Origin of the sequence: Aeromicrobium ginsengisoli, assembly GCF_004134905.2 — a bacterium.
In the GTDB taxonomy this organism is placed as follows: Bacteria; Actinomycetota; Actinomycetes; order Propionibacteriales; family Nocardioidaceae; genus Aeromicrobium; species Aeromicrobium ginsengisoli.
Window position 1 is genome coordinate 169,769 of sequence record NZ_SDPQ02000002.1, and the last position, 897,926, is coordinate 1,067,694.

General features: G+C 68.1%; 887 protein-coding genes, 6 tRNA genes and 2 pseudogenes (2 of these 895 running past the window's edge). 536 read left to right on the forward strand and 359 right to left on the reverse strand.

The window, feature by feature from the left end:
* The 3 genes from ESP70_RS07570 to ESP70_RS07580 form a co-directional block, all read right to left on the reverse strand.
* Window positions 1-663, reverse strand: the 5' portion of a protein-coding gene (locus ESP70_RS07570) for an anti-sigma factor (protein ID WP_149688730.1). Its footprint begins 39 nt before the window's first position; 663 of the gene's 702 nt are visible here — the first part of the coding sequence; the start codon lies at window positions 661-663; its stop codon lies beyond the left edge, outside the window.
* Window positions 660-1,256 carry an ECF RNA polymerase sigma factor SigK gene (sigK, locus tag ESP70_RS07575; RefSeq protein ID WP_149688731.1) on the reverse strand — a complete coding sequence of 199 codons (597 nt, stop codon included), beginning with the start codon at window positions 1,254-1,256 and terminating at the stop codon, window positions 660-662. Before sigK (ESP70_RS07575) ends, ESP70_RS07570 begins: the two co-directional genes overlap by 4 nt.
* A 191-nt stretch (window positions 1,257-1,447) precedes the next feature.
* Window positions 1,448-2,119, reverse strand: a complete 672-nt coding sequence (locus ESP70_RS07580) for a hypothetical protein (protein ID WP_149688732.1) — start codon at window positions 2,117-2,119, stop codon at window positions 1,448-1,450.
* Window positions 2,120-2,294: 175 nt separating this feature from the next.
* Here ESP70_RS07580 and ESP70_RS07585 point away from each other — a divergent pair, with 175 nt between their 5' ends.
* On the forward strand, window positions 2,295-3,098 hold the full coding sequence (locus tag ESP70_RS07585; RefSeq protein WP_149688733.1) for an S-methyl-5'-thioadenosine phosphorylase: 804 nt from the start codon (window positions 2,295-2,297) through the stop codon (window positions 3,096-3,098).
* Window positions 3,095-4,135, forward strand: a complete 1,041-nt coding sequence (locus tag ESP70_RS07590; RefSeq protein ID WP_149688734.1) for an NAD-dependent epimerase/dehydratase family protein — start codon at window positions 3,095-3,097, stop codon at window positions 4,133-4,135. The genes ESP70_RS07585 and ESP70_RS07590 overlap by 4 nt, the downstream gene beginning before the upstream one ends.
* 13 nt (window positions 4,136-4,148) lie before the next feature.
* Here the strand turns inward: ESP70_RS07590 and ESP70_RS07595 are convergent, their stop codons facing one another.
* The 3 genes from ESP70_RS07595 to ESP70_RS07605 form a co-directional block, all read right to left on the reverse strand.
* Entirely contained in the window at window positions 4,149-5,153 is a 1,005-nt protein-coding gene (locus ESP70_RS07595) for a sensor histidine kinase (RefSeq protein ID WP_149688735.1), read from the reverse strand.
* A 79-nt stretch (window positions 5,154-5,232) separates the two neighbouring features.
* On the reverse strand, window positions 5,233-5,940 hold the full coding sequence (locus tag ESP70_RS07600) for a response regulator transcription factor (RefSeq protein WP_149688736.1): 708 nt from the start codon (window positions 5,938-5,940) through the stop codon (window positions 5,233-5,235).
* A 2-nt stretch (window positions 5,941-5,942) separates the two neighbouring features.
* Entirely contained in the window at window positions 5,943-7,241 is a 1,299-nt protein-coding gene (locus tag ESP70_RS07605) for a hypothetical protein (RefSeq protein ID WP_246161961.1), read from the reverse strand.
* 120 nt (window positions 7,242-7,361) lie between these two features.
* Between ESP70_RS07605 and ESP70_RS07610 the strand changes: the two genes are divergently transcribed.
* The 17 genes from ESP70_RS07610 to ESP70_RS07690 all read left to right on the forward strand — a co-directional run bounded on the left by ESP70_RS07610 (window position 7,362) and on the right by ESP70_RS07690 (window position 25,173).
* Entirely contained in the window at window positions 7,362-8,018 is a 657-nt protein-coding gene (locus tag ESP70_RS07610; RefSeq protein WP_246161962.1) for a glycosyltransferase family 2 protein, read from the forward strand.
* Window positions 8,015-8,659, forward strand: a complete 645-nt coding sequence (locus ESP70_RS07615) for a TIGR04282 family arsenosugar biosynthesis glycosyltransferase (protein ID WP_149688738.1) — start codon at window positions 8,015-8,017, stop codon at window positions 8,657-8,659. The genes ESP70_RS07610 and ESP70_RS07615 overlap by 4 nt, the downstream gene beginning before the upstream one ends.
* The gene (locus tag ESP70_RS07620) at window positions 8,656-9,294 is read left to right on the forward strand and encodes a class I SAM-dependent methyltransferase (RefSeq protein ID WP_223148659.1); all 639 of its coding nucleotides are present in this window, start codon (window positions 8,656-8,658) and stop codon (window positions 9,292-9,294) included. The genes ESP70_RS07615 and ESP70_RS07620 overlap by 4 nt, the downstream gene beginning before the upstream one ends.
* Window positions 9,291-10,457 carry a molybdopterin-dependent oxidoreductase gene (locus tag ESP70_RS07625; RefSeq protein ID WP_149688739.1) on the forward strand — a complete coding sequence of 389 codons (1,167 nt, stop codon included), beginning with the start codon at window positions 9,291-9,293 and terminating at the stop codon, window positions 10,455-10,457. Before ESP70_RS07620 ends, ESP70_RS07625 begins: the two co-directional genes overlap by 4 nt.
* On the forward strand, window positions 10,454-10,873 hold the full coding sequence (locus ESP70_RS07630) for a hypothetical protein (protein ID WP_149688740.1): 420 nt from the start codon (window positions 10,454-10,456) through the stop codon (window positions 10,871-10,873). The genes ESP70_RS07625 and ESP70_RS07630 overlap by 4 nt, the downstream gene beginning before the upstream one ends.
* An 88-nt stretch (window positions 10,874-10,961) precedes the next feature.
* On the forward strand, window positions 10,962-11,888 hold the full coding sequence (locus tag ESP70_RS07635; RefSeq protein ID WP_149688741.1) for an ATP-binding cassette domain-containing protein: 927 nt from the start codon (window positions 10,962-10,964) through the stop codon (window positions 11,886-11,888).
* Window positions 11,885-12,559 carry an ABC transporter ATP-binding protein gene (locus tag ESP70_RS07640; RefSeq protein WP_246161963.1) on the forward strand — a complete coding sequence of 225 codons (675 nt, stop codon included), beginning with the start codon at window positions 11,885-11,887 and terminating at the stop codon, window positions 12,557-12,559. Before ESP70_RS07635 ends, ESP70_RS07640 begins: the two co-directional genes overlap by 4 nt.
* A 19-nt stretch (window positions 12,560-12,578) precedes the next feature.
* Window positions 12,579-15,707, forward strand: coding sequence for a permease (locus tag ESP70_RS07645; RefSeq protein WP_149688742.1), 3,129 nt, complete (start codon window positions 12,579-12,581; stop codon window positions 15,705-15,707).
* Between the two features lie 23 nt (window positions 15,708-15,730).
* A complete protein-coding gene (locus tag ESP70_RS07650; RefSeq protein WP_149688743.1) occupies window positions 15,731-18,388 on the forward strand; it encodes an FtsX-like permease family protein in 2,658 nt (885 codons plus the stop codon).
* Window positions 18,389-18,462: 74 nt separating this feature from the next.
* Window positions 18,463-19,338, forward strand: a complete 876-nt coding sequence (locus ESP70_RS07655; protein WP_149688744.1) for an ABC transporter substrate-binding protein — start codon at window positions 18,463-18,465, stop codon at window positions 19,336-19,338.
* Window positions 19,335-20,174 (forward strand): amino acid ABC transporter permease, encoded by an 840-nt coding sequence (locus ESP70_RS07660; RefSeq protein WP_149688745.1) that lies wholly within the window; start codon window positions 19,335-19,337, stop codon window positions 20,172-20,174. The genes ESP70_RS07655 and ESP70_RS07660 overlap by 4 nt, the downstream gene beginning before the upstream one ends.
* Window positions 20,171-20,908, forward strand: coding sequence for an amino acid ABC transporter ATP-binding protein (locus ESP70_RS07665; protein ID WP_149688746.1), 738 nt, complete (start codon window positions 20,171-20,173; stop codon window positions 20,906-20,908). The genes ESP70_RS07660 and ESP70_RS07665 overlap by 4 nt, the downstream gene beginning before the upstream one ends.
* Window positions 20,909-21,034: 126 nt before the next feature.
* Complete coding sequence (sigK, locus tag ESP70_RS07670; RefSeq protein ID WP_246161964.1) at window positions 21,035-21,631, forward strand: ECF RNA polymerase sigma factor SigK; 597 nt, start codon at window positions 21,035-21,037, stop codon at window positions 21,629-21,631.
* The gene (locus ESP70_RS07675) at window positions 21,628-22,329 is read left to right on the forward strand and encodes an anti-sigma factor (protein ID WP_149689707.1); all 702 of its coding nucleotides are present in this window, start codon (window positions 21,628-21,630) and stop codon (window positions 22,327-22,329) included. Before sigK (ESP70_RS07670) ends, ESP70_RS07675 begins: the two co-directional genes overlap by 4 nt.
* A 74-nt stretch (window positions 22,330-22,403) precedes the next feature.
* Window positions 22,404-23,666 (forward strand): NAD(P)/FAD-dependent oxidoreductase, encoded by a 1,263-nt coding sequence (locus ESP70_RS07680; RefSeq protein ID WP_149688748.1) that lies wholly within the window; start codon window positions 22,404-22,406, stop codon window positions 23,664-23,666.
* The gene (locus tag ESP70_RS07685) at window positions 23,663-24,391 is read left to right on the forward strand and encodes a DUF1365 domain-containing protein (protein ID WP_149688749.1); all 729 of its coding nucleotides are present in this window, start codon (window positions 23,663-23,665) and stop codon (window positions 24,389-24,391) included. The genes ESP70_RS07680 and ESP70_RS07685 overlap by 4 nt, the downstream gene beginning before the upstream one ends.
* Window positions 24,388-25,173, forward strand: coding sequence for a DUF1295 domain-containing protein (locus tag ESP70_RS07690; protein WP_149688750.1), 786 nt, complete (start codon window positions 24,388-24,390; stop codon window positions 25,171-25,173). The genes ESP70_RS07685 and ESP70_RS07690 overlap by 4 nt, the downstream gene beginning before the upstream one ends.
* Window positions 25,174-25,239: 66 nt before the next feature.
* On the opposite strand, the gene ESP70_RS07695 is transcribed toward ESP70_RS07690, so the two are convergent.
* From ESP70_RS07695 to ESP70_RS07710, 4 genes are all read right to left on the reverse strand, one after another.
* On the reverse strand, window positions 25,240-25,884 hold the full coding sequence (locus ESP70_RS07695; protein WP_149688751.1) for a fasciclin domain-containing protein: 645 nt from the start codon (window positions 25,882-25,884) through the stop codon (window positions 25,240-25,242).
* A gap of 32 nt (window positions 25,885-25,916) precedes the next feature.
* Window positions 25,917-27,458: a molybdopterin-dependent oxidoreductase gene (locus tag ESP70_RS07700; protein ID WP_149688752.1), complete on the reverse strand. Its 1,542-nt coding sequence runs from the start codon at window positions 27,456-27,458 to the stop codon at window positions 25,917-25,919.
* A gap of 119 nt (window positions 27,459-27,577) precedes the next feature.
* A complete protein-coding gene (locus ESP70_RS07705; protein WP_149688753.1) occupies window positions 27,578-27,874 on the reverse strand; it encodes a hypothetical protein in 297 nt (98 codons plus the stop codon).
* Between the two features lie 9 nt (window positions 27,875-27,883).
* On the reverse strand, window positions 27,884-28,255 hold the full coding sequence (locus ESP70_RS07710) for a hypothetical protein (RefSeq protein WP_149688754.1): 372 nt from the start codon (window positions 28,253-28,255) through the stop codon (window positions 27,884-27,886).
* 152 nt (window positions 28,256-28,407) lie between these two features.
* Between ESP70_RS07710 and ESP70_RS07715 the strand changes: the two genes are divergently transcribed.
* Window positions 28,408-29,064: a response regulator gene (locus ESP70_RS07715; protein ID WP_246161965.1), complete on the forward strand. Its 657-nt coding sequence runs from the start codon at window positions 28,408-28,410 to the stop codon at window positions 29,062-29,064.
* Window positions 29,061-30,818, forward strand: coding sequence for a sensor histidine kinase (locus tag ESP70_RS07720; RefSeq protein WP_149688755.1), 1,758 nt, complete (start codon window positions 29,061-29,063; stop codon window positions 30,816-30,818). Before ESP70_RS07715 ends, ESP70_RS07720 begins: the two co-directional genes overlap by 4 nt.
* Window positions 30,819-30,821: 3 nt before the next feature.
* Here the strand turns inward: ESP70_RS07720 and ESP70_RS07725 are convergent, their stop codons facing one another.
* The gene (locus tag ESP70_RS07725; RefSeq protein WP_149688756.1) at window positions 30,822-31,139 is read right to left on the reverse strand and encodes a hypothetical protein; all 318 of its coding nucleotides are present in this window, start codon (window positions 31,137-31,139) and stop codon (window positions 30,822-30,824) included.
* A 61-nt stretch (window positions 31,140-31,200) separates the two neighbouring features.
* The gene (locus tag ESP70_RS07730) at window positions 31,201-31,746 is read right to left on the reverse strand and encodes a hypothetical protein (RefSeq protein ID WP_149688757.1); all 546 of its coding nucleotides are present in this window, start codon (window positions 31,744-31,746) and stop codon (window positions 31,201-31,203) included.
* A gap of 152 nt (window positions 31,747-31,898) precedes the next feature.
* On the opposite strand from ESP70_RS07730, the gene ESP70_RS07735 reads away from it, so the two are divergent.
* From ESP70_RS07735 to ESP70_RS07765, 7 genes are all read left to right on the forward strand, one after another.
* Window positions 31,899-32,582, forward strand: coding sequence for a response regulator transcription factor (locus tag ESP70_RS07735; RefSeq protein ID WP_246161966.1), 684 nt, complete (start codon window positions 31,899-31,901; stop codon window positions 32,580-32,582).
* Window positions 32,579-33,919, forward strand: a complete 1,341-nt coding sequence (locus ESP70_RS07740) for a sensor histidine kinase (protein WP_149688759.1) — start codon at window positions 32,579-32,581, stop codon at window positions 33,917-33,919. Before ESP70_RS07735 ends, ESP70_RS07740 begins: the two co-directional genes overlap by 4 nt.
* Before the next feature lie 4 nt (window positions 33,920-33,923).
* Window positions 33,924-34,961 carry a quinone-dependent dihydroorotate dehydrogenase gene (locus ESP70_RS07745; protein WP_149688760.1) on the forward strand — a complete coding sequence of 346 codons (1,038 nt, stop codon included), beginning with the start codon at window positions 33,924-33,926 and terminating at the stop codon, window positions 34,959-34,961.
* A gap of 217 nt (window positions 34,962-35,178) precedes the next feature.
* Window positions 35,179-35,251: transfer RNA gene (locus ESP70_RS07750), tRNA-Thr, on the forward strand.
* 52 nt (window positions 35,252-35,303) lie between these two features.
* Window positions 35,304-35,377, forward strand: a tRNA-Met gene (locus tag ESP70_RS07755).
* A gap of 56 nt (window positions 35,378-35,433) precedes the next feature.
* Window positions 35,434-35,604, forward strand: a complete 171-nt coding sequence (rpmG, locus tag ESP70_RS07760; RefSeq protein WP_055964149.1) for a 50S ribosomal protein L33 — start codon at window positions 35,434-35,436, stop codon at window positions 35,602-35,604.
* Window positions 35,568-36,707 (forward strand): UDP-N-acetylmuramate dehydrogenase, encoded by a 1,140-nt coding sequence (locus tag ESP70_RS07765; protein ID WP_281287307.1) that lies wholly within the window; start codon window positions 35,568-35,570, stop codon window positions 36,705-36,707. The genes rpmG and ESP70_RS07765 overlap by 37 nt, the downstream gene beginning before the upstream one ends.
* A 4-nt stretch (window positions 36,708-36,711) precedes the next feature.
* Here ESP70_RS07765 and ESP70_RS07770 read toward each other — a convergent pair whose 3' ends face one another.
* From ESP70_RS07770 to ESP70_RS07790, 5 genes are read right to left on the reverse strand one after another with little or no spacing between them, the layout of a single operon-like run.
* Window positions 36,712-37,194, reverse strand: a complete 483-nt coding sequence (locus tag ESP70_RS07770; protein WP_149688762.1) for a DUF4190 domain-containing protein — start codon at window positions 37,192-37,194, stop codon at window positions 36,712-36,714.
* 39 nt (window positions 37,195-37,233) lie between these two features.
* Window positions 37,234-37,533, reverse strand: a complete 300-nt coding sequence (locus ESP70_RS07775) for a DUF4190 domain-containing protein (RefSeq protein WP_149688763.1) — start codon at window positions 37,531-37,533, stop codon at window positions 37,234-37,236.
* Between the two features lie 28 nt (window positions 37,534-37,561).
* Entirely contained in the window at window positions 37,562-37,921 is a 360-nt protein-coding gene (locus tag ESP70_RS07780) for a hypothetical protein (RefSeq protein WP_149688764.1), read from the reverse strand.
* Window positions 37,918-39,009, reverse strand: a complete 1,092-nt coding sequence (locus ESP70_RS07785; protein ID WP_281287308.1) for an adenosine deaminase — start codon at window positions 39,007-39,009, stop codon at window positions 37,918-37,920. Before ESP70_RS07785 ends, ESP70_RS07780 begins: the two co-directional genes overlap by 4 nt.
* A gap of 39 nt (window positions 39,010-39,048) precedes the next feature.
* Window positions 39,049-40,449, reverse strand: coding sequence for an NAD-dependent malic enzyme (locus tag ESP70_RS07790; RefSeq protein ID WP_149688766.1), 1,401 nt, complete (start codon window positions 40,447-40,449; stop codon window positions 39,049-39,051).
* 158 nt (window positions 40,450-40,607) lie between these two features.
* Here ESP70_RS07790 and ESP70_RS07795 point away from each other — a divergent pair.
* The 21 genes from ESP70_RS07795 to ESP70_RS07900 all read left to right on the forward strand — a co-directional run bounded on the left by ESP70_RS07795 (window position 40,608) and on the right by ESP70_RS07900 (window position 64,583).
* Window positions 40,608-40,680 (forward strand) — tRNA-Trp (locus ESP70_RS07795).
* A 35-nt stretch (window positions 40,681-40,715) separates the two neighbouring features.
* Complete coding sequence (gene secE / locus ESP70_RS07800; RefSeq protein ID WP_056209538.1) at window positions 40,716-40,937, forward strand: preprotein translocase subunit SecE; 222 nt, start codon at window positions 40,716-40,718, stop codon at window positions 40,935-40,937.
* Between the two features lie 16 nt (window positions 40,938-40,953).
* Window positions 40,954-41,826 (forward strand): transcription termination/antitermination protein NusG, encoded by an 873-nt coding sequence (nusG, locus tag ESP70_RS07805; RefSeq protein WP_246161967.1) that lies wholly within the window; start codon window positions 40,954-40,956, stop codon window positions 41,824-41,826.
* A 51-nt stretch (window positions 41,827-41,877) separates the two neighbouring features.
* Window positions 41,878-42,306, forward strand: coding sequence for a 50S ribosomal protein L11 (gene rplK, locus ESP70_RS07810; protein ID WP_056209536.1), 429 nt, complete (start codon window positions 41,878-41,880; stop codon window positions 42,304-42,306).
* A gap of 83 nt (window positions 42,307-42,389) precedes the next feature.
* On the forward strand, window positions 42,390-43,103 hold the full coding sequence (gene rplA / locus ESP70_RS07815) for a 50S ribosomal protein L1 (RefSeq protein WP_149688767.1): 714 nt from the start codon (window positions 42,390-42,392) through the stop codon (window positions 43,101-43,103).
* 117 nt (window positions 43,104-43,220) lie between these two features.
* On the forward strand, window positions 43,221-44,036 hold the full coding sequence (locus ESP70_RS07820) for an SCO4651 family lipoprotein (RefSeq protein WP_149688768.1): 816 nt from the start codon (window positions 43,221-43,223) through the stop codon (window positions 44,034-44,036).
* 357 nt (window positions 44,037-44,393) lie between these two features.
* Window positions 44,394-45,059: a 50S ribosomal protein L10 gene (gene rplJ / locus ESP70_RS07825; protein WP_149688769.1), complete on the forward strand. Its 666-nt coding sequence runs from the start codon at window positions 44,394-44,396 to the stop codon at window positions 45,057-45,059.
* Window positions 45,060-45,113: 54 nt separating this feature from the next.
* Complete coding sequence (rplL, locus tag ESP70_RS07830) at window positions 45,114-45,506, forward strand: 50S ribosomal protein L7/L12 (RefSeq protein WP_056209524.1); 393 nt, start codon at window positions 45,114-45,116, stop codon at window positions 45,504-45,506.
* Between the two features lie 275 nt (window positions 45,507-45,781).
* Window positions 45,782-46,741 carry an ABC transporter ATP-binding protein gene (locus ESP70_RS07840; protein WP_149688770.1) on the forward strand — a complete coding sequence of 320 codons (960 nt, stop codon included), beginning with the start codon at window positions 45,782-45,784 and terminating at the stop codon, window positions 46,739-46,741.
* A gap of 53 nt (window positions 46,742-46,794) precedes the next feature.
* The gene (locus ESP70_RS07845; RefSeq protein WP_056215250.1) at window positions 46,795-47,514 is read left to right on the forward strand and encodes an MlaE family ABC transporter permease; all 720 of its coding nucleotides are present in this window, start codon (window positions 46,795-46,797) and stop codon (window positions 47,512-47,514) included.
* Between the two features lie 2 nt (window positions 47,515-47,516).
* On the forward strand, window positions 47,517-48,362 hold the full coding sequence (locus tag ESP70_RS07850) for an MlaE family ABC transporter permease (protein ID WP_149688771.1): 846 nt from the start codon (window positions 47,517-47,519) through the stop codon (window positions 48,360-48,362).
* 3 nt (window positions 48,363-48,365) lie between these two features.
* Window positions 48,366-49,799, forward strand: coding sequence for an MCE family protein (locus ESP70_RS07855; RefSeq protein ID WP_149688772.1), 1,434 nt, complete (start codon window positions 48,366-48,368; stop codon window positions 49,797-49,799).
* A complete protein-coding gene (locus ESP70_RS07860) occupies window positions 49,796-50,884 on the forward strand; it encodes an MCE family protein (protein WP_149688773.1) in 1,089 nt (362 codons plus the stop codon). Before ESP70_RS07855 ends, ESP70_RS07860 begins: the two co-directional genes overlap by 4 nt.
* A complete protein-coding gene (locus ESP70_RS07865; RefSeq protein ID WP_149688774.1) occupies window positions 50,881-51,876 on the forward strand; it encodes an MCE family protein in 996 nt (331 codons plus the stop codon). Before ESP70_RS07860 ends, ESP70_RS07865 begins: the two co-directional genes overlap by 4 nt.
* Window positions 51,876-53,039 carry an MCE family protein gene (locus ESP70_RS07870; RefSeq protein ID WP_188110546.1) on the forward strand — a complete coding sequence of 388 codons (1,164 nt, stop codon included), beginning with the start codon at window positions 51,876-51,878 and terminating at the stop codon, window positions 53,037-53,039. The genes ESP70_RS07865 and ESP70_RS07870 overlap by 1 nt, the downstream gene beginning before the upstream one ends.
* 1 nt (window position 53,040) lies before the next feature.
* Window positions 53,041-54,384: an MCE family protein gene (locus tag ESP70_RS07875; RefSeq protein WP_149688776.1), complete on the forward strand. Its 1,344-nt coding sequence runs from the start codon at window positions 53,041-53,043 to the stop codon at window positions 54,382-54,384.
* Entirely contained in the window at window positions 54,381-55,604 is a 1,224-nt protein-coding gene (locus ESP70_RS07880; protein WP_149688777.1) for an MCE family protein, read from the forward strand. The genes ESP70_RS07875 and ESP70_RS07880 overlap by 4 nt, the downstream gene beginning before the upstream one ends.
* 38 nt (window positions 55,605-55,642) lie before the next feature.
* Entirely contained in the window at window positions 55,643-56,158 is a 516-nt protein-coding gene (locus ESP70_RS07885; RefSeq protein WP_149688778.1) for a hypothetical protein, read from the forward strand.
* Window positions 56,155-56,883 (forward strand): hypothetical protein, encoded by a 729-nt coding sequence (locus ESP70_RS20075; protein WP_188110547.1) that lies wholly within the window; start codon window positions 56,155-56,157, stop codon window positions 56,881-56,883. The genes ESP70_RS07885 and ESP70_RS20075 overlap by 4 nt, the downstream gene beginning before the upstream one ends.
* A gap of 347 nt (window positions 56,884-57,230) precedes the next feature.
* A complete protein-coding gene (gene rpoB, locus ESP70_RS07895; protein WP_188110548.1) occupies window positions 57,231-60,695 on the forward strand; it encodes a DNA-directed RNA polymerase subunit beta in 3,465 nt (1,154 codons plus the stop codon).
* Between the two features lie 69 nt (window positions 60,696-60,764).
* Window positions 60,765-64,583 (forward strand): DNA-directed RNA polymerase subunit beta', encoded by a 3,819-nt coding sequence (locus tag ESP70_RS07900; RefSeq protein ID WP_149688780.1) that lies wholly within the window; start codon window positions 60,765-60,767, stop codon window positions 64,581-64,583.
* Window positions 64,584-64,637: 54 nt separating this feature from the next.
* Here the strand turns inward: ESP70_RS07900 and ESP70_RS07905 are convergent, their stop codons facing one another.
* Entirely contained in the window at window positions 64,638-65,414 is a 777-nt protein-coding gene (locus ESP70_RS07905) for a cutinase family protein (protein WP_149688781.1), read from the reverse strand.
* Entirely contained in the window at window positions 65,411-66,508 is a 1,098-nt protein-coding gene (locus ESP70_RS07910; RefSeq protein WP_149688782.1) for an acyltransferase family protein, read from the reverse strand. Before ESP70_RS07910 ends, ESP70_RS07905 begins: the two co-directional genes overlap by 4 nt.
* A gap of 61 nt (window positions 66,509-66,569) precedes the next feature.
* Here ESP70_RS07910 and ESP70_RS07915 point away from each other — a divergent pair, with 61 nt between their 5' ends.
* Complete coding sequence (locus ESP70_RS07915; protein WP_188110549.1) at window positions 66,570-67,031, forward strand: NUDIX hydrolase; 462 nt, start codon at window positions 66,570-66,572, stop codon at window positions 67,029-67,031.
* Here the strand turns inward: ESP70_RS07915 and ESP70_RS07920 are convergent.
* A complete protein-coding gene (locus ESP70_RS07920; protein ID WP_188110550.1) occupies window positions 67,010-68,140 on the reverse strand; it encodes a hypothetical protein in 1,131 nt (376 codons plus the stop codon). The genes ESP70_RS07915 and ESP70_RS07920 overlap by 22 nt on opposite strands.
* 154 nt (window positions 68,141-68,294) lie before the next feature.
* Between ESP70_RS07920 and ESP70_RS07925 the strand changes: the two genes are divergently transcribed.
* From ESP70_RS07925 to ESP70_RS08090, 34 genes are all read left to right on the forward strand, one after another.
* Window positions 68,295-69,026, forward strand: a complete 732-nt coding sequence (locus ESP70_RS07925) for a GntR family transcriptional regulator (RefSeq protein ID WP_188110551.1) — start codon at window positions 68,295-68,297, stop codon at window positions 69,024-69,026.
* A gap of 42 nt (window positions 69,027-69,068) precedes the next feature.
* A complete protein-coding gene (locus tag ESP70_RS07930) occupies window positions 69,069-70,358 on the forward strand; it encodes a hydroxyacid-oxoacid transhydrogenase (RefSeq protein WP_149688786.1) in 1,290 nt (429 codons plus the stop codon).
* Window positions 70,355-73,171, forward strand: a complete 2,817-nt coding sequence (locus ESP70_RS07935) for an FAD-binding and (Fe-S)-binding domain-containing protein (protein WP_246161970.1) — start codon at window positions 70,355-70,357, stop codon at window positions 73,169-73,171. Before ESP70_RS07930 ends, ESP70_RS07935 begins: the two co-directional genes overlap by 4 nt.
* Before the next feature lie 15 nt (window positions 73,172-73,186).
* The gene (locus ESP70_RS07940; RefSeq protein ID WP_149688788.1) at window positions 73,187-73,912 is read left to right on the forward strand and encodes a maleylpyruvate isomerase family mycothiol-dependent enzyme; all 726 of its coding nucleotides are present in this window, start codon (window positions 73,187-73,189) and stop codon (window positions 73,910-73,912) included.
* A 302-nt stretch (window positions 73,913-74,214) separates the two neighbouring features.
* Complete coding sequence (rpsL, locus tag ESP70_RS07945) at window positions 74,215-74,589, forward strand: 30S ribosomal protein S12 (RefSeq protein WP_056209459.1); 375 nt, start codon at window positions 74,215-74,217, stop codon at window positions 74,587-74,589.
* A complete protein-coding gene (rpsG, locus tag ESP70_RS07950) occupies window positions 74,589-75,059 on the forward strand; it encodes a 30S ribosomal protein S7 (protein ID WP_056209454.1) in 471 nt (156 codons plus the stop codon). The genes rpsL and rpsG overlap by 1 nt, the downstream gene beginning before the upstream one ends.
* 68 nt (window positions 75,060-75,127) lie before the next feature.
* Entirely contained in the window at window positions 75,128-77,239 is a 2,112-nt protein-coding gene (gene fusA / locus ESP70_RS07955) for an elongation factor G (RefSeq protein WP_149688789.1), read from the forward strand.
* Between the two features lie 90 nt (window positions 77,240-77,329).
* Window positions 77,330-78,523, forward strand: a complete 1,194-nt coding sequence (tuf, locus tag ESP70_RS07960) for an elongation factor Tu (protein ID WP_056209450.1) — start codon at window positions 77,330-77,332, stop codon at window positions 78,521-78,523.
* Window positions 78,524-78,675: 152 nt separating this feature from the next.
* Window positions 78,676-79,590, forward strand: coding sequence for a cation diffusion facilitator family transporter (locus ESP70_RS07965; protein WP_149688790.1), 915 nt, complete (start codon window positions 78,676-78,678; stop codon window positions 79,588-79,590).
* A 315-nt stretch (window positions 79,591-79,905) separates the two neighbouring features.
* Window positions 79,906-80,214: a 30S ribosomal protein S10 gene (rpsJ, locus tag ESP70_RS07970; RefSeq protein ID WP_012923688.1), complete on the forward strand. Its 309-nt coding sequence runs from the start codon at window positions 79,906-79,908 to the stop codon at window positions 80,212-80,214.
* A gap of 14 nt (window positions 80,215-80,228) precedes the next feature.
* Window positions 80,229-80,885: a 50S ribosomal protein L3 gene (gene rplC / locus ESP70_RS07975; protein WP_056399266.1), complete on the forward strand. Its 657-nt coding sequence runs from the start codon at window positions 80,229-80,231 to the stop codon at window positions 80,883-80,885.
* A 2-nt stretch (window positions 80,886-80,887) separates the two neighbouring features.
* Window positions 80,888-81,850, forward strand: a complete 963-nt coding sequence (gene rplD, locus ESP70_RS20620; RefSeq protein WP_149688791.1) for a 50S ribosomal protein L4 — start codon at window positions 80,888-80,890, stop codon at window positions 81,848-81,850.
* Window positions 81,847-82,152 (forward strand): 50S ribosomal protein L23, encoded by a 306-nt coding sequence (gene rplW / locus ESP70_RS07985; RefSeq protein WP_056209441.1) that lies wholly within the window; start codon window positions 81,847-81,849, stop codon window positions 82,150-82,152. Before rplD ends, rplW begins: the two co-directional genes overlap by 4 nt.
* Window positions 82,153-82,165: 13 nt before the next feature.
* A complete protein-coding gene (rplB, locus tag ESP70_RS07990) occupies window positions 82,166-82,993 on the forward strand; it encodes a 50S ribosomal protein L2 (RefSeq protein ID WP_056399264.1) in 828 nt (275 codons plus the stop codon).
* A gap of 17 nt (window positions 82,994-83,010) precedes the next feature.
* Window positions 83,011-83,292, forward strand: a complete 282-nt coding sequence (gene rpsS / locus ESP70_RS07995; RefSeq protein WP_056209436.1) for a 30S ribosomal protein S19 — start codon at window positions 83,011-83,013, stop codon at window positions 83,290-83,292.
* On the forward strand, window positions 83,289-83,747 hold the full coding sequence (gene rplV, locus ESP70_RS08000; protein WP_082530428.1) for a 50S ribosomal protein L22: 459 nt from the start codon (window positions 83,289-83,291) through the stop codon (window positions 83,745-83,747). The genes rpsS and rplV overlap by 4 nt, the downstream gene beginning before the upstream one ends.
* Window positions 83,747-84,595 carry a 30S ribosomal protein S3 gene (gene rpsC, locus ESP70_RS08005; protein WP_056209433.1) on the forward strand — a complete coding sequence of 283 codons (849 nt, stop codon included), beginning with the start codon at window positions 83,747-83,749 and terminating at the stop codon, window positions 84,593-84,595. Before rplV ends, rpsC begins: the two co-directional genes overlap by 1 nt.
* Window positions 84,595-85,014, forward strand: a complete 420-nt coding sequence (rplP, locus tag ESP70_RS08010; RefSeq protein WP_056209431.1) for a 50S ribosomal protein L16 — start codon at window positions 84,595-84,597, stop codon at window positions 85,012-85,014. Before rpsC ends, rplP begins: the two co-directional genes overlap by 1 nt.
* On the forward strand, window positions 85,014-85,238 hold the full coding sequence (gene rpmC / locus ESP70_RS08015) for a 50S ribosomal protein L29 (RefSeq protein ID WP_056209429.1): 225 nt from the start codon (window positions 85,014-85,016) through the stop codon (window positions 85,236-85,238). Before rplP ends, rpmC begins: the two co-directional genes overlap by 1 nt.
* Window positions 85,235-85,522: a 30S ribosomal protein S17 gene (gene rpsQ, locus ESP70_RS08020; protein ID WP_056209425.1), complete on the forward strand. Its 288-nt coding sequence runs from the start codon at window positions 85,235-85,237 to the stop codon at window positions 85,520-85,522. Before rpmC ends, rpsQ begins: the two co-directional genes overlap by 4 nt.
* Before the next feature lie 10 nt (window positions 85,523-85,532).
* Window positions 85,533-85,901: a 50S ribosomal protein L14 gene (rplN, locus tag ESP70_RS08025; protein ID WP_056209423.1), complete on the forward strand. Its 369-nt coding sequence runs from the start codon at window positions 85,533-85,535 to the stop codon at window positions 85,899-85,901.
* A 1-nt stretch (window position 85,902) separates the two neighbouring features.
* Window positions 85,903-86,265: a 50S ribosomal protein L24 gene (gene rplX / locus ESP70_RS08030; protein WP_056209420.1), complete on the forward strand. Its 363-nt coding sequence runs from the start codon at window positions 85,903-85,905 to the stop codon at window positions 86,263-86,265.
* Between the two features lie 2 nt (window positions 86,266-86,267).
* Window positions 86,268-86,825, forward strand: a complete 558-nt coding sequence (gene rplE, locus ESP70_RS08035) for a 50S ribosomal protein L5 (RefSeq protein ID WP_056399255.1) — start codon at window positions 86,268-86,270, stop codon at window positions 86,823-86,825.
* Window position 86,826: 1 nt separating this feature from the next.
* Window positions 86,827-87,012 (forward strand): type Z 30S ribosomal protein S14, encoded by a 186-nt coding sequence (locus ESP70_RS08040; protein WP_056209415.1) that lies wholly within the window; start codon window positions 86,827-86,829, stop codon window positions 87,010-87,012.
* Between the two features lie 78 nt (window positions 87,013-87,090).
* Entirely contained in the window at window positions 87,091-87,498 is a 408-nt protein-coding gene (rpsH, locus tag ESP70_RS08045; protein WP_056209411.1) for a 30S ribosomal protein S8, read from the forward strand.
* 15 nt (window positions 87,499-87,513) lie between these two features.
* Window positions 87,514-88,056, forward strand: coding sequence for a 50S ribosomal protein L6 (gene rplF, locus ESP70_RS08050; RefSeq protein ID WP_149688792.1), 543 nt, complete (start codon window positions 87,514-87,516; stop codon window positions 88,054-88,056).
* Between the two features lie 2 nt (window positions 88,057-88,058).
* Complete coding sequence (rplR, locus tag ESP70_RS08055; protein ID WP_149688793.1) at window positions 88,059-88,442, forward strand: 50S ribosomal protein L18; 384 nt, start codon at window positions 88,059-88,061, stop codon at window positions 88,440-88,442.
* Window positions 88,442-89,059, forward strand: a complete 618-nt coding sequence (gene rpsE, locus ESP70_RS08060; protein WP_149688794.1) for a 30S ribosomal protein S5 — start codon at window positions 88,442-88,444, stop codon at window positions 89,057-89,059. The genes rplR and rpsE overlap by 1 nt, the downstream gene beginning before the upstream one ends.
* Window positions 89,059-89,241 (forward strand): 50S ribosomal protein L30, encoded by a 183-nt coding sequence (gene rpmD, locus ESP70_RS08065; RefSeq protein WP_056209399.1) that lies wholly within the window; start codon window positions 89,059-89,061, stop codon window positions 89,239-89,241. The genes rpsE and rpmD overlap by 1 nt, the downstream gene beginning before the upstream one ends.
* A 1-nt stretch (window position 89,242) precedes the next feature.
* The gene (gene rplO, locus ESP70_RS08070) at window positions 89,243-89,686 is read left to right on the forward strand and encodes a 50S ribosomal protein L15 (RefSeq protein WP_149688795.1); all 444 of its coding nucleotides are present in this window, start codon (window positions 89,243-89,245) and stop codon (window positions 89,684-89,686) included.
* 140 nt (window positions 89,687-89,826) lie between these two features.
* Window positions 89,827-91,131 (forward strand): preprotein translocase subunit SecY, encoded by a 1,305-nt coding sequence (secY, locus tag ESP70_RS08075; RefSeq protein ID WP_149688796.1) that lies wholly within the window; start codon window positions 89,827-89,829, stop codon window positions 91,129-91,131.
* Window positions 91,131-91,694: an adenylate kinase gene (locus tag ESP70_RS08080; protein ID WP_149688797.1), complete on the forward strand. Its 564-nt coding sequence runs from the start codon at window positions 91,131-91,133 to the stop codon at window positions 91,692-91,694. Before secY ends, ESP70_RS08080 begins: the two co-directional genes overlap by 1 nt.
* 16 nt (window positions 91,695-91,710) lie before the next feature.
* On the forward strand, window positions 91,711-92,523 hold the full coding sequence (map, locus tag ESP70_RS08085) for a type I methionyl aminopeptidase (protein WP_149688798.1): 813 nt from the start codon (window positions 91,711-91,713) through the stop codon (window positions 92,521-92,523).
* 4 nt (window positions 92,524-92,527) lie between these two features.
* On the forward strand, window positions 92,528-92,950 hold the full coding sequence (locus tag ESP70_RS08090) for a hypothetical protein (protein ID WP_149688799.1): 423 nt from the start codon (window positions 92,528-92,530) through the stop codon (window positions 92,948-92,950).
* Window positions 92,951-92,955: 5 nt separating this feature from the next.
* Here the strand turns inward: ESP70_RS08090 and ESP70_RS08095 are convergent, their stop codons facing one another.
* Both ESP70_RS08095 and ddaH read right to left on the reverse strand, forming a co-directional pair.
* On the reverse strand, window positions 92,956-95,076 hold the full coding sequence (locus tag ESP70_RS08095) for a CHAP domain-containing protein (RefSeq protein ID WP_149688800.1): 2,121 nt from the start codon (window positions 95,074-95,076) through the stop codon (window positions 92,956-92,958).
* Window positions 95,077-95,154: 78 nt separating this feature from the next.
* On the reverse strand, window positions 95,155-96,024 hold the full coding sequence (gene ddaH / locus ESP70_RS08100) for a dimethylargininase (protein ID WP_223148660.1): 870 nt from the start codon (window positions 96,022-96,024) through the stop codon (window positions 95,155-95,157).
* Between the two features lie 145 nt (window positions 96,025-96,169).
* Here ddaH and ESP70_RS08105 point away from each other — a divergent pair, with 145 nt between their 5' ends.
* The 11 genes from ESP70_RS08105 to ESP70_RS08155 all read left to right on the forward strand — a co-directional run bounded on the left by ESP70_RS08105 (window position 96,170) and on the right by ESP70_RS08155 (window position 104,045).
* Window positions 96,170-96,637 (forward strand): Lrp/AsnC family transcriptional regulator, encoded by a 468-nt coding sequence (locus ESP70_RS08105; RefSeq protein ID WP_149688801.1) that lies wholly within the window; start codon window positions 96,170-96,172, stop codon window positions 96,635-96,637.
* A 110-nt stretch (window positions 96,638-96,747) separates the two neighbouring features.
* Window positions 96,748-97,617 (forward strand): serine hydrolase, encoded by an 870-nt coding sequence (locus ESP70_RS08110; protein WP_223148661.1) that lies wholly within the window; start codon window positions 96,748-96,750, stop codon window positions 97,615-97,617.
* Window positions 97,618-97,789: 172 nt separating this feature from the next.
* The gene (gene infA / locus ESP70_RS08115; RefSeq protein WP_007078610.1) at window positions 97,790-98,011 is read left to right on the forward strand and encodes a translation initiation factor IF-1; all 222 of its coding nucleotides are present in this window, start codon (window positions 97,790-97,792) and stop codon (window positions 98,009-98,011) included.
* Window positions 98,012-98,046: 35 nt separating this feature from the next.
* Window positions 98,047-98,160, forward strand: coding sequence for a 50S ribosomal protein L36 (gene rpmJ, locus ESP70_RS08120; RefSeq protein WP_007540807.1), 114 nt, complete (start codon window positions 98,047-98,049; stop codon window positions 98,158-98,160).
* Window positions 98,161-98,336: 176 nt separating this feature from the next.
* Window positions 98,337-98,705: a 30S ribosomal protein S13 gene (gene rpsM, locus ESP70_RS08125; protein ID WP_056399217.1), complete on the forward strand. Its 369-nt coding sequence runs from the start codon at window positions 98,337-98,339 to the stop codon at window positions 98,703-98,705.
* A gap of 6 nt (window positions 98,706-98,711) precedes the next feature.
* The gene (gene rpsK, locus ESP70_RS08130) at window positions 98,712-99,107 is read left to right on the forward strand and encodes a 30S ribosomal protein S11 (RefSeq protein ID WP_056209373.1); all 396 of its coding nucleotides are present in this window, start codon (window positions 98,712-98,714) and stop codon (window positions 99,105-99,107) included.
* Between the two features lie 49 nt (window positions 99,108-99,156).
* A complete protein-coding gene (gene rpsD / locus ESP70_RS08135; protein WP_056209369.1) occupies window positions 99,157-99,765 on the forward strand; it encodes a 30S ribosomal protein S4 in 609 nt (202 codons plus the stop codon).
* 71 nt (window positions 99,766-99,836) lie between these two features.
* On the forward strand, window positions 99,837-100,850 hold the full coding sequence (locus ESP70_RS08140; protein WP_149688803.1) for a DNA-directed RNA polymerase subunit alpha: 1,014 nt from the start codon (window positions 99,837-99,839) through the stop codon (window positions 100,848-100,850).
* A gap of 50 nt (window positions 100,851-100,900) precedes the next feature.
* On the forward strand, window positions 100,901-101,503 hold the full coding sequence (gene rplQ, locus ESP70_RS08145; protein WP_149688804.1) for a 50S ribosomal protein L17: 603 nt from the start codon (window positions 100,901-100,903) through the stop codon (window positions 101,501-101,503).
* 152 nt (window positions 101,504-101,655) lie between these two features.
* Window positions 101,656-102,168 carry a hypothetical protein gene (locus ESP70_RS08150; protein WP_149688805.1) on the forward strand — a complete coding sequence of 171 codons (513 nt, stop codon included), beginning with the start codon at window positions 101,656-101,658 and terminating at the stop codon, window positions 102,166-102,168.
* Complete coding sequence (locus ESP70_RS08155; protein ID WP_149688806.1) at window positions 102,060-104,045, forward strand: S8 family serine peptidase; 1,986 nt, start codon at window positions 102,060-102,062, stop codon at window positions 104,043-104,045. Before ESP70_RS08150 ends, ESP70_RS08155 begins: the two co-directional genes overlap by 109 nt.
* Here ESP70_RS08155 and ESP70_RS08160 read toward each other — a convergent pair.
* Window positions 104,042-104,626: a class I SAM-dependent methyltransferase gene (locus tag ESP70_RS08160; protein WP_149688807.1), complete on the reverse strand. Its 585-nt coding sequence runs from the start codon at window positions 104,624-104,626 to the stop codon at window positions 104,042-104,044. The genes ESP70_RS08155 and ESP70_RS08160 overlap by 4 nt on opposite strands.
* Window positions 104,627-104,746: 120 nt before the next feature.
* Here ESP70_RS08160 and ESP70_RS08165 point away from each other — a divergent pair, with 120 nt between their 5' ends.
* From ESP70_RS08165 to ESP70_RS08175, 3 genes are read left to right on the forward strand one after another with little or no spacing between them, the layout of a single operon-like run.
* On the forward strand, window positions 104,747-105,622 hold the full coding sequence (locus ESP70_RS08165; protein ID WP_188110552.1) for a DUF4394 domain-containing protein: 876 nt from the start codon (window positions 104,747-104,749) through the stop codon (window positions 105,620-105,622).
* Between the two features lie 46 nt (window positions 105,623-105,668).
* Window positions 105,669-106,220, forward strand: a complete 552-nt coding sequence (locus ESP70_RS08170) for an RNA polymerase sigma factor (protein WP_149688809.1) — start codon at window positions 105,669-105,671, stop codon at window positions 106,218-106,220.
* Window positions 106,217-106,876 carry an anti-sigma factor family protein gene (locus ESP70_RS08175; protein WP_149688810.1) on the forward strand — a complete coding sequence of 220 codons (660 nt, stop codon included), beginning with the start codon at window positions 106,217-106,219 and terminating at the stop codon, window positions 106,874-106,876. The genes ESP70_RS08170 and ESP70_RS08175 overlap by 4 nt, the downstream gene beginning before the upstream one ends.
* Before the next feature lie 17 nt (window positions 106,877-106,893).
* Here the strand turns inward: ESP70_RS08175 and ESP70_RS08180 are convergent, their stop codons facing one another.
* The 6 genes from ESP70_RS08180 to ESP70_RS08205 all read right to left on the reverse strand — a co-directional run bounded on the left by ESP70_RS08180 (window position 106,894) and on the right by ESP70_RS08205 (window position 111,249).
* Window positions 106,894-107,658, reverse strand: a complete 765-nt coding sequence (locus ESP70_RS08180) for an endo alpha-1,4 polygalactosaminidase (protein WP_223148662.1) — start codon at window positions 107,656-107,658, stop codon at window positions 106,894-106,896.
* Entirely contained in the window at window positions 107,655-107,996 is a 342-nt protein-coding gene (locus ESP70_RS08185) for an MmcQ/YjbR family DNA-binding protein (RefSeq protein WP_149688812.1), read from the reverse strand. The genes ESP70_RS08180 and ESP70_RS08185 overlap by 4 nt, the downstream gene beginning before the upstream one ends.
* A gap of 13 nt (window positions 107,997-108,009) precedes the next feature.
* Window positions 108,010-108,513 (reverse strand): GNAT family N-acetyltransferase, encoded by a 504-nt coding sequence (locus ESP70_RS08190; RefSeq protein WP_149688813.1) that lies wholly within the window; start codon window positions 108,511-108,513, stop codon window positions 108,010-108,012.
* Window positions 108,510-109,301 (reverse strand): tRNA pseudouridine(38-40) synthase TruA, encoded by a 792-nt coding sequence (truA, locus tag ESP70_RS08195; RefSeq protein ID WP_149688814.1) that lies wholly within the window; start codon window positions 109,299-109,301, stop codon window positions 108,510-108,512. The genes ESP70_RS08190 and truA overlap by 4 nt, the downstream gene beginning before the upstream one ends.
* A gap of 21 nt (window positions 109,302-109,322) precedes the next feature.
* Window positions 109,323-109,880, reverse strand: a complete 558-nt coding sequence (locus ESP70_RS08200; protein WP_149688815.1) for a hypothetical protein — start codon at window positions 109,878-109,880, stop codon at window positions 109,323-109,325.
* A gap of 73 nt (window positions 109,881-109,953) precedes the next feature.
* Complete coding sequence (locus tag ESP70_RS08205) at window positions 109,954-111,249, reverse strand: citrate synthase (protein WP_149688816.1); 1,296 nt, start codon at window positions 111,247-111,249, stop codon at window positions 109,954-109,956.
* A 248-nt stretch (window positions 111,250-111,497) separates the two neighbouring features.
* Here ESP70_RS08205 and rplM point away from each other — a divergent pair, with 248 nt between their 5' ends.
* From rplM to ESP70_RS08235, 6 genes are all read left to right on the forward strand, one after another.
* Window positions 111,498-111,941 carry a 50S ribosomal protein L13 gene (rplM, locus tag ESP70_RS08210; protein WP_056209342.1) on the forward strand — a complete coding sequence of 148 codons (444 nt, stop codon included), beginning with the start codon at window positions 111,498-111,500 and terminating at the stop codon, window positions 111,939-111,941.
* 11 nt (window positions 111,942-111,952) lie between these two features.
* Entirely contained in the window at window positions 111,953-112,450 is a 498-nt protein-coding gene (gene rpsI / locus ESP70_RS08215; RefSeq protein ID WP_056209340.1) for a 30S ribosomal protein S9, read from the forward strand.
* Window positions 112,451-112,456: 6 nt separating this feature from the next.
* The gene (glmM, locus tag ESP70_RS08220; RefSeq protein ID WP_149688818.1) at window positions 112,457-113,803 is read left to right on the forward strand and encodes a phosphoglucosamine mutase; all 1,347 of its coding nucleotides are present in this window, start codon (window positions 112,457-112,459) and stop codon (window positions 113,801-113,803) included.
* A gap of 97 nt (window positions 113,804-113,900) precedes the next feature.
* Window positions 113,901-114,587 carry a hypothetical protein gene (locus tag ESP70_RS08225; protein WP_149688819.1) on the forward strand — a complete coding sequence of 229 codons (687 nt, stop codon included), beginning with the start codon at window positions 113,901-113,903 and terminating at the stop codon, window positions 114,585-114,587.
* 138 nt (window positions 114,588-114,725) lie between these two features.
* Complete coding sequence (locus tag ESP70_RS08230; protein ID WP_149688820.1) at window positions 114,726-115,388, forward strand: hypothetical protein; 663 nt, start codon at window positions 114,726-114,728, stop codon at window positions 115,386-115,388.
* Between the two features lie 34 nt (window positions 115,389-115,422).
* The gene (locus ESP70_RS08235) at window positions 115,423-116,397 is read left to right on the forward strand and encodes a GNAT family N-acetyltransferase (RefSeq protein WP_188110553.1); all 975 of its coding nucleotides are present in this window, start codon (window positions 115,423-115,425) and stop codon (window positions 116,395-116,397) included.
* A gap of 231 nt (window positions 116,398-116,628) precedes the next feature.
* On the opposite strand, the gene coaA is transcribed toward ESP70_RS08235, so the two are convergent.
* Window positions 116,629-117,570, reverse strand: coding sequence for a type I pantothenate kinase (coaA, locus tag ESP70_RS08240; protein ID WP_056209324.1), 942 nt, complete (start codon window positions 117,568-117,570; stop codon window positions 116,629-116,631).
* A gap of 102 nt (window positions 117,571-117,672) precedes the next feature.
* Between coaA and glmS the strand changes: the two genes are divergently transcribed.
* The 11 genes from glmS (at window position 117,673) to ESP70_RS08295 (ending at window position 127,263) form a co-directional block, all read left to right on the forward strand.
* Window positions 117,673-119,517: a glutamine--fructose-6-phosphate transaminase (isomerizing) gene (gene glmS, locus ESP70_RS08245; protein WP_149688822.1), complete on the forward strand. Its 1,845-nt coding sequence runs from the start codon at window positions 117,673-117,675 to the stop codon at window positions 119,515-119,517.
* A gap of 80 nt (window positions 119,518-119,597) precedes the next feature.
* Window positions 119,598-119,951 carry a holo-ACP synthase gene (locus ESP70_RS08250; RefSeq protein ID WP_056399174.1) on the forward strand — a complete coding sequence of 118 codons (354 nt, stop codon included), beginning with the start codon at window positions 119,598-119,600 and terminating at the stop codon, window positions 119,949-119,951.
* The gene (locus ESP70_RS08255; protein WP_149688823.1) at window positions 119,945-121,342 is read left to right on the forward strand and encodes a bifunctional ADP-dependent NAD(P)H-hydrate dehydratase/NAD(P)H-hydrate epimerase; all 1,398 of its coding nucleotides are present in this window, start codon (window positions 119,945-119,947) and stop codon (window positions 121,340-121,342) included. Before ESP70_RS08250 ends, ESP70_RS08255 begins: the two co-directional genes overlap by 7 nt.
* Window positions 121,339-122,463, forward strand: coding sequence for an alanine racemase (gene alr, locus ESP70_RS08260; RefSeq protein ID WP_149688824.1), 1,125 nt, complete (start codon window positions 121,339-121,341; stop codon window positions 122,461-122,463). The genes ESP70_RS08255 and alr overlap by 4 nt, the downstream gene beginning before the upstream one ends.
* Complete coding sequence (locus ESP70_RS08265; RefSeq protein WP_149688825.1) at window positions 122,460-123,437, forward strand: alpha/beta fold hydrolase; 978 nt, start codon at window positions 122,460-122,462, stop codon at window positions 123,435-123,437. The genes alr and ESP70_RS08265 overlap by 4 nt, the downstream gene beginning before the upstream one ends.
* Window positions 123,434-124,402, forward strand: coding sequence for a tRNA (adenosine(37)-N6)-threonylcarbamoyltransferase complex ATPase subunit type 1 TsaE (gene tsaE / locus ESP70_RS08270; RefSeq protein ID WP_149688826.1), 969 nt, complete (start codon window positions 123,434-123,436; stop codon window positions 124,400-124,402). The genes ESP70_RS08265 and tsaE overlap by 4 nt, the downstream gene beginning before the upstream one ends.
* Window positions 124,403-124,550: 148 nt before the next feature.
* Window positions 124,551-125,186 (forward strand): tRNA (adenosine(37)-N6)-threonylcarbamoyltransferase complex dimerization subunit type 1 TsaB, encoded by a 636-nt coding sequence (gene tsaB / locus ESP70_RS08275; RefSeq protein ID WP_149688827.1) that lies wholly within the window; start codon window positions 124,551-124,553, stop codon window positions 125,184-125,186.
* Complete coding sequence (locus tag ESP70_RS08280) at window positions 125,183-125,614, forward strand: GNAT family N-acetyltransferase (protein WP_149688828.1); 432 nt, start codon at window positions 125,183-125,185, stop codon at window positions 125,612-125,614. Before tsaB ends, ESP70_RS08280 begins: the two co-directional genes overlap by 4 nt.
* On the forward strand, window positions 125,611-126,021 hold the full coding sequence (locus ESP70_RS08285) for a RidA family protein (protein WP_149688829.1): 411 nt from the start codon (window positions 125,611-125,613) through the stop codon (window positions 126,019-126,021). Before ESP70_RS08280 ends, ESP70_RS08285 begins: the two co-directional genes overlap by 4 nt.
* Window positions 126,018-126,413 carry a DUF5709 domain-containing protein gene (locus ESP70_RS08290; protein ID WP_223148663.1) on the forward strand — a complete coding sequence of 132 codons (396 nt, stop codon included), beginning with the start codon at window positions 126,018-126,020 and terminating at the stop codon, window positions 126,411-126,413. The genes ESP70_RS08285 and ESP70_RS08290 overlap by 4 nt, the downstream gene beginning before the upstream one ends.
* Before the next feature lie 88 nt (window positions 126,414-126,501).
* Window positions 126,502-127,263: a lysophospholipid acyltransferase family protein gene (locus ESP70_RS08295; RefSeq protein WP_149688830.1), complete on the forward strand. Its 762-nt coding sequence runs from the start codon at window positions 126,502-126,504 to the stop codon at window positions 127,261-127,263.
* A 10-nt stretch (window positions 127,264-127,273) separates the two neighbouring features.
* On the opposite strand, the gene ESP70_RS08300 is transcribed toward ESP70_RS08295, so the two are convergent.
* Window positions 127,274-127,786 (reverse strand): DinB family protein, encoded by a 513-nt coding sequence (locus tag ESP70_RS08300; RefSeq protein WP_149688831.1) that lies wholly within the window; start codon window positions 127,784-127,786, stop codon window positions 127,274-127,276.
* A 38-nt stretch (window positions 127,787-127,824) separates the two neighbouring features.
* Here ESP70_RS08300 and tsaD point away from each other — a divergent pair, with 38 nt between their 5' ends.
* Entirely contained in the window at window positions 127,825-128,871 is a 1,047-nt protein-coding gene (tsaD, locus tag ESP70_RS08305) for a tRNA (adenosine(37)-N6)-threonylcarbamoyltransferase complex transferase subunit TsaD (RefSeq protein ID WP_246161971.1), read from the forward strand.
* Here tsaD and ESP70_RS08310 read toward each other — a convergent pair.
* From ESP70_RS08310 to ESP70_RS08325, 4 genes are all read right to left on the reverse strand, one after another.
* Window positions 128,868-129,719, reverse strand: coding sequence for a 5-oxoprolinase subunit C family protein (locus ESP70_RS08310; protein ID WP_149688832.1), 852 nt, complete (start codon window positions 129,717-129,719; stop codon window positions 128,868-128,870). The genes tsaD and ESP70_RS08310 overlap by 4 nt on opposite strands.
* Window positions 129,716-130,297: a 5-oxoprolinase subunit B family protein gene (locus ESP70_RS08315; RefSeq protein WP_149688833.1), complete on the reverse strand. Its 582-nt coding sequence runs from the start codon at window positions 130,295-130,297 to the stop codon at window positions 129,716-129,718. The genes ESP70_RS08310 and ESP70_RS08315 overlap by 4 nt, the downstream gene beginning before the upstream one ends.
* A complete protein-coding gene (locus ESP70_RS08320; protein ID WP_149688834.1) occupies window positions 130,294-131,010 on the reverse strand; it encodes a LamB/YcsF family protein in 717 nt (238 codons plus the stop codon). The genes ESP70_RS08315 and ESP70_RS08320 overlap by 4 nt, the downstream gene beginning before the upstream one ends.
* A gap of 85 nt (window positions 131,011-131,095) precedes the next feature.
* Window positions 131,096-132,250 carry a class I SAM-dependent methyltransferase gene (locus ESP70_RS08325; protein ID WP_149688835.1) on the reverse strand — a complete coding sequence of 385 codons (1,155 nt, stop codon included), beginning with the start codon at window positions 132,248-132,250 and terminating at the stop codon, window positions 131,096-131,098.
* A 276-nt stretch (window positions 132,251-132,526) separates the two neighbouring features.
* Here ESP70_RS08325 and groES point away from each other — a divergent pair, with 276 nt between their 5' ends.
* From groES to ESP70_RS08350, 5 genes are all read left to right on the forward strand, one after another.
* A complete protein-coding gene (groES, locus tag ESP70_RS08330) occupies window positions 132,527-132,820 on the forward strand; it encodes a co-chaperone GroES (protein ID WP_056209271.1) in 294 nt (97 codons plus the stop codon).
* An 83-nt stretch (window positions 132,821-132,903) separates the two neighbouring features.
* The gene (gene groL / locus ESP70_RS08335; RefSeq protein ID WP_149688836.1) at window positions 132,904-134,508 is read left to right on the forward strand and encodes a chaperonin GroEL; all 1,605 of its coding nucleotides are present in this window, start codon (window positions 132,904-132,906) and stop codon (window positions 134,506-134,508) included.
* Window positions 134,509-134,709: 201 nt separating this feature from the next.
* Window positions 134,710-136,122 (forward strand): RNB domain-containing ribonuclease, encoded by a 1,413-nt coding sequence (locus ESP70_RS08340; protein ID WP_149688837.1) that lies wholly within the window; start codon window positions 134,710-134,712, stop codon window positions 136,120-136,122.
* A 26-nt stretch (window positions 136,123-136,148) separates the two neighbouring features.
* Entirely contained in the window at window positions 136,149-137,123 is a 975-nt protein-coding gene (locus ESP70_RS08345; protein WP_149688838.1) for an ABC transporter substrate-binding protein, read from the forward strand.
* Window positions 137,120-138,106 (forward strand): ABC transporter substrate-binding protein, encoded by a 987-nt coding sequence (locus ESP70_RS08350; RefSeq protein WP_149688839.1) that lies wholly within the window; start codon window positions 137,120-137,122, stop codon window positions 138,104-138,106. Before ESP70_RS08345 ends, ESP70_RS08350 begins: the two co-directional genes overlap by 4 nt.
* On the opposite strand, the gene ESP70_RS08355 is transcribed toward ESP70_RS08350, so the two are convergent.
* Complete coding sequence (locus tag ESP70_RS08355; RefSeq protein WP_149688840.1) at window positions 138,103-138,705, reverse strand: TetR/AcrR family transcriptional regulator; 603 nt, start codon at window positions 138,703-138,705, stop codon at window positions 138,103-138,105. The two genes, ESP70_RS08350 and ESP70_RS08355, sit on opposite strands and share 4 nt — an antisense overlap.
* Window positions 138,706-138,814: 109 nt before the next feature.
* Here ESP70_RS08355 and guaB point away from each other — a divergent pair, with 109 nt between their 5' ends.
* The 7 genes from guaB to efeB all read left to right on the forward strand — a co-directional run bounded on the left by guaB (window position 138,815) and on the right by efeB (window position 146,606).
* On the forward strand, window positions 138,815-140,326 hold the full coding sequence (gene guaB, locus ESP70_RS08360) for an IMP dehydrogenase (protein ID WP_149688841.1): 1,512 nt from the start codon (window positions 138,815-138,817) through the stop codon (window positions 140,324-140,326).
* A 19-nt stretch (window positions 140,327-140,345) separates the two neighbouring features.
* Window positions 140,346-141,485: an NYN domain-containing protein gene (locus ESP70_RS08365; RefSeq protein WP_149688842.1), complete on the forward strand. Its 1,140-nt coding sequence runs from the start codon at window positions 140,346-140,348 to the stop codon at window positions 141,483-141,485.
* 198 nt (window positions 141,486-141,683) lie between these two features.
* On the forward strand, window positions 141,684-142,790 hold the full coding sequence (locus ESP70_RS08370; RefSeq protein WP_056209247.1) for a GuaB3 family IMP dehydrogenase-related protein: 1,107 nt from the start codon (window positions 141,684-141,686) through the stop codon (window positions 142,788-142,790).
* Window positions 142,791-142,809: 19 nt separating this feature from the next.
* Window positions 142,810-143,250 carry a GNAT family N-acetyltransferase gene (locus ESP70_RS08375; RefSeq protein WP_188110554.1) on the forward strand — a complete coding sequence of 147 codons (441 nt, stop codon included), beginning with the start codon at window positions 142,810-142,812 and terminating at the stop codon, window positions 143,248-143,250.
* Window positions 143,250-144,056, forward strand: coding sequence for an MOSC domain-containing protein (locus ESP70_RS08380; RefSeq protein WP_149688844.1), 807 nt, complete (start codon window positions 143,250-143,252; stop codon window positions 144,054-144,056). Before ESP70_RS08375 ends, ESP70_RS08380 begins: the two co-directional genes overlap by 1 nt.
* 117 nt (window positions 144,057-144,173) lie before the next feature.
* The gene (gene efeO / locus ESP70_RS08385; RefSeq protein ID WP_149688845.1) at window positions 144,174-145,298 is read left to right on the forward strand and encodes an iron uptake system protein EfeO; all 1,125 of its coding nucleotides are present in this window, start codon (window positions 144,174-144,176) and stop codon (window positions 145,296-145,298) included.
* 9 nt (window positions 145,299-145,307) lie between these two features.
* Entirely contained in the window at window positions 145,308-146,606 is a 1,299-nt protein-coding gene (efeB, locus tag ESP70_RS08390) for an iron uptake transporter deferrochelatase/peroxidase subunit (RefSeq protein ID WP_149688846.1), read from the forward strand.
* 31 nt (window positions 146,607-146,637) lie between these two features.
* Here efeB and ESP70_RS08395 read toward each other — a convergent pair whose 3' ends face one another.
* The 6 genes from ESP70_RS08395 to ESP70_RS08420 all read right to left on the reverse strand — a co-directional run bounded on the left by ESP70_RS08395 (window position 146,638) and on the right by ESP70_RS08420 (window position 152,432).
* Window positions 146,638-148,053, reverse strand: coding sequence for a PepSY-associated TM helix domain-containing protein (locus ESP70_RS08395; RefSeq protein ID WP_149688847.1), 1,416 nt, complete (start codon window positions 148,051-148,053; stop codon window positions 146,638-146,640).
* On the reverse strand, window positions 148,043-148,693 hold the full coding sequence (locus tag ESP70_RS08400) for a cupredoxin domain-containing protein (protein WP_223148665.1): 651 nt from the start codon (window positions 148,691-148,693) through the stop codon (window positions 148,043-148,045). The genes ESP70_RS08395 and ESP70_RS08400 overlap by 11 nt, the downstream gene beginning before the upstream one ends.
* Window positions 148,694-148,788: 95 nt before the next feature.
* Window positions 148,789-149,730: a cupredoxin domain-containing protein gene (locus ESP70_RS08405; protein ID WP_188110555.1), complete on the reverse strand. Its 942-nt coding sequence runs from the start codon at window positions 149,728-149,730 to the stop codon at window positions 148,789-148,791.
* 103 nt (window positions 149,731-149,833) lie between these two features.
* The gene (locus tag ESP70_RS08410; RefSeq protein WP_149688849.1) at window positions 149,834-150,535 is read right to left on the reverse strand and encodes a hypothetical protein; all 702 of its coding nucleotides are present in this window, start codon (window positions 150,533-150,535) and stop codon (window positions 149,834-149,836) included.
* A gap of 41 nt (window positions 150,536-150,576) precedes the next feature.
* A complete protein-coding gene (locus tag ESP70_RS08415; RefSeq protein WP_149688850.1) occupies window positions 150,577-151,875 on the reverse strand; it encodes a copper resistance CopC/CopD family protein in 1,299 nt (432 codons plus the stop codon).
* A complete protein-coding gene (locus ESP70_RS08420) occupies window positions 151,872-152,432 on the reverse strand; it encodes a hypothetical protein (RefSeq protein ID WP_149688851.1) in 561 nt (186 codons plus the stop codon). The genes ESP70_RS08415 and ESP70_RS08420 overlap by 4 nt, the downstream gene beginning before the upstream one ends.
* Before the next feature lie 256 nt (window positions 152,433-152,688).
* Here ESP70_RS08420 and ESP70_RS08425 point away from each other — a divergent pair, with 256 nt between their 5' ends.
* The 6 genes from ESP70_RS08425 (at window position 152,689) to ESP70_RS08450 (ending at window position 160,576) form a co-directional block, all read left to right on the forward strand.
* The gene (locus ESP70_RS08425; protein WP_188110556.1) at window positions 152,689-154,260 is read left to right on the forward strand and encodes a succinic semialdehyde dehydrogenase; all 1,572 of its coding nucleotides are present in this window, start codon (window positions 152,689-152,691) and stop codon (window positions 154,258-154,260) included.
* A complete protein-coding gene (locus tag ESP70_RS08430) occupies window positions 154,253-155,971 on the forward strand; it encodes a GMC oxidoreductase (RefSeq protein WP_149688852.1) in 1,719 nt (572 codons plus the stop codon). The genes ESP70_RS08425 and ESP70_RS08430 overlap by 8 nt, the downstream gene beginning before the upstream one ends.
* 63 nt (window positions 155,972-156,034) lie before the next feature.
* Window positions 156,035-156,835 (forward strand): hypothetical protein, encoded by an 801-nt coding sequence (locus tag ESP70_RS08435; RefSeq protein WP_149688853.1) that lies wholly within the window; start codon window positions 156,035-156,037, stop codon window positions 156,833-156,835.
* 213 nt (window positions 156,836-157,048) lie between these two features.
* Complete coding sequence (gene guaA / locus ESP70_RS08440; protein WP_149688854.1) at window positions 157,049-158,617, forward strand: glutamine-hydrolyzing GMP synthase; 1,569 nt, start codon at window positions 157,049-157,051, stop codon at window positions 158,615-158,617.
* Between the two features lie 49 nt (window positions 158,618-158,666).
* Complete coding sequence (locus ESP70_RS08445; protein ID WP_149688855.1) at window positions 158,667-159,308, forward strand: hypothetical protein; 642 nt, start codon at window positions 158,667-158,669, stop codon at window positions 159,306-159,308.
* 80 nt (window positions 159,309-159,388) lie between these two features.
* Window positions 159,389-160,576, forward strand: coding sequence for an NAD(P)/FAD-dependent oxidoreductase (locus ESP70_RS08450; protein ID WP_149688856.1), 1,188 nt, complete (start codon window positions 159,389-159,391; stop codon window positions 160,574-160,576).
* A 12-nt stretch (window positions 160,577-160,588) separates the two neighbouring features.
* Here the strand turns inward: ESP70_RS08450 and ESP70_RS08455 are convergent, their stop codons facing one another.
* Entirely contained in the window at window positions 160,589-161,689 is a 1,101-nt protein-coding gene (locus ESP70_RS08455; RefSeq protein WP_149688857.1) for a carboxylate-amine ligase, read from the reverse strand.
* A complete protein-coding gene (locus ESP70_RS08460; protein WP_149688858.1) occupies window positions 161,686-162,237 on the reverse strand; it encodes a hemerythrin domain-containing protein in 552 nt (183 codons plus the stop codon). Before ESP70_RS08460 ends, ESP70_RS08455 begins: the two co-directional genes overlap by 4 nt.
* A 128-nt stretch (window positions 162,238-162,365) precedes the next feature.
* Between ESP70_RS08460 and ESP70_RS08465 the strand changes: the two genes are divergently transcribed.
* Window positions 162,366-162,842, forward strand: a complete 477-nt coding sequence (locus tag ESP70_RS08465; RefSeq protein ID WP_149688859.1) for an SRPBCC family protein — start codon at window positions 162,366-162,368, stop codon at window positions 162,840-162,842.
* A gap of 19 nt (window positions 162,843-162,861) precedes the next feature.
* Here ESP70_RS08465 and ESP70_RS08470 read toward each other — a convergent pair whose 3' ends face one another.
* Window positions 162,862-163,692, reverse strand: coding sequence for a hypothetical protein (locus ESP70_RS08470; protein WP_149688860.1), 831 nt, complete (start codon window positions 163,690-163,692; stop codon window positions 162,862-162,864).
* Window positions 163,693-163,762: 70 nt separating this feature from the next.
* Here ESP70_RS08470 and ESP70_RS08475 point away from each other — a divergent pair, with 70 nt between their 5' ends.
* Complete coding sequence (locus ESP70_RS08475; protein ID WP_149688861.1) at window positions 163,763-165,241, forward strand: FAD-dependent oxidoreductase; 1,479 nt, start codon at window positions 163,763-163,765, stop codon at window positions 165,239-165,241.
* On the opposite strand, the gene ESP70_RS08480 is transcribed toward ESP70_RS08475, so the two are convergent.
* From ESP70_RS08480 to nhaA, 3 genes are all read right to left on the reverse strand, one after another.
* Entirely contained in the window at window positions 165,238-165,447 is a 210-nt protein-coding gene (locus tag ESP70_RS08480) for a CDGSH iron-sulfur domain-containing protein (protein ID WP_149688862.1), read from the reverse strand. The two genes, ESP70_RS08475 and ESP70_RS08480, sit on opposite strands and share 4 nt — an antisense overlap.
* Window positions 165,444-166,388 carry an iron-containing redox enzyme family protein gene (locus ESP70_RS08485; RefSeq protein ID WP_149688863.1) on the reverse strand — a complete coding sequence of 315 codons (945 nt, stop codon included), beginning with the start codon at window positions 166,386-166,388 and terminating at the stop codon, window positions 165,444-165,446. Before ESP70_RS08485 ends, ESP70_RS08480 begins: the two co-directional genes overlap by 4 nt.
* Before the next feature lie 340 nt (window positions 166,389-166,728).
* The gene (gene nhaA / locus ESP70_RS08490) at window positions 166,729-167,988 is read right to left on the reverse strand and encodes a Na+/H+ antiporter NhaA (protein ID WP_149688864.1); all 1,260 of its coding nucleotides are present in this window, start codon (window positions 167,986-167,988) and stop codon (window positions 166,729-166,731) included.
* A gap of 123 nt (window positions 167,989-168,111) precedes the next feature.
* Here nhaA and ESP70_RS08495 point away from each other — a divergent pair, with 123 nt between their 5' ends.
* Both ESP70_RS08495 and ESP70_RS08500 read left to right on the forward strand, forming a co-directional pair.
* Window positions 168,112-169,611, forward strand: coding sequence for a gamma-glutamyltransferase (locus ESP70_RS08495; protein WP_149688865.1), 1,500 nt, complete (start codon window positions 168,112-168,114; stop codon window positions 169,609-169,611).
* Between the two features lie 7 nt (window positions 169,612-169,618).
* Window positions 169,619-170,632 (forward strand): glycerophosphodiester phosphodiesterase, encoded by a 1,014-nt coding sequence (locus ESP70_RS08500; protein WP_149688866.1) that lies wholly within the window; start codon window positions 169,619-169,621, stop codon window positions 170,630-170,632.
* Here the strand turns inward: ESP70_RS08500 and ESP70_RS08505 are convergent.
* The 3 genes from ESP70_RS08505 to ESP70_RS08515 are packed head-to-tail and all read right to left on the reverse strand — an operon-like array spanning window position 170,583 to window position 172,295.
* On the reverse strand, window positions 170,583-170,846 hold the full coding sequence (locus ESP70_RS08505) for a PspC domain-containing protein (protein ID WP_149688867.1): 264 nt from the start codon (window positions 170,844-170,846) through the stop codon (window positions 170,583-170,585). The two genes, ESP70_RS08500 and ESP70_RS08505, sit on opposite strands and share 50 nt — an antisense overlap.
* Window positions 170,821-171,126 carry a hypothetical protein gene (locus ESP70_RS08510; RefSeq protein ID WP_149688868.1) on the reverse strand — a complete coding sequence of 102 codons (306 nt, stop codon included), beginning with the start codon at window positions 171,124-171,126 and terminating at the stop codon, window positions 170,821-170,823. Before ESP70_RS08510 ends, ESP70_RS08505 begins: the two co-directional genes overlap by 26 nt.
* On the reverse strand, window positions 171,123-172,295 hold the full coding sequence (locus tag ESP70_RS08515) for a PspC domain-containing protein (RefSeq protein ID WP_188110558.1): 1,173 nt from the start codon (window positions 172,293-172,295) through the stop codon (window positions 171,123-171,125). The genes ESP70_RS08510 and ESP70_RS08515 overlap by 4 nt, the downstream gene beginning before the upstream one ends.
* A gap of 130 nt (window positions 172,296-172,425) precedes the next feature.
* On the opposite strand from ESP70_RS08515, the gene ESP70_RS08520 reads away from it, so the two are divergent.
* Entirely contained in the window at window positions 172,426-173,691 is a 1,266-nt protein-coding gene (locus ESP70_RS08520) for an ATP-binding protein (RefSeq protein WP_149688870.1), read from the forward strand.
* Entirely contained in the window at window positions 173,688-174,329 is a 642-nt protein-coding gene (locus ESP70_RS08525) for a response regulator (protein ID WP_149688871.1), read from the forward strand. The genes ESP70_RS08520 and ESP70_RS08525 overlap by 4 nt, the downstream gene beginning before the upstream one ends.
* Here ESP70_RS08525 and ESP70_RS08530 read toward each other — a convergent pair.
* The 4 genes from ESP70_RS08530 to ESP70_RS08545 are packed head-to-tail and all read right to left on the reverse strand — an operon-like array spanning window position 174,322 to window position 178,451.
* Window positions 174,322-175,341, reverse strand: a complete 1,020-nt coding sequence (locus tag ESP70_RS08530; RefSeq protein WP_149688872.1) for a methylenetetrahydrofolate reductase C-terminal domain-containing protein — start codon at window positions 175,339-175,341, stop codon at window positions 174,322-174,324. The two genes, ESP70_RS08525 and ESP70_RS08530, sit on opposite strands and share 8 nt — an antisense overlap.
* Window positions 175,325-175,897 carry a pyridoxine/pyridoxamine 5'-phosphate oxidase gene (locus tag ESP70_RS08535; RefSeq protein WP_188110559.1) on the reverse strand — a complete coding sequence of 191 codons (573 nt, stop codon included), beginning with the start codon at window positions 175,895-175,897 and terminating at the stop codon, window positions 175,325-175,327. Before ESP70_RS08535 ends, ESP70_RS08530 begins: the two co-directional genes overlap by 17 nt.
* Entirely contained in the window at window positions 175,894-177,231 is a 1,338-nt protein-coding gene (locus tag ESP70_RS08540; RefSeq protein ID WP_149688874.1) for an FAD-binding oxidoreductase, read from the reverse strand. The genes ESP70_RS08535 and ESP70_RS08540 overlap by 4 nt, the downstream gene beginning before the upstream one ends.
* Entirely contained in the window at window positions 177,228-178,451 is a 1,224-nt protein-coding gene (locus ESP70_RS08545; RefSeq protein ID WP_149688875.1) for an amidohydrolase family protein, read from the reverse strand. The genes ESP70_RS08540 and ESP70_RS08545 overlap by 4 nt, the downstream gene beginning before the upstream one ends.
* A gap of 140 nt (window positions 178,452-178,591) precedes the next feature.
* On the opposite strand from ESP70_RS08545, the gene ESP70_RS08550 reads away from it, so the two are divergent.
* The 6 genes from ESP70_RS08550 to ESP70_RS08575 all read left to right on the forward strand — a co-directional run bounded on the left by ESP70_RS08550 (window position 178,592) and on the right by ESP70_RS08575 (window position 184,818).
* Window positions 178,592-179,536, forward strand: coding sequence for a PDR/VanB family oxidoreductase (locus tag ESP70_RS08550; protein ID WP_149688876.1), 945 nt, complete (start codon window positions 178,592-178,594; stop codon window positions 179,534-179,536).
* Between the two features lie 16 nt (window positions 179,537-179,552).
* Window positions 179,553-180,926, forward strand: a complete 1,374-nt coding sequence (locus tag ESP70_RS08555) for an amidohydrolase family protein (RefSeq protein WP_149688877.1) — start codon at window positions 179,553-179,555, stop codon at window positions 180,924-180,926.
* 141 nt (window positions 180,927-181,067) lie between these two features.
* Complete coding sequence (locus tag ESP70_RS08560; RefSeq protein WP_246161972.1) at window positions 181,068-181,847, forward strand: ABC transporter ATP-binding protein; 780 nt, start codon at window positions 181,068-181,070, stop codon at window positions 181,845-181,847.
* Window positions 181,844-182,713 carry an ABC transporter permease gene (locus tag ESP70_RS08565; protein WP_149688878.1) on the forward strand — a complete coding sequence of 290 codons (870 nt, stop codon included), beginning with the start codon at window positions 181,844-181,846 and terminating at the stop codon, window positions 182,711-182,713. The genes ESP70_RS08560 and ESP70_RS08565 overlap by 4 nt, the downstream gene beginning before the upstream one ends.
* A gap of 53 nt (window positions 182,714-182,766) precedes the next feature.
* Window positions 182,767-183,945: an ABC transporter substrate-binding protein gene (locus tag ESP70_RS08570; RefSeq protein ID WP_149688879.1), complete on the forward strand. Its 1,179-nt coding sequence runs from the start codon at window positions 182,767-182,769 to the stop codon at window positions 183,943-183,945.
* A gap of 72 nt (window positions 183,946-184,017) precedes the next feature.
* A complete protein-coding gene (locus ESP70_RS08575) occupies window positions 184,018-184,818 on the forward strand; it encodes a creatininase family protein (RefSeq protein WP_149688880.1) in 801 nt (266 codons plus the stop codon).
* Here ESP70_RS08575 and ESP70_RS08580 read toward each other — a convergent pair.
* From ESP70_RS08580 to ESP70_RS08590, 3 genes are all read right to left on the reverse strand, one after another.
* Window positions 184,781-186,073, reverse strand: coding sequence for an amidohydrolase family protein (locus ESP70_RS08580; protein ID WP_246161973.1), 1,293 nt, complete (start codon window positions 186,071-186,073; stop codon window positions 184,781-184,783). The genes ESP70_RS08575 and ESP70_RS08580 overlap by 38 nt on opposite strands.
* Window positions 186,070-186,810 carry an SDR family NAD(P)-dependent oxidoreductase gene (locus tag ESP70_RS08585; protein WP_149688881.1) on the reverse strand — a complete coding sequence of 247 codons (741 nt, stop codon included), beginning with the start codon at window positions 186,808-186,810 and terminating at the stop codon, window positions 186,070-186,072. The genes ESP70_RS08580 and ESP70_RS08585 overlap by 4 nt, the downstream gene beginning before the upstream one ends.
* A gap of 88 nt (window positions 186,811-186,898) precedes the next feature.
* Window positions 186,899-187,327, reverse strand: coding sequence for a DUF2000 domain-containing protein (locus ESP70_RS08590; protein WP_223148668.1), 429 nt, complete (start codon window positions 187,325-187,327; stop codon window positions 186,899-186,901).
* A 49-nt stretch (window positions 187,328-187,376) separates the two neighbouring features.
* Between ESP70_RS08590 and ESP70_RS08595 the strand changes: the two genes are divergently transcribed.
* Together ESP70_RS08595 and ESP70_RS08600 are read left to right on the forward strand one after the other, a co-directional pair.
* Window positions 187,377-188,174 carry a helix-turn-helix transcriptional regulator gene (locus ESP70_RS08595; RefSeq protein WP_149688883.1) on the forward strand — a complete coding sequence of 266 codons (798 nt, stop codon included), beginning with the start codon at window positions 187,377-187,379 and terminating at the stop codon, window positions 188,172-188,174.
* A 45-nt stretch (window positions 188,175-188,219) separates the two neighbouring features.
* Complete coding sequence (locus tag ESP70_RS08600; RefSeq protein WP_188110560.1) at window positions 188,220-191,318, forward strand: AfsR/SARP family transcriptional regulator; 3,099 nt, start codon at window positions 188,220-188,222, stop codon at window positions 191,316-191,318.
* 126 nt (window positions 191,319-191,444) lie between these two features.
* Here the strand turns inward: ESP70_RS08600 and ESP70_RS08605 are convergent, their stop codons facing one another.
* Both ESP70_RS08605 and ESP70_RS08610 read right to left on the reverse strand, forming a co-directional pair.
* The gene (locus ESP70_RS08605) at window positions 191,445-192,254 is read right to left on the reverse strand and encodes an ABC transporter permease (protein ID WP_149688885.1); all 810 of its coding nucleotides are present in this window, start codon (window positions 192,252-192,254) and stop codon (window positions 191,445-191,447) included.
* Window positions 192,251-193,228 (reverse strand): ATP-binding cassette domain-containing protein, encoded by a 978-nt coding sequence (locus ESP70_RS08610; RefSeq protein WP_149688886.1) that lies wholly within the window; start codon window positions 193,226-193,228, stop codon window positions 192,251-192,253. Before ESP70_RS08610 ends, ESP70_RS08605 begins: the two co-directional genes overlap by 4 nt.
* Window positions 193,229-193,341: 113 nt before the next feature.
* Here ESP70_RS08610 and zwf point away from each other — a divergent pair, with 113 nt between their 5' ends.
* On the forward strand, window positions 193,342-194,778 hold the full coding sequence (gene zwf / locus ESP70_RS08615) for a glucose-6-phosphate dehydrogenase (protein WP_149688887.1): 1,437 nt from the start codon (window positions 193,342-193,344) through the stop codon (window positions 194,776-194,778).
* Here the strand turns inward: zwf and ESP70_RS20080 are convergent, their stop codons facing one another.
* The 3 genes from ESP70_RS20080 to ESP70_RS08625 are packed head-to-tail and all read right to left on the reverse strand — an operon-like array spanning window position 194,779 to window position 195,789.
* Complete coding sequence (locus ESP70_RS20080) at window positions 194,779-194,943, reverse strand: hypothetical protein (RefSeq protein ID WP_188110561.1); 165 nt, start codon at window positions 194,941-194,943, stop codon at window positions 194,779-194,781.
* Window positions 194,944-194,986: 43 nt separating this feature from the next.
* Window positions 194,987-195,343, reverse strand: a complete 357-nt coding sequence (locus ESP70_RS08620) for a GntR family transcriptional regulator (protein WP_149688888.1) — start codon at window positions 195,341-195,343, stop codon at window positions 194,987-194,989.
* The gene (locus ESP70_RS08625; protein ID WP_149688889.1) at window positions 195,340-195,789 is read right to left on the reverse strand and encodes a GNAT family N-acetyltransferase; all 450 of its coding nucleotides are present in this window, start codon (window positions 195,787-195,789) and stop codon (window positions 195,340-195,342) included. Before ESP70_RS08625 ends, ESP70_RS08620 begins: the two co-directional genes overlap by 4 nt.
* 73 nt (window positions 195,790-195,862) lie before the next feature.
* Between ESP70_RS08625 and pcrA the strand changes: the two genes are divergently transcribed.
* On the forward strand, window positions 195,863-198,217 hold the full coding sequence (pcrA, locus tag ESP70_RS08630) for a DNA helicase PcrA (RefSeq protein ID WP_149688890.1): 2,355 nt from the start codon (window positions 195,863-195,865) through the stop codon (window positions 198,215-198,217).
* Between the two features lie 81 nt (window positions 198,218-198,298).
* Here pcrA and ESP70_RS08635 read toward each other — a convergent pair whose 3' ends face one another.
* Window positions 198,299-199,093: a M23 family metallopeptidase gene (locus tag ESP70_RS08635; RefSeq protein ID WP_149688891.1), complete on the reverse strand. Its 795-nt coding sequence runs from the start codon at window positions 199,091-199,093 to the stop codon at window positions 198,299-198,301.
* 161 nt (window positions 199,094-199,254) lie between these two features.
* Between ESP70_RS08635 and ESP70_RS08640 the strand changes: the two genes are divergently transcribed.
* Window positions 199,255-199,539, forward strand: coding sequence for a hypothetical protein (locus tag ESP70_RS08640; RefSeq protein ID WP_149688892.1), 285 nt, complete (start codon window positions 199,255-199,257; stop codon window positions 199,537-199,539).
* Here ESP70_RS08640 and ESP70_RS08645 read toward each other — a convergent pair.
* A complete protein-coding gene (locus ESP70_RS08645) occupies window positions 199,496-200,386 on the reverse strand; it encodes an alpha/beta fold hydrolase (RefSeq protein WP_149688893.1) in 891 nt (296 codons plus the stop codon). The genes ESP70_RS08640 and ESP70_RS08645 overlap by 44 nt on opposite strands.
* A 141-nt stretch (window positions 200,387-200,527) precedes the next feature.
* On the opposite strand from ESP70_RS08645, the gene sucC reads away from it, so the two are divergent.
* Window positions 200,528-201,709, forward strand: a complete 1,182-nt coding sequence (sucC, locus tag ESP70_RS08650) for an ADP-forming succinate--CoA ligase subunit beta (RefSeq protein ID WP_149688894.1) — start codon at window positions 200,528-200,530, stop codon at window positions 201,707-201,709.
* Window position 201,710: 1 nt separating this feature from the next.
* Window positions 201,711-202,607 (forward strand): succinate--CoA ligase subunit alpha, encoded by an 897-nt coding sequence (sucD, locus tag ESP70_RS08655; protein ID WP_149688895.1) that lies wholly within the window; start codon window positions 201,711-201,713, stop codon window positions 202,605-202,607.
* A 102-nt stretch (window positions 202,608-202,709) separates the two neighbouring features.
* Here the strand turns inward: sucD and ESP70_RS08660 are convergent, their stop codons facing one another.
* Window positions 202,710-204,521 (reverse strand): RNA polymerase sigma factor, encoded by a 1,812-nt coding sequence (locus tag ESP70_RS08660; RefSeq protein WP_149688896.1) that lies wholly within the window; start codon window positions 204,519-204,521, stop codon window positions 202,710-202,712.
* Between the two features lie 67 nt (window positions 204,522-204,588).
* Between ESP70_RS08660 and ESP70_RS08665 the strand changes: the two genes are divergently transcribed.
* From ESP70_RS08665 to ESP70_RS08680, 4 genes are read left to right on the forward strand one after another with little or no spacing between them, the layout of a single operon-like run.
* Window positions 204,589-205,803, forward strand: coding sequence for a cell division protein PerM (locus tag ESP70_RS08665; RefSeq protein ID WP_149688897.1), 1,215 nt, complete (start codon window positions 204,589-204,591; stop codon window positions 205,801-205,803).
* On the forward strand, window positions 205,706-206,344 hold the full coding sequence (purN, locus tag ESP70_RS08670) for a phosphoribosylglycinamide formyltransferase (RefSeq protein ID WP_223148669.1): 639 nt from the start codon (window positions 205,706-205,708) through the stop codon (window positions 206,342-206,344). Before ESP70_RS08665 ends, purN begins: the two co-directional genes overlap by 98 nt.
* A complete protein-coding gene (purH, locus tag ESP70_RS08675) occupies window positions 206,337-207,890 on the forward strand; it encodes a bifunctional phosphoribosylaminoimidazolecarboxamide formyltransferase/IMP cyclohydrolase (protein WP_149688898.1) in 1,554 nt (517 codons plus the stop codon). The genes purN and purH overlap by 8 nt, the downstream gene beginning before the upstream one ends.
* Before the next feature lie 41 nt (window positions 207,891-207,931).
* The gene (locus tag ESP70_RS08680; RefSeq protein ID WP_149688899.1) at window positions 207,932-208,270 is read left to right on the forward strand and encodes a hypothetical protein; all 339 of its coding nucleotides are present in this window, start codon (window positions 207,932-207,934) and stop codon (window positions 208,268-208,270) included.
* On the opposite strand, the gene ESP70_RS08685 is transcribed toward ESP70_RS08680, so the two are convergent.
* Window positions 208,247-208,786 (reverse strand): YbaK/EbsC family protein, encoded by a 540-nt coding sequence (locus ESP70_RS08685; RefSeq protein WP_149688900.1) that lies wholly within the window; start codon window positions 208,784-208,786, stop codon window positions 208,247-208,249. The two genes, ESP70_RS08680 and ESP70_RS08685, sit on opposite strands and share 24 nt — an antisense overlap.
* Window positions 208,783-209,430 (reverse strand): TetR/AcrR family transcriptional regulator, encoded by a 648-nt coding sequence (locus tag ESP70_RS08690; RefSeq protein ID WP_149688901.1) that lies wholly within the window; start codon window positions 209,428-209,430, stop codon window positions 208,783-208,785. Before ESP70_RS08690 ends, ESP70_RS08685 begins: the two co-directional genes overlap by 4 nt.
* A 63-nt stretch (window positions 209,431-209,493) precedes the next feature.
* Here ESP70_RS08690 and ESP70_RS08695 point away from each other — a divergent pair, with 63 nt between their 5' ends.
* The gene (locus ESP70_RS08695) at window positions 209,494-210,345 is read left to right on the forward strand and encodes a bifunctional methylenetetrahydrofolate dehydrogenase/methenyltetrahydrofolate cyclohydrolase (RefSeq protein ID WP_149688902.1); all 852 of its coding nucleotides are present in this window, start codon (window positions 209,494-209,496) and stop codon (window positions 210,343-210,345) included.
* Window positions 210,342-210,617 (forward strand): DUF3017 domain-containing protein, encoded by a 276-nt coding sequence (locus tag ESP70_RS08700; RefSeq protein WP_188110562.1) that lies wholly within the window; start codon window positions 210,342-210,344, stop codon window positions 210,615-210,617. Before ESP70_RS08695 ends, ESP70_RS08700 begins: the two co-directional genes overlap by 4 nt.
* Window positions 210,618-210,699: 82 nt before the next feature.
* Here ESP70_RS08700 and ESP70_RS08705 read toward each other — a convergent pair whose 3' ends face one another.
* Window positions 210,700-211,689, reverse strand: coding sequence for a malate dehydrogenase (locus tag ESP70_RS08705; RefSeq protein ID WP_149688904.1), 990 nt, complete (start codon window positions 211,687-211,689; stop codon window positions 210,700-210,702).
* Between the two features lie 137 nt (window positions 211,690-211,826).
* Between ESP70_RS08705 and ESP70_RS08710 the strand changes: the two genes are divergently transcribed.
* Both ESP70_RS08710 and katG read left to right on the forward strand, forming a co-directional pair.
* Window positions 211,827-212,294 carry a Fur family transcriptional regulator gene (locus ESP70_RS08710; RefSeq protein ID WP_149688905.1) on the forward strand — a complete coding sequence of 156 codons (468 nt, stop codon included), beginning with the start codon at window positions 211,827-211,829 and terminating at the stop codon, window positions 212,292-212,294.
* Window positions 212,287-214,530 (forward strand): catalase/peroxidase HPI, encoded by a 2,244-nt coding sequence (gene katG / locus ESP70_RS08715; RefSeq protein ID WP_246161974.1) that lies wholly within the window; start codon window positions 212,287-212,289, stop codon window positions 214,528-214,530. Before ESP70_RS08710 ends, katG begins: the two co-directional genes overlap by 8 nt.
* A 58-nt stretch (window positions 214,531-214,588) precedes the next feature.
* On the opposite strand, the gene aqpZ is transcribed toward katG, so the two are convergent.
* A complete protein-coding gene (gene aqpZ / locus ESP70_RS08720; RefSeq protein ID WP_149688906.1) occupies window positions 214,589-215,296 on the reverse strand; it encodes an aquaporin Z in 708 nt (235 codons plus the stop codon).
* A 143-nt stretch (window positions 215,297-215,439) separates the two neighbouring features.
* Between aqpZ and ESP70_RS08725 the strand changes: the two genes are divergently transcribed.
* The gene (locus tag ESP70_RS08725; protein ID WP_149688907.1) at window positions 215,440-217,653 is read left to right on the forward strand and encodes an NADP-dependent isocitrate dehydrogenase; all 2,214 of its coding nucleotides are present in this window, start codon (window positions 215,440-215,442) and stop codon (window positions 217,651-217,653) included.
* On the opposite strand, the gene ESP70_RS08730 is transcribed toward ESP70_RS08725, so the two are convergent.
* Window positions 217,650-218,525, reverse strand: coding sequence for an alpha/beta hydrolase family protein (locus tag ESP70_RS08730; protein WP_149688908.1), 876 nt, complete (start codon window positions 218,523-218,525; stop codon window positions 217,650-217,652). The genes ESP70_RS08725 and ESP70_RS08730 overlap by 4 nt on opposite strands.
* Window positions 218,526-218,579: 54 nt before the next feature.
* Here ESP70_RS08730 and ESP70_RS08735 point away from each other — a divergent pair, with 54 nt between their 5' ends.
* Entirely contained in the window at window positions 218,580-219,137 is a 558-nt protein-coding gene (locus tag ESP70_RS08735; protein WP_149688909.1) for a TetR/AcrR family transcriptional regulator, read from the forward strand.
* Here the strand turns inward: ESP70_RS08735 and ESP70_RS08740 are convergent.
* Window positions 219,127-220,302: a winged helix DNA-binding domain-containing protein gene (locus ESP70_RS08740; protein ID WP_188110563.1), complete on the reverse strand. Its 1,176-nt coding sequence runs from the start codon at window positions 220,300-220,302 to the stop codon at window positions 219,127-219,129. The genes ESP70_RS08735 and ESP70_RS08740 overlap by 11 nt on opposite strands.
* A gap of 97 nt (window positions 220,303-220,399) precedes the next feature.
* Between ESP70_RS08740 and ESP70_RS08745 the strand changes: the two genes are divergently transcribed.
* Window positions 220,400-221,605 (forward strand): MFS transporter, encoded by a 1,206-nt coding sequence (locus ESP70_RS08745; RefSeq protein ID WP_246161975.1) that lies wholly within the window; start codon window positions 220,400-220,402, stop codon window positions 221,603-221,605.
* On the opposite strand, the gene ESP70_RS08750 is transcribed toward ESP70_RS08745, so the two are convergent.
* The 9 genes from ESP70_RS08750 to ESP70_RS08790 form a co-directional block, all read right to left on the reverse strand.
* On the reverse strand, window positions 221,595-222,563 hold the full coding sequence (locus ESP70_RS08750; RefSeq protein WP_149688910.1) for a sulfate/molybdate ABC transporter ATP-binding protein: 969 nt from the start codon (window positions 222,561-222,563) through the stop codon (window positions 221,595-221,597). The two genes, ESP70_RS08745 and ESP70_RS08750, sit on opposite strands and share 11 nt — an antisense overlap.
* Window positions 222,553-223,383 (reverse strand): sulfate ABC transporter permease, encoded by an 831-nt coding sequence (locus ESP70_RS08755; RefSeq protein ID WP_149688911.1) that lies wholly within the window; start codon window positions 223,381-223,383, stop codon window positions 222,553-222,555. Before ESP70_RS08755 ends, ESP70_RS08750 begins: the two co-directional genes overlap by 11 nt.
* Window positions 223,376-224,221, reverse strand: coding sequence for a sulfate ABC transporter permease subunit CysT (cysT, locus tag ESP70_RS08760; protein WP_246161976.1), 846 nt, complete (start codon window positions 224,219-224,221; stop codon window positions 223,376-223,378). The genes ESP70_RS08755 and cysT overlap by 8 nt, the downstream gene beginning before the upstream one ends.
* On the reverse strand, window positions 224,218-225,264 hold the full coding sequence (locus ESP70_RS08765) for a sulfate ABC transporter substrate-binding protein (protein ID WP_223148670.1): 1,047 nt from the start codon (window positions 225,262-225,264) through the stop codon (window positions 224,218-224,220). Before ESP70_RS08765 ends, cysT begins: the two co-directional genes overlap by 4 nt.
* A gap of 147 nt (window positions 225,265-225,411) precedes the next feature.
* Window positions 225,412-226,866 (reverse strand): hypothetical protein, encoded by a 1,455-nt coding sequence (locus ESP70_RS08770; RefSeq protein ID WP_149688912.1) that lies wholly within the window; start codon window positions 226,864-226,866, stop codon window positions 225,412-225,414.
* Between the two features lie 99 nt (window positions 226,867-226,965).
* The gene (locus tag ESP70_RS08775; RefSeq protein ID WP_246161977.1) at window positions 226,966-227,742 is read right to left on the reverse strand and encodes an ATP-binding cassette domain-containing protein; all 777 of its coding nucleotides are present in this window, start codon (window positions 227,740-227,742) and stop codon (window positions 226,966-226,968) included.
* A complete protein-coding gene (locus tag ESP70_RS08780) occupies window positions 227,739-228,830 on the reverse strand; it encodes an ABC transporter permease (protein ID WP_149688913.1) in 1,092 nt (363 codons plus the stop codon). Before ESP70_RS08780 ends, ESP70_RS08775 begins: the two co-directional genes overlap by 4 nt.
* The gene (locus ESP70_RS08785; protein ID WP_149688914.1) at window positions 228,830-229,834 is read right to left on the reverse strand and encodes a sugar ABC transporter substrate-binding protein; all 1,005 of its coding nucleotides are present in this window, start codon (window positions 229,832-229,834) and stop codon (window positions 228,830-228,832) included. Before ESP70_RS08785 ends, ESP70_RS08780 begins: the two co-directional genes overlap by 1 nt.
* Before the next feature lie 43 nt (window positions 229,835-229,877).
* A complete protein-coding gene (locus tag ESP70_RS08790; RefSeq protein ID WP_188110564.1) occupies window positions 229,878-231,053 on the reverse strand; it encodes a serine hydrolase domain-containing protein in 1,176 nt (391 codons plus the stop codon).
* An 82-nt stretch (window positions 231,054-231,135) separates the two neighbouring features.
* On the opposite strand from ESP70_RS08790, the gene ESP70_RS08795 reads away from it, so the two are divergent.
* Window positions 231,136-232,317: an ROK family transcriptional regulator gene (locus tag ESP70_RS08795; RefSeq protein ID WP_149688916.1), complete on the forward strand. Its 1,182-nt coding sequence runs from the start codon at window positions 231,136-231,138 to the stop codon at window positions 232,315-232,317.
* Window positions 232,318-232,450: 133 nt separating this feature from the next.
* On the opposite strand, the gene purU is transcribed toward ESP70_RS08795, so the two are convergent.
* The 6 genes from purU to galK all read right to left on the reverse strand — a co-directional run bounded on the left by purU (window position 232,451) and on the right by galK (window position 238,585).
* A complete protein-coding gene (purU, locus tag ESP70_RS08800; RefSeq protein WP_149688917.1) occupies window positions 232,451-233,335 on the reverse strand; it encodes a formyltetrahydrofolate deformylase in 885 nt (294 codons plus the stop codon).
* 1 nt (window position 233,336) lies between these two features.
* A complete protein-coding gene (locus tag ESP70_RS08805) occupies window positions 233,337-234,860 on the reverse strand; it encodes a DHA2 family efflux MFS transporter permease subunit (protein ID WP_342780171.1) in 1,524 nt (507 codons plus the stop codon).
* Complete coding sequence (locus ESP70_RS08810) at window positions 234,839-235,405, reverse strand: PadR family transcriptional regulator (RefSeq protein ID WP_246161979.1); 567 nt, start codon at window positions 235,403-235,405, stop codon at window positions 234,839-234,841. The genes ESP70_RS08805 and ESP70_RS08810 overlap by 22 nt, the downstream gene beginning before the upstream one ends.
* A 106-nt stretch (window positions 235,406-235,511) precedes the next feature.
* Window positions 235,512-236,606 (reverse strand): GNAT family N-acetyltransferase, encoded by a 1,095-nt coding sequence (locus tag ESP70_RS08815; protein ID WP_149688918.1) that lies wholly within the window; start codon window positions 236,604-236,606, stop codon window positions 235,512-235,514.
* A 10-nt stretch (window positions 236,607-236,616) separates the two neighbouring features.
* Window positions 236,617-237,465 carry a prephenate dehydratase gene (locus tag ESP70_RS08820; protein WP_149688919.1) on the reverse strand — a complete coding sequence of 283 codons (849 nt, stop codon included), beginning with the start codon at window positions 237,463-237,465 and terminating at the stop codon, window positions 236,617-236,619.
* Between the two features lie 22 nt (window positions 237,466-237,487).
* Window positions 237,488-238,585 carry a galactokinase gene (galK, locus tag ESP70_RS08825; RefSeq protein WP_149688920.1) on the reverse strand — a complete coding sequence of 366 codons (1,098 nt, stop codon included), beginning with the start codon at window positions 238,583-238,585 and terminating at the stop codon, window positions 237,488-237,490.
* Window positions 238,586-238,629: 44 nt separating this feature from the next.
* On the opposite strand from galK, the gene trpS reads away from it, so the two are divergent.
* Together trpS and ESP70_RS08835 are read left to right on the forward strand one after the other, a co-directional pair.
* On the forward strand, window positions 238,630-239,643 hold the full coding sequence (gene trpS / locus ESP70_RS08830) for a tryptophan--tRNA ligase (RefSeq protein WP_342780172.1): 1,014 nt from the start codon (window positions 238,630-238,632) through the stop codon (window positions 239,641-239,643).
* Window positions 239,640-240,164 (forward strand): 2'-5' RNA ligase family protein, encoded by a 525-nt coding sequence (locus ESP70_RS08835; RefSeq protein WP_149688922.1) that lies wholly within the window; start codon window positions 239,640-239,642, stop codon window positions 240,162-240,164. The genes trpS and ESP70_RS08835 overlap by 4 nt, the downstream gene beginning before the upstream one ends.
* 6 nt (window positions 240,165-240,170) lie before the next feature.
* Here the strand turns inward: ESP70_RS08835 and ESP70_RS08840 are convergent, their stop codons facing one another.
* Both ESP70_RS08840 and ESP70_RS08845 read right to left on the reverse strand, forming a co-directional pair.
* On the reverse strand, window positions 240,171-240,836 hold the full coding sequence (locus tag ESP70_RS08840) for a hypothetical protein (protein ID WP_149688923.1): 666 nt from the start codon (window positions 240,834-240,836) through the stop codon (window positions 240,171-240,173).
* A 32-nt stretch (window positions 240,837-240,868) separates the two neighbouring features.
* Entirely contained in the window at window positions 240,869-241,774 is a 906-nt protein-coding gene (locus ESP70_RS08845; protein WP_149688924.1) for a LysR family transcriptional regulator, read from the reverse strand.
* An 81-nt stretch (window positions 241,775-241,855) separates the two neighbouring features.
* Here ESP70_RS08845 and ESP70_RS08850 point away from each other — a divergent pair, with 81 nt between their 5' ends.
* The 6 genes from ESP70_RS08850 to ESP70_RS08875 all read left to right on the forward strand — a co-directional run bounded on the left by ESP70_RS08850 (window position 241,856) and on the right by ESP70_RS08875 (window position 248,854).
* On the forward strand, window positions 241,856-242,668 hold the full coding sequence (locus ESP70_RS08850; protein ID WP_246161980.1) for a hypothetical protein: 813 nt from the start codon (window positions 241,856-241,858) through the stop codon (window positions 242,666-242,668).
* 12 nt (window positions 242,669-242,680) lie between these two features.
* Window positions 242,681-244,573 (forward strand): fumarate reductase/succinate dehydrogenase flavoprotein subunit, encoded by a 1,893-nt coding sequence (locus tag ESP70_RS08855; protein ID WP_149688925.1) that lies wholly within the window; start codon window positions 242,681-242,683, stop codon window positions 244,571-244,573.
* A complete protein-coding gene (locus ESP70_RS08860; RefSeq protein WP_149688926.1) occupies window positions 244,574-245,335 on the forward strand; it encodes a succinate dehydrogenase/fumarate reductase iron-sulfur subunit in 762 nt (253 codons plus the stop codon).
* Between the two features lie 102 nt (window positions 245,336-245,437).
* Window positions 245,438-246,160 carry a succinate dehydrogenase cytochrome b subunit gene (locus tag ESP70_RS08865; RefSeq protein ID WP_149688927.1) on the forward strand — a complete coding sequence of 241 codons (723 nt, stop codon included), beginning with the start codon at window positions 245,438-245,440 and terminating at the stop codon, window positions 246,158-246,160.
* 1 nt (window position 246,161) lies between these two features.
* Complete coding sequence (locus ESP70_RS08870) at window positions 246,162-248,111, forward strand: fumarate reductase/succinate dehydrogenase flavoprotein subunit (protein WP_149688928.1); 1,950 nt, start codon at window positions 246,162-246,164, stop codon at window positions 248,109-248,111.
* Window positions 248,108-248,854 (forward strand): succinate dehydrogenase/fumarate reductase iron-sulfur subunit, encoded by a 747-nt coding sequence (locus ESP70_RS08875; RefSeq protein WP_149688929.1) that lies wholly within the window; start codon window positions 248,108-248,110, stop codon window positions 248,852-248,854. Before ESP70_RS08870 ends, ESP70_RS08875 begins: the two co-directional genes overlap by 4 nt.
* Before the next feature lie 60 nt (window positions 248,855-248,914).
* Here the strand turns inward: ESP70_RS08875 and ESP70_RS08880 are convergent, their stop codons facing one another.
* The 4 genes from ESP70_RS08880 to ESP70_RS08895 all read right to left on the reverse strand — a co-directional run bounded on the left by ESP70_RS08880 (window position 248,915) and on the right by ESP70_RS08895 (window position 252,338).
* On the reverse strand, window positions 248,915-249,409 hold the full coding sequence (locus ESP70_RS08880; protein ID WP_149688930.1) for a hypothetical protein: 495 nt from the start codon (window positions 249,407-249,409) through the stop codon (window positions 248,915-248,917).
* Window positions 249,406-250,404, reverse strand: a complete 999-nt coding sequence (locus ESP70_RS08885) for a hypothetical protein (protein WP_149688931.1) — start codon at window positions 250,402-250,404, stop codon at window positions 249,406-249,408. Before ESP70_RS08885 ends, ESP70_RS08880 begins: the two co-directional genes overlap by 4 nt.
* A gap of 75 nt (window positions 250,405-250,479) precedes the next feature.
* Entirely contained in the window at window positions 250,480-251,118 is a 639-nt protein-coding gene (locus ESP70_RS08890) for a response regulator (RefSeq protein WP_149688932.1), read from the reverse strand.
* Window positions 251,115-252,338, reverse strand: a complete 1,224-nt coding sequence (locus tag ESP70_RS08895) for a sensor histidine kinase (protein ID WP_149688933.1) — start codon at window positions 252,336-252,338, stop codon at window positions 251,115-251,117. The genes ESP70_RS08890 and ESP70_RS08895 overlap by 4 nt, the downstream gene beginning before the upstream one ends.
* A gap of 93 nt (window positions 252,339-252,431) precedes the next feature.
* Here ESP70_RS08895 and ESP70_RS08900 point away from each other — a divergent pair, with 93 nt between their 5' ends.
* Together ESP70_RS08900 and ESP70_RS08905 are read left to right on the forward strand one after the other, a co-directional pair.
* Window positions 252,432-252,842, forward strand: coding sequence for a MarR family winged helix-turn-helix transcriptional regulator (locus ESP70_RS08900; protein WP_149688934.1), 411 nt, complete (start codon window positions 252,432-252,434; stop codon window positions 252,840-252,842).
* Window positions 252,839-254,155, forward strand: coding sequence for an MFS transporter (locus ESP70_RS08905; protein WP_149688935.1), 1,317 nt, complete (start codon window positions 252,839-252,841; stop codon window positions 254,153-254,155). The genes ESP70_RS08900 and ESP70_RS08905 overlap by 4 nt, the downstream gene beginning before the upstream one ends.
* Here the strand turns inward: ESP70_RS08905 and ESP70_RS08910 are convergent.
* The gene (locus tag ESP70_RS08910; RefSeq protein ID WP_149688936.1) at window positions 254,140-254,511 is read right to left on the reverse strand and encodes a hypothetical protein; all 372 of its coding nucleotides are present in this window, start codon (window positions 254,509-254,511) and stop codon (window positions 254,140-254,142) included. The two genes, ESP70_RS08905 and ESP70_RS08910, sit on opposite strands and share 16 nt — an antisense overlap.
* 50 nt (window positions 254,512-254,561) lie before the next feature.
* On the opposite strand from ESP70_RS08910, the gene ESP70_RS08915 reads away from it, so the two are divergent.
* The 10 genes from ESP70_RS08915 to ESP70_RS08960 all read left to right on the forward strand — a co-directional run bounded on the left by ESP70_RS08915 (window position 254,562) and on the right by ESP70_RS08960 (window position 265,493).
* Entirely contained in the window at window positions 254,562-255,728 is a 1,167-nt protein-coding gene (locus ESP70_RS08915) for an amidohydrolase (RefSeq protein ID WP_149688937.1), read from the forward strand.
* Between the two features lie 173 nt (window positions 255,729-255,901).
* Window positions 255,902-256,975 (forward strand): BMP family lipoprotein, encoded by a 1,074-nt coding sequence (locus tag ESP70_RS08920; RefSeq protein WP_246161981.1) that lies wholly within the window; start codon window positions 255,902-255,904, stop codon window positions 256,973-256,975.
* A gap of 111 nt (window positions 256,976-257,086) precedes the next feature.
* Window positions 257,087-258,598 carry an ABC transporter ATP-binding protein gene (locus tag ESP70_RS08925; RefSeq protein ID WP_149688939.1) on the forward strand — a complete coding sequence of 504 codons (1,512 nt, stop codon included), beginning with the start codon at window positions 257,087-257,089 and terminating at the stop codon, window positions 258,596-258,598.
* Window positions 258,599-258,707: 109 nt separating this feature from the next.
* Window positions 258,708-259,796: an ABC transporter permease gene (locus tag ESP70_RS08930; protein ID WP_149688940.1), complete on the forward strand. Its 1,089-nt coding sequence runs from the start codon at window positions 258,708-258,710 to the stop codon at window positions 259,794-259,796.
* A complete protein-coding gene (locus tag ESP70_RS08935; protein ID WP_149688941.1) occupies window positions 259,793-261,046 on the forward strand; it encodes an ABC transporter permease in 1,254 nt (417 codons plus the stop codon). The genes ESP70_RS08930 and ESP70_RS08935 overlap by 4 nt, the downstream gene beginning before the upstream one ends.
* The gene (locus tag ESP70_RS08940; RefSeq protein ID WP_223148671.1) at window positions 261,046-261,465 is read left to right on the forward strand and encodes a cytidine deaminase; all 420 of its coding nucleotides are present in this window, start codon (window positions 261,046-261,048) and stop codon (window positions 261,463-261,465) included. Before ESP70_RS08935 ends, ESP70_RS08940 begins: the two co-directional genes overlap by 1 nt.
* Window positions 261,462-262,652 carry a cytochrome P450 gene (locus tag ESP70_RS08945; RefSeq protein WP_223148672.1) on the forward strand — a complete coding sequence of 397 codons (1,191 nt, stop codon included), beginning with the start codon at window positions 261,462-261,464 and terminating at the stop codon, window positions 262,650-262,652. Before ESP70_RS08940 ends, ESP70_RS08945 begins: the two co-directional genes overlap by 4 nt.
* Complete coding sequence (locus ESP70_RS08950) at window positions 262,649-263,932, forward strand: thymidine phosphorylase (protein WP_149688942.1); 1,284 nt, start codon at window positions 262,649-262,651, stop codon at window positions 263,930-263,932. Before ESP70_RS08945 ends, ESP70_RS08950 begins: the two co-directional genes overlap by 4 nt.
* 10 nt (window positions 263,933-263,942) lie before the next feature.
* A complete protein-coding gene (locus ESP70_RS08955) occupies window positions 263,943-264,398 on the forward strand; it encodes a MaoC family dehydratase (protein WP_149688943.1) in 456 nt (151 codons plus the stop codon).
* A gap of 12 nt (window positions 264,399-264,410) precedes the next feature.
* Window positions 264,411-265,493 carry an adenosine deaminase gene (locus tag ESP70_RS08960; protein ID WP_149688944.1) on the forward strand — a complete coding sequence of 361 codons (1,083 nt, stop codon included), beginning with the start codon at window positions 264,411-264,413 and terminating at the stop codon, window positions 265,491-265,493.
* A gap of 13 nt (window positions 265,494-265,506) precedes the next feature.
* Here ESP70_RS08960 and ESP70_RS08965 read toward each other — a convergent pair whose 3' ends face one another.
* The 5 genes from ESP70_RS08965 to ESP70_RS08985 all read right to left on the reverse strand — a co-directional run bounded on the left by ESP70_RS08965 (window position 265,507) and on the right by ESP70_RS08985 (window position 272,959).
* Window positions 265,507-266,565: a 2-oxoacid:ferredoxin oxidoreductase subunit beta gene (locus ESP70_RS08965; RefSeq protein WP_149688945.1), complete on the reverse strand. Its 1,059-nt coding sequence runs from the start codon at window positions 266,563-266,565 to the stop codon at window positions 265,507-265,509.
* 76 nt (window positions 266,566-266,641) lie between these two features.
* Window positions 266,642-268,498, reverse strand: coding sequence for a 2-oxoacid:acceptor oxidoreductase subunit alpha (locus ESP70_RS08970; RefSeq protein ID WP_149688946.1), 1,857 nt, complete (start codon window positions 268,496-268,498; stop codon window positions 266,642-266,644).
* 180 nt (window positions 268,499-268,678) lie between these two features.
* A complete protein-coding gene (lon, locus tag ESP70_RS08975; protein WP_149688947.1) occupies window positions 268,679-271,009 on the reverse strand; it encodes an endopeptidase La in 2,331 nt (776 codons plus the stop codon).
* A 176-nt stretch (window positions 271,010-271,185) separates the two neighbouring features.
* Window positions 271,186-271,542 carry a cupin domain-containing protein gene (locus ESP70_RS08980; RefSeq protein WP_149688948.1) on the reverse strand — a complete coding sequence of 119 codons (357 nt, stop codon included), beginning with the start codon at window positions 271,540-271,542 and terminating at the stop codon, window positions 271,186-271,188.
* 154 nt (window positions 271,543-271,696) lie between these two features.
* Window positions 271,697-272,959 carry a choice-of-anchor P family protein gene (locus ESP70_RS08985; protein WP_149688949.1) on the reverse strand — a complete coding sequence of 421 codons (1,263 nt, stop codon included), beginning with the start codon at window positions 272,957-272,959 and terminating at the stop codon, window positions 271,697-271,699.
* A gap of 181 nt (window positions 272,960-273,140) precedes the next feature.
* On the opposite strand from ESP70_RS08985, the gene ESP70_RS08990 reads away from it, so the two are divergent.
* Window positions 273,141-275,312: a thiamine pyrophosphate-dependent enzyme gene (locus ESP70_RS08990; protein ID WP_149688950.1), complete on the forward strand. Its 2,172-nt coding sequence runs from the start codon at window positions 273,141-273,143 to the stop codon at window positions 275,310-275,312.
* On the opposite strand, the gene ESP70_RS08995 is transcribed toward ESP70_RS08990, so the two are convergent.
* From ESP70_RS08995 to deoC, 5 genes are all read right to left on the reverse strand, one after another.
* Window positions 275,309-276,082, reverse strand: a complete 774-nt coding sequence (locus ESP70_RS08995) for a class I SAM-dependent methyltransferase (protein ID WP_149688951.1) — start codon at window positions 276,080-276,082, stop codon at window positions 275,309-275,311. The two genes, ESP70_RS08990 and ESP70_RS08995, sit on opposite strands and share 4 nt — an antisense overlap.
* 69 nt (window positions 276,083-276,151) lie before the next feature.
* On the reverse strand, window positions 276,152-276,724 hold the full coding sequence (locus ESP70_RS09000) for a uridine kinase family protein (protein WP_149688952.1): 573 nt from the start codon (window positions 276,722-276,724) through the stop codon (window positions 276,152-276,154).
* 36 nt (window positions 276,725-276,760) lie between these two features.
* Window positions 276,761-277,624, reverse strand: coding sequence for an aldehyde dehydrogenase family protein (locus ESP70_RS09005; protein ID WP_149688953.1), 864 nt, complete (start codon window positions 277,622-277,624; stop codon window positions 276,761-276,763).
* Window positions 277,621-279,063, reverse strand: coding sequence for an aldehyde dehydrogenase family protein (locus ESP70_RS09010; protein WP_149688954.1), 1,443 nt, complete (start codon window positions 279,061-279,063; stop codon window positions 277,621-277,623). The genes ESP70_RS09005 and ESP70_RS09010 overlap by 4 nt, the downstream gene beginning before the upstream one ends.
* A gap of 1 nt (window position 279,064) precedes the next feature.
* On the reverse strand, window positions 279,065-279,997 hold the full coding sequence (gene deoC / locus ESP70_RS09015) for a deoxyribose-phosphate aldolase (RefSeq protein ID WP_246161982.1): 933 nt from the start codon (window positions 279,995-279,997) through the stop codon (window positions 279,065-279,067).
* 287 nt (window positions 279,998-280,284) lie between these two features.
* Between deoC and ESP70_RS09020 the strand changes: the two genes are divergently transcribed.
* Together ESP70_RS09020 and ESP70_RS09025 are read left to right on the forward strand one after the other, a co-directional pair.
* The gene (locus ESP70_RS09020) at window positions 280,285-283,071 is read left to right on the forward strand and encodes a 5'-nucleotidase C-terminal domain-containing protein (RefSeq protein WP_149688956.1); all 2,787 of its coding nucleotides are present in this window, start codon (window positions 280,285-280,287) and stop codon (window positions 283,069-283,071) included.
* A gap of 75 nt (window positions 283,072-283,146) precedes the next feature.
* Window positions 283,147-286,494: an ExeM/NucH family extracellular endonuclease gene (locus tag ESP70_RS09025; RefSeq protein WP_149688957.1), complete on the forward strand. Its 3,348-nt coding sequence runs from the start codon at window positions 283,147-283,149 to the stop codon at window positions 286,492-286,494.
* Window positions 286,495-286,504: 10 nt separating this feature from the next.
* On the opposite strand, the gene ESP70_RS09030 is transcribed toward ESP70_RS09025, so the two are convergent.
* Window positions 286,505-287,440 carry an AraC family transcriptional regulator gene (locus ESP70_RS09030; protein WP_149688958.1) on the reverse strand — a complete coding sequence of 312 codons (936 nt, stop codon included), beginning with the start codon at window positions 287,438-287,440 and terminating at the stop codon, window positions 286,505-286,507.
* A gap of 81 nt (window positions 287,441-287,521) precedes the next feature.
* Here ESP70_RS09030 and ESP70_RS09035 point away from each other — a divergent pair, with 81 nt between their 5' ends.
* Complete coding sequence (locus tag ESP70_RS09035; RefSeq protein ID WP_149688959.1) at window positions 287,522-287,977, forward strand: anthrone oxygenase family protein; 456 nt, start codon at window positions 287,522-287,524, stop codon at window positions 287,975-287,977.
* Between the two features lie 3 nt (window positions 287,978-287,980).
* Here the strand turns inward: ESP70_RS09035 and ESP70_RS09040 are convergent, their stop codons facing one another.
* On the reverse strand, window positions 287,981-288,511 hold the full coding sequence (locus ESP70_RS09040) for a hypothetical protein (protein ID WP_149688960.1): 531 nt from the start codon (window positions 288,509-288,511) through the stop codon (window positions 287,981-287,983).
* Window positions 288,512-288,576: 65 nt separating this feature from the next.
* Here ESP70_RS09040 and ESP70_RS09045 point away from each other — a divergent pair, with 65 nt between their 5' ends.
* From ESP70_RS09045 to ESP70_RS09060, 4 genes are read left to right on the forward strand one after another with little or no spacing between them, the layout of a single operon-like run.
* A complete protein-coding gene (locus tag ESP70_RS09045; RefSeq protein ID WP_149688961.1) occupies window positions 288,577-289,104 on the forward strand; it encodes a hypothetical protein in 528 nt (175 codons plus the stop codon).
* Entirely contained in the window at window positions 289,101-289,496 is a 396-nt protein-coding gene (locus ESP70_RS09050; protein WP_149688962.1) for a hypothetical protein, read from the forward strand. Before ESP70_RS09045 ends, ESP70_RS09050 begins: the two co-directional genes overlap by 4 nt.
* Entirely contained in the window at window positions 289,493-291,268 is a 1,776-nt protein-coding gene (locus tag ESP70_RS09055; RefSeq protein ID WP_149688963.1) for an alpha/beta hydrolase, read from the forward strand. Before ESP70_RS09050 ends, ESP70_RS09055 begins: the two co-directional genes overlap by 4 nt.
* Before the next feature lie 16 nt (window positions 291,269-291,284).
* Entirely contained in the window at window positions 291,285-291,854 is a 570-nt protein-coding gene (locus tag ESP70_RS09060; protein WP_149688964.1) for a hypothetical protein, read from the forward strand.
* Here the strand turns inward: ESP70_RS09060 and ESP70_RS09065 are convergent.
* From ESP70_RS09065 to ESP70_RS09075, 3 genes are read right to left on the reverse strand one after another with little or no spacing between them, the layout of a single operon-like run.
* On the reverse strand, window positions 291,851-293,470 hold the full coding sequence (locus ESP70_RS09065) for a phospho-sugar mutase (RefSeq protein WP_149688965.1): 1,620 nt from the start codon (window positions 293,468-293,470) through the stop codon (window positions 291,851-291,853). The genes ESP70_RS09060 and ESP70_RS09065 overlap by 4 nt on opposite strands.
* A 10-nt stretch (window positions 293,471-293,480) precedes the next feature.
* Complete coding sequence (locus ESP70_RS09070; RefSeq protein WP_149688966.1) at window positions 293,481-294,260, reverse strand: NAD-dependent epimerase/dehydratase family protein; 780 nt, start codon at window positions 294,258-294,260, stop codon at window positions 293,481-293,483.
* Entirely contained in the window at window positions 294,260-295,051 is a 792-nt protein-coding gene (locus tag ESP70_RS09075) for a purine-nucleoside phosphorylase (RefSeq protein ID WP_149688967.1), read from the reverse strand. Before ESP70_RS09075 ends, ESP70_RS09070 begins: the two co-directional genes overlap by 1 nt.
* 74 nt (window positions 295,052-295,125) lie before the next feature.
* Between ESP70_RS09075 and ESP70_RS09080 the strand changes: the two genes are divergently transcribed.
* From ESP70_RS09080 to ESP70_RS09095, 4 genes are all read left to right on the forward strand, one after another.
* The gene (locus tag ESP70_RS09080; RefSeq protein WP_149688968.1) at window positions 295,126-296,496 is read left to right on the forward strand and encodes an NAD(P)H-quinone dehydrogenase; all 1,371 of its coding nucleotides are present in this window, start codon (window positions 295,126-295,128) and stop codon (window positions 296,494-296,496) included.
* A 158-nt stretch (window positions 296,497-296,654) separates the two neighbouring features.
* The gene (locus tag ESP70_RS09085; protein ID WP_149688969.1) at window positions 296,655-299,750 is read left to right on the forward strand and encodes a SpoIID/LytB domain-containing protein; all 3,096 of its coding nucleotides are present in this window, start codon (window positions 296,655-296,657) and stop codon (window positions 299,748-299,750) included.
* Between the two features lie 41 nt (window positions 299,751-299,791).
* Window positions 299,792-301,441, forward strand: coding sequence for an N-acetylmuramoyl-L-alanine amidase (locus ESP70_RS09090; protein ID WP_149688970.1), 1,650 nt, complete (start codon window positions 299,792-299,794; stop codon window positions 301,439-301,441).
* 42 nt (window positions 301,442-301,483) lie between these two features.
* Window positions 301,484-301,855 (forward strand): hypothetical protein, encoded by a 372-nt coding sequence (locus ESP70_RS09095; RefSeq protein ID WP_149688971.1) that lies wholly within the window; start codon window positions 301,484-301,486, stop codon window positions 301,853-301,855.
* Window positions 301,856-301,858: 3 nt separating this feature from the next.
* On the opposite strand, the gene ESP70_RS09100 is transcribed toward ESP70_RS09095, so the two are convergent.
* On the reverse strand, window positions 301,859-303,634 hold the full coding sequence (locus ESP70_RS09100; protein ID WP_223148673.1) for an acetyl/propionyl/methylcrotonyl-CoA carboxylase subunit alpha: 1,776 nt from the start codon (window positions 303,632-303,634) through the stop codon (window positions 301,859-301,861).
* Between the two features lie 145 nt (window positions 303,635-303,779).
* Here ESP70_RS09100 and ESP70_RS09105 point away from each other — a divergent pair, with 145 nt between their 5' ends.
* From ESP70_RS09105 to ESP70_RS09115, 3 genes are read left to right on the forward strand one after another with little or no spacing between them, the layout of a single operon-like run.
* On the forward strand, window positions 303,780-304,946 hold the full coding sequence (locus ESP70_RS09105; protein WP_149688972.1) for an acyl-CoA dehydrogenase family protein: 1,167 nt from the start codon (window positions 303,780-303,782) through the stop codon (window positions 304,944-304,946).
* A gap of 40 nt (window positions 304,947-304,986) precedes the next feature.
* On the forward strand, window positions 304,987-305,655 hold the full coding sequence (locus ESP70_RS09110; protein ID WP_149688973.1) for a hypothetical protein: 669 nt from the start codon (window positions 304,987-304,989) through the stop codon (window positions 305,653-305,655).
* A complete protein-coding gene (locus ESP70_RS09115; RefSeq protein WP_149688974.1) occupies window positions 305,655-306,707 on the forward strand; it encodes a hypothetical protein in 1,053 nt (350 codons plus the stop codon). The genes ESP70_RS09110 and ESP70_RS09115 overlap by 1 nt, the downstream gene beginning before the upstream one ends.
* 25 nt (window positions 306,708-306,732) lie before the next feature.
* Here the strand turns inward: ESP70_RS09115 and ESP70_RS09120 are convergent, their stop codons facing one another.
* The 8 genes from ESP70_RS09120 to ESP70_RS09155 all read right to left on the reverse strand — a co-directional run bounded on the left by ESP70_RS09120 (window position 306,733) and on the right by ESP70_RS09155 (window position 311,946).
* Window positions 306,733-307,428: a hypothetical protein gene (locus ESP70_RS09120; protein WP_149688975.1), complete on the reverse strand. Its 696-nt coding sequence runs from the start codon at window positions 307,426-307,428 to the stop codon at window positions 306,733-306,735.
* Window positions 307,425-307,967, reverse strand: a complete 543-nt coding sequence (locus ESP70_RS09125) for an RNA polymerase sigma factor (RefSeq protein WP_342780175.1) — start codon at window positions 307,965-307,967, stop codon at window positions 307,425-307,427. The genes ESP70_RS09120 and ESP70_RS09125 overlap by 4 nt, the downstream gene beginning before the upstream one ends.
* 78 nt (window positions 307,968-308,045) lie before the next feature.
* A complete protein-coding gene (locus tag ESP70_RS09130; protein WP_056398807.1) occupies window positions 308,046-308,267 on the reverse strand; it encodes a hypothetical protein in 222 nt (73 codons plus the stop codon).
* 44 nt (window positions 308,268-308,311) lie between these two features.
* Window positions 308,312-308,905 carry a Maf family protein gene (locus ESP70_RS09135; RefSeq protein ID WP_149688977.1) on the reverse strand — a complete coding sequence of 198 codons (594 nt, stop codon included), beginning with the start codon at window positions 308,903-308,905 and terminating at the stop codon, window positions 308,312-308,314.
* Complete coding sequence (locus ESP70_RS09140) at window positions 308,902-309,567, reverse strand: hypothetical protein (RefSeq protein WP_149688978.1); 666 nt, start codon at window positions 309,565-309,567, stop codon at window positions 308,902-308,904. The genes ESP70_RS09135 and ESP70_RS09140 overlap by 4 nt, the downstream gene beginning before the upstream one ends.
* The gene (locus ESP70_RS09145) at window positions 309,564-310,088 is read right to left on the reverse strand and encodes a hypothetical protein (RefSeq protein ID WP_149688979.1); all 525 of its coding nucleotides are present in this window, start codon (window positions 310,086-310,088) and stop codon (window positions 309,564-309,566) included. The genes ESP70_RS09140 and ESP70_RS09145 overlap by 4 nt, the downstream gene beginning before the upstream one ends.
* Window positions 310,089-310,090: 2 nt before the next feature.
* A complete protein-coding gene (locus ESP70_RS09150) occupies window positions 310,091-310,357 on the reverse strand; it encodes an acyl-CoA carboxylase subunit epsilon (protein WP_223148674.1) in 267 nt (88 codons plus the stop codon).
* The gene (locus tag ESP70_RS09155) at window positions 310,354-311,946 is read right to left on the reverse strand and encodes an acyl-CoA carboxylase subunit beta (RefSeq protein ID WP_246161983.1); all 1,593 of its coding nucleotides are present in this window, start codon (window positions 311,944-311,946) and stop codon (window positions 310,354-310,356) included. The genes ESP70_RS09150 and ESP70_RS09155 overlap by 4 nt, the downstream gene beginning before the upstream one ends.
* A gap of 51 nt (window positions 311,947-311,997) precedes the next feature.
* Here ESP70_RS09155 and ESP70_RS09160 point away from each other — a divergent pair, with 51 nt between their 5' ends.
* The 5 genes from ESP70_RS09160 to purE are packed head-to-tail and all read left to right on the forward strand — an operon-like array spanning window position 311,998 to window position 315,969.
* A complete protein-coding gene (locus ESP70_RS09160) occupies window positions 311,998-312,807 on the forward strand; it encodes a biotin--[acetyl-CoA-carboxylase] ligase (protein WP_149688980.1) in 810 nt (269 codons plus the stop codon).
* A gap of 13 nt (window positions 312,808-312,820) precedes the next feature.
* Window positions 312,821-313,333, forward strand: a complete 513-nt coding sequence (locus ESP70_RS09165) for a PH domain-containing protein (protein WP_149688981.1) — start codon at window positions 312,821-312,823, stop codon at window positions 313,331-313,333.
* Window positions 313,320-314,309, forward strand: coding sequence for an adenylate/guanylate cyclase domain-containing protein (locus ESP70_RS09170; protein ID WP_149688982.1), 990 nt, complete (start codon window positions 313,320-313,322; stop codon window positions 314,307-314,309). Before ESP70_RS09165 ends, ESP70_RS09170 begins: the two co-directional genes overlap by 14 nt.
* Window positions 314,310-314,318: 9 nt before the next feature.
* Window positions 314,319-315,455, forward strand: coding sequence for a 5-(carboxyamino)imidazole ribonucleotide synthase (locus ESP70_RS09175; RefSeq protein WP_149688983.1), 1,137 nt, complete (start codon window positions 314,319-314,321; stop codon window positions 315,453-315,455).
* Window positions 315,448-315,969, forward strand: a complete 522-nt coding sequence (gene purE / locus ESP70_RS09180; RefSeq protein ID WP_149688984.1) for a 5-(carboxyamino)imidazole ribonucleotide mutase — start codon at window positions 315,448-315,450, stop codon at window positions 315,967-315,969. The genes ESP70_RS09175 and purE overlap by 8 nt, the downstream gene beginning before the upstream one ends.
* 6 nt (window positions 315,970-315,975) lie before the next feature.
* On the opposite strand, the gene ESP70_RS09185 is transcribed toward purE, so the two are convergent.
* Complete coding sequence (locus tag ESP70_RS09185; protein WP_149688985.1) at window positions 315,976-316,596, reverse strand: pyridoxamine 5'-phosphate oxidase family protein; 621 nt, start codon at window positions 316,594-316,596, stop codon at window positions 315,976-315,978.
* A gap of 10 nt (window positions 316,597-316,606) precedes the next feature.
* On the reverse strand, window positions 316,607-317,200 hold the full coding sequence (locus ESP70_RS09190; protein ID WP_149688986.1) for a hypothetical protein: 594 nt from the start codon (window positions 317,198-317,200) through the stop codon (window positions 316,607-316,609).
* A gap of 102 nt (window positions 317,201-317,302) precedes the next feature.
* On the opposite strand from ESP70_RS09190, the gene ESP70_RS09195 reads away from it, so the two are divergent.
* Both ESP70_RS09195 and ESP70_RS09200 read left to right on the forward strand, forming a co-directional pair.
* Entirely contained in the window at window positions 317,303-318,454 is a 1,152-nt protein-coding gene (locus tag ESP70_RS09195; protein ID WP_149689733.1) for an acyl-CoA dehydrogenase family protein, read from the forward strand.
* 32 nt (window positions 318,455-318,486) lie between these two features.
* The gene (locus tag ESP70_RS09200) at window positions 318,487-320,289 is read left to right on the forward strand and encodes a helix-turn-helix transcriptional regulator (RefSeq protein ID WP_149688987.1); all 1,803 of its coding nucleotides are present in this window, start codon (window positions 318,487-318,489) and stop codon (window positions 320,287-320,289) included.
* 391 nt (window positions 320,290-320,680) lie between these two features.
* Here the strand turns inward: ESP70_RS09200 and ESP70_RS09205 are convergent, their stop codons facing one another.
* Window positions 320,681-321,145, reverse strand: coding sequence for a hypothetical protein (locus ESP70_RS09205; protein WP_149688988.1), 465 nt, complete (start codon window positions 321,143-321,145; stop codon window positions 320,681-320,683).
* Window positions 321,146-321,239: 94 nt separating this feature from the next.
* Here ESP70_RS09205 and ESP70_RS09210 point away from each other — a divergent pair, with 94 nt between their 5' ends.
* Complete coding sequence (locus ESP70_RS09210; RefSeq protein ID WP_246161984.1) at window positions 321,240-322,139, forward strand: aminoglycoside phosphotransferase family protein; 900 nt, start codon at window positions 321,240-321,242, stop codon at window positions 322,137-322,139.
* Here ESP70_RS09210 and ESP70_RS09215 read toward each other — a convergent pair.
* Window positions 322,136-322,438 carry a hypothetical protein gene (locus tag ESP70_RS09215; protein WP_149688989.1) on the reverse strand — a complete coding sequence of 101 codons (303 nt, stop codon included), beginning with the start codon at window positions 322,436-322,438 and terminating at the stop codon, window positions 322,136-322,138. The genes ESP70_RS09210 and ESP70_RS09215 overlap by 4 nt on opposite strands.
* 57 nt (window positions 322,439-322,495) lie before the next feature.
* Between ESP70_RS09215 and ESP70_RS09220 the strand changes: the two genes are divergently transcribed.
* The 3 genes from ESP70_RS09220 to ESP70_RS09230 are packed head-to-tail and all read left to right on the forward strand — an operon-like array spanning window position 322,496 to window position 325,003.
* Complete coding sequence (locus tag ESP70_RS09220; RefSeq protein WP_149688990.1) at window positions 322,496-323,167, forward strand: VOC family protein; 672 nt, start codon at window positions 322,496-322,498, stop codon at window positions 323,165-323,167.
* A gap of 37 nt (window positions 323,168-323,204) precedes the next feature.
* Entirely contained in the window at window positions 323,205-324,266 is a 1,062-nt protein-coding gene (dapE, locus tag ESP70_RS09225) for a succinyl-diaminopimelate desuccinylase (RefSeq protein ID WP_149688991.1), read from the forward strand.
* Window positions 324,263-325,003 (forward strand): LOG family protein, encoded by a 741-nt coding sequence (locus ESP70_RS09230; protein ID WP_223148675.1) that lies wholly within the window; start codon window positions 324,263-324,265, stop codon window positions 325,001-325,003. The genes dapE and ESP70_RS09230 overlap by 4 nt, the downstream gene beginning before the upstream one ends.
* A gap of 18 nt (window positions 325,004-325,021) precedes the next feature.
* Here the strand turns inward: ESP70_RS09230 and ESP70_RS09235 are convergent, their stop codons facing one another.
* The 4 genes from ESP70_RS09235 to folP form a co-directional block, all read right to left on the reverse strand.
* Entirely contained in the window at window positions 325,022-326,221 is a 1,200-nt protein-coding gene (locus ESP70_RS09235; protein ID WP_149688993.1) for an ABC transporter permease, read from the reverse strand.
* Window positions 326,222-326,234: 13 nt separating this feature from the next.
* Entirely contained in the window at window positions 326,235-326,933 is a 699-nt protein-coding gene (locus ESP70_RS09240; RefSeq protein WP_149688994.1) for an ABC transporter ATP-binding protein, read from the reverse strand.
* Window positions 326,933-327,970: a permuted SH3 domain-containing protein gene (locus ESP70_RS09245; RefSeq protein ID WP_149688995.1), complete on the reverse strand. Its 1,038-nt coding sequence runs from the start codon at window positions 327,968-327,970 to the stop codon at window positions 326,933-326,935. The genes ESP70_RS09240 and ESP70_RS09245 overlap by 1 nt, the downstream gene beginning before the upstream one ends.
* A gap of 111 nt (window positions 327,971-328,081) precedes the next feature.
* On the reverse strand, window positions 328,082-328,966 hold the full coding sequence (folP, locus tag ESP70_RS09250) for a dihydropteroate synthase (RefSeq protein WP_425458389.1): 885 nt from the start codon (window positions 328,964-328,966) through the stop codon (window positions 328,082-328,084).
* 4 nt (window positions 328,967-328,970) lie between these two features.
* Between folP and ESP70_RS09255 the strand changes: the two genes are divergently transcribed.
* Window positions 328,971-329,534, forward strand: coding sequence for a DNA-3-methyladenine glycosylase I (locus tag ESP70_RS09255; protein WP_281287312.1), 564 nt, complete (start codon window positions 328,971-328,973; stop codon window positions 329,532-329,534).
* A gap of 45 nt (window positions 329,535-329,579) precedes the next feature.
* On the forward strand, window positions 329,580-330,173 hold the full coding sequence (locus ESP70_RS09260) for a hypothetical protein (RefSeq protein ID WP_149688998.1): 594 nt from the start codon (window positions 329,580-329,582) through the stop codon (window positions 330,171-330,173).
* A 2-nt stretch (window positions 330,174-330,175) separates the two neighbouring features.
* On the opposite strand, the gene ESP70_RS09265 is transcribed toward ESP70_RS09260, so the two are convergent.
* Window positions 330,176-330,976: an enoyl-CoA hydratase-related protein gene (locus ESP70_RS09265; protein WP_149688999.1), complete on the reverse strand. Its 801-nt coding sequence runs from the start codon at window positions 330,974-330,976 to the stop codon at window positions 330,176-330,178.
* A 108-nt stretch (window positions 330,977-331,084) separates the two neighbouring features.
* Here ESP70_RS09265 and ESP70_RS09270 point away from each other — a divergent pair, with 108 nt between their 5' ends.
* From ESP70_RS09270 to ESP70_RS09280, 3 genes are all read left to right on the forward strand, one after another.
* Complete coding sequence (locus ESP70_RS09270) at window positions 331,085-331,246, forward strand: DUF3117 domain-containing protein (protein ID WP_082530405.1); 162 nt, start codon at window positions 331,085-331,087, stop codon at window positions 331,244-331,246.
* Window positions 331,247-331,272: 26 nt separating this feature from the next.
* Window positions 331,273-331,608, forward strand: a complete 336-nt coding sequence (locus tag ESP70_RS09275; RefSeq protein ID WP_246161985.1) for a hypothetical protein — start codon at window positions 331,273-331,275, stop codon at window positions 331,606-331,608.
* A gap of 80 nt (window positions 331,609-331,688) precedes the next feature.
* Complete coding sequence (locus ESP70_RS09280; protein WP_149689001.1) at window positions 331,689-332,120, forward strand: hypothetical protein; 432 nt, start codon at window positions 331,689-331,691, stop codon at window positions 332,118-332,120.
* On the opposite strand, the gene ESP70_RS09285 is transcribed toward ESP70_RS09280, so the two are convergent.
* Window positions 332,117-332,773 (reverse strand): O-methyltransferase, encoded by a 657-nt coding sequence (locus ESP70_RS09285; RefSeq protein WP_235503459.1) that lies wholly within the window; start codon window positions 332,771-332,773, stop codon window positions 332,117-332,119. The genes ESP70_RS09280 and ESP70_RS09285 overlap by 4 nt on opposite strands.
* A gap of 122 nt (window positions 332,774-332,895) precedes the next feature.
* On the opposite strand from ESP70_RS09285, the gene sigE reads away from it, so the two are divergent.
* Complete coding sequence (sigE, locus tag ESP70_RS09290; RefSeq protein WP_246162028.1) at window positions 332,896-333,462, forward strand: RNA polymerase sigma factor SigE; 567 nt, start codon at window positions 332,896-332,898, stop codon at window positions 333,460-333,462.
* A complete protein-coding gene (locus ESP70_RS20085) occupies window positions 333,462-334,304 on the forward strand; it encodes an anti-sigma factor (RefSeq protein ID WP_188110565.1) in 843 nt (280 codons plus the stop codon). The genes sigE and ESP70_RS20085 overlap by 1 nt, the downstream gene beginning before the upstream one ends.
* Here ESP70_RS20085 and ESP70_RS09300 read toward each other — a convergent pair.
* Genes ESP70_RS09300 through ESP70_RS09315 form a run of 4 tightly spaced genes read right to left on the reverse strand, consistent with a single transcriptional unit; the run spans window position 334,301 to window position 336,607 of the window.
* Window positions 334,301-334,807 (reverse strand): GNAT family N-acetyltransferase, encoded by a 507-nt coding sequence (locus tag ESP70_RS09300; protein WP_149689003.1) that lies wholly within the window; start codon window positions 334,805-334,807, stop codon window positions 334,301-334,303. The two genes, ESP70_RS20085 and ESP70_RS09300, sit on opposite strands and share 4 nt — an antisense overlap.
* Before the next feature lie 30 nt (window positions 334,808-334,837).
* Window positions 334,838-335,155 carry a sec-independent translocase gene (locus ESP70_RS09305; protein WP_149689004.1) on the reverse strand — a complete coding sequence of 106 codons (318 nt, stop codon included), beginning with the start codon at window positions 335,153-335,155 and terminating at the stop codon, window positions 334,838-334,840.
* Window positions 335,156-335,162: 7 nt separating this feature from the next.
* Window positions 335,163-336,302, reverse strand: coding sequence for an Mrp/NBP35 family ATP-binding protein (locus tag ESP70_RS09310; protein ID WP_149689005.1), 1,140 nt, complete (start codon window positions 336,300-336,302; stop codon window positions 335,163-335,165).
* 50 nt (window positions 336,303-336,352) lie between these two features.
* A complete protein-coding gene (locus tag ESP70_RS09315; protein WP_149689006.1) occupies window positions 336,353-336,607 on the reverse strand; it encodes a DUF1731 domain-containing protein in 255 nt (84 codons plus the stop codon).
* Between the two features lie 75 nt (window positions 336,608-336,682).
* On the opposite strand from ESP70_RS09315, the gene ESP70_RS09320 reads away from it, so the two are divergent.
* Window positions 336,683-338,365, forward strand: coding sequence for an ABC-F family ATP-binding cassette domain-containing protein (locus tag ESP70_RS09320; RefSeq protein ID WP_149689007.1), 1,683 nt, complete (start codon window positions 336,683-336,685; stop codon window positions 338,363-338,365).
* A gap of 166 nt (window positions 338,366-338,531) precedes the next feature.
* Here the strand turns inward: ESP70_RS09320 and ESP70_RS09325 are convergent, their stop codons facing one another.
* From ESP70_RS09325 to ESP70_RS09350, 6 genes are read right to left on the reverse strand one after another with little or no spacing between them, the layout of a single operon-like run.
* Entirely contained in the window at window positions 338,532-339,032 is a 501-nt protein-coding gene (locus ESP70_RS09325; RefSeq protein WP_056398713.1) for a DUF1003 domain-containing protein, read from the reverse strand.
* The gene (locus ESP70_RS09330; RefSeq protein WP_149689008.1) at window positions 339,025-340,302 is read right to left on the reverse strand and encodes a magnesium transporter MgtE N-terminal domain-containing protein; all 1,278 of its coding nucleotides are present in this window, start codon (window positions 340,300-340,302) and stop codon (window positions 339,025-339,027) included. Before ESP70_RS09330 ends, ESP70_RS09325 begins: the two co-directional genes overlap by 8 nt.
* Window positions 340,303-340,361: 59 nt before the next feature.
* Window positions 340,362-340,781, reverse strand: a complete 420-nt coding sequence (locus ESP70_RS09335; RefSeq protein ID WP_149689009.1) for a DUF1810 domain-containing protein — start codon at window positions 340,779-340,781, stop codon at window positions 340,362-340,364.
* Window positions 340,778-343,138, reverse strand: a complete 2,361-nt coding sequence (locus ESP70_RS09340; protein WP_149689010.1) for an FdhF/YdeP family oxidoreductase — start codon at window positions 343,136-343,138, stop codon at window positions 340,778-340,780. The genes ESP70_RS09335 and ESP70_RS09340 overlap by 4 nt, the downstream gene beginning before the upstream one ends.
* Window positions 343,139-343,186: 48 nt before the next feature.
* Window positions 343,187-343,624, reverse strand: a complete 438-nt coding sequence (locus tag ESP70_RS09345; protein ID WP_149689011.1) for a hypothetical protein — start codon at window positions 343,622-343,624, stop codon at window positions 343,187-343,189.
* 5 nt (window positions 343,625-343,629) lie between these two features.
* Window positions 343,630-344,685: an alpha/beta hydrolase gene (locus tag ESP70_RS09350; RefSeq protein WP_223148676.1), complete on the reverse strand. Its 1,056-nt coding sequence runs from the start codon at window positions 344,683-344,685 to the stop codon at window positions 343,630-343,632.
* A gap of 131 nt (window positions 344,686-344,816) precedes the next feature.
* Here ESP70_RS09350 and ESP70_RS09355 point away from each other — a divergent pair, with 131 nt between their 5' ends.
* Complete coding sequence (locus tag ESP70_RS09355) at window positions 344,817-346,181, forward strand: WS/DGAT/MGAT family O-acyltransferase (RefSeq protein ID WP_149689013.1); 1,365 nt, start codon at window positions 344,817-344,819, stop codon at window positions 346,179-346,181.
* A 16-nt stretch (window positions 346,182-346,197) separates the two neighbouring features.
* Here the strand turns inward: ESP70_RS09355 and ESP70_RS09360 are convergent, their stop codons facing one another.
* On the reverse strand, window positions 346,198-346,671 hold the full coding sequence (locus ESP70_RS09360) for a nuclear transport factor 2 family protein (protein WP_149689014.1): 474 nt from the start codon (window positions 346,669-346,671) through the stop codon (window positions 346,198-346,200).
* A 104-nt stretch (window positions 346,672-346,775) separates the two neighbouring features.
* Window positions 346,776-346,961, reverse strand: coding sequence for a hypothetical protein (locus ESP70_RS09365; RefSeq protein WP_149689015.1), 186 nt, complete (start codon window positions 346,959-346,961; stop codon window positions 346,776-346,778).
* Between the two features lie 56 nt (window positions 346,962-347,017).
* Between ESP70_RS09365 and ESP70_RS09370 the strand changes: the two genes are divergently transcribed.
* From ESP70_RS09370 to ESP70_RS09395, 6 genes are all read left to right on the forward strand, one after another.
* Entirely contained in the window at window positions 347,018-347,890 is an 873-nt protein-coding gene (locus ESP70_RS09370) for a DMT family transporter (RefSeq protein ID WP_149689016.1), read from the forward strand.
* A gap of 105 nt (window positions 347,891-347,995) precedes the next feature.
* On the forward strand, window positions 347,996-349,186 hold the full coding sequence (locus ESP70_RS09375) for an acyl-CoA dehydrogenase family protein (RefSeq protein ID WP_149689017.1): 1,191 nt from the start codon (window positions 347,996-347,998) through the stop codon (window positions 349,184-349,186).
* A 24-nt stretch (window positions 349,187-349,210) separates the two neighbouring features.
* A complete protein-coding gene (locus ESP70_RS09380; RefSeq protein WP_149689018.1) occupies window positions 349,211-349,690 on the forward strand; it encodes a YflT domain-containing protein in 480 nt (159 codons plus the stop codon).
* A gap of 2 nt (window positions 349,691-349,692) precedes the next feature.
* Window positions 349,693-350,733, forward strand: a complete 1,041-nt coding sequence (locus ESP70_RS09385) for a MaoC family dehydratase (protein ID WP_149689019.1) — start codon at window positions 349,693-349,695, stop codon at window positions 350,731-350,733.
* Window positions 350,720-351,304 (forward strand): histidine phosphatase family protein, encoded by a 585-nt coding sequence (locus tag ESP70_RS09390; RefSeq protein ID WP_246161986.1) that lies wholly within the window; start codon window positions 350,720-350,722, stop codon window positions 351,302-351,304. The genes ESP70_RS09385 and ESP70_RS09390 overlap by 14 nt, the downstream gene beginning before the upstream one ends.
* Before the next feature lie 13 nt (window positions 351,305-351,317).
* A complete protein-coding gene (locus tag ESP70_RS09395) occupies window positions 351,318-352,142 on the forward strand; it encodes a PHP domain-containing protein (RefSeq protein WP_149689021.1) in 825 nt (274 codons plus the stop codon).
* Between the two features lie 75 nt (window positions 352,143-352,217).
* Here the strand turns inward: ESP70_RS09395 and ESP70_RS09400 are convergent, their stop codons facing one another.
* The 4 genes from ESP70_RS09400 to ESP70_RS09415 form a co-directional block, all read right to left on the reverse strand.
* Complete coding sequence (locus tag ESP70_RS09400) at window positions 352,218-352,916, reverse strand: FAD-binding oxidoreductase (protein WP_149689022.1); 699 nt, start codon at window positions 352,914-352,916, stop codon at window positions 352,218-352,220.
* 76 nt (window positions 352,917-352,992) lie between these two features.
* Window positions 352,993-353,607 carry a sulfite oxidase-like oxidoreductase gene (locus tag ESP70_RS09405; protein WP_149689023.1) on the reverse strand — a complete coding sequence of 205 codons (615 nt, stop codon included), beginning with the start codon at window positions 353,605-353,607 and terminating at the stop codon, window positions 352,993-352,995.
* Entirely contained in the window at window positions 353,607-354,440 is an 834-nt protein-coding gene (locus ESP70_RS09410) for an alpha/beta fold hydrolase (RefSeq protein ID WP_149689024.1), read from the reverse strand. The genes ESP70_RS09405 and ESP70_RS09410 overlap by 1 nt, the downstream gene beginning before the upstream one ends.
* Before the next feature lie 2 nt (window positions 354,441-354,442).
* Window positions 354,443-355,201, reverse strand: a complete 759-nt coding sequence (locus ESP70_RS09415) for an SDR family NAD(P)-dependent oxidoreductase (RefSeq protein WP_149689025.1) — start codon at window positions 355,199-355,201, stop codon at window positions 354,443-354,445.
* A 61-nt stretch (window positions 355,202-355,262) separates the two neighbouring features.
* On the opposite strand from ESP70_RS09415, the gene ESP70_RS09420 reads away from it, so the two are divergent.
* Complete coding sequence (locus ESP70_RS09420) at window positions 355,263-356,039, forward strand: ParA family protein (RefSeq protein WP_149689026.1); 777 nt, start codon at window positions 355,263-355,265, stop codon at window positions 356,037-356,039.
* A 16-nt stretch (window positions 356,040-356,055) separates the two neighbouring features.
* On the opposite strand, the gene ESP70_RS09425 is transcribed toward ESP70_RS09420, so the two are convergent.
* On the reverse strand, window positions 356,056-357,510 hold the full coding sequence (locus tag ESP70_RS09425; RefSeq protein WP_223148677.1) for an MFS transporter: 1,455 nt from the start codon (window positions 357,508-357,510) through the stop codon (window positions 356,056-356,058).
* A 114-nt stretch (window positions 357,511-357,624) separates the two neighbouring features.
* Complete coding sequence (locus ESP70_RS09430; RefSeq protein ID WP_149689027.1) at window positions 357,625-358,287, reverse strand: PadR family transcriptional regulator; 663 nt, start codon at window positions 358,285-358,287, stop codon at window positions 357,625-357,627.
* 101 nt (window positions 358,288-358,388) lie between these two features.
* Between ESP70_RS09430 and ESP70_RS09435 the strand changes: the two genes are divergently transcribed.
* Window positions 358,389-359,060, forward strand: coding sequence for a L,D-transpeptidase (locus tag ESP70_RS09435; RefSeq protein ID WP_149689028.1), 672 nt, complete (start codon window positions 358,389-358,391; stop codon window positions 359,058-359,060).
* A 37-nt stretch (window positions 359,061-359,097) separates the two neighbouring features.
* Here ESP70_RS09435 and ESP70_RS09440 read toward each other — a convergent pair whose 3' ends face one another.
* Window positions 359,098-360,519: a DEAD/DEAH box helicase gene (locus tag ESP70_RS09440; RefSeq protein WP_149689029.1), complete on the reverse strand. Its 1,422-nt coding sequence runs from the start codon at window positions 360,517-360,519 to the stop codon at window positions 359,098-359,100.
* Window positions 360,520-360,632: 113 nt separating this feature from the next.
* Here ESP70_RS09440 and ESP70_RS09445 point away from each other — a divergent pair, with 113 nt between their 5' ends.
* Complete coding sequence (locus tag ESP70_RS09445; RefSeq protein ID WP_149689030.1) at window positions 360,633-361,331, forward strand: ferritin-like fold-containing protein; 699 nt, start codon at window positions 360,633-360,635, stop codon at window positions 361,329-361,331.
* A 127-nt stretch (window positions 361,332-361,458) separates the two neighbouring features.
* On the opposite strand, the gene ESP70_RS09450 is transcribed toward ESP70_RS09445, so the two are convergent.
* From ESP70_RS09450 to ESP70_RS09475, 6 genes are read right to left on the reverse strand one after another with little or no spacing between them, the layout of a single operon-like run.
* Window positions 361,459-362,679, reverse strand: a complete 1,221-nt coding sequence (locus ESP70_RS09450) for an RNA polymerase sigma factor (protein ID WP_149689031.1) — start codon at window positions 362,677-362,679, stop codon at window positions 361,459-361,461.
* A 1-nt stretch (window position 362,680) separates the two neighbouring features.
* The gene (locus tag ESP70_RS09455; protein ID WP_149689032.1) at window positions 362,681-363,022 is read right to left on the reverse strand and encodes a YciI family protein; all 342 of its coding nucleotides are present in this window, start codon (window positions 363,020-363,022) and stop codon (window positions 362,681-362,683) included.
* 33 nt (window positions 363,023-363,055) lie between these two features.
* On the reverse strand, window positions 363,056-363,613 hold the full coding sequence (locus ESP70_RS09460; RefSeq protein WP_149689033.1) for a GrpB family protein: 558 nt from the start codon (window positions 363,611-363,613) through the stop codon (window positions 363,056-363,058).
* 2 nt (window positions 363,614-363,615) lie between these two features.
* Window positions 363,616-363,978, reverse strand: a complete 363-nt coding sequence (locus ESP70_RS09465) for a hypothetical protein (protein ID WP_149689034.1) — start codon at window positions 363,976-363,978, stop codon at window positions 363,616-363,618.
* A gap of 8 nt (window positions 363,979-363,986) precedes the next feature.
* Window positions 363,987-364,247: a DUF3107 domain-containing protein gene (locus ESP70_RS09470; RefSeq protein ID WP_342780178.1), complete on the reverse strand. Its 261-nt coding sequence runs from the start codon at window positions 364,245-364,247 to the stop codon at window positions 363,987-363,989.
* Complete coding sequence (locus ESP70_RS09475) at window positions 364,244-364,885, reverse strand: TetR/AcrR family transcriptional regulator (protein WP_235503456.1); 642 nt, start codon at window positions 364,883-364,885, stop codon at window positions 364,244-364,246. The genes ESP70_RS09470 and ESP70_RS09475 overlap by 4 nt, the downstream gene beginning before the upstream one ends.
* A 135-nt stretch (window positions 364,886-365,020) precedes the next feature.
* Here ESP70_RS09475 and moeZ point away from each other — a divergent pair, with 135 nt between their 5' ends.
* The 5 genes from moeZ (at window position 365,021) to nudC (ending at window position 373,810) form a co-directional block, all read left to right on the forward strand.
* On the forward strand, window positions 365,021-366,193 hold the full coding sequence (moeZ, locus tag ESP70_RS09480) for an adenylyltransferase/sulfurtransferase MoeZ (protein WP_149689035.1): 1,173 nt from the start codon (window positions 365,021-365,023) through the stop codon (window positions 366,191-366,193).
* An 88-nt stretch (window positions 366,194-366,281) separates the two neighbouring features.
* Window positions 366,282-366,578: an MGMT family protein gene (locus tag ESP70_RS09485; RefSeq protein ID WP_149689036.1), complete on the forward strand. Its 297-nt coding sequence runs from the start codon at window positions 366,282-366,284 to the stop codon at window positions 366,576-366,578.
* 29 nt (window positions 366,579-366,607) lie between these two features.
* Complete coding sequence (locus tag ESP70_RS09490) at window positions 366,608-369,835, forward strand: ATP-dependent helicase (RefSeq protein WP_149689037.1); 3,228 nt, start codon at window positions 366,608-366,610, stop codon at window positions 369,833-369,835.
* Entirely contained in the window at window positions 369,832-372,945 is a 3,114-nt protein-coding gene (locus tag ESP70_RS09495) for an ATP-dependent helicase (protein WP_149689038.1), read from the forward strand. Before ESP70_RS09490 ends, ESP70_RS09495 begins: the two co-directional genes overlap by 4 nt.
* A gap of 4 nt (window positions 372,946-372,949) precedes the next feature.
* A complete protein-coding gene (gene nudC, locus ESP70_RS09500; RefSeq protein WP_246161987.1) occupies window positions 372,950-373,810 on the forward strand; it encodes an NAD(+) diphosphatase in 861 nt (286 codons plus the stop codon).
* Here nudC and ESP70_RS09505 read toward each other — a convergent pair.
* Window positions 373,807-374,052, reverse strand: a complete 246-nt coding sequence (locus ESP70_RS09505) for a mycoredoxin (RefSeq protein WP_149689039.1) — start codon at window positions 374,050-374,052, stop codon at window positions 373,807-373,809. The genes nudC and ESP70_RS09505 overlap by 4 nt on opposite strands.
* Window positions 374,053-374,127: 75 nt before the next feature.
* Between ESP70_RS09505 and ESP70_RS09510 the strand changes: the two genes are divergently transcribed.
* Window positions 374,128-376,173 (forward strand): ATP-dependent DNA helicase UvrD2, encoded by a 2,046-nt coding sequence (locus ESP70_RS09510; protein WP_149689040.1) that lies wholly within the window; start codon window positions 374,128-374,130, stop codon window positions 376,171-376,173.
* A 145-nt stretch (window positions 376,174-376,318) separates the two neighbouring features.
* On the opposite strand, the gene ESP70_RS09515 is transcribed toward ESP70_RS09510, so the two are convergent.
* The 3 genes from ESP70_RS09515 to ESP70_RS20305 all read right to left on the reverse strand — a co-directional run bounded on the left by ESP70_RS09515 (window position 376,319) and on the right by ESP70_RS20305 (window position 379,008).
* Window positions 376,319-377,704, reverse strand: a complete 1,386-nt coding sequence (locus tag ESP70_RS09515; RefSeq protein ID WP_342780179.1) for an ABC1 kinase family protein — start codon at window positions 377,702-377,704, stop codon at window positions 376,319-376,321.
* A 27-nt stretch (window positions 377,705-377,731) separates the two neighbouring features.
* Window positions 377,732-378,619, reverse strand: coding sequence for a hypothetical protein (locus ESP70_RS09520; RefSeq protein ID WP_149689041.1), 888 nt, complete (start codon window positions 378,617-378,619; stop codon window positions 377,732-377,734).
* A gap of 230 nt (window positions 378,620-378,849) precedes the next feature.
* On the reverse strand, window positions 378,850-379,008 hold the full coding sequence (locus tag ESP70_RS20305) for a DUF5679 domain-containing protein (protein WP_200935378.1): 159 nt from the start codon (window positions 379,006-379,008) through the stop codon (window positions 378,850-378,852).
* A gap of 442 nt (window positions 379,009-379,450) precedes the next feature.
* Between ESP70_RS20305 and ESP70_RS09525 the strand changes: the two genes are divergently transcribed.
* Window positions 379,451-379,951, forward strand: a complete 501-nt coding sequence (locus ESP70_RS09525) for a M48 family metallopeptidase (RefSeq protein WP_149689042.1) — start codon at window positions 379,451-379,453, stop codon at window positions 379,949-379,951.
* Here ESP70_RS09525 and ESP70_RS09530 read toward each other — a convergent pair.
* Window positions 379,902-380,453 (reverse strand): NUDIX hydrolase, encoded by a 552-nt coding sequence (locus ESP70_RS09530; RefSeq protein WP_149689043.1) that lies wholly within the window; start codon window positions 380,451-380,453, stop codon window positions 379,902-379,904. The two genes, ESP70_RS09525 and ESP70_RS09530, sit on opposite strands and share 50 nt — an antisense overlap.
* Window positions 380,450-381,757, reverse strand: a complete 1,308-nt coding sequence (locus ESP70_RS09535; RefSeq protein WP_149689044.1) for a zinc-dependent metalloprotease — start codon at window positions 381,755-381,757, stop codon at window positions 380,450-380,452. Before ESP70_RS09535 ends, ESP70_RS09530 begins: the two co-directional genes overlap by 4 nt.
* Before the next feature lie 67 nt (window positions 381,758-381,824).
* On the opposite strand from ESP70_RS09535, the gene ESP70_RS09540 reads away from it, so the two are divergent.
* The 5 genes from ESP70_RS09540 (at window position 381,825) to ESP70_RS09560 (ending at window position 386,962) form a co-directional block, all read left to right on the forward strand.
* On the forward strand, window positions 381,825-382,286 hold the full coding sequence (locus ESP70_RS09540) for a molybdenum cofactor biosynthesis protein MoaE (protein ID WP_149689045.1): 462 nt from the start codon (window positions 381,825-381,827) through the stop codon (window positions 382,284-382,286).
* A 9-nt stretch (window positions 382,287-382,295) separates the two neighbouring features.
* A complete protein-coding gene (locus ESP70_RS09545) occupies window positions 382,296-383,381 on the forward strand; it encodes a YlbL family protein (protein WP_246161988.1) in 1,086 nt (361 codons plus the stop codon).
* Complete coding sequence (locus ESP70_RS09550; protein ID WP_223148678.1) at window positions 383,372-383,881, forward strand: PPA1309 family protein; 510 nt, start codon at window positions 383,372-383,374, stop codon at window positions 383,879-383,881. Before ESP70_RS09545 ends, ESP70_RS09550 begins: the two co-directional genes overlap by 10 nt.
* A 29-nt stretch (window positions 383,882-383,910) precedes the next feature.
* On the forward strand, window positions 383,911-386,826 hold the full coding sequence (locus tag ESP70_RS09555) for a UPF0182 family membrane protein (RefSeq protein WP_149689046.1): 2,916 nt from the start codon (window positions 383,911-383,913) through the stop codon (window positions 386,824-386,826).
* 59 nt (window positions 386,827-386,885) lie between these two features.
* A tRNA-Met gene (locus ESP70_RS09560) sits at window positions 386,886-386,962 on the forward strand.
* Between the two features lie 150 nt (window positions 386,963-387,112).
* On the opposite strand, the gene mftR is transcribed toward ESP70_RS09560, so the two are convergent.
* Window positions 387,113-387,703, reverse strand: a complete 591-nt coding sequence (mftR, locus tag ESP70_RS09565) for a mycofactocin system transcriptional regulator (RefSeq protein WP_149689047.1) — start codon at window positions 387,701-387,703, stop codon at window positions 387,113-387,115.
* An 83-nt stretch (window positions 387,704-387,786) separates the two neighbouring features.
* Here mftR and mftA point away from each other — a divergent pair, with 83 nt between their 5' ends.
* From mftA to ESP70_RS09605, 8 genes are all read left to right on the forward strand, one after another.
* A complete protein-coding gene (gene mftA / locus ESP70_RS09570; protein ID WP_149689048.1) occupies window positions 387,787-387,894 on the forward strand; it encodes a mycofactocin precursor MftA in 108 nt (35 codons plus the stop codon).
* Window positions 387,895-387,896: 2 nt separating this feature from the next.
* Window positions 387,897-388,187: a mycofactocin biosynthesis chaperone MftB gene (mftB, locus tag ESP70_RS09575; protein WP_246161989.1), complete on the forward strand. Its 291-nt coding sequence runs from the start codon at window positions 387,897-387,899 to the stop codon at window positions 388,185-388,187.
* A complete protein-coding gene (gene mftC, locus ESP70_RS09580) occupies window positions 388,184-389,431 on the forward strand; it encodes a mycofactocin radical SAM maturase (protein WP_149689049.1) in 1,248 nt (415 codons plus the stop codon). Before mftB ends, mftC begins: the two co-directional genes overlap by 4 nt.
* Window positions 389,432-389,445: 14 nt before the next feature.
* Window positions 389,446-390,642, forward strand: a complete 1,197-nt coding sequence (gene mftD, locus ESP70_RS09585; protein ID WP_149689050.1) for a pre-mycofactocin synthase MftD — start codon at window positions 389,446-389,448, stop codon at window positions 390,640-390,642.
* Window positions 390,639-391,355, forward strand: coding sequence for a mycofactocin biosynthesis peptidyl-dipeptidase MftE (gene mftE / locus ESP70_RS09590; protein WP_149689051.1), 717 nt, complete (start codon window positions 390,639-390,641; stop codon window positions 391,353-391,355). The genes mftD and mftE overlap by 4 nt, the downstream gene beginning before the upstream one ends.
* Entirely contained in the window at window positions 391,352-392,143 is a 792-nt protein-coding gene (locus ESP70_RS09595) for a mycofactocin-coupled SDR family oxidoreductase (protein ID WP_149689052.1), read from the forward strand. The genes mftE and ESP70_RS09595 overlap by 4 nt, the downstream gene beginning before the upstream one ends.
* Entirely contained in the window at window positions 392,140-393,537 is a 1,398-nt protein-coding gene (mftF, locus tag ESP70_RS09600) for a mycofactocin biosynthesis glycosyltransferase MftF (RefSeq protein ID WP_149689053.1), read from the forward strand. Before ESP70_RS09595 ends, mftF begins: the two co-directional genes overlap by 4 nt.
* Window positions 393,538-393,621: 84 nt before the next feature.
* Complete coding sequence (locus ESP70_RS09605; protein WP_149689054.1) at window positions 393,622-393,963, forward strand: DUF1801 domain-containing protein; 342 nt, start codon at window positions 393,622-393,624, stop codon at window positions 393,961-393,963.
* 3 nt (window positions 393,964-393,966) lie between these two features.
* On the opposite strand, the gene ESP70_RS09610 is transcribed toward ESP70_RS09605, so the two are convergent.
* The 3 genes from ESP70_RS09610 to ESP70_RS09620 are packed head-to-tail and all read right to left on the reverse strand — an operon-like array spanning window position 393,967 to window position 395,372.
* Window positions 393,967-394,350 carry a VOC family protein gene (locus ESP70_RS09610; RefSeq protein WP_149689055.1) on the reverse strand — a complete coding sequence of 128 codons (384 nt, stop codon included), beginning with the start codon at window positions 394,348-394,350 and terminating at the stop codon, window positions 393,967-393,969.
* 13 nt (window positions 394,351-394,363) lie between these two features.
* Window positions 394,364-394,867, reverse strand: coding sequence for a nitroreductase family deazaflavin-dependent oxidoreductase (locus tag ESP70_RS09615; protein ID WP_149689056.1), 504 nt, complete (start codon window positions 394,865-394,867; stop codon window positions 394,364-394,366).
* Window position 394,868: 1 nt separating this feature from the next.
* Entirely contained in the window at window positions 394,869-395,372 is a 504-nt protein-coding gene (locus tag ESP70_RS09620) for a pyridoxamine 5'-phosphate oxidase family protein (RefSeq protein ID WP_149689057.1), read from the reverse strand.
* Between the two features lie 101 nt (window positions 395,373-395,473).
* Here ESP70_RS09620 and ESP70_RS09625 point away from each other — a divergent pair, with 101 nt between their 5' ends.
* The 3 genes from ESP70_RS09625 to ESP70_RS09635 all read left to right on the forward strand — a co-directional run bounded on the left by ESP70_RS09625 (window position 395,474) and on the right by ESP70_RS09635 (window position 397,408).
* On the forward strand, window positions 395,474-395,815 hold the full coding sequence (locus ESP70_RS09625; protein WP_149689058.1) for a DUF2200 domain-containing protein: 342 nt from the start codon (window positions 395,474-395,476) through the stop codon (window positions 395,813-395,815).
* An 85-nt stretch (window positions 395,816-395,900) separates the two neighbouring features.
* Window positions 395,901-396,932 (forward strand): Gfo/Idh/MocA family protein, encoded by a 1,032-nt coding sequence (locus ESP70_RS09630; RefSeq protein ID WP_149689059.1) that lies wholly within the window; start codon window positions 395,901-395,903, stop codon window positions 396,930-396,932.
* Window positions 396,929-397,408, forward strand: coding sequence for a heme-degrading domain-containing protein (locus ESP70_RS09635; RefSeq protein WP_149689060.1), 480 nt, complete (start codon window positions 396,929-396,931; stop codon window positions 397,406-397,408). Before ESP70_RS09630 ends, ESP70_RS09635 begins: the two co-directional genes overlap by 4 nt.
* Here ESP70_RS09635 and ESP70_RS09640 read toward each other — a convergent pair.
* Entirely contained in the window at window positions 397,395-398,045 is a 651-nt protein-coding gene (locus tag ESP70_RS09640) for a TetR/AcrR family transcriptional regulator (protein WP_223148679.1), read from the reverse strand. The genes ESP70_RS09635 and ESP70_RS09640 overlap by 14 nt on opposite strands.
* Before the next feature lie 57 nt (window positions 398,046-398,102).
* Between ESP70_RS09640 and ESP70_RS09645 the strand changes: the two genes are divergently transcribed.
* The 4 genes from ESP70_RS09645 to ESP70_RS09660 are packed head-to-tail and all read left to right on the forward strand — an operon-like array spanning window position 398,103 to window position 402,387.
* Window positions 398,103-398,786 carry a class II aldolase/adducin family protein gene (locus tag ESP70_RS09645; RefSeq protein WP_149689061.1) on the forward strand — a complete coding sequence of 228 codons (684 nt, stop codon included), beginning with the start codon at window positions 398,103-398,105 and terminating at the stop codon, window positions 398,784-398,786.
* Window positions 398,783-399,727: a carbohydrate kinase family protein gene (locus tag ESP70_RS09650; protein ID WP_246161990.1), complete on the forward strand. Its 945-nt coding sequence runs from the start codon at window positions 398,783-398,785 to the stop codon at window positions 399,725-399,727. The genes ESP70_RS09645 and ESP70_RS09650 overlap by 4 nt, the downstream gene beginning before the upstream one ends.
* 36 nt (window positions 399,728-399,763) lie before the next feature.
* On the forward strand, window positions 399,764-401,275 hold the full coding sequence (locus ESP70_RS09655; RefSeq protein WP_149689062.1) for a flavin monoamine oxidase family protein: 1,512 nt from the start codon (window positions 399,764-399,766) through the stop codon (window positions 401,273-401,275).
* Window positions 401,275-402,387 carry an SMP-30/gluconolactonase/LRE family protein gene (locus ESP70_RS09660; RefSeq protein ID WP_149689063.1) on the forward strand — a complete coding sequence of 371 codons (1,113 nt, stop codon included), beginning with the start codon at window positions 401,275-401,277 and terminating at the stop codon, window positions 402,385-402,387. The genes ESP70_RS09655 and ESP70_RS09660 overlap by 1 nt, the downstream gene beginning before the upstream one ends.
* 54 nt (window positions 402,388-402,441) lie before the next feature.
* On the opposite strand, the gene ESP70_RS09665 is transcribed toward ESP70_RS09660, so the two are convergent.
* Together ESP70_RS09665 and ESP70_RS09670 are read right to left on the reverse strand one after the other, a co-directional pair.
* Complete coding sequence (locus tag ESP70_RS09665; protein ID WP_149689064.1) at window positions 402,442-403,257, reverse strand: ABC transporter permease; 816 nt, start codon at window positions 403,255-403,257, stop codon at window positions 402,442-402,444.
* Window positions 403,254-404,177, reverse strand: coding sequence for an ABC transporter ATP-binding protein (locus ESP70_RS09670; protein ID WP_149689065.1), 924 nt, complete (start codon window positions 404,175-404,177; stop codon window positions 403,254-403,256). The genes ESP70_RS09665 and ESP70_RS09670 overlap by 4 nt, the downstream gene beginning before the upstream one ends.
* Before the next feature lie 158 nt (window positions 404,178-404,335).
* Between ESP70_RS09670 and ESP70_RS09675 the strand changes: the two genes are divergently transcribed.
* Complete coding sequence (locus ESP70_RS09675; protein WP_149689066.1) at window positions 404,336-404,941, forward strand: VOC family protein; 606 nt, start codon at window positions 404,336-404,338, stop codon at window positions 404,939-404,941.
* Here the strand turns inward: ESP70_RS09675 and ESP70_RS20090 are convergent.
* Together ESP70_RS20090 and ESP70_RS09680 are read right to left on the reverse strand one after the other, a co-directional pair.
* The gene (locus tag ESP70_RS20090) at window positions 404,934-405,104 is read right to left on the reverse strand and encodes a hypothetical protein (RefSeq protein ID WP_188110566.1); all 171 of its coding nucleotides are present in this window, start codon (window positions 405,102-405,104) and stop codon (window positions 404,934-404,936) included. The genes ESP70_RS09675 and ESP70_RS20090 overlap by 8 nt on opposite strands.
* A gap of 27 nt (window positions 405,105-405,131) precedes the next feature.
* Window positions 405,132-405,782, reverse strand: a complete 651-nt coding sequence (locus ESP70_RS09680) for a TetR/AcrR family transcriptional regulator (RefSeq protein ID WP_149689067.1) — start codon at window positions 405,780-405,782, stop codon at window positions 405,132-405,134.
* A 127-nt stretch (window positions 405,783-405,909) separates the two neighbouring features.
* On the opposite strand from ESP70_RS09680, the gene ESP70_RS09685 reads away from it, so the two are divergent.
* Genes ESP70_RS09685 through mhpA form a run of 3 tightly spaced genes read left to right on the forward strand, consistent with a single transcriptional unit; the run spans window position 405,910 to window position 409,489 of the window.
* Window positions 405,910-407,040: a VOC family protein gene (locus ESP70_RS09685; RefSeq protein ID WP_223148680.1), complete on the forward strand. Its 1,131-nt coding sequence runs from the start codon at window positions 405,910-405,912 to the stop codon at window positions 407,038-407,040.
* Window positions 407,037-407,981, forward strand: coding sequence for a fumarylacetoacetate hydrolase family protein (locus ESP70_RS09690; protein ID WP_149689069.1), 945 nt, complete (start codon window positions 407,037-407,039; stop codon window positions 407,979-407,981). The genes ESP70_RS09685 and ESP70_RS09690 overlap by 4 nt, the downstream gene beginning before the upstream one ends.
* The gene (gene mhpA, locus ESP70_RS09695) at window positions 407,978-409,489 is read left to right on the forward strand and encodes a bifunctional 3-(3-hydroxy-phenyl)propionate/3-hydroxycinnamic acid hydroxylase MhpA (RefSeq protein WP_149689070.1); all 1,512 of its coding nucleotides are present in this window, start codon (window positions 407,978-407,980) and stop codon (window positions 409,487-409,489) included. The genes ESP70_RS09690 and mhpA overlap by 4 nt, the downstream gene beginning before the upstream one ends.
* Before the next feature lie 4 nt (window positions 409,490-409,493).
* Here mhpA and ESP70_RS09700 read toward each other — a convergent pair whose 3' ends face one another.
* From ESP70_RS09700 to ESP70_RS09720, 5 genes are all read right to left on the reverse strand, one after another.
* A complete protein-coding gene (locus ESP70_RS09700) occupies window positions 409,494-410,264 on the reverse strand; it encodes an SCO1664 family protein (RefSeq protein WP_223148681.1) in 771 nt (256 codons plus the stop codon).
* Window positions 410,261-410,821: a DUF3090 domain-containing protein gene (locus ESP70_RS09705; RefSeq protein ID WP_149689071.1), complete on the reverse strand. Its 561-nt coding sequence runs from the start codon at window positions 410,819-410,821 to the stop codon at window positions 410,261-410,263. Before ESP70_RS09705 ends, ESP70_RS09700 begins: the two co-directional genes overlap by 4 nt.
* 9 nt (window positions 410,822-410,830) lie before the next feature.
* Complete coding sequence (locus tag ESP70_RS09710; RefSeq protein WP_149689072.1) at window positions 410,831-411,538, reverse strand: histidine phosphatase family protein; 708 nt, start codon at window positions 411,536-411,538, stop codon at window positions 410,831-410,833.
* 80 nt (window positions 411,539-411,618) lie between these two features.
* Entirely contained in the window at window positions 411,619-412,056 is a 438-nt protein-coding gene (locus ESP70_RS09715; RefSeq protein WP_149689073.1) for a hypothetical protein, read from the reverse strand.
* An 80-nt stretch (window positions 412,057-412,136) separates the two neighbouring features.
* Window positions 412,137-413,696, reverse strand: a complete 1,560-nt coding sequence (locus tag ESP70_RS09720; RefSeq protein ID WP_223148682.1) for an aldehyde dehydrogenase — start codon at window positions 413,694-413,696, stop codon at window positions 412,137-412,139.
* 142 nt (window positions 413,697-413,838) lie between these two features.
* Here ESP70_RS09720 and ESP70_RS09725 point away from each other — a divergent pair, with 142 nt between their 5' ends.
* The 6 genes from ESP70_RS09725 (at window position 413,839) to ESP70_RS09750 (ending at window position 421,127) form a co-directional block, all read left to right on the forward strand.
* Complete coding sequence (locus ESP70_RS09725; RefSeq protein WP_188110567.1) at window positions 413,839-415,398, forward strand: GMC family oxidoreductase; 1,560 nt, start codon at window positions 413,839-413,841, stop codon at window positions 415,396-415,398.
* 121 nt (window positions 415,399-415,519) lie between these two features.
* Window positions 415,520-417,076: a sugar ABC transporter ATP-binding protein gene (locus ESP70_RS09730; protein ID WP_149689075.1), complete on the forward strand. Its 1,557-nt coding sequence runs from the start codon at window positions 415,520-415,522 to the stop codon at window positions 417,074-417,076.
* Complete coding sequence (locus ESP70_RS09735) at window positions 417,073-418,143, forward strand: ABC transporter permease (RefSeq protein ID WP_149689076.1); 1,071 nt, start codon at window positions 417,073-417,075, stop codon at window positions 418,141-418,143. Before ESP70_RS09730 ends, ESP70_RS09735 begins: the two co-directional genes overlap by 4 nt.
* A 66-nt stretch (window positions 418,144-418,209) precedes the next feature.
* Window positions 418,210-419,349 carry a sugar ABC transporter substrate-binding protein gene (locus ESP70_RS09740; RefSeq protein WP_188110568.1) on the forward strand — a complete coding sequence of 380 codons (1,140 nt, stop codon included), beginning with the start codon at window positions 418,210-418,212 and terminating at the stop codon, window positions 419,347-419,349.
* Between the two features lie 87 nt (window positions 419,350-419,436).
* Window positions 419,437-420,372 carry an alpha/beta hydrolase gene (locus ESP70_RS09745; protein ID WP_149689078.1) on the forward strand — a complete coding sequence of 312 codons (936 nt, stop codon included), beginning with the start codon at window positions 419,437-419,439 and terminating at the stop codon, window positions 420,370-420,372.
* Window positions 420,369-421,127, forward strand: coding sequence for an SDR family NAD(P)-dependent oxidoreductase (locus tag ESP70_RS09750; RefSeq protein WP_149689079.1), 759 nt, complete (start codon window positions 420,369-420,371; stop codon window positions 421,125-421,127). Before ESP70_RS09745 ends, ESP70_RS09750 begins: the two co-directional genes overlap by 4 nt.
* Window positions 421,128-421,238: 111 nt before the next feature.
* Here the strand turns inward: ESP70_RS09750 and ESP70_RS09755 are convergent, their stop codons facing one another.
* The 3 genes from ESP70_RS09755 to ESP70_RS09765 all read right to left on the reverse strand — a co-directional run bounded on the left by ESP70_RS09755 (window position 421,239) and on the right by ESP70_RS09765 (window position 423,681).
* Window positions 421,239-421,934 (reverse strand): adenylate/guanylate cyclase domain-containing protein, encoded by a 696-nt coding sequence (locus ESP70_RS09755; RefSeq protein WP_149689080.1) that lies wholly within the window; start codon window positions 421,932-421,934, stop codon window positions 421,239-421,241.
* 80 nt (window positions 421,935-422,014) lie between these two features.
* Complete coding sequence (locus ESP70_RS09760; RefSeq protein WP_149689081.1) at window positions 422,015-422,662, reverse strand: Pycsar system effector family protein; 648 nt, start codon at window positions 422,660-422,662, stop codon at window positions 422,015-422,017.
* Between the two features lie 53 nt (window positions 422,663-422,715).
* Entirely contained in the window at window positions 422,716-423,681 is a 966-nt protein-coding gene (locus tag ESP70_RS09765; RefSeq protein ID WP_149689082.1) for a hypothetical protein, read from the reverse strand.
* A gap of 329 nt (window positions 423,682-424,010) precedes the next feature.
* Between ESP70_RS09765 and ESP70_RS09770 the strand changes: the two genes are divergently transcribed.
* The 3 genes from ESP70_RS09770 (at window position 424,011) to ESP70_RS09780 (ending at window position 426,180) form a co-directional block, all read left to right on the forward strand.
* On the forward strand, window positions 424,011-424,901 hold the full coding sequence (locus tag ESP70_RS09770; protein ID WP_149689083.1) for a DUF4062 domain-containing protein: 891 nt from the start codon (window positions 424,011-424,013) through the stop codon (window positions 424,899-424,901).
* Between the two features lie 251 nt (window positions 424,902-425,152).
* Window positions 425,153-425,947 carry a hypothetical protein gene (locus ESP70_RS09775; RefSeq protein WP_149689084.1) on the forward strand — a complete coding sequence of 265 codons (795 nt, stop codon included), beginning with the start codon at window positions 425,153-425,155 and terminating at the stop codon, window positions 425,945-425,947.
* A 159-nt stretch (window positions 425,948-426,106) separates the two neighbouring features.
* Window positions 426,107-426,180 (forward strand) — tRNA-Gly (locus tag ESP70_RS09780).
* A gap of 134 nt (window positions 426,181-426,314) precedes the next feature.
* Here ESP70_RS09780 and ESP70_RS09785 read toward each other — a convergent pair.
* Window positions 426,315-427,241 (reverse strand): MerR family transcriptional regulator, encoded by a 927-nt coding sequence (locus ESP70_RS09785; RefSeq protein ID WP_246161991.1) that lies wholly within the window; start codon window positions 427,239-427,241, stop codon window positions 426,315-426,317.
* A 72-nt stretch (window positions 427,242-427,313) separates the two neighbouring features.
* On the opposite strand from ESP70_RS09785, the gene ESP70_RS09790 reads away from it, so the two are divergent.
* Window positions 427,314-427,667 carry a nuclear transport factor 2 family protein gene (locus ESP70_RS09790; RefSeq protein ID WP_149689085.1) on the forward strand — a complete coding sequence of 118 codons (354 nt, stop codon included), beginning with the start codon at window positions 427,314-427,316 and terminating at the stop codon, window positions 427,665-427,667.
* A 52-nt stretch (window positions 427,668-427,719) separates the two neighbouring features.
* Window positions 427,720-428,499: an SDR family oxidoreductase gene (locus ESP70_RS09795; RefSeq protein WP_246161992.1), complete on the forward strand. Its 780-nt coding sequence runs from the start codon at window positions 427,720-427,722 to the stop codon at window positions 428,497-428,499.
* 176 nt (window positions 428,500-428,675) lie between these two features.
* On the opposite strand, the gene ESP70_RS09800 is transcribed toward ESP70_RS09795, so the two are convergent.
* Window positions 428,676-428,927 carry a hypothetical protein gene (locus ESP70_RS09800; RefSeq protein WP_149689087.1) on the reverse strand — a complete coding sequence of 84 codons (252 nt, stop codon included), beginning with the start codon at window positions 428,925-428,927 and terminating at the stop codon, window positions 428,676-428,678.
* Window positions 428,928-429,145: 218 nt separating this feature from the next.
* Between ESP70_RS09800 and ESP70_RS09805 the strand changes: the two genes are divergently transcribed.
* Complete coding sequence (locus ESP70_RS09805; RefSeq protein WP_149689088.1) at window positions 429,146-429,355, forward strand: hypothetical protein; 210 nt, start codon at window positions 429,146-429,148, stop codon at window positions 429,353-429,355.
* A 61-nt stretch (window positions 429,356-429,416) separates the two neighbouring features.
* On the opposite strand, the gene ESP70_RS09810 is transcribed toward ESP70_RS09805, so the two are convergent.
* Window positions 429,417-430,139, reverse strand: a complete 723-nt coding sequence (locus tag ESP70_RS09810; protein ID WP_149689089.1) for a hypothetical protein — start codon at window positions 430,137-430,139, stop codon at window positions 429,417-429,419.
* 184 nt (window positions 430,140-430,323) lie between these two features.
* Here ESP70_RS09810 and ESP70_RS09815 point away from each other — a divergent pair, with 184 nt between their 5' ends.
* From ESP70_RS09815 to ESP70_RS09825, 3 genes are all read left to right on the forward strand, one after another.
* A complete protein-coding gene (locus ESP70_RS09815; protein ID WP_149689090.1) occupies window positions 430,324-430,896 on the forward strand; it encodes a PadR family transcriptional regulator in 573 nt (190 codons plus the stop codon).
* A 92-nt stretch (window positions 430,897-430,988) separates the two neighbouring features.
* The gene (locus tag ESP70_RS09820) at window positions 430,989-431,411 is read left to right on the forward strand and encodes a DoxX family protein (protein WP_149689091.1); all 423 of its coding nucleotides are present in this window, start codon (window positions 430,989-430,991) and stop codon (window positions 431,409-431,411) included.
* 27 nt (window positions 431,412-431,438) lie between these two features.
* Window positions 431,439-432,272: an alpha/beta fold hydrolase gene (locus ESP70_RS09825; RefSeq protein WP_149689092.1), complete on the forward strand. Its 834-nt coding sequence runs from the start codon at window positions 431,439-431,441 to the stop codon at window positions 432,270-432,272.
* A gap of 215 nt (window positions 432,273-432,487) precedes the next feature.
* On the opposite strand, the gene ESP70_RS09830 is transcribed toward ESP70_RS09825, so the two are convergent.
* From ESP70_RS09830 to ESP70_RS09900, 15 genes are all read right to left on the reverse strand, one after another.
* Window positions 432,488-433,123, reverse strand: coding sequence for a hypothetical protein (locus ESP70_RS09830; RefSeq protein WP_149689093.1), 636 nt, complete (start codon window positions 433,121-433,123; stop codon window positions 432,488-432,490).
* A gap of 52 nt (window positions 433,124-433,175) precedes the next feature.
* Window positions 433,176-433,454, reverse strand: a complete 279-nt coding sequence (locus tag ESP70_RS09835) for a hypothetical protein (protein WP_149689094.1) — start codon at window positions 433,452-433,454, stop codon at window positions 433,176-433,178.
* Window positions 433,455-433,592: 138 nt separating this feature from the next.
* The gene (locus ESP70_RS09840; protein ID WP_246161993.1) at window positions 433,593-434,627 is read right to left on the reverse strand and encodes an MBL fold metallo-hydrolase; all 1,035 of its coding nucleotides are present in this window, start codon (window positions 434,625-434,627) and stop codon (window positions 433,593-433,595) included.
* Window positions 434,624-434,947, reverse strand: a complete 324-nt coding sequence (locus ESP70_RS09845; protein ID WP_149689095.1) for an EthD family reductase — start codon at window positions 434,945-434,947, stop codon at window positions 434,624-434,626. Before ESP70_RS09845 ends, ESP70_RS09840 begins: the two co-directional genes overlap by 4 nt.
* A 23-nt stretch (window positions 434,948-434,970) precedes the next feature.
* A complete protein-coding gene (locus tag ESP70_RS09850) occupies window positions 434,971-436,467 on the reverse strand; it encodes a class I adenylate-forming enzyme family protein (protein WP_149689096.1) in 1,497 nt (498 codons plus the stop codon).
* A 66-nt stretch (window positions 436,468-436,533) separates the two neighbouring features.
* Window positions 436,534-437,301, reverse strand: a complete 768-nt coding sequence (locus ESP70_RS09855) for an SDR family NAD(P)-dependent oxidoreductase (protein WP_188110569.1) — start codon at window positions 437,299-437,301, stop codon at window positions 436,534-436,536.
* An 11-nt stretch (window positions 437,302-437,312) separates the two neighbouring features.
* Window positions 437,313-438,068: an SDR family NAD(P)-dependent oxidoreductase gene (locus ESP70_RS09860; protein ID WP_149689097.1), complete on the reverse strand. Its 756-nt coding sequence runs from the start codon at window positions 438,066-438,068 to the stop codon at window positions 437,313-437,315.
* Window positions 438,065-439,273, reverse strand: coding sequence for an acyl-CoA dehydrogenase family protein (locus tag ESP70_RS09865; RefSeq protein WP_149689098.1), 1,209 nt, complete (start codon window positions 439,271-439,273; stop codon window positions 438,065-438,067). The genes ESP70_RS09860 and ESP70_RS09865 overlap by 4 nt, the downstream gene beginning before the upstream one ends.
* Window positions 439,274-439,300: 27 nt before the next feature.
* Window positions 439,301-440,254 (reverse strand): phosphotransferase family protein, encoded by a 954-nt coding sequence (locus tag ESP70_RS09870; RefSeq protein ID WP_149689099.1) that lies wholly within the window; start codon window positions 440,252-440,254, stop codon window positions 439,301-439,303.
* The gene (locus ESP70_RS09875; protein ID WP_149689100.1) at window positions 440,251-441,447 is read right to left on the reverse strand and encodes an acyl-CoA dehydrogenase family protein; all 1,197 of its coding nucleotides are present in this window, start codon (window positions 441,445-441,447) and stop codon (window positions 440,251-440,253) included. The genes ESP70_RS09870 and ESP70_RS09875 overlap by 4 nt, the downstream gene beginning before the upstream one ends.
* Window positions 441,448-441,458: 11 nt before the next feature.
* A complete protein-coding gene (locus tag ESP70_RS09880; protein WP_149689101.1) occupies window positions 441,459-442,607 on the reverse strand; it encodes a thiolase family protein in 1,149 nt (382 codons plus the stop codon).
* The gene (locus ESP70_RS09885; RefSeq protein WP_149689102.1) at window positions 442,604-442,963 is read right to left on the reverse strand and encodes a Zn-ribbon domain-containing OB-fold protein; all 360 of its coding nucleotides are present in this window, start codon (window positions 442,961-442,963) and stop codon (window positions 442,604-442,606) included. The genes ESP70_RS09880 and ESP70_RS09885 overlap by 4 nt, the downstream gene beginning before the upstream one ends.
* A gap of 41 nt (window positions 442,964-443,004) precedes the next feature.
* Window positions 443,005-443,793 carry an enoyl-CoA hydratase/isomerase family protein gene (locus ESP70_RS09890; RefSeq protein ID WP_149689103.1) on the reverse strand — a complete coding sequence of 263 codons (789 nt, stop codon included), beginning with the start codon at window positions 443,791-443,793 and terminating at the stop codon, window positions 443,005-443,007.
* Between the two features lie 78 nt (window positions 443,794-443,871).
* Complete coding sequence (locus tag ESP70_RS09895) at window positions 443,872-444,963, reverse strand: acyl-CoA dehydrogenase family protein (protein ID WP_149689104.1); 1,092 nt, start codon at window positions 444,961-444,963, stop codon at window positions 443,872-443,874.
* A gap of 94 nt (window positions 444,964-445,057) precedes the next feature.
* Window positions 445,058-445,705 (reverse strand): TetR/AcrR family transcriptional regulator, encoded by a 648-nt coding sequence (locus ESP70_RS09900; protein ID WP_149689105.1) that lies wholly within the window; start codon window positions 445,703-445,705, stop codon window positions 445,058-445,060.
* Between the two features lie 176 nt (window positions 445,706-445,881).
* Between ESP70_RS09900 and ESP70_RS09905 the strand changes: the two genes are divergently transcribed.
* Together ESP70_RS09905 and ESP70_RS09910 are read left to right on the forward strand one after the other, a co-directional pair.
* The gene (locus ESP70_RS09905; RefSeq protein ID WP_149689106.1) at window positions 445,882-446,922 is read left to right on the forward strand and encodes an NADP-dependent oxidoreductase; all 1,041 of its coding nucleotides are present in this window, start codon (window positions 445,882-445,884) and stop codon (window positions 446,920-446,922) included.
* Window positions 446,923-446,944: 22 nt separating this feature from the next.
* Entirely contained in the window at window positions 446,945-447,703 is a 759-nt protein-coding gene (locus tag ESP70_RS09910) for an SDR family NAD(P)-dependent oxidoreductase (protein WP_149689107.1), read from the forward strand.
* Here the strand turns inward: ESP70_RS09910 and ESP70_RS09915 are convergent.
* Window positions 447,700-448,719, reverse strand: a complete 1,020-nt coding sequence (locus ESP70_RS09915; protein ID WP_223148683.1) for an NAD(P)-dependent alcohol dehydrogenase — start codon at window positions 448,717-448,719, stop codon at window positions 447,700-447,702. The genes ESP70_RS09910 and ESP70_RS09915 overlap by 4 nt on opposite strands.
* Before the next feature lie 94 nt (window positions 448,720-448,813).
* Here ESP70_RS09915 and ESP70_RS09920 point away from each other — a divergent pair, with 94 nt between their 5' ends.
* Together ESP70_RS09920 and ESP70_RS09925 are read left to right on the forward strand one after the other, a co-directional pair.
* Entirely contained in the window at window positions 448,814-449,185 is a 372-nt protein-coding gene (locus tag ESP70_RS09920) for a nuclear transport factor 2 family protein (protein WP_149689109.1), read from the forward strand.
* Complete coding sequence (locus ESP70_RS09925) at window positions 449,182-449,550, forward strand: hypothetical protein (RefSeq protein WP_149689110.1); 369 nt, start codon at window positions 449,182-449,184, stop codon at window positions 449,548-449,550. Before ESP70_RS09920 ends, ESP70_RS09925 begins: the two co-directional genes overlap by 4 nt.
* Before the next feature lie 6 nt (window positions 449,551-449,556).
* Here the strand turns inward: ESP70_RS09925 and ESP70_RS09930 are convergent, their stop codons facing one another.
* From ESP70_RS09930 to ESP70_RS09945, 4 genes are read right to left on the reverse strand one after another with little or no spacing between them, the layout of a single operon-like run.
* Complete coding sequence (locus ESP70_RS09930; protein ID WP_149689111.1) at window positions 449,557-450,381, reverse strand: carbohydrate ABC transporter permease; 825 nt, start codon at window positions 450,379-450,381, stop codon at window positions 449,557-449,559.
* On the reverse strand, window positions 450,378-451,325 hold the full coding sequence (locus tag ESP70_RS09935; RefSeq protein ID WP_149689112.1) for a carbohydrate ABC transporter permease: 948 nt from the start codon (window positions 451,323-451,325) through the stop codon (window positions 450,378-450,380). The genes ESP70_RS09930 and ESP70_RS09935 overlap by 4 nt, the downstream gene beginning before the upstream one ends.
* Window positions 451,318-452,637 (reverse strand): ABC transporter substrate-binding protein, encoded by a 1,320-nt coding sequence (locus ESP70_RS09940; protein WP_149689113.1) that lies wholly within the window; start codon window positions 452,635-452,637, stop codon window positions 451,318-451,320. The genes ESP70_RS09935 and ESP70_RS09940 overlap by 8 nt, the downstream gene beginning before the upstream one ends.
* Window positions 452,638-452,692: 55 nt before the next feature.
* The gene (locus ESP70_RS09945; protein WP_188110571.1) at window positions 452,693-453,859 is read right to left on the reverse strand and encodes an ROK family transcriptional regulator; all 1,167 of its coding nucleotides are present in this window, start codon (window positions 453,857-453,859) and stop codon (window positions 452,693-452,695) included.
* A 117-nt stretch (window positions 453,860-453,976) separates the two neighbouring features.
* Between ESP70_RS09945 and ESP70_RS09950 the strand changes: the two genes are divergently transcribed.
* From ESP70_RS09950 to ESP70_RS09960, 3 genes are read left to right on the forward strand one after another with little or no spacing between them, the layout of a single operon-like run.
* Entirely contained in the window at window positions 453,977-456,163 is a 2,187-nt protein-coding gene (locus tag ESP70_RS09950; RefSeq protein ID WP_149689115.1) for an alpha-N-acetylglucosaminidase, read from the forward strand.
* Window positions 456,156-457,043 carry an N-acetylmuramic acid 6-phosphate etherase gene (locus ESP70_RS09955; RefSeq protein ID WP_223148684.1) on the forward strand — a complete coding sequence of 296 codons (888 nt, stop codon included), beginning with the start codon at window positions 456,156-456,158 and terminating at the stop codon, window positions 457,041-457,043. Before ESP70_RS09950 ends, ESP70_RS09955 begins: the two co-directional genes overlap by 8 nt.
* Before the next feature lie 4 nt (window positions 457,044-457,047).
* Window positions 457,048-457,989 carry a BadF/BadG/BcrA/BcrD ATPase family protein gene (locus tag ESP70_RS09960; protein WP_149689117.1) on the forward strand — a complete coding sequence of 314 codons (942 nt, stop codon included), beginning with the start codon at window positions 457,048-457,050 and terminating at the stop codon, window positions 457,987-457,989.
* A gap of 2 nt (window positions 457,990-457,991) precedes the next feature.
* Here ESP70_RS09960 and ESP70_RS09965 read toward each other — a convergent pair whose 3' ends face one another.
* Window positions 457,992-458,687: a GAF and ANTAR domain-containing protein gene (locus ESP70_RS09965; protein ID WP_149689118.1), complete on the reverse strand. Its 696-nt coding sequence runs from the start codon at window positions 458,685-458,687 to the stop codon at window positions 457,992-457,994.
* A gap of 279 nt (window positions 458,688-458,966) precedes the next feature.
* Here ESP70_RS09965 and ESP70_RS09970 point away from each other — a divergent pair, with 279 nt between their 5' ends.
* The 3 genes and pseudogenes from ESP70_RS09970 (at window position 458,967) to ESP70_RS09980 (ending at window position 460,720) form a co-directional block, all read left to right on the forward strand.
* The gene (locus ESP70_RS09970) at window positions 458,967-459,185 is read left to right on the forward strand and encodes a hypothetical protein (protein WP_149689119.1); all 219 of its coding nucleotides are present in this window, start codon (window positions 458,967-458,969) and stop codon (window positions 459,183-459,185) included.
* 21 nt (window positions 459,186-459,206) lie between these two features.
* Window positions 459,207-459,902: a GAF and ANTAR domain-containing protein gene (locus tag ESP70_RS09975; RefSeq protein ID WP_149689120.1), complete on the forward strand. Its 696-nt coding sequence runs from the start codon at window positions 459,207-459,209 to the stop codon at window positions 459,900-459,902.
* 87 nt (window positions 459,903-459,989) lie between these two features.
* Window positions 459,990-460,720: pseudogene (locus ESP70_RS09980) on the forward strand (phosphatase PAP2 family protein).
* Here the strand turns inward: ESP70_RS09980 and ESP70_RS09985 are convergent.
* Entirely contained in the window at window positions 460,717-461,103 is a 387-nt protein-coding gene (locus ESP70_RS09985; protein WP_149689122.1) for a hypothetical protein, read from the reverse strand. The pseudogene ESP70_RS09980 and the gene ESP70_RS09985 sit on opposite strands and share 4 nt — an antisense overlap.
* Before the next feature lie 293 nt (window positions 461,104-461,396).
* Between ESP70_RS09985 and ESP70_RS09990 the strand changes: the two genes are divergently transcribed.
* The 3 genes from ESP70_RS09990 to ESP70_RS10000 are packed head-to-tail and all read left to right on the forward strand — an operon-like array spanning window position 461,397 to window position 464,531.
* Window positions 461,397-461,840, forward strand: coding sequence for a MarR family winged helix-turn-helix transcriptional regulator (locus ESP70_RS09990; protein ID WP_149689123.1), 444 nt, complete (start codon window positions 461,397-461,399; stop codon window positions 461,838-461,840).
* A complete protein-coding gene (locus ESP70_RS09995; RefSeq protein ID WP_223148686.1) occupies window positions 461,833-462,813 on the forward strand; it encodes a zinc-binding alcohol dehydrogenase family protein in 981 nt (326 codons plus the stop codon). The genes ESP70_RS09990 and ESP70_RS09995 overlap by 8 nt, the downstream gene beginning before the upstream one ends.
* A gap of 41 nt (window positions 462,814-462,854) precedes the next feature.
* Window positions 462,855-464,531: an NAD(P)/FAD-dependent oxidoreductase gene (locus tag ESP70_RS10000; RefSeq protein WP_149689124.1), complete on the forward strand. Its 1,677-nt coding sequence runs from the start codon at window positions 462,855-462,857 to the stop codon at window positions 464,529-464,531.
* Between the two features lies 1 nt (window position 464,532).
* On the opposite strand, the gene ESP70_RS10005 is transcribed toward ESP70_RS10000, so the two are convergent.
* On the reverse strand, window positions 464,533-465,039 hold the full coding sequence (locus tag ESP70_RS10005) for a DoxX family protein (RefSeq protein ID WP_149689125.1): 507 nt from the start codon (window positions 465,037-465,039) through the stop codon (window positions 464,533-464,535).
* A gap of 30 nt (window positions 465,040-465,069) precedes the next feature.
* A complete protein-coding gene (locus ESP70_RS10010) occupies window positions 465,070-465,759 on the reverse strand; it encodes a dihydrofolate reductase family protein (RefSeq protein ID WP_149689126.1) in 690 nt (229 codons plus the stop codon).
* Window positions 465,760-465,811: 52 nt separating this feature from the next.
* Between ESP70_RS10010 and ESP70_RS10015 the strand changes: the two genes are divergently transcribed.
* Both ESP70_RS10015 and ESP70_RS10020 read left to right on the forward strand, forming a co-directional pair.
* Window positions 465,812-466,753 (forward strand): endonuclease/exonuclease/phosphatase family protein, encoded by a 942-nt coding sequence (locus ESP70_RS10015; protein ID WP_149689127.1) that lies wholly within the window; start codon window positions 465,812-465,814, stop codon window positions 466,751-466,753.
* 19 nt (window positions 466,754-466,772) lie between these two features.
* Entirely contained in the window at window positions 466,773-467,111 is a 339-nt protein-coding gene (locus tag ESP70_RS10020; protein ID WP_149689128.1) for a UBP-type zinc finger domain-containing protein, read from the forward strand.
* Here the strand turns inward: ESP70_RS10020 and ESP70_RS20095 are convergent.
* A complete protein-coding gene (locus ESP70_RS20095) occupies window positions 467,108-467,278 on the reverse strand; it encodes a hypothetical protein (protein ID WP_188110572.1) in 171 nt (56 codons plus the stop codon). The genes ESP70_RS10020 and ESP70_RS20095 overlap by 4 nt on opposite strands.
* A 94-nt stretch (window positions 467,279-467,372) precedes the next feature.
* Here ESP70_RS20095 and ESP70_RS10025 point away from each other — a divergent pair, with 94 nt between their 5' ends.
* On the forward strand, window positions 467,373-467,699 hold the full coding sequence (locus ESP70_RS10025) for a nuclear transport factor 2 family protein (protein ID WP_149689129.1): 327 nt from the start codon (window positions 467,373-467,375) through the stop codon (window positions 467,697-467,699).
* A gap of 1 nt (window position 467,700) precedes the next feature.
* Here ESP70_RS10025 and ESP70_RS10030 read toward each other — a convergent pair whose 3' ends face one another.
* Complete coding sequence (locus ESP70_RS10030) at window positions 467,701-469,308, reverse strand: Na+/H+ antiporter (protein ID WP_188110573.1); 1,608 nt, start codon at window positions 469,306-469,308, stop codon at window positions 467,701-467,703.
* Between the two features lie 22 nt (window positions 469,309-469,330).
* The gene (locus ESP70_RS10035) at window positions 469,331-469,750 is read right to left on the reverse strand and encodes a hypothetical protein (protein ID WP_149689131.1); all 420 of its coding nucleotides are present in this window, start codon (window positions 469,748-469,750) and stop codon (window positions 469,331-469,333) included.
* 30 nt (window positions 469,751-469,780) lie between these two features.
* Here ESP70_RS10035 and ESP70_RS10040 point away from each other — a divergent pair, with 30 nt between their 5' ends.
* Window positions 469,781-470,680, forward strand: a complete 900-nt coding sequence (locus ESP70_RS10040) for a GNAT family N-acetyltransferase (RefSeq protein WP_149689132.1) — start codon at window positions 469,781-469,783, stop codon at window positions 470,678-470,680.
* Window positions 470,681-470,729: 49 nt separating this feature from the next.
* Here the strand turns inward: ESP70_RS10040 and ykgO are convergent, their stop codons facing one another.
* The 9 genes from ykgO to ESP70_RS10085 form a co-directional block, all read right to left on the reverse strand.
* Window positions 470,730-470,852: a type B 50S ribosomal protein L36 gene (gene ykgO, locus ESP70_RS10045; RefSeq protein ID WP_149689133.1), complete on the reverse strand. Its 123-nt coding sequence runs from the start codon at window positions 470,850-470,852 to the stop codon at window positions 470,730-470,732.
* 59 nt (window positions 470,853-470,911) lie between these two features.
* Window positions 470,912-471,322: an alternative ribosome rescue aminoacyl-tRNA hydrolase ArfB gene (gene arfB / locus ESP70_RS10050; protein WP_056398462.1), complete on the reverse strand. Its 411-nt coding sequence runs from the start codon at window positions 471,320-471,322 to the stop codon at window positions 470,912-470,914.
* Entirely contained in the window at window positions 471,312-471,926 is a 615-nt protein-coding gene (locus ESP70_RS10055; RefSeq protein ID WP_149689134.1) for a PadR family transcriptional regulator, read from the reverse strand. The genes arfB and ESP70_RS10055 overlap by 11 nt, the downstream gene beginning before the upstream one ends.
* 155 nt (window positions 471,927-472,081) lie before the next feature.
* Window positions 472,082-472,513: a CBS domain-containing protein gene (locus tag ESP70_RS10060; RefSeq protein ID WP_149689135.1), complete on the reverse strand. Its 432-nt coding sequence runs from the start codon at window positions 472,511-472,513 to the stop codon at window positions 472,082-472,084.
* A gap of 76 nt (window positions 472,514-472,589) precedes the next feature.
* Complete coding sequence (locus ESP70_RS10065; RefSeq protein ID WP_149689136.1) at window positions 472,590-473,495, reverse strand: inositol monophosphatase family protein; 906 nt, start codon at window positions 473,493-473,495, stop codon at window positions 472,590-472,592.
* Between the two features lie 49 nt (window positions 473,496-473,544).
* Window positions 473,545-474,531 carry a ribosome small subunit-dependent GTPase A gene (gene rsgA / locus ESP70_RS10070; RefSeq protein WP_149689137.1) on the reverse strand — a complete coding sequence of 329 codons (987 nt, stop codon included), beginning with the start codon at window positions 474,529-474,531 and terminating at the stop codon, window positions 473,545-473,547.
* Complete coding sequence (aroA, locus tag ESP70_RS10075) at window positions 474,528-475,805, reverse strand: 3-phosphoshikimate 1-carboxyvinyltransferase (protein WP_149689138.1); 1,278 nt, start codon at window positions 475,803-475,805, stop codon at window positions 474,528-474,530. Before aroA ends, rsgA begins: the two co-directional genes overlap by 4 nt.
* A 19-nt stretch (window positions 475,806-475,824) precedes the next feature.
* Entirely contained in the window at window positions 475,825-476,310 is a 486-nt protein-coding gene (locus ESP70_RS10080) for a DoxX family protein (protein WP_149689139.1), read from the reverse strand.
* A gap of 41 nt (window positions 476,311-476,351) precedes the next feature.
* Window positions 476,352-477,917: a sigma-70 family RNA polymerase sigma factor gene (locus ESP70_RS10085; protein WP_188110574.1), complete on the reverse strand. Its 1,566-nt coding sequence runs from the start codon at window positions 477,915-477,917 to the stop codon at window positions 476,352-476,354.
* 124 nt (window positions 477,918-478,041) lie between these two features.
* Between ESP70_RS10085 and ESP70_RS10090 the strand changes: the two genes are divergently transcribed.
* From ESP70_RS10090 to rsrA, 4 genes are all read left to right on the forward strand, one after another.
* Window positions 478,042-478,695, forward strand: a complete 654-nt coding sequence (locus ESP70_RS10090) for a hypothetical protein (protein WP_149689141.1) — start codon at window positions 478,042-478,044, stop codon at window positions 478,693-478,695.
* A gap of 35 nt (window positions 478,696-478,730) precedes the next feature.
* Window positions 478,731-479,462, forward strand: coding sequence for an SOS response-associated peptidase (locus ESP70_RS10095; protein ID WP_149689142.1), 732 nt, complete (start codon window positions 478,731-478,733; stop codon window positions 479,460-479,462).
* Window positions 479,463-479,584: 122 nt separating this feature from the next.
* Complete coding sequence (locus ESP70_RS10100) at window positions 479,585-480,214, forward strand: sigma-70 family RNA polymerase sigma factor (RefSeq protein ID WP_149689143.1); 630 nt, start codon at window positions 479,585-479,587, stop codon at window positions 480,212-480,214.
* Window positions 480,211-480,486 carry a mycothiol system anti-sigma-R factor gene (gene rsrA / locus ESP70_RS10105; protein ID WP_149689144.1) on the forward strand — a complete coding sequence of 92 codons (276 nt, stop codon included), beginning with the start codon at window positions 480,211-480,213 and terminating at the stop codon, window positions 480,484-480,486. Before ESP70_RS10100 ends, rsrA begins: the two co-directional genes overlap by 4 nt.
* Window positions 480,487-480,556: 70 nt before the next feature.
* Here rsrA and ESP70_RS20675 read toward each other — a convergent pair whose 3' ends face one another.
* The 7 genes from ESP70_RS20675 to ESP70_RS10135 are packed head-to-tail and all read right to left on the reverse strand — an operon-like array spanning window position 480,557 to window position 487,652.
* Complete coding sequence (locus ESP70_RS20675) at window positions 480,557-480,631, reverse strand: 50S ribosomal protein bL37 (RefSeq protein ID WP_369797015.1); 75 nt, start codon at window positions 480,629-480,631, stop codon at window positions 480,557-480,559.
* Window positions 480,632-480,657: 26 nt separating this feature from the next.
* Window positions 480,658-481,029 (reverse strand): thioesterase family protein, encoded by a 372-nt coding sequence (locus ESP70_RS10110; RefSeq protein WP_149689145.1) that lies wholly within the window; start codon window positions 481,027-481,029, stop codon window positions 480,658-480,660.
* Window positions 481,030-481,039: 10 nt separating this feature from the next.
* Window positions 481,040-482,782 (reverse strand): ABC transporter ATP-binding protein, encoded by a 1,743-nt coding sequence (locus tag ESP70_RS10115; protein WP_149689146.1) that lies wholly within the window; start codon window positions 482,780-482,782, stop codon window positions 481,040-481,042.
* Complete coding sequence (locus ESP70_RS10120) at window positions 482,779-484,497, reverse strand: ABC transporter transmembrane domain-containing protein (protein ID WP_149689147.1); 1,719 nt, start codon at window positions 484,495-484,497, stop codon at window positions 482,779-482,781. The genes ESP70_RS10115 and ESP70_RS10120 overlap by 4 nt, the downstream gene beginning before the upstream one ends.
* A gap of 43 nt (window positions 484,498-484,540) precedes the next feature.
* On the reverse strand, window positions 484,541-485,041 hold the full coding sequence (locus tag ESP70_RS10125) for a GNAT family N-acetyltransferase (protein WP_223148687.1): 501 nt from the start codon (window positions 485,039-485,041) through the stop codon (window positions 484,541-484,543).
* A gap of 1 nt (window position 485,042) precedes the next feature.
* On the reverse strand, window positions 485,043-486,713 hold the full coding sequence (locus tag ESP70_RS10130) for an acetolactate synthase (RefSeq protein WP_149689149.1): 1,671 nt from the start codon (window positions 486,711-486,713) through the stop codon (window positions 485,043-485,045).
* A gap of 21 nt (window positions 486,714-486,734) precedes the next feature.
* Window positions 486,735-487,652, reverse strand: a complete 918-nt coding sequence (locus ESP70_RS10135) for a DUF2785 domain-containing protein (protein ID WP_246161994.1) — start codon at window positions 487,650-487,652, stop codon at window positions 486,735-486,737.
* 39 nt (window positions 487,653-487,691) lie between these two features.
* Between ESP70_RS10135 and ESP70_RS10140 the strand changes: the two genes are divergently transcribed.
* Window positions 487,692-489,146, forward strand: a complete 1,455-nt coding sequence (locus ESP70_RS10140; protein ID WP_149689150.1) for a sensor histidine kinase — start codon at window positions 487,692-487,694, stop codon at window positions 489,144-489,146.
* Between the two features lie 61 nt (window positions 489,147-489,207).
* Here the strand turns inward: ESP70_RS10140 and ESP70_RS10145 are convergent, their stop codons facing one another.
* Window positions 489,208-489,459 carry a WhiB family transcriptional regulator gene (locus ESP70_RS10145; RefSeq protein ID WP_082530375.1) on the reverse strand — a complete coding sequence of 84 codons (252 nt, stop codon included), beginning with the start codon at window positions 489,457-489,459 and terminating at the stop codon, window positions 489,208-489,210.
* A gap of 156 nt (window positions 489,460-489,615) precedes the next feature.
* Here ESP70_RS10145 and ESP70_RS10150 point away from each other — a divergent pair, with 156 nt between their 5' ends.
* The 3 genes from ESP70_RS10150 to ESP70_RS10160 all read left to right on the forward strand — a co-directional run bounded on the left by ESP70_RS10150 (window position 489,616) and on the right by ESP70_RS10160 (window position 492,329).
* Entirely contained in the window at window positions 489,616-490,011 is a 396-nt protein-coding gene (locus ESP70_RS10150; RefSeq protein ID WP_149689151.1) for a hypothetical protein, read from the forward strand.
* A gap of 128 nt (window positions 490,012-490,139) precedes the next feature.
* Window positions 490,140-491,339: an NAD(P)-dependent malic enzyme gene (locus ESP70_RS10155; RefSeq protein WP_149689152.1), complete on the forward strand. Its 1,200-nt coding sequence runs from the start codon at window positions 490,140-490,142 to the stop codon at window positions 491,337-491,339.
* Window positions 491,340-491,360: 21 nt separating this feature from the next.
* The gene (locus tag ESP70_RS10160) at window positions 491,361-492,329 is read left to right on the forward strand and encodes a zinc-binding dehydrogenase (RefSeq protein ID WP_149689153.1); all 969 of its coding nucleotides are present in this window, start codon (window positions 491,361-491,363) and stop codon (window positions 492,327-492,329) included.
* On the opposite strand, the gene ESP70_RS10165 is transcribed toward ESP70_RS10160, so the two are convergent.
* The 4 genes from ESP70_RS10165 to ESP70_RS10175 form a co-directional block, all read right to left on the reverse strand.
* Window positions 492,326-493,054 (reverse strand): AAA family ATPase, encoded by a 729-nt coding sequence (locus ESP70_RS10165; RefSeq protein WP_149689154.1) that lies wholly within the window; start codon window positions 493,052-493,054, stop codon window positions 492,326-492,328. The two genes, ESP70_RS10160 and ESP70_RS10165, sit on opposite strands and share 4 nt — an antisense overlap.
* Before the next feature lie 130 nt (window positions 493,055-493,184).
* The gene (locus ESP70_RS20100) at window positions 493,185-493,361 is read right to left on the reverse strand and encodes a DUF6104 family protein (RefSeq protein WP_188110575.1); all 177 of its coding nucleotides are present in this window, start codon (window positions 493,359-493,361) and stop codon (window positions 493,185-493,187) included.
* Between the two features lie 3 nt (window positions 493,362-493,364).
* Window positions 493,365-497,186 carry a multifunctional oxoglutarate decarboxylase/oxoglutarate dehydrogenase thiamine pyrophosphate-binding subunit/dihydrolipoyllysine-residue succinyltransferase subunit gene (locus ESP70_RS10170; protein ID WP_246161995.1) on the reverse strand — a complete coding sequence of 1,274 codons (3,822 nt, stop codon included), beginning with the start codon at window positions 497,184-497,186 and terminating at the stop codon, window positions 493,365-493,367.
* 174 nt (window positions 497,187-497,360) lie between these two features.
* On the reverse strand, window positions 497,361-498,407 hold the full coding sequence (locus tag ESP70_RS10175; RefSeq protein ID WP_149689156.1) for a winged helix DNA-binding domain-containing protein: 1,047 nt from the start codon (window positions 498,405-498,407) through the stop codon (window positions 497,361-497,363).
* Window positions 498,408-498,517: 110 nt separating this feature from the next.
* Here ESP70_RS10175 and ESP70_RS10180 point away from each other — a divergent pair, with 110 nt between their 5' ends.
* Window positions 498,518-499,120, forward strand: a complete 603-nt coding sequence (locus ESP70_RS10180) for a hypothetical protein (protein WP_149689157.1) — start codon at window positions 498,518-498,520, stop codon at window positions 499,118-499,120.
* A gap of 12 nt (window positions 499,121-499,132) precedes the next feature.
* Here the strand turns inward: ESP70_RS10180 and ESP70_RS10185 are convergent, their stop codons facing one another.
* A complete protein-coding gene (locus ESP70_RS10185; RefSeq protein ID WP_149689158.1) occupies window positions 499,133-499,576 on the reverse strand; it encodes an OsmC family peroxiredoxin in 444 nt (147 codons plus the stop codon).
* Window positions 499,577-499,744: 168 nt separating this feature from the next.
* Between ESP70_RS10185 and ESP70_RS10190 the strand changes: the two genes are divergently transcribed.
* The 3 genes from ESP70_RS10190 to ESP70_RS10200 all read left to right on the forward strand — a co-directional run bounded on the left by ESP70_RS10190 (window position 499,745) and on the right by ESP70_RS10200 (window position 501,439).
* On the forward strand, window positions 499,745-500,302 hold the full coding sequence (locus tag ESP70_RS10190) for an RNA polymerase sigma factor (protein WP_149689159.1): 558 nt from the start codon (window positions 499,745-499,747) through the stop codon (window positions 500,300-500,302).
* Window positions 500,299-500,802, forward strand: a complete 504-nt coding sequence (locus tag ESP70_RS10195; protein WP_223148688.1) for a hypothetical protein — start codon at window positions 500,299-500,301, stop codon at window positions 500,800-500,802. Before ESP70_RS10190 ends, ESP70_RS10195 begins: the two co-directional genes overlap by 4 nt.
* A gap of 97 nt (window positions 500,803-500,899) precedes the next feature.
* A complete protein-coding gene (locus ESP70_RS10200) occupies window positions 500,900-501,439 on the forward strand; it encodes a dihydrofolate reductase family protein (protein WP_149689160.1) in 540 nt (179 codons plus the stop codon).
* 3 nt (window positions 501,440-501,442) lie between these two features.
* Here the strand turns inward: ESP70_RS10200 and ESP70_RS10205 are convergent, their stop codons facing one another.
* The 3 genes from ESP70_RS10205 to ESP70_RS10215 all read right to left on the reverse strand — a co-directional run bounded on the left by ESP70_RS10205 (window position 501,443) and on the right by ESP70_RS10215 (window position 504,829).
* The gene (locus ESP70_RS10205) at window positions 501,443-502,354 is read right to left on the reverse strand and encodes an SDR family NAD(P)-dependent oxidoreductase (protein ID WP_149689161.1); all 912 of its coding nucleotides are present in this window, start codon (window positions 502,352-502,354) and stop codon (window positions 501,443-501,445) included.
* Between the two features lie 18 nt (window positions 502,355-502,372).
* On the reverse strand, window positions 502,373-503,509 hold the full coding sequence (locus ESP70_RS10210) for a N(5)-(carboxyethyl)ornithine synthase (protein WP_149689162.1): 1,137 nt from the start codon (window positions 503,507-503,509) through the stop codon (window positions 502,373-502,375).
* A gap of 171 nt (window positions 503,510-503,680) precedes the next feature.
* Window positions 503,681-504,829 carry an epoxide hydrolase family protein gene (locus tag ESP70_RS10215; protein ID WP_149689163.1) on the reverse strand — a complete coding sequence of 383 codons (1,149 nt, stop codon included), beginning with the start codon at window positions 504,827-504,829 and terminating at the stop codon, window positions 503,681-503,683.
* 62 nt (window positions 504,830-504,891) lie between these two features.
* Here ESP70_RS10215 and ESP70_RS10220 point away from each other — a divergent pair, with 62 nt between their 5' ends.
* On the forward strand, window positions 504,892-505,848 hold the full coding sequence (locus tag ESP70_RS10220; RefSeq protein WP_149689164.1) for a helix-turn-helix transcriptional regulator: 957 nt from the start codon (window positions 504,892-504,894) through the stop codon (window positions 505,846-505,848).
* Between the two features lie 8 nt (window positions 505,849-505,856).
* Here ESP70_RS10220 and ESP70_RS10225 read toward each other — a convergent pair whose 3' ends face one another.
* The 3 genes from ESP70_RS10225 to ESP70_RS10235 form a co-directional block, all read right to left on the reverse strand.
* Window positions 505,857-506,861, reverse strand: coding sequence for an endonuclease/exonuclease/phosphatase family protein (locus tag ESP70_RS10225; protein ID WP_149689165.1), 1,005 nt, complete (start codon window positions 506,859-506,861; stop codon window positions 505,857-505,859).
* Between the two features lie 25 nt (window positions 506,862-506,886).
* Window positions 506,887-507,093, reverse strand: a complete 207-nt coding sequence (locus ESP70_RS10230) for a BldC family transcriptional regulator (protein WP_056398375.1) — start codon at window positions 507,091-507,093, stop codon at window positions 506,887-506,889.
* 296 nt (window positions 507,094-507,389) lie between these two features.
* The gene (locus tag ESP70_RS10235; RefSeq protein WP_149689166.1) at window positions 507,390-510,095 is read right to left on the reverse strand and encodes a LuxR family transcriptional regulator; all 2,706 of its coding nucleotides are present in this window, start codon (window positions 510,093-510,095) and stop codon (window positions 507,390-507,392) included.
* Window positions 510,096-510,555: 460 nt separating this feature from the next.
* On the opposite strand from ESP70_RS10235, the gene ESP70_RS10240 reads away from it, so the two are divergent.
* Genes ESP70_RS10240 through ESP70_RS10275 form a run of 8 tightly spaced genes read left to right on the forward strand, consistent with a single transcriptional unit; the run spans window position 510,556 to window position 519,718 of the window.
* Complete coding sequence (locus ESP70_RS10240; RefSeq protein ID WP_149689167.1) at window positions 510,556-511,665, forward strand: Gfo/Idh/MocA family protein; 1,110 nt, start codon at window positions 510,556-510,558, stop codon at window positions 511,663-511,665.
* On the forward strand, window positions 511,662-512,849 hold the full coding sequence (locus ESP70_RS10245) for a DegT/DnrJ/EryC1/StrS family aminotransferase (RefSeq protein WP_149689168.1): 1,188 nt from the start codon (window positions 511,662-511,664) through the stop codon (window positions 512,847-512,849). Before ESP70_RS10240 ends, ESP70_RS10245 begins: the two co-directional genes overlap by 4 nt.
* The gene (locus tag ESP70_RS20550; RefSeq protein ID WP_149689169.1) at window positions 512,830-513,474 is read left to right on the forward strand and encodes an acyltransferase; all 645 of its coding nucleotides are present in this window, start codon (window positions 512,830-512,832) and stop codon (window positions 513,472-513,474) included. The genes ESP70_RS10245 and ESP70_RS20550 overlap by 20 nt, the downstream gene beginning before the upstream one ends.
* Window positions 513,471-514,154, forward strand: coding sequence for a sugar transferase (locus ESP70_RS10255; protein ID WP_246161996.1), 684 nt, complete (start codon window positions 513,471-513,473; stop codon window positions 514,152-514,154). Before ESP70_RS20550 ends, ESP70_RS10255 begins: the two co-directional genes overlap by 4 nt.
* Window positions 514,151-515,770 (forward strand): murein biosynthesis integral membrane protein MurJ, encoded by a 1,620-nt coding sequence (gene murJ, locus ESP70_RS10260; protein WP_149689170.1) that lies wholly within the window; start codon window positions 514,151-514,153, stop codon window positions 515,768-515,770. The genes ESP70_RS10255 and murJ overlap by 4 nt, the downstream gene beginning before the upstream one ends.
* Window positions 515,767-517,242, forward strand: coding sequence for a hypothetical protein (locus ESP70_RS10265; RefSeq protein ID WP_149689171.1), 1,476 nt, complete (start codon window positions 515,767-515,769; stop codon window positions 517,240-517,242). The genes murJ and ESP70_RS10265 overlap by 4 nt, the downstream gene beginning before the upstream one ends.
* Window positions 517,239-518,741 carry a hypothetical protein gene (locus ESP70_RS10270; RefSeq protein WP_149689172.1) on the forward strand — a complete coding sequence of 501 codons (1,503 nt, stop codon included), beginning with the start codon at window positions 517,239-517,241 and terminating at the stop codon, window positions 518,739-518,741. The genes ESP70_RS10265 and ESP70_RS10270 overlap by 4 nt, the downstream gene beginning before the upstream one ends.
* On the forward strand, window positions 518,741-519,718 hold the full coding sequence (locus ESP70_RS10275) for a hypothetical protein (RefSeq protein WP_149689173.1): 978 nt from the start codon (window positions 518,741-518,743) through the stop codon (window positions 519,716-519,718). The genes ESP70_RS10270 and ESP70_RS10275 overlap by 1 nt, the downstream gene beginning before the upstream one ends.
* Here the strand turns inward: ESP70_RS10275 and ESP70_RS10280 are convergent.
* From ESP70_RS10280 to ESP70_RS10315, 8 genes are all read right to left on the reverse strand, one after another.
* Window positions 519,666-520,928 (reverse strand): glycosyltransferase family 4 protein, encoded by a 1,263-nt coding sequence (locus ESP70_RS10280; protein WP_149689174.1) that lies wholly within the window; start codon window positions 520,926-520,928, stop codon window positions 519,666-519,668. The two genes, ESP70_RS10275 and ESP70_RS10280, sit on opposite strands and share 53 nt — an antisense overlap.
* A complete protein-coding gene (locus ESP70_RS10285) occupies window positions 520,925-522,421 on the reverse strand; it encodes a polysaccharide deacetylase family protein (protein ID WP_188110576.1) in 1,497 nt (498 codons plus the stop codon). The genes ESP70_RS10280 and ESP70_RS10285 overlap by 4 nt, the downstream gene beginning before the upstream one ends.
* Before the next feature lie 15 nt (window positions 522,422-522,436).
* Entirely contained in the window at window positions 522,437-523,648 is a 1,212-nt protein-coding gene (locus ESP70_RS10290; RefSeq protein ID WP_149689175.1) for a carboxylate--amine ligase, read from the reverse strand.
* Window positions 523,648-524,859 (reverse strand): FAD-dependent oxidoreductase, encoded by a 1,212-nt coding sequence (locus tag ESP70_RS10295; protein WP_149689176.1) that lies wholly within the window; start codon window positions 524,857-524,859, stop codon window positions 523,648-523,650. The genes ESP70_RS10290 and ESP70_RS10295 overlap by 1 nt, the downstream gene beginning before the upstream one ends.
* A gap of 186 nt (window positions 524,860-525,045) precedes the next feature.
* Window positions 525,046-525,921, reverse strand: a complete 876-nt coding sequence (locus ESP70_RS10300) for a carbohydrate ABC transporter permease (protein ID WP_149689177.1) — start codon at window positions 525,919-525,921, stop codon at window positions 525,046-525,048.
* 44 nt (window positions 525,922-525,965) lie between these two features.
* Window positions 525,966-526,835 carry a carbohydrate ABC transporter permease gene (locus tag ESP70_RS10305; RefSeq protein WP_149689178.1) on the reverse strand — a complete coding sequence of 290 codons (870 nt, stop codon included), beginning with the start codon at window positions 526,833-526,835 and terminating at the stop codon, window positions 525,966-525,968.
* 84 nt (window positions 526,836-526,919) lie between these two features.
* Entirely contained in the window at window positions 526,920-528,236 is a 1,317-nt protein-coding gene (locus ESP70_RS10310; RefSeq protein ID WP_149689179.1) for an ABC transporter substrate-binding protein, read from the reverse strand.
* Between the two features lie 123 nt (window positions 528,237-528,359).
* On the reverse strand, window positions 528,360-529,370 hold the full coding sequence (locus ESP70_RS10315; protein WP_149689180.1) for a LacI family DNA-binding transcriptional regulator: 1,011 nt from the start codon (window positions 529,368-529,370) through the stop codon (window positions 528,360-528,362).
* A 189-nt stretch (window positions 529,371-529,559) separates the two neighbouring features.
* On the opposite strand from ESP70_RS10315, the gene ESP70_RS10320 reads away from it, so the two are divergent.
* The 7 genes from ESP70_RS10320 to ESP70_RS10350 all read left to right on the forward strand — a co-directional run bounded on the left by ESP70_RS10320 (window position 529,560) and on the right by ESP70_RS10350 (window position 538,661).
* On the forward strand, window positions 529,560-530,915 hold the full coding sequence (locus tag ESP70_RS10320) for a glycoside hydrolase family 172 protein (protein ID WP_149689181.1): 1,356 nt from the start codon (window positions 529,560-529,562) through the stop codon (window positions 530,913-530,915).
* Window positions 530,916-530,920: 5 nt separating this feature from the next.
* Complete coding sequence (locus ESP70_RS10325) at window positions 530,921-532,165, forward strand: glycoside hydrolase family 32 protein (RefSeq protein WP_149689182.1); 1,245 nt, start codon at window positions 530,921-530,923, stop codon at window positions 532,163-532,165.
* Entirely contained in the window at window positions 532,162-533,124 is a 963-nt protein-coding gene (locus tag ESP70_RS10330; RefSeq protein ID WP_188110577.1) for a carbohydrate kinase family protein, read from the forward strand. Before ESP70_RS10325 ends, ESP70_RS10330 begins: the two co-directional genes overlap by 4 nt.
* A gap of 120 nt (window positions 533,125-533,244) precedes the next feature.
* Window positions 533,245-533,445: a hypothetical protein gene (locus ESP70_RS10335; RefSeq protein ID WP_149689184.1), complete on the forward strand. Its 201-nt coding sequence runs from the start codon at window positions 533,245-533,247 to the stop codon at window positions 533,443-533,445.
* Between the two features lie 52 nt (window positions 533,446-533,497).
* Window positions 533,498-534,673, forward strand: a complete 1,176-nt coding sequence (locus ESP70_RS10340) for a NosD domain-containing protein (RefSeq protein WP_149689185.1) — start codon at window positions 533,498-533,500, stop codon at window positions 534,671-534,673.
* Window position 534,674: 1 nt separating this feature from the next.
* A complete protein-coding gene (locus ESP70_RS10345) occupies window positions 534,675-536,939 on the forward strand; it encodes a ricin-type beta-trefoil lectin domain protein (protein WP_149689186.1) in 2,265 nt (754 codons plus the stop codon).
* Window positions 536,940-537,401: 462 nt separating this feature from the next.
* Complete coding sequence (locus ESP70_RS10350) at window positions 537,402-538,661, forward strand: tyrosine-type recombinase/integrase (RefSeq protein WP_149689187.1); 1,260 nt, start codon at window positions 537,402-537,404, stop codon at window positions 538,659-538,661.
* 165 nt (window positions 538,662-538,826) lie between these two features.
* On the opposite strand, the gene ESP70_RS10355 is transcribed toward ESP70_RS10350, so the two are convergent.
* On the reverse strand, window positions 538,827-539,024 hold the full coding sequence (locus tag ESP70_RS10355) for a helix-turn-helix domain-containing protein (protein ID WP_149689188.1): 198 nt from the start codon (window positions 539,022-539,024) through the stop codon (window positions 538,827-538,829).
* A gap of 198 nt (window positions 539,025-539,222) precedes the next feature.
* On the opposite strand from ESP70_RS10355, the gene ESP70_RS10360 reads away from it, so the two are divergent.
* The 12 genes from ESP70_RS10360 to ESP70_RS10420 all read left to right on the forward strand — a co-directional run bounded on the left by ESP70_RS10360 (window position 539,223) and on the right by ESP70_RS10420 (window position 550,875).
* Entirely contained in the window at window positions 539,223-539,651 is a 429-nt protein-coding gene (locus tag ESP70_RS10360) for a helix-turn-helix domain-containing protein (RefSeq protein WP_149689189.1), read from the forward strand.
* A gap of 419 nt (window positions 539,652-540,070) precedes the next feature.
* Window positions 540,071-540,622 (forward strand): hypothetical protein, encoded by a 552-nt coding sequence (locus ESP70_RS10365; RefSeq protein ID WP_149689190.1) that lies wholly within the window; start codon window positions 540,071-540,073, stop codon window positions 540,620-540,622.
* A gap of 865 nt (window positions 540,623-541,487) precedes the next feature.
* On the forward strand, window positions 541,488-542,186 hold the full coding sequence (locus ESP70_RS10375; RefSeq protein WP_188110578.1) for an SAF domain-containing protein: 699 nt from the start codon (window positions 541,488-541,490) through the stop codon (window positions 542,184-542,186).
* Window positions 542,186-542,956, forward strand: a complete 771-nt coding sequence (locus ESP70_RS10380; protein WP_149689192.1) for a CpaE/TadZ family protein — start codon at window positions 542,186-542,188, stop codon at window positions 542,954-542,956. Before ESP70_RS10375 ends, ESP70_RS10380 begins: the two co-directional genes overlap by 1 nt.
* Window positions 542,953-544,266 carry a TadA family conjugal transfer-associated ATPase gene (locus tag ESP70_RS10385; RefSeq protein WP_149689193.1) on the forward strand — a complete coding sequence of 438 codons (1,314 nt, stop codon included), beginning with the start codon at window positions 542,953-542,955 and terminating at the stop codon, window positions 544,264-544,266. The genes ESP70_RS10380 and ESP70_RS10385 overlap by 4 nt, the downstream gene beginning before the upstream one ends.
* On the forward strand, window positions 544,263-545,162 hold the full coding sequence (locus ESP70_RS10390; RefSeq protein ID WP_149689194.1) for a type II secretion system F family protein: 900 nt from the start codon (window positions 544,263-544,265) through the stop codon (window positions 545,160-545,162). The genes ESP70_RS10385 and ESP70_RS10390 overlap by 4 nt, the downstream gene beginning before the upstream one ends.
* Window positions 545,159-546,055, forward strand: coding sequence for a type II secretion system F family protein (locus tag ESP70_RS10395; RefSeq protein ID WP_149689195.1), 897 nt, complete (start codon window positions 545,159-545,161; stop codon window positions 546,053-546,055). Before ESP70_RS10390 ends, ESP70_RS10395 begins: the two co-directional genes overlap by 4 nt.
* A gap of 22 nt (window positions 546,056-546,077) precedes the next feature.
* A complete protein-coding gene (locus ESP70_RS10400; RefSeq protein WP_149689196.1) occupies window positions 546,078-546,269 on the forward strand; it encodes a hypothetical protein in 192 nt (63 codons plus the stop codon).
* Window positions 546,270-546,311: 42 nt separating this feature from the next.
* Complete coding sequence (locus ESP70_RS10405) at window positions 546,312-546,680, forward strand: TadE/TadG family type IV pilus assembly protein (protein ID WP_188110579.1); 369 nt, start codon at window positions 546,312-546,314, stop codon at window positions 546,678-546,680.
* A complete protein-coding gene (locus tag ESP70_RS10410) occupies window positions 546,677-547,090 on the forward strand; it encodes a TadE/TadG family type IV pilus assembly protein (RefSeq protein WP_149689198.1) in 414 nt (137 codons plus the stop codon). Before ESP70_RS10405 ends, ESP70_RS10410 begins: the two co-directional genes overlap by 4 nt.
* Window positions 547,091-547,103: 13 nt before the next feature.
* Window positions 547,104-547,520: a pilus assembly protein TadG-related protein gene (locus tag ESP70_RS20105; RefSeq protein WP_188110580.1), complete on the forward strand. Its 417-nt coding sequence runs from the start codon at window positions 547,104-547,106 to the stop codon at window positions 547,518-547,520.
* A 106-nt stretch (window positions 547,521-547,626) separates the two neighbouring features.
* Complete coding sequence (locus ESP70_RS10420) at window positions 547,627-550,875, forward strand: LysM peptidoglycan-binding domain-containing protein (protein WP_188110581.1); 3,249 nt, start codon at window positions 547,627-547,629, stop codon at window positions 550,873-550,875.
* Between the two features lie 603 nt (window positions 550,876-551,478).
* Here the strand turns inward: ESP70_RS10420 and ESP70_RS10425 are convergent.
* Window positions 551,479-552,369: a sugar phosphate isomerase/epimerase family protein gene (locus ESP70_RS10425; protein WP_149689754.1), complete on the reverse strand. Its 891-nt coding sequence runs from the start codon at window positions 552,367-552,369 to the stop codon at window positions 551,479-551,481.
* 402 nt (window positions 552,370-552,771) lie between these two features.
* Entirely contained in the window at window positions 552,772-553,278 is a 507-nt protein-coding gene (locus ESP70_RS10430; RefSeq protein WP_223148690.1) for a flavin reductase family protein, read from the reverse strand.
* Between the two features lie 334 nt (window positions 553,279-553,612).
* On the opposite strand from ESP70_RS10430, the gene ESP70_RS10435 reads away from it, so the two are divergent.
* Together ESP70_RS10435 and ESP70_RS10440 are read left to right on the forward strand one after the other, a co-directional pair.
* Window positions 553,613-554,821 carry an LLM class flavin-dependent oxidoreductase gene (locus ESP70_RS10435; protein WP_149689201.1) on the forward strand — a complete coding sequence of 403 codons (1,209 nt, stop codon included), beginning with the start codon at window positions 553,613-553,615 and terminating at the stop codon, window positions 554,819-554,821.
* A 194-nt stretch (window positions 554,822-555,015) separates the two neighbouring features.
* Window positions 555,016-555,957 (forward strand): dihydrodipicolinate synthase family protein, encoded by a 942-nt coding sequence (locus ESP70_RS10440; protein ID WP_149689202.1) that lies wholly within the window; start codon window positions 555,016-555,018, stop codon window positions 555,955-555,957.
* Between the two features lie 1,014 nt (window positions 555,958-556,971).
* Here ESP70_RS10440 and ESP70_RS10445 read toward each other — a convergent pair.
* The 3 genes from ESP70_RS10445 to ESP70_RS10455 form a co-directional block, all read right to left on the reverse strand.
* Window positions 556,972-558,600 (reverse strand): thiamine permease, encoded by a 1,629-nt coding sequence (locus ESP70_RS10445; protein ID WP_149689203.1) that lies wholly within the window; start codon window positions 558,598-558,600, stop codon window positions 556,972-556,974.
* A gap of 37 nt (window positions 558,601-558,637) precedes the next feature.
* Window positions 558,638-559,090 (reverse strand): SRPBCC family protein, encoded by a 453-nt coding sequence (locus ESP70_RS10450; protein ID WP_188110582.1) that lies wholly within the window; start codon window positions 559,088-559,090, stop codon window positions 558,638-558,640.
* Window positions 559,091-559,872: 782 nt separating this feature from the next.
* Window positions 559,873-561,054, reverse strand: a complete 1,182-nt coding sequence (locus ESP70_RS10455; protein WP_149689205.1) for a PucR family transcriptional regulator — start codon at window positions 561,052-561,054, stop codon at window positions 559,873-559,875.
* Between the two features lie 415 nt (window positions 561,055-561,469).
* Between ESP70_RS10455 and ESP70_RS10460 the strand changes: the two genes are divergently transcribed.
* Together ESP70_RS10460 and ESP70_RS10465 are read left to right on the forward strand one after the other, a co-directional pair.
* Entirely contained in the window at window positions 561,470-561,865 is a 396-nt protein-coding gene (locus tag ESP70_RS10460) for a hypothetical protein (RefSeq protein ID WP_149689206.1), read from the forward strand.
* On the forward strand, window positions 561,862-563,424 hold the full coding sequence (locus ESP70_RS10465) for a GMC family oxidoreductase (RefSeq protein ID WP_149689207.1): 1,563 nt from the start codon (window positions 561,862-561,864) through the stop codon (window positions 563,422-563,424). The genes ESP70_RS10460 and ESP70_RS10465 overlap by 4 nt, the downstream gene beginning before the upstream one ends.
* Here ESP70_RS10465 and ESP70_RS10470 read toward each other — a convergent pair.
* Complete coding sequence (locus ESP70_RS10470) at window positions 563,421-564,455, reverse strand: LacI family DNA-binding transcriptional regulator (protein ID WP_149689208.1); 1,035 nt, start codon at window positions 564,453-564,455, stop codon at window positions 563,421-563,423. The two genes, ESP70_RS10465 and ESP70_RS10470, sit on opposite strands and share 4 nt — an antisense overlap.
* 84 nt (window positions 564,456-564,539) lie before the next feature.
* Between ESP70_RS10470 and ESP70_RS10475 the strand changes: the two genes are divergently transcribed.
* The 18 genes from ESP70_RS10475 (at window position 564,540) to ESP70_RS10560 (ending at window position 582,127) form a co-directional block, all read left to right on the forward strand.
* Window positions 564,540-565,664 (forward strand): glycerate kinase, encoded by a 1,125-nt coding sequence (locus ESP70_RS10475; RefSeq protein WP_149689209.1) that lies wholly within the window; start codon window positions 564,540-564,542, stop codon window positions 565,662-565,664.
* The gene (locus ESP70_RS10480) at window positions 565,633-566,763 is read left to right on the forward strand and encodes an NAD(P)-dependent alcohol dehydrogenase (protein WP_149689210.1); all 1,131 of its coding nucleotides are present in this window, start codon (window positions 565,633-565,635) and stop codon (window positions 566,761-566,763) included. Before ESP70_RS10475 ends, ESP70_RS10480 begins: the two co-directional genes overlap by 32 nt.
* Window positions 566,764-566,787: 24 nt before the next feature.
* The gene (locus ESP70_RS10485; RefSeq protein ID WP_149689211.1) at window positions 566,788-567,210 is read left to right on the forward strand and encodes a GlcG/HbpS family heme-binding protein; all 423 of its coding nucleotides are present in this window, start codon (window positions 566,788-566,790) and stop codon (window positions 567,208-567,210) included.
* 67 nt (window positions 567,211-567,277) lie between these two features.
* Window positions 567,278-567,817 carry a flavin reductase family protein gene (locus tag ESP70_RS10490; RefSeq protein WP_223148691.1) on the forward strand — a complete coding sequence of 180 codons (540 nt, stop codon included), beginning with the start codon at window positions 567,278-567,280 and terminating at the stop codon, window positions 567,815-567,817.
* 376 nt (window positions 567,818-568,193) lie between these two features.
* Window positions 568,194-568,769 carry an NAD(P)H-dependent oxidoreductase gene (locus ESP70_RS10495; RefSeq protein ID WP_188110583.1) on the forward strand — a complete coding sequence of 192 codons (576 nt, stop codon included), beginning with the start codon at window positions 568,194-568,196 and terminating at the stop codon, window positions 568,767-568,769.
* A 526-nt stretch (window positions 568,770-569,295) separates the two neighbouring features.
* The gene (locus ESP70_RS20680; RefSeq protein ID WP_425458390.1) at window positions 569,296-570,000 is read left to right on the forward strand and encodes an integrase core domain-containing protein; all 705 of its coding nucleotides are present in this window, start codon (window positions 569,296-569,298) and stop codon (window positions 569,998-570,000) included.
* A 138-nt stretch (window positions 570,001-570,138) separates the two neighbouring features.
* Complete coding sequence (locus ESP70_RS10505) at window positions 570,139-571,038, forward strand: hypothetical protein (RefSeq protein ID WP_149689213.1); 900 nt, start codon at window positions 570,139-570,141, stop codon at window positions 571,036-571,038.
* 5 nt (window positions 571,039-571,043) lie between these two features.
* On the forward strand, window positions 571,044-571,241 hold the full coding sequence (locus tag ESP70_RS10510) for a hypothetical protein (RefSeq protein ID WP_149689214.1): 198 nt from the start codon (window positions 571,044-571,046) through the stop codon (window positions 571,239-571,241).
* A gap of 164 nt (window positions 571,242-571,405) precedes the next feature.
* Complete coding sequence (locus ESP70_RS10515; protein WP_149689215.1) at window positions 571,406-572,032, forward strand: hypothetical protein; 627 nt, start codon at window positions 571,406-571,408, stop codon at window positions 572,030-572,032.
* Window positions 572,019-572,309, forward strand: coding sequence for a hypothetical protein (locus ESP70_RS10520; RefSeq protein WP_149689216.1), 291 nt, complete (start codon window positions 572,019-572,021; stop codon window positions 572,307-572,309). The genes ESP70_RS10515 and ESP70_RS10520 overlap by 14 nt, the downstream gene beginning before the upstream one ends.
* Complete coding sequence (locus ESP70_RS10525) at window positions 572,309-573,127, forward strand: hypothetical protein (RefSeq protein ID WP_149689217.1); 819 nt, start codon at window positions 572,309-572,311, stop codon at window positions 573,125-573,127. Before ESP70_RS10520 ends, ESP70_RS10525 begins: the two co-directional genes overlap by 1 nt.
* Window positions 573,120-574,574 (forward strand): TrbL/VirB6 family protein, encoded by a 1,455-nt coding sequence (locus ESP70_RS10530; protein ID WP_149689218.1) that lies wholly within the window; start codon window positions 573,120-573,122, stop codon window positions 574,572-574,574. Before ESP70_RS10525 ends, ESP70_RS10530 begins: the two co-directional genes overlap by 8 nt.
* Window positions 574,575-574,646: 72 nt before the next feature.
* Complete coding sequence (locus ESP70_RS10535) at window positions 574,647-576,149, forward strand: SCO6880 family protein (RefSeq protein WP_149689219.1); 1,503 nt, start codon at window positions 574,647-574,649, stop codon at window positions 576,147-576,149.
* Complete coding sequence (locus ESP70_RS10540) at window positions 576,149-577,657, forward strand: ATP-binding protein (protein WP_149689220.1); 1,509 nt, start codon at window positions 576,149-576,151, stop codon at window positions 577,655-577,657. The genes ESP70_RS10535 and ESP70_RS10540 overlap by 1 nt, the downstream gene beginning before the upstream one ends.
* A gap of 1 nt (window position 577,658) precedes the next feature.
* Window positions 577,659-579,569 (forward strand): peptidoglycan DD-metalloendopeptidase family protein, encoded by a 1,911-nt coding sequence (locus ESP70_RS10545; RefSeq protein ID WP_149689221.1) that lies wholly within the window; start codon window positions 577,659-577,661, stop codon window positions 579,567-579,569.
* Between the two features lie 13 nt (window positions 579,570-579,582).
* Entirely contained in the window at window positions 579,583-580,044 is a 462-nt protein-coding gene (locus ESP70_RS10550) for a hypothetical protein (protein WP_149689222.1), read from the forward strand.
* Window positions 580,041-581,477, forward strand: a complete 1,437-nt coding sequence (locus ESP70_RS10555) for a type IV secretory system conjugative DNA transfer family protein (RefSeq protein WP_149689223.1) — start codon at window positions 580,041-580,043, stop codon at window positions 581,475-581,477. Before ESP70_RS10550 ends, ESP70_RS10555 begins: the two co-directional genes overlap by 4 nt.
* An 8-nt stretch (window positions 581,478-581,485) precedes the next feature.
* Window positions 581,486-582,127 carry a hypothetical protein gene (locus tag ESP70_RS10560; protein WP_149689224.1) on the forward strand — a complete coding sequence of 214 codons (642 nt, stop codon included), beginning with the start codon at window positions 581,486-581,488 and terminating at the stop codon, window positions 582,125-582,127.
* Between the two features lie 463 nt (window positions 582,128-582,590).
* On the opposite strand, the gene ESP70_RS10565 is transcribed toward ESP70_RS10560, so the two are convergent.
* Window positions 582,591-583,487: an IS110 family transposase gene (locus ESP70_RS10565; protein WP_223148692.1), complete on the reverse strand. Its 897-nt coding sequence runs from the start codon at window positions 583,485-583,487 to the stop codon at window positions 582,591-582,593.
* Window positions 583,488-583,876: 389 nt separating this feature from the next.
* Here ESP70_RS10565 and ESP70_RS10570 point away from each other — a divergent pair, with 389 nt between their 5' ends.
* The 3 genes from ESP70_RS10570 (at window position 583,877) to ESP70_RS10580 (ending at window position 586,922) form a co-directional block, all read left to right on the forward strand.
* Window positions 583,877-584,464 (forward strand): hypothetical protein, encoded by a 588-nt coding sequence (locus ESP70_RS10570; RefSeq protein ID WP_149689225.1) that lies wholly within the window; start codon window positions 583,877-583,879, stop codon window positions 584,462-584,464.
* On the forward strand, window positions 584,461-585,852 hold the full coding sequence (locus ESP70_RS10575; RefSeq protein WP_149689226.1) for a hypothetical protein: 1,392 nt from the start codon (window positions 584,461-584,463) through the stop codon (window positions 585,850-585,852). Before ESP70_RS10570 ends, ESP70_RS10575 begins: the two co-directional genes overlap by 4 nt.
* Window positions 585,853-586,004: 152 nt before the next feature.
* Window positions 586,005-586,922 carry an FRG domain-containing protein gene (locus tag ESP70_RS10580; protein WP_188110584.1) on the forward strand — a complete coding sequence of 306 codons (918 nt, stop codon included), beginning with the start codon at window positions 586,005-586,007 and terminating at the stop codon, window positions 586,920-586,922.
* A 99-nt stretch (window positions 586,923-587,021) separates the two neighbouring features.
* Here the strand turns inward: ESP70_RS10580 and ESP70_RS20685 are convergent, their stop codons facing one another.
* Window positions 587,022-587,777, reverse strand: a complete 756-nt coding sequence (locus ESP70_RS20685; RefSeq protein WP_149689228.1) for a helix-turn-helix domain-containing protein — start codon at window positions 587,775-587,777, stop codon at window positions 587,022-587,024.
* A 497-nt stretch (window positions 587,778-588,274) separates the two neighbouring features.
* Between ESP70_RS20685 and ESP70_RS10590 the strand changes: the two genes are divergently transcribed.
* Both ESP70_RS10590 and ESP70_RS10595 read left to right on the forward strand, forming a co-directional pair.
* Entirely contained in the window at window positions 588,275-588,712 is a 438-nt protein-coding gene (locus ESP70_RS10590; protein ID WP_149689229.1) for a hypothetical protein, read from the forward strand.
* 36 nt (window positions 588,713-588,748) lie between these two features.
* A complete protein-coding gene (locus ESP70_RS10595; protein ID WP_149689230.1) occupies window positions 588,749-589,051 on the forward strand; it encodes a hypothetical protein in 303 nt (100 codons plus the stop codon).
* Between the two features lie 119 nt (window positions 589,052-589,170).
* Here ESP70_RS10595 and mobF read toward each other — a convergent pair whose 3' ends face one another.
* The 4 genes from mobF to ESP70_RS10615 all read right to left on the reverse strand — a co-directional run bounded on the left by mobF (window position 589,171) and on the right by ESP70_RS10615 (window position 598,696).
* The gene (mobF, locus tag ESP70_RS10600; protein WP_149689231.1) at window positions 589,171-594,807 is read right to left on the reverse strand and encodes a MobF family relaxase; all 5,637 of its coding nucleotides are present in this window, start codon (window positions 594,805-594,807) and stop codon (window positions 589,171-589,173) included.
* 482 nt (window positions 594,808-595,289) lie between these two features.
* Window positions 595,290-597,608, reverse strand: coding sequence for a LuxR C-terminal-related transcriptional regulator (locus ESP70_RS10605; protein ID WP_149689232.1), 2,319 nt, complete (start codon window positions 597,606-597,608; stop codon window positions 595,290-595,292).
* A gap of 161 nt (window positions 597,609-597,769) precedes the next feature.
* A complete protein-coding gene (locus ESP70_RS10610; protein WP_149689233.1) occupies window positions 597,770-597,979 on the reverse strand; it encodes a hypothetical protein in 210 nt (69 codons plus the stop codon).
* Between the two features lie 123 nt (window positions 597,980-598,102).
* A complete protein-coding gene (locus ESP70_RS10615) occupies window positions 598,103-598,696 on the reverse strand; it encodes a TetR/AcrR family transcriptional regulator (protein ID WP_149689234.1) in 594 nt (197 codons plus the stop codon).
* 93 nt (window positions 598,697-598,789) lie between these two features.
* On the opposite strand from ESP70_RS10615, the gene ESP70_RS10620 reads away from it, so the two are divergent.
* The 4 genes from ESP70_RS10620 (at window position 598,790) to ESP70_RS10635 (ending at window position 602,369) form a co-directional block, all read left to right on the forward strand.
* Window positions 598,790-599,842, forward strand: a complete 1,053-nt coding sequence (locus ESP70_RS10620) for an NADP-dependent oxidoreductase (RefSeq protein ID WP_149689235.1) — start codon at window positions 598,790-598,792, stop codon at window positions 599,840-599,842.
* A 192-nt stretch (window positions 599,843-600,034) separates the two neighbouring features.
* Complete coding sequence (locus ESP70_RS10625; RefSeq protein ID WP_149689236.1) at window positions 600,035-600,748, forward strand: SDR family oxidoreductase; 714 nt, start codon at window positions 600,035-600,037, stop codon at window positions 600,746-600,748.
* 14 nt (window positions 600,749-600,762) lie between these two features.
* Window positions 600,763-601,476 carry an SDR family oxidoreductase gene (locus ESP70_RS10630; protein ID WP_149689237.1) on the forward strand — a complete coding sequence of 238 codons (714 nt, stop codon included), beginning with the start codon at window positions 600,763-600,765 and terminating at the stop codon, window positions 601,474-601,476.
* Window positions 601,477-601,490: 14 nt separating this feature from the next.
* Window positions 601,491-602,369 (forward strand): alpha/beta fold hydrolase, encoded by an 879-nt coding sequence (locus tag ESP70_RS10635; RefSeq protein ID WP_149689238.1) that lies wholly within the window; start codon window positions 601,491-601,493, stop codon window positions 602,367-602,369.
* A gap of 31 nt (window positions 602,370-602,400) precedes the next feature.
* Here ESP70_RS10635 and ESP70_RS10640 read toward each other — a convergent pair whose 3' ends face one another.
* From ESP70_RS10640 to ESP70_RS10655, 4 genes are read right to left on the reverse strand one after another with little or no spacing between them, the layout of a single operon-like run.
* Window positions 602,401-603,642, reverse strand: a complete 1,242-nt coding sequence (locus tag ESP70_RS10640; RefSeq protein WP_149689239.1) for an NADH:flavin oxidoreductase/NADH oxidase family protein — start codon at window positions 603,640-603,642, stop codon at window positions 602,401-602,403.
* A 34-nt stretch (window positions 603,643-603,676) separates the two neighbouring features.
* On the reverse strand, window positions 603,677-604,348 hold the full coding sequence (locus ESP70_RS10645; RefSeq protein WP_188110586.1) for a winged helix-turn-helix transcriptional regulator: 672 nt from the start codon (window positions 604,346-604,348) through the stop codon (window positions 603,677-603,679).
* Window positions 604,345-605,814 carry an amidase gene (locus tag ESP70_RS10650; RefSeq protein WP_149689241.1) on the reverse strand — a complete coding sequence of 490 codons (1,470 nt, stop codon included), beginning with the start codon at window positions 605,812-605,814 and terminating at the stop codon, window positions 604,345-604,347. Before ESP70_RS10650 ends, ESP70_RS10645 begins: the two co-directional genes overlap by 4 nt.
* Window positions 605,811-606,695: an SDR family NAD(P)-dependent oxidoreductase gene (locus ESP70_RS10655; RefSeq protein WP_149689242.1), complete on the reverse strand. Its 885-nt coding sequence runs from the start codon at window positions 606,693-606,695 to the stop codon at window positions 605,811-605,813. The genes ESP70_RS10650 and ESP70_RS10655 overlap by 4 nt, the downstream gene beginning before the upstream one ends.
* A 205-nt stretch (window positions 606,696-606,900) precedes the next feature.
* Here ESP70_RS10655 and ESP70_RS10660 point away from each other — a divergent pair, with 205 nt between their 5' ends.
* Window positions 606,901-607,725 carry an aldo/keto reductase gene (locus ESP70_RS10660; RefSeq protein WP_149689243.1) on the forward strand — a complete coding sequence of 275 codons (825 nt, stop codon included), beginning with the start codon at window positions 606,901-606,903 and terminating at the stop codon, window positions 607,723-607,725.
* Window positions 607,726-607,734: 9 nt separating this feature from the next.
* Here the strand turns inward: ESP70_RS10660 and ESP70_RS10665 are convergent, their stop codons facing one another.
* Complete coding sequence (locus ESP70_RS10665; RefSeq protein WP_149689244.1) at window positions 607,735-608,742, reverse strand: AraC family transcriptional regulator; 1,008 nt, start codon at window positions 608,740-608,742, stop codon at window positions 607,735-607,737.
* Window positions 608,743-608,880: 138 nt separating this feature from the next.
* Between ESP70_RS10665 and ESP70_RS10670 the strand changes: the two genes are divergently transcribed.
* Complete coding sequence (locus ESP70_RS10670) at window positions 608,881-609,972, forward strand: zinc-binding dehydrogenase (protein ID WP_223148693.1); 1,092 nt, start codon at window positions 608,881-608,883, stop codon at window positions 609,970-609,972.
* A gap of 81 nt (window positions 609,973-610,053) precedes the next feature.
* Entirely contained in the window at window positions 610,054-610,590 is a 537-nt protein-coding gene (locus tag ESP70_RS10675; RefSeq protein ID WP_149689245.1) for a 2,4'-dihydroxyacetophenone dioxygenase family protein, read from the forward strand.
* Between the two features lie 92 nt (window positions 610,591-610,682).
* Here ESP70_RS10675 and ESP70_RS10680 read toward each other — a convergent pair whose 3' ends face one another.
* Window positions 610,683-610,874: a ferredoxin gene (locus ESP70_RS10680; RefSeq protein WP_149689246.1), complete on the reverse strand. Its 192-nt coding sequence runs from the start codon at window positions 610,872-610,874 to the stop codon at window positions 610,683-610,685.
* Window positions 610,875-611,053: 179 nt separating this feature from the next.
* Here ESP70_RS10680 and ESP70_RS10685 point away from each other — a divergent pair, with 179 nt between their 5' ends.
* From ESP70_RS10685 to ESP70_RS10700, 4 genes are all read left to right on the forward strand, one after another.
* Window positions 611,054-611,791: a hypothetical protein gene (locus ESP70_RS10685; RefSeq protein ID WP_149689247.1), complete on the forward strand. Its 738-nt coding sequence runs from the start codon at window positions 611,054-611,056 to the stop codon at window positions 611,789-611,791.
* Window positions 611,792-611,798: 7 nt separating this feature from the next.
* Window positions 611,799-612,317: a TetR/AcrR family transcriptional regulator gene (locus tag ESP70_RS10690; protein WP_188110587.1), complete on the forward strand. Its 519-nt coding sequence runs from the start codon at window positions 611,799-611,801 to the stop codon at window positions 612,315-612,317.
* 38 nt (window positions 612,318-612,355) lie between these two features.
* On the forward strand, window positions 612,356-613,441 hold the full coding sequence (locus ESP70_RS10695) for an alkene reductase (protein ID WP_149689249.1): 1,086 nt from the start codon (window positions 612,356-612,358) through the stop codon (window positions 613,439-613,441).
* 192 nt (window positions 613,442-613,633) lie between these two features.
* Window positions 613,634-615,226: a long-chain-fatty-acid--CoA ligase gene (locus ESP70_RS10700; RefSeq protein WP_149689250.1), complete on the forward strand. Its 1,593-nt coding sequence runs from the start codon at window positions 613,634-613,636 to the stop codon at window positions 615,224-615,226.
* A 12-nt stretch (window positions 615,227-615,238) separates the two neighbouring features.
* On the opposite strand, the gene ESP70_RS10705 is transcribed toward ESP70_RS10700, so the two are convergent.
* The 6 genes from ESP70_RS10705 to ESP70_RS10730 form a co-directional block, all read right to left on the reverse strand.
* Entirely contained in the window at window positions 615,239-616,510 is a 1,272-nt protein-coding gene (locus tag ESP70_RS10705; protein WP_149689251.1) for a PucR family transcriptional regulator, read from the reverse strand.
* A 67-nt stretch (window positions 616,511-616,577) separates the two neighbouring features.
* Window positions 616,578-617,612, reverse strand: a complete 1,035-nt coding sequence (locus tag ESP70_RS10710; RefSeq protein ID WP_149689252.1) for a zinc-dependent alcohol dehydrogenase family protein — start codon at window positions 617,610-617,612, stop codon at window positions 616,578-616,580.
* A gap of 21 nt (window positions 617,613-617,633) precedes the next feature.
* Window positions 617,634-618,536 (reverse strand): alpha/beta fold hydrolase, encoded by a 903-nt coding sequence (locus tag ESP70_RS10715; RefSeq protein ID WP_149689253.1) that lies wholly within the window; start codon window positions 618,534-618,536, stop codon window positions 617,634-617,636.
* Complete coding sequence (locus ESP70_RS10720) at window positions 618,533-620,041, reverse strand: flavin-containing monooxygenase (RefSeq protein ID WP_149689254.1); 1,509 nt, start codon at window positions 620,039-620,041, stop codon at window positions 618,533-618,535. Before ESP70_RS10720 ends, ESP70_RS10715 begins: the two co-directional genes overlap by 4 nt.
* A gap of 55 nt (window positions 620,042-620,096) precedes the next feature.
* Window positions 620,097-621,026 (reverse strand): 3-hydroxyacyl-CoA dehydrogenase, encoded by a 930-nt coding sequence (locus tag ESP70_RS10725; protein WP_223148694.1) that lies wholly within the window; start codon window positions 621,024-621,026, stop codon window positions 620,097-620,099.
* Window positions 621,027-621,347: 321 nt separating this feature from the next.
* Window positions 621,348-622,409 carry an alpha/beta fold hydrolase gene (locus ESP70_RS10730; RefSeq protein ID WP_149689256.1) on the reverse strand — a complete coding sequence of 354 codons (1,062 nt, stop codon included), beginning with the start codon at window positions 622,407-622,409 and terminating at the stop codon, window positions 621,348-621,350.
* A 282-nt stretch (window positions 622,410-622,691) separates the two neighbouring features.
* Here ESP70_RS10730 and ESP70_RS10735 point away from each other — a divergent pair, with 282 nt between their 5' ends.
* The 6 genes from ESP70_RS10735 (at window position 622,692) to ESP70_RS10760 (ending at window position 630,436) form a co-directional block, all read left to right on the forward strand.
* On the forward strand, window positions 622,692-624,011 hold the full coding sequence (locus tag ESP70_RS10735; RefSeq protein WP_188110588.1) for a PucR family transcriptional regulator: 1,320 nt from the start codon (window positions 622,692-622,694) through the stop codon (window positions 624,009-624,011).
* A gap of 300 nt (window positions 624,012-624,311) precedes the next feature.
* The gene (locus ESP70_RS10740) at window positions 624,312-625,604 is read left to right on the forward strand and encodes an ABC transporter substrate-binding protein (protein ID WP_223148695.1); all 1,293 of its coding nucleotides are present in this window, start codon (window positions 624,312-624,314) and stop codon (window positions 625,602-625,604) included.
* A gap of 118 nt (window positions 625,605-625,722) precedes the next feature.
* A complete protein-coding gene (locus ESP70_RS10745) occupies window positions 625,723-627,744 on the forward strand; it encodes an ABC transporter permease (protein WP_149689259.1) in 2,022 nt (673 codons plus the stop codon).
* Entirely contained in the window at window positions 627,734-628,558 is an 825-nt protein-coding gene (locus tag ESP70_RS10750) for an ABC transporter ATP-binding protein (protein ID WP_149689260.1), read from the forward strand. The genes ESP70_RS10745 and ESP70_RS10750 overlap by 11 nt, the downstream gene beginning before the upstream one ends.
* 1 nt (window position 628,559) lies before the next feature.
* On the forward strand, window positions 628,560-629,288 hold the full coding sequence (locus tag ESP70_RS10755; protein WP_149689261.1) for an ABC transporter ATP-binding protein: 729 nt from the start codon (window positions 628,560-628,562) through the stop codon (window positions 629,286-629,288).
* Window positions 629,289-629,329: 41 nt separating this feature from the next.
* The gene (locus ESP70_RS10760; protein WP_223148696.1) at window positions 629,330-630,436 is read left to right on the forward strand and encodes a zinc-binding dehydrogenase; all 1,107 of its coding nucleotides are present in this window, start codon (window positions 629,330-629,332) and stop codon (window positions 630,434-630,436) included.
* Window positions 630,437-630,443: 7 nt separating this feature from the next.
* Here ESP70_RS10760 and ESP70_RS10765 read toward each other — a convergent pair whose 3' ends face one another.
* Complete coding sequence (locus tag ESP70_RS10765; protein ID WP_149689262.1) at window positions 630,444-631,445, reverse strand: NADP-dependent oxidoreductase; 1,002 nt, start codon at window positions 631,443-631,445, stop codon at window positions 630,444-630,446.
* Between the two features lie 62 nt (window positions 631,446-631,507).
* A complete protein-coding gene (locus tag ESP70_RS10770; protein WP_223148697.1) occupies window positions 631,508-632,083 on the reverse strand; it encodes a TetR/AcrR family transcriptional regulator in 576 nt (191 codons plus the stop codon).
* A gap of 154 nt (window positions 632,084-632,237) precedes the next feature.
* Between ESP70_RS10770 and ESP70_RS10775 the strand changes: the two genes are divergently transcribed.
* From ESP70_RS10775 to ESP70_RS10785, 3 genes are all read left to right on the forward strand, one after another.
* Window positions 632,238-633,077 carry an alpha/beta fold hydrolase gene (locus ESP70_RS10775; protein WP_149689264.1) on the forward strand — a complete coding sequence of 280 codons (840 nt, stop codon included), beginning with the start codon at window positions 632,238-632,240 and terminating at the stop codon, window positions 633,075-633,077.
* Window positions 633,074-634,189: an aldo/keto reductase gene (locus ESP70_RS10780; RefSeq protein ID WP_223148698.1), complete on the forward strand. Its 1,116-nt coding sequence runs from the start codon at window positions 633,074-633,076 to the stop codon at window positions 634,187-634,189. Before ESP70_RS10775 ends, ESP70_RS10780 begins: the two co-directional genes overlap by 4 nt.
* Window positions 634,190-634,311: 122 nt before the next feature.
* The gene (locus ESP70_RS10785) at window positions 634,312-635,697 is read left to right on the forward strand and encodes a DHA2 family efflux MFS transporter permease subunit (RefSeq protein WP_223148699.1); all 1,386 of its coding nucleotides are present in this window, start codon (window positions 634,312-634,314) and stop codon (window positions 635,695-635,697) included.
* A gap of 1 nt (window position 635,698) precedes the next feature.
* On the opposite strand, the gene ESP70_RS10790 is transcribed toward ESP70_RS10785, so the two are convergent.
* From ESP70_RS10790 to ESP70_RS10810, 5 genes are read right to left on the reverse strand one after another with little or no spacing between them, the layout of a single operon-like run.
* Complete coding sequence (locus ESP70_RS10790) at window positions 635,699-636,544, reverse strand: alpha/beta fold hydrolase (RefSeq protein WP_149689266.1); 846 nt, start codon at window positions 636,542-636,544, stop codon at window positions 635,699-635,701.
* Window positions 636,541-637,533: an NADP-dependent oxidoreductase gene (locus ESP70_RS10795; protein ID WP_149689267.1), complete on the reverse strand. Its 993-nt coding sequence runs from the start codon at window positions 637,531-637,533 to the stop codon at window positions 636,541-636,543. Before ESP70_RS10795 ends, ESP70_RS10790 begins: the two co-directional genes overlap by 4 nt.
* A gap of 1 nt (window position 637,534) precedes the next feature.
* Window positions 637,535-639,031, reverse strand: a complete 1,497-nt coding sequence (locus tag ESP70_RS10800) for a class I adenylate-forming enzyme family protein (RefSeq protein ID WP_223148700.1) — start codon at window positions 639,029-639,031, stop codon at window positions 637,535-637,537.
* Window positions 639,031-639,933: an alpha/beta hydrolase gene (locus ESP70_RS10805; protein WP_149689268.1), complete on the reverse strand. Its 903-nt coding sequence runs from the start codon at window positions 639,931-639,933 to the stop codon at window positions 639,031-639,033. Before ESP70_RS10805 ends, ESP70_RS10800 begins: the two co-directional genes overlap by 1 nt.
* On the reverse strand, window positions 639,930-640,916 hold the full coding sequence (locus ESP70_RS10810) for an enoyl-CoA hydratase/isomerase family protein (RefSeq protein WP_149689269.1): 987 nt from the start codon (window positions 640,914-640,916) through the stop codon (window positions 639,930-639,932). Before ESP70_RS10810 ends, ESP70_RS10805 begins: the two co-directional genes overlap by 4 nt.
* Window positions 640,917-641,036: 120 nt before the next feature.
* Between ESP70_RS10810 and ESP70_RS10815 the strand changes: the two genes are divergently transcribed.
* Window positions 641,037-641,723: a TetR/AcrR family transcriptional regulator gene (locus ESP70_RS10815; RefSeq protein WP_149689270.1), complete on the forward strand. Its 687-nt coding sequence runs from the start codon at window positions 641,037-641,039 to the stop codon at window positions 641,721-641,723.
* A gap of 12 nt (window positions 641,724-641,735) precedes the next feature.
* On the opposite strand, the gene ESP70_RS10820 is transcribed toward ESP70_RS10815, so the two are convergent.
* The 4 genes from ESP70_RS10820 to ESP70_RS10835 all read right to left on the reverse strand — a co-directional run bounded on the left by ESP70_RS10820 (window position 641,736) and on the right by ESP70_RS10835 (window position 644,569).
* On the reverse strand, window positions 641,736-642,596 hold the full coding sequence (locus ESP70_RS10820) for an SDR family oxidoreductase (protein WP_149689271.1): 861 nt from the start codon (window positions 642,594-642,596) through the stop codon (window positions 641,736-641,738).
* 67 nt (window positions 642,597-642,663) lie between these two features.
* On the reverse strand, window positions 642,664-643,251 hold the full coding sequence (locus ESP70_RS10825) for a TetR/AcrR family transcriptional regulator (protein ID WP_149689272.1): 588 nt from the start codon (window positions 643,249-643,251) through the stop codon (window positions 642,664-642,666).
* 128 nt (window positions 643,252-643,379) lie between these two features.
* Window positions 643,380-643,742, reverse strand: coding sequence for a TetR-like C-terminal domain-containing protein (locus ESP70_RS10830; protein WP_149689273.1), 363 nt, complete (start codon window positions 643,740-643,742; stop codon window positions 643,380-643,382).
* Window positions 643,739-644,569, reverse strand: coding sequence for an SDR family oxidoreductase (locus ESP70_RS10835; protein WP_149689274.1), 831 nt, complete (start codon window positions 644,567-644,569; stop codon window positions 643,739-643,741). The genes ESP70_RS10830 and ESP70_RS10835 overlap by 4 nt, the downstream gene beginning before the upstream one ends.
* Window positions 644,570-644,663: 94 nt before the next feature.
* On the opposite strand from ESP70_RS10835, the gene ESP70_RS10840 reads away from it, so the two are divergent.
* Window positions 644,664-645,347 (forward strand): winged helix-turn-helix transcriptional regulator, encoded by a 684-nt coding sequence (locus ESP70_RS10840; protein ID WP_149689275.1) that lies wholly within the window; start codon window positions 644,664-644,666, stop codon window positions 645,345-645,347.
* 8 nt (window positions 645,348-645,355) lie between these two features.
* On the opposite strand, the gene ESP70_RS10845 is transcribed toward ESP70_RS10840, so the two are convergent.
* From ESP70_RS10845 to ESP70_RS10860, 4 genes are all read right to left on the reverse strand, one after another.
* Window positions 645,356-645,958: a TetR/AcrR family transcriptional regulator gene (locus ESP70_RS10845; protein ID WP_149689276.1), complete on the reverse strand. Its 603-nt coding sequence runs from the start codon at window positions 645,956-645,958 to the stop codon at window positions 645,356-645,358.
* A gap of 72 nt (window positions 645,959-646,030) precedes the next feature.
* Complete coding sequence (locus ESP70_RS10850) at window positions 646,031-646,768, reverse strand: hypothetical protein (RefSeq protein ID WP_223148701.1); 738 nt, start codon at window positions 646,766-646,768, stop codon at window positions 646,031-646,033.
* Between the two features lie 87 nt (window positions 646,769-646,855).
* On the reverse strand, window positions 646,856-647,716 hold the full coding sequence (locus tag ESP70_RS10855; protein ID WP_149689278.1) for an alpha/beta fold hydrolase: 861 nt from the start codon (window positions 647,714-647,716) through the stop codon (window positions 646,856-646,858).
* A gap of 459 nt (window positions 647,717-648,175) precedes the next feature.
* Window positions 648,176-648,904 (reverse strand): enoyl-CoA hydratase/isomerase family protein, encoded by a 729-nt coding sequence (locus ESP70_RS10860; protein ID WP_246161998.1) that lies wholly within the window; start codon window positions 648,902-648,904, stop codon window positions 648,176-648,178.
* 175 nt (window positions 648,905-649,079) lie between these two features.
* On the opposite strand from ESP70_RS10860, the gene ESP70_RS10865 reads away from it, so the two are divergent.
* Window positions 649,080-650,066: an NAD(P)H-dependent flavin oxidoreductase gene (locus ESP70_RS10865; protein WP_149689280.1), complete on the forward strand. Its 987-nt coding sequence runs from the start codon at window positions 649,080-649,082 to the stop codon at window positions 650,064-650,066.
* On the opposite strand, the gene ESP70_RS10870 is transcribed toward ESP70_RS10865, so the two are convergent.
* From ESP70_RS10870 to ESP70_RS10880, 3 genes are all read right to left on the reverse strand, one after another.
* Window positions 650,039-650,611, reverse strand: a complete 573-nt coding sequence (locus tag ESP70_RS10870; RefSeq protein WP_149689281.1) for a PadR family transcriptional regulator — start codon at window positions 650,609-650,611, stop codon at window positions 650,039-650,041. The two genes, ESP70_RS10865 and ESP70_RS10870, sit on opposite strands and share 28 nt — an antisense overlap.
* Before the next feature lie 1,114 nt (window positions 650,612-651,725).
* The gene (locus tag ESP70_RS10875; RefSeq protein WP_149689282.1) at window positions 651,726-653,057 is read right to left on the reverse strand and encodes a hypothetical protein; all 1,332 of its coding nucleotides are present in this window, start codon (window positions 653,055-653,057) and stop codon (window positions 651,726-651,728) included.
* Window positions 653,041-653,412: a hypothetical protein gene (locus ESP70_RS10880; RefSeq protein ID WP_149689283.1), complete on the reverse strand. Its 372-nt coding sequence runs from the start codon at window positions 653,410-653,412 to the stop codon at window positions 653,041-653,043. Before ESP70_RS10880 ends, ESP70_RS10875 begins: the two co-directional genes overlap by 17 nt.
* Window positions 653,413-653,753: 341 nt before the next feature.
* Between ESP70_RS10880 and ESP70_RS10885 the strand changes: the two genes are divergently transcribed.
* The gene (locus ESP70_RS10885) at window positions 653,754-654,587 is read left to right on the forward strand and encodes a hypothetical protein (RefSeq protein ID WP_149689284.1); all 834 of its coding nucleotides are present in this window, start codon (window positions 653,754-653,756) and stop codon (window positions 654,585-654,587) included.
* A gap of 189 nt (window positions 654,588-654,776) precedes the next feature.
* Window positions 654,777-655,460, forward strand: a complete 684-nt coding sequence (locus ESP70_RS10890; RefSeq protein WP_149689285.1) for a YjbH domain-containing protein — start codon at window positions 654,777-654,779, stop codon at window positions 655,458-655,460.
* Between the two features lie 114 nt (window positions 655,461-655,574).
* Here the strand turns inward: ESP70_RS10890 and ESP70_RS10895 are convergent, their stop codons facing one another.
* From ESP70_RS10895 to ESP70_RS10915, 5 genes are all read right to left on the reverse strand, one after another.
* Window positions 655,575-656,237: a hypothetical protein gene (locus ESP70_RS10895; protein WP_246161999.1), complete on the reverse strand. Its 663-nt coding sequence runs from the start codon at window positions 656,235-656,237 to the stop codon at window positions 655,575-655,577.
* A 115-nt stretch (window positions 656,238-656,352) separates the two neighbouring features.
* Complete coding sequence (locus ESP70_RS10900) at window positions 656,353-657,015, reverse strand: hypothetical protein (RefSeq protein ID WP_149689287.1); 663 nt, start codon at window positions 657,013-657,015, stop codon at window positions 656,353-656,355.
* 80 nt (window positions 657,016-657,095) lie between these two features.
* Window positions 657,096-657,452, reverse strand: a complete 357-nt coding sequence (locus ESP70_RS10905; RefSeq protein ID WP_149689288.1) for a helix-turn-helix domain-containing protein — start codon at window positions 657,450-657,452, stop codon at window positions 657,096-657,098.
* A gap of 343 nt (window positions 657,453-657,795) precedes the next feature.
* Entirely contained in the window at window positions 657,796-657,972 is a 177-nt protein-coding gene (locus ESP70_RS10910) for a YegP family protein (RefSeq protein ID WP_149689289.1), read from the reverse strand.
* A 285-nt stretch (window positions 657,973-658,257) separates the two neighbouring features.
* Complete coding sequence (locus ESP70_RS10915; protein ID WP_149689290.1) at window positions 658,258-661,002, reverse strand: ATP-binding protein; 2,745 nt, start codon at window positions 661,000-661,002, stop codon at window positions 658,258-658,260.
* Window positions 661,003-661,674: 672 nt separating this feature from the next.
* Between ESP70_RS10915 and ESP70_RS10920 the strand changes: the two genes are divergently transcribed.
* Window positions 661,675-661,899 (forward strand): hypothetical protein, encoded by a 225-nt coding sequence (locus ESP70_RS10920; protein WP_149689291.1) that lies wholly within the window; start codon window positions 661,675-661,677, stop codon window positions 661,897-661,899.
* Window positions 661,900-662,092: 193 nt separating this feature from the next.
* Here the strand turns inward: ESP70_RS10920 and ESP70_RS10925 are convergent, their stop codons facing one another.
* On the reverse strand, window positions 662,093-662,326 hold the full coding sequence (locus ESP70_RS10925; RefSeq protein WP_149689292.1) for a DUF2188 domain-containing protein: 234 nt from the start codon (window positions 662,324-662,326) through the stop codon (window positions 662,093-662,095).
* Between the two features lie 304 nt (window positions 662,327-662,630).
* Between ESP70_RS10925 and ESP70_RS10930 the strand changes: the two genes are divergently transcribed.
* On the forward strand, window positions 662,631-662,975 hold the full coding sequence (locus ESP70_RS10930) for a hypothetical protein (RefSeq protein WP_149689293.1): 345 nt from the start codon (window positions 662,631-662,633) through the stop codon (window positions 662,973-662,975).
* Window positions 662,976-663,105: 130 nt separating this feature from the next.
* Here the strand turns inward: ESP70_RS10930 and ESP70_RS10935 are convergent, their stop codons facing one another.
* Together ESP70_RS10935 and ESP70_RS10940 are read right to left on the reverse strand one after the other, a co-directional pair.
* On the reverse strand, window positions 663,106-667,932 hold the full coding sequence (locus ESP70_RS10935) for a VWD domain-containing protein (protein WP_149689294.1): 4,827 nt from the start codon (window positions 667,930-667,932) through the stop codon (window positions 663,106-663,108).
* Window positions 667,933-667,976: 44 nt separating this feature from the next.
* Entirely contained in the window at window positions 667,977-668,945 is a 969-nt protein-coding gene (locus ESP70_RS10940) for a hypothetical protein (protein WP_149689295.1), read from the reverse strand.
* Between the two features lie 527 nt (window positions 668,946-669,472).
* Between ESP70_RS10940 and ESP70_RS10945 the strand changes: the two genes are divergently transcribed.
* Window positions 669,473-671,752, forward strand: coding sequence for a hypothetical protein (locus ESP70_RS10945; RefSeq protein ID WP_149689296.1), 2,280 nt, complete (start codon window positions 669,473-669,475; stop codon window positions 671,750-671,752).
* 344 nt (window positions 671,753-672,096) lie between these two features.
* On the opposite strand, the gene ESP70_RS10950 is transcribed toward ESP70_RS10945, so the two are convergent.
* A tRNA-Arg gene (locus ESP70_RS10950) sits at window positions 672,097-672,168 on the reverse strand.
* 54 nt (window positions 672,169-672,222) lie between these two features.
* Here ESP70_RS10950 and ESP70_RS10955 point away from each other — a divergent pair.
* The 4 genes from ESP70_RS10955 (at window position 672,223) to ESP70_RS10970 (ending at window position 676,579) form a co-directional block, all read left to right on the forward strand.
* Window positions 672,223-672,615, forward strand: a complete 393-nt coding sequence (locus ESP70_RS10955) for a response regulator (RefSeq protein ID WP_246162000.1) — start codon at window positions 672,223-672,225, stop codon at window positions 672,613-672,615.
* A 269-nt stretch (window positions 672,616-672,884) separates the two neighbouring features.
* Complete coding sequence (gene argS, locus ESP70_RS10960; protein WP_149689298.1) at window positions 672,885-674,549, forward strand: arginine--tRNA ligase; 1,665 nt, start codon at window positions 672,885-672,887, stop codon at window positions 674,547-674,549.
* Entirely contained in the window at window positions 674,550-675,944 is a 1,395-nt protein-coding gene (lysA, locus tag ESP70_RS10965) for a diaminopimelate decarboxylase (protein ID WP_149689299.1), read from the forward strand. It begins immediately after the preceding gene.
* A 5-nt stretch (window positions 675,945-675,949) separates the two neighbouring features.
* Entirely contained in the window at window positions 675,950-676,579 is a 630-nt protein-coding gene (locus ESP70_RS10970) for a DUF1345 domain-containing protein (protein ID WP_149689300.1), read from the forward strand.
* Here the strand turns inward: ESP70_RS10970 and soxR are convergent.
* On the reverse strand, window positions 676,576-677,025 hold the full coding sequence (gene soxR / locus ESP70_RS10975; RefSeq protein ID WP_246162001.1) for a redox-sensitive transcriptional activator SoxR: 450 nt from the start codon (window positions 677,023-677,025) through the stop codon (window positions 676,576-676,578). The two genes, ESP70_RS10970 and soxR, sit on opposite strands and share 4 nt — an antisense overlap.
* A 97-nt stretch (window positions 677,026-677,122) precedes the next feature.
* Here soxR and ESP70_RS10980 point away from each other — a divergent pair, with 97 nt between their 5' ends.
* Both ESP70_RS10980 and ESP70_RS10985 read left to right on the forward strand, forming a co-directional pair.
* A complete protein-coding gene (locus tag ESP70_RS10980; protein ID WP_149689302.1) occupies window positions 677,123-678,103 on the forward strand; it encodes a zinc-binding dehydrogenase in 981 nt (326 codons plus the stop codon).
* Window positions 678,100-679,443, forward strand: coding sequence for an MFS transporter (locus ESP70_RS10985; RefSeq protein WP_149689303.1), 1,344 nt, complete (start codon window positions 678,100-678,102; stop codon window positions 679,441-679,443). The genes ESP70_RS10980 and ESP70_RS10985 overlap by 4 nt, the downstream gene beginning before the upstream one ends.
* Here the strand turns inward: ESP70_RS10985 and ESP70_RS10990 are convergent, their stop codons facing one another.
* Entirely contained in the window at window positions 679,444-679,998 is a 555-nt protein-coding gene (locus ESP70_RS10990) for a hypothetical protein (RefSeq protein ID WP_149689304.1), read from the reverse strand.
* A gap of 121 nt (window positions 679,999-680,119) precedes the next feature.
* Between ESP70_RS10990 and ESP70_RS10995 the strand changes: the two genes are divergently transcribed.
* From ESP70_RS10995 to ESP70_RS20555, 22 genes are all read left to right on the forward strand, one after another.
* Complete coding sequence (locus tag ESP70_RS10995) at window positions 680,120-681,439, forward strand: homoserine dehydrogenase (protein ID WP_149689305.1); 1,320 nt, start codon at window positions 680,120-680,122, stop codon at window positions 681,437-681,439.
* Complete coding sequence (gene thrC / locus ESP70_RS11000; RefSeq protein WP_149689306.1) at window positions 681,439-682,497, forward strand: threonine synthase; 1,059 nt, start codon at window positions 681,439-681,441, stop codon at window positions 682,495-682,497. The genes ESP70_RS10995 and thrC overlap by 1 nt, the downstream gene beginning before the upstream one ends.
* On the forward strand, window positions 682,494-683,372 hold the full coding sequence (gene thrB, locus ESP70_RS11005) for a homoserine kinase (RefSeq protein ID WP_149689307.1): 879 nt from the start codon (window positions 682,494-682,496) through the stop codon (window positions 683,370-683,372). The genes thrC and thrB overlap by 4 nt, the downstream gene beginning before the upstream one ends.
* A gap of 202 nt (window positions 683,373-683,574) precedes the next feature.
* Window positions 683,575-685,455 (forward strand): transcription termination factor Rho, encoded by a 1,881-nt coding sequence (gene rho / locus ESP70_RS11010; RefSeq protein WP_246162002.1) that lies wholly within the window; start codon window positions 683,575-683,577, stop codon window positions 685,453-685,455.
* Window positions 685,456-685,553: 98 nt separating this feature from the next.
* Window positions 685,554-686,039, forward strand: a complete 486-nt coding sequence (locus ESP70_RS11015) for a glutathione peroxidase (RefSeq protein ID WP_149689309.1) — start codon at window positions 685,554-685,556, stop codon at window positions 686,037-686,039.
* A 109-nt stretch (window positions 686,040-686,148) separates the two neighbouring features.
* Window positions 686,149-686,370 carry a 50S ribosomal protein L31 gene (rpmE, locus tag ESP70_RS11020; protein ID WP_056398306.1) on the forward strand — a complete coding sequence of 74 codons (222 nt, stop codon included), beginning with the start codon at window positions 686,149-686,151 and terminating at the stop codon, window positions 686,368-686,370.
* 100 nt (window positions 686,371-686,470) lie between these two features.
* Window positions 686,471-687,550: a peptide chain release factor 1 gene (prfA, locus tag ESP70_RS11025; RefSeq protein ID WP_149689310.1), complete on the forward strand. Its 1,080-nt coding sequence runs from the start codon at window positions 686,471-686,473 to the stop codon at window positions 687,548-687,550.
* Between the two features lies 1 nt (window position 687,551).
* Window positions 687,552-688,403 carry a peptide chain release factor N(5)-glutamine methyltransferase gene (gene prmC, locus ESP70_RS11030; RefSeq protein ID WP_149689311.1) on the forward strand — a complete coding sequence of 284 codons (852 nt, stop codon included), beginning with the start codon at window positions 687,552-687,554 and terminating at the stop codon, window positions 688,401-688,403.
* Window positions 688,404-688,416: 13 nt separating this feature from the next.
* Window positions 688,417-688,959 (forward strand): VTT domain-containing protein, encoded by a 543-nt coding sequence (locus ESP70_RS11035; protein ID WP_149689312.1) that lies wholly within the window; start codon window positions 688,417-688,419, stop codon window positions 688,957-688,959.
* 22 nt (window positions 688,960-688,981) lie between these two features.
* Complete coding sequence (locus tag ESP70_RS11040) at window positions 688,982-689,632, forward strand: L-threonylcarbamoyladenylate synthase (protein WP_149689313.1); 651 nt, start codon at window positions 688,982-688,984, stop codon at window positions 689,630-689,632.
* Window positions 689,632-690,756, forward strand: coding sequence for a glycosyltransferase family 4 protein (locus ESP70_RS11045; RefSeq protein ID WP_149689314.1), 1,125 nt, complete (start codon window positions 689,632-689,634; stop codon window positions 690,754-690,756). Before ESP70_RS11040 ends, ESP70_RS11045 begins: the two co-directional genes overlap by 1 nt.
* Window positions 690,753-691,154 carry a Cg1360 family ATP-synthase-associated protein gene (locus ESP70_RS11050; RefSeq protein ID WP_149689315.1) on the forward strand — a complete coding sequence of 134 codons (402 nt, stop codon included), beginning with the start codon at window positions 690,753-690,755 and terminating at the stop codon, window positions 691,152-691,154. Before ESP70_RS11045 ends, ESP70_RS11050 begins: the two co-directional genes overlap by 4 nt.
* A gap of 140 nt (window positions 691,155-691,294) precedes the next feature.
* Window positions 691,295-692,095: a F0F1 ATP synthase subunit A gene (atpB, locus tag ESP70_RS11055; RefSeq protein ID WP_149689316.1), complete on the forward strand. Its 801-nt coding sequence runs from the start codon at window positions 691,295-691,297 to the stop codon at window positions 692,093-692,095.
* A gap of 121 nt (window positions 692,096-692,216) precedes the next feature.
* Window positions 692,217-692,417 carry an ATP synthase F0 subunit C gene (locus ESP70_RS11060; protein WP_223148725.1) on the forward strand — a complete coding sequence of 67 codons (201 nt, stop codon included), beginning with the start codon at window positions 692,217-692,219 and terminating at the stop codon, window positions 692,415-692,417.
* Window positions 692,418-692,445: 28 nt separating this feature from the next.
* Window positions 692,446-692,991: a F0F1 ATP synthase subunit B gene (locus tag ESP70_RS11065; RefSeq protein WP_056208095.1), complete on the forward strand. Its 546-nt coding sequence runs from the start codon at window positions 692,446-692,448 to the stop codon at window positions 692,989-692,991.
* Window positions 692,991-693,791, forward strand: a complete 801-nt coding sequence (locus ESP70_RS11070; RefSeq protein WP_149689317.1) for a F0F1 ATP synthase subunit delta — start codon at window positions 692,991-692,993, stop codon at window positions 693,789-693,791. Before ESP70_RS11065 ends, ESP70_RS11070 begins: the two co-directional genes overlap by 1 nt.
* A gap of 32 nt (window positions 693,792-693,823) precedes the next feature.
* The gene (gene atpA, locus ESP70_RS11075; protein WP_149689318.1) at window positions 693,824-695,470 is read left to right on the forward strand and encodes a F0F1 ATP synthase subunit alpha; all 1,647 of its coding nucleotides are present in this window, start codon (window positions 693,824-693,826) and stop codon (window positions 695,468-695,470) included.
* A gap of 2 nt (window positions 695,471-695,472) precedes the next feature.
* Window positions 695,473-696,405, forward strand: a complete 933-nt coding sequence (locus ESP70_RS11080; protein WP_149689319.1) for a F0F1 ATP synthase subunit gamma — start codon at window positions 695,473-695,475, stop codon at window positions 696,403-696,405.
* Window positions 696,406-696,410: 5 nt separating this feature from the next.
* Complete coding sequence (gene atpD / locus ESP70_RS11085) at window positions 696,411-697,880, forward strand: F0F1 ATP synthase subunit beta (RefSeq protein ID WP_200935494.1); 1,470 nt, start codon at window positions 696,411-696,413, stop codon at window positions 697,878-697,880.
* Window positions 697,880-698,257, forward strand: coding sequence for a F0F1 ATP synthase subunit epsilon (locus ESP70_RS11090; protein WP_149689320.1), 378 nt, complete (start codon window positions 697,880-697,882; stop codon window positions 698,255-698,257). Before atpD ends, ESP70_RS11090 begins: the two co-directional genes overlap by 1 nt.
* Before the next feature lie 19 nt (window positions 698,258-698,276).
* Window positions 698,277-698,723, forward strand: coding sequence for a DUF2550 domain-containing protein (locus ESP70_RS11095; protein ID WP_188110589.1), 447 nt, complete (start codon window positions 698,277-698,279; stop codon window positions 698,721-698,723).
* A 104-nt stretch (window positions 698,724-698,827) separates the two neighbouring features.
* Complete coding sequence (locus ESP70_RS20555; RefSeq protein WP_281287316.1) at window positions 698,828-698,956, forward strand: hypothetical protein; 129 nt, start codon at window positions 698,828-698,830, stop codon at window positions 698,954-698,956.
* Between the two features lie 78 nt (window positions 698,957-699,034).
* Here ESP70_RS20555 and ESP70_RS11100 read toward each other — a convergent pair whose 3' ends face one another.
* Entirely contained in the window at window positions 699,035-699,607 is a 573-nt protein-coding gene (locus tag ESP70_RS11100; RefSeq protein WP_149689322.1) for a cob(I)yrinic acid a,c-diamide adenosyltransferase, read from the reverse strand.
* A gap of 71 nt (window positions 699,608-699,678) precedes the next feature.
* Here ESP70_RS11100 and ESP70_RS11105 point away from each other — a divergent pair, with 71 nt between their 5' ends.
* Window positions 699,679-701,661, forward strand: a complete 1,983-nt coding sequence (locus tag ESP70_RS11105; protein ID WP_149689323.1) for a protein meaA — start codon at window positions 699,679-699,681, stop codon at window positions 701,659-701,661.
* A gap of 37 nt (window positions 701,662-701,698) precedes the next feature.
* Here the strand turns inward: ESP70_RS11105 and ESP70_RS11110 are convergent, their stop codons facing one another.
* From ESP70_RS11110 to ESP70_RS20110, 6 genes are all read right to left on the reverse strand, one after another.
* Entirely contained in the window at window positions 701,699-702,475 is a 777-nt protein-coding gene (locus ESP70_RS11110) for an isocitrate lyase/PEP mutase family protein (protein WP_149689324.1), read from the reverse strand.
* 44 nt (window positions 702,476-702,519) lie between these two features.
* Complete coding sequence (locus ESP70_RS11115; protein ID WP_149689325.1) at window positions 702,520-704,943, reverse strand: ABC transporter permease; 2,424 nt, start codon at window positions 704,941-704,943, stop codon at window positions 702,520-702,522.
* A gap of 3 nt (window positions 704,944-704,946) precedes the next feature.
* Entirely contained in the window at window positions 704,947-705,702 is a 756-nt protein-coding gene (locus ESP70_RS11120; RefSeq protein ID WP_149689326.1) for an ABC transporter ATP-binding protein, read from the reverse strand.
* Window positions 705,703-705,819: 117 nt separating this feature from the next.
* Complete coding sequence (locus ESP70_RS11125) at window positions 705,820-706,482, reverse strand: response regulator (protein ID WP_149689327.1); 663 nt, start codon at window positions 706,480-706,482, stop codon at window positions 705,820-705,822.
* Between the two features lie 76 nt (window positions 706,483-706,558).
* Window positions 706,559-707,713, reverse strand: coding sequence for a sensor histidine kinase (locus ESP70_RS11130; RefSeq protein WP_149689328.1), 1,155 nt, complete (start codon window positions 707,711-707,713; stop codon window positions 706,559-706,561).
* A gap of 112 nt (window positions 707,714-707,825) precedes the next feature.
* A complete protein-coding gene (locus ESP70_RS20110) occupies window positions 707,826-707,993 on the reverse strand; it encodes a hypothetical protein (protein WP_188110590.1) in 168 nt (55 codons plus the stop codon).
* A gap of 58 nt (window positions 707,994-708,051) precedes the next feature.
* Here ESP70_RS20110 and ESP70_RS11135 point away from each other — a divergent pair, with 58 nt between their 5' ends.
* Window positions 708,052-708,576 carry a ferritin gene (locus ESP70_RS11135; protein ID WP_149689329.1) on the forward strand — a complete coding sequence of 175 codons (525 nt, stop codon included), beginning with the start codon at window positions 708,052-708,054 and terminating at the stop codon, window positions 708,574-708,576.
* Window positions 708,569-708,982, forward strand: coding sequence for an SSI family serine proteinase inhibitor (locus tag ESP70_RS11140; RefSeq protein WP_223148702.1), 414 nt, complete (start codon window positions 708,569-708,571; stop codon window positions 708,980-708,982). Before ESP70_RS11135 ends, ESP70_RS11140 begins: the two co-directional genes overlap by 8 nt.
* 5 nt (window positions 708,983-708,987) lie before the next feature.
* Here the strand turns inward: ESP70_RS11140 and ESP70_RS11145 are convergent.
* Window positions 708,988-709,188, reverse strand: a pseudogene (locus ESP70_RS11145) (endonuclease NucS domain-containing protein); the annotation flags it as partial.
* 57 nt (window positions 709,189-709,245) lie between these two features.
* Between ESP70_RS11145 and ESP70_RS11150 the strand changes: the two are divergent.
* Entirely contained in the window at window positions 709,246-709,629 is a 384-nt protein-coding gene (locus ESP70_RS11150; RefSeq protein ID WP_149689331.1) for a hypothetical protein, read from the forward strand.
* Here ESP70_RS11150 and nucS read toward each other — a convergent pair.
* Window positions 709,626-710,303, reverse strand: coding sequence for an endonuclease NucS (gene nucS, locus ESP70_RS11155; RefSeq protein WP_056398224.1), 678 nt, complete (start codon window positions 710,301-710,303; stop codon window positions 709,626-709,628). The two genes, ESP70_RS11150 and nucS, sit on opposite strands and share 4 nt — an antisense overlap.
* Window positions 710,300-710,683, reverse strand: a complete 384-nt coding sequence (locus ESP70_RS11160; protein ID WP_149689332.1) for a hypothetical protein — start codon at window positions 710,681-710,683, stop codon at window positions 710,300-710,302. The genes nucS and ESP70_RS11160 overlap by 4 nt, the downstream gene beginning before the upstream one ends.
* 82 nt (window positions 710,684-710,765) lie before the next feature.
* On the opposite strand from ESP70_RS11160, the gene ESP70_RS11165 reads away from it, so the two are divergent.
* The 4 genes from ESP70_RS11165 (at window position 710,766) to ESP70_RS11180 (ending at window position 713,491) form a co-directional block, all read left to right on the forward strand.
* Window positions 710,766-711,959: a 3-hydroxyacyl-CoA dehydrogenase family protein gene (locus tag ESP70_RS11165; RefSeq protein WP_149689333.1), complete on the forward strand. Its 1,194-nt coding sequence runs from the start codon at window positions 710,766-710,768 to the stop codon at window positions 711,957-711,959.
* A 111-nt stretch (window positions 711,960-712,070) separates the two neighbouring features.
* A complete protein-coding gene (locus ESP70_RS11170) occupies window positions 712,071-712,421 on the forward strand; it encodes a hypothetical protein (protein ID WP_149689334.1) in 351 nt (116 codons plus the stop codon).
* Between the two features lie 9 nt (window positions 712,422-712,430).
* Window positions 712,431-712,700, forward strand: a complete 270-nt coding sequence (locus ESP70_RS11175) for a hypothetical protein (protein ID WP_223148732.1) — start codon at window positions 712,431-712,433, stop codon at window positions 712,698-712,700.
* An 8-nt stretch (window positions 712,701-712,708) separates the two neighbouring features.
* Complete coding sequence (locus ESP70_RS11180) at window positions 712,709-713,491, forward strand: alpha/beta hydrolase (protein WP_149689335.1); 783 nt, start codon at window positions 712,709-712,711, stop codon at window positions 713,489-713,491.
* Here the strand turns inward: ESP70_RS11180 and ESP70_RS11185 are convergent, their stop codons facing one another.
* The 3 genes from ESP70_RS11185 to mce all read right to left on the reverse strand — a co-directional run bounded on the left by ESP70_RS11185 (window position 713,492) and on the right by mce (window position 716,782).
* Window positions 713,492-714,688: a coiled-coil domain-containing protein gene (locus ESP70_RS11185; protein ID WP_149689336.1), complete on the reverse strand. Its 1,197-nt coding sequence runs from the start codon at window positions 714,686-714,688 to the stop codon at window positions 713,492-713,494.
* Window positions 714,689-714,904: 216 nt separating this feature from the next.
* Window positions 714,905-716,242 (reverse strand): crotonyl-CoA carboxylase/reductase, encoded by a 1,338-nt coding sequence (ccrA, locus tag ESP70_RS11190; protein ID WP_149689337.1) that lies wholly within the window; start codon window positions 716,240-716,242, stop codon window positions 714,905-714,907.
* A gap of 93 nt (window positions 716,243-716,335) precedes the next feature.
* Complete coding sequence (gene mce / locus ESP70_RS11195; protein WP_056404573.1) at window positions 716,336-716,782, reverse strand: methylmalonyl-CoA epimerase; 447 nt, start codon at window positions 716,780-716,782, stop codon at window positions 716,336-716,338.
* Between the two features lie 131 nt (window positions 716,783-716,913).
* Between mce and ESP70_RS11200 the strand changes: the two genes are divergently transcribed.
* The 8 genes from ESP70_RS11200 to ESP70_RS11230 all read left to right on the forward strand — a co-directional run bounded on the left by ESP70_RS11200 (window position 716,914) and on the right by ESP70_RS11230 (window position 723,395).
* Complete coding sequence (locus tag ESP70_RS11200) at window positions 716,914-718,104, forward strand: acetyl-CoA C-acetyltransferase (RefSeq protein ID WP_149689338.1); 1,191 nt, start codon at window positions 716,914-716,916, stop codon at window positions 718,102-718,104.
* A gap of 10 nt (window positions 718,105-718,114) precedes the next feature.
* Window positions 718,115-719,077: a methylmalonyl Co-A mutase-associated GTPase MeaB gene (gene meaB / locus ESP70_RS11205; RefSeq protein WP_223148703.1), complete on the forward strand. Its 963-nt coding sequence runs from the start codon at window positions 718,115-718,117 to the stop codon at window positions 719,075-719,077.
* Between the two features lie 75 nt (window positions 719,078-719,152).
* Window positions 719,153-719,311, forward strand: coding sequence for a hypothetical protein (locus ESP70_RS20115; protein ID WP_188110591.1), 159 nt, complete (start codon window positions 719,153-719,155; stop codon window positions 719,309-719,311).
* Window positions 719,312-719,318: 7 nt separating this feature from the next.
* Window positions 719,319-719,867 (forward strand): PH domain-containing protein, encoded by a 549-nt coding sequence (locus ESP70_RS11210; RefSeq protein ID WP_188110592.1) that lies wholly within the window; start codon window positions 719,319-719,321, stop codon window positions 719,865-719,867.
* Between the two features lie 56 nt (window positions 719,868-719,923).
* Window positions 719,924-720,829 carry a co-chaperone YbbN gene (locus ESP70_RS11215; RefSeq protein ID WP_149689339.1) on the forward strand — a complete coding sequence of 302 codons (906 nt, stop codon included), beginning with the start codon at window positions 719,924-719,926 and terminating at the stop codon, window positions 720,827-720,829.
* Between the two features lie 104 nt (window positions 720,830-720,933).
* Window positions 720,934-722,073, forward strand: a complete 1,140-nt coding sequence (locus ESP70_RS20120) for a hypothetical protein (protein ID WP_188110593.1) — start codon at window positions 720,934-720,936, stop codon at window positions 722,071-722,073.
* The gene (locus ESP70_RS11225; RefSeq protein WP_149689340.1) at window positions 722,070-723,023 is read left to right on the forward strand and encodes a DUF8094 domain-containing protein; all 954 of its coding nucleotides are present in this window, start codon (window positions 722,070-722,072) and stop codon (window positions 723,021-723,023) included. Before ESP70_RS20120 ends, ESP70_RS11225 begins: the two co-directional genes overlap by 4 nt.
* A gap of 168 nt (window positions 723,024-723,191) precedes the next feature.
* The gene (locus ESP70_RS11230; RefSeq protein WP_056208020.1) at window positions 723,192-723,395 is read left to right on the forward strand and encodes a cold-shock protein; all 204 of its coding nucleotides are present in this window, start codon (window positions 723,192-723,194) and stop codon (window positions 723,393-723,395) included.
* Window positions 723,396-723,532: 137 nt separating this feature from the next.
* On the opposite strand, the gene ESP70_RS11235 is transcribed toward ESP70_RS11230, so the two are convergent.
* Window positions 723,533-724,393: an NUDIX hydrolase gene (locus tag ESP70_RS11235; protein WP_149689341.1), complete on the reverse strand. Its 861-nt coding sequence runs from the start codon at window positions 724,391-724,393 to the stop codon at window positions 723,533-723,535.
* A gap of 48 nt (window positions 724,394-724,441) precedes the next feature.
* A complete protein-coding gene (locus ESP70_RS11240; RefSeq protein WP_188110594.1) occupies window positions 724,442-725,653 on the reverse strand; it encodes a S1C family serine protease in 1,212 nt (403 codons plus the stop codon).
* 106 nt (window positions 725,654-725,759) lie between these two features.
* Here ESP70_RS11240 and ESP70_RS11245 point away from each other — a divergent pair, with 106 nt between their 5' ends.
* The 6 genes from ESP70_RS11245 (at window position 725,760) to ESP70_RS11270 (ending at window position 730,411) form a co-directional block, all read left to right on the forward strand.
* On the forward strand, window positions 725,760-726,221 hold the full coding sequence (locus ESP70_RS11245) for an aminoacyl-tRNA deacylase (protein WP_149689343.1): 462 nt from the start codon (window positions 725,760-725,762) through the stop codon (window positions 726,219-726,221).
* Between the two features lie 61 nt (window positions 726,222-726,282).
* The gene (locus tag ESP70_RS11250) at window positions 726,283-726,693 is read left to right on the forward strand and encodes a hypothetical protein (protein WP_149689344.1); all 411 of its coding nucleotides are present in this window, start codon (window positions 726,283-726,285) and stop codon (window positions 726,691-726,693) included.
* Window positions 726,694-726,765: 72 nt separating this feature from the next.
* Window positions 726,766-727,452 carry an SDR family NAD(P)-dependent oxidoreductase gene (locus ESP70_RS11255; protein ID WP_149689345.1) on the forward strand — a complete coding sequence of 229 codons (687 nt, stop codon included), beginning with the start codon at window positions 726,766-726,768 and terminating at the stop codon, window positions 727,450-727,452.
* Between the two features lies 1 nt (window position 727,453).
* Window positions 727,454-728,569 (forward strand): S-adenosylmethionine:tRNA ribosyltransferase-isomerase, encoded by a 1,116-nt coding sequence (locus tag ESP70_RS11260; protein WP_149689346.1) that lies wholly within the window; start codon window positions 727,454-727,456, stop codon window positions 728,567-728,569.
* 49 nt (window positions 728,570-728,618) lie between these two features.
* Window positions 728,619-729,140, forward strand: a complete 522-nt coding sequence (locus tag ESP70_RS11265) for a helix-turn-helix domain-containing protein (protein WP_149689347.1) — start codon at window positions 728,619-728,621, stop codon at window positions 729,138-729,140.
* Between the two features lie 8 nt (window positions 729,141-729,148).
* Window positions 729,149-730,411 carry an MFS transporter gene (locus tag ESP70_RS11270; protein WP_149689348.1) on the forward strand — a complete coding sequence of 421 codons (1,263 nt, stop codon included), beginning with the start codon at window positions 729,149-729,151 and terminating at the stop codon, window positions 730,409-730,411.
* On the opposite strand, the gene ESP70_RS11275 is transcribed toward ESP70_RS11270, so the two are convergent.
* Together ESP70_RS11275 and ESP70_RS11280 are read right to left on the reverse strand one after the other, a co-directional pair.
* Window positions 730,362-730,559: a DUF6458 family protein gene (locus ESP70_RS11275; protein ID WP_149689349.1), complete on the reverse strand. Its 198-nt coding sequence runs from the start codon at window positions 730,557-730,559 to the stop codon at window positions 730,362-730,364. The genes ESP70_RS11270 and ESP70_RS11275 overlap by 50 nt on opposite strands.
* A gap of 69 nt (window positions 730,560-730,628) precedes the next feature.
* Window positions 730,629-731,660, reverse strand: coding sequence for a LacI family DNA-binding transcriptional regulator (locus tag ESP70_RS11280; RefSeq protein WP_149689350.1), 1,032 nt, complete (start codon window positions 731,658-731,660; stop codon window positions 730,629-730,631).
* A 95-nt stretch (window positions 731,661-731,755) separates the two neighbouring features.
* Between ESP70_RS11280 and ESP70_RS11285 the strand changes: the two genes are divergently transcribed.
* From ESP70_RS11285 to ESP70_RS11330, 10 genes are all read left to right on the forward strand, one after another.
* A complete protein-coding gene (locus ESP70_RS11285; RefSeq protein WP_188110595.1) occupies window positions 731,756-732,844 on the forward strand; it encodes a substrate-binding domain-containing protein in 1,089 nt (362 codons plus the stop codon).
* A 77-nt stretch (window positions 732,845-732,921) separates the two neighbouring features.
* Window positions 732,922-733,974 (forward strand): ABC transporter permease, encoded by a 1,053-nt coding sequence (locus tag ESP70_RS11290; protein ID WP_149689351.1) that lies wholly within the window; start codon window positions 732,922-732,924, stop codon window positions 733,972-733,974.
* The gene (locus ESP70_RS11295; RefSeq protein ID WP_149689352.1) at window positions 733,971-734,732 is read left to right on the forward strand and encodes an ATP-binding cassette domain-containing protein; all 762 of its coding nucleotides are present in this window, start codon (window positions 733,971-733,973) and stop codon (window positions 734,730-734,732) included. The genes ESP70_RS11290 and ESP70_RS11295 overlap by 4 nt, the downstream gene beginning before the upstream one ends.
* Window positions 734,729-735,655: a carbohydrate kinase family protein gene (locus tag ESP70_RS11300; protein ID WP_149689353.1), complete on the forward strand. Its 927-nt coding sequence runs from the start codon at window positions 734,729-734,731 to the stop codon at window positions 735,653-735,655. The genes ESP70_RS11295 and ESP70_RS11300 overlap by 4 nt, the downstream gene beginning before the upstream one ends.
* A 50-nt stretch (window positions 735,656-735,705) precedes the next feature.
* Entirely contained in the window at window positions 735,706-736,524 is an 819-nt protein-coding gene (locus ESP70_RS11305; protein ID WP_425458391.1) for an enoyl-CoA hydratase/isomerase family protein, read from the forward strand.
* Between the two features lie 182 nt (window positions 736,525-736,706).
* On the forward strand, window positions 736,707-738,662 hold the full coding sequence (gene malQ, locus ESP70_RS11310; RefSeq protein WP_149689354.1) for a 4-alpha-glucanotransferase: 1,956 nt from the start codon (window positions 736,707-736,709) through the stop codon (window positions 738,660-738,662).
* Between the two features lie 23 nt (window positions 738,663-738,685).
* Complete coding sequence (glgX, locus tag ESP70_RS11315; protein WP_149689355.1) at window positions 738,686-740,797, forward strand: glycogen debranching protein GlgX; 2,112 nt, start codon at window positions 738,686-738,688, stop codon at window positions 740,795-740,797.
* A complete protein-coding gene (treY, locus tag ESP70_RS11320) occupies window positions 740,794-743,067 on the forward strand; it encodes a malto-oligosyltrehalose synthase (RefSeq protein ID WP_149689356.1) in 2,274 nt (757 codons plus the stop codon). The genes glgX (ESP70_RS11315) and treY overlap by 4 nt, the downstream gene beginning before the upstream one ends.
* Window positions 743,068-743,154: 87 nt before the next feature.
* Window positions 743,155-743,562, forward strand: a complete 408-nt coding sequence (locus ESP70_RS11325) for an SPW repeat protein (protein ID WP_149689357.1) — start codon at window positions 743,155-743,157, stop codon at window positions 743,560-743,562.
* Between the two features lie 17 nt (window positions 743,563-743,579).
* Complete coding sequence (locus ESP70_RS11330; RefSeq protein WP_149689358.1) at window positions 743,580-744,188, forward strand: TetR/AcrR family transcriptional regulator; 609 nt, start codon at window positions 743,580-743,582, stop codon at window positions 744,186-744,188.
* Window positions 744,189-744,199: 11 nt separating this feature from the next.
* Here ESP70_RS11330 and ESP70_RS11335 read toward each other — a convergent pair whose 3' ends face one another.
* Window positions 744,200-745,480 carry an HNH endonuclease signature motif containing protein gene (locus ESP70_RS11335; RefSeq protein WP_149689359.1) on the reverse strand — a complete coding sequence of 427 codons (1,281 nt, stop codon included), beginning with the start codon at window positions 745,478-745,480 and terminating at the stop codon, window positions 744,200-744,202.
* 146 nt (window positions 745,481-745,626) lie between these two features.
* Here ESP70_RS11335 and ESP70_RS11340 point away from each other — a divergent pair, with 146 nt between their 5' ends.
* Both ESP70_RS11340 and treZ read left to right on the forward strand, forming a co-directional pair.
* Window positions 745,627-746,634 carry an aldo/keto reductase family protein gene (locus ESP70_RS11340; RefSeq protein ID WP_149689360.1) on the forward strand — a complete coding sequence of 336 codons (1,008 nt, stop codon included), beginning with the start codon at window positions 745,627-745,629 and terminating at the stop codon, window positions 746,632-746,634.
* Entirely contained in the window at window positions 746,631-748,304 is a 1,674-nt protein-coding gene (treZ, locus tag ESP70_RS11345; protein ID WP_149689361.1) for a malto-oligosyltrehalose trehalohydrolase, read from the forward strand. The genes ESP70_RS11340 and treZ overlap by 4 nt, the downstream gene beginning before the upstream one ends.
* A gap of 12 nt (window positions 748,305-748,316) precedes the next feature.
* Here treZ and ESP70_RS11350 read toward each other — a convergent pair whose 3' ends face one another.
* The 6 genes from ESP70_RS11350 to ESP70_RS11375 all read right to left on the reverse strand — a co-directional run bounded on the left by ESP70_RS11350 (window position 748,317) and on the right by ESP70_RS11375 (window position 751,637).
* Window positions 748,317-748,991 (reverse strand): response regulator, encoded by a 675-nt coding sequence (locus tag ESP70_RS11350; protein WP_149689362.1) that lies wholly within the window; start codon window positions 748,989-748,991, stop codon window positions 748,317-748,319.
* Window positions 748,988-749,431 (reverse strand): sensor histidine kinase, encoded by a 444-nt coding sequence (locus ESP70_RS11355; RefSeq protein WP_223148704.1) that lies wholly within the window; start codon window positions 749,429-749,431, stop codon window positions 748,988-748,990. Before ESP70_RS11355 ends, ESP70_RS11350 begins: the two co-directional genes overlap by 4 nt.
* Window positions 749,432-749,859: 428 nt before the next feature.
* Window positions 749,860-750,078 carry a helix-turn-helix domain-containing protein gene (locus ESP70_RS20315; RefSeq protein WP_223148705.1) on the reverse strand — a complete coding sequence of 73 codons (219 nt, stop codon included), beginning with the start codon at window positions 750,076-750,078 and terminating at the stop codon, window positions 749,860-749,862.
* Window positions 750,075-750,713, reverse strand: a complete 639-nt coding sequence (locus tag ESP70_RS20320) for a hemerythrin domain-containing protein (RefSeq protein WP_149689365.1) — start codon at window positions 750,711-750,713, stop codon at window positions 750,075-750,077. Before ESP70_RS20320 ends, ESP70_RS20315 begins: the two co-directional genes overlap by 4 nt.
* Window positions 750,710-751,216: a luciferase domain-containing protein gene (locus ESP70_RS11370; protein ID WP_149689366.1), complete on the reverse strand. Its 507-nt coding sequence runs from the start codon at window positions 751,214-751,216 to the stop codon at window positions 750,710-750,712. The genes ESP70_RS20320 and ESP70_RS11370 overlap by 4 nt, the downstream gene beginning before the upstream one ends.
* Before the next feature lies 1 nt (window position 751,217).
* Window positions 751,218-751,637, reverse strand: a complete 420-nt coding sequence (locus ESP70_RS11375; protein WP_149689367.1) for a VOC family protein — start codon at window positions 751,635-751,637, stop codon at window positions 751,218-751,220.
* Window positions 751,638-751,756: 119 nt separating this feature from the next.
* Between ESP70_RS11375 and ESP70_RS11380 the strand changes: the two genes are divergently transcribed.
* Window positions 751,757-752,404 (forward strand): TetR/AcrR family transcriptional regulator, encoded by a 648-nt coding sequence (locus ESP70_RS11380; protein WP_149689368.1) that lies wholly within the window; start codon window positions 751,757-751,759, stop codon window positions 752,402-752,404.
* 457 nt (window positions 752,405-752,861) lie between these two features.
* A complete protein-coding gene (locus ESP70_RS11385) occupies window positions 752,862-755,750 on the forward strand; it encodes a virginiamycin B lyase family protein (protein WP_149689369.1) in 2,889 nt (962 codons plus the stop codon).
* A 112-nt stretch (window positions 755,751-755,862) separates the two neighbouring features.
* Here ESP70_RS11385 and ESP70_RS11390 read toward each other — a convergent pair whose 3' ends face one another.
* Window positions 755,863-756,690 (reverse strand): PhzF family phenazine biosynthesis protein, encoded by an 828-nt coding sequence (locus tag ESP70_RS11390; RefSeq protein ID WP_149689370.1) that lies wholly within the window; start codon window positions 756,688-756,690, stop codon window positions 755,863-755,865.
* Window positions 756,691-756,739: 49 nt separating this feature from the next.
* Here ESP70_RS11390 and ESP70_RS11395 point away from each other — a divergent pair, with 49 nt between their 5' ends.
* Window positions 756,740-757,345 (forward strand): hypothetical protein, encoded by a 606-nt coding sequence (locus ESP70_RS11395; protein ID WP_149689371.1) that lies wholly within the window; start codon window positions 756,740-756,742, stop codon window positions 757,343-757,345.
* Between the two features lie 7 nt (window positions 757,346-757,352).
* Here ESP70_RS11395 and ESP70_RS11400 read toward each other — a convergent pair whose 3' ends face one another.
* Entirely contained in the window at window positions 757,353-757,985 is a 633-nt protein-coding gene (locus tag ESP70_RS11400) for a LysE family translocator (RefSeq protein WP_149689372.1), read from the reverse strand.
* A gap of 41 nt (window positions 757,986-758,026) precedes the next feature.
* Window positions 758,027-758,188, reverse strand: coding sequence for a hypothetical protein (locus tag ESP70_RS20125; protein WP_188110596.1), 162 nt, complete (start codon window positions 758,186-758,188; stop codon window positions 758,027-758,029).
* 149 nt (window positions 758,189-758,337) lie between these two features.
* Between ESP70_RS20125 and glgX (ESP70_RS11405) the strand changes: the two genes are divergently transcribed.
* The 18 genes from glgX (ESP70_RS11405) (at window position 758,338) to ESP70_RS11490 (ending at window position 788,822) form a co-directional block, all read left to right on the forward strand.
* Complete coding sequence (gene glgX, locus ESP70_RS11405) at window positions 758,338-760,476, forward strand: glycogen debranching protein GlgX (RefSeq protein WP_149689373.1); 2,139 nt, start codon at window positions 758,338-758,340, stop codon at window positions 760,474-760,476.
* A 29-nt stretch (window positions 760,477-760,505) separates the two neighbouring features.
* On the forward strand, window positions 760,506-760,988 hold the full coding sequence (locus tag ESP70_RS11410; protein ID WP_149689374.1) for a VOC family protein: 483 nt from the start codon (window positions 760,506-760,508) through the stop codon (window positions 760,986-760,988).
* Between the two features lie 147 nt (window positions 760,989-761,135).
* Window positions 761,136-763,142: a maltotransferase domain-containing protein gene (locus tag ESP70_RS11415; protein WP_149689375.1), complete on the forward strand. Its 2,007-nt coding sequence runs from the start codon at window positions 761,136-761,138 to the stop codon at window positions 763,140-763,142.
* A 16-nt stretch (window positions 763,143-763,158) separates the two neighbouring features.
* On the forward strand, window positions 763,159-764,979 hold the full coding sequence (gene treS / locus ESP70_RS11420) for a maltose alpha-D-glucosyltransferase (RefSeq protein WP_149689376.1): 1,821 nt from the start codon (window positions 763,159-763,161) through the stop codon (window positions 764,977-764,979).
* Entirely contained in the window at window positions 764,976-766,385 is a 1,410-nt protein-coding gene (locus tag ESP70_RS11425; protein WP_188110597.1) for a maltokinase N-terminal cap-like domain-containing protein, read from the forward strand. Before treS ends, ESP70_RS11425 begins: the two co-directional genes overlap by 4 nt.
* 1 nt (window position 766,386) lies before the next feature.
* On the forward strand, window positions 766,387-768,318 hold the full coding sequence (glgB, locus tag ESP70_RS11430; RefSeq protein WP_149689377.1) for a 1,4-alpha-glucan branching protein GlgB: 1,932 nt from the start codon (window positions 766,387-766,389) through the stop codon (window positions 768,316-768,318).
* A gap of 186 nt (window positions 768,319-768,504) precedes the next feature.
* Entirely contained in the window at window positions 768,505-771,156 is a 2,652-nt protein-coding gene (locus tag ESP70_RS11435; RefSeq protein WP_149689378.1) for a coiled-coil domain-containing protein, read from the forward strand.
* Window positions 771,098-773,494, forward strand: coding sequence for a hypothetical protein (locus ESP70_RS11440; protein ID WP_149689379.1), 2,397 nt, complete (start codon window positions 771,098-771,100; stop codon window positions 773,492-773,494). Before ESP70_RS11435 ends, ESP70_RS11440 begins: the two co-directional genes overlap by 59 nt.
* A gap of 188 nt (window positions 773,495-773,682) precedes the next feature.
* Window positions 773,683-774,462, forward strand: coding sequence for an electron transfer flavoprotein subunit beta/FixA family protein (locus ESP70_RS11445; protein WP_246162004.1), 780 nt, complete (start codon window positions 773,683-773,685; stop codon window positions 774,460-774,462).
* Between the two features lie 15 nt (window positions 774,463-774,477).
* The gene (locus tag ESP70_RS11450; RefSeq protein WP_149689381.1) at window positions 774,478-775,425 is read left to right on the forward strand and encodes an electron transfer flavoprotein subunit alpha/FixB family protein; all 948 of its coding nucleotides are present in this window, start codon (window positions 774,478-774,480) and stop codon (window positions 775,423-775,425) included.
* Between the two features lie 271 nt (window positions 775,426-775,696).
* Entirely contained in the window at window positions 775,697-777,349 is a 1,653-nt protein-coding gene (locus ESP70_RS11455; RefSeq protein ID WP_149689382.1) for a peptide ABC transporter substrate-binding protein, read from the forward strand.
* Window positions 777,350-777,513: 164 nt separating this feature from the next.
* Window positions 777,514-778,440 (forward strand): ABC transporter permease, encoded by a 927-nt coding sequence (locus ESP70_RS11460; protein ID WP_149689383.1) that lies wholly within the window; start codon window positions 777,514-777,516, stop codon window positions 778,438-778,440.
* Entirely contained in the window at window positions 778,433-779,416 is a 984-nt protein-coding gene (locus tag ESP70_RS11465; RefSeq protein ID WP_149689384.1) for an ABC transporter permease, read from the forward strand. The genes ESP70_RS11460 and ESP70_RS11465 overlap by 8 nt, the downstream gene beginning before the upstream one ends.
* Window positions 779,413-781,125, forward strand: a complete 1,713-nt coding sequence (locus ESP70_RS11470; protein ID WP_149689385.1) for a dipeptide ABC transporter ATP-binding protein — start codon at window positions 779,413-779,415, stop codon at window positions 781,123-781,125. The genes ESP70_RS11465 and ESP70_RS11470 overlap by 4 nt, the downstream gene beginning before the upstream one ends.
* An 80-nt stretch (window positions 781,126-781,205) precedes the next feature.
* The gene (locus ESP70_RS11475) at window positions 781,206-783,206 is read left to right on the forward strand and encodes a S8 family serine peptidase (RefSeq protein WP_149689386.1); all 2,001 of its coding nucleotides are present in this window, start codon (window positions 781,206-781,208) and stop codon (window positions 783,204-783,206) included.
* A 48-nt stretch (window positions 783,207-783,254) separates the two neighbouring features.
* Window positions 783,255-783,905 (forward strand): hypothetical protein, encoded by a 651-nt coding sequence (locus ESP70_RS11480; protein WP_149689387.1) that lies wholly within the window; start codon window positions 783,255-783,257, stop codon window positions 783,903-783,905.
* Window positions 783,906-785,414, forward strand: a complete 1,509-nt coding sequence (locus tag ESP70_RS11485; protein ID WP_246162005.1) for a DNA polymerase Y family protein — start codon at window positions 783,906-783,908, stop codon at window positions 785,412-785,414.
* 12 nt (window positions 785,415-785,426) lie between these two features.
* Window positions 785,427-788,822, forward strand: coding sequence for an error-prone DNA polymerase (locus ESP70_RS11490; protein WP_149689388.1), 3,396 nt, complete (start codon window positions 785,427-785,429; stop codon window positions 788,820-788,822).
* Between the two features lie 11 nt (window positions 788,823-788,833).
* Here the strand turns inward: ESP70_RS11490 and ESP70_RS11495 are convergent, their stop codons facing one another.
* A complete protein-coding gene (locus tag ESP70_RS11495) occupies window positions 788,834-790,345 on the reverse strand; it encodes an ATP-dependent DNA ligase (RefSeq protein ID WP_149689389.1) in 1,512 nt (503 codons plus the stop codon).
* Between the two features lie 221 nt (window positions 790,346-790,566).
* On the opposite strand from ESP70_RS11495, the gene ESP70_RS11500 reads away from it, so the two are divergent.
* From ESP70_RS11500 to ESP70_RS11520, 5 genes are read left to right on the forward strand one after another with little or no spacing between them, the layout of a single operon-like run.
* Window positions 790,567-791,253 (forward strand): NUDIX hydrolase, encoded by a 687-nt coding sequence (locus ESP70_RS11500; protein WP_149689768.1) that lies wholly within the window; start codon window positions 790,567-790,569, stop codon window positions 791,251-791,253.
* On the forward strand, window positions 791,250-792,509 hold the full coding sequence (gene nadA, locus ESP70_RS11505) for a quinolinate synthase NadA (protein WP_149689390.1): 1,260 nt from the start codon (window positions 791,250-791,252) through the stop codon (window positions 792,507-792,509). The genes ESP70_RS11500 and nadA overlap by 4 nt, the downstream gene beginning before the upstream one ends.
* A 10-nt stretch (window positions 792,510-792,519) precedes the next feature.
* Complete coding sequence (nadB, locus tag ESP70_RS11510; protein ID WP_149689391.1) at window positions 792,520-794,058, forward strand: L-aspartate oxidase; 1,539 nt, start codon at window positions 792,520-792,522, stop codon at window positions 794,056-794,058.
* Window positions 794,051-794,893: a carboxylating nicotinate-nucleotide diphosphorylase gene (nadC, locus tag ESP70_RS11515; RefSeq protein WP_149689392.1), complete on the forward strand. Its 843-nt coding sequence runs from the start codon at window positions 794,051-794,053 to the stop codon at window positions 794,891-794,893. The genes nadB and nadC overlap by 8 nt, the downstream gene beginning before the upstream one ends.
* Complete coding sequence (locus tag ESP70_RS11520) at window positions 794,890-796,014, forward strand: cysteine desulfurase family protein (RefSeq protein WP_149689393.1); 1,125 nt, start codon at window positions 794,890-794,892, stop codon at window positions 796,012-796,014. The genes nadC and ESP70_RS11520 overlap by 4 nt, the downstream gene beginning before the upstream one ends.
* Here ESP70_RS11520 and ESP70_RS11525 read toward each other — a convergent pair.
* Both ESP70_RS11525 and ESP70_RS11530 read right to left on the reverse strand, forming a co-directional pair.
* Window positions 796,011-796,436, reverse strand: coding sequence for a hypothetical protein (locus tag ESP70_RS11525; protein WP_149689394.1), 426 nt, complete (start codon window positions 796,434-796,436; stop codon window positions 796,011-796,013). The two genes, ESP70_RS11520 and ESP70_RS11525, sit on opposite strands and share 4 nt — an antisense overlap.
* A 113-nt stretch (window positions 796,437-796,549) precedes the next feature.
* Entirely contained in the window at window positions 796,550-797,086 is a 537-nt protein-coding gene (locus ESP70_RS11530; protein WP_149689395.1) for a MarR family winged helix-turn-helix transcriptional regulator, read from the reverse strand.
* Window positions 797,087-797,159: 73 nt separating this feature from the next.
* Here ESP70_RS11530 and ESP70_RS11535 point away from each other — a divergent pair, with 73 nt between their 5' ends.
* On the forward strand, window positions 797,160-798,398 hold the full coding sequence (locus ESP70_RS11535; RefSeq protein ID WP_149689396.1) for an MFS transporter: 1,239 nt from the start codon (window positions 797,160-797,162) through the stop codon (window positions 798,396-798,398).
* A gap of 3 nt (window positions 798,399-798,401) precedes the next feature.
* On the opposite strand, the gene ESP70_RS11540 is transcribed toward ESP70_RS11535, so the two are convergent.
* The gene (locus ESP70_RS11540) at window positions 798,402-799,721 is read right to left on the reverse strand and encodes an aspartate aminotransferase family protein (RefSeq protein WP_149689397.1); all 1,320 of its coding nucleotides are present in this window, start codon (window positions 799,719-799,721) and stop codon (window positions 798,402-798,404) included.
* Window positions 799,722-799,832: 111 nt separating this feature from the next.
* Window positions 799,833-801,341, reverse strand: coding sequence for a CoA-acylating methylmalonate-semialdehyde dehydrogenase (locus ESP70_RS11545; protein WP_149689398.1), 1,509 nt, complete (start codon window positions 801,339-801,341; stop codon window positions 799,833-799,835).
* Window positions 801,342-801,437: 96 nt separating this feature from the next.
* Between ESP70_RS11545 and ESP70_RS11550 the strand changes: the two genes are divergently transcribed.
* The 11 genes from ESP70_RS11550 to ESP70_RS11600 all read left to right on the forward strand — a co-directional run bounded on the left by ESP70_RS11550 (window position 801,438) and on the right by ESP70_RS11600 (window position 813,714).
* A complete protein-coding gene (locus tag ESP70_RS11550) occupies window positions 801,438-803,036 on the forward strand; it encodes a PucR family transcriptional regulator (protein ID WP_149689399.1) in 1,599 nt (532 codons plus the stop codon).
* 149 nt (window positions 803,037-803,185) lie between these two features.
* A complete protein-coding gene (locus ESP70_RS11555; protein ID WP_149689400.1) occupies window positions 803,186-804,034 on the forward strand; it encodes a nitrilase-related carbon-nitrogen hydrolase in 849 nt (282 codons plus the stop codon).
* 31 nt (window positions 804,035-804,065) lie between these two features.
* A complete protein-coding gene (gene hydA, locus ESP70_RS11560; RefSeq protein WP_149689401.1) occupies window positions 804,066-805,487 on the forward strand; it encodes a dihydropyrimidinase in 1,422 nt (473 codons plus the stop codon).
* Between the two features lie 13 nt (window positions 805,488-805,500).
* A complete protein-coding gene (locus ESP70_RS11565) occupies window positions 805,501-806,517 on the forward strand; it encodes a TIGR03842 family LLM class F420-dependent oxidoreductase (protein WP_149689402.1) in 1,017 nt (338 codons plus the stop codon).
* Between the two features lie 2 nt (window positions 806,518-806,519).
* Window positions 806,520-807,398: an ABC transporter permease gene (locus ESP70_RS11570; RefSeq protein WP_149689403.1), complete on the forward strand. Its 879-nt coding sequence runs from the start codon at window positions 806,520-806,522 to the stop codon at window positions 807,396-807,398.
* A complete protein-coding gene (locus tag ESP70_RS11575; protein ID WP_149689404.1) occupies window positions 807,395-808,210 on the forward strand; it encodes an ABC transporter ATP-binding protein in 816 nt (271 codons plus the stop codon). The genes ESP70_RS11570 and ESP70_RS11575 overlap by 4 nt, the downstream gene beginning before the upstream one ends.
* Window positions 808,207-809,010, forward strand: a complete 804-nt coding sequence (locus ESP70_RS11580) for an ABC transporter permease (protein WP_149689405.1) — start codon at window positions 808,207-808,209, stop codon at window positions 809,008-809,010. The genes ESP70_RS11575 and ESP70_RS11580 overlap by 4 nt, the downstream gene beginning before the upstream one ends.
* A 53-nt stretch (window positions 809,011-809,063) precedes the next feature.
* A complete protein-coding gene (locus ESP70_RS11585; RefSeq protein ID WP_149689406.1) occupies window positions 809,064-810,206 on the forward strand; it encodes an ABC transporter substrate-binding protein in 1,143 nt (380 codons plus the stop codon).
* 107 nt (window positions 810,207-810,313) lie between these two features.
* Entirely contained in the window at window positions 810,314-811,519 is a 1,206-nt protein-coding gene (locus tag ESP70_RS11590) for a cysteine desulfurase family protein (protein WP_188110598.1), read from the forward strand.
* The gene (mnmA, locus tag ESP70_RS11595; RefSeq protein WP_149689407.1) at window positions 811,516-812,622 is read left to right on the forward strand and encodes a tRNA 2-thiouridine(34) synthase MnmA; all 1,107 of its coding nucleotides are present in this window, start codon (window positions 811,516-811,518) and stop codon (window positions 812,620-812,622) included. The genes ESP70_RS11590 and mnmA overlap by 4 nt, the downstream gene beginning before the upstream one ends.
* Before the next feature lie 126 nt (window positions 812,623-812,748).
* Window positions 812,749-813,714: a methionine synthase gene (locus tag ESP70_RS11600; RefSeq protein ID WP_149689408.1), complete on the forward strand. Its 966-nt coding sequence runs from the start codon at window positions 812,749-812,751 to the stop codon at window positions 813,712-813,714.
* Between the two features lie 7 nt (window positions 813,715-813,721).
* Here the strand turns inward: ESP70_RS11600 and ESP70_RS11605 are convergent, their stop codons facing one another.
* The gene (locus ESP70_RS11605) at window positions 813,722-814,078 is read right to left on the reverse strand and encodes a hypothetical protein (RefSeq protein ID WP_149689409.1); all 357 of its coding nucleotides are present in this window, start codon (window positions 814,076-814,078) and stop codon (window positions 813,722-813,724) included.
* 66 nt (window positions 814,079-814,144) lie between these two features.
* Here ESP70_RS11605 and ligA point away from each other — a divergent pair, with 66 nt between their 5' ends.
* Entirely contained in the window at window positions 814,145-816,259 is a 2,115-nt protein-coding gene (gene ligA / locus ESP70_RS11610; RefSeq protein WP_149689410.1) for an NAD-dependent DNA ligase LigA, read from the forward strand.
* Window positions 816,260-816,262: 3 nt separating this feature from the next.
* Here the strand turns inward: ligA and ESP70_RS11615 are convergent, their stop codons facing one another.
* Both ESP70_RS11615 and ESP70_RS11620 read right to left on the reverse strand, forming a co-directional pair.
* Window positions 816,263-817,600 (reverse strand): FAD-binding oxidoreductase, encoded by a 1,338-nt coding sequence (locus ESP70_RS11615; RefSeq protein WP_149689411.1) that lies wholly within the window; start codon window positions 817,598-817,600, stop codon window positions 816,263-816,265.
* Window positions 817,601-817,668: 68 nt separating this feature from the next.
* Window positions 817,669-818,115, reverse strand: coding sequence for an iron chaperone (locus ESP70_RS11620; RefSeq protein ID WP_149689412.1), 447 nt, complete (start codon window positions 818,113-818,115; stop codon window positions 817,669-817,671).
* A 203-nt stretch (window positions 818,116-818,318) separates the two neighbouring features.
* On the opposite strand from ESP70_RS11620, the gene ESP70_RS11625 reads away from it, so the two are divergent.
* On the forward strand, window positions 818,319-819,131 hold the full coding sequence (locus ESP70_RS11625) for a pseudouridine synthase (RefSeq protein ID WP_223148726.1): 813 nt from the start codon (window positions 818,319-818,321) through the stop codon (window positions 819,129-819,131).
* Between the two features lie 11 nt (window positions 819,132-819,142).
* Here ESP70_RS11625 and ESP70_RS11630 read toward each other — a convergent pair whose 3' ends face one another.
* From ESP70_RS11630 to ESP70_RS11645, 4 genes are read right to left on the reverse strand one after another with little or no spacing between them, the layout of a single operon-like run.
* Entirely contained in the window at window positions 819,143-819,490 is a 348-nt protein-coding gene (locus ESP70_RS11630) for a YrdB family protein (protein WP_149689414.1), read from the reverse strand.
* A gap of 10 nt (window positions 819,491-819,500) precedes the next feature.
* Window positions 819,501-820,337, reverse strand: a complete 837-nt coding sequence (locus ESP70_RS11635) for an alpha/beta fold hydrolase (RefSeq protein ID WP_149689415.1) — start codon at window positions 820,335-820,337, stop codon at window positions 819,501-819,503.
* A 25-nt stretch (window positions 820,338-820,362) separates the two neighbouring features.
* Window positions 820,363-821,127, reverse strand: coding sequence for an ABC transporter permease (locus ESP70_RS11640; protein WP_149689416.1), 765 nt, complete (start codon window positions 821,125-821,127; stop codon window positions 820,363-820,365).
* 29 nt (window positions 821,128-821,156) lie between these two features.
* Window positions 821,157-822,083, reverse strand: coding sequence for an ATP-binding cassette domain-containing protein (locus ESP70_RS11645; RefSeq protein WP_149689417.1), 927 nt, complete (start codon window positions 822,081-822,083; stop codon window positions 821,157-821,159).
* Window positions 822,084-822,144: 61 nt separating this feature from the next.
* Here ESP70_RS11645 and ESP70_RS11650 point away from each other — a divergent pair, with 61 nt between their 5' ends.
* From ESP70_RS11650 to gatB, 4 genes are all read left to right on the forward strand, one after another.
* Window positions 822,145-822,894 carry a TetR/AcrR family transcriptional regulator gene (locus ESP70_RS11650; RefSeq protein WP_188110599.1) on the forward strand — a complete coding sequence of 250 codons (750 nt, stop codon included), beginning with the start codon at window positions 822,145-822,147 and terminating at the stop codon, window positions 822,892-822,894.
* A 75-nt stretch (window positions 822,895-822,969) separates the two neighbouring features.
* Window positions 822,970-823,278: an Asp-tRNA(Asn)/Glu-tRNA(Gln) amidotransferase subunit GatC gene (gene gatC, locus ESP70_RS11655; RefSeq protein ID WP_056207740.1), complete on the forward strand. Its 309-nt coding sequence runs from the start codon at window positions 822,970-822,972 to the stop codon at window positions 823,276-823,278.
* Window position 823,279: 1 nt separating this feature from the next.
* Complete coding sequence (gatA, locus tag ESP70_RS11660) at window positions 823,280-824,791, forward strand: Asp-tRNA(Asn)/Glu-tRNA(Gln) amidotransferase subunit GatA (protein ID WP_149689419.1); 1,512 nt, start codon at window positions 823,280-823,282, stop codon at window positions 824,789-824,791.
* A complete protein-coding gene (gatB, locus tag ESP70_RS11665; protein ID WP_149689420.1) occupies window positions 824,788-826,284 on the forward strand; it encodes an Asp-tRNA(Asn)/Glu-tRNA(Gln) amidotransferase subunit GatB in 1,497 nt (498 codons plus the stop codon). Before gatA ends, gatB begins: the two co-directional genes overlap by 4 nt.
* A gap of 28 nt (window positions 826,285-826,312) precedes the next feature.
* Here the strand turns inward: gatB and ESP70_RS11670 are convergent, their stop codons facing one another.
* A complete protein-coding gene (locus ESP70_RS11670) occupies window positions 826,313-827,197 on the reverse strand; it encodes an alpha/beta fold hydrolase (protein WP_246162006.1) in 885 nt (294 codons plus the stop codon).
* 46 nt (window positions 827,198-827,243) lie between these two features.
* On the reverse strand, window positions 827,244-828,095 hold the full coding sequence (locus ESP70_RS11675) for an ATP-grasp domain-containing protein (RefSeq protein WP_149689422.1): 852 nt from the start codon (window positions 828,093-828,095) through the stop codon (window positions 827,244-827,246).
* Window positions 828,096-828,167: 72 nt separating this feature from the next.
* Between ESP70_RS11675 and ESP70_RS11680 the strand changes: the two genes are divergently transcribed.
* From ESP70_RS11680 to ESP70_RS11700, 5 genes are read left to right on the forward strand one after another with little or no spacing between them, the layout of a single operon-like run.
* The gene (locus ESP70_RS11680; protein WP_149689423.1) at window positions 828,168-828,797 is read left to right on the forward strand and encodes a SatD family protein; all 630 of its coding nucleotides are present in this window, start codon (window positions 828,168-828,170) and stop codon (window positions 828,795-828,797) included.
* Complete coding sequence (locus ESP70_RS11685; protein ID WP_149689424.1) at window positions 828,794-829,456, forward strand: hypothetical protein; 663 nt, start codon at window positions 828,794-828,796, stop codon at window positions 829,454-829,456. The genes ESP70_RS11680 and ESP70_RS11685 overlap by 4 nt, the downstream gene beginning before the upstream one ends.
* Window positions 829,457-829,503: 47 nt before the next feature.
* A complete protein-coding gene (ilvD, locus tag ESP70_RS11690) occupies window positions 829,504-831,189 on the forward strand; it encodes a dihydroxy-acid dehydratase (protein WP_149689425.1) in 1,686 nt (561 codons plus the stop codon).
* Window positions 831,190-831,201: 12 nt separating this feature from the next.
* Window positions 831,202-832,632: an SDR family oxidoreductase gene (locus tag ESP70_RS11695; RefSeq protein WP_149689426.1), complete on the forward strand. Its 1,431-nt coding sequence runs from the start codon at window positions 831,202-831,204 to the stop codon at window positions 832,630-832,632.
* Window positions 832,626-833,252, forward strand: coding sequence for a maleylpyruvate isomerase N-terminal domain-containing protein (locus ESP70_RS11700; protein ID WP_188110600.1), 627 nt, complete (start codon window positions 832,626-832,628; stop codon window positions 833,250-833,252). The genes ESP70_RS11695 and ESP70_RS11700 overlap by 7 nt, the downstream gene beginning before the upstream one ends.
* A 60-nt stretch (window positions 833,253-833,312) precedes the next feature.
* Here ESP70_RS11700 and ESP70_RS20560 read toward each other — a convergent pair whose 3' ends face one another.
* A complete protein-coding gene (locus tag ESP70_RS20560; protein WP_281287320.1) occupies window positions 833,313-833,435 on the reverse strand; it encodes a hypothetical protein in 123 nt (40 codons plus the stop codon).
* 239 nt (window positions 833,436-833,674) lie between these two features.
* Between ESP70_RS20560 and ESP70_RS11705 the strand changes: the two genes are divergently transcribed.
* The 4 genes from ESP70_RS11705 to ESP70_RS11720 all read left to right on the forward strand — a co-directional run bounded on the left by ESP70_RS11705 (window position 833,675) and on the right by ESP70_RS11720 (window position 838,430).
* A complete protein-coding gene (locus ESP70_RS11705) occupies window positions 833,675-835,441 on the forward strand; it encodes an acetolactate synthase large subunit (protein ID WP_246162007.1) in 1,767 nt (588 codons plus the stop codon).
* Complete coding sequence (gene ilvN / locus ESP70_RS11710; RefSeq protein ID WP_056207708.1) at window positions 835,441-835,971, forward strand: acetolactate synthase small subunit; 531 nt, start codon at window positions 835,441-835,443, stop codon at window positions 835,969-835,971. The genes ESP70_RS11705 and ilvN overlap by 1 nt, the downstream gene beginning before the upstream one ends.
* 22 nt (window positions 835,972-835,993) lie before the next feature.
* Window positions 835,994-837,019, forward strand: a complete 1,026-nt coding sequence (gene ilvC / locus ESP70_RS11715) for a ketol-acid reductoisomerase (protein ID WP_056215073.1) — start codon at window positions 835,994-835,996, stop codon at window positions 837,017-837,019.
* A gap of 175 nt (window positions 837,020-837,194) precedes the next feature.
* Entirely contained in the window at window positions 837,195-838,430 is a 1,236-nt protein-coding gene (locus ESP70_RS11720; RefSeq protein WP_149689428.1) for an esterase-like activity of phytase family protein, read from the forward strand.
* Here the strand turns inward: ESP70_RS11720 and yczR are convergent, their stop codons facing one another.
* On the reverse strand, window positions 838,431-839,882 hold the full coding sequence (gene yczR / locus ESP70_RS11725) for a MocR-like transcription factor YczR (RefSeq protein WP_149689429.1): 1,452 nt from the start codon (window positions 839,880-839,882) through the stop codon (window positions 838,431-838,433).
* Window positions 839,883-839,942: 60 nt separating this feature from the next.
* Here yczR and ESP70_RS20130 point away from each other — a divergent pair, with 60 nt between their 5' ends.
* Together ESP70_RS20130 and yczE are read left to right on the forward strand one after the other, a co-directional pair.
* Window positions 839,943-840,104 carry a hypothetical protein gene (locus tag ESP70_RS20130; RefSeq protein WP_188110601.1) on the forward strand — a complete coding sequence of 54 codons (162 nt, stop codon included), beginning with the start codon at window positions 839,943-839,945 and terminating at the stop codon, window positions 840,102-840,104.
* A complete protein-coding gene (gene yczE, locus ESP70_RS11730) occupies window positions 840,104-840,802 on the forward strand; it encodes a membrane protein YczE (protein WP_223148706.1) in 699 nt (232 codons plus the stop codon). Before ESP70_RS20130 ends, yczE begins: the two co-directional genes overlap by 1 nt.
* Here yczE and ESP70_RS11735 read toward each other — a convergent pair.
* Window positions 840,709-842,961: a putative bifunctional diguanylate cyclase/phosphodiesterase gene (locus tag ESP70_RS11735; protein WP_149689430.1), complete on the reverse strand. Its 2,253-nt coding sequence runs from the start codon at window positions 842,959-842,961 to the stop codon at window positions 840,709-840,711. The two genes, yczE and ESP70_RS11735, sit on opposite strands and share 94 nt — an antisense overlap.
* Before the next feature lie 225 nt (window positions 842,962-843,186).
* Here ESP70_RS11735 and ESP70_RS11740 point away from each other — a divergent pair, with 225 nt between their 5' ends.
* On the forward strand, window positions 843,187-844,737 hold the full coding sequence (locus tag ESP70_RS11740) for an amino acid permease (protein WP_149689431.1): 1,551 nt from the start codon (window positions 843,187-843,189) through the stop codon (window positions 844,735-844,737).
* Here ESP70_RS11740 and ESP70_RS11745 read toward each other — a convergent pair.
* Window positions 844,734-845,297, reverse strand: a complete 564-nt coding sequence (locus ESP70_RS11745; RefSeq protein ID WP_056397910.1) for an O-methyltransferase — start codon at window positions 845,295-845,297, stop codon at window positions 844,734-844,736. The two genes, ESP70_RS11740 and ESP70_RS11745, sit on opposite strands and share 4 nt — an antisense overlap.
* A 490-nt stretch (window positions 845,298-845,787) precedes the next feature.
* Between ESP70_RS11745 and ESP70_RS11750 the strand changes: the two genes are divergently transcribed.
* The 3 genes from ESP70_RS11750 to ESP70_RS11760 all read left to right on the forward strand — a co-directional run bounded on the left by ESP70_RS11750 (window position 845,788) and on the right by ESP70_RS11760 (window position 849,669).
* Entirely contained in the window at window positions 845,788-846,846 is a 1,059-nt protein-coding gene (locus ESP70_RS11750) for a 3-isopropylmalate dehydrogenase (protein ID WP_149689432.1), read from the forward strand.
* A gap of 43 nt (window positions 846,847-846,889) precedes the next feature.
* Window positions 846,890-847,990, forward strand: a complete 1,101-nt coding sequence (locus tag ESP70_RS11755) for a branched-chain amino acid aminotransferase (RefSeq protein WP_149689433.1) — start codon at window positions 846,890-846,892, stop codon at window positions 847,988-847,990.
* A gap of 248 nt (window positions 847,991-848,238) precedes the next feature.
* Window positions 848,239-849,669 (forward strand): aspartate ammonia-lyase, encoded by a 1,431-nt coding sequence (locus tag ESP70_RS11760; protein ID WP_149689434.1) that lies wholly within the window; start codon window positions 848,239-848,241, stop codon window positions 849,667-849,669.
* 1 nt (window position 849,670) lies between these two features.
* Here ESP70_RS11760 and ESP70_RS11765 read toward each other — a convergent pair whose 3' ends face one another.
* A complete protein-coding gene (locus ESP70_RS11765; protein ID WP_149689435.1) occupies window positions 849,671-850,366 on the reverse strand; it encodes a hypothetical protein in 696 nt (231 codons plus the stop codon).
* Window positions 850,367-850,560: 194 nt separating this feature from the next.
* On the opposite strand from ESP70_RS11765, the gene cimA reads away from it, so the two are divergent.
* The 3 genes from cimA to ESP70_RS11780 are packed head-to-tail and all read left to right on the forward strand — an operon-like array spanning window position 850,561 to window position 853,767.
* Window positions 850,561-852,147 (forward strand): citramalate synthase, encoded by a 1,587-nt coding sequence (gene cimA / locus ESP70_RS11770; RefSeq protein ID WP_281287322.1) that lies wholly within the window; start codon window positions 850,561-850,563, stop codon window positions 852,145-852,147.
* Window positions 852,148-852,186: 39 nt separating this feature from the next.
* Window positions 852,187-852,945 carry a hypothetical protein gene (locus ESP70_RS11775; protein ID WP_149689437.1) on the forward strand — a complete coding sequence of 253 codons (759 nt, stop codon included), beginning with the start codon at window positions 852,187-852,189 and terminating at the stop codon, window positions 852,943-852,945.
* A gap of 27 nt (window positions 852,946-852,972) precedes the next feature.
* Complete coding sequence (locus tag ESP70_RS11780; RefSeq protein ID WP_149689438.1) at window positions 852,973-853,767, forward strand: hypothetical protein; 795 nt, start codon at window positions 852,973-852,975, stop codon at window positions 853,765-853,767.
* On the opposite strand, the gene ESP70_RS11785 is transcribed toward ESP70_RS11780, so the two are convergent.
* Window positions 853,736-854,179 (reverse strand): GNAT family N-acetyltransferase, encoded by a 444-nt coding sequence (locus tag ESP70_RS11785; protein WP_149689439.1) that lies wholly within the window; start codon window positions 854,177-854,179, stop codon window positions 853,736-853,738. The two genes, ESP70_RS11780 and ESP70_RS11785, sit on opposite strands and share 32 nt — an antisense overlap.
* A 193-nt stretch (window positions 854,180-854,372) precedes the next feature.
* Between ESP70_RS11785 and ESP70_RS11790 the strand changes: the two genes are divergently transcribed.
* The gene (locus ESP70_RS11790) at window positions 854,373-854,933 is read left to right on the forward strand and encodes a protein-L-isoaspartate O-methyltransferase family protein (protein WP_149689440.1); all 561 of its coding nucleotides are present in this window, start codon (window positions 854,373-854,375) and stop codon (window positions 854,931-854,933) included.
* On the opposite strand, the gene ESP70_RS11795 is transcribed toward ESP70_RS11790, so the two are convergent.
* From ESP70_RS11795 to ESP70_RS11810, 4 genes are read right to left on the reverse strand one after another with little or no spacing between them, the layout of a single operon-like run.
* Window positions 854,930-855,328, reverse strand: coding sequence for a Fur family transcriptional regulator (locus tag ESP70_RS11795; protein ID WP_149689441.1), 399 nt, complete (start codon window positions 855,326-855,328; stop codon window positions 854,930-854,932). The genes ESP70_RS11790 and ESP70_RS11795 overlap by 4 nt on opposite strands.
* The gene (locus tag ESP70_RS11800) at window positions 855,328-856,179 is read right to left on the reverse strand and encodes a metal ABC transporter permease (RefSeq protein WP_149689442.1); all 852 of its coding nucleotides are present in this window, start codon (window positions 856,177-856,179) and stop codon (window positions 855,328-855,330) included. The genes ESP70_RS11795 and ESP70_RS11800 overlap by 1 nt, the downstream gene beginning before the upstream one ends.
* Window positions 856,180-856,183: 4 nt before the next feature.
* Complete coding sequence (locus ESP70_RS11805) at window positions 856,184-856,960, reverse strand: metal ABC transporter ATP-binding protein (protein ID WP_149689443.1); 777 nt, start codon at window positions 856,958-856,960, stop codon at window positions 856,184-856,186.
* Window positions 856,957-857,871, reverse strand: a complete 915-nt coding sequence (locus ESP70_RS11810; RefSeq protein WP_149689444.1) for a metal ABC transporter substrate-binding protein — start codon at window positions 857,869-857,871, stop codon at window positions 856,957-856,959. Before ESP70_RS11810 ends, ESP70_RS11805 begins: the two co-directional genes overlap by 4 nt.
* 151 nt (window positions 857,872-858,022) lie before the next feature.
* On the opposite strand from ESP70_RS11810, the gene ESP70_RS11815 reads away from it, so the two are divergent.
* Entirely contained in the window at window positions 858,023-859,099 is a 1,077-nt protein-coding gene (locus ESP70_RS11815; RefSeq protein ID WP_149689445.1) for an ABC transporter ATP-binding protein, read from the forward strand.
* A gap of 63 nt (window positions 859,100-859,162) precedes the next feature.
* Here ESP70_RS11815 and nagB read toward each other — a convergent pair whose 3' ends face one another.
* The 8 genes from nagB to ESP70_RS11855 form a co-directional block, all read right to left on the reverse strand.
* On the reverse strand, window positions 859,163-859,933 hold the full coding sequence (gene nagB, locus ESP70_RS11820; RefSeq protein WP_149689446.1) for a glucosamine-6-phosphate deaminase: 771 nt from the start codon (window positions 859,931-859,933) through the stop codon (window positions 859,163-859,165).
* The gene (locus tag ESP70_RS11825) at window positions 859,921-860,853 is read right to left on the reverse strand and encodes an ROK family protein (protein WP_149689447.1); all 933 of its coding nucleotides are present in this window, start codon (window positions 860,851-860,853) and stop codon (window positions 859,921-859,923) included. Before ESP70_RS11825 ends, nagB begins: the two co-directional genes overlap by 13 nt.
* On the reverse strand, window positions 860,850-862,286 hold the full coding sequence (locus ESP70_RS11830) for a glycoside hydrolase family 3 protein (RefSeq protein ID WP_149689448.1): 1,437 nt from the start codon (window positions 862,284-862,286) through the stop codon (window positions 860,850-860,852). Before ESP70_RS11830 ends, ESP70_RS11825 begins: the two co-directional genes overlap by 4 nt.
* A complete protein-coding gene (locus ESP70_RS11835; protein WP_149689449.1) occupies window positions 862,283-863,101 on the reverse strand; it encodes a carbohydrate ABC transporter permease in 819 nt (272 codons plus the stop codon). Before ESP70_RS11835 ends, ESP70_RS11830 begins: the two co-directional genes overlap by 4 nt.
* Window positions 863,098-864,000 (reverse strand): carbohydrate ABC transporter permease, encoded by a 903-nt coding sequence (locus ESP70_RS11840; RefSeq protein WP_149689450.1) that lies wholly within the window; start codon window positions 863,998-864,000, stop codon window positions 863,098-863,100. The genes ESP70_RS11835 and ESP70_RS11840 overlap by 4 nt, the downstream gene beginning before the upstream one ends.
* A gap of 106 nt (window positions 864,001-864,106) precedes the next feature.
* On the reverse strand, window positions 864,107-865,360 hold the full coding sequence (locus tag ESP70_RS11845) for an extracellular solute-binding protein (protein WP_149689451.1): 1,254 nt from the start codon (window positions 865,358-865,360) through the stop codon (window positions 864,107-864,109).
* Between the two features lie 66 nt (window positions 865,361-865,426).
* Complete coding sequence (locus ESP70_RS11850; protein ID WP_246162008.1) at window positions 865,427-866,545, reverse strand: ROK family transcriptional regulator; 1,119 nt, start codon at window positions 866,543-866,545, stop codon at window positions 865,427-865,429.
* 124 nt (window positions 866,546-866,669) lie between these two features.
* On the reverse strand, window positions 866,670-867,089 hold the full coding sequence (locus ESP70_RS11855; RefSeq protein ID WP_149689452.1) for a MarR family winged helix-turn-helix transcriptional regulator: 420 nt from the start codon (window positions 867,087-867,089) through the stop codon (window positions 866,670-866,672).
* 76 nt (window positions 867,090-867,165) lie between these two features.
* On the opposite strand from ESP70_RS11855, the gene ESP70_RS11860 reads away from it, so the two are divergent.
* The 8 genes from ESP70_RS11860 (at window position 867,166) to dusB (ending at window position 875,097) form a co-directional block, all read left to right on the forward strand.
* The gene (locus tag ESP70_RS11860; protein ID WP_149689453.1) at window positions 867,166-868,107 is read left to right on the forward strand and encodes an NAD-dependent epimerase/dehydratase family protein; all 942 of its coding nucleotides are present in this window, start codon (window positions 867,166-867,168) and stop codon (window positions 868,105-868,107) included.
* A gap of 121 nt (window positions 868,108-868,228) precedes the next feature.
* Window positions 868,229-869,614 (forward strand): glycine--tRNA ligase, encoded by a 1,386-nt coding sequence (locus tag ESP70_RS11865; RefSeq protein WP_149689454.1) that lies wholly within the window; start codon window positions 868,229-868,231, stop codon window positions 869,612-869,614.
* Between the two features lie 25 nt (window positions 869,615-869,639).
* A complete protein-coding gene (locus ESP70_RS11870) occupies window positions 869,640-870,224 on the forward strand; it encodes a hypothetical protein (protein ID WP_149689455.1) in 585 nt (194 codons plus the stop codon).
* Window positions 870,225-870,374: 150 nt separating this feature from the next.
* Window positions 870,375-871,292 (forward strand): ABC transporter ATP-binding protein, encoded by a 918-nt coding sequence (locus ESP70_RS11875; protein ID WP_149689456.1) that lies wholly within the window; start codon window positions 870,375-870,377, stop codon window positions 871,290-871,292.
* Entirely contained in the window at window positions 871,289-872,068 is a 780-nt protein-coding gene (locus ESP70_RS11880) for an ABC transporter permease (protein ID WP_149689457.1), read from the forward strand. The genes ESP70_RS11875 and ESP70_RS11880 overlap by 4 nt, the downstream gene beginning before the upstream one ends.
* A gap of 17 nt (window positions 872,069-872,085) precedes the next feature.
* On the forward strand, window positions 872,086-873,198 hold the full coding sequence (locus tag ESP70_RS11885; RefSeq protein ID WP_246162009.1) for a sensor histidine kinase: 1,113 nt from the start codon (window positions 872,086-872,088) through the stop codon (window positions 873,196-873,198).
* Entirely contained in the window at window positions 873,195-873,809 is a 615-nt protein-coding gene (locus tag ESP70_RS11890) for a response regulator transcription factor (protein ID WP_149689459.1), read from the forward strand. Before ESP70_RS11885 ends, ESP70_RS11890 begins: the two co-directional genes overlap by 4 nt.
* A 136-nt stretch (window positions 873,810-873,945) precedes the next feature.
* On the forward strand, window positions 873,946-875,097 hold the full coding sequence (gene dusB / locus ESP70_RS11895; RefSeq protein ID WP_223148707.1) for a tRNA dihydrouridine synthase DusB: 1,152 nt from the start codon (window positions 873,946-873,948) through the stop codon (window positions 875,095-875,097).
* Here the strand turns inward: dusB and ESP70_RS11900 are convergent.
* Genes ESP70_RS11900 through ESP70_RS11915 form a run of 4 tightly spaced genes read right to left on the reverse strand, consistent with a single transcriptional unit; the run spans window position 875,094 to window position 879,007 of the window.
* Complete coding sequence (locus ESP70_RS11900) at window positions 875,094-876,407, reverse strand: PH domain-containing protein (protein ID WP_149689461.1); 1,314 nt, start codon at window positions 876,405-876,407, stop codon at window positions 875,094-875,096. The genes dusB and ESP70_RS11900 overlap by 4 nt on opposite strands.
* Entirely contained in the window at window positions 876,391-876,882 is a 492-nt protein-coding gene (locus ESP70_RS11905; protein ID WP_149689462.1) for a PH domain-containing protein, read from the reverse strand. Before ESP70_RS11905 ends, ESP70_RS11900 begins: the two co-directional genes overlap by 17 nt.
* 57 nt (window positions 876,883-876,939) lie before the next feature.
* Complete coding sequence (locus ESP70_RS11910; protein WP_149689463.1) at window positions 876,940-878,244, reverse strand: PTS transporter subunit EIIC; 1,305 nt, start codon at window positions 878,242-878,244, stop codon at window positions 876,940-876,942.
* Window positions 878,245-878,281: 37 nt separating this feature from the next.
* A complete protein-coding gene (locus tag ESP70_RS11915; RefSeq protein WP_149689464.1) occupies window positions 878,282-879,007 on the reverse strand; it encodes a GntR family transcriptional regulator in 726 nt (241 codons plus the stop codon).
* Window positions 879,008-879,122: 115 nt separating this feature from the next.
* On the opposite strand from ESP70_RS11915, the gene nagA reads away from it, so the two are divergent.
* The 15 genes from nagA to ESP70_RS11990 form a co-directional block, all read left to right on the forward strand.
* Entirely contained in the window at window positions 879,123-880,322 is a 1,200-nt protein-coding gene (nagA, locus tag ESP70_RS11920) for an N-acetylglucosamine-6-phosphate deacetylase (RefSeq protein WP_188110602.1), read from the forward strand.
* A gap of 11 nt (window positions 880,323-880,333) precedes the next feature.
* Entirely contained in the window at window positions 880,334-880,564 is a 231-nt protein-coding gene (locus tag ESP70_RS11925) for a PTS sugar transporter subunit IIB (protein WP_149689466.1), read from the forward strand.
* Window positions 880,561-881,004: a PTS sugar transporter subunit IIA gene (locus ESP70_RS11930; protein WP_149689467.1), complete on the forward strand. Its 444-nt coding sequence runs from the start codon at window positions 880,561-880,563 to the stop codon at window positions 881,002-881,004. Before ESP70_RS11925 ends, ESP70_RS11930 begins: the two co-directional genes overlap by 4 nt.
* 115 nt (window positions 881,005-881,119) lie before the next feature.
* A complete protein-coding gene (locus ESP70_RS11935) occupies window positions 881,120-881,320 on the forward strand; it encodes a hypothetical protein (protein WP_149689468.1) in 201 nt (66 codons plus the stop codon).
* A gap of 52 nt (window positions 881,321-881,372) precedes the next feature.
* Window positions 881,373-884,927, forward strand: coding sequence for a chromosome segregation protein SMC (gene smc, locus ESP70_RS11940; protein ID WP_149689469.1), 3,555 nt, complete (start codon window positions 881,373-881,375; stop codon window positions 884,925-884,927).
* A complete protein-coding gene (locus tag ESP70_RS11945) occupies window positions 884,924-885,355 on the forward strand; it encodes an acyl-CoA thioesterase (protein WP_149689470.1) in 432 nt (143 codons plus the stop codon). The genes smc and ESP70_RS11945 overlap by 4 nt, the downstream gene beginning before the upstream one ends.
* A gap of 138 nt (window positions 885,356-885,493) precedes the next feature.
* Window positions 885,494-886,627, forward strand: coding sequence for a signal recognition particle-docking protein FtsY (gene ftsY, locus ESP70_RS11950; RefSeq protein WP_149689471.1), 1,134 nt, complete (start codon window positions 885,494-885,496; stop codon window positions 886,625-886,627).
* A gap of 185 nt (window positions 886,628-886,812) precedes the next feature.
* Window positions 886,813-888,075: an ammonium transporter gene (locus ESP70_RS11955; protein ID WP_149689472.1), complete on the forward strand. Its 1,263-nt coding sequence runs from the start codon at window positions 886,813-886,815 to the stop codon at window positions 888,073-888,075.
* A 2-nt stretch (window positions 888,076-888,077) separates the two neighbouring features.
* Window positions 888,078-888,416 carry a P-II family nitrogen regulator gene (locus ESP70_RS11960; protein ID WP_056207567.1) on the forward strand — a complete coding sequence of 113 codons (339 nt, stop codon included), beginning with the start codon at window positions 888,078-888,080 and terminating at the stop codon, window positions 888,414-888,416.
* A gap of 111 nt (window positions 888,417-888,527) precedes the next feature.
* Window positions 888,528-890,816 carry a [protein-PII] uridylyltransferase gene (locus tag ESP70_RS11965; RefSeq protein WP_149689473.1) on the forward strand — a complete coding sequence of 763 codons (2,289 nt, stop codon included), beginning with the start codon at window positions 888,528-888,530 and terminating at the stop codon, window positions 890,814-890,816.
* Window positions 890,817-890,930: 114 nt separating this feature from the next.
* On the forward strand, window positions 890,931-892,463 hold the full coding sequence (ffh, locus tag ESP70_RS11970) for a signal recognition particle protein (RefSeq protein WP_149689474.1): 1,533 nt from the start codon (window positions 890,931-890,933) through the stop codon (window positions 892,461-892,463).
* 49 nt (window positions 892,464-892,512) lie between these two features.
* A complete protein-coding gene (locus ESP70_RS11975) occupies window positions 892,513-893,028 on the forward strand; it encodes a gluconokinase (RefSeq protein ID WP_149689475.1) in 516 nt (171 codons plus the stop codon).
* A complete protein-coding gene (locus ESP70_RS11980; RefSeq protein WP_149689476.1) occupies window positions 893,025-894,410 on the forward strand; it encodes a GntP family permease in 1,386 nt (461 codons plus the stop codon). The genes ESP70_RS11975 and ESP70_RS11980 overlap by 4 nt, the downstream gene beginning before the upstream one ends.
* Before the next feature lie 98 nt (window positions 894,411-894,508).
* Complete coding sequence (locus ESP70_RS11985; protein WP_149689477.1) at window positions 894,509-896,242, forward strand: ABC transporter ATP-binding protein; 1,734 nt, start codon at window positions 894,509-894,511, stop codon at window positions 896,240-896,242.
* Between the two features lie 70 nt (window positions 896,243-896,312).
* On the forward strand, window positions 896,313-897,926 hold the 5' portion of the coding sequence (locus ESP70_RS11990) for an ABC transporter ATP-binding protein (RefSeq protein ID WP_281287324.1). It continues 336 nt past the right edge of the window; 1,614 of the gene's 1,950 nt are visible here — the first part of the coding sequence; its start codon is at window positions 896,313-896,315; the stop codon falls past the right edge of the window.

Here is an 897,926-nt window from a genome sequence, read left to right on the forward strand (position 1 = left end):
CTTCGAACCGCCCTCGGGCTCCACGGTGATGGCCACGGAGTCCGCGCCGCCGGCACCGTGCATGATCATGGTGCCGCTGCTCGTGAACGTCCCTTGGGACTTCGGGCCGGCCCCGTTGATCATCCAGACCTGGTAGACCTTGTGGCCCTTGAGCCGGGCGAGGTCGTTGGCCACGATGACCGCTGAGTCCTGGGCCGGCGAGGCGACCAGGCGGACGTTGCCGCCGGTGGAGAACGTCTTGGAGGTGGTGGCTGCATCAGGCGCCGCCAGCACGGACGTGATGGTCGTGCTCCGGGCGTCGGCCTCGTGCGCGTTGTCGCGTTCGATCGCGTAGCCCCCGACACCGATGGTGCCGACGAGGAACGCTGCTGCGGCGGCCATCCGGGGGACGGCGGACCGGAGGCTGCGCCGTTGGGCGATCGCCGTCACGACCGGGCGCTCTTGAGGCGTTCTCGCGATCTCGGTGAGGACGCGGGAGCGCATGGTCGCCGGCGGCGTGAGAGCGACCGCGTCGCCGAGCCGTGTTGCCGTGGCCTGGAACCCGGCCAGCTCGGCCTGGCACGCCGGGCACTGCTCGAGGTGCGCCTCGAAGCGCGTGTTCTCGGGCGGCTCGAGGGCGTCGAGCGAGTATGGAGCCAAGAGGGTGTGCAGGTCGGTGGTCATGCTTCGATTCCCATGCAGTCGCGCAGACGGACGATGCCGTCGCGTATCCGAGTCTTGATCGTGGCCGGGTTGACGTTGAGTGCTTCGGCGACCTCGGCGTACGTGTAGCCCTGGTAGTACGCCAGGAGGACGGCCTCGCGTTGCAGATCGGTGAGCCCGGCCAGGCACCGGCGAACCTGCTCGTGCTCGAGGCTGAGGGTCACGGATTCCTCGACCTCGTTGAAGTCGGGCCCGTTGCTGGAGGTGTACTTCCTGTCGCGGTTGCTGGCCGCCTGGTCGTGGCGGACGGCGTCGACGGCCCGGCGGTGCGCCATCGTCAGGACCCAGCTCTTGGCGCTGCCACGCTGAGCGTCGAAACGCGCCGCGGTCTTCCAGACCTGGATGAAGACCTCTTGAGAGACTTCCTCGGCGCGGGACGGGTCCCGGATGACGCGTCTGGCCATGCCGTACACGGAGGAGCTGAGTGCGTCGTACACAGCGGCGAACGCCGATTCATCTCCCCGGCCGGTGCGAACCAGGAGATCGCCGAGGTCGACGGTCGGGCCGGCGGTGCTGGAGCTTGCGAGCTTCAGATGAGCGGCGTTCGCTCCCATGTCGATCTCCCGTTCTAGGCGGTTGCTACCAGTGATTCGTTGCCGTGGAGCGTTCGGATGGGCCTGCGGAGAGGTCACGTCTCAACCTTTCGTCGCCCGGCCCGATGCGCTTCGGACAGCGCAGTGGGCGCGTCCCGGAGGAAACGCGCCCACTGTGCTTCTCACCCCAAGGGAGAGTCGTGCCCGTCGACCTACTTGGTGTTGACGGTGATCTTCGCGACGCCCACCAGGAGGTCCTTGGTCACGGCGTCGGTCTTGAACGTGTCGTTCAGCAGGCCGGCCGCGACCGGGCTGATGAAGACCTTGGTGCCTTCGAGGATCGCGGTGTCTCCCTCGGTCTGCAGCGGCTTCAGGGTCGCGCCGCGCAGCTGGAACAGGAACGCGCTGGTGGCGGCGACCTTGCCGTTGACCGTGACGTCGCCGTAGACCCGCGAGATGCCGGGGTCGACGTTGAAGTTGGTCAGCTCGACCTTGGTGTCGCCCGCCGTCAGCGACAGGCCCGAGGCCTCGTGCTGGATCTGGCCGATGACGTACGGCTTGGCGGTGCCGGGCTTGAAGTAGGTGACGTTGCCGCCCGTGATCGGGAAGATCAGCGACCCGTCCTCGAGCTTGGCGCCGTCGACGACACCGGGGGTGAGCTTGAGCGAGGTCAGGGCGTCGACGAATCCCTGGTCGAGCTTGATGGCGGTGGTGCCGCCCGTGCTGAGGTCGTTGAGGCGGGCGACGGGCTTGGCGACCGCGGTCTTGGAATCGGACGACGCCGAGTCGGAGCCTGAGGAACCGCACGCCGCGAGCGGCAGGGCGGCGATGGCGACGATGGCGAGGCCGGCGATCTTCTTCTTGCGAGAGCTGTTGGAGCTCATGTGGTCCACATCCTTGTAGGTATGTCGTGGGGTCATCTGCTGACACCCGTGGTTCGCCACGGAGGGGGATGGATGATTGGTCAAGTCCGCAAACTTCTGTCCGCACCCGTGACGAGCCGGTGACCGTCACGGTCTCGTCACCCGTCCGGGCCGGTGAGATGACATGCTCGACGACATGACTGAGACCCAGCGCCCGGACGTCGCCGTGATCGGGGGATCGGGGTTCTACACGTTCCTCGACGATCCGCGGACGGTCGAGGTCGAGACGCCGTACGGGAAGCCGTCCGCGCCGATCTCGGTCGGCACGGTCGGTGGCCGGTCGGTCGCCTTCCTCCCGCGCCACGGACCGCATCACGACTTCCCGGCCCACCGCGTGCCGTACCGCGCCAACATGTGGGCGCTGCGCAGCCTCGGGGTGCGGCAGGTGCTCGCGCCGTGCGCGGTCGGTGGGCTCCAGGTCGAGCACGGGCCAGGCACGTTCGTCGTGCCCGACCAGCTCGTCGACCGTACGGCCGGCCGCCATCAGACGTACTTCGACTCCGGCGCCTGCCACGTCTCGTTCGCCGATCCCTACTGCCCGAGGCTGCGGACGCACCTGCTCGGCGGCCTCGCCGAGCACAGTCCCGTCGACGGCGGAGCGATGGTCGTGATCGAGGGTCCGCGGTTCTCGACGCGCGCGGAGTCGCGGTGGTACGCCGACCAGGGCTGGGCGGTCATCAACATGACGGGTCATCCAGAGGCAGTCCTGGCCCGTGAGCTGGCGATGTGCTACGCCACCGTCGCGCTGGTCACCGACCACGACGCCGGGGTCGACGAGGCGAGCGCGGTCAGCATGGACGAGGTGTTCGCGGTGTTCGCCGCCCACACCGAGACGCTCAAGTCGGCGCTCACGTCCGTGGTGGCCGGGCTCGGGACGGACCGCGACTGCAGCTGCTCGCACGCGGTGGACGGCATGGACCTGCCGATCGACCTGCCATGAGGATCCTGCTGACCGGTGCGGCCGGCTTCATCGGCGGGCACATCAGGAGCCAGGCGCTGGCGCGAGGTCACGACGTGGTGGCACTCGACGCCTACCTGCCGCAGGCGCACGGGACCGGTGGAGCGTACGACTCGAGCATCCACCGCATCGACCTGCGTCACGACCCGCTCGACGAGGTGCTCGACGGCATCGACGTGGTGTGCCACCAGGCGGCCATGGTCGGCAACGGCGTGGACGCCCAGGACCTGCCTGACTACGCCGAGCACAATGACGCCGGCACGGCGCGGCTGCTCGCGGCGATGTCGCGGGCGGGCGGGCGCGACCTGGTGCTCGCGTCGTCGATGGTGGTCTACGGCGATGGTCGCTACACCTGCCCGGTCGACGGTGACGTGCCGCCGGCCGTACGCCGTGAGGACGATCTCGCCGCCGGCCGGTTCGACCCACGTTGTCCGGTCTGCGGTGGCGAGATCACGTGGCGGGAGATCGGCGAGGACACGCCTTTCCTGCCCCGCACCAGCTATGCCGCGTCCAAGGTCGCGCAGGAGCACTACGCCGGCGCGTGGTGCACGCTCGACGACGCCCGGACCGTCGCGCTGCGCTATCACAACGTCTACGGACCGGGCATGCCCGCGGACACGCCGTACGCCGGAGTGGCGGCGATCTTCCGCTCGGCGATCGCGCGCGGTGAGGCGCCGCAGGTGTTCGAGGACGGCCAGCAGGTGCGGGACTTCGTGCACGTCAGCGACGTTGCGCGCGCCAACGTGCTGGCGATCGAGCGGGTCGCGGTGCACCCGCCGGGGCTGACGCCGTACAACATCGCTTCGGGGCACCCGTTCACGATCGGCGAGATGGCGCGGGTGCTGGCGGGGGCCGCCGACGGCGCACCGCCGGAGCTGACAGGCGACTATCGGCGGTTCGACGTACGCCATGTGGTGGCGTCTCCGAGGGCTGCGACCGAGGGGCTCGGCTTCACTGCCGAGATCGCCCCGGAGGTCGGGCTCGCCCAACTGGCGACGGATCCGCTGCGCCGGCGCTGAGAGCTCGCTCGGCTCACGCGGCCGGGAGGCGGATCTCGAACTGGCAGCCGGTGTCGTGGTTGCGGACGTCGATCGAGCCTGACTGGGCGTCGAGCAGGCCACGGGCGATCGCCAGGCCCATGCCGGCGCCCTGGCCGTCGGACTCCCGCGCCGCGGAGCCGCGATAGCCCATGTCGAACACCTTCGCGAGGTCGTGGTCCGGGATGCCGCCGCACGAGTCGTCGACCCGCAACCACACCTCGGAGCGGTCAGAGCCGATCGACACCGTCACGGTGCTGCCCTCAGGGGTGTGCCGGATCGCGTTGCCGAGCAGGTTGCGGAGCACCCGCATGAGCTCGGGGGCGGCACCGACCGCGAGCGTGCCGCGCGGACGGCCCTCGACGGCCAGGCGTACGCCGTGACGTTCGCCGGCGGGACGGGCGGCCTCGACGGCAGAGCGTACGACGTCGTCGACCGCGATCGGGCCCACGTCGAGGGCCAGCGTCCCGGCGTTGATCTGCGACATCTCGAAGAGGTCGTCGATCATCGAGGCCAGCCGCAGCGTCTCGGCCCGGATCAGCTGGGCGTACTGCTTGACGTCCTCCGGTGACGAGACGACGCCGTCCTCCAGCGCTTCCGTCATGGCCTGCACGCCGGCGATGGGCGTGCGCAGGTCGTGGCTGAGCCAGGCGAGCAGCTCGCGTCGTGACCGCTCGGCGCTGCGTTCGCGCTCGAGGGCTTCGCGCTCCCACACGATCGCGCGGGCCAACGAGCTGCCGAGGACGATCGCGCTGGGCACGCTGACGGCCGTGACGACGAGCCAGACGATCGCGGTGCGCCGCAGCTCAGCCGTGAACATGAACTGGCTCGTGCCGACTACGCCGACGATGATCGCCACGAGGGGCACGAGGGTCAGCAGGACGATCGAGGTCGTCAGCGCGCGGCCGCGCAGCAGGTAGAGCACGAGGGCGCCGACCCCGACGACTCCGAGGGAGCCCAGCAGCCCGATGACCAGCGCATGCAGGGTGTCCGAGCTCATGCCGACGCCTCCCTGAAAGACCAACGATATGGAGGCGCCGGCATGATTGCTGCCTCATGAATCACTCGCTGGCGCTCGCTCATGCCGACGGGTCCCAGCGGTAGCCGAGGCCGTAGACCGTGACGATCCTCGTCGGGTCGGCCGGATCGGCCTCGATCTTGTGGCGCAGGCGCTTGACGTGCACCGTCACGGTCGAGTGGTCGCCGTACTCCCAGCCCCACACCTGCCGGAGCAGGTCCTCGCGGCTGAACACCTCGTGCGGATGCCGCAGGAAGAAGTGCAAGAGGTCGAACTCCCGCGTCGTCAGGGGCAGGGTCGTGCCGGAGCGCAGCGTCTCGCGAGCCACGGGGTGCACCGTCAGGTCGCCGTCGATCAGCAGTCCGGCGACGGGCCGCGTACCGGCGGGCACCAGGCTGCGGCGCAGGACCGAGCCAACGCGCAAGGTCAGCTCCTTGACGCTGAACGGCTTCGTCACGTAGTCATCGGCACCGCTGGTGAGCCCCGCGATGCGGTCGTCGGTCTCGCCGAGCGCGGTCAGCATGATGATCGGCACGGCCGAGCCGTCGGTCTCGCGGAGCTCCCGGCAGATCTCGAGGCCGTTGAGCTTGGGCAGCATGACGTCGAGCACGATCAGGTCCGGCGCCAGGTCGCGCGCGGCAGCCAGCCCGGTCACGCCATCGGTGGCGACGGTGACCTCGTACGACTGCTCGAGGTAGCGACGCAGCACGTCGCCCACGGCGTGGTCGTCCTCGACCACCAGGACGTGAGGCCGGTCGACGCTCGTCATGATCACCACCTTGTCAGCACCAGTTGTTGGACGCACAGGGCCAGGACGACCTGGGACAGCAGGGCCGGGCGATGCCATCGCTCGGGGAGGAGCGACGGGAGCGCGACGACCCAGATCGTGAACGGCAGCCAGATGCGCTCGACCTCGGCCTTGCTCATGCCCGAGAGCGTCGCGACGAGGATCGTCAGCAATGCCGCGCCGGCGAGCCGGGCCATGACGTCGCCCTGCTTGAACGCCCGGATCGCACGCGGGAAGGCAGCCCACACGACGAGGCCTATGGTGAACGTCCACGCGGCGACGTCGGCCCAGACCCAGTACGCGTAGGGGCGCTCGGACGCGATGCCGGCGTAGTAGCGGTCGTGCAGGACGGGGTAGGCCCTCCACCACTCGAAGCCGGCAGCCGTGAACGCCGCGGCGACGACGACTGCGCCGACGAGAGCCCAGGGCAACGGCCGCCACGTACGCCCGACGACCAGGATCGCGACGGCGAGGATCCCGAGCAGCACCAGCCCGTACGAGAGATAGACGCACGCGCCGAGCAGCAGGCCCGCCGCGACGGCGGCGCCCGGGCGGCGGTGGACGGCAGCGATCGCCAGCAGCGCGAGCCCCCACGCGGCGACGGCGGTGAACAGCGCATCGCCGTCGACCCCCATCCAGACGGCGGTCGGAGCGAGGACGATCCACGGCATCGCCTGCCGTGCCAGGCGCGCCGAGCCGAGCGTCTTGAGGGTCAGGAGGACGGCGACGACCGCGGTGCTCCCGATCGTGACGACCACGACGCCGATCCAGAACGGGTCCGAGATGCCGAGGCGGTCGAGCAGCACGAAGAACAGCAAGGCTCCGGGCGGGTGGCCGGCCACGTGGGTGTGCCAGTGGTCGGGCGAGTCCATAGGGATGTGGTCGATGAACGTCCGGAGCATCGTGCCGATCGAGTCGACCCGTTGGGCGTCGTAGACGTACTCACCCGGTCGTTCGAAGACGCGCGCGAGCCCGTCGGTGCCCTCGGTCATCGCCAGCGCCATGGTCCAGAGCCACGTGCCCGCGAAGGCGTACGCGAGGAGGGCTCGCCACGACGACGTGGCAGCCAGACGGGGGAGCGCGACCCACAGGCCCAGGCCGATGGCGATCGCCGGCAGCGTCAGCAGACCGAACCGCGGATCCCAGTCGGCGTGCAGCGGCGGCCAGTGCACGCGGACGTCCTCGTCGGTCCAGCGCGGGACCGCGATCGCCGCCGCCACCAGGACGAGCCCGACGGCCGCGGAGGCGACCGCGGCGCGCGTCGAGGACAGGGTGGGGGGCACGTCGTCAGCCTAGGTGCGCTCACGGCCGGGTGACCGTCCGAGCGGGCCGACGTCACGGGTCCGTCATCGCCGGATGTCTGGTGGACCAAGCCGGGACGCCCCTAGCGTCGAATCATGGTCATGAGCGAGTGCGATGTGGTGATCCCCTGCCGGGACGAGGCTGCCGCCCTGCCGATCGTGCTCGCTGACGTGCCGCCCGGGTGGCGGGCGATCGTCGTCGACAACGGGTCGACCGACGGCACGGCGGACGTTGCTCGAGCCTTGGGCGCGCACGTCGTCACCGAGACGCGTCCGGGCTACGGCGCCGCCGTGCACGCGGGGATGCTCGCCGCTGAGGCCGACTTCGTCGCGGTCATGGATGGCGACGCCTCGATGCGCCTGACCGACCTCGTGCCGATGCTGGATCTCGTACGTTCGGGGGTGGCGACGATGGCGGTCGGCCGACGCCGCCCCACGGGCAGCGGCGTGTGGCCATGGCACGCACGCCTGGGCACCCAGCTGCTGGCGACCTGGATCCGGCGCCGCTCTGCGTTCCCGATCCACGACCTCGCCCCGATGCGGGTCTGCCGCCGGTCCGACCTGCTCGGTCTGGGCGTCGAGGACCGGCGCTTCGGCTATCCGCTCGAGCTCATGCTGCGCGCGGCCGAAGCGGGCTGGACCGTCCAGGAGGTCGATGTCGACTACGACCGACGAGCCGCCGGCACGAGGTCCAAGGTCTCCGGCTCGGTCCGGGGCACGGCACGCGTCGTGCAGGACTTCGCCAAGGTGCTGCGATGAGCGACCCGACGGTCCTCGTCGTCGCCAAGGCGCCGGTGCCGGGACTCGCCAAGACGCGCATCGCGGCCACGGTCGGCGACGACGCAGCGGCCGAGCTCGCCGCCGCTGCGCTGCTCGACACGCTCGAGACCGTCGCCGCTCTGGGGTGGCCCGTGGTCGTCGCGATGACCGGTGACCTCGGCGAGGCGGCCCGCGCCGACGAGATCACGCGCGCGCTCTCGGGCGTACGCGTGGTGGCGCAGCGTGGCGACGGCCTCGGCGAACGGCTGGCCCACGCGCACGCGGACGCCGACGGCGGGCACGGAGTCGTGCAGGTCGGCATGGACACCCCGCAGCTGACCGTGCGGGACTACCTCGACGCCGGCGCCGAGGTCCGCGACGGATCGCGGGTCATGGGCCCGGCGGCCGACGGCGGTTGGTGGCTCCTGGGTCTGCCCGACCCTGGGGACGCCGCCGTGCTCGCTGACGTCGAGATGTCGGTCGACGACACCGCCGAGCAGACCGGGCGTGCGTTGGGAGCGGTCGAACGGCTGCGCACGGTCCGCGACATGGACACCTGGGCCGACGCCGTCGACATCGCTGACGGCATCCCGATATCGCGCGTCGCCGCCGTCGTGCAGAGCGGCCGGGCGAACGCATGAGCATGACATTCGACGCCATCACGGCGTACGACGAAGCCTTCGCCGGGAAGCCGGCGCACGTCGTCGACCACGTCGGGCGTACGCAGCCGTTCGAGGTCGCGCAGTGGTCGTCGGCGCCGGACTGGGTCGACCGGGAGCTGTTCATCGACCCGTGCGACGACGCGACGATCGACATCGGTTGCGGCCCCGGACGCCTGGTCGCCGAGCTTGCGGCCCGCCGCATCCCGGCGATGGGCATCGACGTCTCGAGCGAGGCGATCCGCCAGACCCGCATACGCGGTGCGCTCGCGCTGCGCCGTGACGTCTTCGGCGCGATCCCCGGCGAGGGCCGATGGGCGTACGCGCTGCTGGCCGACGGCAATCTCGGCATCGGTGGCGATCCCGTACGCCTGCTCCGTCGCCTGCGCCAGGTGCTGACGGACGGCGGCGTGGTCATCGCCGAGGTCGCTCCGTCGGGCACGGGACTGGTTCGTGAGCATCGCCGGCTGCGGGTCGACGGCCGGTTGTCGGCGCACTTCGAGTGGGCCGTGGTCGGACTCGACGCGATCGACGAGGTCGCCGAGCGGGCCGGCCTGCAGGTCGTCGCGACGCACGCGGCAGGCGGCCGCCACGCGGCACGGATGGAACGGGCATGAGACTTCCCCGCGTCGAGGACATCGAGAAGCGGATCCCGCGGCCCGAGGACTTCACCGCCAGGTCGCGCGGACCCGCGACCACGGCGCGCGTGGGCACGGCGCTGGGCATCGCGTTCGGGATCTGCTTCCTGACCGGTTTGTGGAGTCACTTCCAGTACTCGTCGCCCGGGTGGCTGCCGATCGGACCCAACCCGGCGTGGCTCTACCGCGTCACGCAGGGCACGCACGTGGCGACCGGCATCGCCTCGGTCCCGCTGCTGCTGGTCAAGCTGTGGTCGGTCTATCCCCGGTTCTTCCTCCGCCCGCCCAAAGCCCGTCGCGACCAGCTCCTCGACGTTCTCGAGCGGGCGTCGATCGGCGTGCTGGTCGCTGCGGCGATCTTCCAGCTCACGAGCGGCCTGCTCAACATCGTCCAGTGGTACCCGTGGGAGTTCAGCTTCCGGCGTACGCACGAGGCCGTCGCGTGGGTCGCGATCGGAGCACTCCTCGTGCACATCGCCGTCAAGCTGCCGGTCATCCGCGAAGGCCTGGGTGCGTCGGTCGAGGACGAGACGCCGGTCCACTCCGATGGGCCGAGCCGCCGTGCGGTGCTGCGTGGCGTGACGGTCGCGTCGGGCCTCGCCCTGGTGCTGACCGTCGGCCAGACGGTGCCGTTCCTCCGCAAGGTCTCGGTGTTCGGCGTACGTGACGGGGGCGGGCCGCAGGACCTGCCGGTCAACCGCACGGCACGAGCGGCCGGTGCGACCCGCGCCGCCAGCGATCCTGCGTTCGTGCTCCAGCTGAAGGCGGGCGGGCGCAGCATGTCCCTCACCCGCGACGAGCTGGCGAAGCTGCCACAACGTACGCACCGGCTGCCGATCGCGTGCGTCGAGGGGTGGAGCCGCAACGCGGTCTGGACCGGGGTCGCGGTCCAGGACCTCATCGCGCTCGTCGGGGCGCCGTCCGGGTCGACCGTGATCGTGCGGTCGATGCAGACGCGCGGCGCCTTCCGTACGTCCGAGCTGCCGGGCGACTTCGTGGACGACCCGCGAACGTTGCTGGCCCTCGAGCTCAACGGCGAGCCACTGAGCCTCGACCACGGCTACCCGTGCCGCATCATCGCGCCCAACCGGCCCGGTGTCCTCCAGACGAAGTGGGTCCGTGAGCTCGAGGTGCGGACATGAGGCTCGTGCGAGGGCTGCTGCTGCTCACCGGCCTCGGCTTCGGCCTCTGGGGGGTGTGGCTCATGCGGGACTTCACCTCCGAGCAGCTCGTCTCGATGGGCACCTTTCTCGCCGGCGGTGTGCTCCTGCACGACGCCGTCATCGCTCCGGTGACGGTGCTGCTCGGCGTCGTCGCTGCACGGCTGCTGCCGGGGCGCACCCGGTCCGTGGCGGCGATCGCCTTCCTCGTCTGGGCCACCCTGACGGTGGCATTCGTCAACGTGCTCTCGGGTCAGGGCGGCAAGCCCGACAACGACACCGTGCTGCACCGGCCGTACGGCCTCAGCTGGGTCGTCATGACCGCCCTGATCGCCGCGATCGCCGCCACTGTCGCGTACCGGCGACGCCGGATCGCGGGCCCGCCTCGATCCCGGTGAACCACCACGCAAGACAGGCGGTCACTTCGGCCTTCACACTGGTGTGACCTCGGTTACGCTGGCGCGGGGTCGGAGCGGGAGGAATGTCGTGGCGGGACCAAGCTTGTCGTTGCCGGCGCCGGCTGCGCAGGAGCCGGCGTACGGCCACGACGCGCTCGTGGTCTGCGACAATCTCGTGCGGATCTACCAGACCGAGAGCGTCGAGGTGCAGGCGTTGCAGGGCCTCGACCTGCTGGTGCACGAGGGCGAGATGGTCGCGATCGTCGGGGCCTCCGGCTCGGGCAAGTCCACCTTGCTGCAGGTGCTCGCGGGTGTCGATGCGCCGACGGCCGGACGGGCGCGGGTCGCCGGCCACGACCTGCTCGCGCTGACCCGCAGCGAGCGCGTGCACTATCGGCGCGACGTCGTCGGCTTCGTACGCCAGCAGACCGCGCGCAACCTGGTGCCCTACCTGACGGCCGGCGAGGTCGTCGACCTGCCGATGAGCATCGCGGGCCGGCCGCGTGCCGAGCGGCGGCAGCGCACCGCCCAGCTGCTCGAGGCGGTCGGCGTCGCGCACTGCGCCGATCGTCGCCCGAGTGAGATGTCCGGCGGCGAGCAGCAACGGGTCGCGATCTGCGTCGCCCTCGCGAACGAGCCGAGGGTCCTGCTCGCCGACGAGCCCACCGGCGAGCTCGACAGCGAGACGGCGCAGGAGGTCTTCGCGGCGCTGCGGACCGCCAACCGTGACCTCGGCGCCACGATCGTGATCGTCACCCACGACGCCGCCGTCAGCGGTCAGGTCGCTCGCACCATCGCCATCCGCGACGGGCGTACGAGCAGCGAGGTGCTGCGCAGCCACGACGACCTGGCGGCCGGTGCGCACGCGCTGGGCGAGGAGTACGCCGTGATGGATCGCGCCGGCCGGGTCCAGGTGCCGCGTGAGTTCCGTGAGGCGTTGGCCCTGACGCGGCGAGTCCGGCTCGCGCTCGAGGACGACCATGTCGAGATCCGCTCGGACGGAGAGGCCAGGTGACCGAGCCGATGGTCGTCGCCCGCGGCCTGACGCGGACGTACGGCTCCGGTCCCGGCACGGTGCACGCCCTGCAAGACGTGTCGTTCGACGTCGCGCCCGGCGAGATGGTGGCGCTGGTCGGACGCTCCGGCTCGGGCAAGACGACGCTGCTCAACCTGATCGGCGGCCTCGACCAGCCCGACAGCGGCACCGTCCGTGTCGACGGCACGGAGGTGACCGGGCTCGACGACGAGGGCCTGAGCCAGCTCCGTCGCGACTCGGTTTCGTACGTGTTCCAGACGTTCGGGCTGGTGCCGGCGCTGACCGCCGCCGAGAACGTGGGGGTGCCGCTGCGCCTGCGTCGTACGCCTGCCGTCGAGCGCGAGAAGCGCGTCGCCCTGCTGCTCGAGCTGGTGGGTCTTCGGGACCACGCGGACCAGCGGCCCTCCGAGCTCTCGGGCGGGCAGCAGCAGCGTGTGGCCATCGCCCGGTCACTGGCCGGATCGCCTCGCCTGCTCATCGCGGACGAGCCGACCGGGCAGCTCGATGCCGAGACGGGCCTCGGGGTGATGGGGTTGCTGCGCGGGCTGGTCGAGTCAGAAGGGGTCACCGCCGTCGTCTCGACGCACGACCCGGTCATGATGGCGCTGGCCGACCGGGTGCTCACGATCTCGGACGGCCGGTTGACATGACGGCCCGGACCAGCGTGCTGTGCTGACGCTCGTACGCCGGCGCACCCTCGCCCAGTGGCGGTTGCTCGAGGGCATCGTCGCGCTCGTCACGCTCGGCACGGCGCTGCTGGGGGTCGGCGCACTGCTGATGGGCCCGACCCAGGACCGGTCGTTCACGGCAGGGGTGGAGGAGACGACGCCACAGCAGACCGCGGTGACCGCGTTCATCGGTGGCGTCAAGGCCTCCGACGCGGTGGCCGTACGTGATGCCGCTCGCGCCGTGATCGCCGATGCGCTGCGCCCGCTGGACCCCACGTTCACGAGCAGCGCCACCTCGCGGATGCGACGTCTCGGCGACGGTCAACGCCTGGGCTATCTGGTGAGCACCACCTCGCTGCCCGAGCGGGCGGCCCTGACCTCCGGGCGCTGGGCCGACGGGGCGGGCGAGACGGTGGTGCCTGAGGCTGCGGCCAGCCGGCTCCACCTCGCCGTGGGTGACCGGATCAGCGTGGGCCGCGAGATCGGCACGCGGCCGGTCGAGAACTCGGTGAGCCTGGTCGTCGTCGGGATCTTCCGTGCCGCGTCCCGGACGGGCTGGGAGCGGGACCCGCTGGCCGGGAGCGGCTACGACGCCGCCTACACCGACGGGTCGCTGCCAAGGCTGTCGCCCACGTACGGCCCGTTCGTGGTCGACGACGCCACGTTCCTCGCGACCGGCTCGACGATCGACGCACTGCAGGTGACCGGCAACCCGACGTTGACCCGCGCGACAAACCAGTCGATGAACGCCGCCGTCGGGGCCCTGCGATCGGCTGACGGCTTGCTGTCGGCCCAGGTCGTCGATCAGGTGGACATCAGCCGCGTGGCGTCCGACCTGCCGGAGACCCTGAGCCAGGTCCACGCGCAGCAGGCGGCGACCCGGTCGACGTTGCTCGTCGTGCTCCTGCTCGGCACGGTGATGGCGCTGACGGCGCTGCTCCTGGCCGGACGGCTGCTCGGTGACGTGCGTGCGAGCGAGCGTGCCCTGCTGGCGGATCTGGGTCTCGGCCGCGACCAGCTCGTCGTGTCGACGCTGGCCGAGGTCCTGTTCATCGCGGGTGCGGCGACGGTGCTTGCCGTGCCGGTCGCCGCGCTGGTGCACTCCGCCGTCACCCATCTGCCGGCCCTGGCCGCCGCTGGGCTCAGTCAACGACCGGCCGTCACGCCCGGCCTCGTGCTGGTCGAGGTGGCCAGCGCGATCCTGCTCGCGCTCGCTCTGGTCATCCCGATGGTGGGAACCGCCAGACTCGGTTCGCGCGCCGCTCGCGCCGCCCAGTCCGGCGTGGATCTCCTGCTCGGGGTCGTCGCGATCGCCGCGTGGTGGCAGCTGCACTCGCAGCCACCCACGGCCACCACCGACGACGCCACGCTCATCCTCGCGCCGGTGGTCTGCGTCGTCGCGGTGACCGTGCTGGCGGTGCGCTGGGCACCTGTGCTGCTCGCGGCCGTCGCCTGGGCTGCCAGCCGGTCGACCGCCCTCGTGCTGCCGCTCGCCACGAGTCAGGCGGCGCGACGTCCGTACGGTGGAGCCGCCCTCGCCCTGCTCGCGATGGCGACGGCTTCGGCGACGTTCGGGCTCGCCCTGCAGACGACCTGGGACCGGTCCCAGGACGATCAGGCGGCGCTGCGGGTGGGCACCGACCTGTCCTTCGCGCTGTCGACCCCGGCCACCGACCGTGAGGCCGCGGCGATCGCGGCGGCGACCCGCGGGCTGGCGACCTCTGCCGTCATCGATCGGCCCCTCGCACTCGGGCAGTACGTGGGCTCCGGCGAGGACGACTCCGCACCAGTGCTCGTCGCGGCCGACTCGCGTCGGGCGGGGACTCTCCTGCGGGGGCGGCTCGACCAGGGGCGTACGTGGACCACGATCGGTGACCTGCTGGCGCCGGGACCGGCCGTCGTCGGGCTGCCGTTGTCGACCGGCGGCGTCACGGTCAAGGGCTCCGCGCCCCGCGGAGTCCCGATCGAGGTGACACCTACGCTGCTGGTGCAGGACGCTTCAGGCTTCCGCAGGTCGGTGAGCGCCGACGCCGTACCGCTCGACGGGCGATCACACGTGCTCGCCGGGACGGGCCACCTCGAGGGCGCGCACCTCGTCGCGGCCCAGCTGACGTTGAGCGGGCGAACGACCCCGGGTGCCACCTCGGTGACGGTCGACCTGTCGGTCAGGACCCCGGACGCCGGCGCCGTGCGGGACTGGCACGTCGAGAAGCTCGGTGCGCCCGACACCCCCGTCACCGGAGCGGCGGCGTCGGTGACGTCGTCGGCCGGCGCCACGACCGTCCGGACCACGGTGCAGCTGGACCTCGGATTCCTCGCGTACGCCGACGGTGACGTGCTCGTGACGGGCTTCAAGCGACCCGCCGCCCTGCCCGTTGCCGTGTCCGAGCGGCTGGCCGACGTCGTGGGGACCAAGGTCGGTGGCACGATCAGCGCCACCGTCGAGGGTGTCCCCGTGCCGCTCCAGATCGTCGCCGTCATCCCGACCGTGCCGTCGGCGCCGGGACGGGTCGCGGTGCTGGCCGACGCCGACACGTTGTCGCGCATCCTCATCGGGCTCGGTCACCTCGAACCCGTCGTCGATGCCTGGTGGGTGGCCGACCCCGCGCCGAAGACGGCCCGCGACCTCACGCGCCTCGACCTCGGTGAGGTCACGACGCGCACGGGCGTCGCGGCACAGCTCGAGCAAGGTCCGCTGCGGGCCATGGTCCCGGCGGCACTGGTCCTCCTGGTCGTCGCGGCCGGGCTGCTGCTGCTCGCCGGCGCGGCCCTGGTGGTCGGTGCCGACCGGCCGGCGCGGTCGGCCGAGGTGGCCCGGCTCCGAGCTCTCGGCCTCACCCGACGCCAGGTGACGCGGCTCGTGCTCGTCGAGCACGGCATCCTCCTGGGGCTCGTGGTGGTGACCGGAGCGGCGGTCGGAGTCGTGGCGTCCGTGGCGCTCGGCCCGAGCCTGGTCCGCTCCGACGTCGGTGTGGCACCGGTGCCGGCGGCCGTGCTGGTGTGGCCATGGGGCCGTGAGTCGGCCGTCGTGGTGGGCGCGCTGGTGGGTTGCCTGCTCATCGCCACCGTCATCACGTTCGTCGTCGTGCGTCGATCGGGTCCTGAGCAGCTGAGGGCGGCGGACTCATGATGCCGCGGTGGCACCGGCCCAGCATGGTCGGCCGCGCGCGGGCTCACCTCGGTCTGCTGGTCCTGATCGGGCTCGTCGTCATGCTCGCCACGCTGCTGACCTCGGCGATCGCGCCACTGACCGAACGTACGGCGGACCGGGCCATCGCGGCCGACGTACGCGATGCGGGTCTGCAGGGCGCGGTCGTCGCCACGGTCTCCCGCCCGTACGACGAAGGCCAGCGGATCCGCGATCCGAAGGCGGTCGCCGAGCTGCGGGAGAGTGCGGCGAGCGCGCAGCGAGCCATGCCGGACCGGCTTGCCGCGGTGGTACGTCCAGGGGTCACGAGCCTGACGTCGCCGTCGATGCACCTGCTCGACGCGGGGCCCGGCCGCTACCTCCGACTGGCCTACCTCACCGCCCCGGGTGCCGCACCCGCCGTCACCTACACCTCCGGAGGGCCGCCCGGGCCTTCCGTGCCGGCAGCCAAGGCCGACGTCGAGGTCACCGTCACGACCGACCCGTGGCCCGTCCAGGTGGCGCTGCCGCGCGAGGCCGCCGACGCGCTCGGTCTGCAGGTCGGTGACCGCGTCGAGGCCGAGGACGAGCAGCACCGCACGGCCACGATCGTGATCAGCGGGATCTTCGTCGCGGGCGACCGGGACGACCACGTCTGGGCCGCCGTGCCGGAGCTGCTGCATCCGATCATCGGGCGCTCCGACCAGCTGACCAGCGTCTCGGCGGCGGCGATCGTCTCGACCGACTCGCTGCCGGACTTCCAGCTCGCTCTGCCGTTCGACGACCTGACCACTCGCGTCGTCTTCAGCCCACAGCCGTCGCAGGTGCGGTGGAAACAGACCGAACGGCTGATGCAGGCGATCGTGTCGCTCAAGACGTCCGGTTCGCGGGGGAGCAGCGAGGTCTCGTGGGACAGCCTGCTCGATCAGGTCCTGCTCGACAGTCGCGCCACGGTGTCGGCCGCGCAGGGGCAGGCGACAGTGCTGATCGTCGGACTGCTCGCGGGCGTGACGCTGATCCTGGTGCTCGCGGCGGACCTGGTGGTGCGCCGGCGGTCGGACTCACTTGTGCTGATGCGCGAGCGCGGTGCCTCGTTGATGGGCATCTTCTCCGAGCTGGCCGCCGAGTCCGTGGTCGTGGCTCTCGTCGGCTCCGCACTCGGGACGCTCGTCACGTGGCTGCTGGTCGGCGACGTCGGCTGGCGGTGGTCCCTGCCGGTGCTGGTCATCGCGACACTCGCCGGTCCGGTGCTGGCCACGACGCGCGCCGCCCGAGCTGCGGACGATCGCCGGGTGCCAGCCAACCGCTCGGCGCGCCGAGCCGTGGCCCGGGCGCGGAGCGTGCGGCGACTCCTCGTCGAAGGGGTCGTGCTGGCCGTGGCCGTCCTCACGTACGTGGCACTCCATCAGCGTGGCGTCGTGGGTGATGGGGACCTGACCGCGTCGTCCGCGCCGACCTGGTTCGCGATCGTCGGCGGCCTCCTGCTCGTCCGGGTCCTGCCGCCCGCGACGCGGCTGGTGCTGGCCCGGGCGCGTCGCGTGCTCGGCGCCGTGCCACTCGTCGTCGCGGCCCGGACCTCCCGATCAGCGGGCCGGGCACTGCCGCTCCTCGTGGTGGCGGTCACGGTGGCCCAGCTGACGACGGCGGTCGCACTCGTGGCGACCGAGCAGCACGGTCAGGCCGCGGGCGCCCTGCAGTCGGTCGGTGGTGACGCCTCTTGGGAGACGGCGCCTGACCGATCCGTCTCAGCTGCCGCTGCCAAGGTCTCGAGCAGTGCGGGGGTGCGCGCCGCAGCCGCGGCGCGAGTCGTCGAAGGCTTCGGCCTGGCGTCCGGCTCGAGCTCCGCGACGGTGCGGCTGGTGATCGTCGACTCCACGGCGTACCAGCGGGTCCTGGCGGCCAGCCCGCTGCCGGACGCTCCGCAGCTCGCGCGGCTGCACCGCCGGGCTGACGGCAAGGTCCCCGCGTTGCTGCTGGGTGGCGATCGCGACCTCCGCGACGACCTCCAGGTGCGGTGGGAGGACACGCCCGTGCCGCTCACGGTGGTCGGTGTCGCCCCGCGGGTCGGCGACTCCACCGAACCCGTGCTGGTCATCGACCGGGCGGAGTTCGAGTCAGCAGGCGTGGTGGCCGACCCCGGAACCGTATGGGCTGTCGGGCCGGGCGCTGCTGCTGCCCTGAAGTCCGCGGCCGGGACGGCCGGCACGGTGGACGTGCTCACCGACGTCGTCGATGCTCGCCGCTCAGCGCCGCTGGCGTCCGGTCTCGTACGCCTGGCCGTCGCCTCGGCAGTGCTCCTGCTGATGTTCGCGGTGCTCGGGGTGGCCTTGGCCGCGGCTGCCGAAGCGCCAGTCAGGGCCGAGTCGTTGGGCCGCCTCCGATCGCTCGGGCTGGGTCGTCTCGACGTACGCAGAGTGCTGCTCGGCGAGCTCGTCAGCCCGGTCGTGGTCGGTGCCGTCGCCGGTGTGGTGCTCGGCGCCGGCGCGGCCGTCGTGATGTTCGGCTCGCTCTCGCTCGAGCTGATCACCGGCCAGTCCGCGACGCCGGGCCTGGTCGTGCCGTGGTGGACCAGCCTGACAGTCGTCGGCCTCGTCGGGACCGCGATGCTCATCGCCGTCGCCGAGGCGGCACGGGTCGGTCGCCTGCCACTCGCCGCACTGCTCCGTGGCGGGGACCAGCGCTGACGATGCGACGAGTGCCACACGTCGAGGGATGAGATACGTCCAGACCTATTGGGCGCTGGCCCTACGCTTCTCCCATGAAGTTCACCCCCTACGGCGGCCTGACCGCCATCGCCGCTGCGGCGCTCGTCCTGACGTCCGCGTGCGCCCCCGCCGACTCCGAGGGCGACACCGCCCCCAAGAGCGCCTCCGCCCTCGCCGACTGCAAGCCGGCCAACCTGCCGCTCATCAAGGCCGGCACGTTCACGATCGCGACCGACGACCCCGCGTACGACCCGTGGTTCAGCAACAATGACCCCTCCAACGGCAAGGGCTTCGAGTCCGCCGTGGCCTACGCCGTGGCCGACAAGCTCGGCTTCGCCACGTCCGACGTCACGTGGGTCAAGGCCGGGTTCAACCAGGCCATCCAGCCCGGCAAGAAGTCGTTCGACGTCGACATCAACCAGTTCTCGATCTCGAGCTCGCGCGCCAAGGCCGTCGACTTCTCGAGCCCCTATTACTCCGCTGCCCAGGCGATCATCACGCTCAAGAGCTCGAAGTACGCCGGCGCGACGACCCTCGCGGAGCTCAAGGACGCCAAGCTCGGTGCCCAGATCGCGACGACGTCGCTCGACGCCATCACCGACCAGATCAAGCCGGCCACCAAGCCGCTGGTCTACGACGACACGTCCAAGGCGGCCCAGGCGCTGCAGAACAAGCAGGTGGACGCGATCGTCGCGGATCTGCCGACGGCCTACTACCTCACCTCAGCCGAGATCAACGGCGGCACGATCGTCGGGCAGTTCCAGCCGACCAAGGGCAAGCAGGAGCAGTTCGGCCTGCTGCTCTCCAAGGACAGCAAGCTGACGCCGTGCGTCAGCGCCGCGGTCGACGCCCTGGCCAAGGACGGCACGCTCGACAAGCTCAAGAACGAGTGGCTCAACCAGGCGACCGACGTCCCTGAGCTGAAGTGACCCCGAGCGAGCGCCAGCTCGAGCGCGAGCGCTACCGCCGTCGACGCACCCTGACCCGGGGTGCGGTGGCGGCGGTCTCGACGATCGTCGTGATCGGGCTGCTGGTCTACGTCGTCGGCAGCTCGCCGGGCTGGGAGCGGGTCCACAAGACGTACTTCTGGTGGCCGGACGCCAAGGCGGCCTTCCCCGAGGTCGCCCGCTCGTTCTGGCTCAACATCCGGCTGTTCCTGGTCGTCGAGGTGCTGGTCCTGATCGTGGGCGTCCTCGTGGCGATCGTCCGGGTGATCCCGGCGCCGGCGCTCGCACCGGTCAAGCTCCTCGCGGTGGTGTACGCCGATGTCTTCCGCGGGACGCCGACGCTGCTGATCGTGCTGCTGGTCGGCTTCGGCCTGCCGGCCCTCAACCTCACCGGCATGCCGACGAGCCTGTTCTGGCTCGGCGTCATCGCCCTGACGCTGAGCTATGGCGCATACGTCGCCGAGGTCATCCGCGCCGGGATCCTGTCGATCCACCCGACGCAGTGGGCCAGCGGTCGCGCGCTCGGCATGTCGTACGGCCAGACGATGCGCCACGTCGTGCTGCCGCAGGCGCTCCGCCGGGTCGCTCCGCCGCTGCTCAACGACTTCGTGTCGCTGCAGAAGGACACCGCGCTGCTGTCGACGATCGGACTCGTCGAGTCGCTGCGCGCCGCCCAGGTCATCTCGGGCAAGGACTTCATCTTCACGCCGTACGTCGTGGCGGCGGCGTTCTTCATCGCCGCGACGATCCCGCTGGCGCGCTTCACCGACTACCTCACGGTGCGGTCGCTGCGCCGCGAGAACGGACTCGTCACATGAGCAGCAGCGTGCTGAGGGCCGACGCGGTCCACAAGTCGTTCAACGGCACCGAGGTGCTCAAGGGCATCGATCTCGACGTCGCCGAGGGTGAGGTCGTGTGTCTGATCGGCGCCTCGGGCTCCGGCAAGTCGACGTTGCTGCGCTGCCTCAACCTGCTCGAGCAGGTCGACGACGGCGACATCTGGCTCGGCGATGCCGAGATCACCGATCCGCGCATCGACGTCGACGCGATCCGGCGCCGGATCGGCATCGTCTTCCAGGCGTACAACCTCTTCCCGCACAAGACCGTGCTCGACAACATCGTGCTGGCGCCGGTCAAGGCCGGCGGCCGCAGTCGCGCGGAGGCGGCGTCGACGGCGCTCGAGCTGCTCGCCCGGATCGGCCTCGAGGACCGCGCCGGCGCCTATCCCGATGCCCTGTCGGGCGGCCAGCAGCAGCGGGTCGCGCTCGTCCGGGCGATCGCGATGCGGCCCGAGGTGCTCCTGCTCGACGAGATCACGTCGGCGCTCGATCCGATGCTGGTCGGCGAGGTGCTGGACGTCATCCGTGACCTGCGCACCGAGGGGATGACGATCGTCATGGCGACGCACGAGATGGCGTTCGCGCGCGAGGTCGCCGACCGCATCGTCTTCATGGCCGACGGGCGCATCGAGGAGTCCGGTCCGCCGGACCAGCTGTTCACGGCGCCGCAGAGCGCACGTACCGCTGAGTTCCTGGCCCGCCACCGCTCGTGAATCGCGAGAGGACCCCTTCAATGCGATGATGCTGGCCCGAGCCCGCACAAAGGTGCTCGAGCGACCCATCCGGGACTGAGGCAGCTTCGAATGATTGGCAAGAACCCCTTTCGATCGGAGAGCCACGTGACCCGCAGCGCTGCGCACCTGCGCCTTGCCGACGCGTCGTCCGACGAGCCGGCCGCCGACGCAGGCCAGCTCCTCGTCCGCGTGGGACGGGGTGACGAACAGGCGTTCGCCGCGGTCTACGACCTGCTCGGCGCCTCGGTCTACGGTCTGGCCCGCCGGGTCGTACGCGATCCGGCCCGGGCCGAGGAGATCGCCCAAGAGGTGTTCATCCAGGTCTGGCAGTCCGCGGCCCGGTTCGACCCGGCACGGGGGAGTGCGAAGGGCTGGGTCATGACACTCGCCCACCGCAGGGCGGTCGACGCCGTCCGGCACGACCAGGCGGCGACCAACCGCGAGAACAGCTATGACTGGTCGAACGGCCCCGACTACGACGAGGTCGAGGAGACCGTCAGCATGACCCTCGAGCACGAACAGGTGCGCCGCTGCCTCGAGGGGCTCACCGAGCTGCAGCGTGAGGCCGTCAACCTGGCCTACTACAACGGCCACACCTACGCCGAGGTCGCGGAAGTCCTCGACGCCAATCCCGCCACCATCAAGACCCGGATACGCGACGGTCTCGTCCGCCTGCGCGACTGCATCGGAGTTCCGGCATGACCACAGATCTGCACTCCCTCCTCGCACCGTACGTCCTCGACGCCCTCGAACCTGCCGAGCGCGCGCAGTTCGAGGCGCACCTCGTGCAGTGCCCCGACTGCCGGTCCGAGCTCGGCGGCCTGCAGGCGACGGCGACCCGGCTCGGCGAGTCCCAGAGCCAGGAGCCCCCGGCCGCCCTGCGCCAGAGGCTGCTGGCGGCGATCGGCTCGATCCCGCAGGAGCGCCCGCTCGTCACCTCGATCAACCAACGTCGCGGACTGCGCCAGAGGCTGCCGCAGCTCGTCGCAGCGGCGGCGCTCGTGCTGGCTGCCGCGGGTGGTGGAGGCTACCTCGTCGAGCGCGACCATGCGCAGGACCGGGAGCGCCAGCTCGCCGACATCACCTCCGTCCTCGGCGCGGCTGACGCCGCCACCACGGCGCAGGACTTCCCCAACGGCGGGACGGTCCGCCTCGTCACGTCCAAGAAGCGCGATGCCGCCGTGGTCGTCGCCCACAGCCTGCCGGCGCTCGACGGCGGCAAGGTCTATCAGGTCTGGCTCATCAGGAGCTCCAAGGCCGAGTCGCAGGGCACGTTCTCCCGATCCGGCGAGATGGTCATGAAGGACCTGTCCAGCGCCGACGAGCTGGCGGTGACGGTCGAGCCCAGCGGTGGTTCCGACCAGCCCACGACGGCGCCGGTGCTGAACGTACCGGTGTGACTCCCTGACCAATCCATGCGTTCGCCGGCTTCGAACTCTGGGTAGTACCGGTCCTTCGGAGCAGGGAGTTCAGCATGGGCAGACGACAGGTCGCCGTCATCGGGAGTGGAGTGGCGGGCCTGACCGCCGGCTATCTCCTGCAACGCGTCGCCGACGTGACGATGTACGAGGCCGACGGGCGGCTGGGTGGCCATGCGCACACGCATGAGCTGCTCGACCCCGACGGCCGTTCGCTCAACGTCGACAGCGGCTTCATCGTGCACAACCGGCAGACGTACCCGAACCTGACCCGCCTGTTCGACGAGCTCGGCGTCGAGACGCAGGAGTCCGAGATGAGCATGTCGATCCGGTGCGACGGCTGTGGGCTGCAGTACGCCGGCGCGCTCGGCGCGAGTGGGCTGTTCCCGACGATGCGCAACGCGGCGAACCCGCGCTTCCTCTACATGCTGACCGAGGTCAAGCGCTTCCACCGCCGTGCCCGGCGGCACCTCGCCGCCACCGAGGCGGACGACCTGACGCTCGACGAGTTTCTCGCCGAGGGCCGGTTCAGCCGCTACTTCCGCACCCATTTCGTCGTGCCCATGGTGGCCTGCGTGTGGTCGTGCGCCCCAGCAGAGGCCGGCGCCTATCCGGCGCGTTACCTCTTCGAGTTCCTCGCCAACCACGGCATGCTGTCGGTACGCGGCTCGCACCCCTGGCGGACCGTGACCGGAGGATCGGCGAGCTACGTGGACAAGGTCGGCAAGCAGCTCTCGGCGGTCAACCTGCTGTCGCCCGTCAGGTCCGTCGTGCGTACGACCGGCGGTGTCCGGGTCATCGACGCGGACGACCAGGCGGCTGAGTTCGACGCCGTCGTCATCGCGACGCACCCCGACCAGGCGCTCGCGATGCTGGCCGAGCCGACGGCGGCCGAGACCGCTGCCCTGGGCGCGTGGACGTACTCGAAGAACCGCGTCGCGCTGCACACCGACGCCTCAGTCCTGCCGCCGCTCCCACGGGCCCAGGCCGCCTGGAACTACCAGATGCCGACCTGCGAGGCCGCCGGTGGCGAGGTCAACGTCACGTACGACATGACGCGGCTGCAGCGCCTGCCCGGCCGGTCGCGCTACCTCGTCACGCTGAACGGTGATGACTCGGTCGACGCCGGCCAGCAGATCGCGGAGATGCTCTACGAGCACCCGGTCTTCACCCCCGAGTCGGTCGCCACCCGCGCCGACCTGCCGGCCCTCAACGACGGCGTCATCGCGTACGCCGGGGCCTATCACGGCTGGGGATTCCACGAGGACGGCTGCCGCTCGGGCGTCGCCGCGGCCGAGAGCCTGGGTGCTGCTTGGTGAGAGAGGCGCTCGCGAGCTACGACGTCACGATCGGTCACCGCCGGCGTGACGGGTTCGAGTACGCCTTCACGAACCGCGGCCGCACGTGGCTGGTCGACCTCGACGACGTGCCACGGCTGCCCGGACCGCTGCGCAGGCTGTGCTCCTTCAGCTCCGGCGACCACCTCGGTGCCCCCTCGCGGTCGCTGCGCGAGAACGTCGACGCGTGGCTCGCCGAGCGTGGCGTCGACCCGCCGGCCACCGTGCGCATGCTCGCCAGCCCACGCGTGCTCGGCCACGTTTTCAACCCGCTCAGCCTGTTCTACTGCCATGACGCGGACGGCACGCTGACCCACGTCGTGGCCGAGGTCCGCAACACGTACGGCGGACGGCGCTGCTATCTCCTGGAGCCGGCCGACAACGGCCGGGCGACGACCGACAAGACGTTCTACGTGTCGCCGTTCCACGGCGTCGACGGGCACTACGAGCTGGTCGTGCCCGCGCCGGGCGACGAGCTCTCGGTCACGGTGACGCTGCGCCGGCCCGATCGCCCTCCGTTCGTCGCGACGATGCGCGGCACGCGCCGCGCCGACGCCCGCCTCGCGTCCGCACTGCGCAAGCCGTGGGCCAACTGGACGGTCGACGTGATGATCCGCGTCCACGGCATCCGGCTGTTCCTCAAGGGCCTGCGGCCGGCGTCGCGTCCCGACCATCAACCCGACGACCTGACCAGGAGCTCACGATGAACCAGATCGACGGCACCGCCCTCGCCCACACGCTGATCGGCGCCGCCGCCGCGATCGTGGTCACGCTCGGCATCACGTGCGTCGTCGCCAAGCGGATCGGCCGCCACAACGTCATCGACGTCGCGTGGGGCCTGATGTTCTGCGGCGCCGCCGTGGCCGCGTTCGTGGGCTCGTCGGGGCACGGCGACGACCTCCGCCGGTGGCTGCTCCTGGTGCTGACCGTCGCCTGGGGCTTGCGACTCGCGATCCACATCGGTGTGCGCAGCCGCGGTCACGGGGAGGACCCGCGCTACGCCAAGCTGCTCGAGGGCAAGGGCGAGCTGGGGATCATCCTCATCGTGTACGTCCTGCAGGGCGGCATCGCGTTCTTCGTCGCGCTCCCGGTGATGGTCGGGTCCCTGACGCACGGCTCCGTCGGCGTCCTGGCGTACGCCGGTGTGCTGCTGTGGGTCGTCGGCATCGCGTTCGAGGCGATCGGCGACCGCCAGCTCGCGGCCTACAAGGCCGATCCCGATCGCGGCCCGGTCATGGACCGTGGCCTGTGGGGCTGGACCCGTCACCCCAACTACTTCGGTGATGCCTGCGTGTGGGTCGGCCTGTTCCTCGTCGCTGCCGAGCACTGGCCCGGCGTCCTGACGATCCTGTCGCCGGCGCTCATGGTCTACCTGCTCGCGTTCGGCTCGGGCAAGCGTGTTCTCGAGCGCCACATGGCCGAGCGCCCCGGCTATCGCGCGTACATGGACCGCACCTCGGGCTTCTTCCCGCTGCCGCCGCGCCGCTGACGCGCCCCGGACACGACGATGGGCCGCCTCCCGTGAGGGAGACGGCCCATCGTGTGGGTGATGCGCTCAGGCGGGCGGCATCAGGACGTTGTCGATCAGGTAGACCGTCGCGTTGGCGGTCTTGACGCCGCCGCAGATGACGGTGGCCTGGTCGCCGCCGACCTTGATGTCGTTGCCCGAACCGGTGACCTCGAGGTCGGCACCGTTGACGGTCTTGTGGGACCCGTCGATGTCGGCCGGAGCGATCTGTCCGGGGATCACGTGATAGGTCAGGACGCTCGTCAGGGTGTCGGCACCGGCGGGGGTGCTGAGCGTCTTGAGCGTCTTCGCGTCGAGCTTGGCGAACGCGGAGTCGACCGGTGCGAACACCGTGAACTCAGCGCCGTTGAGCGTGTCGACGAGGTTGACGTCGGGGTTCAGCTGACCGGAGACGGCCTTGACCAGCGTCTTGAGCAGCGGGTTGTTGCTCGCCGCGGTCGCGACCGGGTCCTGCGCCATGCCGCTGACCGAGCCGGCACCGTCCGGGACGGCCTTGGCGTAGTCGGCGCAGCCCGCACCGACCAGGTCGGCAGCCGGATCGGCCGCGGCGGAGCTGGTGGTCTCGGCCTTGGGCGATCCTTCGGACTTGTCGTCGCTCGAGCCGCACGCCGCGGTGAACAACGACAACGAGACGGCCGCCGTGACGGCGAAGGTCTTCACAGTTGTACGCATCTTCATCTCTCCTTGTTGGGGTTGGGGTCGTGCTACTCGACGCGGAACTGGACGCTGTGCCAGCCGGTCGTCCCGTTCGGGCGAATGCTCGCCCGATCGGAGGTCTGGGTGTCGCCGTCCTTGGTCGTGGCGCGGACGGTCAGGGTGTGGTTGCCGGGCGTCGCGTCGTCCCACTGCCAGCTCCACTGGCGCCAGGTCTCGACGGTGTCCTCGGTGCCGAGCTTCGCGGCCTGCCACGGGCCCTTGTCGACCCGCACCTCGACCTGCTCGATGCCGACGGTCTGCGCCCAGGCGACGCCGCCGACGCGCACGCGGTCGGCCGGGAAGGTCTGGAACGACTTCGGCACGTCGATGCGCGACGAGAACTTGATCGGCGCCTCGGCGTCGTACTCACGCGTCGTCCAGTACGCCTTGAAGTCCGCGAAGCGCGTCACCTCGAGGTCAGTCAGCCACTTGGTCGCGGAGACGTAGCCGTACAGGCCGGGCACGACGAGGCGGGCCGGGAAGCCGTGCGCCAGTGGGAGCGGCTCGCCGTTCATGCCGATCGCGACCATCGAGCTGCGGTCGTCGGTGAGCGCCTCGAGCGGGGTGCCGGCGGTCCACTTGTCGGCGCTCGTGCTCTTGACCGCGTCGGCGCCCGACTTCACCCCGGCCTGCTCGAGCAGGTCCTTGACCAGCACGCCGGTCCACACGGCGTTGCCGACGTAGGGTCCGCCGACCTCGTTGGAGACGCAGGTCAGCGTGATGCGGTGCTCGGCGAGCGGCATGTCGAGGAGGTCGCGGAAGCTGAGGTTGACCTCGTTGTCGACCATGCCGTGGATGCGGAGGTTCCAGCCCTCGGCCGGTACGTCGGGGATCCGCAGCGCGGTGTCGACGCGGTAGAAGTCGCGGTTCGCCGTCACGTACGGGCTGATGCCCGTGACGTCGACCTGCGTCCCGGCGGGCACCGGCGGAGCGGCGACGGCGGGCTTGGGCAGCCGGATCCCGGCGCGAGACGCGACCGCTGCCGCCGTGCCGTACAGCGAGTTGACGACGCCGCCGACGACGACGAGAGCGCCGACGCCGATCACGGCCTTGAGGAAGTCGCGGCGGCGCAGCAGCCCGGCCGGAGCCGCCTCGCGCGTACGTCGGAGGGTGACCAGCAGGATCGCGAGCGCGGCAAGGCTGACGGCGACGGTCAGCAACGAGGGAACGAGGGTGAGGGCCCGGCTCGCGGTGGCCGTGCGGTCCACGGCTGCGGCGGCCACGGCGATCAGCCCGATGACCGCCACGCCAGCGGTGGCGATCGCCGGTCGGGTGCGGCCGATGATCCCGGCAACGGCGGCGAGCAGTGCGAGCGTCGCCACGACGCCGCCGATGAGCACCGGCTTGTCGTTGGTGCCGAACTGCTCGACCGCGAAGTCCTTGAGCATCGGTGGCGCCAGGTCGATCGCCCGGTTGCCGACCGACTCGATCGGTGACGGCACGCCGTTGAGGAGCGCAGCGACCGCCGTACCGGTGGCCACTCCGGCCGCGGCGGCCAGCACGCCCGCCAGTGCGCCGGCCCACCATGGGCTCTTCGACTCCGTGTTCACACACGTGGTTCGCCGCGAGCGTCCGCCTGGATTGGTCTGATCGGGAAATCCCTCCGACGGGCCGGGAGCTCACGCCGAGAGCCCGGCCCCGAGGGGCCGGGCTCTCGCGGTGCGCGGGTTCAGGCGACGGCCGGCATCCTGCTGCGACGGCGGCTGGCGACGCGGTGTCCCAGGGCGACCAGCCCGAAGCCGACGGCGAAGATCGCGCAACACACCAGTCCGTACCCGACCGGTATCGTGTCCGGGTCCTTCGGGAACGCCGAGTCGTCCCCGCCAACCCACATGCGGGTCAGGTAGAGGCCCTGGAACACGAACGCCCAGAGGTAGGCGATGGCGTACGCCAGGTTGGCGGCGAGGTGTGACCGGAGGAAGAACCCCAACGGGAACGCGAGCAGGATCGTGACGATGGCGATCATGACGACACCTCAATCCATCACGGCGGCCGACCGCCGTGCCGGTGAGAACATCAGCACGAGCGACGTGAGCGTGAGGATGGTGAAGACCGTCACCAGGACCTTGATGAAGGCCTCGACGTCCATGAAGAACGCGGGCAGCGCGGTGAGCATCGAGACGATGCGGGCACCGGCGACGACCCGGATGGCCGCTCCGCTCGCCGAGCGCCACGCGATGACCACGGCGACGATCGTGATCAGGCCGCAGATCGAGCCCAGGATGAGGATGCCCAGCGGTGGGCCGACCTCGCCGTCTGACGGCGCCTCCAGGAAGCTCGGCAGATCGAGGACGCCGAGCAGACCCGCGAGGGCGAGTCCGACTTTGTTCTTGGTCGTGAGGGTCATGATGTGCTCCTTGTGTGGAAGGTGGATCCACGGTCGCCCGGCTCACGTGCCCCCGACAGGTGTGCCGATTCCTCATTGTCCGGAGTTCCTCCCGGTCCGTATAGGTGTACGTTCCCGGGTCTTTTGCCCTGATTTCTCGGCATCATGAGGGGGTGACCCCCGAACGCATCCGCGTCGTGCTCGCCGACGACCATCCCGTCGTACGTGGTGGGCTGCGCGCGCTCCTCGAGTCGATCGACGGCTACGAGGTCGTCGGCGAGGCGGTCGACGGTGAGGGCGCGGTGCGTGAGACCCAGCTCCAGCGACCCGACGTCGTGCTGATGGACATCCGCATGCCGGGCATCGACGGGCTCGAGGCCACCCGCCGCCTCCGTGCGGCCGTCCCCGAGGCGATGGTCCTGGTGCTCACGATGTTCGACGACGACGACACGGTCTTCGCCGCGATGCAGGCCGGCGCCCGGGGCTACCTCCTCAAGGGCGCCCAGCAGGACGAGATCGACCGCGCGATCCGGGCCGTCGTCGCCGGTGAGGCGATCTTCGGGCCGGGCGTCGCGGCGCGGGTCCTCGGCCACTTCAGTGAGCCGCGGGTCGTCGCAGACGTGCCGTTCCCCGAGCTGACCGATCGCGAGCGCGAGGTGCTCGACCTCGTCGCCGCGGGCAAGCGCAACCACGCGATCGCCGACGAGCTGGCCCTGGCGCCCAAGACCGTCGCCAACCACATCTCGTCGATCTTCGCCAAGCTCGCGGTGTCCGACCGGTCGGCCGCGATCGTCCGCGCCCGCGACGAGGGCCTCGGCAGGTCGCGATGAGCGACTGGTTCCTGGGCGCGAGCATCGCGTTGCTCGGAGTCGTGACCGCCGTCAGCGGCCTGGGGCTGGTGCTCGTGCGACGCGCGTCGGTGTCCGGCGCGCTGCTGGTGCTTGTCGGGCTGTCGGGTCTCGCCGCCCTCGTGCTCCACGCGCGTGGAGAGGCGCGCGACGTCGAGTGGGCGCTGGCGATCGGGTCCACGATGCTCGCGTTCCCGCTCGCGGTGGCGGCCTACCCGCGGTGGAGCTGGCGCAACCCGGTCGACTTCACGGCCGTGACGACATTCGCCGCCGGCGGAATCATTGCCGCCGCTGCACCTCGTGAGTCGCACACGGCCGACGCGATGGCGGTCGTGATCGGACTGGGTGTCATCGTGCACGTCTGGTGGCGTGTGGAGACGGCAGACGGCGAAGTGCGCGTCCCCTTGCAGTGGTTCGCGGTGACCGCCGGGACGGTCGGCCTCGTCGGCGGGTTGCTGCTGTTCTCGGCTGAGGGGGCGTCCTCCAACACGCCGGTGTCCGTCGTGGCCCTGATGTGCGCCGCGATCGCGCCGGCCATGGTGATCGGGATGATCCGTCCCGACGTGGTCGACGTCCGCGGCCTCATCGTCTGGGGCGTGGTCGCCTGCGTGACCGCCATCGCGTACGTCTCGGTGTTCGCCGGCGTCGTGTCGCTGCTCGCCTGGTCGGACGCACCCGATGCTTCAGCGGGGGCGCTGGGGGTGATCGGCGCGGTCATCGCGTTCGGCTTCCACCCCGTCATGGTCATGCTGCGCGGCGTCGTCGACCAGATGCTCTTCGGCGACCGGCCCGACCCGTTGCAGGCGGCCACCCGTGTGGTCGATCGCATCGGCGACGACCCCGTGCTCGCCTTGCGGGCCATCCGTGAGGCGCTGGTCCTGCCGTACGCGTGCCTGCGCGCCGAGGGCAAGACCCTCGCGACGTCCGGCACCGAGGTCACCCACACGCGCACGCTGCCGCTCCAGCTCGGCGACGACGCGGTCGGCGAGGTCGTGGTCGGGCTGCGCGCCGGCGAGCTCGTGCTGGCGGCCGACGACGAGCACGTCCTGCGGATCGTGGCACCGCTGCTGGCCCAGACCCTGCGCGCGACGGCTCTCGCCCGCGACCTGCAGGAGTCCCGTGGCGCTGCCATCGCTGCCATCGAGGACGAGCGTCGCAGGCTCCGGCGCGACCTCCACGACGGTCTGGGGCCGACCTTGTCCGGAGTGGCGTTCTCCGCCGATGCCGCCCGCAACCACCTCACGAGCGACGTCGCCGCAGCCGACGCCTTGCTGGCCCGGCTGCGCGATGACACGACCCAGGCGATCGGCGAGGTTCGCCGCCTGGTCGAAGGGTTGCGCCCGGCGACCCTCGACGAGCTCGGGCTCGTGGGAGCCGTCAGGCAGCACGCGGCGAACCTGCATGCCGCCGAAGGCAAGGTCCTGCAGGTCAGGATCGACACCCCGGAGGCGCTGCCCGACCTCTCCGCGGCGGCTGAGGTGGCGGCCTACCGGATCGTCGTCGAGTCGCTCACGAACGTCGCTCGGCACGCGTCGGCGACCACGGTCGAGGTCAGCATCTCCGCCGATGACGGCGTGCTGCACCTGTCGGTGCACGATGACGGCGCCTGCACGCAGACGTGGAAGCCGGGGGTCGGGCTGTCGTCGATGCGCGAGCGAGCCGAGCAGGTCGGCGGGAGCGTGGTTGCCTCGGCGCACCGCGACGGCGGTCGTGTCGACGCCGTCATCCCGATCTGACGTTCAGCGCTGGTGCAACGCCTCGAGCTGCTGCTCGGTGTCTGCGAGCCGCTTCTCGAGCTCGGCGATCCGGTCGTAGAGATCGACGAGCGTCACGCCGTTCGCGACGACGCCGGGGCGCTGCGAGTTCCGGCGGACGAACGCCTCCCGGCTCTCGCCAGCCGCCTGCTGGAAGCCGGTCGGGGCTGCGCCGCCCCCGCCGGTCTGCATCGCCCCGACGTGCTGTGACTTCTTCTGGAGCTTCATCACGAGGATCGCGCCGAGCACGAACACGACGACCGCGGCGGCAGGGATCAGCAGATAGATCAGCTCGTTCGACATGCGACATCCCCCTTCGGATGTGGAGCAGCCTATGGGAACCGCATCGGCCGCGACGCCCCGGTCAATCCCTCCAATGCCCCTTCAGCTTCTCCGCCGCCTCCTTGACCTTGTCGCCGTATCCGTCGTCCAGTGCCTTCTGCCGGATCTCGTTGCGGTACGCCTTGCGCTCGTCGCCCGGCTGCATCGCCCGCAGCTTGGTCAGGTCGGCCTGGAGCTCGTCGGGCAGGAGCGCGAACACCGCCGCCCTCCGATCGGCCCGACGGTCGGCGCGCTTCTCGATCCGGTCGCCGTACTTGCCGGCCTTGGCGTCCGCCGCGACCTTCTTGAGCGCGTCGACCCGCTCCTGGCCCTTGAGCATGCGAGCCGCCTTCATGGCGGCGTGGAACGCGGTGCGGTCGGCCTTGGCGTCGGCCTTGGCGTCTGACGTCGCCGGATCCTGGCTGAGCTCGGTGTCGAGCGTCGACGCGGTCTGCGCGATCGTCGCCGAGGCGGGCTGCGAGGACGCGGTGAGCCAGAGCGCCGAGACGAGTGCCGCGGCGATGGCCAGCACGAGTCCGGTGATCCACAGCCGGCGGCCGACGATGGTCTTCAAGGTGGAAGCGGTCATCAGTCCATTCCTTCACGGTCATGGTCGGGCACTTCCCGACCATCCTCACGTTCGCGGCTCCAGGCAAGGGGATCGTCAAGCCAATGTTCGAGCGGCGTAAGGATCGTCGGCAGAACCACCTGGGGGAGCCGCCCGTCCTGTTTCATGGAGGCGTGAGCACCGCGGGCAAGGGCTTGATCCTCGTCGTCGAGGACGACCACTCGATCGCCGACGTCCTGCGCCTCTACCTCTCGCGTGCCGGATATGGCGTGCACGTCGAGCACGACGGCTCGGGCGCGCTCACCCAGGTGGCGACGTTGCGACCTGCACTCGTGCTGCTGGACGTCGGCCTGCCCGAGGTCGACGGCGTCGAGGTGTGCCGCCGGATGCGCGCCCGGGACGACTGGACGCCGGTGATCTTCGTGACGGCACGCGACGACGAGGTCGACCGCGTGCTGGGTCTCGAGCTCGGTGCCGACGACTACGTCACCAAGCCGTTCTCCCCCCGCGAGCTCGTCTCGCGGGTCGCAGCCGTGCTGCGCCGCAGCTCCGGGAGTGTCGACACCGCCTCGATCGACATCGGCGGCGTACGTCTGGAGCCCGGAACGCGAGTCGTGACCGTCGATGGACGTGGCGTCGACCTCACCGCGACCGAGTTCGACCTGCTCGCGGCCTTGATGCGTCGCCCCGGAATCGTGTTCACCCGCGAGCAGCTGTTGTCGACGGTGTGGGGCGCTGCAGCGTACGGGCAGAGCCGGACGGTGGACGTCCACGTCGCCCAGCTGCGGGCCAAGCTCGGCGTCGATTCGCCGATCCGTACGCATCGCGGCGTCGGCTACTCGGCGGTGCGGCAGTGAGGACCGCGCCGCTGTCGCGCCGCATCCTGCTGGTGACGTTGGCCGGCGGTGTCGTGGTCGCGCTGGTCGCGCTGGTGCTCACCGTCCCGGTCGTCACGGGCGTGGCCAGGGACCAGGCACGCGAGGAGCTCGTACGCTCGGTCGACAGCCTCGCAGCGAAACCCGCTGCGGCGGCACGTCTCATCGCCCAGGAGCAGAAGGTGCTGGGCCGCGACGACCGCCGCTACGCGATCGTGCGACGGGGCGGCAACGTGACGGGTGCGGCGGGCGACCTGTTGACCGACGAACAGGTTGCCGAGCTGCTGTCGACGGGCACGCTCTCGGCGACGTCGACCGTCGACGGCGAGACGATCCTGATCGAAGGACGCGAGACCAGACGCGGATTCTCGGCCGTGGCCGTGCAGCCGGTGACCGGTGTCGACGAGGCAACCTCCGCCCTGCGTCGCCGGTTGCTGCTGGCGCTGCTGCTCGGCATCGCGGCGGCCGGCACCCTGGGCCTCGTCCTGTCTCGTACGCTCACCCGCTCGGTCGCCGCCGCAGCGGGAGCGGCCCGCCGCCTGGCCGCAGGGGAGCGAGGCGTGCCGATCGGCACGTCGTCCGTGCGCGAGTTCGACGACATGGGCAACGCCGTTGCCACGCTCGACGAGGCGCTGGCCACGAGCGAGGGCCGTCAGCGTGAGTTCCTGCTGTCGATCTCCCACGAGATCCGCACGCCGCTGACCGCGTTGAGGGGCTACGCCGAAGCGCTGGCGGACGGCGCCGTCGCACCTGCTGACGTACCGGCCACGGGCGAGACCCTGGTGGCGGAGACGGCGAGGCTCGACAGGTTCGTCAGCGACCTGCTCGCTCTCGCGCGACTTGAGGCCGACGACTTCACGATCGAGGCCCAGGACGTGTCGGTCGCCGGCCTGTTGGACGATCTCCAGCAGGCCTGGCAGGTGACGTGCGAACGGGAGGGCGTGACGCTGCTGGCGGTGACCGGACCCGCGACGGTGCGCGCCGATCCGATGCGGCTCCGCCAGCTCCTGGACGGGTTGGTCGAGAACGCCGTCCGGGCGACCCCGGCCGGTGGTGTCGTCGAGGTGCGCACCGTCAGCACCGTGACCGAACTGACGATCGTGGTCACCGACACTGGGCCGGGAATCGATCCCGCCGACCTGAGCGACGTGTTCGAGCGCGGGGTCCTCCACGCGCGCTATCGCGACGTCCGAGCCGTCGGGACCGGCTTGGGCCTGTCGATCGCCCATCGTCTGGCGACGCGTATGGGCATGCGCATCGAGTCGCGCAACGGCGTCGACCGGGGCTCGGAGTTCGCCGTGGTCGTGCCGATACGCTGACCGCGTGGTCTATCGCGCCTTCTTCGACGCCGTCTTCCGCTCGATGGATCCCGAGAAGGCGCACGAACGAGCCTTCGCCGCGATCCGTGCGGGCCGGTTCGCCACGCGCCGGGTCTTCCCGCAGACGTACGCCCCGCGCACCGTGATGGGCATCGAGTTCCCCAACGCATTCGGCCTCGCGGCCGGCTTCGACAAGAACGCCAAGGCGGTCCCCGGGCTGCTCGGCCTGGGTTTCGGCCACGTCGAGATCGGCACCGTGACCGCCCGCGCCCAGCCCGGCAATCCCCGGCCGCGCCTGTTCCGCCTCGTCGACGACCGGGCGATCATCAACCGGATGGGCTTCAACAACGACGGTGCCGCAGAGGTGGCCTCGCGTCTGCACCGGATCCGCGCCACCAAGGCCGGCCGCTCCGCCGTCATCGGCGTCAACATCGGCAAGACCAAGGTCGTGGAGCCCGAGCACGCCGTCGAGGACTACGTCGAGAGTGCCCGGCTGCTGGCTCCCCACGCGAGCTACCTGGTCGTCAACGTCTCCTCGCCCAACACGCCGGGCCTGCGCGACCTGCAGGCCGTCGACGAGCTGAGGCCGCTGCTCAGCGCCGTCAAGGACGTCGCCGATCGCGCGCCCGCCGGGCCCGTCCCACTGCTCGTCAAGATCGCCCCGGACCTGGCCGATGACGACGTCGACGCGGTCGCCGACCTGGCGGTCGAGCTGGGGCTCGCCGGCATCAGTGCGACCAACACCACGATCGCCCGGCCCGACTCGCTTGCAACCTCCCGCGACGTCGTCGAGGCCGCGGGGGCCGGTGGCCTGTCGGGGCCGGTGCTCGCCGAGCGCGCCACCGAGGTCCTCGTACGCCTGCGGGCTCGCGTGGGCGACCGGCTGACGATCATCTCGGTCGGCGGGGTCACGACTCCCGACGACGTACGTGCCCGGCTGGCTGCGGGGGCCGACCTCGTGCAGGGCTACACGGCGTTCATCTACGAGGGTCCGGGCTGGCCCTCACGCCTCGCCGCGGCGAGCACCTCGGCGTCGGCCTGATCTTCGCGCCGCTGTTCCACTGGCTCCCGACGAGGGCTGGTTCGAGTCGACGCAGCCCCTCGTCCGGGTGTGCATCGGCTGCTACGCCGTGGCATTCCTGGCCGTGTTCGCACTGCCGATGCGGGCCCGCGAGGACGCCTGACGAGCCCGATCGGTCCCGGGGCATCCCCCGATTTCGTCCCGGGGCCGATCACCCTGTATCTTTGGCTGTCGGCTTGCCCCTTTAGCTCAGTCGGCAGAGCGTTTCCATGGTAAGGAAAAGGTCTACGGTTCGATTCCGTAAAGGGGCTCTGGACTCGGATCACTTCTGAGTCCTTCGGACATGAGGCAACTCATGCCCGTGGCGGGGTAGCTCAGGTGGTTAGAGCACACGGCTCATAATCGTGGTGTCGCGGGTTCGAGTCCCGCCCCCGCTACCGCAGAACTGCACACGTACGACCTTCAGCATCACCGATCAAGAAGAGGCACCCTCGTGGCCAGCAAGAGCTCAGACGTTCGTCCCAAGATCACCTTGGCCTGCACCGAGTGCAAGGAACGCAACTACATCACCAAGAAGAACCGTCGCAACGACCCCGATCGTCTCGACCTCAAGAAGTTCTGCCCGCGTTGCAAGACCCACCAGGTCCACCGCGAGACCCGCTGACCCCAGTTCCTTCGAACGACGGCTCCCCCTGCTCCGGCAGGCGGGAGCCTTCGTCGTTCGCGGACGCTGCTAGCGTCGCCGCCATGGACCTCGCCGAGCTGACGACGCTGCGCCTCGGTGGCCCCGCCCGAGCCGTGATCGACGCGACCTCCGAGCAGCAGCTGCTCGACGCCGTGCGCGTCGCCGACGAGGCCGGCGACCCGGTCCTGGTCGTGGCCGGCGGCAGCAACCTCGTGGTCGCCGACGAGGGCGTGCCGGGCACCGTGATCCGGGTCCTGACCAAGGGCGTCGAGGTCGACTCCGATGCCTGCAGCGGCGCGATGGTCACGATCGCCGCGGGAGAGCCGTGGGACGGCATCGTCGCACTGGCGGTCGACGAAGGCTGGGTCGGCATCGAGGCGCTGTCGGGCATCCCCGGCTCCACCGGCGCGACGCCGATCCAGAACGTCGGCGCCTACGGCCAGGAGGTCGGTCAGACGATCGCGACGGTCCGGGCGTACGACCGCTTCGAGCGCAAGATCCGCACGATCCACGCGGTCGACTGCGGCTTCGGCTATCGCACGAGCCGCTTCAAGGCCGAGCCCCAGCGCTGGCTCGTGCTGTCGGTGGCCTACCAGTTCCGCCTCGGTGAGCTGAGCGCCCCGATCGCGTACGCCGAGCTGGCCCGCACCCTGGGCGTCGAGATCGGCCGGCGCGCACCGTCGGCCGAGGTACGTGAGGCCGTGCTGGCGTTGCGCCGGGGCAAGGGCATGGTGCTGGATGCCGACGACCACGACACCTGGAGTGCGGGCTCGTTCTTCACCAACCCGCTGCTGACGCCCGACCAGGCGGACGCCCTGCCGGCCGAGGCGCCGCGCTTCCCCCAGCCGGACGGCTCGGTCAAGACCAGCGCCGCTTGGCTGATCGATCACGCGGGGTTCGCCAAGGGTGACACCCGAGGGCATGTGGGCCTGTCGACCAAGCACGTGCTGGCGCTGACCAACCGCGGGGGCGCCACGACGGCCGAGCTCCTGGGCCTGGCCCGCGAGGTGCGCGACGGCGTGCGTCAGGCATATGGCATCACGCTGGTCAACGAGCCCGTGCTCGTCGGCTGCGAGCTCTGACCCGTCAGCGCAGCCAGCCGAGGACGAAGTCGGAGTAGTAGGAGTCGTCGTACGGATCGTCGTCCCAGAACCCGTCGATCGTCACGGCCGCGACGATGAACGCGGTGAGTGCCAGCAAGGCCAGGATCAGCAGGACCGTCCCGACGATGCCCATGATCTTGCCGGCGTTGGCCTCGCTCCGGCCCGAGTAGGCCTGGGGGTTCGCGTCGATCTCCTTGACCGCCCTGGCGCCGAGGATCCAGGCGACCGGCGCGACGAGGAACGTCACGTAGCAGGCGAACCCGGTCAGCCCGATGATGCCAAGCACCATCGCCGTCGTGGCCCGCGGGTGCTGGGGCGGTTTCGGGGCGTACTGGGGATACGGATATCCGTAACCCGGCGGCGGGGGAGGATAGGCGTTGCCCCAGTTGGGTGGCGGCTGCTGGTAGCCCGGCGGCGGGGGTTGGTGTGTCGGATCTGACGGGTTCCCCGGCTGCTCGTCGCTCATGGGAACACCCTTCCACACCGGGTCGGCCCGGGAGCCGTTTCAGCTGGAGGAGGAGTCGACCGCGACGCCGAGGCTGAACAGGCCGATGAGCGCGACGATTCCGAGGATCAGGATGCACGAACCGACGATCCCCAGGATCTTGCCGGCGTTGGCCTCGCCCCGGCCCGAGTACGCCTGCGGGTTCGCGTCGATCTCCTTGACCGCCTTGCCACCGATGCTCCACGCGAACGGCGCGATGAACCCGCACACGGCGATGCCGAGAATGCCGAGGACCATGGCGGTCGTGGCCTGCGGGTGCTTGGGCGGGACGTAGTACGGCGGCGGATATCCGGAGCTCATGCGAGCACCCTTCCACACGTTCGACGGCTCAGGTGCCGTATCCCGCGTCGTGGTTCACGCCGATGATCGTGAGCGTCGCCGCGATGACGAGCAGGAGCAGGACGATCCCGAGGATCGCCGAGCCGATGATGCCCAGGACCATCCCGGCCTTGGCCTCGCCGGCGCGCCGGTATCGCGTGGGCTCGCGCTCCGCCTCGCGATCGGCGACCGCCCCGAAGTACCACGCCAACGGTGAGAGGGCGATCGGCGCCAGCAGGACGAAGAACCCCGCCACGCCGATGATGCCGAGCACCAGGGCCGCCGTGGACCGGGGCGGCTTGGGGAGCGGCGCCGGCTGTGGGGCGTACGGATAGGGCTGCGGCGGCGGATAGGGATACGGCGTGGTCATGCGTCCGCTCCCTCCGCCGGCGGGTTGCCGAGCCACTCGTCGATGCCCGTGAGACCTGCGTTCACGATGTCTGAAGGAGCGTACGACCTGCGGACCGACATGCGGGCGAGTTCGGCCAGCTCGGCGTCGCTGAAGTCCTGGGCGGCACGCAGCACGGCGTACTGGCCGGCGAGGCGAGAGCCGAACAGCAGCGGGTCGTCGGCGCCGAGAGCCACGTCGATCCCGGCGTCGGTCAGGGTGCGGACCGGCACCTCCTCGAGCGTGCTGTAGACCCCGAGCGACACGTTGGAGGTCGGGCAGACCTCGAGCGCGACACCGTCGGTCGCGAGCCGGTCGAGCACGGCGGTGCTCTCCGAGGCGCGTACGCCGTGCCCGAGGCGATCGGGGTGCAGGTGGTCGAGGCACTGCGTGACGTGGGCGGGGCCGCGCAGCTCACCGCCGTGCGGCACGAGTGCCAGCCCGGCCCGCTCGGCGATCGCGAACGCGGGGCCGAAGTCGGTGGTGTCGCCGCGCCGCTCGTCGTTGGACAGGCCGAAGCCGATGACGCCGCGACCGGAGTATTGGGCCGCGAGCCGGGCGAGCGTACGCGCGTCCATCGGGTGCCGGGTGCGGTTGGCGGCGACGACCAGGCCCATGCCGATGCCTGCGCGCGCCGACGCATCGCGGACCGCATCGATGACCAGGTCGGTGAACGCCGTGATGCCGCCGAAGCGCGCGCCGTAGCCGGACGGGTCGACCTGGATCTCCGTCCAGACCGAGCCGTCGGCGGCGTCGTCCTCCGCGGCTTCGAGGATCAGCCGCCGGACGTCCTCCTCGGTGCGCAGCACCGACCGCGCCACGTCGTAGAGGCGCTGGAACCGGAACCAGCCCTTCTCGTCGGTCGTGCTCAGCTGCGGTGGCCAGTCCTCGGTCAGCGACGCAGGCAGGCGTATGCGGTCCCGCTCGGCCAGCTCGAGCAGCGTGCTGTGCCGCATCGAGCCGGTGAAGTGCAGGTGCAGGTGCGCCTTGGGAAGTGCCGAGAGCGACCGGCGATCCGGGGCTTCGAACTGAGGTGAGGCGGACTCGTCAGTCTGGTCTCCGTCGCTCACGTGCCCCATTCAACACGCATCGGTTCTCCGTACGTGTGGTCAGTGGGTTGAATCAGCGGCCTCGGCTGCCTTGCGCACCGCTGCCGCGACGCGCTTGTGCACGTCGGCGTGGAACACGCTCGGCACGATGTAGTTGGCGTTGAGCTCGTCGGCCGTGACGCTGCCGGCGATGGCCTCGGCGGCCGCCAGCAGGATGTCCATGCCGATGCCGTGGCTCTGTGCGTCGAGCAGCCCGCGGAAGATCCCGGGGAACGCCAGCACGTTGTTGATCTGGTTGGGATAGTCCGAGCGGCCCGTCGCGACGACCCGGGCGTGCTGCCGGGCGATCGCCGGGTCGATCTCCGGGTCGGGGTTGGCGAGGGCGAAGACGATCGCGTCGTCGGCCATGGCCTCGACGTCCTGGGCGTTGAGCAGGTTGGGCGCGCTCACGCCGATGAAGACGTCGGCGCCGGGCAGTGCCTCACGCAGGGTGCCGGTCAGGCCGTCGGCGTTGGTGTGGTCGGCGATCCACTGCAGCGACTCGTCGAGCCCTTCGCGTCCTTGGTGGACGACGCCCTGGACGTCACACACCACGACGTGCTTGGCGCCGGCGTGCATGAGGACCTTGAGGACCGCGGTCCCGGCCGCGCCGGCACCGGCCAGCACGATGCGAGCCGTGCCGATGTCCTTGCCGACGACCTTGAGGGCATTGCGCAGGGCAGCAAGGACGACGACCGCGGTGCCGTGCTGGTCGTCGTGGAACACGGGGATGTCGAGGCGTTCGCGCAGGCGGGCCTCGATCTCGAAGCAGCGAGGCGCCGAGATGTCCTCGAGGTTGATGCCGGCGAAGCCGGGGGAGATCGCCGCGACGGTCTCGACGATCTGGTCGACGTCCTGCGTGTCGAGGCAGATGGGCCACGCGTCGATGTCGGCGAAGCCCTTGAACAGGGCGGCCTTGCCCTCCATGACGGGCATCGCGGCGTGCGGGCCGATGTTGCCGAGGCCCAGCACCGCCGACCCGTCGCTGACGACCGCGACGCTGTTGCGCTTGACCGTCAGGCGCCGGGCGTCCTCCTTGTCGGCGGCGATCGCCATGCAGATGCGCGCGACGCCGGGCGTGTAGATCATCGAGAGGTCGTCGCGGTTGCGCAGCGGATGCTTCGTCGCGGTCTCGATGACGCCGCCGAGGTGCATGAGGAACGTCCGGTCGGAGACCTTTTCTACCTTGACGTCGCTGATCGCCTCGAGCGCCGAGACGATCAAGGCCGCGTGGTCGGTGTCGGACGCGGCGCAGGTGAGGTCGATGCGGAGCGCCTCGGCGCCAGATGCCGTGACGTCGAGCGCGGTGACGATTCCGCCCGTGCGTTCGACGGTGGTCGTGAGCTCACTGACCGCCGATCCGCCGGAGGGCACCTCGAGTCGGATCGTGATGGAGTAGGAGATGCTGGGTGCAGTGGCCATGCACCCATGCTAAAACATGAGGAAAGGCTCAGGTTTTTGGGGCGCGGGCCTCGGTTCGACGAGGGCGGGGCGCACCACGTACACTTGACCCACCGGTGAATATTCACTCTAGATCGTCATGCCCTCATCAGGTTTGACCCTGGGATGGAATTCGACTGAGGGCACTAGCTCAACTGGCAGAGCATCGGTCTCCAAAACCGAAGGTTGGGGGTTCAAGTCCCTCGTGCCCTGCGAGACACGACAACGAAGCACAACGAAGGAGTACCGTGAGCGACCGTCACGAGCTGGCCGGCACGTCCGGCAAACGCACGTCGCCGATCACGTTCTACCGACAGGTGATCGCCGAGCTCCGCAAGGTGGTCTGGCCGACTCGCCCCCAGGTGGTCAACTACTTCTGGGTCGTCCTCGTCTTCGTGCTCTTCATGATGGCCATCGTGGCCGGACTCGACTACGGGTTCGGCAAGGCCGCTTTCTGGATCTTCGCGTAGCAACCAAAGGAATTTTGTGACTCAAGGCATCGACCCGCAGACCAGCTCCGAGACCGACGAGGTCGAAGAGCTCGAGCCGTCGACCCCTGCCGAGGACGTCGCAGTCGAGACGGATGCACCCGAGGCCGAGGCTGACGACGCACCCGCCGAGGACGCGATCGCGCCTGACGCCCCCGTCGAGGCCGTCGTTGACGACGAAGCGGTCGAGGACGTCGCCGTCGAGGACGCTGTCGACGACGCACCGGCCGACGACGCACCCGCCGAGGACGAGCCGGTCGCCGACGCGCTCCAGGAGTTCCGCGACCGTCTGCACAACCAGATCGGCGACTGGTACGTCGTCCACACCTACTCCGGCATGGAGAAGCGGGTGAAGTCCAACCTGGAGAACCGGGTGACCTCGCTCAACGCCGAGGACTACATCTTCGAGGTCGTCGTGCCCACCGAAGAGGTCGCCGAGATCAAGAACGGCCAGCGCAAGCTCGTCAAGCGCACGGTCCTCCCCGGCTACGTCCTGGTCCGCATGGACCTCACCGACGAGTCGTGGGGCGTCGTCCGCCACACGCCGTCCGTCACCGGGTTCGTGGGCAACTCCCACCAGCCCGTACCCCTCAGTCTTGCCGAGGTCGAGAGCATGCTCGCCCCGGCAGTGGAGGCAGAGGTCGCAACCGCGACCGACACCCCCGATCAGCAGCAGGCGAAGGCCTCCAAGGTCGAGTTCACCGACTTCTCCGTCGGCGACTCCGTCATGGTCGTCGATGGCCCGTTCGCCACGCTGCACGCGACCATCACGGAGATCAACATCGACGCACAGAGGGTCAAGGCCCTCGTGGAGATCTTCGGCCGCGAAACCCCGGTCGAGCTCAGCTTCACCCAGATCCAGAAGGTCTGAGCCAACCGGTTCTCATCAGCACCAACCATTCAGTAGTCAAGGACCCGAGAAATGCCTCCCAAGAAGAAAGTCGCAGCCATCGTCAAGGTGCAGCTGCAGGCCGGTATGGCCAACCCGGCGCCGCCCGTCGGCACCGCGCTCGGCCCCCACGGCGTCAACATCATGGAGTTCTGCAAGGCCTACAACTCGGCCACAGAAGCCATGCGTGGCAACGTCGTTCCGGTCGAGATCACGATCTACGAGGACCGTACGTTCAGCTTCATCACCAAGACGCCGCCCGCGGCTGAGCTGATCAAGAAGGCCGCCGGACTGCAGAAGGGTTCGCCCGTTCCGCACAAGGACAAGGTCGGCAAGATCTCCAAGGACCAGATCCGCGAGATCGCCACGACCAAGATGCCGGACCTCAACGCGACCGACATCGATGCCGCCATGAAGATCGTCGAGGGCACTGCGCGCTCGATGGGCGTCACGACGGACTAGCAACACTCCACCCCAGCAGTACGTGGCAGGGCCCGCTGGGCCCGTTCAGACCACAACTGGTTCACACAGAAGGAAGACCAGAGATGGCACAGCACAGCAAGGCGTACCGACAGGTCGCCGACAAGATCGACAAGACCAACCTCTACACACCGCTCCAGGCCACCACGCTGGCCAAGGAGTCGGGGAGCAAGGCGTACGACTCGACGGTGGATGTCTCCATCCGGCTCGGCGTCGATCCCCGCAAGGCCGACCAGATGGTGCGCGGCACCGTCAACCTCCCTCACGGCACCGGCAAGACCTCCCGGGTCCTGGTCTTCGCCACCGGCGCCAACGCCGAAGCCGCACGTGAGGCCGGAGCCGACTTCGTCGGTGCCGACGAGCTGGTCGACAAGGTCAACGAGGGCTGGCTCGACTTCGACGCCGTCGTCGCGACGCCCGACATGATGGGCAAGGTCGGCCGCCTCGGCCGCGTCCTCGGCCCGCGCAACCTGATGCCCAACCCCAAGACGGGCACCGTCACGACCGATGTGGCCAAGGCCGTCTCGGACATCCAGGGCGGCAAGATCGAGTTCCGCGTCGATCGTCACGCCAACCTGCACTTCGTGATCGGCAAGGCGTCGTTCACCGCCGAGCAGCTCGCCGACAACTACGGCGCCGCTCTCGACGAGGTCCTGCGCCTCAAGCCCGCGAGCTCCAAGGGCCGCTACGTCAAGAAGATCACGGTCTCCACGACCAACGGTCCCGGCGTGCCGGTCGACCCGAGCCGCACCAAGGCTTACTCCGTCGACGAGGCCTGAGCCTCTCAGACACCACGAGAGCCCCCGGCGCCTGCCGGGGGCTCTCGTGCGTCGTGGGCAGCGCCTACCTCGGGTCCTGAGCTTTCCGACACACTGTCCGCCTCTTATGCTCGTGCCATGAGTTTTTCGAGGAAGCTGTCATCCGTCGTCGCGACCGTGCTGCTCGCCGGTCTGTCCCTGTCCGCCTGCGGCGGCAGTGACGGATCCGATGGCGACAAGGCCGACTCGACCTCCGGCGGCGGTGGCAGCAAGACGACGCTGACACAGGCCAACTTCGCGAAGGTCATCGGCGACTCGCAGGTCGACGCCAAGTCCACGCACATCGACATGACGATCGGCGCCGGCGGCCAGTCGTTCAAGGCCCAGGGCGACGCCGAGTTCGGCACGTCGGCCGCGGACACGTCGGTCGCGATGACGATGGACCTCGGCTCGATCAAGGCCGACATGCGTCTCGTCGACCAGGTCTTCTACATGAACATGGGCGCGATGAGCGACAACAAGTTCCTCAAGATCGACCTCAAGGACAAGAACAACGCGTTCGCCCAGCAGTACGGCCAGATCATGGACCAGATGGACCCGTCGAAGCAGATGGAGCAGTTCAAGGAGGCCATGAAGTCCTTCGAGAAGAAGGGCGAGCCGCAGAAGCTCGACGGCGTCGAGGCGCAGCCGTACGTCGTGACGGTCGACACGAGCAAGATCAAGTCGCTCATGGAGCTTCCGGAGGCCTCCAAGGCGCAGGTCCCGGACACGATCGTCTACACGATGTTCATCGGCCCCGACAACCTGCCGCGTCGCATGGAGTTCGACCTCGCCGGGTCGACATCGACGATCGACTACTCCAAGTGGGGCGACTCGGTCGACATCAAGGCACCGTCGGCCGGCGAGATCTCGGACAAGGACCTCAGCCAGCTGGGCGCACCGTCGGCAGGCTGATCGTCGGCACGGCCGGCCCATGAGGTGACCTTCCAGCGTTGGGAGGTCACCTCGCGGGGTTCGGCATCTGGCGGCTTCGCCGCGATCGTTCAACCTGCCTCGCCGCTCGGCCGCAGGCGGCCTCGAGTTCGCCAATTTGGTCGGGGTGCGGGCGTGCCGTATTCTGGACCTACCGAAGACCGCTGGTCGGTGACTCGCGAGAGTTGCACGAAGCGCCCGGAAGGGCGGCCCGCGCAGGTTGCGAATGTTGGTCCTTTCAACGTCCCGTGCCTTGCGCCGGGACGTTTTTTCGTGTCGGGCCCGTGTACGCACATGGGATCGCAGTCTTCGTACGACCCATGTGCCGGAAGGAGACCCATGGCAAACCCGGACAAGACAGCCGCCGTTGCCGAGCTCGCAGATCACTTCCGCGAGTCGAACGGTGCTGTTCTCACCGATTACCGCGGTCTCACCGTGAAGCAGCTGCAGGAACTGCGGCGAGCCCTCGGTGCGAACGTGAGCTATGCCGTCGCCAAGAACACGCTGACCAAGATCGCTGCCAAGGACGCAGGAGTGGAGATCGACACCGATCTCCTCGTCGGTCCGACCGCCATCGCCTTCATCAAGGGCGATGCGGTGGACGCGGCCAAGGGTCTGCGTGACTTCGCGAAGGCCAACGCGCCGCTCATCATCAAGGGAGGCTTCCTCGACGGGAAGATCCTCACTGCTGATGAGATCAACAAGCTGGCCGACCTCGAGTCGCGCGAGGTCCTCCTCGCCAAGCTCGCAGGTGGCATGAAGGCCAGCCTCACGAACGCCGCGTCGCTGTTCAACGCCCCGCTGTCCCAGGCCGCCCGAGTTCTCGGCGCCCTGCAGGCGAAGGCCGAGAGCGACCCGTCGGTTCTGGCAGCGGGCCCCGAGCCCGTCGCCCCTGTCGAGGAGGCCCCCGCGGCCGAGTCGGCTGAAGCAGAAACCCCGGCCGAGGCACCCGCCGACGCCGCCCCTGTCGAAGCGTCTGCCGACGCCGAGACGACCGAGGGCTGAACGCCCGATTCACATCGGGACCCCCTCGGGGTCTCATAACGGAAGGACGCCACCATGGCGAAGCTCAGCACCGGCGATCTGCTGGATGCATTCAAGGAAATGACCCTCATCGAGCTCTCCGAGTTCGTGAAGGAGTTCGAGGACACGTTCGACGTCACCGCGGCCGCTCCGGTTGCCGCTGCTGCCGCTCCTGCTGCTGGTGGCGCTGCCGCCGGTGGCGAGGCTGCTGCTGACCAGGACGAGTTCGACGTCATCCTCGAGGGTGCCGGCGACAAGAAGATCCAGGTCATCAAGGAAGTCCGTACGATCACGGGCCTCGGTCTCAAGGAGGCCAAGGACCTCGTCGAGGGCGCCCCGAAGCCTGTCCTCGAGAAGGCCAACAAGGAAGCTGCCGACAAGGCCAAGGAGGCCCTCGAGGCCGCCGGCGCCAGCGTCACTGTCAAGTGACTCGTCGCTGAATCCATTCAAGAGCGCCCCTCCTTCGGGAGGGGCGCTTTTGTCTGCCCGGGGGTGACGTGGGTCACGATTGTCACCCAGAGTTACATGGGGTATGTTTCACCGGATCCTTCGGTTAGTTACCGGCGAGTCACCAAGCGTGGTGGGAGCGTAACCTCGGTTGCCATATCTCGTTACTCTCTGTGTCTGCGGTCACACCGGCCTAGGATTGAAGTAGTTCGGCCGGCACTCGCCGGCAGACCACGGCAAGCAAGGAGGGGCCGACCGTGGGCGTTGAAGTCGTCGTCGAGGGGCTGACCAAGAAGTTCGGTAGCTCACTCATCTGGAAGGACGTCACGCTGACCCTTCCGGCAGGGGAGATCTCTGTCATGCTCGGCCCGTCCGGCACCGGCAAGTCGGTGTTCCTCAAGACGCTCATCGGGCTGCTCAAGCCCAACGAGGGCCACGTCTACATCGAGGGCACGGACATCGCCAACTGCTCCGAGAAGGAGCTCTACGAGATCCGCAAGCTGTTCGGCGTCCTGTTCCAGGACGGCGCGATGTTCGGTTCGATGGACCTGTTCGACAACGTGGCGTTCCCGTTGCGCGAGCACACCAAGAAGTCCGAGTCCGAGATCCGTCAGATCGTCATGGACAAGATGGAGCTCACGGGCCTCGTCGGTGCCGAGAACAAGCTGCCCGGTGAGATCTCCGGCGGCATGCGCAAGCGCGCCGGTCTGGCCCGCGCCCTGGTCCTCGACCCCGAGATCCTGCTGATCGACGAGCCCGACTCAGGCCTCGACCCGGTTCGTACGTCATACATCAACCAGCTCTTCATCGACCTCAACGCGCAGATCGATGCCACGTTCCTGATCGTGACGCACGACGTCAACACCGCCCGCACGGTGCCGGACAACATCGGCCTGCTCTACCACAAGCACCTGGCGATGTTCGGCCCCCGCGAGATGCTGCTGACCTCGGCCGAGCCGGTCGTGGCGCAGTTCCTCAACGCCCAGACCGTTGGCCCGATCGGCATGTCCGAGGAGAAGGACGCGGACGAGCTCGCGGCGGAGCAGGGCATCGAGATGCCCCCGCTGCCGCCCGTGCCGCTCCAGCTCGAGCCCTCCGACGGCCGGCCCCGCCGCGCCCAGCGTGAGCCCGGTGCCTGGTGCCGCGACAACGGAGTCACCGCCCCTGCCGGTTCTTTCGGAGAGAAGACGCCGCTGGCTGCCGGCGGTGTTGCGTGACCGCAGCTGTTGTCGCCGGGCCCGCGAGGGTTGCCGGCAACCTCTTCGCCTTCATGCTGGACGTGCTGGTGGCGTTGTTCCGCCGACCGTTCCAGCTCAAGGAGTTCCTGCTCCAGGCCTGGTTCATCGTCAAGGTCACGATCGTCCCGACCGCGTTCGTCTCAATTCCCTTCGGCGCCGTCATCGCGCTGCAGGTGGGTGGACTCATCAAGCAGTTCGGCGCGCAGTCGTTCACGGGTTCTGCCGCAGTCCTCGCGGTCGTCCGTGAGGCCGGCCCCATCGCGTGTGCACTCCTGATCGCGGGCGCCGCCGGCTCGGCCATCGCCGCTGACTTCGGTGCTCGCCGGATCCGCGAGGAGCTCGACGCCATGATGGTGCTCGGCATCGACCCGATCCAGCGCCTCGTGGTGCCCCGCGTGCTGGCCTGCATGCTCGTCGCGGTCTTCCTCAACGGACTCGTCACGGTCGTCGGCGTTGCCGGTGGCTACGTCTTCAACGTCGTGCTGCAGGACGGCACGCCCGGCGCCTATCTGGCGTCCTTCACCGCGCTCGCCCAGCTACCAGACCTCTATCAAGGTATGGTCAAAGCGCTGATCTTCGGCTTCATCGCGGCCATCGTCGCGGCCTACAAGGGCATGAACGCCAAGGGTGGCCCCAAGGGCGTGGGTGACGCCGTCAACGAGGCGGTCGTCATCACGTTCACCCTCCTGTTCATCGTCAACTTCTTCATCTCGGCGATCTACATCCAGCTCGTGCCGCCGAAGGGGATGTGACGATGTCCGACAAGACAGCTCTGTCCGCCGTCACCGGCATCCCGGCGAAGTTCAACAACTTCCTCGACGACCTCGGTCGTCAGATGCTGTTCTACATCCGCGTCATCGCGTCTATTCCGCGCACGATCGCCAACTACGGCAAGGAGATCGTCCGGCTGCTGGCCGAGGTGGCCCTTGGCTCAGGGTCGCTCGCGGTCATCGGCGGCACGGTCGGCGTCATCACGGCGATGTGCTTCTTCACCGGCACCGAGGTCGGCATCCAGGGCTACGCAGCCCTCGACCAGCTCGGCACCGCGGCGCTGACCGGATTCGTCTCGGCCTACTTCAACACCCGCGAGATCGCGCCGATCGTCGCCGGCATCGCGCTGGCCGCGACCGTGGGCTGTGGCTTCACCGCCCAGCTCGGCGCCATGCGCATCAGCGAGGAGGTCGACGCGCTCGAGGTCATGGCGATCCCGTCGCTGCCGTTCCTCGTGACGACCCGAGTCATCGCCGGCCTGATCGCCGTCGTCCCGCTCTACATCGTCGGCCTGCTGTCGTCCTACTTCGCGACCAGATTGACGATCACCAAGATCAACGGGCAAAGTCCGGGCACCTACGATCACTACTTCAACACGTTCCTGCCACCTGGTGACGTGATGTGGTCGTTCGCGAAGGTCCTGATCTTCGCCGTCGTCGTGATCTTGATCCACTGCTACTACGGCTACTACGCCAGCGGCGGACCCGCCGGCGTGGGTGTGGCCGTCGGTCTTGCCGTGCGTACGTCGATCGTCGCGATCAACGTCGTCGACCTGCTCGCCTCGATGGCGATCTGGGGCACGAACGTCACCGTGAGATTGGCGGGCTGACCCATGGCTCGTACCCCCCTGCTCGAGCGCTCCGGCTCCCTCAAGGTGCTGGGCGCTGCGTTCATCGCGTTGCTGCTGCTCATCCTTTGGGTGACCTGGGCGTTCTTCACCAAGGCATTCGTCAACTACGACCCGGTGACCCTCAAGACCGACACCACGGGCGTCAACCTCCCGCAGAACGCCGACATCAAGCTGCGCGGCATGATCGTCGGCGAGGTTCGCAAGGTCGAGCCGGACGGTGACGGCGTCAAGCTCCTGCTGGCGATCAACCCCAAGCTCATCAAGGACATCCCCAAGGGCGTCACGGCCCAGCTCGTGCCCAAGACCTTGTTCGGTGAGAAGTACGTCGCGTTGATCCCGCCCGCGACCGACAACGGCGAGACGCTGCAGGCCGGCGACACGATCACCAAGGCCAACGTGCCGATCGAGGTCGAGACCCTGCTCAACGACCTCTACCCGTTGCTCGACGCGGTCGACCCGGCCAACCTGTCCTACACGTTGAGCGCAGTCTCGACCGCGCTCAACGGGCGCGGCAAGCAGCTCGGCGACACTCTCGTCCAGGCCAACAGCTACCTGCAGAAGATCAATCCGGACATCCCACAGCTGGTCGACGACCTCAACAAGCTCGGCACGGTGTCCGACACCTACGCGGCGGCGATGCCCGACCTCGGCCGGCTGCTGCGCAACACCGTCGTGACCGGCAACACGATCGTCGCCAAGAAGGCACAGCTGACGGCGTTCTTCGACGAGGCGACGGGCCTGTCCGACACCCTGACCGACTTCACGAAGGCGAACGGCGACAACATCAAGGCGCTCAACAAGCTCGGTCGGCCGATCCTCGAGACGGTCGGCGAGTACTCCACGACGTTCCCGTGCTTCCTCGGCGCGATGTCGACGCTCGTCCCGCGCCTCGACAGCGCCTACCGCGACGGGCAGCTGCACATCAACGTCGAGGTCATCGCCCAGCCCAACGCGTACGCCAAGAACGAGAACCTCACGGCGTCGCAGCAGACGTTCGACGACGCGTCGTCCGGTGCCCCCGCGAAGTCCAGCAAGGACATCAGGGCCGACAACGCAGCCGCGCCGACCTGCCTCGACCTCAACGAGATCAACAAGGGCAAGGCCGAGGAGAAGAAGTACTCCTCGCAGGCCCATCCGTTCAAGATCCCGGCCGACGTCTACAAGCTCGTGGGCATCAAGCAGCCGCACGCCAAGTTCGGTTCTTCGGCCGACTTCGCCAACCGCTCGGCGGCCTCGAGCGTCTCGCTGCAGGACCTGGTCCAGCCCAGCATCACCGGCGTCGACTCGCCGAGCGAGCGGGCCGAGCTCAACGTCCTGCTCGGCGGCACCCTCGGGATGCAGCCCTCGAAGGTCGATGACATCGGCTCGCTGCTGATCAGCCCCGTGCTCCGTGGGTCGGCGGTGGAGCTCCGATGAAGCAGATCGACCGCGAATCCATCAGTGCCCTGGTCAAGCTCGGGTTCTTCTTCGCCTTCACCGGCATCTCGACGCTGATCCTGGCGCTCACGCTGAGCAACGGATCGTTCGGTGCCGATCGCAAGGACTACAAAGCTGTCTTCACCGATGTCACCGGCATGGCCAAGGGCGACGACGTCCGCATCGCGGGTGTTGCCGTGGGCTCGGTCAAGAAGGTCCAGATCATCAAGCGCGACAAGGCGCTCGTGACGTTCGGCGTCGACAGCGATGTCCCGTTGACCGACAACACGCACGTGACGATCAAGTTCCGCAACCTCGTCGGGCAGCGCTACATCGCGCTGACCCAGGGCGCCGACGGCGCGAAGACGACACTCAAGGCCGGCAGCACGATCCCCGAGAGTCGCACGCAGGAGGCGCTCGACCTCAATGTGTTGCTCAACGGGTTCAAGCCGGTCTTCCAGGCGCTCTCGCCGTCCGACACCAACAAGTTCGCCTACGAGATCGTGCAGACCTTGCAGGGCGAGAGCGGCAACGTCGAGAACCTGCTCGCCCGCACCTCGTCCCTGACCAACACGCTGGCCGGTCGTGACCAGCTGATCGGGGACGTCATCACCAACCTCAGCCAGGTCCTCGACACCGTGGGCAGCCGCGACAAGGAGCTGACGGACACGATCGACACGCTCCAGCAGTTCGTCACGGGCCTCAAGGACGACCGCAACGCGATCCTCAACTCGGTCGACTCGATCTCCGACCTGACCGACGAGACGTCCGACCTGCTCGTCCAGGGGCGCCCGGCGATCGGTGAGGACATCAAGCAGCTCAACTCGCTGACCAAGAACCTCAGCAGCAAGCGCAACCTGGCGACGATCGAGAACTCGATCAAGATCCTGCCGATCAAGCTGCAGAAGATCGGCAACTCCGCCACCAACGGCAGCGAGTTCAACTTCTACCTGTGTGCCGCACGCGGCAGCATCACGATTCCCGCAATCGCGGGCATCCTGCCGGAGACCAAGCTCGACCTGACCGGGCCCAACGGCCTCGGTGTCGGCGGCGCTCGTTGTGATCAGCCGGGGTATGACCAATGAAGCCATTCCGCGAGCGCAATCCCGTCGTCATCGGCGTCATCGGCATCGCCGTGATCGCCCTGCTGATGCTGGGTGCCTTCCGTGCTGACCGTCTGCCGATCATCGGCAGCGGCGACACCTATCACGCCGACTTCGCCGAGATCGGCGCGCTCAAGGCCGGCAACGAGGTGCGCGTCGCCGGCGTCTCGGTCGGCAAGGTCGAGGGCATCGAGCTCCAGGGCAACAAGGTGCGGGTCACGTTCAAGATCGACAAGGGCACCGACCTCGGCACCGAGACCGGAGCTGACATCCGCGTCCGTACGTTGCTGGGCGCCGAGTTCCTCGCACTGACGCCCAAGGGCCCCGGACACCTGCCCAAGGGCAGCACGATCCCGGTCGCCCGCACGATCGCTCCCTACGACGTCGTGCAGGCGTTCTCCGAGCTCAGCAAGACGACCGACGAGATCAACATCCCGGAGCTGTCCAAGGCACTGGACAGCCTGGCCGACGTCGCCGCCAGCACGCCCGAGGAGTTCCGGGGCGCCATCAGGGGCGTCTCCGATCTCTCGCGCAACCTGGCCGCACGCGACGACCAGATCAACACGCTGCTGGTCAGCCTCAAGAAGGTCTCGGGTGTCCTCAACTCACGCAACACGCAGCTCGTCGCACTCTTCAAGGACTCCGACGTGCTGTTCTCGGCGATCAGCGCACGCCGCGACTCGATCCACCGCCTGCTCGTGTCGACCCAGTCGATCTCGACGCAGCTGCGCGGGCTCGTCAAGGACACCCGCTCGGACCTCAAGCCGGCCCTCGACCAGCTCGACGTGGTGACCACGATGCTCCGCAAGAACGAGGCGAGCCTCGATGAGGCCCTCCGGATCTACCCCGGATTCCTCCGGGTGTTCTCCAACTCGCTGGGCACCGGGCCATGGTTCGACACCTACCTGGGCGGCGCCGCTTCGGCCTCCGGGATCCGCAAGCAGATCGAAGATGCGCTGGGAGGGGGCAGCTGATGAGTCCATCCGGATTGGCACAGCGGTTCGCCGGCATCTCCAAGGTGCTCACCGCCTTCGTCGTGCTCGCCCTGCTGGCTGCCGTGGCGCTGGTCGTCAACAACGGTGACGGCAAGCGCTACATCACGATCGACTTCGAGCAGACCAACTCGGTCTACAAGGGATCCGACGTCAAGATCCTCGGTGTCCCGGTGGGTGAGGTCGTGAGCCTCACGCCGCGTGGCGATGTCGTACGCGCCAAGGTCTCCTACAAGGGCGACATCAAGCTGCCCAACGACGTCAAGGCGGTCGTGGTCTCGCCGTCGATCGTCGGCGACCGGTTCATCCAGCTCGCCCCGGCCTACACCGGCGGAGCGGTGCTCAAGAACAACGCGGTCCTGCCCGTCGACCGCACCGCGGTGCCGGTCGAGCTCGACCAGATCTACCAGTCGCTCGACGATCTCTCCGTGGCACTCGGTCCCAAGGGCGCCAACAAGGAGGGCTCGCTCAGCCGCCTCATCGACGACTCGGCCAAGCAGCTCGACGGTCAGGGCGCTCAGCTCAACGAGACGATCCACAACTTCGGCAAGCTCAGCACGACGCTGTCCAACAACAAGGACGAGCTGTTCGGCAGCCTGCGCGAGGTCGAGGACTTCGTGAGCCTGCTCAAGACGAATGACTCGGCCGTACGCTCGTTCAACGACAGCACGGCCAAGGTGTCGACCGTTCTTGCGGGCGAGCGTGACGACCTCAAGGAGACGCTGAGGCAGCTCAGCCTCGCCCTGGTCGACGTCAACTCCCTGGTCAAGGAGAACCGCGGCAAGCTGCGCAGCAACATCGACAACATCGCCTCGCTCGCCGCGGTGCTCGCCAAGCACAAGGCCGAAATCGAGGAGCAGACGATCGCTGCGCCGACTGCCTTGACCAACGTCGCCCTGGCCTACAACGGCACGGCCGGCACCCTCGACACCCGTGCCGACATCCCCGAGCTGCTCAACGGCACGCTCAAGGACCCGGCAACGTTCGTGTGCAACCTGCTCGGCGAGACGGTGGAGAACGGCCTGTGCAAGACCCTGTCCGGCGTGCTCGACAAGGCGCTGCCGCGCACGGCTGCCGCCTCCGCGCCCGTGACGCCGCCCGACAAGGTCAACACGACGTTCGCGCAGATGCTGGGGGTGAACTGACATGAACCGTCGACTGCTTCGTGCCGGTGTCGTCACCGGTGTCATGGGCCTGCTGCTGAGCGGCTGCGGCTTCTCGCCCTACAAGCTCCCGCTTCCAGGCGGCGCCGACCTCGGCAGTGATCCCTACACGATCAAGGTGCAGTTCCGCGACGTCCTCGACCTGGTGCCGCAGAGCGCCGTACGCGTCAACGACATCGCGGTCGGCAAGGTCACCGACATCAAGCTCAACGGCTGGACGGCTGTCGTCACGCTCAAGGTCAACCACGACGCCAAGCTGCCCGACAACACCGAGGCGACGATCCGCCAGACCAGCCTCCTGGGTGAGAAGTTCGTGTCGCTGGCTCCGCCCAAGACCGGGGCCCGCGGCACGCTCGGCAACGGCGACACGATCCCGCTCGACCGCTCGAGCCGCAACCCCGAGATCGAGGAAGTCCTCGGCGCGGCCTCGCTGCTGTTCAACGGCGGCGGCCTCGAGAAGACCAACACGATCGTCAAGGAGCTCAACAACGCACTGGGCGGCAACGAGCCCGAGGTCAAGGAGCTCATCAACTCCACGACCGCCTTCATCGGCCAGCTCGACGACAACAAGGCCGCGCTGCTGACGTCTCTGGAGAAGATCAACCGGCTCGCGGTGGCGACCAACGACCAGAAGGCGGCGATCACCGGAGCCCTCGACGACCTGCCTGGCGCGTTGCGAGTCGTCAACGACCAGCGGGACGACCTCGTCAAGCTGCTCCAGTCGTTGTCCAAGCTCAGTGACGTGGCGACCGGCGTCATCCGCGACTCCAAGGCCGACACCGTCGCCAACCTGCGCGCTCTCGTGCCGACGCTGACCAACCTCACCAAGGCCGGCGACGACCTGGCGACCGCGACGAAGGTTCTCCTCACCTACCCGTTCTCCGATGGGTTCGTCGGCAACACCTACGCGAAGGCGTCCGGCAAGTGTGAGGACGGCCCGCCCATGGTCAAGCAGGGCGTGTGCTTCGGCGACTTCGCCAACCTCAACCTCGGCCTCGACATCAGCGCGACCCAGCTGACCAACATCCTCGACGGCTATGCCGCTCAGGCCGGGTTGACCAAGACCGAGACGAACCCCGACGGCAGCAAGAGCCTCGTGCCCGGCACCCCGACACAGGACCTCGTCGACCTCGTCACGGGTCTGGTCCCGTCGAACGGCTCGACCACGACGCCGGACGACTCCGGCGCCACGCCGACGCCGAGCGCGAGCCCCACGCCGACCAAGGGCGGGGTCTGCTCGCTGCTCAACCTGTGCCGTACGCCAGTCGCCAGCGCGCCGGCCGGCGATCTCGGACAACTTCTCGTGGAACCGGCGGTGGCACCATGATCTCCAGGCTCACCAAGATCCAGCTGGTGATCTTCGCGATCGTCACGCTGCTGGGCGGCGCCTTCGTCGGTGGCCGCTACGCGCAGGTCGACCGGCTGTTCGTGGACCGTACCTTCCCGGTGACGGCGCAGTTCAAGGACTCCGGCGGCATCTTCGCCGGCGCGCAGGTGACCTACCGCGGCATCCCCGTCGGCAAGGTCGGCAAGCTCCAGTTCAAGGACGACGGCGTCCAGGCGCGGCTCGACATCGAGAACGACGCCCCCAAGATCCCAGCCGACGTCGAGGCCGTGGTGGCCAACAAGTCGGCGATCGGCGAGCAGTTCGTCGACCTGCAGCCGCGCAACAACTCCGCGCCCTACCTCCGCAAGGACTCGGCGATCACGCTTCGCAACACGCGCATCCCGATCGACACGACGACGCTGCTCGTTGACGTCAATGACCTGGTGTCGTCGGTCAACACCGACAGCCTGCGCACCGTCGTGGACGAGCTGGGTCAGGCGTTCGAGGGCACCGGTCAGGACCTGTCGACGATCCTCGACACGTCTTCGGAGTTCATCAAGGCCGCCGATGACAACATCGACGTGACCCGCGCGCTGATCAACGACTCGTCGTCGGTGCTGCAGACCCAGATCGACAAGTCGGACGACATCGGCACGTTCTCCAAGAACCTGGCGCTGCTGTCCGACAGCCTCGTCGACGCGGATCCCGATCTGCGCCGGTTGTTCGACAAGGGCAGCGAGAGCGCCGCGACGCTCAACGCGGTGGTCAACGAGAACTCCGCCGACCTCGGCAACGCGATTCGTGACCTCGTCACCGCGAGCAAGCCGTTGTCGGAGAACGTGCTCGGCCTGCAGGCGATCTTCATCCTCTACCCCTACCTCGTCGAGGGCTCGTTCTCGGTGCTGGACGAGGTCGTCAAGAACGGCAAGGGCACCGGCGACTACAACGCGACCTTCGGTCTCGTGGCGCTCGACCCGACGCCGACCTGCACCTACGACCAGAACGGTGGCGCCGCATCGGGCTACCGCGAGCGTCGTGAGGAGGCGGTCATCAGCGACCGCGCCTTCGATACGGAAGCGGACTGTAAAGTCGCAAACAACCACATTGCACGGCAGCCCTCCAAGACCGTGCTGCAGCGATCGGCCGCAACGTCGGACGCATCCGTGCCCACCGGAAAGGACACCTGGAAGTGGCTTCTGCTCGGCCCGGCCCAACAGTGACCGAAAGGTCCAGCCGCACCCGAGTCATCGCTCTCCTGGTGGTCACCACGGTTCTCGGCGTGGTGCTCTCGGCGATCGGTCTCGTCCTGCTCCAGCTGAACCCCTACGACGACTCCAAGGATCGCAACGAGATCACGACGCGAGCCACGGACTTCGCGGTGGCCTACAACACGTACGACGTGGTTGACGTGGCGAACTACCAGAAGCGGCTCAAGGGTCTCCTGACGCCGAAGTACGACAAGGAGTTCGTCAAGATCACCGACGTGATCTTCAAGGCGCTGGAGTCCAAGCAGCAGAAGAGCGGTGGCGCCAAGGTGCAGGCGGCCGCTGTCGACACGATCGACAAGGACTCGGCCGTGGCGATCGTCGCGGTCGACGCCAAGATCACCAACACCGACAACAAGGCCGCCGTCCTGCGACACTTCCGCTGGAAGGTGTCGTTCACCAAGACCGACGGCACGTGGCTGATCTCGGCCTTCGAGAGCATCGCCCCGCGTTCGGCCGTGGCCGCCCCGTCGCCGTCGGCGACCCCCAGCGAAGGTAGCGGAGAATGAGCGATCCCACCGGGCCCGCCCGCCGTCGCCGGATCGCCGGCGAGGGCAAGCCGGCCGTGCCTGCGGCGAAGCCCTCGGCGCGCAAGGTGCCGGCACGGGCGGCAGCGGCCAAGAAGGCCGCCACGCAGAAGCCGGCTGTCGTCCCTCCGGCCAAGGCCGCGCCGACGGTCAAAGCGCCCCGCCCGCCCAAGGTGTCGAAGCCGGCATCGGACAAGCGGTCGCATCCTGACCTGCGGTGGTCCGCCCCGGCCGCGCTCGTCGCCGTTGCCGTCCTCGTGCTGGGAATCGTCCTGACCGTTCAGGGCTATCGGCACGTGCACGGGGCGGGGGAGCGGCTCGACGACGCACGTGAGCAGGCCACCGCCGCGGCCGCCAGCGCCGTGGAGACGGTGTTCACCTACAAGTACACCGAGCTCGACAAGCATCTCTCGGCGTCGACCGCGATCATGACCCCGTCGTTCGCGAAGACGTTCAAGAAGTACGAGCCGGCCCTGCAGGAGGCGGCGCAGCAGCGCAGCGTCCAGATGCAGAGCGTCGTCGGCGACGCCGCGGCGATGCCGTGCGGCGACGAGTGCTCGACGACCAAGATGGATGTCCTGGTGTTCTACGACCAGGCCCGCCTGACCAGCGACTCGAAGACCCCGACGGTGTTCTCCAACCGGGCGAGCGTGTCGATGGTCAAGACCGACGACGGCTGGCTCGTCAACGACATCCGCGCCCGATAGGCGAGACAAGGGCCTGCTTCGCGGGGCTACCGCGTCTTTCGGCTTGCCCTGCGCCATTCTCACCAGCGCTCACAACGGACTTCTGAGCTCCGCGCCCTACCGCAGAGATCCTTGAAATCTCACCGCGAGTTCTCGCGTGAAATGCGGGCTTCTGTCCGAAAAGCCAAATAGACTCCCCCAAGCAGCGGGCTTTGTCAAGACCCGCCCTTGCTTCGCTGTGCCCTGCGGGTTACACTGAACTTTCGCGCCCGCTCTGTCTGCCCATGTCCCCTTGACCGGGGTCGATTGGCGTGCGCGCAGCACGATCCATCGAGCCACCCGCCTGCGAGCCCTTGGAAGGACCCCTCTTGGCCGCCTCGCGCACCTCCGCAACTGTTCAGCCCCGCCGCATCTCCTTTGCAAAAATTTCAGAACCTCTCGAGGTCCCAGAGCTCTTGGCTCTGCAGACCGACAGCTTCGCCTGGTTGATCGGCGACGAGTCCTGGAAGGCCGGTGTCGAGGAAGCCCTCGCCGGTGGCCGCACGGACGTCTCCACCAAGTCCGGGCTCGAGGAGATCTTCGAGGAGATCTCCCCGATCGAGGACTTCTCCGAGACGATGAGCCTGTCGTTCCGTGACCACCGCTTCGAGCCGCCGAAGTACTCCGTCGAGGACTGCAAGGACCGCGACGTCACCTACGCCGCTCCGCTGTTCGTCACCGCCGAGTTCATGAACAACGAGACCGGCGAGATCAAGAGCCAGACCGTCTTCATGGGCGACTTCCCGCTCATGACGGACAAGGGCACGTTCATCATCAACGGCACCGAGCGTGTCGTCGTCTCGCAGCTCGTCCGCTCGCCGGGCGTCTACTTCGAGCGCGTCCCCGACAAGACGTCCGACAAGGACATCTACACCGCGAAGGTCATCCCGTCGCGTGGTGCGTGGCTCGAGTTCGAGATCGACAAGCGCGACCTGGTCGGCGTACGCCTGGACCGCAAGCGCAAGCAGAGCGTCACGGTGCTGCTCAAGGCGCTGGGCTGGAGCGAGGCACAGATCCTCGAGGAGTTCGGCCAGTACGAGTCGATCCGCCTGACCCTGGAGAAGGACAACACCACGACCCAGGACGAGGCGCTCCTCGACATCTACCGCAAGCTGCGTCCGGGCGAACCGCCCAGCCGCGAGGCCGCGCAGACGTTGCTGGACAACTACTACTTCAACGCCAAGCGCTACGACACGGCCAAGGTCGGTCGCTACAAGATCAACAAGAAGCTCGGCGTCGAAGAGGCCTTCGACCAGCAGACGCTGACGATCGACGACATCGTCTCGACGATCAAGTACATCGTCGCCCTGCACGCAGGCGAGACCGAGCTGGCGACGCCGGCCGGTGAGACGATCGTCGAAGCAGACGACATCGACCACTTCGGCAACCGCCGCATGCGCACCGTGGGCGAGCTGATCCAGAACCAGCTCCGCACGGGTCTGGCGCGCATGGAGCGGGTCGTCCGCGAGCGCATGACGACCCAGGACGTCGAGGCCATCACGCCGCAGACCCTGATCAACATCCGCCCGGTCGTCGCGGCGCTCAAGGAGTTCTTCGGCACGTCGCAGCTCAGCCAGTTCATGGACCAGAACAACCCGCTGGCCGGACTGACGCACAAGCGTCGCCTGTCCGCCCTCGGACCTGGTGGTCTGTCCCGTGAGCGCGCCGGCTACGAAGTCCGTGACGTCCACCCGTCGCACTACGGCCGCATGTGTCCGATCGAGACCCCGGAAGGCCCCAACATCGGCCTGATCGGCTCGCTCGCGTCCTACGGCCGGATCAACTCGTTCGGCTTCGTCGAGACGCCTTACCGCAAGGTCGTCAAGGGCAAGGTCACCGAGCAGGTCGACTACCTCACCGCGACCGACGAGGACCGCTTCATCATCGCGCAGGCCAACTCGGTCCTGACCGACAAGAGCACCTTCGCCGAGGACATGGTCCTGGTACGCCAGAAGGGTGGCGAGGCTGAGCTTCGTCCCGCCGGCGACGTCGACTACATGGACGTCTCGCCTCGTCAGATGGTGTCGGTCGCCACGGCGCTGATCCCGTTCCTCGAGCACGACGATGCCAACCGCGCCCTCATGGGCTCGAACATGCAGCGTCAGGCCGTCCCGCTGATCCGCAACGACGCCCCGCTCGTCGGCACCGGCATGGAGTTCCGTGCCGCGGTCGACGCCGGTGACGTCACGGTGGCCAAGGTCGCCGGTGTGGTCAACGAGGTGTCCGCGGACGCGATCGAGATCATGCAGGACGACGGCTCCTACTTCACCTACCGTCTGGCGAAGTTCCGTCGCTCCAACCAGGGCACCTGCACCAACCAGCGTCCGCTGGTCGCTCAGGGTCAGCGCGTCGAGGTCGGCACTCCGCTGGCCGACGGCCCGTGCACCGACGAGGGCGAGATGGCCCTCGGGACGAACCTGCTCGTGGCCTTCATGCCGTGGCAGGGTCACAACTACGAGGACGCGATCATCCTCTCGCAGCGAGTCGTCCAGGACGACCTGCTGACCTCGATCCACATCGAGGAGCACGAGGTCGATGCCCGCGACACCAAGCTGGGTCCCGAGGAGATCACCCGCGACATCCCCAACGTCAGCGAGGAGATGCTGGCGGACCTGGACGAGCGCGGCATCATCCGCATCGGTGCCGAGGTCGGCAACGGCGACGTCCTGGTCGGCAAGGTCACGCCCAAGGGTGAGACCGAGCTGACCCCGGAGGAGCGCCTGCTCCGTGCGATCTTCGGTGAGAAGGCGCGCGAAGTGCGCGACACCTCGCTCAAGGTCCCGCACGGCGAGTCGGGCACCGTCATCGGCGTCCGTGTCTTCGACGCGGCCGAGGGTGACGAGCTCTCCCCGGGCGTCAACCAGCTCGTACGCGTCTACGTCGCCCAGAAGCGCAAGATCTCCAACGGCGACAAGCTCGCCGGTCGCCACGGCAACAAGGGCGTCATCTCCAAGATCCTTCCGGTCGAGGACATGCCCTTCCTGGAGGACGGCACGCCCGTCGACATCGTGCTCAACCCGCTCGGTGTCCCCGGACGCATGAACGTCGGACAGGTGCTGGAGACCCACCTCGGGTGGGTCGCCAAGACCGGCTGGCAGATCCCGGACGAAGAGAAGGACGAGTGGGCGCAGACCCTCCGCAAGATCAAGGCGGACAAGGCTGAGCCCTCGACCAACATCGCGACGCCCGTGTTCGACGGTGCCCGTGAGGACGAGATCCAGGGCCTGCTGGCCTCGACTCTCCCCAACCGGGACGGCGAGCGCATGGTCAAGCGTGACGGCAAGGCGGTGCTCTTCGACGGTCGTACCGGCGAGAAGTTCCCTGATCCCGTCTCGGTCGGCTACATGTACCTGCTCAAGCTGCACCACCTCGTCGACGACAAGATCCACGCACGCTCCACGGGTCCCTACTCGATGATCACGCAGCAGCCTCTCGGCGGTAAGGCGCAGTTCGGTGGACAGCGCTTCGGCGAGATGGAGGTGTGGGCCCTCGAGGCCTACGGAGCGGCGTACGCGCTGCAGGAGCTCCTGACCATCAAGTCGGACGACATCCTCGGACGCGTCAAGGTCTACGAAGCGATCGTCAAGGGCGAGAACGTGCCCGAACCCGGTATCCCCGAGTCGTTCAAGGTTCTCGTCAAGGAGATGCAGTCCCTGTGTCTCAACGTTGAGGTGCTGTCCAGTGACGGTTCGGCCGTCGAGATGCGCGACGCGGAAGAGGATCTCTTCCGTGCCGCCGAAGAACTCGGCATCGACCTGTCCCGGCGTGAGCCCTCCAGCGTGGAGGAGGTCTAGCCCCCAGGGCTGGACCTTCCCCATCGCAACCACATCAGTTTTCAGAACAAGCAAGGGAAAGAAGACAACGTGCTCGACGTGAACTTCTTCGATCAGATCCGGATCGGTCTCGCGACCGCCGACGACATCCGCGGATGGTCGTTCGGTGAGGTCAAGAAGCCGGAGACGATCAACTACCGCACGCTCAAGCCCGAGCGTGACGGCCTCTTCTGCGAGAAGATCTTCGGTCCCACCCGGGACTGGGAGTGTTACTGCGGCAAGTACAAGCGCGTGCGCTTCAAGGGCATCATCTGCGAGCGCTGCGGCGTCGAGGTCACGCGGTCCAAGGTGCGCCGTGAGCGCATGGGCCACATCGAGCTCGCCGCTCCGGTCACGCACATCTGGTACTTCAAGGGTGTGCCCAGCCGGCTCGGCTACCTGCTCGACCTGGCCCCCAAGGACCTCGAGAAGGTCATCTACTTCGCGGCCTACATGATCACCAAGGTCGACGAGGACGCGCGTCACAAGGACCTGTCGAGCCTCGAGACCAAGATCGACCTCGAGCGCAAGCAGCTCGAGAGCCGTCGTGACAACGAGGTCAACGAGCGCATGCAGAAGCTCGAGGAAGACCTCAAGGAGCTCGAGGACGAGGGCGCCAAGGCCGACGCCAAGCGCAAGGTCAAGGACGCCGCCGAGCGCGAGGCCAAGCAGCGTCGCGACCGTACGCAGCGCGAGATCGACCGTCTGGACGAGGTCTGGAACCGCTTCAAGAACCTCAAGGTCCAGGACCTCGAGGGCGACGAGCTGCTCTACCGCGAGATGACGTACCGCTTCGGCAAGTACTTCGAGGGCTACATGGGCGCCACGGCGATCCAGAAGCGCCTGCAGGACTTCGACCTCGAGGCCGAGGCCGAGTCCCTGCGCGAGATCATCGCGACCGGCAAGGGTCAGAAGAAGACCCGCGCGCTCAAGCGCCTCAAGGTCGTCTCCGCGTTCCTCGGCAGCAGCAACGCGCCCGAGGGCATGGTCCTCGACGCCGTCCCGGTGATCCCGCCGGAGCTGCGTCCGATGGTCCAGCTCGACGGTGGACGTTTCGCGACGAGCGATCTCAACGATCTCTACCGCCGCGTGATCAACCGCAACAACCGGCTCAAGCGACTGCTCGACCTGGGTGCTCCGGAGATCATCGTCAACAACGAGAAGCGCATGCTGCAGGAGGCCGTCGACTCGCTGTTCGACAACGGCCGTCGTGGCCGTCCGGTCACCGGACCGGGCAACCGTCCGCTCAAGTCGATCTCCGACATGCTCAAGGGCAAGCAGGGTCGCTTCCGTCAGAACCTGCTCGGCAAGCGCGTCGACTACTCGGGCCGTTCGGTCATCATCGTCGGCCCGCAGCTCAAGCTGCACCAGTGCGGTCTGCCCAAGCAGATGGCGCTCGAGCTGTTCAAGCCGTTCGTCATGAAGCGGCTGGTCGACCTCAACCACGCGCAGAACATCAAGAGCGCCAAGCGCATGGTGGAGCGGGCTCGTCCGGTCGTGTGGGACGTCCTCGAAGAGGTCATCACCGAGCACCCCGTGCTGCTCAACCGCGCGCCCACGCTGCACCGTCTGGGCATCCAGGCGTTCGAGCCGCAGCTCATCGAGGGCAAGGCCATCCAGATCCACCCGCTCGTCTGCTCGGCCTTCAACGCCGACTTCGACGGTGACCAGATGGCCGTGCACCTGCCGCTGAGCGCGGAGGCGCAGGCCGAGGCCCGCATCCTGATGCTGTCGACCAACAACATCCTGAAACCGTCTGACGGCCGGCCGGTCACGATGCCGACCCAGGACATGATCATCGGTCTGTACTTCCTCACGCTCGAGCGTGCGGGGCACATCGGTGAGGGTCGCGCGTTCAGCTCGGTCTCGGAGGCCGTCATGGCGTTCGAGCGCGACGAGATCACGCTCCAGAGCCACGTCAAGATCCGCATCGGTGGCGAGACCGTCGAGACGACCCTCGGCCGGGCGATCTTCAACGAGGCGCTGCCCGAGGACTACCGCTACGTCAACTACCAGGTGGGCAAGAAGGAGCTCGGTGTCATCGTCAACGACCTCGCCGAGCGCTACTCCAAGGTCGACGTCGCCAACTCGCTCGACAACCTCAAGGACACCGGCTTCCACTGGGGCACGCGCTCCGGTGTGACGATCTCCATCGAGGACGTCGTGACCCCGGGCCGCAAGCCCGAGATCCTCGCGACCTACGAGACGCAGGCGGCCAAGGTCCAGACGCAGTTCGACCGCGGTCTCATCACCGAGGACGAGCGTCGTCAGGAGCTCATCGAGATCTGGACGCAGGCAACTGCCGAGGTCTCGGCCGAGATGGAGAAGGGTTTCCACGAGGACAACCCGATCTTCATGATGGTCGACTCCGGTGCCCGCGGAAACATGATGCAGGTCCGTCAGATCGCCGCCATGCGTGGTCTGGTCGCCAACCCCAAGGGCGAGATCATCCCTCGTCCCATCAAGGCCAACTTCCGCGAGGGCCTGTCGGTGGTCGAGTACTTCATCGCCACCCACGGTGCCCGCAAGGGACTCGCCGACACCGCACTCCGCACGGCCGACTCGGGCTACCTGACGCGTCGACTCGTCGACGTCAGCCAGGACGTCATCATCCGTGAGGACGACTGTGGCACCGAGCGCGGTCTGCCCAAGGTCATCGCGACGAAGCTCGACGACGGCCGTCTGGTCGCCGCCGAGAACGTCGAGACCTCGGCCTACTCGCGTTCGGCAGCTGTCGACGTCACCGACGCCAAGGGCACCGTGCTCGTCGCGGCCGGCGGCGACCTCGGCGACGTCGAGATCGAGCAGCTCATCGCTGCCGGTGTCGAGGAGATCAAGGTCCGTACGGTCCTGACGTGCGAGGCCAAGGCCGGCACGTGTGCCAAGTGCTACGGCCGTTCGCTCGCGACCGGCAAGCTCGTCGACATCGGTGAGGCGGTCGGCACCATCGCCGCCCAGTCGATCGGTGAGCCCGGCACGCAGCTGACGATGCGTACGTTCCACACCGGCGGTGTGGCCGGAGACGACATCACGCACGGTCTGCCGCGCGTCGTGGAGCTCTTCGAGGCGCGTCAGCCCAAGGGTCGTGCGCCGATCACCGAGTCCGCTGGCCGGGTCGAGATCGACGACTCCGACAAGACGCGCAAGCTCGTGGTGACGCCGGACGACGGTTCCGAGGTGCTCGAGTACCCCGTGACCAAGCGTTCGCGTCTGCTCATCGCCGACGGCGACCACGTCGAGGTCGGCCAGCAGCTCACGCACGGCACCCCGGATCCGCAGGAAGTCCTGCGCATCCTCGGTGTCCGCCGGGCGCAGGAGCACCTCGTGGACGAGGTCCAGGAGGTCTATCGCTCGCAGGGCGTGGCGATCCACGACAAGCACATCGAGATCATCGTGCGCCAGATGCTCCGTCGCGTGACGGTCATCGAGCAGGGCGCGTCGAACCTCATCCCGGGTGACCTGGTCGATCGGGCCAAGTTCGAGGAAGAGAACCGTCGCGTCGTCGCCGAGGGTGGCACCCCCGCCTCCGGCCGTCCGGTCCTGATGGGCATCACGAAGGCCTCGCTGGCCGTCGAGTCGTGGCTGTCGGCCGCTTCCTTCCAGGAGACGACCCGCGTCCTCACCGACGCCGCCATCCACGGCAAGTCGGATGCGCTGCGCGGCCTCAAGGAGAACATCATCATCGGCAAGCTCATCCCGGCTGGTACCGGTCTCGACCGTTACAAGAACATCCGGGTCGAGCCGACCGAAGAGGCTCGTCAGGCCGCCTACGCCGTCACCGGCTACGGCGACTACGACTACGGCTTCGGCGCTCCGGACTCCGCTCCGGTGCAGCTGGATGACTTCGACTTCACGTCGTACGAGAAGTAACCAGGCACCACACGTCAACAGCCCCCGGCCGATCGGTCGGGGGCTGTTGCCGTGTCAGAGCCCGCTCTTGCGCAGCAGTTCGGCCATCTGGCGCCCGGTCGACCGGGAGTGCGCCGGCGTCTCGTAGAAGTGCCGGTGGGTGTCGGACAGTGGACCCGAGTAGCCGCCAGGCGGCCAGTTGCAGATCTCGTCGCCGGTCGCGCAGAACTCGATCGTGACCGGCCGCAGGGCGCGGGGGACCGGAGGCCCGGCACCCAGCTTGCCCGGTCCCGGCGCTGCCTTCCCGTACGTCCACGAGGCGATCGCGTCATCAGGATTGCGGCGCGGGTCGGCGATCATCGCGACGAGGGCGACCTGTCGCGAGGCCGTCGCCGCCAGGCTCGTGACGAGCTCGTGCACCGCCTGTGCGCCTTGGCTGAAGCCGACGAGGGCGACCTTGCTGCGGGGGCACCGCTCGGCGAGCTGGGCCAGACGCGTGCGGGCCCGAGTGGCGCCGTCGTCGACGTACGCCTGGTAGATCGCGGCGCTGGGTGCGCTCTGCGCGCGATAGGGGATGCCCTCGAGACGTACGGTCGTCCCCGTCGTCCGGTGCAGGTCCCGGGACATCGCGCGCACGGTGCGGAGGATCTCCTGGCCCGAGCCGAAGTTCTTGTCGAGCGACTGGTCCGAGCCGCGAAGGCCGAGCACCACGAGGTCGGCGCATCCGGTCTTCACCAGGACCGGGACGGGCTTGTGGCTGGCGGACGGTGAGGGGTTCGACTCGTGGGCCGGGCTGGGGCTCGAGCACGCGGCAACGAGGAGCAGCGTCAGCGTCGCGGCGATCCGCTTCACGTGGCAGCGGTGGAACGATCGGTGGCCGGCTCCGGCGCCTTGGCGGAGGCCGGCTTCTCCACGGGCCTGAACAGCCAGTCCAGCCTGGGTTCGAAGATCGGCCGGAACACCGTGGCGATGGGCTTGGTCATGAGCAGGTTGGCCACCACGACCGCGATGAGCGAGCAGCCGATCACGGCACCCACGCCGAACCGGTCGACCCGGTCGAAGATCTCGAACTGGTACTGCAGGTACAAGATGATGTAGCCGTGGATCAGGTAGCAGTAGAACGTACGGCCGCCCAGCGCCGTGGTCCACGAGCGGCGACGGGGGACGAGTGAGAGCGCCGCGAACGTCAGCAGGAAGCCGATCACCAGCAGCTCGGCGCGTTGGGTGATGCCCTCGATCGGCGTGGCGCTGAGCGGGTTCTCGTCGTAGCGCTGCTTCCACAGCAACCAGTCGGTCGTCCAGTTCTTGGAGTAGACGTAACAGATCAGCAGCGCCGAGCCGAGCACGACGACGGACGCCGCCCGCACGCGAGGGGTCGTGAGCCGTTCGAACCGCTCGCGGCTCATGTGCAGCCCGACGACGTAGAACGGCAGGAAGCCCAGGATCTTGGGCAGCGCGAGCACGTTGGGGACTTCGATCAGCCCGACCAGCAGCGAGATCACGATCGACGTCGTGATGGGGTACTTCAACGCGCGCCAGATCGGCGTCGTCAGCCGCCAGACGAACAGGGCCGCCATGAACCAGGCGAGCCACTGCGGGGACAGGATCATCAGGGGATCGGGCTCGCCGGTGTAGTGCCGGGTGATGAGCTGCATCGTGGTCTCGACCAGGAGATAGGGCACGACCAGCGTGCTGACGATGCGGCGCACCTGGCGGGCATCGCCCATGTAGCGGCGCGCCGTGTAGCCCGAGATCAGGATGAAGAACGGCATGTGGAACGAGTAGATCCACACGTAGACCCCGCGTGCGGAGTCCATGTCGGTGAACTGGGTGAGCGAGTGGCCGATCACGACGAGGAGCATGACCCAGTAGCGGGCGTTGTCGAGGTAGGCCACGCGCTCCTTGGCCGGAGACGTGGTGACGGGCAACGGTTCGAGCGCACTCATTGTGATTGACTCTATAAGCACTGTCTGAACGTGCACTGTGACGCATCAGTGGGGAGCACGAGTGGTCGATCCGTCCCGTACCCAGCGCCTGGGTGCGTACGCCGTCGCGCTCGACGCCGGCCGCCTCCTGCTGACCCGCATCTCGCCGATCGGCTATCCCGCCGGCACCTGGACCCTCCCCGGTGGGGGCGTCGACCACGGGGAGTCGCCGAACGATGCCGTACGACGTGAGCTCTACGAGGAGGCCGGTCTCGAGGCGATCAGCGCCCGGCTCGTCGACGTGCACCACGTGCACATCGTCGAGGTCGGCCGCGGCGACCAGTACGAGGACTACCACGGCGTGCACCTGCTCTACGCGGTCGAGGTCGATCCCGCGATCGAGCCGCACGTCGTCGACGTCGACGGCACGACGGATCTCGTCCGTTGGGTGCCGATCGAGGAGATCGGCTCAGTCACCCGCCCCGTGCTGCCCATGGTGACCCATGCGCTGGAGCACCTGGATCAGTTCGACGTCGGCTCGTAGAACAGCACGCTGTAGTTGCCGCGCGCCGACAGGACGTAGGTCGCCCGCGCCGTGCCGCCGTTCTTGGTGCGCGTCGAATAGGTCGTGCTGACCTCGTTGAGGTCCTCGACGACATCCTTGCTGATGCGACCGTTGGGGCTGTTGGCAAGGACGTACTGCTCGGCGGTGACGTCGGCGTCGACGGCGCGCTTGGCGGTGATGACGACGAAGCTCGGGTGGTAGCCACTCAGCAGGATCGTCGCAGAGGTCGGCGCGGTCCAGCCGTTGAGCAGCTTGCTGGTCGCCGGGGCGTCCTCGTCCATCTTGGGCCAGATCAGCCCTGACTTCTCCGGCTCGGAGTCGATGCTCTTGACGCCGTCGAGCGAGTTGGACTCGCGCGACAGCTGGCCCTTGCGGGGCTCTCCGACGTACTCGACCGAGATCGTCATGACGGGGCGGGTCAGGTCCGAAGGGCCCGACGTACGGGTCGCGATCTTGCCGGGGTCGACCGTCATCACGACGCGGATCTCGCGGTCACCCTGGGCGATGCCCTGGATCGCGAGGCGGCACTTGGTGATGCGGCGCTGCGCCGAGCTGCAGTAGTTGCCGAGGTCGTCGGTCGAGACGCCCGAGTCGGGCAGCAGGGCGGCGATCTGCGCGAGCATGCGACGTACGACATCGGACGGATCGCCGTCGATGCGCATGAGCGAGACCGTCGAGTCCGGCTTGGGCGGGTCGTCGAGCAGCTTGAACGTGTCGTCGCTCGGCCGGGTGTCGGGTGTCGGGGTGGTGGGCGTCGTCGGGGTGCCCTCGCTGGCCTTCTCGGCCGCCTTGTCACGAGCCTCGGCATCCTTCTGCGCCTGTGCTGCCTTGAGCTCAGGCAGGTAAGCGGCGATGAGCCGGGCGCTGCGGTAGCGGATCAGAGGGCCGAGCTGCGTCGCGCCTCGCGGTACCTGGAGGCCGTACGTGATGGGGCTCTCGGGCCCCGACTCGTGCTCGGTGACGTCCGGCGGCTGGGTCGTGGTGCGCGTCGAGGTCGGCGTGGGCGTACCGGCAGATCCACCGTCGCAGGCCGCGACCAACGTCAGCGCGACCAGTGACAACATCACCCGGAAGCAGCGAGACTTCATGCAATCCCCTCGTCGGATCCCCATGGGGGACGTGGTCGGTCAGGCGTTCCGAGCAGCGCCATTGCGACGAGATCTCGTGCACCAACACCACACGATATCGTTCCCGCCCAAGGGAGCGGACCGTACGGTCCCGGCGTCCGGAGAGGAGAACGCGATGGCCGCTCGGGTCACGACGACCGATCGCGTGCTCGCGTCGTTGCGCGAGTCGATCCTGTCCGGCGAGTTCCCGGCGGGCTCGCTGCACTCGATCTATCGTCTCGCCGACCTGCTCGAGGTGTCCCGTACGCCCGTGCGTGAAGCCGTCCTGCGGCTCGCCGACCTCGGACTGGTGACGATCGAGCGCAACCGCGGCGTACGCATCCGGGGTGTGTCCGTGACGGACGTGCGCTCGGTGTTCGAGCTGCGACTCATGATCGAGGTGCCGGCGGCCGCATATGCCGCGGCACACGCGACCGACGACGACGTACGCCTGCTGGAGGCCGAGCTCGACGGGATGCGAGACGCGGCGACGGCTGGTGACGAGTCGGCGTTCACGGTCCACGACCGAGCGCTCCACGAGACGATCGGGGCGGTTCTCGGCAACCAGAGGGCACAGCACGAGGTCGCCGCGCTCCGCGACTCCATCCAGACCCGCGGCGCCTCGACCCTGCACCGCTCACGCGGCATGCCGGAGATCCTCGGCGAGCACGTCCCGATCGTGACGGCGATCGCTGCGCGCGACGCCACTGCGGCGGCGCGGCACATGGAGGAGCACCTGGTCTCGACCGCGTCGCTCCTCATGGCCCAGGCGGCCACTCCAGACGACCCGGCGCCGGAGTCCGGTTGGGCCGATCGCCTGCGCCCGCACCTGTACGTCCCGGATGGAGCGGCCTCGCCACCGGAGTAGCATGCTAGTACGCTGGACGCGTCGATCCGAAGGAGCAGCACCGTGCCGAGCTTTCATCCCGCACGCCCCGAGACCGTGTTCACGTACGGTGCTCCGGGTCTGAAGTTCGGCGTCGGAGCGCGACACGAGCTGGGGCACGACCTCGCGCAGCTCGACGCGAGGCGGGTCCTGATCGTCACCGACCCGGGCGTCGCTGCGACCGGTGCGCCGGGGGAGATCGCCGAGTCCCTGAGGGCCGCGTCGATCGAGGCGGTCGTGTTCGACCGGTCCAGGGTCGAGCCAACCGACGCCAGCCTGGTCGAGGCGATCGACTTCGCCCGCGCCGAGGGACCGTTCGACGCCATCGTGGCGATCGGTGGCGGGAGCAGCATCGACACCGCCAAGGCGGTCAACCTGCTGACGACCAATGACGGTGAGCTGATGGACTACGTCAACGCACCGGTCGGCCGCGCCAGGGCGCCGAAGCAGCCGCTGCTGCCTCTCATCGCGCTGCCCACCACGACCGGGACCGGCAGCGAGAGCACGACGATCTGTGTGCTCGACGTCGTCAGCCAGCACGTCAAGACCGGCATCTCCCACGCCCGGCTCCGGCCGACCCTCGCAGTCGTCGACCCCGAGCTGACGTTGACGCAGCCGGCCGGCGTGACCGCGGCAGCCGGTCTCGACATCCTGTGCCACGCCCTCGAGAGCTACACGGCGCGGCCCTTCGAGTCGTACGAGCACAAGCAGGCCGACGAGCGGGTGCCCTATTGCGGCGCCAACCCGATCGCCGACATGTGGTCCGAGAAGGCACTGAGCCTCATGGCCTCGTCCTTCCGGGCGGCCGTACGCGACGGCGACGACCTGGCGGCTCGCACCGAGGTCGCGATGGCGGCGACGTTCGCGGGGCTCGGCTTCGGCAACGCCGGCGTGCACATCCCGCACGCCAACGCGTATCCGATCGCGGGTCAGGTCCGCGACTTCCGGCCGGCCGACTATCCCGCGGACCATGCGATGGTGCCGCACGGGATGGCGGTGTCGCTGACCGCGCCGGCCGCGTTCCGCTACACGTTCGCGGCGTCGCCCGAGCGCCACCTCCGGGCTGCCGACCTGCTCGCCCCCGGCGCCGATCGTCCTGACGACCCGGCCGAAGCGCTCCCTCAGGTGCTGGCCGCGATCATGCGCGACGTCGGCATCCCGGCGGGCATCGGCGCCGTCGGCTTCACGTCCGGCGACATCGACTCCCTCGTCGAGGGCACCATGAAGCAGCAGCGGCTGCTCGCGACCGCCCCGCTCGAGGTCACCGAGGACGCCGTCGCGACGATCCTCGACGAGTCGATCGAGCTGTGGTGAGCTCCGTCGAGGTCGCGACCCGGGACGTCGTCGCCGAGCTGCGCAAGCTGGGTGTCGCGGAGGTCGACGACACCACCTTGGCCCGTGCGCTCTACAGCACCGACGCGTCGCTCTACCGCGTCATCCCGCAGGTCGTCGTCCGCCCGCGCAGCGTCGAGGAGGTGCTCGCGACCGTCGAGGCCTGCCGCCTGACCGGTACGCCCCTGACCTCGCGCGGCGCCGGCACGTCGATCGCCGGCAACGCGGTCGGCACGGGCGTCGTCATCGACTTCACCCGGCACCTCAACCGGGTCCACGACATCGACGTCGAGGCCCGCACGGCCCGTGTGGATCCCGGGACGGTCCACGCCGTGCTCCAGAAGGCGGCCTCGCCGTTCGGTCTGCGCTTCGGCCCGGACCCCTCGACCCACACCCGCTGCACCGTCGGCGGCATGATCGGCAACAACGCCTGCGGCTCGCGTGCGCTGGCCTATGGGCGCACGGCGGACAACGTCGTGGGCCTGGATGTCGTGACGATGGCGGGGGAGCAGCTCTCGGTGACCGCCGGAGGGCGCACAGAGTCACCGACCCTCGACCGGCTCGACGAGGTCGTGCAGGGCGGCCTCGGCGTGATCCGCACGGAGTTCGGCAGGTTCGGCCGGCAGGTCTCCGGCTACAGCCTCGAGCACCTGCTGCCCGAGCGCGGCTTCGACGTCGCGACCTTCCTCGCCGGCACCGAAGGCACCCTCGCGACGATGACGTCGGCGACCGTGAGGCTCGTCGAGGATCCGCCGCACCGGCAGATCCTCGTGCTCGGCTACGCATCGATGGCCGATGCCGCCGACGACGTCCCGGCACTCCTGCCGTTCGGCCCGACCGCGTGCGAGGGCCTCGACTCCCGCATCGTCGACGTCTTCCGCATGCACAAGGGTTCGGTGCCCGAGCTGCCCCGCGGCCAGGGCTGGCTGTTCGTCGAGATCTCCGGCGACGATCCTGGCCTCGTCGCCGACACCGTGCAGCGTGCTTCGGCAGCGTCCTCGGCCATCGCGAGCCGGGTCGTCACCGACGTGCGCGAGCAAGCCGTGCTCTGGCGCATCCGCGAGGAGGGCGCCGGCCTCGCGACCCGCACCTTGCCGGGCAAGGCGCTGTCGGGCTGGGAGGACGCCGCCGTGCCGCCCGACAAGCTCGGCACCTATCTGCGCGAGTTCGAGTCGCTCCTTCGCGACCGGGGACTCGACGGCGTTCCCTACGGTCATTTCGGTGACGGCTGCATCCACATCCGGATCGACTTCCCACTCGATGCTCCGGGCGGCAAGGAGGTGTTCCGGTCGTTCATGTTCGACGCCGCGTCACTCGTCGCGTCGCACGGTGGATCGTTCTCCGGCGAGCACGGCGACGGTCGAGCGCGGTCCGAGCTGCTGCACCTGATGTACTCCGCCGAGGCGATCGACCTGTTCGCCCAGGTCAAGGCGGTGCTCGACCCCGATGACCTGCTCAACCCTGGCGTCCTCGTACGCCCGCGACCGGTCGACGCAGACCTCCGTGGGCCGGAGTCCTCACTGGACCGCCTCGACGGCAGGCTGGGCCTGCGGCTGCTGCACGACGACGGTGACTTCGGCAAGGCGGTCCACCGCTGCACCGGCGTCGGCAAGTGCATCGCCGACAACGCCGGGTCCAACGGCGTCATGTGCCCCTCCTTCCAGGCGACCCGCAACGAGAAGGACTCGACTCGCGGGCGCGCCCGGGTGCTGCAGGAGATGATCGACGGCCGCCTCGTGACGGGAGGGTTCCGTGCCGCAGAGGTCCACGAGGCCCTCGACCTGTGCCTGTCGTGCAAGGGGTGCGCCTCGGACTGCCCGACCGGCACTGACATGGCGACCTACAAGTCCGAGGTGCTGCACCAGTCGTACAAGGGGCGTCTCCGCCCGCGCAGTCACTACATCCTCGGCCGGCTGCCGTTCTGGGCGCGCGTCACCTCGCCGATCGCCTGGCTCGCCAACCTCGGCCTCCGCACGCCCGGCGTCCGGTCCCTCGCCCGCTGGGCGGCCGGCGTCGACCAGCGGCGCAGCCTGCCGACGTTCGCGCGGGGGAGCCTGAGTCGCTGGGCCCGCCGGCGTACGCCCGTCGCCGACGCGCCACGCGGCCGCGTGCTGCTGTGGGCCGACTCGTTCACCGACTTCTTCTCGACCGAGGGCGGCAAGGCAGCCGTACGTGTTCTCGAGGGCGCCGGCTACCGCGTCGAGCTCCTCGCCCGATCCGCGTGCTGCGGGCTGACGTGGATCACGACCGGACAGCTGGACAAGGCGCGGTCGATCGTCGGCAACGCCGTCGCGCAGCTTCATCCGTACGTCATGGAGGGCGTGCCGGTCGTGGGCCTCGAGCCGTCGTGCCTGGCCGTCCTGCGCTCGGACGCCGTCGAGCTGCTCGATGACCCACGCGCCGTCGACGTGGCCCGCGGCGTGTTCACCCTGTCGGAGCTGCTGCAGCGGACCGAGGGCTGGCGTGCGCCCGACCTCACGGGCACGACACTCGTCGTGCAGCCGCACTGCCACCAGGCGTCGGTGCTCGGGTTCGAGGCGGACCTGGCGATCATGCAGTCGACCGGCGCCACGATCCAGCGGCTGTCAGGCTGCTGCGGACTCGCCGGCAACTTCGGTGTCGAGAAGGGCCACTACGAGGTCTCGGTCGCGGTCGCCGAGCAGCAGCTGCTGCCTGCGGTTCGTAACGCTGGCGACAGCGCGATCGTTGTCGCTGACGGATTCTCCTGCAGGACTCAGCTGGACGACCTAGCCTCAATAGACGCGCTGCACCTGGCGCAGCTCCTCGACCCCTGACCGGAAGCTGGCGACATGGATCACATGCTCGAGCTCGGCTCGGCCATGTCCCGGTTCGCCGAGCTCGTCGGCAAGGCGGCGGGAGACGAGCCCGTCCCCGCGTGCCAGGCGTGGAACGTCCGCGACCTGACGACCCACCTCGGCACGATCCATCGTTGGGCCGCCGCGACGGTGCTGAGCGGCCAGCGGCTCCACGAGCCGGAGCCGATCGTCACCGAACCCGTCGTCGAGTGGTACGCCGGCACCGCTACAGCCCTGCTCAGTGCGCTGCAGGCCGTCAGCCCCGACGAGCCCGTCCCCAACTTCTCGTACGTCGGTGAGCGGGCCGCGTTCTGGGCTCGCCGGCAGATGCACGAGACGACGGTGCACGCGGTCGATGCCGCGCAGTCCCTGGGCATCCACGAGGACGACTGGGGGATCGCCGCATCGGTCGCCGCCGACGGCGTCGACGAGGTCCTCCAGGTGTTCTTCCCGCGGATGACCGCCCGCCGCCAGCGCCCTGACGTACGTTCGCGGATCCGGCTGGTCGCCACCGACACCCACCAGTCCTGGCTGATCGCGCCCGGCGACGGCGACCTGGGCCCGCCGATCCAGCTGCACCCCTCGCTGGATGCCGACGGATCCGTGAGTGGCACCGCCGCCGAGCTCTACCTCGGCCTCTGGAAGCGGGTGGGCCCCGAGCGGCTCGACTTCGAGGGCGTCGACGGACGCATCCTGTTCGACGGTCCCATCACGCCCTGACCGGTCGATCCTTGAACTTGTCGGCCCCCGCTCCTTGAGCCTGTCGAAAGGATTTCCCCTGCCTTTTGACTGAACTCACGAGGTTTCGACAGGTGGGCGCTGCGCGCCGGCACGCTCAACGTCCCTCGACGCTCGCTCGCAGAGCACGCTCGGTCGAGTGATTTGGAAGTACCCGAGGCTGCCCGGTAGTATTGGCTGCTGTGCCTGAACCACTCAGGCCGATGCACGCATCCTGCCGGATTACCCGGTGGCGAGTGCATCACGACTCATGGCTCACACCAGTCAGAAGAAGGAAGTTTGTAGTGCCCACGATCAACCAGCTGGTCCGCAAGGGCCGCCAGCGCAAGGTCGTCAAGACGACGACTCCCGCGCTCAAGGGTTCGCCTCAGCGCCGCGGTGTCTGCACCCGCGTCTACACCACCACTCCGAAGAAGCCCAACTCCGCGCTCCGCAAGGTGGCCCGCGTGAAGCTCTCGAGTGGCACCGAGGTCACTGCATACATTCCGGGCGAGGGCCACAACCTGCAGGAGCACTCGATCGTGCTCGTGCGTGGTGGCCGAGTCAAGGACCTTCCCGGTGTCCGTTACAAGATCGTGCGCGGCGCCCTGGACACGCAGGCCGTCAAGGGCCGCAAGCAGGCTCGCAGCCGTTACGGCGCGAAGAAGGAGAAGAGCTAATGCCTCGTAAGGGTCCGGCAACCAAGCGCCCCGTCGAGACTGACCCCGTCTACGGGAGCCAGCTCGTCACCTCGCTCATCAACAAGGTCCTGGTCGACGGCAAGAAGCAGGTCGCCCAGCGCATCGTCTACACCGCGCTCGAAGGCACCCGCGAGAAGTCCGGCACCGATCCGGTCATCACGCTCAAGCGTGCGCTCGACAACGTCAAGCCGTCGATCGAGGTCAAGAGCCGCCGCGTCGGTGGCGCGACCTATCAGGTCCCGATCGAGGTTCGCGCGGTCCGCCAGAACACGCTGGCGCTGCGTTGGCTCGTCAGCTTCGCTGGCGCCCGTCGCGAGAAGACCATGGCCGAGCGCCTCATGAACGAGCTGCTCGACGCCTCCAACGGTCTCGGCGGCGCCGTCAAGAAGCGTGAGGACACGCACAAGATGGCCGAAGCCAACAAGGCCTTCGCTCACTACCGCTGGTAAGTCAGCAACACATTCACCCGTCGCCGTGACCCGGCGATGCTCCGCAACAAAGGAAAGCGACCAAACTCGTGGCAACCGACATCACCACCGACCTCAACAGGGTCCGCAACATCGGCATCATGGCGCACATCGATGCCGGCAAGACCACGACGACCGAACGCATCCTCTTCTACACCGGTATCAACTACAAGATCGGTGAGGTCCACGACGGCGGCGCCACGATGGACTGGATGGAGCAGGAGCAGGAGCGCGGCATCACGATCACGTCCGCCGCGACGACCTGCTGGTGGAAAGACAACCAGATCAACATCATCGACACCCCCGGTCACGTCGACTTCACCGTCGAGGTCGAGCGCAACCTGCGCGTCCTCGACGGTGCCGTCGCCGTGTTCGACGGTGTCGCCGGCGTCGAGCCGCAGTCCGAGACCGTCTGGCGTCAGGCCGACAAGTACGGCGTCCCGCGCATGTGCTTCGTCAACAAGCTCGACCGCACCGGCGCCAGCTTCGACTACTGCGTCAAGACGATCCGTGAGCGCCTCGGCGCGACGGCCCTCGTCCTGCAGGTCCCGATCGGTGCCGAGGGCGACTTCATCGGCGTCGTCGACCTGATCGGCAACCGCGCGCTCGTCTGGCGTGGCGAGACCGCGATCGGTGAGGACTACGAGGTCGAAGAGATCCCCGCAGACCTCGTCGACAAGGCTGCGGCTGCTCGCACCGAGATGATCGAGACGCTCGCCGACCACGACGACGAGTTCGCCGAGGCCTACCTCGACGGCGTCGACATCACCCCCGAGCTGCTCAAGCCCGCGATCCGTCGCGCGACGCTGGCCGCCAAGCTCAACCCGGTCCTGTGCGGCACGGCGTTCAAGAACAAGGGCGTCCAGCCCCTGCTCGACGCGGTCATCGACTACCTGCCCTCGCCGATCGACGTCGGCGCCATCACGGGCCTCGACCCGCGTGACGAGAGCAAGACCGACACGCGCGAGCCCAAGGAGAGCGAGCCGTTCGCGGCACTGGCGTTCAAGATCGCGTCGGACCCGCACCTCGGCAAGCTGACCTACCTGCGCATCTACTCGGGTCGCCTCGAGGCCGGCAGCACGGTCATCAACGTGACCAAGGGCCGCAAGGAGCGCATCGGCAAGATCTACCAGATGCACGCCAACAAGCGTGCCGAGATCGCCGCCGTCGGCGCCGGTCAGATCGTTGCCGTCATGGGTCTCAAGGACACCACGACCGGTGAGACACTGGCCGACCCCAACAAGCAGATCGTCCTCGAGTCGATGACGTTCCCGGCTCCCGTGATCCAGGTCGCGATCGAGCCCAAGACCAAGAGCGACCAGGAGAAGCTCGGCACCGCGATCCAGCGGCTCGCCGAGGAGGACCCGACGTTCCAGGTCCACACCGACGAAGAGACCGGTCAGACGATCATCGCCGGCATGGGCGAGCTTCACCTCGACATCCTGGTCGACCGCATGAAGCGCGAGTTCAACGTCGAGGCCAACGTCGGCAAGCCGCAGGTCGCCTACCGCGAGACGATCAAGCGCAAGGTCGAGAACGTCAGCTACACCCACAAGAAGCAGACGGGTGGCTCGGGCCAGTTCGCCAAGGTCATCATCAGCATCGAGCCGACCGGCGTCTCCGTCGGTGGCGAGGGTGGCTACGAGTTCGTCAACAACGTCTCGGGTGGCCGCGTCCCCCGCGAGTACATCCCGTCGGTCGGCGCCGGAGCCGAGGATGCCATGCAGTTCGGCGTCCTCGCCGGCTACCAGATGGTCGACGTCAAGGTGACTCTCGAGGACGGCGCCTACCACGACGTCGACTCCTCGGAGCTCGCGTTCAAGCTTGCTGGCTCGATGGCTTTCAAGGAAGCCGCGCGCAAGGCCGATCCGGTGATCCTCGAACCCACGTTCGCGGTCGAGGTCACCACGCCCGAGGACTACATGGGCGACGTGATCGGCGACCTCAACTCTCGCCGTGGCCAGGTAAACGCCATGGAAGAGGGCATGGGAGGCGTCAAGATCGTCAAGGCGATCGTCCCCCTGTCCGAGATGTTCGGGTACGTCGGCGACCTGAGGTCCAAGACCTCGGGCCGTGCGTCATACTCGATGCAGTTCGACTCCTACGCGGAGGTTCCCAAGAACGTCGCGGAAGAGATCATCAAAAAGGCCCGCGGCGAGTAGCAGCGGTCCATCTCATAAGATGGCCTGAGGCTTCCGTACGGCGGGACCCAACGGCGTTCAACAGCAACCAATTCGAAGAAGGAGCCCCAAGTGGCTAAGGCGAAGTTCGAGCGGACCAAGCCGCACATGAACATCGGCACCATCGGTCACATCGACCACGGTAAGACGACTCTTACCGCGGCGATCACCAAGGTGCTGCACGACAAGTACCCCGACCTGAACGAGGCCTCGGCCTTCGATCAGATCGACAAGGCGCCCGAAGAGAAGCAGCGCGGCATCACGATCTCCATCTCGCACGTCGAGTACCAGACCGAGAACCGCCACTACGCGCACGTCGACTGCCCGGGTCACGCTGACTACGTCAAGAACATGATCACCGGTGCGGCTCAGATGGACGGCGCGATCCTCGTGGTCGCCGCCACCGACGGCCCCATGCCCCAGACGCGCGAGCACGTGCTGCTCGCCCGCCAGGTCGGCGTGCCGGCGATGGTCGTCGCGCTCAACAAGTGCGACATGGTCGACGATGAAGAGATCCTCGAGCTCGTCGAGCTCGAGGTCCGTGAGCTCCTGAGCGATCAGGAGTTCGACGGCGACAACGTCCCCGTCGTCAAGGTCGCCGCTCACCCGGCGCTCCAGGGCGACGCCAAGTGGGGCGAGTCGATCCTCGAGCTCATGCAGGCTGTCGACGACTACATCCCGATGCCTCCCCGCGAGACCGACAAGCCGTTCCTCATGCCCGTCGAGGACGTCTTCACGATCACGGGTCGTGGCACGGTCATCACCGGTCGCATCGAGCGCGGCATCATCAAGGTCAACGAGACCGTTGACATCGTCGGCATCCGCGAGGACAAGCAGACGACGACGGTCACCGGCATCGAGATGTTCCGCAAGCTGCTCGACGAGGGCCAGGCCGGCGAGAACGTCGGACTGCTCCTGCGTGGCACCAAGCGCGAGGACGTCGAGCGCGGCATGGTCATCATCGCGCCCGGCTCCACGACTCCCCACACGGAGTTCGAGGGCCAGGTCTACATCCTGTCCAAGGAAGAGGGTGGCCGTCACACGCCGTTCTTCAACAACTACCGTCCGCAGTTCTACTTCCGCACCACGGACGTCACCGGCGTCGTCACGCTGCCCGAGGGCACCGAGATGGTCATGCCCGGCGACAACACCGAGATGAGCGTTCAGCTGATCCAGCCGATCGCGATGGAGGAAGGCCTCCGCTTCGCCATCCGCGAGGGTGGTCGCACGGTGGGCGCCGGACGCGTCACGAAGATCAACAAGTGAGCTAGCCACACCAGCTCATCGAGAGCCCCGTCCTGCTTCGGCAGGGCGGGGCTCTCGGCATACCGGACGGCCTTGCTGGGAGTGGTTCCCGGTCGCGTCCTTTTGGCGGACAGCGGCTCGTTGTTTTCGCAACACCGCCCTATCCTTAATGCATGGGACACGACCACGCGCACGGTGCCGGCGCGGCGCACCGCGGCCGGCTGGCGCTGGTCCTTGCGCTGTCGGTCGGCGTCCTGGTCGTCGAGGCCGTGGTCGCCTGGCTCACCGGCAGTCTCGCGCTGCTGGCCGACGCCGGGCACATGCTGGGCGACTCCTTCGGCATCGTGATGGCGCTCGCGGCGATCACGGTCGCGCAACGCGGCGGGGGTCCGGGTTCGCGGCGCACGTTCGGCTACTCCCGCACCGAGGTGCTCGCCGCCGGCGCCAACGGTCTCATCCTGCTCGGGCTGGCCGCCTGGGTCACCTACAGCGCGATTCGCCGCTTCGGGGACTCGCCGGAGCTCGAGGGCGGGCTGATCCTGGTGGCCGGCGGCATCGGCCTGGTGGTCAACCTCATCGGCCTGCTGCTGCTCCGACACGGCGCGCAGGAGAGCATCAACGTCCGCGGTGCCTATCTCGAGGTGCTGGGCGATGCCCTGGGGTCGGTCGCGGTCCTGGTCTCGGCCACGGTCATCTTGTTGACCGACTGGTATCCCGCCGACGCCATCGCCTCACTCGTGATCGCAGCGATGATCGTGCCACGCGCGATCTCGCTGCTCAGGGAGGTGGCCGAGGTGCTGCTGGAGTCGACGCCTCGCGATGTCGACCTGGGCGAGCTGCGCCAGCACATCCTGGCGATGGACGGGGTCAAGGACGTCCACGACCTGCACGTATGGACCATCACGTCCGGGATGCCGGTCATGAGCGCGCACGTCGTGGTGGAGGACTCGGTCACCGAGATGAACGACGCGCACGGCGTCCTCGACCGGCTGCGCGGCTGTCTGGCCGAGCACTTCGACGTCGAGCACTCGACATTCCAGATCGAGCCCGCAGGCCACGTGGACTCCGAGAGCCACGTGCATCACTAGCGCCCGGCTAGCACCTCGCGGCCTCGATTTGTATTAACCACGACGGGTCTGTCAGAATAGTTCGGTTGCTCCGGCTCGATCGCTGGGGCGCCGAACGTCCGGCCTCTCACGCCGATCATGACGCCGGTGCCGAACCTGAGATCGAGCTTGTCCCGCTGAAAGCGGGTCCAACCACCTAACTCGACAAGTGTGTGACGTATGCGCCCATGTGGCCGCGACACGCCCGACCTCGGGGGTCGGCGGGAGGGAGGAGCCTTTCTCCCTCGATCCGGGGCGAGACTGCGAAGCGAACGAACGTAAAGGACAAGCGAGAGCATGGCGGGACAAAAAATCCGTATCCGGCTCAAGGCCTACGACCACGAGGTCATTGACTCGTCGGCGCGCAAGATCGTCGACACGGTGACGCGCACGGGCGCCAAGGTCGCAGGACCGGTGCCGTTGCCCACCGAGAAGAACGTGTTCTGCGTGATCCGTTCGCCGCACAAGTACAAGGACAGCCGCGAGCACTTCGAGATGCGCACGCACAAGCGCCTCATCGACATCATTGACCCGACGCCGAAGACAGTCGACTCGCTCATGCGCCTCGACCTGCCTGCCGGCGTCGACATCGAGATCAAGCTCTGAGGGGGACAGCGACCATGAGCTCCAGCAGCACTGCAACCACGCGCGGCCTCCTCGGCCGCAAGCTCGGCATGACCCAGGTCTGGGATGCCGACAACAAGATCGTTCCCGTCACCGTGATCGCTGCCGACACCAACGTCGTCACGCAGATCCGTACGCGTGAGACCGACGGCTACTCCGCGGTCCAGCTCGGCTTCGGCGAGATCGACGGCCGCAAGGTCAACAAGCCCGTCGCCGGGCACCTCGCCAAGGCCGGTGTGACGCCTCGCCGCCACATCGTCGAGATCCGCACCGAGGCCATCTCGGACTACACGCTGGGCCAGGAGGTCTCCCCGGAGATCTTCGCCGCTGGTGACGTCGTCGACGTGACCGCGACCAGCAAGGGCAAGGGCTTCGCGGGTGTCATGAAGCGCCACGGCTTCCACGGTGTCGGCGCCTCGCACGGTGCGCACCGCAACCACCGCAAGCCCGGCTCGATCGGTGGCTGCGCCACCCCGGGTCGTGTCTTCAAGGGCCTCCGCATGGCTGGCCACATGGGCGCCGAGCAGGTCACGACGCAGAACCTCAAGGTTCACGCCGTCGACACCGACAAGGGCGTCATCCTCATCAAGGGCGCCGTACCCGGCCCCAAGGGTGCACTCGTCGTCATCCGCTCCGCCGTGAAGGGAGCCTGATCATGGCAAAGACCATCGATGCTCAGCTGCCTGTCGACATCTTCGACGTGCAGGTCAACATCCCGCTGATCCACCAGGTCGTCGTGGCGCAGCTCGCCGCGGCTCGCCAGGGCACGCACAGCACCAAGACGCGTGGCGAGGTGTCCGGCGGTGGCAAGAAGCCGTACCGCCAGAAGGGCACCGGCCGCGCTCGTCAGGGCTCGATCCGCGCACCCCAGTACAACGGTGGTGGCATCGTGCACGGCCCGACGCCGCGCTCGTACGACCAGCGCACGCCCAAGAAGATGAAGGCCGCCGCCCTGCGCGGGGCCCTCTCGGACCGGGCTCGTTCGGGTCGCCTGCACGTGGTCGACAGCATCGTCGCCGGCGACAAGCCGTCGACCAAGCTGGCACTGGCCGCGCTGCGCGAGCTCACGCCGCGTCCCCGCGTGCTGATCGTCGTGGACCGTGACGACACGATCACGTCGCTCAGCCTGCGCAACGCCGGCGAGACCGTCATCCTGACGTTCGACCAGGTCAACACCTACGACGTGCTGCTCAGTGACGACATCGTCTTCACCCAGTCCGCGTTCGACGCCTTCGTGGCGGCGCGCTCGGCCGAGGGCGTCAAGACGATCGCCCTGAGCGCGGCGGCGACCGAGGTCGACGCCCGCGACGCCAAGCCTGCGGCCAAGAAGGCGCCCGCCAAGAAGGCGCCGGCCAAGAAGGCTGCGGCCACCGAGGCAGTCGCCGACGAGGACAAGCCGGCCAAGAAGGCGCCCGCCAAGAAGGCGCCTGCGAAGGCAGCCGACGAGGCACCCGCCAAGAAGGCCAGCACCGCCAAGAAGGCGCCGGCCAAGAAGGCTGCTGCCGACGAGGACAAGCCGGCCAAGAAGGCTGCTGCCAAGAAGGCCCCCGCGGCCAAGAAGGCGCCCGCCAAGAAGACCGCTGCCAAGAAGGCCGCACCCGGAGGCGATGACAAGTGAGCACGATCCACAAGGACCACCGCGACATCCTGATCGCGCCGGTCGTCAGCGAGAAGAGCTACGGCCTGCTCGATGACAACAAGTACACCTTCGTGGTGCACCCGGACGCCAACAAGACGGAGATCAAGATCGCCGTCGAGAAGATCTTCGGCGTCAAGGTCACCGCGGTCAACACGCTCAACCGCAAGGGCAAGACCCGTCGCACGCGTTCGGGACTCGGCAAGCGCAAGGACACCAAGCGAGCCATCGTGAGTGTCGCCGCAGGCCAGAGCATCGACATCTTCTCGAGCCCGAGCAACTGAGGACTGAGGACTTATGGCTATTCGCAAATACAAGCCGACAACTCCGGGCCGTCGTGGCTCGAGCGTTGCCGACTTCGCCGAGATCACCCGCACGACGCCTGAGAAGTCGCTGACGGAGCCGCTGCCCAAGAAGGGCGGCCGCAACAACCAGGGACGCATCACCACGCGTCACCAGGGTGGCGGTCACAAGCGCGCTTACCGCATCATCGACTTCCGTCGCTACGACAAGGACGGCGTGCCGGCCAAGGTCGCTCACATCGAGTACGACCCCAACCGCACCGCGCGCATCGCGCTCCTGCACTATGCCGATGGCGAGAAGCGCTACATCATCGCGCCCGAGGGTCTCAAGCAGGGCATGACGGTCGAGTCCGGCGTCGGTTCCGACATCAAGGTCGGCAACAACCTGCCCCTGCGCAACATCCCCGTGGGCACGCTGATCAACGGCATCGAGCTGCGGCCGGGCGGTGGCGCCAAGATGGGCCGCTCCGCCGGCACCAAGGTGCAGCTCGTCGCCAAGGAGGGCAACAAGGCGCAGCTGCGTCTGCCCTCCGGCGAGATGCGTTACGTCGACGTCCGCTGCCGCGCCACGATCGGCGAGGTCGGCAACGCCGAGCAGTCCAACATCAACTGGGGCAAGGCCGGACGCAACCGCTGGAAGGGCAAGCGCCCGACCGTCCGCGGTGTCGCCATGAACCCGGTCGACCACCCGCACGGTGGTGGTGAGGGCAAGACGTCCGGTGGACGTCACCCCGTCTCCCCGTGGGGCAAGCCGGAAGGCCGTACGCGCAAGCGCAAGGCCAGCGACTCCCAGATCGTCCGCCGCCGCAAGTCCGGCCGCTGAGAAGGATTGGTTAACAGATGCCACGCAGTTTGAAGAAGGGCCCGTTCGTTGACGGGCACCTCGAGAAGAAGGTCGACGCGCAGAACGCCGCCGACACTCACACCGTGATCAAGACCTGGTCGCGTCGCTCGATGATCCTGCCGTCCTTCATCGGACACACGATCGCCGTGCACGACGGCCGCAAGCACGTGCCCGTGTTCATCACGGACTCGATGGTGGGTCACAAGCTGGGCGAGTTCGCCCCGACCCGCACGTTCCGCGGTCACGAGAAGGACGACCGGAAGGCGAAGAGGCGATGAGTGCAGCTACCCGTGAGAGCATCAGTGCTCGACGTGAGCGTCTGCTGGGCGACGAGCCCGGTGCGTTCGCCGTCGCGCGCTTCGTGCGCGTCACCGCGCAGAAGTCGCGCCGCATCGCGGACCTGATCCGCGGCGACTCGGTCGACAACGCGCTGGCCACCCTGCAGTTCGCGCCGCAGGCCGTCGCCGAGAACTTCTACAAGCTCGTCGACAGCGCCGCGGCCAACGCCGAGACGACTGAAGGCCTCAACCGTTCGGACCTGGTCATCACCGTGGTCCAGGTCGACGAGGGCCCGACGATGAAGCGTTGGCGCCCGCGCGCCAAGGGTGCGGCCAACCGCATCCTCAAGCGCAGCAGCCACCTGACCGTGGTCGTGCAGCCCCGCGAGGTCGTTCAGGCCAAGCTGGACGCGGCCAACATCAAGAACTCCAAGAAGAAGGGCGGGAACCGATAGTGGGACAGAAAATCAACCCGCACGGGTTCCGACTGGGCATCTCGACGGATCACAAGAGCCGTTGGTACGCCGACAAGCTCTACAAGAGCTACGTCGGCGAGGACGTCAAGATCCGCAAGATGCTCACCAAGGGCATGGACCGCGCCGGCATCAGCCGTGTCGAGATCGAGCGCACGCGTGACCGCGTACGTGTCGACATCCACACCGCCCGTCCCGGCATCGTCATCGGCCGCCGTGGCGCCGAGGCCGACCGCATCCGCGGCGACCTCGAGAAGCTCACCGGCAAGCAGGTGCAGCTGAACATCCTCGAGGTCAAGAACCCCGAGATGGATGCGCAGCTCGTCGCCCAGGGCGTTGCCGAGCAGCTGTCGGGTCGCGTGCAGTTCCGTCGCGCGATGCGCAAGGCCATGCAGACGACGATGCGCAGTGGCGCCAAGGGCATCCGCATCCAGTGCTCGGGTCGTCTCGGCGGCGCCGAGATGTCCCGCTCGGAGTTCTACCGCGAGGGCCGCGTGCCCCTGCACACGCTCCGCGCTGACGTCGACTACGGCTTCTACGAGGCCAAGACGACCTTCGGCCGCATCGGCGTGAAGGTCTGGATCTACAAGGGCGAGGTCGCGGGCACCCGCGCCGAGCGCGAGGCCGAAGCGGCCAAGCGTGCGGCCGCTCCCGGCAGCAACCGTCGTCCCGCCCGTGGTGGCGCCGCCGGTGGCGCGCGTCGCCCCGAGCGTCCCGCCCGTGAGGACGCCGCTCCGGCGGCCGACGCCGCTGCTGCGGCTCCGGCCACCGAGGCCGCCGCAACCGTTGCCGCGCCCGCCGCTGCAGCACCTGAAGGAGGGGAGAGCTGATGTTGATGCCCCGCAGGGTCAAGTACCGCAAGCAGCACCACCCCACGCGCCGCGGCGCGGCCAAGGGTGGCACCGAGCTTGCGTTCGGTGACTACGGCATCCAGTGCGTGACCGCCGCCTACGTGACGAACCGTCAGATCGAGTCCGCTCGTATCGCCATGACGCGTCACATCAAGCGTGGCGGCAAGGTCTGGATCAACATCTACCCGGACCGTCCGCTCACGAAGAAGCCTGCCGAGACCCGCATGGGTTCCGGCAAGGGTTCGCCTGAGTGGTGGGTCGCCAACGTCAAGCCCGGACGCGTCATGTTCGAGCTGTCGGGTGTCTCTGAGGAGGTTGCTCGCGAGGCCATGCGTCGCGCGATCCACAAGCTCCCCATGAAGGCCCGATTCATCACCCGAGAGACAGGTGAGCTGTGATGGCGCAGCACACAACCGCAGCAGAGCTGCGCAGCGTCGCTTCCGACGACCTGGCGGCCAAGCTGTCGGAGGCCAAGGAAGAGCTGTTCAACCTGCGCTTCCAGAACGCCACCGGTCAGCTCGACAACACCGCCCGGCTTCGGGCAGTGCGCAAGGACATCGCCCGGATCTACACCGTCATGCGTGAGCGCGAGCTCGGCATCGTCGAGGAGGTCCAGGCATGACCGACAAGAACCAGAAGGACGAGGCAGTGACCGAACGTACAGCGCGCAAGACCTTCGAGGGGCTCGTTGTCAGCGACAAGATGGACAAGACCGTCGTGGTCAACGTCGAGGAGCGCGTCAAGCACGCGCGCTACGGCAAGGTCCTGCGTCGCAACATCAAGTTCAAGGCTCACGACGAGGCGAACGACGCCGGCATCGGTGACCGTGTCCTGATCATGGAGACACGTCCACTGTCCGCCACCAAGCGTTGGCGCATCGTGGAGATCCTCGAGAAGGCCAAGTAGGAGACGACAGATGATTCAGCAGGAGTCGCGACTCAAGGTCGCCGACAACACCGGTGCCAAGGAGATCCTTTGCATCCGTGTCCTCGGTGGCTCAGGTCGGCGCTACGCGGGCATCGGCGACACGATCGTCGCCACTGTCAAGGACGCCATCCCCGGCGGAAACGTCAAGAAGGGTGATGTCGTCAAGGCTGTCGTCGTGCGCACCGTCAAGGAGCGCCGTCGTCCGGATGGCTCGTACATCAAGTTCGACGAGAACGCAGCCGTGATCCTCAAGGCCGATGGCGACCCGCGCGGTACGCGCATCTTCGGTCCCGTTGGCCGTGAACTTCGCGACAAGAAGTTCATGCGCATCATTTCGCTCGCACCGGAGGTGCTCTGAGATGGCCCGCAAAGGCACCATCAGCATTCGCAAGGGTGACCAGGTCAAGGTCATCGCTGGCAAGGACAAGGGCGTGACCGGATCGGTGATCGAAGTGATCGCTGACCAGAACCGCGTCATCGTCGAAGGCGTCAACCGCGTCAAGCGCCACACCAAGCCTTCACAGGCCGGTGGCGCAGGCTCGGGCGGCATCATCACCAGCGAGGCACCGATCCACATCTCCAACGTGATGCTGCTCGCCGACAAGACCCCGACGCGTGTCGGCTACCGCCGCGACGACGTCACCAAGAACCGTCCCGACGGTTCCACCTACACCGCGCAGCGCAGCGTGCGCATCGCGAAGAAGACCGGAAAGGAGATCTGAATATGGCCACCACCACCGCACCGCGGCTCAAGGCGCGCTACCGCGAAGAGATCCTTCCGGCGCTTCGTGAGCAGTTCGACTACGCCAACGTCATGCAGGTTCCCGGCCTCACCAAGATCGTCGTCAACATGGGCGTCGGCGAGGCTGCCCGCGACGGCAAGCTGATCGAGGGCGCGCTCCGCGACCTCACCGCCATCACGGGACAGAAGCCGCAGGTCACCAAGGCCCGCAAGTCGATCGCCCAGTTCAAGCTGCGTGAGGGCATGCCGATCGGCGCGCACGTCACGCTGCGTGGCGACCGCATGTGGGAGTTCCTCGACCGTCTGCTGACGCTCGCGCTGCCCCGCATCCGTGACTTCCGTGGGCTCTCGCCCAAGCAGTTCGACGGCCGCGGCAACTACACGTTCGGTCTGACCGAGCAGGTCATGTTCCACGAGATCGACCAGGACAAGATCGATCGGTCGCGCGGCATGGACATCACGATCGTCACCACGGCCACCAACGACGACGAGGGTCGGGCGCTGCTCACGCTGCTCGGCTTCCCGTACAAGGAGAACTGACATGGCGAAGACTGGACTGAAGGTCAAGGCCGCCCGCAAGCCCAAGTTCGCGGTACGCGGCTACACCCGTTGCCAGCGCTGTGGCCGACCCCGGTCGGTCTACAAGAAGTTCGGCCTCTGCCGCATCTGCCTTCGCGAGATGGCACACCGTGGCGAGCTGCCGGGCATCACCAAGAGCTCCTGGTAATCACCTACCTCTGAAAGCCGCAGGTCCACTCCTCACCTCGAGGGCCGGAAACCACGGCAGGAATGGAACACACGAACTATGACAATGACCGATCCGATCGCCGACATGCTGACGCGTGTCCGCAACGGCAATCAGGCGTACCACGACAGCGTGTCGATGCCGTACTCCAAGCTCAAGGCCGGCGTAGCCGAGATCCTGAAGCAGGAGGGCTACATCACCGCGATCGAGGTCACCGAGCCCAAGGAGGGTGAGGTGAGCAAGACGCTCACGATCACGCTCAAGTACGGGCCGCACCGCGAGCGTTCCATCGCCGGCATCCGCCGCATCAGCAAGCCGGGTCTGCGCGTCTACGCGAAGTCGACCGGCCTGCCCAAGGTGCTCGGTGGACTCGGCGTGGCGATCATCTCGACGAGCCAGGGTCTGCTCACGGACCGCCAGGCCAACCAGAAGGGCGTAGGCGGAGAAGTCCTCGCCTACGTCTGGTGAGAGGGGTCTGAACACATGTCACGCATTGGCAAGATTCCCGTCACGATCCCGTCCGGGGTCGAGGTCACGATCGAGGGCCAGGACGTACGCGTCAAGGGCCCTAAGGGCGAGCTGTCGCACACGGTCGCGGAGCCCATCACGGTCTCCAAGTCCGACGACGGCACGCTCGCGGTCGAGCGTCCCGACGACGAGCGCCGGAGCAAGGCTCTCCACGGCCTCTCGCGCACCCTGATCGCCAACATGGTCACGGGTGTCACCGAGGGCTACGAGAAGAAGCTCGAGATCGTCGGCGTCGGTTACCGCGTCCAGGCCAAGGGCCCGGCTGCACTCGAGTTCGCGCTCGGCTTCAGCCACCCCGTCCCGGTCCAGGCTCCCGAGGGCATCACGTTCTCGGTCGAGTCGCCCACCAAGTTCGCCGTGCACGGCATCGACAAGCAGGCCGTCGGTGAGGTCGCAGCGAACATCCGCAAGATCCGCAAGCCCGAGCCCTACAAGGGCAAGGGCGTCCGCTACGCCGGCGAGCACGTCCGCCGCAAGGTCGGAAAGGCTGGTAAGTAGTCATGGCTATCTCGATCAAGCACGCCAAGCACACGTCGCCCCGTACGGCTTCGCGTCTGCGCCGTCAGGTGCGAGGACGCAAGAAGATCGAGGGTTCGGCGGAGCGTCCGCGTCTCGTCATCACCCGTTCGAGCAAGCACATCGTTGCTCAGGTCGTCAACGACCTCGAGGGCCGCACGCTGGCCTCCGCGTCGACGATGGAAGCCGATCTGCGCTCGTCCGACGGTGACAAGACCGCCAAGGCCCGCAAGGTCGGCGAGCTCGTCGCCGACCGTGCCAAGGCTGCCGGCGTCGCCACCGTCGTCTTCGACCGTGCGGGCAACAAGTACGCAGGACGCGTCGCGGCACTCGCTGACGGCGCCCGTGAAGCAGGACTGGAGTTCTGATGAGCACGCAGCAACGCCGTGGAGGCGGAGGCGGCCGGGGTCGTGGAAACGATCGCGGTGCCGAGAAGTCCAACTACATCGAGAAGGTCGTCACGATCAACCGTGTCGCCAAGGTCGTCAAGGGTGGTCGTCGCTTCAGCTTCACCGCTCTCGTGATCGTCGGCGACGGTGACGGTCAGGTCGGCATCGGCTACGGCAAGGCCAAGGAAGTCCCGACCGCGATCGCCAAGGGCGTCGAAGAGGCCAAGAAGTCCTTCTTCCGCGTCCCGCGCATCCAGGGCACGATCCCGCACCCGGTGCAGGGCGAGAAGGCGGCTGGCGTCGTCTTCCTGCGTCCCGCATCGCCCGGTACCGGCGTCATCGCCGGTGGCCCGGTGCGCGCCGTGCTCGAGGCGGCAGGCGTCCACGACGTCCTGTCGAAGTCGCTCGGTTCGTCCAACGCGATCAACATCGTCCACGCGACCGTGGCGGCACTCAAGCTGCTCGAGTCGCCGGAGATGGTGGCGTCGCGTCGCGGCCTGACGGTCGAGGAGGTCGCTCCGGCGGCGCTCCTGCGGGCCGGCAAGGAAGGCATCGCCGAGGCGAAGGCCAAGGCTGAGGCTGGGGTGGGTGCGTGATGGCGAAGATCCAGGTCACCCAGGTCAAGTCCGGCATCGGCCGCAAGCCCAATCACCGACAGACCCTGCGCACGCTCGGTCTGAAGCGCATCGGCGACGTCGTCGTCAAGGAAGATCGTCCCGAGATCCGCGGCATGGCTGCGTCCATCTCGCACCTCGTGGACGTCAAGGAGGTTGACTGACATGGCGCTCAAGCTGCACCACCTGCGTCCCGCACCGGGAGCCAAGACCGCCAAGACCCGCGTGGGTCGCGGTGAGGGCTCGAAGGGCAAGACCGCCGGTCGAGGCACCAAGGGCACCCAGGCTCGCTATCAGGTCCCCGCGGGCTTCGAGGGCGGCCAGGTTCCGATCCACATGCGACTGCCCAAGCTGAAGGGGTTCAAGAACCCGTTCCGCGAGGAGTACCAGGTCGTCAACCTCGAGCGTCTCGAGGAGCTCTACCCCAAGGGTGGTGACGTCGACGTCGCGTCGCTCGTCGCCAACGGCGCGGTCCGCAAGGGTCGCCCCGTCAAGGTCCTCGGACAGGGTGAGATCACGGTCAAGCTGCAGATCTCCGCGGACAAGTTCTCCGCGTCGGCCAAGACCAAGATCGAAGCAGCCGGAGGCAGCGTCACCGTTCTCGGTTGATGCTGTCGGGGCAGGACGCTATGTCCTGCCCCGGCTGCTTTGCCGACTGTTAGAGTCTTGATGCGGGCGTACTCGCCCGCTTTTGTCCGTCATACCGACGCCCGTTTTTATATGCACCAAGGTGCACGAGGAGGATCGCGGTGCTCAGCGCCTTCGTCCATGCATTCAGGACGCCCGACCTGCGGAAGAAGATCCTCTTCGTCCTGTTCATCATCGTGCTCTTCCGCCTCGGCTCGACCATGCCGGCGCCGGGCATCAACGTCGGCAACGTCAAGGACTCCGTCGACGCGGCAACGAATGGTGACAACAGCAGTCTCTTCGCGCTGATCAACGTCTTCTCCGGCGGGGCACTGCTGCAGTTGACGGTCTTCGCGCTGGGCATCATGCCCTACATCACCGCGAGCATCATCCTGCAGCTCCTCGTCGTGGTGATCCCGCGGCTGGAGGCCCTCAAGAAGGAGGGCCAGGCCGGCCAGACCAAGATCACCCAGTACACCCGCTACCTGACGCTGGGTCTCGCGATCCTCCAGGCGACGGGCATCGTGGCACTCGCGCGATCCGGCAACCTCTTCGGCGGCCAGACCACGGGTGACCTGCTCTACAACAACGACAGCATCCTGTCGTTCCTCCTGATCGTCCTCACGATGGTCGCGGGCACCGCTGTCATCATGTGGCTCGGTGAGCTCATCACCGACCGCGGCATCGGCAACGGCATGTCGATCCTGATCTTCACCCAGGTCGTCGCCACGTTCCCCGGCGCGATGTGGCAGATCAAGCAGACCAAGGGCTGGACGACGTTCGTCCTGGTCGTGCTGATCGGTCTCGTCATCGTCGCCGCGGTGATCTTCATCGAGCAGGCCCAGCGCCGCATCCCGGTGCAGTACGCCAAGCGCATGGTCGGCCGTCGGATGTTCGGCGGTTCCTCGACCTACATCCCGCTCAAGGTCAACCAGGCCGGCATCATCCCGGTGATCTTCGCCTCGAGCCTGATGTATCTCCCGGCGCTCATGGCGCAGTTCAACCAGAGCGCCCCGTGGGCCCAGTGGGTCAACGACAACTTCGTCAAGGGTGACCATCCCTATTACATGATCACGTTCTTCGTGCTGATCGTGTTCTTCACGTACTTCTACGTGTCGATCACCTTCAACCCCGAAGAGGTCGCCGACAACATGAAGAAGTACGGCGGCTTCATCCCCGGCATCCGCGCCGGCCGGCCGACGCAGGACTACCTCGCGTACGTCCTCAGCCGCATCACCGCTCCGGGCGCCCTATACCTCGGCCTGATCGCGCTGATCCCGATGATCGCGATCGCGATCCTCAACGCGAGCCAGAACTTCCCGTTCGGCGGCACGACGATCCTCATCATCGTCGGCGTGGGTCTCGACACCGTCAAGCAGATCGAGAGCCAGCTGCAGCAGCGCAACTATGAAGGGTTCCTCAAGTAATGCGGCTGCTCATCATGGGCCCCCCGGGTGCGGGCAAGGGAACCCAGGCGGTGGCGCTGGCCCAGCGCATCGGCGGTGCGCACATCTCGACCGGCGACATCTTCCGCGCCAACGTGCAGCAGCAGACCGAGCTCGGCAAGACCGCGCAGCGCTACATGGACGCAGGTGAGTACGTCCCCGACGAGGTCACCAACGCGATGGTCGAGGACCGGCTGGCACAGGACGACGCCCGCGACGCGTTCATCCTCGACGGCTATCCCCGCACCGTCGACCAGGTCGACACCCTCGATCGCATCCTCGACGGCCTCGGCACCAAGCTCGACGGCGTGCTCGAGCTCGTCGTCGATCCCGAGGAGCTGATCCAGCGCCTGCTCAAGCGGGCCGAGACCAGCGGTCGCGCCGATGACACCGAAGCCGTCATCCGGCACCGCCAAGAGGTCTACACCGCCGAGACAGCGCCGCTGCTCGAGGTCTACGGCGCCCGCGGGCTGGTCATCGAGGTCGACGGCATGGGCGACGTCGACGAGGTCACCCGAAGGATCGACGCCGCCCTGCCCGCCTGAGGGTCGGCCAGCAGCCATGTTCGAACGCGGCATCGAGATCAAGACGCCGGCCCAGATCGAGTCGATGCGTAAGGCTGGGCGTGTCGTGGCGTCGACACTCGATGTGTTGCGTGGTTCTGCCGTGGCCGGGATCACCACCGCGCAGCTCGATGCGATCGCCCACGACCACATCCGTTCGCAGGGCGCGACGTCCAACTTCCTCGGCTATCACGGCTTCACCGGCGTCATCTGCACGTCGGTCAACGACCAGGTCGTGCACGGCATCCCCGGCACGCGGGTCCTTCGCGACGGCGACATCATCTCGATCGACTGCGGTGCGATCGTCGACGGCTGGCACGGCGACGCCGCAACGACTGTGGCCATCGGCGAGGTGCCCGACGAGGTCACCGAGCTCATGCGGGTCACCGAAGAGGCACTGTGGCGGGGCATCGCGGCGGCGCACCTCGGCGGTCGCGTCTCCGACATCAGCCATGCGGTCGAGACCACGGTCGACGCAGCCGGCGACTACGGCATCGTCGAGGGCTACACGGGCCACGGCATCGGCTCGGCGATGCACCAGCCGCCCAACGTCCCCAACTACGGCAAGGCGGGTCGCGGGCCCAAGCTCGTCAAGGGGCTGGCGCTCGCCGTCGAGCCGATGGTCACCCTCGGGGCGCCCGACACCCGTACGCTCGCCGACGACTGGACCGTCGTCACGACGGACGGATCGTGGGCCGCCCACTACGAGCACACGTTCACCCTGACCGACGCCGGCGCCTGGGTGCTGACCGCGATCGACGGCGGCGAGGCCCGGCTGGCCGAGCTCGGTGTGCCCTACGGAGGACACTGAAGGCATGAGGCTGTTGCTGGCGATGGGCGCACTGCTCGTCGTCGCGGCCTGCGGCGGCTCGGACCCGCCCGAGGCTTCGCCCGCCTCGTCGCCGACGCCGACGCGTACGGCGACATCAGCTCCGGCCCTGGAGCCCGCCGCTGCCGTCGTCGACGCACTGATGCGGGCGCTCGACGCCGGCGACTGCAAGGCTGCCCGCAAGCTCGTGGTCACGCCGTCGGAGCTGGGTTGCGACGTGGTCGAGCAGTCCAAGGACTCGTTCGCCGACGAGGGCATCGACCTCGACGAGGTGACCTATCGGGTCGGCGCGGTGCACGACGCCAGCGCAACCGTCCGCATCACGTGGGGCAACGGCTATCCGACCGAGTCGTACGACGTGCAGCGGATCGGCTCGCGATGGAAGGTCGTGTTCGACTCCGCCGCCTGACGCCGTCAGCCGATCGTGACGGTCTTGCGGTAGGTCGCCGAAGTGAGCTTCAGCGTGCCGCGCAGCGTGAAGACGTACGCATGAGTGCCGGAGGCCTGGTTGGTGAGCGCGAGCGTGCCGCGGCCGTCGACGATCGTCACGGTGCGGTAGTGGTCGCCCGCGAAGCGGACGTGGACCGTGCCGTCAGGGGCCGGCAGCCCCGCCGCCGCGACCTTGATCGTGAACGAGACGCGTCGCGTGCCCGTGGTGGCAGAGACGCTGATCGTGGTCTTCGCCTTGATCCAGCCCGTCGGAGCCGTCGTGACGGTGCGCGTCGTGTAGCCCGGCGCTGCGAACCGGACCTGTGCCGAGAGCTTGTGACCGAGGTCGCCGACGCTGATCTTGCGCGTACGACCGGTGGCCCCGGTCAGCACCTTGCCGTCGCGCAGCCACTGGTAATGGACCGTCGCACCGGACGGCGTGTGCTCACCGGGGGAGACCGACACGGAGGACCCGAGGCGCGACGAACCAGTGATCGTCGGGGGCGTCACGTTCTGGATACGGCCGCGTTCGATCTTCTCGGTGTTGTCGGCGAGTGCCGAGGCGGTGGCGTAGCCGGCCCTGCGGATGAACACCCGAACCCGGATCTTCGCGCCGAGCTGGCGGCTCGTCGGGATGAACGACGTGCTCGTCGCACCCGGGATCGGCACGCCGTCGGCGTACCACTTGTAGCTGTAGGTGCCGCCGGGCGACCACTGCCCGGTCGTGGCGGTGAGCCGGGACCCGACGCGTGTGTGGTTTCCGGTCACTGTGGGCTTCTCGATGAGCCTGAACGTGCCGTGCTGGACGTGGGCGGTCTGGGGTGAGATGGCCGTCGTCGTGGCGTAGCCGGCGCGGCGAGCCGTGACATGGACCGTGACGGGGCGACCGACGTCTGCGGCGCGCGGCGTGAACGTCGTGCCGTCGGCGCCGCTGACCGCCGTGCCGTCGACGTACCACTGATAGGTGAAGGTCAGATCGGGCTTGGACCACGTGCCGTGGTGCGCGGACAGGGGCAGGCCGACCTTGGGCGTGCCCGTGATGCTCGGCTTGGTGGTCGCGGTCAGCGGGCCCGGGGCGAGCTCGGCGGTCGGCGCGGACGTCGAGCTGACCTTGTCATAGCCGAGCTTTGAGGCGGTCACGGTGACCGTGACGCGGCGGCCGACCTCGGCCGGTCCGGGGGTGTACGTCGAGCCGGTCGCGCCGGCAACAGGGTTGCCGTCGACGTTCCACTGGAAGGCGTACGTCGCGCCGGTGGGGGACCAGGTGCCGACGGACGCCGAGAGGGTCGAGTCGACGCGCGCGGTGCCCGTGATCGCCGGTGCGGTCGTGGCCTTGAGCGTGCCCGGTGCCACCTTCTTCGACACCGAGTAGGCCCGCAGGGTCGGATAGCTGGGCCGGGTGGCGGTCACCGAGACCGACAGCTGCTTGCCGAGCTGCGCGGCGGTGGGGGTGAAGGTCTTGCCCTCGGCGCCCGGGATGTTCACGCCGTCGGCGCGCCACCGGTAGACGTACGTGTTGCCCTTGGGGGTCCAGTCGCCGCCCCACGCGGTGAGGGCGCCGCCGACCTTGACGACGCCGCTGATGGTCGGGCGTACGTTGTTGACGAGCTTGAGGTCCTTGAAGTGGATGAACCCGTCAGGCCACCCCGACCCGGACTTGGTGATCTTGCGCCAGTCGAAGGCGCCGCTCCAGTTGGACTCCGACACCCAGATCTCGCTCGAGGACACGATCTTCTCGACGTACGCGACGTGGTGGCCGGTCTTGCCCCACCATGCGACTGATCCGAGCGCCGGAGTCGAGTCCGTGATCGATGCCATCGCGAAGCCCCAGTCCTCGGCGTTGCCGACGCCGGACCTGGGTCGTTCGTTGGGCATCCCGTTGGTCGTCACGAGCCGGTATGCGACGTAGTTGGTGCAGTTGGTGCCGGTGTACATCCGCCAGTAGCTCGTCGACTTGTGCGTCGAGTAGCCGAAGTTCGCATAGCCCTTGTCGGCGCACGATGAATAGCCCGAGCAGATCAGTGAATAGCTCGCCTGCGCGGCCGAGATCGGGACCAGGAGGGCAGCGCAGAACAGCACCACCATGAGGACCCGGGAGCGTGACACCCGGTTACCCTACGTGACTGGTGTGACTGGTGGGAATGAATTGAACTGAATTACAACAGTGGCATTTGCCCTGCAAATTCAGCGGTGAAGCTCCATCGTGCAGCACTTCACGCTGCCGCCGGACTTCATGTACTCGCCGAGGTCGACCGGCACGGGGGTGTAGCCGCGCGCCGTGAGGGAGGCCGCGAGGCCGGTCGCGGCCGCCGGCAGCACCACATGGAGTCCGTCGCTGACCGCGTTGAGGCCCAGCACGCGGGCGTCGGCCTCCGAGCAGATGACGGCGTCGGGGAACAGGTCGCGCAGGGTGCGCTGGCTGTGCTTGCTGAACGCGCCGGGGTAGTAGGCGATCTCGGCCGGTGCGTCGCCGTTGCCGTCGTCGAGCACGGCGATCGCAACGTCGAGGTGGTAGAACCGTGGGTCGACGAGCTCGAGCGACACGACGGGACGGTCGAGCGCCTCGGCCGCCTCGATGTGCGCCGCCAGCGACGTCCGGAAGCCGGTGCCGGCGAGGATCATCGAGCCGAGGGCCAGGAAGTCACCTTCACCCTCGTTGGTGTGGGTCGGCTCGGCGACCGTGACGCCCGACCGGATGAGCCATGACGCGTACGCCTGGCCCTCCGCAGCGCGCTCGGGGAAGCGGAACCTCGCGCCATAGGCCCGGCCGCCGACGACCAGGCCACCGTTGGCGGCGAACACCATGTCGGGCTGGCCCGGCATGGGCTCGATGAGATCGACGCGGTGGCCGAGGCTCAGGTAGGTGTTGCGCAGGACTTCCCACTGCAGTCGCGCGCGATCGACGTTGACCGGGTTGGTCGGGTCCATCCACGGGTTGATCGCGTAGGTGACCTCGAAATGCGTCGGCTCGCACATCAGGTAGTGCCGGGTTCTCGACGTTCGGACGTACGGGGCGGCGGTACGGACGACGGTGCGGGTGTCGAGAACGGTCAACGTGGGCCTCCAGGGGTGAGGTGTTGCGCAATGAATCAATGCTAGGGCCGGACAGGACGGCGCAACGAATCGGAAACTGTGCGCAGGGCCGACGATTTCTTGCGTCAATGGTCGATCTGTGGCGGATTCTTGCAATACTGGCTCGATGGATGATCTGGACCGCAAGCTCATCGGCTGCCTGCTCGAGGACGGACGAGCCAGCTACGCCACGATCGGCGATCGGATCGGCCTCTCTGCGCCCGCGGTCAAGCGGCGCATGGACCGGCTGCTGGCCGACGGTGTGATCAGCGGCTTCACCGCCGTCCTCGACCCGGACCTGGTCGGCTGGAGCACCGAGGCGTACGTCGAGGTGCACTGCAAGGGCACGATCTCGCCCGACGAGCTGCGAGCGGCGTTCAGTCGGGTGCCTGAGGTGCACGCTGCGGCGACGGTGTCGGGCACCGCCGACGCGATCCTGCACATCGTGGCCAAGGACGTACGCGATCTCGAGCGAGCGCTCGAACGTGTGCGGGTCGAGACGGACAACATCGACCACACCGAGACCGCGATCGTCCTGTCGCGGCTCATCGAGCGCTACGGCCCCGGGCAGTCGGAGTTCAGCCCACCGACCTGAACGGCTCACAGGGGCCTGACACCTGACGTGGAGGGTGCGCCCAGCCTGGATTCCTAGCGTCGCCGTCATGGAAACCGACAGAAAACAGGCCGATGCCTAGCGTCCTCGGCGTGGCGAAGTCGTCCGCGCATTGGGTCGCGGGGCTGCTCGTGACCGCGCTCATCGCGGTCACCGGTCTGATCTTGGCGTCGCAGGACTCCCACGCAGCCACGCCCGTGACGACGCAGACGCCGACGACGACCACGGCCCCGACCAGGCCGGCCGCCACGACCGTGACCACGGAGCCATCGACGGCGACGCTGGAGGCGATCGACACGGACGCGGACTTCTCGGTCGCCGCGCTCGACGTCGACACGGGGGAGACCCTGTCGTACGGCGACGCCTCATTCGACACCGCGAGCATCGTCAAGGTCGACATCCTCGTCGCGCTGCTCCACCAGGCGCAGGAGGGTGGTCGCACGCTCACCGCGTCCGAGCGGGCGCTGGCAACCGCGATGATCGAGCGCAGCGACAACACCGCCGCCACGGCGCTGTTCAACACCATCGGCGGCAAGGCGGGCCTCGAGGCGTTCAACGCCGTCATCGGGCTCGACGAGACCGTGGTCGGCTCGAACGGCTATTGGGGACTCACGCAGACGACAGCGGTCGACCAGCTCACGCTGCTCAAGGTCGTCTTCGGCACCGGCTCCGTGCTGACCGCCGACTCCCAGGCGTACGAGCAGGGGCTCATGTCGAACGTGGTCGAGGCGCAGAACTTCGGGGTCTCGGCTGCCGCGGACGATGCCGACGACGCGGCACTCAAGGTCGGCTACCTGCAGCGGTCGGCGACCGGGCTGTGGGACGTCACGAGCATCGGAGAGATCGAGGCCGGCGGCCACACGTATCTCGTCGCCGTGCTCTCGGACGGCAACGGCTCCTACGATGAGGGCGTCGCGCTGGTCGACCAGGTCGACAGGGCGGCCGTCGACGCCCTGTCGTGACGGGCGGCGATTTGAGTCTGCTGCCTGTGTGAGCGTAGAATCGGGAGTCGGCCTTTTCAGGTCTGCATTCCCATGCCGTGGTCACCGCTCAGGCGGCTTCGCTGGGGTGCGCCAGAACGGGCCGAACGGCCAACTAGCCGTTTCACGAGCAGTGCGACACAAAGAAGAGGTTATGGCGAAAAAAGAAGGCGTCATCGAGATGGAAGGCGCCGTAGTAGAGGCACTTCCCAACGCGATGTTCCGCGTGGAGCTGGCCAACGGCCACAAGGTTCTCGCGCACATCAGCGGCAAGATGCGCCAGCACTACATCCGCATCCTCCCCGAGGATCGTGTTGTGGTGGAGCTCTCGCCGTACGACCTCTCCCGCGGCCGCATCGTCTACCGCTACAAGTAAATCCACCACGTTCAGATCCCAAAGAGAGAATCTCGATGAAGGTCAACCCGAGCGTGAAGAAGATCTGTGACAAGTGCAAGGTGATTCGTCGCCACGGCAACGTCATGGTGATCTGCGAAAACCCGCGTCACAAGCAGCGCCAGGGCTGAGCAGAAGTTCTTCACACAGCAACACGAAACATCTGATCGCTCCCGTCACAGCAACATCGTGGCGGGTCACCTCCGGAAGCGTAGGCCGGAGCCCGACTCAGGGTCGACCAAAGATCCTGGAGGCAGTCGGGGTGCATCAGGTGGCCATACCTCGCCGAATGGAAGGAAATGCCTAGATGGCACGCCTCGTAGGAGTCGACCTCCCGCGCGAAAAGCGCATCGAGATCGCACTCACGTATGTATTCGGGATCGGCCGCACACGCGCCACCGAGACCCTCGCAGCAACCGGCATCAGCCCGGACAAGCGCGTCCACGAGCTCGACGACAACGATCTCGTCGCTCTGCGCGATCACATCGAAGCGAACTACCAGACCGAGGGCGACCTGCGTCGTACGGTCACCGGTGACATTCGCCGCAAGATGGAGATCGGCAGCTACCAGGGCCGTCGCCACCGTGCGCACCTGCCCGTTCGTGGCCAGCGCACCAAGACCAACGCGCGTACCCGCAAGGGCCCCAAGCGCACCGTCGCCGGAAAGAAGAAGTGATAGCGCATGCCTCCTAAGACAGCTGGCAAGAAGGTTCGCCGCAAGGAGAAGAAGAACGTCGCTCAGGGCGAAGCCCACATCAAGAGCACGTTCAACAACACCCACGTCACCATCACGGATCCTTCGGGCGCCGTGATCGCATGGGCCTCCGGCGGAACCGTCGGATTCAAGGGCTCGCGCAAGTCGACGCCGTTCGCAGCCGGTATGGCTGCCGAGTCGGCCGGTCGTCAGGCGATGGAGCACGGGATGAAGAAGGTCGACGTCTTCGTGAAGGGCCCCGGTTCGGGCCGCGAGACGGCGATCCGGTCGCTGAGCGGAGTCGGCCTCGAGGTCGGCACCATCTCTGACGTGACACCCAGCCCCCACAACGGCTGCCGTCCCCCCAAGCACCGTCGTCTCTGACGTCGACTCTGCCCCCAAGACAGACACAGTTTTCTAGGAGCTATCAACCATGGCCCGTTACACCGGACCTCTCACCAAGAAGTCGCGCCGCCTCGGCATCGACCTCGTCGGTGGTGACGCTGCATTCGAAAAGCGTCCTTACCCTCCCGGCCAGCACGGCCGCGCGCGCGTCAAGGAGTCGGAGTACCGCAACCAGCTGCTCGAGAAGCAGAAGGCGCGTTACACCTACGGAGTGCTCGAGAAGCAGTTCCGCAAGTACTACGAGCTCGCCTCGCGGCGTCCCGGCAAGACCGGCGACAACCTGCTGCAGATCCTCGAGTCGCGCCTCGACAACGTCGTCTACCGTGCGGGCTTCGCTCGCACGCGTCGTCACGCCCGCCAGCTCGTCAACCACGGTCACTTCGTGGTCAACGGCGTCAAGACCGACATCCCGTCGTTCCAGGTGAGCAAGCACGACATCATCGACGTCAAGACCAAGTCCCTGGAGACCACGCCGTTCATCGTCGCGCGTGAGACCCATGACCGCGACACCGTGCCGGCCTGGCTCGACGTCGCGCCCGAGCGCGGTCGGATCCTCGTTCACAGCCAGCCTGTGCGCGAGCAGATCACGGTCCCGATCAACGAACAGCTGATCGTGGAGTTCTACTCCAAGATCTGATCTGGCCCCGCTCTCACCAGAGAAAACAACCCGGACCTTCAAATAGAGGTTGGTCCGGAAAGGAAGAAACAATGCTCATCGCCCAGCGCCCCGCCCTGTCCGAAGAGGTCGTCGACGAGTTCCGTTCGCGGTTCGTCATCGAGCCCCTGGAGCCCGGCTTCGGCTACACCCTCGGCAACTCGCTTCGTCGTACGCTCCTGTCGTCGATCCCGGGTGCAGCCGTCACGTCGATCAAGATCGACGGCGTCCTGCACGAGTTCTCGACCGTCCCCGGCGTGACCGAGGACGTCACCGAGATCATCCTCAACCTCAAGGAGCTCGTGGTCTCCTCGGAGAACGACGAGCCCGTCGTCATGTACCTCCGCAAGGAGGGCGCGGGTGACGTGACCGCCGCCGACATCCAGCCCCCGGCCGGTGTCGAGGTCCACAACCCCGACCTGCACATCGCGACGCTCAACGCCAAGGGCAAGATCGAGATCGAGCTCGTCGTCGAGCGTGGCCGTGGCTACGTCTCGGCCGTGCAGAACAAGTCCGGTGACGAAGAGATCGGCCGTATGCCGGTCGACTCGATCTACTCGCCGGTCCTCAAGGTGACCTACAAGGTCGAGGCGACCCGAGTCGAGCAGCGTACGGACTTCGACAAGCTCGTCATCGACGTCGAGACCAAGAAGTCGATCCTGCCGCGTGACGCGATCGCGTCGGCCGGTTCCACCCTGGTGGAGCTGTTCGGCCTGGCCCGTGAGCTCAACGTCGAGGCCGAGGGCATCGACATCGGCCCGAGCCCGGTCGATGAGCAGCTCGCTGCCGACCTCGCCCTGCCGATCGAGGACCTCAACTTCACGGTGCGGTCCTACAACTGCCTCAAGCGCGAGGGCATCCACACCGTGGGTGAGCTCATCACGCGCTCGGAGCAGGACCTGCTCGACATTCGCAACTTCGGTTCGAAGTCGATCGACGAGGTCAAGGCCAAGCTCGCCGAGATGGGTCTCGCGCTCAAGGACAGCCCGGCTGGTTTCGACCCGTCGGCCGTCATCGACGCCTACGACGACGACGACGCCAGCTTCGCCGAGGACGAGCAGTACTGAGTACTGCCCGTCCTTGACGGCTCAGCCCGAACACATTTGGAGACGAAACCATGCCCACCCCCACCAAGGGACCTCGCCTCGGCGGTAGCCCGGCCCACCAGCGTCTGATCCTCGCCAACCTCGCGCAGAACCTGTTCGAGCACGGCAAGATCACGACGACCGAGGCCAAGGCCCGTCGTCTGCGTCCCTACGCAGAGGCGCTCATCACGAAGGCCAAGACCGACACGGTGGCCAACCGCCGCCAGGTCGTCAAGGTCATCCGTGACAAGAGCATCCTGCACACGCTGTTCACCGAGATCGGTCCCGCCATGGCGACCCGTCCCGGCGGCTACACGCGCATCACGAAGGTCGCGCCGCGCAAGGGCGACAACGCCCCCATGGCCGTCATCGAGATCGTCGAGGCCAAGCAGTTCGGCGCGCAGAACCAGACGCCCAAGAAGGCCAAGGCTGCTCCCAAGGCCGCCGCGCCTGTCGAGGAGACCGAGGTCGTCGAGACCGAGGACCTGGGCACCGATGTGCCCGTCGACGCCACCGACGACGCTGCTGAGGCAGCCGAGACGGTCGCCGAGGCCACGGAGACTGACGCGGCCGAGGAGGCTCCGTCCGAGCCGGTTGAGTCTGTCGAAGCCGCCACCGAGGACGACGCCAAGTAGGCATCAGCTCGTCAGGAGGCCCGTCACCGCAAGGTGGCGGGCCTCTTGCATTCTTCCGCCAACCGCCGCCCACGTGACTCCGTGGCTCGATAGGATGCTGGGGTACGGCGCGGGCTCACAGGAGCCGCGCCCTTTCTTTGGGGGATCCACCCGTGTCGTTGTCTCGCCGCACTCTGACCGTTGTCGCTGTTGCGACCCTGACCCTCGCCGGTCTCGGCGTGAACGCCAACGCTGAGGACGCTCCGTCGGCTGCGGCCACCGTCACGACGGGCCGGCCGGTCCCCAAGCAGCCCGAGCCTGTGGCCCGCGGCCTCATCGTGCAGACCACCACGACCACCCCCTCTGACGGTGCGCTCGCGGCGACCGACGACGCGCTGGGCTCGAAGGCCGAGGTCAAGGACGACGACAAGCTGACCGGCAAGATCTCGACGATCGACTTCGACCAGACGGTCTCGAGCGACGTGGCGGCCGACGTCGCAGCAACGGTCGCCAAGCGTGCCGATGTCGTCTGGGCGGCGCCCAACACGCTGCGTCAACACGAAGCAGCGTCACCGGTGTGCCGGTCGATGACCCGTACTTCTCCAAGCAGTGGAACGTGTGGGACTCCGCCTCGAAGTCGCCGGCCGGTGGCTACAGCGTCAAGGCACCGTCGCTCTGGCGAGTGACACGAGGCTCGGACTCGGTCAGAGTCGCCGTGCTCGACACCGGCATCCTCCCGCACCCCGACCTCGACGGACAGACCGTGCCGGGCTACGACATGATCAGCGCCGACAGCCCGTTGGCGTTGAAGAATGCTGGTGACGGTGACGGACGTGATCCCAACCCCAGCGACCCAGGAGACTGGGCCACCAGGGGATTCTGCTACCGCAACTCACCGGCGTATCCCAGCTCATGGCACGGAACGTTCGTCGCCGGCCAGATCGCGGCCAAGGCAGACAACGGCCTGGGCATCACGGGCGTCGCACCGGGCGTCAAGATCCAGCCCGTGCGCGTCCTGGGCCACTGCGGCGGCTGGGACTCCGACATCATCGCCGGCATGACCTGGGCGTCAGGCGGTCACGTCGACGGCATCACGGACCAGACGGCGGACGAGAAGGCACGAGTCGTCAACCTCTCACTCGGCTACACCTACGACACCAAGGCCGAGCGCGATGAGTTCTGCACCCCCTACGCAGCGGCCGCGTCGGCCGCGCGCGACCGTGGCTCCGTGCTCGTGGCGGCAGCAGGCAATGACGGTGCCAACGCCAACCTCGCCGTTCCGGCTTCCTGCAGCGGCTTCTACTCCGTCGGCGCCACGAGCGGCCGGGGCTTCAGCGCTTCGTACTCGAACATCGGGTCCTCCGTGGACTTTTCCGCCCCCGGTGGCGACATGTTGGTCGAGGGCACTGCCGACGGCATCGTCTCGCTGGGCAATTCCGGCCAGACCGGCGCCGTGGCTGACGGGTGGAAGTACGTACGTTACGAAGGCACGAGCATGGCCGCGCCCCAGATCTCGGCTGCCGCTGCGTTGTTGTACTCCCTCGGGACCACGCAGGTGAACGACATCGGCGATGAGCTGAGGGCGTTGATGCGACCGCACCGGCCGTACTCATCGACGTATGCGCGCAAGGCGATCAAGTACGACGGTAGGACCTACTACATCAATCTCAACTGCAGTGGCAACGACTGGTGCGGTGCCGGCACGCTCGACCTCAGTCGTGCGGAGGTACCACTCGGCCCGCCTGTTGTGGTTGGCAAGCCGACCATCGGTGAGCCGCTCACCGTGACGCGTGGGCCGTGGGTGCGGGTCCCGGCGCACGTGTCATACGAGTGGTACCGGGACGGCGTCCAGTTCTACAACCAGGGTGCTGGATCGTACTCTCCGACGAGGGACGATGTCGGACACACGTTCTCGGTGCGGATTGCTCCGGGCACCTACGCCTTCGCCCGGTTCACCTCGATGTCAGAACCGACTGTCCCCGTGGCAGACGGACCCACCGTGACCATGACCGGTTTGCCCGAGACGTTCCGCTACGGGTCGACCCAGACCGTCACGGTCACGGCCAAGGACGGCGACGTGCCAGCCGACGGCATGGTCGAGATCCGGCGCGGCACGGTGGTCCTGGCCAAAGGAGCGACGACCAACGGGGTGGCGACCATCGCCATACCCGGCACGGCGTGGCTGAGGGGACAGAACGCGGTGCGGGCGGCGTTCGTGGGCGCCGACTCCGCCGCCTCGTCGTCGAAGTCCTACCCAGACGTTCTGATTGCTCTGCCGACGTCGGTCTCCACGTCACTTCCCACCAGCGTGCGGTACACGTCGCGCGCCACCTTGGTCATGAAGGTGAACGTGCCAGGTGTGCTGGCCCCGACTGGGCCTGTCCGGGTCTACGACGGGAGCAAGCGGATCGTGAGCACCGTGCTCTACTCGAGCCAGAAGGGCACCCGCTCGATCCTCCTGCCGCGACTGTCCAAGGGCTATCACGACATCAAGGTCTCGTTCGGCGGAGATCAGTACGTCGCCAACAAGGTCTCGGCAGTCCGCCGCATCAGGTCCTACTAGCCGCGGCGGGTCTCGAGGACCCGGAAGCCCTTCTCGCTCGCGACGCGCTCGGTCGGCCAACCCTGGTCGGTGAGCCAGCGTTGCAGCGAGTCGGCGCCGAGGTTCTTGCCGACCACCAGGCGGGCGACACCGCCAGGTGCGAGGCGAGGTAGCCAGCGCAGCAGCAGGTCGTGGAGGGCCTGCTTGCCGATGCGGATCGGCGGGTTGGACCAGATCTCGTCGAACACGAGATCGGCCGGTACGTCATCGGGCAGCGCCGTGTGCACGTCGACGCCGAGGCGGGACGCGTTGAGCGCGGTCAGCTCGAGCGCGCGCTCGTTGGGGTCGATCGCCCACACCGTCGATCCGGCATCGGCGACGGCGCAGGCGATGGGTCCCCAGCCGCAGCCGAGATCGAGGACTGTGCCGCCCGTCGGCGGGGTCGAGGTGTGGAGCAGCACCGCCGTGGCCTTGTCGAGGCCGTCATGCGAGAACACCCCTGCCGAGGTGGTGAACGTCAGCTCCTTGCCCCAGATCCGCGTCGTGATGTCTCGCCGACGGTCGTCGCTGGTGGGCGTTCCCTCGAAGTAGTGCTCTGGCACCGGACCAGTGTCTCAGGACCACGCCGAAGAAAGTCCGCGGCGGCTTCAACGCGGACGGTCCGGGGCCGGTATCCCCTCACGAGACCGGCAATGGTGCCGGCCCGGACGACGGAGGAACCCATGCGTCAGCGCACTCGTACTGCCATCGCACTTGGAGCAGTCGCTGCTCTCGGACTCGGCACCACCGCAGCACTTGTTGGATCGGCCAGCGCCGACACGGTTCCCAGGACCGCGCTCGGGCTGTCGTCGAACGGCAAGACCCTCAAGACCTTCTCCCTGACGACCGGTGCTCAGGTCAAGGCTCTCGGGGGAGTCACCGGTCTGACGGGCGACACCCGGCTCATCGGCATCGACCAGCGCCCCAGCAACCACACGTTCTACGGCGTGGGCAACGCGGGTGGCATCTACACGATCAGTCCCTCGACGGGTGCCGCGGTCAAGGTCTCGCAGCTAAGCGAGGCGTTGAACGGGACCCACTTCGGCGTCGACTTCAACCCGGTTGCGGACCGCCTCCGCATCGTGAGCAACACGGGACAGAGCCTGCGTCACGACGTCTCGATGGCTACGCCCACGACGGCAGTCGACGGCGCACTGAACTACCCCGTCGGCAACCCGCCGACCCCCGGCCCCACGGCCACAGGCATCACGGGTGCCGCCTACACCAACAACGACGCGTTCTCGGTGACGACCACGGGCACGACGCTGTTCGACCTCGACACGACGCTCGACCGGGTTGCCCAGCAGGTGCCCGCCAACTCCGGAACGCTCGTGGTGTCCGGACCGTTCGGCGGCGGAGTCGGGCCGATCTCGGGTTTTGACATCGTCAGCTCGGTCTCGTCCAACGGCACCGCCACCGGCAACGCCGGCTTCGCGACCCTGCGTCCGACCAACGGCGGCCTGGGCGGTCTCTACAGGGTCGATCTGCTGAGCGGGGACGTCACCAAGGTGGCAAACTTCACTCACGACGTCGCCGACCTCGCCATCCCGCAGCCCTGAGACCGGGGCGCGGATCGCCTCGCAACTGAGCACAGGAGCAGCCCTGGTGGCACCGTGGAGGAGCTCACGGGCCAGCGACGACGGTGTCCTCGATTCGCCTGAGTCGCTGGCTCGCGAGGGCTATGCCTGCCACGGGGCGGAGCTCTACCGCTATGCGTTGAGTCGGTTGTCCGATGACGGTGCAGCCCAGGACGCGGTGCAGGAGACGATCGTGAGGGCCTGGCGAGCAGGGGCCAGGTTCGACCCGGCCAGGGCGACGCTCCGGACGTGGCTGTTCGCGATCCTGCGCAACGTGATCATCGACCACGCTGCAGCCCGCGCGAGGGTCGCAGCCCTGCCTGCAGCGGTCGCCGAACGAGGAGAGGGACAGATGCCGGACCCGATGGGCAGCGTCGCAGATGCCGACCTCATCACGCGTGCTCTGGGTCTGATCAGCCACGACCACAGAACGGCGATCGTGGAGACCTACCTTCGCGACCGACCGTACGACGAGGTGGCCGCTGAGCTGGGCGTCTCGGTGAGTACGCTGAGAAGCCGGGTGTTCCATGGACTCAAACAGCTGAGACACACGATGAAGATGATGGTGGTCGAGCCGTGAGCCGTACGCACGACGAGCTGAGAGAGTCCTTGGGCGCGTACGTTCTCGGCCAGCTCGACGACGCGGATCTGCTACGTGACGTCGAGCAGCATCTGGCCGCGTGTGCCGAGTGCCGAGCAGAAGTCGCCGAGATCGGACCCCTGGCCGCCGCGCTGAAGCAGATCGACCTCGACGACATACGACCGGTGGGCGTCGTGCCGCCGCCTGAGCTGGATGAACGCATCAGGCGGACGCTGCCGCAGCCGGTTCATGGCCTGCGTCGCTGGGCCCCGGCGGTCGGGGGTGTACTGGTGGGGGCCGCGGCGGCCACGATCGTCGTGGTGGCGCTCCCGGAGCACGACCCACCGGCACCGACCATCATCACGGTACCGAAGGTCGAGTCGGTCGACGGCGTGACAGCGTCGGCCGGTCTGGTCGACCACACGTGGGGGGTCGAGATCAAGCTCACCACGAAGGGGCTGCCCGCGGGTGAAAGGTTTGAGATGTGGGTCGAGGGCGATGACGGCAAGGCGTACGACGCGGGCGAGTTCATCGGGGTCAAGGGCAAGGTCATCACGTGCGACATGAGTGCATCGGTGCTGCTGGCCGACGCGAAGCGCTTCAAGGTCGTCGATGCACGCGGCACCGAGGTCATCGCCGCCGACTTGCCGTCCTGACGCCCCTGTCAGGTGTCTCAGCAGGTCTGGAAGACGTAGCCCGCAGCGCCTCGCGGCACCACGTCGCGGTCGCGCAGCATGATCGAGTGGGTGCCGGCGCGAGCCGCGCAGGCGCGGCGATAGGCGGCGCGACCGTTGTCGGTGTACTCGATCTCGATGACCCGTCGCCCGTACGTCTTGGTGTAGGCGCCGCACTCCCGGTAGACCTCGCACTCCTCGGCCACCGCGAAGTCGAAGCCGATGCCCTTGGCGGAGAGCTCCGGCGTGTTCTTCTGGGCGATGGCGAGGCCGGCACGATGCGCGTCACGGACGAGGAGCTTGGCGAACGCCACCGCGTGCGACTCACTGAGCAGCCCGCGTGAGCGGGTCCAGGAATCGAGGTTGTCGGGCTCGGTGCCCTGGAACCCGTCAGCGGCGCATGTCTCGAACCACGCCCCGACGATCCTGGCCAGCGTGGCCCGCTTGGCCGGGGTACGGATGTCGAGCAGGACCTCGTCGGGCCAGCCGGGATCGCGTACGAGGTTGCCGCTCGCGTTGCGCAGCAACAGCTTCGGATGATGCGCCTTCCACCAGGCGTACGAGCCGGGTTGGGTCTGGAACGCGTTGACGTAACAGATCGAGTACGTTCCCTCGGCGGGCTTCGCCGTGCGGTCGCGGGTGACGATCTGGACGCTGGAGTCGGGTGTGTAGGCACCGCCGAGCTGGTAGTCGGCGACACCGGCAACCGGAGGACCCGCCAGGAGGCCGGCAAGGGCGACCAGCGCTGCGAGGAACGCGCTCACGGGGCGTGCCGCTTGCGCAGGGTGGCCGGGGCGGCGATGTGCCATGCGTTGACGATGAGCTCGAACAGCTCAGCGGGTTCGGCCAGGTCGAGGCGTACGAGGACGTAGTCGTAGCCGTCGTAGTGAGGCGTCGTGTAGTAGGCCGGGTCGTCGCCGCCGGTGAGCGCCATCTTGTCGGAGGTCGAGCACTTGATCGCGAGACCGCCGTCGTCCTCCGTGCGCAGGCGCGCCATGAGCTTGCCGGCGACCTTGAGGCACGGGGTCCCGTACGACGTGGACTCCGCGACCTCGGGCAGCGTCACGGCATACGCCACGACGTCCTCCCAGGTGACCGCCATGCCGCTCAGTCTCTCATCGCGGTGGTCGGTCGATCGGGTGAGCAAACTGGAGCTGGAGACCCGAGTTTGGGCTGAGGTAGTCGCCGTCCGGGACGAATCCGGCCTTGGTGATCACGCCGAGCGAGGCCGCGTTGTCGGGCCTGATCCTGGCGATCACCCGGTCGACTCGGGCGTCAGCCGCGGCACGGTCGAGCAGCAGTCGCACGACCTCCGACGCGTAGCCGCGGCGGCGCAGCTCGGGCGCGATGCTGTAGCCGAGCTCGACCTGGCCGTCGAGCGGTGCACCCTTGAACCCGGCGTTGCCGATGGCGGCGTCGTCCCTCACGACGGCCTGCATGAGCCAGTCGGCGTTGTCGGGCCGGCCCTCGAGCAACGAGATCATGTAGCGCCAGATCTCGACCCGCTCGGCGAACCACGGGCTCATCGTCAGCCCCGTGAGCCGCTCGGCCTCATCGACCTTCTCGGCCGCCAACGCCTCGAACACGGGCATCGTCAGGCGAGCCAGGTGCAGACTCATTCATCCCTCCTGCGGCGTGACTCGGCGGCACGGGCGGCGAGCCCGGCGTCGTCGGGATAGACGACCTCCTCGAGCACCAGGCCGTGCGGCGGCATGACCATGACCCGGGCGTCGCGCGTGGCCTTGGCGAGCACCTCGTCGGTCCACTCCGGCTCGTACCGGCGCTCGCCAACGGCCACGAGCAGACCCATCAGCGATCGGACCATCGAGTGGCAGAACGCGTCGGCGCGCACCGTCGTCTCGAGGCTGTCGCCGTCGCGCACCGTGCTGAGCTGGCGAAGCGTACGGATCGTCGTCGCGCCCTCCCGCTTCTTGCAGAACGAGGCGAAGTCGTGCTCGCCGACCAGGCGGTCGCCGGCGGCGTTCATCGCATCGACGTCGAGGCGGCGCGGCCAGCGTACGACCGAGGTGCGCGTCAGGGGGTCGGGTCCGGGCGGACCGTCGAACATCCGGTACGCATAGCGGCGTTCCAGCGCCGCGAACCGGGCGTCGAAGCCGTCGGCCGCCACGGTCAGGGAGCGCAGGACGATGTCTTCGGGCAGGAGTCTGCGCAACCGGCGCTCGAGGTGCTTCGGGTCGACGTCGTCGAGGTCGACGTGGGCGACCTGGCCGCGCGCGTGCACGCCGGCGTCCGTGCGGCCGGCGCACGTCAGCTGGGCCGACCGGGGGAGTCGCAGGATCATCGCGATCGCGGCCTCGATCTCGCCCTGGACCGTGCGCAGGCCCGGCTGGACGGCCCATCCGCGAAAGCCGGTGCCGTCGTAGGAGAGGTCGAGTCGCAATCGCACCCGGTCACGCTACCGGGCAGGTCAGCGCCACGAGTAGAAGGACCACGCTCCCAGTGCCGCGCCGATCGTGCCGAGGGCGAGGTAGATGCCCCACCACAGGCCGGAATCGTCCGGTTTGCTGCTGGCGCCCTTGCCCGACGTCCACATCGCGCCACGGGACATCACGATGACGACCAGCCCTGGCAGGGCCATGAGCTCGAACACGATGCCGCAGATCAGCCAGCCCGGGTCGACCCCGCCGGGCCACGTGATCGCGTACTCGAGGAAGTTCCAGCCCAGCGAGCCGAACAGGAACGTCCACATCGGGACGAGGAGGTTCGGCGCGCTGAGGCTGATCGCCACGAAGCTGCCGACGAACGTCGCAAGAATCATGACCGGAATCGCGATGCCGATGAAGCCGGCGCCACCGGGGCAGGGCTGCGCGCTGACGTACGGGCCACCGTCAGCGCACGAGCCGCCGACCTCCATGACGGCTCGCATGCTGAGGAACGCCCACGTCAGGGTGAGAGCGAGGATCACGACGCTGACCAGCAGCAGCCCGAGTCGTCGTACCGGAACCGCGGTCGGCGTCTCGCTCATGCGGACACTGTGCCGCACCTTGAGCCTGTCGAAGGGTCCTTTCGACAAGCTCAAGGAACATCAGGACACCTGGTTACTTCCAGCGCTCCTCGGCGGGGACGAAGTCGAGCTGCCGATCGCCGGTGTAGATCTGCTTCGGGCGGGCGATCTTCTGCTCCTTGTCGTCCACCAGCTCGAGCCACTGCGCGAGCCAGCCGGGCGTACGTCCGATGGCGAACAGCACCGTGAACATCTCGGGCGGGAACTGCAGTGCTTCGTAGATCAGGCCGGAGTAGAAGTCGACGTTGGGGTAGAGCTTGCGCGAGATGAAGTAGTCGTCCTCCAGCGCGATGCGCTCGAGCTCCTGGGCGATCTCCAGCAGCGGGTTGACGCCGGTGACCTCGAAGACGTCGTCGCAGGCCTTCTTGATGATCGTCGCGCGCGGGTCGAAGTTCTTGTAGACCCGGTGCCCGAAGCCCATGAGCTTCTCGTCGCCGTTCTTGACGCCCTCGATGAACGCCGGGATCTTGTCCTTGGTGCCGATGCGGCGGAGCATCTTGAGGACCGCCTCGTTGGCGCCGCCGTGCAGCGGGCCGTAGAGGGCAGCGATGCCGGCGCTGACCGCCGAGTAGGGGTCGACCTGGCTCGACCCGACGGAGCGGACGGCGTTGGTCGAGCAGTTCTGCTCGTGGTCGGCGTGCAGGATCAGCAGGACGTCGAGGGCCTTGGCGAGTCGGGGGTCCGGGTCGTACTTGGGCTCGCTCATCTTGAACAGCATCGAGAGGAAGTTCTCGGTGTAGTTGAGGTCGTTGTCGGGATAGACGTAGGGCTTGCCCTGCGCGTGCCGGAACGACCAGGCGCCGAGGGTCGGCATCTTGGCGATCATGCGGACGACCTGCTCGTGGCGGACGTCGTGATCGCTGATGTTGCGCGCCTCGGGGTAGAACGTCGACAGCGCTCCGACGCTCGACAGCAGCATGCCCATCGGGTGCGCGTCGTAGCGGAAGCCCTGCATCAGCGACTTGACGTTCTCGTGCACGAACGTGTGGAACGTGATCTCGTGCACCCAGCGCTCGTGCTGCTCCTTGGTGGGCAGCTCGCCGTGGATCAGGAGGTAGGCGACCTCGAGGAACGTGGACTTCTCCGCGAGCTGCTCGATGGGGTAGCCGCGGTACTCGAGGATGCCCTTGTCGCCGTCGATGTAGGTGACGGCACTGCGGGTCGAGGCGGTGTTGGTGAAGCCGGGGTCGTAGACCGCGAGGCCTGGTGCGTCGGCGGTCTTGCCGATCTTGCCGACGTCGCCGGCACGCACGGTTCCGTCGGTGATCGGGAGCTCGTACTCCTCGCCCGTACGGTTGTCGCGGACGGTCAAAGTCTGGTTTTCGGTCACGATGGGTCTCCTGTGACGGCGGGGAATTGCCCTGCTGCGAGGTGATGCAGCCATCAACCAACTTAGTGCGGGTCTGCAATTCACACGATCTGGGGTCATGGGTGTGAGACGAGGGGCCCCCTCGTTTTGACCCGAGTGGCTGCCGCCGGTTAACCTTGTGTGTCGTGTCTCCGTCGGCTTGAGCCGCGGATGCGACCGCCGAAAGTTTTGATCAACCGCCACACCACCAAGAACGAGAAGGTCACGCCGTGCGTACGTTCAGCCCCAAGCCGTCTGACATCACCCGTCAGTGGCACGTCATCGACGCCGAGGACATCGTCCTGGGCCGTCTCGCCGTCCAGGCTGCGACGCTGCTGCGCGGCAAGCACAAGCCGACGTACGCGCCTCACGTCGACGGTGGCGACTTCGTCATCATCGTCAACGCGGAGAAGGTCGCCCTGTCGGGCAACAAGCGCACCGACAAGCTGGCCTACCGCCACAGCGGCTACCCGGGCGGACTCAAGTCCATCGCCTACGGTGACCTGCTCGACAAGGATGCCCGCAAGGCGATCGAGAAGTCGGTGCGCGGCATGCTCCCCAAGAACCGTCTGGGTGATCAGCTGATCACGAAGCTCAAGGTCTACTCCGGCCCCGAGCACCCGCACCACGCCCAGAAGCCCCAGCCGTTCGAGATCACGCAGATCTCCCAGTAAAGAAGAGCATCGTGACTGAGACCAGCACCGAAGAGACCGAGTTCGAGACCAACGCCGAGGGTGTCGCATACACCTCGGAGACCGTTGGCTCCGCTGTCACCTCCGACAAGCCCGCGACGATCGCACCGGGTGCCGCGACGGGCCGCCGCAAGGAAGCCATCGCGCGCGTCCGCATCGTGCCGGGCACCGGCGTGTGGACCGTCAACGGCAAGCCGCTCGAGGAGTACCTCCCCAACAAGCTGCACCAGCAGATTGCCAAGGAAGCCTTCGCCGAGACCGGTCTGCAGGACCGCTTCGACGTCATCGCTCGCGTCACCGGCGGTGGCATGACCGGCCAGGCCGGCGCGCTGCGCCTCGGTGTGGCCCGCTCGCTCAACCAGATCGACGAAGAGGTCAACCGTCCGGTGCTCAAGAAGGCCGGACTCCTGACGCGCGACTCGCGCATCAAGGAGCGCAAGAAGGCCGGCCTCAAGAAGGCCCGTAAGGCTCCCCAGTACAGCAAGCGCTAGACCGCTGTGGGCCGGATCTTTGGCACAGATGGCGTTCGCGGACTCGCGAATCGTGATCTGACCGCAGAGCTGGCTGTCGACCTCGCGGTCGCGGCAGCCCACATCCTCGGTGAGGTCGGTGCTTTCGCCGACCAGCGTCCGACCGCAGTCGTTGCCCGCGATCCCCGCGCCTCAGGAGAGTTCCTGGAGGCCGCGGTGGTCGCGGGTCTTGCGTCTGCCGGCGTCGACGTGCACCGGCTCGGCGTCGTGCCGACCCCTGGTGCCGCCTATCTGACGTCCTATCTCCAGGCCGACATGGGCGTCATGATCTCGGCGAGCCACAACCCGATGCCCGACAACGGCATCAAGTTCCTCGCGCGCGGCGGCCTCAAGCTCGACGACGACCTCGAGCTGCTGATCGAGCAGCGCCTCGAGGAGCCGTGGGACCGGCCGACCGGGTCAGACGTGGGCCGCATCGGCGACAGCCACGCGGGTGTGGGTGCCTACGTCAAGCATCTGGTCGCATCGTCTCCCGGCCCGCTCGACGGCCTCACGATCGTGCTCGACTGTGCCAATGGGGCGGCCTACGAGGTCGGGCCCCAGGTGTTCGAGCAGCTCGGCGCCACGATCATCCCGATCCACGCCGAGCCCGACGGCCTCAACATCAACCTCAACTGCGGCTCCACGCACCTCGACGACCTGCAGAAGGCCGTCATCCACCACGGCGCCGACGCCGGCTTCGCGTTCGACGGCGACGCCGACCGCTGCCTGGCGGTCGACCACTCCGGCGCCGTCGTCGACGGTGACCAGATCCTCGCGATCCTCGGCATCGCCGCGCGCGATGCCGGCCGGCTCGCCGACGACACCGTCGTGGCGACCGTGATGAGCAACCTGGGGTTCGTCCAGGCGCTGCACGCAGCTGGCATCACGGTGATCCAGACCGCCGTCGGTGACCGTTACGTCCTCGAGGCGATGCGTTCGGGCGGCTTCAACCTCGGCGGTGAGCAGTCGGGGCACGTCATCATGGCCGACTTCGCGACGACCGGTGACGGCGTCCTGACGGCGGTGCACCTCGCCTCGCGTATCCGCGAGACCGGTCAGACGCTCGAAGAGCTCGCGTCGGTCATGACGCGGCTGCCCCAGGTGCTGATCAACGTGCCCGACGTCGACAAGGCCCGTGCCGACACCGACCCCGTCCTGCAGGGCGAGGTCGCGATCGCCGCGGCGCGGCTCGGCGACAGCGGTCGCGTGCTGCTGCGCCAATCCGGCACCGAGCCGCTGGTCCGCGTCATGGTCGAGGCGGCCACGCACGACGAGGCGACCGAGGTCGCACAGCACCTCGCGGGCGTGGTGCGCGCGACCCTCGCGCTCTGACATGAGAACGTCTGGCGAAATTCGGGTAAATCGCGGACAAGCGGTCTTATAGGTCTGTACTTTTTTGGGGAATTTCGCCTAACCCGAGGAGTACTCCATGAAGTCCATCCGTTTGATCAGTGCTGCCGCCGTGGCGGCGGCCGGTCTCGTCGTGGTCGGCGCGACCACCGAGTCGGCCAGCGCTGCCGTGTCGAAAGACCTCACCACCACCTACTCGTCCGTCATCGCCGGTGAGAAGTTCAACCTCTCGGGGCACGTGCAAGCGTCTCGCACGGTCAAGCTTCAGTACCGGTCGAAGACCACCGATCCGTGGACCACCAAGTCCACGCCGACGACGAGCAGTTCCTCCGGGAACTTCGCCTTCACGAACCTGACCACGACCAAGACCCGCTACTACCGCTTCTACGCTCCGGCGACCGGCGACTACTCGAAGATCTTGGGCAACTCCAAGAAGATCACGGTCGTGACCCAGAAGGTCGGCTCGTACCTCACGCCGAACCCGATCTACTTCTACACCGATGGTGGGAGCGTGAACGAGACAGTGCACGCGGTGATCACGATCTACCCGGCGCGCGTGCGTCCGGTCAAGTTCACGACCCCGAACGGCACCAACGTCACCGTCTACACCGATTCGAAGGGTCACGCAGTCGCACCCTTCAACCTCAACAAGGGCGCGGGAACCTACAGCATCGTCCCTGTCGTCCAGGCCACGAACGGGGCGCCGGCCAAGAGCGGTTCTCCGGCATCCATCTCCGTGCAGCGGGGATACTTCATCATCCTCTGACGGTCTGTGAGGGCCCGGTCGGCATGCCGACCGGGCCCTTCGCCCCTTCCGGGAGGAATCCCGGTATTCACATGACGAGGCTCGAGAGCGTCTGTAGCGTTCAGGCGAGATGAGCTTTCTTCCAAGGAGGGAACCCACATGCGAGCCGTACGCGCGCTCTGTGCAGTCGCCCTGTCCGCCGCCGCTCTTGTCGCCGCGGGTGCGGCGACCCAGTCCGCCAGTGCGGCAGGTGCGCTGGACATCTTCTTCCAGTACCCGAACGCGATCAAGGGTGAACACATCTCCCCGTCCGGAACGATACCCTCGGGTGGCGTCCGGACTGTGAAGCTGCAGTACCGTTCAGGCACGACGGGCGTGTGGACGACGAAGCTCACGACCAAGAGCGCACCCAACGGCTACTTCTACTTCCAGACCACCGACACCCGGACGCACTACTGGCGCTACGTCGTCCCGGCGGGCGGCGGCAAACCTGCCATCACCGGCACTCCGAAGAAGCTCCCGGTGGTCAGTCAGAAGGTCGAGTACTTCGGTGTCACACGCAGCTGCGACAACACCGGGCACAACATCGTCAGCGCGTGGGCCGACTTCTTCCCAGCTCGCCAGGGGCGCCCGGTGAAGTTCTCGACGCCCGAGGGTGATCGGACGGTGGTGCAGGACGGTCGCGGTGTCGCGCACATGGACGTCGTGACGGACGGGGGCGGGACGGTGGTCGTCCACGGCACTGCTCTGGTCTTCGATGCCGCTCCCGCGAAGTCGACCGGCAATGCGTCGGTCTCGCTGCCGATCTGCGCGTTGCCGTGACATCCGGGACCCTGTCGATCCGCCGCGCGAACGTGTGACGATCCTCGAGCTCCTCGATCCCGCGAACGACGACCAGTTCGCGGCCTTTCACGACGTGTACGTCGCCGGGCACGACGACGAGTGGGACCGGCCTTACACGGCGCGCGAGCAACGGGCCGAGCTGCTGCAGGACGTGCCGCACCTGCGGATCGCGGGTGTCCTGGCCCGCGACGACTCCGGGACGCCGGTTGGGATGGGCTACGTCGAGCTCCCGCAGAAGGACAACCTCGACCTCGGCTACATCGACGTCGTCGTACGGCCGGAGCATCGCCGCCAGGGTCACGGCACCGCGGTGCTGGCGCGGATCGCCGAGATCGCCCGAGTGGCGGGCCGGCACACGTTGTACGTCGAGGTGCGGTGGGATCTCGACCAGAAGGGTTCGGGCCGCACGGCGTTCGCCGAGGCGATGGGCTTCCGGCGCGACCTGGTCGACGCGCACCGGGTGCTGACGCTGCCCGCGGACCTGCCGGAGGCGCCGCCGCGCGACGGCTACACGCTGCACGCGTGGCGCGGACCGTGTCCGGAGGAGTGGATCGACCAGTACGCCCATCTGTTGTCGCTGATCGTGCAGGAGGCGCCGTCGGGCGACTATCCGCTCGAGAACGAGTTCTTCGACCGCGCCCGCATCCGCACCGACGAGCAGCTCCTCCGGCTGCAGGGTCGCGTGATGCAGGTCGTCGCGGCGGTGTCACCCGATGGCGTGCTGGCCGGCCACACGCAGCTGCAGTTCTCCGAGACCGACGCCCTCAACGCGTACCAGTGGGACACCCTCGTGCTGGCCGACCATCGTGGCCACGGCCTCGGGCTCTCCTTGAAGGTGCGGGCGATGGAGGAGGCCGCGGACCTGCTCGCGACCCGGCGACACGTCCACACGTACAACGCCGCGAGCAACGGCCCGATGATCGCGGTCAACGAGAAGCTGGGGTTCCGGCAGGTCGGCTGGCTCGGCGAGTACGTCCGCACGCGCTAGGTGCGAGCGCACGAGTCCAAGCGATTCCGGCACTGTCGGGGACAGGCGCCGGTCGCGCCTCAGTCCGTCACCTTCTTCGAGGTGACTCCGAGCTTCCCGTGCTCGAATGTCAACCAGCAGGACGCCACGACGTTTGAGCCCGGGTCGCCACGACGGACCAGGAGAACAGCGCGCCGCCCAAGAGCTCGGCGCCGTTCACGTACAAGCAGGAGGTCTGCGACCTCTGATCGCTCAGATCTTGCGGAGGCGGACCCATTCGACCGAGTGATCGGGTCCCTTCCGCAGGACGAGGGATGCCCGCCCGCGGGTGGTCTGGATGTTCTCGCGCAGGTTGGGCAGGTTGATCGTGTCCCACAGCTCGCCAGCGCGGGCCTCCGCCTGCTCGTCGGTCAGTGCGCTGTAGCGGTGGAAGTAGGACGCGGGGTCCGCGAACGCGGTCTTGCGCAGCGTCAGGAAGCGGTCGACGTACCAGCGGCGCAGGTCGCGGCCCGAGGCGTCGACGTAGATCGAGAAGTCGAAGAAGTCGCTGACCGCGAGGCCGGGGCTGCCGTCGCCGCGGGGCCGCGCCGGCGCGAGGACGTTGAGGCCCTCCACGATGACGATGTCGGGCGCCTTGAGCGTCACGACCTCCTCGGTGCGGTCGTAGGTGAGGTGCGAGTAGACCGGCGCGGAGACGACCTCGACGCCGGACTTGACCTCCATGACGAACCGGAGCAGCGCCTTGCGGTCGTACGACTCGGGGAAGCCCTTGCGCTCCAGCAGCCCGCGGCGCTCGAGCTCGGCGTTGGGGAACAGGAAGCCGTCGGTCGTGACCAGGTCGACGACGGGGTGGTCGGGGGAGTGCGACAGCAGCTCGCGGAGCAGCCGCGCCGTGGTCGACTTGCCGACCGCGACGGACCCGGCGATGCCGATGACGAAGGGCGTGCGGTTGGCCTGCGGAGCGTGGAGGAAGGCCTCGGTGGCCTGGTAGAGCGCACCGGCGAGGCGTACGCGCATGCTGATCAGCTGCGTCATCGGCAGGTAGACCTGGCGGACCTCCTCGAGGTCCAGCTCGTCGCCGAGTCCTCGTACGCGCTCGATCTCGGCCGGCTGCAGCGGTTGCGGGGCGTCACCGGCGAGCGCGGCCCATGCGGCGCGTTCGAGCTCGACATACGGTGACTGGTCGCGCGTCATGCCGCCATTCTCGCGCCTGCCTCGTATGACGGGCACACGCGGTCCCCTCGCAGGCCTCACGCGACGGCGGTGGCCACCCGTCGCGCCGGTAGTCTGGACCCCATGTGTGGAATCGTCGGATATGTCGGACAGCGCTCTGCGCTCGACGTCGTCATGGGTGGCCTGAGGCGTCTTGAGTACCGCGGGTACGACTCCGGCGGAGTCGCGCTCGTCCATGAGGGCACGATCGTGTCGGCCAAGAAGGCCGGCAAGCTCGTCAACCTCGACGCCGAGCTCGAGGCCCGGCCGCTGCCGGTCGCTCACACGGGCATCGGCCACACGCGCTGGGCGACGCACGGCGCACCCAACGACCGCAACGCACACCCGCATCTCGATCAGACCGGTCGCATCGCGGTCGTGCACAACGGCATCATCGAGAACTTCGCGACGCTGCGCGCAGCGCTCGAGGCCAGCGGACACGAGCTGCTCTCCGAGACCGACACCGAGATCGTCGCGCACCTGCTGCACGACGAGCTCGAGCACACCGACGACCTGCCCGAGGCCGTACGCGCCGTGTGCCGCAAGCTCGAGGGCGCGTTCACCCTGGTGATCTGCGACGCCGCCAAGCCCGACGTCGTCGTCGGCGCCCGCCGCAACTCCCCGCTGGTCGTCGGCCGCGGAGACGGCGAGAACTTCCTCGGCTCGGACGTCGCGGCGTTCATCGAGTTCACCCGCGACGCGATCGAGCTCGGCCAGGACCAGGTCGTCACGATCACGCCGGACGACATCGTCGTGACCGACTTCGACGGCAACCCCGCGGAGACCAAGGAGTACCACGTCGACTGGGACGTGTCGGCTGCCGAGAAGGGTGGCTACGACTGGTTCATGCTCAAGGAGATCGCCGAGCAGCCGCAGGCCGTCGCCGACACGCTGCTGGGCCGGCACTCCGCCGACGGTCGCCTGCAGCTCGACGAGATGCGGCTGTCCGACAGCGAGCTGCGCGACGTCGACCGCATCATCATCGTGGCGTGCGGCACCGCGGCGTACGCGGGGCTCGTGGCCAAGTACGCCATCGAGCACTGGACCCGCATCCCCTGCGAGGTCGAGCTGGCCTCGGAGTTCCGCTATCGCGACCCGATCATCGACCGGTCGACCCTCGTCGTGTCGATCAGCCAGTCCGGCGAGACGATGGACACCCTCATGGCGGTTCGCTATGCCCGCCAGCAGAAGGCCCGCGTGCTGTCGATCTGCAACACCAACGGCTCGACGATCCCGCGCGAGTCCGACGCCGTGATCTACACCCACGCGGGACCGGAGATCGCGGTCGCCTCGACCAAGGGCTTCCTCGCCCAGATCGTCGCGTGCTACCTGCTCGCGCTCTATCTCGCGCAGGTCAAGGGCACCAAGTACGGCGACGAGATCAGCGACATCATCGCCGACATCCAGCAGATCCCGGCCGCGGTGCAGCGGATGCTCGACGACGGTGACCAGATGCGCAAGCTCGCCGCCGATCTCGCGGGTTCGCGGTCGATCCTGTTCCTCGGCCGTCACGCGGGCTATCCGGTCGCGCTCGAGGGTGCGCTCAAGCTCAAGGAGCTGGCCTACATCCACGCCGAGGGCTTCGCCGCCGGCGAGCTCAAGCACGGGCCGATCGCGCTGATCGAGGAGGGTCTGCCGGTCTTCGTCGTCGTGCCGCCCAAGGGCCGTGACCAGCTGCAGGAGAAGACCGTCAGCTCGATCCAGGAGATCCGCGCCCGCGGCGCTCGTACGATCGTCCTCGCGGAGGACGGTGACGAGGACGTCGTGCCGTACGCGGATCACCTCGTCCGGCTGCCCAAGGTCCCGACGCTGCTGCAGCCGCTCGTCGCGGTCGTGCCGCTGCAGATCTTCGCCAGCGAGTTCGCCTCGGTCCTGGGCCACGACGTCGACCAGCCCCGCAACCTGGCCAAGTCCGTCACGGTCGAGTAGATGACGATCAACGCGGTCCTTGAGCCTGTCGAAGGGACGTCCTCTCGACAGGCTCAAGGAGCGGGCTGCAGGATCGAGCCATGACCATTCTGGGCATCGGGGTGGACGTGGTGGATCTGGCGCGCTTCGCCGAGACCCTCGAACGTACGCCGACGATGCGCAGCCGGTTGTTCACCGACGCCGAGGCGCACCTGCCGGTCGAGTCGCTCGCGGGACGCTTCGCCGCCAAGGAGGCGTTCGTCAAGGCGCTGCGAGCGCCCGCCGGCATGTCGTGGCAGGACATCGAGGTCGTCAACGGTCCGCAGGGTGCTCCGGAGTTCCAGCTCTACGGTGCGGCGCTCGACCGGGCCAAGGAGCTCGGCATCACGACAGCCCACCTGTCGATCTCCCACGACACGAGCGTGGCGACGGCGTTCGTGGTGGCTGAATGCTGAGTGCCCACACCGTCGGCGACATCCGTGCCGCCGAGGAGGCGCTCGCCGCGACGCTTCCCGATGGTGAGCTCATGCGGAGGGCTGCGCGGGGGCTTGCCGACAGCTTGGGGCTGATCCCGGCCGGCGAGGTCGTGGTGTGCCTGATCGGGCCGGGCAACAACGGCGGCGATGCGCTGTATGCCGCGACCCACCTGCTGGACCGTGGCGTCCGGGTCGACCTGTGCCTGCTCGACGAGTCCACGGTGCACGCCGAGGGGCTGGCCGCTGCCCAAGCGGCGGGAGCCCAGCTCGTCAAGGCACCCGGCGGGCAGCATTGGTGCCTCGACGCGATCTTCGGCATCGGCGCGCGCCCGGGACTCACCGGCAAGGCCGCGGAGTGGGAGAGCTGGCTCGACCACGAGCGGCCCTACACGTTCGTGGTCGACGTGCCGTCGGGCGTCGACGTCGACGGAGCGACGCTGCCCGGCGTCCACATCGGCGCAGAGGCGACGGTGACCTTCGGGACCTACAAGAACGCCTTGCTCGCCGACCCCGCGGCGGGCGCAGCCGGCACGGTCTCCCTGGTCGACATCGGGCTCGCTCCCCATCTGCCCTCGCCGTCGATCGAGGCGATCGACGCCTTCGACGGTCACCTGCTCGATCGGGCGCTGCCGGACGAGCGCTCGCACAAGTACTCCCGCGGCGTGCTGGGCATCGCCGCTGGCTCGGAGCAGTACGCCGGCGCGGCGCACCTCTGCGTCGCCGGCGCCCAGGCGGGGCTGGCCGGGATGATCCGGTTCGTCGGCAGCGCGGCGCTCAGCCAGCGCGTCGTCGACCGGGCACCCGAGGTCGTGGCCGGGCGGGGCCGAGTGCAGGCCTGGGTCGTGGGACCCGGCAGCGGCGATGACGCCGAGTCACAGCTCGCGATGGCGCTCGAGGACGGCGTGCCGGTCGTGGTGGATGCGAGCGCGCTGCAGCACGTACCCGATCGGTTCGAGGTCCCCGCACTGCTGACGCCGCACGCCGGCGAGCTCGCCGCGATGCTGGACACGACGCGCGAGCAGGTCGAGGGTGACCCGCTCGGGCACGCCACCGCGGCCGCCCAACGTTGGAACGCCACGGTGCTGCTCAAGGGCCGCCGCACGCTCGTCGCGCAGACCGGAGCGCCGACACGGGTCAACCTCAGCGGGTCGGCCTGGCTCGGCACCGCCGGCGCGGGCGACGTGCTCGCCGGGTTCGCCGGTTCGCTGCTCGCTGCGGGCCTCGACCCGCGCGACGCGGGATCCGTCGCGGCGTACCTCCACGGCGTCGCCTCGGTCCAGGCCAATCCCGACGGTCCGATCGTCGCCACCGATGTCGCGTACGCGCTACCGTCGGCGGTCGCTGCGTTCGTACGAGGGGACCTCGCGTGACGGCGCCACAGGCCGAGGCGGTCATCGACCTCGACGCGTTCCGGGCCAACATCGCCGCGCTCAAGGCGTGCGCACCGCAGTCGGCGTTCATGACGGTGGTCAAGGCCGATGGCTACGGTCACGGTGCGGCGCGGGTGGCTCGGGCAGCGCGTGACGCCGGGTCCGAGTGGCTCGGCGTGGCGACCCTCGACGAGGCACTTGCGCTGCGGCGGGCCGGCGACCGGGGCGATCTGCTGTGCTGGCTCGCGGCGCCCGGTGCCGACTTCGCCGCGGTCATCGACGCCGGGGTCGAGGTCACCGCGTCTTCGACCGATCAGCTCGCCGAGATCCTCGCGGCGCCGGCGACCGTACGCCCGAAGGTCCAGCTCAAGGTCGACACGGGGCTGTCGCGCAACGGCGCGTTCGGCGAGCAGTGGACCGAGCTCGTGGCCGCCGCCACCGTGGCTCAGATGGGCGGGGCGGTCGAGATCACCGGCGTGTGGTCGCACCTCGCCTGTGCCGACGAGCCCGGGCACCCCGCCAACGGCGCGCAGGAGGCGGCGTTCAACGCTGCGGTCGACGAGCTCAGGGCGGCCGGTGTCGAGCCGGCGCTGCGGCACCTCAGCAACTCAGCTGCGACATTGACCAGACCGTCGGCACATTTCGAGCTCGTCCGCGTCGGTATCGCGGCCTACGGCATCCGGCCGGATCCCCGCATGACGTACGAGACTGCACTGACCCCCGTCATGACGTTGCGGGCGCGTCTCGCTGCGGTCAAGCGCGTCCCGGCGGGTGCCAGCGTGTCGTACGGCCACACCTGGACCGCCGAGCGTGAGACGACGCTGGGCCTCGTGCCGATCGGCTACGGCGAGGGCATTCTGCGCACCGCGTCCAACCGCGCCGAGGTCGGCTTCGCAGGTGGACGCGCGCGCCAGGTCGGCGTGGTGTGCATGGACCAGTTCGTCGTCGACCTCGGTGACGCCGAGGCTGCTCGCGGCGACCTGGTCACGGTGTTCGGACCCGGCGCTGATGGCGAGCCGACTGCCGAGGACTGGGCCGAGGCCGCGGGCACCATCGCGTACGAGGTCGTCACCCGACTCGGTGGCCGCATCGAGCGTACGTACGTGGGGGAGTCTGAATGAGTCGTACGGCGAAGGTCGCGACGACCGCCGGGGCGTTCGTGGCCGCCGGCGTCGTCGCCACGCTGCTCAACGGCCGGCAGCGGCACCAGCGGCGGTTGCGGCGCGGCGAGGACGTCGAGTTCGGCTCGGTCCACAGTGATCCCGTGCAGGTCACCGCGACGGACGGGGTGCTGCTCAACGCCGAGATCGACGAGGCCGAGCGCAAGACCCCGACGGTCGTGTTCGTGCACGGCTGGGTCGAGTCGATCGACGTGTGGCACTACCAGCGGCTCGCCCTGCGCGGCAAGGTTCGCATGGTGTTCGTCGATCTGCGCTCGCACGGTGAGTCAGGTCGTTCCTACCTCGACAACTCGTCGATCCCGCATCTCGCCGACGACCTGCGCACCGTCATCAGCACGCTGGTGCCGCGCGGGCCGATCGTGCTCGTGGGCCACTCGATGGGTGGCATGGCGATCATGGAGCTCGCCGCAGCGGAGCCCAAGCAGTTCGGCCGCCGGGTCAAGGGCGTCGTGCTGATCGCCACGAGCTCGGGCAAGCTGATGCGCAGCAGCCCGGCCCTGCGCTACCTGATCCCGTTCCTGCGCGTCGCGTCGCCCGTGCTGGACTGGGGTCGTACGTTCAACAGCTATTCGATCGTTCGGCGGTGGGGCCTCGGCCCGAACGCGCAGGAGCGCCACGTCGACATGACCAACGAGCTGATCCTGAAGTCGCCGACGCATGTGCTGATGGACTTCTACCCCAACTTCGTCTCCCTCGACCTGACCTCCGGCCTCGAGGTCATGGGCAAGGCCACGACGGTGGTCGTCGGCGGCACGGCCGACCTCATCACGCCGATCAAGCACAGCCGGCGCCTCGCCGAGGCGATTCCCGGCGCCAAGCTCGTCGCGCTCGACGACGTCGGCCACATGGTGATGTTCGAGGAGCACGAGAAGGTCACCGAGGTCATCGAGGACGTCCTGGAGGGACTCACATGACCGCCTTGAATGTCATCCACGCCGGGCCGGAGCACGCCCCGCAGATCGTCGACATCATCCACCGTTCGTTCGGGGCCCGTCCCGCCCTCGACCCGCCGTCGACGGCGTCGGAGGAGACCGTCGAGTCGGTCGCCGCGGTGCTAGGGACGGCTGGGGGGCTGCTGGTCGAGCGTCGCGGGCTGCCGATGGGCGCGATGCTGTTCGACGAGTCGCGGCCCGGCCAGCTCGGCCTCAAGCGGGTCTGCGTCGATCCCGACATCCAGGCGCGCGGCGTCGCATCGGCGATGGTCGGTGTCGCCGAGGACACCGCCGAGGAGCGCGGCAAGGACGGCATCTGGCTCGACGTGCGCGAGGAATTGCCCGAGACGGTCCAGTTTTGGTCGCGGCGGCTCTACCACCCGGTCGGCCGCGATCGCCAGTTCATCGAGTTCGGCAAGACGCTGTGGCTGGCCCGCGAGGTGCCGACGCCCGACGAGATGCACGACCTCGCCGCCAAGCTGTCGACGCTGCTGCGGCCCGGCGACCTGCTCGTCCTGTCGGGTGATCTCGGCGCCGGCAAGACGACGTTCACCCAGGGCCTCGGCGAGGCGCTGAGCGTACGCGGTCCGATCACGTCCCCGACGTTCGTCATCGCTCGCACGCACCCGTCGCTCGCCGACGGCCCGCCGCTCGTGCACGTCGACGCCTACCGGCTCGGCAGCGCCGCCGAGCTCGACGACATCGACCTCGACGCCACGACCGAGGAAGCCGTCACGGTCGTCGAGTGGGGCGACGGCATGGCCGAGCAGCTCTCGGACAGCTGGCTGCACGTACGCATCGAGGTGCGCGGCGCCCGGCCGATCGACCCCCTCGGCACGCCGCACGAAGGCGATCTTGTCGACGAGGCCGAGCCGCGCGTCGTGACGGTCAAGCCCCACGGCCCCCGCTGGGTCGGCGTACCCCTGCGCTCGACCCTCCTCTCCTGACCCCCGCTGACGAGTCACTCCGGTCACCGTGACGAGTCCCTCCGGTCAGTGTGAGGAGTCACTCGACTGGTGCCAAGTGACTCGTCGGCACGCACGGAGTGAGTCCTCAGCGCGATGGGAGTGACTCGTCAGCGTTAGGGTTCATGGCGTGCTGCTGCTTGCGTTCGACACCGCCACCCCGGCCATCACGGTCGCCGTCCACGACGGCGAACGCGTCGTCGGTGAAGCTGCCGGCGAGGGCGCGATGGCGCACGGTGAGCTGCTCGCCCCGGCGATCAGGGACGCCGTCGCCCAGGCCGGCGCCACGATGGCCGACCTCACCGATGTCGCGGTCGGCGTCGGGCCCGGGCCGTTCACCGGCTTGCGGGTCGGCGTCGTCACGGCGTTGACCCTCGGCTCGACGCTGGGCCTGACGACCCACGGCGTCTGCACGCTCGACATCATCGCGGCCGACACCCAGGTCGAGGGCGAGTTCCTGGTCGCCACGGATGCGCGCCGCAAAGAGGTCTACTGGGCCCGCTACGGAGCCGATCACGTACGCCTTGACGGTCCACATGTCGACTTTCCGGCCGACCTCGCGAGCCGGCACCCCGACCTTCCGACGTACGGGCGAGGGGGCGAGCTCTACGACGGTGTCCTCCGCGCGGCGGGCGAGGCGAACGATCCCCGCGCGGCGGCGTTGGCGCGGATCGTCGTCGCCGGTACGGCCGAGGCGTTGCCGCTCGAGCCGCTCTACCTGCGCCGCCCCGACGCCACTCCTTCGGTCGCGACCAAGCGCGCATGATCCGCGCGGCGGCTCTCGCCGACGTCGACGCGATCGTGGTGATCGAGAGCGACTGCTTCGGCACGGACGCCTGGAGCGCGACGCTCGTCGCCGCAGCGGTCGAGGGGGAGCGCAGCACCGTGTTGATCGACGACCTCGACGCGTACGGGGTGATCGCGGTCGCCGGTGACGTCGCCGACCTCGAACGCATCGCCGTCATGCCCTCCCGCCGCCGGCAGGGCGTCGCCGGCCGGGTCCTCGACGCTCTGTGCGTCGCCGCCCGCGCGCAAGACGCCGATCGCATGCTGCTCGAGGTCGCGGCGGACAACGACGCGGCGATCGCGTTCTACGACGCGTACGGGTTCACGACGATCAGCCGGCGCACCGGCTACTACCGTGGCGGCGTCGATGCGCTCGTCATGCAGCTCGAGCTCCAGGAGGACCGATGAGGAAGAACGTCAGCTCACCGTCACCGTTCGAGGACGTCGTGGGCTACTCCCGCGTCGTCCGCGTCGGCAACAGCGCGTGGGTCGCCGGCACCACCGCGACCGTACGCGGTGAGGTCGTCGGGGTCGGCGATGCGTACGAGCAGGCGCGGGTGGCGTTCGGCATCGCGCTCGCGGCGCTCGGCACAGCGGGCCTCGAGACGCAGCACGTCGTCCGTACGCGGATGTACGTCACCGACATCGCCGACTTCGACGCGGTCGGCCGCGCACACAAGGAGATCTTCGACGTCGTACGCCCGGTGGCGACGATGGTGCAGGTCGTGGCGCTGGCCCGGCCCGAGCACCTCGTGGAGGTCGAGATCGACGCACACATTGCGCCCTCGGGGTGGCGTGGAAGGCTGGGCACATGACCGAGACCCCTGACACCTTTGACGACGACGGCGACGGACCCGACCAGGACGCGATCTTCGACGATCCGGACGAGACGCTCGACTCGGGCTACTCGCCCCCGGAGAGCTATCGCGGCGAAGGCTTCGGCACGACCGCCGACGAGGCCCTGCAGGGCGAGTCGCTCGACGAGCGCCTCCGCCAGGAGGAGCCCGACGACGACCCGTACGCCGAGCCGGGCGAGGACCTCGACGACGGCGAGGTCGGCACCGAGCGCGCCGGCCGTCTGGTCGACCCCGACGAAGGGTTCGGCGAGGACACCGAGAAGGACCTCGTGGGCGAGGACGTCGGCATCGACGGCGCCGGTGCGAGTGCCGAGGAAGCCGCCGTCCACGTCGTCGAAGACGACCAGTGACAGAGCGTTGACGACGACTGAGCGGGACCCGGCGTGAGCCCGATCTCGATCATCGCTTCGGTGCACGCGTGTGCACTAAGGTGACCTGATGCGCGACATCACCTACCCCCCGGTCATCCTCACGGCGCGGATGTTGTTCAAGGTCCTCGGCATGAAGTTCCAGATGTCAGGCACGGAGCACATCCCGCGCACCGGTGGCGCGATCCTGGCGGCCAACCACATCGGCTACGTCGACTTCATCTTCGACGGCTTCGCGGCCCAGCCGAGTGGGCGTCTCGTGCGCTTCATGGCCAAGAAGGACGCATTCGACCACAAGATCTCCGGGCCCATCATGCGCTCGCTCCACCACATCTCGGTCGACCGCGACAACGGCCAGGCGTCGTACGACCAGGCGGTCGAGTACGCCCGCAACGGTGAGATCGTCGGGATCTTCCCCGAGGCCACGATCAGTCGCTCGTTCGAGATCAAGGAGCTCAAGACCGGCGCCGTACGCATGGCCGCCGAGGCCGGCGTGCCGCTCATCCCGATGGTCACCTGGGGTACGCAGCTGCTGAAGACCAAGGACCACCCGTCCGACATGAAAGGCCGCGGCAAGACGATCGGCCTGCACGTCGGCGCGCCGCTCGAGGTGACCGGCGAGGACCCGGTCGCCGAGACCGCCCGCCTCCGCGAGGCCATGACGGCGCTGCTCGACAAGGCGATCGCCGACTATCCCATCAGCCCCGAGGGCAAGTGGTGGGCGCCGGCACGACACGGCGGCACCGCCCCGACACCGGAGCAGGCCAAGAAGCTCGACGAGGAAGAGCTGATCGCCCGCGCCGCGCGCCGGGCAGCCAAGAAGGCCGAATAGCCGGCGAGGGCTAGTCGCCGACGGAGCCGTCGGCCATCTCGCGCAGCAGGTCGAGGTGGCCGTTGTGGCGGGCGGTCTCCTCGATGAGGTGCAGCAGGATCCACCGGGCGGTCAGCGGTATGTCGCGCGACTGCTTGCCCTGCATCACCATGTCGAGGTCGACGGTCTCGAACACCGCACGGGTGCGCGCCGCCTCCTCCTCATAGAGCCGGATGACCTCGTCGAGCGGCAGCTCCAGGCCCTGCCGGAGCTCGGCGTCGGGATCCTCCTCGGTCCATGGGCCGTCGTCCTCGCCGCCGAACAGGTCGGCGTTGACCCACGACCGCTCGACCCAGCGCAGGTGGTTGAGCAGCGCAGCCGGGGTGGTCAGCGGTGAGGTCTCGATCGGGGCATGGCGTGCCTTGTCCTCGTCGAGGCCCTGGACCTTGAACACCGCGGTCTCCTGGACATAGCGCAGCATCGTGAGCAGGAGCGTGCGCTCGTCCCACGGGCCGTCGGGTCCCGGGTCGTCAGATCTCGTCATGGCTCGAGCCTCCCACACGGGCCTGTCACAATGGCGGCGTGAGCGAACCGTTGGTGATGGGCATCGAGTCGTCCTGCGACGAGACCGGCGTCGGCATCGTGCGTGGCACGGAGCTGCTCGCGCACGCGCTCTCGTCGAGCATGGAGCAGCACGTACGCTTCGGCGGCATCGTCCCCGAGGTTGCCAGTCGTGCCCACCTCGAGGCCATGGTGCCGACGCTCGAGCAGGCGTATGCGGAGTCCGGCGTACGCGTGCAGGACGTCGACGCGATCGCGGTCACCAGCGGTCCTGGCCTGACCGGCGCACTGCTGGTCGGTGTCGCAGCGGCCAAGGCCCTGGCGCTGGCGCACGACAAGCCGCTCTACGGCGTCAACCACCTCGCCGCTCACGTTGCGGTCGACCAGCTCGAGCACGGCCGGTTCGACGAACGTGCCGTCGCCCTGCTGGTCAGCGGCGGTCACACCGAGATCCTGCTCGTCGACGACATCGTCACCGGCATCACGCTGCTTGGCCAGACGATCGACGACGCCGCCGGCGAGGCGTTCGACAAGGTCGCCCGGCTGCTCGGCCTGCCCTATCCCGGCGGCCCGCACATCGACCGCGTCGCCCGCGACGGCGACGCCTCGACGATCGCCTTCCCCCGCGGCCTGACCGGTGGGCGCGACCTCGACAAGCACCGCTACGACTTCTCGTTCTCGGGCCTCAAGAGCGCCGTCGCCCGGCACGTGCAGCACGAGGACCGCATGGGTCGTACGTTCGCGGTCGCCGACATCGCCGCGTCGTTCCAGGACTCGGTCTGCGACGTGCTGACCAAGAAGGCCATCGATGCGTGCCTCGATCACGACGTCAAGACGCTCATCATCGGGGGTGGTGTGGCTGCCAACGGCCGCCTGCGCCAGTTCGCCGAGGAGCGCGCCGCCAAGGCCGGCATCCAGATCCGCGTGCCGCGCATCGGCCTGTGCACCGACAACGGCGCGATGGTCGCGGCGCTCGGTGCCGAGGTCGTACGCCGTGGGCTTCCGCCGTCGTCGCTCAACCTGCCGGCCGACTCGAGCATGCCGGTCACCGACGTCGTCGCCGCCTAGCTCACCCGGCTGAACCGCACGACCTGCCCCGGCGCCGCTTGGGCAAGCCGGTCCGTGTGCCGGTTGAGCACCACCGCGAGGACGGGGTAGCCGCCCGTGACCGGATGGTCCGGCCCGAACACGATCGGCTGGCCGTCCGCCGAGACCTGGATGCTGCCGCGCACGCACGGCTCGCTCGGCAGCTCGTCGGGGCGCGCCCGCTCGAGTGCGGGACCGGTCAGGCGGACGCCGACCCGGTCCGAGGCCGGGCTGACCTGCCACGGCGACTCGAGCAGCCGGCGCACGGCCGTCGTCGTGAACCAGTCGTCGCGCGGGCCGAGCATCACGTCGAGCGTCAGCTCGCCGGTACGCCCGAGGGTCGGCACGTCCTCGATGTCGGGCGGATGCGTCGCGGCACCCAGGGCGAGCCGGTCACCGTCCTTCAGCGGCGCTGGGCCCAAACCGGCGAGAGTGTCGGTCGAGCGGGAGCCGAGCTCCTCCGGCACGGCGAAACCGCCGGCCACGCCGACGTACGACCGCAGGCCCGCCGCGGGCGCGCCGAGCGCCAACCGCTGGCCCGCCTGCAGTGGGATCGCCCGCCCGTACGCCCGAGGGTCGCCATCGACCGTGACCGGACCGGCGGCACCCGTCACGGCCACCCACGTCGGGGTCTCGGCGCGCAGCACGAGCTCGCCGCGCAGCACCTCGAGGGCAGCGGCACCCGGCTCGTTGCCGAGCACGAGGTTGACCTGGCGCAGCGCCGACCGGTCGAACGCGCCTGACGGACTGACCCCGAGGTGTCCCAGGCCCGGTCGGCCGAGGTCCTGCACGAGCGTCAGCAGCCCCGGCGACTCGATGACGAGGGTCATGCCGCGACGAACCTCACCGTCATGCCGGCCCTGAGCAGCGCTGGCGGTTCGCGAGCGGTGTCCCACATCGCCAGCCCGGTGTGGCCGATCAGCTGCCAGCCGCCCGGTGACTCCCGGGGGTAGACGCCGCTGAACTCACCCGCCAACCCGACCGCGCCCCCCGGCACCCGGTTGCGCGGCGAGTCGCGGCGCGGCACCTGCAGCCGCGGATCTCCGCCGACGAGGTAGGAGAACCCCGGCGCGAATCCGCCGAACGCGACGGTCCACGGCGTCCCGGTGTGCGCCGCGACGACCTCGGCCGGCGTCAGGCCGGTGAGCCGGGCGACATCGTCGAGATCGGCGCCGTCGTACGCGACCGTGATCTCGACCTGCGGCCCGTCGAGCGATGCAGCCGTGGCCACCGGCGACGTACGACCGACGAGCGACCGCAGCGCAGCGGGATCGCCGCGGAGCAGCACGCTCCGGGCGCCCAGCACGACCTCTGCCTCGTCGTGCAGCGCGGCGAACCAGCGTTGCGCCTCGTCGAGCGACTCGCAGTCGAGCAGCAGTGCGGTGTCGCCGTACGGCTTGAGGTTCACGCGATGACGCTCGAGAGCTCGGCCCCGTGCGCCTCGAGCGCAACGCGGACGGCCCGGGCCAGCTCGACCGCACCGGGGCTGTCGCTGTGCACGCAGACCGACGACACGCGCTCCATCAGGCGTATGGCCTGGGCCGCGACGGCCTCAACGTCATCGAGCACCGCGCCGGGCTCGCTGCGCGGCACGAGCCTCCCGTCGGACGTGTAGGCCCGATCGGCGAAGCCCTCGCGGATGATCGGGATGCCGGACGCCTCGGCGATCGACAGCGACACCGAGCCGGGCAGTCCCAGCAGGGGGAGGGGTGTGGCGAGACCCTGGAGGGCGTCGACCACGGCCTGCGCCTGGACGTCGTCGTCGACGATGCGGTTGTAGAGGGCGCCGTGGGGCTTGATGTACGCCACGCCGCCGCCGGCCGCCCGGGCGATCTCGTCGAGCAGCAGGATCTGGCTCAGCAGCTCGCCGGTGAGCTCGTCGGACGGCATGTCCAGGTGCAGCCGGCCGAAGTTGTCCCGGTCCGGGTAGCCGACCTGGGCACCGATCGACACGCCCCGCTCGACCGCAGCCTCGCACGTCGCCCGCATGAGATCGGCGTCCCCGGCGTACGCCCCGCAGCACACGTTGGCGCTGGTCACGATGTCCAGCAGTGCGACGTCCTCGCCCGAATCCCACCGGGGCCACGACTCGCCGAGATCCGCGTTCAGGTCGATCCGCATGCGCTCAGCCTATGCCCCGAGATTTGGATGCCGGTGCACCACAAAGCGGTCGGCCGTGGTGCACGAGAATCCAAATCTCGGCGTGTCAGAGGCGCTCGACGAGGTAGGCCCGGCCGTGACCGAGGACCCGGGTCATGATGATCGTCGCGGTGTTGGGGCCCTTGAGCTTGAGTCGGCGGATCAGCTCCTCGGGCACGATGTCGACGCCGCGCTTCTTGACCGTCAGCGTTCCGACCCGCCGCACCTGCAGCGCCGCCTTGAGCGGCTTCTCCCTGAACGGCAGCTCGTCGATGATCCGGAATCCCCGGGCCAGCGGCGTCGTGTGCCGGGCGTCCGAGGCGACGTACGCGATGTGCGCATCGGGCAGCCAGCCGCCGATCGTCGCGGCGAGCTCGCTGACGAGGCCCGCGCGGATGACGGCGTCGTCGGGCTCGTAGAGGTAGGCCCCGACGTCAGCCACCGCGACGGGCTCGCCGGTCGACACGAGCCCGGCGCCGGACGGCAGCACCGTGGCCCTGCGGGTGGCCGTCGCGAACGGTGCTCCCCAGAGGCACGCCTCGACGAGGTTGCCACCGTCGCTGACCCACTCGGCCTCGACGCCGGTCGGCACCGCGTCGTGGGCGAGTCCGGGCATCAGCTTGGCGACGGCACGTCCCGCCAGCAGCTCGCGCACCCAGTCCCACGGTGGCTGCAGGTCGGACGTCGAGAACGTACGTCCACGGCCGTCCCTGCGCGCCGGATCGATGAAGGCGACGGTGTCCGGCGCCAGATTGACCCTGAGTGCGTCGCCGCGCACGACGTCGCCCGAGAGCTCGAGGGCCTCCAAGTTGGCACGGGCGATCGCCGCACGTACAGGTTCGATCTCGACGCCATGCACCGTGATCCCGGCCCGTGCGAAGGCGATGAGGTCGGCCCCGATGCCACACCCCAGGTCAACGACCACGCGAGCGCCGGTCGATGCCAGCCTCTCGGCGCGGTGCGTGGCCACCGACATGCGCGTCGACTGCTCGAGAGCATCGTGCGTGAAGTACATCCGCGCCGCGTCGGCGCCGAACTTGGTCGCCGCCCTGCCCCGCAGGTGGTTCTGGGTCACGGCGGCTGCGACGAGCGCCGGCGCGTACGTCTTGCGCAGCCGGGTGCCGAGCGCCAGGTCGGCCTCCACGCCGGCGCGTCGCGCGACCTCGTCGAGCAACAGCTGACCCGCGGGGGACAGCAGCTGCTCGAACGTCGCCAGATCCATGGAGGCAGTCTGCCGTGTAGGAAAACCAGCCATCTCCCCAAGGTGAGATGAAGCGAGGAGAACGGCCTCGGGCGGAGCTCTGCGGAGCCCGAGAGTGAGTCCGGAGCGCAGCGGAGGACGGGCCGTTAGCAGTCTCTTGGGTCGAGTGCCAGCCGCGTGCTAGATTTCGTATTGGCACTCTCGCCATGAGAGTGCCAAGCATCGGTGAGTACGACCCCCGCGACGGCGTGCCCACCAGCGTCCAACGTTCCACCGCCTGAAAGGGGAGGTCGACACGTGTCGGTCACCATCAAGCCGCTCGAGGATCGCCTGGTCATCCAGGCTGTCGAAGCCGAGCAGACCACTGCATCAGGTCTGGTCATCCCGGACACTGCCAAGGAGAAGCCCCAGGAGGGCAACGTCATCGCTGTCGGACCCGGTCGGGTCGACGACAACGGCAACCGCGTTCCTCTTGACGTCGCCGTCGGCGACAAGGTCATCTTCAGCAAGTACGGCGGCACCGAGGTCAAGTACGACGGCCAGGAGTACCTCATCCTGTCCGCTCGCGACGTCCTCGCTGTCGTTTCGTGATCTGACGCCCCGGCGCCCCTCCGAGGGCGCCGGGGCCTCTCACGTTCCCCCCGTCGCACCCACATTTTTTGAAAGAAGCTGACATGCCCAAGATCCTCGAATTCGACGAGAACGCCCGCCGCTCGCTCGAGCGCGGCGTCGACAAGCTCGCCAACACCGTCAAGGTCACCCTCGGCCCCAAGGGTCGCTACGTCGTCCTCGACAAGAAGTGGGGCGCCCCCACGATCACCAACGACGGCGTGACCGTCGCGCGTGAGGTCGAGCTCGACGACCCGTTCGAGAACCTCGGCGCCCAGCTGGCCAAGGAAGTCGCCACCAAGACCAACGACGTCGCCGGTGACGGCACGACGACCGCGACCGTCCTGGCCCAGGCCATGGTCCACGAGGGCCTCCGCGCCGTCGCGGCCGGCGCCAACCCGGTCGGCCTCAAGAAGGGCATCGAGGCGGCCGTCGAGGCTGTCGTCAAGCGCCTGCACGAGGTCGCCCGCGACGTCGACGACATCAAGGACATGACCGACGTCGCGACCGTCTCGTCGCGCGACGGCGTCATCGGCCAGCTCATCGCCGAGGCGTTCGACAAGGTCGGCAAGGACGGCGTGATCACGGTCGAGGAGTCCAACACCATGGGCACCGAGCTCGAGTTCACCGAGGGCATGCAGTTCGACAAGGGCTACCTCTCGCCCTACTTCGTGACCGACACCGAGCGCATGGAGACCGTCCTCGACGATCCCTACATCCTCGTCAACCAGGGCAAGATCTCGTCGGTCAGCGACCTGCTGCCGATCCTCGAGAAGGTCGTCCAGGCCGGCAAGCCGCTGTTCATCATCGCCGAGGACGTCGACGGCGAGGCGCTGTCGACGATTGTCGTCAACAAGATCCGCGGCACGTTCACCTCGGCCGCCGTCAAGGCGCCGGCATTCGGTGACCGTCGCAAGGCCATGCTGCAGGACATCGCGACCCTGACGGGCGCGCAGGTCGTCACGCCCGACGTCGGCCTCAAGCTCGACCAGATCGGCCTCGAGGTGCTCGGCACGGCTCGCCGCGTCGTCATCACCAAGGACGCCACCACGATCATCGACGGCGGCGGCGACAAGGCCGAGGTCGACGGTCGCGTCAGCCAGATCAAGGCCGAGATCGACAGCACCGACTCCGACTGGGACCGCGAGAAGCTCCAGGAGCGCCTCGCCAAGCTCGCCGGCGGCGTCTGCGTCATCAAGGTCGGAGCTGCGACCGAGGTCGAGCTCAAGGAGAAGAAGCACCGCATCGAGGACGCCGTCTCGGCGACTCGCGCGGCGATCGAGGAGGGCATCGTCGCCGGTGGCGGCTCGGCTCTCGTCCACGCCGTCTCGGTGCTCGACGACAACCTGGGCTTGTCCGGCGACGAGGCGATCGGTGTCCGCATCGTCCGCATCGGTGCCGACGCCCCGCTCGAGTGGATCGCCCGCAACGGCGGCGTCTCCGGCGAGGTCGTCGTCAACAAGGTCCGCGAGAGTGGCCAGGGCTACAACGCGGCCACCGAGCAGTACGGCGACCTGGTCGCGCAGGGCGTCCTCGACCCGGTCAAGGTCACGCGCTCCGCGCTGGCCAACGCCGCGTCGATCACCGCGATGCTGCTCACGACCGAGACGCTGATCGTCGAGAAGCCGGCCGAAGAAGCCGCCGACGCGCACGCGGGTCACAACCACTGATCCGTAGCAAAGAACACAGGGAGACGGATGGCTCGGGTGAGCCATCCGTCTCTCTCGTTTCGTGAGCTGTCGCGCCGGTAGCGGCTCGCGCGAGCGCCCCGGCTCACGTGGTCTCGATACGTCGGCCGCGGGCGGCCTCCTACTCGACCGACGACTGGCGCAGGCGACGCCCGCTTTCGCGTTCGGGCTAGATTCGTCCGGGTGAGCACCTCGCCGCACGACTTCGCAGGCGTACGCGCCGAGCTCGATCTCCCACCCGTTGCCCAGACGGCGAGCTTCCCACCGGAGGTCGTCGCCGAGGCTGAGGCGATTGCTGCCGGCGATCGGCCCGAGGTCGAGGACGCGACCGCGATCCCGTTCGTCACGATCGATCCGCCCGGCGCACGCGACCTCGACCAGGCGATGTTCCTCGAGCGCGACGGCGACGGGTTCCGGGTCCACTACGCGATCACAGACCTCGGCTCCGCGATTCCACCTGGCGGCGCCGTCGATGCCGAGGCTCGCCGCCGCGGCCAGACGATCTACCTCCCGGACGGGCGCGTGCCGCTGCACCCGCCGGTGCTCTCCGAGGACGCGTTGAGCCTGCTCGCCGATCAGGTCCGCGGCGCCGCAGTCTGGACGATCGACGTCGCGGCAGACGGCGCGCTGAGCAACGTCTCCGTACGCCGCGCCCGCGTGAAGTCGGTCGCGCAGCTCGACTACGAGGGTGTGCAGCAGTCGTTCGACGCCGGCACGCCGCACCCGTCGCTCGAGCCGCTCGCCGACCTCGGCCGGCTCCGCCAGAGCGTACGTGTCGACCGTGGCGCGATCGAGCTCGCGCTGCCGGAGCAAGAGGTCGAGCGCGCCGACGACGAGTGGCGGGTCGTGATGCGCGTTCGCACGCAGGTCGACGGGTGGAACGCGGAGATCTCCCTGCTGACCGGCATGGCGGCGGCGCAGCTGATGCTCGACGCCGAGGTCGGGCTGCTCCGCACCCTGCCGCCGGCCGACGACAAGGCCGAGGCCGACTTCCTCCGCACGGCGCGAACGCTCAAGGTTGCCGTGCCCGACGGCGCCACGCCGGCGCACGTGCTCGTCGGGCTCGACCCGAGCCGGCCCGCCTCCATCGCGCTCATGACCGAGGCGACCCGGCTGCTCCGCGGGGCCGGCTACGAGGCGTTCGACGGCTCGAGACCGGCACAGGTCGACCATGCAGGAGTGGGTGGCCCGTACGCCCATGTGACGGCACCGTTGCGACGCCTGGCCGACCGCTTCGGCACCGAGGTGTGCCTTGCGATCTGCGAGCAGCGACCCGTGCCTGACTGGGTGCGCGAGGCGCTGCCGTCACTGCCCGACATCATGAAGGAGTCGGACCGGCGTGCCGCCAAGGCGGACCGGACGTGCATCGACCAGGCCGAGGTGTGGGCACTGGCCGGGCGCGTCGGCGAGTCCTTCGACGCCGTCGTCATGCACGCCGACCGCGACGGTGGCGAGGTCGCGGTGCTCGAGCCGCCGGTCATCGCCCGCTGCCGCGGCGCCGGGCTGCCCGAAGGCGCGCAGGTCAGCGTACGTCTGAGCGAGGTCGACGAGGTCCGGCGTGAGGTGCAGTTCACGTTCGGGGGCCCTGCTGGCTAGTGAGTTCCTTAGGTTAGGCTGCCCTTATGAAACGGACATTCCTCGCAGCCTCTGCAGCGATCGCCCTCTTGACCCTCGCCGCCTGCGGCACCTCGTCCCCGGATGACACGGGGAGCGGCCCCTGGACCTACACCGACGACCGCGGCACGAAGATCTCGCTCGACGAGAAGCCCAAGCGCGTCGTCGCCCAGTCCTCGCTCGCCGCCGGGCTGAAGGACCTCGGTGTCGACGTCGTCGGCGTCTTCGGTCCGCTCAAGCTCGCCGACGGATCGCTCGACCCGCAGGCCGCGGGCCTCGACCCCGACACGATCACCGACGTCACGGCCGGCGGGGAGTACGGCAGCCTCGACCTTGAGAAGCTCGCGGCCCTCAAGCCCGACCTCGTCGTCACGAACATGTACCTGCCGCCTGACCTCTGGTACATCAACGACGCAACGGCCAAGAAGGTCGCCAAGCTCGCCCCGATCCTCGCCGTCGACTTCAAGGGCGACTCGATCATCGAGAGCATCGAGGACGTCCAGAAGGTCGGTGCGAAGCTGGGTGCCGACCTCGACTCGGACACGGTCCTCCAGGGCCGCAAGGACTTCGAAGCCGCGAGCACGCGACTCGCTGACGTCGGCGCCGAGCTGGATGACCGCAACGTCCTGGTCGTGTCCGGCACCAAGGACCTGTTCTATGCCGCAGATCCCGCCCAGTTCCCCGACCTCGACTACTACGAGTCGCTCGGCCTGCCGATCATCAAGGCCAAGGCCAAGCCGGGCAGCTACTGGGAGGACATGAGCTGGGAGAAGTCCGACACGTACGACGCCGACGTCGTCATGTGGGACTCGCGCGAGGGCGGATCGACGCTCCAGCAGTTCAAGGCCCAACCGGTCTTCTCCACGATCACGGCGGCGAAGAACGACGCGTGGGTGCCGTGGGAGGCCGTCTCGCCGGCCAGCTTCGCGGCGTACGCCGACGTCATCAATCGCCTCGCCGACGACATCGAGGAGCAGCTGTGAGGCGCCTCGGCACGATCCTTGCGGCGGCATCACTGCTGGTGGTCGCGGCATGCGGCTCGTCGGCATCCGACGACGAGGGCGCCGGCCCGTGGACCTACAAGGACGACCTCGGCCACGCGATCTCGCTGGACCACGCGCCGAAGCGGCTCATCGTGCAGTCGTCGATGGCGGCTGCGCTGACCGACCTCGGCCTCGGCGACGAGATCGTCGGCACGTTCGGCCCGCTCAAGAACGCCGACGGCCAGCCCGACTCGCAGGTCGCAGGGCTCGACATCGGCAAGGCCGAGGACGTCACAGGTGGTGGTGAGTACGGCTCGATCGACCTCGAGAAGGCGGCCAGCCTCAAGCCCGACCTGATCGTCACGAGCGCGTATCTCACGAGCGATCTCTGGTACGTCAACGACGCGACGGCCAAGAAGCTCAAGGAGCTTGCGCCGATCCTGGTCGTGAGCTTCGACGGCAAGACGCTGCCGCAGATGCTCGACTCGACCGAGCGGGCGGCCACGGCGCTCGGCGCCGACGTCGACTCGGACACCGTCCGCAAGGCGCACGCCGACTTCACGAAGGCGGCCGACCGGGTCGAGCAGGCCGGCAAGGCCCTCGGCAGCAAGAAGATCCTGGTCGGCTCACCGGCGAAGGACGTCTTCTACGTCTCCAATCCCGAGGTCAGTCCCGATCTGAAGTACTGGCGGGACCAGCTCAAGCTGCCGCTCGTGGTGCCGACCAAGCCCGACGAGGGTGGCTACTTCCAGACGCTGAGCTGGGAGAAGGCCGATCTCTATCCCGCCGACGTGTTCCTCTACGACGACCGGGTCGGCAAGGCCGGGCTCGCGATCCTTGACGACCAGCCCGTCTTCGACACGTTGCGGGCGGCCAAGGACAACGCGTACATCCCGTGGACCTCGGTCGCGCCGCCCAGCTATCGGGCGTACGCCGACATCATGAACCGCCTGGCGACCGAGCTCGAGAAGTATGCGAGCTAGGCCGAACGGCGCTGGTCGAGTCCGGCCAGCACGATGTCGAGCTTGCGGTCGTACCAACCGCGGCCGCGCCAGACCTCTTCGGTGTCGTATGCCTTGAGGACCGGCAGGCGCGGCCCGTCGGCGTGGCTCTGCTCGATGGCCTTGAGCCGGCGCATCTCCGCCGACGCGGTCAGCGCCAGCGTGATGACGAACTCGACAGCCACGGCTGCGTCCTCGAGCAGGAAGCCCTGGCTCTGGAGCGACTCGATGTACTTCTCGATGCGCTCCTCGACGGCTCGGGGCGACTTGGGCGCACCGAGCGCGGCCGTGTCGAGGCCCGGGTGGTCCTCGCACATCTGCCAGATGGTCAGGCCGATGCCCTTGAGCAGCTCCTGCCAAGGCAGCGAGGCATCCGGCCAGGTCGCGGCCAGGATCGCCTTGTCGAGGGCGCGGACGAGCAAGTCGTCACGGTCCTCCACGTAGCGGTACAGACCGGAATGAGCAACCCCGAGCCGACGGGCTACCGACGGCATGCTGAACGTGGCGATTCCGTCGTCAAGCGCAGCCTGCGCGATGACGTCGACTGTGAGTGCCCGCGGGCGCCCTGGCTTGCGATCCATCCCAGCATCATACTGCGAGTACGGTTCAATCGTCGGTTGTTCTGTGACCCCGGTCGCACGGCCCGGCCGGCACGCCGGCCGCACTTCCGCCGGACGATAGGATGAGCCCATGGAGAACACGGGCATTCCTGACAAGTTTGCGTCCCTCGGACTCACGTACGACGACGTCCTCCTGTTGCCCGGCTTCTCCGACCTCAATCCCAGCGAGATCGACACGACCTCACGCCTGACGCGCGAGATCAACCTCCGGATCCCGCTGATCAGCGCCGCGATGGACACCGTCACCGAGTCGCGGATGGCGATCGCGATGGCGCGCCAGGGCGGCATCGGTGTGCTGCACCGCAACCTGTCACTCGAGGACCAGGCCTACCAGGTCGACCTCGTCAAGCGGACCCAGACCGGCATCATCTCCAACCCCGTGACGATCGGCCCCGACGCGACGCTCGAGGAGCTCGACCGCATCTGTGGGGAGTACCGCGTCTCGGGGCTCCCGGTCGTCGACACCGACAACCGGCTGCTCGGCATCATCACCAACCGCGACCTCCGGTTCACCCCGGTGGCCGAGTGGGCCACGACCAAGGTCGACGAGGTCATGACCCCCATGCCGCTGATCACGGGTCCCGAGGGCATCGCCCGCGAGGACGCGACGCTGCTGCTGCGCAAGCACAAGCGTGAGCGGCTCCCGCTGGTCGACGGCGACGGCCGGCTCGCCGGCCTCATCACGGTCAAGGACTTCGTCAAGTCCGAGCAGTTCCCCCACGCTTCCAAGGATGCCGACGGCCGCCTCATGGTCGGTGCCGCGATCGGCTACTTCGGTGACGCCTGGCAGCGCGCCACGACCCTGATCGACGCCGGCGTCGACGTGCTGGTCGCCGACACGGCTCACGGACACGTCCGGATGCTCCTCGACATCGTCAAGCGGCTCAAGACCGACCCGGCGACGCGCCACGTGCAGGTCATCGGCGGCAACGTCGCGACCCGCGAGGGCGCGCAGGCATTCGTCGATGCCGGCTCCGACGCGGTCAAGGTGGGCTTCGGTCCAGGTTCGATCTGCACGACCCGCGTCGTCACCGGCTGCGGCGTCCCCCAGATCACCGCGGTCTACGAGGCGTCGCTGGCGGCCAAGCCCGCCGGTGTGCCGGTCATCGCCGACGGCGGCCTGCAGCAGTCCGGCGACATCGCCAAGGCGTTGGTCGCCGGCGCCGAGACCGTCATGATCGGCTCGATGCTGGCCGGTGTCGAGGAGTCGCCCGGTGAGGTCGTCTTCGTCAATGGCAAGCAGTTCAAGGCCTACCGCGGCATGGGCTCGCTCGGCGCGATGAGCAGCCGGGGCAAGAAGTCGTACTCCAAGGACCGCTACTTCCAGGCCGAGATCACGAGCGACGACCAGATCGTCCCCGAGGGTGTCGAGGGCCAGGTCGCCTATCGCGGTCCGTTGTCGGCCGTGGCGCACCAGCTGATCGGCGGGCTCAACCAGTCGATGTTCTACGTCGGTGCCCGCACGATCCCCGAGCTGCAGGACAAGGGTCGCTTCGTGCGCATCACGTCGGCCTCGCTCAAGGAGAGCCACCCGCACGACATCCAGATGACCGCCGAGGCGCCCAACTACAGCTCCCGCTGAGCACCGTTAGCCTCGTGGCGTGAGCATTCGCAAGAACGTTGCCGTCTTCATCGACGCCGAGAACCTGTTCAAGGGTTACGGCAAGCTCGACATCCCCGACGTGTCGATGGAGGACATCCTCAACCAGATCGACCGGGTCGCGTCCCAGGAGGTCGACGCCAGCGGCATCGCGGTCGCCCGTGCGTACGCCGACTGGAACGCGCTGGGCCTCGAGGACTATCGCCGCGACGTCGAGCGCAGCCGGGTCGAGACCGTGCAGGTCTTCTCGGTGGGCAAGGCCGAGAAGAACGCCGCCGACATCGTCCTGGTCGTCGACTGCCTGAGGGTCGCGGCGGACCTCGATCACATCGAGGTGTTCGTGCTGGTGTCGGCCGACGGTGACTTCGTGCCCCTCGTACGCCGGCTCCACGAGCTCGACAAGTACGTCGTCGGTGCGACGCTGGCGAACCACCCGGTCAACTCCGTACTGGAGAAGGAGGTCGACCAGTACGTCGCCCTCAAGGTCGCCCCGCCACTGCCGGCCGGCGCGCTCCACCCGGTGTTCTCCGCGGGTGAGCCGGCGAAGAAGTCTGCGGCACCACGCAAGGAGGCCGCGAAGAAGTCTGCGGCACCACGCAAGGAGGCCGCGAAGAAGGCCGCCGTCGCGAAGGTGGAGCCGGCCAAGAGGGCTGCCGAGCCCAAGAAGCAGGCCCAGCCCAAGCAGCAGGCGGCGGAGCCGAGGAAGAAGGCCGCCGAGCCGGAGAAGAGCCTCCCTCGCAAGGGTGCCGCCGCCGGCGCCAAGCCCGAGTGGCACCGGATCGCCAAGGAGATCCCGGTCGTGCATGCCGGACCCGCATCGTCGCCCGAGGACTACAAGGCGATCATGAAGCAGGTGCTGACCGAGCCCAAGGTGCGCAGCTATCTCGACCAGCTCGCCAACCACGGCGGGACCTTGCCGATCCTTGCGATGGCGATCAAGGCTGCGGCGCCGCAGGTCAGCCCGTCGAACGCCAAGGTCAGCACCCTCTCCCGCGCCCTGCGGTTCGCGCTCGCCGGCACGCCGTACGCCCTCGCGCGCGAGAGTGACGACGTCCAGCCCGTGCTCGTGCGCCGTTCGAGCAAGCCCGCCGGCATGCTGCCCGACCTGTCGCTCGACGACATCCAACGAGGCGTCCAGTAGGTCAGCGGGTCTCGCCGTCGCACCTAGGGCATCCCGCCCGGTTCTGGCCCGGCTCGCGCGTCCTCGCATCCCGCCCGACTGCGTTCTCGTCGCTCGCCGCACAACCCCGGTGCGCCTCACTCCTCGGCCTTGTCGGCCGGGCGCGAGACCACGCTCCCTGTCGAGCCGGGACCGGGCGGCACGCCCTAGGCTGTACGCATGGCAGACATCGAGATCGGCACGGCGAAGCGCGGCCGGCGTGCGTACTCCTTCGACGACATCGCGATCGTCCCGAGCCGGCGTACGCGCGATCCCGAGGAGGTCTCGACCGCGTGGCAGATCGACGCCTACCGGTTCGAGCTGCCGGTCATCGCCGCCCCGATGGACTCGGTCATGAGCCCCGAGACGGCGATCGCCCTCGGCAAGCACGGCGGCCTCGGCGTGCTCGACCTCGAAGGCCTGTGGACCCGCTACGAGGATCCCGAGAAGCTGCTCGAGGAGGTCGCCGGCATCGACGGGCCGCTCGCGACGAAGCGACTCCAGGAGATCTACGCCGAGCCGATCAAGGCCGAGCTCATCACGGCCCGCCTGCACCAGATGCGCGAGTCGGGCGTCACGGTCGCCGGCGCGCTGTCGCCGCAGCGGACCAAGCAGTTCGCCGACGTCGTCGTCGAGGCCGGTGTCGACCTGTTCGTCATCCGCGGCACGACGGTGTCTGCCGAGCACGTCTCGGGGCAGACCGAGCCGCTCAACCTCAAGGAGTTCATCTACGAGCTCGACGTTCCGGTCATCGTCGGTGGCTGCGCGACCTACCAGGCGGCCCTGCACCTCATGCGCACCGGCGCGGCCGGCGTGCTCGTCGGATTCGGTGGCGGCGCAGCCCACACGACCCGCAGCGTGCTCGGCGTGGCGGTCCCGATGGCCTCGGCCGTCGCGGACGTCGCGGCGGCGCGACGTGACTACCTCGACGAGTCCGGCGGCCGCTACGTGCACGTCATCGCCGACGGCTCGATCGGCCGCAGCGGCGACATCGCCAAGGCGATCGCCTGTGGTGCGGACGCCGTCATGATCGGCTCGCCGTTCGCCCGCGCCGTCGAGGCGCCGGGTCGCGGGTTCCACTGGGGCGCTGAGGCCTGGCACCCCGACCTCCCGCGCGGTGCCCGTGTCGAGATGGGCACGGTCGGCGACCTCGAGTCGGTGCTGTTCGGCCCCTCGTCGGTGCCCGACGGCACGATGAATCTCATCGGTGCCCTGCGTCGCGCGATGGCGACGACGGGCTACACCGACCTCAAGGAGTTCCAGCGGGTCGAGGTCGTCGTCGGCTGACATGGCGACACTCGAGCGGGTGCCCTTCGAGCATCCTGACGCCGTGGCGCTGCGTGACGAGCACGTGGCCTACGGCAACCAGCTCTATGCCTCCGACCCGGCGTCGCTGCACCGCTCGGGCTCGGAGGGCATCGATCCGGCCTCCGTCGTGGCGACCGTGGTGGCGTACGACGAGGACGGCCCCGTGGGCCATGCGTGCATCCGCGAGCTCGACGGCGAGCTCGAGATCAAACGCATGTACGTCGTGCCGACCCGCCGTGGATCAGGCATCGCCGACGAGCTGCTCGCCGCGATGGAAGGTGTCGCCCGCGACGAGGGCGCGAGTCGGGTCATCATCCACACCGGCGACCGGCAGCACGCGGCGCTGAAGTTCTACGACCGGCACGGCTACACCCCGATCCCGGTCTACCCGCCGTACGAGGACGTCACCTACTCGCTGTGCTTCGAGAAGCTGCTGTGATGCGGGTCCAGTCGGTCCACGTCTATCCGGTCAAGGCCACGGCTCCTGTCGACCTCGCGTCGGCCCACGTGGAGCTCGCCGGGCTGCGCGACGACCGCCGCTGGGCCGTCGTCGACCCTCACGGAGCGCGGCTCAACGCTCCGAGGCATGACCGGCTGTCCACGGTGACGGCCATGCCGGATGAGTCCGGAGCCCTCACGCTGACGGGTCCGGGCGGGCCGCCGCTCACGGTGCCTGTCCCGGTCGGCGGCCCGGAGGTCCCGGTCAACGTCACGAGACTCGCGACGATGATCGATGCCGGCGACGCCGCCGCGGCCTGGCTCAGTGTCGTGCTCGGTGAGCCCGTGCGCCTGGTGTGGCAGGACGACCCGGCGCGACGGCCGATCTCCTCACAGCACGGTGGCCTCGGCGCCGAGCCTCTGAGCCTCGCCGACACCGGGCCGTTGCTGCTCACGACCACATCATCGCTCGCCCAGCTCGAGGCCTGGATCGCTGCGGAGCACGAGCCGCAAGTCATGGCGATGCAGCGGTTCAGGCCCAACGTCGTCGTCGACGGCTCCGACGTGCCGTTCGCCGAGGACGACTGGCGCGGCATCCACATCGGTGACGTGCCCTACCGGTTCGCCGAGCACTGCGACCGGTGCGTGGTGACGACGATCGACCCGGCGACCCTCGTGCACGGCAAGGAGCCCATCCGTACGCTTGCGCGTCACCGCAAGTGGGACGGCAAGACCTGGTTCGGCATCCGGATCGTCCCACTTGCGACCGGCACGGTGTCGGTCGGCGACGAGGTCACGGTCTCCTAGCAGCGTCGAACAGATCACACCCGGGGTCACTGGCCCGGTACGTCAGGGGTGCCTTAGCATGGTGAGGCTAGCCTTATCTTGAGGCGGAGCTCCGATCCCCGAAGGAATTTCCCCGCAATGAAGCCTCTTGCCACGCTCAGCGTGCTGACGATCGCCGCCCTGAGCCTCACCGCGTGCGCCGACGACCCGAAGCCCTCCGGCGGACTCACCGTCAGCGCCACGGACTCCACGTGCGACGTCTCGCAGACCGACCTCAAGGCCGGCCCCTCGACGTTCAAGGTCACCAACAAGGGCAGCAAGGTCACCGAGTTCTACGTCTACGCCGAGGGCGACCGCATCATGGGCGAGGTCGAGAACGTCGGCCCCGGCCTGACCCGCAACCTCGTCGTCGACCTGCCCAAGGGCACCTACGAGGGTGCCTGCAAGCCCGGCATGGTCGGCGACGGCATCCGCCAGAAGATCACCGTCACGGGCGAGGCCGCCAAGAAGCTGTCCGACTCCGAGGAGCTCAAGGCTGCGGCGACGTCGTACGAGCGCTACGTCAACTCGCAGACCGTCGCGCTGATCGCCAAGACCGAGGAGTTCGTCACGGCCGTCAAGGACGGCGACGTCGCCGAGGCCAAGAAGCTCTACCCGATCGCGCGTACGTACTGGGAGCGCATCGAGCCGGTTGCCGAGAAGTTCGGCGACCTCGATCCGCTGACGGACGGCCGTGAGGCCGACGCCAAGGCCGAGAAGCGCGACTTCACCGGCTGGCACCGCATCGAGAAGCAGCTCTGGGTCGACGACAACACTGAAGGCATGGCCACGTACGCCGACGACCTGCTGGTCAACGTCAAGAAGATCGTGGCGCTCGGCAAGGACGCTCCGCTGACCGCGCTCGAGCTGGCGCAGGGCTCCAAGGGTCTGCTCGACGAGGTCGCGACGAGCAAGATCACCGGCGAGGAGGACGAGTTCAGCCACACGGACCTCTGGGACTTCAAGGCCAACATCGAAGGCTCGCAGGCCGCCATCGCGGCGCTGCGTCCCGTGCTCGTGAAGCAGGACCCGGCCCTGGTCAAGGAGCTCGACGCCAGGTTCAAGGCGCTCGATGACGACCTCGACCAGTACCAGGACGACAACGGGGACTGGACGTTCTACGACAAGCTCACCAAGGAGCAGGTCAAGCGCCTGTCCGACCTGGTGGCTGCCGTCAGTGAGCCGATCAGCCGCGTCGCCGCCGTGGTTGCCGAGTCTGCGTAGCCTGAACTGATGTCCGAGACGAACGAACCCACGAGCGGCCTCTCCCGGCGCAAGCTGATCGGAGCGGCGGGCATCGGTGCGCTGGCCGTCGGTGCCGGTGCCGGCGGCGGCTACGCCGTGGGTCGCCAGAGCGACGAGCCGACGGCCGGGGTCCCCGATCCCGACGCCGAGCCGATCCCGTTCGAGGGCGTGCACCAGGCCGGCATCGTCACGCCGGCGCAGGACCGCCTCTACTTCGTCGCGCTCGACATGACGAGCGAGGAGCGGGCCGACCTGATCTCCCTGCTCAAGGACTGGACCGAGGCGGCCCGACAGATGACGCAGGGCAATGACGTCGGCACGTTCGGCGCGGTCTCGGGCTCGCCGTTCGCCCCGCCGGAGGACACCGGCGAGGCCCTCGGCCTGCCGCCGTCGGGGCTCACCGTCACGGTGGGCTTCGGGCGCAGCCTGTTCGTCGATGCCAAGGGCAAGCCGAGGTTCGGCCTCGACGGCAAGCTGCCCGCCAAGCTCAAGGAGCTGCCGGCCTTCTCGGGCGATCAGCTCGATCCCGCGATCAGCGACGGCGACCTGGCGATCCAGGCGTGCGCCAACGATCCGCAGGTCGCGGTCCACGCGGTGCGCAATCTCGTACGCATCGCTTTCGGCCGGGCCTCGGTGCGCTACTCGCAGATGGGCTTCGGGCGTACGTCGTCGACGTCGTCCGCGCAGGTCACGGCGCGCAACATGCTGGGCTTCAAGGACGGCACCGCCAACATCAAGGTCGAGGACAAGAAGGACGTCCAGGACTTCGTCTGGGTGCCCAAGGAGGACGGGCCGGACTGGCTCGTCGGCGGTTCCTACCTCGTCAGTCGCAAGATCAACATGCGCATCGAGATCTGGGACCGTGAGCCCCTTGAGGGCCAGGAGAACATCATCGGCCGGGCCAAGGGATCCGGCGGGCCGCTGTCCGGCGGCGACGAGTTCGCCAAGATCGACTTCAAGAAGAAGAACGATCGCGGTGCACCGGTCATCGACATGAAGTCGCACGTACGCCTGGCGCATCCCGACTTCAACAAGGGTGCGAAGCTCCTGCGGCGTGGCTACAACTTCGTCGACGGCTCGGACGGGCTCGGTCAGCTCTCGGCGGGGCTGTTCTTCATCGCCTACCAGCGCGACCCGGAGAAGCAGTTCGTGCAGGTCCAGCGCTCACTCGCGGGCTCGCAGAACGACCTGCTCAACGAGTACATCGTGCACGTCAGCTCCGGGTTGTTCGCCTGCCCGCCCGGCGTCGGCCGCAAGGGCTACTGGGGCGAAGGGCTGTTTGCCTGAGGTCGAGACCTCGTGAGCCGACGCCGCAACGTCACACCACGTTGAACCAGGTCTGCAGTCGGGGGATGCGGCGCAGGATCAGCTGGTCGACCAGCAGCGCGACCAGAAGCGTGATGCCGAAGAACGGCAGGAACACGCCGAGGGCGACGATCGCCACCGCGAGCAGCGGGCTGCTGCGCAACGGCATCCGTCCCCGAGGTGCCGCGACGGAGCCGGCGCTCCTGGGTCGCCGGCGCCACCACATCATCGGGCCCGACACGCACATGAAGATCACCATCAGGCACGACAGCGCGGCGGCCCAGAAGCTGACCGGTCCGAAGCTGCGACCCTCGTGCAGGCCGATGCCCTGCGACACGATCTTGGCCAGTGCCGGATAGTCGGCGAACCCGTACGCGCCCACGACCTGCCCGCCGTACTGGTCGATGTGCAGGGTCTTCTCCCGCGACGGGTCGTGGAACGCGTAGCTGATCGCGGAGAAGACACCTGTGTCGTCCGCCGGCAGCGCGATCGTCAACGGGTGGTGCAAGCCGGCCTGGTCCGCGACGGCGACGGTGGTGTCGATGTTGGCGATCGACACCTCCTTGCCGGGCTTGCTCGACTCCGGCACCGTCGAGTCGCCCTGGGCCCACGGGATCTCGTGGGCGTGGCTGTGCGGCAGCGACTCGTCCAGGGTGGAGCCCTTCGTGGACACGCCGCCGGGGTCGCTGCCCCACATCGAGCTGCTGTGGTCCGTCGCCATGGTCTGCGCGTGCGTGCCCCAGAACGCGGTCCACGGCAGTCCCGAGATCAGCAGGATCAGCAGGCTCGCGCCGACCACTGAGCCGATGACGGCGTGCCGGCTCCGCATCGCCGATCCCGCCGCACCGGAGAGCCTGCGCCGCAACCGCGCGGTTCGGCCACGGATGAACAGGTAGTAGCCGGTGAGCGCCATCACGATCGCCCAGCACGCGCCCAGCTCCATCAGGATGTCGCCCGTGGAGCCGAGCATCATGTCGGTGTGCAGGCGGACCGCGAGGCCACTCAAGGTCGTGTCGGGATTGAGGTCACCGAGCACCTCGCCGGTCCACGGATCGACGTAGGCGTCGCGGCTCGAGCCGTCCGGAAGGCTGAGGTAGAAGTCAGTCGACCGGTCATTGCCCTTCGGCTCGGTCATCGACGCGATCGTGGCCTTCGGGTACGCCTTGGCGACCGCGGCGCGCTGGTCCTCGTACGGCACCCGTTGCGTCGCGCCGGCCGGCTGCTCGACCTTCATCACGTCGGCGTGCATCAGGGGCTCGATCTGGAACCGCAGGAGATAGATGAGCCCGGTGCTCGCCAGCACGAGGAGGATCGGGGCCACGACGAACGCGGCGTAGAAGTGCCAGCGCCAGAACGCCCGGAACAGGCCGCCGCTGGGCTTGCGCTCCTTGTCGTCGTGGCGCGTGGGTGCGAGCGTGTCAGTCGCCATCGAAGTCATCTGTCGTCGCAGCGGCGTGCGGGCGGGAGGCCAGCAGGAGCAGGCAGAACACGACGATCGCTGTGGAGAGCCCGAGCAGCAGGAGCATGGGATCGAGGGAGGGACTGTCGTCGGCCGTGGTGGCGACATACGCCGTGTCGGGCGCGGGGGCAGCGGTGGTGGTCGTCGGGACGGGCTTCGTGGCAGTGGTGGCCGGGGTTGTGGGCGCTGCGGCAGTCGGCGCCGCTGCGGCAGCCGTCGTGGCGGCCGGAGCAGGGGCGACCGGCTTGGCCTTGGCCGAGATCGTCGCGTGCATGTCGGGGTGGACGCTGCAGGTGTAGGAGTACGCACCGGCCGAGGCGAACGTGTAGCTCCAGCTCTTGCCCTTCGTCAGCATCGGCGAGCGGAACTTCGCCGGCCCGCTGGTGACGACGACGTCGTGCGGGACGCTGTCCTGGTTGGTCCACGTGACGGTGTCACCCTGCGTGATGCTCATGGAGCCGGATCCGTACGCGTAGTTCTTGATCGTGATCTGGTGTGACGCGGCCGAGGCCTCGGAGGCGGGCCACACCATGACGGCGAGAGCGGCGAGGATGCTGGCGAGCAGGACCCGCAGTCCCTTCCGGGGCGTGGTGGAGAGCCGAGATGACATGGAATGTCCTTCCGTGGGTGGTGCGGCCGGTCATACTGGGGGCGTGGTGGTCCGGCCGGTTGCGACTCGGCCGGACCACCACATCTGTCGCGCTCCTAGCAGGAGCTCAGATCCTCACCGATCAGCGGCTTGATCATGTTCTCGACGAGCACGGTGTGCGTCTTGACGTACTGGTCGATCGCGAGCGCGTCGGTCACCTGCTGGCCGACTCCGGTCTCCAGGTGCGCTGCATAGACGTGCTGCAAGAACGTGTCCAGCGTTGACTGCACCCCGCCCAGCAACGGTTTGAGCATGTTCTCGACCAGGACCAGGTGGGTCGTGAGGTACTGGTCGAGGTTCAGGGCGTCGGTGACCTGCTGACCGACGCTCGTCTCGAGGTGTGCCGCGTAGAGGTGCTGCAGGAACGCGTCGACCGTCGACTCCAGACCCGTGCAGACGTCGCCGCCACCCATGGGCGGCATCGTCGGCGTGGGTGTCGGCGTCGGCGAACCGGTGGGTGTGGGCGTCGGCGTGGTCGGCGTCGGGGTCGGCGTCGTGCTGGAGCCCGTCACCGTGACCTTGGCCGTCATGTCCGGGTGCACCGCGCAGTAGTACGAGTACGTGCCCGGCGTCTTGAACGTGTACGAGAAGCTCTGACCCTTGGCGAGGTTGCCGGAGTTGAACTTCACGGGACCACTCGTGACCGTCACCGTGTGCGGCGCCGTGTCCATGTTGGTCCAGGTGACGGTGTCGCCCACCGCCACGGTGAGTGCAGCGGGGGTGAACGTGTAGTTCTCGATCATCACCTGCTTGGTGGCCGCAGCCTTCGTCGCGGTGCTCGTGGCGGTGGCCGTTGACGCGTTGGTCGCAGCGCCTGCGGCGGCTTTGGCCTTCGTCGTCGCTGCGCTCGCCGTGAGGGTGTCCGAGGACTCGGACGCTCCGGCGGAGAGCCCGGCCACGGACACGATCGCGGTGAGCACACCACCGATCACGAGCGCCATGAGACCCCATCGCTTCGGGGTCGGGTGGGTGTCGGGCCTGCTGGTCGTGCTGGTCATGCGTGGACTCATCGAGCCGCTCCTTCTGTGGGTTGTGGTTCACCCGGACGGCTGGCCGATTGCGACTCGGCCAGAGCTCCGGTTGTCTGGATGGGGGACAGGGTCAGCACGAGCTGAGATCGGCGCCGATGAGCGGCTTGATCAGGCTCTCGACCCACACGGTGTGGGTCTTGGCGTACTGGTCGATCGCGAGTGCGTCCGTCACCTGCTGGCCGACACTCGTCTCGAGGTGAGCCGAGTAGACGTGCTGCATGAACGCGTCCAGCGTCTGCTGGGTGCCTCCGAGCAGCGGCTTGAGCATGTTCTCGACCAGGACCAGGTGGGTCGTGAGGTACTGGTCGAGGTTCAGGGCGTCGGTGACCTGCTGGCCGACGCCGGTCTCGAGATGCGCTGCGTAGAGGTGCTGCAGGAACACGTCGACCGACGTCTCGAGCCCGGTGCACACATCGCTTGTCGCCGGCATCGCCATCGGGTCGGTCGTTGCCGCGGGTGCGGGTGTCGCCGCCGCGGGCGTGGCCCCCTTCGCCGCATCAGGTGCCACCACCGGCGTCGCCGCCGGTGCGGTCTTGACGACCGGTGTGGTGACGAGGCTCGTGGTCGGCACGAGGCCGTCGAGCAAGCCGCCCGGGGTGCTGGCGCCGGTGACCGAGGCGGCAGGTGCGAGAGCATCGGTGGTCGCGGGCGACGTACGCAGCGCGAACAACGACAGGGCGGCCGCCAGCGCTGCCAGCAGGGCGACCACCACGAGACTGCGGCTGCGCAGCTCTGGAGATCGGGATGGACTGGTGGACGGTGAGGAGTTCATCTGTCGTGCCTTCCTGATGGAGGGGTCGTTCGGATGGTGATTCACACGCCTGGACTGGAGGTGACCAGGACACTTGCGGCGCCGAGCACGGCGATGACCAGCACGGTCTCGGTCGCGACCGAGGCGATGAACGCGCCGACGGGCGAGCCCCGGTGGGTCGAGCTGGTCAGGTTGCGCCCCACCCAGCTCTTGCTCTTCATCGCCGCCAGCAGCACCGTGGCGAAGAGCGCGAGCTTGATGAACAGGACGCGGGCGTAGTGGGTGTGCCAGAAGCCGTCGACGGAGCTGATGATCTGCCAGCTCAGGATCAGCCCGGACGACACGATGACGAGGACCGAGACCATCGCGATGGTCGAGAACTTCGGCACGATCCGCTCGAGCTCGGCGATGCTGCGCCGCGGGAGCAGGCACACGGTCATGATCGTGAGACCGCCGACCCACGCGCTGATGCCGACGAGGTGGAGGAACTCAGCTGCCGCACCCCAGGTGGGCTGCGCACCTTGTGTGGCGTGCGCGTTCATGCCGGTCGTACGGATGAGGCCGGCGCCGACGACGAGAGCTGCGACCCGCCAGGGCAGCTCACGGACGACGTGCTCGCCGCGCTGGAACACGGCAGCGACGACGACGGCGGCCAGGAGCCAAAGGAGTGCCATCGCGGTCGTGACGCGGCCGAAGTCCTCGTTGAGCGCCTCGCGCAGCGTCATGCCACCCGACGAGCGCCACACGACGACGGCCTCGGAGGCTGCGGCTGCGGCGATGCCGGCGGCCACGGAGATGCCCAGCAGCAGTCGGCTGCGGCGCTCGGTGGCGCCTGCGGGCCAGAGCAGGGAGAGGAAGAGCAGGCCGCCGACGAACACTGCCATCGCGAGGTAGCCGACGATCCGGGCGGCGACGGTCACCCAGGTGATGAGGCGCGAGTCGTCCGGTGGCGCGTTGGCGTTCGCGGTGGCACCGGTGGCATGGCTCGCCTCGACGTGCAGCGCGATGACCCCAGAGCTCTCGTGGCCGTCATGGGGGTCCTCGGCCTGCCACTCGAGCAGCACCGTCTTGGCGGGCTTGACCGGGCGCAGGTCGACCTTGAGGGTCGCCGGTTTGCCGGGCACGGCGTCGACCTTGAGCCGAGTGCCGTCGGCGGTGATCGTGAGGTCGTCGGGCCCGAGGGACTCGCTGAACACCAGCGTTGCGTGCGCCGGCAGCTTCTCCAGGGTCGACCCGGTGGCAGGCGTCGACTTCTCGAGCTCGTCATGGGCCTGCGTCGGCGAGGCGAGGCCCAACGTCAGGAGCGCGGTCGCGACGACCGTCAGACCCCCCAGCTGGGCCAGCCCCCGCCGGCGCATCATTTGTCGTCCGTCTCGGCGGTGGCGGCCGTCGTGGTGCAGCACGTCGGGCCGACGAGCGTGCCGACCAGGCACGTCAGGGGACCCGGAGCCTTGTCCTCGACCGGCGGCCCGGCGAGATCGCTCACGAGCGGCGTCGTCGTCAGCACGGACGAGAGCAGCGACGAGGTCAGCTGGCCGACTGCCGGGAGGCTGGCGAGCACCGACGGGGGGCAGGTGGTGGCGGGTTCGCTCGGCGTGGGCTCGGAATCAGTGGGCGTCGGCTCAGGCTCGGTGGCCGCCGGCGCCGGCGTGTCGGCGGGCATCGACATGTCGGGCATCGTGCTGGTGCCCGGCATCGTCATCGGCGGCGCGACGGGCGCAGCCGGGGGAGGAGTGACGACCGGGGCCGCCGGCGCCGCGGCAACTGGCGGCTGAGGCGCGGGAGCCGCCGCCGCTGCGTCGGTCGGCGTGATGCCGATCCCCGATGCGTAGCCGAGGATCACGACCACCCCGCCGGCGAGGACCGACGCCATGGCGGCGTCGCGACGGTCGACGAATCCTGCCCGAGATGAGCTCACAGTGGTTCCCCTTCCGCGCAGGGCAGGGAGTGGGAGTAGACCTGCGCGTGCCAACCATGCTGGTCAGCGGGAATCCGCAGATGGTGTCGCTGGCGTGAATTGCGCGGTTCATTTCGCTCATCCGAGCCGGCGTGGGTGGGTGAGAGCTTGGAAATCGTCTGGACACCGAACGTGCCCACGCTCGCAACGTGCCGGCAGACGTGACGCTCGTTACTGGCCGGTAGCCATGTGACACTCGCGATGTCATACTCAGGGTATGACCGCGCTCGACTCACCCTCCATGACCAGGTCGCCCGTCACTCCGGCGCGCGCCGCGGAGCTGACGAGTCTCATCCGTACGACCTCGGGTGAGAGCCGGACGACCCACTCCCCGCTCACGGGTGACCCGGTCGCCGAGATCCCCGTGTCGAGCATCGCGGACGTCGACGCGGCCTTCGCGAGCGCGCGGGTGGCGCAGGAGGCCTGGGCCCAGACATCGTTGCGGTCGCGCAAGAAGGCGCTGCTGCGGCTGCACGACCTCGTGCTGGAGCACCAGGACGAGCTGCTCGACCTGATCCAGGTCGAGTCCGGCAAGAGCCGCGCTCACGCGTTCGACGAGGTCGCCCACCTGGCCCTGACGGCGCGCTTCTATGCTCGCCGGCTCACGAAGCAGATCGGGAGACGCCACCGCAACGGCGCCCTGCCCGGCCTGACGTCGATCTCGGTCAACCAGGTGCCCAAGGGTGTCGTCGGCATCATCAGCCCGTGTAACTATCCGCTCACGATGGCGATATCCGACGGAATCCCCGCGATCGCCGCGGGCAACGCCGTGGTGCACAAGCCCGACAGCCAGAGCCCCCTGATCGCCCTCGCCGGCGTCGAGCTGATGCGCAAGGCCGGGATCCCTGCCGACGTGTGGCAGGTCGTCAGTGGTGCCGGGTCCGTCGTCGGCACCGCGATCATCGAGCGCGCCGACTACGTGTGCTTCACCGGCTCGACCGCGACCGGCAAGCTCATCGCCCAGCAGGCCGCGGCCCGGCTGATCAGCTGCTCGCTCGAGCTCGGCGGCAAGAACCCCATGATCGTGCTGCCGAGCGCCGACATCGACAAAGCCGCCGCCGGCGCCGTCCAGGCGTGCTTCTCGTCCGCCGGCCAGCTCTGCGTCTCGATCGAGCGCCTGTACGTACCGGAGTCCCGCTTCGAGGAGTTCAAGGCTGCGTTCGTGTCCCGGGTCGAGCACCTCGCGCTCGGTGCCGCTCTGGACTGGGACGCCGACATCGGCTCTCTCGTCTCGCAGGCCCAGCTCGACACCGTGACGGACCACGTCAAGGACGCGGTCGCGCACGGGGCCAGCGTCCTGGTCGGCGGCAAACCCCGCCCCGACCTCGGACCGTACTTCTACGAGCCGACCCTCCTCGAGGGCGTCACCCCCGAAGCCGAGTGCTTCGCGGGGGAGACGTTCGGACCGCTCGTATCGCTCTATCCCTACTCGACGGTCGACGAGGCGGTCGCGCTCGCCAACCAGGGTGAGTACGGCCTCAACGCCAGCATCTGGGGCAAGCCGCGAGAGGCGCGCGCCATCGCGCCGCGCATCAAGGCCGGCACGATCAACATCAACGAGGGCTTCTCGGCGACGTTCGGCAGCGTCGACGCCCCGATGGGCGGCATGCGCCAGTCGGGGCTGGGCCGCCGGCAGGGTGCCGAGGGCATCCTGCGCTACACCGAGCCGCAGGCCGTCGGCGTGCAGCGCGGCTTCCCGGTCGCCGGACCGTCGTTCCTGCGGCCGCGGACGTACGCCAAGGTGCTGACTGCTGGACTGAGGATCCTGAGGAGGACCCCGCGTGCCTGATCATGGATACGACCACGACCACGACCACGACTACGACGTCATCGTCATCGGCTCGGGCTTCGGCGGGAGCGTCTCGGCGCTGCGGCTGACCGAGAAGGGCTACAAGGTCGCCGTGCTCGAGGCCGGCAAGCGCTTCGAGGACAAGGACTTCGCCAAGAGCTCGTGGCGACTCCGCAAGTTCCTCTGGCTGCCGCAGCTCGGCTGCTACGGCATCCAGCGCATCGACAAGCTCAAGGACGTCCTCATCCTGTCGGGCGCCGGCGTCGGTGGCGGCTCGCTCGTCTACGCCAACACGCTCTACGAACCGCTCGACCCGTTCTACAAGGATCCGGCGTGGGGCCACATCACGGACTGGAAGGCCGAGCTGGCGCCCTACTACGACCAGGCCAAGCGCATGCTCGGCGTCTCGGTCTATCCGATCGAGACCGCGGCGGACACGATCATCAAGCAGGTCGCCGAGGACATGGGCGTCGGTGGCACGTTCCACCACACCCCGGTCGGGGTGTTCTTCGGCGCGGATGCCGGCGAGACCGTCGCCGATCCCTACTTCGGCGGCGCCGGCCCTGATCGCGCGGGGTGCAAGCACTGCGGCGAGTGCATGACCGGCTGCCGCCACAACGCCAAGAACACGCTGGTCAAGAACTACCTCTATCTCGCCGAGAAGGGCGGTGCCGAGGTTCATCCGCTCACGACGGTCACCTCCGTCACGCCGCTCGCCGGCGGTGGCTACGAGGTCGAGACGCGTCGCACCAACAAGCGGTTCCGCCCGCACCGCAAGATCACGGCCCAGCAGGTCATCTTCTCGGCCAGCACGATGGGCACGCAGAAGCTGCTGCACAAGATGAAGGACCGCGGCGCGCTGCCGCAGGTGTCCGACCGGCTCGGGCTGTTGACGCGTACCAACTCCGAGGCGCTGCTCGGCGCGATCGCCAACGGCCGCGACGTCGACTACAGCCACGGTGCCGCCATCACGTCGTCGTTCCACCCCGACGAGCACACGCACGTCGAGCCGGTGCGGTACGGCAAGGGCTCCAACGCGATGTCGCTGATGCAGACCGTGCTGACCGACGGCAGCACCAGCACGCCGCGCTGGCGCGTGTGGCTCAAGGAGATGTGGCGGCAGAAGGCCAGCATCTTCAAGCTGTACGACCTGCGCCACTGGTCGGAGCGCACCGTCATCGCGCTGGTCATGCAGACGCACGACAACTCCATCACGACGTACACCAAGCGCGGCATCACCGGCCGACGCAAGCTGACCTCGAAGCAGGGCCACGGTGCGCCCAACCCCTCGTTCATCCCGCCGGCGCACGAGGCGGTGCAGCGGATGGCCGAGCACATGGACGGTACGCCCGGCGGCACGATCGGCGAGCCGTTCAACGTGCCGCTCACGGCGCACTTCATGGGCGGCTGCGCGATCGGCGACTCTCCCGAGACCGGTGTCATCGACCCCTACCAGCGGCTGTTCGGTCACGAGGGCCTCCACGTCGTCGACGGCTCGGCGATCAGCGCCAACCTCGGCGTCAACCCCTCGCTGACAATCACGGCGCAGGCCGAGCGCGCGATCTCCTACTGGCCCAACAAGGGCGAGGAGGACGTGCGACCGGCCGTCGGCGAGGCGTACCGCAAGATCCAGCCCGTGCCGCCCAAGAACCCCGTCGTACCGGCGGATGCCCCGGCCGCCCTGCACCTCCCGATCATCGGCGTCTCGTAGGGGCTGGCGCCGGAGTCAAGGCGCTGACAGAGTGTCCCAATGCGTATGGCGGCAGCAGGCTTGGTGGGCCGTCTGGTAGTGGGCACGATCGTCCTGGCGGCGTTGGTCTCGTGCGGTGACGCCACCGGTCCGACGGCGACCCCCACGCCATTTCAAGGCACGCAGCCTGCAGGCACGTACGAGGCCGAAGCCAGCGCCGTGGCTCGTCCTGAACGAAGCATGCTCCGACTGACCACCAAGGACGTGGCCGTCGGCTGCAGCACGGCACCACGAGCGACTGTCGTGGTCGAGATCGATCCCGCAGAGGCCCGAGATTTTGTCTACGTGAACCTCACTCAGCACATCGTGGCGCCCTCGGGGAACGAGACCTGCCTCGAGCAGGGAACTCGACAGCTCACGGTGGACCTCGGCGCGCGAGGGAGCAAGGCGTCCCAAGTCGTCGTCAACAACCAAGCCTGGGGTGCCAAGGACCAGTTGGGCGAGCTCCAGAAGTGCGAAGCACCCTTCGGCTGCTCAGGGCCACCGACCGATCATTGCGACCAGCAGTGGATCGACCAGCTGCTCTCCGGAGTGGAGGTCGCGCCCGAACGGCAGACGAAAACCGTGGCGTGCGACGGGACGTGGCTCATCCTGGACGTCGATGCCGTGATCTCAGGCTGCGAGGGTCGTGACGGAGCGGCCCCACCGAGCGGGTGCGCAGGCAAGGGGACGCACGCTCGTTGGTTCGCCCGGTTCAGCGAGGAGGATCCGATCGGTTGGGATGTGGTCGCGTCAGGCGACGAGGCGGGATGCGCCGTGCCGGACGCCGAGCACCTCGACGTCCCTCGAGCGCTGTGTCGCGACCTCCCGGGCCGGGAGCAGTAGGCAGCTGAATCCGCGCCCGGGGACGAGCCAGCACTCGGAAAGGTCCCGGAATGCACAGAGCCCGACCGGGAGGGAGCTCACGGGTCGGGCCCTGTTGTGCCACGAGGAGCAGCACATGATCTAACGGGAGGGAGTGTTGTTAGATCCACCCTGTAAAACGACCGCGGTGACACGGGGTTACGACGTTCTTCACATTATTTTCAGGCCGATAGGATGGGCCGCGTGGCCCCTGATCATGACCTTGTTCTCGTCGTCGACTTCGGGGCTCAATACGCCCAGCTGATAGCCCGCAGGGTGCGTGAGGCGAGGGTCTATTCCGAGATCGTGCCGCACACCATGCCGATCGACGAGATGCTCGCCAAGCAGCCCGCCGCGATCATCCTCTCCGGCGGCCCCTCATCGGTCTACGAAGCAGGCGCTCCGCAGCTCGATGCGACCCTGTTCGACGCCGAGGTGCCCGTGTTCGGCATCTGCTACGGCTTCATGGCCATGGCACAGGCGCTCGGCGGCAGCGTCGCGCACACCGGGCAGCGGGAGTACGGGCGCACGGCCGTCAGTGTCATCGATTCCGGCACCTTGCTCGCGGGCCTGCCCACGACCCTCACCTCCTGGATGTCGCACGGCGACGAGGTCGTCGCGGCGCCCGAGGGCTTCCTCGTCAACGCCAACTCGCCGCGCGCCACGGTCGCCGCGTTCGAGCACACCGAGCGCAAGCTCGCCGGCGTGCAGTGGCACCCCGAGGTGCTGCACAGTGAGCACGGCCAGCGTGTCCTCGAGGCATTCCTGGTCGACATCGCCGGTTGCCGGCAGACCTGGACCAGCAGCAACATCGTCGAGGAGCAGGTCGAGCTGATCCGTCAGCAGGTCGGTGACGCCCGCGTCATCTCGGCGCTCTCCGGCGGCGTCGACTCGGCCGTCTCGACGGCACTGGTGCAGCGCGCGATCGGTGACCAGCTGACCGCGGTGTTCGTCGACCACGGGCTGCTCCGTGAGGGCGAGGCCGAGCAGGTCGAGAAGGACTACGTCGAGGCGACGGGTGTCGACCTCAAGGTCGTCGACGCACGGGACCAGTTCCTCGGCTTCCTGGCTGGCGTCTCCGACCCCGAGGAGAAGCGCAAGATCATCGGCCGCGAGTTCATCCGGGTCTTCGAGGCCGCCGAGCGCGAGGTGCTGGCGACACCCGGCACCCCGGTGAAGTTCCTCGTGCAGGGCACGCTCTACCCCGATGTCGTCGAGTCCGGCGGTGGTGCGGGAGCGTCCAACATCAAGAGCCACCACAACGTCGGCGGCCTGCCCGAGGACCTCGAGTTCAGCCTCATCGAACCGCTGCGCACGCTGTTCAAGGACGAGGTACGTGACGTGGGTCGCCAGCTCGGCATCCCCGAGGCGATCGTCGGTCGTCACCCGTTCCCCGGACCGGGCCTCGCGATCCGCATCGTCGGCGCGGTCGACGCCGATCGTCTCCGCATCCTGCGCCGGGCCGACGCGATCGTCCGCGAGGAGACCACGGCGGCCGGCCTCGACGGCGAGATCTGGCAGTTCCCGGTCGTGCTGCTGGCCGACGTCCGCTCGGTCGGCGTGCAGGGCGACGGTCGAACGTACGGGCACCCGATCGTGCTGCGGCCCGTGTCGAGCGAGGACGCCATGACCGCCGACTGGAGCCGCCTCCCGTACGACGTGCTGGAGCGCATCTCGACGCGCATCACCAACGAGGTCGACGAGGTCAACCGCGTCGTGCTCGACATCACGAGCAAGCCCCCCGGCACGATCGAGTGGGAGTGAGACCACCCGTCTTGTTAGGGTCGTCTGAGTCGATCGAAGGGGAACACCTGTGAGCCAGACCGCCTCCCAGCGGCAGAAGAGGGTACTCCTTGCCCTGTTCGCGGTCGGTGTCCTCGCCGTCGTGGCCTTTGCCGGATGGCGCTTGATGGGCGACGACGGCAAGGCCGAGCCGCTCGCGGTCGGCAGCGACTCGACCACGACGACCTCGACGACGGCTCCGCCGACCACGACGCCGACGCCCAGCAAGAAGCCGACGGCGACCCCCAAGTGCGAGGGCCCCAAGACCCAGTTCAACGTCGAGGGCACCGAGCAGGACAGCCTGCTGCCCGACTGCGGCACCAAGCCGGTGTCGCACGCGCAGGAGAAGAAGTCCGGGCTGAGCCTCGCCTGCGGCGGTTCCTATCCAGTGATCCTCTACAAGACCACCACGACCGACGCCAAGACGTCGATCTGCGGCAAGGACTCCTCCGGCGAGTCGTTCCGGTTCGTCACCCAGCCGAGTGGAGGCGCCGTCATCGACCTCCCCGGCAGCTATGACCCCCAGCTCGACGCGTTCGTCGCCAAGAAGGACGGCACGTCCTACACCGTGCTCGGTGTCGACGGGACCCTGCTGATCAAGAAGAACGGCACGACGACCACGCAGAAGTCGTCGGACTGGATCTCGCTCGACAACGAGTCGGACTACGACTGATCGACGGCTGATCGTGCTGGACTGTCACACCTGATCTGGGTGTCCCGTCTGAGGGGCAAGCACCCGAGAAGGAGAGTCCCATGAAAGACAGTTCAGCACGTCATCGAATCGTGGTTCTGGGCGGCGGCTACACCGGAGTGATGGCCGCCATCCGAGTGGCGCGGCGTACGCGCCGGCACGGTGGTCAGGTGACCCTGGTCAATCCGACCGCGCGCTTCAACGAGCGCCTACGGATGCACCAGCAGGCGACCGCGCAGGAGATGGCTCACGTCGACATCCCGACGCTCGTGCAAGGCCTCGACATCGAGTTCGTGCAGGCATGGGCAACAGGCATCGATCCCAAGCACAACGGTGTGACGCTCGCGACCGACCACGGCGTCGCGTCGCTGGACTACGACACCCTGGTCTACGCGATCGGCAGCTCGACACCGGTCGACGTCGTGCCGGGTGCAGACCTGCATGCCCACACCCTCAACGATCCGGAGTCCGCGGCGAAGCTTGCGAGGACCCTGACCGAGATGCCTGACGGTGGCACCGTCGTCGTGGGTGGCAACGGGCTGACCGGGGTCGAAGCGGCAACCGAGATCGCTGAGTCGTTCCCTTCGCTCCGAGTCGTCCTGCTGGGGCGCGCCGAGCCTGCGCCGAAGATGAACGCGAAGGCACGGGCGTACGTTCTCGGTGCGCTCGAGCGTCTGGGCATCGAGAGTCGTACCGGAGTGGAGATCACCAAGGTCCTCCCGGACGCGGTGGAGCTGGCCGGCGGCGAGCTGATCGCGTCGGACGCGACCCTGTGGACCACGGGGTTCATGGCGCCGGCGCTGGCGGCCGACGCCGGGATCGAGGTCGATGCCCAGCGGCGCATCGTCGTCGATCCGCAGCTCCAATCGGTCTCCCACCCGTCGATCCTGGCCATCGGCGATGCCGCTGCGATCCGACGTCCGTGGGGAGTCATCCACGGCACCTGCCAGAGCGGCATGCCTTCAGGGGCTCATGCTGCCGACACCATCGGGCGGCTGCTGCGTGGCAAGGCGCCCAAACCGTTCCGGTTCGGCTACATCCACCAGCCGGTCAGCCTCGGTCGCCACGACGCAGTCGTGCAGTTCACCAAGGCCGACGACTCGCCGGGACGGTTCCATCTCACCGGCGCGGCTGCCGTCACGTACAAGGAGACGGTGACGGGAAGCCCGACCACGACATACGGCCTCTCGCGTCGCTGGGTGATCCCCATCGCGTTCCTGGCACGAAAGGGTCCCCGGCAGGCCGGCTAGGAGGGTCTCCGGTCACGCGTCGAACGGGGCCCGGGTCCGGCGGATCACGTCGTCGACGACGGCGGTGAGGTCGCCAGACTGTGCCGCGACTGCGCGCTGACGCTCCGAGCCGGTGCCGTCGGCCAGCAGGCGGCGTATGCCGTCGTCGACCAGCACCTCAGACCCGTGCTCCTCGAGCACGGGTCTGAGGTGGTCGAGCAGCACCCCCAGCGCCTGGTCGGCCGGGACCACGGCCCGCGAGACCGGATCCATCAGCGACTCCGTGAGCCCGTTGCGGCGCGAACGCCAACGGGCTCCCCTCAGCAGGTCGACCCGCCAGGGCGGCGCGATGTCACCACGCTGGCGGGCGCGGGCCGCGGTCTCGACCAGGGCGCGTGCCACCTCGGCGATGAGCACGGTGTCGTCGAGGTCGGTGCACGCATCGGCGACCCTGATCTCGATCGTCGGGAAGTTGCGGGACAGCCGGGCGTCGAAGTACAGCATCCCCTCGTCGAGCGCGGCGCCCGACGCGATCAGCTCGCGGGCGACCTGCTGATAGCCACCGACGTCCACGAACGGCTCGACGGGTCCGGCGCTCGGCCAGCCGTCGTAGAGCTGGCGCCGCCAGCTGGCGTAGCCGGTGTCCTCACCGCGGTAGAAGGGCGAGTTGGACGACAACGCCGAGACCAGTGGCAGCCACGGCTGGATGTCGTCGATGATCCTGACCGCCTCGGCCTCGTCGACGGACACGTGCACGTGCGTGCCGCACACCAGCCCGGCCTGGCCGAGCACCTTGCCGGACGTCTCGAGCATCGTGACGTAGCGGTGCTTGGGCGTTGTGCGACCATCCTCGTGCGGCAGGATCGGGGTGGCCACTGCGGCGAGAGCGGCGCCGACGGCTTCGGCCGACTCTGCCGCGAGCCGCCGCTCCTCGACGAGGTCGAACCGCAACGCTGCCGGATCGGTGTGCGGACGGGTGCGGATCTCCAGCTGTTGGAGGAAAAGCTCCTGGTCGAGATCGTCCTCGGCCGCCCGGGTCGAGTGGACCGCAGCGTCCGAGACCGGTACGAGCTGCCGGGTGCGGGCATCGATCAGGAACATCTCCTCCTCGACGCCCACCTCACGCACGGTCATGGACCTTCTGAGTCGTCCAGGAGTCCCTCGGCGCGCGCCTCCTGCACGATGCGGCGGACGTTGTCGAGGTTGCCGCAGTCATTGTCGATCTGCCGGTTGCGCTCGGTGGCGAACTTCGCGCCGAGCTCCAGCCGGGTCGACTCGCCGACGTCCTCGCGAGCGGGGTTGAGGATCGTCAGCTCCTCCTCGGTCAGGTGGTGGTTGACGAGCTCGGCGAGCTTCTCGAGCGCGTCCTCGAACTTCTGGGTGTCGGTGCCCGAGCACTCCAACAGGGCGAGCAGGGCCTCGTTGCCCTCGGCGTGCTCCTCCGCGCCGTGGTCGACCTCCTCGGCGTCGACGGAGGTCTTGCGGCGCAGCGCCGGGTAGACGTACTTCTCCTCGGCCTCGGCATGCGCCACGTGCAGTGCCGAGAACGCCGCCCGTACGCGCTCTCGGTCGCTCTCGGAGTTGCGCAGGTCGCGGAGCAGGGCTTCGAACCGGCGGTGGTCCTCGATGATCAGGTCGATCACGTCGCCCGATTCGGGCCGGCCCAGGTCAATCATCGTCATGCCGGGCATCTACCCCGGCGGCCATGGGGTCAATCCTGCGCACGGCCTCAGGGGCCATGCCGCCGTTTGCCGACGTGGGGCGGTGGGTAGGGCAGACAGATGAACCCGATCCTCGAGCAGGCCCTTCGATGAGCGTCAACACGCGCCTCATCGCCGCGACTCCGGACGACGTGTGGAACGTTCTCGCCGACGGCTGGCTCTACCCGTTGTGGGTGGTCGGTGCGACCCGAATGCGCGACGTCGACGCCACGTGGCCCGACAAGGGCAGCCGCATCCACCACTCGGTCGGGGTCTGGCCGTTGCTGATCGACGACCACACCGAGGTGCTGGAGGTCGTGCCCGGCCGGTCGATCACCCTCAAGGCGCGGGCGTGGCCGATCGGCGAGGCCAAGGTCGACATCCGGCTCAGCGACGTCGGCGCGCAGACCGAGGTCGTCATCACCGAGGACGCCATCGCGGGCCCGGGCGTGCTGGTGCCGGAGCCGTTCAAGGGGCTCAGCCTGAAGTGGCGCAACACCGAGACCCTGCGACGGCTCGCCTTCGTGGTCGAGGGCCGCCACAAAGCACGCAGGTCCGCGCCTCGGCGCGAGACCGAGGAGAGCTGACCCGCAGGCCACACCGGCTTCAGCGCAGGCGGTCGAGGTCGGCCTCGGCGTCCTCCAGCTCGCGTTGCCACTCGCGCTCGGCCTGCTCTGCGCGATCGGCAGCCTTGTCGGCCTTGTCGAGCGCCTGCTCGGTCTCCGACACCTCGCGCTCGATCGCCTTGGCCCTCTTGCGCAGCTCGAGGAGCTCCTCCTGCAGGGCGTCGCGGTCCTCCACGAGCGACTCCAGCTCGTCTGCCGCCGCCTTGGCCTTGCGCCGGGCCTTGTCGGCCTTGGCCTCGGCCACCTCGAGGCGTTTGCGCTCCAGCTGGGTAGGCCCCTGCTTGACCTTCTTGGTGCGCGGTCGTGCCCCTTCGGGCGGGATGGCCACGACGTCGGTCAGGTCGACGGGCTCGAACGGGTTGGCCGCGAACGTGGCCACGAGCAGCCCGTCCTGCACCGCGTTGGCGGCATCCGGGTCGGTCATCGCGGCGCGAAGGGTCTCCTCGACGCCGGCCGCGGCCTGCGCGCTCAGCGTGCCGCCGGATGCCCTGACGAGCTCGGCGGCCTCGTCGAGGGCCTGCCTCGTGAGGTCACGCCGGGCACGGTCGAGCAGCCGCGTACGCGATCCGTCGGCGTCGGCCTGGGCGTCGCGCAGTTGCTCGCCGAGCTCGACGACCTCCTCCAGCAGGTCGGCCCGCTCGCGAGCCAGCGCGTTGACCGCCCACGCGGCGGCGCTGGGCTTGCGCAGCGCCTTGACCGCCTGAGCCAGCTCCTTGTCGCCGGCATCGTCGGCGGCGTCCTTGCGGGCGGCGATGAACTCCGACAGCGGCCGGGCGTAGAGCTCCTGGGCGATGGATCGCAGGTCGGCCATGCCTCCAGCGTAGGACCGGTCGGCCCGCCCCGCGGGTTTGTCGCGCTCACCCCGCGGGTACGTCCGCGGCATGACCTCACTGTGGCTCGATCGTCCCGGCCTGCCCGCGAGCGACCCGCTTCCCGTCGGCGAGCGACTCGACGACCTCGTGATCGGCGCGGGACTGACCGGCCTGACGACCGCCCTGCTGCTGGCCCGCGCCGGTCGCCGGGTCGCGGTCATCGAGGCGCGGACCGTCGGGGCCGTGACGACCGGCAACACGACGGCGAAGCTCTCGCTGCTGCAGGGCACCAAGCTGTCGTCGATCCTGCGCAAGCAGTCCCATGCCGTCGCTCAGGCGTACGTCGACGCCAACCTGGAGGGGCAGCAGTGGCTCGTCCGGTTCTGCGCCGACCACGACGTGCCGGTCCAGACCCGCGACGCGATCACGTACGCCGCGGAGATCCACCAGGTCGAGGAGGCACGCAACGAGCACGACGCGGCCCGCTCGCTTGGCCTCGACGTGCGGTGGCACGACCAGCTCGACCTGCCGTTCACCAACCATGGTGGAGCGGTGCTGGCGGACCAGTACCAGTTCGACCCCCTCGACGTCCTCACGGCGCTCGCGAGCCAGGTCCGCGAGCACGGCGGCACGATCCATGAGGGGCACCGGGTCGTGAGTGCGTCCAAGACGGGACTCCCGACGGTGCACCTCGACGACGGCACCGAGCTGACCGCGAGCGAGGTCATCCTCGCGACCGGCACGCCGATCCTCGATCGCGGCCTCTACTTCGCCAAGCTCGAGCCCTTGCGCTCGTACGCTCTGGCGTTCGACTTCGCGACCACCCCGATGCCCATGAGCCTGTCGGCCGGCCAGCCCTCGCGCTCGATCCGCGACGTGCCGCGCGCCGACGGCACGACCAAGCTCATGATCGGCGGAAGCGGCCACACGGTCGGCCGCACGCGCTCGGAGGCGAGCCACGTCGACGAGCTGCGGGAGTGGACCGCGAGGTACTTCCCGGGCGCCGCCGAGACCCACGTGTGGTCGGCGCAGGACTACCAGTCGCACGACGGCATCCCGTACGTCGGCGCGTTGCCGCGTGGTGGCGGCCGGTTCCACGTCGCGACGGGGTTCGACAAGTGGGGGATGACCAACGCCGTCGCCGCGGCCCGCAACCTCACCGCTTCGCTGCTGGGCGAGCCGGTGTCGTGGTCCAAGCCGATGGCGCGGCGCATCACGCGGCCGCAGGGTGCGGCGAAGATCGCCGAGCTCAACCTCTCGGTGGGTGCCTATCTTGCGAAGGGTCTCGTGACGGCCGAGCTGAAGGACGTGCCGGACAGTCCGCCAGAAGGCGCGGGTGTGGTCGGCCGCGACGGTCTCTTGCCCACCGGCGTCTCGACGGTCGACGGGCAGACGTGTGCGGTCCGCGCCCTCTGCACGCACCTCGGCGGCGTCCTGAAGTGGAACGACCAGGAGAAGAGCTGGGACTGCCCATTGCATGGCTCGAGGTTCACGCCCGACGGCGAGGTGCTCGAAGGGCCGGCGACCCGGCCATTGCGTACGTCCTAAGGCCGGTCGCGGGCGGGGAGCACCTTGTGGGTGCCGTCGCACCACGGCTGGTCGGCGGACTTGCCGCACCGGCACACGGCGCTGACCGGCCGCCTGGTCTCGTGAGCGACCCCGTCGGCGTCCTCGACGACGTGGTCACCCCGCAGCAGCAAGGGGCCACCGGGACAGATGATGACATCCGGGTGCTCGAACCCGTGCTCAGTCATGCGGCCTCCCACTCGCCGAGCATGCGCTGGGCGTAGCGGTCCTCGAGGTCGAGGCACGTGAACGCACCGAACACGACGTCGTCCACGAGGTGCGGCTCGTCGGCGACGAGGGCACCGCAGATCGTACGGACGGCCAGCTGCTCGTGCACCGCATCGGCCTCGACGTGTTCCTCGTAGTAGGCGATCATCTCCTGCGGGAGCTCCAGCCGGGCCAGCCCTTGGGCCATGCGGCGTGACGGCAACGAGCTCGTCGCCTCGAACGCCGCGAGGTGCCCCAGCGACGCCGCCCGGAGCCGGCGGTGCAAGCCGAACAGCGACATCGCGTTGTTGAGCTCGAGGATCTCGACCGGCACGTCGTCGATGTACGCGTAAGGGTCGGCCCGCAGCCCGGAGGCCTCGAGCCCCAGCGCGAACAGGTGCGCGTGCAGCCGGTTGGGGTCGCCGCCGCCGAACTCGTCGTACTGCAGCTCGATCAGCGCCGCCTTGGGCGCCGTCGGCAGGCGAGGCACGGTCCAGGCGACCGGGTCGGACTCCTTGAGGTGATAGATCGAGCGGTGCCGCAGCAGCTCGAGCACCTGCTCACGATCGGCCGTGCGCTGCACGTACGCCGCGAGGGACGGCCCGTCATGGTCGGCGACGTAGGCGAACAGGCCCTCCGCGAAGGGCTCGTCGAGGGTCGTCGCGGTGTGGCGAGACCGCAGCCCGGCCTCGAAGTCCCGCTCGAGGAGGCGCCGGAGTCCCAGCACGTCGGGATCCCACTCCAGCTCGTCGTCGACGTCCTCGAAGCCGGCGTAGTGCAGCTCGTACATCGCCCAGAGTGCAATGTGCGCGTCGTCCTGGTCCGTCGGCCGAAGGTGCAGGCTCCCGACCTCGCCGGTCTCCGAGCGCAGGGCCTCGAACAGTGCCTCGCTCAGCTCGCCGCGTGCCTTAGGGAGCAGCATCGTGATCCTTGTCGTTGTCGAGGTCCTGCCACTCGCCCCTGCAGTCGACGAACCCGCGCGGAGGGAGCTCCGACGGGTCGGGACGCGGTAGCGCCGGAAGCGGTGTGAGGAGGTGTGCGGTGCTCATGTCGCGGCCCACGTACCCCCGGCCTGCGCTGGTGAAACGCGAGCGTGGCGGCATCGGGTCGGAGGCCCGGGTCGACGATCTCCTGCAATTGCAGGAGAGTCGATGTGCACAGCGTTACCCACAGAATGTGTACATAGTTCTTTCGGACTAGACAGGTAGTCACTTGTGACGTGGGTCACAGGATGAGACGGCGGTCCGCATCCTGACGCGCGCTCACTGAAAGACGTCGGGGATGCCGTCGCCGTCGTCGTCCCGACCCTCACGAGCGGCGATCTCCCGATAGACGCGATTGCGGGCGCGGAGGATCAGCGCGGCGCCGACGGCCGAGACCAAGGAGCCCACCAGCACGCCGGTCTTGACGTGCTCGTCCGTCGCACTGCCCACGCCGTACGCCAGCTCGCCGATCAACAGCGAGACCGTGAACCCGACGCCGGCGAGCATCGCGAGGCCGAGGACGTCGAGCCACTCGAGGTCGTCGTCGAGCTCGGCGCGGGTGAACGTTGCGACGAGCCAGGTCGCGCCGAAGACGCCGATGGTCTTGCCCAGGAACAGGCCGGCGATGATCCCGAGCGTGATGGGCTCGCTCAGGGCGTCGGTGAGGCCTGACCAACCGTCGATCGCCACGCCGGCGCTGAAGAACGCGAACACCGGCACCGCGACGGCTGACGACAACGGCCGGAACCGGTGCTCGAAGTGCTCGGCGAGACCTGTGCCGTTGCTGCCGTCGCGCCGGAGGACCGGCACGGCGAAACCGAGCAGGACGCCGGCGACCGTGGCGTGGACCCCCGAGGCGTGCACCAGGCCCCACACGAGTGCGGCGAGCGGCAGCAGGAGCCACCACGAACGTACGCGGCGTTGCACCAGGATCGTGAAGGCCGCGAGCGGGATCGCGGCGAGCAGCAGGTACTCGACGTGCAGGGTCTTGGTGTAGACCACGGCGATGATGATGATCGCCAACAGGTCGTCGACGACCGCAAGCGTCAGCAGGAACGTCCGCAGGCCCGACGGCAGGTGACTGCTGATCACGGCGAGGACGGCGAGGGCGAACGCGATGTCGGTCGCGGTCGGGATGGCCCAGCCGTCGAGCGAGCCGCCGAGGTTGACGAGCACGAAGATCAACGCGGGGACCGCCATGCCGCCGACGGCGGCCACGACCGGGAGCACCGCACGACTGGGCTCGCGGAGGTCTCCGGCGACGAATTCCCGCTTGAGCTCGAGCCCGGCGACGAAGAAGAAGATCGCGAGCAGCCCGTCCGAGGCCCATTGACCGAACGTGAGGTGCAGGTGCAGCGAGTCGGGGCCGAAAGCGGTGTCCCGCAGCGAGGCATAACCGTCACCGACGTTGGCGGCGACGATGGCCACGAGGGTCGCGCCCAGCAGCAGCGCCCCGCCGAGCGTCTCCTGCCGCAGGATGTCGGCGATGCGCGAGGCCTCGGGCCACGATCCGCGCCGGAACAACCTGGACTGAGCCACCCCGTCACCCTATCGACGTACCCGATCCCCGCTGGGCCTGACGTTTCTGTCGCCCCTGCGCGGCGAGTCGCGACAGAAACGTCAGTCTCAGCGGGCAGCCTCCCGTGCGAGTAGCCTGCGGGAATGCCGGACGTCGCGATCGCCGCGCCCAACGAGGCCGCCGCCGACGCCGGCGAGCAGGTCGCCCGCAGTGGCGGCAACGCCGTCGACGCGGCGCTGGCGGCGGTACTCGTGACGATGGTCAACGAGATCGGCATCGTGTCGTTGAGCTCCGGCGGGTTCATCACGGTCCAGCCGCAGGACGGCAGCGCCCCGCAGACCGTCGACGGCTGGATGGAGATGCCCGGCCGCGGGCGCGACCTGGGTGGCGGCACGTGGGACATCCACACCGACTACGGGGACGGCGTCACGGCGACGATCGGACCCGGCTCCGTGGCCGCCCACGGCTCGGTCGCGGCGTTCGGTGCGGCGCACGCGCGATGGGGCCGACTGCCGTGGCGCGAGATCGTGGCGCCGTCGATCGACGTCGCTCGCAGTGGCTTCCGGCTCGGCTCGGCGTCGCGCTACTACCTCGACCACGTACACGACCTGATCTTCGGCTGGGACGACGAGAGCGACGCCGCGGTGCACGACGAGGACGGCCTGGTCACGACTGAGCTGATCGTGCTGCCGGACCTCGTCGGCTCGCTCGAGCAGATCGCCGAGCAGGGCCCGAGCGCTCTCCACACCGGCGACCTCGCGAAGCTCCTCAGCGCCGACGTGATCGCCCGCGGCGGCATCCTCGGCCCGGACGACCTGGCGGCGTACCGGCCGGTCGTGCGTCCGTCGCTGCTGAGCACGGTCGGTGACTGGACGTTCGGCACCAACCCACCGCCATCGGTCGGCGGCGTGTGCGTCACCGCGATGCTGCGGATGCTCGACGGCCGGCCGTACGGCGAGTGGGACGGCGACGACGTCGAGCACCTGATCCGGGTGCAGCGCGCCGTGCTAGGCCACCGGCTCCGGGTGCTGGACCACACCGATGACCTCGAGCGGGACGCCGCGGCCTTCCTCGAGCTCGTCGACCACGACCATCTCGCGGTGCTGGAGTCCGGGTCGACGGCTCACGTGTCGGCGACCGACAGCGACGGCGGGGCGTGCTCGGTGACGGTGTCGTCGGGCTACAGCTCCGGCATGATCGCCAAGGGCACCGGCATCTGGCTCAACAACTGCCTCGGCGAGCAGGAGCTCAACGCCCGGGGGCTGCACGGACTGCCGCCGGGGACCAGGCTGCTGTCCAACATGGCGCCGACCGTCGGCCGCCACGTCGACGGCTCGGCGATCGCGATCGGCTCGCCCGGGGCCGACCGCATCACGACGGCGATCGTGCAGGCGCTCGCGGGGTTCGTCAACGGGCGGATGGGACTCCAGCAGGCCATCAACCACCCGCGGGTCCACGTGCACCGGGCGGGCCGGCCCGAGGAGGTCGTCAAGACCGAGACCGACCTGACGATGTATTACGGCGGGGTCGCCGCGACCCTGCGGCGGCACGACGGGCATCTCGTGGCGGCCGCGGATCCGCGTCGGGATGGTGCCGTACGTCTCGTGCGTGCCGACCCGCAACGCGGGCCGGATGCGGTTTGATTGAGGGGTGTCCCCGGCACCCATCGTCATCGCCCACCGCGGAGTCCCCGGCGAGCGACTCGAGCACACCCGGCCGTCGTACCTGCTGGCGATCGAGCAGGGCGCCGACTACATCGAGCCCGACGTCGTCAGCACCAAGGACGGCATCCTTGTCGTCCGGCACGAGAACGAGATCGGCGGCACGACCGACGTCGCTGCGCGGCCGGAGTTCGCCGACCGCAAGGTCTCGAAGTTCGTCGACGGTGTCCCGCACACCGGATGGTTCACCGAGGACTTCACGCTCGAGGAGATCAAGACGCTCCGGGTCCGTGAGCGGCTCCCGGCCCTGCGCCCGCAGAACCTCCCGCTCGACGGCCTCGAGAAGATCCTGACGTTCGACGAAGTGCTCAACATCGCCGAGGACGCCAGCGAGGGGCGTGACGAGCCGATCGGGGTCTACGTCGAGACCAAGCACCCGACCTACTTCGCCGGCATCGGCCACGACCTCAACGACCTGCTGATCGCCAACCTCGAGCGCCGCCGGGTCAACCGCGAGGGCGCCAAGGTCATCATCCAGTCCATGGAGACCGGCAACCTGCGCCGCCTCCGCGACCGTACGCCGCTCCCGCTGATCCAACTGATGGACCGGCAGGGTGCGCCGTACGACCTGGTCGAGGCGCGTGACCGCAGGACGTACGCCGACCTGATGGCCCCACGGGAGCTGGCGGCCATCGCGTCGTACGCCGACGGCATCGGGCCCAACAAGAGCCAGGTCATCGCCCGTGACAAGAAGTACCGGCTGGCCGGCGAGACGGGCCTCGTCGGCCACGCTCACGACGTCGGGCTGCTGGTGCACATCTGGACGATGCGCAACGAGAACAACTTCCTGCCCACGGACCTGCGGACCAGCACCAACAAGGCCGCCCACGGCGATGCCGTGGGCGAGTACCTTGCGTTCTTCGACGCCGGGGTGGACGGCGTCTTCTCCGACTTCACGCAGACGGCTGTGACGGCACGCTCTCTGTGGCTGGCACGTCAGTAGCCTGCGCCCACACGGTCTGCGCGGCGGCCGGCTGCTCGGCGGGCACCAGGATCCACGCCACGATGTAGGCGACGATCACGGAGCCGAAGCCCAGGATCGAGAACACCGCGACGAGGACGCGGATCAGGCCGGCGTCCATGCCCGTGTAGTCGGCGAGGCCTCCGCAGACGCCTCCGAACCACTTGTCGTCACGGCTTCGGGTGAGCTTCTTCATGATCTTCAGGTCCTTCCGGGTTGAGTTCGATGGTGGGTTCGGGAGTGGCTTCGGGAGGGGCCTCCGGGGCCGGCACGGCTGCCTTGCGCTGGGCGGGACGGGTCTGCCACACCGTGGCGGCCACGCCCAGGGCGCCGAGGACGATCAGTACCCCCGAGGCCGTGAGGCCGAGCTCGCGCGGGGACAGCAGGTCTTGCTTCCACACGGCCCAGTTGCCGACGACTGACAGGAAGAACAGCCCGAAGACCAGGCCCTCCCAGCGGAACGAGTGGCGGGTCATCTGCGGATCACCTCGATACCTCCGAGTCGGTGGTGGACGTCGATCGTCAGGGCCGGCCCGGTCCCGGTGGCCACATAGTCGAGCTGGGTGTCGGTGCCGTCGACCTTGCGATCGAAGAGGCGGATCTCGCCGGCGTCGACGTCGGCCTTGATCGTCACGTTGAGGCCTTTGGGCACCGTGATCGTGGTGTCGCCGATGCCGGACTCGATCTCGACCGTCCGGCCGAGCAAGGCTTGAGGATTGGAGACCTCGGTGAGGTCGAGCTTGAGCTCCCCGATCCCGTGCTTGTAGTGGCCGCGCACGTCGGCGGCGGTCGCCAGCGTCGGGGCCTGGGTGCCGATCGGGCCGCTCGGCACCACCGAGCCGATCGCCAACGTGATCGCGAGGAGGACCCCGACGGCTATCAACGGGCCGCCATGACCCCACAGGGTGCTGACCAGGAGGCCGAGTGCCACGACGCCGAGAGCCACCGCGACGTACGTCGTCCAGTGCGGACTGTCGTGGTACGCGTTGTAGATGCCGGTCGAGGCGACGGCGATCGCTGCCACCGACAGCGTGAGCAGCGTCAGGGTCCACGAGCGTTCGCGCTTGGCCTTGGCGTACTTCTGGTTGGCCACGAGGCCGGCCTTGGCGGCGGCGAACTCCGGGCCGCGCAGGGACTCGTCCGCCGGGTCGACGCCGGGCGGCGCGTACTGCGTGGCGAGATCGGTCTCGGCCTGGCGCCGGCGGCGGGGGCGCACGACGATCAGGTAGTAGACGAACGCGATCGGCACCAGGACCCATGGCGCTCCGCCCCAGAACCAGCCGCCGTCACCGACGACGGCCACCACGGCGAGGACGACGGCACCGACGAGTCCGGCGACGCGCACCTGCTCCTCGTTCTTGTCGAGCTTGAACCAGTCGGCGGCGACGCTCTTGTCGTCGCCCTCCGCCGGCAGCAGGAACCACGCGGCGGCATAGATGATGATGCCGGCGAAACCGGCGATCGTGAGCACCGCGATGATGACCCGCACGATGACGGGGTCGATGTTGAGGTACTTCGCGGCTCCGGCGCACACACCGCCGACGATGCGGTCGTCCTTGGATCGCTTCATGTCGGTGATCGTGCGGATCCGGTGCGGATCGAAGTCGCCGTCCGGCGGCAAGGTGCGGGTGTCTTCTGCGTTCATACCCCCATCGTGTCCGAGGGCGGCCCTGCGGCACATCGGGTACGACCCTGAATCGCACCCGGGACTGCTCAGGGTGCGAGAGGGACGTTCCTGATGGCGCGCGCGTACGCGTACGTGTGACGATCATGGGGTGACCGAATACCGCCGCGCCTACCGACCAGCCGATCGCCGGCTCGTCGGCGGCGTCGCGACGGGTGTCGCCGAGCACTTCGGCATCCCGGTGCTCTACGTACGGCTGGCGTTCATCGTCGGCACGTGGTTCCACGGCATGGGCGTCATCGCCTATCTGCTGCTGTGGCGGTTCCTGCCGCTGCGCCAGCCCGACCTCTCGCCCGGGCTCGAGTCGGCGACCCGCCGCGGCCTGCGCACGAGCGGGCGTCCCGGCGCGTTCGAGGTGTTCCAGACGGTGGCGCTGGGCGCCGTGGGCGTCGGCGTGATGTTCATGATCCAGGCAAGCGGCCGGGGCATCGCCGGCAGCCTGTTCGCGCCGCTCCTGATCGGGGTCGTCGGCCTCGCCGTGATCTGGCGGCAGTTCGACGACGCCGCGTGGGGCCGCTGGATGCGCCAGACCAAGGGCTTCGGGTTCGCGATGCGCGTCGCCGCCGGGGCCGTGCTGGTCATCTCCGCAGGCATCTACTTCCTGAGCCAGGAGCGCGGCTGGAGCGCGATCGTCGACCTCGCGTCGGCCGTCGCGGTGGCCGGGCTCGGCCTGCTGCTGATCCTCGGTCCGTGGATCACCAAGCTGCTCGGCGACCTGTCGGAGGAGCGCCGTGAGCGCGTACGTTCGCAGGAACGCGCCGACGTCGCCGCACACCTCCATGACTCCGTGCTGCAGACGCTGGCCCTGCTGCAGAAGAACGCCGGTGACTCGGCCGTCGTGGCGACCTTGGCCCGCCGCCAGGAACGCGAGCTGCGGGCATGGTTGTACGGCAACGACGAGAAGCCCGGCGACTCGTTGGTCGCTGCACTGCGGGCCTCGGCAGCAGACGTCGAGGACGCGCACCGCGTGCCGGTCGAGGTCATCGCCGTCGGCGACGCGGCGCTCGATCCCGACGTCGCCGCGATAGCCAAGGCCGCCCGTGAGGCCATGATCAACGCCGCCAAGCACGCCCAGGTCGATCGCATCGACGTCTATGCCGAGGCTGATGGGCGTACGGTCGAGGTCTTCGTGCGCGATCGTGGCGTGGGCTTCGACACCGACACGATCGCCGAGGACCGCATGGGTGTGCGAGGCTCGATCATCGGCCGGGTCGAACGACACGGCGGCACCGTCACGATCCGTAGCAGCCCGGGGGAGGGCACCGAGGTCGCCCTCAGCGTGCCCGTCCGCACCGCCGACCCGACCCCGCCAGACTCCACCACCGAGCGCGTACCCACAGAAGAAGTGAGCCCATGACCACACTGCGCGTCGCGATCGTCGACGACCATGCGATGTTCCGCACCGGCGTACGCGCCGAGATCGACGGGCCCGTCGACATCGTCGCGGAGGCCGAGGACGTCGACAGCGCGGTCAAGGTCATCGCCGAGACCACGCCCGACGTCGTGCTGCTCGACGTGCACATGCCCGGCGGTGGTGGCCTCGAGGTCATCCGCCGGCTGCACCTGCGGCATCCCGACACCAAGTTCCTCGCGCTGTCGGTCAGCGACGCCGCCGAGGACGTCATCGGCATCATCCGCGCCGGCGCCCGGGGCTACGTCACCAAGAACATCTCGGGGCCCGAACTGCTCGACGCGATCAGCCGCGTCGCGCAGGGCGACGCGGTGTTCTCGCCGCGCCTCGCCGGGTTCGTCCTCGACGCGTTCGCCGGCACGATCGAGGTCGCGCAGGTCGACGAGGAGATCGACCGCCTGACCGAGCGGGAGCGCGAGGTCATGCGCCTGATCGCCCGCGGCTACGCGTACAAGGAGGTTGCCAAGGAGCTGTTCATCTCGATCAAGACCGTCGAGACGCATGTCTCGAGCGTGCTCCGCAAGCTGCAGCTCTCCAGCCGCCACGAGCTGACCCGCTGGGCCAACGACCGCCGCCTCATCTGAGCGCTGCGGCGACCTCCGCCTGAGCCTCGGCGTACGCCACCTCATGGCCTGGCGCCGCACCGCCCGAGAAGTTGAGGCCGGCGACGCCGTCGAGGTCCAACAGCTCCCGGCCAAGCGTGATGGCGGCGGCGATGCCTGCGGCCCTCGGGTCGTGGGCGTGGGCGATCGACGACAGGAAGCCGGGCGGCAGGACGAGGGTCGTGAACGACGCCAGGAGCGCCGCACTCGCTTCGTCGACGACCACCGGCACACACGCGATGAACGCGACGGTCACGCCGATGCTCCGGGCGTCGTCGATGAACGCTCGTACGGGCTCGGCACCGCCGGCATGGTTGACGAAGCAGACCTCGGCGCCGGCGCGTTGCTTCTGGAGCAGCCGCGCTGCCCGCCGTTCGACAGGTGGCGCCGCCGGAGACTCGCCGACCGACACGAGGTGCCCGGCCGCCTGCGCCAGCGCCGCCGTCTCGGTGCTGTCGAGGTCGAACACGGGTGCGGCGTCGGGCCGCGACCCGGTGAGCGTGTGATCGCCGGTGACGCAGTGGACCGCGGCGACACCGGCGTGCGCGAGGGCCGCGAGCTCACCCTCGAGGGCCACCCGGTTGCGGTCGCGGTTGTTGACGCCGCTCCACACCTCGAGGCCGGCGGCCTGGACCAGACCGGCACGGTACGCCGGAGGGAACTGCACGCGCGACGCCCCGCCGTCGCCGGCGAGTACGGCGTCGACGTGCCCGCGCAGCGCCGTGGCGCAGTCACGGATCGAGTCCGCCGAGAGCGCGGCAGCAGGCAGGTCCGCCACGACGACCCGGCCCTCGCGCAGGCGCTGCCGCATGGCGTCTGGTCGTGGAGCAGTGCTGTGGGGCACCGGTATGTCGTGCCAGCGCACGGTCGGCGTGTCGAGGAACACGCACGGCGCCGGGGAGACCTCGCAGGTGCCGTCGAGCCCGACGCCGCCGCACGGTCCGTGGACCATCGCCTTGGGGCAGCTGAGCAGCTGTTCAGCCGGGGAGGACATGGGCGACCCAGGTGCCGTCACGACGGACGTACTCGATGCGGCGGCTCGCGGTGTCGTCCCGGCCGGCCCAGAACGTCAGCCTGGTGGGACGGACGAGACGGCCGGTCCAGGTGTCGGGCGGCTCGTCCGGCTCGAAGCCGGCCCACCGGTCGATGCGCTCGGCCAGCGGCAGCGCTGCGAGCTCGGGGGTGTTGAGCCACGCGAGCCTGCGCAGGTAGTCCGACCGGTGTGCATACGCCCACGCCAGCTCGCTCGGGTCGACGTCCTCGGTGGTGCCCTGCACCGTGAGCTGCCGCTTGTGCTCCGGCAACGGGATGACGAGGGCGACGCGAGGGTGGGCGGCGATCTGCTCGAGCTTGCGCGACCGCGAATCGGTGTGGAAGTAGAACCCGGCGTCGTCGAGCTCGCTGAGCAGGACCGTTCGGGCGTCGGGACTGCCGTCGGCCGCCACGGTGGCGAGCGTCATCGTCGGGCGTACCGGGTCGTCGTTCGACGGGAGCCACGCCCGCAGGAGCTCCCAGGGGTCAGCCGGCCAGTCGTCGCCGTGGACGCTCACTTGCCGCCCGTGACGACCGTGGGCTCGACGAGCTTGCCGGGGTTGAGCAGCCCGTTGGGGTCTGTGGTCGCCGCGAGCTCGCGGCTGCGCTCGGGCATGTAGTCCACGAACCACTGGTGCGGGTTGTGGAACCCGACGCCCAGCGCGGTCAGCCGGGTGAACCCCGACCACACGTCGTCGGCACCGGTGTAGGGCGCCGTGAGCATCCCGATGGGTCGCCCACGCTGCCCCTCGAGGTGCAGCATCGCGCCGGGGTAGACCTGCTGCACCTCGTCGACCCGGTCGATCAGGGCGTCGCCGCTGACCTCGACGTGGAAGTACGTCTCGGTGGCCGCCTTCTGGAGCCACTCGATCGGGTGGTTGTAGCTCGTCATCGAGACCTTCATGGTCGGCTGGATGCCCTCGCGGACGGCCTCCACGGTGCCGCCTGCGGCCTCGACCAGGCGGGTCGCCTCGACCACGGTCGTGGGGTCGAGGATGGCCCGCAGGCTCGCCCGGCCCGGCGGCAGAGCGGTGTCGGAGGGCAGCGCGTCGGCGATCGTCGGCACGTCGGCCGAGACGAGCCGCGGGATCGGGTCGAGCTCGACGAGCGAGCGTACGAGGGCGAACGCGTCGTGGAAGTCCTCGAAGCTCGCATAGAACGCCTGCCAGGCCTGCTGCGGCTCGAGCGCCACGGTGACGCGCGCGATGATGCCGGTCGTCCCGTAGTTGTGCAGGTACGGCTCGGTGTCGGTGCCCTCGACGTGCACGAGGGCCGCGTCCGGTGTGGCGTGCACGACATCGAGCGCCGTGACATAGCCCTGGTGCAGCATGCCGTGCTTGATCGAGCCGGTGCCGCCGGAGCCGCCCGAGACGAACCCACCGATCGTGGACTGGACGGTCGACGGGAACATCAGCAGCTGTTGGCCGGTCTTGTTGGCGGCCTGCTCGATCGCGATCAGCGTGGCGCCCGCGTCGGCGGTGGCGTAGCCGTCGCCGATCTCGACGATCGTCCGGGCCTTCGACATGTCGAGGACGAGGCCGCCGGCCATCGGGATCGCCTGGCCGTAGTTTCCGGTGCCCTTGCCGCGCGGGGTGATCGGCACGCCGTGCCGGGTCGCGGCGCCGACCGCGAGCGCGATCTCCTCGGCCGTGGTCGGGGTGACGACGAGCTGAGCCCGGCCCAGCGGCAGCTGTTCCTTGACGACGGGCGACATCTCGGAGCCGTCGATCGAGGCGCGGTCGAGTGCCGCAGTCTCATCCGAGACCGCGGCGGCGCCCAACAGGTCACGCAGCTCGTGCGTGAGGGCGGTGACCCGGTCGGCGTCGACGGCCGGAAGTGTCTCGATGGTCATGCGGCGGTGCCTTTCGTAGGAGCAATCTGTCGCTCGACCCGGCTCGTGGCGACGAGCCGGCCGGCGTGGATCACGTGGCGGTCGGGGGAGGCGGAGGCGACGACCTCACCGAGACTGGCGCCGCGCACGGCGAGCAGCTCGGCCTTGGCACCGGGTCGCGGCCCGGCCTCGGGAAGGGACATGACGGACCGGGCGCCGTCGCCGATCGCGTGGATCGCCTCGTCGAGCGTCAGGTGGCCGGCCGTGACCAGCAGCGAGGCGGTCTCGAGCGCGTCGCCACGACCGACGGGGTTGAACGGGTCGCGGACGTTGTCGGCTCCCGCGCCGACGCGTACGCCGGCGTCGAGCAGGGCCCGCAATGCGGTGAGGCCACGAGGCGTCGAGGCAGCGTGCTCCCAGCCCTGCAGGTAGAGGTTGGTGATCGGCAGGCTGATGATGCCGATGTCGCTGGCCAGGACCTCGTCGATGACCTCGGCCAGCTCGTCGGGCGCCAGGGTGCCAAGGCGTACGCAATGGCCCGCGGACACCGGCTGGGTCCAGCCGCGCACGGCCCGGGCGAACTCCGGCATCGTCAGGGGCCCGTCGAGCGACTCGTCGGTGTGCAGGTCGACCGCGGCCCTGCGCCGCTTGGCGATCCCGAGGACGCGGTGCAGCTCGGCCAGTGGGTCGATCGCCATGTGAGGCGCTCCGCCGACGAGGTCGAAGCCCGCGTCGAGGGCTGCCTCGTAGACGGACTCGTCGATGAGCTCGCTGCCGAGTGCGACGAGCTGCAGGTCGATGAGGTCGGCGAGCTCGTCGCGCACCTCGACCAGGGCGCGTACGCCGCGCAGCGGGTCACCCGTGCGGAGCAGGTCGACGTGCGAGCGGATCGCGGTCGTGCCGTGCTGGAGCATGTCGAGCGCCTGGGCACGCGCGCGTTCGACGATGTGCTCGGTGGCCATGTCGGTCGTGTGCCTGACCCACGACTCGACCGCGAGTCCGAGGTCGCCCATCGGCGGATTGATCTGGTCCCAGCTGCGGGCCTTGTCGAGGTGGGCGTGCGGCTCGGCGGGGGCGGTCAGCACGACGAATCCGGTCAGGTCGAGCTCGTGGGCCGCGGCGCTCGCCGTCCCGGCCGGTACGACCTGGGCGACGGTGTCGCCGTCGAGCACGACGTCGACCGCGCTGCCGTCGGCCAGCCGGGCGCCCCGCAGGACGTCGAGCGGCCGGGGCAGGTTCATACGCGGGATCCGCGGTTCTGTCGCACCTCAGTGAGACTAGGCACACCACATTTCTCGGGCATGAACCGTTCGTTTCATCGCGTTAACTCTCTGTTGCCGACCCCGGAATGCGCGATTTCGCCCTCTACTGTTCACGACACATGAACGAGCCCACGAGTGACCTCAGCGTCCGGGTCGACGGTCGGACCGACGTCGGCGCCGACCTCGTCGTGCTCGATCTCGTACGTGCTGACGGTGGTGCGTTGCCGCTCTGGGCGCCGGGCGCGCACGTCGACGTTTTGCTGCCGTCCGGCCTGGTGCGGCAGTACTCCCTGTGTGGCACGGAGCCTGATCACTGGCGCATCGCGGTGCTGCGGGAGGCGGCCGGCCGGGGTGGCTCGGCGTGGCTGCACACCAACGCGCAGGCCGGCTCGGTGCTCGGCATCGCGGGGCCGCGCAACCACTTCGCGTTCGAGGCGACCGGCGCACCCGTCGTGCTGATCGCCGGCGGCGTGGGCATCACGCCGATCCTGCCGATGGCGGTCGCAGCCGTCGCCGCTGGTGCCGACGTCGTGCTGCACTACGCCGGGCACGAGGGCCGCATGGCGTTCGTCGACGAGCTCGTCGCATTGCTCGGCGACCGTCTGGTGCTGCACGTGGCCGAGCGTGGCCAGCGCCTCGACGTCGATGCGGTTCTGGGGGCGGCCGCTGGTGCGGTCGTACGTTGCTGCGGTCCGGCCGGGCTGGTCGATGCCGCGGAGCGGGCCGCCGAGGCGTACGGGCTGGACTTCCACGCCGAGCGGTTCGTCGCCGAGCCGCTGAGTGCCCCGGTGTGGGCCGGCGACTTCGAGGTCGAGATGGCCTCGAGCGGCCTGACCGTCACGGTGCCGCCGGACCGGAGCATCCTCGAGGTCGCCGAGGAGAACGGGGTGTTCGTGCTGTCGAGCTGCCACGAAGGGACCTGCGGCACGTGCGAGACGCCGGTCCTGGAGGGCGACGTCGACCACCGCGACTCGATCCTCACGCCGTCCGAGCGTGAGCGGGGCGACCTGATGTACATCTGCGTCTCCCGCGCAGCGTGCCCCCGACTTGTCCTGGAGCTGTGACATGAGCGAGCGAAGCATGACTCAGCTCTTGGTCACCGATGCACGACTCATCACCGTCCCGGCGGGCACCGACGACCCCGGCTACGTCGAACGCGGCTGGCTGCGGGTCGCCGACGGCGTGATCGTGGAGATCGGCGACGGCGCTGCTCCACCTGCAGGCACCGCCGAGGTGCTCGATGTCGACGGGGCATTCGTCGCACCGGGCTTCGTCTCGTCGCACAGCCACCTGTTCACCAGCGCGAGCCGGGGGCTCGGCGTCACCGAGACGCTCTACGGCTGGTGCGACTCGATGCTCGGCCTGATCCGGCACGCGACCGGCGACGACATCTACTGGACGACGCTGCACGGCGCGTTGGACTTCCTCACGCACGGCGTCACCACGGCGTACGACTTCACGGATCCCCGCATCCCGTGGGAGCCGATGATCGAGGGTCGTCGCCAGGTCGTGGGCGCCCTGCGGCCGGTCGACTACCAGCTGCGGCAGATCGACGCCAAGGCCGACGCGGGGCTGCGGTTCGTCAACTCGATCCCGCTCGACGATGCGTCGGGCGGGTCCGAGGACGTGCTCGCACGACTGGCAGAGGTCGTGGCGCACGTGCGTACGCTCGACCCGGCGCTTGCGCTCGGTGCGGCGGTCACCGGCGCCGTGCAGTGGTCCAACCGGGCCGATGCCGCCGAGATCGAGGTCGAGGCGATGCGCCGGTTCGGCCTCATCAACCAGGCGCACTTCCTCGAGACCCGCGAGGCGACCGAGCTGCAGCAGGCCAAGTTCGCGCTCTACCGCGACGCCGGCGCCCTGGGCCCCGGCATGATCTTCGGGCACTTCATCCAGACGACACCCGAGATCATCGGCGCCGTGGCCGACGCCGGTGCAGGCATGTCCTGGCAGCCGGCGTCCAACGGCCGGCTCGCCTCGGGCGTCGCGGACGTCCCGGCGATGCTCGCGGCCGGCATGACCGTCGGCATGGGCCTCGACGACCAGGCGTGCACCGACGTCTCGGACCCGTGGCAGAACATGCGGATGGGCATGGCGCTCGTCCGCGCGCAGACCGGCCGGCCGCTCGACATGATGCCCGAGACCGTCCTGCGCCTGCACACGTTGGGCGGCGCCGAGCTGCTGGGCGTCGCCGACCGGGTCGGCAGCCTCGAGGTCGGCAAGCTCGCGGACTTCGTCGTGGTCGATCCGGTCGACCCCGACATCGGTCCGCTGTGGCACCCGGTCCGCAACTACGTGCTGTCGTGCGGGCAGCGCAACCTCAAACGTACGTACGTCGGAGGGCGGCTCGTCGCGCAGGACGGCCGCCCGGTCAACCCGCTGGCAGCCGAGTCGCGGGCCAAGGTACGTGAGGTGCTCGGGCGCCTTGCGGCGAACCACGGCCACCCTGCGTAACAGGGCTCCGCGCAACGGGAGGTCTCATGTTTCGCGATCCCGGAACATGTGTTGCAAAAGGTTACGGTCATGACACTTCGGTGAAATGTCCCGCTCGTAGCGTCGTTCTTGTTCGATTCCCACGCTTGAGAGCGAGCCGCTGTGGCCCTGACATCTCCCGCCACGCCGTCCGTGGCGACGACGCCGCCCGGCACCCTGATCGACTTCCGGGACGTCGCGATGCGCTTCCCGAACGGGACGGTCGCGCTGTCGGGTGTCGACGTCAACGTCCGTCGCGGCGAGTTCGTCACGGTGGTCGGGCCGTCGGGCTGCGGCAAGTCCACGCTGTTGCGGATCGCCTCGGGCCTCGAGCGGGCCAGCGAGGGGACCGTCACGGTCAACACCGACCGGATCGGCTTCGTGTTCCAGGACGCGACGCTGCTGGCGTGGCGCGACGTGCAGCGCAACGTCGAGCTGCTCGCCGAGCTGGCCGGCGAGCGCAAGAACAAGCGCCGCGCCAAGGCCGATGCCGCGATCGAGCTGGTCGGGCTCAGCGGGTTCGAGAAGCACCTGCCCAAGCAGCTGTCCGGTGGCATGAAGATGCGGACGTCCCTCGCCCGGTCGCTGACCCTCGACCCCGAGCTGTTCTTGTTCGACGAGCCGTTCGGCGCCCTCGACGAGATCACCCGTGAGCGACTCAACGACGAGCTGATCCGGCTCTTCGTCAAGCAGGGCTTCGCCGGGATGTTCATCACCCACTCGGTCTCCGAGGCGGTCTACCTGTCCACCAAGGTCGTCGTGATGTCGGGCCGCCCCGGCCGCATCGTCAAGACGATCGACATCCCGTTGCCGATGCCACGCGATCCCGACGTGCGTTACACCGCGGAGTTCGCGGAGCTGGTCGGCGAGGTCTCGCACGCGCTGAGGGAGGGGCACGCATGACCGACACCGTCGTGACCGAGCCGTCGGCGGTCGTCGCCGAGATCACGCCCGCACGGCCTTCGGTGCCCAAGCGGGGCTTCGGCTCGCGTGTCGTGTCGGCGGCCGTGTCGGCGCTGCCGCCCCTCGCGGTGTTCGCGTTCCTGATCGGCCTCTGGTACGCGCTCAACGCCTGGGTCGTACGCCCGAAGTTCCTGCTCCCGCGCCCGGACCAGATCATCAGCGACGGGTTCATGAACGACCTGACCCGCCAGCAGATCATCGACGGCGTCTGGCAGACCAGCAAGGTCGTCGTGACCGGCCTCGTGATCGCCGCGGCGATCGGCATCGCGTGGGCCGTGGCGATGTCGCTCGGCACGTGGATCCAGCGGTCCACCTACCCGTACGCCGTGATCCTGCAGTGCATCCCGATCCTCGCGATCGTGCCCTTGATCGGCGTCTGGTTCGGCTACGAGTTCAAGGCGCGCGTCGTGGTCTGCGTCATGATCGCGCTGTTCCCGATGGTGTCCAACACGCTGTTCGGCCTGCAGTCGGTGGATCGGTCGCAGTACGAGCTGTTCCAGCTGCAGCGTGCCGAGCGTTGGACCGTGCTGACCAAGCTGATGTTCCCGGCGGCGCTGCCGGCGATCTTCGTCGGCCTCCGCACGTCGGCCGGCCTGTCGGTCGTCGGCGCGATCGTCGGCGACTTCTTCTTCCAGCGCGGCACGCCGGGCATCGGGGCGCTGCTCCAGACGTACGCCCGGGTGCTCGACTACACGCAGCTGTTTGCCGCGATCCTCGTCGCCGCGCTGCTCGGCGTTGCGATGTTCGGCCTGTTCGGCCTGCTGTCCAAGCTCGTCGTCGGTCGTTGGTACGAGCCCGTCAAGTAACCCCTCGACTTCCCCGGAAGACCCCCACCCCTGCACCGAAAGCGAGACACGTCATGCGCAGTAGAACAACCCGCCGCGTCGCGGCCGTCGCGGGACTCGTCGCCCTGTCGACGGTCCTGACGGCTTGTGGCTCATCCGACGACAAGGACACCAAGGCGAGCGCGGCGAGCGCCACGGTCGACCTGGCCAAGGCCGGCTGCCCGGCCACCATCGTGGTCCAGACCGACTGGAACCCCGAGTCGGAGCACGGTCACCTCTACGAGATGTTCGGCCCTGACGCCAAGATCGACGCGGGCAAGAAGTCCGTGTCCGGCACGCTGATGCTGGACGGCAAGTCGACCGGTGTGAAGCTCGAGGTGCGCGCGGGCGGTCCCGCGATCGGATACACCGGGGTGGGGGCCCAGATGTACACCGACAAGTCGATCACGATGGGCTACATCACGACGGACGACCAGATCGCCAACTCCAAGAAGACCCCCACCAAGGCGTTCTTCGCGCCGCTCGACGAGAGCCCGATCATGGTCATGTGGGACCCCAAGACCTACCCGGACGTCAAGAGCGTCAAGGACATCAAGGCGGCGCTCGACAAGTCCGGCGGCGTGTGGCGCTACTTCGCCGGCTCGGCCTACCAGGACTACCTGCGTGACGCCGGGTTCGTGTCCAAGAAGAGCCAGGACTCCAGCTACGACGGCACGCCGGCCAACTTCGTCGCCGCAGGCGGCAAGGACATGCAGCAGGGCTTCGCCTCGGCCGAGCCCTACATCTACGAGCACGAGATCAAGAACTGGGACAAGCCGGTCAAGTACGCGCTGGTCTCCGAGACCGGCTGGAACCCGTACCAGTCCGAGATGGCCGTGCGTACGGCTGACTTCACGAAGCTGACGCCGTGCCTCAAGGCGCTGACGCCGGTGCTGCAGCAGGCCGAGGTCAACTACTTCGCCGACCCGAAGGCCGCGGACGCACTGATCCAGGACCTCGTCGCGCAGTACAACACCGGCTGGACCTACAGCCCCGGCGTGGCGGACTACTCGCGCAAGACCATGATCGACATCGGTCTGGTCAGCAACGGTGACAACAAGGCGATCGGCGACTTCGATCCGGCCCGCATGTCCACGTTCTTCGACACCGCTTCGAAGATCTACACCAAGCTCGGCACCGACATCGATCCCAGTGTCACCGCCGAGGACCTGTACACGAACGACTTCATCGATCCCTCCATCGGTCTGAAGTAGCTCGCGGCAGGTTCACGACGTGGCGTCCCCGGTCGGCTGTCGGCCGGGGCGCCACCTCACCTGGAGGACACGATGACCCGCAAGTTCGCCGAGCTGACCGGCCCCGAGACGCTCGAGATGCTCGAGGCCGACTCGGTGCTCGTGCTGCCGATCGGTGCGATCGAGCATCATGGCCCGCACCTGCCGCTGGTCACCGACGCCCTCATGGCGGAGGCCGCGGCGGAGGCGCTCGTGCCCCGTGCCGTGGACGCCGGGATCGACGCGTGGCAGCTGCCGACGATGTCGGTCGGCAAGTCCGACGAGCACAGCTGGGCGTCGGGGACGCTGTGGCTCACCGCGTCGACCCTGATGGAGACCCTCGTCGACCTCGGCCGGTCGGTGGCGACGACGCCGGCTCGCAAGCTCGTGTTCCTCAACGGGCACGGTGGCAACGTGGCGCTGCTGCAGGTCGCCAACCGAGAGCTGCGCCGGCGGTTCGGTCTGCAGACCTTCACGATGCCGGCGTTGCGCGTGCGGGCGGCGAGCGGCGTCGAGGGCGAGCCGGAGGAGCACGGGCTCGGCATCCACGGTGGCTACTCCGAGACGTCGATCGTGATGCACCTGCGGCCCGACCTCGTGCACGAGGACCGTTTCGTCACGGTCCTGCCCTTGGAGCTCGCGGCGTACGAGCACATCGGCTTCAACGGCAAGGCGGTCACGTTCGGCTGGCTGAGCGATGACTTCGGGCCGCACGGGATCGTCGGCGATCCGACCGGCGCCAGTGCGAAGGCCGGCAAGCAGATGTTCGAGGAGAGCATCGACGCCGGGCTCGAGGCGCTGCAGGAGATCGACCGGTTCAGCCTGCCGCCGCGCGCCGTGCCAGCAGCCGACTGAGGTCGCCGGCGATCGTCCGCTCGTCGGCGTGCACGAGCGCGCCATGACGTACGACCGGGCGGCCGGCCACGACGACGTCGCGCGGACGCCGGCCCGGTGCCGCCCAGAGCAGCCCTGCGACGGGATCCGCGACGCCGGCGTCGGCCACGCCGGAGACGTCCCACACACAGAGGTCGCCGGCCGAGCCGGTGCCGAGGTGGCTGAGCTCGGGGCGACCCAGCCCGATTGCCGAGCCGCGCGTCGCCATGTCCAGCGCCGTGCGGGCGGGCAGCTGCGGACCGACCAGGCCCGAGACCTGCATCGCGAGCCGGGCGTCGGCCAGCAGGTGCCCGGCGTCGTTGGAGCCCCCTCCGCTCGTGCCGAGGCCCAGCTGGATCCCCGCCGCGAGCAGCTCGTGGACCCGGGCGATGCCCCAGCCCATCGGGACGTCGCAACCGGGCGCGTGCGTCCCGGTGGCCCCTGACTCGGCGATCCGCCGGGTCTCGTCGGGCGTGACGTCGACCAGATGCGCGATCGTGACGTCGGGCGCGAGCCAGCCCCACTCGTCGAGGAGGTCGATCGGCCGTCGGCCGTAGCGCTCGAGCGCGATCGCGACGTCCACCTGCTCGTTGGCCTGCGTACGTCGGCGCAGTCCGTGCGTGCGAGCCACCTCGGCCAGCGCGGCGAACGTCGCCTCGCCGTCGCTGTGCACGCCGGCCGGTCCGACCGCGACCTGCAGCAGGCCGTCGGGGGTGACCCCGCCGTGCGGGACGAGCGCCGAGGCGATCGCGTCCGCTGAGGCCCCGGCCCAGTCGGGGTCGTCACGGGCTGACCCGCGTACGAACACCAGCCGGCCGCCGAGAGCGCGAGAGGCGTCTGCGGTGGCGCGCGCGATCGCAACGGTCGCGTCGATCGGTGCCCCCATCGGCCAGTTGAGGTGGTGGTCGGCGACGGTCGTGACGCCCGACAGGAGCGACTCGGCGATACCGACCGACGCCGCGGCGTGCGCGAGCTCCGCGTCGATGCCGGCGGCGTTGTAGGCCGCCGCCATGGCCGGCAGCCATTCGGCCATCGGCACGCCTCGCGTGCCCGGCAGCGTGCGGAAGGCGCTCTGCAGCAGGTGATGGTGGGCGTTGACCAGTCCCGGCGTGACGACACAGCCGGATGCGTCGAGCGTCGTGACCGTCTCGGACCCGTCGTCGAGCGCGACGTCGTCGGCGTGCTCAACGCCCGGCCCGGCCAGCACCGCGACCGCACCGGTGACGACCAGCGTCACTGCGTGATCATCCCGCCGGTCACGTTGAAGGCCTGACCGGTCAGGTAGGTGGCGTCGGGGGAGACGAGGAACCGGACGAAGCCCGCGACGTCCTGGGGCGCGCCGAGGCGCCCCAGCGGCGACTTCGCCGACCACGCGGCGACGTCCTCCTCGGTGCGGGTCGCGGCGCCCATCTCGGTGAGGATGTAGCCGGGGCACAGGGAGTTGACCGTGATCTGGTGAGGTCCGAGGTCAGCCGCCGCCGACCGGGTGACCGAGACGACGGCGGCCTTGGAAGCGGCGTAGCCGAGCTCGTTCAGGCCGCCGGTCTTCGCCGCCATGCTGGCGATGTTGACGATCGCGCCGCCACCGCCTTGGGCGATCATGGCGCGGGCCGCCGCCTGCATCGTGAACACCGTCGCCCGGGCGTTGATCGCGAGGGTGCGGTCCCAGTCGTCGACGGTCAGGTCGAGCAGGCTCGCGAAGCGCAGGATGCCGGCGTTGTTGACGAGGATGTCGACGCCGCCCAGGGCGTCTGCCGCCTCGTCGACCGCTGCCATCGCCGCTGCGGCGTCGGCCAGGTCGACGCCCACGAACGTACCGCCGAGCTCAGCGGCTGCTGCGGGTCCTGCGTCGCCTGGCAGGTCGAGGATCGCGACGGATACCCCGTCGTCGGCGAGCCGGCGGGCGATCGCGGCTCCGATGCCCCGGGCGCCGCCGGTCACCACCGCACGTCGTCCCGAGATGTCTGAGCCCATGTGACCAGCATGGTGGCTGCGGGCGGGTCGTAGGCCGCTTCGTGCGTGAAATTCACACACACGCAACACCGGGGTTTCCTGCCGCCGTTCAGGGGTGGAGCGACGCTCCCTTGAACGTCTTGTCGACGCCGTTCCTGGGTCCGTGGACCGCGATGCCGACGAGGTCGAGGTCGTCGCGGCCCACTGCTCGTACGGCCGCGCGGTTGTCGCGGTCGTTGCCCGTCGCGAACATCTCGCGGGTGTAGACCGCTGTCGCCAGGTCCCGCACGACAGCCTTGGCGTGCGCCGCCTTGAGCTGCGCCGAGTCGCCGGCGAACACGACGATGGGCTGCCGGATCATCGGCAGGTACTCCGTGCCATCGGCGTCCTCGTAGGGGTCGCCGATGAGGTCCTTGTCGGTCGCGATGCCGCTGATGAGGAACGCCGTGACGTTGAGCGCCTGCCACGGTGCGAGGTCCTCGTGCAGCAGCACGGCGACCTTGGTGTCGAATCGGATGGGTTCGAGGGTGTCGTCCATGCCTCCAGAGTCACCTGTCGGGGTGGTGGGGGTCTTGTACATTCCTGACATGACCGGCGAAGAGCACGTCCGCGCGTGGCGCCCGGCAGTTCCGGGCGTCGGCGAGGTGCTGCACGCGCACTTCACCGAGCACGCCTACCCGGCGCACACGCACGCGTACTGGACGGTCCTGCTCATCGACACGGGCGGCGTCTCGTACGAGCTGGAGCGCACGCCTCACGACGCCCCGCCGCGATCGCTGACGCTGTTGCCACCGCACGTGCCGCACGACGGCAGGGCGGCTGTGCCGGGCGGCTTCGACAAGCGGGTCGTCTACCTCGACGAGCGGTGGCTGCCGCTGGAGCTCACCGGCGCGGCGGTACGCCAGCCGACGCTGCTGGACGACGAGCTCGTCTCGGCCGTCGGTCGGCTGCACCGCTCGCTGGCCTCGCCCGGTGACGAGCTCGAGGCCGAGTCGCAGCTCGCCGTCATCAGCGAGCGAATGAGCCAGCACCTCGACAGCTCGATCGAGCCGCGCCACCGCAGCGCGGAGCCCCGGCTCGCCCGCCGGCTCCGCGAGGTGCTCGACCGTGACCTCACGGACGTACCGACCCTCGAGTCCCTCGCCGCCGAGCTCGAGGCGCACCCGACGCAGCTCATCCGGGCGTTCGGGCGCGAGTACGGCCTGCCGCCGCACCGCTACGTCACCGGCCGGCGCGTCGATCGCGCCCGTGCACTGCTGCTCGACCGGGTGCCGCCGGCCGAGGTCGCGGCTGCCGTCGGCTTCTACGACCAGGCGCACCTCACGCGTCACTTCCGCGCGACGCTCGGGGTGACCCCCGCCGCGTACGCCCGCGCCGCCGCCTGAGCGAGAGCTCACGGCCATACGTGACAGTGCGGCAGAATGGCGGATGTGCAGGTTGACGTCCTCGGACCGTTGCGAGTGCGCGCCGATGATCAGGACCTCGATCTCGGCGGGCCGCGCAACCGCGCCCTCGTGGCACGTCTGGCGCTCGACGCGGGTCGCCCGGTCGCCGCGACCACGCTGATCGACGATCTCTGGGGCCTCGACGTGCCGACCGACGCGACCAACGCCCTGCAGTCGATCGTGTCCCGCACGCGCAGGCGGCTTCCGGATGGTGCACTCGAGTCGACCCCGGCCGGATACGTCCTGCAGTGCGCCACCGTCGACGCCCTCGAGTTCGAGCGGCTCGTGGCGGCCGGCCGCGCCGGCGAAGCCCTTGCGCTGTGGCGGGGCGAGGCGTTCGCGGACGTCGCCGAGTTCCCCTTCGCACCGTCGGCGGCGCACCGGCTCGGAGAGCTGCGGCTCACGGCCGTGGAGTCGAGCCTGCGGGACCGCGTACGTTCAGCGCACGACCTCGCCGTGGTCGCGGAGCTCGCGGACCTGACGACGGCACATCCTTATCGCGACTCGTTCTGGGTGCTCTACCTGACGGCGTTGGCCGCACGTGGTCGGGCCAACGAGGCGCTCACGGCGTACGACCGGCTGCGCGGCATGCTGGCCGAGGAGCTCGGCGCCGATCCGTCGCCGGAGCTCCAGGAGCTGCACCTGTCGATCCTGCGCGGAGAGCACGGTGCCCGCCGCAGCCACCCGGCACTCCCGTCGGCGCTGACCACGTTCGTCGGCCGCGAAGGCGCGATCGCCGACTTGCAGGCGGCACTCGTCGACCACCGGCTCGTGACGATCCTCGGACCCGGCGGTGCGGGCAAGACCCGGCTCGCCGTCGAGTCCGCCCGTGCGGCGCTCGACCGGTTCGAGGATGTCTGGCTCACCGAGCTCGCGCCGGTGACCGGCAGCGACGGCATCCTCCAGGCGATGCTGTCGGCGATGGGACTGCTCGAGGTGTCGGTCCTCGACCGACCGTCCACCGCGCCGCGGCCCGACGAACGTACGCGCCTCATCGATGCGGTCCACGACGTCGAGGGCCTGCTGCTGCTCGACAACTGCGAGCACCTGGTCGGCGCGGTCGCCGAGATCGCCGAGGACGTCCTGGCGCATGCCCCCAAGCTGAGGATCCTGGCGACGAGCCGTGAGCCGCTGCGCATCATCGGCGAGTTCGCCTATCAGCTCAGCCCGCTGACGATGCCGCACCCGGGCAGCACGATCGACGAGGCGATGGAGCACAGCGCGATCCAGCTGTTCGTGCTCCGCGCGCAGGCGGTCGACCAGTCGTTCGTGCTGACCGCCGAGACGATGCCGGCGGTGCTGGAGATCTGCGAGCGCCTCGACGGTCAGCCCCTGGCAATCGAGCTCGCAGCGGCCCGCCTGCGTACGCTCACGGCTCCGCAGGTCGCGGCCCGGCTGTCCGACCGCTTCCGCCTGCTGACCGGCGGCAGCCGCACCGCCCTGCCGCGCCACCGCACGCTGCGCGCCGTCGTCGAGTGGAGCTGGGACCTGCTCGACGAGGCCGAGCGCGACCTCGCCGAGCGGCTTGCCGTCTTCCCGGGGGGCGTGGCGGCCGAGAGCGCCGCTGCCGTCTCCGTGGCCGGCGATCGTACGGAGGAGCTGCTCGACTCGCTCGCCGACAAGTCCCTGCTGGTGCCGGTGCGCGGCGAGACGCCGCGATTCAGGATGCTCGAGACGCTGCGGGAGTACGGCGTGGAGCGATTGGTCGAGCGCGGCACCGCCGAGGCGGTCCGGGAGGCGCACCTGCACTACTTCCTCGACGTCGCCGAGCGGCAGTCCGGCCGACTGCGCGGCGGTGATCAGGTGGCTGCGGTCCGGGCGATGGACCTCGAACGCGCCAACGTCATGGCCGCCCTGCGGTTCGCGGTCGACCGGCACGATCGACCCGCCGCTGCTCGTCTGGTCACCGCGTTGTCGTGGTACTGGTCGATCCGTAGTCAGCACATCGAGGCGTGCTCGTGGGCCGATGTCGTCCTGGCGCTGCCGGGTGAGGCCGATCCGGCGAGCGAGATCTGCATCGAGGCGTTGTCGTTGACGGGGGTGCTGGTTCTGGCGAGCCACGAGGGCAACGACCGTGACCCCGAGTGGCAAGGTTCGGTCGACCGCATCCTGGCGATCTGGGACGCCCACCACCCCGAGCACCAGGTGGTCGACGTCGTGCTGGCGACGATGGCGTTCTTCGACGTCGTCGGGGACCGCGAGCTGCCCAGGGCCGGCGATCAGTGGACCAGGTCGATGATCAACCTCATGCAGATCGTGATGCTCGACAACGAGGGCCGCGTGGGCGAGATCGTCGAGCTCCTCGAGCCGACGATCAACGACTTCCGCGAGCTCGGCGACCGCTGGGGCCTTGCCATGGCACTGTCGCAGCAGGGCATGGTGCAGTCGCTCGACGGCCGCTACGCCGAGGCGCTGGCCTCGTGGGAGGAGGCGATCCCGCTGCTGCACGAGCTCGGCGCGGGAGAGGACGCCGACTTCTCGACGATGCAGGTGACCGGTCTGCGGATCGCACTCGCCGAGGGCGACACCGGCGAGCTCCGCGACGGACTGCTGGCCTCGCTGGCGAACGCGCGTCGTGACGGCGATCGTCGCCACGAGCTGACGACGCGGATCAGCCTCGCCCACCTGGAGCACTGCGCGGGGGACGACGAGGCGGCGAGCGACCACCTCGACTACGTCCTGCAGAACCTCGACGCGGTGTCCACGTTCGGTGGCGGGCAGATGGAGGCGGTGATCCGGGCCGGCCTCGTGGTGACCTGCTCCGCGTACGACCTCGACGCCGCCCGCGCCGAGCTCGCGACCGCCTCGCGGATCGGCAGGCGTACGCGCGACATGCCGGTCATCGCGCAGGTCGCTTCGTCCGCCGCGATCCTCGCGCACCTCGACGGCGACGACGAGCGGGCCGCCAAGGTGCTGGGCGCCTCCGAGGCGATCCGCGGCCGCGCCGACCTCATGCACGTGGACCTGCACGACCTGCGTGCCAGCCTCCGTGCGTCATTGGGCGACGTGCGCTACGAACAGCTGCACGCCGAAGGCCGCTCACTCGTACGTGACGACGCGATCGACTTCGCCCTCCCCACCTGAGCGGTGACTTGGTCGCCCATCAGGCATGCCAATGGGCGACCAGCTCACCGCCCCGTCAACGAAGCGGTGAGCCAGTCGCCCATCAGGCGGGCGGAAGCGCGACTCACTCACCGCCCAGGGGAGGGGTCAGGCCTTCGTGCGGTACGCCCTGACGGCCAACGGTGCGAACACCGCGAGGATCAGGCCGGCGGTGCCGAGCGCGATGAACGCGTCCTCGGCGACGGGACCACCCGTGAGCAGGCCGCGCACGGCGTCCGTCAGGTGGGTGACCGGGTTGACGTTGACCCAGGCCCGCAGCCAGCCGGGCATCGTGTCCGCCGAGGCGAACATGCTCGAGCCGAACGTCAGCGGGAACAGCGCCATGAACCCGATGCCCTGCACCGAGCCGGCCTCGCGGGAGACCATGCCGAGCCAGATCGCGATCCAGCACAGGCACCAGGCGAACACCAGGACGAGCAGGCACGCGGCGAGCACGTCGAGGACCGAGGTGCTGGTCCGGTAGCCCATCAGGAAGCCGGCGATCAGGCTGATGCCGATCGTGATGCTGTAGCGCAGGCACTCCGCGATCGTGGCGCCGACCAGAGGTGCGGACCGGGCGATCGGCAGCGACTTGAACCGGTCGAACACGCCTTCCTTGATGTCGGTGTTGAGGTTGACCCCGATCGAGATCGTGCTGAACAGCACGGTCTGGATCAGGATGCCGGGCAGCACGAACTGCAGGTAGTCGTGCGTCGATCCGGCGATCGCGCCGCCCAGGACGTACACGAAGATCATCAGGAACAGCACGGGCTGCAGCGTCACGTCGAAGAACTGCTCGGGGTGACGCATCATCTTCTTGACCGAGCGGCCGGCGAGCGTCAGGGAGTGCCGAGCCCAGGGCAGGGACGACGGAGGACGCTGCTCGATCGCGTCCGGGAGGGTGATGGTCGAGGTCATGAGACGGGCTCCTTGTCGAGGTCGGCGGGAGCGTCATCAGGGACGCCCTTGCCGGTGAGGGTGAAGAAGACCTCGTCGAGGCTCGGCAGCTTGAGGGCGATCTCCGTGACGGGGATGCCGCGGGCGGCGAGGTCGACGACGATGTCGGTGAAGTCCTTCTCGTCCTCGATCGGTGTCGTGAGCAGCCCACGGGTGGGCTCCTCGACCGGTCGGCCGGTGATGCGGCTGAGGACGGCTCGGATGTCTGCGGTGTCGCGGACGTTGGTCGGGCGCACCTGGAGGGAGCGGCCGCCGACGATCTGCTTGAGCTCGGCGGCGGTGCCGTGGGCGATGACCTTGCCGAGGTCGATCACGGTGATCGCGTCGGCGAGAGCGTCGGCCTCCTCGAGGTACTGCGTGGTCAGCAGGACGCTGGTGCCCTCGGCGGTCAGCATGCGGACGAGGTTCCACACATCGTCCCGCTTGCTGGGGTCGAGGCCCGTGGTCGGTTCGTCGAGGAAGATCACCTCGGGTCGGCCGACCAGGCTCGCGGCGAGGTCGAGGCGGCGCCGCATGCCTCCTGAGTACGTCTTGATGCGGCGGTCGCCGGCCTCGGTGAGCCCGAACTGGCCCAGCAGCTCCGTCGCGCGTGCTCGAGCGTCGGGGCGGCTGAAGTCCAGGAGCCGTGCGAACAGCTCGAGGTTCTCCCGGCCGGTCAGCTGCTCGTCGACCGAGGCGTACTGCCCCGTGAGGCCGATCGAGCGACGGACCGCGGTGGGGTCGAGCAGGACGTCGTGGCCGGCAACGGTCGCGTGACCGGCGTCGGGCTGCAGCAGCGTCGCGAGGATGCGGACGGCAGTGGTCTTGCCCGCACCATTGGGCCCGAGGACTCCGAGGACGGAGCCTTCGGGAACGGCAAGGTCGATGCCGTCGAGAGCGATGGTGTCGCCGTAGTGCTTCGTGAGCCCTTCGGCTTTGATGGCGTAGTTGGTCATGTCCACCATGCTGGTCGGCGCGACTTGCAGCCCGCTGTCATCGCGCTGGCGGCCCTGACAGCGCCTGACAGCGAGTTCACCCGTCGGCAACCTCCCGGGTCTAGCCTGTGGGAATGAACGAGCCACACCTGATCGTGCTCTTCGGCGCCACCGGCGACCTCGCCCGTCGCAAGCTGCTGCCCGGCATCATGCACCTGCTCGAGTCGGACCTCGTGCCGGAGTCGCGGATCATCGGCGTCTCGCTCGACGACTTCGACGACGAGAGCTTCCGTACGTTCGCCGAGAAGGCCTGCCGCGAGTTCACGACCCGCCCGCTCAACGACGCGCAGTGGGCCGAGTTCGCGGCCAAGCTGTCGTACGTCAACGTCAAGGCCGGTCCCGAGGCGCTGGCCGAGGCGGCGTCGGCGCTGGAGGCCGAGCTCGGTGGCGCCCCGCAGCGCCTCCACTACCTCAGCGTCCCGCCCAAGGCGGCGCTCGACGTCGTGCACACCCTCGACGCGGCCAACCTGGTCGAGCGGTCGCGCATCATCATGGAGAAACCGTTCGGCACCGACCTGGCCAGCGCCAAGGCGCTCAACTCCCAGCTCCACGAGGTGTTCGCCGAGGAGCAGATCTTCCGCATCGACCACTTCCTCGGCAAGGAGGCGGCGCTCAACATCCTGGCGTTCCGCTTCGCCAACGGCCTGTTCGAGCCGATCTGGAACCGCAACTTCATCGACCACGTGCAGATCGACGTGCCGGAGACGCTGTCGGTCGAGGGCCGGTCGGCGTTCTACGAGGGGACCGGCGCGTTCAAGGACATGGTCGTGACGCACCTGTTCCAGGTCCTGGCGTTCATGGCGATGGAGCCGCCGACGTCCCTCGACTCGGACTCGATCAGCGAGGAGAAGAACAAGGTCTTCCGCCAGATGCTGCCGCTCGACCCGCACCACGTCGTACGCGGGCAGTACCAGGGCTACCGCGACGAGGACGGGGTCGCCGCCGACTCCGAGACCGACACGTTCGTCGCGCTCAAGGCCGAGATCGACAACTGGCGCTGGGCCGGCGTCCCGTTCTACCTGCGTACGGGCAAGAAGCTCGCCGAGGGCGCCCGCATCATCTCGATCGCGTTCCGCGAGCCGCCCAAGAGCATGTTCCCGGCGGGCTCGGGCGTCGGGCTGGCCGGGCCGGACCACCTGACGTTCGACCTGGCCGACGCGTCCAAGATGTCGCTGTCGTTCTACGGCAAGCGGCCGGGGCCGGGCATGCGCCTCGACAAGCTCAGCATGCAGTTCGCGATGCAGGAGACCGAGCGGGCCGGCGAGGTCCTGGAGGCGTACGAGCGGCTGATCTACGACGCGATGCGGGGCGAGCGCACGCTGTTCACGACCGCCGAGGGCATCGAGCGGCTGTGGGAGATCTCCGAGCCGCTGCTCAACGACCAGCCGCCGGTGCGGCCCTACTCGGGTGGCACATGGGGTCCCAACGCGGTGCACCAGCTCATCGCGCCGCGGGCGTGGCGGCTACCGTTCGAACGTACGTGGCGGCGGCCCAACACGATGGCGGAGTAGCTATTCCTTGTTGTTGAGCTTGTCCTGGACGTCGTGGCCCGGGAGGCGCGGGGAGTGCTGCCGCGTGCGGTCGGTGCTGCCGTAGCCGCTGAGCGCCAGGCCCATCAGGGCGATGCCGCCGACGAAGAGCAGGCCGACCAGCAGGGTGAAGTGTTCATGTGACATGGGGTGCACCCGGACACGGTAGCCCCGCAGGCTGAGACGGCTCTCAGGGAGTCCAGCTCTGCTCGACGAGCCGGATCGCCTCGTCGAGCGACAGCCCTTGTGTGCGTGCCAGGCGGGCGTACGTCTGGGCGCCCGCCTCCGCCTCTGGGTCGGTGAGCCTGCGGCTCGCGATCAACGTGCCGCCCCGCCCGTGGGTCTCGATCACCCCGTCGGTCTCGAGCGCCCGGTAGGCCTTGGCGACGGTGTTGGCGGCGAGCCCGAGGTCGGTTGCCAGCTGGCGTACGGTCGGCAGCTTGTGCCCGGCCGGGAGTGCGCCCGACGCAGCGCCCTGGGCGATCTGCCGGCGCACCTGCTCGTACGGCGGTTCGCTGCCGGCCGCGTCGATCGTGACGAGGTTCATGTGGCGGGCCTCGTGAGTCGCATGACCTCGAACGTCCCGCCGCCGACCGTGACGCTGTAGCGGAGCTGCTCGGCGAAGCCCTGCCCGGTGTAGAACGCCACCCCGACGGCGTTGTCGGCATAGACCTCGACGCTGTGCGCGCCTGCGCCGCCGTCGACGTACGACAGCAGCGACGGGCCGAGCCCGCGACCCTGCGCCTCGGGCGCGACGTAGAGCAGCTCGACGACATCCTCGCGCGCGCCGACGAAGCCGAGCAGCTCGCCGTCGGACTCGGCGACCCACACGTCCATCGAGGGCAGCAGGAGGTCGCGCACGCGGGGGCGTTGCTGCGCGAAGACCTCGTCATCCATGAACGTGTGGCTCGACCTGGCCGAGCGCTCCCAGAGGTCGGTCAGCGCGTCGAAGTCGGCCTCGCCCGCCGTCCGGATGCCGACCGTGCCGTCCATGGCACGCGAGTCTACGACGACAGGCCCTCCGAGGCGGGTGATGTCGGCTCCGGCAACTAGGCTGGGAGGCACGATGACGTTGCCGTTCCCTGTGCCCACCGCCGCTCCGGACCAGTCCGCCGTCAAGCGGCGACCCCGCTCGGAGACGCTGCTCGAAGGTCTCAACGAGGCCCAGCAGGCGGCCGTCTCGCATCCCGGCGGGCCGCTGCTGGTCGTGGCCGGCGCCGGGTCGGGCAAGACCCGCGTGCTGACCCGCCGCATCGCGTGGCTCATCGCCGCCCGCGGAGCGCATCCGGGCTCGATCCTGGCCATCACGTTCACCAACAAGGCCGCTGCCGAGATGCGTGAGCGCGTCGCCGACCTCGTGGGGCCGCGGGCTCGCATGATGTGGGTCTCGACATTCCACTCCGCCTGCGTCCGCATCCTGCGCCGCGAGGCGAGCCGGTTCGGGTTCACGTCGTCGTTCACGATCTACGACGCGGCGGACCAGCGCCGGCTCATGACGCTGGTGTGCCGCGACATGGACCTCGACCCCAAGCGCATCAACCCGCGCGCGGTGCTCAACTGGATCTCCAACCTGAAGAACGAGCTCGTCGACCACGAGTCGGCGGCCGGCCGGGCGGACAACCCCACCGAGGAGATCTACGCCGAGGCCTACAAGACCTACCAGGCGCGCCTGCAGGCGGCCAACGCGATGGACTTCGACGACCTCATCATGAACACGGTCCACCTGCTCCAGGCGTGGCCCGATGTCCGCGAGACCTATCGGCGGCGCTTCCGGCACATCCTCGTCGACGAATATCAAGACACCAACCACGCGCAGTACCAGTTGATCAAGGAGCTCACGGACGACCAGTCCGACCTGCTCGTCGTGGGTGACTCGGACCAGTCGATCTATGCGTTCCGCGGCGCCAACATCCGCAACATCCTGGAGTTCGAGGACGACTTCCCCAACGCCGCGACGATCCTGCTGGAGCAGAACTACCGCTCGACCCAGACGATCCTGTCGGCCGCCAACGCCGTCATCAGCCGCAACGAGGGCCGCAAGGACAAGCAGCTGTGGTCGGCTGAAGGCGACGGCGAGAAGATCGTCGGCTACGTCGGCGACGACGAGCGCGACGAGGCCCAGTTCATCGCCGACGAGATCGACAAGCTGGGCGACGCCGGGGTCGCTGCGGCCAAGGACGTCGCGATCTTCTACCGCACCAACGCGCAGAGCCGGGTGTTCGAGGAAGTCTTCATCCGCGTCGGCCTGCCCTATCGCGTCGTCGGTGGTGTCCGGTTCTACGAGCGCAAGGAGATCAAGGACGCGTTGGCCTACGTCCGGGTGCTCGTCAACCCGCGCGACGCGGTCTCGCTGCGCCGCATCATCAACGAGCCCAAGCGCGGCATCGGCGAGCGCGCGGAGGCCGCGATCCAGCGTCTGGCGACCGCCGAGGACATCAGCTTCTGGGAGGCCCTGACCCGGGCCGAGGAGGCGACGGACCTCGCGACCCGGTCCCTCAACGCGATCCAGGCGTTCACGGCGGTGATGTCCGAGCTCATGACGATGGCCGAGTCCGGTGCCCCTGCCGACGCCGTGCTGGAGGCCGCGCTGACCCGCAGCGGCTACCTGTCGACGCTCGAGCAGAGCACGGACCCCCAGGACGAGACCCGGGTCGAGAACCTCGCCGAGCTCGTCGCGGTCGCACGCGAGTTCGTCGTGGGCGCCAGCACGGTCGTCGACGACGCTGCCGAGGTCGTCGACGAGGCTCCCTCGGACGCCGTCGACGCGATCTCCGACGACCCCGACCTCGCCGCAGGATCGCTCGGCGCCTTCCTCGAGCAGGTCGCCCTGGTCGCCGACGCCGACCAGATCCCCGACGAGGGCGAGGGTGTCGTGACCCTCATGACGTTGCACACCGCCAAGGGCCTGGAGTTCCCCGTCGTGTTCCTCACGGGCCTCGAGGACGGTGTGTTCCCGCACATGCGGTCGCTGGCCGACACCAAGGAGCTCGAGGAGGAGCGGCGGCTGGCCTATGTCGGCATCACCCGCGCCCGCACGCGCCTCTACGTCACGCGTGCCGCGACCCGCTCCGCGTGGGGCGCGCCGTCCTACAACCCCCCGTCGCGATTCCTCGACGAGCTCCCCGAGGCGCTCCTCGACTGGCGCCGTCTCGCCTCGCCGCCGACGCAGTGGACCCCGAGCTCACCCTCGGCGACGGCCCAGTCGTCGTTCCGGTCCGCCAACGTCGCTGCGCGCTCCAAGCGGGCGAGCCGTGAGGTCGTGTCGGTGTCGGCCGGTGACCGAGTCAGCCACGACAGCTTCGGCCTCGGCACCGTCATCGCGGTCGAGGGCCAGGGCGAGAAGTCCGTCGCCTCGGTCGACTTCGGCTCGCAGGGCGTCAAGCGACTCCTGCTGCGCTACGCCCCCGTCGAAAAGCTCTGACCCCGACCCTCGATGAGGGTTTGCGGTTGCCCGGACAGCCGAAAACCCTCGTCCATCGAGGACGAGGGTTGAGGGCGAAGGTCAGGGGTTGACGCCGTGCTGGCGCAGGACGGGCTCGGGGTCGACCGCAGCGCCGCCGCCGGGGTGCACCTCGAGGTGCAGGTGCGGACCGGTCACGTTGCCGGTCGAGCCGGTGTAGCCGATGACATCGCCAGGCCCGACGGCCTGGCCGACGCTGACGGCGATGCGGCTCTGGTGGCAGTACCAGATGTCGGTGCCGTCGCGGAGCGTGATGATCGTGCGGTTGCCGTAGGCCCCTTCGTAGCCCGTCGACTTCACGACGCCGGCGGCGACCGAGACGATCGTCGAGCCTGACGGTCCGGCGAAGTCGAGGCCGGTGTGGATCGTGGCCCACAGACCGCTGCGCTGACCGAACCGCGCCGTCAGGTGGTAGCCGGTGACCGGGACGACCCACTGGTTCTTCTTGAGCAGCGCCGACTGGGCGGTGACCTTCTTCTTGAGGTCGGCCTGGGCGGTCAGCACCTGCTGGGCCTGGACCTTGATCTGCTTGGTGGTCAGCTCGCGGTCGAAGCTGCGGCTGATGTCGACCTTGCCGTTCGCGGCGGCGTCATCCGGGCCGACATAGCTCTGCGAGATCGTCTGGTACTTGTCGTTGGCCAGCGAGTCACCGTCGTGGTTGCCGAGGAGCGTGGAACCAAAAGCAGCCAGGACCAGGATGAAAGCTCCGGCCATGGCTGGGGTGGGGGTGAAGCTGCGCTTGCGGGTCTTGCGGCGCTGAGCGGTCCGCTTGCCCGGTGTTCGCTGGGGGGTCTCCTGGCGTACATCCAGTCGGCGTTTAGGCGCAGACGAAGACACGCAAAATACCTCCGGAGAAGTGACGACAGGACTCGGGAAGCCTAGCCCAAGGGACCAGCTGAGCGAAACCAAATTGACGCTTTGAACAACAAATGGCCTTGATCTCGCCTGAAATGTCGACCAGATGTGACGACCTTCACGCTTGTGGGACCATCGATCTCATGGTAAGACAGCGTGTCGTCCTTGGCTCGACCGGCGATGACGAGCGGGCCAGCGGCGCGGCGAGGCGGCTTCGTGACGAGGGCCAGGAGATCGTCTACGTCGGTGGTCACCAGACCCCCGAACAGCTCGTCCACGCGGCGATCGCCGAGGACGCCGTGGCGCTCCTGGTCGATGCTGATGCTCAGGCTCTGGCCCGCATCACCGAGCTGTGCATCGAGCTCGGCGTCGCAGAGGTGCTCGTCACGCCTCTCGACGTACGTCCTGGCGCGCCTCGATCTCCGTGACGAAGGCGCGCACGGCATCGGCGACGACGCCGGGCTGCGACTGCACGACCCAGTGACCCGCGACCACGTCGACACGGCGCACGTCAGGCGCGTACGCCGCGACATCGGCGTAGACGGCAGGAGTCAGGAACGTGTCCTTGGTCGGCACGACCAGCTGGACCGGGACGCTCGTCGAGTCACGGCGGAAGCTCAGCCCGTTGGCGCGGTAGAGGTTGAGGCCGTTGCGGAAGTCGTCCTCGAACGTCTCGCCCCAGTGTCCGTCGCCGATGCGCTGACCCCGCGCCAACGCCTTGCGCAGCTGCCGGCTGAACCTCCGGGTGGCGAGCTCGGGCAGGCGGGGCATCTGGAACGCCACGACGTACCAGGACTGGATCGCCTGTCGACCCACCGCCGCGAAGCGCCTGCGGGCCAGCCCGTCGCGGAAGAAGTTGCCGTAGATCTCGAGGCCGGGCCCGCTGATCGACGTGTACGAAGCGATACGTCCCGTCAGGCGGGCGTCGGACGACTCGCGCATCACGGCGGCCCACGACTGGATCGAGCCCCAGTCGTGACCGACCAGGTGCACCGGCCCGCCGTCAGGGCGTACGTGGTCGATGACCGCTGCGAGGTCGCCGACGAGCTTGCTCATGCGATAGCCCGAGCGCGACGCCGGTGCGGTCGAGCCACCCGCGCCGCGTACGTCGTAGGTCACGACGCGGTGGTCCGGCGCGAGCAGTGCGGCGACGTGGTCCCACACGTGCTGGTTGTCGGGGAATCCGTGGACCAGGACAACGGTGGGTCCGCGGTCGTTGCCCCGGACGCGTACGTGCAGCAGGACGTCGGACGACGAGATCGTCTCGGCGGTCATCGGCTCTCCCGGGGACGTGTGTGTGACGAAGCCAACGCGCGTTAACGGACAGTTAAGGGCTAGAGTCGCAAAGGCTCAATTGGTGTCGGCCACCGGCCGACTGCTGAGCGTAACGGACGTCAACAAAGGACGGACTCCACCGTGGACTTGATGGAATACCAGGCGAAGGAGCTCTTCGCCAAGCATGATGTACCGGTCACCCTGGGCATCGTTGCCAACACTCCGGACGAGGCGAAGGTCGCAGCTGAGCAGCTGGGTGTCGTCGTCGTCAAGGCACAGGTCAAGGCCGGAGGCCGCGGCAAGGCCGGCGGCGTCAAGCTCGCCAAGACCCCCGACGAGGCCTTCGACCACGCGTCGAACATCCTGGGCATGCAGATCAAGGGTCTGACGGTCAACCGGGTGCTCATCGCCCCGGCCGCCAGCATCCAGGAGGAGTACTACTTCTCCTTCCTGCTCGACCGCGCCAACCGCAGCTACCTCTGCATCGCCAGCGTCGAGGGTGGTGTCGAGATCGAAGAGGTCGCCAAGACCAACCCCGACGCCGTCAAGCAGATCCCGATCGATGCCGGCACCGGCGTCGACGAGGCCAAGGCCCGCGAGATCGTCGCGGAGGCCGGCTTCCCCGAGGCTCTCGTCGAGCAGGCCGTCACGACGGTCCTGACGCTGTGGAAGGTCTTCGTCGAGGAGGATGCCACGCTGGTCGAGGTCAACCCGCTCGCCCGCCTCGAGGGCGACATCCTCGAGGCGCTCGACGGCAAGGTCTCGCTCGATGAGAACGCCGAGTTCCGCCACGAGGACCACGCCGCGTTCGAGGACAAGGCCGCGGCCGACCCCCTCGAGGCGAAGGCCAAGGAGAAGGGCCTCAACTACGTCAAGCTCGACGGCGAGGTCGGCATCATCGGCAACGGCGCGGGACTCGTCATGAGCACCCTCGACGTCGTCGCGTACGCCGGTGAGAAGCACGGCGGCGTCAAGCCCGCCAACTTCCTCGACATCGGCGGCGGAGCCTCGGCGCAGGTCATGGCCGACGGCCTCGACGTGATCCTCAACGACGCGCAGGTCAAGAGCGTGTTCGTCAACGTCTTCGGCGGCATCACGTCGTGTGACGCGGTCGCCAACGGCATCGTCGGCGCGCTGGACATCCTCGGCGACGAGGCCTCCAAGCCGCTGGTCGTACGCCTTGACGGCAACAACGTCGAGGAGGGTCGCCGGATCCTCAACGAGAAGAACCACCCGCTGGTGACGCTCGTCGACACGATGGACGGTGCGGCTGACCGCGCTGCCGAGCTCGCGAACACTAGCTCCAACGGAGAGGGGGCCTGACATGTCGATCTTCCTCAACAAGGACTCCAAGGTCATCGTCCAGGGCATCACGGGCGGTGAGGGCACCAAGCACACCGCCCTGATGCTCAAGGCCGGCACCAACGTCGTCGGCGGCGTCAACGCGCGCAAGGCCGGCACGACGGTCGAGCACACGGGCGCCGACGGCAACACGGTCGAGCTGCCGGTCTTCGGCACGGTCGCCGAGGCCATAGAGAAGACGGGCGCCGACGTGTCGGTCGCCTTCGTCCCGCCGGCGTTCACCAAGGACGCCGTCATCGAGGCCATCGACGCCGAGATCGGCCTCCTGGTCATCATCACCGAGGGCGTCCCGGTGCAGGACAGTGCCGAGTTCTGGGCGTACGCGCAGGGCAAGAAGACGCGCATCATCGGCCCCAACTGCCCCGGCATCATCACGCCGGGCGAGGCGCTCGCGGGCATCACGCCGGCGACGATCTCCGGTTCGGGCCCGATCGGCCTGGTGTCGAAGTCGGGCACGCTGACCTACCAGATGATGTTCGAGCTGCGTGACTACGGCTTCACGACCGCGATCGGCATCGGCGGCGACCCGATCATCGGGACGACGCACATCGACGCGCTCGAGGCGTTCGAGGCAGACCCCGACACCAAGGCGATCGTCATGATCGGCGAGATCGGCGGCGACGCAGAGGAGAAGGCCGCGGCCTACATCCAGGCGCACGTCACCAAGCCCGTCGTGGGCTATGTCGCCGGGTTCACCGCTCCTGAGGGCAAGACGATGGGCCACGCCGGCGCGATCGTCGCCGACGGTGCGGGCACCGCGCAGGGCAAGAAGGAAGCCCTCGAGGCTGCTGGCGTCAAGGTCGGCAAGACGCCGTCCGAGACCGCCGAGCTCATGCGGGAGATCCTCAAGGGGCTGTAAGCCTCTTCATCAGGAGCCCCCTCTCGCCTGTGGCGGGAGGGGGCTTCTTTTGATGTTCTTGAGTGGCTACCGCGTTTCTTCTTGTGGCCCTCGTCGCGTTGGCTACTTGGCGTACTTCAGGCGGGTGGCGGCGCGTTTGGCCATGGCTTCGAACGTCTTCTGGGTGATGTCGTACGTGCCGGCCGGAGTGAAGGTCACCTGCGCGACGTACGCGCCGCGTCGGATCAGCGACATCCGGTAGTAGGCCCGATCGCCCTTGGTGACCTCGACGCCGACGCGCCAGACGTCGCCGGAGTAGGCGCTGCTCTTGAACGCCTCGTGCTCGTCGACCTTGGCCGAGAGGTTCTTGTCCGAGCACGAGTCGAGCCGCTTGGCAGTCTTGTCGACGAACGCCTTGGCCTTGGCGGCGGACGAGAACCGGCCGACCGTCTCGGCGACGCCGAACTGCTTGGGCAGCGTCGTCGCCTGGTAGAGCACGTAGATGCGGGCACCGGCGCGCTTGACGTCCTTGCCGGTGAAGCTCGCGTTGTCGCACTGGGTCGCGGCCGGGTTGGTCTTGGCCGGGACCGGGGCGCCGGCCCACACCTTGTCGACGTTGCGGATCGGCGGCAGGTCGACGATGCCGAGGAACGACGGAGCGTCGGAGGTGGGCGGCGGATCGGTGCGCCGCACCGTGATCATGTCGTCGCACTCGCCGCCGCTGTCCTCGCAGACCTTGGCGACGGAGTCGTTGAGCGTACGCGCGAAGGTCTGGATGCTCGGCCCGCTCGCACCGTCGGCCTCGTGCACCAGGGTGCTCGTGACCGTGCCGGAGTGGCTGAACCCGACCGTGAACGTACGTTCGGGGGAGCGGTGCGAGCGCAGCCGCAGGATCTGGAAGTCACCGAAGTTGCGCTGCACCGTGTAGGCGGCGACGAGCTGGACCCGCGGGTGCTCGCAGTCGGAGTACCACTGCACCAGTCGCGCGTAGGTCTTGGCGGCGATGTCGTCGCTGCGGGACACCTCGATCGCCTGGGCGACGCGTTCGTTGGTCACTCCGGTCGCCGTGAACGTGCGGACGAAGACCTTGAGCGGGTCCTTGTCGGCGTAGCGCTTGGTGGGGCAGGTCGCGTAGGGCGTCGTGTTGTCGACGTTCTCGTCGGTGCCGTCGACCTTCCACGTGCTCTCGGGATCGAGCCCGCCGACCTGCTTGGTCGACAGCAGGTTGTCGGTCGTGATCTTCTCGGAGTCGAGCAGGACGTCTGGCCGTTCGGCGCCGATCTTCTGGCGGTGCGGCAAGGCGCTGCTGGTGGCGAGGGCGTCGCCATCGGTCGCCACGAGCCCACCACCGAGGATCACGGCGATGGCGACCGCCACGAGCAGGACGGTGTTGCGCTGTCGACCGCGCTTGGCGGCGGTGCGGAGGGTCGATGCCGGCGGCACCTCGAGCGAGTCGGTCGCCGCGGCCAGCCCGTGCATGCGCCGCTCGATCGTGTCGATGCTCTGGCGCAGAGCCGTCTCGAGCTTCTCCAGCGCGCTGGTGACGCTCTCGATGCCCTCCTCGGCGGGTACGCCCACCTCGCGGGAGGCTTCCTCGAGGTCGGTGTTGCCCAGCGTCATGAGGACGATGAGGCGGCGATCGTCGACGCTCAGCTCGGCGAGGGCCTCGAGCAGCTGGGTGTCGCTGTCCTCCTCGTGCTTGCGGCGCAGCGGGTGCGTGCCGCGACTGAGCGCCGTGAGCTTCCAGGCCTCGTTGCGGACCCAGCCGAGGGGGTGGTGGTCGCGGATCTTGGTCCAGTCGCGCCACGCGCGACGATAGGCGTCGACCGTCGCCTCGAACGCGACCTGGCGATCGCCGCAGACCGCATAGGTGACCTGCACGGCGTCCGCGAAGGTCGAGGAGTAGAAGCTGTTGAACTCGTCGACACGAGTCATCTCCAGCCTCCTCCTGCCGTCGGCGTGCCTGTGTGCAACGACGCAACTTTACAGGGAGGATGAACTGGTGCCCGCGCCCGTCGAGACTCCCTACCTCCGGCCGGCCTTCCTCACTGCGCTGCTGGGCGCGATCGTGTCGCTCGCGGTGTCGGCGCTGTTCGTACGCGTGGCGCAGGGCTCGGCCGACCCGCCGCTCCTCTCGTTCGTCCGTGCCTCGGTCCGCACGTGGCTGGTGTCGATGGGATCGGGCATCGACACGGGCCCGGTGACGTTCGGTCTCGTCCCGGTGGGCGCCACGCTGGTGTGCATCGCGCTGGTCGCGCGCACCGCGTCGTGGGTTGTCGCCGATCCGGTCGACGAGCTGCCTGCCTTTGTGGCGACCACAGCCGGTGCCTATGGCGTGATCGCCGCCGTCGCGTCGACCGCGACGGCGTCGGGCGACGTGCACACGTCAGTCATCCGCGCCGCGTTCGGTGCCTTCGTCGTGGGTGGCCTCGGTGCCGCGTGGGGTGCCGTACGCCGGCACGGTCAGGGCGATCGCCTGTGGTTCACGGCATCGGACGACGTACGCCTCGCGACCCGCGCTGCGATTCCCGGGGTGCTCCTGGTGCTCTCGGCAGCGGCTGTCGTGGTGCTCGTCCAGCTCCTGCGCAACCTCTCGCGCGCCGGTGACATCTGGGCCCAGCTGGACCCCGGTGGCGGTGGTGTCATCGCGCTCGGCGTCGCCTGCGTGCTGGCTGCGCCGACGTTGGTCCTCTGGACGGCATCGGCGCTGGTCGGCCCCGGCTTCATGCTCGGCACCGACACGTCGGTCGACCTCACGGGCTCGCAGCTGGGCACCGTGCCTGGCTTCCCGTTGCTGGGGGCCCTGCCACCGCCGGGGGAGTTTCCCGACTGGGTCTTCGTGCTGTGGCTCGTGCCGCTCCTGGCCGGCATCGTTTCGGGCTGGCGGGTCGAGCTCGGTGAGCGCGAGGGCCTGCTGGCTCGTGTCGCCCTGGGTGCTGCGGCTGGTGCGGTGGCGGGATTCCTGCTCGGCATCCTGGTCGGCCTGTCGGGCGGCGCCATCGGGCCCGGTCGCATGGCCGACGCCGGGCCGCCGGTGTTCACGCCCCTGCTGCTCGCCGTGCCTGCGATGGCGGTGGGCGGCGCGCTCGGCGCTCTGCTCAAGCACTATCGTGGAGGTCGTGCCCCGCAGCCCTCGGACGCCAGCTCGACTGGTCGTCCTCGTCTCTGGAAGCGGCACCAATCTCCAGGCACTGATCGACTCGTCGACGAGTCCTGACTACGGCGCCGAGATCGTCGCCGTCGGTGCTGACCGCGACGGCATCGAAGGCCTCGCCCGGGCCGAACGACACGGCATCCCGACGTTCGTCCTGAAGACCTCGGCCCACACCGACCGCAGTGCGTGGGACGAGGCGCTGGCCGAGGCTGTCGCAGCGTACGAGCCGGATCTCGTCGTGCTGGCCGGGTTCATGAAGCTGACCGGTCCGGCGTTCCTCGCCCGGTTCGGCGGGCGCACCCTCAACACCCACCCGGCGCTGTCGCCGGCGTTCCCGGGCATGCACGGCCCGCGCGACGCGCTGGCGTACGGCGTCAAGGTCACCGGGGCGACGCTGTTCGTCGTCGACGAAGGTGTCGACACCGGGCCGATCGTGGCCCAGGTCGCCGTGCCGGTGCTCGACGGCGACGACGAGGCCACGCTGCACGAACGGATCAAGACCAGTGAGCGCGCGATGCTGGTCGAGTGGGTCGGCAGGCTCGCGCGCGAAGACTTCCACCTCGATGACCGGGCCGTCGTGCTCGGAGGAGAAACTGATGACTGACACCCGTCCCCTCAAGCGCGCCCTCGTCTCGGTCTACGACAAGACCGGACTCGAGGACCTCGCCCGCGACCTGCACGCCGCCGGCGTCTCGATCGTGTCGACCGGCTCGACCGCCAAGACCATCGAGTCGGCAGGTGTGCCCGTGACCCCGGTCGAGGAGCTCACCGGGTTCCCCGAGTGCCTCGACGGGCGGGTCAAGACCCTGCACCCGCGCGTCCACGCCGGCATCCTCGCCGACCTGCGCCTCGACGACCACGTGCAGCAGCTCGCCGAGCTCGAGATCGAGCCGTTCGACCTGGTCATCGTCAACCTCTACCCCTTCCGCGACACCGTGCTCTCTGGCGCCACGCCTGACGAGTGCGTCGAGCAGATCGACATCGGTGGCCCGTCGATGGTCCGTGCCGCGGCCAAGAACCACCCCAGCGTCGCGGTCGTCGTCAGCCCCTCGGCGTACGACGAGGTGCGGGCCGCGCTGGCTGCCGGCGGCTTCACGTTCGACCAGCGCAAGCGGCTCGCGGCGCAGGCGTTCGCGCACACCGCGGCCTACGACGTCGCGGTGGCGTCGTGGTTCGCCAGCGCGTACGCACCGTCCGATGACGGCTGGCCCGAGTTCACCGGTGCGACGTGGGACAAGTCGGCGGTGCTGCGCTACGGCGAGAACCCGCACCAGCCGGCCGCGCTCTACCAGCACTGGCGCGGTGGCCTGGCCGCCGCCGAGCAGCTGCACGGCAAGGAGATGTCCTACAACAACTACGTCGACACCGATGCCGCGCGCCGGGCGGCATACGACTTCGAGCTGCCCGCCGTCGCGATCATCAAGCACGCGAACCCCTGCGGCATCGCGGTCGGTGCCGACGTCGCGGAGGCCCACGCGCGCGCCCACGCGTGCGATCCGGTCTCGGCCTATGGCGGCGTCATCGCGGTCAACCGCCCCGTCAGCGAGGCCATGGCCACGCAGGTCGCCGAGGTGTTCACCGAGGTCATCGTCGCGCCCGACTATGAGGACGGCGCCCTCGAGGTGCTGCAGGCCAAGAAGAACATCCGCATCCTGCGCGTCCCGGCCGACGAGCACCCCGAACCGATCGAGTTCCGCGCCATCAGCGGCGGTGTGCTGATCCAGCGCGTCGACCACGTCGACGCACCCGGCGACGACCCGTCGACGTGGACGCTCGTCGCAGGCGAGCCCGCTGACGAACGTACGCTCGCCGATCTCGCATTCGCCTGGACCGCGGTGCGCGCCGTGAAGTCCAACGCGATCCTGCTCGCCAAGGACGGCGCCTCGGTCGGCGTCGGCATGGGCCAGGTCAACCGGGTCGACTCCTGCAAGCTGGCCGTCGAGCGGGCCGGCGCCGAGCGGGCCACCGGCTCGGTCGCTGCGTCGGACGCGTTCTTCCCGTTCCCCGACGGGCCGGAGATCCTGATCGCCGGTGGCGTACGCGCGATCGTCCAGCCCGGTGGGTCGATCCGTGACGATGCCGTCATCGAGGCCGCCCAGGCCGCCGGCGTGACGATGTACGTGACCGGGACGCGCCACTTCTTCCACTGAGGCCTGAGGCTCACGCGACCCCTCGCCGCAAGGCTGAAGGCTTGCTGGTGTTCCCGCGGCGACGCATGAAGACCGCTGCGGAAGGGCGCGTGTGCAGCGCCCGCTACCGTGATCGCATGACAAGGCGTGCCGGGGTCGTGCTGTGGCTGGCTGTGACGGTCGCGCTGTTCGTGGTCCCGATTGACGGGCCGAGGATCAAGCTCTACTCCGTCAGCCACGCGGATGGCAGCGGAAAAGAAGTGTTCATCGCCTTGTTCGGGTTGCTCGCGCTCATCAGCCTGACGGCCGGGATCGTCATACTCGCGGTTGCGTGGATCCGTGGGCGCCGCGCTCGTTCGAGCCGGGAACCCGTCAGCTCAATGCAGTCCGAGGCCTCCTAGCACCTGGGCACCCGGCAGCTCCGCCAACGACGCTCCGGGCAGCGCCAGCTTGGACCGGCGCAGGCCGCTGCCGAGCAGCACCCAGGGCTGCTCGATGACGGCTTGGTCGACGAGGATCGGCCAGCTCTCCGGCACGCCCACGGGAGTGATGCCGCCGTGTTCCATGCCGGTCTCGCCGACCGCCCAGTCCTGCGGTGCGAACGAGCATTTGCGGGTGTCGATCGTGCGGCGCACGAGGCCGTTGACGTCCGCGCGGGTGCTCGACAGGATCACGCAGGCCGCCGGGCGCAACTCCCCGCCACGCTTGCCGAGCACGATGACACAGTTGGCCGACATGTCGGCGTCCAGGTCGAACTGCTCCGTCAGTGCGGCCGTCTCGGCCAGCTCGGGGTCGATCGCGACGGTGTGTGCGTGCGCGGCGACCGTTGGCAGCGCGGCGAGGGCGGCGGCGACCGGAGGAGCGAGCAGCTCGTCCTGAGCCGGCTCGAGCTCGAGCGACCCGAGACGAACCGTCACTGCTGGGCCTTGCGCAGGTCGGCGAGCGTACGGTCGACACCTTCCGGCCCGATCGCGTGGGCGGCGACGAGTCCGCGGATCCCCGAGACGAGCAACCGGGCCTCGTCGTCCTCGGTGTAGAGGCCGGACTGCCGACGCACGGCGGTGCCCGTGATGAGTGTGACGATCGAGGCGGAGAGCGCGCCCGGCTCGTGGATGCCGACCCGGGCCAGGAGACTCGTCGCGAGGTCCTCGAACGCCCGCATCGACCGGGCGGCGTTGTCGCGGAGCTCCGGCACCCGGGCGGCGGCAAGGAAGATCGCGAGCTCGAGGGCGGCGACCTCGGGCCCGCGCACGGCGAAGACCCGGGAGATGAGGTGCGAGGCGTCGTCGATGCTGACGTCTGCGCCAACGTCGACGGCGGCCAGAGCCTCGAGGTCGCGCGACCACTGGTCGATGTGGGCGCCGAGCGCCTCGCGGATGAGATCGCCGATGGACTCGAAGTAGTACGTCGTGGTCGCCGACGGCAGACCCGCACGGGCGGCCACCGCTCGGTGCGTGATGGCGCGGGAGCCGCCCTCGGCGAACAGCTCGATCGCGGCGGCCAGCAGCTCGTCGCGGCGCAGGCGACTGCGCTCCTGCGACAGCTGTGCGCGGCTGGTCATGCACGGAGTCTAAGGGGGCGCCCGGTCCACCCCGGCCGGGCGTCGTCGTGAAAGACTCGTGCCGTGACAGCGCAGATTCTCGACGGCAAGGCGGTTGCGGCCGCGATCAAGGACGAGCTCCGCGTACGCGTGGACGCGCTCCGCGAGCGAGGCATCACCGCCGGCCTCGGGACGATCCTCGTCGGCAACGATCCCGGCAGCCAGTGGTACGTCGCAGGCAAGCACCGCGACTGCGCCCAGGTCGGCATCGAGTCGCTGCGCATCGACCTGCCCGAGACCGCGACGCAGGCCGAGGTCGAGGCCGCCGTCGACGAGCTCAACGCCGATCCGGCGTGCACGGGCTACATCGTTCAGCTGCCGCTTCCCAAGGGTCTCGACGAGAACGCCGTGATCGGCCGCATCGATCCAGCCAAGGACGCCGACGGCCTCCACCCGACCAACCTCGGCTGGCTCGTGCTGGGCAAGGAAGCGCCGCTCCCATGCACGCCGCGGGGCATCATCGAGCTCCTGCGCCGCCACGACGTGCCGATCGCCGGCCAGCATGTCGTCGTCGTGGGCCGTGGCATCACGGTCGGCCGGCCGATGGGGCTGCTGCTGACCCGGCGCAGCGAGAACGCCACCGTCACGCTGTGCCACACCGGCACGCGTGACCTCGCCGCCGAGGTCCAGCGGGCCGACATCGTCATCGCTGCCGCCGGCGTGCCCGGCATCATCTCGGCCGACATGGTCAAGCCCGGCGCCGCGCTGCTCGACGTCGGGGTGAGCCGCGACGACAACGGCATCGTCGGCGACGTCGACCCCAAGGCGTACGAGGTGGCGGGCTGGATCTCGCCCAACCCCGGCGGTGTGGGGCCCATGACCCGCGCGATGCTGCTGGCCAACGTCGTGGAGACCGCGGAGCGACTCCACCCGTGATCGGCCCGCGGAGCCGCGGCTCGCAGCTCTACCTGCTGCACCTGCTGGCGGTGCTCGCCGGACTCGTGATCGTCGTCGCCGGCCCGTGGCGCGTCGGCGTCATCGTGATCGGCGCCGCGTTCGTCGTGGGCGCACTTGCACGGGTCGTCGTCCCGATCGACCACACGGGCATGCTGCGCGTACGCGGCAAGGCGTTCGACGTGTTCTGGATGTCGACCCTCGGCGTCGCTCTCGTCGTGCTCGCCGTCGTCATCCCGGGCCAGCCCACCTGACGCACCCAGAAATGGATCGAGGTGCACCAGCCCCTCGTCCGGGGTGGTGCACCTCGATCCAGATCTCGGGTCGGGCGTCGGCTCAGATGAGGCCGAGCTCCTTGACCGCGTCGCGCTCCTCGATGAGCTCGGCGGCGGTGGCGTCCATGCGGCCGCGCGAGAACTCGTCGATCTCGAGGCCCTGGACGATCTCCCAGTCGCCGCCCTTGGTCGTGACGGGGAACGAGTAGATCAGGCCCTCGGGGACGTCGTACGAACCGTCGGAGACGACCGCCATCGACGCCCAGTCACCCTCGGGGGTGCCGTGCAGCCAGTCGCGGGCGGCGTCGATCGTGGCCGACGCAGCGGATGCGGCGGACGAGGAGCCGCGCGCCTCGATGATCGCGGCGCCACGCTTGGCGACGGTCGGGATGAAGTCGTTCTCGATCCAGGCCTGGTCGCCCACGGTCTCGGCGGCGTTCTTGCCGGCGATCTCGGCGTGGAAGATGTCGGGGTACTGGGTCGCCGAGTGGTTGCCCCAGATCGTGATCTTCTTGATGTCGGCGACCGACGTGCCGGTCTTGGCAGCGAGCTGCGCGATCGCCCGGTTGTGGTCGAGGCGGGTCAGGGCGCTGAAGCGCTCCTGGGGGATGTCGGGCGCGTTGGACATCGCGATGAGGGCGTTGGTGTTGGCCGGGTTGCCGGTGACACCGATGCGTACGTCGTCGGCGGCGACGGCGTTGAGGGCCTTGCCCTGCGCCGTGAAGATCGCGCCGTTGGCCTCGAGCAGGTCGCCGCGCTCCATGCCGGGGCCGCGGGGACGCGCGCCGACCAGCAGGGCGAGGTTGACGCCGTCGAAGATCTTCTCGGCGTCGTCGCCGATCTCGACGCCGGCGAGGGTCGGGAAGGCGCAGTCGTCGAGCTCCATGACGACGCCCTCGAGCGCCTTGAGCGCGGGCGTGATCTCGAGCAGCTGCAGCTGGATCGGGGTGTCGGGGCCGAGCAGGGATCCGCTGGCGAGACGGAAGAGGAGGCTGTAGCCGATCTGACCGGCGGCGCCGGTGACGGCGACCTTGACGGGGGTAGTGCTCACGAGAGGTGCTCCTTGAGGCTGGGGTTCCTTTCGAAACTAGCGCACCCGCACCGGAGGCGACCCACCCGACCCTGCGTTCACGAGACGTTCACGAGCACATTCTTGAATGATTCCAGAAAAGGTGATTGCATGGCGGCATGCCCACGCTCACGGACCCCGTCGCGCAGCTGCGCGAAGCCGGTCTGCGGGTGACGCGGCCGCGGCTCGCGGTCATCGACGCTCTCGGTCGGCAGCCTCACGCTGACGTCGACTCGATCGCCGACGCCGCGCGAGCCGAGCTCGGCACGGTCTCGACCCAGGCGATCTACGACGTCCTCAAGGCGTTCACGGCCGTCGGGCTCGTACGCCGCATCGAGCCGGCGGGTTCTCCGGCGAGGTTCGAGCTCCGCGTCGGCGACAACCACCATCACGTCGTGTGCCGCTCGTGCGGTGCGATCGCCGACGTCGACTGCGCCCACGGCAGCGCACCCTGCCTGACGGCATCCAACGACCACGGCTTCTCGATCGACGAGGCCGAGGTGACGTACTGGGGCACCTGCCCTGACTGCGCCGCCACACCTGCTCATGAATCATCCATCTTGATCCGGGAGGAACCCCATGCCTGAAAGCAACGACCACAACGCCGTCGTCGGCGACATGAACGACGAGGAGAACGAGGGCCAGGGGCAGTGCCCCGTCTCCCACGGCGGACGGGTCCACCCGACTGAGGGCTCGGCCAACCAGGAGTGGTGGCCCAACCAGCTCAACCTCAAGATCCTGCGCAAGCACACCGACGTCGCCAACCCCATGGACGACGACTTCGACTACGCCGAGGCGTTCAACGCCCTCGACCTCGACGCCGTACGCAGCGACCTCGCGGCGCTCATGACGGACTCGCAGGACTGGTGGCCGGCCGACTTCGGTCACTACGGACCGTTCTTCATCCGCATGGCCTGGCACAGCGCGGGCACCTACCGCATCCGGGACGGCCGTGGCGGCGCCGGAGCCGGCATGCAGCGCTTCGCCCCGCTCAACAGCTGGCCCGACAACGGCAACCTCGACAAGGCTCGCCGCCTCCTGTGGCCGATCAAGAAGAAGTACGGCGCCGCGATCTCGTGGGCCGACCTGATGATCCTGACCGGCAACGTCGCGCTCGAGACGATGGGCTTCAAGACCTTCGGCTTCGCCGGCGGCCGTCCCGACGTCTGGGAGCCCGACGAGGACGTCTACTGGGGCCCCGAGGACGAGTGGCTCGGTGGCGACAAGGGTGGCGAGCAGCGCTACACCGGTGACCGCGAGCTCGAGAGCCCGCTCGCCGCGGTCCAGATGGGCCTGATCTACGTCAACCCCGAAGGTCCCGAGGGCGTCCCGGACCCGCTGGGCTCGGCTCGCGACATCCGCGAGACGTTCGGCCGCATGGCCATGAACGACGAGGAGACCGTGGCGCTGATCGCCGGCGGCCACACGTTCGGCAAGACCCATGGCGCGGGCGACCCTGACCAGTACGTCGGCCCCGAGCCCGAAGGCGCACCGATCGAGGAGCAGGGACTCGGTTGGAAGCAGTCGTTCGGCACCGGCAAGGGTCGCGACGTCATCACCAGCGGCCTCGAGGTCACCTGGACCGCGACGCCGACGACGTGGGACAACTCGTTCTTCGAGACGCTGTTCGCGCACGAGTGGGAGCTGACCAAGAGCCCCGCGGGCGCCCACCAGTGGCAGCCCAAGGGCGGCGCCGCGGCCAACACGGTGCCCGATCCGCAGGACGGCACGCTGTCGCGCCCCCCAACGATGCTGACGTCCGATCTCGCGCTGCGGTTCGACCCGATCTACGAGCCGATCTCGCGCCGCTTCCTCGAGAACCCGGACCAGCTCGCCGACGCGTTCGCGCGCGCTTGGTACAAGCTGACGCACCGCGACATGGGACCGATCCAGCGCTACCTCGGCCCTCTGGTGCCGCAGGAGGAGCTGCTGTGGCAGGACCCGCTCCCCGCTGCGACGGGCGAGCCGCTCTCGGCCACTGACATCGCCGAGCTCAAGGCGCAGATCCTCGCGTCCGGCCTGACGGTGTCGCAGCTCGTGTCGACCGCGTGGGCCTCGGCGTCCTCGTTCCGCATCAGCGACAAGCGCGGCGGCGCCAACGGCGCGCGCATCCGCCTCGAGCCGCAGAACGGCTGGGAGGTCAACAACCCCGACCAGCTCGCAGCGGTGCTGCGTACGCTCGAGGGCGTCCAGCAGGCGTTCGGCAAGGGCGTCTCGCTGGCCGACGTCATCGTGCTGGGCGGCGCGGCGGCGATCGAGCAGGCGGCCAAGGCTGCCGGTCACGACATCGAGGTGCCGTTCACGCCGGGACGTAGCGACGCGACGCAGGAGCAGACCGACGTCGAGTCGTTCGCGGCGCTCGAGCCGGCCGCCGACGGGTTCCGCAACTACTACGGCAAGGGCAACCGCCTGCCGGCGGAGTTCTTGCTGATCGACAAGGCGAACCTGCTCAACCTGAGCGCGCCCGAGCTGACCGTGCTGGTGGGTGGCCTCCGGGTCCTCGACACCAACTACGACAACTCGTCGACGGGCGTGCTCACCGACCAGCCGGGAACCCTGACGAACGACTTCTTCGTCAACCTGCTCGATCTCGGCACGACGTGGACGGCGTCGGCTGCCGACTCGTCGACGTACGAGGCGCGCGACGCCTCGGGCGCCGTCACCTGGACGGGCAGCCGGGCCGACCTGGTCTTCGGCTCGAACTCCGAGCTGCGTGCGATCGCCGAGGTCTACGCGAGCGACGATGCCCAGGGCAAGTTCGTGCACGACTTCGTCGCTGCATGGTCCAAGGTCATGGACCTGGACCGCTACGACGTCGCCTGACACCGACGACGCAGGGCCCGGGACGCTGACGTCCCGGGCCCTGCGTCATGTCCGAGTGTCAGTCGGTGTCCTCGCCGACGATCATGGCGTGCGTGACGCCGGCGATCGCGGCGCCGATGACCGGCGCGAGGATGAACACCCAGACCTGCGCGAGGTGGTCGCCACCGGCGAACCAGGCGACGCCCAACGAGCGGGCCGGGTTGACCGAGGTGCCGTCGACCGGGATCGAGATCAGGTGGATCAGTGTCAGGGCCAGGCCGATCGCCAGGCCGGAGAAGCCGACCGCCGCGCGCTTGGCCGTCGCGCCGAAGATCACGTAGAGGAAGAACGCCGTCAGCACGATCTCGGTGATGATGACCGCCAGCAGGCTGTAGCCGCCGGGGGAGTGGTCGCCGTAGCCGTTGGCTCCGAAGCCGCTTGCCGTCGCGTCGAAGCCGTCGGCGCCATGGGCGATGACGAACAGGACAGCGCCGGCGATCGTCGCTCCGGCGAGCTGCGCCGCGAAGTATCCGGGTGCGTCCTTCCAGTCGAACCGCTTCGCCGTCGCGAGGCCGACCGTCACCGCGGGGTTGAAGTGCCCGCCGGAGATGGGACCGAACGCGTACGCGGCGGTCAGGACCGTCAGGCCGAACGCCAGGGCGATGCCGAGCGTGCCGACGCCGCCCTCGTTGCCGGCCAGGACCGCCGTGCCGACGCCGCCGAGCACGAGCCAGAACGTGCCGAGCGCCTCGGCGCCCAGCTTGTGGGAAGTGGTGGGTGCTGCCATCGTGGGCCTCCTGAGGTATGTGTGACCTGCCTCACAGGGTAGGGCGCCGGCGGCCGCGACTGGGGGACGCTGGAGGCGTCAGTGTCGGTGAGATATCTTGATGTCAAACAATCTTTGATCCACACGTAGGAGTCGTCGTACTCATGGCCAAGATCATCTACACCCACACCGACGAGGCGCCGCTGTTGGCCACCTACTCGTTCCTCCCCGTCATCGAGGCGTACGCCTCCACGGCCGGCGTCGAGGTCGAGACCCGGGACATCTCCCTGGCGGGCCGCATCATCGCGCTGTTCGGCGACCGGTTGACGCCCGAGCAGCAGATCGGCGACGCACTCGCCGAGCTGGGCGACCTGGCGAAGACGCCCGAGGCCAACATCATCAAGCTGCCCAACATCAGCGCCTCGATCCCGCAGCTCAAGGCCGCGGTCGCCGAGCTGCAGAGCCAGGGCTACGCGCTGCCGGACTACCCCGACAATCCGCAGACCGACGAGGACAAGGACGTCCGCGCCCGCTACGACAAGGTCAAGGGCAGCGCGGTCAACCCCGTCCTCCGCGAGGGCAACTCCGACCGCCGTGCGCCCGCCTCGGTCAAGAACTTCGCCAAGGCGCACCCGCACTCGATGGGCGCCTGGAGCAGCGACTCGAAGACCAACGTCGCCACGATGGGCGCCGACGACTTCCGCTCCAACGAGAAGTCCGTCGTCATCGAGTCCGACGACACGCTGAGCATCCGGCTGGTCGGCGAGGACGGCACGACGACGGTCCTCAAGGACGCGGTCCCGGTGCTGGCCGGCGAGGTCGTCGACTCCACCGTGATGCGCGCAGCCGCGCTCGACGAGTTCCTCACGGCGCAGGTCCAGCGCGCCAAGGACGAGGGTGTGCTGTTCTCGGTGCACCTCAAGGCGACCATGATGAAGGTGTCCGACCCGATCATCTTCGGGCACGTCGTCAAGGCGTTCCTGCCCGACGTCTTCGAGACGTACGGCGCCGACCTCGCTGCGGCCGGCCTGAGCCCCAGCAACGGGCTCGGCTCGATCCTCGCCGGTCTCGACGCGCTGCCCAACGGCGCCGAGATCAAGGCCGCGATCGAGCAGGGCATCGCCGAGGGCCCCGCCCTCGCGATGGTCGACTCCGACAAGGGCATCACCAACCTGCACGTCCCGAGCGACGTCATCGTCGACGCGTCGATGCCGGCCATGATCCGTACGTCGGGCCACATGTGGGGCCCCGACGGCAACGAGGCCGACACGCTCGCGGTGATCCCCGACAGCTCGTACGCCGGGGTCTACCAGACCGTGATCGACGACTGCCGGGCCAACGGCGCGTACGACCCGACGACGATGGGCTCGGTCCCCAACGTGGGACTCATGGCGCAGGCGGCCGAGGAGTACGGCAGCCACGACAAGACGTTCGAGATCGACCGCGCAGGCACCGTCGAGGTCGTCAACCAGGCCGGCACCGTCGTGCTCGAGCACGCGGTGGAGGCCGGGGACATCTGGCGCGCCTGCCAGACCAAGGACGTGCCGATCCGCGACTGGGTCAAGCTCGCCGTGACGCGTGCCCGTGCCTCGCAGACCCCCGCCGTGTTCTGGCTCGACCCGAGCCGCGCGCACGACGCCAACCTGATCGCCAAGGTCGAGGCCTACCTGCCCGAGCACGACACCGACGGCCTCCAGATCGAGATCATGGCGCCGGCCGAGGCCACGCAGTTCTCGATCGACCGCATTCGCCGCGGCGAGGACACGATCTCGGTGACCGGCAACGTGCTGCGCGACTACAACACCGACCTTTTCCCGATCCTCGAGCTCGGCACGAGCGCCAAGATGCTGTCGATCGTCCCGCTGATCAACGGCGGCGGGCTGTTCGAGACCGGCGCCGGCGGCTCGGCGCCCAAGCACGTGCAGCAGCTCGTCAAGGAGAACCACCTGCGCTGGGACAGCCTCGGCGAGTTCCTCGCGCTGGCGTCGAGCTTCGAGCACATGGCGACGACGACCGGCAACGCCCGGGCGCAGATCCTCGCCGACACCCTCGACCGGGCGACCGGCACGTTCCTCAACGAGAACAAGTCGCCGAGCCGCAAGGTCGGCGAGATCGACAACCGCGGCAGCCACTTCTACCTGGCGCTCTACTGGGCGCAGGAGCTCGCGGCGCAGACCGAGGACGCCGACCTCGCGGCCGCGTTCGCCGAGGTCGCCGGCTCGTTGGCGGCCAACGAGCAGAAGATCAACGACGAGCTGCTCGCGGTGCAGGGATCGCCGGCCGACATCGGCGGCTACTTCCGGCCCGACGACGCCAAGGTCAAGCAGGTCATGCGCCCGTCGACGACGTTCTCCGAGGTTCTCGGCATCCTGGGCTAGGTCGTACGCCGTTCGGCGAGGTGCGGCAGGATCAGCTCGTCCCACAGGTCGACCTGGTTGTGCCGGAAGAAGCCGAAGTGGCCCATGCGGTCGACGCCCAGCTGCTGTGGGGTGTAGCGCATGTGCGTCGTGTCGACTGCGGTGTAGAGGGCGTCGAGCGTGCTGATGCTGGTCGCCGACATCAGCTCGTCGTCGGTGAACGACACCGACGCCATCGGGATCTGCACTGCGGCGAACTGCTCACGCATCTCGGGCAGCTCGGCGAGCAGGTAGTCCGGCTGCATGCACCAACGACCCCACTGGCGCATGACGTTGGGCGGGAGATCGCCGAGGATGCCCAGCCGCTTGCCGGGGAAGTAGCCCGCCACCGCGATCGCGGCCGGAGCGATGACCTTCCACAGCAGTGGTGCCTTGCGCCGGGCGCTCGCGGTGTTGTGCCGCCAGTAGCCGGTGCCCGATGCGACGCTGATGGCACGGTCGGCCTTGCCATGGTCGGCGAACGGTAGGACCTGGCCGCCGAGGCTGTGGCCGAGCCAGGTGACGGGCAGGCCTTCTGCGCGTACGTGCGCATGGTCGAGCGCGTCGCGGGCGTCGTGGGCCCAGCGCACGAGGTCGCTCGTGACCTCACGCATCGGGCCGTCCAGTGACTCGCCGTAGCCGCGGTAGTCGAACGTCATGACCGCGAAGCCGCGGTCGCGCAGCCACGAGGCGAATGTTGCGTAGTAGGCCGCGGTGGTCGCCATCGCCGGGACGATCAGGACGACGCCGCGCGCGTCGCCGTTCGGCTCGAACCAGCGACCGTGCAGCTCGTAGCCGTCGTCGGCCGGGAAGGTGAAGGAGTCCCACAGCTGGTGCTCTATAACGTTCGTCATAGCGCCGACGCTAGACTATGACGACTGTCATAGTCAACGCGCTATGCTGGGGCCATGCCCCTCGACCCCCGCACGAAGATGGTCGCCGGAGTGGCGCAGCTGATCAGCGAGCGCGGCGTCGGTGCGACGAGCGTCCGCGAGCTGGCGAAGTTCACCGGCGCACCGCTCGGCTCGACCTACCACTACTTCCCGGGCGGCAAGGAGCAGCTGGTCGCGGAGGCCGTCGGCTGGGTCTCGGGCCGGCTGGAGAAGCTGCTGGACAAGGCGGCCGACGGTGGAGCGCTGGCCGTCCTCGACGCGTTCATCGCCAACTGGCGCGAGTTCATGATCACGAGCGACTACGAAGCCAGCTGCCCGGTCCTGGCCGTCGCGACGGAGGACACTGCGACGGCCGGTCCCGCGACGGCGGTGTTCAAGCGGTGGCAGGGGCTGCTCGTGACGGTGCTGGTCCAGGACGGTGTGTCGCGGCCACGAGCCGAGCGACTCGCGTGGCTCATCGTCGGCAGCCTCGAAGGTGCGGTCGTGATGGCGCGCAGCCAGCGGAGCCCGGAGCCGCTCGAGGCGGTGGCCGAGGAGATTCGCGGTCTGATCCGCGACGCCGTCAAGCCCTGAGGTCCTTCTCGACGATGGTCCAGCCGCGGGCTCGGGCCTTGAGGCGTACGTCGCCGAGTGTGGTCGTGAGATCGGCCGCGGCCTGCTCCACGGCGGCGGTCGCCTCGGTGCCGATGTCCTGGAGCAGGCTGAACGCCACCGTGCCGTCGTCGAGCTGCGCCCAGCCTCCGACGATGCGGCCGTCGGCCCACACGGTCGGGCCGGCGTTGCCGTTGATGTCGAAGAGGCGCTCGCGATGTGGGCCCAGCACGAAGTCGCGGTGCTTCCAGCCCATCGCCGAAGGATCGAGGGCGGGCAGCAGCGCGACCCACGGATCGGGTGCCTCGACCGGATCGACGTCGTCGGCCAGGACGAGTCCGGGCCGGCCCTCGAGCTCGACCTCGACGATCTCCAGCGGCGCCACGGCCGCGCGCGTGCGGGTCTTGGTCCAGCCGGTCCACCACTGCAGGTCGTCGAGCGTCGCCGGACCATAGGCCCCGAACCACAGCCGGGCGAGCTCGGTGGCGGCCGTGGTGGCGTCAGGTCGTTCGCCGAGATCGCACCACGACGCCATGGTGGCCCACCGGAACTGCGTCGACGTCCACGTGCCCCGCGGTTTCGTACGGACGACGCTGCCCTCGGCCGAGAGCAACGTCATGAGCCGGCTCGCAACGGTCGGCGTGGCCACGAACTTGCCGCTGCCGATCTGCACCCGTGTCGCGAGGAGCGGGTCGGCCTCTGAAATCTCGGTGCTCGTGGCCTCGCCGGCCGCCGCGATCGCCGTCAGCGCCGCCAGCTCGGCACGTGTGACCCATGCGTCGAGGTCGCCGGTGATCCCGGCCTCGGCGAGGGCCTTGCGCAGCAGCCTGCGCTGCTCAGCGGCGACGACGTCGGAGGCACCGGCCAGGCATGTGTTGGCGACCTCTCGGGCGACTGCGAACACCGTGCGCCGCATCGACAGGACGCGCACCAGGCTGCGGTCGTCGTAGAGCGCATACTCGACATCGGCCGGCGACGCATCGCGCGTGCGGGCAAGTGCGGACAGCACGGTCGTGGCGGGATCGGTGCCGTGCAGGGCGACCACGGCCCGTGCCGCGTCGTCGACCGTCTCCACGCGATGTTCGGTCGCGAGTGCGTGGCGCCGGCCCAGTCGTGCGCGCCGCTCGGCGTCGGAGATCTCCCGCATACCGACAGCGTGGCAGTCGCCGCCCACAGAACGGCGTGAGGGGACGCACACGGTCTCGATTCGTGGAACAACCGGACCCGCTGGGAGACTTGTACGTGTGGTGAGCACCCTCGAGACGACGCCCGCGACCAGGACCCGCACCAAGCACGTGTCCCTGGCGCTGCTGGCGCTTGCCCTCGGCGGATTCGCGATCGGCACGACCGAGTTCATGACGATGGGCCTGCTCGAGGAGATCGCGGACGGCATCCACAGGTCCAACGCGACGACCGGCCACATCATCACGGCGTACGCCTTCGGGGTCGTCGTCGGTGCCCCGATCATCGTGTCGCTGGGCGCCCGGCTGCCCAAGCGGGAGCTGGCGATCGGCCTGATCCTGGCCCTCGGCGTGGGCAACGCCATCACCGCGATGGCCAGCGGCTACCTGCCCGTCATGCTCGCCCGCTTCGTGGCCGGCCTGCCGCACGGCGCCTACTTCGGCGTCGCGTCCCTCATCGCCGCCTCGCTCGTACGCCCGGAGTACAAGGGCCGGGCCGTCAGCTCGGTCATGCTCGGCCTGTCCGTCGCGACCGTCGTCGGCGTGCCGGCAAGCACGGCCCTCGGCCAGCACCTCGGGTGGCGCAGCGCCTACTGGGTCGTCCTCGCGATCACGATCGCCACGGCACTCATGATCTTCGCGTTCGTGCCGCACTCGCCGGCCAACGTCGACGCCTCGCTGCGCGGTGAGCTCGCCGCTCTGAAGCGTCCACAGGTGCTCTACGCGGTCTCGGCCGGCATGGTCGGCTTCGGCGGCCTGTTCGCGATGTACAGCTACATCGCGCCGCTCGTCACGAAGGTCGCCGACCAGTCCGAGTCGTGGATCCCGTGGTTCGCCCTGGCGTTCGGCATCGGCTCGGTCCTCGGCTCGTGGGCCGCGGGCGTCCTCGCGGACTGGAACGTCGAGCGCTCGATCCTCTACGGCTTCGTGGCCACGGCGGTCGCGCTCGTCGCGTTCTTCTTCGCGGCGCCGCACGTCCTGCCCGCCATGATCCTGGTCTTCACGGTGGCGATGATCAGCTCGATCGTGGCGATCAACCTGCAGGTACGTCTGATGCACGCCGCCGGTGATGCGCAGATGCTCGGCGCGGCACTCAACCACTCAGCGCTCAACATCGCCAACGGCCTGGGCGCCTGGCTCGGCTCCGTCGCGATCGCCGCGGGATACGGCTACCGCGCCTCGAGCCTCGTGGGAGCCGGCCTGGCGATCGCCGGTGTCGTGATCTTCGCCTGTGGCGTGGCAGCGCAGCGCCGCTCCGTCAACCCCTGACGGGCTCGACCCCGGCCTGGGGCCGAAGCCACACCTGGTCACCGTCGTGCAGACCGAGCGCGGTCGCCTCGGCGCGGGTCACCACGACCTGGATCGGGTCGGGGTGGAGCGTGTCGTCGGGCGTCACCTCGAGACGGATCTCGAAGCCGACCCGCGTCCACCGGCTGATCTTGCCGGTGGCGGTAGCCGCCTGCTCGTAGCGCGAGATCTCGATGTCGTGCGGCCGGATGAGGTGGTCGCCGAGCCGGGTGACCGGGCCGAGGAACGACAGCACGAAGTCGCTGGCCGGCCGGTCGTACAGGTCGTCGGGGGAGCCGATCTGCTCGATGCGGCCCTCGTTGATCACGACGAGGCTGTCGGAGACCTCGAGCGCCTCCTCCTGGTCGTGCGTCACGAAGACCGTCGTCACATGCACCTCGTCGTGAAGGCGGCGCAGCCAGTCGCGCAGCTCCTTGCGGACCTTGGCGTCGAGCGCGCCGAACGGCTCGTCGAGCAGCAGCACGCTGGGCTCGATCGCCAGGGCGCGGGCCAGCGCCATGCGCTGACGCTGACCGCCGGAGAGCTGCGACGGCAACCGGTCGGACCACTGCTCGAGGTGCACGAGCTTGAGCAGCTCCTGGACGCGGTCCTTGACCTCCTGCTTGGGACGTTTGCGGATCTCGAGGCCGAACGCGATGTTCTTGGCGACGGTCATGTGCTTGAACGCCGCGTAGTGCTGGAACACGAACCCGACGTTGCGCTTCTGCGCCGGGACGTTCGTGGTGTCGACGCCCTCGATCTCGACGGTCCCGCTGTCGGACGACTCGAGTCCCGCGATGATGCGCAGCAGCGTCGACTTCCCGCCGCCGCTCGGCCCGAGCAGAGCCGTGAGCTGTCCGCTGGGGATGCTGAGGTTGATGTCCTCCAGGGCGACGAAGTCGCCGAAGAACTTGTTGATGCCGCGGATCTCAATCCCCATCGGGGCTCTCCTTCGGTCGGAGCACGGAGACGACGACGAGCGCCGCGACCGCGATCAGTGCGAGCAGGAAGCTCGTGGCGTACGCCGTGCCCTGCTGGAAGTCCTGGTACTTCTCCTCCACGCTCAGCGTGGCGGTCTGCGTCTGGCCGGCGATGTTGCCCGACATGATCTTGACGGCGCCGAACTCGCCGAGCGACCGGGCGAGGCTCAGCACGACGCCGTAGACCAGCGCCCACTTGACCGACGGCAGCGTGATGCGGCGGAACGTCTGCCACGGACCGGCGCCGAGGCTCCGCGCTGCCTGCTCCTGGTCGGTGCCGATCTCGTGGAGCACCGGGACGAGCTCGCGAATGACGAGGGGGAGACTGACGAACGCCGTCGCGAGGATGATGCCGAGCGGAGCGAACGCGACCTGGATGCCGGCGTCCTTGAGGCTCGGTCCCAGCAGTCCGTTGGTGCTGCCGTACGTCAGGAGCAGCGCGAGGCCCACGACGATCGGCGACACCGACAGCGGCAGGTCGATCAGTGCCGACAGGATGCCGCGGCCCGGGAAGTTGTAGCGCACCAGAAGGAGCGAGACGCCGACGCCGAAGACCGTATTGATGACGACGGCCCACACCGCGACGTACACCGTGAGCTGCAGCGCGAACACGACATCGGGGTCCGACAGTGCGGTCTGCAGGTTGTCGAGGCCGCCGTCGAACGTGTGCTTCACGACGAGCGACACGGGCCACGCGACGAGGAGGAACAGGTAGGTGATGACCAGCCCCCGGCGGACGTACGTCCCGGCGGTCTTGGGCTGTCGTATGCGGCTAGGCACGCTTGGACACCACGCTCGTGAGGACCTGCAGCAGGATGATCGCGATCAGGGCGACGCCGAGCAGCAGCACTGCGACGGACGCCGCAGCGGCCTCGTTGCCGTTCTCGATGTAGGTCAGGATGCGGACCGACGCGACCTCGGTCTTGTTGGGCAGGTTGCCCGAGAGCAGGACCAGCGAGCCGTACTCGCTGATGCCGCGGGCGAACGACAGGGCGGCGCCGGCCGTGATCGCGGGCGCGAGGGCCGGCAGCAGGATGCGGCGCAGCGTGGTGAATCGGCTGGCGCCGAGCGACGCCGCAGCCTCCTCGACCTCGGGATCGAGCTCCAGCAGGACCGGCTCGACGGTACGTACGACAAACGGGAGCGTCACGAACAGCAGCGCGAGGAATACCGATCGCTCGGTGTTGGCGACGTTGATCCCGATCGGGCTGTCAGGCCCGTAGAGGCTCAGCAGCACGAGCCCCGCCACGATCGTCGGCAGCGCGAACGGGATGTCGATGATGACCTCGAGGATCCGCTTGCCCCAGAAGTGGTCGCGCACGAGGACCCACGCGATGAGCGTGCCGAAGACGACGTTGACGAGCGTCACGATGAGCGCCTGCGTCACGGTCAGGCGCAGCGCCGCCGCGGTCTGCGAGTTGGTCAGGGTGTCGCGGAACGTCTGCCAGCCGCCGTCCGCCGACTGGATGACGACCAGCGCGAGCGGGATCAGGACGAGCAGGCTGAACCACGTCACCGCGAGCCCCAGGCCGATGCCCGAGGATCGCGTCAGAGACGTGGCACTCCGGACGCGACGCTTGCGCGTCGCGCCCGGAGCAGGCTGGATCTCGGTCGTCACGACTTGCCGGACTCCGCGATGATCTTGGTGATGATGCCGTTCTTCTCGTCGAAGAACTTGTCGTTGACGGCCGACCAACCACCGAAGGTCTTGTCGATCGTGAACAGCTCGTCGATCTTCGGGAACGGGTTGGCGGGGTCGTTGGCGCCCTTGACCGTGCCGACGTCGACGCCCTGGACGGACGCGACCGGCCGGAAGCCGTACTGCGCGAAGATGCCCTGGCCCTCGGCGCTGATCGCGAAGTCGAGGAACTTGGTCGCCGCGGGTGCTGCCTTCGTCGTGACGGCGGCGGGGTTCTCGATCAGCAGGTTCTGCTTCGGGACGACGTAGTCGACGTCCTCACCGCTCTGCCGCGCGAAGATCGCCTCGTTCTCGTACGACAGCAGCACGTCGCCCGTGCCGCCCTGGAACGCCGTCGTCGCGTCGCGGCCGCTGCCGGGCAGCGCCTTGACGTTCGCGAACAGCTTCTTGAGGTACGCCTTGGCGTCCGCCTCGCTGCCGCCGTTGGCGATGACCGACTGGTACGCCGCGAGGATGTTCCAGCGCGCCGAGCCCGACGAGCCCGGGTTGGGCGTCACGATGCCGACGCCGGGCTTGGCCAGATCGGCGAACGACTCGATGTGCTTGGGGTTGCCCTTGCGGACGACGATCGCGACGACCGATGTCGAGAGGATGCCCTTGTGGTCGTTCTGGTCCCACGACTTGTCGACGAGGCCCTCGTCGACGAGGCGGGTGACGTCGGGCGTCAGCGAGAAGTGCACGACGTCGGCCTTGAGGCCGCCGACGACGGCGCGGCTCTGGTCACCCGAGGCGCCGTAGGACTGCTTCCAGGTGACGCCCTTGCCGGGATCGGTCTTGGAGAACGCCTTCTCGAGGGCGCCGTCCGCAGCCTTGGGCACGGAGTAGGCCACGAGCGACAGCGTCGACTTCTTGCCGGCCGATGTCGAGCTGTCGTCGGAGGAGGACGGTGCGCAGGCGGTCAGCATCGCTACGCTCGCCGCGATCGCGGCTCCGGCCATCAGGTTCCTGCGGGTGATCGTCATCGTCCTGCCTCGGGTCAGGGCACGCTACCGTGCGTGCTCCGGACCTCAAACTAGGTGCGATGAGGACGCTCATGAGCAGATCTCATGATGCGAGACGTGTGCCTGCATGTCGAGATGATGCAGGTCACACGTCTCACAGCCCGGACCTCAGAGCGTGCCGTTGGTGATCGAGAACCTGCCGTTGGCCTTGAGCAGTCGCGCGAGGTAGGCATAGCCCGCGTACTGCGCGACCATCTCCTCGCGACCGGCGTAGCTGTTCTCCGCGGTGCTCAGGTACGTGTGACCGTCGGCGAATCGGGCCTGCTGGTTGAGGACCTTCTGGGCGTGGATGGGCGCCCAATAGCTCCCGCCCTGGGTCAGCCCGGCGTCCAGAGCGCCGTAGAACGACGGGATGGTCGTCGCCACGACGTCCATGAACATGAAGTTCCCACGGTTGGCCGGGCCCCAGTCGTTGCCCATCGGGTAGTAGATGTCGCTGAAGTCGGTCGCGCCGGTCGCGGTACCGGCATACGTCACGCCGCCGGGGGCGTTGATCGCGTGGGTCACGCTGGAGTCGACGTTGTACTGGCTCGGCTTCGGTCCGGGAGTCCAGGTCTGCGTCACCAGCGAGTTGTAGAACGCCGGGAACCCGCGCAGGTCGGCGTACGGCGTCTGCCGGCCGGCCAGTGCCTGGTCGATCGCGCCGAACGCGATGACGGCCGGGAACGTCTGATACTCCGGGTGGACGATCCCGTGGTTGACCACGGTGCCGTCGTTGTACGCGTTGGTGCCGGTCAGCCAGACATTCAGCGCCTTGCCGTTGATGACCTTGCTCCCGTTGGTGGCATTGAGATCGTCGGGCCGGGCGACGGCAGCGAGCGACAGCTTCAGCCGCTCGTCCATCCACGCGGCGTAGTTCGCGTGGTTGGGCATCATCGCGGTCGCCAGCTGCAGGATGTTGGTGTCCCATGCCACCTCCTCGGCCTTGGTGTCGCCGGGGATCAGCACTGTTCCTGCGGCGTTGCGGTAGTAGGGCGGGGTCCATCCGATGAACCGGTTGGCCTCGGACTCGACCATCTTCTTGACATAGCCCTGGTCGGTCACCGAGAGCGAGTCCCACATGAGCCACGCTGAGGTGCCTGCCGCGCTCGCCCACAACGCGGTCTGCCAGCCAGGGGAGCCCGGCGTGCCGGGCGCATAGCTGACGCCCCATCCACCCGATGAGTTGGAGTAGTGGCGATAGGCGAGCGAGCTCACGATCTTGACGACCTGAGCGGTGGCCGTGGCGGTCGGTACGCCGGTGGCCGCCGGGTCGTACGACCCGAACCGGAGTGCGGTCGCGAGTCCAACCGCTTCGGCCGCCGAGGGTCGGATGCTCGGTTCGTCGGTGCCGCCGAAGCTCAGGTACTGGCTCGCCGACTGCGCGTCGAAGTTCTTGGTCGTGTCCCACCACGTCGTGACGCCGTACTTGTTGGAGTTGGTGAGGATCTGCTTGAGCTGCAGTGTCAGGGCGTCCGTCGGGACCGTGGTCACGATCGTCGACCCGATCGGCACGACGCTGTTGTCCGATGCGATCGCCGGCGCCGTCTGGGCGCCGACGATCGCCCAAGGACACCAAGGCACCCACGGCGTACAGCCGTCCTCGTCGTGTGGTTGCTCGCGATGTCGTCATGATGAAGTGCCTTTCGTCGTCGGTTTCGGTGCCGGAGCGGGGTGAACGGATCAGTCGAGCTTCTCGAACAGGTCCTCGACGGACTCGCCGCCGGCCATGAGGTCGAGCACCTCGTCCCGGGTCCGTTCACCCCGCGCCCACTGGTCGGCGACCTGCCCTTGGATGAGGACAGTGAAGCGGTCGCCGATGGACAAGGCGTGGCTGGCGTTGTGCGTGATGAGCACGACGGCCAGTCCACGGCTGCGAGCGGAGTCGATCTGCTTGAGGACGACGCTGGCCTCCTTCACGCCCAGAGCGGACGTGGGCTCGTCGAGGATCAGCACCTTCGCGCCGAAGTGGATCGCGCGGGCGATTCCGAGAGCCTGCCGTTCGCCCCCGGAGAGCGTGCCCACGAGCTGGTTGGCGTCGGTCACGCGGGTGATCCCCATGGCGTGGACCTCGTCCAGTGCGGTCGCCCGGGCGCGTGCCGCGTCGAACCGGCGGAACGGTCCCCACCCCTTGTTTGGCTCCCGCCCGAGGTAGAAGTTCCGGGCCACGCTCATCAGCGGGATCATCCCGACGTCCTGGTGCACCGTGGCGATCCCGAGGTCCTGCGCCTGGCGCGGGCCGGCCAGCGTCACGGGTTCGCCGTCCACGAGGAGACGGCCGCTGCTCGGCACGTAGACGCCGGACATGACCTTGATCAGCGTCGACTTCCCGGCGCCGTTGTCACCGAGCAGGCAGTGGACTTCTCCGGCGTGGAGCTCCATCGACGCGTGCTGGAGGGCGTGGGTGCTGCCGAACGCCTTGCTGACGTCCTCCAGCTCCATGGTTGGTGTCGTGTTCACGCCTGCACCCTTCTCTTGATGGTGGTCCTCGGAGCGCTGGCAGGGATCGAGGACGCCTGCCGCAGCGCCGCCTTGCGGACGAAGTCGTTGGCGAGCACCGCGACGATCAGCAGTCCGCCGATGAAGGTGGACAGCCAGTCGGTCGTCCACCCGGTGTAGAACAGCCCGATGTTGACCATGCCGTACGTGATGGTGCCCAGGACGACGCCTTGGACGGTGCCGTAGCCACCGACGAGCAGGACTCCTCCGATGACGGCCACGATGGGTGCCTGGAAGACGAAGCCTTGCCCCTGCACCGCGTTGCCGGAGTTGAACAACGCGGCCTGGAGCGCCCCGACGATCGCCGCGGCCACGCCGGTCGTGACGAAGAGTGCGAGCCGCACCTTCTGGGTCGGTACGCCGGCCTTGATCGCGCCGTCGAGATTGCCGCCGGTCGCGTAGATCCAGCTGCCGATGCTCATGCGGCTCAGCACCCAGTACGCGATGAGGCCGAGGACGAGGCACCACACGACGGTGACGTTGAGGTCGCCGAACGTCGCGCCGAAGACGTTGCCCCAGAACCCCGTGATGTCGACCGACACCGTGCTGGTGCCGGCCAGGGCACGGGACAGTCCGAGCGCCAGGCCGAGCAGCACGTAGTTGGCAGCCAGCGTGACGATGAAGGACGGCAGCCCCGTGCTGTTGACGAGCATGCCGTTGAACAGCCCGACCAGCACGCCGATCGCCAGGCACATGAGGAAGACCAGCGGGACGGGAAGGTCGTACACCGTGACGCCCAGTGCCATCGTGATGCTCGATGCGCCGACCACGGACCCGACCGACAGATCGAACTCTCCCGCGATCATCAGCAAGCCGACCGGGATGGCGATGAGCGCGAGCTCCGCGGACGCGTTCAGCCAGCCCGATGTGGCAGCCAGCGTCAGGAAGCCCTTGTCGCCGGCCGTGATGGAGAAGAAGGCGAACACGGCCAGGGCCGACAGCATGGCCCCGAGTTGTGTGGCTTGGTAGAGCCGGGCGATGTGCTGACGCTTGCGCCGTACGCCGAGCTGGGGCTCGGGCACGATGCTGATGGTCTCGGCCGTCTGCATCAGGACGCTCCCCGGACGCCGCGGTGCGCCTTCTGCACGGCGAGCACGCGGTCGACGTTGTCCTTCGTGATGACCTGCGGGCCCGAGTCGATGGCGTTGATGGGACGCAGGCCGTACTCCAGCCACTGGTACGCCTGGAGGATCCCGTAGTAGCCCTGGAGGTAGGGCTGCTGGTCGAGCGCGAACAGCAGCTTGCCGGACTTCACGGACTCGAGGACGTTCGTCGAGATGTCGACCGTGCCGACCTTGACCTTGTCGCCCATGCCGGCCTGGTCGGCGGCCGCGAGTGCTGCCGTGGCGATCGACGAGCCGAGCGTGAGGACGCTGTCGACGTCCTTGTTGGCGTTCAACGCTCCGGCGATGCTCTGCCGGACCTTCTCCTCGTTGCTGGCGTCCTCGGTCGGGATCGTGAGGATCTTGCCCTTGCCGCCGGCGTCGGTGATCTCCTTGAGGAAGCCGTTGCAGCGTTGCTCCAGGACCGGGTTGCCGGCGATCTGGTTGACGCAGATCGCATTCGTCGCGCCCTCCTTGACGGCGACCTTGCCGGCCTCCTGGCCCATCGCGGTCGGGTTCTCGCCGATGAAGCCGAGGGCGCCGAGCTTCTGCCACGCGTCGCGTCCGGAGTTGGTCACGAACACGGGGATGCCCTTGGCCACGGCCTGCTTGATCAGCGGCTCGAGCGTCTCGGGGAAGTAGTCACCGATGATGAGGGCGTCGGGCTTCTTGCCGATTGCCGCACGGGTCAGGCGTTCGTACGTGGGCACGAGGTCGGTGTAGTCCTTCGAGGCGGTGTACTCGTAATCGATGCCGAGGTCCTTCGCGGCGGCGTCGCTGCCCTGCTTGAACGAACCGAAGAAGGGGTCTGAGACCGGCCCGGAGATGTCGATGATCGTGTAGTTCGACGAGGCCTTGGCCTTGCCGTCCGACGATGCCGCGCATCCTGTGGTGACTCCGAGGAGCAGCAGTCCTGTGATGGGCAGGACGAGTGCCTTCTTGATGTTCATCTTTCTCCTTCTTGGGGGGACATGGTGGGTGTACGTCGGGTGGTCACAGCGCTTCGCGAATCGCGGTCAGGACGCGCGTCACGCGGCTGTGAGGTGTGGGGCGAAGCTCGGGGCGACCCCCGAGATAGGCCACCACCGTCCGGCTGTCGGGATCGGCGAACGCGATGCTGCCGGTGTAGCCGTCATGGCCGAAGCTCGTCGGGCCCAGCATCGGCTGACGCGGGGACGACATCTGGAAGATCCCGCCGAACCTCGACGCCTGATCGCGCAGGACGTGGTCGGGTCCGTCATGGACGGGCGACGTCACCGTGTGAAGCGTCTCGGGAGAGATCAGCTGCTGCGGTCCGCCGAGAGCGATGGCATAGCACCTCGCGAGAGAGGAGGCATTGCTGACGAAGGAGACCGCCGGGATGTCGGCCTGCCAGATGGCCGGTCCGTCGAGGTCGTCGAGGAGGGGGTTCGTCGTGGCTCGGGTCGCGAAGGTCGGGGCGGAGGCCATCAGGGTCTCGCGCCATCCGTCGTCGTCGAACGCGGGCGCGAGACGGAGCCGGGGCAGGACCCGGGCGAGCTCGGCGTCGGGGACCCCGAACCAGGCGTCGAGGTTCAGGGGGTTGCCGATCCGCTGCCGAAAGAACTCGCCGGGAAGCAGCCCCGAAATCCGGTGGACGACCTCGCCGATCAGGTAGCCGATCGTGATCGGGTGGTATCCGTGGCGCGTTCCCGGCTCCCACACCGGCGCCTGCGCGGCGAGCGTGCTGACGCAGAGATCCCAGTCGAGCAGGTCGGCGATCTTCATGACGCGCTCGAACGCAGGCAGGCCCGCGCGATGGCTCAGCAGGCAGCCGACCGTGATGGACTCCTTGCCTGCGGCACCGAACTCGGGCCAGTAGTCGGCCACGGGGCGGTCGAGGTCCAGTGCCGCGTCCTCGACCAGCAGGGCGACGCACAACCCGAGGACTCCCTTGCTCACCGAGAACGTCATGGCCAGGTCGTGGGTGCTCTGCAGGCGGGTCCGGTCCCGGTCGACGTGACCGGCCGCGACGTCGACGACGAAGCTGCCGTCGTGCCAGACCGCGAGCTGGAAGCCGAGGTCGTCCCCGGCGGAGATGTTGCTGGCTGCCACGTCGACGACCCGCTGGAACCCGGGCGCCACCGTCCCGGTGAAGAGCGGGTCGGGCGCAGAGCCTGCGGGGGAAGGAGGTTGCGTGAGGGCGGTCACAGTGAGAACCTTGCAGGACCTATTTATGTTCAGCAAGGAACAAAAATAAATCCGCAAGAAATTCGCCGTCGAAAGGGACCTGATGGCGCAGAATCGACGGCGGGTCGGCGTCGAGTTCATCGCCCAGCAACCGGTGAGTCTGCGGACGCCCGCCACCGCGCTCATGAACCATCTGGCGGCCCGGACGCCCCAGACACGCGCCGAGATCATGGACTCCCTGGGGTGGTCACGGACGACGTTGTCGAGGATCGTGTCGCTCCTCATGGACGGCGGCCTGCTCAACGAGGAGCCGGGGCCGGCCCACGGCCGAGGACGTCCCGTGTCCCGGCTCAGCCTGAACCCCGCCGCTGGGCGCGTCGTGGGGATCGACATCGGGTTCCGTTCGATCAGGACCCTCATCGCGGCTGTCGACCACTCCGTCGTGGCATTCGACGAGCGGTCGCTGTCGGAGTTCGTCGAGCAGGACGAGGCGCTCGAGGTCGCCCGGGAGATGATCGATGCCCTGCTCGCTGAGCAGAAGACGGACTGGGCCGAGATCGTCGGAGCAGGCATCGCGGTCGGTGCCCCGATCGAGCGCGGAAGCAATGCCGTTGCGCTGGGCGGAAGCCTGCAGCTGCGGTGGCGCGGCGACCTGCTCGAGACCGCGGCCCGGCACCTGCCCTGCCCCAGCTACATCGGCAACGACTCGCGGCTGTCGGCTCATGCCGAGATGCTGTGGGGTGCCGGGCGCGACCTCGGCTCGTTCCTCTACCTCAAGCTCCACTCCGGGACGGGTGGTTCCCTCGTGCTCGACCGGCGCATCGTGACCGGGTCGACCGGCGCGGCCGGAGAAGTCGGGCACGTCATCATCGACCCCGACGGGCTGATGTGCCGGTGTGGCAACCGCGGATGTCTGGAGACCGTTGCGGGGGTGCCCGCGCTGCTCGACTCCGTCAGCCGCCGCTATCCGCAGGCACCCACCTGGGCCGACTTCCGCGGGCTGCTGGCAGATGGCGATGCGACTGCGGTCGGCGTCATGGAGGGCGCGTTCCAAGCGGTCGGACTCGCCACGGCATCGCTCGTCAACGTGTTCAACCCGGAGGCAGTCGTGCTCGGCGGCGCCCTGAGTCGCGCGTACCCGCCAGGCGCGCAGGTCATCCAGGAGAACCTGCGTCGTCACTGCCTGCCGGTCAACGGTCACGTCGACGTACGCATGGGCGCGATCGATCGTCGGGCCGGAGCACTCGGCGCCGTCGGCCTGGTCCTGACCCACGGAGTCGTGTGAAGGTCAGGTCAGGCCTTCATCTCACGAGGTTTCGTCATCAGGCGGCTTCGCCGCGATCGCGCCCCCTACTCGCAGAGCTCGTGGGGGGACCCCCAACCTGCCTTCGGCGCTCGCTCGCAGAGCTCGCTCGACCTCAGGCAAAAACCACGGTGCGGGGGCCGTTCATCAGGACGCGTGACTCGGCGTGCAGCTGCACGGCGCGCGACAGGGTCTGGGACTCGACGTCGCGACCCACCCGGGCCAGGTCGGCCGCGGTCATGCGGTGATCGACCCGCAGCACGCCCTGGTCGATGATCGGCCCCTCGTCGAGCGCCGCCGTGACGTAGTGCGCCGTGGCCCCGATCAACTTGACCCCGCGATCGTGCGCCTGCTGATAGGGCCGCGCGCCCTTGAAGCTCGGCAGGAAGCTGTGATGGATGTTGATGGCCCGGCCCTCGAGCCGCCGGCAGGTGTCGTCCGACAGGATCTGCATGTAGCGCGCGAGCACCACGAGGTCGACGTCGAGCTCGTCGACCAGGGCCAGCATGCGGGCCTCGGCGTCGGCCTTGTCGACGACCGGCACGTGGTGGAACGGCACGTCGTACGCCGCGGCGAGGCGCGCGAGGTCGGGGTGGTTCGACACGATCGCCGGGATCTCGATGTTGAGTGCCCCCGTGCTCTGCCGGTAGAGCAGGTCGTTGAGGCAGTGCCCCTCCTTGGACACCATGACCAGGGTCCGCACCGGGGTCTCGGCGACGACCAGTCGGTACGCCATGCGGTGCTCCGCGGCCAAGGGGGCGAAGCGATCGCTGAGCTCCGCGGCAGGCACGGAGCCGAGCACCGTGAAGTGCACCCGCAGGAAGAACTCGTCGTCACTCGTGTCGGAGAACTGCTGGCTGTCGAGGATGTTGCCGCCGGCCTCGGCGATCCATCGCGTGACGGCATAGACGAGCCCCGGTCGGTCGGGGCACGACAGCGTCAGGATGTTCGTCGAAGGCACCCGTCCACTGTAGGTCTGGACGGGTGCCTTCGACCTCATGTCACTCGGCCACGGGCACCGGCTGCGCGGCCGCCGGGGTCGCACCGGCGTGACCGGCGTGCGACGGCCTGGCGAAGAAGATCATCAGGACGAAGCCGACCGCGAACGCGACGACGGGCAGCACGAGGGACTGCGCCATCGCGTCCGAGAACGGTCCCTGGATCTGCTCCGGCATGCTCCGGCCCGAGGCCTGGACGGAGCTCGACGAGTCGCCGAGGCCGTTGGCCGTGAGTCGAGCCTGGATCAGTGCCGCGACGGCCGCACTGCCGAGGACCGCGCCGATCTGGCGTGTCGTGTTGTAGACGCCGGCGCCGGAACCGGCCGAGCTCATCGGCAGGTTGCGGGTCGCGGTCGCCCCGAGCGGCGCCCACATGCAGGCGTTGGAGACGCCGAACAGTGCCATGGGCAGCAGCATCTGCCAGACCGGCGTGTCGGGAGCGATGATCAACGCGAGCCACGCCATCGACACGGTCGCGGTGCCGAAGCCCACCAACGTGATGTTGCGCGGGTGGACCTTGTCGACCAGCTTGCCCACGAACGGCGACAGCACCATCAGCACGACGGCCATCGGCGCCATCAAGAGGGCCGACTCGGTCGGGCTCCAGCCGCGGGCGCCCTGGGCGTAGAACTGGAACGGCAGTGCCATGGCGGTGATGGCCAGCGAGACCATCGCGATGCCGCCGTTGCCCAGCGAGAAGTTGCGGTCACGGAACAGCCCGAGGGGCACGAGCGGCTCCTTGCGGATGTGGCCCTGCCACCAGATGAAGGCGGCGAACACCAGGATGCCCAGGGCGATGAGCAGCGGGACGCTGATGATGCCGGAGATCTGGCCCCAGTCGTACTTCTCACCCTCCTGGATCCCGAACACGACGAGGAACACGCCGATGCCGCTCAGGGCGACGCCGAGCCAGTCGAAGCTGTGCGTGTGGGTCGGCAGGACCGGGACGAGTCGCCAGGCCAGGAAGAAGCCGACGATGCCGACCGGCACGTTGATGAAGAAGATCCACTCCCAGCCGAGGCTGTCGACCAGGACGCCGCCGAGGATCGGGCCGACGAGGGTCGCGACACCGGCGGTCGCGCCCCACAGCGCCATCGCGCTGCCGCGCTTGGCCGCGGGGAACGTGCGGGTGATGACCGCCATGGTCTGCGGCGTGATGAGCGAGGCGCCGATGCCCTGCACGACGCGAGCGAGGATCAGCATCTCGATGCTGCCGGTCAGGCCGCACCACAACGAGGCGAGCGTGAAGATGACCAGCCCGAGGAGGTAGATGTTCTTGGGCCCGAAACGGTCACCCAGTCGCCCGGTCACGAGGAGCGGGACGGCGTACGCCAGGAGATAGGCGCTGGTGACCCAGATGACGCTGTTGACGTCGGCGTCGAGGTCGGTCGAGATCGCCGGTGTCGCGACCGAGACGATCGTGTTGTCGACGAGGATCATGAAGAAGCCGATGACCATGGCCCAGAGCGCCGGCCACGGCCGGTAGTCGTCGGGCAGGTCGGTCTTCAGTGCTGGGGAGGTTGCCACGTGAGCTCCTTGCTCTCGATGCGGGTGATGAGGGTACGGATCCAGTCGCGCTGGAACGTCGTGGTGCTGAGCAGGTAGTCGCCGCCGATCCAGTAGGCCTCGGCGAGGTCGCGTTCGCGGACCCCGTCGAGCACGGCGGCGATCTCGACGATCTCCTCGTCGAGCGCGTCGGCGTATGCCGTGAGGTCGGCGGCTGCCTGCTCGGGCGGCAGGTTGTGCGCCTCGTCGAGTGCGACGGGGAAGTGCGGGTACTCGCGGACCGGGCGGCTCAGCAGCTCCCGGATCCGGGCCGTGAGTGCCTCGCGGCCGGCTTCGGTCATGGCGTACGTCGTGCGCTCGGGCCGGTTGCCCTCACGCGTGGTGCCGGTGACCTCGAGGAGCTTGGCCGCGTGGAGCCGCTCGACCGTGTGGTAGAGCGAGCCGGGGCGGACCTTGATCATGCGGTCCTCACGGCGGTCGAGCAGCAGTTGGTACATCTCGTAGGGATGCATCGGCCGCTCGTTGACGAGAGCGAGCGCCGCGACGGCGAGGGGGGTCAGGGTCATCGATGCTCCTTCCGGTTCATTCCGCGTCAATTATTCCTCATGGAATATATAGCACGACATGTGCATGTCGCAACCAAGTCTGGCGACCGGGTGCGACAGAACCGCGTCAGCGGAGCAGCTCGTAGCCGTTCAGGTCGTCGAACGACCCGTCGCCGAGGCGCTCGGCCGCGCGCTGCGTGCCGTAGTGCCGATAGCCGGCAGCGATCGCGACCGCATTGCTGGCCGGGTTGTCGGCGGCGGCGTACAGCACGAGGCGGCGGCGGTCGAGGCCCTCGGGATCGAGCGCGTGGCGTACGACCATCTGTACGGCCTCGGTCAGGAGGCCCCGCCCCCTCGCCGCCGGATGCATCCAGTAGCCGATCTCGCCGGACGTCGGGTTGATGCCGAGCATGTCCATGACCGCGATGTTGCCCAGCAGCTCGTCGGTCTCGAGGTCGGCGATCGCCCAGGTCGCCTTGGCCCCGGTCGCCGCCTGCCACACGCAGTCGGCGAGATAGCTGCGCGCGATCGCCGGCGTGTAGGGGTGGGGGAGTCCGGCCAGGAAGTGCCGTGACACCGGATCGCTGCACGCCTCGACGACGCGCGGCACGTCGGCCTGGGTGAAGGGCCGCAGGCGTACGCGTTGGGACTCCAGCACCACCGACTCGGCCCACGGCGTGCCAGGCACGGGGCTGTCACCGAACCGGAACGAGCCGGTCCACGCATCGAGGACCTGGCCACGCTCATGGAGCATGCCCGGCACGAGCCCGTGCAGGCTGAACCCGGTCTGCTGGGCCACGCGGAGCGACGCTTCGTTGCCGACGTGCGACCGCCAGTGCACGATCTCGACGCCGCCCTCGCTCAGGGCCCAGTCGACCGCGAGGCGTACGGCCCGGGTCATGACACCGCGGCCGCGGGCCCAGGGATGCAGCGCGAACCCGATGTCGGCGATCGGCGCCTGGCGGATGTCGACGTTGCCCGCGAACCGCCCGTCGACCTCGATCGCCCAGCCTCGGTGCGTGCCGTCGTTCCAGCCGCGCGGGAGCACCGTGAACGCGTACTGCTCGCTCATGTCCCGCGTGTTGGGGATGGGGATCGCCGTCCACCGCTGCATCTCGGGGTCGCCGGCCATCTCGACCAGCGCGTCGGTGTCAGCCGGTACGTGCGCCCGAAGCGTCACGATCCCGTCGCTGAGGACCGGGACGTTGAGTGGCCACTTCATTGGGCGCGGGTCATGGATTGAGCGAGCGGAACGGGTCGGCCGGGTAGACCCCGAGGATCTTGACGTCGGTCGTGAAGAACTCGAGCTCCTCGAGCGCCCGCCGCAGGTGGGTGTCCTCGGGATGCCCGTCGACCTCGGCGAGGAACTGCGTCGCGGTGAACTCGCCACCGACCATGTAGCTCTCGAGCTTGGTCATGTTGACGCCGTTGGTCGCGAACCCGCCGAGCGCCTTGTAGAGCGCGGCTGGCAGGTTGCGGACGTTGAAGATGAAGCTCGTGACGGTCGGCCCGTTGCCGGCCGGCGCCTGCTTGGCCTCGCGCGAGAGCACGACGAACCGGGTCGTGTTGTGGTCCTCGTCCTCGACGTCGGAGGCCAGCACGTCGAGGCCGTAGATCTCGGCGGCCAGGGGTGGCGAGATGGCGGCCTGGCTGGGGTCGGCGGCGTCTGCGACCTCCCGTGCCGCACCCGCGGTGTCGCCAGAGATGATCGGCGTGAGGCCGTACTGCTTGATGATCTTGCGGCACTGACCGAGGGCGTGGACGTGGCTGTGCACGGTCTTGATCGTGTCGAGGCTGGAGCCGGGGACCCCGAGCAGGCTGAACTGGATGCGCAGGAAGTGCTCTGCGACGATGTGCAGCCCCGACGTCGGCAGGAAGTGGTGGATGTCGGACACGCGGCCCGCGATCGAGTTGTCGATCGGGATCATCGCGAGATCGGCGTCGCCGTTGGTCACCGCCGCGAACGCGTCCTCGAACGACGCGCACGCCACGGCCTCCCACTCGGGGTAGTGCTCCCGGGCGACGATGTGGGAGTTCGCGCCGGGTTCTCCCTGGTACGCGATCCGCTGCTTGGTGCTCACGTCCCCAGTCTCCCAGACCCGCTCACTCGACGAGGTGAGCGCCGTCTGCAGGTCGTACGACGAAGACTTCCGGCTCACGCCACTGGTGCGCCGCGAAGCGAGCCTCGACCCGTTCGCGTACGGCCGCCACGCGGTCGACCGGGACGAGGGCGATCGCGCTGCCGCCGAAGCCGCCACCGGTCATGCGCGCGCCGAGCGCGTTGGCCTCGAGCGCCGCCTCGACGGCGACGTCGAGCTCGGGGCAGCTGACCTGGAAGTCGTCACGCAGCGACGCGTGCGAGGCGGTGAAGATCGTGCCGAGCTGCGTCCAGGCGCGCCGGCTGATGGCGTTGACGGCGCCGCGTACGCGCGCGGTCTCGGTCAGCACGTGCCGGGTCCGTGCCTTGAGCGTCTCGTCGGTCAGCGCGATCGTGGCGTCGAGGGTGGCCTCGGCCAGCCACGTGACGCCGAGCTCGGCGGCGGCCTGCTCGCACTCGGTGCGGCGGGCGGCGTACTCGCCGTCGGCCAGCGAGTGGTGCGCGCGGGTGTTGATCGCGAGGAGCGTCAGCCCGTCGTCCTCCCAGGTGACCGGGACGATCTCGGTGGTCGGCGGTGACTGGGCGGTGTCCATCAGCACGGCGTGGCCGGCCTCGCCGTAGAGCACCGCGAGCTGGTCCATCAGGCCGACCGGCGCGCCGACGAAGTCGTGCTCGGCCCGCTGTGCCAGGAGCGCCAGATCGGTGCGGTCGAGCCCGTAGCCATGCAGCTCGTTGAGCGCCGAGGCGATCCCGCAGGTCAGGGCGGCCGACGACGACATGCCGGCGCCCGACGGGATCCGCGACTCGACGACGATGTCGGCGCCGTCGAACCGATGGCCGAATGACACGAGGCTCCACACGATGCCGGCGGCGTACACGGCCCAACCGTCGAGGTCGCCGGGCTGCACGCCGGTGCCGAACGTGACCTTGGCCGAGCCCGGGAGGTCGGACCACAGGTTGACCGTCTCGTCGTCGCGAGGCCGCACCTTGATCGTCAAGGAGCGGTCGATCGCCATCGGCAGGACCGGACCACCGTTGTAGTCGAGGTGTTCGCCGATCAGGTTCACTCGTCCGGGCACATCCCACCGGCGCACGTCTGTCACGCCCCGACCCTACGACCTACGTGGTGGCTGGCAGAATGCCGTCCATGTCCGCTGACCGTCGCCCCCGAGTCCTGTCCGGCGCCCAGCCGACCGCCGACTCGTACCATCTCGGCAACTATTTCGGCGCGTTCAAGCAGTGGGTCGCCCTCCAGGACGACTTCGAGGCGTTCTACTTCATCCCCGACCTGCACGCGATCACGATCGAGTACGACCCGGCCGCACTGCGCGAGCGCACCTACATCGCCGCCGCGCAGCTACTCGCCGCCGGCGTCGATCCGCAGCGCAGCGCGCTGTTCGCGCAGAGCCACGTACCCGAGCACGCGCAGCTCGCCTGGGTGCTCAGCGGCATCACGGGGTTCGGCGAGGCGAGCCGGATGACGCAGTTCAAGGACAAGACCGTCAAGGGCGGATCCGAGTCCGCGAGCGTCGGCCTGTTCACCTATCCGATCCTCATGGCCGCCGACATCCTCATCTACCAGGCCGACAGCGTTCCCGTCGGTGAGGACCAGCGCCAGCACGTCGAGCTGACCCGTGACCTCGCGCAGCGGTTCAACCACCGCTTCGGCGAGACGTTCACGGTGCCCAAGCCGCACATCGTCAAGGGCGTCTCCAAGATCTACGACTTGCAGGAGCCGACCAACAAGATGAGCAAGTCGCAGTCGTCGCCCAACGGCGTGATCGACCTGCTCGACGATCCCAAGAAGGCCGCCAAGAAGATCCGCTCGGCGATGACCGACTCGGGCAGCGACATCCGTTACGACGTCGCCGAGAAGCCCGGCATCTCCAACCTCCTGACGATCTACTCGGCGCTGACGGGTCAGTCGATCGACGAGATCGTCACGCAGTACGAGGGCCAGCAGTACGGCGCGTTCAAGGTCGCGCTGTCCCAGATCGTCGCCGACTTCGTGGAGCCGTTCGGCGCTCGGACCCGTGAGCTCCTGAGTGACCGCGGCGAGCTGGATCGCATCCTCGCCAAGGGGGCCGAGCGCGCTCGCGAGGTCGCTTCGGTGACCCTCGACCTCGTCTACGACCGCTCCGGCTTCGTGCGTCCCGTATGAGCGAGCGTCTCACCGTCGGGATCGCGATCCCGGTGCCGGAGCCGTACGGGAGCCAGCTGCGCGAGATGCGGGCTGCGTTCGGCGACCCGATGGCAGAGACGGTGCCCAGCCACGTGACGCTGATCCCGCCGGTCGAGTACGCACCCGACGAGCTCGACGGCGTCTACGCGGCGCTTGAGCGCGCGTCCGCCACGATGCCGCCCTTCCCCATGCGCCTGCGGGGCACCGGCACGTTCAGGCCCGTGTCGCCCGTCGTCTTCATCGCCGTGAGCCAGGGCATCTCCTACACCGAGATGCTGGCCAAGTGCGTCCGCCGGGCGCTCGACGCACCGGAGCCGGAGTTCCCGTTCCACCCGCACGTCACGGTTGCGCACAACCTCGACGACGCGAGCCTCGACCGGGCGTACGACGAGCTCAGCTCGTTCGAGTGCCAGTTCTCGGTCAACGAGTTCGCGCTCTATCACCACGACGACGTCGCGGGCTGGGTCCCGCAGCACACGTTCGCACTCGGCTCGTCCTAGCCTCCGTCAGCTCGCGTCGTCCACCGCGTCGAGCCGGTCGAGCATCGTCGTGACCTTCTCCTCGAGCGTGTCCCGCGGCGGCTGGTCGTTGAACGCCAAGGTCGTGATCGCCACGACGTTCCGGCCCGCTCTGACGGTCACCAGGTCGAGGTTCATCGTGACGCCCTGGACCGTCCCGGTCGCGTGGAACGCCGCGGCCTCGTCGCCGAGATCGCTGACCTCGGTCGGGGTGACCTCGACATCGACGCTCGGGGTGCCGGAGCCTCCGATGGTGAACGTGCGGCAGGCGGAGATGGCCTTGAGGTGGGCGCGCCACTGCGTCGTCGCCTTGGAGCTGTCGCCGTACGACTCGACGGTGTCGTTCATCGACGCCTCGTCGGCCCGGCTGAACGACGACTCGACCTTGGTCGGCGCCTTGTCGTCGGGACCGTTCGCCAGTGTCGAGCACGATGTGTCGCCCTTGGTGATCGTGATGGCGGCGTCCGTGTCGTCGACGGGCGCTGCCTTCCAGTCCGACTCGAAGTCGGCGATCGTGAGCAGCGCCTTCTGCGCCTTGGCCTTGGACAGCGGCGCCGATGCGGCGGGCTTGTCCGACCCACTGTCGCTGCCGCCACCGCCGCACGCGGACACGACGACCAGGGCGGCGATGCAGACGAGCTGGCGGGTGCGCATCCCGGGAGCGTAGACCCGCGAGGCGGTGCGCGTCAGACGATTCCCAAGTCCTCCGAGACGACCGTCTTGAGGTGCTTGAGCAGCTCGGACTTGAAGGCACGGGCGGCGAGCGGCAGCGCCTCGGTGCTGCGGTGCGCCAGCGCGATGACCCGTTCGAGCGAGGGGGTGTCGAGCTGCGTGGCCTTGAGGTGTGGACGGGTCGTCAGCACCATGCTCGGCACCACGGCGTGGCCGAGACCGGCCTGCACGAATCTCAGCACGGCACTCATCTCCCCGCCCTCGACCGAGAGCTTCGGCTCGAACCCGGCATCGGCGCAGGCGCCGAGCGTGACCTCGCGCAGGTCGTAGCCCTCACGGAACATCACGAGCGGCAGGTCCTCGAGATCGCGGATCTCCAGGCGATCGGGCAGGTCGGCGTCGGCCGGGCTGGCCAGCACCAGGCGCTCGCGGAGGATCGGCGTCGTCTGGATGTCGGGGTCGGCGTTGTGCAGCGGGACGATCAGCAGCGCGACGTCGAGTCGGCCGTCGGCGAGCTCGCGGGTCAGCACGCGCGACCCAGCCTCCTGAACCTCGAGCTCGATGTCCGGGTACGACGCGTGGAACTCCTTGAGCGCCTCCGGCAGCAGGCCCTCGCACAGCGACGGCGTCGCCCCCATGCGTACGCGCCCTCGGCGCAGCGTCGCGACCTCGCGAACCGTGCGCTCGGCGCTCTCGCTGTCGATCAGGATGCGTTGCGCATGGGGCAGCAGGGCCTCACCGGCGCTGGTGAGCTCGATCGCGCCACGGTTGCGGACGAACAGCGGTGTCCCGAGCGAGTTCTCCAGCACGCGGATCTGCTTGGACAGGCTGGGCTGGGAGACCCCGGTCAGCTCGGCGGCGCGGGTGAAGTGGCGGGTCCGGGCGACGGCGACGAAGTAGGCGAGCTGCTGGATCTGCACGCCAGTCATGATAGTCGACGGCTATGAAAGGCGACCTCACAATGACTTGGCGGATGGGTACGCCGCCCTTACTGTGTGACGGTGGCCACACTGCGAACCACCTCCCCGGAAGCCGGCGCCGGCCGGGCTGCGATCGCCGCCCGCACCCTGCGCACCGATCGCTGGTGGATCCCGCCGCTGACGACCGCGGTCGGTCTGATCGCCTGGATCACGTACGCCACGGTGCGCGTGTTCATGCAGAAGGACTACTTCGTCGCCGACTACCACTACCTGACGCCGTTCTACTCGCCGTGCATCTCCAACGGCTGCGTCCCCGAGTCCGCGCACTTCGGCACGTTCCTGCCCGACGTCTGGTGGTTGCCCTACGCCGCGCTGACCCTGCCGTTCCTGCTGCTGTTCCGGATGACCTGCTACTACTACCGCAAGGCCTACTACCGGGCGTTCTGGTTCTCGCCGCCGGCCTGCGCCGTCGCCGAACCCCACGCGAAGTACACCGGCGAAACCCGCTTCCCGCTGATCGGCCAGAACCTGCACCGCTACTTCTTCTACGCCGCGGTCCTGATCTCGTTGATCAACACGTACGACGCGATCAAGGCGTTCGAGACCGGCGACGGCGAGTTCGGCATCGGGCTGGGCAACCTCGTGCTGCTCGTCAACGTCGTCGCCCTGTGGGCCTACACCGCGTCCTGTCACTCGTGCCGCAGCATCATCGGCGGCCGGCTCAACCACTTCTCCCAGCACCCGGTGCGCTACAAGCTCTGGGGCTGGGTCACCCGGCTCAACGGCAAGCACATGCAGCTCGCGTGGCTGACGCTCGGCACGTTGGCGCTGACCGACTTCTACATCATGGCCGTCTCGGCCGGTTGGTTCTCCGACCCCCGCATCATCAACTGACAAGGATCGTGAATGACGGAGATCGAGCAACTGTCGTATGACGTCATCGTCATCGGAGCCGGCGGTGCCGGCCTGAGGGCGGCGATCGAGGCGCGCGAGCAGGGCAAGAAGACCGCGATCATCAGCAAGTCGCTGTTCGGCAAGGCTCACACCGTGATGGCCGAGGGCGGCTGCGCGGCATCGATGGGCAACGTCAACGACAAGGACAACTGGATGGTGCACTTCGGTGACACCATGCGGGGCGGCAAGTTCCTCAACAACTGGCGCATGGCCGAGCTGCACGCCAAGGAGGCGCCCGACCGGGTCTGGGAGCTCGAGACCTATGGCGCGGTGTTCGACCGTACGCCCGACGGCAAGATCAGCCAGCGCAACTTCGGCGGCCACACCTATCCGCGGCTCGCGCACGTCGGCGACCGCACGGGCCTCGAGCTGATCCGCACGCTCCAGCAGAAGATCGTGTCGCTGCAGCAGGAGGACTTCGCCGCGACGGGCGACTACGAAGCCCGGATCAAGGTCTTCGCCGAGTGCACCGTCACCGACCTGACCAAGGACGGCGACCGCATCTCCGGCGCCCTGGCCTATTGGCGTGAGTCCGGGCGCCACCTCGTGTTCGAGGCTCCGGCGATCATCCTTGCGACCGGTGGCATCGGCAAGTCGTTCAAGGTGACCAGCAACTCCTGGGAGTACACCGGCGACGGACACGCGCTGGCGCTGCGGGCCGGCGCGTCACTGATCAACATGGAGTTCATCCAGTTCCACCCCACGGGCATGGTCTGGCCGCCGTCGGTCAAGGGCATCCTCGTCACCGAGTCCGTACGCGGTGACGGCGGCGTGCTGACCAACTCCGAGGGCAAGCGCTTCATGTTCGACTACATCCCGGACGTGTTCAAGGCGCAGTACGCGACGACCGAGGAGGAAGCCGACCGGTGGTACACCGACGCAGACAACAACCGCCGTCCTCCTGAGCTGCTGCCCCGCGACGAGGTCGCCCGGGCGATCAACTCCGAGGTCAAGGCCGGCCGCGGCACCCCGCACGGCGGCGTCTACCTCGACGTGTCGAGCCGGCTCAAGGCCGAGGTCATCATCAAGAAGCTGCCGTCGATGCATCACCAGTTCAAGGAGCTGGCCGACGTCGACATCACCAAGGAGCCGATGGAGGTCGGCCCGACGTGCCACTACGTCATGGGCGGCGTCGAGGTCGATCCGGACACCGGTGCCGCTTCCGTCGACGGGCTGTTCGCCGCAGGGGAGTGCTCCGGCGGCATGCACGGCTCCAACCGGCTCGGCGGCAACTCGCTGTCCGACCTGCTGGTGTTCGGCCGCAGGGCCGGCGCGGGCGCTGCGGCATACGTCGACTCGCTCGGGTCCCAGCGGCCGGCGATCAGCGACGACGACGTCCAGGTCGCGGCGCGGCGATCCGTAGCGGCGTTCGGTGACGGCGGCCAGGAGGGCTCGGAGAACCCCTACACGTTGCACCAGGAGCTCCAGCAGACCATGAACGACCTGGTCGGCATCATCCGCAAGGAGGAGGAGATCCAGGAGGCGCTCGACAAGCTCGAGGGCCTCAAGGCTCGCGGCGAGCAGGTCGTGGTCGAGGGTCACCGCCAGTTCAATCCCGGCTGGCACCTCGCACTCGACCTGCGCAACATGCTGCTGGTCAGCGAGTGCGTCGCCAAGGCGGCGATCCTGCGCACCGAGAGCCGCGGCGGTCACACCCGCGACGACTACCCGACGATGGACGCCGAGTGGCGCCACGTGTTGCTGGTCTGCACGCTCAACGCCGACGGCACGATCGACGTCGAGCGACAGGAGCAGATCCCGGTCAGGAACGACCTGCTCGACCTGTTCGAGAGTGACGAGCTCGGCAAGTACTTCACCACGGCAGAACTCGGCGGAAGGATCTAGATGGGCAACCAGGAGCACTTCCGCGTGTGGCGCGGCGACGACGAGACCGGAGACTTCGTCGACTACGACGTCGAGGTCAACGAGGGTGAGGTCGTCCTCGACATCATCCACCGCATCCAGGCGACGCAGGCCCCGGACCTCGCGGTCCGCTGGAACTGCAAGGCCGGCAAGTGCGGCTCCTGCAGCGCCGAGATCAACGGCCGGCCCCGGCTGCTCTGCATGACGCGCATGTCGACCCTGCCGCCGGGCGAGCCGATCGTCGTCACGCCGATGCGTACGTTCCCGGTGATCCGCGACCTCGTCACCGACGTGTCGTTCAACTACGAGAAGGCGCGCGAGGTGCGGGCGTTCGTACCGCCCGAAGGCGTCGCGCCGGGCGACTACCGCATGCAGCAGGTCGACGTCGAGCGGTCGCAGGAGTTCCGCAAGTGCATCGAGTGCTTCCTGTGCCAGGACACGTGCCACGTGCTCCGCGACCACGAGGAGAACAAGCCGGCGTTCGCCGGGCCGCGCTTCCTGATGCGCGTCGCCGAGCTCGACATGCACCCGCTCGACGCCGCCGCCGAGCAGGGCCTCAACCGCAAGGAGGCGGCGCAGGACGAGCACGGCCTGGGCTTCTGCAACATCACGAAGTGCTGCAGCGAGGTCTGCCCCGAGCACATCAAGATCACCGACAACGCGCTGATCCCGCTCAAGGAGCGTGTCGTCGACCTCAAGTTCGACCCGCTGATCCGGCGCAAGAAGCGCGCCAGACGCGCCTGACCTGCAGGGCATCGTGGATTGAGGGTTGATAGCCAAAGGCTATGAACCCTTACCTCACAATGCCTTTGCGGAAGTGCGCCACCGGTCCTAGGCTGGCGAGTTGTGGCGACTACCCAACTGAGCAAGCGACCGTCGGCGCGTACGTCGACCGTTGCGCTGAAATATGCGATGGCGGTGTCGGGGCTCATCATGGTGGGCTACCTGATCCTGCACATGTACGGCAACCTGCGGGCCTTCGAGGGCCCCGATGCCTTCGACGAGTACGCGCACCACCTGCGCACGTTCGGCGAGCCGATGCTGCCCCACGAGGGACTGCTGTGGTTCGTGCGCGTCGTGCTGCTGGCGGCGGTGCTCGTGCACGCCTACGCGGCGATCACGCTGTGGCGGCGCAACAAGAAGGCGGCCGGCTACGTCGGTGGCAAGCGCTACCAGACCAAGCAGAACCGCACGGGGATCCAGCGCAGCTACGCGTCGTTCACGATGCGCTGGGGCGGTGTGACGATCGCACTGTTCATCGTCTTCCACATCCTCAACCTGACGACCAACGACATCCATCCCGGTGGTGCGTCCGACTCGCCCTACCTCAAGCTGCACCACAGCTTCGAGCACTTCTGGGTCCTTGCGGCCTACACCGTCGCGATGCTGGCGGTCGGCTTCCACCTGTGGCACGGCTTCTGGAGCGCGTTCACGACGCTGGGCCAGAACTACAGCGCCAAGCGCCGGGACTCGTTCTGGAACTCCGCTGCGATCCTCGTCTCGGTGGTCATCACCGCGGGGTTCCTCGCGCCGCCGTTCGCCATCTACTTCTTCGGCTTGGGAGGCTGACATGACCACGAACGTCTCCGAACAGTTCCACGCCGTCGGCGAGGACATCCACGACACCAAGGCGCCTGCCGGCCCGATCGAGCGTCGTTGGGACGAGCGCAAGTTCAGCACCAACCTCGTCAACCCGGCCAACCGCCGCAAGCTCAGCGTCATCGTCGTCGGCACCGGCCTCGCAGGCGCCTCGGCCGCCGCGACACTCGGCGAGGCGGGCTATCACGTCAAGAGCTTCTGCTACCAGGACAGCCCCCGCCGGGCGCACTCGATCGCCGCGCAGGGCGGCATCAACGCGGCCAAGAACTACCGCAACGACGGCGACAGCATCTACCGGCTGTTCTACGACACGGTCAAGGGCGGCGACTTCCGCGCCCGCGAGTCCAACGTCTACCGCCTCGCGCAGGTGTCGGTGAACATCATCGACCAGTGCGTCGCGCAGGGCGTGCCGTTCGCCCGCGAGTACGGCGGACTGCTCGACAACCGTTCGTTCGGCGGCGTGCAGGTGTCCCGTACGTTCTACGCCCGCGGCCAGACCGGTCAGCAGCTCCTGATCGGCGCCTACCAGGCCCTGGAGCGCCAGATCGCCGCCGGCACCGTCGAGATGAACACGCGGCACGAGATGCTCGAGCTCATCATGATCGACGGCAAGGCCCGCGGCATCATCGTCCGCGACATGGTCTCCGGCGAGATCGAGACCCACACCGCTGACGCCGTGGTGCTGGCGACGGGTGGCTACGGCAACGTGTTCTTCCTGTCGACCAACGCGATGGGCTGCAACGTCACGGCGACCTGGCGTGCGCACCGCAAGGGCGCCTACTTCGCGAACCCTTGCTACACGCAGATCCACCCGACCTGCATCCCGGTCAGCGGCGACTACCAGTCCAAGCTGACGCTGATGTCGGAGTCGCTGCGCAACGACGGCCGCATCTGGGTGCCCAAGAAGGCCGGCGACGACCGCGCCCCGAGTGACATCCCCGAGGACGAGCGCGACTACTACCTCGAGCGCATCTATCCGGCGTTCGGCAACCTGGTGCCGCGTGACATCGCCTCGCGCGCCGCCAAGTACCAGTGCGACGCCGGCAAGGGCGTCGGTCCCGGCGGGCTCGGTGTCTACCTCGACTTCGCCGACGCGATCGCGCGGCTCGGCCGCCACGAGGTCGAGGCCAAGTACGGCAACCTCTTCGACATGTATGCGCAGATCACGGGCGAGAACCCGTACGAGCAGCCGATGCGCATCTACCCCGCGGTGCACTACACGATGGGCGGCCTGTGGGTCGACTACGACCTGCAGAGCAACCTCGAGGGGCTGTTCGTCGCCGGTGAGGCCAACTTCTCCGAGCACGGCGCCAACCGCCTCGGCGCCTCGGCGCTGATGCAGGGACTGGCCGACGGCTACTTCGTCCTGCCCTACACGATCGCCAACTACCTCGCCGACGGTCCGTACGAGAAGATCGACGACTCGCACCCCGAGGTCGTCGCTGCTCGCACGGCCGTCGAGGAGCGGATCGAGAAGTTCCTGTCGATCAACGGCACCCGCACGGTGGACTCGTTCCACAAGGAGCTGGGCCAGATCATGTGGGACTACTGCGGCATGGAGCGCACCGAGGAGGGCCTGATCAAGGCCATCAGCATGATCCGCGACCTCAAGGCCGACTTCTGGTCCAACGTCAAGGTCACCGGTGTCAACGAGGAGCTCAACCAGACCCTCGAGCGGGCCGGCCGCGTCGCCGACTTCTTCGAGCTCGGCGAGCTCATGTGCATCGACGCGCTCAACCGCCGCGAGTCGTGCGGAGGTCACTTCCGCGCCGAGAGTCAGACCGAGGACGGCGAGGCGCTGCGTCACGACGACGAGTTCGCGTACGTCTCGGCGTGGGAGTTCGGCGACGAGCAGCCCACGCTGCGCAAGGAACCGCTGGAGTACGAGTACGTCGAGATGAAGTCCAGGAGCTACAAGTGAACATCACCGTCAGGGTGTGGCGTCAGAAGAACGCCGACGACAAGGGCCGGATGGTCACCTACGGCGTCGAGAACGTCAGCGAGCACATGTCGTTCCTCGAGATGCTCGACGTCCTCAACGAGCAGCTCACGCTGTCCGGCGACGACCCGATCGCGTTCGACCACGACTGCCGCGAGGGCATCTGCGGCATGTGCGGTGTCGTGATCAACGGCATCGCGCACGGCCCCGAGGTCACCACGACGTGCCAGCTGCACATGCGCAGCTTCGAGGACGGCGCCGTCATCGACGTCGAGCCCTGGCGCGCGGGGGCGTTCCCGGTCGTCAAGGACCTCGTCGTCGACCGTTCGGCGTTCGACCGGATCATCCAGGCCGGCGGCTACATCAGTGCGCCGACCGGTTCGGCTCCCGACGCCCACGCGGTGCCGGTCCCCAAGGACGACGCGGACCACGCGTTCGACGCGGCGACCTGCATCGGTTGTGGCGCGTGCGTCGCGGCGTGCCCCAACGGCTCGGCGATGCTGTTCACGTCGGCCAAGATCACGCACCTCGGCCTGCTGCCCCAGGGCCAGCCCGAGCGTGAGTCGCGGGTCATCGGCATGGTCGAGCAGCACGATCACGAGGGCTTCGGCGGCTGCACCAACATCGGCGAGTGCACGTCGGCGTGCCCCAAGGGCATCCCGCTCGACACGATCGCGCAGCTCAACCGCGACCTGCTCGGCGCCCTGGCGCACGGCAAGGCCTGATCACCCCCTCCGGTCCTTGAGCCTGTCGACGCGATGTCGACAGGCTCAACCGGTGGGGCATCAGGTCCGCCGGCGGCGCAGGTAGGCGATCGCGACGACGGCCAGCAGGGGACCCCAGGCGAGCAGCGGCACGTACGCGAGCGTCACGATGACCGCTTGCGGGCCGTCGAAGTAGTCGTAGAACTCGCTGCCCGCCATGCCCCAGAACACCCAGGTCCAGAGCGCCGTGAGGAACGCAGCGCCGACGATGGCCGGGATGAACGCCGCCAGGGGTCGTACGCGTCGCCCGCCGATCAGCGGGATCCACCGCGGCGCGACCTCGCCCCACCGCTGCACGAGCCCGAGGGTCAGCAGCGCCGCGCCCTCCGTCACGAGGGACAGGGACACGATGTAGACCCGCATCCAGAAGCCGCCGACCTCGGCGTTGGTCAGCGGCAGCCCGGCCACGAGGGCGATGCGCCAGAGGCCGGACGGCAGGGTGAGGAGCGGGACGAGGTGGGCGACCCGCCGGATCTCCGGGGAGGCCTCGAGGGGCCGGGTGTCGAGAGCTGTCATGCTTCCAGCCTGCTCAGTCGCGCCGGGCCGCCCATCCCTCCATCGAGCGATTCCGCTCCCCCGTCTGAGCGGGTCCGCCGGTGGTACGAGAGCGTGGCCACGGCCAGCGCGGCACCCCACACGACGTACGCCGGGACGGCGACCCAGAAGAACGTCTCGGGCAGGTCCATCCGGGCATCCGGCGGGAACGGGTTGCGACCGTGGAGTCGCTCGACGACCATCTGGCCGAGCATGACTCCGAAGTAGCCGACGATCATGACGGAGACGCCCGCGCCTGGCCAGAGCACGAGTCGCCGCGGCACCCGCCGTCCGGCGAGCCCCAGGACCCAGCGTGGCCACACCATTCCCCAGGAGTGCACCAGCGCGAGCGGCAGCAGCGTGCCGGCCAGGACGAAGCAGCCTTCGAAGGCGATGCCCGACAGCGGCGACTCGTCGAACCCCACGACGGCCTGCGCGGCGACCCGGGTGAGGCAGCCGCCCATCGACACGTACGCCGCGACGTGTGCCCAGCGGGGCGTGTGGTCCAGCGGCGTCTGCAGCGCCTTCAGGCGGTCGACCACAGGGAGCGCGATGCCTGACTGTTGCCGGAACGAGCGAGCGGCGAGCACGAGCAGGACGCCGCCGGTCGCGCACGCGACGCGGCTGGCCGCGCCCAGCGGGTAGCGGCCGATTCCCAGGCCGGGGAACACGTTGCCGACCAGGTCGAGCACCAGCATGACGGCCGCGGCGGCGAGGGCGAGGGCGACCGCCGTCGCACCGGCCAGGACGGGTACGGCCGCCCGACGGCCCGGTCGCAGCATGGCCGCCGCCAGCAGCGCGGCGGCGGCACAGAGCGCGACGCCCCACCACCCGGTGAAGACGACCAGGTCGGTGCCGATCGCCGAGAGGTGCGAGGGCGTGCCGTCGAGCTGCCAGTACGTACGCACGGCGCCGTAGCTCAGCGTCCACACCAGTGCGGTGCGGGCCAGGACGTGGTGTTGTTCGATGGGTGACATGTCTCCACCGTCGTCGAGCGCGCGACGCCGGCCATCGCTCGTGCGGGGGAGCGTGCCGGCGCGTCCGGGGGAGACTCAGCGGGTCGCGATGAAGCCCGTCTCGTACGCCTCGATGACCGCCTGGAGCCGGTCGCGGACGCCGAGCTTGGCCAGCACGTTGCTGACGTGGGTCTTGACGGTCTCGACCGTGATGAACAGGGTCTCGGCGATCTCGAGGTTGCTCGCGCCCTGGGCGACGAGGCGCAGCACCTCCTCCTCGCGCTCGGTCAGCGACCAGCGCCGGACCCGCGGCGTGCCGATGTGGTTGCCGGCCATCGACCGGATCGCGGCGGGGAACAGCAGCGACTCACCCCGTGCGACGACGCGGATCGCCTCCACGACCTGCTCGGGCCCGGCGCGCTTGAGCAGGAAGCCGCTCGCGCCGGCGCGCAAGGCGTCGTAGACGTACTCGTCGTTCTCGAACGTCGTGACGACGAGGACGCGCGGCGGCTCGTCGAACGCCGCGAGCAGCAGCTCGGTGGCGCGGATGCCGTCGATGCGCGGCATCCGGACGTCCATCAGCACGACGTCGGGCCGGTGCCGGCGAGCGAACGGCACGACCTCGGTGCCGTCTGTGGCCTCGCCGATGACCTCGAGGTCGTCCTCGGCATCGACGACGGCCCGGAGGCCGCGCCGGATCAGCGGCTCGTCGTCGACGATCAGGACCGTCGTCATGCGTCGACCCGCATCGTCGCCTCGAGCGTCCACTGGCCATCGACAGCCTGGGCATCGATCGTGCCGCCGTGAGACCGGGCCCGCTCGGCCATCCAGCGCAGACCCCGACCACCGGACGGCCGAGGAGCGGCGGGCTCGGTGGGCAGCGGGTTCGAGACGCTCAGGCGTACGACATCGCCCTCGACCGCGATCCGCAACGTGACGGGGACCGGGCCGGCATGCCGCAGGGCGTTGCCGAGAGCCTCCTGCACGACCATGACCGCGTCGCTGGACAACGGTTCGGGCAAGGACGTGATCGGACCGGTCAGCTCGGTGTCGATCACCAGTCCGGCTGCGGCGCTCTGGCTGACCAGCGAGTCGATGTCGGTGAGCGTCCGGCGGCGACCGGGCGGCCCTTCGTCGCGCAGTGTGGCAAGGGCGCCGTCGAGGTCGGCCAACGCCTGGCTCGCCGCCGCCTCGACAGCTGCGAGCGACTCCCGGGCGAACTCCGGATCGGCGTCGATCAGCTTGCGCGCCGCTCCGGCCTGCACGGCGACGACGCTGAGGGCGTGGCCGACCGAGTCGTGCAGGTCGCGGGCGAGCCGGTTGCGCTCCGAGAGCTCGCCGGTGACCCGTTCCATCTCGGCCAGCCGCGCCGTCGAGGACCGGCCGAGTAGTCGCGGCGCCGCCCAGGACATCAGCGCACCCAGACCGGCGGTGCCGTACGCGAAGGTGACCAGGCAGCCGAGCCCGACGAGTGCCATGATCACTGGCGGCTGCCCCTGCCACGGGCTCTCACCGCTGAGGTCCGCGACCCCGATCGCCCCGAGCAGGAAGGTCACGCCGCTCGGCAGCACGACGATCGTCCCGGCACCCACCAGCCCGCCGCACACGAGGTGCAGTGCGAAGAACGTCCCCGCCCGCACGCGATCTGCGCCGCTCACGGACGACGGGATCAGCTCGGCGACCAACGGCCCGCGCAACAGCTGCTTCGCCGCCACCACCTCGAGCTGCCGCACCGCTTCGAGCGTCGCCGTCAACGCGATGGCGCCGGCCATCAGCGCCGTCCCACCCGCGATCGCGGCTGCGATGGCACCGGTGCCGCTGCCCCAGGCGAGCAGCGAGGGATAGGCGCCGACGCCGAGGAAGGGCGTGAAGACGGCCCCGCCGAGGACGAGGTAGACCCAGCGTCGCCACGTCGCGGAGCCCAGGGGCCGCAGGACGAGACGAGCCGGTTTCACCCTTCCGATGGTGCCACGGGGCGACGGCCGTGGGATCCCCTGAGCGAGGGATATCGAACTTGATTAGCATAGGTAATGAGGTATGCTAAGGATATGCCCACTGACTCTCACCAGCTCGCTCGGTCGGTGGCCCGCCTCAACCGTCGCCTCCGCCAGGAGCGCCAGACGGACCTGACGCCGACACAGCTCTCGGTGCTCGGCTCGATCGTCAAGCTCGGGCCCTCCACGCCGAGCGCGATCGCTGCCTACGAGAGGGTCCAGCCGCCCTCCATCACCCGCACCCTCACGTGCCTCGTCGACGAGGGCCTCGCGATCCGCGAGCCGCACCCCGACGACGGCCGGCAGGTGCTCATCTCGGTGTCCGACAAGGGCGACGCCGTGCTCGAGGAAGAGCGCGTACGCCGCGACGAGTGGCTCGCGCAGCGCCTCGCCGAGCTCACGACCGCCGAGCGCAAGACCTTGAGGGAGGCGACCGCACTGCTGGAACGGTTGGCCGCCTCTTGAGCCCCACGTTCCGGGCGCTGTCGATCCGCAACTACCGCATCTATGCGATGGGCGCCCTCGTCTCCAACATCGGCACCTGGATGCAGCGCGTCGCACAGGACTGGCTGATCCTGCAGCTGACCCACAGCGGCACCGCCCTCGGCATCACGACCGGCCTGCAGCTGCTGCCGGTGCTGCTCTTCTCGCCGATCGCCGGTGTCGTCGCCGACCGGATCCCCAAACGTACGGTTCTGCGGTTCACCCAGACCGCCATGGCCATCCCCGCAGCGATCCTGGGCGGTCTCGCGATCGCTGGCGTGGTCCAGGCCTGGCAGGTGTATGTCCTGGCGTTCGTGTTCGGCATCGGCACGGCGTTCGACGCCCCTGCGCGGCAGTCGTTCGTCGTCGAGATGGTCGGCAAGGAGGACCTCGCCAACGCCGTGGGCCTCAACTCCGCGTCGTTCAACTCCGCGCGCATGATCGGCCCAGCCGTCGCCGGCGTCCTGATCGCCGCGCTCGGCTCAGGGGTGCGCGCGACGGGCTGGGTCATCCTGGCCAACGCGATCAGCTATGTCGCCGTGTTCGTGTCGCTCCAGCTCCTCGACGGCAGCCGCCTGCGACCGTCACCGGTCACCGGCACGCGCAAGGGTGCCGTTCGCGACGGCGTGCGATACGTACGCTCACGCCCTGACCTCATCCTGATCCTGACCTGCGTGTTCTTCGTCGGCACGTTCGGCATGAACTTCCAGATGACGAGCGCCCTGATGGCGACCGAGGTCTTCCACAAGGGCGCGGGGGAGTACGGCATCCTCGCGTCGATCATGGCGGTGGGCTCTCTCGCGGGGTCGCTGCTCGCGGCTCGGCGGGCCCGTCCCCGTCTGGCGTTCGTGGTGCTGGCCGGCGCGGCATTCTCGGTCGTCGAGATCATCGCCGGCCTGATGCCCGGCTACGTCTCGTTCGCGGCGATCCTGCCCCTCCTGGGCCTCTGCGCTCTCACGATGGTCACCTCGGCCAACGCCATGATGCAGATGACGACGAGCGCCATGATGCGTGGCCGGGTCGCGGCCCTCTACCTGATGATCTTCATGGGTGGCACGCCGTTCGGGGCGCCGCTGATCGGCTGGGTCGGCGAGGAGTTCGGCGCCCGCTGGATGCTGATCGGCGGCGGTGCAGTCTCGCTGCTCGGCATCACGATCGGAACGCTGTGGTACCTGCACAAGCAGGACATCCACCGCCCGGAGCTCGAGACGTTCGCACGGGACATGCGCTGGACCGTGCGACGTCCCGTCCGGACGACGGCGCCCGGCGGACGTACGACTCAGCCCTCAGCCTGAATGGCGGCCTTCAGCTCGACGAGCTTCTCGGCCGTGATCCGGCCCTCGGCGTGCAGCGCCTCGAGGTTGGCGATGCGGGACTCCTTGGTCTCGCCGGCGACGTCGACACCGTGTCCAGCGACGAACGCCTCCTGGATCATCGCCTGCAGCTGGCCGACGTCGACGACGTCCGAGGTCTTCGGCCGTTGGCGCCACGCGGACACGATCGCCCCGATGTCGATGCCCGAGGCGGGGCCGCCCTTGGCGCGGGCGAGCGCGAGCCGCAGCGCCGCCCAGAGGAGCGAGCCGACGATCGCCAGCACGAACAACCCGACGCTGATCAGCACCGGGTGGTCGAGCACGTCCCAGACGTCCATCCCCAGACAGTAGTGCCGGGGTGCCGTCGAATCAGCGATATCCTGAGCAGATGTCCTTGTCCGACGCCCTCGCGCGCTCCGTCGACGTGGTCACGCCCGACCTCATCGAGGTGCGGCGTGAGCTGCACGCCTACCCCGAGCTCTCGTGGCACGAGGAGCGTACGACCGACGTCGTCGCGACATGGATGGACAAGAGCGGCATCACCTACGAGCGCTTCGAGGGCACGGGCCTGATGGCCGAGATCGGTCCCGATGGCGGACCGATCGTCGCACTGCGCGCCGACCTCGACGGCCTGCCCGTGGTCGACACCTCGCAGGACCCGTGGAAGTCGAGCGTCCCCGGTGTCTCGCACTCCTGCGGTCACGACGTCCACGTCGCCGCGCTCCTCGGCGCCGCAGTGGCGCTCGCCCAGGCCGACGCCGACGAGAAGCTCCCCGTGCGCGTACGCCTGATCTTCCAGCCCGCCGAGGAGGTCATGCCCGGTGGCGCGCTCAAGCTGCTGGCCGCCGGCGCTCTTCGCGGTGTCTCGCGGATCTTCGCGCTGCACTGCGATCCCTCGCTCGACGTCGGTCACGTCGGGCTGCGCGAAGGGCCGATCACCGGTGCTTCCGACCACATCCACGTGCAGCTCAGCGGCCGTGGCGGCCACACGTCGCGCCCGCACCTCACCGAGGATCTCACCTATGCCCTCGGCAGCCTGCTGACCCAGCTGCCCGCGGTGTTGTCCCGTCGTTTCGACCCGCGGGCCGGCGCCAGCATGGTGTGGGGCCAGATCCACTCCGGCAACGCCGCCAACGTCATCCCGTCGACCGGCGAGCTCAGCGGCACGCTCCGCATGCTCGACGCCGCGGCGTGGCACCAGGCCGAGCACCTCGTACGCGGCCTGATCAGCGACATCATCGAGCCGTTCGGGGTCAGCGCCGACGTGACCTACACGCGTGGCGTCCCGCCGGTCGTCAACGACTTCGGCGCCACCGAGATCATGCGCCGCGCCGTCACGCAGGCGATCGGCCCCAGCGGCGTCGCGTCGACCGCGCAGAGCCTCGGCGGCGAGGACTTCGCCTGGTACGTCGAGGCGGTGCCCGGCGCGATGGGCCGGCTCGGCACGCGGACGCCCGACGGTCCGACGTACGACCTGCACCAGGGCAACCTGCGGGTCGACGAGCGCGCGATCGCGATCGGCGCCAAGGTCCTCGCCTGCGCCGCTGTGTCCTGACCCGCCTGGCGCGGTGACGCGGCTCCCCGGGGCGGGAATCGCCTCGGCGTATGACAAATCGGTTACGACTGGGCTCAATGTCGGCCAGACGCTCCCGCGAGGACCGGACGGGAACTAGGGTCTGAGGACGTGCCGGGCTCCCGGCTCCGTATCGAGGAGGAATTTTGCGTCGATTGACCAAGCTTTCCGCCGTCGCTGCCGTTGCCGCGCTCGCTCTTGCGGGCTGTGGGAGCAGCGACAGTGGCGGTAGTGACGGCGGCAGCAAGCCCGCCGCCAGCAAGGATGTCTGCAAGACCGCGAAGGGCGATGGACCCAAGATCGGTCTCGCCTACGACGTCGGCGGACGTGGCGACCAGTCGTTCAACGACTCGGCATATGTCGGTCTCAAGAAGGCTGTGGAAGAGTTCAAGGGCTCGTGCGTCGAGGGCGAGGCCAGCGATGGCGAGCCTGAGTCGGCCCGTGAGGACCGCCTGCGCAACATGGCAGACAGCGGCGCCACGGCCATCATCGGCGTCGGCTTCGCCTACAGCGACTCCGTCAACGCGGTTGCCCCCGACTACCCGAAGGTCAACTTCGCGATCGTCGACGGCTTCGACCCCGACACCAAGCCCAACGCCAACGTCGCCTACCTGACGTTCGCGGCCAACGAGGGCTCCTACCTCGTCGGTGTCGCGGCTGCTGAGAAGACCAAGACTGGCCAGATCGGCTTCGTCGGCGGCGTGCACAACGACCTGATCAAGGGCTTCGAGGCCGGCTACGTTGCTGGTGCCAAGGCCGTCAAGCCTGACATCAAGGTCGACATCGCCTACATCCAGGAGTCGGACCTCAAGGGCTTCGGCGACCCGGCCGGTGGCAAGGCTGCTGCGACGGGTGAGTTCGACAAGGGTGCGGACATCGTCTACCACGCCTCGGGCGCCTCGGGCTCCGGTGTCTTCGACGCCGCTGTCGAGGCCGGTGACGGCAAGTGGGCCATCGGCGTCGACTCCGACCAGTACCTGACGGCGACGACCGCCCAGAAGGCGCACATCCTGACCTCGGCGCTCAAGCGCGTCGACGTTGCGACGTACGACTTCATCAAGACGGTCAACGACGGCAAGCCGGCGACGAGCTACACGACGTACGACCTGAAGAACGACGGCGTCGGCTACGCGACGTCCGGTGGTTTCATCGACGACATCAAGTCCGACATCGACGGCTACAAGGCCAAGATCGTCAGCGGCGAGATCAAGGTCCCGACGAAGCCGTAAGCAGCACCAGCACGACCCAGAACCTGGGCCGGACGCAAACCGCGTCTGGCCCAGGTTCGACCCTTTTGCGTGCCGTAGAGTCCTTCCGAGACGTGAGCAAGGAGCACCCCAGTGACCCAGGAGAGTGTGGCCGTAGAGCTGCGCGGGATCGGCAAGCGGTTTCCCGGCGTGATCGCCAACCATGACGTCGACCTGACGATCAGGGCCGGCACGGTTCACGCCCTGATCGGGGAGAACGGCGCCGGCAAGTCGACGCTCATGAAGATCCTCTACGGCGTCCAGAAGCCCGACGACGGCACGATCGCGATCAACGGCCGCGAGGTCGCCCTCCGCACCCCCACCGACGCGATCGCCAACGGCGTCGGCATGGTCTTCCAGCACTTCATGCTCGCCGACAACCTCACGGTGCTCGAGAACATGGTGCTCGGCGCCGAGAAGCTGCACGGCATCGGTGACCGCGCCCGGGCCGAGATCCGCCGCATCTCCGACGCGTTCGGCTTCGGTCTCCAGCCCGACGTCCTGGTCGAGAAGCTCGGCGTCGCCGACCGGCAGCGCCTCGAGATCGCCAAGGTCCTCTATCGCGGCGCCTGCATCATCATCCTCGACGAGCCGACTGCGGTCCTCGTGCCGCAGGAAGTCGACGCGTTGTTCGCCAACCTGCGCGAGCTGCGCAACGCCGGCAATGCGGTCCTGTTCATCTCGCACAAGCTCGACGAGGTGCTCGCCATCGCCGACGACATCACGGTCATGCGCCGCGGCACGACGGTCGGCACCGCCGACCCCCACACGACGACCAAGCGCGAGCTCGCCGAGCTGATGGTGGGCTCTGAGCTGCCGTCGCCCGAGACCGAGGAGTCGACCGTGACCGACACGGTGGAGCTCACGCTCGCCAACGTGACGCTGGCCGACGAGTTCGGCCGCAACCTGCTCACGGACGTCTCGTTGTCGATCCACCGCGGCGAGATCCTCGGGATCGCCGGGGTCGAGGGCAACGGACAGGCCGAGCTGGTCGAGACGATCATGGGCATGCGCATCCCCGGCGGCGGCACGATCCACCTCGGCACCGAGGACGTCACGCACTGGCACACCCGCAAGCTCCGCGAGGCCGGCATCGGCTACATCCCCGAGGACCGCCACCGCCACGGCCTTCTCCTCGACGCCCCGCTCTGGGAGAACCGCATCCTCGGCCACCAGACCCAGGCACCCAACGCCAAGGGGCCGTGGATCAACCGGTCGGGCGCTCGCAAGGACACCCAGCGCATCGTTGCCGAGTACGACGTACGAGCTCCCGGCATCGACACCCCCGCGCGGGCGTTGTCGGGCGGCAACCAGCAAAAGCTCATCGTCGGTCGCGAGATGAGCGGTGACCCGGTGCTGCTGATCGCCTCGCACCCGACGCGCGGCGTCGACGTCGGCGCCCAGGCCGCGATCTGGGACCACATCAAGCGGGCCCGCCGGGCCGGCCTGGCCGTGCTGCTGATCTCGGCTGACCTCGACGAGCTGATCGGCCTGTCCGACACGATCCAGGTGATCCTGCGTGGCCGGCTGGTCGGCACCTTCGATCCCGCGAGCGTCACGCCGCAGGACCTCGGTGCCGCAATGACGGGCGGTCAGGCAGCATGAACGAGCGCCAGCTGGGGGTCCCCCCACGAGCTCTGCGAGTAGGCGGCGTGAAGTGCGAGGCATTCATCCCGTCACATCCGTGTCCTTGCCTCTCGACGGAGGTGCGGGCATGAAGTCCTTCAACCCCCGCGCGATCGGCCTGGCCCTGCTCGGCCCCGCCATCGCGATCGTCGCCAGCGTCCTGGTCACGACCCTCGTCATCGCCGCAGTGGGCAGCTCGCCCGGAGACTTCTGGTCGACGATGTTCGACTTCCCCAAGCCCCGTTCGCGCGTCGACATCGTCAACCAGACCGCGATGATCTACACCGCCGCCGTGGCTGCGGCGATCGGCTTCCGCATGGGACTGTTCAACATCGGCCTCGAGGGCCAGTACACCCTCGCGTCGTACGCCGCTGCTGCCTTCGCCGGCGGTGCCTACCTCAGCGGCTTCGCCAACGTCTTCGTGTCATTGCTGATCGCGGTCGCGGTCGGTGCAGCGTGGTCCGCCATCGCGGGCATCCTCAAGACGACCCGTGGGGTCAGCGAGGTCATCTCGACGATCATGCTCAACTCGATCGCGATCACGCTGGTCGGCTACCTGCTCAACAAGTACGGCGTGCACGAGGGCAACACGGTGCACACGACGCGGATCGACCTGGTCAGCGGCTGGACGCCGTTCGAGAACCGTGACGGCGAGATCTGGACCCTCGTGATCATCGCTGTCCTCGCCGGTGTCGGCTTCTGGGTCCTGCTCAACAAGACCCGCTTCGGCTTCGACCTGCGGGCCAGCGGCCAGTCGGAGACCGTGGCCAAGGCCTCCGGCGTCAACCCGCACCGCATGATCATCACGGCGATGGCGCTCTCGGGGGGCGTCGCGGGACTCATCTGGATGCCGGCACTGTTCGGCAAGGCCACCAACTTCGGCCTCGGCACGACGTTCCAGGCCGGTCTGGGCTTCCTCGGCATCGCGGTCGCGCTGCTGGGGCGCAACCGCCCGATCGGGATGCTGTTCGGTGCCCTGCTGTTCGCCTATCTCTCGGTCAAGTCCAACGACCTGACGTTCGCCACGGACGTCTCGCCCAGCATCGTGCAGATCACGCAGGGCGTCGCGGTCCTCGCCGTCGTCGTGGCCTACGAGGTGGTGCGCCGATGGCGCGCCCGGCTCGAGCAACGGGTCGTGGCACAAGAGCTCGGCACTGCTACGGAGGCGACGGCATGACGACGACCACCACGACGCCGAGTCCCGTCAGCCGCGTTCGCAACGCCGCCCGAGCCAACTGGCTCTTCATCGCCCTGGGCGCGGTCGCTGCCGTGTCGCTGGTCCGCATCCTGACCGACACCAACGACCTGACGTCGGTCGGCACGATCCGTGCCGCGATCATCGCGACCTGTCCGATCCTCATGGCGGGTCTCGGCGGCCTGTGGGCCGAGCGTGCCGGCGTCGTCAACATCGGCCTCGAGGGCCAGATGGTGCTCGGCACGTGGGGCGCTGCGTTCTTCACCTACCACTCGGGCAGCCCGTGGGTCGGCATCCTCGGTGCTGCGCTGCTCGGCATGATCGGTGGCCTGCTCCACGCCATCGCGACGGTCACGTTCGGCGTCGACCACATCGTGTCGGGCGTCGCGATCAACCTGATCGGCGTCGGGGCGACGACCTACCTCGCCGAGGCGACGTTCACCGATCTCGAGGGCGGCGGTCCGCGCCAGCTGATCGGTCTGCCGACTCCCACCACGATCGACCGGATCCCCGGCATCTCGGGCCCGGCGGCCGACCTGGCCGACAAGCACTGGTTCTTCATCTCCGACGTCGCGTCGTTCGTGGCGGCGCTGACGACCAAGATCTCGTTGCTGAGCCTCGTGATCTTCGCGCTCGTCGTGGCGTCGGGATGGATCCTGTGGAAGACGTCGTTCGGCCTGCGGCTGCGCTCGTGCGGTGAGAACCCGCAGGCGGCCGAGACGCTCGGCGTCAACGTCTATCTCTACAAGTACGTCGCGGTGCTGATCTCGGGCGCGATGGCCGGCATCGGCGGTGGGTTCCTCGCCCTGGTGGCCTCGAGCGGCTTCAGCACCAACCAGACCAACGGCCGTGGCTACATCGGTCTGGCCGCGATGATCTTCGGCAACTGGCGGCCCGGCGGGCTGCTGGCCGGCGCGCTCACGTTCGGCTACACCGACTCGCTGCGCCTGCGTGACACGCATGCGGTGCACTCGCTGCTGCTGCTCGTCGCCGTGGCCCTGATCGCGATCACGGTGCTCCGCATCGTCCGCAAGCAGATCGCCGGTGCTGTGGCGATGGCCGTACCGGGTGCCGCGCTGCTCGTGTGGTTCCTCTCGACCGACAGCGTCCCGCGCGACTTCACGAGCATGACGCCCTACGTCACGACGTTGTTCGTCCTGGCGCTCGGCACGCAACGCCTACGAATGCCCGCGGCCGACGGCCGGCCCTATCGCAAGGGCAGTGCGGGCTAGTGGCGCTGGGGATCTCGGGTCCGGACGACCCGATCGACTGGGAATCGCTCGCGAAGTACGCGACCGAGGTGATGGGGCGGGCCTACGCGCCCTACTCCAACTTCAAGGTCGGCGTCGCGGGCCTCGTCGACGACGGGCGCGTCGTGCTGGGCTGCAACGTCGAGAACGCGGCCTACGGTGTCGCGCTGTGCGCCGAGTGCGGCATGGTCTCGGCGCTGCACGCGACCGGCGGCGGACGACTGATCGCGGTGGCCTGTGTCGATGCCAAGGGCGCCCCGCTGATGCCGTGCGGGCGCTGCCGCCAGCTGCTGTGGGAGAACGGCGGACCCGACATGCAGCTCATGACGCCGAGTGGGGTCAAGACCATGACCGAGGTCCTTCCGGACGCCTTCGGGGCCGACGACCTGGACCAGCGTTGACGCGTTACGCGGTCCAGCTCGACCCCGGCAACCCGGACTTCCTGCACGATCCCTATCCGGTCCTCGCCGCGCTGCGGGCCACCGGACCCGTGCTGTGGCACGAGCCGATGGGCATATGGCTGGCGACGACCCACGAGTCGGTCAGCCAGGTCCTGCGCAATCGTGCGTTCGGCCGGCTCTGGACCGACTGGGAACCCACCGAGCAGATGGAGCCGTTCAACGCCCTCCACCGCAACCAGATGATGGAAAATGAGCCACCCGAGCACACGCGCCTGCGGCGGCTCGTCGCCGGCGCGTTCGGGCGAGGGCATGTGGAGAGGATGAGGCCTCGCATCGAGGAGCTCGCCGCGTCGATGGTCGATGAGCTCGGAGATCGCTTCGACGTGCTGGGTGACTATGCCGAGCCCATGCCGGTCTACGTCATCGCCGATCTGCTGGGCGTGCCGCGCGAGGACCACGTACGCCTGCGGGCCTGGTCGCAGGCCATCGTCCACATGTACGAGCCCAACGTCGGTGCCACCACGAGGGCCAAGGCGATCGAGGCCAGCACGGCGTTCTCCGACTACGTACGCGCTGTCGTCGCGGAGCGGCGGACCAACCTCGGCGAGGACCTGATCAGCGACTTGATCACCGAGCGCGGTCGAGGAGCCAAGCTCAGCGACGACGAGCTCGTCGCGTCGGTCGTGCTGCTGCTCAACGCCGGGCACGAGGCGTCGGTCAACGTGTTCGGCAACGGCATCCACGCGCTGCTGAGCCACCCGGAGCAGCTGGCGCGGGTGACCTCGGGGGAGGTGCCGGTGGAGGTGGCCCTCGAGGAGCTCATCCGCTTCGACGCGCCCCTGCAGCTGTTCGAGCGTACGGCCACCAGGAACGTCAAGGTGTGCGGCGAGACGATCAAGGCCGGGCAGAAGATCGCCTGCCTGATGGGTTCGGCCAACCGCGACGCCGACGCCTTCGACGACGCGGACACCTTCGACGTCGGCCGCGATCCCAATCCCCATGTCGGCTTCGGCATGGGCCTGCACTTCTGCCTCGGAGCGCCGCTCGCCCGGCTCGAGCTGCAGATCAGCCTGAAGACACTGCTCGACCGCTTCCCCGACCTTGCCCTGGCGGGAGAAGCGCCGCGTCGCCCGACGTGGGTGCTGCGCGGCTTCGAGCGCATCGAGGTCCTAGGAGGACACGCATGACCGAACCCTTTGACGCCGTTGAGGTCATCGCGGCCAAGCGCGACAAGCACGAGCTCGACGACGCGCAGATCGACTGGGTCGTCGACGCCTACACCCGTGGCGTCGTCGCCGACGAGCAGATGTCGGCCCTCGCGATGGCGATCCTGCTCAACGGCATGAACCGCCGCGAGATCAGCCGCTGGACCGGCGCGATGATCGACAGCGGCGAGCGCATGGACTTCTCGTCGCTGTCGTGGCGGACCGCCGACAAGCACTCGACCGGCGGCGTCGGCGACAAGATCACCCTGCCGCTCGCACCTCTCGTCGCCGCCTGCGGCATCGCGGTGCCGCAGCTCTCGGGCCGCGGACTCGGGCACACCGGGGGCACGCTCGACAAGCTCGAGGCGATCCCGGGCTGGCGCGCGGCGCTCACCAACGACGAGATGATGGCGCAGCTCGAGGACGTCGGTGCCGTGATCTGCGCCGCCGGCCCGGGCCTCGCGCCGGCCGACAAGAAGCTGTACGCCCTGCGCGACGTCACCGGCACGGTCGAGGCGATCCCGCTGATCGCCAGCTCGATCATGAGCAAGAAGATCGCGGAGGGCACGGGCGCGCTGGTGCTCGACGTCAAGGTCGGCTCGGGAGCGTTCATGAAGAGCAAAGGTCAGGCTCAAGAACTGGCTGAGACGATGGTCAGCCTCGGTCATGATGCGGGCGTCACGACGGTCGCCCTGCTCACCGACATGTCGACCCCGTTGGGCCTGACCGCGGGCAACGCCTGTGAGGTCGCCGAGTCCGTCGAGGTGCTCGCGGGCGGCGGCCCTGCCGACGTCGTCGAGCTGACCGTCGAGCTGGCCCGCGAGATGCTCGCCGCAGCGGGCAAGGACGACGTGGATCCGGCAGACGTCCTCGCCTCGGGCGGCGCGATGGACGTGTGGAAGAGGATGATCGCAGCCCAGGGCGGCGACCCCGACGCTGCGCTCCCCACCCCCAAGGAGACGCACGTCGTCAACGCTCCAGCCTCGGGCACCCTGACCCGTCTGGACGCCCTCAGCGTCGGCGTGGCGGCCTGGCGGCTCGGCGCGGGCCGATCCCGCCCGGGCGAGCAGGTGCAGGCGGCAGCGGGCGTCGTGATGCACGCCAAGCCGGGCGACCAGGTCACCGCCGGCCAGCCGCTCCTGACCCTGCAGACCGACACGCCCGAGCGGTTCGAGCGTGCGGTTGCCGCCCTCGACGGCGGGTATGACATCGGAGTGGGTCACGTCGACTCGCCGTCGGTCGTCATCGACCGTATTCGTTAGGTTGTGAAGCATGCGCATCTTGAACAACAGCAAGGAGATCGCGGCGGCCGCCGGCGAGGAGCTCGGCGTCAGCGAGTGGGTCGCGATCACGCAGGAGCGGATCGACCTGTTCGCCGACGCCACGGGCGACCGTCAATGGATCCACGTCGATCCCGAGCGGGCTGCCGACGGACCGTTCGGTGCCACGGTGGCCCACGGCTACCTCACGCTCTCGATGCTGCCGTTCCTCGGCGCGCAGGTCTACGCCTTCGCCGGCAACGTCGCACGCGTCAACTACGGCCTCAACAAGGTGCGTTTCGTCTCGCCCGTGCTGGTCGGCTCCAAGGTGCGCAACCGCGTCGAGCTGCTCGAGGTCGAGGAGATCGAGAAGGGTCAGCGCGCGACGCTCCAGCACACCGTCGAGATCAAGGGCCAGGACAAACCGGCCTGCGTGGCGGAGACCGTCGTGCTCCTCATGGCGTCATGACACGATGATCCTGTGAGCGCCACGTCCCAACAGATTGCCAAGGCCCCCAAGGTCGCCCTCCACGAGCACCTCGACGGAGGTGTTCGCCCGGCGACGATCGTCGAGATCGCCGACGAGATCGGCCACGACCTGCCGGCCGGTGACGCCGCGTCGCTCGGTGCGTGGTTCGAGGAGGCGTCCAGCTCTGGCTCGCTCCCGCGCTACCTCGAGACGTTCGTGCACACGGTCGCGGTGATGCAGCGTCCCGAGGACCTCGCACGCGTCGCCCGTGAGGCGGTCGTCGACCTGGCAACCGACGGCGTCGTCTACGCCGAGCTGCGCTGGGCGCCCGAGCAGCACCTGTCGGCCGGCCTCTCGCTGACCGAGACCGTCGAGGCGGTGCAGGAGGGCATCGTCAAGGGCCAGGAAGAGGCCGCCGGACTGGGTCACCCGATCGTCGTGGGGCAGCTCCTCACGGCGATGCGGCACGCCAAGCGTGGCCTCGAGATCGCCGAGGTCGCCGTCGAGTACCGCGACCGTGGGGTGGCCGGGTTCGACATCGCCGGCGCCGAGGACGGCTTCCCGCCGATCCTGCACCTCGAGGCGTTCGAGTACCTCCGCCGCGAGAACGCGCACTTCACGATCCACGCCGGCGAGGCGTTCGGCCTGCCGTCGATCTGGCAGGCGATCCAGCGCTGCGGTGCCGAGCGTCTCGGCCACGGTGTGCGCATCGTCGACGACATCGACTTCGATGCCCCGGGCGGCCCCGTGCTCGGCCGCCTCGCGGCCTACATCCGCGACCGGCGCATCCCGCTCGAGATGTGCCCGTCGTCCAACCTGCAGACCAACGCGGTGCCCGACATGCGCTCGATCGCGGACCACCCGATCGGCAAGCTCAAGGACCTCGGCTTCCGCGTCACGGTCAACTGCGACAACCGGCTCATGAGCGGTACGTCGATGAGCCGCGAGTTCCAGCTGCTGGTCGACGCGTTCGGCTACGACATCGCGGACCTGCGCTGGTTCACGATCAATGCCATGAAGAGCGCGTTCCTGCCGTTCGACCAGCGCCTCGCGCTCATCAACGACGTCATCAAGCCCGCCTACGCCGCGTTGTAGGCGTCGCGGACAGTCAGGCCACGGTCCAGGCGTCGGGGCCGTCGAGCAGCGCTTGCAGCGACGGCGCCTCGCCGGCGAGCACGGACTGCTCGCGGCTCAGGTCGTCGTAGGTCGGCCGCTCGACCTGGCGGAACACGCCGATCGGCGCCCGCCGCACGGCCCCGCCGTCGGTGATGCGGGACAGCGCGAACGCCGTGGTCGCGTCCGTGGCGTGCGCGTCGTGGACCAGCACGTCACCGGCGTTGGACTCGTCGACCTCGACGATGTCGACGCCACCGCCGGGCGTACGCACGACGCCGAGCCGGCCGTCTGCGCCGAAACGGATCGGCTCGCCGTGCACGAGCGGGATGATCGCGTCGTCGCGCGTCTCCGGGTCCTTGATCGCGTCGAACGCGCCGTCGTTGAAGATCGGGCAGTTCTGATAGATCTCGACCAGCGACGTGCCGCGGTGCCGGGCGGCTGCTGACAGGACCGCCGTGAGGTGCTTGCGGTCGGAGTCGATCGTGCGGGCCACGAATGTCGCCTCGGCGCCGAGCGCGAGAGACAGCGGGTTGAGTGGCGCGTCGATCGAGCCGAACGGCGTCGACTTGGTGACCTTGCCGGGCTCCGACGTGGGGGAGTACTGGCCCTTGGTCAGCCCGTAGATGCGGTTGTTGAACAACAGGATCGTCATGTTGACGTTGCGCCGAAGCGCATGGATCAGGTGGTTGCCGCCGATCGAGAGCGCATCGCCGTCGCCGGTCACGACCCACACGCTGAGGTCGGCGCGGGTCGTCGCGATGCCGGTCGCGATCGCGGGCGCCCGGCCGTGGATCGAGTGCAGCCCGTAGGTGTCGAGGTAGTAGGGGAACCGTGCCGCGCAGCCGATGCCGGAGATGAACACGATGTTCTCGCGGCGCAGCCCCAGCTCGGGCATGAAGCCCTGGACGGCGGCGAGGATCGCGTAGTCGCCGCAACCGGGGCACCAACGCACCTCCTGGTCGGACGAGAAGTCCTTGCGCGTCTGCGGCCCGTCAGCAGTCGGTACGCCCTCGAGCCCGTGGCCCTGCGGCATGCCCAGATCGACGCTCATTCAGTCACCTGCCAAGAAGGCCCGCGATGGGCAGATGCCTGCATGAGTGCCTGATGACTCGTTGGCTGGCGCTCACTCATTCGCCCTCCTTGATGCACAGCTCGATGAAGTGCTGGCCGAGCTCCGCGGCACCGAACGGCATGCCACGCACGGCGTTGTAGCCCTCGGCATCGACGAGGTACGTGGCCCGCAGCAGGCTGCGCAGCTGGCCAAGGTTCATCTCCGGCACGATGACCCGGTCGTACGCGGCGAGCACCTCGCCGAGGTTGGCCGGGAACGGGTTGAGATGGCGCAGGTGAGCCTGCGCGATGCGGTGTCCCGCGAGGCGTGCCCGGCGGCAGCCGGCACCGATCGGTCCGTAGGTCGAGCCCCAGCCGATCACGAGGATCTTGGCGTGGCCGTCGGGATCGTCGACCTCGACCTCGGGGATCGACGCCGCGATGCCGTCGACCTTGGCCTGGCGCAGGCGCACCATGTGGTCGTGGTTGGCCGGATCGTACGAGATGTCGCCCGTGCCGTCGGCCTTCTCGAGACCACCGATGCGGTGCTCGAGCCCGGCGATCCCGGGCGGCGCCCAGGGGCGCGCCAGCGTCTGCGGGTCGCGGGCGTAGGGCAGGAAGGTCGTGTCGGGGTCTGCCGTGGCGAAGCCGGGCTCGATCCGTGGCAACGACTCGACGTCGGGCAGGCTCCACGGCTCCGACCCGTTGGCGAGGTAGCCGTCGGACAACAGGATGACGGGCGTGCGATAGGTGATCGCGATCCGGGCCGCCTCGATCGCCGCGTCGAAGCAGTCGGCGGGCGACTGTGCGGCGACGACCGGCACCGGCGCCTCGCCGTTGCGGCCGTTCATCGCCTGCAGGAGGTCGGACTGCTCGGTCTTGGTCGGCAGTCCCGTCGAAGGACCGCCGCGCTGCACGTCGATGACGACGAGCGGCAGCTCGAGCATGACGCCGAGGCCGATCGTCTCACCCTTGAGCGCGAGGCCCGGACCTGACGTCGTCGTGACACCCAGTGACCCGGCGAAGCTCGCGCCGAGAGCGGCGCCGACACCCGCGATCTCGTCCTCGGCCTGGAACGTCGTGACGCCGAACGCCTTGTGCTTCGACAGCTCGTGGAGGATGTCCGAGGCCGGGGTGATGGGGTAGGCGCCGAGGAACACCTGCAGGCCCGACAGCTGACCGGCGGCGACGATGCCGTACGACAGGGCGGTGTTGCCGGTGATGTTGCGGTAGCGGCCGGACGGGATCACGGCCGGCTTGACGACGTACGACACGGCGAACGACTCGGTCGTCTCGCCGTAGTTGTAGCCCGTGCGCAGGGCCGCGACGTTGGCGTCGCGGATCGCCGGCGCCCCGGCGAACTTCTTGCCGAGGAACGCGATGCTGCCGTCGATCGGTCGGCCGAACATCCAGCTGACGAGTCCGAGGGCGAACATGTTCTTGGCCCGCGAGGCGTCCTTGCGGGACAGGCCGAACTCCTCGACCGCACCGACGGTCAGGCCGGTCAGGTCGATCGCGTGCAGCTGGTAGTCGCTGAGCGACCCGTCCTCGAGCGGGTTGGACTCGTAGCCGACCCGCTTGAGGTTGCGATCGGTGAACTCGTGCGCGTCGACGATCGCCGTGCCGCCGGCCTGCAGGTCGCCGATGTTGGCCTTGAGCGCCGCGGGATTCATCGCGATCAGGACGTCGGGGTGGTCGCCGGGCGTCAGGATGTCGTAGTCGGCGAAGTGGATCTGGAACGACGAGACGCCGGGCAGCGTGCCTGCCGGCGCACGGATCTCGGCCGGGAAGTTGGGCAGCGTCGACAGGTCGTTGCCGAAGTCGGCGGTCTCCTGCGTGAACCGGTCGCCGGTCAGCTGCATGCCGTCGCCGGAGTCACCGGCAAAACGTATGACGACACGCGTGAGCTCTTCGGTCGACTTCGACGCCGTCATCGTCACCTGCCTTTGTGTGCTCTACAACACACCGTACCCATGCAGGAGCAAACAATTGGCCGTTGGGCCCACGGAAACGACGACTCATTCCGTACGCAAAAGGTCCTTGAGCTTGTCGAAAGGAGGTTCCCTTTCGACAAGCTCAAGGACCGCGTGGCCGCTCAAGGACTCGGCGGCCCCTTAGGCGGCGACCGTCGCGCTGACCTCGGCGACCGGCTCGAGCGCCAGCGCCAGGATCTCGGCGACGTCGGCCACCGGGCGTACGTCGAGCTCGGCCAGGACGTCCTCGGGGACGTCGACCAGGTCGACCTCGTTGCGCGCAGGGATGAACACGGTCTTGAGACCGGCTCGCTGCGCGGCCATGAGCTTCTGCTTGACGCCGCCGATCGGCAGCACGCGACCGTTGAGGGTGACCTCGCCGGTCATGCCGACATCGGCCCGGACGTTGCGGCCGAGCGCCAGGGACGTCAGCGCCGTGACCATCGTGACGCCCGCGGATGGGCCGTCCTTGGGCACCGCGCCGGCCGGCACGTGCAGGTGGATCGCCCGCTCGAGCGTCGCCGGATCGATGCCGATCGCGTCGGCGTGCGAGCGTACGTAGGACAGCGCGATCTGCGCCGACTCCTTCATGACGTCGCCGAGCTGCCCCGTGATCGCGAGGCTGCGGTCACCGTCGTACGCACTGGCCTCGATGAACAGCACGTCGCCGCCGAGGCCCGTCACCGCGAGTCCGGTCGAGACGCCGGGCACCGCCGTGCGCTCCTCGGACTCCGGGGTGAACCGGGGCCGGCCGACATAGTCGACGAGGGTCTGCTCGTCGACCACGACGGGCTTCACGACGTCGGGGTCGGTCAGCTTGGTCGTGACCTTGCGGAACACCTTGGCGAGCAGTCGCTCCATCTGGCGCACACCGGCCTCGCGCGTGTAGGACGCGGCGATCTCGCGCAGCGCCCCGTCCGTGATCTCGACCTCGTCAGTCGTGAGCGCGGCGCGCTCGAGCTGACGCGGTGCAAGGTACGTACGAGCGATCGCGACCTTGTCGTCCTCGGTGTAGCCGTCGAGCTGCACGAGCTCCATGCGGTCGAGCAGCGGCTGCGGGATCTGCTCGATGACGTTGGCGGTCGCCAGGAACAGCACGTCCGACAGGTCAAGATCGAGGTCGAGGTAGTGGTCGCGGAACGTGTGGTTCTGCGCCGGGTCGAGCACCTCGAGCAACGCCGCCGCGGGATCGCCGCGGTAGTCGGCGCCGACCTTGTCGATCTCGTCGAGCAGCACGACGGGGTTCATCGAGCCTGCCTCGCCGATCGCGCGGACCAGGCGGCCCGGCAGCGCACCGACGTACGTCCGACGGTGACCACGGATCTCCGCCTCGTCGCGCACGCCGCCGAGGGCGACGCGGACGAAGTTGCGGCCGAGGGCACGAGCGACACTCTCCCCGAGGGACGTCTTGCCGACGCCGGGAGGGCCGACGAGCGCCATGACGGCACCCGATCCGCGGCCGCCGACGACCTCGAGGCCCCGCTCGCTGCGGCGCGCGCGCACGGCGAGGTACTCCACGATGCGGTCCTTGACGTCGTCGAGGCCGTGGTGGTCGGCGTCGAGCACGGCCCGGGCGGCGGTGATGTCGGCGTTGTCCTCGGTCTTGACGCCCCAAGGGAGCTCGAGCACGGTGTCGAGCCACGTGCGGATGTAGCCGGACTCCGAGTTCTGGTCGCTGCCGCGCTCGAGCTTGCCGACCTCGCGCAGGGCGGCCTTGCGGACGTCGTCGGGGAGATCGGCCTCCTCGACCCGGGCGCGGTAGTCCTGCGTGCCCTCGGGCTCGTCATCGCCGAGCTCCTTGCGGATCGCGGCGAGCTGCTGGCGCAGCACGAACTCACGCTGGTTCTTGTCGATGCTCTCCTGCACCGACTCGGAGATCTTCTCGTTGACCTCGCTCTCGGCGAGGTAGGAGCGCGCCCACTCGATCAGCAGGGTGAGGCGCAGCTCGACCTCGGGGGTCTCGAGGAGCTCACGCTTCTGCTCGAGCTCGAGATACGACGCGTAGCCCGCGGTGTCCGCGAGCGCGCTCGGATCGGTCAGGCGCTGGACGGAGTCGATGACCTGCCACGCGTTGCGCTTCTGCAGGATCGTCACGAGCAGGCCCTTGTAGTCGCCGGCCAGCTCACGGACGTGGTCGGTGACCGGCTCGTCGTCGATCAGCTCGGCCTCGACCCAGAGCGCGGCACCGGGGCCGGTCACGCCGCCCTGGATGTGGGCGCGCTGCTCGGCCTGGATCACGGCGCCGGGTCCGCCGCCGGGGAGGCGGCCGACCTGCTGGATCGTCGCGATCACGCCATGCGTGGCGTAACGGTCCTCGAGTCGGGGGGCGACCAGGAGCCGGTCGTCGTTGCTGGTGCGGGCCGCGTCGACCGCGGCACGCGCGGCGTCGTCGAGCTCGATGGGGACGACCATGCCGGGCAGGACGACGACGTCCTCGAGTGCCAGCACGGGGAAGGCTTTCAGGTTGCTCATGCCGTCACCTCCGTTGAAAGGGCACGGTACGGATGCGCCGGCATGATGGCGCTGTTGGTTCGCTCGCTTCGCTCGTTCACGGGTCTCTCCTCAGAGTTGAGTCTGATGGGCTCAACTGTGCGGAGGGCGCGGTCATTCCGCCGGCAGCCCCGTGTTCGCTGTCGGCGGACTCGCGGTCAGTCGGAGACCGCGTACGCCGCGACGCCGGTGTCCACCAGCACGCACGGCTCGTCGCCGACGGTCCACGCATCGTGGCCCGGCTCGATCACCACGACGTCGCCCGGGCTCACGGTGAGCTCGGTCCCGTCGTCGGACCGTACGGTCATCTGCCCTGACAGGCAGAAGCCGGTGTGCCGGGTCTGGCAGGACTCGGTGCCGGCGATCGGCTTGACGTCCTCGGACCATCGCCAGCCGGGCTCGAACACGCCGCGGCCGAGCGTGAATCCTTCGAGGGTGACGACGTCCAGGTGGCCGTGGGCCTTGAACGGACGGGTCTCGTGCGGGGTCTCGATGTTGAGTGATGACGTTGACATGGGGCATCTCCTGGTCGTCGATCCTTCTGGTCGGAAGGCCCCTTCATCGATGATGCGCCTGGTTCGCGGCCGTGTGAAGGGCCGGAGGACCCCATGGCTCCGGACAGCACGGGAGCCCGGTCCCCGAGGGCCGGGCTCCGTGGTGCCGACGGACTCAGTAGACGATCGACCCCGCGACCGCCACGAAGATCTCGGCACCGGTCTTCAACCCGCTTCGCGGCGCGAGCAGGGTGACGTGGAGCCCGACCACCTGGTTGCCGGTCGAGCTGACCGTCTGGTCGTTGACGACGACCCTGACGACGCCCGGCACCGTGATCGTGAAGTTCGGCGTGGACGCCACGGTGATCGCCTTGCCGCCGATGACCAGCTTCACGACTTGAGTCGTCGGTGTCTGGATGCGCTCACCAGTGGAGAGCTTCTGTGACCGTGCCGTGGCCTTGACCGCGTCGGCCCTGATCAGCCCGTTCAGCACGTTCAGGCCGACGATCTCGCTGCTGTGCGTCACGTCCGCCGCTGTCGGGGACGTCACGGCGTTTGCCACGGAACGGATGACCCCGCCGGTGAGGACGAGGGGGACGTTGATCCCGGCCGTCGTGTTGGTCAGGTCGTACCCGAACGTGCCACCCGGTGGCGTGGCGATCCGGGCGGTCGGACCCGAGATCACGCTGATGCTGTCGCCCCAGACGAGCCGTGCGGTGGTGCCGTAGGCGAACCCGCCGACCGCGATGTTGTTGGACTGCTCGGTGGGCGCCAGCGTGGAGCTCGTCGGGTTGATCGTGATGGTCGTGCCGATCGGCGAGCCCTCGTACGCCTTGAGGAGCGTGACCTTGAGGGCAGATCCGGTCGTGGTGACCTTGCCGCCGTTGATGTCGACCTTCTCCTCGTTGAGGATGACCGACGCCACGCCGGTGAGCGTGACCCCGAAGTTGTTGCTGACGTTGAGCGGGACGGTCTTGCCCTTGATCGTCACGCCGAGCAGCTGGCTGTTGCTGTCGCCGCTGAGGACCGTGCCGGTCCGCTTGGCCTCGGTGACGGTCTTGACCGCGTCGACCTTGATGAGCCCGTTGAGCAGTGACACGCCGGCCGTCTCGGCCTTCGACGTGGCGGTGATCGTCGAGTCGACCTTGGTCGCGGTGGTCTCCGTCGAGATCGCGCCGGCCTTGAGGAGCGTGCCGACCTGGGCCGAAGCCGTCGTGTTGGTCTGCTGCTTGGGGTACGTCGACCCGATGATGTTGGACGTGGCGGTCGGATCGGACGAGACCGTGCTGCCGAGCACGCGGACGTACGTTCCTCCGGCATTGGCGGAGTAGCCGTATGGAGTCGACGGATCCGGCTCATTGGCGCTGGCCGGGAGCGCAGCGGCGAGGATGAGCACGGCGGCGGACGACGCCAGGGCGATGATGTGTCGAGGAGACATGGCGACCTCGGAGTTGAGTGTCCCCGATGGTGTGCACGAAGTCCGTGACGCATGGATCAACGAGCCACGGTCCGGCTGGTGACGGCCCGATGCCCATTTTTGTCCGTGAATCCGGCGAAGTCGGTGTTTGGGCAGGTCAGGGCCGGGGTTCGGGCGACCCACGCTCGCGATACGTTGAGGCATGCCCGAGTCGATCGACGATCACGTCGTCCGGCGGTTGCGTGGGTGGCCCGCCCGGCCCGGCGCACCTACGTCCGTGCCGGACCCGGAGACCCTGCTGGCCTACTTCGACGCCCAGCTCCAGAGCCGTCACCTCGACCTGGCGATCCGCTGGCTGCAGACGCAGGGCGAGGCGTTCTACACGATCGGGTCGGCCGGTCATGAGAGCAACGCAGCGGTCGCCATGGCGCTGCGACCGAGCGATCCGGCGCTGCTGCACTACAGGTCGGGCGGCTTCTACGCGGCGCGCGCGGGCCAGGTGGCCGGGTCGACCGCGATCGACGACGTGCTCAACGGCGCTCTCGCGTCGACGAGCGACCCGATCTCCGGGGGCCGGCACAAGGTCTTCGGCAACGCCGCCCTCAACGTCATCCCGCAGACCTCGACGATCGGCTCGCACCTGCCGCGAGCGTTCGGCCTGGCGTTCGCGCTCGGACGGGCGCCGCGCTCCGAGGTCGTTCCGCCCTGGCCACTCGACTCGGTCGTGGTGTGCAGCTTCGGCGACGCATCGGCCAACCACTCGACGGCCGTCGGGGCACTCAACGCCTCGGCCTACTGCGCGCATCAGGGTGCGCCGCTGCCGATCCTGTACGTCTGCGAGGACAACGGCATCGGCATCAGCACCAAGTCGCCGGCCGGCTGGGTCGAGCGCTCGCTGTCGTCGTGGCCGGGCATCGACTACGCGGCTGCTGACGGCACCGACCCGGTCGAGCTGCTCGCCACAGCGGCACGTCTGGCCGATCGCGTGAGGGCGGAGCGCCGCCCGGCTATCCTGCACCTGCGCACCGTCCGGTTCATGGGGCACGCCGGCTCGGACGCCGAGATCGCCTATCGGTCGCAGCGCGAGATCGAGGACGACTACGCCCGCGACCCGGTGCTGGCGACGGCCGGTGTGCTGATCGACGCCGGCGTGCTGACTCCCGAGAGCGCCCTCGCGCGCTACGACGACGCGCGCGCCACCGTGATGCAGCGGGCCAAGGCGTTGGCCGGTGCCCGGCGACTCGACGACCCCGAGCTGATCGCCGAGCCGATCACGGCCCGCCGAGCGCGCCGCGACATGCTGGCGACGGCCGAGCGGCGGCAGGCCGTCTTCGGTGGCAGGCTCCCCGAGGACGAGGGTCCGCTGAGCCTGGCGCAGAGCGTCAACGCCGCGCTCAAGGACGCGCTGGCGGCCCATCCGGAGGCACTGGTGTTCGGCGAGGACATCGGCCGCAAGGGCGGGGTCTACGGCGTGACGCGCGGGCTCCGCAAGGCGTACGGGGCCAATCGCGTGTTCGACACCCTGCTCGACGAGCAGACGATCCTGGGCACCGCGCTCGGCTCGGCCCTCGCCGGGTTCCTGCCGATTCCCGAGATCCAATACCTCGCCTACCTCCACAACGCCGAGGACCAGCTGCGGGGCGAGGCGGCGACCCTGCGCTTCTTCTCCAACGGGCAGTATCAGAACGGCATGGTCGTACGCGTCGCCGGTCTGGCCTACCAGAAGGGCTTCGGCGGTCACTTCCACAACGACAACTCGGTCGCGGTGCTCCGCGACATCCCCGGACTCATCTTGGCGGTCCCGAGCCATCCGGCGAACGCACCACAGCTGCTCCGCGAGTGCCTGGCGCTGGCGGGAGAGGGACGGGTCTGCGTCTACCTCGAACCGATCGCGCTCTACCACCAGCGCGACCTGCAGGACGGTGACGGCGCGTGGACCGGCGCGTACACGCCGCCGGCGGCCTGGCCGGCGGAGTCCAGCGCTGAGCTCGGCCGCGTGCGCACCTACGGCGAGGGGCGGGACGTCCTGCTGGTGACGTTCGGCAACGGCGTACGCCTGAGCCTGCGCGCGGCGGCCGAGCTCGCACCCACCATCGCCTGCACCGTGCTCGACCTGCAGTGGCTGTCACCGCTCCCGCACGAGGAGCTGCTGCGCACCGCCGCCGGCTTCGACCGGGTCGTGGTCGTCGACGAGACCCGGCGCAGCGGAGGCGTCTCCGAGTCGATCATCACGGCGCTCGTCGACGGCGGGCACACAGGTCGCATCGTGCGAGTGACCAGCGCCGACAGCTTCATCCCGTTGGGCCCCGCCGCCGATCACGTGCTGCTCTCGGAGGGGCTCATCAGCGAGGTCGTCCGGCGGATCGTCGACTAGGACGAACGCCGACCGCTCACGGCGACCGCTCGTGCCGTCAGGGTGAACGGTCCGTCGGGACTGCCGAGCCGTCGGCGACAGCCGTCGCGGAGGCGAGCCAGCGTGGAGGCGTCGAGTGACGTCGCGTACGCCCCGCCGGGTCCGATCCCGAGCATGAACGGCTGCCAGTAGTCCTCGAAGTCCGTGTACTCGGTGCTCACCTCGAGCGCCCTCGTGCGTACGTCCGTCAGTCCTGAGGTCGCCCACAGCTGCGCGAGCTCGCGCTCGGTCGTGAGCCGCATGGTGCGTGCCTCGTCGGGTGACGCCGGATCGACCTCGTGAGCGGCGTCCCAGAACGTCCGCAGCATCGTCATGCCGTCGGCGTAGTCCCACGTGCAGGCCGCGATCGTTCCGCCCGGTCGTACGACTCGCAGCATCTCGGCGACTCCTGCCCCGGGGTCGGGCAGGAAGTTGAGCACGAGCTGCGAGACGACGAGGTCGAAGGTCGCGTCGATCCACGGCAGCTCGGCCGCGACCGCACGCCGTACGTCAGCCCCCGGCACCCGATCGGCGCACGCGGCGACGAACGACTCGGACGGGTCGGCAGCCGCGACGTGCGCTGCGCCGAGCCCGGTGGCCAGCACCTGTGTCAGCGCGCCGGGCCCACAGCCGACGTCGAGGGCTCGGTGGCCGGGTTCTCCGCCGACGAACGACAGGAAGGTGACCGCCAGCTGGTCGGAGTAGCGGCCCATGTAGCGGTCGTACGCGTCGCGGGTCGCATCGAAGCTCATGGCTGCATTGAGCCACCGGTCAGTGCGAGGGTCAACCAGGTGCCGGCCAGAGGGACGGTCGCCACGTCGTCAGGGCAGACTGCGGAGCAGCGCCCTTGCCTCGCGCGGGGTCATCGCCTGGCAGCCGTGGGCGACCGCTTCGGCCACGATGCGGGGCTCGTCGTTGAGCAGCCGCCACCCTCGGCGGACGAGGACCCATGGCGACTTGCGGCCCTCGCGCAGGTCGCGGGTGAGGCGCAACGCGAACGTGATCACCCGGTGTCGGCGCAGGCAGATCGCGGCGTCGAGGATGCCCGCCTCGCGACAGGCGTCGACGATGACCGGTGCGAACAAGCCCTCGGCGATGAACCGGCCGCCTGGCGCCGACAACGTCTGGGTCCCGGTACGCCGGCTCGTCGCGATGTCGTAGACCGGGACCTCGACGGTGCCTGCCGCGCACAGCTCGGCGATCGTGCCGACGGCGTCGATGGAGCTCCACGACGCCGGATCGTCCCAGTCGATGATGCCGAGGCTCGAGCGCGGCATGTCGGGCTCGTCGATGTCGCGATAGAAGTCGTCGAGGCGCAGCACCGGCCAGCCGAGGCGCTCAGCCAGATGAGACTTGCCGGACCCCGAGGGCCCGGCGAGGATGACGACGCCCACAGCGCTCTCAGACTCTCGACCAGCTGACGATGCCGGTCACACGCCGATCGGGTGCCAGACGGTCTTGGTCTCGACGAGTCCTTCGAGGCGCGCGAGCGTCGGCTCGGCGAGCCAGTCGACGGGAGCCGAGGGCGCGCGCAGCACACGCTTGAGGTTGTCGGCGGCGGCGACCTCGAGCGAGGCGGCGAGCTCGGGATCGTCGACGCCGGCGAGGTCGAGCGCGTTGACGTCCATGTGCGACGCCAGCCACGGGGCGATCTCGGCGGGCTTGCCGGTGAGGATGTTGACGACGCCGCCCGGCAGGTCCGAGGTGGCCATGCACTCCGAAAGGGTCACGGCCGGCACGGGGTACTTCTCGCTCGCGATCACGACGACGGTGTTGCCGGTGACGATCGCGGGCGCGATGACCGAGACCAGGCCGAGCAGCGGGCCGCTGGGTGCGACGGTGGCCACGACGCCGGTCGGCTCAGGGGTCGACAGGTTGAAGAACGGGCCGGACACGGGGTTGCCGTTGCCGAGCACCTGGACGTACTTGTCGGCCCAGCCGGCATACCAGACGACGCGGTCGATCGCGGCGTCCACGTAGGTCGTGGCCTTCTTGTCATTGAGGCCCTCGGCGGCGCGCAGCTGCTCGATGAACTGGTCGCGCCGGCCCTCCATGACCTCGGCGAGGCGGTAGACGACCTGGCCGCGGTTGTAGGGCGTACGCGTCGACCAGCCGCCGAACGCCTTGCGGGCGGCGAGCACCGCGTCGCGGGCATCCTTGCGCGACGCGAGCGCCATGTTGCCGAGGAATCCGCCCTTGGCGTCGACGGCCTCGAACGTACGGCCGGACTCCGAGCGGGGGAAGGCCCCGCCGATGTAGAGCTTGTGCGTCTTGCGCACGTCCAACCTCGTCATGCGGAAGCTCCCTGCAGGTAGGCGGCGAGGCCGTGGCGCCCGCCCTCGCGGCCGTAGCCCGACTCCTTGTAGCCGCCGAACGGCGACGCGGGGTCGAACTTGTTGAACGTGTTGGCCCAGACGACGCCGGCGCGCAGCTGGTTGGCCATCGACAGGATCCGCGAGCCCTTCTCGGTCCACACGCCCGCAGACAGGCCGTAGGGCGTGTTGTTGGCCTTCTCGACCGCCTCGGCGGGCGTGCGGAACGTCAGGATCGACAGCACCGGGCCGAAGATCTCCTCGCGGGCGATCCGGTGGGCCTGCGTGACGCCGGTGAAGATCGTCGGCGCGAACCAGAAGCCGCTGTCGGGGATCTCGCACGGTGCGGACCACCGCTCGGCGCCCTCGGCGTCACCGACGTCGGACAGCTCCTTGATGCGGGCGAGCTGCTCGGCGGAGTTGATCGCACCGATGTCGGTGTTCTTGTCGAGCGGGTCGCCGAGGCGCAGCGTCGACATGCGCTGCTTGAGCTTGTCGATGACCTCGTCGTAGACGCTCTCCTGAACCAGCAGGCGCGACCCGGCGCAGCACACGTGGCCCTGGTTGAAGAAGATGCCGCCGACGATGCCCTCGACCGCTTGGTCGAGCGGGGCGTCGTCGAACACGATGTTGGCGGCCTTGCCGCCGAGCTCGAGGGTGACCTTCTTGGACGTGCCGGCAACGGAGCGCGCGATGGCCTTGCCGACCGCGGTCGAACCGGTGAACGCGACCTTGTCGACGTCAGGGTGCTCGACGAGGGCCTGCCCGGTGGCGCCGGCGCCCGTGATGATGTTGACGACGCCGGGCGGCAGCTCGGCCTGCTGGCACACCTCGGCGAACAGCAGCGCGGTCAGCGGAGTGGTCTCGGCCGGCTTGAGGACGACGGTGTTGCCCGCCGCGAGTGCCGGGGCGATCTTCCAGGCCAGCATCATGATGGGGAAGTTCCACGGGATGACCTGGCCCGCGACGCCGAGCGCCTTGGGGTCAGGCCCGAGGCCCGCGTGGCCGAGCTTGTCGGCCCAGCCGGCGTAGTAGAAGAACCACTGCGAGACCAGAGGCAGGTCGACGTCGCGTGACTCCTTGATCGGCTTGCCGTTGTCGAGCGACTCCAGCACGGCGAACTCACGGCTGCGCTCGGCCATGATGCGGGCGATGCGGTAGAGGTACTTGGCGCGCTCACTGCCGGGCAGCTTGGACCAGACCTTGTCGTACGCCTGTCGGGCGGCCTTGACCGCGAGGTCGACGTCGTCGGCGGTCGCCTCGGTGACCTCGGCGAGCACCTCCTCGGTGGACGGGCTGATCGACTTGAACGAGCCGCCCTTGCCGTCGACGAACTCGCCGCCGATGTAGAGGCCGTAGGAGCTCTTGATGTCGACGATCGAGCGCGACTCGGGCGCCGGTGCATATTCGAACTTGGTCATGTCAGTCCAACGTCACGTAGTCGGGGCCGGAGTAGTGGCCGGTGGCAATCTTCTGGCGCTGCAGCAGCAGGTCGTTGAGCAGGCTCGAGGCGCCGAACCGGAACCAGTCGGGGTCGAGCCAGTCCTCGCCGACGATCTCGTTGACCATCACGAGGTACTTGATCGCGTCCTTCGACGTCTTGATGCCGCCGGCGGGCTTGACGCCGACCTGGCGCCCGGTCTCGGCACGGAAGTCGCGTACGGCCTCGAGCATCACGAGCGTGACCGGCAGGGTCGCGGCGGGCTGCACCTTGCCCGTGCTGGTCTTGATGAAGTCGGCGCCGGCCATCATCGCGAGCCAGGACGCCTTGCGGACGTTGTCGTACGTCTGCAGCTCGCCGGTCTCGAAGATGACCTTGAGGTGGGCGTGCGTGCCGTCGGGGCGGGCGCACGCCTCCTTGGTCGCGACGATCTCGTCGAAGACCAGCTCGTAGTTGCCGGTCAGGAACGCGCCACGGTCGATGACCATGTCGATCTCGTCGGCACCGGCTTCGACGGCGTCGCGCGTGTCGGCGAGCTTGATGTCGAGCGCGGCGCGACCGGACGGGAACGCGGTGGCGACGCTGGCCACGTTGAGGCCAGAGTCGCCGAGGGTGTCCTTGGCGATCTTGACCATGTCGGGATAGACGCACACCGCGGCGGCCGAGGGGCAGCTCGGGTCGGTGGGATCGGGGCGCATGGCCTTGTTGGCCAGCGCGCGGACCTTGCCGGGGGTGTCGGCGCCTTCCAGCGTCGTGAGGTCGACCATCGAGATCGCCAGGTCGATCGCCCAGGCCTTGGCCGTGGTCTTGATCGACCGGGTGCCGAGTCCGGCGGCCCGGGCCTCGAGCCCGACCTGGTCGACGCCGGGCAACCCGCCGAGGGTCTTGCGCAGGGACGCGGTGGCGCCAGTCACGAATCCTCCTGAATGCGGCCACGTCGTCGGGACCACTCGTCAAGGTTAGTTCCTGGATGGGCCGTCCGGCGAATGGCGAGAGCCGCTCCGAAGCCGCCGCACGCGTGAAACGCGCGTTGCAACCCAAACTTCACCGATTCGACACGTTTCGTCTTCGTAAAACGCGTTGACAAGGTTTCTCAACCGGGGTGAGGTGGCCCTACTCCATTTGCTGAGAATCTTCAGATTCCTCTCAGAGGTGATCGCCACGGGGGCGATCACGGACTCGGGGCTCGAAAGGAACACCTGTGAAGTTCGCTTCTCGCCGTCTGCTTGCGACGGCTTCTGCTGCCACCCTGCTGGCCGCTCCACTGCTCGTCAACACTCCGGCTGACGCCGCGGACGACGTGACGCTCAACCTCATCGGCATCAACGACTTCCACGGTCGCATCGATGCCAACACGGTCAAGTTCGCCGGCACCGTCGAGAAGATCCGCCAGGAGGGCGGCTCCGACAACTCGCTGCTGATCTCGGCCGGTGACAACGTCAGCGCCTCGCTGTTCGCCTCGGCGACGCAGGGCGACATCCCGACGATCGACGTGCTGAACGCGCTGCACCTCGACGCCTCGGCCGCCGGCAACCACGAGTTCGACAAGGGTGCCGACGACCTGGTCGGCCGGCTCTCCGACGCTGCCGACTTCCCGTTCCTCGCCGCCAACGTGTTCCGCAACGGCGCGCCGCTCCTGGACAAGTCGGCCACGTTCGACGTCAACGGCGTCTCGGTCGCCGTCGTCGGAGCCGTCACCAAGGAGACCCTCTCGCTGGTCAGCCCCGGCGGCATGGCCGGCGTGACGATCACGGACCCGACCGACGCGATCAACGACACCGTCACCGAGCTCGAGGCCTCGCAGACGCCGCCTGACGTCATCGTCGCCTCGATCCACGAGGGCGCGCCTGACGGCACCCAGAGCTACGCGTACGAGGTCGCGCACAGCGAGGTGTTCAAGAAGATCGCCGAGGAGACGTCGCCCGACGTCGACGCGATCTTCATGGGCCACACACACCAGGCGTACACCTACGACGCGCCGATCCCCGGCGAGCCGGGCAAGACGCGGCCGATCATCCAGACCGGCAACTACGGCTCCAACGTCGGCAACATCAAGCTCACGGTCGACGGCGACACCGGCGACGTGAAGTCGTACACGCAGTCCAACATCGCCCGTGTCACGACCGACGACGCGACGCTCGTGCAGACCTACCCCGACGTGGCCCAGGTCAAGACCATCACCGACGCGGCACTCGCGGTCGCCGCCGAGCGTGGCAACCAGGTCGTCGCCACCCAGACGGCCGACATCACGACGGCCTACCTGGGCGGCAAGCGCGACGACCGGGCGAGCGAGTCCACGCTGGGCAACCTGGTGGCGGACGCGCTCCTGTCCGCGGTCGGCAAGACCCCGGCCGGCGCCGACATCGCCGTCACCAACTCCGGCGGCCTGCGCGCGGAGCTGCTGTACGCCGGATCCACGCCGGCGACCGGCGCCAACGGCGAGATCACGTTCGCCGAGGCCAATGGCGTCCTGCCGTTCGTCAACAACCTCAGCACCACGACCCTCTCGGGCGCGAACTTCAAGAAGGTGCTCGAGCAGCAGTGGCAGCGTGACGTCGACGGCAACGTGCCGACCCGGTCCTACCTGCAGCTGGGTCTGTCCAAGAACGTCCACTACACGTACGACCCGACGCGGCCGGAGACCGATCGCATCACCTCGATCTCGATCGATGGCCAGCCGATCGACCCGGCCAAGAACTACCGGATCGCGCTGCCGGCCTTCCTCACCACGGGCGGCGACAACTTCCGTGCCTTCACGCTCGGGACGTCGGTCGACAGCGGTCTGGTCGACTACCAGTCGTTCATCGACTACCTGGACGCCAGCTCGCCGGTGTCCCCGGACTTCGCGCGTCGCTCGCTCGCGGTCACGGGCGTCAAGAGCTCGTACGAGGCCGGCGACTCGGTCTCGGTGACGCTCCCGAAGCTCGACCTCACGTCGCTCGGCAGCCCGGCCAACACCTCCGTCACGGCGAAGCTGAAGTCCGGCGACACCACGACGGATCTCGGTAGCTTCCCGGTCACCGCAGGCTCGGCGACCGTGGCGTTCGACCTGCCCGCGGGCCTGATCGGTCCGGCGTCCCTCGAGGTCGTCGCGGCGCCGACCGGCACCACGACCACCATCCCGCTGACGGTCGACAAGGCCACGTCGACGACGACCGCCACGGCTCCGGCCAAGGCCAAGACCGGCACGACGTTCACGGTCGAGGCAACCGTCGCATCAGAGTCCGGCGTCACGCCGACCGGCACGGTCACGGTCAAGGACGGCTCGACCGTGCTCGCGAGTGGCCCGCTCGTCGACGGATCAGCGTCGGTCGAGGTCAACGCGAGCAAGCTCAGCGCAGACGACCACACGCTGACGGTGTCCTACTCCGGCGACACCCTGCACGAGGCGTCATCGGCGTCGACCGAGCCCATCGAGATCGTCAAGGGCGGCTCGGGCTTCGGCGCGGTCGTCGGGTCGACCAAGTACGGCACCTCTCCCGTCGTCGAGGTCACGGCTGACGCCGAGGCATCCGGCCTCGTCTATGTCACGTACGGCGGCGAGCTGGTCGGCATGGGCTTCATGACCGACGGCGCGGGCACCGTGACGCTGGGCAAGACCGCGTTCAAGCCCGGTTCGTACGACCTCAAGGTGTTCTACGCCGGGGACGAGAAGTTCGACCCGACCAGCACGACGGCGACCCTCACGGTGACGCGAGGCGCGACCAAGGCCACCAAGTCGTACGTCACCGGCAAGGTCGTCCGCAACAAGACCGCTGCGACGGTCAAGGTCAAGGTCACGGGCACCGGATTCACGGTGACCTCCGGGACCGTTCGCATCTACCGCGGCAGCACCCAGTACGGGTGGGCGACGGTCAAGAACGGCCTGGCGACGGTGACGCTCAAGAAGTTCACGAGCGCCGGCACCCAGAAGATGACGGCGAGCTACGGCGGCAACAGCGTGGCCCTGCCCTCGACGTCGGCGTTCACGATCTCCGTCGTCAACTAACCACCTGGTGACCGCTCGGGGACGGCTGCGCGCCGTCCCCGGGCGGTTCCGGATCCATCTCGGAAAGAAGCCCTCATGAAGATGTCCTTCGTCGCCCGGTGGGGGGTCGGCCTCGCGCTGGCCGCCTCGACGCTCGCGATGCCCAGCACGGCCGACGCGACGCCCGCGGGCGACAACGTCGTGATCAACGAGGTGTACGTCAACGGTGGCAGCACGGGTGCCACCTACCTCAACAAGTTCGTCGAGCTCTACAACCCCACCTCCAAGGTGATCGACCTCAACGGATGGTCGGTCCAGTACCGGTCCTACTCCTCGACGGGCAACTTCACGGGCGTCACGGCGCTCGGTGACCACCACATCGAGCCGGGCGGGTCGTTCCTGATCGGCGGCAACGCCAACTCGACGAACGGCGCGGCGCTGCCGACACCGGACGTCAGCGACACGTCCTATTCGTACGCCGGCAGTGCCAACGGCGGGACGCTCGCGCTGGCCAAGTCGACGACGCCTCTGACCGGTGACCGGGCGACGGTGCTCGCGAACGGCAACCTGGTGGACCTCGTCGGCTACGGCGCGTCCGCGACCTACGAGGGCGCCGTCAAGGCCTCCGGCTACTCCGTCACCGCGTCGCTCACGCGTACCGGTGCCGCTGACACCGACAACAACGCCAGCGACTTCGTGTCCGCCGCACCCACGCCCGTCGCCTGCGGCGCGGACTGCGGCGGTGGTGGGGTCGACCCGGGCGACCCGACCGAGGCGACGATCGCCGAGATCCAGGGCACCGGCACCGACAGCCCGTTGGCCGGCACGACCGTGACGACGCAGGGCGTCGTGACGGCGGTCTACAAGACCGGCGGGTTCTCCGGCGCCTACATCCAGACCGACGGCACCGGTGGTGCCGTCGACCTGTCGACCCACCATGCGTCGGACGGCCTCTTCGTGTTCTCGTCGGCTTTTGCGGCAGGCGTCGACAAGGGCGACCTGGTCGAGGTCACGGGTGCGGTCAGCGAGTTCAACGGGCTGACCGAGCTGTCGACGACGACCGGCAACTTCGAGAAGCTGGCCGGTCCGGCCCAAGGCGTCGAGCCGGCGACCGTGTCGTTCCCACTGAGCACGGCTCAGAAGGAGTCGCTCGAGGGCATGCTCCTGGCGCCGCAGGGTGACTTCACGATCACCAACAACTACGCGACCAACCAGTACGCCGAGATCGGGCTCGCTCCGGGCACCAAGCCGTTCGACACCCCGACCAACGTCGTCGCCCCCGGAGCACCGGCGTTGGCGCTCCAGGCGCAGAACGACGAGAAGCTCATCACGCTCGACGACGGTGCATCACTCAACTTCTTCTCCGCCGCCAGCCAGGGCATTGCCCTGCCATGGCTGACTGCGGACAACGAGGTGCGCACCGGTGCGCCGGTCACGTTCGACGACCCGGTCGTCCTCGACTACCGCAACAGCGCGTGGAAGCTGCAGCCGACGCAGCAGCTCGTCGCGGGCGGCAACGAGCCGGTCGTGATCGGCAACACGCGCAAGGCCGCGCCCGAGCCGGTCGGCGGTGACCTCACGCTGGGCACGTTCAACGTGCTCAACTACTTCACGACGACCGCGGCCGACTTCGTGGCGGGTGGTGGCTCGTGCACCTACTACAACGACCGCGAGGGCAACCACATCACGGCCAACACGTGCACGCCCGACGGCCCGCGTGGCGCTGCCGACGACGCCAACCTCGAGCGACAGCAGGCCAAGATCGTCTCGGCGATCAACACGCTCGACGCGAATGTCGTGTCGCTGGAGGAGATCGAGAACTCGGCCGCCTTCGGCGTCGACCGTGACGATGCCTTGCACCACCTGGTGGCGGCGCTCAACACCGCTGCCGGCACCGATCGATGGGCCGCAGTCCCGTCGCCGGCCACGATCCCGGTCAACGGTGAGGACGTCATCCGTACGGCGTTCATCTACCAGCCGGCCAAGGTCGAGACCGTCGGAACGTCCGTGGCGCTCGACGACCCTGCGTTCTCCAACGCTCGCGCACCTCTCGCGCAGGAGTTCCGTCCGGCGGGTGGGGCGGCGTACGAGGACTTCCTGGTCATCGTCAACCACTTCAAGTCCAAGGGCTCCGGCTCGGGCGTGGACGCCGACCAGGGTGACGGCCAGGGCGCGTCCAACCACGCACGTACGCTCCAGGCGCACGCGCTCATGGCGTTCGCCGCTGAGCGGGAGGCGGCGGCCAAGACCGATCGGGTCTTCCTGACCGGCGACTTCAACTCGTACAACGAGGAGGATCCGGTCGGCATCATCGAGGACGGCGGGTTCGTCAACGTGCCGCGCGCGCTGACCGACAAGCAGACCTACCAGTTCGACGGGGCGGTCGGCTCGCTCGACCACGTGTTCGCGTCGAGCGAGGCCTACGCCGACGTGACGGGTGCGGACATCTGGAACATCAACTCGTACGAGTCGGTGGCCCGGGAGTACAGCCGCTACAACTACAACGTCACGGACTTCTACAAGCCCAACCCCTACCGGGCCAGCGACCACGACCCGGAGATCATCGGCTTCAACAATGCCGAGGCGCCGGGACCCGTCGCCTCGACGACGACGGCGACCGCACCCGCCACGGCGGCGTACGGCTCGACGTTCCAGGTCGAGGCCAAGGTCGAGGCCGGGGACGACGTCACGCCGACCGGCACGGTGACGGTCAAGGACGGCTCGGTCGTCCTCGCGACCGGCGACCTGATCGACGGTGAGGTCTCGTTGCCGGTCGATGCCGGTCAGCTGTCGGTCGATGACCACACGCTGACGGTGTCGTACGCGGGTGACGCCGGGCACGACCCGTCGTCCACCACGGTGACGGTCGAGGTCGTCAAGGGCGATCCCGGACTGGCGGCGACGGTGGCGACGACCAAGTACGGCAAGTCGGCGGTCGTCGACGTCACGGCGGAGGCGGGCGTCTCGGGACTCGTCACCGTCACCCACGAGGGGGCATACGCCGGCATGGGCTTCCTGCTCGACGGGTCCGGCAAGGTCACGCTGGGCAAGACCGCGTTCAAGCCCGGCACGTACGAGCTCACCGTCGCCTATGGCGGCAGCGAGACGTACAAGTCGGACACGACGACGGCGAGCCTGACGATCGTGCGGGGCACCACGACGACCAAGAAGGGCAGCTTCACCGCCAAGGTCGTCGAGGACCGGACGCGCGCCAACGTCCCGTTCACCGTCACCGCGCCCGGCTACACCGTGGCCACCGGCACCGTCCGGGTCTATCGGGGCAGCACGCTGGTGGGCCACGGCACGGTCGCCAACGGCAAGGTGACGGTCCGGCTCGCGACGTTCGCCTCGGCGGGCACGCAGAAGTTGGTGGCGAAGTACGGCGGCAACACCTACGGGGAGCCGTCCGAGGTGGCCTTCACCCTGAAGGTCGTCAAGAAGTAGCCGGTTCGGCTCAGCCCACCATCGCCCGATGGTGGGCTGGGCTGACTCCGCGTACGCGCTTGAAGGCGGCGCTGAGGGCGAACGGGCTGCCGTAGCCGACCTGGCGCGCGACCGCGGCGATCGTCAGGTCGGGCTCGCGGAGCAGGTCGGCGGCGAGGTCGAGTCGCAGGCTCGTGAGGTAGGCCATCGCGGGCTCGCCGAGCACGGTGGAGAACCGCCGTGCCAACCCTGCCCGGGACACCCCGACCTCCGCGGCGAGCGACGCCAGGGTCCACGGGCGGGCGACGTCGTCCTCGAGCAGGCGGAGAGCGGGCCCGAGCACGGGGTCCGCGGCGGCCCGGTGCCAGGCCGGTGCGCGCGAGGCGTCGCGGGTGAACCAGTCGCGTACGGCGGCGATGACGACGAGGTCGAGCAACCGGTCGAGGAAGACCTCCTGGCCGAGATCCTCGCGCTGCATCTCGGCGCACAGCACGGCGACGAGCTCACCGTTCCACTCGCCGTCGCGGAGCACGAACAGCTGCGGCAGGCTGCGCAGCAGTCGCGCGCTGATCGCCCGCGTGCTCTCGTAGGTGCCGGTCACGATCATCGTCGCGCCCTCCGGGTCGTTGCCCCACGACCTCGTGCCGAGCGTCATGACGTCCTCGAGGCTGTTGCCCTCGGCGTCGGTGCAGTGCTGGCCCGGGTTGATGAAGACCTGCGGCTCGGAGTCAGGCAGGTCTGCGACGGTGTAGGGCTCGGGACCGCGGGCGACCATGACGTCGCCGGGGCCCAGGCGTACGGGTTCGTCGCCATCCGGCACGACCCAGGCCTCACCGCGTACGACGACCGCGATCGACAACGGCGCCTCGTCCTGGATGCGCAGCGACCACGGCGACGTCAGCACGGATCGCATGAGGAACGCGCCGTTGGCGCGAGGACCGTCGAGCAGGCCGCTGAGGGTGTCCATGATGCTCAGGGTAGACGTTCGCGTATGCCTATGGGCATTTCGACTATGGGAAGTCTCAACCCGCACTGATGTCATGGAGCCATGACCAAGACTGCACTCCTCGCCGCGACCGCCCTCATGGGCCTGTCGGCCGGCTTGTTCGCCACCTTCTCGTACGTGATCATGCCGGGGCTCCGGCGCGCGTCGGACGCCTCTTTCGTCGACGCGATGCGCGGCATCAACGTCGCGATCCTCAATCCCGTGTTCGCCCTGACGTTCGGCGGCGCGTTCTTCGTCGGGCTCCTGGCGCTCGTGCTCGGCTGGGGCGACGCGTCGCGGCCCTGGGTCGTCGCCGGTCTCGTCCTCTACGTCGCCGGCGCGTACGTCATCACGTTCGCGGTCAACGTCCCGATGAACGACACGTTGGAGGCGGGCCGGGGGAGTGCTGCGTCGTTGCGCGAGGCGTTCGAGGACAGGTGGACGATGTGGAACCACGCGCGCTCGGTGCTGACGACTGCCGGCTTCGTGTGCCTTGTCGTCGGCGCGCTGAAGATCTGAGGGTCAGGCCGGCCGCGGTGTGCGGTTGCGCTTGATCGCGACGACCAGCACGATCACGAACGCCGCGATCCCGGAGACCACGGCGAGCACTCCGCCGCCGACGCCGAACAGCACGTAGCGGCCGATGCGCGGGTTGTCGGCATAGCCGAAGTCGCCGGTGGGGTCGCACCTGACGAGATGCTTCGACCCCGGTTGACCCTTGACGATCCCGACACGGCTCCAGGTCTGCCCGCCGTCGGTGATCGTCACCTTGGAGGCGGAGCCGCCGTCGAGCGACGGCTGCTGGGTGTCGATGTCTGTGGCGACGCAGCTCGTCGGGGTGTCCTGGGGTGAGACCCAGATCGCGACACCGCGGTCGCCGACCGTGACGGTCGTGGAGTCCTCCTGCTCGAACGGAGTCACGGAGTAGCCGGCGACGGCGCGCCCGATCCACACCGCGAGGAACACGATGAGCGCAGCGGCGATGACGGCCAGGCCGGTGGCCACGACGTACCACCCGCGGCCGGGTCGCTGGGGCGCGATCGGTGTCGACATGGCAGGAGCCTAGGGGCTGTGGGCGGCGCTGTTCCGAGAACTGTGCGTTCCGTCCCCGATCCCGTATGTTCTCCGTATCGGTGGCACTCGTGATCGGGGGATTCGTGTCAGAGACCGGCAACCCCCTGCTCGACGCGTTCAGGCGGCTGCAGCCCGACGTGGACGTCGTGGTCCTGCTGCCCGAGCCGTCGTTCGACCTCCTCGACCTGTCCCAGCCGGCTGAGGCGATCCACGCGGCGGTCGCGACGCGTGCGGCTGCGATGTCCCTGGCCGAAGAAGTCGGCGTTGCGGGAGAGCCGGTGGTGCTCGAGCGCTGGAGCCGGCTCCAGCCCCAGATCTATCGCCACCGGACCCGGCTTCGCGCCGACCTCGCCGACCCGACGGCTGCGCTAGCGGCCATGCTCGACGTCCTGGACTCGCTCAACGGCGGCGGATGGGAAGCCCGCCCCGTCGACGCACCCATTCCGTGGCTCGTCGCGCGGTCGCCGCTCTCCTCCAGGCCGCTCCTGACTGCCGACGTGGCGGTGCACGGCTCCACGCTCGTGGTCACGGTCGAGAGTGCCCCGCTCAAGCTCGAGCAGGACCCGTCATGACCACGTTCATGCTGAGGCTCTCCGCAGTCCGCAATGCCTCGGATCTCTGGGACGACCAGGCCGAGCAGCTGCGGGGCGGTCACAAGCGCCTCACGGACGCGAACGGCTCCATCGACGAGCTCGGCGACCGCGTCGGACCCAAGGCGGGCGCCTACCTTGCGACGTGGCTCTCCGAGGTCACCACGCTGGCCACCGCCGCGCAGAACCGGGCCGACGGCCTTGACGAGTTCACGGTCAGCACCGTGCAGCTCGACGAGCAGGGCGCGGCCGACCTGCGCGCGTCGTTGCCGTGGGCGAATCAGGACGCCGTGGCCAAGAGGCTCGGCGACATCAATCCATTTCCCACGGATGACCCGGGACCCGCCCCACCGACCTATCCGGACGTCCCATGACCCAGGTCGACGTCCCCGGCACGATGCCGCCCTGCACCTACACGAGCGCAGGACGGTCGGTCGTGTCCGGTGTGCGTGCCTGCGCCACGGTCATCTCCGACGTCGCCGAGACGATGCACGCCAACGCGGCGCCCGCGGGCATCGAGGGTGACCCCGCGGCCGTGGCGCACCACGCCATGACCAACACGGCCGGCAAGGTGGACGCGGCGGCGGCTGCGATGATCACCGGCCTGACGGCGCTCGACGCGTACTGCGACCGCATGGACGAGCTGAAGTCCAGGTGGCACGAGCTCGAGAACGTGAAGGGTGCTCTCGACCTCTCGGTGAGCTCGCTCCGGACCCGCCAGAAGAGCGCGGACCCGGCTGATGCCACGCTCGACACCGACATTCGCGCCCACAACAGCAAGGTCGCCACCTACGACGCCGACGTGAGCGCATGGACGCGCCACGTGAGGGCCGCCGAGGACCGTGTGATCGCGGCGCTGGGCCGGGCCGACAGCCTCTCGGAGGCCGAGGGCCTGGTCGGGTCGGTGCCCAACGTCCCCACACTCATCAAAGAGCTCGACAAGCTCGGCAAGGACCCCGTCGCCGTCAACGCGTGGTGGCTGGCGTTGAGCGCAGCCGAGCGCGAGGCGCTCAAGGTGAGCGACCCGGGCCGCATCGGCAACACCGACGGCATTCCCATCCAAGATCGCGACGACGCCAATCGGGCCCAGCTCAGCGCCCAGCTCAACACGCTCAAGCAGATGAAGGCCGACGGCGAGACGCTGTCGAAGGAACAGCAGAAGCTTGTCGACCAGGCGCAGGCGATCTACGACGGTCTGGCGAAAGCCAATGGCGAGGTCGACCTCTACGGCAACCCCCTCCCGGCCTACCTCATGGTCTACGACCCCCATGCCGGAGGCGGCGACGGTTACGGCGCGATCGCGTTCGGCAATCCCGAGACCGCAGACCATGTGTCGGTCAACGTGCCAGGATTCGGAAACACGCTGACCGGCATCGACAGCCTGGCGGAGTCGGCGTTCGACGTGCGGGAGACCGCCGAGTGGCAGAGCAACGGCTCGGTCGCCTCCATCGCCTGGATGGGCTACGACGCCCCGGAGTTCGACGCCTCGGTCAACGGCGTCATTGACGGGCTCAACGTGGCCGGCGAGTTCAGGGCGGAGGATGGCGCCCGCAATCTCGAGGCGTTCGTCGACGGGCTGCGGGCCACGCGCCACGGCGCCGAACCGCACATGACGGTCATCGGTCACAGCTACGGCTCCACCACGGTCGCCAAGGCGGCGGGACACGACGGCACGCTCGACGTCGACGACATCGTCCTCGTCGGCTCACCGGGTGCAGGTGACGAGAACCCGCATGCGTCGGACCTGCGCGGCAACGTGTACGCCGGATCCGCGGGCGACGACTTCGTCTCCCGTCTCGGCAGCAACAACGCCCTCTCGTTGGGCGTCGACCCCGCCTCGAAAGGGTTCGGCGCCACTCGCTTCGAGGTCGACACCCCCGGCGATTTCGCGTTCGACGACTGGAAGACGAATCTTGACATCCACACCTCGTACTTCGACCGTGACTCCTCGTCGCTCGCCAACGTCGGCAAGGTCGTCGCAGGCAACGGCGGCGACGTCGACGAGGTCGACCAGCGGGTCGCGCCCAACTCCTTGTGGTTCGCGCAGGAGGCTGCCGAGGACGGATGGCGGGCCACCCGGGCCGGTTACGAGGCGGCCCAGGACGGAGTCAAGGAATGGTTCAAGAATCGGTTCGGGCTCGGCTGATGGACGGAGCGATGCGATGACCCGGGTGCGTCACGTCGTCGCGGCCGTCGTGGTCCTCGTGCTGATGGCGGGATGCAACGATGGCGGTGTGAGAGCCGAGCCGAAGGACACGACGAAGGTCGGCGCTGCCGACCTGAAGTCCACGCGAGCCGAGATCCTCGACCTCATCGACACCGCGGTCACGACGGCGTCAGCCATGGCCGGCGGGCAGGAGCGCCCGAGGAGCGGTGAGGTCAAGTCGGTCGGCTGCGATGCGATCTACCCGCGACGCTTCCGCCATGTCGAGGCGAACGGTGCCTTCGTCGTGCCGGACGCCGACCGCGTCACCGTGGTGCGCAAGATCCGTGATGCCTGGCAGGCCGAGGGCTGGAAGCCCGAGGTCGGGGGCAAGGAGGTGGTCGGTGAGGACGGGGAGGTCCTGACCACCCGAACGGCGTCGAGCGGTGTCCCGCTGACCATCCGTGCGATCGTGCTGGAGAGCCCGTCTGGGCAGGCCGCTGTCAACGTCGACGTCCGGACGTCCTGCCTCGAGCTGTCGCGGGACGCGCTCGACGCCCTCGACCAGGCGGCAGACGACGACCGCTAGAGACCCAGCGCCTCCGACAAGTCGTGCTTGATCGCCGCGATCTTCTCGTCGGCGATCTCGCGCGACGCCTCGATCGACTCGTCCACCGGCACCACGACCTCGATGTAGCACTTGAGCTTGGGCTCGGTGCCGGACGGCCGGGCGATGATCCGCGTGTTGCCCTCGAGCCCCAGACGGATGCCGTCGGTCGGCGGGAGGCCGTGATAGCCGTTGGCGAGGTCGTCGACCGACGTCACGGCGAGACCGCCCAACGAAGACGGGGGAGAGGTCCGCAGCGTCTGCATCGCCCGGGCGATGATCGACAGGTCGTCGACGCGCACCGACAGCTGCGACGTCGCATGCAGGCCGTGCTCGCGATAGATGTCGTCGAGCTGGTCGATCAGCGTACGGCCGTCGGCCTTGAGCGCAGCCGCCATCTCCAGCACCGTGATGATCGCCGAGACGCCGTCCTTGTCGCGGGCGATGTCGGGGGCGACGCTGTAGCCGAGCGCCTCCTCGTAGCCGAACACCAGCGTCGGGATCTTGCCGAGCCACTTGAACCCGGTCAACGTCTGCTCCCACGGCTGCCCGTGCGCCGCCGCCTGGCGGCCGAGCAGGTCCGACGAGACGATCGATGCGGCGTAGGTGCCCTGCACACCCTTGCGCAGCAGGAAGTCACCGAGCAGCACGCCGACCTGATCGCCGGTGAGCATCCGGTACGACTCACCGTCGCGCACGCCCACCGCACACCGGTCGGCGTCGGGATCGTTGGCGACGATGATGTCGGCGCCGACCTCGGACGACAGCTTGAGCGCGAGGTCCATCGCGCCCGGCTCCTCCGGATTGGGAAACGCAACGGTCGGGAAGTCGGGATCGGGCTCGGCCTGGTCGCGTACGACGTGCAGCGCCGGGAAGCCCGCCCGAGACACCGCCTCGACGAGCGTGTCGCGACCCACCCCGTGCATCGGCGTGTAGACCGCGACGATGTCGCGCGGCCCGTCCGACGGCAGCGCGATCACGGCCTCGACGTACGCCTCGGCGACCTCGGGACCCAGCAGCTCGTACGCCTCGCTGCGCGGCATCTCGTCGACCCGGCCGACGGCATCGATCGCCGCCGAGATCTCGGCATCGGCGGGCGGCACGATCTGGCTCGAGTCCTCGAGATAGACCTTGTAGCCGTTGTCCTGCGGTGGGTTGTGCGATGCCGTGACCATGACGCCGGCGCTGCAGCCGAGGTGCCGGATCGCGAACGCCAGCACCGGTGTCGGCAGGTGCGTGGGCAGCAGATGGGCGTGGACGCCGGCGCCCTCCATGATCTCGGCGGTGTCGCGGGCGAACACGTCGGAGTTGTGCCGCGCGTCGTAGCCGACGACGACCGACGGCTTCGAGCCGTGCTCCAGCAGGTATGCGGCGAGGCCGGCCGCGGCCTGCGCGACGATGACCCGGTTCATGCGGTTGGGACCGGCACCCAAGGCGCCGCGCAGCCCGGCGGTGCCGAACTGCAGCCGCTCCTTGAACCTGTCCTCGAGTCCTGCGGTGTCGCCGGAGTCGATCAGCCCCTGCAGCTCCTCGACGGTGCGCGGATCGGGGTCCTGGCTCAGCCACTCGCGGGCACGGGCGAGGAGTTCGTCGGTCATGGGTTTCCCTTCAGAAGGCTGCTGGTAGCTGGAGCTGGCTGACATGAGGACCGCCGACGTACGCATTCTCGGCGTCGTCCCCCGGGCTCGGCGTCACGGTGTCGGCGTACGCCTCGGCGTCGTCCAGCGGGTCGTACCCCAACGCGCGACCCGGACGCAGGTCCCACCAGCCCCGGGTGTTGGCGGAGATGCCGTAGAGGACGTGGAAGCCGGCCTCGGTGGTGCGGATTGCCGCGTCGGCCATGCGTACGGCATCGTCGGGTGACAGCCACGTCGAGAGCTCGCGGACGCTGGTCGGTCGCTCGCGGAACGAGCCGATCCGCATCGCGACCGAGCTGATCTCGCGGCGGTCGGCGTAGAGGCTGAGCAGCGCCTCGGCGGCGGCTTTTGCGACGCCGTAGTAGGTGTCCGGTCGCGGCCGGACGTCGATCGTCAGCGGCTTGCCGGACGGTGTGTGCCCGACGGCGTGGTTGCTGCTGGCGTACGCCATGCGGTCGACGCCGGCCGCGACCATCGCCTCGAGCAACCGCCCGGTGCTGTGGACGTGCGACTCGAGGCTCTCGGGCAGCGACGCCTCGTTGGGGTTGCCGGCGAGGTGGACGACGGCGTCGACACCGGCCACGGCCTCGGCGGCGACGGCGGGATCAAGGCAGTCGCCGGTGATCCAGCCGAGCGGCAGCTCCGGGCCGTCCACGAGGTCGAGGCCGCGCAGCTCGTGCCCGAGCGCTGGCAGTCCTCGTACGAGGGTGCGGCCGATCGAGCCGGCAGCTCCCGTGACGAGGACCTTCATCAGATCCTCGGCAGCACGTCGCCGAGCAGGGCGCCCATCCGCGTCGCCGCGGCCTTGCCGGCCTCGAGGACCTCTTCGTGGTTGAGCGGCTCACCGGTCATGCCGGCTGCCGCGTTGGTGACGAGCGAGATGCCGAGGATCTCCATGCCGGCGGCCCGGGCCGCGATGGCTTCGAGCGTCGTCGACATGCCGACGAGATCACCGCCGATCGCGCGGACCATGCCGATCTCGGCCGGCGTCTCGTAGTGAGGGCCGGGCAGCTGGACGTAGACGCCCTCGTCGAGGCTCGGGTCGGCCTCGCGACACAGCGCGCGCAGCCGCGACGAGTAGAGGTCGGTGAGGTCGACGAAGTTGGCGCCCTCGAGCGGCGATGTCGCGGTCATGTTGATGTGGTCGCTGATGAGCACCGGCGTGCCGGGCGCCCACGCCGGGTTGAGCCCGCCGCAGCCGTTGGTCAGCACGAGCGTCTTGACGCCGGCGGCGGCAGCCGTGCGTACGCCGTGCACGACGGCCGCGACGCCCTTGCCCTCGTAGTAGTGGGTGCGGCCCAGGAAGATCAGCAGACGCCGGTCACCCAGGCGCACCGAACGCACGGTGCCGCCGTGGCCCTCGACCGCCGGAGCGCTGAATCCGGGCAGCTCGGCGAGCGGGATCTCGTGGTCGGCGGTGCCCAGCGCGTCGGCCGCCGGCAGCCAGCCCGAGCCCATCACCAGGGCGATGTCGTGGTCGACTCCGCCGGTACGTTCGCGCAGCGCGTCAGCGGCCTGTTGAGCCAGCTCCTGAGTAGTCACCTGCCGTACATTACGACAGCCCTCGGTGCACCGACCGGTGGCGACCCGCTCGGCGGCAATGGGAGACTGATCAGGTGACCCATGTGACGATCGTCGGCGGCGGACCGGGTGGATACGAAGCGGCTCTCGTGGCCTCCAGGCTCGGGGCGGAGGTCACCCTCATCGAGCGCGACGGCCTCGGCGGATCGACGGTCCTGACCGACTGCGTGCCCAGCAAGACGCTCATCGCGACCTCGGACCTGCTGACCGAGGTCGGCACGTCGGCCGAGCTCGGGGTGCAGCTGCCCAAGGACGTACGTGCCGACATCGCGGCGGTCAACGCCCGCGTGCTGACACTCGCCCAGGCTCAGTCCGACGACATCGCGAAGCGCCTCACGACGAGCAATGTCACGATGATCGACGGCACCGCGACGCTGGAGTCCGCCGGTGTCGTGACCGCCACGACCGCCGACGGCGAGGTACGGATCGAGACCGACGCGATCCTGCTCGCCACCGGCGCGCACCCGCGGGTCAGCTCGGACGCGCAGCCGGACGGTGAGCGCATTCTCACGTGGGAGCAGGTCTACAACCTGCAGGACCTGCCGGAGCACATGATCGTCGTGGGTTCGGGTGTCACGGGCGCCGAGTTCGCCAGTGCCTACAACGGGCTCGGGGCCGCGGTGACGCTGGTGTCGAGCCGCGACCGGGTGCTGCCCGGCGAGGACATCGACGCCGCCAACGTCATCGAGGCCGTGTTCACGCGGCGTGGCATGACGGTCATGGGCAACTCGCGGATGGCGTCTGTCGAGCGTACGGGCGAGGGCGTCCGCGTCACGCTGACCGACGGACGTACGGTCGACGGCTCGCACTGCCTGCTGGCGATCGGCTCGATCCCCAACACCGAGGGCCTCGGGCTCGAAGAGGTGGGCGTCGCGCTCAACGAGCACGGGTTCGTCCACGTCGACCGGGTCTCCCGCACCAGCGTCCGCGGCATCTACGCCGCCGGCGACGTCACGGGCGTGCTGATGCTGGCGTCGGTCGCGGCCCAGCAGGGACGCATCGCGATGTCCCACCTGCTCGGCGACGCGGTGCACCCGCTCGACCTCGGCAAGGTGGCGAGCAACGTCTTCACCTCGCCCGAGATCGCCACGGTGGGGCTGTCGCAGCAGCAGGTCGACGAGTCCGACCTCCAGATCGACGTCGCGATGCTGCCGCTGGCGTCCAACCCGCGCGCCAAGATGCAGGGCGTGCACGACGGGTTCGTCAAGATCTTCGCCCGGCGGGGGATGGGCATCGTCGTCGGCGGCGTCGTCGTCGCGCCCCGCGCCAGCGAGCTGATCCATGCACTGTCGCTCGCGGTCTCAGCGTCGTTGACGGTCGACCAGGTCGCGGACGCGTTCACGGTCTACCCGTCGCTGTCCGGGTCGGTCGCCGAGGCGGCGCGGCGCCTGCACCGCCTCGGCTGAGCTCCGGTCCAGCCCCTGCAACCGCAGGAATGACACGGTTGTAGTTCGCGCGATCGCCGATTTTCGGTGGAACTTCGGGCAAAACTGTGGGCATAATCGGTCGGAAAACCTCATCCGTCACTTGAGTCACACCCGTTACACAGGATCGGACTTCCCCCATGCTTTCCTGGCGTACGGCTCGGCGTACGTCGGGCCTCTCCATCGCAGCCGTGCTGATGCTCGGTGTGCTGGCGCCGTCGACCGCCCACGCGGCCGGCACCGAGGTCACGGGTGGAGCGCCGGGCAAGACCGCTGCCGCGCCCAAGCCGCCGCCGGTCAAGGTCGCCAAGACCAAGGTCCCGGCCGTCTCGAGGGGCGGCACCGGCAAGGTCGTCGCCGAGCTCGCCAAGACCTCGACCTCGAAGTTCCGCATGATCGGTGTGACCTGGTCGCAGCAGGGCCTGGCGTACGGCGTCAAGGTCGAGGTTCGCACGCGCACCAACGGGACCTGGTCGTCGTGGACGCCTCTGGACTACGACGGCGACGGCGACGACGGCGAGGGTGGCAACCCCGGCACCGATCCGCTGTGGGTCGGCAACGCCGACGGCGTCGCGGCGCGGGTCTCCAGCACGGTCGGCACCCCGCAGGACGTACGCATCACCACGATCGACCCCGGCACCGACGGCCAACTGGCGACCGCGTCGACCGCCTCGGACACCTCGTACGACGGCGTCGCCCACACGTCGACGGCCGTGGACCTCGGCGACGGCACCCCGAGCTACACGCCCAAGCCCACGATCATCACCCGCAGCCAGTGGGGCGCCTCGAGCGGGACGTCTTGCGACTCGCCGCTGACCGGCGACCGCACGCGCGGCGTCGTGGTGCACCACACCGCGGGCTCCAACACGTACGCCAAGGCCGACTCGGCGGCAATCGTCCGGGCCACGCAGGCCTATCACGTCAAGGGTCGCGGCTGGTGCGACATCGGCTACAACTTCCTGGTCGACAAGTACGGCCAGATCTTCGAGGGTCGCCGTGGCGGCGTGGATCGCGCGGTCCGGGCTGCGCACTCGGGCAACCTCGAGGTCAACACGTACACCATGGGCGTCTCGATGATGGGCAACTACGACGTCACGCGGCCGTCAGCGGCGCTGAAGGCCGCGATGGTCAAGCTCATCGGCTGGCGGCTCGGCACCAACTTCATCAAGGCCAAGGGCACCTACTCGATCGGCGGGCTGACGCTCAACCGCATCGCCGGGCACCGCAACGTCGTGAGCACCGAGTGCCCCGGCCGGTACGGCTACGCCTGGCTGTCGCAGGAGGGCGGCCTGCGCGATCGCGTCGAGGCGTACATGTCGAAGTACTCGACGCCGATCAAGACGCTCTACACGTCGCTCGGCAGCAGCAAGACCGGGGCGATCTACATCGGCGAGGCCCGATCCTCCACCGGCGCGAAGCTCGACGCCAAACTCATGGATCTCTACGCCCGCACCGGCGCGACCGCGCACTACGTCTCGGGTCGTATCCGTACCGAGTACGACCGGCTCGACTCGCGTGCCGGCACGCTCGGCTACCCCAAGGACAACCCGCGCACGGTCGACGGCGTGATCCGCCAGCACTTCGACCGCGGCAGCGTGTACGCGGTCTCGGGCAAGCCCAAGGCGTTCAACGTGCTCGGTGACATCGCGAAGGTCTACACCAAGCTCGGTGAGTCGACCGGCACGCTCGGCGCCCCGATCTCGTCGACCTACACCGTCAAGACCGGCGTCACGCGCGTCGACTTCGCGCACGGCCGGATCATCTCGACCGCGTCGACCGACAAGACCGTCGCCTACTCCTCGACAGGCAAGGTCATCGGCACCAGCGCGACGACACGTCCCGCGACGATCACGAGCCTGACGCTCAAGGTCGGCCTCGGCTCGGTCCGCGTGTCCTGGCCCGCGGTGTCCGGCGCCACGAGCTACGACGTGTGCCTGATGGCCGACAAGACGCAGACGACCTGCAGCCGCCTGGTGACCAAGCTGACCACGACGAACGTGCAGCTCACCGGGCTCAAGCCAACCGCCGGCACCGATTGGTACGTCAAGGTGCGAGCCGTCAACGGTGACCTCAGGGGTCTGTGGTCGGCGCTGCGCGGCTTCAACCTGCTCTTCGCGGGCGACTCCGTGACGGTGCCGAGCACCCGCCAGATCACGGTGACGGGTCACGGCTACGGCCACGGCATCGGCATGAGCCAGTACGGCGCTCAGGGGGCGGCGAAGCAAGGCGTGACGTACGACAAGATCCTCTCGCGCTACTACCCGGGCACGACGCTCGGCAGCAAGAGCGGGCAGATCAGGGTGCTGATCTCGCAGGACACCGACGACCCGGTCACGATCGCCGGTCGTTCTGGGTTGGTGTTCCGTGAGGTGTCAGCGGGGAAGACCCTGAAGCTGCCCACCTCGATCGGCGGCGAGACCGTCGTACGCTGGCGCATCCTGCAGGTCACGAGCGACAAGACCCGCTCGACGCTGCAGTACAAGACGACCGGCGACTACCGCAGCTACCTGGGCACCAGGTGGACCGGCAACGGCCAGTTCGAGAACCCGTCGACGATGTCGCTGATCCTGCCGGACGGCTCGGCGGTCAAGTATCGCGGCACGTTGCGCTCGGCGATCCCCTCGACGGGCTCCACGGCCCGCAACACGGTCAACATCCTGCCGATCGAGTACTACGTCCGCGGTGTCATCGCCGCGGAGATGCCGTCGAGCTGGATGCCGGAGGCCCTCAAGGCGCAGGCCGTCGCCGCCCGTACGTACGGCGTGCGCGCCATGACGAGCTCGCGCTACTACGACATCTGCAGCACCACGGCGTGCCAGGTGTACGGCGGGGCGAGCCGCGAGACCACGAGCACGACGGCGGCGGCCCAGGCGACCGCCGGCAAGATCGTCACGTACGACAGCAAGCCCGCGTTCACGCAGTTCTCCTCGTCGTCGGGCGGCTACACGGCCGTGGGCAGCCAGCCGTACCTCACGGCCGTGAACGACCCGTGGGACGACTGGTCGGGCAATGCCAACCACTCGTGGACCACGACGGTCGCGGCCTCGACGATCGAGAAGGCCTACCCGTCGATCGGCACCCTCAAGCAGCTCAAGATCGCGACGCGCAACGGCTTCGGCGACTGGGGCGGCCGGGTCAAGACCATCAGTCTGGTCGGCTCGGCGAAGACCGTGACGATCTCGGGCGACGACGCGCGCTGGGCCTTCGGCCTCAAGTCGAACTGGTTCAGGTTCTGACGATCGGTCGGTGACAGGGTCTCTGGGTTAGGGTCGAACCCATGCGTCCTTTCATCTCGGGAACGATCGCAGCGCTGGCGGTCCTGGCCACGATCTCCGCCCCTGCCCACGCCGAAGACACCCAGGCCCGGCCCAAGGCCGACCCCGTCGACATCGCGACGACCCGCGTCCCAGCCGTCAGCGACACGGTCGCGCAGGCAGCTGAGCGGGCCGACGACGACGCGGCCGACCTGGTCGCCCAGCTGCCTGCGCGCCGCACCGACGACTTCGGGCTGGTCGGGGTCACCTGGGCCCGCGGCTTCGACGACCGGGGCATGACGGTCCAGGTGCGGCTGCGCACCGATGGTGCGTGGGCGGGCTGGGAGGAGCTCGACGTCGAGAGCGACGAGGGCGAGGGCGGCCGCGACGGCACCGAGCCGTTGTGGGCCGGTTCCGCCGACGGCGTCGCCGTTCGCGTGACGAGCCCGACCGGCCAGCGGCCGAGCGGGCTCACGGTCTCGACGATCGACCCCGGCAGCACACCCGCGCAGGCCGTCACGGCGAGCAACGCGTTCTACGACGCGGCCGGCGATGACGCCGTCACCACGGTCGCCGACGGCTCGCCGACCTACACCCCCAAGCCGGCGATCATCTCCCGCTCGGCGTGGGGCGCGAAGAAGAACACCTACTGCGACGCCCCGCGCACCGGCAGCGAGACCCGTGGCGTCGTCGTGCATCACACGGCAGGCACCAACACCTACACCAAGGCCCAGTCCGCAGGCATCGTCCGCGCCGTGCAGGCGTACCACATGAGCGGACGCGACTGGTGCGACATCGGCTACAACTTCCTGGTCGACAAGTACGGCCAGATCTTCGAGGGCCGCAACGGCGGCGTCGACAAGCCGGTCCGCGGTGCGCACGCAGGCAACAAGTCGGTCAACACCTACACGATGGGTGTGTCGATGATGGGCACGTTCACCAGCACCCAGCCGACGGACGCCACCAAGGACGCGATGGTCAAGCTCATCGGCTGGCGGCTCGGCACGACGTTCCACGCCGCCAAGGGCAAGTACACCCTCGGTGGCGTCGTGCTCGATCGCATCGCGGGGCACCGCGACGTCGTGAGCACGGCCTGCCCGGGTCAGGCGGCGTACGAGTGGCTCAGCGCCTCCGGTGGCCTGCGGGACCGCGTCGAGGACTACATCGCCAACTACACCTCACCCATCAAGACCAAGGTCATCGCGATGGGGCGGGCGACGACCGGTCCGGTGTACGTCGGTGAGTACCCGTTCACGACCAGCCCGACCGGCCGCAAGGCTCGCCTCGGCCGGCTCGACATGTACTCGACGACGACCTACGGCACGTTCTCGGTCGGCGGCAGCTTCCGGGACGGCTACAACGCCAGCGGCGCCCAGGCCGGGCGCCTCGGGGTGCCGATCGCGAACCACCAGTCGACCCCGGTCAGCAGCGTCACGCTCCAGCGCTTCGCCCGCGGCACGGTCTATCGCGTGCAGCGAGGCAGTGTCGGTGTGCCCTACTTCCTCTACGGGAAGATCGAGGACAGGTACGTCGCGATCGGCGAAGCCACGAGCTCGCTGGGTGCGCCGAGGTCGAGCATGAGCCGGCTGTCGAATGGCGCCTACCGGGCCTACTTCGCGCACGGTTCGATCGTCCAGCACACCAACGGGGTCGTCTCGGTCTACCCGACCTGACAGGTGGTCACTCCGCGGCGAGAGGTCTGGGATACTCAACGCATGACGGCCCTTCTCAAGTCGGTGGCGATCTCTGCTGCCGCCAACGCGGCGGCCCTGGCGGTCGCTGCGTGGCTCTTCGATCGCTTCAACATCCGGTTCGGCTGGTTCGTCGTCGCGGTGGTGCTGTTCACGGCACTGACCGTGGTGCTGCGCGGTGTCGTGGTCAGCACCGTCAACCGGTTCGCCAGGGGCTACACGATCGCCGGCGGCCTGGTCCTGACCTTGCTGGGCCTGGTGCTGACCGACCTGGTCGTGCCCGCGAGCGGCTTCGCGATCGACGGCGTCGGCACGTGGATCGGCGTCACGCTGATCGTCTGGGCAGCCGGCATCGCGTTCGGCGAGGTCGACTCCGCCCCACCGCCCAAGCGCTGAGGCCTACTCGGCCTCTGTGGCGCTCTTGATCTCCGCGATGACTTCGCCGGACGTCACAGTCGCGCCGACCTCGATGGCCAGGCCGGTCACGACGCCGTCCTTGTGCGCGTTGATCGGCTGCTCCATCTTCATGGCCTCGACCACGACGATCTGGTCGCCCGCCGCGACGGTCTGACCCTCCTCGACCGTGACCTTGACGACGGTGCCCTGCATGGGCGCGGTCAGCGAGTCGCCGCTGGCGGCGGCTCCGGCAGCCTTGCCGCCCTTGCGCTTGGCCTTCTTGGCGCCTCCGGCCGGCGCCGCCGATGCGCCGAGTCCACCCGGGAGCACGACCTCGACGCGCTTGCCGCCGACCTCGACCGTGACGCGCTCGCGCTCGTCCGGCTCCGCGGTCTCGGAGGTGCCGGCGTAGGGCTCGAGCTCGTTGACGTAGTCGGTCTCGATCCACGTCGTGTAGACCTCGAAGTTGCCGTCGGCGGCGGTGAACGCCGGATCGTCGACGACCGAGCGGTGGAACGGGATGACGGTCGGCATGCCGTCGACGACGAACTCGTCGAGGGCGCGGCGGGAGCGCTCGAGCACCTGCTGGCGGCTCGTGCCGGTGACGATGAGCTTGGCGACGAGGGAGTCGAACGATCCGGGGATCGTCTCGCCCTCCTCGTAGCCGCCGTCGAGGCGGATGCCGGGGCCCGACGGGGGAGCCCACTTGGTCAGGGTGCCGGGGGCGGGGAGGAAGCCGCGGCCACCGTCCTCGGCGTTGATGCGGAACTCCATCGAGTGGCCGCGGATCTCGGGGTCGTCGTAGCCGAGCTCCTCGCCGGCGGCGATGCGGAACATCTCGCGGACGAGGTCGAGGCCGGTGACCTCCTCGGAGACCGGGTGCTCGACCTGGAGGCGGGTGTTGACCTCGAGGAAGCTGATCGTGCCGTCGCGAGCGACGAGGAACTCGCACGTGCCGGCACCGACGTAGCCGGCTTCCTTGAGGATGGCCTTGGACGAGGCGTAGAGGCGCTCGATCTGGTCGTCGGTCAGGTAGGGCGCGGGCGCCTCCTCGACGAGCTTCTGGTGACGGCGCTGCAGCGAGCAGTCGCGGGTCGAGACCACGACGACGTTGCCGTGGGAGTCGGCGAGGCACTGGGTCTCGACGTGGCGCGGCTTGTCGAGGAACTTCTCGACGAGGCACTCGCCGCGGCCGAAGGCGCTGATCGCCTCGCGGACCGCGGACTCGTAGAGCTCGGGGATCTCCTCGATCGTGCGGGCGACCTTGAGCCCGCGACCGCCGCCGCCGAACACGGCCTTGATCGCGACGGGCAGGCCGTTCTCCTTGGCGAAGGCGACGACCTCGTCGGCGTCCTTGACGGCGTCCTTGGTGCCGGGCGCCAGAGGTGCGTCGGCCTTGAGGGCGAGCTGCTTGGCCTTGGCCTTGTCGCCGAGGTTCTCGATCGCGTGGGGCGGCGGGCCGATCCAGATCAGTCCGGCGTCGATGACGGCCTGGGCGAACTCGGCGTTCTCGGCGAGGAAGCCGTAGCCGGGGTGCACGCTGTCGGCGCCACTGCGCTCGGCGACGGCGAGGATCTTCTCGATCGACAGGTAGGAGTCGCCGGGCGTCGAGCCCTCGAGGGAGTAGGCCTCGTCGGCGAGGCGTACGAACACCGCGTCACGGTCGGGCTCCGCGTAGACCGCGACGCTGCCGATGCCGGCGTCCTTGCACGCGCGGATCACGCGCACGGCGATCTCGCCGCGGTTGGCGATCAGAACCTTGGTCAGGGGCTTGCTCACTGAAGTGTTCTCCTCGATCCGACACGGTTGCCTGCCGCAGTCTAGGGCGTCGGTCGGTCTCTGGCCCTATGAGGTTGGTTACGGTCGCGTCTCCCGAACCTGTGGCCGCTGGTTAACGTTGGTTAACGGTTGTTAACATGCTGCCATGACTTTCGCCTTGTCCCGTGAGCACGAGACGTTCCGCCAGACCGTTCGCGAGTTCGCCGAGGCGGAGGTCGCGCCGCACGTCGCGCAGTGGGACAAGGAGCACCACTTCCCGATCGACCTCGTCAAGAAGATGGGCGACCTCGGACTGTTCGGGCTCACCGCCCCTGACGAGTTCGGCGGCGCCGACGGCGACTTCACGAGCCTGTGCGTGGCGATCGAGGAGCTCGGCCGGGTCGACCAGTCGATCGGCATCACGCTCGAAGCCGCGGTTGGTCTCGGCATCAACCCGATCCTCACGTTTGGCACGCAAGAGCAGAAGGAACGCTGGCTGCCCGACCTCGTCGCCGGCCAAGCGCTTGCCGGCTTCGGCCTCACCGAGCCCGGCGCCGGCTCCGACGCCAGCGCCACCAAGACCAAGGCCGAGCTCGACGGCGATCAGTGGGTCGTCAACGGCGCCAAGCAGTTCATCACCAACTCCGGCAGCGAGATCACCTCACTCGTCACGGTCACGGCCCGCACCGGGACGCGCGAGAACGGATCGCCCGAGCTCTCCACGATCGTGCTGCCTTCAGGTACGCCGGGGTTCATCGTCGAGCCGGCGTACGACAAGCTCGGCTGGCACATCTCGGACACGCACCCGCTGTCGTTCGTCGACGCCAGGGTGCCGGCGGATCACCTGCTGGGGGAGCGCGGCCGCGGCTACGCGCAGTTCCTCGCCACGCTCGACGACGGTCGTGTCGCGATCGCGGCCCTCGCCGTGGGCTGCATCCAGGCGTGCCTCGACCTGTGCGTCCAGTACGCCGGCGAGCGTACGACGTTCGGCGTGCCGATCGGCACCAAGCAGGGCGTCGCGTTCCAGATCTCCGACCTCGCGGTCATGGCCCAGGCGGGCCGCGCGCTGACCTATCAGGCGGCCGCCCTCAAGGACGCCGGTGCGCCCGCCAAGGAGTTCAAGCAGGCCGCGGCGATCGCCAAGCTCTACACCTCGGAGTCCGCCGTGACCGCGACGCGCATTGCGACGCAGGTGTTCGGCGGCTACGGATTCATGGAGGAGTACCCGGTCGCCCGGTTCTACCGTGACGCCAAGATCCTCGAGATCGGCGAGGGCACCTCAGAGGTGCAGCGGATGCTGATCGCGCGAGGACTCGGCCTGCCGGTCGAGTAAAACCCTCACTTTGCCGGGGCGCAATCCCTACTCTGTCCGGATGAGTGACAGCGATCGGCTGGCGGACTACCGCGACTACTACCGCTCGCGGGCGCGACGATCGGCCGCCAACACCCTGTATCCGGAGACGGCAGCAGCCCAGCAGTCGATGGCCGACGCGGCCGACGCCGCCTCGTCGATCGAGGACCTGCAGGCGACCTCGGTCGAGCTGTCTCTCGCGATGGGGCACGCCCTCGCCCGCGACCAGGCCAACGCCAGGGCAGCGGTCTACGCCGAGACCGCTGAGACCGTACGAGCCCAGGGTCCCGCCGAGGTCCTCGCCGGCGTCGAGTCGGCGGCTGACGCTCCGGCCCTCGCCTCACTGCTGGCCGCGATCGAGCAGCGCACCGGCATCGCGGTGACGGTCGACGAGCTGACCCGGCTGTGGGCGATGTCGCTGACGACGTTGGAGAACGTCGAGATGTGGCGGACGGCTCAGGTCCCGGATCGCTGGCGCGCCGAGCTCGAGACGTACGCGGCTGAGGCGATCGCCGCCGAGCGCGACGCCTGGGCGCAGGTGGAGACCGAGGGACGCCGGCACCAGGCTGGGTGGTCCTTCGACCCGCAGGTCGCGCGCGCCGAGCGGCACCGTCGCCTCGTGCCGGTCGCCGACGCGGTCTTCGAGCGCAGGCTCGCTGAGCACGGCTCACTCGTTCGCGGAGGCCGCTGATGCCCGTCGATCCAGCGATGGTGGACGCGATGCTCGGCACGTTCCGCGACCTGCTCAACGGCGTCAGGACCTCGGGTTCGACCGGTGAGGACGTCGACGAGATGGCGGCCGCGCTCGCTGAGATGGAGGCGCTCGGCCAGGAGCTCAGCGACGTCGGAGACTTCTCGGCGAAGCTGGCCGGCGGTGGCCACTACCAGCGGTTCACCGACGCCTACACCCGCGTCATGACCGCGGCGGCCGGTGCTGGGACGACCGGCGCTCCGGCGACGATCCCCGACGACGAGACGTTGCTGGCGCAGTCACTGCAGGCGTACGAGGCGTCCCTGCAGCAGCTGCGCACCATGAGCGGGCAGGAGGAGGCGATCGGGGTGCTGGAGCAGCTGCTCGTGATCGGCCGCTCCGGTGTGACGTATCCGGTGTTCCTCCGGCAGGTCGACGAGGCGGGTCTCAACGAGGCGCTCGGCGGGACGATCACCCCGGCCCGAGAGGCCCTCGCGGCTGTCGTCGAGCAGTCGCGCTCGACCGGAGACGTCGCCCGTGAAGCCGCGGCGATCGCGCTGCTCGAGCGCCGTGACGCCATGGCGGCCGCCTCGCCGACGGGCTCGATCGACCCGTTCACGTTCGAGCTGGAGCGGTTCCGCATCGCGGCGCAGCATGCCCCCGCGATCGCCCTGCGTGACGCGGTCGTGCAGCGGATCCCGCGGCTCCTGGATCTCGTCGTCGACTGGCTCGACGCCCACACGACCTGGGCGGCGCGCGACGATCGCTTCACCGGGCCGAGTGCCGCGGAGACGCAGCGCCGCATCGAGATGGCACGTGAGTGCAACCCGGGCTTCTACGCCGTACGTGTGGCCCAGTTCGCGGAGGCGTTCGGGCCGGGCCCGTGGTGGCAGCGGCCCGAGCTCGAGCAGGAGCGCGCGGCAGGCCGGATCCTCTGGACCGACACACGAATGCAGCTGGCGATGGACGCCCTGCCGGCGTGCGTGCCCATGGCAACGGCGCCGACCGAGCTCGTGGCTCGAGCCGAGGCATTCGGCCCGAACGTGTTCTGAGCTGCACCTGTCAGGGCGGACGACGTCAGTGCGGATAGTTCATGACGACGACATCCTGCGAGTCGCCCTTGGCCGCGATCAGGGTTTCTCCGGCGTCGTCCGGGCCCGAGATGCCGTGCCCCTCCCGCGAGATGCCCGCTCGGTATCTCGGGGCGTACGGGATCGTGACGGTCAACGTCGCTTCGCACGTACCGTCAGCCAGCCTCGTGCCCTGCTTGGGAATCGTGAACTCGGCGTCCTTCAGGGGTCGGTTCTCGTACTGCTTGTCAGGACCGGAGAACCCGAGCCGGTCCTGGAAGTCGGTGTTGCCACGGATCGCGGCGCATGTCCCGGGCGTGTAGGAGATTCCCTTGTCCCGGATGGTGACGTTCAGCTCGTGTGTCTTCGGATCACCGGGAGCCGGCACATAGGTCCGTTCGGGCCGAGGTGTTGGCCCGGTCGTCTCCTGGGTTCGGGGCGTCGTTGTCGGAGTCGACGGGGGACCTTGTGAGGCGGGCCCGACGGGACGCGTGTCGTTCGACGAGAGAGAGTTCCTCGCGAAGACCGCTCCGCCGGCGAGCGCGGCGACGACCGCCGCCGCCGATGCCAGCAGCAGGAGTCGGTGGGGCGTGCTTCTGGTCGCTCGTGCCGAGTCGAGGATGGCTCGCCTGGTTTCGGACTCCCACGTCGGGGGGAGGTCGGGAACCACGGGGCGCAGCTCGTCGATGATGTGCGATCTCATGACTTCTCCTGCGGGTCGATGTCGGCACTCGGGGGAAACTCGTTGACGTCGATTGCCGCTCGTGCTCTGCTGATGCGTTTGCGTACGGCGGCCGGGCTGACTCCCAACAACCGTGCGGCCTCTTCTGCACTCAGTCCGTCCCAGGCGGTCAGCAGGAGAGCTTCTCGCTCCTTCTCGCTGAGCGCGGCCAACCTCTGGAGCGCTTCAAGGCGTTCCGCGAAGTCCAGGTGGGGACTGCTCTGGCTCGTCACTGCTGTGAGGAGACGGACTCGGTCCTGCAGCCGCCGGCCTCTCTGCAGCGTCCGTACGTGATTCGCGACGACATGGCGTGCGACGCCCAGCAGCCAGGGGAACGGCGGGTCGCTCATGTGGTCCCACCGCCGCCACGCGATGGTGAACGTCTCGGCAGCAACGTCGTGGGCATCCGCCGACCCCACGTGGCGGGCCGCGTAGAGGAAGATTCGCGGCATCTCATCACGCCACACGCGCTCGAACGCAAGCTCGCGGCCCCGGACGTCCAGGAAGTTACTCACAATCACCAGGTGTCCGGCACCGGTGGGTTTGTGACAGCAGGTTCACCACCAGTCGTGACGCCGGTCGCGGGCTGCGCAGCATTCCTACAAGTTGGTCATCTTGGCGCAGGGGAGAGGTATGTGCTTGACCTCGTCGCCGAAGTCGACCTGGGCCGACTGGGTGCCCTGGAGGCTGACGATGCGGCCGAGGCCGAACGTGTCATGTGAGACGCGTGCCCCGACTTCGTAGACCTCGTCCGCGACCTCTGGTTTCGCCTGGAAGGGACTGGACGGGTGGTAGCGGCGTCGCCGCGGTGAAGTTGCCATCGTCCGTCCAGTCTCCCACTGTTTGCCACGAGAGACCAACGGATTCAGGTCTTCGGCAATGACCAGAGGTCGGTCCACGCGATCCCGAGGTCACCGACGAGGTCGCGGAGCAGCGGCAGGGAGATCCCCACGACGTTGTGGTGATCGCCCTCGATGGCGGTGATGAAGGCGCCGCCCAGGCCGTCGATCGTGAACGCCCCGGCAACCTGCAGCGGTTCGCCGGTGGCGACGTACGCGTCGATCTCGGCGTCGCTGATGTCGGCGAAGTGCACGATCGTCGATGCCGTCTCGACGAACTCCTCGTCGCCACGGCGTACGCAATGACCCGAGTGCAGCACGCCGCTGTGGCCGCGCATGCGGCGCCACCGGCCGGCCGCCTCGACCGGTCCCGCGGGCTTGCCGAAGATCTCGCCCTCGAACGCCAGCACCGAGTCGCACCCGATGACCAGGGCGTCTGACTCGACCTGCGCCGCGACGGTGCGGCACTTGAGCTGCGCCAAGGCAGCGGCGAGGTTGGCGGCGTCGGTCGACGTGATGCGCTCCTCGTCGACGCCGGACACGATGACCTCGGGCTCGATCCCGGCCGACCGCAGGGTGGCGAGGCGGGCCGGTGAGGCGGAGGCCAGGACGATCCTCATCGCAGAGCTCCTTCGTCGTAGCGCATGCGGACGACCTCGAGGCGGGGGTCGGCCAGCAGGTCGCCGATCAGCGCCGCTGTGCCACCGACTCCCGTCCATGTGCTCTCGATGTTGGTCGTCACGAACCAGGCACGGTCGGCGGGCCACATGAGGTTGGGGCTGTTGATGTCTCGGCTGATCGCGTGGCCGTAGCTCGTCGCGCCCCACTCGCCGGCCTCGGCGAGTGCTCCGCCGAACAGCAGGTAGTCGTGGAAGAACGTGACCTTGGGTCCCTCGAGGACCGAGATCGGGAACGCCGGGGGCACGGGCGGTGGCGGCTTCTCCTTGCCGAACATCCGGCTCGGCCACCGCGTCGGGCCGCTGAACGCGGTGAGGAAACGCACGGCTTCCCCGCCGTACAGCTCGCCATAGCCGTCCCACAGCCCGAAGAAGCAGTCGTTGGGGGTGGCGGTGTGCCGGGCCAGGACCTCGCACAGGGCATCGAGCAGATGCTCCTCGAGGTGACCCTCGTAGCGGTCGTCGTCGGGTCCCATCGGGCTGTGCAGCACCCGGACGTACGACTCGAAGCCCGACGGGCCGAGGTGAGCGCGCAACGCTGTCGGAGCGTCGTCGCCGACGAACCACTCGGCAGGCGACACGTCCGCGAGCGGGCGCAGCGTCATCGGGTCTCCCAGTCGGTCGCGTCGTACGCGGATCGCGTGGCGTCGAGGCCTGGGGCGGCGAGCACCTCGTCGACCAGCGCCTGGGTGCCACCTACGCCGATCCAGTCCGGATCGACATCTGCGGCTACGCACCACGCGTGATCGGCCGGCCACATCAGGTGTGGCGGGTCGCCCTCCCACCTGCCGCTGTCGTCGAGCGCGCCGGCGAACAGGTGGTAGTCGCGCACCGCATGATGCGTCTCCTCGTCGATCACCGAGAACGTCGTGCCAGTCGGTGGCAGCGGCGGCTCCCATCCACTGCCGTCCCACTGGGCGAAGTAGCAGTCGTCCGCCGTGGTGGTGTGGTGCGGCAGGATGCGGCGCAACGTCGTGGTGCTGGCGTCGGTGAGGTCGGGGATCAGCTGCAGTCGTGCGTCCGCGTCGAAGCCCGGTGCGCCCAGGCACACCCTGGTCCACCACGGTGCGTTCGCCTCGACGAACCACTCGGCTGGCGACACGTCCGCCAACGCGCGCAACGGCATCGTCAGCCGCCGAAGGCCGACCGGCGCCACAGGTCCGGACCGACGCGGTGCGGCGCGCGGGCCATGCGGGCGGGGTGGCCCCACTGCGACCGGACCTTGGGCTCGGTGCGGGCGGCGGCGTGCGCGGCAGCGGCGTTGCGGGCCGCGACGACCGCCACGAGCGCGGCCAGCTCCTCCGGGGTCAGGTCGCCCTTGACGACCCGCAGGATCGGCTTGTGCGCGGGGGCTTCGACGGGCTCAACCGGCGAGTCGGGCTTCTCGTCGCTCACAGGGGGATGTTCCCGTGCTTCTTGGGCGGCAGCGTCTCGCGCTTGGTCTTGAGCAGTCGCAGCGCCTTGACGACCTCGGCGCGGGTCTGCGCGGGCTCGATGACCGCGTCGACGTAGCCGCGCTCGGCCGCGAGGTAGGGGTTGCAGAGCTCGTCCTCGTACGCCGTCATGAGCTCGGCGCGCTTGGCTTCCGGGTCGTCCGCCGCCGCGATCTCCTTGCGGTAGAGGATGCCGACTGCGCCGGACGCACCGACGACGGCGATCTGGGCCGAGGGCCAGGCGATGTTGATGTCGGCGCCGAGGTGCTTGGATCCCATCACGTCGTACGCGCCGCCGTACGCCTTGCGGGTGATGACCGTGACGAGCGGGACGGTGGCCTCGGCGTACGCGTAGATGAGCTTGGCGCCGCGGCGGATGATGCCGTCCCACTCCTGGCCGGTGCCGGGCAGGAAGCCGGGTACGTCGACGAACGTGAGGACCGGGATGTTGAACGCGTCGCACGTGCGGACGAAGCGGGCCGCCTTCTCCGACGCGTCGATGTCGAGGCAGCCGGCGAGCTGCATCGGCTGGTTGGCGACGATGCCGACGCTGCGACCCTCGACGCGGCCGTAGCCGATGATGATGTTGGGCGCGAACAGCGGCATGACCTCGAGGAAGTCGCCGTCGTCGACGACCGACTCGATCACGGTGTGCATGTCGTACGGCTGGTTGGCCGAGTCCGGCACGAGGGTGTTGAGCGCGAGATCGGTCTCGGTGAGCTCGAGGTCGGCGATCTCGTCGTACGGCTCGGGCTCCTCCATGTTGTTCTGCGGCAGGTAGGAGATCAGCGCCTTGACGTACTCGAGGGCGTCCTCCTCGTCGGCCGCCATGTAGTGCGCGTTGCCCGACTTGGTGTTGTGCGTGCGGGCGCCGCCGAGGTCCTCCATCGTGACGTCCTCGCCGGTGACGGTCTTGATGATGTCAGGGCCGGTGATGAACATGTTGGACGTCTTGTCGACCATCACGACGAAGTCGGTGACGGCGGGGGAGTAGACGTGGCCGCCGGCGTTGGTGCCCATGATCAGCGAGATCTGCGGGATGACGCCCGAGGCGTGCACGTTGCGCTTGAAGATCTCGCCATAGAGGCCGAGCGAGACGACGCCCTCCTGGATGCGTGCGCCGGCGCCTTCGTTGATGCCGATGATGGGGCAGCCGGACTTGATCGCGAGGTCCATGACCTTGGTGATCTTCTCGCCGTAGACCTGCCCGAGGCTGCCGCCGAAGATCGAGAAGTCCTGGCTGAAGACACACACCTGGCGGCCGTCGATCGTGCCGTAGCCGGTGATGACACCGTCGCCGAGAGGCCGGTTCTCCTGCAGCCCGAACGCCGTGCTGCGGTGCCGGGCGAGGGCGTCGAGCTCGACGAACGAGCCCTCGTCGAGGAGGTCCTCGATGCGCTGACGAGCGGATCCGCGGCCCTTCTTGGCCTGCTTCTCCGCCGCGCGCTCGGCCATGTCGACCGTGGCTTCCTTCTGGCGTCGCTGGAAGTCAGCGAGCTTGCCGGCGGTCGTGTGGAGCTCGGGATGGGCTTCGATCTCGTGTTCGGTCACGGGGGTCAGCGTAACGATCAGAGGCTCTGACCGGTATGTGAGTCTGTTCTCATGACTTATCGCGACCTGGACCGACCGCCTCTCGACGCCGCTGCCCTGCGCGCGGCCGTCGCCGGCCCGGGCCGGTTCTGGACCGACATCGTCGTCACCACCGAGACCGGCAGCACGAACGCCGACGTCGCAGCGGCCGCGCGGGCCGGGGCGCCGGAGGGCACGGTGCACACAACCGATCTGCAGACCGCCGGCCGCGGCCGCCTCGACCGGGCGTGGGAGTCGCCGGCCGGCTCCGGCGTCATCGTCTCGGTGCTGCTGCGCCCCGACGGCGTACCAGCCGCGCGATGGGTCTGGCTGCCCCTGCTGGTCGGCCTTGCCGTCGACGCGACGGTGCATGAGTGCGGTGTCGAGTCGGGGCTCAAGTGGCCCAACGACGTGCTGGTCGACGGTCGCAAGATCGCCGGCATCCTGCTCGAGCGGGTCGACACGCCGCAGGGCTCGGCGGCGATCATCGGTGTCGGGCTCAACGTGTCGCTGCGCCGGGACGAGCTGCCGGTGGAGACCGCGACGTCCTTGGCGCTCGAAGGCGCGACCGAGACCGATCGCACGATCGTCCTTCGCGCGTTCCTGCGCAACCTCGAGGCGCTCTACCGCGCCTGGGCCGCGGCCGGCGGCGATCCAGGCTCCGGCATCCGTGACTCGTACGTCCGGCGGTGCGTCACGTTGGGCACGCGGGTGCGGGTCAGCCTCCCGGACGGCAACGCGCTCGAGGGCCAGGCGACGGGAATCGACGAGCTCGGCCGCCTGCTGGTCGACGGCCAGGCCATCAGCGCGGGCGATATCACCCACGTGCGACCGGCCACGTGAGAAAATTACAAGCATGAGCCTTCCGCGCAAGCTGATGATCGATGGCGAACAGGTCATCGCCACGACCCGCACCCACGTCAAGGTGCTGTTCCTGCCCTTCCTGATCCTGCTCGTCGTGGCCGGCATCGGAGGCTGGGCGATCAGCGAGGTGGGCGACTCCGGCAGCGGCGTCCCGCGCTGGATCGTCGTCGCCGCGATGGTCGTCCTGATCCTGTGGGGCTCGGTCCTGCCGTTCCTCAAGTGGCTGACCTGGACCTACACGCTGACCAACAAGCGCATCGTCGAGCAGAAGGGGTTGCTGACCCGTACGGGCCGGGTCATCCCGCTGAGCCGCATCAACGACGTCGCGTTCGAGAAGAACCTCAACGACCGCATCCTCGGTTGCGGCACGCTGATCATCCACGACGCCAGCGAGCAGGCCGGGCTCGAGCTCAACGACATCCCGCACATCGAGGCGTTCCACCGCACCGTGACCAACCTCGTGTTCGAGAAGCACGACAAGACGGCGACGGATGAGTCGGTCTGAGCTTCGTGACGAGCTCGCGCGCCTGATCCTGGGCGGCGAGCTGACCCTCAGCAGCTCCGAGGTCGCCGACAAGGGTGGGTTGAGCCTCGAGGACGGCCAGCGGTTGTGGCGTGCCCTCGGGTTCCCCGACACCGGCGACGCCATCGCGTACGGCGAGCCGGATGTCGCGGCCGTGGCGACGGTCGCGGCGGCGATCGAGTCGGGCACGCTCGACGAGGAGACCGTCTACCGCATCACGCGCGCCCTCGGCACCACGATGTCGCGGCTCGCCGACTGGCAGGTCTCGACGCTGGTCGACCAGGTCGAGCTGGACGTCCAGGGCGGCAAGTCCCCCAGCCGGCTCGGTGCTGCCATCGGCCTGGCGACCGACGTCGCACCGAGCTTCGAGCAGCTCATGATCTATGCCTGGCGGCGCCATCTCGCGGCTGCGGCTGCGCGGATCGAGGCACTGGGGGCGGCCGACGAAGAGCTGCTGTCGACCGTCATGACGGTCGGCTTCGCGGATCTCTCGCGGTTCACCTCGTTGTCCAACGAGCTCGACGACTCGACCCTCGGTGCCCTGGTCGAGAACTTCGAGACCCGCTGCACCGACATCGTCACGGCCCACGGCGGACGGGTCGTCAAGACCCTCGGCGACGCCGTCCTGTTCGTGATCGGTGATGCCCGTGAAGGCACGCGCACCGCGCTCGACCTGGTCAGCCAGATCGCGTCGCGCGACGACATGCCCGACATCCGTGTGGGGCTGGCGACCGGCTCGGCGATCAGCCGGCTCGGCGACGTCTTCGGCCCCCCGGTCAATCTCGCCGCACGCCTGTCGCACGTCGCGCGCAGCAACCGCGTGCTGATCGACGCGGCCACGGCCGCGACCCTGGGCGACGAGTTCGACACCCGCACGTTGCCGCCCCGGCCGCTGCGCGGGTTCGGCAACGTCTCGCCCATCACGGTGAGCGAACGCCGCGGCTTCCGCTCCCGATAGGCTGGCGTCGTGCCTTCACCCCAGCTCGCGGTCATCGGTGGTGGACAGCTGGCTCGCATGATGCAGCAGGCCGCGATCGGCCTCGGCATCCGCATCCGGCTCCTTGCCGAGGCGCCCGACGTCTCGGCCGCCCAGGTCGTCCCTGACCACGTCGTCGGCGACTACACCGATCTCGACACGCTGCGTGCGATCGTGGCCGACGCGCCGGTCGTGACGTTCGACCATGAGCACGTGCCGCCCGAGCATCTCCGCGCCCTCGAGGCCGAGGGGCACGCCTGCCGGCCGGGGCCCCACGCGCTGCTGTACGCCCAGGACAAGGGCGACATGCGAGAGCGTCTCTCCGGCATGGGCATCCCTGCTCCTTCCTGGGTCGCACTGCCGTCTCACGGCGGGCTCGAGGCGCTTGCTGAGTTCGGCTTCCCCGCTGTGGTCAAGACGACCCGCGGCGGCTATGACGGCAAGGGCGTGTGGGTCGTACGTTCGACCGCCGACGCCGCGGAGGCGTTCTCCTCGGACCGCCCGCTGCTGGCCGAGGAGCTCGTCGACTTCACGCGCGAGCTGTCGGCGCTCGTCGCCCGTTCGCCGTCCGGCGAGGTGCGCACCTATCCGGTCGTCGAGTCGCGCCAGGCCGACGGCGTGTGTGCCGAGGTCATCGCCCCGGCCCCTTCGCTGGACCCCGCGCTCGACGCCGAGGCCCGCGCCATGGCCGAGCGCATCGCGACCGAGCTCGACGTCACCGGCATCCTCGCCGTCGAGCTGTTCGAGACCACCGACGGTCGGCTGCTGGTCAACGAGCTGGCGATGCGCCCGCACAACACGGGGCACTGGTCGATCGACGGAGCCGTCACGAGCCAGTTCGAGAACCACCTGCGGGCGGTTCTCGACCTGCCACTGGGCGCCACCGATGCTCGTGCGCCGTGGTCCGTGATGGTCAACATCCTGGGTGGCGCCGTCGAGGACCTCGAGGCCCAGCGTGCCGTCGTCCTGGCCGCCGAGCCGGACGTCAAGATCCACCTCTACGGCAAGTCCGTCAAGGCCGGCCGCAAGGTGGGCCACGTGACGGCGTACGGACCAGATCTCGACGACGTGCTCGCCCGGGCCCGCCGTTCAGCCGCACTGTTCACCACAGGAGTGACCCATGACTGATCGCACCACCGCACGCGTCGGGATCGTGATGGGCTCGGACTCCGACTGGCCGACGATGGAGGCGGCGGCAACGGCACTCGGCGAGTTCGGCATCCCCTACGAGGCCGATGTCGTCTCGGCCCACCGCATGCCCGACGAGATGCTGGCGTACGGCCGCGAGGCCCATGCGCGGGGCATCGAGGTCATCATCGCCGGCGCCGGGGGAGCCGCCCACCTGCCCGGCATGCTCGCCGCCGTCACGCCGTTGCCGGTCATCGGCGTCCCGGTCGCGCTCAAGCACCTCGACGGCATGGACTCGCTGCTGTCGATCGTCCAGATGCCGGCCGGCGTGCCGGTGGCCACGGTGTCGATCGGCAACGCCCGCAACGCCGGCCTGCTCGCCGTACGCATCCTGGCGACCGGCGATGCGGAGCTGACGGAGCGGATGCTCGCGTTCCAGGCCGATCTCGCCGACATCGCCCGCGCCAAGGGCGAGAAGATTCGCAACCCCTCCGGTGGCCTCGGCTTCCGCTGACGCCTGTCAGCTCGTGTAGAGCTTCTCCGCGTACTGCGGGCCGTAGTAGGCCTCGAGCTCCTCGAGCGAGTCGTCAGGCCGTTCGAGGGACTTGGCGATCTGCGCGCGGCTCGGCACCCGCTCGGGGTGCCACGTCTCCGGGTCCCAGAGCGTGGATCGCAGGAACGCCTTGGAGCAGTGGAAGAAGATCTGCTCGACCGCGACCTCGAGGATCACCGTGGGCTGGTGGCCCTTGACGACCATGTGCTCTGCATACGGCGCATCGGCCAGCAGTGTCGCGCGACCGTTGACCCGGAGCGTGTCGCCGCGGCCGGGGACGAAGAAGATCAGGCCCACGTGCGGGTTCTGCAGGATGTTGGAGAACCCGTCGGCGCGCTTGTTGCCGGGCCGTTCGGGGATCGCCAGCGTCGTGTCGTCGACGATGTAGCCGAAACCGGCGGGATCGCCCTTGGGTGAGACGTCGCAGGCACCCGATGCGTCAGACGTCGCGACAAGGCAGAACGGCGATGCCGCGAGCCACGCGCGGTGCTCGGGCAGGAAGACGTCGGAGTCCTTGTCGAGCACTCGCTGCATCGGTTCACCGAGCAGCTCACGCAGCTCGGCCTCGTTCGTGATCTCGGTCCGCATGACCCTGAATCTACTCGCGCACGTACGACGTCAGCGTGGTGAGCGTCGGCTTGCCGGGTGCCGAGGCGAACCCGAAGCGTACGGGCGGCTGGACCGGCGACAGCTCGCCGAGCTCCTCACCCTCCCAGGTCGCTCTGGCGCTGACGAGATGGCGGACGTCCGTGGCGGCGTACCACTCGGTCCGTCCGTTGCCCGCCGATCCATACGTCCGTACGCCCGGCATGACCCGAGCGGCGACGGGGTCGCAGACCTTGGCCCACGTCGCGGTCCGTCGCAGCGGCGGCGGCACGAGGCCGAGCAGCGGACCGACCCAGAGGCGCCGGCCGGGCCTGAACCGCAGCTGCAGCGACCGGGTGTGGACCGACCACTCGTCTCCGCTCTCGACGGACACGGGCTCGATGCGGACCTCGTCGAACGTGTAGGTCGACGCGACGAAGTCGGCGACGGTCAGCCGTGGTGCGATCAGGGTGCGGTGGCCGGCGGCGTCCTCGATCATGACGTCGGCGAACGGGCCGAACGGGCTCGCGTCCCAGGCGCCCACCACGATGCGTACGCCTGACGACGTCCCGAAGCCGGCGATGTGCCCGGTGAAGGAGCTGGTCATGCGGCCAGTGTGTCCGATGCCACCAGACGATCGGCCGGACGCGGTCGAACACGGAGGTATCATTACTAGGTCGTCCTACTATCGGGAGTCCACGTGTCCGACATGTTCGTCCTCTCCGAGGAGCACCAAGCCATCCGCGAAGCGGTCCGCGCCGTCGCCGAGGCCAAGATCGCCCCGTACGCCGCTGATGTCGACGAGCACGCGCGCTGGCCGCGCGAGGCCGCCGCCGCGCTGCTTGCCGCCGACTTCCACGCGCCGCACGTCCCCGAGGCGTACGGCGGCGCCGGTGCTGACGCGCTCGCGACGGTCCTGGTCATCGAGGAGATCGCCCGCGTCGACGTGTCGGCGTCCCTGATCCCGGCGGTCAACAAGCTCGGCTCGCTGCCGCTCATGATCGCCGGCGACGAACAGCTCAAGAAGAACTACCTCTCGCGGCTGGCCCACGGTGAGGGCTTCTCCTACTGCCTGTCCGAGCCCGAGGCCGGCAGTGACGCCGCCAACCAGAAGACCCGTGCCGTCCGCGACGGCGACGGGTGGGTGCTCAACGGGGTCAAGCGCTGGATCTCCAACGCCGGCGAGTCCGAGTTCTACACCGTCCTGGCGGTCACCGACCCCGACAAGCGTACGAAGGGCATCTCGGCGTTCGTCGTCGAGAAGTCCGACGAGGGCGTGTCGTTCGGGGCGCCGGAGCGCAAGCTCGGCATCAAGGGCTCACCGACCTGTGAGGTCTACCTCGACAACGTCCGCATCCCCGGCGACCGGATGATCGGCGCCGAGGGCACCGGCTTCGCGACGGCGATGAAGACACTCGACCACACCCGCGTGACGATCGCCGCGCAGGCCGTCGGCGTCGCGCAGGGCGCGCTGGACTACGCGCTCGGCTACGTCCAGGAGCGCAAGCAGTTCGGTCACCCCATCAGCGACTTCCAGGGCCTGCAGTTCATGCTCGCCGACATGGGCATGAAGGTCGAGGCCGCACGGCAGCTGACCTACGCCGCCGCGGGCCGCTCCGAGCGCGGCGACAAGGACCTCACCTTCTTCGGTGCGGCGGCCAAGGCGTTCGCGTCCGACACCGCGATGCAGGTCACCACCGATGCGGTGCAGCTGCTCGGTGGCTACGGCTTCACCCGCGACTATCCGCTCGAGCGCATGATGCGCGACGCCAAGATCACCCAGATCTACGAAGGCACCAACCAGGTGCAGCGCGTCGTCATGGCCCGCCAGCTGCTCGCCGGAGTCCAGTCAACGCTCTGACACCGGCCACCTCTGGGCGCTAGCCTGCCGGGATGGACGATCGGGGCACCGTCGCGCGGGCGGTCGACCTCATGGTCGAAGGACGGGCTGACCAGGTCGTTGCCGAGCTCGAGGAGCAGGTCGGGTCGACCGCTCGGTCGATGATCGGCATGGCGCACTTCTGGCTGGGTGAGTTCGAGGCGGCCGAGCGCGCGGGTCGTGCTGCGTTGACTGGCGCTGGCTCCGAGGTCGACCGCCGCCTGGCCCTTGCGGTTGTGGCGCTCGCGGACGCCGGTCTCATGCGGCCGACACTCTCATCGGCCCTGGATGACGTCGTCGCCGCGCTGGGGCCCTCTGACGATGCGTTGGACGACTTCGTCCGCTACCTCGTGGCCGAAGCTGCGCTGACCCAGGCGCGTCTTGGAGTCGCCGCGTCGTTGTGGGACGACACGGTCACCGAGTCGTGGCGGGGGCATTCCTACCGGGCCATGATGCTGGCGACCGGTGCGCGGATCGCAGCGTTCGGTGGCCGTATCGACGAGGCACAGGTCTCGGCTCGTCAGGCCGTGGCCGAGGCCGACAGTGAGCGGGCTCGTCTGCTGACGATGTCCGTCGCCGGGCTGGTGTCCGGCAACAGCTCTGACGTCATGTCGACGACCTCGCTGGTGGATGAGATCCAAGCGGCCGGGCTGTCGGCCCATGACCACTTGAGTCGCGGGCTCCATCTGCTGGCGGCCTTCGCCGCAGTGGCGATCGGCGACGTCGCGCAGAGCGCCTCGCTCGTCCTCATCGCCGGCGGGGACGCGGGTCTGTCGCGGTTCACCGTCATCGACCGGGCCTTGGGCCTTGAGCTCCTGGTTGCGGCTGCGGTCGAGCTGGGCGATCGGGACGCGGCCGAGGCGTGGGGCGCGCAGGCGGAGACCCTCGTGGACCACCCGATCGCGCGACCGACGATCCTCCGGCTCAAGGCCCGCCTCGCGGAGATGGCGGGTGAGCGCGAACGGGCGATCGAGCTGGCCGAGCAGGCGGTCGAGGGGTGCCGGTTGGACAGCCGCAACGTGGAGCTGGCCGAGACGGAGGTCGTCCTGGCGCGGGTCCGTGTGGCCGGCAACGACGTGTCGACGGCGGTCCGGTCGATGCGCGATCTGGTGGCCGCCAGCGACCGCCTCGGCCACCACGCCGTACGCCGGGCAGCTGGTCAGACCTTGGGTCGCGCGGGTCGTCGCCTTCCGCCGGTGATCGGTGACGGCTGGCCGGCGCTCTCCGCCAGGGAGGCCGAGATCGCCCGCCTGATCATGGCGGGTCGCGAGACGACCCAGATCGCTCGGCTCCTGTTCATCTCGCCCCACACCGTGCGGGTGCACACGTCGCGGATCCTCGCCGCGTTCGGCGTCGGCACCCGGGTCCAGCTCCTCGCTCACGCGGCCCCTCCCTCGCAGGCTGCGGGATCGGCAATGGGCGAGGTGCTGACGCCGCGACAACGCGACGTCGTCGCGCTCGTGGCCGAGGGGCTGTCGAACGCTGAGGTCGCCGCCCGGCTCGACGTCACCGTGAAGGCGGTCGAGAAGCATGTCTCGGCGGCCCTTCGGCGATCCGGTGCCCGGTCACGCCTCGACCTCGCCCACGCCTGGGCGTCAGGCTCAGTGGAGCTTGGCGTCGGCGAGGGTGAGGACCTTGCGCCCGAGCTCTTCGAGCGCGGCCCGGTCGAGGCCCTGGCCCTGCTGGATCGTGATGACCGCGATGACCTTCCCGTCGGTGGTGCCGCCCGAGACCTGGAGGCTCTCGCCGCCGAACATCGTCCCGAATGCCAGGAAGGCCTTGGTCCCGATGCCGTCGACGTCGATGACCTCAGGTGAGTCCATCGCGCCTGACGCGCCGGACCGGGCGGCCTCGTAGCCTCCGGTGCCCGAGTCGTCGGCGATCGCACCGATCGATCCGGACACGGCCCGAGGGTCCTCCTGGTTGAAGGCACATCCTCCACCGGGCTGGGCCTCGGTGGTCACCGTGGCGCCGATGGCGGTTCCGAGCTCTTCGGCGGTGAAGGCCGAGCAGATGTCATCGGGGATCTTCGGCGCCGAGCTCGTGGCCGTCGCGGACTTGTCGTTCGCCAATTCGGCGTCGTCGTCTCCGCTACTGCCCGATCCACAGGCGGCAAGGGCGACCAGCATCGTGGCGGCGGTGAGCGTACGGGCGAGCAGTGGCAGGCGCATGGGATTCCTCGATAGGTCGGTCGATGGTCGGGTTGAGTCAGTCGGTGTCGCTGAGACGGCCCCTGGCCCGCCTCAGCGCCCGATAGAACGTGGCCCGGCTCAGATGGAGCTCCCGCTGAGCCGCGAGGTGCCCACCATGAGCGTCGAGATAGCCACGCACGATCGCCGTGTGCATCAGCACGTCCGCGGCCGAGCTCCCGAAGGCGAGGTCGACCCGCTCGCGTACGACTCGTCGCGCAGCGGCCGCTCGGGCCGGCGCACTGCCCGCGTTGTCGGCGAAAGCGCAGCCGGCCATCCAGTCGTCGTCGTGGAACCGGCGCACGGCCTCGACCAACGAACCGTCGTGGCGCGGCACCAGCGTGCTGATCAGCCCGACCATCTCCTCCGCCGCGGCCTCGATGACGAGCCGGTCGACGCCGCCGAGGGGGCCGTCGCTCAGGCGCTGGACCACGAGGTCGTGCAGGCCCGAAGAGGGCTTGAGCACCACCATGTCGACCGCCATGCAAGCAGGATGACCGCTGCCCGGGCCGTACGTCCGGAGGATGACGGTAGGGATGTGGCGTAATGGCCTGCGCGGCCCTGCCTAGGCTCGTGACGTGAGCCTGCTGCCGTTCGACCTGCCGCCGGCCTTCCTCGCAGCGGCGAGTCGCAGTCCCGAATGGGCCGCTTGGGTCGACGGGGTGCCCCGCACGGTCCGGGACCTGCTCGACGAGTGGGACCTGGTGGTCGACGGCGAGCCGATGCACGGCTGGACCTCCCTGGTCGTCCCGGTACGCGCCGACGGCCGTACGGCAGTGCTCAAGGTCGCGTGGCCGTACGAGGAGTGCCAGCACGAGATCCTTGCGCTGCAGCACTGGCACGGCAGGGGAGCGGTGCTGATGCTGCGCGCCGACCCGCGCCGCAATGCGATGCTGCTCGAGCGGCTGTCGCCCCGCGACCTGACGCAGCTCCCCGACATCGAGGCGTGCGAGCTCATCGCCGGGCTCTACACGCGGCTGCATGTTGCGGCGCCGCCCCAGATGCTGACGCTGAGCTCGTACATCGAGCGCTACAGCGACGATCTCGAGCGGCTGCCACGGGATGCGGCGATCCCTCGACGCATCGTCGAGCAGGCAGTGCGACTCGGCCGCGACCTCGCGGGCGATCCGGAGACGAACGGCACGCTGATCCACGGCGACCTGCACTTCGAGAACGTGCTCGCCGGCGACCGGGCGCCGTGGCTCGTGATCGACCCGCAGCCGGTGTCCGGCGATCCGCACTACGAGGTCGACATGCTGCTGTTCAACCGTTGGGACGAGATCGTGGCGTCCGGCGACGTACGGGCGGCGGTGCGGCGGCGCTTCCACACCGCCGTCGATGTGGCGCATCTCGATGAGGAGCGCGCCCGCGACTGGGTCATCGTGCGCGAGGCGCACAACGCGATGTGGGCGATCGAGGACGGCGATCCCGAGCGGGTCACCACCGCGATGGCCGTCATCAAGGCCGTCCAGGACTAGACGTCTGCGAGCGTCTCGACGATGCGGTCGACGTACGCCGTGAACGCCTTGCCCTTGGGCAGCTGGCCGGGTGTGGCGTGGGCGAGCTGTGCGTGCCCGAGATAGGCGGCGTACGTCAGCCGGGCGCGATCACGGGCGTCCGGCCGTGACAGTCCCTGCTCGGCGAACAGCGACTCGAGCGTCGACATGCGGCGCTCGGTGACCCGGGCCAGGACGGGCGCGACCATCGGGTGGTCGGCGTGCGGCTGCAACGCGAGCTCGATCGAGCCGGCTCCCGGCGTGCCGATGACGGCCTGCACGGGTCCCCGTGGCAGCGATGGCTCGCTGAAGGGGACAGGCTGTGGCAGGCTGAATTCATGCCTCTCGTGACCTACCAAGCACTCTGCATCGACGCCAGCGACGTCTCCGCGGTCAAGGACTTCTGGGCCGACACGCTCGGCTACGAGATCGTCGAGCACGACGACGGTGACGCTCACCTGGTCGGCTCCGAGCCCGGCGAGGAGGTGTGGCTCAACACGGTCCCCGAGCCGCTGACCGTCAAGCAACGCGTGCACCTCGACGTACGCGCCGAGTCCATGGCGCCCTTCGCCGACTTCGAGCGCATCACCAAGGAGGGCGAGTTCCCGTGGACGACGCTCGCGGACCCCGAGGGTGGCGAGTTCTGCGTGTTCACCTACGACGAGCCGCCGGCCAAGAAGTTCAAGTCGACCGTGATCGACGCCGCCGACCACGTCGCCATCTCCGACTGGTGGGCCGAGGTCATCGGCGGCGACGTCTCGCACGACGACGGCTACTCGCCGCTCGAGAACATCCCGGGCCTGCCGACCGAGGGCTTCGACTTCGTGCCGGTGCCCGAGCCCAAGACCGTCAAGAACCGGATCCACTGGGACGTCAAGCTCCTGCCCGGCGTGACGCTCGACGACCTGGTCGCCGCGGGTGCCACGATCCTGACACCGGCAGGAGCAAAGCCGTGGACCGTCATGGCCGATCCGGAGGGCAACGAGTTCTGCGTCTTCCCGAGCGAGTGACAGCCGGTGGTGTGGCGCCACGTGGTGGAATGAACCCGTGCCAGCACTCGACCTGACCGCCGACATCGTCAGCCTCACCGCCGCGCTCGTCGACATCCCGTCCGAGAGCCTCGACGAGCAGGTCATCGCCGACGCGGTCGAGGCAGCGCTGCGCGAGCTGCCGCACCTCGAGGTCGTGCGCGATGGTCACACGATCGTCGCCCGTACGTCGCTCGGTCGTCCCGAACGCATCGTCATCGCAGGGCACCTTGACACGGTGCCCGCCAACGGCAACCTGCCGTCGCGGCTGGAGGGTGGCGTCCTCCACGGGCTGGGCACCTGCGACATGAAGGGTGGCGTGGCGATCGCACTGCAGATGGCCGCCACCGTGCCCGAGCCCGTCCGCGACGTGACCTACGTGTTCTACGACGGCGAGGAGATCGCGGCGGAGTTCAACGGCCTCGGCCGGCTCGCGCGTGAGCGGCCCGAGCTGCTCGCCGGCGACTTCGCGATCCTCATGGAGCCGTCCAACGCCGGCGTCGAGGCCGGCTGCCAGGGCACGATGCGCGCCGACATCCGGACGACCGGTGAGCGGGCCCACACGGCGCGCGCCTGGATGGGCAGCAACGCGATCCACGCGCTCGCCCCGGTGCTCGACGGCCTCAACGCGTACGTGCCCCGCATGGTCGAGATCGACGGACTGACCTATCGCGAAGGGCTCAACGCCGTGGCGATCAGGGGCGGTGTCTCGGGCAACGTGGTTCCCGACGAGGCGGTCGTGACGGTCAACTACCGCTTCGCGCCCGACCGCAGCGAGGAGCAGGCGCACCAGCACCTGCAGGAAACCTTTGAGGGGTTCGGCCTCACGATCACCGACTCGGCGCCTGGAGCGCTGCCGGGGCTGTCGCACCCCGCCGCGGCGGCGTTCGTCGAGGCCGTCGGCGGTGAGGTCAACCCGAAGTTCGGCTGGACCGACGTCGCGCAGTTCACGCTGCTGGGCGTACCCGCGGTCAACTACGGGCCCGGCGATCCGACGTTCGCCCACAAGGCCGACGAGCACGTCCCCGTCGAGCACCTGCACCGGGTGCGCGACCGACTCGAGAAATGGCTCACGACATGACTTCTGCAGACCAGCCGAGGCCCGACCACCGCAAGGGGCCCGTACGCCTGCGCGGCGCACAGCGGCCGACGAGCACGACGGACCAGCGGCTGCTCGACTCGCGTGGCCCCAGCGACTGGGTGCACACCGACCCCTGGCGGGTGCTGCGCATCCAGTCCGAATTCGTCGAGGGCTTCGGCGCGCTCGCCGAGCTCGGCCCGGCGGTCAGCATCTTCGGCTCCGCGCGGACGAAGCCCGACGACCCGATGTACGAGGCCGGGCGCCAGATCGCCGCCAAGCTCTGCGGCGAGGGCTACGCCGTCATCACCGGCGGCGGTCCCGGTGCGATGGAGGCCGCCAACCGCGGCGCCAGCGAGTGCGGCGGCGTGTCCGTCGGTCTCGGCATCGAGCTGCCGCACGAGCAGGGCATGAACGAGTGGGTCGACCTCGGCATCAACTTCCGCTACTTCTTCGTCCGCAAGACGATGTTCGTCAAGTACGCCCAGGGCTATGTCGTGCTGCCCGGCGGCTTCGGCACGATGGACGAGCTGTTCGAGGCGCTGACGCTGGTGCAGACCCAGAAGATCACGTCGTTCCCGATCGTGTTGTTCGGCACCGAGTACTGGGGCGGCCTGATCGACTGGCTGCGCACGACGATGCTGACCGACGGCAAGATCGGCCAGCCCGACATCGACATGTTGCACCTCACCGACGACGTCGACGAGGCAGTCGCCTGGTTCGTCGCCAAGGACAGCTGACGTCACTCCCAGCGAGGCCTAGAACCGAATGGCGTCGATGATCTTGACGCGCACGGCGATGAGCGCCGGCAGCAACCCGGCGAGACTGCCGACGGCGAGGGACACGACGAGGCCCAGCATCGCGGCCGAGATCGGGAACGGGGGTATGTCGGTCACGTTCGTGATGACGTGATCGGCGATCAGGGGACTGTTGACGATGCCGACCGCGCCGACGACGCCGACCAGGCCGGCGACGAACGTCGCGACGACGCTCTCCATCATGACCGAGAAGAACACGCGTGACGTGGTGGCGCCGAAGCTGCGGCGGATGCCGATCTCGCGCACGCGTTGCTTGATTGTCACCAGCGCGATGTTGAGCAGGCTCATGGCGCCCAGCAGCAGGATGAGGGCGCTGATGCCGCCGACGACGTACTTGAACGTCGTGAACGACTCTCCGCGATCGGCCGAATCCTGCCGGTTGACCTGGACCTGGAGACCGGGGAGCTGCGACCGGAACTCCTGGGCGACCGCCTTGCTCAGCGGCTTCGCGCCCTTGGGTGGCACCCACATCTGGAAGTTGACGTCGAACATCTGCTGGGTCGCACCGAACCATCGGTCGTACGCGTCGAACAGGATGTAGGCCGTCGACCGGCCGGACTGCTCGTCCTTGCGCACCTGGCCGACGATCGTCGCCGTGATGGGTGTCTCGCCGCCGAACGTCACGGTGGCCGGCAGCGAGTCGGGGCCGAGGCGCAGTGCCTTCATGAGTCGGGCGTCGACCACGACGGCCGGGCTGAGGTTCTGCGCATCCTTGGCGTCGAGCCAGCGGCCTTGCACGGGGACCATGCGACGCAGGTCGGCGTACGCGACGTCGACGGCGCGCAGCGAGATGTGCCTCGAGCCGGTGGGGAGCACCACCAAGGCGTCGGACTCGCCGATCGCCGAGTGGTAGGTGATGTCGAACTCGTCCATGATCGTGCTGAACACGCGTCGGGTCTCCGCAGGCGGCGGTGGCTCGCCGGTCTCGTTGCTGTAGGCGTAGAGCCCGTACGTCGTGGGCCGCCCGCCCTCGCGCTCGGCCTGCTCGACGAGGGCCTGCTTCGCGATGCTGCTGACCGCGACGGCGCAGGTCAGGGCGCAGACCGCGACGCCGACGCCGATCAGTGAGAGCAGGACGCGGAGTCGGTGGATGCGGAGCTCCTGCCACGCCTCCGCGATCGCCGCAGCCAGTCCGGTCATGCCGCTGCCGCCCTCATGCCGGCACGTCGACGAGGCTGTGCAGCCGGCCGCCCTCGAGGCGGAATCGCTGCCGTGCCATGGCCGCGACGGCGACGTCGTGGGTGATCGTGATGAGCGCCGCCCCGGTCTCGTGCGTGATGCCGTCGAGCAGGCTCATGACCTCGGCGCCGGTCTCGAGGTCGAGCGCTCCCGTGGGCTCGTCGGCCAGCACGATCTTGGGACCCCGGACGATGGCCCTGGCGATCGCGACGCGCTGCTGCTCGCCGCCCGACAGGCTCTCGGGCATTGAGTCGAGCCGCGCGCCGAGGCCTACACGTTCGAGCATCGTCGCAGCGATCTCGCGGCGCTTCCAGAACGCACTGCCGGGTGCGTACATGAGCGGTGCCGCGACGTTCTCGAGCGCCGTACGTCCCGGCAGCAGGTTGAATTGCTGGAAGACGAAACCGACGTCGCGGCCGCGGATGTGAGCGGCCGCCCGCGCCCGCAGCGTACGGGTGTCATGGCCGGCCCACGCGAGGGTGCCGGTCGTCGGGCGGTCGAGCAGGCCCAGGAGGTTGAGCAGCGTGGACTTGCCGGTGCCCGATCGCCCGATGATGCCGATGTGGTCGCCGGTCGAGACCGTGAGGTCGACACCCGTGAGGATGTGCAGGTCGGTGTCGTCGGGCAGCTTGACGGTCCGGGTCACGTCGGTGAGTCGCAGCAGCTCGGACATCAGCCGACCCCCTGCCCCATGTCCCCGTTGAGGTCCTCGGGGGAGGCTCCCGGGACGAACTCGAGGATCTCCTCGCCCTCCTTGAGGCCCTTGCGGATCTCGACGTTCTGCCCGTCGCTGAGCCCCAGGCGCACGCGACGCGGGGTCGGCTCGCCGTTCGTGACGACCCACACCGTGCCGGTGCCGACCACGCCGCGAACGGCCGTGATGGGTACGACCAGGACGTCCTCGGCGCGTCCGGCGTTGATCGACATCGTCATGGCGAGGCCATCGAAGACGCGTACGTCGTCGGGCACGCGGCACGCGATGCTGGCACCGCCACCGCCCTCGCCGCCCTCACCATCGCCGGGGCCGGTGTAGCCGCTGGGGTCGATCTGCCCTGCGTCGCCCGCACCATCGCCCGTGTTGGTCGTGTCGGTCACCGGGTCACCGATCGCGAGGTCGCCGCACGAGAACGGCTTGGGGCCGCCCGTGATCGTGACTCGTGCCGACCGGGGCATGTGGAGCAGGCGGTACTGGTCGACCGGCTTGATCGAGCCCGTCGCGCGGTAGGTGTCGAGTCGTACGGTCGCCACCGCGTCGCCCTTGGTCACCGGGTCGTCGAGCTCTTTCGCGTACGAGGCGATGCGGCCGGCCTTGGTGGCCAGCACGTTGTAGTAGCGGACCTGGGGCTTCGCCTCCTCCTCGTCGTCGCCCGTCGGCGCCTCGGTCTCCTCGGACTTGACCTGGAAGATCGGCTCGCCGACCTTGACCTTCGCACCCACGGGCAGGAAGAAGTGGTTGACGACGCCGTCGTGGTCGGCTTTCGCGGTGACCGGCGCGTCGACCTCGATCGTGCCGCGGAGCGTGAGGGTGTTCTCGATCGTGCCGCGACTGACCCCGGCGTTGCTGACCGGGATCTTGCCGGTCGGCGTCAGCCCGCTGCGGGGCGGCTCAGGATCGTCGTTGCCGAACGCCATGACCGCCAGGCTCACGGCGATCGTGGCGAAGATCGCCACCCAGGCCACCGGGAGCACCACTTTGCGAAAGACTCTCACGGTTGTCGTTCCTCGCTGTCGACGCAGGCCATTCAGGCCCGGGAACCTGCATCGTACGTGCTTCGTGACACCCGTGACTCGAACTCGTGGAACGCGTTCCGTCCGAGTGGGTCAGGCGAGGCCGCGCCGGGCGACCGCTGGCGGCCGGTCGCCGCGGATGGACGCGATCATGTCGAGGACCTGTCGCGTCTCGGCCACGTTGTGCGCGCGGAACACCCGCGCCCCCTGCCACGCCGAGACTGCCGTCGCGGCGAGCGTGCCGGGCAGCCGGTGGTCCTTGTCGACGTCGAGCGTCTCGCCGACGAAGTCCTTGTTGGACAGCGCCACCAGCACGGGCCAGCCCGTCGCGACGAGCTCGTCGAGCCTGCGGGTGAGCGCGAGGCTGTGCCGGGTGTTCTTGCCGAAGTCGTGCGTGGGATCGATCAGGATGCCGTCCGGGCGCACCCCCGCGTCGAGGGCGCGGTGGGCCAGCGCCGTCACGGTCGCGATCACGTCGGCGACCACGTCGTCGTACGCCGAGCGGTGCGGGTCGGTGCGCGGCCCGATGCCGCCGGTGTGGCTACACACGAGGCCCGCGCCGTGCTGGGCTGCGACGGCAGCGAGCTCGGGGTCGTGGCCCGACCAGGTGTCGTTGACGAGGTCGGCGCCGAGGCGGCAGAGCTCGTCGGCGACCTCGCTGCGCCACGTGTCGATGCTGATGACCAGGTCGGGGAAGCGGGTGCGCGCCTCGGCGACGAAGTCGGCGGTGCGACGCAGCTCCTCCTCGGCGTCGACGTCGGGCCCGTAGCCGGCGCGTACGCCACCGACGTCGACCAGGTCGGCGCCGTCGCGCACCGCCTCGGCCAGGCGTACGAGCGCCGGCTCGAGGTCGAACGTGGAGCCGTTGTCGTAGAACGAGTCGGGTGTGCGGTTGATGATCGCCATCAGTGCGTGCTCGCCGGGGCCGAACGTCCGCGTGCCCAGACGCAGAGTGTCGGGGGCAGGTGGCAGAGTCACACCCGTGAGCGTAACGACCGATGCCGACCTCGTGGTGCGATGCCCGTGGGGCAACGACCCGGCGATGATCGCCTATCACGATGACGAGTGGGGCCGTGAGCTGCGCGGCGACCGTGAGCTGTTCGAGCGACTGTCGCTCGAGGCGTTCCAGTCGGGCCTCTCCTGGGCCATCATCCTGCGCAAGCGCGACAACTTCCGCGCCGCGTTCTCCGGCTTCGATCCCGAGGCCGTCGCCGCGTTCGGCGACGCCGATGTCGCCCGGCTGCTCGACGACGCCGGCATCGTCCGCAACCGGCTCAAGATCGAGGCGACCATCAGCAACGCCCGCACGCTGATCGAGCTCGACGAGTCGTTCAGCGACCTGCTGTGGTCGTTCGCGCCGCCGCCGGCTCCCGCGCCGACGTCCTACGCTGACGTTCCGGCCACCACACCAGAGTCGGTCGCGATGGCCAAGGCCCTCAAGCGCAAGGGCTTCCGGTTCTTCGGCCCCACCACGGCCTACGCGCTGATGCAGGCCACGGGCATGGTCAACGACCACCTCGCCGACTGCATTGCCAGGAACCCATAGGCGTGCCTCCCCGGATTCGCCGGTCTCCCGGCTTACCATCCGGACATGGCCTCATCGCGGAGAAACCCCCGATCCCGCAGAGCAGTCGGCGCCACCGGACTGCTGATCTCGGCTGTCGTCGTGGCGACTGCCGGCATCATCGTCTCGACCGTGCCCGTGCTCGTCGCGGCCACCGTCTATGCCGTCGTGGCCGGCGTTGTCGCCGCCCGGATGCTGTCCAACGAGCTCGCCGACCGGCGCCGTGAGTGGTCGCTCGAGCGGGCCCACATCGTCGACGACAACCGTCGTGCCTCGGTGGCCCGATCGCGCGAGCACATCGAGTTCGCCAACCAGATGGGTTCGCGCATCCGGCTGCGTGACGCCCAGCTCGCGGAGCTCCGCGACGTGCTGGTGACCTACGAGATCGACATCGCCAAGGCGCGCGAGCGGCTGTCCGAGGAACGGGCCCGCGTCGAGGCACTCGAGGCCGATGTCGATGCAGCCAGGTCCGACCTCGAGTCGGCTCAGTTCGACCTGGCCCGCGCGCTCGACTCCCTGGCGGAGAGCGAGAGTGCCGAGCTGGACGCCCGCGCGCAGCTCCTCGCCTGGGAAGAGGCAGCGACCCAGGAGGAGCGCCGCCAGCACGACCGGTCCGCCTGACCTCAGTGGCCGGTGAAGACCGGCTTCTCCTTGGCGAGGAACGCCTTCACGGCGGCCGCGTGATCGGCAGACTTGCCGGTCAGCGCCATCTTCTGCCCTTCGTGCTCGAGCGAGGCCGCCAGGTCATGGTTCGCCGAGAACGCCAGCGAGCGCTTGATCGAGGCGAGGGCAAGCGTTGGCCCGTCAGCGAGCGAACGGGCGAGCGCGGCGACCTCGCCGTCGAACTCCTCGTCGTCGACGACCTTCGTGGCCAGCCCCAGGGCGTACGCCTCGTCGGCCGGGATCGTCCGCGGCTGCATCAGCAGCTCGGTCGCCTTGCCGAACCCGACGAGCCGGGGCAGCGTCCACGACGACCCGGTGTCGCACGACAGGGCGATGCCGGCGAACGCCAGGTTGAAGCCGGCCGAGCGGCGCACGAGGCGGAAGTCGGCCGCGAACGCCAGGGAGGCACCGGCACCGGCGGCGACACCGTTGACCGCAGCGATGACCGGCTTGGGCATCGTGGCGATCGCGGTGACGGTGGGGTTGTAGTGCTCGGCGACCGTGGTGCCCAGCGACGCGCTCTCGTCCTGCAGGTCCGCGACGTGCTCCTTGAGGTCCTGGCCGACGCAGAACGCCCGCCCGGTGCCGGTCAGGACGACGCATCGCACCGCGCTGTCGGCCGCCGCGGCGTGCAGGGAATCACGCAGTGCGACCTTCGTGGCGAGTGTCAGGCTGTTCATCCCGTCGGGCCGGTTGAGCGTCACGGTGCCCACGCCGTCGGCCACCTCGTAGGTGACAGGTGGTGCGCTGGGGTCGGTCATCTGTGCCTCCTGGTGGTACTGCGGTCGAACGTCCTCCGGCCATAGGCGATAATAGGAGGCACGCTTCCTGCCGTAGCGGTGGGAGCTCCAAGATCGAGAGGGGAACTGATGGCCGCCATGAAGCCACGGACCGGAGACGGCCCGATGGAGGTCACCAAGGAAGGGCGCTGCATCGTCATGCGCGTCCCGCTCGAGGGCGGCGGACGTCTCGTCGTCGAGCTCAACAATGAGGAAGCAGCCACGTTGGGCGACCAGCTCAAAGCCGTCTGATGTACGGGCTGACGGTTCGTTGGTCGTTGACCGACGCACCCAAGGGCACGCTCAGGGCCCTGCGCAGCTACGTCGAGGACGAGTCGTTCGCGAAGTTCGCGGCTCTGGACGGCCTGCGCTTCAAGACCTGGCGCGCCCGCAAGGGCGAGTGGTTCGAGGGCAGCTACGTGTTCGTGTCCGACGCCGCGCGTTCGGCGTTCCAGGACTCTTTCGAGAAGGTCGCCGCGGACTCCGCCGGCTCCAAGATCATCGGCAGCGCGCCCGTGACGATCGAGGCCTACGAGGTCGTCGCCGTCGTACGCGGCCCTGCAGGCTTCCGCTCGTCGGCTTCGTTCGAGCACGACAAGCGCGACGACGACTGAGGCGCGCTGTGGAACCCCAGACAGGTGACCCACGGCCCCCGTTGCGCGAGGTGCGCTTCACGACGGAGCATGATGCGAGGGTGTCCCGGGCAGGCGCGATGGAGACCGCCCTGGGCGGCCTCGTCGTCGCGGCGCTGCCGATCTTCGTCTCGATGCCCTGGTGGGCGATCCCCTTGGTCGTCCTCGGCGGTGTCCTGATGCTGGCGTTCGCTGCTCACCTGCGGTGGGCCGAGCCCGAGAGCGCTGCGGACAGTGCACGCCTCGAGAGCGAGGGCATCGCCGTGCGCGCGCGGATCGCCGAGGCCGAGGACCTGCCTGACGTGGGCGTACTCCACCGGATCGCACTCGACGTACGCGCTGATGGCCTCAACCCGTTCGAAGCCACCCACGTGTGCTCCAACGCCGTGTGCCAGGACGCAGTCGCCCGGCACCGGCGTGGCCAGCCGGCCTCGCTGCCGGTGCTCGTGTCACCGGCTGCCGGCGAGTGGATGGTCTCGCACCGACGCGTCTAGGCGAGCAGCTGCGCGGCCAGCAGGCCGTCGCCGAGCGGCAGCAGCACGCTGCGGAGGCGCTCGTCGTTCCTGACCCGCTGCACGACGTCGCGGATCGCCGACGTCTCGGGGTCGCGCTGTGCCGGGTCGGCGACCCGGTCGTGCCAGAGGGCGTTGTCGAACACGATGATCCCGCCGGGGCGCACGAGCCGCATGGCCTGGTCGAGGTACTCGCCGTACTCGACCTTGTCGCCGTCGAGGAACACCACGTCGTAGCCGGCATCGGTCAGCCGCGGCATGACGTCGAGTCCGGCGCCGGCGATCAGGCGGAAGCGCTGAGGGGCGTAGCCGGCTTCGGTGAACGTCTCGCGGGCGAGCCGCTGGTGCTCCGCCTCGAGGTCGACCGACGTCAGGACGCCGTCGGGCTGCATGCCGCGGAGCAGCCACAGCCCGGATACGCCGGTGCCGGTGCCGATCTCGGCGACCGACTTGGCCTGCACCACGGAGGCGAGGAACGACAGCGCCGCACCGCCTCCCGGGCCGACCGGGATGACCCCGACGTCGTCCGACCGGCGCCGCGCGGCGACGAGGTGATCGTCCTCGCTCAGGAAGTCCTCGGCGTAGGCCAGGCTGGCTGCGGTGGTGATGGTCGGCTCCTCGGTCGCGGTGGTCAAGGCCAGACTATCCGCGCGAGCGCCGTTGGCTGCGGAGGCTCAACCATGTGATGTGGCCGGAATCTGGGGAACAGTCAGGAGTTTCCATGCGTTCTCTCAGGTACGAGGTGTTCGATCAATTCATGAAGGAAGACGACGTGACCACGGCAACGCTCGACTGGGACGACATCGTCGCGGAGCACTCCGCGCGGGTCTACCGGCTGGCCTACCGCCTGACCGGCAACCGGCAGGATGCCGAGGACCTCACCCAGGACGTGTTCATCCGGGTCTTCAAGTCGCTCGACACCTACGAGCCGGGCAACTTCCCGGGCTGGCTCCACCGCATCACCACGAACCTCTTCCTGGATCGCGTACGCCGCAAGTCGCGCGTACGCATGGACGGCTTCTACGAGGGCGCCGAGGAGAAGCTGCTGAGCTCTGAGGTGCTGCCGGAGTCCGCAGTCCACGACGCCAACTTCGACCCCGACATCGAGCTCGCGCTGGCATCGCTGTCCGACGAGTTTCGCGTCGCCGTCGTGCTGTGCGACATCGAGGGCCTGTCCTACGAGGAGATCTCCGACGTGCTCGGCGTCAAGCTCGGCACCGTCCGTTCCCGCATCCACCGTGGCCGCACGCAGCTGCGCGAGACGCTCGCCCACCGTGCGCCCCGCAAGGGCCGGACCCGATTCGTGGGTCCGGTTGGGGTCTGATGGCTCATCTGGGTGCCGACGTTGCCGCGTTCGTGGACGGACAGCTGTCCGAGCCCGCGACGCGCGAGGCGCTCACGCATCTGCAGACGTGCGACGAGTGCGCCAAGGCGGTGCGTCAGCAGCGGCTGCTGAAGTCCCGCATGTCGACCGTCTCGGCGCCTGAGCCCCCGCCCGGTCTCCTCGCATCGCTGTCGGGGCTGGCCGCCGCACCACCCGAGAACGAGAGCTGGTGGGTCCGCCTACGTCGCTCGGCGCCATTCCGCGCTGGCGTCGTGCTGGCCAGCGCCTCGGTGGCGGTCGTGATGACCGCGTACGCCGTGGGTGGTGCCGAGTCCCGGGTCGGCGACGAGGTTGCCCCGCCGTTCAACCAGTACGCTGCCGACTTCTTCGGCGCGACCGCCGTGCCCGCCGGTCACGTCATCGAGGACGCGACGATGACCAAGCTCGACAGCTCGGGCTGGCCGTGCCTGACGACCCTCGCCGGCGACATGCATCGGGTCTCCGGGGCGTTCGCGGACCACCAGGAGGTCGTGGCGCTCAGCTACTCCAACGGCAGCAGCAAGCTCAATCTGTTCGAGCAGAACGGATCGCTCGACCACGACAGCATCAAGGACTTCGAGCAGGCCGAGATGGGTGGCTCCGAGGTCTGGGTGCGCGAGGGTGAGCCGATGCTCGTGACGTGGGACGACGACGGCGTCGTCTACACGATCGTGACGGACGCCGATCGTGGGCGGGTCGAGCAGGCGGTGTCCCAGCTGCCGCGTGGGTCGCGCGACGAGACGCCCACCGAGCGCGTACGTGACGGGCTCGACCGCATGACGGCCTGGCTCGACGCCGCCTAGCTCGACTCGATCCAGTGGTCCGGCGGCACGCCGAGTCTGCCCGGCACCTCGCGCTGATCCTCGCGCCACCGTCCCGGCCCGAACGCGAGGTCCGCGAAGCGGCGCCAGAACCCGAGTGCCGCGGCGTTGTCGTGCTGGCACGCGATCGCCCATGGCCCGTCGTGACGCCCGACGACGTCGAGGGCCAGCATCATGCCCACCCCGTCACGGCGAACGGCCGGTGCGACCCACAGTGCGGCGAGTGATCGACGGTCCGTGGTGAGGTCGTCGACGACCGCGAAGCCGACCGGAGCGGGCTCATCCGCGCGGGGATGGGCCTGCCACGCCAGGTACGTCACGGTGTCGGCTGTGTGCTCGGCCGGGAGGCCGGCGGTCTGGTAGCGCCCGTCGGCGTAGGGGAGTGCCGAGACGATCGGCGCCAGGTCGTGGCGGAAGCACTGCCACAGCCACGCCATGATCGGCCACTCGTCAGCCTCGACCGGTCGAATCGTGATCGCGCCCACGATGCCATCATGGCACCGCGGCCCCAGCCGCTAGGTCGACTCGGAGTCGTACGGCGGGGTCTCGCCGGGCCGCAGGATCCGCTGCTCCTTGGTCGGCGACGGTGTCGTGTCGTCATCGAGGAAGTTCTTGCGGACGATCTCGCGCGGGTCGAGGTCGCGGAGGTTGAGGTCGGAGAAGTCCTCGCCCATCTCGCGGCCTAGGTCGTTCTTGGCGTTCTCGGCCATCTGGCGGAGCGTACGCACGAAGCCGCCGGCCTGCTTGGCGATCTCGGGCAACTTGTCGGGGCCGAACACGAGCAGGCCCACGACGAGGATGACGCCGATCTCGGGCAGGCCCATGCCGAACATGCGGCGCCTAGAGCCGTCCTGCCGGGGCGAGCCCCAGCTGCATGCCGGCGAGACCGCGTGAGCGTCCGCTCAGTTGGTCGGCGGCGCCTTGGAGGACCTTGGCGGCCTCGGAGTCCGGGTCGGTCTCGACGATCGGGTCGCCCGCGTCGCCGCCCTCGCGGAGTGACTGGTCGAGCGGGATCTGGCCGAGCATCGGCACGTCGTAGCCGAAGCGGCCGCTGAGCGTCTCGGCGACCTTGGCGGCTCCACCGGAGCCGAAGATCTCCATGCGCTCGCCGCCGGGGACCTGGAGGTAGGACATGTTCTCGATGACGCCGACGACGCGCTGGTGCATCATCGAGGCCATCGTGCCGGCGCGTTCCGCGACGTCGGCGGCGGCGGGCTGGGGGGTCGTCACGACGACGACCTCGGCGTTGGGCAGGTGCTGGCCGAGGCTGATCGCGACGTCACCGGTGCCCGGCGGGAGGTCGAGGAGCAGGGCGTCGAGGTCGCCCCAGTAGACGTCGCTGAGCATCTGCACGAGCGCCCGGTCGAGCATCGGTCCGCGCCAGGCGACGACCTGGTCCTTGCGGGGCTTGAGCATGCCGATGCTGATGACCTTCATGCCCTTGACCGGGACCGGCATGATCATGTCCTCGACCTGGGTCGGCTTCAGGTCTCCGACGCCGAGCATGTCGGGGATCGAGTGCCCGTAGATGTCGGCGTCGATGATGCCGACCTTGAGCCCGCGCTTGGCCATCGCGAGTGCGAGGTTGACGGTGACGGTCGACTTGCCGACGCCGCCCTTGCCCGAGGCGATCGCGAAGACTTTGGTCAGCGAGCCGGCCTGTGCGAAGGGGATCTCCTTCTCGGTGCGTCCGCCGCGGAGCAGCTCCTGCATGCTCTTGCGCTGCTCATCGGTCATGACGCCCATGTCGACGACGACCGCGTGGGCCGGGGCGACGGTGGCGATCGCAGCAGTGATGTCACGGTTGAGGGTGTCCTTGAGCGGGCAGCCGGACACCGTCAGCAGCAGGCGTACGGTGATCTGCGCTTCCTCGATCGTGATGCCGTCGACCATCCCGAGCTCGGTGATGGGTCGTTTGATCTCAGGGTCGTTGACCTTGCTGAGGGCTTCTCGGACTTGCTCTTCGGTGACCACTGCCATGCCTCCATCGTACGGGGGCGCCACTGGGGTGATGGCTGAGTGTGACCTAATCACCCCAGCGCGACGGGCAGGAGCCCACGGGGCGTACGACCGGCGATCTCGTCGAGCGCGGCGGCGAGCGAGGGGTAGGTGAAGGCGAAGCCGGACTCGCGAAGCACTCGGGAGTCGACCCATCGGCTCTTGAGGACGAGCTCGGCCTCGGTGCGGATGATGCGGGCGCCGGCCTCGAGCGCCCAGGCCGGCAGCGGGAGGCCCGGCGACACCGTCGGCGCCGACCTGGCGTCGAGGACCTCGTCCTCGAGCACTGCGGCAGCGGTGAATCACCCACTCCTGCTCGGCTTCGGCGCTGCTTCACATCGAGGGGCTGCGAGGATGTCGGAGTGGGACACCTCGACCTCAACTCCATCAGCTTCACGCTGTCCGACGGGCGACCCCTGCTCGACGAGGTCAGCCTCCGCGTCGGCGAGGGCATGAAGGTCGCCCTGATCGGCCCCAACGGTAGCGGCAAGACGACGCTGACCCGCATCGCGACGGGTGACCTCGAGCCCCATGACGGCGCCGTCACGATCTCCGGCGGTCTGGGCGTGATGCGGCAGTTCATCGGATCCGTACGCGATGAGTCGACCGTGCGCGACCTGTTGGTCTCGGTCGCGCCGCCGGCAGTGCGCAAGGCCGCTGCAGAGGTGGACCGCATGGAGCTGCTCATGATGGAGCACGACGACGAGCGCACCCAGATGGCGTACGCCCAGGCGCTCGTCGACTGGGGCGACGCCGGCGGCTACGAGCACGAGGCGATGTGGGACGTGTGCACCGTCTCGGCCCTGGGGGTGCCGTTCCAGAAGGCGCAGTGGCGTCAGGTCACGACCCTGTCGGGCGGCGAGCAGAAGCGGCTCGTGCTCGAGGCGCTGCTGCGCGGGCCCGAGCAGGTGCTGCTGCTCGACGAGCCGGACAACTACCTCGACGTGCCGGCGAAGCGGTGGCTCGAGGACGAGCTCGTGGAGTCACCCAAGACCGTGCTGTTCGTGAGTCACGACCGCGAGCTCATCGAGCGGGTTGCCCAACGCATCGCGACCCTCGAGCCCGGCGCGGCCGGCAGCTCGCTCTGGGTGCACCCGGGGCGCTTCTCGACCTACCTCCAGGCGCGCATCGACCGCAACGCCAAGCTCGAGGAGCGTCGGCTGCGCTGGGACGAGGAGCGGGCCAAGCTCAAGGCGCTCGTCGTGATGTATCGCGCCAAGGCCGCCTACAACGCCGACATGGCCTCACGCCTGCAGGCGGCGGTGACCCGGCTCGAGCGGTTCGAGCGCGAGGGGCCGCCCGAGGCCGTGCCGATCGCCCAGAACCTGCGGATGCGGCTCGACGGCGGGCGTACGGCCAAGCGTGCGGTGGTTGCCGAACAGGTCGAGCTCACGGGCCTGATGAAGCCGTTCGACCTCGAGATCTGGTTCGGTGAGCGTGTCGCGGTGCTGGGCAGCAACGGCTCGGGCAAGTCGCACTTCCTGCGCCTGCTCGCGGCGGGCGGGTCGCGTCCCGACATCGAGCACGAGCCGGTCGGCGACGTCATCCCACCGCCGGTCGACCACACCGGCATGGCCAAGCTCGGCTCACGCGTACGCCCGGGTTGGTTCGCGCAGACCCACGAGCACCCCTCGCTGCTCGGCCGTACGCTCCTGGAGATCCTGCACCACGGTGACGGGCACCGTAAGGGCATGGGGCACGAGGGGTCGGCCAAGGCGCTCGACCGCTATGGACTCGCCAAGGCCGGCGACCAGGTCTTCGAGCAGCTGTCGGGCGGCCAGCAGGCGCGGTTCCAGATCCTGCTGCTCGAGCTGTCCAACGCGACGTTGCTGCTGCTCGACGAGCCGACCGACAACCTCGACCTGCACTCCGCCGAGGCGCTGGAGCAGGCGCTGTCGACGTTCGAGGGCACGGTCGTGGCGGTGACCCACGACCGATGGTTCGCCCGCGGCTTCGACCGGTTCCTGGTCTTCGGCGCCGACGGCCGGGTCTATGAGTCCGACGAGCCCGTCTGGGACGAGACCCGCGTCGCCCGCGACCGCTGAAACCCTCCCCAGGGTGCCGCGGGACGCATCTTCATGCGTTCGTGCTGCGTGGACAGCCGGAACGCATGGAGATCAGTCGCCGGGGGTGGATGGCAGACGCCGGTATCCATGCGTTCTAGGCGTCAGGGCAGCGCGAACGCATGAAGATCCGTCCTACTGGCGCGCGTCAGTCCTTGGACTCGTCCTCGGCATCGCGTTCGTCGAGGTCGGCCATCAGGCCGCGCAGCTCGCCACGGATGAAGTCGCGGGTGGCGACCTCGCCGAGTCCGAGCCGCAGGCTGGCGACCTCGCGGGCGAGGAACTCCATGTCGGCATTGGCCTGTGCTGTCGCGTCGCGGTCCTGCTCCTGGGTGACGCGGTCCCGCGCCTCCTGGCGGTTCTGCGCGAGCAGGATCAACGGCGCGGCGTAGGACGCCTGCAGCGACAGGATCAGCGTGAGGAAGATGAACGGGTAGTCGTCCCAACGGTGCCGGTCGGGCCCGTACGGCATGTTCCAGCCGATCCAGACCACGACGAACACCGTCATCCAGGCGATGAACGTGGCCGTGCCGAGGAACCGGGCGGTCGACTCCGCGAAGCGGCCGAAACGCTCCGGGTCGGGCTCGCGGCGGGAGCGGAACGAGCGACGTACGGAACGCGGCTGGTCGAGGCGGGCGCGGTCAGCCATGCGTGACCACCTCCGACTCCGCCCCAGAATCAGGCTCAGCGTCCTGCTCGCGCCAGCCTTCGGGCAGCAGGTGGTCGAGCACGTCGTCGATGGTCACCGCCCCGAGCAGGTGGAAGTTCTCGTCGACGACCGGCAGCGCGACCATGTTGTAGGCGGCGAGCAGGTTGGCGACGTGCTCGAGCGATGCCTCGGGGCGCGGCCAGTCGATGTCGTTGTCGACGATCGCGCTCACCAGCGTCGAGGGCGGCTCACGCAGCAGGGCCTGGAAGTGGACGATGCCGAGGAACTTGCCGGTCGGCGTCTCGAGCGGCGGCCGGCACACGTAGACCATCGACGCGAGCGCCGGGATCAGGTCGGGATTGCGTATGCGCGCCAGCGCCTCGGCGATCGTCGCATCAGGCGGCAGCACGACAGGCTCGGTCGTCATCATGCCGCCGGCGGTGCGTTCCTCGTAGGTCAGCAGCCGGCGTACGTCCTCGGCGTCGTCGGGCTCCATCAGCGCCAGCAGCGCCTCGGCGACGGCGGTGGGCAGCTCGCCCAGCAGGTCGGCGGCGTCGTCGGGGTCCATCTCGGTGAGCACGTCGGAGGCCCGCTCGGGATCGAGCACGCCGAGGATCTCGACCTGGTCCTTCTCGGGCAGCTCCTCGAGGACGTCGGCGAGGCGCTCGTCGTCGAGCTCGGTGACGACTTCCATGCGGCGCTTGGGGGGGAGGTCGCGCAGGGCGTTGGCGAGGTCGGCCGCGCGCATCTCGTCCATCGTGGCGAGGAGGTGGGTCGCGCCCTGGCCGGCCTCCTCGGTCGTCAGGCCCTTGACCTGGTCCCACTCGAGCACCTGGTGGGGGCCGCGACGCCCGAACCGCTTGCCGCCGCTTTGCACCGCGACGTCACTGACGTACCAGTCGCGGCGCGGATCCTGCTCCATCGCGAGGTCGTAGACCGTGCCGCTGGTGCCGTCGGGCAGGGTCACGGTGCGGTCGAGCAACTCGTGGATCGCGAGCGTCTCGGTGCGGCGCTGCACGAACTTTCGGACGTTGAGCACGCCGGTCGTGATGATCTGGCCCGAGTCGAGTGACGTGACGCGGGTGATCGGCAGGAACACACGTCGCCGGCCCAGCACCTCGACGACGAGGCCGAGCACGCGAGGACGCTGGCGGGCGGAACGTACGGCGACGACGACGTCGCGGAGCTTGCCGACCTGGTCGCCCGCGGGGTCGAAGACCGCCTGGCCCACGATGCGGGACAGGAAGATGCGTCCGGGCGTTGCGCTCACGCTCGAACTCTACCGTCGAGCCCTGCCCCGAACGTGGGACGTCAGCGCAGTGGAGCAGGTCAGAGCAGGCTGATGGTCGCGGGGTCCGGTTCGCCGCCGAAATGCCGCTCGATCAGTGCGGTGATCGTGGGGTTGGGTGCGGCCTCGGCGAACAGTGTCAGCGAGGAGTGCAGCTTCTGCGCGTCGACCGGTCCGAGTACGTCCGTCATCGCGACCTCGCCGAGTCCGGCGAGTGCCTCGCAGCACGCCTCGTAGCGGCGCCACAGCACCTCGTGCGTCGCGTATGCCCGGGCCTCGTCGAGCGTCGAGATGGCATAGCGGACGGCCATCTCGCTGCGGCCCAGACCGGCGATCTGCGGGAAGACGAACCACATCCAGTGGCTCGTCTTGCGGCCGGCCCGCAGCTCGGCCAGCGCACGGTCGTACGTCCCGCCGTCCTGCGCGTCGACGAACCTCTGGAGGTCGTAGGGATCGGTCACGACAGGTGCCGCGGCTGGCGGTCGGTCTTGTGCGAGTCGTCCGCGCCCACGTCGTCCTGCGCGGCGCCGACGTTGGCCTCGTGCTCGGTGGGGTGCGGCTCGAGCCGCACCATGACGGACTTGGAGGTCGGCTGGTTGCTGCCGGTCGCCGTGGAGTCGAGCGGCACGAGCGGATTGGTCTCGGGGTAGTAGGCCGCCGCCGACCCGCGAGGGGTCTCGTAGGGCACGATGCGGAACCGCTTGGCGACGCGCGTGACGTCGTCGCCGTCCCAGCGCGAGACGAGATCGACGAGGTCGCCGGGGGCGAAGCCCTGCGCCGCGATGTCGTCGGGGTGGACGAACACGACCCGGCGACCGTCCTCGATGCCTCGATAGCGGTCGCTCAGGCCGTAGATCGTGGTGTTGAACTGGTCATGGCTACGCAGCGTCTGCAGCACGAGGTGTCCTTCGGGCACGTGCAGCAGCTCGATCGGCGACGGCACGAACTCGGCCTTGCCGCTCGTGGTCTCGAACGTACGAGAGTCGCGCGGCGGGTGGGGCAGCACGAAGCCGCCGGGCCGGTCGACGTTGTGCGTGTATGCCTCACAGCCCGGCACGACGCGCGAGATGTGGTGGCGAATGATGTCGTGGTCGATCGCCATCGCCGACCAGTCGATGCCGTCCCGGCGGCCGACCGTGGCCTCCGCCAGGCCGGCGATGATCGCGACCTCGGAGCGTACGTGCGGGCCGATCGGCGGCAGGACCCCGCGCGAGGCGTGGACGGCCGACATCGAGTCCTCGACCGTGACGTACTGCTCGCCGGCCGCGGTCACGAGCTTCTCGGTGCGGCCCATGGTCGGCAGGATCAGGGCGGTGTCGCCGCACTCCAGGTGCGAGCGGTTGAGCTTGGTCGACACCTGGACCGTCATCGCGGCGCTGCTCAGGGCCTTGGCGGTGACCTCGGTGTCGGGTGCGGCCTGGACGAAGTTGCCTCCAAGGCCCATGAAGAACGCCGCCTTGCCGTCACGCAGCGCGCGGATCGCGTCGACCGTGTCGAAGCCGTGCTTGCGGGGTGGGTCGAAACCGAACTCGGCCTGCAAGGCGTCGAGGAAGTGCTCGGGGACGCGCTCCCAGATGCCCATCGTGCGGTCACCCTGGACGTTGGAGTGCCCGCGTACGGGACACAGTCCGGCACCGCGCTTGCCGATGTCGCCGCGGGCGAGCGCGAGGTTGGCGACCTCGCGGATCGTCGCGACCGCGTTGCGGTGCTGCGTGAGCCCCATGGCCCAGCAGTAGATCGTGGCGTCCGAGGCGCGGATCAGCTCCGCGGCCTCCGTGATCTGGGCGCGGGTGAGGCCGGTCGCCGACTCGACGACGCCCCAGTCCACGGCGCGTACGTGCTCGGCCCACGCCTCGAAACCGTGGGTGTGGCGCTCGACGAACTCGTGGTCGACGGCGTCCCACTCCAGCAGCAGCGAGCCGATCGCCTGGAACAGGGCGAGATCGCCGTTGATCTTGATCGGCAGGTGCAGGTCAGCGATGTCGGTGCCCTTGCCCACCACGCCGCGGGGCTTCTGCGGGTTGCGGAAGTTGACGAGCCCGGCCTCGCGCAGCGGGTTGATCGCGATGATCGTGGCGCCGCGACGCTTGGCGATCTCGAGCGCTGACAGCATGCGCGGGTGGTTGGTGCCGGGGTTCTGGCCGGCGATCACGATGCACTCGGCGTCGTAGATGTCGCGCAGGCTGACGCTGCCCTTGCCGATCCCGATCGACTCGGTCAGCGCGGTGCCGCTGGACTCGTGACACATGTTGGAGCAGTCGGGCATGTTGTTGGTGCCGTACGCGCGGACGAACAGCTGATAGAGGAACGCAGCCTCGTTGGACGCCCGGCCCGAGGTGTAGAAGATCGCCTCGTCGGGTGAGCCCAGCGAGGTGAGCTGGTCGCCGATCAGGCGCAGGGCCTCCTCCCAGCCGATCTCTTCGTAGTGCGTCCCGCCAGGCCGCTTGATCATGGGATGCGTGATGCGGCCCTGCTGACCGAGCCAGTACTCGTCGCGAGCCGACAGGTCGGCGATGCTGTGCCGCGCGAAGAACGCGGGGTCGGCCCGCTCCTTGGTCGCCTCCTCGGCGACGGCCTTGGCGCCGTTCTCGCAGAACTCGGCGGTGTGCCGGTTCTCCGGGTCGGGGTCGGGCCACGCGCAGCTCATGCAGTCGAAGCCGTCGGCCTGGTTGAGCTTGAGGAGGGTCTTCGCGGTGTTCTTGAGGCCCATGTGCGACAACGAACGCTGCAACGAGACCCGTACGCCGGTGACTCCCGCCGCGGCCCGCTTGGGGTCGTGGATCTCGAGCTCGTCCTCGTTGATCGTGTCGTCAGGCATGTCTGGCTCTCCTCGGCTCTCTGCTTCCCGATACCCGGATGGGCGTGGTCAACGCGTGAGATGTGGCGACGTGTGCCGGATCGTCGTGGCGATCTGGTCCGGCAGAGAGATCTCGTCGGTCGGCACGAGGCGCACCACAACGGACTCGGTGGCCCATCGCTCGATCGCGTGGTCACCGTCGCTGAGGTTGAGGCGGCCGGACTTGAGGGCCGAGGTCACGACCTCCCAGTGCTCCGAGTCGGGTGTCACGACCTCGACCTTGGCCTTGACCTCGGCCACCAGGGCGCGCGTCGACTTGCTGCGCAGGCCCAGGATCACGGTCTCGTGCCGCTCGATGTCGGGCAGCGGCTGCTCGGTGCCTCCGGCGACGACGCAGACGGCGTCGCCGACCCACTCGTGCCACACCGCGCGGGTGTGCCCGGCGTACGAGATCCAGAGCAGTCCGGACTTCTTGGCGAGCTCGGCGACGAGGTCGGTGCGGTTCACACCGCTCAGCGTACGGCTGCCCGGCTGCGGCGCGAGGTCGCTGCCGTCGCCGGTGCGGCGACCGGGGTGGTGCCGGTGGCCTCGCGCTCGGCCAGGCCACGGACGAACGTACCGATCTCCTCGATGGCCGTGCGCGCCTCCGGGACCCACGAGGCAGCGGCCTGGAACACGTGGACCTGGCGGTCCCACACCTGCAGGTCGCACGGCACGCCGGCCGACACGAGGCGGTTGGCCATCAGCTCGGCGTCGGCCATGAGCACCTCGTTGGAGCCGATGTGGATCAGGGCGGGCGGCATGTCGGCGAGCGGCATGTTGACCGGGTCGACTCGGTGGCCCGAGATGCCGCGGCGGGTGTCCATGCGCAGCGAGACGTCGGTGAGCTTGGCGACCGCCCTCATCGGGAACGTCTCGCAGCGGTTGGCGTTGCGGTGGCCCTGCTTGCCTGCCGGGTCGAAGTCGAGCAGCGGCGAGATCGCCACGACGCCGGCCGGCTGGCCCCAGCCCTTGTCCATGACGGCACGGGCGACGCTGAAGGCGAGGTAGCCGCCGGCGGAGTCGCCCGCGATCGTGATGTCCTGAGGCGCGTAGCCCTGCTCGAGCAGCCAGCGGAAGCCGTCGACGCCGTCGGCGACCGACTCGGTGATCGGCTCGTAGGGCATCTGGCGGTAGCCGACGTTGAGCACGGGCTGCTTGGCGGCGTAGGAGATGCGGGACACGAGCCGGCGGTGCGTGTTGAGCCCGCAGGTGAGGAACGCGCCACCGTGGAAGTAGAGGATCGCACCAGGGTTGCCGCCGTGGATGTCCGAGACGCCCTTGGCCTGCAGCCATTCGCTGCCGCAGTCGGCGAGGTCGACCGAGCGCCACATCGTGCCCTCGTGAACCGGCAGGATCCGGGCGATCTGCTCGACCACGTTGGGCGGGAAGACGTCGAAGGGGAGCCGGGCCCACGCTCCGAGCAAGGGGCGTACGGTGTGGCGCAACCCGAAGCCGAGGAGACGAGACTGGAGGCTCGCGCCGCTGAAGAACTGCGGTTGAGCGGCCAGCGACAGATGTGGTGCCATCGGAATCTCCTCCAGACGGTTGTAGAACATTCAACCGACATGCGTTAACGAATATTTCACACAAAGTGACTTGCGCCACATGCGATCGTTAGCGTACTGCCAGTACGTCCAACTTTTCGTGAGGATTGCCGATGTCGTTCATGCCACCCACGGACTCGATGTTCCTGCTGGCGGAGAACCGGGACCATCCGATGCACGTCGGCGGCCTCCAGCTGTTCGTGCCGCCGGACGGCGCGGGACCTGAGTTCGTGCGGGAGATGCTCGACGCGTTCCGGCAGACCGACAACATCTCCCCGTTGTTTCGCAAGCGCCCGGGCGAGCCTGTCGGCACGCGCTGGAAGACCGACGAGACGATCGACTACGACCACCACGTACGCCACTCGGCGGTGCCGAGCCCGGGCCGCATCCGGGAGCTCCTGCAGCTGACGTCGCGGTGGCACGGCTCGCTGCTGGACCGGCGCCGGCCGTTGTGGGAGGTGCACGTCGTCGAGGGCCTGCAGGACGGCCGGATCGCGGTCTACACCAAGGTGCACCACGCAATGGTCGACGGCGTCTCGGCGCTGCGGCTCATGCAGCGATCGCTGAGCGAGGACCCCGATGCGCAGGACTGCCTGCCGCCGTGGGCGCTGCCGGCCCGCAAGCGTTCGGGCGACAAGCGGGGGTTCGATCCGATGGCCCTCGTACGTACGGGAGCGGGTGCGGCGGGTGACATCGCCGGGCTGGTGCCGGCCGGGCTCAAGATCGCCAACCAGATCATCCGCGAAGGTGACATCACGCTGCCGCGCGCACCCAAGACGATCCTCAACGGGTCGATCGGCGGCGCTCGACGCTTCGCCGCCCAGTCGTGGGAGATCGAGCGCATCCAGCGGGTGGCCAAGTCCTCGGCGACGACGCTCAACGACGTCGTGCTCGCGATGGTGTCCGGCGCGCTGCGTGACTATCTGCTCGAGCAGCACGCCCTGCCCGACGAGCCCATGACGGCGATGGTGCCGGTGTCGCTGTCGTTGCGGGCCGAGTCGGCGGGCAAGGACACCGGGACGGGCAACGCGACCGGTGCGATCATCGTCAACCTCGCGACCGACCGTGACCAGGGTGCGACCCGCCTCGAGGAGATCTCGTACTCGTCGCGACAGGCCAAGAAGATCCTCAGCGACCTCAGCCCGACCCAGATCCTCGCGTTCTCGGCCCTGCAGATGCTGCCGCTGGCGTTGACGCCGATCCCGGGGTTCGTGAAGTACACCAACCCGCCGTTCAACGTCGTCGTCTCGAACGTCCCTGGGCCCAAGAACGACATGTACTTCAACGGCTCACGGCTCGACGGGATGTATCCGGTGTCGATCGTGACCGACGGCCTCGCGCTCAACATCACGCTGACGAGTCGCGCCGGCTATCTCGACTTCGGCCTCATCGGCTGCCGCCGCTCCGTCCCACACCTGCAGCGACTGCTGACCCACCTCGAGTCGGCACTGGCCGAGCTCGAGAAGGCGTGGGGCTGATCGCTGCAGCGACTGCTCATTGCTGGATGGCCCAGCGATTGGCCAGCAGCTGGTGGCTGGGGGTGTCGTCGAGTGACTCCATCGACTCGTAGATGCGCTCGTACGACGTCTCGGCGATCCGCCAGCCGTCGGCCTCGCGCCGGTAGTGGTCGCGGTAGTAGCCGGCGCCGCGGATCAGCATCTTGAAGTCTGTCGCGATCACGGTGTCCTCGAACCCCCACGACCCCTCGGCGGTGTCGCCGTCGACGTCGATCTCCGGGTGATGTGCGACGTGCACCGTGATGATGCCGTTCGAGAGCTTCTCGCTCATGAACCCGACGATCGCGTCACGACCCTCGAGGGCGTCCAGCTCGCCGTACACCTTGGTGCCGTAGCGGCCGACGGCGTCGGCGGTAAACGTGTCGGCGAACTCGTCCCAGAGCTTCAGGTCGAGCGACCGGAAGTAGCGGTACTTCAGCCGGCGGATGTCTTCGAGCGCTGCCAGGTCCATGGCGACAGGATCGCACAAAGACAAGAACCTGTTCTCGTTCTGGTTCTCTCGCCTGTGTCACCCGTCAGGGCTGGGCACGAGCGCTGACTCGTCTGCTCGGCGCCCTACAGGACCAGCAGGAGGACTCCGGCAATCAGGGCGGCGTCGCCGCCGAGCATCAGCGGGAGGCCGTTGCCGCGAGCGACCTCGCCGGGGGCAAGCACCTGGCGACGGGACGCGACGAACCGCAGGACACCGAGCACCGAGGCAACGGCACCGACGGCGATGAGGCAGATGGCGAGCGCAGTCATGGCGACATGGTGGCACGGCGCGGCCGGCCGGGCAGGCATACCGGCAGACTGACGGGGTGAACGCCTTCCTCGCCATCGTCGCGATCCTGGGCGTCTCGGCGTCGGGGCCGCTGATGGCCGGCGCCAACGCTCCGGCGCTGGCGATCGGCTTCTGGCGCAACGCCCTCGGCACGGCCGTCGTGGCGCCCTTCGCCGCTCGCACGATCCGGCGGGAGCTGACGGGGCTGGGCCTCGAAGGCTGGTACGCCACGGTGTTCGCGGGCGTGATGCTGGCCGTGCACTTCGCCACGTGGGTCAGCGCGCTCAAGATGACGTCAGTCGCCGCGGCCACAGCCATGGTCAGCATGCAGGTTGTGTTCGTCGTGGTGATCGACCTCCTGCGCGGCAAACGCACTCCGCCGGCGGTCGTCGCCGGCGTCTCGATCGCGGTCGTCGGCGTGCTCGTCATCACCGGTGTCGACTTCTCGCTCTCGGCTCGCGCCGTTGCGGGTGACCTGCTCGCGCTGGTCGGAGGACTGACCGCCGCGCTCTACCTGATGGCCGGCAGCCGGGTCCGCGAGAGCGTGTCGACCACGTCGTACACCGTGGCCTGCTACGGCATCTGCGCGGTGACCCTGGCGATCTCGTGCCTCGTCGCGCAGGTGGAGATGGTCGACTTCTCCGGCCACACCTGGCTGGCGATCGTCGGCGTCACGATCTGCGCGCAGCTGCTGGGGCACTCGGTGCTCAACCACCTGCTGGCGGTCATGAGCCCGGGCCTGATCTCGCTCCTGCTGCTGTTCGAGGTGCCGGGTGCAGCGATCCTGGCGGGCGTGTTCCTCGACCAGACGCCCCCGGTCGGGGTGTATGTGGGGCTGGCCCTGATCCTCGCCGGGCTGGTTGTCGTGGTCATCCGCCGGCCACCGCCCGCGGAGGTCCTGCCCGACTAAGTTAACGCTGGGTAACGAACGTCACCATCCGCACCGGACGACAGACGAATGACCCGTCGGTACAGTCAGCAGGTCAACGCCGGCAACATTTTGAGGAGCCCCGCAATGGGTCGTCTTGTCCGTACCGAAGGTCTGACCGAGATCCAGGAAGAGATCCTGAAGACGGTTCGTCAGTTCGTGGAGAAGGAGATTCTTCCGGTTGCGACGGAGCTGGAGCACAAGGACGAGTACCCGACCGACATCGTGGAGGGGCTCAAGGAGCTGGGCATCTTCGGGATCATGATCCCCGAGGAGTACGGCGGACTCGGCGAGTCCCTGCTGACGTACGCGCTGGTGGTCGAGGAGATCGCCCGGGGCTGGATGAGTGTGTCGGGTGTGATCAACACGCACTTCATCCTGGCCTACCTGATCCGCCAGCACGGCACGGACGAGCAGAAGCAGAAGTACCTGCCCAAGATGGCCACCGGTGAGGTGCGCGGCGCGTTCTCCATGTCCGAACCGGCACTGGGGTCTGATGTGGCGGCGATCAAGACCAAGGCCACCAAGAACGCCGACGGCTACGAGATCACGGGCCAGAAGATGTGGCTGACCAACGGTGGGTCGTCCAACCTGGTCGCGGTGCTGTGCAAGACCGACGAGGGTGACGACTCGGTCTACAAGAACATGACGACGTTCCTGGTCGAGAAGGAACCTGGCTTCGGCGAGACGGCTCAAGGGGTCACGATCCCGGGCAAGATCGAGAAGATGGGCTACAAGGGCATCGACACCACCGAGATGATCCTGGACAAGCACCAGATCTCCGCCGACCAGGTGTTGGGTGGCAAGCCGGGTCAGGGTTTCTACCAGATGATGGACGGTGTCGAGGTCGGCCGGGTCAACGTCGGCGCCCGGGCTGTCGGCATCGCCAACCGGGCGTTCGAGCTCGGCATCGCGTACGCCCAGCAGCGTGAGACGTTCGGCAAGCCCATCGCGCAGCACCAGGCGATCTTGTTCCGCCTGGCCGAGATGGCCACCAAGGTCGAAGCGTCGCACGCGATGGTCGTGCGGGCGGCCCGGGGCAAGGACTCGGGTGAACGCAACGATGTCGAGGCCGGAATGGCCAAGATGCTGGCTGCGGAGTACTGCAACGAGGTGGTGCAGGACTCGTTCCGCATCCACGGCGGCTACGGTTACTCCAAGGAGTACGAGATCGAGCGCCTCTACCGCGAGGCCGCGTTCATGCTCATCGGCGAAGGCACCTCTGACATCCAGAAGATGATCATCGGCCGCAGCCTTCTCAAGGACTACAAGCTCTAGCTCTACCGTTTGAAAGGGCAAGCCATGGCAGAGATCTTCTCGCTCGAGTACCCGCAGTCGCTCGGCGTGTTCGACAAGTACGCCGATGCCCAGAAGGCCGTCGACTACCTCTCGGACAACGAGTTCCCGGTGCAGAACGTCCTGATCGTCGGCACGGAGCTCAAGCAGGTCGAGCGCGTGACCGGCCGCCTGACGTGGAGCCGGGTGCTGATGGCCGGCGCCGGCTCGGGGGTGGGATTCGGGTTGTTCGTCGGACTGCTCCTGGCCATGTTCAGCGACGGCAGCTCGTTCGCCGCCGCCGTGCTGGGTGGGGTCGTCCTGGGCGTGATCTTCTTCGTGACCTCTGCGGCTCTCGGCTATGCCGCCACCCGCGGCCAGCGCGACTTCAGCTCGGTGCAGAAGGTCGTGGCGACCAAGTACGAGGTGCTGGTCGAGCACAAGTTCCTCGCCCAGGGCCAGGAGCTCCTCGCCAAGCTGCCCGGCCGCGACCCGTTCGCCGTCTGAGCATGAGCGGGACCAAGACCAACCCTGGCAACTTCTTCGAGGACTTCGAGGTCGGCCAGGTCCTCCGACACGCGACGCCGCGCACCGTCACCGAAGGTGATCGTGCGGCCTACGGAGCGCTCTACCCGACGCGCTTCGCGGTGCCGTCCTCGGCGGAGTTCGCCGCCTCGGTGGGCCTCAGTCCGGCCCCGGTCGAGGACCTGATCGCGTTCCACATCGCGTTCGGCAAGACCGTGCCCGACGTCTCGCTCAACGCCGTGGCCAACCTCGGCTATGCCGAGTGCCGCTTCCACCGCCCGGTCGTGCCAGGTGACACGATCGCGACGCGGTCCGAGGTCATCGGCCTCAAGCAGAACTCCAACGGCAAGACCGGTGTGGTCTACGTACGGTCGACCGCGACCAACCAGCGTGACGAGGTCGTGCTCGACTGGGCCCGCTGGGTCATGGTGCACAAGCGCGACCTGGATGCGCCCGCGCCCGAGACCGTCGTGCCCGATCTCGCTCCTGCCGTCGCCGCCGACGACCTGATCCTGCCTGCAGGGCTCGACTTCACGACGTACGACTTCGAGGCGGCGGGGGAGCCGCACCGCTTCGACGACTACGAGATCGGCGAGAAGATCGACCACGTCGACGGCGTGACCCTCACCGACCCGGAGCACATGCTCGCCACCCGACTGTGGCAGAACACCGCCAAGGTGCACTTCAACACCGAGGCGCGGCCCGACGGCAACCGCCTCGTCTATGGTGGCCACGTCATCTCGCTGGCCCGCGCGCTGTCGTTCAACGGCCTCGCCAACGGCCAGCTGATCGCGGCGATCAACGCCGGGGCCCACGTGTCACCCGCATTCGCCGGTGACACCGTGTACGCGTGGTCGGAGGTGCTCGACAAGGCCGAGACGCCGGCACCGGGCGTCGGTGCGCTGCGCCTGCGCCTCGTGGCCACCAAGGGTCGCGACGAGTCCATGACCCTGCGCGGCTCCGATGACACGTACGCGCCCGGCGTGCTGCTCGACCTGGACGTCTGGGCGCTTGTCCCACGCTGACGAGGTCGAGGACCAGCTCTGGCTGGTGCGCCACGGCGAGACGGAGTGGAGCCGCAGCGGCCAGCACACCTCGACGACCGACCTGCCGCTGACGGAGAAGGGCGAAGCCGCAGCCCGTACGCTCGTGGGCCCGCTGTCCGGCATCGAGTTCGTGCACGTCATGTCGAGTCCGCGCCGCCGCGCGATCCACACCGCGGAGCTCGCCGGTTTTGCCCGCCCCGAGATCGACGAGGATCTCGCCGAGTGGGCGTACGGCGACTACGAGGGTCTGACGACTCCCGAGATCCGCAGGACCGTCCCGGACTGGAGCGTCTGGACGCACCCGTCGCCCGGTGGTGAGACCGCCGCGCAGGTGGCCGAGCGGCTCGACCGGGTCGTCGCACGGGCGCGGGCAGCCGACGGCAAGACACTCGTCTTCGCGCACGGCCACTCCTTGCGCGCGCTCGCGGCCCGCTGGCTGGGGCTCGACGTCTCGGAGGGTCGGCTCTTCGCACTCGACACCGCGACGATCTCGGTGCTCGGCGTCGACCGCGGCACGCAGGTCGTCCGCCAGTGGAACTGCCTGCCCTGAGTAGCCTGACCACGTGAAGATCGACCTCCACACCCACAGCGACCGGTCCGACGGCACCGACACCCCGACGGAGCTGATCGAGAACGCCAAGGCAGCGGGGCTCGACGTCATCGCGATCACGGATCACGACTCCACCGAGGGGTGGAAGGAGGCCGACAAGACGGCCAGGCGGGTCGGCATCACGCTGGTGCACGGCATCGAGATCTCGACGAAGCTCGACGGCAAGAGTGTGCACCTGCTGGGCTACGAGTTCGACCCCAAGGACAAGCCACTCCTGCACGAGCTCCGCAAGGTCATCGACGGGCGCAACTCCCGGCTCCCGGCCACCCTCGAGCGGCTGCGCGGGCTCGGCATCGACATCACCGCGCACGACGTACGGGCGAGGTCGACGAACGCCGCGGCGACCGGCCGCCCGCACGTCGCCGACGCGCTGATCGACCTCGGTGTCGTGCAGGACCGCAACGAGGCGTTCGAGCGCTACCTCAAGCCAGGCCGGCCGGCGTACGTCGACCGTTATGCCGCCGACCTGCCCACCGCGATCGGCCTGGTCAAGGCGGCCGGCGGCAAGGCCGTGTTGGCGCACCCGTGGTCACGCGGCAGCCATCGGGTGCTGACCCGCGACCGCATCGGCACGCTCAAGGAGCAAGGGCTCGACGGGCTGGAGGTCGACCACAACGACCACGGAGCCGAGGACCGTGCGGCCCTGCGGCAGATCGCACGTGACCTCGGCCTCGTGCGTACGGGCTCCAGCGACTATCACGGCACCGGCAAGATCGACTTCCCCCTCGGCGGCAACACGACCGAGCCCGAGCAGTACCGGCGCCTCCTGGACCGGTGACCTCCGAGATTCGGATTCCGATGCACCAGGAGCCCCGACGTGGTGGTGCAGATCGATCCATATCTCGAGCGTTGTCTAGCTGGTGACGCCGAACTGCTCGACGCGCACGATGCTGCTCGGCACTCCGGCTTCGCCGAGGCTGCGGCCCACGAAGCTGACGAACCCCGCCGACCCGCAGACGTACGCCCGCTCGATGCCCTTGGAGAGCTCGGCCAGCTCGTCGGGGTAGATGTGGGCGGCGACGCGATCGCCGTGGTTCTCGCGGGTCAGCGCGATGAAGGCGCCGAACTCCTCGAGCTCCTCGATGTAGGGCAGTCGCTCCCGGGTCTGCGCCGAGGCGACGATCGTGAGCTGCGAGGCCGTGCCCATGCGCCGGGCGTAGCGGAGCATCGAGACGAACGGCACGACGCCGGATCCGCCGGCGACACACAGCGACGGCACCTCGCCGCCCCACACGAACCACCGGCCGATCGGGCCGCGCAGCTCGAGCTCGTCGCCCACCTCGACGACGTCGTGCAGGAACCCCGACACCTCGCCGCGCGGCAGGCACTCGACCATGAGCTCGATCAAGGGGTCGGCTGGATCCGAGGCGAGGGAGTACGACCGCTGGGCGGTGTAGCCGTCAGGTGCCCGCAGGCGTACGACGTAGTGCTGGCCGGGCACGTGGTCGTGCCGGTCGGCGACCTCGAGCCGCAGCCGGACGTACGTCTCGCCGAACCGCTCGACCTCGCGCACGATGCCGGTGGTCCACGAGCTGGCAATCGCCTCAGTCATGCTGTCGTCCCCGATAGAAACCCACGATACGAGAACGACAGCATGAGTGCCTGCCGGTTCCCTCGCTGGCGCTCGGTCATGCATCACCCTGGTAGCGCTGCTCCAGCCACGGGTCGCCGCGGTCGTGGTAGCCGTTGCGCTCCCAGAAGCCCTGCTCGTCGTGGTCCATCAGCTCGATTTGGGTGATCCACTTGGCCGACTTCCAGAAGTAGAGGTGCGGCACCAGCAGGCGTACGGGACCACCGTGCTCGGGCGCCAGCGGCTTGCCGTCGAACTCCCAGACGATCCACGCCTTGCCGTCGGTGATGTCGTCGAGCGGCAGGTTGGTGTTGTAGCCCGTCGTCGCGGTCGCCATGACGTGCGTGGCCTCGGGCTTGGGCTTCGCGATCTCGAGCAACGCGTCGACGCTGACGCCGGCGAACGTGGTGTCGAACTTGGTCCACGTCGTCACGCAGTGGATGTCGCCGAAGTAGGACGACGACGGCAGCGCGTGGATGCCGCGCCAGTCCCACGTCGTCGGCTTCTCGACCAGGCCGTCGACCGTCATGGTCCAGGTGTCGAGGTCGATCGTCGGGGTCAGCTCGGCGGTGAGGACCGGCCAGGTGGCGCCGGTGTCGTACTGGCCGGGTGGCAAGCGCGTGTCGCCGCCGCGCCGGGCACCGCCGGTGAATCCGCGAGTGAAGTTGGCCATCAGGTGTTCTCCTTCAGGAACGGCAACCATGCGTCGATGAGGCCCTGCGGGTTCTCGACAGCGGGGGAGTGGGCAGCATCCTCGACGATGTGGATCTCGGTGTCGAGGCGCTTGGCCATGGCTTCCTGTACGTCGTGCGGCCACGCGTCGTCGTCGGCGCCGCGGCCGACCCAGAACGGGAGGCCGGTCGCGGCCACCTCGTCGATGATGTCGGGCGCGTCGATCAGGAGCTGGGTGATGGCCTTGAGCGATGCCGGTGCGTTCGAGGTGAAGCGCTGGTCCAGGAACTCCGCGATGTCCGGCGCCAGCGAGCGATCGCGCGGCATGTGGGCGCGGATCTCTGCGAGTGACATCGCTCCGATTGCTTGCACGAGCGGAGTCAGCGGTGGCCGGCCCGGAGTCTCTCCGAGGGCACCGGGGCCGGTGCAGAGCAGGCTCAGGCTGTGCCACGCGGACGGGTCGGCGACGACGGCCTGTTGCGCGACGAGGCCGCCGAACGAGTGCCCGAGGAGGTGGGACGGCGTCGGCGTGACGGCCGACTCGACGGCCAGCGCATCAGCGGCGAACCCGTCGAGCGTGTAGTCACCGTCGGGCGCGCCCGGTGTCTCGTACTGGCCCCGCTGGTCGTACGTCGTCGCGTCGAACCCCGCCGCCGCCAGGAACGGCAGGAATGCGGTGAAGTCCTCCTTGGACCCGGTCCAGCCAGGCACGAGGAGGACGTGCCCGACGGCGCCGTCCGTGCGTACGGCGTGCGCCGCGAACCCGCCACGCGAGGTCTCGACCGTGACCGCCTCAACCCCAGGCGGCAGGACGAGGGTCTTGGGCGTGCTCATGTCTAGCGGCCACGCTTCGCGATGCGCGTGACGAGCCCCTTCGGGAGGTAGCGTGCGAGCCCGGCCAGCACCTTGTAGCGGACCGACGGGATCGACACCGACTTGCCCTTGTCGAGGTCCTTGAGCGAGGTCTTGACGACCTTGTCGGCCTTGAGCCACATCCACTTCGGCACGCCCGAGACGTCCATCTCGCCGCGCTGGTGGAACTCCGTGCGGACAAACCCGGGACACAGCGCCTGCACCGAGATGTTGACGTCGGCGTAGTGGATGTCGGCCCACTGCGAGAGGTTGAGGAGCCAGGCCTTGTGGGCGGAGTAGACGCCGCGCGGGGTGAACGCCGCGACGCTCGACACGTTGATGATCTGGCCACCACCACGGCCGGCCATGGTCTTGATCGCCGCGTCCATGAGGTGCATCGGTGCACGGACGAGGAGGTCGAGCTGGCGGTCCTCGTCGTTGATGTCGGTCGTGCCGAACCAGCCGGCGAGCGAGGCCCCGGCGTTGTTGACCAGCAGGTCGACCGGACGGGTCGTGTCGGTGAGTTTGTTGACTGTCGCGCGTACGCCTTCGGTGGTCGACAGATCGGCCGTCACGACGTCGACCTCGACCCGGTGCTTGCTGCGCATCTGCGTCGCCAGGGACTCCAGCCGCTCGGTCGTACGGGCCACGATCACGAGGTCGTAGCCGCGCCGGGCCAGCTCCTTGGCGAACGCGTTGCCGATCCCTGAGGTTGCCCCGGTCACCAGCGCGCGACGTGTCATGGAGCAAGCATGCCAAACGCCTCAGCGCGTGAACGGCGAGGTCAGGCGACGTGATGACACAATGGCGATCGTGACGACGACTATCGCAGTGGCGAACCAGAAGGGTGGCGTCGCCAAGACCACGACGGTCGTGTCGCTCGGCGCCGCGCTGACCGAGCTCAAGCAGCGGGTCCTGCTCGTCGACGTCGATCCGCAGGGCAGCCTGACGTTCTCGCTCGGCATCGATCCCGAGGACCTCGAGGTCACGGTCGCGGAGGTGCTGCTCGGCACCCGGCAGGCCGAGGACGCGATCGTCATCACCGACGACGGCATGCACCTCCTGCCGGCCAACATCACGCTGACCCAGGCCGAGGAGAGCCTCATCGGGCGCACCGGCCGCGAGCAGCGGCTGCGGGTCGCGCTCGACAAGGTCGCCGACGACTACGACTGGATCCTCATCGACTGCCCGCCGACGCTCGGCATCCTGACGGTGGGCGCGCTGTCGGCCGCGCAGCAGGTGCTGATCCCACTGCAGGCCGAGACGCTGTCGCACCGCGGTGTCGGCCAGCTGCTCGACACGATCCACGACGTGCGCCAGTTCATCAACCCGTCGCTGGAGATCATGGGTGTGCTGCCCACGATGTACGACGGCCGCACCAAGCACGCCCAGAACGTGCTCGCCGCGATCCGCGAGACGTACGAGCTGCCGGTCGTGACGCCGCCGATCCCCAAGACGATCCGCTTCGCCGAGGCGCCCGCGATCGGCCGCTCGGTGCTTGCCACGGCCCGGACGCACAAGGGCGCCGAGGCCTACCGCCAGGTCGCCGCCGGCATGCTCGCCGGCAACAAGAAGAAGTAGTAGGCCCCGGCACCGCTCACACGGTCTCGAGCAGCTCGGCCTGCTCGCGCGCGTGCCGCTGCACGGCGTTGCGGTCGGGCAGGAACAGCGTCGCGGCGGCCGACAGCAGATAGCCACCGGCGGCCCACCACGACGCCTCGACGAACCCGTCACGCAGCCCGGTCTCGGTGAACGTGTCGCCGACGACGTGGAAGAACACTGCTCCCACGATCGCGATGCCGAGCGCCGAGCCGAGCTGCTGGAACGTGCTGTAGGTCCCGGACGCGGCGCCGGCATCATCGGTCGACACCGTCGCGAGGGCGATGTCGATGAGCGGGACGACCAGCATGCCGAGGCCGATCCCGGCCGCCAGCAGGGGCGGGGTGCCGTCCCAGGCACCGAATCCGGCGCCGTGGTCCGACACGATCCGGGCCAGCCACCAGATGCCGACGGCCTGGAGGATCGCACCGGCGAACAGCACGACCTTGCCGAGCTTGAGGCCCAGGGGTGCCGAGATACCGACGCCGATGAACGCGCCGAGGCTGAACGGCAGCAGGACCAGGCCGGCGTGGACGGCACTGAACCCGAGGCCGCTCTGGACGTAGATCACGAGCGTCAGGGCGAAGCCGGCCATGGCCGCCGAGCAGGCCGCCTGGGTCACGAGACCGGCGGCGAATCCGCGGTTGCCGAACAGGTGCATGGGCAGGAGTGACGACTGCGTGAGCCGTTCAGTACGCCGCTGGTTCGCGACGAACGCGGCCAGGACGACAGCAGCACCGGCGAACATCGCCCAGATCCAGGCCGGCCAGCCCTGCTCGCGACCCTCGATCAGAGGGAAGACCAGCAGGAACACCCCGATGGTGGCGAGCGCGAAGCCGGGCAGGTCGAGGCGGGTCGCCCGCTCCGACACGGTGTTGGGGACGTACTTCAGCGCCAGCACGATCAGCACGATGCCGACCGGGATGTTGATGAGGAAGATGCTGCGCCAGCCGACACCGAAGGCGTCATGCGTGATGAGCCACCCGCCGAGCAGGGGACCGACCACGGCTGCGGTGCCCGAGACGGCGCCGACGATGCCGAACACGTTGGCGCGCTCCTTGGGGGCGTACATGACCTGCACGGTCGACAGCAGCTGCGGCACCATCATCGCGGCGAAGGCGCCCTGCACGACCCGGGCGGCGACGAGGGTGTCGCCGTTGCCCGACAGGCAGGCCGCGAGCGAGGCGAGGGTGAAGCCGGCGACGCCGATGACGAAGACGCGTTGGCGGCCGAAGATGTCGCCGAGCCGGCCGCCGGTGATCAGCAGCACGGCGAACGCCAAGGTGTAGCCGCCGAGGATCCACTCGAGGTGGGCGGGGCTGGCGTCGAGGTCGGAGCGGATCGCCGGGAGCGCCACGTTGACGATCGTGACGTCGAGCAGGTCCATGAAGGCGGCGAACATCAGGACGCTCGTCGCGATGGCGCGCTTGGTGGATGGGGCAGGGGTGTTCACAGTGTCTCCTTGTGGGTGAGAGACGCTCGCTACCCTGTGCTTGGGGCCGGGGTCGCTTGCGACTCGGTTTCCGATCCCCGGTCGATGCCAGTCGGCCGGGGATCACTGAAATCTCTAGGGGTCGATGCCGAGCAGGTGCCCGAACTCGTCCATGAGCTTGGCGGTGGCCTCCTCGCCGGAGTGCCCGGCGGCGCGCAGCTCGTGGATGCGGCGCCACATCTCCAGGCCGCCGAGCCGGTCGTGCGTGATGTCGTCGACGAGCTTCTCGACGAACGTGATCTCTGCGAGGCGCAGTGCTTCGGAGTAGTCACCCTCGACGAGGAACAGGGCGGGGAATCCCTCGGGCACGTGAGCGCGCACGCCGTCGTACTGGTTGCTGGCCAGGCGCTGCGCCCGGAGCCGCAGCCTGAGTAGCTCGAGCGCCTCCTCGGGCGGCAGCGCACCCATCAGCGACAGCGCGGCCTCGAAGTCGGTGAACTGCGGCGTCGGGTCGCGCAGCATCTCGCTGAGCCACTCCCGCATCGCCGTGGCACCGTCGTCGGTCAGCTCGTACACCGTCCGCTCGGGGCGGTTGCCTTCGCGCAGCGTCTCGCGCGCCGTGATCAGGCCCTTCTTGCGCAGTGACTCGACGACCGCGTAGAGCGATCCGTAGTTGAGCCGGATGCTCTCCTCCTTGCTGCGTTGGCGCAGGGTCGAGGACATCTCGTACGGGTGCATGGGCTTCTCGAAGAGCAGCGTCAGCACCGCCAGGGACAGGGCGTTGGCTGGTCGCTTCATGGCACTCCTCGGGTTGTACTCGTACCCGAATACTCTAACTAGAGTAATTTGGGTTTGGCAAGTCTGCGGAGGCTTCGGGTCGTGCCGATTAGGATGGGAGCGTGTCCAAGCACCGCGCCTCCCATCGGATGATTCGTCGTCGCGGACGCGTCGGTGCGCTGGGACTCGCGATCGTGGTCACGATGGCCGTCGGCGGAGCCGCCGTCGGCATCCTGCCGCAGCTCAAGCCGGACCGGGCAGCAGCCGACACCTCAGCAGCAGCGCCCGCGTCGATCGAGACGGCGCGGGTCGACACCGTCGTCATCCCGACGCCCGCACCCAAGCGGCGAGCCGCCGCCGCGAGCGTCACGAAGGTTGCGCCCGTCCCCGAGCTCCCGGCCGGCTCCGGCTCGGGCCGGCGCATCGTGTTCGACCAGAGCGATCAGCGGGTCTGGCTCGTCGACGACGGCAGCAAGGTCGCGCGCACCTACCTCGTCTCGGGCAGTCGCTTCGACAACCTGCAGCCGGGGTCCTACACGGTGCAGTCGAAGTCGCGGCATGCCGGCGCGTTCGACGGCAGCGGCACGATGGAGTACTTCGTACGCTTCGCGACCGGCTACAGCGAGCCGATCGGCTTCCACTCGGTGCCCAAGGACAACTCCGGCAAGCTCGAGCAGACCAAGGCGCAGCTGGGCACGCCGCTGTCGGCCGGCTGCGTACGCCAATGGCTGCCCGACGCGATCGCGCTCTGGGACTTCGCCCCCGTCGGCACCAAGGTCATCGTCACCGCCTAAGCCCAAGGCTGAGCGTCGTTGGGCCTGCGTGACCCCGTCAGTCCGTCTTGGCGACCGGGGCTCCGCCGCGCGAACGCGTGCGGTTACGGTTGCGGCGGGGACGCTGTGCGCCGTCGCTCTTCTCGCCGCCTGAGGACTGCTGCGCCTTCTGCTCGCCGCCGCGTCCACCGCGGTCGCCGCCGCTGCGCTCGCTGCTGCGTCCGCCACGGTCTCCACCGCTGCGACCGCGACCACCGCCACCGCGCCCGTCGTCCTTCTTGGGCTCACGCGGCGACGGGTCCTTGATGCGGCCCTTGACGTTGCGATCGATGCCGAGGTCGTGGAACAGGTGGTCCGACGTCGAGTAGGTCTCCTGCGGCTCGTCGAACGGCAGGCCCAGCGCGGAGTTGATGAGCTTCCAGCGCGTGATGTCGGCCCAGTCGACGAACGTCACGGCGATGCCCGAGGCGCCGGCGCGGCCCGTGCGACCGATGCGGTGCACGTACGTCTTGTCGTCCTCGGGGCAGTTGTAGTTGATGACGTGCGTGATGCCGGCGACGTCGATGCCGCGGGCGGCCACGTCGGTCGCGACGAGGATGTTGATCTTGCCCTCGCGGAATCGGGTCAGCGCCTTCTCGCGGGCCGGCTGCGCCATGTCGCCGTGCAGCGGCGAGGCGGGGAAGCCGCGGTCGATCAGCTCGTCGGCGACCCGCTGCGCGGTGCGCTTGGTGCGGGTGAAGACGAGGACCTTGCCGACGTCGTCGGCCTGCAGGATGCGGCCGACGATCTCGGCCTTGTCCATCTCGTGCGCCTGCCAGACGAACTGCGCCGTCGCCGGCACCATCTGGGTGTCCTCGCCGGACTCGGCACGGATGTTCATGGGGTGGCGCATGTGCTTGCGGGCCAGCCCGACGATCGCGCCCGGCATGGTCGCCGAGAACAGCATCGTCTGGCGGGTCTCGGGGGTCTTGGCCAGCAGCGACTCGACGTCGGGCAGGAAGCCCAGGTCGAGCATCTCGTCGGCCTCGTCGAGGACGAGCGACTTGACGTGCGACAGGTCGAGCGCGCCACGGTTCGCCAGGTCGAGGAGACGGCCGGGCGTACCGACGACGATGTCGACGCCGGCCTTGAGCGCATCGAGCTGCGACTCGTAGGGGACGCCACCGTAGATCGTCAGGTTGCGGGTGCCGCGCTTCTTGGACGCGATCTCGATGTCGCTGGCGACCTGGATCGCGAGCTCGCGCGTCGGAGCGACGATGAGGGCCTGCGGCTTGCCGGCGACGACCTGGTCGTAGTCGGCGTCGTGGGGCGCTACCGTGCGCTGGATGACGGGGATGCCGAACGCCAGCGTCTTGCCGGTGCCGGTGCGCGCCTGGCCGATCAGATCGGTGCCCATGAGGGCGACGCCGAGCGTCATCTCCTGGATCGGGAAAGCTTCTTGGATGCCGACGTCACTCAGTGCGTCGGCGATCTCGGGCATGACGCCCAGATCTTTGAACGTAGTCAGGGTCTTCTCGAATTCTTGAGACTCGTGGGATTTCTGGGTCCAGTCTATCGTCTGGCGACGCCGGCCTTCCCGCTACGCTGCGGGGCATGGCTTCCAAGAACGTTCCGCCGCCCTCGACGTTGGACGATCCGGTCTACCGCACGGGCGTGATCGAGCTGCTCGGCATCCTCGCGTACGGCGAGATCAGCGCGTGCGAGCGCCTCGCCGAGGACGCCAAGATGGCGCCGGACCTCAAGACCAAGGTCGAGATCGCGGCGATGGCGACGGCCGAGTTCGGGCACTTCGAGAAGCTGCGCGACCGGCTCGTCCAGCTCGACGAGGATCCGTACGAGACGATGCAGGAGTTCGCGCCGATCTTCGAGCGGTTCCACCGGCAGACCGCGCCGTCGGACTGGCTCGAGGGACTCGTCAAGGCGTACGTCGGTGATGGCCTGGCGGCCGACTTCTACCGCGAGATCGCCGCCTATCTCGACCCGGAGACTCGCTCGCTCGTGCTGGACACGCTGAGCGGCACGGGGCACTCGGACTTCGTCGTCGACGCCGTACGCGGTGCGATCGAGAAGGATCCGCGGGTCGGCGGCCGCCTGGCCCTGTGGGGGCGGCGGCTCATGGGCGAAGCGCTCAGCCAGGCGCAGACCGTCGTCGCCGAGCGCGACGCGCTGAGCACCGTGCTGGTCGGCGGTGTCGATCATCCCGGCATGGACCTGGCCGGCATCGGTCGTATGTTCACCCGCCTCACCGAGGCCCACGCCGCCCGCATGGAGAAGCTCGGCCTGGCCGCCTGACCGTCGAGCGGTGACCTGGTCGCCCATCAGGCGGTTGGGCGGTGACCTGGTCGCCCATCAGGCGGCCGGAAGGGCGATTCAGTCACCGCGCCGTGGCGGGAAGGGCGACCACGTCACCGCCCGGAGCTCAGGAACCCCGCAGCTCCGCGGCGCGTTGCTCGAGCTGACGGCGTTCCTGCTCGGTCGGCGCGAGCTCGATCGCCTGCTCGAGGGCGATCAGCGCCTCCTCGTGCAGCCCCGCCCGGCTGAGCAGGTCACCGCGAGCGGCTGCGACGAGGTAGTGACCGGCGAGCCGGGAGTCCTCGGCGGCGGACTCGAGCGCGGCGAGGCCGGCCAGGGCACCGTCGCTCATCCCGACGGCGACCGCTCGGTTGAGCGCGATCACCGGCGAGGGAGCGATGTCGAGCAGCTCGTCGTACAGGGCGACGATCGCGGGCCAGTCGGTCTCCGCCGCCGACGGCGCGGTGGCATGTGCAGCGGCAATGTCGGCCTGTACGCCATAGGGACCGCGCACGGTCCAGCGGTGCCGGAGCAGGGCCGCACCCTCGTCGATCTCGTCGCGGTGCCATCGCGACCGGTCCTGGTGCTCGAGCGTCACCCGCTCACCATCGACCTCGCGCGCATCGCGTCGCGCGTGCTGCAACAGCATCAGCGCGAGCAACGCCCGCGTCTCGTCGGAGTCGGGCAACAGCATGACAAGGAGGCGGCCGAGCCGGATCGCCTCGTCCGCGAGCGAACGCGCGCTCGTCGCGTAGCCCTCGGTGAACACGAGATAGACCACGGCCAGGACGCCGTCGACGCGCTCGGCCAAGTCGTCGGTCGGCACGCGATAGGGGATCCCGGCGTGCGTGATCTTGTTCTTCGCCCGCAGGAGCCGCTGCCCCATCGTGGCCTCCGACGTGAGGAACGCCCGGCCGATCGCCTCGGTCGACAGCCCCGACACGACCTTCAGCGTCAGCGCGACCCGCGCCTCGAGCGCGAGCGCGGGGTGGCAGCACGTGAACACCAGCCGGAGCCGGTCGTCGCCCATCGGTGACGGATCGGTGTAGTCGTCGCTCAGCTCTTCGATGACGGCCACCTCGGCGAGCTTGCCCCGCTCGACCTGGGCGCGCCGCAGCACGTCGATGGCCCGTCGCCGCGCCGTGGCGGTGAGCCACGCGGCCGGATTGGCGGGTACGCCGTCGCGCGGCCAGGTGAGCAGGGCACGTTCTGCTGCGTCGGACACCACGTCCTCGGCGAGGTCCCAGTCTCCGGTCGTACGGATGAGGGACGCGACGATGCGCAGCCGCTGCTCCGCCAGGGCATCGGCGAGCGCGCGAGCGACCTCGTCCGCCGCGCCCTCGCTCACGTCAGCCTTCGTACGGCCAGAACGGCCGGACCTCGATGGTCCCGGCCGCGGACATGGGGTGGGTCGACGCGATCGCGATGGCCTCGTCGAGGTCGTCGCACTCGAGGATGTCGAATCCGGCGATCCATTCGCGCGTCTCGGTGAACGGCCCGTCGGTGATCAGGAGCTCACCGCCACGGCGGCGGATCGTCGTGGCGGACTCGGGCGGGCGCAGTCGCTGGCCGTCCAGCCGCTTGCCGCTACCGTCGTGCTTGGCCACCCAGTCCTCGACCGGGTCGACGGCCGGGTCGGACGGCCGGTCGGCGGCGTCGGGATCGCTGACGATCAACATCATGTACTTCATGCCTGCTCCTTGGGTCGGATTCATCGTCGTACATCAGGACGACGAACGGGACCCCTGGGAATCCGACAGGATCTGCTCGACGACCGACGACTTCTCGTCGGCGTAGTCCTGCACGCGCTCCCAGTGCTGCGCGGCCAGGCGTTGCTTGGTGGCGAGATAGCGCTCGAACGACTCCGGATCCGTGCGGAGGCGGTCGCGGAACGTGATCATCCGGTCGTGCTCAGGAGAGCCGGTCGTGAAGACGTGCAGGTTGACCCGCGGCTCGGCCAGCCGCAGCAGCCGGTGCTGGTGCCAGCCGCGCTCGCGGAGGTGGAGGACGTAGCCGATGCCCTCGAGCGCCGGGACGTACGCGGGCTCGTCGGCGCTGTCCACGACGAGCAGGTTGATGTCGATGATCGGCTTGGCCGGCAGCCCAGGGACCGAGGTCGAGCCGACGTGCTCGACCGCCGTGGCGACCGGGCCCAATGCCGTACGAATGCCGGTCGCCAGGGTCTCGAACGTCGCGGGCCACTGCGGGTCGTACGGGGACAGCTCGATCGTGCCGTCCACCCGCGACGGGGGCAGGAGGTACTCGACGGCGTCGTCCGACACGGCTAGCCCTCGAGCAGGACGCCGGACTGGCGGAACGCCGCCACGACGTCGTCGACGACTCCGTTGAACTGCTTGACCGCCTTGGCGCGGCCCATGAGGCCGCCGGACACGCCGACTGAAGGGCGGGTCAACCGGACGACGGTGCCCGCGTCGATCGCGTGCAAGGCCAGGCCGGCCTGCAGGTGTGGCGCGAAGCCACCGAGCAGGAGCTGCTTGCCCTTGCTGCCCTTCTCGGCGGTGCCGGACCACTCGTCGTGCCAGGTGACGGAGAACCCACGGCTCTCCAGCGCCTGCACGACCGATGCCCGCGCCTGGGCGGGATCGCCGCTGACGGCGATCTCCCGGGTGTCGACCGGCTCGGCCATCGCGCGACCTACTTGGAGGCGGCGGTGACGGCTTCGCTCGCGGCGAGGCCGAAGCCGACCTTGCGGCCGAGGTCCGAGGTGAAGTCGAGGTAGGCGACCTTGCTGGCCGGGACTGCGACCGTACGACCCTTGTCGTCGGTCAGGGTGAACACGGTGTCGTCCTTGAGGGCGGTGTCGAGCGCCTTGAGCACGGCATCGGGCGCCGACTCGGTTGCCACTGACAGCTCACGGGCGGCGTGCTGCACGCCGATCTTGACCTCCACGGTCACTCATCTCCTTTGATGTCATCTTCGTTGCGGGGGAATGCGCCGATGCCGCGCCAGGCGAGGCCGGCGACGAGCTGGACGGCTTCGCTGCGGGTCAGGGTCGAGTCCTGCGACAGCCAGTTGCGGGCGCCGACGTGGCCCATGCCGACGAGGCTGACGGCGAGCAGGTGTGACGAGGCGACGGGCAGGCCGGTGTCCTCGCGGATGACCTCGGCGATCGCGGAGGCCGACTCCTCGATGACGCGATCGATCTGCTCGCGTACGGACGGATCGCTCGTGAGGTCGGACTCGAACACCAGTCGGAACGCGGCACCCTGGTCGGCGACGTAGTCGTACCAGAGCTCCATCGTGGCCCGGACGCGCTTGCGGTTGTCGGTCGTCGACGCGAGGGCGGTCTTGACGCCGTCGATCACGGTGTCGCACGAGGTCTCGAGCAGCGCGAGGTAGAGGTCGAGCTTGCCGGGGAAGTGCTGGTAGAGCACGGGCTTGGAGACGCCCGCACGCTCGGCGATCTCGTCCATCGACGCGGAGTGGTAGCCCTGCTCGACGAACACCTCGAGCGCGACCTCGAGCAGCTGAGCGCGACGCGCGGTGCGCGGCAGGCGGCTCGTGCGCGGACGCAGCGGGGTGGTTTCGGTCACGGGCCCAGCCTAGTGGGTGATGCCCGGCATCCGGACGCCCGCCGGGGCCGTTGGCCGTACGGGGAACAATGGAACGTACGTGCGGTGTTATGCCGCCAGAACCGTTTGCAGCTCAGCTTGCACAGAGGAGAACCCGTGGTCGCCCCACTCGTGGAACCCGCCGACGAACTGACCATCGACGAGGTACGCCGCTACAGCCGGCACCTGATCATCCCCGACGTCGGGATGACGGGCCAGAAGCGGCTCAAGAACGCCAAGGTGCTCGTCATCGGCGCCGGCGGGCTCGGCAGCCCCGCGTTGCTCTACCTCGCGGCGGCAGGTGTCGGCACGCTCGGCATCATCGACGACGACGTCGTGGACGAGTCCAACCTGCAGCGCCAGGTCATCCATGGGCAGTCCGACATCGACAAGCCCAAGGTCGACTCGGCCGCGGAATCGGTCGCCGAAATCAACCCGTACGTCACGGTCATCAAGCACCACGTGCGGCTCGACACCGACAACGTGCTCGACATCTTCAGCCAGTACGACCTGATCGTCGACGGCACCGACAACTTCGCGACGCGCTACCTCGTCAACGACGCGGCCGTGCTGCTCGGCAAGCCGTACGTCTGGGGCTCGATCTACCGGTTCGAGGGCCAGGTGTCGGTGTTCTGGGCGCAGGAGGGGCCGCAGTACCGCGATCTCTATCCCGAGCCGCCGCCGCCGGGCATGGTCCCGTCGTGCGCCGAGGGTGGCGTGCTGGGCGTGCTGTGCGCGTCGATCGGCTCGATCATGGTCACCGAGGCGATCAAGCTCATCACCGGCATCGGCGACCCGCTGATCGGCCGGCTGATGGTCTATGACGCGCTCGAGATGCGCTACTCGACCCTCAACATCCGGCGCGATCCCACGGGCGTGCCGATCACGGGTCTGATGGATGACTACGAGGCGTTCTGCGGCGCGATCAGCGAGGAAGCCGCCGACGCGGCGGCCGACTCGACGATCTCGGTGACGACGCTCGACGGCTGGCTCAAGGAGCGCAACGACGGCGGGCGCGACTTCGTGCTGGTCGACGTACGCGAGCCCAATGAGTACGAGATCAACAAGATCCCCGGCTCGATCCTGATCCCCAAGGGCGAGTTCCTCAACGGCAACGCGCTGGAGCAGCTGCCCGACGACAAGCAGATCGTCCTGCACTGCAAGTCCGGCGTACGTTCGGCCGAGGCGCTCGCGGTGCTCAAGGGTGCGGGCTACAAGGACTCCGTGCACGTGGGTGGCGGTGTCGTGGCGTGGGTCAACCAGATCGACCCGAGCCAGCCCTCGTACTGACCTCCGTTCCCGCTGAGCCTGACGTTTCTGTTGCGACACGCCGTGCCGCACCAACAGAAACGTCAGGCTCAGCGCGTAGGAAAGCCTCATGGATCGTGAGTTCGTCGAGCGCGTGCTCGACCTCGTGGAGCGGATCCCGCTGGGCCGCGCCGTGTCGTACGGCGCGATCGCCGAGCACCTCGCCGCCGGTTATGGTCCGCGCTACGTCGGCCGGGTCATGGCGATGGAAGGGCACGCCGTGCCGTGGTGGCGGGTCGTCCGCGCCGACGGAGCGATGGCGCCGCCCCTGATGCCCGAGGCGCAGGTGCACTGGCTCGAGGAGAGCACGCCCGTGCGCAACGGCCGGGTCGACATGAAGAACGCCGCGTGGGACTTCGCCGACTGAGTGTCCGCCCCGTCTGGTGAGATGGGGACATGCCGGTCGAGTACGTGTTGGACAAGCCGAGCGTCGAGCCCGTCGTCGCTCCGGTGCTCGACGACAGCCAGCGCGCCGTGATCGAGCACATGACCGACATCGGCGGGCCGCTGCAGGTGCTGGCCGGGCCGGGCGCGGGCAAGACCACGACGCTCGTCGAGCTGGTCGTCGACCGGATCGAGCAGGGCGGGTTGTCGCCGGACGAGGTCCTGGTGCTCACGTTCAGCCGCAAGGCCGCGCAGGAGCTGCGCGCGCGCATCGCCCGGCGACTGGCTCGCACCACGGCCACCACGGCGGCCATGACCTTTCACTCGTTCTGCTACGCGTTGCTGCGATCAGAGCAGGACGCCAGTGGCTTCGCCCAGCCGCTTCGTCTGCTCAGCGCCCCGGAGCAGGACGCCGTCATCTCCGAGGTCCTGGCCGGCACGGACCCTGAGCAGTGGCCTGCTGCGATGCGGCCCGCTTTGCGTACCCGCGGTCTCGCCAGCGAGCTCCGCACCCTCATCGCCGCCGCGCGGGCCAACGGGATGGATGATGTCGACCTGCTTCGTGTTGCTGATTCGGCTGGTCGCGGCGACTGGCGCGCAGCGGCTGAGTTCTTCGACGAGCTGACGGCCGTGGCCGCGCTGGCCCACACGATCGACCACACCGATCTCATCTTCGAGGCGGTCAAGACGCTCAACGATCCCGCCATCCGTGACCGGTGGCGTTCTCGCCTGCGACTCATCGTCGTCGACGAGTATCAGGACACCGACCCGCTCCAGGTCGAGCTGCTGCAGGCCCTCGCAGGAGACGGCCGCGATCTGGTCGTCGTGGGCGATCCCTATCAGTCCATCTACGGATTCCGTGGAGCCGATGTGCGCGGCATCATCGATTTCCCCGATCAGTTCGCGACCGCGGCGGGGCCCGCGCCGCGGCTCACCCTCGGCTACACCAATCGCTACGGGACGGTGATCGCCGCGGCCGTACGCTCGGTGGTCGACAAGCGTGGCGCGCTCGGCGCCGTCGACGGCACGGCGTTCGAGGCGCTGCGCAGCCCGACCAGCCGCGCCAGCGACCCCGGCTCCGTGCAGGTGGGCACGTTCTCCTCGCCCACAGCCGAGGCCGAGCACATCGCGCTGCTGCTGCGGCAGGCGCACCTGCACGACGGTGTGCCGTGGCGCGACATGGCGGTGCTCGTACGTTCAGGGCTGCACCTGGGCCGTCTGCAACGGGCACTCACGGCCGCCGGCGTACCGGTGGAGGTCGCCGGCGACGAGTTGCCGCTCGCGGCCGAACCAGCGGTGCGCACGCTGCTCGCAGCGTTGCATGCTGCCGATGCGCTCAACCGCGGTGAGCACCTTGCCCCAGACGTCGCGCATGCCTTGCTCACCGGCCCGCTCGGTCATCTCGACGCGGCGGCGGTGCGTCGGCTCGGCCGAGCCTTGCGCAAGCACGCAGCTGCGGCCGGCGAGCAGCCGCGTGCCTCTCGGCTGCTGATCGCCGAGGCGATCGGCGACCCGGTCTTCCTGTCGACGCTCGACACGGCAGGCCCCACCAGCCGGGCGGTCGACGCCGCAGCCCGGCTCGCTGCCCTGTTGCGCACGGCGGCCGATCAGATCTCCACGGGTGAGTCCGCCGAGCAGGTGCTCTGGACGGTATGGGACGGCACGAGGTGGCCGACCCGGCTGCAGGCCGATGCCGAGAGTGACGGTGATGGCGCACCGCAGGCCAATCACGACCTCGACGCCGTGTGTGCGCTGTTCGCGGAGGCTGCCAGGGCCGAGGAGCGTGATGCCCGGCGCTCCGTCACCGAGGTCACGCGGGCGCTCGAGGAGCAGCAGATCCCAGGCGACACGATCGCCCAGAGCGGTGACTCGGGCGAAGCGGTCCAGGTCATGACAGCTCATCGGTCCAAGGGACTGGAATGGCCGCTCGTGGTGGTCGCTGCCGTGCAGGACGGTGAGTGGCCCGACGTCCGTGGTCGCGGCAGTCTGTTGCAGGGCGACCGGCTCTCAAGGGACGGCGTCCTGCCGCCGCCTTCGCCGTGGGCGGCAGCCGCCGAGGAGCGTCGCCTGTTCTACGTGGCGTGCAGCCGCGCCCGGTCACGCCTGGTCGTGACCGCGGTTGCCAGCGGGTCCGACGAGGGGGACCAGCCGTCGCGGTTCCTCGGCGAGCTGCACGCGCACGTCAACGGTGAGTCGGATCGACGGGTGCGCACCCTGCCGTCGGCGCTGGCCCGACCCACCCGCACGCTCTCGCTGCGTGGGGCGATCGCCGAGCTGAGACGCATCGGTGAGTCGACCACGGACCCCGAGGTTCGCGAGCGCGTCGCGGCCAGGTTGGCGCAGCTCGCGACGGTTCCGGCTGCCCGCTCAGCCCATCCCGACCGCTGGTGGGGTCTGGCCGAGCGCACCACCAACGACACACCCTTGCGTGACCCCGACGAGCCGTTGCAGCTCTCCGGAAGCCAGATGGACCGGCTGTCCAAGTGCACGCTGCAGTGGTTCCTCAACCACGAGGCCAAGGGCGAGCGCGGCACGTCCGCCGCACAGGGATTCGGCTCCATCGTCCACGCGCTCGCAGCCCAGACGTTCCTCGACGGTGTCGAGCCCGACGTCGACGAGATGGCCGCGCACCTCGATGACGTCTGGGGCGTGCTCGGACTGCCCGAATGGATCAGCGCGCGCGAGCGGGAGGCCGCGATCGAGGCACTCGGGCGCTTCGTGCAGTGGCATCGGAGCAATCCTCGCGAGGTGATCGCGGTGGAGCACGCGTTCAACGTCGTGCTCGACGTGGACGGTCGCGACGTCCGCCTCACGGGTTCGATGGACCGGGTGGAGCTGGGCGACGACGGAGTCCACGTGATCGACCTCAAGACGTCCAAGAATCCCCCCAGTGGTCCGCAGGTCGCGACGAACGCCCAGCTCGGGCTCTACCAGGTTGCGGTGGACGCGGGCGCGACCAGCGAGCTGGCCCCGGGCGCCGGAGCGGCCGGTGCGGAGCTCGTCCAGCTCCGCACCGACGCCCCTCGGACGGTGGGAGTGCCCAAGGTGCAGCCGCAACCCGGGCCGTCTCCGGAGCAACCGTTCTTCGCCGTGGAGCAGCTGCGCCAGGCCGTGCGGGACATCGGCGCCGAGCAGCTCAGTGCGGTCAGGGACGACAAGGAGCAGTGCAAGTACTGCGACTTCACCCATGTGTGCCCGGCCAGGGACTCCGGCGCCTCGATCCTCGGAGGACAGGCATGACCGGGCTCGTACGCGACGAGGCGCACCTGCGTGAGCTGCTCGGCATCGACTTCACCGGACCACAGATGGCGGCCATCACGGCCGGCCTCGACCGGCCCAGTGCGATCATCGCCGGCGCCGGCTCAGGCAAGACGACCGTCATGGCCGCGCGCGTGGTGTGGCTGGTCGGCCACGAGGGCATCGCGCCCGAACGCATCCTGGGCCTGACGTTCACCAACAAGGCGGCGGCCGAGCTCGGCCAACGCATTCGCGCGAGCATCGATCTGCTGGGCGTCGATCACGAGCTGCTCGGCTGGGGCGACCCGACCGCATCCACCTATCACGCGTTCGCGGGCTCCCTGATCGCCGAGCACGGTCTCCGCCTCGGCATCGAGCCCGACCTGCGGGTGGTCACCGACGCCACACGGTTCCAACGAGCCGCGCGCGCCATCGAGTCCTACTCCGGCCCCCTGGCGCACGTCACGACCCACGTCCCGACGCTGATCGGGCAGGTCATGGCCCTCGACGCCGAGCTGTCCGAGCACCTGGTGGACACCGGCGACCTTCGCGACTTCGACCGCACGATCATCGCCCGCCACGACCCGGCCGCCAAGCTCGTCGCCGTCGTACGCGACGCGGCCGGCACGGCTCGGACCCGCACCGACCTGAGCCGGCTCGTCGACGCCTACCGCGAGCTGAAGAGTGCTGACGGGGTCATCGACTTCTCGGACCAGATGGCGTGGGGTGCGCGCCTGGCGGCCGTTCCGGAGGTCCAGAGCGCGATGCGCGAGGCGTACGACGTGGTGCTCCTCGACGAGTACCAAGACACCTCCGTCGCGCAACGGGACCTGCTGATCGCCCTGTTCACGGGTCTTCCCGTCACGGCGGTCGGCGACCCGGCTCAGGGCATCTACGGCTGGCGGGGCGCCGCCACGGGCAACCTCGAGGAGTTTCTCGACGACTTCCCGGCAGGTGACCAGACCCGCGGCCGGCTGTTCTCGCTCACCGAGACGCGCCGGTGTGCTCCCACCGTCATCGACGCAGCCAACGACATTGCGGCGGAGTTCTACCTGACGTCCAAGGTCGTGGAACCTCTGACGTCGGCCAAGCCGCCGAGCGGGCGCGTCGACGTCGCGCTGCACCACACGGTCGACGAGGAGATCGAGGCGATGGTCGCCGAGGTGGCGCGCACTCACGCCGCCGGCGTCCCCCTTCGACGCATCGCGATCCTGGTGCGGGTGGCGCGCGAGAACGGTGCGATCGTGTCTGCCCTGCGGCGCGCTGGGATCCCGTTCGAGATCGTCGGCCTCAAGGGTCTGCTCGACCAGCCCGAGGTGGTGGATGTGCTGTCCCTGCTCGAGGTCGTCGACGACGTCACGGCCAACCCGGCGATGCTCCGGCTGCTGACCGGCGCTCGCTACAACATCGGGCCGCGCGACCTGGCACTGCTGGGCCGACGCGCTCGACAGCTCACCGGCAGTCGTACGTCGAACGACCGTGCCTCGCTGGCCGAAGAGCTCGCGCACGCCGTGGAAGGCACGGATCCCACCGAGATCGTCGCGCTGGCCGATGCCCTCGAGGACCTCGGCGATCTGCCGTACTCCGACGAAGCGCGTCGCCGGTTCACGGAGCTGTCGGGTCTGATCACCGGCATTCGCCGGCACAGCAGCGAGCCACTCATCGAGCTGGCCCGGCGTGCGGTGCGCGCGCTCGACCTCGACATCGAGCTCGATGCCGGGCAGGTGACCGGTGGGGCCGACAACCTCGCGTTGTTCTTCGACGCGGTGGCCGCATACGGCGAGGCCGACCGCTTCGCGTCGCTGTCAGGCCTGATCGCCTATCTCGACGCCGAGGACTTCCACAACGAAGGCATGGAGGTGTCGACGCCGTCCGAGAGCGAGTCGATCAAGCTGCTCACGATTCACCGCGCCAAGGGCCTGGAGTGGCACACCGTGTTCGTGCCGCTTGTCTCGGGCACCGTGTTCCCACCCAACCGAGGGCGGGACAAATGGGTCAGCACGGCCAAGGTGCTGCCCGGTCCGTTGCGCGGCGACGCCGCGAGCCTGCCGGAGATGGTCGACTGGACACCGAGCGGCAAGAAGTCGTACGACATCGAGATGAGGGCCGAGGCCGACATGGAGGAGCGCCGACTCGCCTACGTCGCCTACACGCGAGCTGAGGAACGGCTGGTCGTCTCCGGCCACCACTGGGGCCGCACCCAGCAGAAGCCGCTCGGCCCGTCCGAATACCTCGAGCAGACGCGCAGATGGCTCGCCGATCGCGGCGTGGAGCCGTTGGTGTGGGCCGAGGCGCCCGCCGATGATGAGACCAACCCGCACCTCGTCCAGGTCGACGGCGTGCCGTGGCCCGTGCACCCGGCACCGCTGGCGGGCCGGCGTGCGCTGGCAGAGCGCGTGCACGCGCACCTCGAGGGAGACGCCGACCAACCCGGCGAGATCGCCGACCCGCTGGTTGCGGCGCGCCTCGACGAGCTCGATGCCGACGTGGAGCTGTTGACCACCGAGGCGGCGGCAATGGCGGCGGAGCAACGTCGCGTGGAGCTGCCCGCGACGGTGTCGACGACATCGATGCTGGGCCTGGCCAACGACGAGCAGGCTTTCGTACGTCAGCTGGCACGTCCCATGCCACGTCGTCCGTCGCCGGCGGCGCGGTTCGGCACCCGGTTCCATGCCTGGGTCGAAGCGCACTACGGCCAGCAGGTGCTGCTCGACCCGAGCGAGCTGCCCGGGCAGGGTGATGCCGACTTGTCCTCTGACGCGGAGCTCGATGACGCGATCGAGAAGTTCCGTCAGGGACCTTACGGCGACCGCGAGCCCTACGCGATCGAGGCGCCGTTCTCGATCGTGCTCGGCGGGCAGCAGGTCATCGGTCGCATCGATGCGGTGTTCCAGACACCCGACGGCTTCGAGGTCGTCGACTGGAAGACCAACAAGCAGGCCACGGCAGACGAGCTCCAGCTCGCGATCTATCGCCTCGCCTGGGCCGAGCTGCATGGCGTCGATCTGGCCCGCGTCGACGCGGTGTTCTACTACGTACGCCTCGGTGAGGTGAAGCGGTTCGACGATCTCCCCGACCGCATCGAGCTCGAGAAGAGGCTCGGTCTAGCGTAGAAGCGTGGACTTCGCCTTCGACCGTACCCAGCACGACCGCGCCGGCCATCTGCGCAAGGACGACGCCTGGCGCACCCCGGACGTACGCGTCATGGTCATCGGCGGCGAGCACGTCGCGACCGTCGGCGGCGTCGGCATCCGCTGGCTGAGCCTCGACGAGGCGCCGGACGGCGCGTGGATCTTCCTCGGCATCAAGGACGGCGTCCGCTACGCCGCGGTCATGGTCGACCGGGTGCCCGACGCGCTCGAACCGGTGAGCCTGCGCACGCTCGGTCCGACGATGGCGCCTGACGAGGCATCCCTCGGAGTGCACGCGGTCGGCATCGCTCGCTGGCACGAGCACCACCGGTTCTGCGCCAACTGCGGCCAGCCGACCGACCTGGCCGAGGCGGGGCACGTCCGCATCTGCCCCGCCTGCGGCACGCATCACTTCCCGCGCACGGATCCTGCGGTCATCATGCTCATCACCGACGGTGACGACCGGGCGCTGCTGGGTCGCGGGCAGCAGTGGCCCGAGGGCCGGTTCTCGACCCTGGCCGGGTTCGTCGAGCCGGGGGAGTCGCTCGACGACGCCGTACGCCGTGAGGTGCTGGAGGAGGTCGGCATCCAGGTCGGTGAGGTCACGTACGCCGGCAGCCAGCCGTGGCCGTTCCCGTCGAGCCTCATGCTGGGGTTCTTCGGCCAGGCGCTGTCATCGGACATCACGATCGACGAGAACGAGATCGCCGAGGCGCGCTGGTTCACCCGCGACGACGTCACGCAGATGACGGCGGCCAGCGAAATGCTGCTCCCGCCCAACGTGTCGATCTCACGATGGTTGCTCCAGAAGTGGCACGGAGGAACCATCAGCGGCCGCTGGACCTAGGCCAGAGCCAGCTGCGCCTTCACCTGGGCGACGGACGGGTTGGTCAGCGCCGTGCCGTCGGCGAACACCAGCGTGGGTACGGTCTGGTTGCCGTTGTTGGCCTGCTCGACGATGAACGCGGCCTCGGGCACCTGCTCGATGTCGACCTCGTCGAAGGCGATGCCCTCGCGCTTGAGCTGGCCCTTGAGCCGGTGGCAGTACCCGCACCACGGAGTGGAGTACATCGTGAACGTGCCCGACATGGAGTGTCTCCTTCGACGACTAGTCTTGATGATCTCAACATCATTGCCACTTCAACCATTCCATGAGGAGCTTGCGTGCCCAGTGCCGACGACCTGTTGACGGGGCTCGATCCTGAGCAGCGTGAGGTCGCGCAGGCGCTGAGAGGGCCGGTCAGCGTCGTCGCGGGCGCCGGCACCGGCAAGACCCGCGCCATCACGCACCGCATGGCGTACGGCGTGGCGACCGGCGTCTACAAGCCCACCGAAGTGCTCGCCGTGACGTTCACGACCCGGGCCGCCGGCGAGATGCGGACCCGCCTGCGCCAGCTCGGTGCCGACGGTGTCCAGGCGCGCACGTTCCACTCCGCGGCGCTGCGGCAGGCTCGCTACTTCTGGCCCCAGGTTTATGGCGGCGAGTTCCCCGAGGTCACGGCCTCCAAGTTTGCCCTGGTCGCCGAGGCCGCACGTCGCCTCAACATCCGCACCGACACCCCGCTGCTGCGCGACCTGTCGTCGGAGATCGAGTGGGCCAAGGTCTCCAACATCCGTCCCGCCGCCTACTCCGCCGCGGCCGGCCCCGCCCGCCGCCAGGTCGCCGACCTCGACCACCCCACGGTCGGCAACATCATGACGGCCTACGAGGACGTCAAGCGCGATCGCGGCCGCATCGACATGGAGGACATCCTCCTGATCACCGCAGCGATCCTCGCCGACGACGAGCGCATTGCCGCGCAGGTCCGTCAGCAATACCGCTGGTTCGTGGTCGACGAGTTCCAGGACGTCAACCCGCTCCAGTCGACCCTGCTCGAGCTCTGGCTCGGTGGCCGCAACGACATCTGCGTCGTCGGCGACCCGCGTCAGACGATCTACTCGTTCGCCGGTGCCTCGCCCGAGATCCTCAGCTCGTTCGGCCGCCGCCACGAGGGCGCCCAGCGCATCGAGCTCGTCCGCAACTACCGCTCGACGCCGCAGATCGTCGCTGCCGCCAACGCGGTGTTCAGTCGCACCAACGGCACCGAAGGCGTACGCCTGCAGTCCCAGCAGGAGCCCGGCGACCCGGTGACCTACATCGGGTTCCCCGACGAGCAGGCCGAGGCCGCCGCGGTCGCGAGCGAGATCGCGCTGCTCCACCGCCGTGGCGTCTCCTACAAGGAGATGGCGATCCTGTTCCGCATCAACGCCCAGTCCGAGGCGTTCGAGGAGGCGCTCGGTGAGCACGGCATCCCTTACGTGCTGCGAGGCGTCGAGGGCTTCTTCCGCCGTGCCGAAGTCCGCCAGGCCGTGACGCTGCTGCGTGGAGCGGCCCGCGGTGGCGAGGGCGGCGGCGAGCTGGTTCAGGAGGTGCGGGCGATCTTCGCCGCGATGGGCCACACCGACGAGCCGCCCAACGGTGCCGGCGCCGTTCGTGATCGCTGGGAGTCGCTCCACGCGATCGTCTCGATGGCCGCCGAGCTCGTCGAGTCCGACTCCGCCGCCGACCTCACGGCGCTCGTCGCCGACCTCGACCGCCGCGCCGACCAGGCCCACGCGCCCGCAGCCGACGGCGTCACGCTGGCGACGCTGCACTCGGCCAAGGGCCTCGAGTGGGACGCCGTGTTCTGCGTCGGCATGCACGAGGGCATGATGCCGAGCGTCCACGCCGACACCCCCACGGCGGTCGAAGAAGAGCGCCGACTGTTCTATGTCGGCCTCACCCGGGCCCGCCACGACCTGATGATCTCGTGGGCCGTGACCCGCAATCGCGGCGGCCGCGGCAACCGTCGCCCCACCCGCTTCCTCGATCCGCTGCTGCCCGCCGACCACGAGGCCCGGCAGACCGCGCGCCAGCCTCGTGAGCGCAAGGTCGCCAAGTGCCGGGTGTGCAACACGGTCCTGGCCGTCGCCGACCGCAAGCGCGGCCGGTGCGAGGACTGCCCGGCAACCTACGACGAGGAGCTCTACGAGCAGCTGCGTTCGTGGCGCACCGAGCAGGCCACCGAGCAGGGCAAGCCGGCCTACGTGATCTTCACCGACGCGACGCTGCAGTCGATCGCCGAGGTCAAGCCCGCCGACCCCGACGCGCTTGCCAAGGTCCCCGGCATCGGCCCGGCCAAACTCGAGAAGTACGCCGACTCCGTGCTCGAGCTGATCCGGGCGAAGTAGGTCGTTCTCGCGGGGTGCCTTGAGGTCCTTGAGCTTGTCGAAAGGACTCTTCCCACGTTGGGTGGTCAGCTCACCGGGTCTCGTCATCTGATGCCTTCGGCATGACGCGCTCGACCTGCCTCGGGCGTTCGCTCGCAGCGCTCGCTCAACCCTCGGCAAACCCGGGGAGGGACTCCTCGAGGATCGCGCGGAAGGGAGCCGTGGCGCCGAGCTGGCTGAGCACGCCGATGCCGCCGATCCACACGCGGTGGATCAGCAGATACTGCGGCGGCAGGTTGATCTTCATCGCCGTGCCCATGCCCTCCGACGTCAGCGCACTCACCCGCAAGGTCTGCGCCCGCATCCACTCACGGCTGAACGTGAACCGCTCGACGCTCGCCGGCTCGACGAACGGGCCGATGTAGCGGGCGATCGTGTCGGCATCCAGGTCGGTGGTGTGCTTGACGAATCCTTCGTCGCGCAACCCTTCGAGCACCAGGTCGTAGTCACCGGCGACCGCGTGGCGGAGCAGCCGGCCCACCGGCTCCGGGAGCCCGTCCGGTAGGCGCGCCACGGCGCCGTAGTCAACGACACCGAGCCGGCCGTCGGGCATGACGCGGAAGTTGCCGGGGTGCGGGTCGGCGTGCAGCATGCCGGTGCGCATCGGGCCGGCGAACAGGAACCTGACGTACGCCTCGCCGTAGCGGTCCCGCTCCTCCTGCGTGCCTTCGGTGATGACCTGCGCCAACGAGTGATCGCTCTCGAGCCAGGTCGAGACGAGGGCGTGCTCGGTGTAGGCCAGGACGTCCGCGACGACGATCTCGGGATCGCCCTCGAACTCCGCGGCGAACACGCTCTGCGCCCCGGCCTCCAGGTTGTAGTCGAGCTCCTCGGCGACCCGGTCCTGCAGCTCCTGCACCAGCGGCTTGACGTCGAGGGCCGGCGCCAGTGTGCCGAACAGCCGCGCCAGACGGGCGATCTGCTTGAGGTCGGCGGTCAGCGCCTTGGCGGCACCGGGGTACTGCAGCTTGACCGCCACGTCCTGGCCGTCGGCCCACACCGCGCGGTGCACCTGGCCGATCGAGGCCGACGCGGCCGGCTTGTCCTCGAACGAGATGAACTGCTGCCGCCAGTCGGCGCCGAACTCCTCGGCCATGACCCGGTGCACCGTGTCCGGTGGCATGGGTGGGGCCGAGTCCTGCAGCTTGACGAGTGTCTCGCGGTAGGGCCCGATGAACTCCTCAGGCAACGCGGCCTCGAAGATGCTCATGGCCTGGCCGAACTTCATCGCGCCGCCCTTGAGCTGGCCGAGCACCGAGAAGATCTGGTCGGCCGTGCGTCGTTGCACCTCGTTGAGCACGACGTTCGCGGGCGCGCCGACCATGCGCTTGCCGAGCCCCAGGGTCGTACGCCCGGCGAAGCCGACCGGGAGCGAGGCGAGGCGGGCGGTGCGCATGAACGCGCTGCCGGTCAGCGGTCGGCCCTTCGGCTCGCCCTTGCCGGGCGAGCCGGCCTGGTCCGGCCCATCGGGCCGGTCGGGAGTCTTGGGCACCTCGTCAGGATAGTCGGGCGGTCGCGCTCAGGCCGCCCGAAGCAGATCGCACGTGCAGGCGTGGTGGAAGGCCAGGGGCCAGCTGTCGCGCTCGTCGTGCCCGGGTCCGACGACGAGGCATCGACCGAGGGTGCGGCTGCGCCGGCCGTCGGCGTGGGCCAGCACCTCGACGGCGACCTCCAGCGCTGCGGCGTGGGTCGTGACCGCGTCGACAGCCGGGGGAGTCATGCTCGCGGTGTGACGGCCCAGCTGGTGCACCAGCGCCGGCCACGCGCGGTCCCAGTCCGCCCGGTGCAGGTCGTGACACGACACGCAGGGCGTGTGCCCAGGGCGTACGAGGGGGCCGATGCGCACACGGTCCTCGTCGATCACGATCGGCAGGTGGTCGATGCCCAGCTGTGCCGGTTGCTCGAACACCGTGCGGGCCGGCTCGCCGCACGAGGCGATGACCAGCAGGTCGGGCTGGTCGGGGGCGAACCGGCTGATGCCGGCATCGGCGAGCGTGGACTGGACGATCTCGGTCAGCCGGCGGCTCCCGGCGTCCGCGTGGAGGGCGACCCCGTACGCCTGCCGGTGGCGGAGCCGGGCCGGGTCCTCGCCGCCGAAGTCTGCGTGCCGCGCCTCGGCATCGAGCCCGCGGACATCAGCCGTGCTCCAGCGGGTCGCGTCGAACACGACGCCCGCGGAACGGAGCTCACCGAGGATCTCGACGACCGGCGCCGCGAGCTCGGGGATCGTGTCGCGGGCGAGCGCCGCCAAGCGGTCGACGTCCCGGGCGCCGTCGAAGAGGCGGAGCAGGTCGAGCAGGCCGGGCCGGTCGGCGATGACGATGCCGGGGGAGGTGCCGACCTGCAGGTGCGTGGCGTCTCGTCGCAGGAGTGGTGCACCGGGACGAAGCGCAGGTCGAAAGGCCATGTCGTCAGGGTCGTCGCTCGATGCTGATCCGGCGAACGAGTCGTCCACAGATTCATCGTCGGCTCACGAGGTTTCGTCACCGGGCGCCTTCGGCGCGATCGCTCAACCTGCCTCGACGCTCGCTCGGCCTCGGCAAAGCGGAGGACTCAGCAAAGCGGAGGACCCGACGCGGTGCGTCGGATCCTCCGCAAAACTCGGGGAAGTGCGGGGCCCGGATCCCCGCGGGTGGTTCAGGCCTTACCGAGGATCCGGTTCAGCTTGGTACCACAGACCGGGCAGACGCCCTTGGCCATACGAGTGCCCTTGTCACTGACGTGGACCTCTCCGGACGCCTCGCGCTTTTCCTTGCACTTGACGCAGTAGAACTCGCCACTCCATGTTTCCGACATTGCGGCCTCCTTGCCGATGTGGTGCTAGTCACGTTCAGGGTACGCGTGGGAGTGCCGTTTCACGCTCAGCTGAGCGTAAAGGCGTTCGGCGCGTCGGAATGCCCGAAAACGCTGGTCGGGGCTCGCGTGGGCCCGCCGACACAAAAGAGGCTCCCGACGGAGCTTGCCTTCCCCTTGCGAGCTCCGTCGAGAGCCTCGAATGGGCCTCACGCTAGGGCCGCGAGCGGCTTCCGGCAACCGGTTTCGCGCAACCGTTGTCCACGCCTGTGGATAACAATGGGGACAAGTTGTGGGGAACGCCGAGGAGCCATGTGGACGAGGCAGTGCACAACCTGTGCGTCGACCGCCCCGCACCTGCGGATCTGCCTGTGTGACCAGCCGATTTGTCAGACCCGAGTTGTGGACGGACAAAAGGTGGGTGCCAGCCGATAGGTTTCCAATCATGGGAGACGTGGAGATCCGGCGCAGCGCCCGGCGCAAGCGCACGGTCCGGGCCTATCGCGAGGGCGACAAGACGATCGTCCTGATGCCCGCGCACCTCTCCAAGGCCGAGGAGGAGCGCCACGTGCGCAGCCTCGTCGAGCGGCTCGACCGCCGCGAGCAACGCGTACGCCCGAGCGACGACGACCTCCAGGTCCGCGCCGGCCAGCTGTCCAGCACGTGGCTCGAGGGTCGCGCGGTGCCGCTGTCCGTGCGCTGGGTGTCCAACCAGAACAGCCGATGGGGGTCGTGCACCAGCGCCGATCGCAGCATCCGGCTGTCCGACCGACTCAAGGGCATGCCCGAATGGGTCGTCGACTACGTGCTGCTGCACGAGCTGGCGCACCTCATCGAGTCCAACCACAGCAAGCAGTTCTGGGCGCTCGTCGACGCCTATCCCGACACGGCGAGGGCTAAGGCATTCCTCGAAGGCGTGTCCTGGCAGCAGCGATCAGCTCCCTGACCGAGTCGTCGGTCTCGGCCGGCAACGCGTCGATGCCGAACCACGCCAGGTCGTCCGACTCGTCGCTGATGACGTGCTGCGCCCCGGCAGGAGCCACCGCGACATATTGCACGTCGAGGTGATGGGCCGGCCGGATCGGTCCGCACGGCACCTCGTGCCTGGACAGCAGCACCGGCACCGGGTCGATCACGAGGCCGGCGATCCCGCTCTCCTCGCGACCCTCCCTCAGTGCGGCCTCAGCGAGGGTCGCGTCGTCGGGTTCGCAGTGCCCGCCGGTCTGCAACCACAGCTTGATGATGCGGTGCAACGTCAGCAGGACGCGTGCGTGGTCGGCCGAGAAGATGATTGCGCTCGCCGTCAGGTGATCCGGATGGCACTCGCGGCTCATGGCATCGGCGTACGTCTCGGTGTGCGCGACGTAGAGCCCGCGCAACCGGTCCTGCTCGGCGTCGGGCGCGGTCCAGCCACTCAGCACGCCGTGCGCGTCGTCGCGCAGCGTCACTCGCGGGTGCCGTCAGGCTCGCCGTCGGAGGCCTCGCCGGGATCGTTGTCGAGCAGCTCCCCGAGCGCGGCGTCGAAGTCGTCGTCGCTCTGGGTGCGGTGCTCGCCCTGCGCGAAGCCGAGCGGGTCGTCGAGGTCTGCCGCCGACGGCATCAGGTCGGGGTGGCTCCACACCGCGTCGCGTGCGTCGGGACCCTGCCGGTCACGCAGCGCGGCCCACAGCGTCGTGGCCTCGCGGAGCTTGCGGGGACGCAGCTCCAGGCCGACGAGCGAAGCGAACGTCTGCTCGGCCGGACCACCCGCGGCCCGGCGGCGGCGCATCGCCTCGGCGAGCGGGGCGGCTGCGGGCATACGGTCCTTGGTCGCCTGGGTGACGATCTCGTCGACCCAGCCCTCGATGAACGCGAGCAGGGTCTCGAGGCGGTCGAGCGCCCGCTGCTGCTCAGGGGTGCGCTCGGGCTCGAACAGGCCGCCGGCCAGCGCTTCCTGGATCTCCTCGGGCCGCGACGGGTCGAGGCCCTGGAGCTGCGACTCGATCGCGCCGACGTCGATGCGCGTGCCGCGGCCGAACTCCTCGATCGCGCCGACGAGCGCAGGACGCAGCCAGGGGGAGTGGTGGAACAGGCGGTGGTGCGCGCACTCGCGCAGGACGATGTAGAGGAGCACGTCGGACGCCGGATGCTCGAGACCTTCGCCGAACGCCTCGACGCCCGACGGCAGGACCGCCGCGATGCGCTCGGGTCCGAGCGGGATGCCGATCTCGGTCGACGACACGATCTCGCCGGCAAGACCGCCCAGGGCCTGGCCGACCTGCTGGCCGAACATCGCGCCACCGGCCTGCGACAGCATGCCCATCAGTGGTCCGGCCATGGCCTTGGCCTCTTCGGGGAGCGCCTCGCCCATCGCCTTGACGACATGGGCGGCGATCGGCTCGACGAGCTGCTGCCAGGTGCCGGAGGTCGCCTCGATCCACTCCGCTCTGCTCCACGCCGTCGCGGTCGTGGCGCCGACGGGGATCGAGGTGACGGTGTCGAGCCACGACTCGGCGAGCTGGGCGGCGTCGTCGACCGCGCCCTGCTGTGCCGAGTTGGGCGAGGGATCCGGTCCGGCCGCGGCCACGGTGTGCCGGGCGATGTCCTTGGCCAGGTCGAAGTTGACGCTGCCCTCGTGCGGCGCGAACATCTTCTGCATCTGGCCCATGATCTGGTGCATGTCCATCTCACCGCCGGAGAACGCGCCGAACAGCTGCTCCATGGGCGTGCCCTTGAAGGGGTTGTCGGGCTCGTCGTTCTCGTTCTCGGCCATACGTCAACAGTAGCGACCGGATCCGCCGATCCCACGGGATCGATGTTCGCTCTACGATGAATCCGACATGACTGCCGTACGCCTCCTCGACATCCGCGACGCACCGCTGAGCCTCGACGAGGTCTACGCCGCGGTGACGGATCCGGCGGCGGGTGGCATCTGCGTGTTCATCGGAACGGTCCGTGACCACGACGAGGGCCACGAGGTCTCGGCGCTCGGTTACTCCTCGCACCCGACGGCGCTCGCCCGGTTGCGCGACGTCGCCGATCGCATCGCCGTGGAGTGCGACGTGGTCGCTCTGGCAGGAGTGCATCGCGTCGGTGACCTGGCCGTCGGTGACCTTGCAGTCGTCGTCGCCGCGTCGGCAGCACATCGTGCCCAGGCGTTCGAGGCGTGCCGGAGGCTGATCGACGAGCTCAAGACCGACGTGCCGGTGTGGAAGCACCAGACGTACGCCTCCGGTGACGCCGCGTGGGTCGGCTCTCCGGACGTCCCGGCCGCAGGCGCGCCGGTTGCCGGGACTGACTAGGCTCACCGTGTGTCCGACCCGAACAAGCTGAGCGCTCGCTACACCACGATGGTCGTGGCAGCGCTCTCCTTGATCGTGCTGACGAGCGTGGCGTTCATGGTGCCGGTCCCCTACGTCACGATGAGTCCGGGAGAGCCGTTCAACACGCTCGGCAGCTACAAGACCACCCAGGGCAAGCTGAAGCCGATGTTCACGTTCGGTGCCGGCGTCAAGACCTATCGGACGTCGGGTGCGCTCTACTTCACGACGGTCTCCGTCAGGCGTGCGGACCGCCCGCTGTCTCTGGCCGGTGCCGTGAAGGCCTACATCGACCCCAACAAGGCTGTGGTCCCGAAGGATCTGATCTACCCCGACAACGAGACCGCCGAGCAGTCGACTGCGGAGTCCGCCGCGCAGATGGCCGGCTCCAAGGACTCGTCGAGCGTGGCAGCGCTGCGGGCCGCCGGCTACAAGGTGGGCGAGCGACCGTCTGTCGTGCAGGTCGTCAAGGGTGGCGCTGCCTTCGGCAAGCTCGTGGTCGATGACGTCTTCCTCGACGTCGACGGCACCAAGGTCACGACCCCCGACCAGGTCGTCAAGGCCGTCGGCACGCACAAGCCGGGCGAGACCGTACGCCTGACCGTCGAGCGCCGGGGCAAGCGCGTGGTCGTGCCGGTCGTGACCCGCGCGGACCCCAAGGACAAGAACGTCCCTCGCATCGGCATCTCGATCGGCGTCAAGTACACGTATCCGATCACGGTGACGAACAACGTGGACAGCCGCATCGGCGGGCCCAGCGCCGGCACGATGTTCGCCCTCGCGATCTACGACAAGCTCACCCCGGGCGAGCTCACGGGTGGCCGGAAGATCGCCGGCACGGGTGAGATCGCCGACGACGGCACCGTCGCCCCGATCGGCGGCGTTCGGCAGAAGATGGCCGGTGCGGCCGACAAGGGCGCGACGATCTTCCTCGTGCCCGCCGCCAACTGCGCTGAGGCCACGGATGGTGACGACGACGGGCTCAAACTCGTCAAGATCTCGAACCTCAAGGATGCGATCTCCTCGCTCGAGGCGCTCGCCAAGAACCCCGACGCCAAGGTCCCGTCATGCAGCTGATGCCCGACTCGCCCCTGCGGCAGGCGGCGCTCGAGGTCGAGTCGCACGTCGGAGCCGAGGGCTGGGACCAGCCGCCTCGACTCTTCGCGCTCGTGCCCACCGCCGACCTGATCGCCAAGGAGCCGGGTCTCGCGGATCAGCTCTCCGACGACCCCGCGAGCATGACGCCGGTCGAGCAGGAGCTGCCCGCCGACCGCGAGCTCGAGGACCTGCTGACCGAGATCGTCTGGCCCGAGGCGGTCATCGGCTGCGCGGCCGTCGTCGAGCGCATCATGCTGCCGCCGGAGGCCGAGGCGGCCCTCCCCGACGACCCCGAAGAGCTGCTCGCCGTCGTCGCGGCCCATCCCGATCGCCGCGAGGTGCGACTCGTCGCCGCCGTCGTCCGCGACGGCGGGGCGCACAGCGCCGTACGCGCCAGAGAACCCCATGATGCCGAGCTGCTGGAGGGGCCCGACCTCGTGCCGGGCCTGATCGAACACCTCCGCCGCACTCTGGCATAGAGTCTTGTCACCCCGTCACCAGGAGCCACGTGAGCGACATCTTCGGAACACCCCGCCCCCGCCGGGAGCCACGGCGCGGGCCTGACCGTCGCCAGCGGGTGCTGGTGCCGACCCTCATCACGCTGGCGCTGCTGCTGTTCCTCGGCTCGATCTTCACGAGCGTGTGGACCGATCGCCTGTGGTTCAAGTCGGTCGGCTACAGCGACGTGTTCCGCAGCGTGCTGTTCACCCGGGTCTCGCTGTTCCTCATCATGGGACTGATCTTCGGCCTGTTCGTCATCGCCAACCTCTACATCGCCTATCGCACCCGGCCCGACGCGGCGCCGATGCGGCGTGACGATCCGGCCTATCGCTACCGCCTGGCGCTGACGCCGCTGCTGCGTCCCCTCGCGATCGGCTTCGGCCTCGTGCTCACCGGTTTCGCCGGCTCCGTCGCCGCTGCGCACTGGGACACCTACAAGATGTGGCGCAACAGCACGCCGTTCGGCACCAAGGACGCGCAGTTCCACAAGGACGCCAGCTTCTACGTCTTCGAGTACCCGTGGTGGCGCTTCCTGACGTCGTACTCGTTCGCGCTGATCGTCATCACGGTGCTGGCGGTGCTGTTCCTCAACTACGTCTACGGCGGCATCCGCATCGCTGGTCGCGGCCCCAAGCTGACCCGGGCGGCACAGGTGCACCTCTCGGTCCTGGTCGGCCTCGGCGTGCTGCTGCGGGCGGTGTCCTACTACCTCGACCGGTTCGGCCAGGTGATCGCCTCCGGTGGCCTCGTCGACGGCGTCACCTACACCGACGACCATGCGCGCATCCCGGCCAAGAACATCCTCATCGCGGTCGCGATCGTCTGCGCCCTGTTGTTCTTCGCGGCGATCTTCATCCGCTCGTGGGCACTCCCGGCCATCGGCCTGGGGCTGCTGGCGCTGACCTCGATCCTGATCGGCGGGATCTGGCCGGCGGTCATGCAGGGCTTCCAAGTCAAGCCGTCGGAGCCCGACAAGGAAGCGCCCTACATAGCGCGGAACATCGCGGCCACCCGCGAGGCGTACGACGTCGCCGACGTCCAGGTGGAGACCTATGCCGCCAAGACCACCCTCACGCCGGCCGAGCTCGCGGCCTCGGCCGAGTCGCGCGTCAGCACTCGACTGCTCGACCCGACGCTGATCTCGGACGCGTTCGAGCAGCTCCAGCAGGTCCGCGGCTACTACGCCGTCCCGACCACGCTTGACGTCGACCGCTATCGCATCGGCGCCGACCAGCAGCCGCAGGACGTCATCATCGCGGCCCGCGAGCTCAAGCTGTCCGGTCTCCAGCAGAGCCAGCGCAACTGGGCCAACGACCACACGGTCTACACGCACGGCTACGGCATCATCGCGGCTCGAGGCAACCAGCGCGGTCCCAACGGCGAGCCCGTGTTCGTCGCCAAGGACATCCCGCAGACCGGCGAGCTCGAGACCACGACCCCGCCGCGCATTTACTTCGGCGAGCAGTCCCCGAGCTATTCGATCGTCGGTCGACCCAAGGGCGCCACGCCGATCGAGGTCGACACCCCGCGAGCCGGGACGGCGACCAACAAGGCGACCAAGGCCAACGCGACCCAGAACACGTACGACGGCAAGGGCGGTGTGCCGATCGGCAACACGTTCAACAAGCTGCTCTATGCCTTCAAGTTCGCCGAGCCCAACATCTTCTTGTCCAACCGGGTCAACTCCGAGTCCAAGATCCTCTACGACCGCGAGCCTCGCGACCGGGTCAAGAAGGTCGCGCCGTGGCTGACCGTCGACGGTGACTCCTACCCGGCGGTGGTCAACGGCCGCGTGGTGTGGATCGTCGACGGCTACACGACGAGCAACTCCTACCCCTACTCCGAGCACCGTTCGCTGCGCGAGGCCACCGCCGACACCCTGACGACCAGCAACTCGCAGACCGCGCTGCCGACCGACCAGGTCAACTACATGCGCAACTCGGTCAAGGCGGTCGTCGATGCGTACGACGGCACGGTCAAGCTCTACCAGTGGGACACCAAAGATCCCGTCCTCAAGACGTGGATGAAGGTCTTCCCCAACGTGGTGGAGCCCAAGAGCAAGATCAGCAACGGGCTGCTGGAGCACCTGCGCTACCCGGTCGACCTGTTCAAGGTGCAGCGCGACGTGCTGCAGCGCTACCACGTGACCGATCCGCAGGCGTTCTACAACGACGACCAGCGCTGGAAGGTCCCCGAGGACCCGACGGCGCCGACCGGCTCGAGCGCTCTGCAGCCACCCTACTACCTGTCGACCGCGCGGCCCGGCGAGGACACCCCGAAGTTCTCGGTGACCAGCGTCTATCTGCCCAACAGCCGGCAGAACCTGGCGTCGTTCGTGTCAGTCAACTCCGAGGCGACCGACACCGAGAACTACGGCAAGATGCAGATCCTGCAGCTGTCGAGCGGCAGCCAGATCGACGGTCCCAGCCAGATCGCCAACAAGCTGCAGACCGACAACGGGGTGACCCAGGCTCTGCTGCCGTTCAAGCAGGCCGGCACCGACATCCAGTACGGCAACCTGTTGACCGTCCCGGTCGGCGGCGGACTGCTCTACGTCCAACCCGTCTACATCAAGCGGCAGGCCGCAGAAGGCACCTATCCGGTGCTGCAATACGTCCTCGCGTCGTTCGGCACCGATGTCGGCTTCGGCAAGACACTCGACGAGGCACTGCGCGTCGCGCTGGGCCTCGAGCAGGGCTCGACGCCCGACGACCCGGGTACCGACACCCCGACGCCGGAGGACGACACCCCGGGATCGACGACGGCCGCGGCACTGCTCGACGACGCAGCAAAGCTGTACGACGACGCCCAGAAGGCGCTCAAGGCCGGCGACCTTGCGACGTACCAGTCCAAGATCAACCAGATGGGCGACAAGATCGAGCAGGCCCAGCAGGCCGTCAAGGACGAAAAGGCCAAGAAGTAGCGCGGCGGGGACCCCGGATTTGATCCGCGGGTCCCCGACCCGTAAAGTAGAACGAGCGACGCGGGGTGGAGCAGCTCGGTAGCTCGCTGGGCTCATAACCCAGAGGTCACAGGTTCAAATCCTGTCCCCGCTACCAAGGAAACGGCTGGAACCAGAGACAATCTGGTTCCAGCCGTTTTGCTTTCGCGACCTCCACGTCATGAACCAGTTCGGATGCAGCAGGAGTCGCAGCAACTGCAATTGCTGCGCTCTGTCTGGGCGGTGAGAATTGCGCCGTTGGCCTCGATCAGGCGACGTATGCCTTGAGCTCGGCCATCGAGTCCGCGAGGACGTCGGTCAGCCGGAGCTCCGGGTGGGCCAGCCATTGTTCGTACGACGCCACGGCAAGGGCGAGACTGACGTGACCGACGAGGCGCGGCACAGCCGCGTCCGCTGGTTGCCCGAGCCGCCGGGCGACGTACTCACTGATCACCGCTCGCCAGGATTCGTAGCGCAGCGCCGAGTGGGCCTGGAGCGCCGGCGTCGTGAGGATCAGCCGCATCCGGATGCGGTGCTGCGGCACGGCGGCCTCGTCGAAGTCGTTGAACGCGATGACGCACCGGTGCACGGCCTCGGCCAGGGGAACCTCGTCGGGGACCGCGTCGAACTGCTCCCGAAAGTGCCGGAGGCTCTCGTCGAACTGGCCCCAGGGGATGTCGTTCTTGGAGGGGAAGTAGCGAAAAAGGGTACGGCGCCCCACTCCCACGGAGTCGGCGATCTGTTCCATGGTCGTGGCGTCGAATCCCTGGGCCTCGAACAGCTCGAAGGCCGCCCGCTCGATGGCCGCGTGGTCGGTGACTGACGGCCGACCTTGGGGCTTGGCGCGAACGGGGCTCATGACGGAGAGAATCTCACACCCTTCCTTTTTGGCGCTGAGTGCCATAACGTGTGCGTCACAGATCACACCTGAAGGAGAACGCCATGGCCCAGAACCCCACGACCGAGAACGTCGCCACCGACGAAGCCGAGCTGGTGACCGAGGACCTGATCGAAGAGGTCTCGATCGACGGCATGTGCGGCGTCTACTGAGCATGACCATGCTGATGGCCGACCCGATGCTGGCCGAGGCCTGGACCCTGTCCGACTCGGTCGCGCTGCGGCCCGAGCCGTTCGGCGCGCTGGCCTATCACTTCGGCAACCGCAAGCTGACGTTCCTCAAGAAGCAGCAGTTGGTCGACGTGGTCAACGCGCTCGGCGAGTCGGAGACCGTTGCCGACGCTCTGACCCGAGCCGGCATCCCCGCAGCGCAGTGGCCGGCATACGTCAAAGCCCTTCGCGGTCTCGCCGCCTCCGACATGATCCTCGAACGGAATCCCTCATGACCCTGCTGGACGTACGCACTCCGGTGGCCCGGCCGACGACCGGCCCGCTGGTCAACCAGTTCGAGTTCGGCCTCGACGCGCCGATCTGCCTGACGTGGGAGCTCACGTATGCCTGCAACCTGGCGTGCGCGCACTGCCTGTCGTCGTCGGGCAAGCGTGACCCGCGCGAGCTGACGACCGAGCAGTGTGAGGCGGTCATCGACGAGCTGCAGCGCATGCAGGTCTTCTACGTCAACATCGGTGGTGGTGAGCCGACGATCCGGCCGGACTTCTGGCACTTGCTGCAGTACGCGGTCGATCACAACGTCGGAGTGAAGTTCTCGACCAACGGGGTGCGCCTCAACCCCGAGCGAGCGGCGTTCCTGGCGTCGACGGACTACGTCGACGTGCAGATCTCGCTGGACGGCGCCACCGCGGAGGTCAACGACTACGTGCGCGGCCCGGGGTCGTACGACACCGCGATCACGGCGCTGCAGAACCTGCAGGCCGCCGGGTTCAAGGACGCCAAGATCTCGGTCGTGGTGACCCGGCAGAACGTGACGCAGCTGGATGAGTTCAAGGCGCTTGCTGATCAGTATGGTGCGACGCTGCGGCTGACCCGCCTGCGTCCGTCGGGTCGCGGCGCGGACGTGTGGGACGAGCTGCACCCGTTGCCGGAGCAGCAGCGTGTCCTCTACGACTGGCTGATGGCCAACGGTGACAACGTGCTGACCGGCGACTCGTTCTTCCACCTCGCCGCGTTCGGTGAGTCCCTGCCGGGGCTCAACCTGTGCGGCGCCGGGCGCGTGGTGTGTTTGATCGATCCCATCGGTGACGTGTATGCCTGCCCGTTCGCGATCCACGACAACTTCCTGGCCGGCAACCTGCTGGCCGATGGTGGGTTCAAGCAGGTGTGGCAGACGTCCGAGCTGTTCCAAGAGCTGCGGTCGCCGCAGACGTCGGGCGCCTGCACGTCGTGCCAGTTCTTCGACTCGTGCCGCGGTGGCTGCATGGCGGCCAAGTTCTTCACCGGTCTGCCGCTGGACGGACCTGATCCGGAGTGCGTGCAGGGCTACGGAGAGAGCGCGCTGGCCGGCGATCGTACGATCCCGGCGGCCAGCCAGGACCACTCGCGTACGACGCCCGGCCGCAACCAGCCGGTCATGCTTTCCCTCACCCGGCGCCCTGAGTTCGACGCGGGGGCCATCGAGGCTCCGCCGGTGTCCGCATGCGCCGAGAACCCCCTTGCCGGCTTCCGGCTCTGAATCGAGAGAGGACCATGTCGAAGAATCCCTGGGCCAAGAACCCGTGGTTCGAGTCCGTCGCCGTCGCGCAGCAGCGGGCAAAGAAGCGGCTGCCGTCATCGGTGTACGGCGCGTTGGTCGCCGGTTCCGAGCGCGGCCAGTCGATGGCCGACAACGAGGCGGCGTTCATGGAGCTGGGCTTTGCCCCGCACGTCGCCGGGCACCAGGCCAAGCGCGACCTGGCCACCACGGTCATGGGCCAGGACATCTCCTTGCCCGTCATCATGTCGCCCACGGGTGTGCAGGCGGTCCACCCCGACGGCGAGGTCGCCGTCGCCCGCGCTGCGGCAGCTCGTGGCACGGTCATCGGGCTCAGCAACTTCGCCAGCCGGTCGGTCGAGGAGGTCGTTGCGGCCAACCCGGCGACGTTCTTCCAGATGTACTGGACCGGCGACCGCGACGTCATGATCCAACGGATGGACCGGGCCCGCGCGGCCGGCGCCGTCGGCCTCATCGCGACTCTGGACTGGTCGTTCTCGATGGGCCGCGACTGGGGCAGCCCCGAGATCCCGGAGAAGGTCGACTTCAAAACCGCGCTGAAGTTCGCGCCCCAGGTGCTGCGCAAGCCCCGCTGGCTCAAGTCGTTCGCCGGCAACCTGCCGGACCTGACTGCGCCCAACCTCGCCCCGCCCGGCGAGGCCAAGGGGCCGACGTTCTTCGGCGCCTACTACGAGTGGATGACCACGACCCCGCCCTCGTGGGAGGACGTGAAGTGGATGCGCCAGGAGTGGGGCGGCCCGTTCATGCTCAAGGGCGTGTGCCGGGTCGATGACGCCTTGCGCGCCGTTGATGCGGGCGTCACCGCGATCTCGGTGTCCAACCACGGCGGCAACAACCTCGACGGCACACCCGCGCCGATACGCGTCCTGCCGGCGATCGCCGATGCGGTCGGCGACGACATCGAGGTGCTGCTCGACGGCGGCATCCGCCGGGGCAGCGACGTCGTCAAGGCCGTCGCGCTGGGCGCGCGAGCCGTGATGATCGGTCGGGCGTACCTGTGGGGGCTCGCCGCCAATGGCCAGCCGGGCGTCGAGAACGTCCTCGACGTGCTGCGCAGCGGCATCGACTCCGCCCTGCTGGGACTCGGCGTCTCCTCGATCCACGAGCTGACCCCCGAGCACCTCGTCATCGCCGACGGATTCGCCCGTACGTTGGGCCGCCCGGTCTCATGAAGCTCGCCGACCTGACCTGGCCCGAGGTGGATGGACGTCCACTCGTGCTGGTGCCGGTCGGCTCGATCGAGCAGCACGGCCCGCACCTGCCGCTCGACACCGACACCACGATCGCGGTCGCCGTGGCCGAGGCGATCGCCAGTGAGCTGGGTGGAGACGTGGTGGTGGCACCGCCGCTCAGCTACGGCTCGAGTGGTGAGCACCAGGCGTTCGCCGGGACGAGCTCGATCGGCACCGAGGTGCTGCGGCTCACGGTCATCGAGCTCGTACGCTCCATGAGCACGTGGGGCGGCCGCATCGTCTTCGTCAACGCTCACGGCGGCAACGTCGCGGCGCTCTCGAAGGCTGTCTTCCAGATGATCGCCGAGCAACACCCGGCCGGCTGGGTGCCCTGCGCCACCGAGTCCGTAGACCTGCACGCCGGCATCACCGAGACGTCGCTGATGCTGCACCTGCGACCCGAGTCCGTACGCCTCGAACGTGCCGAGGCGGGGGAGACCCGGCCGCTTTCCGACATCATGCCGCTGCTCATGGCCGGGGGAGTCGGTGCGGTCTCGCCCAACGGTGTGCTCGGCGATCCCACCGGAGCCTCGGCCGAGATCGGGAAGCGGGTGCTGGCCGAGATGACGGCCGACGCGGTGGAGCGCATACGTCACGGTGCTCCGGATGCCCGCGGCATGCTCGCCCGATCCTCGATCGGCGCGCGCGCATGACCCGCGTCGCCTTGGTCACCGGAGCCGCGCGCGGCATCGGCGCCGAGACCGTCCGGGTCCTGTGCCGTGATGGCTATGCCGTCGTCGCGGTCGACTCCTGCGCCGGCGACGACGTGCCCGACGGTGTCGCGTACGCGCTCGCCACCCGCGCCGAGCTCGATGCAGTGGCCGCGGAGTTCCCCGACCACGTGCTCGCCCGGGTCGCCGACGTACGAGACCGGGAGGCGCTGGCCGCGGCCGCTGCCGACGGCGTCGACGCGTTCGGGCGACTCGATGCCGTGGTCGCCGCTGCGGCGGTCATCGCCGGCGGGCTGCCACTCTGGGAGAGTCCCGACTCGCACCTCGACAACCAGTGGGACGTCGACGTCAAAGGAGTGTGGAACACCGCCGCCGCGACAATCCCGCACCTCCTCAATGGGCCCGATCCCTCCGGCGGCCGATTCGTCGCGATCGCCTCAGCCGCCGGCAGCCATGGCCTGTTCCACCTCGCCGCCTACAACACCGCCAAGCACGCCGTCATCGGACTCGTCAAGGGCCTCGCCGCTGACCTCGTCGGTACGGGGGTGACCGCCTGCGCGGTCTCGCCGGGCTCCACACGTACACGCATGCTCGACGCCACCGCCGCGATCTACGACCTGGCCGACGTGGAGGAGTTCGCCTCGTCGCAGCTGATCCGTCGCCTGCTGGAGCCGGCCGAGGTCGCCGCCACGATAGCCCTCTGCTGCTCCCTCGAGGGAGCAGCACTCAACGGCTCCGTCGTCTCGGCCGACGGTGGCTTCGGCCGATGACCCTGCCCGAAGGCTTCGCCGTCCGGCTGGCGCCGCGCGTGCGAGTGCGCGATGGCGGTCGTACGTTGATCGGCGGTGCCCCCATCCGGGTCAACCACCTCAGCGCACGTGCCCGGGATCTCCTGCGCGATGGATCGCTCGTCGTCAGCGATGCGACCTCCGGCCGGCTGGCGGAGCAGCTCATCGGCTCCGGCATGACCGAACCCGTCACCGCGTTGCTCGACCCGATCGACCTCGACAAGGTCACCTGCGTCATCCCAGTCCGTGATCGACCCGCCGAGCTGGACCGGTTGCTTGTGGGCCTGGACAAGGCGATGCGGGTGGTCGTGGTCGACGACGCCTCGATCGACCCTGAGCGCATGGCCAAAGTGGCCGGACGTCACGGCGCTGACTTCCTACCTCTGCACCGCAACGTCGGCCCGGCCGGCGCCCGCAACGCCGGACTGCGCGAGGTCCGCACGCCGTACGTCGCATTCGTCGACTCCGACGTCGTCATCGAACCTGCCGCCGTGGCCCGCCTGCTCAAGCACCTGCACGACCCGCAGGTCGCCCTGGTCGCACCGCGAATCCTGGCGCTCGACCACGACGGCTCCTGGATCGGTCGCTACGAATCCGCCCGCTCGTCGCTCGACCTCGGCCGCCACTCGGCACTCGTACGCCCGCAGTCGACCATCGCGTGGGTGCCGTCGGCCGTCGTCGTGGCACGCGTCGACGCGCTCGGCGAGGGCTTCGACGCGTCGATGGCAGTAGGCGAGGACGTCGACCTCGTGTGGCGGCTCGACGCCGAGGGCTGGCGGATCCGGTACGACGCCGACGTCGTCGCCAGACACGACCACCGCACCTCGCTGCGCCGCTGGCTGCACCGCAAGGCCTTCTACGGCTCCGGAGCGGCGGCGCTGGCTGACCGGCACGGCTCCAAGGTCGCCCCCGCAGTGCTCACGCCTATCGGCGCTGCGACAGCCGTCGCGGCGCTCGCGCAGCGACGTTGGTCGTTGCCGGCCATGGGGCTGCTCTCGGGTGTCATGACGTGGCGGTTGTCGAGGTCCCTGCGTGGCAGCGATCATCCGGTGCGCACGGCCGGCGAGCTGGCCGTGCTCGGCATCTCGTCGAACCTCGCGCAGCTCATGCACCTCCTGCTCCGACACTGGTGGCCGGCCGCAGCAGTCGGCGCGATGTTCTCGCCTCGGCTGCGGCGCGCGCTCGTCATCGCCGCCGTGGCCGACACAGTGATCGAACGGCGCCGGCTCGAGCCCGATCTCGACCCTGTCCGCTTCGCGATGGCGTTGCGCCTGGATGATGCGGCGTACGGCGCCGGTCTCTGGGCCGGCACAGGACGCAGAAGGAGGATCCGAGCGTTGCTTCCAGACCTTCGGATCGGCGTTCGCTCACCTTGACATCGTCATCGATCAGTTCGTCGTCATCCCGTTGACGTCGCTCGTGGGAGAAGGTCGCTGGACTGCTTCGCTACAGTCGCCGTCATGGCGAATGACTGGCGCAGCGAGACCGTCGACTCGATCCGGGGCTTCATCAACGAGGCGGCGCCCGACGTCGTCGAGGAAGCCAAGTGGCGCAAGGCCTCCAACCCTGACGGCGTGCCGACGTTCTCGCGATCGGGCCTGATCTGCACCGTCGAGACCTACAAGGACAAGGTCAAGGTGACATTCGCCAAGGGCGCGTCCTTGGAGGACCCTGCAGGGCTCTTCAACGCGAGTCTCGACGCCGGCACCCGGCGGGCGATCGACATCCACGAGTCCGATGACCTGGACGGCGACGCGTTCGTCGAGCTCGTACGCACCGCCGTGGCGCTCAACGAAGGCTGAACGTCAGTCCACGGGCGGCTCCCACAGCTCGACCGGGTTGCCCTCGGGATCGTGGATCCGCGCGAAGCGCCCGGTCTCCGGCGAGTCCCACTCAGCCTTGACGGTCACCGCGATCCCGCCGGCCCTCAGGTCGTCGAGCAATCTGTCGAGGTCGCTGACCCGCAGGTTGAGCATGATCTGCCTGTCGGTCGACCAGTAGTCGGTGTCCGCGTCGAAGTGGGCGAAGGCGAGGGGTCCGCCTTGGACCTTCCACGTCCATTCCTCCGGGTCGCCGGCGTCTGGTGCGGCCAACCCGGGGCCGACGCCGAGGTGGTCGCGATACCAAGCAGTGAGCCTCTCGGGATCCTGCGCGCGAAAGAAGATCCCGCCGATTCCCAGTACGGGCATGGTGTTCCTTTCGTCAGTCCGTCGGGCGCGGCTCGAGCACGACGACGGGGATCTCGCGGTCGGTCCACGAGTCGTACTTCGCGAAGTCGGCATAGAGGTCGAGCAGGCGGGGCCACAGCTCGGCTCGCTCCTCCGGCGTCGCGACGCGGGCGCGCACCGGGCGTGCCTTGCGTCTCGGCAGCGTGACCCGGGTGTCCGGGTGCGCGAGCAGGTTGGCATACCACTGCGGGTTCTTGGGCAGCCCACCCTGCGACGCGACGATGACGAGGTCGGGACCGTTCTCGAGGAAGAGCAGTGGCGCGGTGAAGTGCTTGCCGGACTTCCGGCCGACGTGGTCGAGCAGCAGGATCGGTACGGGCTTGCGGAATCCCGAGCCGACTCGCCACTTCGACCCCAGCCAGCCGTTCGTCAGCTTGAACGTCAGCACCTGGGCCTTGGAGCCGTACTTGATCAGCTTGGCCGTCGCGGGGGAGTCTAGGCCGTCGGGGCGCTCGTCCGGCATCGAGAAGCGGCCCATCTCAGTGGTCCGTCGCCGGCGCTGTGGTGCCGCCGAGCGGTATGGGGTCGAGGCCGAGCTTGCGGTGGTCCCACGAACGAGTGCGCTCGACGTCGAAGCGCACCGCGACCCGCTTGTGGAGCATGAGCTCGACGAGCGGCTTCATCTCCTCGGTGTAGGGCCCGCTGTAGCGCTCCCACACGTCGACGCCGACCGCCCAGAGCGCCTCGGGATCGTCGACGATCGTGCAGCGCCCTTCGAGCGAGACGCCGCGGAGGCTGTCGTACGTGAGGCCGTCCTCGACGAGCACCGTCGCCCGAGGATCGCGCCCGATGTTGACGGCTTTCTGCGCCTTGGCCTTGGTCTCGAACCAGATCACCCCGTCGATGACCGCGAACCACATCGCCACGGCGTGGGGATGGCCGGTACGCCCGAGGGTGACGAGGGTCGCGGTGCGCCGTGACGGGATGAAGTCGGCGATCTCGTCGGCTGTCATCTCGACCTGGGAGCGCTGGTTGATGCCCATGGGACTCCGTTCCTTCGGACCTGGCAGCCGGTCAGACGCCGTGCCTGACCGGCATCATGCCACGAGCCCGGCAGGTCACGACCGTGAAGTAGCCTCCAGCCATGAGCCGCATCTTCACGGTCAGCTTCGCGTCGGTCTACCCGCTCTACGTGGCCAAGGTCGAGAAGAAGGGGCGTACGCAGGCCGAGCTCGACCAGGTGATCGCGTGGCTGACGGGATTCGACGCGGCCCAGCTGGCAGACCATCTCGAGGCCGGCACGTCGTTCGAGGACTTCTTCGACGACGCCCGGCTCAACCCGGATGCCTCGCTGATCACCGGCGTCGTCTGCGGGGTCCGTGTCGAGCAGATCGACGACCCGCTGATGCGGCAGATTCGCTGTCTCGACAAGCTCGTGGACGAGCTGGCCAAGGGCAAGTCGATGGACAAGATCCTGCGCGCCTGACGTCGCGGGAGCGCTGGTGGGACCGACCGAATGGCTTGCTGCTTCACTGGTCCTGAATGACGTCGAGGCAAGGAGTGGTGATCGCATGGACCCCGTCAAGATCGGACTGGTTGGCTACGGATTCGGCGGGCGCTACTTCCACGCCCCACTGATCGCCTCAGCCCCGGGCTGCGAGTTCGTCGGCGTCGTCACGGCCTCGGCCGAGCGCCGTGCCCTCGTGGCCGAGGATCATCCGGGACTCGCCGTGTTCGACTCGCTCGAGGACCTCGCCGCGTCCGGCGCCGAGGCGGTCAGCATCTCGACGCCCGCCGGTACGCACTCCGTGCTCACGGACGAGGCGATCGCGCTGGGCCTGTCCGTGGTGTGCGACAAGCCCTTCGCGCTGGACCCCGCGGCCGCCCGCCGCTCGGTCGAGCTTGCCGCGGCACGCGGAGTCACGCTGAGCCCCTATCAGAACCGCCGGTGGGACTCCGACTTCCTGACCGTACGAGCGCTGGTCGACGACGGGACGCTCGGCGACGTGCGCAGGTTCGAGTCGAGGTTCGAGCGCTACGCCCCGGAGAACGGACCGGGCGCATCGGGCGGTGGCACGCTGCTCGACTTCGGCGCGCACCTCGTCGACCAGGCTCTCGTCCTGCTCGGCCCGGTGGAGTCGGTGTACGCCGAGTCGCGGGCTCGCGACAACGGCCTCGACGACGACGTCTTCGTCGCGCTGCGCCACGCCAACGGTGCCGTCTCGCACCTGTGGGGCAGCTGGACGCAGTACGCCTCCGGGCCGCGCCTGCGGGTCACCGGCTCGTCGGCGTCCGTCGTCATCACGACGAGCGACTCGCAGGAGGCGGATCTCGTCGCCGGTGCGAGTCCTGCGACGAGCGATGCCTGGGGCGCCGAGGCGGCCTCGGACCTCGACCGGGTCTTCACGGCCGACGGCTCCACGCAGATCACGCTCGAGCGTGGCGCGTGGGACACCTACTACCCGACGTTCGCCAAGGCCGTACGCGGTGAGAGCCCGCCGCCGGTGGCGGCTGCCGACGCGGTGGCGACAGCAGACGTGCTTGAGGCGGCGCGCCTCAGCGCCCAGAGCCACACGGTCGTACGTCCGGGAGTCACGTCGTGACCGGCCGCGAGCTGCTCGACGAGCTGGAGGCGCAGGAGTCGCGCCTGGTCTTCGACCGGTTCGACGAGCAGATCGCCTGGCAGCTCGGCGTCGCCCTCCGCGAAGCCGGCCTCGCTGCCGGGCTGCCGATCACGATCTCGATCCGGCGCAACGGCCAGGAGCTCTTCCACGCCGCCCTGCCCGGCGCCTCGGCCGACAACGACGGCTGGCTCGCTCGCAAGAGCGCCGTCGTCGACCGCTACGGCCGCTCGTCGCTGCGCGTCGGCGAGGAGTTCCGGGTCAACGGCGGGTCGTTCGACACGGACTCGCGGCTCGACACCCGGGTCTACGCAGCGCACGGGGGCGCGTTCCCGGTCCTCGTGCGCGGCACCGGGTGTGTCGGCACCATCGCGGTCTCCGGGCTGCCGCAGCTCGAGGACCATCGGCTCGTCGTCGAGACCATCGAAGCCGTGCTGGGCGACCTCAGGCCGGCGTGAACCGCTCGTTGATGCTGGCGACGTAGCTGCGCAGCATCGTCTTGGCCTCGGCCATCAGAGCCGTGTCGCCGGAGTCGTTGTTGCGGAACGCTTCTTGGGTGATGGCGTCGGAGGCCAGCATCGCCGCGTGGCACACCGTGGCCAGCTCGGGGGCATCGCCGGCGATGTCCTGCGAGATGAGAATGTCGCGCAGCCCCTGGGCCATGACGCGCTTGTGCGCGCGGTCAGCCTCGCGCAGGTTCTCCGACAGCAGACCGCCGAACCAGATCGCCCGCAGGCCCGCGTCGGTGCGGTAGAGGTCGGTGTAGACGTCGAACAGCATGCCGACCGGGTCGGCCCACTTCTCGGTGCGTGACTGCTGGACGAGGCCGTCCATCAGCGACTCGAACCGCGCGAGACAGCGAGCTGCGAGGGCGTCGAACAGCGCCTCCTTGTCGGGGAAGTAGCGATAGATCGTGCCGACTGCGATGCCGGCCTCGGCCGCGACCCGCGTCGTCGTGACGGCATTCGCGCCACTGCGCGCCAGGAGCCGGTCGGCGGCGTCGACGGCCTGCTCGATCTTGGCCTGGCTGCGCGGCTGCTGCGGGGCGTTGCGCAGGCGCGACTGCCAACCGAGGTCGGTCACTGGAGCGCTCATCGACATCTCCGGAGTCAAATTGGTGAACATGAATTCTCTTTCGTGTATCTTACACGAATGCAGAGCACCCCGGAGCTGGACGAGCGGCGCGGCGCGATCGCCACGGCCTGCCGCCGACTCGCCGCGGACGGGCTCGTCATCGGCACCGCGGGGAATGTCAGCGCGCGCGTCGGCGACCTCGTCGCGATCACCGCGACCGGGGCAGCCTTCGAGACGATGACGGCCGAGCAGGTCTCTGTCGTCGACCTGACCGGCCAGGTCGTGCTCGGCGCATGGTCACCGACGTCGGAGCTCGAGCTCCACCTCGGCATCTACCGCGACTTCGCCGCCGGCGCCGTCGTGCACACACACGCCCCGATGGCCACGGCCGTCGGCTGCGTCGTCGACGTGCTGCCCTGCATCCACTACCAGATGCTGTTGCTCGGGGGCGATGTCCGCGTCGCCCCCTACGCGACGTTCGGGACGCCCGAGCTCGCGGCGCACGTGCACGCTGCACTGCAAGGACGTACGGCCGCCTTGATGGCGAACCACGGCGCGGTGACGTACGGCGGCGATCTCGACAAGGCGGTCGAGCTGGCGCTGCTGCTCGAGTGGGCGTGCACCGTCTACTGGCGGGCCGCCGCGATCGGCACTCCACGAGCTCTCGACGCCGAGGCGCAGGCCGCTGTCATCGAGGTCGCCCTGCAACGCGGCTACGGCAGCAGCCGACCGGCCGACGACAACGACAAGGAAGTCCCATGACCGACAACGACATGACCGTGATCGCGATGGGCGTGCACGTCCTCGACGTCCTCGTCCGCCCCGTCGAGGAGATCCCCGAGGGTCAGGGTGGCCAGCTCGTCGAGCAGATCAAGATGACGGCGGCGGGCTCGGCCGGCGGCACCGCGCTCACGCTGGCCAAGCTCGGTGCGACGGTCCACAGCGCCGGAGCCATCGGCACCGACCCCATCGGTGACCTGCTGCTGACGCTGCTGCAGCGCGACGGCGTCGACACCTCGTTGCTCGTACGCCGTGAGGGTGAGCAGACCTCGTCCAGCGTCCTGCCGATCCGTCCGGACGGGTCACGCCCGGCGTTCCACGTCATCGGGGCCAACGGCACCTACGGACCCGACGACGCACCGTGGGACGCCATCGCGGCCGCGACGCACCTGCACCTCGGCGGTCCAGAGTTCATGGGCGGCGAGGCGGCGGCCAAGATCCTGGCGTTCGCGCAGGAGCACGGCGTCGTCACCTCGGCGGACTTCCTGGCGCCCGGCGAGCCGGGGATGCTCGACTGGATCGCGCCTGCGCTGCCGCACCTCGACTACGTGCTGCCCAACGACGAGCAGGTGCTCGGGTTCACCGCCACGACCGATCTCGCCGACGGCTGCCGCAAGCTGGTCGAGCTCGGCGCCGGCTGCGTCGCCGCGACGGCCGGTGCCGACGGTGCGCTCGTGGTCGACGCCTCTTCGGAGACCAGAGTCCCGGCGTTCGCCGTCGAGGTCGTGGACACCACCGGCTGCGGTGACGCGTTCTCCGCAGGCTTCCTGCGCGGCCTGTCCCTCGGACGTACGCCCGCCGAGGCGGCGACCCTCGGCTGCGCCACGGCCGGTCTCGTCGCCGGCGGACTCGGCAGCGACCACGGTGCGTTCGACCTGGCCGCAGCCCTCGAGCTCTCGCACGGCGAGCTCGCCACCAGCTGACTCCACCCTTCACTCCCGAGCAGACAGGTCCATCGCATGACTGACGACATCATTTCTGCAAGCGGCGCCGGTGCGCCCAGCCGGCGCACGGTGCTCCGTGGCCTGACGATCGGCGGTGTGCTCGCCGCGTCGGGCATCAAGCTGGGGTCGTCGGCGGAGGCCGCGACGACCACGGGCAGCCTGCCGACCTCCGTCGACGTCGTGGTCGTCGGAGGCGGGCTGTCGGGGCTCGTCGCGGCGCGCAAGGTGCGAGCCGCCGGCAAGTCGGTGCTGGTGCTCGAGGCGCGCAACCGCGTGGGCGGGCGCATCCTCAACCACACGCTGTCCGGCGGCTCGGTCATCGAGGCCGGCGGTGCGTTCGTCGGCCCGACGCAGGACCACATCCTCGGCCTGGCCAAGGAGCTCGGCGCTGCGACGTTCAAGGAGTACGTCGAGGGCAAGAACGTCTACTCCGCCAACGGCCAGCCGCCCCAGAAGTTCACCGGCACGGTGCCGCCGGACCCGCTGGTCCTCGCCGACGCCGCGATCCTGCAGGCACGCATCGACAAGATGGCCTCGGAGACGCCGATCGACGCGCCGTGGACCCGCAAGGACGCGCACAACCTGGACAGCATCTCGGTCGACACCTGGCTGCGGCAGAACTCGGTGCTGCCGCAGGTCCGCACGCTGTTCCTCAGCTATCTGCAGCCGACATTCGGGTCGGACGGTCTCGACGTGTCGATGCTGTTCTTCCTCTGGTACATCGCCGGCGCCGGCAACGAGACCAACGTCGGCACGTTCCAGCGTTCGTCGGACACCGCCAACGGTGCGCAGGACTCCCGTTTCGTGCTCGGCAGCCAGATCGTCCCGCTGCGGCTCGCGGCCAAGCTCGGCAAGGCGGTCGCGCTCAACGCCCCGGTGCGCAAGATCAAGCAGAGCGCGAGCTACGTGACCGTCACGAGCGACCGGGGCACGGTGCGCGCCAAGCGGGTCATCGTCGCGTGCCCGCCGCCACTGGTTCTGGGCATCGAGTGGTCGCCGCAGCTTCCGCCGCGTCGCAGGCAGCTCCTCCAGCGGATGCCGATGGGTGCCCTGATGAAGTGCGATGCGGTCTATGCCAAGCCGTTCTGGCGCGACAAGGGCCTGTCGGGCTTCGGGCTGTCCGACAGCGGTGCGGTCCGCGTCTGCTTCGACAACAGCCCGGCCGATGCCTCGGTCGGCGTGCTGCTGGCGTTCGTCGGCGGCTCCAACTGGAACACGCACGGCAACCAGACGCTGGCCGAACGGCGCAAGGCGGTCCTCGAGGGATTCGCCAAGCTGCTGGGGCCCGAGGCGCTCAACCCGATCGAGTACACCGAGCACGACTGGACGCACGAGCAGTGGACGACCGGCGGCCCCGTGGCCGTGCAGGTGCCGGGTGCGCTGACGGCATACGGCGACACGATCCGTACGCCGTTCAAGCGGGTGCACTGGGCCGGCACGGAGACGTCGACGTACTGGGCCGGCTTCATGGACGGAGCGGTGCGCGCCGGCGAGCGGGCCTCGCACGAAGTCCTGGAGCTGCTGTGATGTCGGCGCTCAGGCGTCGCCTCCCGGTCGGCGTCCTGGCTGCGTTGATGGCCCTGACGCTCGCGGCCCCGCAGGTCTCGGCGGAGACCCCGCGACCCCGCTGGGACACCCGGGTCTTCGCCGCGGTCGGCAGTCCGGGCTATCCGGCCAACGTCTACGCCCACCCCAATGGCCGGGTCTACGCCGGCACCTACTCCAACCTGCTCGGCGACTCGCTCCGCTCGAAGGTGTTCGAGTGGTCGGCCAGTGGCACGTTGCTGCGTACGTGGACCGTGCCGGGTCAGGACCTCGCCGCGTCCCACGGCGTGCAGGTGTCGATCAGCGACGCCAAGGGCCGCCTCATCCTGCTGGAGAAGTCCACCTCACGCATCCTGCGGCTCGACCTGAGCACGGGGAAGTTCACGACGTACGCCACGCTCCCGGACCTGCCGGTCTGCTCCGGGGCCGCCGCCGGCGTCGCATGCAGTCCCAACCTGGTCGACCACGCGGGCATCCCCAACTACTCCGTCTGGGGACCCAAGGGCGAGCTGTACGTCACGGACTTCGCGCAGGCGGTCATCTGGCGTGTGCCGCCCGGCGGCGGCATCCCCAAGCCGTGGTTCACCGACAAGCGGCTCGACGGGCTGGAGTTCGGCACGGCCGGGATCGCCCTGTCCCCGCAGCGCAATGCCCTGTACGTCATGCAGCAGACGTCGCTCGGGCTCGGCGAGCTGAGCGTTGGGGCCGGCAAGCTCTACAAGCTGCCCATCACGAGCACGGGTCGGCCGGGGACGCTCACCAAGGTCTGGACGAGTCGCCTCGCCGAGCTGCCCGACGGGTTCAGCTTCGCCAAGTCGGGCCGGATCTACGTCGGCAACGCCGGGCTCATGCAACAGCTCGTGGTGCTCGACGCCCAGGGCAAGGAGATCGAGCGCTTCCCCAAGATCCCGTTGCTCGGCGACAACGGATCGGCGATCCCGTTCGACGGGCCGTCCAACGCCACGTTCGTCGGCAACCGCATCCTCGTCGCCAACCAGGCGCCGCTCGGCGCGAAGGCGCACCATGCAGTCCTCGACGTCAACGTGGGCGAGCCGGGCGTGAAGATCTACATCCCGGCCGGCGCCGGGTCCTGACGACGTACGACGAAGCGCCCCTGACCAGGCTGGTCAGGGGCGCTTCGTCGAGGGCTACTTGACCTCGGACCGCATCAACGACCACAGACCGAACGTCAGGGGAGCGACCAGCCAGACCACGCTGGTGACACCGAGGTTGGCCCACTGCTCCGCGTTCAGCGATCCGTTGAACAACGAGCCCTGGGCGTAGTTGAAGTCAACCCACGGCTGCAGGTTGGCGAACCAGTCCTGGGTGGAGGCCAGGACCTCCGTGATCGCCGTCAGCGCGAACGAGTAGACGAAGTAGGCGACGATCGCGGCCGACGAGTTGCGGATCACGACGCCCAGCATGAAGCCGACCAGCATGCCGAGGACCTGGGCCAGCACGATGTTCGCCAGGTCGACGAATCCGGCGTCCCACACGGGGCTGATGCCGAGGATCGCGGAGCCGGCGAGGGTGCCGATCACGCCGATCGCCATGGCCATCAGCATCGACACGACGCTGATGCCGACCGTCACGCCGGCCTTGGCGGCGATGACCTTGCTGCGGTTCGGCACGAGCGTGAACGACGTGAGGCCGCTGCGCTGGCTCCATTCACTCGTCACCGACAGCACGGCGACCATCGGCAGGATGATGGCCATCGGGAAACCGATCGCGGCGGCGAACGTCGAGTACGTGAGCTCGGAGTCCGGCGCCCAGAGCAGCACGGCGCCCGTGGCCAGCAGGGCGGCGATGCCGATGCTGGACATCAGCCAGAAGCCGGCTCGGGTGTCGAAGCTCTTGCGGAGCTCCACCGAGAGGAGCCGGGTGAACGGGATCGGTGCCGGCTCACGCCGTTCGGCCCGGGCGACGGTTGCGGTGCCGGGGGTGTCGGCGGTGATCGTGCTCATGCTGCTGCTCCTTCGGTGATGGTCTCGCGCTGGTTGTCTGCGGTGAGCTCGAGGAACATCTCCTCGAGGCCTGCGCCTTCGGCGGGTCGCAGCTCGAGGAGCAGGACGCGTGCCTCGAGGGCGACCCGGCCGACGGTCTCGGTGTCGGCGTCGACCCGCAGGACGTCGTCGCCCCCGGTCGCGGCGCTCTTGGTGAACGCCACGCCGCTGGCGGAGAGGGACTGCGCCAGTGCCGTGACATCGGGCGTACGCACGAGGGTGCCCGCGGTGGCGAGCAGCTCGGACTTGGCGCCCTGGGCGACGATGCGGCCGTTGCCGATCACGACCAGGTCGTCCGCGACGACCTCGATCTCGTGCAGCAGGTGGGACGACAGCAGGACGGTCGCGCCCTGGTTGGCGTAGCCGCGCAGCAGGTCGCGCATCCAGCGGATGCCGGCCGGGTCGAGGCCGTTGGCCGGCTCGTCGAGGATCAGCACCTCGGGCTGGCCGAGCAGCGCGGTGGCGATGCCGAGCCGCTGGCGCATGCCGAGGGAGTAGTCGCGGACCCGGCGGTCGGCCTCGCTCGATGTGAGGCTGACCAGGTCGATCATCTCCTCGACGCGCGACTTGGGCAGGCCCATCGTGCGCTGTGCGACGGTGAGGATCTCGCGGCCCGTACGACCGGCGTGCTGGGCTGATGCGTCGAGCAGGACGCCGACCTCGAGGCCAGGGTTGGGCAGGTCGCGGAACTGACGGCCGCAGACCGTGACGCTGCCGGACGTGGCGGGGGTGAGGCCGACCATGACGCGCATCGTGGTGGACTTGCCGGCGCCGTTGGGGCCGAGGAAGCCGGTGACCCGGCCGGGCCGGGCGGTGAACGTGACATCGTCGACGGCCGTGAAGCCGCCGTACGTCTTGGTGAGGGAATCGACTGTGATCATGGGTCAACTGTCGGTGCGAGAGGGCTTCTGGCACATCGGGGAAACCGCGACCCGCAGCCCTCACGCACCCCTGAGGTCACCCTGAGGGTCGCCCTGAGTCGCCAGACGATCAGGAATCGAGAAGCGCCCGGCGTACGGACGCACCTAGCGTGAATCACATGACAACCATCGACAGCATCACGCTCGAGGTGGCCGATCCCACGGCCGCCACCACGTTCTACGACACCGCCTTCGGGCTCGGCTCCCAGGTGCGTCTGCGCGCCTCGGACGCCCCGACGGACGGGTTCCGGGGATTCACGATGTCGCTGATCGTGTCCCAGCCCGCCAACGCCAATGCCCTCGTGGATGCCGCCGTCGCAGCCGGCGCCACGGTGCTGAAGCCGGCCGCCAAGTCCTTCTGGGGCTACGGCGGCGTCGTGCAGGCGCCGGACGGCACGATCTGGAAGATCGCCTCGTCGTCCAAGAAGGACTCGGGACCGGCCACGCGGGACATCGACGACGTCGTGCTCCTGCTCGGCGTCGACGACGTCAAGGCGACCAAGCAGTTCTACGTCGACAGGGGGCTGAGCGTCGGCAAGAGCTATGGCAGCAAGTACGTCGAGCTCGAGACCGCACCCATCAAGCTCGCGCTCTACGGGCGTCGGGCCCTCGCCAAGGATGCCGGTGTGCCGCCGGCCGGCTCAGGGTCGCACCGGCTCGCGATCGGCGGGGACGCCGGATCGTTCACCGATCTGGACGGATTCGCCTGGGAAGCGGTCAGCTGATGTGCCACCCCGCGCTGGCGCGGGCCATGATCGACGCACAGCGTTCGCAGGGCCAGCCACCGACAAGTCCCAGCTCGAGGTTGAGCCGGCCGGCGAGCTCGTCGACGGAGATGCCGAAGGCCTCGGCGACGAAGACGTCCTTGGCCACGATGGCCAGGTCCATGGCGCGGCAGCGGTGCTGCCGAACAGCTCAGGATGGATGACTCGTGGCAACCATCAGGTCGGGAAGAGGCTCGCGTGAGATCGTGTGTGCCTCGTCGGCCGGCACACCGAACATGCGGAGCAGGTCCTCGGCGAGCTGGTCACTTGCTTCGCGGTCGTCGCGGTCGGGTTGTTCGTGCAGGAGCTGTCCCAGGAACAGGGTTGACCCGGCGGCTGCGACCAGCGCCAGCTGGGCATCGCGCACCGTGAAACGACCCGAGTCGATGCCGTTCTGGATGTCGCGCAAAGCCCGGGGGGCCAGACCCGACGTGGGGCTGTAGAACGCCAGGGGAGCGTGCAGGATCACCCGGCTCAGCTCCGGCTGCACACGATGCAGGCGTCCGGTGAGCCGAAAGCTCTGGGCGAATGCCCGTGCGGGGTCGTCGACGCCTGCGGTCAGCTGGTCCATCAGCGTGCCGTGCGCGTCCAAGGCCTCGGCAACCGCGGCCTCGAAGAGCTGGTCCTTGCTCTCGAAGTGGTTGTAGAACGAGCCCATCCCGACGTCGGCGGCCTGGGTGATCTCGAGGACTGCGACATGCGTTCGTCCGGAGGCGAGCAGCGACTGAGCCGCGCCGACCAGGGCGGCCCGGGTGCGGGCCTTCCGTCGCTCGACTCGACTGGGAGACGTCATCTCGGTCATGCGGCTCCTCCTCTTGTCATTGCGAGCGTAGCGCGGATTCTCAGGAATGACGAATTCGTCAGTTTTGCGAATGTGACGTATGCTTCGGAACTGACGATTTCGTCAGAACGGATGAGAGGAGTCCTTGATGAGCGGCCATGATCCCCACAAGGGCCTGCACAGCGACCAGGGTGCGATCGCCGGCGAGCATCCAGGCAGGGCAGCAAATCCGGTGATCAAGGTCAACGACGTCGCTTGGCTGGAGTTCGACAAGCCGGACCTCGCACGTGCCGAGGCGTTTGCTCACGCGTTCGGCTTCGTGACAGCGGCGCGTTCGGCCGACGAGCTGCAGCTGAGGGGTTCGTACGCCGGTGCACCCTGTGTCGTGATTCGTCGTGGTCCGAGATCGCGCTTTGCCGGAGTGGCGTTCACGGCTGCCGATTCACAGGACGTGCTGCGGCTCGCCGACACGACAGGCGTCAACGCTGCGAGGCTCCCGGAGAGTCTTGGCGGTGTCGGGATCGACCTGTCCGATCCGAGTGGCATGCGGGTCCGGGTGGTGAGCGGCGTGCACACGCTTCCTGCTCTCGGCGACCAACCTGCCCCCACGTTCAACTGGGGAAACGATGTTCAGCGGACGAACGCGACCCAGCGTCCACCGCGTGCGCCGGCGACGGTGCAGCGACTCGGCCACGTCGTGCTACAGAGCACGAAGTACCGCCAGTGTCTCGACTGGTACCTGCACCACTTGGGCCTGATCGTCAGCGACTTCAAGTACTTCGAGGGTCAGCGTGAGCGAGGTCCGACGATGAGCTTCATCCGTTGCGACCGCGGGTCGGAGCCGGCCGACCACCACACCTTGGCGATGACGCTGGGGCCGACCAATCGATATGTCCATTCGGCGTACCAGGTTTCTGACGTGGATGCGCTCGCCGCCGGCGGGGAGCATCTCCGCGACCAGGGCTACGACCGATCGTGGGGGATCGGCCGACATGTCGAAGGCAGCCAGATCTTCGACTACTGGCGTGACCCGGACGGGTTCCTGGTCGAACACTTCACCGACGGTGACCGGTTCGACGCCACGCTCGAGCCCGGCTGGTCGCCGATGACGGCGTCCGGGCTCGCGCAATGGGGGCCGCCGGTCACCAAGGACTTCATGGGCATCAGCCTCAGCCGCGCCTCCCTGGTGGAGATGCGGTCGATGGTCTCTGCCCTCCGCGCCGACAACGAGTTCGATCTGACCCGCCTTCGTGGCCTCCTGAAAGTAGCCCGCACATGAGCATCTCCGTCCTCCGAACCGCAGGTGTCTGGTGGGTCCAGGCGCCGAACGGCACAGCTGTGAAGATCGCCACCGATGCCGGCACGACCCGGGAGCTGCTTGCCGACCGGGCCGCCATCGAGACCGCGGCAACCCGTGAGGGGCATGTGCAGCTCGATGAGCTGGAGCTGCTGTCGCCGGTGACCGCACCCTGCCGAGTCGTGGCGCAGATGACCAACTTCCGGTCGCACATCGAGGACGCGGGGATGAGCCCCGCGACCACTCCGCTGACGTTCTTCCGCAAGGCGTCCGGCTCGATCAGCGGTCCTCACGACGAAGTGATCAAGCCCGCTCATGTGCGATTCCTCGACTACGAGGTCGAGATCGGCCTCGTGTTCGGCAAGGAGCTCCCGGTCGGCACCGAGGTCTCGGCGTCCAACCTGGCCGAGTTCCTCGCGGGTCTCGTGGTCACCAACGACGTGAGCGCGCGTGACCTCCAGCTGCCCAAGACGCAGTTCTACGAGTCGAAGTCGTACCCGACGTTCACCCCCGTCGGCCCGGCGCTGGTGCTGCTCGACGCGCTCGAGCTCGAGCGGTTCACGGACCTACGGCTCAAGCTCACGGTCAACGGCGAGGTCCGCCAGGACGCGCTGGTCGGGGGCGACATGCTTTTCCAGCCACTCGAGGCATTGCAGGCCCTGACACGCTTCCAGAGGATGGACGTCGGCGACCTGCTGCTCACCGGCACTCCCGTCGGAACCGCGCTGAGCGCACCCCCGAAGCCGATCGAGATGCTTGGCTCGCTGCTTCCCCCGGCGGTGAAGTGGAAGGCGTTCTTCAAGCGCCAGGCCGGGAACCGGAAATACCTCCAGGAGGGGGACGTCGTCGAGGCCAGCGTCGCCACCGACGACGGTGCCATCGACCTGGGTCGTCAGCGCACGGTGGTGAGGTCCTCGAGATGACGAGCCCGCAGCCGTATGCCCCAGTCGTGATCGTCGGCGCCGGACCGAGCGGTGTCACCGCGGCCGTGTTGCTGGCGCAGGAGGGGGTCGATGTGATCGTCCTCGATCGCCGGGCTGACGTCTTCGCCCAGCCACGCGCCGTCCACCTGGACGACGAGGTCTACCGGATCCTCGCGCGGATCGGTGTCGCCGAGCGCTTCTCGGCGATCTCGCGACCATCGGTGGGCCTGCGCCTGCTCGACGCCCGGCACGCCGTGCTCGCCGAGTTCCGGCGTGACGGCGACATCTCACGGCACGGCCATCCGCAGGCCAACATGTTCGACCAGCCCGAGCTCGAGGCATTGCTCCGGGCTCGCATGCTCGAGCACCCGCGCATCAGCTTTCGAGGTGGGGTCGAGGTGAACGCCGTCAGCCAGGGAGTCGACGGCGTGCGGATCGACCTCACGGAACGTGAGAGCGGGCGTTCCGAGACTCTCCGTGCGTCGTACGTGCTCGGCTGTGACGGGGCGAACAGCGTGGTGCGCCGATCGATCGGCGCCACGATGCAGGACCTCAGGTTCGAGCAGCGTTGGCTGGTCGTCGACGTGAACACCGACGTCGAGCTCCATCAGTGGGAGGGGGTGCACCAGGTCTGTGACACCGAGCGTGCCGGAACATACATGAGGATCAGCGACCGTCGCCATCGCTGGGAGTTCCAGCTCGGGGACGGCGAGACGAGCGACGACTTCGCGACGGTCGCGGCGCTCTTGCCACTCATCGAGCCCTGGGTCGGCGCGGTGCCTGACGGGGATCTCGAGCTCGTACGCGTTGCGGAGTACACGTTCCGGGCGCAGCTGGCGGACCGCTGGCGCGATGGCCGGGTCTTCCTGCTGGGCGACTCCGCGCATCTCACGCCGCCGTTCATCGGTCAGGGCATGGGCGCCGGTCTGCGGGACGCGGCGAACCTGGCGTGGAAGCTCGCCGGGGTCATCGACGGGACGCTGCCGGAGCGCGTGCTCGAGACGTACGAGCAAGAACGGCGGCCGCACGCCGCCCAGATGATCCGCCTGGCGATCATCGTCGGGACGGCCATGACGCGCGGGGGCCGCCCGGGTGACCTCATGCGGCGAGTCGTCGTGCCACGACTGCGCCTGGTGCCTGGACTGCGCGAGAAGGTGCTCGACAGTGCCACACCGAGGCTGCGAACCACGGTGATGGTCCGCCGTCAGCGATGGCGACGCGGGCTGGCCGGCACGCTGTGCCCCAACCTCAGCGTGGACGAGGAAGCGCGGTTCGATGACGTCGCGGATGGCCGGTTCATGCTGCTGACGCGCCACCCGCTGGACTCGGCGACCACCGCCGATGCCACGCGCCGACGAGTCGGGATTCTCGAGGTCGGTCGCGACGAACCGCTCGGAGCCTGGCTGACGAAGGGCGGCGCCGACGCTGCGCTCGTGCGGCCTGACGGGACTGTCATGGCATCGGGACGCACGGCCAACGCCGTGCTGGCCGGATTGGCAAGGCTCTAGGACGTCAGAACGGTGGCCAGGGGATTGCGGGCATGTCGCCGCGGGGGGCGGGGAACTGGCGCCTGCGGAGCAGGGCGTCGCACCGGCCGGCGAGCACGGCGATCTCCGTGTCGGTGAGGAGCCCGGCGAGCGTCTCGCCGAGGTCGGCGGACAACGCTGAGCGCACGCGTTCCACGCCGTCCAGCTCCTCGGCCGTGAGCTCCTGGCCGAGCCAGCCCCACAGCACCGTGCGCAGCTTGTGGTCGGTGTGGAACGTGAGGCCGTGGTCGACGCCGTGCCGGTGGCCGTCGGCCATCTCGAGGACGTGGCCCCCCTTGCGGTCCGCGTTGTTGACGACGATGTCGAACACCGCCATGCGGCGCAGTGCGGCCGAGTCCTCGTGGATCAGCGACACCGGTCGTTCGCGCTCGTCGAGGCCGTCGAAGACGTGGCACCAGCCCTCGTCAGGCATGCCGTTGGTCGCGACGAGCGTGACGGCCTCCTGGGCCGGGTCGGTGTCCTGCCACAGCTGCACCATCCCGGTGCCCAGCGGCCCGTCGCGCAGCCACGTGGGCGGAGCGATGCGCCAGCCGAACGCCTCCGAGACGGCGTAGGCCGCGACCTCCCGGTGCGCGAGGTTGCCGTCGGGGAAGTCCCAGAGCGGTCGTTCGCCGGCGATGGGCTTGTAGACGACGCTGACCTCGCCGATGTGCGCGAGGAACGTCGCGTTGGACGCGGACAGGATCCGGCTCGACAGCTCGAGGTCGCCCTCGACGAGCTCGGCGGCGATCGTCACCGGAACCCGTCGGGCAGCTCGCAGATGTGATCGTCGGAGTCCATGGGCAGCCGGCACAACGGGCAGATGGGCCGGCCGGCGCCGACGACCTCACGGGTGCGCTTGGCGAACGCGCGCGCCGTGCCGACCGGAATGCGTACGAGCAGGGCTTCCTCGGGCTCGACCTCGATGACTTCGACATCCTCGAGCTCGTCGACATCGACCTCGATGATGGGGAACGCCTCGATGACGATCTGCGCGGTCGTGGGGTCCCAGCCGAGGCTCATGACGCCGGCCCTGAACTGCTCGTCGATCGGCTGCTCCAGCGGCTCGTTGTCGACGAGACCCTCGGGCGTCAGCGCCGGCACGCTGTAGGGGTTGCCGTCGGTCCCCATGAGCTCGTCGAGGACCTCCTCGATGCGCTCGGCAAGGGCCGAGGACTGGTCCTTCTCGAGCGAGACGCTGACCATGCGGGATCCCGCGCGGGCCTGCATGAAGAACGTACGCGACCCGGGTTGCCCGACGGTCCCGATCACGAAGCGATCGGGCCAGTCGAATCCGTGGACGATGGGGGGCATGTAGCCATGTTAGGAGCGAGCCCGAGGCGAGTCCTCAGGGCCTGCTCCGCCACCGACGGTTGCCGCATCCGTCGGCGGAGCCGCGGCGAGCCAAGCGAGGTCGCCGCTGTCGGAGTTGACGGTGACCACGTCGGGCCGGGCCGCGCCGAAGCGTACGACCGACACCGATGCGGGATTGACGTTGAGCCGCTGGAACAGGTCGAGGTGCATGCCGAGGGCGTCGGCCAGGATCGACTTGATGATGTCGCCGTGACTCACCGCTGCCCAGACCGCGCCCGGGCCGTGCTCCGCCTCGATCGCCGCGTCGTGCCGGCGGATCGCGGCGACCGCGCGGGACTGCATCGCGCCGAGCGACTCGCCGCCGGGGAACACCGCGGCCGACGGCTGGGTCTGCACGACGGACCACAGGTCCTCCTTGGCCAGCTCTGCCAGCGGCCGGCCCTGCCAGTCGCCGTAGTCGCACTCGGTGATCGCGTCGTCGACCGACTCGGCGGGGGAGCCGGACTGCTGCTTCACGATGGCGTCCGCCGTCTGCCGGCAGCGCTCCAACGGGCTGGAGACGACGGCGACCAGCGGCAGCGTGCTCAGCCGTTCGCCGGTGCGTACCGACTGGTCGACGCCGACCGCGTCGAGCTCGACGCCGGCGGTCCGGCCAGCCAGCACGCCGCTGGCGTTCGCGGTCGTACGGCCGTGCCGCACCAGGATGACTGTGGCCATGCCCTTGAGCCTAGGGCGTACGTGAGGCGCTCCGCCGCTGCCAGGCCCTCTGCGTCCGTCTGCCGGCCGTTGGCATCGGGTCAGGTCTGCTTGCGGCGCGCGATCTGGTCAGAGAGCCGCTGCACGTCGGCGGGGTCCGCGTCGCGGGCCAGAGCGACGTAGTGGTCCATGACAGCCGGCCGGTAACGCACGGGCAACGTCTGTCCTGCAGCGAGTCGGGTGAGCTCGGCGATCGTGAAGGCTTCGTCTGCGATACCGCGGAACGAGATGCCGTCGGCGGTCTCCACGTCGAGCATCAGGACCAGGCGTGGATTGCTGTTGACCTCCCGCCAGTCGACGAGAACGCCGAGCGCAAGCTCGCCCGTGCGCAGTTCGGCATTGCGCTTCCGTGCGTCACTGCTCATGACCGGATTCGGGGCGACGCCCGGGAAGTCGGGCCCGACGCCGAGCGACTCCCGACTCAGGTCGGGCCTGAGCTGCGCCATCATGTCGTCGAGCTTTTTCTTCGAACCGAACATCCTGCCCCCCCTCGCACCAATGCCGGCATCTCGGCCTGGCGCTTCGCCGTCAGACGATTCTAGGTCGCGGGAGGCGTAGGTCAGGCGGTGGTGCCCGGCCCGGTGCCGGCCGGGACACCGGCGACGACGGATGCGGGGAGCTCCTGGGACGGGTCGATCGAGATGGTCCGCGCCACCAGGTATTCCTGGACTGCCGTCACGCCGTGCTCTCGGCCGATGCCCGAGCGCTTGAAGCCGCCGAACGGCGAGCCGAGGTCGGCTGCCATCGTGTTGACCGCATAGGTGCCGGCCCGCACCCGCCGGGCCACGTCGAAGCCGTGGGCGCTGTCGGCGGTGAAGACCGAGCCGGCCAGGCCGTACTGGCTGTCGTTGGCGATCGAGACGGCGTCGTCCTCGCCGTCGTGCGGGATGAGCGAGACGACGGGGCCGAAGATCTCCTCGCGGGACGCCGTCATCTGGTTCGTCGCGTCGGTCAGCAACGTCGGCTCGTAGTACCAACCGCGGTCGAGGTGTGCGGGCCGGCGTCCGCCGACCTTGACCGTGGCGCCCTCCGCGCGGGCACCGGCGACGTACGACTCGACGCGGTCGCGGTGCGCGGCGGTGATCAGCGGGCTGACGACGGTGTCGAGCTCCATCGGGTCCCCGACCTTGAGCGACGAGAACGCGTCCGCCAACGCATCGGCGTACGCCGTGTACTGCGCCCGGGGCACGAGGATGCGGGTCTGCGCTGCGCAGTTCTGTCCGGCGCCGACACCGATGCTGGCGCCGACGAGAATCGGCACGATGTCCTCGAGGCGGGCGTCGTCGAGCACGATGGCGGCCGACTTGCCACCCAGCTCCAGGACGCAGGGCTTGATCAATTGGCCGCACGCGGCGGCGATCCGGCTGCCGACCTCGGCGGAGCCGGTGAAGCTCACCATGTCGACGCCGGGGTGGGAGACCAGGTACGCCGACTCGTCGGCACGAGCCGCGACGATGTTGACGACTCCGGGCGGGAGGCCGATCTCCTGGCACACCTCGCCGAACACGAATGATGCGAGGGGGTTGGGCTCGGTGACCTTGATGACGACGGTGCAGCCGGCGATCAGTGCCGGCGCGACCTTCTGGCCGATCGCGGCCAGGGCGAAGTTGTACGCCGGGAACGACGCGACGACGCCGACGGCTTCCTGGAGGACGAGGCTCTTGCCGGCCATGGGGATGATGCTGCCGCCCTCGGACTTGCCGGCGAGCGGCGACAGGTCGCTGACCCGCACCTCCGACAGCTGCAGCGAGCGACCGAGCTCGGCGTTGTAATTGAGGCTCATGACCGGCGCGACGGCTTGATAGACCTGCGACAGGAACAGCGTGCAGCCCGACTCCTCGGTGATGAGCTCGGACAGCTCCTTGGTCCGCTTCTCGAGACCGCTCGCCAGGGCCTCCAGGTAGTCGGCCCGCTCGTCGAGCGACATGCGGGGCCAGGGTCCGGTGTCGAATGCCCGCCGTGCGGCGCCCACCGCGGCGTCGATGTCGGCGCGCGCTGCGGCTGGGACGCCACCGATCCGCTCCTCGGAGCGAGGGGAGATGACGTCGAGCACGCCGGTGCCTTCGGCCTTGTGCCAGTCGCCGTCGATGAAGAAGGAGTCGTGATCGCGCATGTCCATGAAGAGGGCCTAACCAAGATGAGGTGAATTCGGTTTAGAGCACGGTATCTCCATGTGTTCCACGCCACAAGACCCATTGCCGTACTTCCTGAACTGAGTTAGATTCATGGCATCAGAACCGGCACGACGAACGAGGATCGACATGACCACGAACGCGCATTCCGCCCAGCAGGCAACGACCGGCCGACGAGTCGTCGTGGTCGGAGGAGGGTCCGCCGGCTGCGTCATGGCGTCGCGGCTCTCCGAGGATCCGTCGATCGACGTGGTGCTCGTCGAGGCGGGTCCGGACTACGAGGACATCGACGACCCTCGCGCCGCCAACGTGCGCAACGCGTGGGGGTTCGGGTTCACGACGCACGACTGGGGCTATGTCTCGGACGACCACATCCCGGAGTCGACCAACACGCCTGACTTCGCGATGGTCGAGCAGGGCGTCCTGCCGGTGTTCGCCGGCAAGGTCACCGGTGGCGGGTCCTCGGTCAATGCCACCAATGCCTTGCAGCCGACCAGGCGCGACATGGATCGCTGGGTCGGGCTCGGTGCGACGGACTGGACGTGGGACGAGGTCCTGCCCTATCTGCAGAAGATCGAGAACGATCCCATCGGCGGCGACCGGCACGGCACCGAAGGCTACGTGCCGGTGCACCGCTGGACCGCCGACAACGGACTGCGCCCGTTCATGCAGGCCTTCGTCGATGCTTGTGCCGAGCAGGGGCACCCCGTCACCGCCGATCTCAACGGTGAGTCCCAGCTCGGAGCGGGACCCGTGCCGCTCAACCAGCAGGACGGCGTGCGCCAGAGCTCTGCGGTGACGTACCTCAAGGCCGCCAGAGGGCGTCCGAACCTCACGGTGCGGGACGACGAGCAGGTCGACCGCGTCCTGTTCGACGGCACGCGGGCGATCGGGATCGTGCTGGTCTCGGGCGAGGAGCTGCTGGCCGACGAGGTTGTGCTGTCTGCCGGCAGCATCGGCAGCCCGGCGATCCTGATGCGGTCGGGTGTAGGACCGAAGGACGTGCTCGACGGCCTGGGCATCGACGTCGTCTCGGCCCTCGACGGCGTCGGACAGAAGCTCGGCGACCACCCGCTGGTCTACATGACGTACGAGGCGGATGCCGAGGCCATGGGCGAGCTGCTGCCGCCCCTTCAGACCATGCTGGTGTTCAGCTCAGGCGGCGCGGACGCCGCGCTCGAGCCGGACCTGCACGCGATCCCGTTCACCCTCGAGCCTGGTTCGCTGATCATCGCGGTCGGCCTCGTCCGGCCGTACTCGATGGGCAGCGTCTCGATCCGGTCGCGCGATCCCCTCGAGAAGCCCCAGATCCTGCTCAACCTGATGCACCACCCCGACGACCTCAAGCGGCTTGTCGCGGGTGTCGCGCACGTGCGCGAGATCGTCGCGTCGCCGAGCCTCGAGAAGTACGTCGGGGCGGAGCTGTGGCCCGGCCCGGACGTCGTCGATCGCGGCGACATCAGCCGCGCCGTGCTCGAGGCGAAGAACACGTATGTCCACATGGTCAGCACCTGCAGCATGGGCGATGCGGGACTGCCGTGGGCCGTCGTCGGGCAGGACGGTTCGGTGCACGGGACGCAGGGTCTGCGGGTCGTCGACGCCTCGATCATGCCGGTGATTCCGTCGGTCCCGACGAACTTCACGACCATGATGATCGCCGAGCGGTGCGCCGCCTTGATGCGTCGCTGAGGTCGCCAGGCCGCGAAAAACGCAAACCGCGCGGAGCCCTTGCCAAGGGTGAGACGCATCTGTACAGTCCCTAACTGAAGTCAGTTCACGTGACCGGAGTCACAGCGAGAGGAGTCAGCGCATGAGCGTTTCTGAGAATGTCGTAGGCGCAGGCAGGACTTCCCTGGCGCCTGCCCAGACCGGCGCGGTGCTGCGGGTCGAGGGCCTCTCGAAGACGTTCCCCGGCACCCGGGCGCTGGACGATGTCAGCATCGAGATCGCCCGCGGCGAGATCCACGCGCTGATGGGCCAGAACGGGTCCGGCAAGTCGACGCTGATCAAGCTCCTCGCGGCCTATCACTCGGCCGATCCGGGTGCCACCGCCGAGATGGACGGTGCCGCGTTCGAGATCGGCAAGACCGTTCCGCACGGCCTGCGCTTCGTGCACCAGGACCTCGGCCTGATCCTCGAGCTGAGTGCTCAGGACAACCTGGCCCTGCGGGGCGGCTTCGCCCGCGGCTTCGGTGGCCGCGTGCTGTGGCGCCAGCAGGAGGCCGAGACCCGCCGCATCCTGGCCGCGTTCGACGTCGACCTCGACATCCACCGGCCGCTCGCCGCAGCGACTCCGGTCGAGCGCACGGTCGTCGCGATCGCGGCAGCGCTGCAGGGCTGGGACGGCGACGGAGTCCTCGTGCTCGACGAGCCGACCGCGGTCCTCCCGCACGACGAGGTCCAGCGCCTGTTCGACGTCGTCACCCAGGTCCGCAAGCGCGGGACCAGCGTCCTCTACGTCTCGCACCGCATGGACGAGATCTTCACCCTCGCCGACCGGGTCACGGTGCTGCGCGGCGGTCGCCGTGTCGGCACGTACGACATCGACGGGCTCGACAGCCGGGCGCTCGCGACCTTGATGGTCGGCAACGACGTCGATCCCGACTTCCGCGCCGACGTCGTCGTCCGCACGGACACGTCGGTCACCCTCGAGGCACGGGACGTGCGCGGCAAGTGGCTGCGCGGCGTCACGCTCGAGGCTCGTGCCGGCGAGATCCTCGGCATCGCCGGACTCGCCGGTGCCGGCACCCTCGAGCTCCCGTACGTCCTGGCGGGCCAGGGCGGCCCGCTCGCCAGCGGCGAGATCCGGCTGCCGGGACGCTCCGAGCAGTGGCACGACGTCAGGCACGCCGGCCAGCTCGGCATCCCGCTCGTCCCGTCCGACCGTCAGACCGAAGGCGTGATCGCCGAGTTCACCGTCGGCGAGAACCTCTCGTTGTCCTCGCTGCGCGGCCTCGGGCGTCCCGGTCATCTGTCCGGGGGGCAGGAGCGCAGTCTCGTCGAGCAGTGGAGCGAACGGCTCGACGTCGTCGCTGCCGGACCCTCGGCCCCGATCTCAACCCTGAGCGGCGGCAACCAGCAGAAGGTCGTGCTGGCTCGTTGCCTCGCGATCTCACCGGACGTGCTCGTGCTGTGCGAGCCGACAGCGGGCGTGGACATCGGCACGCGGGTCGCGATCTACCAGATCATCGCCGACCTCGCCGCAGCCGGACTGACGGTCATCGTGGCCTCGTCGGACGAGGGGGACCTGTTGGCGCTCGCCACCCGGATCCTCGTGCTGCGCCACGGGGTCGTCGCCGAAGAGCTCGCTGCGGCCGGACTGACCAAGAACGAGCTCATCCGAGCGATCGAAGGAGCGGAACAGTGAGCATCAAGGTCGAGGAGAAGACAGTGGCAGCACCGAGCGCGACCAAGGGAGAGCCCAGGTCCGGCGGCACCTCGCGATGGGTCAACATGCTGGCCTTCGACAAGGTCGGCGCGATCTACGTCTGGATCGCGATCGTCATCGTGTTCTCGTTCTGGGCGCCCGACACGTTCCCGAACATCACGACGGCCAAGCAGATCCTCAACTCGAACGCGATCACGGGTCTCGCCGCGCTCGCCGTGACGATCCCGCTCGCCGCCCGCGTGTTCGACCTGTCGTTCGCGCTCAACATGACGCTCTGCGGTGTCGCGGTGGCGCATTTCGTCGTCGACGGGATCCCCTTGGGCGTCGCGCTGGCGCTGGGCGTGCTGATCGGCCTCGCGGTCGGCCTCATCAACGCGACGGTCGTGGTGATCATGAAGATCGACTCGTTCATCGCGACGCTGGCCACTGGATCGCTGATCCAGGCACTCATCACCCTCGTCACGAACGACACCCCCATCAGCGACGCGAAGCTGTCCGGCGGGTTCTCCAAGATCGGGCAGACCACGGTCGGCGGCATCACGCTGCCGGTGCTCTACTTCGCCGCCGTCGCGGTCGCGATCTGGTACCTCCTCGAGCACACCGCGACTGGACGCCGGCTGTACGCCACGGGGTTCAACCCCGACGCCGCCCGGCTCGCCGGTGTCAGCGTCGCTCGGCTGCAGTTCATGACGCTCGTGACCTCGGGAGTGCTGTCGGGTGCCACCGGCATCGTGCTGGCGTCGATCCTCGGTGGCGGCTCACCGACGGCCGGCACGCCGTACCTGCTGCCCGGCTTCGCCGCGGTGTTCCTCGGCGCGACGCAGCTCAAGAACGGTCGCTTCAACGCCGGCGGCACGATCATCGCGGTCCTGCTGCTCGGCACCGGCACCACGGGCCTCGGCCTGGCGAACGCGCCGCAGTGGTCGGGCGCCCTGTTCGTCGGCATCGTCCTGATCGCCGCGCTGATGGTCACCGGGCTGCAGCGGCGTACGACCCTGTCGGCCCGCGCGCCGGCCATCGACGAGGCCGAGCCCCAGCCGGCCTGAACCACCTCCGGCGTCGCCGGTCCACCCAACTCTCGGGGCGTTATGTCCACACAGAAAGTGAGAAAAATGTCCAAGCAACCTGGCAGCTTCCGCGGCCGTGCCAAGGGCGGTGCGCTGGCGATCGTACTGGCAGCGGTCCTCGTCACGGCATCCGCCTGCGGCTCAAGCGACTCATCCGGCTCGTCCTCCAAGGTCGACTCGGCGGGGCTGAAGGCGGCTGAGGCCACTGTGGCCAAGGCATCCGAGCGACCGACCACCATCCCGGTCACCGATCCGGTCGGCAAGCCGATCCCCAAGGGCAAGAAGCTCACGTTCGTCAGCTGTGGCGTCGAGGCCTGCGCGCTGCAGGGTCCGATCCTCGCGGCCGGCGCCAAGTCGCTCGGCTGGACGGTCGACCAGGTCGCCACCGACGGCTCGGCCGAGAAGGTGCAGGGTGCCATCGACGCGGCGATCCGCAACGGTGCCGACGCCGTCATCCTCAACGCGGCGGACCGTGACGCGTACTCCAAGCAGATCGCTGACGCCAAGAAGGCCGGCGTGCAGTTCGTGACCTGCTGCTCGCTCGCCACTGCGGGTGACGGGCTGCTCTACAACACCGCGACCGACAAGCAGAACGGGCCGATCGGCGACTACCTGGCGGCGAAGGTCGTCACGGACAGCAAGGGCAAGGCCAACGCGCTCTACGTCAACATCTCGGCGTTCCAGATCCTCAAGCAGGTCGGTGACACGTTCGACGCCGGCATGAAGAAGTACTGCTCGAGCTGCTCGGTCGACAACCTCGACATCCCGCTGACGTCGCTGGGCAAGGACGCGCCGGACCGGATCATCTCGTACCTGCGCAGCCACCCCAAGGTGAACTACGTCGCCCTGTCGGTGGCGGACGCTCTCGGCACGGGTCTGCCCGCGGCGATCAAGGCTGCCGGGCTCGGCGACAAGGTCAAGATCGTCGGGCAGGGCGGCGGCACGCAGAACTTCGCCGACATGAAGGCGGGCTCGATCGACGCCCTTGTGCCGGCCGACCTGTTCTCGTACGACTACCTGATGCTCGACGCGCTCGCCCGCCACTGGGCCGGCGTGCCGGTCAACGACGCGGGCCCGCCGTACTGGCTAATCACGAAGAGCACCGTCCCGTCGGACACGTCCAAGCCGTTCCCGGTCGTCGAGGACTACCAGGCGCAGTGGGACAAGCTCTGGGGCGTCTCGTGAGCCTCGGCTGAACCAGCACCCGGCACCGGCGTCCCCTCCAGGCGCCGGTGCCGGCTGCCTTTCCCACTCTCGTCGTCAGGATTAGCCATGAGTCACTTGCCCTCGTACGACCTCGACCTCGATGTGACGGCCGCGCTGCCGTTCGTCTCGTCGCCCACGACGCTCCGCGCCACGGTGTGGCCGGCGGAGCAACCGCAGTCGGTGCTCGTGTGCTGGCCGGGTGGCTCCTACAGCCGCGCGTACTGGGACGTGCACGTCGACGGGCGCGACGGCTACAGCTTCGCCGAGCACGTGGTCGGCCGGGGGTTCACCGTCGTCGCGCTGGATCCGCTGGGCGTGGGGGAGAGCTCGCGGCCCGAGGACGTCGACCAGGTGACGCTCGAGAGCATGGCCGACGCGGCCACCTCAGCCGTCCGGCAGCTGCGCGAGCGGCTGGCGCCGGCGGGAGTCCCGGTCATCGGCATCGGTCATTCGCTCGGCGGGTGCCTCACGCTCGTGGAGCAGGCCCGGCACGGCAGCTATGACGCCGTCGCCAACCTGGGCTTCACGCACGGTGCCAAGCCCATCCTCGCACCCGACTCGGCCGGGCCTGATCCCGAAGCTCTGACGATCGCGGTGGAGCACGCGAAGGCGTTCTTCGGCGGTGACTGGGACAGCGGCTATGCCCGCGCACCCCGGGAGCCCAACCACGCGTGGCTGCACGACCCGGACGTGCCGGCCGACGTGATCGCCGAGGACGATCGGCACGCCTCGGCATGGCCGCGCCAGTCGTACGTCGGCGCGCTGCTGGCGGGTCACTCCGCGTCGTACGCAGGTCAGGTCGCCTCGCCGGTGTTCGTCGCGTTCGGCGAGCACGACGTGCCGGAGCACCCGCACGACGACATCGGCTACTACGGCGCCAGCGGCGACGTGACGCTCATGGTGCTCCCGGCGAGCGCGCACTGCCACAACTTCGCCGGCACGCGGGCCCTGCTGTGGGATCGCCTGGCGGACTGGGCGACGGGGATCAGGCCGGCGACATGACCGGACGGATGGCCGGCCGGTCGGCGCTGATCACCGGGGCGGCGAGCGGGATCGGCGCGGCCGTGGCTGAGCTGTTCCACACCGAGGGTGCGACGGTGATGCTGACGGACGTCGCCGATGCCGCGGGTTCGGCGCTGGCGGAGCGGCTCGGCGACCGGGCGACGTACCGCCACCTCGACGTGACGTCGGAGGAAGGCTGGACGTCGGTCGTCGACGAACTCACCTCTTCTGGCGCTTGGACGACGCTCGTCACTTCGGCGGGGGCGGCGCTGCGTTCGCCGCTGGCCGACACGTCCGTCGACGAGCTGCGCCGGATCCTGGACCTCAACGTCATCGGTACGTTCCTGGGTGTGCGGGCGGCCGCGCGATCGATGACCGGTCCCGGAGCGTCGATCGTCACGATCGGATCTCTACGTGGTCTCGAGGCTACGACCGGGCTCGGCGCCTATGGCGCGTCGAAGGCCGCGGTGACGCTGATGGCCCGCGTGGCCGCGCTCGAGGTCGCCGGTCAGGGCATCCGGGTCAACACGATCTGTCCCGGCAGCATCGCGACGCCGATCACGGACCGGCCCGACTTCGACGGCACCGACTGGTCGGCGTACGTCGCCAGCATCCCGCTCGCCCGGCGCGGCACGGCCGACGAGGTCGCCAGCGCCGCGCTGTTCCTCGCCTCCGACGACAGCGCGTACGTCACGGGCACCGAGCTCGTGATCGACGGCGGCACAGCGGCCGGACGTACGACCCCGGTCAGCTGATCAGCTCGCCCAGACGACCGAGGGGCGAATCCGGGGTCTCAGGCTGTGCCCATTCCGCCCAGATTGACGCGATCGAATGCGGACGAATTGCTAGACCGTTGACATTGAGCCTTACGCTGCTCGCCACCAAGTCGAACCATAGATCTGGTAGCCAAGGGCTGCCGTGCCCAAATCGGTCCACATATTGCTCTGGTCCTTCTTGCTGAATTTGGAGACTTCGTTCAGCCGCGAGTACACGCTTGCACTGATGTACGTCGGGTATGCAGGGTCGAGGGCCGCCATCTTCGCTGCGTTGTTCGCTGCGTTGCCGACCCACACGAGGTCGTTGTTGCCTCGAATACCGGTGCGAGCGACGAAAAGCTTTGAGGTATCGACTCCAACTCGTTGCTTCAGTTGGAAGTCGGTCTTCGGCCACTTCTTCTTGTATCGCGCCAACACGATCTGTGAGGCCGCGTGATTGATGTTCAGGCCGCAGACAGCCGCGTTGGAGTTCTTGGAGTCGCCGATGAATACACCCATCACCCGATCCCCGTCATACGCGGTGATGATGCCACCGCTGTTTCGGATGAGTTTGGCCGCGCAATAGAGATATGCCTTGTAGATCTCTGCAGCTACGTAATCATGCTTCGCCCTTACCATTGCGGTTGAACCGGCGAGATCGGCGTACAAGACAGTGGCATCGAGTTCAACGGCCGAATTCTTGAGCGCGATATCGGCGGTTTCGGGAACCTTTTGGCCTTGGCGTCGGGACCATTCCTCCGTGAACACGTTGTCGACATAGGTCTCCAACTCGGCAACTAGAGTCATTCGTCGAACTCCTTCGGCTGGACTCTGGAGCCAGGCCACTGGGATGTGTGTTCATATGGCTTGTAGTTGGCTTCCACGATCTAGGCTCTCAGGCCGACGATGATGGCGACGACGCCGAGCAATGCGAGTGCCACCACCAAACTCCTGATGGCTCGGTCCGCCCACGTGAACTTGCGATGGGCGACCGTTGCGTTGGCGTGAACTTGGTGCGCGATCTGTCGTGTCAGCCGCTCTGGGTCTGATGTCAATGAGCGCAACACCTCGACATAGGACGGACCATCGCCGTCGTATTCCTTAGCGATATTGGAGAAGAACAGCAGATTTATCGGGTCCTCCTGCGGCTCTTCAGGCGCAACAACATCTGCCGCTTTGGCAGCTCGCCGAACGGCTCGTTGTTCCCACTTACTGGCTATCGTCAGGCGCGGCATGAGCGCTAGGGCCGCGCTACCACCCGCTAGCACTACTGCCGCTGCACAAAGCACAGTGAACAGGTTCAATGCACAGCCGGGCTGGTGTTGATCCTTAACGAGGTTGTAGAGCATCACGGCGATCACCCCACTAACGGCTAGCGACGCGCCCACCTTCGCATCCGCGTGCTTGATCCAGTCGTTGACTAGGCTCAATGCCTTCCATGCCTGATCTGGCTCGGCGCCAATTGGGACCTCGGGTTCGATCGCACCGGCCGGATTGGATGACGAATCGTGTTCCGCTGGAGGGGTTTCGGCCATACACCATCCTCTCAGAGGAGTGCGACAATGAGTCCGCTTCAGGACCAGGCCGGCTATCTGAGTCCCGAGAGTCGAGCGCGGCGATCAGTGCGTCGTCTCTCGGCATTCTCCCAGATGGCGTTCTTGAAATGTTTGCGTTGTAGAGCCGCTCGGGCTTCCGTGACGTCAGTGCGGGTCTTTTTACCATCGAGAATCGCCGCGCAGTATTCGGCACCGTGTACTGAACACCAGGAGGAGACAAGTTTGCGGCCGATTGCCTCCGGATCGTCGTCGGGTAGTCGATCGATGACGAAGTCGTCCCAAATGATGTCCGACGCGCCTGAGCCGCACGAGCATGACAACGCCAAGTAGTCGTTAGAGGTGATGCGATCCCAAACACTGCCAGTGACGATCAGTTCGTGGCGATCGGCGCTCTGTGCAGCCTTGGTGGCGTAGTTGACAGATTTCCCGGCCCAGATCGGTTCCTGTTGGGCGGGGTTCCGTGGAGTACCAACGTTCTTGACCAGGACTCGACTATTCGAGACGCCAACTTTGTATCCCGTGAGGTCCTTGAGGTTGTCCCATTTGGCCTCGAGCTTGTTGACCAGGTCGTGACTAAAGCTCAGCACCGTGATGCCTGCGCACATCGCTCTCTCATATCTCCGCTCACCCCAGAAGAGCCCGATGACACCGTCGCCCTGAATCTGCAAGAAGTCAGCGTCGAACTCGTCGAAGATCCGGACGACGTTGCCAGTTGCGGCTTGATAGATGCTTGCGGTTGACGCGGCCCATTTGCCGGTCCCGAGCTGCGTGGAGTTCTTGAGGTCGGCTACGACACTGACAACGTCAGTAACTATGTGCCAGCGCCTAGCTGTTACCGCCAATTTGGACACGTCGAGGTTGTGGCCGACGTCAATGACCTCAGGCGTCGACGCCAACTCCTCGTCCACGTCCGATGCGAGAGTCGACTGCAGTTCACTCAGGTCTACCGAGGTCATGTGGTCTCCAATCGAATTGTCTTGATCGTAGTGATCGCCCATGACATCTCAATTGGACCGAGTCGGCGGACCCGTCGCGCAAAGCCTGAATCAAGAGCGCGGCGCCGGAGAGTCGCGTCCAACTGCCGCGAGGCGGGCGCTCAACAGAGTGGGACGAGTCCGGGAGTCGCGCACAAGCCGCTGCGCCGCAAACCCGACGAAAGTGCACCTGCGAAACCAAAGAGGCGGTGGTACACGCGCGCTATGAGGTCGTTCGCGAGTGATGGCCCCGACCAAAATCAAAATCGTGAGAATCTGCATAGGTACGCTCGGAGTTACAGACAGGCATGGTCTGCCCGCGTTGCTGATCGGGCCTCAATGAAAGGAAGCAGATGCCCCAGCAGATGACAGGCGTCCTGATCCTGATTGCCTCACCCAGCGACACAGTGGACGAACGCATCGCAGTCAGCGAGGCCCTCGCCGATTGGAACGTAATGCGCGGCCGCCGCCAGGGTTCGGCTCTATTGGGCTGGCGCTTCGAAAAGCACGCCGTCGCGCGACTCGGAGGGCGTGCCCAGGAGATCATCAATGAACAGGCCGTCAATCAGAGTGACGCCGTCGTCGCGTTCTTCGATAGCCGCTTGGGCACTACGACCGGCGTCGACGTCTCCGGCACCGCAGAGGAGATCAACAGGGCCGCAGACGCAGGTAAGCCAGTCCACGTCTACTTCTCTCAAGAAGACCTCCCACGCGACGTCGACACCGACCAACTAGAGGCACTCAACGCGTTCCAGAGCGGGCTTCGCGACCGAGGCCTGCTTGGCTACTACACCAGCCCTGCAGACCTGGCCGACCAAGTCGTCCGCGCGCTCGAGCATGACCTGGAGACTGAGGGCTGGGCAGAAGACGCCGCCCATAACGCCCGCTTCAAGCCCGGCGGTGCCGAGCTCCGATGGGAGCATCAGCACGCGCGCGAGGCGAAGGGCATGGACGGCAAGGGAAAGATGGCCTACCGGACGACGCGAAACCACCTGATCGTGAGTAATGAAGGCCGGGCCGCCGCCGAGGGACTGACTTTCACCGTCGAACCGATTGACGATACGTCGTTTCATTTTGACCCGGTTGAAGAGCCCTTCGACCTCAGCCCCCGTTCGCAGATGGCATGGCTGCTAATCGCTAGCGGCGGATGGGGCGATACGGGAAGCAACGTCCTCGTTAAAGCCCAATGGCACGAAGGAGATCAGGCCAAAGTTGGCGAGTGGACCGTCACCCTGGACTCGTGACCTGCGCGAGGACTCGTCTGAGTCGCCGCGCAGACGCTCCCTCGCCGGCCAACTGAGCCTGCATAGATTCAGCATGAGCAGTCGCGCCTTTCGCCGCGTCCGCGCGTCCAGACGGACAGGGCAATGACGGTCTTGCTAAGCAGGAGCCATTGCGGGTCTTCGACGAGCTCGCCTGGCAAGGCGGTCGTCGTATGGCCTAATCCGCGGTCTAGATCGAACACTTGTGGGTGCTCTCGCTCACAATTGGCCGCATGCCAAAGATTCGCGTTGAGGAGTTGTGGGTGGGTGCATGTGTCTCGGAAGCGCTACCTGGAGTTCAGGTGGTTCAGCATGACGATGGATCGCGTCCGAGCATGTATGACCTGGATCTCCTGAGAGATGGCGAACCTTTCGCCGCAATGGAGGTCACCGCGGCCGCTGACGCGGAGTCCATCGAACTCTGGAATCTCGTGAATGGATCTGGGGATCGGTGGGTTGATTCGAGCCTGCTGGGTGGCTGGATGATCACCGTCGATCCGAAATCTCGAGCCAACCGACTCAAGAACGAATTGCCCGGGATCCTGCGAAAGATTGAGGCCAACGTTGAAGGCCCCGAGCGTCATGCAGCTATCGAATCTCTGACCGCGCTCGGCGTCGTTTCCGCGAACCAAAGCGACACGAATTTCCCGGGAAGCATCTACGTCACACTTCAGCGCCATCCAGAGCGTATGGGCGGTCCCGTGCCGCTGAATGGCAACGGCTTGGTGAATTGGCTCAACCGGTGGATTCGTGAGCCCGGTCAGCAGCACAATCTTGAAAAGTTGCGCGTCGCGCTCCTCGGGGAGCGGCACTTGTTCGTTCTCCTCCCCGGGTTCACGACCGCTCCCTTCGACGCGTCAGACGTCCTCATGCGTGAGAACGGTCCTCTGCCCGAGGTTGCGCCAGCACTGCCCGAAGGTCTCTCCGACGTTTGGCTCATGAGCACTTGGTCGACGGGCGACCTGTTCCATTTCGGTGTCGATGGCTGGAGCCGCTCGGAGAAGGTGTTTAACGTACAGAGCGAGTAAAGAGCCTGCGCCCAGTCCCGAGTCGGACGCACGTCATTCCGCCGCGCACGACGCCTCATGTGCGCGAAGTCCTGAGGTCCGGGAGTGGGCCCTGCCGCCCGGATTGTCCTCGAGATGGTTCATACTTCGAAATTGTCAGGCTCGACAGAGGCTGGCTTCGCGGACGCGGTGTAGTTGCAGCACGCTTCCCTTCCAGGGAATGAGTCGAGGTTCAAATCCTCGCGTCCGCTCCATATCCCGAAGTCGGAGCCCAGCCGCCGAAACCTCCCCGCTGACACGGACCGGATTAGCCCCGCACGGCCGTGCATCGGCGATCTAGTCCTATGCGAAACGCAGCCCGCCCGCTGGCGATTGGCCGCCCAAAGGTCTAGGACATCCGGAAGATGGGCCATCCAATCTCGGTGCGCCAAGCGGATGGATCCGGGTCATCAGCTGGCCCGACGAGGTAGGTCTCCCGGACAGGGCCGGCTACCGCGAGCGCGTTGGCGACGACCCACGTCCCGAGTTCCCCATAGGTGACGTCGGCGTGGTCGTGCGGACCGACGTGGGTCGCGACGGCCAGCTCCACCGCCGGCAGGGTCGTCGGGTGCACCCTACCTAGATGTGGAGGGTCCGCCGCTGGCACGTGCAACATGACGTGGCCCCGGCCCTCCTCGAAGAGAGAGTTGTCGTAGATGCCTCCCAGGGGCCCGGTGCGCTTGTCGACCGCGGCGTCGAGCTCGGCCAGCGCTCCCGCGAACCACGCGGCCATGGCGTCACTGTCGACGTCGTCTTCGATCGCGGCCACCATGGCCTCCGGCACGGCCCTGAGCTCGACGCTCAGGGGCACCGGGTCGGGATCGAGGAGGCGCCGCAGCGACACGACTGCAGCCCGGGTCCGGTCCAGCTCGACCTCCAAGCGCGCCAGGTGATCGGAGACCAGCGCAGCACGGTTGCCGGGGTCGGTTGACTCGATGATGCGTCGGACGTCCGCGAGGGGAACGTCGAGCTCTCGGAGGCGGTGGATCACCTGCGCGGTCGCGATCTGGTCGCCGCTGTACGAGCGGTAACCCGTCGACCGGTCGACCGCAGCGGGAACGAGCAAACCCGCCTCGTGATAGCGACGCAGCGTCCTCACGCTCAAGTGCGTCAGGCGCGAGAACTCACCGATGGCCAGCATGGCGACAGTCTGCACCCTCCCCCAGGGAGAGAGTCCCATCCTTGACCCTGCCGCTGCGAGACGCAGCACCGTAATGGTGACGCCCGAGGGGCGTGGTTGCGCCGGGAGCCGGACACACCTGACGAACCCGGACATGCCAACCCTGCAGCGACACCAGATGGAAGGCGATCAGCCCAACGTCAACCGCTAGTGAAAGGAAACATCATCATGAACGACAAGATTGCATTCGCGTGGGACGACCTCCCCGAGGTCGTGGCCAACTACCTCCGCGCCCACGTCGTCCAAGACTTCGCCACGGCGACGAGGTACCTGCCTGAGGACGTCACTGTCATCGACAACGGCGAGGTGCTCGAGGGCCGCGACGAGACATTCAAGGTCTTCGACAAGTCGGCGAACGACTACGAGGTGGAGACCACGCTGATCTCCACCTCTCGGCCGGCGGACGACGTGTGGGAGGTCGACACGCATCTCTCGGGAAACTTCCCGGGCGGCGAGGTCGACCTCCGCATGCTCTTCACCTTGGCCTCCGGCGTGATCCAGAAGCTGGAGATCACGATCTGACGACCGACGTCAGGACGAAACCCACCACAACCACGAGGAGAAAGTTATGTCCATGCCAGATCGCGACCGTCTCGACGGTCGGCGCGCACTCGTCACAGGTGGGTCCAAGGGGTCGGGGAAGGCAGTGGTGGAGAGGCTGCGCGAGCTGGGCGCCGACGTGTGGACCACGGCGCGGACGATGCCGGTCGGCTATCAGCACCCGGACCGCTTCATCGAGGCCGACACGTCGACCATAGACGGCGTGGCGTCCGTCGCGGCCAGGATCTCCGGGCAAGGTCCGCTCGACATCTTGGTGCACGTCGTCGGCGGCTCGTCGACCCCTCCGGGTGGGTTCGCGGCGGCCGACGAGGGGCAGTGGATGGCCGAGCTGAACCTGAACTTCCTGGGGGCGGTCAGGCTGGATCGAGCCTTGTTGCCAGCCATGGTCGAGGTGGGATCGGGAGTGGTCGTGCACGTCACCTCGATCCAGCGTCAGATGCCACTGCACGACGCAACCCTGCCGTACGCCTCGGCCAAGGGCGCGCTGCGAACGTACAGCAAGGGCCTCTCCAACGAGCTAGCTCGACATGGCATTCGCGTCAATGCCGTCAGCCCCGGTGGCATCGAGACCGAGGCCTACGAAGGCTTCGTCGACCGGCTCGCCCAGGGCAACGACCTGACGCGAGAAGAAGCGAAGCAGTCGATCTTCGACTCCCTCGGAGGGGTTCCCCTCGGGAGGTTCGCGTCTACCGCCGAAATCGCGGACCTCGTCGGCTTCCTGGTCTCCGACCGAGCCTCCTCGATCGTCGGAGCAGAGTACGTCATCGACGGCGGAACCATCCCCACCATCTGAAGGGATCGGATCTCGGGCCGAGCCGGGAAGGTTTCATGACCGAACGAACAGTAGGCGCGGCCCTCGTATGGCTGGCGTCCGCCCTCTCTACGGGGGTCCTCGGCCACTGGATCGCTACCAGACGAGAGACCGGGACTGAGTAGAGAGGCGCGTCATTCCGCCGCGATCGCGCAGTGTTAGAGCAAATCGAGTCTATTTCCGGACGCGTCGCGCACGGTGATAAGCAGCTTGGGACTGGGCCAAAGTTCGACGTACCCGGGGCTGTGGGTGATCTCGACCGTCTCGTCACTTGGGCCGGCGACGTTGATGGTGAATTCTTCACCGGCCGGAACCTCGAACTGATTGATCGGCTCAATCCGCACGGTCACTGGTTCCTCACCGCCCACCTGAATCCGGTAGCCGTCGAATGATGAGTTGTCGTTTGCCACACCGGCTCCGATCTCGTGTGCTGGCCTGTCGGAGACTCTGCCTCGCCGCCAAGGATGTGTCACAAGCCTGACATGTCACTTGCGCTAACGACCACGGACAGTCACGAAGCGCATTCATCTTCGTCTGAAGCTCACTCACCAGGTGCTGACCGTCACCCGCGTCATTCCGCCGCGTCTCGGCGCTGTTGCCGACACTTGTGCGGGCTACGTTGTAAGGCATGAGCCCGGAAAAGAAGCCGTTGTCAACTGGCGAATTCGTCAAACGGTTGGGTGTCTGGTGGTTCGTTCTCTGGGGTGTCGCGATCGCTGCTTGGATCATCAGCGGGCTCATTGCGCATGACGGCTCCTTGATCACTGTAGGTCTGGCCGTCGCGGTGGTCTTTGTTGTCCTCTGCATCCCATTCCCGGGGACGCGCAGGCGCAATTAGCGCCGGACCCGCGTCATACCGCCGCGTAGCAGCTAGTGAACATCCAGAGCACTTGCCGGACCTAGGGGACCATTCGCCGGCCGAGCAAATCGAGTCCTCGGACCCGACCCATGGCCCAGCGTTGCTGACGCGTCTCATTCTTGGAATTCAGGTTCGCTGCGTCTTGGACATACGCCCCGACGTGACTGAGGAAGGAGAAGGCGACCGGATGCTTGTAGGCGTATGACTCGGAGATCTCGAGGTTCTCAGGATCCTCGTTGCCGGCGGCTTCCGCATTGCTCAGTGTCTCTTTGATCTTGGCCACCCTGTCGAATCTCTTGAACTCATCGCCAAGCAGAACGCGAATCTCGCTCTCAGACCGGTCGATGATGAGCGGAGCTTTCGGATCGAATGCCTGCCAGAACCCTCGTTCACCCTTGATGTAGTCCGCATTCCCGCTGAGTTCGATTTCGCCAACCAACTTTCGAGTCGCGGGCCCCCAGGAGCGAACAAGCCCCTCCATATAGTCCTCGCACGACTTTCCGGCATCGCGCTCGTACTGCTTGACCGATTCCGGGTCCGTCAAGCCGCAAGCGGTCCGTACATCTCCTTTTGCCAAAGCGTCGTAGTAGCGAGAGACCAACTCGTCCAACGATCTCGCCGGGGCGACACCTTCCGGCCGGTCATCGCCTCCGCACCCCGCCGCCGCAGCAACCACGACTACAACAGCAGCAATCGCCGCCAGACCTCTGCTCGACGCTCGTGTGAGGCCGGACGTCAGGCCAGCACGACAAATTCGGGACACTGCGTCATCGTAAGCGTCGCGCCCGGCCGCGATGCGACACTTTGGAGGTCTCCACCAGCACCGTTTGTGGGTCAGTGCTGACACCACCCGGACCACGAGGGCACTCTAGTGTTGGTGGGAGTTGACACCCCGCTGGCGGCGCGCAAGCGGAGCGAGTCGGAGCAGATTGAGCGGAGGTGGGCGCATGTCGGCGACGAAGCTCCTGGTACTCGGTATCGTGCACCTCTCCGGCGGCGCGCATGGCTACCAGGTGCGGTCCGAGCTGCAGAGCTGGCGTGCGGAGATTTGGGCCAAGATCAAGCCCGGCTCGATTTATCACGCGCTGAAGAAGGCGGCGGCCGATGGCCTCCTCACCGAACACGCCGAGCCGGGCAATTCCGGGCCGGAGCGCGTTCTGTACCGCGTGACAGCTCGGGGACGTGACGAGATGGTCGAACTGGTCCGCGACGGTCTGCGGCGCACCCATGACCCCATCATGCTCAACGCGTCGATCGCCATGTTGCCCATGCTGACCAGGACAGATGCCATCGCGCACGTCAACGAGCGGGTCGCGCGCCTGGAAGCGGAGCTCGTAGAGCAGGCCAAGTGGCGGGAGCACCCGAACCCCGACATTCCCGAACACGTCCGCGATCAGGCCGAACTGTGGGCGGGACATGCACGCACCGAACTGGAGTGGGCGAAGAGCCTGAGCAAACGACTGGCTGAGGGCGCCTACACCATGGCCGATGATCCGGGTTCGTGGCGAACGGTCTCCTAATCAACCTTGACTAGACGCTCCTCCTTGTCTACTTTGGCTGAGTAACCAAACTTGACTAGTCGGCCAGACCCGGACACGGCAAGGAGAGCCGAATGAGCACCATCCTCAAGAACAACTCGGAAACCGTTGCGCACACACCCGGGCGGGCGAGCAGCATCGGGGTCTGGATTCTGCAAGGCGTGCTGGCGGCGATCATCGCCGGCGGCGGAATCTCGAAGCTCGCCGGCGACCCGGTCATGGTGGACATGTTCGCCGACATCGGGGCTGGCCAGTCGCTCCGGTACCTGGTCGGAGCGCTGGAGGTCGCGGGAGGGGTTGGACTTCTGATCCCGACTCTGGCGGGCCTGGCCAGTCTGGGGTTGGCGGCATTGCTGACCGGTGCTGTCATCACCGATCAGTTCGTGCTCGAGCAGAGCCCTTGGCTGCCGCTCGCCCTTCTCGTCGTGGCGGCCGTGATCGCAAGGACGCGGTGGTCACGCACCGAGGCCGTCGTCGGCACGCTGCTCAGGCGCTGAGACAAACCTCTCGAACGGAGATGTGAGATGAACGAGATGGCCTTTCGCGTGACATCAAACGATGGCACCACCATCGCCTACGACCGGAAGGGAAGCGGCCCGACTGTCGTCCTGGTAGGCGGCGCACAAGACGATGGAGCCGAGAACGCTCCCTTGATACCTGCACTCGCCGAGCACTTCACGATTTACAACTATGCCCGTCGGGGACGCGGCGCGAGCGGCTTCACCGAGCCCTACGCCGTGGAAAGAGAGATCGAGGACCTGGATGCGTTGATCGCGGAGGCGGGCGGCTCGGCACACCTGTTCGGGGCGTCCTCTGGTGGCGCTCTGGCGCTGGAAGCCGCCGCGGCCGGGTCAGCCATCGACACGATCGCCGTGTGGGAGGTGCCGTACGCGGTCGGGGACGACATACGCCCGCGATTCGAGGAGTACGTCGCGGACACCCGACGCGCCTTCGACGCCGGGCGCGACGAGGAGGTTCTCGAACTGTTCATGCGCATGACCGGCGCCTCCGACGACAACATCGCGGCCAGGAAAGCGGCAGGCAAGCAGACGGCGCATTGGGCGGATTCGGTCGCCCTCGCGCCCACGCTGGTCCACGACAGCCTCTTCCTCAACCGCTACCAGTTGCCGGCCGATCGACTGGCAACGGTCAACCAACCGGTCCTGGTCACCACCGGAGGACCGATCACGGTCCCCTACATGGCAGGCCTGCCCTCGGACTTCTTCGACCGCGCAGCCGACGAGCTTGCAGACCTCCTACCCCACGCTCAACGGGAGACCCTCGAGGGGCCGGATCACGTCGTCGACCCACAGATCGTCGGCCCGCTGTTGCTTCGGTTCTTCAGCAGCGAACACTGAGGGGCCCGCGAGGTGTTGCGGGAAGACCGAATCCGTCTGACACGGTTGAGCGGTATCGCCACGTGCTCACGACCCTGCATACGTCCATCCCCCACCGGACCGGCTAATCCGCGACGACGGCATCTCCCCCACGTCATACCGCCGCGATGATGACGACCTGAAACAGCGCCGACCAGACCGTAATCAGTTGAATCATCGACACGGTCTCCGTCTCCTCAGCCCGTTGCGGCGTTCACCCACTGGCACCAGACGTCTTGGGTGTGAGCGTCGCCCATTTCGGAGGCGGTCGGTATGAGTTCCGACGCCGTTGGCGGGATCGTGGTCTTGAAGGTCGTCTCCACCCAGCGCCGATACGGCTCATTCAGCACTGAATGACCTGGGTCGGGTCGAGGCGGCTCGTGCCAGTCCTCGTTCCAGCAGATCTCGTCATAGCCGATGCCGATGAGCCGCAGAAAGTCGACGGCGTTCTCGCCCAGGACGCAGGTGAGAAGAGATCCGCTACCTGAGCCCAAATGAACGATGAGAGTCCGTCCGTCTGGAGCGCGCCACAGTGCCGCAGCGGATCCGTCAGCGCCAGTCCGGCAAAACGGCCACAGGGTGGGCATTCCCTCACGCAGCGGACCGAACCATGCAGTGACCCGTCCGACCTCGTCAGCTCGGTCACCGCGGAGCAGGAGATTCGTCCCGGGACCCTTCGGCCACTGCGCAGACAAGGAGCCGTAGAGGTCGCCATTCCGACCTCGTTGGACGAACCCGTTCGCCTCAACCCATTCGAGCAACATGCGAAGGGGCTCGGGGACCTCGAGACCCGACGGAACGCGAGACAACGTCAGGTCCGTGAACTCAGCCACGGCACAAAGGCTACTAGCGCGGGGCACTTGGCGAAGTCCTTGCACTCACGCGCTAACCCGTGGAGGTCCAGGTGAGGTCAAACTCCTCCTGGGCGATTTCCCAAGGCGTCCAATCCCCTGTGTCGACGAGCTTCGCGTTGCTGAGAAAGCCGTGCTCGTCCTCGTTGTGCGAGGAGCCGTATCGCAGGGTCGGACCATCGTCGTAGATCTCGATCTGGCGCACCGGATACCCGTCTTCTGCAACTTCGAAGAGCCACGTGCTCGCGCCCCAGTGGGCGTGTTCGTCTCCACGAAACTCGTCCCATCGACGCTTGAAATACCGAGATGCCATACGACAACTCTCTCAGTGGACGACAGGCCGCACCCTGCTTGGCGGCGGATTCGTTCAAGTCGGTCGACCCGCAGGTGCGTCATACCGCCGCGAGTGGATCGCCTCGGCGGACTCATTCGGAAGTCCGCAGATCCCTGATCAACTCGCGGAATAGATGGCGACCGGCGTCGCGGTCGCGGCGAGGCGGCCGTCTTCGACCATGACGTCGAGGTGGGCGAGGGTCTCGCAGACCGCCATCATCTGGTTGAAGGGGTCGAGCTCGGTGAAGTGGCGCTCCCGGCGGGTCCAGAGCAGGCGATCGGCGACGTCGGCGGCGGTGCCGCTGCCGAGCGTACGGACGACGCGTTCGGCCTGTTCGAAGCGCTCGGCGTGGTGGGCGAGCAGCTCCCCGACGCGGTCGTGGACGCTGTCGGCGGGATAGCCGTGCGCCGGCATGAGCCGGGCGTCCGGTCGGGTCAGCAGCATGCGGAGCGACGTGAGGTAGTGCTGCAGCGGCAGCTCGCGGGCGCCGAGCTCGAAGCCGATCGAGGGAGTGATCGTCGGGAGCACGTGGTCGCCGGTGAACAGCAGTCTGTTGACGTGGTCGTGGAAGACGAGGTGGCCCTTGGTGTGCCCGGGCGTCGGCACGACCTCGAGCTCGCGAGGGCCGAGGTCGAGCGTCTCGGCGTCGAGCCACGAGTCGGGCAGCTCCCAGCCGTCGTGGTCGAACGGCTCGGCTGCGGTGGCGTCGATCATGTCGGAGGCGAGGGCCGGAGCGCCGGCGCGCTCGAGGTCGCGGATCGAGCCCACCGGGACATTCGTCCGTATGGCCATGACCTCGTGCAGGCCGGGCTGCTCGTGCCGGCCGAGGTGTACGCGTGCCCCGAACAGTCGGCGCAGCTCGACCGCGAACGTGTAGTGGTCGCGGTGGATGTGGGTGACGTAGACATCGTGGATGTCGGCGGGGGAGTGCCGGATCCCGGCGAGCGCGACGGTGAGCTCACGCAGCGCCGAGGGAACGCGCCAGCCGCCGTCGATCAGGGCGAGCCCGCGGGCCGTCTCGATGGCATAGACGTTGATCGCCCGCAGCCCGTCGTTGGGCATCGACAGGGGGATGCGGTGCACGCCGGGCGCGACCTCGTAGCAGCCTGGATCGGTCCAGGCCGAGGTCGGCACACCCGAGGTCGTGGTCACTCGTCGGCCACCATGACCTTCTCCTCGCCCATGACGGCGATCCGGCGGCCGCGCATGTCGCCGACGTTGGCGACGGCGTCGAGCCACGCCTGGCTGGCGAGTGCGGCCTCCATGGCCTCCTTGGAGTCGAAGCTGAGGACCGACAGGCCGTCCCAGCCCTCCGACTTCTCGCCCATGGCCTCGAGGATCTCGGTGTGGTGCCAGCGCCGCAGGCCCGGCAGGGCGTACGTCGGATCGGCGTGGTCGTTGCGCCACCACTGGATGAACTGGTCGTGCGTCCAGTCCCGCGGGCGGGCGGCGAGGACGATGAGGTTGTACATGGGTCTCCTTGGTCTGGGGCTGGTCAGCCGGGCGTACGGCTCAGGTCGGTGGCGAGCCGCACGGCGTCGTCGCGCGACAGCTTGCCGACACGGTTCTGCGGCAGGGCGGCGACGCGATGGACGAACTCGGGCCACTTGAACTTGGCGAACCCGGCGGCGTCGAGATGCGCGGTGACGGTGTCGAGGTCGAGCTCGGTGCCCGTCGTGACGATGAGAGCGGCGGCACGTTCGCCGAGCAGCTCGTCGGGCACCGGCACGACACACACCTGGGCGACGTCGGGCATCTGCGCGATCGCAGCCTCGACCTCGTTGATGTCGATGTTGCGGCCGCCGCGGATGATGATCTGCTTCTCGCGGCCGACGATGTTGAGCGTGCCGTCGGGGTTGATCCGGGCCAGGTCGCCGGTCGGGAAGAACCCGTCGGCGGTGACCGCGGGTGGCTCCGGCGCGCCGTTGCGGGCATAGCCGACGAAGAACGACGGGCCCTGGACCTGCAGCTGGCCGACCTCGCCGGCGCCGCGGGGGACTCCGTCCTCGCCGACCACCCGCACCGTGGTGCCGGGGAAGGGCCGGCCGTCGCGCCCGAGGCGCACGTCCTCGCTCTCGCCCGGCAGGGGAGTCGTGTGGCCGAGGCACTCCGACATGCCGAAGACGCGCAGGAACTTCGTGCCGAGCGTACGTTCGGCGCGTCCCAGCGCTCCGGAGTCCATGGGGCCGCCGCCGACCGTCATGGCGGTCAACGACGAGAGACTGCCCTCGGAGTCGGGCTGGATCGACAGCTGCAACGCCATGGTCGGCACGAGCATCGTCCACCGCACGTCGTGCTCGGCGAGGACGCGCAGCGCCGCCGAGGGCTCCCAGCCGTCGAGCGTGACCATGGGTGAGCCGAGCATCGCGGGCAGATACATGCCGAAGCAGAATGCGGCGACAGACGACAGGGGCACGAGCGCGCCGACCGGGTCGCCGGGCTGCAGGCCGACGGCGTCGATGGTGCACGTGCCGGCATAACGCAGCGCCTCCTCGGACTGCACGACGCACTTGGGCCGGCCGGTCGAGCCTGAGGTCATGGCGACGACGACACCGCCACGCCAACGCTCGACGTCACTGGTTGCGCCGGGGCGGGCAGCGACGGTCCAGCCGCCGAGCGCCTCGTCGCGAGCGGAGAAGTGGTCGGCGGGCACGTCCCAGCCGATGATGACGGGTTCGGAGGCGATGACGACGTCGGGCACGAGGTCGCTGCACGCGATCGCGAACTCACCCGGCGTCGCGTGTCGGCTGACGACGGCGATCAGGCCGCCCCGCATGCCGACGGCGAGCGCCGCGGAGAGCGTGCGCCACGTGTTGTCGGCCTGCACGAGCACCGTCGGCGCCCCGTCGACGATCGTGGCGAGGACGCCGGCGAGCTCCTCGGCCTGGCGCAGGACCTCGGCAGTCGTGTGCGGGCCGGACGCGTCGATGACGGCGACCGATTCGGGCGTCGTCGCGGCACGTGCTGAGAACTCCGCTACCAGCTGTTGCATGGACCTACCTCTTCCGTGCCGGGGCCTGGAGCCCGGCGTGATCAGGACTGAATCGTGCGCTCGAAGTCATCGCGCCGTCCACCCTCCGTCGACGACGAGGGTCTGGCCGGTCACGTACGAGGATGCGTCGGAGCTCAGGAACAGCAGGGCGCCGTCGGCCTCACCCTCGTTGCCGCCGCGGCCGAGCATCGTGTTGCGCCGGACCCAGCCGGCGGACGCGTCGTTGGTGAACAGACCGTCGGTCATCTCGGTGTCGAACCAGCCGGGGACGACGGTGTTGACGCGTATGCCGCGGCGTCCCCACTGGCCGGCGAGCTCACGGCTGAGCCCGATGACGCCGGACTTCGAGGCGGCATAGCCGGCACCGCCGATCGGCGCGGTCGACACCATCCCGACGACCGACGAGACGTTGATGATCGACGCCTGCCGGTCACCCTCGACGGTCTGCGCTACGGCGACGGCGAGGTGGAACCCGGCCGACAGGTTGAGGTCGAGCAGGGCGGCGAAGTCGGCGGGGGACTCGGTCTCGGCCTCCGGCGGTCCAGCCCGCCCGGCGTTGTTGACCAGCACGTCGACCCTGCCGTGGTCGGCCACGACCCGGTCGACGAGGAGCTGGCGGTCCGCGGCGTCGGTGATGTCGCATCGTATCGGGACGATGCCGTCGTGCTCCTTGGCCAGGATCTCGAGCCGGTCGAGGCGGCGGGCGGCGGCATAGACCGTCGCGCCGGCACCCGCGAGCGTACGGGCGAATCCGAGGCCGAGGCCCGACGAGGCGCCCGTCACAATGGCGGTGCGCCCCGAGAGGTCGAACAGCGACAAGGGTGATGTGGTCACGAAGGCTCCTCTCAGTAGACGGCCGTACGACCGCCGTCGACGGCGATCACCGACCCCGTCGTGTAGCCGGATCGCGGACCCGCGAGGTGGACGACCATGCCGACGATCTCGTCGGGCTGGCCGAGGCGGCCGGCGGGCAGCCCGTCGACCACGAGGCTGATGAACTCGTCGTCCCAGTCCGCAGCCATGTCGGTCTCGAACGCCCCGGGCATGACGCAGTTGACGCGCACGGTCGGCGCGTACTCCTGGGCGTACGCCATGGTCAGCGCGTTGAGGCCGATCTTGGAGGCGGAGTACATCGCCTCGGCGGGGCTCGGCCGGATCGCGCCGATGCTCGAGATGTTGACGATCGACCCGCCACCTGCCGCGGCCATACGGGCGCCTGCGACGGCCATGAGCCGGAACGGGCCCTTGAGGTTGACCTCGATCGTCTTGTCGAACAGGCCCTCCGGCACCTCGAGCAACGACGGTTTGAGCGGTGCGATGCCGGCATTGTTGACGACGATGTCGAGCCGGCCGTGCTGCGCGATGATCGCGTCGACGGCGGGCTCGATCGCGTCCCACTGGCCGACGTGGAGGGGGAGTGGCGTCACGATGCTGCCGGTCTCCTCGGCGAGCGCTGCCGCGGTCTCCTCGCACGCCTCGGCCTTGCGGCTCGACACGACGACGGTGGCGCCCTCGAGCGCGAGGCCTCGGGCGATCGCGCGGCCGAGTCCGCGGGTCGCGCCGGTGACGAGGGCGACCTTGCCGTCGAGCTCGCCGGTCACGAGGTCGCCTGCTTCTTGAGCTCGAGCCGGGCGATCGTCCGCAGGTGCACCTCGGTCGGGCCGTCGGCGATCTGCAGCGCGCGGGTGATCGCGAAGAGCCGGGCGAGGACCGTGTCGTCGCTGACCCCGGCTGCCCCGTACGTCTGCACGGCGCGGTTGACGACGGTGTGCGCGGTCTCCATCGCGGCGACCTTGATCGCGGCGACCTCGGACCGCGCGGCGGCGTTGCCGGCGGTGTCCATGAGCCACGACGCCTTGAGCGTCAGCAGGCGGATCTGGTCGATCTCCATGCGACTGCGGGCGATCCACTCACGTACGACGCCTCGGTCAGCGAGCGGTCCGCCGAACGCCTCGCGGGCGACCGCCCGTTGGCACATGAGCTGCAGCGCGCGCTCGGCGAACCCGATCGCCCGCATCGCGTAGTGCATGCGGCCGGGCCCGAGCCGGCCCTGCGCGATGGCGAAGCCGCCGCCCTCCTCGCCGAGGATGTTGGTGACCGGCACGCGGACGTCGGTGAACTGCACCTCACCGTGGCCGAGCCGGTCGCGGTAGCCGAACATCGGCAGGTCGCGGAGGATCTCGATGCCGGGGGTGTCGAGCGGCACGAGCACCATGCTCTGCTGACGGTACGACGGTGCGTCGACGTCGGACTTGCCCATGAAGATCACGAGCTTGCAGTCGGGGTCGAGGACGCCCGAGGCGTACCACTTGCGGCCGTTGAGGACGTACTCGTTGCCGTCACGGCGGATCGTCGAGGTGATGTTGGTGGCGTCGGAGCTCGCGACGTCGGGCTCGGTCATCGCGAACGCCGAGCGGATCTGGCACTCCAGCAGCGGCTTGAGCCACTCGTCCTTCTGCGCGTCGGTGCCGTACATCGCGAGGATCTCCATGTTGCCGGTGTCCGGCGCGGAGCAGTTGATGGCCTCGTTGCCGATGATCGACCGGCCGACGAGCTCGGCCAGCGGGGCGTACTCGAGGTTCGTCAGTCCGGCGCCGAGGTCGTCGTGGGTCATGAAGAGGTTCCAGAGGCCCTGCTCGCGGGCGATGGCCTGCAGGTCGCGCATGACCTGCGGCTGCTCGTGCGGGTTGTCGTTGGCCTCGACCTGCGAGTCGTAGACCGCCTCGGCGGGGTAGACGTGCTCGGTCATGAACGTCTCGAGCCGCTCGAGCAGCGCCGTGGTGCGGGGTGAGTAGTCGAAGTCCACGAGGAACCCTCTCTGGTGTCCGGGCGCTCAGCCGAGCCGGTCGCGGCCGGTACGGATGAGCGTGATGATGGTGTCGGGGAGACGTTCCTGGTCGGGGTCGACGTGGCGGCCCTCGCGGTGGCGGCGCAGGTTGTGGCCCATGATCGCGGCCATCTTGAAGCGGCCCAGCGCGTTGAACCACGCGAGATCATCGAGCGGTCGGCCGTACAGCTCGACCAGCTCTTCCTCGCTCGGCAGCCCGGGGACCTCACGGCCGACGCCGGGGAAGTTGGTGCCGTCGGCGAACACCAGGAACCAGCCGAGCTCGACGCGCGGGTCGCCGGTGCTCCAGATCTCCCAGTCGATGACGGCGGCCGGGTCGAGCCCGGTCGAGATGATGTTGCCGAGGCGGTAGTCGCCGTGCACCAGAGTCGGCGCGACGGCTTCGGGGACCGACGCGGCGAGCCGAGCCTCGAGGTCGGCCGCGCCGGGTACGAGCTCGGGCGGCACGGCGGCCATCGTGCGCGACCACCGCTGCAGCTCGTCTTCGGGGCTCAGTGCGGGACCGTCGACGGGGATCTTGTCGAGCGGTACGTCGTGCAGCGCCGGCAGGATCTCGGCCGCCCGTCGCATCCGCGCTGCTGCGAGGCCGGGTTCGACCTCGGGGTCGTCGAGCACGGGCTCCAGCGACTCGCCGGTGACGAACTCCATGGCGAACCACGCCGTCTCGGTCTCGTCGACCACGATGATCTCGGGCACCGGTACGTCCGTCGGTGCGAGCGCCTGCATGATGCGCGCCTGGCGCACCATGTCGTGCCGGCCGACGGGGCGCTGGCCCTCCGGCACGGCCTTGACGACGACCGGGCCGTTCGACGTGGGGACGCGATAGGTCAGCCCGGAGTGACCGCCGAGCAGCGGCTCGAGCGCCTGCACCTCGAGGCCGGGGTCGACCCGCTGGAGGGCGGCGGCGACGCGAGCGCCGAGGGTCTCTTCGAACGTCATGGGCGCGGCTCCCGCGGCAGGCCGAGCACGCGCTCGGCGAGGATGTTGTGCTGGATCTCGTCGGTGCCACCCGCGATGCGATAGCCCGGGGCGCCGAGGACGTGCTCGGTCCACGCCCACGTGCCCCACTCGCCGGACTCGACCGTGAGATCGCTGCCGAGCAGCATCCGCACGACTTCAGACGTACGCGCCATGGTGTTGGTGGCGAGCAGCTTGCCGACCGACGCCTCGGGCCCGGGTGCCTCGCCGGCGACGACCGCAGCGGCGACGCGCATGCCGGTGAGCCGCTGGACATAGCTGCGAGTGATGAGGTCGGCGACCGTGTCACGCTCGATCTCCGACAACGGTCCGCGGTGCCGGGCGAGCTCGACGGCACGGTCGGCGTTGTCGAGGCCGAGGTTGCCGGAGTCGAGGCGTTCGGCGGCGAGCACCGTCAGCGCGACCTGCCAGCCCGCGCCGACCGGGCCGAGCCGCATGGAGTCATCGAGGACCACGCCGTCGAGGTAGACCTCGTTGAAGCTGCTACCGCCGGTCATCTGCCGGATGGGCCGCACCTCGACGCCGGGGGTGTCCATCGGCACGAGGAACACCGTCAGGCCGGCGTGCTTGGCGGCGGTCGAGTCCGTGCGGCACACGGCGATGCCCAGATCGGCGATCCGCGCGCCGGAGGTCCACACCTTGTGCCCGTCGAGGACCCACGAGCCGTCGCGCTGCACGGCCTTCGTACGTACGGCGGCGAGGTCCGATCCCGCCTCGGTCTCGGAGAACAGCTGACAGGCGATGAGGTCGGTGCGCAGCATCGCGCGTACGTAGGTCGCCTTCTGCTCGTCGGTGCCCCACTGCGCGATGGTCGGCGCCACGAGCTGTTGCGTCACGGAGAACATCTCGGTGCGGCGCGGCACGTCGAACGTCGCCTCCTCGCGCTGGAACGCCAGCGCGTGGGCGAGCGGGAGCTCGCGGCCGCCGTACTCGGCGGGCCAGGTCAGGGCGGCGCCCCAACCGGCGTCGAACTTGGCCTGTTCGTAGACCCGGATCCGGTCGGTCTCGGCGCGCTCCTCGGCGGCGGTCCAGTTCTCGAAGACCGCGACGGTGTCGTCGCCGTCGCCCCAGGCGGTCGCCTGGCGAGGCGGCGCCTGCTGGGCGAGCCAGGCGCGGGCCTCGGCGATGAACGTTGCGGTGTCGGGTGTGGGCACGCTGCTGCCTCTCAGACGGCCAGGACGGTGCAGGCGCTGATGCCCGGTGCGCCGTAGACGTGGGTGAAGCCCAGATGCGGGCTGCCGGGCACCTGACGGTCGCCGGCCTCGCCGCGCAGCTGGGTGACGATCTCGTGCACCTGCCGCAGTCCGGACGCGCCGATCGGTTCACCGTTCGCGATGCAGCCGCCGTCGGTGTTGACCGGCATGCTGCCGTCGATCAGCGTCGCGCCCTTCTCCAGCAGCTGCTCCTGCTCGCCGTGCTCGCAGAACCCGCACTCGGCCATGTGCATGATCTCCGCGCCGCTCTCGGTGTCCTGCAGCTGCAGCACGTCGATCTCGTCGGGGCGTACGCCGGCGGCATCGAACGCCGCAGCGGCCGCCGTGGTGCTGACGCTGGTGGGTGCCCCGATGCCCTGGATGGCCGGCGCGAAGACCTCGAACGTGCCGAAGCCGCGCGTACGTGTGACAGCCGACAGCAGCGACACGGGTCGTCCACCGAGCCGGGTCGCCACGGCCTCGCTGGCGACGATGATCGCCGCGCCGCCCTCGCCGGGGGAGCAGAACATGTAGCGCGTCAGCGGGTCGTTGACCATGTCCGCCGAGGCGATCTCCTCAGCCGACATCGGCGTGCGACGCCAGGCGTTGGGGTTGAGGGTGCCGTTGGCGTACGCCTTCTCGGCGACCTTGGCGAGCGTCTGCGCGGTGATGCCGTACTCGCGCATGTAGCGGGCGATCTTGATGCCGAAGAACTGCGTCGTCACCATCAGCCCGGCCTCGCCGTAGCCCGCCGGGAGGCCCCATTCCTCGGGCAACGGGGCGAACGCACCGCGGCCGTGCTTGTCGAACCCGACCGCCAGGGCGATCTCGGCGGAGCCCGAACGGATCGCGTTGACCGCCGACACGAGGGCGCTGCCGCCGGTCGCGCAGCCGTTCTTGACGTTGGTGAACGGGATGCCGGTGAGGCCCAGCTCGGCAACCAGCGTGTCGGCGAGGCCGGATCCGTCGCTGCCGCCGAAGGCGATCTGCACGTCCGACCACTCCAGGCCGGCATCGGCGAGCGCGGTGCGGATGGCCTGCACGGCCATCTCGCGTCCGCTGACCCCGGGCTGGCGGCCGAACGCCGACAGGCCGGCGCCGACGATAGACACCCCGGTCATGCCACGACCTCGAAACGGGGGACCGGCACGGTCGCGGTCAGGCGTACGGGCGCATGGCCCTCGAGCTCGGCGAAGTCGGCGCACTCGAGCACGGCCTCGACCTTGACGCCCTCGGACAGCTCGACGTAACCGACGGCGAACGGCACGAAGCCGTCCGCCGGCGGCACGTACGGCGGGGACTTCGGTGCGAACCGCTGCACCGTGAAGCCCCACACCGTGCCGTGCTCCGACAGCTCGATGGGCTGCATGACCTGCTGGCCACACCGCTGACACCCGTCGGCGACCGGGAAGGCGACGTTGCCACAGCTGTCGCACCGGCTGCCGTGCAGGCGGGGCGCTGATTCGGTCGGGCTCACGTCATCTCCTTGTCGTACGGCGGGGTCGTCGGCGGCTCAGGTCAGCGGCCGACCCACTTGGGCTCACGCTTCTCCAGGAACGCCTGGACGCCTTCCTTGGCGTCCTCGGACTGCAGCGCGTTGCCCACCGCGAGGTGCTCCATGACCATGAGCGACTGGATGTCGGCGTCGAGGCCGCGGTCGATCGTCATCTTGGTGAGCCTCATCATGAACGGGCTCTTGTCGGTCAGCTGCGCGGTGAAGTCGGCGACGGTCTTGTCGAGCTCGTCGGCCGGCGCCGAGGCGTTGATGAGGTCGAAGTCGACCGCTTCCTGGCCGGTCAGCAGCTTGCCGGTGAGCATCAGCTCCTTGGTCTTGCGGATGCCGATCATGCGGGGGAGGCGGTAGATCGGTCCGGCGCCACCGAACAGGGCGCGGCGGATGTGGAAGTCGCCGATCAGGGCGTCGTCGCTCGCGATCGCGAAATCGCACGAGATCATCAGCTCGAAGCCACCCGCGGTGACGTAGCCCTCGAGGACCGCGACGGACGGCGTGTTCATCGAGTAGAGGCGGTCACAGACCTTCGCCGAGATGACGGCGACCTCCATCGCGGTGGTCGTGCCGACGTAGTTGGCCAGCAGCTCGTCCAGGTCGAAGCCGGAGCAGAACGTGTTGCCGCGCCCGCGGAGCACCAGCACCTTGAGCTCGGGGTCGTTGTCGACCTCCACGATGATCTCGTCGAGCCGGTGGAGCAGCTCGAGCGTGACGGCGTTCTTCTTGTGCGGACGGTTGAGCCACACGCGTGCGACCTCGCCATCCTTCTCGAGCACGATGTGGTCGGTGTCAATCACGGCATGTCCTTTCAAAATGAACTGGATTCATTTCAGTATGGGTGACGATGGGTCACCGGTCAACAGGTGGGGTGGTGATCAGAGGCCGACGAGGTCGGCGATCGCGGCGCGATGCGCGCGTGAGCTGCCGAACAATCCCTCGTCGCCGAGGGCGCGGCGGACGTACAGGTGTGCGGTGTGCTCCCAGGTGAAACCGATGCCCCCGTGCAGCTGGACCGATTCGTGGGCCGCGCGGATCACGACGTCCTGGCAGACCGCCGCGGCGATGCGGGCGGGCAAAGTGGCTGCCTCGGGGTCGGCGTCGAAGATCGCAGCGGCATAACGTGATGCCGATCGAGCCCGCTCGAGGTCGACGAGGAGGTCGGCGAGCCGGTGCTTGATCGCCTGGAACGAGGCGATCGCCCGGCCGAACTGCTGGCGTTCGAGCAGGTACGCCGTCGTGGTCTCGAGCAGGTGCGTCGCCATGCCGGTGTGCTCGGCCGCGACGCCGATCGCCCCAGCGGTCTGCACTGTATGCCAGACGTCGTCGAATCGTTCAGGGCCGACCAGCAGCCGAGCGGGGGCTTTCGCGATCGAGACGTCGGCCAGCGGGCGAGTGTCGTCGAGCACCTGTCGGGTGCGGGTGGTGACGGCGTCGTGCCGCAGGTCCACGACGAAGAGTGCCGTCCCGGCGTCAGTGGTGGCCGGCACGATCAGGTGCTGCGCGGTCTCCGCGTGCGGGATGCGCTCGGTCGTGCCGACCAAGGTCCAGCCGTCGCCCGACGGCGTCGCGCGTACGTCATGAGGGCTCGCCCAGGTCACGGTGGCGACCTCGCGGCCCGACGAGATGGCCTCGAGGAGGTCGTCGGCCGGCTGGTCGGCGGCGATCACTGCCTGCACCGCGACGACCGCCGAGGTCAGGACCGGATCGGGCAGCAGTGCGGCGCCGGTCTCCTCCAGCACGACGCCGACCTCGCGCAGCCCGAAACCCGCGCCGCTGAGGGCTTCGGGGACGGCGAGCGAGCCGATCTCGAGCTCCGACATCAGCCGATCCCACGTGCCGTCAGCCTTGGCGACCACGGCGCGGACGATCTCGCGGAGGTCGTCGTGCTCGGGGACAGGAGTGAGGATCGATGGATCCGCGGCGGGGGCCGCGTCGAACGTACGGGCAGCGGTTGACGTGGCTGGCATGAGGACCTCGATGGGGTGACGAAGCAAACTGAGACGAATTCAGTTTAGATCAGACACGACGTACGTGCCAGAGCCCCACCCTGAGGAGGCCGGCTCAGGCCCGGGCCGGAACCTCTGCGGAGTCGACGAGGCGCGCCGCGGCCTCGGCCATGACCTCAGTGATCTGCTCGAGCGTCATCTCACCGCCGGGTCGGTACCAGCGCCACACGCCGACGACCAGGGCCAGCAGCATGCGCGCCGACAGCAGCGCGTCGTCGACCCGGAACGTGCCGTCGTCGATGCCCTTCTGGACGAGCCCGGTCCAGTTGTGCTCGATCTCCTGGACGAGGGACCGGCAGAGGAGGCGCTCTTCCTCCTCCTTCTTCGAGGGCCGCTTGGTGGCGAGCAGGTCCATGTGGTTCTGCAGGATGCGGCGCTGCAGCGCGTCGCGGGGCGAGGCCTCGTACGCGCTCGCGACGGCGGCCGTCAGGGCGGCTGCGGGGTCATCGGCGGCGGACGTGGCGGCCTTGAACCGCTCGACGGAGTTGCTGAGCTCGAGCCGCATGATCGTGAGGAGGCAGTGCACCTTGGACTCGAAGTAGTGGTAGAGCGCGGTCTGGCCGATGCCGACGTCGTCGGCGATCGTGGCCCACTTGGTGTGCTCGAACCCCTCCTCGCCGAAGCGGTCGATCGCGGTGGCGATGATCACCGCACGCTTGGAGCGCGGGCTCTCGGTGCGCGGTGCGTTGTCGACTGTGCTCATCGATGCGATTCCCAACTCTCGTGGCCGTCAGCGACCATGACCTGAACTCGGCTCATTCGTACAGTGCCACGGGTGAAAGCGTGTGGCAATTCTTAGCGACCTTTGTGGAGATGTGTCCCAAACTGATATGAGTTCAGTATGACGCATTCTTTCTTCTTCTGCTCGGGCGACGCGCGATGAGCCTCAGTGGTCGGCAGGTCCAGGTCGTCGCCTATCCGCGCGGACCGGTCGAGGAGCGGCACTTCGAGGTCGTCGAGGTGCCGGTCGAGCCGGTCGGGCCGGGGCAGGTGCTCGTGCGCAACACGTGGACGTCGGTCGATCCCGGTCTGCGACTCCGGCTGCGCGAGGCGGCGCCGGAAGGCTACTTCGTGGCCTTCCCGTTGCACGCCGCCATGGACGGGATCATGACGATCGGCGAGGTCGTGGAGTCGCGTGCCGAAGGGTTCGCACCGGGTGACACGGTCTGGCACGCGCGGGGGTGGCGCGACTACGCCGTCGTCGACGCCTCCGCGGTGCAGCTCAGCGGCCTCGGCACGCTGCGGGTGCTCGACACGTCGATCGCCGAGCCGCAGTGGTATCTCGGGGTGCTCGGTGGCATGGGCCTCACGGCGTACGCCGGCCTGTCGGTCGTCGGCGCGCTGAAGGGTGGCGAGACGGTGTGGGTCTCGGCGGCAGCGGGAGCCGTCGGCAGCCTCGCCGTCCAGATCGCCAAGTTGCACGGCAACCGGGTCGTGGCCAGTGCCGGTTCGGACGACAAGGTTCGCTGGCTGCTGGACGATCTCGGCGTCGACGCAGCGTTCAGCTATCGCGCAGCACCCGTCGGCGAGGGCCTCGCCATCGCCGCGCCGGAAGGCATCGACGTCTACTTCGACTGTGTCGGCAGCGATCATCTCGAGGCCGCGCTCGACGCGATGAACCGCGACGGCCGGATCGCGATCTGCGGATCGGTGTCGGAGTACGAGTCGGAGCCCGCCGGTCCGCGCAACCTGTTCCTCGCCGTCGCCAAGGACCTGACGATCCGTGGGTTCCGCGGCAGCAGCAACCTCGACCTGCTCGACCAGATGCAGGCTGAGCTCGGGGCGGCACTCGCCGACGGTCGACTGCAGCAGCGCGAGACCGTCTTCGACGGGCTCGCGAGTGCCCCGAAGGCGCTGATCGAGATGATCGCCGGCCGCACGACCGGCAAGACTCTCGTCCACCTCACCGACGTACGTTGAAGGGCTGACCACGATGACCACGATGAGCTCCAGGATCGACGGCAAGGTCGTGCTGCTGACCGGCGCGACGGGCGGGCTCGGGGCTGCGACGGCACGCCGTATCGCCGACGAAGGCGGGCACCTCGTCCTGACCGATCTCGACGTCGCAGCCTGCGAAGCGCTGGCGCAGAGCCTCGCCGACACCCCCGGCCGGCACACGGCGCTGGCCCTCGACGTGTCGGTCGAGGGCCAGTGGCGGGCGGCCGCGGGCTTCGTGGAGGGCGAGTACGGCAGGCTCGACGCACTCGTCAACAACGCGGCGATCGGGAGCATCGCGACGGTGGAGGACGAGGACGTCGAGCACTGGGACCGGGTCATGGCCATCGGGGTCAACGGCGTGTGGCTCGGCATGAAGCACTGCGGCCCGCTGATGGCTGCCGCCGGCAGCGGCTCGATCGTCAACGTGTCGTCGATCCTCGGCACGGTCGGCGGGTTCGGCAACAGCGCGGCCTATCACGCGGCCAAGGGCGCGGTGCGGACACTGACCAAGAACGCCGCGCTCCACTGGGCCACGTCGGGCGTACGGGTCAACTCCCTGCACCCGGGCTTCATCGGCACCGAGCAGCTGCTGGCGCGGCACGAGGGATCGGAGCGCCACGCGGCGATGCTCGCCGGTACGCCCATGGGCCGGCTCGGCCACGGTGACGAGATCGCGGCGGTCGTCGCGTTCCTGGTGAGCGACGACTCGACGTTCATGACCGGCTCCGAGGTCTATGCCGACGGCGGGTGGACGGCTGCTTAGTCCGGGACGACGACGATCCGGCCGCGTACGTCGCCCTCGCGGAGCCGCTGGTACGCCTCGAGGGTGTCGCTGAACCGTACGACCTCGATGTCCGCATGGATCTGCCCGTTGCGGGCGAGTTCGACGACAGCTTCGAGGTCCTGGCGTGGACCCCAGAACGGCGCGTTGACGTGCCACCCGAGCGGCAGGTCGCGGCCCTTGGCGACCGTCATCGAGCCGCCACCACCGCCGACCATGATGAGCCGGCCGCCGGGAGCGAGTGCAGCGCCACCGGCCGAGAGCGTGCTGTCGGCACCCACGAAGTCGAGGACGACGTCGACGAGCGGGGACTCCAGCTGGTCGACGGCGTCGGCGACCGTGGTCCCGGTCGTGTGGGCGCCGTGCTCCCGTGCCGCTTCGAGGGCAGCGGGACGCGTGTCGACGGCGACGGTGTGGGCTTCCGTCGTCTGCTTGAGGATCTGCACCGCGAGATGGCCCAGACCGCCGGCGCCGATGACGAGCACGGTCCCGCCCTCGATGGCATCGCGGTGCAGCCGGATCGCGTGGTGCGCCGTGAGTGCGGCGTCGGCGAGCGGAGCCAGCTCGGTCGCGGCCATGCCGTCGGCGGCGACGAGCTGGCGCTCGGCGGGCACCAGGACGTACTCGGCGAGGCCGCCGGGCCTGCCGAGGCCGAAGCCGACGCGCCCCTCGAGGCGCAGGCAGTGGTTCTCCTGGCCGCGCCGGCAGTTGTGGCAGGTGCCGCATGACCAGACCCCGTGCACGACGGCGAGCCGGCCGAGCCATGATGCGGCGACGCCGTCGCCGACCTCGACGACCGTTCCGGCGATCTCGTGACCCAGGGTCATCGGCAGGTCGTACGGCAGGGTGCCGGGCGCGCACGACATGACGTGGAGGTCGGAGTGGCACAGGCCGGCGGCGTCGACGCGGAGCAGGAGCTCGCCGGCTCCGGGCCGGGGGACCGGCACCTCGCGGATCTCCGGCTCGCTCTCCCACGCGGTCAGCTGGACGGCTCTCATCGACGAGGGGATGGGCATCGCGGGTCTCCGAACTGGGTCGAGGTCGCTCCCGAACGTACTCGACATCGGCCAGAAACTGAACTAGGTTCATGTAGTGGCTTCGAACGACCTGCACCTGGCGCGCTACTACGCGACCCTCGACGACATCGGCATCCGCGACGCGGTCTCGCTCCTCCACGAGGAGGTGACCTACGCGATCGTGCTGCCCAACGGCGTGCTGCGGGGGACCAGCCGGCAGGACATGCTGGACTACCTCGAGTCGCGTCCGCCAGTGCAGCGTCGCCACCACCTGCTGCGCACTGCTGTCGACGGCGACACCGAGTTCGTCTACGGCGCGGTCACGGACAACGACGCGGTCACGGGTCGGTTCGCTGCGGTCGCCCGCATCGAGGACGGCGCGATCCGCACCTACCAGGTCACCTTCGACCTCGAGCTGGTCGTGGTGTCGTCGGGGGAGGAAGCATGAGCGCGACGCCGTTCCTCGACGACTGGTTCACGTTCATGGACTCCGAAGAGCCCGAGCGCGTCCTCGACCTGATCACGGACGACTTCGAGATGTCGATCCAGTTCTCGACCGGCTCTGGGCAGGCCTCGGAATTCCTCGGTGACCGCGCGGGCCTCATCGCGTACCTCGAGCAGCGCGAGGTCAGTGTGCTGGTCCATCACCTCACCCACAGCGCCCGCGTCGACGACGTGGAGATCGCCCTGGGCAAGACAACGCGAGACGGCGTGTTCGAGGCCGCGTTCAACGTGTCCGCCGAGCTCGATCCTGCGGTCAACAAGGTTCGCCGGCTGCTGATCGCGCGTACGCCGGAGATCGAGTTCGCCTGAGGGTCGTCAGCCCTTGACGGCGCCCTCGGTCAGTCCGCTGACGAAGCTGCGCTGGAAGATCAGGTAGACGATCACGATCGGTGCGATGACGATCAGGCTGGCCGCCGAGAGCAACGGGATGTTGGTCGAGTACTGGCCGACGAAGAAGCCGAGGCCCGCGGGCGCGGTCCGCTTCGACGGGTCCTGCATCAAGATGATGACGAGCAGGAACTGGTTCCACGACCACATGAAGTACAGCACCGCGAGCGTCGTGACGGCCGGCCACGAGATCGGCATGAGGATCCGGAACAGGACGACCAGGTCGTTCGCGCCGTCGACCCGGGCCGCTTCGATGAGCTCGCGCGGCACCGAGGCGAAGTGGTTCTGCATCCAGTAGACGCCGAACGGCATGAACAGTGCCGCCTCCGCGAGGATCACCCCGGCGTACGAGTTGGTGAGGCCGATGTCCTGCAGGTTGTAGTAGAGCGCCACCACGACGAGCTCGATCGGCAGGGTCAGTCCGACCACGAAGCCGGTCGACATCAGGCGGCCGCCGAGGGGATTCAGTGTGGCCAATGAGTACGCCGCCAGCGTCACGAGCACGATCGACAACGGCACGACGCACAACGCGATGATGAGGCTCGAGCTCACCAGGTCGTTGAAGTGCGCGGCCTCCCACGCATCGGCGAAGTTGCTCCACGTCCAGCTCGACGGAAGGCTCAGGCCGTTGACCTGGGCGCCGGAGGGCTGGAACGCGGCCAGGATGATGCTCACGAACGGCAGCAGCACCGCCGCGGCCATCAGCGTCATGACGAGGTAGCGACCGGCGGTCGCCGAAGCGGTGGGTCTCATGCCTTCTCCCTCGCGAGCAGCCGGATCAGGGTGATGACGGTGAGCACCATGAGCGTCAGGAGCACAGCCAGGGCGCTGGCGGCGCCGATGTTGCCCTCGTTGAACGCCAGCCGATAGACGAGCAGTCCAGGCACCGTCGTCTGGTTGGCCGGCCCGCCGTTGGTCGTCACGAAGACGAGGTCGAAGCTGGCCAGTGCGGCGATCGTCGTGATGACGCTGGCGATCGTGATCTCGCCCCGCAGCGCCGGCAGGGTGACGGTGAAGAACTTGCGGATGCTGCCGCCACCGTCGAGGGCGACAGCCTCGTAGAGCGAGACGTCGATCTTCTGGGCGCCGGCGAGGAACAGCACCATGCAGAGCCCCGTCATGGCCCAGGTGCCGATCAGGCCGAGCGCGATGAGGGCGTAGTCGTAGTCGCCGAGCCATGCGCGGGTGATCCCGTCCAGGCCGACGAGGTCGAGACCTTGGTTGATCAGGCCGTCGGAGCTGTAGAGCCAGCGCCACGTGATGCCGACGGCGACGAGGGGCAGGACCTGCGGCAGGAAGTAGATCACCCGGAACGCCGTCATGCCGCGGCGGTTGCCGCCCTGCAGCAGCGCCGTCAGGAACAGCCCGAACGCACACGGGATGATGGCGAAGAAGATGATGAGGACGAGGCCGTGCCACAGGGCCGGGCCGAGCGTCGGACTCGTGAAGATCGTGCGGTAGTTCTCCAGGCCGACCCAGGTCGACGGCGAGATGCCGTCCCACTCGACGAACGACAGATAGGCCGTGTTGAGCGCGGGCCAGATCGCGAAGCCGAGATAGACGGCGGCGGCCGGGAGGATGTAGAGGAGCGCCGTGGCGCGGCCCCGCGTACGTCTGCGGGTCCGCACCGCGGCGGTGGTCGTGCCGAGACGGACCTGAGCCCGTCCCGGCACGACGCGGGTGACGTCATCACTCATGGAATGAGTTCCACGACTCCTGCAGTGAGGCCAGGTAGTCCGGCGCTGTCGTCTTGTCACTGAGGAGGCCCTGCACGCCGGCGGTCAGCTTGTCGATCATGTCCGGAGCGGCGAAGTCGGGGAACGGCACGATGCCGTTGTCCTCGACCACGCTCTTGAACGCGCCAGAGATGTCCGCGAGCACACCGCTCGTCTCGACCGCGGTCTCGGTGTCGACCGGCATGAACCCGCTCTCCACCTGCACCTTCGCGGCTTCGGGCGAACTCATGAAGTCGAGGAACGCTGCGGCCTCGTTGGGGTGTTTGGTCTTGGACGAGATCGAGAACGCGACGCTCGCTCCGGACGCGATCTTGTCGGCGTCGGCCGTCTTCTGCGGGAACAGGAAGAAGCCGACGTCGTCACCCATCTCCTTCTGGATCGCCGAGGCGGCCCAGTTGCCGGTGATCAGGTAGGCGCTCTTGCCGTTGACGAAGTCCGCCTGGGCGTCGCTGTCGGCTGTGGCGTTGGCCGACTGGGGGACGTATCCGGCCTTGACCCAGTCGCTGACCTTCTGCGCGGCTTCCTTGGCGCCGGCGGTCTCGATCGACGAGCCCGACTTGCCGTAGACCCAGTCGCGGTACTGCGTCACGTCGCCCAGTGAGTTGGTCAGTGCGTTCCAGAGCTGGAATCCGCCGACCTGCAGGCCGCCGAGGCTGAACGGCGTGGTGCCGGAGTCCTTGACCTTCTTGAGGTCTGCCTCGAAGTCGGCGAGCGTCGCCGGGGTCTCCGAGATGCCGGCCTTCGAGACGAGATCCTTGTTGTAGTAGACGCCGAGGACCGACAGGGCGCCCGGCACCGCGTAAAGGCCGCCGGTGCCGTACTCCTTGGCCTTCTTGTCCGAGCTCAGCACCTCCAGGCTCGAGGCGGGGAACGAGTCGTTCCACGAGTACGCCTTGGCGTACGGCTCGAGGTCGTAGATCAGGCCGGCGGGGACCAGGGCGCGCATCGCGCCGGGGTTGTACTCGGCGATGTCCGGGGGAGTCGACGACGCCATCGAGAGCTTGATCGACTTCACGTAGTCCGAGAACGGGGTCTGCTGAGCCTTGATCGTGATGTTGGGGTGCTTCTTCCGGAACGCGTCGATCAGCGCGTTGGTCGGCGGGTCGTCGGTGTACGCGAGGTTGAGCGTGACGGGCTTGCTCGTGACCTTGGTCGACACGTCGTTGGGCTTGTCCGAGTCGGACGAGCCGCCACCGGCACAGCCGGCGAGGACGACGAGCGCCGCCACCGACACGGGAATCATGGCGCGGAAGGTGCGCGATGAGGACTTCATGGGTTCTCCTGAAATGGTCTGGACAGGGGGGGTGGGTCTCGCAAGATGGGTGCGGCTACTCCCTTCGGACTGACGGGGACTCGAAGCGCTCCCGCTCGATGGCGGTGAGCGAGTGGCGGATGGCGCCCTGGGCGATGGCCTCCGAGCCGAGCCTCGAGATCTCGAGACGGGGCGGCCGGAGTGGCCCGTTGCTGAGTGCCTCCTCGAGGGCGTCGAGCATGACCGACCCGAGCGCGGCCATGTCCCCTCCGATGACGACGACCTCGGGGTCGAGCAGTGCACGGAGCGCTGCGACGCCCTTGGCGAATCGCGCGGTCACGGTGCGTACGGCCGAGAGGGCCCAGTCCTCGCCGCGCTGCGCAGCGTCGTTGAGCTCGGTCAGCGTCACGGGGCCTTCGCCGTCGCGGTTGGCGGCGGCGATCGCCAGGAGCTCGCCGGTCCCGGTCCACCGCTCGAACGGTCCCAGCTCGCTGTCGGCGTCCGTCCCATGGGCCGGATCGACGACGAGGTCGAGGTAGCCGATGTCGCCGGCGTCGTTCGAGGCACCGCGATAGAGCTCGCCGTGGAGCACGATGCCGGCGCCGATCCGCTCGCCCCAGTCGATGAACACGAGCGCGTCCTCCTTACGAGGCTCGCCACGCCAGCGCTCGCCCTTGGTCGCGAGCTTGACGTCGTTGTCGAGATAGATCGGGCACGAGACGAGCTCGCGAAGCTCGCTGACGAGCGCGTTGCCGGCGGCCTCGGGCATGCTCGGGATCAACGTGACGACCCCGGTGACCGGGTCGACGATGCCGGGGGTGGCGACCGAGACGTGCCAGACCTTGTCGGGCGTGACCGCCATGTCGGCGAGGGTGTCGGCGACCTGGTCGCGCACCGCCGCTCCGATGGACGTACCGGATCCACGCGTGAGGACGGTGCGAGTGTCGCCCACCGTCTCACCGGCGAGGTCGGCGACGATCACGCGTATGCCGTGAGGGTTCACATCGATGCCCACGGCATAACCGGCCTCGGCGCAGAACCGGACCATTTGGGGCGGTCGGCCGGACGTGTTGGCCTCGCGGTCGGGTCCGGTGATCTCGGCGTATCCCGCGCTCTCGAGCACCGTGAGCGACCGGGTGACGGCCTGCCGGGAGAGCCCGGTCCGCTGGGCGAGCGAGGAGACGCTGATGCGTCCCGCAGCTCGCAGCTGGGCGAGGATCGCGGCCGAGTTCACTTCTTGCATGAACTTCGTACCGACTGCCACCGCTGGCTCCATGTGGGCCGCACCTTCCGTCATTCCGCTGAATTTCGAGTACGCTAACATACTTACGGACCGTACGGAACTAATTAAGGAACCGAGATGCCGACTTCACCCGAGACCGACGGCGCACCGGCCCCAGCGCCTTGGGTCACTGAGGTCGAAGCGCTCTGGGCCCGCGTCACGGGCGGCACGTGTGGGCTCGATGTCGAGGTGCTCACGGCACGGACCGACCGGTCGTACGAGGCGCAGAGCCGGTCGGACCGGCTGACCGTACGCGCGACCGACGCCGGCGCCGCATGCGTCGCGATCCACCAGTTCCTCCGGAGGCACTGCGGCGTCGCGGTGATGTGGGACACCGCGCTGCCGCTGCGGATCTCGGAGCTCGGCGTCTCGGACGTGGTGGCCGGATCGGCGATCGTGCCGGACCTCTACTACCTGAACTTCTGCACGTTCGGCTACTCGACAGCGTTCTGGGGCTGGCCGGAGTGGGAGCGGGAGATCGACTGGATGGCGCTCCACGGCGTCACGATGCCCCTGGCTCTCGTCGGGCACGAGGCGACGCTGCGACTCGCGTACGGCCGTCTCGGCATGCCGGAGGACGACGTCCGCCGGTTCCTGGGCGGGCCGGCCTACCTGCCATGGGTCTACATGGGCAACCTCGACTCGTTCGCCGGACCATTGCCCGAGGACTGGATCGACGAGCACCTCGAGCTGGGGCAGCGCGTCATCGACCGTCAACGCGCGCTCGGAATGACCCCGGTGCTGCCCGCGTTCACCGGGCACATCCCGCGTGAGATCGCGCCCGACGGAGCGAAGACCCGGCTGTGGCAGGGGCACGAGACGACGGTCGTCGCTCCGGAAGATCCGCTCTTCGTCCGTGTGACGTCCGAGGTCGTCGCGGCTCAGCAGGAGCTGTTCGGCACGGACCACCTGTATGCCAGTGACCCGTTCATCGAGATGGTCCCCGAGGACACCGATGCCTCGGCGGACTACCCCGCGGCCGTCGCGGCGGCCGTCGTGCAGGGGTTGGCCGACGCCGATCCGGAGGCCGTGTGGGTCCTGCAGTCGTGGCCGTTCGCGTACCAGGGTGACTACTGGACCGCCGAGCGCGTGCACACGTTCCTCGACGCGATCCCGGCAGACCGGCTGCTGGTGCTCGACCTGTGGGCCGAGGCGCGCCCGCAGTGGGAGCGCCTCGAGGGGTTCTTCGGCCGGCGGTGGCTGTGGAACGGGCTGCTCAACTTCGGCGGCCGCAGCGAGCCGGTCGCCGACCTCCGATCGGCGGTCGACGGGTTCTCGTCCGCGCTCGAGTCGAACCATCCGCCGGTCGGCGTCGGGCTCACGATGGAGGCGATCCACAACAACCCGGTCTTCTTCGAGCTCGTCGCCGACCGCGCATGGTCGGCCGAGCCGCTCGACCACGGGATTCGTAGGTACGCCCGAGAGCGCTACGGCGTCGAGTCGCCGCGCCTGGTTGAAGCCTGGGCTGACCTGGCCGCCACGATCTTCGACGGTCGTGGTGAACGGATCTTCCCCGAGTTCTTCATCTCGATCGTCGTCGCCAAGCCTGCATTCGAGTCGCTGCTCCGGCCCGACGCGACGATCCACGACGACATCCGGTCGGCGCTCTACTTCGATCCCCAGATCCTGCTGCGCGCGTGGCGTACGCTCGCCGACGTGGCTCGAGAGCGACCAGACCTGGTGGACGGGCCGCTGGGCGCGGACCTCGCACAGGTCGGGACAGCAGCGCTCGTCCGCATCATCGATGCTCGGCTCAGCCGGCTGCTGGGCGAGGCCGTCGCGTCGGGTCGGACCGACCCGGGGACCGTGGCGTCGTTCCTGTCGGCGTTCGACGACCTCGAACTGCTGGTGGCGACCCGCCCCGAGTCGAGGTACGACTCGTGGGAGCAGGCGGCGCTTCGCTGGGGCAGCGAGCCGGAGACCGCAGCCGTCCTGCGGGACAACGCGCGACGGATCCTGACGGTGTGGAACAGTGCTGACGACGAGCATCTCGACGGCTACGCCGCCCGGCTCTGGAGCGGCCTGGTCACGTACTACCAGCGCCGCTGGGCGCGATGGTGTGAGCTGCTGCCTGAGGCGCTCGAGAACCCTGCGGACGCCGAGGCCGTGCTCGCCGAGGATCTTCGAGTGCTGGCGGAGACGTTCATTGCCGAGGGCCCGGCGCCGGTCGAGGCTGGCTCCGTGCTGGACGAGTCGACTCGTCTGCTCCAGGCCTACGGCGACGAGCTGGCTGGGCTCGCCGGGGGAGGTGGGCGTCGTGGCTGACCTTGTCGCGACCGAGGAGCGCAATGCGTCAACCCTCGACCTCGACCTGCGTACGAGCCGTGAGGTCATCGAGGCCTTGATGCGGGAGGACGCCGTGGCGGTCCGTGCCGCGCAGCGGGTGGCGGACGACCTGGCCATGGCGGTGGACCGGGCCCATGAACGTACGAGTGCGGGTGGGCGGATCCACTACTTCGGCGCGGGCGCATCGGGGCGTCTGGCCGTGCTCGATGCGACCGAGGCGACGCCGACGTTCGGCACGCCGCAGGAGTTCTTCACGGCTCACTTCCCGGGCGGGAGGGAGGCGTTCATGGACTCCCGGATCGACCGCGAGGACGCCGAGCAGCTCGGCCATGACGATGCCGCCGCGGTCATGGCGACCGACGTCGCGATCGGGATCACCGCCTCGGGCTCCACGTCGTACGTTCGGGGTGCGCTTCGTCGCGCCCGCGAGGCCGGGGCGTTGACGGTGCTGATCACGGCCAACCCCGCTGCGTCCCTGGCCGCTGTCGCCGACGTCACCGTCGCACCGGACACCGGCGCGGAGGCGCTGACCGGTTCGACCCGGCTCAAGGCCGGCACCGCGACGAAGGTCGTCCTCAACGCGTTCTCGACGGCCCTCATGGTCCGTTCCGGCCGTACGTACTCCAACCTCATGGTGTGCCTCGTCGCGACGAACGACAAGCTCAGGCAGCGTGCTGTGTCGGTCCTGGAGATGGCCACCTCACAGCCTCGCGAGGTCTGCGTCGAGGCGCTCGACCGCTGCGAAGGGGACCTCTCGACGACCCTCGTGCATCTGCTGTCGGGCCGCTCGCCCGCCGAGAGCCGGGAGGCGCTAGCCCGTGGCGGGAGCGTACGTGCAGCGCTCGGGATGCTGCGGTGATCGCGTGACGAGCTGGATCGCCGGCGTGGACGTCGGCGGCGGCGGCATCCGGGTGCAGGTCCGGACCGACGACGTGGGCCTCAAGGCGCGAGATCGCGGGCCGGTGCCCCGCATCGCCGGAGCCATCGACACGAGTCGCCTCTGCGGACGGATCGGTGAGTTGATCAACAGCGTCGTGGAGTCCGGCGCACGACCCGCCTTCGAACGGATCGCTGTGGGCCTGACCGGCATGCCCGGCCTGGTGAGGCCGGCTGAGCTCGCCGATCAGCTGCGCCTTCACGTCAAGACGAGTTCCGTGGTCGTCGCCAGTGACTCCGTCACGACCCATCTCGGTGCCCTCGGCGGTGAGGCCGGGTGCGTCGTCTCAGCCGGCACCGGTGCGATCGCGCTTGGCACGGATCACCGGTCGACGTGGAACCGCGCCGACGGATGGGGCTACCTGCTGGGCGACGAGGGCGGAGGAGGCTGGATCGGCACCCAGGGCATCCGCGCCGCCCTGCGCTTCCACGATCGGCGCGACGGCGGCTCGGAGGCGCTGCTCCGCAAGGTCGAGCACCAGTTCGGCGGGGTGTCCGCAGCGCTCGCCGCGATCTACAACTCGCCTTCGCCGATCCATTCGGCGGCGACGTTGGCGCCGCTCGTCGCCGATGCAGCACACGAGGACGATCCGGTTGCCCGCGCGATCTGGGTCGAGGCCGGCCGGCTGCTCGCCGAATCGGCATTCGCGGCTGCCCGGGGCCTGCCTCAGACGTACTCCTGGGGCGGGCGGCTGTTCGACGCCGGCGAGCTCCTGCTCGGGCCGTTCCGTGACGAGGTGCTCAAGCGATCGCCGGATGCGGAGATCCGGCCGCCGCAGGGCCAGGCTGCAGACGGGGCGTTGTTGCTGGCCGCCCGGGGGATCCCCGCCGGTGCCATCGCGGAGCCGTACGTCCACGAGTTCGCCTGAGCTCAGGGCCGCTCCGGGTCCTGACCGTGGTGCTTGCTGTCCTGGTCATCGATCACCTCGTGAGCGATGTCGGTGAGCTTGATGTTCTCCTGCTGGGATCTGCGCCGTAGGTACTCGAAGGCCTGCTCGGCTCCGATGCCGTACCGGCCCATGAGGATGCCCTGGGCCTGGCCAATGAAGGTGCGTGCGTCGATCGCGAGCGTCAGGCCCTCCTCGGTGAAGGCTGTGGAGAGGGCGATCGAGGCATGGCGGGCGAAGTTCTTGGCGATCGCGACGTCCTGGGGTCCGAACGCGTCGGTGGGTTCTGCATAGAGGTTGAGGGCGCCGAGGTTCCGGTTCTTGGACTCGAGCCTGATGCTGAGCGCACTGCTGATGCCGAGCTCGGCCGCCGCGGGTCCCCAAGCCGGCCATCGGTCGTCGTGTCGGGCATCGGTGCAGATGTAGACGGGCTCGCTGCGGATCGCATCGAGGCAGGGCCCCTCGTCGAGGCTGACCTGGAGCTGATGGAGCTCGGCCACTCGCGCGGATGTGGCGGCGGGGGTCGACCAGATGTTCACGGCGCGGGAGTAGAGGATGCCGCACTCGTCCGCCGCCGTGGTGAGGCAGGCGTACTCGGCGATGAGCTCGGCCGTCGATGACATCGTGAGCTCGGCGTCGAGCTCGAGCGCTATCCGTGACAGGAAGTCGGCTTCGTCCATCCGCTGCTCATTCTGCTCGTGGCCGGCACGTCGACCTCATCGATGTGGCCCTAGGATCCCACGAACCCAGGATCGCTCGCGTCCGGGTCATTTCGGGCGTAGTCTGAAGAGGTCCCGACCACTGGCCGGGGCGCAGCGCACGTCGAAAAAACGGCGACCGATACCGGTGCCGCGCAGGCATTCCACCCCTCAGGCGGAACGCTGATGTTGTCAGACCCCATCCTCCCCATCGAGCCGAACTCCGTCCTCGCTCATGCATGGGTCCTGAGCGTCTTCCGAGTGGAGGATCACAAGGCCCAGCAGCGGGTCTTGGAGGCCCTGCGCCGCCTCAGGCGTGGCGACCTGACCGCAGTGGGGACGCAGCGGGACGGCGAGACCTTCGTCATCATCGACTGGAACTCTGCGTCGGACGAGACCCAAGCCAAGCAGGTCGTGATGGCTGCTGATCGGCACGCCGCGATCACGTTCACGAGCAAGCACGGAGCGGTGTCCCTGTGAGAACTTCGGCAAGGCAATCCCATGAGGTCTGAGGACGAGTGGGAGATGTTGTCGGAGACCGTCCGTGCGATGGGTGCCGCCTCCGGCCTGACGCACACCCTGGAGTCGGCGGTCAGCGGGGCGTTGGAGATCGTCCCCCATGCCGAGCACGCGGGACTGTCACTCGTCTACGGCCGGACCCGTATCGAGACTCCCGCGGCCACGGGCGACGTCGCCCGTCGCGGCGACGAGCTGCAGTACGAGCTGGGCGAAGGTCCGTGCCTGCAGTCCATCCACGAGCAGGAGACGGTGTGGAGTGGTGACCTGACGGTCGAGCGCCGGTGGCCGCGCTGGTCACGTCGGGCCAGTGACGAGCTCGGCGTCAGGAGCATGTTGTGCTTCCAGCTCTTCGTCTCGCACGACGTCCTCGGCGCCCTGAACCTCTATTCGAGCCGGCCCAACGCGTTCGAGTCGGAGGATCGCACGACCGGGCTCGCCCTTGCGGCTCACATCGCGGTGGCTCTCAGCTCGGCGCAGGACGCCGAGGGTCAGGCCAGCGCCCTGCTGGGTGCGTCCACGATCGGCCAGGCCCAGGGGATCCTCATGCAGCGGTATGAGCTCGTCCCGTCCCAGGCCTTCCTGGTGCTTGCCCGCGCGGCACAACGAGACGACAGCACGCTCCTCGAGGTCGCCGAAAGGCTGATCGAGGCGACGGTGCGCCCTCCCGTCGGGACCTGATCGTGCCCGGCATTGCTCGCCTGTGACACGCTGACCGAACGGTCGGCCGTCATGAGGCGTCGTTGACCGGAGGGCTGAGGAGGATCCATGTCGGCGGTCGATCTGACGGGTACGCGGCGCGGCAAGCGCGCGGCCGACGCCGCGGGCCAGATCGCGCTCATCGTGGGGCTGTGGCTGCTCTATCTGCTGTGCCGGCACCTGTTCGAGGGGTCCGAGCAGGTCGCGAGGGCGCACGCCGACGACGTCTGGTCGCTGGAACGCACCCTGAGGCTGCCCAGTGAGGCGACGCTGCAGGGCTGGGTGCTCCACTCCGACGCCGCGATCCAGGTCATCAACGGGATCTATCGTTACGTCCACTTCCCGGCGATGTTCGTCACCCTCGCCCTCCTGTACGTCCGGCGGCGCGACGTCTATCGCTGGTTCCGCAACGTGCTCGTGCTGACGACGGGTCTGGCGCTGGTGGGGCACATCGCCTATCCGCTCTCACCTCCGCGGCTCGAACCCGGCTTCGGCATGGTCGACACGGGGCTGGAGTTCGGCCAGAGCACGTACGCCGGGAAGCCGGGCACGGGATTCACCAACCAGCTGGCCGCGATGCCGTCGATGCACGTGGCCTGGGCCGCTCTCATCGCGTTCACGACGATCCTGTGCCTGCGCACCCCGTGGCGCTGGCTCGCGCGCTGTATGCCGTGATGATCCTGCTGGTGGTCGTGGTGACCGGCAACCACTACTGGCTCGACGGGATCGTCGGAGTGATGCTCCTCGCGATCGCGCTGCTCGTGTTTCGGCCGCCGCGCTCCGCGGACGTACGCACCTAGAGGCCCAGCAGGATCTCGAGCAGGCTCTTCTTGCGAGGCGTCGGGGACGGCGACGGTGTCGGCTGGGTCGTCGGAGGCGGCGACGTGGTCGTTGAGGTCGGCTTGGGCTTGACCACTGGCTTGGGTGCCTGCGTGGCGGGGCCCGTCGCGTCCGACGAGGGCGTCGTGGCGTCAGGGCTCGGCGTGGCCTTGGGCGTCGGCTTTGGCTTGGAGGTGGCCGCCGGGTCGCGGGCGACGACCGGGGCATCGTTGCCGGCCTGCGGCACCGAGGCGATGCGGTCGGCGGCTGCTGTGTCGCTGCGGGTGAACGTCAGCACTGTCGCGGTCGCGATCGTGGTGACGACGGCGGCCATGGCGACCTTGTGGGTCTTGCTCGTCCGCATGGGAGTGCTCCTCGCGGGGATACGGGCGTACGGCGGAAGGGGTGCGTAGGCGGCATCGGCGACGCACGAGACAGCCTATCGGTCGACCTCCTCCTGGGCCGAATCGTCTGCAACCTGAGACTCCTGGAGCGCCAAGGCCGTGCACACGTCGAGGTGTGCCGCGCCGAACGCGAGGAGAGCGAGTCGGGGTCGAGCCATGAGGTGCCTCCGCACATAGATTCCATGGAATGTATGTGTTAGCGTAGCAACATGATTCCAAGGAAGTTACTTACACGGAATGCGTGTGGTGCGGCATGACCGATCTTGACACGGTCTTCACCGACCTCGTCCGCTATCAGATCGGGCTGTGGAACGCGGTCGATGCGAGGCTCCGCGCCGATCACGGCCTGCAGCTGAGCCACTTCGAGCCGCTGCAGATCATCGCCCATCGGGAGGGCTGCCGGGTCTTCGACATCGCCGAGGACATGGTCATCTCCGTCGGCGGCACCAGCAAGCTCGTCGACCGGCTCGAGGCTGCTGGCCACGTACGCCGCAAGGCCAACCCGGGCGACCGCAGGTCCTCGATCATCGAGCTCACCCCGGGCGGCCGGCGCCTGCTGGACAGGGCCACCGCGACGTACGAGGACGAGCTCCGTGTGCGGCTGGGCTCGTTGATCCCGGCGACCGAGCTCGACCGGCTGGCATCGATCCTCGCGACCTTGCGCGCCGCCACCGTGAAGGTCGACGACGATGACTGACACGATGCGCGCGGTCGTGCTGGACGCGCCCGGCTCGCCCGAAGCCCTCGAAATCCGCGACCTGCCGGTGCCGACCCCCGAGCCCGGATGGGTGCTGATCCGGATCAAGGCGTTCGGCCTGAACCGCTCCGAGCTGCACACTCGCCTGGGCCTGGCCGAAGGGGTCACCTTCCCGCGCGTGCTCGGCATCGAGGCGACCGGTGTCGTGGCCGCCTGCCCCGGCGGCGAGTTCGTGCCGGGACAACAGGTCGTGACGATGATGGGCGGCATGGGCCGCCAGTTCGACGGCGGCTACGCGGAGTACACCTGCGTACCGGCCGACCAGGTGATCCCGTTCAACAGCGAGCTCGACTGGGCCACGCTGGGCGCGGTGCCCGAGATGCTCCAGACGGCACATGGGTCGCTGACTGTCGGCCTCGACGGGCAGGCCGGGCACAGCATCCTGATCCGTGGCGGTACCTCGTCGGTGGGAATGGCGACCGCGATCCTGGCCAAGCAGCGCGGGATGACGGTGTTCTCGACGACGCGCGACCCCGCTCGCGCCGCCTCGTTGACCGGGATTGGCGTCGATCACGTGATCATCGACGACGGCGACGTGGCCACGCAGGTGCGCGCCATCGCGTCCTCAGGGGTCGACACCGCGCTGGAGCTGGTCGGCACGCCCACGCTGCCCGACACGCTTCGCAGCGTCCGCGTGCACGGCGTCGTGTGCTTCACCGGAATGCTGTCGAACGAGTGGCTCGTCCGCGACTTCTACCCGATCGGCTACCTCCCTCAAGGCGTACGCCTGACGGCGTATGGCGGCGAGGCCGGTGACCTGCCCGCGGCGGTGCTGCAGGACTACCTCGACGCTGCGGCCGCTGGCGACGTCGTGGTCCCGCTCGACCGGGCGTACGCCTTCGACGAGATCGTCGAGGCGCACCGAGCGCTCGAGCACGGTCACGGCAGCGGCAAGCTCGTCGTCACGGTCTGACCGGGGAGCGGGGAGCTCGGCCGGTCGGGTAGTTTCGCGCCATGACGGACTCTGCACCCGGCAACCCGGTGATCCTCGTGGTCGCCGCCACCCCTGAGCACCAGGCGATCCTGAGCGACGAGTTCGCCAGCCGCTACGCCCGCGACTACGACCTGCATGTCGTGCAGGGCGGAGCCGACGCGTACGCGCTCAAGGGCTACCTGATGTCCGAAGGCCGGCAGGTCGCGCTGGTCGCGGTCGACCACTCCCTCGAGGGGGGCGCGCTGCCGCTGCTCGACAAGCTCCGCGTCGCGTCGCCGACGAGCCGGCGCGTGGCGCTCGTGCCGGCGGCGAGGTTCGCCGCGGCCCTCGAAGAGCTCCGCCCGGCCCTGGGGCAGGGCCGACTCGACACCTACCTGATCATTCCCCAAGGCGCCCGCGACGAGGAGTTCCACACCGCGATCTCGGAGTACCTCTCGGACTGGAGCTGGTCCGCGACGACGCCGGTCGTCGCCGGCGTGCAGATCGTGGACGACGGCACTCAGCCCTCGATCCCGGCAATCCGTGACTTCTTCGACCGCATGGGTTCGGCCTACGAGCGCTTCCACCCCGACAGCGACGAGGGGCGTGAGCTGATCGCCTCGATAGACGGTGATGCGACCCTGCCGATCGTCAAGGCGTACGGGCGAGATCCCGTGACCGCCGCGACCGAGCGGTCCGTCGCGGCCGCGTTCTACGGCACGCCGGCCAACCTCGGCGACGACTTCGTGGCCGACCTGTTGATCGTCGGCGGCGGGCCTGCGGGCCTGGCGGCGGCGGTCTACGGTGCGTCGGAGGGACTCAGCACGGTCGTCCTGGAGTCCGATGCGATCGGCGGTCAGGCCGGCACGAGCTCGATGATCCGCAACTACCTCGGCTTTCCCCGCGGCGTCTCCGGCATGCGCCTGGCCCTCCGGGCGCGCGTGCAGGCGACCCGCTTCGGTGCGCGGCTCTACACCGGGCGCGCGGTCACCGGCCTGCGCGTCGGCGACGTCCACGAGGTCGACTTCGACGGCGGCACGCTGCGTGCTCGTACGGTGCTGGTGGCGTGCGGCGTCACGTACCGCCGCCTCGGGGTGCCCACACTCGAGGAGCTCGAGGGTCGCGGCGTGCACTACGGCGCAGCGACGAGCGTCGCTCGCGACATGCAGGGTCGCGACGTCTACATCGTCGGAGGTGGCAACTCCGCAGGTCAGGCCGCGCTGCACCTCGCCCGGTTCGCCAACAGCGTCACCATCGTGGTCCGCCGTCGGAGCCTCGAGGAGACGATGTCGACGTACCTCATCGACGAGATCGCGACGCACAAGCGCATCTCGCTGCGCACCGGCGCCCACGTCGTCGACGGTGGCGGTGAGGGCCGGCTGGAGTGGATCTGCCTCGAGACCTCGGACGGCGTGATCGACCGGATGCCCGCGGACGGGCTGTTCCTGCTGCTGGGTGCCGATCCCGGCTGCAGCTGGCTGCCGCCCGAGGTCGCCCAGGACGAGCGCGGCTTCGTCCTCACCGGCCGCGAGATCCCGATGGACCGCTGGGTCAACGGCCGGCCACCGGCACCGCTGGAGACGACGGCCCCGGGCATCTTCGCAGCCGGCGACGTCAGGTCCGGCTCGATGAAGCGCGTGGCGTCCGCGAGTGGCGAAGGCGCGGCATCGGTGTCACAGGTGCACGGGCACCTCGCGCCGACCGCACCGGTGAGCTGAGTCAGTCGGACGTACGGGACGGGCGCCAGCTCGTCGCAAGCATCCCGGCGGCGCCGAGGATGCCGGCTGCCGCGGCGCCCAGCCCGAGCGCGACACCGTCGAGGTCGAGGTCCAGGGCATGGTCGAGCGAAGCCTGGCCACCGCCGAGCACGGCCAGGGCGGTCAGCGCGAACGCGATCGTCATGACGTACTCATAGCCCTCACCTTCGCGGAAGATGAAGAACCCGTTGCGCCGGTGCACCGTCACGAACGCGACCGTCATGATGCCGACGCCCGCCGCGGCGGCGAACGGCACGAGGAAGCCGACGAGCAGGGCGGCGCCTGCGGCGAGCTCGAGGTAGGAGCTGACGGCGGCGTGCACCTTGGCCGGCCGCAGCCCGATGCTCTCGAACCAGCTGGCGGTGCCCTTGAGGCCGCCGGGGCCGAAGCCGTGGTTCCACCCGTGCGCGATCAACGTGACGCCGAGAGCGAGCCTGAGGATCAGGGACGCGGTGTCGAGCTCGTTCATCAGACTCCTTGGGTATGTGCGACGGACAGCCTACGTGCGGCGGACCCATCGGGTCAGCAGGCCGCCATCGGCCTCGATGGCGTGGCCGAGAGTCATGGCGTGGTGCACGAGGTGATGGCCGTGCGCGATCCGTGGCGCGTCGCCGGCCGCGAGGATCGGCGCGATCGTCAGGCACAGCTCGTCGACGAGGTCGAGCTCGACCAGTCGGCCGTGCAGGCTGGGACCGCCTTCGCACAGCACACGGTTCCAGCCTCTGGCGGCGAACTCGGTGAGCGCAGCGGTCCAGTCGATCTCGCCGTGACCGGCCTGGATGACCTCGACGGTCTCGCGCAGCGCCGCCACTGCGTCGGGGTCCGCGTCGGCGGTCGTGACGACCGCGATGCCGGGCCGGACGAGGGCGGGAGGGATGCCGAGGCTGCGGCTCACCAGCACCATCGTGGGGACGGGAGACAGGCCGAGCCGTGCACGCAGATCCGTGTCGACGTCGAAGTCGGCGTAGGCCTCGTCGCGCGCGGTGCCGGCGCCGACCACGATGACGTCGGCGAGCGAGCGGAGCAGCGCGAAGACCTGCGTGTCGGCCTCGCCGCCGAGCGGGCCGGACGTGCCGTCCTGCCCCGTCGCGGCGCCGTCGAGGGTCGTCACGAAGTTCGTACGTATCCACGGGCGGTCGGCGGCCGGATAGGCGTAGAGGCGTTCGAGCTCGTCGGCGTCGAGGGTCATGCCTGAACCCTAAACGCCCCACAGACGCTCGTCGCGTGTGCTGTCATGAGTCATGAGCCCGGTGCCTGCCGCCATCGCCAAGGAGATCGCCGGCCTGCGCAAGGCCGTACGCGCGACAGTGCCGGCCAGGACCGGCGCGAACCTGCTGATCGGCAGCTGGAACCTGCGGGCGTTCGGCGACCTGACGGAGAAGTGGAACGCGGGCCCCAAGGACTCGCCCAAGCGCGACTGGCGGTCCGTAGCGCTGATCGCCGAGATCGTCGCGCACTTCGACGTCTTCGCGGTGCAGGAGGTGCGGCGCAACACGACGGCGCTGCGGTTCCTGATGGAGCGACTGGGTCCGTCGTGGCGATTCATCACGTCCGACGTCACGGAGGGCGACGCCGGCAACGGCGAGCGGCTGACGTTCCTCTACGACTCCGCACGCGTGCAGCCGTCGGGACTGGTCGGCGAGATCGTGCTGCCCGACGCGGTCGACAGGCCCGCCACGCAGTTCGCCCGGTCGCCGTACGCCGCGAGCTTCACGTCCCGCGGGGTCGAGTTCATCCTCACGACGGTGCACATCATCTGGGGCAAGAACGCCGCTGCTCGTGTGCCGGAGCTGTCGGCGTTCGCGCAGTGGATGCGGGCGTGGGCCGACCGTACGGACGACTGGAACCAGAACCTGTTCGTGCTCGGCGACTTCAACATCGACCGGCTCGACGACCCGCTCTACCAGGCGTTCATCTCGACGGGCCTGTTCACACCCGGCGACCTCAGCGCCGTGCCGCGAACGATCTTCGACGACGACAAGTCCAAGCACTTCTACGACCAGATCGCGTGGTTCTGGGACACCGACAGCCCCGTGCTCGCCGACATCCTCACGGGGCTGAGCTACGCCAGCGCCGGCTCGGTCGACTTCGTCCCGCACGTGTTCGCCGGGTCGACCAAGAACGAGCTGTCGTGGCGCATCTCCGACCACTTCCCGCTGTGGGTCGAGTTCCACCTCGACTGAGTCGTCATAGGCTGGGGACATGGAAGCCGTGAATGTCCTGCAGCCGCCGTCGGGCGACGGTTGTGCCGAGTGCCTTGCCGCCGGCGGGTGGTGGGTGCACCTGCGCCGTTGCGCCGCGTGCGGCCACGTCGGCTGCTGCGACACCTCGCCGATGCAGCACGGCACCAAGCACTTCCAGGAGACCGGACACCCGGTCATGCAGTCGTACGAGCCGGGCGAGGACTGGTTCTGGGACTTCCGCACCGAAGAGGCGCTCGACGGTCCGGAGCTCGCGCCGCCGCATCACCACCCCGTCGATCAGCCCGTGCCGGGCCCGGCGGGTGCCGTCCCGGTCGACTGGCGGTCGCAGCTCAACTAGTCCGTCGGCTCGGTCTCCGGCTCGGGCTCAGGAGCACCGCCCGGCCCCGGGTCACCGCCGGGCAGCACCTCGGGGAACGCCGGATCCGGCAGATCGGGCTGCTTGCTGGGCTCGTCCTCGCCGGGACCGGCCGGGTCGTGGGCGGGTTCGGGTGGGGCAACGCTCATGCTTCCTCCTCGGGACGCGTGGACAGGGCGTACCCGCGACAGGTGCGCTCAATCGCTGGCACGATGAACCTGCTGACGTACGAAGGGAGCAGCCATGACCACCGAGGCCCTGCCGCCGGCGATCGCCGATTTCTTCGATGCGACGAACGCCGCCGATCGCGCGCGGTTCCTCGCCGCGTTCGCCGATGACGCCGTGCTCGACGACTGGGGCCATGTGTATGCCGGCAGGGACGCGATTGCGGGCTGGAACGAGACCGACAACATGGGCGTCTCGAGTCACCTCGACGTGCTCGGGTTCGAGCAGCAGGGCGGAGCGTACGTCGTGTCGATCCAGGTCACGGGTGATGGCTACAACGGTGGCGGGTCGATGACCTTCTCACTGGACGGTGACCTGATCTCCCGCGTCGTCATCGCGGGCTGAGTCACTCAGGGCCGCGCAGGCCGCCGTCGCGGGCGTCACGGGTGAGCCGCAGGCTCCGCTCCTCGCTGTCGAGCACGGACTCGAGGCGCAGGTAGATCGCGCCGTCGATCTGCTGCTCGTCGCGCAGCGTGGTGAGGGCGTCGCGCTGAGCGCCGATCAGGTCGAGCCGCAGGTCGGTCTCGAAGTCGAGGAAGTCTCTCACCGTGGCGGCGCGCCCCGCGTCGTCGGGAGCCGGGACCGTCGCACGCTGCTTCTCGAGGGAGTGGCGGATGTTGTCGATCACCTTCTGCTGGTGCGGCGTCTCCGCCGAGGATTCGCTGAGGCGGTCCAGCGAGACGGCGATCAGCGCGTGGCGGGCGAGGTCGTGCTCGCGCGCAGCCGCGTCGTCGGGATCGTAGCGGGCCCAGCGGATGACGCGGGGCAGCGTCATGCCCTGGACGACGAGCGTCAGCAGGACCGTCCCGCCGGTCACGAAGATGATGAAGTCGCGCTCGAGGAACGGTTGACCCGCGTCGGTCGTCAGTGGCACGGCAAGTGCGGCGGCGAGCGAGATGCCGCCACGTACGCCGGCCCACATCGTCGGTACGCGGCGCCGGTTGTCGACGCGACGGGCGCGTTGCGACGGCCGCCGGTCGATCGTACGGATCAGGATCGTGGAGGTGTAGGACCAGATGACCCGGCTCAGGACGACCGCGAGCGTCGCGACTGCGACTGCCAGGATGCCGTCGCGCAGGGTGTGGGACTCGAGCGCCTCGGTGGCCCTCGGCAGCTCGATGCCGACGAGCACGAAGAGCGCGGCGTTGAGCAGGTAGGACGTGAGACCCCAGAACGAGTAGGTCCGCAACCGGCTCTCGGCCGAGATGAGCCGCGGGGCGTAGCGCGCCACCGTGAGGCCGCAGACCACGACCGCCAGGACGCCCGACACGTGGAGCTCCTCCGCCGGCAGGAACGCCACGAACGGGGTCGCGACGCTCAGCACCGTACCCAGCATGGGGTCGTGGAGGTAGCGGCGCACGAGAATCACGATCCCCGCCACGGCGACGCCGATCGCGATGCCGCCGGCGTACGAGAGCACGAGGTCGAGCCAGATGCTGCCCCAGTGCACCCGCTCACCGCCGACGGCGACATCAACCGCCGCCGCGACCAGCACCAGCGCAGTCCCGTCGTTGATGAGGCTCTCCGCACGCAGCATCGTCATGAAGCGACGGGGCAGCATGTAGGCGATCGCTGCCACCGCTGCGGCGTCGGTCGGGGCCAGCACCGCGCCGATGATGAAGGCAGTCGGCCAGTCGGTGTCGTTGAACTCGTGCAGCGCCCACGCGACGACCGGGGTCGTGAACAGCACGAGCCCCACGGCGAGCAGCACGATGACCCGCAGGTTGGCCCGCACCTCGCGCAACGACGTCGTGAGCGCCTCCCAGTAGAGCAGGGCGGGCAGGACGATCGTGAGGATCAGCTCGGGCGCGAGCTCGACGTCCTTGATGTGCGGGACAAGGCCGATCGCGAGGCCGCCGAGCAGCAGGATCGGCGGCTCGACGAGGCCGAAGCGGCGGCACAGCGCGCCGAGGACCAGGATCGCGACCAGGACCACGACGAGGGGCTCGAGCACGGGCACCATCGTTCCAGATCGGTCAGACCGCTGCGCCGGAAAGTAGGCCGTCGCGGCGGGTCCACGCCCACCGCAGGGCGATGACGGAGAATGCCAGGGTGATGAGGTTGATCGCGGCCTCCATCACTCCGCCGGCGCCTTGGGCGTAGATGCCGTTCTCCAGGTCGTACAGGACGTCCATGCCGAACAGGTACATGCCGGCCGAGCCGGCGGCGATGAGCCACAGCAGCGCCGTGGGGGAGCGGCGGCCCAGCGCCACGAGCGCGAGGACGCACGTCAGGCCGAGCCAGGCATCCGCGAGTGGGAAGGCGTTCTCGAACTCGACGTAGGCCTGCGAGGTGTCGCTCTCGATCCACGAGCGATGGGTGAACCAGATCGTCCAGTACGCCACGTCGATCACGATCGCGACGACGAGCATGATCCGGATCCCGCGAACAGTCATGCCGGTCAGCGTAGACGCGGGATTGATTGAATGGACGGCATGTTTCCCGAAGGTCTCACGACCCGTCCCCTGACGATGTCCGACGCCGCAGCCACCACGGAGCTCATCCAGGTCGGCGAACGACATTTCGTCGGGGAGACGTTCATCGACCAGGCGGACATCGTGGGGATGTGGACGACCCAGGGCATCGACCTCGGTGTCGACTCGATCGGCGTCTTCGAGGGCGACGTCCTGATCGCCGGAGCGTTGGTCGACGACCGTCACCACCTGCTCGTCGACGTGCTGCCGTCGCACCACGGCATGGGGCTCGGCACGGCGCTGGCCGACTGGGTCGAGCACCGGGCGCGGGCGCGGGGTCTGGCGTACGGCGAGCAGGAGGCCGCCGTCGCCGACGAGGATGCCACCGCATTGCTGACTCGCCGCGGCTACGCGTCGACGGACCGCGACTGGGTCCTGCGGATGGACCCCGGCATCGAGCTCGTCCATCACGACCTGCCGCCGGACGTCACGATCGGCCGGTTCGACGAGACGGACGCACGCGCGGTGCACACGGTCATCGAGGACGCGTTCGGGGAGTGGGATGGGCGCATCCGGCGCTCGTACGACGACTGGCGGGTCCTGATGCTGGATCGCGAGGGTGCTGATCCGGAGCACTTCCGGGTCGCGAAGGCCGGTGGTGAGGTCGTGGGCGCTGCGATCGTGCACGACAGCGGCGGGACGACATGGATCCCGCAGCTCGCGACCCGAGCCGATCGTCGCGGAGAGGGCATCGCGCAGGAACTGCTGGCGCAAGCGTTCCAGGCCGGTCGCGAACGGGGCTGTGCCGTCGGCGAGCTGTCGACCTCTGGACGCACCGGCGCGCTGGGTCTCTACGAACGTCTGGGGATGCGCGTGGTCGCGGAGTTCCAGACCTGGCACCTGGACCTCTGACATGCAGCGACCGGCGCCCTCCGAGGAGGACGCCGGTCACTGTGCTGCCTTAGCCCTGACGGGCCTTGAGGCGCGGGTTGTTCTTGTTGATGACGAACGTGCGGCCGCGGCGGCGGACGACCTGCGAGCCGGGCTGGTCCTTGAGGGACCTGAGCGAGTTGCGGACCTTCATGTCTGATCCTTTCGTGGCGTGAGCATCACGCATACTTGACAACGATTGTCAGGTAGCGGCTATTCCCACGATCCCGAGCGGCCCTGCTTGATCGAGCTGCGGCGCTTCTTGGCGTCGAGCCGACGCTCCTTGGAGGCCCGGCTCGGGCGGGTGGCCCGGCGTGGCTTGGGCGGCACGATCGCCTGGGACACGAGGTCCTCCAGACGTACGCGTGCGGCCTCGCGGTTGCGATGCTGCGAGCGATATTGCGACGACACCACCGTGATCGTCCCGCCGACCAGCCGGTTGCTCAGCCGCTGGGCGGCGAGCTCCTTCTGGGCGGGGGAGAGCGCGGTGGTGTCGGTGAGCGACCAGATCAGCTCGACGCGGGTGTCGGTCGTGTTGACGTGCTGGCCGCCGGCGCCCGAGGAGCGAGAGAACCGCCAGGTCATCTCGCTCTCGGGCAGGGACAGGCGTCCGTTATGACTCATCGTCCGCAAGTATGCGGTACATGGCCTTCCGGGCGTCGTCGACCACGGCCTGGGCCTTTTCGCGCTGCTCGGGCGTGCCGGCCTGCGCGACCTGCTTCCAGGCGTTGATGAATCCCTTGAGTCCGTGCGCGAAGTCGCGCAGGTCGTGGGCGGGATCGCCCTTGGCGTCCTCCCACGGCGTGCCGAGCTGCTCACGGTTGTCCTCGACGTACGAGGTGCCTTCGTCCGTCAGCGTCGCGGTCTTGCGGCCCTCGACGCGCTCGAACGTGATGAGCCCTTCGTCCTCGAGCTGCTGGAGCACGGGGTAGATCGAGCCGGGGCTGGGGGTCCAGCTGCCGTTCGACCGTTCACCGATCTCCTGGATCAGCTGGTAGCCGTGCTTTGGCTGCTCGCTGAGGAGCAGGAGGGCTGCGGCGCGGACGTCGCCGCCCCGTCCGCCACGGCGGCGACCACGGGGGCGGCCGGGGCCGCCGAAGCCGGGGCCGAAGCCGAACTCACGGCCGAAGCCGGGTCCGAAGTCACGACCGAAGTCGCGCTCGGGGTGATTCCTGCCGCGGCGGCGATCTGCCGGGCGGCGCTGTTCTGAGAAGTCATTGCTTCGCATGGGGGTGTCCCACTTTCTCTTGCTTTCGATCGACCACCGATCGGTTGTCGATACCTAAACGATATATCGCTAACGGATCGAATGCAAGTGGGCTTCGCCGGAACGCGAAGACGCCCGGCCTCCGACGGGAGACCGGGCGTGCCCTGCGGCGAGGATCAGCCGCCGGCGACGTAGTTGTTGAGCTGGTCGCGCTCGAACTCGAGCTGCTCCATGCGGTACTTGACTGCGTCGCCGATGCTGACGACACCGACGATGACGTCGTCGGCGATGACCGGGATGTGCCGCACGCGGTGCTCGGTCATGGTCGACATCAGGTCGCCGAACGAGTCATCGGGCCCGCACAGCTGGACGTCGGTCGTCATGATGTCCGAGACCGTCATGTCGCGTGCGTTCTCGGCGGCGCGGAGCTTGCGCACGATGTCTCGCTCGGACACGATGCCCAACATCGCCTTGCCGTCGTCACTCACGATCAGCGCGCCGACGTTGAGCTCGGCGAGCACGTCCAGCAGGTGCTGGACCGTGGAGTCGGGGGTGATGGTGTAGACGGCATCGCTTCCCTTGGAAGCCAGGACATCGCTCACGCGCATACGGGACACACTCCTCAGGTCGTTCCTCGCAGCGTAGCCCCGGTTCGCTCCGGAAGGCGAGATTCTTTCGCAGCGGTCAGGGCGAATCCTCGACGTGCTCGCGGGTGAAGTCGAAACTGCGTACGTTGTCGGGCTCCGGTTCGGGCTCGTCGGTCCACGACTCGTCGGGCGGGCCCTGGTCGGGGAAGTGCCCGAGGTAGGCCATCGCCGCGTCGTGGAGCCGGCCGTTGGTCGCGAGCGCGTTGTCGCCCCACGGCCCGGGCTGGCCTGCGAGGCTCGTGAACCTGCCACCGGCCTCCCGGACGACGATGTCGAGTGCGGCCATGTCCCACACCTTGAGCTCGGGCTCGGCGGCGATGTCGACGGCCCCCTCGGCGAGCAGCATGTAGGACCAGAAGTCGCCATAGGCCCGGGTGCGCCAGCAGCGCCGGAGCATCGCGGCGAACGCGTCGCCCTTGCCGATCGCGTCCCAACCACCCAGCGAGGCGTACGAGAGCGAGGCGCTGTCGAGGTCGGAGACCTGCGAGACGCGGATCTCGCGGGAGGACATGAGCGACTTGCCGGTATAGGCGCCGGTGCCCTTGCTGGCCCACCAGCGGCGACCGAGTGCTGGTGCGGACACGCAGCCGGCGATGATCTCGCCGTCCTCCTCGAGTGCGATCAGCGTCGCCCAGACCGGCACGCCGCGGACGAAGTTGGAGGTGCCGTCGATCGGGTCGATGATCCAGCGGCGGCCACCGGCACCGGCCGTGCCCTCGACCTCGCCGTGCTCCTCGCCCAGCACGATGTCGCGGGTGCGGGCGGACTTCAAGGTGCGCCGGATGGCGGCTTCGACGGCCTCGTCGGACTCGGTCACGTATGTCATGTCCGGCTTGGTGTCGACCTGGAGATCGATCGCGCCGAAGCGGTCCATCGAGAGGTTGTCGGCGTTGTCGGCGAGCACGTGAGCGAGGCGCAGATCGTCGTTGTACGAGTGAGCCATGGCCCTCAGAGTACGGCTTTCACACCGCAAATCCCTCTGCGGCACTCCCTCAGTAGTCGTCCTTCTGGTTCATGCTGGCAAGGATGCGGCGGAAGGACTCGACGCGCTCCGGTGCCAGCGTCCCGTCGGCCACCGCGAGGTCGAGGGCGCACTCGGGCTCGGTCGCCGAGTGCAGGCAGCCCCGCGGGCAGTCGCGCGTGACGTCCTGGAGGTCGGGGAACGCCTTGATGAGGTCGTCGATCTCGACGTGGGCGAGGCCGAAGGATCGGATGCCGGGCGTGTCGATGATCCAGCCGCCGAACGGCAGCTCGAGGCTGATCGCGGAGGTCGAGGTGTGGCGTCCCCGGCCGGTCACCGCGTTGACGTAGCTGACCGACCGGTTGGCGTCGGGCACCAACGCGTTCACCAGCGTCGACTTGCCGACGCCGCTGTGCCCGACGAGCACGCTGACCCGGTCACGGAGCGCCTCGCGGATGTCGTCGAGGTCGCCGTCGCGACGCGTGACCACGACGCGTACGCCCAACGGCTCGAACATCGCGACGATCTCGTCGGGGGAGCCGAGGTCGGACTTGGTGAGGCACACCAGGGGCTCCATGCCGGCGTCGAACGCAGCGACGAGGCAGCGGTCGATCAGGCCGGCGCGGGGCGGGGGATCGGCGAGCGCGGCGACGATGACGAGCTGGTCGGCATTGGCGACGATGATGCGCTCGATCGGGTCGTCGTCGTCCGCCGTGCGGCGCAGGACGGTGCGGCGCGGGGTGACCTCGACGATGCGGGCGAGCGAGCCGTCGGCGCCGCTGACGTCTCCCACGACGCGGACCTGATCGCCGACGACGACGCCCTTGCGGCCGAGGTTGCGCGACTTCATCGCCGTCACGGTCCTGCCGTCATCGTCGAGAGTGACGGTGTAGCGGCCGCGGTCGATCGTCACGACCCGGGCGGTGTCGGCGTCGTCGTAGTTCGGGCGGATCTTGGTGCGCGGCTTGGTGTGCCGGCGCGGCCGCTCGAACTGCGCGTGCTCGTCGTCGTCCCTCATGTCATCAGGCGTTCCCAGACCGGGGCGAAGTTGGGGTACGTCTTGATGGTCGTCACGACGTTCTCGACGAAGAGGTCCGGCGTGCGCAGGCCGAGGACGACGCCGGCGTGCGCCATGCGGTGGTCGTCGTACGTCCGGAACGTCTCGCCGTGCAGGGGGCGGGGCCGGATGAGCAGACCGTCGTCGAGCTCCTCGGCGTCGCCGCCGAGGCGGTTGATCTCGGTCACGAGCGCCTTGAGCCGGTCGGTCTCGTGCCCGCGCAGGTGCGCGACGCCGACGAGCGTCGACGGTTGCTCGGCGAGCGCTGCGATGGCGGCGATGACCGGCGTCAGCTCGCCGACGTCGTGCAGGTCGAGCTCGACGCCGTTGAGGACGGGTCCGGCAGAGAACACGAGGTCGGCGCCGTCCTGCTCGACGGTGCCGCCGAACGCCGGGACGATCGTGCGCCACGCGTCGCCGGCCTGGTCGGTGTCGGCGGGCCAGTTGCGGATGCGGACCCGGCCGCCGGTGACGAGGGCGGCGCCGATGAAGACGCCGGCGTTGGAAAGGTCGGGCTCGATCTCGACGTCGAGCGCGCTGATCGGGCCCGGGTGGACGTGCCAGCGGTTGGGCTCGTCGGTGTCGACGCGTACGCCGCGGCGGCGCAGCTCGGCGACGGTCATGTCGATGTGCGGCATCGACGGCAGGGACGCGCCGGTGTGCCGGAGCTCGAGGCCCTTGTCGAACCGGGCACCGGCCAGCAGCAGCGCCGAGACGAACTGGCTCGACGACGAGGCGTCGACCTCGAGCGCACCACCGGTGACGTAGCCGGTGCCGTGCACCGTGAACGGCAGGGCGCCGCGGCCCTCGTCGTCGACCTGGACGCCGAGGTCGCGCAGAGTCGCGATCGTCGTGGCCATCGGGCGTACGCGGGCGTGCTCGTCGCCGTCGAACGTCACGGGGGCGGAGCCCAGCGCGGCGATGACCGGGACGAAGCGCATGACGGTGCCGGCCAGGCCGCAGTCGATGGCGGACGGGTCCGTGCGGTCCCACGCCGAGGGGGTGATGGTCCAGGTGATGCCGTCGCGCTCGATCGTCGCGCCGAGCGTCGTCAGGGCGCCGAGCATCAGCGTCGTGTCGCGCGAACCCAGCGGGCGGGTCAGCACCGAGGGGCCGTCCGCCAGCGCGGCGAGGATCAGGACGCGGTTGGTCAGTGACTTCGAGCCGGGGACCAGCACCTCACCGTCGAAGGGCGTGTCGCGGTAGGGCGCGAGCCAGGGCAGCGGGGCAGTCATCGCCCCCAGCCTATCGGCGTCAGCCGCGCAGGTGGTCGAGCTGGTCGTGCACGGAGGCGGCGGCCTGGTTGACCTTGTCCTTGGCGCGCCGGCCGATGAACTTCTTGTGCGGGTCGGGGTCGAGCGTCGCCATCAGCAGGCCACCGGCCATCGAGACGTTCTTGAGGAAGTGGATGCGCTGGTTGGCGCGGGCACCGGGGTCGGTCTCGTTCCAGTAGGGATGACCAGCGACAGTCGTGGCCGGCATCGTTGCGGCGAGACCGAGGGCGGCGAGCCGGGGGAACCGGCCGGTCGCCAGCGCGAGCCCGCCGAGCAGCTGCGCGGCGGCGTTGACGCGTACGAGATTGGCGCCGTCGACCGGCAGCTCGGGCGCGAACTTCTTGATGAGGTCCGCCGTCGGTTGCGCCCTGGCTGCGCGCGGACCGGGAGCCTTGAGTGCGGTGGCTCCGCCGTAGATGAACATCGAGGCGAGCATCGGGCGGGCAACGGTGCGCAGGAGGGTCATGCCTCATTCATACCCGAACCCCCGGCACAGGCAAGCCCGGGTCAGCTCAGCGGCCAGAGCCCCGGACGGAACGTCGCCGTGTTGTTGCCGGGCACGGGGTCGCCTGGCGCCGAGACGGTGATCGTGCCACCGGAATGGATGAGGTCCGTGGACCGGGCCGCGAACGTCCCTCCGTGACCCGCAGCCAGGGTGCTGCTGCAGGTCAGCGTCCGCAGACGCTGGTTGGGCACGGCCGGCCCGCAGTCCCACCCCGGGCTGACGACTCCGCCGAAGTGCACCGTGCGCCGGAACGCCAGCGTGACCGTGACGACTTCGGCGGCGGCACGACCGCTGTTGCTGGCACCGATGCCCACCGTGATCTGCCGCTGCAGCAGCGGCAGGAGCGTGTTGGACACGCGTACCGAGGCGACCGCGTAGTCCGTCGGGACGGTCGGCTCGACCGACGGAGTGGGCTCCGGCTTGCGCTCGTCGGCGGGCGGATCGGGGTCGACCCGTGACGCTGCGGCGGGTGTCGCGCTGGCCACGGGAGTCGTCGTGACCGCAGTCGGGGTCGGCTTCGGCTTCGGCGGCGTGGTCGTGTCCGGCGAGGGTGCAGGGGTGGGCTTCGGCGTGGACCTGCTGGCCACGGGCGCCGAAGCAGCCGGTGGCTTCTCGGGGTTGCCGCCGAAGTTGGTCGTCACCGCGACCGTGCCGGCTGCGGCGACCGCAATCACCGCGGCTGCAGCTACGACGCCCTGCGTGCCCGCGCCCGCGACGGCGTGGCCCGCCGCCTTGACCGGCGCCAGTGCCGCTTCGACGACCGCACCGACGCCGGCCGCCGTGGCGCCCGCCGTGACATAGCCGGCGGCCACGCTGCCGAGGAGTGCCGGCGCGAGGATTCCCGAGAGGTTGGAGTTGATCTCGGCGAGCTCGAGGTAGAGCCCGGTGCAGCGGCTGCACTCGTCGAGGTGAGCCTCGACACGTGCCGAGTCACGGGCGGACAGGCCCTTGCGGACGTACGAGCCGAGCATCCCGGTGGTCGTACGGCAGCTGGCGTGGAGGCTCGGAGCCAGGTGGCTCTGGAGGTAGGCCTGACGCAGCCCCTCGCGTGCGCGGTAGGCGAGCGCCGAGACGCTGTTGGGGCTCATCCCGAGCAACGGGGCGATGTCGGCCGGCTTCTGACCCTCGACGTCGAGGTGCCACAGCACGAGCTGCCAGCGCTCGGGGAGGGCCGCGAACGCCGCAGCAGCGGCACCCTGCTCGAACCGCATCTCGGCCGGATCCACGAACGCGACGGCCCGGTCGAGCTCGGCGTCGTCGTCGGTCGTACGCACGCGCTTCTGGCGGCGGCCACGGTCGACGTGGAGCCGGCGGATCGCGGTGAGCAGATAGGCGCGGAAGAACTCGTCGGGACCCTTGCCGGCCTGCAGGAGCGCCAGCACACGGGTGAACGACTCGGCCACCACGTCGTCGGCGTCGGGTCCGGGCACCAGCTGGGCGGCGAGCCGGGTCGCGGCATCACGGTGGCGGCCGAACAGCTCGCCGTACGCCTCGGTGTCGCCGTCGCGAACGGCGGCGATGAGCCGGGCGTCGCTGGCTTCGACGTTGGTGGTGCTGATGTCCGACACGGTGTCCCCTCCCACGTGCACAACGAGGCAGCCGTGGAGCGGTCACGAATTGCTCGCCCGAACCGCGTCATGGTGGTGCCCCTCGTACGTCTCATGGGTGTCCGAACGGAGAAGGGGGTGCCTCATGTTCAGCTCGGGAGTGGATGATGTGCTCCTCGCCGATGCGGTACGCGACGGCCGTCCGGATGTCGCCGACGTTGCACTCGTGGTGGGAGCGAGTGCAGCGCGGCTCGGCGTCCCGCTCCACGAGGTCATGGACCACGTGGAGCGGGCATTTGCCGGACAGCCGCCGTCGTTCGAGGCAACGCGCGCAGCGGTCCTGGCATGGGCCGACGAAGCGCTGGTCCTGCGCGCGGACATCTCCTGCGAGGACCCGTTGACGTCGCTCGCGACGACGGCATACGTACGTTCTCGGCTCGCCGAGATCTATCGCGGCGCCGAGCGTGACGGTCACCTGGTCGCTCACCGAACCGTCCTCGTGGTCGTCGAGCTGCCCCGCGCCAGCTCGGGTCATGAGCTCGAGCAGTCCCTCCGGGCACTCGATGTCGCCGAGGCCATGCGAGCTGTGTTCGCCGGCGACGAGACCGTGGCCCGGGTGTCGCCTCGCCGTTTCGCCGCGTTGGTGGGTCGCGGACGCGCGGACGTGCTGACGCTGAGCATGCTGCGGATCCTGCTGGAGCGTGCCCTCGGCGAGGACGCGCAGCCCCGGCTCTGGGTCGAGGAGCTGCCGCCTGCGGTGGAGGGCGTCGCCAGGGTTCTGGCCGGCCTGTCGGAGTAGTCCTCCGTGTCGGTGCCAGCGCCTACGCTGGACGTATGTGCGGGCGCTATGCAACGACCCAGACCTCGGCTTCGCTCAACCAGGCGTTCGAGGTCGACCTGGCCAACTCGTTCGTCGAGCTCGAGGCCGACTACAATATGGCCCCGACCAAGCTCGCGCCGCTGATCATCGGGCGGCGCCCCGAGGAGCTGGCGGCCGACGCACCGCCCCAGCGGGAGCTCATGACGGCGCGCTGGGGGCTCATCCCGAGTTGGGCCAAGGATCCGTCGATCGGCAACCGCATGATCAACGCGCGCTCGGAGACCGCAGCCGAGAAGCCCGCGTTCAAGAAGGCGTTCGCCCGGCGCCGCGGTCTCGTGCCCGCCGACGGCTACTACGAGTGGTACGCCGGTGAGGCCCGCGACGGCGAGCGCAAGCCCAAGAAGCAGCCGTTCTACATCACCCCCAAGGACCACTCGGTGCTGGCGATGGCCGGGCTCTACGAGTTCTGGAAGGACCCGGCGACCGACGAGTGGGTCACGAGCTACACGATCCTGACCACCAGCGCCGAGGACGACATGGGGCACATCCACGACCGCATGCCGCTGTTCCTCGAGCCCGCCGCCTTCGACGCCTGGCTCGACCCCGCGCCCAAGCCTCCGGCAGCGCTTCTCGAGCTGTTGATCCCGGCGGCTCCGGGCCGGCTCGACGCGTTCCCGGTGTCGACCGAGGTCAACAACGTCGCCAACAACGGACCCGGCCTGATCGTCCCGCTGCCGCCGGAATAGCGCGTGCCTCCGCACGGTTGAACACCGCAGGAGGTTCGATGCTGACATACGCAGATCACGGGCTTGAGAGGTCGATCACGCCCCTCAGCAAGCCAGTAGTGCCCGGAGTAGGCTGGGAGGCGATGACCGTCACCGGCGAAACCCCTGAAAGCGCCGACCAGCGCGACACCGAGACCTCGGAGCAGCAGCAGGCGCGCTTCGAGGCCGATGCCCTGCCATTCCTGGACCAGCTCTACTCGGCCGCCCTGCGCATGACGCGCAGCCCGCACGACGCCGAGGACCTCGTCCAGGAGACCTACGCCAAGGCGTTCAGTGCGTTCCACCAGTTCAAGCCCGGCACCAACCTCAAGGCCTGGCTCTACCGCATCCTGACCAACACCTACATCAACTCCTATCGCAAGAAGCAGCGCCAGCCGCAGCAGATCACGGACGAGATCGAGGACTGGCAGATCGCTCGTGCCGAGTCGCACGGCTCGACCGGGCTCAAGTCGGCCGAGATGGAGGCGCTGGAGCACCTGCCCGACAGCGACGTCAAGGACGCGCTCCAGGCGCTGCCCGAGGACTTCCGCTACGCGGTCTACCTCGCCGACGTCGAAGGTTTCCCCTACAAGGAGATCGCCGAGATCATGGACACCCCGATCGGCACCGTGATGTCACGGTTGCACCGCGGCCGTCGCATGCTGCGCGAGATGCTCGCCGACTACGCCCGCGATCGCGGCATGGCCGTCACGGGAGCAGGTGACAAGGCATGAGCAACGACCCCTGTGAAGGGCCCGACTGCGAGAAGGCGCTCGAGAACCTCTACCTGTTCATCGACCAGGAGATCGACACCGCGAGCTGTGCCGAGATCCAGGCGCACATCGACGGCTGCAGCGACTGCCTGAGCGAGTACGACCTGGAGCGGGTGGTCAAGTCACTGGTGTCGCGGTCGTGCTCCGAGGTGGCGCCCGAGCCGCTGCGCGAGAAGGTGCTGTTCTCGATCCGCAAGGTGCACATCGAGATCACCGAGCAGCGGTCGACCTAGTCCCAACGCTCCGCTCGTTGAGCCTGTCGAAACGAAGAAATCCCCGTCCATCGGACGGGGATTTCTTGTCTCACGCGTTGGGGCGCTTGCCGTGGTTGGCGCCCTTCTTGCGACGCGCACGACGCTTGCGGCCGGTCTTGCCCATGATGTTCCTCCTCGGAAGTCGAGGTCTCAGTCTCCCACAGGCGCGATCCGGGTCAGAAATCGCTCCCGGTCGACGATGACCCGGCGGATCTCGCCGGTCGCCAGCAGTGTGCCGCCGGCGTCGTGGGCCGCGACCTGGAAGCGTACGAGCCGGCCGTCGGTGTGGACGACGGTCGCGGTCGCGGTGACCTCGGCGCCGACCGGGGTCGCGGCCAGGTGCTCCAGGTCGACGCGGGTGCCGACACTCGTCTGCGCCGGATCGAGCTCGAGCGCCGCGCATGTCGCCTCCTCGCACCAGGCCAGCACCCGCGGCGTGCCGAGGACATCGAGGTCCCCGCTGCCGAGTGCGCGGGCGGTGTCGGCAGCCGTGACGGCGTGCGTGATCGAAGCGGTGTCCATGGCCTGAAGACTACGACGACCAGGCCGCCCACAGATCGGCGTAGCGTCCTCCGGCGGCGACCAGCTCGTCGTGCGTGCCCTCCTCGACGATGCGGCCCTCGTGCATCACGACGACCCGGTCGGCCGACCGGGCCTGCGTCAGCCGATGCGCGACGACGACGGACGTACGCCCATGGGTCACGGCGATCGCGGCGTCCTCGAGCTCGCGCGCACCGGAGGAACCAGCCTCGGCCGTCGCTTCGTCGAACACCGCGACCCGCGGGTCGTGCAGCAGGACCCGCGCCAGGGCCAGCTGCTGCGCCTGCGCCGGGGTCAGCGGATGTCCGTGGTCGCCGACGACGCTGTCGAGCCCGTCAGGCAGTGCATCGACCCACGAGAGCGCCCGCACGGTGCCCAGGGCGGACCGGATCTGCTCGTCGTCGGCGCCGGGGCGCGCCAGGTCGACGTTCTCGCGGACCGTGCCGGAGAAGACGTGCACGTCCTGCGTGATGAGCGCGATGCCGGACCGTACGTGTGACGGATCCAGCGTGTCGAGGGTGAAACCACCGACCCTGACTGTGCCCGAGGTCGGCGTCAGCAGACCGGCGGCGATCGCGCCGAGCGTGCTCTTGCCGGCGCCAGTGGCGCCGACGAGCGCGACCCGCTCGCCGTCGGCGACCCGGAGCGTCACGTCGGCGAGGACAGGATGACCTTCGACGTACTCATGGCGGATGCCGACCAGCTCGAACGTGCCCGAACGGACCGGCGAGGGGCCTTCGGGGGTCGGCGGCGGCTGGAGCAGCGCGACACCGGCGAGGCGGGCGAGCGAGGCGCCAGCGGACTGGATGTCGTCGAAGATCGTCAGCAGGGCGCCGATGGGGTTGAACAGCCGGTGGAAGTAGAGCGCGGCGGCGGTCACCGCGCCGACGGTCGTCAGGTCCTCGCGGACCAGCAGGAAGCCGGTGCCGAGCACGAAGCTCAGCCCAATGAGCTCCGACCGGTTGGTGCGCGCGCCGAAGCGGGTCAGCAGCGAGAAGACGTCGAGCGCGATCGTCATGGCGTGGTGCGAGTGGTCGGTGATGCGGTCGATCTGCGCCTGCTCGCGCGACAACGCCCGCAAGGTCGACGCGCCCTGCACACCGTTGACGAGGGCCTCGGCACGCTCGCCCTGCGCGATTCGCTCGCGTTTGTAGAACGGTGCGGACCGGGGAAGGTACCAACGGAGGCCGAGAACGTAGAACGGCGCGGCACCGAGCCCGGCGAGGCCGAGTCGCCAGTCGAGCGCGAACAGGCCGCCGGCCGTGAACACCACGGCGACGAGCGACTGGATCAGCAGCGGGACGATCTGGGTCAGCGACTGGGCCACGGATCGGACGTCGTCGCCCATCCTGGACAGCAGGTCGCCGGCGCCGGCCTCTTCGAGCCGGATGCTGTCGAGGTGCAGCGCCCGGTCGAGGGCCTGCTCCCGCAGGTCCGCGAGGGCGGGCTCACCGGACTTCGCCAGGTAGGTCACCGAGACTGCCGTGCCGACGCCAGCCACCACGCTCGCCGCCGCGATCAGCAGGGCCCCGTGCAGGATGCGGGACGAGTCGCCACCCGTCGTCACGGTGTCCACGATGTCGCCGAGGATCCAGGGGGCGACGAGGCCGGCGAGCCCCACCACGACGAATGCCACGGCCGAGATCAGCAAAGGTCCGCGGTGCGCTCGCAGCATCGCCGCAGCCAGTCGAGTCGTCTCGGCGCGGGAGGCGATGGGCAACAGCTGGCGGCTCATCGGAGCACCGCCTGACGGTAGGCATCGTGCTGGGCGAGGTCATGATGCGTGCCGCTCACGACGACGCGGCCGTCCTGGACCAGGTGGATCCGGTCGGCGCCGGCCAGGATGGCCGGGCTGGAGGTGACGACGATCGTGACGAGGTCGGAGTCGCCGGCGTGGCGCAACGCGCGAATGCCGTCGGCGATCCGTTGCTCGGTCATGGCGTCGACGGCGCTCGTGGGCTCGGCCAGGACGAGGATCGGCGCGCGCGTCGCCAGCGCGCGGGCCAGGGCGATGCGCTGTCGCTGGCCACCCGAGAAGGTCGCGCCCCCGGCGGTGATGGGCTGCTGCAACCCGTCCGGGTGCAGGTCGACGACATCGCTCGCTGCCGACGCCGCGAGGATCTCGTCGATGGCGTCGCCGTCGAGGGCGCCGTCCGGGTCGATCACCGACCGCAGCGTGCCCTCGAACAGGTCGACGTGGTGCTGGCTCACGACGACCCGGGAGCGCAGCGAGTCGATCGTCAAGTCGTCGACCTCGTACCCGCCGAGGGTCAGGGAGCCCTGGCGATCCCCGGGCGGCAGCTCGCCGCGCAGGAGTCGTACGAGCGTGTCGCTGCCGGCGGTGTCGTCGACGACGATCCCGATCAGCTCGCCGCGCCGTGGAGCGAGGTCGAGGTCTCGCAGTGGGCCAGCGGTCATCTGCTTGATCTCGAGCTCGGGCCATGGCTCGTCGAGGACCGTCTCGCCGAACGTCGCCAGTGGCGGCGTCCGCAGGAAGTCGACGACGCGGCGCGCCGACGCGAAGGACGAGGCGACGCGTGCGCTGGTCTCGCCGAGGCCGGTGATGGGCTCGGCGAGGAACTGGGTGAGCCCGACGATCGCGATGAGCTCGCCGATGCTGATCGTCCCATCGAGCGCGCGGGTGCCCGCAAGACAGGCGACGAGGGCGAGGAAGAGCCCGCTCAACGCCGCGGTGAGCCCGAACAGGTAGCCGACCGACTGCGCCGTGCGGATGCTCGCGTCGCGGGCCGAGGTGCTGTGCGTGCGATATCTCGAGGTCGCGACGTCCTCGGCGCCGACGCCCTTGAGCGGCCGGAGTCCCTTGACGAGGTCGGTGGCGATGCCGGTCGCCTTGGCGATGCCGGCCTGCTGATCGCTGGTGTGCCGGGCGATGAGCGGCGTCACGACCTGGATCAAGAGCAGCACGAGCGGCACGCCGAGGAGCACCACGACGCCGATCGTCACGTCGATGCGAAGCAGCACGATCGCGCTCACGGCCACCCCCAGCAACCCGGCCAGCGAGTAGCCGACGTGCCACAGGAACTGGCCGATCGTCTCGGCGTCGGAGGTCGCCAGCGACAACGTCTCGCCGGGCAGCAGTCCCGTGCGCGCGCCGTCGGGTCCGAGGACGTGCTCGCTGACCTCGACCCTGAGCAGGTGTGTCTCGAGCTCCAGGGCGCCGACGCCGAGGCGGGACCCGAACCGGTAGGAGTAGCTCAGCACCACGAAGACTCCGACGAGCACTCCGCCCCAGATCGCGAGCTCGCCGAGGTCACCGGTCGCGACGGCCCGGTCGATGATGACGCCGATGACGACCGGCACGAGGGCCTCACACAACAGCCAGGAGCAGATCAGGGCATAGCAGCCGAGGAGCTTGCGGTGGTGGCGGCGGAGTCCACGTCGCAGGAGAGCCGCCGCACTCCGGGGTGGAGCAGGAGCGTCGACAGGCACCCGGTAAGGGTAACCTCACCCGCCGGTGGCGCGTATGGCGCGTTCAGAGGGTGAGCGAGAACGCCCAGAGGCTCACGCCGGGGTCGGGGGACCAGTCGAGCTCGGGGCGGCGGCCGAACCCGAGCCGGCCGTAGAGCCGGTGGGCCGGTGCCATCTCCTTGAGCGAGAACAGCAGCACCTCCTTGAGCCCAGCCGCCCGTGCACGCTCGAGGCAGTCCTCCACGAGCGCGCGGCCGATGCCGCGGCCCCGAGCCTCTGGCGCGATCGAGAGCGTACGGAACTCGCCCTGGTGCGACTCCTTGGCGAGCTGCGCGTCCGCCGAGCCGTACGGGCACCACGTCACCGTGCCGACCAGGTCGTCGCCGTCGACGGCCACCAGGAGCGTGCTGTTGCGGGCCCGCGACGCTGCATCGGCGAGCCATCCGGCGTACGCGTCATCGAACGTGCCGTCAGGGAACGTGAGGTAGCCGTCGACGTCGTAGCCCGCGACGGTCAGCGCGCCGACGGCCTCGTACTCACGCTCGTGGGCCGGACGTATCAGCACGTCAGATGCCGGTGGTGTTGCGTGGATAGGCCGCGTTGACGTCCGTCATGACGTTGACGAGATAGGGGATCCCGGAGGCGAACGCGCGGTCGAGAGCCGGACCGATCTCCTTGGGATCGGTCACCATCTCGCCGCCGCCACCCAGTGCCGTGACGACCTGGTCGTAGCGGGTATGGGGCGCGAGGTCCGCCGCGACGTCGTAGCCGTAGAGCCACTGCATCGGGCCCTTCTCCAGGCCCCACGCCGAGTTGTTGCCGACGACCATGACGACGGGGAGGTTGTGGCGCACGAGGCTGTCGACGTCCATCAGCGACATGCCGGCCGCGCCGTCGCCGTAGAGCAGGACGACCTGGCTGGACGGGCGCGCGATGCGGGCGGCCATCGCGGCACCCATGCCGGCGCCGAGGCAGCCGTACGGTCCGGGGTCGAGCCAGCCGCCGGGGCGCTTGGGCTCGACGAACTTGCCGGCGAACGACACGAAGTCGCCGCCGTCGCCGATCACGACGGCGTCGTCGGCAAGGCGCGGGAGCAGCTCGCCGTAGATGCGGGCCGGATGGATCGGGTCAGCCTCTGCGGTCAGCAGCTCGTTGTCGCGCGCGGTGGCCGCGGCGACCTCGGCCTGCAGGCTGCCGATCCACGACGACCAGTCGGGCCGTCGGCCGTGCTGCGACGGCGCCGTCAATGAGTTGAGCAGTCCGGTGAAGACCAGTGTCAGGTCGCCGCTGGCCGAGCCGGCGAGCTCGGCGTGGGTCGAGAGCTGCCCGGGGGAGTCGGCGATGTGCACGGTACGTGCTGGGGTCGTGCCCTCCTTGCCGCCGAAGATGCCGTAGCCGAGGCGGAAGTCCAGCGGGGTCCCGACGACGATCACGAGGTCGGCCTGGTTGAACGAGGTCGAGCGCGCCTTGGTGACGAGCTGCGGGTGGCCACCGGGCACGATGCCGCGACCCATGCCGTTGGAGATCACCGGGATGCCGGTCTCCTCGACGAAGTGCAGCGCGGCGACCTCGGCGCGGTCGGCCCACACGTCGGTGCCCAGGACCAGCACGGGACGCGCCGACTGCCGGATCAGCTCCGCGATCTGTGCCAGGGCGTCCGGGTCGGGCTCGATCGGTGCGGTCCGGTTGCCGTTCGAGGGCGTGGTGACGGTCGTGCTGTTGAAGAACTCGTCCATCGGTACGTCGACGAACGTCGGTCCCCGGTGGGAGGACCCGGCGAGGGTGAACGCCTCATCCATCGCGGGCGCGATGTCATCGACCTTGGTCGCCGTCACGGCGGACTTGGAGATCGACTCGATGATCGGCGGCTGGTCGAGCTCCTGCAGGCTGCCCGAGCCCCAGCGGTTGTTGGGCGCGCGGCCGCCGACGACGACGAGTGGCGAGCCGGAGAAGCTGGCCTGCGCGATCGGGCTCACCCCGTTGGTCACGCCGGGTCCGGCGGTCAGCACGGCGAGGCCGGGCGTCCGCGTCAGCTTGCCGATCGCCTCGGCGGCGAACACGGCCGTGGGCTCGTGGCGCACGTCGATGATCGGCATCGCCGGCTCGGCCTTGACCGCGGCGTCGTACATCGGGAACACGTGCGCTCCGGAGAGCGTGAACATCGTCTCGACGCCATGGGCGCGGGCCACGTCGACGGCGTGGACTCCACCGTGACCTTCTCGGGGCTCAGTACTCATGTGACGCAGGTTACTGGAGCGTCAGGCGAGCGGCCGGGCCCTGGTCGTCGGGCGGTAGAGCCATGGGCTCTCGGCGCGGATCTGGTCGAGCACGGCCAGCAGCAGGTCGGCGCGGTGAGCGGGCTGCTCGGCGAACAGCTCGGCGTCGGCGCGCAGGTCGTCGCGGCCCTGCACGCCGAGCGCGAGCTGCAGGTGCAGCGCCCGCAGGAACGACGAGGTGTTGCGGACGCTGGGGGAGGGCCACTCGGCCTCGAGGTGGCCGCGGGTGCGGGGTGGCTTGATGCCCGCGCCGAGCCGGGCGAGCCACGGCTCGACGATGCTGGGGTCGAGCTCGTTGCGGTGCAGCAGGGTCATGACGGCGTACGCCAGACGGTCGTCCTCGCCGTGCCGCCAGATGTAGGCCGTCGGGGTGAGGACGCGGTCGGCGATGACGTCGAGCAGCACCGTGAGCTCGAGCCGGCCGAAGTGCCGCGACCGGGCGAGGGCGGCGAGGAGGTCGGCGCCATGGGCGATCGAGTTGGCCCAGCCCTGCTCGGGCACCCAGCCACGGTGGTCCTGCTCGCGGACGTACCAGGCCGTCGCACGGTCGCCCCAGTCCAGCACCGAGGCGGCCGACATGAGGTGCTCGTTGTTGTCGCGGCCGATGATCTCGGCGAGCATCAGGGCGCTGTAGGAACGGCGCAGCACCGAGACGTCACCGTCGTGGCCGAGTCCGTAGCGCAGCCCGGGCGCGATGCCGTCGCCGAGCCCGGACAGCAGCTCGTCGTAGACCCCGCGCGTGATCCAGGTCGTGAGCAGCGGATAGGCGAGGTCCTCGCGCCAGCGGGGATTGGAGTGGCCCAGCATCTCGACCAGCTCGACGGTGCACTCGTCGAGGCTGCGGTCACCGGGTACGTCCATCCCGTTCTGCATCACGGTTTGCCAGTACGCCTCAGACACTCACTCATCGTGCCACGTCTCAGGACATAGGCTGACAACGTGCCCTCGCTGGACGACATCACGCGCTTCCAGACGTCGCTGAGCTCCGACGACGTCGCCTGGCTGCACGCCCTGGTGACCGACTGGCAGATCATCGCCGACCTGTCGTTCTCCGATCTCGTGCTCTGGGTGCCCGATGCCGAGGCCAAGGGACTGTGGGCCGGCGCGCAGATCCGGCCGACCACGGGTCCCACGACGCTGTTCGAGGACGTCGCCGGCACGTTCATGCCCTCCGGCCGGATCGACGAGCTCGAGGAGGCTCTGCGTACGGGCGAGATCGTCGCCGAGCGGATTGCTGAGCTGCCCGACGGCCGCCGCATCCGGGTCGAGCTGATCCCGGTCACGCACGAGGGTCGTACGCTCGCGGTGATCTCCCGGCGCAGCGCCGAGTCCGGACTGCGCACCGCCAGCACACTTGAGGCGGCGTACTTCGAGGCGGCCGGCGAGCTCGCCGAGATGATCCGCCGGGGGGAGTTCCCGCTGCCGGGCAGTCGCTCCGACGTCGCGGACTCGCTGCGCGTCGGCGACGGCTTCGTCCGTACGAATGCCGCCGGGACGGTCCGCTACGCCAGCCCCAACGCGATGTCGGCCTACCGGCGGCTGGGGCTCGTCGGCGACCTGGTCGGCACCCAGCTCGGGCACGTCACGTCGGGCCTGGTCGATCGCCGGCCGACCGACCGCGGGGCCAGAGGCATCCTCGGCGGCGATGCCAGCACCGAGGCCGAGATCGAGAACGCCTCGGCGTCGCTGCTGCTGCGCGTCATTCCCCTGCGGTCGAACGGCCATCGCAGCGGATCGTTGATCCTGCTGCGCGACGTCACGGAGCTGAGGCTGCGTGAGCGCGAGCTCGTCTCCAAGGAGGCGACGATCCGCGAGATCCATCACCGGGTCAAGAACAACCTGCAGACCGTTGCCGCCCTGCTCCGCCTGCAAGGCCGCCGGATGGAGCTGCCCGAGGCACGTGCCGCGCTCGACGACGCGGTCCGCCGGGTCGGCTCGATCGCCCTCGTCCACGAGACCTTGAGCCAGTCGTTCGACGACAACGTCGCGTTCGACGAGGTCGCCGACCGGTTGCTCCGCACGGTGCTCGACGTCGCCGAGGAGACCTCGGGTCCGGGACGGATCACGGCCGACCGCATCGGCTCGTTCGGCCTGCTGCCGGGCGCCGTGGCGACTCCGCTCGCCATGGTGCTGACCGAGTTGATCCAGAACGCCTCGGCCCATGCGTTCGGGGAGGAGGGCGGCACGTTGACGCTGGCGGTCAACCGCATCCGCGATCGCGTACGCCTGAGGGTCAGCGACGACGGCAGGGGGCTGCCCGCGGACTTCGACCCGGCCGGCAGCCTGGGGCTGTCGATCGTCACGACGCTCGTCGAGGGTGAGCTGCACGGCTCGCTGGCGTTCGAGCCGCGGTTCGGCGGCGGCACGACCGTCGCGATCTCGCTCAACGTCTAGACGCCAGAGATGCAAAGAACCCCGCGGCCGAGGCCACGGGGTTCACCGATACGTGCGTACGTCAGGCAGTACGAATACGTGCCCGAGCATTGCGGCGCTTCAGCGTACGACGTTCGTCTTCGCTCAAGCCTCCCCACACACCGTGGTCCTGTCCGGACTCGAGTGCCCATTGCAGGCACTGCTCGCGGACATCACAGCGGCGGCATACGACCTTGGCCTCTTCGATCTGCAAGATGGCGGGACCCGTGTTGCCGATGGGGAAGAAGAGCTCAGGGTCCTCATCGAGGCATGCGGACTTGTGACGCCAATCCATGTGGACACTCCTTCCCGTTCGGTTTTGCTCCTTGGGCAGGCCTGTTTGACCCGGTACCAAGGCTTGACCTCCATGTTTTCAACATTTCAACCTCATTACAAGGGCCACGCCCTGCGCGAATTGTCGGATCGGTCACACGCTCCCTACCCTGATGTCGTGAGCGCTCACGCACGGCCGGCCGGAACGGCCCGCAACCTTCTCCTCCTGGCCGCCGCCATCGTCGTCGTCGAAGCCGTGACGTGCATCGTCCTGGCCGTCCTCGGGGTCACCGATCTCGACGGCGACAGCATCGGGACGGGCATCGGGGTTTCGGCGATCCTGGCGATCTACGGCGGGTTCCAGGCGTGGGCGGCGTGGCGGGTCACCTTGGGCGAGCTCTGGGCGCGCAGCCCGCTCGTCGTGACCCAGATCATCCAGCTCATCATCGCGTTCAACCTCGCCGACATCCCGGGCTGGATCCCGGTCCTGGTGGGTGCCGCGGCTCTGGTCGCACTGGCCTGTCTGCTCGCCCCGCCGGTGACCCGGGCGCTCGGCGGTGACCAGCCCGTATGAGAGACTGACAGCCGGGCACAACCCGTGTGACCCCGCTGGTGCGGGCGTCACCCCGCGGCTCACTTGCCGCGCCGGCGACCTGATCGGTCCCGATGAGAACGTACGGAACGTCCCGAGGGATTCCCACCATGGTTGCCACTGACATCGACTTGCACACCGACACGCCTGACCCCGACGACCCGATCTTCGCGCTGCACCGCGGCGGCAAGATGGCGATCGCGGCGACGGTGCCGCTGCGCAACGCCCAGGACCTCGCGATGTCCTACACGCCCGGCGTCGCCAAGGTCTGCGAGGCGATCGCCGCCGATCCGGCCCTGGCCCACGACTACACCTGGGTCTCCAACACCGTCGCGGTCATCACCGACGGCACCGCGGTGCTGGGGCTCGGCGACATCGGCCCGGCCGCCTCGATGCCCGTGATGGAAGGCAAGGCCGTGCTGTTCAAGCAGTTCGGCGGCGTCGACGCGATCCCGGTCGCCCTCGACACGACCGATGTCGACGAGATCGTCGAGACGATCGTCCGGCTCGCGCCGACCTTCGGCGGCATCAACCTCGAGGACATCTCCAGCCCGCGGTGCTTCGAGATCGAGCGTCAGCTGATCGAGCGGCTCGAGATCCCGGTGTTCCACGACGACCAGCACGGCACCGCGGTCGTGACGCTGGCGGCGCTGATCAATGCCGCACGCGTGACCGATCGCGAGCTCGACGACGTCAAGGTCGTGATCTCCGGCGCCGGCGCGGCGGGTGTCGCGATCATGAAGATCCTCCAGACCGCAGGCGTGCGCAAGATCGCCGTGGTCGACCGCTCAGGTGTCATCCACCCGGGCCGTGAGGGGCTCGACGTGGTCAAGTCCGGCATCGCCGAGGCGACCGCCCCCTGGGCCAGGCCCGGCACGATCGACGACGCCCTCGACGGGGCCGACGTGTTCATCGGCGTCTCGGGAGGCACGATCCCCGAGGCGGCGGTCGCCTCGATGGCGCCCGACTCGATCGTGTTCGCGATGGCCAACCCCAACCCGGAGGTCCACCCCGACATCGCGCACAAGTACGCGCGCATCGTGGCGACGGGCCGCTCAGACTTCCCCAACCAGATCAACAACGTGCTGGTGTTCCCCGGGATCTTCCGCGGCGCCCTCGACGTACGCGCGACGCGGATCTCCGAGGGCATGAAGCTCGCGGCGGCCAACGCGATCGCGGACCTCGTGGGTGACGACCTCAGTGAGACGTACGTCATCCCGTCACCGTTCGATCCGCGGGTAGCGTCTGCCGTGGCACGAGCCGTCACGGACACCGCACGTCGTGAAGGCCTGGCTCGCCGCCCGTACTGACCATCTCAGACCAGGAGCCGCATGTTCGCCGTCTACGCAGGCACGATCGATCCGAAGGACCCTCTGAGCGGACTGGTCGTGGGCGAGCGCCCCGACCCGGAGGTGCCTGACGGCTGGACGACCGTGACGGTCAAGGCCGCCTCGATCAACCACCACGACGTGTGGAGCCTGCGCGGGGTCGGCCTCCGCGAGGAGTCGCTGCCGATGATCCTCGGCTGCGACGCGGCCGGCTACGACGAGGACGGCAACGAGGTCGTCGTGCACGCCGTCATCAGCGATCCTTCGTGGCGCGGCGACGAGACGCTGGATCCCAAGCGATCGCTGCTGTCGGAACGGCACCAGGGCACGTTCGCTGACAAGGTCGCGGTGCCGGCCCGCAACGTCGTGGCGAAGCCTGCCGGCCTGTCGTTCGCGGAGGCCGCATGCCTGCCGACCGCGTGGCTCACGGCGTACCGGATGCTGTTCACCCAGTCCGACCTGCAGCAGGGCGACACGGTGCTCGTGCAGGGCGCGGGCGGCGGTGTCGCGACGGCAGCCATCACGTTGGCGCGGGCCGCGGGCTTCCGGGTCTACGCGACGAGTCGCGACGAGGACAAGCGCCAGAAGGCGCTCGAGATCGGCGCGCACGAGGTGTTCGAGTCCGGTGCACGGCTGCCGAGCAAGGTCGACGCCGTCATCGAGACGGTCGGCGCCGCGACGTGGTCGCACTCGGTCAAGTCGATGCGGCCCGGCGGCACGATCGTCATCGCCGGTGCGACGTCGGGCGATGCTCCGTCGCACGCCGAGCTGACCCGGATCTTCTTCCAGCAGATGCGCGTCCACGGCTCCACGATGGGCACCCGCGACGAGCTGCACCGGCTCGCGCAGTTCATGGACGTCACCGGCACCCGCCCGCTGATCGACCGCGAGATCCCGATGGCTGATGCTGCCGACGGTCTCGCCTCGGTCATCGACGGCAGTGTCTTCGGCAAGATCGTCCTGACGCGCTAGTCATCCGCCAGCGTGTGGCGGAGGTAGCGCATCGGGGCGTCGAGGTATGCCTTCCAGTGCCTGACGAGCTCGAGGTCGTCCCAGGCTGCCTCGCGCAGGCCCCAGTCGCCGACCTCGAGGATGCGCGCGCCTGGCATCGACGCGAGCACGGGGGAGTGCGTCGCGCAGAGGACCTGGCCGCCGGCTTCGGCGATGTCGTGCAGCACGCGGATCAGCGTCAGCGTCGAGCGGAACGAGAGCGCCGCTTCGGGCTCGTCAAGACAGTAGAAGCTCGGCGTGGCGAACTTGCGGTTGAGCACCTCGAGGAACGACTCGCCATGGCTCATCGCGTGGTAGTCGGTGTCGTTGGGACCGCCGTACTCGTCCATGTAGGTGTACCAACCGTGCATCGTCTCCGCGCGCAGGAAGAATCCCCACCGCCCGGTGCCGATGCCTCGTTGGATCATCAGCGCCCGATGGAGCGGCGACTCGCTGGACCGGGTCTCGTGCTTGCCGTGGGCACTGCCGCCCTCGGGCGAGAGGCCGTAGGCCACCGCGATCGCCTCGATGAGCGTCGACTTGCCGGAGCCGTTCTCGCCGACGAGGAACGTCACGCCGGGGGCGAGATCGATGCCGTCGGCGAGCAGCTGCGCGACGGCCGGGATCGTCGCCGGCCACTCGTCGGCCGGCAGCCCGGCCTCCGGATCACGCGAGACGCGTACGACAGGAGGCTGGTCGAAGTCCACGGTCGTACTGTGTCAGAACGTTCGGACGTTCCAGGGTCGCGTCATCGAGTCATCTCACGAGATTTCGTCACCTGACGCCTTCGGCGTGATCGCTCAACCTGATGTGTGAGTCCGGCCGCGGGCGGCCGGATCACTCGTCCTCGTCGTCGAGACGGGCGAGCCAGGTGGCCAGGCGTTCGACGGGGACCTCGAACTCGGGGTTGAGGTCGACGAACTCGACGAGCCGCTCGGCGAGCCAGGCGAAGGTGACCTCCTCGTCACCTCGCCGGCTCTGGAGCTCCTCGATGCCGCGATCCGTGAAGTACATGGATCAGCTGAAGGCCTGCTGCATCAGCGTCGCCTGCTCCTCGACGTGGCGGTTGTGCGAACCGACCGACGGCGCCGACGACTCCGGACGCGACACCCGCAGCAGCGGGAGACCGTCGAACTCGCCGCTGAAGTGCAGCGCGACGTGCGGCCACGGACCCTGGTTGGCCGGCTCGTCCTGCACCCAGCGCACCTCGCGGGCGTTGACGAACTGGCCGACCGCGGCGTTGAGCTCCGAGGTGGGACGCGGGTAGAGCTGCTCGAGGCGGACGATCGCGGTGCGGGACTGGCCCGACTCGCGCTTCTCGCGCTCGGCGAACAGGTCCCAGGCGATCTTGCCCGAGCAGACCAGCACGCGCTCGACCTTGGACGCCTCGACCGAGTCGTCGCCGATGACCGGGCGGAACTTGCCCGACGTGAAGTCGTCGGGCTGTGAGGCCGCCGCCTTGCTGCGCAGCATCGACTTCGGGGTGAAGACGATCAACGGGCGGTGCTGGCTCTCGAGGTTCTGCCGGCGCAGCAGGTGGAAGTACGACGCCGGGGTCGACGGCTGGGCCAGCGTCATGGCGTCGTTGGCGCACAGCTCGAGGAACCGCTCGATGCGGGCCGACGTGTGGTCGGGTCCCTGGCCCTCGTGGCCGTGCGGCAGGAGCAGCACGACGCCGGACTTCTGGCCCCACTTGCTCTCACCGGCCGAGATGTACTCGTCGATCACGGACTGGGCGCCGTTGACGAAGTCGCCGAACTGCGCCTCCCAGATCGTGAGGGCCTCGGGCCGGGCGACCGAGTAGCCGTACTCGAAGCCCAGCGCGGCGTACTCGCTCAGCAGCGAGTCGTAGATGTAGAACGTGGCCTGGTCGTCGCCGATGTTGGACAGCGGCGTCCACTCGTTGGCGTTCGTACGATCGATGATCGTCGCGAACCGCGAGGAGAACGTGCCACGTCGCGAGTCCTGGCCGGCGAGGCGTACGGGCCGGCCGTCGAGCAGCAACGAGCCGAGCGCGAGGATCTCTCCGGTGCCCCAGTCGATCGGGCCTGCGCTGATCGACTGCGCGCGGCGCTGCAGCTGCGGCAGCACCTTGGGGTGGACCGTGAAGCCCTCGGGGACGTTGGTGTAGGAGTCCGCGATCGCCTTCATGGTCTCGGGCGTGATCGCCGTGAGCAGCTCGCCGGCATGCTCGGGCTTGTCGGGGTAGTCCGGCGTGCGCATGTAGCCGGGATCGGTCGAGGTCTCCTTGACCTCGGCGAAGTTGCGCTCGAGCTGGGCCTGGTAGTCGCTGAGCGCGGCCTCGGCCTCCTCCAGCGTGATGTCGCCACGACCGACCAGCGCCTCGGTGTAGAGCTTGCGCACCGACTTCTTGGCGTTGATCGTGTCGTACATCAGCGGCTGCGTGAAGCTCGGGTCGTCGCCCTCGTTGTGACCGCGGCGGCGGTAGCAGACCAGGTCGATGACGATGTCCTTGTGGAACGTCCGGCGGTACTCGTACGCCAGGTGCGCCACGCGGATGCAGGCCTCGGGGTCGTCGCCGTTGACGTGGAACACCGGCGCCTGGATCATGCGGGCGACATCCGTGCAGTACGTCGAGGAGCGCGACGACGAGGGTGCCGTCGTGAAACCGACCTGGTTGTTGACGATCAGGTGGATCGTGCCGCCGGTGCGGTAGCCGCGCAGCTGCGAGAGGTTGAGCGTCTCGGCCACGACGCCCTGACCGGCGAACGCGGCGTCGCCGTGCACGAGGACGGGCAGGACGGGGTAGTCGGCACCGCGGTTGAGGCGGTCCTGCTTGGCGCGGGCGATGCCCTCCAGCACGGGGTCGACGACCTCGAGGTGGGACGGGTTGGCGGCGACCGAGACCTTGATCTTGTCACCGGTGCCCGACGTGAACTCACCCTCGACGCCGAGGTGGTACTTGACGTCGCCGGAGCCCTGGACCGTACGGGGGTCGATGTTGCCCTCGAACTCGCGGAACACCGAGCCGGCGTGCTTGCCGGCGATGTTGACGAGCACGTTGAGCCGGCCACGGTGGGCCATGCCGATGCAGACCTCGTCGAGGCTGTCGGCCGCAGCCGCCTCGCAGATCTCGTCGAGCACGGGGATCGTGGTCTCGCCGCCCTCGAGGCTGAAGCGCTTCTGGCCGACGAACTTGGTCTGCAGGAACGTCTCGAAGGCCTCGGCCTGGTTGAGCTTCTGCAGGATGCGCAGCTGCTCCTCGCGGGGCGGCTTGGTGTGCGGACGTTCGATGCGCTCCTGGAACCAGGCGCGCTCGTCGGGGTCCTGGATGTGCATGTACTCCAGGCCGATCGTGCGGGCGTAGGAGTCACGCAGGATGCCGAGGATCTCGCGCAGCTTCATGAAGCGCTTGTCGGTCTTGAACGATCCCGTGGCGAACTCGCGGTCGAGGTCCCACAGGGTCAGGCCGTGCGACGCGGTGTCGAGGTCGGCGTGGCTGCGCGGGCGGTTGTCGAGCGGGTTGGTGTCGGCCATCAGGTGGCCGCGCACGCGGAACGCGTGGATCAGCTCGAGGACGCGAGCCTGCTTGTGTACCTCGTCGTCGTGGCTGACCGCGATGTCCTGGGCCCAGCGGATGGGCTCGTAGGGGATCTTGAGGGCGCGGAAGATCTCGTCGTAGAAGTCCTCCTCGCCGAGCAGCAGCGCGTGGATCTTCTTGAGGAACTCACCGGACTGCGCACCCTGGATGACGCGGTGGTCGTAGGTCGACGTCAACGTCATCATCTTGGAGATCGCCATCTGTGCGAGCGTGTGCTCGCTGGCGCCCTGGAACTCCGGGGGGTACTCCATCGAGCCGACGCCGATGATGACGCCCTGGCCCTGCATCAGGCGGGGGATCGAGTGGTTGGTGCCGATGCCGCCGGGGTTGGTCAGGCTGACGGTCGTGCCCTGGAAGTCGGTGACCTCGAGCTTGCCGTCGCGAGCCTTGCGGACCATCGACTCGTACGCCGCCCAGAACTCGGCGAAGCCCATCGTCTCGGCGGCCTTGATCGAGGGGACGAGCAGCGTGCGCGAGCCGTCTGGCTTCTTGAGGTCGATCGCGAGACCGAAGTTGACGTGCTCGGGCTTGAGCTGGTTGGGCTTGCCGTTGACGACCTCGAAGCCCGTGTTCATCTCGGGAATGGCCTTGAGCGCCTTGACGATCGCCCAGCCGATGAGGTGGGTGAACGACACCTTGCCGCCTCGTGCGCGGGCGAGGTGGTTGTTGATCACGATGCGGTTGTCGAACAGGAGCTTGACCGGCACGGAGCGGACGCTCGTGGCCGTCGGGACGGCGAGGCTGGCGTCCATGTTGGCGACGGTGCGAGCCGCGGCGCCACGGAGGATGACGTTCTCGACCTCGCCCGGTCCGGCCTTGGGCGCGTCAGCGGCCTTGCCGGTGGGGGTGGCGACCGTGGTCGCGCGCGTTGTCGGTGCATCGGTCACCGGCGGGAGGGGTGCCGGTGCGTCGACGTGGGCCGGCGCGGCCACCTGGCTCTGCGCCGGGGTGACGGCTGCGGGCTCGGTCTTGGGCGCTGGAGGCGTCGACGAGGTGGGCGACGTCGGGGCGGGACTCGGTGCGGCGGTCTCGGTCGGCTGCTCCGCGGGCTTCGCGGCGACCGGGGCCTGCGTCGCCGCGGCACTGGTCGTGCCGTTGGGCGAGCTGCCGTTGCCGGAACCGTTGGCCAGGGCTGCGCCATCACCGGTCTGGAAGAACGTCACCCAGGTGGCGTCGACCGAAGCGGGGTCCTGGCGGAATCGCTCGTACATCTCTTCGACGAGCCACTGGTTGGTGCCGAAATCAGGGGTTGAATGGTCTTGTGAGGACTCGGCCACAGCCTCGATCGCCTCTTCCGAATTGTGTGCTGGCGCGCGTGCGAAAACTACCGTTAACAGGGTAACGCGACGCTCCATCCGCCTGCAGGCAGGTTCGCCCCGGAATTCCCGCGATCTTGACGCCAGGACGTCGCGACGTGGCAGACATCACGTGCCACCCGATCTCGCAATGGATCAGTCGGCGATCACGAGCTCGGGCTCGCGGCCGAGGAAGCGCCCGAACGCCGCCGCCTCGGCGTCCAGCGCTCGCCGCGCGACTGCGGTGATCCGGGGCGCCTGATCGACGACGATCCGGACCGTCTTGGCGGTGTCGGTGCGGGACCACCGACCCGACAGCCGGCCGTCGAGCATCAGCAGCCCGGCGCCGCGCATGACGTCGTCGACCGTGCCGTCGAAGCCCGTGTAGTCCTCGGGATCGCGGGCATAGGAGATGTACTCGTCGAAGTTGGACAGCAGCATGACGCGCGGCACGTCGGCGTCGACAGGGTCGTCGAGCGTCCAGTAGGTCTCGCCGCCGATGTCGAATGGCCGAAGCTCCGCCAGCTCGATCGCGCGGCGGCTGTCGGTCAGGGTCAGGCTCGTCCACCACGCGAGGTCCTTGTCGCGGAACGCACCGTGCCCGCAGGCGTATCGGCGAGCGCCTTGAGCCAGCAGCTCGTCGTACGTGAGGTCGACGCCGACCGGCGGCAGGGCGACGTAGGTGTGCTGCTTGCCCTGCATCGGGCCGTTGGCGCACAGCAGGCTGATCTCGGCGTTCATGAGCTGATGGACGAGGAACGTGCCCTTGGCCTGAAGGCCGGCGTCCTCGAGTGCCGTCGCGAGCTCGGCCCGGGTGTGCGGCTCACCGTCGGCCAGTGCCGCGACGATCACCTCGGAGCCGCGATCGATGAGCTCCGCGCCGAGGCCGAGCGCTGACCAGCTGGAGTTCATGACCTGGCGGACCCGGGGCGCGGTCAGGGCCAGGAGCCAGTGGATGTCGGCCGGGTCGACGTAGTGCCACGTGGGTCTCAGCACGTGCGTACGGAGGAAGTCGCCGCGGTCGAACGCAGCCTGGGCGTCGCCGAAGGTCAGCCCGGTCGTGCGGCGGGCGACGGCCCACAGCGCCATGTCGTGCAGCTGGGACTGGACGCAACCGAGATGACGTACGACATCGGCTGCCGTGTCGAATCGGGCGGAGACCAGGCCTTGGGCGTGGAGGCGGCCGGGGACGGTGGGCTTCACAGGATCAGCATCTCGTACGAGACAGACGTTTCGTCGAGTCGATGCGCGCGGCCGCCGTACTCTAGGCTCGCTCTGAGCACGACGATGATCAGCGACGAAGGTGGAGATCGATGAGCACTGGGACAACCTCAGGACGCAACCGGCTCGTGGTGCCGGCCGCGGCGGCAGGCATCGTGGTCGTCATCATCCTCGGCGTCCTTCTCGTGCGGGGCGGCGGTGGCGACGACACTCCGGCGGAGCCCAAGGCCACCAAGACCACGGCGGCTGCGGACAGCAAGGCGCCCCAGGACAAGCTCACGGGCTCCGGCGATGCGCCCGACGAGATCGCCGTCAAGACCGCGACGGTCGCCCGGGGCGCGAACGTGTTCGCGGTCGGCGCGGACATTCCCGACATCGACCTCAAGAAGATCGACTCCGTCAGCCTCATCCTGGGCCAGGACGACGGCAAGGTCCTCTGGCGGGTGACCACGTTCCAGGACGCGCGCGGCGCGTTCGTGTTCCCCCAGCTCTATCTGGTCAAGGACGGCAAGGACGAGCAGTACGCGTGCACGTCCGTCATGCGCATCCGGGGTCCGCAGCTCAGCATGACGGTGCCGCTGTCGTGCCTCGACAACCGCGAAAAGCCCCTGCGGGCACGACTCGAGATCACCGATCGCGATGGTGGTGAGGAGAAGACCTCGACCTCCAAGGTCCTCGACGCTCCCAAGTCGTAGCCCGCGTTGGCGCTAGGCCGTCTCCAACGCGGCATCGAGGGTGATGTCGACGCCGGCGAGCGCCTTGCTGACGGGGCAGCCGATCTTCGCGGCCTCGGCGGCCTCGAGGAATCCGGCCTCGTCGATGCCGTCAACCTCGCCGCGGACGTGCAGGGTGATGCCCGTGAGCTTGAAGCCGCCCTCCGGGTCCGGACCCAGCGTCACCTCGGCGCGGATCTTCATGGACTGCGGTGTCGCGTTGCGCGCGTCCAGCTGCCCGGCGAGCGACATGGCATAGCAGGCCGAGTGCGCCGCGCCGATCAGCTCTTCGGGATTCGTCACGCCACCACCGTCCTCGGAGGCGCGCTGGGGGAACGAGACCTCGAACGTGCCGAGCCCCGAGCTGGTCAGCTCGACCTGTCCCGAACCGTCCTGCAGGCCGCCGTCCCAGGCCGTACGTGCTGTGCGTGTGGGCATCGTGAACCTCTTCCGTCGTGGATGTCCTCTCGACGCTACTGCGGCCGTCCGAACGCCGAAAGATCACGAGTGTTCGGGACGGTGAAACATTTCCGGCCCGCCGCGGCATGTACGTGATGTCATGTTCAAGCCGACCGGAGGTCTCCCATCCATGATCGAAGTGTTCACGTGAAGTCCGACGCCGAGCTGATCGCGGCATCGGGCCACGATCCGCAGGCGTTCCGCGAGCTGTACGACCGCTATGCCGAGCCGGTCCACGCGTTCCTGCTCCGCCGTACGTCCGACCGTGAGGCCGCGCTCGACCTCACAGCCGAGACGTTCGCGCAGGTGTGGACGTCACGGCACCGGTTCGTCGACCAGAAGGACGGCTCGGCCGGTCCCTGGCTGTTCGGCGTCGCCCGCAACGTCCTGTCCCGCTCCGCACGAGAGCGCCGGCTGATCAGCGAGGCCAGCCAGGCCCTGCGCATCACGCACGGCCGCTCGACGGCGACGCCCGACACCTCGTGGGTCGACGGCATGGACGCCGACCTCGAGGAGGCGTTGTCGACGCTGCCGGAGTCCCAACGCGTCGCCGTCGAGCTGCGCGTCCTCTCCGACCGGCCGTACGACGAGGTCGCCGAAGAGCTCGACTGCACGCCGGCTGCGGCCCGCATCCGCGTCTCGCGCGGACTTGCCCGCATGCGCACCTCCCTCCAGACCACCGCGACCCCCAAGGAAACGTCATGAACCCCACCACCCAGTCCGACCTCACCCGCATCGGTGACGACCTCGAGCAGGCCGTCGCCGCCCAGATCGCCGGATCGATCGTCGTGCGCCGCCGCCGCAAGCGCTCGCGCACCACGATCGCCGCGTTCGCCACCGCCGGCGTCATCGTCGTCGGCGCCGGTGCTGCCGCCGCCGTCACCCTGCTGTCGCCTGACACGGTCGAGCGCGGCATGCCGGGCAGCAGCGTGATCTTCATCGACACCGACCCGACCTGCACCAAGAAGAGCGACGTCGAGTTCGACTGCACGCTCGCGAAGGCGCCGAGCAAAGAGGTTCTCTCCGACTACAAGGGCACCAAGGAGACGTTCAACGACGCAGACGACAACATCGCGGGTGGCTGCATCGGTCAGGACTCGGCCGGCCTGCACTGGACCTGCTACGCCGGTGAGAAAGCCGTCGAGATGGACATCATCGGCAAGGACCTGCTCGGCCAGCACACCAACGGTCCCGCAGCAGGCTGAGAAGAAATCGTCCCGGGTTGTCGAATCGCCCCGCGTCCGTTCGACGTAGGGGTGAGGGCGTCGAGAGTCGGCGCCCACGACAACCCGGGAGACGATCATGGGATCCATCACCGCAAGCCTCTTCATCTCGCTCGACGGCGTCATCGAGGCGCCCGAGACGTGGCACTTCGACTACTTCGACGACGAGATGGGTGCGGCGGTCGGCGCGCTCATGGGCAGCGCCGACGCCACGCTGTTCGGCCGGCAGACGTACGACGAGATGGCGGCGTACTGGCCGGCCGCCGACCCGCAGGACCCGTTCACGGCCCAGATGAACGGAGCGCGCAAGTACGTCGTGTCGGACTCGCTGACCGAGGCGACCTGGGAGAACTCGTCGATCATCAGCGGCGACGTCGCTGCCGAGCTGGCGGCGCTCAAGCAGCAGACCCGGCTCGGCACGACCGGCAGCGCGACGCTGGTCCGCTGGATGCTGGAGCAGCGCCTCGTCGACGAGCTGCACCTGCTGGTGCACCCCGTCGTCGTCGGTCGCGGCAAGAAGCTGTTCGCCGACGGCGCCAAGGTGCCGCTCGAGCTGCGTTCCGCCACGACGTTCGGGTCGGGCGTGCTGCACCTCGTCTACGGCCCCGCAGCCGACTGAAGGTCAGACGCCGAGCAGCTCCAGGGACACGTCCCAGAGCCGCTCGGCGTTGGCCGCGTCCAAGGCGTACGGCGCCACGCCGGTCATGTCGTTGGTCGGCCGGTCGACGACGACAGCCTCTTGGTTGTCGACGAAGTAGCGGCCTCCGATGCCTTCGAGCAGCGGGCTGGTCGCGAGCAGGACCGACGTCGACGCGCCCTGCTCGGGTGTCTTGCGATCCTCCGGTGGCGTCTGGGCGCCCCCGGTGTGGCGCTGCAGGTTGGTCGCGATGGCGCCGGGCATCAGTGCGTTGGCCGTGATGCCGTCACCGGCCCAGCGCCGAGTGGCCTCGACCGCGAACAGCACGTTGGCGGTCTTGGACTGCCCGTAGGCGGCCCACGGGTCGTACGGCATGAACCGGAAGAACAGGTCGTCGAAGATCACCGGCGAGCGGAAGTGTGCGCTCGAGCTGACCGAGACGATGCGAGCGCCGCGGGCGGCGGCAAGGGCGCCGTGCAGGCCGACGGTGAGCCTGAAGTGGCCGAGGTGGTTGGTCGCGAACTGCAGCTCCCACCCCTGCTTGGTGTAGGTCTCGGGGGTGGCCATGATGCCGGCGTTGTTGACGAGGATGTCGAGCGGGCCGTCCCAGCCGGCGACGAACGCGTCGACGCTGTCGAGATCTGTGAGCTCGAGCCGGCGTACGTCGACCGGATGGCCCGTCGTGGCGCGAATGTCGGCAGCGACCTGCTCGCCGGCCTTGACGTCGCGCACGGCGATCGTCACCTCAGCGCCGGTGGATGCCAGGGCCCGTGCGGTCTCCACGCCGATGCCGGAGGCACCGCCCGTGACGACGGCGCGCCGTCCGTTCAGGTCGATGCCGTCGACCACCTCGGCGGCGGTGGAGCTGATGTCGAAGGGCGTCGTGATGCGGTCCATGCCCTCCAGCATGCGGGATCAACCCAGGTGTGGATAGTCGGGGGAGCGGTGCTGGAACGCCAGGATGTCGGGGTTCTGGATGACGCCGTCACGGATCTCGATCGCCCGTCGCAAGGTCTCGTCGGCATCCCAGGACTCGGGACCGGCGAGGACCTTCGACACGTACGGCAGCAGGGCCTGGCTGATCTCCCACGTCGCGGAGTTCCAGAGGTAGGACGGGCTGTGGTCGACCGCGTAGTAGGTCACGCCGTTGCCGACCGTGAACGTCGGCTCGTCGAACGAGGTCGGCCTGGCCCACTCGAAGCCCATGCCCTCGTCACAGGAGACGTCGACGACGAGCGTTCCGGACGCCATCGTCGGCAGGTCGTCGTTGGTGAGGAACGTCATGGGGGAGGTGGGGTTCTGCAGGACGCAGTTGACGATGACGTCGTGCTCGGCGAGCAGGGCCGGCATCGGCACCCAGCTCTCGTCGACGAACGCGCGGCTCTCGGCCGGTGATGCCGCCGGGTCGAAGTGCACGATGCGGGCCGAGTGGATCGGCGCGCTGACGGCGGCGACCCCGCGCTGCGTGAAGATGTCGACGTCGTGGATGCCGTGAGCGCTCAGCGCGGTGACCGCGCCGCGAGCCGTGGCACCGAATCCGATGACGGCGGCGCTGAGCCGGCGGCCGTAGTTGCCGGTCAGTCCGCCGATCTCCATCGCGTGCAGCACCGACGAATAGCCGGCGAGCTCGTTGTTCTTGTGGAACACGTGCAGCAGGAAGTTGCCGTCGGGGCTCCAGTGATTCATGACCTCCCACGCGATGAGGGTCAGCTTGCGGTCGATCGCGGCCTGCGTCAGCGCCCGGTCCTGCACGCAGTGCGGCCAGCCCCACAGCGTCTGGCCCTCACGCAGCTCCAGCAGGTCTGACGGCTGGGGCTTGGTGAGCAGGATGACGTCGCACCGCTCGATCAGCTCGGCGCGGCTCAGGATGCCGCCGACGTACGGCCGCAGCTCGTCGTCGGACCAGCTGAAGTTCGCGCCGTAACCCTCTTCGAGGAACACGTGGGGGCGCTGCGCATCCGACAGGCGTTCGAGGTGCCGAGGGTGGGTCGGCAGTCGCCGTTCGTTCTCCTTGGCGGTGTGGGCGATGACGCCCAGGTCAAGCTGTTCCATGCCGACTCCGTCGGTGGGTGTTCCACAGGTGCCGCTGCTCGGTGAGGAGCGGGTCGCGCCCGGCGAGATTACACCCGTGAGGCGCCGAGTCCGTCTTCGAGCAGGTCGAGAGCGCGACGGCCGAGCGACAGCACCGCGGCCGACCCGGCCGCGGTGCTGTCTGCTTCGGGTCTAGCCCTTGAGGCTGCCGAAGAACTCCCGCAGGTCGGCCGACACGACGTCGGGACGCTCCAGCGAGGCGTAGTGCCCGCCGGTCTCGTGCTCGGTCCAGTGCACGATGTTGCTGTTGTCGCGGTCGGCGAACGTCCGGATCGACTTGAAGTCGTCGGCGAACACCGTGACACCGGTCGGCGCGTGATTGACAGCAGGCTCCGTCTCGGCGTGGGCTTCGGAGTAGTGGTAGCGGCCGACCGTCGCCGACGTGTTGGTGAACCACTCGAGCGACACCTCGGTCAGGATCTGCTCGCGGGTGACCAGGCTCGTGCCGTTGCCGAACGACATGAACAGCTCGTTCCACGCCAGCTGGCCGACGGGGGAGTCCGAGATCCCCGCGGCGACGGTCTGCGGGCGCGATGCGTTGATCGCGTTGTAGCCGCCGACGGACTGGAACCACTTCATGTGCTCGAGGGCGGCGTAGTCCTTGGGCTCGAGCTTCTCGAACTCCGCCGGATCGCCCGACGGGAAGGAGAACAGCTGCAGCACGTGCAGGCCCAGGAACCCCTCGGGCTGCATCAGGCCGAGCTCGCGGGCGACCATCGCGCCGCCGTCACTGCCGTGCGCGCCGTACGAGTCATAGCCCAGCCGGCGCATCAGCACGTCGTACGTCTGGGCGACCCTCGCCATGGTCCAGCCGTGGTCCGTGACGGGCGTGCTGAACGCGAAGCCCGGCATGGACGGGACGACGACCGAGAACGCGTCCTCGGCCTTGCCGCCGTGGGCGACGGGGTCCGTCAGCGGGCCGATCATGTCGAGGAAGTCGACGAACGATCCGGGGTAGGTGTGGAGCAGCAGCAGGGGAGTCGCGCCGGCCTCGGCCGAGGGTACGTGGATGAAGTGGATCGTCTGGCCGTCGATGTCGGTCAGGTAGTGCGGGAACGCGTTCATCCGCGCCTCCTGCTCGCGCCAGTCGAAGTCGCCGCGCCACTGGGCGACCATCTCCTGGAGGTAGTGGTTCGGCACGCCGTACGTCCAGTCGTCGCCCGGTGCGGCGGCGGGGTAGCGGGTGCGGGCGAGCCGGTTGTCGAGGTCGTCGAGATCGCTCTGCGGGATGTCGATGACGAAGGGACGGATGTCGGATGAGGTGCTTCGCTGTGTGGTCATGAATCCACTGTAGAACCGATATAGGAACGTTTGATTCCTAGTTCTGAGATAGATTTTCAGCCATGATCGACACGTCCGCGAGGCTCCTCGCACTCCTCTCCTTGTTGCAGTCCAGGCCGCAGTGGTCGGGCACTGAGCTCGCCGCGCGACTGGAGGTCACGACCCGCACGATCCGCAACGACATCGACCGGCTGCGCAACCTCGGTTATCCCGTCAACGCCGAACGGGGCGTGCACGGCAGCTATCGCCTCGGAGCCGGTGCGGCGCTCCCGCCACTGCTGCTCGAGGACGACGAGGCCATCGCGGTCGTGCTGGGTCTGCGGGCCGCCTCGACGAGCGCGATCGAGCGGGTTGCCGAGAGCAGCGCGGTCGCGCTCGCCAAGCTCGAGCAGGTACTGCCGGCCCGCCTGCGCCGGCAGGTGGCGACGCTCTCGCAGGTCACGACCCAGGTCGCCGACGACGCGGGCATCCCGGACGCCGACCCGCGGTTCGATCCCGAGGTGCTGACGGCGGTGGCGGCGGCGATCCGCGACACCGAGTGGTTGCGGTTCGAGTACGACGGGGAGCCTCGTCTCGTCGAGCCCTATCGGCTCGTCAGCTGGGAGCGGCGGTGGTACCTCCTCGGCCGCGACCCGGACGCCGACTCCTGGGGCGTCTTCCGGCTGGACCGGATGGTGCTGCGCATGCGTACGGGCCGGCGTTTCGCTCCGCAGCCGTTGCCCGAGGACGACGTCAGCGCGTACGTCATGCGGGCCGTCGCGTACGAGGGCTGGGCCGTGCACGCGCGCATCACGGTGCTGGCCCCTGCCTCCGAGGTCTCGGCGAAGATCAATCCGGCTGTCGGCATCGTCGAGCCGGTGGACGACGAGACCTGCGTCCTCATCACCGGAGCCGACAGTGTCGCGACGATGGCGGTGTACGTCGGCCTGCTCGACCTGGACATCCGCGTCGACCAGCCACCGGAGCTCGTCGAGCGGATGCGGGCGCTCAGCCGCCGCTATGGCGACGCAGTGAGCTGAGCCGACGGCTACGGCGTGCTGGGTGCGTCGGTCCACGCGATGCGCGTCACGAGCGCGCGATGGTCGGTGCCCGGCACTGCCCGCACGTGCGCGTCCGTGGTCGTCAGCGGGCCGCGCATGAAGACGTGGTCGAGTCCGAAGAGCGATGGCAGCTTCATGCCGACGATCCGGACACGCTGCGACGGCGATGGCCAGGTTGGCCGCCAGAGGAGACCGGCGTCGGTGCTGGCATCGCGATAGTCCGCGCGCATCATGGCCTGGAGCTGGGGATGGTCCAGCGTCGCGTTGAAGTCACCGACGACCACGGTCGGCTCGTGCGACGCCTTGGCCGTCGCGAGGATGAGATCGAGATCGCGCGACCACTGTGCGACGCCGTTGTTCGGAGCGATGGGGTGCACCGCGAGGATCCGCACCGGGCCGCCGCTCGTGGTCATCTTCACGCCGACGCCGGGCGTGCTGGTGGCAATCTCCGTGGTGTCGTGCAACGGCTCGTCGCTGAAGACCATGATCCCGTCGCGGTTCAGCTGGGCGGTACCGGCCCGATGACCCAGCCGGCGATCGAGGCCGCGCCTGTCCAGGTCGGCGAGGGCGGCCGGCGTGATCTCCTCGAGGACCAGGACGTCCACTCCTTGACGGTCCACGGCGTCGAGCAGGGCCTGGGGGTCGGCTCGGCCTATGTGCAGGTTCGCCGTCATGACGGTGAAGCCGTTCGCGGTGGCCGAACCCGGGGCATCGGCCAGGAACGGCTTGACGAACCACCACACATGCAGGAGCAGCAGCGACGTGACCACCGCCAGCACCGGGAGGGCGACTGGTCGGGCCACCGTACGGAAGCCCCACGACATCGCGATCAGCACGATCACGGCGAGTGCGTACGGGACGATCGCCACCGGTGCCAGAGCGCGAAGGATGACCCACCAGAGGGTCTCACCGGGCTGCAGCCTGGCCGTCGTGATGGCGAGCGTGGGGACGACCAGCAGTGCGACGACGAGGCCCCCCATCAGCCTGGCCATCTTCGGATGCCCAGCGGTTGACAGGTCAGACCTTCCAGCGCCGCAGGGTGACCTTCGCGTTCCGCAGGGCCATGACTTCGGCCCGGAGATAGCGCCGGTGCCCGCCCATGGTCCGGATCACCGTGAGGTTTCCCGCGTTGGCCCACTCGCACACCGTCTTGGTGTGCACGTCGAATATCGCCGCGACCTCCGCGGGTCGCATCAGCATGTCTGGGGAGTTGACCACCTTCATCTCAGATCCCCCCGTGCTGCGAGTCGTACCGGGATGCCGCTGAGTCTGCTGTTGTCTGGTCACCGATGGCCATGAAGTAACTCCCCTGTGTCGTTTCGAGCCTGCCGTGTCCTGTCCCGGGCGATCCTTGTGGTGTTGCCGGGATAGTGATGACAATGCATCTGTCCGGGACCGCGCGACACCAGATCGCCGAAGTCCTACGGGGGACCGCAATCGCCGGAAATGGAGGGGTGCGGGGATCCGCAGCACCTGTGGTTAACCGTCATCGGGCGGAGGCTGCGGTCGTGCGGAACGTCTCAGGCCGGTGGCGGAGCCGCGTTCGGAGGTGCACCGGCGTCGGGCGCGTTGGCACCCGTGAGCACCGCGACGAGCTGGGCGCGGGAGTGGACCCCGAGTGAGCGGTAGATGTGGGTGAGACGGAGCTCAACGGTCCGGACCGACACGAACAGCTCCTGGGCGATCTCGCGGTTGCGCAGGCCCTGCACGACGCGCACGGCCACGTCTCGTTCGTCGTCGCTCAGCTGCTCCAGCACGGGGGCGCCGTTGGTGCCGGTCGCGGCGGTTGCCGGGGCCGGCGGGGCCTGGCCGGTACGGACCGCCCAGGCGTCGGCGCCCGCCGTCTCGAATGCCGCAGCGGCGAGCATGCGTGTGCGCCGGCTCTCGACCGTCATGCCGAGCTCCTCCTGGCGGATCGCCAGGCACCTCAGCGTGCGGCCCAGCTCGTACGGCAGCTCGTCGCGACCGAACTCCTTGACGGCGGAGTCGAGCAGCGCAAGGGAGGGCTGTCCGGTGTCGACCAGCCCTCGGCAGCGCAGCAGGGCGAGGTCTCCCCACCTCGACCGGTGTGACGAGAGGCGCCGTTCCAGGGCCGTCACTGTGGCCGCAGCCTCCTGCACGCGACCGGTCTGGACGCAGGCCTCGGTGTAGTCGGCCCAGTGGCGCAGCAGCGACGGATTGCGGAACTTGGTGGAAGCCGCGCTGACCTGCCGCAGCTCCATGACGGCGGCCTCTGCGTCGCCGTTCAAGAGGCGCAGAGTGCCTCGCAGCGCCATGGCGCGAGCCCGCAGTGCTTGGCTGGCCTCGAGCGCGGCGAGCTCGATGCACCGATCGATGAGATGGTCCGCCTCCTCCTCCTGGCCGAGGGAGTACGCGTACCAGGCCTTCGCGTAGGCGAAGGCGGATGTGCCGCGGGTGAGCGACGGCGCTCGACCCTGCCAGGTGTCGATCGCGGCGCGGGCCAGGCGGTACTCGGTGGCGTTGATCTCGTTGTGGATCGTCCCGTACGTCGCCAGGTCGTGACGGAGGCCGTTGCGGCTCGCCGGGCGGTTGTGGACGACGGTCAGCAGCTGCCGCGCATCGGTGTAGGCCTCGCGGGCCGTCAACGCTCTGGCGCGCAACAGCAGCAGGTCGGTGTCGGCCGTCAAGGAGTCGTCGAGATCGGCCGTGGGAGGCGCTTCGGTGATCGCGGTGCCTTCCATGCCGTCGACGATGTCCCGCATGGCGAGCAGCTTGAGCCGGGTCGGCTCCGACACGCCTTCGGCGAGGAGCAGGCCATGGTCGACCAGGCGCCGGGCCTCTTCGGTCTCCCATCGCTCTGCCCGGAATGCCGCACCGAGGCAGATCATGGAGCACGCGCCTTCGCGGTTGGCGGGGGCATGCAGGTCGGCGAGCGTCGACAGCTCGTCGTCGACGAGATGCTTCTTGTGGAAGAGCCTGGCCATGAGCCTGATGTTGAGGATGTCCATCGACTGCTCGGGCGCGGTCGTCTCCGCACGAGCACGGGCACTGTAGCGGTCGGCCAGGATGAGATGACCGTCCCTCAGCAAGTGGTTGCACAGCCGGATGAGCAGGCCGGCGTGGCTCTCGACGTGCTCGGCGCGGTTCAGGGCCCGCTCGGCGAACTCCACCGCCGCCCCGATCCGAGCTTCGTCGACCAGTGAGATCGCGGCGCTGAGGAGCTCGTCGACGCTTTGCGGGCCGCGGGCCGTGGAGCTCTCGTGCCAGGTCGCCAGGTGCTGATCGTAGAGGTGGCAGACCTCGGCCAAGGCGGCATGGTGTTGTCGGCGTGCCTTGGAGCCCTGGTCCCAGTAGAAGCGGCTGCGCAGCCGTTGATCGGTGAACGTGAGGTACGGTCCCCGGCGACTGAGCAGCCCCGCGTCGATCAGGTCCTCGATGTCGTCCGCGGCATCGGGCAGGGCCTGGCTGAGCGCGCCGGTGTGACACAGCGGCGCCAACGCAGCCAGCTGCAGGATCTCGCGTCCCGCGGGACCGACATTGCCGAGAGCCTTGGCCGTCACTTCCTCGATCGTGCGGGTCGCGCGGGGCGGCAGGAGGACGGAGGCCTTGCCGTGCAGCTGGTCGTCCTGCAACCGGGCGATCTGTTCCTCGAGCACGCGCGGGTTTCCCCCGGCGTACTTCGCGAGGATGCACACGGTCGGCTCGTCGAGGTCGCGGTCCTTCATCGTGATCTCGACGATCTCGTCTGCCGTGAACGGGAGCAGCTGGGTCGGCTCGAAGCCCGGGGTGGCTTCCGTCGGCTCGAACTCGGTGGCCGTGGCCACGATCCAGAGAGACGTGCCCGCGAGGTGGGATGCGATCGTGCCGAGGACCGCACGGCTGGCGCTGTCCATCCGGTCGAGGTCGTCGATGAGCGCCACGGTGGGGGGGAGGTCGAGACCGCGGATCAAGGACAACAGGTCGTAGCCGGCGGCGAACAATGCGTCGGGATCCTCTGACCGGAGCGCGAAGTAGCGGTGCGGCTCGGATGACGGGTCCTGCCTGAGCGCTGCGAACAGTGAGGCGAATCCGGAGAGCGGGAACCGCCACTCCTCCGGATGGACCCGGACCAGGACGGTCGGGGCCGTCGGCATCGCATGGGCGGCCGCCAACAGGTGACTCTTGCCGCTGCCGTGCTCACCGATCAGGAGCAGGGCGCTCTCCTCGGCGGACTCGTGCAGGGTAGCTAGTGTCGTGTGTGCGTCAGCTCGACTGATCGACTCCATCCGTCGTCGCTCCTCACACCGTGATCCCCCACTTCCACGCCCCCGGCTGTGGCCGGCTCGCGTGCGTCTGTGAATGAGTACATCTGGTTTCCGTTCTCGTGGTTCCTCACGGTGGTGCCGCGGCAGGAACTGATGGTGCGTCCTTGAAGTCAAATACGCACGTGTGAGAGACGCAACATCTCCCCTTTCGTGACGTCATCATGACCCACGCCCTTTGATGGCGGTGGATTTTCATGTATTTGACCCTCCGGGAATCGCACGAATCCGAACTGTTGGAGGCCTGCGACTGCGGATACCGAACCAGCACCGTTTTGCGAAGCGTGCACGATGTGCGAATTCGGCGCTTGCGGATCCACCGTTCGTGCCATTGCGGACAGCCGGTCCGCGTAGTGAAGTAGCGATGTCAGCAAGTCATGAGACGGCTCCGCCAGGCCGCTCGCCGCGAGAATGCGAGTGAGTGATGAAGGCAGAGCAAGGACTCCGGGTCGGAGTCGTCGGATGCGGATACTGGGGTTCGAAGCACGTACGGACCCTCCTCTCGCTGGAAGCGGTGTCACGCGTGTGCGTGATCGATCCCAGCGCCGAACGACGCAGCGCCGTGACCCGCGTCTATCCGCGGGTCGACGAGTACAGCACGCTCAGCGATGCGCTGGGACAGCTCGACGCGGTGGTGATCGCAGTGCCGCCGACGCTGCATGCCCCTCTCGCGCTGGAGGCCATCGCGCACGGCGTTCATGTGCTGGTCGAGAAGCCCTTGGCGCCCACCGTCACGGAGTGCGAGGCCATGGTGACGGCCGCCGAGAAGCAGGGCGTGACCCTGATGGTGGGTCACACCTTCGAGTATCACTCGGCCGTGTGGGAGCTGCGTTCGATGGTGCAGCGCGGCGACCTCGGGGACCTCTACTACCTCGACACGGCCAGGCTCAACCTCGGTCTGTACCAACGCGACGTCAACGTGGTCTTCGACCTGGCCCCGCACGACATCTCGATCCTGAACTACGTGCTCGGCTCCTCGCCGTCGATGGTCGAGTGCTGGGGAGCGCGCAACGCGCACCCCCGGCTCGAGGATGTCGCGCAGCTGAGGCTGTACTACGACGACCCCGGCGTGTTCGCCAACGTGCACGTCAGCTGGCTGAACCCGAAGAAGATCCGCCAGGTCACGATGGTCGGCAGCAACAAGATGGTCGTCTTCGACGACCTCAAGGCCGAGCAGCGCGTCAAGGTGCACGACAAGGGCGTCACCGCGATGAGCGACGGCGCCGACCTCACGGCGGTCCCGATGTCCTACCGGCACGGCGACATCGTCTCGCCCTACCTCGAGATGAACGAGCCGCTGCGAGTCGAGGACGAGCACTTCATGGACTGCGTGCAGACCGGCTTGCGGCCGCTCACGGATGGTGAGAGCGGGCTCGAGGTGGTCCGGGTGCTGGAGGCAGCGCAACGCGCCATGTCCGAAGGGGTCGCCGTACGCCTTCCTCAGTGCGCAGGGGCGCGTACGCCTGTACCGTCGCTGGCCGGCTCGGCGTCGGACCTCCTGAGCGGGGCCTCCCACGGGGAGGCGGCCGGATGAGCGCGGGAGTGGCGGCGATGGCACCGATTCCGGTCCCACCGTTCGGCTCGGTGCCGTTCCTGGACCTCGGCACCACGACTGCGGTGGTCGCCACCGAGGTGCGGGTGGGTTGGGAGAAGGTGATCGCCTCCAACCGTTTCGTCGGCGGCGAAGAGGTCAAGACGTTCGAGGACGAGTGGGCGGAATACTGCGGCACCGAGTACGCCGTCGGGGTCGGCAACGGAACCGATGCCTTGGTCCTGGCGCTGCGTGCCCTCGAGCTCGGCCCGGGCGACGAGATCATCGTGCCGGCGAACACGTTCGTCGCCACGGTGGAGGCCATCGTGCTCGTCGGCGCAACCCCGCGGTTCGTCGACGTCGCCCTGGACACCGGGCTGATGGGCGCTGCCGAGGTCGAGGCAGCCGTGTCCGACCGGACCCGGGCGATCATCGCGGTCCACCTGTTCGGCCAGCTCACCGACATGGATGCTCTCGGCAGGTGTGCGACCCAGCACGGTCTGGTGCTGATCGAGGACGCCGCCCAGGCCCATGGGGCCACGTGGCGCGGCATCCGGGCGGGGAGCTTCGGTGCTGTCGGCTGCTTCAGCTTCTACCCGGGCAAGAACCTCGGGGCGTTCGGCGATGCCGGAGCCGTGGTCACCTCGGACGAGGGCATCGCCGAGCGCATCCGCTCGATGCGCGACCACGGGCGGCCCGGAGGCGCTGAGGACCGGCACTACAACCATGTCCGCATCGGGACCAACAGCCGGCTCGACACGGTTCAGGCCGTGACGCTGTCCGCCAAGCTGCGGCACCTCGACCACTGGAACGCGGATCGTCACCGCGTGGCGCGGCTCTACGCAGAGGAGCTTCCTTCGACGGCTGTGCCGCTGCGTCAGCTCGAGCACTCCCACAGTGCGTACCACCTGATGGTGGTCAGGGTCCCGGATCGAGACCGCGTGCGGGCCGAGCTGGCCGCCCTCGGCATCGGCTCCGGCATCCACTACCCGACGCCGTGCCACCAGCTGGAGCCGTACCTGCACTGGTCTCCTGGTGAGCTGCCGAACGTGGAGACTCTGGCCGGACAGATCCTGTCCCTGCCGATGTATCCGAGCCTGCCCGACACCGACGTGCTGCGCGTCTGCGAAGCGCTCTCCCACATCACCGCCGACCTGGAGCCTTTCGGTGACCGGCCCGGAGAGTGAGCCCCGGCAGGTCTACCTCGCCGAGGAGGATGGCGCGGCCTACGGCCCATGGGGTCGGGGCTTCCTGCGCTGCGGAACCGTCGTGTACAGCGGGTGCAGCATCGGCGAGCGGCTGGAGACCGGCCACAACGTCGTGATCCGTGAGGACTGCGAGCTCGGCGACGACGTGTCGATCTGGAGCAACACCGTGATCGACTACGGCACGGTGATCGGTGACGGTGTGAAGATCCACTGCAACTGCTACGTGGCTCAGTACACCGAGATCGGCGACGGCGCCTTCCTCGCGCCCGGGGTGAGCATCGCGAACGACCTCTACCCGGGTCAGGAGAGCTCGCGCGAGGTGATGTCCGGACCGTTCATCGGTGCGGGTGCCCAGCTCGGTGTGAACGTGACAGTCCTGCCCTTCGTACGGATCGGGGACGGCGCGATCATCGGCGCCGGCTCGGTCGTGACCCGCGACGTGGAAGCCGGGGCGGTGGCGTTCGGCAACCCGGCACGGGTCCGCGGAAGGGTCGAGGACCTGGTGCCGGTCGAGGATCGCGTCGACGGTGCCGTACGTCCCGCTGGCCACCGCTTCTCCCTCCGCAAGCGCGCTGCCGCCTCCGACGAGGAACCGGTGCCGTGAACGCGTGGCTGGCTGAGCATGTGCGTCCGCCGCGATCGCGCCGACAGCCACGGCACGAGGTGCGCCAGTACGCGGGCAAGCGGACCTTCGACGTCGTGATGGCATCGGTCCTGCTGCTCGTGCTGGCACCCGTGATGGTGCTGGCCTTCGTCGCGGTGCGTGCGACCAGTCCGGGCGGCGCGGTCTTCCGCCAGGTCCGGGTCGGAGCGCTGCAGCGACCCTTCGTCCTGCTGAAGTTCCGGACCATGGTGCGGGACTGCTCGCACGAGGCGCACGAGGCCTTCGTGCGACAGATGATGTCCGGTGACGACCCGCGGTCGCGCGACGGACTCTACAAGCTGGACAACGACCCGCGCGTGACGCGGGTGGGACGCATCCTCCGGCGCACCAGCATCGATGAGCTGCCCCAGCTGGTCAACGTGCTGCGGGGCGACATGTCCTTGGTCGGACCGCGTCCCGCCCTGCCGTGGGAGGTCGAGCTGTTCCCGGCCTCGGCCTCGTCCCGTTTCCTCGTGCGACCCGGGCTGACCGGTCTGTGGCAGATCAGCGGCCGGAACCGGCTCACGATGCTCGACGGATTGCGCCTTGACGTGGAGTACGTCACGAGGCCTGCGTTGTGGACCGACCTGAGGATCCTGCTCGTCACCCCGCTGACGATGCTGCGCGGAGGCGCTCGATGAGCCGCGTCGTGGACGCTCCGCCGTTCGCCTCGGACGACCTCTCCATGGGTGCCGGTGCGGCGCGGGACACGATGACGGTCGCGGTCTGGACCATGATCAGCAGGGTCACGGGGCTGGCACGGGTCATCGTGATCGGCGCCGTCCTCGGGCCGACGTACTTCGGCAACTCGTACCAGCTGACGAACGTGCTGCCGAACCTTGTCTTCTACGGCTTCCTGGCCGGGTCCTTGCTGTCGTCACTGCTGGTTCCCGCGCTCGTGCGGCACATCGACGCCGGCGACGGCGACGAGACCGGACGGGTCGCGGGCGGCTTCCTCGGCGTCGAGTGGTCGATCCTCGTGGTCGCGGCCCCGGTGGCCGTCATCGCAGTGCCGATGTTCCTCCCGAACGGGCAGTCCACGCTGGCCCTGGCCGTGCTCGCTATCCCGCAGGTCTTCTGCTACGCGATGGTCGCATCGGCCACCGCCGTGATGTACGCGCGGCGCCGCTATCTGCTCGCCGCTGCAGCACCCGCGCTGGAGAACCTCGGCGTGATCGCGGTCCTGGTCCTGGCCGGCGCGCTGTACGCGGATCCGGGGGACGGGCCGGTGCCGGCGGGTGCCGTACTGCTGATCGGCGGCGGATCCACCCTCGCCGTGGTCGTGCACGCGGGCGTCCAGTGGTGGGGCGCACGCCGGTGCGGTGTGATGCTGCTGCCGCGAGCCGGCTGGCGGGATCCCGACGTCCGAAAGGTCGTACGCCGGGCGGTCTCGTCGATGGCCCAGGCCGGTCTGCTGGCCGCCCAGATCCTCCTGCTGCTCGTCGTGGCCGGGCACGTGGCAGGCGGCACGGTGGCCCTCCAGATGTCCCTCAGCTTCTACCACCTGCCACTCGCCATCGCGGCCGCCCCCGTAGGCCTGGCGCTGCTGCCGAGGCTGTCCAGGATGACCAGTGAACGGGACGCGACCGCGTTCGCTGACGCCTATCAACGCGCCCTCGGGCTGGCGCTGTTCCTGATGATTCCGGCCGCTCTGGGCTACCTCGTGCTCGCGGTTCCCTTGGCGAACATCGTCGCGGCCGGGCAGATGTCCACCGATGCCGGCGTCGCCATGGTGGCCGGGTCGCTGAGCGCTCTCGCGCTCGGGCTCATCGGCGAGACACTGTTCGTGATCTCGACCCAGGCGGCATACGCCCGGGGGGACGCGAGCTCGCCCCTGCGGTCGATGATGCTGCAGGCCGGCGTGTGCGTGGCACTCGTCGTGCCGGCCTCCTTCGTCGATGGTCGCGCGTTGATCTCCGCCCTGGGCGGCGCCTTGGCGGTTGCCTCGGTGGTCGGCGGCGTCGACCTGTCGCTCCGGGTGCGTCGCGAGCTCGCCCCGGCGACGGACCGTTTGCTGCCCTCGGTGGCCCGCACCTGCTTTGCCAGCCTCACGATGGCGGCGGTCGCGTTGACCGTGGCTGCCGTCGCGATGGCCATGGTGCCCGGGACGGCCGGTCTGCTGACGGCCAGTGCCGCTGGCACGCTCGCCGGTGCCGTGGTCTATCTCGGAGTCCACCGATCGCTCGGATCGATGGAGCTGACGTGGCTGCGCGACGGAGCGCGCGGCCGAGTCGTTCCAGAAGCGAGCCCGGCATGAGCGCCCTCATCGCCGACGACTTCGCGTCGCTCCTGGCTCGGGCCGACCGGTCCGATCGGCGTCGAGCCTGCGCCGTCCTCGTGGTGGGTGTCATCGCCGCGGCCGGAGCAGGTCTGCTCGCGGTGAGGGCACCCGTGGCATGCCTCGGGCTGCTGGTCGGCGGTGCCCTGGCCGCGGCTGTCTGGCGGCAGCCGGCGGTCGCGGCGTACGCGATCATCGGGATCACTCCCTTGGTCGTCGGGATCGACCGTGGCCGGCTGGTTCCCCAGATGCGGGTCAATGAGGCCCTGACGCTCTTCCTCGTGGGGGTCCTGTGCATGCGGGCTGTGTTGCAGGGCCGGCCGTGGCGTCTGCGCGACCTGCGCCTCGACTCGGTGTCCCGGGCGTTTGTGTGGTTCGCGATCGCCTCGTCACTGATCCCGATCGTCTTCATGGTCGCTCGCGGCCGGCCGTTGGAGATGGACGACCTGACGTACGCCGTGGTGATGTGGAAGTTCCTGCTCCTGTACGTGGTCGTGCGGCTCACCGTCCGCAGCCAACGCGAGGTCACGATCGCCCTGTGGGTGTCGATGATCGCCGGCGTGCTGGTGGGGGTCATTGGCATCCTGCAGTCGCTCGACCTGCTGGGCGTCCGCGCGCTGCTCGAGCCCCTGTTCGCCCCGTTCGGCTACACCGATGTCGTCTCGTCGGCCCGCGCCGGCTCAACGGTCGGCCTGCCCGCCGCGACGGCGGACCTCATGGTGCTCAACCTGGTGATCGCCCTGGGCATGCTCTACCGCAAGCCGGCCCTCGCCTGGTGCCTCGCTCCGATGACGCTGGTCTTCGTCGTGGCCGTGTTCTCGGCCGCTGAGTTCTCCAGCGCACTCGGCCTCGTGATCGCCCTCGTGTGCGTGGCGGTCCGGCTGCGCCGGCTCGATCTGCTCAGGTGGTCGGTCCTGGCCCTGCCGGTGGCGGTGGCGGGACTGTGGCCGACCATAGCGCCGCGTATCGCGGACTTCTCGTCGCTGCACGGCATGCCGACGAGCTGGTTGGTGCGCTACCACAACCTGACGACGTACTTCTGGCCACAGATCGTCGACGGCAGCAACTTCCTGGTCGGGGTCAGGCCCGCAGCGCGCGTGCCGGTCGACGAGGGAGCGTTCGGCTTCATCTGGATCGAGAGCGGCTACCTGTGGCTGCTCTGGGGCGGTGGGCTGCCGCTGTTCGCCGCGTTCTGCTGGTTCGTGTGGCGGAGCCTCAAGGCCACCGGGCCGCCCGCGCGCCTGCTGGCGACCCCGTCGGCCGTCGCAGCCTTGGCCGCCTACACGGGTCTGGTCTCGTGCGTCGTGCTCATGATCTTCGACCCGCACATCACCTATCGCGGCTCGGCCGACGCGTTGTTCGGTCTGCTGGCCCTGTCCGCCTGCGGACACCAGGTCGTCCAGAAGAACCGGCGACAACAGCATCGAACTAGTCAAGGAGCAGGATCGTGAAGGCATCGACACTTCCGAGTGACCGCGAGACGGGCATGTTCCGTCTGTACGCCTGGGTCATGATCGTGACCGTCGGCCTGGCCGTCGGCGTCGCGGTCCTCGGCACCCGGACCACGCCGCAGTACTCGGCCACCGCTGAGATCTTGATCGACCCGACGCTCACACCGAGCGGCAACTACATCGAGCCGTCGATGCCGACCGAGCAGCGCGTGGCGACCTCCGCCGACGTGGTCGGCAACGCCGCCGCCAAGCTCGGCATCACGTCCAAGGAGGCAGCGGAGCACCTGTCGGTGACGGTCCCCGTGGACACCAAGATCCTGGTGATGTCGTACACCGACAACACCCCAGCGGCGGCGCTGACCGGAGCCAAGGGCCTCGTCGACTCCTACCTGCGGGCCCGCAACCCGGAGGACGGCAAGAATCCGGTCGCGAGCCTCGTCAGCCCTCCGGAACGGCCGTCCTCACCGGTGGGGACCAACTACCCGGTGATCCTGGGCGCGGCGGTCATCGCCGGCCTCCTGGTCGGTTTCGCCGTGGCGCGGGCCTGGGACCGGGTGCGTGGCCGGATCCGCACGGTCGCCGACGCCGAGCGATGCGCGGGCCTGGATGCGCTGGTCGTGACGCCGCCCCTGCCGCGTACGTCGATCGACCGGCATCCGCGCTTCCTGGCGGGCCGCTCACAGGTCACCTCGCTGGCCGCACGGGTGCTGGGGCAGGTCGAGGACGGGCCCAGGTCCTGCTTGCTGGTGACCGGGGCTGCGGCCGACTGCGGCAGCACGGCGGTCGCCGCGACGACGGCGGTCGCCCTGGCGCGGATGGGGCGGGTCGTCGTGCTGGTGACCGCGGACGACGAGGTGGTCACACGGATGTCCCGTGAACGCGCTCCCGAGCACAAGAACGCTCGGGCCCAGCGAGACGTGTGGCCCGACACGCGGCCGGCCGAGCAGGAGGGACTGCATCTCGTCTCCGTGGCCGAGTGGGACAGCGCCGGACTCGCCGCGGCGAGGCTGACGAACCTGCTGCCAGAGCTTCATCACCGCCTGCCGGAGGCACTGATCGTCATCGACGGCCCCCCGGCCTGGTCCAGCGCTGGGATCGCCCTGCGGGTCGACAAGATCCTGCTCGTCGTCGCACTGGGGCGTGGATCACGCAAGTCGTTGGCCACGGCCGTGCAGGCGCTCGATCACTGCGCCGAGAAGATGATGGGCCTCGTGATCACCCCGCGAGGTGGGCGCAAACGCCGCCAGCACTCGTCGGTCCGGGAATGGGCCTCCCGTCAGCTGAGGAAGGTCGTGTTCCGCATAGCGCCGCCGGCGATGGATCCTGAGCCGTCACCCGACCGCCGGTCGAGTGCGACGGCGGTTCTGCCCGTCTGGAAGGAGAAGAACGGCACCCTGGCTGCCGGCTCGGGGGTCGCCAAGGCCGACCGGTCCGCAGATGTCGCTCGTCGCCCCAAGCCCAAACCCAGTGGAGAACCGACGAGCTCTGTGGCGTCGTGATGTCGGCGCAGGCGTCCGCAGGAAAGGGCCGGCTGTGGGCCGTCCTCGTCGGGCTGCTGCTGCTTGCCGCCCTCATCGCGCTGCTGGCCGTCAGCATCCGGGACGCCACGGTGGCCTCGGACCGGAGAGATCCCCCGTACGCGACGCTGGCCCCCGATCCGGACGGATACTTCAAGACGAAACCGGCCGGCGCGTGGAAGAGCCTGCCGTCGGACGCGGAGTGCGCCCGGGAGGTCCATCGCTCGCCGTGGGAGCCGCGGCCGAGCAATGCCAAGCCAAACCGCACCGAGCCCGACCGCGCCGCGGTCCGCGAGTCGTTGACGTCGCGGCCCCGGGGCAACGGAGAGACGTACGCGGCCCGCTACAACACCTGGCTGCTGGCACGGGTGAGTGGGCAGCACACCGGGACGACGGACGAGAACATCCAGTGGGCGGCCTGCAAGTGGGGGATCTCCGACAACGTGCTCAGGGCGATGGCAGCCGCGGAGTCGACGTGGTACCAAGGCCTGCACGAGGCCGACGGCAGCTGTGTCGAGAAGCGGGGCTGCGGCGACACGGTGGAGAAGGCGACACCGGCCTCCCGGACGTTCTGCGCCGAGGTGAACCGGTTCGGCCACGACTACAGCCGCGACTACGGCGAGGGGATCTGCCCGAGGACGTTCTCGATCATCGGGGTCATGTCGTGGCAGGACCCGGACTGGGGTCCGATGGCGAAGAACCAGAACGGGACGTTCCCCTTCAACCGTGACTCGACGGCCTTCGCGCTGGACTACGCCGCCGCGCACCTGCGGGGGTGCATGGAGGGCTGGATCGTCTGGCTGAGCAACCGCGACGGCTTCGAGCGGGGAGACCTGTGGGGATGCGTCGGAGTCTGGTACGCGGGTGACTGGGAGATCCCGGCGGCCCGTGAGTACGCGGCTCGGGTCAAGTCCCTGATGGACGACCGGGTCTGGCTGCAGCCGAGCTTCGCGGAGTAGGCACCTTCTGCAGGCGCTCACCGATCAGCCCGGCGACGGTGTCCAGGTAGACCTCGCACTGGCGTTCCCAGGCGAGGTGGAGCTGGATCCGTTCGCTGCCCACCCGACCGAGCCTGGCGCGCTCCGTCGAGTCGTCGAGCAGGCCGACCACCTCGCGGGCCAGCGTCTCGGTGTCGCCGGGCGTGACCAGGATCCCGGCGCCCTCGGCCAGCCGCCGGGTCTCCTGCACGTCGTACGCCACCAGTGGCAGTCCGACGCCGAGGTACTCCATCGCCTTCACCGGGGTGACCTCCGGCTGCAAGGACGTGTCGATGCCGACATCGGCTGCCGCGAGATGGCGATAGAGGTCCACCTCGCCGAGCCAGCCGGGGAACCAGACGTTGTCGCCGAGGCCGAGCTCGTCGACCATGAGCCGCAGCTCGTCGAGGCACTCGCCGTTGCCGATCAGCATGAAGCCGACGTCGTCGCGTCCCCACTCGCGGACGACGAGCTGGGCCACCCGCACCACGTCGTCGACCCGGTCCTGGCGACCCATCTTGCCGGCCCACGTCACGACCGAGGAGAAGGACCGCACCCGCGAGGCGATCGGGAGGGGAGTGGCCTCGCGGGCGCGGCCGAGCCGTGCCAGCACGGGTCCGTTGCGGACCACGTGGATGCGTTCAGGAGCGCCGCCGGCGGCGATCAACCGCTCGCGCAAGTGGTCATTGACGGTCACGCTCGCGTCGACGTTGGCCTGGGTGCGGGTCTCCAGCCAGTGCAGCACCCGCAGCGCCCGCGCGGGTGGGGAGGAATACCTCTGCGCGAAGACCTCCGGCATCAGGTCGCGTTGGTCGAGCAGCACCTTCACGCCGAGCCGGCGAGCCAGAGCCGTCACGGGGAAGTAGAGATCGGGAGGTTGGCAGATCTGCAGGACGTCGATGCGATCGCGTCGATGCAGCCGGACGAGCCGGGGAATCTGCCGCCACAACGAGGTCGCGTACTCGCGAACATGGCCCATCGTTGATGCGCCGTCGACCGGTGCCCGGTACTCGATCAGTGTCAGGCCCGGATGGCTTCGCCACGGCTCGTTGGCGTCCGCCCGGCGGGTGATGACCGAGACCCGGTGTCCCGCCGAGCAGAGCGCCTCGACCTGCTTGCACAGGCGGTTGTCCTCGGCGAGCGACACGTTCTGCACGACCACGGCGACGTGGGCGCCGCCGACGTCCGTCATGCCCAGCCGCTGACGCGTCGGTGACTGTGCTCGGTCGGTCGATCGACCACTGGTGACGACCACGCGACCACGGCCTCGCCGGCGGCAGGGCCACGCACGGCCCAGCCACCGACGGTCCTCACCGGTGTCGACTCCGCTCGCCGGCGCCACCACGCGGCGACTTCTCGAGGAAGCGCGTGCCACGCACCGGAGTCGGCGCAGAGCTGGTCCAGCAGTGCCTCCCACGCCGGCAGCATCCCCGGGCAGTCGACATAGTCCGGGTGGGCGATCATCAACACCATGCCGCCCCGAGCCCGGAGGGCCTCGACCTTGGAACGCCACACAGACCCGTCGGTCATGCCGAGGATGTCGAACAAGGTGTGATCCTGCGGCAGCGTCAGCGGGAGCTCGACCAGGTTGTCGATGAAGAACGGCAGATAGGTGCAGCAGCCGCCCGGGCGCGGCTCGTGGGGAGCGCTGTCGGTGTACGACGAGTCGTAGTCGAACCCCAGCAAGGGCATCAGGTCCCACGATCGCTGGGTGGCCGGTGACCGGAAGCCGACGGCACCCCACCGGTCCGCCCACGCCCGGATGGCCGGAAGCCGCTTGCGCAGCATGCGCTTCGATGCCAGGTCGCGACCGTCGTGGCGCAGCCCGTGCACGCCGATCTCGCAGCCCTCGGAGCGCAAGCCGTCGAGCAACTCCTCGGCAACCTCGTAGCGCTCGGGCACCAGGTTCCACGACGACCGCAGGCCGCGGACCCGCTCCGGTCCGCGCAGCGCCTCGATGGCGTCCCGCCCCGCCGCGGTCTCGACGTCGTGCGTCAGCACGAACGCCGAGGTGTGGCCGTTCGGCCACGGGTGAACGTAGGGAACGGGCTCTCCGGCAATATCCTCGAGCCGCTGCAGGAGCCAGTCGTAGAGGTCGTGGAGCGCGTGCTCCTCGGGCCATCCGGGGAAGTCCGGGTAGGTCTGCCGGGCGGCGTGGCCGCGGCGAAGGCGGAGCTGGAGCTTGCGGGGCAGCAGCGGTCTGATCGCGTAGTAGAGCCTGACCGCGGTGTGACGGAGCCGGCTGTGCAGACCTGCCCGGCCCAGCGTCGTGTATCGCTCCGACCACAGCCACGACATCGCCTCTCCCGGATCGAACGGGAGGAACAGGCTGCCCTGATCGTTGGTCCAGACCTGCGCCACGGCGTTACCGTGAAGGTTCTGGACGGGGGTGAGGGGCCGCCACCCCTCACCCCCGGTCCATCGACGACATCCGATCTCCTCGGGTGTCCCGGTGAAGACCGGGCACACGAGATCGATGCCGGCGAGCGTGTGGTGCCCCGTGCGGGTGCCGGGCACGTGCCGGCCGTCCTCGGAGCGGGCCCAGAGCAGTCTTGGCCCCAAAGGTGACGACGTGGCGTGCAGGGCGCCGACGTGACGGGGCAGCACGCGGCGCATCGTGCGGTCCACCGTGATGGGGATCCGCAGGTAGTCGGCGAACGCGAACGGGGCCGATGACGTGAACATGTGGCACCTCCTGGCCTAGAGCCCGCGACTGAGGGCGAGGCGGGGCAGAATTCCGAGCTCGGCGAGCGCCGGCAGCGGATCGTCGAGCGCCCAGACGGCGCCCACGTCGATCCCGCGCAACGACCGCAGGTAGTCCCAGAGGCGGAGCTGGCGCCGACTGATGTCGCGGAGTGCGTTCGGGACGTCGGTGGCGAGGCGTACCCATCGCACGCCGGCGCTGGCGCGGCAGGGCTGGACCGGCAGTCCCATCTGGTCCCGGTGCAGGAGCGCCGGGAAGTCGACGCCGGCTGCGGCACCGAGACCGTGGTAGCCCCACGTCCGGGCGTTGACGTCGAGCAGCTTGACCGCTCCGGTGCGCTCGTCGCGCTTGAACTCCAGCTCGACCAGGCCGTAGTAGTTCATCTCCCGAAGGAGTCGCAATGAGGGGGCTTCCAGCTCCGGCAGCTCGACCGTCTCGACGAACGTGCTGGCCCGGCCGAAGTCGGACGGGTGCTGACGCCGCCGTACGACTGTCATGCTGCCGACCGGTTCGCCGTCCTTGACGAACGCGCAGTAGGCGAGCTGTCGATCTCCGGCGCCGGGAACCAGCTCCTGGACGATCACTTCCTCGGCCGGGATGATCGCCGTGGCCTCGCGGAACTTCTGCACCAGCTCGGCCCGGTCGTTCGCGCGCCACGCCTTCGCTCCGGTGTCGTAGAAGAAGTGCTCCTTGATGGCGGGCTTGATGATCACCGGGCTGTCCAACGCGATCTCGGACAGGTCGGACTCGCTGCGCGGGAACCAGCACCGCGGCACCTCGATGCCGAGCCGCTCGGCCACCTGGTACGTCTGGCGCTTGTCCCAGGCGACCCGAACTGTCTCCCACGAGGGGGTCGGGACCCGGAAGGTGCGCGCCAGATCGTCCCGGTGCTGCGCGATCGCGGCCACGGTCTCCTCGCGCGTCGGGAACAGCACCCACCCGTCCAGCCCGAAGCGCCGCGCCGCTTCGTGCAGCGCGTCCGCCGTGGCCTCCGGGCTGCGCAACGTCGGCACCCGCATGGAATGTCGGACGTACCGTGATCTGGGGGCGATCGAGACCTCGTCGTCGAGGACCGCGACAGAAATGCCTCGTCGGCCCAGGCTTCGGGCGATACCGAGCCCTTGGTAGTCGCCGCCGATCACCAAAGCGCCCGGCGCGCCGCGGGGTCGGTCGTGCCGGCTGGACCGTCCGGTCTGCGTCGTGGTCATCAGGCCGCAGCCGCGTGGCGTGCCGAGCGTCGACTCGGTCGCCGCCGATCCTGCAACGCGACGGTCTTGGCGACCGCCTTGGAGCTGAACCAGCTGCCGGCCACGAAACGCATCACGGGCCCGAAGGAGCGGGCGGCAGGCGCACCCAGGAAGTGGAGGCCAGGCACGGACGACTCGAGACCGCGCCGGAGCACGGGATAGCCGTCGACACAGCGGACCTGTTCTGCCAGTGCGCGATCGAGGAACGAGTATCGCCGGATGTCGACGTCGTAGCCGGTGGCGAACAGCAGGTGGTCCACGCGACGACGGGTGCCGTTCGAGATCTCCAGGTCGAGCTGGTCGTGATGCGGTGTAGCGCGGGTCACCACCGCGCCCGGGGTGATGTGGGACAGGGGGAGGCGCGGCTTGAGCCACGATGCGCCGGCCGGCCGGATCGCTCGAGCGGCGATGACGTCGAACAGTGGTCGCGGGAACCGACGGAACACCTCCGGCGTCGCGACGAGCCGTGAGATGCCGATCGGTCCCACGTCGGTGGGCGCGTAGAACAGCGGAGCGAGGCGACCGAGGCCGTCGATCAAGCCGTCGCCGTGCAGCCAGTGCACTTGCGGATGCCTCGCGAGCACCTCGACATCGGCGCCGCCCTCGCGCATGAGAGCGGCTGATTCGAGCGCGCTCTGACCCGCCCCGATGATCGCGACGCTCTTGCCGCGGAACCTCTCGTAGTCACCGTGGTCGGCGACATGCGAGGCGAGCTCGCTCGGCAGCTGCCGCAGCATCGCCGGACGACGGGTGAACTCCGCGATACCGGTGGCCGCGAGGACGCGGGCCGCCCGCATCTGGGTGCCGTCGTCGAGCGTGAGCAGGAACCCGGATCCCTGGCGCTCGAGCCTGATGACGTGGCGGGGAATGACGTCGGGGGCGACGCGCTCCTGGTACCAGTGGCCGTACTCGATAAAGGTCGTGAGCTTCAGGTGCCGGTCGACGACGGCTTGGGTGTCGGCAGTGTAGCCCTCCATGGACAGGGGTCCGGTGACCTCACCGATCGACGAGCCGTTGCGGCGCGAGCGCATCCAGAGGCCCTTCGGCATGGTGTGCCAGAACGACATGGGGTCGCCGAGCACGCACACCTCACGGCCGGCGGCGCGCAGTCGCTCAGTCGCCCCCAGTCCGTGGGGACCGGCCCCGATCACCGCAATTTCTGTCTCGTCCATCGCCGACTCCGTCCTGATGTGAGGTGTCGTGGAGACAGGGCCTCACAGGTCTGTTTGGAGCGACGTTAGGCGCGGGCACAGGACGGCAGAATCCCACCATGGGACCATCTTTCCGACGCAATTGGCCCGATGACGAAAATTCGAACGAACGGCATTCGAGGAGCCTCGGCACGGCTGATCTGGGACCTAACCCTTCACCGCCCCCGCCGTGAGGCCGGCGATGACGTGTCGTTGGAACACGGCGTAGATGACCAGTTGTGGGAGCAGCACCAAGGTCGCGGCGGCCATCATGCCGCCGTAGTCGACGGTGTACTGCCCCTGGAACTTCGAAACCGCCAAGGAGACCGTTGCCAGGTCCGGGTTGTTGATCAGGATCGAGACGAACGGGAACTCGTTGAAGACGTAGACGACGTTGAAGATCAAGATCGTGGCGATCACGGGTCGCATGGTCGGCAGCACCACCGACCAGCAGATGCGGAACAGGCCGGCTCCGTCGATGATCGCGGCTTCCTCCAGCTCCTTCGGGAACTCGCGCAGGAACCCCGTCAGGAGCAAGGTGTTGAACGGGATCGATACCGCGATGTACGGCAGGATCAGCGCCGCGTAGGTGCCGAAGATGCCCAGGGCGAGGTCGATCCGGTAGATCGGGAACAGCAGGACGTAGACCGGTACGGCGAGGCCGGCGAGAAAGTAGAACCGAAGCGACGACCGGGCCGTGGGATGACGGAACACCATGCGAGTCAGCGCGTAGGACGCCATGAACGAGACGATCGCGCCGATGGTCACCGAGGCGAGCGCGACGATCAGCGTGTTCTTGTACATCTGCAACAGCGGGAGTGACGCCACGGCATTGCGGTAGTTGTCGAACGTCAGGGTCTTGATCGAGAACGGGTCCGACAGGATCGTGTCGCTCGGCTGCAGCGACAGGACCGTCACCCACAGGATCGGCAGCACGATGAGGAACGTGACCAGGTAGGCCGCCAGCCCCGTGAAGATCAAGCCTCGGCGTCGACGCGGCCGGGTGACCGGGCGAGGCCCGGCTGGGGGCGTTGAGATGGTCACGTCGCTCCTTGTTGTGTCGGGGGTGGCCGTGGGTGATGGGGTGATCACGCGAGGCTCCGGCGTCGCGCGGCGGCCAGGTACGCGAGCGAGGTGAGCGCGCCGAGCACGAAGATCACGACTGCGATGGCCATCCCGGAGCCGTAGCGCTGGTTGGTGAACGTGACGAAGTACATGTAGCTCACGAGCGTCTCCGAGCGGTGCACGGGCCCGCCGCCGGTCAGCATGTAGACGAGCTCGAAGATCTTGAAGACGTTCGTGATCAGCAGGACGGTGACGATGGCAAAGGTCTCCCGCATCATCGGAATGGTCACGTGCCGCAGCTGCTGCCAAGACGTGGCGCCGTCCAGCTTGGCGGCCTCGATGACATCGTTGGGGACGAGCTGGAGACCCGCGTAGAAGATGGTCATCGCGAAGCCGATGCTGCTCCAGACGAACACCAACGAGACCGAGTACGGAGTCAGGGAGTTGCCGCCGATCCATTGAATGGGTCCGACTCCGAGCGGCTCGAGGAGACGATTCAGCAGACCGATCTTCGGGTCGAGAATGAACACCCACATGAGTCCCACCAGGATCGGCGCGATGATCGCCGGCCCGAAGACCAGCGCTCGGAGGCCGCCGGCGAACGCGATCCTGCGACGAAGCAGCAGCGCGAGCGCGAAGGAGGACGGGATGAGGATGACCAGGCTGACGACGAGAATCACGACGGTGTTGCGCAGCGACTGCCAGAAGAACGGGTCATCCAGGAGTGCCGTGTAGTTGTCGATTCCGACGAACTTGGCGCCGCCGAATCCGGCGGAGTTGGTGAAGCTGTACGCGATCGCGTACCCAACTGGATAGACGAAGAACGCCGTGAAGAGTGCCAGTGCCGGCGCGAGCATCAGGGCGATCTTCCAACGGGAACTGACCCAGACCATGTGAACTCATTCCATGTCTTGATGCCGCCGGGGCGGCGCGTGTCTCGGGGTGCGCCCGGCCATCCGGGCGCACCCCGAGAATTGTCACTCGGCGTCGAGCGCTTTCTGGACCAGATCAACCGCCTGCCTGGGGGAGAGCTGATCCTGGATCACGCCGTAGATGCTGTCGTACATGGCGCTCGAGACCGCGGTCGACACCAGCAGGTCGGGCTGCGACTGTGGGCTCGCCAGCTTCGGGTCCCGGGCCACGTCCAGGGCCGACTTCAGCACGCTCTGCTTGGTGGCGTCGATCTTCGGCTCGTAGTCCGTGACCGGGGGCTGCCCGTTGTCGACCAAGAGCTGCTGTGCTGCGTCGCTGTAGTAGAAGCCGAGGAACTTCTTCACGGCCGCGAGCTTCTTGCTGTTGCCGGCGACCTTGTGGTCGACGACGAGCGGCGCCGACGCGACATTCATGACGATGTTCTGGTCGCCGACACCGTCGGCAAAGGTGGCGCCGTTCCAGAAGACGGTGTCGGCGGCGACCTGGGAGTCCTGGATGGCGCTGGACGCCCAGACGCCCGCGTCGAGCATCGCGGCCTTGCCCTTGAGGTACTGGTCGACGGCCTGCTGGTAGGTCTGCGTGGAGACGTTCGAGGCGAACGCGCCGGCATCACGGAGCTGGGCGATGTGCTCGTACATTCGCACGAAGTCGGCGTTGTCGTAGCTCTCAGATCCGTCGAGGATGGCATCGATCTTGTCCTCGAAGCCGAAGCGGTCGAGCCACACCAGGAAGGACCACACGCTGAAGGACGACTGGTTGGCACCGTCGGAGATCGTGACGATCCCTTTGCTCTTGAGCTTCTTCGCGACGTTCACGAGGTCGTCGAACGTGGTCGGTTGCTCCAGGCCGTTGTCGCTGAGGATCTTCTTGTTCACCCAGAGGCCGGTGAGCAGGCCCTGGTAGGGGACGCCGTAGATCTTGTCCTGGGCCGTGAAGTTGCTGACCGTGCTCTTCGGCAGATGTGGCGTGATGCCCAGGTCGTCGAGCGTCGGCTTGAGGTTCATGAGCTTGCCGGCCTTCAGCATGTCCTCGGCGGTCGCCTTGTAGACCCAGAACACGTCGGGCAGTGTGTCACTCTGAGCCGCGATCGAGAGAGCCTGGAGGTGCTCTGCGACGGCTTGGCCGCTGACCTCGACGTGGATGTCGGGATTGGCCTTCTCGAACGCTTTGACGATGGCCCACGTGGCAGGGTCGGCGGTCTTGACGTTCGGATTCTGCATCGACAGCGTGATCGTGGTCTTGCCGTCCTTGCTCTGGGCGTCGGTGGCGCTGCTGCACGCAGCGAGCGCGACGAGTGACGACACAGCCAGCACAACACCGGCAAGACGTTGCCGCCGGCCGGTGAACTTGCGACCAAACATGGCGTTTCCTTTACACGAGGTGGGTCGAGACGAGCGAAATCGAGTTCTGATCGAAACGTTTGCGCGAATCGTTTCGCACAATGTAGGTGACCCCCGTCACAGGTGTCAAGAGCCCTCGATCGATCAGTCCGCGGCCGCCGCGAAGACGTAATCCTCGCTCGACGAGCGCAGTTCCAGCCGTTGATTGAGCCGGGTGGTTCGTGGACTCGTTCCGGGCGTGGCCAGGCGCTCGATGAGCATGCCGACAGCAGCCATTCCCATCTCGAACGCGGGTTGCCGGACCGTGGTGATGGAAGGCCGGAACAGGTCCGAATGATTGAACCCGTCGAAGGTGGCGAAGGCGATGTCACCAGGCACCGAGATCCCAGCGTCCCGCAGTGTTTCGAGAGCGGCAACGGCGAGCGGGCTGCTGGCCGCGATGACACAGGTGGGATGCCCGTCCACCACTGCGGCTCGAAGAGCTTGCCGGATCTGAGTGTTGTCAGACCCCTCCAGGACGACGCTTTCGGCTGCTTCGGGGCCCGTCACCGCGTCCCGGAAGCCGGCGAGTCGCTCGATCAGCGTGGGCACGCGCGTGTCGCCGGCCACGACGACGAAGCTGCGGTGCCCCTGCGAGAGAAGGTGCGTCGCCAGTCGTCGCATGCTCTCGCGGTTGTCGGCCCCGACCTGATCACACGAAGCGCCGTCGAAGACTCGGTCGAGCAGCACAACCGGCGGCGTGTCAGCAGAAATCGCCTTCATGACTTCGGCCGATGACTGTGCGCACCGGGCGAGGATGAGCCCGTCGACTCGGCGGCCCAGCAACGTGTGGACGGCGCGGGTCTCGCGTTCCTGGTCCTCGGCAGAATTCGCAAGCACCAGGGTCAGGCCCTGTGCGGCGGCGGCCTGCTCCACACCGTGCACCATCTCGGCGAATGCCGGCTCGCCGGCGTCCGACACCACGAGACCGATGCTGTCCGTACGCGACCGACGCATCGCGCGGGCCAGCGTGTCTTGCCGGTAGCCGGTCTTCTCGATCGCGTCGAGCACCCTCTTGCGGGTCGCCGGCTGGACCTTTCGCGTGCCGTTCAGGACGTGCGAAACGGTTGAGGTCGACACCTGGGCCAGGCGGGCGACTTCCACGATCGTGGCCATATGTCTCCGTTCAAACGTTTCGGTCGTGGTCGCGGCAGCGCCGGCGGCCTTGATAGCGGTCAACATAGCGCGGAAGCAGCCGACGTTGCGTCGAGACGTTCGTCGTGTCTAGTATGCATCGACGCGCAAACGTTTCGATGCGCGCGTTCATACTCTCCGGGGGCTGCCCGCCCGCATGAAAGGACGATCATGACTGCAGAATTCGCTCCCAGCGGCCTCTTGGGGGACCTCACCAGGGCCCGCCCGGGGCGCTCCGCGCGGGCTTCGAGCTTCGACCAGACCGGACGCAACCGGGACAACTGGATCGTCATGCCCGGTGAGGAGCGGACGCTCGCCGACCTCGAAGGCCCCGGATTCATCACGCACATCTGGATGACGCAGTCCTGCCGGGTCCAGCCCGGACCCGGCCAGATCGACCCGACCGTCGTCGGGGTGCCGATGCTCGAGATCCACAACGCACTCGGGGTCAGCTGGGAGGTCGTCGACCCGGACTACTACCGCAAGGTGCTGCTCAAGATCTACTGGGACGACCAGGACGCCCCGAGTGTCATCGCGCCGCTGGGCGACTTCTTCGGGCTGATGAATTCGCTGTCGGGGAGCTACGACTCCCTCCCACTGTCGGTCTCGGCCAAGGAGTCAGAGCTCAACACCTTCGGGGGCAGCGCGGCGTTCAACAGCTACTTCAGGATGCCGTTCGGCAAGCGCGCTCGCGTCGTCGTGGAGAACCAGAACGACATCCCGTACCTGCAGTACTTCTACATCGACTACGAGCTGTCGCCGACCCCGTTGCCCGAGGACACGGTCTACTTCCACTCGCACTGGCGCCGGGCGCTGCCCAACGCGGGGTGGGGACCCGACCTTCAGGCCAACAGCATCGAGACCACGGTCGCCAACCTCGACGGCGCCGACAACTACGTCGCACTCGAGACTGAGGGCCGCGGCCACTATGTCGGCTGCACCCTCGCCGTGCGGCACTTCCAGGGCTCATGGTGGGGCGAGGGTGACGACATGATCTTCATCGATGACGACACGTGGCCGCCCAGCCTCCACGGCACCGGCATGGAGGACTACTTCGGACACGCCTGGGGCATGCAGCGCAACGCGTACCAGTTCAACGGCACGATCGTCCACGAGGAAGACGTGCCTGGCTTCCACCACAGCTACCGGTTCCACATGGTCGACCCGATCCGTTTCGAGAAGCGCATCAAGGTCACCTTCGAACACGGCCATGGCAACCACCTCTCCGACGACTGGTCGTCGACGGCGTACTGGTATCAAACTCTGCCTTCACCGGTGCTGCAGGTGCCTGACGTCGACCAGCGACTCCCGCTACGCCCGATCGACCGGATCATCGAGGCGCCGCTGCCGCCTTTGAACGACGAGCAGCGTGCCGCCCGCCAGCAGGCTGCGGAGCGGATGAGTACGTTCGTTGCCGCGCGGGATGCGCTTCGGGAGGAGCGTCGGGCGCAGATCGACGAGTGGGAGCGTGGCAACCTCGCCCAGGCTCGGGCCATCCGCCGCGCCTACGACGCGGGACGGGAGTGACGGACGTGCGACCCTCACTCCATTTCACCGCGCAGCGTGGCTGGATCAACGACCCGCACGGCTTGACGTTCCACAACGACACGTATCACCTGTTCCACCAGTACGTGCCGGACAGCATGGTCTGGGCGCCGAACTGTCACTGGGGCCATGCCACGAGCCCGGACCTGGTGAATTGGACGCACCATGATGTCGCGTTAGCGCCAGGCGACGGCGACGACGGCATCTGGACCGGTTGCCTCGTCAAGGACGGGGCGGAGACCCGCGTTCTCTACACCTCTGTCGCCGAGCCGAATCTCGGTCTTGGTCGAGTCCGAGTGGCCACTCCCAATGACGAGACCTGGGACTCGTGGACGAAGGGGGACATGGTCGTACGTGCCCCGGAAGACATGGACCTCATTGCCTATCGCGACCCGTTCGTCGCCCGTGACGGGTCGGGTTGGCGCATGTACATCGGCGCCGCCACTAGGGACGGTCAGGCTCTCGCCCTCACCTACACCAGCGACGACCTGCAGGCGTGGGCCTACGACGGTGTGGCACTTTCCCGCTCGACGCACGAGACCGATCCCGTCTGGATGGGTGCGCTGTGGGAGTGCCCGCAGATCTTCGAGGTCGACGGGCACTGGGTCATGGTGAGCTCGGTGTGGGACGACGACGTCCTTCACTACGTCGGATACGGCATCGGTGGTGCCGACTCGCAGGCCGACGGAAGATTCACTCCCGCGGACTGGGGCCAGCTGAGCTTCGGTGAGTCGTACTACGCTCCGTCGTTCTTCCGCGACCGAGAGCAACGACCGTGTTTGATGTTCTGGATGCGGGGCGTCAGTGACGTCGACCAAGGTTGGGCGAGCTGCCTCAGCGTGCCCTATCTTCTGTCGGCCCGGGACGGACGAATCGTCGCCGATCCTCATCCGGAGATCGCCGGGCGTCGCACCACGCGTCTTGGCGCGCGCGAGGCGGCTTCGGCGTTCGACCTTGAGTGGCTGCCGGCTCCGGCCGGCGACCAGCTGGTCCTGGCCGCCGATGCGGGCAAGACCGCATGTCTGACCGTCACCGACGGGGCTGTGACCTTGGAGCGCCCAGGCCGTGACGTCTGGTCGATGCCATGGTCAGGCGAAAAGCTGCGGGTGCTCGTCGACGGCTCGGTCATCGAGGTCTCGTCGACCGTGGGTGTCCTGGGCGGTGCCATCGAGCCCAGCACCACCTGGCACTCGGTCGTGGGGGAGTGCACGGCCTGGAGCCTCGGAGAATGAACGCGAGTCCGCCCACGACTGCTGGCGATCAGCCGACCATCCTGGTTGTCGGCGAGGCGCTCGTCGATGTCGTCGTCCGCCATGACGGCAGTCGTAGCGAGCATCGGGGCGGCAGCCCGGCGAATGTGGCGGTCGGACTCGGCAGGCTGGGGCATCCGGTCACACTCGCGACGTCACTTGGCGATGACCCGCACGGCCGAATGATCGACGCCGAGCTCACGGCGAGCGGAGTCGCCCTGGCGCCTGGTCTCTTCAACGATCGACCGACGTCGACGGCCACGGCCTGGCTGGACTCGCGCGGGTCAGCCCGGTACGACTTCGACATCGTCTGGGAGCCGCGCAGCCTGGACGTCCTGCCGAAGGCGTCGTTCGTTCATGCAGGCTCGATCGCCGCATTCCTCGAACCTGGTGCGGATGCGGTCGAGGCGCTGATCGGGAGTGTCGCAGCCTCGACGATCGTGACGTTCGATCCCAACATCAGACCACGACTCCTTCCAGACCGCGCGGCCGTGCTGGCGCGGATGGATCGTCTGCTCCCGCGATGCGACGTCGTCAAGGTCAGCGATGAAGACCTGGACTGGCTGCACCCGGGCGTGCCTCCGACTGAGGTCGCGCGACGGTGGATCAGCCTCGGTGTTCGGCTGGTCGTGCTCACCGCCGGGGCACGCGGATCGTTCGCTGTCCACGAGGCCGGGGAGGTCCAGGTCGCGTCCTCAGTCACGCAGGTGGTCGACACGATCGGCGCCGGAGACGCGTACATGTCGGGGTTGCTGGATGCCTTCGTGGCCGGGGCCCTGACGGGACGGGAGCCGAGCGAATCAGTTCGGAATCTGACCCTGGCTCAGGTGCGAATCTGCATGCAGCACGCCAACACGTCCGCGGCGATCACCGTGGGCCGGATGGGCTCCGAGCCACCCCTGCGGCATGAGCTTCCCAGCTTGATCCCCGCGAAGGTCTGACCACAGCTCTCGCGAATGTCTTCCGGCCTGAGCGTTCGTCTGCGAAACGTTTGTCTCGAATCGTGAGCAGTCTCAACCCCGTACTTGTGATCCAGGCCACAGCGGTTGTACGTTCTTCGCATGGAGAACGTCGAAACGTTTGCGCCATCACCTGGCGGCCCTGCCCACCTGTCTCGGCGTCGCCTGATCCAGGCCTTCGCCGCGACGCTGGTGGTGGCTCAGATCGGCGGCATGGGCGTCGGCGGGCCCGAGACGGCAACTGCGGTTGCTGCCACGACCCAGTCGCCGCCTGCGTACGACGACATCGTGGGCCTGCTCTGACCAGTCCTCTGAAGCCCGTTCTGCTCTCAATGTTCGATGAAAGGACCTCCCCATGGCACCCACCGTCTATGACGTGACGACCTGGCCTGCGAGCGTGTCGCCCTACAGCGACATCGGACAGGTGATCAACGAGATCATCGCCGACATCCACAGCGTGCAGACCAGCCCGACGACCCGGCCCGGTGCGGTGATCTACATCCCGCCGGGCCACTACACCCTCGAGACGACGGTGAACATTGACGTCGGGTTCCTGACCATCAAGGGGTCGGGGCACGGATTCATGTCCGAGGCCGTCCGGGACGGCACGGATCATTCGGCCTGGGTGGAGACCCTGCCCGGCTCGAGCCACGTGCAGATCGCGAACAGCGACCAGGTGGGCTTTCTGGTCAATCGGGCGACCGACCCGGGCGCGAACGGTCGGCTGAACTCGATCGTCTTCCAGGACTTCTGCATCGACGGGGTCAGTGCCAGCAAGCCGTACCTGCCCGGGAACGGCAAGACCGGCATCAAGGTGCAGTACGACTCCGACTCGCTGCGAGTCGAAGGCATGGGGTTCGTCTACCTCGCGAATGCGTTGGTGGTGCGCAACGCGGACGCGTTCAACATCACCAACAACTTCATCACCGAGTGCGGCAACGCGATTCAGCTCGTCAATGGCGCCATCGTCGGCAAGATCACCAACAACTACCTGATCACCCCGTGGGCCGGGAACTCCATCTTTCTGGAGAACAACGACAACTGCCTCATCAGCGGCAACAGCCTGCTCTGGGGCGCGCGGATCCAGCTCAAGAACGCCCACCGCACGCTGATCACCGGCAACAAGTTCGTCAGCAACTTCTCCGGGATGATCGTCCAGGAGGCTTCGTGCCACGAGCACCTCATCTCTGGAAACCATTTCAGGCGGATCTTCGGTGACGGAGGCCCCGCTCGCAACGACGATCTCTACGGGATGGTTCAGCTCAACGGCAATGACAACTCGGTCACGGCCAACACCTTTTCGTTCGACGTCCCGACGGCTGAGATCCTGCCGTCAGGTGCCACGCCCACGGTCGTGCTGGTGAAGGACGGGGATCGGAACTTCCTGGCCACCAACAAGCTCGTGGCGAACGTTCCCGTTCGGCACGTCCTGGACGGGAACTCCAGCGCCACCAAGGTGCTGTGGTCCGCCACGACTTCGCAGCTGCAGGACCTGACCGGCGGCGACATGTCCTTCGTTGCCACTCCCTGACATGAGGCGCCGACTGATCGCGCTCCTGGTGGCGGCGCTCGCGGCCGCCGGACTGGCGGTCCTGCCCGCGACGTCTCCCGCTGCGCAGGCGGGTACGCCGTCGGACTATCCCGAGTACCCGTACGCCGCCACCGACTACACCGAGGCGTTTCGCGGACAGTTCCACTTCAGTCCGCAGAGCGGATTCATGAACGACATCAACGCCCCGCTCTACTACCGGGGTGTCTATCACCTGTTCTTCCAGCACAATCCGCACGGGCTCGGGTGGGACACCATCCACTGGGGGCACGCGACCAGTCCCGACCTGGTGCACTGGACGCAACAACCGATCGCACTGGAGCCGGGCGTGCATGCCGGCAACCTCTGGTCGGGAGCGGGCTGGGTCGACGTCGACAACGTCACCGGGCTCAAGAAGGGAAACGACGACCCGATCCTGCTCTTCACCAACACCGAGGGCGTGAGCATCGCCTACTCGACCGATGGCGCGCGCACGTTCCAGATGTACAACGGCGGCGCCAAGGTCATCACCGACTCGACTGAAAGCCGTGACCCCAAGGTGCAGTGGGACGCTGCGAACAACCGCTGGGTCATGGTCACGTTCCGCGCCGGCACGGGTGCCGTCTTCTACACGTCCACCAACCTTCTCGACTGGACGTACCGTGGGACCTACGCCGCGAGCTGGTTCGTCGAGTGTCCCGATCTCTACCGCCTTCCCGTCGACGGGGGTGAGACCGAGAAGTGGGTGCTGCAGGATGCCAGCGGCGAGTACGTGATCGGCTCCCTGAACGCATCCGGAGTCTTCGTGTCCGACTGGGCGTCGCCTCAGCGGATGGAGTGGGGCAAGTCGGACGCCGCCTTCGCGCCGTCGGTCTGGTACGCCTCGCAGACCTTCAACCAGCTGCCCGCTGGCCGGGTGGTGCAGATGGGCTGGCAGCCCAGCAACGCCGGTGTCACGTGGACGGGCAACGCGTCGTTCCCGGTCGAGCTGGGACTCAAGACCTTCCCGGAGGGCATCCGGCTCACCCGCAACCCGGTCAGCGAGATAGCCGGCATCCGGTCGTCCACCCAGACCTGGGGCAGTCGGTCGATCACCACGAGCTCGTCGAGCGATCCGCTCACCGGCATCAGCGCGGACACGTACGAGTTGACCGCGGTGTTCTCGCTCGATGGAGCCACGGCGAGCGAATTCGGGTTCCGGCTGCATGCACGCGCCGATGGAACGAGCGATCGCACCGTGGCCTACGCGACCGCGACCCAGAGCCTCTATGGGATGGCGCTGCCGCCGATCTCGAACCAGGTCACCATCCGGCTCCTGGTGGATCGCGGTCAGCTCGAGGTGTTCGGCAACGACGGCAAGATGGTGTTCAGCGACAACGTCGAGTTCGATTCCTCTGCGGGGAGTCGCGGCATCAAGCTGTATGCGACGGGCGGATCGGTCACGCTGACGTCCCTCTCGTTCTCGCCCATCGAGTCCACCTGGGCGCCGGCCCCGGCGGGCCTCGCGCCGTCCGCGGCCATCGCGTCGACGGCGCATCAGGACATGTGTGTCGATCGTGACGTCGCGACCGGAAACGCGCAGCTGTGGAGCTGCCTGGGCAACGCCAACCAGACCTGGGCGCTCGACAGCTATGGGCAGCTGACGACCGGCGGGGTCTGCTTGCAGCTGCCGTCCGGACAGACCGCCAACCTGACCCTCGTCTCTGTCGCGGCATGCACCGGAGGGACGAATCAGAAGTGGCGCCAGGGCAACTTCGGATCGCTGATCAATCTCGCGTCGGGACGCTGCCTGGACGTGCCTGAGGCCGACTTCTCGAATGGGCGGCAGCTGCAGGTCTACGACTGCGTCGGCACCCGCAACCAGAGCTGGGTCGGCCCGCCATACTCGGCCGCGGCCGGACGGATCGCGTGGAACACGTCGACCTCGTGTGCAGATCGGGATGCGGCGACGGACACGGTGCAGATCTGGTCGTGCAACGGGCTGGCCAACCAGACGTGGCGACTGAATGCCGACGGGACTCTGACCAGCGGAGGAGCCTGCATGCAGCTGTCGCCGGGCTCGCTGGGCAACGGCGCGCTGGTCGGCAGTGCCGCCTGCTCGCCGACCGCGGCGAACCAGCGATGGAGCCGATTTGCGAACGGTCAACTGCGCAATGTCGCCGCGGGGAGGTGTCTCGACCTCGACTCGGGCAACACGACGAACGGCCGCCAGTTGATCGTGTGGGACTGCGTGGGCGGGCCCAACCAGACGTGGGCAGGACCGGCCTGAGCAGTCGCGCGCGCTGGACTCCGTCGGGCGCTGAGCGCCCTCCTCCCCGAATCCTGAACGCCGGGGGAGTTGCGCCGTGACCTCGCGTTTCAGACTGCGCCCCCGGCAGGACTCCGTCGGGCGCTGAGCGCCCTCCTCCCCGAATCCTGGACGCCGGGGGAGTTGCGAGGTGATCTTGCGGAAATCTGTGCGTCCCCGGCAGGACTCCGTCGGGCGCTGAGCGCCCTCCTCCCCGAATCCTGGACGCCGGGGGAGTTGCGAGGTGATCTTGCGGAAATCGGTGCGCCCCCGGCAGGATTCGAATCTGTCCTTGGACTGTGGTCATAATGCCTGTGTTGTATGTAATTTCAGGCTGAAACGCCGGTCACGAGGCGAATCGGGGGCCGACAAATTCGGACAGATCCGGACGGCAGGGTACGTATCTCTGCCCACGTTTCTGCCCACGAAAATGGGGGTGCGGAGATGGCAAGGTTGACGGATAAGCGCAAACGAGACCTGCGGATTGCGCTTGAGTTGTGGCTCCGTGAGCGAGGCGACGCCTTTGGCACGATTGAGCAACTTCCGTCGGGTCGTCTGCGAGCCCGGTACACCGTGGACTCTGGAAGATTCTCAGCCCCGACGACATACGACAATCTTACCGATGCTCGAGCGTGGTTGGAGGAACAGCGCAAGGCAGTGCTTGGCGGCTACTGGGTGGATCCAAAGAGGGTGGAGTCGGATGCCCGGCACGCCTCGACCAGCCTTAATGAGCTCTTTGAGATGTACATGGCGGAAGGTGATCTGAAGCCGCGGACAAGGGACCTGTACACGTCGCAATGGCGACGTCTCATCGAGCCGACTATAGGCGCCAAATCGGTCGTCACCCTCACGGCGTTGGACGTTGCGGAGTGGCGTAATGCACTGCCGCCAGCCCCGCGTCAGCGTGAGCAGGCGAATGATCTGCTGCGTGCGGTCTTGAACTTAGCGATTGAGCATGGCCGAATCGCAACAAATCCGGCGGTGACCACTCGTCGCAAGACGGCCGCAAGGCGAACACATCGACGCGATCCCGAGCGAACCTTCCGACTAACGCGCGAACAGGTCGCTGCACTGGCCGACGCGATGCAGCCGAAGTATCGCTTCGCAGTCCTGTTGTCAGCCGGCACAGGTGTGCGGATCGGCGAGCTAGCCGCTCTGCGGCGCAGCGACCTGACGATCATTCGCGACAAGGAAGGCAGGATCGTCCGAGCGCGGGTGCGAGTCGAAAGAGCGGTGACTCAGGCTAAGGGTGAGGACGGCAAGTTGAGGACATTCGAGGGCACACCAAAGACGGATGCTGGAATCCGCACGATCGCGCTGCCTTCTCGTCTGCACGATGAACTGGAAGCGCATCTGTCAGCACATGCGTTGCCAGGCAGGGATGGCCTCCTGTTCACCAGGCCAAGCGGCGACCACCTGACGCTGAGTGCGATCTACGGGGAGAAGCCCGGCTTGAAGCGTCACGGACGGGGGCGGAAGCCCACTCCGACTGAGGGCAGAGGATGGTGGCGAGCGCGCGTCGTGGCCGGCGTCCCCAAAGCGCGGTGGCACCTGCTGAGGCACACAGCAATCTCAGAGGCCGTCGACGCCGGAGCGCGTCCCGCCGACCTGCTCGCTCGCTTCGGGCACACGGACCTATCCACCTCTGCGATCTATCAGCACTCAGCGACGGAAGCCGACGACAATCTCGCCGACAGGCTGTGAAGTAGAGGCTGTGGGCTAACCAATCGGTTCGCGGCGAGGCTAGACGGGTGCAGTGACGCCCGAAAGCTGAGCGGGCGACGAAGGTGCCGCGGATTGCTAGTGGCTACGTTAGGCAATGCCAGAACGGAAATATGGGTGCCGTTGAAATCGACTTTCCGGCTAGGTTCATCGCCAGTTGCCGACCGGCTCCGAGTCAATAAACCGTTCGATCGACTCGATCTTGATCCGCAATGTCTTGCGACCGAGACGCACGGCCTCGAGTTGGCCGCTGGCAATGTAGCGCCGGACAGTGCGCGGTGAGACTGCGAGTGCTTCCGCAGCGTCGGCGAGCGACACGAGCCGACGTGTGACGGTACTGGTCATGGTGATCTCCTGGGTGGTAGCGACCTGGGCGGTCGCCGATGCTCCCCAAGGCCGAGGAGTGGCCGCGAGCGGCCACGTTCGTCGCCATTTTGTCAGGTTTGCCGACCCCTTAGCGTCGACGAGAGGTTGTACCTGTCAGCGTGTTTGGGCGTGCAGGATCGCGGGCGAGGCGGTTCACGTCGGCTATACGCTAACTGCGTGACGAACGAGGTGGACCCGACAGCGTTGCGCTCTGCTCGTCTCGCAAAGGGCCTGACTCAGAAGCAGCTGAGCGAGACCATCGGCGTCGCTGTCGAAGGCCGAGTTAGCACCTGGGAGCGCGGCCGGGCGACCCCCCACCCTCATCAGCTCCGGGCTCTTGCTGACGCACTGGGCGTACCCATCAAATCGATGTTGCGCCCCGTAGCCGACCAGCAGTACAACCTGCGCCGGCTGAGGATCGAGGCCGGCCTCAACCTCGAGGAGCTGGCTGCGCGGATTGACGTGCCAGTCCCGACGCTCAAGCGTTGGGAGCAAGGTCTGGTGCGGAAGCTGTCGGATCGAGCGCCGACGCGGGCAATCGCACGAGCGCTCGGCGTAGACATCGATCTCGTGCGCGATGCCTTGGACCGCAGCTCGCGGGAATAAGCGTTGGGCTACGTCAGCCGTGGCGGTGTTGATACTTCTGCCACTGGTGGTTTAGGATCGAAATGTGAAAGATTGGCCACTCGCCTCGCCTGTTTCGGCCTTGGTCAATAGGGGCTATGTGTCTTCGCTGTGGATTGGAATGCGAAGCAAAAACCGCTGGAAACGCTCTAGCCCCGGCTGGCAAATATGAGACAGACTGTGTAATAGCAAGGGGGGATCCACCGATGTCGATTTACTCGTCTGCTCGATGTCACGTAACTCAGGTCCGGGAGTCTGACGCCTTCTCAGAGCGGTATAGGAGACCCGCGGCTCAACCGCCGCAACCCACGATCGAGCCAACCAGTGCCCGCACCCTCGCCGCCTCCGTCGGGAGATCTAGCCGCAGGCGTCGCGCACCCATTGCAGTGTCAGTAATCGGGGTGGTCCTGATTGCCACTCTGGCCAGCTGCAACGACAGCGAGCCCGACCCTGTGCCCACCGCAACGAAGTCCGCCACCACGACACCGACATCTACGAAGGCCGCCTGGGAGTCGAAGTACAACGCGAAGGAGATCGCCGCCTACAAAGAGGCGCTTGCTCGCTATGAGGCCTACTTGAGCGAGTCGCAACCAGTCTGGGCCGCAGGAAGGGCCACCCCAGGAGCCAAGAAGCTCTTCCAGAAGTACTACATCCCGTGGACGGTGTACTGGAGGCAGCTGCAGCAGTTCGACAAGAGCGACATCCGTATCGCAAGAAACGCAAAGGTCCTCACTTCTGAGCCGACCAGGGTCAAGTTCGGCGGGGATGGAGCCACCGTCACCATCGAGCAGTGCGTCGACGCCACCAACATCGGCGCCACTCAAGGCGACAAGCCGCTCAAGAACGCGTTCGACAAGCCGCAGCTGAACGAAATCATCATGTCTCAGGTAGATGGACGCTGGTACTTAACTCAGCTCCCAGCAGCCCCCAAGGATCGGCCGTGCAACGGCTAGCCTTCGCGGCATCGGCTTTGCTGGTCGTCACGGCGACCTTTCCTTCGATTGCGCGGGCAGACGGAACCTGCCCTCCAGGGACGACCCCTCAGCCAGGCGGGCCAGCTGGAACGATCTGCATTCCTGTTGTCGACCCAGGCGGTGGCGGTGGAGGAGGCGGCGGGGGCGGTGGAGGAGGTGGTGGAGGCGGTGGAGACGACGCCTGCGAGTACGACGGAATCAGCCCGCAGCCACCGGCTAGCCATCCCGGCTGGGACGGCCATTCCCCGGACGAGGGGACCCTCTACCTCAAGGTCTGCCCAGGCACGGGCACGCCGACCTACGTATTCGTGCCGAACAACAACCCCCCACCAGATCCTGCGGACCTCGCGCGGCGTGCACTTGGGCAGATGCAACTCGCGACTCCAGGCGTGCACATGGCACCCAAGCCGCCAGCCAAGACGTATGTCGGTCTGGCCACATGGCTGTGGATGCCCCAGGCTCAGTGGTCGACTCTCAGGAAGTCTGTCGCCGCAGGTGCTACGAGAGTGACGGTTACGGCCGTGCCCGAGTCGGTCGCATGGGACATGGGACCGGCCACCAAGACATGCTACTCAGCTGGACGCGAGTGGACGGTCGGAAAGATGCCGAAAGGTTCCAAGACCAGCTGCTCGTACACCTACAAGCAGGTCTCGGACTTCGAGCCTGACAAGAAGTTCAAGGTCGCCGCGACGATCACTTACCAAGTCGACTGGACGTGCGCCGGCAACTGCACCATCGACGAAGGCACCCTCGGTCAGGTTCCCGGTCCGACCGGCAGATCGGCAATCCGAGTAAGCGAACGACAGTCAGTCGTAGTGGGAGGAAACAGCTAATGGCTACTTTGGTGGATCGCAAGAGCGCGAAGCGGGGGAGTGACAGCCCCGCTTCGATCCTGGCCGGGAGACGGGTCGACGACCGCTCCCTGCGGACGAGGCCGAAACGAACCGGGTTGCTCGTCGCGGCCGCGCTCATGGTTGTTGTCTTCGGCCTCGGCTTCGCGTTGCTGCTGTCGCAGGCTGGCGAGAAGACGTCCGTCCTGACGATTCGCGAACCCGTGTCCAAAGGCCAAGTCGTCGAGCGCGAGAACTTGGCCCCCAAGCAGGTGTCGGGTGCAGCTGGTGCGATTGAAACAGCTGACGCCGGAACCGTGATCGGTAAGACCGCTGCCGTGGACCTAGTTGCGGGGCAGATCCTGAACCGCGACATGATCACCGGCGACCCCATCCCAGGCAAGGGCAAAGCCACAGTCGGCCTATCGCTCGATCCGTCCCGGGTCCCTTCAGCCGGTCTCAAGCCGGGCAGCGTCGTCAACGTGGTCGCTGTGCCAGACGGCGAGAGCGGCGGCCCGGAGGACGCGCTCAACACACCACCATTGTTGGCTGAGGCCGCGGAGGTCTACTCCGTCGACGGCGCTGCGAAGGAAGGCGGCGGGCTGCTCGTCACGCTCATCGTCGACGCAAGTGAATCGGCCAGGCTCGCCGCCTACTCGACCAGCAACCGCGTGGCGGTCGTGGAGACCTCTGCCTCAGATGAGGCTCAGTGATGTTGGTTTCTGTCTGCTCGAGCAAAGGAGCGCCGGGTGTCACCTCGACGGCGCTGACCTTGGCCGCGGTGTGGCCGCGGCCGGTGGTGCTCGTCGAGGCCGATCTCACTGGCGGAGACCTGGCATTCCGTTGCCGCTCTGCTAGCGGTGGTCCGCTGTCGGCGACGCCGAACCTGCTGGGTGTAGCGGCAGCTGTGGGCGGAACCAGTGGCGGTGTCCTAGTGGAGTTCGGCCAGGAGCTCGCCTGCGGGGTGCGGATCATCCAGGGTGTCGCCTCAGCTGCCCAAGGTCGCGGACTGGCTAGTCTTTGGGGTCCGATCGCTCATGCGTGCGTTGAGGCCGACGTCGACGTGATCGCCGACCTGGGACGACTGGACCGCAGTACCGCCACCCTGCCGTTGGCGGCCGCCTCCGACCGGCTCCTGGTTGTCGGAACCCCATCCTTGGAGTCGGTGATACACACCCGCGAGACGCTCATGGAGCTCGCTGGCGCACTCGGGCCGGACCTGTCGGGCGTACGGTTAGTCCCGATCATCATCGGCGCATCCCGTCACGCGCAGGCGGATCGAGCCGACGTCGACCAGGTGATGGCCGCAGCCGGCGTCCTGGCCGGCTCCGCGATGCACCTACCGCTGGACCGCCCAGCCCTGGCGCGTCTGGAAGGCGGCGACGCCCCGAGCGGCCGACTGGCCAAGACGCTGCTGACGCGCGCAGCTCAGGGCGTCGCAGGCGAGATCTCACAGACCAGGGCGATGGGAGTTCGCTCATGATCGACATGGACTTGGTCAGGACCCTTCACCAAGCCGTCGGTGACCGCATCCAGCTGGAGCAGAACCGCCGACGCTCAAACGGTACGTCCCCCCTCGCCGGCGAAGCTGAACGGCAGTTCGCTCGAGCTGCCATCGGCGACATGGTCCGCGCCCACAACGAAGCCCGGCTCAGCCGCGGCGAGCAAGTCATGGACCGCGAGGTCGACGCGGAGATCTCCGACGCCATCTTCGCCCGTATCTTCGGAGCCGGCCGGCTGCAGAGGCTCCTGGATGACGACGAGATCGAGAACATCGACATCAACGGTTGTGACGAGGTCTGGGTCACCCGCACCGATGGCAAGTTCCGCATGGAAGAGCCGATCGCGGAATCCGATGAGGAGCTGATCGAGCTCGTTCAGACCCTCGGCTCGTATGCCGGTTTGTCCTCTCGCCCGTTCGACTCGGCCAATCCCACTCTGGATTTGAAGTTGCCTGACGGGTCGCGCCTCGCCGCGACCATGTCCGTGACCGCACGCCCCCAGGTGTCTGTTCGCCGTCACCGATTCAAGAAGGTCGAGTTTTCCGACCTCATCGGCAACGGCACCCTCAGCGCAGAGGTTGCCGAGTTCCTGACCGCTGTCGTCAAGGCCCGGTTCAATGTGGTCATCGCTGGCAGCATGAACGCGGGCAAAACGACGCTGTTGCGGGCTCTCGCTGCTGAGATCGGCCCGGAGGAACGGCTCATCACAGTTGAGAACGCGCTCGAGCTGGGACTGAAGGCCGACGTCGAGCGCCACCCCAACTGCGTCGAGCTGGAGACCCGGTCGGCCAACCCAGAAGGCCACGGCGAGATCGCGCTCCCAGAGCTGCTGCGCAGGACGCTTCGCATGAACGCCTCACGTGTCATCGTCGGCGAGGTCCTCGGGCCGGAGATCGTGGTCATGCTGAACGCAATGACCCAGGGCAACGACGGGTCGCTGTCGACCATCCACAGCCGCTCGGCACGTGACGTGTTCGGCCGCATCTCCACCTACGCGCAGCAGGCCCACAGCCTGTCCCGCGACGTGGTGCACGAGATGATCGCCGGCGCGATCGACTTCGTCGTCTACGTCTCTCAGGACCGGGTCACGGGTCGGCGCACGGTGCAGACAATCCTTGAGGTCAACGGCTATGACGCACAGGTCGGTGTGGCTGCCTCGGAGATCTTCGCGCCGGACCATGAGGGCCACGCGGTGCGGGTGCCCGACATCGCGATCGCCAGGTCAGCGCAGCTGATGGCCGTTGGTTGGCAGCCACGCACCGGCTCTACTGAGACCAGGTGGTCGGCATGACCGATGACGCGCTGCTGGGCCTGTTGCTCGGCGTCGGCATGGCTGGCGGGATCGTCCTGGTGGTCGCCGCATGGAACGGGTGGCTTTCCGAAAGGAGCGCCCACTCGACCAAGCGCACCGAGCTCCTCTCACGCTGGAGCCGGGAAGTACGTCGACGTGCAGCCATCGCCGCGGCGGTCGCGGCCGTGGTCGGCCTGGTCACCAGGTGGCCGATCGCGGTCATCGCGGCCGGTGTGCTGACCTGGTTGTGGCCCGCGATGTTCGGAGGGGCTAAGGCCAGCGCTGCTCAGCTGGAGCGGTTGGAAGGCGTGGCGACCTGGACTGAGTCATTGCGTGACACCATCGCCGGCAGCATCGGCCTGGAACAGGCCATCACCCACTCACTTGACGCCGCGCCTGCGATCGTCCAGGCGCCGTTGCAGAGGCTGGTCGGACGGCTTCGGGCCCACGTGCCCCTGCCGCTGGCTCTGAGCGGATTCGCCGAAGAGTTTGACGACGCCTCGGTCGACCTGGTCGCCGCGGCGCTGATCCTGAACTCTCGTCTCCGCGGCTCCGGACTCGTGGGCACGTTGACGGCACTGGCGGACAGCGCGCGCGAGGAGCTCGAGATGCGCCGCAAGATTGAAGAGGGCCGCAAGGTCCTGCGCCGGGCAGCGGCGATCATCGTCGGCGTCACCGCGGCGTTCGCCGGCGGGTTGGTCCTGTTCTCGCGCACCTATGTGGAGCCGTACTCCACGCCAGGAGGTCAAGTGATGCTCGCGATCGTCATCGGCGTCTTCGCCACAGGGTTCATCTGGATCAAGAAGGCATCTGGCGCCAAGACTCCCGAGCGGTTCCTGGCCGGGGCTGACCAGCTCGCGGCAGCTACGGCGACTGTGGGGGGTGAGCGCCGATGACGCTCGCGATCCTGTGCGGTGCCGGCTTCGGCGTCGCCCTGCTGCTGCTGGTGCTGGTACTCGTCCCGCCGCGTACCGATCTTGCGGCCGCGGTGGGACGTTGGGAGTCCCAGCGCCAGTACAAACCCACCGCGACAGCCGTCGAGGCCGCAGCGGACCTCAGGGCACGGTTGGGGGAGTACCTCGTGCGCGAGCTTCGACAGCGCGGGATCTCGATGTCCAAGGTCCGCACCGATCTGGAGCTCGTCGGTAAGACGCTCGAGGAGCACCTGACCCGCAAGGTTCTCCTCGCCGTGTTCGGACTGGCGCTGCCGACCCTGCTGAACGCCACCTTGGCCCTGGCTGGCCTGCACATGCCCTGGTCCATCCCGGCACTATTCGGACTCTGCCTCGCCGCGGTGTTCTTCGTGCTGCCCGACGTCGCCGTAGCCCAGGAAGCTCGCGCACGTCGCGACGATCTGCGCCGGGCGCTGTCGTGCTACCTCGACCTGGTCTCGATGAGCCTCGCCGGCGGCCGCGGCATCCCCGAAGCGCTGCCCACCGCGGCGCAGATCGGCCAGGGCTGGGCATTCGAGCTCATCGCCGAAACCATCTCGCGAGCCCGCTACGCCGGCACCACACCGTGGGAGGCTTTCGCCGACCTCGGCACCCGGATCGACCTGCCGGAGCTTCGAGATCTCGGCGGGGCATTGACGCTGGTGGCCGACGACGGCGCGAAGGTCCGCCAGTCGCTGACCGCCCGTGCAGCCACTCAACGCCGGCGTCAGCTGGCCGAGGCCGAGGGTCACGCCGAGAAGGGCGACCAGTCGATCGGCATCGCCCAAGTCGTCCTGGCGATCGGATTCCTGCTGTTTCTGTCCTACCCGGCCGTCATCAACGTCCTAGTTCTCTAACACCACCACGAAGGGGATCACCATGATCGAAGTCCAAGTGTTGAAGGCCTGGCTCTTGGCCAAGGCCGACGAACAGGTGCAGCGGCGTGATGAGCGCGGCGACATCACCCAGACCGTCATCCTCGTCGCGCTGTTTGCCGCCGCGGCGATCGCCATCTCCGCGATCATCATCAACAAGTTCACCGGCAAGGCCAACTCCATCCCGACTGGCTGAACACTGATGATGAAACAGCGGGTTCGAGACGAGCGTGGGGCGGTGTCGATCGTCCAGGTCGTCCTCATCGCGCCTGCGCTGCTGCTCGTCCTGATGTTCATCGTTCAGTACGCGCTGGTCGCGCACGCCCAGTCCGTGGCCGAGGCCGCAGCCGAAGAGGGCGCATCCGTCGCTCGCAGGGCCCATGGCAACGAGGCCGGCGCGCAGGCTGAGACGGTCAGGTACCTCAACGCTCTCGGACCCAAGATGCTCACCGAGCGGTCGATCTCGGTGAGTCGCACCCAGGTAACCGCCACGGTGACCGTGACCGGGAACGTGATCTCCTTGGTCCCAGGCATCCACCCGAAGGTGCGCGAGACCTCCTCCGGGCCGGTCGAGCGGTATGTCCCCCCAGTCGAGGACGGGTCATGAAGACGCGTCAGGAGGAGGAGGGGGCCGCTGCGGTCGAGTTCGTGCTGATCGTGCCGGTACTGGTCTGTGCGTTTCTCCTGGTCGTCGGGCTGGGTCGCATGGCTCATGCCCGCCAACAGGTCGAGAGTGTTGCCGCGGACGCGGCCCGGGCCGCGTCGCTCGAGCGCAACACCAGCCAGTCGACCGCGGTTGCCCGGTCGACCGCGATCGCGGCGTTGGGTGACCGGGGCGTGTCGTGCCAGAACCTCGACCTCAATGTCGACATTTCCGACTACAGGCCCGGTGGAACGGTCAGGGTGCGGGTCAGCTGCACCGCGAGCCTGGGCGACGTCGCCTTGTCGGGTCTGCCAGGGCAACGCGTGTTCACCGCGAACGCGACCGTGCCGATCGAGTCGTACCGATCCAGCTGAAAGGGGAGGGGCCATGAAGCATCGCCAGCGCAAGGAAGAGGGCGTCGCAGCACTGTTCGTCGTGCTGCTCGCCGTGGCCCTGCTCGTCATGGCTGGCCTGGTGATCGACGGCGGCTACGCAATGGCCGCCAACCGCCGGCTCACCGGACAGGCCGAACAGGCCGCCCGGATCGGCGCCGACGCGCTCGACCAGGACAGCCTCCGTGACGGGGGAGTCCCCGAGGTCGAACGAGCCAATGCCATCGCAGCGGCACAGAACTACCTGGCGCGGGTGGGTGCGCCTCGCGGGCAGGTGAGCATCGATGGCGGCACCGTGTCGGTGCGCCTGGAGTCGCACTCCAACACCGCGATCTTGTCAGCTGTCGGGGTGACACAGCTGCCAACCGGAGGTCACGCGTCGGCCGAGTCGATCGATGAAGACGGGCCGTGACGACGTCGCCTACAGAAGAGCAAAAGACAGCTTGGCCGGCGGTGTCGCGAAACGGCACCTACAGCCACTTTCTCTAGATAGAGGGTCACAACGAAGGGGGACCAGAATGTGGTGGATCAAAGCGCTCGGGACATTGGGGGTGCTTGCCCTGTTGGTGGTGGGCGTCCCGCTCGGATTGATCGCCTTCGTGGGCAACCCCTGGCCTACTGGCGGAGTTGACCTCCAACAGGAGCTCTCCGATGAGGCGATCATCGGTGCCCTCGCCGCGGTCGCCTGGCTGCTGTGGGCTCAGCTGCTGGTCTGCATCTTGGTCGAGACGGTAGCCGCGGCCCGTAACGGCGCCGTCGCCGCCCGCGTACCCGGTGCGTTCGGATTCCAGCAGCAGTTCGCCCGCGTCCTGATCACCTCAGTGGTGCTGGCCATCGGGTCGGGCACGACGGTCAGCCTGCACACCGAGCCGGCCTCGGCCGCGACCTTCACGCCGGCGACAAGGACCAGCACGATCACGCCTGCAACCACCACACATGCAGTAGCTGACGTCGTCCAGGTCGCAGCCGAGGTCGAAGACTCCGGCTCCACGATCACAGTTCAGCACGGCGACACTCTCTGGGGACTGGCGGAGAAGCACCTCGGTGATGGGGCCAAGTTCGAGGAGATTTCCCACCTCAACGAGGGACAGACCATGAAGGACGGCAAGGTCTTCCGCACCCCGGACCGGCTCGAGGCCGGCTGGGAGCTGCGGATGCCCGCCGGCGCCACGGGGCTGAACGATGCCGACCAGGCACAAGTCACCGAGGTTCAGGTCGAGGCCGGGGACAGCCTCTGGAAGATCGCCGAAGAACAGTACGGCGAGGGTTCGGAGTGGCCCAAGATCTGGAAGGCCAACAAGGGCGAGCAGTTCGAGGACGGCCGGACGTTCACCGACCCCGACCTCATCCAGCCAGGTTGGGAGCTGGACGTACCTGGAACGACAGCGGCAGCCCACACGGAGCAGTTGAAACCGGCCGCTCCCAACACCGGCGCGGACAACAGTGCCGCGGATTCCGCGAGCAAGCCGTCCACAGCCGAGCCACAGCCCGCCGATGCGCACGACGAAAGCGCGACGAGTCACTCCGACAGCCGCGCCGACCTGCCGTCGATCTCACCGCGAGCCGTCGAAGGCGGCATCCAGCCTCAGACCACACCGGACCCAACGTCGAACCCGAGCGAGTCGGTCGAAGTGAGCACCGCGGACGAGAACGACGACCCGCTTCCTGGGTGGATCATGCCAGGCCTGATGGGAGCCGGAACCCTGTTGGCCGGATCGCTGCTGCTGACGCTTCGCAACCGCCGCGCCAACCAACACCGCACCCGCAGACCGGGCCGCACCATTCCCGTCACTGATCCGCAGCTGGCAGTGGTCGAGAAGTCGATCACCGTCGCAGGAGCCACGACCACCACAACCGTGGAGCTCGTCGAAACACTGCTGCGACGTTTGGTCGCTTCGCTCACCGAGCGTTCGCAACCGCTGCCTGCGCTGGCGGCCGTCGAGGTAACAACCACTGCGGTGGCCATCCACCTAAGGAAGCCCGCAACACCACCGGGAGAACCATGGGTGGTCTCGGACGACGGCCTCCTCTGGGTCGTCGACAAGGATGTAGACCCGGACCTGGTCGGCGCCGAGCAAGTCGACAGCCCGGCACCATGGCCGCTGCTGGTGACGATCGGCCAGGACGACCAGGGCGGCTCCTGGCTGCTCAATACCGAGGACCTGAGCGTCGTCGTGACGGGAGACAGTGTCGCCGTCGGTGACTTTGCCCGATTCGTCGCCGCCGAAGTCGCCTGCAACCCGTGGTCCAAGCACACTGTCTTGGATGTCGTCGGCATCGCGCGTGAAGTCGCAGTTATGAGTCCAGAACGGATTCATGTACATGACACGCCAACCGCGGTCGCAACGCAGGCGGTGGCTGACGCCGTCCACACGATCGACCGGCTCGCGGAGCGCAACGAGGACACCCCGACGGCTCGTGCGCTCCAGACCGATCCGGACCCTTGGCCGTCTCGGCTGCTCATCGTTGACCACCCGGACATGGTCGACGAACTCGACCAGCTGGTCCGTCTGGTCACAGATCACAGCGGCCGGACCGCTACTGCGGTGATGCTGCTGGGTCAGGATCATGCGGAAAGCTTCGAGATCCACATCGACGAGCGCCGACAGCTGACCATCCCGGCAGTGAACCTCACCGTGCAGGCCGTCGGGCTGACGGCGGCCGAAGCACACGGTTGCGCGGCCCTGCTGGCCCATGCTGACGCCGACACCGACGAGGCCGCCCCCGACCTCGCCGGAGACCAGACGTGGCAGTCGCTGGCCACGGCAACAGGATCGCTACGGGACCAGTACCGATTCAGTCGTGCCACTTCAACGCTGGAACCATCCGGCTCACTGCTTGAAGACGCGGACCACGCCTACACCAGCGTCGCTGCGACCACCAGCGAGGACCTCGAAGCTCTTGCACCAAGAGTCACAGAGACCGTGCGGGACGACGTAGCCGCAGCTGACCCGACCCTCGACAGTGACCTGGAAGAGTGGACGTCGGAAGACTGCGTCCGGCCACGGCTGACCCTGCTTGGCCCGGTTGGCGCTCGGACGAGCGGGAACGCGCTGGATCGACGCAAACCCTTCTACACCGAGCTGTTCGCCTACCTCGCCACACGACCCTACGGAGCGACCACCGACGAGGTGGCCGCAGCATTCGACATCAACACCTCGAGGGTGCGCACCGACGTCAACAAGCTGCGCGACTGGCTGGGAGTGAACCCCGCGACCGGGGAGAAATTCATCCCCGATGCCCGCAACGCACCATCTGCACAGCAGCGCGGAATCGGCGTCTACGAAGTCGTCGACGCACTCGTCGACACCGACCTATTCCGCCGTCTCCGCGTGCGGGGGGAAAGCCGCGGACGAGACGGTATCGAAGACCTCGTGCGCGCACTCCAGCTCGTCACCGGGCGCCCGTTCGAGAAGTTGCGTCCCGGCGGCTGGGGATGGCTGCTCGACGGAGACCGGCTAGACCAGCACATGGTGTGCGCTATCGCCGACGTCGCCCACGTCGTCGTCACCCACAGCCTCCACGCAGGAGATCTCGACCGCGCACGCACTGCCGCAGGTATCGCGATCATGGCCGCGCCGGACGAGGAGGTCGCCCGCCTGGACCTCGCCGCGGTGCTCGAGGCGCAAGGTCACGAGCGCGAAGCCGAGCGATTCGTGCGCCAGGACGTGGCCAATCGAAGCGACGACGGGGAAGCCCCGACCGAGCTTTCCGCACGCACTGAACAGATCATCGACGCGCGCCGCTGGCTCAACCGGGTCATGTGACGTGGGCGGTCTAGCCATCCAACTTCGTTGGCCGTTGCAGCGGCTGCTGGCGATAGGCGATTTCCTCGCCGACGACGTCCTTCTTCGGGGAGATCGGACTCCACGGGGTGATCTCATCGGTTCCATTTGTCTTCTCCTCTGGACCGGCACACTTGGTTAGTTGACCGGGGTCAATGCCGCGGTGATGGCACTATCGCATGGGCGATCCGACACGGATTCTGGCGGAATTTGTCTGAGCTCTGAGGGCGCGGTTGTAGGTCAGCAGCCACAGTTGCCGCTCGGTTTGTCCATCATCTGGGCACCGATTCGTGGCTAGACATTGTGGTTGCGCCCAGGAAGCAGCTTCCGACGATAGGGCAAGTGATTGACTGGTCTGCGATCCTTATGTTCGGGCGACGAATGCCGTCATTGCGCGTGGAGACTGGCCACTCAGGAGAATTCGTAGGTGCTGACCCGGGCGGTTCCGTGTGGTGACCGATTAACGCGACATTGAAAGGTGACCATCCCAGGTGCGGCCAACGCCGGGGGCAATGCACCTGACGATGTCCCCGATGTCCAATTGGTGACTGACCTAGGCCGCTCCGGCCCGTCGCCATCCGACCGTTAATGCAGTGTTGCCGCGAGGCTGTGCATCGCCGTGCGAGCGATCTGGCGCGGTGGTTGCTGCCACAGTTGATCGTTGAAGATCTCGATCTCGATCGGCCCGCGATAGCCGGCGTTCTCGACGGCGGCGAGGATGCTTCTGAGTTCGATGATCCCGTCGCCGGGAAGCGCGCGCGTGAGGAAGGGGCCGTGCTCGTGGTGGCGCGACCAGTCCGCAACTTGAAGGGCCGCGATCCTACTACTACGCCCAGCTCGGCGGATCTGATCCGCGAGCTCGGGGTCCCACCACACATTGAAGGTATCGAGTACCACACCTGCCCGCTCGGGGGGGAATGGCTCGACTACGTCGAGCGCCTGGCCGAGAGTGTTCACGACAGATCGGCCCGCAGTGAACATTGGGTGCAGTGGCTCGAGCGCGAGGCGTACGCCGGCTGCCTCGGCGACGATGGCGAGTTCGCTGAGCGTCTCTGTCATTCGAGCGCGCGCTCCGGCGAGATCCCGGGAGTTGGGCCATAGCCCCCCGGCTAGCACGATCAGAGCTGGGGCACCCAACTCGTGAGCTTCATCCACCGCCCGCCATGCGTCTTTCATCGACTGAGTGTCGGGCGAGAGTACGCACCGGCACAGGCTCGACACGTGAAGGCCGTGAGCCGCAACCGCCCGTGCGGCCTCGCCCGCGGTCATCCCGTTGTATGTCTCCCGCCACAGGCCTACGTTCCGCGCTCCGGCGGCGGCGATGGCGTCGAGAGACGCGTTTAGGGGAGGATTCCCGAGAGTTGCGGTGTTGATCGACAAGCGCGTGTCTTCGACGCGAGGTCTAGGACTGTTCACAACGCGTCCTCTCTCAGCAGCCACGCGGGTGGATGCAGCCCCGGCAAGGATCGTGAGCATCGGATTGGCGGCGGCGTTGGTCGTGAGCACTTACCGTCTGATGCGAACCGGTGGGTATGGGCCTCCCGTTCACACACCTTGGCTGTCCACGACGCTCCCGTCGGCGGGCTCGCTCATTGGCGTGGTCCGACAATCTGGAGGTACGGGTCGGCCACGCGGCCAAGTCACTCACAGCACCGACGCTAACGAGGAGGATGCGTGGGCTCTCGAAAGGACCCGCGCTAATCGCCAGGTCAAAAATGTGATTGTCACATTGGACGTATCGGCAGGCACTACCGGTCGATGCGTCCAGCGACGGCGGCTGGGTTTGGACGCCTGGGACATGTCTGGTCCAGTGAGGCACGTGCTCGTCGTGATTGAGGACGGTTCCGTCATTCCGGCGAATCCACGCTATTCCCAAGGTCATGCGAGCTTCCGGAAGCCGCGGTCGAAAAAGATGAGCGGCCGCCGATCTTCCCCCAGAATCAGCTCGAGCACGCCTCCGACCGCGATGGTGTGATCGCCGCCCTCGTACAGGGCGACCACCTCACACTCAATCCAAGCGATACATCCGGAGAGATGGGGCAGGCCTGACCGCCCCGTGGTCCACTCGACATCTTCAAACCTGTCGGTTCCTCGCTTCGCGAAGGCGAGTGCCAACTCCTCGTGCTGCTCGGCCAGGACATTCACGACAAACCGACCTGATCCGACAATCTCGGGCCAGGATGTAGACGACCGTGACACATTCAGCGAAATGAGCGGCGGCTCCAGTGAAAGCGAAGAGAACGCCTGCAAGGTAAAGCCAACTGGTCCGTCATCGGTGATACCAGTGATTACGGTCAACCCTGTGCCGAAACATGCCATGGCCTCACGCATGGCCGCAGCGCCGATCATTTCGCGCGTCGCTTCATGTACCACGATTTTCCTCAACTCCTAGATCGCCAACACAATCACCGTGCCATGTGTGAGGATCGCAGCTCAAGGGCAGAATCATGGAGGAATTGACCGCGTTGCTTGTGAAATACCTACATTCTTCGTATGCCAATTCTGGCTCGTTCGGCTATTGTTCCGGCTCTCGTGGAGCGCAAGACTGGACTTGTTCGAGCTACTACGGATTGCGCAACAGGAACATTGGTGAGCATGGGCCGCACCACTTTGCAGCGGCGCTCCGCACGACCGACACTGACGCAATGTCGTTTGAGGCGAAGTACTGGATCCAACGTGTCAGTGATGACTTGGCTGGACAAAGCGAAAGAGATGATGAATGGTCAACAACGGCTTCAAGACTGTCGAGACGACAAGCGGTCCCTTCGATCCGGGCGGGCAGCCCGAACTTGAAACTGGGCAGCCATTGCAACTCGGGTTTTTCGGATGGAACGTGCGAGCAGGTATGACTGCGTCAAAGGCGGTGCTGACTGACGAGCCACGTCTTGCTGACTACTGGGTCTGGGAGCGTTCCAGCAAGCTTATCAAGCTGGCTGAGCAGATCGGTTTTGATTACCAGGTGCCATTCGGGCGTTGGATCGGCGGCGGCGGCGAGATGAACTTCAACGGCGCGGCCCTGGACTTCTTGGCCAGTGCGGCGGCGACTGCACCGATTACTGAAAAAATGGGCGTGATCTCGACCGCGCACATTACCTACGGGTTCCATCCTCTGCACATTGCGAAGTTCGGCGCCACAATCGATCACATATCAAACGGGCGATGGGGCCTTAACATCGTTTCGGGATATCAGGCGCAGGAACGCGCAGCATTTGGCCGTCTCGACCCGCTTGATCATGACGAAGCGTATGACATGGCGGAAGAATTCGTTGTGCTGATGAAGCACCTGTGGCATGAGAAGGAACGCTTCAATTTCGAGGGCAAATATTACCAGTCCTACGGTGCGGTGGTCGCCCCGGGACCCTCCCGGAACCCGCGGCCAGTCCTGATGAACGCGGGAGGCTCACCAAAGGGCATTGACTTCGCGGTGCGCAACGTCGACGTCGTCTTTACGCTCGCCCCATCGTTGGAGGGATACCGGGAAAAGGTCGCTCATGTTCGAGAGCTGTCTTCGAAGTACAACCGGAAGGTCAAAATCGCCACAATGTCATGGGCATCGATCGAGGCGACCGATGAACTGGCGGAGGAGCGTCTTGCATGGTATGAGGATCACATCGACCTCGATGCTGTCTACGCGTACTACACGGCTCTGGCCGGTATCGATACGTTCGGCGCAGGAGACTCTTCGCCCAAGGGGGACGACTACCCGGGGTACAAGGGCCTGACCAAGGAGTTTGTCGAGACCTTCAGCATCGGCATGACTTCGCCTCGGCTCTACGGCTCCCCTGAGACCGTCGCCGAAAAGATTCGGGCCCTCCATGATGTGGGCATCGAAAGTCTATTCATAAACTTCGCTGACCCTCAAAAAGGACTTCACCAGATGCAGGACGACGTGTTGCCGATCCTCCGCAAGATGGGGATTCGTAAGTAGTCCCCCGCAGCACCGCGCCGATTCCAGTTAGGGGTTAATCACCTCGGCGAGTTCGGCGCGCACTAGAGCTGACACCTCAGGTGCCGTCCGCTCGTCGGAGGTGCCCGGTAGCAGTCACGCCCTCGAATGACGATGCGGGTGCTGGTCGTCGATTCGGGGCCAGCACCCGCCCCGAATACGAAAGAGAGAATACAATGTCCAAGTTTCTCCACGGGCTGATCCCCGCCGCCCTCACCCCGTTTGACGCAGACGGTAACATCCACCGCGCGGACCTGCGCAAGCATCTCGAGTATTTGGTCCAGACTGACGGAGTCACCGGTGTGACCGTGAACGGTCACGCCGGTGAAGTCTCGTCGCTCACCCGCGACGAGCAGAGTCTGATCCTGAGAGAGGCCCGCTCGGTCTTGGGCCCCGGGCAGCGGCTCGTCGCCGGTGTCTATGCGCACTCGACGCGGGAGGCAGTGGACATCGCCCTCGGTGCCAAGGCCGACGGTGCGGACGTACTCCTCGTGTTCCCGCCCGAAGTTTGGGAGTTCGGCGTGGCCGACGACCCGAGACTGGCAATCGAATATTACCGGGCGATCGCCGAGAGTGCCGATCTGCCGATGATCGCGTTTGTCTACCCGACCTACTCGGCGTTGCACCTGGCACCCTCGGTGATCATGCAGTTGTGCGAGCAGATCCCGAACATCGTGGCTGTGAAGGACTGGTCTAACGACATGGTCCGGTACGAGACAACGTTGCGCGGACTGCGCGAGCAGCATCCGGAAGTGAGCATGCTCTCCAGTTACAGCCGGTCGCTTCTTGGGAGCGTGAGTCTTGGTGCTGATGGGATCCTTTCGGGACACGCCAGCCTGATCCCCGAGATTCAAGCCGGGTTGATCGCGGCCATCGCCGAGCGCGACGCCGGGGCGTCGGCAGAGCTCGCTCATGACCTGTTCGAGTTGACTACCACGTTCTACGCGGAGCCCATCGCGGACGGGTTCACGCGCATGAAGTTCGCATCGGTTCTGCTCGGTCGGATCACGACAGACCGGGTGCGCGAGCCATTGCTCCCGCTGTCCGCCGACGCAAAGGCCGCAGTCGAACGTACGTTGCCGACGCTTCGCAAGCATGCGCGTGATCAGGGTGCGTGATGAGCGAGCGCTCGCTCGCGTGTGGGTCGTACGGAAGTTGTCCGGCGTTGTGCTTGAACGATTATTGGCTGATTGTCCCGCGTGCAAGGTCTGAAGGTCGTCGCCGCAGCAGCTGCCGCCTGGCGGACCCCATCATGGTGCTACACGAGCGACAAATCCGTTTCCGACGGGTGCGCTCGATCGGGGCAGCGGGACAACAAGCGCCGACCAGCGGACATCCAGTGGCTGGAGGCTACGGAGAGCCGAGCAAAGAGTCGTTCAACAAGCAGAGTTTGACTAAAGGCATGCGGTTTTCGGCCGCGTCTGACCACCCGGGCCGGAAGCATCGGGGCCCTTCCGTCAGACCACAGTAGGCGCGTCGCGTCCTGTCACAGGGGCCCACCCCTAAGTGGTCACTCAATCCCACCGCCGGCGGATCCCGGCGTATCAGCGGAACGCGTTGATCCATCGTCCATAAGAGTTACAGCTCGCAGTGAGCATTCCTAAAGTATCCGACGTTGCGAGTTCTACGTGTCGTTCCAGGCAGATGGCTTCAGCACGCTTCGTCCTGCCGCGGTCTTGGCCTTCTTCACATGAGCCCTTCCGGCTCAATAGGCAGGACGATGCCTCGCAGAGCTGTAACGCGCATCGTACGCTCCAGAACGTGCAAGCCGCATTGCCCGTCGTGACGTTTTTGACAGGCGCGCCTGGGGTTGTCCGCATCATCCCAGAGTCGAGCAGTGCCATCCTCGAGATGAAGATGTTCGTGCGAATCTGTCGAAGGTGAGCCTATCGGGGTGCGCTTGCGGGCAAGATTGACCATCCACGCGTTCTTAAGCTCGCATGGAGGGACATAGACACCGTCCGATTTTCCGTTCGCCACAGGATTAGACTTGTCGCATTGGCGCGTGCTGCCGCGTTGTCGCGTGCCCGCTGCGGCGGGACACAGAAGATGCCAGTGGTGAGGGCTCCCAGGCTGGGAGCCCTCACCACGTCGAAGGCGCTGCGAAACTGCGCTGCGCAGCCGTGAGTGAATCAGGTCCTTACAACACCGTGCTGCGGGATTTCCATATCGGCCTCGCGCCGCGCGGCCGCGCGGAAAACGTGGCTATTGGCGCACATCGAACAGATCGCCTCGTGATCGCTCGAGGGGTCACGATCCATCTCCACGGCGATGTACGATTTCTCGCAACTATGGCACTGGACGCGAGTCTCCCAAACGTCTTCCACCTCATCCCGCGGATCGTGAGGTCGCGTCAGGGTAAACCACGACGGCCGAGCAAAGAGCAGCGCGAGGCCGTAGATTCCTCCGGCAGAGACGAACGCGATGGGCAATGCCCATGTGGTGCCAAACGGTGTGTGCGTCTCGAGCAGTGCGATTCCCACGACCGAGGAGATGATCCACGCCCCAAGTCCACCGGGGTTCGCCGCCGGAACTCGACCGGGCCGGAATTCGATGAGCTGACCATCTCGGTGCGCGTCCTTGCGCGACCGATACGCCATTTGGACGAGGGCGATAGCAACCCAGGCGACGATGACGACCCCTTGATAGGAAAGCCACTGAAGGATGAAAGAGAACACATCCATGAACATGATGCACAGCATGACGGCTCCGACCACGCCCGCCCAGAGCCAGCGAGGCAGCCTGACCTTAAAGACCTGCGCGAAGAAGCTCTCGAGATAAGACGACGCGAGGTACAGATTGGCCGTATTGATCTTGGCCTGTGTAGCGAAGATGAAGATCAGACCAAACAAGCCCATCATCTTCACAATGCTCACGACCACTCCGATCTCCGACACCCCGTCCTGCGGAATCACCGAGACGAGGTAGATTCCGATGAGGCCATTGACGAAGTACGAAAAGAAGTAGAAGACCGGCCCGAAGGTGATCCAACCGTTGAACGTGATGTCCTGTGGCCGTCCAAGTCGGGCAAAATCGAACGTATACATCATGGTGGCAAAGATGCCCATATAGATGGTGAAGACGTACAGCCACCCTGGACCGGCGAGACTCGACGTGATGGCTGGAGGCGCGGATGCCCAGTTCTGGTCGTACCCGTAAGCCACGGTCGCCCAGATCACTGCCCCGGCCATGCCTGCCACAAAGATTGGCAGCAACCACTTGTTCACCCGTTCGAGCCAAACCCGCACGCCTCCCAGAACGAGCGGAACGGAAAGGGCCACGACGACCGAATACCACAACTCGATCGGGCCGCCGAAATACGTCTGGAGCGCTACTGCGACGACTGAGCCCTCGAACACCGCGAAAAAGATCGCAGTCAGTGCGTACACAATCGTCACCAGAGCCGCGCCGGAGTAGCCGAAGAGGCTTCGCGAGAACAGTCCCACGGTGAGGCCGGATGTTGTAGCGGTTTTCTGCATGAAGTAGTTGATCAGCCCGTACGTGGCGCTGGCGACACCAATCCCGATGATCGCATCGGCGGGCCCGACGATCGACGCCGCAGTTGCAGCGAGCACGGGTGTAAACATCGCGGTCAGCAGTGAGGACCAAGCAAAGACCATGCCCGCTCGACCAATTCTCCATGTTCTGGGGACGACGTGCTCGGCGTAGTCATCGCGGGCGGCGTCTGCCACGACGTTCGGGTCGTCCGTGCGGCGGACGAGCAGCGCGGGCAATGGGAGCTCTAGAGGAGTAGTAGACATGTTCGGTCTCCTTTGACCAGATTGGGGGATGACGTCTTCAGGCATGAGTTCGAGTGGGCACGAAACGGCTTTTGATCTGCGATAGCCCCGCACCGTAGATCTGGTCAGCCAGCAGGTGATCGTTCGCCTCGGCATCCACGGCGTCGCAGTCGTAGACGCTGCTCCAGTCAACAAAACTGCCACCGGTGTCGGAGATCAAAGTGACGCGCATCGTCGAGTAGTAGTTGGAGAAGGGAAAGGGCCCCTCCGTCAGGTGATACGTCAGCGAGCGAGCGATGTCGTCGCGCGCAACGAGCGTCTCTTTGACGACGCGCCCATCGGTGAGAGTTATGACGCGTTCACAACCAAGGAGGTCCACGGACTGCCCGTCCGTGATGACGCTCTCTGCTACGAGATCGAGGTAAAGAGGCGTTCCGTTGAAGTTCTTCACGAAATCCCACACCACGCTTGGAGGCGCGTCAATAACGGCGCTTGCGAATGATCTTGGCACTGCAGTTCCTTCCGTTCGGCTCGCGGTCTGTTGACCGAGAGACACTTCCGCCGCGCCACCCGAACGCGAGCGATTTTTCATCCTTCTCCCCCAATATCGCGACGTAGTAGCGGCCCGGGGATTACTGGAGTTGTCTCAGCATGAGACGTTCGAGTGCCCTCGACAATGGATTAATGGCATAGCAATCGCAGCGAGAGTAATGTGGCATTTTCACAGTCCGACGGGCGATTGAACCGGGACGGGCCCCTCGATGTTAGGCGAATGGCATATCGTCGATGCGAGGGTTGAGAGAGCCGGCTACCGCCGTGGACGGCGTTCCTGCGCTAGCCCTTCAAAGTCGAGGACTAGAGACGGCAGCATGCTCACCTGGACCCACCTGCCGGCACGAGTGTCCCCGCGGGCGGGTCGAGTCGACAACCTCGTTGGACCTGAGGCCCGGAGCTCCTTGGATCATCGCTAACTGGAAGGAGCCGCGATTTTCTATGGCCCCCCTGATTCGACGTCGGACCCGGCTAAGGCGTCGAGACGGGCTGGAGGTGGTGCGCTGTGCACAGACTCGCGGAAAGCGTCGGCCGGAAAGCGAAAACGTCAGTTGCTCACACCGCGGGGCCGTCAGGGAAGCACGCGCGGATGTGGCAGCGCTCACGAGTTGAGCGATGACAGATCGACGAGCGCCCGTAGTCGAGCATTCCAGATCCCGCACCTACCCCGGTGCAGTCGGGCGGGCCACCGGCCGCGAACTGCGTCCAGCATAGATGGGGACAGGGAGCTTTCCTTACTGGTCAGCCTTGAAGATCCTCCCACCGGAGGGCAACCGCCATCTCGACAAGATCTCTCAGGTGGAGAGGATCAAACCCTGTAAGCTCATTGATTTTACGAAGGCGGTTCGCGACAGTATTGATGTGCACGTAGAGTTCTCGAGCCACCCTGGCTTGAGAGAGGTCGTTGTTGATAAGAGAAACAAGCGTTTCTCGAAGGTGCGGGTGGGCGCTAAGTCCATTGAGGCGGGATGCCGCAAGGATGCTGCTCAGTTGCGGCCGTGCCTGAAGCAGAAGTTCGATTAGCGCCTCATGGTAAATGACGATGCGCCCCAGTTGGCGAACCCCTGCAACCTTCGCTGCGTCCATGGATTGCTGGCAGCCGACGCTTGCGCTGCGAAGGTTCTCCGCTGGCTGCCCGACCCCCACGGCGCATCCATCGGGCAGCCGGGCGTCGTCGATGGCCAGCCGTATGGAATGGTCCTGGAGGTCTCCACGCTCGGACGCAACGACAAGCACGAGGGTCGCGTCCGCCACACTGCCAATCAACACTCGAACCCTGTTGCTCAGCTCAAGACGCGTCTTGAGTCGTCGCAACGCGCGTTGGGTCTCGAGTTGATCAGCCCCCACCGGCCAGGTGATCGCGATCGAGACGACAGAAGATTCCACATCCACAGAGAGCAACCTCCGCCAATCCTCCATTTCCGTGTCATTCACGGTCAAACCGCTGGCAATCGTGGAAACGAGTTGATTCTCAGCCGCCCGCGTGGCTCCCTCGACTGCGGTAAAGGTCTCGCGATATGAGTTGATGACTTGCTGGGTGAGAGCATCGAAGGTGGCAGTCAGAAGCTCCGCTACCGTGCTCGCGTGAAAATCGAGCGAATCGCTTGATCTGCCGAAAAGATCCAGCATGAGGACGCGCTCGGTGAGGCGGTAGGCCTGGATCACCGACTCCAACGGCACGAGCTGTCGCGCCCTCGTCGCCCCCACGTTCCGGGCGTGAGCAAGTTCCTCGTAAGTCGGCGGCTTCTCCTCCTGCAGCACACGAAGAGCCAAATCCAGGTTCGAACGGGTCGAAGGTATCAGGTCCGATTGCTGGAAGAAGTCCGAGGAATATCCGGGATACTCGTTCCAGACCTTCTCGGTGATGACCTTTGTCAGCGCTTCCACGTCGGGCGCGTAACTCTGCTTGGACTCCGGAGCCACCCGAGCATCATAACGCTGACGGGGGACTTCGGGCTGACAACCCTGTGGCGGAGATCATCGGGGGAGGGTGCTCTCCCGGGTAGTTGATCGGGCTCAATCTCAGGCGAACGCACTTAGAAGCTAGAGAAGATTGCTAGGACTCCACGCAATCGTCCTCAAACGTCGAGCACGTCATCCGACCGGGCGAACTTTTCCGTTGCGCGAACCGGCAACTCAGAAGCGATGATCTCTTAGCGGTACGCGCCACAAAATGGTCGTATGGAAACGTTTGCCTGACTGGACTTTCCGCCGCCGCAAATCGTCGCAAATCAGGCGGATTCTGATTCGAGTGACCTTACCTTTAACACGCTAATCAGGGGGTCTGCGTGACCCCTTCTTGCGGCTTGATATGCCATGGGACTATCATCACCAGACTATGCAAACGATTTCCAGTGGCTCGGCGAAAAGCATCGGTGCCCGCAAGGATTTGATCGCGTTCCTCGCAACCGTTTTCCCCCACGTTGAGCTAGATCCCACCGAGTTGTGGGTCGTCGCCGATACCTTGTTGGCCGACCATTCGCACGTCGTCCAAGCGGGGCTATATGTGCCATTCGTCCCCGACGCGACCGGTGCTGATCCTCGACGCGTGCTCGTCCGCCACGCCGTGAACCTGCTGTATGCGCGGCCGGCCACATGGGCGCTTACCGGGTTCGAGGGGCCATCGACAGACCTTGGGGGCTACGTCTGCCGTGGCTTTGACGATCTCGATTGGTTACCCGAGCCGCGTGTCACAGAACACCCGGCAGAGCGGATCGGCACCGCCCCAGCATGAACCGGTTCAATCTTGACGACGAAGACGTCGTAGTAATTGTCGGCGCGGGCGCAGGCGGTGGGACCTTGGCAATGCGCTTGACGCAAGCAGGTCGCAAGGTGGTCCTCCTCGAGGCAGGGAAATACCGAACCAATGATTCGTTCGTCAACAACGAAGCGTGGGCCGGATCGCACCTGATCTGGAACGATCCTCGTACGACGTCCGGCGATCACCCGGATGTCCTAGCGTTCCCCGGGGTTCCTGCGACGATGGGTCGCGGCGTCGGGGGCACCCTGCAGATCTGGACAGGTCTGACCCCGCGGCTCAAGGCGCACGAGCTGAGGACGCGCTCCGTGTACGGCGACGTCGATGGAGCTGGCTTGGCGGATTGGCCTATGGACCTCGACGACATCGCTCCGTACTACGAGCGGGCCGAGCAGGAGATCGGTACATCGCATCGACACGGAAGACCGCCGATGCCAGCCAACAACAACTACAAGGTCTTCGCAAATGGCGCAAAAGCTCTCGGATACCGGCTCTACGCGACGGGGCCTTACGCGACCAACGTTGAGCCGTTCGACGGGCGCCCCGGCACGATCCAGGACGGGTTCAACATGCAGGGCGATCGCACCGGGGCGAAGTGGACGACCCTCGTGCGTGAGATCCCACGCGCTATCGCAACTGGCCTGCTCGACCTGCGGACCGATTGCCAAGCATTGACCATCACCCTGGATGCCGCGGGCCGTGCCGACGGTGTCGTTTACGTCGATCCTGACGGCGTCAGGCGGCGTCAGCGGGCCAGCGTCGTGGCCATCGCAGGCAACGCGATCGAGACCCCACGGCTTCTCCTCATGTCAGCCGAGAGGCGGCACCCTCATGGGTTGGCCAATTCCTCGGACCTCGTGGGGCGGTACTACACACGCCACGTCACCGGATACGTCCTTGGACACTTCGAACGGCCAGTGCACATGAACCGTGGCGAGAACATGGCTGGCATTCTCGCGGACGAGGCGAAGCACGAACCGGCGCGAGGCTTCGTCGGAGGCTACTACCTCGAAACCGTCGGGCTAGGGCCCGTCGCCTACGCGACACTGCTTGAATCGGTGCACCGAGAAGGTCCGGCATTCACCGAGCGAGTGGAATGGTACTCGCACACGGCCGCGCTATGGATCTGCGGTGAGGACATGCCGATGCCTGACAACAGGGTGACCCTGGACGAGTCGGCCCGGGACGATTTCGGCAACCCAATCCCCCACATCCATCTCGACCAGCACCCCAACGATGCGGCCATGCGGAACCACGCCTGGGATCGCGGAACCGCGCTGTACGAGGCGGTCGGCGCCCTCGAGACGACCCGCGCCTACGGACTGCCGTCCGGTCACAACCACGGCACGACGCGCATGAGCGCCGACCCGAACACAGGGGTAGTCGACGAGTTCGGCCGCTGTCACGATGTGCCGAACCTCTACGTCTCCGACTGCTCAGTATTCGCGACAAGTGCCGCCGCGAACCCGACCTTGACGCTGCTCGCGCTAGTGCACCGTCAAGCCGACCACCTTCTCGGCATTGTCAGTGGCTAGCGCGCCGGCGTGCTCTCCCGCATTTTGACGACTGTTGACACCGTGACATTACCGTCCGTCACGGCAGCTGCAAGACGGGCTGCCGATCTTCCGGCGAGCATTAGCGGAACCTCCACCGAGGTGAGCCACGGACGCACGTCGCGCAGCGTCGGGATGTCGTCGAACCCTGCGAGGGCTATGTCGCTTGGCACGGCAACCCCAAGCTCACGCCATCGCGCCAGTAGCCCTAACGCTACAAGGTCGTTGACAGCGAAGACCACACGCCGTGGACCTCGCCCCAGTTCGAGAACCTGTTCAGCGACGTCGAAGCCACCCTGCCACCCGAAGCCCGACTCAACAGTCCGGACGTCGTCTACCACTGCCGCACGCTCGGCAAGCCCGTCGCGAAATCCTTGGACGCGATCCTTGGCCGTTACATACGTGCTCGGTCCTCCGACGATCGTGAACTCCGTGTATCCCACTTCGAGTAGGGCGGAGGCTAGTTCCTGGCTTCCCTCGCGATTGCCAATCAGCACCGATCGGAACGGGAACTGATGATGACTCAGCATCACCACGCGTCCTCCCGCCGTCTCAATGTGCCGCAACTCCTCCATGAGCGCTGCCGCGTGTGGCTCATCGGTACGACGGCTGCCCACGAGGACGACCGCCGCGGCGCGCTGCCGACGAAACATCCGTACTTGCTCAATCTCGCGAGCGAGGTCGTCCGAAGTGACCGCGATCGAGACGTGCATGCCCGTGGACTCGAGCTCATCGATGAGGCCCGAGGCGATGCCCGCGAAGTACGGCTCGGCGATGTCGCGCACGATGAGACCGATGTTATTCGTCCGTCCCCGGACCATGCTTTGAGCGGACTCGTTCGGCAAATAGCCGAGACGCTCGGCGGCTGCCCTGACCCGGTCTGCACTGTCGGCACTCACAGACCGCTGGCTGCCGTTCAGCGCACGCGACGCCGTGGCGATCGAGACACCGGCAAGCCTTGCCACGTCAGTCAGGGTTGCACTTGTGGACGGGACACCGCGCCTGGTCGCCATGGGCCGACTGTACGCGAACAGCTCGGGCGGGGGAGGATTTGGTCAGAATCTGGTAAGCGTTTCCAACCGAGAAGGAGTCGACCAATGCGCAAAAAAGTCGTTGTGGCGATGGACAAGTTCAGGGGGTCAATGGGCGCTCGTGAGGCGACCGCACGCGTCGCGTACACGTTGCGCCGGGAACTCCCGAATGTCGATATCGTCGAGCTGCCGATCGCGGACGGCGGCGAGGGAACCGCAGACTCAGCAATGGTCGCCGGCGGCAGGCGCGTCCTCGTCGAGTCGGTCGATGCGCTCGGGCGTCCGGTCTCCACGTCGTACGTGGTGATCGGCGAGGTGGCAGTAGTCGAGCTCGCCGACACTGCAGGCTCGTGGCGTCTCGACCAGCTCACTGATGAGACCGCTCACCAAGCTTCGACATACGGCGTCGGGCTTGTTGTGGCAGAGGCGGTCCGCAGAGGAGCTACCTCGATCGTGCTCGGGCTGGGCGGGAGCTGCACGACCGACGGCGGGGCTGGGATGCTTCAGGCCTTGGGAGCGCGATCGGCGGACCTTGATGGACGCCCAATCCCGCAAGGGGGCGGCGGACTCGGCGTGGTGCACAAGGTCGACTTCACCGCGGTCAATCGCCTCATGGCCGGTGTCGAGGTTGTCCTCGCCTCCGACGTCGAATCGCCCCTCGTCGGGCCGACCGGGGCTGCTCGCGTCTTCGCCGCCCAAAAGGGCGCGAACGCAAAGACCGTCGACACGCTCGAGCGCAATCTCGAGCATTGGGCTGAAGTGGTGTCGGACGCCGTGGGCGCAGACCTGAGACACCAACCAGGGGGAGGGGCCGCCGGAGGGACGGGGTTCGCCGCGATGGCTGCACTCGGCGCACAGTCGCGGTCCGGTGCGGACATGGTGCTGGATCTCCTGTCCTTCGACGACTACGTCGGTCCGGGTGATCTCGTCATCACTGGGGAGGGGTCCCTCGATGAGCAGTCACTGTCCGGCAAGGCTCCCATCCAGGCCGCGCGGCGCGCCGAGGGGCGCGGAGCTTCCACCATCGCAGTAGTCGGACGGTGTCTGTTGACGCACGAGCAGCTCGGCTGCACGCCATTCACGTCCGCCCATGCGTTGCGGGACCTCGTACACGACGACGCGACCAGCATGAGATGTGCCACCACCCTGCTCGACAGAGTTGTCGCTGATATCGCGCAGGGCTTGTCGTGACACTTGGTGCCGTTGTACGGTATGGAAAGCGTTTACCGAATGGAGCGGGTTTGTGTCTAGGGCGATGATGAAGGCAGCGGTTGTGGACTCGTTTGGCGATTTAACTATTCGTGAGGTGCCCCGGCCCATCGTCGCCGACGCGAACGGCGTCTTGATCAAGGTTGCCGCCTGCGGGGTGTGCAGAACGGACATCGAGACGATCGACGGAGACCTCGCCGGCGTCTACGGCGTGCCCCAGTTCCCTTACATCCCCGGCCACGAGACGACTGGTGTCGTGGAGTCGGTTGGCGACGGCGTCACCAGCGCGGCGGTGGGCGACAAGGTCATTCTGCACCCGCTGACAACGTGCGGAACATGCACCGGTTGCAGGTCGGGCAAAGACATGTACTGCTCCTCTTCGACATTCGCAGGCGTCGATGCCGTGACGTGGGGCGGATGGGCCGAGTTCGTCGTGGTCGGCGAGCGTGCGCTCATCGTCGTACCTCCGGACTCCGACCTCGTCGAGCTAGCTCCGTACACGGATGCCGGGCTCACTGCCTACCACGCTGTCGAGCGCGTGCGGCACCTCCTGCTCCCAGACGCGGTGATCGTGATCATGGGGATCGGCGGTGTCGGGCACTTCGGCCTCCAGGTCGCACGCACGGCAACTCCCGCCACCATCGTCGCGGTGGAACCCTCAGCTGAGCGCTCCCAGCTTGCCAAGGAGCTCGGTGCCGATCATCTCGTCACGTCGCTCGGCGACGAAGCCCGCGACGAGGTGCTTGCGCTTACCTCCGGACGAGGCGCTGACGTCGTCATCGACTTCGCTGGCAACCTCGACAGCCCCAACCTCGGCATCTCGATGCTCGCTAAAGGCGGCACGCTCTCGATCGTGGGGGCGTTAGGAGACCTCCAGATCAACACGCTAGCGGCGGTCGTGAAGGAGATATCCATCGTGTTCAACATCGTGGGCAACCATCATGAGCTCGCCACCTTGGCCTCTATGTCCGCCAAGGGATTGCGCTCGCCCTACGTGGTCTACCCGCTTGACGACGCGCACCGCGCGATCGACGACTTGCGCAACGGCCGGCTGTCCGGTCGCGCCATCCTCGTTCCCTGACGCCCCACACCTAAGGAGCACAGCATGACCAGCACCATGACCCAGTCCGTCCTCACGACCTCCGGCGCTGATGCCATCTGTGCGGCTGCCGCCGCTCGGGCCGACGAGCTCAGCGTCAACGTCAGCATCGCGGTCCTCGACACGGCAGGTGTTATGAAGGCGTTCACCCGCCTGGATGGCGCGCCGATGGCATCCGTCAGCGTCGCCCAGGACAAGGCATTCTGCGCGGCTTCCACCTCCACCCCGACGAAGGCATGGACCGACATTGCGACCGCTGACCCGGTATTCGGCGCCGGCCTGCCATCCCTTCCCCGTTTCACTCTGCTGTTCGGCGGTGTCCCGATCACAGTCGACGGCACCGTAGTGGGAGCCGTCGGAATCAGCGGTGGCTCGAACGATCAGGACGAGGATATCGCTCAGGCAGGCGTAGCAGCGCTGGCCGGCTGAGCGCAACGCCCTTACACCCAAGTTTTCAAACGAGATTGCTCGGGAATCGCTAAAGAGGGGACTGGAAATGACGATCACCAGCTTGGCCAATAGCAACATGCTGGCAAAACCTCTAGCACCGCCTGAAGAGTTTCTCGAGGCTATGGCCAACGTATGCACTCCCGTCACCATTGTCACCACGGCCACGACTGACGGCGCACCCTACGGCACAACTGTGAGCGCGTTTGCCTCGCTCTCGCTTGACCCACCCATGGTCAGCATCTCGCTAGGGCGGGAGTCCCGCCTGCTTGCTCATATTCGCAGGAGTGAGACCATCGGCGTAAACATCTTGGCGGCTAATCAGGCGGACCTCGCCACGTGGTTTGCTCGCAGCCAAGGCGACAAGTTCCAGGAAGCTGTTTGGGCGTGGGATTCGCAGCTACCGCGCCTTGATCAGTGCGCCGGTTGGCTCACCTGTACCGTCAACGCACTCATCGATGGAGGGGATCACGTGGTGGTGCTCGCGTGTGTGAACACGGCTCAGACGTCCAGCGCTCCGCCGCTGGTCTACGCGCGCCGAAAGTTCGGCACTCACTCCGCTCTCAATGCTCAAGTGTGTTCCGATTGAGACGAGGAAGCGATCTGGTGAAGGTCAGGAAGCATGATGGTCCGTTAGTGCTGGCCAAGGACGAGTCATACCTCCACGTGGGGGACGCGGGCAGGGACCGATTTTCGGCGGAGCCTCAGGCAATCTGCGCGTGCGTGTCGGAGACCTGCTCCTACGACGTGGTGAACTATCCGTTGAACACGGATACGTTCGAGCAGATTGACGCCTTGGGTCCGTCCGTCCTCGAGTTCCTGCTGGGGAGACCACACCTTCACCAGTTCTCGCGGTGGAGTCGGGGCGGAACAAGATCACCTGACAGACCGAAGCCCGGGGAATCGGATCGTACATGTGCCATCATTGGCACGATTGCGCACACCTGCGAAAGAAGCTGGTGTTGATGACCCATTCTCATAAGCTTGATGGTGGTCTCCGGATCTTGGCCATCAATGCTTCTCCTCGCGGGACGGGCCGCACCACGGTTGCCGTACTTGAGATGCTCGCCGGTGCGAAACTTCTTGGGGCGGCCGTCGAGATTGTGGACCTGGATAGCCGTGATCACTTCGAACCTGTGGTCGCGCTGATGCAGAGAAGTGATGGAGTGGTCCTGGCATCTCCGACCTATCGAGCACGCCCACCGGCTCAACTGAAGGCCTTCTTGGATGCGCTGCCGCGGACTTCCGACTCATCGGGAGGCGGTTCCCCGTTTGCGGGCAAGGCTGTCGCCCTTTTGCAGACCGGGGCTACAGCGCATCACTTCCTAGCTACCGAAGACACACGGGCAGTCCTCAGCTCGTTCTTTGCCGCCCAGGTCATGGCCCCCTCGCTGTACTTCAGCCACACAGACTACGAAGATGCGACGAAGTTGACCGTTGCTGCGCAAGAACTTGCCCAGCGACATGGACGGGCTCTTGCGCAGTTTTCTATGGCGCTCAAAACTTGTCCTGAGGTGACGAGCTTGCAGCCATTGGCATGACCTTAAGGGTGTCAGTAGCGGACGTTCGGATCGCGGATGTCAAGTGGGAGCTTCGGTTCCTTGGCCACGTTCTGCGCCGAGCATGAGATCTGTCGCAAGACGTTCTACGCGATCTTGGCCTGGGCCCGCGACGAGGGCCAAGCAGCTGCGTTACAGCCGCGCAGTCGCCCTCCCTAGGCCCAGCCTGGGCGGATCACCTCCACGGTCAGGGACCAGGCCTTGGGGTGCGGGCGGCATTGGAGTCCTAGGGCCTCGACTATAGGCCAATCAGCGTCCACGACAAGATGCGCACCTTAGGCATAGACGCACCGTCCGTGGCGTGGTTGGCCAGAATCTTCCGAGAGGCAGGCGTGGCCCGAGTCGAACCTAAAAAAGGCCCCGGTCAGCGTGGCGCCGGTTCGTCTATTTTGCGCCGAACGCGTGCCGGCAACTCGACTCGACCGAATACGTCCTGACCCAAGGACGCACGGGTGTGATCTTCCATCTACTCCTTGGCTTCGCTCGTGGCGCCCGGCGAGACCGTTAGATGCTGCGATCACCGTGGTTAAGGAGGGCATTGGAGCTCGCCGGTTCCCCAACGGCTACTCACCGACAACGGGCTGGCGTTGAACCCGTCCCGGCGTGGGGTGGTCGGCGAACTCGTCCCCTATCTCACCTCGTTGGTGTCGAGCCGATCACGGGCAAGCCTTACAAGCTAACCACCCAAGGAGAGAACGAACGGGTTCACCAGACCCTGTTTCCGGTCCTCGACAACCAGCCCCTGGCCGGCAGCCTCGCCGAGGTCCAGGCGCAGGTCGATACCTTCGACCTCATCTACACCACCGAACGGCCCCGCCAGAGTCAGCCCCGGACGCATCACACCGCTAATGGCCTGGGCGGCCACAGCCAAGGCCGAGCCACCCCGCCTGGCAGGTCCTGGCGCGGTCCGGCCCATCCAGCCCACCGTCGACGGGGTGCGGACCACCAAGGTCAGCCGCAATGGACGATCCGGGCCAGGATCGATTCCATGATGGGCCGCCACTATGCCGGCCAACTCGCCTGCGTCACCTATGGATCCGACACCATCGAGATCTTCGATCACCAAGGCGCCCACATCGCCGAGGCCGACTGGCCCGCCCCCGACGTCATCTGCGTCAGGGCCAGCCAACTCCCGCCGAGACCCAACCGACACCGATGTCCTGACACCAAGCGTCACCCATGTCCCGATGCGCAATTGTCACCAACGTCCTGAGACATCCCACACGCACGAAGCAACTTTCAGGGGAACGTCGGCTGACGTGCGCGAACGCAACGTTCCCCCTGACGTTCCCCCGACTCAGCGGTCCGAGGGGGAACAAATGCGGTGACATCCAGGCGACACCTTCCTGCCATGCCCAAGGCAAGCAGGAAGGAACTCGAGATGAGTGTTGCAACGATGCTGGGCGTCGAAGACGTCGAAGGCCCGACGCTGGCCCAGGCTCGACGAAAGTGGGATGCGTGGAAGGCCGATGAACGCGACCTGTCGGTCGTCAACGATCTGCTCGGCTTGCGTGTCTGGACCCGGACGGCCGAGTACGAGGACTCCGACAATGTCCTGCGTGCCTTGGCCAAGCTCGGCTCACCCACCGGAGGTAACGACCCGGCTGCGATCAGCGCCCTGACATGGGCCCTGCTGCCCGGTGCCACCCGAATCGCCTACCAGCTTTCGGACCTGGCCAGCAACGTAGATGAGCTCGTCGCCAGCCACCTGTGGACTTCGGCGAGGACCTTCAGGTGGGAGTCGCGGCGGTCGACCGCCATGTCGATTCTGCGCGACACACGCCGCGGGGTACATGCTGAACTCGGGGTGGGCGACGCCGCGCGGCGCGCGGACCGCACCTGGTACCAGACGGTCTGCGTGGAACCGGAATCGCCAACGTGGCACGACTGCATCGTCGGGCCCGCCGACGCCTGGACCGACTCCGCGACTCTCGATCTGCTCGATCTTTTTGCCCAAGCCACTCGTGCAGGGGTGATCACACGCTCCGAGCGGACTCTGCTGATTGATCTTGCAACAGTCGCCCACAGTATCGGTGAAAACTACTCAGTGAACCGCGGCCGGGGCGGGTTGGCCGGTACGGCCCCGGTGGAGGTCGTTGCCAATCGAAACGGTCTCAATTCGCGGACCGTCCGCCGCCGAGCAGCACGGTCGCTCGACAAGCTCAAGGCTTTTACGGCAGCACCAACCGCGACGGGCGCGTATCCGACTGGCCGCACGGCACAGATTTCGGGCCTTGGGTACGCGAGGTGATAGGCGTGAATGCCAACGACGAAATCGACGCCCTGTTCAACAGCGCCGGCCGAGAGAGCGAAGCCATCGAGGCGCTCGACGGCGCGATGAAACAACTCAAAGCCGCCCGAGGGGTCAAAGCCCGTCTCGCGACGTTCGACGCACCCCAGCTCAAGGAAGGGCTGATGCGCCGAAAGGGCGCACTCGGAGGCGGTCCCTCATGACCACAGCCGTATCAGTGTCCGAGCTCCAGCGGGCATGGGCTGCGGTGGAAGCAGGAGAGTTCCGAGCTGGCGACTCCTCGAGACGACGCCGCATAGACACCTGGCGCCCCGCCGAACCCAGCATCATCGTTGCCGGAGCGACTGGACGCGTCGGAGCGTCCACCGTGGCTGTGACGATGGCGACTGGCGCACGGCAACGGGTGCGCGTGGTCGAGTGCAGCTCGATGCACGCAACCGGGCTCGCGGCCGCCACCTCCGCCGAGCTCGGTGTCAGCGACACAGGCTGGCGCCGTGGAATGCGAGACCAGGTCCTCATCGAACGAACCACCGGCACATTCGATCACGTCGACGACGTGCCGGCACCGGACGAAACCGATTCCGATCTGACGATCATCGACGCCAGCTGGGACCTCAACCAAATCGCCAACGTCGGATCCTGGCTGACCACCCTGGCCGCCACCGCGCCGCTGGTCATCGTGAGCGTCGCCACAGCCCCCGGGCTGCGGGCCCTCGACACCGCCTTGCAGCGCATCGCGCGCCCCGACGACATCTGGTGCATCGTCCTGGGTCCCGCGCTGAAGAAGTGGCCAAAGCCGCTCCACCTAGCCACCACCGCCCGAATCCAAGACGCCATCACACGTGGCCGCCTCACAACCGTCCCCGTCGTGCCGTCCCTGTCTATCACCGGACTGACACCTGAACCGCTGCCGCCACACCTGGTGACGGCATGCGCACCTGTGTTCGACCAGACGGTCGCACACGCGAAAGGAAACCATCATGATCCGCTCTGAACTCACCGCCCAGCTGGCTGCCGTGTGCCCGAAGGCCCCGCCCGGGGCCCAGACCTATGTCAACGACATCACCGGCTACATCCAGTGGGGTGTCCTGGCGATCTTTGGCGCCGGCGTCCTCGTCGCCATTGGGGCCGTCGCCGCGGGTCGCATGTTCGGCATGCCCCATGCATCCAAGGTCGGCATCATCTCGGCAGTCGTCGTGTTCTTCGCTGCCATCGCCTACATGGTGGTGCCGGCGATGATCGACGGCGTCACGGGCAGCGGCTGCGTCTGATGGCCACGCAGGAGACCTCCACCGAATGGAGCCGCCGCCGACTGCTGGCGATGCTCGCCGGCGTCGTCGCGTTCGCGCTGCTGGTCATCGGTGGGCTCGCGTACGCGGTGGTCGCCGCCTTCAGCCCCGACCACGCAACCGCCAGCAACGGATCTCCTGACACCCATTGGACCGCCGGGCCCGACGGTGTGCGCGGAGACGCGTACCGCGACGCGCTCGCTGCCAAGCCCATGCTCGAGGCGAACGAAGACGACATGAAACCTGTCGCCCCTGCGCTCGACACGCCGCGCCGGATGCTGATTGGGCCATCGACCAAGACCGGGCCTGTCGACGTGCCGTCGGGATTCGCCCACACCCCCGAGGGCGCCGTCGCGCAACTGGCTGCGATCGAGATCGCCGCCCTAACACCAATGTCGGTCCAGTACGCCCGCGACGTTCACAACGCGTGGGCCATGGACGGAGCGGAGTTCGACACGTGGGAGATCGCCCAGTCCATCCAGTCGTTCCACGCCAGCGCAGGCACGGTCGACGGTGACGGCGCCGTCAGCGTCACCACCACACCCGTTGGGGCGCAGATCAAAGGCACCGACGGACCTGACTGGGTGCTGGCGTGCGTCCAGCTCGACGTGACCGCCACCGTCGTGGAGCAGACCCGCTTCGGGTTCGGACACTGCGAACGCATGCAGTGGACCGGCGACCGCTGGAGGATCGCCGCCGGGAAGCCACCCGCGCAGGCCCCCTCCACCTGGCCAGGGTCACAACGCAGCCTCGACGCCGGTTGGCGCCTGTGGGTTGAGGAGGACGATCACGATGAATGAAGGGCTGCCCAACCCCGGGGACCTGCTCGGCAAGTTCAACCCGTTCGGCGTCGCCGGCGACATCGCCGGCAAGGCAGTAGCGGACGGCTGGACCGGAATCATGATGGCGCTGTGGAAGTCCGGACTCTGGGTGCTCCGATTCGCCCTGGACGTCATGGACCAATGGATGACACCGGACATCTCCGCGGGTGGTCCAGCGGCCGAGCTCTACCGCACCACGTTCTGGGCTGCCGGGGCTCTGGTGCTCATCATGGCCTTCGTGCAGCTGGGCGTCGCCGCCTTCCGCCGCGACGGGAAAAGCCTCGCCCGGGTGATCATCGGCGCCATCCAGTTCGCCGGCGTCTGGTCCGTGGCCATCACCTACGGTGTCGCCGTCATCGCCGCCTGCTCGGGCCTGAGCCATGCCCTGATGGACAGCCTGCTGGACATCAACGAATGGGGCGAGTGGAAGCCCATGACCGACGTCGACGTCGGAAAGAGCGGGATCGAGATCGGGCTGGCGACCGTGCTGGGCATCTTGGCGCTGTTCCTGTGGATCGCCGCCATCGGACACTTCGTCGTCATGCTGACCCGCGCCGCGGCACTGCTCATCCTCGCCGCCGCCACTCCGATCGCGGCCGCCGGCCTGGTCGCGGAGGCAGGCCGATCGTGGTTCTGGAAGTCCATGCGGTGGTTCCACGCAGCAGCACTCACACCCGTGCTGACGGTCCTGATGATGGGATTCGGGGTCAAGCTCACCAGCGGTGTCGCGCAAGGTGGGACCAAGACCGCCGAAGCGGCCGTCGGAACGGCCTTTCCCGGCGTCATGCTCATCCTGATCTCCGTCGTCGCACCAGTGGCCCTGTTCAAGCTGCTCGCGTTCGTCGACCCGGGCACCAGCTCGGGTGCTTCGATGCGCGCCGGCATGTCGTCGGCAGGAGGACTGCAAGGTCTGCTGTCCGGCGGGAGCCAAGGCGGAACGTCCTCGTCGGCATCACAGAGCACCAGCTCGGGACAGTCCCAAGGCGAGGCGCAGAGCACCGAGGCCACGTCCGGCCGCTTCGGCTCGGCACTGGCAAGCATCGGCGGCAGTGCCGGCTCCCTCTATTCCGCCGGAATGGGCATGGTCACCAAGGCAGGCGCCACCGCGGCGTCTGTCGGCATAGACGAGATGAACCAGACCGGGGTCGGCGACTCCTCTTACTACCCGGACTACCAGCGCGGCGGCCAACGGTTCAACCCCGACCAGCGCGACCCGCAGAACGGCGGCGGAGACAAGGGCCCCGATGACGATCCCTCGGGGAGCACGGCACCTTCGGTCCCGGTGCCGTCCATGCCCGTCGGAACACCGCAGAACGGAAGCCCAAGCGGCATGCCCTCCGGCGCCCCCGGGAAGTCGACCCCAGGTGGCGGCGGGGGAGCCGGGGGCGCAGCCTCGGCCGCTGCAGAAGTTCCCCCGGTCGTCTAAAGAACTCATTCACCAAGTGGCCCCTGGGTCGCTGACGGCGGGCCATAGGGAACCACAGCGAAAGGACGAACCATGACGATCTACAACGACTACTCCCGAGCCAAGGTGGGGTGGTTCTTCGGGTTGTCCGGCTGGCAGCTGGGCACCGTCTCGTTGTCCCTGCTGCCGTTCTTCTGGTCGATCCAGCGCCAAGCATGGGGATCGGCACTGGTCTTCCTGATGGTCTGGGCGACTGTGGCCACCATCGTGGTGGTCCCCGTGCGTGGCCGCTCGGCCACCGGATGGTTCACCGCGATGATGCGCTACTCACTCGGTGGCCTGACCGGACGCACCCGCTACCGTGCCCGCGCCGCGCGCGGGCAGGTCGAGGACCTCGCCAAGGCCGACCTGCCCGGAGTGCTCAACGCGGTCGAGATCCACGACGGCCCACCCACCGGCCCGGCGCAGACCCGCATCGCCATCATCCAGAACCACGCCACCAAGACATGGGCTGTCACCGCAGCGGTGATCCACCCCGGCATCGGCATGGCTGACATCGACGAGCGGCACCGTCGCGGCACCGGGCTCAGCGACCTGCTCGACCTATGCTCTCGCACCGAGCTCATCGACGAGCTGTTGTTCATGGTCCGCACAGTGCCCGACGACGGCGCCGAACGCGGGCAGTGGATGAACCGGCACCGCCGCGACGGCGGCCCGACGCTGTCGCGTCAGGTCAACGACGACATGCACGCCGCCCTGTCCAAGGCGTCGGTGCGTACTGAGGCGTTCGTGACGATGGTGGTCCCCGAGACCCGCCTGGCCAAAGAAGCCAAGGAGGCCGGGGGTGGGCTCGAAGGCCGGGCGCGCGTGCTGTACCTGCTGATGGGCGAGGTCGAGGCCCAGCTGCGCGGGGGAGTGGGCATGACCGACGTGACGTGGTTGACCTCGCCAGACCTGGCCGCAGCGTGCCGCACCGGTTTCGCCCCCGGAGACCGTGCTGGGATCATCGACGCGCTCGCCGCGCGGACAGTCGACCCGGGCGTCAACGCTGAGGTGCCGTGGGCCATGGCCGGCCCGTCCGGCGCGGACCAGCTGGTCCGCCACTACTCCCACGACGCCTGGAACTCCGTCAGCGCGACCATCAAGCTCCCAGTCAAGGGCGCGGTGATGGGGGCGCTGGCTCCCATCCTGACCCCCACGGAAACGGGTGAGCGGCGCAGTTACGTCGTCTCCTACCCGATCCTGCGTCAATCGACCGCTGACCGGCAGTCCGCCTCGAGCGAGTGGGCCGCCGACCTGGGCGAGGCGCTGCGTGAGAAGGCCAAGGTCAAGCAGCGCACCAAAGCCCGCGACGAGGCCGACAAGGTACGTGCGCTGGACCGCAAGCTGGCCCGAGGCAACTCGATGACCCAGCCGTACGCGGTGTGCACGGTCACCGTTCCCAAGACGCTGCGGATCTCCGAATTCGGTCGCCGTCTTGACGCCTCCACCCGTCGAGCCGGGTTCGCGCCCTTGCGCTTGGACGTCGCCCACGACGTCGGCTTCGCCACCTCCACGGTCCCGCTGGGTGTCAGCCTGACCCGAGGGACCAACTGATGCGCACCGGCGCCGCCGGCCGAGACGTCAACCGGCTGATGCGCGACTTCGGCCACGACCTGCCATCGGCACCGGAACCGATCGCGGCAGTCAAGGACCCACGGCTGTTCCACTACGGCTCAGTACACGGGGAATTCAAACCCGACCGCGGCTGGTCGCCAGCAAAAGCACCCGCCGCGGTGTGGCGGATGACCAGCGACCAGGCACCAGTCCTCTGGCCGTTCATCTCTACCCCGGGCCTGCCGCCGACCGGCGCGCAGATGGGTGTCGATCACCTGTCCGGCGGCGCGTTCTACGCCGACCCGATCGGCTGGGTGTTGCACGACCAGATCCCGGTCACCAACCCCAACATCTTCAGCTTCGGCAAACCCGGCCGTGGCAAGTCCGCCACCACCAAGGCGTTCTGCCTGCGGATGATGGATTTTGGTTACCGCACACTGATCCTGGGTGACCCCAAGGACGAGTACGAGGCGCTGTGCCGGGCGTTTGGTGTCGAACCGTTCGCGATCGGCCACGGCCTCGCGACCCGGATCAACCCGCTGGCCATCGGCCCACTCGGCCAAGGTTGGGCGCAGTTGTCAGCTGAGCAGGCTCAGGGACGAGCGGCGATCGTGTTCTCCCGCTGGCTCACCCTGGTCCGTGGCCTGGTCGGCAGCCAACGGATCGGCGAACGCCGGGTCCCGTTCGGACCCACCGAAGAAGCCGTGGTCAAGCAAGCACTGAAGATGCTCACCGGCTACTCCGCCGGTCACTCCACCCTTCGTGAAACCACCATCCCGAAGCTGTGGCACCTGCTCGACGAGCCCACGGCGGAGCTGATCGACGAAACCAGGTACGCCTCACCCCGGCACTTCCTGGACGAGACCCGGCTGTTGCGCGACGCCCTCGGCCAGCTGGTCACCGGCGCGCTGGCGGGCCTGTTCGACGACCACACCACCATCGAAGTCGACTGGACCGCACCGATCCAGTCCCTCAGCTTGTCGCGGCTCGAACCGCTCGGCGACGAAGCAGTCGGCATCGCCCTGACTTGCCTCAACTCCTGGGGCCGTGGCATGCGGGAGATGGCATCAGCCGGAGACCTGCGGATCGTCGTACGCGACGAGTCATGGAAGCAGCTGCGTCTTGGCCCCGAAGCGGTCAAGAGCTTCGACGCCGACCTCCGGTTGTCCCGCCGCGACGGAGACGTGCAGTTCGCCGTCGCCCACAAACCCTCGGACATGCTCTCGGCCGGCGACTCGGGAAGCCAGGCCGCCGCGATCGCCAAGGACCTGCTGCACCTGGCCGACATCAAGATCCTGCACGGCCAAGACCTCGGCGTCGCTCTGGAGCTCGAGCAGATGCTCGGCCTCGGTCCCATCGCCCGCGACATCGTCACCAGCTGGGCCATGCAGGGCAAGGGCCGCGCCCTGTGGTGCGTCGGCGACCAGCAGTACAAGGTCCAGACCATCTTGCACCCGGCCGAACAGCAGCTGACCTACACCAACGAAGCCATCGCCGGCGGAGCCTGACGTGAAGGGCACCCCCGCGATCATCGGCGGCGCCCTGGTCGTGTTGTTGCTACCGATCCTGGCCGTCGCCGCGATCGCCGGTGCCATCATCCCGGCAGCCACTTCCGCCACGACCTGCGCCGACCCAGCGGCCGCGATGCCGGGGACCTGGCGACCGCCATTGGTCGGCTCCTATACGGTGACCAGCCAGTTTGGGATGCGCTACCACCCGGTGCTGCACATCACCAAGCTGCACACCGGCATCGACCTGGTTGCCCGCGCCGACAAGACCGTCGTCGCGGCAGCGGCCGGCACAGTCAAGGTCAGCGGCTACAACGGCGCCTACGGCAACCAAGTCGTGATCGACAACGGCGGCGGCATCCAGACCCGATACGCCCACATGGCCTCAGCCAGCCCGGTCTCGGTCGGCCAGAAGGTCGCCGCCGGCACCAGGCTCGGCACCCAAGGCGCCACCGGCTACGTCACCGGCGCGCATCTCCACTTCGAGGTGATCAAGAAGGGGTCCCCGATCGACCCTAAGCCCTTCATGGCCAGCCAGGGCGCACCACTGAACGGCGGCGCCACCTCCGCGGCCAGCACCCGAGCCACGGCCGCGCTCGCCACCACAGCGTCGACCAAGACCAGGACGATTAGCGCCACCCGCACCGACGGCCAGAAGGTCACTCTCAACAACGAGCAGCTGACCAACGCCGCGACCATCGCACGCATCGGGCGAAAGGTCGGCGCGGGCGACCGCGGCGTCGTCATCGCACTGATGGCTGCCCTGCAGGAGTCGGTGCTGCGAAACCTCAACTACGGCGACCGCGACTCGCTCGGACTGTTCCAGCAGCGCGCCGGCTGGGGAACAACCCATCAGCGCCGCACCCCTGAGTACGCGGCCCGGGTCTTCTTCGGCGGCCCGAGTGGCCCGAACGAAGGCAGCCCGGCCGGCCTGCTGGACAAGCGCGGATGGAAGTCGATGGGCCTGGGTCAGGCAGCCCAGGCCGTACAGGTGTCGGCTTTCCCGACTGCGTACGACAAGTGGGAGCCAGTCGCCCGCGCCATCATCGACGCGAAGGGCCTTGGTGGCGCGACCGCAGCGGGGGACTGTGTCGCCGGAGGATCGACCTATGGTCAGCTGCAGGTGGCGACGTGGAACATCTGCCTGGAGTTCTGCGGCGGCGGGAAGCTTCGGCCGTGGCGTGACCGGATCCCGCTGATCGCTTCTGCCATCAAGAAGGCGCACCCGGACGTGATCAGCCTGCAGGAGACCGGGCACCAGAAGACCCAGGGTGCGGCGATCATCAAGGCGCTCGCTCCTACCTACAAGCTCGCGGTCTACAAGCGATCCAAGATGGTGCTGTTCGACCCGACCAAGCTGTCGACCACGAGCGCCAGCGGCAAGAAGCTCGGGTCGGTCAAGTTCGTGGTCGAAGGCAAGGGTGGCGTCGCCCAGGTCCTGCGCGACCTGCGTACGGGCAAGACCGTCGTGGTCTCGAGCCTTCACCCGATCGATGGCACCCAGGACGCCCGCCGGCTCCGATACATCAAACAGGCCCACCACCTGGTCGTCGGCCTGCAGCAGAAGAACCCCGGTAGCGCCATCATCCACGCCGGCGACCTGAACTCCTACATCCCCGGGACCGGCACCAAGAAAAAGGTCGCGCATTTCTTCACCGACCGCGGATACCGGACCACCGAACAGATCGCCAAGGCCCGCACCGGGCAGGAATACCGCTCCTACAACGGCGGCAAGGCGCCGCGACGCGGGCCGCGCATCGACCACGTCATCGTCGACCCGCGCGCCACGACCGTGGACACCTGGCGGCAGATCCTGTCGACGAACCGCAGCGACCCCGAGTCCGACCACAACATGATCGCGGTGACTCTGACACTTTCCGGCACCGGAATGGCCACTCAGTACGCCACGTAGGGCCATAGGGACCATGAAGATCCAACACGCACGCCGAACCAACCCATATCCATGGACCTGGGAGATTCCCGCCCTTATCGTCGGCGCGGTGCTCCTGGCCATGGGCATCGCACTGCACCTGGCCCGCGCGATCGCGAACGTCTTCGCCGGTGCAGGCTGGCAGCTCACCCCACGACCAGCACTGTTCTCCTCCTTGCCCCGGCTGATCGGTGGCGACGCTGGCGCCGGCCTGGCTGACGAACAGACCGGGTACGCCAGCAGCGGCGTCCTGTGGTTCTGGATCGCCGCCACCGAGCTGGTCGTGCTGGTGATCGTCGTGCTGGTGCTGCGGTGGGGTCTGGCGCAATGGGGTCCCGGCCGGATTCAGGGCATGGCGTCCCCGAGCGAAGCCGAACAGCTTCTCGGCCTGTCACGGCTGCGTCGTAACGCACCGATCATCCGACCCGATCTGTATGCAAAGAAGGGAACATCGTGACCACCTTTGATCCCACACAGGTCGGGTGGCGGCTCGGAGCCGCCTCCGAACCACGCACCAGGCACGACCTGTGGGTTCCGTGGGACCGCACCACCGGCGTCATCGGGCCTCAGGGATCCGGAAAGACGCTCGACCTGCTCGTCCCGGCCCTGCTGAGGGCGCCAGGGGCAGCGCTGGTGACCTTGACCAAGGTCGACGACCTGCTTCTGACGATCGATGCCCGCGGCAGCGATGGTCGCCCATGCGTGGTGCTCGATCCCTTCGGTCTGGCTCCCGGGATGCCTGAGCTCGTCTGGGACCCGATCGCCGGATGCGTCGACCCCATGGTTGCCGAGCGACGCGCGAAAGCGTTCACTGCCGGAACAGTCAAGGGCGCCGTCGCAGGCGGCCATGGCGACGACGCGGCCCGCTTCTACGCAGCCGAGGCGTCCAAGGTCGTACAGGCGTTCTTCCACGCCGCCGCGCTGGCCGGGCACGGTCTCGAGGAGGTCCTGCGCTGGGTCGCGAACCCCCGCGCTGCTACCGAGCCCACGGAGATTCTGCGCGAGCACCCGCACGCCGCCCCGTTCTGGCACGGCCTCCTGCACGGAGCACTGCGGGGGGACGACCGAACCGCCGGCAACACCATCACCACGGTCCAGCAGGCATTGAGCCTGTTCTTCCAAGCCGACATCAGACGCCGCTGCGTCCCCTCCAAGGGCCGCCACGCAACGAACATCGCCGACGTCATCGCTCGCAGAGGCACCATCTATCTGCTTGGCCGCGAAGACCCGTACGCCAGCGCCTCGCCGCTGATGACCGCGGTGGCCGAGCACGTCCTCGACACCGCCCTTGCCGCCGCCAACGAGTCCGTATACGGGCGCTTGTGCCCGCCGATGCTTGCCTGCCTGGACGAGCTGCCCTCCACGGCACCTCTGCCGACCCTGCGCACCAGGATGGCGAACGAGCGCGCGCTCGGGCTCTCCTTCATATATGCCGCCCAGACGTGGCGGCAGCTGTCAGCCATCTTCGGCGAGCAAGAAGCACGAGCACTGTTCGGTCTGACCAACGTGCTGTGCATGTTCGGAGGTTCCAAGGACGTGGCCTTCAACCAGGAGATCTCCGACCTACTCGGCCCCGTACGGGTGACCCGGCAGACCTGGCAAAGCGGCACCAAGGCCGGCCGCACTGCCAGTGCCGAAGACATCCCCATACTCACTGGGGCAGAAGTGCGCCAGCTCGAGGAACGACACGCGCTCGTGGTCGCAGAGAACGGCAAACCGATGATCGCCAAACTCGCTCGCGCCATCGACGGCAGGCCCGGCGACAAGCTGCTCGAGGCTCAGGCGGCAGCAAGGCGCCGAGTCGACGCCGGCCGAATCTGCGTGGTCGACCCGCAAGCACGAGCAACCGCAGCCCTGGTCGAATCACAACGCCGCGGCCTCACCGGATAGTCGGCATAGTGGATCCCCAACGCCGAACCGACCCGATCCCTCTGGTCCAGCCCTTCCCCCAGCCCGGACCTCAGCTGCAGCTGGCTTACCGCGAACTCGACCTCGCAGCCAACGGCACCGACGAGCAACGGGCAGCACTCGGCACCATCGGGGACTTGCCCAGGCCATGGGTGCCAGCAACCTGCACCAAGCCCCAACTGCGGGCCGAGCTGTGGAACTGGCTCGACGCCGTGGTGGTCTGGCTCAACCACGAACTGGTCTTCGACACCATCGACGTAATCCCGGCGTGCTGGCCGCAACACCCCCACCTCGTACACGAGCTCGCAGTCCTCGCGGACCTGCGGCGCCGCGCCGAGCGTTCTTTGATCAGCAACGACCTCGAGGAATGGCACCGCTACGCACTGCCGACGTTCCTTGAGCGAATGCGCCACCGGATCGCCGAGCACTGCAACGATGACCACCCCACCGTGTGGCCATCAGCGGGACGCTTCAGCCGACATCTTGACGACGAGGGGGCGATTCCTCGCCAACGCGTCTTCGCGGACGACCTCATAGTCACCCGCAGCACCATGGCCCTGGACGCGGGCAACCTGGGTAGCGGCCCACGCCTGCGGGTTGTAGATACGGATAGCGGCGAGATCCTCGACTGAGCGAGGGAGTGCCCAGCTGATTCGATCAGGGCGATCCGCCGACTAGAACCCACATGCAAAGCGCCCACTTGGACGCGGGTCCTAGCGGCTCCCTTCTGTTGTCAAGACGCCGCTGAGAGCGTGTTCTCTGTTGGAGTCTTTCGCCGGCGGGCGGCCGGTTGTAGCGTCGGTTCCGCGGGTCCGGGAAGTGGCTGATCCGAAGTGTCGATGTGCGGGGGCAGGTCGACCGCGCTGGATTCTTGAGACGCCCCGCAGTGCCCTCCCGGACTCGCACTGGCGTCCGTTCTTGCGGAGCGCTCGGCGTCGTCGATGAGTTGTCGGTAGATGACGTCGGAGATTCGGCGCTTGAGGCAGCGCATAGCTTCAAGGGACTTCTTGCCCTCGGCTCGTTTGCGTCGGTAATAGGCGCGGCCGTCGGTGTCCAGGCGGAGCTGGGTGACTGCGGCGATGTGGATCATGTGGTTCATCCGCCGGTTCCCAGCCCTTGAGAGCCGTGGCGGTTCTGCTCACCCGAGGACGCGTCCAGTGGCGCGGTGCCGGTCCAGGACGCGAATCGGTTGCGGTCAGCGAACCGTGTCACGTCGCCGACGTCGGCCAGGATTCGGGCGGCCACGACCGGGCCGACACCGTGCAGATCCATGAGCGTGGAGCCGCGGGCGAGCACGATGGCTTTGAGCTCGGCGGTGGCCTTCTTGATCTTCGTTTCGACAGCGATCAGTTCGGCGAGCTCATCGGCTGCGATGCGACGCCGGGTTTTGCCAGCGATGTCACGCGGGCGGACGGTGGCCAGCATGGCCTTGGCCTGGCCGGTGGTGAGGTCGCGTTTTGCCTGGCCAGGGAGTAGCTCAGCCAGCAGCGCCTGCAGACGGTCGACGGTTTGGACCCGGCGTCGGGTGAGTGCTTCTCGTCGGTCGGTAAGCATTCGCAGCGCCTCCAGTTCACCGTCGACTTGCAGCACCCGCAGGGTCTGGGTGCGGACCGCGACGATCGCGATGGAGTGCGCATCGAGGGCATCGGTCTTGCGGTTGTGTCCGGTGTCGAACAGTCGAATCCGGGCCGCGAGCTTCGCCGGCACGTCGACGACACGCTCGCCAGCTTCGAGCAGGCGTTGAGCCAGCGGGCGTCCGACACCGTTGGCGCCTTCGACCGCCCAGACTCTGTCGGGCCAGGTCTTCGCATAGGCCCGCATGGCCTTATAGCCGGCCTGGTCGGTGGTGAACGGACCAGAGCCAAGCATCTGCTCCTGGTTGTCGACGACCTCGATCGTGGCCGACAGCTTGTGGGATCGACCCCGATGATGACCTGTTCCACGTGCTTCTCCCGCCTGTGCTCGTTCCGATAGGGACGGCGAGGTGGGCATTGCTACTACGAGCAGGGCAGTCCCTTCTTGAGCCACGCCTCGTCAGCGGTGCCCGACGGGCAGCAGACCGAAAGTGAGCCACACCCGCAACCGGGTGGGCAGCCCAATAGAGAGCGAACCCGCCGAGCACCTAGGCCGAGTCTGGCCAGACGCCGGCCCTGAGGGAATCCTCTAGTAGCCCAGAATGACGCAGTGGCATGCGTCCAGGATGACGCGAAGACGTCCTCGTTCAACACAAGACCGCACTACTCGCGGGAAACCTTGGTGTCCGCTCGCAGTCGTCGATTGTCCGATCGGAGCACGAACCTAACGTGGCGGCGGTCCTGCGACGGAAATCTGCAAACCCCAAACGCGACAGACTGACCCTAGATTCGATCTACTGTGTCCTCATGCCACGCGAAGGAACGCAAGAAGACGGACGCGACGGCGTCGCACTCACAAAGCGTTGGTTGGAAGCCACGACCTTCGTCGAGTTTCCGTGGAACTCCTACGAGAACGAAGAGATGTGTTACGTCGACCACCTGAGCAAGAAGGGCGACGCCTTCAAATGCTTCGATCTCGTGGGCAATTTCCTTGGGGACGATCGGCAGCCGATCGTGGTCGAAAATAAGGCTGTCAATACAGACAACGGCTTGTACGCGGAGTTCCTGGAGTTCGTGGCGATCGCCTACAGCTCAACAGTGCTCGAAATTGAGAAGTACAAGAAGGACAAGGCTCGCGAGTTCATGTGGGTCACTACGCTTCCGTTCAATCTGGAAAACTGGCCAAAGTTTCATACTGCGGCTCAGGTGCTCAAAGGCCTGACGAAGTACCCCGAATACTTAGATGGCCGAGAAATCGACCCGTTGATGGCACAACAGGTTGCTGACCGAATCTGGGTTCTCGTCCTCAATATCAAGCAGGAGCGTCTCAGCCTCACTCACGAGGAGTTGATGGACGTTTACCGCGTCATTCCCAGAAAGAAGTCAACGCTATGAGTACTTTCGAGGAAGAGCTTCAGGCCGCTACTGACACCCGAATCCCTGCCGACTTCATTTCCGGTGTTAAACGTGTAGTGCAACAACGGCTCACATCGCTAGATCCCACCCTCCGCCTGGAAGACACCCAATACTTCAATCACAGCGCTATACCTGACTTCGTGGCGACCTGGCCCGGAGAAAAGGACAGCCGCCCGATCTATCTGCGTGATTCGTACGAAGCGGTGCGGGCCAGCCAAGACGCAACGGTTCTAGCTGCAAAGGAACCGGTTGTGCTTGCGCTGCACGTGCAGGGCACTAGACCGGATCTTCAAACAAACTCCAATGAAGGGCGAGCGGGCCAGGTCCTCGTCACCGACTCAGCGGCGGTTGACGTCGTTCGGGCTGACCCCGATGCGGACTCGCCCTTGGGCGAACTTGTGCGAGCCAACTTCATCCGCGGAGGCAGGGGCTTGATCGATGAGCCGCGTGCATCGAGCCTTGTCCAACTCGAGAGAGTGCCAGATGGGGGGCAGCCACGGGACAACGAGCGCACCACGGCGCTAATCGGTGACTCATTCTCATCCGACGCGGCAACTCGAATTGTCCGCACGGCCCAGTTGATTGCTTTGGCTGGGACGCCTGACCTGAACGCTGACCAAATCGCCCAGACATCGGAACTGGTCCAGGGGCGCCTCTCCTTAGCCGAACTGAAGCACCTGCTGCCGTGGCTGCTCCAGCAGCGACGTGGCGCAAGTGAGACCTTCTGGCGTCACGTGGGATCCATGATGCGATTCGAAGACCTCGAATCCATCCGCTCGGAACTGCGCGAACTTGACCTGACACCTGTCATCGTTGCGAATGCCGCCCATTGGACAGCCAAGCGCGCCTATATCGGGGTCTCGTTGCCGATAGCGGGAGGTGAGGACCTCGAAGCGCGCAGAGAATACTGGTCTTTCGTTGACGGTGCTCTTGGTATTGATTTCGGTGAGCAGCGGTTGTCGATCGCTCATCTCGGCACGATGCTGAAACCACGGAAAGGAACGGCATCAATTCCTTGGAGCAGACTGAGCCCGGCGCTGTCCGGCTTCCAAATTGCTGCGGTCGAGTTGAAGGGAATTCGTCGTTCGGTCACGGTGACAGCCGAACAGAGCGACGACATCGCTGAGGACGTCCGAGATGTGACGGAGTCCCTTGACGACCACTACAGCGTCACAAGAGTTGACCTGCGATTCGCGAAACCTGATCAGGATGGAACGACCGACGCAGAGGTGCAGTTTGAGAATGAACTTGTCGTCGGTGACCACGGCGTTGCGATTCGCGACACGGTCCGGACCGCGCTTTCCGTGCTGAACCTTGGCGCTGTGCCTGACAATGACCTTCCCGAGACCCTGCGGGCAACGCTCTGAAAGGATACGAGGGCGGCGCACGAACCCAGACGGACTTCTAACGCTCCCGGTAGAACGCCGCGGCGATTCGGACCCGACAAGATGCATGCAGCCGACTGCAACTTCGAGCAATGGCGGCCCCGCGCTCGAACATTAGTCGTAGAGTCAGCTGGGTGACAGCGCCTTCCAAATTCGAAAACTGGCTGGCGCACGGCTGGGGAATTCAGGTCGATACACCTACCCAGCTCCTCAAACTGATCAGCCGCATCGCTTTGCTTGAACAGGGGCGCACGTATGCCTGGCGGGGACAGAACGACGCCTCTTGGGATTTAAGTGCGTCGCTCTTCCGGGAGATTCGCGCTGAGGGTGGTGAGGTGACTGAGGAACGGGTGCGGAATCGGGAGCTTGCGATCCTCGGTGAGGCTAGAACTTGGGGGCTTGGACGGGACTTAGGTTCCTCAGCGACTGATATGCACATGCTCGCGGTCTTACAGCATCATGGCGTACCTACTCGCCTGGTTGACGTCACAGCCAATCCGATGACTGCACTCTGGTTCGCTACAGAAGAGCACAGACCATCCCAGGATGGATTCGTTCGGCGTAGCCCTGGAGTGATGTTTGCCATCGACGTGACCTCGACGATTTGGTACGAAACGTTTCAGCATATAGACGCGCAGACATGGGCTCACATGGAGAACCCACTCGTTGCCGGTTTCGCAAATGCTCTCGAGAAGTCCGCAAAGACACGACAGATGTTCAGGGCGTTTCCCGCCTTGCCCGACGACCGCATGAGGGCCCAAGAGGGATTCTTCTTAGGCAGTGCCATCCCGAAGCGGCACAAAGCACCGGGTGTCCTCGGTTTCAACCCCGTCGGGCCGGCTCCAGGAGCAGAAAAACTCGACAAACTTCTTGCTACGGAGAAAGGCCAAGGACGTCCAGACAGTCTGCCCTTCTGCGCGATAGTCATCCCGGCAGCCGTCAAAGACGCCCTGCGGAATCCGCTCAAACGAACATATAACCGCCGGCGGCGAGTGCTTTTTCCCGATGTGGACGGGTTCAGGGACGCTTTACTGCGCAACCAATTGGACTAGCTGACAAGCGCGGCACCAGGCGGGCCGTCTAGCGTCATTTCGCCGCGGTCGCCGCGGTCGCCGCGTCTTCGTCCCCCGTGGACCTCCGTGGCAGCCAAATTAGGGCGACAATTGCGCGAGACGTTTCACGAGACTAATCACCGTCCGGCGATCGTTCGACGAAAGCGACTCGACGTCGCGTATGAGGCCGGGTGCCCACTCCGGCACGTCACTGCTTGCTTGTCGGTGATATGCGAGGGGGATGTATGAATCCTCGAGTTCGTTCCCCGACGGATCAAGCGTGACAAGGATGCGAGACTCAACCAAAGCGCTGAGCAAGCCGGGGCCGAGGTCGGAATGATCGTGTTCTCTGGACCTCAATAGTCCAGCAACGTGAGTACCGAGGTACTCAGCTGTGGGTCGAGCCAATTGCGGAAGCACTGCAGCAGCTGCCAGGTTCAGAGCTTGACCGCGCTGGATAGGAGACTTTAGGTTCGGTCGGACCAGCGTCAATAACGTCAAGGCGTCGCCGCGAAAGGGAACGGAACGCCCCGACTCCCAGCGTTCCACGGTCGCACGACCGAGTCGGCAAACTTCCGCGAATTCCGCCTGGCTCACACCCATGGAGCCCCTCAAACCCCGAACGACCGCTGGCCAGTCTGTAGGTATAGGCCACTCGGGATCGAAGTCAGTGTGATAGATCGCCGCGAAAAAGAACGACCCCTCGTCAGGGTCGGGCGACAGACTGGCCTCGTGATTCGCAACGTGGCTCAGGACGCTCCAAGGAGCTTGCTGCGCCTGGGGCGAGCCTGGAAACGTCGCGCATGCGGCGCGTGAAAATTCTGCGGCGAGTTCGTCGAAATCTGTTGACACCATCACACATTAAGTGATGGTGGTGCCATCGGTCTAATGATGGAACCCTTGCTAGGTGGACGGTCTTCGACGAAATCAGTCTCGCGCAGCACTAGGAGCGCGTATCGGCGAGTGCCGCTCACCGTCCACGCCCTTTGACGGACGAATTCGTAGAGCCATGCGGCGGTGCAAGTTGGTGGTCGACGAGGTTGCGCGATTGGTTCGAAGTCTCGCGGTCCTGACGTTTTCAGTTGTGTGCCTGGAGCAGCTCGTGAGATCGCTGTTTTAACCACTAAAAAGTCGCGTCTGGGCAATCGCCGGCCGGCCGCATAACGGGTCGGGTGAACTTGACGATTTCGTGCGGCTCCGCCCGCATCATTCCACCCCGTGCGGGACTGTCTTCTCGTTCACGACTGCGAGTGGGTTTGTTTCCGTCTTCCCCGTTGCACGCCTACGGACCGCAGCTGCGGGTCAGTTGCCGAGCTAGGTTGGCTAGTAAGCGAGCCAGAGGGGTGAGGATTATGACGCTGCAGGGCGAGTTCACGGACCATGTCGAGTTCGACCAAGACGAAACGATCCAGGGTTCCGTGACTGGAGGTGCGACCGTGCGACCAGGTCTCGCCCTGGTCGTCCAAGGACATCTCACTGGTGTCGTGATGATTGGCGAGGGCGCGACACTCACGATCCACGGTAGCTTCGGCGGCGACGTCCACCGCAACGATGGGCTCCTGCTTGTCGCGGGACTGATGACCGTTGACCCTCAGGACATTCCTGGGATGGTCACGTGCTTCGCGGGCACGTTGCTCACGACTGGCCCTGATGTTCTTCTACTGGGCGAGGACGGATCCCTGAACAAGATCGGGGGCGGCACGCATAGCAACGTCACAGTGAACGCGGGCACCGAGCACGCCTTCGTGTTCTCGAAGGAACAAGGAGCGTTCCTCCCGATTCGTGACTGAACGAGAGATCGACGCTTCAAGAGATAGGTTCTAGCAATGACAGAGTACGAGCACGACACCCGCGGGTTGGAAGAGCGGGTATTTGACGCGCTCAGCGAGATGCTAGACACGACAGGCGCTGAACTCGCGCCCGTGGTTGCTCCAGGTGCGGCCGTGCCAAGCCAATCCGAGATCGAAGCGCGACAGGCGGAGATCGCCGAAGACCGTAAAACGGTGCGGGCACATTGGAGCGCGGCTGGGGTTCGCCCCGACGGGCACCCACCCGCTTGCGTGGTGTGCGGCCAGGGCCAGCCGTGCGAGACGATTCGAGCGTTGGCACGCAAGTACGACGTTGCCTAGACGCCCTGCTGCGTCGCAGCACTTGCTCGAGGCATAGCTGACTGACGTCGATAGCGTCATGTCGCCGCCTTGGCTAGCACTGGGACGACGGAGAGCTGCGTCATTCCGCCGCCAGCGACCTACCGCCGAGGACCTACGTCAGGTCGCTTTGACGGCAAGATGTGCGAGCGCTGCTGCTCGGCCCTCCGACTGTCGGCAATTCTGGCTGACGGAGCCGACGCGTCCTCGTCAGGCAGGTAACCCACTAGTCGGTATCGCAGGTCCTGGGCTGGGGATTCGTCCAGCGGTGTGTGGTCCACGAGTTGGCAGGTGAGTTCGGGAACGTTGTGGCCGGCGTCGTGGACTTGTTGGAGCATGGCTGCTGTCGCTGGCCAGTCGCGTTGGCTGACTAGTCGGGGGTCCAAGCGCCTGGCCAACTTGGCCCACCTGACTGCCGGTGAGACGTCGGTGGCTTGCTCGATTCGGGCGCGCACCTGGGAGGTATGGGCGAGTTGGTCGTTGCTGAACCGTCGCCGATCGCCGTTGAAACCCTTTGCTGCTTCGGCGACTGCCCGCTGGAGATCTCTTGGCTCGACGCCGATCCGCTCGGCCGCCGTGGCAATCGAGCCGGCCCACCGGTGGGCAGGTTGCGCCGCGACAACAGTGGCAGTTTCAGCAACCTGGTCACTGACAGTCGAGCCGTTGGCGATCCGCTCGTCGACAAGAGCGTTCGCTAGCGCGTCGGCTTGCTGCAGCGGAAGGAGGAGTGCCGCTGGGCCCGCTTCCTCGACGAGGCTGGCTGGGTCTTCGCCGGGTTTGAATTGTGCGAAGCGGGGCTCGATGAGGTGGGGGGTGATGAGCCAGTAGTCGCGTTCTGCTGCCATGAGTCCGGCGAGGTCGCCGTCGGTTGCCACGATGGGGTCGGCGCCGAACCGCGCTAGTTGGGCGGCTTGTTCGTGTGTCAAGGATGTGCCGAGCGGTGCGACGCCGAGGAATGCGCCGGCGGATGCGACGGTGACGGCGATGGCGTCGATGGGTCCTTCGACGAGGACGGGGATGGACCCATGGGCCATATGCTTGTCGGCCAACCCGTACAGCTGGGAGCCCTTGTGGAAGACGATTGTCTCGCTGGTGTTGAGGTACTTCGGGCCGGCTTTGGAGTCGTCGGTGGCGTCGGGGTGACGGCGGCCGACGAACCCGAGGACGTTCCCGTTGCTGATGACAGGGATCGTGGCTCGGTCACGGAACCGGTCGATCAGCCGCCCGGTTGATGCTGTTGTGGCGACGCCGGCGGCCAGCATCTCGTTGTCGGTGATGCCGTGGCGACGCAGGTGGTCGACCAGATTGGTCCACCCGGCCGGGGCGTAGCCGGGCCGGAACCGATCGTCGCCGGTGAGGTCTTGGCCGAGACGCTGCTGCAGGTGGGCCTGAGCCCAGGACCCGTCGAACTTGCCCTCGTAGTAGGAGGCTGTCAGGTCGTTGATCTGCAGGATGCGGTCGCCGCTGGTGGGGGAGTGGTCCCACTGGTAGCTGCGCTCGAGCATGCGCGCAATGTCCGCGTCGCTGGGCTCCAGAGGGTCTAGGAGGTCGCGGTCGAACGCCACACGCGCCAGGTCGTCGGGATCATCCAGCTGCGGCGATTGTTCGGCGAACGGGTCGAATGTGAGCGCCTCGTCGAGGTCCTCGGGCGGAGCGTCGTACTCGTACGGGTCGTCTTCGGGGGGAGGGTCGGTGACGATCGCGATCCGCCACACCATTGCCTGGGCGAGGTCGACATTGTCGACGTCCGCGGTGGCCGCGACGTCCAACAGGTCCGACACGGCCCAGCCACGCCCGGTGGCGTGCTCGATCGACGCCACAAGGGTGGGCCACCACGGGCTGCCGGTGACGCGGCAGGCACCTTCGGTGCCGAGGGTGTCGATGAGCAGGTCTGACCAGTTGGCCGTGACGTGTCCGTCGTGCCCGGTGGCCTCGGTGGCCACGGTGGGGGAGAGGTGGCGGCTGATGCGCCACCACATCGCAGCGGCGACGTGATCGTCCGGCAAAGGCCCCTCGCCGGCGGCGGTGCGGAACAGGCTGGCTGCGTCGACGCCGGACCGGCTGATCGCCGCCAGCCGTTCGGCCAACAGGGGGGTGAAGGAGTCCCTGCGTGGGTGCAGCTTGTCGATGATCGGACCCCATTCGGACAGCGCCGGAGCCTTGCCGGCGTTCACGCGCTCCTCAAGACGACGCTGATAGACAGCGGGTGCCTTTTGTATCTGGGGGGCGCCGGTCGGGCGCCGATCGGTCGAGTCGACGCCGATGGCCGCTCGCCACATGGCGACGTCCGCCAGCACGTCCTCGGCTGGCCGGGCACCGCCCTGGCGCGCCCAGGCGGGGGTATCGGCAGTCGCGATGGTTGCCCGCACCTCGGTAGCCAGGTCCTCGACTTGGGCAGCCCGCTGGGTCAGATTCGGACCCCAGTTCGGATCGTTGAGCAGCGACTCTGGGACTGCTGGCATCCACGGCAGGGGACCGGATTGGGCGCCGCGCAGGCCGGTGGGGTCGAGCCTCCAGTCCAAGATCGCGGCACGGTCCTGGACGCCGTCGAGGTCCCGCTCAGCGACTGCGGCGGCGAGGTCTCGGCCGGCGTCGTGTCCTTGGGCTTGGACGAGGATGAGGTGGGAGCGCAGTGCTGGCCAAGCGGGTTCGTCGCTGATACCGGGCACGAGAGTTTCGGCGGTCTGCTCGAGCAACGTGACCCGGTCGGCGCCGATCACCTCTTCTGCCCCCTGGTAGAGGGAGTCGAGGTAGCGGGTGGCCGCTTGGGTCAACTTGGTGGCCGGTGAGGCGGCCTCGCGGGCCATCGTGGTGGCCGACATCGGGGAACCGTCCCGGGCAAGGATGTCCTCGAGGATGTCGGTCGCGGTCTGCGGACGGATCGTTTCGGGTCGGATCAGGTTGTGCGGGTCGCCGTCGCTGGCGGTCACCAAATAGACGTGGTTGGCGTACCGACCGCGAGTCATCATCGTGTAAAGCTGCTGCCTGGTCTCACCGCCCGTGGCCAAACCGTGCATGGTGTCGACGGAGACTCCTTGCGCGGTGTGCACGGTCGAGGCGTAACCCAGTTCGGTGTGTTCGGCCACGTACGACGCGGGCAGCGTCACCCGAAGACCACTGTCGGCGCGTCGCACGTTGAGGCACCCGTTCTCGACGGAGACCACGTGCCAACGGTCTCCATTCTTGACCCAGTCGGTCGCCGAGACCCGCAGCTTCCGGTCGTTGTTGCGAGTGATCACCACGTCACCGGCTGACGCTGCGTTGCCGTCCGCCAACCGCACCGCAGGTCCAATGTCTGTCGCGCCGGCCAGCCGGGCAGTCCGGGCCCGGGCATTGAGTTCCTGCACCAGATCGCGGGTCGGTGCCAGCATGATCGAATCGCGACCAACCTCCCGGTCGCACCTCCAGCCGTCGAACACGCCGTCGATCAGGGTCGCCAGGTCTCCCACGTCGACACGCTCGTTGTCGAGGTAGAAGCCGATGGATTCGGAAAGTCCTTGGCGCATCGCCAGTGTCGCGGCACCCTCGGCAGGATCGGCGAATCGCATCAGCTCACTCAGTCGGAGCGAACCGTGCTGGGCGTCGATGTCCCGCAGCACGCCGCCGGCGCCAATGGCAGCAAGCTGCTGGTCGTCGCCGATCAAGCGCATCGATGCGCCGCGCTCCAGAATGAATCGGATGGCAGCGTCCAGCGTGAGGGTGTCGGCCATCCCGGCCTCGTCGATCAACACCATCGTGCCTGCGTCAATCCGGCCCGGGAGCTGCGCCATGTCGCCGTGTCCAATGGCGTGGATGAGCTTGGCCAACGTGTCGGTGGTCGCGCCAGTCTGATCCCGCAGCGCCGATGCCGCGGCCGCCGATGGGGCCAGTCCCACGACGTTGCCGCCGGAAGTTTCCCATGCGCGGGTGAGCACGCTCATCGCGGTGGTCTTGCCCGTGCCGGCGGCCGCGATCCCCAGTTGTATCCGCGCGCCACTGGTAGCCATACCGCGGACCAGTGCGGCCTGGCCGGGGTTGAGTTCGGTGCCGTTAGCGCCGCCTTCCACCAGAGCAACCTCGACTGCCTCCGGAGTGATTCGGCGGCCATCGAATCGGCCGGCGTCGGCCACGATTCGCTGCTCCGCATCAAGCACCGAGGCGCTGGTAAACAAATCGCTGCCGGCGAGGTGGTAGACGCTCGAGCCGTCGACACGGCGCAACGATTCGGGATCGACGAGCGCGTCTCGATCCGTGGCCAGCAAGACTGAGCGCTCCATTGCTGCATCGACTAGAAGGTCCACGATCCCCTCGACTTGATCGGCTGCGACGTCGGCGCCGCGCACCTGTCGTTGCGCTTCGGCGCGTACGTGCCACACCTGCCAGGTCGAGCGTCGCTGCTCGACCTGTCGAACCACCTCGCCACCGGTTTCCGCGATCCAGTCAGCCGTCGGGCGAACGCCTGCCGGCTCTCGCCGCGACAGCGCGCCGCGGACCATGCTGTCGACCGCAGCGGCGCCGCCAAGAGCGTCGTCCGCCTGGTCACGCCACACCTGCCGTTGTTCCTCCAGGGACCTCGGTTCATGCTTGGCCTGGCGGGTTTCGAGCGTGGCTTGCTGTGCCAGTCCGATCGCTTCAACCGGGCTGGGCGGGCGCCCCTGCCGGTCCTGAAAGTCCGTGGCCAGCTCTGTTCGACGGACCTCGATGCTGGCCCGCCGCGACGACCACAACTGGTTCAAGGCGGGATCGACGCCGCGGATCTCGCGCACCGGACGTTTGCGCACGTGGGTGCCAGCCCGCTCGGAGAACCTCACGCCCAGCGATGCGCTGAGGTGACGTTCCAGAGCCGTGTTGTACGTTTCCGATGCGGTCACCTTGGCCTTGAACAGCACCCGCCCGTCGATCGCCAACCACTTGCCGCCCAGCGTCTGCACTTTGTTGGCTATGGCCAGGTGTGTGTGCAGATCGGGGTCACCGGCGCGCGAATCACGGTGAGTAAATGCAGTCGCTACCAACCCGGTGACGTCGACCTGCCGGGCACCGTTCGTGCCTTCGCGCGTGAACAGAGCGTGCGTTTCCAAGAACCTCAACGCGTCATTGACCGCTGCTTGGTGTGCCAGTTCGATCCTCGCTGCTGTGTCCGGGTCGGCAACTGCCCACAGGGTCGACACACTCTTGACCGGCGAGAACGTCAGGTCATAGCCGGCCACAGCGGTCGTCTTGGGCCGGGTGTGCTTGGCCACCGTGGCGGAGAGTTCACGAGCGCCGTCCGGTTCACGGCCGTACTCGTCCCTGAAGAATTCTCTCGCCACCTCCGTGCGGACCTTGGCTCGATCCTCGACGCTGACGGCGGCATCGCGTGGAAGACCAGCCGTGACATTGAGATCCTCGACCCTTCTAGCGACCTCGACCCGGTACGACGAAACGTCGGCGTTGAACACCTTGAACGGGGTGCCCAGTCGTTGCGCCCGCTTGACTTCTGCCTCGCTCGCGCCCGCCTCGAGCTGGCTCAGCCGTTGGTCCGACAACGGGTGGAACCCGTACGCGAACAACGCCTGCATCTGCTCGGCCGTGACGACGTCTCCAGCGTCGATCCCCTCGATCCCCACCAGGCCAGAACCCACCCACACGCCGGGGGTCTCGCCCTTCTCGGTGTAATACGCCGCCAGCGACGTGTGACCCTTCTCCGTCGAGTCCTGCGCAGCCACCTGCCGGGTCAGGTAGTCGTACCCAGACCCGGCCGTCAGCTTGTGCAGCGACATCGTCACGTAACTACAAGGCCGTCAAACCTCCATCGAGAGGCCAGTGGTTCAGGATTCAACTACCGGAAATGCACCAGGTGTGTGGAAGTTGGTTGGCCGGATTTCTCAGCGGGAACGTCTGTGACTTTGTGCGGGCTTTGAGACCAGCAGTGTGAATTCGATAGCAACCTGTTCGGGTGCAGGCTCGGGTCGTAGTCGGGCTGTGGAAGACGGCGTCGAGCATCGCGTTGAATCCGACGATGTGGATGCCGCCTTGTTCGGACAGCAGGTCGGGTACGGTCGCGGGAGCGAATCGGATCGGTAGGCAGGTGCCACCGGCGATGTGCACGCTCAGGAAGCCGTCGACGACGCCGACGTGAAAGCCGGCAGCATTCGGATGAATCCGGGGCCTCACGAAGCGACGTTCGGCCTACTCCGGGTCAATTCCCGAGCTCACCGCCAGTGCGGTAGATGGGGTGTCCGGCCTGGGGCCGGGCGACGTACTACGCCAAGCGAGTGCTGAACCAGGCAGCGATCTGCGCCCGCGAGTGGAAACCGAGCTTGAGGAGGATGTTCTCCACATGCGTCTCTGCGGTGCGGGGGGAGATGAACAGCGTGCTGGCGATCTCGCGGTTACTCATTCCCTGCGTAACGAGTTGAGCTACCTCGTGCTCGCGTCTGGTCAGAAGGGTGGGGGTCGACGCCATCTCGTTCTTGCTCGTCGGCGCATCGGAACGTGGACGGGTCTTGCCGAGGGCGTAGTCGGCCGCCGCCAGGGGGCCGAGCGCCGCCCCCACCTGGCGCAGGTCCCCGAAACCGTCACTCAGCGTCTGGCGCAAGGAGGCTTCGCATGCTTTGTGGAGCGACGATAGCCCGGGAGAGGCTCCGATCGAGCTGCCCATCAAGTCCCACAGCGCGTCGGCTGCACCGAGCAGGGTGGCTGCTGCCGAGGGTGAAATGCCGGCCTGGCACCACGCGAGGGCTTCGAAGCAGAGAGCGGACAGAAGTCGGTCGTCGATGAGTCGATTGACCTCGAGGGCTTCGCGTACCAACCGGACAGCTTCTGGGTCGTCCCCCCGCTGCCAAGCGACCAAGCCGGCGAACCACAGCCCGTACGAGCGGCACCACGACTCGCCGGTCCGGGAGCAGAGGGCTAGGCACTCCTCCAAGGTCACTGTCGCTTGTTCGAGTTGTCCGCCCAATCCATAGCTCTGGCCGAGCAAGGCCAGGGTCTCCGCCCGCTCGCGCTCGCAGCTTTGTTCCAGTCCGTCCAGTGCTTCGACGTACAGGGTGACAGAGCGCTCGAAGTCGCCAAGGAATGTGACGTGAAGGCCTTCGGCCTGGGTCACGAGCCACGTGCTGGCGGGATCGAGCGCCTGCGCGAGCTGACGAGCCTCCCTCACCCCTTCTGCGGCCTCGGCATGGTCGCCCTGCAAGGCTGCCAGCCAGACCGCGGCGCAGAGACCGTGCATCCGGGTCATGCCTCCCTGCGGCGCCATAGGCAGGAAGCGGTGGAGCCACCCGCGCATCTCGGTGAATGTGCCGCGAATAATCGCGAAGTTCCTCAAGCGCGCCGCCATTTCGAGGCCGGTCTCGGCTTCGTCGGCTTGTCGCCAGCAGGTCGTCAGGGCCTCGCGGAGGTTCTGCTCCTCGCGCCTGAGCTGGTCGACCACGAGGGCCTGACGCGAGCTCATCCAGTCGTCCTCGCTGGTTGCCAGAAGGTCAGCGCACCAGTCGCGGTGCCAGAGCTGGGTTTCGGCCAGTCGGCCGGACTCGGTCAGCTGCGCGGAACCGAACTGCCTGATCACCTCGATCATCCGGTAGCGCGCGTGTCGCTCGCTGTTCTCGACCGTGAGGATTGACTTGTCCACCAGCGACTGGACGTGCTCGACGACCGCCTCGGCAAGGTCTGGATCGGCGCGAGCGGCGACGTACCGAATGGCCGGCATCTCCATGCCACCGGCGAACACCGACAGCAGCGCCCAGAGCTGACGCTCTTCGGCGGAGCACAGGTCGTGGCTCCACGCCAGGCAGGCCGACATCGCGCTTTGCCGGGCTGGTGCGCCGCGAGTGCCGACGTCCAAGGCCTGCCACCGGTCCTGCAACTGTTCGAGCAGGTCGTCCGGGGAAAGCGCTCGGAGCCTTACCGCGGCGAGCTCCAGGGCAAGAGGTACGCCATCGAGCACCCGGCATACCTCGATGATCGCGGCGATGTTGTGCTCCGAGACCTCGAACTCGGGAGCGAGTCGCGTCGCGCGGTCCGCAAGGAGGCGCACGGCGTCGTACTCCTGCGCGACTCCCACCCCCTCGGCTCCTGAGGGGGGGACCATGAGGGGCTCGACGCGCCATACGAACTCCCCATCGACCCGCAATGCCTCTCTGCTCGTGGCCAGGACGTGGAGCCGTGGGCATGAGCGCAGGAGAATCGCGACGAGGCTGGCGCAGTCATCGATCACGTGCTCGCAGTTGTCGAGCACCAGCAACAGCTCGCGTGGGCGGAGGAACCCGGCCAGCTCGGGGACGCTGATCGGCCCGGCATGGTCATGGATCTGGAGGGCGGAGGCAGTGGCTTCGGCAATGAGCGAGGCGTCGGAGAGGTCGCCGAGGCTCACGAAGCACACGCCATCGGGGTAGGCGCGCTCCAACTGGCGAGCCAGCTGCACGGCGAGCCGCGTCTTGCCGATGCCGCCGAACCCGGTCAGCATCACCAGGCGTGAGGCCGACAGCATCCGGCGCACTTCGCCGAGGTCACGTCTCCTTCCGACGAACTCCGTGACCTCTGCTGGGATCATCCGGCTCGAGTCCCGCACTGCGAGTCCCATGCCAACAGCGTAGGCCTGCTGGGGCCTCAGCGCCCCGGCATGAGAGCGATGTCCCGCTCGACGCTCATCGAGGCTGAACGCTCCGCGAGGCCGGTACCAAAGTCCGGCCAGTCGCCGGTCGAGCCAGCGCCGCAGGCGCCTACTGTTCTCAGAACCCTGAACTAAGCGGAGCGGGAGAGCGCGTCGGCGTAGTCACGGAGCGCGTCGGCGGCCACGCGGTGGCCGTGGACCGTGGGCGGGTACGGCTCCCAGTAGTGGACTCTCGCCGCTTCGGCCGCAGCGAGATCGTCCTCTTTGCGTGCAAGTTCGAAGAGTGCGCGGCACACGACGCTGGTGGGATCGGCGGGGACCGAATGGACAATGTTTCTCATGTCCTCGAATCTATGGATCTGACGAGTGGCGCAGCACCGGGGAACTACCGAGTTACCTACGTACTCCATGGCACGACCGCAACCTCTGTCGCCGTCGGCACAGCGTTGAAGGCGTGACGACTCCTACCTACCGGTTGAGGCACCGATGTGAGCTTGATCCAAGAGGGCCGTCGCGGTTGCGAGCGCCAGCCCTGGAGTTGCTTCGGATTGAACAACCGCGCGAGCCGAGGCCCCGTCGTGCACAATGGTCAGTTGCTTCGCCAACAGGTGGGGGTCTGTAGCGGAACCCGCCGTCACCGCCGCGCGGAAGTATTCGGTGAGGGTGTTGTGGAAGCCTCGGGCGACGAGCCGTGCTGGATGTTCCGGCGACTTGACCTCCATCGCGGCCGACACGTAAGGACATCCTCGGAACGACGGGTCCGCGATGACTTGTTCGAGGCGTTCGAAGACGTACAGGACGCGCTCGCGAGGGGTCAAAGCGCTGCCGGGCCTCGGGAACAGTGTTGCGAGGTAGCCAGGCACGCCGCGAGCCAGACTCGCAGCGAGGAGGTCATCCTTGCTGTCGAAGAACTGGTACATCGAGCGCTTCGACACACCTGCCGCTCGGCACAACGCGTCGACGCCGACGTTGACGCCGTCGGTATAGAACAACTCGGCCGCGGCATCAAGAAGGCGCGTTTGAGTGGGTGAGATCTCGTCGGCGGCAACTGCGGGCATGTATCGATCCTAAGAGTCGACTTGAAAAATGTAAACTGATCGGTTTACGCTGAGTAAACCGATCAGTTTCTATTGATTCTTCAGGAGCAGACAATGACCACGACGCCCGCACTCACCACTTCCTCAGGCGACCTCCCATCGAGCATTCCCGCAGCCACCCGGGCGTGGTTCTTGGAGCAGCGCCCGACCGGCCAGCCCACGACTTCTGACTTCGCGATAAGGGAAGTTCCGCTGGCGGATCTGGAGGACGGGCAAATTCTGGTCGTGAATGAGTTCCTCTCGGTGGACCCGTACATGCGGGGGCGGATGAGCGCGAAGAAGTCCTACATCGACCCCTACGAGGTTGGGGCCGCGATGGACGGGCCTGCTGTTGGTCGGGTGCTCGCCTCCCGCGCTGATGGGTTCCGGGCCGGCGACCACGTGTTCCATGGCCTCGGATGGCGTGAGCACGCCGTCCTCGATGCCGCAGCTGTGTTCAAGGTCGACCCCACTCTCGCCCCGCTGTCGACTTACCTGGGTGTGCTCGGAGTCACCGGGGTGACCGCATACATCGGCATCGAACGGTTCGCCGAGATCTCCGATGGTGAAACCGTCTACGTCTCCGGTGCCGCCGGCGCTGTGGGAAGCGTCGCTGGTCAGATCGCTAAGCTCAAAGGTGCCGGACGGGTCATCGGTAGCGCCGGCTCCGACGAGAAGGTCGCACAGCTCGTCGAGCAGTTTGGATTCGACGCGGCCTTCAACTACAAGACCCGCCCCATCGCCGAGCAGCTCGCGGAGGCTGCCCCAGAAGGCATCGACGTCTTCTTTGACAACGTCGGTGGGGAGGCTCTGGAAGCGGCGATCGGCGCGCTTAACATCCACGCCCGTGTGGTCCTAAGCGGCATGGTTTCCCAGTACAACGATGAACCGGTCACCGGGCCCCGCAACCTCTGGAACCTATCAGTCACCCGCTCCAAGCTTGTGACCTTCATGGTCACGGAAGAGCTGGACCTCCAGCCTCGATTCCTCGAGGAAGCCGCCGGCTGGCTTGCCACCGGCGAGCTCCGTTCGCAGGAAACCACCGTCGAAGGGTTCGAGAACACACTCGACGCGTACTTCGCGATGATGCGCGGAGAGAACACGGGGAAGATGATCGTCAGGCTCTGACAGCGTGAACCGGGGTTCGGCTCCCCAAAATGGGCTCGTGGTGGCGTTCGGCGGACCTGCGGGGACGTCGACCGATGACGAACGGGACGGGGCGGCTGGCCGGCATGTGTCGAGGCGGACATCGCGCGCCGGGTGTGGTCGGTAGTAGTATGATCGTACTGTTATGGACCCGATGTGCGACCAGGAGAAGACATGACCAGCCTGACCGATCAGACCGTCCTTGTGACCGGCGCCAACCGTGGCGTGGGACGAGAGTTCGTCCGCCAGCTTCTGGACCGAGGCGTCGCGAAGGTCTATGCAGGTGCTCGCAACCCTCGGTCGATCACGGTGACGGACCCGCGGGTCGAGCCCCTCCAACTCGATGTGACCGATGCCCAGTCCGTCGCGCAGGCGGCTGAGATCGCGGGTGACGTCAGCATTGTGATCAACAACGCCGGCATCTCACTGGTGGCTCAGATCCTCAGTGCCGATGACTCGACCCTGCGGCAGGAGCTCGAGGTCAATTTGTTCGGCCCGCTGGCGGTGACTTCGGCGTTCGTGGATGGCGTGGTCGAGCGCTCCGGTGCCGTCGTCAATGTCGCCTCGGTCATGTCCTGGGTCGCGCTCGGGGGCAGCTACAGCGCCTCCAAGGCGGCGCTGTGGTCGGCGACCGACTCGATGCGAGTCGAGCTCGCGCCCCGCGGCGTCCAGGTCGTCGGTGTCTACATGGGATATGTCGACACGGACATGACCGCAGGAGTCGACGCACCGAAGGTTTCGGTCGACGATGTCGTCCTCCAGGTGCTGGATGGCCTCGAGGCCGGAGACAGCGAGATCCTCGTCGACGAGGCGGCGCGTCAGGTGCGCGCTGGCCTCCACCTCCCGGTCCGGGAGCGCTACGAAGCCATCATCGCGGCCAACAGCTGATGCAGGATGACTCCATGACCACGATCGAGGGCAGTTCCGTCCTGGTCACCGGTGCCAACCGCGGGTTGGGGAGTCACTTCGTCGCCCAACTGCTGGAGCGAGGTGCGTCCCGGGTCTATGCGACCGCGCGCGATCCGCTGAAGATCGACTTGAACGATCCCCGCGTGATCCCTCTTCAGCTCGACGTCACGGTTGCGGAGCAGATCCGCGCCGCCGCCGCAGTTGCCGAAGGTGTCGACGTGGTCGTGAACAACGCCGGGATCGCCAGTTGGACGTCCGTGCTCGAGCCGGGTGCGGCTACCTTGCGGCGGGAGATCGAGACGAACCTGATGGGTACGCTGGCGGTGACGCGCGCCTTCGCCGAGAGCCTGAAGGCCCGGCAGGGCGCGGTCGTGAACATCGTGTCGGTTTCGGCATGGATTGGATTGGCACGCACGTACGGGGTGTCCAAGGCGGCGCTCTGGTCGGCCACCGACTCGCTTCGGCTTGAGTTCGCGCCCCACGGAGTGCAGGTGCTCGGCGTGTACTCGGCGCAGATCGACACCGACCTGACTGCTGGCTCGGACGTTCCCAAGAGTCATCCTGCCGACGTCGTGCGGCAGGTGCTCGACGGGCTCGAGGCCGGCGACGATGAGGTGCTGCCGGACGAGCTGACCCGCGCGGTGCGCCACACCTTCCCGCTGAGCGCGGACGAGAGGGCCGCGATCTTCGGGTCGCACGCCGAGTGACGGCCTGACCGCTCATGTTCGCGTCGTTTACTCAGCAGACGGTGTATGGCGAGATCGGGATCAACACCGTCATCGGCGGTAGCGGTGATCCCGTGCTCTTGCTGCACGGCTATCCGCAGAACCTGGCGATGTGGGCGCGGGTCGCGCCGGCGCTCGCCGCCGACCACACCGTCGTGTGCACCGACCTTCGCGGCTACGGCGACTCGGACAAACCCGCGCAGGGCCCGGATCTGGCCAACTACAGCTTCCGTAGCATGGCGCAGGACCAGGTGGACGTCATGCATGCCCTTGGCTTCGACCGCTTCCACGTCATCGGCCACGACCGTGGGGCGCGCACGGCCCATCGAATGGCATTGGATCACCCGAGCGCAGTGCGCTCGCTGGCGCTCCTGGACATCGTGCCTACATACGACATGTTCGACCGTGTCGACGCCATGACGGCACGCGCCTACTGGCACTGGTACTTCCTGCAACAGCCCGCTCCGTTCCCGGAGGAGATCATCGCCGCCGACCCCGACCACTTCTTCGAAGAATGTCTTGTCGGTTGGGGAGCCATGCGTCTCTCAGACTTCGACCCCGAGCAGCTCGACGCCTACCGGCGCACATGGCGGCAGCGCGAGTCGATCTTTGCAGGCTGCGCCGACTATCGCGCGACGGCCGAGGTGGACGTACGACTGGACGAGGCCGACCTGCACCGCACGGTCGACTGTCCGGCGCTCGTGGTCTGGGGAGAGCGCGGCATCGCCCGGCTGTTCGACATGGAGGAGATCTGGTCAGCTCGTCTGACCAACATGCAAACCGCAAGTCTGCCCAGTGGTCACTTCTTCGTCGACGAGATGCCGGACGAGACCACCACAATCCTCCGCGACTTCCTGGCGGGCGCAGAGCGCTGACGCCGGGCGCGCTGACCGATCCGTGAGGCTCTCAGCCGCGGCTGCGACGGAAGGCAACGCGGCCGTTACGACGAACCATGGCGACGACGGTGGCCATGCGCCCGCGATTCGGATCGGGTTCGAGGCCGGCGCCGAGGCGGTGCAGCTGGTCGGTGTGCCAGCTCAGGTCCAGGATCCCATCCAGCTGCTTGAGGTCGGCGACCCGTCCCAGTGCAGCACGCATGCCGAACTTCATCTGATGAGCCTCGATGGTCTCCGCACGACCGGACAGGATCACGTCCGCTGAGTCAGTCGTGACCACAGTGGGTCGTCCGACACCAACCACGTCGCACTCGCCCTCCGCGACTGCAGACCCCATTCCGATACGCGACCTGAACCCGCCAGTCACGGCAAGCGGCACGTTGCCGACGACCTCTCGCACTGTGCGGGCGTACTCGAGGAAGTACGCTTCCCGCGCCCGCGTCGATGCGGCAGCCGAACCCATCATCGCCGGAGACTCGTAGCTGCCTCCGCTGATCTCAATCATGTCGAGGCCCTCGCCAGCCAGCGCTGCGAGCACGCCACGCGACTCGTCCTCGGTGAATCCGCCGCGTTGGAAGTCGGCCGAGTTGAGCTTGATGGCGACCGCGAAGCCAGGTGAGACCCGCGAGCGGATACGGCGTACGACCTCGAGCGGGAATCGCATGCGACGCTCAGGATCACCCCCCCACTCGTCGGTTCGCAGGTTCGACAGTGGCGACAGGAACTGGTTGAGGAGGTAACCGTGGGCGCCATGCACCTGCACGCCGTCGAACCCCGCGGTCTCGCACACGGCTGCTGCCGTCGCGAAGCGATCGATGATCTCTTCGATTTCCTCGCTGGTCAGCTCTCGAGGGGTCGTGGCGCCGGGCAAGTTCAGTGGGACAGGGCTCGGGGCGACTGGAGTGTGCCGCAGTGCCATCAGGCTCGACTGGCGACCCGGGTGGTTGAGCTGCGCCCAAATGGGCACGCCGGCGTCCTGGGTGGTCTTGGCCCAGCGGGACAGGGCGTCGAGGTCGCGTTCGTCCTCGATCACGACGTTGTCTGGCTCGCCGAGCTGACGACGGTCGATCATGATGTTTCCGGTGATGATCAGGCCGTATCCGCCGCCACTCCAACGTCGATACAGCTGCGGCAGGCGGTGGTCGGGCGAGTTGTTCCGGTCGCTGAGCGCCTCGCTCAAGGCTGACTTCATGATGCGGTTGGGCAGGACCTGACCGTTGGGGAGCGTCAGTGGATCGTGAAGCGATGGCATGGGAAGTCCTTATGAAGGGTTGGCTGAAATGGGATCAGGCGTGTGACAGGTGCTCGTGCGCGGTGACAGCGAAGTGGTCGAAGAGGCGGCTCACGCGATCTACGTCGCCGTCGATCTGCACGTCGCCTGATCGGAGCTTGTCGCTCAGGGTCATCGCGCCGAGGCTTAGATCGATGAACTCGGTCGATATGCACCGCAGCCGCGACGTCGCGGGACTCCCGCTCGGGCCGGAGCGGACGACCATGCGGCCATCGCGTACCGACATCGTGAAGACCTCAGGGGTCGTCACCTCGACGTCGACCTCGAGGTCGCTGAGCAGTGTGGGCGAGATGGCGCCCGACATCACCAGCGCGACCATGTCGGGCCGGGCCTCCACGGTATGGATGTCGGGCATCAGCCCGAGTCCCCACAGGCCCAGGCCGATGACGGGCTCGCGGAGCCCCTCACCGTATGCCGTCAGGGCGTAGGCGCCCGCCGGGGTCTTCTCGGCGACGCCAGCCTCCTGGAGGCGTCGAAGCCGCGTGGTGAGGCGATTCGGACCTGCGGCGGGAAGCGCGGTGCCGAGCTCGGTGAACCGTTTGGGTCCCAGCAGCAGCTCGCGAATGACGAGCAGGGTCCAGCGCTCTCCGAGAACGTCGAGTGCGCACGCCAGTGGGCAACCCTGCCCATAGAGTCGGCGCCCGTCGGCGCCCGACCTCGCGGTCACGCCGGACGCCTGAATCCGCCGAGCTCGGCACCGAGCAGCGCGGCGAACTCGATCGTCGTGAGGTCGCCGCCGGCTGGTCCCATTGCCTGGACGCCGATCGGGAGTCCAGATCGGGATCCGAGACCGGCAGGAATGGTGGTGGCGGGTGTGCCGGCGACGTTGGCCACACCGCACCACTTGACCTGGTCCCAGTACGGTCGCCGCTGGCCGTCGACCTCGAATCTGCGCCCGAACTTGTCCAGCAGCTTGCCGTGATGCGGAGGTGCAGCGGTGGGGGAGACCGGCATCAGCACGATGTCATAGGCATCGAAGAACCGAGTCCAACGCTCGCGGATCTCCTGACGCAGCGCATCCGCCTCCATCCACGCATGGTGAGACATGAAGGTGCCCCGAAACGCCCGGGCCGCGTCACTGCGTGGATTCTGTGCGATCCGCGCCAACATGGTGGCGCCGAAGCCTGGAGTCATGCCGCTGCGGTCGATGCTGAGCTGGGAGAACAGCAAGGGTTGGAAGACCGAGTGCGATTCGCCGATCGTCACCGGGATGGTCGATGGGTGTACGTCGACGGTCGCGCCGGCTCGTTCGAGAGCGTCGACCGACCGGAACATCGCGGCTTTGACCTCGCCGTCGACGGGGCAGTCCGGGTCGTCGAACCAGACTGCCACCCGGAAGTCCTTCAGCGCGGTCGCCCGGGGTTCGGCGAGCTCGTAGTGGAAGCCGCCGTCGCGTTCCATGGGGCCAGTCGTCGCGCGGAGGATCGGGACGAGATCACGCGCGTCGCGGACCTGCGCGCCGGCGCAGGCGAGGTCCGGCTCGGACCAGCGCTTCACACCGGGTCCCGGCACGAGGTGCCCGACCAGGGGGATCGATCGGTACGTGGCCTTGTGTCCGTACAGCCCGACGAAGTGGGACGGTATGCGGGTCGAGCCGCCGATCTCGGAGCCGAAGTCGAAGCCCGTCAGCCCGGCAACGGTCGCGACCGCGCCGCCGCCAGCTGAGCCGCCGGACGTACGGCCCAGGTTCCACGGGTTGTTGGTGGGTCCGAACAGGGGGTTGTCGGCCTGTACGTCCTGGTTGCCTGGCGGCATGTTCGTCTTGCCCATGACGATCGCACCAGCCCTACGTAGACGCGCGACTGCTTCAGCGTCCTGTGTGGGGACGTGGTCGGCGAGGTCAGTGCGGCCGCACGATGACCGCATGCCCTTGGTCTCGTAGCTGTCCTTCGTGGTGATGGGCAGCCCGTGGAGCGGACCGAGCTCCTCGCCGGCAGCCCGGCGCTCATCAGCGGCATCTGCCTCGGTGCGTGCCCGCTCAGGATCCAGCGTGATGATCGAGTTCAGCGGGCCGTCGAGGCGCCCGATTCGCTCGAGGTAGATGTCGACGAGCTCACGACTTGTCACCTCGCCCAGAGCAAGGGACGAGACCAGCTGGTGGGCAGGCGCGAAGGCCAGATCTTCGGCGCTCATCGGGTCACCGACGATCGCGCGATCCCGCTCGTCTCGAGATCGACGAGGGCATCCTGCACTGATTCGTCGGTCAGGTACTTGGCGTCGAGAATGGGGGCTGCGATCCCTCTCAGCGCCGACACCGGCCGCCATCGTCCTGGAACCGTGAGGGTGCGGCGCCGGTCCTCAATGCCGCGGACGATGGCCCCTGCGGCGCGTTCGGGCTGAATCCGCTTCAGCATGAATTTGGGGCTCGCCGACAACAGCGCGTGGAGGTGAGGATCGGCGTCAACCCCGTCGCGAATCATGTCGGTCTCGATGAGGGAGAAGTACGCCGTCATGACGGACACTCCATGCATGGCGAGCTCGGTGTTGAGCCCCCGTCCCAGCTGCTCGACGGCCGCCTTGCTCATGGCGTAGGGGATGGCGCCGGCGCCGTTGATGTAGGCGAACACGGAGCTGATGATGACCATCTGGCCCCGGTTGGCAATGACGTCTTCGATCGTCGCCGCGACGGTGTTGGTCACACCGTCCACGTTGACCGCCATGACGGCTGCGGTGTTCTCGGGTCGGGACGCGCGAAGTGTGCCGCCAACGCCGAGGATCCCCGCATTGGCGATCACGACGTCGATTCGACCCCGCTGCTCGCGGGTTGTGTTGACAGCCGCGCGCACGGACCCGAGGTCAGTCACGTCGCATTCGACGGCCAGGCCGCGGCCGTCGGGCAGGGCCGCCGCAGTCCGCTTCGCCGATGACAGGTGACGGTCGGCGATGACGACGTATGCGCCGCGCTTGGCGAGGACCGTTGCAGTCGCTGCTCCAAGGCCGCGACCGGCACCGGTGATGAAGACGACCTTGTCGGCGAGCGGGTAGGTGCGGCGACGAGGTGGCGTGAGTCTCATGCCGGAGACCATAGAGCAAACTATACGAAATGTATAGGCGTCGATAGTTGGCAGAAACTCACGTCAGCGCAGGGTCGTTGTGGCCGGCCACAATGGCCGGCATCGGATCGTGGTCGGCGGCCCGTATCGAGTCGGATCGCCCCGGCATACCGTCAGAAGGGCTGCGCCCAGCCGGGCGTCTGCTTCGTACGAATCAGGAGCTGTCATGTCCGTTCCCGCTGTCGTGCTCAACAACGGAGTCGAGATCCCACAACTTGGATTCGGGGTCTTCCAGGTGGATCCCGAAGCGACCAAGGAAGCGACACTCACGGCCCTCGATGTGGGCTATCGGCATATCGACACCGCTCAGATGTACGGCAACGAGCGTGGCGTCGGAGAAGCAGTGAAGGCGTCAGGCCTGGCCCGCGAGGACGTCTTCGTGACCAGCAAGCTCGACAACGATGTCCACGCACCCGACGACGCCCTCAAGGCGTTCGACCGGTCACTCGACGAGCTCGGCTTCGACTACCTGGACCTCTTCCTGATCCACTGGCCGATGCCGTGGATCGACGTGGACTACGTCGACACGTGGAACGCCCTAGAAGAGATCTACGCGTCGGGCCGGGCCAGGGCCATCGGAGTCTCGAACTTTCATGAGCATCATCTCCGCCGGCTGCTGGATGAGGCGGACGTCGTTCCGGCTGTGAACCAGATCGAGATCCACCCCTACATGAGCCAGGACGAGTTGCGAACCGTCGATGCTGAGCATGGCATCGCGACACAGGCGTGGTCGCCGATCGCCCAAGGGTTGGTTCTCGACAACCCGGTCATCGCGGAGATCGCCGCGGCGATCGACAAGACGCCGGCGCAGGTCGTCCTGCGCTGGCATCTGCAGCGCGGCGACATCGTGTTCCCGAAGTCGGTGACCCGCAGCCGGGTCGAGGAGAACCTGGCCGTCTTCGATTTCGAGCTCACCGCCCACGACATGGCGAGTGTCAGTGGCCTGAACGCCGATCGCCGTCTGGGTCCGGATCCTGATCAGACCAGCTGAGGTCTCGGACTACGAGCCGGTGCCGGTCAGGCGACGCCGCGTCAGGAGCTGGCGAGGTGATTCGTCGTACCAGCGCCGGCAGGCCCGGGTGAAGCTGCTCTGCTCCGAATATCCCAGCATTGTGGCGATCTGGGATGCCTGCATGCCGGTCGCGGAGAGCTGCCAGGCCATGGTGCGCCTGAGGTCGTCGAGGATGTCCTCGAAGTTTGTCCCGCACTCGGCGAGCCGTCGTTGCACGACCCGGGGGTGGAGGCTCATCGCCCGCGCCACCGAGTTCAACGAGGCGTCACCCACGGTCAAGAGCCGGTGGGTGAGGTCGCGAATGTTGTCGGCCACCGCGAGGTCGGGCCGAATCTGGGAGAGGTAGTCCTGCGCAAGGGTCAGCGCCGCCGCGTCTCGCCCGAGGACCGGTTTGGCCAGATGCTGATTCGACACGTGGATCGAGTTCGTGTCGCTGCCGAACTCGACCACGCAACCAAACATCTCCTCATACACCTCAGAGGCCGACATCTGCTGGTGGGTCATGGTGACGCGTTCAGGGACGAAGTCGTCGCCGAGCAGCAGTCGGAACATGTCCATCGAGATGGCGAGCCCCTTCTCGATCGCGTGCTCGCGGTCCGGAAAGGGCCTCAGGGCGACCTCGAGAGTCAAGGCCGACGTCCATCTCCCGCGCACCAATTGCGTCACTTCTGCCGGACTGCAGTAGTAGAGGAAGCGGGTGCCACCCTCCACCGCGTCTGCGACGGTCTCGGAGTTGCGGATGATGACCGAGACCGGACCGAGGATCTCGATTCCCTGCACCCGTGCGAGACGCATGCCGAAGTCGGGGCAGTCCAGAGCCCGGGCGGCTGCGCCCACCGCGGCCGCATGCGCCGTGTAGCGGATGAACTTGTCCGCGTCCGTCGTGACCCCGGGGTCGATCCCCTGCGCACGGAGCAGGGGCTCCGGATCGCCGCCCAGCTCCGTGACCAGCTCGGCGTAGTTCAGCAGGGAACCGCCGCGGATGAGATTGGCCATGTCGTGAAGTGTCAACTATTGGTCGTCAAAAGGCAAGTTTTTGCCGAGGGTGGGGTGTCAATGTTCGTGGTGGAAGTCACACGACGAAAGACAGGAAATCATCATGAGGCACTTCGATACGACCGCCCGGTGGGCGTCATGACCAGCTCGATGAAGGCGGTCACTCTGCGACGGGGCGAGCTCGAGGTCATCGAGGCGCCAGTGCCGAAGCCTGGTCCGGGCGACGTCCTCGTCAAGGTCCTGGCGGCAGGCATCTGCGGCAGCGACCTGCACAGCGCGACCCACGGTCAAGAGCTCATCGACAGCACTCGGGCCGTTGCCGGCTTCGAGCTGTTCGATCCGGAGAACCCGATCGTCATGGGCCACGAGTACTGCGCGGAGGTCGTCGAGTACGGCGAAGGCACGCGCGGTGAGATTCCGATCGGTTCGCGCGTGACGTCGGTGCCCTTTCTTCTGCGTGGCGAGCAGCCGATCCTGATCGGCTATGCCGGCGTCGAGTCGCCGGGAGCGTACGCCGAGTACATGCTGTTGTCGGAAGACCTGATGATCCCCGTGCCCGACAGCGTGCCCAGCGACATCGCCGCACTGGCCGAACCCCTCGCGGTGGCGGTCCACGCCGTCAACCGGGGTGGGCTCGGGGCTGACGACGTGCCGATCGTGATCGGGTGCGGGCCAATCGGACTCGCGGTCATCAAGGTGCTGAAGCTGCGCGGAATCGGGCCGATCATCGCAGCAGACTTCTCGCCCGCGCGTCGCGCTCTGGCCGCCGAGCTTGGAGCGGACATCGTGGTCGATCCGCGCGTCGAGTCGCCGTACGAGGCCTGGAAGGATGCCGCTGCGGTGGGGGAGACGGAGCGCTTCGGTCGCCAGACCACGATGTTCCCCGGATTCGCCTACCGGCCGTCGGTTGTCTTCGAGTGCGTCGGGGTTCCTGGCGTCCTGCAGCAGATCTTCGCCGGCGCCGCTCCGTGCACCAAGGTCGTCGTCGCAGGCTTGTGCATGGAGGAGGATCGCGTGCTGCCAACGTACGCACTCCTGAAGGAGATCGACATGGTCTTCTGCATGGCGTACTCCGTCGAGGAGTTCATCGAGGCGCTCGGCTACCTGTCGCGTGATGACGTCAACATCGCGCCGTTCATCACGAGTCGCATCGGTTATGACGACGTCCCTGAGGCGTTCAGCAGGCTGGCTGACCCCGAACAGGACGCCAAGATCGTCATCATGCCCTGACGCACGACCCCGGCCCTTGCACTCAGAGTCCGCCCGACTTTTCCGCACGATCGCATCACCTCTTAGAACTGGAGAAATATCATGACCGCAGTCGAAACTGCCCAGAAAGTACCCGTCCTGTCGCTCCCTCAGACCGAGCTGCTCACCGTGAACGTCAACGACATGCCGCTGCTGTTGGACGGTCTGACCGAGGGCGCACACTTCAAGCCGCTCCTGCTGGACCCGGAGATCGGCATCTGGTCGGTCCTGGCGACATTCGCGCCTGGCATCGACCTCCCGATCCACCTGCACACGGGATCGGTGCACGCCTACACGCTGTCGGGCAACTGGATCTACGCCGAATACCCCGACCAGCCGCAGACCGCGGGCTCCTACCTCTACGAGCCGGCTTCGTCGGTGCACACTTTGGCCGTACCGGCATCGAACACCGAGGACTCGGTGATCCTGTTCATCATCAGTGGAGCCAACGTCAGCTTCACTGACGACGGCCAGTTCCACTCGGTCCTCGATGCCGTCACGGTTCAGCACCTGGTGACCCAGTGTGCCGAGAAGCAGGGCATCGAGGAGCCGAACTACCTCGTCGGCGGATTCGCCGGCTTCAGCAAGAAGGCGAAGTAGGGCCTAGCTGTCGAGGCCGCTCCTGCGGTGCACATGTCGTTTGACGTGGATGCTGCACCGTGGGGGAGGCCGCGACTGCTCGTGTGTGGGCATCATGCACTGATGCTCAGCGCCTGGGTGGGGCACGATGCCACCGCCTGGTGGGCGCCCTGGACATCTTCGTCGGGGATGCCGTCCTGGAGGATGACGAGTTTGTCGTCGTCATCGATCTCGAACGTCCCAGGGTTGATCGACTCGCAGATTCCGAGTCCCGTGCACCTGCTTCGATCGACTGTCACCTTCATCTGCCTCGCCTATCGAGAGGGCTACCTGCCAAGTAGTGGCTCCAGAATGTAACTTCGTTACTACTCGCGCAGCGGCCAAGCTAGCGCGGGATAGGAGTGGGCGGAAAGACCCTTGCAAGGCCGGTGATCGTGGCCTAACCTCAAACAACATTCGTGCGTAACTTCGTTATGGGGACTTCATGGACAGTGCCGACTTTCTGACCGTCGATGTCTTTGATCGTCCGCCTGGCGGTCGCCTTCGGTGGCGCCGAAGGGCGAACAGTGAACTGAATCGCGGGATTCGGGGCTTGCGGGCCGCCACTGTGAACTATTCGAACAACGCGACGTATTCGCTCGCGCCCCGGCTGGTGCCGGGTGGATGCACGCTGGTTGCGGCTTGGGATTCCCCGGCGGCGGCTGAGGCGGCATTCGGGGGGCGGCTTCGCGCTTTGATCGAGGGTGCCGGCCGCTTCAGCCTCGACGGGCAGATGGTTCGAGTCAAGGTGAGCGAGGAAGGGGATCGCTGGCACGGGTGGCTGCCGTGCGCCGAAGGCGCGGAGCCCCTGGTCGCTGATGAGCCGATGGTGGCGATCGTCCACGGAGTTCTTCGAAGGGGACACCTCCTGAGATTCGTGCGCAACAACATGCATGCCGCCAGTCGTGCGGCTCATCATCCAGGCCACCGTGGCAGCGTCGACATCTCGTCCCAGCTGCCGTTCGAGCACACATCGATCAGCCTGTGGAAGACGTATGCGCTGGCCCAGGAGTTCGCCTACAAGCCCGGCGGGCACGCGACCGCGCTGAAGCACGCTCTCAAGAACAAGACGCACCGTGCCGGCGTGTTCCTGCAGGTACGACCCCTGGCGGTCAGTGGGAGTCTCGGGATCGATGTCCGACCGTTTCCGGGCTTGCCTCCCGCCAATCGCGCCGGGTTGTGATCCTCAAGTGCGGAAGTCAGCGCAGGAGCAACGCGCGGCGATCCTGGTCGCCGCGCTTGAGCAGTTCGGCGTCTCCGGTCTGGATGCCACTCCCATCGATCGGATCGCCCGGCGGGCGAGTGTCTCCGCGCCTTACGTACATCGATTGTTCGGTACCAAGTCCGAGCTCATCTCGGCTGCCATTGGGGAGCACACCGAGCGACTGTTGAATCTGCTCCGTTCTTCACGCGCCGATCGCGAATCTGACGGATCGCCTTTGCAGGCCCTCGAGTCGACGTACTTTCGGCTCAGCGAACAGGATCTCGGCACGCTTCGTCGTCAGTTGCACGTTTGGGGCGCGGCCCACGACCCTGCGCTGACCGCGACGGTGCAGAGCAGCTTCGAGTCGATGTGGGCCGAAGTCGGAGTCTCGAGCGGCGCTGACCCCGACGAAGTCCGGCGATTCATGGCTCACGCCGTATTGCTGACGATTCTGGCCTCCTTGGACCTGATGGACCTCTACGGCATGGAAGAAAAGGGGTGTTAGTATGATGATCGTAATTCAATGGAAAGAGGACCCTCTTCATGTCAATTGCCTTTAAGCCCGTCACCGTCGGACCCTGGGATCTGCCCCAGTCGTTCGTCATGGCTCCGATGACCCGCAGTCGTGCCGGAGCGGGCAACGTCCCCACGGCACTCAACTCCGAGTACTACGCGCAGCGCGCCAGTGCCGGGTTGCTGATCACCGAGGGAATCGCACCGAGCGAGGTAGGCCAGGGGTATCCGTTCGCGCCGGGTCTTTACACCGATGCGCAGGTCGAAGGTTGGCGAGCAGCTGCCGAGGCCGTGCATGCCGCGGGCGGCACTATCGTCGCGCAGTTGATGCACGTCGGCCGGGTCGCCCACACCGACAACAAGGCCGGCGCCGAGACGATCGCTCCGAGTGCGGTCCAGGCTCCGGGCGAGATGTTCACGCCGACTGGACCTCAGCCTCATGACGTGCCCCGGGCGGCTCGCGCCGACGAGCTGGACGGCATCCGAGATGAGTATGTCGTGGCGGCCCGCAACGCAATGCGCGCTGGACTGGACGGTGTCGAGGTCCACGCGGCCAATGGGTACCTGCTGCACCAGTTCCTCGACCCGACGGTCAACCTGCGCGATGACGAGTACGGGGGAACGCCGCAGAGGCGCGCCCGGTTCGTGGTCGAGGTTGTCGCTGCGATAGCGGACGCAATCGGTGCGGAGCGAGTCGGAGTGCGACTGGCCCCGGGCAATCCGCTCAACGGGATGGGTGAGCAGCCGGGTGAAGACCTGGTCGACACATACCGTGCGGTGGTTGACGGGATCAGCAACGTCGGGTTGGCCTATCTGAGTGTTCTCGTGGTGTCACAGGAGCACTTCGGCCCATTGGTCGCCGACCTGCGCGAGCGCTTCGACGGCCCGTTGATGCTCAACGCACCAAGCGCCGAGCCGACGTCGCTGGAGACCGTCGAGAACCTTCTCGGTGACGGACTGGCTGACGTCGTCGCGGTTGGCCGATCCTTCCTGGCCAATCCCGACCTCGTCGAGCGCTGGAAGCAGGGTGCGCCGGTCAACGAAGCCGATCCGGCGACCTTCTACGGTGGCGACCACCGCGGGTACACCGACTATCCGGTGCTGGCCGCGGTGTAGGCATGGCCACGCCGCAACGACTGGTGCCAGTCATTGTGGCGCGGCACGAAAGGTTGGGGCGATCGTCGGACCGCGAGCCGATGATCGCGCCACGCCTCTGAAAGAGAATGACCGTGTCTCTCATCTTCGAGATGAGAGACGACCCACACGTCGGTGGCGGCCCGTCACGGAATGCACACTCAGGAGAAGTAGATGGCCAAGGACTCCAACCGCAACGTGTCATGCCTGCTCAGCGACTCGGCAGCGCGACACCCTGACCGAGCAGCCATCATCTTCGGCGGGTCGACGTTGACGTACGCGGATGTCGATGCCGCCGCGAACCGCGTCGCGAATCTCCTGGTGTCGCGCGGTATCGAGCCAGGCGACAAGGTGGCGCTGTCATCGCCCAACGTGCCGTACTTCACGATCATCTACTTCGGCATCCTCAAGGCCGGCGCGACGGTCGTCCCGCTCAACATCCTGCTCAAGCCTCGCGAGGTCGCGTATCACCTGGCTGATTCGGAAGCCAAGGCCTACTTCGCCTTCGAGGGATCGGCCGAGCTGCCGATCGGAGAGGCCGGTTGGCTCGGCTTCAGTGAGACAGAGAGCTGCGTCGACTTCTTCCTCGTGTCGGCGCCGCAGTCGACTCCGACGGCGATGCTGGGCGAACAGCTCTCGACTGGTGTTGCTGTGGACTACGCACAAGCGGTGGCCGATCAGTCCTCGACGTTTGAGACTGCTGCGGTTGATGACGAGGACACCGCCGTCATCCTCTACACGTCCGGCACCACTGGGCAGCCCAAGGGCGCTGAGCTGCGGCACCGCAACATGCGCGACAACGCACTCGCCGGCCCGGACATGTTCGGTGTCGACGCGGCACACCCCGACACGTACCTGTGTGTGCTGCCGTTGTTCCACTCGTTCGGGCAGACCGTGATCCAGAACGGAGCCCTGGCGTTCGGCGGCACGATCGTGATGCTTCCCCGGTTCGAGGCCAAGGCCGCGCTCGACCTGATGCTGACGAATCGGGTGACTCTGTTCGCCGGCGTGCCGACGATGTACTGGGGACTGCTCGGTGCACTCGACGAGGGAGTCGACGTGGCAACGTTGGCAGCCAACCTCCGCGTGGCCATCGCGGGCGGGTCGGCCCTCCCCGGCGAGGTGCACAAGAACTTCAAGGAGCGCGTCGGCGTGACGATCCTGGAGGGCTATGGCCTGTCAGAGACGTCTCCGGTGGCGGCATTCTCCGTCTTCGGCGAGGAGCCTCGGGTCGGGTCGATCGGCAAGCCAATCCCCGGAGTCGAGATGAAGCTCATCAACGACGACTGGACCGACGTGCCCGACAACCCGAACGCGGTCGGTGAGATCGCGATCAAGGGTCACAACGTCATGAAGGGCTACTACCAGCGCCCTGACGCGACAGCCGAGGCGATCAAGGACGGCTGGTTCCGTTCGGGCGACTTGGCCAAGAAGGACGCGGACGGCTATTACTTCATCGTCGACCGATCCAAGGACATGATCATCCGAGGTGGTTTCAACGTGTACCCGCGCGAGCTCGAAGAGGTGCTATTGCAGCACCCAGCAGCCTCGTTGGTGGCCGTCATAGGTGTCCCGAACGATCAGCACGGTGAGGAGATCAAGGCCGTCATCGTGAAGAACAAGGACCATGATGAGGTCTCCGAGGCTGATGTCGTGGCGTGGGGCAAGGAGCAGTTCGCGGCCTACAAGTATCCGCGGGTCGTGGAGTTCGTTGAGGAGCTCCCGATGACGAGCACCGGCAAGATCCTCAAGCGCGAGCTCAGCTGAACACGATCCCACTCAGGCGAGGTGCGCGGCCTTCGAAGGCGCGGCCGGTGTGAGGACGCGCCGTGCTTCCATGGCGAGATAGAGATGTGCAGCGTCGATCGGCTCGGTGGGGGTGCGGCCGGTTGCCTGACAGAGCTTCGCCATGCGGTACCTAACGGTGTTGGGATGACAGTGCAGCAGTTTCGCTGCCTCCGCAGTGGATCCCTTCGCCTCGAACCAGGCGCGTAGTGTGCCCATCAGCAGGTTCTGCTCGTCGGCCGGCAGCACGGTCAGTCCGCCGAGGACATCGCGAACCAGATCGGCAGACACCTCTTGCTCGGAGGCCAGCAGCACAGCCACTCGAGCCTGTTCGTAGCGCATCACGGCGTTGCTCCCCGGGGCGGCAGCACCTCTCGCCGCGCGGGCATCGACCGCGGCGGCGGTGGCCTCCGACACCGATGTGAAGATCTCGCTGACACCGACCCGGCCGAGCTGCAGGGTCGTGAGGTGGTCGGTGAGACGCTCGATCGGATACCGGCGGCTCAACGCGATGAGTCCGACCTCTCCGTCGATGTCGGACCGCCACGCGGTGTGGACCCCGCACGCAGCCAGGGTGCGATCCGTCGACACCAAGGCGCCGTCCTTGCCGGCCGGAAGTGGGTCGGTGGCCACCACCACGAAAGTGCCCCTGGCGGGCAGACGGAGCGCCGTCGCAACACCTGAGATCGTCAGTCCCGTCGCGTGGGTGCCGTGGAACAGAGCCGTCAGCGCAACCTCGCGCAAACGGGTGTTACGTTGGGTCTGCTCGACCTCGAACTCTCGGTACGCGGCGCTCAGAATCTCCAGGTACTCGTCAAGCGTGTTCCAGAAGGTCGCCGCCGATTGCAGCAGATGCTGGACGGTGCTCGGGTCCGAGCCGAGCTTCTTGACGAGCTCGTCCCAGATGGAGGACATCCCCAAACGGTAGGCGCGTTGCACGACTGCCAACGGTGCGCCCTGCTCTGCTCTCCTGCGGCCAGTCTCACGAGGCGGTGCGGTGACTTCGTCGTCATGATCGCCGGATATCGCGCTGAGGATTGCGAGGATGTTGGGCCGCACGCTGTCCATGAGCGGGCCGATGCCGAGCGTCTCGGAGTAGTAAGGCTCCTTCGCGGCGATCTGCTCCGACAGGACACGTGTCAGCCGGTCCACGTCGTCTGCGAGCTGGCGGCACGCTTCAACCACCACTGCCCCGGGCCTGTCCGGTGGATAGGGGGCGGGCACGTGGTGACCGGGGAGGAAGTGCGGAGACGTGTGGATCGACATGGTCAGTTGGCCCTCTCATGGCGTGACGAGCCGGGTCGTTCTGGAGGGGGAGACGACCCGGCCCAGTTCATGGGGTGACCAGCACCTTGAGCGCCTCGCGCTCAGCCATCGCCCGATATCCGTCCGGCACACCGTCGAGATCCACCGTGCGATCGAAGACCTTGCCGGGCTCGATCGTGCCGTCGAGCACCTCCGGAAGCAGCTCGACGATGTACGCACGTGTGGGCGCTATCCCGCCTGTGAGCGTGACGTTGTTGAACCAGATGGGTACGCCGAGGGGTGCCTGTTCGTACTGGGGCAGCCCGACCCGGCTGATGACGCCACCGGCGCGCACGACACCGCAGGCCTGTTCGTAAGCTGCCAAGAAGCCGACCGCGTCGATGACGGCGCGGGTCCCATGTCCGTTCGTGAGCTCCCGTACCTGTTCGATACCTTCCTGGCCCCGCGCGGCCACGACGTCGGTGGCGCCGAACTCTCGCCCGAGGTCAGTCCGCGAGATGTGGCGTCCCATCAAGATGATGCGCTCCGCCCCGAGTCGACGAGCTGCCAGGACGGCGAGCAGGCCGACTGCGCCGTCGCCGATCACCGTGACACTGTCGCCGCGGCGTACTCCCGCGGTGAGTGCAGCGTGGTGTCCGGTGCCCATCACGTCGGACAGCGTCAGAAGAGACTTGATGAGTCGAGGATCGTCGGTGGGTGGCAGCGCCACCAGTGTTCCGTCGGCCCACGGCACGCGCACCGCCTCGCCCTGGCCGCCATCGACACCGAGGGCACCCCAGAATCCTCCGTGGGTGCATGACGTCTGCAGACCTGCCTGGCAGAACTGGCAGGTGCCATCGGAGTAGACGAAAGGTGCAACGACCAGATCGCCGCGTTTGACGGTCGTAACCTCAGATCCGACGTCCTCGACCGTACCCATGAATTCATGCCCGATGCGGACCGGATGCTCCGCTGGGTCCATGTTTCCGTAGGGGTGCAGATCGGTACCGCAGATGCAAGCGGCGGAGATCCGGACGATCGCCTCGGTTGGCGCGGTGATGCGGGGGTCGGGGACGTCGTCGATGCGGACGTCCCGAGCACCGTGAAGGACTGTGGCGCGCATGGCGTGCCTTTCACTTGATAGTTAGGCGTCGGCCGGCTGGCGTCGGCTGCGTCGTGACTTGCGGGGTTGGCTGGCGCGATCAACCGTGGCGAGAAACTCCAGGACCTGCGAGGCGAACTCGTCGGGGCGCTCGATCTGCGGCATGTGGCCCGTCCCCGCGAACAGGTGGGTCGCCGCATGAGGGAACAGTCGGCGGGCCTCGACGAGATGGCGTGCCGGTAGGACGCGATCGCGGTCACCCCAGACAACCAGGGTCGGTTTGCCTTCTGCGGCAACCCGTTCGATAAGCGACTTTCGCCATTCGGGACGTACCCCGCGCAATGTGGCCAACGCCTGGGCAGTCTCCCAGACAACCTTGCCAGTCCCAGGCTGTCGGGCGATGGCCATCGCGTGGTCCACCCGCAATGGGGTCGCGAGGCTCGGGTCTGCGTACCCCAAGCGCTCGGCCACCCGTGCGGTCGTCGGGGTGGTGTGCGATGTAAGGAACCGTCCCAGCAACGGGGTCGACATCAGCCGGAGGGGCAGGGCGACCTCCTTGCCGAACCCCGCACTGTTGACGAGCACCAGGCTCGCCACCCGATCCGACGCGAGAGTCAACAGCTGCTGAGCCACTGCACCGCCGAGCGAGTTCCCGATCACGTGCAGTGCACGCTGCTCACCCAACTCATCGAGTGTCGCGAGAACGCCTCGTGCCAACACGGGGAGGGAGGTCGGTGACTCGGACCGTTGGCTGAATCCTGAGCCTGGCAGGTCCATCGAGATCAGTCGGTGGCTCCCCGACAACCTCGAGAACTGAGGGGCCCAGTCCTCGAGGCTGCGGCCGATGCCATGAAGAAGCAGCACGGGTGGGTTGGCCCGATCCCCGTCGACGCGTACTCGGGTTCGCCGCCCTTCGACGTGGATGATGGCTGTCGAGCTGGTCATCCGGCGGTCGCAAGCGTCTTCGCCGTGGCGGATGTGAAGACCAACGCAGAATCCTCGATCGGATCCTTGCCGAGCAGCTGACGGTCGCCCTTGTAGTCCTGGGCGACCACCCAAGGTCCCTTCGAACCCTGCTGCGGGAACAGGTGCATGGCGCGGTTGACGTAGCCCGTGCCCATGTCGATGTAGGGGCTACGGGTCATGGTCGGGTCGTCAATCGTCGGAGTCACAGTCGAGTAGCCGTGGCGGTCCATGTGAGCCAGGAGCCGGCACGTCCATTGCGCAACGAGGTCCGCCTTCAGGGTCCAGGCGTGGTTGACGTAGCCGACGGTGAAGGTGAAGTTCGGGATGTCGCTGACCATGAGTGTCTTGTAGAACACGTGGTCAGGCAGGTTCACCTTGTTGCCGTCGACATGGAGGGGAATCTTGCCGAACGGCACCATGTTGAGACCCGTGGCAGTCACGATGACATCGGCCTCGAGCTCGTCGCCCGATTCCAGCAGGATGCCGGTCTTCGTGAATCGGACGATGCGATCGGTCACGACCGATGCCTTGCCGGCGGCGATCGACTTGAACATGTCGCCGTCGGTGACGACACACATGCGTTGGTCCCACGGCGCGTAGTCGGGATTGAAATGCGTGTCGACGTCGTAGCCCTCGGGCAGGGCCTTGATGTTGACCTTTCGCACCAGCGCCCGCATCTGCTTGGGGAACTTTCGGCTCGCGTTGTAGAGCAGCGTTTGCTTGTTGATGTTGACGGAGCGCGTGATCTTGTGTGCGGCGGTGTCGGGCAGCACCTTGCGGAGGAGGATGGGCAACGGGTCCTTGCGGGGCGCGGGCATGACGTACGACGGCGATCGCTGGAGCATCGTGACGTGTTCGGCAGTCTCGGCCATCACGGGCACGACGGTCACAGCTGTCGCACCGCTGCCGATGATGACGACCTTCTTGCCGGCGTAGTCGAGATCGGCGGGCCAGTGCTGCGGGTGAACGATCTCGCCCCGGAAGTCGTCGCGACCCTCGAAGTGCGGGGTGTAGCCCTCGTCGACGTCGTAGTAGCCGGCCGCGGACGACAGGAAACCGGCGGTGATCTCGAAGCGCTCACCATCGCTGGTGCGCTCTACGGTGACTGTCCACCTCGCATCCGCCGTGGAGAAGTCGGCCGAGACGACCTTGTGGCCGACGTGGATCTTCGATCCCAAGTCGTTCTCGTCGATCGTCTCCTGAAGGTACTCAAGGATCTCGTCGGCATCGGCGATCGCGTTGTCCTTGTTCCAAGGCTTGAAGCCGAAACCGAAGGCGTACAGATCGGCGTCCGAGCGGATCCCGGGGTACCGGAACAGATCCCAGGTGCCACCGATGGCGTCGCGCGACTCGATGATCGCGAAGCTCCTCCCGGGTTGCAGAGTTGTGAGGTGGTAGCCCAAACCGATGCCGGTCAGCCCGGCACCAACGACGAGCACGTCAACGTGCTGTGGGACGGAGGTGGTCGCAGTGGATGCGGTCATGGTCGTTCTTCCTTCTGGATGATGGTGTGCTCGGGTGTGCGGGGATAGCGGGGGATCAGTGCGGCATCAGCAGCGAGACGATCTCGGGGACCTTCGAGATGTCTGGGACGGCGAGGAAGTCGGGTGCGAGGAAAGTTGGGTCGGGCCACGTGTAGTAGCCCTGACCGGTCTGGGCGCCCAGGAGGCCCTTGTCGAGGAGGTTCTCCTTGATGTAGCTCGCATTGGCGGTCATCTGCTCGTCCGCGTTCTCAGCGCCCCAGTAGGACAGGACGTCGTAGGCGGTCTTCATGCCGACCTGGTCGAGCATCCCGAAAGGGCCGATGGGGAAGCCGAACTTCATGAACGAGCGGTCGACGTCCTCTGGTGTGCTGACGCCGTTTGTCACGAGGGTCTGCGCCGCGTTGGACAGGGCAACCGTCCAGGTGTTGACGACGTAGCCGTTCTGTTCCTTGCGTACGGGGATCGGCATCATCCCGATCTCGATCGCGAACTCGGTGATCTCGATCAGTGTGCTGCGCGCAGTGGTGGCGTGAGCCATGATCTCGGCGAAGTTCATCGCCCAGATCCCGTTGCCGAAGTGCAGGGCGCAGAACTTCTCCGGCCTACCGGTCGCGTCGGCGAAGGTGCTGGGCAAGAACGTGGAGGAGTTCGTGGCGACGAGCGCGTCCTCCGGCAGCAGGTCGGCCATCTCCTGGTAGACGGAGGTCTTGACGTCGGGGATCTCAGGGACGGCCTCGATCACCAGATCGGTCTGGGCGACGGCTTCAGCAAGGTCGGTCGTGTAGGTCAGCCGGTCGCTGGTCGCGACGATCTCTGCCTCGGTCGCACCCACGTCAGCTAGATAGATCGCGGCGTATTGGTCGTGCATGTCGCGGCAGTGCTTCAGCGCATCCTCGGCGATGTCGTAGACCGTCACGGTCTTCCCCTTGTAGGCACTGTGCCAGGCGATCTGCCCGCCGAGCACGCCGGATCCGAGAAGTGTCACTTTGTTCAGTCGAGACATGATGGATGGCTACTTTCGTAAGTCGGTGGGCATGGCGCCACTGCTGAATTCGGCGAGGATTTGCTCGTACGGATGACCTGATCGCTGCAATCGCAGATGTTCTGGGTGTGACTGTGGACACAATCTATGGCGGGCCTGTGGTGTGGCGCTCGTCACGTCGTGCCAAACTTTCGGCGGCGGATTGTGATCCCGTAACAACGCGGTGTGCGGTGGTACGAGTCGGCTGTCAACCAGCTGGGGACGCACGAGGAAGTGCTACGTCGGACGATTTCATCGCCCGACGTAGCACTGTCTGCCGAGCCGTCAGAGGCCCTTGAGGAAAGTCAGCAGCTCCTGATTGACAGTTTCGGGATGCTCCTGCTGGATCCAGTGTCCGCAGTTCGGGATGATGACGGATCCGCGCAGATCGGGAATGTATTCAGCTGCCCGCAGACGGGCTTCTTGGCTCCAGATCGTCGCGACATCTCGATCGCCGCCGATGAACATCGCCGGCACAGTCAGTGGCTGCCCCTGGTACTGCGCGAGCACTTCCCAGTTCAAGTCGGCGTTCGTGTACCACGCCAGAGGTGACCTCATGCCGCCGAACTCGAGCTCGGCGATGAAGATGTCCAGCGTCTCGTGATCGAGCCAGCCAGGCAATGTCTCCGGGGACTGAAGATTGACGGCGAACCCCTCGCCGTCGGGGACACACATCGCGGCTCGCACGAACCCGATCACGTGTTCTGGTGGGAGCGACGTCAGATCCACACCATTCAGCTCAGGGGGGAGCGGGCTGTCAGCGGACAGCCCGTAGAAGCCGCTGGTGATGAAGGTCCGCAGATCTTGCTCGATCTCCTTCTCGGCCTTGCCTGATCGGTCGGCAAAATAGTCCTGGTAGAAGGTCAGGCCGGGACCGGCGAGTTCCCGGTGAGTGAGGGTCGGCCGCACATCTCCGAACGGATCACCCGGCAGTGCGGCAAGCCCGCGGGCCCCGAAAGGCACGCTCATGCCAACGACGGCGCGGAACACGTCGGGACGTGTCCATGCCGATGCCCACGCGACAGGCGCGCCAAAGTCGTGACCGACGATGACCGCAGTGCTCTCGCCCAGCGCCTCCACCACGCCCACGCAGTAGGCGACCAGCTCGGTGATTCGATAGTCGGACGGCTGCTGGAGCTTTGCCGATCGGCCATACCCGGGCATGTCCATCGCCACCGCGCGGTAGCCAGCGGCGCCGAGAGCATCGAGCTGGTGGTGCCAGGCGTATGACGACTCGGGGAACCCGTGGCACAGCAGCACCAACGGGCCGGAGTCGCCGGAGACGCGCAGGTGAATTCTCTGACCATTCGACGTGACGGTGACTTCTTGCCAATCAGACCTCGGCATGGGGTGACTCTCTTTCAGGCGACGGACAGTGTCCTGGGGAACCATCGGCAGCCCCGTGTGGTGCCGCTCACAAAACGTAGATCGAACTCACAGGCTGCGTCTTGTGCGCAGATCCCAAGAAGTGCCGTGCGAACTGTTGTCCCGCGACATGTCGAACGTGACGGGAGCGGACGAGTCTGTCAGCACAGATGTTGAGGTGGCGCAGACAATGGGAGGAACGTATGGGACAGTGCGCTCGCGCTGGTGGCCCAGAGCGGTCGAGCCCGATGTGAGGTGGCGATGATGAAGAGAGCGATCGAAGGTGCGGAGCCGGAGTGGCCGCCCTTGCGTGAGGCGACCGCTGAACGGGCGTGGCGCGACGTCCTCCAACCCATCGCCGGGAGTCTCCGGCAATCTGCCGCCGCCGTTGCCGCGGACACCGTTTCCCTGGTGCGCGGCGAAGTCCCTGAGTTGTTCGTTGATGCACAAACAGTCGACGAGGCGATGTCGAGCACCGAGGAGAGTGTGCGACTTTTTGCCCAGTTGCTGGAGGTTGGTGGCAACCCCGCCCACAGCGACCTGCCGCCGTCGACGCTTGCCATCATGCGGTCGGCAGTCTGGAGACAGATTCCACTGTCTTGGCATTCGCGGTTCTATCGACTCGCGCAGGAGCATGTGTGGCGCTGGCTGCACAGCCGCATCCTCGAGGAGACTTCAGAAGGCCCAGAGCGAGCGCTGGCGGTCGATCTTGCCACCACGATGCTCTTGCAATTCGTCGATCGGGCGATGACGCGTGCGGACGAGGCGTACGAGGTCGAGAGGGAGACGTGGTTGCAGGGTGCCGCGGCATCGCGTGGTGCGGCCATCGATGACGTGCTGGCCGATCGTGATCAAGATGTGCGTTCGTTGTCGGAGAGACTCAGGTATGACCTGACACGACACCACGTCGGGGTCATCGTGTGGTCCGACCACTGGTCGGATTCGGCGACTTCGCTGCCGGCGCTGAGTGAGGTGGTCGCCGCGATCGCTCGGGCACATGGCGCGGAGTCGAGCATCACCCATCCGCTGGGATCGTTGGCGGTTGCCGGCTGGTTCAGCAGCCGTCGCGACTTCGGCCCCGACCTGGTGTTCAATCTTGGTGAGAAGGGCGGCTCTGTGCTTCCCGAAGGGGTCAAGGTGGCGGTGGGCCAGTCGGCTCACGGCATCGACGGGTTCCGGCTGACGCACACTCAGGCCGGACACGCACGCCGCGTGGCGGCGCTGCTCCCGCCCGAAGAAGTCGGCGTCACGAGATATCAGGATGTTGCGGTGACGGCGTTGTGTGTCGCCGATCCGGAGCACGCGACGCGATTCGTCAGGCAGACGCTCGGCGCTCTGGCAGTCGATGACGAGTCGACGTTTCGACTGGCCATGACGTTGCACGTCTACCTACGAGAGAATCGCAGCCGGGCGCGGGCCGCGACTGAGTTGTCGGTTCATCCCAACACGGTGAACTATCGGGTGCGTCAGGCAGAGGAATTGTTGGGTCGAAGTATCGACGAGAACTCGCTCGAACTGCGCGTTGCTCTGACGATGCTCCCGGTGCTCAAGAGACTCGATAAGACTCGCTCCAGCGGTGGGTGAGCGAGCTGTTTCGAGCAGACATCCTGCCGCTTCTCGTGCAACTTTCGTGACGCCGCTCAGATTGTGTCGCCGCACAAATTGTTGGACGAACGACTAGCACCGCACACATGGAGTGCTCGCTGTGACGGGTGCCACACTCGCTGACGTCGGTCACCGTCAGCACTCCCACAGTCCAGGGATCTCGGCTCTGTTTGCAGTGGGCAATGGCGTCATGACGCGGTCTGTCGCATCGCGACGGAGGGCTGGTGGAACCGACAAGGTCATCCCCGCTCCGTCGAGCCCAACCAGATGAGGTCCCCCGTGTCTGAGACTCACTCACGCAATGCACGTGCAAGAATCCGCAAAGCAGGGCGCCGCGGCGCGATAGTGGCGCTGGTGGCCGCATGCATCGTCTCGCTCGCCGCGTGCGGTGATGATTCGGAAGGCTCGAGCAGCGCCGGGACGCCCAAGAGTCTGAACAAGGCGACGGGCACACCCATCAAGCTCGGCATCCTCAACCCAGTCAACGGCTCGGCCAAGTCACCTGGCGCGCCGCAGGGTCTGAACGCGGCGGTCAAGTACGTCAACGGGAACCTCGGAGGCATCGACAACCACCCGATCAAGGTGGTGAGCTGTGACGTCGACGTTGCCTCTCCGGAGACGAACATCGGTTGCGCGAACCAGCTGGCCAAGTCCGGTGTGGTCGCGGTGATCGATGCGTTCAATCCCACCTCCAGCGCAGCGCTACCCATTCTCCAATCGGCGAAGATCCCCATGATCGGTCCGGTTCCGTTCGACACGGTGACCGGTTCAAAGCCCGACGATCGGGTCTACTTCGGCCCTGCTCCCGCTGCGTTCCTGCTCGGCGCCATGCAGTCCATCAAGCAACAGGGTTACTCATCCGTGACGCTGGCCAACCTTGATCTCCCCTCAGGACATCAGACCAACGACCAGATTCTCACGCCATTGGGCAAGAGCATCGGTCTGGATGTCAAGGGCGTCTACTACTCGCCGAGCAACCCCAACTTCTCCGTCCTTGCGTCGACCATCAAGTCGACCAAGGCAGAGGTCGCCGGTCTCCTGCTAGCGCTCGACGAGCCGACGTGCAACAAGCTGGCCCAGTCCCTGCAAAACGTGGGGTTCAAGGGTGTCATCTTCCTCGCCACCTGCACGGAGTTCATCAACAAGCTGGGTCAGAAGGCAGTCGGTGCAGAGACGTACTCTTCCGTCTGGCTGCCCACAGCCAAGAGCTCGGCACCAGCTGAGGTCAAGAAGAACCTTGACGTCGCAGCCGACTACCTGACGGCCCAGGGCGGGCCCAGCGACTGGTACGCGTTCGCCACGTTCGCCACAGTCGTCGATTTCGCCAAGACGTTGGGCGCAGCGAAGCCCAGCGAGTACACCGGTCCCTCGGTGCTCAAGACACTCAAGGCCGTTGAGGGGTATCAATCGTTCCTGGGCCCGGTGCTGAGCTGCAACCGGCCGACGAGCCCGAACTGCACCACGGAGTTCTACAACTTCAAGGTTGTCGGCAACAAGAAGACCGAGCTCGTCGGCGGGAAGGCCATTCAGCCGGACCCGAAGGGACTCAAAGCCATCCCCGGGGCGAACTAGGGACTTCACAGAAGTCCAGTCATAACACGCCCAGACGACGTGTCCGGGTCACCGCTCCGACTCATGTCGGGCGGCGGCCCGGACCGTCCCGAACCAGTAGTGAGGTAGGCCCAGACCTATGAGTGAGTTCCTTCAGTTCGTGTTCCTCGGGCTGTCCGTCGGCGCCGTCTATTCGGTGTTCGCGACATCTTTGGTCGGTGTCTACGCGGCAACCGGCATCATCAACTTCGCGCAGGGTTCGATCGCGCTGTGGGCGGTGTACACCGTTGCAGCGCTGCGGACCGACGGCACGCTGGTGCTCCCGATCGGTGACGTCAGTCTTGGGAGCGTCGCCAGTCCGACGGCCATGCTGCCTGCCGTTCTGCTCGGTGTCGCCACCGCCGCAGCGTGGGCCTTGATCGCGCACCTGGTGGTGTTTCGTCCCCTACGTCGTGCCCCCGCTCTGGCGAACGTCGCCGCGTCAGTCGGATTGATGCTCTTCCTCCAGGCGCTGGTATCCCTGCGCTTCAACACGGAGTCGTTGGCGGCGCTTCCCATTCTTCCGGAGGGCACGATCACCGTGGCCGGGGCGGTCGTAAACGTCAGCGATCTCCTGATGGCCGGCACCGCGATCGCCGTGGGTGCACTGCTGTGGGCCTACTTCGGACTGACGACCCGTGGCGTTGCCACGCGGGCAGCCTCCGAGGACGAGCTTGCGGCCCGTTTGTCGGGATATGCGCCAGACCGGCTCGCCGCGACGGTGTGGACGATCAGTGGTGCCGCGTCCGGCTTGATCGTGGTCCTTGGTGCGTACACGATCGGACTGGATCCGGTGAGCTACGCGTACTACGTCGTGCCGGCGATGGCGGTCGCCCTGGTCGGGCGCCTGGCGTCCTTCGCTGTCGCTTCGGTCTCAGGTCTGGTCCTCGGTTCCTTCCAGGCTGTCCTGCTCTGGGCCAACACGCTCGACTGGTGGCCAGCCTGGGCGCAGGCCGGCTTGGGTGACGCGATGCCGTTCGTGGTGGTCGTCGTGGCGCTGTTCCTGCTCGGAGGGAAGATCCCGTCGCGCGGATCTCTCGGTGAGCTGAAGATGCCTGCGGTGACCGTGCCGCGCATTCGACCGATTCCGACGATCGCCGTGGTCGCCGCGGCAGCACTCGCGATCCTGCTGACAGCCGACAGTTGGCGATTCGGCATCGTCACGTCGATGATCTTGTCGCTCATCGCTCTTTCGCTGGTTCTGCTGACCGGGTATCTCGGGCAGATATCGCTGGCCAGCATCGCCTTTGCCGGAACCGCCGGCTTCGCACTGTCGAAACTGACCGTGAACTGGGGTGTGCCCTTCCCGTTCAGCATCGTGCTGTCGGCACTGGTGGCGACGGCACTCGGCGTCGTGGTCGGCGTCCCGGCTCTTCGGATCCGTGGCGCCCAGCTCGCTGTGGTGACGCTTGCGGCGGCATTCGCGATTCAGAACTTTGTGTTCAACAACCCCGCTCTGACGCCGTACGAGGGCCACCAGATATCTGAGCCGACACTTTTGGGCATGAACTTGTCAGTACGACGAGGCACTGAGCTCACGACAGTGGCCTTCTCGATGACGGTGTTGGTCGTCGTCACGGTCATGACACTTCTCGTGATGCGGCTCATGGCCGGCGCCACCGGTCGGGCATTCCTGGCCGTGCGGTCCAACGAGCGCGCGGCGGCCTCCGTGGGAATCAACGTGGCGGCGACCAAGTTGCTCGGCTTCGCGCTGTCTGCCTTTCTTGCCGGTGTCGGCGGCTGTCTCATCGGATACAGCCGCGGGCAGCTGTCTGCAGCATCGTTCACGGTGGTGGTCGGCCTCACGATGCTGGCGATCGCGTACTGCGGTGGGATCACGTCGGTCAGCGGCGCTCTGATCGCGGGCTTCATCGGCCCGCTCGGTGTCTTCTACGTCTTCTTGAACCAGACACTCGACCTGGGGCAGTACTACCAGGTGATTGCGGCTGGGGGTCTGTTGTTGATGGCGATCACCAACCCGATCGGCGCAGCCGGGGCGAACGCGGAACTCGCCAACAAGCTCAAGACCAGGGTTCGCACCGCTCGGCTCGCGCGCGTCGCCGAGAACGGCACGACCTCCTTGGAAATGTCCAGCGTGAAGGTGGGAACACATGTCGGTTGAATCGAGCTCTTCACTCCTCGAGACCCGGCGCCTCTCGGTTCGATACGGCGGTGTCGTCGCGAACGACGATGTCGCGCTGACAGTCGAGGCCGGCGAGATCGTTGGACTCATCGGGCCGAACGGCGCAGGCAAGACGACGTTCGTCGATGCGGTGACTGGATTCACCCGGTCGACGGGCGAAGTGCGGCTGGCCGGCCAACGGATCGACGGCTACAGCTCACACCGCCGTCGAAGTGGAGGCATGGCGAGGACATGGCAGGCAGGGGAGTTGTTCGGCGACCTCACAGTCGCGCAAAATCTCGCTGTCGCGCTGCAGCGTCCAGGCATCAGGGCTTTGCTCGCCGACATCATCACGGGCTCCGCGCCACCCGTCGAGGCAATCGATACCGCTCTCGAGATGGTGGGACTGGCCGACGTGGCCGACCGCCGCCCATCAGAGCTGGCGCTGGGGCAACAAAAGATGGTCGGGGTCGCGCGTGCCCTCGTGGGTGGCACGCGCGTGGTCCTGCTGGATGAGCCCGCCGCAGGTCTGGACACCCACGAGAGCCAGCACTTCGGAGAAGAGCTGCGAAGGATCGCAGCAGCCGGAATCGGGGTGCTCCTGATCGACCACGACATGTCACTGGTCCTGGACGTGTGCGACCGGTTGTACGTGCTCGACTTCGGCAAGGTCATCGCGACTGGCAAGCCTCAGCAGATCCGGGACGATCCGCGCGTCGTGGCCGCGTACCTCGGCAGCCCGGACGTGGAACCCTCCGACGTGCTCGACAGCCAGCTGACCTCGGGCACCACCTCGCCGCAGAAGGGACGATGAGATGACCTCGACTTTGGCCACTGAGCCGGTACTGACGTTGGCGGGTCTCACGGTTGGCTACGGCGGTGTGCCGGCCGTGCGGGACCTCGATCTGAGCGTCCGGCCGGGTGAGATCATGGCGCTGCTCGGCCCGAACGGGGCGGGGAAGACCACGACGTTGCTGGCTGCCGTTGGAGCTCTGCCCGCCATCGCTGGGACGGTCCAGGCTTTGGGCGCCCCGTTGGACAAGCGAGTCGAGCGCAACGCGCGTCGCGGCGTGACACTGGTCCCGGACAACCGCGGTGTCTTCCACAAGCTCACCGTCGCCGACAACCTCCGCATCGCCAGGCGGAAGGGTGGCACGGATCTTGCGGACGTGTTCGAGTACTTCCCCAAGCTCAAGGGAATGCAGGGCCAGCGGTGCGGCAACCTCTCCGGCGGTGAGCAGCAGATGCTGGCACTCGCCAAGGCGTTGCTTCCCAGCCCGAAGGTCCTGCTGATCGACGAGCTGAGCATGGGGTTGTCACCCATCGCGGTGAAGGACCTTCTTCCCCGCCTGCGGTTGATCGCCGACGAACAACGCATGGCAGTTGTGCTGGTTGAGCAGCACATCGATCTTGCCCTGGCGATCGCCGACTCGGCGATGGTCCTGCACCACGGGCGGGTGGCCCTGTCCGGGTCCGCGGAACTGCTCAGAAGCCAGCGGGCGAACGTCGAAGCGGCGTACTTCGGTCGCGTCGCAGACGTCTGATGGCTCACAACAACGACACCGATCCGAACAGGAGAACAATCATGGAAGCCACCGATCTGAACAGCATGAACGTCGTCGTGATGCGCAAAGGGCGCCTGGAAATGGTCCAGGCTCCGATTCCCACACCAGGTCCCGGAGAAGTCCTGGTCAAGGTTCTCGCAACGGGAATCTGTGGTAGCGACCTGCATTGCTTGTCGCACACCGCCGAGCTGCTGTCGAGCACGAAGGCCGCGACGGGAGTCGACTTGTTCGACATTGACGACGATGTCGTGATGGGCCATGAGCTGTGTGCCGAAGTGGTGGCGTACGGCCCGGACACACGAGGCGCCATCCCGGTGGGAACTCGAGTTGCATCGCCAGGCATCTTGATCCGCGACCGACTGATTCTGCTGGGCTACGCCGGGACGGACATGCCGGGTGGTTACGCGGAGTACATGCTTCTCAACGAGGCTCTGATGATCCCTGTCCCGGACAACGTGCCAGACGAGATCGCAGCGCTGACCGAACCGCTCGCAGTCGGGCTGCATGCGGTGAATCGCGGCAACCTGGGTCCCGACGACGTGCCCTTGGTGATCGGGTGCGGCCCGATCGGCCTCGCGATCATCGCGATCTTGAAGATGCGTGGTGTCGGACCGATTGTTGCGGCAGACTTCTCGCCCTCGCGGCGTGCCATGGCAACCGAGCTCGGTGCTGACCTCGTGGTCGACCCGCGTGTCACGTCACCCTATGAGGCTTGGCGTTCCGTCGCTGAGACCACGGATCCGGCCAAGGCGGCACGTCCCAACCTCCTGTTCCCGAGTGACGTCAGGCCCTCGGTGGTGTTCGAGTGTGTAGGGGTGCCAGGCATCATCCAACAGATCCTCGACGGAGCAGCTGCTTGCACCAAGATTGTCGTGGCTGGGGTGTGCATGCAGAAGGACGAGTTCTACCCCACGCACGCGATGCTCAAGGAGTACGACTTCGTGTTCAGTATTGCGTTCACCGGTGAGGAATACGCCGAAGTGCTCGGCCACCTGGCTTCGGGGGCGCTGCAGGTCGCGCCGCTCATCACCGATCGCATCGGGCTGGCGGGAATTCCCGAGGCGTTCGAGCGTCTTGCCGACCCAGAGAGGGATGCCAAGATCGTGGTCCTCCCCTCTGCCGTTTGAACCGACGTCAGCCCATGGACACGACGACCTTGCCCTTGACGCGTCCGGTGTCGACGTAGTCCAAGGCGTCAAGCGTCTCGTCGAAGGGGTAGACCCGGTCGACGACAGGTTGGATTGCCTTGGTGTCCACGAGTGCCGCGATCTCGCGAAGCTGGGCGCCGCTGGCCGTCATGAACAGGAAGGAGTATCGGACGCCGAGGCGTCGGGCGGTCTTGCGCACCTTGCGGCTGAGCAGGCGGGTCGCCACCTTGACCACAGCGTTGGCGCCGATCTCCCTCGCAAAGATCGGGTCTGGCGGCCCGCCGATGCCGATCGCGATCCCACCGGGCTTGAGGATGGTCAGTGACTTCACGATGCTGTCTGGGCCGAGAGAGTCGAGCACGAGGTCGTACCCACTCAGGACCTTCTCGAAGTCTTCGGACTTGTAGTCGATGACGACGTCGGCGCCGAGTGACTTGACCCATTCGACGTTGGCGGTGCTCGTCGTGGTGGCGACGAAGGCGCCGAGATGTTTGGCCAGCTGGATTGCGATGGTGCCGACACCGCCTGATCCGGCGTGAATGAAGACCTTCTGGCCGGGGGAGACCCGGCCCTTCTCGACCAGGGCCTGCCACGCCGTCAGGGCAACCAGAGGAAGCGAAGCCGCCTCCTCGTACGAGATGGTGCTCGGCTTGAGCGCCAGGTCCCGCTCCTTGACGGCGACGAGTTCGGCAAACGTGCCGACCCGGAAATCGCGGGGGCGTGCGTACACCGTGTCGCCCGGCGCGAAATGCGTGACGGCTGACCCGACGCGCGCGACGACGCCGGCCACGTCATGGCCGAGGACGAACGGTGGACGGTACGGGAGGATCAGCTTGAACTCGCCGACCGCGATCTTGGAATCCAGCGGGTTGACTCCCGCGGCCTCCACGTGCACCAGCACCTCGTCAGCCTCGACCTCGGGCTCGGGGCGTTCTGCTGCACGTACCGCTCCGGTCTTGGCGTAGCGCTCGACGATGAATGTCTTCATGGCTGGGTGACTCGCTTCCTGTGGCCCGAGTGGCCGTTGCGTGATGGTGGGTATTTGCCTGGTCAGAGGGAGCGCAAGGCGTTCATGGCGTTCTCGACCCCGCGATCGAGCACACGTGCCGCCAGTTCCGGATCGGTCAGTGCGCGTGACAGCTGCATCGTCCCGACGAGCACCGCGTAGATGCTCAACGCCTTGCTGCGCTCAACGGTCGCGCTGCCGGGGCTGAGGGCGATCGCCATTTCGTCGATGAATCCCATGAGGGCTTCGGAGTAGGTCTTTCGCGTGGACTCGTTGCACCGGCCGATCTCGTCCAGAAGGGCTGCGGATGGACATCCATCGCCACGATGATCCACGTGCCACTGGGTGAGGTACTCGCGGATGAAGAACTCGAGCGCTTCGGGAGTTGAACCGTGCGCACGGAACGCCTCAGCCTGGTCGTCGAGCTCTTGTGCGATGGCGGTCGCGACGAGGTCCTGCTTGGACGAGAAGTGCGAATAGAAGGCGCCGTTCGTGAGCCCCGCATCCGCCATCAGTGCGGAGATACCGGACCGATCGATCCCGTCCTCCTTCAGACGCCGACCGGCGCTGGCGAGGATGCGCTGGCGAGTGGCCGGCTTGTGGTCCGGGTCGTATCGCAAGAGAACTCCTTCGCTGATATTACGATCATAAGACTATCACGAGCGCCGTCCGGCATCGGATGTTGACAACGTCGAATCTATAGAATTACGATCATAATATCAACTTACTTACATACGCATCGGCGTCCGGCCGGGCAGACCAAAGGAAGCGACGATGACCACCACCACATACCGCACAGCACCTGGGCGGACCATCGACGTCGGGGGAGTGACCTACGCGTACCGCGAGCTCGGCCCGAAGGGTGGCGTGCCCGTCGTCTTCCTCAACCACCTGGCTGCCACGCTGGACAACTGGGATCCGCGCGTTGTGGATGGCTTCGCGGCCAAGCACCACGTGATTGCGATCAACTACCGCGGAGTCGGCTCGTCCGCAGGCAAGACGCGCACCACCGTCGAGGACATGGCACGAGACGCCATCGCGGTCATTCGGGCGCTGGGTCATGACAGGGTTGACTTGCAAGGGTTTTCGCTCGGCGGCATGGTGTCCCAGGCAGTCGTGCAGCTCGATCCGCAGCTCGTGCGCAAGCTGATCCTGACCGGCACTGGCCCTGCGGGTGGGGTCGGCATCGACAAGGTCACTCGGCTCTCGCTGCTCGACACGGCACGCGGACTGCTGACCTTCAAGGACCCCAAGACCTACCTGTTCTTCACGCGGACGCCGAACGGCAAGCGTGAGGCAGCGGCGTTCCTCAAGCGCCTCAAGGAGCGCAAGGACGACCGGGACAAGGCCATCGCCGTCCCTGCGTTCCGTGCCCAGCTCAAGGCGATCCACACCTGGGGGACCCAGAAGCCGGCTGACCTGTCGAGGGTCACGATCCCAGTGTTCATTGCCAACGGTGACGAAGACCGAATGGTTCCTACATCCAACTCGCATGACATGGCCAAGCGCTTCACGAACAGCGAGCTCGCGATCTATCCCGACGCCGGCCACGGTGGCGTCTTCCAGTACCACGACCGGTTCGTTGCCCAGGCGCTGGAGTTCCTGGCGAAGTGAGCTCGTCCCGCAGGCGGGACATGACATCTCAACCTCTTTACCAATGGAGCAAACGTATGCGCTACACAACTTTTGGCCGGAGCACAGGACTGCGCGTGTCGCAGTACGCACTGGGGACTGGCAACTTCGGAACCGGGTGGGGCGCCGGTGCGGAGCGAGACGAGGCGAAGCAGATCTTTGAGCGTTTCGTCGAGGCAGGCGGCAACTTCATCGACACCGCTGACGTCTACCAGTTCGGTCAGTCCGAGGAGCTTGTCGGCGAGTTCGTCCACGCCGATCGTGATGACTTCGTCTTGGCGACGAAGTTCACGATGGGTGCCGAGCCCGGCGGCGGACTCTCGCGCACCGGCAACGGCAGGAAGAACCTGCGGACATCGGTCGAGGCCAGCCTCAAGAGACTCGACTCCGATTACGTCGACGTGCTGTGGGTTCACTACCCCGATGCCCTCACGCCGATCGAGGAGCTCTTGCGTGGCGTGGACGATCTCGTCAGCCAAGGCAAGATCCTGCATGCCGCGTTCTCCAACTTCCCCGCCTGGCGCGTTTCCCGCGCCGTGGCGCTGGCGGACATCGCAGGATGGGAGCCAGTGGCCGGTATCCAGGTCGAGTACAGCCTCGTGGAACGGTCGGCCGATCGCGAGCTTCTGCCCATGGCCGAGGCGCTCGGACTGGGCGTGACGCTGTGGTCTCCGCTCGGCGGAGGGCTGCTCACCGGCAAATATCGCAGCAGCGAAGAAGGTCGCCTGTCGGACCTGAAGATGCTCGTCCACACGGAGTCGACCGACCAGAAGACGGCCGTCGTCGATGCGGTGATCTCGATCGCGGAGGGCGTGGGACGAACCCCTGCACAGGTCGCGACGGCGTGGGTCAACGAGCGCTCGCGTCGGCTCGCAACCTCGTCGGTACCCATCATCGGTCCGCGCAATGTCGCCCAGCTGGACGATTACCTCGGAGCGCTCGATCTCGAGCTCACTCAGGAGCAGTTCGACGACCTGACCAAGGTCAGCGCGATCTCTCTCGGCGTCCCCCACGAGGCCAACGCGGTCTCGCTGGACGGGGTGCAAGGGGGACTGGCAGCACAGATCGACGGTCCGATCGTTCCTGTGGCGTGAACCGCAAGGTGGAAATTTCGCGGGCGCGGGGCCTGGCAACAACATGTTGATCGATATTCAAAGGCGGAACACTCATGACAACAACTGAACAAACTGCTCGACACGGGTCCGCCGTGTGGGCCGTGATCATCACCAGCGTGGCGGGGTTCGTCACCGCGCTCGACAATCTGATCGTCACCACAGCCCTTCCCTCCATACGCGAGGACCTCGGAGGCGGTCTCGAGGACCTCGAGTGGACGGTGAGCGCATACACCCTGACGTTCGCGGTGCTGTTGATGTTCGGCGCCTCGCTGGGCGACCGCTTCGGTCGAAGGCGGATGTTCCTCATCGGCCTCGGGATCTTCACCACTGCTTCCGCTGCGGCGGCACTCGCGCCCGGGATGGGTGAGCTCATCGCGGCGCGGGCCGGACAGGGCCTTGGCGCCGCGATCGTGACGCCGCTGACGCTCACCCTGCTCTCCGCCGCCGTCCCGCCCGAGCGGCGCGGCGCGGCCTTCGGCATCTGGGGCGCGGCCAGCGGCGTCGCCGTCGCAACCGGCCCACTCATCGGCGGCACACTCACCGAGCACATCGCGTGGCAGGCCATCTTCTGGGTCAATGTCCCGATCGGTGTTGTGCTGATTCCGCTTTCCCGACTACTGCTGGATGAGAGCCATGGCCCGAACTCCCGCCTGGACCTGCCGGGCACGGTGCTGGCGAGTGGTGGTCTGTTCGGTGTCGTGTACGCGTTGGTGCGCGGCAATGCTGACGGATGGACCAGCCCCTCGATCCTTGCCGGCTTCGCCGCGGGTGCGGTCTTGCTGCCTGCCTTCGTCCTTTACGAGCTCCGTGCTGAGAACCCGATGCTACCCATGCGACTGTTCCGCAGCCGTGCCTTCAGCATCATCAATGCGGCAAGCCTGCTGATGTTCGTCGGCATGTTCGGGTCGATCTTCCTCCTCAGTCAGTATCTCCAGACCGTCGGCGGCTATTCGCCGATGGAGGCAGGCGTACGGATGCTGCCGTGGACGGCGATGCCTATGGTCGTCGGTCCCTTGGCCGGATTGCTGTCCGACCGGATCGGCGGAGCTCCTGTCGTCACCGTTGGAATGGCTTTCAATGCCGTGGGTCTCGCCCTGTGGGCGATCGCTGTTGAGCCGGACGTCTCGTACACGGCCTTGTTGCCGGCGCTCATCGTGTGTGGAATCGGCATGGGCATGTTCTTCGCCCCGAGTGCGAACCTGGTGATGAGCACTGTCAGGCCAGAGGAAGAGGGCATCGCATCGGGTGCCAACAACGCCATTCGTGAGGTCGGAGGAGCCATCGGCGTCGCCACCCTCGCCGCGGTGTTCTCGGCTCAGGGTGGCTACGAGTCCGCCACGCGGTTCGTCGACGGTCTGGTCCCTGCGCTCTGGCTCGGCTCGGGCGCGGTTGCCTTGGCTGCGGTCCTGGCGATCTTCATGCCGCACCGGCGAACGGCCGGCGCCTCAGGGTCCCCGGCTCTCTCGTCCAGCGGGAAAGCTGGCTAAGTCAGCGGAGAAAGGCCAGCACCGTTGGAACGAAGCGTTCGTGATGCTGGAACACTCCGCCATGGCCTGCGTCGGGGTAGATCGCGAGTGAGGCGTTCGGTAGCCGGTGCGCCAGGTCGAAGGATGCCCGCGTCGCGAGCATCCTGTCGTCCTCACCGTTGGCGACGAGCACAGGATGGCCGATGGCTCCCAGATCCATAGGTTCCTGCGCCCCCCACCGTCGAATGGCAAGGAGCTGCGTGGCGGCCCCGCGGAGCGAGGTGGGCCTCACCCGACCCACCTCCCGCTCCTGGAGCCGGCCCATGTACGCGCGGGCCGCGGCCTTTCCACTGCTGCTCCTCGTGAAGAAGAGGAAAGGCTTGGGGTCTGTACGGGTGAACAGCCCACGCAACGCGTCGCCGAACATGCGCCGATTGAGTTGGCCGACACCATCCTGGCCAGCGGCACCGGTGCCAGCTAGGACGACTCTGCGGACCAGTCCGGGCTCCTTGGTCAGGATGACCTGCGCGATGAATCCGCCCAAAGAGAAGCCGACGAGGTCCACCTGCTGATGTCCGAGGGCCCGGATGAATTCGATCGCGTCGTCGGCCATCGCCTCGACCGTCATCGGCACCCGCCCGTTCGTGCCGCCCACGCCGCGGTTGTCGAAGGTGATGACGCGTCGTTCGGACGCGAGCCCGTCGATCACGCGGGGGTCCCAGTCGTCCATGACGGCGGTGAAGTGATGCAGGAACACGACCGGGGTGCCGGTGCCCGCGCCGAATTCACGGTAGGCGAACCGGGTTCGACCGACCTCCACGCTCAACGTCGGGGCGGTGTTAGCGCTGGGCACGGTGAGCGCGCTCAATGTGTGACGACGATCTTGCCGCTGGCGAGGCCCTGCTCGACGTATGCCATCGCCTCGAGCGTCTGGTCGAACGGGAACGTGCGGTCGAGAACCGGCTGAAGCGTCCCGTTGTCATACAGTGCGGCCAACTCAGTGAGCTGCGCACCACTTGCCTTCATGAAGAAGAACGAGTAGTTCACTCCCAGCTTCTTTGCCCGGTTGCGGACCTTGCGACTGAGCAGCGCCATGACGGGTTTCAAGATCGGCTGCCCGAGCTGCGCGGCGAAGGACGGGTCGGGCGGGCCGACGACACTGATCGCGAGTCCACCTCGCCTGAGCACCGTCAGGGACTTCTCGAGGTTGGTTCCTCCGAGTGAGTCCAGCACGACGTGGTATCCAGCGAGCACCTCAGAGAAGTCGGTCTTGGTGAAATCGATGACCTCGTCCGCGCCGAGGGCGCGGGCTCGCTCGATGTCATCGGTGTGAGCCGTCGTGGCGACATAGGCCCCCAGATGCTTGGCGAGCTGGACGACGGTCGAACCGAGGCCACCTGCGCCGGCATGGATCAGGATCTTCTGGCCCGGTTTGACGTGGGCGAGATCGACGAGCGTCTGCCAGGCCGCCAAGGCGACGAGCGGTACGGCAGCAGCCTCGTCGAACGACGTGGACTGCGGTTTGAGAGCCACATCGTCCTCGTGGATCGCGACGAACTCGGCGAAGGTGCCGATCTGCAGGTCTCGGGGTCTGGCGTACACCTCATCGCCCGGGGCGAAGTTGCGCACGTCCGCCCCGACCTCGACCACGACACCAGCGACATCGTGCCCGAGCACGAACGGGCGCTTGTACTTCAACAACTGCTTGAACTCGCCGTTGCGAACCATCTTGTCCAGCGGGTTGATGCTGGCCGCGCGGGCTCGGACGAGTACGTCGAGCGGGCCCACCTTGGGTTTGGGCAGGTCCACAGCCCGCAGTCCGTCCTTGCCGTATGACTCGACGATGAATGCCCTCATGTCAGCTCACTTTCTCGTTCTCGTGGGATGCGCTGTGGTGGTCGCGGAGCGCGAGCTTGGCGATCTTGCCAACCGCATTGCGTGGAAGGGCATCCACCACGTGAATGGCGAGGGGGCGCTTGTAACCACTCAGACTTGTCGCGCAACGAGCATGAAGAGCATCGATGTCGACCACTTCACTGGGCTCAGGCTCGACGTACGCCACGACGATCTCGCCCCACATGTCGTCGGGGATGCCGATCACCGCTGCGTCCAGCACGGCTGGGTCACCGGTCAGGACGTCCTCTATCTCTTTGGGGTAGATGTTCTCGCCGCCCCGGATGATCATTTCCTTCGATCGGCCCACCAGCGTCAGGTAGCCGTCGTCGTCGAGGTGTCCCACATCGCCGGTTCGAAGCCAACCATCGACCAGCACCTTGTCTGTCTCCTCCGGGCGGCCGAGATACCCGCGCATGACATTGGGTCCCGCGACGACAACCTCGCCGTCGACGCCGACGGGCACTTCCGTCCCGTCATGCCCCAGGATCCGCAATTCCTGCCCGGGGAAGGGCAGGCCGACTGTCCCCGGCATGCGCGGACCATCGATCGGGTTGGTGGTAGATCCGCAGGTTGCCTCCGACAATCCGTATGCCTCGATGATCGGAACGGCGAATCTCGACTCGAATCGCTCCAAAAGCTCAGCGGGGGCCGGCGCCGCGCCGCAGATAGCGAAGCGGACCGACGATGTGTCCGGCCGAATGTGGGCAGGCATCGTCGCAAGCATGCTGAAGATCGTCGGCACGCCGCTGAAGAAGGTCGGTCGCTCGGCCTCGACCAGGTCGAAGAATGTGTCGGGATGGAAGCGGCTCGCCACGACGACGTTCGCGCCGGCAAGAAGTGGCATCAGCACACTGACCGCGATGCCGTTGACGTGGAAGAGAGGCAGGATGAGCAAGCACGTGTCCGTGGCGTCGAGACGAAATGCGTCCAGCCCCATCTGCGCCATCGCCTCGAGGTTGGCGTGATCGAGCATGACGCCCTTGGGCACCCCCGTGGTGCCGCTCGTATAGATGAGCAGTGCGAGAGCACTCGGGTCGACAAACGGCTCAGTCGACGATCCTGGCTCGACGACCTTTCGTAGCTCACCAACGTCCAACACCGGCACGCCGGCGGCGGTGTCGAGAGTCTCGGAGGCGGGCTCCACCACCATCAACTTGGTCCGAGAGTCATCGAGTTGACGAGCGACCTCGCCAGCCGTCAAGCTCGGATTGACCGGCGTGATGGTGGCACCGATGCGCCATGCGGCGAACAGCAGGACGATGAACTCGACCCGATTGGTCAGCTTGAGGGCTACCACGTCGCCCGGACCGATGCCAAGTTCTCTGAGGTGGAACGCAGCCGCATGCACTCGGTCGAGCAGTTCGGCATTGCTGAACGTGCGTGCGGAGTCGGAAACTGCCCGGCCCTGAGGATCCAGGGCTGCGCGGTGGTCGAGGAGGGAGGAGAACGGCACGGTCATCAAGCTTTCAGGTGACGGGTCAGGAACTCGATCTGATCGGCCACGACGGCCTCGAAGGGCGCGCCGAGATAGATGTCGAAATGGCCTGCGGCATACCTCTTGATCTCGCCCTTCGGTGCTGTTCGGGCGTACGCGAGGGTCTCTGCCGGTGGTGTCACCGAATCGGTGTCGCACACGCAGAATAGGATCGGCGAGGAGACCTTCTTGGCTGAGCGACCAGGACGGTATGCCGTGATGGTGGGTGCCACCCGTGCGGCAACCTCATTGACGAAGGTCTGCCCTTCGGGCATCAGCGCGAGGTATCCAGGCAGGGCGTCCGGAGCCGTCATGAGTGCCCGGGAACCGGGAGCCCCTGCGAGTGTGATGCGCACGGGTTCCTTGCCGCGAGCTTTCGCGATCAGGTCGCGACCGACGAGGGGCATCAGCCGCATCGATCCGATCGGACCAAGTGCCTTTGCAGACGCGAGGCCATCGGTGAACGGGCACTGGGACACTGCTGCCAGGAGCTCGGGGTGGCGGGATGCAACGGTGATGGCGTGACCACCGCCGAACGAGCTGCCCCACACCGCCAACCGGGTACCGTCCACGTCGTCGCGACTCTTGACGTGCTCGATGGCGGCATCCCAGTCGGCGAGCTGGCGCTTGATCGAAAGGAGCTGACGAGGCTGGCCGCCAGAGTCGCCGAAGTGTCGGTAGGTGAAGGCGACGGCAGCGATCCCTGCCGCAGCGAACCGCTCGGCGAACGCATCCAGGCGCATCTCGCGAGTCGCGCCCAGGCCGTGCCCAAGGATGACGACCGGCGGCGAGGCGATGCCGTCGGGAAGGTAGAGCCAGCCCGCGCATTCGTCCCCGTCCGACAAGAACGAGATGTCGTGACGGGTGAAGGTCTTTGCCTTGCTCATTGCTTCTTCTCCGATCCTGATGTGGTCGTGGTGCCGGCTCCGCGAGTCGTGCCCGTCTGCAGCACCTCGTCGTACACGCCGGGAATGTAGAGCGGCAGCTCTCCGGAAGCTTCGGAGTTGGCCATGTAGTCGAGCATCAGCTCTTGGCCAACCTTGGAGAGGGCTGTGGTGAGGAACTCGGCGCGCTCCACATGCAGGCCGTCAGACAAGGACATCGAGCCGCCGAAGTACACCGCACGTTTGATGGAGGCGATCGATCCCTTGGTCCGGCTGCCGAAGTGCTCAGCCAGTTCCATGGCCCTGGCAAGGACCTGATCCTGCGGCACGACATCGTCAACCGCCCCGATCGCCAGAGCCTCGGCCGGGCTGAACGGCTTGCCTTCGAGAATGGCAACGAGTGAGCGATGCGTCCCGATCAGCCGGGTCAGCCGCTGGGTGCCGCCGCCGCCCGGCATGATGCCAAGCAAGACCTCGGGCTGTCCGATGAAGAAGTCACCGTCGGCCATGACCCGTAGGTCGTTGGCCCAGCTGAACTCGGCGCCCAGCCCGAGGGCGGACCCGTTCAGGGCGGCCACGAAGATCACTCCGCTTTGGTTCATCTTCAGGAAGGTCTGATGGACCCGCTCGAGTTGGACCGCGGGCCACAGCGGTGTCTTGCCCAGGAGTGACTGCATTCCGCCAGTCCGGTTGACCCCTCTGGCGGTGCGTGCGAGTGCGGAAGCACCCTTCACGCCGACGGACGGCACTTTCGCGCCGCCTTCCTGCAGCCAGCGAACCTCGGCATGGCTGACGAATCGCTCTGGATGGGTTCCGGTGAAGACCACTGCATGAACATCCGGGTCGCGATCTGCGCGATCCACCAGGACGTCCAGTTGCTCAGCGATGTCGTTGCCGAACAGCCCGAGAGGGCCCCCATCAATGCGGGCAACCAGGACTGCACCACGGTTCTCGATCTCGAGGTTTCCTCTGACATCTTCTGCCATGGCGAACTCCTTGCGCGGATGAACAGCTTGCAGCAGACTATAACGAAGTTACGTCACCAGTACAAGACCGCTTTGCGTTGCTTCGCGGCATGCGCGGGTACCAATGGGAGTATGGGAGCCATGTCCGAGGAACTAGCGCTAAACGATCCACAAGGACGCCTGGTGCAGGCGACGGTCAGGCTGCTGGCGGAGCAGGGGCCCTCGGCCCTCAAGGCGCGGACGATCGCGTCGGAGGCCGGCGTCTCGACGATGGTTGTCTACCATCATTTCGGAGGTATCCCCGAGCTGTACGGCGCAGTGATCGACTTCGGCTTCGCTGAGATCGAGAATGCATTCGTACGGTTGCCGGTCACGGATGATCCGGTCGCTGACCTCTTCTCGATGGCGCTGACGGTCCGGGAGATCGCTCGGGCGAACCCGCACCTCTACGACATGATGTTCGGGCTCTCGACCCGCGCGAGCTATCGGCCGACCTCTGACAAGGGCGTTCGCCGGAGTGGTCATTCCGCAGCATTCCAAGCGGCGTACGCCCACATCACCGCTGCCTGCGCCAGGCTCGCTGGCTCGGAACAGGTTGGAATGCTTGATCCCGAGACCGTTGCTGCTGGGTTGTGGAGCACGATGCACGGCTTCATCAGCCTGGAGCTGGCCGACCACTTCGTCGAGTTCGAAGATCCTGTGCGAGCCATCATGGTCCCGATCGGCGTGGTGTTCACGGTTGGGCTCGGAGCGGATCTGCAGAGCGCTCAGGCTTCGCATGACGCGGCGTTGCGATGTCATGAGGCGTCCACTCTGCACTCGCTTTGACGTATTCGAGGCCTATGTCCGGATCTGATCCTGCCGTCCCAGTGCGTCGACCTCGCGTTCGATGTTGGGAACCGCCTTGCCGGCAAAGCGCCTGAACCATGGCCACATCACGGAGGAGTTGACCAGACCCTGCGCGACGTTGGCGCCCACCACCGCGCGCGGCACGTACACCCGTCGTTGGCGCCGCTCCAGGCCGCGGACGATCGCGTCCGCGGCTTGATTCACGGTCGTCGTCACGTTGCCGGGGTAGGGCAGGCCATCGCGGAGCTTTCGGAAGGAAGGCAGGTCGGCCTCGGCGCCCCGCACCAGGTCTGTGTCGATCCATGAGGGGTGAACCAGACTGACGGAGATTCCGAGATGGGCGACCTCTTGGCGATATGTCAGCCCCAATGCTTCGACGGCCGCCTTGCTCGCCCCGTATGACGACATCGAAGGGAGCGCCAGGAACGACAAAGCGGACGCGATCACGGCGACGTGACCTCGGCTGCGCTGCAGGTGCGGAGTCGCGTGTTTCAGTGTCCGAAAGACGCCGTTGACGTTGACATCGAGAACCCGCTCGAATGACGTGTCCTCGGTCTGACGGATGGTTCCGTACGCGACAACGCCGGCATTCGCCACAAGGAAGTCGATGCCACCCAGCGCTGCGGCGCAGTCGTCGATGGCGGACTTGAGATCATTCGAGTTGCGTACGTCGACCTCGCGCCACTCGGTCGAGGGTCCGAGCTCGAGGGCAAGGCTGCGGAGTCGGTCAGGTTCGAGTCCGATCAGTCCGACCCGAGCGCCACGCTCTGCAGCCAGACGCGCCACATGTTCACCGATGCCGCGTGCCGCGCCGGTCACGACAACGGTCTTTCCCTTCAATGATGTCTTCATGGAAGGGACTGTAACTTCGTTATAGTCCGTAGGCAATGGGCAACCGCCATCAACCGACGGGTGACGATCAGGTTCGTTGGTCTGCCGCAATCATGGCGAGCGCCGACTGGGCGCCGTTTTCAAGGACCGTCTTCGAGAGCCGGCGATCGGAGAGGGCCCGTGCGAGCTGCATCGTGCCGATCATCATCGTGAAGAGGTTGAGCGCCGTTCCCTGCGCCGCATCCGGGTCGTGGGGCGACAAGCGACTGGCAATCTCCTTGAGGATCGCCTTCGCGCCGACGGTGTAAGCCTGCTTCGCCGCCGCTGACGAACGCCCGATCTCGTCCAGAAGTGCTGCTGACGGGCATCCCACGTCCGGGTGGTCGCGGTGCTTGGTCGACAGATACTCGCGCACGAAGTCCTGGAGTCCGTCGCGTCCGAGCTTCAGGTCGCTGAAACTGGCTGCTTGGCGACTCAGCTCCTCGTGGACGACGGTCGCGACGAGGTCGTCCTTGGATTCGAAGTGGGCGTAGAACGCACCGTTTGTCAGGCCCGCGTCTGACATCAGCGTGGCAACACCCGACCCGTCGAAACCGTCCTGCTTGAACCGTTTGCTCGCGGCATCGATGATCCGCCGCCGGGTGATGTCCTTGTGTTCCTTGCCGTAGCGCGCCATGCGTTCTCCTGGTCGAATTGCGACTTGCCTGTGCCGGATTCAATTGTATGACGTTCATCATGAGATCATCTGAGCTCGGCGTCGACCAGTCGCGGCAGCGGTCTGACGCACGGGCTGAAAAGGCCGCCCTAGCGACAGCGCACGGAATCGTGGGAGGCCACGGCCCGCTCGAGGGTATCGCCGTGCCCGACGAAGACGCACACCGTCAAGGCCTGCAACCGCTCGTGGACGGGGTCGCTCACATGCGCGAAGTGACCCGCCAGCTCCAAGGTGACGAAGCCGTGGACACAGCTCCACAGCTGATCGGCAATGAGTTCGGGATCTTCATCGGCACGGACTCGCTCGCTGTCAATCAGGCGCGACGCAGCCTGCACCAGGTGCTCGTACGCGGCCTTGAAGGCGTCCGGTCGTTCATTGTCGGGTCGAGGCTGCGCGGGGCGATAGCTTCCCCGCGTGGAGAGCCCGAACCGCCGACTGTTCGCGCCTGTCATGGAACTTTGGTCGTGGTCGCTGCTGAGAACACTGCGTCATTGATCGCCGTCGGCGACATCGCCAGGAATCGCTTCTGCACGCGGCTTAGGTTGTCGGTCAAGTAGCGACGTCTCGGGTGCTTCGAAGTCAGGGCACGATCGACGGCCTTGACGACCTTCTGGGGGTCTCCTGCGAGCTTCTGGAAGCGAGGCACGAGCTTGCGCGTGCCGGCGAGATGTGAGGCGTACAGCTCCCGGTGGCTCTCGGACAGCTTCGCGGCCATGCGGTCGTGGTCGATGAGCGCGTCACCCCACATGTCAGTCCGGATAGGTCCGGGCTCGATGAGCGAGACCCGGATGTGCCAGGGTCGCAACTCGATGCGAAGTGCGTCGGCCAGCGACTCCAACGCGTACTTCGACGCGCTGTAGGCGCCGGTCCCCGGCACGGTGACCAAACCGCTGACCGACGATATGAAGACGATCCGTCCACCGGCTGCACGGATGCGCGGGAGCGCCGCCTGGGTCACGCCGATCTGAGATGTGACGTTGACGTCGAGCTGTCGCGACAGGTCGACGAGCGACAACCCCTCGACGGGGCCGTTCACGATGATGCCGGCGCTGTTCACGACGCCGTCCAGCTTGGCCGGGAGGCGTTCGGCGAGCCCTGCGAGCGCGGACCGATCGGTGATCTCGAGAGGGATCGCGTGCACCCGGTTCAGGCGATCGAGACGTTCGAGGTCGGCATCGGACCGCGCCGTCGCGTACACGTCCCAGCCTCGCTCGCTCATGTGCTGGGTGATGGCCAGCCCGATTCCTCGGCCAGCGCCGGTGACTAGTACGGAAGGCATGGCTTTCTCCTGACAGTGTGCGAACTGCCGAATGCAGTATACGAATCGTATAGTTACAGGTATCAAAATATGTGTCAACACGTATGATGTCGGGATGACGACGAAGACGTACGGTCAGATGTGCTCGATCGCTCGCTCGCTCGACGTCCTCGGCGAGCGATGGAGCCTGCTGGTTGTCCGCGAGTTGCTGCTGGGCCCGAAGCGCTTCAAGAGCCTTCTTGCAGCACTGCCCGGCGTCGGCAGCAACCGGCTTTCCGACCGATTGAAAGGTCTCGAGGAGGCAGGGGTCGTTCGCAAGACCACGCTGCCGGCGCCGGCCGCGGTTCCCGCCTACGAGCTAACGGTTCAGGGTGAGCGCCTGAGAGGGCCGCTGGTTTCCCTTGCTCTGTGGGGCCTCGACCTACCGGTTGACGAGCGCATCGACCCGCAGACCACGCGTGCTGACCTCATCGCGATGACCCTCGTGGGCACGCAGACGAAGCTGCTGGATCCCGCTCGCCGCGAGTCGTTCGAGTTCCACGTCGGGGACGAGGTGTTCCACCTGGAGCTGCGCGACGGACGACTTCTGGCGCGGTCAGGGCCGTCGCCGAGCGATCCGGTCGCGCGAGTTGCCTGCGACCTGCAGACGTTCACGGACCTCGCGCTGCGCCTGCTTACGCCATCTCAAGCGATCAAGGACGGACGCGTGACGGTCCTGGCTGGGTCGCGCAGCGCATTGACCGAGCTCTATCGCGTGTTGGTCTACGTCCCTGACGCCCCGCTGATGTCACCCGTCTAACGTCGAAGTCAGCGAGGCAGAATCGCGCTGACCTGAGTCCGGATGTCGTCCACGACCAAGTCGTTGCTCACGGCGGGGTCCGCGTTCGAGGCCATGCTGAAAAAGCTGATCGCAGTAACGATGTGTGCCACCGTTGCGGCTTCGTCGTCACCGATCGACTCGTCGCGGACGAGGACGGCCGCGACGGCTCCCTCGGTCTGCCCAGCGATCGCCAGCGCCTCGGCGTGATGAGGCTCCTCGGGATCGCCGAACGCGACTTCGCGCAGGTAGGTGCGACCGTTGGCGATCTGGGTGCGGTTGCACTCCACAATCGGCTCCATGATCGCCATCACGGCATCCAGTGCCGTGGGAACGTTCTCGGCCGCGGTCCGGCCCCGCTCGAGCGCTTCGGCGTAGTGGGTGTTCTGCACGAGCAGGAGCAGCTCGCCCTTGGTCTTGGCGTAGAGGAACAGCGTCCCGGTGCCGATGTCCGCCTTGTCGGCGATCTGCTGGGTCGTGACCTCTTCCACGCCGTGTTCAGCGAACAGCTCGCTGGCGGCGGCAATGATGCGTTCGAGCTTCTGCTGCTTGTTGCGTTCGCGGCGGCCGAGCGGCTGGGAGGCGAGACTCATGACGCAACCTCCGGGACTGGGCTCTGACGGTACCGAGGTTCATCCTTCCACGACCGGACCCGCGAATCCGGTCTAGTCCTCGTAGTGGGGGAGGACATGGCCGTCCTTGACGTAGGTGAGCGCGGCGGTGACGTCGTACGCGTGGATCGCAGAGGCCAGCGGCGTCAGCTGCTCGGACAGGTCCTTCACCGCGCGGCTGGAGAAGAACGCATCGCGCGCCGCATCGTCGGCGAATCCGAGGATGACCGAGGCGTGGAATCGCTGGTCCTTGGGGTTGTCGTGCGCAACGTCAGGGGTGTCCCACAGCTTCTTGTTCCACGGCATGAAGGTCTGTGTGCGCAGCTCCTTGAGTACCCCGGTTGCGGCCATGGATGACACCAGCTGCTTGTTGACGAACCTGCGGAACTCACCCGCGCTGGCTCCGTCGCGCCGGCGCAGGTAGATGACGGCGCGCGAGCCGACCACCTCGCCGGGCGCGGCAACGTCATACCAGCGGGAGGCATTCGGGAGACCGCCATAGAGGAGAGTGCGGCGGAACACGTTGATCTCGTCCTTGTACGCCAGCGCCGTCTGCTTGCGTCCCTTCAGCGGAGAGAGCGCGGACTGAAGGGTGACTTCCGCGATGCCGTCGATCTTCCGGTCGGCGGGGATGGTGGTCTCCACCCTTTCGGTTGAAGGCCAGCGTCCCGGGTTGTCCTCGGCCAGGTGGATCTGCCGGTATTCCTCCATGCCTGGGGTCGCGGAGATGATGCCGGAGTGCGGGCCCTTCCAGTAGTCCATGCCGGTTTGGCGGGGCTGGTCGGTGCGCACCCACAGCAGGATCGAGGAGGAGAAGTGCTTCCTCACGCCGAGTCGTGTGGTCGGTGATGTGCTCATGGTGATGTCTTTCAGTGAGGGTCAGCGGTTGAGGAAGTCGACGGCGACGGGAGCGAACTCCTCGTGGAACTGGAAGATGCCGCCGTGCCCGGAGTCGGGGTAGATGACCAGCTCGGACCCCGCGATGCGGCGGTGCAGGTCCTCGGACAGGACCGACGGCACCATGCGGTCGTTGTCGCCGTTCGCGATCAGCGTGGGCTGGGTCAGCGTCGACAGGTCCGACGGGGCGGACCGGCCGTACTTCTTGATGGCCTTCAGCTGCGTCTGGAACGCCTTCACCTTGATCGGAGCGTCGCGGTCCTCGGTGCGCTCCTCGAGGCGCTGAACGAACGCCTTGGCCGCTGGCTTTCCGGTCTCGTTGCGGTTGAAGAACAGGAACTCCTTGGGGTCCGACCGCGTAACGGCGGCCCGCAGCATGTCCCAGTAGGTGGTGCCGGCGACCTTGTCGATGTCCTTGCCGCCGCGCGGCCCGGTGCCGGTCAGCACGAGCTTGCGGACGAGGTCGGGGTGCTTGACGACCAGATCCTGCGCGACCATGCCGCCGAGCGAGAAGGAGAAGATGTCGATCTTGTCGAAGCCGAGAGCCTTGATGAAGGTGTAGGCGTCATCGGCCATCGCCTCGACGGTGTCCGGCACGCTGCCGGTGGAGGCTCCGACACCGCGGTTGTCGAACGTGATGACGTGACGGTTCCTGGCGATGGGGTCCACGATGCGCGGATCCCAGTTGTCCAGCGTCGCGGCGAGGTGCACGAAGAAGACGACGGGGATGCCGCCCTTCGGCCCCAGCTCTCGGTAGGCGTACGTGACGCCACCAGCGGTGACGGTGCGGGCGGGTGCCTTCGCGTACGAGGTGACGACGGGTTCGTCCTGGTAGTTGCTCATGAGAATTGTTCTCCTTCTGGTTGGTTGCTCAAAAGCGAGCATACTCAATTATGAGTTAACTCAGAAAGGTTTGTCAAGCGAGCTGCCTTGCCGTACCGACGATCCTGGTTCGAAGAAGCGTCGAGACCTAGGTAGCCATCGCAGTCCTCTTGCTGCCGGATCCTGCACAGACTCGGCGACCCGCGGCGAAGGTCGTCCACCACAGTCGCGGTCGTGATATCGCCGATAATCTATGCGTGGCGCCGGCTCGAGCCCGATCTCGACCCAGTCCGCTTCGCGACCGCCCTGCGCTTGGATGACGCCGCATACGGTGCCGGGCTGTTGACCGACGCGATTCGATCGCGGTCTCTACGAGCCTTGCTTCCGCACATGCGACGATCGCGCTGAGAAGCGGCCCCCGGCCTAACGATGGCAATCTCAGGTCACCGCCCCCGTCCAGCTCACCAACTGTGGTTGGACTCAGGGTCTCGATGATCCAGCGAAGCTTGCCACGAGGGCGGTCGCCTCGGGCGTTGTGATCGCCGCCGCAATCGTCCGCGACTCGTCGGCGCCAGTGGTGGCCCGATCTGCCGACCATGAGCCCCGTTGAAGACGCCGGGCCTGCCCGAGTGCGTGGCTGGGGCCGGTGGCGATCGATGCCGCGAGCTCGCGCGCTCGGCTGACGGCGTTTCCTGAGACGACCTCGGTGACGAGACCCCAGGAGAGGGCCTGGTCGCCGTCGATGACGGTAGGGGTCAGGAGGAGCTGAAGGGCGCGTTGCTGGCCCACGGCGCGTGGAAGGAGCCACGACACTCCGCAGTCAGGTGTGAGCCCGATGCCGGAGTATGCCGTCACGAACCGGGTCGCATGGTCGGCGACGATCAGATCGCCTGCAAGCATGACGCCGATGCCGGCGCCGGCCACAGATCCCTGTACCGCAACAACAACTGGTTTGGGCAGCGAGTCCAATTTCTGCAAGGCACCATCGAGAACGTCAGCGAGTTCGCGCAGGTAGGCGCTGCTGTCGTCGGCAGCGATCATGCTGTGGATGTCGCCACCGGCGCAGAATCGCTTGCCGGCTCCGGTCAGCAGCACTGCGCGCGCAGCGTCGTCACGTTCGATGATCTGCACGGCTTCTGCGAAGGCGCGGGCGGCGGTGAGGTCAAAGGCGTTTGATCGCTCTGGACGGGTCAGCTCCAGATGCGCCACCCCGTCGGCGATCGAGAGAGATAGCGGTTCGGACATGAAGCTCCTCGGGGGTCGTCGCTCTGATGGATGGGACGCCAGACAGTCGTGAGGCGGAACCCATATGATTTTGCATCAAGTTGCATAATACTATATGTCTTGCGAAGGTTGAACCTCGCCACCGAGCTGAGGAGCCGACATGACCCTGCCGCCGATCTTGAGGATGCCGCTTGCGATACCCGTGGTTGCCTCGCCGTTGTTCATTGCGTCCGGGCCAGAACTCGTCGCCGCCCAGTGCAAGGCCGGCGTCATCGGCTCGTTTCCGGCTCTGAACGCCAGGCCGGCCAACGAGCTCAAGCGTTGGCTGACACAAATCGACACGGACCTCGCCGCGTTCTCTGATGCGCACCCTGAGCTCCCCATTGCGCCGTACGCGGTCAATCAGATCGTCCACCGCTCGAACACTCGGCTTCAGGAGGACCTGGAGGTATGTGTTGAGCACCGGGTCCCGATCGTCATCAGCTCCCTGGGTGCGCGGCAGGACGTCAACGACGCGATCCACTCGTATGGCGGAATCGTCTTGCATGACGTGATCAACGACAAGTTCGCCCGCAAGGCAATAGATAAAGGCGCCGACGGACTGATTGCCGTTGCTACGGGCGCCGGTGGTCACGCCGGAGTGCAGTCACCATTCGCTCTCCTGCAGGAGATTCGAACCTGGTTCGATGGCCCGCTGCTCCTGTCGGGTGCGATTGCGCACGGCCGGTCGGTACTCGCTGCTCAAGCGGCCGGTGCCGACTTCGCCTACGTCGGCTCGGCGTTCCTCGCAACACACGAAGCGCGTGCCGACATGGCCTACAAGCAGATGATCACCGACAGTGCAGCGTCGGACATCGTTTACAGCAATTCGTTCACTGGTGTCCACGGCAACTACCTACGCGGGAGCATCGTGGCGGCAGGTATGGACCCCGACAACCTTCCAGTGTCGGATCCATCGGCGATGGACTTCGGTTCGTCCCGACCTACCTCCGCGCCGAAGCCGTGGAGAGACATCTGGGGTGCCGGTCAAGGAGTGGGCGCTGTCCGCGACATCGGCTCGGTGCAGGACGTCGTGACCCGGCTCTCGGCCGAGTATGAGCAAGCGCGCTCGGCGCTGCGTTACGTGCTCGACGCATCGGCTTCGTGATTTGGCTGTTGTTGTGACCGTAGCTCCGTGAGAACGGCGTCGCACCACTGAATCCGGGTCCGCTCCAGATCGATGCCCGCTTGCAGCACCAGGCGTTGCATACGCCCCTGAGCGTCCAGGTCGCGATCCTGAAAATCGCGGCGGTCGATCTCCTCGTATCGGCTGAGGATCTGCGCATGGATCTGTCGGTCGTGTGTGACGGCTGCCTCAACGCCGGGGTTCCCGAGCGCCGCTGCGGCGCGCACCTTGACGAACAGCGCTTCTCGCATGGGCGCAGGATCGTCTTGGTTGATGGTCCAAGCCATCAGGGCGGAGGTGCCGGCGGGGAGGATTTCGAATTCTTTGGGTTGACCTCTCTCCGGTGGCCCAGGTCGTGACACCGTGCTGACCAGCCCGGCTTCGCGTAGACGCTCGAGCTCGCGGTAGATCTGCTGGTGGGATGCCGACCAGAAGTATCCGATCGAGCGGTCGAATCGACGCGCCAGTTCGAGGCCTGTCGACGACCGTTCGGTCAGCGCAGCCAGTATCGCGAACTTGAGCGACATGCTTCCTCCTCGTCGTCCGGTTCGAGGCCCTCCGGCGGCTGTCACAGCAGCATGGCAGAAGGGATCGCACGTCGCGTTGGCCGCTCCGAACGGTGCTAGTCAGTCTGCCAGCAGTGAATCGCGCAGCTTCACGACCGATCGGGCACAAGTGGCCACCGCGCTTGCCCGCCAGACGCCACCAGGCCCGCATCCCACCCTGTACGCCAGTGGCAGCACCCGAGCACCCCCGACGCACCCCGCGGGCAAAGTCAGCTGCTTCGGAGCCACGAATGTAACTGAAATGACAGGCTAAACACCGCCCCTGAGTCACTAGCGGTGAGGCGGTCAGGTGTCGACGTGGTGGGTCGAGTACCCGAGCGATCTGAGCGATCTGTGCGAGACCGACTGCCCTCCACGTCCTATGGACCTCGAGTCAGCATCGTCATATGCTCGGCGCACTGCGGCCCCGCATCCTCTTCCCCCGAAGACGCGCGGGGCCGCGCCAACGTCTGCTCACGCGACTCGGCTCGCGTCGTGGCGAGACATCGCAGATACTCGCATCAGTTCTGCGGAATCATCCGTCACGCTCGCCGCCCTCGATCGCGAGCCTACGAAGCCGCTTGGCCTCCGCGACTGTTAGATCGCCGGCCCACTCACACGCATCGGCGATCGTCAGCCCTTCAGAGTTCATGAGGGCGCCCAGGGCAACGCCAGCGGCCCTTTCGTACCGCTCAACGGCGGCATCACGCTCTGTAAGGGCGACCACTACGTCGACACCCAGCGCGGAACACCGCCGCTCGACCTCGGCCCTTTCTCGCCGCCGCTTGGCCTGCGCCTCGAGCGCCTGTCGTCGCGCGACCTGCCTGACTGACTGACCCACTGGAATCGCCTCCTGAAACGTTAAGACCTTTCAAGCCCTAAGGCCGATGGCGGTCGCCCCAGTGGCCACTCCAATCCAAATGTTTCACCACGGTGCCGCAGGGTTTCAGACCAATGAGGTTCACGGTCTATGTGTGCGTCGGGCTGCCTCCATAGACGCCATGGCCAGTGACGGCGTGAGATGGCAAGAACGCCAAGCTTGTACGCGTCCGCTCGTTGTCGTTGGGGGGTGTCCTGGCGCGCCGAATCCTCGTGGCTAGAGTCTCGGGCTCGCTGCCTTGCTCGGTGTGCTCATCACAGGAGGGGGTTGCTTGGGAGGCGACTGCTTGCCAGTCGATTCCTCTGACTCCTGCACGGGCAGTGGACTGCGCAAGAGAGTGTCCAGACCTGCAGCTCGGTTGACGGCTTCGTCTGCGGCGAGGAACACACGTCGTGCCGGTGCGGCAAGGATCGGGCGGGTCTCGGGCGTGAGTGGCACGGTCTGCCGGCGCTGTATCGCAACCGGATCGACGGATGTCGCGAGACGACTGAGGTCCTGCTCGCGCACGATCCTTGCGATCGCGCGTGCCGGGGCGCGCAGATCGCCGGTCTGGATTAGGTCGCGGGCAGCTGCCGAGATCGTCACGGCTGATGCAAGGTGACCCGACAGGGCATGCAGGACCTCGGGGTGGTCTTCTGGTTGAGAATGCCGACCTGCATCGGCGAACCGCTCCTGAAGATCCCTGCCGGCATTGATGAGCGTCATGGGAACAGGGACGCTGCCGAACGAAAGTTCAGCCGACGCGTCACGCAGCTGCCCCCAAGACGTCGACGAGTCACGCAGAATCGGACTTAGCCGGCCCGCCGTCACCTTGTCGATGATTCCGGTCTCTGTCGCTTGGGCGACGAAGCCTTCGAAAGCCTTCATTGATTCGGTCTCTAGGTGCGACAGGACATGAAGGACAGTGGTCGACCGATCGCCGATCAAGGCTCGGTGCGCCTCGACGTCCCATACCGCTATGGCTCGGCGTAGCTGTGTCCCGGCGTCGGTAGGAACGGGTCGACGTCGACCAGGCTCCGCCAGCGCGGCGGCGGCCAATTGCTCAACAGCGTTGAACCGGCGATGAGTATCGCGGGCCACCGATGCCAGCTCGAGCTGAGCCGGCTGAGAGCGCCTGTGGTCCATGCGCAGGTCGACGCTGTGGTCTCGTGCCGCGCGGCCAACCAGTTGCGATGTTGTCCAAAGACTGCTGGCCGTGAGTCGGTTGGCTTCGGGCAACTCATCAGGGCCAATCGGTGCCGTCTGGATCATCTTCGCGCTGTGCTCAAGCGCGGCTGTTACCTGCGAGAGTGCCGTGTCCGGCCTCCCCGGGCCAGGCCAGGGTTGATGTTCTACCGCAGCACCGAGGGATTGGGCGTCCAGCGCGATCCGCTCCACCAACAGGTCGCTGTGCGACCTTGAGTTGGCCAGGCTTTGTTGGACAGTCCATGCTGCGCCTGCGAGCCGTGGCCACGCGCGAACGAGGGCTGCGGCATCGAACTCGCTGGTGTGCTGGGCTCGAAGTGCCAGGTGGAACGCGACGCGTAGCTGCTCAATGGTCGTGGACATAGCGCCGCACCCCCCGGCACAAGGCGCCGACCTCGCTGACGAACTCGAGCACCACGAACGGCTCCAGTCCGGAGGTCCGGGCGATCAACTGGTCGTGGGACGAACTCAGCAGCTCGGTCAGGTCTCGATCGGGGGCAATGTAGACCTCGTCGGGGTAATCGTCCACGAGGTGGCGGCCGCGCTGGTCTGCGAGCAGCGCGAGTGAGTACAGGTACATCAGCTCCTGCTCGTCTTCGAATTCGTGAACGTCAGCTCGCATCCGCTGCAGCTGAACCTTCGCGGCGCCGAGTACGCCGATCGCTTTGACGGCTGCCTGCTCGAACTCAGGTGACGTGGTGGATGTCGCGGTGGTCATGGTCATCTCCTTGGTGACGGGCTAGGTCCCCACCAGTTGGTCAAACTCGCCTGTCACGTTCGACGAGCGGCTTGGTGACTTGTGGACAACCCGTGGTGCAAAGCCAACTTGTGGACGCCAGCCTGTGGACGCCCGTTCTGTTGGCGGGTCGAGGCAAACTCCTGATCAAGAAGGCGCAGAGGATGAGATCGAGAGGACAGCTGGCGAAGGAAACGATCCGAAACCACAACTCGGAGGTAGCGATGAACGACACGAATACCAATCGACAGATATCCGCGGATCCCACGTCGCGATTTGGGCGGCGGCGCTGGCGCAGACGCGGGCTCCGAAAGGCTGCGAACGTGGCACCGAGGCTGGTGGTAAGCACCCTGCTCGTGCTGATGGTCGGTCCGGCCCTTCCTGACTGGGCTGGGATCGGCCTGTTCTACGGCGGCCTAGTGGTCGCGGCGCTCCTGGTTCTCGGGCTGGGGGAGTCCCTCGCCGTCCGTGTGCTGTTCAATGCCCGCCGGCTGACCCCAGTCGAGCGCACAGGTCTGGCAGCAGTGGCTGCTGATCTGTGCCACCTCGAGTTGGGACCTCCGATCGTCGACCTCTACGTGGCCCGGCGCCGAGGCGCTCCGGCGGCGATCGCACATGGTCGTCGTTCGATCGTCATGGCGCCTGAGTTCGTCAACGGGATCCTCAGGGGCGATCTCCCGCGCCGCGAAGCGGTCGCGGTCCTCGCGCATGCAAGCCTGGTGACGCGGTCAGGTCTGGTCCGGCATGATGCGGCCATCGTCTTCTGGTCGACACCGTGGCGAGTGCTGGCTGTTGTCGGCCGACCCGCCCGTGGCCTCCTCGGCTTCGCGTGGAGGATCCGTGTCGTGGTTTTCGGAGCGGCGATCTGGCAGAGCGCCACCGACGGTTCGTCGGCTCCCGGGCCCTTGAACGGTCCGATGATCGCGGTGGCCCTGAGCGTCATTTTGGCGCTGACCTACCTTGTCCCACGATGGGCCATCGGCTGGGAGAACCTTCTCGCCAGCACGGGGGATCGTGAGTTGATTGCTCGAGATCTCGGCCAGCCGATGGCTGCGTTCCTGCGCCGATACCCGCAGACATCGGCGTTGGTCGTCCGAGTCCGATTGCTCGATCCGCCGGTGCATGAGAAACCGCAGCTTCGACTCGTCGGTACCTGAGCGCCCGCTGTCTCGTGATCCCGCCGCTGCACCGACCGAGACCTCGACGGTCGGCGCCGAGCTAGCCATGTGCTCGCTTCCTAAGCTCTGCTGCCGATGTGGGCGCAGAGAATTTTCTGTCGACCGGTGGCCGCTCGGCGCTTAAACGTCGGCCTTAGGGGTGCAAGTCGCACCCCAGGAGGCGCCATCATGGTGGACACTGACATCGCCGTGGCCAGGTTGCAATTGGCCATTGAGCAATCCGAATCGTTGCAGCGTGGACTACGCCATCGGCAGGAGGACCTGCTCTCCCTTGAGAGAGATGTCCGCGACGTTGCCGCCGGAAGAACCACTGGCCGGGCTGTCATTGATCAAGCCGAAGTCATACGACGAGCCGTCAGGTACCACACGACCGACCAGCTCGAGGAGATTCATGTCGCGCTGACTCGCGCCGACATGGCCGTTGCCGAGGCCGTGTCTGACCGCACCGTCGAGCCCGCCGAAGTCAGAGCGCTGAGTCAGCTGGTCAACGCTGCTGGCGAAGAGGCGCGCCGAGCGACGATGGACCTTCAAGATGTCAACCAAGCGTTGAAACGCACATCCCAGGCAGTACCTGGCGAACCAGGTCTTGCCGCCTCAGCCCAACGGAGCATCGACGAAGCTGCTGGTCGGCTCGAGAACGCCCGTCGAGCGACGTTCCAGGTTGTGGAAGATCTCCCGGCCATCACTCGAGCCATCCAGGAGATGTCCGCCGCCGATCCGGCGGGCAACCAACCCGACATTCCAACTGAACCCACCATCACTGAACAGCGGAGGTTAGGAATCGCAGCCGAGCTCCGACGAACTGCGCCAGCAAACAGCCAGCGCATCTCCGGATTTGCACCGGAACGATGAAACAGGGCGAACCTGCCGGGAACCGACGAAATCGTGGCTGCTGGCAAGCTGTTCTCGGGGCAGGGCGAGGGCGATGACCTGCTCTGTTGTGCCGGGACTACCCCTGCTTGCGGCTCAGTCGTTGCGCTCTGCCGTCAGGATGCGGAGGGACGTCTGCCCATTGGTCCGCCACTCCGCGGGGAGCGAGCGCCACTCGCGTGCGTCATCGTGCAGAGACTCGACAAGGGTGCGGAGTCGGGCCTTGTCCGAGCCAGCGAACTGCTCGCGCTCGGCGTACGGGTCCTCGATGACTGCCAGGAGGAGTGCAGCGTCTTGGAGGTGGCGCTCCTTGTCGCGCGAGTCGGTTTGGTAGGCCGCGGCCTTGAGGATGACGGCACCGAACGGGGACGGGACGCTGACCACGGTTGTCCGGTCCGGCACGATGTCGAGTCTCGCGTTGATGGTGCGACGCAAGGCTTGGGTGCCTCCCTCGATGGCGACCATGGTCTTGCCGCGGAGCCTATTGGCCACTCGGGGTGCCGCGTGGTCTGCCACGAGCACGTCGACGACATCAGGTGCGTCAATGACGAGGTCGACGGCCGAACGTCCTCGCTTGAAGCGGTGCGCCGTGCCGTCGCGCTCGTTCATAGATGGCGAGAACTCGTAGCCCAGGGCCTCCAAGACCGAAGCGGTTTCCGCTGCGACGCCGCGGGTGGTCTCGATGTGCAGAACGATGTCTACGTCGTTGGTCGGGCGAAGGGTGTCGATGCCACGGTGAATGCCGTGGAGCTGGGTCATCAGACCGCCAACGAGCGTCCATTTGTCGTGTGGGAGTGCTGCCTCAATCTCGGCCACGTTCGGCCACGGCGCACCCCATCCGCCAGCAGGGCTTGGGACGTCGATGGTCAGGCGCTCAACCACCGAACGCCTCCAGCGCATGGTCGAGAGCATCGAGGCCGGCGCGCCGCTCACGAATGTCTAGAGACTCGGCGAGGTCGAGGGCCGCTAGGACCATTCCGCCATCGGCAAGCTCACGAATCACTGTGATGTCCATCGTGGTTGCACGCAGAGTCACGCGCCCCTCATCATCGCGGATCAGGCCATGTCGCACCACCACCCCGTCGAGCGCCGAGGTGGGCAGGTATCCATCGATGGAGTTGGTGCTTGCCAACCCGAACCTGGCTGCCGAGTCAGTCGCGTAGACCAATTCGCCTAGCAGCCGCTCGCCCGAGCTGGAGTGCGCGGCGTAGCGCGTCGCCGCGGCGCGATTACGAGCCCGCTCGACCAGTTCCACGGCACTGACCTGGCGAAGGCGAGCCTTGAGGCGAGCCCTTTGGCTCTCGCCCATCCATGACACATTCATGCCCGACAGGAGCGCAATGGCGCCCCACGCCGTAGCCTCGGACCACGCGCGCTTGTGGGAACCTCCTCGCACCGCAATGAGTCGCTCCACCGAAGTCTCGTCGAGCACGCCCCTCGCGAGCTGGCGCAGGTCGCCACGCGCGACCAGGTTCTGCACCTGGCGCACGGAGACACCGAGGCGCTCAGCAGCGGCAGAGACGGCAAGCAAACTCATGACAAATAGTTTCGCATACACGAAGTTATCTATCAATCGCTGCCGAAACTCTGTCCTACATCGATGGGACGGGCGCCGACTCAGCCGACAGGATTGTGGAACTCGAGGTTTCGGGCGGCAGTCACGGCCTCGATTTCGCGTAGTCGATAGATCCTCTTGCCGGATTTGGTGTGGTGAACCGGGATCTTCCCGTCGGCTGCAAGCTGTGAGATCCGGTTGTGACTGACTCCGAGAACCAGAGCCGCTTGGCGGCCGTTGAGCCAAGGGTTGTCGATGAACTCCCGGACGTCGGACCGCGAGTAGCTGGGATAGCCGGGAAGGCGACTCAGAAGACCCTCGCGGCGAAGCCTGGTCACGGTGACCTCGGGAAGCCCGAGCATGCTTGCGGCATCGGTCAAGGTGATCGCGTCGGGGTCGCGAGGCTTGCGTGGAGTCACGGTCTTGAGGATTCCAGTCGTCTACTCGTGTGACTAGTCGGTCATCCACAGAGTACACGTTCGATCGAACATATGTTCTATCGTGTTGGGGTGGTCAAGCGGCCAGCCAATCACACGAAACCGAAGCCTCAGCGGCTTGTCCGGCATGTCTGGGTCCATGAGCCGCCACTCACCACTTACCAGGGTCTGCTTATTGGCACTCAGACGCGAGCGGGCGTGACGTGGGCGTATGTGGCGGTGATCGAGCAGGAGGATTCGGAGGCCCGGCTCGTGTGTCGCTGGGTCAAGGAACGGTTCGTCGCGTATGTGCCGTCGGAACCATCCGAGCTGCCGTACTGACGGGCTATACGTCGACGATCTCCGCGCCGTCCGCCGCCCGTTGGACCGCGCCGGCGCCCTTGTGGGCACCTGACTTCGATTCGTACGCCTCGCTGCTGGCCACGACCTCGCCGTTGCCAGCCTTCAGCCGGAAGCGGAACTTGCCGGACTTGTCCTCGTAGACCTCGAACTTGCCAGCCATGGTGATCTCCCTGCCTAGTGGTGACGACGTGACACGAACGTAGTTGAGCTGGCGCGCGACCGCTAGGGGTAAGGCGCGCGGGCTCTGGATGCGCTTCGCTCTCTTTTGTCCCGAACGGGGCTAGTTGGCAAATGCTCACGTGCCGCGAAGGGCGATCCATTTCGTCCACTAAGACGCAGAGTCTGGCTCGCAGTTTGTACAGTCCGGCCTCGGGATTGCCCTGAGAGCGGGCTCGACGCCTTGGCGTCCGTCGAGCCGAGACGTGAGCGTTGCGAACTGCCGGATCTACACGGATCGGGAATCGGGGCGCCAGAATGAAATTGAATCGTACTTGTAGCCCAGAAGCTCGGCGACTGTATGTGCTCCGACGGACCAACCGTGGCTTGTTGCCAGGTCGGGCGTCTCGCCGAAGTAGTTGAGTATGCCTGCGGAGTCGAGCCGCATCGAGTCCGGCTGCTCGTCAAGAAACCTCACGTAGACACCGAGATCGCTCGGCTCGGATTGCGCGGTGAGCACCATCCAGTGGTCACCCCAGGCGTCCGGGCTTGGTGGATAGAACACTAGAAAATGGGTTCGCGTTTGCGGAGGGTGCCATGATTCTTCACGCACACCGGCGGCCCACATCGCTAATGCATCCTCGTGTCGCATCTTTAGCGCCCCCTCGAGCATCTCCTGAAGATCTGGCGCGTTCGACGGAATCGACACATTCGGCATTGGTCGGTTGAACGCAGAGATTGCCTTCGCCATCGAATGAAGGGGGGCTGCGATCGGGTGCTCAGTCCATTCGCCGAGCGAGCGGATCGAGCGTGACACATCGTGCACTGAGGTGCGGCTGGCCTTCTCCAGGTCCCGTTTGGTGGACCAATTGAGGAAAATATCCAGGTCGGATGGAGCTATGAATTCGCGTATGACGGGGTCATCGGATTCGAACTCGACAATCCAAGTTCGGTCGTCGACTGTTCCATGCGCGAGGGTTCTGCCACCCTCCACGTCGGCCGCAAGAAGCTCGATTTGGGTTACGTGTGACCGCGCGAACTCCCTGGTGCGAAGTTCCAGATCCAGTGCCGTTTTCAACTCCCAGCGACCCCTCGGAATCGAGCCGTGGAAGATTCCCAAGTCCGTGTCTGACAGTTCCTGAGCAGCGCGCAATAGCCGCTGGGCTGGAAGTGTGGGGATCGGCAAGTCCACAGTCCCGGAAACGGTCACCTCGTCTCCAAAAATTGTCGTGGTCGAATTGGTGATCCGGGATTTAGCGCTGTCGCGCAACTCCCAACTTGCGTATGTGGCGGCAACGTAAATAGGGCGAACTCCTACTGAGCCGGTAGTTACGAGGGACGGTGGCACGGCTGGCTGTTGTCCGAGACGACTCAGTGACTTGACCAGCTCAGATAGTCCCGGGCGACCGATACCAAAATGCGCCTCGACAAAGGGAGAGATTTGCTCCCTGATTGCTAGCTCGAACGCTGCGCTGGCAGCCCGGATAATCGGACGGCGCCCGAACTCGACTACGCAGCGACCTAGGAGACCAGCCACGCCTTCATACGAATCGAACGCTGGGGCTAGGACCCACTCGCCATCGGAATCAGCAGCAATAAGAAGTTGCAGTGCGCGCAACGACTCAAACTCCGCTGCTGCATCTAGATCGGTGCCCAAGAGCGCTTCCGCGCCTGCTTGTACGAAGCGCCCTGCTACGAAACCGTATTCGTTGTCGACTGGCGACTGTTCCGACAACTCGACGAGCGAGAACATGACAGCGACTTGCTCGCGGCTGAGCCCGAGTATGGAGTCGAGTATTGTCGGGGTCACGCGTTCGTTTGCTGAAATCGAAGCCAGGCTGGCGAAGAGGGCGAGGTGCGGGCTGCGCAGTCCATGGGTCTCGTCCGCGTGGATCCAGGACAAGAGCGAAGGAGTCAGCGAAGCAGCGATGCGGGAGCGGTCTTCGCCATTCAATATGTCTCCCCATATGACGCGCCTCCGGCGCTCGTGAAACCACGGGGTCGAGCCGCTTTCGGAGAAGATCCGCGCCTCGAGAAGAACGCCTCTGATGCTGACCCACACGCTTGGGTCAACGCCTAGAAGTTCCGCCACGTGGTCCGGGTGCAAAGGCTCTGAAAACGCACATAGTTTCGTAGCGAATTCGCGTGCTTGACCTTCCAGCGCCAGCCAGGACTGGCGGGTCGAGTCGGTTAGAAAGTCGTGCAAGGGTGGGTCGGGCGGCAGATCTCCTTGCTTCAGGTACGGGATGCAAGCGTCCACAAGTAGTGGATAGCCATCGCTGACCGCCATGACGGGGGCGACCAGCGCGGGTTCAAGCCCCTCAGCCGTTAGCCAACATTTCACATCTTCGGCGTCAAGCGGTTGAAGCTCTGTGAGTTGACAACCTCGCATCTTCAGTTGCCTTACGTGTGACGCCTGCTTAGCGTCGTCTCGCGTGTGCGCCGCAAGCACACTAAGACCCTCAGGCAACAGCTCCGGGAGATCGCTGAGGAGGGCTCTGTCGCCTTCACTCAAACGGTCAGCCCGATCCAAATACAGCGTTACCCTGCCAACGAACTCAGTCAGATCGGCACAGATCGCGACAAGGGTTTTGATCGTGTCGGCATCGGCGGCTTGAGTTAGTCGTGCTTCAAGCAGGACGTCGCGGTCAGTTGTGACTTCGCGGTAGACATTCTCGATAGATTCGAGTGCCTCGGCCCCAACCTTCGACTTGACGTAGCCGAGCGCCGCTTTAGCCACGATTCGCCCGAGTTCACCAGTTACTGCCCGTCCAACCCGGTGGGCGATCTCTGAGGCGTCAGCCGCGGGATGCGATTCCACAAAGGCAAGCATGGCGCGGCCTAGCTGTTCGATCAGGGCCGATTGGAGCGCCCCGTCATACGACTGCAGAAGCGTCGGAGCCGTGTCGCGAAGATTCGCCAATTCGCCCAAGACAGATGACTTACCCACGCCTGATTCGCCGACCAGAACGGCGACGCCTGTGGTTACCTCTTTAAGTGCCGTGATCGTCCCGTCGCGACCAAAGAGATCCATGCCACATTCAACCATTAGGTTCTGCTCGAGCCCTGCACCCGACGTATGGCGACCGAATCCCCATACCCTCCCAATGTCCACGTCCCTGACAGGGTGACTTACAGCGCTCGACTAGCCGCAGAGTCAAAAGCCGGCTGCTAAGGCAGATCATTTCGCCGCGAATACCTAGACACCGATCCGGCGGGCAGACGTGTAGTCAGGTTGGGCTGATTTCCGTTGCTAGGCAACAGCTTCGGCTTCTGTCATCCTCAGGCAATGACAGGTTCCGATCCCATCGACCGCCAACAGGCGACCCCATGGGTGGTCGCGGCCGTCGCTGCGGCCGTGACTGTGGTGATCAAGGGGACGTACGTTCTCGCGTCGATCCTGAGTTGGCCGTCGAAGGGTCCCGCACCCGCCGACTCCAGGTGGGTGGACATGGGAATTGCTCTTGGATGGGCTGCTATCGGCGTAGTGGCGGCCTATGAGAGTCGTCGCGCGTTCAATGCCGGTCATCCAAAACGGGAGTGGGCGTTCGCGACGATCGCGCTCCTTAGCGTGGCGTGGATCTTCTGGCGTTAAGGTGCCACCGTCAGTTGCGCGCGTCGTACCGCCGCGACTGGGTACCCGCGGATCTAGGCAGGACGAGCCGACGTTCCGGAAACGCCGCGTTGCTGTCGCTAGATTGTCTAGATGAGACTTCCCAAGTCGCGCGGAGGTCGATTTCTTTCCGCGATTGGACTGCTGCTCGCCGTCGTCCACATCTTCCGGATGATCGACGCCTTGGCCGATGACCGTTCGCCCGTGAACGCGGCGTTGGGCCTGGTGGTCGGGATCTGCATCGTCGCCCAAGGCTATCTAGTCAGGCACGAGCCAATCGCGTCGAATCCTCCGAACAACGGAAACGATTTGGGATGACATCGCCTGCGAGCTGCTAAACACGCATGCCCCGAGTGGTCGCCTGCACGCTGAACTGCTCCACCTGACTCGCATCATTTCGCCCGCGTCAGCCTGCCACAAGCGGGTCTCTGATGCGAGGCCGGGACCGACGTTTAGGGGCTGGGCTCGTCGCGCCTAGCGTTCGGTGCTCCAAAAGGCGGGCTCTCACATGTCACGAACCGTCGAGTGGGCCGTTGCGCGGGGCGGGGGCGTAATTATTGCGCTCGACGATGCGACCGTCCTTGTCCTTGATGATGTGCTCGACTGCGAGCCGCTTGGCTTCATAGTGGCCAGCGATGACCTCCCGTTCCTTTGTCGGGGACGTGTGAAACGGGTCAGTCTTGCCTTCGAAACGGCTGTGCCAGGAAGAGCCGTCAAAGTAGGTCTCAACGTCACCTTGGGTCATCGGCCGTCCTTCGTCGCTAGCCAGGATGTACCCCGATCTTCGAGATCGCCACAGATGACCGCGCAAGCTGAAACTCACGCACGCATGAAGGGGGCGGAGTTGGACTCGGTGCGCTACAGCACCAGCAACTCAGGATGGGAGTATCACGAGCTCGACGAGCGCTGAGGGAGATCAGCCTCCGTGCAGAGTCCAACTCCGCCACGACATTCTGTCATCACCACGGGCCCCCACAGAACTTCAGCAAATCCCGCCAAATCCCGATGAACCGGGTCTAAACGCTTGGCAACACAACTAAAATCAGTGCATGAGGGAGAAGGTCACTGGAGCCTGCGCGGTCTGCGGGCAACGCGTGAGCCGCTACTGGGGCATTGGCGCCACGTACGTTCCCCACGGCGAAACCGGCGAGGACGTACTCAGCGACATCACCGTCGCCGGGTTCTGCCGAACCCACAAGGACCAGGTCATTGAAGTCGCACGCGCCGACACCGCAGCCAAGGGAACGATCCAGACGTTCATGGACCCATTCGAGTTGCGCGAACACCAAGTCAGAGACTTCTTCGCCATGGCCGCATCCATCGGACCTGGCTCACCGCCGGACTCTCCGATATTTAGCCAACGCCTCCCGCTGAAGGAGCGCGAGAATAATTAACAGCCCTGCACGCTCCCCGTCTAGACCACCGACCCGGGCGTTCGTTCATGCCCGGCAGTATGGCCGTCATCGCAGACACTTGGCGTCGACGACGCACTCGGCCCGTGCCATATCGCCGCGAGCGTGCTGGTCACGGGACGGTGTAGAGGTCGAAGGTGTAGGTGCCGGTCTTGCCGGAGTCCGCGGTGACCTCGAGCCGATAGTCGCCGGCGGGGAGGTTGTCGAACTGTGGGTCGGTGTTGCAGCTGCCCGAGCGGACGGTCTGGCTCTGCTGGTTGAGCAATCTCCATTGCTGATAGGTGAAACCTGGCTGCGACACACACGTCTTGTTGTTCAACACCACCGACTGGCCCCCAGACGCCACCGTAAACCGGTACACGTCCTTGGAGAACTTGGTTTCGAGGTTGCCTGCGCCGCTGCCGGGGACTCCGTTGGAGACGGCGAAGGGCGTGCTGGTCACCGTTGCGTCAAAGTATTGAGGGGGATCGACCACGAACAGGTCGAAAGAGTACGTTCCGCCGATCTGGGTGGTCGTGAACTCCAGCTGGTACTCGCCGGCCGGCAGATTGTCGAATTGCTTGTCTGAGCTGCAGTTGCCCGTGATCGAAAGGGCTCCGGGGCCGGTCAGCTTCCAGTTCGAATACGCCATCCCGGGCTGTGACACGCAGGTCTTGTTGTCCAAGAAGATCGTTTGCCCGCCGCTAGGAACGGTGAACTTGTACCGATCCTTTGACGCGATGGTCTCAAGGTTTCCCGCGCCAGCCGACGGGACGCCGTTGGAGACCGCTGCCGGTGACCCGACCGCGGTCGACACCGTGAACGTCTGAGGGTCTGGGACGGTGAACAAGTCGAAGGTGTAGGTGCCGGTCTTGCCTGAGTCCGCGGTGACCTCGAGCCGATAATCGCCTGCGGGCAGGTCGTCAAACACTGGGTCGGTGTTGCAGCTACCCGAGCGGACCGTCTGATCCTGACTATTGAGCAGCTTCCACTGCTGATAGGTGAAACCTGGCTGCGACACGCACGTCTTGTTGTTCAGCACCACCGACTGACCCCCGGCGGGAACGGTGAACCGATACACGTCCTTGGAGAACTTGGTTTCGAGGTTGCCTGCGCCGCTGCCGGGGACTCCGTTAGAGACTGCGAAGGGGGTGCTGGTCACTGTGGTGTCAAAGCTTTGTGGATCATCGATCACGAAGAGGTCGAAAGAGTACGTCCCGCCGATCTGGGTGGTCGTGAACTCCAGCTGGTACTCGCCGGCCGGGAGATTGTCGAATTGCTTGTCTGAGCTGCAGCTACCCGTCGAAAGAGATGCGCCTGTGGAACTGATTAGCGCCCAACTGGAGTACGCCATCCCCGGTTGTGACACGCATGTCTTGTTGTCCAAAAGGAGGTTGCGCCCGCCGGTCGGCACAGTGAATCGGTAGATGTCTTTCGAGGCGACCGTCTCAAGGTTGCCAGCACCAGTGGCCGGGACGCCGTTCGATACGGATGCAGGCGTGGTGTCCGAAAGCGTGAGATTGAAGGCCTGCGGATCCGGGACGGTGTAGAGGTCGAAGGTGTAGGTGCCGGTCTTGCCGGAGTCCGCGGTGACCTCGAGCCGATAGTCGCCGGCGGGGAGGTTGTCGAACTGTGGGTCGGTGTTGCAGCTGCCCGAGCGGACGGTCTGGCTCTGCTGGTTGAGCAATCTCCATTGCTGATAGGTGAAACCTGGCTGCGACACACACGTCTTGTTGTTCAACACCACCGACTGGCCCCCAGACGCCACCGTAAACCGGTACACGTCCTTGGAGAACTTGGTTTCGAGGTTGCCTGCGCCGCTGCCGGGGACTCCGTTGGAGACGGCGAAGGGCGTGCTGGTCACCGTTGCGTCAAAGTATTGAGGGGGATCGACCACGAACAGGTCGAAAGAGTACGTTCCGCCGATCTGGGTGGTCGTGAACTCCAGCTGGTACTCGCCGGCCGGCAGATTGTCGAATTGCTTGTCTGAGCTGCAGTTGCCCGTGATCGAAAGGGCTCCGGGGCCGGTCAGCTTCCAGTTCGAATACGCCATCCCGGGCTGTGACACGCAGGTCTTGTTGTCCAAGAAGATCGTTTGCCCGCCGCTAGGAACGGTGAACTTGTACCGATCCTTTGACGCGATGGTCTCAAGGTTTCCCGCGCCAGCCGACGGGACGCCGTTGGAGACCGCTGCCGGTGACCCGACCGCGGTCGACACCGTGAACGTCTGAGGGTCTGGGACGGTGAACAAGTCGAAGGTGTAGGTGCCGGTCTTGCCTGAGTCCGCGGTGACCTCGAGCCGATAATCGCCTGCGGGCAGGTCGTCAAACACTGGGTCGGTGTTGCAGCTACCCGAGCGGACCGTCTGATCCTGACTATTGAGCAGCTTCCACTGCTGATAGGTGAAACCTGGCTGCGACACGCACGTCTTGTTGTTCAGCACCACCGACTGACCCCCGGCGGGAACGGTGAACCGATACACGTCCTTGGAAACTGCGCCCTCAATGTTGCCCATGCCGGACTCTGGATCCCCGTTAGAGACCGAAGCGGACCCATCCGACATGTCGAGGGTCGCGACGTCGGGTGCGACTGTATCGGCATCGATCGACAGGTTGTCGATTCCAAACGTGTGGTGTGTTGACCCATTCCCGTCTGAGAAGCCGATAGTGGCTCTGAGTTCAGCGGATCTGTCTGTGGTCGAGGCGGTGATCGGATAGATCCAGTAGGGCTTTCCGCTGTCAAGCGTGCCGCTAGCGCTGGGGGAGGGGAGGTCTTGGCCTTGTGGTGCTTCGGTAGTTGAGTCGCCGTGGATGGTTGTCTGCCATCGTTTGTCGTCATTGATAGTGAGCGTGACCTTTTGCTGATCTGTGTCGCGCGACCAATCGCCGATCACTATCAGGTCGAAGTCGACGCTGGTCGCGGTGTGCGGGTCCATGTCGATGACTGAGAAACCGTAGGCGTCGCTGTCGGCCACGGGACCCGCGAAGTGAGACGTATGCGAGTCATCGCCCACTTGCCGGAAGCGAAAGGTGGATGGGATGTCACCTTCGAAGTCAACGTTGAGGGCGCCATTGGTTAGATAGGCGTCGTCTGGTGAGGCAGCCGGAGCTGTCGCTGCGACGGCGTCATGGAGGTACGTTTCTTCGCCCAGAGCCAGAAGGTCGAAGACACAGCTCGACATTGCGACGCCCTCCACGACGCCTGCTTCTCGGCAGCTCTGTTCTGCCGCCTTCTGATCGGACAGGGAGTAATCGTCAAGCGTCAGAGCGCTGGCTGGGAACGTTGGGTCGGCGAAGGTCTCCGGGCCCTGACCGGCGGCATATGTGAAGAGACTCGAATCAGCGTCGACGCGCCAAGAATTCGCGAACAAGGTGTGGATCGTGGTCGGGGTCGGATTGCTGGACAATTGTGTCCCGTTCCGGAGTTTGAAGTCGTTCGCTCGGAGCCCGTCGTTGTTCCCAAGGAGGCCGGCAGTCGGTGTCCCGGCGGGTACATATGTGCCGATTGCTCCCGTGGCAGTTTGGAAGCGCACGACTGGACGCTTCGTGTACCCCGGAGCGAAGACATAGAAGGTCGACCCGTTGCGGATCACTGCAGAACTATTCCCAAGGTAGGCGTATCCGCCGTCCTCGATAGCAACCGATTCGCCATTGATGAGGACGCTGGTCGATCCCATCTTGAGTTCAACCTTGTGGCCGTTGGCTTCCACCGCGACTGCCTTGGTGAGACTGACCTTTGACGTCTCACTCGGTGGGAGAAACCTGGCTTGAACCGTGAAGTCAGAGTCAGGGACATCGAGGAGATCGAATTCGCCTTGCGCCTGGAAGTCGTAGCCCAACCCGTCGAGCGTCCGCAGGTGTGGATCTCCGATAGCGCCCGCCGCCCCCATCATGTCATTGATCGATCCAGCAAGACCCGCGACGAAAATCTTGCCAGCCCCGCTGATGATGTGTATTCCGTTGCCGATCATCCACAGTTGGTAACCCGCGTACGCGGACATCATCGCGGTAATGGTGTCTTGGTCGATACATACCCATTCACACAGAGCCGAGGTCGCGCCGGCGAGCTCGTCCGCCCACTTGTGGAAGTCAACTAGCTCGCTGGTCGGATCCGGGAACGGGGGCCCGTCGTCTGTGTCGTCCGGGCTACCCGGAACTACGATCGGGTACCCCTTGCCATTTGGCTTGTCTTCTGGTTCCTCCTCGGGAACTTGGCGAGGTTCTGTGTCGTCGGACTCGCAGTTGGTCTGCTGCGTCTTATGGACGACTAGTACCCCCTTCAGGGAAGGGTGAGGCGTCGTGGCGTAGGTCTCGATGATCCGCTTGCCGCCGTCTTTGCAGTACGTGTTTGTTCGGATTCGAAAGGTGTCGCCCGAGAGGCTGGCCGCGTCGCCTGGCACGGCGCGATCACCGAGAGCATTGATATAGCCGTCCAATTGGCGGCCAACTCCTGGATATGAGGGTTCCCACGTCCCTTTGACCTCGATGACATGAACGACTGGATTGCTCGACGTGTGGTTGTACTCGACAATGTCTGCATAGCCTGCGGCTTGAACCTCCCATTGCACGTCAGGAGATATCCCGGTCCGCGAGCGCGCCGGGGATGTCTCATTCAATCTTGCGATCGCGCGCATTTGAGCAATGAGTTCTCGAGCGCGCCCGCTGCCGCCGCACTGCTGCTGATCGTAGATTGTGCCTGGGATACGCGCGGCCGGGTCAATCAAGCATGCTGCCCTGATCCGGGCGCGGGTTGTCCTTTCTGTTCCCGCAATACACCGCTTTTCTCCGGCGGGTGGGATAGACGACTTGGTGTCGTTCGCACAGGATCCGCCGCTGACGGTCACAGCGGCAGCGGGTGCGGACAGCGACAGATTGCCTGGCAGGAAGGTTGTCCCGACCGCGATTGCGAGCGCGAGGACGCAGATTCTTACAAGCTGATGTGTTGGTCCCTTGAAGCTCATCTCGTCCCTCTCGAGGTGTCGCTCAGGTTGGAAACGCGACGGTATCAAGTGGCGGGGTTGTCCCGCAGCGGTTTCCAAGTCGGGTTCGCCAGCAGGTCCGTCAGGTCCTCTCGTGCGCTCGCATACAGCTCAAAAGTTGGAGGCATCGCGAACCAGGGTTCGAGATCGCGATCCGTCACGAGCACCTTGCCGGCCCCCAGGTCCTGGGTGACCCAACGCCCCGCTGACGGAATGGGGCGGTGAGCGGGCCCGACCAGCTGGATCCCGTAAGCGTTGACGATCCGACGGCATTCTTCATCACGATCCAACCAGAGCACGTCCGGATGCACTTTGATCCACGGACGCCAAATATCACGGTGCAACTCCCTCCATAGTCCAGGAGTGACGTTGCGGCGTTGCACCATGGCGTAGTCCACCTCAGCGTGCAGCTCCTTGATGACGCCTTCCAAATCCTCGACACACTCGCGCCACTCCAACGGCGGGCCGTCGCTAGCCACTCCGTAGATCACGTGTCCGTCGTCGGTGAACACAACAGTTCTTGCGAGGTCGACGTCGTAGCTTCTCATGAGACGTTCACGCTCGGATTTCGACAGTTTGACCGCGCGCGCAGAATCCAACCCACAACTCTGTCCGGCCCTCACCGAGGCAACCAAGATGTCTCGCCGTTGCTCGCGCGTGACCTTGAACGTGGAAAGCCCGGCCCAGAACCAATCCTCGCCTCCAGCAACGGCACACCAATTGAGAGCATGCTCAATGACGGCTTCGACCGCGTCAGGATCTGCCCTCCAAGATGTACCTTCTGGCCCTTCAATGCCGTCGGCGAGGTCAATGGTGCGTCCTCGGATGCTCAATCCGGCTACGAATCCGGGGGGCAAGTGCGCGCTGAGTGGGCTGTACTGCGACCTGACCAGACCGATTCGCGCATCTAGCCCAGCAAGGCGCGCCTGATCGGCGACCCGATCCAAGATGCTGCGCAGGATCTCGAGCTCATCGCATCGATTGACGAAGAACATCAGTCCGCGAGGATATGGTGCGGGACCATTGACGTACCCGGCATCTTCTTCGTCCAGCTCCACGTTGAGGGACTCAACCCAAGGTGCGTATGCGGCGAGCAATTTCTCCGATGGCGCTGAAGACTCAACGCAGAACTCGACGTCTCTTCGCTCGCGTCTATTCCACTCGCGCACGATCGGCGCGGCTGAAACAACTACCTCTGACACGCTGGGTTCCCTCCCTCATGTGCGCACGAGGCTAGCAGCGTTCAGGATCATCGAAACGCAAACCTGGAGCGTGCGCTGCGCCTGTGACGTCCAAAACAAGAGGGCCGATTGAGGCCGACCCACAGTGCGTCATACCCGCGCGATGAGGTGCGTTTGGACGACCGCAGCTGCCGAAAATCCTCAGCCAGCCCCGCATACCGCCCTATGACCACTGCGGGTCGTGCAGCACGGGTGTGACTAGACCCGGATGGCGCTTTCAGGCGATAGACATGAATAGCTGATGGCGACACGATGTAGTCATTCCCAGAAGGGTGAACATAATGTCGCTGCGCCGACTGGCACTGCTGTCAACCGCGATGTTGCTCGGGTCTGTCGGCCTTGAGCTGTTGGCCGCTGGCCCCAGCGCCGCCCAGGTGAGTCCGCGCTGTGCAACCGCGTTGGCCCTGGTCGATCAGGGAAAGCCTCAGACGGCCGCCGCCCTGGTGGACACCATTCGGAAGGACGCCAAGGACCGCACGCTGTGTACTGACGCGGAGACGGCCGCAGTCGCGGCAATCAACGCCGCCCGCGGCATCGTTCGTTCATCCGAGAGGCGGGCCGACGGCCTTAACGATCCACCCTCCAAGTCCGATGAGGCGGCGTGGAAGCAGATCAAGCAAGACGCGCAGAAGGCTCAGGCGTCCGACTCTGAGAACCCTGACGGGGCGGCCCTTGAGAAGCGGGCCACGTCCGCGTTGGACACCATCGATCCGGACGACTGGTGGACCGTCCTCCTCGAGCGTGGCAAGGCCTGGAAGGACCTTGCCAAGGACCACGCCGACGAGTGGGCAGGCCTGGTCGGGGCGGCGATCGGCGCGGTCGCGCTGATCCTGCTGGCCGCGCGCCTGCTCCTACTGTTGCCGTTGTCGACGCGTTTCCCTCCGCGCCGGGTCCTACCGCTGCCCTCGTGGACGCGCTTCCCTCGGCTGCGCATACGCAAGTGGTGGGGTCGACCAGAAACGGCAGCTGCTCTGACCATTCCTGTCGCCGCAGCGGTCACGGCGGGGTGGCTCCCCTCGTGGCTCGACGCGGGCGCCAAGTTGCGGACGGGCGTGCTCGCCGTCCTAGTCTTGGCATCGGTGTTCTTTGCGTGGTGTTGGCTTTACCATCGCCAGCGGGTGGTCATCGAGATGTTGGACAAGGGAAAGCCTTCGCCGGCCGGCGCCACGGCCGTGGTGGCACATCTAAGGCGGCTAGGCGCCTCGCCGCCGCGAGGTCTGGAGATCCCTCTCGGTGCCGATGCCCAGACTCTCGCAGCCTCCAACATCACGGCCGGCGGCCTCGCGGGGAAGTTCGTGAAGCAGCTGCAGACCGCGCTGGCGGTCACGCCGTGGCGTATACGAGTCGACAGGGCCTCCGACAGCGAAGTGCAGATCATCATTTCGAGGCACGGGCGGGTCGTTGCGAGCGAGGTGCTCCTGCCGCAACCCGCCGTCGCCGGGATCAAGCTCGACCACGAGAAGTTGGCGGCTGCCTACGTGCTCACGACCGTGCTCGAAGCACTCAAGAACTTCTCGGGCATGGCCGGCGCCAAGGACTGGTTGAGTGTGGGTCTCCACTACGACGCAACGACCGGTGACCACACCCGCGCCGACAAGATCACCCTTCTCTCTCGCGCCGTAACTGTCGACCCGGACAACTGGGCTGCCCAAATGACCTACCGGTTCACACTGGACTCCACCAGCGACGAACAGGACACTCTGTGGGCACTCGTCACGTGGTTGTACGACGCCGCCGACGCTCAAGAAGCCGGTGACACCGCTCTCAAGCTCCGCATGCTCTACGCGTCCTACGCAACCAGGCTCAACTGGAACATCAGGCACTTGCCGCGGGGCACCGGCCCCTCCCCTACCGCTAAGGAAATCCAGGACAAATTCGAGGCGACCGTCGCGAAAGCGGATCTCGACGACCTGTTCAAAGAGAGAATAGAGGCCGCTGCGGAGGCGATGTTCGACCCGCGCAGCTTCGAGAAGACCAGCCTTAGGCTCGACCCCCAAACCGCGTACGCGCGTGCCTGCCATGCCGCGCAGTCTGAAAATGCGGACGATCAGGCTAAGGCCGTTGAGCTCTTGCGGTTCGCCGGTCCTCGCTTCCAGGCGCAGGTGGGCGACGACGTCTCGCTGAGGTCCTTCGTCACGACGAGGACGTACCTAGACGAGTTCGGCGCAGACCCTCGAAGCGACGTCACCGAGCTCGTGCCGTACTCAACGGCAAAGGATCGGCTGACATTGGCCGGCCTCACGGTGCCCGAGGCCCTGACAAGCCTGACCCAGCGAGACCTTGCTAACACGGCCCGGATCAGCAAGTCCGCAGCGACCGCTTGGCTTCTGCGTGCGCAGGTACCACTAAGGGTTCCGTCCTCCCTGTACGAGTTCCGCCTGGAGGTCTCGGATGTGCTTGCAGGACACGGTGTGGTGAGCCCTGCCAGTCTGGAGCGCCTAAGGGCGGACGCCGGGCGTACGAAGGCCGCGTCGGCGGACGTCATCGCCTCCCTCAAGACCATGAAGGGTTACACCGTCGCTCACGAGGCTGCAGTGGAGGCGTGGCTGCCGCCCGACTGAGACCGCCTATAACGGGCACGAGGACGAGCCGCGCTGGATCCTTCGGGTCTAGCACGACTGTGAGGACTGTCGGACCTTCTTGGATGCGCCACGTTCTCGCAAAGGGTAGGCGCGTCATTTCGCCGCAAGGGACGCGCTTTTGGTGAGCGCAATCGTTCGTGATCGGGAGCGAACAGACCGGGATTGTCGGAATCCAACCTCGTTAAGGACGACACCTATCGTCCCTACGGCGTTTGACAACGCTCCGATCTGCAGAGGTTGTGCCCACGATCGTGCCCACGGACCTAATTCGTCTCATATCGCGGACGCCATTTTTGGCTACAATTGCAACGAAAACATCCTAGCGCCCCCGGCAGGATTCGAACCTGCGCTTCCGCCTCCGGAGGGCGGCGCTCTATCCCCTGAGCTACGGGGGCCGAATACGGCCAACTGCGGTGTGAGCCTACCCCACAGGCAGTACCGTGTTGATGGTGCCCAGAGTGCTTGTCGTCGACGACACCGCCTCGATTCGTTTCCTCATCCGGACCAACATGGAGCTCGCCGGATTCGAGGTCGATGAGGCGGTCGACGGAGCGGATTGCCTCGAGTTCCTGCGCACGGCTGACGTGCTCCCCGACGGCATCACGGTCGACGTGATGATGCCCCGGCTCGACGGCATCGCGACGGTCTCGGCGATCCGGGCCGACCCTCGCACTCGGCACATCGCGATCGTCATGGTGACGACGCAGGGCCACCCGGCCGACATCCAACGGGCCACGCAGGCCGGCGTCGACGCCTACGTCACCAAGCCGTTCGACCCCGACTCTCTGATCCAGACGGTTCATGACGCGATCGAGCGTACGAAGAATCGTGGCGACGACTGAGCCAAGGTCCTTGAGTGGTGCCACCCCGGGACGTACGGTTGCAGTACACGGATTGGAGGTGGTTCGAGGATATGAATAACTCTTGGACTTGTGAGGTGGCTGTCCGCTAGCCGCAAGGCTCAGCTAGTGGCAGCGAATTTCCCGCAGCCACCCGACCCGCAGGGCGTCGAGTTGTCCACTCGACCGCGCTCCTACTCCCCGGAGGCGAGCGCAGCCCTGCGGGTCGTCCACGTTTATGGCGCGCTGCCCCCGGCCGATAGTCTTGGCGGGTGACTCCCGAGCAGCTTTCTGCGGCCATCGTCGGTGCCCTCACCTCCCTCAGCGAGGCGGGGACGATCACGCTGCCCGACGGGGTGCCGGCCGAGGTGCTCGTCGAGCGCCCCAAGGTCAAGGAGCACGGCGACTACGCCACCAACATCGCGCTCCAGCTGGCCAAGAAGGCCGGCATGAACCCCCGCGAGTTCGCCCAGCTGCTGGCCGACCAGCTCGGTGCGGCTGTCGGCATCGCGAGCGCCGAGATCGCCGGTCCCGGGTTCCTCAACATCCGCGTCGAGGCCGGCGCCCAGGGCGCGCTCGCCCCGCAGATCGTCGCGGCGGGCACGGCGTACGGCACGAGCGACCTCTACGCCGGACAGAAGGTCAACCTCGAGTTCGTCAGCGCCAACCCGACGGGGCCGATCCACATCGGCGGCGTGCGGTGGGCCGCGGTCGGTGACTCGCTGGGCCGCATCCTGACGGCGATCGGGGCCGACGTCACGCGGGAGTACTACTTCAACGATCACGGCATGCAGATCGACCGCTACTCGCGCTCGCTGCTGGCCAACGCCCGCGGCGAGGACGCGCCTGAAGACGGCTACGGCGGCCAGTACATCGCCGACATCGCCGCCACCGTGCTTGCGAAGCACCCCGACGCGCTGACGCTGCCCGACGCCGAGGCCCTTGAGACGTTCCGCGCTGAGGGCGTCGACCTGATGTTCGGCGAGATCAAGAAGAGCCTGCACGAGTTCGGCGTCGACTTCGACGTCTACTTCCACGAGAACGACCTGCACGAGTCCGGTGCCGTCGAGCGCGCCATCGCGAGGCTTCGCGAGCTCGGCATGATGTACGAGCAGGACGACGCGACCTGGCTGCGCACCTCCGACTTCGGTGATGACAAGGACCGGGTCGTCATCAAGTCCGACGGCCAGCCGGCCTACATCTCCGGAGACCTCGCCTACTACCTCAACAAGCGCGAGCGCGGTTTCGACCGGTGCATCATCATGCTCGGCGCCGACCACCACGGCTACGTCTCGCGGATGCTCGCGATGTGCGCCGCGTTCGGCGACACCCCTGGCGTCAACCTCGAGCTGCTGATCGGCCAGCTGGTCAACCTCGTGCGCGACGGCGAGCCACTGCGCATGAGCAAGCGCGCCGGCACCGTCATCAGCCTGGAAGACCTCGTCGAGGCGATCGGCATCGACGCCGCCCGCTACGCCCTGGCGCGCTACTCGACCGACTCGACGATCGACCTCGACCTCGACCTGTGGGCCAAGCAGGACAGCGACAACCCGGTCTATTACGTCCAGTACGCCCATGCGCGCCTGTCGTCGATCATCCGCAACGCGGTCGACCTCGGCGTCGTGATCGACGAGTCGACGTTCGACCCGTCGCTGCTCGCGGTCGAGCAGGAGGGTGCGCTGCTGCGGGCCCTCGCCGACTATCCGCGCATCGTCGCCCGCGCTGCGGAGCTGCGCGAGCCCCACCGCGTCGCGCGCTATCTCGAGGACACTGCCGCGGCGTTCCACAAGTTCTACGATGTCGCGCACGTGCTGCCCAAGGGCGACGAGGAGCCGAGCGACCTGCACCGGGCCCGGCTCATGCTCGTCGCGGCGACGCGGCAGGTCATCGCCAACGGCCTCGGCCTGCTCGGCGTCAGCGCACCGGAGCGTATGTAGATGAGGAGTCACGAGGCCGGCGCCCTGCATGGCCAGTCCGGCGACCGCGGACCGGCCTGGCTGCGTACGCCCGAGGACCCCAACGAGCTCGTCCCGCACCTGTGGGCCTCGTCGGTCTCCAAGGTCGACGGCGTGCTGACCGTCGCGGGGGAGTCGGTCACCGACCTCGCCGCCGAGTTCGGCACCCCGACGTATGTCGTCGACGAGGACGACTTCCGCCGCCGGGCCCGCGCGTTCAAGGACGCGTTCCCGAGCGCCGACGTCTACTACGCCGGCAAGGCGTTCCTCTGCGTCGCGACCGCCCGCTGGATCGCCGAGGAGGGGCTCAATCTCGACGTGTGCACCGGCGGCGAGCTCGCGGTGGCGCTCAAGGCCGAGTTCCCGCCCGAGCGCATCGGCCTGCACGGCAACAACAAGTCTGTCGCCGAGCTGCGTCGCGCGCTCGAGGTCGGCGTCGGCCGCATCATCATCGACTCGATCGAGGAGATCGCGCGGCTGCGCGACCTGACCGCCGAGCTCGGCGTCACCGCACCGGTCATGATCCGCGTGACCGCAGGGGTCGAGGCGCATACGCACGAATACATCTCGACATCGCACGAGGACCAGAAGTTCGGCTTCTCGATCACCGGGGGTGACGCGCTCGACGCCGTACGCCGGGTGCTCGCCGAGCCGGGGCTCGAGCTGCGCGGTCTGCACTCGCACATCGGCTCCCAGATCTTCGTGACCGATGGTTTCGAGGTCGCGGCCCGCCGGGTCCTGCGGCTGCACGCCGACATCGAGAAGGAGCTCGGCGTCGCGCTGCCCGAGTTCGATCTCGGTGGCGGCTTCGGCATCGCCTACACGACGCAGGACGATCCGTCGACGCCCGAGGACCTCGCACGCGGGATGCTCAAGATCGTCGACGACGAGTGCGCGGCGATGGGCATCGACGTTCCTCACCTGTCGATCGAGCCCGGCCGCGCGATCGCCGGCCCGTCGACGTTCACGCTCTACGAGGTCGGCACGACCAAGTCCGTGGCGCTCGACGGCGGGGCGTCGCGGCGCTACATCTCGGTCGACGGCGGCATGAGCGACAACATCCGGCCCGCACTCTACGGCGCCGACTACTCGTGCACCCTGGCCTCGCGCACCTCGGACGCGCCGGCGCTCCTGAGCCGCGTCGTCGGCAAGCACTGCGAGTCCGGCGACATCGTGGTCAAGGACGAGTTCCTGCCCGGTGACGTCGAGGCCGGTGACCTGCTTGCCGTGCCGGGCACCGGGGCCTACTGCCGGTCGCTGGCCAGCAACTACAACCACGTACCCCGCGCTGCGGTCGTCGCCGTACGCGATGGCGAGGCGCGCGTCATCCTGCGACGCGAGACCGAGGACGACCTGCTCGCCCTCGACATCGGCTGACGGTCATGAAGCACCGCTACGCAGCGCGCTTCGTCGTGATGCTCGTGGTGGGCGTCGCGGTGGGTGGCATCGTCGCCGCGAGTGGCGGCGGCGCGCTGTCGGTCGTGCTCGGCTGGGCCGCCGCATCGCTGGTCTACGTCAGCTGGGTGTGGCTCCTCATCGCCCGCATGGGTCCGGAGGAGACCGCGAGCCACGCACTCCGAGAGGACCCGGTCCGCAGGCTCGCCGAGCTCCTGATCCTGGTGGCGAGCCTGGCCAGCCTGGCCGCGGTCGCGATGCTGCTCGTGGAAGCCCGATCGTCCTCCGATACCCGCGCCGGGGTCCTCGCGGCGGTGGCCCTCGGCAGCGTCGCGCTGTCCTGGCTGCTGATCCACACGCTGTTCACGCTGCGCTACACCAATCAGTACTTCTCCGGCGAGCCCGGCGGCATCGACTTCAACACCGACGAGCCGCCGTGCTACATCGACTTCGCCTATGTCGCGTTCTCACTCGGCATGACGTTCCAGATCTCCGACACCAACCTGCTCACGAGCGCGTTCCGCGCCACGGCGCTCAAGCACGCCCTGCTCTCGTACGTCTTCGGCACCGTCGTGGTCGCGACGACGATCAACCTCGCCGTCAGCCTCTCCAGCTAACGGCGCAACAGCCGCCTCGGACCGGGGCCGGTCGTGGCGAGCCAGTCCTCGGGGTTGTAGAGCGAGCAGCTCTTGAGCGACAGGCAGCCGCAGCCGATGCAGCCGTCGAGGTTGTCCCGCAGGCGTTGCAGCTGGTCGATGCGGGAGTCGAGGTCGGCCCGCCAGCCCTGCGACAGCCGGGCCCAGTCGGCCTTGGTCGGCACCTTGTCGTCGGGCAAGGAGTCGAGCGCCTCGCGGATCCTGGCCAGACTGATCCCGAGCCCTTGCGAGACGCGGATGAACGAGATCCTGCGCAGCACGTCACGGTGATAGCGGCGCTGGTTGCCGGCCGTCCGCTCGCTCTCGATGAGGCCTTCGCGTTCGTAGAAGTGCAGCGCCGAGACGGCCACGCCGGCACGCGTGGCGACCTCGCCGGGGCTCAGCGGCTGGTGCTTCGAGATCGTCATGACCTCAACCATACTTGGGGTTTGCCTCGGGCGTACGGGTTGACCTCAAGTCGAGTTGAGGTTGTGGACTGTCCTTCACCAGCGACGAAGGAGCAGCATGCACGCGATCAGGCAGTACGAGCTCGGCGGTCCCGAGGTCCTCCGGTACGAAGAGGTGCCGGATCTCGTTCCGGGGGAGGGACAGGTACGCATCGCCGTCAGCGCGAGCGGCGTCCACGTCCTCGACACGGCGCTGCGGGCCGGCTTCACCAGTGCCGTGCACCAGCCGCTGCAGCTGCCGATGACGCCGGGGCGCGAGGTCGCCGGCCGGGTCGACGCGATCGGCCCGGGCGTCGACGGAGCGTGGTCGGGCAAGCGGGTCGTGGCGCATCTCGGCATGGCGAGCGGCGGGTACGCCGAGCAGGCGCTCGCGGCGGCCGAGAGCTTGCACGAGATCCCGGACGGTATGCCGTGCGCCGTCGCTGTGGCATCGATCGGCACCGGGCGGACCGCCGCCGGGATCCTCGACCAGTCGCCGATCCGGCCCGACGACGTGGTGATCGTGACGTCGGCGGCCGGAGGTCTCGGCGTGCTGCTGGTCCAGGCCGCGAAGGAGGCCGGGGCACTGGTCGTCGGCCTGGCCGGGGGAGAGGACAAGGTGGCTATCGCCCGGGCGCAGGGGGCCGACATCGCGGTGGACTACCGGATCGACGGCTGGGACGATGTCGTGCGTCGTGAGCTCGGCGGTGACTGGGTGACCCTGGTGCTCGACGGCGTCGGGGGCAAGACGGCCGACGCGGCATACGGCCTGCTCGCCACCGGCGGGCGCCTGATGCAGTACGGCTGGTTCACCGACGAGCCGGCGACGTACGACGACCCGACCAGGACGGTGAGGATGTTGCTCGGCCCGCAGATGCTCGCCCGTCCCGGCGGCCTGCGCTCGCTGGAGGCAGAGGCCCTCGCACGGGCCGCCGACGGCAGTCGCGTACCTCTCGCCGATGCCGCCTTCGCCCTGTCCGACGCGGCCGGCGCGCACCGGGCGCTCGAGGGCCGGCACACGTACGGCAAGGTCGTCCTGATCCCCGACGCACTCCGATGACGGCGCTCGCGCCCACCGAGCGGCTCTGGCTCGGACCGTACGGTCGCGTCGTCGCGGGCATCTTCTCGCTGGCGTTCCTCGTGGCGTTCGAGTCACTCGCCGTCGCGACCGTCATGCCGGTCGTCGCCGACGAGCTCGACGGCCTCGGCCTGTACGCCCTGTCGTTTGCCGCGCCGTCCGCGGTCGCCGTGGTCTCGATGACGATTGCCGGACCGCTGATGGATCGCCGGGGCCCCGGCCTCGCGCTGCGGGCCGGCGTCGGCATCTTCTCCGCCGGGCTTCTGGTGGCCGGTCTCGCGCCGACGATGGCGGTGTTCCTCGTGGGTCGCTCCGTGCAAGGCCTCGGCATGGGCTTCGTCGGCGTCGGGCTCTACGTCGTCATCGCCAAGGTCTTCCCCGACCACATGCGGGCGCGCGTCTGGACCGTCATGACCAGCGCCTGGGTGCTGCCGGCACTCGTCGGGCCGGTGATCGCGGGACTCATCGCCGACCACCTCGGCTGGCGATGGGTGTTCCTCAGCGTCCCGCTGGTCGCCGTCGCATCGCTGCTGCTGATCTGGCAGGCGCTCAGCCGGCTCGACGGCGACCCGGGCGTCACGGCCGACCGCCGCCGGCTCTGGTGGGCGACGCTGTCGGCCGGCGGCATCCTGGCGGTCAGCCTGGCGGGGCAGCGGGCCGTGCCGTGGTGGCCGGTCCTGTTGGTGATCGCGCTGGCCCTCATCGGGGCGTACGCTCCGCGGCTCCTGCCGATCGGCACGTGGCGCGGTCGCCGCGGCCTCCCGAGCGTCATCGCGACCCGCAGCCTGCTGAGCGCCGGCTTCTTCGGCGCGGAGACCTACGTGCCGCTGTCCCTTGTCGAGCACCGTGGCCTCGAGGTGTCCCAGGCGGGACTGCTGCTGACGAGCGCTGCGGTGCTCTGGTTCAGCGGCTCGTGGATCGCCGCGAACGTACCGGCGCTGTCGTCGAAGCTGCTCCGCGTACGCCTCGGTGCCGTCTGCGTGCTGATCGGCACCGGTGCGGGCTTCCTGACTCTGGCCGACACCGTGCCGGTGCTGGTGATCGCGGCGACCTGGAGCATCGGCGGTCTCGGCATGGGCATGGCCGCATCGACGCTCGGCGTCCTGCTCCTGGATCACTCGGGACCGGGTGAGCAGGGCGTCAACAGTGCGGCGATGCAGACCAGCGATGCCGTCGTGCAGTCGCTCGTGCTCGCGGTCGGCAGCGTCGTGTTCGCGGTCATGCTGGGCATCGACGAGCTGACAGGGTACGTCCTGGTGTTCGCCCTGGCCGCCGCGACGGCGGCGCTGGCGGTGGCCGTGACGGCCCGGCTCGAGAGCTGACTACGCGGTGCAGACGGCGACGGCCAGCTTCTTGCTGGCCCGGTTGGTCGTCACCACGACGCCGTCGACCGAGATCGTGCACATCGCGTAGGTCGCGGTGTCGAGCACCTGGGCGCCGACCTGGGCGACCCCGCGGCCGCGCTGCACGGTCTGGGTGGTCGAGAACGACTTCTCCGCGAACTTCAGGCCGGACTTGCCCTTCCAGAACCGGTATCCGACATAGATCGCGCCGTCGGACGTGACGCTGATCGTCACCCGGTGCGGACCCGTGTCGCCGGTCGTCTTGCCCCATCCCTCGTCGCGGCTCGAGACGACCGTCAACGGGTTCTTGCCCTCGGGGACGGACGTGGGCTCGGTCTTCTCGATCGCAGCAGGGTCGATGGTCGGGTCGTCGTAGGGCACGAACGCGTCCGAGCCGCCGGAGTCGCTGACGACCGGGTCGGCCGTCGAGCCGCCACGGACCATGAGGTAGCCGGCGATCACCACCACGACGGCACCGATCACCATCGCCGCGAGTGCGGCCTGGCGGAGGTGGTCCTTTCGCGCTCTGCGCACAGGGGGCCTTTCGTGCTGCCTCGGAGAATTGACTGTTCGGCATGACAACGATCAAGCGAGGTCAGGGGTTATGTCACGGGGGACATCTTCGGCCGGGCGCCCACGCCGATACCCTTGACCGGTGAGCGCATCCTCGTGGTCCCCCGGTCGCCCGCTCCGCGTCGCCCTGTTGGGCTGCGGGGTCGTCGGCACGGAAGTAGCCCGGTTGCTCACGAGCGACTCCGAAGAGCTGGCCCAGCGCGTGGGCGCCCCGCTCGAGCTGGCCGGCATCGCCGTACGCCGTCTCGGCCGTGAGCGCGACCTCGACGTGCCGGCCGAGCTCTTCACGACCGACGCGGCCGGCCTCGTCGCCCGCGGCGACATCGACGTCGTGATCGAGGTCATCGGTGGCATCGAGCCCGCGCGCGAGCTCATCCTGTCGGCGCTCGACCACGGTGCGTCCGTCGTCACGGCCAACAAGGCACTGCTCGCCGAGGACGGTGCGACGCTGTTCGAGGCCGCTCACAAGGCCGAGCGCGACCTCTACTTCGAGGCGGCCGTCGCCGGCGCGATCCCCATCGTCCGGCCGCTGCGCGAGTCACTCGCCGGTGACCGGGTCCAGCGGGTGCTCGGCATCGTCAACGGCACGACCAACTTCATCCTCGACGCCATGACCACGACCGGCCAGGGGTTCTCCGAGGCGCTCGACGAGGCCCAGCGCCTCGGTTATGCCGAGGCCGATCCGACCGCCGACATCGAGGGCTTCGACGCGGCGTCCAAGGCCGCGATCCTCGCCGGCCTGGCGTTCCACACCCGCGTGACGATCGGCGACGTCCACCGGGAGGGCATCAGCGACGTCACGGCGGCAGACGTACGCTCAGCCGCCGAGATGGGTTGCGTCGTCAAGCTCCTCGCGATCTGTGAGCAGCGCGAGACGCCCGACGGTCCGGCCGTGTCGGCACGCGTGCATCCCGCGATGATCCCGCTCTCGCACCCGCTGGCCAGCGTCCACGGCGCCTACAACGCGGTCTTCGTCGAGAGCGAGGCGGCCGGTCAGCTCATGTTCTACGGCCCGGGCGCCGGTGGCGCGCCCACCGCCAGCGCTGTCCTCGGTGACGTCGTGTCGGTCGCCCGCAACCGCCGCAGCAACGTCTTCGGTCCCGGCGAGTCGACCCACGCGCAGCTCGAGGTGCTCGACATCGGCCTGGCCCGCACCCGCTACCACGTGTCGATCGACGTCGACGACCGTGCGGGCGTGCTCGCGTCGGTCGCCAATGCGTTCGCCGAGTTCGACGTCTCGATCCGCACGGTGCGCCAGGAGGGCAGCGGCGACGACGCCCAGCTCGTCATCGTGACGCACGAGGCCGACGACGCGGCGCTGTCGGCGACGGTGGCCTCACTCCGGGGCCTCGACATGGTTCGTGACGTGACATCCGTGATGCGCGTCGAGGGAGGATCCTGATGGCTCACCTGTGGCGTGGCGTGATCGAGGAGTATCGCGAGTGGCTCCCGGTCACCCCGGAGACGCCGGTCATCACCCTCGGCGAGGGCGGCACCCCGCTCGTGCACTCGGCCTGGTTGTCGGGCATCGTCCGCGGCGACGTCTGGCTCAAGGTCGAGGGCGACAACCCCACGGGCTCGTTCAAGGACCGCGGCATGACCGCCGCCATCTCGGTCGCAGCCGGCGAGGGCGCCAAGGCCGTCGTCTGCGCCTCGACCGGCAACACCTCGGCGTCGATGACGGCCTACGCCGCTCGCGCCGGGCTCACCCCGATCGTCCTGGTCCCGCACGGCAAGATCGCCGCAGGCAAGATGGCCCAGGCCGTCATGCACGGCGCCTCTGTCATTCAGCTCCGCGGCGGGTTCGACCAGTGCCTGCAGGTCGCCCGCGACCTCGCCGAGCAATACCCCGTCGCGCTCGTCAACTCGGTCAACCCCGTACGCCTGCAGGGCCAGAAGACCGCGTCGTTCGAGATCGTCGACGCGCTCGGCGAAGCCCCTGACCTGCACATCCTGCCCGTCGGCAACGCCGGCAACATCTCGGCCTACTGGCTGGGCTACCAGGAGTACGCCGACGCCGGCCTCGCCACCAAGACCCCGGCGATGTGGGGATTCCAGGCCGAGGGCTCCGCGCCGATCGTGCTGGGCCACCCCGTCGAGCACCCCGAGACCCTTGCCACGGCGATCCGCGTCGGCAACCCCGCGTCGTGGCAGCTCGCCGTCGCCGCTCGTGACGACTCCCAGGGCCGCATCGAGGCGGTCACCGACCAGGAGATCCTGAGCGCTCAACACGAGCTGGCCTCGCGTGAGGGCGTCTTCGTCGAGCCCGCGTCGGCCGCCGGTGTCGCCGGGCTGCTCAAGTCCGCCGCCTCCGTCGAGCCCGGCTCGACGATCGCGATCACCGTGACGGGCCACGGCCTCAAGGACACCGAGACCGCCCTGTCGGGCGTCGACTCGATCGTCGACTCGGTCATCGACGTCGACGTGCACGCGGCGGCCGAGGTCGCCGGCCTCGTATGACGTTCGTCAAGGGCCCGGTCACCGTACGCACGCCCGCCTCGAGCGCCAACCTCGGTCCGGGCTTCGACGCCTTGGGGCTCGCCCTGACGCTGTACGACGAGATCACCGCCGAGGTGCTCGATGAGCCCGGCCTCGAGATCGAGGTCAGCGGCGAGGGAGCGCGGGACGTCCCGAGGACCAGCGATCACCTCGTCGTCACGGCGATGACCGCGACGTTCGACCTGCTCGGCGAGCGGCCACCTGGGCTGCGGCTCGAGTGCGCCAACGCGATCCCGCACGGCCGGGGGCTCGGCTCGTCGGCGGCGGCGATCGTCGGCGGCATCGTGCTGGCCCGCGCACTCGTCGAGGGCAGCGACGCGCGACTCGACGATCGGGCGGCCTTTCAGTTGGCGGTCGACCTCGAAGGCCATCCCGACAACGTCGCCGCGGCGATGTTCGGCGGCCTGACCATTGCGTGGATCGACGGCGCCGCGGCCGAGGTGCAGCGACTCGACACCTCGGTGCAGGTCACGGCGTTCGTGCCCTCCGAGGCGGTGTCGACCGAGAAGGCCCGCGGGCTGCTGCCCGAGACCGTGCCGCACCGCGATGCCGCCGTCAATGCCGGCCGCGCCGCACTGCTCGTCGCGGCACTCACCGTGGCGCCTGAGCGGCTCATCTGGGCGACCGAGGACCGGATCCACCAGACGTACCGCGCCGACGCGATGCCCGAGTCCTACAAGCTGTTGCGACAGCTGCGAGTGGAGGGCATTCCGACGATCATCTCGGGCGCCGGCCCGACGGTCCTGTCGTTCGCCAGAGGCGTCGCCGACCGGGTACCGCAAGGCTGGTCCGTGCTCGAACTGGACGTCGACACCGAGGGCGCGCGCACGCTCTGAGAAGTCCCTGTGACATGAACCCGAGCGGAATGCGGGATGACCCCTTGGTGTTACAGTGAGTGAGTCGGAGTCGAGTGCGAAACTCCCCGACAGTGACAAGTAGCAGTGCCATTCAAGTCGCCCGTCGGATACGGGCAAGCCTTTCATGCGATCCGGATCTGTCCGGGCATCAGGCCTTGTGGCCTCATCCAAAGGAACCTACGTGACTGAAACCACCATCACACCTGAATCCTCCACGCCTGCGGCCGATGCCGCGGCGACGGCCCCGCGCAGGACCAGCGGCGGCCTGGGCGGAAAGGTGCTCGCCGAGCTCCAGGAGATCGCCGGCGAGCTCGGCATCACCGGCGCCGACAAGATGCGCAAGGGCGCCCTCATCGACGCCATCAAGATCGCCCGCGGAGACGCCGGCACCTCCACCAAGGCCGCGGTCGCCGCGGCCGCGCCCAGCAAGGTCGACACCAGCAAGGGTGACGCCGCTGCGGCCGCCAGGACCGAGCAGCCCGCCGCCGAGGCGCCGGCCGAGACCGCGAGCGACACCCGCAAGCCCCGCAACGAGCCCAAGGCTGCCAAGAACGACAAGAACGACGATGCGTCGGACCAGCCGGAGGTCAAGAACGACTCCCGCAACGACGACTCCTCCGACGACGAGTCGGGCCGCCAGGGGGGCAACCGCAACCGCAACCAGAACCGCAACCAGAACCAGAACCGCGACAACGACGGTGGCGGCAACAACCGCAACCAGAATCGCAACGATGGCGGCAACAACCGCAACCAGGGACAGGGCCAGAACCAGGGCCAGGCACAGGGCGGCAACCGCAACCAGGGCCAGTTCGAGGACGACGAAGACGGCGGCATGGGCCGTCGCCGCAACCGTCGCGTCCGCAACCGCAACGCGGGCGGACGTGGCTCCGAGGTCGACACGACCTACACCGAGGACGACGTCCTCGTGCCGGCTGCCGGCATCCTCGACATCCTCGACAACTACGCGTTCGTCCGCACCACGGGCTACCTGCCCAGCGAGAACGACGTCTACGTCTCCCTCTCCATGGTCCGCAAGTGGGGGCTTCGCCGCGGCGACGCCGTCATCGGCCAGGTGCGCCAGCCCCGCGAGGGCGAGCGCAAGGAGAAGTTCAACCCGATGGTCAAGATCGAGTCGGTCAACGGCATGACCCTCGACGAGAGCCTCAAGCGCGTCGAGTTCGCCAAGCTGACCCCGCTCTACCCCTCGGAGCGCCTGCGCCTCGAGGGCGAGGCCGGCGGGCTCACGGGCCGCGTCGTCGATCTCGTCGCCCCGATCGGCAAGGGCCAGCGTGGCCTGATCGTGTCGCCGCCCAAGGCCGGCAAGACCATGATCATGCAGCAGGTCGCCAACGCGATCACCGAGAACAACCCCGAGTGCCACCTGATGATCGTCCTCGTCGACGAGCGTCCGGAGGAGGTCACCGACTTCCAGCGCACCGTCAAGGGCGAGGTCATCGCCTCGACGTTCGACCGCCCGGCCACGGACCACACCACGGTCGCCGAGCTCGCCATCGAGCGCGCCAAGCGGCTCGTCGAGCTGGGTCACGACGTCGTGCTGCTGCTCGACGGCATCACGCGCCTCGGCCGGGCCTACAACCTGGCGGCCCCGACCAGTGGTCGCATCATGTCCGGTGGTGTCGACTCGTCGGCGCTCTACCCGCCCAAGAAGTTCTTCGGCGCCGCGCGCAACATCGAGGACGGCGGTTCGCTGACGATCCTCGCCACGGCGCTCGTCGAGACCGGTTCGCGCATGGACGAGGTCATCTTCGAGGAGTTCAAGGGCACCGGCAACTGGGAGCTCCGCCTGCGTCGCGACTTCGCCGACAAGCGCATCTTCCCGGCGGTCGACGTCGACGCCTCGAGCACGCGCCGCGAGGAACTGCTCATGGGCAAGGACGAGCTGGCCGTCGTGTGGAAGCTCCGCCGGGTGCTCTCGGGCCTCGAGGGTCAGCAGGGTCTCGAGCTCATCCTCGACAAGCTCAAGAAGACCACGAGCAACGTCGAGTTCCTGATGCAGATCAACACGACGCTGCCGCAGGACGGGACCAACAACGGCAAGTAGTCATCCGTACGTTCGACGGGCCCGGGGGAGACCTCGGGCCCGTCGGCGTTTCTGGACTCGCTCTGCCGTCGTTGTCCCGCGCAACTAGGGTTGGCGACATGACGACTGCATACGACTTCTCCGCAACGGCGATCGACGGCACCGAGCGGCTGCTGGCCGACTACAAGGGCAAGGTCCTGCTCGTGGTCAACACCGCGACCCAGTGCGGCTTCACCCCGCAGTTCAAGGGCCTCGAGGCGGTCTACCAGGAGTACGTCGACCAGGGCCTGGTCGTGCTCGGCTTCCCGTGCGACCAGTTCGGCAACCAGAACCCCGAGTCGGACGAGGACACCGCGGTGTTCTGCGAGCGCAACTTCGGCGTGACGTTCCCGCTGTTCTCCGAGATCGAGGTCAACGGCGACAACGCCCACCCGCTCTACCAGTGGCTCAAGCAGGAGAAGGGCGGCCTCGGACCCAGCAAGATCAAGTGGAACTTCACCAAGTTCCTGATCGACACCGAGGGCAACGTCGTCAAGCGCTACGGGTCGACCACGACCCCGGAGAAGATCAAGGGCGACATCGAGAAGCTGCTCCCGAAGGAATAGTTCCGCCCTCGATTTCCTTATACGTACTGCCAACTGGCAGAATCAATCCTTGGTTCTGGTTCACGGATCGCATCCCGCGATACGACCCAGCGACCGCCGAGAGGACATCATGAAGCAAGGCATCCACCCCGAGTACGTCGAGACCCAGGTCACCTGCACCTGTGGCAACTCGTTCACGACCCGTAGCACCGCCACCGATGGCACCCTCCGTGCCGACGTGTGCGCCGCGTGCCACCCGTTCTACACCGGCAAGCAGAAGATCCTCGACACCGGCGGCCGCGTCGCCCGCTTCGAGAAGCGCTACGCCAAGAAGACGACCGAGAGCAAGTAGCTCCACTCCGGCACCGACCCGTACGCATGCCGTGCGGGTCGGTGCCGTTGTCGTGTCCGCACCCGTCCGCACCCGTCCGCACCGAGCCTGAGGAGTCATCGTGTTCGAAGCCGTCGACACGCTCGTCGCCGAGCACGCCGAGCTCGAGGTCCGCATGTCCGACCCCGCGGTGCACTCCGACCAGGGGCTGGCCAAGAAGCTCGGGCAGCGCTACGCCGAGCTGACCGCGATCGTCAAGACGTACCGCGACTACCAGCAGGTCACCGACGACCTCGAGGCCGCGCGTGAGCTCGCCGCCGAGGACGACTCGTTCGCGGCCGAGATCGAGACGCTCGAGCCGCGCCTGCACGAGCTCAGCGAGCGCCTGCAGCGCCTGCTCGTGCCTCGCGACCCGGCGGACGCCAAGGACGTCATCATGGAGATCAAGGGCGGCGAGGGTGGCGAGGAGTCGGCGCTGTTCGCCGGCGACCTGCACCGCATGTACACCCGCTACGCCGAGCAGCGCGGCTGGAAGACCGAGATGATCGACGCGACGGAGTCGGCCTTGGGCGGCTACAAGTCCGTCACGATGGCGGTCAAGGCCAAGGGCACGCCCGAGCCCGGCGAGGCGCCGCACGCGCTGCTGAAGTTCGAGGGCGGCGTGCACCGCGTCCAACGGGTCCCGGTGACCGAGTCGCAGGGCCGCATCCACACCTCCGCGGCGGGCGTCCTGGTGCTGGCCGAGGCCGAGGACATCGACATCGAGATCCACGACAGCGATCTGCGCATCGACGTCTACCGCTCGTCGGGTCCCGGCGGCCAGAGCGTCAACACGACCGACTCGGCCGTACGCATCACGCACCTGCCGACCGGAATCGTCGCGAGCTGCCAGAACGAGAAGAGCCAGCTGCAGAACAAGGAGCAGGCGATGCGCATCCTGCGGGCCCGGCTGCTCGAGGCTGCCCAGGCCGCCGCCGACGCCGAGGCGTCCGACGCCCGCAAGTCACAGATCCGCACGGTCGACCGTTCGGAGCGCATCCGGACCTACAACTTCCCGGAGAACCGCATCTCCGACCACCGCACGGGCTACAAGGCCTACAACCTCGACCAGGTCATGGACGGTGCCCTCGACGACGTCATCAAGTCGCTCGTCGACGCCGAGCTCGCCGACCGCCTCGCCGCCGTCGAGTCTGGGGAGTGAGGTGACGGGCGTCCGTACGCTCGCCGAGCGGTTGCTGGCCGAGGCGACTGACAGGCTCGAGACGGCCGGCGTCAGCTCGCCACGCCACGACGCCGAGACGCTCCTGAGCCACGTCACGGGTGTCCCGCGCTCGTCGCTGATCACGCGGGCCAAGCCCAACCCGCTGCAGCAGGAGACGTTCCTGGAGCTGGTCGACGCTCGGGCTCGTCGGTTCCCCTTGCAGCACCTGACCGGGTCGACGGGATTCCGCTACGTCGACATCGAGGTCGGCCCCGGAGTGTTCGTGCCGCGGCCCGAGACCGAGGTGCTCGCGGGCTGGGCCATCGACCACGCCAAGGCGCTGTCGTCGCCGGTCGTCGTCGAGCTGTGCGCCGGCGCCGGGGCGATCGCACTGTCGGTCGTCCACGAGGTGCCCGGTGCTTCCGTGCACGCGGTCGAACTCGACGAGAAGGCGTACGAGTGGGCCCAGCGCAACCTCGCCGGCACCGGCGTCGACCTGCGGCTCGGCGACATGGCCGACGCCTTCGCCGACCTCGACGGCTCGGTCGACGTGGTCGTGGCCAACCCGCCCTACATCCCGTTGGACGCGTGGGAGAGCGTGGCGCCCGAGGCCCGCGACCACGACCCCGCGCTGGCCCTGTGGTCCGGCGACGACGGACTCGACGCGATGCGCGTCGTCGAGCAGGTTGCCTGGCGACTGCTCAAGCCGGGCGGTGTGATCGGCGCCGAGCACGCGGACGTCCAGGGCGAGTCGGCCCCCGAGGTGTTCCGGCCGCGCTGGGACGGCGTACGGGACAACCTCGACCTGGCCCAGCGGCCCCGCTACGTCACGGCAGCCAAGCCGCGCGGATAGTGTTGGCCTCCTTATGGGCGGCGAAGAACTGGCACTGATCGGTGCTGCCATCGCCGTCGGCATCGGCGCGGCGCTGCTGCCGGTGTTCGTCAACGCCGAGGTCTACGTCGTCACGATGGGCGCGACGGTCAACAGCAAGCCGTTCCTCGCGCTCCTGATCCTCATCCACGTCGCCGCGACGACGGTCGGCAAGGCGTTCGTGTTCCAGCTCGCGCGCAAGGGCACCAACAAGATCCGGATGGTCAATCCCAAGCCGCCGCGCAACCGGGTGGCGGCGATGTCCCGGAGAGTCGGCCACAGCTTCGCCCAGACGCGGTTCGCGAAATGGATCAAGAAGGTCAGCGACTGGCTGCTCTCGTTGCTCGACCGGCCCTACTCCGGCGGTCTCACGGCCTTCATGTCGTCCCTGATCGGCGTCCCGCCGCTCGCGATCGTCACGATCCTGGCCGGTGCCTCCAAGCAGCCGCAGTGGCTGTTCCTCACCACGGTCTTCACCGGGCGGCTGATCCAGTTCCTCGCGATCGCCTTCCTCCTGCACCAAGTCAGCTGGTTCTGACCCGTCGGCCTAGGATGACCGGGTGAAGTTCGACTGCAGCGTGGACGAGGAGTTCGACCGAGGGCTCGCCGCAGCGCAGGCCGCGCTCGAGGCGGGCAAGCTCGTGGTGCTGCCCACCGACACGGTCTATGGCATCGCCGCCGACGCCTTCAACCCTCGCGCGGTGCAGAACCTGCTCGACGCCAAGGGCCGCGGCCGCCACATGCCGCCGCCGGTGCTGGTCGGCGCTCCGACGACGCTCGACGCCCTGGCGATCGACATCCCGTCGTGGCTGCGGTCGACGGTCGAGGCGCTCTGGCCGGGCCCGCTCACAGTGATCTGCCGCCAGCAGCCGTCCCTGACGTGGGACCTCGGCGAGACCCACAACACGGTCGCCGTACGCATGCCCGACGACGCCCGCGCCCTCGCTCTCCTCAAGCAGACCGGCCCGCTCGCGGTCAGCAGCGCCAACACGACGGGTGACCCGGCCGCGCTGACGATCGACGACGCCGAGGACATGCTGGGCGGACGCGTCGCGGTCTACCTCGACGGCGGGCCGAGCCGTTCGGGCGTACCGTCGACGATCCTCGACGCCACGGGCTCGACACCGCGCGTCCTGCGCGTCGGCTCGATCTCCCTGGAGACCCTCCACTCCTACAACAACACGATCGAGCCCCCGGAAGACTTCGCCTAGTGCGCGAATACCTGGTCGTCTTCGGCATCGCCCTGGGGGTGACCTATCTCCTCGCGTCGATCGCCCGCATGCTGGCCTACCGCTTCGGCGCCGTGGCGCGGGTCCGCGACCGTGACGTGCACGCGATCCCGACGCCCTACTTCGGCGGGCCGGCGATGCTGGGCGGCCTCATCGCGGCCTATCTCGTCGCGACCCACCTGCCGTTCCTCTCGATGGCCGACGACGGGGTCTTCAAGGACGCCCGGGCGGTGGTGCTGGGCGGTGCCGTGGTCTGCATCGTCGGCATCGTCGACGACCTCTACGAGCTCGACGCGTTGAGCAAGTTCGCCGGCCAGGTCCTCGCCGGCGTCATCGTCGTCGCGCAAGGCGTGCAGTTCGTCTACCTGCCGCTCTACGGCAACTACATCGGCCTCGACCAGGCGCAGGCGCTGATCTTCACGGTCCTGCTGATCGTCGGCACCGCCAACGCGGTCAACTTCGTCGACGGCCTCGACGGGCTCGCCGCCGGGATGGTCGCGATCGGCGCCGTGGCGTTCTTCGCGTACGCCTTCGTGCTCGCGGTCGAGAACGGTGAGACGCGCGCGATCGCGGCGGCGCTGCTCACGGCCGCGCTGGCCGGCGCCTGCATCGGCATCCTGCCGCACAACTTCTTCCCCGCCCGGATGTTCATCGGCGACTCCGGCTCGATGCTGATCGGCTTCGTGCTGGCCTGCTCGTCGATCAGCCTCACGGGCCAGTTCCCGGCGACCAGCATCTCGGAGGGCATCGGGGGGGCGCAGAACAGCTTCCTGCCGTCCTTGCTGCCGCTGATCCTGCCGTTCGCGATCCTCGTCGTGCCGTTCGTCGACCTGGCGCTCGCGGTCGTCCGCCGCACCCGCGCCGGCCGATCGCCGTTCAGCCCCGACAAGATGCACATCCACCACCGGCTGCTCGAGATCGGCCACTCGCACCGCCGCGCCGTCCTGCTGATGTACGCCTTCGCGGGCCTCGTCGCATTCGGCAGCGTCGTCATCAGCCTGTTCAGCGGCTGGCAGTCGATCGCCGGGTTCGCCACCCTCGCCGTCATCACGATCGCAGCGGTGTTCCTGCTGCCCAAGCTCGAAGAGAAGGTCTGGTCATCATGAACGCGCTTCGTCCGGTGCTGCTGCCCGTGCTCGCTGTGACGGCGGTGATCGCGATCGTCGCCGGTGTCGTCGCCGGCGGTGACGGTGTCCTCGGTGCCCTGATCGGCGGCCTGGTCGTGGTCCTGTTCCTCGGCTCGACGCCGGTCGTGCTGAGCCCATTGGTCAAGGCCAGCGCGACGCTGTCGCTGCCGGTCGCGCTCGGCTTCTTCACGACCAAGGCCGTCGCGATGCTCGTCGTCCTGGTCCTGCTGTTCGACGTCGGAGGGGTGGCCACCCACGTCGACTCGCGGTGGTTCGGGATCGCCGCGATCGCCGCTTCGCTCGCCTGGACCCTCCTGCAGATCCTCGCATTTCGGCGCGAGCGCGTACCCACCTATGACCTGGGTAACAGCGACTGAGGTAGCCCTGATAACCTCTGGACTGCGACCAACCATCCGGCCCTCAGGGCCGGAACACATGTCGCACGACAATGACGCTGGCCGTATGCCTGATCGACGATGAGTCGCAGGCGACCACGCCATGACACGAAGGTGACCGAGTGACTCTCGCCTTGACCGCTTTTGCCGCATCGGCAGAGCCGCCCAGCCCTGGACCCAAGGACTTCGACCTGCCCGCGGTGTTCCACATCGGCGAGTTCGGCGTCACCAAGCCCATGCTGCTGGTGGTCCTGTCGCTGTTCGTGATCGTCGGGCTGTTCAGCACGATGGCTCGTCCGGCAGCGGTGGTTCCCGGTCGCATGCAGTTCGCCGGTGAGCTGGTCTACGGCTTCGTCCGCAACGGCATCGCTCGCGAGAACATCGGCTCGGCCGAGTTCATGCGCTTCGTGCCCTACCTCTTCACGATCTTCCTGTTCGTGCTGGTCAACAACTTCTACGGCCTCTTCCCGTTCCTCCAGTTCCCGTCGATGTCCCACATCGGCTACCCGCTGGCGATCGCGATCCTGAGCTGGCTGGTCTACAACGGTGCCGGCATCAAGAAGAAGGGCTTCCTCGGCTACCTCAAGCACGAGACCGTGCCGGGCGGCATGAAGGGCCCCATCCTCCTGCTGCTCGTGCCGCTGGAGTTCCTGTCCAACATCCTGCTGCGGCCCATCACGCTGACGCTGCGTCTGTTCGCCACGATGTTCGCCGGCCACCTGCTGCTGATCCTGTTCTCGCTCGGCGGGTCCTACCTGCTGCTGCACTCCGACAACTCGCTGGCGCTGCCCGCCGGCCTGGTGTCGTCGCTCCTGGCGATCGCGATCAGCTTCCTGGAGATCCTGATCATGTTCCTCCAGGCCTACGTCTTCACGCTGCTGTCGTCGATGTACATCGGCGAGGCGCTCGCAGACGAGCACTGAGCACACCCCAGACCCACAACTTCATACGCTTCACCAGATCCACCAGATACGCCCCACCAGCGATGCTCACTCGAGCGTCACAACGAAAGGAAATGCCGTGGAGTCCATCGGCACTCTGAACATGGTCGGTCTCGGCCTCGCCGCGATCGGCCCCGGTATCGGCGTCGGCCTGATCTTCGCCGCGTTCGTCACCGGTGTCGCCCGTCAGCCCGAGGCTGAGGGCAAGCTGCGCCAGATCGCCATCCTGGGCTTCGTCCTCGCCGAGCAGTTCTTCATCATCGGCCTGGCCCTGGCGTTCGTCCTCAAGTCGTCGAACACCTGATCCCGACACCTCGACAGAAGGCACGCCCATGATCACGTCACGTCTCGCTCTCGCGGCGGCGGAACCGGAGGACACCAATCCTCTGATCCCGCACACGCCCGAGATCGTCATCAGTCTGATCGTCTTCGGGTTGATCTTCTTCCTCCTGAAGAAGCTCGTCATCCCGGCGTTCGAGAAGGCCTATGCCGAGCGCACCGCCGCGATCGAGGGCGGTATCGAGGAGGCCCAGGCAGCCCAGAAGGAAGCCAAGGCCGCTCTCGACAAGTACAACGAGCAGCTCGCCGGGGCCCGTCACGAGGCTGCGGCGATCCGCGAAGAGGCCAAGGAGCAGGGCGCGCAGATCATTGCCGAGCTCCGCGCCCAGGCTCAGGCCGAGGCGGAGCGCATCACCTCGACGGCGCACGCGCAGGTCGAGGCCGAGCGTGCTCAGGTGCTCGCCCAGCTCAAGGGCGAGGTCGGCTCGATGGCCACGCAGCTGGCCGGGCGCATCGTGGGCGAGTCCCTCGATGACGACGCACGCCAGAAGCGCACCGTCGAGCGGTTCATCGCCGAGCTCGAGGAGTCGGCCAACTGATGCGAGGCATTTCAGCGAAGTCCCTGGTCGACGTCCTCGCCGCAGTCGATGCGGCGAAGGGCAAGGCCGGCGACCTCGGAGCGGAGCTGTTCGGCGTCGTCTCGACGCTGGACGGCGCCCCTGCGCTTCGCCGGGTGCTGACCGACCCGTCGACCGAGGCCGAGGCCAAGGTGGGGCTCGCCAAGCAGGTCTTCGGCGGCCAGATCGGCGCCGACACCCTGACGGTGCTCAATGCTGCCGTCAGCGGGCGCTGGGCCTCGATGCGTGACCTGACCGACGGTCTTGAGACCGCCGGCGTTGCCGCCGAGGTCGCCGCCGCTGATGCGGCCGGTGAGCTCGACGCGCTCGAGACCGAGCTGTTCGAGGTCGAGCGGATCGTCCGATCCGACGCCGACCTCAGGCAGGTCGTCTCGGACCGGGGCATCCCGGCCGACGCCAAGGGCGCACTGCTGGCCACGATCCTCGAGGGCAAGGTCACCGGCGCCACGCTGGCACTGGCGACCCAGGCCGCCGCGGCACGCACGGGATCGTTCGAGAAGGTCCTGTCGACCTTCGGCGAGACCGTCGCCGCACGCCGCAGCCGGCTGCTCGCCGAGGTGCGGGTGGCCTACGACCTGGCGGACGCCGAGAAGACCCGCCTCGCCAAGGCTCTTGCCAAGAAGTACGGACGCGACGTCCACCTCAACATCGTCGTCGATCCCTCGGTCGTCGGAGGCATTGCCGTCTCCGTCGGTGACGAGGTCGTCGACGGCACCATGTCCACTCGCCTCGAAGTCGCCCGCCGGCGTCTTGCAGGCTAGATCACTCACCGAACAAGAAGGCAGGCACACACATGGCGGAACTCACGATCCGTCCGGACGAGATCCGCGACGCATTGCAGAAGTTCGTGGCCGACTACAAGCCGAGCGCTGCTGCGACCGAAGAGGTCGGCGTCGTCGCCGAGGCCGGTGACGGCATCGCGCGCGTCGAGGGACTGCCCTCGGCGATGGCCAACGAGCTGCTCGAGTTCGAGGACGGCACGTTGGGCCTCGCGCTCAACCTGGACGTCCGTGAGATCGGTGTCGTCATCCTCGGTGAGTTCTCCGGCATCGAAGAGGGCCAGACCGTACGCCGCACCGGTGAGGTGCTCTCGGTGCCCGTCGGTGACAACTACCTCGGCCGCGTCGTCGACCCGCTCGGCAACCCGATCGACGGACTCGGCGACATCGAGACCAGCGAGCGCCGTGCGCTCGAGCTGCAGGCCCCCAACGTGATGCAGCGCAAGAGCGTGCACGAGCCCATGATGACCGGCCTCAAGTCGATCGACTCGCTGACGCCGATCGGCCGTGGCCAGCGCCAGCTGATCATCGGTGACCGCCAGACCGGCAAGACCGCGATCGCGATCGACACGATCATCAACCAGAAGGAGTTCTGGGCGTCGGGCGACCCGGAGAAGCAGGTCCGCTGCATCTACGTCGGCATCGGCCAGAAGGGCTCGACCATCGCGGGCATCCGCGGTGCGCTCGAAGAGGCCGGCGCGCTGGAGTACACGACGATCGTCGCGGCCCCCGCGTCCGACTCGGCGGGCTTCAAGTACCTCGCTCCCTACACCGGCTCGGCCATCGGCCAGCACTGGATGTACGAGGGCAAGCACGTCCTCATCGTGTTCGACGACCTGTCCAAGCAGGCTGAGGCCTACCGCGCCGTGTCGCTGCTGCTGCGCCGCCCGCCGGGCCGTGAGGCATACCCCGGCGACGTGTTCTACCTGCACTCGCGGCTCCTCGAGCGTTGCGCCAAGCTCAGCGACGAGCTGGGCGCCGGCTCGATGACGGGCCTGCCGATCGTCGAGACCAAGGCCAACGACGTGTCGGCCTACATCCCGACCAACGTCATCTCGATCACCGACGGCCAGATCTTCCTCCAGTCGGACCTGTTCAACGCCAACCAGCGTCCCGCGGTCGACGTCGGCATCTCGGTGTCGCGCGTCGGTGGTGCCGCGATGACCAAGTCGATGAAGGCCGTCACCGGTTCGCTCAAGGTCGAGCTCGCCCAGTACCGCGCCATGGAGGCGTTCGCGATGTTCGCGTCCGATCTCGACGCCGCGTCCAAGCAGCAGCTCGCCCGTGGTCAGCGCATCATGGAGCTGTTCAAGCAGGGCCAGTACGCGCCGTTCCCGACCGAGAACCAGGTCGTCTCGATCTGGGCCGCCACGACCGGCAAGCTCGATCCCGTGCCGCTGCAGGACGTGAGCCGCTTCGAGACCGAGTTCCTCGACTTCCTCAAGCGTTCGCACGGTCCCGTGCTCGACGCGATCCGTGAGTCGGGCAAGTTCGAGGACGACAACGAGCAGGCGCTCGAGGGTGCCTACACCGAGTTCCTCAAGCAGTTCGAGACCCACGAGGGTGAGCAGATCATCGTCAAGGCGGGTCACGAGGAGTTCGAGGCCCTGTCCGACGAAGACGTCGAGCAGGAGCAGATCGTCAAGCAGAAGCGGGGCTGACGATGGCAGCGTCCGTACGCGAGCTTCGCGCGAAGATCAGGTCGACACAGGCGACCAAGAAGATCACGCGCGCCATGGAGCTGATCGCTGCGTCGCGCATCATCAAGGCGCAGCAGAAGGCGGCGGCGGCAGCGCCGTACGCCCGTGAGCTGACCCGCGCCGTCTCTGCAGTCGCGACCTTCTCCAACGTCGACCACCCGTTGACGACCGAGAAGGAGAACCCCACGAAGGCTGCGATCCTCGTGATCGCCAGCGATCGCGGGCTCGCGGGGGCCTACTCGTCCTCGGTGCTCAAGGAGGCCGAGCGCCTCGTCGAGAAGCTGCGCGGCGAGGGCAAGGACGTCGACCTCTACCTCTCGGGTCGCAAGGCGGAGGCCTACTACAACTTCCGCAGCCGCCCGTTCGTGGAGTCGTGGACGGGGTTCTCCGACAAGCCGGAGTACTCGCACGCCCGCACGATCGGCAACACCCTCGTCAGGACGTTCAACCTGGACGAGACCGACGAGGAGGCCATCGACCCCGAGCGCGCGGTCGACGAGCTCCACGTGGTGTTCACCCGCTTCAAGTCGATGCTGGTGCAGGAGCCCGACGTCATCCGACTGCTTCCGCTGGAGGTCGTCGAGGGCACCGAGGCGCCGACCGAGCACGAGGTCCTGCCGCTCTACGAGTTCGAGCCCTCGGCCCACGAGGTGCTCGACGCGCTGCTGCCGAAATACATCCACAGCCGGATCTACTACTGCCTGCTGCAGGCCTCCGCCTCGGAGCTCGCATCGCGGCAGAAGGCGATGAAGTCCGCGACGGACAACGCCGAAGACCTGATCCAGAAGTACACCCGAACCGCCAACCAGGCCCGCCAGGCGGGTATTACCCAGGAGATCAGCGAGATCGTGGGCGGCGCCAACGCGCTTGCCGACGCCAATGCTGGGAGTGAGTGAGAGAGATGCCAACCGCCAAGAAGACCGCAGAGACCACGACTGAGAAGTCGGACCAGAAGCTGGCCGACGGCCGGGTTGCTCGCGTCATCGGCCCGGTGCTCGACATCGAGTTCCCGAGCGACGCGATCCCCGAGATGTACAACGCCCTGACGGTCGACACCGTGCTGGACGGCGTCACGGAGACGCTGACCCTCGAGGTCGCCCTGCACATCGGCGACGGCCTGGTCCGCGCGATCAGCCTGCGCCCGACCGACGGCATCGTCCGTGGCGCCAAGGTCACCAACACCGGCGGACCGATCTCGGTCCCGGTCGGTGACCAGACGCTCGGCAAGGTGTTCAACACCACCGGCGACGTCATGAACCTCAAGGAGGGCGAGAAGTGGGAGGTCAAGGAGCGCCGTGGCATCCACGCCAAGGCTCCTGCCTTCGACCAGCTCGAGTCCAAGACTGAGATGTTCCAGACCGGCATCAAGGTCATCGACCTCCTGACGCCCTACGTGCTCGGCGGCAAGATCGGCCTGTTCGGTGGTGCCGGTGTCGGCAAGACCGTGCTGATCCAGGAAATGATCGCCCGAGTCGCACGCGACCACGGTGGTGTGTCGGTGTTCGCCGGCGTCGGCGAGCGTACGCGTGAGGGCAACGACCTCATCGCCGAGATGGAGGAGGCCGGCGTTCTCGGACAGACCGCCCTCGTCTTCGGCCAGATGGACGAGCCGCCGGGAGCGCGTCTGCGCGTGGCCCTGTCGGCGCTGACGATGGCCGAGTACTTCCGCGACGTCCAGAACCAGGACGTGCTGTTGTTCATCGACAACATCTTCCGCTTCACGCAGGCCGGTTCCGAGGTCTCCACGCTGCTCGGCCGCATGCCGTCGGCCGTGGGCTACCAGCCGACGCTGGCCGACGAGATGGGTGTGCTGCAAGAGCGCATCACCTCGACCCGCGGTCACTCGATCACGTCGCTGCAGGCCATCTACGTGCCCGCGGATGACTACACCGACCCGGCCCCGGCCACGACGTTCGCGCACCTCGACGCGACGACCGAGCTCAACCGTGAGATCGCGTCGATGGGCATCTACCCGGCCGTGGACCCGCTGACCTCGACGTCGCGCATCCTCGACCCGCGCTACATCAGCGACGCTCACTACACGACCGCCAACCGGGTCAAGAGCATCCTGCAGCGCAACAAGGAGCTCCAGGACATCATCGCGATCCTCGGTGTCGACGAGCTCAGCGAAGAGGACAAGACGCTCGTGTCGCGCGCGCGTCGCATCCAGCGCTTCCTGTCCCAGAACACCTACGTGGCCAAGCAGTTCACCGGCATCGAGGGCTCGACCGTCTCCATCGACGAGACGATCGACGGCTTCACCAAGATCTGCGACGGTGACTACGACCACGTGGCTGAGCAGGCCTTCTTCATGTGCGGCGGTCTTGAAGACGTCGACAAGAAGTGGGAAGAAATCCAGAAGAGCCTCTGATGGCCGACCTCTTGCAGATCGAGCTCGTCGCCGCCGACCGCGTCGTGTGGTCGGGGCAGGCGAGCCAGGTCATCGCCCGTACGGTCGAGGGAGACCTCGGCGTGCTGTCGGGTCACGCGCCGCTGCTGTCGCTGCTCGTGCCGGGAGTCGTCGAGATCAAGCCGCCGGACGGCGAGGTCGTACGTGCTGCGGTCGCGGAGGGATTCCTCTCGGTGGCCGACAACCACGTGTCTATCCTGAGTGAGGACGCGTTCCTCGCTTCCGAGGTCGATGCGAGCGCGACGCGTGCCGAGCTCGAGGCGGCGCAGTCCGAGGGTGACCAGGACGCCGTCATGCGTGCCGAGGCGAAGCTGCGCCTCATCGACAAGGCGTCCTGACAAACGGAGGGAGATCGTGATGCCACTGTGGATGTGGTTCGTCGACTCCCTGGTGTTCGTCTTCGCCCTGCTGGTCCTGCTGATCGTCGGGCTGCTGGTGCGGCGCCGCTTCCTGGCCCGCTCCGGCGGCACGTTCGAGATGAGCGTCAACCGTTCGCCTGAGGCGCAGGCCAAGGGCTGGATGCTGGGCCTCGCGGTCTACAAGGACACCGAGCTCGAGTGGTTTCGCACGTTCTCGCTCTCGCCCCGGCCGACCTTCCGCTTCACGCGCGGTGACGTGCACCTCGAGGGCCGGCGCGAACCTGTCGGCCACGAGGTCCACGCGATCCACGCCGGCCACCTGATCGTGGCGACCGAGAATGCGGCGGGAGTCCGCCAGTTCGCCATGAGCGGCAACGCTTTGACCGGCCTGCTGTCGTGGCTCGAGTCGTCGCCCCCGGGCCAGCGCGTCAACAACGTGCTCTGAGGCGTACGTACAGGTTCTCTCCTTGCGGTTGACGGCCCCGCGGAGCCGGGGGAGAATCGATCCAAGAGGAGCGGATCCCCGCCTCCTAAGGGAGCAGGTGCACTGTGATCAAGCGTCTAGTAGCCGCAGCATTCGTGTCGGTCCTGGCAGTCGTGGGCATCGCCCCCGCCGCCAGCGCGGCCAGCGGCCACACCGGGTCGCACGTCGTTCAGTACGCGATCGACTGGGACTGACCGACTGATTCCTGATGGCACCCACCACGGTGGGTGCCATTGGCATGCCCTCAGGCTGTTGGCTTCGCGCTGACGCCTTCAGCGCTCACCGCCCGGGACCCAGAGCACGTCTCCGGCCTCGCGGTTGGCGTGGCGACCGAGGATGAACAGCAGGTCGCTGAGCCGGTTGAGGTACTTCGCGGTCAGCACGTTCATGGTGTCGCCGTGCTCCTCGATCGCGGCCCACGCCGAACGCTCGGCCCGGCGGGTCACGGTGCAGGCGATGTGGACGGCCGCGGCCGCCGGCGTGCCGCCCCGCAGGATGAACGACCGCAGCTTGGGCAGCTGCTCGTTGTAGTGGTCGCACCAGCCCTCGAGCCGGTCGATGTAGTCCGGCTCGACTCGCAGCGGCGGGTACTCCGGGTTGTCGACGACGGGGCACGACAGGTCGGCGCCGACGTCGAACAGGTCGTTCTGCACGTGGGTCAGCACCGCGATGACGCCATCGTCGAGCGTGCCGAGCGAGATCGCGAAGCCGATCTGGGCGTTGGCCTCGTCGACGTCGGCGTAGGCGGCGAGCCGCAGGTCGAGCTTGCTGGTCTTGCTCATGTCGCCGAGGTTCGTGGTGCCGTCGTCGCCGGTTCGCGTGTATATCCGCGTCAGATTGACCATGTGCACATCGTACGAGTGTGAGCAGGAACGCCCTCTCGAGGCAGTGACCGCAAAGGTTACGGGGAGGTAACCTGACCGACATGCCAGACAAGCCATGGGTGATGCGTACGTATGCCGGCCACAGCTCGGCGGCGGAGTCCAATGCGCTCTACCGCCTCAACCTGGCCAAGGGGCAGACCGGACTCTCGGTGGCCTTCGACCTGCCGACGCAGACCGGCTACGACCCGGACCACGAGCTGAGCAGGGGAGAGGTCGGCAAGGTCGGCGTCCCGATCCCGCACCTCGGCGCGATGCGTCAGCTGTTCCACGACATCCCGCTCGACGAGATGAACACGTCGATGACGATCAACGCCACGGCGATGTGGTTGCTCGCGATGTACCAGGTCGTCGCCGAGGAGCAGGGCGTCGACGCCGCAGCGCTGTCCGGCACGACGCAGAACGACATCATCAAGGAGTACCTGTCCCGCGGCACCTACGTCTTCGGGCCGGCGCCGTCGTTGCGCCTGACGACCGACATGATCGCCTACACGGTCAAGCAGATCCCCAAGTGGAACCCGCTCAACATCTGCAGCTATCACCTGCAGGAAGCCGGCGCGACGCCGACGCAGGAGCTGGCGTACGCACTGACGACCGCGATCGCGGTGCTCGACGCGGTGCGTGACTCCGGCCAGGTGCCCGAGGACGAGTTCGAGCACGTCGTGGGTCGCATCTCGTTCTTCGTCAACGCCGGCGTGCGGTTCGTCGAGGAGACCTGCAAGATGCGCGCGTTCGGCCGGCTCTGGGACGAGATCACCCGGGAGCGCTACGGCGTCCAGGACCCCAAGATGCGCCGCTTCCGCTACGGCGTGCAGGTCAACTCGCTCGGCCTGACCGAGGCGCAGCCCGAGAACAACGTGCAGCGCATCGTGCTCGAGATGCTCGGCGTGACGCTCAGCAAGGACGCCCGCGCCCGCGCCGTGCAGCTGCCGGCATGGAACGAGGCGCTCGGCCTGCCGCGCCCGTGGGACCAGCAGTGGTCGCTGCGCCTGCAGCAGGTGCTGGCGTTCGAGTCCGACCTGCTGGAGTACGACGACATCTTCGAGGGCTCGGTCGTGATCGAGGCCAAGGTCGCCGAGCTGATCGAGGGCGCCAAGGCCGAGATCGATCGGGTCCAGGCCATGGGCGGCGCGGTCGCCGCCGTCGAGTCGGGCTACATGAAGCAGGCCATGGTGACGTCGCACTCGGAGCGACGAGCCCGCATCGAGGCCGGCGAGATGAAGGTCGTCGGCGTCAACTCCTACACCGAGACCGAGCCGTCGCCCCTCACCGCTGATCTCGACACCGCGATCATGACCGCCGACCCCGAGGCCGAGGCCAACGCGATCGCCGACGTCAAGGCGTGGCGCGAGCAGCGCGACCAGGCGGCCGTCGACGAGGCGCTCAACCGGCTGCAGCGCGAGGCCAAATCAGACACCAACCTCATGGAGGCGACGCTCGAGGCCGTGCGCGCCGGCGCCACCGTCGGCGAGTGGGCCGGCGCGTTGCGTGAGGTGTTCGGCGAGTACCGCGCACCCACGGGCGTCAGCGGCTCCGGGAGCGTCGCCGAGGCGGGCGCGGAGCTGTCAGCCGTACGCGAGAAGGTCCGCAGCACGGGGGAGGAGCTCGGCACCCGGCTGCGCCTGCTCGTCGGCAAGCCGGGGCTCGACGGGCACTCCAACGGCGCTGAGCAGATCGCCGTGCGCGCTCGCGACGCCGGGTTCGAGGTCATCTATCAGGGCATCCGCCTGACGCCGGCGCAGATCGTCGCCGCAGCGGTCGCCGAGGACGTGCACTGCATCGGCCTGTCGATCCTGTCGGGATCCCACATGGAGCTCGTCCCCGACGTGCAGAAGGCCATGGTCGAGTCCGGTATCGGCGATGTGCCGCTGATCGTCGGCGGCATCATCCCCGAGTCGGACGCCCGCAAGATGGAGGCCGCCGGCGTCGCCGCGGTGTTCACGCCCAAGGACTTCGGCATGACCGCGATCATGGACCGCATCGTCGACGAGATCCGCAAGGCCAACGACCTGAGCTGACGGTTTACCAGGAGAACCTGGTAAACCGCCGCTGCGGTCAGTTGAGGACGCGGAAGTCGGCCGGCAGTCCGCCGCCCGCGACGATGTCGGTCGTCAGGTCCTGCAGCGCCATGAGGGCCACCGACTGGCTGAACGGTCCGAACGAGACCCGGGCGACGCCGAGCTCCTCCATGCGGGCCAGCGGCACCGAGCCGGGCGCGCCGATCAGGGTCAGCTTCTGCGGGCCCCACGCGTCGACGAACGCCTTGATGTCGTCCTCGGACACCTTGCCGGGCACGAACACGACGGGAGCACCGGTCGCGAGGTAGGCGCGGCCACGCTCGATGGCGTCGGCCAGCACCTCGTCGTGCGGCTTGTCACCGGCCTTGATGAAGGCGTCGGTGCGCGCGTTGAGCACGAAGTCGATGCCCTCCTGCTGCGCGGCGTCGAGCACGGCCTCGACCGCGTTGACCGCCTCGTTGATGGGCTTCATCTGGTCCTCGAGGTTGCAGCCGACGACGCCGACGCCGATGGCCCGCAGCGTGGTCTCGCGGGGGTTGCCGTAACCCGCCTCGAGGTCGGCCGTCACGGGCAGGTCGGTCGCCGCGACGATGCCGCCGACGGCCTCGATCATGAGCTCGACGGGGATGTTCTCACCGTCGGCGTAGCCGTACGCCGCGGCGATCGAGTGGCTCGCCGTGGCCAGGGCGGTGACGCCCTCGACCTCGGAGACGACACGGGCGCTGATGGCATCCCACACGTTGACGACCTTGAGCAGCTTGGGGTCGGAGTGCAGGGCGAGGAGGGTCTGGGCCTGGTTTGCGAGTTCGGTCATGACGACAACCGTACGACCCGGTCCCTCCTCGCCCGCAGCGGGAATCAGTCGGCGACCAGACCGGCAGCCGGTGCGATCCGCGCGGCCTGCCGCGCCGGCAGCACGCACGCGACGAGCCCGGCGCCGACGGCGACCAGGAAGATCGCGCCGACCTGGACCCACGGCACGCTGAGGTCGGGCGCCGAGTCGAAGACGCCGTCCGACAACGTCTTGACGCCGAACCACGCGTACAGCGTGCCGAGCCCGATCCCGAGGACGGCCGAGACACCAGCCATCAGCAGGGCCTCGATCGCCAGCATCGCTCGCAGCCCCGACCGCTCCAGTCCCATCGCTCGCAGCAGGGAGTTCTCACGTACGCGTTCGAGCACCGAGAGGCTCAGTGTGTTGCTGACCCCGATCAGCGCAATCAGCACGGCGATCGCCAGGAACCCCACGGTGATGGCGAGCACGATGGCGAGGAGCTTGAGGATGTCCGCGCGCTCGGACAAGCCGCCGCTGAGGTCGAGGTTCGACTCCTTCGCGATTGACGCGACATCGGAGGCGACTGCCCCGGCGTCGGCGCCGTCGGCAGCTCGGACCCAGACCGCGCGAGGTGCGGTCGCCACGCCCATGGCGTCGAGCGTCGCTCGGCTGACGATCGCAGCATCACCGATCCCGGCCGCGTACCGCACGGAGAGCTTGCGGACGGTGCCGCCGGCCTTGACCGCCACGGTTTCGCCGGACGCCTCGGTGCCGGTGTCACCCGAGATCATGATGTCGTGAGGGCCGAGGTGACGCAGCACGTTCCCGCGTACGAGTGCGCGCGTCGCGTTGTCGACGCCGAGGATCGTCATCTTCTGATCACCCACGCGTGCCTCGACGCCGGGCAGCTGGACCGCCTGCTTGACTCCGTCGACGGCGGCGAGCTTCGCACCGATGCCCTGAGGCAGGGCGCCCTTCGCGGACGCGGCGATCAGGTCGATCGGGTGGTTCTCGTCGAGCGACGTGTTGACCTTGTGGGAGATCGACGCGGAGCCGACCACGACCGCGGTGATCAGCGTGACACCGATCAGCAGCGCGGCGGACGTGGCAGCGGTACGTCGTGGGTTGCGCATCGAGTTGCCGTGCGCGAGGCGCCCCGGCACTCCCGCTCGTCGCGCCAACGGACCGACGAGGCGTATCGCCACTGGCACCAGCACAGGTGTCAACAGCAGCACGCCGATGAACGAGAGCATCCCACCGATGAGACCGGCGACGAGCACGCTCTGCAGGCCGACCAGCAGACCGGCCGCGCCGGCCAGCAGGAAGCCGGTCGCCGTGACGAGCCGCAGCGTTCCGGCCCGCGTGCGTACCTGGACCGCCTCCTGGGGCTGGAGGGCCGCCAGCGGTGACTGTGCACCGGCTCGCCTGGCTGGGACGTACGACGCAGCGACCGTGACGGCAATGCCCAGCAGGACGGGCAGCAGCACGCTGCCCATGGTGAGCGACGCCCCGCCCATCGGCGTCGACGGCGACCAGTGCCCGATCGCCGCCTTGCCGCCGAGGGCGATCAGGTAGCCGAGCACCACCCCCGCCGCCGCGCCGACCGCACCGATCACGAGTCCTTCGACCACGACGGACCGGGCGACCTGCGCACGCACGGCGCCCACGCAGCGCAGCAGCGCCAGGTCGCGGGCGCGCTGGGCGAGCAGGATCGTGAACGTGTTGGCGATGACCAGTGCCCCGACGAACAGGGAGATGGCCGCGAACACGAGGATCAGCTTCTGGAAGACGTCGATGCCGTTCGTCGCCTGCAGGCGGAGCGTGCGCTCGTACGCGTCGGCGGTGGCGACCTTGACGCCGCTGGTGGCCCGATCGAGCCGCGAGGCGACGGCGCTCGGATCGCCGGAGACCGCGAACACCTCGTCGACCGGCGCTCCGATGTCACCGAGACCGGGGAACACGCGCTCGGGCACGTAGAGCACCGAACGGAGCGGGCCGTCCTGGTCGTCGACGATGCCGGTCACGGTGAACGCGCGTGGCTTCGTTCCGGCGTCGATGGACAGCGAGTCGCCCAGACGGACATGATGCCGCCGCGCCCACGACGACGAGATGGCGATCTCGGCATCGGCGGTCGGCAGGCGTCCTGAACGGGTCTCCTGCCAGCGCAGGTGCCGGTCGGTCGCGACGCTGCCGAGTGACACCATCTGCGACCCGCGGGACAGGGTCGCCTCGGCCCAACCGCGCCAGTTGACCGCGGCGGCGGTGACGTCCGGGTCCGCGAGCGCACGCGTACGCAGCTCGCCGTACTGGCGCGGCCCCGTGGCGTCGGTGGCGGCGACATCCGCCCCAAGGTACTGCTTGCCGACGGTCTCGTTGGCGCCCTCGCGGGCGGCCGCGCTCAGCGTGTTGATCGCGACGATGAAGCCGGTCGCGATGAGGACGGCGACGAACGCCGCGACGTAGCGTCGGGCGTACGTCCGCATCGAGGCGAGGATGACGCTGCGCACGGCTCAGCCACCGATCCGGCGCAGGGCGTCGAGGATGCTGTCCTGCGTCGGGTTGTCGATCTGCGTGGCGACGCGGCCGTCGGCGATCAGCACGACCCGGTCCGCGTATGCCGCAGCGGACGGCTCGTGCGTGACCATGACGGTCGTCTGCCCGAGCTCGCGCACCGAGCGGCGCAGGAATCCCAAGACCTCGGCGCTCGAGCGGCTGTCGAGGTTGCCGGTCGGCTCGTCGGCGAACACGATCGTCGGCCGGCTCATCAGCGCGCGGGCGATCGCGACGCGTTGCTGCTGCCCGCCCGACAGCTGGCTCGGCCGGTGGCCGAGGCGTTCGCCGAGTCCCAGCACCTCGATGAGCTCGTCGAACCACGTCCAGTCCGGGTCGAGGCCGGCGAGGTCCAGCGGCAGCAGGATGTTCTGCTTGGCGGTCAGCATCGGCAGCAGGTTGAACGCCTGGAAGACGAAGCCGACGTGGCGACGGCGGAAGCGCGTGAGCTCGTTGTCGGAGAGCGAGCTGAGCGTGAGGTTGCCGACCTGCACCTCGCCCGAGGTGGCCTGGTCCAGACCGGCCAGGCAGTGCATCAGCGTCGACTTGCCCGAGCCCGAGGGCCCCATGATCGCGGTGAACCTGGCGGTCTCGATTGTCAGGTCGACGCCGGCGAGCGCGTGCACCTGGGCCTCTCCGCTGCCGTACGTCTTGGTGAGCCCGGCCGCTCGTGCGGCGATCGCGGGGATCGTGGTGGGTGGGTCGAGGACCGTCATGCCGTGCTCCTGTGGTGAGTCGTGTTGGTGTGCTCACCACGCTAGGAACTGTCGTCCTGCGAATCGTCAGTCCGCGGACGCGCCCTGCGCGCCCCGGTCTCATACCCGGGTCGTACGTCAGCGGTCGCCCGGGCTGACCAGTCCGGACTCGTAGCCCAGCACGACGAGCTGGACGCGGTCGCGCGACCCGGTCTTGGCGAGGATGCGTCCGACGTGCGTCTTGACCGTCGCCTCGGCCAGTAACAGGCCGGTCGCGATCTCAGTGTTCGACCGTCCGCTCGCGATCAGCTCGAGCACCTCCCGCTCACGGGCGGTGAGTGAGGCGAGCCGGTCGTCATCGTCGGGGTTGGGTGCCTGGGAGGCGTCGAGGAAGCGCTCGAGCATGCGTCGAGTGACGCTCGGCGCGACCACGGCGTCGCCATCATGCACGTCCCGGATGGCGCCCAAGAGCGTCTCGGGCTGGGCATCCTTGAGCAGGAACGCCGACGCCCCGGCGCGCAGCGCGTTGTAGACGTACTCGTCGAGGTCGAACGTCGTGAGCACCACGACGCGCGGCCGCTCTGACCTCGCCGCGAGGACGCGCGTGGCCTCGACACCGTCCATGCGTGGCATACGTACGTCCATCAGCACGATGTCGGCGGATGTCACGCTGAGCAGCTCGACCGCTTCGGCTCCGTTGCCGGCCTCGCCGACGACCGTCATGTCGTCCTGCGACTCGATCAGCATGCGGAACCCGGCGCGAACGAGCTGCTGGTCGTCGACCAGGAACACCCGGATCATGCCGCCACGTCCATGCAGAACCCACGACATGGACGTGGCGGCATGAGCGCGTCATGGTGCCCTCGCTGGCGCTCGATCATGCCTTGTCCACCGGCACCACGGCCTTGACCCGGAACCCTCCGCCGGGTCGTGGCCCGGCCTCGACCTCACCGGCATGGACGGCGATGCGCTCGCGGATGCCGAGGATGCCGTGCCCCTGCCCATCGTCGGCCGCGGTGCCGCCGCGTCCGTCGTCGTCGACCTGGATGCGTACCGAGTCGGTGGTGACGCGCAGGTCGACCGAGGCGGTGACGCCAGGGCCCGCGTGCTTGAGCGTGTTGGTGAGGGCCTCCTGCACGATGCGATAGACGGTCAGCCCGGTGGCCGGATCGAGCCGGTCGAGATCGCCCAGCACGTCGAGCTCGATCGCCAGCCCACTCGCGCGGAGCTGTTCGGCCAGGCCGTGGACGTCGGCCGCACTCGGAACGGGTGCCATCGGCAGCTCGCCACGGTCGTCACGGAGGAGTCCGAGCAGCCTCCTCATCTCGGTCAGCGACGAGCGGCCGGTCTCCGAGATCGTCCGCAGCGTCTCGATCGCGACCGCAGGGCGTTTCTGGGCGGCGTACAGCGCGCCGTCGGCCTGCACGACCATGACCGAGAGGCTGTGGGCCACCACGTCGTGCATCTCGCGCGCGATGCGCGCTCGTTCGGCTGCTGTGGCGATCTGCGCCTGCTGCGCGGCGTCGCGCTCGAGCTGCTCGGCCCGCTCCTCGAGCCCCGCGACGTACGCCCGACGGGTGCGGGCCAGGTAGCCCAGCATCCAGGCGGCCAGCACGAGCGCGGACAGCGCCACGAAGTAGCTGATGACCTGGGCCGTGTCATGGATCGACGGCGACCACCGGGCACCGGCGACCGCGGCGCCGAGAAGTCCTGTGGCGAGCGACGCGCGGACCGCCCACATCGGGCCGTACGCAGCGACCGCATGCAGGGCGATCAGCAGCGCGACGTCACCGTAGCGCGGCGTGTCGAAGGCAGTGGCCTGCGCGAGGAGCAGGAGGCAGATGACCGTGAAGGTCGCGACAGGGGCCCGTCGGCGCAGCGCCAGCGGCACGATCAGCGCGATGTCGAGCAGCTGTCCCGGCGTGCCGGTGAACAGGTACGAGAGGAGCGGGATGAACAGCACCATGCCGGTGAGCCCGATGTCCTGCCAGAGCGTGTCGATGCGACGCCAGAGGTCGGATCGCTCACGCATGGTCCCAACCCTAGTGACGCCGTCGACGTGGAGCGTCCGACTCAGGGATGACTTTGGGCAGCCACACCTTCGTGGTCGCGTACATGCAGGTGCCCTAGGCTCGGGCTACCGCTCAGGCGGCGATCTTGTGCTTGGTCTTGTGCTTCTTCTTGACCTTGACGAGCTTGCGCTTCTTGACGGTGTAGCCCTCGGGGAGGGTGCCCTTCTTCAACATCAGGATGGGACACCGCTTGCACGCAGGCTTGCTGCTGCAGCACTTCTTCTTGGGTGTCGGGGGCACAGGCCTAGGATATCAGCGTGAGGTGAGCCTCGCCTAAGATGAGAGACGGGACACAACCATGGCAGCACCAGCATTCGTCGCAAAGCTCAACGAACAGCTCGGCTACGAGTTCGGCGCGCACCAGCAGTACGTCGCGATCGCGGCCTACTACGACGCGCTGACGATGCCGCAGATGGCGGCCCTGTTCTACCAGCAGGCGCTCGAGGAGCGCGACCACGCGATGATGATGGTGCAGTACCTCCTCGACGCCGACGAGACGCCGGTCATTCCCGCGCTCGAGGCGCCCAAGGTCGACTTCACCGACGTCGTCGAGCCGGTCACCGCCGCGCTCGCACAGGAGAAGCGGGTCACCGAGCAGATCAACGAGCTGACCCGCATCGCCCGCGACAACAACGACTTCGCCTCCGACCAGTTCATGCAGTGGTTCATCAAGGAGCAGGTCGAAGAGGTCTCCAAGATGAGCGACCTGCTGGCCGTCGTCACGCGCTCCAAGGACGACTACGAGCGCATCGAGGACTGGGTCGCCCGCGAGGAGAAGAGCGCTGGCGGCGACCCGACGGCTCCGCCCATCGCCGGTGCCTAGGGCTCTCCTCGTCCTGGTCGCCGTCCTCGCGGCGACGCTCTCGGCATGCGGCAAGGATGCCGCGAGCGACTCCTCGTCGTCTGCCGGCACGGCACTGACGATCACGGTCGTCGCGTCCGAGGGCGCCGACTCCCAGACGTACGAGCTGAGGTGTGACCCGGCCGGCGGTGACCACCCGCAGCCGGCGGAGGCGTGCGCGGCGCTCGACACGGCCGGCGCCAAGGTCTTCGAGCCGGTGGCCAAGGACCAGATGTGCACCGAGCTCTACGGCGGCCCACAGACGGCCACGGTCACGGGCACGTACGACGGCGACAAGGTCGATGCCACGTTCAGACGTACGAACGGCTGCGAGATCGACCGCTGGGAGCAGCTCGGCACGACGTTCTTCAACGTCCCGCTGCAGTGAGCTGACTAGAACAACCGCAGTGACGGGTCGTCGATGCCGCGGAGCTCGTCGTAGTTGACGACGACGCACTCGATGCCGCGGTCCGTCGCGAGCGTGCGGGCCTGTGGCTTGATCTCCTGCGCCGCGAAGATGCCGCGCACGGGCCGCAGTGGCGGGTCACGATTCATGAGCTCGAGGTAGCGGGTCGGCTGCTCGACCCCTGCAATGAACACGCTAGGCATCGCTAGGCACCGGTCAATCGAGCCTTCCCGTACGGTCGACGCATGGGCCTCTTCAATCGCACGTCGAGGCGGGTGACGACGGCCGCCTTCTGGGAAACGCAGTATCTCGTCGATGCCGGTGACGAGACGGATTTCTACGTTCAGATCGAGCCTGAGGGCATGGTCTATGAATTCCCGCCGCACGAGAAGGTTCTTCTTACGTTCCGGCAGCGGCCCGATCGGACCCAATATGTCGAGCTTTCACATCACAAAGACGCGCTCATCATCTGGCGGTCGAGCGACGCGGAGGTTTGGGCGACGACGGCCGACGGAACGATTGAGCAGATCGGTGGCTTCTCGAGCAATCCCGCACCGTGGCTCGATAGCGGTCACACTGCCGCGGGGCCCCCACCGTGGTCGTGGCCACCTTCACCGGGCGAAGGCTAGAACAACCGCAGTGACGGGTCGTCGATGCCGCGAAGCTCGTCGTAGTTGACCACGACGCACTCGATGCCGCGGTCCGTCGCGAGCGTGCGGGCCTGTGGCTTGATCTCCTGCGCCGCGAAGATGCCGCGTACGGGCCGCAGTGACGGGTCGCGATTCATGAGCTCGAGGTAGCGGGTCAGCTGCTCGACCCCGTCGATGTCGCCGCGCCGTTTGATCTCGACCGCGACGGAGCCGTTGGCGGCGTCCTTGCAGAGCAGGTCGACCGGGCCGATAGCGGTCATGTACTCCCGGCGTACGAGGCTCATGCCGGGACCGAGCGCCGTGGTGTGCTCGGCGAGCAGCTCCTGGAGGTGCTTCTCGACGCCGTCCTTCTGGAGGCCGGGGTCGACGCCGAGCTCGTGCGCCGAGTCGTGCAGGACCTCTTCGATGCGGATGCGCAGGGTGTCGTCGGTCTTGCCGGCCGTGACGGTCCACTCGGTGACCCCGTCGTCGGCGAGGCCCTCGCGCAGCGTGCACGGAGGGCTCATCCAGTTGAGCGGCTTGTAGGAGCCGCCGTCGGAGTGGATCAGCACCGATCCGTCGTTCTTGACCATGATCAGGCGGGTGGCAAGCGGGAGATGGGCGGCGAGCCGGCCGGCGTAGTCGACCTGGCACCGCGCGATGACGATCCTCAACTCATCCTCGTCAGCGTGCCGAGCTTGAACACGAGGCTGTCGCCCTCGATCGTGCCCTTGTCCGTGTTGCCGTCATCGCCGATCAACGAGACCGTCGCGCCATCGACGGCGTAGGTGCCGACGCGGAAGTCCTTGACGCCCTCGAAGTCCTCGACGTACGTCCCGTCGTCGTGGAAGTGCACGACCCACTTGGCATCGACGTCGTGCCAGTCACCCGAGAGCGCGGACGAGGGATCCTCGGTCGGCTCCGACGTGGGAGTCGACGGGCTGCTGCTCGTCGTCGTCTCGCTCGGCGTCGGCTTGTCGGCCGGATCGTCGCTGGTACCGCAGGCCCCAAGCCCTAGCAGAGCAAGGCCCACGATGGCTGTAACCATCGTCATACGTCGTTTCATCGTTCTCCCATGGAGCCAGCGGCACGGTCAGGTTAGTCTGACACGACCCGCTTATTACTCAGGAGTAGCCATGCAGGAAATCGTCGAGAGACTGGGCGCGAACGACACCGCCGCCGACATCGCGCGCACGTTGCTGCTGCCCTACCTCAACCACGCCGCCACGATGTACGAGAGCGGCTACGCGACTCACGACGACATCGACGCCGCGATGCGATTCGGCTGTGGCTACCCGATCGGCCCGCTGGCGCTCATCGACGCCCTCGGCCCGCAGACCGTCGCGACCGGCCTGGAGAAGCTGTTCGCCGAGACCGGCGACGAGCTGCACCAGCCCGTGAGCATCCTGACCCAGATGGCCGCCGACAGCACGACGTTCGCGCAGGCCGTGGGCGAGGACGAGGTCGACTCTCCTCAGCTGCGCCACGACATCGAGACCGTCGGCGTCGTCGGCACCGGCACGATGGCGTCCGGCATCGTCGAGGTCTTCGCCAAGGCCGGCTACGACGTCGTCTACGTCGGCCGCAGCGCCGACAAGCTCGACGGTGTCCAGGCCCGCATCACCAAGAGCCTCGACAAGGCGATCTCGCGCGGCAAGCTCGACGAGGACGGCAAGTCGGCCGTGCTCGGGCGGCTCAGCGGCTCGACCGAGCGTGAAGCCCTCGCCGGCGCCGACATCATCGTCGAGGCGATCGCCGAGGACCTCGAGGTCAAGCTCGAGCTGTTCCGCGACCTCGACCGCATCGCGAAGCCGGGCGCGATCCTGGCGACCACGACGTCGTCGCTGTCGATCACCGCGTGTGCCGCGGCGACCTCGCGTCCGCAGGACGTCATCGGCATGCACTTCTTCAACCCCGCGCCGGTCATGAAGCTCGTCGAGGTCGTGACCGCCGATGAGACGACCCCCGAAGTCGCCGAGACCGTCCGAGCCCTGTGCCTGTCGACCGGCAAGCACCCCGTGTCGTGCGGCGACCGCGCCGGCTTCATCGTCAACGCCCTGCTTTTCCCCTACCTCAACGACGCCGTCAAGCTGCACGAGGCCGACGGTGGCTCCCTCACTGAGATCGACGACGCCATGAAGGCGACGAAGCTCCCGATGGGACCGTTCGAGCTGCTCGACGTCGTCGGCAACGACGTCTCGCTCGCGATCCAGGAGACGCTTGTCAGCACGTTCGGGCACGCCGGCTGGCTGCCGGCGCCGACCTTGCAGCAGCTGGTCGCCGACGGAAAGCTCGGCCGCAAGACCGGAGCGGGCTTCCACACGTACTGACCGGCGAAAAGTTACGGCGTGTCGGGCAACGTTCTTTTTCTCGCCATGCCGATAACCACGGGGTGATCACCTCGTTGCTCTGTCCAGAGGGGTATGCGGACAGGAGCAACGATGATCAGCACGTCGCTGGTGTTCGTCGCTGCGCGCGCGGTGCGTCGCGTCGCGCTGCTGTGCGCTGTTGCGCTGGTCCTCGGCTACGTCGCGATCTCGTCGTTCTCGAGCCGCTACGGCACCTCGTCGTCGATCGTCCTGGACAGCAAGAGCGCCGAGACCGCGCTGTCGTCCGCCGTGTCGGCCCAGGAGTCCGCAGGGCTCTCGTGCAGCGACAAGCCCACGCTCACGAATGTCGTGCTGTTCCAGCGTGAGGGCCGGCGCGAGGTCTCCGTGCTGACGTTCGACCAGGCGATCAAGGCCACCAGCGCCCACGAAGGCTGGATCCGCCGCTACTGCAGCGCTCCGTAGACTGGAGGCATGTCCCGCCGTCGCGTCGCACACCGTGCGCACCCGCCGTTGCGGATGTCGACCGAGCAGGTCGAGCACAAGGCCGACGGCTCCTGGTACGTACGACAGCTCCGCGGCTCGGGAGCGGCCAAGGACTATCGCTGCCCCGGCTGCGACCAGCTGATCCGCCCGGCGACGCCGCACGTCGTCGCGTGGCCGGTCCAGAAGGCGCTGCTGAGCGAGGCCGCCATCGACGAGCGCCGGCACTGGCACACGGCCTGCTGGGCCAGGAAGCACTGAGGACCACCATGACCGAGAAGATCCGCGGCAACTCCGTGCTGCCCGCCCGCCGCGAGCAGATCACGCTCGAGACCGCTGACGGCCTGACCCTCGTCGGCGAGCTGGCACTGCCGCCCGACCGCGACCCGGTCGCGACGATGATCTGCCTGCACCCGTTGCCGACGCACGGCGGCATGATGGACAGCCACCTGTTCCGCAAGGCGTCCTACCGGCTGCCGGCGTTGGCCGGCATTGCGGTGCTGCGCTTCAACACGCGCGGCACGTCCAGCGTGCAGGGCACCAGCGGGGGAGCGTTCGACAATGCCGTCGGCGAGCGCTTCGACGTCGCCGCCGCGGTCGAGTTCGCCGAGTTCGCCGAGCTGCCGCACGTGTGGCTGGTCGGCTGGTCGTTCGGCACGGACCTCGCCCTGATGTACGGCCTGGAGCCGACCGTCGAGGGCGCTGTGCTGCTCTCGCCGCCCCTGCGCTTCTCCACGCCTGAGCACCTCGCTGCCTGGGCGGCCTCCGGCAAGCCCGTCACGGCTCTGGTCCCGGAGCACGACGACTATCTGCAGCCGCCGGAGGCACGTGAGCGTTTCGCTGCGATCCCGCAGGCAGAGGTCATTGCCGTCGAAGGCGCCAAGCACCTGTGGGTCGGTGACTCCGAGCGCGCGCTCGACGAGATCACCCGCAAGCTCGCGCCGGGGGTCCCGGTGCCGTTGCCGGACACCTGGGACGGCCCGATGGAGCGCGCTGACTCCTCGGCCTACCGCGACCGCACGGTCGCAGCGTTCAAGGACGTACCGCGCTAGCTAGCTCGTCTTCTCCTCGACGGCTTCGTCGGCGTCGTCCTCGGCGGCAGCAGGCTCTTCGGCCTTCGCCTCCGCAGGTGCCTCAGCCTTGGGCTCGGCCGGGGCGGCCTTCTCCTCAGCCTTGGGCTCGGCCTTGACCTTGTCATCGTCCTTGACGACGGCGCTCGGTGCGAACGTCGAGACGATGTCACGCAGCTGGCCCATCTGCGCCATGATGCCGTCGCGCTTGCGCTGCAGCTCCTCGACCTCGGCCCGCAGGACCCGGGTCTGACGCTCGGCGTCGGTCGTGGCGCTGACCCGGATGTGCTGGGCCTCGGCGCTCGCACCGGAGACCAGCTGCGAAGCCTCGGCCTTGGCGTTGTCGAGCAGGCGGGCGGCCTCGGCGCTCGCGGCGTCGCGAGCCTTGGCGGCCTGGTCCATGATGTCGCGGGCCCGGTCGTCAGCGGCCTTGGCGCGGGTCTCGGCGTCCTTGACGAGCTTGGCGGTCTGCTCGGTCGCCGACGCGTGGTTCTCGGACGCCTCGCGGGCGAGACGCTCCTTCTCGACGGCCAGTACACGGCGGGCCTCAGTGACCTCACGGTCGGCCGCGGCGCGGGCCTGCTCGACCTCGCGCGTCGCACCGAGACGCATGTTCTGGGCGTCCTGGTCGGCGGCGAGCTTGACCTGGGCGGCCTCGCGCTCGGCGTGAGCGCGCAGGTCCTCGGTGTGGGCGATCGCGTCGGCATGCATCGCCTCGGCGTCCTCGAGGAGCTGCTTGCGCTTCTCCTCGAGCTCGATGACGGCGCGACCGCGCAGCTCCTCGGCCTCGTGGTTGGCGGTGGCGCGAACGATCGCTGCCTCCTCCTCGGCCTTCTTGACGAGCTCGTCGGCCTCGCGCACGGCGCGGTTGCGGACGTCCTCGGCCTCCTGCTCGGCGAGGCCGAGCAGCTGGGCGGCGTGGTTGCCGAGGCCGGTGTAGCTCGGCTTCTCGACAGCCTCGACCCGATCCTTGAGCTTCTCGATCAGGTCGCGGAGGTTCTCGTTCTCGGACTGGACGGCCTTGAGGCTGTCGGCGGCCTTCTGGAACTCGGCAGACTGCGTGCGGACCCAGGCGTCGACGGCGTCACTGTCGTAGCCGCCGCGGCGCGCGAGCGGGAAGGAAGCGTCGCCGGACTTCTCGGCGGCGTCGAAGATGGACAATCCGGACTGGTCGGACATGCTGTTCCCATTCGTGAAAGAGAGGGGTTGTCAGGTGTGGGGTCCACCATACCCGCCGGAAAGGCGCATCGACACGGCCGATCCGGCCCCACCCAGGGGACCGGGCCGGCCGTACGGACGAGGCCTCAGACCCCTCGGCAGTGCCGACGTGTTCCTCGGGTCTTCGTTCCTCAGACCCCTCGGGCAGTGCCGACGTGTTCCTCGGGTCTTCGTTCCTCAGACCCCTCGGAACCTGTTGATCTTGTCGATGTGCAGCGCGCGCTTCTCGGCGTCGCGGACTCCGAGGCCCTCCTCGGGAGCGAGGCACAGCACGCCGACCTTGCCCTGGTGCAGGTTGTGGTGCACGTCGAGCGCCGCCTGGCCGGTCTCGGCGAGGGGATAGACGCGGGAGACCGTGGGGTGGATGAGCCCCTTGTCGATCAGCTTGTTGGCCTCCCACGACTCGCGGTAGTTGGCGAAGTGCGAGCTGACGATCCGTTTGAGGTTCATCCACAGGTAGCGGTTGTCGTACTGGTGCATGTAGCCGGACGTCGAGGCGCAGGTCACGATCGTGCCGCCCTTGCGCGCGACGTAGACGCTGGCGCCGAACGTCTCGCGACCCGGGTGCTCGAACACGATGTCGGGGTCGTCGCCGCCGGTGAGCTCACGGATCTTCTTGCCGAAGCGCTGCCACTCCTTGGGGTCCTGGGTGTTCTCGTCCTTCCAGAACTTGTAGCCCTCGGCGGAGCGATCGATGACGAGCTCGGCGCCCATCTTGCGGACGATCTCGGCCTTCTCAGGCGAGGAGACGACGCACACCGGCGTCGCGCCACCGTTGAGCGCGAACTGCGTCGCGTACGAGCCGAGGCCACCGGAGGCGCCCCAGATCAGCACCGTGTCGCCCTGCTTCATGTTGGCGCCGTTGGTGGACACGAGCTGCCGGTACGCCGTGGAGTTGACGAGACCGGGGCTCGCCGCCTCCTCCCACGTGAGGTGGTCGGGCTTGGGCATGAGCTGGTTGGCCTTGACGATCGCGAGCTCGGCGAGCCCGCCGAAGTTGGTCTCGAAGCCCCAGATGCGCTGCTCCGGGTCCATCATCGTGTCGTTGTGGCCGTCGGGTGCCTCGAGCTCGACCGACAGGCAGTGCGCGACGACCTCGCGGCCGGGCTTCCACTTGTTGACGCCGGGCCCGACCCGCAGCACGACGCCGGCGAGGTCGGAGCCGACCACGTGATAGGGCAGGTCGTGGCGCTTGGTGTACTCGCTCAGGCGGCCGTAGCGCTCGAGGAAGCCGAACGTCGAGACCGGCTCGAAGATCGAGGTCCAGACGGTGTTGTAGTTGATCGCGCTCGCCATGACGGCCACGAGCGCCTCGCCGGGGGCGAGCTCGGGGATCGGTACGTCGTCGAGGTGCAGGCTCTTGCGCGGGTCCTTGTCGCGGCTCGCAAGGCCCTCGAACATGCCCGCCTCGTCCTTGTGGACCGTGATCCCCTTGTAGGTCTGGGGGGGCTCGATGGTCGCGAAGTCCTCGGAGGAGGTGTCGCCGGCCTGGATGGCATCAAGGATGTTCTGCACGTCATGGATCCTTCGGTTCGGGGGCGCGCGGGTTTCCGTGATGTTACTAAGCGTTAACTTCCGCGGCTACGGCTTCGGGCTGTGATCCCCAACTCAGTGCGATGCCGCGGGCTCGACGAGCTCGACCAGCACGCCGCCAGCATCCTTCGGGTGCACGAAGTTGACCCGCGAGTCGGACGTGCCGCGCTTGGGGTTGTCGTAGAGCAGCCGGACGCCGCGCTCCCGGAGGATCGCCGAGACGGCCTCGATGTCGGCAACGCGATAGGCGAGCTGTTGGATGCCCTGGCCGTTGCGGGCGAGGAACTTGGCGATCGTCGACTCGTCGCTGAGCGGCGCGAGCAGCTGGATGCGCTGGTCGGAGTCGCCGACGGCGAGCATCGCCTCGCGTACGCCCTGCTCCTCGTTGATCTCCTCGTGGACCGAGTGCAGGCCGAACGTCGAGGCGTAGAACTCCAGGGCGTCGTCGAGGTCCGGGACCGCGATGCCGACGTGGTCGATCGCGAGGAGGAGGTGGTCGGGGACGAGGGGGCTGTCGGGCATGGACACGAGGGTATGGCACCGGGACGGCAGTGTGGCGTGATCCATCGCACAGAACGGCACACCGACGTTACCTCTGAGTAAAGTGGAGATCACGGTCTTTTCGAAGACGTGATCTTGCGAAGGAGCAACCCATGACCCAGTCCGTGATCGTCGCCGGTGCGCGCACCCCGATCGGCCGCCTCCTCGGTGGCCTGAAGACCCTGTCGGGCTCGGACCTCGGTGGTCTGGCCATCAAGGGCGCCCTGGAGAAGGCCGGCGTGACCGGTGACCAGGTCGACTACGTGATCATGGGCCAGGTGCTCGGCGCCGGAGCCGGCCAGGTGCCGGCCCGCCAGGCCGCGTTCAAGGGCGGCATCCCGCTGACGACGCCGTCGATCACGATCAACAAGGTGTGCCTGTCGGGCATCAACGCGATCGCGCTCGCCGACCAGCTGATCCGCGCCGGCGAGCACGAGATCATCGTCGCCGGCGGCCAGGAGTCGATGACCCAGGCGCCGCACATGCTGCTGGGCTCGCGTGAGGGCACCAAGTACGGCGACACCAAGCTCACCGACCACATGGCGTACGACGGACTGTGGGACGCGCTGACGGACCAGGCGATGGGCGGACTCACCGAGCAGATCAACGCCGACGGCACCAAGTTGACCCGCGAGGAGCAGGACGCGTTCAGCGCCCGCTCGCACCAGCTCGCCGCGACGGCACAGAAGAACGGCGTGTTCGACGACGAGATCGTCCCGGTCGAGATCCCGCAGCGCAAGGGCGATCCGATCGTCATCAGTGCCGACGAGGGCGTCCGCGGTGACACCACGGTCGAGTCGCTCGGCAAGCTGCGCCCCGCCTTCAGCAAGGACGGCACCATTACGGCCGGCTCCGCCAGCCAGATCTCCGACGGTGCAGCTGCGGTCGTCGTCATGAGCAAGGCCAAGGCCGAGGAGCTCGGCCTGTCGTGGATCGCCGAGATCGGCGCCGCCGGCGTCGTCGCCGGCCCCGACTCCAGCCTGCAGCTGCAGCCCGCCAACGCGATCGCGAAGGCTGCCGCCAAGGAGGGCATCGAGGTCAGCGACATCGACTTGTTCGAGCTCAACGAGGCGTTCGCCGCAGTCGGCATCGAGAGCACCCGTGCGATGGGCATCTCCGAGGACAAGGTCAACGTCAACGGTGGCGCCATCTCGCTGGGCCACCCGATCGGTGCCAGCGGCGCCCGCATCGTCCTGCACCTCGCCCTCGAGCTGGGCCGCCGTGGTGGCGGCATCGGCGCGGCTGCGCTGTGCGGTGGCGGCGGCCAGGGCGACGCCCTGATCATCCGCGTCCCCCAGAAGTAGTCCCCAGACGGTGAGCCGAGGCAGCCGCGCCATTCCCGTCGCCGAGCTCGTGGAACGTGCACGAGCCGGCGAGGCCCGGGCCGTGGCGCGGCTGATCTCGTTGGTCGAGGACCGCTCACCGGCACTGCGCGAGGTCAGCGCCGCGCTGACGCCGCACACGGGGTCGGCGCACATCGTCGGCATCACGGGCTCACCGGGCGTCGGCAAGTCGACATCGACCTCGGCACTCGTCAACGCGCTGCGGGCCCAGGGCAAGCGGGTCGGCGTGCTCGCGGTCGACCCGTCGTCGCCGTTCTCCGGCGGTGCGCTGCTCGGCGACCGCGTACGCATGCAGGACCATGCGACCGACGACGGCGTCTACATCCGCTCGATGGCCAGCCGCGGCCACCTCGGCGGGTTGTCCGCCTCCGCGCCTCAGGCTCTTCGGGTGCTGGACGCCGCCGGCTGTGACGTCGTGCTGGTCGAGACTGTCGGGGTGGGGCAGTCCGAGGTGGAGATCGCCGGCCTCGCCGACACGACGCTCGTCCTGCTGGCCCCTGGCATGGGTGACGGCATCCAGGCGGCCAAGGCCGGCATCCTCGAGATCGGTGACCTCTTCGTCGTCAACAAGGCTGATCGCGACGGGGCGGAGGCGACGCGGCGGGAGCTGCGCTCGGTCATCGCGATGACCGACCGGGCCGACGGGGCCTGGAAGCCGCCGATCATCCTGACCGTCGCGACCAAGGGCGAGGGCGTCGACGAGGTCGCGGAGCAGATCGCCGCCCACCGCACGCATCTCGGTGAGTCCGGGGAGCTGAGGCGCCGCCGGCTCGCGCGGCTGCGCCGTGAGATCGAGGCGCTGGCCCTGACCGAGGTGCAGTCGAGGTTCGCCGGCCTGTCGGGCGACGCCCGCCTCGACACGCTCGCCGAGCAGGTCCTGTCCGGTGAGACCGACCCGTTCGCCGCCGCCGACACGCTCGTCGAGCACGTCTGAGCGCATTTCTCGACGGAATGCCGGTCCCCGGCGCGCCTTCACGGCTGGGCGGAGGGACTTCGACACAATGGCGATGTGCTCAAGAAGGTCTTCCTCCTGCTGCTCGTCGGCTTCGCGATCTACTACCTGCTGTCGACCCCGGACGATGCTGCCGAGTTCGTGAGCAGCGCGTTCAGCGGCATCATGGACGCCTTCCAGCAGGTCGGCGTGTTCTTCAACGAGCTCGTCAACTAGGTCCCTGATGCTGCGGGCGCTGCTCGACCGGTTGCCTGATCAGGAGATCGACAGCCATCTCCTCGCCGAAGAGGGCGAGGCGGTGATCGATCTCGTACGTCACCACGGCATCGTGTTCTGGAAGCCGGTCGCCGAGGTCGTCGGCACTGTCGTGCTGTGGATCCTGGCCATCATCGGCCCGATTCAGCTCGGCTGGGTGTTCATCGTCGGCGGACTGGCCCTCCTGGTGCACGCCGCCTATCTCGCGATGCGCGAGCGCCGCGACGTCTTCGTCGTCACCAACATGCGGGTCTTCAGGGCGACCGGGGTGTTCTCGGTCCGTATCGCCACGATGCCGATCACCCGCATCCTCGACATCACGGTCGAGAAGCCGCTGCTCGGGCGCATGCTCGGCTACGGCCACTTCATCTTCGAGTCCGCGGCGCAGGCCCAGGGCCTGCGCCACATCCGCTACATCGGCGATCCCGATGCTCGTGACCTCACCATCCAGCGAGTCGTACAGCGCTCGGGTCTGCGCGGCCGCACGATGGAACAACGCCTCCTCGAAGGGAGCTGACCGGCACCCAGGCCGTCACCCGCCACCGTCTTCGCGCCAGTTCATACACTGGGCGCATGAACTTCTCGCGCCCCGGCGCCATCGACCTCTCCGCGCTGAAGCAGCCGCCGGCCCGCCCGGGCCAGCCCGCCGCCGGCGGTGGCTCGTACGTCGTCGACATCACCGAGCAGAACTTCCAGACCGCGGCCCTCCAGGCCTCGATGGACCACGTCGTCGTGCTGAGCCTCTGGTCGCCGCGTTCGCCGCAGAGCGAGAGCTTCAACGCGATGCTGGGTGCCCTCGTGTCGCAGTACGCCGGACAGATCGTCCTGGCGCAGGTCGACATCGACGCCAACCCGGCGATCGCCCAGGCGCTCCAGGCGCAGGCCGTGCCGCTTGTCGTCGGCCTCGTGAAGGGCCAGCCCGTCCCGCTGTTCCAGGGCACCGTCGAGGAGGCGGAGGCACGTCGCTACTTCGACGAGCTGGTCAACGTCGCAGCCCAGAACGGCGTCACGGGCCGGGCCCAGCCCGCGGGTGAGGCAGCCGAACCGGCCGAGCCGGAGGAGGCCGAGGATCCCCGGTTCGCCGCAGCGGACGAGGCGTTCGCCGCCGGTGACTTCGACACCGCGGTCGCGGAGTACGAGAAGCTGCAGGCGCAGTATCCGGCCGACTCCGAGATCTCCGAGCGGCTCGCGGGCGTCAAGCTGCTCGCCCGCACGCAGGGCGTCGACCTGCAGGCTGCCCGCAAGGCTGCCGCCGACGCACCAGACGACCTGGAGGCCCAGATGCTCGTCGCCGACCTCGACGTGAGCGGCGGTCACGTCGACGACGCGTTCGACCGGCTGATCGGGCTCGTGAAGCGCAAGGCCGGTGATGACCGCGAGCTCGTGCGCCAGCGACTGCTCGACCTCTTCACGGTCGTCGGCACCGCCGACCCGCGGGTCGCGACGGCCCGCCGCGCTCTCGCGTCAGCACTTTTCTGAGCGACGCGGCGCTGGACGTATCGCTCCACCTGTCCGAGCGCGGGCTCGATGCCCGATAGGCTCGCGGCGGCGTCAGTCGTTGGTGCCCAAGAGGGAGTGTGGACATGCGGACGAGGCTGAGTTGGGCACTTGGCGTGCTCGGCGTCGTCATCGCGGTCCTCGGTCTCGCGGTCATGATCAAGCTCGGCCCTGACAGCCGGTTCTCCACGGGACCCCACCCGATCGACACCGACGGCATCGCGATCGTCACCCAGCCCAAGGTCATCTCGTGGACCGGCGTCAAGGTCGACATCCTCGCCGAGGTGCCGGTCCGCAAGCCGGTGTTCGTCGGTCTCGCCAACAGCGTCGACATCGAGAACTACGTCGGCAAGACCCAACGGCTCGAGGTCACCGGATTCCACACGCCGTGGGACCTCAAGACCCGTGAGGTCAAGGGAAAGCCCAATCTGCCGGGTGCGCCCACCGCCCTCGACTGGTGGATCGACCAGTCCGCCGGGCTCGGTGGCGCCAGCATCAGCACGGAGCTGCCCGACGAGACGGTCTCGGTCGCGATCCTCTCGGTCGGCTCGACCAACCTGTCGGGTGTCGAGGTCACGGTGGCCTATGGCATCGAGGGAGGGTTCTACAAAGGCCTGGCGTTGCTGCTGCTCGGGCTCGCCGGGGTCTGGGCCAGCTGGTGGCTCCGACACGACGCCGGACCACTGCTCGCCGGCACCCATGACGAGGAAGGCCCGATCATCGAGGAAGAAGTCGTGTACGTCTATGTCGACGAGGATGGCGTCGAGCATCAGGTGTCGGCGGAGGAGGCCGAGGCGTACGACGTGGTCGAGGAGACCGTCGAGGTCGTCGAGGCAGAGCCCGAGGTCGAGCCTGTCCAGGAGGCAGAGGTCGTCGAGCCGGCGGTCGAGCCCGAGCCGGTCGCGCCGCGGATCCCTGGAGTCCTGACGGCGGCAGAGATCGCCGCCGGCGCGATGCCGGAGCCCGTGGTCATACCGGAGCCGGAACCCGAGCCCGAGCCCGTGCCGGAGCCAGAGCCGGAGCCGGAACCGGAGCCCGAGCCCGTGCCGGAACCCGTGCCGGAGCCCGAGCTCGTGCCGGAACCCGTGCCGGAGCCCGAGCCCGAGCCGGAACCCGAGCAGCGCGTGGTCTATGTCTTCGTCGACGAGGACGGCGTCGAGCACGAGGTCAGCGAGGACGAGCTCGGCGACTTCGAGCTCGTCGACGAAGACGAGGAGGAGACGTGAGACGGCTGTCCCTCCTCGTGCTCGCGTGCGCGCTGACGCTCTCGGCGTGCGCCGTCCCGCACCAGCGCGGGGACCTGACGTTGGAGAAGACCGCTGCCCGCAAGTCCGAGGTGTCGGCGGTGTTCAGCGAGTACCGCAAGGTCCGCAACACCGCGATCGAGCTGCTCGACGCCAAGCCGCTGTCGATCGTCGAGAGCGGACCCGTGCTCGCGATCGACTCCGGCTCGTTCGAGGTGTCGCAGCGACTGGCCAAGACCCAGAAGCAGGACACTGGCGCGTTCGAGGTGACCGACGTGCAGACGCCACGATTCGGGAAGTACCCGCTGTGGTTCTTCGCGGTCGTCCACGACGACTCGGCACGCGTCAACCGGGTCCAGATCTTCGAGCGCGAGACCGCTGTCGAGCCCTGGCTCCTCGTGGCCAGCCCGGAGACGCTCGCCGACACGCAGATCCCCGACATCCGTCGTGAGGGCGGGAACGCGCTGACCGTGAAGCCCGACGACGCGGTCGGGATGTCGATGTCGGCCTCGGCCGCCGCGAAGGCGTACGCCAAGACGCTCGCCGACCCGGCGTCGGCAGATGCGAGCAAGGTCGCCGACGACTCGTTCATCAAGCAGATGCGGACCACCGCAGAGAACAACGCCAAGCTCGAGGGCGTGACGTTCTCGCAGTCGTGGGGCAACGATCCGGTCAAGTACGTCCTCCGCACGACGGACGGGGGAGCGCTGGCTTTCGTCACGTTGCTGCGGCTCGACACGTACGAGGTCAAGGACGGGCTCACGATCAGCTGGCCGGAGGGCACACCGCAACAGGCGTTCCTGTCCTCAGGGATCTCCAGCTCGGGCAAGCTGCGCTACTACCACCAGGTGCTGCTCTACATCCCGCCCGGCACTGGCAAGCCCCGTGCGATCGGCCAGTTCGGCGGGGTCGTGAGTGCCGATTCGCAGTGAGATGCGGACGGGGGCCCTCACCCGCTACGATGGTGGCGTTGCACGACGTTGGATTCTACGGCTGATCAAGTTCCGCAAGGTAGCTAGTTCTTCTCGCAGGTTGGATGTGTGTCGCGACAGTCGCTCGCGAAAGGCGTGAGCGACAACTCGCCAAAGAGGAGAAACAACATGGCTACAGGAACCGTCAAGTGGTTCAACGCTGACAAGGGCTTTGGATTCATCGCCCCCGACGACGGCAGCGAAGACGTTTTCGCGCACTTCAGCGCGATCGCCACGAGCGGCTACCGCTCGCTGGACGAGAACCAGAAGGTCGAGTTCGACGTCGAGCAGGGCCAGAAGGGCCTGCAGGCGACGAACATCCGTCCCCTCTGATCTTCTTGATCTGAAGTAGCACCCTCGAAAGCCCCGGAGCTCGCTCCGGGGCTTTCGTCATGCCCCGACCCCGCTGAGCGTGACGAGTTGCTGGCGACTCGCCGATACCGGCCTGAAACTCGTCACTCCCAGCGGGGCTACTCCGCGGCTTTGGGGGCTTCGCGATAGGTCGGCAGGGATCCGGCGTCCACGGCCTCGAGGAGCTCGATCGCGGCCGCAGCGGCGTGTGCGCGTACGTCGTCGGGATCGCACCAGCGCACCGACTTGATCTCGGTGGCCTGCAGCGTCATGTCCTCGGTCACCGAGCTGTCGACGACCCCGAGGTCGAACAAGAAGATGCACGCGTCGTCCCAGCCTCGCCAGGCCGGCAGCCAGTTGACCGTGATCAGGTCGCCGACCTCGACCTTGACGCCCAGCTCCTCCTCGAGCTCGCGTGCGAGCCCGACCGAGGGCGCCTCGCCGACCTCGACGACGCCGCCGGGCAGGTCCCACTCCTGCTTGTAGGTCAGCTCGCACAGCAGCACCCGCCCGCGCTCGTCGCGCAGCAGGCCCTGACTGATGACGCGCTTGGTCGGCAGCCCGGCGTTGAGGATCGCGATGAACCCGTCGCGACTGTGCGGCTCGGGATCATCGACGATCCGGGCGAGCAGCGCCCGGTCCGGGTCGTCGCCGGCGCCGCGGAGCACGCCCTCACGGCGCATGCCGGCGATCGAGGCGGCGCGGACGTCACCCAGACGCTCGAGTGGGATCCGGGCCTCGACCCGCGTCATGCCGAGGCTCTCGAAGGCGTACGCCAGGGCGAGGCGGACTGCCCTGACGGCGACGGGGATGTTGTCGGTGCCGGCGTTCCAGCGGATCGACGCCGTCCGTCTGTCCTCGCCGCGCAGCGCGACGGTGCCGACTCGTTCGCCCTCGAGCACGATCGCGAACCCGGTGAACTCGTCGGATCCGGAGGTGGGCTCCAGCACGAGGTCGCCGTCGCGGAGGGTCTCGGTCACCTGTTCAGGCTACCGACCCTCCGCGGGCGACCTTGCTGCTGGCGTGCTTCAGCCGATCGGGCCGGCAATCAGTGTGACCGTCGCGGTGTGGCTCGTGCCGGCGGCATCGGTCCACGACACCGTCGCGGTCTTGCCGGCGTCGACGCCTGCCACCGCCGTGGACAGGTCGGCGGCCGAAGAGATCGACGTGCCGTTGAACTGCGTGATCGTGCTGCCCTGGGTGATGCCTGCGGCCCGAGCGGGGGAGTCGGCGACCGTGCCGGCCACCACCGCGCCGCTGCTCTGCCTGTACGCCGCCGGCACCAGCTGCACGCCGAGGAAGCCGGTCGAGCCGATGTGGACCGTGCTGCTCGCGGTGCCGCCGTCGATCTGGCCGGCGATCGTGAGCGCCTGCCCGATCGGTATCGCGTATCCGGTCACGTCGGCGCTGCCGCTCGATGCCGCGGTGTTCATGCCGATGACCTCGCCGTCGCTGTCATACAGCGCGCCGCCGGAGTCTCCGGCGATGATGTCGGCCGAGACCTGGATCAGGCCGCTCAGCCGCTCGGGACCGGACCCGGCGTCGGACTGCACCGTGATCGACTTGTCGGTCGCCGCCACGGTTCCGGCGGCGGCACTGGCCGCACCGCCGTCGCCGTTGGCGTTGCCCACGCCGGTGACCTTGTCGCCGACCGCCACAGCGCCGGAGGTGTCGGGCTTGATCGTGGTCAGGCCCGACGCGTCCTTGAGCTGCAGCACGGCGACGTCGTGCGTCGAGTCGTAGCCGACGACGGCCGCTTGGTACGTCTTGCCGGTCGACACGACCTGCACCGTGATCGCGGTCGCGCCCTCGACCACGTGGTGGTTGGTGAGGATCTCACCGTCGGACGTCAGGATCATGCCGGTGCCGGCCGCCTGACCGGCGCCGTAGTCGACAGTGGTGTTGATGTAGACGAGGCCGGCCTCCTGAGCGGCAGTGGCCTCGGTCGTGCCGGCTTGGTCGATCGACCCGGCCTGTCGATCGAGGGGCAGCACCGAGAGGTTGCGATCGGACGGGCTCTGCGTCGGCAGCCCGGTCGTGGTCGAGGCCGCCGTGGTGGGGGTGTTGCCCGCCTGCGCGGCATACGTGAGTCCCGAGACGCCGAGGATCGCGGCGCCGGCCATGGCGGCGATGCCGTATCGGCCGGGCCGGCGACGCGTGCGTACGTGAGCCTGCGGCTGGGCCTGGGGCGACTCGGGCTGCGCTTGCGGTTCGGGTGTGGTTCCGGGTTGGTCGTTCATGGCGTGCTCCTCGTTGAGTCCTGTCTTCGACTCAAGTCCGGGTTGGTATGGGAACGCTGTGAGTGGGCTCAACTTGTGTTGAGAGTTCATTGCGTACGCTCGACGCGTGAGCGAGGAGCGCGCAGTCGCGGCCGTCGAGGCCACTGGCATCGCGTACGAGGTGACCCGGCACGGCCCGGTGGGATCGCTCGCCGAGGCGGCTGCCGCGCGTGGCATCGAGCCGCGGCAGCTCGTCAAGAGCCTGGTCGTGCGCCGCGCGGACGACGACTTCCTGTTCGTGCTGGTGCCCGGTGACCGGACGATCTCGTGGCCCAAGCTGCGTCAGCTGCTCGGCGTCTCGCGGATGTCGATGCCCGACGCGGCGGTGGCGCTCGAGGCCACGGGCTACGAGCGGGGGACGATCACACCGTTCGGTTCGCTCCGGGCCTGGCCGGTCGTCGTCGACGAGCGGGTCGACGGGACGATCTCGCTGGGTGGCGGCGCGCACGGCGTCGGGCTGAAGGTCGATGCCGGCGACATGATTCGCGTCCTGGACGCCCAGGTCGCGGACGTCTCCGAGCCGCAGTAGGCGAGGGCGGGAACCGTACTGGCAGTATCCCGTGGCCCTCGACCTGTGCCACGATGCACGCGTGGATCTCGACAACGTGCTGTGGATGCTGACGGCCCTCGCCGCTGTCGTGGTGCTTCTGACGCGCATGCGGTTGTCCGCGACGGGCCGGCAACCAGGTCACGCCCAGATCCCCGGCACGATCCTCAACGCCCACACGGTGCTCGGGGTGACGGCGCTCGTCGTGTGGATCTTCTACCTCACCTCGCCGAGCGATGCGCTGGGACTCGTCGCGCTGGTCGTCTGGTGGATCGAGGTCGTCGTCGGCATCCTGATCCTTGCGCGCTGGTTGCCCGGGGCCGGCAGGCACGCGGCCCCAGCGGTCGACGACAGCTGGGCCGAGGGGCCCTACCTGTCGATCCTCGGACACGTCGGGCTGCTGCTCGGCGTCATCTTCTTCACCTACTGCGTGCTCGCCGGCAAGGTCGGTTGAGCCACGGGGTTGACCTCAACCTTCGTTGAGGTTGTTGGCTGATGTGCATCAGACATCACCAAGGAGAACCTCATGCCTCGTGCACTCATCACCGGCGGATCCGCCGGTCTCGGCCTGGCGCTGGCCACCGGTCTGGCGGAGCGCGACTGGGACGTCGTCATCACCGGCCGCGACGAGTCCCGTCTCAACGCTGCCGCCCGGCAGGCGGGTGACCGCGTCCGACCCATCGCCGGAGACGTGACCGACCCCGGACATCGCGCTGTCCTCGTCGAGGCGGTCGGCACCGGCCTCGACCTGCTCGTCAACAACGCGAGCACGTTGGGCGTGAGCCCGCTGCTGCCGGTCCTGGAGCTGGACGACCAGGTGCTGCGTGACGTCTGGGAGACCAACGTGGTCGCGCCGGTCACCCTGACCCGCGCGTTGTGGCCGTTGCTGCACGTCGGAGGCGCGGTCATCAACATCACGTCGGACGCCGCGGCCGACCACTACGAGACGTGGGGTGCGTACGCTGCCAGCAAGGCAGCGCTCGAGCACCTCACCCTGACGCTCGCAGTCGAGGCGCCCGACGTCCGGTGGTGGACCGTCGATCCCGGGGACATGCGTACGCAGATGCATCAGGATGCCTTCCCCGGCCAGGACATCTCGGACCGGCCGCTGCCGGAGTCGGTCGTGCCGGCGTTCCTGGCGCTGCTCGACGCCCGGCCACCGAGCGGGCGTCATCAGGCGTCCGACCTCGTCCTGGCCCGAGCGGGGGCGTGAGATGACGCGGATCGACATCGCACCGCTGACGACGTTCTCCCCGCCGGGCAACCGGACCGCGCCGTCGCCGGCCGAGGCGCGCGGGATGCGCCGCGACGACGTACGCCTGCTGGTCGCGCACGGCGACCAGGTGACGCATGCCAGGTTCGGCGACCTCGCGGACCACCTCGAGCCCGGGGACCTCGTCGTGGTCAACGCGTCGCAGACCGTGGCCGGAGAGCTCGACGCCGTGCTGTCCGGCGACGGTGCCTCCAGCGGGGAGGTCGTGGTGCACGTGGCGACCGACCTGCGGGACGGTACGTGGGTCGTCGAGATCCGCACGGCGCCGGATGCCGCGTGGGCCGTGCTCGATGCGGCGGCCGGGCAGACCCTGGGACTGCCGGTCGAGGGCGCGGCGCTCACACTGCTCGAGCCTTACCCACGCGAGAACTCGTCGCCCACCGGCAGTGGCAACCGGCTCTGGCGCGCGACGTACGCCGGCCCGTCGGCACTGCCGGACGTGCTGGCGAGTCTCGGGCGCCCCATCGCGTACGGCTATCTGGACCGGCAGTATCCGATCGAGGACTACCGCACGATCTTCGGGACGACCCCCGGCAGCGCCGAGATGCCGAGTGCTGCCCGTCCGTTCACGCCTGACGTCGTGACTCGCCTGGTGTCGCGCGGCATCGCGATCGCGCCGGTGCTGCTGCACACCGGCGTTTCCTCGCAGGAGGCCGGCGAAGCGCCGCAGCCTGAGTGGTTCGAGGTCAGCGAGCCGGCCGCCCGGCTCGTGAACGCGACGCGGGCCGGGGGAGGGCGGGTCATCGCCGTCGGCACCACCGTCACGCGAGCGCTGGAGTCGGCCGTGAGCGGTGCGCCGGGCCGCGCCACCGTCGAGGCGAGCTCGGGCTGGACCGAGCGCGTAATCACCCGGGACGCGCCGCCGCGGATCGTCGACGGACTCATCACCGGCTGGCACGACCCGGCGGCATCGCACCTGCTGCTGGTGGAAGCCGTGGCCGGATCACGCCTGACCCAGACGGCGTACGACGCGGCAGTCGAGGCGGGCTATCACTGGCATGAGTTCGGTGACTCCGCGCTGCTGCTGCCGGCGCGGGCGGAGGCGCTGGCCGCCTGACTGCAGAGAACTGTTTGCAAAGAAGTCTTTGCAGTCGTACGATGAAGGCATGTCCCTCACCAACAAGGTCGTGGAGGACCTCGACACGCTCAAGGCGGTCTCGCACCCCCTCCGGATGCAGCTGCTGGGCGCACTGCGTCGCCGGGGTCCCTCGACCGCCTCGGAGCTGGCCCGCGAGCTCGGCGAGTCGAGCGGCTCGACGTCGTACCACCTGCGGCAGCTCGAGCGGTTCGGCTTCGTCAGCGACGCCGATGAGCAGCCGTCCGGGCGAGAGCGGCGCTGGAAGTCGCTGTACGACCTGACGACGTACCCCGCCACGCTCGCGAGTCTTGACGGCGGCCGGGAGTATCTCGACGTCGTGCGCCGCCGCCAGGAGGAGCACCTGCGTGATGACCTCGAGAGGTGGACGGAGCACCGTCCCGGCATCGGCATGAGCGACTACTCGCTGTCCCTCGATCCAGACGACATCGAGGCACTCGAGCGGGACATCTTCGACGTCGTCCAGAGATACGCGGGCAAGCAGGGCTCGGAGCGGGTCAACCTGCACGCGCTGATCCTGCCGCGAGCATGAGCTCGGGCATGACGCTGCGAACGCGCTTCTGGGTGCTCGCCGGCCTCCGGTGGCTGCCGACGGGTTTTGTCATCCCCGTGGGCGCCCTGCTCCCGCTCGAACGCGGGCTCACCATCGCCGAGTACGGGATGGTCGCCGCGACCCAGGGGTTCGTCGTGCTGCTGCTCGAGCTGCCGACCGGTGGCTTCGCGGATGCACTGGGTCGCAAGCCGGTCTTCGTCGCCTCGGCGGTGGTCGCCCTGGCGTCGTACGTCACCTCCGCCCTCGCGCAGGTTCCGCTGGCCTTTGTGGTCGCGAGTGCGCTGAGCGGGGTGTTCCGGGCCCTCGACAGCGGCCCTCTCAACGCCTGGTTCGTCGACGCCGTCCATGAGGACGAATCCGTGGCGGACCGGAGTGGCACGGTGGCCCGTGGGCTGTCGGGATATGCCAGCGTCGTCGGCGCGTCGATCGCGACCGGGGCGATCATCTCGGGCCTGTTCATCCTGTGGGCCCCGCTGGGGCGGGAGGACTCGCTCGCGCTGCCGTACTGGATCGCCACGGCTCTGGCCCTGGTGCAGATCGTCGCCGCGACGCTGCTCATGCACGAGGACCGGTCGGCGCGAGTGGCTGGCGTCCTGTGGTCGATTCGCGCCACGCCGCGGGTCATCCTGGATGGCGGGCGGCTGCTGTGGCGTTCACGAGTCCTGCGGGCCCTCATCGCCGTCGAACTGTTCTGGGGATTCGGCATGATCGCGTTCGAGTCCTTCATGCCGATCCGGCTGTCCGAGCTGCTCGCGGACCGCGACCACGCCGCCGCGCTCATGGGCCCGGTCACGGCTGCCGCATGGGGTGTGTCCGCGGTCGGCGCCGCGTTGGTCCCGCTCCTGCTGCGTCGGTGGAGCATGGTCGGGGTCTCGGTCACCCTGCGCATCGTCCAGGGCGCGACGGTCGTGGCGATGGGTCTGGCGGCCGGCCCCGTCGGGCTGGTCCTGGGCCTCTTCGCGACGTACGCCGTGCACTCCGCGGCCGGCGCGATCTACGAGACGCTGCTGCACGATCAGGTCGGCAAGGAGAACCGCGCGACGGTGCTGTCGCTGGCCTCCATGGCGATGCAGCCCGCAGGCTCGATCGGGGCGATCACGCTGGGCGTCATCGCGACCGGCGTGTCGACCGGGTTCGCGATCATCGTCGGCGGCGTCGTGCTCGCCCTTGCCGCGCCGCTGTTCCTCGTGCGCGAACCCGTCAGCGTGGCGGCAGGTCGTCGCGACGACCTTGGTTGCGCTGACCGTTGATGATCAGGCTGACCACGATGCCGAGCGCACCGGCGGCCATGAGGATGTAGCCCACCGTCGTGAGCTCGACCTCCTGGATGTTGTCCTGCACCGCGAATGCCAGAATCGCACCGAGGGCGAGAAGGAATATGGATCCTCCGATGTACATGGCTCACCTTTCGTGGGGGTCAACCTTTCGACCGTAACGCCGCACGTACGCGCCCGCACTTCGTGCGCGTCAGGCCGGCGGGATCTCGCCAGAGCCCCGCACCAGGAACGACGTCGGGACGATGATCTGCTCCACAGGGCCGGTGTCGCCGCCGATCCTGGCCAGCAGGCGCTCGGCGGCCATCTTGCCGATGAGGTGCGGATCCTGCGCGATGACGGTGATCGCGGGGGAGACGAGGTCGCCGAGGGAGATGTCGTCGAAACCGACCACCGCGATCTCGTGCTCCAGGCCGAGGCTGCGCAGGGCGCGGACGACCCCGATCGTCACGAGGTTCTGGGCGGCGAAGATCGCCGTCGGCGCGGGGCTCGCCTGCAGCATCGCCCGGGTCGCCGTCTCCGCGAGGTACTCGTTGGAGAGGTCCGGGATGATGTGCGTCGCCGCCCGGGCCGCCCAGCACGCCTCGCGATAACCCTCGAGACGCATGCGTGCCGTCGGCAGGAACTGCCGGTCGCCCATGAACGCGATGTGCCGGTGCCCGTACGAGATGAGGTGCTCGGTGGCCAGGCGGGCGCCGCTCTGGTTGTCGACCACGACGCTGTCGGTCTCCAGGCCTTCGACCCCGCGGTCGACGAGCACGACCGGCATGCCGGCGTCCATCTCGCGCTGCAGCGCCGTCGGATCGGGGCCCGCAGGCATCACGATCAGGCCGTCGACCTGGTACGAGCCCATGGTCGGCACGAGCTCGCGCTCTCGTTCGGGATCCTCGTCGAGACTCGCCGAGAGCACGGCGAATCCCGCGGCTCCGGCGGCGTCCTCGACCCCGCGGTGGACCTGGGCGTCGAACGGGTTGGAGACGTCGCCCAGCAGCAGTCCGATGCTCAGGGTGCGGCGATCTGCCCGGCGCAGTGAGCCGGCGCTGACGTCCCGCCGGTAGGCGAGTCGTTCGACTGCTGCGCGTACGCGGGCGGCGGTGGCCTCGCCGACGTAGCCCTCGCCGTTGACGACGCGGGAGACAGTCTTGATGCCGACGCCGGCCTCGCGGGCGACGTCCTTCATCGTGGGCCGCTGTCGCGGGGCCGGTTTGGGTGACAACGGTGTCATGGGACACAGCGTAACGCTTGACGCCTGATTCTGTGTGAGGTAGAACACTTTATGACAACGATGTCAGACGGTCTGGCGTTGTGAGAGGAATCATCGTGAAAACACCATCTGTCTCCCGACGCCGGTTCGCGGCCGCCGCGACGGCGGTCCTGGCATCCACCCTGGTACTCGCGGCGTGCGGCTCCGGCTCCGACTCGGACTCGGGCGGCTCGAGCGGCGACGTCGGCGTCTCCCTGATCGTCAAGACGACCAGCAACCCGTTCTTCGTCGCGATGCAGGACGGTGCCAAGAAGGCCGCGAAGGCCAACGGCGTCGACCTCAAGCTCGCGGCCGGCAAGACCGACGGCGACGAGGACACCCAGATCCAGGCGATCGAGAATGCGATCTCGCTCGGGCAGAAGGGCATCCTCATCACGCCCAACGGTCCCGGCGTCGTCGATGCGATCGACAAGGCCCGTGCCGCCGGACTCTTCGTGATCGCCCTCGACACGCCGCCCGACCCGGCCGACGCCGTCGACATCACGTTCGCGACCGACAACTTCAAGGCCGGCGAGTCGATCGGCTCCTGGACCGCCAAGAAGCTCGACGGCAAGAAGGCCGTCATCGCGATGCTCGACCTGTTCAACGACAAGGTCGTCTCGGTCGACTACAACCGTGACCAGGGCTTCCTGACCGGAATGGGCATCCCGACCAAGGACAAGAAGAAGAACGGCGACGAGGCCAAGTCGGGCTCCTACAGCGGCGGCGACTACCAGATCGTGTGCAACGAGGCGACCAACGGCGCCGAGGACGGTGGCACGACCGCCATGGAGACCTGCCTGTCGAAGAACCCCGACATCAACGTGGTCTACACGATCAACGAGCCGGCCGCCTACGGCGCGTACCAGGCACTGAAGAGCGCCGGCAAGGAGAAGGGCGTCACGATCGTGTCGATCGACGGCGGCTGTGCCGGAGTCGGCTATGTCAAGGACGGCATCATCGGGGCGACCGCCCAGCAGTACCCGCTCGAGATGGCGGCCAAGGGCGTCGAGGCGATCGCCAAGCTCGCCAAGGACGGCACGAAGCCGAAGACCAGTCCCGGTCTCGACTTCTTCGACACGGGCGTCAAGCTCGTGACCGACGACCCGCAGGACGGTGTCGAGAGCGTCGACACCACGGCCGGCAAGTCCACCTGCTGGGGCTGAGTGCATGACGGCGGGGTGCCCTTTCCGGGCACCCCGCCGTTCCCGCCCGCAGACCCTGATCGAGAGGACCATCCGCCATGACCAATGAACCCGAAGACACCGCGCTCGTCGACCACCCGCTCGAGGTGTTGAGCGACGCCGGCCTGACCCGCCCGCCGAGTCCGCTCGACCGGCTGCGCACCCTGCTCCACCGCTATCCGGCGCTGAGCCCCGCCGTCGTGCTGATCATCTCGATGATCGTGTTCGGCCTGCTCAACGACCGGTTCCTCAGCACCGCCAACCTGTCGCTCGTCGTGCAGCAGGTCGCCGTCATCGGCGCCCTCGCGATCGGGCAGACGCTGATCGTGCTGACCGCCGGCATCGACCTGTCCGTCGGAGCCGCGATGATCCTGTCGACCCTGGTGGCCGCCGGAGTCGCCTCCGACCACGGCTGGCCAGGCCCCCTCGCGCTGCTCGCCGCGCTCATCGTCGGCGTCGCGACCGGCGTGATCAACGGTGTCCTCGTGACGCGGCTCAACCTGCCGCCGTTCATCGTCACGCTCGGCACCCTCAACGTGTTCACGGCAGTGGCGCTCCTCTACTCCGACGGTGCGACGACACGCGGCATCGACATGCCTGAGCTCCTGACCTGGACCGGCAAGTCGTTCGACGTCGCCGGTGCCCAGATCACGTACGGCGTGGTGCTGATGATCCTGATGTACGTCGCCATGGCGTTCGCCCTGAGCCAGACCTCGTGGGGCCGTCACGTGTACGCCGTGGGTGACGATGCGGAGTCGGCCCGTCTGAGTGGCATCCACGTCACCCGGGTCATCCTCAGCGTGTACGTCACCGCCGGTGCGCTGTTCGCCGCCGCCGGCTGGATCCTCATGGGCCGCGTCAACGCCGCGAGCCCCAACGCGGGGGTCGACGCCAACCTCGACTCGATCACCGCTGTCGTGATCGGTGGCACGAGCCTCTTCGGTGGCCGTGGCGCCCTGTGGGGCAGCCTGATCGGCGCCCTCATCGTCGGCGTGTTCCGCAACGGGCTGAGCCTGGCGGGCCTCGACGTGCTCTACCAGACCCTTGCCGTCGGTGTGCTCGTCATCATCGCGGTCTCCGTCGACCAGTGGATCAGGAAGGTACGCGCATGAGCACGCCAATTCTCGAGGCTCGCGGCCTCGTCAAGACGTTCGGACATGTCGTCGGCCTGGCCGGCGTCGACCTCGAGCTGCACGCCGGCGAGGTGCTGGCGATCATCGGCGACAACGGCGCCGGCAAGTCGACGCTGATCAAGTGCCTGTCGGGCGCCTACACGCCGGACGCCGGGCAGATCCTCGTCGAGGGCAAGCCGGTCGAGTTCCACCGCCCCGACGACGCCCGCAAGGCCGGGATCGAGACGGTCTACCAGACCCTCGCCGTGTCGCCGGCGCTCGACATCGCGAGCAACCTGTTCCTCGGTCGCGAGCAGCGACTGCCGGGCGTGCGCGGGTCGGTGTTCCGGATGCTCGACAAGAAGGGCATGCGCGATCGCGCCAAGCAGCAGGTCGAGGACCTCGGCATCTCCACGCTGCAGTCCATGACGCAGGCGGTCGAGAACCTCTCGGGTGGCCAGCGGCAGGCGGTGGCGGTCGCCCGTGCGGCGGCGTTCGGGTCGAAGGTCGTGATCCTCGACGAGCCGACGGCGGCGCTCGGCGTACGCGAGTCGGCGCAGGTGCTGCAGCTCGTCCGCGACCTGCGTGACCAGGGCATGCCGGTGATCCTCATCAGCCACGACATGCCCCAGGTCTTCGAGGTCGCCGACCGTATCCAGATCCAGCGCCTCGGGCGCCGCGCCGCGGTCATCACCCCCAAGACGCACACGCCGCAGGAGGCAGTGGCGATCATGACCGGTGCCATGGTCGTCACGTGATCCTCGTCGTGGGGGAGTCGCTCGTCGACATCGTGGTGCGGTCGGACGGCCGGCGCAGCGAGCACCCAGGCGGCAGTCCGGCGAATGTCGCGGTCGGCCTCGGCCGCCTGGGTCACCCGGTCATGCTGGCGACGAGCATCGGCGAGGACGATCGCGGGCAGGTGGTCCGCGCGGCACTCGAGCGGGGCAACGTCAGGTTGGCGCCGCTGAGCGTGGGGCCGGGTCCCACCTCGACGGCGACGGCGTGGCTCGATGCCCGCGGTGCCGCGCGCTACGACTTCGACATCACGTGGGACCCGGCGGGTCTCGACTCGGTGCCGATCGGACCGCTCGTGCACACCGGGTCGATCGCGGCCTACCTCGGGCCGGGCGCGGATGCCGTCGAAGACCTCGTCAAGCGGGCAGCGGATACGGCGCTCGTGACGTTCGACCCCAACATCCGGCCGCGGCTGCTCGACGACCGCGACGCGGTGCTCGACCGGCTCAACCGGCTCGTCGCGTCGTGTGGCGTCGTCAAGGTCAGCGACGAGGACCTCGACTGGCTCCATCCGGGCATTGCGCCGACAGTGGTGGCGCGCAGCTGGATCGCCCTCGGTGCCGGCCTGGTGGTCATCACGGCCGGCGCGCGGGGCTCGTTCGCCGTGCACGCCGCGGGCGAGGTGCACGTGGCCTCGTCGACGACGCCGGTCATCGACACGGTGGGCGCCGGCGACTCCTACATGTCGGGCCTGATCGACGCGATGATGACGACGGGCCTGGTCGGTGCCGGGGGGTCGGACCCGGCTGCGGGCGTACGCGGGCTGTCGCTGTCGGACCTGCGGTCGTACATGCACCACGCCAACATCTCGGCGGCCATCACCGTCGGGCGGGCCGGTGCGGAGCCGCCGACGCGCGAGGAGCTGCCGCCGATCGCTCTTGGCTAGCGCTCGGGCAGGTCGGGCCCGCCGTCGACGCTGTCCTATGCTCGGACGCGATGGCGGGACGACCGCCCGACGACGCGGCTGGAGGCACGATGGGTGAGTTCGTACGACTCGAGGTCAGCGACGGGGTGGGCACGATCCGGCTCGACCGGCCCAAGATGAACGCTCTCGACGCGCAGATGCAGCGCGAGATCATCGAGGCGTGCGAGGAGGCCGATCGCCGTGACGACGTCGCCGCGGTCGTCGTCTACGGCGGGGAGCGCGCCTTCGCGGCCGGCGCCGACATCAAGGAGATGGCGGCGATGTCCTATCAGGACATCAGCCGGCACGCCCACCTGCTGCAGGCGTTCACCCGGGCGCTCGCCGCGCTCGGCAAGCCCACGGTCTCGGCGATCACCGGCTTCGCCCTCGGAGGTGGCTGCGAGGTGGCACTGGCGACGGACGTACGTTTTGCCGCCGACAACGCCAAGCTCGGCCAGCCCGAGATCCTGCTCGGCATCATCCCCGGGGCGGGCGGCACGCAGCGCCTGTCCCGCCTTGTCGGCCCGGCCAAGGCCAAGGACCTGATCTACACCGGCCGGTTCGTCGACGCCCACGAGGCGCTCGCGATCGGTCTCGTCGACCAGCTGCATCCCGCCGACGAGGTCTATCTCAAGGCCGTCGAGTGGGCGTCGCAGTTCGTCGGCGGTCCCGCCCTCGCGCTGCGCGCCGCCAAGAGCGCGGTCGACCGTGGCCTCGAGGTCGACCTGCAGACGGGCCTCGAGATCGAGCGCTCGGAGTTCGCCGCGCTCTGGGCGACCGATGACCAGTCCGCGGGCATGGACTCGTTCATCGAGAACGGTCCGGGCAAGGCCACCTTCAGCGGCAGCTGAGGTGGGGTTCGCCCCGCGCCAGCGGGGTACCCCCATGTCCATGCGCACGTCTCTGCTCCTGGCCCGCATGCTCGCAGTCCGTGGCCTGGCGATCTTCGATCCACCACGCCAGATGCGCGCGCGTGCTGCGTTCGTGACCACCGGTTTGGAAAGCGGCCCCGCCACCGGGGATGCTGGACCGCATGGCCGCGACCGACGACACTGACGCGCTGAACCGGCTCGCCGCCGCTCACGGCGTCGCCATGGCCTACGAGGGTTCCGACCGTGAGCTCGTGACGGTCGACGCCGAGATCGTGATCGCGGTGCTGGCCCGGCTCGACGTCGATGCCAGCAGCCCTGAGTCGATCGAGCGCGAGCTCGCACTCGTCGAGGCCGAGCTTGCCCGACGGCCCCTGCCCGCGACGATCGCCGTGACTCAGGGGACCGGGCGCGCGGTCGGGGTCGCCGGCCGACTGCTGCTCGAGGACGGCTCTGAGCTTGCCGTCGACGGCGAGCTGCCGGCGGACCTGCCCCTGGGCTGGCACCGCTTCGTCACCGGCGACCAGGAGATCACGGTCGTCGTCGCGCCGGCCCGGATGCCCGAGGTCCCGCGCACGTGGGGCTGGATGCTGCAGCTGTACGCCTTGCGGTCCGCCACGTCGTGGGGGATGGGCGACTACGGCGACCTGGCCGAGACGGCCCGCCGCGCCGGTGTTGAGCAGGGCGCCGGGGTGCTGCTGGTCAACCCCGTGCAGGCGTTCATGCCGTCGCACCCGCTCGAGCGCTCGCCCTACTCACCGGCGAGCCGGCGTTTCGCCAACCCGCTCTACCTCCGGGTGACCGACACCGCGGCGTTCGCGGCTGCCGACGACCGGGCCCGCGAGGACGTGCTCGCGCTGATGCCGGATCAGCACACCGAGCTGATCGACTACGACGCCGTCTGGGCGGCCAAACTGGCGGCGCTCGAGCTGCTCTGGGTCCACGCCGGCACGGTCGACCGGGACGACCCGGACCTCGACGCGTATGCCACCTTCGCCGCCCTGGCGGAGCTGCACGGCGCCGACTGGCGCGAGTGGCCCGAGGAGTTGCGCGATCCCGCGGGCGACGCCGTCGCCGGGGCCCGCACGTCGCTGGCCAGTCGCATCGACTTCCACGCCTGGCTCCAGGTGCTCTGCCGCGACCAGCTCGACGCCGCCCGCGCGGCCGCACACGACGCCGGCATGGCGGTCGGCATCGTCCACGACCTGCCCGTCGGGGTACATCCCGGCGGCGCCGACGCGTGGGCCCTGCAGGACACGTTCGCGTCCGACGTACGCGTGGGGTGTCCCGCCGACGCGTTCAACCCGCTGGGCCAGGACTGGGGCCTGCCGCCGTGGCGCCCCGACAAGCTCGCCGAGTCCGGCTATGCGCCGTTCCGCGACGTGATCCGCAGCGTCCTGCGCCACGGCGACGGCATCCGCATCGACCACATCGCGGGCCTGTGGCGCCTGTGGTGGATCCCGCCGGGCGAGCCCGCGCACCGCGGGACGTACGTGCACTACGACTCCGACGTGATGCTCGCGGTGCTGACGCTCGAGGCGCACCGTGCGGGCGCGATCGTCGTCGGCGAGGACCTCGGCACGGTCGAGGAGGTCGTGACCGAGACGATGCACGCGCGCGGCATCCTGAGCTCGGCGGTGCTGTGGTTCGAGCGCGACTGGGACGCTCCGGGTCAGCCGCACGTCCCGCCGCAGGACTGGGAGCCCGAGACGATGGCCAGCATCAGCACGCACGACCTGCCGACCGTCACGGGGTGGCTGCAGGACGAGCGCATCCGCGTCCAGGCCGACCTCGGGCTGCTCGACGGGCCGGCCGACCAGGCGTACGCCCAGGCGGCGGCGGACCGGGAGGCGCTGTTCGACCTGCTCACGGCCGAGGGCATACCGACTGACGACCCGGTCGTGGCGCTGCACGCGGTCATCGCGCGGGCCGCGTCGCGGCTCGTGCTCAGCTCGCCCGCCGATGCGGTCGGCCAGGTGCAACAGCCCAACCTGCCGGGCACGGTCGACGAGTATCCCAACTGGCGCATCCCGCTTCCCGTCGATCTCGACGCGTTCTTTGCCGACGAACGGGTACACGCGTCCGTGGCCCCGCTCCGTGCGGCCCGGCCCGCGTCATGACCGACATCCACGAGGGAGACTCTGTGCAGCCTTGGCCCGGCAGGTCCTATCCGTTGGGCGCGACGTTCGACGGCACCGGCACCAACTTCGCGCTGTTCTCCGAGCTGGCCGAGTACGTCGAGCTGTGCCTGTTCGACGAGGCCGGCGACGAGACGCGCGTGCGGCTCGAAGAGGTCGACGGCTTCGTCCACCACGGCTTCCTGCTCGGCGTCGGCCCCGGCCAGCGCTACGGCTACCGCGTGCACGGGCCGTACGACCCCGCCACCGGTGCGCGCTGCAACCCCCACAAGCTGCTGATCGACCCGTACGCCAAGGCGATCGGCGGCGAGCTCGACTGGGACCCGGCACTGTTCGCGTACGACCTCGACCGCCCCGAGGAGCGCAACGACGACGACTCGGCCGGCCACGTACCGTTCTCGCTGGTGGTCAACCCGTTCTTCGACTGGGCCAACGACCGGCAGCCTCGCACGCCCTACAACGAGACCGTGATCTACGAGGCACACGTCAAGGGCCTGACCCAGACCCACCCGGACATCCCCGAGAGCCTCCGCGGGACCTACGCCGGCATCGCGCACCCGGCGATCGTGGCGCACCTCAAGTCGCTGGGCGTCACGGCGATCGAGCTGCTGCCGGTGCACCAGTTCATCACCGATCACTACCTGTCGGAGAAGGGCCTGACCAACTACTGGGGCTACAACACGATCGGCTTCTTCGCGCCTCATGACGCGTACGCCTCCCGCCCGGGCCGCCAGGTCGAGGAGTTCAAGGGCATGGTGCGGGCGCTGCACGAGGCCGACATCGAGGTCATCCTCGACGTCGTCTACAACCACACTGCCGAGGGCAACCACCTCGGGCCGACGCTCTCGATGCGCGGGATCGACAACTGCGCCTACTACCGCCTCGTCGAGGACGACGAGCAGCACTACATGGACTACACCGGCACCGGCAACTCGCTCAACGTCCGCAGCCCGCAGACGCTGCAGCTCATCATGGACTCGCTGCGCTACTGGGTCACCGAGATGCACGTCGACGGCTTCCGCTTCGACCTCGCGGCGACGTTGGCGCGGGAGTTCTATGACGTCGACAAGCTCGCGACGTTCTTCGAGCTCGTGCAGCAGGACCCCGTCGTCAGCCAGGTCAAGCTCATCGCCGAGCCGTGGGACGTCGGCCCCGGCGGCTACCAGGTCGGCGGGTTCCCGCCCCAATGGACCGAGTGGAACGGCCTCTACCGCGACACGGTCCGCGACTTCTGGCGCGGTGAGCCGGCGACCCTCGGCGAGTTCGCGTCGCGCATCACCGGGTCATCCGACCTCTACCAGGACAACGGCCGGCGCCCCTACGCCTCGATCAACTTCGTGACGGCCCATGACGGGTTCACGTTGACCGACCTGGTCTCGTACAACGACAAGCACAACGAGGCCAACGGCGAGGAGGGCCGCGACGGCGCCGACGACAACCGCTCGTGGAACTGCGGCGTCGAGGGCCCGACCGACGATGCCGAGGTGCTCGCGTTGCGGTATCGGCAGCGCCGCAACCTGCTGGCCACGATGCTGCTGTCGCAGGGCGTCCCGATGGTGGTGCACGGCGACGAGCTCGGGCGCACGCAGGGCGGCAACAACAACGCGTACTGCCAGGACAACGAGATCGCGTGGGTCGACTGGCACCTCGACGAGGACGAGACCGACCTGCTCCACTTCACCTCGTCCTTGACGGCGTTCCGCCACCGCCATCCGGTGTTCCGCCGTCGGCGCTTCTTCCAGGGCAAGCCGATCCGCAAGGCCGACGAGCTGCGCGACATCGCCTGGTTCACGCCGTCGGGCGAGGAGATGAAGGAGCAGAACTGGGACGACGCGTTCGGCCGGTCGATCGCCGTGTTCCTCAACGGCGACGCGATCGCAGATCGCGACCTGCGCGGCGTGCGGATCACTGACGACTCGTTCCTGCTGGCGTTGAACGCGCACCACGAGGACATCGAGTTCACGCTGCCCGACGGCGACTACGGTGCGACGTGGACCGTCGTGGTCGACACCGCGACGGGCGCTGTCGAGCAGCCGGGCGGCGACATGTTCGACGCCGGAGCGGTGCTCAACGTGTCGGCGCGGTCGCTGGTCGCGCTGCAGCGGGTGATGTCATGACCGCTCCCGCCTCGACGTACCGGCTTCAGCTGCGGCCCGGCTTCGACTTCGCTGACGCGCGAGGAGTCGTCGCGTACCTGCGCGATCTCGGCATCGGCGCCGTCTACGTCTCGCCGGTCCTCGAGGCGACGCCCGGCTCGACGCACGGCTATGACGTCACGGACCCCACGCGCATGCGCGAGGAGCTGGGCGGCGAGGACGGCTTCCGCTCGCTCACGGCGGCCGCCCGCGAGGCCGGGCTCGGCGTCGTCGTCGACATCGTGCCCAACCACATGTCGGTCGAGGTCCCCTCGGCCAACCCTTGGTGGCGACACGTCTTGCGAGACGGATCGCGTTCGGCCTATGCGAACCATTTCGACATCGACTGGTCGCGAGGTCGCGTGCTGGTGCCGGTGCTGGGGTCTGCCGACGACCTCGCGAAGCTCACGGTCGAGGGCGACGAGCTGGTCTACTTCGACCATCGCTTCCCGATCGCACCCGGAACGGGTGAAGGGTCGCCTCAAGAGGTCCACGACCGGCAGCACTATGAGCTGGTCGACTGGCGGCGCGGCAACACCGAGCTGAACTATCGCCGGTTCTTCGACATCACGACCCTGGCCGCGGTGACCGTCGAACGGCCCGAGGTGTTCGACGACACCCACCGCGAGATCCTCACGTGGGTCAACGCGGAGGAGGTCACCGGCCTGCGGATCGATCATCCCGACGGGCTCGCCGATCCCGGAGCGTACGTCCGCCGGCTGCGTGACGCGGCGCCTCACGCGTGGATCGTCATCGAGAAGATCCTGCACCCCGGTGAGCACCTGCCGGAGAGCTGGCCCGTCGAGGGGACGACGGGCTACGACGCGATGCGCGAGACGCTCGGCGTGCTCCTCGATCCGGCCGGCGAGGAGGCGTTCACCAAGCTCGCGGACCGGCTCGGCGTCCGTACGGACTACGCCGCGGTCGAGCAGGAGGCGCGGCGGCTCGTCACCGACACGATCCTCGTCGCCGAGGTCCGGCGAATCGCCGGCCTCCTCGACGGCGTTGACGTTGACGCAGCGCGAGCCGCCGTGGCCGAGACGATGATCGCGTTCGGCGTCTATCGGTCGTACCTGCCTGAGGTGGAGTCGACCTGGACCGACGCCGTCGAGCGTGCCCGCGACCGTCGTCCCGATCTCGACGCCGCGCTCACCACGCTCGACCAGCAGGTGCGCGGCGATCCCGAGGGCGAGCTCGCGACGCGCATCCAGCAGACCTCCGGCATGGTCGTCGCCAAGGGCACCGAGGACACCACGTTCTACCGGTTCACCCGCTTCGCGGCGCTCAACGAGGTCGGCGGCTCGCCCGAGGTCTGGGGCATGGGCGTCGACGAGTTCCACCGGCTTGCTGCCGAGCGCGACGCCGGCCGGCCCGCGACCATGACGGCCCTAACGACCCATGACACCAAGCGCTCGGAAGACACCCGAGCCCGCATGGCCGTGCTGGCCGAGGTCGCGGACGACTTCGCCGACGCCGTCGCCTCGTGGACCGAGCGCTGCGGCATCGACGAGCCGTCCCTCAACCTGCTGGCGTGGCAGACGCTCGTCGGCGCCTGGCCGATCAGCGACGAGCGACTCGGTGATTACCTGCTCAAGGCCGCGCGCGAGTCCAAGCTCCGCACGACCTGGACCGAGCCGGACGAGGAGTTCGAGAAGTCGGTCGCGGCGTGGCCCGCCCGCGTACGCGATGAGGTCGGCGACGAGGTGGAGGCGTTCGTCCGCCGGATCGAGTGGCCGGGCTGGTCCAACTCGCTGACCCAGAAGATCGTCCAGCTCACGGCCCCCGGTGTGCCCGACGTCTATCAGGGCACCGAGCTGTGGGACTTCTCGCTCGTCGACCCGGACAATCGCCGCCCGGTCGACTACGACCTCCGCCGCGAGATGCTGGCCCGGTTCGACGAGGGGCTCGTGCCCGAGCTCGACGTCTCGGGCGCGACCAAGCTGTTCGTCGTGCAGCGAGCTCTCACCCTGCGGCGCGACCGTCCCGAGCTGTTCGAGGGATACCGGTCGCTGTCAGCGGATGGTCCGGCTGCGGCGCACGCTCTGGCATACGCCCGCAGCGAGGACCTCGTGGTCGTCGGCACCAGGTTGCCGGTCGGCCTCGAAGCCGCGGGCGGTTGGGGTGACACGACCCTGACGCTCGGGGAGGGGGAGTGGACCGACCTCATCACCGGAGCCACCATCGCCGGCGGCGTCGCAGAGCTGTCCGCCGTGCTCACGCGCTATCCGGTGGCCCTTCTCGTCAGGTCATAGCCCTCCGTTTCACACTGCTTTCACTCTCTGGTTGCAGGGCAAATTCGATCTTGACCGGGCGGTCAATCAGGCGCACACTCAAGGTGAGTGATCCGCCTCCAATCGACGGGTCTCGAAGTGGAAAGTAGGTGGTTGGACGTGATGAAGAAATGGGCTCATCCTCTGGACTTTGTTGCCCTGGCTGCTGGTGTGTACGCGGCGTGTTCGCCGATCTGGACGGACACGACGGACGACGCGACTACCACGATGGTCGTGCTCGGAGTCGTGACCGCGTGCATAGCGCTCTACTCCTTGGCTCGGCCAGGCGAGATCGCAGAAGGCCTGATGGCGTTGATGGGCATCTTGTTCATCGCCTCGCCCTGGGTCATGAATTTCGACAAGGTCGATGACATGGCGCTCACGGCCTGGGTGGTCGGCGCGATCGCCCTGGTGGTCGGCGTCGCCGACTACGCCATGGGGCATCGGTCGCATCACGGTGGCGGGTTGACCGTCTAGTCACGGAAGGATTCATCATGGCGCGGACTCGCTCGGATCACGCCGGGCGAGTCCGGCGCGCCGGGAGCATGGACGTCGACGCTCGCGACCGCATCCTCGACGCCGCGGAGCAGCTCATCGCGAGCGATGGTTTCGACGCCACGCCCACCGCGCGGATCGCGGCACGGGCGAAGGTCGCGAAGGGTCTGCTCTTCTACTACTTCCCTCGCAAGATCGACCTGCTGCGCTGCCTGCTCACCGAGCGCCTGCCCGCACCCCCGAAGCGCCTCGCGAGTGGCATCGCGACGAAGGGTGACCTCCACGGCTCACTAGTCCGGTTGGCTCAGAGCTTCAGCCATACGCAGTCGCAGTCGCCCGAGGTGACGACGATCGTGTTCCGCGAGGCCGGCACGCACCCGGAGGTCGGCCAGCACCTGGAGGCGTTGCGCGATGGGCTGGTCGAGCTGACCGAGCGCGTGCTCGACGCGGCCAGTCCCAAGGCGCTGGACCGGCGTCGCCGGCACGGCGCCGCGGACACGTACGTCGCCGTATTGCTTCACGATGCGAACGCGCGTCGGTTCAACGGTCCGCTGCCGGACCTCGATGCCGCAGCGCGCATCGTCGCCGCCGGCCTGTCGTCTGCCTGACCACACGCCGGTCAGGGTCGCCAGCGGTGGTTGCGTTGCCAGACGCCTCGGGGTTTCTTGATTTCGATGATGCCGTCGGGGGTTTGGCGGAATTGCCAGTTTTCGTCGTGGGCTTGGTGGTGGTGCCGGGAGCACATGAGGGTGCCGTCGTTGATGTTGGTGGTGGCGCCTTGGGCCCAGTCTTGTTTCCAGTGGTGGCCTTCGCACCAGCTGGGTGGTGCTTCGCAGCCTGGGGTGATGCAGCCGAGGTCGCGGTTGGCGATCGCGATCCGTTGGGCGGGGGTGAACAACCTTTTGGCGCGACCCATGTCCAACGGCAACGGTTGGCCGTTGAAGACCATGGGCAGGATGCCGTGGTTGCAGGCCAGGCGTCGCAGTTCGCTGGAGCTGATCCGGGTGCCGGTGGTCAACGTCGCGGCGCCGACCTTCTTCTTCAAGTCGGCCAGGTCGATGTTGACCGTGATCACCGCCGGGGTGCCACCAGCGGTGGGCAGCTTGTCAGTCGGCAACCGCTCGATGAGGTGCGCGAACGCTCGACCCATCCTCTGCGAATAGGTCAGCTCGTCCTGGTCGCGCTCCTGGTCGGGGGTGAGGTGACGACGGCGGGGTGCGGCGATCGCGTCCAACGCTGATCTGAGCATTTCGCCGTGGAGGGCTGGCAGGCGTCCGCCGAATCGCCAGGTGCCGTCGTGGTCGTCGACCAACCAGGCCTCGGTCCGCGCCCAGGCCCTCTTCTCCCGCAACCGGAGCGCTTCGTCCTCGTCGACCTTGGCGTCGGCGGGCTGCTTGAACGTGTCGCTGACCCGCAGGGCGCGTTGGCGTAGGTCCTTGATCGGGAACCGTTTCGCATCAGCAATCAGCGACTTCTCACATGCGGCCCGCTGATCGGCGGTGACACCCTCTGGGAGGTCGGCCATGGTGCTGGCGATGACCGCGGCCTGGGTCTCGGCCAGCTCACCGGCGGCCAACGCGTCCTCAGTCTTGGGTGCGGCCGAGAGTGCTTTGGCGACTCGGACGGACCGGTCGGCCTCCCACTTGTCGCGCCCGAATCCACGGGCCAGGACTTCGCCGGTGCGGGCCTTGTCACCCAGCCCGGCATCCAGGGCGCGTACGGCCGCGAGCTCCTGCCCAGCGATACGGGCCTTGAGGCGGCGCAACCGTTCGACCGCGTGACGACGCATGACCGGATCCAACGAGGCGTATGCCTCGACCGGCATGTCGTCCAGCACGGCATCGAGCGCGTCCAGGCAGCCCACCAACGGTGGCGGCGATGGCACGAGCTCGGCAACCATGATCCCCCGATCATTAGAACGTATGTTCGACTGATCCCAGACTAGACCACGCCTCCGACACTGTCCATCGCGCCGAACCGGGGATGTGGGCAACCGGGATCCGATCTCTGAGATGCCGCTGTGGAGCGCGCCACTAGGCTCGAATCATGGACTTCAGATATCTCGGGAACAGCGGCCTCAAGGTCAGCGAAATCATCTACGGCAACTGGCTCACGCACGGCTCGCAGGTCGAGAACGACGCCGCACTGGCGTGCGTACGGGCTGCCCTCGACTCGGGCATCACGACGTTCGACACCGCCGACGTCTATGCCAACACCAAGGCCGAGTCCGTCCTCGGCGAGGCGCTCAAGGGCGAGCGCCGGGCATCGCTGGAGATCTTCACCAAGGTCTACTGGCCGACCGGCCCCGGCGGACCCAACGACACCGGACTGTCGCGCAAGCACATCATGGAGTCGATCAACGGCTCGCTCGAACGGCTCGGCACCGACTACGTCGACCTCTATCAGGCTCACCGCTACGACGTGGAGACGCCGCTCGAGGAGACCATGCAGGCATTCGCCGACGTGGTCCGCCAGGGCAAGGCGCTCTACATCGGCGTCAGCGAGTGGACCGCCGACCAGATCCGCGCCGGCCACGCGCTCGCCCAGGACCTCGGCATCCAGCTGATCTCCAACCAGCCGCAGTACTCCATGCTCTGGCGCGTCATCGAGGGCGAGGTCGTGCCCACGAGCAAGGAGCTCGGCATCTCGCAGATCGTCTGGTCGCCGATCGCGCAGGGCGTGCTCAGCGGCAAGTACAAGCCGGGCGCCGCACCGCCCGAGGGCAGTCGTGCCACCGACGAGAAGGGTGGCGCCGACATGATCAAGCGCTTCCTCGACGACGAAGTGCTGACCGCGGTGCAGAAGCTCCAGCCGATCGCCGACGGCCTCGACATCACGATGGCGCAGCTCGCCGTCGCCTGGGTGCTCGCCAACGACAACGTCGCGGCGGCGATCGTCGGTGCTTCGCGGCCCGAGCAGGTCGAGTCCAACGCGCAGGCTTCGGGCATCAAGCTCGATGACGACGTGCTCAAGGCGGTCGACGAGGCACTCGGCGACCTGCCCGAGACCGACCCGGCGCAGACCAAGTCGCCGGAAACCCGCGTCGTCAGGTGACGTTCACGGTCTGGTGCCCCGACCTCCAGCGCGTACGCCTGAGGGTCGGTGGCACCAACCACGAGCTGCGTCTCGGCGAGGGCGGCTGGTGGCATGCGGATGCCGACGTCCCTTCGGGCACCGACTACGCGTTCCTGTTGGGCGATGACGACACCCCGCTGCCCGACCCGCGCTCGCAGTGGCAGCCCAACGGCGTGCACGCGGCCTCCAGGACGTACGACCACGACGCCTTCGCGTGGAGCGACTCGTCGTGGGAGGGCCGCGCGCTCGAGGGGGCGGTGATCTACGAGCTGCACGTCGGCACGTTCACTCCCGGGCGTACGTTCGACGCCGCCGTCGAGCGGCTCGACCACCTCGTCGACCTCGGCATCGACCTCGTCGAGGTGCTGCCGGTCAACTCGTTCGACGGCGATGCGGGCTGGGGCTACGACGGCGTGCTGTGGGGCGCCGTGCACGAGCCGTATGGGGGGCCGGACGGGTTCAAGCGGTTCGTCGACGCGTGCCATGCGCGGGGGCTCGGCGTCGTGCTCGACGTCGTCTACAACCACCTCGGGCCGTCGGGTGCCTACCTCGACCGCTTCGGCCCCTACTTCGCCGGCCAGAACGACTGGGGGCCCGGGCTCAATCTCGACGGGCCGCAGTCGGACGAGGTGCGGCGGTACGTGCTCGACAATGCGCTCGGCTGGTTCGAGCACTTCCACGTCGACGCGCTGCGGCTCGATGCCGTGCACGCGCTGACTGATCGGCGCGCGCTGACGTTGCTCGAGGAGCTGTCGGCGGGGACCGCACGCATGTCTGCTGTCCTCGGTCGGCCGCTGACCTTGATCGCCGAGTCCGACCTCAATGACCCGCGCATGGTCACACCCCGCTCGTCGGGTGGGCTCGGCATGGATGCCCAGTGGTCCGACGACCTGCACCACGCGCTGCACGTACGCCTGACGGGGGAGACCGACGGCTACTACGCCGACTTCGCCGCACCCGGCGCGCTGGCCACGACGTTGCGTGGCGCGTACTTCCACGCCGGCACGTGGTCGTCGTTCCGCGAACGTACGCACGGCCGGCCGGTCGACACCTCTCGGCTCACCGGCACCTCCTTCCTCGCATACCTGCAGAACCACGACCAGATCGGCAACCGCGCCACCGGCGACCGCATCTCGGCGTCCGTCTCGCCCGGCCTGCAGGCGTGCGGTGCGGCGATCGTGCTCCTGGGGCCCTACACGCCGATGCTGTTCATGGGGGAGGAGTGGGCGGCCAGCACGCCGTGGCAGTTCTTCGCGTCGTTCCCCGATCCCGAGCTCGCTGAGGCCGTACGCACCGGTCGTCGCCGCGAGTTCGGTCGGCACGGGTGGGGCGAGTCCGAGGTGCCCGACCCGATGGACCCGGCGACGGTCGAGCGTTCGACGCTCGACTGGTCGGAGCTCTCCTCGCCGGGGCACGCCTCGATGCTCTCGCTCTATCGCTCCCTGATCGCGCTGCGCCGCTCACACCCAGAGCTGGCTGATCCGTCGCTGGACAGCTTCGTCGTCGAGGTCGCCGACGATGACTCCTGGCTCGTCATGCACCGCGGCCCGCTGCGCGTCGTCGTCAAGTTCGCCGAGGAGTCCTTCGAAGTCCGTACGACCGACTGGTCGCCCGAGTCGCCGGAACACGTGCTGCTGTCCGGGGGTTGATGCGCAGATCCTTCAGCAGTCGGGGTTCCGGCCGAAGCCTGCCTCGCGCGCCTTGACGATGGCCTCGGCGCGGCCGTTGGCATGCAGCTTGGCGTAGATCTCGGAGACGGTGTTGCGCACGGTCTTGTTGGAGACGAACAGCTTGCGTGCGATGGCGTCGTTGCTGACCCCGGCCGCGAGCAGCTCCAGTACTTCGTTCTCGCGCTCCGTCAGGTGAGTCAGAGACGGATTCACGGCCGCGGTGCCGCTCGATGCCTGGAACAGGCCGGCCACCCGTGACGCGAGGCGGGCGCCGAACACCATCCCGCCCTGGTGCGCCGTCCGCACCGCCGCGAGGACCTCGGCGGCACCGGAGCCCTTGAGCAGATAGCCGGAGGCCCCGGCCCAGATCGCGCTGACCACGGTGTCGTCGTCCTCGCTCATGGTGAGCATGACCACGCGGACGTTTGGGTGCTCAGCAGTGATGCGCCGCGTGGCCTCGACACCGTCCAGCTCGCCAGGCATCTGGATGTCCATCAGCACGACATCGGGCTGCTCGGAGGCGACCAGCGTGAGAGCTTCGGCGGCCTCGGCGGCCTGGCCGATCACGTGAGTGCCGTCCGCGGTCGACAGCAACGCCACCAGTCCCTCACGCACGATGGCGTGGTCGTCGACCACGACCACGCTGAGGGTGTCCGCGTCACTCATGACTCGTCCTTTCCGGTCGCGCCGAGGGGGAGCACGGCCCGCACCGAGGTCCCACCCGACGACGGGCACTTGACCTCGGCGCGGCCGCCGAGCTCGGCAGCGCGTTCGCGTACCGACAGCAGGCCGACCCCGGCCTGCACGTCCTCGCCGATGCCGATGCCGTCGTCGACGATCTCCACGACGAGATCGCGGTCGGTCCGCTCCAGACGTACGCGAGCCGCGTCTGCGTGGGAGTGCCGGACCACGTTGGTCAGCGACTCCGCCACGATCCGGTACGCCGCCACCTCCACGGCCGCCGACGTGGCCCCGAGGCTGCCGACGTCCACGTCGATGGGGATCGGCTGGGTCTCGGCGAGCTGTCGTATCGCGCCGACCAGGCCGCGGTCGTCGAGAGCCGGCGGGCGAAGCTCGTGAACGAACCGGATTGCTGGTAGCGACATGGGTGGACATATTGCATTTCCTCTCTGATGGTCCGGGGCGGATGTTGCCACCGGCGTGATCAGAGATTGCAGGGCCCGTTGTCCCGCTGCACAGGGACAATGCGGCAAAGGGTGTCCCGCCTCAGACCGACGTCCATACCGGCGGAGGTCTCCGGCAGCGGGGCGCCGACTTCGAAGGATGGAGCGGGCGCGAGGATTTGAACCTCGACCCATTCCCCGGAAGGGCAGTGTGCTGCAACTACACCACGTCGGCGAAGCCAGACTCTGTCGAGCCTGGCAGGTTCAAAATATGTCCCACTTCGAGGACTGTCCGAGCGGCAGGGTCTGCCTCCGCGGCCTGGGAGACGCTCTGCGCATCGACGTAGCGTCCCACAGCGCAACTATCGCGGGGAGCTTGTGCGATCTGGCCGGCCTTGCAGCGAACGGGCTTAGTCCTCCCGGACCAGCGCGCGCTCGTGCGCGAGCGCCGCGTGGACCCGGCGGTGGACGGTCGAGTCGTCTGGTAGGTCGAGCTTCCAAAAGATCCGACTGACGTGAGTTTCCGCGGTGCGCTCGGTCATGCCCAGCCGGTCGGCGATCGCCCGGTTTGCGAGACCTTGGGCGAGAAGGGAGAGAACCTGGTTCTCTCGGTCAGTCAGGCGGTTCACGTCGTTGTCCAGGTCGGGGCGATGTCGCGTCGGTACCGGCGTCCGGCGAGCTTCCCGAACAGGAAGATGACCGGAGGCGGAAGTTCCTTGCGCATGCCGGCGAGATCCGTGTCGTCGGCTCCGTCCTGGAGCCACTCGACGAAGTTGCCCATGTTCTTCAGGTGGGCCTTCTTCACCTGGGCGAGTGCGGCACGCATGGGCGGTGCGTCTTTGTAGGCCGCGGAGATCGGTTCAAGGTCGCGCTCCTCGTGGGCAAGGTGGTCGAGCAGCACGGTGCTGAGGTGGTCAATCGCGGCGCGGGCGTTGGTCGCGGCCGACGCGACGGGGCCCGTGGCGAGGGTGGCCATCGCTGCCGTGGCCTGCGTGAGAGCGGCGCGCATCGCATCGTGCTCGTCGTCGAGATCGATCACCGCACTGAGGTCGGCGTCCGTCTTCTCCAGCGCCGGCCAGAAGAACTCCTCCTCGTAGTGGTGATGGTGGTGCAGCTCCTCGTCGAAGAAGTCCCAGGCCTGCTTGAGCTGGTCGGCGCGGGTCTGCGACCCGGCCGGGAAGGTCTCGAGGGCGCGGTCGAAGCGCGCGAGCGTACGTCGGAACGCGGCGTGGACGACGGTGTTCAGGGTCAAGTGCTCGGTCATGATTGGTCCTCACTCGGTGCGGTGGTTGACGCCCAGGCGAGGACGCCGAGAGCGAACTGGTAGGAGGTATGGACGAGTTCCAGGCCGATGGCGGCCTCGTCGTGGTCGCGCGGGGCGTAGAGCATCACGTGGGTCGGCGGCAGCTGCCCGGTCAGTGCAAGGAAGTGCGGTTCGAGCCAGCCGGCTTCGGCTCCGGATCTCGCCAGCTCGACCGGCAGAGTCAGATGGAGACTGTGGTCGCCCTGGGCGTGCCCGTGGCAGAACTCCGACCCCACCATGAACGCTTCGGCTGGGCCGCCTGTGGCGTCGTCGGTGAGCATCAGGGCCCTCGCCCCTTCCACGGAGATCCCCGACTCGCCCAAGCTCACTCCCGGCCAGTTGGCTGCCTCATCGATCACCCCGTCCAGGTAGCGGCTGTCGACGGGCTGCTGGTCGATCTGGCTGTGCGGGATCTTCGAGGTGGTCTCCGGCCGTGGCCCATGCCTCGGCGCGAGCGGCCTCATCTCAGGCCCCGGTCCAGATCAACTCGACCACGATGCCGTCCGGATCGCGCAGGAGGACGAGCGCCAACGGCATCGGCTCGGTCATCTCGCGGACGGGCTCGTGCTCGATGCCGAGCGCGTCGAAGTGTGCCGCCCAGGCATGCACTTCATCCGCGGTGGAGACGGCGATGGCGAAGTGATCGAGGCCCGTCCGTCGCGGGTCGAACGGAAGACGGTCGGCTTCCTCGTGGTGATCCAGGCCGAGGAAGAAGGGCACGCCCGGCCGAGTGAGCACTCGGGCGTATCCAGTTTCGTTGTCGTGGGGCTCGACGAAGGCCCGGACCAGGCCGAGGGTCTCGGTGTACCAAGTCTCGCTGGCGTCGATGTCGCGAACGGTGATGCCGAGGTGGTGGTAGCCAGCAAGCGGGGGTGCATCGCTCATGGTAAATCCTTTGCGTATGATCGTGGAATCTCGTCATGGAACAACATGATGGAACGTAATTCCATGACGGGAATGTAGAATGGCATTACACCAAGTGTCAAGAGGACGAGGAGGCTTTTGTGGCAACCGGATCGCGAGCCAAGAACCGCACGAGCAAGGCCGAGCAGGCCAGCGCGACCCGCCGCAGGATCGTCGAGGCGGCGAGCGCGCTGTTTGTCCGCGACGGCTTCGTCACCACGACGATGGCAACTATCGCGAAGGAAGCCGGAGTCGCCGTGCAGACGCTCTACATGTCCTTCGGGAGCAAGACCGCGATCCTTCAGGCCTCGTTCGACCACGCTCTGAGTGGCGCCGAGACGACCGGCATCCTCGAGACCGACTGGTTCCAGCAGGTGCTCGCCGACCCGGACGGCGCAGCGGCGCTCGGTCGCTTCTGCCAGGAATCGGCCCGGGTCATCGCGTCCGCCGCCCCGCTGTTCGACGTGATGCGGGCAGCCGCGGCCGACCCCGAGGTCGGCGACGTGCTGGCCCACAACAAGAAGCTCCGCTACGACGGATTCCGTCTGGTCGTCGAGGCGCTCGCGTCCCGCCAGGGCTTCGACTCCGGGCTCTCGTCAGACGACGCGCACGGGATCCTGTACGCGGTCCTCAGTGAGGACACCTACCTGCTCCTGGTCACTGAGCACGGGTGGTCGCATGAGCGCTGGATTTCTTGGGTGAACCTGACCTGCTCTCGCCATTTCTTCCCGACCCGCGTCGCAGAATGATCCACCTCAGCAGACACGCGTTCGCGGTCGCGACGTCAATCATCAAGAGCGTCGGTCGGCCGATCGATTGCCACGCCTGCCAATGGGGAGGCGAGCAGCGGGACGATGTGTTCCCTCATCCAGGGCCGCCGATCTCTGGGGGAATCCGGTCCTCTGTCTCGAGGCTCCTGCACCGACCGAAAGGTGAGTCTGACCGTCTCGGCGGGACATTGGTGAGCGCGTCTTCCTGATCGACGGCCTTTCCGACCTGAACGAGGCTCAGTCCCGTGCGCTGATCGGGGAGAGCCGTCGACGATGGTCGCCCGCGGCAAGACGCACCAACGCTTGCGTGCTTGCGCGAACCCGAGCCGGCGAGAAGGCGTCAGTGCTGGCACGGACGACAGGCATCGGCGCCGGCGGCACACTCGGACGGACTGCCGAGTGTCCGGTGAGGTCGGCCCCAACAGGAGGAAATTCGATGGCTGGTGCGCTGCAGCTCAAGCGGTGGAGGACCGCCATCGTCGCGATGATCCTCACGGCGGCCCCGCTCACCGCCATCATGCCCTCTGCCTCGCCTTCGGCTGCCGCGGAATCGTCGGACCTGGAGCACCTGTGCGCCCTCAATGACTACGCGCCGGCGTTCTTCCCTCAGTTCACTGCCTTGGGCGAGGACGGGAACATCTGGTTCACCGACACCATCGGCATCGGGCGGGTCACCCCGGCCGGTGTCATGACCATGTTCTCCGCCGGTGTCCCTCTGGCCACGGTCATCGGACGGATCACGGCGGGCCCCGACGGATCCCTTTGGTACGTGATGCCGCAATCACCGGCCAGTATCGGCCGCATCACGACCGACGGCGTGGCCACGGTGTTCAGCGATGGGATCCCGGCCAACAGCAAGCCTGGCGACATCACCGCCGGCCCCGACGGGAACCTCTGGTTTACCGGCCAGAACACCCACAGCATCTACCGCATCACACCCACCGGCGCCGTCACACCGTTCGAGATCCCTGAGGCATACCAACCCGGTTCGATCACCACGGGCACAGACGGCAACCTGTGGTTCAGCACGACCACAGCCGCTATCGGTCGTATGACCCCGGCGGGCGAGGTCACGCTGTTCACAGACGGCCTGCCGAGCGACACCCTGGTGCAGGACCTCACGGTGGGGCCGGACGGCGACGTCTGGTACGCCGACCTCCACGGCCGGCTGGGACACATCTCGACCGACGGTGACGTCATGGTGATAGACGTGCCGCCGCGCACCGCCACCCTTCCCGACGACACGCCGCAGGACGTCCGCGACCAGGTGGAGTCCCTGCTGAACAATCCCGCGGCCGGACCCACCGAGATCACAACCGCCGATGACGGCAGCCTCTGGTTCAGCGAGCGCTTCGGCGGACGGATCGGAAAGGTCACCACCGGGGGCCAGGTCACGTTCGTCGACCTCAAGGACCTTCCCGTTCCGGAGGGCCTCTTCCCCGAGGCCATGCAGTCGTACCTTGACCAGCTCTCGGACGCCGAGCTGCAGGCGATGGCCGGTTACATCTGGCAGTTGGGAGGCCTCAGCGTCGGTTCCGATGGCAACCTGTGGCTCCGGACCGGCGCATCGACCAGCGTCCCGACGGCCGCGATCTCGCGGATGACCCCAGACGGCCGGATCACCTCCTCGCCGGGCTCCTCCTACCCGACGTTGGGGTCCGACGAGGTCGTCGGGCCCGACGGCAGGCTGTGGTACCTCGCGGGAGGCTTCGGCATCGGGTACGTCGAACCAGACGGACACAGCGCCGTCTACCTCGTGTCCGGGGCGAAGACCATGTCGACGCCGGGAAGCCTGACCGTCGGACGCGACGGCAACGTGTGGTTCACCGAGGTCGACCGCGATCGGGTCGTCCGCATGACACCGAGCGGGGTCTCCACGCGGTTTGCAGCCGGGATCTCACCGGGAGCCCACCCGTCCGACATCACGACGGGTTCCGACGGCAACCTCTGGTTCACCGAGGGTGGCCTCAAGCGGATCGGCCGCATCACGCCTAGCGGTGAAGTCACCGAATTCGGGGCGGGCATCACTGGCGAGCCGTCGAGGATCATTGGCAGCGGCGGGAGCCTGTGGTTCACCGAGATCGATGAGAACGGTACGCAGTTCCGCCTCGCACGCGTCACGACCGCAGGCGTCGTCACTGAGCTTCCCATCGAGGCGAATGCACGGATCACCGATCTCTCGGCGGATGCCGACGGGAACGTCTGGGTGATAGGAAACACCCCCAATGCGGGCGGCACGGCCACCGCTGGGTGGATCGACCGGATCACCCCTGACGGGACCATCACCAGGAACGAGATCGATTCCGGCTTCGATCTCGAGCTAACGAAGACCATCAGTGCCGTCGACGGCGACCTCTGGTTCTCGATGGAGGCGGTCAACATCGTCGACGGCGCCCCGGACCTCAGCACGTACGACCCCGCGGGGTCGCTGTGGCGGATGACTCCCACCGGGGCGATCACGCGGTTCGACACCGCGCCGGTCCACCCCCTTGGCGTCCCCAACGGCAGCTTGTTCCCGCCGATCCAGCACGTCATGGGTGGCCCCGACGGTGCACTCTGGTTCACCCGGTACCCAGCGTTCCCGAACCTCTACCGGGGGACGGTCCCGGACCACGTGGGCGATCCGTGCAACCACGACGAGGACAACGACGGACTCATCGACGCCGACGATCCGAAGCCGTTCGATCCCGATGCCGATGATGACGGGAAGCTCGACGGCCCGGACAACTGTGTGTTGACGGCAAACCCGAGCCAGGCCGATGCCGATCACGACGGTGTGGGTGACGCGTGTGACCCGGTCGCGACCATCGCAGGGAGCCGGGAAGCGGGTCACCAGCTGACCGTGAAGACCGGGGCGTGGGACATCAGCGGTCTCGACGTGACGTACGCGTGGAAGCGCGACGGCAATCCGATCGCCGGCGCAGACGGGCCGAAGTACCGGTTGACGGCCGCGGACGCACGTCACCTGGTCTCTGTGAAGGTGACGGCGAAGCGTGATGGTGATTCGGCCGGTTCGGCGACCGCTTCGGCGGGTCGGATCCTCAGTGCCAGCACCAGCACCCGAATCGCGATCAAGACCCGAACGCTGGACAGTGGGCATGCCATGCCGAGCACGTTCACCGTGACGGCGTACGGGCTGACGCCCACCGGGACGATCAAGGTCTACTACCGCGGACGCGTCACCCGCACGATGAAGCTCCGCAACGGAAAGGCATCGACGGTGTTCTATCCGACCGTGCGGGGTCGCCACCTGCTGACCGCGAAGTATTACCCGACCCCCGGGTTCTCCTCAAGCCACCGCAGCGTCTACATCAGGGTGAGGTAACCCAGCCTTGAAGAACGTCGCCTCGACGGGTGGTGACGCGCCGATCGCCTCGCCGATGAGGTCAGCACGGCCTTCGGCGTCCAGGACGGCAGACGTCGATGGCCGGACGCAGCTACAACCCCACCGTCCCGCTGACGCCAACCACCGTCTCGCCGCCGATCCAGATGTCGTCGCCGACCTGATCGACGTGGATCCGGCCGCGGCGGCGGATGACGGTGCCCTGCGCGGCGACGTAGGACGAGGGTGCGCGGCCGGTGCCGATGAGCCACTGGGCGATCGAGGCGTTGAGGCTTCCGGTGACGGGGTCCTCGCCGCCGGGACTTGAGGTGAAGGCGCGGATCTCGAAGGCCGTCTCGGAGCCCTCGGGGTGCGGGCCGACGACGCCGACGCGGTTGTTCTCGCCGAACAGGGCTTGGTCCGGCTTGAGGGCCAGCACCGTCTCGGCGCTGTCGAGCAGCACGGCGACCCAGCCGGGCCCGTTGTCGGCCCACTTGGCATCGACGACGTGGGCGGGGTCGACGCCAAGTCCGTCGAGCACGTGCTTGAGGTCCGCCTCGTCGACAGCGCCATCGCGTACGAGCGGGGGAGCGGCGAACGCCAGGCGGGCGCCGTCTTGGCGGATGCGGATCAGGCCGGCGCCGCACTCCTGGACGATCTCGCCCGCGGTGCGGGGCGTACCCCCGGCCTCGAGCCACGCCCGCGCCGAGCCGAGCGTCGGGTGACCGGCGAACGGCAGCTCGCGTTGCGTGTTGAAGATGCGTACGCGGTAGTCGGCATCCGCCGTCGGGCGCAGCAGGTACGTCGTCTCGGCGAGGTTGGTCCACCGCGCGAACGCCGCCATCTGCTCGTCCGTCAGGTCGTCGGCGTCATGGACGACGGCGAGCGGATTGCCCTCGGTGAGGGTAGAGGTGAACACGTCGATCTGGCTGAACGGATGCATGTCCTCAAATCTGTCACGTCGGGTCCAGCAGACTGCCAGAGTGTTCGTCGTGACTTCGGACGCATGGACTGATGCAGCACTGGCGCGACTGCACGCCGCCGGCTACAAGGCGGTCGAGGTCGACCAGTCGGTGCTGCCAGGCGCGAGGGCGGTGCGACGATCCGACTTCCGCCTCACGTGGTTCCTGACCCGTCTCCACACGTTCGTGGTGTTCTTCGCGGTCGACCATGCGTCCGGACAGGATCTGGCGGCGATCACGGATCTCGCCGCGCAGTGGGCGAAGCGGGTCAAGGGCGGGTGGCCGGTCGGGTTCCAGAACAGTGTCGCGGTGATCCCGGTCATCGTCTGCGGGGATGCCAACGAACCGGCGCGGATCAGCGCGCTCGCCAAGCCTCGCAAGCGGTTCGGCATGATGACGTTCCCGATGCTGGTCGACCCGGTACGCCTGTTCGTCGCCACCTACAGCCGGACTGTCGCGTGGGGCATCGCCTACATCGACTTCGTCGCCGAGCAGCAGCGCCTCGTGGTCAACGCCCAGGATGCGCCGGTGCTCGGCACGCAGGGTGGTCGCGGCCTCGTATGGCTCTACCGGCTGATCCTGCCGGTGCTCGGGCTGCTGGTCGTTGCGGGTGTGCTGGCCTACGCGTTGGCGTGAAGCGGCGTCAAGCCTTGTTGCCGGCGAGCAGGAGGCCGCCGCCGAGGCCGATCATCATGGTGCCGCCGGTCGCGTTCATCTGCGACATACGACGCGGCGACCGGGCGAACCACGCGCGTGCCGTTCCCGCGGCGACGGCCCAGATGGAGTCGCACGCGAACGCGATGACGGTGAAGATCAGCCCGAGGACCAGGATCTGCCCGGGGATGCCGCCGCGGTCGTGGTCGACGAACTGGGGGAGCACCGCCACGAAGAACACGATCGTCTTGGGGTTCGTCGCACCGACCACGAAGCCCTGCCACAGCAGACGTCCGCCCGACTTGGGCGCGTCCGTCGGCTGGTCGATCGGCGTACGGCGATGCCGGATCGCCTGAATGCCCAGGTAGATGACGTATGCGCCGCCGGCGATCTTGACGACCGTGAACGCGATGATCGAGTCCGACACGAGCGCACCGATGCCGAGCGCAACGGCGGTGATCGGCACGAGGCCGCCGAGCTCGTTGCCGGTGACGCTCAGCAGTCCGCCTCTGCGACCAAGCGTGAGTGAACGCCCGACGACGAACAGCACGCTCGGGCCGGGGATCACGATGAGCAGGAACGACGCGACCGCGAACGTCAGCGCGGACTCCATGGACAGCATGAGGAGATCGTAGGGGCCGAGGGCGCGCTGCGGCTACGAATTCAGTGGTGACGGTCGCGCTCGCGCACCGGCACCCGTACGCGGTGGCGACCGCGTGGGTGTTCCAGCGTCGACTCCATGTGGACCGCGAGCGTCAGCATCACCGCCAGTCCGGCGAAGAACAGCAGGATCACCAGCACTGAGGCGCCCAAGCTCGCGGTCATCGGGTGCCGTCCTCGTGGGGAGTCATGGCGTACGAGTAACCCGACAGCGCCGGCCGAAACCCCAGACACCTCGTCTTTTCACTGTGACGTGCACATCGTCACGTCGGCTGTGGTGAATCAGCACGGCAGCACCTGAAAGACTGGGCAGCATGGCCACGCACCCGACACCGGACACCCAGGTCCTCGCCGGACGCCCCTTCCCGCTCGGGGCGCACCCGGAGGCCGGCGGCGTACGCTTCGCGGTCGCCAGCAGCGTCGCCGAACGGGTCGAGCTGTGCCTCATCGACGACGACCTCAACGAGCGTCGCATCGAGCTGACGGAGCGGACGTTCGGCGTCTGGCACGGGCTGGTGCCGGGCGTGACACCCGGGCAGAAGTACGGCTTCCGCATCCATGGCCCGTACGAGCCCAAGACCGGCCTGCGCTGCAACCCCCACAAGCTCCTCGTCGACCCGTACGCCCGGCGCATCAGCGGCACCCTGACCGACCTGGACGCCGCGCTGGGCTATGCCGACGACCCCGAAGGCGTCGAGCCCTCGACGGTCGACTCACTCGGCTCGGTGCCGCTGAGCGTCGTGACGAGCCCCGGCGGACCCGACACCGGGGTCAAGCCCGAGATCCCGTTCGAGGAGACCGTGATCTACGAGGTCCACGTCAAGGGCTTCACGCAGCAGCACCCCGGCGTGCCCGAGCCGCTGCGCGGGACCTATCTCGGCCTCGCGCACCCCGCCGCGATCGAGCACCTCGTACGCCTCGGCGTCACGAGCGTCGAGCTGCTGCCGGTGCAGACGTTCTGCGACGAGCCGTCGCTCGTACGCGCAGGACGGCACAACTACTGGGGCTACTCGCCGCTCGGGTTCTTCGCCCCGCACGCGGGCTATGCGAGTGAGCCGGGCCGTGAGGTCGAGGAGTTCCGCACCATGGTGGCCGCGCTGCATGCCGCCAACATCGAGGTCATCGTCGACGTCGTCTACAACCACACGTGCGAGGGCGGGCCCGACGGGCCGACGCTGAGCTTCCGCGGCTACGAGGCGCCGGCCTACTACCTGCACGACGAGGACGGCCACATGGCCGACATCACCGGGTGTGGCAACACGCTCGAGTCCAGCTCGCCGACGGTGGTCCGTATGGTCACCGACTCGCTGCGCTACTGGGCGACCGACCTCGGCGTCGACGGGTTCCGCTTCGACCTCGCGAGCACGCTGGGCCGTCCCAACGGCGGCAAGTTCGACCGCGACTCGACGCTGCTCACGGCGATCGCCTCCGACCCAATCCTGTCGCGCTGCAAGCTGATCGCCGAGCCGTGGGACGCCACCGGCGAGGGCTACAAAGTCGGCGACTTCGGCGCCCAGTGGGCCGAGTGGAACGGCATCTACCGCGACACGGTCCGCGACTTCTGGCGCGGCGCCGCCGGGGGAGTCGATGACCTGGCCTACCGCCTCACCGGCTCCTCCGACCTCTACGACCACACCCTGCGCCGGCCGTGGCAGTCGATCAACTTCATCAACGCGCACGACGGCTTCACGCTCCGCGACCTGGTCTCGTACGACGGCAAGCACAACGAGGCCAACGGCGAGGACAACCGCGACGGCACCAACGACAACCGCTCGTGGAACCACGGCGTCGAGGGCGAGACCGACGACCCCGCGATCCGCGCGCTGCGCCAGCAGCAGGCCCGCAACCTGTTCGCGACCCTGATGCTGTCGACCGGCACGCCGATGTTCGTCGCCGGCGACGAGCGCTGGCGCACCCAGGGCGGCAACAACAACGCGTACTGCCTCGACGACCCGACCTCGTGGGTCGACTGGACGGAGACCGACGAGGCGGAGTCGATGCTGGCGTTCGCCCGCCGCGTCGTGCACCTGCGCGCCAACAGCCCTGCGCTGCGGCAGCCGGAGTTCTTCGACGGTCGCACCACGCCGACCGGTCGCCCCGACCTCATCTGGCTTCGCCCCGACGGCCGCGAGCTCGAGGAGGCCGACTGGGAGGACGACGACCGGCACACCCTCGGCATGTGGATCGACGGCTCCAACAGCCAGTCCCGTACGCGCGAAGGCGAGCTGCTCGCGGATCATTCCTGGCTGCTGCTGATGCACGCGGGCGCCGACCCGATCGACGTCGTGCTGCCCGGCGTGGAGTTCGGCGAGACGTTCGAGCCAACGCTCGACACCACTGCGGCTGACGGTGGACCGGCGTCGACCGAGCCGCTGTCGGCCGGCAGCTCGCTGACCCTGCCCAGCCGCTCCCTGCTGCTCCTGAAAGCACCCCGCGAGCTCAACGCTAGTTGACGACCAGTCTGACGTCGTAGCGTCTTGCCATGACTGAGCAGACATCTTCTGAGACCGGCCCCATCGTCCAGCTGCGACTCGTCGTGGAGGCGGATGACTACGAGCAGGCCGTGCAGTTCTATCGCGACGTGCTGGGCCTCAAGGAGCAAGAGGCGTTCGAGGCTGAAGGTGAGGGCGCCAAGGTGACGATCCTCCACGCGGGCTACGCGACGCTCGAGATCGCCAACCCGGCGCAGCGGCGGATGATCGACGAGGTCGAGGTCGGACACCCGACGACGCCGCGGCTGCGGGTCGCGTTCGAGGTGCCGGACGCGGAGGAGCGTACGCAGAAGCTGGTCGACGCTGGTGCCTCACTCGTCGCCCCGCCGACCGAGACCCCGTGGCAGTCGCTCAACTCGCGGCTCGACGCGCCGGCGGGCCTGCACATCACGCTGTTCCAGGAGCTCATGACGCTGGAGGAGCGTACGAAGCTCGAAGGCTTCGGCACCGACGCCGACCGCCACAGCGACTGAGCAGGACTGGTTTCGAGGCTTCGGCCGCGGGCGGCCTCCTCAGGGGCCGTGAGGGCAGGGCCCCGTTTCGCCGGAATGCGCTTGGGTAGGTCCACCCAGTAGGTTCGAAGGGGACTGCACCGCACTCGACGTACGAGGGAGCACTGCATGACGGGTCGACTCGGAATTGACGATGTCAGACCTGTGTCCGGAGACGGCACCCATCCCTCCAAGGCCGTGGCCGGCGAGCACGTGCCGGTCACCGCCACCGTGTGGCGCGAGGGCCACGACGCCGTCGGCGCGACCGTCGTCTGGCGCGGCCCGGGGGAGCGCCGCGAGCGCGAGACCCGCATGCACGAGACGGGCAAGGACACCGACCTCTTCACCGCCACGATCGTCCCCGACGCCACCGGCCTCTGGACGTTCCGCGTCGACGCTTGGGGCGATCCGTGGGCGACGGTGCTCCACGCGATCGAGGTGAAGCTCGCCGCCGGCCAGACCGCGGCCGAGCTCGCCAACGACCTCGAGCTGGCCGCCCGCCTGCTCGACGAGGTGGCCGGCCGCAAGGAGCGCAAGGCACACCGCCCGGCGCTCGAGGGCGCCGCGACCGCTCTGCGCGCCGACAAGCTGCCGCTGGGCGCTCGGACGGGCCCGGCGCTGTCAGCCGACATCCGCGGGATCATGCACGACTTCCCCGTGCGCCAGGTCGTCACGAAGGGCCCGGTCCGCACAATCTGGGTCGACCGTCAGCGCGCTGCGTACGGCTCCTGGTACGAGTTCTTCCCCCGCTCGACCGGCGGCACCGACAAGAAGGGCCGGCCGGTCCACGGCACGTTCGCCACTGCCGCCAAAGAGCTCGACCGCGTCGCCGACATGGGCTTCGACGTCGTCTACCTGCCGCCGATCCACCCGATCGGCCGGGTCAACCGCAAGGGTCCCAACAACTCCCTGACGCCGGGCAAGACCGATCCCGGCTCGCCGTGGGCCATCGGCGCCAAGGAGGGCGGCCACGACGCGATCCATCCCGAGCTCGGCAGCGACAAGGACTTCGCCGCGTTCGTGCAGCGCGCCAACGACCTCGGCATGGAGGTCGCCCTCGACCTCGCACTGCAGGTCGCACCCGATCATCCCTGGGTCAAGAAGCACCCCGAGTTCTTCACGACGCTGCCCGACGGCACGATCGCGTACGCCGAGAACCCGCCGAAGAAGTACCAGGACATCTACCCCCTCAACTTCGACAACGATCGCGACGCGATCTATGCCGAGATGCTGCGTGTGACGCTGCACTGGGTCGAGCGCGGCATCCGCATCTTCCGCGTCGACAACCCCCACACCAAGCCGCCGGACTTCTGGGCGTGGCTCATCGCGCAGGTCAAGGCCGAGCACCCTGACGTGCTGTTCCTCGCCGAGGCGTTCACCCGCCCGGCGCGGCTGTGGGGGCTGGCCAGGCTCGGCTTCACGCAGAGCTACACCTACTTCACCTGGCGCACGACCAAGCAGGAGCTGACCGAGTTCGCCGAGGATCACCGCGACCAGTGGGACATCGGCCGGCCCAACCTGTTCGTCAACACCCCCGACATCCTGCCCGAGCACCTGCAGATCGGCGGCCCGAGCATGTTCGCGATCCGGGCCGCCCTCGCCGCGACGCTCGCGCCGACGTGGGGCGTCTACTCCGGCTTCGAGCTCTACGAGCACAAGGCGGTCAAGCCCGGCAGCGAGGAGTATCTCGACTCCGAGAAGTACGAGCTGCGCCCCCGCGACTTCGACAAGGCGCTCGCGGACGGCGAGTCCCTGCAGCCGTGGCTGACCCGGCTCAACGAGATCCGCCGTGCGCACCCAGCCCTGCAGCAGATGCGCACGCTCCACTTCCATCACATCGACCACGACGCGCTGATGGTCTACTCCAAGCAGGACCCGGCCACCGGCGACACGGTCCTGGTCGTGGTCTCCCTCGACCCGCACGAGTCTCGCGAGGGCACGATGTGGCTCGACCTCCCCGCGCTCGGCTTCGCCCCCGGCGACCGGCTGATCGCGCACGACGAGGTCACCGGGGAGACCTACGACTGGGGCGAGTCCAACTACGTACGCCTCGACCCGTTGCGAGCCGTCGCCCACATCGTGACCCTGACCAGGCGTACGGACGCCGACGCCGACGACACGACCCTGAATGCCTGACCAAGGAGTGACGCGCATGCCGCAGGACACCGCCCCCGACGCCGGCCTTGTGGGGTTGGAGGAGACGCCGCACACCGGAGAGGCGATCGCCGAGGACGGCACGCTCGTCGAGCCGCAGGCCGACGACTTCGGCCACGCCGAACAGGCCACGAGCGACCCCGAGTGGTTCAAGCGTGCCGTGTTCTACGAGGTGCTCGTCCGCGCGTTCTCCGACTCCAACGGCGACGGCACCGGCGACCTGCGAGGACTCGCCGACAAGCTCGACTACCTCCAGTGGCTCGGCGTCGACTGCCTGTGGCTGCCACCGTTCTACGCCTCGCCGCTGCGCGACGGCGGCTACGACATCAGCGACTTTCGCGCCGTGCTGCCCGAGTTCGGCACGGTCGAGGACTTCGTCCACCTCCTTGAGGAGGCGCACAAGCGCGACATCCGCGTCATCACCGACCTCGTCCTCAACCACACCTCCGACGCGCACCCGTGGTTCCAGCAGTCCCGCAACGATCCCGACGGGCCCTACGGCGACTACTACGTGTGGGGCGACGACGACCAGCGCTACGCCGACGCGCGCATCATCTTCGTCGACACCGAGACGTCCAACTGGACCTACGACCCCGTGCGCGGCCAGTTCTACTGGCACCGCTTCTTCAGCCACCAGCCCGACCTCAACTTCGAGAACGAAGAGGTCCAGGAGGCGATGCTCGACGTCCTGCGCTTCTGGCTCGACCTCGGCATCGACGGCTTCCGGCTCGACGCCGTGCCCTACCTGTTCGAGGAGGAGGGCACCAACTGCGAGAACCTCCCGCGTACGCACGAATACCTTCGCAAGTGCCGCGAGACCGTCGACCGGGAGTATCCCGGCCGCATCCTGCTCGCCGAGGCCAACCAGTGGCCGTCCGACGTGGTCGAGTACTTCGGCGATCCCAAGGTCGGCGGCGACGAGTGCCACATGGCGTTCCACTTCCCGCTCATGCCGCGCATCTTCATGGCCGTACGCCGGGAGTCGCGGTTCCCGATCTCGGAGATCCTGGCCCAGACGCCGGAGATCCCGTCGGGCACCCAGTGGGGCATCTTCCTGCGCAACCACGACGAGCTGACGCTCGAGATGGTGACCGACGACGAGCGCGACTACATGTATCGCGAGTACGCCAGCGATCCGCGCATGAAGGCCAACATCGGCATCCGCCGGAGGCTCGCGCCCCTGCTCGACAACGACCGCAACCAGCTCGAGCTGTTCACCGCGATGCTGCTCAGCCTGCCGGGATCGCCCGTCCTCTACTACGGCGATGAGATCGGGATGGGCGACAACATCTGGCTCGGCGACCGAGATGCCGTACGTACGCCGATGCAGTGGTCGCCCGACCGCAACGCCGGCTTCTCCAGGTCGGATCCCGGCCGCATCTACCTCCCGCCGATCATGGACCCGACCTACGGCTACGAGGCGATCAACGTCGAGGCGCAGCAGAGCAACGCGATGTCGCTGCTCAACTGGACCCGCCGCATGATCGAGGTGCGCAAGCAGCACAACGCGTTCGCCGAGGGGGAGTTCGTCGACCTCGGCGGCTCGAACCCGAGCGTGCTGGCCTACAAGCGGGTCTGGGAACGGCCCGACGGCGAGAAGGACGTGGTCCTCTGCGTCAACAACCTCTCGAGGTTCCCGCAGCCCGTCGAGCTGGATCTGTCCGAGCACCTGACCTACACGCCGGTCGAGCTGACCGGCAGCGTGCGCTTCCCGCGCATCGGCGAGCTGCCCTATCTGCTGACCCTGCCGGGCCACGGCTTCTACTGGTTCCAGCTGTCCGAGCTCGGCGACGAGGGCGAGAGGAGGAGCCAGGCATGAGTGGACCCGTTGAGGCCAACGAAGCGGTGACGTCACGCGACGAGCTCGTCGAGCACCTCGCCGCCGCGCTGCCCGAGTGGCTGCCGACCCAGCGCTGGTTCGGCGGCAAGGATCGCGAGATCACGGCCGTACGCCCGGTGTCGTGGACGACGCTGCTCGACGGCGACCCGTTGCTCATCCACCTCATCGTCGAGGTCGAGCAGGGTGATCGCACCGAGCCCTACCAGCTCCTGATCGGCAGTCGGCAGAGCCAGGTGCCCGACGTTGCGGCCTCGGCATCGATCGGGCTCGAGAACGGGCTGACCTGCTACGAGGCCAGCGGCGATGCTGATCTCACGGCCTGCCTGCTCGAGCTGATCATCGCCGGTGAGCCGGTCGACGAGCTGCGGTTCGAGCGCGAGCCCGACGTCGAGCTGACCGCGGGGCTCCGTGCGCACCCCATCACGTCCGAGCAGAGCAACACCTCGCTGGTCTACGGCAACCAGTACATCCTCAAGCTGTTCCGCAAGCTCACGCCCGGGCTCAACAAGGACCTCATGTTGCACCGCGCGCTCCGCGACGTGGACTGCCAGCACATCGCCGACCCGCTCGGCTCGATCTCGGGTGAGCTCCACGGGGAGGAGCTGACGATCGGGATGCTGCAGCGCTTCATGCCCGACGCCGCCGACGGCTGGGTCATGGCCACCACGAGCGTCCGCGACTTCATGGCCGATCCGTCAGGGCTGCCGCCGGAGGAGCTCGGCGGCGACTTCGCCGGCGAGGCATACCGGCTCGGCAAGGCCGTTGCCACGGTGCACGCCGACCTCGCGACGGCGCTCGGCACCGAGCTCGCCGATTCCGCCGAGCTCGAACGCACGGTCGCCGCCATGACGGAACGGCTCGACCGGGTCACCGCCGAGCTGCCGGCGCTGGCCGACCACGGCCCCGGGCTCCGCGAGGCGTTCGGCAAGGTCGCGGCGCTCCAGGACCCAGTGTCGATGCAGTACGTCCACGGCGATCTGCACCTCGGACAGGTCCTGCGGACGATCAACGGCTGGCTGTTGCTCGACTTCGAGGGTGAGCCGGCCGCGACGCTCGCCGAACGCTCCGCGCTGCGATCGCCGCTGCGCGATGTCGCCGGCATGCTGCGCTCGTTCGACTACGCCGCCCAGCAGCTGCTGGTCGGCCAGCCCGAGGACGCCGAACGCACCGCCCGCGCCATGCAGTGGGCGCGGCGCAACCGTGCCGCGTTCTGCGACGGCTATGCCCACGTCGCCGAGCACGACCCGCGCGACAGCGCGGACCTGCTGCGAGCCCTCGAGCTCGACAAGGCGGTCTACGAGGTCTCCTACGAGCACGCCAACCGGCCAGACTGGCTCACCGTGCCGCTGGCGTCAATCGACCGGATCATGACCGAAGGTGAGTGAGATGAGCGAGCGCCAGCGAGCGAACAACGGGAATGATGACGCACAGACACACGACTGGCCCGCAGCTGTGGGCGAGCTCGACCTGCACCTCATCAGCGAGGGCCGGCACGAGCGCCTGTGGGAGGTGCTCGGCGCCCACGTGCGTACGTACGTGGGCGCCGAGGGGCCGGTCGAAGGCACCTCGTTCGCCGTCTGGGCGCCCAACGCACAGGCCGTGCAGCTCGCGGGTGACTTCAACTTCTGGGACAGCGGCAACCACTCGATGCGCTCGCTCGGCGATGCCGGCGTGTGGGACCTGTTCGTCCCCGGCATCGGCATCGGCACGCACTACAAGTTCCGCATCCTCGGCCCTGACGGTCAGTGGCACGAGAAGGCCGACCCCATGGCATTCCGCGCCGAGGTGCCACCCGCCACGGCGTCGGTCGTGACGACTCCGCAGCACACCTGGACGGACGACTCGTGGGTCGCCAAGCGCAACTCCACGTCATGGCTCGAGGCGCCGATGAGCATCTACGAGGTGCACCTCGGCTCATGGCGACCCGGGCTCAGCTATCGCGAGCTCGCCGACGAGCTGGCCGATTACCTCACCGAGACCGGGTTCACCCACGTCCAGCTCATGCCCGTCGCCGAGCACCCTTTCGGCGGCTCGTGGGGCTACCAGGTCACCTCCTACTACGCACCGACCTCGCGCTTCGGCTCGCCCGACGACTTCCGCTGGTTCGTCGACGAGATGCACCAGCGCGGTTTCGGCGTCATCGTCGACTGGGTCCCGGCGCACTTCCCCCGCGACGAGTGGGCGCTGGCACGCTTCGACGGCACACCTCTCTATGAGCACCCGGATCCGCGCCGCGGCGAGCAGCCGGACTGGGGCACGTACGTGTTCGACTTCGGCCGGCCCGAGGTCCGCAACTTCCTGGTCGCCAACGCACTGTTCTGGCTCGAGGAGTTCCACCTCGACGGCTTGCGCGTCGATGCCGTCGCATCGATGCTCTACCTCGACTACTCCCGCAAGGACGGTCAGTGGGTCGCCAACCAGCACGGCGGCCGCGAGAACCTCGAGGCGGTCCAGCTGCTGCAGGAGCTCAACGCGACGGTCTACAAGCACCACCCCGGCGTGGTCATGGTCGCCGAGGAGTCGACCGCGTGGCCGGGCGTCAGCAGTCCCACCGACAGCGGCGGTCTCGGCTTCGGCTTCAAGTGGAACATGGGTTGGATGCACGACACGCTCGACTACCTCGGCCACGAGCCGATCCACCGGTCGTACCACCACGGCGAGATGACGTTCGCGATCGACTACGCCTGGACCGAGAACTTCATCCTGCCGCTGTCGCACGACGAGGTCGTCCACGGCAAGGGATCGCTGTGGCAGCGCATGCCCGGCGACGACTGGAACAAGGCCGCCGGCGTACGTTCGCTGCTGGCCTTCATGTGGGCGCACCCGGGCAAGCAGATGCTGTTCATGGGCGGTGAGTTCGGCCAGGAGGGGGAGTGGGCCGAGTCCCGCTCGCTGGAGTGGCACGAGCTGGACCAGCCGCTGCACTCCGGCATCCTGCACCTGGTCAGCGACCTCAACACCTATTACAAGGGCGCGCCGGCGCTCTACTCGGCCGACTGTCGCCCCGAGGGCTTCCAGTGGATCGACGCCAGCGACGTCGCCGGCAACGTCATCTGCTTCCTGCGGATCGGCTCGGACGGCTCGACGCTCGCTTGTGTCGCCAACTTCTCCGGCTCGCCGCACCACGACTATCGAGTCGGGCTGCCCTCGGCCGGCACGTGGCGCGAGGTCATCAACACCGACAGTGAGGTCTACGGCGGTTCGGGCGTCGGCAATCTCGGTACGGTCGAGGCGATCGCCGAGCCCTGGCACGGCCAACCCGCCTCCGCGCTGCTCCAGCTGCCGCCTGCCGGCGTGCTCTGGCTCGCCCCGGCCTGACACGATCAGCCGCCAGCACATGACTTTCGACCGGTGCTGGTCGTTGATCCTGCAGTGACTCGATCGAGGCGCGAATTCGGCAAGTCCGACGCGTCTCGCCGCGTCGCCGGAAGCAATGTGACACACGGTACGCATGGGGCATACTGAGCACGAAGTGCCACCCAGCGGTGTAGATGAAAGGGAGTCATGACCGACTCAGAGTCCAACCAGCCGGTCGAGCGTCGGCGCGCCGACCCGTTGCAGGTCGCGGCCGACATGCTCGCGGACGAGGACGCGGAGAACACTCCCGCGCCGCGCCGGGACTCCGGTGCGAGCAAGGACGACTCAGCTCACCGAACCAGCCCCGACGACGTTCTGTCGCAGGCCGCCGCCAGCATCGACGAGAACACGACGTCCGAGGGCGACGACGATGACAGCCCGCGTGCCCGCAGGGCAGCCGCACGTGCTGCGCGTCAGGCCGCGGCCGACAAGCGCAAGGCCGAGCGTGCTGCTGCCAAGGCGTTCGCAGCCTCCAAGCGTCATGCCGTACGCCGCGACGAACCGCAGGCTGAATCGGCTCCGCAGGAGAAGACTCTCGCCGAGAAGCTCGACGCCGCACGTCAGGCCGTGTCGACGCCTCCCGACCAGGTCGACAACGAGACCGAGCGCACCGCGGCGTTCGACGCGGTGACCGAGAGCCCTGCCCAGGAAGCGCCCGTGGCCGAGCAGGCCGAGCCGGCGCAGGTCGAAGCGCCGGCCGAGACGACCGTTGAGCGGCCCGCCGCCGACGACACCGTGCACGGCTCGCCGTTCTCCGGCCTCGGTGGAGCGCAGACGGCAGGAGAGCTTACGGGCGACGAGACCCCACAGCCCGAGCAGCCCCAGGTCGTCGAGGAGCCCGTCGTCGAGACGATCGAGAACGAAGCCCCCGCAGCGCCGGTCGAGGAGCCCCGGCCCGTCGAAGAGACCCAGCCCGTCGAGGAGCCAGCGCCCGTCGAAGAGACCCAGCCCGTCGAGGAGCCGGCAGCCGTCGAGACTCCTCAAGCGGCGCCAGCGCCCGCCCAGGCCACGTTCGCGGAGAAGCTTGCTGCGGCCAGCGCCGCTGCACAGCAGCGGGTTGCACAGGCCCGCGCTGAGGCTGCGCGCCTGATGGAGGAGGCGGCTCGAGAGCGCGCCGAGGTCTCCGCACGACTGCAGTCCGACGAAGCCGCCCAGCGCGAGATCGCGGCACAGAAGCTCAAGGCCGCCGAGCAGGCTGCTGCCGAGCGCGTCAGCGCCGCCCAGCAGGAGGCCGACCGCGTCACCGCCGAGATCGAGCGCGAGCGCGCTGCCGCAGCGGCCAAGATCGCCGAGCTCCAGAAGGCCGCCGACGAGCGGGTCGCGGCTGCCAAGGCCGAGGCCGAGCGCCAGGCGCAGCAGCGCATCCAGCAGGCCAACGCCGAGGCACTCCGCCTCGCCGAAGAGGCCGAGGCCGAAGCCAAGCGCGTCGCCGAGCGGCGCCTCGCCGAGTCCGAGCTGGCCGCCGAGGAGGCTGCCAACCGCCGCCTCCAGGCTGCCGAGCAGGACGCGCAGCGTCGCATCGAGGCCGCTCGTGCCGAGGCGGAGAACGTCGCCGCCCAGGCTGCCGCCGACCGTGAGGCTGCCCTGACGCAGCTCGCCAAGGAGCGCGAGGCCGCCGACGCCCGCCTCGTCGAGGTCAAGGCCGAGGCCGAGCGCATCGTCGCGGAGGCAGACCGTACGTCCGCCAGCCACGTCGCCGCGGCCCAGGCCGAGGCCGAGAAGGTCGCACAGCAGGCTGCCGCCGACCGCGAGGCCGCCCTCGCTCAACTCGCCAAGGAGCGCGAGGAGGCCGACGCCCGTCTGGCCGAGGTCAAGGCTGAGGCGGAGCGCACGGTCCGGGAGGCTGAGGAGTCCGCAGGCTCGCACGTCGCGGCCGCCAAGGCAGAGGCAGAGAAATACGCCCAGGAGACCGCCGCCGAGCGCGTCGCCATCGCCGTACGCGTGTCCGATGCGGAGCGTGCCGCCGAGGAGAAGCTCGTCGCCGCCAAGGTGCAAGCCGATCGCCTGGCCGCCGAGGCCGCACAGCGCCACGCCGAAGCCGCTGCCGAGCTCGCCCGTGAGCGTGACGAGGCCAAGGCCCTCGTCGAGCGCGCCAACGAAGAGGCCGACAAGCTGGCCAAGGAGGCCGAGGCAGAACGCGCTGAGGCCGCGGCGAAGCTCGCCGAGGCAGAGCGCATGGCGGCCGAGAAGATCCGCGCGGCCCAGGCTGAGGCCGAGCGGGTCGCTGCCGAGGCCAACGAGGCCGCTCGGCAGGCCAGCGATGCTCGTGAGAAGGCCGAGCGCAAGCTCGCCGAGGACGTCGAGGCGGCTCGCCTCGATGCCGAGCGCAAGGTGGCCCAGGCCGAGAAGGATGCCGCCGAACGGATCGCCCAGGCACAGGCCGAGGCCCGCCGCCTCGCGGAGAAGTCTGAGCAGGACGCGCGCGAGCGTGTCGCTGCTGCGCAGGCCGAGGCCGAGCGGGTCACGGTCCAGTCCAAGCGCGACGCGCAGGAACGCCTGAGCCAGGCCGTCGCTGCGGCACGCTCCGCAGCGGAGGAGAAGCTGCAGGAGGCCGAGCGCACGGCTCTGGAGTGGGTCGCTGCCGCTGAGGCCGAGGCCGAACGGGTCGCGCAGGAACACATCGTGATGGCCAACCACTCGTCGGCATCCACACCCCTGACGGCACCTGAGCCACTGGTTGACGAGTACGTCGACGAGGCACCCGACGCTGACACCGATGAACATTCGCCCGAGGAGGTGAATGACGACTCCGGGCAGGTCGCCCCCAAGATCAAAAAAAGGGTCGTCCGACGCAAGTGAGGTCCTGACTGCCGGTTCCATCGCCGCTGATCTCGTCGACGACGACACGTCTGACGAGATCACCTCGGGTACGTCCGGGGTTTCGGCGACGTTCGACCTGCCCCAGGCGATCAACCGGGTCGAGCCGATCGAGGACCCTCCGGCACGGGAGATCGCTGCTCCGGAGCCCGAGCCTGCTCCCAGCCGGAGCGAGCTCAAGGCTGCCCGGCGTGAGGAGCGCGCGGAAGCCAAGGCCGCTCGCCGCCGTGAGCACGAGGAAGCTGTTCAGGCCAAGGTCGAGGCCAAGCGTCAGGCACGCGAGGAACGCGAGCAGGCGAAGCAACGCGAGCACGAGGAACGCGAGCAGGCGAAGCAGCGCGAACGCGAGGAACGCGAGCAGGCGAAGCAGCGCGAACGCGAGGAACGCGAGCAGGCGAAGCAGGCCGAGCGTGAGCAGGCCGAGCAACGGGCCCACGAGGAGCGTGAGCAGGCCGAGCAACGGGCCCACGAGGAGCGTGAGCAGGCCGAGCAACGGGCCCGCGAGGAACGCGAGCAGGCCGAGCGACAGGCTGCCGCCGCTCGCGAGCAGGAGGCCGCCGATCAGGCTGCTCGTGAGCAGGAAGCCGCCGACGAGGCCGCCCGCGAGCAGGAAGCGGCCGAGTCCGATGAGTCCCAGGACGTTGCGGAGCCCGTCGTCACCGAGGCTGAGCCGCTGGTCGAGCCTGAGCCGCAACCCGTCGCTCCCACCCAGGCGACCATCGGGCTGACCAAGCGACTCGAGGCCGAGCGGCTGAGGCTCGCCGCCGAGCGGGAGAAGCGCGAGGCCGAGGAGCAGGCACGCGTCGAGCAGGAAAAGGCAGACGCCGCTGCGGAGGAGGCGAAGCTCGCCGCTCGCCGCGAGCGTGACGAGGCCAAGTCGGCCTCTCGCCAGGCGCGCGTCGACGCCAAGCTCGAGCGCAAGCGCGCCAAGGAGGCCCGACTCGACGCCAAGCACGCGGCACGCCAGCAACGCAACGAGGACCGCGAGCGGGCCGCCGCAGCCAAGATCCAGGCGCGTGCCGAGGCCGCCGCGGCGAAGGCAGCCGAGCGCGTCGACACGCGTACCGCTGAGATGGAGGCCCCCGAGATCACCCAGCCGGCTGTGGCCGCCGAGGCCGAGATGCCGGCAGCCGCGCTCCGGGACATCGAGGTCGAGTCGGTCGAGACCGTCATCGACGCGCCCGACGAGCCGGGCCAGACTGCCCCCGACGTCGAGGCCGAACCGTCCACCGACGAGATGGCCGCCGCTGGTGACGCCAGGGCCGAGGTCAGGGAAGCCAAGCGCGCCGCGCGCCGCGAACGCAACGAAGCGAAGCAAGCCGCCCGTCAGGCACGCGTCGATGCCAAGGAGTCGGCCCGGCAGGAGCGCCTCGAAGCCAAGGACGCGCTGCGTCGCGAGAGGCAGGAAGCCGAGGACGCCGTACGCCGCGAGCGCGAGGAAGCCAAGGAAGCTGCGCGTCGCGAGCGTGAAGAGGCTGAGAAGGCCGAGCAGCTGGCTCGTGAGGACGCTGAGCGTCGTGAGCGCGAGGAGGCTGAGAAGGCCGAGCAGCTGGCTCGTGAGGACGCTGAGCGTCGTGAGCGCGAGGAGGCCGAGAAGGCCGCGCCGGTCGAGGAGCCTGAGCAGGCGGACGAAGATCTGCCAGAACAGGTCGAGGCTGAAGCTGCCGACGAGCCGTTGGACGCCGACGAACAGGTCGATGTCGACGAGTCCACCGACGAGCCGGTGGACGCGGACGAACAGGTCGACGACAGCGACGACGTCGAGGACGAGAAGCAGATCGCCGCTCGCGTGGCCGCTGAGGCCCGCGAGGCCCAGCGCCTCGAGCGCCAGCAGGCCAAGGAGGCCGCCCGCCGCGAGCGCGAGGAGTCCAAGGCCGCTGCCCGCGACGCCAAGGCCGCGCACCGCGCCGAGAAGAAGGCCGACCGCGTCGTCGAGGCGCCCCGTGAGCCCAAGGTCTCGTTCCTGGAGCGCCGCCGCAAGAAGGCGGCCGAACGCGATCCGAGCAAGGCTTCGGGCGGCCGCAACGTCATCGCGGTGCTCGCCGTGACGGTCGGGGCCCTGGGCCTGGTCTGTTCGCTCGTCCTGGCGATCGGCGCCTTCATGGCGGCGCTCGGCACGACGGACAGCAACAGTGCCTACGACACGCTTTCGTCACTGTGCGACACGCTCGTGGGGCCACTGCGGGACGTCTTCTCGTTCTCCGGCACCAACGCCGAGATGAAGGAGGCCGTGGTCTCCTGGGGCGGCGGTTCGATGATCTACGTGCTCGTCGGGATGTTCGCGCAGTCCTACCTGCGGTCCCGCATCGACGACGACTGAGCGCGGCGGGTGTGACCTAACCCATGCCCGTGACGTGTCGCCCGCATTGCTACCTCTAGGTAACATTCAGATGACGAAGGGCCGCCTCATTTCAGCGCCACAGGCGTGGGATGGTGGCTCTTGCACAGTCCAGAGACTGCCGTGACGGCTGTTCGGTCGTCGCGTCCCAGATTCACAGGAGGGTCCTCGTGACCAAAATCGTTGTCGCTGTGAAGTACGTTCCGGATGCCACGGCTGACCGGACCTTCAGCGCCGATAACACCGTCGACCGTGTTGGTGTTGATGGTTTGCTGTCCGAGCTTGATGAGTACGCGGTGGAGCAGGCGCTCCAGGTCGTCGAGGCCGGCGAGGGTGAGGTCACCGTCCTGACGGTGGGCCCCGAGCAGGCTTCCGATGCGGTGCGCAAGGCCCTGCAGATGGGCGCCGACGCGGGCGTGCACGTGCAGGACGACGCGATTCACGGTTCGGACGCGTTCGCGACGTCGCTGGTGCTGGCTGAGGCGATCAAGAAGCTCGACTACGACCTGGTGTTCTTCGGCATGGCGTCGACCGACGGTGGTCTGGGTGTCGTTCCGACCCTCGTCGCCGAGCGTCTGGGCCTGCCGGCAGTCACGTTCGCGTCGGAGGTCAGCGTTGACGGTGACACGGTCAAGATCCGCCGCGACGGCGATGTCGCCACGCAGGAGATCGAGGCGTCCGGCAAGGTCGTCGTCTCGGTGACGGACCAGTCCGGTGAGGCTCGTTATCCGTCGTTCAAGGGCATCATGGCCGCCAAGAAGAAGGACGTCCAGGAGTGGACGCTCGCCGATCTCGGCCTCGACGCCGGCTCGGTCGGCCTCGACAACGCGTGGACCAAGGTCGAGTCGTTCGAGCCCCGCCCGCCGCGCACTGCCGGTGAGATCGTCACGGACGAGGGAGACGGCGGCGCCAAGCTCGTCGAGTTCCTCGCCTCCAAGAAGTTCGTCTGAGAAGGGCACTGACACATGACTGAAGTACTCGTTCTGATCGACGCCCCTGACGGCAAGGTCACCAAGCCTTCGCTCGAGCTGCTCACGATCGCCCGCCGCATCGGCGAGCCGTCCGCGGTGGTCTTCGGGTCGGCCGACAACGCCACGCTCACCGAATACGGTGCGGAGAAGATCTACACGTACGACGACGCCGCCTACGCCGAGTTCCTGGTCGGCCCCAAGGCCGAGGCGCTCGCGCAGCTCGTCGCCGACAAGTCCCCGGCTGCCGTGCTCGTCGGCGCCAGCACCGAGGGCAAGGAGATCAGCGCCCGGGTGGCGCTCAAGACAGAGTCCGGCTGGATCAGCGACGCGGTCGACGTGCAGGCCGATGGTGGCACCATCACCACGACCCAGTCGGTGTTCGCCGGCAACTTCACCGTGAAGTCCAACGTGACCAAGGGCGCGCCGGTCATCACGGTCAAGCCCAACTCGACCGCTCCGGAGGCTGCACCGGCTGCAGGTGCTGTCGAAGCGGTCACGGCTGACATCTCCGACGCTGCCAAGACGGCCAAGATCACGTCGTCCAAGCCCAAGGAGGCTTCGGGTCGTCCGGAGCTGACCGAGGCCGCGATCGTGGTGTCGGGTGGACGTGGCACCGGTGGCGACTTCTCCGAGGTCGAGGCGTTCGCCGACTCGCTCGGTGCTGCTGTTGGGGCGTCCCGTGCGGCGGTCGACTCGGGTTGGTACCCGCACTCGTTCCAGGTCGGCCAGACCGGCAAGACCGTTTCGCCGCAGCTGTATGTCGCCAACGGCATCTCCGGTGCGATCCAGCACAGGGCCGGCATGCAGACGTCCAAGACGATCATCGCGGTCAACAAGGACGACGAGGCACCGATCTTCGAGCTCGTCGACTTCGGCGTCGTGGGCGACCTCAAGGCCGTCCTCCCGCAGGCCACCGAAGAGATCAAGAAGCGCAAGGGCTGACCACCAGATCAGCTCGACACGACGGCCGGCTCACCACGGTGAGCCGGCCGTCGGCGTTCGCGGCACGTACCAGCATGTGAAACGGCGGTCTGACCCGTGAGAACCAGCGTGGATGAGTCCGCAGGACTATTGACTTCACCGTGTCGGCCGCCGTCTACCTTTTGGTAACACTTTGATTAAGCAGCCCTGCAATGCTGTCCCGTGAGCCGGTCGCAGTGATAGTCATAGGGGGCGCGCGCCAGCGTGCACCAGACAATCACAGGAGGAATCCATGCGACTCTCTCGGCGTACCCGCCTTGCGGGTGTGGCGTTGATCGCGGCCGGCAGCCTTACCCTGGCGGCTTGTGGCGGCGGCAGCGACGACAAGAGCGAGGGCGGCGGTGGCAGCAAGTCCGTCATCACGGTCTACGGCACCAACCCCCAGAACCCGCTGATCCCGACCGCTACCAACGAGGTCGGTGGCGGAGACCCGATCGACAACCTCTTCTCCGGTCTGGTGGCCTACAACACCGACGGTTCGGTGACCAACGAGGTTGCCAAGTCCATCGAGCCCGACGCGGCCAAGAAGGTGTGGACCGTCACCCTCAAGGACGGCCAGAAGTTCACCGACGGCTCGGCCGTCACGGCTGAGTCGTTCGTCAAGGCGTGGAACTACGGCGCCAACCCGGACAACAAGCAGCTCAACAACTACTTCTTCTACCCGATCGAGGGCACCGACGACATCGGCAACACCGTCAAGGGTGCCAAGACGGTGTCGGGCCTCAAGGTCATCGACGACAAGAAATTCACGATCACGCTGAAGTCGGCGGAGTCGGACTTCCCGCTTCGTCTCGGCTACTCGGCCTACTTCCCGGTCCCAGACTCGGCCTACGACTCCGCGGGCAAGATCACCAAGGAGTACGGCGAGCACCCGATCGGCAACGGCCCCTACAAGCTCACGAAGTCGGGCTGGGAGCGCAACAAGCAGATCTCGCTTGAGCCGAACCCGGACTACCAGGGTGTCCACAAGCCGAAGAACGGCGGACTGATCTTCAAGTTCTACGCCGGTGGCGGCACGGACGCGGCTTACACCGACGTCCAGTCGGGCAACCTCGACGTCCTCGACCAGGTCCCGCCGAGCGCGCTGACCACGTTCGAGAGCGACGACAAGGTCAAGGCCTACAACGAGCCCGGCTCGAGCTTCTCCTCCCTGACGATCCCGGAGCGCCTTGCGCACTTCGGCAACGACGAGGAAGGCGACCTGCGTCGCGCGGCCATCTCCGAGGCGATCAACCGTCCCGAGATCACCGAGAAGATCTTCAACAACGCTCGTACGCCTGCCAGCGACTTCACGTCGCCGGTGCTCGACGGCTGGACCGACAAGGTTGCCGGCAACGAGGTGCTGAAGTTCAACGCCGAGGACGCCAAGGCCAAGTGGGCCGCGGCTGACAAGATCGCCAAGTGGGACGGCAAGTTCGTCGTCGCCTACAACAACGACGGTGCCGGCAACAAGGAGTTCACCGAGGCGATGACCAACCAGCTCAAGAACACGCTGGGGATCGACGCCGAGCCGAAGGTCTACGCGACGTTCGACGAGCTCCGCAAGGACGTCACCGACCGTACGATCAAGACCGCGTTCCGCACCGGTTGGCAGGCGGACTACCCGTCGATGCTCAACTACCTCGGACCGATCTACGCCACGGGCGCCGGCTCGAACGACGGCGACTACAGCAACAAGGACTTCGACAAGTTGATCCAGGAAGCCTCCGCTGCTGAAGGCGCTGCGCGTTACAAGCTCATCGGCGAGGCGCAGGCCATCTTGATGAAGGACCTGCCGGCCATCCCGCTGTGGTACCAGAACGCCACCGCAGTGACGGCCAAGGACCTCAAGGGGTTCGTGTTCAACTGGAAGCAGAAGCCGGACTACTACGCACTGACGAAGTAGTACCGCCGGTGTGACGGACGGAGGCGGCCCGCTGGGCTGCCTCCGTTCCGTCCGCCATGTCCAGGCCGGCACCAGCTGGCCCAACCCCCGGGTGTTGTGCTTTCGGAGTACCGTGAAGCCGGACCGCGTGGGTCCACGCTTCCACGACCTTCAGGAGATCAACCATGTGGTGGTACGTCGCCAAACGGTTGTTGCAAACCATCCCGGTGTTCATCGGCGCCGTGGCCATCCTCTTCCTCCTGTTGCAGTTGCGACAGGGCGACCCCGTACTCAACCTCGCCGGCAACAAACCGGTGTCGCAGGAAGTACGCAACGCGATCGCAGCGCAGTACCACCTGGACGATCCGTGGTACTCCCAGATGTTCTACTTCATCAAGGGTGCCTTGACCCTTGACTTCGGCAACACCTTCTCCGGTCAGCCCGTCATGGACCTGATCAAGGAGACGTTCCCCGTCACCGTGACGCTGGCCTTCATGGCCCTCCTGATCGACGCGATCCTCGGCATCACGATCGGTACGATCGCCGGCCTCAACCGCAACGGCTTCTTCGACTCGACCGCACTGGTCATCTCGCTGCTGCTCATCTCGATCCCGATCTTCGTGCTCGGCTTCGTGATGCAGTTGATCTTCGGTGTCAAGCTCGGCTGGACGTCTCCAACGGTGGGCGGTGACTGGACTGTGACCGACCTGATCCTGCCGGCCATCGTGCTGGCGATCGCCAACTTCGCCTATACGATCCGCCTGACGCGCACCTCGGTCGCCGAGAACCTCAGCGCCGACCACGTGCGAACCGCACGCGCCAAGGGCCTGTCCAACCGGGCTGTGGTGCGCAACCACGTGCTGCGCAACTCGCTGGTCCCGGTCGTCACCTACATCGGCATCAACCTCGGCTCGCTCATGGCCGGTGCCGTCATCACCGAGACAATTTTCAACGTGCCGGGCATCGGCAACGCCGCCTACCAGGCGATCCAGCAGGGACAGACAGCCACGGTCGTGGCCATCGTGACGTTCATGGTCATGGTCTACGTGCTGATGAGCCTGCTGGTCGACCTGATCTACGCCGTACTCGACCCGAGGATCCGCTATGCATGAGACCCAACCGGGGACCCGCCCTGGCCAGGAACGTTTTGTCGCGCCGGTCGACGAGACCCCGTTGCGCGAGATCGACGCCGTCGACATCGACGCCGTCCCCGCCAACCAGTGGAAAGAGGCGTGGAAGCGCCTGCGCGTCTCGATCCTGTTCTGGCTCTCGGTGGTGATCCTCGGTGTGATCGCGGCGATGATCTTCTTCCCGACGCTGTTCACCGACGTCAAGCCGACCACGGTGGACCTGGGCAAGAGCTTCGACCCGGCATCCGACGGACACCCGTTCGGCTACAACCAGCAGGGCTACGACGTCTGGTCGCGAACGGTCTACGGTGCCCGCGCCTCGGTCGCGGTCGGCTTCTTCACCACGATCTTGACGACGATCCTCGGTGTCGTGACCGGCGCCGTCGCCGGCTACTACGGCAAGTTCGCCGACACGATCATCTCGCGCCTGAGCGACATCTTCTTCTCGATCCCGCTGCTGCTGGCCTGCATCGTCACCGTCTCGGTCCTCAACAACCGGTTCCCTGATCGCGGCTTCTGGCTCTCCGTCCTCGTGGTCGTGCTGGCATTGGCGTTGTTCGCCTGGCCACAGATCACCCGGCAGATGCGTGGCGCGGTGCTCGAGACCAAGAACCTCGAGTTCGTCGACGCCGCCACCGCGATCGGTGCGTCCAGGATGAAGAACCTGTGGCGGCACATCGTCCCCAACGCCCTTGCACCCGTCATCGTGACGGCCACGATCTCGCTCGGCGTGTTCATCGTCGCCGAGACCTCGCTGTCGTTCCTGGGTCTCGGCCTGCCGCCCAGCGTCGCCTCGTGGGGCAACGACCTGTCGGCCGCCCAGTCGCAGGTCCGGTCGGGCCAGCACCTGAGGGTCATGTACGTCCCGGCGGCCGCTCTCGCGCTCACCGTCCTCGGCTTCATCCTGCTGGGTGAGGCCGTTCGAGAAGCACTCGACCCGAAGGCGAGGAAGAAGTGAAGGGCACCGAGCCTCTGCTCAAGGTCGAGAACCTCAGCGTCGGCTTCACCGCCGGCAAGCAGGTCCTCACGGCCGTCGACCAGGCCAACCTGACCATCTATCCCGGCCAGACCATTGCGATCGTGGGGGAGTCCGGATCCGGCAAGTCCACGCTGGCGCACGCGGTCATCGGCCTGCTGCCCGGCACCGGCAGGGTCCTGGGTGGCGAGATCCAATTCGAGGGCACAGACATCAGTCGCTCCTCGCGCAGCAAGATCCTGGCGCTGCGCGGATCCGAGATCGGCCTAGTGCCGCAGGACCCGATGTCCAACCTCAACCCGTTGTGGAAGGTCGGCTTCCAGATCAAGGAAGCCCTCGTCGCCAACGGCGTTGCCAGCGGCCACGCGGCTGACAAGCGAGTCATCGAGCTGCTCGAGGAGGCCGGTCTGCCGGACGCCGAGCGCCGGGCTCGCCAGTATCCCCACGAGTTCTCCGGCGGCATGCGCCAACGTGCGCTCATCGCGATGGGCCTCGCCGCACGTCCGAAGCTCTTGATCGCCGACGAGCCCACCTCGGCGCTCGACGTGACGGTTCAGAAGCAGATCTTGGACCACCTCGACCAGCTGACCGACACGCTGGGCGTCGCCGTCATGCTGATCACCCACGATCTCGGCCTCGCCGCCGAACGGGCCGACCACCTCGTCGTGATGTATCGCGGCCGGATCGTCGAGTCCGGACCGGCGCGGGACATCCTGCAGAGCCCGGAACACCCCTACACCAAGCGTCTTGTCTCCAAGGCGCCTTCGCTGGCGTCGCAGCGGCTGTCGTCCGTACGGGCGAGGGCCGAGGTGCGTGAGCAGGCTGTGCAGACCGCCGCGGAGATCGCCGAAGAGGTGGCACAGAGCGACGCGGAGTTCGGCGAGGGGCGCAACGACATCATCGTGGCGGAGAACCTCACCAAGATCTTCAAGCTGCGCGGCGCCAAGCCGTGGCAGAAGGTCGACTTCGCGGCAGTGGACGACGTGTCGTTCAGCCTGCGTCGTGGCACCACGACCGCGATCGTGGGCGAGTCCGGATCGGGCAAGTCGACCGTCGCCCGCATGGTGCTCGACCTGCTCCCGCCGTCGTCGGGTCGCGTACTGTTCGACGGCCGCGACGTCAATGAGCTCAAGTCCAAGTCGGAACGGCTCAGGCTGCGCCGGCAGATGCAGCCGGTGTTCCAGAACCCGTACGCGTCGCTCGACCCGCTCTACTCGATCTACCAGTCGATCGAGGAGCCGCTTCGCACCCACGACGTGGGCACGAAGAAGGAGCGCGAGACGCGGGTGCGTGACCTGCTCGACAAGGTCTCGCTGCCGACCACCGTCATGTCCCGCTATCCGGGCGAGCTGTCCGGCGGCCAGCGGCAACGCGTCGCGATCGCCCGGGCCCTCGCGCTCGAGCCGGAGGTCGTGATCTGCGACGAGGCGGTCTCGGCGCTCGACGTCCTGGTCCAGGCGCAGATCCTCGAGCTGCTCAACGACCTGCAGGCCGAGCTCGGCCTGAGCTACCTGTTCATCACCCACGACCTCGCGGTCGTGCGGCAGATCGCCGACAACGTGATCGTGATGCAGGACGGCAAGGTCGTGGAGTCGGCGGCGGTCTCTGAGGTCTTCGACAACCCGCAGAAGGACTACACGCGCAAGCTGCTGGATGCCATCCCGGGTGCGTCGATCGAGCTCGGGGCCTGATTTCTGCTCTGATCCTGCGCCGCTTCTTGACTGCCTGCCGTACGCTGTCGTCTGGGAGCGGGCGCTAGCGAAGGGTCGGCATGAGGCGTTGGGTGCTCTCCTTGGCGATGGTTGCCGGCTGTCTGATGCTGCCGTCGGTCGCGGAGGCTGGCACCACCGGCACCGCTGACGTACAGCCGTCGTCGTCCTACGGGGCGCATGACGCCACGGGCCTGATCGTCTCGACCGACGGGTTGTTGCCCGAGGCGGTGCTGCGGCGGATCTCGTTGCTGCTGGGGCGCGATGTCGTCGGCCAGACACCGATGGGCGGCTCGGCCGTGGCGTTGCGCCTGGACCACACCCTGCCGGCGTCGAGCGTACGGCTGCTGAGCAAGCTCCTGAACCTCCTGCCCGGTGTCGCCCACGTCAGTCCCGACCTCGTGGCGACGAGCGACTCGGTGCCCAACGACTCGTACTTCCCGCAGCAGACCAACCTCTGGACGCCCGTGCCGGTGTCATCGGACTCCGGCGGCGAGGACCCGCCGGTCGGACCGGACTTCAGCATGGACGCGCCGACGATGTGGGACGCCACGCGGGGCAGCAAGTCGGTCGTCGTGGCACTCGTCGACGGCGGACTCGTCGCGCATCCCGACCTGGCGAAGCAGGCCGTGCCGGGCTACGACCTGATCGCCGACCCCCGCAACTCCAAGGACGGCGACGGCCGGGACCCGAATGCAGCAGATCCCGGCAACGCCTCCAACGGCAGGTACTGCGCCGCCCATCCCAGCACGTGGCACGGCACGCACGTGGCCGGCATTGTCGCGGCTCTGCGCAACAACGGCATCGGCATCTCCGGCATCGCGCCGGGTGTGGCCATCCAGCCCGTGCGGGTGGTGGGCCAGTGCGGCGCGACGATGTCGGACATCATCGCCGGCATCCGCTGGGCCTCCGGCGGGGACGTTCCCGGAGTCCCGCGCAACAAGACCCCGGCCGACGTCATCAACGTCTCGCTGTCGAGCAGCGTCACCGACCTGAAGTGCCCGGCGGCGTACCAGGACGTCATCGACGAGGCCCGGTCCCGCGGCGCGATCGTCGTCGTGTCGGCCGGCAACCAGAGCGAGTCGCTCCTCAACCGCACGCCGGCCAACTGCCAGGGCGTGCTGTCGGTGGGCGCCACCGACATCGACGGCAGCCTCACGTCGTACACGAACGCCGGGCGCACGATCGGCATCATGGCGCAAGGCGGCGAGGTCGGGCCGAACGAGGGCATCTGGTCGACCGTCGATGCCGGGACCGCCGGTCCGGTGCGGCCGACGTACGGACAGAACTCGGGCACCTCGATGGCAGCGCCGGCCGTGTCCGCCGCCGCAGCGCTGGTGCTCTCGCTGGGTCACTTCACGAATGACCAGGTCGTCCAGGTGCTCAAGGCGGCCGCGCTCAAGCCGCCGGAGTTCGACAGCTACTACACGTGCATCTCGCACGACCCCACGACCGGTGTGGAGCGGAACGTGTGCGGTGCCGGCATCCTCAACCTGGCGAGCATCCCGGCGCCGGTCGGGCACCCGGTCCTGCAGGGTGGCTCGACGGTCGGCAGCACCCTGTCGTTCACGCCGGGGCGGTGGAACGGTCATCCGGACTCGGTGACGTACCAGTGGCTGCGGGACGGGACGCCGATCGCCGGGGCCACCACGACGTCGTACGTGCTGGCGGGTGCCGACCTGGGTCGGACGCTGACGGTGCGGTCGACGGCGCACACGCAGGGCTATCCGGACTTCTCCGGACTCTCGGCCGCCAAGGCGGTGCCCAAGGCCACGGCATCGGTGACGCTGCGCCTGTCGGCGACCCGTGCGCGCGTCAACACGACTCGGCTGTACGCGTACGTGACCGTCACTGCGGCTCAGGGGCAGTCGCCGACCGGGAGCGTCGAGGCATACGTGGATGGTCGCCGGGTGGCGCTCGTGGCGCTGAGCTCGGGCCGTGCGCAGGTGCGGCTGCCGGTCTTCTCGACGACCGGGTCGCACAAGGTGCAGATGCGTTATGGCGGCAATTCCCGGGTGTCCTACAAGTGGTCGCCGTCGGTCTGGGTGAGTGTGTCGAAGTAGTCCCTGAGGCGGATTGACTCCTTCGAACACATGTTCGAAGATGAGTGAATGACCGTAGCTCCTGCCCCGACCCTGGACGAGCTGCGAGCCCGCGTCGACCAGATGCAGGGCCGCCCCGCAGCCCAGCCCGTCGCGACGCACCCCGCGTTCGCAGGGCTGCTGCAATTGCAGACCGGATCGAGCTATGCGGTCGACTCGGCGAGCCTCGCGATGGCGCTGATGGCGGGCCCCTCGGCCGATGGCGCGTGGTGCGGGGTCGTGGGGTCGGCGGAGTTCGGGCTCGAGGCGGCCGCTGCGGCCGGGGTCGAGCTGCGCCGGACGATCCTGGTGCCGGATCCGGGGGAGGCGTGGCTCGAGGTCACGGCTGCGCTGATCGACGTGCTGGGCGTCGTCGTGGTGGCCGCGCCCGCAGAGATCTCGGGCAAGGACGTCAGCCGCATCAGCGCCCGCCTGCGACAGCGCGGTGCCGTCCTCATCACCTACGGTGACTGGCCGCGGTGCGACGCCCGGCTGTCGTTGCGTGACGCCGAATGGGTCGGGCTGGGGCGCGGGCACGGGCACCTGCAGGGCCGCCGGGTCACGGTCGAGGTCCAGCGCGGCACGGCTCCGGTCCGCACGGGACAGCTGTGGCTGCCCGATCGCGCCCAGGTCATCCGTCGCGCCGAGCAGGAGCCGACCCAGCTGCGGAGCGTGAGCTAGGTGTCTCGCACGATGGTGCTGTGGGCGCCGGACTGGCCGATCGTCGCGGTCGAGAGCTCGGCCTCGACGCCTGCAGCGGTGCTCCACAAGGGTCATGTGCTGGCCTGCTCGCAGGCGGCGCGGGCCGAAGGCGTACGCCGGGGCATGCGGCGGCGCGATGCCCAGTCGCGGTGTCCGGGGCTGGCCCTGCACGACTACAACCCCGACGCCGATGCCCGGGCCTTCGAGACGGTGCTGACCGCGATCGAGGAGCTCAGCCCCGGCGTGGCGCCGCTGCGGCCCGGGCTCTGCGCGATCAATGTGCCGGCCCGGTTCTACGGCGGTGAGGCCGAGGCGGCGGCGGTCATCGCCGAGCGGCTCGTACGCCTGGGGGTGTGGGACGTCCGGGCCGGCATCGCCGACGGGCTCTTCGCCGCCGAGCAGGCCGCTCGCCGCGCGCTCGCCCAGGACAGCCTCGTCGTACCTCCCGGTGGGTCGGCGCAGTTCCTGCGGGACCTGCCCGTCGACGCCCTCGACGACGAGTCCATCGTGGGGTTGCTGCGCCGCATGGGGTTGCTGACCCTCGGCGACTTCGCCGCCTTGGCGCCCGCTGACGTGCACACCCGGTTCGGCACGCACGGCGAGCTGCTGCACCGCATGGCGCGCGGCCTCAATCCGCAGCCGATCAGCCGGCGACAGGTGCCGCCGGAGTTCGAGGCGACGTTGATGCTGGAGCCGCCGCTCGACCTGGCGGAGCAGATCGCGTTCAGCGTACGCACGACGGCCGAGAAGTTCGTCACCGATCTCGCGGGTCACGGGCTGGTGTGCACGACGGTCCTGATCGAGGTCGACACCGACGGTTCGCTGGCGACGTCCCGGCGGTGGATGCATCCGCGCTGGTTCGGCCCGACCGACCTGGTCGACCGGGTGCGTTGGCAGCTGTCGGTCGACGGGGTGATTCGGGCACCGGTCGATGCCGTACGCCTGATTCCCGAGGTCACCGAGCCGCTCGGCGACCACGCCGACAGCCTCTTCGGCGGTGGACCGGACGAACGGGTCGAGCGCGGGGTGGCGCGGGTGCAGAGCATCGTCGGGCACGAGGCGGTCGTGTCGGTCTCGGTGCAGGGCGGTCGCGGGCCGGCCGAGCGTCAGCTGCTCGCTCCGTGGGGGGAGCGACCCGTCGCCGCCCGGGCGGTGGGGCTGCCGTGGCCGGGCAGCCTGCCGCCTCCTGCGCCGGCGACGGTCTATCTCGAGCCGCAGCAGGCGATGGTCGTCGGTGCCGAGGGGCAGGCCATCGGGGTCACCGGGCGCGGCATGGTCACGGGGGAGCCGGCGCGGTTCCGGGCGGCCGCCGGTCAGGACTGGCAGCCCGTGGCGTCGTGGGCCGGACCGTGGCCGGTCGACGACCAGTGGTGGGACGAGGTCGCGGCCCGCCGCATCGCCCGGTTCCAGGTCGTCGGTGTCGACGGCAGTGCCTATCTCATGATCGTCGAGGGCGGCTCCTGGTGGACGGAGGCCCGCTATGACTGACGGGGGTTGCTGATGGGGTGGAACAACCCGGACGTCTCGTGGCGTGAGCTCGAACGGCGGTTGTCCGGCAGGCCCGAGCCGGACGGCGGTGACGCACCGGGCTGGTCGCGCAAGCGGGCCAAGACCCAGCCCAAGGAGCTCACGCGTCCCGACGGCCCCGTCGTGCCCTATGCCGAGCTGCACTGCCACAGCAACTTCAGCTTCCTCGACGGCGCCAGCGGTCCCGACCAGCTGGTCGAGGAAGCGATCGCCTTGGGCTTGCACGGCCTGGCGCTGACCGACCACGACGGGTTCTACGGTGCGCCGCGGTTCGCCGAGGAGGCGGTCAAGTACGAGGAGCTGGGCCTCAAGACGATCTTCGGCGCCGAGCTGTCCCTCGGGCTCAGCAAGCCGCAGAACGGCGCCGCCGACCCCGAGGGCAGCCACCTGTTGGTGCTCGCACGCGGGGTCGAGGGCTATCACCGGCTCGCCGCCGCCATGACCGACGCGCACTTCCGCGGCGACGAGAAGGGCCGGCCCGTCTATGACCTCGAGGAGCTCGCCGAGAGGGGCCGCGACCACTGGCTGATCCTCACCGGGTGCCGCAAGGGTCACGTACGCCAGAGGCTCGCGGCGGGCGGGCTCGACGAGGCGGCGACCGCGCTCGACCGGCTCACCGCGCTGTTCGGTCTCGACAACGTCGTCGTCGAGCTGATCGACCACGGCTTCCCCGCCGACAGCACGACCAACGACGCGCTCGCCGAGCTCGCCGCGATGCACGGCCTGCCGACGGTCGCGACCAACAACGTGCACTTCGCCCGGCCCGGCACCCGCCAGCTCGCGGCCGCGATGGCGGCAGTCCGGGCGCGTCGCAGCCTCACCGACATGGACGGCTGGCTGCCGGCCACGGGCGCGGCGCACCTGCGGTCCGGCGCCGAGATGATGGCTCTTTTTGCGAGATTCCCGGGGGCGGTCGAACGTACGGTCGCGATCGCCGACGAGCTGGCCTTCGACCTGCGCGCGGCGACGCCTCGGCTGCCTCACCGCGGCATCCCCGAGGGACATACCGCCATGAGCTATCTGCGTGAGCTCGCCGATCAGGGCATCCGCGATCGCTACGCCCACAACCCCGACGAGGCGCGCAGGCGCATCGACCGCGAGCTCCAGGTCATCGAGGAGAAGGACTTCCCGGGCTACTTCCTGATCGTCCGCGACATCGTCATGGAGGCCCGGCGTCGCAAGATCCTCTGCCAGGGCCGGGGCTCGTCGGCCAACTCCGCGCTCTGCTATGCCCTGGGCATCACGGCGGTCGACTCGATCTTCTACAACCTGCCGTTCGAGCGGTTCCTCGCCACGACACGCGAGGAGGAGCCCGACATCGATGTCGACTTCGACTCCGACCGGCGCGAGGAGATCATCCAGTGGGTCTACGAGACCTACGGCCGGCACAACGCCGCGCAGGTCGCCAACGTCATCAGCTATCGGCCACGCTCAGCCGTACGCGATGCGGCCAAGGCGCTCGGCTACTCGCCGGGCCAGCAGGATGCGTGGTCCAAGCAGATCGACGCGTGGAGCGCGATCTCGGCCGAGGACACGAACGACGTACCCCCACAGGTCGTCTCGCTGGCGCAGCAGCTGCTCGGCGGCCCGCGGCACCTGGGCATCCATTCGGGCGGCATGATCCTCGCCGAGCGGCCCATCGGTGAGGTCTGCCCCATTGAGCGGGGCCGCATGGACAACCGCACGGTGCTGCAGTGGGACAAGGACGCGTGCGAGTGGATGGGGCTGGTCAAGTTCGACCTGCTGGGCCTCGGCATGCTCGGCGCGCTCGACCACACGATGCGGATCGTCGCGGAGCACCTGGGCGAGGAGTGGGACCTCGCCTCGATGCCCAAGGAGGAGGCCGCGGTCTACGACATGTTGTGCCGGGCCGACTCGATCGGGGTGTTCCAGGTCGAGAGTCGCGCCCAGATCGGCACGCTGCCGCGGCTGCAGCCTCGGTCCTACTACGACCTCGCGATCGAGATCGCCTTGATCCGCCCCGGCCCGATCCAGGGTGGCGCGGTGCACCCCTACATCCGGCGGGCCACGGGCCGGGAGCCCGTCACGTACGCGCATCCGGCGCTCAAGGAGGTGCTCGAACGTACGCTCGGCGTCCCGCTGTTCCAGGAGCAGCTGATGCAGGTGGCGATCAAGCTTGGTGGGTGCACCGGCGACGAGGCCGACCTGCTGCGCCGGGCGATGGGCTCCAAACGCGGCATCGAGCGCATCGAGTCGTTGCGGCTCAAGCTCTACGAGGGCATGGCCGCCCACGGCATCACGGGGGAGGAGGCCGACACGATCTATCTCAAGATCCAGTCGTTCGCCAACTTCGGCTTCGCCGAGAGCCATGCGTTGAGCTTCGCGCTGCTGGTCTATGCCAGCTCGTGGCTCAAGCTGCACTATCCCGCGGCGTTCCTCGCGGCGCTGCTGCGCAACCAGCCGATGGGCTTCTACTCGCCGCAGTCGCTCGTGACCGATGCGCGCCACCACGGCGTCACGATCCTGCGGCCCGACATCATGCACTCGCAGGCGCAGGCCGACCTGGAGGTCATCGAGAGTGCCGAGGCGACCGGCCTCGACACCTGTCTCGAGCGCGAGCAGCCACCCGTCCCGACGTTCGTCCGCGGCACGCCGGACCCGACCCCCGAGCATCGTCGCGACGGGGGCTTCGCCGTACGTCTGGGGCTCGACGAGGTGCAAGGGGTGGGCCTCGATGTCGCCCGCCGCATCGTCGCCGAGCGCGACCGTCAGTCGTTCAAGGACATGGCCGATGTGTCGCGCCGGGCCGAGCTGACCGTCGCGCAGATGGAGTCGCTGGCCACGGCGGGGGCGTTCGACGGGTTCGGCCTGTCGCGCCGGCAGGCGCTGTGGAACGCCGGTTATGTCGAGAACCTCGATCAGCTCGAGGGCACCTCGGTCCAGTCGCCACCGCCGATGCTGCCGGGCATGTCCGAGGTCGAGGAGACCATGGCCGACCTCTGGGCGACCCGCATCTCGCCGGAGAAGCATCCCGTCGAGTTCCTCCGCCCGCTGCTGACGTCCGAGGGCATCCACTCCGTCGCCGGGCTGGCCGACGCCGAGTCGGGCCGCCGGGTCAGGGTCGCCGGCCTGATCACCCACCGGCAGCGTCCTGCGACGGCCGTGGGGGTGACGTTCCTCAACGTCGAGGACGAGACCGGGATGCTCAACGTCGTGTGCTCGCAGGCGCTGTGGAACCGCTATCGCCGGGTCGGCCGCAACTCAGCCGGCTTGATCATCCGCGGCAAGCTCGAACGCTTCGACGGCGTCACCAACCTTGTCGCCGACAAGCTCGAGCGCATCGAGACGGTCTATCCCGAGGCCGCCGCCGCGATCCCCGCCAAGCACCAAGGCCGCAACTTCCGCTGAGGCCCCTCTGCTCAGCCGGGGAGGAATGCGCGGACGGTGTCGATCGTGTCGGCCTCTGCCGGGGGCTTGTCGTCGCGATAGCGGATCACGCGGGCGAAGCGCAGGGCGACGCCACCGGGGTATCGGGTCGACCTTTGCACGCCGTCGAACGCGATCTCGACAACTTGCTCGGGCTGGACCGTGACGACATAGCCGTCGTCGCCCGTCTGCAGGTCGCGGAACCGCTCGGTCTGCCACGCGAGGATCTCGTCGGTCATGCCCTTGAACGTCTTTCCGAGCATGACGAACTGATCGCCGTCGCGAGCGCCGAGGTGGATGTTGGACAGCCAACCGCTGCGCCGGCCGGAACCACGCTCGACCGCCAGCACGACCAGGTCGAGCGTGTGGACGGGCTTGACCTTGACCCAGTTGGCACCCCGCCGACCAGCGGCATAGGTCGCTGTCAGGCTCTTGACGACCACGCCCTCGTGCCCGGACGCCAGCACCTGGGCGGCGAACGCCTCGGCCTCGGCCGGGTCGGCGGTGACGATGCGCCGGACGCGGTATGCCTCAGGGACCACGGACTCGAGCGCGGCGAGACGGTCAGCGGTCGGCGCGTCGACGAGGTCACGACCGTCGAGGTGGAGGACGTCGAAGAACGCAGGAGTCAGCACGACCTTGCCGGCCGCCGTCGTGCGGGACGCAGTCTCCTGGAACGGGCGGGGGCGGCCGTCGGGGCCGAGGGCGAGGACCTCGCCGTCGAGCACGACGTCGCGGCAGGGCAGCGTACGGGCGAGAGCGACGAGGTCGGGGTGGCGGTCGGTCACGTCGTCGAGGGATCGCGTGACCACGAGGACGTCATCGCCGCGACGATGCACCTGGACGCGAATGCCGTCGAGCTTGGTGTCGATCGCCACCTCACCGCCGCCGGCCTTGGCCATGGCCGCCTCGACGGTGGGGGCGGTCGAGGCCAGCATCGGCAGCACCGGCCGGCCCACCTCGAGCGTGAACAACGCAAGGGCATCCACACCCTCGGTCAGGGCGGCGACCGCGATGTCGATCGTGGAGCCGGCCATCATCGCGGCTCGTCGGACGGCCGCAACCGGTATGCCGCCGGCCAGGGCGAGTCCTTCCTGCACCAGCGAGTCGAGCGCACCCTGACGGACCTCGCCCGTGACGATGCCACGCAGCCACCGCTGCTCGTCAGCCGTGGCGCGGGCGAACAGGCTGCGCGTCGCATCGGCGCGAGCGACCTGCGAGCCTGCCCCGGCAAGTGCGGCGATGCGTTCGAACTCGGCGTCGACCTCCGCGACTTCGAGGGTGGCGGCTTCCGCCGGCTCGGGCAGGTCCTGCAGCGACCGCCAGCCCAGCCCCGTGCGGCGTGGGCGCAGAGCTCCCGCGAGATAGGACGTGACGACCGGGATGACGTCGACACCCTCATCGGCGGCCCGACCCAGCAGGTCGGCGATCGCGGCGGCCTTGGCCGTTCGTGAACGTGTGGCGGCGACGGCTGTGGACGTGGCGACGACGTCGGCAAGCAGCATGCACCCATCATCGGCGCCGCCACCGACACCGCAAGGCGACGTTCCGCTGAGGAGTCACTCCCATCGCACTGAGGAGTCACTCCGAGTGACTCCTCACGGCACCGTGAGTGACTCCTCACCGTACTTAGGGTTGACATGACTTTAAGGGGCGCACTACAGTGACCTTAGAGTCAACTCAACCTTAAGTACGACTGAGAGCCGGAAGGACCCAGCCCGTGACGATGCAGTCGGCGATCGACCAGCGGGTCTCCCTCGCGGTCTCGACCGTGATCTTCGCGCTCCGGCCGCACCCCGAGAGCGGACTCATGACGCTGTGGCTGCCCCTCGTGCGCCGCATCCGCGAGCCCTACGAGGGCCAGTGGGCCCTGCCCGGCGGACCGCTCGAGGCCGACGAGGACCTCGCGGCCAGCGCCCGCCACACCCTCGAACGTACGACCGGGCTCACCCCCAACTACCTCGAGCAGCTCTACGCCTTCGGCAGCCTCGACCGGTCGCCCGACGACCGGGTCGTGTCGATCGTCTACTGGGCGCTCGTGCAGCCCGACGAAGTCGCCCGCGCGGTCGACGGCGAGAACGTCGAGTGGTTCGTCGCCGACGAGCTGCCCCCGCTGGCGTTCGACCACACCGAGATCGTCGACTACGCCCTCGCCCGGCTGCGCGCCAAGATCACCTACACCCCGATCGCGCACGCGTTCCTGCCGCTCGAGTTCACCCTCGCCGAGCTGCGCGCGGTGCACGAAGCCGTCCTGCGTACGCATCTCGACCCGGCCAACTTCCGCCGTCAGGCGCTGGCCAGCAAGACCCTCGTCCCCACGGGCACCTGCCTGCAGGGCACGAGCCACCGACCACCGGCCCTGTTCCGTTTTGAGGCAGGACCCCCGTCACACGCCCCTGAGGAGCGCAGATGACCACCTCCATCAACGACCTGATTGTCGCGGCACCCGACACCAGCTGCGATGTCGAGCTGGCCAAGGGCCCGTGGGAGTTCGACACGTTCCCCGGATACGGCCCCGGCGCGTCCGAGAACGACGTCATCCCCGAGCCGGTCGTACGACCCGGACAGCTGCCTGCCGAGTACCAGCGCATGACGGACGACGAGCTGCACGCCCGCATCCGCGCCGCCAAGGACAAGCTGGGCAGCCGCCTCGTGATCCTCGGCCACTTCTACCAGCGCGACGAGGTCATCCAGTACGCCGACTTCGTCGGTGACTCGTTCCAGCTCGCCAACGCGGCGCTGACCAAGCCCGACTCCGACACCATCGTGTTCTGCGGCGTGCACTTCATGGCCGAGACCGCCGACATCCTGGCCCGTCCCGAGCAGCACGTGATCCTGCCCAACCTCGCCGCCGGCTGCTCGATGGCCGACATGGCCGACGAGGACTCGGTCGAGGCGTGCTGGGAGGACCTCATGGCCGTCTACGGCGAGGAGCCCGACGCCGACGGCAAGCAGCCGGTCATCCCGGTGACCTACATGAACTCCTCGGCCGCACTCAAGGCGTTCTGCGGTCGTCACGGTGGCATCGTCTGCACGTCGTCCAACGCCGCGACGGTCCTCGAATGGGCCTTCGAACGTGGTCAGCGCGTGCTGTTCTTCCCCGACCAGCACCTCGGCCGCAACACCGCCAAGGCCATGGGCATCCCGCTCGAGCAGATGCCGATGTGGAGCCCGCGCAAGGAGCTCGGCGGCAACACCGTCGAAGAGCTCAACGACGCCAAGGTCATCCTCTGGCACGGCTTCTGCTCGGTGCACAAGCGCTTCTCGGTCGCCCAGATCGAGAAGGCGCGTGCCGAGTTCCCTGGCGTCAAGGTCATCGTCCACCCCGAGAGCCCGATGCCCGTCGTCGACGCGGCGGACGCCGCCGGCTCGACCGACGCGATCCGCAAGTACGTCATCGCGTCCGAGCCGGGTGACGTCATCGCGATCGGCACCGAGGTCAACATGGTCAACCGGCTCGCCGCCGAGTTCCCCGACCGGACGATCTTCTGCCTCGATCCCGTCGTGTGCCCGTGCTCCACGATGTACCGCATCCACCCCGGCTACCTCGCCTGGACGCTCGACGGCCTCGTCGCCGGAGAGCTCCGCAACGAGATCGTCGTGCCCGACGACATTGCCACCGACGCCAAGGTCGCGCTCGAGCGCATGCTCGCGGCGCTCCCGAAGTAAGGACATCGCCATGCGCAAGAGCATCATCGTCGTCGGCAGCGGGGTGGCCGGCATGACCGCGGCGCTCGAAGCCGCCGACGCGTACGACGTCACGCTGTTCACCAAGGCCGACCTCGCCCAGAGCAACACGCGCTATGCGCAGGGCGGCGTTGCCGTGGTGATCGACGCGATGAGCGATCCGGGCGCGCCGCACCTCGGCGACACGATCGAGTCGCACGTCGGCGACACGCTGGTCGCCGGTGCCGGGCTCAGCGACGAGGACACCGTGCGCATCCTGTGCGCCGAGGGCCCCGAGGCGATCGATGAGCTCATCGCCCGCGGCGTGCCGTTCGACCGCCACGACGGCGAGCTGTCCCACGGGCTCGAGGCCGCGCACACCTACGCCCGCATCCTGCACGCCGGGGGAGACGCCACCGGGGCCGGCATCGCGTACGCCCTGATCGATCGTCTCCGCGAGAGCACCGTGACGATCCGCGAGCGTACGACCGTGGTCGACGTGATCGTCGAGGCGGGCCAGGCCGTTGGCGTACGCCTGCTCGACGGCGAGGACGTGCGGGCCGACTCCGTGATCCTCGCGACCGGGGGCGCCGGCCAGCTGTTCCCCTACACGACCAACCCCGAGGTGGCGACCGCCGACGGTCTCGGCATGGCGCTGCGGGCCGGCGCTGTCGCCGCGGACCTGGAGTTCTACCAGTTCCACCCGACGTCGCTCGACGCTCCCGGCAACTTCCTGATCTCCGAAGCCGTACGCGGTGAGGGCGCGACCCTGATCGACGTCGACGGCAAGCGCTTCATGCTCGACGTGCACCCCGACGCGGAGCTCGCACCCCGCGATGTCGTCGCGAGAGGCATCGCCGCGCAGATGGCCAAACAGCCGGGCATCCCCGTACGCCTCGACGCCACCGCGCTCGGCGCGGAGTTCCTCGCCAAGCGGTTCCCCAACATCGATGCTGCATGCCGCGCGCAGGGCTTCGACTGGGGCGAGGTGCCGATCCCGGTGACGCCAGCTGCGCACTACTACATGGGCGGCATCCGCACCGACGAGTGGGGACGCACCTCGATCCCCGGCCTCTACGCCGTCGGCGAAGCCGCGTGCAACGGGTTGCACGGCGCCAACCGGCTCGCGTCCAACTCGCTGCTCGAAGGCGCTGTCTATGGCACGCGGGTCATCGAAGGGCTCAACGACCCGGCGCCGCTCGCCGAGTTCGACTCCGATTGGACCGCACCGATCGCGCTCGACCTCGCCGACGATCCCGACGGCGACGACGTCAACCGCAGCGACCTGCAGCAGCTCATGTGGGACGCCGCCGGCCTGTCGCGCAACGGCGAGGACCTCGAGCGTGCCCTCGCGACGCTCAGCGAGTGGCGGGCACCCGTGGCCACGGACGCCAAGTCGGCCGAGGACGCCAACCTGCTCGTCGTGGCGCGCGCTGTCGTCGCAAGTGCGATGGCACGCCGTGAATCGCGGGGCGGCCACTACCGCACTGACTTCCCCGAGAGCGATCCCGCTCAGGCCAAGCACTCCTCGATCGCGCCGCAGCATGCTTGAGCGCAGGCAGATCCAGCGCGTCGTCGACATGGCGCTCGACGAGGACGCGCCGTTCGGCGACCTGACGTCGCAGACCCTCGTACCTGCGACGGCCGTGGCCCGCGCCGACCTGGTGGCGCGCGAACCGGGTGTGTTCGCGGGCGCCGAGGTGTTCGAGATCGCGATGACGACGCTCGACCCGACGGTCAAGGTCACGCTCGAGGCCGCCGACGGTGACCGGTTCGACGCCGGCGCCGTGCTCGCTCATGTCGAGGGGTCCGCGCGGGCGGTCCTGCAGGCCGAGCGGGTCGCACTCAACCTCGTGCAGCGCATGACGGGCATCGCGACACTCACCGCGACGTACGTCGACGCGGTCGCCGGCACCCAGGCGCGGGTCGTCGACACCCGCAAGACGACTCCGGGGCTCCGCGCCCTCGAGCGCCACGCCGTACGCTGCGGCGGCGGCCACAACCACCGCTACTCGCTGTCCGACGCCGTGATGGCCAAGGACAACCACCTCGCGGTCATCCCCGACATCACCGCTGCGCTGCGGCAGGCCAAGGCCGATCTGCCGCACACGACGCACATCGAGGTCGAGGTCGACCGGCTCGAGCAGCTCGACGCGGTGCTCGACTCCGGCGCAGCCGGCACGATCATGCTCGACAACTTCAGCCTGGACGACCTGCGGGCCGGGGTCGCCGAGATCGCCGGCCGGGCCCTCGTCGAGGCCAGCGGCGGCATCACGCTCGACACCATCGCGGACGTCGCGCGTACGGGCGTCGACGTCATCTCGGTCGGCGCGCTGACGCACAGCGTGCGCGCACTCGACCTGGGTCTCGACATCTCCGTCTCATGATCTATCTCGACGAGGCCGCCACCACTCCGCTCAAGCGGGAGGTTCTAGAGGCGATGTGGCCCTACTTCGGGCCTGACTTCGGCAACCCGTCGAGCCACCACGAGGTCGGCGAGTCGGCCAGCCGGGCGCTCGAGCAGGCGCGCGCCGACGTGGCGCAGGCACTCGGCGCCCGGGCCTCGGAGATCACCTTCACCTCCGGCGGCACTGAGTCCGACAACGCCGCGATCAAGGGCATCGCCCTCGCGGCTCCGCGCGGCAAGCACGTCATCGTGTCGTCGATCGAGCATCCCGCGGTGCTCGAGTCGGCGGAGTTCCTCGGCCGCCTGGGCTACGAGGTGACGATCCTCGACGTCGACCACGACGGCATGGTGCAGCCGGCCGCGCTGGCTGCCGCCCTCCGCGACGACACGACGCTCGTGAGCGTCCAGTACGCCAACAACGAGGTCGGCACCGTCCAGCAGATCGAGACCCTGTCGAGACTCGCCGCCGACCAGGGCGTGCCGTTCCACACCGACGCCGTGCAGGCCGCCGGGTGGCTCGACCTCGACGTCGAGCGGCTGGGCGTGCAGGCGATGAGCATCTCGGGGCACAAGGTCGGCGCGCCCAAGGGCATCGGCGTCCTCCACGTCAGGCGCGGCACCCGCTTCGAGCCGCTGATCCATGGCGGGGGACAGGAGTCGGGTCGGCGCTCCGGCACCGAGAACGTCGCGGCGGCGGTCGGCATGGCCACCGCGCTTCGGCTGGCCGGTGGCGACAACGACGAGACCGTCGCCCGTCGGGACGCGTTCATCGACCGGGTGCTGGCCGACGTGCCCGGAGCTGAGCTCACAGGGCACCGCAACCACCGGCTGCCCGGCAGCGCGTCGTTCGTGTTCCCCGGCACCAACGGCGAGACGATCCTGCTCGAGCTCGAGGCGCGCGGCATCGTGTGCTCGAGCGGCTCGGCGTGCGCCGCGGGCAGCGACGAGCCGTCGCACGTGCTCACCGCGATGGGCTACGACGGCCCGGTCGCCCAGACCGCGGTGCGGTTCACCTTCGGGCGTACGACGACAGCTGAGGACCTCGACACCGCCGCGACCGAGCTCACGCGCGCCGTCGCGGCAGTGTCGTCGCTCGGCTAGAGCGCCAGTCCGCCGTAGACGTACGTGCCGGGCTGCGACGGGTTGGGGATGAGGCTGACGGTGTCGCCGACGCGGGGGATCTGCAGCTTGGAGACGAGGGTCTGCATCTCGATGACCTGGCCGCTCTCCAGCGTCGCGGTGAGGTTGACGACAGGGTCGTAGTTGATGAGCTGGCCTGTGTCACTGAGAGCCGTGACCTTGGCCGGCACGCCCGGGATGCCAGACGCGGCGATCGCGGCCGATGCCTGTGCGTCACGAGCGGCGTCGAGGCCCTGGCCGAACTTGGCCATCGTGTCGGCGCCCATGAATCCCTTGGCCAGCTTGCCCGTCAGCCCTTTGCCGCCGACGATCTTCTCGGCCTGCTGCATCGCGTCTTCGGTGCGCTCTTCGTCGCTTCGCTTGTCTTTTCCGAACAGTCCCATGGTGAATCCTTGTCTTGGGGTGACTTCGGCTCAGACTAGCGCCGGAAACATGTACGGTGCACCGATTTTCGGCGACCGGGAGGTGATCGTCGGGCGCCGGTGGATGCAAGGCGTCAGTCCTTGGACTTGGCGGCGGACGGATCGGGGTCCTGTGCCTCGACGTGGAGCGTCATCTTCCGCAGCAGGCGGTTGATCGTGGCGCGCTCCTTGGCGCTGAGCACGTCCACCATCTGCTGCTCCTGCGAGCCGCGAAGGGCCATCGCGCGGCGCCAGATGTCGGCGCCGGCCTTGGTGATCTCGACGACGACGCGGCGGCGGTCGTCGGGCGCGACGGTGCGCTGCACCCAGCCGGCCTGCTCGAGCTTGTCGAGCCGGCCGGTCATGCCCGCGCCCGAGATGCCCAGCTCGTCGGCGAGGTCGGTGGGGGAGGCGGTGCCGGGGGTGTCGCGGATCATCAGCGAGTGCAGCGTGTCGTACTCGAAGTCCTGCAGCCCGGTCTCGGTGACGGCGCGCTGCTTCGTGCCCTTGAGGTAGCGCTGCAGCCGGCCGATGCGCACCACCACGCCCTCGACGTCGTCGTCGAACGGGACGTCGACCCAGTGATCGCGCCACCTGGCGACGTGCCTGTCGGTCCAGTCGGTCTCGGCCATGACGTGATGGTATCGCGAGCGGCGGCAAAGTAGTTTGTTGACGAATAGTTCGCTGACGAATTACCTTGTACGCATGAACGCTCGACTCGCCCTCAGCAGCGGTCCGCTCGCGCATGCGGACTATCGCTACCTGGTCTCCGGTGCCACCGTCAGTGCGCTGGGCAACGCCATCACACCGGTGGCTCTGGCGTTCGCGGTGCTCGACCTCGGAGGATCGGCAACGGACCTCGGCCTCGTGGTCTCGGCATTCGCGGCTGCGGAGGTGCTGACCGTCCTCGCCGGGGGCGTCCTCGGCGATCGGCTGCCGCGCCAGCTCATGCTGCAAGGGTCGGCGGCCGCCGCGGCGGTGTTCCAGGCGTTGATCGCGGTCGCGCTCATCGCCGGCTGGGCAACGATCCCGTTGCTCGCCGTCGGGGGCGTCCTCAACGGCTGCCTGGGTGCCCTCAGCGGCCCTTCGTCCTCGGCGCTGACCCGGCAGACCGTACCGGCCGATGAGCTGGCCAAGGCTGTCGCCATACGTCGTCTGGCGCAGAACGGCTCCATGGTGATCGGCTTCTCCGGCGCCGGTTCGCTCGTCGCCGCGTTCGGGTCGGGATGGGCGATCGCGGTCGACGCGGCAACGTTCGCTGTCGCCGCACTGTGCTTCGGGCTGATCCGCGTGCCACGAGCGGTCCATCTGGACAAGGCGCCGTCCCTCATCGGTGACCTGCGGGCAGGCGCTGCCGAGGTGTTCCGCCACACGTGGCTCTGGCTGTTGATCGGTCAGGCGCTGCTCTACCACCTGTTCTACGGGGGAGTGCAGGGCGTGCTCGGCCCGATCGTGGTCGGCGACTCGCTGGGTCGCTCGGCGTGGGGCTGGGCACTCGGGGCGCTGATGCTGGGATTCATCATCGGCGGCCTCCTGACGCTGCGGTGGCGACCCCGACGGGGGCTGTTCGTCGGCACCGCGCTGCTGGCCCTGACCGCGGCGTTCCCTCTGGCGATGGCGCTGTCCGACCACCTGCCGTTGCTGCTGCTCGGCGCCTTCCTGCACGGCTTCGGGCTCGAGATCTTCAGCGTCAACTGGGACCTGTCGATCCAGCAGAACATTCCCGAGGACAAGCTCGCCCGGATCTATTCGTTCGACATCGTCGGGTCGTACGTCGCTCGCCCGCTCGGCCTCGTCGTCACCGGACCGATCGCCACGGTGGTGGGCTTCGACCGTTGGCTCCTGGTCGTCGCCGCTGTCATGGGCGGCTCGGCTCTGCTGTCCCTGATGTCCCCGGCCGTACGCCGCCTGGAACGACGCTCCGAGGTCGCGGCGATGGTCTGACTCTCAGGCGACGACGGCGTCGCCGATCGCCAGTGCCTCGTCGATGATCGCCAGGCCGCGGCGGGCCTCGTCGTCGCTGATGATGCACGGCGGTACGACGTGGATGCGGTTGAAGTTGGCGAACGGCAGCATGCCGGCCTTCTTGCACGCGGCGATGATGTCGTTCATCGCCGGACTGCTGCCGCCGTAAGGCGCGAGCGGCTCACGAGTCTCCGGGTCGGCAACGAGCTCGATGGCCCAGAACGCGCCGAGGCCGCGCACCTCGCCGACGCAGGCGTGCCGGTCGGCGATCTCGGCGAGGCCTGGTCCGAAGACGTCGGTGCCCAGGCGCGCCGCGTTCTCGACGATGCCCTCTTCGGCCATCGTGGTGATCGTGGCGACGGCGGCGGCCGCGGCCAGGGGGTGGCCGGAGTAGGTCAGCCCGCCCGGGTAGGCGCGGTGCGCGAACGTCTCGACGATCGCCTCGCTGATGATGACGCCGCCGAGCGGCACGTAGCCGGAGTTGACCCCCTTGGCGAACGTGATGAGGTCCGGCACGACGTCGAAGTGGTCGATCGCGAACCAGGCGCCCGTACGTCCGAAACCGCTCATGACCTCGTCGGCGATCAGCATGATGCCGTGCTCGTCGCAGAGCTGACGCACGCCGGCGAGGTAGCCCGGCGGCGGCACCATGATGCCGGCGGTGCCCGGGATCGTCTCGAGGATGATGGCGGCGATCGTCGCGGGTCCCTCGTTGCGGATCACGTGGTCGAGGTGCTGCAAGGCGCGCTCGCACTCCTCGGCCTCGGTCGTCGCGTGGAACTCCGAGCGGTAGAGGAACGGCCCGAAGAAGTGCACCGTGCCGGTCGACGCGGTGTCGCTGGCCCAGCGGCGCGGATCACCCGTCACGTTGATCGCGGTCTGCGTGCCACCGTGGTACGACCGGTAGGTCGACAGGACCTTGTGCCGGCCGGTGTGCAGGCGGGCCATGCGGATCGCGTGCTCGTTGGCGTCGGCGCCGCCGTTGGTGAAGAACACCCGCTCCATGCCGTCCGGAGCGCGCTCGGCGATGAGCCGGGCGGCCTCCGAGCGAGCTGCGTTGGCGAGCGGCGGGCCGATCGTGCACAGCGTGGCGGCCTGCTCCTGGATCGCCGCGACGACCTTGGGGTGCTGGTGCCCGATGTTGGTGAACACGAGCTGGCTCGAGAAGTCGAGGTAGCGCGTGCCGTCCTCGTCCCACACCTCGCTGCCGGATGCGCCGGCGATGACCATGGGGGAGAGCTCGGCCTGCGCGGACCAGGAGTGGAACACGTGGGCGCGGTCGAGGTCGTACGTCCTGCTCATGCCGCTACCTCCATCAAGAAACAACGGTACGGAGGCAGCGGCATGGACCCTGCCTCATGATTCGCTCGCTGGCGCTCGCTCATGCGGTCTCCATCAACTCGGTCGGGAGGGTCAATCGTGCGTGGGGAAGGCGAGCTCGAGGCCGCCGGTCGGTGAGACCGCCGGATCGGCCCAGCGGCTCGTGATCACCTTGCCACGCGTGAAGAAGTGGATGCCCTCGACGCCGTGCGCGTGCGTGTCGCCGAACAGCGAGTTCTTCCAGCCGCCGAACGAGTAGTAGGCCATCGGGACGGGGATCGGCACGTTGACGCCGATCATGCCGACCTCGACGTCGACCTCGAACTTGCGGGCGGCGCCGCCGTTGTTGGTGAAGATCGCGACGCCGTTGCCGTACGGGTTGGCGTTGATCAGCTCGACCGCCTCGTCGTACGTCTCGGCGCGGACGACGCTGAGCACGGGGCCGAAGATCTCCTCGGTGTAGATGCTCATGTCGGGCGTGACGTGGTCGAACAGGGTCGGGCCGAGCCAGAAGCCGTTGTCCTCGCCGTCGACGGGCGACTCGCGACCGTCGATCACGAGCTTGGCGCCGGCGGCGTCGCCGGCCTCGACGAACGAGGCGACGCGGTCGCGATGCGCCAGCGTGACGAGCGGGCCCATGTCGGTGCCACGCGTGCCGTCGCCGATGCGCAGGGTCTTGGTGCGCGACGCGATCCGGTCGACCAGGTCGTCGGCGATCGGGCCGACGGCGACGACGACGCTGATCGCCATGCAGCGCTCGCCGGCGGAGCCGTATCCGGCGTTGACCGCGGCGTCGGCCGCGAGGTCGAGGTCGGCGTCGGGCAGCACCAGCATGTGGTTCTTGGCGCCGCCGAGGGCCTGCACGCGCTTGCCGGCCTGGCTGGCGCGCTCGAAGACGTAGCGGGCGATCGGGGTCGAGCCGACGAAGCTGATCGACTTGACGTCAGGGGAGTCCAGGAGCGCGTCGACGGCGACCTTGTCGCCCTGGAGGACGTTGAACACGCCGTCGGGCAGCCCGGCCTCCTTCCACAGCTCAGCGGTCCACAGCACCGCCGACGGGTCCTTCTCGCTGGGCTTGACGACAACGGTGTTGCCCGCGCCGATCGCGATCGGGTAGAACCACATCGGCACCATGGCCGGGAAGTTGAACGGGCTGATGATGCCGACGACACCGAGCGGCTGGCGCTTGGAGTGCAGGTCGACGCCGGTCGAGACGCCCTCGGAGTGCGAGCCCTTGAGCAGGTGCGGCATGCCGCACGCGAACTCGACGACCTCGAGCCCACGGGAGACCTCGCCAAGCGCGTCCGAGAGCACCTTGCCGTGCTCGGACGTGATGATCGCGGCGAGCTCTTCCTTGCGCTCGTTGAGCAGCTCGCGGAAGCGGAACAGCACCTTGGTGCGGGTCGTCAGCGACGCTGCGGCCCAGCCAGGCGCGGCAGCCTTGGCCGCGGCGATGACGCGCGCGGCGTCGGCCTCGTCGGCGAAGGCGACCTGTGCGGTGACCTCGCCGGTGGCCGGGTTGGTCACGTCGCCGAAGCGTCCGGAGCCGCCGATGTGGATGCTGTTGTCGAGCCAGTGCCCGATCGTGGTCTTCTCGGTCATGGTCCTGATCCTCCGCCTCGGAGGGGGCGCGGGGCAATGGACGAAGTGTCGCCGAATCTCTCGTACGCCTTACACAATGTCAACTAGACTCCGCGGATGATCCCCACGATCCGCTCGATCCTCGCCGGCCCTGCTGTGCAGGCGGGGGAGCCCGAGGTGCTGACCGGCGCCGCCCGCCTCGATCGCCCCGTGCGCTGGGTGCACGTCAGCGAGGTGCGCGAGGTCGCCGACCTGCTCGAGGGCGATGAGCTGCTGCTGTCCACCGGCCTGGCGATGCGCGGCGCGGCAGGGGAAGCCGTGGACTACGTCTCGGCGCTGATCGAGGCCGGGGCGGCCGGCCTGATCGTCGAGCTCGGCGAGCACCTGCCCGCCGTGCCGCCAGCCGTGCTCGACCTGGCCCGCGACCGCGACTTCCCCCTCGTCGTGCTGCACCGACAGGCACGATTCGTGCTGATCACCGAGGAGGTCCATCGCGGCATCGTCGCGGACCGCTTCGACTTCGTACGCTTCGCGCAGGATGTGCACGAGACGTTCACGGGGCTGAGCCTCGACGGTGCCGGCGTCGACGAGCTCGTACGCGCTGGTGCCGAGATGGCCGGGTCGTCGATGGTGCTCGAGGACCTCAACCGTCGCGTCGTCGCGTTCCACGCGCTTGGCCGGCCGGCCGAGGGACTGCTCGCGGACTGGGAGCGTCGGTCGCGGCTGTGCCCCCGGCGCGAGGGCACCGGCCTCGCTGGGCTCGAAGGCTGGTTGACGACCGGTGTCGGCACACATGGGCACGAGTGGGGTCGGTTGGTCGTCCCCAACCCGACCGCCGATCAGCAACGCCTCGGCATGCTCATCGAGCGGGTGGCCCAGGCGGTCGAGCTGTCCCGCATGATCGAGCGCGACCAGCAGTCGGTGCAGCTGCAGGCGCAGGGTGGCTTCCTCACCGAGCTGCTGGAGGGTCGTTTGGCCGACGGGCCCACTGCGCTGACCCGCGCACGAGCGCTCGGCCTGACCCCGGGCACCGCATACGTGGGCGCTGCCGTCCAGGTCGACGTGCCCTCCGGTGAGGCCGCGACGAGGCATCGCGCCCAACGCCGGCTCGGTGAACGCGTCACGAGGGCGTTGACCGCGTCGCGGCAGTCGGCGATCGCCGGTGTCCTCGGCGACGACCAGATCGTGCTGCTGCTCTCGGTGCCGGCCCGTACGTCGGACGATGTGGTCCTGAAGGCGTTCGCCGAGGCCATGCGGGCCGATCCCGGCCACGACCCGGTGACGATCGGTGTCGGCAGCGCCGAGCCGGAGCTGCTCTCCACCGGTCGCTCGCTGCGGACCGCCCAGCACGCGGCGCGCGTCGCGCACGAGGCGCTCGCCGCCGGCCCGGCGTACTTCCGGCAGTCCGACATCCGGCTGCACGGTCTCATCGCTCAGCTGCACGACGACCCACGGGTCCAGGCCTTCGTCGAGGCCGAGCTCGACCCGCTGCTGGCGTACGAGGCGCGGCACGGAGGCGGACTGCTCGACCTGTTGCGCCAGTTCCTCGCCGCGGGTGGCAACAAGTCGCGCCTGGCGCGGACCGCTCATCGCAGCCGGCCGGCGCTCTACGCCAAGCTCGCCCAGATCGAGAACGTGCTCGGCGTACGCCTCGACGATCCCTCGTCGCAGCTGTCCCTCGGCGTCGCGATGCTCGCGCACGACCACGCTCGCTGAGCCCCGGAGCACGTTCATACGATCGTTACAAAGAATCACCTTCGTGAAACGTTTGTGCCATTGAATGTCTGGACGGGCCGCCGCCACGTGCTTAGAGTGAGCGCCTTACGACGGTCTGTGATCTGGACCACAAGCGAGAGGGAAGCCAAGTGACGGTCATCAGAGCCGCGATCACGCAGACGACGTGGACGGGCGACAAGGAGTCGATGCTCGACAAGCACGAGCAGTTCGCACGCGACGCCAAGGCCGACGGGGCGCAGGTCATCTGCTTCCAGGAGCTGTTTTACGGGCCCTACTTCGGCATCACCGAGGACAAGAAGTACTACCGCTACGCCGAGCCGGCCGACGGTCCCATCGTGCAGCGCTTCGCGGCGCTCGCCAAGGAGCTGTCGATGGTCATGATCCTGCCGATCTACGAGGAGGACATCACCGGCGTCTACTACAACACCTCGGTGATCGTCGAGGCTGACGGCACGATCCTCGGCAAGTACCGCAAGCACCATCTCCCGCACCTCGACCGGTTCTGGGAGAAGTTCTACTTCCGTCCCGGCAACCTCGGCTACCCGGTCTTCGACACGTCGGTCGGCAAGATCGGCATGTACATCTGTTACGACCGGCACTTCCCCGAGGGCTGGCGCGAGCTCGGTCTCAACGGCGCCCACATGGTCTTCAACCCCAACGCCACCAAGCCGGGCCTGAGCAACCGCCTGTGGGAGGTCGAGGGCCCGTGCGCGGCCGTCGCCAACGGCTACTTCGTGCTCCAACCCAACCGGGTCGGCCGGGAGGACAACGAGTACGGCGAGCTCGCGGTCGACTTCTACGGCACGAGCCAGGTCATCGACCCGCGTGGCAACTTCGTCGGTGAGCGGGGCTCGGGCACCGACGAGGAGATCCTGGTCCGCGACCTCGAGATGGACATGGTGCAGGAGATGCGCGACGACTGGCAGTTCTATCGCGACCGTCGGCCCGACTCCTACACCTTGATCGCGAAGCCGTGATGTCGACAGGCTCAACCAGCGGAGGTACAGCGTGACAACCACACTCATCACCGGCGGGACGGTCGTCACCGCGACCGGGCGTTCGGCAGCCGACGTGCTGGTCGACGGCGAGGTCATCGTCGCCGTGCTCGCGCCCGGATCCACGCTGCTGGGCAGCGACCTCGCGCGCACCGTTGACACCGTGATCGATGCGACCGGCAAGTACGTCATCCCCGGCGGCATCGACGCGCACACCCACATGGAGCTGCCGTTCGGCGGCACCGCGGCGTCCGACACGTTCGAGACCGGCACCCGCGCCGCCGCGTGGGGTGGCACGACGATGATCATCGACTTCGCCGTGCAGACGTACGGGCAGCAGGTCATGGACGGGCTCGCGACGTGGCACGACAAGGCGCGCGGCAACTGTGCGATCGACTACGGCTTCCACCAGATCATCGGCGACGTCAACGCCGACTCGCTCAAGGCGATGGACGGCCTGGTCGACGAGGGCATCACGAGCTTCAAGCTGTTCATGGCCTATCCCGGGGTGTTCTACTCCGACGACGCGCAGATCCTGCGGGCCATGCAGACGTCGGCCGAGACCGGGCTCATGACGATGATGCACGCCGAGAACGGGCCCGCGATCGACGTGCTCGTCGAGCAGCTGTTGGCCCAGGGCAAGACCGATCCCTACTACCACGGCATCGCCCGTGCGTGGCAGATGGAGGAGGAGGCGACGCACCGCGCGATCATGCTCGCCAACCTCACCGGCGCGCCGCTCTACGTCGTGCACGTCAGCGCCAAGCAGGCCGTCGAACAGCTCGCCGCGGCCCGCGACAACGGGCAGAACGTGTTCGGTGAGACGTGCCCGCAGTACCTCTACCTGTCGCTCGAGGAGCAGCTCGGCGCGCCGGGCTTCGAGGGCGCCAAGTGGGTGTGCTCGACACCGCTGCGGTCCCGTGCGGAGGGCCATCAGGACCACATGTGGCAGAGCCTGCGGACCAACGACATCCAGATGGTGTCGACCGACCACTGCCCGTTCTGCATGAAGGACCAGAAGGAGCTCGGCCTCGGCGACTTCTCCAAGATCCCCAACGGCATCGGCTCGGTCGAGCACCGCATGGACCTCATGTACCAAGGCGTCGTCACCGGCCAGATCACGCTCGAGCGGTGGGTCGAGATCACCTCGACGACACCGGCGCGGATGTTCGGCCTCTACGGCAAGAAGGGCGTCATCGCGCCCGGTGCCGACGCCGACATCGTGATCTACGACCCCAACGGCCACACGTCGATCGGCTACGACAAGACACACCACATGAACATGGACCACTCCGCGTGGGAGGGCTTCGAGATCGACGGGCACGTCGACACGGTCATGTCGCGCGGCACGGTCGTCGTGGACGACAACGCGTACGTCGGCACCAAGGGCCATGGCCAGTTCGTCAAGCGCGACCTGTCCCAGTACCTCATCTAGCAGAAGGCTGACCATGGATTTCGGAGTCGTCCTCCAGACCAACCCGCCCGCGTGGCGCACCGTGCAGCTCGCGAAGCTCTCCGAGGCGCACGGCTTCGACTACGTGTGGACGTTCGACAGCCACATCCTGTGGCAGGAGCCGTACGTCATCTACAGCGCGATCCTCGCCGAGACCAAGCGGATCATCGTCGGCCCGATGGTGACCAACCCGGCGACGCGTGACTGGACCGTCACGGCGTCGGTGTTCGCGACGCTCAACGAGATGTACGGCAACCGCACGGTCTGCGGCATCGGCCGGGGTGACTCGGCCGTACGCGTGACGAACGGCAAGCCGTCGACGCTCAAGGAGGTCCGCGAGGCGACGCACGTGATCCGCGAGCTCGGCAGCGGCCGCGCCGTCGACTACAAGGGCTCGACCCTGCGGTTCCCGTGGACGACCACCACGTCGCTCGAGGTGTGGATCGCGGCGTACGGGCCGCTGGCGCTCAAGGCGGCCGGCGAGGTCGGGGACGGGTTCATCCTGCAGCTCGCCGACGTCGACATCACGAAGTGGATGATCCAGACCGTCCGCGATGCCGCGGCCAACGTCGGCCGTGATCCCGACTCTCTGGAGTTCTGCATCGCCGCGCCGATGTACGTCGGCGACGACTGGGCGCACATGCGCGAGCAGTGCCGCTGGTTCGGCGGCATGGTCGGCAACCACGTCGCCGACATCGTCGAGAAGTACGGCGCCGACGGCTCGGTGCCGCAGGCGCTGACCGACTACATCAAGGGTCGTGAGGGCTACGACTACAACGAGCACGGTCGCGCCGGCAACAGCCACGCGGAGTTCGTGCCCGACGAGATCGTCGACCGGTTCTGCCTCCTCGGCACCGTCGAGGACCACGTCGCCAAGCTCAAGGCACTCCAGGAGGTCGGCGTCACGCAGTTCGCGGGCTACCTCCAGCACGACAACAAGGAGGAGACCCTCCGGGTCTATGGCGAGTCGATCATTCCGCAGATCCGCGAGCACGTGACGGCCAAGGCCTAGTCATGAGTCGACGTACCGCGCCTCTGGGGCGCTTGGCTCTCGGTGCCCTGGGCATCGCCGCGGTGATCGCGGTGTGGGAGGGCTACAAGGCGGTCGCCCCCGACACGGGCGTCGTCGTCGGCGGGACGACGGTACTACCGCGCTCGTCCGACATCGCGATGCCTCACGTCTGGGACATGTTCTCGAGGCTGTCCGACCCGGTCATCGGCACGATCGGCGACACGATGTGGCAGACCGTGCTCGACGCCGGGCTGTTCACGCTCCGGATCGCGGCGTTCGGCTGGATCATCGGTGTCGTCGTCGGCTTCGCCCTCGCCCTGGTCATGCAGCGGTTCACGATCGCGGAGGCTGCCGTGCTGCCGTGGATCGTGCTGAGCCAGACCGTGCCGCTCATCGCGATCGCCCCGCTCGTACGCCGTTGGGGCTCGCAGATCACGATCGGCGGGTTCGAGTGGCAGAGCGAGCACTCCGTCGCCGTCATCGCGGCCTACCTCGCCTTCTTCCCGGTCGCCGTCGGGGTGCTGCGCGGCCTCAAGGCGCCGGATGCGACCCACGTCGACCTCATGCACACGTACGGCATCGGCTGGTGGCGCACGCTGGTCAGCCTGCGGCTGCCGGCCAGCGTGCCGTTCCTGCTCCCGGCGCTGCGCCTCGCTGCGGCGTCGGCGGTCATCGGCACGGTCGTCGCCGAGGTCTCGATCGGCCTGCGCGGTGGTGTGGGTCGCCTGATCATCGAGTACGCCCAGTCCGCCAGCAGCGACCCGGCCAAGCCTTGGGCGCCGATCTTCGCGGCGATCGCCGTCGGCCTGGTGGCCGCCGCGTTCGTCGGCCTGCTCGGCCTCGCCCTCAAGCCCTACCGACGTTCGGAGATCCCAGCGTGAACGACATCAAGCCAGCAGTGGAAGTCCGTGCGGTCAGTCGTACGTTCGGGGGTCGCAAGGGCGCGTCCGTCACGGCTCTCGAGTCGGTCGACCTCAGCGTCGCGCCGGGGGAGTTCGTGTCGCTGATCGGCCCCAGCGGCTGCGGCAAGAGCACGCTGCTGCGGCTCATCGCCGACCTCGACACCCCGACCTCCGGCGAGCTCAGCGTTTTCGGCAAGCCGGCCCGCCAGGCGCGCGTCGACCAGGACTACGGCATCGCGTTCCAGCAGGCCGGTCTGCTGCCGTGGAAGACCGTGACCGGCAACATCGAGCTGCCACTGGCGCTGCACGGTGCTGGCCGTTCGGAGCGCCGCGCGCGGGTGTCCGAGCTGCTCGAGCTGATCGGCCTGACCGACTTCGCCGGGCACTATCCCGACCAGCTGTCGGGCGGCATGCAGCAACGCGTCGCGATCGCCCGGGCACTCGCCGAGAGCCCCAAGCTGCTGCTGATGGACGAGCCGTTCGGCGCCCTCGACGAGATGACCCGTGAGCGCATGCAGAACGAGCTCGTCCGCATCTGCGCGGAGACCCAGGCCGCGGTCGTGTTCGTGACGCACTCGATCCCCGAGGCGGTGTTCCTGTCCGACCGCGTCGTCGTGATGTCACCGCGTCCGGGCCGGATCACCGACGTCATCGACGTCAGCCTGGGCGGCCCGGCCGAGCGCGACGACTCCCTTCGCGAGGACGAGGCGTTCTTCCGTGGCGTCGCGAAGGTGCGCGAGGCACTCCACGGCGTACCCGTCGCCGGTGCGCGAGGGGTCGACACCCGATGAGCGCGACGACGGCCACGATCCCCGAGCGGGCGTTGGCGCGAGGATCGGCCTATCGCACGGTCGTCGCGCCGATCGTCCTCGGCGTCGCGATGCTCGGGCTGTGGCAGGGCGTCGTCGACGGCTTCGGCATCGAGCAGTACATCGTGCCGACCCCGACCGACATCTGGCACGAGATCACCGACAACCTCGGCTCGATCGTCGACGGCTCGGTCAGCACAGGCCTCAACGCGCTGATCGGGCTCGTCGTCGGCGCGCTGGTCGGCATCCTCGGCGCGATCATCGCCGGTGTGTGGCGCATCTTCGACACGATCGTGGCGCCGCTCGTCGCGGCCCTCGCGGTCATGCCGATCGTCGCGCTGGCGCCGGTGCTCTACACGATGTACGGCGCCGACAAGGAGACCGCGCGCCAGATCGTTGCCGCGGTCGCGGTCATCGTGCCGGTCTACATCAACACGCTGCGCGGCCTGCGCCAGGTGCGCCCGGTGCACCGCGACCTCATGCGGGTCTATGCGGCGTCCGCCCGCCAGCAACAGCTCGCGGTCACGCTGCCGACCGCCGCGCCATACGTCTTCACGGGCCTGCGGGTCGCCTCGTCGCTCGCGGTCATCTCGGCACTCATCGCGGAGTACTTCGGCGGTCCGATCGGTGGCCTCGGCAAGTCGATCACCTCGTCGGCGGCCAGCAGCAACTACGCCCTCGCCTGGGCGTACGTCTTCGGCGCGATCGTGCTCGGCCTCGTGTTCTACTGCGCGGCACTCGCGGTCGAGATGTTCTTCACGCGACATCGTTCGACCCCCTGATCGTCCGCCCGTGACCCACGGGCGGCCTGCAGCACCACCAACAAGGAGAATCGATGAAGCGCAACATGCGGAAGTGGGCAAGGGTCGCCGCCATGGTGGCTGCGGCATCGCTGGTCCTGAGCGCCTGCGGGGGCGGGAGCGACAGTGACGGCGACTCGGCGAGCGGTGACCTGAAGCAGGTCAAGCTCCAGCTGCAATGGGTGCCCCAGGCACAGTTCGCGGGCTACTACGCGGCCGTCGCCAAGGGCTATTACAAGGACGAGGGGCTCGACGTCCAGATCGTCGAGGGCGGCGCCGACATCGTGCCGCAGGACGTGCTGTCCGCCGGCGACGTGGACTACGCGATCTCGTGGGTCCCCAAGGTCCTGGGCTCGATCGAGAAGGGCGCCAAGATCACCGACGTCGCCCAGATCTTCGAGCGCAGCGCGACGACGCAGATCTCGTTCAAGGACAAGAACATCACGAGCCCGGCGGACCTCAAGGGCAAGAAGGTCGGCAGCTGGGGCTTCGGCAACGAGTGGGAGCTCTTCGCCGGCATGCAGAAGGCCGGCGTGGGCGTCAAGGACGTCAAGCTCGTGCAGCAGGCGTTCGACATGAACGGCTTCCTGGCCGGTGACATCGACGCCGCCCAGGCCATGACCTACAACGAGTACGCCCAGGTGCTGGAGACCAAGAACCCCAAGACCGGCAAGCTCTACACGCCCGAGGACCTCAACGTCATCGACTGGAACGACGTCGGCACGGCGATGCTCCAGGACGCGATCTGGGCGCAGACCGACAAGCTGAAGGACAAGGCGTACGCGGACCAGACGACCAAGTTCATCAAGGCGTCGATCAAGGGTTGGGTCTACGCCCGGGACAACCCGGAGGAAGCCGCCAAGATCGTCACGGCTGCGGGCTCGCAGCTCGGCGAGAGCCACCAGCTGTGGATGACCAACGAGGTCAACAAGCTGATCTGGCCCTCGACGCACGGCATCGGCGTGGTCGACGACGCGGCCTGGAAGCAGACCGTCGACATCGCTCTCGGCACCAAGAACGAGACCGGCGCGACGATCATCTCCAAGGCGCCCCCGGCGTCGGCGTACTCCAACACGTACGTGGAGGCCGCGCTCAAGGAGCTCAAGGCCGAAGGGGTCGACGTCGACGGCAAGGACTACAAGCCGATCGACGTGACGCTCAAGGAGGGCGGCAAGTAGCCGTCAGCACCTGATCACGACCGGCGTCGCCCCTGAACGGGCGGCGCCGGTCGTGCGTCTGGACGGCGGGCACGGGACGTGTGGCACCGGGCTACGCTTGTTGAGCGATGAACAACCTCCAGCGAGTGGCCTACCTCGACCATGCGGCGACGACGCCGATGGTCCCTGAGGCGATCGCCGTGATGGCCGAGGAGCTCGCGCGCACGGGCAATGCGTCGTCGCTGCACGCCTCGGGCCGGGATGCCCGCCGTACGGTCGAGGAGGCGCGCGAGCTGATCGCCGAGCGGTTCGGCGCGCGACCCAGCGAGGTCGTGTTCTGCTCCGGCGGCACCGAGGCCAACAACCTCGCGATCAAGGGCCTCTACTGGTCGCGGCGAGCCCAGGACCCGGCCCGCAACCGCATCGTCTTCAGCTCGATCGAGCACCACGCCCTGCTCGACCCCGTCACGTGGCTCGCCAAGCACGAGGGCGCCGAGATCGAGATGACCCCGGTCGACACGACCGGCCGCATCCTGATCGACGAGCTCCGCGCTGCCGTCGAGCGCGATCCGGCCTCGGTGTCGGCCGTCACGACGATGTGGGCCAACAACGAGATGGGCACGATCCAGCCCGTTTCCGAGGTCGTCGGCGTCGCCCGGGCGTACGACATCCCGGTGCACAGCGATGCCGTGCAGGCCGCCGGCTACGTGCCGCTCGACTTCGCCGCCAGCCAGCTCGACGCCATGACGATCACGGCGCACAAGCTCGGTGGCCCCGTCGGCGTCGGCGCGCTGCTGATCCGCCGTGAGCTCGAGGCGACGCCGCTGCTGCACGGCGGCGGCCAGGAGCGCGACCTGCGGTCCGGCACGCTCAGCGTCCCGCTGATCGCCGCGTTCGCCGCTGCCGTCGACGTCACGGTCGGCCGCCAGGCGCAGACCGTCGAGGGCATCGAGGCGCTGCGGCGCCGGCTCGTCGAGGGCATCGTGCGGGTCGTCCCCGACGCGATCGTCAACGGCGACCCCGAGCCCGGGCCCGATCACCGGCTGCCCAACATCGCCCACGTGACGTTCCCCGGTTGCGAGGGCGACGCGATGCTGATGCTGCTCGACGCCCAGGGCATCGAGTGCTCGACCGGCTCGGCGTGTGCCGCAGGCGTACCCCAGCCCAGTCACGTGCTGCTGGCGATGGGCTACGACGACGTCGCTGCGCGTGGGTCGCTGCGGTTCAGCCTCGGCCACACCTCGACGGAGGCCGATGTCGACCGGCTGCTCCAGGCACTGCCCGCGGTGCACGAGCGTGCTCAGCGGGCGTCGCTGGTCAGGGGCGGGTCATGAGGGTCATCGCCGCGATGTCCGGCGGGGTCGACTCGGCCGTCGCCGCAGCGCGCGCCGTCGACGCAGGTCACGACGTCACGGGCGTGCACCTCGCGCTCAGCCGCAACCCCCGGTCCTACCGGTCAGGTGCCCGCGGCTGCTGCTCGATCGAGGACGCCGGCGACGCTCGCCGCGCCGCCGACCAGCTCGGCATCCCGTTCTACGTGTGGGACATGGGCGAGGAGTTCGCCGACAACGTCGTCGACGACTTCATCGCCGAGTACACCGCCGGGCGTACGCCCAACCCGTGCCTGCGCTGCAACGAGAAGATCAAGTTCGCCGCGGTGCTCGACCGCGCGCTCGCGCTGGGATTCGACGCCGTCGCGACGGGGCATTACGCGCAACTCGAGAGCGCCCCGGACGGCACGATCGAGATGCACCGCGCGATCGACATGGGCAAGGACCAGTCCTACGTGCTCGGCGTGCTGACGCAGGAGCAGCTCGCACACTCGCTGTTCCCCCTCGGCGACACGACCAAGGACGTCGTACGCGCCGAGGCCGCCCGCCGCGGCATCCAGGTCGCGACCAAGCCCGACAGCCACGACATCTGCTTCATCCCCGACGGCGACAACGCCGGCTGGCTCGGCGAGAAGCTCGGGCCCAAGCCGGGCACGATCGTCGATGAGGACGGCACGGTGCTGCGCGAGCACGACGGGGCGTACGCGTTCACGATCGGCCAGCGGCGCGGGCTGCGACTCGGCATCCCCGCCGACGACGGCAAGCCCCGGTTCGTGCTCGACATCGAGCCGGTCAGCGGCACCGTCACGGTGGGTTCGCGGGAGTCGCTCGCGGTCGATGCACTCGAGTGCATCAAGCCCCTGTGGTGCGGCACGCCGCCGGCCGGGTCGCTCGACTGCACGGTGCAATTGCGGGCCCACGGCGACGAGCATCGCGCGACGGTGCACGTCGACCCCTCGACAGGCTCAGGACAAGCGGCCGTACGCGTCGAGCTGCACGACCCCGCGAGCGGCATCGCGCCGGGCCAGGCCTGCGTCATCTACGACGGCACGCGCGTCGTCGGCTCGGCCACCATCAGTCGTACCGCCCGCGTGGCGGTGGGTTAGCGTCCACCTTGCGCCCTCGGGCGGTGAGTTGGCGTCCATCTGCACCCTTGAACTGGACGCCAGGTCACCGCTCACAGCTACGACTGGACGCCACCTCACCGCTCCACCCTCGGACGAAGGAATCACATGAGCATCGCCACCGGCATCGGCTCGATGCCGGGCACCGACTTCGCCGAGTCGCTGCGCCTCGTCATGGGCGAGGTCGGCGACTTCGTGTACGTTCCTGAGCTCCCCGCGCGAGGCGTGCACGCCGGCATGATCGGCCGCACCCTCGCGGTGCTCGACGGCCTCGACGCCGACCTGCAGCCCGATGGCTGGCGCGTGGGCGTGGGGGAGGGCGTCGACCAGCGCCGGGCACGATCACTGCTGGCCCAGGACCTCGATGTTGCCGAAGAGCTCGCCGGTACGCACGACGGCCCGCTCAAGCTGCAGGTCACCGGCCCGTTGACCCTCGCCGCATCGGTGGAGCGCCCGCGCGGCGACAAGATGCTCGCCGACCACGGTGCCCGCCGCGAGATCGCCGAGTCACTCGCCGAGGGCCTTCGCGCGCATGTCGCCGACGCGCGCAGGCGATTCCCGGACGCCGAGCTCGTCGTGCAGGTCGACGAGCCGTCGATCGTCCCCGTGCTCACGGGTGGCATCCCGACCGCGAGCGGCTTCTCCCGCCACCGCAGCGTCCACCCGCCGGAGGCCGACGCCCTGCTGCGGCTCGTCACCGAGGCGATCACCGGCGCCGGAGCACGCCCCGTCGTGCACTCGTGCGCGCCGGACGTACCCGTCGAGCTCCTCGCCGGCGCGGGCTTCAGTGCGATCGCGTTCGACCTGTCGCTCGCCCGACCCGACGACATCTGGGCCGAGACGTTCGAGCAGGGCACCGACCTGTGGCTCGGCGTCGTCCCCTCGACCGACACGACCGGCGTCACCAACACCGCCCTGGTCACCCGCATAGCGGCGTTCTTCGGCCGCTTCGGGTTCGACGAAGAGGCGTATGCCGCACGGCTCGTCGTCACGCCGACCTGTGGCCTGGCGGGTGCCTCACCCGCATGGGCGCGCGAAGCCTTGGTGCTGGCGCAGCGCGTGGCGGCCGGCTGAGGACCGCTCAGCGTACGGGCTGGTCCGTGGCGACGTCCTTGGTCGCGGGGTCGACCCGGACCTTGATGGTGTGGCCGATCGCGAAGTCCGGGAGCTTGACCGGGCTGATGGGCACGACCGTCGTGGTCTCGAACCCGGGCACGCCCGCGGCCTCCTCGATCCGCAAGGTCAGACGGACCATGATGTAGATCGTGTTGACCCGGGTGCCGGTGTCATACGTGTCGAGCACGACAGCCGTCGTCGGGTTGCCCTCGGCCCTGACGCGCTCGGTCATCTTCGCCTTGGTCGCGAGTCGCACGATGACCCGCTGGAGCACAAAGACGGCCACGACGGCGAGCACGGAGATGATCAGGACCTTTGTCATGCGAAGAGCCAAGGCGACAGCCTCTCCGCTGCGCCGAGTGTCCCCCCGCGACGATAAAGTCGAGCCATGGCGACCGATGACGACCTGAGGCAGCGGCACAAGGAGCTCGCCGAGACGATCGAGGAGCATCGGCAGCGCTATCACCGCGACGACGCACCGGTCATCTCCGACTACGACTACGACCAGCTGATCCGCGAGCTCGAGGGGCTCGAGGAGCAGCTGCCCGAGCTCCGCACGCCCGACTCGCCGACGCAGCAGGTCGGCGGCATGATCTCGTCGACGTTCGAGGCTTACGAGCACCGTGAGCGGCTCTACAGTCTCGACAACGCGTTCTCGATCGAGGAGCTCGAGAGCTGGCACGCGCGCATCCTCCGCGAGGGCGTCGACAATGCCGAGTTCCTCTGTGAGCTCAAGGTCGACGGGCTGGCGATCTCCCTGACGTACGAGGACGGCGTGCTGACCCGCGGTGTCACGCGCGGCGACGGCCGGGTCGGCGAGGACGTCACCGCCAACGTCCGCACGATCGGCGCCATCCCGCACCGGCTCAAGGCCACCAAGAAGTATCCGATCCCCGCCTACGTCGAGGTGCGCGGCGAGGTGTTCTTCCCGACCAAGGAGTTCGAGGAGTTCAACACCGCGTGGGCCGAGTCCGGCAAGACGCCGTTCTCCAACCCCCGCAACGCCGCCGCGGGCACGCTGCGCATGAAGGACTCGTCGGTCACCGCGAGTCGCCCGCTGTCGATGGTGTGCCACGGCCTCGGCTACCGCGAGGGGTTCACGCCCAAGCGGCAGAGCGAGGCCTACGACGCGCTCAAAGCGTGGGGCCTGCCGACCAGCGACCGCGCCAAGGTGGTGCCCGACCTCAAGGCGGTCGAGGAGTTCATCGACTACTACGGCGAGCGTCGTCACGACGTGATCCACGAGATCGACGGCGTCGTGGTCAAGGTCGACCAGGTCGACCTGCAGCGCCGCCTCGGCTCGACGTCGCGCGCGCCGCGCTGGGCGATCGCGTGGAAGTACCCGCCCGAGGAGGTCAACACCCGGCTGCTCGACATCCGGGTCAACGTCGGCCGCACCGGCCGGGTCACGCCTTACGGCGTGATGGAGCCCATCAGGGTCGCCGGATCCACGGTCGAGATGGCCACGCTGCACAACCAGCACGAGGTCAAGCGCAAGGGCGTGCTGATCGGCGACATGGTCGTGCTGCGCAAGGCCGGTGACGTGATCCCCGAGATCGTCGGCCCGGTCGTCGCGCTCCGCGACGGCACCGAGCGGGAGTTCGTCATGCCGACGGAGTGCCCGTCCTGCGGCACTCCGCTGGCGCCGAGCCGTGAGGGCGACAAGGACATTCGCTGCCCCAACACCCGGTCGTGCCCGTCCCAGCTGCGCGAGCGCCTGACGCACGTCGGCGGCCGAGGTGCGTTCGACATCGAGGTGTTCGGCTGGGAGGGCGCCACTGCTCTGCTCGACGCCGGTGTGCTGGTCGACGAGGGCGGGCTGTTCTCGCTGACCGCCGACCAGCTGCTCCAGGTCCCGCTCTACACGCGTCTAGCCAAGAAGGCCGAGCTCGCCGACGGTGCCGATGAGCGCGTCCTGAGCGCCAACGGCCTCGCCCTGCTCGACAACCTCGAGAAGGCCAAGACCCAGCCCCTCTGGCGGGTGCTCGTCGCCCTGTCGATCCGGCACGTCGGCCCGACGGCCGCCCGCGCGTTGGCGACCCACTTCGCCTCGATGACGGCGATCGAGGAGGTCGTGGCGGCTGACGACGCCGTCCAGACCATCTCGGCGGTCGACGGTGTCGGCCCCACGATCGCCGAAGCCGTCGTCGAGTGGTTCGCCGTCGACTGGCACGCCGACATCGTTCGTCAGTGGCGTGAGGCCGGCGTACGCATGGAGGACGAGCGTGACGCATCGATCCCGCGCACCCTCGAGGGCCTCACGATCGTGGTCACCGGATCGCTCGAGCGGTTCACCCGCGACTCGGTCAAGGAGGCGATCATCGCGCGCGGCGGCAAGGCGTCCGGGTCCGTGTCCAAGAAGACCGACTACGTCGTGGTCGGCGACAACGCCGGCTCCAAGGCCGACAAGGCTGAGCAGCTCGGCGTCCCGATCCTCGACGAGGCGGCGTTCGAGGAGCTCATCGCCAACGGTCCACCCCCGGTGCCCGCCGAGGAGTCCTGAGGCTCAGGGACGGATGTTGTGGTTGCCGGCGAACAGGTTGCCGGGGTCGTGCTCGCGCTTGACCGAGCTGAGCCGCTCGTACGTCTCAGCGGGATAGACCGCCTCGACATCCGCCTCAGACGCTGACGACAGGAAGTTCGCGTACGCGCCGCTGACATGCGGGGCAAGCCGCTCCCAGACAGCGTCGAACGCCGGCTGGGCGGCGGCGAGCGCGGGTGGCGGACCCGCCATCGTGGTCGCGAACATCAGGTCGGCCCGCCGGTGCGCGTACGCCGTGGCGTCCTCAGGAACGCGCGCCACGGCACCGCCGACGCTGCGGACCGCCATGATCGGGGATCCTTCCGTTGTGCCGACCTCCGCGAGGATCGCGAGCACGTCCGACGCGGCCTCCTTGTCGACGAAGCCGCTCCGGGTCACGAACCGCAGCCCCGGAGGTGGCGTCATGCCTTCGACCAGCATGCTCGCCGCCGGGACGCGTGCGACGTCATCGGCGATGACGGTGCCGAGCCGGCGGATCGGGTCGATCGCGCGGGCCGCCTGATCTGCGTCGTCGCCGTCGAAGGCCACATGGACGACGACAGGCGCTTGGGGGCCACCCGCGAACGGGTTGGCGAACTCGACGCTCGACGTGAGGTCTTCCGTGGCCTCCCGAAGGTAGTCCGCCCACCCCTGGAGGACCGTTGCCAGCTCGGTCGCCGGGAACGCGACGTGGCCGAAGTAGACGTCCGTCGTCACGTGCGCCTCGAGCTCCAGCGCCGTCACGACGCCGAAGTTGCCGCCACCGCCGCGGATCGCCCAGAACAGGTCGGGGTTCCACTGTGCGCTCGCATGCACGATCTCACCGCTCGCGAGGACGACCTCCGCAGCGACCAGGTTGTCGAGCGCCAGGCCGTACTTCCTGACCTTCCAGCCGATGCCACCGGTGAGCGTCAGCCCGCCGACCCCGACGCTGCGGGTGTCGCCCGACGAGATCGACAGTCCGTACGGCGCCAGGGTGTCCACGACCTGGCCCCATGTGGCGCCACCGCCGACACGTATGACGTGGCGGTCCTCGTCGACCACCTCGACCTCCGAGAGCCGGCCGAGGTCGATGACCACACCGTCGTCGTTGGTGCCGAATCCGGCGAACGCGTGACCCCCGCCGCGAACCGACAGCGGAAGCCCGGTCGCGGCGGCGAACGTCACCGCGGCCTGGACGTCGGCGACGTTCGCCGGCCTCAGCACGTACGCCGGGCTGCCCTGTGTCAGGACCGTGCGACTGGCCAGCTCGTATGCCGGGTCGCCGGGCTCGATGATGTCGCCGCTGAACTCGCGGCGGAGTGTGTCAAGGGTCGTGCTCATGAGATGCCTCCCGCAGAAATCTGGACTCGAATGCACCTCTGACGTACGAGAACGCGCTCGTGTGACGGTCAGCCTGCGGCCTTCTCGACCAGTCCCGTCAGCGTCTTCTCGATGGTGGGGTTCATGGCGATCACGGCGAATGCCGTCGGCCACATCTCGCCGTCATCGAGCTGCGCCCACTCGTTGAAGCCGACCTCGGCATAGCGGACCTTGAACTTCGCGGCGGGCTTGAAGAACACGACGACCTTGCCGTCCCGCGCCCACGCGGGCATGCCGTACCAGGTCTTGGGCGCCAGGTCCGGGGCCGTGTCGCGCACGATCGCGTAGAGCTTCTCGGCGATCACGCGATCGGCCTCGGGCATCTCGGCGATCTTGTCCAGCACGTCCTGGTCGTCGGCGGCGGCCTTCTTGGCTCCGGCGCCACCGCGGGACGACTTCTTGAGCTCGGCCGCGCGCTCCTTCATCGCGTCGCGCTCCTCCTCGGTGAATCCTTCGTACGACTGGGTCTTCGTCATGATGCTGCTCCTCTGGTGAGTGGGTGTACGGCGAGCGTAGGTTCGTCCGGGCGTCCCGCGCTTCTTGATTCCTGACCGGATCGAGTCACCCGTAGCATCGAGAGGTGCCTCCCCGCTCACCGTTGCCGCCACGACATGGGCTCGGTGCTGCGTGGCTGCGCACCCCCGATCGCGGCCTGCCGACTCCGGATCGGTGGCCGACGATGGGCGCGTGGCTGCGCGACCGGCTCCCGGAGCGGGTCGACGTCGCCGGGATGCTCGCCGACGAGCGGTTCGTCTACGACACCGGCCGGGCGGTCGGCGAGGAGCACCCCTACACGCCGCACACGTTCGTGTGGTTCCACCGTGACCTGCCGGACGAGGCGGACGTGCCCGGCACGCTTCTCGTGATTCATCGGGACGAGCGGCTCGTCGTGGTCGACAAGCCGGCGTTCCTGTCGTCGATCCCGCGCGGGCGGCACGTGCGCCAGAGCGTGGTCGTACGTCTGAGGGACGAGCTCGGCCTGCCCGAGCTGTCGCCGCTGCACCGGCTCGACCGGGTCACCTCGGGCCTGTTGCTGCTCGCCACCGAGCGTCGGTGGCGCGGCGCCTATCAGACGCTGTTACAGGAGGGCGCGGTCCGCAAGACATACCGGGCACTGGCGCCCGTCCGGGCGGACCTCGAGCTGCCCGTGGTGGTCAGCAACCACATCACCAAGCGCCGCGGCACGTGGCAGGCCGAGGTCGTGCCGGACGCGCCGGTCAACGCCGAGACCCTCGTCGAGCTGGAGTCAGAGATCGGCGGCCACGGGGTCTACCGGCTGACGCCACGCACCGGGCGTACGCACCAGCTGCGGCTGCACCTGCACGGCCTGGGCATCCCGATCGTCGACGACCCGCTCTACCCGACCGTGCACGACATCGCCGTCGACGACTTCAGCCACCCGCTGCAGCTGCTCGCCGCCGAGCTCGAGCTGACCGACCCGTTCGACGGCACAAGCCGCCGGTTCGAGAGCGTACGGTCGCTGCCGCTCTGACCTGTCTCGGCTCAGGGATCGGCGCGGATGCGGGCTGCGAACGCCGTGATCGACACGACGGCGAACGCGATGCCCCACCAGACGAGGCCACCGGCGGCGGCATACAGGGCGACCGTCACGAACATCATGACCTGCACGATGAATCGTGTCGGGTTGACCAGCCGCTTGTCGGACGTCGGTGCCATCCACTGCGCCCAGATGCCGATCGCCACGAACGCGAGGAAGGCTCCGAGCGCCCAGCCCTTCCAGCCACCGGCCATGCCGTGGCCCGCGGCGACGAGCAGCACGATCATCGCGAGTTCGCACACGAACGCGATCAGGTCCCACGGGCCGACGTCCTGCGGTTTCTGCGGAGGCATGCGGAGCAGCCTAGATGCCGACCCGCTTGATGATGCTGTTGGCCAGCTCGGCCGGGCGCTCGTCGAGCAGCCAGTGGGTCGCCCCCTGCACGATCTCGAGCTCGTACGGCCCGCTGACCCAGCGATGGTTGATCTCGGCGCCCTTGCGGCCGAGCGCCACGTCGTTGTCGCTCCACACGTACGTCGTCGGCACCGCGATCTTCTTGCCGAGCTGTCCGGGGTTCGCCCGGAGGATCGACCGGTAGTAGCCGAGCCCGCCGCGCAGCGCGCCGTGGTCGACGATCTCGGTGTGGAACTGCTCGACCATCTCGCGCGTCATCCCGCCGCCGCGCAGCATCGAGTCGGCGCGGCCGCTCGCCAGCATCCGCTCGGGCAGGACCGGCAGCTGGAACAGTGCCATGTAGTACGACTTCAGGGCCTGGCCGCTCGTGAACATCGACCGGATGAACGCGCCGGGATGCGGCACCGATGCGGCGGTCAACGAGGTGACCCGATCCGGGTGGTTGCCCGCGACGGACCAGGCGACGGCTGCGCCCCAGTCGTGGCCCACGAGGTGCACGGGACCAGGCCCGATCGCATCGATCAGCGCAACGATGTCCGAGGTCAGGGCCGCCATGCCGTACGCGAACCGTGACTTCGGCCGGGCGCCGGGGGAGTAGCCGCGCTGGTCGGGAGCGTACGTCCGAAGGCCGCGCGCGTGCAGGTGCTCGGCGACCTGGTTCCACGCCGATGCCCGCTGGGGGAACCCGTGGAGCAGGACCACGGGCGTCCCGTCCAGCGGGCCGCTGTCGATGACGTCGAACGTGTGGGGGCCGTTGCGGAACTGGGTCAGTCTGGGCTCGGTCACCCCTGCATCATGTCAGAGAACGCGATTATCTCGATGTGCGGCGTCCGAACAACCACGCCGACGCGGGGATCGACACGACCAGGAGGCCGAGGCACCACGCGGCGGCGATCCACGCCTGGTTGTCGATCGGGGTGCCCATCCAGAGGCTGCGCAGCGTCTCGATGACCGGCGTGAGCGGCTGGTGCTCGGCGAACCCACGCATCCACGACGGCATCGTGTCGGCCGGCACGAACGCGGTGCTGACGTACGGCAGGAACATCAGGATCATCGAGAAGCCGTTGGCCGCCTCGGGGCTGCCGAGCAGGAGGCCGGCGGTCGCGGCGAGCCACGAGATCGCAAGGACGAACAGCAGCACCACGCCGATCGAGGCGATCCAGTCCATCGGCGAGGCATTCGGCCGCCACCCGACCAGCAGGGCGACGCCGATCACGAGCGCCGTGGCGATGAGGTTGCGGACCACGCTGGCCGCGATGTGCCCGACCATGACCGACGAGCCGTGGATCGGCATCGACCGGAACCGGTCGACGATGCCGTTGCTCATGTCCTGCGCGACGCTGACCGACGTCGTACCGGCGCCGAATCCCGCGCACAGCAGCAGCAGGCCGGGCACGACGTAGTTGACGTAGTCGCCGCCGGTGTTCATCGCGCCGCCGAAGACGTACACGAACAGCAGCATCAGGATCACCGGCAGCATCAGTGCCGTGAAGAACGCCTCGGGGTCGCGGAACGACCTGCGTACGCTGCGCGTCACCATGACGCGGGAGTCGAGGACTGCGGTGGAGATCGTCATGGCGGGCTTCCTTGTCGGGGTCGTGGTGGTCATGCGGCGCGCCGCTCGGTGAGGGAGAAGAACACGTCGTCGAGGCTCGGGTGGACCGTCGTGACCTTGCGCACGACGAGTCCCTCGCGCTCGAGCCGGGCGAGCAGCGCGACGATCTCGGCGGGGGAGCCGTCGGTGGGCACCTCGACGCTGAGCAGCCGCTCGTCCGTACGTTCGGGGGAGAGCTGGGTGACCGCGCGCCCGAACGACTCGGCGTCGCCGAGCTCGATGCGCAGCAGCTCGCCGCCGATCGTCGACTTGAGCTCGGCAGCGGTGCCCTCGGCGACGATCGCTCCGCCGTCGAGCACCGCGATGCGGTCGGCGAGCTGATCGGCCTCCTCGAGGTACTGCGTCGTCAGGAGGATCGTCACGCCGTCGTCGACGAGCTGCCGCACGGTGCCCCAGACCTGCTCGCGGCTGCGAGGGTCGAGGCCGGTCGTCGGCTCGTCGAGGAACAACAGCTCGGGTCGCTCGATCATGCTGATCGCCAGGTCGAGGCGCCGGGTCATGCCGCCCGAGAACGTGCCGACGCGGCGGGAGCGGGCCTCGACGAGGTCGAACTCGACGAGGAGGTCCTCGACCCGCTGCCGGGCGACGCGTCGGGGGAGGTGCCGCAGCTGAGCCATCATCAAGAGGTTCTCCTCGGCGGTGAGCACCTCGTCGACGGCGGCGTACTGCCCCGTGAGGCTGATGACCTCGCGGACGCCGAGCGGATCGGTGACGAGGTCGTGGCCGGCGATCGTGGCGGTGCCGGAGTCGGGCGCCAGCAGCGTGGCGAGGATGCGGACGAGAGTCGTCTTGCCGGCGCCGTTGGGCCCGAGCAGCGAGAACACGGATCCAGTGGCGACGGCGAGGTCGATGCCGTCGAGGACGACGTGGTCCCCGTACGCCTTGTGCAGGCCCGTGGCGGTAACTGTGTATGTCATACACGGAACTGTATATGGCATACACTGAATGTCGCAAGAGGTGATCTGGAAGGGTGTGGTCATGGCTGAATCCGACGACCGAGCCGTCCTCCCGCCGAGCCTCGAGCTGCTCTGGGGACGGCGCGAGGTGGGCCGCCGCGGGCCCAAGCCCGGACTCAACGTCGACGCGATCGTCGCGGCCGCAGTCGAGATCGCGAACGCCGAGGGGCTCGACGCTGTCTCGATGGCACGCGTCGCCAAGGCCGTCGGATTCACGACGATGTCGCTCTATCGCTACGTCACCAACAAGGACGAGCTGCTCCAGCTGATGTGGAACGCCAGCGCTGACGGCGTGATGGAGTTCGAGCTCGAGGGGGAGACCTGGCGCAGCCGCCTGCTCAGCTGGGCCATGGCGCAGCGTGAGGCCATCGCGCGCAACATCTGGATCGTCCAGATGCCGATGGCGACCCCGCCGCTGGCGCCCAACTCGCTGCGGTGGATGGAGGTCGGTCTCGAGGCGCTCGGCGACACCGAGCTGGGAGACGGCGAGAAGATGCGCGTCCTCGGCCTGATCTCCTCACACGCCCTGATCGATGCCCGGATGGCGTACGACGCGCAGCAGGCCAAGGGGGCCGGCGCCGTGCCGATCGACTACACCGCGATCCTGCGCGAGGTCGCCGAGGAGGAGCGGTTCCCGCATCTCCATCGCGTCGCCTGGTCGGGAGAGGCGGACGATCCGGAGCCCGGCGACGACCCGTTCGCGGAGTACCGCTTCGACCTCGAGGTCATGCTCGACGGCATCGAGGCACTGGTCGAACGCTCCCGCTCCTGAGCGGCTCGCTGCGGTCACTAGGATGGATCGGTAGCCCCGACCCCACCGCACGACCACTCACCGCAAGGAAGTTGCATGTCTGAGCCCGCCAAGGGTATTTCGCGCGCCGACGTCAGCCATCTGGCCGGCCTCGCCCGCATCGACCTCAGCGAGGCCGAGCTCGACCACTTCGCCGCCGAGCTGCCCGCCATCCTCGAGCACGTCGCGGTCGTCCAGCAGGCCGCCGGCGACGACGTCGAGGCGATGAGCCACCCCGTGCCGGTCAACAACGTCTTCCGTGAGGACGTCGTCGTGCCGTGCCTGACGCCCGAGGAGGCGCTCGCGGGCGCCCCGGCGTCGGAGCAGCAGCGGTTCCTCGTCCCCAAGATCCTCGGGGAGGACTGACATGACCGATCTGACTCGTCTGAGCGCTTCGGAGCTCGCCGCCAAGCTCGCCCGCAAGGAGGTCTCGAGCGTCGAGGCCACCCAGGCCCAGCTCGACCGCATCGCCGCGGTCGACGGCGACATCCATGCCTTCCTGCATGTCGACGCCGAGGGCGCACTCGCCACGGCCGCCGACATCGACTCCCGCCGGGCAGCAGGCGAGGGCCTGCACGGGCTCGCCGGCGTCCCGATCGCCGTCAAGGACATCGTCGCGACCAAGGGCATGCCCACGACGTGCGGCTCGAAGATCCTCGACGGCTGGATCCCGCCCTACGACGCGACGATCACGCAGCGCATCAAGGCCGCCGGCCTGCCGATCCTCGGCAAGACCAACATGGACGAGTTCGCGATGGGCTCCTCGACGGAGCACTCGGCGTACGGCCCCACACGCAACCCCTGGGACCGCGATCGCATCCCCGGTGGCTCTGGAGGCGGCTCGGCCGCTGCCGTCGCCGCGTTCGAGGCCGCCCTCGCGATCGGCACCGACACCGGTGGGTCGATCCGCCAGCCGGGCGCGCTGACCGGCACCGTCGGGGTCAAGCCGACCTATGGCGGCATCAGCCGTTACGGCCTGGTGGCCCTGGCGAGCAGCCTCGACCAGGCCGGCCCCGTCACGCGCACGGTCCTCGACGCCGCGCTGCTGCACGAGCTCATGGGCGGACACGACCCCATGGACTCCACCAGCATCGATGCGCCCGCGCCGCTGGTCGTCTCGGCCGCCCGCCGCGCCGACGTCAAGGGACTCAAGATCGGCATCGTCAAGGAGCTGGGCGGCGAAGGCTTCCAGGCCGGCGTCAGTGCCCGGTTCAACGAGGCCGTCGAGCTGCTGACGTCCGCGGGCGCCCAGGTCGTCGAGGTGTCGCTGCCGAGCCTCGAGTACGCCCTTGCGGCCTACTACCTCGTGATGCCGAGCGAGGCGAGCAGCAACCTCGCCCGCTTCGACGCGATGCGCTACGGCGTACGCGTGCCGCCGGCCGGCGTCGACGATCCCAGCGCCGAGCAGGTCATGGCCTCGAGCCGCGACGCGGGCTTCGGCGACGAGGTCAAGCGCCGCATCATCGTCGGCACCTACGCCCTGTCGAGCGGCTACTACGACGCCTACTACGGCTCGGCGCAGAAGGTGCGCACGCTTCTCGCGCGCGACTTCGCAGCCGCGTTCGAGCAGGTCGACGTGCTGGTGTCGCCGACCTCGCCGACGACCGCGTGGCCGTTGGGCGCCAAGCTCGACGACCCGCTGTCGATGTACCTGCAGGACGTCGCCACGATCCCGGCCAACCTCGCCGGCATCCCCGGCCTTTCCCTGCCTGTCGGGCTCGCCGACGAGGACGGCCTGCCGGTCGGCCTGCAGTTCCTCGCGCCGCAACAGGCCGACGACCGGCTCTACAACGCCGGCGCTGCCCTCGAGAAGCTGCTCGAGGACAAATGGGGCGGCCCGATGCTTGCCCAGGCACCCGATCTGGAGGTTGCGCGATGACGACCGAGACTCTGGTTCCCGTCGATGAGGCGCTGACCCGCTACGACCCGGTCATGGGCCTCGAGATCCACATCGAGCTCAACACCACGACCAAGATGTTCTGCGGCTGCCCGACCGAGTTCGGCGCCGAGCCCAACACCCAGGTCTGCCCGGTGTGCCTCGCGCTCCCGGGTGCGCTGCCGGTCGTCAACGCCAAGGCGATCGAGTCGGCGATCCGCATCGGCCTCGCGCTCAACTGCGAGATCGCCGAGTGGTGCCGGTTCGCGCGCAAGAACTACTTCTACCCGGACATGCCCAAGAACTTCCAGACCTCGCAGTACGACGAGCCCATCGCGTTCGACGGCCACGTCGACGTCGAGGTCGACGGCGAGACCTACCGGATCGACATCGAGCGGGCGCACATGGAGGAGGACACCGGCAAGTCGCTGCACGTGGGCGGCTCGACGGGCCGCATCCACGGTGCCGACTTCTCGCTGGTCGACTACAACCGCGCCGGCATCCCGCTGATCGAGATCGTGACCCGCACGATCGAGGTCCCCGGCGACAAGGCTGCTGCGGTCGCCCGGGCCTACGTCTCCTACGTCCGCGACCTGATCGGTGGCCTCGGCGTCTCGGACGTACGCATGGACCAGGGGTCGCTGCGTGCCGACGTCAACCTCTCGCTCAAGCCCAAGGGCTCGACGACGCTCGGCACGCGCTCGGAGACCAAGAACGTCAACTCGTTCCGGTCGGTCGAGCGCGCCGTACGCTACGAGATCTCGCGGCACGCGGGCATCCTCGACCAGGGTGGCTCGGTGCTGCAGGAGACGCGGCACTTCCATGAGGACACCGGCACGACGTCCTCGGGCCGCGAGAAGTCCGACGCCGACGACTACCGCTACTTCCCCGAGCCCGACCTCGCGCCGGTGTCCCCGTCGCGGGAGTGGGTCGAGGAGCTGCGGGCCACGCTGCCCGAGCCCCCGGCCGTACGTCGTGCACGCCTGCAGGCCGACTGGGGTTTCAGCGACCTCGAGATGCGGGACACGATCGGCGCCGGAGCACTGCAGCTCGTCGCCGACACGATCGAGGCCGGAGCCACGCCGCAGGCGGCCCGCAAGTGGTGGCTCGGCGAAATGGCTCGTCGCGCCAACGAGCAGGGCGCGGATCTCGACTCGCTCGGCATCACGCCGCTGCAGGTCGCCGAGATCCAGGCGCTGATCGATGCCGGCCGGATCAACGACAAGCTGGCCCGCTCGGTGTTCGACGGCGTCATCGCTGGTGAGGGCACCCCCGAGGAGGTCATCGTCGGGCGTCAGCTCGAGGTGGTCTCCGACGACGGTGCGCTCGGCGATGCCGTTGACCGGGCGATCGCGGGCGATCCCGATGCTGCTCAGAAGATCCGCGACGGCAAGCAAGCCGCTGCGGGTGCGCTGATCGGCGCCGTCATGAAGGAGATGCGCGGTCAGGCCGACGCCGGCCGCGTCCGCGAGCTGATCCTCGAAAAGCTCACCTGACGCTGACGAGAGGGTTGTTGCCCTCTCGTCAGCGAGTGCGCTCGATGAGGTCCTTGAGCTCCTCGAGCACGACGTCGGGGAACTCGATCGGGATGAAGTGCGTCGCGTTTAGCTCACGGAACCGTGACCCCGTCACGCGCTCGGACGCCGAGAGCATGTCGCGGGCCCCGGTGAGCATGTCCCACGTGCCGGCGATGAACGTCACCGGGACGTCGATCTTCGACAGTGAGACGCGCTGGTGCTCGGAGACGCCGAGGGCGAGCTTGGCGTACCAGGACGGGTGCGTCGTGCAGAACTCCTGCATCAGCGTCCGCAGCTCCGCGGTGTCGGCCGCGGGATTGATGAGCCGGGTCAGCCGGAGCATGTTGGCCGTCGCGTTGGTCCACGGGATCCGGCGGGTCAGCGGCGCCAGCGCCCGCCCGGACACCCATGCCGTACGGGCGAGGCCGACCATGAGCTGCTTGGAGACCAGCGGCGGCATGCGCAGGGGAGCCAGCATCGTCGCGAACGTGTTGCCGGGTACGCCGGCCACGGCGAGGATCCCCGTGACCCGTTCGGGGTGGCGGCCGGCCAGCTCGAACGCGACCGTGACGCCGGCCGACCAGGACGCGACGACGGCGGAGTCGATGCCTGCGTCGTCCATCACGGCCAGCGCGTCCTCGACGAACGCGTCGAGGTCGACCCGCCCATTGGCGGGGCGCTCCGAGCCGCCGACGCCGCGATGGTTCCACGACACGACGTGGACGCCGCAGTCCGGCCGCAACAGCGCGGGCCAGGCATGCGGGTTGGTGCCGAGGCCGTTCGACAGGAACACCGTCGGCCCCTCGGCGTCATTCGTCCAGGCCCGCAAGCGCGTGCCGTCGGCGCTCGCGACGTCGTAGTAGCGGACGAAGGCGGCCGTGGGTGGCTTCACAAGCGCTGATTGTCCATGGCGCCGGCCGCCCGCCGCAATCGAATGGCTAGATCCGTGCCGTGATGGCGTCCACCAGTCGCCCCGCGCCGCCGTCGGACTGAGGCATGAACAGGCTCGGCTCGGCCAGCTCCAGCTCGATCAGCACGGGCGCGCCGTCATCCGCAGTGACGAGGTCCACGCGCGCATACAGCAACGGTTGGTCGAGGCCGAGGATCTCGCCGGCCGCGGCCAGGGCAGCGGAGGAGACCGCGAGCTGGGCCTCGCTCGGCGTGCGGGGCTCGATCGACTCCCGGCTGTCCCGGTCCTGGCGCACGCCCTCGCCCTGATGCAGAAGCTGACCCTTGCGGATCGCGTGCGAGAACTCGCCGCCCAGGAACAGCATCGCGGTCTCGCCCTCGTCGTCGACCGACGAGATGTAGGGCTGGGTCATGGAGGCGCGCCCGGCGGCGACGAGGGCCGCGCTGTGGGCGTAGACCTCGTCGGCCGACCCCCATCGGGCGGTGTCGCGCGATCCCGCCGAGATCGTGGGCTTCACGACCCACTCGGTGTGGTCGCCGAGGTCGTCGCCCGGCGCGATGTCCCAGCGCGTCTCGATGATCGGTATGCCGGCGGCCTCGATCTGCTGGAGGTAGACCTTGTCGGTGTTCCAAGCCAGCACCTCGTGGCTGTTGTGGAGGTTGGGGACTGCTGCCGCCCAGTCCAGGAACTCGTCACGCCGGTTCATGTAGTCCCAGCACGAGCGGACGACCACGGCGTCGTACGCCTGCCAGTCGACGGCGGGGTCGTGCCAGAGCGTGATGTCGGCGTCGACGCCGCGCTCGCGAGCGGCTTCGAGCAGGAGCGGAAGGTCGGGGTCGAGCTCCACGGCGAACGAGCAGCTGACGAACGTGATGGCCATCTGCACAGCGTAAGTGATGAAGCGGAACACTTCACTCTTGCCTTTTGAAGTAAATACCTTCAATATGAAGAAATGAACCGGATCGCTTCACAGCGGTATGCCGTCATCGGCGATCTCGTGGGATCGCGCGAGCAGCCCTCGCGCGCTGAGGCCCAGGAGGCGCTGCTGGCCGCCCTGAGCATCGTCAACGAGATGCTCCCGGCGTCGCAGCCCCTCGAACCGACGATCGGCGACGAGCTGCAGGGCGTCTATGACAGCCTCCACGACGCGCTCTACGCGACGGTGCTGGTCCGGCTCGCCCTGCCGGAGTCGATGGACTGCCGGTTCGGCATCGGCGTCGGCGAGCTCGAGATCGTCGGCACGTCCAACTATGGTCTGACCCAGGACGGGCAGGCGTGGTGGTTGGCGCGCGACGCGATCGACGCGGCCAAGGCCAAGGGTCGACAGCTTCCCGGACTGCGGACCTGGATCAAGCGCGAGGGAGCGGAGGGGGGCGACATCGTGAACTCCTACCTGCTCGTGCGCGACGAGCTCGTCAGTGACTTCGACGGGCGGCAGCGACGCATCGCGCTCGCGGAGCTGCACGGCAAGACGCTGTCGCAGATCGCCGACGACGAGGGCATCTCGACATCGGCGGTGTCCCAGCGCCATCGAGCCGGCGTCGGTGCCCTGCTCGAGTCGATCAGTGAGGTCTCGGCGTGAGCGCGCTCGCGGTGCTGCTGGCCGCCGTCGGCATGGCAGACCTCGTACGCCGTTGGAAGGTCGTCACGGGTCTCGTCGTGACCGTGGCGGGCCTGCTGCTGCTCGGCGGTGAGTGGCACACCGTGTGGCTCTCGCTCGTGTTCGCCGTCGTGGTGGTCGTGTGGGTCGACGCGGCCTCGCACGACTCCTCCGCAGGAGTCATCCTCCTGTCCGTCGCGAGCCTGGCACTGGTCGTGGTCTCCGGCGTGCTCGACCTCGGCGAGGCCCCGCTGCAGGACTGGTACGACGACCTGCCGATCCCGCGGCTCCAGGGCGTACCGCTCGATCGCGCGGCCCTGGGGGTCGGCGTCGTGCTGTTCCTCGCGACCGCCGCCAACGTGGTCGTACGCCGCGTGCTCCTGTCCACCGGACCACGGGTCCTCGCGCAGGGCGACGAGCTGCGAGGCGGCCGGGTGCTCGGCCCACTCGAACGCTGGTTCGTGCTGGCCTGCGCCCTCAGCGGCAACCTCGCCGCGATCGCCGTCGTCGTCGCGGCCAAGGGCATCCTGCGCTTCCCCGAGATCTCGCGTGACCGCACCGACGGACTGCGGGCCGAGTACGTCCTGGTGGGCAGCTTCGTCAGCTGGGCGCTGGCCTTGGTCTTCGTGCCGCTGTTCTAGGTGGACTCCGCGGACGACCGAGTCAGGCCGAGCCGTAATCTTGGGGCATGGCCTCCGAGAACCAGATCGACATCAAGCCCCGCAGCCGCACCGTCACCGATGGCCTCGAGGCCACCGCCTCCCGCGGCATGCTCCGTGCGGTCGGCATGGGTGACGAGGACTGGGCGAAGCCCCAGATCGGCGTCGCCTCCAGCTGGAACGAGATCACCCCCTGCAACCTGTCGCTCGACCGGCTCGCCAAAGCCGTCAAGGTCGGCGTGCACGCCGGCGGGGGATACCCGCTCGAGTTCGGCACGATCTCGGTGTCCGACGGCATCTCGATGGGCCACGAGGGCATGCACTTCTCGCTCGTGAGCCGCGAGGTCATCGCCGACTCGGTCGAGACCGTCATGATGGCCGAGCGCCTCGACGGCTCCGTGCTGCTCGCCGGCTGCGACAAGAGCCTGCCCGGCATGCTGATGGCGGCCGCCCGGCTCGACCTGTCGAGCGTGTTCCTCTACGCCGGGTCGATCATGCCGGGCAACGTCGACGGCAAGGACGTCACGATCATCGACGCGTTCGAGGCGGTGGGCGCGTGCATCAAGGGCCTCATCACCCGCGAGGAGGTCGACAAGATCGAGCGCGCGGTCTGCCCCGGCGAGGGCGCCTGCGGCGGCATGTTCACCGCCAACACGATGGCGACCGCGGCCGAGGCGCTCGGCATGAGCCTGCCCGGTTCGGCCGCCCCGCCCGCGATTGACGACCGCCGCGACGACTTCGCGCGCAAGTCCGGCGAGGCCGTCGTCGAGCTGCTCCGCAAGGGCATCACCGCCCGGCAGATCATGACCAAGGAGGCTTTCGAGAACGCCATCACGGTCGTCATGGCGCTCGGCGGCTCGACCAACGCTGTCCTCCACCTGCTGGCGATCGCCCGCGAGGCCGAGGTGCCGTTGACGCTCGACGACTTCAACCGCATCGGCGACAAGGTCCCTCACCTCGGCGACCTCAAGCCGTTCGGCCGCTACGTCATGAACGACGTCGACAAGGCCGGCGGCACGGCCGTCATCCTCAAGGCGCTCCTCGATGCCGGGCTCATCCACGGTGACGTCATGACGGTGACCGGCAAGACCATGGCCGAGAACCTCTCGACCATCACCGAGAAGCTCGACGGCGACGTGATCCGTACGCTCGACAAGCCGATCCACAAGACCGGCGGCCTGACGATCCTCAAGGGGTCCCTCGCTCCCGACGGCGCGGTCGTCAAGAGCGCCGGGTTCGACTCCGACGTGTTCCGCGGCACCGCTCGGGTCTTCGACGGCGAGCGCAAGGCCATGGACGCGCTCGAGGACGGCACGATCGTCGCGGGCGACGTCGTGGTGATCCGCTACGAAGGCCCCAAGGGTGGGCCGGGCATGCGCGAGATGCTGGCAATCACCGGCGCGATCAAGGGCGCCGGCCTCGGCAAGGACGTCCTGTTGATGACCGATGGCCGGTTCTCCGGCGGCACCACCGGACTCTGCGTCGGCCACGTCGCCCCTGAGGCGGTCGACGGCGGACCCATCGCATTCGTGCGCGACGGCGACCAGATCGTGCTCGACATGGCCAACCGCACGCTCGAGATCGAGGTCGACCACGACGAGCTCGAGGCGCGCAAGGTCGGCTGGGAGCCCCTGCCGCCCAAGTACACGAAGGGCGTCCTCGCCAAGTACCGCAAGCTCGTCAGCTCCGCCGCTGACGGGGCAGTCTGCGGCTAGGGCATGTCCTAGATGACTCGCCCGATCAACCCTGACGAGCTGGCTGTCGCGCTCCAGGTGCTGGCCGCGGCCGAACGGCTCGACGAGGACGACCCCGACTACGTCGCGCTGCGCCGGGCGTGCGGGAAGTTCTACAAGAACGTCAAGAAGCACCGGCGGCTCGACAAGCGCGCCCAGGTCGCCGCGGCCGACCGCGCGGTGGTGGCGGCGACGGCGACCGGATCGCCGAGGCGCATCGACGACGAGACCGAGGGCCTGCCGCTCGTCTCCAATGCCGCCGGCGCCACGGCAGGCACGCTGCTGGTCGCCCGCCCCTGCTACATCTGCAAGCAGAAGTACACCGTCGTCGACGCGTTCTACCACCAGCTCTGCCCTGACTGCGCTGCGCTCAACCGGGCCAAGCGCGATGCCCGCACGGACCTGACGGGCAAGCGCGCGTTGCTGACCGGTGGCCGCGCCAAGATCGGCATGTACATCGCGCTGCGCCTGCTCCGCGATGGCGCGCACACGACGATCACGACGCGTTTCCCGCACGATGCCGTACGCCGGTTCACCGCGATGCCCGACAGTGCGGACTGGATCGACCGGCTCCGCATCGTCGGCATCGACCTGCGCGATCCGGCGCAGGTCGTCGGGCTCGCCGACTCGGTCGCCGAGCAGGGGCCGCTCGACATCCTCATCAACAACGCGGCGCAGACCGTACGCCGCACACCGGGTGCCTACGCGCCACTGGCCGAGGCCGAGTCCGCTCCGTTGCCCGAAGGCCCCCTGCCGGAGCTCCTCACGTTCGGCCACACGAGTGACGCCCACCCGGCGGCTCTCGTCGGCTCGGTGTCGGCACACCCGGTCCTGGCCGGCGACGCGCACACCGCCGAGGAGCTGACGTCGATGGCCCTGTCGGCAGGCTCCGCGGACCTCGCCCGGATCGATGCCGGCGGCCTGGTGCCCGACACCGTCGACGTCAACAGCTGGACGCAGCGGGTGCACGAGGTCGACGCGCTCGAGCTCCTCGAGGTCCAGCTGTGCAACACCACGGCGCCGTTCATCCTCGTCAGTCGACTGCGGCCGTCGATGGCGGCCTCCGAGGCGCGGCGCACGTACGTCGTGAACGTCTCGGCGATGGAGGGCCAGTTCAGCCGCCGCTACAAGGGGCCGGGCCACCCGCACACCAACATGGCCAAGGCCGCGCTCAACATGCTGACGCGCACCAGCGCAGGGGAGATGCTCGAGCAGGACGGCATCCTCATGACCGCTGTCGACACCGGCTGGATCACCGACGAGCGGCCGCACCCGACCAAGGTGCGACTCGCCGAGGAGGGGTTCAAGGCGCCATTGGATCTCGTCGACGGGGCCGCCCGGGTCTACGACCCGATCATCCGCGGCGAGGCCGGCGAGGACATCCACGGCGTCTTCCTCAAGGACTACGAGCCCTCGCCGTGGTGACCAACGAGGAGCTGCTCCGGTCCCAGTGGGCCGCGCTGCGCAGGTGGATCGAGACCTCGGGCGTCCTGCAGCACGCACAGGAGCAGAGCGTGCTCGAGGCGTGGAACGTGCACGAGCTCATCACGCACCTCGGCCGCTCGTTCCTCGACTTCCCGGTGCTCGGGCCGGCCGCGGGTGCTGAGCCGCGCACCCTCCGCGAGTACATCTCCAACTACGGCGCGTCCGCGCGCGACATCGCCGACGGAACCAAGCAGCTCGCCCGCTCGTTCGCCGGCGACGTGCTCTCGGGCATCGACAACTGTGCGAGGCTCGGCTTCCGCGCCCTCGACGCGCTGAAGACCGACGTCGTACGCGGTCCACTGGGTGCGATCACCCGCGACGACTTCATCCTCACCCGGATCATCGAGCTCGTCGTGCACGGTGATGACCTGGCCCGCTCGGTACCAGGCGTCGCCGCGCCGCCGCTGCTCGAGCCGCCGGTCGCAGCTGTCGCGGACGCACTCGCACGTGCGTACGTCGAGGTCACCGGCCGCGAGCCGGAGTTCGACGACCACCTCGACTGGATCAGGACCGCCACGGGCCGGGCGGCGTCCGAGGACGACGCACTGCCCCTGCTCTGACGCCAGACGCACGTCGGCCCGGCAGGGCAGAGCTCCACCGGGCCGACGTCTGGCTGAGGACTAGCCGGTGACGCACTTCTCGACGTCCGACGCGATCGCGTCGCGCGCCTTCTCGTCCGCCTTGGTCGGCTTGAACTTGTTGTCCTGCTCCTTCAGAGCCTTGACCGCCTTGTCCGACAGCATGAACTGTTGATGGGGGAGTCGGTCCACATGCTGGTACGTCCTGTCTCACCACTTGACCACCGCTGGTTGGGCGACGAGACTGAACGCGTGCATGCAGAGATTCTCGTAGTACACCGCTGACGCGATGGCCTGATCCGGCCCCGCGTCTCCCTCGAATGCCTCACGGCCGAGGGATTTTTTTATGCGAACAGCCGGGTCACTCAACGACATACGATGGACCGAAACAGAAGGACGACATCATGACCGAGCAGCTCACGGGGGCTCAGAGCCTCGTGCGGGCGCTGGAGCACGCCGGGGTCGACACGATCTTCGGCATCCCGGGCGGTGCGATCCTGCCCGCGTACGACCCTCTTTTCGACTCCGAGAAGATCCGCCACATCCTCGTCCGGCACGAGCAGGGCGCGGGACATGCGGCGCAGGGCTACGCCATGGTCACCGGCAAGGTCGGCGTCTGCATGGCCACGTCGGGACCCGGCGCGACCAACCTCGTCACCGCGATCGCCGATGCCCACATGGACTCGGTCCCGATCGTCGCGATCACGGGTCAGGTGCCGAGCGGGTCGATCGGCTCGGACGCGTTCCAGGAGGCCGACATCCGCGGCATCACGATGCCGATCACCAAGCACAGTTTCCTCGTGACCGACCCCGCCGAGATCCCGCTCGTCATCGCCGAGGCGTTCCACATCGCCGGCACGGGACGACCCGGACCGGTGCTCGTCGACATCGCCAAGGACGCCCTGCAGGCCACCACGACGTTCACCTGGCCGACCGAGCTCGCGCTGCCCGGCTACCGGCCCACGACGCGTCCCCACGGCAAGCAGGTCCGCGAGGCCGCGCGCCTGATCGCCGCGGCCGAGCGTCCGGTCCTCTACGTGGGCGGTGGCGTCATCAAGGCTGATGCGTCGGCCGAGCTCAAGGTCCTCGCCGAGATGACCCAGATCCCGGTCGTCACCACGCTCATGGCGCGGGGCGCCTTCCCGGACTCGCACGAGCTGCACCTCGGTATGCCGGGCATGCACGGCACGGTCGCGGCAGTCGCAGCCCTGCAGAAGAGCGACCTGCTGATCTCGCTGGGTGCCCGGTTCGATGACCGGGTGACGGGGCAGCTCGCCTCGTTCGCGCCGCTCGCCAAGATCATCCACGCCGACATCGACCCGGCTGAGATCTCCAAGAACCGCACGGCCGACGTCCCGATCGTGGGCGACTGCCGCGAGGTCATCGCCGACCTCATCTCGACCCTGCAGAAGCAGGCGTCCGAGGACGGCATCGAGGGCGACTACGCCGCGTGGAAAGCCCAGATGCTCGGCATCAAGGACAGGTACCCGGTCGGCTACGACAAGCCCGAGACCGGGCTCGCTCCGCAGACCGTGATCGAGCGCATCAATGCGATCGCGGGTCCCGAGGCGACCTACACCGCAGGCGTCGGCCAGCACCAGATGTGGGCCGCGCACTACGTCGACTTCGAACGCCCGCGTCAGTGGCTCAACTCCGGCGGTGCCGGCACGATGGGCTACGCGGTTCCGGCCGCGATGGGCGCGCAGGTCGGCCTGCCCGGCTCGGTGGTCTGGGCGATCGATGGTGACGGCTGCTTCCAGATGACCAACCAGGAGCTCGCGACCTGCGCGATCGAGAACATCCCGATCAAGGTCGCGGTCATCAACAACTCGTCGCTCGGCATGGTGCGGCAGTGGCAGACACTGCTCTACGAAGGCCGCTACTCCAACACGGACCTCAACACGGGTCCGGAGTCGATCGGCGCGCGACGCATCCCCGACTTCCTCAAGCTCGCCGAGGCCTACGGCTGCGTCGGGCTGCGCTGCGAGAGCGAGGAAGACCTCGACGCGACGATCGAGAAGGCCATGGCCATCACGGACCGACCCGTCGTGATCGACTTCGTGGTCGAGCGAGACGCGATGGTGTGGCCCATGGTCCACGCCGGCACCAGCAACGACGCCATCCAGATCGCCCGCGACCTGGCCCCCGAGTGGGATGACGAGGACCTCTGATGACTTCACACACACTCAGCGTCCTGGTGGAGAACACCCCGGGCGTCCTGGCTCGTGTCTCGAGCCTGTTCATGCGGCGCGGGTTCAACATCGACTCGTTGGCGGTCGGCCCGACCGAGATCCCCGAGATCTCCCGCATGACGATCGTCGTGAATGTCGACGAGCTCCCCCTCGAGCAGGTCACCAAGCAGCTCAACAAGCTCGTCAACGTCCTCAAGATCGTCGAGCTCGACTCGCACAGCGCCGTCGAGCGCGAGCTCATGCTGATCAAGGTCAAGACCGACGCCCAGACCAGGGGACAGGTGCTCGAGACCGTCCAGCTGTTCAGGGCTAAGGTGGTCGACGTTGCCACCGATGCAGTGACGATCGAGGCGACCGGCGACGCGGGCAAGCTCACCGCGATGCTGAACGTCCTCGAGCCGTTCGGCATCCGCGAGATCGCCCAATCGGGGCGCGTGGCCATCGGCCGCGGATCCCGTTCCATCACCGACCGCACACTTCGTGCCGTTCCCGGCACGCAAGCAGGCTGAACACTTCAAGGAGAAGTACCCCGTGGCTGAACTGTTTTACGACGACGACGCAGATCTGAGCATCATCCAGGGCCGCCATGTGGCGGTCATCGGCTACGGCAGCCAGGGGCACGCGCACGCGCTCAACCTGCGCGACTCCGGCGTCGACGTCCGGGTGGGGCTCCTCGAGGGTTCCAAGAGCCGGGCCAAGGCCGAGGAGCAGGGCCTCCGGGTCCTCGGTGTCGCTGAGGCGGTCGAAGAGGCCGACGTCATCGTCATCCTCACGCCCGACCAGGTCCAGCGGCACGTCTACGCCGACTCGATCGAGCCCAACCTCGTCGACGGAGACGCCCTCGTCTTCGGCCACGGCTTCAACATCCGTTTCGGCTACATCAAGCCGCCGGCCGGTGTCGACGTCACGCTCGTCGCGCCCAAGGCGCCGGGCCACACCGTACGCCGCGAGTTCGTCGCGGGCCGCGGCATCCCCGACATCATCGGTGTCGAGCAGGACGCGACCGGCAAGGCGTGGGACCTCGCGCTCTCCTACGCGAAGGCCATCGGCGGCACCCGGGCCGGCGTCATCAAGACGACGTTCACCGAAGAGACCGAGACCGACCTCTTCGGCGAGCAGGCCGTGCTGTGCGGCGGTGTCTCGCACCTGGTCCAGGCCGGCTTCGAGACGCTGACCGAAGCGGGCTACCAGCCCGAGATCGCCTACTTCGAGGTGCTGCACGAGCTCAAGCTCATCGTCGACCTGATGTGGGAGGGCGGCATCGCCAAGCAGCGCTGGTCGATCTCCGACACGGCCGAGTACGGCGACTACGTCTCCGGCCCGCGCATCATCGATGCCTCGGTCAAGGAGCGCATGCAGGACGTGCTCAAGGAGATCCAGGACGGGACGTTCGCATCGCGCTTCATCGCCGACCAGGACGCCGGCGCTCCGGAGTTCCTCGCGCTGCGTGAGAAGGAGGCCGGCCACTCGATCGAGGCCACCGGCAAGGTCTTGCGCTCGCACTTCTCGTGGAAGCAGCAGGACGCCGACTACGTCGACGGCCAGGCCGCGCGCTAGTCAGCAACGACCCAAGAGGGGCGTCACCGCTTCGGCGGTGGCGCCCCTTCGGCGTTCTCGGGCGCCGTTCAGCGGGGCATCGCCCAGCGTTCGCCTCCGCGCCGGCCCCGCGTCACCTGCCTCGCCTTGCATCGAGGGGTGCCCACCACCGGGTCACTCGAGCCAGGAGCCTGACATGAATCGTCGTCTGCACGTCACCACCCGTCGCGTCGTGACGGGAGGTGCAGCAGCTCTCCTCGCGGCCGCGGCGATCTCGCCGGCGGCTGCCTCGGTCCAGCACCACGACCATGATCCGGGCACGACCAGCAGCCCCAGGTTGCTCGCGAGGTCACTCCTGTCAGCCGACCACCTCGAGCCGGGCCCGCCGTCCGGCGCACTGGCCACGCCCGCCAACGGGCGGCAGGGACCCTTCGCGGGCCAGGTGATCCCCGGTTTCTCCGCAGCCCTCGACAACGGCGACGGCACGTTCTGGGCGCAGCCGGACAACGGGTTCGGCGCCAAGGGCAACTCGGCGGACTTCCTGCTCCGCCTCTATCTGGTCAAGCCGCACTGGAAGACCGCAGAGGGTGGCGCCGGCCAGACCGAGGTGCTGCGCCACATCACGCTCTCCGACCCGAATCACAAGGTGGGCTTCCCGATCGTCAACGAGACGGGCACCCGGCAGCTGACCGGCGACGACTTCGACATCGAGTCGGTGCAGCGCGGCCGCAACGGCTCGTTCTGGATCGGCGACGAGTTCGGCCCGTTCCTGCTGCACGTCGACTCACGGGGTCGCCTGCTGTCCGCGCCGGTGGCGTTCCCGCTCGGCATGTCGCCGCAGAACCCCCACCTCGGCGACGCGCAGCCCAACGTCCAGCGCAGCGGTGGCTTCGAGGCCATGGCGGAGTCCACGAGCGGACGCTACCTCTACCCGATCGTCGAGAGCGCGCTCGTCAACGACGCCGACAAGCGCCGCCGTGTCATCTCGGAGTTCGACACGCGTACCGGCCGCTACACCGGCACGACGTGGACGTATCACGTCGATGTCGACGCCAACTCCGCCGCTGACGCGCAGATGATCCGGCCGGGCGTGCTCCTGGTCCTCGAGCGGGACAACTTCGACGGTCCCAGCGCGGTGACGAAGCGGGTCTACGAGGTACGCCTCGACCGTCGCGGCACCGACCGGCCGCTGGCCAAGTCGCTCGTCGTGGACCTCCTCAAGATCTCCGACCCCGCCGGGATCAGCGACGGCGGCGGCTGGGGCACGGGCACGCAGTTCTCGTTCGGCTTCCAGTCGGTCGAGACCCTCGTACCGCTGTCACACGGTCGGCTCCTGATCGCCAACGACAACAACTATCCGGGCAACTCGGCTCGCTTCCCCGGCACGCCCGACGACACCGAGATGATCGTCATCGATCCCGGCAGCCGCTGATCAGGCAATGAGCTCGAGCGTGTCGGCGGTGTCCACCGCCGACACGTTCGTCTCACGGTTGCCGACGACCTCGTCGTACGCCCTGCGCAGCCGGACGACGGCTTCGGTCAGGATGTCGACGGCGGGCATGAAGGGCAGGCGCAGGTGGCGCTCGCTGACGGGCACCGGGCTGGTGAAGAAGCGGGGGCCGGGCGTGAGGATCAGCCCTTGGCGCTCGGCGGCGGCGGTCAGGCGGGACGACATCCGGTCCGGCAGCGTCACCCACAGGCTCGAGCCGCCACCGGGGCACGGCGCCACGATGTCCGGCAGTGCCGCCGCGAGCTCACCGAGCAGGTGGTCGCGCCCCGTGCGCAGCCTCGCGCGCCCGGCTGCCGCGGTCTGGCCGCCGTCCGTGAGGAGCTCGGCGACGACCAGCTGCTCGAAGCCCGGCGTGCCGAGGTCCTGGTTCATCCGCGCCTGGATCAACGGCATGACCAGGTCGCGCGGGACGCGGGCCCAGCCGATGCGCAGCCCGCCCCAGTAGGACTTGGACGTCGAGTCCACGATGATCGTGCGCGGATCGTACGCGGCGAACGAGGGCGGCAGCTCGATCCCGTCGAGATTGACCTCGCGGAGTGACTCGTCGACGATCGGCACGACGTCGTGCCGGCGAAGCTCGCGGGCCCACGCGCCCCGTTCGTCGTCGCTCATGACAGCGCCGGTCGGGTTGTGGAAGTCCGGGATGATGTACGCCGCGGCGTGGGGGGCGCTCCGAACCGCCTCACCGAGCGCCGCGGTGTCCCACGGGGTCTCTCCGACCGGCATCGACGTGAGCCGGGCGCCGAGGGAGCTGAACGACTCGGGGGCGTGCGGCCAGCTCGTGCCCTCCACGATCATGCGTTGACCGGGCCGGAGCATGGCGCGGCCGAGCAGTGAGATGGCCCCTTGTGCCCCACTCGTCACGACGATCTGTCCGGGATCGGTCGGCAGCCCGCGGTCGGTGTAACGCTGCGCGATGATCTCCCTCAGGGCCGGCAGCCCGTCCGGGAGGTAGCCACTCGTGGCGAGGAGACCGGGCAGCTTGGTGGCAGCGGCCTCGAAGGCCCGGGCGATCCCCGGAGTCGCCAAGGGTGCCGAGAACGTCATGGCGATCGTGTGCGCGTCATCCGGCGCGACGATCAGACTGCTCGCGTGCGAGGGGGAGAGGGGCAGGCGCACGATGCTGCCCGAACCCTGGCGCGAGTGCAGCAGGCCGGTGTCGCGGAGCTCGGCATAGACGCGTGTGGTCGTCGTCCGGCTGACCCCGAGGGCATCGGCGAGGGTGCGCTCCGAAGGCAGCCGGCTCCCGTCCGGCACGCGGCCGTCCACCACGAGGAGCCGGATCCTCTCGGCGATGTCCTTGTACGCAGGGCCAGTCGCATCGCTCCCGCCGAGCAGGGCAGCGAGACGGGCGGCAGAGAGGGCGATGGGCACAAGGCCACTGTTTCACAATTGGCTATTCAATACCAGACCAATTGAGTCAAGACTGGATACATGAACCACCTCATCGTTCTCGTCCTTCTCGCCCTCGCGTTCGCCGCGTTGGCGGTCGTTCTCGTCCGTACGCTTCGCGGCGACGGCTACGGGTTGCGACCGCCGCCACGCAGTCATCGAGAGGAGGTCGACCTGCACAGCCGCTACCGGAGTCTGGTCTGATGGCAGACATGGTCAACCGTCTTGCTCGCCTCTTCATCGGCCTGAGCCTCTACGGCTTCACGATGGCGATGATGGTCGAGTCGACCCTGGGTCTGGACCCGTGGGACGTCTTCCACGAAGGACTGGCGGGCCACCTGCCGCTGACCTTCGGGCAGGTCGTCATCCTCGTGGGAGCCGTCGTGCTCCTGCTGTGGATCCCGCTGCGCCAGATGCCGGGGATCGGCACGGTCTTCAACGTCATCGTGATCGGGGTGGCCGCCGACGCCGGCATCGCCGCGATCAGCCAGCCGGACAACCTGTGGTTGCGCGGCCTGCTCCTCGTCGGCGGCGTCGTCGGCAACGGCCTTGCCGGCGCGATCTACATCGGCGCCCAGCTCGGTCCGGGCCCGCGCGACGGCCTCTGGCTGGGACTCGTGCGGCGTACGGGCCGCAGCGTGCGGTTCTGGCGCACCGTCATCGAGGTGTCCGTCCTGGTGATCGGCTTCGTGCTGGGCGGCACGGTGGGCGTCGGCACGGTCCTGTACGCGCTCACGATTGGCCCGATCGTGCAGTTCTTCCTCCCGCTGACGCAGGCTCCGCAGCCGTCAGACGGTTCGGGGCGGCCTCACTGGTCGGGCACGATGCGCAGTCGCGGCACACCCCGCGCCGACGGGTGCACGATCACGGGTTCGTCGGTGGGGTCCGCCGACGCCGAGTAGAGGCCCTGTGCCGAGTCGCACTCGAGCTGCCTGAGGTCGACGAGCTGCCCGGCATCCTCGACGCCTTCGGCCACCACGAGCAGGCCGGAGCCGTGGGCGGCGTTGACCAGCAGTGCCAGGAGGTCGCGGGCGCCCGGCTCTGCCGAGTTGATGAGCGTCGAGTGGATCTTGATGGCATCGGCGGGGAGATGCTGGATCTGGCCGATGGGTGTGCGTCCGGTGCCGAAGTCGTCGATGCTGACGAACACCCCGGCGTGGCGCAACGCACTCAGCGGCAGCATCGCGTTGGGGACGTCGACCAGAGCCATCTCGGTGACGCCGACCGTCAGCCGGTGCGGCGCGAGCCCGGATGCGCTCAGGGCCTCGTCGACATCCTGCAAGAGATCGGGGGCGGCGAGCATACGGCCTGAGATGCTGACCGAGACCGTGACGTCGGCGAACCGGTCGGGGTCGGCCGCGGTCAGCTCTGAGAGCTCGGCGGTGGCTTCGCGGAGCGTCCAGCGATCGAGCTCGCAGATCAGGTCCGACGTGGCGGCGATGGGCAGGAACGCCTCGGGCCCGAGCAGCCCGCGCGCGGGATGGTCCCAGCGGAGCTGCGCCTCGTAGCCCTCGACGATCTCGGTGTGCACCGCCACGACGGGTTGGTAGTGCAGGGAGATCCGGCCGGCCTCGAGCGCCTCGCACAAGTCAGCCTCGATGGTGGCGCGCTCCTGCAGCTCGGACCGCAGGCGGTTGTCGAACACCTCGATGCGCCCGCGACCCGAGATCTTGGCCCGCCTGATGGCCACGTTGGCCTCGTGCAACAGCTGATCGGGCTCGGTGCCGCCGTCCATGCTGGTCGTGGCGCCGATGCTGGCCGTGATCGGGATCGAGTGGCCCGACACGTCGACCGGCTGGTTGATCGTCGGCAGCAGGTGGGCCGCCAGGATCATCGCGTCATGATCCGACGCCACGGAGTCGAGCAGGATGACGAACTGGTCGCCACCGAGTCGCGCGACGACGTCGACGTCGCGGACGAGGCTGCGCAGGCGCTGGGCGACGGCACGCAGCACCAGGTCGCCGACGCCGTGACCGAAGCGGTCGTTGATCTCATCGAACTCGTCGATGTCCACGACGAGCAGCCCGACCGAGCTGCCGTCTCGACGGCCACGTCGCAGCGCGGCGCGGATCTGCTGGCGCATGTAGGGGCCGTTGGCCGTTCCGGTCAGCGAGTCGTGGGACGCCTCGTGGAACAGGTCGGAGCGCAGCTGATCACGCTGGCGTGCCGTCGCGCGGATCTCCTCGATGTTGTAGGCCATCCGGGCGACGACGAGCATCGACAGGACGCTCGCACCCAGCACGATCGTCCAGGTGTCGACGTGCAGGCCATGGGTGAGCTGCGCGATCAGCAGCACCGGAGCGACCAGCACGGCCGCCCCGAGCGCCACGAGCCGTCGGGCCGTGAACGGCGCGGTCCGGACCCCTGACGGCGTCGACAGCTGCGCCATCGTGGGGTGCAGTGCTGCCCCGCCCCAGAGCAGGTAGGAGCTCAACCACATGACGTCGAGCACCCGGGACTCCGACGCTCCGAGCTCCATCGCGAACACCGTGTCGGCGGTGATCAACGGGACCAGGGCGGCGACGAGGAGCCGGAACGCCGGCGACCGTGCTCCCGGGACGGACACCAGCCGTACGACCAGGGCCAGGAGCACGATGTCGCCGGCCGGGTAGGCCGCGGCGATCGCCCGGTCGACCCACGAGATCGTGGTGTCGTCCACGATCGGGTCGGCGACGAGCACCCACGACAGCAGGCCAAGGCCGAGCACGACGATCGCGCTGTCGATCAGGCCCGGTGTGTCGCGGGTCGGCCGCCGGCTGTGCACCAGCACCGCGAGCCCGACGATGAGCAGGGGATAGGCCGTCAGGTAGGCCAGGTCGGACGCCGACGGAGTGGTGCGGACGAGGTTGGGCAGGTCGAAGAACAGGTCACCGGCCACCCACGCCGACTGCCCGGCTGCCATGAGGTACCAGGGCAACACCTTGACCGGTCGGTTGATCCGCACGCCGATGAGGATCGCCACGACGCACGAGGCGCCGATCGCGTCGTACATCGCGGTGGTGGGCCCCAACAGGTAGAGCGCGGTCGCGATCGCGCCGGCCACCAGATAGATCCGGGTCATGGCCCTCCTCCCGCTGTCGGTCGTGCCATGGCGCTGCCATGGGTGTCGCCTCCATCTTGGCTCACATCGGGATCGTTGGTGCGACCTCCTGCACATCGGACGCCGATCGGGTGTGTGTTCGCGCCTGACGGGACCCGGCCCGGCTGACAGGTCACGCGTGCGCCGGTACGTTTCTCGCAATGCGGTCGCTCGACGAGTGGCCCCGAGCGGTGGGGGTGTGCCTGCATGGCCGATGCTCCGATCGGCAGAGCCCGCCGGCTCCCACCCGAGCTCGCGATGCTGCGCATCAGCAATGCGCGTCACCGGCTGCCTGCCGTGTTCGGCACCGGCCTGCTCATCGTCCTGGCGCTCGGCGTCATGATCGGCGGTGGCATCTTCTCGCTCGCCGGCCAGCAGGCGGCGACCATGGCCGGACCCGCCGTCATCGTGTCGTTCCTGATCGCGGCCGTCGTGTGTCTGCTGGCTGCCCTCTCGTACGCCGAGCTGTCGTCGATCCTGCCGACGGCCGGAAGCGTCTACACGTTCGCCTACGTCGCCTTCGGTGAGCTGTGGGCCTGGGTCGTCGGCTGGGCACTGGTGCTCGAGCTCGTCGTGGCGGCGGCCGTCGTCTCGCGGGTCTGGGCCGCCTACTTCGACTCGACGCTGCAGGGCTTCGACGTCACGGTCCCGAGCTTCGTTGCGGAGCACTCGTCGGTCGACAAGGGCACAGGGTGGATCGCCGCGATCGTCGTGATCGTTCTGGCCTTGTTGGTCATGGTCGGCTCCAAGCTCTCCGGCCGGGTCCTGGCCACGATCGTGGCGGCCAAGCTCACGGCCGTCATCGTGGTGATCGTGGTCGGCGCCCGCCACGTCGACTCGGCCAACTACACCCCGTTCGTGCCGGCGGTGAAGGCCGGCGCAGACGATCGCGGCACCGTGCTGCAGAGCCTGTTGGGTGGATCAGGCGACGCGTTCGGCGTGACCGGAATCTTCACGGCGGCGGGCATCATCGTCTTCGCGTTCATCGGCTTCGACCTCATCGCCACGGCGGCCGAGGACGCCCGCAACCCGCGGCGATCCGTGCCCCGGGCCATGCTGGCGTCGATCGGCATCGTGACGGCGCTCTACGTGGCGATGGCTGCGGTGCTGGTCGGCGTACGTCCCTACGGCGAGCTCGACACCGGTGCGCCGGTGTCCGACGCGCTGCGTTCGGTCGGGTCCGGATGGAGCGCCAACGTCATCAACATCGGCGCCATGTTCGGGCTCACCACGGTCGTCCTGGTCGTGCTCATCGCGCAGAGCCGGGTCCTGTTCGCGATGGGGCGCGACGGGTTGCTCCCGCGCGGCCTGGCGCGCGTCGGCGTGGGATCGTCGCCCTCCCGCGCTGCGGCCGTCGCCGGCATCGCGGCCGCTGTGCTCGCGCTCGCCCCGGAGGCGGCCAAGCTGGCTGACCTCCTGGTGCTCGGCACGATGTTCGCGTTCGCCTTCTGCGCCGTCGGCGTCATCAGGCTGCGCCGCTCGCAGCCGGATCTCGAGCGCGGCTTCCGCGTGCCGTTCGTGCCGCTGGTCCCGATCGTGTCGTTGCTCGCCACGATCTGGCTGTCGCTCAACCTCACGTGGTCCACGTGGGGCTACTTCGCCGTCTGGATGGTCTTCGGCCTGTTGGTCTACCTGATGTACGGCATCCGGCACAGCGCGCTGGGCAATCGTGAAGAGCCGCCGCCGGCTCCGCCGGAGCCCGCCCCGGCTCGTCCTGGCGGCCGCCCACCAGGGGCGCACCGAGCGGGCTATCGCTAGCGTCGCGTCGCGATGATCAGGGAGGCGTCGACATCGATCAGCATCTCGACGGCGGCGAAGCGCTCGTCGGTGAGCCACTGCTCACGCACCGTGTCGACGCGGCCCTCGACGATCGGCGGCCAGAACGCGGACGGCACGAAGTCGTCAAGGACGGCGATGCCCCCGGGCTCCAGCAGGTCGGCGATGACGTCGATGTCCTGCATGACCTCGCGGACGTCGACGAAGAGCAGGGAGAACGGGGCGTACTGCTCGAGGCTCGACCAGTCGCCGGCGATGACGTCGACGTTGTCGATGTCGGCGAAGATCTTCTGCACGTCACCGGCGAGAGCGGGATCGAGCTCGGCGCTGACGACCCGCGCATCCTTGGGCGCGCCACTGGAGAGCCAGGCGGACCCGACGCCGCAGCCCGTGCCGAGCTCAGCGAGGGTGCCCGTGCGGGACGCGGCCAGCGACGCCAGCAGGCGGCCGGTCTCGTTGCGGATCGACGTGATGAACCCGCGCTGGCGGGACAGGTCGAGAGTGCTCGAGACGAGCGCGGGGACTTCAGCGGGGGCACTCACGTGGCCAGTCTGTCACGATCCGATGACACAGCACGCCGGTCTCGTCTCGGGCCCTGAGACACGCCCCACGTTTGCCGGACAGGACGACCTGCGCGTGTCTACACTGGCTCCACCATGCGGAAGCAGCTCGTAGTAATCGCTTGCCGCGGCAGGGCCTCTTAGGGCTACACCCTGCCGCGGAGTTTCGGCGTTGGCCCGCCGTTCCGCCGCAGGGGTGCTTGATCACGATCTGATCGCACGCTTTCGTACTCTCCTCGGATGATCTCCGGACACGTGTCTGGTGGGACGGCGGAACTCCGCCAGACCCGCACCACGTCCGACACCGAAGGAGATCGCCATGGAACCCCGACTGATGGAGTGGGGCCCCGCGCACCTGCGCGACGAGGCCCCGACCACCGAGCTCGAGTCGTCCGAACGCCCCGACGACAACTGACCACATACCAAGACGCGGGTTTCATATCCTGAGACCTGCCTGCCTAGAATGACGCTCATGACTCGCTCGTTTTCCCTCGCAGTGGTGCCCGGAGACGGCATCGGACCCGAAGTGACCGCTCAGGCGCTCCAGGTCCTCAACCTCGTCGCCGCCGACCACGACGCCGCCTTCAGCAGCACCGAGTACGACCTCGGTGCGAAGCGTTGGCACGCCACAGGGGAGACCCTGCCCGACTCGGTGCTCGAGGAGATCCGCGGCCACGACGCGATCCTGCTCGGTGCCGTCGGCGACCCGAGCGTCCCGTCGGGCGTCCTCGAGCGCGGCCTGCTGCTCAAGCTGCGGTTCGCCCTCGACCACTACGTCAACCTGCGCCCGTCCAAGCTCTTCCCGGGCGTCCCCACACCTCTGGCCAACCCCGGTGCGATCGACTTCGTCGTCGTGCGCGAGGGCACCGAGGGTCCGTACGTCGGCAACGGTGGCGCGATCCGCGTCGGCACACCCCATGAGCTCGCGACCGAGGTCAGCATCAACACGGCGTACGGCGTCGAGCGCGTCGTGCGTGACGCGTTCGCACGTGCTCAGGCGCGCCCGCGCAAGAAGCTGACGCTCGTCCACAAGAACAACGTCCTGGTCCACGCCGGCCACCTCTGGACCCGCACGGTCGACGCGGTCGCGACCGAGTTCCCCGATGTCGCGGTCGACTACCTCCACGTCGACGCCGCCACGATCTTCCTCGTGACCGACCCCGCACGGTTCGACGTCATCGTCACCGACAACCTCTTCGGCGACATCCTCACGGACCTCGCCGCAGCGATCACGGGTGGCATCGGCCTGGCGGCCAGCGGCAACGTCAACCCCGACCGCACGGCACCCAGCATGTTCGAGCCGGTCCACGGCTCGGCCCCCGACATCGCCGGCCAGCACAAAGCCGATCCGACCGCTGCGATCCTGTCCGGCGCCCTGTTGCTCGAGCACCTCGGCCTGCCGGAGGCGGCTGCCCGCATCAGCTCCGCGGTCGAGGCCGACATCGCCGAACGAGGCGCGGCACCGCGCAGCACCGAGGAGGTGGGAGGGGCCATAGCATCACGTGTGGCCGAAGGCGTAGCGGTCGGTTAATGACCGCTTACCTTTGACCCAAAATAGGACTACCGTGATTACTATGACTTCCAACCATTTCGCGAGCAGGTTCGAGCCCAACCCCAACGCGAAGACCGACGGACAGCGCGAGGCCATCCTCGACAACCCCGGTTTCGGCAACCACTTCACCGACCACATGTTCCTGGCCGAGTGGACGCCCGGCACCGGCTGGGCCGATGCCCGCGTCGTGCCCTACGGCCCGCTCATGCTCGATCCGGCGACTGCCGTCCTGCACTACGCGCAGGAGATCTTCGAGGGACTCAAGGCGTACGTCCACGAGGACGGCTCGATCTGGTCGTTCCGGCCCGAGGCCAACGCCGAGCGCATGCAGCGCTCGGCCCACCGCCTCGCGCTGCCGGAGCTGCCGACCGACTGGTTCCTCGGCTCGATCCGCGATCTCGTCACCGCCGATCGCGCGTGGGCACCCTCCGGTGGCGAGAAGAGCCTCTACCTGCGCCCGTTCATGTACGCCTCCGAGGTGTTCCTCGGGGTGCGCCCCAGCCAGCACGTCACCTACGCCGTCATCGCCTCGCCGGCCGGAGCCTACTTCCCGGGTGGTGTCGAGGCGGTGTCGATCTGGCTCTCGTCCGAGTACTCGCGCGCCGGCACCGGCGGCACCGGAGCGGCCAAGTGCGGCGGCAACTACGCCGCGAGCCTGCTCCCGCAGCAGGAGGCGGCGCAGCACGGTTGCGCGCAGGTGGCATTCCTCGACTCCACCGAGCACAAGTGGGTCGAGGAGCTCGGTGGCATGAACCTGTTCTTCGTCCACTCCGACGGCTCGATCGTGACTCCCGAGCTGTCCGGCTCGATCCTCGAGGGCGTCACGCGGGACTCGATCCTGCAGATCGCACGTGACCTCGGCTACGACGTGATCGAACGTCGCGTGAGCATCGACGAGTGGCGTGACGGCACGGCGGACGGCTCGATCACCGAGGTCTTCGCGTGCGGCACCGCTGCCGTCGTGACGCCGATCAGCTCGCTCAAATGGGACGGCGGCGAGGCCGTCAGCGGCGACGGCGAGGCCGGCAAGATCACCACGGACATCCGTTCGGCGCTGGTCGACATCCAGTACGGCCGCGCGGCCGATCGCCACGGCTGGCTCCACCAGATCGTCCCTGCCTGAGCGAGGCGCTTGCGCCTCGTTTCGCAACCATGGGCCGAGCGAAGCTGGGGTCCCCCCACGAGTTCTAGGAGTAGGGGGAGGCACGTGCCCGGGCGAAGCCCGGCAGCGGCGGAGCCGTTGGAGCAGGGAGCGAAGCGAGCTGCGCACTGTACTGACGAGTACAGTCATCCCCTCCCGCACGTGAGCGCCGGATTGCTCTATGGTCGCCATGTGGGGCTCAACGACGCGCCCCGTACTGGAGGCTGCACATGACCATTGCCACGCGTTCCGAACACGATCTGATCGGCGACCGTGACGTCCCCCTCGAGGCCTATTGGGGAGTGCACACACTCCGCGCCCTCGAGAACTTCCCCATCACCGGCATCCCGATCGGCACGAGCCCGTTCCTCGTCGAGGCGCTGGCGGCGGTCAAGGAGGCGGCCGCGGCCGCCAACCACGACCTGGGGCTGCTCGACGACGAGCGCTACAACGCGATCCGCCAAGCCTGTGAGGAGATCCGCAGCGGTGAGCTGCGCGACGAGTTCATCGTCGACGTCATCCAGGGTGGGGCCGGCACCTCGACCAACATGAACGCCAACGAGGTCATCGCCAACCGCGCGCTCGAGCTGATGGGGCACAAGAAGGGCGACTACCACGTCATCCACCCCAACGAGCACGTCAACCTGAGCCAGTCGACCAACGACGTCTACCCGACCGCGGTCAAGATCGCGATCATCCTGGCGACGCACGCGTTGCTCGACGCCATGGCGGTGCTGGAGGCCTCGTTCGCAGCCAAGGCCGACGAGTTCCACGACGTGCTCAAGATGGGCCGCACGCAGCTGCAGGACGCCGTGCCGATGACGCTGGGTCAGGAGTTCCGGACCTACTCGCTGATGATCTCCGAGGACCGCAGCCGGCTCTCGGAGGCCGTGCTGCTGCTGCACGAGATCAACCTCGGCGCGACGGCGATCGGCACCCAGCTCAATGCTCCGGCCGGCTACGTCCCGTCGGCCTGCGAGCACCTCTCGCGGATCACCGGCCTGCCGCTCGAGAGCGCGGTCGACCTGATCGAGGCGACGCAGGACTGCGGTGCGTTCGTGCAGCTGTCGGGCACGCTCAAGCGGGTCGCGGTCAAGCTCTCCAAGATCTGCAACGACCTGCGCCTGTTGTCGTCGGGCCCGCGTGCGGGCTTCAACGAGATCAACCTGCCGGCCGTGCAGGCCGGGTCGAGCATCATGCCCGGCAAGGTCAACCCGGTCATCCCCGAGGTCGTCAACCAGGTCGCGTTCCAGGTCATCGGTCACGACGTGACGGTCACCATGGCCGCGGAGGGCGGTCAGCTGCAGCTCAATGCGTTCGAGCCGGTCATCTGCTACTCGCTGTCGGCCGGCATCTCCCGGCTGCGCGAGGCGATCCTGGTGCTGGCGTCACGCTGTGTCGACGGCATCACGGCCAACGTCGAGCTGCTGCGCAGCGAGGTCGAGAACTCGATCGGGCTGGTCACGGCACTCAACCCCTACATCGGCTACTCCGCGGCGACCGACGTCGCCCAGGAGGCGCTGGCGACCGGTCGCGGTGTGGCCGAGATCGTCCTCGAACGGGGTCTCCTGCCGCCGGAGAAGCTCGAGGCGATCCTGCGCCCCGAGACGCTCGCCCACCTGGCTCCCAAGAGGTCCAAGCTCGAGGAGCCGGCCGGCTGAGTCACGGCGCGAACAAGGCCTCGGCGGGATTGCCGTCGAGGGTGACGACGAGCAGGTGGTCGTCGGCGTCGTACGCGATCTCGACGTCGATCGACCGGCCCTTGGGCGTCGAGGCCGCCTCGGCGTCGCCGAGGCCGTACGCGATGTCGCGCAGCGTCACGGTGGCCCGGCCGACGGGATCGTTGGCCGGCCACTCCGCGAGCAGTCGGTGGACGAGTCCGGCGAGGACGGCGGTGTACATCGCGTGCGCCGACTCGTCGACACCGTCGACCACGATCTCGGGCAGCCCGAACGACATGAGACCGACGGTGCGCACCCGGCCGTCGCCCAGCGCCTCGTAGTCGACCGTGTACCACTGGGTGGCGTGCGCGAGCGACACCTCGTCGGACCGCGACTCGACGACCCGCGGGATGCTCAGGTCGATCACGACGCCGTCGTGCTCCTCGGCGAGCAGCAAGGCATCGATGCGGGCGTCGCGGATCGCGAAGGCGGCGTCCTCGAGGCTCGTCTGGCGCAGGATGAGCCGCTGGTGCTGGCGTGATCTCAGCCGGCGCATCGCCACCTCGGAGGAGCCGTAGTGGCGGAGGAGCTCGGGGGAGGGCGGCGGGATCAGGTCCTCGGACTCCAGTGGCTCGGGCGTCATCACGGCGTACATGACGGTCGGCTCCACGTCGAGTGGGACGGGTCTGGCGGTCATAGGTCGATCAGTCTAGACTGAGCCGCATGCAGAGCATCTCGATCATTATCGACAGGCGCGCCGGGCACTGACACCAAGCCCCGACGCGCTGCCTCCCATATCCTGGGGGGCTTTTTTGTTGCCGAAGCGAGTGGCACCCGACCGAGATGCCGACCGGACCGAAGGACAGAGCAGTGAACGCAGGACATCAGAGCGTGAGCGACTTCCACGTTTACGACACGACGATGCGCGACGGCGCCCAGCAGGAGGGCCTCAACCTCTCCGTGCAGGACAAGATGCACATCGCGCGTCACCTCGACGACCTCGGCGTGGGCTACATCGAGGGCGGCTGGCCGGGCTCGAACCCCAAGGACACCGAGTTCTTCGCGCTGGCCGCCAAGGAGCTCGGCCTCAAGCACGCGACCCTCGCGGCGTTCGGCGCCACGCGGCGGGCGGGCGTCCAGGCGTCTGAGGATCCGCTGATCCAGGCGCTGCGCGACTCGGGCGCGTCGGTCGTGACGCTGGTCGCCAAGAGCCACGACCGCCACGTCACCGAGGCGCTGCGCACCACGCTCGAGGAGAACCTCGCGATGGTGCGCGACACCGTGACCTATCTGCGCGAGGAGGGCCAGCGGGTCTTCGTCGACCTCGAGCACTTCTTCGACGGCTACCGCGCCAATCGCGACTACGCCCTCGAGGTCGTACGTGCTGCCGGTGACGCCGGCGCCGAGGTCGTCATCCTGTGCGACACCAACGGCGGCATGCTGCCGCACTGGGTCACCGAGATCGTCACGGACGTCGCCACGACGGGCGTACGTCTTGGCATCCACGCCCACAACGACACCGGCTGCGCGGTCGCCAACTCGATGGCCGCGGTCCAGGCCGGTGTGACGCACGTGCAGGGCTGCGTCAACGGCTACGGCGAGCGCACGGGCAACGCCGACCTCATCACGTGCGTCGCCAACCTCGAGCTCAAGCTCGGCATGACGGTGCTGCCGGAGGGGTCGCTCGCCGACGCGTCGCGGATCTCGCACGCGATCGCGGAGATCACGAACTACCCGCCGTCCGCCCGCCAGCCCTACACCGGCGTCTCGGCGTTCGCCCACAAGGCCGGGCTGCACGCGAGCGCGATCCGCGTCGACCCCAACCTCTACCAGCACATCGACCCGGCGCTCGTCGGCAACGACATGCGGCTCCTGGTGTCGGAGATGGCCGGTCGAGCGACGATCGAGCTCAAGGGCAAGGAGCTGGGCTTCGACCTGGCCGACGACCCGGCGCGCCTCGCGCGGGTCACCGACCGGGTCAAGGCGATGGAGCAGGCCGGCTACACGTTCGAGGCCGCTGACGCCTCGTTCGAGCTGCTGCTGGCCGAGGAGATCGACGGCGCCCGGCCGTCCTACTTCGACGTCGAGTCCTGGCGCGTGCTGGCCGAGTCCGCCCGCGGCGACGACGCCGTCGCCGAGGCCACGGTCAAGCTTGTTGCCGGAGGCGTACGCCTGGCCGTGATCGGTGAGGGCAACGGACCCGTCAACGCGCTCGACCACGCGCTGCGTCAGGCGATCGAGCAGGTCTATCCCGATGTCGCCCGGTTCCACCTGATCGACTTCCGGGTCCGCATCCTCGACCAGGGTCACGGCACCGACGCCGTCACGCGGGTGCTGATCGAGACGTCTGACGGCAAGGACTCGTGGGTCACGGTCGGCGTCGGTGCCAACATCATCGAGGCGTCGTGGGAGGCCCTCGTCGACGCCCTGACGTACGGTCTGCGGCGTCACGGGGTGGCCTCGCGCACCAACGGCTGACGCATTGACCCGGCACGGCGGCGCTGGGACGGTGTGGGGGTGAACGTCCCCGCGCGCAAGGTCGCGGTTGCCCTGCCGGTCGTCCTGACGATCCTGATCGCGATCGTCATCGGCGGACTGGTCATCGTGCAGGACCAGCGGCAGTCCCACCAGGTCGAGGAGGCCGAGGAGGTCGCGCAGACCTACCTCGCCCAGGTCGACGCCTTCCGCTCCTCGATCATTGCCAAGGTCGACAAGGCCGACGCGAGCGATCCCGGCGCGCTGAGCAAGGTGCTGGACCGCGCGATGGCCGGTCCGCCGCGGCTCGGAGGCGCGCCGGCGTACGGGCGCGAGCACTCCGCGTCGTATGCCGAGGCGGCGCAGACCGAGGCGACCGTGCTCCGGCCGTTCAAGCGCCTCAGCGCCACGTTGCGCAGGGCCGACATCTCGTTGACGTTCATCACCGCTGCGCGCAAGGTGCTGGAGCTGCGAGCGACCGACTACGTCGGATACGGGTTCATCACCACCAGCACACGGGTCCGCTCCGAGCTCATCCCGGCATTCGTCAAAGCCCGCGACGCGTTCGACCGCGTACCGGTGCCCAAGGGGCAGGAGGAGCTGGCGGCGAAGGTGCATGACGCCGCGCAGTACGTCATCGACCAGGCGTCGGTCCTCGCGGCCCGCATCGACAGCCGGCAGAACTTCTCGTTCAGCTATCAGGACGAGTTCCAGGCGGTGGCAGAGGCGATCAACGACTACGCGACGCGGGTCAAGGGCGACGTCGCCGAGGCGGTCGCGGAGGTGACCGCCGACTCGTAGACAGGTCGTCTTCGATAGCGTGGGGACATGGTCTCCAGGGGGAAACGCAACGTCATCATCGCCGGCATCGTCGCCTTCAGCCTCGTGCTGGTGGCCGCGATCGGCACCACCGCATTCTTCTTGATCCGCAAGCAGCACCGCTCCGATGACGTCGCCGCTGCCGCTCAGGTCGCCGCGGCCTACACGAAGAAGGTGTCGGCCTACCGTTCCGCGGTCCAGTCGGCACTCAACCCCCGGCAGCTTGACGACGCCGCGCGGGTCAAGGTCGCCTTCGACGCAGCCATCGCGAAGACTCCCACGCTCGGTGACGCGCCGGCGTGGGGCAAGGAGCACTCCAAGACGTACCTCGCTGCGGTCAGGACGCAGAAGACGCTCAAGAAGCCGTACGACGCCGTCTCAGAGGTGCTCGACGAGGCGATCGTCGGCCAGCCGTTCGTCAAGGCCGCGAACACGGCGCTCGACGTCAAGATCGACCAGTTCATCTCCGAGCGCTCGCTGCCCGACGGAGGGCCCATCCGGACCAAGCTCATTCCCGGCTTCACCAAGGTCTTGGCGACGTTCAACAAGGTTCCGGTGCCCGAAGGGCAGGAGAGCACGGCTGATCAAGTCCGGGACGCGCTCAAGGCCATGCTCAAGGATGCCGGGAGGGGAGCCGACGACCTCGACTCCGGTCGGAGCACCTACATCAGCGCGGCGTCCGAGTACGTGACGGCCAGCACTGCGGTGAACACCTATGAACGTTCGTTGCAGTCGCGACTCGAGGCCGCGGTCAAGAAGGTGACGGCCGCGGTCAGCGGGCAGTCGACGGAGTCCGCGACATAGGCGTGTGCAGGATGCCGGCCTCGTGGTAGTCCTCGCCGGCGCGTGCGTAGCCGAACGACTCGTACCAGCTCTCGAGGTAGGCCTGCGCGTTGAGCTGCAGCTCGCCGTCGCCCCACAGTCGCGACACCTCGGCCATGAGTCGCCCCGAGAGGCCCTGTCCGCGTTGGTCCTTGCGCGTGCAGACCCGGCCGATGTGGCGAACGCCGTCGTCGCCGACATAGACCCGCAGGTAGCTGGTCGGGCCGTCTGCGTCGTCGAGCCAGAGGTGCGTCGTGGTCGGCAGCAGGTCGCGGCCGTCGACGTCCTCCTCGTCGACCTGCTGCTCGACGGCGAACACCGCATCGCGGATCTTCCAGATGTCATAGACGTCCTGCGCCGTCAGCGCATCACCAGTCACGCAACGGGGGGTCATGCACCCAGCCTAGGTCGTCCCACTTCCCACGCGGCCGGTTCGCGCGGCCCCGCATCTCGACCGGCGGCGTTCTCGTCCTTCGCCGCACAACCTCGGTGCGCCTCAATCCTCGGCCTTGCCGGATCGGGCGCGGATGCCACGCTCACTGATCAGCCGCGAGGGTAGTGGAACGACCTGAGGGTACGTTCCGGGCATGGACACGGCCGAGGTCATGCGCAAGGTCGAGCGTGCACGCTTCCTGCCGCGGCGGCAGCGGGGTTCGGCCGGCCTCGACCAGGCGCTCGAGGTCGGCCACGGGCAGACCTGCTCGCAGCCCTCGACCGTCGCGGACATGTTGGAGCTGCTCGACGTGCAGCCGAGCATGCGGGTGCTTGACGTCGGATCCGGCACCGGCTGGACGACGGCGTTGCTGGGCCGTCTCGTCGGTCCCGGCGGCGAGGTCATCGGCTGCGAGATCGTGCCGGAGCTCGTCGAGCGGGGCCGGGAGAACCTGGCCGGCGAGGAGATGCCGTGGACGCGGATCGAGCCGGCCGAGCAGGGTGCGCTCGGGCGCCCTGAGGACGGACCGTTCGACCGGATCCTGGTGTCGGCGATGAGCGACAGCCTCCCGTACGAGCTCGTGGAGCAGCTCGCGCCCGGCGGGATCCTGGTGATCCCGGTGGCCGGCTCGATGACCAGGGTCGCGATCGACGCCGAGCGTACGCCCGAGGTGACCCGCCACGGCCTCTACCGGTTCGTGCCGCTGATCCGCTAGGCGCGAGCGCTGGCGCAGCTGTTGCACGTGCCGAAGATCTCCAGCGTGTGTGCCACGTCCTGGAAGCCGTTCTCCTCGGCGATCTTGTCGGCCCAGCGCTCGACCGTCGGCCCCTCGACCTCGACGGTACGCCCGCAGGACCGGCACACCAGGTGGTGATGGTGCCCGGCGCTGCACTGGCGGTAGAGCACCTCGCCGTCGTCGTTGCGCAGTGCGTCGACCTCGGCGGCGTCGGCGAGGACCTGGAGACTGCGATAGACCGTCGACAGGCCGACCGACTCGCCGCGCTTCTTGAGGATGTCGTGGATCTCCTGCGCGCTGGCGAAGCCGTCGAGGTCCTCGAGGATCGCGACGACGGCGCGGCGCTGGCGGGTGTTGCGGGGGGCTTCGACCATCAGATGTCTCCTCGTGCGAAATCTACCGGTTGGCGGTGGCCGCGAAGCCGCCTCATCGCTGCGCCGAACAGTGCCGCGACCGCGAACACCGCGAGCGCGAGCATCACGATCGTCGGACCGGGCTGCGTGTTGATCTGGTAGCTCGAGACAACACCACCGAGCGCGGCGAACAGACCGATCGCCATCGCCGCCGCGTGCGTGGTGCGGAAGCTGCGGGTCAGTTGTTGCGACGCCGCTACCGGGACGATCATCAGCGCCGACACCAGCAGCAGCCCCACGGTACGCATCGCGACCGTGATCGTGACCGCGGCGAGCACGGCGATCAGGATGCTGTAGAGGCGTACGGGCACTCCGCTGACCCGCGCGTGCTCCTCGTCCTGGCACACCGCGAACAGCTGAGGTGACAGGCCGACCGCCAGCGCGATGACGAGCACCGCCAGGATCGCGACGACCTTGAGATCCCCGTCCGACACGGTGGTGATCGAGCCGAACAGGTAGCTGTTGAGCTTGGCTGCACTCTCGCCGGCCAGGTTGGTGAGGAGCACACCGCCGGAGAGCCCGCCGTAGAAGAGGATCGCGAGGGCGACGTCACCACTCGTGCGGCCGAACATGCGCAGGAGCTCGATGACGACCGCACCGGCCACCGCGACGACCACGGCGGTCAGGACCGGCGCGAATCCGGTGAGCAGGCCGAGCGCCACGCCGGTGAGGGCGACATGGCCGATGCCGTCGCCGAGCAGGGCGAGGCGGCGCTGCACGAGGAACGTGCCGATCGCAGGTGCCGCGAGGCCCGTGAAGACCGCCGCGATCAGCGCTCGCTGCATGAACTCGTAGCTGAGCATCTCTGTCATGCCGTCACCTCCAGACACCTTCGCCAGTGAGTCCCTCGGGAATGGGGGGTTGTCCGGTGTGCATGTGGACATGCGCGTGGTCCTCGCCGACGAGACCCTCGCACGGGCCTTCGTAGGCGATCTCGCCGGCGTGCAGCACGATCGCGCGGTCGATCAGGGGACGCAGCGGGCCGAGCTCGTGCGCCACCAGCAGGACCGAGGTGCCTTCGTGCACCAGGCCACCGAGCAGCTCGGCGAGCGACTCCTGGTTGTCGTGGTCGACGCCGGCCGTGGGCTCGTCCATCACGAGCAGCTCGGCCTCGGAGGCCAGGGCCCGGGCGATGAGCACGCGCTGCTGCTGGCCGCCGGAGAGCTCGCTGAGCGATGATCGCGTACGGTCGGGCAGCCCGACCCGCGAGATCGCCGCGGTCACGGCAGCCGCGTCGGCCTTGGTGCTCCAGCCGAACAGTCGGCGATGTGCGAGGCGGCCGCTCATGACGACCTCGTGCACTGTCGCGGGGACGCCGGCGACGGCGCGGGAGCGCTGCGGGACGTACCCGATGCGGTGGCGCTCGTGAAAGTGAGCGAGCGGTGTGCCGAACAGCTCGACCGTGCCGCCGCTCATCGGGATCAACCCGGTGGCGGCGCGGACGAACGTCGACTTGCCGGAGCCGTTGGCGCCCAGAAGCGCGACGAACTCTCCCGCGGACACGTCGAGGTCGACCTGTCGCAGGACAGGCCGACCATCGAGTGCCACGCTCACGCCGCGTGCCTTCAGCGGCTGCGTGGTGTCAGTGCTCATGAACAGGAGTTGGCCTTCCTCAGGGTCTCGAGGTTCTTGCGCATGAGCGTCAGGTACGTCTGGTCCTTGGTCGCGTCGGACAGACCCTCGATGGGATCGAGCGTAGCGGTCCTCACTCCGGCTTCGTTGGCGATCGTGTCGGCGATGGCCGGGCTCACGAGCTCCTCGGTGAAGATCGTGGTGATCTTGTCCTTGCGGACCAGATCGGTGATGTCGGCGAGCTGCGCGGGCGACGGCTCGTTGGCCGGGTCGATGCCGGCGATCGGCACCTGCGTCAGGTCGTAGCGGTCGGCGAGGTACTGGAACGCGGCGTGGCTCGTGACGATGGTGCGGTTCTTGCACGTCTTGAGTCCGGTCGCGAAGTCGGTGCCGAGGGTCTCCAGCTCACCTTCCAGCTTCGAGGCGTTGGCGGCGTAGTCGGAGGCGTGGTCGGGGTCGACGGCAGAGAGCTTGGCCTCCACGGCCTTGGTCACCGCGACCATGTTCTGCGGGTCCAGCCAGGTGTGGGGATCCTCGTCGCTGTGGTCGTGTCCTTCCTCCGCGGCTCCGGGCTGGAGCTGCTTGAGCTTGACGACCGTGGCGACGTCAACGGTGTCCTTGGTCGACCGGCCGGCCTGCTTGACGGCGTCGTCGACGGCGGCCTGGAAGTGCTTCTCGTAGATCACGAGATCGGCGTTCTGGACGTCCCCGACCTGCTTGGGCTTGAGCTCGAGGTCGTGCGGCTCCATGCCGGGCGCCGTCAGGTTGGAGACCTTGACGTGGGAGCCCCCGACCTGCTCGGCGACGTACGCGAACGGGTAGAACGACGCGACCACGTTGGTCGTGTCGTCATTGCCCTTCGCGGAGTTGCCGCATGCGGCAAGGAGGAGGACGAGGGGCAGCGCGCCGAGCAGGGCGAGAGGCTTCTTCATGAGAACGATTCTCAAGTAGTTGGGAATCATTGTCAAATGACCAGAGCAGCGAAGAGCGTGACATGGCTCACTGTAGGATGAGCGGGCACCACCACATCACCCATCACTCGGATCGTCCGGCACGTACCTGCCGGTGAAGGGAAACATCAGCATGTCATCAGTCACGTTCGAGAAGGCCACCAGAGTCTTCACAGGTCAGGACCGCCCGGCGGTCAACCAGCTCGACCTCCACGTCGAGGACGGCGAGTTCCTCGTACTCGTCGGTCCCTCCGGTTGCGGCAAGTCCACGTCGCTGCGCATGTTGGCCGGACTCGAAGAGGTCGACGAAGGCCGGCTCCTCATCGGTGAGCAGGACGTCACCGACCTGCCGCCCAAGGCCCGCGACATCGCGATGGTCTTCCAGAACTACGCGCTCTACCCGCACATGACGGTCGCCGAGAACATGGGCTTCGCGCTCAAGATCGCCGGCACCAACAAGTCCGACATCAGCAAGCGGGTCGCCGAGGCCGCGGCGATGCTCGACATCACGGAATACCTCGAGCGCAAGCCCAAGGCGTTGTCCGGCGGTCAGCGCCAGCGCGTCGCGATGGGCCGGGCGATCGTCCGCTCGCCGCGCGTGTTCCTGATGGACGAGCCGCTGTCCAACCTCGACGCCAAGCTGCGTGTCCAGACGCGGACGCAGATTGCTCAGCTGCAGCGCCGCCTCGGCACGACGACGGTCTACGTCACGCACGACCAGGTCGAGGCCATGACGATGGGTGACCGCGTCGCGGTGCTCAAGGACGGCGTGCTGCAGCAGTGCGCCGCTCCGCGCGAGATGTACGACCGCCCTGCCAACCTGTTCGTCGCCGGCTTCCTCGGCTCGCCGAGCATGAACCTCATGGAGCTCCCGGTCGTCGACGGGGGAGTGCGCTTCGGCGACTCCGTCGTGCCGGTCGGCCGCGATGCCCTCGCGGACGCCGACGCGAAGACCGTGACCTTGGGCGTCCGCCCGGAGAACCTGGTCGTCAGCAGCACGGGCCTGCAGGTCGAGGTCGACGTCGTCGAGGAGCTCGGCGCCGATGCCTACGTCTACGGTCGTGCCGACGTCGACGGCACCGAGCAGACCATCGTGGCGCGTGCCGACTGGCGCAAGCCGCCGGCCAAGGGCGAGACGATCCACCTCGCACCCGAGGACCCGTCCGGTCTCCACGTGTTCGCCACGGAGTCGGGCCGCCGCCTGAGCTGAAGCCTGTGGTCCTTGAGCTCGTCGAAGGGGCGTCCTTTCGACAAGCTCAAGGACCGGGCTGCGTCAGAACCGTTGCCAGGCGGGCTTGTTGTCCCACGCCTCACGGTAGTAGTCGGCGAGCTGCAGGCTCGCCGCTGCGGCTTCGTCGACCACGACGGTCGCTCGCGGGTGCAGCTGCAGGATCGACGCCGGGCAGAACGCCGACACCGGGCCTTCGACTGCACTGGTGACCGCAGCCGCCTTGCCCTCGCCGGTGGCGATGAGCACGAGGTGCCGGGCATCGAGGATCGTGCCGAGACCTTGGGTGATGACGTGCCGCGGCACGTCGTCGGCCGAGTCGAAGAAGCGCGCGTTGTCGGCCCGCGTCTGGCGGGTCAGGGTCTTGACCCGCGTGCGGGAGGCGAGCGACGAGCCGGGTTCGTTGAACCCGAGGTGGCCATCCGTCCCGATGCCGAGCAGCTGCACGTCGACGCCACCGGCCGCGGCGATCGCGGCCTCGTAGCGTGCTGCCTCGGCCGGTATGTCCTGGGCCTCGCCGTCCGGGCCGTCGACACGGTCCAGCCCGGCCTCGTCGGTGAACTCACGCCGGATCACCGAGTGGTACGACTCCGGGTGCGTACGGGGCAGGCCGACGTACTCGTCGAGCAGGAACGCCCGGCACTCGGCGAGGCTCAGTGATCCCTCGCTGCGACGCCGGATCAGGTCTCGGTAGGCCGGCAACGGCGACGAGCCGGTCGCCAGGCCGAGGACCGCGCCCGGACGTACGTGCGACACGACGATGTCGGCGACGAGCGCTCCCGCGGCCTCTCGATCGGCGACGATCACGACCTCCATGAACGAACCTCCTCGTCTCCCGCGCCGAGCAGCGCGGCGCCCAGTGCGCCGGCGGGATGCCCGGCGGGCAACCACCGTACGCGCTCGGCGATGCCGGCCAGCCGACCGAGCGAGGTGTTCTCGTCCGCGCGCAGACGGGCGAGGATCGCCTCGCGCAGGGCCGGGGTGGCCGAGACGACGCCGCCGGTCACGAGGACGCAGCTGACATCGACGCTGTAGGCCAGCAGCGTGATGGCCTGGGCGATGCCGGACGTCAGCTCGTCGCGGATGCGGGTGGCGTCGGCGTCGCCTGCTTCGGCGGCCTCGAACAGCTCCGCGGCGGTGCCGGCCCACTGCCGACGCACACCGCTGCCCGATGCATACAGCTCGAGGCAGCCGCGCCGACCGCAGGGGCAGAGGGGGCCGGTGGGGTCGTGCACGAGGTGGCCGATCTCGCCGGCCATGCCTCGGGAGCCGTGGCGAAGACGGCCGTCGAGCAGCAGCCCGGCGGCGATGCCGGTGCCGACGTTGAGCAGCGCGAGGTCATCGATGTCAGAACCCTGCTCACGCAGCCACTGCAGGCCACCGAGCGTCGCCGCCTTGACGTCGTTCTCGACGGACGTCGGGACGCCGTCGGCGCCCGCTGAGACGAGGGCGGCGAGATCCAGTGGATCGCCGTCCAGTCCGAGGTTGACCGCGTGGGTCACGGCGCCGGCGTTGACGATGCCGGGCACGCCCAATCCGATGCTGACGATCTCGGCGTCGGGCGGGAGCGCGGAGCGCAGCGCCGCCACCATGTCGAGGGATCCACCGACGACGCCGTCGCCGCCCTTGCGGGTCGGGTGCGTCTCCTCGGTGACGACGTGGTGTGGCTCCTCGGCGGCGACCGCGATGCCGTGCACGGTCGTGCCGCCGATGTCGAGACCCAGCCGGACCTTCATCGGCCGCCTCGCATCGCTGACGCCAGGGCATCGGTGAGCACCGCGGCCGAGCCGTAGGTGCGTACGACCCGGTCGTACGCGTCGAGTGCGGGGTCGGGCCAGCCGAGCTCGACGAGCACCGTGCTCGGGTTGGCGGCCAGCTGGACCTGGATCCAGGCCCAGACGGCGGGGGCGGCCGCGGCGCGGCGTACGACGATCGCCACCTGTCCGTCGAGAGGCGTCTGTGCCGGGAGGTCGTCGGCGGTGAGGTCGAGGCGGCAGCCGCCGAGGTCGAGCTCGCCCCACGCGGTGTCGCCGACAGCGAGGTTGGTGCCGGTGTCGATACGGACGACGGTCGCTGGGCCGTCGAGGCGGGGTGCGCCGGCGATGAGGCCCGTAGCGACGTGGGCAGACGCCTGGCGGGCCGCTGCGATGACCTCATCAGCGTCGTCCCGCACGGCGATGCCGCTCCACGTCTCGCGCAACGCGCCGACCCGCTTGGCTGCTTCGGTGAGCCTCGCGAGCGGCAGGTCACCCGACTCGACGGCGCGGCACACCGCGTCGACGGCTTGCTCGATCGTGTGCGGCGAGGACGTCTGCTCGGGTCCGAGGCACAACAGGTCCGCACCCGCAGCGAGCGAGAGCACCGCTGCACCGCCGATACCGTGCACCGCGCTCGCCCCGGCCATGTCGAGGGCGTCGGTCACGATGACACCGCCGAATCCCAGCTCGTCGCGCAGGAGCCCGGTCAGCACGGCGCGGCTCAGGGTCGCGGGCTCCTGGTCGTCGAACGCCTCCAGCAGCACGTGCGACGTCATGATCGTGGCAGCGTCGTCGAGGACCGCGGTGAACGGGACCAGCTCTCGGGCGCGGAGCACGTCGGCCGGCGCGGCGACGCGGGGGAGTCCGAGGTGCGAGTCGGCGCTGGTGTCGCCGTGGCCGGGGAAGTGCTTGACCGACGCGGCGACGCCCTGCGATGCGAGCCCTGAGACGTACGCCGAGGTGTGGCGAGCGACCAGCTCGGGATCGGCGCCGAAGCTCCGCGTGCCGATGACGGGATTGCGCGGGTTGCTGTTGATGTCGGCGCTGGGTGCGAGGTCGAGCCAGATGCCGGCCCGTGCGAGCTCGGCACCGATGCCGGCGGCGATCGCCTGTGTCGCGGTGGCGTCGTCGTACGCGCCGAGGGCGGCATTGCCCGGGTAGGGGCTGCCCTCGCGCGCGTGGAGACGGGTCACGTCGCCGCCCTCCTCGTCGAGTGCGAGGACCGCGGACGGGTCGATGTCGCGCACGGCGCGGGCCAGATCGGCAATCTCGGTGTCACGTGCCATGTTGTTGCCGTAGAGGCACACCCCGGCGAGCCCGTGCGCGTACGCACCGGGGAGCCAGTCCGGCACCGTGGGACCGGCGAACGCACCGAGCATCACGCCGTACGCCATGCGTCTCGTGCTGCTCATCCCTTGACCGCCCCGCCGACCATGCCCGAGGTCATCCGGTTCTGCACGATCATGAACAAGATGATGACGGGCGTCGCGACGAGCGTCGCACCCGCCATCACGGCGGGCCAGTCGACCGCCTCGTTGGACACGTCGGTCAGGCCCCTGAGCCACAGCGGCAGGGTCCGGTTGGACGGGTCCATCACGACGACCGCCAGCGTGTACTCGTTCCAGGCCTGCAGGAAGCCGTAGACGCTGCTCGCCACGAGGCCGGGCGCGAGGAGGGGAAAGGTGATCGTGAAGAACGCCCGGGTGCGGCTGCAGCCGTCGGTCATCGCGGCTTCCTCGAGGTCGATCGGGATGCCGTCGACGAAGCCACGCAGCATCCAGACCGTGAACGGCAGGATCAGGGCGGTGTAGAGCAGGCCGAGGCCGACGACGCTGTTGAGCAGGCCCCAGTCGTTGAGCATCTTGTACTGAGAGATGAACAGCGCCTCGGGCGGGATCATCTGGATCGCCAGCACCGTGAAGATGAACGACCGTCGGCCGCGGAAGCGGAAGCGCGAGATCGCCACGGCCGCGACGAAGCCGCAGAGCACGGCGGCCACGATCGCCAGCAGCGTGACGGTGAGGCTGAGCTTGAGCGAGTCGACGAACGAGGCGTCGAACACCCGGCCGAAACCTGACGCGCTGAAGTCGGGCAGGAACGACGGGTTGGGGGAGCGGAGCGCCTCGACGGGCTGGAACGCGCTGTTGGCGATCCAGTAGACCGGGAACGCCCAGATCACGGCGAGGACGATCGCGACGGCGCCCCACAGACGGGCTCGGGCGTTCATCGGGGTTCCTCCTTGAGCAGTGACCACACGTAGCGGACGGTCAGGACCAGCGTCAGCACCAGGACGAACATGGCCATCGCGGACGCGGAGCCATAGTCGTTCTGGCCGATGCCGAGCGAGTAGATGTAGGTGCCGAGCAGATGCGTCTCGCTCGGGGTGCCGCCGACGTTCTGCAGGAAGTTGATCTGCGCGAACACCCGCAGGTCCCACACGATCTGCAGCAGCGCGACGATCGTCAGCACGGGCTTGATCGTGGGATAGACGATGTGGCGGAAGCGCTGGGTCGCGGTGGCCCCGTCGAGGTGGCTGGCCTCGAGCGTCTCCTCCGAGACCTGGGTCAGCGCCGCGTACGCCGTGAACGCGACGAACGGCACGCTCATCCAGATGATGATGACGCTGGCGACGAAGAAGAACGAGAGCGGGTCGATCAGCCAGTTGTGTCCGTCGAAGCTGGCGAAGCCGAGCTTGCGCAGCGACCAGTTGACCAGGCCGTAGCGGGTGTCGAACAGCCACTGCCACGCCGTCATCGCCGCGATGACCGGCATCGCCCAGGCCAGCAGCATGCTGATCTGCAGGATCAGGCGCGGCGCGGTGGCCACCCGCTTCATGAGCACCGCGATCAACGTGCCGAGGACCATCGTGATCGAGGCGTTGACGAAGCAGAACGCCAGCGACCGGGCGATGACGGTCCACATCGTGCGGTCCGTCACGAGCTCGCGGTAGTTGTCGAGGCCGACCCACGGCGCGGGCTGGCCGAACTGCTGGGCCCGGCCGAACTCGTGGAACGACAGCATCAGCTGACGACCCAGCGGATACGCCATGCCGACGAACAGCACGAGGGTGGCCGGGACGAGCAGGGCGTACGGTCCGGCCTTGCGCCTCAAGCGGGTGCTGCTCATGCTGTCCCTCCTCTCGTGGTGATGGGTACGCGCCCAGCCGCACCTTGAGCTTGTCGAAAGGTCCTTTCGACAAGCTCAAGGAACGGGTTGCTGAGTGCGGAGTGTCCTACTTGTTGAGTGCTGCGTTGAGCTTGTCGTCGGTGGCCTTGGCCGCCGCGGCGACGTCCCCGCCACTGGCGATCTTGCCGAAGAACTCCTCCATGATGCTGGCGCTCTCGACCGAGGCCCACTCCGGCGACGCCGGGGTCAGCTTGGAGTTGCTCGCCGCCGCAACGGCGGCCTTGGCGAACTCGTCGTCACCCATGAGGCCGGTGAACGTGTCGTTGGCCGGGCCCAGACCGTTCTTGGCCAGCTGCTGCTGGAACTCGTCGCTGTAGATCAGCTTGAGCAGGTCGAACGAGAGGTCCTGGTTCTTGGACTTGGCCGAGATGCCGAGGTTCGAGCCGCCGGCGAACACGGGTGCCGCGCCGCCCTCGGTGCCCGGGAGGGCGAAGCCCCCGAGATCGGCCGCCTTCTTCTTGTCGACGCTCCAGCGGGCCCAGCTCGGCGCCATGAACATCGCCGCTTCGCCGTTGTTGAACGCGGTCCACGGCTCGGCGTCCTTGCCGTCCTTGGGTGCCGTGGTCGCCTTCTCGTACAGACCCTGCAGCTCGGTCAGGCCCTTGACGCTCTCGGGCGATGACAGCGTGGCGACCCACTTGCCGTCCTCCTGCTTGGCGATGTCGCCGCCATTGGCGAAGATCCAGCTGATGCCGTTGCGCCAGTCCTGGCCCGGGAGCCAGAAGCCGGAGTACTTGTCGCCGCCGTCGGCCTTGAGCTTGACGGCCGCGTCGTTGAATCCCGCGAGGGTCGTCGGGATCTCGATGCCGGCGTCCTTGAACGCCTTCTTGCTGTAGAAGATGTAGCGCGAGCCCCAGTAGTAGGGGACGGCTGAGACCTTGCCGTCGTACGTACCGGCCTCGACGAAGCTCTTGGGGCCGATGTTGTCGCCGAGCTGGTCGAGCTTGTCCGTGAGGTCCGTGAACGCACCGACGCTCGTGAACGTCGCGGCCTGCGTGTTGCCGACCTCGACCACGTCGGGAGTCTTGTCGCTCTGGAGCGCGGTGTTGAGGCGGGGGATGAGCTCACCCCAGTCGATGTGCTGAACCTTGAGGTTCTTGCCCTTGTGCTGCGCGGCGAACTCCTTGACGAGCCAGTCCTCCACCTTCTTGGGGGTGTCCTCCTTGCCGGCGAGCCACAGGGTCACGGTGTCCGACCCGCCCTCGGCCTTGTCGCCGTCGCTGCTGCCACCACAGGCGGCCAGTGCGGTCAGGGCGACGGCAGATGCCGCCGCCACCGCCGCGATCTTGGTGAGCTTCATGGTTTGTCCTCTTTCGGGTCGTTCCTGGTCGTACGTTGCGAAGTTGGGTCGAGCACTGTCGGCAGGTCACACCACCCCTAGCTCGCGGTAGCGCACGAGCGCTGCCGCGCCCGTGAGCACGAGCTCGTCGTCCAGCGGGGCCAGTCGGATCTGGACACGCTGCGCGACGAAAGGAAGGGTCTGGTGGGCGAGCGCGCTGCGCACGGCGTCGAGCAGGGCGCCCTCGAGCAGCTCGGCGGGACCGTAGAGCACGACGTCGGCGATGCCGAGCGTCGTCACGACGGGAGTCAGCACCGAGGCGAGCCGCGTGCCGACCTCGGCACGGGCCGCGTCACTGTCGAGCTGACGCAGCGCGGGCGCGGCGAGGAACGTCTCGAGGCAGCCGCGGTTGCCGCAGGCGCACTGGCGACCGTCGGGATCGACCACGACGTGCCCGATCTCGCCGGCCGACTGCAGGGGGCCGGAGAGCGCGCGACCGTCGATCATGACGCCGCCGCCGACACCTTGGCCGACGGTCAGCAGCAGGAGGCCGCCGTCGTCACCGGCGCCGAACGCGCTCTCGGCGACCGCCGCGACGTTGGCATCGTTGCCGGCGTGCACCGGCAGGCCGATCGCCTTGGACAGCTCGCCGGTGAGGTCCAGGTCGGTCCAGCCGAGGTTGGGCGCCAGGACCACGGTGCCGGCGGCGTCGACGATGCCAGGGGTGCCGATGCCGACGCCGAGGATGCGACGGGTCGTGGCGGCCTGCAGGCGAATCGCGAGGTCGGAGATCACCGAGAGGTCGTCGCCGCGCACGAAGGGGACCTGCTCGCGGGCCAGGATGTGGCCGTCGAGGTCGACGACCCCGCCCGACAGCTGGCCGTCGGCCGACAGGTCGAGCGCGATCGTGACGGGGGCGTCCTCCGAGATGCCGACCAGCGTCGCGGGCTTGCCCATGTGGGTGCCGGGGCGGGTGCCGAGCTCGCTGACGAATCCTTCGTCGATCAGCTCGGCGACGAGGTCGGAGATCGTGACGCGAGTCAGGGACGTCTCGCGGGCGAGGTCGGCGCGGCTGCGGGCACCCTCGTCGACGAGCTGCTGCAGGATCAGCGCGCGGTGATGCCGACGGGTGTCCGCAGGGCGTACCTTGCCGACGGGTCGGCGGCCGGCGGTGCTGCGCGTACGGGCCTCGTTGATCTGGGTCACATAGTTAATAAAGCGTACTAACAAAGTCCGGGTCAAGGGATTCCGGTAACAAATGCGTGAATCCTTCGGTAGTCACGCTTGCGGAACGGACGCGGTGGCGAGGTTTGGTACCGCCGGGGACCAGCTACTGCTGCTCGCTCATCGCGTCGATGATCTTCTGCAGGGCGACTTCCAGCACTGCTCGTTCCTCGGCGGTGAGGTCCGCGGTCGCCCGCTCGGCCAGGAGCCGCCGTGCTTCCTGAATCGGGGTCTGGCAGGCCCGACCGTGGGCGGTCAGCCGAAGTCGTACGAGGCGGCCGTCGAGGGGATCAGGGATCCGCTCCAGGAGTCCGGCAGCCTCCATGCGGGTCGTCGTCTTGACGATCGTGGGCGGCGCGAGATGCAGTCGCCGGGCGAGCTCACCCGGCGTGAGCTCGTCCTCGTCCCAGAGCACCTCGAGGATCAGGTTCTGGCCGATCCTGACGCCATGTGGGCGCATGGCGTCGTCGGATGCCGTCGACACCAGCTTCTGCGCGCGGGTCAGGAGCCGGAGGACGTCAGCCATCTCGTCAGGATAGTCATTTGCCTGCTCATGAACCCGGGCTACCATTTCATTAGCAGGCTATCGATTGGGGACGTGGATGATCCTGGTGACGGGTGGGCTCGGATTCATCGGAGCGCACGTGTGCCGTGCGCTGCTCGACCTCGGCGAGTCGTGTGTTGCGGCACAGCGCTCCATGGCGGCGCCGCCCGCGTTCCTGATCGACGTGCCCGAGGACCGGCTTGTCCTCGACACGGTCGACTGTGTCGACGAGGCGAGCGTGCTGGCACTGGGTCGCCGCCATCGCATCACCGGGATCGTTCACCTCGCGTCGGCGCGACTGGGGCAGGGCGACCCGCTCGATGAGCTGGACCGCGCGACCGCCTCGACCCTGACGATGCTGCGAGCAGCACGCAAATGGGGGGCCCGGCGGATGGTGCAAGCCAGCACGATCGGCGTCTACGCCGGCGTCGACGAGCAGGTCTATCGCGAGGACGCGATGCTGCCCGTGTCGAGTCCGCGCGCCTTGCAGGCCAACAAGAAGATCGCGGAGATCCTCGCGCATGCGGTCTCCGGAACGTCCGGTCTGGACGTGGTGAGCGCGAGGATCGGTGCGGTTTGGGGTCCGTTGGGTCGTGAGCGGTCGCCCTTCTTCGGCCTGCCCCAGCTCGTGCACGGAGCCGTTCGGGCGTCGGCGATGGGTGAGTTCCTCCATGAGGACGACGGGATCGACGCGATCCACGTACGCGATTGCGCCCGCGCGATTGCTCTGCTGCAGGTGGCACCGCGCCTCAACCATCAGACGTACAACATCGGTCGCGGGGAGGTGACGACGAATCGCGACGTCGTCAACGCCCTGAGGAGCGTGACGGGTCGTGCGGCGGTGGAGCTGCTGCCAGGACGCAGTCCGCACCTGCCGCCAGCCGATACCCACATGGACGTCAGCCGGCTCAGCGCCGACACCGGCTTCAAGCCAGAGCTCGACCTTGAGCGAGGCATCCGCGCGTACGCCGATTGGCTCGCCGCCGGGCACGAGCGCTGAGGGCGGGCGGCGCCGAGCGTCAGTGCTGCGGCGACTAAAGTGAGTCGAACCCTCGGGCGTACGTCATCACGATGACGGACACAGGCCCGCCGACACCCAGCCGGATTGGAAACACCTCCCCATGGCATCGACCGTCGACAACGTCATCAGCCTCAGCAAGCGCCGCGGCTTCGTCTATCAGTGCGGGGAGATCTACGGCGGCACCAAGTCCGCCTGGGACTACGGCCCGTTGGGCGTCGAGCTCAAGGACAACATCAAGCGCCAGTGGTGGCGGTCAATGGTGCAGGGCCGCGACGACGTCGTCGGCCTCGACTCGTCGGTGATCCTGCCGACCGACGTCTGGAAGGCCTCCGGCCACCTCGCGGCATTCGTCGACCCGCTCGTCGAGTGCCGGCACTGCCACAACCGCTTCCGTCAGGACCACCTGCAGGAGTCGTACGCCGAGAAGAAGAGCCTCGACGACCCCGACACCGTCACGATGGACCTGATCGCATGTCCCAACTGCGGCACCCGCGGCGAGTGGACCGAGCCGCGCATGTTCAACGGCCTGCTCAAGACCTACCTCGGCCCGGTCGAGTCCGAGGAGGGCCTGCACTACCTGCGGCCTGAGACGGCACAGGGCATCTTCATCAACTTCGCGCAGGTCATGACCACGTCGCGCAAGAAGCCGCCCTTCGGCATCGGCCAGATCGGCAAGAGCTTCCGCAACGAGATCACGCCGGGCAACTTCATCTTCCGCACCCGCGAGTTCGAGCAGATGGAGATGGAATTCTTCGTCGAGCCCGGCACGGACGAGGAGTGGCACGAGACCTGGATCCAGACGCGCATGGACTGGTACACCGGCCTCGGCATCAACCCCGACAACCTCCGGCTCTACGAGCACGCGCAGGAGAAGCTCTCGCACTACTCCAAGCGCACGGTCGACATCGAGTACCGCTTCGAGTTCGCCGGTTCCACGTGGGGCGAGCTCGAGGGCATCGCCAACCGCACCGACTTCGACCTCAAGACGCACAGCGAGCACTCCGGCAAGGACCTGATCTACTTCGACCAGCCCAACAACGAGCGCTGGACGCCGTACGTCATCGAGCCCGCAGCCGGGGTCAACCGCTCGATGATGGCGTTCCTGATCGATGCGTACGTCGAGGAGCAGGTGCCCAACGCCAAGGGCGGCACGGACACGCGCACGCTCCTCAAGCTCGATCCGCGGCTCGCGCCGGTCAAGGCCGCCGTGCTGCCGCTGTCGCGCAACGAGGACCTGTCGCCCAAGGCGCGGGCCCTGGCTGCTGAGCTGCGGGGCTTCTGGAACGTCGACTTCGACGACGCGCAGGCCATCGGCAAGCGCTATCGCCGGCAGGACGAGATCGGCACGCCGTACTGCATCACGGTCGACTTCGAGACGCTCGACGACCAGGCGGTGACGATCCGCGAGCGCGACTCGATGACGCAGGAGCGCATCGCGCTCGACCAGGTGACGTCGTGGCTCGCGGCGCGTCTGCCGGGCTGCTGATCCACTCGTGGGCGACAATCGGCGCGTGAAGTCATTCAGGATCGTCGCGGCCGTGGCCGCCCTCGCGCTCGTCGCTGGTTGCGGGGGCTCGTCGGACGGCGGCAAGAAGTCCGACGCGGTGCCGGTGCCCAAGGGTTTCGAGGTGCCCAAGGGTGTCACGCTCACCAAGGGCGGCACGACGCTGACCGAGGACAAGCCGGCCAGCGTGGTCTACCAGGTCGGCGACAAGGCGGCCAGCGCGATCACGGTGACCGTCGCCTCGGTCCGCAAGGGCTCGATCAAGCGGGACTTCGCGTTCTTCTCCCTCGACGCCGCGTCCAAGGCGTCGTCGCCGTTCTATGTCGACCTGATCGTCAAGAACGAGGGTCCGGCCGGTCTCGGTGGCGCCGCGCTGCCGATCTTCGCCCACGACTCGAGCAACACGAACCTGCCGGCCAACCAGATCGTCGGCAACTTCAAGCCGTGCAAGAGCTCGACGCTGCCCAAGAGCTTCCTGCCGGGCGCGACGGCCAAGCTGTGCCTGGTCTACCTGGTGCCCAAGGGCAAGGCCTTGGTGTCGGTCGATCTGCAGACCGGCTCGACCAAGGACGCCATCACCTGGACTCCGTGAGCCTCGAAGCCTCCCTCGGCTCGGCGCCCCGCCGCGGCGGTCTCGGAGTCTTGCGATGAGTTCCAGAGCGAGCTTGTCGTGACACCTGTCATGGTCACGTCGTGACCTAACGATCAGGGCGCGGCTCTGCTACGGCACCACGATGAGGACATGAACTCATCCACTCCCGCCGTCAGCATCGACGGCGTCGTCAAGAGGTTCGGCTCGGTCACCGCGGTCGACGGCCTGAGTCTGCAGATCCAGCCGGGCGAGGTCGTCGCGTTCCTGGGCCCCAACGGCGCCGGCAAGACCACGACGGTCGACATGATCCTCGGTCTGTCCCAGCCCTCCGAGGGCTCGGTCCAGATCTTCGGCGGCGACGCACGTCAGGCGGTTGCCTTGGGCCGGGTCGCCGCTGTCATGCAGACCGGCGGACTGCTCAAGGACTTCACGGTTCGCGAGACCGTCGAGCTCACCGCCTCGCTGTTCATTCCTTCGCGCCCGGTCGACGAGGTCCTCGACCGTGCCGGCATCCTCGACATCGGCGACCGGCTCGTCGGCAAGGCATCCGGTGGTCAGCAGCAGCGCCTCCGGTTCGCCCTCGCGCTGCTGTCCGACCCCGACCTGCTGATCCTCGATGAGCCGACGACCGGCATGGACGTGCAGGGCCGGCGGGAGTTCTGGCACGCGATCCGCTCGGATGCCGCTGACGGCCGCACCACCGTGTTCGCGACCCACTACCTCGAAGAGGCCGACGCGTACGCCGATCGCATCGTCCTGGTCCGCAAGGGCAAGATCGTCGCCGACGGCACAGCCGCCGAGATCAAGGCGCTCTCTGCCGGACGTACGGTGCGGGCCACGCTCGATCAGGCCGACACCTCGGCACTTGCCCGGATCGCTGGAGTCGACTCGGTCGACGTCCGCGGGGACTCGGTCCTGATCCACGGGTCGGACAGTGACGAGATCGCTCGCTACCTCCTCAACCACACCCCTGCGCGCGACCTGGAGATCACATCGCGCAACCTCGAAGACGCCTTCATCGCCCTGACCGGCGACGACGCCCAGACCCCCGAAGGAGCACTCGCATGACCACCATGGCAACGACTCGCAGGATCCCGCCGCTCGGTGGGTTCTCGCCGACATTCCTCCGGCTTGAGTTCCGCCGCATGTTGCGAAACCGCCGCGCCGTGATCTTCACGTTGGTCATGCCGAGCGCGTTCTTCCTGCTGTTCGGCTCGGACGGCAAGTACAAGACCGAGTCGGCGGGGCACGGCAACGTCACGGCGTACGTCATGGTCAGCATGGCCGTCTACGGCGCGATGATCGCCACCACGAGCGGCGGCGCCATGGTCGCGACCGAACGTGCTCTCGGTTGGAGCCGGCAGCTGCGACTGACGCCGTTGCAACCGGTGGCCTACGTCGCGGTCAAGGTCGCCGTCGCGATGACGATGGGGCTGGCGGCGATCGTCGCTGTCTTCGTCGTCGGCAACCTGGAAGGTGCCGAGCTCTCGTTCGGGCGGCTGCTCCTGTGCGGTGTGCTGGGCTGGTCGTGCACCTTGGTGTTCGCGGCGTTCGGTCTCTTCATGGGCTACCTCCTGCCGAGTGAGAACGTCATGCAGCTGCTCGGACCGTCGCTTGCCCTGCTCTCGTTCGCAGGTGGACTGTTCGTGCCGCTCGATCAGATGAGCGACGTGTTCGCCAACATCGCGAAGTTCACGCCGGCGTACGGGGTGGGCGTGATCGCCCGGTGGCCCATGGAGCACGACGGCAACCTGGGACTCGCGGTCGTCAACGTCGTCCTGTGGGTTGCCGTGTTCGTGGGCGGCGCGGCGTGGCGGATGAGCAAGGACACGAAGCGCGTCTGATGTCTACTCTTGGCTCCGTGAGCTTCGCCCGATTCGACCCGCAGAGCGACCCTGCGGATCGCGCGAGGTTCGGGCGGCTCCTCGGGGCCGGCATCTGGTTGTTCTTCCTCGGCAACCCGCTCGGTGCCCTGCTCAGGAACGACGATCTCGCCGCACGCTATGGCGGGGTGGCCGCGCTCGCCGTGTTCGTGGTGGTCTACCTGCACGGTCTCAGCCGGATCCCCCAGTTCCACCTCCGCCGGCAGGTGCCGCTGGCATGGGCCTACATCGCGATCCTGCTGACGTGCTTCGGCATCGTCGTCCCGGGCGCCGGCGACCAGTCGATGACCTGTCTCGTGTTCATCGCGGCTCTGGCCGTGGCCGTGCTCCCGAAGTGGCACGCCGGCGCGGTCGTGGTGATGCTGTTCGGCGGCATCACCGCAGCCGGTTACCTGGTGGACGGTTGGTCGGCGCACGGCAACAACTTCGCGGTGCTCCTCGCCGCGGCGGCGGTCTGGTCGTTCCGCCTGGCGTGGCAGCGGCAGGCCAAGCTCATGGCCGCGGAGCGGGACTTGTCCGAGCTCGCGGTCGAGGAGGAGCGGGCGCGGATCGCCCGGGACCTGCACGACATCCTCGGCCACTCGCTGACCGTCATCTCGGTCAAGGCCGAGCTCGCCGAGCGGCTGTTCGACGACGACCCGGTGCGGGCGCGGGCCGAGCTGCAGGATCTGCAGCGGCTGTCCCGAGACGCACTGGCGGACGTACGCTCGACCGCCCAGGGCATCCGCGGGATCTCGCTGCCCGGTGAGATCGCGTCGGCTCGCATGGCTCTGGAGTCAGCCGGCATCGAGCCCTCGTTGCCGACGGTGGCCGACGATGTGCCCTCGAGATGGCGCGAGCTGTTCGCCTGGACTCTGCGCGAGGGCGTCACCAACGTCATCCGCCACAGCCAGGCGACGAGGTGCGAGGTGGAGCTCGACCCTGCCCACATACGCGTCAGCGACGACGGCCGCGGCCCGTGCCCGGACGACGGCAGCGGCAACGGGCTCGAAGGGCTCCGCCAGCGAGCCCGGCTCGCGGGCGCGACCGTCACCACGAGCCCCGGCCCGGGTGACCGAGGCTTCTCCCTGACAGTGTCGGTGCCGGCATGATCCGGTTGCTGATCGCCGACGACCAGGCGCTCGTCCGCGGTGCCCTGGCGGCGCTGCTGCAGCTCGAGGACGATCTCGAAGTCGTGGCGGAGGTGGCTCGCGGCGACGAGGTCGTCGACGCCGCCCGTGAGTCCAAGCCCGACGTCGCCCTGCTCGACGTCGAGATGCCTGGCATCGATGGTCTGGCCGCCGCTCGGCTGCTGCGCGACGCGGTGCCGACGTGCCGTGTGCTGATGGTCACGACGTTCGGGCGGCCCGGCTACCTCAAGCAGGCGATGGCGGCCGGTGCGAGCGGGTTCGTCGTCAAGGACACCCCTGCGCGGCAGCTCGCCGACGCCGTCCGGCGCGTGCACAGCGGACTGCGGGTCGTCGATCCAACCCTGGCCGCCGAGTCGCTGACGCAGGGCGACTCGCCGCTGACCGATCGGGAGGCGGACGTGCTGCAGGCGGCTCGCAGCGGCGGCACGGTCGCTGCGATCGCCGCGACGCTGTTCCTGTCGGAGGGCACGGTGCGCAACCACCTCTCCAGTGCGATCGGCAAGACCGGCGCCCGCACCCGGGCCGAAGCCGTACGTGTCGCCGTCGACAACGGCTGGCTCCTGCCGCACTGACTCTTGGGCGGTGACCTGGTCGCCCATCACCCCAAGGGGCGGTGGGCGAGTCGCCTGTCGATGCGCCTGATGGGCGACCAAGTCACCGCTCCCGCGACTGATGGGCGACCACGTCACCGCCCCATGGCCTGAGACAATGGGTGACATGTCCACCGCCACGCTGCCGCGCACGCTCCGGCTCGGAGACCTCGAGGTCCCCAACCCGGTCGTGCTCGCCCCGATGGCGGGTGTGACGAATGCGGCGTTCCGCCAGCTCTGCGCCGAGCAGGGGGCCGGCCTGTACGTCTGCGAGATGATCACGTCGCGCGGCATCGTCGAGGGTGACAAGACGAGCCTGTCGATGCTGACGTTCGCCGCCAACGAGACATTCCGATCCGTGCAGCTCTACGGCGTCGACCCGCAGACCATCGGGCGCGCCGTCGAGATCTTGTGCGGCGACCACGGCGTCGACCACGTCGACCTCAACTTCGGTTGCCCGGTGCCCAAGGTCACCCGCAAGGGCGGGGGAGCGGCGCTGCCGTGGAAGGACACGCTCCTCGGCGAGATCCTGCAGGCGTCGGTCAAGGCCGCGAGCCCTTACGGCGTACCGGTCACGATGAAGACCCGCAAGGGCATCGACGACGACCACCTGACCTACCTCGACGCCGGCCGCATCGCGCAGGACACCGGCTGCGCCGCGATCGCGCTGCACGGCCGCACGGCGGTGCAGCACTACTCCGGCCGCGCCGACTGGGACTCGATCGCCGAGCTCAAGGCCGCGGTCGACATCCCGGTGCTCGGCAACGGCGACATCTGGGAGGCCGCCGACGCGATCCGCATGGTCGAGGAGACCGGCTGCGATGGTGTCGTCGTCGGTCGCGGCTGCCTCGGCCGGCCATGGTTGTTCCGCGACCTCGCCGCCGCGTTCGCCGGCGAGCAGGTCGTCGAGCTGCCGCGTCTCGATGAGGTGGCGGCCGTCATGCGCCGGCACGCCGAGCTGCTGGGCGACCTGATGGGGGAGGAGCGCGGCTGCATCGAGTTTCGCAAGCACATCGCTTGGTACCTCAAGGGCTTCGCCGCCGGCAAGGACGTCCGCAGCCGGCTCGGCATGGTGTCGTCGTACGCCAACCTCGACGAGCTCCTCGGCCGACTCGACCCGACCGAGCCCTACCCGCTCGACGAGCTCGGCACCCCGCGGGGACGTCAGGGCACCCCCAAGAAGGTGTCGGTCCCCGATGGCTGGCTCGACTCCCGTGACATGGACGCGCCGATCGACCCCGACGCCGAGGACGGCACCTCCGGCGGCTAGCCCCTTGCGGCGCGGGCACGGGCCAGCTGGGCCAGCACGACGGCTCGAGCCTCGTCGGCGTCGAGGTTGCGGCCGTCGGCATCGACCGGTCCTTGCGGCGTGTGAACCTCGACGGTCGCGAGTCGCCGCCGGCGTTGCAGCGGACCCTGGCGCAGCTCGACGGACTGGGTCTTGTGGTGCGGCACGATGCTGGTCGTGCGCTCGATCCAACCCTCGCGGGCGACGAACGTACGCTCGTTGGCGCCGACCCAGCGGTAGCGCCAGCCGATCGGGGCGAAGGCGCGAGAGCGTCGGGGTGCAGCCGTGCGGGGGACGTCAGTGGCGAATCCGGGGATCAGCTCCGCGATCACGGCGTCCGCGAGAGCCCGGTCCGCGATCGGCAGCAGGATCGACGACGAGTCGACGCCTTCGTCATCCCCGTGTGAGGCATAGCCCGCGACGTCGACCTCGAGCCGCAGCCAGCCGAACCTGCGCCAGACGAACGGTTCCTTGATCGCGATGCCCTGCACGCGTGCGTACGGGATCGTCTGGGAGGTTCGCGACAGCAGCCCGCGCTCGATCCGCAGGCCACGGTCCCCGCGCGAGAGCGTGAAGTCCCACTGCTGCAGGATCCGCTTGGCGATGATCTGCGCGAGCCACGTGCCGAGCGGGATGATGCCGCCGAGAGCGACGACGAACTGGCCGAACCAGATCGCACCCACGATCAGGGCGATCGAGCCGACAGCGGCGAACAGGAAGTCCAGCGACAGCACCGTGCCGATCATGACGCGCTCGGGCGACACGACCGTGATGATGCTGCGTTGCTCGTCGGCCGGGGCGTCGTCGGGCGACGTGCCGTGAGCTCGCGCGAGCAGCACCCGGCGCAGGTCGCGCGCATCGGCAAGGCTGAGGAACCGCAGTGACGTCCGTGAGTCCTTGCCACCGGCCATCTCGATGCGCAGCTCGGCGAGGCCGAAGATCCGGGCGACGAGCGGCTCCGCGATGTCGACGGACTGGATGCGCTCGTACGGGATGCGGCGCGACGCCTTGGTGATGATGCCGCTGTTGATCCGCAGCTCGGTGCCGTCGATGACGTACCGCGTGAACCGCCAGGTCAGGAAGCCGAAGCCCATGCCGAGGACCAGTCCGCCCACCAGGGAGATCGCGAGGCTGAGCAGGGCGTTCATGTCCCCCCAGCCGTCGCCGGTGAAGATCGAGCTGATCAGGCCAACGGATGCTGCGGCGGCCCAGAGCGCGCCCTGCACGACCGACGTCAGGGGATGCGTACGAAGGCCGACCGCCTCGGTGGCGACGTCAGACCCCGGCACCATGAGCCTCACCGAGCTCGGTCAGCCGGTTGCGCAGTCGCGTCGCCTCAGCTGCCGGCAGTCCCGGTATGTCGGCGGCCGTCTCCGGGCTCGCGGTGTGCAGCGTGACGGTGGCGACGCCGTACGCCCGAGCGAGGGGCCCGGCCTCGACGTCGACGAACTGCATGCGGCCGTACGGGATCGCGACGAGTCGCTTGAACATGACGCCCCGCGTCACCAGCAGGTCGTCGGCGTTCTCGGCATAGCCCCAGCTGCGCTGGTTGCGCCCGGCCCACAGCCAGCCCCAGACCGCACCGGCGAGGGCGAGCACGATCAGCACGCCCCCGATCCACTGGAGGCCGGCCAGCAGGAGCAACAGCAGCACGCCGGCGACCACGAGCAGAGCCGAGGGGATCAGGATCAGGATGCGGCGGATCGTCGCCAGCTTGGGCGAGACGCGCTGCCAGGTGCCTGACGGGGGAGTGAAGAGGTCATCCACATCGCGACCCTACGCGGAGCGCCCGCCGTGCGCGTGCACGGCGGGCGCTCCGGTCGGTCAGGGCGTCGGTGGTGCCGAGGTGCTCGGCGCGGGTGACGCGGCGGAGGTCGCCGGCCGATCCATCGGCTGGTCGATGAGGCCCTCCATCGACGAGTTGTCACCGTCGTCGTCCCGGCCGGGTGTTCGCAGGTTCCACTTGCGGATCACGAACCGGAACAAGAAGTAGTAGATCACCGCATAGCCGAGCCCGATCAGGATCAGCAGCCCGGGTTTGGTCGCGATGTTCCAGTTGAGCACGAAGTCGAACAGGCCGGCGGAGAACCCGAACCCGTCGTGGATGTCCAACGCGTTGGTGAGGGCGATCGACGTACCCGTCAAGATCGCGTGGATGACGTACAACGGCCAGGCCACGAACATGAACGAGAACTCCAGCGGCTCGGTCACACCAGTGAGGAAGCTGGTCAGCGCTGCACTGATCATGATGCCGCCGACGGCCTTCTTCTGGGCCGGCTTGGCCTCCTGCCAGATCGCCAGGGCGGCGGCCGGCAGGGCGAACATCATGATGGGGAAGAAGCCCGTCATGAACGATCCGGCTTCGGGGTCACCGGCGAGGAAGCGGTAGATGTCACCGTGGCTGACCGCTCCGGTCGCATCCTTGTAGTCGCCGAACAGGAACCACGGCCCCGAGTTGAGGATGTGGTGCAGGCCGAGCGGGATCAGCAGGCGGTTGAGCGTGCCATAGACGAACCCACCGATCACGTCGTTGTCGGCGATCCAGTCCGAGACGTTCTTGAGCCCCTCGTTGAACGCGGGGTAGACCAGGCTGAACAGCACCGAGATGATGATCGCGGCGACGGCAGTGATCATCGGCACGAAGCGGCGACCCCCGAAGAACGCCAGGTAGTCCGGCAGCTTGATCCGGTAGTAGCGCTGCCACAGCAAGGCCGTGACGATGCCCATGACGATGCCGCCCAGGACGCCGTAGTTGACGAGCTCCTGGGTGCCGCCCTTGGGAGGCGCATCGAGGACGAACGGCGAGACGGCGTCCCCGACGCCCTTGAACACGAGGTAGCCGACCACGGCCGCGAGCGCGGTCGAGCCGTCGGCCTTCGTGGCGAGGCCGATCGCCACGCCGACAGCGAAGAGCAGCGGCAGGTTGGCGAACAGCGCGTTGCCGGCTGCCCCGACCACGGCGGCGACCTTGACCCAACCCCAACCGTCGGCGCCGAGCAGGTCAGGCTGGCCGAGGCGGAGCAGCAGTGCAGCGGCCGGCAGGGCAGCGATCGGCAGCATGAGGCTGCGGCCGAACTTCTGAAGGGGGGCGAGGTTGAAGCCTCGGCGCCCAGTGGAAATGGCAGTCATCTTTCAGTGTCCCCTCGGTGGTGGTGGTGCTTCGGACTCAACGTGCTGACGGGCCCCGTTGGAGGCTCATCGACAACTGGTAGCGATCGCCGCGATAGCGGCTGATGGTCTGCTCGACGGGGCCCTCGTGGGAGGAACCGACGCGGTCGAAGACCATGACCGGTGCGGTCTCGCCGACCTCGAGCAGGTGCGCGTACGTGTGGCCGGCCTGCTCGGCCCAGGTGGTCTGGTGGGCGTCGGTGATCACGACGCCGTACGTCGCCTCGAGGATCGCGTAGATCGAGCCGCTCAGGTCCTCGTCGCCCAGTGCGGGGACGATCGCCTCGGGATACCAGCTGACCTCGTGCGCCATGGGCTCGTCGTCGGCCAGTCGCAGGCGCTCGATCTCCCACACGGAGTCGCCCGGGCTGATGCCGAGGGCTTTCGCGGTCGCCTCGCCGGCCTCGACCACGGCGGCGGAGAGCACCTCGGTGCTGGGCCGGTGGCCGCGCTGCCGCATGTCCTGGGTGAACGACGCGAGGTGCAGGTTGCTCTCGACGCGCGGACGGGTCACGACGGTGCCGCGACCCGGCACGGTCGTCAGCCGACCCTCGTTGACGAGGCTGCTGATCGCGGCTCGCACCGTGGCACGGCTGACGTCGTAGCGCGTCGTGAGATCGCGCTCGGACGGGATCATCGCACCGGGCTGCAGCTCATCCTCGATCGTCTTCAGGAGCGCAGCGCGGAGCTGCACGTGCTTCGGCAGCAGGCTGTCGTTCAGCATGCGCAACTCCCTCGACGAGTGTCCGAACCGCTGGTACGATCCGGTACGTACCAGTGAGGATGGATGGATATCGCCCGGTATGTCAACCCCTAGTCAGACGAATCGAGGTTCGACGGTGACGACGCTCGTACACGCACAGCGACTCGTCGGCCTGCTCGACGACGAGTCCGGCGAGGGCTGGATCGAGATCGACGGCGAACGGATCGCCGATGCCGGCCGCGGTGCTCCATCCCGTACGCCCGACGTCGTGCTCGACGAGGGGATCCTCGCCCCCGGCCTGATCGACGCGCAGATCAACGGCGCCTTCTCGGTCGACTTCGCGGACGCCGACGCTGACGAGGTCCGCGACGTCGCGGTGCGCATGCTGTCGACCGGCGTCACGGCGATGGTGCCGACGTTCATCACCGCGACGGTCGACCAGCTCGTCGAGCAGGTGACCCGCTACGAAGGGGCCCGCGAGACCAGCAACGCGGTCGGCGTGGCAACCCGCCTCCTCCCGGCACACGTCGAAGGCCCGTTCCTGTCACCCCGGCGTCGCGGGGCTCACCGCGAAGCGCTGCTCGTGGATCCCACGCCCGAACGCATCGCCCCGCTGCTCGAGCTTCACGACGCGATCTCGTACGTCACGATGGCGCCCGAGCGCGACGGTGCCCTCCAGGCGATCGCGGACTTCGTCGCCGCCGGCATCCGGGTCGCCGTCGGGCACAGCGACGCCACCGATGACCAGGTCCGGGCCGCGGCAGACGCCGGCGCCACCCTCGTGACGCATCTCTACAACGCGCAGAGCCCGTTCCACCACCGTGCGCCCGGCGTCGTCGGCGCCGCGCTCACCGACCCGCGGTTGACGGTGGGTGTGATCGTCGACGGCCACCACGTCGAACCGGCAGCAGTACGTCTGGCATTCGCGGCGGCAGCCGGGCGGGTCATGCTCGTGACCGACGCCGTGGCGGCGCTCGGCATGCCCCCGGGCGTCTACGAGCTCGGCGGCGACCAGCTCGAGGTCATCGCGGGCAGCCCGCCGCTGCGCGCCGACGGCACGATCGCCGGCGCGGACGAGCCGCTCGACGCCAACCTCGGCCACGCCGTCGACTCCGGCATCGCGCTGGTCGACGCGATCCGGGCGGCGACGCGCACGCCCGCCGATGCGCTCGGACTCACCGATCTCGGCCGACTCGAGCCGGGAGCGCGCGCGGACCTCGTGCTCCTGGGTGACGACCTGCGGGCCCGGGTGACGTGGCTCGGCGGAGCACGCGTCTGGTCAGATGACACGATCCACGAAGGACCGGACGCCACCGTGGCGTCCGGGCAGCTCTAGGAGGGTTTTCCATGGTCACAGCCGAAGAGATCGTCGCCGGACTCGGCGGTCGCGACAACATCGTCGAGATCGAGCCGTGCATCACCCGGCTGCGCACCGAGGTCGAGGACGCGTCGCTCGTCGACGAGGCCGCGCTCAAGGCCGCCGGCGCGTACGGCGTGGTCGTCTCGGGCAACGTCGTGCAGGTCGTCGTCGGCCCGGTCGCCGACACGCTGGCGAGCGACATCGAGGACCTCGATTGACCACGGTCTCAGCACCGGTCGCGGGGACCGTCATCGCGCTGGCGGACGTGCCTGATCCGGTGTTCGCACAGCAGATCGTCGGCTCGGGCATCGCGATCGATCCCGAACGAGCCGAGTCGACCGTCGTGGCTCCTGCTGACGGGCGCCTGCTCAAGCTGCACCCCCATGCGTTCGTGCTCCTCACCACGGACGGCAAGGGCTTGCTCGTGCACCTCGGCATCGACACGGTCCAGCTCGAGGGCGACGGGTTCGAGCTGCTCGTCACCGAGGGCGACGAGGTGACGGCCGGTACGCCGATCGTGCGCTGGAATCCCGCGGAGATCGAGGCCGGTGGACGCTCGCCCGTCGTGCCGGTCGTCGTGATGGACTCGGCTCCTGACACCGTCCAGGCGGCCGCCACCGGGGCCGTACGCGTGGGCGAGGAGATCTTCACTGTCTGAGGGCTGTGAACGGGTGCCTCGAAGTTGACCCGAATGGGCTGCGGTGGGAGACTGGCAGACGCAGATCAGCCTTATCTGCCCCTTCCCCTCAGTTCCATTTCCGCGGAGATTCTTCATGGCCAAAGCACTCATCGGCTACCTCGGAGGTCCCACCTCCGATCAGCTGCGCGAAACCGCCGCACTCCACCGTCGCATCGCCGACCTCGAGGCCGAGATCATGCGCCTCAAGGTCGAGAACGACGGACTGCTCCGGACCATCCGTGAGCGTGTCGACAACGTGACCGCCGGCGACTTGATGGAGCCTGCCGCTCACTGAAGTCCCAGCGGTCTAGTCTGACCCCAACCGTTCGTCGTCGTAGGAGTCAGCGTTGTACCTCAAGAGCCTCACGTTGCGTGGGTTCAAGTCCTTTGCGTCCTCGACGACCCTCCAGCTCGAGCCGGGCATCACGTGCGTCGTGGGCCCCAACGGTTCAGGCAAGTCCAACGTCGTCGACGCCCTGTCGTGGGTCATGGGCGAGCAGGGTGCCAAGTCGCTGCGCGGCGGCAAGATGGAGGACGTCATCTTCGCCGGCACGTCCGGCCGTCCGCCCTTGGGTCGCGCTGAGGTCGTCCTCACGATCGACAACACCGACGGCGCTCTCCCGATCGAGTACACCGAGGTCACGATCTCGCGGACGATGTTCCGCAACGGCGGCTCCGAGTACGCCATCAACGGCAACACCTGCCGACTCCTCGACGTCCAGGAGCTGTTGAGCGACTCCGGCATCGGCCGCGAGATGCACGTCATCGTCGGCCAGGGCCAGCTCGACGGCGTCCTGCGTGCCACGCCCGAGGAGCGTCGCGGCTTCATCGAGGAGGCCGCTGGTGTCCTCAAGCACCGCAAGCGCAAGGAGAAGGCGCTCCGCAAGCTCGACGCGACGCAGGGCAACCTGACGCGCCTCAACGACGTGCTGACCGAGCTGCGCCGTCAGCTCAAGCCGCTGGGCCGGCAGGCCGAGGTGGCCCGGCGCGCCGCCGTGATCCAGGCCGAGGTCCGCGATGCGCGAGCACGCATCCTGGCCGACGACATCGTCAGTGCCCGCTCGGTCATCGCTGAGGAGCTCGCCGACGAGACGGCGCTCAAGGAGCGCCGCCAGGCGGTCGAGCAGGCGATCGCCGCCGCGCGCGAGCAGGAGACCGAGCTGGAGGACCAACTCCGTGAGGACTCGCCGCGGCTGTCCGCGGCCCAGGAGACCTGGTACAGCCTCTCGGGCCTGCGCGAACGCATCCGCGGCACGGCCGGGCTCGCCAACGAACGCGTACGCCTGGCCGCCGTCGAGGCCGAGGACCAGCGGGTCGGGCGGGAGCCCGAGGAGCTCGAAGCAGACGCCCGCCGGGCTCAAGAACAGCTCGAACAGCTCAGTGCCGGCGTGACCCAGGCGACCGAGTCGCTCGAGGCCGTCATCGCTGAGCGCAACGAGGCGGAGACCGCCTACACCGCCGAGGAGCGTCGGGTCGCCGGCCTGCTGCGTGCCGCCGCCGACCAGCGCGAAGGCCTCGCGCGGCTCCACGGCCAGGTCAACGCGCTCAAGAGCCGCGCGACGGCCGCCGGCGAGGAGATCGGCCGGCTCACCGCCGCGCGCGAGGAGGCCGAGAACCGGGCGGTCGAGGCGCACCGTGAGTTCACCAACCTCGAGAACCAGATCGCCGGGCTCAACGCGGGGGAGTCCGGGCTCGACGAGGAGCTCGAGACGGCCGAGGACGCGCTCGCCGAGATCACCGAGCACCTCGCGTCGCTGAGCGCGCAGTCGCAGGAGGCGGAGCGCCAGCAGGCCGCGTTCGCCGCCCGCAAGGAGGCCCTCGAGCTGGGCCTGGCCCGCAAGGACGGCGCCGGAGCGCTGCTCGCCGCGACCGACGAGATCAGCGGTCTGCTGGGCTCGGTCGCCGCACTGTTGACCGTACGCGCTGGGTTCGAGACCGCGATCGCCTCGGCCCTCGGCTCGGCCGCCGACGCGGTCGCCGTCGACCACCTTGACACCGCCGTGTCGGCGATGGAGAAGCTCAAGTCCGAGGACCTCGGCCGCGCCGGCATGCTGCTGGGTGGCGGCGAGGTCGACGACTCGACGTGGCCCGGGCTGCCCGACTTCGCGACGTACGCGATCGACACCGTCGACGGGCCGGCGCCGCTGCAGGGGGCGCTGCGCCGCCTGCTGTTCAAGGTCGCCGTGGTCGACAGCCTCGAGCAGGCACAGGAGCTGATCCGGCACGCGCCCGACGTCACCGCGGTGACGCACGACGGCGATGTCCTCGGCGCCCACTTCGCCGCCGGCGGATCGACGTCCAAGCAGAGCCTGATCGAGGTCCAGGCCGCGATCTCGCAGGCCGAGAGCGACCTCGAGCGCGCCCGCCACACGCTCGAGCGGCTGCGCTTCGAGCACGAGGCGGCCGATGCCAAGCGCGTCGTCGCCCAGGAGCGCGTCGATGCGGCCCTCGGTCGGCTGCACGAGTCCGACGCCACGATGGCCGCCGTCGCGGAGAACCTCGGCCATCTCGGTGCCACCGCCCGCGCCGCACGAGGCGAGGCCGACCGCCTCGCTGCCGCGATCGCCAAGGCTGAGGAGTCGCAGGCCGGTGACCTGTCCGGCCTCGCGGAGCTCGAGGACCGACTGGCCCAGGCCGAGGCTGCGCCAGAGGAGGAGCCCGACACCGCGCTGCTCGAGGAGCTGGCCGACAAGGCTTCAGGCGCCCGCCGTGCCGAGACCGACGCCCGCCTCGCCCTGCGTACCAACGAGGAACGCGCGAGGGCGCTCGAGGGGCAGGTCACGGCCCTGTTCGAGGCCGCCGAGGCCGAGCGTGAAGCCCGCGTCAAGGCCAAGGAGCGGCGTGAACGCCAGCTGCGTGAGGCCGAGACGGCCAAGGCCGTGATCCTCGCGAGCGACCAGGTGCTGGCCCGGCTCGAGCAGTCGATCGCCCAGGCCGCCGCACTGCGCGCCGAGATCGAGGCGTCCCGCACCGGCCGCGAAGAGACCCTGCGCACCGTGCGCGTGCAGCTCCGTGAGCAGATCGCCGAGCTCGACGGGCTGACCGACTCGGTGCACAAGGACGAGATGGCGCGCGCCGAGATGCGACTGCGCCTCGAAGGGCTCGAAGGTCGCGCGCTCGACGAGCTGGGGCTCGAGGTCGACACCCTGGTCGCCGACTACGGCCCCGACCAGCTCGTCCCGCCGATCACGGTCGAGGGCGAGGACGACTCGTTGCCGGCGGAGCCGGTCCCGTACGAGCGCGAGGCCCAGGTCAAGCGGCTGCGCAACGCCGAGCGGTCGATGGCGATGCTCGGCAAGGTCAACCCGCTCGCCCTCGAGGAGTTCACGGCGCTCGAGGAGCGGCACCAGTTCCTGTCCGAGCAGCTCGACGACCTGCGTAAGACCCGGCAGGACCTGCTCGAGATCGTCGAGGAGGTTGACGCCAAGGTCGAGCAGGTCTTCACCGAGGCCTGGTACGACGTCGAACGCGAGTTCCAGGACGTGTTCTCCCGCCTCTTCCCGGGCGGCGAGGGATCACTGATCCTCACCGACCCGCAGAACATGCTGACGACCGGCATCGACGTCGAGGCCCGCCCCCCGGGCAAGAAGGTCAAGCGGCTGTCGCTGCTGTCCGGTGGCGAGCGGTCGCTGGTCGCGGTCGCGTTCCTCGTCGCGCTGTTCAAGGCCCGGCCGAGCCCGTTCTACATCCTCGACGAGGTCGAGGCGGCGCTCGACGACGCCAACCTCGGCCGGCTGCTCGACCTCTACGAAGAGCTGCGCGCCAACTCCCAGCTCATCGTCATCACGCACCAGAAGCGCACGATGGAGGTCGCCGACGCGCTCTACGGTGTCTCGATGCGCGGCGACGGCGTCTCGGCGGTCATCAGCCAGCGCCTGCGCGAGGAAGAAACCGCCTCTTGAGCCAGCCGCGGCTGCGTACGGACTTCGGGGTCCTGCGCACGATCACGACGCGGTGGGCCGACGAGGACGTCTACGGCCACGTCAACAACGTCGTCTACTACTCGTTCTTCGACACCGCGGTCAACGGCTTCCTGATCGATGCGACCGGCACCGACATCCGCAGGCTCGACGCGGTCGGGCTCGTTGCGGAGACGCAGTGCGAGTTCCTGCGCGAGCTGGGCTTCCCCGGCGACGTGCAGGCGGGCCTCGCGGTGACCAAGCTCGGCACGTCGAGCATCGTCTATCGCATCGGCCTGTTCCAGGGCGACACCGACGAGCCCGCGGCGATCGGCCGATTCGTCCACGTCTACGTCGACGCCACGACCCGCCAGGTCACGCCGATCCCCGAGTCGATCCGCGCCGCGGTCTCACCGCTCGTCATCCCCTGACCCCACGGGCGGTGGATTTTCCACCGAAAGGTCGCAGCGGTGGGTTCTCCACCTTCTGGCCCCTCATACGGTGGAAGATCCACCGCCGAGGCGGGGCGGAGCGAGTGCATGCGGCGTCGTTCTGCATAGGATCAGGGCGTGACCACGCCCGTGCTGCTCCTGATCATTCTCGCCGTCGTCGTCGTGCTCGGTGCCGGCATCGCGCTCATCGTCGGCCGCGGCCGCAAGGAGCTGCCGCCGCCGTCTGAGCTCGACCGCGTCACCGAGGAGGTCATCGAGCACCCGGAGCATCCCGAGCCGCACCTTGAGGACGAGGAGCCGGTTGCCCCGGTCAGCACGATCGAGCGCCCCGAGGCGCCGCAAGGCCGTCTGGTACGCCTGCGCGCTCGGCTTGCCCGCTCGCAGGGCTCGCTCGGCAAGGGACTGCTGGCCGTGCTCAGCCGCTCGACGCTCGACGACGACGCGTGGGAGGAGCTCGAGGACACGCTGCTGGCCGCCGACGTCGGCGTCACCGCGACCGACGAGCTCGTCGCCAACCTCAAGACCCGCGTACGTGTCGAGGGCATCAACGACCCGGCCGCCGCGAAGGCTGCGCTGCGTGAGGAGCTCGTCGGGCTGATCAACCCGTCGTTCGACCGTACGCTCGTCGACACCGGCGCGGACGGCAAACCTGGCGTCGTGCTGGTCGTCGGCGTCAACGGCACCGGCAAGACCACGACCGTCGGCCGGCTCGCCCGCGTGCTGGTTGCCGAGGACAAGACCGTCGTGCTGGGCGCCGCCGACACGTTCCGCGCCGCGGCCGCAGACCAGCTGCAGACCTGGGGCGAACGCGTCGGCGTACCCACCGTGCGTGGTCCTGAGGGCGGCGACCCTGCGAGCGTCGGTTTCGAAGCCGTGCAGCGCGGCATCGCCGACGGGCTCGACGTCGTGCTGGTCGACACCGCCGGCCGTCTGCACACCAAGTCGGGGCTCATGGACGAGCTCGGCAAGGTCAAGCGCGTGATCGAGAAGCAGGCCCCCGTCACCGAGGTGCTGCTCGTCATCGACGCCACCACGGGTCAGAACGGACTGACCCAGGCGCGTGTGTTCGGCGAGGTCGTCGACGTCACCGGCATCGTGCTGACCAAGCTCGACGGCACCGCCAAGGGTGGCATCGTGATCGCGGTGCAGCGCGAGCTCGGCGTGCCGGTCAAGTTCGTCGGGCTCGGCGAGGGAGCGGACGACCTGGCGCCGTTCGACGCCGAGGAGTTCGTCGACGCGCTGTTGTCGTAGCCGACAGATTTCACAGTGCCCCGATCCGGGCCCCACGCTGGGCGTAACACGCTGTTTACACAGCGACCCCATTCGTGATCCAGATGCAACATTGGTGGGCGCATACCGAAATCCCCTGACACCAGTCTGTGTCGCAACAGGTCGTACCTCGCCCTGCAGCAACACACACTTCTTTCGGAGGTTTCATGGATACCGGCGATACCGCGTGGATTCTGGCCAGCTCGGCCTTGGTCCTGCTCATGACGCCAGGACTGGCGTTCTTCTATGGCGGCATGGTCCGCTCCAAGACCGTGCTCAACATGATGATGATGAGCTTCCTCGCCCTGGCGATCGTGCCGGTGCTGTGGGTCCTCTACGGCTACTCCCTCTCGTTCAGCCCTGACGGCAACCAGTTCCTCGGTGGCTTCAAGCGGCTCGGGCTCGACCACATCAGCCAGGGCACTGCCTACGGCACGATCCCTGAGTACGTCTTCGTGGCGTTCCAGCTGATGTTCGCGATCATCACGGTCGCCCTGATCAGCGGTGCGATCGCCGACCGCGCCAAGTTCGGCGCCTGGGCGCTGTTCATCGTGATCTGGATGACGGTCGTCTACTTCCCGGTCGCGCACTGGGTCTTCGACTTCGGCGAGCACGGCGGCTGGATCGCCACCAAGCTCAAGGCCTTCGACTTCGCTGGTGGTACCGCGGTCCACATCAACGCCGGTGCTGCCGGTCTGGCGCTCGCGCTGGTCCTCGGCAAGCGTGTCGGCTGGAAGCGCGACCCGATGCGTCCGCACAACCTGCCGTTCGTCCTGCTCGGTGCCGGCCTCCTGTGGTTCGGCTGGTTCGGCTTCAACGCCGGCTCCGCGGTGGGCGCCAACGGCCTCGCCGGCTTGGCGTTCGTCAACACGGCGGTCGCCACGGCTGCCGCGATGGTCGGCTGGCTCCTCGTCGAGGTCGTTCGTGACAAGAAGGCCACGAGCCTCGGTGGCGCCTCCGGTGCGGTTGCCGGCCTCGTCGCCATCACCCCGGCGTGTGGCACGGTGTCGCCGCTCGGCTCGATCGCCGTCGGCGTCATCGCCGGCATCCTGTGCGCCCTGGCCGTCGGCCTGAAGTACAAGTTCGGCTACGACGACTCGCTCGACGTCGTGGGTGTCCACCTCGTCGGCGGTATCGTCGGCACGCTGCTGATCGGCTTCTTCGCGACGAAGGGCAACACCGGCGGAATCGGCAGCATCTTCTACGGCGGTCACTTCGAGCAGCTCGGCAAGCAGGCCGTCGCCGCGGGCGCCGTCCTCGTGTACTCGTTCGTCCTCACGTACATCATCGGTAAGTTGATCGACGTGACGATCGGGTTCCGCATCAGCGAAGAGGATGAGGTCCTCGGCATCGACCAGGTCGAGCACCTGGAGACTGCGTACGACGAAGCCGGAATCATCGGCGGGTCCGCCCTGAAGACGGGAGTCTGAACATGAAGCTGGTTACAGCGGTCATCAAGCCGCACAAGTGGGAAGAGGTCCGCGAGGCCCTCGCCGCAGCGGGTGTCGCCGGCATGACGGTGACCGAGGCAAGCGGCTACGGCCAGCAGAAGGGACACACCGAGGTCTACCGCGGTGCTGAGTACGACGTCTCCCTGGTCCCCAAGATCCGCCTCGAGGTCGTCGTCGATGACGCCGATGTCGACAGCGTGGTCAGCACGATCACCGGCTCGGCGCAGACCGGCAAGATCGGTGACGGCAAGGTCTGGGTCATCCCGGTCGACTCGGTCGTGCGCGTGCGCACGGGTGAGACGGACGAGGCAGCTCTCTAAGGGCTGACGACCATCAACGGAGCCGCCGCAACGCCTCAACGGGTGTTGCGGCGGCTCTGTGCTGTGTGTCCGGCGCCGCCGGTGCACGGCACGCTGCGTACGATCACCACCGTGACCCACGAGTTCGACAAGGCCGCTCTCGCCCAGCAGCGGAGCGACCGGGCGCTCGAGGCCGATCGCCGGTTGCGCCAGCTGTTCGCCGAGGCGGTGCCGACCGATGGCAGCGATCCCCGCGAAGGTCCCGGCCTGGCGCTCGTCGCGGTCGGCGGCTACGGCCGCTCCGAGCTCTCCCCGTTCAGCGACCTCGACGTCGTGCTGCTCCACGACCCATCGGTTGACGAGTCCGTCGTCCGCGAGGTGGCCGAGGCGATCTGGTACCCGCTCTGGAACGACGGCGTCGCGCTCGACCACTCGGTGCGTGACACCGTGCAGATGCGGGAAGCCGCCGCGACGGATCACCGGGCCGCGATGGGCATGCTCGACGCCCGTACGGTGGCCGGCGACTCGGGCCTTGTCATGGCGTTGCGCTCCCAGGTGCTGGCCGACTGGCGACGCGACGCCCGTAAGCGCGTCGAGGAGGTCCGCGAAGCCCGCAACACCCGCATCGAACGTGCCGGCTGGCTCGCGCACGCAGCCGTGCCCGACCTCAAGGAGTCCGGGGGAGGCCTGCGCGACAGCGTGATCCTGCGGGCACTCGTGGCGACGTGGCTCATCGACGTACCGCACGGCGAGTCCGAGTCGTTGCGGTCCGACCTGCTCGACGTACGCGATGCACTCCACCAGACCGTGGGCCGCCGGGTCGAGCGGCTCGACGCCGACGCCATCCCCGATGTCGCCCGGTTCCTGGGCATGGGTGCCGAGGAGCTCGACCTGCACGCGCGCCAGCTCGGCCGTCGCATCGCCCACCTGGCGTCGCTGTCGTGGCACAAGATCGACGAGGCGCTCGCGCCGCCGACCAAGCGCAGCATCACGCCGACCGGTCCCGCGGTCACGCCGCTGGCTGAAGGCGTCGGCGTCCTCGACGGCGAGGTCATCGTCACCGGCAAGGCCGATCCGACGACGGACCCTGAGGTCGCGCTCCGGGCCGCTGCAGCAGCGGCGCGTGCCGGTCTGCCGCTGAGCCCCGGCTCGGCCGTGCGCCTCGCGGCGTCAATGGGTGAGCTGCCCGACCCGTGGTCACCGTCGTCGTCGCGGCTCATGGTCGACCTGCTGAGCTCGGGGCAGGGCCTCGTACGCGTGTGGGACGAGCTCGACTTCGCGGGCGTCGTCGACCTGCTGTTGCCCGAGTGGGTCGCGATCCGCCTGCGCGGCTCCTCGTCGCCCGTCCACCGGTTCACCGTCGACCGGCACAGCCTCGAGACCTGCGTGTACGCCGCGAAGGTCAAGCGTGACGTCGCACGTCCCGACCTGCTGGCCGTCGCAGCGCTGCTGCACGACATCGGCAAGGGCGCCGAGGGCGATCACTCCGAAGTCGGAGAGCCGATGGCCGTGCAGATCGCCCGCCGCTGGGGCTTCAGCGAGGACGACGCGGCGGTCGTCGGCAAGCTCGTCCGGTGGCACCTGCTGCTGCCGACGATCGCGACGCGTCGCGACATCGAGGACCCGTCGACCGCGGCCAACGTCGCGGAGATCGTGGAGACCGAGGACTTCCTCGACCTGCTGGCGGCGCTGACGGCGTCTGACGCGCAGGCCACGAGCCCAGCGGCGTGGTCGCCGTGGCGGCAGGGTCTGACCGAGGGACTGGTCGAGAAGGTTCGCGGTGTGCTCGACGACTCCGTCACCACGCCGACGGCCGAGGACTACGAGGGTTGGCCGGCCGACGTGCCCATCCCGGACCACGGGGCCATGGGGCCGAGCGACTTCACCCTCACGGTCGAGCCGCACCAGGGTGGCTCGCTGCTGACGATCGTGACCTCCGACCGGCAAGGCGTCATGGCCGACCTCGCCGGCGGGCTGGCGCTCGCGGGGCTCGCGATCCGCTCGGCGCGCACCGTCACGCTCGGCGACGCCGCGGTGTCGCTGTGGGAGGTGTCGCGCGCCGACGTCGACGCGGCGCGGCTCACCGACCGGTTGCGGCCCGCGATGGCCGGCGAGCTCGACCTGTCGGGGCGGCTCGAGCTGACCTCGATCCCGGACGCCCCCGACGCGCGCGTACGCCTCCTCGACCGGCTGTCGGAGACCGCGACGCTCGTGGAGGTCCGTGTCCAGGACCGCCGCGGGCTGGTGTGGACCGTGTGCGACCAGATCGCCTCGATGGGACTGTCGATCCGCTCAGCCCACATGTCGACGTACGGCGACGAGGTGCGTGACGTGTTCTACGTCGTCGACGGTGACGGCCAGCCGCTCGACGACGCCACGGCCACGACCCTGCGCGACGGCCTCGCCACCGCCCTCGCCTGACCCGTTCGACCCTGGAGTGACGCTAGGTCACCGCCCACGGCACAGAGGGCTCAAGGGGACTCGGTTAGAGTTGACCGAACCCCCTTTCTTCCATTCGAGGATGACGACCGACGTATGTTCGACACACTGCAAGATCGCCTGCAGTCAGCGTTCAAGAGCCTGCGCGGCAAGGGTCGGCTCTCCGAAGCGGACATCGACGCCGTTGCGCGTGAGATCCGCGTCGCGCTGCTGGACGCCGACGTCGCCGTGCCGGTCGTGCGCGACTTCATCGCCAACGTCAAGGAGCGTGCTCGCGGCTCAGAGGTGAGCCAGGCGCTCAACCCCGCCCAGCAGGTCATCAAGATCGTCAACGACGAGCTCGTCACGATCCTCGGCGGCGAGACCCGGCGCATCCAGTACGCCAAGAACCCGCCGACCGTCATCATGCTCGCCGGCCTCCAGGGTGCCGGCAAGACGACCCTCGCCGGCAAGCTCGGCCTCTGGCTCAAGGGCCAGGGCAAGTCGCCGATGCTCGTCGCCGCCGACCTCCAGCGCCCCAACGCGGTCAACCAGCTGCAGGTCGTCGGCGGACAGGCCGGTGTCACGGTCTTCGCCCCTGAGCCCGGCAACGGCATCGGCGACCCGGTCAAGGTCGCGACCGACGGCCTGGCCGAGGCCCGCCGCACCCTGCACGACGTCGTGATCGTCGACACCGCCGGCCGCCTCGGCATCGACGCCGAGCTCATGCAGCAGGCCGCTGACATCCGCGCCGCAGTCGACCCCGACGAGGTGCTGTTCGTCATCGACGCGATGATCGGCCAGGACGCCGTCGTCACCGCCGAGGCGTTCCTCGAGGGCGTCGACTTCACCGGCGTCGTGCTGACCAAGCTCGACGGCGATGCCCGTGGCGGTGCGGCGCTGTCCGTACGTTCCATCACCGGCCGGCCGATCATGTTCGCCTCGACGGGTGAGAAGCTCACCGACTTCGACGCGTTCCACCCCGATCGCATGGCGTCGCGCATCCTCGACATGGGCGACATGCTCACGCTGATCGAGCAGGCCGAGAAGGCGCTCGACACCGAGCAGGCCGCCAAGGACGCCGAACGCATGCTCGGCGGCAGGTTCACGATGGACGACCTGCTGACCCAGCTCGAGGGCATCGCCAAGCTCGGCTCGATGTCCAAGATCATGGGCATGATCCCCGGCATGGGGCAGTACAAGGACCAGATCAACAACTTCGACGAGCGCGAGTTCGACCGCATCAAGGCCATCATCAAGTCGATGACGCCGGCCGAGCGGGACAACCCCAAGCTGATCGACGGCTCCCGCCGCACCCGCATCTCCAAGGGCTCGGGCACGCAGGTCAAGGACGTCAACAACGTCGTCGACCAGTTCTTCGCGATGCGCAAGATGATGCAGCAGATGTCCAAGGGCGGCGGAATGCCCGGCATGCCCGGCATCCCGGGGATGCCCGGAGTCGGCAAGCGTGCCGGTGCGAAGCAGAAGCCGCAGCAGAAGAAGAAGGGCAAGCGCGTGTCCGGCAACCCGGCCAAGCGCGCGGCCGAGGCAGCCGGCACGACCAAGCAGGACGGCGCGAGCGCGTTCGGCTTCCCGGCCGGTGGCGCCGACGAGTTCGAGCTGCCCAAGGAGCTCAAGGACCTGCTCTGACTCGTCCCCCCACGTGGCGCGCAAGCGCCGCCGGGCATACGGTCGAGTCATGGGGGAAGCACCGCTGGTTGTCGTCATGGGCATCTCCGGTGTCGGCAAGTCAGCGATCGGGCACGAGCTCGCCGACCGGTTCTCGCTGGAATACGCCGACGGCGACGACTTCCACAGCGAGGCCAACATCGCCAAGATGTCCGCCGGCACGCCGTTGACCGACGAGGACCGCCGGCCGTGGCTGGCCGACATCGGCCGGTGGCTTCACGAGCACGACGCCACCGGCGGGGTGATCAGCTGCTCCGCCCTCAAGCGCGTCTACCGCGACGTCCTGGTCGGCGCTGCGCCGCGTACGTACTTCCTGCACCTCACGGGTGACCACGAGCTCATCCGGTCCCGCATGGAGCACCGCGACCACTTCATGCCGACCTCGCTGTTGGCGTCGCAGGAGCAGACCCTCGAGCCGTTGCAGGACGACGAGAACGGCTGGGCCTTCGACATCACCCCGTCACCCGCCGAGATCGTGGACGAGTTCGTGGTCCGCGCCGGCATCTCCCAGGAGGACACCGCATGATCGTCAGTACGCTCATCGCCGCCACCCAGCCCGAGCCGGTCAAGGCCGTCGCCGACACCTGGGTGCTCGTCACCGCGGCACTGGCCGGCATCGCCGTGCTCGTCGTGCTGATCACGTTCTTCAAGCTCCACCCGTTCCTCGCACTGATCCTCGGCTCGCTCACGGTCGGCGCGATCGCCGGCCGCAACATGCTCGACGTCGTGGGCAGCTTCAGCACCGGCGTCGGCGACACCGTCAAGGGCGTCGGCATCCTGATCGCCCTCGGCGCGATGTTCGGCAAGCTGCTCGCGGACTCCGGCGGGGCCGACCAGATCGTCGACACGATCGTCGGGAAGTCGAGCCCGCGGATGCTGCCGTGGTCGATGGCGGCGATCGGCGCGATCATCGGACTGCCGATGTTCTTCGAGATCGGCCTCGTCCTGCTGATGCCGGTGATCTTCCTCGTCGCCAAGCGTGCGGAGCGGTCGATCATTGCTCTTGGCATCCCGGCGCTCGCAGGTCTGTCCGCGATGCACGGGTTCGTGCCGCCGCACCCCGGACCGCTGGCGGCGATCGATGCCGTGGACGCCGACCTCGGACGTACGCTCGCCCTCGGCATCCTGGTCGCGATCCCCACGATCGTCGTCGCCGGGCCGCTGTTCGCGCGGTTCGCCGAGCGTTGGGTGCCGGTGCCGGCCGGTGATCTCTACGACGCGACCACTGAGAAGCGCGAGAAGCGGCCGAGCTTCGGCATCACGTTGGCGACGGTGCTGCTGCCCGTCGTGCTGATGATGGGCAAGGCGTACTCCGACATCGCGCTCGACGAGGGCACCGGACTTCGCAAGACGCTCGACTTCATCGGCGAGCCGTTCGTGGCCCTGCTCATCTCGGTCGTCGTGGCGATCTTCACCCTCGGCCGGGCCTCAGGGATGGACAAGGACGACATCAGCGACGTCCTCAACAAGTCACTGCCGCCCATCGCCGGGATCCTGCTGATCGTCGGCGCAGGTGGCGGGTTCAAGCAGACCCTGATCGACACCGGCATCGCCGAGGTCGTCGCCGACTTCGTCAAGGACAGCGGGGTCTCAGTCCTGTTGCTGGCGTGGCTCGTCGCGGTGCTGATCCGAGTGGCCACCGGCTCGGCGACCGTGGCGACGATCACCGCCGCGGGCATCATGACGCCGGTCGCCGCGGACCTCGGCAGCACCGAGGTCTCGCTGCTGGTGCTTGCGATCGGTGCCGGGTCGGTGTTCTTCTCGCACGTCAACGACGCCGGGTTCTGGCTGGTCAAGGAGTTCTTCGGGCTCTCGGTCGTCCAGACGATCAAGAGCTGGTCGATCATGGAGACGGTCCTGTCGGTGACGGGTCTGGTCGTCGTACTGGGATTGGACCTGGTGATCTAGGCCGGCTTGTGGCGGTTGAGGTGCGGCGCGAGCTCTGCGAGCGGAGAACATGACATACGTCCTGAGTTTGTGACAGGGCGGCGAGATACGGTGAAGCAATGCTCATTCCGCTCCTGCGGACGTATCTTGCGCCCTACAAGCGGCCCATCGCTGTCGTCCTGATCTTCCAGCTGGTCCAGACCCTGGCCAACCTCTGGCTGCCCGGACTCAACGCCGACATCATCGACAAGGGCGTCGTCCAGGGCGACACCGGCTACATCGTCCGCACCGGCGGCATGATGCTGATGGTCACGATCATCCAGGTCGTCTGCACGATCGTCGCGGTCTACTACGGAGCGCGCACGGCGATGGCGCTCGGCCGCGACCTGCGGGCCGGCGTGTTCGGCAAGGTCGAGACGTTCGCGGCGCGCGAGATGGCTCAGCTCGGCGCGCCCACGCTCATCACCCGCACGACCAACGACGTGCAGCAGGTCCAGCTCATCGTGTTCCTGGCTCTCACGTTGCTCGTGGCCGCGCCGATCATGTGCTTCGGCGGCATCTTCATGGCGCTGCGTCAGGACGTCGAGCTGTCCGGGTTGCTGCTGCTCGTCATGCCGGCCCTGATCATCAGCATCGGCCTCGTGATCCGCCAGATGCGTCCGCTCTTCCGGGTCATGCAGGTCAAGATCGACGGCATCAACGGCATCATGCGCGAGCAGATCATGGGCATCCGGGTCATCCGGGCGTTCGTCAAGGAGCGCTACGAGACCGAACGGTTCGCCGACGCCAACCGCGAGACGATGGACGTCGCGATCGCCGTCGGCCGCCTGACGTCGATGATGTTCCCGATCGTCATGCTGATCATGAACGTCTCGGTGGTCCTCGCGACGTGGTTCGGCGGCTATCGCATCGGCAGCGGCGACCTCGAGGTCGGCACCCTGACGGCGTTCCAGAACTACCTCGTCCAGATCCTCATGTCGGTCATGATGGCGACGTTCATGCTGATGCTGTGGCCCCGTGCGGAGGTCTCGGCCGAGCGCATCACCGAGGTGCTCGACACCGAGCCCAGCGTGCTGGCGCCTGACGACGCCGTGCAGGTCACCCTCGACCGCGGCGAGATCGACATCACGGGGGCGTCGTTCGCGTTCCCCGGCGCGGAGCAGGACGTCCTGCACGAGATCGACATGGTGGCCCGGCGGGGGGAGACCACCGCGATCATCGGGTCGACCGGCAGCGGCAAGTCGACGCTGCTCGGCCTGATCCCGCGGCTGTTCGACGCGACGGCCGGCACGATCCGCATCGATGGCCACGACGTACGTGGCCTGCACCCCGAGGACGTATGGGCGTCGATCGGGCTCGTGCCGCAGCGACCCTTCCTGTTCAGCGGCACTGTGGCGTCCAACCTGCGCTACGGCCGGCCGGACGCCACCGACGAAGAGCTGTGGGATGCCCTCGACATCGCGCAGGCCCGTGACTTCGTCTCGCGCATGCCTGAGCAGCTCGACGCGCCGATCTCGCAGGGCGGCACCAACGTCTCGGGCGGCCAGCGCCAGCGGCTCGCGATTGCCCGCGCGATCGTCAAGCGCCCGCCGATCTACCTGTTCGACGACTCGTTCTCGGCGCTCGACTATGCGACGGACGCCGCTCTGCGGGCGGCCATGCGTACGGCCACCGCGCAGGCGACCGTGGTGATCGTGGCCCAGCGGGTCTCGACGATCCGCAACGCCGACCGCATCGTGGTGCTCGACGAGGGCCGCGTCGTCGGCACCGGCACGCACACCGACCTGATGCAGGCCTGCGACGTCTACCGCGAGATCGTGCTGTCCCAGCTCACCGAGGAGGAGGCGGCATGAGCGAGCGAGACGATGAGACAAGGCTCGGGCCGTCACCTGCGATTCTTGCCTCTTCCTTGCGGGTGAGGGCATGAGCGGGGGGCCGGGGCGGGGACCCGCGCTCGCGGGGATGGGGATGCCGCCGGCGCGGGCCAAGGACTTCAAGGGGTCGTTCCGTCGCCTCGTCGATCGGCTGCTGCGCCAGCGCGCCATGGTGTGGGGCGTCGTCGGCTTCGGCGTCATCGCCACGTCCATGGCCGTCATCGGCCCGAAGGTGCTGGGCCATGCGACCGACATCGTGTTCACCGGCTTCCTCAACGGCCAGTTCGCAGACGGCCAGACCAAGGCCGAGGTCGTCGCCCAGCTGCGCAACGCGGGCAACGACAAGCTGGCATCGCTCGTGTCGTCGGTCGACCTCCAGCCCGGCGCCGGAATCGACTTCCACAGCCTCGGCTGGGTGCTGACCGGCGTGCTCGTCCTGTACGTCCTGGCGTCGCTGCTGCAGTGGTTCCAGGGCGTGCTCACCACGACGGTTGTGCAGAAGACCGTCGCCGGCTTGCGTGACGACGTCGAGGCCAAGATCAACCGGCTGCCGCTGTCCTACTTCGATCGCACGGACCGCGGCGAGGTGCTGTCGCGCACGACCAACGACATCGACAACATCGCCCAGTCGTTCCAGCAGACCATGAGCCAGCTGCTGACCTCGATCCTGATGGTCATCGGCACGCTCGTGATGATGCTCGTCATCTCGCCGTTGCTGTCGCTCGTCGCGCTGCTGACGCTGCCGCTGGCGTTCGTCATCACCAAGGCCGTCACCAAGCGGTCGCAGCCGGAGTTCATGAAGCAGTGGGCCAGCACGGGTCGCCTCAACGGCCACATCGAGGAGGTCTTCACGGGCCACGAGGTCGTCAAGGTGTTCGGGCGTCAGCAGGAGGCGCGCGACGAGTTCGACACCCGCAACGAGGCGGTGTTCGCGGCGTCGTTCAAGGCGCAGTTCATCTCGGGCGTCATCCAGCCCGTCATGATGTTCGTGTCCAACATCAACTACGTGCTCGTCGCCGTGATCGGCGGCCTGAGGGTCGCGTCCGGCACGTTGAGCATCGGTGACGTCCAGGCGTTCATCCAGTACTCCCGGCAGTTCACCCAGCCGCTGACGCAGGTCGCCTCGATGATCAACCTGCTGCAGTCCGGCGTGGCTTCGGCCGAGCGGGTGTTCGCCCTGCTCGACGAGCCCGAGGAGCGGCCCGACGAGGCCGACGCGCCGTTCCCCGATCCCGTACGCGGTCGCGTCGTCTTCGAGGACGTGTCGTTCTCCTACAGCCCCGACGAGCCGCTGATCGAGCACCTCGACCTCGTCGCCGAGCCGGGCCAGACCGTCGCGATCGTCGGTCCGACGGGGGCCGGCAAGACGACGCTGTCCAACCTCGTGCTGCGCTTCTACGACATCCAGGGCGGGCGCATCACGCTCGACGGCGTCGACATCGCGCGCATGGACCGCGGTCCGCTGCGCGAGAACTTCGGCGTCGTCCTGCAGGACACCTGGCTGTTCAAGGGCACGATCCGCGACAACATCGCCTACGGCGCCCATCGCGCGTCGGAGGAGCAGATCATCGCGGCGGCCGAGGCGGCATACGTCGACCACTTCGTGCGCACGCTGCCCGACGGCTACGACACCGTGATCGAGGACGAGGGCACCAACGTCAGC

Excerpts from the sequence above, each read along its gene's own strand:
- ESP70_RS10000 (WP_149689124.1), top strand. The coding sequence starts at position 462,855 with ATGACGGACTCTGCACCCGGCAACCCGGTGATCCTCGTGGTCGCCGCC.
- nadB (WP_149689391.1), top strand. The coding sequence starts at position 792,520 with ATGCGCAAGAGCATCATCGTCGTCGGCAGCGGGGTGGCCGGCATGACC.
- ESP70_RS11880 (WP_149689457.1), top strand. The coding sequence starts at position 871,289 with ATGACCACCATGGCAACGACTCGCAGGATCCCGCCGCTCGGTGGGTTC.
- ESP70_RS09610 (WP_149689055.1), bottom strand. The coding sequence starts at position 394,350 with ATGCCCGTACTGGGAATCGGCGGGATCTTCTTTCGCGCGCAGGATCCC.
- ESP70_RS11165 (WP_149689333.1), top strand. The coding sequence starts at position 710,766 with ATGCAGGAAATCGTCGAGAGACTGGGCGCGAACGACACCGCCGCCGAC.
- ESP70_RS08200 (WP_149688815.1), bottom strand. The coding sequence starts at position 109,880 with ATGAGCGAGACGCCGACCGCGGTTCCGGTACGACGACTCGGGCTGCTG.
- ESP70_RS11265 (WP_149689347.1), top strand. The coding sequence starts at position 728,619 with ATGTCCCTCACCAACAAGGTCGTGGAGGACCTCGACACGCTCAAGGCG.
- ESP70_RS09870 (WP_149689099.1), bottom strand. The coding sequence starts at position 440,254 with ATGACGTTCGAAGAGACCCTCGGCGCTCGCGTCGCCGCCGCCCTCCAG.
- ESP70_RS08140 (WP_149688803.1), top strand. The coding sequence starts at position 99,837 with ATGCTCATCGCCCAGCGCCCCGCCCTGTCCGAAGAGGTCGTCGACGAG.
- ESP70_RS10355 (WP_149689188.1), bottom strand. The coding sequence starts at position 539,024 with ATGACCAGTACCGTCACACGTCGGCTCGTGTCGCTCGCCGACGCTGCG.
- ESP70_RS11130 (WP_149689328.1), bottom strand. The coding sequence starts at position 707,713 with ATGCGTGAGCGATCCGACCTCTGGCGTCGCATCGACACGCTCTGGCAG.
- rplF (WP_149688792.1), top strand. The coding sequence starts at position 87,514 with ATGTCACGCATTGGCAAGATTCCCGTCACGATCCCGTCCGGGGTCGAG.
- ESP70_RS10080 (WP_149689139.1), bottom strand. The coding sequence starts at position 476,310 with ATGACCCTCCTGCGCACCGTTGCCCGCCCGATGCTCGCCTCGATGTTC.
- ESP70_RS10490 (WP_223148691.1), top strand. The coding sequence starts at position 567,278 with ATGACGATCACCAGCTTGGCCAATAGCAACATGCTGGCAAAACCTCTA.
- ESP70_RS08870 (WP_149688928.1), top strand. The coding sequence starts at position 246,162 with ATGACCACGAACGTCTCCGAACAGTTCCACGCCGTCGGCGAGGACATC.
- ESP70_RS09975 (WP_149689120.1), top strand. The coding sequence starts at position 459,207 with ATGAGGTCTGAGGACGAGTGGGAGATGTTGTCGGAGACCGTCCGTGCG.
- ESP70_RS11830 (WP_149689448.1), bottom strand. The coding sequence starts at position 862,286 with ATGAGCAGCACGAGACGCATGGCGTACGGCGTGATGCTCGGTGCGTTC.
- ESP70_RS07870 (WP_188110546.1), top strand. The coding sequence starts at position 51,876 with ATGAGTCCATCCGGATTGGCACAGCGGTTCGCCGGCATCTCCAAGGTG.
- rsgA (WP_149689137.1), bottom strand. The coding sequence starts at position 474,531 with ATGAGGGACGACGACGAGCACGCGCAGTTCGAGCGGCCGCGCCGGCAC.
- ESP70_RS10330 (WP_188110577.1), top strand. The coding sequence starts at position 532,162 with ATGAACGCGAGTCCGCCCACGACTGCTGGCGATCAGCCGACCATCCTG.
- ESP70_RS07730 (WP_149688757.1), bottom strand. The coding sequence starts at position 31,746 with ATGACCGCTTCCACCTTGAAGACCATCGTCGGCCGCCGGCTGTGGATC.
- ESP70_RS08730 (WP_149688908.1), bottom strand. The coding sequence starts at position 218,525 with ATGACGAACGTTATAGAGCACCAGCTGTGGGACTCCTTCACCTTCCCG.
- ESP70_RS11480 (WP_149689387.1), top strand. The coding sequence starts at position 783,255 with ATGACCGTAGCTCCTGCCCCGACCCTGGACGAGCTGCGAGCCCGCGTC.
- infA (WP_007078610.1), top strand. The coding sequence starts at position 97,790 with ATGGCGAAAAAAGAAGGCGTCATCGAGATGGAAGGCGCCGTAGTAGAG.
- ESP70_RS08890 (WP_149688932.1), bottom strand. The coding sequence starts at position 251,118 with ATGACGACGGTCCTGATCGTCGACGACGAGCCGCTGATCCGGCGCGGC.
- ESP70_RS10635 (WP_149689238.1), top strand. The coding sequence starts at position 601,491 with ATGTTCGCGTCGTTTACTCAGCAGACGGTGTATGGCGAGATCGGGATC.
- ESP70_RS11215 (WP_149689339.1), top strand. The coding sequence starts at position 719,924 with ATGAACTTCTCGCGCCCCGGCGCCATCGACCTCTCCGCGCTGAAGCAG.
- ESP70_RS11495 (WP_149689389.1), bottom strand. The coding sequence starts at position 790,345 with ATGCTGCTTGCCGACGTCGTCGCCACGTCCACAGCCGTCGCCGCCACA.
- ESP70_RS09930 (WP_149689111.1), bottom strand. The coding sequence starts at position 450,381 with ATGAGACCCACCGCTTCGGCGACCGCCGGTCGCTACCTCGTCATGACG.
- ESP70_RS09200 (WP_149688987.1), top strand. The coding sequence starts at position 318,487 with ATGGACGATCGGGGCACCGTCGCGCGGGCGGTCGACCTCATGGTCGAA.
- ESP70_RS10710 (WP_149689252.1), bottom strand. The coding sequence starts at position 617,612 with ATGCGCGCCACAGTCCTTCACGGTGCTCGGGACGTCCGCATCGACGAC.
- ESP70_RS10590 (WP_149689229.1), top strand. The coding sequence starts at position 588,275 with ATGACGCTGCAGGGCGAGTTCACGGACCATGTCGAGTTCGACCAAGAC.
- ESP70_RS09825 (WP_149689092.1), top strand. The coding sequence starts at position 431,439 with ATGAACGAGATGGCCTTTCGCGTGACATCAAACGATGGCACCACCATC.
- ESP70_RS11525 (WP_149689394.1), bottom strand. The coding sequence starts at position 796,436 with ATGGGACTGTTCGGAAAAGACAAGCGAAGCGACGAAGAGCGCACCGAA.
- ESP70_RS10700 (WP_149689250.1), top strand. The coding sequence starts at position 613,634 with ATGGCCAAGGACTCCAACCGCAACGTGTCATGCCTGCTCAGCGACTCG.
- ESP70_RS10980 (WP_149689302.1), top strand. The coding sequence starts at position 677,123 with ATGCACGCGATCAGGCAGTACGAGCTCGGCGGTCCCGAGGTCCTCCGG.
- ESP70_RS08250 (WP_056399174.1), top strand. The coding sequence starts at position 119,598 with ATGACCATTCTGGGCATCGGGGTGGACGTGGTGGATCTGGCGCGCTTC.
- ESP70_RS08325 (WP_149688835.1), bottom strand. The coding sequence starts at position 132,250 with ATGGATCTGGCGACGTTCGAGCAGCTGCTGTCCCCCGCGGGTCAGCTG.
- ESP70_RS11375 (WP_149689367.1), bottom strand. The coding sequence starts at position 751,637 with ATGAGCGATGCACCCCCGCTTGCTGGCTACCACCACCTCGGCATCACC.
- ESP70_RS08540 (WP_149688874.1), bottom strand. The coding sequence starts at position 177,231 with ATGACCATCGAGACACTTCCGGCCGTCGACGCCGACCGGGTCACCGCC.
- ESP70_RS11090 (WP_149689320.1), top strand. The coding sequence starts at position 697,880 with ATGGCCGACCTCTTGCAGATCGAGCTCGTCGCCGCCGACCGCGTCGTG.
- ESP70_RS07615 (WP_149688738.1), top strand. The coding sequence starts at position 8,015 with ATGAGCGACCCGACGGTCCTCGTCGTCGCCAAGGCGCCGGTGCCGGGA.
- ESP70_RS11620 (WP_149689412.1), bottom strand. The coding sequence starts at position 818,115 with ATGACGAAGACCCAGTCGTACGAAGGATTCACCGAGGAGGAGCGCGAC.
- treS (WP_149689376.1), top strand. The coding sequence starts at position 763,159 with ATGCCGCAGGACACCGCCCCCGACGCCGGCCTTGTGGGGTTGGAGGAG.
- ESP70_RS10350 (WP_149689187.1), top strand. The coding sequence starts at position 537,402 with ATGGCAAGGTTGACGGATAAGCGCAAACGAGACCTGCGGATTGCGCTT.
- sucD (WP_149688895.1), top strand. The coding sequence starts at position 201,711 with ATGTCGATCTTCCTCAACAAGGACTCCAAGGTCATCGTCCAGGGCATC.
- ESP70_RS11170 (WP_149689334.1), top strand. The coding sequence starts at position 712,071 with ATGATCAGCACGTCGCTGGTGTTCGTCGCTGCGCGCGCGGTGCGTCGC.
- ESP70_RS11355 (WP_223148704.1), bottom strand. The coding sequence starts at position 749,431 with ATGTCGCTACCAGCAATCCGGTTCGTTCACGAGCTTCGCCCGCCGGCT.
- lon (WP_149688947.1), bottom strand. The coding sequence starts at position 271,009 with ATGAGCAACCTGAAAGCCTTCCCCGTGCTGGCACTCGAGGACGTCGTC.
- ESP70_RS10095 (WP_149689142.1), top strand. The coding sequence starts at position 478,731 with ATGTGCGGGCGCTATGCAACGACCCAGACCTCGGCTTCGCTCAACCAG.
- ESP70_RS10090 (WP_149689141.1), top strand. The coding sequence starts at position 478,042 with ATGTTCAGCTCGGGAGTGGATGATGTGCTCCTCGCCGATGCGGTACGC.
- ESP70_RS10650 (WP_149689241.1), bottom strand. The coding sequence starts at position 605,814 with ATGAGCGCCGAAGATCTGGCCTTCGCGCCTGCCCACCAGCTGGTCTCG.
- ESP70_RS10100 (WP_149689143.1), top strand. The coding sequence starts at position 479,585 with ATGACCGTCACCGGCGAAACCCCTGAAAGCGCCGACCAGCGCGACACC.
- ESP70_RS09230 (WP_223148675.1), top strand. The coding sequence starts at position 324,263 with ATGACTTCTGCAGACCAGCCGAGGCCCGACCACCGCAAGGGGCCCGTA.
- ESP70_RS09115 (WP_149688974.1), top strand. The coding sequence starts at position 305,655 with ATGCCCGTCGATCCAGCGATGGTGGACGCGATGCTCGGCACGTTCCGC.
- ESP70_RS11915 (WP_149689464.1), bottom strand. The coding sequence starts at position 879,007 with ATGCTGAACGACAGCCTGCTGCCGAAGCACGTGCAGCTCCGCGCTGCG.
- ESP70_RS11050 (WP_149689315.1), top strand. The coding sequence starts at position 690,753 with ATGAACGCGCTTCGTCCGGTGCTGCTGCCCGTGCTCGCTGTGACGGCG.
- glmS (WP_149688822.1), top strand. The coding sequence starts at position 117,673 with ATGTGTGGAATCGTCGGATATGTCGGACAGCGCTCTGCGCTCGACGTC.
- ESP70_RS10985 (WP_149689303.1), top strand. The coding sequence starts at position 678,100 with ATGACGGCGCTCGCGCCCACCGAGCGGCTCTGGCTCGGACCGTACGGT.
- ESP70_RS09595 (WP_149689052.1), top strand. The coding sequence starts at position 391,352 with ATGACCCGCGTCGCCTTGGTCACCGGAGCCGCGCGCGGCATCGGCGCC.
- ESP70_RS09715 (WP_149689073.1), bottom strand. The coding sequence starts at position 412,056 with ATGTTCGGTTCGAAGAAAAAGCTCGACGACATGATGGCGCAGCTCAGG.
- ESP70_RS08950 (WP_149688942.1), top strand. The coding sequence starts at position 262,649 with ATGACCGAACCCTTTGACGCCGTTGAGGTCATCGCGGCCAAGCGCGAC.
- ESP70_RS09485 (WP_149689036.1), top strand. The coding sequence starts at position 366,282 with ATGGATCGTGAGTTCGTCGAGCGCGTGCTCGACCTCGTGGAGCGGATC.
- ESP70_RS10220 (WP_149689164.1), top strand. The coding sequence starts at position 504,892 with ATGATCGACACGTCCGCGAGGCTCCTCGCACTCCTCTCCTTGTTGCAG.
- ESP70_RS09265 (WP_149688999.1), bottom strand. The coding sequence starts at position 330,976 with ATGACCGACCCCAGCGCACCACCTGTCACCTACGAGGTGGCCGACGGC.
- ESP70_RS09915 (WP_223148683.1), bottom strand. The coding sequence starts at position 448,719 with ATGAGAGCCGTCCAGCTGACCGCGTGGGAGAGCGAGCCGGAGATCCGC.
- ESP70_RS09605 (WP_149689054.1), top strand. The coding sequence starts at position 393,622 with ATGGCGAATGACTGGCGCAGCGAGACCGTCGACTCGATCCGGGGCTTC.
- ESP70_RS09260 (WP_149688998.1), top strand. The coding sequence starts at position 329,580 with ATGGCCTCATCGCGGAGAAACCCCCGATCCCGCAGAGCAGTCGGCGCC.
- ESP70_RS11070 (WP_149689317.1), top strand. The coding sequence starts at position 692,991 with ATGCGAGGCATTTCAGCGAAGTCCCTGGTCGACGTCCTCGCCGCAGTC.
- ESP70_RS11150 (WP_149689331.1), top strand. The coding sequence starts at position 709,246 with ATGGGCCTCTTCAATCGCACGTCGAGGCGGGTGACGACGGCCGCCTTC.
- ESP70_RS09365 (WP_149689015.1), bottom strand. The coding sequence starts at position 346,961 with ATGACTGCGCTCGCCATCTGCCTCATCGCCGTCGGTGCCGTTGCCTCG.
- ESP70_RS10760 (WP_223148696.1), top strand. The coding sequence starts at position 629,330 with ATGGAAGCCACCGATCTGAACAGCATGAACGTCGTCGTGATGCGCAAA.
- ESP70_RS10890 (WP_149689285.1), top strand. The coding sequence starts at position 654,777 with ATGGTGGACACTGACATCGCCGTGGCCAGGTTGCAATTGGCCATTGAG.
- ESP70_RS10640 (WP_149689239.1), bottom strand. The coding sequence starts at position 603,642 with ATGCCATCGCTTCACGATCCACTGACGCTCCCCAACGGTCAGGTCCTG.
- nadA (WP_149689390.1), top strand. The coding sequence starts at position 791,250 with ATGACCACCTCCATCAACGACCTGATTGTCGCGGCACCCGACACCAGC.
- ESP70_RS08470 (WP_149688860.1), bottom strand. The coding sequence starts at position 163,692 with ATGGCCGACCTGCGATCCATCGCCCAGGAGCTCTACGCCCGGCCGCTG.
- ESP70_RS09235 (WP_149688993.1), bottom strand. The coding sequence starts at position 326,221 with ATGACCGGACTGGCTGCGGCGATCGCGGAGGCGTGGCAGGAGCTCCGC.
- ESP70_RS08915 (WP_149688937.1), top strand. The coding sequence starts at position 254,562 with ATGTCCTTGTCCGACGCCCTCGCGCGCTCCGTCGACGTGGTCACGCCC.
- ESP70_RS11800 (WP_149689442.1), bottom strand. The coding sequence starts at position 856,179 with ATGACAGAGATGCTCAGCTACGAGTTCATGCAGCGAGCGCTGATCGCG.
- ESP70_RS09430 (WP_149689027.1), bottom strand. The coding sequence starts at position 358,287 with ATGAAGCGACCAGCCAACGCCCTGTCCCTGGCGGTGCTGACGCTGCTC.
- ESP70_RS10620 (WP_149689235.1), top strand. The coding sequence starts at position 598,790 with ATGACCACGACGCCCGCACTCACCACTTCCTCAGGCGACCTCCCATCG.
- ESP70_RS10935 (WP_149689294.1), bottom strand. The coding sequence starts at position 667,932 with ATGAGCTTCAAGGGACCAACACATCAGCTTGTAAGAATCTGCGTCCTC.
- ESP70_RS10235 (WP_149689166.1), bottom strand. The coding sequence starts at position 510,095 with ATGGAGTCGATCAGTCGAGCTGACGCACACACGACACTAGCTACCCTG.
- ESP70_RS11650 (WP_188110599.1), top strand. The coding sequence starts at position 822,145 with ATGGCTGAATCCGACGACCGAGCCGTCCTCCCGCCGAGCCTCGAGCTG.
- ESP70_RS20095 (WP_188110572.1), bottom strand. The coding sequence starts at position 467,278 with ATGAGCGTTGCCCCACCCGAACCCGCCCACGACCCGGCCGGTCCCGGC.
- ESP70_RS08555 (WP_149688877.1), top strand. The coding sequence starts at position 179,553 with ATGACTCAGCTCTTGGTCACCGATGCACGACTCATCACCGTCCCGGCG.
- mftR (WP_149689047.1), bottom strand. The coding sequence starts at position 387,703 with ATGAGCCCCGTTCGCGCCAAGCCCCAAGGTCGGCCGTCAGTCACCGAC.
- ESP70_RS11260 (WP_149689346.1), top strand. The coding sequence starts at position 727,454 with ATGACGCGGATCGACATCGCACCGCTGACGACGTTCTCCCCGCCGGGC.
- ESP70_RS09130 (WP_056398807.1), bottom strand. The coding sequence starts at position 308,267 with ATGGCAACTTCACCGCGGCGACGCCGCTACCACCCGTCCAGTCCCTTC.
- ESP70_RS09520 (WP_149689041.1), bottom strand. The coding sequence starts at position 378,619 with ATGGCCTTTCGACCTGCGCTTCGTCCCGGTGCACCACTCCTGCGACGA.
- ESP70_RS10880 (WP_149689283.1), bottom strand. The coding sequence starts at position 653,412 with ATGACCACCGCGACATCCACCACGTCACCTGAGTTCGAGCAGGCAGCC.
- ESP70_RS11835 (WP_149689449.1), bottom strand. The coding sequence starts at position 863,101 with ATGAACGCCCGAGCCCGTCTGTGGGGCGCCGTCGCGATCGTCCTCGCC.
- ESP70_RS11580 (WP_149689405.1), top strand. The coding sequence starts at position 808,207 with ATGAGCGCGACGACGGCCACGATCCCCGAGCGGGCGTTGGCGCGAGGA.
- ESP70_RS07690 (WP_149688750.1), top strand. The coding sequence starts at position 24,388 with ATGAACCAGATCGACGGCACCGCCCTCGCCCACACGCTGATCGGCGCC.
- guaA (WP_149688854.1), top strand. The coding sequence starts at position 157,049 with ATGGGCCGCGTGGCCCCTGATCATGACCTTGTTCTCGTCGTCGACTTC.
- ESP70_RS10775 (WP_149689264.1), top strand. The coding sequence starts at position 632,238 with ATGACCACCACCACATACCGCACAGCACCTGGGCGGACCATCGACGTC.
- ESP70_RS10765 (WP_149689262.1), bottom strand. The coding sequence starts at position 631,445 with ATGAAGACATTCATCGTCGAGCGCTACGCCAAGACCGGAGCGGTACGT.
- ESP70_RS08405 (WP_188110555.1), bottom strand. The coding sequence starts at position 149,730 with ATGACCAGCACGACCAGCAGGCCCGACACCCACCCGACCCCGAAGCGA.
- nadC (WP_149689392.1), top strand. The coding sequence starts at position 794,051 with ATGCTTGAGCGCAGGCAGATCCAGCGCGTCGTCGACATGGCGCTCGAC.
- rplV (WP_082530428.1), top strand. The coding sequence starts at position 83,289 with ATGAGTGCAGCTACCCGTGAGAGCATCAGTGCTCGACGTGAGCGTCTG.
- ESP70_RS11875 (WP_149689456.1), top strand. The coding sequence starts at position 870,375 with ATGAACTCATCCACTCCCGCCGTCAGCATCGACGGCGTCGTCAAGAGG.
- ESP70_RS08970 (WP_149688946.1), bottom strand. The coding sequence starts at position 268,498 with ATGACGGCGTCGAAGTCGACCGAAGAGCTCACGCGTGTCGTCATACGT.
- ESP70_RS08320 (WP_149688834.1), bottom strand. The coding sequence starts at position 131,010 with ATGCGGATCGACCTGAACGCGGATCTCGGCGAGTCGTGGCCCCGGTGG.
- ESP70_RS11910 (WP_149689463.1), bottom strand. The coding sequence starts at position 878,244 with ATGACTGCCATTTCCACTGGGCGCCGAGGCTTCAACCTCGCCCCCCTT.
- ESP70_RS11780 (WP_149689438.1), top strand. The coding sequence starts at position 852,973 with ATGGTCTCCAGGGGGAAACGCAACGTCATCATCGCCGGCATCGTCGCC.
- ESP70_RS10865 (WP_149689280.1), top strand. The coding sequence starts at position 649,080 with ATGACCCTGCCGCCGATCTTGAGGATGCCGCTTGCGATACCCGTGGTT.
- ESP70_RS10670 (WP_223148693.1), top strand. The coding sequence starts at position 608,881 with ATGACCAGCTCGATGAAGGCGGTCACTCTGCGACGGGGCGAGCTCGAG.
- ESP70_RS10900 (WP_149689287.1), bottom strand. The coding sequence starts at position 657,015 with ATGAGTTTGCTTGCCGTCTCTGCCGCTGCTGAGCGCCTCGGTGTCTCC.
- ESP70_RS11900 (WP_149689461.1), bottom strand. The coding sequence starts at position 876,407 with ATGGTGCCGGGGTCTGACGTCGCCACCGAGGCGGTCGGCCTTCGTACG.
- ESP70_RS11570 (WP_149689403.1), top strand. The coding sequence starts at position 806,520 with ATGAGTCGACGTACCGCGCCTCTGGGGCGCTTGGCTCTCGGTGCCCTG.
- ESP70_RS08090 (WP_149688799.1), top strand. The coding sequence starts at position 92,528 with ATGAGGCTGTTGCTGGCGATGGGCGCACTGCTCGTCGTCGCGGCCTGC.
- ESP70_RS11615 (WP_149689411.1), bottom strand. The coding sequence starts at position 817,600 with ATGAGCACGACCCTTGACACACTCCGCCGCGAGTTCAGCGGCGACATC.
- ESP70_RS09540 (WP_149689045.1), top strand. The coding sequence starts at position 381,825 with ATGACTGCCGTACGCCTCCTCGACATCCGCGACGCACCGCTGAGCCTC.
- ESP70_RS09035 (WP_149688959.1), top strand. The coding sequence starts at position 287,522 with ATGACCAAGACTGCACTCCTCGCCGCGACCGCCCTCATGGGCCTGTCG.
- ESP70_RS11460 (WP_149689383.1), top strand. The coding sequence starts at position 777,514 with ATGTGGTGGTACGTCGCCAAACGGTTGTTGCAAACCATCCCGGTGTTC.
- ESP70_RS10340 (WP_149689185.1), top strand. The coding sequence starts at position 533,498 with ATGGCACCCACCGTCTATGACGTGACGACCTGGCCTGCGAGCGTGTCG.
- ESP70_RS11520 (WP_149689393.1), top strand. The coding sequence starts at position 794,890 with ATGATCTATCTCGACGAGGCCGCCACCACTCCGCTCAAGCGGGAGGTT.
- ESP70_RS08640 (WP_149688892.1), top strand. The coding sequence starts at position 199,255 with ATGGTAAGACAGCGTGTCGTCCTTGGCTCGACCGGCGATGACGAGCGG.
- ESP70_RS09090 (WP_149688970.1), top strand. The coding sequence starts at position 299,792 with ATGCGTCCTTTCATCTCGGGAACGATCGCAGCGCTGGCGGTCCTGGCC.
- ESP70_RS11210 (WP_188110592.1), top strand. The coding sequence starts at position 719,319 with ATGCTGCGGGCGCTGCTCGACCGGTTGCCTGATCAGGAGATCGACAGC.
- ESP70_RS10925 (WP_149689292.1), bottom strand. The coding sequence starts at position 662,326 with ATGACCCAAGGTGACGTTGAGACCTACTTTGACGGCTCTTCCTGGCAC.
- ESP70_RS10875 (WP_149689282.1), bottom strand. The coding sequence starts at position 653,057 with ATGTCCACGACCATTGAGCAGCTACGCGTCGCGTTCCACCTGGCACTT.
- ESP70_RS11095 (WP_188110589.1), top strand. The coding sequence starts at position 698,277 with ATGCCACTGTGGATGTGGTTCGTCGACTCCCTGGTGTTCGTCTTCGCC.
- rpsK (WP_056209373.1), top strand. The coding sequence starts at position 98,712 with ATGCCTCCTAAGACAGCTGGCAAGAAGGTTCGCCGCAAGGAGAAGAAG.
- ESP70_RS11340 (WP_149689360.1), top strand. The coding sequence starts at position 745,627 with ATGGACTTCAGATATCTCGGGAACAGCGGCCTCAAGGTCAGCGAAATC.
- ESP70_RS09625 (WP_149689058.1), top strand. The coding sequence starts at position 395,474 with ATGAGCCGCATCTTCACGGTCAGCTTCGCGTCGGTCTACCCGCTCTAC.
- mhpA (WP_149689070.1), top strand. The coding sequence starts at position 407,978 with ATGACGAGCCCGCAGCCGTATGCCCCAGTCGTGATCGTCGGCGCCGGA.
- ESP70_RS09665 (WP_149689064.1), bottom strand. The coding sequence starts at position 403,257 with ATGAGCACGATCACCGCCGACACCCCCGGCACCGCAACCGTCGCCCGG.
- ESP70_RS11280 (WP_149689350.1), bottom strand. The coding sequence starts at position 731,660 with ATGACACCGTTGTCACCCAAACCGGCCCCGCGACAGCGGCCCACGATG.
- ESP70_RS11765 (WP_149689435.1), bottom strand. The coding sequence starts at position 850,366 with ATGACCGCCAGACCCGTCCCACTCGACGTGGAGCCGACCGTCATGTAC.
- ESP70_RS11435 (WP_149689378.1), top strand. The coding sequence starts at position 768,505 with ATGACCGACTCAGAGTCCAACCAGCCGGTCGAGCGTCGGCGCGCCGAC.
- ESP70_RS09420 (WP_149689026.1), top strand. The coding sequence starts at position 355,263 with ATGGCGATCGTGACGACGACTATCGCAGTGGCGAACCAGAAGGGTGGC.
- ESP70_RS10205 (WP_149689161.1), bottom strand. The coding sequence starts at position 502,354 with ATGGACCGCATCACGACGCCCTTCGACATCAGCTCCACCGCCGCCGAG.
- rpmD (WP_056209399.1), top strand. The coding sequence starts at position 89,059 with ATGGCGAAGATCCAGGTCACCCAGGTCAAGTCCGGCATCGGCCGCAAG.
- ESP70_RS11890 (WP_149689459.1), top strand. The coding sequence starts at position 873,195 with ATGATCCGGTTGCTGATCGCCGACGACCAGGCGCTCGTCCGCGGTGCC.
- malQ (WP_149689354.1), top strand. The coding sequence starts at position 736,707 with ATGGCCGCGACCGACGACACTGACGCGCTGAACCGGCTCGCCGCCGCT.
- ESP70_RS10160 (WP_149689153.1), top strand. The coding sequence starts at position 491,361 with ATGTTCGCCGTCTACGCAGGCACGATCGATCCGAAGGACCCTCTGAGC.
- ESP70_RS08645 (WP_149688893.1), bottom strand. The coding sequence starts at position 200,386 with ATGACCGCCGAGACGATCTCGTCGTCCGACGTCCTGCTGCACGTACGC.
- ESP70_RS08725 (WP_149688907.1), top strand. The coding sequence starts at position 215,440 with ATGGCCAAGATCATCTACACCCACACCGACGAGGCGCCGCTGTTGGCC.
- ESP70_RS09465 (WP_149689034.1), bottom strand. The coding sequence starts at position 363,978 with ATGGCCGAGCCGGTCGACACCCGGGAGATCGCCGTCAGCGGCGATCCC.
- ESP70_RS08605 (WP_149688885.1), bottom strand. The coding sequence starts at position 192,254 with ATGACCTCGACCATCACCCTCCCGGACGCGATCGAGCAGCGTCCTCCG.
- ESP70_RS07675 (WP_149689707.1), top strand. The coding sequence starts at position 21,628 with ATGACCACAGATCTGCACTCCCTCCTCGCACCGTACGTCCTCGACGCC.
- ESP70_RS11370 (WP_149689366.1), bottom strand. The coding sequence starts at position 751,216 with ATGAGGCCGCTCGCGCCGAGGCATGGGCCACGGCCGGAGACCACCTCG.
- ESP70_RS10115 (WP_149689146.1), bottom strand. The coding sequence starts at position 482,782 with ATGAGCCGCCAGCTGTTGCCCATCGCCTCCCGCGCCGAGACGACTCGA.
- ESP70_RS11815 (WP_149689445.1), top strand. The coding sequence starts at position 858,023 with ATGTCATCAGTCACGTTCGAGAAGGCCACCAGAGTCTTCACAGGTCAG.
- ESP70_RS09220 (WP_149688990.1), top strand. The coding sequence starts at position 322,496 with ATGCCTCTCGTGACCTACCAAGCACTCTGCATCGACGCCAGCGACGTC.
- ESP70_RS09770 (WP_149689083.1), top strand. The coding sequence starts at position 424,011 with ATGCCCCAGCAGATGACAGGCGTCCTGATCCTGATTGCCTCACCCAGC.
- ESP70_RS07585 (WP_149688733.1), top strand. The coding sequence starts at position 2,295 with ATGACTGAGACCCAGCGCCCGGACGTCGCCGTGATCGGGGGATCGGGG.
- ESP70_RS09065 (WP_149688965.1), bottom strand. The coding sequence starts at position 293,470 with ATGACCGACGAACTCCTCGCCCGTGCCCGCGAGTGGCTGAGCCAGGAC.
- purH (WP_149688898.1), top strand. The coding sequence starts at position 206,337 with ATGACTGACACCCGTCCCCTCAAGCGCGCCCTCGTCTCGGTCTACGAC.
- ESP70_RS10655 (WP_149689242.1), bottom strand. The coding sequence starts at position 606,695 with ATGAGACTCACGCCACCTCGTCGCCGCACCTACCCGCTCGCCGACAAG.
- ESP70_RS10395 (WP_149689195.1), top strand. The coding sequence starts at position 545,159 with ATGACGCTCGCGATCCTGTGCGGTGCCGGCTTCGGCGTCGCCCTGCTG.
- ESP70_RS07725 (WP_149688756.1), bottom strand. The coding sequence starts at position 31,139 with ATGTCGAACGAGCTGATCTATCTGCTGATCCCTGCCGCCGCGGTCGTC.
- ESP70_RS07910 (WP_149688782.1), bottom strand. The coding sequence starts at position 66,508 with ATGAGTGCGCTCGAACCGTTGCCCGTCACCACGTCTCCGGCCAAGGAG.
- ESP70_RS10240 (WP_149689167.1), top strand. The coding sequence starts at position 510,556 with ATGAAGGCAGAGCAAGGACTCCGGGTCGGAGTCGTCGGATGCGGATAC.
- ESP70_RS08265 (WP_149688825.1), top strand. The coding sequence starts at position 122,460 with ATGAGTCGTACGGCGAAGGTCGCGACGACCGCCGGGGCGTTCGTGGCC.
- mftD (WP_149689050.1), top strand. The coding sequence starts at position 389,446 with ATGTCGAAGAATCCCTGGGCCAAGAACCCGTGGTTCGAGTCCGTCGCC.
- ESP70_RS11540 (WP_149689397.1), bottom strand. The coding sequence starts at position 799,721 with ATGAGCAGGACGTACGACCTCGACCGCGCCCACGTGTTCCACTCCTGG.
- ESP70_RS09815 (WP_149689090.1), top strand. The coding sequence starts at position 430,324 with ATGTCGGCGACGAAGCTCCTGGTACTCGGTATCGTGCACCTCTCCGGC.
- ESP70_RS11060 (WP_223148725.1), top strand. The coding sequence starts at position 692,217 with ATGGTCGGTCTCGGCCTCGCCGCGATCGGCCCCGGTATCGGCGTCGGC.
- ESP70_RS11425 (WP_188110597.1), top strand. The coding sequence starts at position 764,976 with ATGAGTGGACCCGTTGAGGCCAACGAAGCGGTGACGTCACGCGACGAG.
- ESP70_RS11735 (WP_149689430.1), bottom strand. The coding sequence starts at position 842,961 with ATGACCCGGATCTATCTGGTGGCCGGCGCGATCGCGACCGCGCTCTAC.
- ESP70_RS08910 (WP_149688936.1), bottom strand. The coding sequence starts at position 254,511 with ATGGACGTCTGGGACGTGCTCGACCACCCGGTGCTGATCAGCGTCGGG.
- gatC (WP_056207740.1), top strand. The coding sequence starts at position 822,970 with ATGTCTGAGCCCGCCAAGGGTATTTCGCGCGCCGACGTCAGCCATCTG.
- thrC (WP_149689306.1), top strand. The coding sequence starts at position 681,439 with ATGGCTCACCTGTGGCGTGGCGTGATCGAGGAGTATCGCGAGTGGCTC.
- rplR (WP_149688793.1), top strand. The coding sequence starts at position 88,059 with ATGGCTATCTCGATCAAGCACGCCAAGCACACGTCGCCCCGTACGGCT.
- ESP70_RS07845 (WP_056215250.1), top strand. The coding sequence starts at position 46,795 with ATGCTGGACGTGCTGGTGGCGTTGTTCCGCCGACCGTTCCAGCTCAAG.
- ESP70_RS10630 (WP_149689237.1), top strand. The coding sequence starts at position 600,763 with ATGACCACGATCGAGGGCAGTTCCGTCCTGGTCACCGGTGCCAACCGC.
- pcrA (WP_149688890.1), top strand. The coding sequence starts at position 195,863 with ATGACGTTGCCGTTCCCTGTGCCCACCGCCGCTCCGGACCAGTCCGCC.
- ESP70_RS08810 (WP_246161979.1), bottom strand. The coding sequence starts at position 235,405 with ATGACCCTGACCCCCCTCGCCGTCGCGGCGCTCGCTCTCGTCAACGAG.
- ESP70_RS10870 (WP_149689281.1), bottom strand. The coding sequence starts at position 650,611 with ATGTCGCTCAAGTTCGCGATACTGGCTGCGCTGACCGAACGGTCGTCG.
- ESP70_RS10685 (WP_149689247.1), top strand. The coding sequence starts at position 611,054 with ATGGACAGTGCCGACTTTCTGACCGTCGATGTCTTTGATCGTCCGCCT.
- ESP70_RS08505 (WP_149688867.1), bottom strand. The coding sequence starts at position 170,846 with ATGAAGAAGCTCACCCGAAGCCGTGACGACAAGTGGTTCGGAGGCGTC.
- ESP70_RS09350 (WP_223148676.1), bottom strand. The coding sequence starts at position 344,685 with ATGGCACCACATCTGTCGCTGGCCGCTCAACCGCAGTTCTTCAGCGGC.
- ESP70_RS09745 (WP_149689078.1), top strand. The coding sequence starts at position 419,437 with ATGAGTCACTTGCCCTCGTACGACCTCGACCTCGATGTGACGGCCGCG.
- ESP70_RS08935 (WP_149688941.1), top strand. The coding sequence starts at position 259,793 with ATGACGACGACCACCACGACGCCGAGTCCCGTCAGCCGCGTTCGCAAC.
- ESP70_RS11125 (WP_149689327.1), bottom strand. The coding sequence starts at position 706,482 with ATGATCCGGGTGTTCCTGGTCGACGACCAGCAGCTCGTTCGCGCCGGG.
- ESP70_RS08485 (WP_149688863.1), bottom strand. The coding sequence starts at position 166,388 with ATGCTGCTCCCTAAGGCACGCGGCGAGCTGAGCGAGGCACTGTTCGAG.
- ESP70_RS08625 (WP_149688889.1), bottom strand. The coding sequence starts at position 195,789 with ATGGACGGCACGGTCGGCATCCGGACGGCGGGCGAGGCCGACTTCGAC.
- ESP70_RS20090 (WP_188110566.1), bottom strand. The coding sequence starts at position 405,104 with ATGGACCTGGCCATCGTGGCCAAGGACGTCTTCGTCGCCGAGGCCTTC.
- ESP70_RS10720 (WP_149689254.1), bottom strand. The coding sequence starts at position 620,041 with ATGACCGCATCCACTGCGACCACCTCCGTCCCACAGCACGTTGACGTG.
- ESP70_RS07860 (WP_149688773.1), top strand. The coding sequence starts at position 49,796 with ATGAAGCAGATCGACCGCGAATCCATCAGTGCCCTGGTCAAGCTCGGG.
- ESP70_RS09710 (WP_149689072.1), bottom strand. The coding sequence starts at position 411,538 with ATGGCCACAGTCATCCTGGTGCGGCACGGCCGTACGACCGCGAACGCC.
- ESP70_RS20560 (WP_281287320.1), bottom strand. The coding sequence starts at position 833,435 with ATGCTGTCGGACAAGGCGGTCAAGGCTCTGAAGGAGCAGGACAACAAG.
- ESP70_RS08585 (WP_149688881.1), bottom strand. The coding sequence starts at position 186,810 with ATGGGCTCAGACATCTCGGGACGACGTGCGGTGGTGACCGGCGGCGCC.
- ESP70_RS09110 (WP_149688973.1), top strand. The coding sequence starts at position 304,987 with ATGAGTGACAGCGATCGGCTGGCGGACTACCGCGACTACTACCGCTCG.
- ESP70_RS08455 (WP_149688857.1), bottom strand. The coding sequence starts at position 161,689 with ATGACCGTGCGTGAGGTGGGCGTCGAGGAGGAGATGTTCCTGATCGAT.
- ESP70_RS09105 (WP_149688972.1), top strand. The coding sequence starts at position 303,780 with ATGACTTTCGCCTTGTCCCGTGAGCACGAGACGTTCCGCCAGACCGTT.
- ESP70_RS11535 (WP_149689396.1), top strand. The coding sequence starts at position 797,160 with ATGAACGCTCGACTCGCCCTCAGCAGCGGTCCGCTCGCGCATGCGGAC.
- ESP70_RS09790 (WP_149689085.1), top strand. The coding sequence starts at position 427,314 with ATGAACGACAAGATTGCATTCGCGTGGGACGACCTCCCCGAGGTCGTG.
- ESP70_RS09900 (WP_149689105.1), bottom strand. The coding sequence starts at position 445,705 with ATGAGCACAGTCGACAACGCACCGCGCACCGAGAGCCCGCGCTCCAAG.
- ESP70_RS11450 (WP_149689381.1), top strand. The coding sequence starts at position 774,478 with ATGACTGAAGTACTCGTTCTGATCGACGCCCCTGACGGCAAGGTCACC.
- ESP70_RS10410 (WP_149689198.1), top strand. The coding sequence starts at position 546,677 with ATGAAGACGCGTCAGGAGGAGGAGGGGGCCGCTGCGGTCGAGTTCGTG.
- ESP70_RS08545 (WP_149688875.1), bottom strand. The coding sequence starts at position 178,451 with ATGAACCTGCCCCGGCCGCTCGACGTCCTGCGGGGCGCCCGGCTGGCC.
- ESP70_RS07655 (WP_149688744.1), top strand. The coding sequence starts at position 18,463 with ATGAAGTTCACCCCCTACGGCGGCCTGACCGCCATCGCCGCTGCGGCG.
- lysA (WP_149689299.1), top strand. The coding sequence starts at position 674,550 with ATGAGGAGTCACGAGGCCGGCGCCCTGCATGGCCAGTCCGGCGACCGC.
- ESP70_RS08080 (WP_149688797.1), top strand. The coding sequence starts at position 91,131 with ATGCGGCTGCTCATCATGGGCCCCCCGGGTGCGGGCAAGGGAACCCAG.
- ESP70_RS11960 (WP_056207567.1), top strand. The coding sequence starts at position 888,078 with ATGAAGCTGGTTACAGCGGTCATCAAGCCGCACAAGTGGGAAGAGGTC.
- ESP70_RS11385 (WP_149689369.1), top strand. The coding sequence starts at position 752,862 with ATGGCTGGTGCGCTGCAGCTCAAGCGGTGGAGGACCGCCATCGTCGCG.
- ESP70_RS09550 (WP_223148678.1), top strand. The coding sequence starts at position 383,372 with ATGCAGCTGATGCCCGACTCGCCCCTGCGGCAGGCGGCGCTCGAGGTC.
- ESP70_RS11640 (WP_149689416.1), bottom strand. The coding sequence starts at position 821,127 with ATGACGATCTCCACCGCAGTCCTCGACTCCCGCGTCATGGTGACGCGC.
- ilvN (WP_056207708.1), top strand. The coding sequence starts at position 835,441 with ATGACTTCACACACACTCAGCGTCCTGGTGGAGAACACCCCGGGCGTC.
- ESP70_RS08550 (WP_149688876.1), top strand. The coding sequence starts at position 178,592 with ATGAACGAGCCCACGAGTGACCTCAGCGTCCGGGTCGACGGTCGGACC.
- ESP70_RS09705 (WP_149689071.1), bottom strand. The coding sequence starts at position 410,821 with ATGCCCCCCATCGTCCACGGATTCGACTGGCCCGATCGCTTCGTGATC.
- ESP70_RS09455 (WP_149689032.1), bottom strand. The coding sequence starts at position 363,022 with ATGAAGTACATGATGTTGATCGTCAGCGATCCCGACGCCGCCGACCGG.
- ESP70_RS10680 (WP_149689246.1), bottom strand. The coding sequence starts at position 610,874 with ATGAAGGTGACAGTCGATCGAAGCAGGTGCACGGGACTCGGAATCTGC.
- ESP70_RS07610 (WP_246161962.1), top strand. The coding sequence starts at position 7,362 with ATGAGCGAGTGCGATGTGGTGATCCCCTGCCGGGACGAGGCTGCCGCC.
- ESP70_RS09675 (WP_149689066.1), top strand. The coding sequence starts at position 404,336 with ATGACAACCATCGACAGCATCACGCTCGAGGTGGCCGATCCCACGGCC.
- atpD (WP_200935494.1), top strand. The coding sequence starts at position 696,411 with ATGCCAACCGCCAAGAAGACCGCAGAGACCACGACTGAGAAGTCGGAC.
- ESP70_RS11925 (WP_149689466.1), top strand. The coding sequence starts at position 880,334 with ATGGTCACAGCCGAAGAGATCGTCGCCGGACTCGGCGGTCGCGACAAC.
- ESP70_RS07595 (WP_149688735.1), bottom strand. The coding sequence starts at position 5,153 with ATGAGCTCGGACACCCTGCATGCGCTGGTCATCGGGCTGCTGGGCTCC.
- ESP70_RS07775 (WP_149688763.1), bottom strand. The coding sequence starts at position 37,533 with ATGAGCTCCGGATATCCGCCGCCGTACTACGTCCCGCCCAAGCACCCG.
- efeB (WP_149688846.1), top strand. The coding sequence starts at position 145,308 with ATGTCCGAGACGAACGAACCCACGAGCGGCCTCTCCCGGCGCAAGCTG.
- ESP70_RS09880 (WP_149689101.1), bottom strand. The coding sequence starts at position 442,607 with ATGACCGGGGTGTCTATCGTCGGCGCCGGCCTGTCGGCGTTCGGCCGC.
- rplO (WP_149688795.1), top strand. The coding sequence starts at position 89,243 with ATGGCGCTCAAGCTGCACCACCTGCGTCCCGCACCGGGAGCCAAGACC.
- ESP70_RS08465 (WP_149688859.1), top strand. The coding sequence starts at position 162,366 with ATGAGCGTCAACACGCGCCTCATCGCCGCGACTCCGGACGACGTGTGG.
- ESP70_RS10440 (WP_149689202.1), top strand. The coding sequence starts at position 555,016 with ATGTCCAAGTTTCTCCACGGGCTGATCCCCGCCGCCCTCACCCCGTTT.
- ESP70_RS11755 (WP_149689433.1), top strand. The coding sequence starts at position 846,890 with ATGACTTCCAACCATTTCGCGAGCAGGTTCGAGCCCAACCCCAACGCG.
- ESP70_RS09995 (WP_223148686.1), top strand. The coding sequence starts at position 461,833 with ATGACTGACACGATGCGCGCGGTCGTGCTGGACGCGCCCGGCTCGCCC.
- ESP70_RS11400 (WP_149689372.1), bottom strand. The coding sequence starts at position 757,985 with ATGCTGTCCATGGAGTCCGCGCTGACGTTCGCGGTCGCGTCGTTCCTG.
- ESP70_RS10465 (WP_149689207.1), top strand. The coding sequence starts at position 561,862 with ATGAACCGGTTCAATCTTGACGACGAAGACGTCGTAGTAATTGTCGGC.
- ESP70_RS09120 (WP_149688975.1), bottom strand. The coding sequence starts at position 307,428 with ATGAGATCGCACATCATCGACGAGCTGCGCCCCGTGGTTCCCGACCTC.
- soxR (WP_246162001.1), bottom strand. The coding sequence starts at position 677,025 with ATGACGATCTCGAAGCACCAGCCGCTGAGCCCCGGCGAGGTCGCCACG.
- ESP70_RS10610 (WP_149689233.1), bottom strand. The coding sequence starts at position 597,979 with ATGAGAAACATTGTCCATTCGGTCCCCGCCGATCCCACCAGCGTCGTG.
- ESP70_RS10665 (WP_149689244.1), bottom strand. The coding sequence starts at position 608,742 with ATGGCCAATCTCATCCGCGGCGGTTCCCTGCTGAACTACGCCGAGCTG.
- ESP70_RS09655 (WP_149689062.1), top strand. The coding sequence starts at position 399,764 with ATGACTGACGACATCATTTCTGCAAGCGGCGCCGGTGCGCCCAGCCGG.
- ESP70_RS10400 (WP_149689196.1), top strand. The coding sequence starts at position 546,078 with ATGATCGAAGTCCAAGTGTTGAAGGCCTGGCTCTTGGCCAAGGCCGAC.
- ESP70_RS10695 (WP_149689249.1), top strand. The coding sequence starts at position 612,356 with ATGTCAATTGCCTTTAAGCCCGTCACCGTCGGACCCTGGGATCTGCCC.
- ESP70_RS07710 (WP_149688754.1), bottom strand. The coding sequence starts at position 28,255 with ATGACCCTCACGACCAAGAACAAAGTCGGACTCGCCCTCGCGGGTCTG.
- ESP70_RS07590 (WP_149688734.1), top strand. The coding sequence starts at position 3,095 with ATGAGGATCCTGCTGACCGGTGCGGCCGGCTTCATCGGCGGGCACATC.
- ESP70_RS11795 (WP_149689441.1), bottom strand. The coding sequence starts at position 855,328 with ATGGTCGAAGCCCCCCGCAACACCCGCCAGCGCCGCGCCGTCGTCGCG.
- ESP70_RS09910 (WP_149689107.1), top strand. The coding sequence starts at position 446,945 with ATGAGCTCCAGGATCGACGGCAAGGTCGTGCTGCTGACCGGCGCGACG.
- ESP70_RS10435 (WP_149689201.1), top strand. The coding sequence starts at position 553,613 with ATGGTCAACAACGGCTTCAAGACTGTCGAGACGACAAGCGGTCCCTTC.
- ESP70_RS10800 (WP_223148700.1), bottom strand. The coding sequence starts at position 639,031 with ATGACCGTGCCGTTCTCCTCCCTCCTCGACCACCGCGCAGCCCTGGAT.
- mftB (WP_246161989.1), top strand. The coding sequence starts at position 387,897 with ATGACCATGCTGATGGCCGACCCGATGCTGGCCGAGGCCTGGACCCTG.
- ESP70_RS11750 (WP_149689432.1), top strand. The coding sequence starts at position 845,788 with ATGACTCGCTCGTTTTCCCTCGCAGTGGTGCCCGGAGACGGCATCGGA.
- purE (WP_149688984.1), top strand. The coding sequence starts at position 315,448 with ATGACTGATCGCACCACCGCACGCGTCGGGATCGTGATGGGCTCGGAC.
- ESP70_RS09950 (WP_149689115.1), top strand. The coding sequence starts at position 453,977 with ATGCCGACTTCACCCGAGACCGACGGCGCACCGGCCCCAGCGCCTTGG.
- ESP70_RS11720 (WP_149689428.1), top strand. The coding sequence starts at position 837,195 with ATGAATCGTCGTCTGCACGTCACCACCCGTCGCGTCGTGACGGGAGGT.
- ESP70_RS09680 (WP_149689067.1), bottom strand. The coding sequence starts at position 405,782 with ATGACCGAGATGACGTCTCCCAGTCGAGTCGAGCGACGGAAGGCCCGC.
- ESP70_RS09535 (WP_149689044.1), bottom strand. The coding sequence starts at position 381,757 with ATGGCCGAGAACGAGAACGACGAGCCCGACAACCCCTTCAAGGGCACG.
- mce (WP_056404573.1), bottom strand. The coding sequence starts at position 716,782 with ATGCCCGACAGCCCCCTCGTCCCCGACCACCTCCTCCTCGCGATCGAC.
- ESP70_RS09645 (WP_149689061.1), top strand. The coding sequence starts at position 398,103 with ATGCAGAGCACCCCGGAGCTGGACGAGCGGCGCGGCGCGATCGCCACG.
- ESP70_RS11565 (WP_149689402.1), top strand. The coding sequence starts at position 805,501 with ATGGATTTCGGAGTCGTCCTCCAGACCAACCCGCCCGCGTGGCGCACC.
- rplE (WP_056399255.1), top strand. The coding sequence starts at position 86,268 with ATGGCCACCACCACCGCACCGCGGCTCAAGGCGCGCTACCGCGAAGAG.
- ESP70_RS09195 (WP_149689733.1), top strand. The coding sequence starts at position 317,303 with ATGTTCGTCCTCTCCGAGGAGCACCAAGCCATCCGCGAAGCGGTCCGC.
- ESP70_RS08990 (WP_149688950.1), top strand. The coding sequence starts at position 273,141 with ATGCCCGAGTCGATCGACGATCACGTCGTCCGGCGGTTGCGTGGGTGG.
- ESP70_RS09720 (WP_223148682.1), bottom strand. The coding sequence starts at position 413,696 with ATGGACATGCGCGATCACGACTCCTTCTTCATCGACGGCGACTGGCAC.
- ESP70_RS08710 (WP_149688905.1), top strand. The coding sequence starts at position 211,827 with ATGCCCACGCTCACGGACCCCGTCGCGCAGCTGCGCGAAGCCGGTCTG.
- ESP70_RS11415 (WP_149689375.1), top strand. The coding sequence starts at position 761,136 with ATGACGGGTCGACTCGGAATTGACGATGTCAGACCTGTGTCCGGAGAC.
- ESP70_RS07790 (WP_149688766.1), bottom strand. The coding sequence starts at position 40,449 with ATGGCCACTGCACCCAGCATCTCCTACTCCATCACGATCCGACTCGAG.
- ESP70_RS09030 (WP_149688958.1), bottom strand. The coding sequence starts at position 287,440 with ATGGACACCCTCAGCGGCCTGCTCGACGGTCCTCGCGCCAACGGCGCG.
- map (WP_149688798.1), top strand. The coding sequence starts at position 91,711 with ATGTTCGAACGCGGCATCGAGATCAAGACGCCGGCCCAGATCGAGTCG.
- ESP70_RS09670 (WP_149689065.1), bottom strand. The coding sequence starts at position 404,177 with ATGATCACAGTCGATTCCCTCACCAAGACGTACGGCGGCTTCACGGCC.
- ESP70_RS09820 (WP_149689091.1), top strand. The coding sequence starts at position 430,989 with ATGAGCACCATCCTCAAGAACAACTCGGAAACCGTTGCGCACACACCC.
- ESP70_RS10835 (WP_149689274.1), bottom strand. The coding sequence starts at position 644,569 with ATGCCTTCCGTACTAGTCACCGGCGCTGGCCGAGGAATCGGGCTGGCC.
- ESP70_RS10520 (WP_149689216.1), top strand. The coding sequence starts at position 572,019 with ATGATCCGCTCTGAACTCACCGCCCAGCTGGCTGCCGTGTGCCCGAAG.
- ESP70_RS10290 (WP_149689175.1), bottom strand. The coding sequence starts at position 523,648 with ATGACCACGACGCAGACCGGACGGTCCAGCCGGCACGACCGACCCCGC.
- ESP70_RS11840 (WP_149689450.1), bottom strand. The coding sequence starts at position 864,000 with ATGAGCAGCACCCGCTTGAGGCGCAAGGCCGGACCGTACGCCCTGCTC.
- ESP70_RS11350 (WP_149689362.1), bottom strand. The coding sequence starts at position 748,991 with ATGAGTGACGCGGACACCCTCAGCGTGGTCGTGGTCGACGACCACGCC.
- ESP70_RS08660 (WP_149688896.1), bottom strand. The coding sequence starts at position 204,521 with ATGACTCGTGTCGACGAGTTCAACAGCTTCTACTCCTCGACCTTCGCG.
- ESP70_RS10730 (WP_149689256.1), bottom strand. The coding sequence starts at position 622,409 with ATGCCGAGGTCTGATTGGCAAGAAGTCACCGTCACGTCGAATGGTCAG.
- ESP70_RS08225 (WP_149688819.1), top strand. The coding sequence starts at position 113,901 with ATGAAGTCCATCCGTTTGATCAGTGCTGCCGCCGTGGCGGCGGCCGGT.
- gatA (WP_149689419.1), top strand. The coding sequence starts at position 823,280 with ATGACCGATCTGACTCGTCTGAGCGCTTCGGAGCTCGCCGCCAAGCTC.
- ESP70_RS09070 (WP_149688966.1), bottom strand. The coding sequence starts at position 294,260 with ATGAAGGTCCTCGTCACGGGAGCTGCCGGCTCGATCGGCCGCACCCTC.
- ESP70_RS10215 (WP_149689163.1), bottom strand. The coding sequence starts at position 504,829 with ATGACCACACAGCGAAGCACCTCATCCGACATCCGTCCCTTCGTCATC.
- ESP70_RS11630 (WP_149689414.1), bottom strand. The coding sequence starts at position 819,490 with ATGCCTCCGCAGAAACCGCAGGACGTCGGCCCGTGGGACCTGATCGCG.
- rpsQ (WP_056209425.1), top strand. The coding sequence starts at position 85,235 with ATGACCGACAAGAACCAGAAGGACGAGGCAGTGACCGAACGTACAGCG.
- ESP70_RS09440 (WP_149689029.1), bottom strand. The coding sequence starts at position 360,519 with ATGCCCGAGATCGCCGACGCACTGAGTGACGTCGGCATCCAAGAAGCT.
- ESP70_RS08955 (WP_149688943.1), top strand. The coding sequence starts at position 263,943 with ATGCGCATCTTGAACAACAGCAAGGAGATCGCGGCGGCCGCCGGCGAG.
- ESP70_RS11160 (WP_149689332.1), bottom strand. The coding sequence starts at position 710,683 with ATGACGATGGTTACAGCCATCGTGGGCCTTGCTCTGCTAGGGCTTGGG.
- ESP70_RS08415 (WP_149688850.1), bottom strand. The coding sequence starts at position 151,875 with ATGATGCGCCGGCGGGGGCTGGCCCAGCTGGGGGGTCTGACGGTCGTC.
- ESP70_RS10895 (WP_246161999.1), bottom strand. The coding sequence starts at position 656,237 with ATGACCCAGCTCCACGGCATTCACCGTGGCATCGACACCCTTCGCCCG.
- ESP70_RS08185 (WP_149688812.1), bottom strand. The coding sequence starts at position 107,996 with ATGGCGGTCACCTGGGAGGACGTCGTGGCGTATGCCGTGACGCTGCCC.
- ESP70_RS09340 (WP_149689010.1), bottom strand. The coding sequence starts at position 343,138 with ATGCCTGACGACACGATCAACGAGGACGAGCTCGAGATCCACGACCCC.
- ESP70_RS09990 (WP_149689123.1), top strand. The coding sequence starts at position 461,397 with ATGACCGATCTTGACACGGTCTTCACCGACCTCGTCCGCTATCAGATC.
- ESP70_RS10185 (WP_149689158.1), bottom strand. The coding sequence starts at position 499,576 with ATGCCCACACGCACAGCACGTACGGCCTGGGACGGCGGCCTGCAGGAC.
- ESP70_RS08300 (WP_149688831.1), bottom strand. The coding sequence starts at position 127,786 with ATGACGAGATCTGACGACCCGGGACCCGACGGCCCGTGGGACGAGCGC.
- ESP70_RS09385 (WP_149689019.1), top strand. The coding sequence starts at position 349,693 with ATGAGCGGGACCAAGACCAACCCTGGCAACTTCTTCGAGGACTTCGAG.
- ESP70_RS10345 (WP_149689186.1), top strand. The coding sequence starts at position 534,675 with ATGAGGCGCCGACTGATCGCGCTCCTGGTGGCGGCGCTCGCGGCCGCC.
- ESP70_RS08930 (WP_149688940.1), top strand. The coding sequence starts at position 258,708 with ATGAAGTCCTTCAACCCCCGCGCGATCGGCCTGGCCCTGCTCGGCCCC.
- rplP (WP_056209431.1), top strand. The coding sequence starts at position 84,595 with ATGTTGATGCCCCGCAGGGTCAAGTACCGCAAGCAGCACCACCCCACG.
- ESP70_RS10715 (WP_149689253.1), bottom strand. The coding sequence starts at position 618,536 with ATGACCAGCTCGACAGCCATCATCCACGTCGAAGGGCGGCGAACCCGA.
- rplQ (WP_149688804.1), top strand. The coding sequence starts at position 100,901 with ATGCCCACCCCCACCAAGGGACCTCGCCTCGGCGGTAGCCCGGCCCAC.
- ESP70_RS09940 (WP_149689113.1), bottom strand. The coding sequence starts at position 452,637 with ATGAAGTCCTCATCGCGCACCTTCCGCGCCATGATTCCCGTGTCGGTG.
- ESP70_RS10420 (WP_188110581.1), top strand. The coding sequence starts at position 547,627 with ATGTGGTGGATCAAAGCGCTCGGGACATTGGGGGTGCTTGCCCTGTTG.
- rpmC (WP_056209429.1), top strand. The coding sequence starts at position 85,014 with ATGGCGCAGCACACAACCGCAGCAGAGCTGCGCAGCGTCGCTTCCGAC.
- ESP70_RS11955 (WP_149689472.1), top strand. The coding sequence starts at position 886,813 with ATGGATACCGGCGATACCGCGTGGATTCTGGCCAGCTCGGCCTTGGTC.
- ESP70_RS09755 (WP_149689080.1), bottom strand. The coding sequence starts at position 421,934 with ATGACTCTAGTTGCCGAGTTGGAGACCTATGTCGACAACGTGTTCACG.
- ESP70_RS11230 (WP_056208020.1), top strand. The coding sequence starts at position 723,192 with ATGGCTACAGGAACCGTCAAGTGGTTCAACGCTGACAAGGGCTTTGGA.
- ESP70_RS20130 (WP_188110601.1), top strand. The coding sequence starts at position 839,943 with ATGAACCACCTCATCGTTCTCGTCCTTCTCGCCCTCGCGTTCGCCGCG.
- ESP70_RS10505 (WP_149689213.1), top strand. The coding sequence starts at position 570,139 with ATGCCCAAGGCAAGCAGGAAGGAACTCGAGATGAGTGTTGCAACGATG.
- ESP70_RS10735 (WP_188110588.1), top strand. The coding sequence starts at position 622,692 with ATGAAGAGAGCGATCGAAGGTGCGGAGCCGGAGTGGCCGCCCTTGCGT.
- mobF (WP_149689231.1), bottom strand. The coding sequence starts at position 594,807 with ATGTCGCTGCACAAGCTGACGGCCGGGTCTGGGTACGACTACCTGACC.
- ESP70_RS07580 (WP_149688732.1), bottom strand. The coding sequence starts at position 2,119 with ATGAGCTCCAACAGCTCTCGCAAGAAGAAGATCGCCGGCCTCGCCATC.
- ESP70_RS09650 (WP_246161990.1), top strand. The coding sequence starts at position 398,783 with ATGACCGACAACGACATGACCGTGATCGCGATGGGCGTGCACGTCCTC.
- ESP70_RS10055 (WP_149689134.1), bottom strand. The coding sequence starts at position 471,926 with ATGCGAAGCAATGACTTCTCAGAACAGCGCCGCCCGGCAGATCGCCGC.
- ESP70_RS11295 (WP_149689352.1), top strand. The coding sequence starts at position 733,971 with ATGAGCACGCCAATTCTCGAGGCTCGCGGCCTCGTCAAGACGTTCGGA.
- rplD (WP_149688791.1), top strand. The coding sequence starts at position 80,888 with ATGGCAAAGACCATCGATGCTCAGCTGCCTGTCGACATCTTCGACGTG.
- ESP70_RS10065 (WP_149689136.1), bottom strand. The coding sequence starts at position 473,495 with ATGGCTCACTCGTACAACGACGATCTGCGCCTCGCTCACGTGCTCGCC.
- ESP70_RS11275 (WP_149689349.1), bottom strand. The coding sequence starts at position 730,559 with ATGTACATCGGAGGATCCATATTCCTTCTCGCCCTCGGTGCGATTCTG.
- ESP70_RS11200 (WP_149689338.1), top strand. The coding sequence starts at position 716,914 with ATGACCCAGTCCGTGATCGTCGCCGGTGCGCGCACCCCGATCGGCCGC.
- ESP70_RS08295 (WP_149688830.1), top strand. The coding sequence starts at position 126,502 with ATGCGCGACATCACCTACCCCCCGGTCATCCTCACGGCGCGGATGTTG.
- ESP70_RS08460 (WP_149688858.1), bottom strand. The coding sequence starts at position 162,237 with ATGACGATGATTGACCTGGGCCGGCCCGAATCGGGCGACGTGATCGAC.
- ESP70_RS08985 (WP_149688949.1), bottom strand. The coding sequence starts at position 272,959 with ATGTCTCCTCGACACATCATCGCCCTGGCGTCGTCCGCCGCCGTGCTC.
- ESP70_RS11465 (WP_149689384.1), top strand. The coding sequence starts at position 778,433 with ATGCATGAGACCCAACCGGGGACCCGCCCTGGCCAGGAACGTTTTGTC.
- ESP70_RS07865 (WP_149688774.1), top strand. The coding sequence starts at position 50,881 with ATGAAGCCATTCCGCGAGCGCAATCCCGTCGTCATCGGCGTCATCGGC.
- ESP70_RS10470 (WP_149689208.1), bottom strand. The coding sequence starts at position 564,455 with ATGGCGACCAGGCGCGGTGTCCCGTCCACAAGTGCAACCCTGACTGAC.
- ESP70_RS09660 (WP_149689063.1), top strand. The coding sequence starts at position 401,275 with ATGTCGGCGCTCAGGCGTCGCCTCCCGGTCGGCGTCCTGGCTGCGTTG.
- ESP70_RS11110 (WP_149689324.1), bottom strand. The coding sequence starts at position 702,475 with ATGACCGAACTCGCAAACCAGGCCCAGACCCTCCTCGCCCTGCACTCC.
- ESP70_RS08530 (WP_149688872.1), bottom strand. The coding sequence starts at position 175,341 with ATGTCCTCCCCGGCTGAACAGCTGCTCAGCTGCCCCAAGGCGATGGTC.
- ESP70_RS08735 (WP_149688909.1), top strand. The coding sequence starts at position 218,580 with ATGCCCCTCGACCCCCGCACGAAGATGGTCGCCGGAGTGGCGCAGCTG.
- ESP70_RS11440 (WP_149689379.1), top strand. The coding sequence starts at position 771,098 with ATGACGACTCCGGGCAGGTCGCCCCCAAGATCAAAAAAAGGGTCGTCC.
- aroA (WP_149689138.1), bottom strand. The coding sequence starts at position 475,805 with ATGACTGCCCCGCTGCCCTGGCTCGCGCCCTACCGCGACACGCCCTTC.
- ESP70_RS08765 (WP_223148670.1), bottom strand. The coding sequence starts at position 225,264 with ATGACGATCACCCGCAGGAACCTGATGGCCGGAGCCGCGATCGCGGCG.
- ESP70_RS10920 (WP_149689291.1), top strand. The coding sequence starts at position 661,675 with ATGAGACTTCCCAAGTCGCGCGGAGGTCGATTTCTTTCCGCGATTGGA.
- ESP70_RS10020 (WP_149689128.1), top strand. The coding sequence starts at position 466,773 with ATGGAAGCCGTGAATGTCCTGCAGCCGCCGTCGGGCGACGGTTGTGCC.
- ESP70_RS10750 (WP_149689260.1), top strand. The coding sequence starts at position 627,734 with ATGTCGGTTGAATCGAGCTCTTCACTCCTCGAGACCCGGCGCCTCTCG.
- ESP70_RS07770 (WP_149688762.1), bottom strand. The coding sequence starts at position 37,194 with ATGAGCGACGAGCAGCCGGGGAACCCGTCAGATCCGACACACCAACCC.
- ESP70_RS08860 (WP_149688926.1), top strand. The coding sequence starts at position 244,574 with ATGGGCAACCAGGAGCACTTCCGCGTGTGGCGCGGCGACGACGAGACC.
- ESP70_RS11290 (WP_149689351.1), top strand. The coding sequence starts at position 732,922 with ATGACCAATGAACCCGAAGACACCGCGCTCGTCGACCACCCGCTCGAG.
- ESP70_RS09525 (WP_149689042.1), top strand. The coding sequence starts at position 379,451 with ATGGGAGACGTGGAGATCCGGCGCAGCGCCCGGCGCAAGCGCACGGTC.
- ESP70_RS09835 (WP_149689094.1), bottom strand. The coding sequence starts at position 433,454 with ATGGCATCTCGGTATTTCAAGCGTCGATGGGACGAGTTTCGTGGAGAC.
- ESP70_RS10280 (WP_149689174.1), bottom strand. The coding sequence starts at position 520,928 with ATGACGGACGTCGGCGGCGCCCACGTCGCCGTGGTCGTGCAGAACGTG.
- murJ (WP_149689170.1), top strand. The coding sequence starts at position 514,151 with ATGAGCCGCGTCGTGGACGCTCCGCCGTTCGCCTCGGACGACCTCTCC.
- ESP70_RS08965 (WP_149688945.1), bottom strand. The coding sequence starts at position 266,565 with ATGAGCGTCGATCTGGGCATGCCGCAGGGCCACGGGCTCGAGGGCGTA.
- ESP70_RS09095 (WP_149688971.1), top strand. The coding sequence starts at position 301,484 with ATGACGGCCCTTCTCAAGTCGGTGGCGATCTCTGCTGCCGCCAACGCG.
- nagB (WP_149689446.1), bottom strand. The coding sequence starts at position 859,933 with ATGGAGGTCGTGATCGTCGCCGATCGAGAGGCCGCGGGAGCGCTCGTC.
- ESP70_RS10855 (WP_149689278.1), bottom strand. The coding sequence starts at position 647,716 with ATGAGCAACTACCAGGACGAACCCGTCGTCACCTCGTACGCGAAGGCA.
- ESP70_RS11975 (WP_149689475.1), top strand. The coding sequence starts at position 892,513 with ATGGGGGAAGCACCGCTGGTTGTCGTCATGGGCATCTCCGGTGTCGGC.
- ESP70_RS07630 (WP_149688740.1), top strand. The coding sequence starts at position 10,454 with ATGAGGCTCGTGCGAGGGCTGCTGCTGCTCACCGGCCTCGGCTTCGGC.
- ESP70_RS09765 (WP_149689082.1), bottom strand. The coding sequence starts at position 423,681 with ATGGGCGATCACTACGATCAAGACAATTCGATTGGAGACCACATGACC.
- ligA (WP_149689410.1), top strand. The coding sequence starts at position 814,145 with ATGGCGACCGATGACGACCTGAGGCAGCGGCACAAGGAGCTCGCCGAG.
- ESP70_RS08480 (WP_149688862.1), bottom strand. The coding sequence starts at position 165,447 with ATGACTGAGCACGGGTTCGAGCACCCGGATGTCATCATCTGTCCCGGT.
- ESP70_RS11550 (WP_149689399.1), top strand. The coding sequence starts at position 801,438 with ATGATCCCCACGATCCGCTCGATCCTCGCCGGCCCTGCTGTGCAGGCG.
- ESP70_RS09725 (WP_188110567.1), top strand. The coding sequence starts at position 413,839 with ATGACCACGAACGCGCATTCCGCCCAGCAGGCAACGACCGGCCGACGA.
- yczE (WP_223148706.1), top strand. The coding sequence starts at position 840,104 with ATGGCAGACATGGTCAACCGTCTTGCTCGCCTCTTCATCGGCCTGAGC.
- arfB (WP_056398462.1), bottom strand. The coding sequence starts at position 471,322 with ATGAGTCATAACGGACGCCTGTCCCTGCCCGAGAGCGAGATGACCTGG.
- ESP70_RS09375 (WP_149689017.1), top strand. The coding sequence starts at position 347,996 with ATGGGTCGTCTTGTCCGTACCGAAGGTCTGACCGAGATCCAGGAAGAG.
- ESP70_RS11585 (WP_149689406.1), top strand. The coding sequence starts at position 809,064 with ATGAAGCGCAACATGCGGAAGTGGGCAAGGGTCGCCGCCATGGTGGCT.
- rpsD (WP_056209369.1), top strand. The coding sequence starts at position 99,157 with ATGGCCCGTTACACCGGACCTCTCACCAAGAAGTCGCGCCGCCTCGGC.
- treY (WP_149689356.1), top strand. The coding sequence starts at position 740,794 with ATGACCGCTCCCGCCTCGACGTACCGGCTTCAGCTGCGGCCCGGCTTC.
- ESP70_RS09945 (WP_188110571.1), bottom strand. The coding sequence starts at position 453,859 with ATGCAAGAAGTGAACTCGGCCGCGATCCTCGCCCAGCTGCGAGCTGCG.
- ESP70_RS11270 (WP_149689348.1), top strand. The coding sequence starts at position 729,149 with ATGACGCTGCGAACGCGCTTCTGGGTGCTCGCCGGCCTCCGGTGGCTG.
- mftA (WP_149689048.1), top strand. The coding sequence starts at position 387,787 with ATGGCCCAGAACCCCACGACCGAGAACGTCGCCACCGACGAAGCCGAG.
- ESP70_RS11490 (WP_149689388.1), top strand. The coding sequence starts at position 785,427 with ATGGGGTGGAACAACCCGGACGTCTCGTGGCGTGAGCTCGAACGGCGG.
- ESP70_RS09310 (WP_149689005.1), bottom strand. The coding sequence starts at position 336,302 with ATGGCAGTGGTCACCGAAGAGCAAGTCCGAGAAGCCCTCAGCAAGGTC.
- ESP70_RS08400 (WP_223148665.1), bottom strand. The coding sequence starts at position 148,693 with ATGTCATCTCGGCTCTCCACCACGCCCCGGAAGGGACTGCGGGTCCTG.
- ESP70_RS10565 (WP_223148692.1), bottom strand. The coding sequence starts at position 583,487 with ATGCCCACCTCGCCGTCCCTATCGGAACGAGCACAGGCGGGAGAAGCA.
- ESP70_RS08310 (WP_149688832.1), bottom strand. The coding sequence starts at position 129,719 with ATGACCCTCGTCATCGAGTCGCCGGGGCTGCTGACGCTCGTGCAGGAC.
- ESP70_RS09170 (WP_149688982.1), top strand. The coding sequence starts at position 313,320 with ATGAGTCGGTCTGAGCTTCGTGACGAGCTCGCGCGCCTGATCCTGGGC.
- ESP70_RS07940 (WP_149688788.1), top strand. The coding sequence starts at position 73,187 with ATGGATCACATGCTCGAGCTCGGCTCGGCCATGTCCCGGTTCGCCGAG.
- ESP70_RS11935 (WP_149689468.1), top strand. The coding sequence starts at position 881,120 with ATGGCCAAAGCACTCATCGGCTACCTCGGAGGTCCCACCTCCGATCAG.
- rplC (WP_056399266.1), top strand. The coding sequence starts at position 80,229 with ATGAGCTCCAGCAGCACTGCAACCACGCGCGGCCTCCTCGGCCGCAAG.
- ESP70_RS20125 (WP_188110596.1), bottom strand. The coding sequence starts at position 758,188 with ATGACCGCGAGCTTGGGCGCCTCAGTGCTGGTGATCCTGCTGTTCTTC.
- ESP70_RS08515 (WP_188110558.1), bottom strand. The coding sequence starts at position 172,295 with ATGAACGCAGAAGACACCCGCACCTTGCCGCCGGACGGCGACTTCGAT.
- ESP70_RS08255 (WP_149688823.1), top strand. The coding sequence starts at position 119,945 with ATGCTGAGTGCCCACACCGTCGGCGACATCCGTGCCGCCGAGGAGGCG.
- ESP70_RS09785 (WP_246161991.1), bottom strand. The coding sequence starts at position 427,241 with ATGTCCGGGTTCGTCAGGTGTGTCCGGCTCCCGGCGCAACCACGCCCC.
- ESP70_RS08290 (WP_223148663.1), top strand. The coding sequence starts at position 126,018 with ATGACCGAGACCCCTGACACCTTTGACGACGACGGCGACGGACCCGAC.
- ESP70_RS08425 (WP_188110556.1), top strand. The coding sequence starts at position 152,689 with ATGACCGCGCTCGACTCACCCTCCATGACCAGGTCGCCCGTCACTCCG.
- ESP70_RS10675 (WP_149689245.1), top strand. The coding sequence starts at position 610,054 with ATGACCGCAGTCGAAACTGCCCAGAAAGTACCCGTCCTGTCGCTCCCT.
- ESP70_RS08885 (WP_149688931.1), bottom strand. The coding sequence starts at position 250,404 with ATGTCACCCATCGAACAACACCACGTCCTGGCCCGCACCGCACTGGTG.
- ESP70_RS08395 (WP_149688847.1), bottom strand. The coding sequence starts at position 148,053 with ATGGCGACTGACACGCTCGCACCCACGCGCCACGACGACAAGGAGCGC.
- ESP70_RS08040 (WP_056209415.1), top strand. The coding sequence starts at position 86,827 with ATGGCGAAGACTGGACTGAAGGTCAAGGCCGCCCGCAAGCCCAAGTTC.
- ESP70_RS09045 (WP_149688961.1), top strand. The coding sequence starts at position 288,577 with ATGTTCTCCGTATCGGTGGCACTCGTGATCGGGGGATTCGTGTCAGAG.
- glgX (WP_149689373.1), top strand. The coding sequence starts at position 758,338 with ATGGCCACGCACCCGACACCGGACACCCAGGTCCTCGCCGGACGCCCC.
- ESP70_RS11175 (WP_223148732.1), top strand. The coding sequence starts at position 712,431 with ATGTCCCGCCGTCGCGTCGCACACCGTGCGCACCCGCCGTTGCGGATG.
- ESP70_RS20075 (WP_188110547.1), top strand. The coding sequence starts at position 56,155 with ATGAGCGATCCCACCGGGCCCGCCCGCCGTCGCCGGATCGCCGGCGAG.
- ESP70_RS10195 (WP_223148688.1), top strand. The coding sequence starts at position 500,299 with ATGAACCCCACCACCCAGTCCGACCTCACCCGCATCGGTGACGACCTC.
- ESP70_RS10225 (WP_149689165.1), bottom strand. The coding sequence starts at position 506,861 with ATGGCCAGGCTGATGGGGGGCCTCGTCGTCGCACTGCTGGTCGTCCCC.
- ESP70_RS10815 (WP_149689270.1), top strand. The coding sequence starts at position 641,037 with ATGTCCGAGGAACTAGCGCTAAACGATCCACAAGGACGCCTGGTGCAG.
- trpS (WP_342780172.1), top strand. The coding sequence starts at position 238,630 with ATGTCCGCTGACCGTCGCCCCCGAGTCCTGTCCGGCGCCCAGCCGACC.
- ESP70_RS09380 (WP_149689018.1), top strand. The coding sequence starts at position 349,211 with ATGGCAGAGATCTTCTCGCTCGAGTACCCGCAGTCGCTCGGCGTGTTC.
- ESP70_RS10810 (WP_149689269.1), bottom strand. The coding sequence starts at position 640,916 with ATGGCAGAAGATGTCAGAGGAAACCTCGAGATCGAGAACCGTGGTGCA.
- ESP70_RS10110 (WP_149689145.1), bottom strand. The coding sequence starts at position 481,029 with ATGGACACCGCTTCGATCACGCACGCCGTCACGGCTGCCGACACCGCC.
- ESP70_RS10625 (WP_149689236.1), top strand. The coding sequence starts at position 600,035 with ATGACCAGCCTGACCGATCAGACCGTCCTTGTGACCGGCGCCAACCGT.
- ESP70_RS20305 (WP_200935378.1), bottom strand. The coding sequence starts at position 379,008 with ATGTCGGAAACATGGAGTGGCGAGTTCTACTGCGTCAAGTGCAAGGAA.
- ESP70_RS10285 (WP_188110576.1), bottom strand. The coding sequence starts at position 522,421 with ATGTTCACGTCATCGGCCCCGTTCGCGTTCGCCGACTACCTGCGGATC.
- rpsH (WP_056209411.1), top strand. The coding sequence starts at position 87,091 with ATGACAATGACCGATCCGATCGCCGACATGCTGACGCGTGTCCGCAAC.
- ESP70_RS10425 (WP_149689754.1), bottom strand. The coding sequence starts at position 552,369 with ATGCTCACGATCCTTGCCGGGGCTGCATCCACCCGCGTGGCTGCTGAG.
- ESP70_RS08690 (WP_149688901.1), bottom strand. The coding sequence starts at position 209,430 with ATGACCAGCCGCGCACAGCTGTCGCAGGAGCGCAGTCGCCTGCGCCGC.
- ESP70_RS09085 (WP_149688969.1), top strand. The coding sequence starts at position 296,655 with ATGCTTTCCTGGCGTACGGCTCGGCGTACGTCGGGCCTCTCCATCGCA.
- ESP70_RS10460 (WP_149689206.1), top strand. The coding sequence starts at position 561,470 with ATGCAAACGATTTCCAGTGGCTCGGCGAAAAGCATCGGTGCCCGCAAG.
- ESP70_RS10930 (WP_149689293.1), top strand. The coding sequence starts at position 662,631 with ATGAGGGAGAAGGTCACTGGAGCCTGCGCGGTCTGCGGGCAACGCGTG.
- groL (WP_149688836.1), top strand. The coding sequence starts at position 132,904 with ATGCCCAAGATCCTCGAATTCGACGAGAACGCCCGCCGCTCGCTCGAG.
- ESP70_RS10525 (WP_149689217.1), top strand. The coding sequence starts at position 572,309 with ATGGCCACGCAGGAGACCTCCACCGAATGGAGCCGCCGCCGACTGCTG.
- ESP70_RS11680 (WP_149689423.1), top strand. The coding sequence starts at position 828,168 with ATGAACCGGATCGCTTCACAGCGGTATGCCGTCATCGGCGATCTCGTG.
- ESP70_RS08880 (WP_149688930.1), bottom strand. The coding sequence starts at position 249,409 with ATGACAGCTCTCGACACCCGGCCCCTCGAGGCCTCCCCGGAGATCCGG.
- ESP70_RS09205 (WP_149688988.1), bottom strand. The coding sequence starts at position 321,145 with ATGGCGGTCGACATGGTGGTGCTCAAGCCCTCTTCGGGCCTGCACGAC.
- tsaE (WP_149688826.1), top strand. The coding sequence starts at position 123,434 with ATGACCGCCTTGAATGTCATCCACGCCGGGCCGGAGCACGCCCCGCAG.
- atpA (WP_149689318.1), top strand. The coding sequence starts at position 693,824 with ATGGCGGAACTCACGATCCGTCCGGACGAGATCCGCGACGCATTGCAG.
- ESP70_RS11705 (WP_246162007.1), top strand. The coding sequence starts at position 833,675 with ATGACCGAGCAGCTCACGGGGGCTCAGAGCCTCGTGCGGGCGCTGGAG.
- ESP70_RS10820 (WP_149689271.1), bottom strand. The coding sequence starts at position 642,596 with ATGAAGACATCATTGAAGGGAAAGACCGTTGTCGTGACCGGCGCGGCA.
- ESP70_RS08510 (WP_149688868.1), bottom strand. The coding sequence starts at position 171,126 with ATGACCCGCCACTCGTTCCGCTGGGAGGGCCTGGTCTTCGGGCTGTTC.
- ESP70_RS08610 (WP_149688886.1), bottom strand. The coding sequence starts at position 193,228 with ATGACCAACTACGCCATCAAAGCCGAAGGGCTCACGAAGCACTACGGC.
- ESP70_RS09490 (WP_149689037.1), top strand. The coding sequence starts at position 366,608 with ATGCCGGTCGAGTACGTGTTGGACAAGCCGAGCGTCGAGCCCGTCGTC.
- ESP70_RS09985 (WP_149689122.1), bottom strand. The coding sequence starts at position 461,103 with ATGCGGACGAGCAAGACCCACAAGGTCGCCATGGCCGCCGTCGTCACC.
- ESP70_RS10840 (WP_149689275.1), top strand. The coding sequence starts at position 644,664 with ATGACGACGAAGACGTACGGTCAGATGTGCTCGATCGCTCGCTCGCTC.
- ESP70_RS11790 (WP_149689440.1), top strand. The coding sequence starts at position 854,373 with ATGGACACGGCCGAGGTCATGCGCAAGGTCGAGCGTGCACGCTTCCTG.
- ESP70_RS08450 (WP_149688856.1), top strand. The coding sequence starts at position 159,389 with ATGAAAGACAGTTCAGCACGTCATCGAATCGTGGTTCTGGGCGGCGGC.
- ESP70_RS11305 (WP_425458391.1), top strand. The coding sequence starts at position 735,706 with ATGGCGGGACGACCGCCCGACGACGCGGCTGGAGGCACGATGGGTGAG.
- rpsS (WP_056209436.1), top strand. The coding sequence starts at position 83,011 with ATGCCACGCAGTTTGAAGAAGGGCCCGTTCGTTGACGGGCACCTCGAG.
- ESP70_RS10705 (WP_149689251.1), bottom strand. The coding sequence starts at position 616,510 with ATGTCGATCCACACGTCTCCGCACTTCCTCCCCGGTCACCACGTGCCC.
- ESP70_RS09935 (WP_149689112.1), bottom strand. The coding sequence starts at position 451,325 with ATGAGTGATGACGTCACCCGCGTCGTGCCGGGACGGGCTCAGGTCCGT.
- ESP70_RS09805 (WP_149689088.1), top strand. The coding sequence starts at position 429,146 with ATGAGCCCGGAAAAGAAGCCGTTGTCAACTGGCGAATTCGTCAAACGG.
- ESP70_RS09615 (WP_149689056.1), bottom strand. The coding sequence starts at position 394,867 with ATGGGCCGCTTCTCGATGCCGGACGAGCGCCCCGACGGCCTAGACTCC.
- ESP70_RS20685 (WP_149689228.1), bottom strand. The coding sequence starts at position 587,777 with ATGGTGTCAACAGATTTCGACGAACTCGCCGCAGAATTTTCACGCGCC.
- ESP70_RS08190 (WP_149688813.1), bottom strand. The coding sequence starts at position 108,513 with ATGAGTCTGCACCTGGCTCGCCTGACGATGCCCGTGTTCGAGGCGTTG.
- ESP70_RS07625 (WP_149688739.1), top strand. The coding sequence starts at position 9,291 with ATGAGACTTCCCCGCGTCGAGGACATCGAGAAGCGGATCCCGCGGCCC.
- ESP70_RS10615 (WP_149689234.1), bottom strand. The coding sequence starts at position 598,696 with ATGCCCGCAGTTGCCGCCGACGAGATCTCACCCACTCAAACGCGCCTT.
- ESP70_RS11100 (WP_149689322.1), bottom strand. The coding sequence starts at position 699,607 with ATGGTCAATCTGACGCGGATATACACGCGAACCGGCGACGACGGCACC.
- ESP70_RS08750 (WP_149688910.1), bottom strand. The coding sequence starts at position 222,563 with ATGGGGATTGAGATCCGCGGCATCAACAAGTTCTTCGGCGACTTCGTC.
- ESP70_RS09620 (WP_149689057.1), bottom strand. The coding sequence starts at position 395,372 with ATGGGCATCAACCAGCGCTCCCAGGTCGAGATGACAGCCGACGAGATC.
- rpsM (WP_056399217.1), top strand. The coding sequence starts at position 98,337 with ATGGCACGCCTCGTAGGAGTCGACCTCCCGCGCGAAAAGCGCATCGAG.
- ESP70_RS10535 (WP_149689219.1), top strand. The coding sequence starts at position 574,647 with ATGACGATCTACAACGACTACTCCCGAGCCAAGGTGGGGTGGTTCTTC.
- ESP70_RS10275 (WP_149689173.1), top strand. The coding sequence starts at position 518,741 with ATGTCGGCGCAGGCGTCCGCAGGAAAGGGCCGGCTGTGGGCCGTCCTC.
- ESP70_RS10390 (WP_149689194.1), top strand. The coding sequence starts at position 544,263 with ATGACCGATGACGCGCTGCTGGGCCTGTTGCTCGGCGTCGGCATGGCT.
- ESP70_RS07650 (WP_149688743.1), top strand. The coding sequence starts at position 15,731 with ATGGTCGGCCGCGCGCGGGCTCACCTCGGTCTGCTGGTCCTGATCGGG.
- ESP70_RS07920 (WP_188110550.1), bottom strand. The coding sequence starts at position 68,140 with ATGAAGTCTCGCTGCTTCCGGGTGATGTTGTCACTGGTCGCGCTGACG.
- rpsG (WP_056209454.1), top strand. The coding sequence starts at position 74,589 with ATGCCTCGTAAGGGTCCGGCAACCAAGCGCCCCGTCGAGACTGACCCC.
- sigK (WP_149688731.1), bottom strand. The coding sequence starts at position 1,256 with ATGGGAGCGAACGCCGCTCATCTGAAGCTCGCAAGCTCCAGCACCGCC.
- ESP70_RS10910 (WP_149689289.1), bottom strand. The coding sequence starts at position 657,972 with ATGGCTGGCAAGTTCGAGGTCTACGAGGACAAGTCCGGCAAGTTCCGC.
- ESP70_RS10295 (WP_149689176.1), bottom strand. The coding sequence starts at position 524,859 with ATGGACGAGACAGAAATTGCGGTGATCGGGGCCGGTCCCCACGGACTG.
- ESP70_RS09010 (WP_149688954.1), bottom strand. The coding sequence starts at position 279,063 with ATGACCAAGTTCGAATATGCACCGGCGCCCGAGTCGCGCTCGATCGTC.
- ESP70_RS08855 (WP_149688925.1), top strand. The coding sequence starts at position 242,681 with ATGACGGAGATCGAGCAACTGTCGTATGACGTCATCGTCATCGGAGCC.
- ESP70_RS10010 (WP_149689126.1), bottom strand. The coding sequence starts at position 465,759 with ATGACCCTCGACGCCGACGAGCTCGAACGCCTCTACGCCTATCCGGCC.
- ESP70_RS09165 (WP_149688981.1), top strand. The coding sequence starts at position 312,821 with ATGAGCCTTCCGCGCAAGCTGATGATCGATGGCGAACAGGTCATCGCC.
- ESP70_RS08995 (WP_149688951.1), bottom strand. The coding sequence starts at position 276,082 with ATGAGCTTCGATGCGACCCGCGACGCGTACGACCGCTACATGGGCCGC.
- ESP70_RS10805 (WP_149689268.1), bottom strand. The coding sequence starts at position 639,933 with ATGAGCAAGGCAAAGACCTTCACCCGTCACGACATCTCGTTCTTGTCG.
- ESP70_RS09400 (WP_149689022.1), bottom strand. The coding sequence starts at position 352,916 with ATGACTGAGGCGATTGCCAGCTCGTGGACCACCGGCATCGTGCGCGAG.
- ESP70_RS08370 (WP_056209247.1), top strand. The coding sequence starts at position 141,684 with ATGGCAGACATCGAGATCGGCACGGCGAAGCGCGGCCGGCGTGCGTAC.
- ESP70_RS09415 (WP_149689025.1), bottom strand. The coding sequence starts at position 355,201 with ATGACACGTCGCGCGCTGGTGACCGGGGCAACCTCAGGGATCGGCAAC.
- ESP70_RS09025 (WP_149688957.1), top strand. The coding sequence starts at position 283,147 with ATGAAGATGTCCTTCGTCGCCCGGTGGGGGGTCGGCCTCGCGCTGGCC.
- ESP70_RS20100 (WP_188110575.1), bottom strand. The coding sequence starts at position 493,361 with ATGTACTTCACGGATCGCGGCATCGAGGAGCTCCAGAGCCGGCGAGGT.
- rpsJ (WP_012923688.1), top strand. The coding sequence starts at position 79,906 with ATGGCGGGACAAAAAATCCGTATCCGGCTCAAGGCCTACGACCACGAG.
- ESP70_RS08795 (WP_149688916.1), top strand. The coding sequence starts at position 231,136 with ATGGCGCAGAATCGACGGCGGGTCGGCGTCGAGTTCATCGCCCAGCAA.
- ESP70_RS10035 (WP_149689131.1), bottom strand. The coding sequence starts at position 469,750 with ATGACTGTTCGCGGGATCCGGATCATGCTCGTCGTCGCGATCGTGATC.
- rplK (WP_056209536.1), top strand. The coding sequence starts at position 41,878 with ATGCCTCCCAAGAAGAAAGTCGCAGCCATCGTCAAGGTGCAGCTGCAG.
- ESP70_RS09505 (WP_149689039.1), bottom strand. The coding sequence starts at position 374,052 with ATGTCGGGCACGTTCACGATGTACTCCACTCCGTGGTGCGGGTACTGC.
- gatB (WP_149689420.1), top strand. The coding sequence starts at position 824,788 with ATGACGACCGAGACTCTGGTTCCCGTCGATGAGGCGCTGACCCGCTAC.
- ESP70_RS10180 (WP_149689157.1), top strand. The coding sequence starts at position 498,518 with ATGAGCACTGGGACAACCTCAGGACGCAACCGGCTCGTGGTGCCGGCC.
- ESP70_RS11980 (WP_149689476.1), top strand. The coding sequence starts at position 893,025 with ATGATCGTCAGTACGCTCATCGCCGCCACCCAGCCCGAGCCGGTCAAG.
- ESP70_RS10385 (WP_149689193.1), top strand. The coding sequence starts at position 542,953 with ATGATCGACATGGACTTGGTCAGGACCCTTCACCAAGCCGTCGGTGAC.
- ESP70_RS10970 (WP_149689300.1), top strand. The coding sequence starts at position 675,950 with ATGAAGCACCGCTACGCAGCGCGCTTCGTCGTGATGCTCGTGGTGGGC.
- ESP70_RS07875 (WP_149688776.1), top strand. The coding sequence starts at position 53,041 with ATGAACCGTCGACTGCTTCGTGCCGGTGTCGTCACCGGTGTCATGGGC.
- ESP70_RS09135 (WP_149688977.1), bottom strand. The coding sequence starts at position 308,905 with ATGAGGATCGTCCTGGCCTCCGCCTCACCGGCCCGCCTCGCCACCCTG.
- ESP70_RS09760 (WP_149689081.1), bottom strand. The coding sequence starts at position 422,662 with ATGGCCGAAACCCCTCCAGCGGAACACGATTCGTCATCCAATCCGGCC.
- ESP70_RS10145 (WP_082530375.1), bottom strand. The coding sequence starts at position 489,459 with ATGGATTGGCGTCACAAGTCCGCATGCCTCGATGAGGACCCTGAGCTC.
- rplL (WP_056209524.1), top strand. The coding sequence starts at position 45,114 with ATGGCGAAGCTCAGCACCGGCGATCTGCTGGATGCATTCAAGGAAATG.
- ESP70_RS10475 (WP_149689209.1), top strand. The coding sequence starts at position 564,540 with ATGCGCAAAAAAGTCGTTGTGGCGATGGACAAGTTCAGGGGGTCAATG.
- ESP70_RS09630 (WP_149689059.1), top strand. The coding sequence starts at position 395,901 with ATGGACCCCGTCAAGATCGGACTGGTTGGCTACGGATTCGGCGGGCGC.
- ESP70_RS09140 (WP_149688978.1), bottom strand. The coding sequence starts at position 309,567 with ATGACGCTGCGCCCGCTCGCGGACGTGTCGCCTGCCGAGTGGTTCGTC.
- ESP70_RS10245 (WP_149689168.1), top strand. The coding sequence starts at position 511,662 with ATGAGCGCGGGAGTGGCGGCGATGGCACCGATTCCGGTCCCACCGTTC.
- ESP70_RS09185 (WP_149688985.1), bottom strand. The coding sequence starts at position 316,596 with ATGCGGACCGAGATCACGAACGAGGCCGAGCTGCGTGAGCTGCTCGGT.
- ESP70_RS11410 (WP_149689374.1), top strand. The coding sequence starts at position 760,506 with ATGACTGAGCAGACATCTTCTGAGACCGGCCCCATCGTCCAGCTGCGA.
- ESP70_RS10825 (WP_149689272.1), bottom strand. The coding sequence starts at position 643,251 with ATGGCGCGCTACGGCAAGGAACACAAGGACATCACCCGGCGGCGGATC.
- ESP70_RS10540 (WP_149689220.1), top strand. The coding sequence starts at position 576,149 with ATGCGCACCGGCGCCGCCGGCCGAGACGTCAACCGGCTGATGCGCGAC.
- ykgO (WP_149689133.1), bottom strand. The coding sequence starts at position 470,852 with ATGAAGGTCCGCAACTCGCTCAGGTCCCTCAAGGACCAGCCCGGCTCG.
- ESP70_RS11500 (WP_149689768.1), top strand. The coding sequence starts at position 790,567 with ATGCAGTCGGCGATCGACCAGCGGGTCTCCCTCGCGGTCTCGACCGTG.
- ESP70_RS10305 (WP_149689178.1), bottom strand. The coding sequence starts at position 526,835 with ATGGTCTGGGTCAGTTCCCGTTGGAAGATCGCCCTGATGCTCGCGCCG.
- ESP70_RS11455 (WP_149689382.1), top strand. The coding sequence starts at position 775,697 with ATGCGACTCTCTCGGCGTACCCGCCTTGCGGGTGTGGCGTTGATCGCG.
- ESP70_RS07705 (WP_149688753.1), bottom strand. The coding sequence starts at position 27,874 with ATGATCGCCATCGTCACGATCCTGCTCGCGTTCCCGTTGGGGTTCTTC.
- ESP70_RS10550 (WP_149689222.1), top strand. The coding sequence starts at position 579,583 with ATGAAGATCCAACACGCACGCCGAACCAACCCATATCCATGGACCTGG.
- mnmA (WP_149689407.1), top strand. The coding sequence starts at position 811,516 with ATGAGGGTCATCGCCGCGATGTCCGGCGGGGTCGACTCGGCCGTCGCC.
- ESP70_RS09040 (WP_149688960.1), bottom strand. The coding sequence starts at position 288,511 with ATGTCGACACCGATCGCGCCCCAGCGACCCGGCCGCGGGTGGTACGTC.
- ESP70_RS09325 (WP_056398713.1), bottom strand. The coding sequence starts at position 339,032 with ATGGCTGACCGCGCCCGCCTCGACCAGCCGCGTTCCGTACGTCGCTCG.
- rplJ (WP_149688769.1), top strand. The coding sequence starts at position 44,394 with ATGGCAAACCCGGACAAGACAGCCGCCGTTGCCGAGCTCGCAGATCAC.
- ESP70_RS07665 (WP_149688746.1), top strand. The coding sequence starts at position 20,171 with ATGAGCAGCAGCGTGCTGAGGGCCGACGCGGTCCACAAGTCGTTCAAC.
- ESP70_RS11805 (WP_149689443.1), bottom strand. The coding sequence starts at position 856,960 with ATGAGCACTGACACCACGCAGCCGCTGAAGGCACGCGGCGTGAGCGTG.
- ESP70_RS09640 (WP_223148679.1), bottom strand. The coding sequence starts at position 398,045 with ATGAGCGCTCCAGTGACCGACCTCGGTTGGCAGTCGCGCCTGCGCAAC.
- ESP70_RS11390 (WP_149689370.1), bottom strand. The coding sequence starts at position 756,690 with ATGCATCCGTTCAGCCAGATCGACGTGTTCACCTCTACCCTCACCGAG.
- ESP70_RS20085 (WP_188110565.1), top strand. The coding sequence starts at position 333,462 with ATGGCTCATCTGGGTGCCGACGTTGCCGCGTTCGTGGACGGACAGCTG.
- ESP70_RS09905 (WP_149689106.1), top strand. The coding sequence starts at position 445,882 with ATGAGCCTCAGTGGTCGGCAGGTCCAGGTCGTCGCCTATCCGCGCGGA.
- ESP70_RS09355 (WP_149689013.1), top strand. The coding sequence starts at position 344,817 with ATGTCGTTCATGCCACCCACGGACTCGATGTTCCTGCTGGCGGAGAAC.
- coaA (WP_056209324.1), bottom strand. The coding sequence starts at position 117,570 with ATGACGCGCGACCAGTCACCGTATGTCGAGCTCGAACGCGCCGCATGG.
- rpmJ (WP_007540807.1), top strand. The coding sequence starts at position 98,047 with ATGAAGGTCAACCCGAGCGTGAAGAAGATCTGTGACAAGTGCAAGGTG.
- ESP70_RS08840 (WP_149688923.1), bottom strand. The coding sequence starts at position 240,836 with ATGCGCACCCGCCAGCTCGTCTGCATCGCCGCCCTGGTCGTCGTGTCC.
- ESP70_RS11590 (WP_188110598.1), top strand. The coding sequence starts at position 810,314 with ATGAACAACCTCCAGCGAGTGGCCTACCTCGACCATGCGGCGACGACG.
- ESP70_RS11810 (WP_149689444.1), bottom strand. The coding sequence starts at position 857,871 with ATGAAGAAGCCTCTCGCCCTGCTCGGCGCGCTGCCCCTCGTCCTCCTC.
- ESP70_RS10380 (WP_149689192.1), top strand. The coding sequence starts at position 542,186 with ATGTTGGTTTCTGTCTGCTCGAGCAAAGGAGCGCCGGGTGTCACCTCG.
- ESP70_RS09850 (WP_149689096.1), bottom strand. The coding sequence starts at position 436,467 with ATGCAACAGCTGGTAGCGGAGTTCTCAGCACGTGCCGCGACGACGCCC.
- ESP70_RS10445 (WP_149689203.1), bottom strand. The coding sequence starts at position 558,600 with ATGTCTACTACTCCTCTAGAGCTCCCATTGCCCGCGCTGCTCGTCCGC.
- ESP70_RS11740 (WP_149689431.1), top strand. The coding sequence starts at position 843,187 with ATGGCCGATGCTCCGATCGGCAGAGCCCGCCGGCTCCCACCCGAGCTC.
- ESP70_RS10210 (WP_149689162.1), bottom strand. The coding sequence starts at position 503,509 with ATGGAACAGCTTGACCTGGGCGTCATCGCCCACACCGCCAAGGAGAAC.
- rplB (WP_056399264.1), top strand. The coding sequence starts at position 82,166 with ATGGCTATTCGCAAATACAAGCCGACAACTCCGGGCCGTCGTGGCTCG.
- ESP70_RS11785 (WP_149689439.1), bottom strand. The coding sequence starts at position 854,179 with ATGACCCCCCGTTGCGTGACTGGTGATGCGCTGACGGCGCAGGACGTC.
- ESP70_RS11605 (WP_149689409.1), bottom strand. The coding sequence starts at position 814,078 with ATGACAAAGGTCCTGATCATCTCCGTGCTCGCCGTCGTGGCCGTCTTT.
- ESP70_RS10335 (WP_149689184.1), top strand. The coding sequence starts at position 533,245 with ATGGAGAACGTCGAAACGTTTGCGCCATCACCTGGCGGCCCTGCCCAC.
- ESP70_RS10745 (WP_149689259.1), top strand. The coding sequence starts at position 625,723 with ATGAGTGAGTTCCTTCAGTTCGTGTTCCTCGGGCTGTCCGTCGGCGCC.
- ESP70_RS09690 (WP_149689069.1), top strand. The coding sequence starts at position 407,037 with ATGAGCATCTCCGTCCTCCGAACCGCAGGTGTCTGGTGGGTCCAGGCG.
- ESP70_RS08835 (WP_149688922.1), top strand. The coding sequence starts at position 239,640 with ATGAGCGAGCGTCTCACCGTCGGGATCGCGATCCCGGTGCCGGAGCCG.
- ESP70_RS10005 (WP_149689125.1), bottom strand. The coding sequence starts at position 465,039 with ATGAACGAGCTCGACACCGCGTCCCTGATCCTCAGGCTCGCTCTCGGC.
- ESP70_RS11545 (WP_149689398.1), bottom strand. The coding sequence starts at position 801,341 with ATGACCGAGAAGACCACGATCGGGCACTGGCTCGACAACAGCATCCAC.
- ESP70_RS11180 (WP_149689335.1), top strand. The coding sequence starts at position 712,709 with ATGACCGAGAAGATCCGCGGCAACTCCGTGCTGCCCGCCCGCCGCGAG.
- ESP70_RS11645 (WP_149689417.1), bottom strand. The coding sequence starts at position 822,083 with ATGACATACACAGTTACCGCCACGGGCCTGCACAAGGCGTACGGGGAC.
- mftE (WP_149689051.1), top strand. The coding sequence starts at position 390,639 with ATGAAGCTCGCCGACCTGACCTGGCCCGAGGTGGATGGACGTCCACTC.
- katG (WP_246161974.1), top strand. The coding sequence starts at position 212,287 with ATGCCTGAAAGCAACGACCACAACGCCGTCGTCGGCGACATGAACGAC.
- ESP70_RS09410 (WP_149689024.1), bottom strand. The coding sequence starts at position 354,440 with ATGAGCACGCCCAAGACCCTCGTCCTGCCGCCTGGGGTTGAGGCGGTC.
- ESP70_RS09845 (WP_149689095.1), bottom strand. The coding sequence starts at position 434,947 with ATGTACAACCTCATCGTCCTCGCCGCCCGCCCGCGGGACTGGACGCAC.
- ESP70_RS08165 (WP_188110552.1), top strand. The coding sequence starts at position 104,747 with ATGCGTCAGCGCACTCGTACTGCCATCGCACTTGGAGCAGTCGCTGCT.
- ESP70_RS08355 (WP_149688840.1), bottom strand. The coding sequence starts at position 138,705 with ATGGATCGCAAGCCAGGGCGCCCGCGGGCACTCACAGTCGACGTCATC.
- ESP70_RS20105 (WP_188110580.1), top strand. The coding sequence starts at position 547,104 with ATGAAGCATCGCCAGCGCAAGGAAGAGGGCGTCGCAGCACTGTTCGTC.
- ESP70_RS10945 (WP_149689296.1), top strand. The coding sequence starts at position 669,473 with ATGTCGCTGCGCCGACTGGCACTGCTGTCAACCGCGATGTTGCTCGGG.
- mftF (WP_149689053.1), top strand. The coding sequence starts at position 392,140 with ATGACCCTGCCCGAAGGCTTCGCCGTCCGGCTGGCGCCGCGCGTGCGA.
- ESP70_RS10570 (WP_149689225.1), top strand. The coding sequence starts at position 583,877 with ATGCCACGCGAAGGAACGCAAGAAGACGGACGCGACGGCGTCGCACTC.
- ESP70_RS08410 (WP_149688849.1), bottom strand. The coding sequence starts at position 150,535 with ATGAACTCCTCACCGTCCACCAGTCCATCCCGATCTCCAGAGCTGCGC.
- ESP70_RS10025 (WP_149689129.1), top strand. The coding sequence starts at position 467,373 with ATGACCACCGAGGCCCTGCCGCCGGCGATCGCCGATTTCTTCGATGCG.
- ESP70_RS08380 (WP_149688844.1), top strand. The coding sequence starts at position 143,250 with ATGCGGGTCCAGTCGGTCCACGTCTATCCGGTCAAGGCCACGGCTCCT.
- ESP70_RS10310 (WP_149689179.1), bottom strand. The coding sequence starts at position 528,236 with ATGTTTGGTCGCAAGTTCACCGGCCGGCGGCAACGTCTTGCCGGTGTT.
- ESP70_RS08815 (WP_149688918.1), bottom strand. The coding sequence starts at position 236,606 with ATGAAGTGGCCACTCAACGTCCCGGTCCTCAGCGACGGGATCGTGACG.
- ESP70_RS11035 (WP_149689312.1), top strand. The coding sequence starts at position 688,417 with ATGGGCGGCGAAGAACTGGCACTGATCGGTGCTGCCATCGCCGTCGGC.
- rsrA (WP_149689144.1), top strand. The coding sequence starts at position 480,211 with ATGAGCAACGACCCCTGTGAAGGGCCCGACTGCGAGAAGGCGCTCGAG.
- ESP70_RS10230 (WP_056398375.1), bottom strand. The coding sequence starts at position 507,093 with ATGAAGGTGGTCAACTCCCCAGACATGCTGATGCGACCCGCGGAGGTC.
- ESP70_RS10755 (WP_149689261.1), top strand. The coding sequence starts at position 628,560 with ATGACCTCGACTTTGGCCACTGAGCCGGTACTGACGTTGGCGGGTCTC.
- ESP70_RS10795 (WP_149689267.1), bottom strand. The coding sequence starts at position 637,533 with ATGAGGGCATTCATCGTCGAGTCATACGGCAAGGACGGACTGCGGGCT.
- ESP70_RS08565 (WP_149688878.1), top strand. The coding sequence starts at position 181,844 with ATGACCGACACCGTCGTGACCGAGCCGTCGGCGGTCGTCGCCGAGATC.
- thrB (WP_149689307.1), top strand. The coding sequence starts at position 682,494 with ATGACGTTCGTCAAGGGCCCGGTCACCGTACGCACGCCCGCCTCGAGC.
- ESP70_RS07780 (WP_149688764.1), bottom strand. The coding sequence starts at position 37,921 with ATGACCACGCCGTATCCCTATCCGCCGCCGCAGCCCTATCCGTACGCC.
- ESP70_RS09895 (WP_149689104.1), bottom strand. The coding sequence starts at position 444,963 with ATGCCAGCCACGTCAACCGCTGCCCGTACGTTCGACGCGGCCCCCGCC.
- ESP70_RS09005 (WP_149688953.1), bottom strand. The coding sequence starts at position 277,624 with ATGACGAGGTTGGACGTGCGCAAGACGCACAAGCTCTACATCGGCGGG.
- ESP70_RS09925 (WP_149689110.1), top strand. The coding sequence starts at position 449,182 with ATGAGCGCGACGCCGTTCCTCGACGACTGGTTCACGTTCATGGACTCC.
- ESP70_RS09145 (WP_149688979.1), bottom strand. The coding sequence starts at position 310,088 with ATGCCGTTGCGCGCGTTGGCGGACGTGTCGCCAGCCGAGTGGTTCGTC.
- ESP70_RS11330 (WP_149689358.1), top strand. The coding sequence starts at position 743,580 with ATGGCGCGGACTCGCTCGGATCACGCCGGGCGAGTCCGGCGCGCCGGG.
- ESP70_RS08495 (WP_149688865.1), top strand. The coding sequence starts at position 168,112 with ATGCCGGACGTCGCGATCGCCGCGCCCAACGAGGCCGCCGCCGACGCC.
- ESP70_RS10845 (WP_149689276.1), bottom strand. The coding sequence starts at position 645,958 with ATGAGTCTCGCCTCCCAGCCGCTCGGCCGCCGCGAACGCAACAAGCAG.
- ESP70_RS07600 (WP_149688736.1), bottom strand. The coding sequence starts at position 5,940 with ATGACGAGCGTCGACCGGCCTCACGTCCTGGTGGTCGAGGACGACCAC.
- mftC (WP_149689049.1), top strand. The coding sequence starts at position 388,184 with ATGACCCTGCTGGACGTACGCACTCCGGTGGCCCGGCCGACGACCGGC.
- ESP70_RS09750 (WP_149689079.1), top strand. The coding sequence starts at position 420,369 with ATGACCGGACGGATGGCCGGCCGGTCGGCGCTGATCACCGGGGCGGCG.
- ESP70_RS08740 (WP_188110563.1), bottom strand. The coding sequence starts at position 220,302 with ATGCGGGAGATCTCCGACGCCGAGCGGCGCGCACGACTGGGCCGGCGC.
- ESP70_RS10575 (WP_149689226.1), top strand. The coding sequence starts at position 584,461 with ATGAGTACTTTCGAGGAAGAGCTTCAGGCCGCTACTGACACCCGAATC.
- ESP70_RS11120 (WP_149689326.1), bottom strand. The coding sequence starts at position 705,702 with ATGACGGTCCTCGACCCACCCACCACGATCCCCGCGATCGCCGCACGA.
- ESP70_RS09795 (WP_246161992.1), top strand. The coding sequence starts at position 427,720 with ATGCCAGATCGCGACCGTCTCGACGGTCGGCGCGCACTCGTCACAGGT.
- ESP70_RS11080 (WP_149689319.1), top strand. The coding sequence starts at position 695,473 with ATGGCAGCGTCCGTACGCGAGCTTCGCGCGAAGATCAGGTCGACACAG.
- ESP70_RS11335 (WP_149689359.1), bottom strand. The coding sequence starts at position 745,480 with ATGGTTGCCGAGCTCGTGCCATCGCCGCCACCGTTGGTGGGCTGCCTG.
- ESP70_RS09190 (WP_149688986.1), bottom strand. The coding sequence starts at position 317,200 with ATGACCAGCTCCTTCACCGGGCACATCGCCGGCTTCGGGACGTCGTCA.
- rpsE (WP_149688794.1), top strand. The coding sequence starts at position 88,442 with ATGAGCACGCAGCAACGCCGTGGAGGCGGAGGCGGCCGGGGTCGTGGA.
- ESP70_RS08345 (WP_149688838.1), top strand. The coding sequence starts at position 136,149 with ATGAAACGGACATTCCTCGCAGCCTCTGCAGCGATCGCCCTCTTGACC.
- ESP70_RS07880 (WP_149688777.1), top strand. The coding sequence starts at position 54,381 with ATGATCTCCAGGCTCACCAAGATCCAGCTGGTGATCTTCGCGATCGTC.
- ESP70_RS09730 (WP_149689075.1), top strand. The coding sequence starts at position 415,520 with ATGAGCGTTTCTGAGAATGTCGTAGGCGCAGGCAGGACTTCCCTGGCG.
- ESP70_RS09055 (WP_149688963.1), top strand. The coding sequence starts at position 289,493 with ATGACCCAGGTCGACGTCCCCGGCACGATGCCGCCCTGCACCTACACG.
- ESP70_RS20320 (WP_149689365.1), bottom strand. The coding sequence starts at position 750,713 with ATGACCGAGCACTTGACCCTGAACACCGTCGTCCACGCCGCGTTCCGA.
- ESP70_RS08525 (WP_149688871.1), top strand. The coding sequence starts at position 173,688 with ATGACCACACTGCGCGTCGCGATCGTCGACGACCATGCGATGTTCCGC.
- ESP70_RS09270 (WP_082530405.1), top strand. The coding sequence starts at position 331,085 with ATGGCCGCCATGAAGCCACGGACCGGAGACGGCCCGATGGAGGTCACC.
- ESP70_RS10605 (WP_149689232.1), bottom strand. The coding sequence starts at position 597,608 with ATGGGACTCGCAGTGCGGGACTCGAGCCGGATGATCCCAGCAGAGGTC.
- ESP70_RS07965 (WP_149688790.1), top strand. The coding sequence starts at position 78,676 with ATGGGACACGACCACGCGCACGGTGCCGGCGCGGCGCACCGCGGCCGG.
- ESP70_RS08900 (WP_149688934.1), top strand. The coding sequence starts at position 252,432 with ATGCCCACTGACTCTCACCAGCTCGCTCGGTCGGTGGCCCGCCTCAAC.
- ESP70_RS07820 (WP_149688768.1), top strand. The coding sequence starts at position 43,221 with ATGAGTTTTTCGAGGAAGCTGTCATCCGTCGTCGCGACCGTGCTGCTC.
- ESP70_RS09305 (WP_149689004.1), bottom strand. The coding sequence starts at position 335,155 with ATGTTCGGCATGGGCCTGCCCGAGATCGGCGTCATCCTCGTCGTGGGC.
- ESP70_RS20080 (WP_188110561.1), bottom strand. The coding sequence starts at position 194,943 with ATGTCACATGAACACTTCACCCTGCTGGTCGGCCTGCTCTTCGTCGGC.
- ESP70_RS10060 (WP_149689135.1), bottom strand. The coding sequence starts at position 472,513 with ATGCGCGTGAGCGATGTCCTGGCTTCCAAGGGAAGCGATGCCGTCTAC.
- ilvD (WP_149689425.1), top strand. The coding sequence starts at position 829,504 with ATGGCCTCCGAGAACCAGATCGACATCAAGCCCCGCAGCCGCACCGTC.
- ESP70_RS10040 (WP_149689132.1), top strand. The coding sequence starts at position 469,781 with ATGGACGGCATGTTTCCCGAAGGTCTCACGACCCGTCCCCTGACGATG.
- ESP70_RS09685 (WP_223148680.1), top strand. The coding sequence starts at position 405,910 with ATGAGCGGCCATGATCCCCACAAGGGCCTGCACAGCGACCAGGGTGCG.
- ESP70_RS10915 (WP_149689290.1), bottom strand. The coding sequence starts at position 661,002 with ATGGATCTCTTTGGTCGCGACGGGACGATCACGGCACTTAAAGAGGTA.
- rplX (WP_056209420.1), top strand. The coding sequence starts at position 85,903 with ATGGCCCGCAAAGGCACCATCAGCATTCGCAAGGGTGACCAGGTCAAG.
- ESP70_RS07720 (WP_149688755.1), top strand. The coding sequence starts at position 29,061 with ATGAGCGACTGGTTCCTGGGCGCGAGCATCGCGTTGCTCGGAGTCGTG.
- ESP70_RS11015 (WP_149689309.1), top strand. The coding sequence starts at position 685,554 with ATGACGACTGCATACGACTTCTCCGCAACGGCGATCGACGGCACCGAG.
- rplN (WP_056209423.1), top strand. The coding sequence starts at position 85,533 with ATGATTCAGCAGGAGTCGCGACTCAAGGTCGCCGACAACACCGGTGCC.
- sigE (WP_246162028.1), top strand. The coding sequence starts at position 332,896 with ATGAAGGAAGACGACGTGACCACGGCAACGCTCGACTGGGACGACATC.
- ESP70_RS11845 (WP_149689451.1), bottom strand. The coding sequence starts at position 865,360 with ATGAAGCTCACCAAGATCGCGGCGGTGGCGGCGGCATCTGCCGTCGCC.
- ESP70_RS08595 (WP_149688883.1), top strand. The coding sequence starts at position 187,377 with ATGACCGGCGAAGAGCACGTCCGCGCGTGGCGCCCGGCAGTTCCGGGC.
- ESP70_RS09360 (WP_149689014.1), bottom strand. The coding sequence starts at position 346,671 with ATGGACCTGGCAGCGCTCGAAGACATCCGCCGGCTGAAGTACCGCTAC.
- ESP70_RS09775 (WP_149689084.1), top strand. The coding sequence starts at position 425,153 with ATGCCAAAGATTCGCGTTGAGGAGTTGTGGGTGGGTGCATGTGTCTCG.
- ESP70_RS10200 (WP_149689160.1), top strand. The coding sequence starts at position 500,900 with ATGGGATCCATCACCGCAAGCCTCTTCATCTCGCTCGACGGCGTCATC.
- ESP70_RS08570 (WP_149688879.1), top strand. The coding sequence starts at position 182,767 with ATGCGCAGTAGAACAACCCGCCGCGTCGCGGCCGTCGCGGGACTCGTC.
- ESP70_RS10830 (WP_149689273.1), bottom strand. The coding sequence starts at position 643,742 with ATGACAGGCGCGAACAGTCGGCGGTTCGGGCTCTCCACGCGGGGAAGC.
- ESP70_RS11825 (WP_149689447.1), bottom strand. The coding sequence starts at position 860,853 with ATGAAGGTCCGGCTGGGTCTCGACATCGGCGGCACGACCGTGCACGGC.
- ESP70_RS07925 (WP_188110551.1), top strand. The coding sequence starts at position 68,295 with ATGGCCGCTCGGGTCACGACGACCGATCGCGTGCTCGCGTCGTTGCGC.
- ESP70_RS10155 (WP_149689152.1), top strand. The coding sequence starts at position 490,140 with ATGGTTGCCACTGACATCGACTTGCACACCGACACGCCTGACCCCGAC.
- ESP70_RS11065 (WP_056208095.1), top strand. The coding sequence starts at position 692,446 with ATGATCACGTCACGTCTCGCTCTCGCGGCGGCGGAACCGGAGGACACC.
- ESP70_RS10595 (WP_149689230.1), top strand. The coding sequence starts at position 588,749 with ATGACAGAGTACGAGCACGACACCCGCGGGTTGGAAGAGCGGGTATTT.
- ESP70_RS09965 (WP_149689118.1), bottom strand. The coding sequence starts at position 458,687 with ATGGACGAAGCCGACTTCCTGTCACGGATAGCGCTCGAGCTCGACGCC.
- ESP70_RS09405 (WP_149689023.1), bottom strand. The coding sequence starts at position 353,607 with ATGGCCAACTTCACTCGCGGATTCACCGGCGGTGCCCGGCGCGGCGGC.
- ESP70_RS07695 (WP_149688751.1), bottom strand. The coding sequence starts at position 25,884 with ATGCGTACAACTGTGAAGACCTTCGCCGTCACGGCGGCCGTCTCGTTG.
- ESP70_RS11135 (WP_149689329.1), top strand. The coding sequence starts at position 708,052 with ATGGCAGCACCAGCATTCGTCGCAAAGCTCAACGAACAGCTCGGCTAC.
- ESP70_RS08105 (WP_149688801.1), top strand. The coding sequence starts at position 96,170 with ATGGATGATCTGGACCGCAAGCTCATCGGCTGCCTGCTCGAGGACGGA.
- ESP70_RS10940 (WP_149689295.1), bottom strand. The coding sequence starts at position 668,945 with ATGTTCTTCGTCAATCGATGCGATGAGCTCGAGATCCTGCGCAGCATC.
- ESP70_RS08980 (WP_149688948.1), bottom strand. The coding sequence starts at position 271,542 with ATGTCAACGTCATCACTCAACATCGAGACCCCGCACGAGACCCGTCCG.
- rplA (WP_149688767.1), top strand. The coding sequence starts at position 42,390 with ATGGCACAGCACAGCAAGGCGTACCGACAGGTCGCCGACAAGATCGAC.
- ESP70_RS11760 (WP_149689434.1), top strand. The coding sequence starts at position 848,239 with ATGACCATTGCCACGCGTTCCGAACACGATCTGATCGGCGACCGTGAC.
- ESP70_RS10660 (WP_149689243.1), top strand. The coding sequence starts at position 606,901 with ATGTCCGTTCCCGCTGTCGTGCTCAACAACGGAGTCGAGATCCCACAA.
- ESP70_RS11865 (WP_149689454.1), top strand. The coding sequence starts at position 868,229 with ATGGCATCGACCGTCGACAACGTCATCAGCCTCAGCAAGCGCCGCGGC.
- glgB (WP_149689377.1), top strand. The coding sequence starts at position 766,387 with ATGAGCGAGCGCCAGCGAGCGAACAACGGGAATGATGACGCACAGACA.
- ESP70_RS09495 (WP_149689038.1), top strand. The coding sequence starts at position 369,832 with ATGACCGGGCTCGTACGCGACGAGGCGCACCTGCGTGAGCTGCTCGGC.
- ESP70_RS11860 (WP_149689453.1), top strand. The coding sequence starts at position 867,166 with ATGATCCTGGTGACGGGTGGGCTCGGATTCATCGGAGCGCACGTGTGC.
- ESP70_RS08575 (WP_149688880.1), top strand. The coding sequence starts at position 184,018 with ATGACCCGCAAGTTCGCCGAGCTGACCGGCCCCGAGACGCTCGAGATG.
- ESP70_RS09160 (WP_149688980.1), top strand. The coding sequence starts at position 311,998 with ATGACTTATCGCGACCTGGACCGACCGCCTCTCGACGCCGCTGCCCTG.
- ESP70_RS11675 (WP_149689422.1), bottom strand. The coding sequence starts at position 828,095 with ATGGCCATCACGTTCGTCAGCTGCTCGTTCGCCGTGGAGCTCGACCCC.
- efeO (WP_149688845.1), top strand. The coding sequence starts at position 144,174 with ATGAAGCCTCTTGCCACGCTCAGCGTGCTGACGATCGCCGCCCTGAGC.
- ESP70_RS10130 (WP_149689149.1), bottom strand. The coding sequence starts at position 486,713 with ATGAGTACTGAGCCCCGAGAAGGTCACGGTGGAGTCCACGCCGTCGAC.
- ESP70_RS09050 (WP_149688962.1), top strand. The coding sequence starts at position 289,101 with ATGACCACGTTCATGCTGAGGCTCTCCGCAGTCCGCAATGCCTCGGAT.
- ESP70_RS11855 (WP_149689452.1), bottom strand. The coding sequence starts at position 867,089 with ATGGCTGACGTCCTCCGGCTCCTGACCCGCGCGCAGAAGCTGGTGTCG.
- ESP70_RS11240 (WP_188110594.1), bottom strand. The coding sequence starts at position 725,653 with ATGAACGACCAACCCGGAACCACACCCGAACCGCAAGCGCAGCCCGAG.
- ESP70_RS08230 (WP_149688820.1), top strand. The coding sequence starts at position 114,726 with ATGCGAGCCGTACGCGCGCTCTGTGCAGTCGCCCTGTCCGCCGCCGCT.
- ESP70_RS10530 (WP_149689218.1), top strand. The coding sequence starts at position 573,120 with ATGAATGAAGGGCTGCCCAACCCCGGGGACCTGCTCGGCAAGTTCAAC.
- ESP70_RS08590 (WP_223148668.1), bottom strand. The coding sequence starts at position 187,327 with ATGGACGACACCCTCGAACCCATCCGATTCGACACCAAGGTCGCCGTG.
- ESP70_RS10315 (WP_149689180.1), bottom strand. The coding sequence starts at position 529,370 with ATGGCCACGATCGTGGAAGTCGCCCGCCTGGCCCAGGTGTCGACCTCA.
- purU (WP_149688917.1), bottom strand. The coding sequence starts at position 233,335 with ATGAGGTCGAAGGCACCCGTCCAGACCTACAGTGGACGGGTGCCTTCG.
- ESP70_RS11625 (WP_223148726.1), top strand. The coding sequence starts at position 818,319 with ATGGGCGCGTGGCTGCGCGACCGGCTCCCGGAGCGGGTCGACGTCGCC.
- dusB (WP_223148707.1), top strand. The coding sequence starts at position 873,946 with ATGGGTGACATGTCCACCGCCACGCTGCCGCGCACGCTCCGGCTCGGA.
- ESP70_RS09240 (WP_149688994.1), bottom strand. The coding sequence starts at position 326,933 with ATGTCCGAGCTGCTGCGACTCACCGACGTGACCCGGACCGTCAAGCTG.
- ESP70_RS08785 (WP_149688914.1), bottom strand. The coding sequence starts at position 229,834 with ATGAACATCAAGAAGGCACTCGTCCTGCCCATCACAGGACTGCTGCTC.
- ESP70_RS08620 (WP_149688888.1), bottom strand. The coding sequence starts at position 195,343 with ATGAACCTCGTCACGATCGACGCGGCCGGCAGCGAACCGCCGTACGAG.
- rpmE (WP_056398306.1), top strand. The coding sequence starts at position 686,149 with ATGAAGCAAGGCATCCACCCCGAGTACGTCGAGACCCAGGTCACCTGC.
- ESP70_RS10485 (WP_149689211.1), top strand. The coding sequence starts at position 566,788 with ATGACCAGCACCATGACCCAGTCCGTCCTCACGACCTCCGGCGCTGAT.
- guaB (WP_149688841.1), top strand. The coding sequence starts at position 138,815 with ATGGAGAACACGGGCATTCCTGACAAGTTTGCGTCCCTCGGACTCACG.
- ESP70_RS07680 (WP_149688748.1), top strand. The coding sequence starts at position 22,404 with ATGGGCAGACGACAGGTCGCCGTCATCGGGAGTGGAGTGGCGGGCCTG.
- ESP70_RS20680 (WP_425458390.1), top strand. The coding sequence starts at position 569,296 with ATGCTGCGATCACCGTGGTTAAGGAGGGCATTGGAGCTCGCCGGTTCC.
- ESP70_RS10265 (WP_149689171.1), top strand. The coding sequence starts at position 515,767 with ATGAGCGCCCTCATCGCCGACGACTTCGCGTCGCTCCTGGCTCGGGCC.
- ESP70_RS09445 (WP_149689030.1), top strand. The coding sequence starts at position 360,633 with ATGGCTTCCAAGAACGTTCCGCCGCCCTCGACGTTGGACGATCCGGTC.
- ffh (WP_149689474.1), top strand. The coding sequence starts at position 890,931 with ATGTTCGACACACTGCAAGATCGCCTGCAGTCAGCGTTCAAGAGCCTG.
- ESP70_RS09060 (WP_149688964.1), top strand. The coding sequence starts at position 291,285 with ATGACCCGGGTGCGTCACGTCGTCGCGGCCGTCGTGGTCCTCGTGCTG.
- ESP70_RS08780 (WP_149688913.1), bottom strand. The coding sequence starts at position 228,830 with ATGCAGACGGCCGAGACCATCAGCATCGTGCCCGAGCCCCAGCTCGGC.
- ESP70_RS07850 (WP_149688771.1), top strand. The coding sequence starts at position 47,517 with ATGTCCGACAAGACAGCTCTGTCCGCCGTCACCGGCATCCCGGCGAAG.
- zwf (WP_149688887.1), top strand. The coding sequence starts at position 193,342 with ATGAACGAGCCACACCTGATCGTGCTCTTCGGCGCCACCGGCGACCTC.
- ESP70_RS11185 (WP_149689336.1), bottom strand. The coding sequence starts at position 714,688 with ATGTCCGACCAGTCCGGATTGTCCATCTTCGACGCCGCCGAGAAGTCC.
- ESP70_RS11600 (WP_149689408.1), top strand. The coding sequence starts at position 812,749 with ATGAGCATCGCCACCGGCATCGGCTCGATGCCGGGCACCGACTTCGCC.
- ESP70_RS20120 (WP_188110593.1), top strand. The coding sequence starts at position 720,934 with ATGCGGACGAGGCTGAGTTGGGCACTTGGCGTGCTCGGCGTCGTCATC.
- ESP70_RS07620 (WP_223148659.1), top strand. The coding sequence starts at position 8,656 with ATGAGCATGACATTCGACGCCATCACGGCGTACGACGAAGCCTTCGCC.
- ESP70_RS08280 (WP_149688828.1), top strand. The coding sequence starts at position 125,183 with ATGATCCGCGCGGCGGCTCTCGCCGACGTCGACGCGATCGTGGTGATC.
- aqpZ (WP_149688906.1), bottom strand. The coding sequence starts at position 215,296 with ATGGCAGCACCCACCACTTCCCACAAGCTGGGCGCCGAGGCGCTCGGC.
- ESP70_RS07855 (WP_149688772.1), top strand. The coding sequence starts at position 48,366 with ATGGCTCGTACCCCCCTGCTCGAGCGCTCCGGCTCCCTCAAGGTGCTG.
- ESP70_RS11475 (WP_149689386.1), top strand. The coding sequence starts at position 781,206 with ATGAGGCGTTGGGTGCTCTCCTTGGCGATGGTTGCCGGCTGTCTGATG.
- ESP70_RS11695 (WP_149689426.1), top strand. The coding sequence starts at position 831,202 with ATGACTCGCCCGATCAACCCTGACGAGCTGGCTGTCGCGCTCCAGGTG.
- ESP70_RS09740 (WP_188110568.1), top strand. The coding sequence starts at position 418,210 with ATGTCCAAGCAACCTGGCAGCTTCCGCGGCCGTGCCAAGGGCGGTGCG.
- ESP70_RS11985 (WP_149689477.1), top strand. The coding sequence starts at position 894,509 with ATGCTCATTCCGCTCCTGCGGACGTATCTTGCGCCCTACAAGCGGCCC.
- ESP70_RS11530 (WP_149689395.1), bottom strand. The coding sequence starts at position 797,086 with ATGGCCGAGACCGACTGGACCGACAGGCACGTCGCCAGGTGGCGCGAT.
- ESP70_RS10015 (WP_149689127.1), top strand. The coding sequence starts at position 465,812 with ATGAGCCCGGTGCCTGCCGCCATCGCCAAGGAGATCGCCGGCCTGCGC.
- ESP70_RS08285 (WP_149688829.1), top strand. The coding sequence starts at position 125,611 with ATGAGGAAGAACGTCAGCTCACCGTCACCGTTCGAGGACGTCGTGGGC.
- ESP70_RS11255 (WP_149689345.1), top strand. The coding sequence starts at position 726,766 with ATGCCTCGTGCACTCATCACCGGCGGATCCGCCGGTCTCGGCCTGGCG.
- ESP70_RS08475 (WP_149688861.1), top strand. The coding sequence starts at position 163,763 with ATGACCTCACTGTGGCTCGATCGTCCCGGCCTGCCCGCGAGCGACCCG.
- ESP70_RS10320 (WP_149689181.1), top strand. The coding sequence starts at position 529,560 with ATGACTGCAGAATTCGCTCCCAGCGGCCTCTTGGGGGACCTCACCAGG.
- ESP70_RS10495 (WP_188110583.1), top strand. The coding sequence starts at position 568,194 with ATGACCCATTCTCATAAGCTTGATGGTGGTCTCCGGATCTTGGCCATC.